The sequence below is a fragment of the Sphingomonas sp. HF-S4 genome (assembly GCF_032911445.1).
Lineage (GTDB): Bacteria > Pseudomonadota > Alphaproteobacteria > Sphingomonadales > Sphingomonadaceae > Sphingomonas > Sphingomonas agrestis.
In genome coordinates this window covers 799246-1718991 of record NZ_JAWJEJ010000001.1, presented here as the reverse complement: position 1 = coordinate 1718991, position 919746 = coordinate 799246, and the positions used below count along the sequence as shown (strand labels likewise).

General features: G+C 66.8%; 801 protein-coding genes, 11 tRNA genes and 1 pseudogene (1 of these 813 only partly in view). 418 read left to right on the top strand and 395 right to left on the bottom strand.

Annotated features, from left to right (window positions below):
* The first annotated feature begins 276 nt into the window (after positions 1-276).
* Both RZN05_RS07525 and RZN05_RS07520 read left to right on the top strand, forming a co-directional pair.
* The gene (locus tag RZN05_RS07525) at positions 277-1020 is read left to right on the top strand and encodes a hypothetical protein (RefSeq protein WP_317225995.1); all 744 of its coding nucleotides are present in this window, start codon (positions 277-279) and stop codon (positions 1018-1020) included.
* A 50-nt stretch (positions 1021-1070) separates the two neighbouring features.
* Positions 1071-2321, top strand: coding sequence for a radical SAM family protein (locus RZN05_RS07520; protein WP_317225994.1), 1251 nt, complete (start codon positions 1071-1073; stop codon positions 2319-2321).
* 1 nt (position 2322) lies between these two features.
* Here the strand turns inward: RZN05_RS07520 and RZN05_RS07515 are convergent, their stop codons facing one another.
* Positions 2323-2796 (bottom strand): nucleoside 2-deoxyribosyltransferase, encoded by a 474-nt coding sequence (locus RZN05_RS07515; RefSeq protein WP_317225993.1) that lies wholly within the window; start codon positions 2794-2796, stop codon positions 2323-2325.
* A gap of 205 nt (positions 2797-3001) precedes the next feature.
* Here RZN05_RS07515 and RZN05_RS07510 point away from each other — a divergent pair, with 205 nt between their 5' ends.
* Complete coding sequence (locus RZN05_RS07510) at positions 3002-3136, top strand: hypothetical protein (RefSeq protein WP_317225992.1); 135 nt, start codon at positions 3002-3004, stop codon at positions 3134-3136.
* Positions 3137-3182: 46 nt separating this feature from the next.
* On the opposite strand, the gene RZN05_RS07505 is transcribed toward RZN05_RS07510, so the two are convergent.
* From RZN05_RS07505 to RZN05_RS07480, 6 genes are all read right to left on the bottom strand, one after another.
* Positions 3183-3257, bottom strand: a tRNA-Glu gene (locus tag RZN05_RS07505).
* A gap of 133 nt (positions 3258-3390) precedes the next feature.
* Positions 3391-5364, bottom strand: coding sequence for a TonB-dependent receptor family protein (locus RZN05_RS07500; protein WP_317225991.1), 1974 nt, complete (start codon positions 5362-5364; stop codon positions 3391-3393).
* Between the two features lie 49 nt (positions 5365-5413).
* Positions 5414-5827, bottom strand: coding sequence for a hypothetical protein (locus tag RZN05_RS07495; protein WP_317225990.1), 414 nt, complete (start codon positions 5825-5827; stop codon positions 5414-5416).
* A gap of 55 nt (positions 5828-5882) precedes the next feature.
* Positions 5883-6230, bottom strand: a complete 348-nt coding sequence (locus RZN05_RS07490) for a DUF952 domain-containing protein (RefSeq protein ID WP_317225988.1) — start codon at positions 6228-6230, stop codon at positions 5883-5885.
* A gap of 85 nt (positions 6231-6315) precedes the next feature.
* On the bottom strand, positions 6316-9075 hold the full coding sequence (gyrA, locus tag RZN05_RS07485) for a DNA gyrase subunit A (protein WP_317225986.1): 2760 nt from the start codon (positions 9073-9075) through the stop codon (positions 6316-6318).
* A 108-nt stretch (positions 9076-9183) separates the two neighbouring features.
* Complete coding sequence (locus RZN05_RS07480) at positions 9184-9783, bottom strand: hypothetical protein (protein WP_317225985.1); 600 nt, start codon at positions 9781-9783, stop codon at positions 9184-9186.
* A gap of 202 nt (positions 9784-9985) precedes the next feature.
* Between RZN05_RS07480 and RZN05_RS07475 the strand changes: the two genes are divergently transcribed.
* Positions 9986-11242, top strand: a complete 1257-nt coding sequence (locus tag RZN05_RS07475) for a tetratricopeptide repeat protein (protein WP_317225983.1) — start codon at positions 9986-9988, stop codon at positions 11240-11242.
* A 53-nt stretch (positions 11243-11295) separates the two neighbouring features.
* On the opposite strand, the gene RZN05_RS07470 is transcribed toward RZN05_RS07475, so the two are convergent.
* Positions 11296-11763 carry an Lrp/AsnC family transcriptional regulator gene (locus RZN05_RS07470; RefSeq protein ID WP_317225982.1) on the bottom strand — a complete coding sequence of 156 codons (468 nt, stop codon included), beginning with the start codon at positions 11761-11763 and terminating at the stop codon, positions 11296-11298.
* 181 nt (positions 11764-11944) lie between these two features.
* Between RZN05_RS07470 and RZN05_RS07465 the strand changes: the two genes are divergently transcribed.
* From RZN05_RS07465 to RZN05_RS07455, 3 genes are all read left to right on the top strand, one after another.
* Positions 11945-13639: a sensor histidine kinase gene (locus RZN05_RS07465; protein WP_317225981.1), complete on the top strand. Its 1695-nt coding sequence runs from the start codon at positions 11945-11947 to the stop codon at positions 13637-13639.
* Positions 13640-13645: 6 nt separating this feature from the next.
* Positions 13646-14704 (top strand): polysaccharide deacetylase family protein, encoded by a 1059-nt coding sequence (locus tag RZN05_RS07460; protein WP_317225980.1) that lies wholly within the window; start codon positions 13646-13648, stop codon positions 14702-14704.
* Positions 14695-14770, top strand: a tRNA-Ile gene (locus RZN05_RS07455). Before RZN05_RS07460 ends, RZN05_RS07455 begins: the two co-directional genes overlap by 10 nt.
* Positions 14771-15205: 435 nt before the next feature.
* On the opposite strand, the gene RZN05_RS07450 is transcribed toward RZN05_RS07455, so the two are convergent.
* The gene (locus tag RZN05_RS07450; protein WP_317225979.1) at positions 15206-16636 is read right to left on the bottom strand and encodes a Gfo/Idh/MocA family oxidoreductase; all 1431 of its coding nucleotides are present in this window, start codon (positions 16634-16636) and stop codon (positions 15206-15208) included.
* 718 nt (positions 16637-17354) lie between these two features.
* On the opposite strand from RZN05_RS07450, the gene RZN05_RS07445 reads away from it, so the two are divergent.
* Entirely contained in the window at positions 17355-19199 is a 1845-nt protein-coding gene (locus RZN05_RS07445; RefSeq protein ID WP_317225978.1) for a DUF885 domain-containing protein, read from the top strand.
* Here RZN05_RS07445 and RZN05_RS07440 read toward each other — a convergent pair.
* Together RZN05_RS07440 and RZN05_RS07435 are read right to left on the bottom strand one after the other, a co-directional pair.
* On the bottom strand, positions 19142-19576 hold the full coding sequence (locus RZN05_RS07440; RefSeq protein ID WP_317225977.1) for a ribosomal maturation YjgA family protein: 435 nt from the start codon (positions 19574-19576) through the stop codon (positions 19142-19144). The genes RZN05_RS07445 and RZN05_RS07440 overlap by 58 nt on opposite strands.
* Positions 19515-20975 (bottom strand): glycerol kinase, encoded by a 1461-nt coding sequence (locus tag RZN05_RS07435; protein WP_317225976.1) that lies wholly within the window; start codon positions 20973-20975, stop codon positions 19515-19517. The genes RZN05_RS07440 and RZN05_RS07435 overlap by 62 nt, the downstream gene beginning before the upstream one ends.
* A gap of 68 nt (positions 20976-21043) precedes the next feature.
* Between RZN05_RS07435 and RZN05_RS07430 the strand changes: the two genes are divergently transcribed.
* The 3 genes from RZN05_RS07430 to RZN05_RS07420 all read left to right on the top strand — a co-directional run bounded on the left by RZN05_RS07430 (position 21044) and on the right by RZN05_RS07420 (position 22564).
* Positions 21044-22285 (top strand): AI-2E family transporter, encoded by a 1242-nt coding sequence (locus tag RZN05_RS07430; RefSeq protein WP_394804790.1) that lies wholly within the window; start codon positions 21044-21046, stop codon positions 22283-22285.
* Positions 22286-22329: 44 nt separating this feature from the next.
* Positions 22330-22406: transfer RNA gene (locus RZN05_RS07425), tRNA-Asp, on the top strand.
* A gap of 81 nt (positions 22407-22487) precedes the next feature.
* A tRNA-Asp gene (locus tag RZN05_RS07420) sits at positions 22488-22564 on the top strand.
* Between the two features lie 568 nt (positions 22565-23132).
* Here RZN05_RS07420 and RZN05_RS07415 read toward each other — a convergent pair.
* From RZN05_RS07415 to RZN05_RS07390, 6 genes are all read right to left on the bottom strand, one after another.
* Positions 23133-23264 carry a hypothetical protein gene (locus RZN05_RS07415; RefSeq protein WP_317225975.1) on the bottom strand — a complete coding sequence of 44 codons (132 nt, stop codon included), beginning with the start codon at positions 23262-23264 and terminating at the stop codon, positions 23133-23135.
* 32 nt (positions 23265-23296) lie between these two features.
* Complete coding sequence (locus tag RZN05_RS07410; RefSeq protein ID WP_317225974.1) at positions 23297-23560, bottom strand: DoxX family protein; 264 nt, start codon at positions 23558-23560, stop codon at positions 23297-23299.
* A gap of 57 nt (positions 23561-23617) precedes the next feature.
* The gene (locus RZN05_RS07405) at positions 23618-23848 is read right to left on the bottom strand and encodes a DUF2842 domain-containing protein (RefSeq protein WP_317225973.1); all 231 of its coding nucleotides are present in this window, start codon (positions 23846-23848) and stop codon (positions 23618-23620) included.
* Entirely contained in the window at positions 23830-24384 is a 555-nt protein-coding gene (locus RZN05_RS07400) for a 5-formyltetrahydrofolate cyclo-ligase (protein WP_317225972.1), read from the bottom strand. Before RZN05_RS07400 ends, RZN05_RS07405 begins: the two co-directional genes overlap by 19 nt.
* A gap of 260 nt (positions 24385-24644) precedes the next feature.
* Positions 24645-24947, bottom strand: coding sequence for a cell division protein ZapA (locus RZN05_RS07395; protein WP_317225971.1), 303 nt, complete (start codon positions 24945-24947; stop codon positions 24645-24647).
* A complete protein-coding gene (locus RZN05_RS07390) occupies positions 24947-25135 on the bottom strand; it encodes a hypothetical protein (RefSeq protein WP_317225970.1) in 189 nt (62 codons plus the stop codon). Before RZN05_RS07390 ends, RZN05_RS07395 begins: the two co-directional genes overlap by 1 nt.
* 213 nt (positions 25136-25348) lie before the next feature.
* On the opposite strand from RZN05_RS07390, the gene tkt reads away from it, so the two are divergent.
* From tkt to RZN05_RS07230, 32 genes are all read left to right on the top strand, one after another.
* Positions 25349-27268, top strand: a complete 1920-nt coding sequence (tkt, locus tag RZN05_RS07385) for a transketolase (protein WP_394804818.1) — start codon at positions 25349-25351, stop codon at positions 27266-27268.
* On the top strand, positions 27265-28272 hold the full coding sequence (gap, locus tag RZN05_RS07380; RefSeq protein WP_317225968.1) for a type I glyceraldehyde-3-phosphate dehydrogenase: 1008 nt from the start codon (positions 27265-27267) through the stop codon (positions 28270-28272). Before tkt ends, gap begins: the two co-directional genes overlap by 4 nt.
* A 165-nt stretch (positions 28273-28437) precedes the next feature.
* Positions 28438-29625 (top strand): phosphoglycerate kinase, encoded by a 1188-nt coding sequence (locus RZN05_RS07375; protein ID WP_317225967.1) that lies wholly within the window; start codon positions 28438-28440, stop codon positions 29623-29625.
* Between the two features lie 89 nt (positions 29626-29714).
* On the top strand, positions 29715-30614 hold the full coding sequence (locus RZN05_RS07370) for a fructose bisphosphate aldolase (protein ID WP_317225966.1): 900 nt from the start codon (positions 29715-29717) through the stop codon (positions 30612-30614).
* 1 nt (position 30615) lies between these two features.
* Positions 30616-31005 carry a putative quinol monooxygenase gene (locus RZN05_RS07365; protein ID WP_317225965.1) on the top strand — a complete coding sequence of 130 codons (390 nt, stop codon included), beginning with the start codon at positions 30616-30618 and terminating at the stop codon, positions 31003-31005.
* Positions 31005-31679, top strand: a complete 675-nt coding sequence (locus RZN05_RS07360; protein ID WP_317225964.1) for an O-methyltransferase — start codon at positions 31005-31007, stop codon at positions 31677-31679. The genes RZN05_RS07365 and RZN05_RS07360 overlap by 1 nt, the downstream gene beginning before the upstream one ends.
* A gap of 9 nt (positions 31680-31688) precedes the next feature.
* Entirely contained in the window at positions 31689-32378 is a 690-nt protein-coding gene (gene thiE / locus RZN05_RS07355; protein WP_317225963.1) for a thiamine phosphate synthase, read from the top strand.
* 56 nt (positions 32379-32434) lie between these two features.
* Positions 32435-33442: a L,D-transpeptidase family protein gene (locus RZN05_RS07350; protein ID WP_394804789.1), complete on the top strand. Its 1008-nt coding sequence runs from the start codon at positions 32435-32437 to the stop codon at positions 33440-33442.
* Positions 33443-33446: 4 nt separating this feature from the next.
* The gene (locus tag RZN05_RS07345) at positions 33447-34046 is read left to right on the top strand and encodes a M23 family metallopeptidase (protein WP_317225962.1); all 600 of its coding nucleotides are present in this window, start codon (positions 33447-33449) and stop codon (positions 34044-34046) included.
* A gap of 33 nt (positions 34047-34079) precedes the next feature.
* The gene (locus RZN05_RS07340) at positions 34080-34562 is read left to right on the top strand and encodes a GFA family protein (RefSeq protein WP_449619001.1); all 483 of its coding nucleotides are present in this window, start codon (positions 34080-34082) and stop codon (positions 34560-34562) included.
* Positions 34563-34616: 54 nt separating this feature from the next.
* Positions 34617-35180: an elongation factor P gene (efp, locus tag RZN05_RS07335; protein ID WP_317225960.1), complete on the top strand. Its 564-nt coding sequence runs from the start codon at positions 34617-34619 to the stop codon at positions 35178-35180.
* A gap of 134 nt (positions 35181-35314) precedes the next feature.
* Entirely contained in the window at positions 35315-36136 is an 822-nt protein-coding gene (locus RZN05_RS07330) for an inositol monophosphatase family protein (protein WP_317225959.1), read from the top strand.
* Between the two features lie 172 nt (positions 36137-36308).
* Entirely contained in the window at positions 36309-36683 is a 375-nt protein-coding gene (locus RZN05_RS07325) for an NADH-quinone oxidoreductase subunit A (protein ID WP_077508972.1), read from the top strand.
* On the top strand, positions 36674-37210 hold the full coding sequence (locus RZN05_RS07320) for a NuoB/complex I 20 kDa subunit family protein (protein WP_317225958.1): 537 nt from the start codon (positions 36674-36676) through the stop codon (positions 37208-37210). The genes RZN05_RS07325 and RZN05_RS07320 overlap by 10 nt, the downstream gene beginning before the upstream one ends.
* Entirely contained in the window at positions 37207-38121 is a 915-nt protein-coding gene (locus tag RZN05_RS07315) for an NADH-quinone oxidoreductase subunit C (RefSeq protein ID WP_394804788.1), read from the top strand. Before RZN05_RS07320 ends, RZN05_RS07315 begins: the two co-directional genes overlap by 4 nt.
* Positions 38121-39356, top strand: coding sequence for an NADH-quinone oxidoreductase subunit D (locus tag RZN05_RS07310; RefSeq protein ID WP_317225957.1), 1236 nt, complete (start codon positions 38121-38123; stop codon positions 39354-39356). Before RZN05_RS07315 ends, RZN05_RS07310 begins: the two co-directional genes overlap by 1 nt.
* A complete protein-coding gene (locus RZN05_RS07305; RefSeq protein ID WP_317225956.1) occupies positions 39353-39691 on the top strand; it encodes a nuclear transport factor 2 family protein in 339 nt (112 codons plus the stop codon). The genes RZN05_RS07310 and RZN05_RS07305 overlap by 4 nt, the downstream gene beginning before the upstream one ends.
* Positions 39691-40371, top strand: coding sequence for a complex I 24 kDa subunit family protein (locus RZN05_RS07300; RefSeq protein ID WP_317225955.1), 681 nt, complete (start codon positions 39691-39693; stop codon positions 40369-40371). The genes RZN05_RS07305 and RZN05_RS07300 overlap by 1 nt, the downstream gene beginning before the upstream one ends.
* Positions 40368-40541 (top strand): hypothetical protein, encoded by a 174-nt coding sequence (locus RZN05_RS07295; protein ID WP_317225954.1) that lies wholly within the window; start codon positions 40368-40370, stop codon positions 40539-40541. The genes RZN05_RS07300 and RZN05_RS07295 overlap by 4 nt, the downstream gene beginning before the upstream one ends.
* On the top strand, positions 40541-41845 hold the full coding sequence (gene nuoF / locus RZN05_RS07290) for an NADH-quinone oxidoreductase subunit NuoF (protein ID WP_317225953.1): 1305 nt from the start codon (positions 40541-40543) through the stop codon (positions 41843-41845). The genes RZN05_RS07295 and nuoF overlap by 1 nt, the downstream gene beginning before the upstream one ends.
* Positions 41845-43860 carry an NADH-quinone oxidoreductase subunit NuoG gene (nuoG, locus tag RZN05_RS07285; protein WP_317225952.1) on the top strand — a complete coding sequence of 672 codons (2016 nt, stop codon included), beginning with the start codon at positions 41845-41847 and terminating at the stop codon, positions 43858-43860. The genes nuoF and nuoG overlap by 1 nt, the downstream gene beginning before the upstream one ends.
* Complete coding sequence (gene nuoH / locus RZN05_RS07280; RefSeq protein WP_317225951.1) at positions 43857-44912, top strand: NADH-quinone oxidoreductase subunit NuoH; 1056 nt, start codon at positions 43857-43859, stop codon at positions 44910-44912. The genes nuoG and nuoH overlap by 4 nt, the downstream gene beginning before the upstream one ends.
* Positions 44909-45394, top strand: coding sequence for an NADH-quinone oxidoreductase subunit NuoI (gene nuoI / locus RZN05_RS07275; protein ID WP_077508981.1), 486 nt, complete (start codon positions 44909-44911; stop codon positions 45392-45394). The genes nuoH and nuoI overlap by 4 nt, the downstream gene beginning before the upstream one ends.
* 33 nt (positions 45395-45427) lie before the next feature.
* Positions 45428-46039 carry an NADH-quinone oxidoreductase subunit J gene (locus RZN05_RS07270; RefSeq protein ID WP_317225950.1) on the top strand — a complete coding sequence of 204 codons (612 nt, stop codon included), beginning with the start codon at positions 45428-45430 and terminating at the stop codon, positions 46037-46039.
* On the top strand, positions 46036-46341 hold the full coding sequence (gene nuoK, locus RZN05_RS07265; protein ID WP_077508983.1) for an NADH-quinone oxidoreductase subunit NuoK: 306 nt from the start codon (positions 46036-46038) through the stop codon (positions 46339-46341). Before RZN05_RS07270 ends, nuoK begins: the two co-directional genes overlap by 4 nt.
* The gene (gene nuoL / locus RZN05_RS07260; RefSeq protein ID WP_317225949.1) at positions 46341-48446 is read left to right on the top strand and encodes an NADH-quinone oxidoreductase subunit L; all 2106 of its coding nucleotides are present in this window, start codon (positions 46341-46343) and stop codon (positions 48444-48446) included. The genes nuoK and nuoL overlap by 1 nt, the downstream gene beginning before the upstream one ends.
* Complete coding sequence (locus RZN05_RS07255; RefSeq protein ID WP_317225948.1) at positions 48443-50020, top strand: NADH-quinone oxidoreductase subunit M; 1578 nt, start codon at positions 48443-48445, stop codon at positions 50018-50020. The genes nuoL and RZN05_RS07255 overlap by 4 nt, the downstream gene beginning before the upstream one ends.
* Positions 50020-51465 carry an NADH-quinone oxidoreductase subunit NuoN gene (nuoN, locus tag RZN05_RS07250; RefSeq protein ID WP_317225947.1) on the top strand — a complete coding sequence of 482 codons (1446 nt, stop codon included), beginning with the start codon at positions 50020-50022 and terminating at the stop codon, positions 51463-51465. Before RZN05_RS07255 ends, nuoN begins: the two co-directional genes overlap by 1 nt.
* Before the next feature lie 47 nt (positions 51466-51512).
* Positions 51513-52163 (top strand): biotin--[acetyl-CoA-carboxylase] ligase, encoded by a 651-nt coding sequence (locus RZN05_RS07245; protein WP_394804787.1) that lies wholly within the window; start codon positions 51513-51515, stop codon positions 52161-52163.
* A gap of 11 nt (positions 52164-52174) precedes the next feature.
* Positions 52175-52957 (top strand): type III pantothenate kinase, encoded by a 783-nt coding sequence (locus RZN05_RS07240; RefSeq protein ID WP_317225946.1) that lies wholly within the window; start codon positions 52175-52177, stop codon positions 52955-52957.
* Positions 52958-54592 (top strand): ribonuclease J, encoded by a 1635-nt coding sequence (locus tag RZN05_RS07235; RefSeq protein ID WP_317225945.1) that lies wholly within the window; start codon positions 52958-52960, stop codon positions 54590-54592.
* Positions 54593-54596: 4 nt separating this feature from the next.
* On the top strand, positions 54597-54860 hold the full coding sequence (locus tag RZN05_RS07230; protein WP_317225944.1) for a DUF1467 family protein: 264 nt from the start codon (positions 54597-54599) through the stop codon (positions 54858-54860).
* 265 nt (positions 54861-55125) lie between these two features.
* Here RZN05_RS07230 and RZN05_RS07225 read toward each other — a convergent pair whose 3' ends face one another.
* Positions 55126-57414: a coiled-coil domain-containing protein gene (locus tag RZN05_RS07225; RefSeq protein ID WP_317225943.1), complete on the bottom strand. Its 2289-nt coding sequence runs from the start codon at positions 57412-57414 to the stop codon at positions 55126-55128.
* Positions 57415-57493: 79 nt separating this feature from the next.
* Here RZN05_RS07225 and RZN05_RS07220 point away from each other — a divergent pair, with 79 nt between their 5' ends.
* On the top strand, positions 57494-57787 hold the full coding sequence (locus RZN05_RS07220; protein WP_317225942.1) for an Hpt domain-containing protein: 294 nt from the start codon (positions 57494-57496) through the stop codon (positions 57785-57787).
* A 71-nt stretch (positions 57788-57858) separates the two neighbouring features.
* Positions 57859-58761: a hypothetical protein gene (locus tag RZN05_RS07215; protein ID WP_317225941.1), complete on the top strand. Its 903-nt coding sequence runs from the start codon at positions 57859-57861 to the stop codon at positions 58759-58761.
* Here the strand turns inward: RZN05_RS07215 and RZN05_RS07210 are convergent.
* The 8 genes from RZN05_RS07210 to manD all read right to left on the bottom strand — a co-directional run bounded on the left by RZN05_RS07210 (position 58758) and on the right by manD (position 66054).
* Positions 58758-59936: a vWA domain-containing protein gene (locus tag RZN05_RS07210; protein ID WP_317225940.1), complete on the bottom strand. Its 1179-nt coding sequence runs from the start codon at positions 59934-59936 to the stop codon at positions 58758-58760. The genes RZN05_RS07215 and RZN05_RS07210 overlap by 4 nt on opposite strands.
* Before the next feature lie 9 nt (positions 59937-59945).
* Positions 59946-61340 (bottom strand): hypothetical protein, encoded by a 1395-nt coding sequence (locus RZN05_RS07205; protein ID WP_317225939.1) that lies wholly within the window; start codon positions 61338-61340, stop codon positions 59946-59948.
* Positions 61341-61377: 37 nt separating this feature from the next.
* On the bottom strand, positions 61378-61947 hold the full coding sequence (locus RZN05_RS07200) for a CHAP domain-containing protein (RefSeq protein WP_317225938.1): 570 nt from the start codon (positions 61945-61947) through the stop codon (positions 61378-61380).
* 62 nt (positions 61948-62009) lie between these two features.
* Entirely contained in the window at positions 62010-62669 is a 660-nt protein-coding gene (locus RZN05_RS07195; protein ID WP_317225937.1) for a hypothetical protein, read from the bottom strand.
* Entirely contained in the window at positions 62666-63091 is a 426-nt protein-coding gene (locus tag RZN05_RS07190) for a GFA family protein (RefSeq protein ID WP_317225936.1), read from the bottom strand. Before RZN05_RS07190 ends, RZN05_RS07195 begins: the two co-directional genes overlap by 4 nt.
* On the bottom strand, positions 63088-63933 hold the full coding sequence (locus tag RZN05_RS07185) for an AAA family ATPase (RefSeq protein ID WP_317225935.1): 846 nt from the start codon (positions 63931-63933) through the stop codon (positions 63088-63090). Before RZN05_RS07185 ends, RZN05_RS07190 begins: the two co-directional genes overlap by 4 nt.
* Before the next feature lie 77 nt (positions 63934-64010).
* Positions 64011-64670, bottom strand: a complete 660-nt coding sequence (locus RZN05_RS07180) for a DUF6975 family protein (RefSeq protein WP_317225934.1) — start codon at positions 64668-64670, stop codon at positions 64011-64013.
* Positions 64671-64842: 172 nt separating this feature from the next.
* Positions 64843-66054 (bottom strand): D-mannonate dehydratase ManD, encoded by a 1212-nt coding sequence (gene manD, locus RZN05_RS07175; protein WP_317225933.1) that lies wholly within the window; start codon positions 66052-66054, stop codon positions 64843-64845.
* Between the two features lie 87 nt (positions 66055-66141).
* Between manD and RZN05_RS07170 the strand changes: the two genes are divergently transcribed.
* Positions 66142-66912: a FadR/GntR family transcriptional regulator gene (locus RZN05_RS07170; protein ID WP_317225932.1), complete on the top strand. Its 771-nt coding sequence runs from the start codon at positions 66142-66144 to the stop codon at positions 66910-66912.
* 15 nt (positions 66913-66927) lie between these two features.
* On the opposite strand, the gene RZN05_RS07165 is transcribed toward RZN05_RS07170, so the two are convergent.
* Both RZN05_RS07165 and RZN05_RS07160 read right to left on the bottom strand, forming a co-directional pair.
* On the bottom strand, positions 66928-67329 hold the full coding sequence (locus RZN05_RS07165) for an endonuclease domain-containing protein (protein ID WP_317225931.1): 402 nt from the start codon (positions 67327-67329) through the stop codon (positions 66928-66930).
* Positions 67330-67445: 116 nt separating this feature from the next.
* Positions 67446-67535: transfer RNA gene (locus RZN05_RS07160), tRNA-Ser, on the bottom strand.
* Positions 67536-67660: 125 nt separating this feature from the next.
* Here RZN05_RS07160 and RZN05_RS07155 point away from each other — a divergent pair.
* The 8 genes from RZN05_RS07155 to RZN05_RS07120 all read left to right on the top strand — a co-directional run bounded on the left by RZN05_RS07155 (position 67661) and on the right by RZN05_RS07120 (position 76120).
* Positions 67661-68686 (top strand): lytic murein transglycosylase, encoded by a 1026-nt coding sequence (locus RZN05_RS07155; RefSeq protein WP_394804817.1) that lies wholly within the window; start codon positions 67661-67663, stop codon positions 68684-68686.
* Entirely contained in the window at positions 68670-69560 is an 891-nt protein-coding gene (locus RZN05_RS07150; protein WP_317225929.1) for an SPOR domain-containing protein, read from the top strand. Before RZN05_RS07155 ends, RZN05_RS07150 begins: the two co-directional genes overlap by 17 nt.
* Positions 69561-69582: 22 nt before the next feature.
* Positions 69583-70743, top strand: coding sequence for a D-alanyl-D-alanine carboxypeptidase family protein (locus tag RZN05_RS07145; RefSeq protein WP_317225928.1), 1161 nt, complete (start codon positions 69583-69585; stop codon positions 70741-70743).
* Between the two features lie 163 nt (positions 70744-70906).
* The gene (locus RZN05_RS07140) at positions 70907-71887 is read left to right on the top strand and encodes an AAA family ATPase (RefSeq protein ID WP_317225927.1); all 981 of its coding nucleotides are present in this window, start codon (positions 70907-70909) and stop codon (positions 71885-71887) included.
* A gap of 40 nt (positions 71888-71927) precedes the next feature.
* The gene (locus RZN05_RS07135; RefSeq protein WP_317225926.1) at positions 71928-72350 is read left to right on the top strand and encodes a MerR family transcriptional regulator; all 423 of its coding nucleotides are present in this window, start codon (positions 71928-71930) and stop codon (positions 72348-72350) included.
* A 10-nt stretch (positions 72351-72360) separates the two neighbouring features.
* The gene (locus RZN05_RS07130; RefSeq protein ID WP_317225925.1) at positions 72361-74163 is read left to right on the top strand and encodes an acyl-CoA dehydrogenase C-terminal domain-containing protein; all 1803 of its coding nucleotides are present in this window, start codon (positions 72361-72363) and stop codon (positions 74161-74163) included.
* Positions 74164-74204: 41 nt separating this feature from the next.
* Positions 74205-74678: a PH domain-containing protein gene (locus RZN05_RS07125; protein ID WP_317225924.1), complete on the top strand. Its 474-nt coding sequence runs from the start codon at positions 74205-74207 to the stop codon at positions 74676-74678.
* The gene (locus RZN05_RS07120) at positions 74675-76120 is read left to right on the top strand and encodes a PH domain-containing protein (protein ID WP_317225923.1); all 1446 of its coding nucleotides are present in this window, start codon (positions 74675-74677) and stop codon (positions 76118-76120) included. The genes RZN05_RS07125 and RZN05_RS07120 overlap by 4 nt, the downstream gene beginning before the upstream one ends.
* Here the strand turns inward: RZN05_RS07120 and RZN05_RS07115 are convergent.
* The 4 genes from RZN05_RS07115 to RZN05_RS07100 all read right to left on the bottom strand — a co-directional run bounded on the left by RZN05_RS07115 (position 76074) and on the right by RZN05_RS07100 (position 80740).
* Positions 76074-77450, bottom strand: a complete 1377-nt coding sequence (locus tag RZN05_RS07115; RefSeq protein WP_317225922.1) for a cell wall hydrolase — start codon at positions 77448-77450, stop codon at positions 76074-76076. The two genes, RZN05_RS07120 and RZN05_RS07115, sit on opposite strands and share 47 nt — an antisense overlap.
* Before the next feature lie 335 nt (positions 77451-77785).
* The gene (gene cysK / locus RZN05_RS07110) at positions 77786-78706 is read right to left on the bottom strand and encodes a cysteine synthase A (RefSeq protein WP_317225921.1); all 921 of its coding nucleotides are present in this window, start codon (positions 78704-78706) and stop codon (positions 77786-77788) included.
* Positions 78703-80025 carry an MFS transporter gene (locus RZN05_RS07105; RefSeq protein WP_317225920.1) on the bottom strand — a complete coding sequence of 441 codons (1323 nt, stop codon included), beginning with the start codon at positions 80023-80025 and terminating at the stop codon, positions 78703-78705. The genes cysK and RZN05_RS07105 overlap by 4 nt, the downstream gene beginning before the upstream one ends.
* A 211-nt stretch (positions 80026-80236) precedes the next feature.
* Positions 80237-80740 carry a hemerythrin domain-containing protein gene (locus RZN05_RS07100; protein WP_317225919.1) on the bottom strand — a complete coding sequence of 168 codons (504 nt, stop codon included), beginning with the start codon at positions 80738-80740 and terminating at the stop codon, positions 80237-80239.
* A 158-nt stretch (positions 80741-80898) separates the two neighbouring features.
* On the opposite strand from RZN05_RS07100, the gene RZN05_RS07095 reads away from it, so the two are divergent.
* Together RZN05_RS07095 and RZN05_RS07090 are read left to right on the top strand one after the other, a co-directional pair.
* Positions 80899-82026 carry a sensor histidine kinase gene (locus RZN05_RS07095; protein ID WP_317225918.1) on the top strand — a complete coding sequence of 376 codons (1128 nt, stop codon included), beginning with the start codon at positions 80899-80901 and terminating at the stop codon, positions 82024-82026.
* 58 nt (positions 82027-82084) lie between these two features.
* Positions 82085-82432 carry a hypothetical protein gene (locus RZN05_RS07090; protein ID WP_317225917.1) on the top strand — a complete coding sequence of 116 codons (348 nt, stop codon included), beginning with the start codon at positions 82085-82087 and terminating at the stop codon, positions 82430-82432.
* Between the two features lie 16 nt (positions 82433-82448).
* Here RZN05_RS07090 and RZN05_RS07085 read toward each other — a convergent pair whose 3' ends face one another.
* The 4 genes from RZN05_RS07085 to RZN05_RS07070 form a co-directional block, all read right to left on the bottom strand.
* Positions 82449-82970 (bottom strand): glycine zipper 2TM domain-containing protein, encoded by a 522-nt coding sequence (locus tag RZN05_RS07085; protein WP_317225916.1) that lies wholly within the window; start codon positions 82968-82970, stop codon positions 82449-82451.
* A gap of 116 nt (positions 82971-83086) precedes the next feature.
* Positions 83087-84865: a cation:proton antiporter domain-containing protein gene (locus RZN05_RS07080; RefSeq protein WP_317225915.1), complete on the bottom strand. Its 1779-nt coding sequence runs from the start codon at positions 84863-84865 to the stop codon at positions 83087-83089.
* A 140-nt stretch (positions 84866-85005) separates the two neighbouring features.
* Positions 85006-86226, bottom strand: a complete 1221-nt coding sequence (locus tag RZN05_RS07075; protein ID WP_317225914.1) for an NADP-dependent isocitrate dehydrogenase — start codon at positions 86224-86226, stop codon at positions 85006-85008.
* Between the two features lie 77 nt (positions 86227-86303).
* The gene (locus tag RZN05_RS07070; RefSeq protein ID WP_317225913.1) at positions 86304-86924 is read right to left on the bottom strand and encodes a class I SAM-dependent methyltransferase; all 621 of its coding nucleotides are present in this window, start codon (positions 86922-86924) and stop codon (positions 86304-86306) included.
* A 419-nt stretch (positions 86925-87343) separates the two neighbouring features.
* On the opposite strand from RZN05_RS07070, the gene RZN05_RS07065 reads away from it, so the two are divergent.
* Positions 87344-88072, top strand: coding sequence for a phosphatidylserine decarboxylase (locus RZN05_RS07065; RefSeq protein WP_317225912.1), 729 nt, complete (start codon positions 87344-87346; stop codon positions 88070-88072).
* Entirely contained in the window at positions 88069-88941 is an 873-nt protein-coding gene (locus RZN05_RS07060) for a CDP-alcohol phosphatidyltransferase family protein (RefSeq protein WP_317225911.1), read from the top strand. The genes RZN05_RS07065 and RZN05_RS07060 overlap by 4 nt, the downstream gene beginning before the upstream one ends.
* On the opposite strand, the gene RZN05_RS07055 is transcribed toward RZN05_RS07060, so the two are convergent.
* Positions 88880-89095, bottom strand: a complete 216-nt coding sequence (locus RZN05_RS07055) for a hypothetical protein (RefSeq protein WP_317225910.1) — start codon at positions 89093-89095, stop codon at positions 88880-88882. The two genes, RZN05_RS07060 and RZN05_RS07055, sit on opposite strands and share 62 nt — an antisense overlap.
* A gap of 272 nt (positions 89096-89367) precedes the next feature.
* Between RZN05_RS07055 and rpsB the strand changes: the two genes are divergently transcribed.
* From rpsB to RZN05_RS06985, 14 genes are all read left to right on the top strand, one after another.
* Positions 89368-90255, top strand: a complete 888-nt coding sequence (gene rpsB / locus RZN05_RS07050) for a 30S ribosomal protein S2 (protein WP_317225909.1) — start codon at positions 89368-89370, stop codon at positions 90253-90255.
* A gap of 221 nt (positions 90256-90476) precedes the next feature.
* On the top strand, positions 90477-91412 hold the full coding sequence (gene tsf / locus RZN05_RS07045) for a translation elongation factor Ts (protein ID WP_317225908.1): 936 nt from the start codon (positions 90477-90479) through the stop codon (positions 91410-91412).
* Between the two features lie 229 nt (positions 91413-91641).
* A complete protein-coding gene (gene pyrH / locus RZN05_RS07040; RefSeq protein WP_317225907.1) occupies positions 91642-92373 on the top strand; it encodes a UMP kinase in 732 nt (243 codons plus the stop codon).
* 14 nt (positions 92374-92387) lie between these two features.
* Complete coding sequence (frr, locus tag RZN05_RS07035; protein WP_317225906.1) at positions 92388-92945, top strand: ribosome recycling factor; 558 nt, start codon at positions 92388-92390, stop codon at positions 92943-92945.
* A 131-nt stretch (positions 92946-93076) separates the two neighbouring features.
* Positions 93077-93808 (top strand): isoprenyl transferase, encoded by a 732-nt coding sequence (locus RZN05_RS07030; protein WP_317225905.1) that lies wholly within the window; start codon positions 93077-93079, stop codon positions 93806-93808.
* Positions 93805-94581 (top strand): phosphatidate cytidylyltransferase, encoded by a 777-nt coding sequence (locus RZN05_RS07025; protein WP_317225904.1) that lies wholly within the window; start codon positions 93805-93807, stop codon positions 94579-94581. The genes RZN05_RS07030 and RZN05_RS07025 overlap by 4 nt, the downstream gene beginning before the upstream one ends.
* A complete protein-coding gene (locus RZN05_RS07020; protein WP_317225903.1) occupies positions 94581-95738 on the top strand; it encodes a 1-deoxy-D-xylulose-5-phosphate reductoisomerase in 1158 nt (385 codons plus the stop codon). The genes RZN05_RS07025 and RZN05_RS07020 overlap by 1 nt, the downstream gene beginning before the upstream one ends.
* Positions 95735-96868: a M50 family metallopeptidase gene (locus RZN05_RS07015; protein WP_317225902.1), complete on the top strand. Its 1134-nt coding sequence runs from the start codon at positions 95735-95737 to the stop codon at positions 96866-96868. The genes RZN05_RS07020 and RZN05_RS07015 overlap by 4 nt, the downstream gene beginning before the upstream one ends.
* A gap of 136 nt (positions 96869-97004) precedes the next feature.
* Positions 97005-99725, top strand: coding sequence for an outer membrane protein assembly factor BamA (gene bamA, locus RZN05_RS07010; protein ID WP_317227581.1), 2721 nt, complete (start codon positions 97005-97007; stop codon positions 99723-99725).
* A complete protein-coding gene (locus tag RZN05_RS07005) occupies positions 99725-100480 on the top strand; it encodes an OmpH family outer membrane protein (protein WP_317225901.1) in 756 nt (251 codons plus the stop codon). Before bamA ends, RZN05_RS07005 begins: the two co-directional genes overlap by 1 nt.
* Positions 100477-100956 (top strand): 3-hydroxyacyl-ACP dehydratase FabZ, encoded by a 480-nt coding sequence (gene fabZ / locus RZN05_RS07000; RefSeq protein ID WP_317225900.1) that lies wholly within the window; start codon positions 100477-100479, stop codon positions 100954-100956. Before RZN05_RS07005 ends, fabZ begins: the two co-directional genes overlap by 4 nt.
* A 97-nt stretch (positions 100957-101053) precedes the next feature.
* The gene (rpmE, locus tag RZN05_RS06995; RefSeq protein ID WP_315588266.1) at positions 101054-101284 is read left to right on the top strand and encodes a 50S ribosomal protein L31; all 231 of its coding nucleotides are present in this window, start codon (positions 101054-101056) and stop codon (positions 101282-101284) included.
* 134 nt (positions 101285-101418) lie between these two features.
* Entirely contained in the window at positions 101419-101754 is a 336-nt protein-coding gene (locus tag RZN05_RS06990; protein ID WP_317225898.1) for a PilZ domain-containing protein, read from the top strand.
* A 168-nt stretch (positions 101755-101922) separates the two neighbouring features.
* Positions 101923-102318, top strand: coding sequence for a hypothetical protein (locus RZN05_RS06985; protein ID WP_317225897.1), 396 nt, complete (start codon positions 101923-101925; stop codon positions 102316-102318).
* A 326-nt stretch (positions 102319-102644) separates the two neighbouring features.
* On the opposite strand, the gene rpoD is transcribed toward RZN05_RS06985, so the two are convergent.
* Genes rpoD through RZN05_RS06965 form a run of 4 tightly spaced genes read right to left on the bottom strand, consistent with a single transcriptional unit; the run spans position 102645 to position 107494 of the window.
* A complete protein-coding gene (gene rpoD, locus RZN05_RS06980; protein WP_317225896.1) occupies positions 102645-104684 on the bottom strand; it encodes an RNA polymerase sigma factor RpoD in 2040 nt (679 codons plus the stop codon).
* Positions 104685-104728: 44 nt separating this feature from the next.
* The gene (dnaG, locus tag RZN05_RS06975; protein ID WP_317225895.1) at positions 104729-106609 is read right to left on the bottom strand and encodes a DNA primase; all 1881 of its coding nucleotides are present in this window, start codon (positions 106607-106609) and stop codon (positions 104729-104731) included.
* On the bottom strand, positions 106606-106995 hold the full coding sequence (locus RZN05_RS06970) for an endonuclease domain-containing protein (RefSeq protein WP_317225894.1): 390 nt from the start codon (positions 106993-106995) through the stop codon (positions 106606-106608). The genes dnaG and RZN05_RS06970 overlap by 4 nt, the downstream gene beginning before the upstream one ends.
* 46 nt (positions 106996-107041) lie before the next feature.
* Complete coding sequence (locus tag RZN05_RS06965) at positions 107042-107494, bottom strand: GatB/YqeY domain-containing protein (RefSeq protein ID WP_317225893.1); 453 nt, start codon at positions 107492-107494, stop codon at positions 107042-107044.
* A gap of 140 nt (positions 107495-107634) precedes the next feature.
* Here RZN05_RS06965 and carA point away from each other — a divergent pair, with 140 nt between their 5' ends.
* The 5 genes from carA (at position 107635) to RZN05_RS06940 (ending at position 114033) form a co-directional block, all read left to right on the top strand.
* On the top strand, positions 107635-108816 hold the full coding sequence (gene carA, locus RZN05_RS06960) for a glutamine-hydrolyzing carbamoyl-phosphate synthase small subunit (protein WP_317225892.1): 1182 nt from the start codon (positions 107635-107637) through the stop codon (positions 108814-108816).
* A 26-nt stretch (positions 108817-108842) separates the two neighbouring features.
* Positions 108843-109271 (top strand): hypothetical protein, encoded by a 429-nt coding sequence (locus tag RZN05_RS06955; RefSeq protein WP_317225891.1) that lies wholly within the window; start codon positions 108843-108845, stop codon positions 109269-109271.
* Positions 109272-109288: 17 nt separating this feature from the next.
* A complete protein-coding gene (gene carB / locus RZN05_RS06950; protein WP_317225890.1) occupies positions 109289-112615 on the top strand; it encodes a carbamoyl-phosphate synthase large subunit in 3327 nt (1108 codons plus the stop codon).
* A gap of 306 nt (positions 112616-112921) precedes the next feature.
* Complete coding sequence (greA, locus tag RZN05_RS06945; protein ID WP_317225889.1) at positions 112922-113398, top strand: transcription elongation factor GreA; 477 nt, start codon at positions 112922-112924, stop codon at positions 113396-113398.
* An 8-nt stretch (positions 113399-113406) separates the two neighbouring features.
* Complete coding sequence (locus tag RZN05_RS06940) at positions 113407-114033, top strand: rhomboid family intramembrane serine protease (protein WP_317225888.1); 627 nt, start codon at positions 113407-113409, stop codon at positions 114031-114033.
* 109 nt (positions 114034-114142) lie between these two features.
* Here RZN05_RS06940 and RZN05_RS06935 read toward each other — a convergent pair whose 3' ends face one another.
* The 5 genes from RZN05_RS06935 to RZN05_RS06915 all read right to left on the bottom strand — a co-directional run bounded on the left by RZN05_RS06935 (position 114143) and on the right by RZN05_RS06915 (position 115981).
* The gene (locus tag RZN05_RS06935) at positions 114143-114367 is read right to left on the bottom strand and encodes a DUF4170 domain-containing protein (RefSeq protein ID WP_317225887.1); all 225 of its coding nucleotides are present in this window, start codon (positions 114365-114367) and stop codon (positions 114143-114145) included.
* A 75-nt stretch (positions 114368-114442) separates the two neighbouring features.
* Complete coding sequence (locus RZN05_RS06930) at positions 114443-114781, bottom strand: hypothetical protein (protein ID WP_317225886.1); 339 nt, start codon at positions 114779-114781, stop codon at positions 114443-114445.
* The gene (locus RZN05_RS06925) at positions 114778-115125 is read right to left on the bottom strand and encodes a hypothetical protein (RefSeq protein ID WP_317225885.1); all 348 of its coding nucleotides are present in this window, start codon (positions 115123-115125) and stop codon (positions 114778-114780) included. Before RZN05_RS06925 ends, RZN05_RS06930 begins: the two co-directional genes overlap by 4 nt.
* Positions 115122-115463, bottom strand: coding sequence for a phage holin family protein (locus tag RZN05_RS06920; protein WP_317225884.1), 342 nt, complete (start codon positions 115461-115463; stop codon positions 115122-115124). Before RZN05_RS06920 ends, RZN05_RS06925 begins: the two co-directional genes overlap by 4 nt.
* A gap of 14 nt (positions 115464-115477) precedes the next feature.
* Complete coding sequence (locus tag RZN05_RS06915; RefSeq protein WP_317225883.1) at positions 115478-115981, bottom strand: hypothetical protein; 504 nt, start codon at positions 115979-115981, stop codon at positions 115478-115480.
* 149 nt (positions 115982-116130) lie between these two features.
* Here RZN05_RS06915 and eno point away from each other — a divergent pair, with 149 nt between their 5' ends.
* From eno to RZN05_RS06895, 4 genes are all read left to right on the top strand, one after another.
* Positions 116131-117405, top strand: a complete 1275-nt coding sequence (gene eno, locus RZN05_RS06910; RefSeq protein WP_317225882.1) for a phosphopyruvate hydratase — start codon at positions 116131-116133, stop codon at positions 117403-117405.
* A 107-nt stretch (positions 117406-117512) separates the two neighbouring features.
* Entirely contained in the window at positions 117513-117830 is a 318-nt protein-coding gene (locus RZN05_RS06905; protein WP_317225881.1) for an FtsB family cell division protein, read from the top strand.
* Positions 117831-118036: 206 nt separating this feature from the next.
* Positions 118037-119086, top strand: a complete 1050-nt coding sequence (pdhA, locus tag RZN05_RS06900; protein WP_317225880.1) for a pyruvate dehydrogenase (acetyl-transferring) E1 component subunit alpha — start codon at positions 118037-118039, stop codon at positions 119084-119086.
* A gap of 1 nt (position 119087) precedes the next feature.
* Positions 119088-120494: a pyruvate dehydrogenase complex E1 component subunit beta gene (locus tag RZN05_RS06895; RefSeq protein WP_317225879.1), complete on the top strand. Its 1407-nt coding sequence runs from the start codon at positions 119088-119090 to the stop codon at positions 120492-120494.
* Positions 120495-120569: 75 nt separating this feature from the next.
* Here RZN05_RS06895 and RZN05_RS06890 read toward each other — a convergent pair whose 3' ends face one another.
* From RZN05_RS06890 to RZN05_RS06880, 3 genes are read right to left on the bottom strand one after another with little or no spacing between them, the layout of a single operon-like run.
* Positions 120570-121256 carry a TadE/TadG family type IV pilus assembly protein gene (locus tag RZN05_RS06890; protein ID WP_317225878.1) on the bottom strand — a complete coding sequence of 229 codons (687 nt, stop codon included), beginning with the start codon at positions 121254-121256 and terminating at the stop codon, positions 120570-120572.
* Positions 121253-121867, bottom strand: a complete 615-nt coding sequence (locus RZN05_RS06885; protein ID WP_317225877.1) for a TadE/TadG family type IV pilus assembly protein — start codon at positions 121865-121867, stop codon at positions 121253-121255. The genes RZN05_RS06890 and RZN05_RS06885 overlap by 4 nt, the downstream gene beginning before the upstream one ends.
* Positions 121867-123933 (bottom strand): TadE/TadG family type IV pilus assembly protein, encoded by a 2067-nt coding sequence (locus RZN05_RS06880; RefSeq protein ID WP_317225876.1) that lies wholly within the window; start codon positions 123931-123933, stop codon positions 121867-121869. The genes RZN05_RS06885 and RZN05_RS06880 overlap by 1 nt, the downstream gene beginning before the upstream one ends.
* A 114-nt stretch (positions 123934-124047) precedes the next feature.
* On the opposite strand from RZN05_RS06880, the gene RZN05_RS06875 reads away from it, so the two are divergent.
* Positions 124048-124707, top strand: a complete 660-nt coding sequence (locus RZN05_RS06875) for a squalene/phytoene synthase family protein (protein WP_317225875.1) — start codon at positions 124048-124050, stop codon at positions 124705-124707.
* 62 nt (positions 124708-124769) lie between these two features.
* Positions 124770-125246, top strand: a complete 477-nt coding sequence (locus RZN05_RS06870) for an EF-hand domain-containing protein (RefSeq protein ID WP_317225874.1) — start codon at positions 124770-124772, stop codon at positions 125244-125246.
* Here the strand turns inward: RZN05_RS06870 and trmFO are convergent.
* Positions 125243-126556 carry a methylenetetrahydrofolate--tRNA-(uracil(54)-C(5))-methyltransferase (FADH(2)-oxidizing) TrmFO gene (trmFO, locus tag RZN05_RS06865; RefSeq protein ID WP_317225873.1) on the bottom strand — a complete coding sequence of 438 codons (1314 nt, stop codon included), beginning with the start codon at positions 126554-126556 and terminating at the stop codon, positions 125243-125245. The two genes, RZN05_RS06870 and trmFO, sit on opposite strands and share 4 nt — an antisense overlap.
* Positions 126557-126621: 65 nt before the next feature.
* Between trmFO and RZN05_RS06860 the strand changes: the two genes are divergently transcribed.
* The 3 genes from RZN05_RS06860 to RZN05_RS06850 are packed head-to-tail and all read left to right on the top strand — an operon-like array spanning position 126622 to position 128075.
* A complete protein-coding gene (locus tag RZN05_RS06860) occupies positions 126622-127266 on the top strand; it encodes a lysoplasmalogenase family protein (RefSeq protein WP_317225872.1) in 645 nt (214 codons plus the stop codon).
* Entirely contained in the window at positions 127241-127672 is a 432-nt protein-coding gene (locus RZN05_RS06855; protein WP_317225871.1) for a DUF488 domain-containing protein, read from the top strand. The genes RZN05_RS06860 and RZN05_RS06855 overlap by 26 nt, the downstream gene beginning before the upstream one ends.
* Positions 127673-127688: 16 nt before the next feature.
* Complete coding sequence (locus RZN05_RS06850; protein WP_317225870.1) at positions 127689-128075, top strand: VOC family protein; 387 nt, start codon at positions 127689-127691, stop codon at positions 128073-128075.
* A gap of 224 nt (positions 128076-128299) precedes the next feature.
* Here the strand turns inward: RZN05_RS06850 and RZN05_RS06845 are convergent, their stop codons facing one another.
* Positions 128300-128902, bottom strand: coding sequence for a hypothetical protein (locus RZN05_RS06845; RefSeq protein ID WP_317225869.1), 603 nt, complete (start codon positions 128900-128902; stop codon positions 128300-128302).
* A gap of 388 nt (positions 128903-129290) precedes the next feature.
* On the opposite strand from RZN05_RS06845, the gene RZN05_RS06840 reads away from it, so the two are divergent.
* The 3 genes from RZN05_RS06840 (at position 129291) to RZN05_RS06830 (ending at position 131759) form a co-directional block, all read left to right on the top strand.
* Positions 129291-130250 carry a DUF6615 family protein gene (locus RZN05_RS06840; RefSeq protein WP_317225868.1) on the top strand — a complete coding sequence of 320 codons (960 nt, stop codon included), beginning with the start codon at positions 129291-129293 and terminating at the stop codon, positions 130248-130250.
* 296 nt (positions 130251-130546) lie between these two features.
* Positions 130547-131038, top strand: coding sequence for a hypothetical protein (locus tag RZN05_RS06835; RefSeq protein ID WP_317225867.1), 492 nt, complete (start codon positions 130547-130549; stop codon positions 131036-131038).
* Positions 131004-131759: a hypothetical protein gene (locus RZN05_RS06830; RefSeq protein WP_317225866.1), complete on the top strand. Its 756-nt coding sequence runs from the start codon at positions 131004-131006 to the stop codon at positions 131757-131759. Before RZN05_RS06835 ends, RZN05_RS06830 begins: the two co-directional genes overlap by 35 nt.
* Before the next feature lie 145 nt (positions 131760-131904).
* On the opposite strand, the gene RZN05_RS06825 is transcribed toward RZN05_RS06830, so the two are convergent.
* Complete coding sequence (locus tag RZN05_RS06825; RefSeq protein WP_317227580.1) at positions 131905-133269, bottom strand: class II 3-deoxy-7-phosphoheptulonate synthase; 1365 nt, start codon at positions 133267-133269, stop codon at positions 131905-131907.
* A gap of 346 nt (positions 133270-133615) precedes the next feature.
* On the opposite strand from RZN05_RS06825, the gene RZN05_RS06820 reads away from it, so the two are divergent.
* A complete protein-coding gene (locus RZN05_RS06820; RefSeq protein ID WP_317225865.1) occupies positions 133616-133936 on the top strand; it encodes a hypothetical protein in 321 nt (106 codons plus the stop codon).
* Here RZN05_RS06820 and RZN05_RS06815 read toward each other — a convergent pair.
* The 3 genes from RZN05_RS06815 to cysS all read right to left on the bottom strand — a co-directional run bounded on the left by RZN05_RS06815 (position 133930) and on the right by cysS (position 136808).
* A complete protein-coding gene (locus RZN05_RS06815) occupies positions 133930-134865 on the bottom strand; it encodes an NAD(P)-dependent oxidoreductase (RefSeq protein ID WP_317225864.1) in 936 nt (311 codons plus the stop codon). The genes RZN05_RS06820 and RZN05_RS06815 overlap by 7 nt on opposite strands.
* Positions 134862-135314: a TM2 domain-containing protein gene (locus RZN05_RS06810; protein ID WP_317225863.1), complete on the bottom strand. Its 453-nt coding sequence runs from the start codon at positions 135312-135314 to the stop codon at positions 134862-134864. Before RZN05_RS06810 ends, RZN05_RS06815 begins: the two co-directional genes overlap by 4 nt.
* A 66-nt stretch (positions 135315-135380) precedes the next feature.
* A complete protein-coding gene (gene cysS, locus RZN05_RS06805) occupies positions 135381-136808 on the bottom strand; it encodes a cysteine--tRNA ligase (protein WP_317225862.1) in 1428 nt (475 codons plus the stop codon).
* A gap of 227 nt (positions 136809-137035) precedes the next feature.
* Here cysS and RZN05_RS06800 point away from each other — a divergent pair, with 227 nt between their 5' ends.
* Positions 137036-137419 carry a glycine zipper 2TM domain-containing protein gene (locus RZN05_RS06800; RefSeq protein ID WP_317225861.1) on the top strand — a complete coding sequence of 128 codons (384 nt, stop codon included), beginning with the start codon at positions 137036-137038 and terminating at the stop codon, positions 137417-137419.
* Between the two features lie 163 nt (positions 137420-137582).
* Positions 137583-139514 carry a C1 family peptidase gene (locus RZN05_RS06795; RefSeq protein ID WP_317225860.1) on the top strand — a complete coding sequence of 644 codons (1932 nt, stop codon included), beginning with the start codon at positions 137583-137585 and terminating at the stop codon, positions 139512-139514.
* 9 nt (positions 139515-139523) lie between these two features.
* Here RZN05_RS06795 and RZN05_RS06790 read toward each other — a convergent pair.
* A tRNA-Cys gene (locus tag RZN05_RS06790) sits at positions 139524-139597 on the bottom strand.
* A 162-nt stretch (positions 139598-139759) separates the two neighbouring features.
* Between RZN05_RS06790 and RZN05_RS06785 the strand changes: the two genes are divergently transcribed.
* Genes RZN05_RS06785 through RZN05_RS06765 form a run of 5 tightly spaced genes read left to right on the top strand, consistent with a single transcriptional unit; the run spans position 139760 to position 147436 of the window.
* On the top strand, positions 139760-140443 hold the full coding sequence (locus tag RZN05_RS06785; RefSeq protein WP_317225859.1) for a protein-L-isoaspartate O-methyltransferase family protein: 684 nt from the start codon (positions 139760-139762) through the stop codon (positions 140441-140443).
* 16 nt (positions 140444-140459) lie between these two features.
* Positions 140460-142055: a TolC family outer membrane protein gene (locus RZN05_RS06780; RefSeq protein ID WP_317225858.1), complete on the top strand. Its 1596-nt coding sequence runs from the start codon at positions 140460-140462 to the stop codon at positions 142053-142055.
* Positions 142056-142090: 35 nt separating this feature from the next.
* Positions 142091-142558, top strand: a complete 468-nt coding sequence (locus tag RZN05_RS06775) for a DUF2497 domain-containing protein (protein WP_317225857.1) — start codon at positions 142091-142093, stop codon at positions 142556-142558.
* Positions 142559-142613: 55 nt separating this feature from the next.
* On the top strand, positions 142614-144698 hold the full coding sequence (locus tag RZN05_RS06770; RefSeq protein ID WP_317225856.1) for a S9 family peptidase: 2085 nt from the start codon (positions 142614-142616) through the stop codon (positions 144696-144698).
* Positions 144699-144745: 47 nt separating this feature from the next.
* Positions 144746-147436 carry a valine--tRNA ligase gene (locus RZN05_RS06765; protein WP_317225855.1) on the top strand — a complete coding sequence of 897 codons (2691 nt, stop codon included), beginning with the start codon at positions 144746-144748 and terminating at the stop codon, positions 147434-147436.
* Positions 147437-147624: 188 nt separating this feature from the next.
* Here RZN05_RS06765 and RZN05_RS06760 read toward each other — a convergent pair whose 3' ends face one another.
* A complete protein-coding gene (locus RZN05_RS06760) occupies positions 147625-148479 on the bottom strand; it encodes a diacylglycerol/lipid kinase family protein (protein WP_317227579.1) in 855 nt (284 codons plus the stop codon).
* 103 nt (positions 148480-148582) lie between these two features.
* On the opposite strand from RZN05_RS06760, the gene hemB reads away from it, so the two are divergent.
* The 6 genes from hemB to RZN05_RS06730 all read left to right on the top strand — a co-directional run bounded on the left by hemB (position 148583) and on the right by RZN05_RS06730 (position 155992).
* Positions 148583-149569, top strand: a complete 987-nt coding sequence (hemB, locus tag RZN05_RS06755; protein ID WP_317225854.1) for a porphobilinogen synthase — start codon at positions 148583-148585, stop codon at positions 149567-149569.
* Entirely contained in the window at positions 149566-150102 is a 537-nt protein-coding gene (locus RZN05_RS06750) for a GNAT family N-acetyltransferase (protein WP_317225853.1), read from the top strand. Before hemB ends, RZN05_RS06750 begins: the two co-directional genes overlap by 4 nt.
* Positions 150099-150638 carry a GNAT family N-acetyltransferase gene (locus RZN05_RS06745; protein WP_317225852.1) on the top strand — a complete coding sequence of 180 codons (540 nt, stop codon included), beginning with the start codon at positions 150099-150101 and terminating at the stop codon, positions 150636-150638. The genes RZN05_RS06750 and RZN05_RS06745 overlap by 4 nt, the downstream gene beginning before the upstream one ends.
* Before the next feature lie 38 nt (positions 150639-150676).
* On the top strand, positions 150677-152917 hold the full coding sequence (locus RZN05_RS06740; protein ID WP_317225851.1) for a fused MFS/spermidine synthase: 2241 nt from the start codon (positions 150677-150679) through the stop codon (positions 152915-152917).
* A 138-nt stretch (positions 152918-153055) separates the two neighbouring features.
* Entirely contained in the window at positions 153056-154213 is a 1158-nt protein-coding gene (locus RZN05_RS06735; protein ID WP_317225850.1) for an HNH endonuclease, read from the top strand.
* A 156-nt stretch (positions 154214-154369) separates the two neighbouring features.
* The gene (locus RZN05_RS06730; protein WP_317225849.1) at positions 154370-155992 is read left to right on the top strand and encodes a DNA methyltransferase; all 1623 of its coding nucleotides are present in this window, start codon (positions 154370-154372) and stop codon (positions 155990-155992) included.
* An 18-nt stretch (positions 155993-156010) separates the two neighbouring features.
* On the opposite strand, the gene RZN05_RS06725 is transcribed toward RZN05_RS06730, so the two are convergent.
* Both RZN05_RS06725 and RZN05_RS06720 read right to left on the bottom strand, forming a co-directional pair.
* The gene (locus RZN05_RS06725; protein WP_317225848.1) at positions 156011-156463 is read right to left on the bottom strand and encodes a hypothetical protein; all 453 of its coding nucleotides are present in this window, start codon (positions 156461-156463) and stop codon (positions 156011-156013) included.
* Positions 156460-157797, bottom strand: coding sequence for a dicarboxylate/amino acid:cation symporter (locus RZN05_RS06720; RefSeq protein ID WP_317225847.1), 1338 nt, complete (start codon positions 157795-157797; stop codon positions 156460-156462). Before RZN05_RS06720 ends, RZN05_RS06725 begins: the two co-directional genes overlap by 4 nt.
* Positions 157798-157900: 103 nt before the next feature.
* Between RZN05_RS06720 and RZN05_RS06715 the strand changes: the two genes are divergently transcribed.
* Complete coding sequence (locus tag RZN05_RS06715) at positions 157901-159163, top strand: M24 family metallopeptidase (protein ID WP_317225846.1); 1263 nt, start codon at positions 157901-157903, stop codon at positions 159161-159163.
* Here RZN05_RS06715 and RZN05_RS06710 read toward each other — a convergent pair.
* On the bottom strand, positions 159123-159755 hold the full coding sequence (locus RZN05_RS06710) for an antibiotic biosynthesis monooxygenase (RefSeq protein WP_317225845.1): 633 nt from the start codon (positions 159753-159755) through the stop codon (positions 159123-159125). The genes RZN05_RS06715 and RZN05_RS06710 overlap by 41 nt on opposite strands.
* A 147-nt stretch (positions 159756-159902) precedes the next feature.
* Between RZN05_RS06710 and alaS the strand changes: the two genes are divergently transcribed.
* The gene (gene alaS / locus RZN05_RS06705; protein WP_317225844.1) at positions 159903-162554 is read left to right on the top strand and encodes an alanine--tRNA ligase; all 2652 of its coding nucleotides are present in this window, start codon (positions 159903-159905) and stop codon (positions 162552-162554) included.
* Positions 162555-162625: 71 nt separating this feature from the next.
* Here alaS and RZN05_RS06700 read toward each other — a convergent pair whose 3' ends face one another.
* The 3 genes from RZN05_RS06700 to argJ form a co-directional block, all read right to left on the bottom strand.
* Positions 162626-163138 (bottom strand): hypothetical protein, encoded by a 513-nt coding sequence (locus RZN05_RS06700; RefSeq protein WP_317225843.1) that lies wholly within the window; start codon positions 163136-163138, stop codon positions 162626-162628.
* Positions 163139-163445: 307 nt separating this feature from the next.
* The gene (locus RZN05_RS06695) at positions 163446-163988 is read right to left on the bottom strand and encodes a hypothetical protein (RefSeq protein ID WP_317225842.1); all 543 of its coding nucleotides are present in this window, start codon (positions 163986-163988) and stop codon (positions 163446-163448) included.
* Between the two features lie 125 nt (positions 163989-164113).
* On the bottom strand, positions 164114-165340 hold the full coding sequence (gene argJ, locus RZN05_RS06690; protein ID WP_317225841.1) for a bifunctional glutamate N-acetyltransferase/amino-acid acetyltransferase ArgJ: 1227 nt from the start codon (positions 165338-165340) through the stop codon (positions 164114-164116).
* A gap of 69 nt (positions 165341-165409) precedes the next feature.
* Here argJ and RZN05_RS06685 point away from each other — a divergent pair, with 69 nt between their 5' ends.
* The 3 genes from RZN05_RS06685 to secA all read left to right on the top strand — a co-directional run bounded on the left by RZN05_RS06685 (position 165410) and on the right by secA (position 169279).
* Positions 165410-166060 (top strand): energy transducer TonB, encoded by a 651-nt coding sequence (locus tag RZN05_RS06685; protein ID WP_317225840.1) that lies wholly within the window; start codon positions 165410-165412, stop codon positions 166058-166060.
* Positions 166061-166162: 102 nt separating this feature from the next.
* The gene (locus RZN05_RS06680; RefSeq protein WP_317225839.1) at positions 166163-166423 is read left to right on the top strand and encodes a hypothetical protein; all 261 of its coding nucleotides are present in this window, start codon (positions 166163-166165) and stop codon (positions 166421-166423) included.
* A 114-nt stretch (positions 166424-166537) separates the two neighbouring features.
* Positions 166538-169279, top strand: coding sequence for a preprotein translocase subunit SecA (gene secA / locus RZN05_RS06675; protein WP_317225838.1), 2742 nt, complete (start codon positions 166538-166540; stop codon positions 169277-169279).
* 84 nt (positions 169280-169363) lie between these two features.
* On the opposite strand, the gene RZN05_RS06670 is transcribed toward secA, so the two are convergent.
* From RZN05_RS06670 to moaA, 8 genes are all read right to left on the bottom strand, one after another.
* The gene (locus RZN05_RS06670) at positions 169364-169966 is read right to left on the bottom strand and encodes a CC0125/CC1285 family lipoprotein (protein ID WP_317225837.1); all 603 of its coding nucleotides are present in this window, start codon (positions 169964-169966) and stop codon (positions 169364-169366) included.
* A gap of 132 nt (positions 169967-170098) precedes the next feature.
* Entirely contained in the window at positions 170099-170620 is a 522-nt protein-coding gene (locus RZN05_RS06665; RefSeq protein WP_317225836.1) for a phosphoribosyltransferase, read from the bottom strand.
* Positions 170617-171633 carry an adenosine deaminase gene (locus tag RZN05_RS06660; RefSeq protein WP_317225835.1) on the bottom strand — a complete coding sequence of 339 codons (1017 nt, stop codon included), beginning with the start codon at positions 171631-171633 and terminating at the stop codon, positions 170617-170619. Before RZN05_RS06660 ends, RZN05_RS06665 begins: the two co-directional genes overlap by 4 nt.
* A gap of 55 nt (positions 171634-171688) precedes the next feature.
* Positions 171689-172105 (bottom strand): secondary thiamine-phosphate synthase enzyme YjbQ, encoded by a 417-nt coding sequence (locus RZN05_RS06655; RefSeq protein ID WP_317225834.1) that lies wholly within the window; start codon positions 172103-172105, stop codon positions 171689-171691.
* Positions 172106-172112: 7 nt separating this feature from the next.
* Positions 172113-172187: transfer RNA gene (locus RZN05_RS06650), tRNA-Asn, on the bottom strand.
* A 51-nt stretch (positions 172188-172238) separates the two neighbouring features.
* Positions 172239-172313 (bottom strand) — tRNA-Asn (locus RZN05_RS06645).
* Between the two features lie 49 nt (positions 172314-172362).
* Entirely contained in the window at positions 172363-173130 is a 768-nt protein-coding gene (locus RZN05_RS06640; RefSeq protein ID WP_317225833.1) for an NAD kinase, read from the bottom strand.
* Positions 173127-174140, bottom strand: a complete 1014-nt coding sequence (gene moaA, locus RZN05_RS06635; protein WP_317225832.1) for a GTP 3',8-cyclase MoaA — start codon at positions 174138-174140, stop codon at positions 173127-173129. Before moaA ends, RZN05_RS06640 begins: the two co-directional genes overlap by 4 nt.
* Before the next feature lie 80 nt (positions 174141-174220).
* Between moaA and RZN05_RS06630 the strand changes: the two genes are divergently transcribed.
* Positions 174221-176203: a putative bifunctional diguanylate cyclase/phosphodiesterase gene (locus tag RZN05_RS06630; protein ID WP_317225831.1), complete on the top strand. Its 1983-nt coding sequence runs from the start codon at positions 174221-174223 to the stop codon at positions 176201-176203.
* Entirely contained in the window at positions 176200-176598 is a 399-nt protein-coding gene (locus tag RZN05_RS06625; protein ID WP_317225830.1) for a hypothetical protein, read from the top strand. Before RZN05_RS06630 ends, RZN05_RS06625 begins: the two co-directional genes overlap by 4 nt.
* A gap of 123 nt (positions 176599-176721) precedes the next feature.
* On the opposite strand, the gene tyrS is transcribed toward RZN05_RS06625, so the two are convergent.
* On the bottom strand, positions 176722-177948 hold the full coding sequence (tyrS, locus tag RZN05_RS06620) for a tyrosine--tRNA ligase (RefSeq protein WP_317225829.1): 1227 nt from the start codon (positions 177946-177948) through the stop codon (positions 176722-176724).
* 32 nt (positions 177949-177980) lie between these two features.
* Between tyrS and RZN05_RS06615 the strand changes: the two genes are divergently transcribed.
* Positions 177981-178520 (top strand): DOMON-like domain-containing protein, encoded by a 540-nt coding sequence (locus tag RZN05_RS06615; RefSeq protein WP_317225828.1) that lies wholly within the window; start codon positions 177981-177983, stop codon positions 178518-178520.
* A gap of 99 nt (positions 178521-178619) precedes the next feature.
* Here RZN05_RS06615 and RZN05_RS06610 read toward each other — a convergent pair whose 3' ends face one another.
* Complete coding sequence (locus RZN05_RS06610) at positions 178620-179075, bottom strand: DUF4126 family protein (RefSeq protein ID WP_317225827.1); 456 nt, start codon at positions 179073-179075, stop codon at positions 178620-178622.
* A gap of 96 nt (positions 179076-179171) precedes the next feature.
* On the opposite strand from RZN05_RS06610, the gene RZN05_RS06605 reads away from it, so the two are divergent.
* The 4 genes from RZN05_RS06605 (at position 179172) to RZN05_RS06590 (ending at position 184250) form a co-directional block, all read left to right on the top strand.
* The gene (locus RZN05_RS06605) at positions 179172-180368 is read left to right on the top strand and encodes an exo-beta-N-acetylmuramidase NamZ family protein (protein ID WP_317225826.1); all 1197 of its coding nucleotides are present in this window, start codon (positions 179172-179174) and stop codon (positions 180366-180368) included.
* Positions 180369-180529: 161 nt separating this feature from the next.
* On the top strand, positions 180530-181705 hold the full coding sequence (locus RZN05_RS06600; RefSeq protein ID WP_317225825.1) for a hypothetical protein: 1176 nt from the start codon (positions 180530-180532) through the stop codon (positions 181703-181705).
* A gap of 35 nt (positions 181706-181740) precedes the next feature.
* Entirely contained in the window at positions 181741-182859 is a 1119-nt protein-coding gene (locus RZN05_RS06595) for a DUF2336 domain-containing protein (RefSeq protein ID WP_317225824.1), read from the top strand.
* Entirely contained in the window at positions 182856-184250 is a 1395-nt protein-coding gene (locus tag RZN05_RS06590; protein WP_317225823.1) for a sensor histidine kinase, read from the top strand. Before RZN05_RS06595 ends, RZN05_RS06590 begins: the two co-directional genes overlap by 4 nt.
* A 35-nt stretch (positions 184251-184285) precedes the next feature.
* On the opposite strand, the gene RZN05_RS06585 is transcribed toward RZN05_RS06590, so the two are convergent.
* Positions 184286-184609, bottom strand: coding sequence for a hypothetical protein (locus RZN05_RS06585; protein WP_317225822.1), 324 nt, complete (start codon positions 184607-184609; stop codon positions 184286-184288).
* Between the two features lie 152 nt (positions 184610-184761).
* On the opposite strand from RZN05_RS06585, the gene RZN05_RS06580 reads away from it, so the two are divergent.
* Positions 184762-185643: a LysR family transcriptional regulator gene (locus RZN05_RS06580; protein WP_317225821.1), complete on the top strand. Its 882-nt coding sequence runs from the start codon at positions 184762-184764 to the stop codon at positions 185641-185643.
* 24 nt (positions 185644-185667) lie between these two features.
* Here the strand turns inward: RZN05_RS06580 and RZN05_RS06575 are convergent, their stop codons facing one another.
* Positions 185668-186951 (bottom strand): citrate synthase, encoded by a 1284-nt coding sequence (locus RZN05_RS06575; protein WP_317225820.1) that lies wholly within the window; start codon positions 186949-186951, stop codon positions 185668-185670.
* Positions 186952-186976: 25 nt separating this feature from the next.
* Positions 186977-188419 (bottom strand): glutamate--tRNA ligase, encoded by a 1443-nt coding sequence (gene gltX, locus RZN05_RS06570; RefSeq protein WP_317225819.1) that lies wholly within the window; start codon positions 188417-188419, stop codon positions 186977-186979.
* A gap of 172 nt (positions 188420-188591) precedes the next feature.
* On the opposite strand from gltX, the gene RZN05_RS06565 reads away from it, so the two are divergent.
* Complete coding sequence (locus RZN05_RS06565; RefSeq protein ID WP_317227578.1) at positions 188592-190619, top strand: ComEC/Rec2 family competence protein; 2028 nt, start codon at positions 188592-188594, stop codon at positions 190617-190619.
* Here RZN05_RS06565 and lexA read toward each other — a convergent pair.
* The 6 genes from lexA to trpD all read right to left on the bottom strand — a co-directional run bounded on the left by lexA (position 190613) and on the right by trpD (position 196048).
* Positions 190613-191311 (bottom strand): transcriptional repressor LexA, encoded by a 699-nt coding sequence (gene lexA / locus RZN05_RS06560; RefSeq protein WP_317225818.1) that lies wholly within the window; start codon positions 191309-191311, stop codon positions 190613-190615. The genes RZN05_RS06565 and lexA overlap by 7 nt on opposite strands.
* A 53-nt stretch (positions 191312-191364) precedes the next feature.
* Positions 191365-192549 carry a molybdopterin molybdotransferase MoeA gene (locus tag RZN05_RS06555; protein WP_317225817.1) on the bottom strand — a complete coding sequence of 395 codons (1185 nt, stop codon included), beginning with the start codon at positions 192547-192549 and terminating at the stop codon, positions 191365-191367.
* Between the two features lie 40 nt (positions 192550-192589).
* Positions 192590-193549, bottom strand: coding sequence for a PilZ domain-containing protein (locus tag RZN05_RS06550; RefSeq protein ID WP_317225816.1), 960 nt, complete (start codon positions 193547-193549; stop codon positions 192590-192592).
* A gap of 225 nt (positions 193550-193774) precedes the next feature.
* Positions 193775-194242, bottom strand: coding sequence for a cyclic pyranopterin monophosphate synthase MoaC (moaC, locus tag RZN05_RS06545; RefSeq protein WP_317225815.1), 468 nt, complete (start codon positions 194240-194242; stop codon positions 193775-193777).
* Between the two features lie 46 nt (positions 194243-194288).
* Positions 194289-195056: an indole-3-glycerol phosphate synthase TrpC gene (gene trpC / locus RZN05_RS06540; RefSeq protein ID WP_317225814.1), complete on the bottom strand. Its 768-nt coding sequence runs from the start codon at positions 195054-195056 to the stop codon at positions 194289-194291.
* Positions 195053-196048 carry an anthranilate phosphoribosyltransferase gene (gene trpD, locus RZN05_RS06535; RefSeq protein WP_317225813.1) on the bottom strand — a complete coding sequence of 332 codons (996 nt, stop codon included), beginning with the start codon at positions 196046-196048 and terminating at the stop codon, positions 195053-195055. Before trpD ends, trpC begins: the two co-directional genes overlap by 4 nt.
* Before the next feature lie 126 nt (positions 196049-196174).
* Between trpD and RZN05_RS06530 the strand changes: the two genes are divergently transcribed.
* Entirely contained in the window at positions 196175-196477 is a 303-nt protein-coding gene (locus RZN05_RS06530) for a hypothetical protein (protein ID WP_317225812.1), read from the top strand.
* Between the two features lie 6 nt (positions 196478-196483).
* Here the strand turns inward: RZN05_RS06530 and RZN05_RS06525 are convergent, their stop codons facing one another.
* The gene (locus RZN05_RS06525; RefSeq protein ID WP_317225811.1) at positions 196484-197068 is read right to left on the bottom strand and encodes an anthranilate synthase component II; all 585 of its coding nucleotides are present in this window, start codon (positions 197066-197068) and stop codon (positions 196484-196486) included.
* Between the two features lie 111 nt (positions 197069-197179).
* Between RZN05_RS06525 and RZN05_RS06520 the strand changes: the two genes are divergently transcribed.
* A complete protein-coding gene (locus tag RZN05_RS06520) occupies positions 197180-197593 on the top strand; it encodes a hypothetical protein (RefSeq protein WP_317225810.1) in 414 nt (137 codons plus the stop codon).
* A gap of 30 nt (positions 197594-197623) precedes the next feature.
* Here the strand turns inward: RZN05_RS06520 and trpE are convergent, their stop codons facing one another.
* Both trpE and RZN05_RS06510 read right to left on the bottom strand, forming a co-directional pair.
* Entirely contained in the window at positions 197624-199129 is a 1506-nt protein-coding gene (gene trpE / locus RZN05_RS06515) for an anthranilate synthase component I (protein WP_317225809.1), read from the bottom strand.
* Position 199130: 1 nt separating this feature from the next.
* A complete protein-coding gene (locus RZN05_RS06510; protein WP_317225808.1) occupies positions 199131-201077 on the bottom strand; it encodes a peptidylprolyl isomerase in 1947 nt (648 codons plus the stop codon).
* 113 nt (positions 201078-201190) lie between these two features.
* Here RZN05_RS06510 and tpiA point away from each other — a divergent pair, with 113 nt between their 5' ends.
* Positions 201191-201937: a triose-phosphate isomerase gene (gene tpiA / locus RZN05_RS06505; RefSeq protein WP_317225807.1), complete on the top strand. Its 747-nt coding sequence runs from the start codon at positions 201191-201193 to the stop codon at positions 201935-201937.
* On the opposite strand, the gene RZN05_RS06500 is transcribed toward tpiA, so the two are convergent.
* Complete coding sequence (locus tag RZN05_RS06500; RefSeq protein WP_317225806.1) at positions 201909-203282, bottom strand: MFS transporter; 1374 nt, start codon at positions 203280-203282, stop codon at positions 201909-201911. The two genes, tpiA and RZN05_RS06500, sit on opposite strands and share 29 nt — an antisense overlap.
* 412 nt (positions 203283-203694) lie before the next feature.
* On the opposite strand from RZN05_RS06500, the gene RZN05_RS06495 reads away from it, so the two are divergent.
* On the top strand, positions 203695-205623 hold the full coding sequence (locus RZN05_RS06495) for a putative bifunctional diguanylate cyclase/phosphodiesterase (protein ID WP_317225805.1): 1929 nt from the start codon (positions 203695-203697) through the stop codon (positions 205621-205623).
* Here RZN05_RS06495 and RZN05_RS06490 read toward each other — a convergent pair.
* Positions 205611-207005 carry a leucyl aminopeptidase family protein gene (locus RZN05_RS06490; protein WP_317225804.1) on the bottom strand — a complete coding sequence of 465 codons (1395 nt, stop codon included), beginning with the start codon at positions 207003-207005 and terminating at the stop codon, positions 205611-205613. The two genes, RZN05_RS06495 and RZN05_RS06490, sit on opposite strands and share 13 nt — an antisense overlap.
* Positions 207006-207230: 225 nt before the next feature.
* Between RZN05_RS06490 and RZN05_RS06485 the strand changes: the two genes are divergently transcribed.
* On the top strand, positions 207231-209582 hold the full coding sequence (locus RZN05_RS06485) for a membrane-bound PQQ-dependent dehydrogenase, glucose/quinate/shikimate family (protein WP_317227577.1): 2352 nt from the start codon (positions 207231-207233) through the stop codon (positions 209580-209582).
* Positions 209583-209612: 30 nt separating this feature from the next.
* On the opposite strand, the gene RZN05_RS06480 is transcribed toward RZN05_RS06485, so the two are convergent.
* The 4 genes from RZN05_RS06480 to RZN05_RS06465 all read right to left on the bottom strand — a co-directional run bounded on the left by RZN05_RS06480 (position 209613) and on the right by RZN05_RS06465 (position 213723).
* Complete coding sequence (locus RZN05_RS06480) at positions 209613-210518, bottom strand: hypothetical protein (protein ID WP_317225803.1); 906 nt, start codon at positions 210516-210518, stop codon at positions 209613-209615.
* Positions 210518-211909, bottom strand: coding sequence for a serine hydrolase domain-containing protein (locus RZN05_RS06475; protein ID WP_317225802.1), 1392 nt, complete (start codon positions 211907-211909; stop codon positions 210518-210520). Before RZN05_RS06475 ends, RZN05_RS06480 begins: the two co-directional genes overlap by 1 nt.
* Positions 211910-211999: 90 nt before the next feature.
* Positions 212000-213331: a 30S ribosomal protein S12 methylthiotransferase RimO gene (gene rimO, locus RZN05_RS06470; RefSeq protein WP_317225801.1), complete on the bottom strand. Its 1332-nt coding sequence runs from the start codon at positions 213329-213331 to the stop codon at positions 212000-212002.
* Between the two features lie 41 nt (positions 213332-213372).
* On the bottom strand, positions 213373-213723 hold the full coding sequence (locus RZN05_RS06465; protein WP_317225800.1) for a DMT family protein: 351 nt from the start codon (positions 213721-213723) through the stop codon (positions 213373-213375).
* 83 nt (positions 213724-213806) lie between these two features.
* On the opposite strand from RZN05_RS06465, the gene RZN05_RS06460 reads away from it, so the two are divergent.
* Positions 213807-214043 carry a hypothetical protein gene (locus RZN05_RS06460; protein WP_317225799.1) on the top strand — a complete coding sequence of 79 codons (237 nt, stop codon included), beginning with the start codon at positions 213807-213809 and terminating at the stop codon, positions 214041-214043.
* A gap of 23 nt (positions 214044-214066) precedes the next feature.
* Here the strand turns inward: RZN05_RS06460 and RZN05_RS06455 are convergent, their stop codons facing one another.
* The 4 genes from RZN05_RS06455 to serS all read right to left on the bottom strand — a co-directional run bounded on the left by RZN05_RS06455 (position 214067) and on the right by serS (position 218383).
* Positions 214067-215074, bottom strand: a complete 1008-nt coding sequence (locus RZN05_RS06455) for a potassium channel family protein (RefSeq protein WP_317225798.1) — start codon at positions 215072-215074, stop codon at positions 214067-214069.
* Positions 215075-215243: 169 nt separating this feature from the next.
* Positions 215244-216302 carry a M23 family metallopeptidase gene (locus RZN05_RS06450; protein ID WP_317225797.1) on the bottom strand — a complete coding sequence of 353 codons (1059 nt, stop codon included), beginning with the start codon at positions 216300-216302 and terminating at the stop codon, positions 215244-215246.
* Between the two features lie 45 nt (positions 216303-216347).
* Positions 216348-217112 (bottom strand): 5'/3'-nucleotidase SurE, encoded by a 765-nt coding sequence (gene surE, locus RZN05_RS06445; protein ID WP_317225796.1) that lies wholly within the window; start codon positions 217110-217112, stop codon positions 216348-216350.
* The gene (gene serS, locus RZN05_RS06440) at positions 217112-218383 is read right to left on the bottom strand and encodes a serine--tRNA ligase (RefSeq protein ID WP_317225795.1); all 1272 of its coding nucleotides are present in this window, start codon (positions 218381-218383) and stop codon (positions 217112-217114) included. The genes surE and serS overlap by 1 nt, the downstream gene beginning before the upstream one ends.
* 89 nt (positions 218384-218472) lie before the next feature.
* Here serS and RZN05_RS06435 point away from each other — a divergent pair, with 89 nt between their 5' ends.
* Positions 218473-218928 carry a host attachment family protein gene (locus tag RZN05_RS06435; RefSeq protein WP_317227576.1) on the top strand — a complete coding sequence of 152 codons (456 nt, stop codon included), beginning with the start codon at positions 218473-218475 and terminating at the stop codon, positions 218926-218928.
* An 84-nt stretch (positions 218929-219012) separates the two neighbouring features.
* On the opposite strand, the gene RZN05_RS06430 is transcribed toward RZN05_RS06435, so the two are convergent.
* Positions 219013-219882 carry a hypothetical protein gene (locus RZN05_RS06430; protein WP_317225794.1) on the bottom strand — a complete coding sequence of 290 codons (870 nt, stop codon included), beginning with the start codon at positions 219880-219882 and terminating at the stop codon, positions 219013-219015.
* Positions 219883-220231: 349 nt separating this feature from the next.
* On the opposite strand from RZN05_RS06430, the gene dksA reads away from it, so the two are divergent.
* Both dksA and RZN05_RS06420 read left to right on the top strand, forming a co-directional pair.
* On the top strand, positions 220232-220699 hold the full coding sequence (dksA, locus tag RZN05_RS06425; protein ID WP_317225793.1) for an RNA polymerase-binding protein DksA: 468 nt from the start codon (positions 220232-220234) through the stop codon (positions 220697-220699).
* A 106-nt stretch (positions 220700-220805) separates the two neighbouring features.
* Positions 220806-221186, top strand: coding sequence for a PilZ domain-containing protein (locus tag RZN05_RS06420; RefSeq protein ID WP_317225792.1), 381 nt, complete (start codon positions 220806-220808; stop codon positions 221184-221186).
* 99 nt (positions 221187-221285) lie between these two features.
* On the opposite strand, the gene RZN05_RS06415 is transcribed toward RZN05_RS06420, so the two are convergent.
* Positions 221286-221438 (bottom strand): YdcH family protein, encoded by a 153-nt coding sequence (locus tag RZN05_RS06415; RefSeq protein WP_317225790.1) that lies wholly within the window; start codon positions 221436-221438, stop codon positions 221286-221288.
* 149 nt (positions 221439-221587) lie between these two features.
* Here RZN05_RS06415 and RZN05_RS06410 point away from each other — a divergent pair, with 149 nt between their 5' ends.
* Both RZN05_RS06410 and RZN05_RS06405 read left to right on the top strand, forming a co-directional pair.
* Complete coding sequence (locus tag RZN05_RS06410) at positions 221588-221785, top strand: YdcH family protein (RefSeq protein WP_317225789.1); 198 nt, start codon at positions 221588-221590, stop codon at positions 221783-221785.
* A 59-nt stretch (positions 221786-221844) separates the two neighbouring features.
* Positions 221845-222321 (top strand): DUF1465 family protein, encoded by a 477-nt coding sequence (locus tag RZN05_RS06405; protein ID WP_317225788.1) that lies wholly within the window; start codon positions 221845-221847, stop codon positions 222319-222321.
* Positions 222322-222366: 45 nt separating this feature from the next.
* Here RZN05_RS06405 and RZN05_RS06400 read toward each other — a convergent pair whose 3' ends face one another.
* The 11 genes from RZN05_RS06400 to RZN05_RS06350 form a co-directional block, all read right to left on the bottom strand.
* Positions 222367-223146 carry a phosphoadenylyl-sulfate reductase gene (locus RZN05_RS06400; protein WP_317225787.1) on the bottom strand — a complete coding sequence of 260 codons (780 nt, stop codon included), beginning with the start codon at positions 223144-223146 and terminating at the stop codon, positions 222367-222369.
* Positions 223139-223564 carry a DUF934 domain-containing protein gene (locus tag RZN05_RS06395; RefSeq protein WP_317225786.1) on the bottom strand — a complete coding sequence of 142 codons (426 nt, stop codon included), beginning with the start codon at positions 223562-223564 and terminating at the stop codon, positions 223139-223141. Before RZN05_RS06395 ends, RZN05_RS06400 begins: the two co-directional genes overlap by 8 nt.
* A complete protein-coding gene (locus RZN05_RS06390; RefSeq protein ID WP_317225784.1) occupies positions 223561-223965 on the bottom strand; it encodes a RidA family protein in 405 nt (134 codons plus the stop codon). The genes RZN05_RS06395 and RZN05_RS06390 overlap by 4 nt, the downstream gene beginning before the upstream one ends.
* Positions 223958-225589, bottom strand: a complete 1632-nt coding sequence (locus RZN05_RS06385; protein WP_317225783.1) for a nitrite/sulfite reductase — start codon at positions 225587-225589, stop codon at positions 223958-223960. The genes RZN05_RS06390 and RZN05_RS06385 overlap by 8 nt, the downstream gene beginning before the upstream one ends.
* A gap of 121 nt (positions 225590-225710) precedes the next feature.
* Positions 225711-226007 carry a DUF2849 domain-containing protein gene (locus RZN05_RS06380; RefSeq protein ID WP_317225782.1) on the bottom strand — a complete coding sequence of 99 codons (297 nt, stop codon included), beginning with the start codon at positions 226005-226007 and terminating at the stop codon, positions 225711-225713.
* On the bottom strand, positions 226004-226789 hold the full coding sequence (gene cobA / locus RZN05_RS06375; protein ID WP_317225781.1) for a uroporphyrinogen-III C-methyltransferase: 786 nt from the start codon (positions 226787-226789) through the stop codon (positions 226004-226006). Before cobA ends, RZN05_RS06380 begins: the two co-directional genes overlap by 4 nt.
* 94 nt (positions 226790-226883) lie before the next feature.
* On the bottom strand, positions 226884-228221 hold the full coding sequence (locus RZN05_RS06370) for a glycoside hydrolase 5 family protein (RefSeq protein ID WP_317225780.1): 1338 nt from the start codon (positions 228219-228221) through the stop codon (positions 226884-226886).
* Positions 228222-228332: 111 nt separating this feature from the next.
* Positions 228333-228632, bottom strand: a complete 300-nt coding sequence (locus RZN05_RS06365; RefSeq protein WP_317225779.1) for a TFIIB-type zinc ribbon-containing protein — start codon at positions 228630-228632, stop codon at positions 228333-228335.
* A 4-nt stretch (positions 228633-228636) separates the two neighbouring features.
* Positions 228637-229272 (bottom strand): Bax inhibitor-1/YccA family protein, encoded by a 636-nt coding sequence (locus RZN05_RS06360; protein ID WP_317227575.1) that lies wholly within the window; start codon positions 229270-229272, stop codon positions 228637-228639.
* A gap of 91 nt (positions 229273-229363) precedes the next feature.
* Positions 229364-229579 carry a YdcH family protein gene (locus RZN05_RS06355; RefSeq protein WP_317225778.1) on the bottom strand — a complete coding sequence of 72 codons (216 nt, stop codon included), beginning with the start codon at positions 229577-229579 and terminating at the stop codon, positions 229364-229366.
* Positions 229580-229804: 225 nt separating this feature from the next.
* The gene (locus tag RZN05_RS06350; RefSeq protein WP_077508492.1) at positions 229805-230005 is read right to left on the bottom strand and encodes a hypothetical protein; all 201 of its coding nucleotides are present in this window, start codon (positions 230003-230005) and stop codon (positions 229805-229807) included.
* A 99-nt stretch (positions 230006-230104) separates the two neighbouring features.
* Here RZN05_RS06350 and RZN05_RS06345 point away from each other — a divergent pair, with 99 nt between their 5' ends.
* The 4 genes from RZN05_RS06345 to RZN05_RS06330 are packed head-to-tail and all read left to right on the top strand — an operon-like array spanning position 230105 to position 231910.
* Entirely contained in the window at positions 230105-230434 is a 330-nt protein-coding gene (locus RZN05_RS06345; RefSeq protein ID WP_317225777.1) for an ArsR/SmtB family transcription factor, read from the top strand.
* Positions 230431-230901 (top strand): SRPBCC family protein, encoded by a 471-nt coding sequence (locus tag RZN05_RS06340; protein ID WP_317225776.1) that lies wholly within the window; start codon positions 230431-230433, stop codon positions 230899-230901. The genes RZN05_RS06345 and RZN05_RS06340 overlap by 4 nt, the downstream gene beginning before the upstream one ends.
* The gene (locus tag RZN05_RS06335; RefSeq protein ID WP_317225775.1) at positions 230901-231653 is read left to right on the top strand and encodes a DUF899 domain-containing protein; all 753 of its coding nucleotides are present in this window, start codon (positions 230901-230903) and stop codon (positions 231651-231653) included. The genes RZN05_RS06340 and RZN05_RS06335 overlap by 1 nt, the downstream gene beginning before the upstream one ends.
* Positions 231650-231910, top strand: a complete 261-nt coding sequence (locus RZN05_RS06330; RefSeq protein WP_317225774.1) for a hypothetical protein — start codon at positions 231650-231652, stop codon at positions 231908-231910. Before RZN05_RS06335 ends, RZN05_RS06330 begins: the two co-directional genes overlap by 4 nt.
* Here RZN05_RS06330 and astD read toward each other — a convergent pair.
* Positions 231841-233256, bottom strand: coding sequence for a succinylglutamate-semialdehyde dehydrogenase (gene astD, locus RZN05_RS06325; protein WP_317225773.1), 1416 nt, complete (start codon positions 233254-233256; stop codon positions 231841-231843). The two genes, RZN05_RS06330 and astD, sit on opposite strands and share 70 nt — an antisense overlap.
* Positions 233257-233546: 290 nt before the next feature.
* Positions 233547-234899 (bottom strand): protein adenylyltransferase SelO family protein, encoded by a 1353-nt coding sequence (locus RZN05_RS06320; RefSeq protein WP_317225772.1) that lies wholly within the window; start codon positions 234897-234899, stop codon positions 233547-233549.
* A gap of 18 nt (positions 234900-234917) precedes the next feature.
* Here RZN05_RS06320 and RZN05_RS06315 point away from each other — a divergent pair, with 18 nt between their 5' ends.
* The 4 genes from RZN05_RS06315 (at position 234918) to RZN05_RS06300 (ending at position 239209) form a co-directional block, all read left to right on the top strand.
* On the top strand, positions 234918-235787 hold the full coding sequence (locus tag RZN05_RS06315; RefSeq protein WP_317225771.1) for an alpha/beta fold hydrolase: 870 nt from the start codon (positions 234918-234920) through the stop codon (positions 235785-235787).
* A gap of 58 nt (positions 235788-235845) precedes the next feature.
* Positions 235846-236979 carry a glycosyltransferase family 4 protein gene (locus RZN05_RS06310; RefSeq protein WP_317225770.1) on the top strand — a complete coding sequence of 378 codons (1134 nt, stop codon included), beginning with the start codon at positions 235846-235848 and terminating at the stop codon, positions 236977-236979.
* A 64-nt stretch (positions 236980-237043) separates the two neighbouring features.
* Entirely contained in the window at positions 237044-238447 is a 1404-nt protein-coding gene (locus RZN05_RS06305; protein ID WP_317225769.1) for an NAD(P)H-dependent flavin oxidoreductase, read from the top strand.
* 66 nt (positions 238448-238513) lie between these two features.
* Complete coding sequence (locus RZN05_RS06300; RefSeq protein WP_317225768.1) at positions 238514-239209, top strand: glutamine amidotransferase; 696 nt, start codon at positions 238514-238516, stop codon at positions 239207-239209.
* A gap of 184 nt (positions 239210-239393) precedes the next feature.
* Here RZN05_RS06300 and RZN05_RS06295 read toward each other — a convergent pair whose 3' ends face one another.
* Positions 239394-240392: a 2-hydroxyacid dehydrogenase gene (locus RZN05_RS06295; protein ID WP_317225767.1), complete on the bottom strand. Its 999-nt coding sequence runs from the start codon at positions 240390-240392 to the stop codon at positions 239394-239396.
* 77 nt (positions 240393-240469) lie between these two features.
* On the opposite strand from RZN05_RS06295, the gene RZN05_RS06290 reads away from it, so the two are divergent.
* Positions 240470-240961, top strand: coding sequence for an SH3 domain-containing protein (locus RZN05_RS06290; protein ID WP_317225766.1), 492 nt, complete (start codon positions 240470-240472; stop codon positions 240959-240961).
* A gap of 132 nt (positions 240962-241093) precedes the next feature.
* On the opposite strand, the gene RZN05_RS06285 is transcribed toward RZN05_RS06290, so the two are convergent.
* Positions 241094-242281, bottom strand: coding sequence for an acetyl-CoA C-acyltransferase (locus RZN05_RS06285; protein WP_317225765.1), 1188 nt, complete (start codon positions 242279-242281; stop codon positions 241094-241096).
* A 141-nt stretch (positions 242282-242422) separates the two neighbouring features.
* Here RZN05_RS06285 and RZN05_RS06280 point away from each other — a divergent pair, with 141 nt between their 5' ends.
* From RZN05_RS06280 to RZN05_RS06245, 8 genes are all read left to right on the top strand, one after another.
* Entirely contained in the window at positions 242423-243175 is a 753-nt protein-coding gene (locus RZN05_RS06280) for a prepilin peptidase (protein WP_317225764.1), read from the top strand.
* 49 nt (positions 243176-243224) lie between these two features.
* Positions 243225-244631: a coniferyl aldehyde dehydrogenase gene (locus tag RZN05_RS06275; protein ID WP_317225763.1), complete on the top strand. Its 1407-nt coding sequence runs from the start codon at positions 243225-243227 to the stop codon at positions 244629-244631.
* Positions 244632-244848: 217 nt separating this feature from the next.
* Positions 244849-245301 (top strand): MarR family winged helix-turn-helix transcriptional regulator, encoded by a 453-nt coding sequence (locus tag RZN05_RS06270; protein ID WP_317225762.1) that lies wholly within the window; start codon positions 244849-244851, stop codon positions 245299-245301.
* 70 nt (positions 245302-245371) lie between these two features.
* Positions 245372-247429: a malate synthase G gene (locus RZN05_RS06265; RefSeq protein WP_317225761.1), complete on the top strand. Its 2058-nt coding sequence runs from the start codon at positions 245372-245374 to the stop codon at positions 247427-247429.
* 53 nt (positions 247430-247482) lie between these two features.
* The gene (locus tag RZN05_RS06260) at positions 247483-247860 is read left to right on the top strand and encodes a Rap1a/Tai family immunity protein (protein ID WP_317225760.1); all 378 of its coding nucleotides are present in this window, start codon (positions 247483-247485) and stop codon (positions 247858-247860) included.
* Positions 247861-247984: 124 nt separating this feature from the next.
* Entirely contained in the window at positions 247985-250117 is a 2133-nt protein-coding gene (locus tag RZN05_RS06255) for a BamA/TamA family outer membrane protein (protein ID WP_317225759.1), read from the top strand.
* The gene (locus RZN05_RS06250; protein ID WP_317225758.1) at positions 250117-254361 is read left to right on the top strand and encodes a translocation/assembly module TamB domain-containing protein; all 4245 of its coding nucleotides are present in this window, start codon (positions 250117-250119) and stop codon (positions 254359-254361) included. The genes RZN05_RS06255 and RZN05_RS06250 overlap by 1 nt, the downstream gene beginning before the upstream one ends.
* Positions 254362-254434: 73 nt before the next feature.
* Positions 254435-255898, top strand: a complete 1464-nt coding sequence (locus RZN05_RS06245; protein ID WP_317225757.1) for a flavin-containing monooxygenase — start codon at positions 254435-254437, stop codon at positions 255896-255898.
* Here the strand turns inward: RZN05_RS06245 and RZN05_RS06240 are convergent.
* The 7 genes from RZN05_RS06240 to RZN05_RS06210 are packed head-to-tail and all read right to left on the bottom strand — an operon-like array spanning position 255895 to position 262385.
* Complete coding sequence (locus RZN05_RS06240) at positions 255895-257103, bottom strand: flavin monoamine oxidase family protein (RefSeq protein WP_317225756.1); 1209 nt, start codon at positions 257101-257103, stop codon at positions 255895-255897. The two genes, RZN05_RS06245 and RZN05_RS06240, sit on opposite strands and share 4 nt — an antisense overlap.
* Positions 257104-257119: 16 nt before the next feature.
* On the bottom strand, positions 257120-257572 hold the full coding sequence (locus tag RZN05_RS06235) for a MaoC family dehydratase (protein ID WP_317225755.1): 453 nt from the start codon (positions 257570-257572) through the stop codon (positions 257120-257122).
* Positions 257572-258036 carry a GNAT family N-acetyltransferase gene (locus RZN05_RS06230; protein WP_317225754.1) on the bottom strand — a complete coding sequence of 155 codons (465 nt, stop codon included), beginning with the start codon at positions 258034-258036 and terminating at the stop codon, positions 257572-257574. Before RZN05_RS06230 ends, RZN05_RS06235 begins: the two co-directional genes overlap by 1 nt.
* Positions 258033-259952 (bottom strand): acetyl/propionyl/methylcrotonyl-CoA carboxylase subunit alpha, encoded by a 1920-nt coding sequence (locus RZN05_RS06225; protein ID WP_317225753.1) that lies wholly within the window; start codon positions 259950-259952, stop codon positions 258033-258035. Before RZN05_RS06225 ends, RZN05_RS06230 begins: the two co-directional genes overlap by 4 nt.
* On the bottom strand, positions 259949-260254 hold the full coding sequence (locus RZN05_RS06220; RefSeq protein ID WP_317225752.1) for a DUF3088 family protein: 306 nt from the start codon (positions 260252-260254) through the stop codon (positions 259949-259951). Before RZN05_RS06220 ends, RZN05_RS06225 begins: the two co-directional genes overlap by 4 nt.
* Positions 260251-260730, bottom strand: coding sequence for a nuclear transport factor 2 family protein (locus RZN05_RS06215; RefSeq protein ID WP_317225751.1), 480 nt, complete (start codon positions 260728-260730; stop codon positions 260251-260253). Before RZN05_RS06215 ends, RZN05_RS06220 begins: the two co-directional genes overlap by 4 nt.
* A gap of 53 nt (positions 260731-260783) precedes the next feature.
* Positions 260784-262385: a carboxyl transferase domain-containing protein gene (locus RZN05_RS06210; RefSeq protein ID WP_317225750.1), complete on the bottom strand. Its 1602-nt coding sequence runs from the start codon at positions 262383-262385 to the stop codon at positions 260784-260786.
* 123 nt (positions 262386-262508) lie between these two features.
* Between RZN05_RS06210 and RZN05_RS06205 the strand changes: the two genes are divergently transcribed.
* Together RZN05_RS06205 and RZN05_RS06200 are read left to right on the top strand one after the other, a co-directional pair.
* Positions 262509-264581, top strand: coding sequence for a M13 family metallopeptidase (locus RZN05_RS06205; RefSeq protein WP_317225749.1), 2073 nt, complete (start codon positions 262509-262511; stop codon positions 264579-264581).
* 62 nt (positions 264582-264643) lie between these two features.
* The gene (locus tag RZN05_RS06200; protein ID WP_317225748.1) at positions 264644-265822 is read left to right on the top strand and encodes an SGNH/GDSL hydrolase family protein; all 1179 of its coding nucleotides are present in this window, start codon (positions 264644-264646) and stop codon (positions 265820-265822) included.
* 149 nt (positions 265823-265971) lie between these two features.
* On the opposite strand, the gene RZN05_RS06195 is transcribed toward RZN05_RS06200, so the two are convergent.
* The 3 genes from RZN05_RS06195 to hmgA form a co-directional block, all read right to left on the bottom strand.
* Positions 265972-267120: an isovaleryl-CoA dehydrogenase gene (locus RZN05_RS06195; RefSeq protein WP_317225747.1), complete on the bottom strand. Its 1149-nt coding sequence runs from the start codon at positions 267118-267120 to the stop codon at positions 265972-265974.
* An 81-nt stretch (positions 267121-267201) separates the two neighbouring features.
* Entirely contained in the window at positions 267202-267558 is a 357-nt protein-coding gene (locus RZN05_RS06190; protein ID WP_317225746.1) for a Rieske (2Fe-2S) protein, read from the bottom strand.
* Positions 267559-267688: 130 nt separating this feature from the next.
* A complete protein-coding gene (gene hmgA, locus RZN05_RS06185) occupies positions 267689-268966 on the bottom strand; it encodes a homogentisate 1,2-dioxygenase (RefSeq protein ID WP_317225745.1) in 1278 nt (425 codons plus the stop codon).
* A 155-nt stretch (positions 268967-269121) separates the two neighbouring features.
* On the opposite strand from hmgA, the gene RZN05_RS06180 reads away from it, so the two are divergent.
* Positions 269122-270462 (top strand): dicarboxylate/amino acid:cation symporter, encoded by a 1341-nt coding sequence (locus RZN05_RS06180; protein WP_317225744.1) that lies wholly within the window; start codon positions 269122-269124, stop codon positions 270460-270462.
* A 69-nt stretch (positions 270463-270531) separates the two neighbouring features.
* Here the strand turns inward: RZN05_RS06180 and hppD are convergent, their stop codons facing one another.
* The 3 genes from hppD to RZN05_RS06165 all read right to left on the bottom strand — a co-directional run bounded on the left by hppD (position 270532) and on the right by RZN05_RS06165 (position 273501).
* Positions 270532-271572 carry a 4-hydroxyphenylpyruvate dioxygenase gene (gene hppD, locus RZN05_RS06175; protein WP_317225743.1) on the bottom strand — a complete coding sequence of 347 codons (1041 nt, stop codon included), beginning with the start codon at positions 271570-271572 and terminating at the stop codon, positions 270532-270534.
* A gap of 311 nt (positions 271573-271883) precedes the next feature.
* On the bottom strand, positions 271884-273230 hold the full coding sequence (locus RZN05_RS06170; protein WP_317225742.1) for an FAD/NAD(P)-binding protein: 1347 nt from the start codon (positions 273228-273230) through the stop codon (positions 271884-271886).
* Positions 273231-273234: 4 nt separating this feature from the next.
* A complete protein-coding gene (locus tag RZN05_RS06165) occupies positions 273235-273501 on the bottom strand; it encodes a DUF6356 family protein (RefSeq protein ID WP_317225741.1) in 267 nt (88 codons plus the stop codon).
* A gap of 99 nt (positions 273502-273600) precedes the next feature.
* On the opposite strand from RZN05_RS06165, the gene RZN05_RS06160 reads away from it, so the two are divergent.
* Positions 273601-275274: an MFS transporter gene (locus RZN05_RS06160; protein WP_317225740.1), complete on the top strand. Its 1674-nt coding sequence runs from the start codon at positions 273601-273603 to the stop codon at positions 275272-275274.
* Positions 275275-275354: 80 nt separating this feature from the next.
* Positions 275355-276554 carry an alginate export family protein gene (locus RZN05_RS06155; RefSeq protein ID WP_317225739.1) on the top strand — a complete coding sequence of 400 codons (1200 nt, stop codon included), beginning with the start codon at positions 275355-275357 and terminating at the stop codon, positions 276552-276554.
* A gap of 115 nt (positions 276555-276669) precedes the next feature.
* Here RZN05_RS06155 and RZN05_RS06150 read toward each other — a convergent pair whose 3' ends face one another.
* Entirely contained in the window at positions 276670-278982 is a 2313-nt protein-coding gene (locus RZN05_RS06150; RefSeq protein ID WP_317225738.1) for an ATP-dependent helicase, read from the bottom strand.
* 154 nt (positions 278983-279136) lie between these two features.
* Here RZN05_RS06150 and RZN05_RS06145 point away from each other — a divergent pair, with 154 nt between their 5' ends.
* The 10 genes from RZN05_RS06145 (at position 279137) to RZN05_RS06100 (ending at position 293001) form a co-directional block, all read left to right on the top strand.
* A complete protein-coding gene (locus RZN05_RS06145; protein ID WP_317225737.1) occupies positions 279137-280651 on the top strand; it encodes a hypothetical protein in 1515 nt (504 codons plus the stop codon).
* A gap of 121 nt (positions 280652-280772) precedes the next feature.
* On the top strand, positions 280773-280925 hold the full coding sequence (locus tag RZN05_RS06140; protein WP_317225736.1) for a hypothetical protein: 153 nt from the start codon (positions 280773-280775) through the stop codon (positions 280923-280925).
* 60 nt (positions 280926-280985) lie between these two features.
* Positions 280986-282626 (top strand): inorganic phosphate transporter, encoded by a 1641-nt coding sequence (locus RZN05_RS06135; RefSeq protein ID WP_317225735.1) that lies wholly within the window; start codon positions 280986-280988, stop codon positions 282624-282626.
* An 82-nt stretch (positions 282627-282708) separates the two neighbouring features.
* Entirely contained in the window at positions 282709-283965 is a 1257-nt protein-coding gene (locus RZN05_RS06130; RefSeq protein WP_317225734.1) for a fibronectin type III domain-containing protein, read from the top strand.
* A 347-nt stretch (positions 283966-284312) separates the two neighbouring features.
* Positions 284313-285584 carry an MFS transporter gene (locus tag RZN05_RS06125; RefSeq protein WP_317225733.1) on the top strand — a complete coding sequence of 424 codons (1272 nt, stop codon included), beginning with the start codon at positions 284313-284315 and terminating at the stop codon, positions 285582-285584.
* Between the two features lie 254 nt (positions 285585-285838).
* Complete coding sequence (locus RZN05_RS06120; protein ID WP_317225732.1) at positions 285839-287062, top strand: acyl-CoA dehydrogenase family protein; 1224 nt, start codon at positions 285839-285841, stop codon at positions 287060-287062.
* A gap of 95 nt (positions 287063-287157) precedes the next feature.
* Positions 287158-288228, top strand: coding sequence for an acyl-CoA dehydrogenase family protein (locus RZN05_RS06115; protein ID WP_317225731.1), 1071 nt, complete (start codon positions 287158-287160; stop codon positions 288226-288228).
* Between the two features lie 236 nt (positions 288229-288464).
* A complete protein-coding gene (locus RZN05_RS06110) occupies positions 288465-291212 on the top strand; it encodes a TonB-dependent receptor (RefSeq protein ID WP_394804785.1) in 2748 nt (915 codons plus the stop codon).
* 53 nt (positions 291213-291265) lie between these two features.
* Positions 291266-292543: a spinster family MFS transporter gene (locus RZN05_RS06105; RefSeq protein WP_317227574.1), complete on the top strand. Its 1278-nt coding sequence runs from the start codon at positions 291266-291268 to the stop codon at positions 292541-292543.
* A gap of 113 nt (positions 292544-292656) precedes the next feature.
* Positions 292657-293001 carry a Dabb family protein gene (locus RZN05_RS06100; protein WP_317225729.1) on the top strand — a complete coding sequence of 115 codons (345 nt, stop codon included), beginning with the start codon at positions 292657-292659 and terminating at the stop codon, positions 292999-293001.
* A 10-nt stretch (positions 293002-293011) separates the two neighbouring features.
* Here RZN05_RS06100 and RZN05_RS06095 read toward each other — a convergent pair whose 3' ends face one another.
* The gene (locus RZN05_RS06095; RefSeq protein ID WP_317225728.1) at positions 293012-294244 is read right to left on the bottom strand and encodes a TetR/AcrR family transcriptional regulator; all 1233 of its coding nucleotides are present in this window, start codon (positions 294242-294244) and stop codon (positions 293012-293014) included.
* A 143-nt stretch (positions 294245-294387) separates the two neighbouring features.
* Between RZN05_RS06095 and RZN05_RS06090 the strand changes: the two genes are divergently transcribed.
* From RZN05_RS06090 to RZN05_RS06075, 4 genes are all read left to right on the top strand, one after another.
* Positions 294388-295671: an acyl-CoA dehydrogenase family protein gene (locus tag RZN05_RS06090; RefSeq protein WP_317225727.1), complete on the top strand. Its 1284-nt coding sequence runs from the start codon at positions 294388-294390 to the stop codon at positions 295669-295671.
* A 142-nt stretch (positions 295672-295813) separates the two neighbouring features.
* On the top strand, positions 295814-296899 hold the full coding sequence (locus RZN05_RS06085; RefSeq protein ID WP_317225726.1) for a Zn-dependent alcohol dehydrogenase: 1086 nt from the start codon (positions 295814-295816) through the stop codon (positions 296897-296899).
* Positions 296896-297912, top strand: coding sequence for a phosphotransferase family protein (locus RZN05_RS06080; protein WP_317225725.1), 1017 nt, complete (start codon positions 296896-296898; stop codon positions 297910-297912). The genes RZN05_RS06085 and RZN05_RS06080 overlap by 4 nt, the downstream gene beginning before the upstream one ends.
* A gap of 12 nt (positions 297913-297924) precedes the next feature.
* Entirely contained in the window at positions 297925-298710 is a 786-nt protein-coding gene (locus tag RZN05_RS06075) for an SDR family NAD(P)-dependent oxidoreductase (protein ID WP_317225724.1), read from the top strand.
* A gap of 76 nt (positions 298711-298786) precedes the next feature.
* Here RZN05_RS06075 and RZN05_RS06070 read toward each other — a convergent pair whose 3' ends face one another.
* A complete protein-coding gene (locus tag RZN05_RS06070; protein ID WP_317225723.1) occupies positions 298787-299536 on the bottom strand; it encodes a hypothetical protein in 750 nt (249 codons plus the stop codon).
* Between the two features lie 216 nt (positions 299537-299752).
* Here RZN05_RS06070 and RZN05_RS06065 point away from each other — a divergent pair, with 216 nt between their 5' ends.
* Positions 299753-301384, top strand: a complete 1632-nt coding sequence (locus RZN05_RS06065) for a Na+/H+ antiporter (protein ID WP_317225722.1) — start codon at positions 299753-299755, stop codon at positions 301382-301384.
* A 6-nt stretch (positions 301385-301390) separates the two neighbouring features.
* Here the strand turns inward: RZN05_RS06065 and RZN05_RS06060 are convergent, their stop codons facing one another.
* From RZN05_RS06060 to RZN05_RS06040, 5 genes are all read right to left on the bottom strand, one after another.
* Entirely contained in the window at positions 301391-302284 is an 894-nt protein-coding gene (locus RZN05_RS06060; protein WP_317225721.1) for an acyl-CoA thioesterase, read from the bottom strand.
* Positions 302285-302401: 117 nt separating this feature from the next.
* On the bottom strand, positions 302402-303505 hold the full coding sequence (locus tag RZN05_RS06055) for an acyl-CoA dehydrogenase family protein (RefSeq protein WP_317225720.1): 1104 nt from the start codon (positions 303503-303505) through the stop codon (positions 302402-302404).
* A gap of 9 nt (positions 303506-303514) precedes the next feature.
* Complete coding sequence (locus RZN05_RS06050; RefSeq protein ID WP_317225719.1) at positions 303515-304672, bottom strand: acyl-CoA dehydrogenase family protein; 1158 nt, start codon at positions 304670-304672, stop codon at positions 303515-303517.
* 159 nt (positions 304673-304831) lie between these two features.
* Positions 304832-306859 carry a 3-hydroxyacyl-CoA dehydrogenase NAD-binding domain-containing protein gene (locus tag RZN05_RS06045; protein WP_317225718.1) on the bottom strand — a complete coding sequence of 676 codons (2028 nt, stop codon included), beginning with the start codon at positions 306857-306859 and terminating at the stop codon, positions 304832-304834.
* A gap of 32 nt (positions 306860-306891) precedes the next feature.
* Positions 306892-308094, bottom strand: a complete 1203-nt coding sequence (locus tag RZN05_RS06040; protein ID WP_317225717.1) for a serine hydrolase domain-containing protein — start codon at positions 308092-308094, stop codon at positions 306892-306894.
* A 215-nt stretch (positions 308095-308309) separates the two neighbouring features.
* On the opposite strand from RZN05_RS06040, the gene RZN05_RS06035 reads away from it, so the two are divergent.
* A complete protein-coding gene (locus tag RZN05_RS06035) occupies positions 308310-310013 on the top strand; it encodes a class I adenylate-forming enzyme family protein (protein ID WP_317227572.1) in 1704 nt (567 codons plus the stop codon).
* Positions 310014-310034: 21 nt separating this feature from the next.
* Complete coding sequence (locus RZN05_RS06030; RefSeq protein ID WP_317225716.1) at positions 310035-310490, top strand: YkgJ family cysteine cluster protein; 456 nt, start codon at positions 310035-310037, stop codon at positions 310488-310490.
* A 246-nt stretch (positions 310491-310736) separates the two neighbouring features.
* Here the strand turns inward: RZN05_RS06030 and RZN05_RS06025 are convergent, their stop codons facing one another.
* The gene (locus tag RZN05_RS06025; protein WP_317225715.1) at positions 310737-313598 is read right to left on the bottom strand and encodes a TonB-dependent receptor plug domain-containing protein; all 2862 of its coding nucleotides are present in this window, start codon (positions 313596-313598) and stop codon (positions 310737-310739) included.
* Positions 313599-314079: 481 nt separating this feature from the next.
* Between RZN05_RS06025 and RZN05_RS06020 the strand changes: the two genes are divergently transcribed.
* On the top strand, positions 314080-316965 hold the full coding sequence (locus RZN05_RS06020) for a TonB-dependent receptor plug domain-containing protein (protein WP_317225714.1): 2886 nt from the start codon (positions 314080-314082) through the stop codon (positions 316963-316965).
* Positions 316966-317038: 73 nt separating this feature from the next.
* Here the strand turns inward: RZN05_RS06020 and RZN05_RS06015 are convergent, their stop codons facing one another.
* Genes RZN05_RS06015 through RZN05_RS06005 form a run of 3 tightly spaced genes read right to left on the bottom strand, consistent with a single transcriptional unit; the run spans position 317039 to position 319642 of the window.
* Positions 317039-317488, bottom strand: coding sequence for a hypothetical protein (locus tag RZN05_RS06015; RefSeq protein WP_317225713.1), 450 nt, complete (start codon positions 317486-317488; stop codon positions 317039-317041).
* Positions 317485-318294, bottom strand: coding sequence for an amidohydrolase family protein (locus tag RZN05_RS06010; RefSeq protein WP_317225712.1), 810 nt, complete (start codon positions 318292-318294; stop codon positions 317485-317487). Before RZN05_RS06010 ends, RZN05_RS06015 begins: the two co-directional genes overlap by 4 nt.
* Complete coding sequence (locus tag RZN05_RS06005) at positions 318287-319642, bottom strand: MFS transporter (protein WP_317225711.1); 1356 nt, start codon at positions 319640-319642, stop codon at positions 318287-318289. The genes RZN05_RS06010 and RZN05_RS06005 overlap by 8 nt, the downstream gene beginning before the upstream one ends.
* 158 nt (positions 319643-319800) lie before the next feature.
* Here RZN05_RS06005 and RZN05_RS06000 point away from each other — a divergent pair, with 158 nt between their 5' ends.
* Positions 319801-320319: a MarR family winged helix-turn-helix transcriptional regulator gene (locus RZN05_RS06000; RefSeq protein ID WP_317225710.1), complete on the top strand. Its 519-nt coding sequence runs from the start codon at positions 319801-319803 to the stop codon at positions 320317-320319.
* Between the two features lie 63 nt (positions 320320-320382).
* Positions 320383-320730, top strand: a complete 348-nt coding sequence (locus RZN05_RS05995) for a DUF3060 domain-containing protein (RefSeq protein WP_317225709.1) — start codon at positions 320383-320385, stop codon at positions 320728-320730.
* A 165-nt stretch (positions 320731-320895) separates the two neighbouring features.
* On the opposite strand, the gene RZN05_RS05990 is transcribed toward RZN05_RS05995, so the two are convergent.
* The 3 genes from RZN05_RS05990 to RZN05_RS05980 all read right to left on the bottom strand — a co-directional run bounded on the left by RZN05_RS05990 (position 320896) and on the right by RZN05_RS05980 (position 323269).
* Positions 320896-321699 carry an IclR family transcriptional regulator gene (locus tag RZN05_RS05990; RefSeq protein ID WP_317225708.1) on the bottom strand — a complete coding sequence of 268 codons (804 nt, stop codon included), beginning with the start codon at positions 321697-321699 and terminating at the stop codon, positions 320896-320898.
* 98 nt (positions 321700-321797) lie between these two features.
* Positions 321798-322304 carry a VOC family protein gene (locus RZN05_RS05985; protein WP_317225707.1) on the bottom strand — a complete coding sequence of 169 codons (507 nt, stop codon included), beginning with the start codon at positions 322302-322304 and terminating at the stop codon, positions 321798-321800.
* A 32-nt stretch (positions 322305-322336) separates the two neighbouring features.
* Positions 322337-323269: a LysR family transcriptional regulator gene (locus RZN05_RS05980; protein ID WP_317225706.1), complete on the bottom strand. Its 933-nt coding sequence runs from the start codon at positions 323267-323269 to the stop codon at positions 322337-322339.
* 102 nt (positions 323270-323371) lie between these two features.
* On the opposite strand from RZN05_RS05980, the gene RZN05_RS05975 reads away from it, so the two are divergent.
* The 8 genes from RZN05_RS05975 (at position 323372) to RZN05_RS05940 (ending at position 330458) form a co-directional block, all read left to right on the top strand.
* A complete protein-coding gene (locus RZN05_RS05975; RefSeq protein ID WP_317225705.1) occupies positions 323372-324175 on the top strand; it encodes an alpha/beta fold hydrolase in 804 nt (267 codons plus the stop codon).
* Positions 324176-324194: 19 nt separating this feature from the next.
* On the top strand, positions 324195-325385 hold the full coding sequence (locus tag RZN05_RS05970; protein ID WP_317225704.1) for an LLM class flavin-dependent oxidoreductase: 1191 nt from the start codon (positions 324195-324197) through the stop codon (positions 325383-325385).
* Positions 325382-326284, top strand: coding sequence for an alpha/beta hydrolase (locus RZN05_RS05965; protein WP_317225703.1), 903 nt, complete (start codon positions 325382-325384; stop codon positions 326282-326284). Before RZN05_RS05970 ends, RZN05_RS05965 begins: the two co-directional genes overlap by 4 nt.
* Positions 326281-326661 carry a carboxymuconolactone decarboxylase family protein gene (locus tag RZN05_RS05960; RefSeq protein WP_317225702.1) on the top strand — a complete coding sequence of 127 codons (381 nt, stop codon included), beginning with the start codon at positions 326281-326283 and terminating at the stop codon, positions 326659-326661. Before RZN05_RS05965 ends, RZN05_RS05960 begins: the two co-directional genes overlap by 4 nt.
* Positions 326651-327796 (top strand): 3,4-dihydroxy-2-butanone-4-phosphate synthase, encoded by a 1146-nt coding sequence (gene ribB, locus RZN05_RS05955; RefSeq protein WP_317225701.1) that lies wholly within the window; start codon positions 326651-326653, stop codon positions 327794-327796. Before RZN05_RS05960 ends, ribB begins: the two co-directional genes overlap by 11 nt.
* Positions 327789-328298 (top strand): flavin reductase family protein, encoded by a 510-nt coding sequence (locus tag RZN05_RS05950; protein ID WP_317225700.1) that lies wholly within the window; start codon positions 327789-327791, stop codon positions 328296-328298. Before ribB ends, RZN05_RS05950 begins: the two co-directional genes overlap by 8 nt.
* A 127-nt stretch (positions 328299-328425) precedes the next feature.
* On the top strand, positions 328426-329733 hold the full coding sequence (locus RZN05_RS05945) for an LLM class flavin-dependent oxidoreductase (RefSeq protein WP_317225699.1): 1308 nt from the start codon (positions 328426-328428) through the stop codon (positions 329731-329733).
* Positions 329730-330458 (top strand): SDR family oxidoreductase, encoded by a 729-nt coding sequence (locus RZN05_RS05940; protein WP_317225698.1) that lies wholly within the window; start codon positions 329730-329732, stop codon positions 330456-330458. The genes RZN05_RS05945 and RZN05_RS05940 overlap by 4 nt, the downstream gene beginning before the upstream one ends.
* Before the next feature lie 96 nt (positions 330459-330554).
* Here RZN05_RS05940 and RZN05_RS05935 read toward each other — a convergent pair whose 3' ends face one another.
* Both RZN05_RS05935 and RZN05_RS05930 read right to left on the bottom strand, forming a co-directional pair.
* Positions 330555-330896 (bottom strand): carboxymuconolactone decarboxylase family protein, encoded by a 342-nt coding sequence (locus RZN05_RS05935; RefSeq protein ID WP_317225697.1) that lies wholly within the window; start codon positions 330894-330896, stop codon positions 330555-330557.
* Complete coding sequence (locus RZN05_RS05930) at positions 330893-331666, bottom strand: HpcH/HpaI aldolase family protein (protein ID WP_317225696.1); 774 nt, start codon at positions 331664-331666, stop codon at positions 330893-330895. Before RZN05_RS05930 ends, RZN05_RS05935 begins: the two co-directional genes overlap by 4 nt.
* 108 nt (positions 331667-331774) lie before the next feature.
* Between RZN05_RS05930 and RZN05_RS05925 the strand changes: the two genes are divergently transcribed.
* Together RZN05_RS05925 and RZN05_RS05920 are read left to right on the top strand one after the other, a co-directional pair.
* Positions 331775-332671, top strand: a complete 897-nt coding sequence (locus RZN05_RS05925; protein ID WP_317225695.1) for an alpha/beta hydrolase — start codon at positions 331775-331777, stop codon at positions 332669-332671.
* The gene (locus tag RZN05_RS05920; RefSeq protein ID WP_317225694.1) at positions 332671-333060 is read left to right on the top strand and encodes a carboxymuconolactone decarboxylase family protein; all 390 of its coding nucleotides are present in this window, start codon (positions 332671-332673) and stop codon (positions 333058-333060) included. Before RZN05_RS05925 ends, RZN05_RS05920 begins: the two co-directional genes overlap by 1 nt.
* Here RZN05_RS05920 and RZN05_RS05915 read toward each other — a convergent pair.
* Positions 333054-333500 (bottom strand): GlcG/HbpS family heme-binding protein, encoded by a 447-nt coding sequence (locus RZN05_RS05915; RefSeq protein ID WP_317225693.1) that lies wholly within the window; start codon positions 333498-333500, stop codon positions 333054-333056. The genes RZN05_RS05920 and RZN05_RS05915 overlap by 7 nt on opposite strands.
* Complete coding sequence (locus RZN05_RS05910; protein WP_317225692.1) at positions 333497-333877, bottom strand: c-type cytochrome; 381 nt, start codon at positions 333875-333877, stop codon at positions 333497-333499. Before RZN05_RS05910 ends, RZN05_RS05915 begins: the two co-directional genes overlap by 4 nt.
* 205 nt (positions 333878-334082) lie before the next feature.
* Between RZN05_RS05910 and RZN05_RS05905 the strand changes: the two genes are divergently transcribed.
* The 4 genes from RZN05_RS05905 to RZN05_RS05890 all read left to right on the top strand — a co-directional run bounded on the left by RZN05_RS05905 (position 334083) and on the right by RZN05_RS05890 (position 337651).
* Positions 334083-335453, top strand: coding sequence for an MFS transporter (locus RZN05_RS05905; RefSeq protein WP_317225691.1), 1371 nt, complete (start codon positions 334083-334085; stop codon positions 335451-335453).
* Positions 335434-336330, top strand: coding sequence for an amidohydrolase family protein (locus tag RZN05_RS05900; RefSeq protein ID WP_317225690.1), 897 nt, complete (start codon positions 335434-335436; stop codon positions 336328-336330). The genes RZN05_RS05905 and RZN05_RS05900 overlap by 20 nt, the downstream gene beginning before the upstream one ends.
* Positions 336327-337121 (top strand): amidohydrolase family protein, encoded by a 795-nt coding sequence (locus RZN05_RS05895; RefSeq protein ID WP_317225689.1) that lies wholly within the window; start codon positions 336327-336329, stop codon positions 337119-337121. Before RZN05_RS05900 ends, RZN05_RS05895 begins: the two co-directional genes overlap by 4 nt.
* 218 nt (positions 337122-337339) lie before the next feature.
* Entirely contained in the window at positions 337340-337651 is a 312-nt protein-coding gene (locus RZN05_RS05890; protein ID WP_317227571.1) for an endonuclease domain-containing protein, read from the top strand.
* Positions 337652-337682: 31 nt separating this feature from the next.
* On the opposite strand, the gene RZN05_RS05885 is transcribed toward RZN05_RS05890, so the two are convergent.
* The 3 genes from RZN05_RS05885 to RZN05_RS05875 form a co-directional block, all read right to left on the bottom strand.
* Positions 337683-339092 carry an aldehyde dehydrogenase family protein gene (locus RZN05_RS05885; protein ID WP_317225688.1) on the bottom strand — a complete coding sequence of 470 codons (1410 nt, stop codon included), beginning with the start codon at positions 339090-339092 and terminating at the stop codon, positions 337683-337685.
* 91 nt (positions 339093-339183) lie between these two features.
* Positions 339184-340101: a DUF6282 family protein gene (locus RZN05_RS05880; protein WP_317225687.1), complete on the bottom strand. Its 918-nt coding sequence runs from the start codon at positions 340099-340101 to the stop codon at positions 339184-339186.
* Complete coding sequence (locus tag RZN05_RS05875; protein ID WP_317225686.1) at positions 340098-341015, bottom strand: cupin domain-containing protein; 918 nt, start codon at positions 341013-341015, stop codon at positions 340098-340100. The genes RZN05_RS05880 and RZN05_RS05875 overlap by 4 nt, the downstream gene beginning before the upstream one ends.
* Before the next feature lie 234 nt (positions 341016-341249).
* On the opposite strand from RZN05_RS05875, the gene RZN05_RS05870 reads away from it, so the two are divergent.
* From RZN05_RS05870 to RZN05_RS05860, 3 genes are read left to right on the top strand one after another with little or no spacing between them, the layout of a single operon-like run.
* The gene (locus tag RZN05_RS05870) at positions 341250-343388 is read left to right on the top strand and encodes an acetate--CoA ligase family protein (RefSeq protein WP_317225685.1); all 2139 of its coding nucleotides are present in this window, start codon (positions 341250-341252) and stop codon (positions 343386-343388) included.
* Positions 343389-343415: 27 nt separating this feature from the next.
* Complete coding sequence (locus tag RZN05_RS05865; RefSeq protein WP_317225684.1) at positions 343416-344264, top strand: p-hydroxycinnamoyl CoA hydratase/lyase; 849 nt, start codon at positions 343416-343418, stop codon at positions 344262-344264.
* Positions 344264-344590 (top strand): carboxymuconolactone decarboxylase family protein, encoded by a 327-nt coding sequence (locus RZN05_RS05860; RefSeq protein WP_317225683.1) that lies wholly within the window; start codon positions 344264-344266, stop codon positions 344588-344590. The genes RZN05_RS05865 and RZN05_RS05860 overlap by 1 nt, the downstream gene beginning before the upstream one ends.
* 59 nt (positions 344591-344649) lie before the next feature.
* Here the strand turns inward: RZN05_RS05860 and RZN05_RS05855 are convergent, their stop codons facing one another.
* Positions 344650-346275, bottom strand: coding sequence for a GMC family oxidoreductase (locus RZN05_RS05855; RefSeq protein WP_317225682.1), 1626 nt, complete (start codon positions 346273-346275; stop codon positions 344650-344652).
* Between the two features lie 139 nt (positions 346276-346414).
* Here RZN05_RS05855 and RZN05_RS05850 point away from each other — a divergent pair, with 139 nt between their 5' ends.
* From RZN05_RS05850 to RZN05_RS05830, 5 genes are all read left to right on the top strand, one after another.
* Positions 346415-347920 carry an aldehyde dehydrogenase family protein gene (locus tag RZN05_RS05850; protein WP_317225681.1) on the top strand — a complete coding sequence of 502 codons (1506 nt, stop codon included), beginning with the start codon at positions 346415-346417 and terminating at the stop codon, positions 347918-347920.
* A gap of 93 nt (positions 347921-348013) precedes the next feature.
* Positions 348014-349225 (top strand): FAD-dependent monooxygenase, encoded by a 1212-nt coding sequence (locus RZN05_RS05845; RefSeq protein WP_317225680.1) that lies wholly within the window; start codon positions 348014-348016, stop codon positions 349223-349225.
* Positions 349222-350397 (top strand): alpha/beta hydrolase, encoded by a 1176-nt coding sequence (locus RZN05_RS05840; RefSeq protein ID WP_317225679.1) that lies wholly within the window; start codon positions 349222-349224, stop codon positions 350395-350397. Before RZN05_RS05845 ends, RZN05_RS05840 begins: the two co-directional genes overlap by 4 nt.
* The gene (locus RZN05_RS05835) at positions 350394-351161 is read left to right on the top strand and encodes a helix-turn-helix transcriptional regulator (protein WP_317225678.1); all 768 of its coding nucleotides are present in this window, start codon (positions 350394-350396) and stop codon (positions 351159-351161) included. Before RZN05_RS05840 ends, RZN05_RS05835 begins: the two co-directional genes overlap by 4 nt.
* A gap of 14 nt (positions 351162-351175) precedes the next feature.
* Positions 351176-353272, top strand: coding sequence for a PQQ-dependent dehydrogenase, methanol/ethanol family (locus RZN05_RS05830; RefSeq protein WP_317225677.1), 2097 nt, complete (start codon positions 351176-351178; stop codon positions 353270-353272).
* Positions 353273-353444: 172 nt separating this feature from the next.
* On the opposite strand, the gene RZN05_RS05825 is transcribed toward RZN05_RS05830, so the two are convergent.
* Together RZN05_RS05825 and purF are read right to left on the bottom strand one after the other, a co-directional pair.
* Complete coding sequence (locus tag RZN05_RS05825; protein WP_317225676.1) at positions 353445-354155, bottom strand: SDR family NAD(P)-dependent oxidoreductase; 711 nt, start codon at positions 354153-354155, stop codon at positions 353445-353447.
* A 114-nt stretch (positions 354156-354269) separates the two neighbouring features.
* Positions 354270-355730: an amidophosphoribosyltransferase gene (gene purF, locus RZN05_RS05820; RefSeq protein ID WP_317225675.1), complete on the bottom strand. Its 1461-nt coding sequence runs from the start codon at positions 355728-355730 to the stop codon at positions 354270-354272.
* Between the two features lie 131 nt (positions 355731-355861).
* On the opposite strand from purF, the gene RZN05_RS05815 reads away from it, so the two are divergent.
* The 7 genes from RZN05_RS05815 to RZN05_RS05785 all read left to right on the top strand — a co-directional run bounded on the left by RZN05_RS05815 (position 355862) and on the right by RZN05_RS05785 (position 360917).
* Positions 355862-356110, top strand: a complete 249-nt coding sequence (locus tag RZN05_RS05815; RefSeq protein WP_317225674.1) for a DUF7218 family protein — start codon at positions 355862-355864, stop codon at positions 356108-356110.
* 163 nt (positions 356111-356273) lie between these two features.
* The gene (gene hisI, locus RZN05_RS05810; RefSeq protein ID WP_317225673.1) at positions 356274-356636 is read left to right on the top strand and encodes a phosphoribosyl-AMP cyclohydrolase; all 363 of its coding nucleotides are present in this window, start codon (positions 356274-356276) and stop codon (positions 356634-356636) included.
* Positions 356633-357124, top strand: coding sequence for a hypothetical protein (locus tag RZN05_RS05805; RefSeq protein WP_317225672.1), 492 nt, complete (start codon positions 356633-356635; stop codon positions 357122-357124). The genes hisI and RZN05_RS05805 overlap by 4 nt, the downstream gene beginning before the upstream one ends.
* 62 nt (positions 357125-357186) lie before the next feature.
* Complete coding sequence (gene metG, locus RZN05_RS05800) at positions 357187-358686, top strand: methionine--tRNA ligase (protein ID WP_317225671.1); 1500 nt, start codon at positions 357187-357189, stop codon at positions 358684-358686.
* Positions 358683-359462, top strand: a complete 780-nt coding sequence (locus RZN05_RS05795) for a TatD family hydrolase (RefSeq protein ID WP_317225670.1) — start codon at positions 358683-358685, stop codon at positions 359460-359462. The genes metG and RZN05_RS05795 overlap by 4 nt, the downstream gene beginning before the upstream one ends.
* A gap of 10 nt (positions 359463-359472) precedes the next feature.
* Positions 359473-360243: an MBL fold metallo-hydrolase gene (locus RZN05_RS05790; RefSeq protein WP_317225669.1), complete on the top strand. Its 771-nt coding sequence runs from the start codon at positions 359473-359475 to the stop codon at positions 360241-360243.
* Positions 360240-360917, top strand: coding sequence for a retropepsin-like aspartic protease family protein (locus RZN05_RS05785; protein ID WP_317225668.1), 678 nt, complete (start codon positions 360240-360242; stop codon positions 360915-360917). Before RZN05_RS05790 ends, RZN05_RS05785 begins: the two co-directional genes overlap by 4 nt.
* Before the next feature lie 2 nt (positions 360918-360919).
* On the opposite strand, the gene RZN05_RS05780 is transcribed toward RZN05_RS05785, so the two are convergent.
* Positions 360920-362320, bottom strand: a complete 1401-nt coding sequence (locus RZN05_RS05780; protein WP_317225667.1) for a hypothetical protein — start codon at positions 362318-362320, stop codon at positions 360920-360922.
* Positions 362321-362650: 330 nt separating this feature from the next.
* On the opposite strand from RZN05_RS05780, the gene RZN05_RS05775 reads away from it, so the two are divergent.
* From RZN05_RS05775 to RZN05_RS05765, 3 genes are all read left to right on the top strand, one after another.
* The gene (locus tag RZN05_RS05775; RefSeq protein ID WP_317225666.1) at positions 362651-363289 is read left to right on the top strand and encodes a WG repeat-containing protein; all 639 of its coding nucleotides are present in this window, start codon (positions 362651-362653) and stop codon (positions 363287-363289) included.
* Positions 363290-363327: 38 nt separating this feature from the next.
* Positions 363328-364077: a nucleoside triphosphate pyrophosphohydrolase gene (gene mazG, locus RZN05_RS05770; RefSeq protein WP_317225665.1), complete on the top strand. Its 750-nt coding sequence runs from the start codon at positions 363328-363330 to the stop codon at positions 364075-364077.
* Positions 364078-364206: 129 nt separating this feature from the next.
* Positions 364207-365211: a serine hydrolase domain-containing protein gene (locus RZN05_RS05765; RefSeq protein ID WP_317225664.1), complete on the top strand. Its 1005-nt coding sequence runs from the start codon at positions 364207-364209 to the stop codon at positions 365209-365211.
* Positions 365212-365217: 6 nt separating this feature from the next.
* On the opposite strand, the gene hflX is transcribed toward RZN05_RS05765, so the two are convergent.
* Together hflX and hfq are read right to left on the bottom strand one after the other, a co-directional pair.
* Positions 365218-366510: a GTPase HflX gene (hflX, locus tag RZN05_RS05760; protein WP_317225663.1), complete on the bottom strand. Its 1293-nt coding sequence runs from the start codon at positions 366508-366510 to the stop codon at positions 365218-365220.
* Positions 366511-366517: 7 nt separating this feature from the next.
* Positions 366518-367009 carry an RNA chaperone Hfq gene (hfq, locus tag RZN05_RS05755; protein ID WP_317225662.1) on the bottom strand — a complete coding sequence of 164 codons (492 nt, stop codon included), beginning with the start codon at positions 367007-367009 and terminating at the stop codon, positions 366518-366520.
* Between the two features lie 235 nt (positions 367010-367244).
* On the opposite strand from hfq, the gene RZN05_RS05750 reads away from it, so the two are divergent.
* Complete coding sequence (locus RZN05_RS05750; RefSeq protein WP_317225661.1) at positions 367245-367562, top strand: DMT family transporter; 318 nt, start codon at positions 367245-367247, stop codon at positions 367560-367562.
* 1 nt (position 367563) lies between these two features.
* On the opposite strand, the gene ntrX is transcribed toward RZN05_RS05750, so the two are convergent.
* Genes ntrX through dusB form a run of 5 tightly spaced genes read right to left on the bottom strand, consistent with a single transcriptional unit; the run spans position 367564 to position 374769 of the window.
* The gene (gene ntrX / locus RZN05_RS05745; RefSeq protein ID WP_317225660.1) at positions 367564-368943 is read right to left on the bottom strand and encodes a nitrogen assimilation response regulator NtrX; all 1380 of its coding nucleotides are present in this window, start codon (positions 368941-368943) and stop codon (positions 367564-367566) included.
* Positions 368940-371198, bottom strand: coding sequence for a sensor histidine kinase NtrY-like (locus tag RZN05_RS05740; protein WP_317225659.1), 2259 nt, complete (start codon positions 371196-371198; stop codon positions 368940-368942). The genes ntrX and RZN05_RS05740 overlap by 4 nt, the downstream gene beginning before the upstream one ends.
* 60 nt (positions 371199-371258) lie before the next feature.
* A complete protein-coding gene (ntrC, locus tag RZN05_RS05735) occupies positions 371259-372701 on the bottom strand; it encodes a nitrogen regulation protein NR(I) (protein ID WP_317225658.1) in 1443 nt (480 codons plus the stop codon).
* A complete protein-coding gene (locus RZN05_RS05730) occupies positions 372698-373795 on the bottom strand; it encodes a two-component system sensor histidine kinase NtrB (protein ID WP_317225657.1) in 1098 nt (365 codons plus the stop codon). The genes ntrC and RZN05_RS05730 overlap by 4 nt, the downstream gene beginning before the upstream one ends.
* Positions 373771-374769 carry a tRNA dihydrouridine synthase DusB gene (gene dusB / locus RZN05_RS05725; protein WP_317225656.1) on the bottom strand — a complete coding sequence of 333 codons (999 nt, stop codon included), beginning with the start codon at positions 374767-374769 and terminating at the stop codon, positions 373771-373773. Before dusB ends, RZN05_RS05730 begins: the two co-directional genes overlap by 25 nt.
* Positions 374770-374853: 84 nt before the next feature.
* Here dusB and RZN05_RS05720 point away from each other — a divergent pair, with 84 nt between their 5' ends.
* Both RZN05_RS05720 and RZN05_RS05715 read left to right on the top strand, forming a co-directional pair.
* Positions 374854-375993, top strand: a complete 1140-nt coding sequence (locus RZN05_RS05720; RefSeq protein ID WP_317225655.1) for a bifunctional 2-C-methyl-D-erythritol 4-phosphate cytidylyltransferase/2-C-methyl-D-erythritol 2,4-cyclodiphosphate synthase — start codon at positions 374854-374856, stop codon at positions 375991-375993.
* 39 nt (positions 375994-376032) lie between these two features.
* On the top strand, positions 376033-376566 hold the full coding sequence (locus RZN05_RS05715) for a CinA family protein (protein ID WP_317225654.1): 534 nt from the start codon (positions 376033-376035) through the stop codon (positions 376564-376566).
* 3 nt (positions 376567-376569) lie between these two features.
* On the opposite strand, the gene RZN05_RS05710 is transcribed toward RZN05_RS05715, so the two are convergent.
* The 3 genes from RZN05_RS05710 to lipA all read right to left on the bottom strand — a co-directional run bounded on the left by RZN05_RS05710 (position 376570) and on the right by lipA (position 378956).
* Positions 376570-377466 carry a hypothetical protein gene (locus RZN05_RS05710; protein ID WP_317225653.1) on the bottom strand — a complete coding sequence of 299 codons (897 nt, stop codon included), beginning with the start codon at positions 377464-377466 and terminating at the stop codon, positions 376570-376572.
* A gap of 102 nt (positions 377467-377568) precedes the next feature.
* Positions 377569-378024: a type II toxin-antitoxin system RatA family toxin gene (locus tag RZN05_RS05705; RefSeq protein WP_317225652.1), complete on the bottom strand. Its 456-nt coding sequence runs from the start codon at positions 378022-378024 to the stop codon at positions 377569-377571.
* On the bottom strand, positions 378024-378956 hold the full coding sequence (lipA, locus tag RZN05_RS05700) for a lipoyl synthase (protein WP_317225651.1): 933 nt from the start codon (positions 378954-378956) through the stop codon (positions 378024-378026). The genes RZN05_RS05705 and lipA overlap by 1 nt, the downstream gene beginning before the upstream one ends.
* 115 nt (positions 378957-379071) lie before the next feature.
* Between lipA and RZN05_RS05695 the strand changes: the two genes are divergently transcribed.
* A complete protein-coding gene (locus RZN05_RS05695; RefSeq protein ID WP_317225650.1) occupies positions 379072-379701 on the top strand; it encodes a carbonic anhydrase in 630 nt (209 codons plus the stop codon).
* On the top strand, positions 379698-380336 hold the full coding sequence (locus RZN05_RS05690; RefSeq protein WP_317225649.1) for a hypothetical protein: 639 nt from the start codon (positions 379698-379700) through the stop codon (positions 380334-380336). Before RZN05_RS05695 ends, RZN05_RS05690 begins: the two co-directional genes overlap by 4 nt.
* A 1-nt stretch (position 380337) precedes the next feature.
* Here RZN05_RS05690 and RZN05_RS05685 read toward each other — a convergent pair whose 3' ends face one another.
* Genes RZN05_RS05685 through aspS form a run of 4 tightly spaced genes read right to left on the bottom strand, consistent with a single transcriptional unit; the run spans position 380338 to position 385423 of the window.
* Entirely contained in the window at positions 380338-381111 is a 774-nt protein-coding gene (locus RZN05_RS05685) for a polyphosphate kinase 2 family protein (protein ID WP_317225648.1), read from the bottom strand.
* A 35-nt stretch (positions 381112-381146) separates the two neighbouring features.
* Entirely contained in the window at positions 381147-382163 is a 1017-nt protein-coding gene (locus tag RZN05_RS05680) for a 2-hydroxyacid dehydrogenase (RefSeq protein ID WP_317225647.1), read from the bottom strand.
* 24 nt (positions 382164-382187) lie between these two features.
* Positions 382188-383579, bottom strand: coding sequence for an L-serine ammonia-lyase (locus RZN05_RS05675; RefSeq protein ID WP_317225646.1), 1392 nt, complete (start codon positions 383577-383579; stop codon positions 382188-382190).
* Positions 383580-383608: 29 nt separating this feature from the next.
* Positions 383609-385423: an aspartate--tRNA ligase gene (aspS, locus tag RZN05_RS05670; protein WP_317227570.1), complete on the bottom strand. Its 1815-nt coding sequence runs from the start codon at positions 385421-385423 to the stop codon at positions 383609-383611.
* A 96-nt stretch (positions 385424-385519) separates the two neighbouring features.
* Between aspS and rnd the strand changes: the two genes are divergently transcribed.
* Both rnd and RZN05_RS05660 read left to right on the top strand, forming a co-directional pair.
* Positions 385520-386695: a ribonuclease D gene (rnd, locus tag RZN05_RS05665; RefSeq protein ID WP_317225645.1), complete on the top strand. Its 1176-nt coding sequence runs from the start codon at positions 385520-385522 to the stop codon at positions 386693-386695.
* The gene (locus tag RZN05_RS05660) at positions 386692-386979 is read left to right on the top strand and encodes an I78 family peptidase inhibitor (RefSeq protein WP_317225644.1); all 288 of its coding nucleotides are present in this window, start codon (positions 386692-386694) and stop codon (positions 386977-386979) included. The genes rnd and RZN05_RS05660 overlap by 4 nt, the downstream gene beginning before the upstream one ends.
* Here RZN05_RS05660 and RZN05_RS05655 read toward each other — a convergent pair.
* Genes RZN05_RS05655 through RZN05_RS05640 form a run of 4 tightly spaced genes read right to left on the bottom strand, consistent with a single transcriptional unit; the run spans position 386976 to position 392542 of the window.
* Positions 386976-388469 (bottom strand): Ppx/GppA family phosphatase, encoded by a 1494-nt coding sequence (locus tag RZN05_RS05655; protein ID WP_317225643.1) that lies wholly within the window; start codon positions 388467-388469, stop codon positions 386976-386978. The genes RZN05_RS05660 and RZN05_RS05655 overlap by 4 nt on opposite strands.
* Positions 388469-390652 (bottom strand): RNA degradosome polyphosphate kinase, encoded by a 2184-nt coding sequence (locus RZN05_RS05650; protein WP_394804784.1) that lies wholly within the window; start codon positions 390650-390652, stop codon positions 388469-388471. Before RZN05_RS05650 ends, RZN05_RS05655 begins: the two co-directional genes overlap by 1 nt.
* Positions 390653-390656: 4 nt before the next feature.
* Positions 390657-391262 (bottom strand): P-loop NTPase family protein, encoded by a 606-nt coding sequence (locus RZN05_RS05645; protein WP_317225641.1) that lies wholly within the window; start codon positions 391260-391262, stop codon positions 390657-390659.
* Positions 391259-392542, bottom strand: a complete 1284-nt coding sequence (locus RZN05_RS05640; RefSeq protein ID WP_317225640.1) for a heavy-metal-associated domain-containing protein — start codon at positions 392540-392542, stop codon at positions 391259-391261. Before RZN05_RS05640 ends, RZN05_RS05645 begins: the two co-directional genes overlap by 4 nt.
* Positions 392543-392763: 221 nt before the next feature.
* On the opposite strand from RZN05_RS05640, the gene purM reads away from it, so the two are divergent.
* The 10 genes from purM (at position 392764) to RZN05_RS05590 (ending at position 400486) form a co-directional block, all read left to right on the top strand.
* A complete protein-coding gene (purM, locus tag RZN05_RS05635; protein ID WP_317225639.1) occupies positions 392764-393858 on the top strand; it encodes a phosphoribosylformylglycinamidine cyclo-ligase in 1095 nt (364 codons plus the stop codon).
* 78 nt (positions 393859-393936) lie between these two features.
* Positions 393937-394473, top strand: coding sequence for a phosphoribosylglycinamide formyltransferase (gene purN, locus RZN05_RS05630; protein ID WP_317227569.1), 537 nt, complete (start codon positions 393937-393939; stop codon positions 394471-394473).
* Positions 394449-394841: an MmcQ/YjbR family DNA-binding protein gene (locus RZN05_RS05625; RefSeq protein WP_317225638.1), complete on the top strand. Its 393-nt coding sequence runs from the start codon at positions 394449-394451 to the stop codon at positions 394839-394841. The genes purN and RZN05_RS05625 overlap by 25 nt, the downstream gene beginning before the upstream one ends.
* Before the next feature lie 78 nt (positions 394842-394919).
* Positions 394920-395120: a hypothetical protein gene (locus tag RZN05_RS05620; protein WP_317225637.1), complete on the top strand. Its 201-nt coding sequence runs from the start codon at positions 394920-394922 to the stop codon at positions 395118-395120.
* A gap of 42 nt (positions 395121-395162) precedes the next feature.
* On the top strand, positions 395163-395858 hold the full coding sequence (locus RZN05_RS05615) for an endonuclease/exonuclease/phosphatase family protein (protein ID WP_317225636.1): 696 nt from the start codon (positions 395163-395165) through the stop codon (positions 395856-395858).
* On the top strand, positions 395858-398146 hold the full coding sequence (locus tag RZN05_RS05610; protein ID WP_317225635.1) for a patatin-like protein: 2289 nt from the start codon (positions 395858-395860) through the stop codon (positions 398144-398146). The genes RZN05_RS05615 and RZN05_RS05610 overlap by 1 nt, the downstream gene beginning before the upstream one ends.
* Positions 398147-398238: 92 nt before the next feature.
* Positions 398239-398562 carry a LapA family protein gene (locus RZN05_RS05605; protein ID WP_317225634.1) on the top strand — a complete coding sequence of 108 codons (324 nt, stop codon included), beginning with the start codon at positions 398239-398241 and terminating at the stop codon, positions 398560-398562.
* Positions 398559-399233: an orotidine-5'-phosphate decarboxylase gene (pyrF, locus tag RZN05_RS05600; RefSeq protein WP_317225633.1), complete on the top strand. Its 675-nt coding sequence runs from the start codon at positions 398559-398561 to the stop codon at positions 399231-399233. The genes RZN05_RS05605 and pyrF overlap by 4 nt, the downstream gene beginning before the upstream one ends.
* A gap of 9 nt (positions 399234-399242) precedes the next feature.
* Positions 399243-399935 (top strand): lysozyme inhibitor LprI family protein, encoded by a 693-nt coding sequence (locus tag RZN05_RS05595; RefSeq protein ID WP_317225632.1) that lies wholly within the window; start codon positions 399243-399245, stop codon positions 399933-399935.
* A 41-nt stretch (positions 399936-399976) separates the two neighbouring features.
* Positions 399977-400486, top strand: a complete 510-nt coding sequence (locus RZN05_RS05590) for a GNAT family N-acetyltransferase (protein ID WP_317225631.1) — start codon at positions 399977-399979, stop codon at positions 400484-400486.
* Here RZN05_RS05590 and RZN05_RS05585 read toward each other — a convergent pair.
* Positions 400451-400975, bottom strand: a complete 525-nt coding sequence (locus RZN05_RS05585; RefSeq protein WP_317225630.1) for an AAA family ATPase — start codon at positions 400973-400975, stop codon at positions 400451-400453. The genes RZN05_RS05590 and RZN05_RS05585 overlap by 36 nt on opposite strands.
* Before the next feature lie 59 nt (positions 400976-401034).
* Here RZN05_RS05585 and RZN05_RS05580 point away from each other — a divergent pair, with 59 nt between their 5' ends.
* The 6 genes from RZN05_RS05580 (at position 401035) to RZN05_RS05555 (ending at position 406626) form a co-directional block, all read left to right on the top strand.
* Positions 401035-401664: a phosphoribosylanthranilate isomerase gene (locus RZN05_RS05580; RefSeq protein ID WP_317225629.1), complete on the top strand. Its 630-nt coding sequence runs from the start codon at positions 401035-401037 to the stop codon at positions 401662-401664.
* Between the two features lie 86 nt (positions 401665-401750).
* Positions 401751-402992 (top strand): tryptophan synthase subunit beta, encoded by a 1242-nt coding sequence (trpB, locus tag RZN05_RS05575; protein ID WP_317225628.1) that lies wholly within the window; start codon positions 401751-401753, stop codon positions 402990-402992.
* Positions 402993-403808: a tryptophan synthase subunit alpha gene (trpA, locus tag RZN05_RS05570; RefSeq protein ID WP_317225627.1), complete on the top strand. Its 816-nt coding sequence runs from the start codon at positions 402993-402995 to the stop codon at positions 403806-403808.
* A complete protein-coding gene (gene accD / locus RZN05_RS05565; RefSeq protein ID WP_317225626.1) occupies positions 403805-404665 on the top strand; it encodes an acetyl-CoA carboxylase, carboxyltransferase subunit beta in 861 nt (286 codons plus the stop codon). The genes trpA and accD overlap by 4 nt, the downstream gene beginning before the upstream one ends.
* 118 nt (positions 404666-404783) lie before the next feature.
* Positions 404784-406112, top strand: a complete 1329-nt coding sequence (locus RZN05_RS05560) for a bifunctional folylpolyglutamate synthase/dihydrofolate synthase (RefSeq protein ID WP_317225625.1) — start codon at positions 404784-404786, stop codon at positions 406110-406112.
* Positions 406113-406185: 73 nt separating this feature from the next.
* Positions 406186-406626, top strand: a complete 441-nt coding sequence (locus tag RZN05_RS05555) for a DUF6628 family protein (protein ID WP_317225624.1) — start codon at positions 406186-406188, stop codon at positions 406624-406626.
* Positions 406627-406711: 85 nt separating this feature from the next.
* On the opposite strand, the gene RZN05_RS05550 is transcribed toward RZN05_RS05555, so the two are convergent.
* From RZN05_RS05550 to RZN05_RS05535, 4 genes are all read right to left on the bottom strand, one after another.
* Positions 406712-407107 carry a hypothetical protein gene (locus RZN05_RS05550; protein WP_317225623.1) on the bottom strand — a complete coding sequence of 132 codons (396 nt, stop codon included), beginning with the start codon at positions 407105-407107 and terminating at the stop codon, positions 406712-406714.
* Positions 407108-407194: 87 nt separating this feature from the next.
* Complete coding sequence (locus tag RZN05_RS05545; protein WP_317225622.1) at positions 407195-407698, bottom strand: DUF2939 domain-containing protein; 504 nt, start codon at positions 407696-407698, stop codon at positions 407195-407197.
* Positions 407695-408453, bottom strand: a complete 759-nt coding sequence (locus RZN05_RS05540) for a tetratricopeptide repeat protein (RefSeq protein WP_317225621.1) — start codon at positions 408451-408453, stop codon at positions 407695-407697. The genes RZN05_RS05545 and RZN05_RS05540 overlap by 4 nt, the downstream gene beginning before the upstream one ends.
* A complete protein-coding gene (locus tag RZN05_RS05535) occupies positions 408453-410093 on the bottom strand; it encodes an AmpG family muropeptide MFS transporter (RefSeq protein WP_317225620.1) in 1641 nt (546 codons plus the stop codon). The genes RZN05_RS05540 and RZN05_RS05535 overlap by 1 nt, the downstream gene beginning before the upstream one ends.
* A 171-nt stretch (positions 410094-410264) precedes the next feature.
* On the opposite strand from RZN05_RS05535, the gene RZN05_RS05530 reads away from it, so the two are divergent.
* Both RZN05_RS05530 and RZN05_RS05525 read left to right on the top strand, forming a co-directional pair.
* Complete coding sequence (locus RZN05_RS05530) at positions 410265-410396, top strand: hypothetical protein (protein ID WP_317225619.1); 132 nt, start codon at positions 410265-410267, stop codon at positions 410394-410396.
* Between the two features lie 8 nt (positions 410397-410404).
* Positions 410405-410548, top strand: a complete 144-nt coding sequence (locus RZN05_RS05525) for a hypothetical protein (protein ID WP_317225618.1) — start codon at positions 410405-410407, stop codon at positions 410546-410548.
* On the opposite strand, the gene RZN05_RS05520 is transcribed toward RZN05_RS05525, so the two are convergent.
* Complete coding sequence (locus RZN05_RS05520; RefSeq protein ID WP_317225617.1) at positions 410530-410982, bottom strand: response regulator; 453 nt, start codon at positions 410980-410982, stop codon at positions 410530-410532. The genes RZN05_RS05525 and RZN05_RS05520 overlap by 19 nt on opposite strands.
* On the opposite strand from RZN05_RS05520, the pseudogene RZN05_RS20710 reads away from it, so the two are divergent.
* The 10 genes and pseudogenes from RZN05_RS20710 to RZN05_RS05470 form a co-directional block, all read left to right on the top strand.
* Positions 410969-411832 (top strand): annotated as a pseudogene (locus RZN05_RS20710) (pseudouridine synthase); the annotation flags it as partial. The gene RZN05_RS05520 and the pseudogene RZN05_RS20710 overlap by 14 nt on opposite strands.
* Before the next feature lie 680 nt (positions 411833-412512).
* A complete protein-coding gene (gene rsmD / locus RZN05_RS05510; RefSeq protein WP_317225616.1) occupies positions 412513-413055 on the top strand; it encodes a 16S rRNA (guanine(966)-N(2))-methyltransferase RsmD in 543 nt (180 codons plus the stop codon).
* 63 nt (positions 413056-413118) lie between these two features.
* A complete protein-coding gene (locus RZN05_RS05505; protein WP_317225615.1) occupies positions 413119-414333 on the top strand; it encodes an MFS transporter in 1215 nt (404 codons plus the stop codon).
* Positions 414334-414377: 44 nt separating this feature from the next.
* Complete coding sequence (locus RZN05_RS05500) at positions 414378-415076, top strand: glutathione binding-like protein (protein WP_317225614.1); 699 nt, start codon at positions 414378-414380, stop codon at positions 415074-415076.
* A gap of 91 nt (positions 415077-415167) precedes the next feature.
* Positions 415168-416661, top strand: a complete 1494-nt coding sequence (locus RZN05_RS05495) for a class I adenylate-forming enzyme family protein (protein ID WP_317225613.1) — start codon at positions 415168-415170, stop codon at positions 416659-416661.
* Complete coding sequence (locus RZN05_RS05490; protein ID WP_317225612.1) at positions 416658-417431, top strand: thioesterase family protein; 774 nt, start codon at positions 416658-416660, stop codon at positions 417429-417431. Before RZN05_RS05495 ends, RZN05_RS05490 begins: the two co-directional genes overlap by 4 nt.
* A gap of 129 nt (positions 417432-417560) precedes the next feature.
* Positions 417561-417974 (top strand): EF-hand domain-containing protein, encoded by a 414-nt coding sequence (locus tag RZN05_RS05485; protein ID WP_317225611.1) that lies wholly within the window; start codon positions 417561-417563, stop codon positions 417972-417974.
* Positions 417975-418053: 79 nt separating this feature from the next.
* Positions 418054-418773: a response regulator gene (locus RZN05_RS05480; RefSeq protein ID WP_317225610.1), complete on the top strand. Its 720-nt coding sequence runs from the start codon at positions 418054-418056 to the stop codon at positions 418771-418773.
* Positions 418774-418805: 32 nt separating this feature from the next.
* Positions 418806-420083 carry a sensor histidine kinase gene (locus RZN05_RS05475; RefSeq protein ID WP_317225609.1) on the top strand — a complete coding sequence of 426 codons (1278 nt, stop codon included), beginning with the start codon at positions 418806-418808 and terminating at the stop codon, positions 420081-420083.
* Positions 420084-420121: 38 nt separating this feature from the next.
* Positions 420122-421633, top strand: coding sequence for a tryptophan halogenase family protein (locus RZN05_RS05470; protein WP_317225608.1), 1512 nt, complete (start codon positions 420122-420124; stop codon positions 421631-421633).
* Positions 421634-421759: 126 nt separating this feature from the next.
* On the opposite strand, the gene RZN05_RS05465 is transcribed toward RZN05_RS05470, so the two are convergent.
* Positions 421760-423124: a cation:proton antiporter gene (locus tag RZN05_RS05465; protein ID WP_317225607.1), complete on the bottom strand. Its 1365-nt coding sequence runs from the start codon at positions 423122-423124 to the stop codon at positions 421760-421762.
* A 206-nt stretch (positions 423125-423330) separates the two neighbouring features.
* Between RZN05_RS05465 and RZN05_RS05460 the strand changes: the two genes are divergently transcribed.
* Together RZN05_RS05460 and RZN05_RS05455 are read left to right on the top strand one after the other, a co-directional pair.
* A complete protein-coding gene (locus RZN05_RS05460; protein ID WP_317225606.1) occupies positions 423331-423561 on the top strand; it encodes a type II toxin-antitoxin system Phd/YefM family antitoxin in 231 nt (76 codons plus the stop codon).
* Positions 423561-424058: a type II toxin-antitoxin system VapC family toxin gene (locus tag RZN05_RS05455; protein ID WP_317225605.1), complete on the top strand. Its 498-nt coding sequence runs from the start codon at positions 423561-423563 to the stop codon at positions 424056-424058. The genes RZN05_RS05460 and RZN05_RS05455 overlap by 1 nt, the downstream gene beginning before the upstream one ends.
* A 138-nt stretch (positions 424059-424196) precedes the next feature.
* Here RZN05_RS05455 and ndk read toward each other — a convergent pair whose 3' ends face one another.
* Positions 424197-424619, bottom strand: coding sequence for a nucleoside-diphosphate kinase (ndk, locus tag RZN05_RS05450; RefSeq protein ID WP_066794654.1), 423 nt, complete (start codon positions 424617-424619; stop codon positions 424197-424199).
* 167 nt (positions 424620-424786) lie between these two features.
* On the bottom strand, positions 424787-425227 hold the full coding sequence (locus RZN05_RS05445) for a DNA polymerase III subunit chi (RefSeq protein ID WP_317225604.1): 441 nt from the start codon (positions 425225-425227) through the stop codon (positions 424787-424789).
* Positions 425228-425364: 137 nt separating this feature from the next.
* On the opposite strand from RZN05_RS05445, the gene RZN05_RS05440 reads away from it, so the two are divergent.
* The 4 genes from RZN05_RS05440 to rsmA are packed head-to-tail and all read left to right on the top strand — an operon-like array spanning position 425365 to position 430933.
* Positions 425365-427650, top strand: a complete 2286-nt coding sequence (locus RZN05_RS05440; RefSeq protein WP_317227568.1) for an LPS-assembly protein LptD — start codon at positions 425365-425367, stop codon at positions 427648-427650.
* 58 nt (positions 427651-427708) lie between these two features.
* Complete coding sequence (locus tag RZN05_RS05435; protein ID WP_317225603.1) at positions 427709-429103, top strand: peptidylprolyl isomerase; 1395 nt, start codon at positions 427709-427711, stop codon at positions 429101-429103.
* 16 nt (positions 429104-429119) lie between these two features.
* Positions 429120-430121, top strand: a complete 1002-nt coding sequence (pdxA, locus tag RZN05_RS05430; protein WP_317227567.1) for a 4-hydroxythreonine-4-phosphate dehydrogenase PdxA — start codon at positions 429120-429122, stop codon at positions 430119-430121.
* A complete protein-coding gene (gene rsmA, locus RZN05_RS05425; protein ID WP_317225602.1) occupies positions 430118-430933 on the top strand; it encodes a 16S rRNA (adenine(1518)-N(6)/adenine(1519)-N(6))-dimethyltransferase RsmA in 816 nt (271 codons plus the stop codon). The genes pdxA and rsmA overlap by 4 nt, the downstream gene beginning before the upstream one ends.
* On the opposite strand, the gene RZN05_RS05420 is transcribed toward rsmA, so the two are convergent.
* From RZN05_RS05420 to RZN05_RS05400, 5 genes are all read right to left on the bottom strand, one after another.
* A complete protein-coding gene (locus tag RZN05_RS05420; protein ID WP_317225601.1) occupies positions 430930-431439 on the bottom strand; it encodes a tetratricopeptide repeat protein in 510 nt (169 codons plus the stop codon). The two genes, rsmA and RZN05_RS05420, sit on opposite strands and share 4 nt — an antisense overlap.
* 29 nt (positions 431440-431468) lie before the next feature.
* The gene (locus RZN05_RS05415) at positions 431469-432653 is read right to left on the bottom strand and encodes an RsmB/NOP family class I SAM-dependent RNA methyltransferase (protein WP_317225600.1); all 1185 of its coding nucleotides are present in this window, start codon (positions 432651-432653) and stop codon (positions 431469-431471) included.
* A 3-nt stretch (positions 432654-432656) separates the two neighbouring features.
* A complete protein-coding gene (gene guaB, locus RZN05_RS05410; RefSeq protein ID WP_317225599.1) occupies positions 432657-434114 on the bottom strand; it encodes an IMP dehydrogenase in 1458 nt (485 codons plus the stop codon).
* A gap of 73 nt (positions 434115-434187) precedes the next feature.
* Positions 434188-434574: a hypothetical protein gene (locus tag RZN05_RS05405; protein WP_317225598.1), complete on the bottom strand. Its 387-nt coding sequence runs from the start codon at positions 434572-434574 to the stop codon at positions 434188-434190.
* A gap of 88 nt (positions 434575-434662) precedes the next feature.
* Positions 434663-435469, bottom strand: a complete 807-nt coding sequence (locus tag RZN05_RS05400) for an HpcH/HpaI aldolase/citrate lyase family protein (protein ID WP_317225597.1) — start codon at positions 435467-435469, stop codon at positions 434663-434665.
* Between the two features lie 51 nt (positions 435470-435520).
* Here RZN05_RS05400 and RZN05_RS05395 point away from each other — a divergent pair, with 51 nt between their 5' ends.
* Genes RZN05_RS05395 through RZN05_RS05380 form a run of 4 tightly spaced genes read left to right on the top strand, consistent with a single transcriptional unit; the run spans position 435521 to position 439118 of the window.
* Entirely contained in the window at positions 435521-436510 is a 990-nt protein-coding gene (locus RZN05_RS05395; RefSeq protein ID WP_317225596.1) for an SPFH domain-containing protein, read from the top strand.
* Positions 436511-436513: 3 nt separating this feature from the next.
* Positions 436514-436963: an NfeD family protein gene (locus RZN05_RS05390; protein ID WP_317225595.1), complete on the top strand. Its 450-nt coding sequence runs from the start codon at positions 436514-436516 to the stop codon at positions 436961-436963.
* Between the two features lie 20 nt (positions 436964-436983).
* A complete protein-coding gene (locus RZN05_RS05385) occupies positions 436984-438804 on the top strand; it encodes a DUF885 domain-containing protein (protein WP_317225594.1) in 1821 nt (606 codons plus the stop codon).
* Positions 438801-439118, top strand: a complete 318-nt coding sequence (locus tag RZN05_RS05380; protein WP_317225593.1) for an antibiotic biosynthesis monooxygenase family protein — start codon at positions 438801-438803, stop codon at positions 439116-439118. The genes RZN05_RS05385 and RZN05_RS05380 overlap by 4 nt, the downstream gene beginning before the upstream one ends.
* On the opposite strand, the gene RZN05_RS05375 is transcribed toward RZN05_RS05380, so the two are convergent.
* Positions 439119-439319: a hypothetical protein gene (locus tag RZN05_RS05375; protein ID WP_317225592.1), complete on the bottom strand. Its 201-nt coding sequence runs from the start codon at positions 439317-439319 to the stop codon at positions 439119-439121.
* A 127-nt stretch (positions 439320-439446) separates the two neighbouring features.
* Between RZN05_RS05375 and RZN05_RS05370 the strand changes: the two genes are divergently transcribed.
* Positions 439447-439596: a hypothetical protein gene (locus tag RZN05_RS05370; protein WP_317225591.1), complete on the top strand. Its 150-nt coding sequence runs from the start codon at positions 439447-439449 to the stop codon at positions 439594-439596.
* Between the two features lie 51 nt (positions 439597-439647).
* Here RZN05_RS05370 and RZN05_RS05365 read toward each other — a convergent pair whose 3' ends face one another.
* Positions 439648-441264 carry a phosphoenolpyruvate carboxykinase gene (locus RZN05_RS05365; RefSeq protein WP_317225590.1) on the bottom strand — a complete coding sequence of 539 codons (1617 nt, stop codon included), beginning with the start codon at positions 441262-441264 and terminating at the stop codon, positions 439648-439650.
* Between the two features lie 179 nt (positions 441265-441443).
* Between RZN05_RS05365 and RZN05_RS05360 the strand changes: the two genes are divergently transcribed.
* The 8 genes from RZN05_RS05360 to RZN05_RS05325 all read left to right on the top strand — a co-directional run bounded on the left by RZN05_RS05360 (position 441444) and on the right by RZN05_RS05325 (position 447500).
* Positions 441444-442151, top strand: a complete 708-nt coding sequence (locus RZN05_RS05360; RefSeq protein WP_317225589.1) for a response regulator transcription factor — start codon at positions 441444-441446, stop codon at positions 442149-442151.
* Complete coding sequence (locus RZN05_RS05355; RefSeq protein ID WP_317225588.1) at positions 442120-443694, top strand: sensor histidine kinase; 1575 nt, start codon at positions 442120-442122, stop codon at positions 443692-443694. Before RZN05_RS05360 ends, RZN05_RS05355 begins: the two co-directional genes overlap by 32 nt.
* A complete protein-coding gene (locus RZN05_RS05350; RefSeq protein ID WP_317225587.1) occupies positions 443694-444140 on the top strand; it encodes an HPr kinase/phosphorylase in 447 nt (148 codons plus the stop codon). Before RZN05_RS05355 ends, RZN05_RS05350 begins: the two co-directional genes overlap by 1 nt.
* Positions 444137-445075, top strand: a complete 939-nt coding sequence (rapZ, locus tag RZN05_RS05345; protein ID WP_317225586.1) for an RNase adapter RapZ — start codon at positions 444137-444139, stop codon at positions 445073-445075. Before RZN05_RS05350 ends, rapZ begins: the two co-directional genes overlap by 4 nt.
* A gap of 1 nt (position 445076) precedes the next feature.
* Entirely contained in the window at positions 445077-445484 is a 408-nt protein-coding gene (locus RZN05_RS05340; RefSeq protein ID WP_317225585.1) for a PTS sugar transporter subunit IIA, read from the top strand.
* On the top strand, positions 445481-445753 hold the full coding sequence (locus RZN05_RS05335) for an HPr family phosphocarrier protein (RefSeq protein WP_317225584.1): 273 nt from the start codon (positions 445481-445483) through the stop codon (positions 445751-445753). The genes RZN05_RS05340 and RZN05_RS05335 overlap by 4 nt, the downstream gene beginning before the upstream one ends.
* Positions 445754-445784: 31 nt before the next feature.
* Complete coding sequence (locus tag RZN05_RS05330; protein ID WP_317225583.1) at positions 445785-446588, top strand: TrmH family RNA methyltransferase; 804 nt, start codon at positions 445785-445787, stop codon at positions 446586-446588.
* Positions 446589-446810: 222 nt separating this feature from the next.
* Complete coding sequence (locus RZN05_RS05325) at positions 446811-447500, top strand: META domain-containing protein (protein WP_317225582.1); 690 nt, start codon at positions 446811-446813, stop codon at positions 447498-447500.
* A 5-nt stretch (positions 447501-447505) separates the two neighbouring features.
* Here RZN05_RS05325 and RZN05_RS05320 read toward each other — a convergent pair whose 3' ends face one another.
* The 4 genes from RZN05_RS05320 to recR all read right to left on the bottom strand — a co-directional run bounded on the left by RZN05_RS05320 (position 447506) and on the right by recR (position 451265).
* Complete coding sequence (locus RZN05_RS05320) at positions 447506-448390, bottom strand: hypothetical protein (RefSeq protein WP_317225581.1); 885 nt, start codon at positions 448388-448390, stop codon at positions 447506-447508.
* A gap of 171 nt (positions 448391-448561) precedes the next feature.
* Entirely contained in the window at positions 448562-449944 is a 1383-nt protein-coding gene (locus tag RZN05_RS05315) for a DNA recombination protein RmuC (RefSeq protein WP_317225580.1), read from the bottom strand.
* A 151-nt stretch (positions 449945-450095) separates the two neighbouring features.
* A complete protein-coding gene (gene def / locus RZN05_RS05310; protein WP_317225579.1) occupies positions 450096-450623 on the bottom strand; it encodes a peptide deformylase in 528 nt (175 codons plus the stop codon).
* A 45-nt stretch (positions 450624-450668) separates the two neighbouring features.
* Entirely contained in the window at positions 450669-451265 is a 597-nt protein-coding gene (recR, locus tag RZN05_RS05305) for a recombination mediator RecR (RefSeq protein WP_317225578.1), read from the bottom strand.
* Positions 451266-451318: 53 nt separating this feature from the next.
* Here recR and fmt point away from each other — a divergent pair, with 53 nt between their 5' ends.
* On the top strand, positions 451319-452221 hold the full coding sequence (gene fmt, locus RZN05_RS05300; protein ID WP_317225577.1) for a methionyl-tRNA formyltransferase: 903 nt from the start codon (positions 451319-451321) through the stop codon (positions 452219-452221).
* Positions 452218-452958, top strand: coding sequence for a tRNA pseudouridine(38-40) synthase TruA (truA, locus tag RZN05_RS05295; RefSeq protein ID WP_317225576.1), 741 nt, complete (start codon positions 452218-452220; stop codon positions 452956-452958). The genes fmt and truA overlap by 4 nt, the downstream gene beginning before the upstream one ends.
* Here the strand turns inward: truA and RZN05_RS05290 are convergent.
* The 6 genes from RZN05_RS05290 to RZN05_RS05265 all read right to left on the bottom strand — a co-directional run bounded on the left by RZN05_RS05290 (position 452949) and on the right by RZN05_RS05265 (position 459206).
* The gene (locus RZN05_RS05290) at positions 452949-454151 is read right to left on the bottom strand and encodes a class I SAM-dependent RNA methyltransferase (RefSeq protein ID WP_317225575.1); all 1203 of its coding nucleotides are present in this window, start codon (positions 454149-454151) and stop codon (positions 452949-452951) included. The genes truA and RZN05_RS05290 overlap by 10 nt on opposite strands.
* A complete protein-coding gene (locus RZN05_RS05285; RefSeq protein WP_317225574.1) occupies positions 454142-455545 on the bottom strand; it encodes an NAD(P)H-hydrate dehydratase in 1404 nt (467 codons plus the stop codon). Before RZN05_RS05285 ends, RZN05_RS05290 begins: the two co-directional genes overlap by 10 nt.
* Positions 455542-455826 carry a hypothetical protein gene (locus tag RZN05_RS05280; protein WP_317225573.1) on the bottom strand — a complete coding sequence of 95 codons (285 nt, stop codon included), beginning with the start codon at positions 455824-455826 and terminating at the stop codon, positions 455542-455544. The genes RZN05_RS05285 and RZN05_RS05280 overlap by 4 nt, the downstream gene beginning before the upstream one ends.
* Positions 455827-456013: 187 nt before the next feature.
* Positions 456014-457735 carry a dihydroxy-acid dehydratase gene (gene ilvD, locus RZN05_RS05275; RefSeq protein ID WP_317225572.1) on the bottom strand — a complete coding sequence of 574 codons (1722 nt, stop codon included), beginning with the start codon at positions 457733-457735 and terminating at the stop codon, positions 456014-456016.
* Positions 457736-457746: 11 nt separating this feature from the next.
* On the bottom strand, positions 457747-458481 hold the full coding sequence (locus RZN05_RS05270) for an N-formylglutamate amidohydrolase (protein ID WP_317225571.1): 735 nt from the start codon (positions 458479-458481) through the stop codon (positions 457747-457749).
* Complete coding sequence (locus RZN05_RS05265; protein WP_317225570.1) at positions 458478-459206, bottom strand: enoyl-CoA hydratase/isomerase family protein; 729 nt, start codon at positions 459204-459206, stop codon at positions 458478-458480. The genes RZN05_RS05270 and RZN05_RS05265 overlap by 4 nt, the downstream gene beginning before the upstream one ends.
* A 73-nt stretch (positions 459207-459279) precedes the next feature.
* Here RZN05_RS05265 and RZN05_RS05260 point away from each other — a divergent pair, with 73 nt between their 5' ends.
* On the top strand, positions 459280-459996 hold the full coding sequence (locus RZN05_RS05260) for an MOSC domain-containing protein (RefSeq protein ID WP_317225569.1): 717 nt from the start codon (positions 459280-459282) through the stop codon (positions 459994-459996).
* Positions 459997-460006: 10 nt separating this feature from the next.
* On the opposite strand, the gene RZN05_RS05255 is transcribed toward RZN05_RS05260, so the two are convergent.
* From RZN05_RS05255 to dapA, 8 genes are all read right to left on the bottom strand, one after another.
* Entirely contained in the window at positions 460007-460360 is a 354-nt protein-coding gene (locus RZN05_RS05255) for a response regulator (protein ID WP_317225568.1), read from the bottom strand.
* Between the two features lie 40 nt (positions 460361-460400).
* The gene (locus tag RZN05_RS05250) at positions 460401-462779 is read right to left on the bottom strand and encodes a response regulator (protein ID WP_317225567.1); all 2379 of its coding nucleotides are present in this window, start codon (positions 462777-462779) and stop codon (positions 460401-460403) included.
* Positions 462780-462864: 85 nt separating this feature from the next.
* The gene (locus tag RZN05_RS05245; protein WP_317225566.1) at positions 462865-464958 is read right to left on the bottom strand and encodes a M13 family metallopeptidase; all 2094 of its coding nucleotides are present in this window, start codon (positions 464956-464958) and stop codon (positions 462865-462867) included.
* Between the two features lie 46 nt (positions 464959-465004).
* Positions 465005-465577, bottom strand: coding sequence for a DUF2062 domain-containing protein (locus tag RZN05_RS05240; protein ID WP_317225565.1), 573 nt, complete (start codon positions 465575-465577; stop codon positions 465005-465007).
* The gene (smpB, locus tag RZN05_RS05235) at positions 465570-466052 is read right to left on the bottom strand and encodes an SsrA-binding protein SmpB (protein ID WP_317225564.1); all 483 of its coding nucleotides are present in this window, start codon (positions 466050-466052) and stop codon (positions 465570-465572) included. The genes RZN05_RS05240 and smpB overlap by 8 nt, the downstream gene beginning before the upstream one ends.
* An 83-nt stretch (positions 466053-466135) precedes the next feature.
* Positions 466136-467668: a hypothetical protein gene (locus RZN05_RS05230; RefSeq protein ID WP_317225563.1), complete on the bottom strand. Its 1533-nt coding sequence runs from the start codon at positions 467666-467668 to the stop codon at positions 466136-466138.
* Positions 467669-467790: 122 nt separating this feature from the next.
* Positions 467791-470097, bottom strand: coding sequence for a TonB-dependent receptor (locus RZN05_RS05225; protein WP_317225562.1), 2307 nt, complete (start codon positions 470095-470097; stop codon positions 467791-467793).
* A gap of 205 nt (positions 470098-470302) precedes the next feature.
* Positions 470303-471184, bottom strand: a complete 882-nt coding sequence (dapA, locus tag RZN05_RS05220; RefSeq protein WP_317225561.1) for a 4-hydroxy-tetrahydrodipicolinate synthase — start codon at positions 471182-471184, stop codon at positions 470303-470305.
* Between the two features lie 71 nt (positions 471185-471255).
* On the opposite strand from dapA, the gene RZN05_RS05215 reads away from it, so the two are divergent.
* The 6 genes from RZN05_RS05215 to RZN05_RS05190 all read left to right on the top strand — a co-directional run bounded on the left by RZN05_RS05215 (position 471256) and on the right by RZN05_RS05190 (position 475978).
* Entirely contained in the window at positions 471256-473262 is a 2007-nt protein-coding gene (locus RZN05_RS05215) for a lytic transglycosylase domain-containing protein (RefSeq protein ID WP_317225560.1), read from the top strand.
* Positions 473263-473274: 12 nt separating this feature from the next.
* Positions 473275-473751 carry a transcription elongation factor GreB gene (gene greB, locus RZN05_RS05210; RefSeq protein WP_317225559.1) on the top strand — a complete coding sequence of 159 codons (477 nt, stop codon included), beginning with the start codon at positions 473275-473277 and terminating at the stop codon, positions 473749-473751.
* A 109-nt stretch (positions 473752-473860) separates the two neighbouring features.
* Entirely contained in the window at positions 473861-474139 is a 279-nt protein-coding gene (locus RZN05_RS05205; protein WP_317225558.1) for an acylphosphatase, read from the top strand.
* Positions 474140-474225: 86 nt separating this feature from the next.
* Entirely contained in the window at positions 474226-474612 is a 387-nt protein-coding gene (locus tag RZN05_RS05200) for a DoxX family protein (protein ID WP_317225557.1), read from the top strand.
* Positions 474609-475337 (top strand): NYN domain-containing protein, encoded by a 729-nt coding sequence (locus RZN05_RS05195; RefSeq protein ID WP_317225556.1) that lies wholly within the window; start codon positions 474609-474611, stop codon positions 475335-475337. Before RZN05_RS05200 ends, RZN05_RS05195 begins: the two co-directional genes overlap by 4 nt.
* 65 nt (positions 475338-475402) lie before the next feature.
* Positions 475403-475978 carry a Uma2 family endonuclease gene (locus RZN05_RS05190; RefSeq protein ID WP_317225555.1) on the top strand — a complete coding sequence of 192 codons (576 nt, stop codon included), beginning with the start codon at positions 475403-475405 and terminating at the stop codon, positions 475976-475978.
* On the opposite strand, the gene RZN05_RS05185 is transcribed toward RZN05_RS05190, so the two are convergent.
* Both RZN05_RS05185 and ettA read right to left on the bottom strand, forming a co-directional pair.
* Complete coding sequence (locus RZN05_RS05185; RefSeq protein ID WP_317225554.1) at positions 475975-476415, bottom strand: ribose-phosphate pyrophosphokinase; 441 nt, start codon at positions 476413-476415, stop codon at positions 475975-475977. The genes RZN05_RS05190 and RZN05_RS05185 overlap by 4 nt on opposite strands.
* A 25-nt stretch (positions 476416-476440) precedes the next feature.
* A complete protein-coding gene (ettA, locus tag RZN05_RS05180) occupies positions 476441-478120 on the bottom strand; it encodes an energy-dependent translational throttle protein EttA (RefSeq protein WP_317225553.1) in 1680 nt (559 codons plus the stop codon).
* 130 nt (positions 478121-478250) lie between these two features.
* On the opposite strand from ettA, the gene RZN05_RS05175 reads away from it, so the two are divergent.
* From RZN05_RS05175 to RZN05_RS05155, 5 genes are all read left to right on the top strand, one after another.
* A complete protein-coding gene (locus RZN05_RS05175) occupies positions 478251-478472 on the top strand; it encodes an MbtH family protein (protein ID WP_317225552.1) in 222 nt (73 codons plus the stop codon).
* Positions 478473-478518: 46 nt separating this feature from the next.
* Positions 478519-479880, top strand: a complete 1362-nt coding sequence (locus RZN05_RS05170) for a M28 family peptidase (protein ID WP_317225551.1) — start codon at positions 478519-478521, stop codon at positions 479878-479880.
* A gap of 162 nt (positions 479881-480042) precedes the next feature.
* Positions 480043-480276, top strand: a complete 234-nt coding sequence (locus tag RZN05_RS05165) for a hypothetical protein (RefSeq protein ID WP_317225550.1) — start codon at positions 480043-480045, stop codon at positions 480274-480276.
* 128 nt (positions 480277-480404) lie between these two features.
* Entirely contained in the window at positions 480405-481730 is a 1326-nt protein-coding gene (gene dctA / locus RZN05_RS05160; RefSeq protein WP_317225549.1) for a C4-dicarboxylate transporter DctA, read from the top strand.
* 75 nt (positions 481731-481805) lie between these two features.
* Positions 481806-482933 (top strand): acyltransferase family protein, encoded by a 1128-nt coding sequence (locus tag RZN05_RS05155; RefSeq protein ID WP_317225548.1) that lies wholly within the window; start codon positions 481806-481808, stop codon positions 482931-482933.
* 323 nt (positions 482934-483256) lie between these two features.
* Here the strand turns inward: RZN05_RS05155 and RZN05_RS05150 are convergent, their stop codons facing one another.
* The 8 genes from RZN05_RS05150 to RZN05_RS05115 form a co-directional block, all read right to left on the bottom strand.
* Entirely contained in the window at positions 483257-484669 is a 1413-nt protein-coding gene (locus RZN05_RS05150; RefSeq protein WP_317225547.1) for an HlyD family type I secretion periplasmic adaptor subunit, read from the bottom strand.
* A complete protein-coding gene (locus tag RZN05_RS05145; RefSeq protein WP_317225546.1) occupies positions 484666-486810 on the bottom strand; it encodes a type I secretion system permease/ATPase in 2145 nt (714 codons plus the stop codon). The genes RZN05_RS05150 and RZN05_RS05145 overlap by 4 nt, the downstream gene beginning before the upstream one ends.
* 155 nt (positions 486811-486965) lie before the next feature.
* The gene (locus RZN05_RS05140; protein ID WP_317225545.1) at positions 486966-487472 is read right to left on the bottom strand and encodes a toxin-activating lysine-acyltransferase; all 507 of its coding nucleotides are present in this window, start codon (positions 487470-487472) and stop codon (positions 486966-486968) included.
* Between the two features lie 11 nt (positions 487473-487483).
* A complete protein-coding gene (locus tag RZN05_RS05135; RefSeq protein ID WP_317225544.1) occupies positions 487484-504331 on the bottom strand; it encodes a cadherin domain-containing protein in 16848 nt (5615 codons plus the stop codon).
* Position 504332: 1 nt separating this feature from the next.
* Positions 504333-505124, bottom strand: a complete 792-nt coding sequence (locus tag RZN05_RS05130) for a hypothetical protein (protein ID WP_317225543.1) — start codon at positions 505122-505124, stop codon at positions 504333-504335.
* A 532-nt stretch (positions 505125-505656) separates the two neighbouring features.
* Complete coding sequence (locus RZN05_RS05125; protein ID WP_317225542.1) at positions 505657-506046, bottom strand: DUF6118 family protein; 390 nt, start codon at positions 506044-506046, stop codon at positions 505657-505659.
* Positions 506001-506402: a hypothetical protein gene (locus RZN05_RS05120; protein WP_317225541.1), complete on the bottom strand. Its 402-nt coding sequence runs from the start codon at positions 506400-506402 to the stop codon at positions 506001-506003. Before RZN05_RS05120 ends, RZN05_RS05125 begins: the two co-directional genes overlap by 46 nt.
* The gene (locus RZN05_RS05115; protein ID WP_317225540.1) at positions 506399-507268 is read right to left on the bottom strand and encodes a hypothetical protein; all 870 of its coding nucleotides are present in this window, start codon (positions 507266-507268) and stop codon (positions 506399-506401) included. Before RZN05_RS05115 ends, RZN05_RS05120 begins: the two co-directional genes overlap by 4 nt.
* Before the next feature lie 147 nt (positions 507269-507415).
* Here RZN05_RS05115 and RZN05_RS05110 point away from each other — a divergent pair, with 147 nt between their 5' ends.
* The gene (locus RZN05_RS05110; protein ID WP_317225539.1) at positions 507416-507898 is read left to right on the top strand and encodes a hypothetical protein; all 483 of its coding nucleotides are present in this window, start codon (positions 507416-507418) and stop codon (positions 507896-507898) included.
* On the opposite strand, the gene RZN05_RS20650 is transcribed toward RZN05_RS05110, so the two are convergent.
* Positions 507844-508398, bottom strand: coding sequence for a DUF6680 family protein (locus RZN05_RS20650; protein WP_394804782.1), 555 nt, complete (start codon positions 508396-508398; stop codon positions 507844-507846). The two genes, RZN05_RS05110 and RZN05_RS20650, sit on opposite strands and share 55 nt — an antisense overlap.
* 8 nt (positions 508399-508406) lie before the next feature.
* Positions 508407-508766: a hypothetical protein gene (locus RZN05_RS05105; protein ID WP_317225538.1), complete on the bottom strand. Its 360-nt coding sequence runs from the start codon at positions 508764-508766 to the stop codon at positions 508407-508409.
* Positions 508767-509070: 304 nt separating this feature from the next.
* On the opposite strand from RZN05_RS05105, the gene RZN05_RS05100 reads away from it, so the two are divergent.
* Positions 509071-509694, top strand: a complete 624-nt coding sequence (locus RZN05_RS05100; protein WP_317225537.1) for a hypothetical protein — start codon at positions 509071-509073, stop codon at positions 509692-509694.
* A gap of 27 nt (positions 509695-509721) precedes the next feature.
* Here RZN05_RS05100 and RZN05_RS05095 read toward each other — a convergent pair.
* From RZN05_RS05095 to RZN05_RS05060, 8 genes are all read right to left on the bottom strand, one after another.
* Positions 509722-509798 (bottom strand) — tRNA-Pro (locus RZN05_RS05095).
* Positions 509799-509845: 47 nt separating this feature from the next.
* A complete protein-coding gene (locus tag RZN05_RS05090) occupies positions 509846-511081 on the bottom strand; it encodes a cyclopropane-fatty-acyl-phospholipid synthase family protein (RefSeq protein WP_317225536.1) in 1236 nt (411 codons plus the stop codon).
* Between the two features lie 39 nt (positions 511082-511120).
* Positions 511121-512095 carry a 2-oxoacid:ferredoxin oxidoreductase subunit beta gene (locus tag RZN05_RS05085; protein WP_317227566.1) on the bottom strand — a complete coding sequence of 325 codons (975 nt, stop codon included), beginning with the start codon at positions 512093-512095 and terminating at the stop codon, positions 511121-511123.
* Positions 512031-512699, bottom strand: a complete 669-nt coding sequence (locus RZN05_RS05080; protein WP_317225535.1) for a hypothetical protein — start codon at positions 512697-512699, stop codon at positions 512031-512033. The genes RZN05_RS05085 and RZN05_RS05080 overlap by 65 nt, the downstream gene beginning before the upstream one ends.
* On the bottom strand, positions 512696-514639 hold the full coding sequence (locus RZN05_RS05075) for a 2-oxoacid:acceptor oxidoreductase subunit alpha (protein WP_317225534.1): 1944 nt from the start codon (positions 514637-514639) through the stop codon (positions 512696-512698). The genes RZN05_RS05080 and RZN05_RS05075 overlap by 4 nt, the downstream gene beginning before the upstream one ends.
* A 76-nt stretch (positions 514640-514715) precedes the next feature.
* Positions 514716-515624: a histone deacetylase family protein gene (locus RZN05_RS05070; RefSeq protein ID WP_317225533.1), complete on the bottom strand. Its 909-nt coding sequence runs from the start codon at positions 515622-515624 to the stop codon at positions 514716-514718.
* 29 nt (positions 515625-515653) lie between these two features.
* Complete coding sequence (locus RZN05_RS05065) at positions 515654-516838, bottom strand: DUF1624 domain-containing protein (protein WP_317225532.1); 1185 nt, start codon at positions 516836-516838, stop codon at positions 515654-515656.
* Between the two features lie 95 nt (positions 516839-516933).
* Positions 516934-517140 carry a hypothetical protein gene (locus tag RZN05_RS05060; RefSeq protein ID WP_317225531.1) on the bottom strand — a complete coding sequence of 69 codons (207 nt, stop codon included), beginning with the start codon at positions 517138-517140 and terminating at the stop codon, positions 516934-516936.
* A 153-nt stretch (positions 517141-517293) separates the two neighbouring features.
* Between RZN05_RS05060 and RZN05_RS05055 the strand changes: the two genes are divergently transcribed.
* From RZN05_RS05055 to RZN05_RS05040, 4 genes are all read left to right on the top strand, one after another.
* On the top strand, positions 517294-518028 hold the full coding sequence (locus RZN05_RS05055; protein ID WP_317225530.1) for a response regulator transcription factor: 735 nt from the start codon (positions 517294-517296) through the stop codon (positions 518026-518028).
* Positions 518025-519341 (top strand): ATP-binding protein, encoded by a 1317-nt coding sequence (locus tag RZN05_RS05050; RefSeq protein ID WP_317225529.1) that lies wholly within the window; start codon positions 518025-518027, stop codon positions 519339-519341. The genes RZN05_RS05055 and RZN05_RS05050 overlap by 4 nt, the downstream gene beginning before the upstream one ends.
* Before the next feature lie 119 nt (positions 519342-519460).
* Positions 519461-520153 carry a carbonic anhydrase gene (locus RZN05_RS05045; protein ID WP_317225528.1) on the top strand — a complete coding sequence of 231 codons (693 nt, stop codon included), beginning with the start codon at positions 519461-519463 and terminating at the stop codon, positions 520151-520153.
* Positions 520150-521658: a SulP family inorganic anion transporter gene (locus tag RZN05_RS05040; RefSeq protein ID WP_317225527.1), complete on the top strand. Its 1509-nt coding sequence runs from the start codon at positions 520150-520152 to the stop codon at positions 521656-521658. Before RZN05_RS05045 ends, RZN05_RS05040 begins: the two co-directional genes overlap by 4 nt.
* A 57-nt stretch (positions 521659-521715) precedes the next feature.
* On the opposite strand, the gene RZN05_RS05035 is transcribed toward RZN05_RS05040, so the two are convergent.
* The 24 genes from RZN05_RS05035 to RZN05_RS04920 are packed head-to-tail and all read right to left on the bottom strand — an operon-like array spanning position 521716 to position 553198.
* Positions 521716-522321 carry a class I SAM-dependent methyltransferase gene (locus tag RZN05_RS05035; protein ID WP_317225526.1) on the bottom strand — a complete coding sequence of 202 codons (606 nt, stop codon included), beginning with the start codon at positions 522319-522321 and terminating at the stop codon, positions 521716-521718.
* Positions 522318-524477: a glycosyltransferase gene (locus tag RZN05_RS05030; protein WP_317225525.1), complete on the bottom strand. Its 2160-nt coding sequence runs from the start codon at positions 524475-524477 to the stop codon at positions 522318-522320. Before RZN05_RS05030 ends, RZN05_RS05035 begins: the two co-directional genes overlap by 4 nt.
* The gene (locus tag RZN05_RS05025) at positions 524474-525520 is read right to left on the bottom strand and encodes a hypothetical protein (protein ID WP_317225524.1); all 1047 of its coding nucleotides are present in this window, start codon (positions 525518-525520) and stop codon (positions 524474-524476) included. The genes RZN05_RS05030 and RZN05_RS05025 overlap by 4 nt, the downstream gene beginning before the upstream one ends.
* Positions 525521-525526: 6 nt before the next feature.
* On the bottom strand, positions 525527-528988 hold the full coding sequence (locus RZN05_RS05020) for a DUF4157 domain-containing protein (RefSeq protein WP_317225523.1): 3462 nt from the start codon (positions 528986-528988) through the stop codon (positions 525527-525529).
* Position 528989: 1 nt separating this feature from the next.
* Positions 528990-530963 (bottom strand): ATP-binding protein, encoded by a 1974-nt coding sequence (locus RZN05_RS05015; RefSeq protein ID WP_317225522.1) that lies wholly within the window; start codon positions 530961-530963, stop codon positions 528990-528992.
* Positions 530960-532648: a hypothetical protein gene (locus RZN05_RS05010; RefSeq protein ID WP_317225521.1), complete on the bottom strand. Its 1689-nt coding sequence runs from the start codon at positions 532646-532648 to the stop codon at positions 530960-530962. The genes RZN05_RS05015 and RZN05_RS05010 overlap by 4 nt, the downstream gene beginning before the upstream one ends.
* Positions 532645-533388, bottom strand: a complete 744-nt coding sequence (locus tag RZN05_RS05005; protein ID WP_317225520.1) for a hypothetical protein — start codon at positions 533386-533388, stop codon at positions 532645-532647. Before RZN05_RS05005 ends, RZN05_RS05010 begins: the two co-directional genes overlap by 4 nt.
* Positions 533389-533401: 13 nt before the next feature.
* Positions 533402-534631 carry a hypothetical protein gene (locus RZN05_RS05000; RefSeq protein ID WP_317225519.1) on the bottom strand — a complete coding sequence of 410 codons (1230 nt, stop codon included), beginning with the start codon at positions 534629-534631 and terminating at the stop codon, positions 533402-533404.
* A 3-nt stretch (positions 534632-534634) separates the two neighbouring features.
* Positions 534635-536227 carry a hypothetical protein gene (locus RZN05_RS04995; protein WP_317225518.1) on the bottom strand — a complete coding sequence of 531 codons (1593 nt, stop codon included), beginning with the start codon at positions 536225-536227 and terminating at the stop codon, positions 534635-534637.
* A gap of 33 nt (positions 536228-536260) precedes the next feature.
* Positions 536261-538876 (bottom strand): phage tail protein, encoded by a 2616-nt coding sequence (locus tag RZN05_RS04990; RefSeq protein WP_317225517.1) that lies wholly within the window; start codon positions 538874-538876, stop codon positions 536261-536263.
* The gene (locus RZN05_RS04985; RefSeq protein ID WP_317225516.1) at positions 538876-541164 is read right to left on the bottom strand and encodes a baseplate J/gp47 family protein; all 2289 of its coding nucleotides are present in this window, start codon (positions 541162-541164) and stop codon (positions 538876-538878) included. The genes RZN05_RS04990 and RZN05_RS04985 overlap by 1 nt, the downstream gene beginning before the upstream one ends.
* Entirely contained in the window at positions 541164-541553 is a 390-nt protein-coding gene (locus RZN05_RS04980; protein WP_317225515.1) for a GPW/gp25 family protein, read from the bottom strand. Before RZN05_RS04980 ends, RZN05_RS04985 begins: the two co-directional genes overlap by 1 nt.
* Positions 541550-543604 (bottom strand): hypothetical protein, encoded by a 2055-nt coding sequence (locus RZN05_RS04975; RefSeq protein ID WP_317225514.1) that lies wholly within the window; start codon positions 543602-543604, stop codon positions 541550-541552. Before RZN05_RS04975 ends, RZN05_RS04980 begins: the two co-directional genes overlap by 4 nt.
* Complete coding sequence (locus tag RZN05_RS04970) at positions 543601-544317, bottom strand: phage baseplate assembly protein V (RefSeq protein ID WP_317225513.1); 717 nt, start codon at positions 544315-544317, stop codon at positions 543601-543603. The genes RZN05_RS04975 and RZN05_RS04970 overlap by 4 nt, the downstream gene beginning before the upstream one ends.
* On the bottom strand, positions 544317-545390 hold the full coding sequence (locus RZN05_RS04965) for a phage late control D family protein (RefSeq protein ID WP_317225512.1): 1074 nt from the start codon (positions 545388-545390) through the stop codon (positions 544317-544319). The genes RZN05_RS04970 and RZN05_RS04965 overlap by 1 nt, the downstream gene beginning before the upstream one ends.
* Entirely contained in the window at positions 545390-545554 is a 165-nt protein-coding gene (locus RZN05_RS04960; RefSeq protein WP_317225511.1) for a hypothetical protein, read from the bottom strand. Before RZN05_RS04960 ends, RZN05_RS04965 begins: the two co-directional genes overlap by 1 nt.
* A 10-nt stretch (positions 545555-545564) precedes the next feature.
* Positions 545565-546386: a CIS tube protein gene (locus RZN05_RS04955; protein ID WP_317225510.1), complete on the bottom strand. Its 822-nt coding sequence runs from the start codon at positions 546384-546386 to the stop codon at positions 545565-545567.
* Positions 546383-546856 carry a phage tail protein gene (locus RZN05_RS04950; protein WP_317225509.1) on the bottom strand — a complete coding sequence of 158 codons (474 nt, stop codon included), beginning with the start codon at positions 546854-546856 and terminating at the stop codon, positions 546383-546385. The genes RZN05_RS04955 and RZN05_RS04950 overlap by 4 nt, the downstream gene beginning before the upstream one ends.
* 1 nt (position 546857) lies before the next feature.
* Positions 546858-549041, bottom strand: a complete 2184-nt coding sequence (locus RZN05_RS04945) for a phage tail sheath C-terminal domain-containing protein (protein ID WP_317225508.1) — start codon at positions 549039-549041, stop codon at positions 546858-546860.
* Positions 549042-549045: 4 nt separating this feature from the next.
* Complete coding sequence (locus RZN05_RS04940; protein WP_317225507.1) at positions 549046-549498, bottom strand: phage tail protein; 453 nt, start codon at positions 549496-549498, stop codon at positions 549046-549048.
* A gap of 11 nt (positions 549499-549509) precedes the next feature.
* Positions 549510-551420 carry a phage tail sheath family protein gene (locus tag RZN05_RS04935; protein ID WP_317225506.1) on the bottom strand — a complete coding sequence of 637 codons (1911 nt, stop codon included), beginning with the start codon at positions 551418-551420 and terminating at the stop codon, positions 549510-549512.
* Between the two features lie 19 nt (positions 551421-551439).
* Positions 551440-552318 carry a hypothetical protein gene (locus RZN05_RS04930; protein WP_317225505.1) on the bottom strand — a complete coding sequence of 293 codons (879 nt, stop codon included), beginning with the start codon at positions 552316-552318 and terminating at the stop codon, positions 551440-551442.
* Complete coding sequence (locus tag RZN05_RS04925) at positions 552315-552899, bottom strand: Pvc16 family protein (RefSeq protein ID WP_317225504.1); 585 nt, start codon at positions 552897-552899, stop codon at positions 552315-552317. Before RZN05_RS04925 ends, RZN05_RS04930 begins: the two co-directional genes overlap by 4 nt.
* A complete protein-coding gene (locus tag RZN05_RS04920; RefSeq protein ID WP_317225503.1) occupies positions 552899-553198 on the bottom strand; it encodes a hypothetical protein in 300 nt (99 codons plus the stop codon). The genes RZN05_RS04925 and RZN05_RS04920 overlap by 1 nt, the downstream gene beginning before the upstream one ends.
* 489 nt (positions 553199-553687) lie before the next feature.
* Here RZN05_RS04920 and RZN05_RS04915 point away from each other — a divergent pair, with 489 nt between their 5' ends.
* The 3 genes from RZN05_RS04915 (at position 553688) to RZN05_RS04905 (ending at position 556661) form a co-directional block, all read left to right on the top strand.
* Positions 553688-554428 carry a response regulator transcription factor gene (locus tag RZN05_RS04915; protein WP_317225502.1) on the top strand — a complete coding sequence of 247 codons (741 nt, stop codon included), beginning with the start codon at positions 553688-553690 and terminating at the stop codon, positions 554426-554428.
* 85 nt (positions 554429-554513) lie between these two features.
* Positions 554514-555638 (top strand): DUF47 family protein, encoded by a 1125-nt coding sequence (locus RZN05_RS04910; RefSeq protein WP_317227565.1) that lies wholly within the window; start codon positions 554514-554516, stop codon positions 555636-555638.
* A 9-nt stretch (positions 555639-555647) separates the two neighbouring features.
* The gene (locus tag RZN05_RS04905; RefSeq protein WP_317225501.1) at positions 555648-556661 is read left to right on the top strand and encodes an inorganic phosphate transporter; all 1014 of its coding nucleotides are present in this window, start codon (positions 555648-555650) and stop codon (positions 556659-556661) included.
* A gap of 54 nt (positions 556662-556715) precedes the next feature.
* On the opposite strand, the gene RZN05_RS04900 is transcribed toward RZN05_RS04905, so the two are convergent.
* A complete protein-coding gene (locus RZN05_RS04900; protein ID WP_317225500.1) occupies positions 556716-557666 on the bottom strand; it encodes an AraC family transcriptional regulator in 951 nt (316 codons plus the stop codon).
* A gap of 201 nt (positions 557667-557867) precedes the next feature.
* Between RZN05_RS04900 and RZN05_RS04895 the strand changes: the two genes are divergently transcribed.
* On the top strand, positions 557868-559484 hold the full coding sequence (locus tag RZN05_RS04895; RefSeq protein ID WP_317225499.1) for an alpha-L-fucosidase: 1617 nt from the start codon (positions 557868-557870) through the stop codon (positions 559482-559484).
* Positions 559485-559537: 53 nt separating this feature from the next.
* Here the strand turns inward: RZN05_RS04895 and RZN05_RS04890 are convergent, their stop codons facing one another.
* From RZN05_RS04890 to RZN05_RS04855, 8 genes are all read right to left on the bottom strand, one after another.
* Positions 559538-561544: an acetyl/propionyl/methylcrotonyl-CoA carboxylase subunit alpha gene (locus tag RZN05_RS04890; protein ID WP_317225498.1), complete on the bottom strand. Its 2007-nt coding sequence runs from the start codon at positions 561542-561544 to the stop codon at positions 559538-559540.
* Positions 561544-561918 carry a lysozyme inhibitor LprI family protein gene (locus RZN05_RS04885; protein WP_317225497.1) on the bottom strand — a complete coding sequence of 125 codons (375 nt, stop codon included), beginning with the start codon at positions 561916-561918 and terminating at the stop codon, positions 561544-561546. Before RZN05_RS04885 ends, RZN05_RS04890 begins: the two co-directional genes overlap by 1 nt.
* A complete protein-coding gene (bioB, locus tag RZN05_RS04880) occupies positions 561915-562946 on the bottom strand; it encodes a biotin synthase BioB (protein ID WP_317225496.1) in 1032 nt (343 codons plus the stop codon). The genes RZN05_RS04885 and bioB overlap by 4 nt, the downstream gene beginning before the upstream one ends.
* Complete coding sequence (scpA, locus tag RZN05_RS04875; RefSeq protein ID WP_317225495.1) at positions 562943-565066, bottom strand: methylmalonyl-CoA mutase; 2124 nt, start codon at positions 565064-565066, stop codon at positions 562943-562945. The genes bioB and scpA overlap by 4 nt, the downstream gene beginning before the upstream one ends.
* Positions 565067-565163: 97 nt before the next feature.
* On the bottom strand, positions 565164-565943 hold the full coding sequence (locus RZN05_RS04870; RefSeq protein WP_317225494.1) for an enoyl-CoA hydratase-related protein: 780 nt from the start codon (positions 565941-565943) through the stop codon (positions 565164-565166).
* The gene (gene mce / locus RZN05_RS04865; protein WP_317225493.1) at positions 565943-566362 is read right to left on the bottom strand and encodes a methylmalonyl-CoA epimerase; all 420 of its coding nucleotides are present in this window, start codon (positions 566360-566362) and stop codon (positions 565943-565945) included. Before mce ends, RZN05_RS04870 begins: the two co-directional genes overlap by 1 nt.
* Positions 566359-566790 carry a lysozyme inhibitor LprI family protein gene (locus RZN05_RS04860; RefSeq protein WP_317225492.1) on the bottom strand — a complete coding sequence of 144 codons (432 nt, stop codon included), beginning with the start codon at positions 566788-566790 and terminating at the stop codon, positions 566359-566361. Before RZN05_RS04860 ends, mce begins: the two co-directional genes overlap by 4 nt.
* Positions 566771-568297, bottom strand: coding sequence for an acyl-CoA carboxylase subunit beta (locus RZN05_RS04855; protein WP_317225491.1), 1527 nt, complete (start codon positions 568295-568297; stop codon positions 566771-566773). The genes RZN05_RS04860 and RZN05_RS04855 overlap by 20 nt, the downstream gene beginning before the upstream one ends.
* A 252-nt stretch (positions 568298-568549) precedes the next feature.
* On the opposite strand from RZN05_RS04855, the gene RZN05_RS04850 reads away from it, so the two are divergent.
* Positions 568550-569956, top strand: a complete 1407-nt coding sequence (locus RZN05_RS04850) for a helix-turn-helix domain-containing protein (protein ID WP_317225490.1) — start codon at positions 568550-568552, stop codon at positions 569954-569956.
* Between the two features lie 53 nt (positions 569957-570009).
* Positions 570010-570444, top strand: coding sequence for a DUF3291 domain-containing protein (locus RZN05_RS04845; protein WP_317225489.1), 435 nt, complete (start codon positions 570010-570012; stop codon positions 570442-570444).
* 30 nt (positions 570445-570474) lie between these two features.
* Here RZN05_RS04845 and RZN05_RS04840 read toward each other — a convergent pair whose 3' ends face one another.
* Complete coding sequence (locus RZN05_RS04840; RefSeq protein ID WP_317225488.1) at positions 570475-571401, bottom strand: DUF3829 domain-containing protein; 927 nt, start codon at positions 571399-571401, stop codon at positions 570475-570477.
* Positions 571402-571532: 131 nt separating this feature from the next.
* Here RZN05_RS04840 and RZN05_RS04835 point away from each other — a divergent pair, with 131 nt between their 5' ends.
* From RZN05_RS04835 to RZN05_RS04800, 8 genes are all read left to right on the top strand, one after another.
* Complete coding sequence (locus tag RZN05_RS04835; protein ID WP_317225487.1) at positions 571533-572291, top strand: class II aldolase/adducin family protein; 759 nt, start codon at positions 571533-571535, stop codon at positions 572289-572291.
* 31 nt (positions 572292-572322) lie between these two features.
* Positions 572323-572817: an RNA pyrophosphohydrolase gene (locus tag RZN05_RS04830; protein WP_317225486.1), complete on the top strand. Its 495-nt coding sequence runs from the start codon at positions 572323-572325 to the stop codon at positions 572815-572817.
* Between the two features lie 60 nt (positions 572818-572877).
* Positions 572878-573780 carry a DUF481 domain-containing protein gene (locus RZN05_RS04825; protein ID WP_317225485.1) on the top strand — a complete coding sequence of 301 codons (903 nt, stop codon included), beginning with the start codon at positions 572878-572880 and terminating at the stop codon, positions 573778-573780.
* An 81-nt stretch (positions 573781-573861) separates the two neighbouring features.
* Positions 573862-575070, top strand: a complete 1209-nt coding sequence (locus RZN05_RS04820; protein ID WP_317225484.1) for a hydrolase — start codon at positions 573862-573864, stop codon at positions 575068-575070.
* Positions 575067-576077 carry an arginine N-succinyltransferase gene (locus tag RZN05_RS04815; protein WP_317225483.1) on the top strand — a complete coding sequence of 337 codons (1011 nt, stop codon included), beginning with the start codon at positions 575067-575069 and terminating at the stop codon, positions 576075-576077. The genes RZN05_RS04820 and RZN05_RS04815 overlap by 4 nt, the downstream gene beginning before the upstream one ends.
* The gene (locus RZN05_RS04810) at positions 576064-577335 is read left to right on the top strand and encodes an N-succinylarginine dihydrolase (RefSeq protein ID WP_317225482.1); all 1272 of its coding nucleotides are present in this window, start codon (positions 576064-576066) and stop codon (positions 577333-577335) included. The genes RZN05_RS04815 and RZN05_RS04810 overlap by 14 nt, the downstream gene beginning before the upstream one ends.
* Positions 577336-577401: 66 nt before the next feature.
* Positions 577402-577614 carry a hypothetical protein gene (locus tag RZN05_RS04805; protein WP_317225481.1) on the top strand — a complete coding sequence of 71 codons (213 nt, stop codon included), beginning with the start codon at positions 577402-577404 and terminating at the stop codon, positions 577612-577614.
* Positions 577615-577679: 65 nt separating this feature from the next.
* On the top strand, positions 577680-579257 hold the full coding sequence (locus RZN05_RS04800; RefSeq protein WP_317225480.1) for a pectate lyase: 1578 nt from the start codon (positions 577680-577682) through the stop codon (positions 579255-579257).
* Positions 579258-579262: 5 nt separating this feature from the next.
* On the opposite strand, the gene RZN05_RS04795 is transcribed toward RZN05_RS04800, so the two are convergent.
* The gene (locus RZN05_RS04795) at positions 579263-579952 is read right to left on the bottom strand and encodes a hypothetical protein (protein ID WP_317227564.1); all 690 of its coding nucleotides are present in this window, start codon (positions 579950-579952) and stop codon (positions 579263-579265) included.
* A gap of 12 nt (positions 579953-579964) precedes the next feature.
* Entirely contained in the window at positions 579965-580468 is a 504-nt protein-coding gene (locus RZN05_RS04790; protein ID WP_317225479.1) for a hypothetical protein, read from the bottom strand.
* A gap of 84 nt (positions 580469-580552) precedes the next feature.
* On the opposite strand from RZN05_RS04790, the gene RZN05_RS04785 reads away from it, so the two are divergent.
* Positions 580553-580629 (top strand) — tRNA-Arg (locus RZN05_RS04785).
* Positions 580630-580745: 116 nt separating this feature from the next.
* Here the strand turns inward: RZN05_RS04785 and RZN05_RS04780 are convergent.
* Positions 580746-581369: a glutathione S-transferase family protein gene (locus RZN05_RS04780; RefSeq protein ID WP_317225478.1), complete on the bottom strand. Its 624-nt coding sequence runs from the start codon at positions 581367-581369 to the stop codon at positions 580746-580748.
* On the opposite strand from RZN05_RS04780, the gene RZN05_RS04775 reads away from it, so the two are divergent.
* Entirely contained in the window at positions 581362-581568 is a 207-nt protein-coding gene (locus tag RZN05_RS04775) for a hypothetical protein (RefSeq protein WP_317225477.1), read from the top strand. The genes RZN05_RS04780 and RZN05_RS04775 overlap by 8 nt on opposite strands.
* Here the strand turns inward: RZN05_RS04775 and recA are convergent, their stop codons facing one another.
* The 4 genes from recA to RZN05_RS04755 all read right to left on the bottom strand — a co-directional run bounded on the left by recA (position 581569) and on the right by RZN05_RS04755 (position 587495).
* The gene (gene recA, locus RZN05_RS04770; protein WP_317225476.1) at positions 581569-582639 is read right to left on the bottom strand and encodes a recombinase RecA; all 1071 of its coding nucleotides are present in this window, start codon (positions 582637-582639) and stop codon (positions 581569-581571) included.
* A 566-nt stretch (positions 582640-583205) separates the two neighbouring features.
* A complete protein-coding gene (locus tag RZN05_RS04765; RefSeq protein ID WP_317225475.1) occupies positions 583206-584012 on the bottom strand; it encodes a 4-(cytidine 5'-diphospho)-2-C-methyl-D-erythritol kinase in 807 nt (268 codons plus the stop codon).
* The gene (locus RZN05_RS04760) at positions 584012-585739 is read right to left on the bottom strand and encodes a tetratricopeptide repeat protein (RefSeq protein ID WP_317225474.1); all 1728 of its coding nucleotides are present in this window, start codon (positions 585737-585739) and stop codon (positions 584012-584014) included. The genes RZN05_RS04765 and RZN05_RS04760 overlap by 1 nt, the downstream gene beginning before the upstream one ends.
* 100 nt (positions 585740-585839) lie before the next feature.
* The gene (locus RZN05_RS04755; protein ID WP_317225473.1) at positions 585840-587495 is read right to left on the bottom strand and encodes an electron transfer flavoprotein-ubiquinone oxidoreductase; all 1656 of its coding nucleotides are present in this window, start codon (positions 587493-587495) and stop codon (positions 585840-585842) included.
* Between the two features lie 131 nt (positions 587496-587626).
* On the opposite strand from RZN05_RS04755, the gene RZN05_RS04750 reads away from it, so the two are divergent.
* The 3 genes from RZN05_RS04750 to moaB are packed head-to-tail and all read left to right on the top strand — an operon-like array spanning position 587627 to position 590665.
* Positions 587627-588352 (top strand): uracil-DNA glycosylase family protein, encoded by a 726-nt coding sequence (locus RZN05_RS04750; RefSeq protein ID WP_317225472.1) that lies wholly within the window; start codon positions 587627-587629, stop codon positions 588350-588352.
* Positions 588349-590148, top strand: coding sequence for a lytic transglycosylase domain-containing protein (locus RZN05_RS04745; protein WP_317225471.1), 1800 nt, complete (start codon positions 588349-588351; stop codon positions 590146-590148). The genes RZN05_RS04750 and RZN05_RS04745 overlap by 4 nt, the downstream gene beginning before the upstream one ends.
* Positions 590138-590665, top strand: a complete 528-nt coding sequence (gene moaB, locus RZN05_RS04740; RefSeq protein WP_317225470.1) for a molybdenum cofactor biosynthesis protein B — start codon at positions 590138-590140, stop codon at positions 590663-590665. The genes RZN05_RS04745 and moaB overlap by 11 nt, the downstream gene beginning before the upstream one ends.
* A gap of 196 nt (positions 590666-590861) precedes the next feature.
* Here moaB and RZN05_RS04735 read toward each other — a convergent pair whose 3' ends face one another.
* Together RZN05_RS04735 and RZN05_RS04730 are read right to left on the bottom strand one after the other, a co-directional pair.
* Positions 590862-591377 (bottom strand): YbjN domain-containing protein, encoded by a 516-nt coding sequence (locus RZN05_RS04735; protein ID WP_317225469.1) that lies wholly within the window; start codon positions 591375-591377, stop codon positions 590862-590864.
* A gap of 61 nt (positions 591378-591438) precedes the next feature.
* Positions 591439-591783, bottom strand: coding sequence for a VOC family protein (locus tag RZN05_RS04730; RefSeq protein WP_317225468.1), 345 nt, complete (start codon positions 591781-591783; stop codon positions 591439-591441).
* A 53-nt stretch (positions 591784-591836) separates the two neighbouring features.
* On the opposite strand from RZN05_RS04730, the gene RZN05_RS04725 reads away from it, so the two are divergent.
* Positions 591837-592907 carry a PA0069 family radical SAM protein gene (locus RZN05_RS04725; RefSeq protein WP_317225467.1) on the top strand — a complete coding sequence of 357 codons (1071 nt, stop codon included), beginning with the start codon at positions 591837-591839 and terminating at the stop codon, positions 592905-592907.
* A 309-nt stretch (positions 592908-593216) separates the two neighbouring features.
* Entirely contained in the window at positions 593217-595838 is a 2622-nt protein-coding gene (locus tag RZN05_RS04720) for a M1 family metallopeptidase (RefSeq protein WP_317225466.1), read from the top strand.
* Between the two features lie 102 nt (positions 595839-595940).
* Here RZN05_RS04720 and RZN05_RS04715 read toward each other — a convergent pair whose 3' ends face one another.
* Together RZN05_RS04715 and dnaE are read right to left on the bottom strand one after the other, a co-directional pair.
* Positions 595941-597524 (bottom strand): long-chain fatty acid--CoA ligase, encoded by a 1584-nt coding sequence (locus RZN05_RS04715; RefSeq protein ID WP_317225465.1) that lies wholly within the window; start codon positions 597522-597524, stop codon positions 595941-595943.
* A gap of 114 nt (positions 597525-597638) precedes the next feature.
* Positions 597639-601235 carry a DNA polymerase III subunit alpha gene (gene dnaE, locus RZN05_RS04710; RefSeq protein ID WP_317225464.1) on the bottom strand — a complete coding sequence of 1199 codons (3597 nt, stop codon included), beginning with the start codon at positions 601233-601235 and terminating at the stop codon, positions 597639-597641.
* Positions 601236-601479: 244 nt separating this feature from the next.
* Between dnaE and RZN05_RS04705 the strand changes: the two genes are divergently transcribed.
* Positions 601480-601902, top strand: coding sequence for a hypothetical protein (locus tag RZN05_RS04705; protein ID WP_317225463.1), 423 nt, complete (start codon positions 601480-601482; stop codon positions 601900-601902).
* A gap of 146 nt (positions 601903-602048) precedes the next feature.
* Here RZN05_RS04705 and RZN05_RS04700 read toward each other — a convergent pair whose 3' ends face one another.
* The 4 genes from RZN05_RS04700 to RZN05_RS04685 form a co-directional block, all read right to left on the bottom strand.
* Positions 602049-602528 carry a glutathione peroxidase gene (locus RZN05_RS04700; protein ID WP_317225462.1) on the bottom strand — a complete coding sequence of 160 codons (480 nt, stop codon included), beginning with the start codon at positions 602526-602528 and terminating at the stop codon, positions 602049-602051.
* A complete protein-coding gene (locus RZN05_RS04695; protein ID WP_317225461.1) occupies positions 602525-603253 on the bottom strand; it encodes an ABC transporter ATP-binding protein in 729 nt (242 codons plus the stop codon). Before RZN05_RS04695 ends, RZN05_RS04700 begins: the two co-directional genes overlap by 4 nt.
* Complete coding sequence (locus tag RZN05_RS04690; RefSeq protein ID WP_317225460.1) at positions 603246-604496, bottom strand: lipoprotein-releasing ABC transporter permease subunit; 1251 nt, start codon at positions 604494-604496, stop codon at positions 603246-603248. Before RZN05_RS04690 ends, RZN05_RS04695 begins: the two co-directional genes overlap by 8 nt.
* Before the next feature lie 452 nt (positions 604497-604948).
* Positions 604949-607450 carry a TonB-dependent receptor gene (locus tag RZN05_RS04685; protein ID WP_394804781.1) on the bottom strand — a complete coding sequence of 834 codons (2502 nt, stop codon included), beginning with the start codon at positions 607448-607450 and terminating at the stop codon, positions 604949-604951.
* 244 nt (positions 607451-607694) lie between these two features.
* Between RZN05_RS04685 and RZN05_RS04680 the strand changes: the two genes are divergently transcribed.
* A complete protein-coding gene (locus RZN05_RS04680; protein ID WP_317225458.1) occupies positions 607695-608159 on the top strand; it encodes an Hsp20 family protein in 465 nt (154 codons plus the stop codon).
* Between the two features lie 186 nt (positions 608160-608345).
* On the opposite strand, the gene RZN05_RS04675 is transcribed toward RZN05_RS04680, so the two are convergent.
* From RZN05_RS04675 to secG, 4 genes are all read right to left on the bottom strand, one after another.
* A complete protein-coding gene (locus tag RZN05_RS04675) occupies positions 608346-609008 on the bottom strand; it encodes a peptidylprolyl isomerase (RefSeq protein ID WP_317225457.1) in 663 nt (220 codons plus the stop codon).
* A 49-nt stretch (positions 609009-609057) separates the two neighbouring features.
* Positions 609058-609900, bottom strand: coding sequence for an alpha/beta hydrolase (locus RZN05_RS04670; RefSeq protein ID WP_317225456.1), 843 nt, complete (start codon positions 609898-609900; stop codon positions 609058-609060).
* Between the two features lie 127 nt (positions 609901-610027).
* Positions 610028-611659, bottom strand: a complete 1632-nt coding sequence (locus tag RZN05_RS04665; RefSeq protein WP_317225455.1) for a CTP synthase — start codon at positions 611657-611659, stop codon at positions 610028-610030.
* Positions 611660-611753: 94 nt separating this feature from the next.
* On the bottom strand, positions 611754-612143 hold the full coding sequence (gene secG / locus RZN05_RS04660; RefSeq protein ID WP_317225454.1) for a preprotein translocase subunit SecG: 390 nt from the start codon (positions 612141-612143) through the stop codon (positions 611754-611756).
* A 216-nt stretch (positions 612144-612359) separates the two neighbouring features.
* Here secG and RZN05_RS04655 point away from each other — a divergent pair, with 216 nt between their 5' ends.
* The 8 genes from RZN05_RS04655 to eda all read left to right on the top strand — a co-directional run bounded on the left by RZN05_RS04655 (position 612360) and on the right by eda (position 619786).
* The gene (locus RZN05_RS04655) at positions 612360-612713 is read left to right on the top strand and encodes a MarR family transcriptional regulator (protein ID WP_317227563.1); all 354 of its coding nucleotides are present in this window, start codon (positions 612360-612362) and stop codon (positions 612711-612713) included.
* Between the two features lie 52 nt (positions 612714-612765).
* Positions 612766-613023, top strand: coding sequence for an SH3 domain-containing protein (locus tag RZN05_RS04650; protein ID WP_317225453.1), 258 nt, complete (start codon positions 612766-612768; stop codon positions 613021-613023).
* Positions 613020-613961, top strand: coding sequence for an N-acetyl-gamma-glutamyl-phosphate reductase (argC, locus tag RZN05_RS04645; RefSeq protein ID WP_317225452.1), 942 nt, complete (start codon positions 613020-613022; stop codon positions 613959-613961). Before RZN05_RS04650 ends, argC begins: the two co-directional genes overlap by 4 nt.
* A 70-nt stretch (positions 613962-614031) precedes the next feature.
* Positions 614032-615489 carry a glucose-6-phosphate dehydrogenase gene (gene zwf, locus RZN05_RS04640; RefSeq protein WP_317225451.1) on the top strand — a complete coding sequence of 486 codons (1458 nt, stop codon included), beginning with the start codon at positions 614032-614034 and terminating at the stop codon, positions 615487-615489.
* Positions 615490-615538: 49 nt separating this feature from the next.
* Positions 615539-616246: a 6-phosphogluconolactonase gene (gene pgl / locus RZN05_RS04635; protein ID WP_317225450.1), complete on the top strand. Its 708-nt coding sequence runs from the start codon at positions 615539-615541 to the stop codon at positions 616244-616246.
* A 42-nt stretch (positions 616247-616288) separates the two neighbouring features.
* The gene (edd, locus tag RZN05_RS04630) at positions 616289-618115 is read left to right on the top strand and encodes a phosphogluconate dehydratase (RefSeq protein WP_317225449.1); all 1827 of its coding nucleotides are present in this window, start codon (positions 616289-616291) and stop codon (positions 618113-618115) included.
* Between the two features lie 91 nt (positions 618116-618206).
* On the top strand, positions 618207-619175 hold the full coding sequence (glk, locus tag RZN05_RS04625; protein WP_317225448.1) for a glucokinase: 969 nt from the start codon (positions 618207-618209) through the stop codon (positions 619173-619175).
* Positions 619176-619195: 20 nt separating this feature from the next.
* Positions 619196-619786 (top strand): bifunctional 4-hydroxy-2-oxoglutarate aldolase/2-dehydro-3-deoxy-phosphogluconate aldolase, encoded by a 591-nt coding sequence (eda, locus tag RZN05_RS04620; protein ID WP_317227562.1) that lies wholly within the window; start codon positions 619196-619198, stop codon positions 619784-619786.
* A 9-nt stretch (positions 619787-619795) separates the two neighbouring features.
* Here eda and RZN05_RS04615 read toward each other — a convergent pair whose 3' ends face one another.
* A complete protein-coding gene (locus RZN05_RS04615) occupies positions 619796-620155 on the bottom strand; it encodes a winged helix-turn-helix transcriptional regulator (protein WP_317225447.1) in 360 nt (119 codons plus the stop codon).
* Between the two features lie 103 nt (positions 620156-620258).
* On the opposite strand from RZN05_RS04615, the gene RZN05_RS04610 reads away from it, so the two are divergent.
* Positions 620259-620867 (top strand): NAD(P)-dependent oxidoreductase, encoded by a 609-nt coding sequence (locus RZN05_RS04610; protein WP_317225446.1) that lies wholly within the window; start codon positions 620259-620261, stop codon positions 620865-620867.
* 32 nt (positions 620868-620899) lie between these two features.
* Here RZN05_RS04610 and mltG read toward each other — a convergent pair whose 3' ends face one another.
* The 7 genes from mltG to fabD form a co-directional block, all read right to left on the bottom strand.
* Complete coding sequence (mltG, locus tag RZN05_RS04605) at positions 620900-621889, bottom strand: endolytic transglycosylase MltG (protein ID WP_317225445.1); 990 nt, start codon at positions 621887-621889, stop codon at positions 620900-620902.
* A gap of 4 nt (positions 621890-621893) precedes the next feature.
* Entirely contained in the window at positions 621894-623153 is a 1260-nt protein-coding gene (gene fabF, locus RZN05_RS04600) for a beta-ketoacyl-ACP synthase II (protein WP_317225444.1), read from the bottom strand.
* 140 nt (positions 623154-623293) lie between these two features.
* Positions 623294-623542 carry an acyl carrier protein gene (locus RZN05_RS04595; protein ID WP_056612581.1) on the bottom strand — a complete coding sequence of 83 codons (249 nt, stop codon included), beginning with the start codon at positions 623540-623542 and terminating at the stop codon, positions 623294-623296.
* A gap of 100 nt (positions 623543-623642) precedes the next feature.
* Positions 623643-624167, bottom strand: a complete 525-nt coding sequence (locus RZN05_RS04590) for a hypothetical protein (protein ID WP_317225443.1) — start codon at positions 624165-624167, stop codon at positions 623643-623645.
* A gap of 2 nt (positions 624168-624169) precedes the next feature.
* The gene (gene fabG, locus RZN05_RS04585; protein ID WP_317225442.1) at positions 624170-624907 is read right to left on the bottom strand and encodes a 3-oxoacyl-[acyl-carrier-protein] reductase; all 738 of its coding nucleotides are present in this window, start codon (positions 624905-624907) and stop codon (positions 624170-624172) included.
* A gap of 15 nt (positions 624908-624922) precedes the next feature.
* Positions 624923-625165 (bottom strand): GxxExxY protein, encoded by a 243-nt coding sequence (locus RZN05_RS04580; protein WP_317225441.1) that lies wholly within the window; start codon positions 625163-625165, stop codon positions 624923-624925.
* 43 nt (positions 625166-625208) lie between these two features.
* A complete protein-coding gene (gene fabD / locus RZN05_RS04575; RefSeq protein ID WP_317225440.1) occupies positions 625209-626144 on the bottom strand; it encodes an ACP S-malonyltransferase in 936 nt (311 codons plus the stop codon).
* Between the two features lie 244 nt (positions 626145-626388).
* Here fabD and RZN05_RS04570 point away from each other — a divergent pair, with 244 nt between their 5' ends.
* The 7 genes from RZN05_RS04570 to RZN05_RS04540 all read left to right on the top strand — a co-directional run bounded on the left by RZN05_RS04570 (position 626389) and on the right by RZN05_RS04540 (position 630602).
* On the top strand, positions 626389-626766 hold the full coding sequence (locus tag RZN05_RS04570; protein WP_317225439.1) for an RcnB family protein: 378 nt from the start codon (positions 626389-626391) through the stop codon (positions 626764-626766).
* Positions 626767-626880: 114 nt separating this feature from the next.
* Entirely contained in the window at positions 626881-627402 is a 522-nt protein-coding gene (locus tag RZN05_RS04565; protein ID WP_317225438.1) for an SPOR domain-containing protein, read from the top strand.
* A 198-nt stretch (positions 627403-627600) separates the two neighbouring features.
* Positions 627601-628002: a 30S ribosomal protein S6 gene (gene rpsF, locus RZN05_RS04560; protein ID WP_317225437.1), complete on the top strand. Its 402-nt coding sequence runs from the start codon at positions 627601-627603 to the stop codon at positions 628000-628002.
* A gap of 14 nt (positions 628003-628016) precedes the next feature.
* Entirely contained in the window at positions 628017-628241 is a 225-nt protein-coding gene (gene rpsR, locus RZN05_RS04555; RefSeq protein WP_010543816.1) for a 30S ribosomal protein S18, read from the top strand.
* Positions 628242-628252: 11 nt separating this feature from the next.
* Positions 628253-628855, top strand: coding sequence for a 50S ribosomal protein L9 (gene rplI, locus RZN05_RS04550; protein WP_317225436.1), 603 nt, complete (start codon positions 628253-628255; stop codon positions 628853-628855).
* Positions 628856-629194: 339 nt separating this feature from the next.
* Complete coding sequence (locus RZN05_RS04545) at positions 629195-629797, top strand: CAP domain-containing protein (RefSeq protein ID WP_317225435.1); 603 nt, start codon at positions 629195-629197, stop codon at positions 629795-629797.
* A gap of 106 nt (positions 629798-629903) precedes the next feature.
* A complete protein-coding gene (locus tag RZN05_RS04540) occupies positions 629904-630602 on the top strand; it encodes a CAP domain-containing protein (protein ID WP_317225434.1) in 699 nt (232 codons plus the stop codon).
* Positions 630603-630611: 9 nt separating this feature from the next.
* Here the strand turns inward: RZN05_RS04540 and RZN05_RS04535 are convergent, their stop codons facing one another.
* Positions 630612-630863 (bottom strand): hypothetical protein, encoded by a 252-nt coding sequence (locus RZN05_RS04535; protein WP_317225433.1) that lies wholly within the window; start codon positions 630861-630863, stop codon positions 630612-630614.
* A gap of 138 nt (positions 630864-631001) precedes the next feature.
* A complete protein-coding gene (gene mutL / locus RZN05_RS04530; RefSeq protein ID WP_317225432.1) occupies positions 631002-632837 on the bottom strand; it encodes a DNA mismatch repair endonuclease MutL in 1836 nt (611 codons plus the stop codon).
* A gap of 148 nt (positions 632838-632985) precedes the next feature.
* On the opposite strand from mutL, the gene RZN05_RS04525 reads away from it, so the two are divergent.
* The 6 genes from RZN05_RS04525 to RZN05_RS04500 all read left to right on the top strand — a co-directional run bounded on the left by RZN05_RS04525 (position 632986) and on the right by RZN05_RS04500 (position 638740).
* A complete protein-coding gene (locus RZN05_RS04525) occupies positions 632986-634026 on the top strand; it encodes a rod shape-determining protein (protein ID WP_135983360.1) in 1041 nt (346 codons plus the stop codon).
* A gap of 9 nt (positions 634027-634035) precedes the next feature.
* The gene (gene mreC / locus RZN05_RS04520; protein WP_317225431.1) at positions 634036-634938 is read left to right on the top strand and encodes a rod shape-determining protein MreC; all 903 of its coding nucleotides are present in this window, start codon (positions 634036-634038) and stop codon (positions 634936-634938) included.
* Positions 634935-635447, top strand: coding sequence for a rod shape-determining protein MreD (gene mreD, locus RZN05_RS04515; protein ID WP_317225430.1), 513 nt, complete (start codon positions 634935-634937; stop codon positions 635445-635447). Before mreC ends, mreD begins: the two co-directional genes overlap by 4 nt.
* A gap of 1 nt (position 635448) precedes the next feature.
* Positions 635449-637440: a penicillin-binding protein 2 gene (gene mrdA, locus RZN05_RS04510; RefSeq protein ID WP_317225429.1), complete on the top strand. Its 1992-nt coding sequence runs from the start codon at positions 635449-635451 to the stop codon at positions 637438-637440.
* A gap of 17 nt (positions 637441-637457) precedes the next feature.
* On the top strand, positions 637458-638555 hold the full coding sequence (gene rodA / locus RZN05_RS04505) for a rod shape-determining protein RodA (protein ID WP_394804780.1): 1098 nt from the start codon (positions 637458-637460) through the stop codon (positions 638553-638555).
* Between the two features lie 109 nt (positions 638556-638664).
* Positions 638665-638740, top strand: a tRNA-Lys gene (locus RZN05_RS04500).
* A gap of 435 nt (positions 638741-639175) precedes the next feature.
* On the opposite strand, the gene RZN05_RS04495 is transcribed toward RZN05_RS04500, so the two are convergent.
* Entirely contained in the window at positions 639176-640828 is a 1653-nt protein-coding gene (locus RZN05_RS04495; RefSeq protein WP_317225427.1) for a ShlB/FhaC/HecB family hemolysin secretion/activation protein, read from the bottom strand.
* A gap of 135 nt (positions 640829-640963) precedes the next feature.
* On the opposite strand from RZN05_RS04495, the gene RZN05_RS04490 reads away from it, so the two are divergent.
* The 3 genes from RZN05_RS04490 to RZN05_RS04480 all read left to right on the top strand — a co-directional run bounded on the left by RZN05_RS04490 (position 640964) and on the right by RZN05_RS04480 (position 646679).
* A complete protein-coding gene (locus RZN05_RS04490; RefSeq protein ID WP_317225426.1) occupies positions 640964-642937 on the top strand; it encodes a FecR family protein in 1974 nt (657 codons plus the stop codon).
* A 107-nt stretch (positions 642938-643044) separates the two neighbouring features.
* On the top strand, positions 643045-645315 hold the full coding sequence (locus RZN05_RS04485; RefSeq protein ID WP_317225425.1) for a putative bifunctional diguanylate cyclase/phosphodiesterase: 2271 nt from the start codon (positions 643045-643047) through the stop codon (positions 645313-645315).
* 95 nt (positions 645316-645410) lie between these two features.
* On the top strand, positions 645411-646679 hold the full coding sequence (locus tag RZN05_RS04480) for a F390 synthetase-related protein (RefSeq protein ID WP_317225424.1): 1269 nt from the start codon (positions 645411-645413) through the stop codon (positions 646677-646679).
* Here RZN05_RS04480 and RZN05_RS04475 read toward each other — a convergent pair.
* From RZN05_RS04475 to RZN05_RS04445, 7 genes are read right to left on the bottom strand one after another with little or no spacing between them, the layout of a single operon-like run.
* Positions 646670-647668 (bottom strand): aromatic ring-hydroxylating dioxygenase subunit alpha, encoded by a 999-nt coding sequence (locus RZN05_RS04475; protein WP_317225423.1) that lies wholly within the window; start codon positions 647666-647668, stop codon positions 646670-646672. The genes RZN05_RS04480 and RZN05_RS04475 overlap by 10 nt on opposite strands.
* Positions 647665-648792 carry a hypothetical protein gene (locus tag RZN05_RS04470; protein WP_317225422.1) on the bottom strand — a complete coding sequence of 376 codons (1128 nt, stop codon included), beginning with the start codon at positions 648790-648792 and terminating at the stop codon, positions 647665-647667. The genes RZN05_RS04475 and RZN05_RS04470 overlap by 4 nt, the downstream gene beginning before the upstream one ends.
* On the bottom strand, positions 648789-649922 hold the full coding sequence (locus tag RZN05_RS04465) for an ATP-grasp domain-containing protein (protein WP_317225421.1): 1134 nt from the start codon (positions 649920-649922) through the stop codon (positions 648789-648791). The genes RZN05_RS04470 and RZN05_RS04465 overlap by 4 nt, the downstream gene beginning before the upstream one ends.
* Positions 649919-650755 carry an MBL fold metallo-hydrolase gene (locus tag RZN05_RS04460; protein WP_317225420.1) on the bottom strand — a complete coding sequence of 279 codons (837 nt, stop codon included), beginning with the start codon at positions 650753-650755 and terminating at the stop codon, positions 649919-649921. The genes RZN05_RS04465 and RZN05_RS04460 overlap by 4 nt, the downstream gene beginning before the upstream one ends.
* The gene (locus RZN05_RS04455) at positions 650748-651728 is read right to left on the bottom strand and encodes an NAD-dependent epimerase/dehydratase family protein (RefSeq protein ID WP_317225419.1); all 981 of its coding nucleotides are present in this window, start codon (positions 651726-651728) and stop codon (positions 650748-650750) included. Before RZN05_RS04455 ends, RZN05_RS04460 begins: the two co-directional genes overlap by 8 nt.
* Positions 651725-652726, bottom strand: coding sequence for a 3-oxoacyl-[acyl-carrier-protein] synthase III C-terminal domain-containing protein (locus tag RZN05_RS04450; RefSeq protein ID WP_317225418.1), 1002 nt, complete (start codon positions 652724-652726; stop codon positions 651725-651727). The genes RZN05_RS04455 and RZN05_RS04450 overlap by 4 nt, the downstream gene beginning before the upstream one ends.
* 20 nt (positions 652727-652746) lie before the next feature.
* Positions 652747-653349 carry a TetR/AcrR family transcriptional regulator gene (locus RZN05_RS04445; RefSeq protein ID WP_317225417.1) on the bottom strand — a complete coding sequence of 201 codons (603 nt, stop codon included), beginning with the start codon at positions 653347-653349 and terminating at the stop codon, positions 652747-652749.
* A 391-nt stretch (positions 653350-653740) separates the two neighbouring features.
* Here RZN05_RS04445 and RZN05_RS04440 point away from each other — a divergent pair, with 391 nt between their 5' ends.
* From RZN05_RS04440 to RZN05_RS04425, 4 genes are all read left to right on the top strand, one after another.
* Complete coding sequence (locus tag RZN05_RS04440) at positions 653741-654712, top strand: AraC family transcriptional regulator (protein ID WP_317225416.1); 972 nt, start codon at positions 653741-653743, stop codon at positions 654710-654712.
* Between the two features lie 94 nt (positions 654713-654806).
* Positions 654807-655421 (top strand): (2Fe-2S)-binding protein, encoded by a 615-nt coding sequence (locus RZN05_RS04435; protein WP_394804779.1) that lies wholly within the window; start codon positions 654807-654809, stop codon positions 655419-655421.
* On the top strand, positions 655421-656413 hold the full coding sequence (locus RZN05_RS04430) for an FAD binding domain-containing protein (protein WP_317225415.1): 993 nt from the start codon (positions 655421-655423) through the stop codon (positions 656411-656413). Before RZN05_RS04435 ends, RZN05_RS04430 begins: the two co-directional genes overlap by 1 nt.
* The gene (locus RZN05_RS04425) at positions 656410-658611 is read left to right on the top strand and encodes a xanthine dehydrogenase family protein molybdopterin-binding subunit (protein ID WP_317225414.1); all 2202 of its coding nucleotides are present in this window, start codon (positions 656410-656412) and stop codon (positions 658609-658611) included. The genes RZN05_RS04430 and RZN05_RS04425 overlap by 4 nt, the downstream gene beginning before the upstream one ends.
* Before the next feature lie 44 nt (positions 658612-658655).
* Here RZN05_RS04425 and RZN05_RS04420 read toward each other — a convergent pair whose 3' ends face one another.
* On the bottom strand, positions 658656-659255 hold the full coding sequence (locus RZN05_RS04420) for a TetR/AcrR family transcriptional regulator (protein ID WP_317225413.1): 600 nt from the start codon (positions 659253-659255) through the stop codon (positions 658656-658658).
* 50 nt (positions 659256-659305) lie between these two features.
* Here RZN05_RS04420 and RZN05_RS04415 point away from each other — a divergent pair, with 50 nt between their 5' ends.
* The gene (locus RZN05_RS04415) at positions 659306-660148 is read left to right on the top strand and encodes an oxidoreductase (protein WP_317227560.1); all 843 of its coding nucleotides are present in this window, start codon (positions 659306-659308) and stop codon (positions 660146-660148) included.
* 48 nt (positions 660149-660196) lie between these two features.
* On the opposite strand, the gene RZN05_RS04410 is transcribed toward RZN05_RS04415, so the two are convergent.
* Together RZN05_RS04410 and RZN05_RS04405 are read right to left on the bottom strand one after the other, a co-directional pair.
* Positions 660197-660946, bottom strand: a complete 750-nt coding sequence (locus RZN05_RS04410) for a siderophore-interacting protein (RefSeq protein WP_317225412.1) — start codon at positions 660944-660946, stop codon at positions 660197-660199.
* Positions 660946-661641 (bottom strand): O-methyltransferase, encoded by a 696-nt coding sequence (locus RZN05_RS04405; RefSeq protein WP_317225411.1) that lies wholly within the window; start codon positions 661639-661641, stop codon positions 660946-660948. The genes RZN05_RS04410 and RZN05_RS04405 overlap by 1 nt, the downstream gene beginning before the upstream one ends.
* Positions 661642-661762: 121 nt before the next feature.
* On the opposite strand from RZN05_RS04405, the gene RZN05_RS04400 reads away from it, so the two are divergent.
* Positions 661763-662593 carry an AraC family transcriptional regulator gene (locus RZN05_RS04400; RefSeq protein ID WP_317225410.1) on the top strand — a complete coding sequence of 277 codons (831 nt, stop codon included), beginning with the start codon at positions 661763-661765 and terminating at the stop codon, positions 662591-662593.
* Between the two features lie 214 nt (positions 662594-662807).
* On the top strand, positions 662808-663950 hold the full coding sequence (locus RZN05_RS04395; protein WP_317225409.1) for a vWA domain-containing protein: 1143 nt from the start codon (positions 662808-662810) through the stop codon (positions 663948-663950).
* 53 nt (positions 663951-664003) lie between these two features.
* Here RZN05_RS04395 and RZN05_RS04390 read toward each other — a convergent pair whose 3' ends face one another.
* Positions 664004-665317 carry a Gfo/Idh/MocA family protein gene (locus RZN05_RS04390; protein ID WP_317225408.1) on the bottom strand — a complete coding sequence of 438 codons (1314 nt, stop codon included), beginning with the start codon at positions 665315-665317 and terminating at the stop codon, positions 664004-664006.
* A 12-nt stretch (positions 665318-665329) separates the two neighbouring features.
* The gene (locus RZN05_RS04385; protein WP_317225407.1) at positions 665330-666742 is read right to left on the bottom strand and encodes a 3-keto-disaccharide hydrolase; all 1413 of its coding nucleotides are present in this window, start codon (positions 666740-666742) and stop codon (positions 665330-665332) included.
* 258 nt (positions 666743-667000) lie between these two features.
* On the opposite strand from RZN05_RS04385, the gene RZN05_RS04380 reads away from it, so the two are divergent.
* Together RZN05_RS04380 and uxuA are read left to right on the top strand one after the other, a co-directional pair.
* Entirely contained in the window at positions 667001-670009 is a 3009-nt protein-coding gene (locus RZN05_RS04380; RefSeq protein ID WP_317225406.1) for a TonB-dependent receptor, read from the top strand.
* A gap of 130 nt (positions 670010-670139) precedes the next feature.
* A complete protein-coding gene (gene uxuA / locus RZN05_RS04375) occupies positions 670140-671324 on the top strand; it encodes a mannonate dehydratase (protein ID WP_317225405.1) in 1185 nt (394 codons plus the stop codon).
* A gap of 184 nt (positions 671325-671508) precedes the next feature.
* Here the strand turns inward: uxuA and RZN05_RS04370 are convergent, their stop codons facing one another.
* A complete protein-coding gene (locus RZN05_RS04370; protein WP_317225404.1) occupies positions 671509-672834 on the bottom strand; it encodes a Gfo/Idh/MocA family protein in 1326 nt (441 codons plus the stop codon).
* A 238-nt stretch (positions 672835-673072) separates the two neighbouring features.
* Positions 673073-674032: an NAD-dependent epimerase/dehydratase family protein gene (locus RZN05_RS04365; RefSeq protein WP_317225403.1), complete on the bottom strand. Its 960-nt coding sequence runs from the start codon at positions 674030-674032 to the stop codon at positions 673073-673075.
* 89 nt (positions 674033-674121) lie between these two features.
* Between RZN05_RS04365 and RZN05_RS04360 the strand changes: the two genes are divergently transcribed.
* Positions 674122-675021 carry a LysR family transcriptional regulator gene (locus RZN05_RS04360; RefSeq protein ID WP_317225402.1) on the top strand — a complete coding sequence of 300 codons (900 nt, stop codon included), beginning with the start codon at positions 674122-674124 and terminating at the stop codon, positions 675019-675021.
* 39 nt (positions 675022-675060) lie between these two features.
* On the opposite strand, the gene RZN05_RS04355 is transcribed toward RZN05_RS04360, so the two are convergent.
* On the bottom strand, positions 675061-675930 hold the full coding sequence (locus tag RZN05_RS04355; RefSeq protein ID WP_317225401.1) for a hypothetical protein: 870 nt from the start codon (positions 675928-675930) through the stop codon (positions 675061-675063).
* A 301-nt stretch (positions 675931-676231) separates the two neighbouring features.
* Between RZN05_RS04355 and RZN05_RS04350 the strand changes: the two genes are divergently transcribed.
* Complete coding sequence (locus RZN05_RS04350) at positions 676232-687748, top strand: autotransporter-associated beta strand repeat-containing protein (protein ID WP_317225400.1); 11517 nt, start codon at positions 676232-676234, stop codon at positions 687746-687748.
* Positions 687749-688076: 328 nt separating this feature from the next.
* The gene (locus RZN05_RS04345) at positions 688077-690434 is read left to right on the top strand and encodes a TonB-dependent receptor (protein ID WP_317225399.1); all 2358 of its coding nucleotides are present in this window, start codon (positions 688077-688079) and stop codon (positions 690432-690434) included.
* A gap of 220 nt (positions 690435-690654) precedes the next feature.
* Here the strand turns inward: RZN05_RS04345 and RZN05_RS04340 are convergent, their stop codons facing one another.
* From RZN05_RS04340 to RZN05_RS04310, 7 genes are read right to left on the bottom strand one after another with little or no spacing between them, the layout of a single operon-like run.
* Positions 690655-691812 carry an LLM class flavin-dependent oxidoreductase gene (locus tag RZN05_RS04340; RefSeq protein ID WP_317225398.1) on the bottom strand — a complete coding sequence of 386 codons (1158 nt, stop codon included), beginning with the start codon at positions 691810-691812 and terminating at the stop codon, positions 690655-690657.
* Positions 691813-691823: 11 nt separating this feature from the next.
* Positions 691824-692780 carry an LLM class flavin-dependent oxidoreductase gene (locus RZN05_RS04335; RefSeq protein ID WP_317225397.1) on the bottom strand — a complete coding sequence of 319 codons (957 nt, stop codon included), beginning with the start codon at positions 692778-692780 and terminating at the stop codon, positions 691824-691826.
* Entirely contained in the window at positions 692777-693385 is a 609-nt protein-coding gene (locus RZN05_RS04330) for a nitroreductase family protein (protein ID WP_317225396.1), read from the bottom strand. Before RZN05_RS04330 ends, RZN05_RS04335 begins: the two co-directional genes overlap by 4 nt.
* Positions 693385-694230, bottom strand: coding sequence for an ABC transporter ATP-binding protein (locus RZN05_RS04325; RefSeq protein ID WP_317225395.1), 846 nt, complete (start codon positions 694228-694230; stop codon positions 693385-693387). The genes RZN05_RS04330 and RZN05_RS04325 overlap by 1 nt, the downstream gene beginning before the upstream one ends.
* Positions 694231-694243: 13 nt before the next feature.
* Positions 694244-695023 carry an ABC transporter permease gene (locus RZN05_RS04320; RefSeq protein WP_317225394.1) on the bottom strand — a complete coding sequence of 260 codons (780 nt, stop codon included), beginning with the start codon at positions 695021-695023 and terminating at the stop codon, positions 694244-694246.
* Positions 695020-695811 (bottom strand): ABC transporter permease, encoded by a 792-nt coding sequence (locus RZN05_RS04315; RefSeq protein ID WP_317225393.1) that lies wholly within the window; start codon positions 695809-695811, stop codon positions 695020-695022. The genes RZN05_RS04320 and RZN05_RS04315 overlap by 4 nt, the downstream gene beginning before the upstream one ends.
* Entirely contained in the window at positions 695811-696938 is a 1128-nt protein-coding gene (locus RZN05_RS04310; RefSeq protein WP_317225392.1) for an ABC transporter substrate-binding protein, read from the bottom strand. The genes RZN05_RS04315 and RZN05_RS04310 overlap by 1 nt, the downstream gene beginning before the upstream one ends.
* A gap of 246 nt (positions 696939-697184) precedes the next feature.
* Between RZN05_RS04310 and RZN05_RS04305 the strand changes: the two genes are divergently transcribed.
* The 8 genes from RZN05_RS04305 to RZN05_RS04270 all read left to right on the top strand — a co-directional run bounded on the left by RZN05_RS04305 (position 697185) and on the right by RZN05_RS04270 (position 707442).
* On the top strand, positions 697185-698222 hold the full coding sequence (locus RZN05_RS04305) for an ABC transporter substrate-binding protein (protein ID WP_317225391.1): 1038 nt from the start codon (positions 697185-697187) through the stop codon (positions 698220-698222).
* Positions 698223-698309: 87 nt separating this feature from the next.
* Complete coding sequence (locus RZN05_RS04300; protein ID WP_317225390.1) at positions 698310-699434, top strand: sigma-54 interaction domain-containing protein; 1125 nt, start codon at positions 698310-698312, stop codon at positions 699432-699434.
* A gap of 146 nt (positions 699435-699580) precedes the next feature.
* Positions 699581-700648: an ABC transporter substrate-binding protein gene (locus RZN05_RS04295; RefSeq protein ID WP_317225389.1), complete on the top strand. Its 1068-nt coding sequence runs from the start codon at positions 699581-699583 to the stop codon at positions 700646-700648.
* Between the two features lie 14 nt (positions 700649-700662).
* Complete coding sequence (locus RZN05_RS04290; RefSeq protein WP_317225388.1) at positions 700663-701403, top strand: class II aldolase/adducin family protein; 741 nt, start codon at positions 700663-700665, stop codon at positions 701401-701403.
* Positions 701404-701408: 5 nt separating this feature from the next.
* Positions 701409-702755, top strand: a complete 1347-nt coding sequence (locus RZN05_RS04285) for an LLM class flavin-dependent oxidoreductase (protein ID WP_317225387.1) — start codon at positions 701409-701411, stop codon at positions 702753-702755.
* An 11-nt stretch (positions 702756-702766) separates the two neighbouring features.
* Entirely contained in the window at positions 702767-703810 is a 1044-nt protein-coding gene (locus tag RZN05_RS04280; protein ID WP_317225386.1) for an ABC transporter substrate-binding protein, read from the top strand.
* 27 nt (positions 703811-703837) lie between these two features.
* On the top strand, positions 703838-705631 hold the full coding sequence (locus RZN05_RS04275) for an ABC transporter ATP-binding protein (protein WP_317225385.1): 1794 nt from the start codon (positions 703838-703840) through the stop codon (positions 705629-705631).
* Complete coding sequence (locus tag RZN05_RS04270) at positions 705628-707442, top strand: ABC transporter ATP-binding protein (RefSeq protein ID WP_317225384.1); 1815 nt, start codon at positions 705628-705630, stop codon at positions 707440-707442. The genes RZN05_RS04275 and RZN05_RS04270 overlap by 4 nt, the downstream gene beginning before the upstream one ends.
* Positions 707443-707464: 22 nt before the next feature.
* Here the strand turns inward: RZN05_RS04270 and RZN05_RS04265 are convergent, their stop codons facing one another.
* Positions 707465-708430 (bottom strand): DUF4861 family protein, encoded by a 966-nt coding sequence (locus RZN05_RS04265; RefSeq protein WP_317225383.1) that lies wholly within the window; start codon positions 708428-708430, stop codon positions 707465-707467.
* Between the two features lie 158 nt (positions 708431-708588).
* Between RZN05_RS04265 and RZN05_RS04260 the strand changes: the two genes are divergently transcribed.
* The 5 genes from RZN05_RS04260 (at position 708589) to RZN05_RS04240 (ending at position 718292) form a co-directional block, all read left to right on the top strand.
* Complete coding sequence (locus RZN05_RS04260) at positions 708589-709362, top strand: FadR/GntR family transcriptional regulator (RefSeq protein ID WP_317225382.1); 774 nt, start codon at positions 708589-708591, stop codon at positions 709360-709362.
* A 105-nt stretch (positions 709363-709467) separates the two neighbouring features.
* Positions 709468-712242 carry a TonB-dependent receptor gene (locus tag RZN05_RS04255; protein WP_317225381.1) on the top strand — a complete coding sequence of 925 codons (2775 nt, stop codon included), beginning with the start codon at positions 709468-709470 and terminating at the stop codon, positions 712240-712242.
* A gap of 62 nt (positions 712243-712304) precedes the next feature.
* The gene (locus RZN05_RS04250) at positions 712305-714455 is read left to right on the top strand and encodes a CehA/McbA family metallohydrolase domain-containing protein (protein WP_317225380.1); all 2151 of its coding nucleotides are present in this window, start codon (positions 712305-712307) and stop codon (positions 714453-714455) included.
* 53 nt (positions 714456-714508) lie between these two features.
* On the top strand, positions 714509-715351 hold the full coding sequence (gene kduI, locus RZN05_RS04245) for a 5-dehydro-4-deoxy-D-glucuronate isomerase (protein ID WP_317225379.1): 843 nt from the start codon (positions 714509-714511) through the stop codon (positions 715349-715351).
* 628 nt (positions 715352-715979) lie between these two features.
* Entirely contained in the window at positions 715980-718292 is a 2313-nt protein-coding gene (locus RZN05_RS04240) for an eCIS core domain-containing protein (protein WP_317225378.1), read from the top strand.
* A 35-nt stretch (positions 718293-718327) separates the two neighbouring features.
* On the opposite strand, the gene RZN05_RS04235 is transcribed toward RZN05_RS04240, so the two are convergent.
* From RZN05_RS04235 to RZN05_RS04220, 4 genes are all read right to left on the bottom strand, one after another.
* Positions 718328-719749 (bottom strand): sulfatase family protein, encoded by a 1422-nt coding sequence (locus RZN05_RS04235; protein WP_317225377.1) that lies wholly within the window; start codon positions 719747-719749, stop codon positions 718328-718330.
* A 74-nt stretch (positions 719750-719823) separates the two neighbouring features.
* Positions 719824-722877: a TonB-dependent receptor gene (locus RZN05_RS04230; RefSeq protein ID WP_317225376.1), complete on the bottom strand. Its 3054-nt coding sequence runs from the start codon at positions 722875-722877 to the stop codon at positions 719824-719826.
* A gap of 97 nt (positions 722878-722974) precedes the next feature.
* Positions 722975-723910, bottom strand: a complete 936-nt coding sequence (locus tag RZN05_RS04225) for a FecR family protein (RefSeq protein WP_317225375.1) — start codon at positions 723908-723910, stop codon at positions 722975-722977.
* Positions 723894-724463, bottom strand: a complete 570-nt coding sequence (locus RZN05_RS04220; RefSeq protein WP_317225374.1) for an RNA polymerase sigma factor — start codon at positions 724461-724463, stop codon at positions 723894-723896. The genes RZN05_RS04225 and RZN05_RS04220 overlap by 17 nt, the downstream gene beginning before the upstream one ends.
* 210 nt (positions 724464-724673) lie before the next feature.
* Between RZN05_RS04220 and RZN05_RS04215 the strand changes: the two genes are divergently transcribed.
* On the top strand, positions 724674-725249 hold the full coding sequence (locus RZN05_RS04215) for an RNA polymerase sigma factor (RefSeq protein WP_317225373.1): 576 nt from the start codon (positions 724674-724676) through the stop codon (positions 725247-725249).
* Here RZN05_RS04215 and RZN05_RS04210 read toward each other — a convergent pair.
* A complete protein-coding gene (locus RZN05_RS04210; protein ID WP_317225372.1) occupies positions 725246-726817 on the bottom strand; it encodes an amidase in 1572 nt (523 codons plus the stop codon). The two genes, RZN05_RS04215 and RZN05_RS04210, sit on opposite strands and share 4 nt — an antisense overlap.
* A 251-nt stretch (positions 726818-727068) precedes the next feature.
* On the opposite strand from RZN05_RS04210, the gene RZN05_RS04205 reads away from it, so the two are divergent.
* Both RZN05_RS04205 and RZN05_RS04200 read left to right on the top strand, forming a co-directional pair.
* Positions 727069-729762: a TonB-dependent receptor domain-containing protein gene (locus RZN05_RS04205; protein WP_317225371.1), complete on the top strand. Its 2694-nt coding sequence runs from the start codon at positions 727069-727071 to the stop codon at positions 729760-729762.
* A gap of 77 nt (positions 729763-729839) precedes the next feature.
* A complete protein-coding gene (locus tag RZN05_RS04200; protein ID WP_317225370.1) occupies positions 729840-732992 on the top strand; it encodes an amidohydrolase family protein in 3153 nt (1050 codons plus the stop codon).
* Between the two features lie 6 nt (positions 732993-732998).
* Here RZN05_RS04200 and RZN05_RS04195 read toward each other — a convergent pair whose 3' ends face one another.
* Positions 732999-733625, bottom strand: a complete 627-nt coding sequence (locus RZN05_RS04195; RefSeq protein ID WP_317225369.1) for an FMN-binding negative transcriptional regulator — start codon at positions 733623-733625, stop codon at positions 732999-733001.
* 142 nt (positions 733626-733767) lie between these two features.
* Here RZN05_RS04195 and pdxR point away from each other — a divergent pair, with 142 nt between their 5' ends.
* On the top strand, positions 733768-735231 hold the full coding sequence (gene pdxR, locus RZN05_RS04190; RefSeq protein WP_317225368.1) for a MocR-like pyridoxine biosynthesis transcription factor PdxR: 1464 nt from the start codon (positions 733768-733770) through the stop codon (positions 735229-735231).
* 47 nt (positions 735232-735278) lie between these two features.
* Here pdxR and RZN05_RS04185 read toward each other — a convergent pair whose 3' ends face one another.
* From RZN05_RS04185 to RZN05_RS04160, 6 genes are all read right to left on the bottom strand, one after another.
* Positions 735279-736475 (bottom strand): MFS transporter, encoded by a 1197-nt coding sequence (locus RZN05_RS04185; protein WP_394804815.1) that lies wholly within the window; start codon positions 736473-736475, stop codon positions 735279-735281.
* 65 nt (positions 736476-736540) lie between these two features.
* Positions 736541-737950 (bottom strand): glycoside hydrolase family 30 protein, encoded by a 1410-nt coding sequence (locus tag RZN05_RS04180; RefSeq protein WP_317225367.1) that lies wholly within the window; start codon positions 737948-737950, stop codon positions 736541-736543.
* Positions 737951-737963: 13 nt separating this feature from the next.
* Positions 737964-739457 (bottom strand): tryptophan halogenase family protein, encoded by a 1494-nt coding sequence (locus tag RZN05_RS04175; protein WP_317225366.1) that lies wholly within the window; start codon positions 739455-739457, stop codon positions 737964-737966.
* Between the two features lie 85 nt (positions 739458-739542).
* Positions 739543-742404, bottom strand: coding sequence for a TonB-dependent receptor (locus tag RZN05_RS04170; protein ID WP_317225365.1), 2862 nt, complete (start codon positions 742402-742404; stop codon positions 739543-739545).
* A 141-nt stretch (positions 742405-742545) separates the two neighbouring features.
* Entirely contained in the window at positions 742546-743631 is a 1086-nt protein-coding gene (locus RZN05_RS04165; RefSeq protein WP_317225364.1) for a LacI family DNA-binding transcriptional regulator, read from the bottom strand.
* Between the two features lie 95 nt (positions 743632-743726).
* Positions 743727-744623 (bottom strand): AraC family transcriptional regulator, encoded by an 897-nt coding sequence (locus RZN05_RS04160; RefSeq protein WP_317225363.1) that lies wholly within the window; start codon positions 744621-744623, stop codon positions 743727-743729.
* 148 nt (positions 744624-744771) lie between these two features.
* On the opposite strand from RZN05_RS04160, the gene RZN05_RS04155 reads away from it, so the two are divergent.
* From RZN05_RS04155 to RZN05_RS04145, 3 genes are all read left to right on the top strand, one after another.
* Positions 744772-745497 carry an SDR family oxidoreductase gene (locus RZN05_RS04155; RefSeq protein WP_317225362.1) on the top strand — a complete coding sequence of 242 codons (726 nt, stop codon included), beginning with the start codon at positions 744772-744774 and terminating at the stop codon, positions 745495-745497.
* A gap of 208 nt (positions 745498-745705) precedes the next feature.
* Positions 745706-746302 (top strand): PilZ domain-containing protein, encoded by a 597-nt coding sequence (locus RZN05_RS04150; RefSeq protein ID WP_317225361.1) that lies wholly within the window; start codon positions 745706-745708, stop codon positions 746300-746302.
* Between the two features lie 9 nt (positions 746303-746311).
* Positions 746312-747025, top strand: a complete 714-nt coding sequence (locus tag RZN05_RS04145) for a response regulator transcription factor (RefSeq protein WP_317225360.1) — start codon at positions 746312-746314, stop codon at positions 747023-747025.
* Here RZN05_RS04145 and RZN05_RS04140 read toward each other — a convergent pair.
* The 5 genes from RZN05_RS04140 to RZN05_RS04120 all read right to left on the bottom strand — a co-directional run bounded on the left by RZN05_RS04140 (position 747020) and on the right by RZN05_RS04120 (position 752511).
* Positions 747020-747484, bottom strand: coding sequence for a Csu type fimbrial protein (locus tag RZN05_RS04140; RefSeq protein WP_317225359.1), 465 nt, complete (start codon positions 747482-747484; stop codon positions 747020-747022). The genes RZN05_RS04145 and RZN05_RS04140 overlap by 6 nt on opposite strands.
* Positions 747475-749736, bottom strand: coding sequence for a fimbria/pilus outer membrane usher protein (locus RZN05_RS04135; protein ID WP_317225358.1), 2262 nt, complete (start codon positions 749734-749736; stop codon positions 747475-747477). Before RZN05_RS04135 ends, RZN05_RS04140 begins: the two co-directional genes overlap by 10 nt.
* A 47-nt stretch (positions 749737-749783) precedes the next feature.
* Positions 749784-750473, bottom strand: coding sequence for a fimbrial biogenesis chaperone (locus RZN05_RS04130; protein ID WP_317225357.1), 690 nt, complete (start codon positions 750471-750473; stop codon positions 749784-749786).
* A gap of 47 nt (positions 750474-750520) precedes the next feature.
* Complete coding sequence (locus tag RZN05_RS04125) at positions 750521-751021, bottom strand: Csu type fimbrial protein (protein ID WP_317225356.1); 501 nt, start codon at positions 751019-751021, stop codon at positions 750521-750523.
* Between the two features lie 191 nt (positions 751022-751212).
* The gene (locus RZN05_RS04120) at positions 751213-752511 is read right to left on the bottom strand and encodes a serine hydrolase domain-containing protein (RefSeq protein ID WP_317225355.1); all 1299 of its coding nucleotides are present in this window, start codon (positions 752509-752511) and stop codon (positions 751213-751215) included.
* A 111-nt stretch (positions 752512-752622) separates the two neighbouring features.
* Between RZN05_RS04120 and RZN05_RS04115 the strand changes: the two genes are divergently transcribed.
* Entirely contained in the window at positions 752623-752760 is a 138-nt protein-coding gene (locus RZN05_RS04115; RefSeq protein WP_317225354.1) for a hypothetical protein, read from the top strand.
* A 74-nt stretch (positions 752761-752834) separates the two neighbouring features.
* On the opposite strand, the gene RZN05_RS04110 is transcribed toward RZN05_RS04115, so the two are convergent.
* From RZN05_RS04110 to RZN05_RS04100, 3 genes are all read right to left on the bottom strand, one after another.
* A complete protein-coding gene (locus RZN05_RS04110; protein WP_317225353.1) occupies positions 752835-759485 on the bottom strand; it encodes an autotransporter domain-containing protein in 6651 nt (2216 codons plus the stop codon).
* Between the two features lie 472 nt (positions 759486-759957).
* Positions 759958-761319: a glycoside hydrolase family 88/105 protein gene (locus tag RZN05_RS04105; protein WP_317225352.1), complete on the bottom strand. Its 1362-nt coding sequence runs from the start codon at positions 761317-761319 to the stop codon at positions 759958-759960.
* A gap of 105 nt (positions 761320-761424) precedes the next feature.
* Positions 761425-762615, bottom strand: coding sequence for a Gfo/Idh/MocA family protein (locus RZN05_RS04100; protein ID WP_317225351.1), 1191 nt, complete (start codon positions 762613-762615; stop codon positions 761425-761427).
* Positions 762616-762715: 100 nt separating this feature from the next.
* On the opposite strand from RZN05_RS04100, the gene RZN05_RS04095 reads away from it, so the two are divergent.
* Genes RZN05_RS04095 through RZN05_RS04055 form a run of 9 tightly spaced genes read left to right on the top strand, consistent with a single transcriptional unit; the run spans position 762716 to position 771632 of the window.
* Positions 762716-763108, top strand: coding sequence for a c-type cytochrome (locus RZN05_RS04095; RefSeq protein WP_394804814.1), 393 nt, complete (start codon positions 762716-762718; stop codon positions 763106-763108).
* 25 nt (positions 763109-763133) lie between these two features.
* Positions 763134-764177 carry a sugar phosphate isomerase/epimerase family protein gene (locus tag RZN05_RS04090; RefSeq protein WP_317225349.1) on the top strand — a complete coding sequence of 348 codons (1044 nt, stop codon included), beginning with the start codon at positions 763134-763136 and terminating at the stop codon, positions 764175-764177.
* Positions 764178-764216: 39 nt separating this feature from the next.
* The gene (locus RZN05_RS04085; RefSeq protein WP_317225348.1) at positions 764217-765521 is read left to right on the top strand and encodes an MFS transporter; all 1305 of its coding nucleotides are present in this window, start codon (positions 764217-764219) and stop codon (positions 765519-765521) included.
* On the top strand, positions 765518-766426 hold the full coding sequence (locus tag RZN05_RS04080; RefSeq protein WP_317225347.1) for a hydroxypyruvate isomerase family protein: 909 nt from the start codon (positions 765518-765520) through the stop codon (positions 766424-766426). Before RZN05_RS04085 ends, RZN05_RS04080 begins: the two co-directional genes overlap by 4 nt.
* 11 nt (positions 766427-766437) lie before the next feature.
* Complete coding sequence (locus tag RZN05_RS04075; protein WP_317225346.1) at positions 766438-767265, top strand: 3-keto-disaccharide hydrolase; 828 nt, start codon at positions 766438-766440, stop codon at positions 767263-767265.
* Positions 767262-767825 (top strand): gluconate 2-dehydrogenase subunit 3 family protein, encoded by a 564-nt coding sequence (locus RZN05_RS04070; protein ID WP_317225345.1) that lies wholly within the window; start codon positions 767262-767264, stop codon positions 767823-767825. Before RZN05_RS04075 ends, RZN05_RS04070 begins: the two co-directional genes overlap by 4 nt.
* Positions 767822-768661 carry a sugar phosphate isomerase/epimerase family protein gene (locus RZN05_RS04065; RefSeq protein ID WP_317225344.1) on the top strand — a complete coding sequence of 280 codons (840 nt, stop codon included), beginning with the start codon at positions 767822-767824 and terminating at the stop codon, positions 768659-768661. Before RZN05_RS04070 ends, RZN05_RS04065 begins: the two co-directional genes overlap by 4 nt.
* A 17-nt stretch (positions 768662-768678) precedes the next feature.
* Positions 768679-770355 (top strand): GMC family oxidoreductase, encoded by a 1677-nt coding sequence (locus RZN05_RS04060; protein WP_317225343.1) that lies wholly within the window; start codon positions 768679-768681, stop codon positions 770353-770355.
* A 20-nt stretch (positions 770356-770375) separates the two neighbouring features.
* Positions 770376-771632, top strand: a complete 1257-nt coding sequence (locus RZN05_RS04055) for an FG-GAP repeat domain-containing protein (RefSeq protein WP_317225342.1) — start codon at positions 770376-770378, stop codon at positions 771630-771632.
* Positions 771633-771743: 111 nt separating this feature from the next.
* On the opposite strand, the gene RZN05_RS04050 is transcribed toward RZN05_RS04055, so the two are convergent.
* On the bottom strand, positions 771744-773075 hold the full coding sequence (locus tag RZN05_RS04050) for an MFS transporter (RefSeq protein ID WP_317225341.1): 1332 nt from the start codon (positions 773073-773075) through the stop codon (positions 771744-771746).
* Between the two features lie 64 nt (positions 773076-773139).
* Positions 773140-774087 carry an ROK family protein gene (locus RZN05_RS04045; protein WP_317225340.1) on the bottom strand — a complete coding sequence of 316 codons (948 nt, stop codon included), beginning with the start codon at positions 774085-774087 and terminating at the stop codon, positions 773140-773142.
* Between the two features lie 122 nt (positions 774088-774209).
* Here RZN05_RS04045 and RZN05_RS04040 point away from each other — a divergent pair, with 122 nt between their 5' ends.
* Both RZN05_RS04040 and RZN05_RS04035 read left to right on the top strand, forming a co-directional pair.
* Positions 774210-775538, top strand: a complete 1329-nt coding sequence (locus tag RZN05_RS04040) for a sugar porter family MFS transporter (protein WP_317225339.1) — start codon at positions 774210-774212, stop codon at positions 775536-775538.
* 31 nt (positions 775539-775569) lie between these two features.
* Positions 775570-776754: an ROK family transcriptional regulator gene (locus RZN05_RS04035; protein ID WP_317225338.1), complete on the top strand. Its 1185-nt coding sequence runs from the start codon at positions 775570-775572 to the stop codon at positions 776752-776754.
* 86 nt (positions 776755-776840) lie between these two features.
* Here the strand turns inward: RZN05_RS04035 and RZN05_RS04030 are convergent, their stop codons facing one another.
* From RZN05_RS04030 to RZN05_RS04000, 7 genes are all read right to left on the bottom strand, one after another.
* Positions 776841-779159, bottom strand: coding sequence for a GH92 family glycosyl hydrolase (locus tag RZN05_RS04030; protein ID WP_317225337.1), 2319 nt, complete (start codon positions 779157-779159; stop codon positions 776841-776843).
* Between the two features lie 14 nt (positions 779160-779173).
* Entirely contained in the window at positions 779174-780598 is a 1425-nt protein-coding gene (locus RZN05_RS04025; RefSeq protein ID WP_317225336.1) for a glycoside hydrolase family 125 protein, read from the bottom strand.
* Complete coding sequence (locus RZN05_RS04020; RefSeq protein WP_394804778.1) at positions 780595-782943, bottom strand: GH92 family glycosyl hydrolase; 2349 nt, start codon at positions 782941-782943, stop codon at positions 780595-780597. The genes RZN05_RS04025 and RZN05_RS04020 overlap by 4 nt, the downstream gene beginning before the upstream one ends.
* A gap of 28 nt (positions 782944-782971) precedes the next feature.
* Positions 782972-784027 carry a glycoside hydrolase family 43 protein gene (locus tag RZN05_RS04015; protein ID WP_317225335.1) on the bottom strand — a complete coding sequence of 352 codons (1056 nt, stop codon included), beginning with the start codon at positions 784025-784027 and terminating at the stop codon, positions 782972-782974.
* Between the two features lie 132 nt (positions 784028-784159).
* Positions 784160-787189: a TonB-dependent receptor gene (locus tag RZN05_RS04010; RefSeq protein ID WP_317225334.1), complete on the bottom strand. Its 3030-nt coding sequence runs from the start codon at positions 787187-787189 to the stop codon at positions 784160-784162.
* A gap of 197 nt (positions 787190-787386) precedes the next feature.
* Entirely contained in the window at positions 787387-789351 is a 1965-nt protein-coding gene (locus tag RZN05_RS04005; protein WP_317225333.1) for a glycoside hydrolase family 2 protein, read from the bottom strand.
* An 11-nt stretch (positions 789352-789362) separates the two neighbouring features.
* Positions 789363-791723 carry a GH92 family glycosyl hydrolase gene (locus RZN05_RS04000; RefSeq protein WP_317225332.1) on the bottom strand — a complete coding sequence of 787 codons (2361 nt, stop codon included), beginning with the start codon at positions 791721-791723 and terminating at the stop codon, positions 789363-789365.
* A gap of 256 nt (positions 791724-791979) precedes the next feature.
* Between RZN05_RS04000 and RZN05_RS03995 the strand changes: the two genes are divergently transcribed.
* The 8 genes from RZN05_RS03995 (at position 791980) to RZN05_RS03960 (ending at position 805306) form a co-directional block, all read left to right on the top strand.
* Positions 791980-794322, top strand: a complete 2343-nt coding sequence (locus RZN05_RS03995; RefSeq protein ID WP_317225331.1) for a GH92 family glycosyl hydrolase — start codon at positions 791980-791982, stop codon at positions 794320-794322.
* A 329-nt stretch (positions 794323-794651) separates the two neighbouring features.
* On the top strand, positions 794652-795977 hold the full coding sequence (locus RZN05_RS03990) for a methyl-accepting chemotaxis protein (RefSeq protein ID WP_317225330.1): 1326 nt from the start codon (positions 794652-794654) through the stop codon (positions 795975-795977).
* A 5-nt stretch (positions 795978-795982) separates the two neighbouring features.
* Positions 795983-796957, top strand: a complete 975-nt coding sequence (locus RZN05_RS03985; RefSeq protein ID WP_317225329.1) for a hypothetical protein — start codon at positions 795983-795985, stop codon at positions 796955-796957.
* Positions 796958-796968: 11 nt separating this feature from the next.
* A complete protein-coding gene (locus RZN05_RS03980) occupies positions 796969-797424 on the top strand; it encodes a hypothetical protein (protein WP_317225328.1) in 456 nt (151 codons plus the stop codon).
* Between the two features lie 29 nt (positions 797425-797453).
* On the top strand, positions 797454-798554 hold the full coding sequence (locus RZN05_RS03975) for a hypothetical protein (RefSeq protein WP_317225327.1): 1101 nt from the start codon (positions 797454-797456) through the stop codon (positions 798552-798554).
* Between the two features lie 115 nt (positions 798555-798669).
* Positions 798670-803637: a hypothetical protein gene (locus tag RZN05_RS03970; protein WP_317225326.1), complete on the top strand. Its 4968-nt coding sequence runs from the start codon at positions 798670-798672 to the stop codon at positions 803635-803637.
* A gap of 240 nt (positions 803638-803877) precedes the next feature.
* Positions 803878-804231: a MarR family transcriptional regulator gene (locus tag RZN05_RS03965; RefSeq protein WP_317225325.1), complete on the top strand. Its 354-nt coding sequence runs from the start codon at positions 803878-803880 to the stop codon at positions 804229-804231.
* A gap of 43 nt (positions 804232-804274) precedes the next feature.
* On the top strand, positions 804275-805306 hold the full coding sequence (locus RZN05_RS03960) for a spore coat protein U domain-containing protein (RefSeq protein WP_317225324.1): 1032 nt from the start codon (positions 804275-804277) through the stop codon (positions 805304-805306).
* A gap of 39 nt (positions 805307-805345) precedes the next feature.
* Here the strand turns inward: RZN05_RS03960 and RZN05_RS03955 are convergent, their stop codons facing one another.
* A complete protein-coding gene (locus tag RZN05_RS03955) occupies positions 805346-806146 on the bottom strand; it encodes a DODA-type extradiol aromatic ring-opening family dioxygenase (RefSeq protein WP_317225323.1) in 801 nt (266 codons plus the stop codon).
* A gap of 164 nt (positions 806147-806310) precedes the next feature.
* Here RZN05_RS03955 and RZN05_RS03950 point away from each other — a divergent pair, with 164 nt between their 5' ends.
* The 4 genes from RZN05_RS03950 to recJ all read left to right on the top strand — a co-directional run bounded on the left by RZN05_RS03950 (position 806311) and on the right by recJ (position 810576).
* Positions 806311-806814, top strand: a complete 504-nt coding sequence (locus RZN05_RS03950; RefSeq protein ID WP_317225322.1) for a (2Fe-2S)-binding protein — start codon at positions 806311-806313, stop codon at positions 806812-806814.
* Positions 806815-806934: 120 nt separating this feature from the next.
* Positions 806935-807927 (top strand): RcnB family protein, encoded by a 993-nt coding sequence (locus RZN05_RS03945; protein ID WP_317225321.1) that lies wholly within the window; start codon positions 806935-806937, stop codon positions 807925-807927.
* A gap of 97 nt (positions 807928-808024) precedes the next feature.
* Positions 808025-808762: a 2OG-Fe(II) oxygenase gene (locus tag RZN05_RS03940; RefSeq protein WP_317225320.1), complete on the top strand. Its 738-nt coding sequence runs from the start codon at positions 808025-808027 to the stop codon at positions 808760-808762.
* 47 nt (positions 808763-808809) lie between these two features.
* Positions 808810-810576, top strand: a complete 1767-nt coding sequence (recJ, locus tag RZN05_RS03935; RefSeq protein ID WP_317225319.1) for a single-stranded-DNA-specific exonuclease RecJ — start codon at positions 808810-808812, stop codon at positions 810574-810576.
* On the opposite strand, the gene yghU is transcribed toward recJ, so the two are convergent.
* Positions 810573-811460, bottom strand: a complete 888-nt coding sequence (yghU, locus tag RZN05_RS03930; protein WP_317225318.1) for a glutathione-dependent disulfide-bond oxidoreductase — start codon at positions 811458-811460, stop codon at positions 810573-810575. The genes recJ and yghU overlap by 4 nt on opposite strands.
* Positions 811461-811632: 172 nt before the next feature.
* Between yghU and leuC the strand changes: the two genes are divergently transcribed.
* Together leuC and leuD (RZN05_RS03920) are read left to right on the top strand one after the other, a co-directional pair.
* Positions 811633-813072, top strand: a complete 1440-nt coding sequence (gene leuC / locus RZN05_RS03925) for a 3-isopropylmalate dehydratase large subunit (protein ID WP_317225317.1) — start codon at positions 811633-811635, stop codon at positions 813070-813072.
* 1 nt (position 813073) lies between these two features.
* A complete protein-coding gene (gene leuD / locus RZN05_RS03920; protein WP_317225316.1) occupies positions 813074-813655 on the top strand; it encodes a 3-isopropylmalate dehydratase small subunit in 582 nt (193 codons plus the stop codon).
* A gap of 185 nt (positions 813656-813840) precedes the next feature.
* Here the strand turns inward: leuD (RZN05_RS03920) and RZN05_RS03915 are convergent, their stop codons facing one another.
* The gene (locus RZN05_RS03915) at positions 813841-815304 is read right to left on the bottom strand and encodes an aldehyde dehydrogenase family protein (protein WP_317225315.1); all 1464 of its coding nucleotides are present in this window, start codon (positions 815302-815304) and stop codon (positions 813841-813843) included.
* Positions 815305-815462: 158 nt separating this feature from the next.
* Here RZN05_RS03915 and hisD point away from each other — a divergent pair, with 158 nt between their 5' ends.
* On the top strand, positions 815463-816785 hold the full coding sequence (gene hisD, locus RZN05_RS03910) for a histidinol dehydrogenase (protein WP_317225314.1): 1323 nt from the start codon (positions 815463-815465) through the stop codon (positions 816783-816785).
* On the top strand, positions 816782-817546 hold the full coding sequence (locus RZN05_RS03905; protein WP_317225313.1) for an SDR family NAD(P)-dependent oxidoreductase: 765 nt from the start codon (positions 816782-816784) through the stop codon (positions 817544-817546). Before hisD ends, RZN05_RS03905 begins: the two co-directional genes overlap by 4 nt.
* Before the next feature lie 38 nt (positions 817547-817584).
* Here the strand turns inward: RZN05_RS03905 and RZN05_RS03900 are convergent, their stop codons facing one another.
* From RZN05_RS03900 to RZN05_RS03890, 3 genes are read right to left on the bottom strand one after another with little or no spacing between them, the layout of a single operon-like run.
* On the bottom strand, positions 817585-818370 hold the full coding sequence (locus RZN05_RS03900) for an SDR family oxidoreductase (protein ID WP_317225312.1): 786 nt from the start codon (positions 818368-818370) through the stop codon (positions 817585-817587).
* A 7-nt stretch (positions 818371-818377) separates the two neighbouring features.
* Complete coding sequence (locus RZN05_RS03895) at positions 818378-819838, bottom strand: amidohydrolase family protein (RefSeq protein WP_317225311.1); 1461 nt, start codon at positions 819836-819838, stop codon at positions 818378-818380.
* Between the two features lies 1 nt (position 819839).
* Positions 819840-820304, bottom strand: a complete 465-nt coding sequence (locus RZN05_RS03890; protein WP_317225310.1) for a DUF4440 domain-containing protein — start codon at positions 820302-820304, stop codon at positions 819840-819842.
* A 155-nt stretch (positions 820305-820459) separates the two neighbouring features.
* Between RZN05_RS03890 and RZN05_RS03885 the strand changes: the two genes are divergently transcribed.
* Positions 820460-820747 carry a DUF1330 domain-containing protein gene (locus tag RZN05_RS03885; RefSeq protein ID WP_317225309.1) on the top strand — a complete coding sequence of 96 codons (288 nt, stop codon included), beginning with the start codon at positions 820460-820462 and terminating at the stop codon, positions 820745-820747.
* Between the two features lie 3 nt (positions 820748-820750).
* Here the strand turns inward: RZN05_RS03885 and RZN05_RS03880 are convergent, their stop codons facing one another.
* On the bottom strand, positions 820751-821890 hold the full coding sequence (locus RZN05_RS03880) for a class I SAM-dependent methyltransferase (protein ID WP_317225308.1): 1140 nt from the start codon (positions 821888-821890) through the stop codon (positions 820751-820753).
* 123 nt (positions 821891-822013) lie between these two features.
* On the opposite strand from RZN05_RS03880, the gene RZN05_RS03875 reads away from it, so the two are divergent.
* Positions 822014-822916 carry a LysR family transcriptional regulator gene (locus RZN05_RS03875; RefSeq protein ID WP_317225307.1) on the top strand — a complete coding sequence of 301 codons (903 nt, stop codon included), beginning with the start codon at positions 822014-822016 and terminating at the stop codon, positions 822914-822916.
* Here the strand turns inward: RZN05_RS03875 and RZN05_RS03870 are convergent, their stop codons facing one another.
* From RZN05_RS03870 to RZN05_RS03860, 3 genes are all read right to left on the bottom strand, one after another.
* Complete coding sequence (locus tag RZN05_RS03870; protein ID WP_317225306.1) at positions 822917-823990, bottom strand: class I SAM-dependent methyltransferase; 1074 nt, start codon at positions 823988-823990, stop codon at positions 822917-822919. It lies immediately after the preceding gene.
* Positions 823987-824301: a hypothetical protein gene (locus RZN05_RS03865; RefSeq protein WP_317225305.1), complete on the bottom strand. Its 315-nt coding sequence runs from the start codon at positions 824299-824301 to the stop codon at positions 823987-823989. Before RZN05_RS03865 ends, RZN05_RS03870 begins: the two co-directional genes overlap by 4 nt.
* Before the next feature lie 64 nt (positions 824302-824365).
* Positions 824366-826579, bottom strand: coding sequence for a TonB-dependent receptor (locus RZN05_RS03860; protein WP_317225304.1), 2214 nt, complete (start codon positions 826577-826579; stop codon positions 824366-824368).
* 246 nt (positions 826580-826825) lie between these two features.
* On the opposite strand from RZN05_RS03860, the gene RZN05_RS03855 reads away from it, so the two are divergent.
* Positions 826826-828043 carry an MFS transporter gene (locus RZN05_RS03855; protein ID WP_317225303.1) on the top strand — a complete coding sequence of 406 codons (1218 nt, stop codon included), beginning with the start codon at positions 826826-826828 and terminating at the stop codon, positions 828041-828043.
* Entirely contained in the window at positions 828036-828818 is a 783-nt protein-coding gene (locus tag RZN05_RS03850; protein ID WP_317225302.1) for a helix-turn-helix domain-containing protein, read from the top strand. The genes RZN05_RS03855 and RZN05_RS03850 overlap by 8 nt, the downstream gene beginning before the upstream one ends.
* 61 nt (positions 828819-828879) lie before the next feature.
* Here the strand turns inward: RZN05_RS03850 and RZN05_RS03845 are convergent, their stop codons facing one another.
* The 8 genes from RZN05_RS03845 to RZN05_RS03810 form a co-directional block, all read right to left on the bottom strand.
* Positions 828880-830256 carry an MFS transporter gene (locus RZN05_RS03845; RefSeq protein ID WP_317225301.1) on the bottom strand — a complete coding sequence of 459 codons (1377 nt, stop codon included), beginning with the start codon at positions 830254-830256 and terminating at the stop codon, positions 828880-828882.
* A 92-nt stretch (positions 830257-830348) separates the two neighbouring features.
* Positions 830349-831632: a lipase family protein gene (locus RZN05_RS03840; RefSeq protein ID WP_317225300.1), complete on the bottom strand. Its 1284-nt coding sequence runs from the start codon at positions 831630-831632 to the stop codon at positions 830349-830351.
* A 172-nt stretch (positions 831633-831804) separates the two neighbouring features.
* On the bottom strand, positions 831805-832917 hold the full coding sequence (locus RZN05_RS03835) for a class I SAM-dependent methyltransferase (RefSeq protein ID WP_317225299.1): 1113 nt from the start codon (positions 832915-832917) through the stop codon (positions 831805-831807).
* Complete coding sequence (locus tag RZN05_RS03830) at positions 832914-833222, bottom strand: hypothetical protein (RefSeq protein WP_317225298.1); 309 nt, start codon at positions 833220-833222, stop codon at positions 832914-832916. The genes RZN05_RS03835 and RZN05_RS03830 overlap by 4 nt, the downstream gene beginning before the upstream one ends.
* Positions 833219-834112, bottom strand: coding sequence for an alpha/beta fold hydrolase (locus RZN05_RS03825; RefSeq protein ID WP_317225297.1), 894 nt, complete (start codon positions 834110-834112; stop codon positions 833219-833221). The genes RZN05_RS03830 and RZN05_RS03825 overlap by 4 nt, the downstream gene beginning before the upstream one ends.
* Positions 834109-835095, bottom strand: a complete 987-nt coding sequence (locus tag RZN05_RS03820; protein ID WP_317225296.1) for a DUF3089 domain-containing protein — start codon at positions 835093-835095, stop codon at positions 834109-834111. The genes RZN05_RS03825 and RZN05_RS03820 overlap by 4 nt, the downstream gene beginning before the upstream one ends.
* The gene (locus RZN05_RS03815; protein WP_317225295.1) at positions 835092-836468 is read right to left on the bottom strand and encodes an MFS transporter; all 1377 of its coding nucleotides are present in this window, start codon (positions 836466-836468) and stop codon (positions 835092-835094) included. The genes RZN05_RS03820 and RZN05_RS03815 overlap by 4 nt, the downstream gene beginning before the upstream one ends.
* 25 nt (positions 836469-836493) lie before the next feature.
* Positions 836494-838731, bottom strand: coding sequence for a TonB-dependent receptor (locus RZN05_RS03810; RefSeq protein WP_317225294.1), 2238 nt, complete (start codon positions 838729-838731; stop codon positions 836494-836496).
* A gap of 203 nt (positions 838732-838934) precedes the next feature.
* Here RZN05_RS03810 and RZN05_RS03805 point away from each other — a divergent pair, with 203 nt between their 5' ends.
* Both RZN05_RS03805 and RZN05_RS03800 read left to right on the top strand, forming a co-directional pair.
* Positions 838935-839978, top strand: a complete 1044-nt coding sequence (locus tag RZN05_RS03805) for a class I SAM-dependent methyltransferase (RefSeq protein WP_317225293.1) — start codon at positions 838935-838937, stop codon at positions 839976-839978.
* Positions 839975-840241, top strand: a complete 267-nt coding sequence (locus tag RZN05_RS03800; protein ID WP_317225292.1) for a hypothetical protein — start codon at positions 839975-839977, stop codon at positions 840239-840241. Before RZN05_RS03805 ends, RZN05_RS03800 begins: the two co-directional genes overlap by 4 nt.
* Positions 840242-840257: 16 nt before the next feature.
* Here RZN05_RS03800 and RZN05_RS03795 read toward each other — a convergent pair whose 3' ends face one another.
* Positions 840258-841214: an alpha/beta hydrolase family protein gene (locus tag RZN05_RS03795; RefSeq protein ID WP_317225291.1), complete on the bottom strand. Its 957-nt coding sequence runs from the start codon at positions 841212-841214 to the stop codon at positions 840258-840260.
* A gap of 118 nt (positions 841215-841332) precedes the next feature.
* On the opposite strand from RZN05_RS03795, the gene RZN05_RS03790 reads away from it, so the two are divergent.
* The gene (locus RZN05_RS03790) at positions 841333-842136 is read left to right on the top strand and encodes a helix-turn-helix domain-containing protein (RefSeq protein ID WP_317225290.1); all 804 of its coding nucleotides are present in this window, start codon (positions 841333-841335) and stop codon (positions 842134-842136) included.
* A 42-nt stretch (positions 842137-842178) separates the two neighbouring features.
* Here the strand turns inward: RZN05_RS03790 and RZN05_RS03785 are convergent, their stop codons facing one another.
* Together RZN05_RS03785 and RZN05_RS03780 are read right to left on the bottom strand one after the other, a co-directional pair.
* The gene (locus tag RZN05_RS03785; protein ID WP_317225289.1) at positions 842179-843381 is read right to left on the bottom strand and encodes an FAD-dependent oxidoreductase; all 1203 of its coding nucleotides are present in this window, start codon (positions 843379-843381) and stop codon (positions 842179-842181) included.
* 57 nt (positions 843382-843438) lie between these two features.
* On the bottom strand, positions 843439-843726 hold the full coding sequence (locus tag RZN05_RS03780) for a DUF1330 domain-containing protein (protein WP_317225288.1): 288 nt from the start codon (positions 843724-843726) through the stop codon (positions 843439-843441).
* A 163-nt stretch (positions 843727-843889) separates the two neighbouring features.
* On the opposite strand from RZN05_RS03780, the gene RZN05_RS03775 reads away from it, so the two are divergent.
* Genes RZN05_RS03775 through RZN05_RS03760 form a run of 4 tightly spaced genes read left to right on the top strand, consistent with a single transcriptional unit; the run spans position 843890 to position 847042 of the window.
* On the top strand, positions 843890-844636 hold the full coding sequence (locus tag RZN05_RS03775; protein ID WP_317225287.1) for a maleate cis-trans isomerase family protein: 747 nt from the start codon (positions 843890-843892) through the stop codon (positions 844634-844636).
* Positions 844637-844651: 15 nt separating this feature from the next.
* The gene (locus RZN05_RS03770; RefSeq protein ID WP_317225286.1) at positions 844652-845566 is read left to right on the top strand and encodes a polysaccharide deacetylase family protein; all 915 of its coding nucleotides are present in this window, start codon (positions 844652-844654) and stop codon (positions 845564-845566) included.
* Complete coding sequence (locus tag RZN05_RS03765) at positions 845566-846426, top strand: isocitrate lyase/PEP mutase family protein (RefSeq protein WP_317225285.1); 861 nt, start codon at positions 845566-845568, stop codon at positions 846424-846426. The genes RZN05_RS03770 and RZN05_RS03765 overlap by 1 nt, the downstream gene beginning before the upstream one ends.
* Complete coding sequence (locus tag RZN05_RS03760) at positions 846419-847042, top strand: isochorismatase family protein (RefSeq protein ID WP_317225284.1); 624 nt, start codon at positions 846419-846421, stop codon at positions 847040-847042. Before RZN05_RS03765 ends, RZN05_RS03760 begins: the two co-directional genes overlap by 8 nt.
* Before the next feature lie 22 nt (positions 847043-847064).
* Here RZN05_RS03760 and RZN05_RS03755 read toward each other — a convergent pair whose 3' ends face one another.
* Genes RZN05_RS03755 through RZN05_RS03745 form a run of 3 tightly spaced genes read right to left on the bottom strand, consistent with a single transcriptional unit; the run spans position 847065 to position 850480 of the window.
* The gene (locus RZN05_RS03755) at positions 847065-848462 is read right to left on the bottom strand and encodes an FAD-dependent oxidoreductase (RefSeq protein WP_317225283.1); all 1398 of its coding nucleotides are present in this window, start codon (positions 848460-848462) and stop codon (positions 847065-847067) included.
* Complete coding sequence (gene leuD / locus RZN05_RS03750; protein ID WP_317225282.1) at positions 848459-849088, bottom strand: 3-isopropylmalate dehydratase small subunit; 630 nt, start codon at positions 849086-849088, stop codon at positions 848459-848461. The genes RZN05_RS03755 and leuD (RZN05_RS03750) overlap by 4 nt, the downstream gene beginning before the upstream one ends.
* Before the next feature lie 3 nt (positions 849089-849091).
* A complete protein-coding gene (locus tag RZN05_RS03745) occupies positions 849092-850480 on the bottom strand; it encodes a 3-isopropylmalate dehydratase large subunit (protein WP_317225281.1) in 1389 nt (462 codons plus the stop codon).
* Between the two features lie 110 nt (positions 850481-850590).
* On the opposite strand from RZN05_RS03745, the gene RZN05_RS03740 reads away from it, so the two are divergent.
* Positions 850591-851337 carry a GntR family transcriptional regulator gene (locus tag RZN05_RS03740; RefSeq protein WP_317225280.1) on the top strand — a complete coding sequence of 249 codons (747 nt, stop codon included), beginning with the start codon at positions 850591-850593 and terminating at the stop codon, positions 851335-851337.
* A gap of 178 nt (positions 851338-851515) precedes the next feature.
* On the opposite strand, the gene RZN05_RS03735 is transcribed toward RZN05_RS03740, so the two are convergent.
* Complete coding sequence (locus RZN05_RS03735; RefSeq protein ID WP_317225279.1) at positions 851516-852712, bottom strand: CaiB/BaiF CoA transferase family protein; 1197 nt, start codon at positions 852710-852712, stop codon at positions 851516-851518.
* A 65-nt stretch (positions 852713-852777) separates the two neighbouring features.
* Here RZN05_RS03735 and RZN05_RS03730 point away from each other — a divergent pair, with 65 nt between their 5' ends.
* The 5 genes from RZN05_RS03730 to RZN05_RS03710 are packed head-to-tail and all read left to right on the top strand — an operon-like array spanning position 852778 to position 857426.
* On the top strand, positions 852778-853758 hold the full coding sequence (locus tag RZN05_RS03730) for a hydroxymethylglutaryl-CoA lyase (protein WP_317225278.1): 981 nt from the start codon (positions 852778-852780) through the stop codon (positions 853756-853758).
* Complete coding sequence (locus tag RZN05_RS03725; protein ID WP_317225277.1) at positions 853755-854435, top strand: isochorismatase family protein; 681 nt, start codon at positions 853755-853757, stop codon at positions 854433-854435. Before RZN05_RS03730 ends, RZN05_RS03725 begins: the two co-directional genes overlap by 4 nt.
* Positions 854435-855328 (top strand): polysaccharide deacetylase family protein, encoded by an 894-nt coding sequence (locus tag RZN05_RS03720; RefSeq protein ID WP_317225276.1) that lies wholly within the window; start codon positions 854435-854437, stop codon positions 855326-855328. Before RZN05_RS03725 ends, RZN05_RS03720 begins: the two co-directional genes overlap by 1 nt.
* Positions 855325-856236 (top strand): polysaccharide deacetylase family protein, encoded by a 912-nt coding sequence (locus RZN05_RS03715; RefSeq protein ID WP_317225275.1) that lies wholly within the window; start codon positions 855325-855327, stop codon positions 856234-856236. Before RZN05_RS03720 ends, RZN05_RS03715 begins: the two co-directional genes overlap by 4 nt.
* Positions 856224-857426 carry an MFS transporter gene (locus tag RZN05_RS03710; RefSeq protein WP_317225274.1) on the top strand — a complete coding sequence of 401 codons (1203 nt, stop codon included), beginning with the start codon at positions 856224-856226 and terminating at the stop codon, positions 857424-857426. Before RZN05_RS03715 ends, RZN05_RS03710 begins: the two co-directional genes overlap by 13 nt.
* On the opposite strand, the gene RZN05_RS03705 is transcribed toward RZN05_RS03710, so the two are convergent.
* The 5 genes from RZN05_RS03705 to RZN05_RS03685 all read right to left on the bottom strand — a co-directional run bounded on the left by RZN05_RS03705 (position 857423) and on the right by RZN05_RS03685 (position 860506).
* Positions 857423-858067 carry a hypothetical protein gene (locus RZN05_RS03705; protein ID WP_317225273.1) on the bottom strand — a complete coding sequence of 215 codons (645 nt, stop codon included), beginning with the start codon at positions 858065-858067 and terminating at the stop codon, positions 857423-857425. The two genes, RZN05_RS03710 and RZN05_RS03705, sit on opposite strands and share 4 nt — an antisense overlap.
* Before the next feature lie 81 nt (positions 858068-858148).
* Entirely contained in the window at positions 858149-858454 is a 306-nt protein-coding gene (locus RZN05_RS03700) for a hypothetical protein (protein ID WP_317225272.1), read from the bottom strand.
* 126 nt (positions 858455-858580) lie between these two features.
* Positions 858581-859165, bottom strand: a complete 585-nt coding sequence (locus tag RZN05_RS03695) for a hypothetical protein (RefSeq protein WP_317225271.1) — start codon at positions 859163-859165, stop codon at positions 858581-858583.
* An 84-nt stretch (positions 859166-859249) separates the two neighbouring features.
* The gene (locus tag RZN05_RS03690) at positions 859250-859864 is read right to left on the bottom strand and encodes a TetR/AcrR family transcriptional regulator (RefSeq protein ID WP_394804777.1); all 615 of its coding nucleotides are present in this window, start codon (positions 859862-859864) and stop codon (positions 859250-859252) included.
* A 36-nt stretch (positions 859865-859900) separates the two neighbouring features.
* Positions 859901-860506 (bottom strand): TetR/AcrR family transcriptional regulator, encoded by a 606-nt coding sequence (locus tag RZN05_RS03685; protein ID WP_317225270.1) that lies wholly within the window; start codon positions 860504-860506, stop codon positions 859901-859903.
* Positions 860507-860613: 107 nt separating this feature from the next.
* Between RZN05_RS03685 and RZN05_RS03680 the strand changes: the two genes are divergently transcribed.
* Genes RZN05_RS03680 through RZN05_RS03670 form a run of 3 tightly spaced genes read left to right on the top strand, consistent with a single transcriptional unit; the run spans position 860614 to position 866416 of the window.
* Positions 860614-861804, top strand: coding sequence for an efflux RND transporter periplasmic adaptor subunit (locus tag RZN05_RS03680; protein WP_317225269.1), 1191 nt, complete (start codon positions 860614-860616; stop codon positions 861802-861804).
* A gap of 6 nt (positions 861805-861810) precedes the next feature.
* A complete protein-coding gene (locus RZN05_RS03675) occupies positions 861811-864960 on the top strand; it encodes an efflux RND transporter permease subunit (RefSeq protein ID WP_317225268.1) in 3150 nt (1049 codons plus the stop codon).
* A gap of 1 nt (position 864961) precedes the next feature.
* A complete protein-coding gene (locus RZN05_RS03670) occupies positions 864962-866416 on the top strand; it encodes an efflux transporter outer membrane subunit (protein WP_317225267.1) in 1455 nt (484 codons plus the stop codon).
* Between the two features lie 9 nt (positions 866417-866425).
* On the opposite strand, the gene RZN05_RS03665 is transcribed toward RZN05_RS03670, so the two are convergent.
* The 4 genes from RZN05_RS03665 to RZN05_RS03650 all read right to left on the bottom strand — a co-directional run bounded on the left by RZN05_RS03665 (position 866426) and on the right by RZN05_RS03650 (position 872304).
* The gene (locus tag RZN05_RS03665; RefSeq protein WP_317225266.1) at positions 866426-867418 is read right to left on the bottom strand and encodes a phospholipase C/P1 nuclease family protein; all 993 of its coding nucleotides are present in this window, start codon (positions 867416-867418) and stop codon (positions 866426-866428) included.
* A 58-nt stretch (positions 867419-867476) separates the two neighbouring features.
* The gene (locus RZN05_RS03660; RefSeq protein ID WP_317225265.1) at positions 867477-870710 is read right to left on the bottom strand and encodes a TonB-dependent receptor; all 3234 of its coding nucleotides are present in this window, start codon (positions 870708-870710) and stop codon (positions 867477-867479) included.
* 89 nt (positions 870711-870799) lie between these two features.
* On the bottom strand, positions 870800-871777 hold the full coding sequence (locus tag RZN05_RS03655) for a FecR family protein (RefSeq protein WP_317225264.1): 978 nt from the start codon (positions 871775-871777) through the stop codon (positions 870800-870802).
* On the bottom strand, positions 871774-872304 hold the full coding sequence (locus tag RZN05_RS03650) for an RNA polymerase sigma factor (RefSeq protein WP_317225263.1): 531 nt from the start codon (positions 872302-872304) through the stop codon (positions 871774-871776). Before RZN05_RS03650 ends, RZN05_RS03655 begins: the two co-directional genes overlap by 4 nt.
* A 189-nt stretch (positions 872305-872493) precedes the next feature.
* Between RZN05_RS03650 and RZN05_RS03645 the strand changes: the two genes are divergently transcribed.
* Both RZN05_RS03645 and RZN05_RS03640 read left to right on the top strand, forming a co-directional pair.
* A complete protein-coding gene (locus RZN05_RS03645) occupies positions 872494-874806 on the top strand; it encodes a TonB-dependent receptor (RefSeq protein WP_317225262.1) in 2313 nt (770 codons plus the stop codon).
* Between the two features lie 10 nt (positions 874807-874816).
* The gene (locus tag RZN05_RS03640) at positions 874817-876436 is read left to right on the top strand and encodes an alkaline phosphatase D family protein (RefSeq protein ID WP_317225261.1); all 1620 of its coding nucleotides are present in this window, start codon (positions 874817-874819) and stop codon (positions 876434-876436) included.
* Between the two features lie 175 nt (positions 876437-876611).
* Here RZN05_RS03640 and RZN05_RS03635 read toward each other — a convergent pair whose 3' ends face one another.
* A complete protein-coding gene (locus tag RZN05_RS03635; RefSeq protein WP_317225260.1) occupies positions 876612-879437 on the bottom strand; it encodes a TonB-dependent receptor domain-containing protein in 2826 nt (941 codons plus the stop codon).
* Between the two features lie 239 nt (positions 879438-879676).
* Between RZN05_RS03635 and RZN05_RS03630 the strand changes: the two genes are divergently transcribed.
* The 10 genes from RZN05_RS03630 to RZN05_RS03585 all read left to right on the top strand — a co-directional run bounded on the left by RZN05_RS03630 (position 879677) and on the right by RZN05_RS03585 (position 892390).
* On the top strand, positions 879677-880609 hold the full coding sequence (locus RZN05_RS03630) for an ABC transporter substrate-binding protein (RefSeq protein ID WP_317225259.1): 933 nt from the start codon (positions 879677-879679) through the stop codon (positions 880607-880609).
* A gap of 399 nt (positions 880610-881008) precedes the next feature.
* Positions 881009-881170 carry a hypothetical protein gene (locus tag RZN05_RS03625; RefSeq protein ID WP_317225258.1) on the top strand — a complete coding sequence of 54 codons (162 nt, stop codon included), beginning with the start codon at positions 881009-881011 and terminating at the stop codon, positions 881168-881170.
* Positions 881171-881302: 132 nt separating this feature from the next.
* Complete coding sequence (locus RZN05_RS03620) at positions 881303-883951, top strand: lantibiotic dehydratase (RefSeq protein WP_317225257.1); 2649 nt, start codon at positions 881303-881305, stop codon at positions 883949-883951.
* Positions 883944-885002, top strand: coding sequence for a hypothetical protein (locus RZN05_RS03615; protein ID WP_317225256.1), 1059 nt, complete (start codon positions 883944-883946; stop codon positions 885000-885002). The genes RZN05_RS03620 and RZN05_RS03615 overlap by 8 nt, the downstream gene beginning before the upstream one ends.
* On the top strand, positions 884999-886642 hold the full coding sequence (locus RZN05_RS03610; protein WP_317225255.1) for a hypothetical protein: 1644 nt from the start codon (positions 884999-885001) through the stop codon (positions 886640-886642). The genes RZN05_RS03615 and RZN05_RS03610 overlap by 4 nt, the downstream gene beginning before the upstream one ends.
* 92 nt (positions 886643-886734) lie before the next feature.
* Positions 886735-888501, top strand: a complete 1767-nt coding sequence (locus RZN05_RS03605; protein WP_317227556.1) for a TOMM precursor leader peptide-binding protein — start codon at positions 886735-886737, stop codon at positions 888499-888501.
* A gap of 23 nt (positions 888502-888524) precedes the next feature.
* Positions 888525-889763 (top strand): nitroreductase family protein, encoded by a 1239-nt coding sequence (locus tag RZN05_RS03600; RefSeq protein WP_317225254.1) that lies wholly within the window; start codon positions 888525-888527, stop codon positions 889761-889763.
* Entirely contained in the window at positions 889760-890587 is an 828-nt protein-coding gene (locus RZN05_RS03595) for a thiopeptide-type bacteriocin biosynthesis protein (protein WP_317225253.1), read from the top strand. Before RZN05_RS03600 ends, RZN05_RS03595 begins: the two co-directional genes overlap by 4 nt.
* A gap of 10 nt (positions 890588-890597) precedes the next feature.
* Complete coding sequence (locus RZN05_RS03590; RefSeq protein ID WP_317225252.1) at positions 890598-891596, top strand: ABC transporter ATP-binding protein; 999 nt, start codon at positions 890598-890600, stop codon at positions 891594-891596.
* A gap of 29 nt (positions 891597-891625) precedes the next feature.
* Complete coding sequence (locus RZN05_RS03585) at positions 891626-892390, top strand: ABC transporter permease (protein ID WP_317225251.1); 765 nt, start codon at positions 891626-891628, stop codon at positions 892388-892390.
* Here the strand turns inward: RZN05_RS03585 and RZN05_RS03580 are convergent.
* The 13 genes from RZN05_RS03580 to RZN05_RS03520 all read right to left on the bottom strand — a co-directional run bounded on the left by RZN05_RS03580 (position 892387) and on the right by RZN05_RS03520 (position 907095).
* Positions 892387-894573, bottom strand: coding sequence for a TonB-dependent receptor (locus RZN05_RS03580; protein WP_317225250.1), 2187 nt, complete (start codon positions 894571-894573; stop codon positions 892387-892389). The two genes, RZN05_RS03585 and RZN05_RS03580, sit on opposite strands and share 4 nt — an antisense overlap.
* A gap of 5 nt (positions 894574-894578) precedes the next feature.
* Complete coding sequence (locus RZN05_RS03575) at positions 894579-895340, bottom strand: hypothetical protein (RefSeq protein WP_317225249.1); 762 nt, start codon at positions 895338-895340, stop codon at positions 894579-894581.
* Positions 895341-895464: 124 nt separating this feature from the next.
* Entirely contained in the window at positions 895465-895887 is a 423-nt protein-coding gene (locus RZN05_RS03570) for a winged helix DNA-binding protein (protein ID WP_317225248.1), read from the bottom strand.
* Positions 895888-896143: 256 nt separating this feature from the next.
* Positions 896144-898120 carry a PAS domain-containing protein gene (locus tag RZN05_RS03565; RefSeq protein WP_317225247.1) on the bottom strand — a complete coding sequence of 659 codons (1977 nt, stop codon included), beginning with the start codon at positions 898118-898120 and terminating at the stop codon, positions 896144-896146.
* Positions 898113-898751 (bottom strand): chemotaxis protein CheX, encoded by a 639-nt coding sequence (locus RZN05_RS03560; RefSeq protein ID WP_317225246.1) that lies wholly within the window; start codon positions 898749-898751, stop codon positions 898113-898115. Before RZN05_RS03560 ends, RZN05_RS03565 begins: the two co-directional genes overlap by 8 nt.
* Positions 898748-899131, bottom strand: coding sequence for a response regulator transcription factor (locus RZN05_RS03555; protein ID WP_317225245.1), 384 nt, complete (start codon positions 899129-899131; stop codon positions 898748-898750). The genes RZN05_RS03560 and RZN05_RS03555 overlap by 4 nt, the downstream gene beginning before the upstream one ends.
* Before the next feature lie 60 nt (positions 899132-899191).
* Positions 899192-899425, bottom strand: a complete 234-nt coding sequence (locus RZN05_RS03550; RefSeq protein ID WP_317225244.1) for a hypothetical protein — start codon at positions 899423-899425, stop codon at positions 899192-899194.
* The gene (locus tag RZN05_RS03545) at positions 899422-901350 is read right to left on the bottom strand and encodes a chemotaxis protein CheA (protein WP_317225243.1); all 1929 of its coding nucleotides are present in this window, start codon (positions 901348-901350) and stop codon (positions 899422-899424) included. The genes RZN05_RS03550 and RZN05_RS03545 overlap by 4 nt, the downstream gene beginning before the upstream one ends.
* Complete coding sequence (locus RZN05_RS03540) at positions 901350-902144, bottom strand: CheR family methyltransferase (RefSeq protein ID WP_317225242.1); 795 nt, start codon at positions 902142-902144, stop codon at positions 901350-901352. The genes RZN05_RS03545 and RZN05_RS03540 overlap by 1 nt, the downstream gene beginning before the upstream one ends.
* Positions 902145-902200: 56 nt before the next feature.
* Positions 902201-903277, bottom strand: coding sequence for a chemotaxis-specific protein-glutamate methyltransferase CheB (cheB, locus tag RZN05_RS03535; RefSeq protein WP_317225241.1), 1077 nt, complete (start codon positions 903275-903277; stop codon positions 902201-902203).
* Positions 903274-904644 (bottom strand): chemotaxis protein CheW, encoded by a 1371-nt coding sequence (locus tag RZN05_RS03530; protein ID WP_317225240.1) that lies wholly within the window; start codon positions 904642-904644, stop codon positions 903274-903276. The genes cheB and RZN05_RS03530 overlap by 4 nt, the downstream gene beginning before the upstream one ends.
* A gap of 2 nt (positions 904645-904646) precedes the next feature.
* Complete coding sequence (locus tag RZN05_RS03525; RefSeq protein ID WP_317225239.1) at positions 904647-906563, bottom strand: methyl-accepting chemotaxis protein; 1917 nt, start codon at positions 906561-906563, stop codon at positions 904647-904649.
* Positions 906564-906633: 70 nt separating this feature from the next.
* On the bottom strand, positions 906634-907095 hold the full coding sequence (locus tag RZN05_RS03520) for an Lrp/AsnC family transcriptional regulator (protein WP_317227555.1): 462 nt from the start codon (positions 907093-907095) through the stop codon (positions 906634-906636).
* Positions 907096-907217: 122 nt separating this feature from the next.
* Here RZN05_RS03520 and RZN05_RS03515 point away from each other — a divergent pair, with 122 nt between their 5' ends.
* Positions 907218-908276: a Glu/Leu/Phe/Val family dehydrogenase gene (locus RZN05_RS03515; RefSeq protein WP_317225238.1), complete on the top strand. Its 1059-nt coding sequence runs from the start codon at positions 907218-907220 to the stop codon at positions 908274-908276.
* A gap of 8 nt (positions 908277-908284) precedes the next feature.
* Positions 908285-908539, top strand: coding sequence for a hypothetical protein (locus tag RZN05_RS03510; RefSeq protein ID WP_317225237.1), 255 nt, complete (start codon positions 908285-908287; stop codon positions 908537-908539).
* Positions 908540-908584: 45 nt separating this feature from the next.
* On the opposite strand, the gene RZN05_RS03505 is transcribed toward RZN05_RS03510, so the two are convergent.
* The 8 genes from RZN05_RS03505 to RZN05_RS03470 form a co-directional block, all read right to left on the bottom strand.
* Complete coding sequence (locus RZN05_RS03505; RefSeq protein ID WP_317225236.1) at positions 908585-908797, bottom strand: hypothetical protein; 213 nt, start codon at positions 908795-908797, stop codon at positions 908585-908587.
* Between the two features lie 117 nt (positions 908798-908914).
* Positions 908915-910444 (bottom strand): chemotaxis protein CheW, encoded by a 1530-nt coding sequence (locus RZN05_RS03500; protein ID WP_317225235.1) that lies wholly within the window; start codon positions 910442-910444, stop codon positions 908915-908917.
* Positions 910441-912903 carry a methyl-accepting chemotaxis protein gene (locus tag RZN05_RS03495; protein ID WP_317225234.1) on the bottom strand — a complete coding sequence of 821 codons (2463 nt, stop codon included), beginning with the start codon at positions 912901-912903 and terminating at the stop codon, positions 910441-910443. Before RZN05_RS03495 ends, RZN05_RS03500 begins: the two co-directional genes overlap by 4 nt.
* A 156-nt stretch (positions 912904-913059) precedes the next feature.
* The gene (gene paoC, locus RZN05_RS03490) at positions 913060-915255 is read right to left on the bottom strand and encodes an aldehyde oxidoreductase molybdenum-binding subunit PaoC (RefSeq protein ID WP_317225233.1); all 2196 of its coding nucleotides are present in this window, start codon (positions 915253-915255) and stop codon (positions 913060-913062) included.
* Between the two features lie 3 nt (positions 915256-915258).
* Positions 915259-916209, bottom strand: coding sequence for an FAD binding domain-containing protein (locus RZN05_RS03485; protein ID WP_317225232.1), 951 nt, complete (start codon positions 916207-916209; stop codon positions 915259-915261).
* Entirely contained in the window at positions 916206-916835 is a 630-nt protein-coding gene (gene paoA, locus RZN05_RS03480) for an aldehyde dehydrogenase iron-sulfur subunit PaoA (protein ID WP_317225231.1), read from the bottom strand. Before paoA ends, RZN05_RS03485 begins: the two co-directional genes overlap by 4 nt.
* Before the next feature lie 330 nt (positions 916836-917165).
* A complete protein-coding gene (locus RZN05_RS03475) occupies positions 917166-918977 on the bottom strand; it encodes a DUF885 domain-containing protein (RefSeq protein ID WP_317225230.1) in 1812 nt (603 codons plus the stop codon).
* Positions 918978-918994: 17 nt separating this feature from the next.
* Positions 918995-919746, bottom strand: the end of a protein-coding gene (locus tag RZN05_RS03470; RefSeq protein ID WP_317225229.1) for an amidohydrolase family protein. 2602 nt of this gene lie beyond the right edge of the window; only the last 752 of its 3354 coding nucleotides appear in the window; its start codon lies off the right edge, out of view — the gene reads right to left on this strand; its stop codon occupies positions 918995-918997.

Below are 919746 nucleotides of genomic sequence, written 5' to 3'. Positions count from 1 at the left end.
GGTAGCGCTCCCTCAGGCCGAACGGCGACAATTGGGGCGCGTTGCGGCCCATCAGGCCCCGTAGCGTCTAGTGTCGCCGGAAACCATAGCGACGGACGCAACAGCGCTGATCTTGTCCTTTGCGCGATTGTCCAGCAACTTGCTGACAGGTAAGCAGGATCAGGCACTCAAGGGGGAAGCGTGACACGGACGCCGGGAAGAACCCACTCGTTCTCGGTCGAGGGGGTCGCGAAGAGCTTCAGGTCCGACTGGCAGTTCTTGATTGGGGCGTCGCGCATGAGCAGCGCCCTCTCCTTGGCGACCCTGTTCTCCGTCATCGCCATCGTCACCAAGTTCGCCGACTTGGTGAACCTCGGCGTATATGCGCTCGGTTGCTTCATCGCCGCCGTCGTCTGCTACGCGGTGGCAATCGGCATCATAAAGTTTCGCGCCCCACCGATTCTCCAAGAGTATCCCGACTTCAAGTCCTACGACGATAAGAAGCACTCGCACCGCTGGGTGCTCTGGCAGTTCTACCATGCAATCCAATCGCTCGAGCACGTGTTCAAGCTGCTGGAGGAGACCGTCGCGAAGAAACTCAGCAAGGACGTCGCCGCCATGTCGCGGTCGAGGCTGCCGCTGACCGCTTCATTCAAAGGCAGTTACCTCGCCAAGAGGGTCGAGATCACGCAGCCCGACGGATCGACCCCGACCTACGACTTCTGCGTGCACGAGCCCGTCAACTTCGACCGCGACCTGATCATGGGCTTCACCGTGAAGTCGAGCGCGGACGGGATAGAGAGAAAATACGTGCTGCCAATCCGCGAGAGTGACGAGAAGCTCGACCTGAAAGTCAAGGAACTCTTCTGGATCGTCCTCACCGAGGCGGCGAAGGAGAACCCGGTGTCGCGCTGGATCGCATGGTCCTTGGTGAGGCTCGCCGGCGCCCTGCTAATCCTCGCCGTCGGGCTGGCGGTCGGCCATGTATTGCTGACTCCGAAACCGCAAACGCCTTCGCCCTGCTGCTTCCAGAATGTGTAGCAGGAGCGGGCGGACCAGGCGGACTGGCGCGAAAGAGGGATAGGCCGACGATGCCCACAGCGCAGGGAACCTACAAGCACGCACTCAGCGTAACGGGACAGATATTCTTCTGCGCCGCGCCCATCCGGCTGGACTCATACGATACCTGCCAGTTCGGCTGCACCTACTGCTTCTCGCGCGATCGCTCGCGGGCCTGGGCGTCGAAGGGCATCCATCAGGCCAACCCCAAGGCGCTGGGGCTGAGGCTCGAACGCGTGGCGCGCGGGGACGTGCGGTCCGCAGTCGATGAGTTCCTAGCCCGGCGAGTGCCCTTGCAGCTGGGAGGCCTGCAGGATCCGTTCACCCCGATGGAGGCGGAACTCGGCGTCACCCGCGAACTGCTCGGCGTCCTCCGAGACCACGGCTATCCGACGCTCATCAGCACGAAGGGATCGCTCCCCGTCAGCGAGCCCTACCTCTCTCTGCTGGAAGGCATGAACGTCGTGGTGCGCCTCTCGGCGGCCGGCATTCCGGAGCCGCTGCGCCGCGCCATCGAGCCCAAAACCGAAGGGTTCGCAGCGACAGAGCAGGCGCTTCTAGCGCTGAGCGCGCGCCGCATCGTCACAGGACTACGGATCCAGCCGATTTTCCCCGGCCACGAGGAGGAGGCCCTCGCGATGGCGGAGGCCGCTGCCAGAGCCGGGGCGCGACAGCTCTCGTTCGAGTACCTGAAAATACCGGGAGAATCGATGGATACCGAGATGGCCGCCGCCAGCAGGGCGCTGGGATACGACATCATCGGGCGGATGCGCGGGCTCGGTGTTGTCCGGTTGGGCCCCGACTGGTCGCTGTCAAGGGATGCGAAGCGTCCCTTCGTCCGGCGCGCAAGGCAGCTTTCCCATACCCTTGGCGTCAAGTTCGGCGCCGGCGACACGGAGTTCATCCCGTGGAGCGACGGCAACGGCTGCTGCGGCGCTTCCGAGCTTACCCTAGACGGGGCCAACCACTTCACGGGGAATTTCGTGGGCGCCATCCGGGCTTCCCTTGAGCGTACCGACAAGCGTGTGACCTTCGACATGCTGGAAGAGCTCTGGTCTCCGGCGCAATCGGTCGGCAACTACATGGACTGGCGCCGCCGAATCCCCGCCGACCAGCGCGAAGGCCGCACCGACTGGCTCGCGCTGATGAGCCGGCGGTGGAATGGTGGGAAGAGCCCTTACTCGCCTGCCTTCTTCGATGGAGTGCGGCCGACGGGCGAGATCGACGAGACCGGCTTCAAGATCTACGAGTCATCGGAACTCGCCCAAGAACTCGCCGCCTGAGCTAGCCGCGGCCGCCGACGCGTGCGTCGGTCCCTAGAATGTTCAGCGCCGCCTCACAGCCATCTTCGAGCGATGAAGTTACGACACTGGCGATCGCATTCAGCATCGCATGATCGTGGACGTTGCCCGATTGTTCACGGACGATCACGATCGGGATACGGAAGGCGTTTGCCCAGAAGAGTTCGCCAATCGAGCCGATCGACGCCCGGTCGCTACGCAGCAAGTTCGCCAGCACGACGTCGGACGACTGGATGATGTGCTTGTTGCGGTCGACGACCAGACGCCCGTGCATAAGTCGCGCGAGCGCGGCAGAAGGCGTCTCCGGCGCGTCGCTCGCGAGTTCTGCGTCGTATGGCGAAGATGCCGGATCGTAGACATCCACGCCGGCCGGGAGCATCGCCGCGGCCTGCACCCGCCAGTCCGTGATCTCCTCGCACGATGCGCCGGTGATCGGTCCAGACAGGTAGATCCTCATGTGTCCCCATACCATGTGGCAACCGCCACTCCAACGGTCAGATGGCTTTGCGCATTCAACAGCAGGTAACGCGCAAGGTCCCGATGCCCCGTCAACATTCTGCCTCTTCATTGTCCGGCCAATGTCACTCGATAGCGTACAGACGGCTCTCCACCGTTCGGGTCAGGCGACTCGACCTGAACGAATGTCTGCTTTTGGGATCGCCATGACCAGCGCCGAACAACGGCTATTGGGGCGCGAATCAGACATTGGCGACGCGCCAGCGCACCAACTGCTGTGCGGAACAATCCGAGAAAATCCGCCGATTTCCAGCTACGGTTTTGCAGTAAATCTGCAGTAAATTGCATGAACGTGCAGCTATCGGGCAACTAAGTGCCTGAAAACGCTGGTGACCCCTACGAGAATCGAACTCGTGTTTTCGCCGTGAGAGGGCGACGTCCTAACCGCTAGACGAAGGGGCCGTGCAGCGGAAGGCGCAATTAGGGGGCGCTTGGCGGATCGTCAAGCGCGTATCTGCGCAAACGTTGGCGAGCGCGCCATGGAAGGTCGAGATGGCAGCTCCGGGCATTTGCATGCCCGGGGGCCGCCGCCCCTTCAGAACGTCGCGCGGACCCCGCCGAAAATGCTCCGCCGCTCGACCGGATAGAAGATCGCGCTCGCCGGCGTGTGGGCGATCACCGCGGAGATATCGCCGATCGCCTTGCGTCCGCCCAGGTTGCGCGCATCGGCGAACAGCGTGAAGCGTTTGTCGATCTGGGCCTCTGCACGAACGCCGAACAGCACATAGCCGTCGGCGCGGAAGCGGTTGGCGTAGTCCGCCCAGGCGCCGCGCGGCATCCATTCGAGATTGGGCGCGACGTTGAGCGACGCGCCGCCCAACCGCAGTTCGGCACGATAGAGATGCTCGGGGACCACCGGCAGTCGATTGTCGCCGAACTGGATGTCGTCGTGGAAGCGGAAGTCGCTCCATAGATAGACCTGCCGCAGGCGGGCCCATCCCGCCAGGTCGAGGTCGAGCCCGGCTTCGATGCCCTGGTGCCGCGTCCGGCCGGCGTTGAAGGTCGCTGCGGGAATCGTCGGCGGTGCGAGATTGTACTGGAGAAGCTCGCCGTCGAGATCGGCGCGGTAGTAGCTGATGTCGAAGCGCACGGGCCCGATCGTGCCGCGCCCGCCGATCTCGGCAGTCCAGGCGCGCTGGGCGTCGAGCGGCACGAAGCTCGCCAGCTGCGCCAGCTCCGAATAGCCGGGAAGCTCGTGGCTGCGGCTGTAATTGACGTAGAGCTGGACGTTTGCGATCGGCTCGTAGAGCAGGCCGAGCTTGGGGGAGAGCTGGTCGAAGGTCGCGCGGCCCGCAGTCACGGCCGGAAAGATCTGGTCCTGCCGCCGCATCCCCGAGCTGTGGATCGCGCCGGCGATCAGGGTGAGGCCGGGCAGGGGACGCACCCGGCCTTCGGCATAGGCATCGATCGTGCGCGCCTGGAGCCGGGCGTCGAAGGTGCGTGCGCCGCGATTGCCGTTGACGTTGACGAAGCGCTTCGAGGCGACACTGCCGAAACGCGCGGTCACGCCGGCGGTGAATCCGAACGCTCCGAAATCCTGATCGAGCCGGGCATAGCTGCCCCAATCGGTCGAGTTCTGGTCCACCACCTGGAAGATCGGGTGATAGAGCTGCTTGGCGTTGAGGAATATGCCGACATCGAGCCCACCATTGCCCAGCGCGAAGCTGGTGCGGTTCTGCAGGCGCATCGAGTCGATGTCGCGTGCCTGGTCGCCGACGAAGTTGCCGGTCCAGGGTTGCGACAGCGCGGCGGCCTGCGTGAGTGCGCCGGGCAGCTCCTGGCGGATGTGCTGGGCGCTGGCGTAAAAGCGGGTCTCGATGTCGTCGCTCAGCCGCAATCCGACATTGCCGTTGACCCGCAGCGCCCTGCGGCGGGCATGGTCGCGGTCGCCGTCCGAGCTGTCGAACCCCACCCCGAGCCAGGCGTCCCCGCGCGCATCGGCATGGCCGACACTGGCGAGCGCGCGGATGGTGTCAAAGCTGCCGCCGTCGATGCGCAGCCGCGCGCCGCTGGCCGAGCGGCCGGTGGGCGTGACGCCGTTGATCGCGCCGCCCAGCGTGGAGGCACCGAAACGCAGCGCGTTGGCACTGCGGAACACTTCGAGGTGCTGGAGGAAAGCGGGATCGAGTTCTTGGAAGTCGCCATTGTCATCGGCGAGGTTGATCGGCACGCCGTCCTGGAGCAGCGTCAGCCCGCGCATGTGGAAGCCGCGGCTGATCCCCGATCCGCGGATCGACAGGCGCACCTCCTGCCCGAAGCGCGGCTGGGCATAGACGCCGGGCGAAAAGGCGAGCGCATCGCGCAGCGAGACGGCGAGCTTGCCCTGATATTCTTCGGCAGAGACGACATTGGCGCCGCCGGGAGTCTCGCCGACGCGCTGGATGGCCTCTTCGACCAGCCGCTCGGCAGTGACAATGATCTCGTCACGCGGGTCGGCGGCCTGGGCAAAGGCGGGAAGGGCGGCGAATAGCAGTGGCGCGCCGAACAGCGCGCGGACGGTCTTGGACATCAGGATTCCTCGGTAAGATGAGCAAATGGCGCGCGTTGCGCCGTCAGCGTCAGCCGAGGAGGGGAGGGCCGGTTGCGAGTGGGGGTGGGGCGGCGAGGCCGCGCCCGGGCGCGGGTTCGAGGCGGGCGTGGCGAACCGGCTCGGCAGCGGGGAGCGGGTGGGGCAGGGCGACCGGATCGGCAGGCGCGAGCGGCTGCGCGGCCATCGCGAAAGCGCAGGGCTGATCCTTTGTCTTGTCGTGCTTGGGCTGGCCTAGCGCGTCTGCGAGCAGCGCCTTGGCCTCGGCGAGCGCGCTGGGGCCGCTGAAACCGCTATCGGCGCACCAGGACAAGGTGACATGGCTGCCGGAAACCTGCGGCATCCAGCCAGCGGGGACCGCCACGCGCAGCAGCAGCGCGCAGCCAACGAACAGCAGCGCAAGGCGCTTCCAGCTAGTACGGTGAAAGGTGTCGCTGCGGGTCACGCGCTTGGCCTATGCCCAAGCGGGGTGCACGGGCAAGCGGACAATTTGTCCCGGCTCAGCCCGCCACCGGCAGGCGCAGGCTGCCATCGGGCTCGTAATGGACTTCGCTGTACGCGATCACGGCCCCGAGCGGCAGTGCGGCGTAGAGATGCGGAAAGATCTGACCGCCGCGCGACGGCTCCCATTTGACGCTTTCGTCGAGCGCATCGACATCGATTGCGGCGAGCCACAAGCCCTCCTGACCGGCGAAATGCCTTTCGAGCGTTTCCTGGAGCTGTGCGGCGGTGGAAAGGTGGATGTATCCGTCCTGCAGATCGACCGGCGCGCCGGCGAAGCTACGGTCGGTTTCGAGCGCCTTCATCTGCTCGGCGGTGAGAATTTTATAGGCAATGGGATCGGGCATAATGTCTCTCTCACCGAATGCTGAGGCGATTACCCGTCCCCCCCCCCCGACATCGTTCCCCGGCCTTGACCGGGGAACAGCATTATTACTGCCCGTCCTCGGGCCCGGCCGCGAGATCCTCGCTGGTCGTGCCGTCCGGGGTCGGGTCACCCGCAACCGCGCCGTCAGCCAAATTGACTTCGGCCTCGTCCTCGCTTTCCTCGATCCGTGCGGCCGAGACGACATGCTCGTCCTTTGCGACGCGGAAGAGGATCACGCCCTGGGTGTTGCGCCCGGTGACGCGCACCGAGCCCACCGTAGTGCGGATCAGCTTGGCCTGATCGGTGACCAGCATCAGCTGCTCGCCATTATGCGCCGGGAAGCTCGCCACCACGGGGCCGTTGCGGTCCGAGCTGACGATGTTGGTGATGCCCTGGCCGCCGCGATTGGTGCGCCGATATTCGTATGCCGAGGTGCGCTTGCCATAGCCGTTGGCGGTGACGGTTAGGATGAACTCCTCCGCCGCCTCGAACTCGGCCATGCGCTCGGGGGTGAGCGTGATTTCGCGATCGCCTTCCTTCCAGGGCGCGGCCTTGAGGTAATCCTCGCGCTCCTGCGGCGTCGCATCGAAGCCGCGCAGCACCGACAGCGAGATGACCTCGTCGCCCTCGGCCAGCCGCGCGCCGCGCACGCCGGTCGAATCGCGGCTCTGGAATTCGCGCACGTCGGTCGAAGCGAAGCGGATCGCCTTGCCCTGCTTGGTGGCGAGCAGCACGTCATTGTCCTCGGTGAGCAGCGACACGCCGATCAGGCGGTCCTCCGATCCTTCCTCGAACTTCATCGCAATTTTGCCGTTGGTGCGGATATTGGCGAACGCGTCCATCGAATTGCGGCGCACCGAACCCTTGGCGGTCGCGAACATGACGTGGAGCGAACCCCATTCATTTTCGTCCTCGGGCAGCGGCAGCACGGTCGAGATCGTCTCACCGGCGGCGAGCGGCAGCAGGTTGATCATCGGCCGCCCGCGCGTGGCCGGGCCGCCCTCGGGCAGGCGCCAGACCTTCATTCGATAGACCTTGCCATGCGTCGAGAAGAAAAGAACCGGCGTGTGCGTCGAGGTGACGAACAGATGGGTAACCGCGTCCTCGTCCTTGGTCGCCATGCCGGCGCGGCCCTTGCCGCCCTTGGCCTGGGCGCGGAAGGTATCGAGCGGGGTGCGCTTGATATAGCCTTCCATGGTCACGGTGACGACCATGTCCTCGCGCTCGATCAGGTCTTCGTCCTCGATCCCGTCGGCAGCGGCGGCGATCTCGGTGCGGCGTGGGGTCGCATAGGCGTCGCGGACTGCGGTCAGTTCCTCGACGATGACTTCGTAGAGCTTGGCGCGATTGCCGAGAATCTCCAGCAATTCGGCGATCGTCTCGGCTAGCTTGGCGAGTTCCTCGCCGATCTCGTCGCGGCCGAGCGCAGTGAGGCGGTGCAGGCGCAAATCGAGGATCGCGCGGACTTGGATGTCGGTCAGGCGATAGCTCTCGCCCGTGACTTCGGTGTCGATCGCCTCGACCAGGCGGATGTAGGGCGCGATCTCGGCGATCGGCCATTCGCGGGTGAGCAAGCGGTCGCGTGCAACGGCAGGGCTCGGCGACGAGCGGATGATCTTCACCACTTCGTCGAGATTGGTGACCGCGATCACCAGGCCCAGCAAGATGTGCGCGCGGTCGCGCGCCTTGGCCAGCTCGAACTTCGAGCGCCGGGTGATGACCTCCTCGCGGAACTTGACGAAGGCCTCGATGATGTCGCGCAGGTTGAGCAGTTCGGGGCGGCCGCCGCGGATCGCGAGCATGTTCGCCGGGAACGAGCCCTGCGCGGGCGTATTGCGCCAGACCTGGTTGAGTACGACTTCGGGAGTCGCGTCACGCTTGAGGTCGATGACGATGCGCACGCCTTCGCGGCTCGATTCGTCGCGGATGTCGCTGACGCCTTCGATCCGCTTTTCCTTGGCGGCCTCGGCGATCTTCTCGACCAGCGCGTTCTTGCCTTGCTGGTACGGAATCTCGGTGAGCACGATCGAACGGCGCTCGCCGCGCTGCTCAAACGTGTGGCGGCTGCGGACGATGATCGATCCGCGGCCGGTCTGGTAGGCGCTGCGACAGCCCGAGCGCCCGAGGATCACGGCGCCGGTCGGGAAGTCCGGCCCAGGCACGATCTCCATCAGCTCTTCGATGGTAACAGCTTCGCGCTTGCCGAGCATTCCGTCGATGTAAGCGAGGCAGGCGTTGATCACTTCGCCGAGATTATGCGGCGGGATGTTGGTCGCCATGCCGACCGCGATGCCGCCAGCGCCGTTGACGAGCAGGTTCGGGTAGCGCGCGGGCAGGACCGTCGGCTCGCTTTCCGAGCCGTCATAGTTATCCTGGAAGTCGACGGTGTCCTTGTCGATATCGTCGAGCAGTGCCGACGCGACCTTGGCGAGGCGCGCTTCGGTGTAGCGCATCGCCGCGGGCGGATCGGGATCCATCGAGCCGAAGTTGCCCTGGCCATCGATCAGCGGCACGCGCATCGCCCAATCCTGGGCCATGCGCGCCATCGCGTCGTAGATCGAGCTGTCGCCGTGCGGGTGGTACTTGCCCATCACGTCGCCGACGAGGCGCGCCGACTTGCGATAGGCGCGGCCGGCAACATAGCCGCCCTCCTGCGCGGCGTAGAGGATGCGGCGATGGACGGGCTTCAGACCGTCGCGAACGTCGGGCAGTGCGCGCGCCACGATCACGCTCATCGCGTAATCGAGGTACGAGGTCTTCATCTCGTCGACGATCGAGATCGGAGTAATGTCGGAAGGGTCGGCGAGGATGGTCTCGTCGGTCAAAGGATCACGCTTTCGGAGTTTGTTACGTTACGATGGCTCTAACGCCCCCGATACCACCTGCCAACCCCGCGCGCCCGCGCGTGTACGCGCGAGAGGCCTGGTTGGCCGTCAGCTCAGGCTGACCCCACAGGCTGCCGCCAGGGTCAGCGGATTACCGCTGGGCAGCGAGGCGAGCATCTCGTCTCCCAGCACCTTGATAAACGCATCGTCGCCACCGAGGCCGCGCCGCTTGAGCTCCTCGTCGGTCAGCTTGTCGAGCAGCGGCTTGAGCCCAGCCTGGATTTTGGTGAGGCCCCCGTCCGTGCCGCTCTTGGCGATTTCCTCCGCTGCGCCCTGCAGCACCGAAAGCATGCCGAAGCACAGCACGTTGCGGCGGAACGAGTCGCTCGGCAGCTTGGCAGGCGCGGTGCTGGCCGCGATCGGAAAGCGTGCCTGGCACGCCGGCGCCAGCGCTTTCGCCTGCTCGGGCGCCATCGCGGCGCCGCTGCTCGCGGATGCGGAGAGCTTGTTGAGTTGATCGAAGAAGCTGCCCTCCGGCTTGGCCTTGGCCGACTGCATCATCAGATGCGTGAATTGCGAGGTCAACTGCATCGGCGACTTGGTGCTCGCATGCGCGATGGTGAACGCTTGCGCGCAGGTCATCGCCGCCTTCGCGGTGTCGGCATCGAGCGTGGTCGTCTGCAGCATCAGCGCGAGCACGGTGAGCATCAATTTAATCTCCCCCGAGGATAGAATTCGAGCCTAGACGGTTTTGTGTGCGTGTCGCCAGTCACTGCGTGCGGAAAATACGTTCAATCGCCGTTCAGGGCGCACTTGCCATCGCGTCTTCGAACGCGTCCGCTTGAACGGCACGCGGCGGCCATTTAGAGGACCGCTAAATCGTCTGCCGTTCCCACGAGGAGAGTAGTTAATGACGTTCGTTTCGAAGCTCGCGCTGGCTGCCGCGCTGACGCTGGGTACCTCGGCGCTGGGCACCGCGCCGGCGTTCGCGCAGAAGAACAAGGAAGCCGCCGGCCCCGAGCTCAAGGTCAGCGATGAATTTCGCAAGCCCGCCGCGGCAGCGGACGTTGCGCTCAAGGCGAAGGATCTCGCCACCGCCGATGCGCAGATCACTGCAGCCGAAGGGCTCGCCAAGAACGACGACGAAAAGTTCTACTCGGCGCAGCTTCGCCTGCAGCTCGAACTCGAGCGCAAGAACGAGGCAGGCCAGATTAAGGCGCTCGGCGTTCTTGCCAGCAGCCCGAAGGTGCCTGCCGACCGTGCGAAGCTCTACGGCGCCCTTTACAACTATATGCTCGGCGATTCGCTGATCAAGCAGAAGAAGCCCGCCGAGGCGATCCCGGCGCTGCTCAAGGCACGTGAGCTCGGTTCGACCGAGGCTGACCTGCCAGTGTTGCTAGCCAACGCCTATTCCGCGACGGGCAAAGCCACGGAATCGATCGCCGAAGTAAACCGCGCGATCGAAGCCAGCAAGGCTGCCGGGCGCAAGCCGCCGGCCGATTGGTACAAATTTGCGATCCCGCGCGTGAATGCCACCGGCGATCGCGCGGCGATGGCCGACTGGCTCAAGCGCTACATCGCCGAGTATCCGACGGTGCAGAACTGGCGCTGGGCGATCCAGGTGTTCCGCCAGGGCAGCCCGGCGGCCGCCAAGAACGAGAAGATCAACCTCTATCGCCTGATGCGCGCCACCAATGCGCTGGCCGATCGCAGTGATTACAACGACTATGGCTTCGCCGCGCAGCAGGCCGGGCTCCCCTGGGAAGCCGTGTCGGTGATCGACGAGGGGCGCAAGTCGGGCAAGGTTCCGGCTAGCGATGCCGAGGTAAGCCGCACCTACACGGCGTCGCAAGCCGCGGTGAAGTCGGAGGGTTCGCTCGACGGGCTCGCCAAGCAGGCGGCGTCGGCGAAGGACGGAAACGCCGCGCGGCAGACCGCCGATGCATTCCTCGCCTCGGGCAATTATGCCCGCGCACTCGAGCTCTATGATCTGTCGCTCCAAAAGGGCGGCGTCGATGCCGGTGAGGTCAACCTCAACCGTGGCGTCGCGTTGCGCGCGCTCGGCCGCAAGGACGAGGCCCGCACCGCGTTTCAGGCGGTCACAGGCGCGAACGCCAATCTGGCGCTGCTCTGGCAGGCTTCGGTGGACTTCCCGCCGCTCGCCTGAGCCGCTCGCGAGACTTCGGGAAAAGGAGAGGGGCGGCACCGGGCCGCCCCTTTTCACATCCCGGGAACGGGAACCCCGGGCAGCGCCTTCGACGTGCGGATCGTCAGCGACGTCTTCACGTGCTCGACATTGGGCGCGGTGGTGAGCTTGGTGGTCAGGATCTGCTGGAAGCTCTGCAGGTCCGGCGCGACGATCTTGAGGATAAAGTCGATCTCGCCATTGAGCATGTGGCACTCGCGAACCTCGGCAATGTCCGCTACGAGCTGCTCAAAGGCGCGCAGGTCGCTTTCGGCCTGGCTCTTGAGGCTGACCATCGCGAACACGGTGAGGTTGTAGCCGAGCGCCGCGGGATCGAGCGCGGCGTGATAGCCGCTGATCGCACCCTGCTGCTCGAGTGCGCGGACGCGGCGCAGGCAGGGCGGTGCAGTGAGCCCGACGCGCTCGGCCAATTCGACATTGGTCATCCGGCCATTATCCTGGAGCAACCCCAGGATTCGCACGTCGATCTCGTCGAAGCGCATCGATTCGTCTCTTTCTGTATTGATTCGTTGCATGGCTGGGTTGCTAGACTATAAGATAATTACAAAGCAACGCAATTGTCCCACAATGCGACGTGCCGAAATGGCATGTTTCGAGCCCGCTCTTAAGACGTTAATAAATTATTGAAGACGCGCTTCCGCGTCGCGGGGAAATTTAAGGCGCGTGCGCTTCGACGATACTCTGGAGACGGTGCTCGCGGCCGATCTGAGCACTCCTTATGGGGTGCATTCGGCCTGGCGGCAACTCGTCGACCTGATCGGACGCCGTCGCGTGCCGCCCGCCACTCGCGCGATGGCAACGCTGCGCGCGATCCGCGTCGACGTGCCGCCGCCGATCCGAGCGGCCAGCGCCCGCGCGCTCGAATTCGCCAACCCGCCCGCGCCTTTGGTCCGGCTGTTCGCGCAGGACGATATCGGGATCGCAATCCCCGTGCTGCGCAGCGCGCGGATCTCCGCGACCGAGTGGATCCAGCTGCTTCCCGATCTCTCTCCCACGGCGCGCAGCGTGCTGCGCAATCGCCGCGATCTTGGCCCCGAAGTCGAGCGTGCGCTGGAGAGCTTCGGATCGATCGATCTGGTGCTTCCCGATGCGGCGACGGGCGCCGCACCGACAGAAGCTGTGGATAGATTGGCCGGACTGGTTGCGGAGGCAGCTCCGGATGCGCACAACCCGGATATGGACCAGAGCGACAGGATCGCGGCCTCGATGCCGTTGCAGCCGGTCGCGCCTGCGCCGGAGGGCGACGGGACGGGTCCGTTCGAGATCGCCGAGGTGGTCGCGCGGATCGATGCCTTCTGGCGCCATCGCGAGGAAAATGGTGCGGCCGCACCGCCTGCGCCGCGGCTGGTGCATGAATTCCGCTTCGAGACCGACGAGAAGGGTGTGATCCGCTGGGTCGACGGCGTCAGCCGCGCGGCGGTGATCGGACTGTCGCTAGACCTGTCGAACGCCAATGAGGGCTCGCAGGTCGACGGCGTCGCCGCGGGTGCCTTCCGCCGCCGCGCGGGCTTCTCGACCGCTCGGATGATGATCGAAGGCGGCTCGGACGCCGCGGGCGACTGGCTGATCTCGGCCGTCCCCGTGTTCGATCCCGCCAATGGCCGCTTCACGGGCTATCGCGGCACCGCGCGCCGCCCGCGTACGGACGAGCGTGCAGAACCGGCCCGCGTGCCAAGCGGATCGCCGGCCGAATCGCTGCGCCAGCTGGTGCATGAGCTGCGGACGCCGACCAATGCCATCGCGGGTTTCGCGGAGATGATCGAGACGCAGATGCTCGGGCCGGTATCGGACGTGTATCGCGAGCGCGCAGGCGTGATCCGTAGCGAGGCGCGTGAATTGCTCGGTGCGATCGACGATCTCGATCTCGCCGCGCGGATCGACAGCGCGGCGCTGGCGCTTTCGCCCGGGCGCGTGCAGCTTCGCCCGCTGCTTGCCACGATCACCGAGGATCTTGCGCCGCTGCTCGAGTTGCGCGGGTCGATGATCGCACTGCCCGCCGAGGACCAGGTCGTCACCGGGGACCGCCGCGCGGTAGAGCGGCTACTGGCGCGGCTGATGGCGACGCTGGCTTCCGCCAGCGGTCCGGGCGAACGGATCGGCGTGACCATCGCGCTGGAGAGCGACCAGCGCGTGGCGGTGTCGATCGATCGCCCCAAGGCACTGGCCGATTATCCCGGCGATTCGGTGCTCGGGATCGACGACGAGCGCGAGGATGCGACGCTGCTCGGCACCGGCTTCGCGTTGCGTCTTGCCCGCAATCTTGCTCGCGAGCTGGGCGGCGCACTGGTGATTGGGCCTGCGAGCTTGACTTTGCGGCTGCCGGCGGCGGTAAACAGCAGCGTGGGACAGGCGATCTAACTGACCGTGGGGGGACGGAAAACCGTCAGCGGCTATCGGCCGCCAGCCCCCGCGCCCGCGTCATTCGTCGATTGGCCGCAAGACTTCGGGACGCGCTTCACGGTCTTCGTCGATACCGAGGAGGAATTCGACTGGGGCGCGCCGCTACGCCGCGACGCGCGCGGCACCGGCCATATGGCGGCGATGCCCGCGGCGCACGCGCGCTTCGCCGATCACGGCGTACCGCTCCTTTGGCTGATCGACTATCCGATCGTGACGTGCCCGCGCTCTGTCTGGATCCTGGGCCAGCTGATCGGTGACGGGCGTTCGTCGATCGGCACCCAGCTGCATCCCTGGGTCAACCCGCCGCTCGATGAAGAAGTATGCGTCCGCAACAGTTTCACCGGTAATCTTCCGGCTGAATTGGAACTGCGCAAGCTCACCGTGCTTACCGACGCGATCGCCTCCGCTTTCGGCGCGCGCCCGATCGCCTATCGCGCCGGGCGTTACGGCGTCGGCCCGAATACGCTCGCAGCGCTCGTCGCGCTCGGCTATCGGATCGATACCTCGATGCGCTCGGCCTACGACTATTCGAGCGAGGATGGCCCTGACTTTTCCGCGATCCCCAACCATGCCTTCCGGACCGGGCCCGACCGCGCGATCGTCGAGCTTCCGCTGACCACCGTCTTCACCGGGCACCTGCGCAACGGCGGCGCGGCCTTGTATCGGCGGCTAGGCAAGCTGCCGCGCGGGCGCGGCGCGGCATCGCGGCTCAAGCTGCTCTCGCGCGTCGCGCTCACTCCGGAGGACATGCCGCTCGAGGAGGCGCTCGAAGCCGTGCGCGTCGCGGTGGGCGAGGGGGTGAAGTTGCTCAATTTCAGCTTCCATTCGCCTTCGATCGAGCCGGGTCATACGCCCTATGTCCGCGATGCCGCCGATCTCGCCGCCTTCTGGCGCTGGTGGGACGCGGTGTTCGCCGAATTGGCGCGGTTGGGCGTCGCACCCGCATCGCTCGGCGAGATCATCGACGCGGCTTGCGGCGCGGCCCCAACCTCCGCTAGTGCCACGGGCGCTGGGGGCCTGTAGCTCAATGGTTAGAGCTGGCCGCTCATAACGGCTAGGTTGCGGGTTCGAGTCCTGCCGGGCCCACCAGCGGTTCAAAAGGTGACGGTTTTGTGCCATTTTTACCTGGAAGTTAGACGAATTCGGGCTCTCCCGGTCGCCACTCCCCAAGGTGATCCTTCCACGTTAGACGTCCGAGATTGGGTGGAAAGCAGTCATGCCTCGCCGCCGGCTTAGTTTGGAACAGCGCACCGCTTGCCGACCCAGACTGACGCAAGCCAAATACAGAGCAGCAGAAGAGCGCTAGCTAGCTGCCATGTTCCCAGGGATACGATGGGTAGAACACATCAGGTTGTTTCCTCGGCCCGCTCGGATCAGCCGCGCCACCTCGATTGCGCAATCGCCGACAGGTTAGGGGGTGCCCGCACTCTCCAAAAAGCCCACAGGGTAGGGAAGCGCCGCATGAGGCCCGCGGAAAGGCGGCTGACGCTTTGACAGGAGCTCTTCCGAAAGCTGCGAAAGGCGTCAAGTTGGCGGTTGCTGCTCGAGCAGGCGGTCGAGCTCGATCGCAGCGGCGCTCGATCGCAACGTGATGAGTGAGTCACCCGGCTCGCCAAGCAGGACCTTTCTACCGATCTCGCGATACATCGCCCGATATGCCGAAAGCGGATTTACGCGGATTCTGCGGATTGTTCGCAGCTTGTCGACTGCAGTGTAGAGCGCGCTGTCGCTTACAATCGCGGTACGGCCTTCGACGCTGACTTCGACATGGTCGCGCACGCCGAAGGGGCTACCTCCGATCTCGCTAAGATGCAGCGACATCTCAGCCCCATTAGCGAGACGCAGCCAGCCGAGGCAGTTCTGCCCGACACCACGCACTGCAGTGTGCGCTACCACCGGCGAATAGTCGTTCAGCAGCATGAAATGGTCGATCCAATGACACCCATTAGAGATCATGCGGCTGCGCGAGTTCGGCCATGAATACCAATGATGGCGCGAGATTGGGATATCATAAGAGATGCAATTGTAGTGGACTGGCATACCCGGCTCAAGTTCGAGATCTGCACGGATCCAGGCGTTGTAAGCGACGTAGCGCCTATGGAAGCAGGCAAAGAAGCGGTTGGATGCACTCTCACTCACTAGCGCCTCGATCGAACTCAGCCCCTCCCGAGTGGTTGCGATGGGCTTCTCGACGGCGACAGCCCCCCCTCGCCGCATCGCCTCCACAGCGATGTCGCTGTGCGTGTGGTGGAATCCGGCGATTAGCCAAAGATCGTAGTGCTCGTCATCCCGCGGAAACGGTGCGGTGTCCCGCCGACGCACGGCGCGCGGCCATGACTCCAGCTGATCGGGGTCAATCTCGTGCACCGCCTCGATAGCGAAGGCCCGCGGCAGGTTAGGCACGATAATGTGCTTTGCATAATGTCCGAGCCCGAAAATTACGGCGGTCGACCGGCCACTTCGCCTTTTGCTGATGTCGATGGCCTGTTCTGCGATGTGAGCCAACGGCACCTGCGCCGCCTGCCCATCGTTCGTCGCGCGCAAACGCTTCGCCAATGCGCTGAGGTCGGAGCGGACACGGTCTTTATTGAATGCAGCACCGGAATAGTGCGACCACCCGGCCATCTCGGCCAGCGCCGCCGACGGCCTCGCACCTTCAGGCGATAGAAGCCCATCGATCCTCAGAGCAAGGTCAACGTCGATAACCGCGCGCGAGGCATCGGGATTGATGCTGGGCGCGTAGAAAAGTACGAAGTCGCCCACGCGGACCCCGCCTTCCATAGTATCAGGCACCTCGATCGCTAGGCCAACGCCAATAGCCGACACTTTTCGGTTCCGACGCGCCTCCGAAACGCGAGAGCGGACCTTGCGGACGACCTGAACCAGCCCGACGCGCTTCAGATAATTTAGAATAAGGCGAAAACTGCGTGGCGGCAGCACATATTGCTCGGTCATGTTCTGATCCGGAACAAGCCAAGAGATCTCGATTCGAACATCGCGCGCGGGCCGCCGATATTCATCCAACATTCTGGTCGATCGCTTCGACATCATTTTTCTTGACGCCCCCTGGCCTCCGCTCTCATTTTAGAGACGCCTCCTCCGCCGCGCGGCCACAGACACGTCTCGTTGAGAAGCACGTGAGGTATGATACCGCGCCACGCCCACCGGGCTACCCCCAGCACATCTCGCCGCGTCATGAATCGCCCGCTCCAGTCTGAACGTTCTCACCATTATCGAGCTTGTGCGAATGTCCGCTATTGGGACTATTCTGTTGAAAAACTCTTATGGGCCCGCTCGCTGGGTTGAACCGAGACACATTGCTGCACGATTCTGATGATTCGCACAGCAATCATGCTGGAACATACGATTTCGTGCACGGATTGCTGCTTTAGAGCGCTTTCGGACCCCATCCGTAGTTTTTCAACACAATAGGGGCGAAAGCTGCCGGAACGTTGCAACCACAGGGAAGAGTGAAGATCACCCGGAGAGGCTAGACAAATTTTATCGTCCAGCAGAGGCATTTCTCACGCTTTAGGTGCAGGTTAGACAAGCTAAGCCATTGTAGTGGCGTGGTTCATGGACTTCTGCCGGGCCCACCAGCTCTCTGATCGAAGGGCGGCATTGCGTAGCTCGGGGGAGCGCGCGACAAGCGCTGCATCGACAGGAGATTCCGATGCGCGCCGTTTACGCCTTGATGTTGTTGCCCGCCGCGCCGCTGCTGCAGGCGAACGCGCCGTTGCCGGTTCAGGCTGCTCCGGCGGAGACGCAGGATGCGGCGCTGATCGCGTTCCTCGACGCGGCTTATGATGCACAACTCGCGCTGAGCCCCGAGGCGCAGACCCAGCTGGGCTTCAAGACCAAGTACGACCGGCTCGACGACTATACCGATGCGACGCCCGTCCGGCGGCGCGACCTGGCCGAGCGCCAGCTCAAGGAGATGCGCGCGCGGTTCAAGCCTGCGCAGTTGGGCGCGAGCGCGCGAGTGAGCTATCGCCTGTTCGAATATGAGGCCGAGCGTGGTCGCAGTGCCTTCCGTTTCCGCAAGCTGCGCTTTCCGGTCTCCACCAATGGCAGCCCGGCAGGGGCGATCCCCGTGCTGCTGATCAACAACCACAAGATCGATACGCCCGAGGACGCCAGCGCCTATATTGCCCGGCTGCGCGACACCGAACGCGTGATGCGCGAGGTCGCGGCGCACATGCGGAGCCAGGCGGCGGCGGGCATCGTGCCCAACAAGGTCAATTTCGCACCCGCGCGTGCCGACGCCCGGAAAGTGATCACCGGCGCGCCATTCGATGGCGGGCCCGATTCGACGCTGATGGCCGATTTCCGCAAGAAGGTCGGTGCGCTGGAGGTGCCCGCGGCTGTGCGCGAGCAATTGCTGGCCGATGTGCGGGCGGCGCTGACCGGGCCCTTCCGCCGCGGCTATGACACGCTGCTCGCCGCGCTCGACGAGATCGAGCCCAAGTCCAAGGGCGATTTCGGCGCGTGGAGCCTGCCCGACGGCGCGGCCTATTATGCCGATCGGCTGAAGAGCTCGACCACGACCTCCCTCAGCGCCGACGAAATCCACACGCTGGGACTCAAGCAGGTCGCAGCGATCCGCGCGGAGATGGAGGCGATCAAGCGCGAGGTCGGCTTCGCCGGCACGCTGGAGCAGTTCTTCGATCACATCCGCACCGATCCGAAGTTCAAATATCCCAATACCGATGCCGGGCGTGAAGCCTATCTGAGCGACGCCCGTGCGGTGATCGCGTCGGTGATGGAGGTGGCGCCGCGCTATTTCCGTGTGCTGCCAAAGGCGCCGCTGGAAGTCCGGGCCGTGGAGAAGTGGCGCGAAGGCACCGCCTCGACCGCCTTCTACAACCGGCCTTCGGCCGACGGGACGCGGCCCGGCATCTATTACGTCAATCTGGTCGACATGAACCAGACGCAGAAGGTGCAGGTCGCTGGGATCGCCGCGCATGAAGGCGCGCCGGGGCATCATTTCCAGATCGCCCGCCAGCAGGAGCTCGCCGGGCTGCCCAAGTTCCGCAAGTTCGGCGGTTATGGCGCCTATACCGAGGGCTGGGGACTTTATTCGGAGCGGCTGGCCCAGGAGATGGGAGCGTACAAGGATCCCTATGCGCGGTTCGGGATGCTGTCGCTGCAGGTGTGGCGCGCGATCCGGCTGGTGCTCGATACGGGCATTCACGCCAAGCGCTGGGACCGGGCGCGGTCGATCGCCTATTTCCGCGCGAATAGCTCGGTTTCGGAGACCGACATCGCGCGCGAAGTCGATCGTTATTTCAATTGGCCGGGCCAGGCGACCAGCTACATGGTCGGCCAATTGCGGATAGCCGGGTTGCGCGAGAAGGCAGAGCGCGTGCTGGGCGCGCGGTTCGACATTCGCGACTTCCACGAGGCGGTGCTGGCACAGGGCGCGCTGCCGCTCGACGTGCTGGAAGAGGAAGTCGACCGCTACATTGCTGCGCGCCAACGCTCGGCTGCGACGACGAGCAGCGCACCCGCGGCATAGGCGGCCAGATCCTTCAGCTCGAAGCCATAGCCGAGCACGATGCGGGCGATCCTGTTGTGCTCCAGCCCGAGCATATCGAGCAGGCGAATGAGTTGCGCGAGCTCGATCGTGACGGCGATGGACAGGGCGATCGCCACTGCTCGCAGGACATCGATGCGAAAACCGGCGCGCAGGGTCGCATAGACGAGGATGACGGCGAGCGTGTCGCCGAGATAGGGACGGACGAAGCGATCGCGCACGAAGAGGGCGATCCCGACTTCGATTAGGAAGAGGGCTAGGGCGAGCAGCGCATAGCCGCGGTGAAGGCGCATATCCTCACCCGGCGACGTGTCGGACGGCTGCCTTCCAGCCTGAAAGTCGTTGCCGGCGCGCATCATCGTCGAGCTTGGGTTCGAATGTCGTTCCCTCGCTGCGCATGCTGGCGGCCTCCTCGAGCCCACTGAACAGCCCACAACCCACGCCCGCAAGCATCGCGGCACCGAGCGCAGTGGTCTCGGCGAAGGCGGGGCGGTCGACGGGGAGGGCGAGGATGTCGGCAAGGTCCTGCGCCATCCAGTCGTTGGCGACCATGCCGCCATCGACGCGCAGCCGTGCCCAATCGGCGCCGTCGGCGGCGAAGGCGGTCTTCAGGTCATGGCTCTGATACGCCATCGATTCAAGCGCAGCGCGGACGATGTGCGCGCGGGTGCTCGAGAAGCTGAGCCCGGACAGTGCCCCGCGCGCCTCGGGTTCCCACCAGGGTGCGCCGAGGCCGCTGAGCGCAGGGACGAGATAGACGCCGCCAGTGTCGGGCACCGATCGGGCTAGCGTCTCGGTCTCGGGGGCCGTCCCGATCAACCCGATCGAGTCGCGCAGCCACTGGACCAGGCTGCCGGCGACGAACACTGAGCCCTCGATTGCGTAGGTGCGCCGACCGTTCAATTGCCATAGCACCGTGGCAAGCAGCCGGTGCTTAGAGCTGGGCGGGGTGGTGCCGGCATTGGTAAGAATGAACGCGCCGGTGCCGAAGGTCGCCTTGGTCTCACCCTTGGTGAGGCACGCCTGGCCGATCGTCGCCGATTGCTGGTCGCCGGCGAGGCCGCAGATCGGGATCTCGCCGCCAAAGACCTTGGTGGTGCCCAAGCGCCCGGCGCAGTCGACGATCTCGGGCAGCGCGTCGCGCGGGGCGGAGAACATGTCGAGCAGCCCGTCGCTCCAGCCGCCGCTGCCCAAGCCCATCAGCAGGGTGCGCGAAGCGTTGGTGGCATCGGTGATGTGGAGGCCGCCGGTCAGTTTCCAGACCAGCCAGCTCTCGATCGTCCCGATCGCCAGCCTGTCGCCCGCCTGCTTGAGCTGCGGCCAGTTGGCCATCGCCCAGGCGATCTTGGTGCCCGAGAAATAGGGATCGAGCAGCAGCCCGGTGCGCGCCTGGACGCCGGGTTCCTCGCCGGCCTCGCGCCACGCACGGCACATCGCGGCGCTGCGCCGGTCCTGCCAGACGATCGCGGGGGCGAGGGGCTCGCCGGTGGTCTTGTCCCAGAAGACGATCGTCTCGCGCTGGTTGGTGATGCCGATCGCCGCGATCCGATCGGCGCCGCCGGCCCGCTCGATCGCCTGCTGGGCGCAGGCGAGGGTGCGCTCCCAGATCTCGGCGGCGTCATGCTCGACAAGCCCCGGTCCCGGATAATGCTGGGTGAGGTCGGCGGCATGGGTGGCGACGCATGCGCCGCCCGGCTCGAAGATCATTGCGCGCATGGAGGTGGTGCCCTCGTCGAGGACCAGCAGGAGTTCGCCCATGCCCCAGCCTAGCCCGGATTGCAGGCCGCGCAACCGCCCCCTAGTAGAGAGATGAAGGAGAGCTTCGGGTGGACGAGCAGCCGCGGGCATCAGGCGGGGGCAGCGAGAGCGACGGGGGGATTCCGCCGGGGGCGCCGCGCGAGCCGATCCTGTCGGCCGAGCCGCCGGAGACATTGGGCGACGGGCAGAAACGCGACCGGCTGATGGCGGCGCTGGCGCTGATGATCGGCGTCGGGCTGCTCTTCGCGATCCCCTTTGCCCTTCGTGAGGGTTCGCCGTTTTTCCTGCCGCTCACCGCCGCGTTGGTGATCGCGATTGCGATGGTGCCGATGCTCGAATGGCTCGAGCGGCACCGCGTGCCGGCGCCGTTGGCGGCGTTGATCTGCGTGCTGCTGTTCCTGATCGCAGCGAATATCGCGCTGGCGTCGATCGTCGTGCCGGCCTGGCAATGGATGCAGCGGCTTCCCGAGAGCATCCCGCAGATCCAGCACAATCTCGAGCCGCTGATCCAATTCTATTCCAACCTCGAGCGCTTCGTCGACAAGACGCTGACCAACTTCGCCTCGACCCCGGTCCGCCAGCCCGAGACGATCGCGGTGGCGCCGCCGCGTTCGCTGATCGACCTGTTCACCACCTCGGCGCCGTCGGCGCTGCTCGAAATGTTCTTCGCGATATTGGTGATCTATTTCTTCCTCTCGGGCTGGACCCGGCTGCGGCGCAACGCGATCACGCGGCGCGCGAGCTTCGGCGGCGCGATGGCGACCGCGCGGGTGATCCAGGACGTCGTCGACGATACGTCGGCCTATCTGGGCACGATCACGCTGATCAACGTGACGCTGGGACTGATCGTGGCGGGCGCGCTCTATGCGATCGGGATGCCGACGCCCTTGATGTGGGGCGGGCTCGTCGCGCTGCTCAACTATATCCCGTATATCGGGCCCGTGGTGGCGGCGCTGCTGCTCGCGGTGGGCGGGCTGATGAGCTTCGCCGACATCTGGTGGGCGCTGCTGCCGGCCGCGCTGATGATCGGCGCGCACCTGATCGAGGCCAATGTCGTGACCCCGCTGATCGTCGGGCATCGGCTGACGATCAGCCCGATCCTGATCCTGATCTCACTGAGCTTCTGGGGCTGGGTATGGGGCACGCCGGGGGCGCTGCTCGCGGTGCCGCTGCTGATCATCATCCAGACCGTGCTCAATGCCGCGGGCAAACCCGATATCGCGGGATTCCTGTTCGAGCACGGCACCTTGGTGGGCGATCCGGGCGACACCCGCACGCATCGGCGACAAAGTCGCGACCAATCCGGTTGACACCCCCGAACACCGGGGTTAGTGGCCGCCTCCTCGCTTCGAGAGCGGGTGTAGCTCAGTTGGTTAGAGCGCCGGCCTGTCACGCCGGAGGTCGCGGGTTCGAGCCCCGTCACTCGCGCCACGCGGGATCCCCCTGGGGCTCCCATGTGGTTCAATCGCAGCGGTTTCCAGATTGCGGCATGCGTCGCCTCGCTTGGATCAAGCGGGTGTAGCTCAGTTGGTTAGAGCGCCGGCCTGTCACGCCGGAGGTCGCGGGTTCGAGCCCCGTCACTCGCGCCATGCCCCCTCACCGCGAAAGCGTTTCTCCTCATCGCGGGCACTCGGTCTGCACGCGACCGTCCGTGGGCTACGGTAGTCCTACGGCATCGTTCCTAATCTTGCGGTGAGATGTCGCGGCGTACGGGAACCGATCGGCGGCGGGGTTTGCAGGTAGATGGCTTGCTTGCGGTCGCGCGTGCCAGGAGTTCGCATGACGGAGACCCACAGCAAGAGATCGAAGGCCAGGCATACCGACTGGCTCTTTCTCGCTTTCCATCCGCTTTACTGGCGAACCCGCACCCGGCGCCTGTTCCTAATGGCGTCGCCGGTGGCGATCCCGCTCTGGGCGTGTGGGGCCTGTGTGCTGTTGATCCACGCAGTGCTGCGCGAACCTGCCGCGATGCTGCTCAAATTGTGGAACGCCAAGCCTCGGCGGCGCTACAGCTATAGCGATTACGAATATTGCCGCTCGCGACGTGCCGCTGCCAAAGAGGTGGCACGGACGCCGCCGGTCCTCGAAGGTGCGCCGCCTCGCCTGCAGGTCGTGCCGCCCGCGGAGGATGCAACCATGCCGTTCCGATGGGGCGCCTCAACGCCTGAAGCCGCCGAGCATCGCGTCGATCGAATAACGGCCCGCGCCAAGCGTGGCGAACAGCAGCCCGAACAAGATCAGGCGGGTCGCCGGGAACGCGCCGCGAATGCCGAGTTTGGCATCGACCATAGCTACCGCCACCGCGAAGTTCACCGCGCAAACTACCCGGCCCAGCGGGTGAGAAAGCCGGCGACAAAGGCCACGCCGCAGGCGAATTGTGCCCAGACCGAAAGCGGGGCGAGCCATTTGGAATAGGGAAAGCCGTGGCCGGCGAGGAAGCGTGCGAATTCGGCCATGCGCGGGCTGTTCTGGATATTGTCCCAAACGCTCCAGACCAGGAAGGTGCCGATCACCAGTCGCGCCAGCAGCAGCGCGGCGTCCGAATAGCCTGCCAGACCCGATCCTCGACTGCGCCTGAAAGCCATTTTTCCTCCGTTCGTTACGGAGGTTAGGCTAGCGGGGTTTGGGGCGCTGGCGACCGCTCAGTTGGGCAGGCGCCACTGCCCGGTCTCCATCCAGCGCAGCAGCGGCTTCAAGGGCAGGATCCAGGCAATGCCGAGCACGACATAGACCAATGCCTGGACCAGGACCGGCAGCGTGCCGATCGGCCCGGAAAAGCTGGCGACGAGCACCACCCAGACGAGGATCAGCAGCAGGATCGCGAGCGCGCCGGCGGGCTTGCGCCAGCTCGCCTTCACGTCTCCGCGTGCCATAGCATGCCTTTCTCGGTGATGATCGCGTGCAACGGCACGTCCCAGATGTCGGCCGGGATCGCGGGGATTTCCTGCACCGACCAGGCGACGCCGACGCGCCACGCATCCTCGTAGCGGGCGAAGGCGCGGTCGTAATGGCCCGCACCCTGGCCGAGCCGGTTGAGCCGGCGATCGAAGCCGACGAGCGGCGTCAGGATCACGTCGGGCGCGACTTCTGGGCTCGCGGGATCGGGCTGGCGCAGGCTAAAAGGGCCTTCGACCAGCGGCTCGCCGAGCTGCCAGGCGAGGAAACGAATCGGCGCGGCGCGATCGACGACGAAGGGCAAGGCAAGCTTGCATCCGGCGGCGGCAGCCGCGGCCGCGAGCTGGGTCGGATCGGCTTCGCTGGCGACCGGGCAATAGGTGGCGATCGTCGTGCCGGCGCGGAGCCGTTCGACAAAAGCCTCGGGCGCGAGGATCGCGGACGAGGATTCCGCCGCGAAAAGATCGCGCGTGGCGCGCAGCTTCGCGCGGAGGGCGGGTTTGTCGAGGATCATGCGGGAAGAATGCGGTGGCGGGACCGCCATGGCCGTTTGCCAGAATATCCTCTGACGCTCGGTACGTCAGGTGGGAACCATGTGCGACAGACCTGGATCTGCACAGGGACAGCTCCCATGGATGATGAATAGCCTCAGGGATATGCAGAGGCTCGTACCGGGCAGTGCCCGCCGCTGACGCATGTAGGGTGGTGGAGGGCGGGACGCAACGGGTAGGTTCCAAATCCTCGCCCAGGCAGCTCGGGAAAGGATTTGTGACGTTACGCCTCCGCTGCATCCTCTTCGAGCGCGGCGGCAACTGCCTCGAGCCGGTCGGCAATACGATCGAGCAGCACGGGGGAGACGCCTGCGGGCGGATTGCGCTGCACTTCGTCGACCATGTCGGCGAGGATCAGCGAGAGATACACCAGCGTGCGCTCGGCATTGAGCCCACCCGAAGCGCGCTGCGCGGCGGGGGCGTGCTCCTGGAGGATCGATTCGAGGTGGCGCAGATGCGGCTCGTCCCCCTCGCGCGCGGCGACCGAATAGCTGCGGCCGGCGACGGTGATGTCGATCTCGGCCATCAGTCGGCCTCCACCGGCGCGCTTTCGCGCGCGATCAGCGCGTCGAGCGACGTCACCGCATCCTCAATGCGGGCACGCAGCTTGGCGTGGCGTGTGGCGAGGCGAGCGGAGGCATAAGCGCGCGCGGCGGCGGCGGTCTCGATCCTTGCGAGCGCCTGTTCGATACGATCTTCCGGGCTTACGGCCATATCCATCGATTAGGCACCATGCAGCGACGCGGCAAGAGTCGATGCGGTCAACCGCCCATCGAATTTCCGAGGCGGGCGAATGGCTTCGTCAAACCGGGGCGCCGATGCGGTTGACGCGCGGGCGCCTGCGTCCCAAAGGCGTCCGCGATCAGCAGGGGAGTCCACGTGTCCGCATCCTTCAGCGACTGCGCCAACGCCATCCGAGCGCTCTCGATGGACGCCGTGGAGGCCGCCAATTCGGGGCATCCCGGCATGCCGATGGGCATGGCCGATGTCGCCACCGTCCTGTTCCAGCGTTATGTGAAGTTCGATCCCGCCGATCCCAAATGGCCCGATCGCGACCGCTTCGTGCTCTCGGCCGGCCATGGATCGATGCTGATCTACTCGCTGCTCAATCTCACCGGCTATGCGCGACCGACGATGGAGGACATCCGCAATTTCCGCCAGATCGGCAGCCCGTGCGCGGGGCATCCTGAGAATTTCGAGCTCGCCGGTGTCGAGGCGACCACTGGCCCGCTCGGCCAGGGGCTGGCGATGGCGGTGGGCATGGCGATGGCCGAGCGCCATTTGAACGCCACCTTCGGTGACGATCTCGTCGACCACCGCACGTGGGTGATCGCCGGCGACGGCTGCCTGATGGAAGGCATCAACCACGAGGCGATCGGGCTTGCCGGGCACCTCAAGCTCGACCGGCTAATCGTGCTGTGGGACGACAACAAGATCACGATCGACGGTTCGGTGTCGCTCTCCTCCAGTGAGGACATTCCCGCACGCTACGCCGCGACCGGCTGGCACGTCGTCGAATGCGATGGGCATGACGAGTTCGACATCGTCTCGGCGATCGAGGAAGCGATTTCGGACGACCGCCCGTCGCTGATCCGCTGCCGCACCATCATCGGCAAGGGCGCGCCCAACAAGCAGGGCACTTCGAAGGTCCACGGCGCCGCGCTCGGCAAGGACGAAGTCGCCGCGGTGCGCGCGACGCTCGGCTGGAACCACGCGCCGTTTGAGATCCCCGCCGACATCCGCGAGGCCTGGCTCGCCGCCGGCACACGCGGCGCCAAGCCGCATGCCGAATGGCGCGACCGGCTGGCTGCCCATCCGGACCGGCTCGGCTGGGAGCGCCGTGGCGACGTGCCGCAGGAGTTGCTCAAGCCCTATATCGAGCAGTTGCTCGCCAACCCGCAGAAGGTCGCGACCCGGAAAGCGTCCGAAATGGCGCTAGAGGCGATCAACACGCTGCTGCCCGAGACGATCGGCGGCTCGGCGGACCTTACGGGATCGAACAACACGCTGACCAAGGGCCTCGTGGCGCTGACTGCGGGCAGCTATGCGGGCCGCTACGTCTATTACGGCATTCGCGAGTTCGGCATGGCCGCGGCGATGAACGGCATGGCGCTGCACGGCGGGGTGATCCCCTATGGCGGCACCTTCCTGGTCTTTTCCGATTATGCCCGTGGCGCGATCCGCCTCTCGGCGCTCCAGCGCGCACGCGTCGTCTATGTGATGACGCACGATTCGATCGGGCTCGGCGAAGACGGCCCGACGCACCAGCCGATCGAGCATCTGATGAGCCTGCGCCTCATCCCCAATCTCGACGTCTATCGCCCGTGCGACACGGTCGAGACCGCCGAGTGCTGGGAACTGGCACTGCAGAAGGAGGACGGTCCGGCGCTGCTCGCGCTCAGTCGCCAGAACCTGCCCCAGCTTCGCACCGAGGCAGCCGAGAACCGGTCCGCGCGTGGCGCCTATGCGCTGTTCGAGGCCGAGGCGCCGCGGAAAGTGGTGCTGATCGCCACCGGCTCCGAAGTCGAAATCGCGGTCGCCGTACGCGATGCGCTCGAGGCGCAGGGGATCGGCGCCGATGTCGTGTCGATGCCGTGCTTCGAGCGCTTCGAGGCGCAGGATGCGGCGTACAAGCGCGATATCCTGCCGCACGATGCGCTCAAGGTGTCGATCGAGGCGGGCGCGACCTTCGGCTGGGAGCGCTACACCGGAAACGATGGGTTGAACTTCGGTGTGGATGAATTCGGCGCCTCGGGCCCCTATCTGCGGCTGTACAAGCATTATGGTCTTTCCGCCGACGCGATCGTCGCGCGGGTCGTCGCTAAGTTGAACGGAGAACAGGCATGACGAAGGTTGCGATCAACGGTTTCGGACGTATCGGCCGGCTGGTGGCACGCGCGATCCTCGAGCGCCCCGACAGCGGGCTCGAGTTGGTCACGATCAACGACCTCGCCGACGCCAAGTCGAACGCCTGGCTGTTCTCGCGCGACAGCGTCCACGGCAAATATCCCGGCACCGTCACTGCCGAGGGCGATGACCTCGTCATCGACGGCAAGCGGATCAAGGTGACGAAGGAGAAGGATCCGGCGAACCTTCCGCACGCTGCCAACGGCGTCGAGCTGGTGCTGGAGTGCACCGGCTTCTTCACCAGCCGCGACGATGCGCAGAAGCATATCGATGCCGGCGCCAAGAAGGTGTTGATCTCGGCGCCGGGCAAGAATGTCGACCTGACCGTCGTGTTCGGCGTCAACCACGACAAGCTCGATGGCGGGCACACGATCGTCTCGAACGCATCGTGCACGACCAACTGCCTCGCGCCGGTGGCCAAGGTGCTCAACGACGCGATCGGCATCGAGCGCGGGCTGATGACCACGGTCCACGCCTATACCAACGACCAGAAGATCCTCGACCAGATCCATCCGGACCTGCGCCGCGCCCGCGCCGCGGCGATGAACATCATCCCGACCACCACCGGCGCCGCGCGCGCCGTTGCCGAAGTGCTGCCCGAGCTCAAGGGCAAGCTCGACGGCAGCGCCATTCGCGTGCCGGTCCCGGACGGGTCGCTGGTCGACCTGACCTTCACCCCGAGCCGCGACGTGACGCGCGACGAAGTCAACGCGGTGCTCAAGAAGGCGTCGGAAGAAGGCCCGCTCAAGGGCGTTCTCGTCTATTCGGACGAGCCTTTGGTCTCGATCGACATCGTCCACACGCCCGCCTCGTCGACCATCGACAGCCTCGAGACCGCAGTGATCGACGGCAAGCTGGTCCGCGTGGTCAGCTGGTACGATAATGAATGGGGCTTCTCGAACCGTATGGTCGACACGGCCTCGGCGATGGCGAAGCTGGGCTGAGCGGCGCGCGGCGGAGGGGGTTTTCCCTCCGCCGTCATGCTGAACTTGTTTCAGCATCCAAGCCTCTACGGGCCCTGTCGCCGGTGGAGAGTTGGACCCTGAAACAAGTTCAGGGTGACGAGAATGCAGGGGCGTGTGTCCCTTGGACGACGGATAGGGATCGATATGGCGCGCAACTTCAAGACGCTCGACGATATGGGCGATGTCACCGGCAAGCGGGTGCTGGTCCGCGAGGACCTCAACGTGCCGATGGCCGACGGTCAGGTCACCGACGACACGCGGCTGCGCGCCACGCTCCAGACGGTGACCGAGCTCGCCGATCGCGGGGCGATCGTGCTGGTCCTCGCGCATTTCGGTCGTCCCAAGACGCCGTCGCCCGAATTCTCGCTCGCGCAGATCGTCAAGCCGTACGAAGCGGTGCTGGGCCGTCCCGTCCGCTATGTCGACTGGGAAGGTGATGCTGCGAATGTCGCGACGCTGCAGCCGGGCGACATCGCGGTGCTCGAGAACACCCGCTTCTTCGGCGGCGAGGAAAAGAACGATCCCGCCACGGTCGAGCGCTTCGCCAAGCTCGGTGACCTGTACGTCAACGACGCCTTTTCCGCCGCGCACCGCGCGCACGCCTCCACTGAGGGGCTGGCGCACAAGCTGCCGGCGTTCGCCGGCCGCCAGATGGAAGCCGAACTCGACGCGCTCGACAAGGCGCTCGGCAGCCCGGAGCACCCGGTCGCGGCGGTAGTCGGCGGCGCGAAGGTCTCGAGCAAGCTCGACGTGCTTAAGCACCTCGTCGCCCAGGTCGATCATTTGATCATCGGCGGCGGCATGGCCAATACCTTCCTCGCGGCGCGGGGCGTAAACGTCGGCAAGTCGCTGTGCGAGCATGACCTGACCGGCACCGCCGAGGAGATTCTCGACGCGGCGGAGAAGGCGAACTGCACCGTCCATCTGCCGTACGACGTGGTGGTGGCGAAGGAATTCAAGGCCAATCCGGCGACGCGGACCGTAAACGTCCATGAAGTCGCCGAGGACGAGATGATCCTCGATGTCGGCCCCGCCGCGACCGAGGCGCTGGGCGACGTGCTCAAGAACTGCCGCACTTTGGTGTGGAACGGCCCGCTCGGCGCGTTCGAGACGCCGCCGTTCGACGCAGCGACGGTGGCGCTCGCCAAGACCGCGGCGGCGCTGACCAAGGAAGGCTCGCTGGTCTCGGTCGCCGGGGGCGGGGATACCGTCGCGGCGCTCAACCAAGCCGCCGTGGCGGACGACTTCAGCTTCGTCTCGACCGCGGGCGGCGCGTTTCTTGAGTGGATGGAAGGCAAGGAGCTGCCGGGCGTCGCCGCGCTGCAGCAATAGATCGCATCTTGGGCTCGTGCCAGCGCTGTCAGGGGTTCCCCGTGCCGTAGCCGCTCGATAGAGCCGGCTGAACCACAAAAGGGGGCACGATGAACACCGCCGACATGACCGCCAAGATCGCCCAAGGCAAAGGCTTCATTGCCGCGCTCGACCAGAGCGGGGGATCGACGCCCAAGGCGCTCAAGGGGTACGGCATCGCGGAAGATGCCTATTCGGGCGACGAGGCGATGTTCGGGCTGATCCACGCAATGCGCAGTCGCATCATCAGCGCACCGAGCTTCACGGGCGACAAGGTGATCGGCGCGATCCTGTTCGAGAAGACGATGGACGGCCAGGTTGGCGGTAAGCCGGCGCCGCAGGCGCTGATCGACAAGGGCATCGTACCCTTCCTCAAGATCGACAAGGGGCTCGAAGCCGAGGCCGATGGCGTCCAGCTGATGAAGCCGATGCCCGGGCTCGACGGGCTGCTGGCCCGCGCGCGCGGGCTCGGCGTGTTCGGCACCAAGGAGCGCTCGGTGGTCAACCTCGCCAACCGCGCGGGCATCGCCGCAGTGGTCGCGCAGCAGTTCGAGATCGGCCGCCAGGTGCTCGCTGCGGGGCTGATGCCGATCCTCGAGCCCGAGGTGAACATCAAGAGCGCCGAGCGCGCCGATGCCGACCGGATGCTGCTCGACGAATTGCGCAAGGCGCTCGACGCACTGCCTGGCGACGACAAGGTGATGCTCAAGCTCTCGATCCCGGCGACGCCTGGCCTGTTCGACCCGCTGGTCGATCACCCGCGCGTGCTGCGCGTCGTGGCGCTGTCGGGCGGCTATGCCCGCCCCGAGGCGTGCGCCGAGCTCGCCAAGAACCGGGGCATGATCGCGAGCTTCAGCCGCGCGTTGCTCGAGGACCTGCGCCACCAGATGAGCGACGCGGAGTTCGACGCGGCGCTCGGCGAGGCGATCGACGCGATCTACACGGCCTCCACCGAGAAGGTGGCGGCCTGACATGACGGCGCGCCGCCCGGTGCTCGCGGGGCTTGCTCTCGCGATGCTGGGCGGTCCCGCGCTTGCCGGAGGGTTTGCGATGGAAGACCAGGTGCCGTTCGGGATGATCGGCAAGATGAAGGCGCAGCCCGGCAAGCGCGCCGAGCTGATCGCGATCCTCGCCGCCGGCACCGGCACGATGCCGGGCTGCCGCGTCTATCTGATCGCCGAGGATGCCAAGGATACCGACGCGATCTGGATCACTGAGGTCTGGGATGATGCCGCGAGCCACAAGGCGTCGCTTGAGCTCCCAACGGTGCGCGAGGCGATCGCCAAGGGGCGGCCGCTGATCGCGGGTTTCGAGATCAGCGTCGAGACCAAGCCGGTCTCGAGCCACCTCCGGCACGGCTGATGGCGAGCGGCGAGGCAATCGACGTCTATATCGAGGCCAAGCTGCTCGGGCCCGATCCGGTGCTGGCAGCGGCATTGGCAGCCAACCAGGCGGCCGGGCTCCCGGCGATCGACGTCTCGCCGGCGCAGGGCAAGATGCTCAATCTCCTCGCGCGGATCGCGGGAGCAAAGCGGATCCTCGAGATCGGCACGCTCGGCGGCTATTCGACGATCTGGCTGGCACGCGCGCTGCCCGAAGGCGGCAGGCTGGTGACGCTCGAGCTTGACGCGCACTATGCCGAGGTCGCGCGCGCCAATCTCGCCGCGGCTGGGCTTGCCGATAGGGTCGACCCGCATGTCGGGCCGGCGGTCGATACGCTCGACGCACTGATCGCGGCGGGCGAGGCGCCATTCGACTTCGTGTTCGTCGATGCCGACAAGCCGAGCAACGTCGCCTATCTGAGCGCTGCGCTCAGACTGGCTCGCCCAGGCGCCACCCTGGTGTTCGACAATGTCGTGCGCGAGGGCGCGGTGACCGACGGGGCAAACCCCGATCCGCGGGTGCAAGGCACGCGCGCGCTGTTTGACGCGATCGCCGCCGAGCCGCGCGTCGACGCCACCGCGATCCAGACGGTGGGCGCCAAGGGATGGGACGGGTTCCTGCTCGCCATTGCGGGCGCCCCCGCCGCAGCCTAGAGGGCGCGGATGACCGACCATGATGACGACGGCCTGCCGCCGCTCGGCCCCGAATTCGCCGCCCAGTTCCAGCGCGACGAGCGGCGCCCGGCCTGCCAGCTCTATTTGATCTCGCCGCTCGACGTGACCGGCGGCTTCGCCGACCGGCTCGCGCGCGCGCTCGATGCCGGGCCGGTCGCGGCGTTCCAGTTCCGCGTCAAGGATGTCGACCAGCACGCCGCGGCGGCGCTGGCCGAGCCGCTCCAGCGTATCTGCAGCGACCGCGACGTGGCGTTCCTGGTCAATGACAGTATCAGCCTGGCCAAACGGCTCGGCGCCGATGGCGTGCATCTGGGGCAGGGCGACGGCGACCCGCGCGAGGCGCGATCGGTGCTCGGGCCCAATGCGCAGATCGGCGTGACCTGCCACGACAGCCGCCACCTCGCGATGGAAGCCGGCGAGGGCGGGGCCGACTATGTCGCCTTCGGCGCCTTCTACCCGACCACCACCAAGGAAGTGCGTCACCATCCCGATCCGGCGATCCTCAGCTGGTGGACGACGGTGTTCGAGATCCCCTGCGTCGCGATCGGCGGGATCACCCCGGCCAATGCACGGCCGCTGATCGAGGCCGGCGCCGATTTCCTCGCGGTCTCGGGCGCGGTGTGGGGCGGTGACGAAGCGGCGGCGATCAAGGCGTTCGGGGCTGTTCTCGCCAGCTAGGAAACAAGCACGCGCGCAATCGTTCTCCTGCCGACACGTTGGTCAGGAGTTTGTCTTTGCGTACTATTTTCTGTGCCGCCGCCGGGCTCGCGGCAATCGTGTTCACACCCGTTTTCGCCCAGAAACAGAATGCGCAAGCCAAGCCGCCGGTCGACTGGACGGTGATGCATGCGCAGGTGATCCTCGATTCGCTCGGCTTCTCGCCGGGGATCGTCGATGGACGCGAGGGGCAATCGTTGACCGCGGCGCTCAAGGGGTTCCAGTCCACCCGCGGGCTCAAGACGACGGGCACGCTCGACCGCGCGACCCTGAGCGCGCTCCACCCATATCGCGAGCGGCGGCCGGTGACGCGCGTGACGCTCGATCCCGCGATGCTCCAGGGACCGTTCTTCAATCCGCTGCCCAAGGATCCGCAGGACCAGGCCAAGTTGCCCGCGCTCGGCTATACCCGGCCGCTCGAGAAGCTCGCCGAGATGTTCCACACCACGCCCGAGGTGCTGGTCGAGCTCAACCCCGGCGGTGCGGCAATCGCCCCGGGCGCGACCTTCGTGTTTCCCAATGTCGTCGCGGGATCGCGCGAGTATCAGGGCGAGCTCAAGCCCGAATGGCGCCAGACGCTTACCGACCTCAATGTCGATGCGCGCCAGCCCGCGGGCGACCATCTCGTCGTCGACAAGTCCGAGAAGGTGCTGAAGGTGTTCGACGCCAACGACAAGTTGGTCGCGCAGTTCAGCGCGTCGATGGGCAGCCAGCACGATCCGCTGCCGATCGGCACGTGGAAAATCAACGTGATAGATACCAATCCCAAGTTCCATTATAACCCGGACCTGTTCTGGGATGCCAAGCGTGACGATGAGAAGGCGATGCTGCCGCCGGGACCGAACGGGCCCGTGGGCGTGGTATGGCTCGATCTCTCCAAGGAGCATTACGGCATTCACGGCACGCCCGAGCCGCAGAATATCGGCCGCTCGCAGAGCCACGGCTGCATCCGGCTGGCCAATTGGGACGCCGCGCGGCTGGCGCTGATGATCAAGCCCGGCGCCGAAGCGGTTTTCCAGGAGTAGGACGATGCGCAAGCGGCTGACCTGGGGGGTGGGGATAATACTGCTTCTGGGGTTGGCCGCCATGGCGTCGATGATCCGCATCGTGCCCGGAGACGCTCCGGCTGCGGCGCCCCCCGTCCAGGCGGCGCAGGCACCGCCCGCGACGCCGACGGGCGCGTGGAGCCATCCGCTGCTCACGGTGCCGGTGCAGGGCGTCGAGCGGTCGCAGATCGTCGATACTTGGGGCCAGTCGCGCGCCAACGGTGCCCGTACCCACGAGGCGACCGATATCCTCGCACCGGGCGGCACCCCGGTGATCGCCGCGGCGCCGGGCACCGTCGAGAAGCTGTTCTACAGCGAGGGCGGGGGCGGGATCACGCTGTACGTCCGCTCGCCGGACAAGCAGTGGAGCTATTATTATGCGCATCTCCAGCGTTATGCGCCCGGCATCGTCGAGGGCATGCAGGTCAGGGCCGGCGAGGTGCTCGGTTTCGTCGGCGACACCGGCAATTCGGGCGCGGGCAACTACCATTTGCACTTCGGTATGGCGCATATGGCCCCGGGGGAGCGCTGGTGGCAGGGGCAACCGGTCAATCCGTTTCCCCTGCTTGCCGGGCGGCGCTGATGTTCGTATTATGTTCCCGGAATAGGGGGCGGGATGATGCAGGGCGGCTGCAATTGCAGATATATACGGTTTCGGTTGACCTCGGCGCCGATCTTCGTCAACGGCTGTCACTGCCGCGTGTGCCAGCGCGAGACCGGATCGGCGTTCGCTATCAACGCGATGATCGAGGCCGATCGCATTGAAATGCTTACCGAAACAATGCCAGAGCGATATACCGTCCGGGCTGGCACCCAGCCGCCGACACGCGGCGCGCGCTGCCCGCGTTGCGCGGTGGCGCTATGGGGCACGCATCCCGATTTCGGCGAGGCGATCCTGTTCGTGCGCGGCGGGACGCTTGACGAGCGGGTGATTCCCGACGCGCATTTCTTCACGGTGACACGGCATCCGCTGGTCACGGTGCCAGACGACGTGCAGAGCTTTGCCGGGCTGCCCACGGCAGAGGACTGGCCGATCTGGAACGTGGAGGTTCAAGCCCGGATCGATGCGGCGATGGCGGCGCGCTTGCCGGAAGCGTGATGCGCCGCTAAAGGCCCGGCCTTCGCTCTTTCTCAGCTTACAGGTCTCGATCCCATGAAGATCAGCGGCGTGGACATCCGTCCCGGCAACATCATCGAATATGAAGGCGGCATCTGGCGCGCAGTAAAGATCCAGCACACCCAGCCCGGCAAGGGCGGCGCGTACATGCAGGTCGAGCTCAAGAACCTCCGCGACGGCCGCAAGAACAATGTTCGCTTCCGCTCGGCAGAGTCGGTCGAGCGCGTGCGGCTCGATACCAAGGACTTCCAGTTCCTGTTCGCCGAGGGCGACATCCTGACCTTCATGGACAAGGAAACCTACGACCAGACCACGCTGCCGCGCGACCTGCTCGGCGATGCCGCCGCCTTCCTGCAGGACGGCATGGACGTGGTGATGGAGCTGTATGACGAGGAGCCGATCAGCGTGCAGCTGCCCGATACGATCGAAGCGACGATCGTCGAGGCCGACGCGGTGGTGAAGGGCCAGACGGCGTCGTCGTCGTACAAGCCCGCGGTGCTCGATAATGGCGTGCGCATCATGGTCCCGCCGCACATTGCTTCGGGAACCCGGATCGTCGTCGACGTGTACGAGCAGACCTACGTCCGTCGCGCGGACTAACCTTCTTCGTTTCCCTTCCGCTTGCGGGAGGGGCTAGGGGAGGGCGTGAACGGAGCCTCACGCCTTCCGCCTCGATGAACTTGCAGGCCCTCCCCCGACCCCTCCCGCAAGCGGGAGGGGAGAAGAGAAGTACATTGGTTTCCCACTCCGGCATCATCACCGTCATCGAGCGCGCCGTCCGCAAGGCGGGGCCGCGGCTGCGGCGCGACTTCAACGAGGTCCAGCACCTCCAGGTGAGCCGCAAGGGGCCGGCCGACTTCGTATCGATCGCCGACCAGCGTTCCGAGGACACGCTGATCGAGGAACTCCAGAAGGCGCGGCCCGACTGGGGCTTCCTGGTCGAGGAGCGCGGCGAGATCGCCGGCAATCCGGACAAGCCGCGCTGGATCATCGATCCTCTCGACGGCACGAGCAATTTCCTTCACGGCATCCCGCATTTCTGCATCTCGATCGCCGTCGAGGATCCGCACGGCAGCCAGGGCAAGCCTGAGATCACCCACGGCTATATCTACCAGCCGATCACCGACGAGGGTTTCTGGGCCGAAAAGGGCCGGGGCGCCTGGCTTCAGGACCAGCGGTTGCGCGTCTCCGCGCGGCGGGATCTGTCGGACGCGCTGATCGCGACGGGCATCCCGTTCCTGGGGCATGGCGATTTCGTCGAATGGAGCCGGATCTTCGGCGCGGTGGCGCCTGAAGTGGCGGGAATTCGTCGGCTCGGCGCCGCGGCGCTCGACCTCGCCTGGGTCGCCGCGGGGCGGTTCGACGGCTATTGGGAGTCGAACCTCAAGCCGTGGGACGTCGCGGCGGGGATGCTGCTCGTCAAGGAGGCCGGCGGCTACGTCACCGACTTCCGCGGGCAGGATCTGCCGCGCGAGCGCAACCAGTTCCTCGCCGCGAACGACGTATTGCACAACAAGCTGCATAAGCTCGTCGCGAGTTCGCTCCGCAACAAGTAATCCGCGGTCGCAAGCGCTTGCCGGTGCCGGCCTTCGCCGGGTGGCGGCGCATGCCCGAAAGACAGCGTCGCTGCGATTTTATTGCGAGTGATTCTCAGGGGTTCCACCCCTTGCCGCACATGGCCCATCGGCCTAAAGCGCCCCCAAGTTTCCGCATCCGCGAGAAGGCACCTTGGTCGATCTAATTGAATATCTGCCGATCCTGCTGTTCCTCGGCGTGGCACTGGTGCTTTCGAGCGCCTTCGTGTTCCTGCCGATGCTGGTAGGCCGGCTCACCGGCACCCACCAGCCGACGCCGGAGAAGCTCACCGAATATGAATGCGGCTTCCCCGCGTTCGAGGATTCGCGCAGCCAGTTCGACGTGCGCTTCTACCTGGTGGCGATCCTGTTCATCATCTTCGATCTTGAGGCGGCGTTCCTGTTTCCCTGGGCGGTTTCGGTGTTCGATCTCGGCTGGACCGCCTGGATCTCGATGATGATCTTCATTGCCGAGCTTGCGCTCGGGCTTGTTTACGCGTGGAAGAAAGGTGCGTTGGAGTGGGAGTAGAGCTCAGCCCTCCGCCAGCAGGTACGCTGCCGAACGTCGCGTTCCTCGACGACATCAATGCCGAGGTCGGCGATAAGGGTTTCCTCGTCACCTCGACCGAGGAGCTGTTCCAGTGGGCGCGTACCGGCTCGCTGTGGTGGATGACCTTCGGGCTCGCCTGCTGCGCGGTCGAGATGATCCACGTCAACATGCCGCGCTACGACATGGAGCGCTTCGGTGCCGCGCCGCGCGCGTCTCCGCGCCAGTCGGACGTGATGATCGTCGCGGGCACCCTCTGCAACAAGATGGCCCCGGCGCTGCGTCGCGTGTACGATCAGATGTCCGAGCCGAAATATGTGATCTCGATGGGCTCGTGCGCCAATGGCGGCGGCTATTACCATTACAGCTACAGCGTCGTGCGCGGCTGCGATCGGATCGTGCCGGTGGACATCTACGTCCCCGGCTGCCCGCCGACCGCCGAGGCGCTGCTGTATGGCGTGATGCAGCTCCAGCGTAAGATCCGCCGGATCGGGACGATGGAACGGTGAGGGCGCCTGCACCCCGTACCATGCCCAATGACGGCGTGATCGATGCGGCCGCGGCCGTGCTCGGCGACATGCTCGTCGAGAGCAAGGATGCCGTGGGCGAGATCTCGCTGACCGTGGTGCGCTCGCGCCTGGTCGAGGCGATGCTTGCGCTCCGCGACACGCCGGGACTCGAATATCAGCAATTGAGCGAGATCGCCGGCGCCGATTATCCGGCGCGGCCCGAGCGCTTCGACGTGGTCTATCAGCTGCTGTCGTTCACCCAGAACCGCCGCATTCGCGTCCGCGTCACCACCGACGAGGAAAGGCCGGTCCCGAGCGTGACGGGCATCTGGCCGGTCGCCGGCTGGCTCGAGCGCGAAGTGTACGACATGTACGGCGTGCTGTTCGACGGGAATACGGACCTGCGCCGCATCCTTACGGACTATGGTTTCGTCGGGCATCCGCTCCGGAAAGACTTCCCGCAGACCGGCTATGTCGAGCTGCGCTATTCGGAAGAGGCCAAGCGTGTGGTGTACGAGCCGGTCAAGCTCGCGCAGGACTTCCGCAGCTTCGACTTCATGAGCCCTTGGGAAGGCGCGCAGTACGTGCTGCCGGGCGACGAGAAGGCGGCTGCGCCGCCACCGCCGCCTGCTCCGGCACCTGCGCCCGCTCCGGCGCCGGCGCCCGTAGCCGCGCAGCCCCAGGCAAAGGGTGCCCCCACGCCGCTGACCGCCGACGAAATCGTCAAGGCCGATGCGCCCGCGGCAAAGGCGACCAAGTCGCGCGTCGCGAAGCCCAAGACCACCGACGACACCAGCGAGAGCGGTGCCGGCAAGTCCGGTCCCGAGGCGGGCCCGGCGCCCGCCGATCCGGACGTCGTCAAGAAGCCGCGCAAGTCGCGCGCGAAGAAGTCGCCCGAGGGTGAAGCGTAATGGCTGAGTATCTGGACGAGATCGAAGGCCGCACCGATTCCGGCAAGCCGGAACTGGGCGATACCGAGATCGCCAACTATACGATCAACTTCGGCCCGCAGCACCCGGCTGCGCACGGTGTGTTGCGTCTGGTGACCGAGCTCGACGGCGAGATCATCGAGCGAATCGATCCGCATGTCGGCCTGCTCCATCGCGGCACCGAGAAGCTGATCGAGTACAAGACCTACACCCAGGCGCTGCCCTATTTCGATCGCTTCGATTACTGCTCGCCGCTGGGCATGGAGCATTCGTACGTGCTCGCGGTCGAGAAGCTGCTCGACCTCGAAGTCCCGCTGCGGGGCCAGTATCTCCGCGTGTTCTTCGCCGAGCTGACGCGCATCTGCAATCACATGCTCAACCTGGGCTCGCACGTCATGGACGTCGGCGCGATGACGCCGAACCTGTGGCTGTTCGAGATCCGCGAGGACTGCCTCAACTTCTTTGAGCGTGCCTCGGGTGCGCGGATGCACTCGAACTATTTCCGCGTCGGCGGCGTCCGCCAGGACGTGCCGCTCAAGCTGCTCACCGACATCGCCGACTGGCTCGATACGCGTCTACCGCGGCTGTTCGAGGACGCGATCAGCCTCGTCGCCGAGAACCGTATCTTCAAGCAGCGCAATGTCGACATCGCCACGGTGAGCCGCGAGGATGCGATCGCCTGGGGCTTCTCGGGCCCGATGATCCGCGCCGCGGGCATCCCCTGGGATATCCGGCGCCAACAGCCATACGATGTGTACGACCGCATGGAGTTCGACATCCCCGTCGGCACGCGCGGCGATTGCTATGACCGGTTCATGGTGCGCGTCGAAGAGGTCCGCCAGTCGGCGCGAATCATGAAGCAGTGCCTGAGCGAAATGCCCGAAGGACCGGTGCTGAGCCTCGACCGCAAGGTGGCGCCGCCGAGCCGCGGCGAAATGAAGCAGTCGATGGAAGCGCTGATCCATCACTTCAAGCTGTTCACCGAAGGCTATCACGTCCCCGCGGGCGAGGTTTATGTCGCGACCGAGAGCCCCAAGGGCGAGTTCGGCGTCTATCTGGTAAGCGACGGCACCAACAAGCCGTATCGCTGCAAGGTCCGCCCGACTGCGTTCAGTCACCTCCAGGCGATGGACTTCATGTCGAAGGGCCATATGCTCGCCGACATCACCGCGATCCTGGGTGCGATGGACATCGTGTTCGGGGAGTGCGATCGGTGAGCGAGGCTCGTATCGCCACCGCGCACGAGATGATCGCGCACTACAATGCGCAAGACGCCGACGCTTACGTCGCGCTGATGACCGATCGCGCATGCGAGGCGACCTATCGCGGCGCGGTGCTGCGGGAGGGGCGCGAGGGCGTGCGCTCGGGGCTCAAGGCGATGTTCGCCGAATATCCCGGCAATCGTGCGGAAATCCTCACCTCTTATGCGCTCGGCGATACGGTCGTCCTGCACGAGAAGGTCGCACGTTCCCCAGAGGCAGAGCCTTTCGAGGTGATGTCCATCTATTCGTTCTCCGACGACAGGGTCGATCGGGTGGAGTTCATTCGCTGATGGCTGACGCCCCACAACTTCCCGACGAGGCCGAGACCCGCGCGCGCTGGGGCGCGTTCGCTTGGGATCCCGAGAGTGCCGAGAAGGCCAAGGAAATCCTGGGCCGCTATCCCGCGGGCCGGCAGATGTCGTGCACGATCCCGTTCCTCGACCTCGCCCAGCGTCAGGTCGGCGCCGAGACCAACACCCAGGGCTGGCTGCCTGTGCCGGTGATCGAGTTCGTCGCGCGCGAGCTCGAGATGCCGTATATCCGCGTGTTCGAGGTCGCGACCTTCTACACGATGTTCAATCTCGTCCCCGTTGGCCGCTATCATGTGCAGGTCTGCGGCACCACGCCGTGCATGCTGCGCGGGTCGGACGACGTGATGGCGGCGTGCAAGTCGCGCGGCATGAAGAAGGGCCACACCACTGCGGACGGGCTGTTCACGCTCACCGAAGTCGAGTGCATGGGCAATTGCTCGTCGGCGCCGATGGTGCAGATCAACGACGACAATTACGAGGACCTGACCTTCGATCGGACGGTCGCCATCCTCGATGCGCTGGCAAAGGGCGAGAGTCCCAAGACCGGCACGCAGGAGCCCGGCCGCCACACGGTCGAGCCGCTCGGCGAGCCGACCAATTTGGCCGCGATGGTCACCGAAAATCACGATTACCGCCCGGAATGGGGTAGCGCGGCATGAGCGGCAGCAACAAGAACCTGATCTTCACGATCCTGGCGATCATCGGCGGCATCGTCGTGCTCGGCTGGCTGCTGCGCCTCACCTTCGCGCTGCTCGGCCCGCTGCTGCTGATCGGCGTCGCGGTGGTGCTCTACATGATGTTCGCGAAGAACAAGGGGGGGCGTCTCTGATGCTCGCCGACAAGGACCGGATCTTCACCAACCTCTACGGCTATCAGCCGTGGAACCTCGACGCGGCGATCAAGCGCGGCGCGTGGGACAACACCAAGGCGCTGCTCGAGCTCGGCCAGGACACCATTATCGACCGCATCAAGGCCTCGGGCCTGCGCGGGCGCGGCGGGGCGGGCTTCCCGACCGGCATGAAATGGTCGTTCATGCCCAAGAACCCGACGTCCGAGCGTCCGAGCTTCCTAGTGATCAACGCCGACGAGTCCGAGCCGGGCTCGTGCAAGGACCGCGAGATCATCCGCCACGATCCGCATCTGCTGATCGAAGGCGCGCTGGTCGCGGGCTTCGCGATGCGCGCGCGCGCGGCGTATATCTACATCCGCGGCGAATATATCCGCGAGGCCGAGACGCTGTTTGCGGCCGTCAAGGAGGCGTACAACGCCGGCCTGATCGGCAAGAACGCGTGCAAGTCGGGCTACGACTTCGACGTGTTCGTGCACCGTGGGGCAGGGGCTTACATCTGCGGCGAAGAGACCGCGATGATCGAGAGCCTGGAGGGCAAGAAGGGCCAGCCGCGGCTCAAGCCCCCGTTCCCGGCGGGCGCGGGGCTCTATGGCTGCCCGACCACGGTCAACAATGTCGAATCGATCGCCGTCGCGCCGACGATCCTGCGCCGCTCGCCCGAATGGTTCGCGAGCTTCGGCGCCGAGAACAACAAGGGCACCAAGCTCTTTCAGATCTCGGGCCATGTCGAGAAGCCGTGCGTGGTCGAGGAAGCGATGAGCATCCCGTTCCGCGAGCTGATCGAGAAGCATTGCGGCGGCATCCGCGGCGGCTGGGACAATCTGCTCGCGGTGATTCCTGGCGGTTCTTCGGTCCCGCTTGTCCCCGCGGCGCAGATCATGGACTGCGCGATGGACTTCGACGGGCTCAAGGCCGTCGGCTCGGGCCTCGGCACCGCGGCGGTGATCGTCATGGACAAGTCGACCGACATCGTCCGCGCGATTAGCCGGCTTTCGTACTTCTACAAGCATGAGAGCTGCGGCCAGTGCACCCCGTGCCGCGAAGGCACCGGCTGGATGTGGCGCGTGATGGAGCGGATGCGCACCGGCGACGCCGACATCAGCGAGATCGACACGCTGCATCAGGTCACCAAGCAGGTCGAAGGCCACACGATCTGCGCGCTCGGCGACGCCGCGGCGTGGCCGATCCAGGGCCTGATCAAGCATTTCCGCCCCGAAATGGAGCGGCGGATCAATGAACGCAACGGCACCGGCGCTCAGCCGATGCAAGAGGCTGCCGAATAATGCCAAAGGTCAAAGTAGACGGAATCGAAGTGGAGGTACCTGCGGGCGCCACCGTGCTCCAGGCCTGCGAGGCCGCGGGCAAGGAGATTCCGCGCTTCTGCTATCACGAGCGGCTGTCGATCGCCGGCAATTGCCGGATGTGCCTGGTCGAAGTGAAGCCCGGGCCGCCCAAGCCGCAGGCTTCGTGCGCGCTGCCCGCTGCCGACGGCCAGGAGATCCGCACCGACAGCCAGATGGTCAAGGCCGCGCGCGAAGGCGTGATGGAATTCCTGCTGATCAACCACCCGCTCGACTGCCCGATCTGCGATCAGGGCGGCGAATGCGACCTGCAGGATCAGTCGGTCGCCTATGGCAAGGGCCATAGCCGCTACACCGAGAACAAGCGGGCGGTGACCGAGAAGTATATGGGTCCGATCATCAAGACGATCATGACCCGCTGCATCCAGTGCACCCGCTGCGTGCGCTTCGGCGAGGAAGTCGCCGGAGTCGACGAGATCGGCGCGATCTATCGCGGCGAGAACATGCAGATCACGACCTATCTGGAAAAGGCGTTCAAGAGCGAGTTGTCGGGGAACACCGTCGATCTCTGCCCGGTGGGCGCGCTGACGCACAAGCCGGTGGCGTTCGAATATCGCCCCTGGGAATTGAAGCGGAACCTTTCGATCGACGTGATGGATGCCGTGGGCACCAACATTCGCCTCGACAGCCGCGGTCGCCAGGTGATGCGCGTGCTCCCGCGGATCAACGAGGACGTCAACGAGGAATGGGCGCACGACAAGTCGCGCTACCATGTCGACGGGCTCGTCCGCCGGCGGCTCGATCGTCCGTTCGTCCGCAAGCAGGGCAAGCTGGTCGAGGCGAGTTGGGACGAGGCGTTCGATGCGATCGCCGCAGTCAACGCGGGTTCGAGCGTCGCGGCGATCGCCGGCGACCTGCTCGACGCCGAGACGATGTACGCCGCCAAGGCGCTGCTCAAGGGCCTCGGCTCGGAGCTGATCGAGAGCCGCCAGACCGGGATGGACTATGACGTTTCGAGCCTCGGCGCGGTCGCGTTCAACCCGACGATCGCCGGCGTCGAGGATGCCGATGCGATCCTGCTGATCGGCAGCAACCTCCGCTGGGAAGCGCCGCTGATCAACACGCGCGTGCGCAAGGCGATCAAGAAGGGGGCGAAGGTCTTCGCGATCGGCCCCGAGACCGATCTCACCTACAAGCTCGAATGGCTGGGCAACGATCTGGCGCTGCTCGGTAAGCTGCCCGACCAGGTCGTGCAGGCGTTCGATGGCGCCAAGCAGCCGCTCGTCATCGTCGGCCCCGGTGCGCTGGGTGCGGGCTTCGGCGCGGCGCTCGCTTTGGTCGAGCCGATGAAGCTGATCCGTACGCTCGAGGACGGCAGTGCCTGGAACGGCTTCGGCGTGGTCCATATCGCCGCAGCCCGGATGGCGGCGCTGATGCTCGGCTTCGCGCAGAAGGGCGGCATCGCCGACGTCGTCGCGGCCAACCCCAAGCTCGCGTTGTTCCTTGGCGCCGACGAAGTCGACTTCGCCAAGTTCCAGGGCAGCTTCAAGGTGTTCATCGGCCATCACGGCGATCGCGGCGCGCACCATGCCGACGTGATCCTGCCGGGCGCGACCTATGCCGAGAAGCCGGGCACCTATGTGAACCTCGAAGGCCGCGTCCAGCGCGCCGACCGCGCGGTGTTCGCGCCGGGCGACGCGCGCGAGGACTGGTCAATCCTTCGCGCGCTCTCCGACAGGCTCGGCCGCACCTTGCCGTTCGACAGCTTCGACGAACTGCGCGCGGCGATGGCGGCGGACGTGCCCGTGCTGGCCGAGGAAGGCCTTGTGACCTTCGAATGGAAGGTGCCGAAGCTTTCCGCCGTCGCAAGCGGTCCGGTCAACTATCCGGTCGCCGACTTCTATCTGACCAACGCGATCTGCCGCGCATCGCCGACGATGCAGCGCTGTTCGGCCGAACTCGTCCACGGCAAGGAATTCGCGGAGGCCGCGGAATGACCGCCTTCTTCCAGAACACCATCGGCCTGCCGTTCGGCTGGGCGTGGTTCCTCGCGACGATCGTTGGTATCCTGGTGATCGCATTGCCGCTGATGCTGGCGGTGGCGATGATCATCTATGCCGATCGGAAGATCTGGGCGGCGATGGCGCTGCGCCGCGGCCCCAACGTCGTCGGCCCGTTCGGCCTGCTGCAGAGCTTCGCCGACGGTCTGAAGGTGTTCCTCCAGGAAACGATCATCCCGTCGAGCGCGAACAAGACGCTGTTCCTGATCGCGCCGATCATCACCTTCACGGTCGCGCTGATCGTCTGGGCGGTGGTGCCGTTCCAGGCCGGCGTGGTGCTCTCTAACATCAATGTCGGCCTGCTCTACGTGCTCGCAGCGTCCTCGCTCGGCGTGTACGGGATCATCCTGGCGGGCTGGTCTTCCAACTCGAAATACCCCTTTTACTCGGCGATCCGCGCCGCGGCGCAGATGGTGTCGTACGAAGTTTCGATCGGCTTCGTGCTGATCTCGATCGTCCTCTGGGCCGGCAGCTTCAACCTCGGCGTGATCGTCGATGAACAGCAGGGCCATGTCCTCGGCTTCCTCAACGGCTTCGGGTTCAACCCGCTGCTGTTCCCGATGGCGGTGGTGTTCTTCATTTCCTCGCTCGCCGAGACCCAGCGCGCGCCGTTCGACTTGACCGAGGCAGAGTCCGAGCTCGTCGCGGGCTATCAGACCGAATATTCGTCGATGAGCTTCGCGCTCTACTGGCTCGGGGAATACGCCAACGTCATCCTGATGTGCACGCTCAACGCCACGCTGTTCTGGGGCGGGTATCTGCCCCCGGTCGATTGGGCGCCGCTTTATGCCGTGCCGGGCATCCTCTGGCTGTTCGCCAAGATCCTGTTCTTCTTCTTCTGCTTCAGCTGGGTAAAGGCCACCGTCCCGCGCTACCGCTACGACCAGCTGATGCGGCTGGGCTGGAAGATTTTCCTGCCGCTGTCGCTGATCTTCGTTTTCCTTGTTTCCGGGTATCTCATGCTGACCCGGGTTGGAGTGCCCGCATGAGCGTTGCCCAGCTAATCCGTTCCTACACGCTGTGGGAGTTCATCAAGGCGCACTGGCTGACCTTGCGGTACTTCTTCAAGCCCAAGGCGACGATCAACTATCCGTATGAGAAGAACCCGATCTCGCCCCGCTTCCGCGGCGAGCATGCGCTGCGCCGCTATGCCAATGGCGAAGAGCGCTGCATCGCGTGCAAGCTGTGCGAGGCGGTGTGCCCGGCGCTGGCGATCACGATCGAGGCCGAACCGCGCGAGGACGGCAGCCGTCGCACCACGCGCTACGACATCGACATGACCAAGTGCATCTATTGCGGGCTGTGCCAGGAAGCGTGCCCGGTCGATGCGATCGTCGAGGGGCCGAACTTCGAATTCTCGACCGAGACGCGTGAAGAGCTGATCTACGACAAGAACAAGCTGCTCGCCAACGGCGACCGCTGGGAGCGCGCGATCGCCGCGAACCTTGCCGCCGATGCACCGTACCGTTAAGCGCACCGCAATCGACAGGGGCCGTCAGATTCCGTGATCCAGCTCATAGCCTTTTACCTGTTTGCCATCGTCGTCATCGCCTCCGGGGCGCTGACGATCCTGGCACGCAATCCGGTGCATTCGGTGCTCTGGCTCATCCTCGCCTTCTTCAACGCGGCGGGGCTGATGGTGCTCGTCGGTGCCGAGTTCATCGCGATGCTGCTCGTCATCGTCTATGTCGGCGCCGTCGCGGTGCTGTTCCTGTTCGTCGTGATGATGCTCAACATCGACTTCGCCGAGCTGCGTGCCGGGGTGATGCGCTATGCTGCGATCGGGCTGCTGCTCGCGCTGGCGCTGGTCGCCGAGATCATCGTCGCGATCGGCGCGTGGAGCGCGGGGGGGCTGCAGCTTGGTCGTCGCATCGCCCCGATCGACGCCGGCGTCCCCAATATCGAGGCGATTGGCCAGCTGCTCTACTCGCGCTACCTGTTCGTGTTCGAAGGCGCCGGCCTGGTGCTGCTCGTCGCGATGATCGGTGCGATCGTGCTGACATGGCGCCAGCGCAGCGACGTTCGCCCGCAGAACATCAGCCGTCAGATCAACCGCCGCTCGAAGGATGCGACGCGCAACATGAATCCACCGGTTGGGCAGGGGGTCGAGCTGTGATCGGCATCACCCATTACCTCGTCGTTTCCGCGATCCTGTTCACGCTTGGGGTGCTCGGCATCTTCATGAACCGGAAGAACCTGATCGTCATCCTGATGGCGATCGAGCTCATCCTGCTCGCGGTGAACCTTAATCTCGTGGCGTTCTCGGCGTTCCTCGGCGATCTCGTGGGCCAAGTGTTCGCGATGTTCGTGCTGACCGTCGCCGCCGGCGAGGCCGCGATCGGGCTCGCCATTCTCGTTATCTACTTCCGTAGCCGGGGCACCATCTCGGTCGACGACGTCAATCGGATGAAGGGCTGATGTCGCCGATTCTCCTCATCGTATTCCTGCCGCTCGCGGCGGCAGTGATCGCCGGCTTCGCGAACAAGTCGTTCGGAAGCACCCTCCCCAAGATCGTCACCACGGGGGCGCTGTTCGCCGCGTGCGCGCTGTCGTGGACGGTGTTCCTGCCGTACCTGCATGGTGCGGAGAAGACCGTTGTCCCGGTGCTCAACTGGATGACCTCGGGCGACCTGCAGATCGCATGGGCGCTGCGCGTCGACTCGCTGACCGCAGTGATGCTGGTGGTGATCACCAGCGTCTCGGCACTCGTCCACCTTTATAGCTGGGGCTATATGAGCGAGGAGCCGGACCAGCCGCGCTTCTTCGCGTACCTCTCGCTGTTCACCTTCGCGATGCTGATGCTCGTGACCGCCGACAACCTCGTCCAGATGTTCTTCGGCTGGGAAGGCGTGGGCCTCGCCTCGTACCTGCTGATCGGCTTCTGGTTCCGCAAGCCGAGCGCCAACGCCGCGGCGATCAAGGCGTTCGTCGTGAACCGTGTGGGTGACTTGGGCTTCATGCTCGGCATCTTCGGGACCTTCCTGGTGTTCGGCACCGTGCAGATCGACGCGATCCTCGCCGCCGCGCCCAACATGTCGGGCTCGACGATCGGGTTCCTCGGCGCGCGCTTCGACACGATGACCGTGCTCTGCCTGCTGCTGTTCGTCGGCGCGATGGGCAAGTCGGCGCAGCTCGGGCTCCACACCTGGTTGCCCGATGCGATGGAAGGCCCGACCCCGGTGTCGGCGCTGATCCACGCGGCGACGATGGTCACCGCGGGCGTGTTCATGGTCTGCCGCATGTCGCCGATGTTCGAGACGAGCCCGGTGGCGATGGGCGTGGTGACCTTTGTCGGCGCCGCGACCTGCCTGTTCGCCGCGACCGTCGGACTGGTGCAGACCGACATCAAGCGCGTGATCGCCTATTCGACCTGCTCGCAGCTCGGCTACATGTTCTTCGCCGCGGGCGTCGGCGCCTACGGCGCGGCGATGTTCCATTTGTTCACGCACGCCTTCTTCAAGGCGCTGCTGTTCCTGGGTGCCGGCTCGGTTATCCATGCGATGCACCACGAGCAGGACATGCGCTTCTATGGTGGGCTGCGTAAGCACATCCCGTTCACCTTCTGGACGATGATGTTCGGCACGCTGGCGATCACCGGCGTCGGGCTGCCGGCAGTGTTCGGCAACCATCTCGCGATCGGTTTCGCCGGCTTCCACTCGAAGGACGCGATCATCGAGGCGGCCTGGGCTGCCGGGGTGCCGAGCGCCTTCTGGGTTGGCGTGTTCGTCGCGTTGCTCACCAGCTTCTACAGCTGGCGCCTGGTGTTCCTGACCTTCTACGGCAAGCCGCGCTGGGCAGGCTCGGAGCATATCCAGCATGCGGCGCACGATGCGCACGGCCACGGCCACGATGCGCATGGCCATGACGCGCATCACGACGATGCGCCCTCGGCCGAAGATGCCGGGCACACGCCGGACGCACATCATGCCGCACACGACGATCACGCTGTCGAAGGCACGGCCGGCTATCATCCGCATGAGAGCCCCTGGGTGATGCTGATCCCGCTGACCTTGCTGTCGATCGGCGCGATCGTCGCGGGCTTCGTCTTCCACGGCTTCTTCATCGAGGCCGAAGAGGGCGCGCACTTCTGGAACGGCGCGATCGCGTTCGACACGCATCTGATGCACGCGATGCACGAGGTGCCGACCTGGGTGAAGCTCTCGGCGACCGCCGCGATGCTGCTCGGTCTTGGCGGTGCGTGGTTCACCTATATCCGCAAGCCCGGCTTCGCGGCTGCGGTGGCGGGCCACTTCCGGGTGGTCTACACCTTCCTGCTCAACAAATGGTACTTCGACGAGCTCTACAACTTCCTGTTCGTCCGCCCCGCATTCGCGATCGGCCGGCTGCTCTGGAAGGCGGGTGACGAAGGCACCATCGACCGCTTCGGCCCCAACGGCATCGCTCGTCTGGTCCAGCTCGGCTCGGCCGGCGCGGTCCGCCTGCAATCGGGATATCTCTACACCTATGCGTTCATCATGCTGATCGGCCTGACCGCGGCACTCACCTGGGTGATCGCAGGATGACCGGCTTCCCGATCCTCTCCATCATGCTGGCGATCCCCGCGGTCGCCGCCGTGGCCTGCCTGTTCGCGGGTGCGCAGGGCGCGCGCTGGATCGCGCTGGGGGCAACCCTGGTCGATTTTGTTCTGGGCATCTGGCTCTGGGCCAATTTCGACATGAGCGCTGGCGCCGCGCAGTGGCAATATGTCGAGCATGTCCGCCTGTTCGGCATCGGCGGGGTCGACTTCGCCTGGGCGCTCGGCATCGACGGCTTCGCGCTTCTGCTAATCATGCTCTCGGTCTTCCTCATGCCGATCTGCATCGGCGCGAGCTGGGTCGCGATCGAGAAGCGCGTACCGGAATATATGGCGGCGATGCTCGCCACGCTGATCCTGATGATCGGCACGTTCGCCGCGCAGGACCTGCTGCTCTTCTACGTCTTCTTCGAAGGCGGCCTGATCCCGATGTACCTGATCATCGGCATCTGGGGTGGCGCCAACCGCATCTACGCGTCCTACAAGTTCTTCCTCTACACGCTGTTCGGCTCGCTGCTGATGCTTGTGGCGATGATCGCGATGCTGCTCAACGCCGGCACGTCGTCGATCCCCGAGCTGATGGCGCACGACTTCCCGTCGCAGTGGCAGACCTGGCTGTGGCTGGCGTTCTTCGCGAGCTTCGCGGTCAAGATGCCGATGTGGCCGGTCCACACCTGGCTTCCCGATGCGCACGTGCAGGCGCCGACCGCAGGGTCGGTGATCCTGGCGGGCGTGCTGCTCAAGCTTGGCGGCTATGGCTTCCTGCGCTTCAGCCTGCCGATGTTCCCCGAGGCCTCGGCCCAGTTCATGAACCTGGTATTCGTGTTGTCGTGCGTCGCGGTGGTCTACACCTCGCTCGTCGCGCTGGTGCAGTCGGACATGAAGAAGCTGATCGCCTATTCGTCGGTTGCGCACATGGCGATCGTGACGATGGGGCTGTTCGCCTTCAACCAGCAGGGCATCGAAGGCGCGATGATGGTCATGCTCGGCCACGGCCTCGTCTCGGGCGCGCTGTTCCTGTGCGTCGGCGTCATCTACGATCGCCTGCATACCCGCGAGATCGATCGCTATGGGGGCCTCGCGATCAACATGCCGCGCTACGCTGCGCTGTTCATGCTGTTCACGATGGCCTCTGTCGGCCTGCCGGGCACGAGCAACTTCGTTGGCGAGTTCCTCGGCCTTGCCGGTATCTACCAGGTTTCGACCTGGACCGCGCTGATCGGCACCAGCGGCATCATCCTGGGCGCGGCGTACATGCTGTACCTTTATCGTCGCGTCGTGTTCGGCGACCTGACCAAGGACGATGTCCGCGCGATGCCCGACCTCAACGCGCGCGAGATCTGGCTGCTTGCCCCGATCGCCGCGGCGGTGCTGTGGATGGGCGTGTATCCCGAGAGCTTCCTCAAGCCGATGCGGCCCGATGTCGAGCGGCTGGTCGAGCGGATGAGCCGCGCGGCGCCTGCGGGTGACTCGCAGCCGACCCCCGGCAAGCCTGCGCCTGCTGCGGCGCATGGCGAGGAACATGCTGCCCCCGCCGCTGCTGCGCACGGGAGCGCCCACTGATGAGCTATTCGATGCAATTGATGATGGTCCTGCCCGAGCTGGTGCTCGCGGGGGGCGCGATCCTGCTGATGCTGGTCGCCGCATGGGGCGGCCAGGCCTCGACCAAGCTGGTGAGCTGGGCGGCGATCGCCGTACTGATCGGAGCCGGAGTCGCGCTGGCGGGCCCGGCTTCGGCCGGCGGCGATGCATTCGACGGTCTGTATCGTGCCGACGCGTTTGCGGCGTTCGCCAAGGCGCTGATCTTCGTCGCCGCCGCGGTCTCGATCTTGATCGCGCCGCGCTTCTTCGGCGGCACCTCGGGCGACGACCTACGTCCCGAATATCCGGTGCTGATCCTGCTCTCGACCTGCGGCATGGGGATGATGGTCTCCGCCGGCGACCTGATGAGCCTCTATGTCGGCCTCGAGCTGCAGAGCCTCGCGGCCTATGTCCTCGCCAGCTTCATGCGCCGCGACACGCGCTCGGCCGAAGCGGGCCTGAAGTATTTCGTCCTCGGCGCGCTGGCTTCTGGCATCCTGCTCTACGGCATCAGCCTGGTATATGGCTTCTCGGGCACGACGTTGTTCGATGGGATTGCCGACGCCTATGCACAGGGTCGCTCGACCGGGCTGCTGTTCGGCCTCGTGTTCGTCTTTGCCGGCCTCGCTTTCAAGATGAGCGCCGTGCCGTTCCATATGTGGACCCCGGACGTTTATGAAGGCGCGCCTACCCCGGTGACCGCCTTCTTCGCCTCGGCGCCCAAGGTCGCGGCGATCGCGCTTGCTACCCGCGTAGCGATCGAGGCGATGGGCCCGGCGATCTCCGACTGGCGCCAGATCGTGATCTTCGCGGCACTCGCCTCGATCATCTTCGGTGCGGTCGCGGCGATCGGCCAGACCAACATCAAGCGGCTGCTGGCATATTCGTCGATCAACAATGTCGGCTTCGCGCTGATCGGCCTCGCGGCCGGCGGCGAGGCGGGCGTGTCGAGCGTGCTCTATTACATGGCGATCTACGTCGTCATGACGCTCGGCTCGTTCCTGATCGTGCTCCAGATGCGCGGTCCCGATGGCCAGCCGATCGAGAGCATCGCCAGCCTGTCGGGCATGTCGCGCACCCGGCCGGGCTTGGCATTGGCCTTTGCGATCTTCATGTTCAGCCTGGCGGGCATCCCGCCGCTGCTCGGCTTCTTCGCCAAGCTGCAGGTGTTTGTCGCGGCGGTCGATGCGGGACTGTTCGTGTTCGCGGCGGTCGGTGCCGCGGCCTCGGCGATCGGCGCCTTCTATTACCTCAAGATCATCAAGACGATGTACTTCGACGAGCCGGCCGATGCGCTGGCGGGCAAGACCGATCCGGTCGAGGGTGCGTTGCTGGTGGTCTGCGCCGCGGTGATCTCGCCGCTTGGCTGGCCGCTGCTCGGCTATCTCGAGATCGCCACGGCATCGGCGGCAAAGGCGCTGTTCTGACGCCGACGATCCGGACCGTCGCGCAGACGGGGTCGACCAACGCCGACATGCTGGCGCTCGCGCGCAGCGGCACTGCCGAAGGGCTGTGGCTGCGCGCCGAGCGCCAGACCGGCGGCAAGGGACGGCAGGGCAGGGCCTGGGCCTCGCCCGAGGGCAATCTCTACATCTCCACGCTGGTGCGCGTGCGACCCGGTGAGCCTTCGCCGGCGACCCTCGCGCTGGTCGCTGCGGTGGCGCTCGACGATACCGCGCGTGTGTTCGGGCTCGAGCCGCTGCTCAAATGGCCCAATGACCTGCTGGTCGACGGCGCCAAGCTCTCCGGCATCCTGCTTGAGCGCGCCGACGACGCCGTGGTGATCGGCTTCGGCGTCAATCTGGCGCACCACCCCGACGATCTCGGCCGCGCTGCCACCAGCTTCGCGGCGCATGGCGCGGCACCCGATCCCAGCGTCTTCGCCGAGACACTGGCCGAGGCCTTCGCGCGCTGGCTGTCGCGCTGGCGCGATGGGATCGCCCCGGTGCGCGACCGTTGGCTGGCACGAGCGCATCCCAAGGGAACGGCGCTGACCGCGCGGCTTGCCGACGGTAGCGCCATCGACGGGCTGTTCGACGGCCTCGATCCGCAGGGGGCGCTCATCCTGCGCTTGGCCGATGGCTCGGCGCGTGTCATTCACGCCGGCGACGTGTTCCTGCTCTGAAGGGAAGCCAGATGCTGCTCGCCGTCGATGCCGGCAACACCAATGTCGTCTTTGCGCTGCTCGAGGGCGGCGAGATCAGGGCGCGCTGGCGGATCGCCACCGATCCGCGGCGGACGGCCGACGAATATGCGGTGTGGCTGAGCCAGCTGCTGAGCCTCGAAGGCTATGACCGCGCGGCAGTGACCGGGGTGATCGTCGGCACCGTGGTTCCGCGCGCGCTGCACAACCTCCAGGTGCTCAGCCAGAAATATTTCGGCACCGAGGCAGTTATCGCCGGGCAGGGGAGCGCCGAATGGGGTTTCCCGCTCGATGTCGAGGAACCCGGCAGCCTGGGCGCCGACCGCGCGCTCAACATGATCGCGGCGCATGCTCGGCACCAAGGCGACCTGATCGTCATCGATTTCGGCACCGCGACCACCTTCGAGCTGGTAGACTATAGCGGTGCCTACAAGGGCGGGATCATCGCGCCGGGAATCAACCTGTCGCTCGACGCGCTGTTCACCGCGGCCGCCAAGCTGCCCCGCATCGCGATCTCGGCGCCTGAGAGCACGACGGTGGTCGGGCGCAATACGGTCGACCAGATGCACATCGGCATCTATTGGGGATATATCGCGATGATCGAGGGTCTCGTTGCCCGGCTCAAGGCCGAGGTGGGGCGCCCCCTGAAGGTTATCGCCACCGGCGGACTGGCGGTGCTTTTCGAAAAGCATACATCGGTCTTCGACACGATCGAACCAGACCTGACCATCCAGGGTCTGGCCATGCTGTGGGAACGCAGCCAGCAAGGAAATTAAGTGACTCCAGGCAACGAACTCCTCTTCCTCGCGCTTGGCGGCTCGGGCGAGATCGGCATGAACGTCAATCTCTACGGCACCCAGGGCAAGTGGCTGATGGTCGATTGCGGCATCACCTTCGGCGACGCCAACTATCCCGGCATCGACGTGCTGCTGCCGGACCTGCAGTTCATCGAGGAGCAACTCGACAATTTGGTCGGCATCGTGCTGACTCACGGCCACGAAGATCATATCGGTGCGCTGCCCTATCTCGCCGCCGATCTGGGCGTGCCGCTCTACGCCAGCCCGTTCACCGCGGGGCTGATCTACGGCAAGCTCGAGGAAGAGGGCATCACCGACCAGGTCGAGCTCAACGTCATCAAGGAAGAGGGCTCGTTCAGCGTCGGGCCCTTCACGCTGACGATGAACCGGCTCGCCCATTCGATCCCCGAGGGCAATGCGATCCTGATCGAGACGCCGTATGGCAGCGTGTTCCACACTGGCGACTGGAAGCTCGACGAATCGCCCGCGTTGGGTGGCGCCTCGACCGCGGCGGAGCTGACGGCGATCGGCGACAAGGGCGTGCTGGCGCTCGTGTGCGATTCCACCAACGTGTTCAATCCCGAGCCCTCGGGCTCGGAGATCGACGTCCGGAAAGGCCTCGACGAAGTCGTGGCGGGCATCAAGGGTCGGGTGCTGGTCACCACCTTTGCGTCGAACGCGGCACGATTGCAGACGCTAGGCGAAGTTGCGCAGGATTGCGGGCGGAAGGTGTGCGTCGCGGGGCGCTCGCTCGATCGCATCCTAAAGGTTGCCCGGGCGACCGGCTATCTGCGCGAATTCCCGGAGACGATCGACTTCGACACCGCGATGACGCTGCCGCCCAGCGACGTGATGATCATCGCGACGGGCGGGCAGGGCGAGGCGCGCGCCGCGCTCAACCGCATCGCCGAGGATACCCATGCGCTGAAGCTGCATGCGGGGGATACCGTGATCTTCTCGTCGCGCCAGATCCCGGGCAACGAGATCGCGATCGGCAGGATCATGAACACGCTGGCGCACAAGGGCGTCGAGATCATTACCGACCGTCAGGCCTTCGTCCACGTCTCGGGGCATCCGGGGCGGCCCGAACTCGCCGAGATGTATCGCTGGATCCGCCCGCAAGTGCTCGTCCCCGTGCACGGCGAGCTTCGTCACCTTCACGAGCAGGCGCGCTTCGGCAAGGAGCAGGGGATCCCGACCACGGTCACGCAGACCAACGGCGAAATCTGGAAGCTCGCGCCGGGGAAGCCCAAGCAGGTCGGCAACGCGCCGGTGGGACGGCTCGTGCTCGATGGCGACGTGATCCTGCCGGCCGACGGCACGACGATCAACGAGCGGCGGCGGATCGCCCTTTACGGCCAGATCTCGGTCGCGGTGGCGATCCAGGGCGGGCGGCTCAAGGGTGCGCCGCAGATTCGGGTGCAGGGCGTTCCCGTCGAGGAGGATCGCGACGCATTCCTCGAGGAAGCCGCGCAGGCGGCGGCGGACGCGGTCAAGAAGGATGGCCGCGACATCGAGAAGCTGCGCGAGAGCGTCCGGCTGGCGGTTCGCCGCGCGGCGGTGCGCTTCACCGGCAAGAAGCCGGTGGTCGACGTGCTGATCGTGGAGCTCTGACGCCATGCGCTGGCAGTCGATGCTCGCGATCTACATATTGTTCTGGACGCTCGCGGTGTTCCTCGTCCTCCCCTTCGGGGTGCGCACCGCGCAGGAGGCGGGGGCCGAACTGGTCCCCGGCCAGGCGGAAAGCGCGCCCCACGGGTTCAGCGCGACGAAGATCCTGATACGCACGACGATAGTGGCGACCGTGCTTTTCGTCCTGTTCTACCTGAACTACGTCTATGGCTGGGTCACGCCGGAAATGCTCGACTGGACGGCGCGGTAGGATTCGCGGCGCTTAACTTCGCACTTTGCGCATTTTTTGTTTTCGAAAGTTGCGTGACGAAGCAAGGATGTGTCGTCGAGGGAGTCGCCTGGTTTTACCGTTTCAAAGAGCCAGCGCGAGGCTGGCACGGGAAATCCTACATTGGAAGAGTGTATGCGTAGGCTCTCCATCGTTCCTCTGCTTGTCGAAGCACCGGTCTTCTAACTCAAGGAAAACGGCGCTCGACAAGCTCAGAGCGAACGGGCGGAGGTTGCCTTCTGGCTGATCAGCGCAGCCGTTCGATCGCCTGGGCGAGGGCGACGTAGAGCTTGCCCATGTCCGACGAGAGCAACGTGACGCCCAGCGCCGAGCCGTCGCGGAGCGCGAGGATGTGGCGGAGCATCGCCTCGAAATCGTGGATGTAGCGGTTGACGTGTTCGCGGAACGCCTCGTCGGCGTCATAGAAGCGCGCGATCTCGCGCATGTCGCCATTGTCGAGCAGGCGGACCGCGCGGCGCGTGAACACGCCGCGATCCCCCTTGAGATACGCCGCCCAGGCGCTGTCGGTGACTTCGGCCGAGAAGGCCTTGGCAATGTCGATCGACGCCGAGTTGAGCGCTTCGATCAGCAAGGTGGTACGGCGCGCGAAATTGTCGGTATCGGCGCGCTCGCGATCGACGCGCTCCTCTTCGATCCGGGCTTCGAGCCGCGCTGTGGTGTCGGCGAGCGCGACCATCTGCTGGGTCAGCCGTTCGGACGCGCGGGTAGCGGCAGTGACTGCGGCCTCGGTGCTGTCGGCAAGCTCGACCATCTCGTGGCGGATCGTGGCATCGACCGCGCGCTTGAGCGCCGTGCCGCTGGCCTCTTCGAGCGCGGCGGCGGCGCCGGGGACGATCGTGGCGAGCGCTTCGCGGGCGTGGTTCGCGGCGGCGCTGGCGGTCTCGCGCACGCTGACCAGCGCGTCGACCAATTGCGGTGCGGCGGTCTCGGCGAAGCGGCGGGTGGTCTCGATCGTGTCGTCGACGATGTGACCAAGCGAGGCAGCCTGCTCGCTGCCCGCCGCGAGCGTGTCGAGCAGCGAGGCCTGGGTCTTGGCGAGCGTGTCGCGCTGCTTCGAGACGACATCGGCGATCGCCTCGATCGCGTCGTGGGTGCTTTCGGCGGCGGTGACCAAGGCGAGCAGCTCGGGCTTGGCGCCGGCGACGATCTTGCGGCTCGCGCCGATCCGCTCGTCGAGCCGGGCGAGCGCCTCGGGCAGGGTCTCGTCGATCTCGCGCGCCGAGGCGTCGAGCGCGGTGAGCAGGTCCTCGGAGGTGCCGATTGCCTTGCGTGCGAGCTGGTCGCCGGTGCGCAGTGCTTCGGACATCGCGTCCATCGAGCCGTGGAGCGCGCTGACCGAGGCGGCGAGCGACTGGGTGCGATCGGTGCCGGTGGCGTGGAGCACCTGGAATTCGCGGTCGAGCCGGTCGACGCCGGTGAAGAGCCCGGCGAACAGCGTGTCGCTGCGGCCCTGCTCCTCGGCGAGGCGCGCGCCGATGCGGCCGATCGCTTCCTCGATCACGGCCATGCGCTCGCCCAGCGCCTCGGCGCTGTCGCGGCCCGCACGGTCGAGCGCGGCCTGGTTGGCGCCGAGCATTGCGAGGATCGCCTCGCCCTGCGTGGCGATGCCTTTCCGCGCTTCGTCGACGGCGCCCGCGGCGCGATCGAGCACGGCATCGACTTCGACCGACATCTGCTCGGTGACCTGTTCGAGCCGATGGCTCGCGGTCTCGCTGGTGGCTTCCATCCGCGCGATGTGCGCGGCAAGGCGCTCGGCGGCGCCGCCGGCGAGCTGGTCGGCTTCGCGGCCGCGCTCGGCGAGCGCGGTGATCTGGGTGTCGAGCGACGCGGCGCGCTGGCTGGCGAGCAGCCCGGCGGCATCGATGCGGCCGGCGAGGCCCTGCATCTCGGCATCAGCCTTGGGCAGGGTGGTGAGGATGATCTCGAAACGCTTCTCGGCCTGATCCATCGCATCGCCGAAGGTGCGGATGCCGCCGTCCATCCGATTGGCCTGGCGCTCGACCATGCCGGCCGCGCCCTCGACGCGCTCGGCGGCGCGTTCGCCGAGGACGGTCATCGCATTGGTATGTTCGGCGAGCGCGGCGTGGTTCTCGGCGACCTTGGCCGAGATCGTGGCGAGGACGCGTTCGAGCGCGGCAGCCTCGGCGCGCATCGCGCGGGCAGTGGCGCCGAAGCGGCGCGCCTCGGCGCGGCTGGTGCGCAGCGCGAGCAGATAGAGGATGCCGACCAACGCGGGTGGCACGCAGAGTGCCGCGATCAGCTGGATCAGCGCGACGGGCTCAAGCCCGCGCTGGAAGGCGGGCCAGGCGAGCCACGCCATGCCGGCGAACCAAGCGGCCACGGCGACCCAGGCGAGCGTAGGCGCGATCCAGCCGAGACTGTGGCTTTCGTCTGTGTCCTCGTCGAGATCGAGCTCCTCCAGCGGGGCGGGAAGCGCCGAATTGTCGGAAAGGACGAACTCTTCGTTGCCGTTGGAAGGCTCGAAAGCGGCTTGTGCTGGTTTTCCCCCGTTCATGCCCGAACTGTACCATGTTTGGACAAAAGGCCAAACGCCCGAAACCATCGGTTAACCCCGTTCGGATAGCGTTCGGCGCATGGCGTATGATCCGGGTGCAATCGATGCGACGCTGGCGGCGGCGGTGGGTGACGAGCCCGCGCTGATCGCCGAGCTGCGCGAATCCTTTCTCGACAGCGTGAAGCGCGGCGTGGCGGCGATGAAATCGGCCGAGACTCCCGACGCCTGGGCGACCGCGGCGCTGCGGCTCAAGGGCCTCTCGGCGAGCTTCGGCGCGGTGCGGCTGATGGCGCTGGCGGGCGAAGCGGTGAGCGGCCCGGCGCATGACGGCGCGGTGCTGCGCCGGCTGCAGCGGGCGATCGACCGGCTCTGACACCATTTGGCTTTGCACGAAGCGCGAAGTGTGTTAGTTGTATCACTCACCTGATGCGGGGGAGTGTGGTGATGCGTAGCGGATGGTTCGGGCTGGCAGTGGCGGGATCGGTTTTCCTTGCCAGCGGTGGGGCCGCCCAGGAAACTCCCGGAGACGATATCACGGTGACCGGCCAGCGCGAAGTTCCTCGCGCTGAGGCCAGTCGCTTCGTCCGCGACGTGGCTACGACGGTGGATGGGCAGTTCGCGCGGTTTCATGAGCCGGTGTGCCCGATGGTCATCGGTATTCCCGAAAATTATGCCGAGGTGGTGACGGCACGCGTGCGCGCCGTTGCGCGCGACGCGGGCGTACCGCTGGGGGGTAGCAACTGCGCGCCCAATATCCTCGTCATCGTCGCGAACGACGCGGACCAACTGGTGAAATCGATGCGCAAGGATGCGCCCGGACTGTTTCGTGGATTGGAGCTGGACGATATTCGCAAGGCGATGCGCGAAGGCCCGGTGCATGTCTGGAGCACGGTGGAGACGCGCAACGAAGATCGCGTCGGCGCGAGCGCCAAGGGATCGGACGGAGGCACGCCCGGCGCGCCGGGCGGCCCGCCGACGGCAGGCGCGAGTTCGATGCTGGTCCGCAAGGCATCGATCCTCGAGCTTTCGACGATGCAGGCTGCCGTCCAGTCGGTGGTCGTCATCGACGACGATGCAGTGCTGGGCAAGACGCTGACCCAAGTGGCGGACTATGTGGCGATGCGCACGCTGGCTGGGGCGCGGCCGCCCAAGGTCGGGGCGAAGTCGGACACGATCCTGACGCTGTTCGAGCCGGGCGTAACCGCACCGCCGGGGCTCACGCTGATCGATGCCTCGTACCTCAAGGGCGTGTACGACACGCGGCCGCAGGGGAAAGGGGTGAGCCAGGCGAGCACGATCGCCCGGACGATTACCGAGGACTCGCGCGAACGATCGGGGATGCGCTAGCGTTTGCGGCTGAGCTCGCGCATCGCGTCGTCGAGGCCGGCCAGGGTGAGCGGGTACATGCGGTCGTGCATGAGTCCGCGGATGATCTGGACCGACTGGGTGTAGCCCCAATGCGCCTCGGGGAGGACGTTGAGCCAGACCGCGGCGGGATAGGTGTTGACCAGGCGCTGCATCCAGACTGCGCCGGCTTCCTCGTTGAAATGCTCGACCGAGCCGCCGGGGTGGCTTATCTCGTAGGCGCTCATCGAGGCGTCGCCGACCAGGATCAGCTTATAGTCGTGGCCGTATTTGTGCAGGATGTCCCACATCGGCGTGCGCTCGGTAAAGCGGCGGCGATTGTCCTTCCAGACGCCCTCGTACGGGCAATTGTGGAAATAGAAGAATTCGAGGTTCTTGAACTCCGAGGTCGCGGCCGAGAATAGCTCCTCGCAGAGCTTGACGAACGGGTCCATCGAGCCGCCCACGTCGAGGAAGAGCAGCAGCTTGACCGCGTTATGGCGTTCGGGACGCATGCGGACATCGAGCCAGCCCTGCTTGGCGGTGCCCTCGATCGTCGCGTCGATGTCGAGCTCGTCGGCGGCGCCTTCGCGGGCGAAGCGGCGCAGGCGGCGTAGCGCGACCTTGATGTTGCGGGTGCCGAGTTCCCGGGTGCTGTCGAGATTCTTGAATTCGCGCTGGTCCCAGACCTTGAGCGCGCGCTTGTGCTTGCTCTCCCCCCCGATGCGGACGCCTTCGGGGTTGTAGCCGCCATTGCCGAAGGGGGAGGTTCCGCCGGTGCCGATCCACTTGCTGCCGCCTTGGTGGCGGGCGTGCTGCTCCTCGAGCCGCTGCTTGAGCGTCTCCATGATCTCGTCCCACGAGCCGAGCGACTTGATCGCTTCCATCTCCTCGGGGGTGAGGAATTTCTCGGCGACGGCCTTGAGCCAGTCCTCGGGGATGTCGGCGGGGGCGACGCCATAGTTGGTGGCGATGCCGCGGAAGACCTTGGCAAAGACCTGGTCGAAGCGGTCGAGCAGGCCCTCATCCTTCACGAAGGTGGCGCGGGCGAGATAGTAGAAGGCTTCGGGCGTGTGGTCGATCACGTCGCGGTCGAGCGCTTCGAGGAGGATCAGATGCTCCTTGAGGCTGGCCTGGATGCCCGCGGCGCGCAGCTCGTCGAGGAAGTTGAAGAACATGGCGCCCTTCTAGGGCTGGCGCTCGTAGAGCGTCCAGTGGGTGCCCGACATGCCGCGCGCGCGGGTGCCGGCGATCGGGGCATAGCGCGCGCCGCAGAGCGCGATCGCGGCAGGCGGTTGCTCCCCGCGGAAGCGATCGGCGAAGAAGAAGCGCGCGGCACTGCAATCGGCGATCTGGACGGTCAGCGGATAGTGCGCCGAGGCGGCGGCGGCCTCGAGCGTGGCAATGCCGGTCTCGCGGTCGAGCAGCAGGCGGGCCCCCTGCGGCGCGCGCGCCTGCATCGCCCGGATCGCGGCACCGACATCGCCGCGGCGGTTGATCGCGAGATCCACGTCGCAGGCGAGGCTGGCGAGGGTGATCGCGGCGAGGGTGCAGCCGGCCAGGATGCGTTTCCAGCCGCCAGCGCGCAGGCCGAGCCAAAGCAGCTCGGCAAGCAGGACCAGCAGCGCGATGCCGACGAGGAGGTAATAGCGCGGGTGCGCGACATTGCCCGCCTGGAGCAGCGCCAGCGTCAGCGGAAAGGCTAGGATCGCGAGTCGGTGAAAGGCGATGCGCGACACGCCCGCCGAGGGGGCGAGGATGACGAGCGCGGGGACGAGGACGAACCACCAGATGCTGACCACCGGGAAGCCGAGCGTGTATTCGACCATCTCGGAGACGCCGTGGAGCAGCTCCATCGTGTCGTACGGATCGTAGCGGCCGAACTTGAAGCCGGTGCGCGCCTCTGCAGCGCCGAGGATGATCGCAACGACGAGGCCGAGCGCGATGCCCGAGGGCAGGAACAGCCTGAAGCTGGCGACGAAGGCGGGCTTGAACCCGTCGCGCTGCCATAGCGTGAAGAATACCCAGCCGGCGATCGCGCAGAAGGCGAAGAACATGGTGAGCTGGGCGAAGGCGCCGAGGAAGAAGCAGAGCGCAAGCGCGGTGGCGGGGCTGCGCTCGGCCCGACCGGCGAGCCAGCGGTCGACGAGCAGGATCGCGGCGAGCAGCGCCAGCGTCATCGGCGCATAGCCGCGGGCCTCGGACCCCAGGGTGACCAGCGCGGGGGAGACGGCGAAGAGGAGCGCGGTGACCAGCCCGAGCGCCAGGCTGCGGCGCCGGCCGATCGCAGCGGCAACGAGGATTGCGGTGGTGCCGGTGACGATCGAGAGCGCGCGGGCGAGCGGAGGCGGGGCGTCGAAGCCGACGAGCAGCAGCCAGAGCGAGTTCAGATGGTGGTTGTTGTCGTGGTTGATGTTGAGGAACACCGCCAGCGGCGTGCCGGCATCATGCGCCTGCTTGGCCGACCAGGCCTCGTCGAGCCAGAGCGCGCCCTGGGCGCCCGCGATGCGCAGCGCGAGGCCGAGCAGCACGAGCCAGCCGAGCAGCCACCAATATCGCCTCTCGGCCGTTCCCCCCTGCATGCGCGCAGTAATGCGTCAGCGCCTCAGGTCGCACAAGTCAGCGGGCATAGGCATCGATCAGCGAGCCGACATAATCGGGCTGGCGGCTGGTCAACTCGGCGGCGGGGCGAGCGGCGCGGACCGCCTTGCCCGCCGACGGATCGGGCGTGCCGTAGATGAAGCCATGCGCCGGGTAGATCGAGCTGCCGAGCCCATTGGTGTCGCGATACCAGACCTTGACCAGGCTCCAGTCGCCGCGCTCGGAAACGTCGAACAAGGTGACGTCCTGCTCGGCATGGCCGCGCTTGCCGTTCTGGCGCGACCAGTTGGCGTGGGTGATCATCAGCACGCGCTTGTCGACGATGCGGCTGACCACCGCGACATGGCCGAGCTGGAGCTTCGAACTCTTGGCGAAAGCGAGGACGGCGCCGACGCGCGGCTTCTGCCCGCGCTGGTAGCGGCCGTCGGCCTGGTCCCACCAGGTCCAGGCGTCGCCATAGATCTGGATGCCCGACGCCTGGCGGGCGAACGGGACGCACTGGCCGACATATTCGAGGAGCGATTGCGCCTGCGCGGGAACGGCCGCGCACGGCGCCGCAAGCAGGAGAGAGAACGCCAGGAAACGCATACACGGGTACCGATACAGATACCCCCCCAAGCGCCGCGTATCGGGAAACGGTTAAATTTGGGTTAACCCTGTTTTCCGTCGTTCAACTGTGCGGGATCGGTGACTGCGGTGCGCGCGCAGGCCAACCGCTCCTCGAGCAGGCCGAGATAGCGCTTGCCCCAAGCTTCGCGCCGGGCGGCGGTCAGTGCCTGGCCGAGCAGCGCGGCGTCCTCCTGCGGCGCGCCGAGATAGAGATAGGGCATCTCGTGCTGGCTATAGGCGACTCCGCGCAGCACCGCGCGGACGAAGACTTCGCTCACCACCGGGTTCGCCGGATCGAGCGCATGCGCGGCGCGATACTGGTCGAGCGGCGAGGGCGTACCGGGATCCACGGCGTTGCCGAACAGCCCGAGCAGCATCCGCGCCTCGGCATCGGCCGGCACCTGCGCCGCTTGCGCCGCGACGGCGGGCTCGAGCAGGTCGCGGACCAGCGGATCGGGCGTCAGCGGCGTATTGCGTTCGAAGTCGGCGGCCTCGGCCAGCCAGCGCGTGAAGGCGAAGCGATCGGCGAGCGGCCAGACTGCCGCTTCGGCGACGAAGCCGGTCAGCGCGGCGAGCGCCGCATCGCGAAGGCCCTGCGCGCGCAGCCCGCAATAGGTGCGATACCCGCCATGACGGGGATCGCCGTCCGCGGCGCCGCCGATCCGGGTCAGCAGTTCGAGGGTTTCGGGAAGCAGGTTCAATTGCGTTGCGGCGGGGGTGGCGGCTGGCGCGGGAAGCGTTCGAGCGCCGGATCGATCACCGCCCAGGGGGGAGCATCTTCGGTCCAGATCGTGACTTGCGGGGCAAGGTCGTTCGGCGCGTCGATAAAGCCCAGGCGGATCGTGCGGAACTGGGGGCGCGCCGAGGACTGGCCCATGACCTGGGTACCGCAGGTGCCGCAGAAGCTCTGGGTGAGCGTGTTGCCGCTCGCCGCGACATAAGACGTGGTAGCGAGGTCGCCCTGCAAGGCGATGGCATCGGTGGCGAACATCGCGTTCGTTGTCGGCGAGCCCGCGGCGATCTGCTGGCACTGACGGCACCAGCACTGCCGCACGGTTAGCGCCTCGCCGGCGATCGTCGCGGTGACCGCCCCGCAGGCGCAACGGCCGGTATAGCGGCTCATTTGCCCTGCCGCCGGCTCATGAATGCCAGCCGCTCGAACAGCATCACGTCCTGCTCGTTCTTGAGCAGCGCGCCGTGGAGCGGGGGAATCGCCTTGCTGCTGTCCTTCGACTGGAGCACCTCGAGCGGCATCTCCTCGTGGAGCAGCAGCTTGAGCCAGTCGAGCAACTCGGAGGTGCTCGGCTTCTTCTTGAGCCCGGGCACGTCGCGGATATCGTAGAAGATATCCATCGCCTTGCTCACCAGGATTTTCTGGATGCCGGGGAAATGGACGTCGACGATTCGCCCCATCGTCTCGCGATCGGGGAACTTGATATAGTGGAAGAAGCAGCGGCGCAGGAACGCGTCGGGAAGCTCCTTCTCGTTGTTCGAGGTGATGACGACGATCGGGCGCTCGGCCGCGCGGACGGTCTCCTTCGTCTCGTAGACATGGAATTCCATGCGATCGAGCTCCTGGAGCAAGTCGTTGGGGAATTCGATGTCGGCCTTGTCGATCTCGTCGATCAGGAGGACGGGAAGCTTGGGTGCGTTGAACGCCTCCCACAATTTGCCCTTGCGGATATAGTTGGCGATGTCGTGAACGCGTTCGTCGCCGAGCTGGCCGTCGCGCAGCCGGGCGACGGCGTCATATTCGTAGAGGCCCTGCTGTGCCCTGGTGGTCGACTTGACGTTCCACTCGATCAGCGGAGCGCTTACCGCCTTGGCGATCTCATAGGCGAGGACGGTCTTGCCGGTGCCGGGCTCGCCCTTGACGAGCAGCGGGCGGCGGAGCGTGACGGCCGCGTTGACGGCGACCTTGAGGTCCTCCGTCGCGACATAGCTTTGGGTGCCTTCGAAGCGCATATGAGCTTGGTAGAGGGTGCCGAGGGCGTGAGGCAAGCGCGTTCCCCTCCCGCTCGCGGAAGGGGAGAAGATCGGCCTCAGCCGCGGGCGCCGGCGCGGGCTTCGAGCAGGTCCCACAGGCCGCGATGCTGGGCGAAGACCTGTTGCGCGCCGAACAGCATTGCGCGTTCCATCGCGCTGGCGCGGGCGAGCGCATCGACGACGCTGACCGTCTCCTCGGCGAGCGGCAGGGTCGAGACTGGAACCTGGAGCCCGAGGCGGCCGGCGACGGCGTCGAGCACCGCGCGGATCGTCGCCCAATCGATCGCCAGCGCGAGTGCGGCGCCGGCGGCGCAACCCGCGCGGTCGGACTGGGCGAGCATGTCGAGGGCGTGGCGCTGCGCCTGCGCGGCGGCTTCCGATTCGGCATGGCCGGGCGTGCTCGGCAGCGGGCCGGCGGCGGCGACGATGCGGACGAGATAGGCGCGCTCGGTGGCGAAGGCGCTCGCCGCGGCTTCGAGCCAGTCGCGCTCGAGCGAGACTTTCGCGCTGCCGAGCGCGTGCTCGATTACGCCGGGATGGCGGCCGTGGAGGACGCAGATGAAGTGCGCGGCATCGGCGAGGTCGCGCAGCGGCTCCAGAGTCCCGGCGAGGCGCTTGAGGTAGGGATGATTCGCGCTGCCGTCGGACGCAACGAGCGAACCCATCGCGCCCCAGGTGCCGCCGAGCCGGGCGATCTGTGCAGTATCAAACGGCATATGCCCCCAAATCCCTGGAACGCCGGGTCGCGCCGACCCGGGCTTCTTGCAACCCAGGTATATACCGAAGCACGTAAAGACGTGGTTGACGGGAATTTAACCGTCCGGTGGGGGATTGTGGAAAGCTCGGCAATCCAATTTCCCCTCCCTGCAAAGGGGGGAGTAAATGGCGTTACCAGTTGAACATCGTCCCGTCCTCTAGGCGGTTCACCGGCAGATAGGCGCGCTTGTATTCGTACTTCGCGGCGAGCGCTTCGTCGATGTCGACGCCGAGGCCGGGCTTGTCGCCCGGGTGCATCAGGCCGCCCGCGATCGAATAGGCGTGCGGGAAGACGTCATCGGTCTCAGGCGTGTGGCGCATATATTCCTGGATGCCGAAATTGGGCACCGACAGGCCGAAATTGAGCGCCGCGGCCATGCTCACCGGCGACAGGTCGGTCGCGCCGTGGCAGCCGGTGCGGACCTGATGGAGGTCGGCGAGGGCGGCGATGCGGCGCAGATGGGTGATCCCTCCGGCATGGACGACGGTTGCGCGGATATAGTCGATCAGCTGCTCCTCGATGAGCTGCTTGGCATCCCACACCGAATTGAAGATCTCGCCGACCGCGAGCGGGGTGGTGGTGTGCTGGCGGATCAGGCGGAAGCCGGCCTGGTTCTCGGCGGGCGTCGCGTCCTCGAGCCAGAAGAGGCGATAGGGCTCGAGATCCTTGCCGAGCCGGCCGGCCTCGATCGGGGTGAGGCGGTGGTGGACATCGTGGAGCAGATGGACGTCCCAGCCGAGCGCGTCGCGCGCCTTGTCGAACAATTCGGGGACGTGGCGGAGATATTTGGAGGTCGACCAGACCGTCTCCTCGGGAAGCGAGCCCTTGGCCGGCTCGTAATAGAAGCGCTCGCCCGATACGCCATAGGTGGCGGCGAGGCCGGGGACGCCCGACTGGAGGCGGACCGCCTTGTAGCCCTGCTCGACATATTCGTGCGCGCGCTCGATCGTCTCGGCGATGTCCGACCCGTTGGCATGGCCATAGACCATGCAGCCCTCGCGGCTCGCCCCGCCGAGCAACTGGTACACCGGCAGCCCGGCGAGCTTGCCCTTGATGTCCCACAAGGCCATGTCGACCGCGGCTATCGCGGTCATCGTCACCGGGCCGCGGCGCCAGTACGCGCCCTTGTAGAGATACTGCCAGATGTCCTCGATCCGGTGCGCATCGCGGCCGATCAGGCAGGGGATGACATGGTCCTCGAGATAGCTCGCGACAGCCAGCTCGCGTCCGTTGAGCGTCGCGTCGCCGATGCCATAGACGCCCTCGTCGGTCTCGATCTTGAGCGTCACGAAGTTGCGGCCGGGGCAAGTGACGATTACGCGTGCGGAAGTGATGCGAGGCAAGGCAGGGTCTCTCGTTTAAATTGGTCAGGCCAATATTCGCTTGTGGTGCCAGCGCTGTCAACCTAGGGTGTAACACGTGAGGGCGCGATGAAGATTACCGGCAACAAGCTGTACCAGCGCGTCGCGGCGTCGATCACCGCGGCGATCGAGGAAGGGCGTTGGGCGACCGGCACGCGGCTCCCCGGCGAGCGCGACCTCGCCGAAGAATATGGCGTCAGCCGCCCGACGATCCGCGAAGCCATGATCGCGCTCGAGATGAAGGGCTGGATCGAGGCGCGGCACGGATCGGGGCTGTATGTCACGCCGCGCGACCACGGCACCGGCCAGCCCGAGGATTCGCTCAACTTCGACATCGGCGCGTTCGACCTGACCGAGGCGCGGATCCTGTTCGAGGGCGAGGCAGTGGCACTCGCCGCGGTGTCGATCACCGACGAGCAACTCGCCGAGCTCGACGGATTGCTCGCCGAGATGGCGGCGGACGATTCGAACGAACCCTCGGTGATGGACGCCGACCATCGCTTCCACCTCGCGATCGCCAATGCGACGGGCAATGCGGCGATCCGCAGCGTGATCGAGTATCTCTGGGAGCTCCGGACGCGCTCGCCGCTCGCCGCGAATATGTTCGCGCGGGCCAAGCGCGGGGGGATTACGCCAAGGGTGGAGGAGCACCGCCCGATCGTCGCAGCGCTGCGCGCGCGCGACCCGCACGCCGCGCGCAACGCGATGCGGCGGCACTTGCGCGGGGTGGTCGACGATTTGCTAGAGGCGACCGAGCTGGAAGTGATGGAGCGCGCGCGGAACGAGCTGGATGCGCGGCGGGATAAGGTGGCGAGAAGGTTGAAGATCGGGTCGGCCTAAGGAGCGCGGACTTCCTCATTCCTTCCCCGGAGGGGGAGGGGGACCGGCGAAGCCGGTGGAGGGGTATTCTCCGCGGGCGATGACGACGATGTGACGGACGACCGCTTCCAAGTCTGACAACACGGCTTGCGCAGGTATGCGCAAGACACGGACACCTCGTTTGTAAAGCCAGTCATCGCGCGTGGAATCTCGCTGCGGCTGGTCTCCACGCGCATGCACTTCACCATCGACCTCGACGGCAAGCTTGTACGCGGGACAGAAGAAATCGAGGACATATCTGCCTGCCGGATGCTGACGGGGAAAGCGCAGTCCCGCCGGACAGGTTCGAAGAGCCTGCCACAGAAGCACCTCGGGTAGGGTCATCCGCCGGCGCAACTGCCTGGCGAAGTCTTGTGCCTTCTTCGGGACGTGGAGCATGCGGAGACTACCCCTCCACCAGCCTGCGGCTGGTCCCCCTCCCCCTCCGGGGGAGGAATGAGGAGACCACCATCCGTGCGATTTGGCAACGGTCGCTTGCATAAAGCTTGCCTGTCTGGCGGAGAGGGTGGGATTCGAACCCACGGTGAGCTTGCACCCACGGCGGTTTTCAAGACCGCTGCCTTAAACCACTCGGCCACCTCTCCGCGCAGGCCCCCGCTATCGCGGTCCGCGACGGTTCGCCACAAAATCTTGCTCGGTTGCCCAATTCCGGGGGTTCATGCCCGCGCCCGGCTGTGGCACAAAACCCGGCATGTTGGCTTTGCGTGCGATGTTCGGGAAAGCGGCGGTCTTGGCCGCGGCGGTGGTGTTGGCGGGACCGGCGGCGCCGGCAGTCGCGCAGGACGAGGCTGGGTTCCAGGCCTATCTCCAGACGCTGGCGCGGCAGGCGCGCGCGCAGGGCGTGAGCCAGCGCACGATCGACCTCGTGATGCCGGGGCTCACCTATAATGCCCGCGTCGTCGAGCTCGACCGGCAGCAGCCCGAGACGCGGCCCAATGCGCCGATCTCCAATTTCGAGCCCTATCGGGTGAAGCACGTCGATGCGGCGCGGATCGGGCAGGGGCGTGCGGCGTATCAGCGCGTGCGCTCGCGGCTCGAGCGGATCGAGCGCGAGACCGGGGTGCCGGAATCGATCATGGTGGCGATCTGGGGGCACGAAACCGCGTACGGCAAGGTGATGGGCGGGTTCGACCTGCCGCGCGCGCTCGCCAGCCTGGCCTATGAGGGGCGGCGGCGCGATCTGTTCGCGGGCGAGTTCATCGCGACGCTCAAGATGGTCGATCGCGGGGTGCCGCGCTCGAAGCTGGTCGGGAGCTGGGCGGGCGCGTTCGGCGGGCCGCAATTCCTGCCGAGCGTGTATTTGCGCCTCGCGGTGGACGGCGACGGCGACGGGATGGCCGATATCTGGACGAGCGAGCCCGACACGCTCGCCTCGATCGCGAATTATTTCGTCAATGCCGGGTGGCGCAAGGGACAGCCCTGGGGCGTCGCGGTGCGCGTGCCGCCGGGGTTCAACCGCGCGGCCGTGGCGGGGCGGACCAATCCGCCGCGCTGCCCGCGGGTCCACGAGCGCCACAGCCGGTGGAAGAGCATCGCCGAATGGCGCGCGCTGGGGATCACCCCAACCGGGCGGGCGCTGCCGGCGGACACTGTTCAGGCGACGCTGCTCGAGCCCGACGGCCCGGGAAAGACCGCGTATCTGCTCACCGGCAATTATCGCGTGATCCTCGACTATAATTGCTCGAATTTTTACGCTTTGTCGGTAGGCCTGCTCGCCGATGAAGTCGAACGCTAGCGCCATCGCTGCCCTTCTTGCCCTCGCCGGTGCCGGCGCGACGCAGGCCCTTGCCAACCAGACCGCGCCGGGCGCGGGCTATCCGGTGCCCGGCGCCGCGCCGCCGCGTGGCCAGGCTGCGGCGCCGCGGATCGAGCCGGTAGCGGAGGCCGATCCCTTCGCGGGCGTCGAGGGGCCGCGCGGCTCGTCGCAGCGCGCGCCGGGCGAGCAGCGCTACGACGAAGTAGGCTATGCCGCGGTCGAGGATCCGAGCGAGGGCGTAACCGGGGTGCATGCGACGCTGCCGGTGGGGACGCTGGTCGAAGTGACCTCGCTCGATACCGGCCGGACGATCGTGGCGCTGGTCAATGCGACCGATCCCGGGGCCGCCAAGCCGATCACGCTTTCGGCAGGCGCCGCGCGCGAACTCGGCAAGGCGGGCAGCGAGCGGCTGGCGGTGCGTGTCCGGAAGGTGGCGGCGGCGCCGGGCGACCTGCTCGCGCTGCAATCGGGGCGTCCCGCGCCGGCGCGGCCGGATACGCCGCCGGTGCTGCTCAATGCGCTTCGCAAACATCTGGGTGCGGCACCAGTGGCCGCCGCGCCGGTGCCGGTGCGTCCGAATGCGACGCGTCGGGCCGTCGCGCGCCCTGCGCCGACGCCGCCGCGCGCGGCACGGCCGGCATCGGGTTCGGGCTTTTATGTCCAGGTCGCCGCACTTTCTAACGCCGCGAACGCGCAAGCGCTTGCGCGGAGGATGGGCGGGTCCGTAAAGCAGGGCGGCGGGCTCCACCGCGTGCAGCTCGGCCCCTTCGCGACGCGAGGACAGGCGGATGCTGCGCGGGCCGGGGCCGCACGCGCGGGTTATGGGGACGCGCGCGTGATCGCCGTCAACTGAGTAACCCGGGGACCCGGACGTCATGAAGAAGCTTATCGCCGCATCGATCCTGGCCCTAGCCGTCGCTTATCCGACCACCGCGCAGAACCCGCCTTTCGACACGCCTGCGCCGATTGCGTTCCTGGAGGACCTTTCCTCCGGCGCGGTGCTCTATGCCAAGGATGCCGATCGCCGCATCCCGCCGGCATCGATGGCCAAGATGATGACGGTCTATGTCGCGTTCGACCTGATCAAGAAGGGAGAGCTCAAGCTCACCGACACTGCCGAGGTGCGCCCCGAGACCTGGAAGAAGTGGCATTCGCAGGGCTCGACGATGTTCCTTGCGGTGGGCGAGACGCCCAAGGTCGAGGATCTGCTCAACGGCATCGTCACGCTTTCGGGCAACGACGCGTGCGTCGTGCTCGCCGAGAAGATCGCCGGCACCGAAGAGGCGTTCGTCAATCTGATGAACGTCCAGGCCAAGAAGCTGGGGCTGAGCAACAGCCAGTTCGGCACCTCGAACGGCTGGCCCGACGAAGGCCGCACCTTCGTGACGGCGCGTGACTTGGCGCATCTCGCCAAGGCGACGATCCAGGATCATCCGCAGCTCTACAAGCAATTCTACAGCCGCACGTCTTACACCTGGGGCAAGACCCTGGGCGCGGGTGCCGCGATCACCCAGGGCAATCGCGATCCGCTGCTCGGCCGCGTCGCGGGCGCCGACGGGCTCAAGACCGGGCATACCGAGGAAGCGGGATACGGCTTCACCGGATCGGCCGAGCAGAATGGCCGGCGGCTGGTGATGGTCGTCGCGGGGCTGACTTCGTACAATGGCCGCGCCGAGGAATCGGTGCGCTTCATGGAATGGGGCTTCCGCTCGTGGAAGCCGCTGCCGATCGCGTCGAAGGGCAAGAAGATCGGCGATATCGAGGTGCAGGGCGGTGGATCGAGCACCGTGGGCGTGGTTGCGCCGCGCGATCTCAACGCGACGGTGCCGGCGGGAACGTCGCCCAAGATGACCGGCAAGCTCGTCTATCTCGGCCCGGTGAAGGCGCCGATCAAGGCGGGGCAGCATGTCGCCGACCTGATCGTCGAGACGCCGGGTATGCCGACCCAGACGCTGCCGGTGGTGGCGGATGCCGACGTCGGCGAGGCGGGGTTCTTCCGCCGCGTGTGGCTGGGGCTGACGACGCTGTTCGGCTAATCTAAACCCCTCCCTGCTTGCAGGGCGGGGCAGGGGGTGGGTGCGTGGGTCTGCGCGCTCAAAAGCTCTCCCGCCAAGCATCCAAGCGCCGGCCGAGGCATCGAGCCTCGCCCGGCGCTGAACCCACCCCTTGCCCCTCCCTTTCAGGGAGGGGATAGAAGGTATGATGGCTCTGATCGGCAACCAACCAGCCCGCGATGCCCTCGCCGCTGCAATGGCCAGCGGCGTGCTGCACCATGCTTGGCTGATCGCCGGGCCCGAGGGGGTGGGGAAGGGGGCGTTCGCGCGTCAGGCGGCGGCACGGATGCTTGCCGAGGCGAGCGAGCCGCAGAAGCTTAGCCCGGGCTGGGACGTACCCGAGACCGCTCAGACCGCGCATCTGATCGCGGCGGGCGCGCATCCCGATTATCGCGAGCTGGTGCGGCTGCCCAAGGATGCCGCCAAGCCCGACGAAGCGCTGGCGCGGTCGATCACCATCGCGCAGGTGCGCAGCCTCCAGCCCTTGTTTGCGACCAAGCCATCGCTGAGCAGCCGCCGGGTGATCGTGATCGATTCGATCGACGATCTGGAGCGCGGCGGCGCCAATGCGCTGTTGAAGAATCTCGAGGAGCCGCCGGCGGGGACGATCTTCCTGCTGGTCAGCCACGCGCCGGGGCAGCTTCTGCCGACGATCCGTTCGCGCTGCCGGTTGCTGCGCTTCGATGCGCTGGCTTCCGACCAGGTCGCATCGATCCTGCGCGTCGAGCTCCCCGAGGCGAGCGCGAGCGAGATCGAAGCGCTGGTGCGCGCGGGCGAGGGTTCGCCAGGACGGGCACTGGGTTTTGCCGGACTGGACCTGGCGGCGCTCGAGGGCGACATGGCGGCATTGGCGGAGACCGGCGATCCGTCCAATGCCGTGCGTTCTCGGCTCGCCAAGCTGCTCGGGCCAAAGGCTGCGCAGCCGCGGTACGAAGCTTTCCTCCAGCGCTCGCCGAGCTTCATCGCCGAGCGCGCGCGGACGCGATCGGGCGAGGGGCTGCGCGTCGCGATCGACGCCTATGCCGAGGCGCGAGAGCTGGCCGGCGCGGCGACCGGACTGTCGCTCGATGCCGGCGCGACGGTATTCGAGATGTCGGGTTTGATCGCGAGACTGTCGCCACGGTGATTGGTTGACGTTCACGTAAAGGGAAGGTATAGAGCCAGGAATGCCTACTGCCTTTCCCGACGAGGCCCTGGCGCCTATCGAGCCGCGTCCTGAGAAGGACGCCTTCTCCATCTCAGACCTGTGCGCCGAATTCGCGGTCACCCCGCGCGCGCTGCGCTTCTACGAGGATGAAGGGCTGATCGCCCCCGAGCGACGCGGCACCCAGCGGATCTATTCGCACGCCGATCGCGCGCGGATCGCGTGGATCCTGCGGGGCAAGCGCGTCGGTTTCAGCCTGGCCGAGATCAAGGAGATGATCGATCTCTATGACGTCGGCGACGGCCGGCAGGTGCAGAAGCAGGTGACGCTAGAGCGTTGCCGCGACCGCATCGAGCTGCTCGAGAACCAGAAGCGCGACATCGACGCGCACATCATCGAGCTCCAGCAATTCATACAGCTGCTAGAAGGCAGCGACGCGCACTGAGGAACCTGACATGCCGCAATATACGCCCCCGGTGCGCGATACGCGCTTCATCCTCGATTCGGTGATCGGGCTCGATCGCTACGCCAATCTGCCCGGTTTCCAGAATGCGACGCCCGACGTGGTCGAGGCGGTGCTCGACCAGGGCGGCCAGTTCGTCGCCGATGTGCTGTTCCCGCTCAACCATTCGGGCGACCAGCAGGGGTGCACGCGCCATGACGACGGCAGCGTCACCACGCCCGACGGGTTCAAGGAAGCGTACAACGCCTTCGTTGAGAGCGGCTGGGGTACGCTGAGCGCGCCGGCCGAGTTTGGCGGGCAGGAGATGCCGCACGTCGTCTCGACGGCGTTCCAGGAGTTCATGATCTCGGCCAACATGGCGTTCGCGATGTATCCGGGGCTGACCCACGGCGCGATCGCGGCGCTCCTCGCCAAGGGCTCCGAGGAGCAGAAGGCCAAGTATGTCCCCAAGATGGTCTCGGGCGAATGGGGCGGCACGATGAACCTCACCGAGCCGCATTGCGGCACCGATCTGGGCCTCATTAAGACCAAGGCCGAGCCGCAGGCCGATGGCTCGTACAGCATCACCGGCACCAAGATCTTCATCTCGTCCGGCGAGCACGACCTGACGAGCAACATCATCCATCTGGTGCTGGCCAAGACGCCGGGGGCCCCCGAGAGCAGCAAGGGCATCTCGCTGTTCGTGGTGCCCAAGTTCTTCGTGGGTGACGACGGATCGCTCGGCGAGCGCAACGCGGTGTCGTGCGGCTCGATCGAGCACAAGATGGGCATCCACGCCAATTCGACGTGCGTGATGAACTATGACGGCGCGATCGGCTGGCTGGTCGGCGACGAGATGAAGGGTCTCGCGGCGATGTTCATCATGATGAACGCGGCGCGATTGGGCGTGGGGCTCCAGGGGCTGGCAGTCGGCGAGACGGCGTATCAGAACGCCGTCCAGTACGCGCACGACCGCCGCCAGGGCCGCGCGCTGACCGGGCCGGCCGAGCCGCAGGAAAAGGCCGACACGCTGTTCGTCCATCCTGACGTGCGCCGGATGCTGATGGAAGCAAAGGCGCAGACCGAGGGGCTGCGCGCGCTGTGCCTGTGGGGCGCGCTCCAGGTCGATCTCGAGCACGCCGCGCCGAGCGAGGAGGAGCGCCAGCTTGCATCCGACCTGATCGGCTTGCTCACCCCGGTGATCAAGGGCGTCGGCACCGATATCGGCTACAAGGTCGCGACCGACGCGCAGCAGGTCTATGGCGGGCATGGCTACATCGCCGAATGGGGCATGGAGCAATATGTTCGCGATGCGCGGATCTCGATGATCTACGAGGGCACCAACGGCGTCCAGGCGATGGATCTGGTCGGGCGGAAACTCGCGCAGAATGGCGGCCGTGCAGTGCAGGCTTTCTTCAGGCTAGTGGGCGAGGAAGTCGCCGCCGCCAAAAGTAACGAGGCGCTTAAGAGCTTTGCCGAGGGGCTGGAGAAGGCACTGGGGCATCTCCAGGGCGCGACGATGTGGCTCGCGGCAAACGGCTTCCAGAACCCCAACCATGTCGGCGCGGGGGCATACCCCTATATGCAGCTCACCGGGACGGTGGCACTGGGGCTGATGTGGCTGCGCATGGCCAAGGCGGCAAGCGAAGCGCTGGCGGTGGGCGGCGACAACGCTAGGTTCCTCGAAGCCAAGCTGGTCACCGCGCGCTTCTATGCCGAGCGCTTCCTGCCTGAAGCTGGCGGACTGCGCCGGAAGATCGAGGCGGGCAGCGACGCCGTGATGGCGCTCGATCCAGAGATGTTCCGCGCCGCCTGATCGGGCTTGAGCGCAGCGGGACGGCATAGCATGGTCGGGCGATGAGCCTGACCATCGCCCTTCAGAATATCGAGCGCGGCCAGCTGCGCGTGATGCATGTCCGCGGGGCGATTTCCGCGCTGGCCCTGATCGTTGCTGCGCTGATCGTCGAGATCGTGTTTGGCGACGCGTTGCCGGTGCGCGGCGTGCTGGGTGGGGTGGCGTTGCTGCTGGGGATCTGGCTCGCGGTGATCGCGCCGCCGCGGCGGTGGCGGCATTGGCGCTATGCGTTCACCGGGACCGAGCTGCATGTCGCGCATGGCTGGTGGACCCAGGTCCATACGATCGTACCAGTGCTGCGCGTCCAGCATATCGACGTGGCGCAGGGGCCGCTGGAGCGCAATTTCGGGGTGGCGCGGCTGGTGCTGCACACTGCCGGCTCGGACAATACGATCGTGACGCTGCCGGGAATCACGCGCGAGACGGCGGAAGAGATTCGCGACGCGATTCGCGCCCGGATCGGCAGCGCCGCGTGAGCGAGGAGGCGCCGCGCCGGGTGCATCCGGTGACCATGTTGATCGGCGCGCTCAAAACGGGGCCGTCCACGCTGCTGATGATCCCCGCGCTATATGCTGCCGGGACGAGGTTCGGGCTGCTGGTCAGCGCCGCGTTGATCTTGGCCGGGCTGGCTACGCTCGCGGCGATCGCCTGGCTGAACTGGTGGTTCGCGACCTATCGGCTGACTGACGATGCCTTTGTAATCGAAAGCGGCGTGCTCCACCGCAGCCGGCGAGAGATCCCGCTCGAGCGGGTGCAGGACGTTTCGTTCGAGCAGAAGCCGCTGGCGCGGCTGCTCGGGCTCGCGCTGGTCAAGATCGAGACCGGCGGCGGCGGCGAGGACGAGGCGGTGCTCGACAGCGTGACCCTAGCCGAGGCGCAGCGGCTGCGGCTGGCGCTGCGGCGATTGCCGGCGGCCGCCAGCGAGGATGAGGAACCCGCGGGGCGGACCGTGTTCGCGATGTCGCCGGGCCGGGTACTGCTCCAGGGGCTGTTCGGCTTCTCGCTGGTATGGATCGCGGGCATTTTCGCGGTGCTGCAGACAGTCGACCAGGCAATCGAGCTCGACTGGCGCGAATTGTTTGGCGCTGCGCGGAGCGAAGTCGCGAGCCACTTCACGATCGGTGCGGCACTGGCGGTGCTCGCGGCGGCGCTGGCGCTCGGGGTGGTCGCGGGCGTGGGGCGCACCTTCGTGCGGGACTATGGTTTCCGGCTCGACGAGCGCGGCGGGCGGTTCCGGCGCATTCGCGGGCTGCTGACGCGTAGCGAAGTGGTGATCGTCAAGGATCGCGTGCAACTCGCGCTGGTCCATCGCGCGCCGGTGCGCGGGCGGTTCGGCTGGCATAGCCTCGAGATGCAGACGCTCGGCGGCAGCGACGATGCCGGTGGCCGGCAAGCGATGGCGCCGTTCGCGCGCGCCGAGGAAGTGGCCCGGGTGGTCGATGCCGCGGGGTTGCCGCGCTTTGAGGCGGATGCGCTGACGTCGGTGTGGCGGGGGCATGTGCTGCGCTGTGCGCTGCGACACGGTGTGCCGGTGCTCGTCGTGTTCGCCGTCGCCGGGTTCTTCGTGCCGCTGCTGTGGCTCGGGCTTGCGCTGGCGCCGGTCCCGGCCGGTATCGCGTTGCTCCAGCGGCGCCATCATCGCTATGGGCTGCGCGCGACCAGCCTGCAGGTGACGCGCGGGGTGCTATCGCAGCGCGACTGGATCGTGCCCTATCCCGCGGTGCAGGTCGTCGCAGTACGGCGGAGCTGGCTCCAGCGACGGTTGGGGCTGGCGACGGTGCTGGTCGATACGGCGGGCGGGAGCGGCTGGGCAAGGCCCGACATCGCCGATGTCGCCGAACCAATCGCGTTCGAGGTTGCGCAGGCGCTCGCTATTTGCCCGGCGTCGGGGTCGGCGAGGGCGTCGGCAACGGCTTGACCGCCGGAAGCGTCAGGGTGACAGGGCGGACCGGCGCCGCGGTGTCGGTCTTGCGGCGCACGCCGGTGAGGACGGGCGCGCCGGCCTTGGCATCGGGCAGTGGCGACGCGAGCGGTGCCGGCGCTGCGGCGGCCGGCGGCTGGACGCGCATGCACTGGATCGGGCTGGGGCGCTTATACTGCTGGCAGTTCCACAGCGCCTTGGCATAGCCCTGGGCCTGATCGCGCAGATAGCTGAACGAGAGCGCTGCGGTCTGCGGGGGGGTGGCGGGGAGCTTGGCGGGCTTCTGCGCCGGATCGGTCCACGCCATGAACTTGCAGTAGAGCCGCTCGCCGCAGGTCTTGATCGCCAGCGCGGCGAAGGCGTCGGGGTTCATTTTCCGGTCGAGCACGACGAGGAAATGGTTGGCGTCGAGCCCGGTGCCGACCGGGTCGGGCACCGCCTTGTCGGGGATCGTCGCCGGATCGATCAGCGAGCCGTCGCCTTGAAGCGCGGTTTCGAGCGGGTTGGTCTTGTCGCCGACATGGACGGGCGAGAGGCGGGCCATCTGGGGCACGTTGGGCTCGACCCCGGCATAGCCGCGCGTGAAGGCGGGGGGCGTGCCCCACCAGCCGGTCCAGCGGAAGAACAAATGCGTGTCGACCGCGGTGATCTTCTCGAGGCTCGCGCTCCAATAGGGGACGACCCAATTGGTGTGGTAGTGCGTGGCGTGGCCGACCGGGCGATAGACGCTGCCGGTGAGCGCCAGTCGGGCGACGTCGCGCGCGCGCTGCCAGGCGGCGGCGCTCGGCGTGTAGCGGAGCATCGCGCCGTCGCAGGTGAAAGTGAACTGGCAGCCGGTGCTGCGCTCCGAGCCCTGGAACACCACGCCGCAGATCGTCTTGGGGAAGGCGGGGTGGCGCATCCGGTTGAGGATGACTTGATCGACTGCGCGCTGGCCCTTGGCATCGTCGCCCGCCTCGTAATAGCCGGCGGCGGCGAGGCAATCGATCGCGCGCGCCTGGCTGTCTGCGGCGCCCGAGAGGTTAAAGGCGCGGGCGGCGGGGTTAGGCAATGTTGAGAAGGGGATCGACGCGTTGATTTCGCGGGCGTCGTCGGGCGTCACGGCCTGGAGCTTGATCGGCTCGACCGGGGGGAGTTCCTGCTTGGGCACGACGCGCTTCGAGATCACCACCGGCGCGCGATTATGCACGACGACGCGGGGCGCGGTGGCGACCAGCAGCACGGGAATGGCGATCGCGGCGAGCGCGAACAGCGCGAGGAGAATCTTGAGCCACGGCGCCAAGGGGGCAGCCGGCACCGCTATCGGTGCATCGGGACGCATCAGCATGGCGTGAGGGTCCGTTCAGCCCAGCCGCGCGCGGCAGCGCGGGGAAATCGAGGAGGACGGACGTGCGGACAAAAGAGCTGCTCCAATCGCGGGGTCGCCGCCCATAACGCAGCAGGGGCCGATTTGGAACCATTGCGACGCCGAAACGCCGCTGGGAAGGGATGGTCGGGGCAAGTCCCCTCCCTGCTTGCAGGGAGGGGTAGGGGTGGTTTCAGCGTCGGGCAGGGCTCGACTCCCAGACCAGCGCTTCGGTGCTGGGCGACGAGTCTCTTGGGCGCGCAGACGCGCGCACCCACCCCCGACCCCTCCCTTTCAGGGAGGGGAGTTTTTTGCGATCAGCTCTCCGGCAGGAAGTCCGGGACGCTGAGATACCGCTCGCCGGTGTCGTAGTTGAAGCCCAGCACGCGAGCGTTGTCGGGCAAATCGGGCAGCTTCTGGAGGATCGCGGCGAGCGTGGCGCCCGACGAGATGCCGACGAGCAGGCCCTCTTCGCGTGCGGCGCGGCGCGCCATGTCCTTCGCGACGCCGGCATCGACCTTGATCACGCCGTCGATCGCGTCGGTGTGGAGGTTGCGCGGCACGAAGCCGGCGCCGATGCCCTGGATCGGGTGCGGGCCCGGGGTACCGCCCGAAATCACCGGCGAAAGCTCGGGCTCGACGGCATAGACCTTGAGGTTGGGCCAGCTCTTCTTGAGCGTCTCCGCGACGCCGGTGATGTGGCCGCCGGTGCCGACGCCGGTGATCACCACGTCGATCGGGCTATCCGCGAAATCGTTCAGGATTTCCTGGGAGGTGGTGCGAACATGGATGTCGATGTTCGCGGGGTTTTCGAACTGCTGCGGCATCCAGGCGCCTTCGGTCGATTCGACGATTTCCATCGCGCGCTCGATCGAGCCCTTCATTCCCTTCTCGCGCGGGGTAAGGTCGAAGCTCGCGCCATAGGCCAGCATCAGCCGGCGGCGCTCGAGGCTCATGCTCTCGGGCATCACCAGGATCAGCTTGTAGCCCTTGACCGCGGCGACCATCGCCAGGCCGACGCCGGTATTGCCGCTGGTCGGCTCGACGATCGTCCCGCCGGGCTTGAGATCACCCGAAGCCTCGGCCGCCTCGACCATCGCCAGCGCGATGCGGTCCTTGATCGAGCCGCCCGGGTTCGAGCGCTCGGACTTGATCCACACCTCAGTGCCCGGGAACAGTTTCTGCACGCGGATGTGCGGGGTGTTGCCGATCGTCTCGAGGATCGTGTTCGCCTTCATGTCGTCATCTCCTTGGGAGGCACTTCGAGATTGGCCGGAGGATCGAAGGTGCGAGCCCGCCTCAACTCGGGGAATAGCTTGGCCCATAGTAACGTGACAAGCACTGCTCCGATCCCGCCGCCGATCACCGCGGCGACCGGGCCGATCGCTGCGGCGAGGAAGCCGGACTCGGCTTCGCCTAGTTCGTTCGATCCCGAGATGAACAGGGTCGAGACCGCGCCGACGCGGCCGCGCATCTGATCGGGGGTGTAGAGCTGGATCAGCGACTGACGGACATAGACCGAGACCATGTCGGCGGCGCCGAGCACGAACAGGGCGACGAGCGAGAGCAGTACCGCGGGGGCGAAATCGCTGCCGATCGCGCCGGGACCGATCAGGCTGGTGAAGAAGGGAGCGGAGGCGCCGAACACGACCGTCGCCAGCCCGAACACCGCGACGGCGATCAGCATCTTCATGCCGACCTCGGTCTTGAGCGGGCGCCATGAGAAGAACAGCCCGACGAGCACTGCGCCGAGTGCGGGGGCGGCGCGGAGGTGGCCGAGGCCCTCCGAGCCGACCTGGAGGATATCGCGCGCATAGACCGGGAGCATCGCCGTCGCGCCGCCGAGCAGGACGGCGAACAGGTCGAGCGAGATCGCGCCGAGGACGAGGCGGTTGCGCCGGACATAGTGAAGCCCGTCGATCATTTGCGCCCAGGGGCTTCCCGTGAACTTGGTGCTGGTGCGTGGCACCGGCGAGATCAGCAGCAGCATGCAGAGCGCGAGGCCGAACAGTCCCGCGGCGGTGAAATAGGGCACCGAGGGGCCAGCCGCGTAGAGATAACCTCCCATTGCCGGGCCGATCACCGTGCCGATCTGCCAGGCGGTCGAACTCAACGCGATCGCGGTGGGCAGGCTTTCCTTGGGGACGAGGTTGGGCGCCAAGGCGCCGAGCGCCGGTCCGGCAAAGGCGCGCGCGACGCCGAGCAGCGCGGCGATGCCGAACAAGGCGGGCAGGGTGATCGTGTCGGTATAGGTGAGCGTGGCGAGGCTGAGCGCGCAGCCGACTTCGAGGCTGACGGCGCAGCGCGCGATCCAGCGCCGGTCGATGCGGTCGGCGAGCCAGCCGGCGAACAGCGACAAGCAGAGCAACGGCAGGAACTGCGCTACGCCGATCAGCCCGAGCTGGAATGCGGCTTCCTTGATCGTCATCGTCTCGCGGGCGATGTCATAGACCTGCCAGCCGATGACGATGACCATCGCCATCTGGGCAAGCGTCGCCGAGAAGCGCGCCACCCAATAGGCGCGGAAATTGGCGACTGCGAAGGGGTGGACGGTCATGCCAGGCTCTTGGCGCGTCGCGGGGCGCGCCGCAACGGCGAATCCGCCGCTGCTCGCGGGGCGGAACCCGCGCGGGCCATGAAGGTTCTTACGCCACCGTAATCAGCCGAACAGGAGATGGTCGATGGGCAAGGGCATATTGTTGTGGCTGCTGGGAATTCCGCTGCCGATCATCATCCTGCTGCTGCTGTTCTGGCGCTGAGGCACCCTCTCAGCGCGGAAGCTTGGTCCCCTTGAACAATACCCCGCGGATCTCCCAGGCCTCGGCGGCGTAGCTCTCGCGGGTGGGGCCGCCCCGGGTGCCGTCGGGCTGGACGGGGAGGAGTGGGACGATCTCGGCCGCTTCCTCGTCGATCCGCGCACGGATCCGCTGCATCAGCTGCGTTACCGCACGCCCATAGGTGTCCCACTGCGCCGCGGGATGCGCATCGGTCCAGCGGGCGACATGCTCGCGAAACTCGCGCATCAACGTCGCGGTCTCGACGCTCGCGCGTGCCGCGGCCCGCTGCGCATGGTCGCGGCGGTCGTTCATCATCGGACCATAAACGGTCGATTCCATCTTGGCGAAGTGGAGCAGCAGGTCACGCGTGAAGCACCACCGGCGATCGGCGAAATTGTCGTTCTGCGCAGGCGGGGGCCCCTCCGAGAAGCGCTCGACGGACTCCACGTTGGCAAGGATACGCATGTGTTGGGCAAGCAGACGGTCGACGGACATTCGGGGGGGTGTTCTCCTCGCTCCCCTCTGCCCCAGACGTAGCTGATCCGCGGTAAATCGGCGGCTCCGGTGAAGGCCGTAATGGTGTTGGTACGGAAGTTGGAGCAGCCGAAACCGCAGGGCTGATGCAGGTTAGTGTGGCGCGGCGCGCTTGCTATATGCAGGTGAATGCTAACGTCATTCTGTGGAACGATTTTTTCAAGAAGGGCCATGTCGGGGGAATGCAGGCGGGGGGTGCCGCTCTAGCGAGAATGGACGGCGGCGCGATGGGCATCGCGGTGCGCGAGTTCGCGTGGGAGAAGACGGCGCTCGGTCCCGCCGGGCAATGGCCGCCCGAGCTTCACTCCGCGGTGGCGCTGGTGATCGAATCGCGTTTCCCGATGGCACTGGTCTGGGGCCACGAACGGGTGACGATCCACAACGACTCCTTTCGCGCGATCCTCGGCGGCAAGCCCGCGGCGCTCGGCCGAGGGTTCGACACGGTCTGGGCGGAGGCGTGGGATGCGATCGGCCCGCTGGTCGGGCAGGCCTATGCGGGGATCCCGAGCTTCTTCGAGAACTTCCCGCTTGAGGTCGATCGCGGCAACGGGCCGGAGCGGGCATGGTTCACTTTCTGCTTCTCGCCGCTCAGGCGCGCCGACGGCACCATATGCGGGATGATCGACACGGTGATCGAAGTTACCGACGCGGTACGCGCACGCGAAGCGGCGGAAGTGATGCGCGACGAGCTGGCGCACCGGCTCAAGAACACGATGGCGATGGTCCAGTCGCTCGCCAGCCGGACGCTGCGCGGGGTTACCGAGAAGGACGCGGTGAAGGCATTCGAGAAGCGTGTCGTCGCGCTGGGGCATGCGCATGACGTGCTGGGCCGCGGCGGATGGCAGAGCGCCTCGCTGGCTGAGCTCGCCGACGGGCTGCTCGCAATGCATGGCGAGCGGTTTGACGTGAAGGGCCCCGAAGTCGCACTCGGGGCCTCGGCCAGCGTCCGGCTCGCGCTGGTGCTCCACGAATTGGCGACCAACGCCGCCAAATATGGCGCGCTCTCGGCCGAGGCGGGGCGCGTCGCGCTGCACTGGCGTGTCGAGCCCGGCGGGCGGGGCGACGAGCTGGTGGTGTGCTGGCGCGAATATGACGGGCCGGCAGTATCCGAGCCGGCGCACACCGGGTTCGGGACCCGGCTGATCGACATGGGGCTGATCGGCACCGGCAGCGTCGCGCGGCGCTATCCGGCGAGCGGAGTCGAAGTTGATCTGCGGGTGCCGGTCGCCGATCTGGCGGAGCGCTGACCCGCATCCGTATCTGCACACTCTTGCTGCACTGCGGCGGAAGGCGTATCCGGCCGCGATGTCCTCTAGCCCCAACGAAGCCCAGCCCGCTACGGCGGTCGCCCTGCCGATCCTGTTCGAAGCGATCGTCCACACCAAATGCGTCGAAGCGACGTACAATGGCGGGCATGTGCTGCTCGCGCCGCATGTCGCGTTCACCCGCCACGGCGAGGTCTATGTCGGCGCCACCACGATCGAGCGCGACGGCGTGCCGCCGCGCGAGGAGAAACTCGGGCTGTTCAAGCTCGTCGGGCTGGCCGGTTTCGCGCTGACCGACCGCACCTTCATCCCCAGCAGCGTGTTCGACCCCAAGGACGCACGCTTTGCGGCCGAGACCATGATCGCGGTGGAAACCCGCCAGGCCTGATCCCGGCCGCAGGGCCTTAGCGGCAGCGGACCTGCTGCTGGTTTCGCTCGACCGAGGATCCCAGTGCACCACCCGCGATCGCCCCGAGCAGGGTGCCCACGGTGCTCGAGCGGCGGCCCGCGATGACGTTGCCGAACAGCCCGCCTGCCGCCGCGCCGACGATCAGCCCGGTGGTGCCGTCGCTACGACGGCAATAATAGCGCCCGTCGTCGCCGCGATAGACGCGCTCGTCCTGGGTGAGCACACGCTCCTGGTAATTGCCCTGGCGATAATAGCGCGACGGCTCGTAATTCTCGTCGTCCTGATAGCCGCGGTCGTCATAGGCGGGGCGCGCGGAGGCGCGGTAGCGGCGATAGCGGTCGAGCGCGGCCTGGAATTGCTCATACTCATTGTCGAAGCGGCGCTGCGCGGCATCGAAGCGCGCATCCTCGTCCTGATACGAGCTGCTGCCGGCATAGCGCGTGCCGGTCTGCGCGGCGGCGGGGCTGGCGACGACGAGCGCCGCGGCGAGCGCCGCGAGGCCGGTGATGGTCTTCATGATGATTCTCCTCCTCATCCTGCCGTGCGATACGGCCGGCAACGCGGAAACGTTCCGGCAATGCGCGTGAAGCGCGGCTGAACGCGGTCAGGCAAGCCCGATGAACCGCTCGCGGGCTACGCCTGGCCGGGCACCTCGCTTTGCCTGATCCGCCGCAGCCGCGGCTCGCGATCGAGGTTCGACGCCGCCTTGATCGCCTTGCGCATCTCGTCGCGCTTCTCGTGGATCGATGCGATCACCGGCCCCACCGCGATGCCGATATCGACGAGCACCGCCTCGGAAAGCTGGAGCGAGCTTTCGAGCGTCTCGGGCACCGCATCGGTCGCGCCCGCCTTGTAGAGCTCGGCGGCGTGGTCGGCATCGCGCGCACGGGCGATGATCGGCAGATCGGGCACCCAGCCGCGGACGCGCTTGGTAAGGCGCACGGTCAGCACCGGATCGTCCATCGTCAGCACCAGCGCCTTGGCGTGGCCGAGCTTGAGCTGGTCGACCAGCTCCCCGCGGGTGACGTCGCCGAACAGCACGGGATGGCCGTCGCGCCGCGCCGCGGTGACGTTGTCGATGTCGGCATCGACGCCGAGATAGGGCAAATCATGCCGCCGCAGCATGTCGGCGACGGTACGCCCGACCCGGCCGAAGCCGATCACCACCGTCCCCGGCCCGGCCGCGTCGGTTATTGCGGGCGTGTCGTTCTTTTCCTGCCGCTCGATCTGGCGGGAGAAGAACTGGCCCGCCTTGGCGAGTAGCGGCGTCGCGGTCAGGCCGATCGCGGTCACGGTGGTCCAGAAGGTCGCGGTGCCCCCGGTGATCAACCCGGCGGCGCCCGCGACGCCCAGCACGATCAGCGTGGTCTCGGACGGGCTCGCCATCAGCACCCCGGTTTCGGTGGCGGTGCCGGTGCGCGCGCCCGAGAGCTTGAGCAGCCCGGTGGTCACTGCGACCTTGACTAGCATCACCATGACGGTCGCGCCGAGCAAGGGTGCCCAATGCGCGAGGACGAAGCCGAGATCGAGGCGCATGCCGACGGTGATCAGGAATACCCCGAGTGCAAGTCCCTTGAACGGCGCAGTGATCGACTCGACCTCGCCATGATATTCGGTCTCGGCGATCAGCAGCCCGGCGATCAGCGCGCCGACGATCGGCGACAGCCCCGCTGCGGTGGTGGCGAGGCTCGCGGCGATCACCACGAGCAGGCTGGCGGCGAGGAACAGTTCGGGGCTCTTGGTCCGCGCCGCCTGCGCGAACATCCGTGGCAGCAGCAGCCGCCCGGCGACGAACAGGATCGCGATCGTCATCACGCCCAGGCCCAGCGTGTTGAGCAGCACCCATCCGCCGTCGCTCGCCGCTGCGGGCGCCAGCGCGCCGAGCATGAAGATGATGGGCACCAGCGCCAGATCCTCGAACAGCAGCATCGCGAACGCCGCGCGTCCGACTGCGCTGGTCGTACCGGCGATCGGCACCACGAGCGCGGTCGAGGAGAGCGCCAGCGCCAGTCCGAGCCCGATTGCACCGCCGGTGCTCAGCCCGGTCAGATAGAGCGCGGCGGCCAGGATCAGCCCCGCGCCGAACAGTTCGGCGGCGCCGACCCCGAACACCAGCTTTCGCATTGCCCACAGCCTTCGGAACGAGAGCTCGAGCCCGATCGAGAACAGCAGCAGGATGATGCCGAACTCGGCGAACGGCTCGATCGAGTGGCTGTCCGAGATGGTGAGGTAATAGAGCCAGGGATACTGGCCGACGAGCGTGCCCAATCCCGCGGGGCCGACCAGCGCGCCGACCAGGATGAACCCGATCACCGGGCTGATCCGGAAGCGCGCGAAGGCGGGGATGACCAGCCCCGCTGCCCCCAATATCACCAACGTGTCGCTGAAGCCGGTATTGGTGAGATTTAGCATGCGCCCATTAAAGCGGCGCGCGCCGTACTTGTCAGCCCGTTGGGTGGGCCTGTGCGAAATTAAATAGGCCCGAAAGCAATTCGCCGCCCCTGCTCGGAAGCGGGGGCGGCGAACGGTCTAGTGAAAAGGACGGGTGGAGATCAGTTCCACTTGCCCATTTCGGTCTCGAGGTTGACGCGGATCGCTTCAAAGAACTGCTCGGTGGTCATCCAGGCCTGGTCCGGGCCGATCAGCAAGGCGAGATCCTTGGTCATCGCGCCGCCCTCGACCGTCTGGACGCAGACCTTCTCGAGCGTCTCGGCGAAGCGCACGACCTCGGGAGTCTCGTCGAACTTGCCGCGATACTTGAGGCCGCCGGTCCAGGCAAAGATCGACGCGATCGGGTTGGTCGAGGTCGCCTTGCCCTGCTGGTGCTGGCGATAGTGGCGAGTGACAGTGCCGTGCGCGGCCTCGGCCTCGATCGTCTTGCCGTCTGGCGACATCAGCACCGAGGTCATCAGGCCGAGCGAGCCGAAGCCCTGGGCGACCTGGTCCGACTGGACGTCGCCGTCATAGTTCTTGCAGGCCCAGACGAATTCGCCGTGCCACTTGAGCGCCGATGCGACCATGTCGTCGATCAGGCGGTGCTCGTAGACGATGCCAGCGTCCTTGAACTGCGCGGCGAACTCGGTTTCGAACACTTCCTGGAAGATGTCCTTGAAGCGCCCGTCATAGGCCTTGAGGATCGTGTTCTTGGTGCTGAGGTACACCGGCCAGCCGCGGCCCAGGCCGTAGTTCATCGACGAGCGCGCGAAGTCGCGGATCGAATCGTCGAGATTGTACATCGCCAGCGCGACGCCCGCGTCCTTGAACTTGTAGACTTCGCGGTCGATCGTCTCGCCATTGTCGCCTTCCCAGACGAGGCGGAGCTTGCCGGCGCTCGGCACCTTGAAGTCGGTCGCGCGATACTGGTCGCCGAACGCGTGGCGGCCGACGACGATCGGCTTGGTCCAGCCCGGGATCAGGCGGGGCACGTTCGAGATCACGATCGGCTCGCGGAAGATCGTCCCGCCCAGGATGTTGCGAATCGTGCCGTTGGGCGACTTCCACATTTCCTTGAGGCCGAATTCCTCGACCCGCGCCTCGTCAGGGGTGATCGTGGCGCACTTCACGCCGACGCCATACTGCTTGATCGCCTCGGCCGAATCGATCGTGATCTGGTCGTTGGTCTCGTCGCGCTTCTCGACGCCGAGATCATAATATTTGAGGTCGATGTCGAGATAGGGGAGGATCAGGCGCTCGCGGATCCATTCCCAGATGATCCGCGTCATTTCGTCGCCGTCGATCTCCACGACCGGCGTTGCAACCTTGATCTTCGCCATGTGCTCGCTTCCTTTTTGAAGGTTTGGGCGAGCGTCTAGGGATATGGGGGAGGGGGATCAAGCGCCGTCGGGCGCGCTCACTTCTTCCAGGCCCACCAGAGCTGCGCCGGGGGCAGGTTCCACAGTTCGACCTCGTGATCGATATGCTCCCAATAGGGGGTGAGGAAGTTCTTCACCTTGGGATTGTATTGATAGACGAGGAAGGCGCCGTCCTTGCGCAGCACGTCGTGCGTCGCGTGCGCGATCGCATCGCCCACGCCCGTCGGCAGCGTCGAGAAGGGCAGACCCGAGGCGATATAATCGGCATGGTCGAAGCCGTGATCGGCGATGATCCGCTTGATCTCAGAGGCCGATTCGTTGAGCGCGATGAAGCGCGGATCGTCGATCGTGTGCTTGAGATAGCGGATGAAGTCGGGATTGGTGTCGATCACGATCAGCTTGGCGTCGGGCGCCAGCCGCTTGAGGATCGGGCGGGTGAAGGTGCCGACGCCGGGACCGTATTCGACGAACAGCTTGCAATTGTCCCAGTCGACCTTGTCGAGCATCCGGTTGACCAGTTTCTGCGACGAGGACGCGATGGCGCCGACCATCACCGGATGCTTAAAGAACCCCTTGAGGAACATGACCCAGGGCGAGGACACTCCGGCGGCGCGCATGCTTTGACGGCGCTGCTTGGCGGAGACGGTCGATGCGGGCATTGGGATCCTTTGCAGGTTTCGTGGCAACCGGGGCGCACGCGCTTTGGCCAAAACGAACGAACATTCAAGCGCGGTAGTTGCATTAATCGGGGATAACCGTCCCCGCACTCGAACGGCTCGACGGGCAGATACACTAGCCTTGCGCCGCCGCAAAGCCGATCTGCGACAAGCGGTTTGCTGCCGTGCAAATGCGGCGGGGCCGCGGAAGGTTAGTAAAGGTTAGGCGAAAAGCATTTCACGCGACCAATGCCGGCGGCGTCCAGGAACCGGACAGGCACGCGATCGGCCACCAAAGGCAAGTAGAGCAAATCCTACATTGCAAGCAGGGAATTCGAGGCGCGCGAACCTCGCGCGAAGGATCACATGATTATCGCACCGGTGTCTAGGAAAGCGCGCACCTTGCCGCTACACCGCCCGGCATGGCATCGCTCGACAAGCCCCCCCTCGGTACTTCGACTGTAAAATGGCGGTTTCCCGACATCCATCCCGAGGGCCGTAAATATACCCTGATCGCCGCCGCCATCGCACTGCTCAGCCTGTTCGTGTGGGATTTCATCACCTGGCCCCTGGTGTTCCTGACGATTGGCGTCGCGGCGTTCTTCCGCGACCCGGTCCGCGTGACGCCGCAGGGCGAGGGGCTGATCGTCTCGCCCGCCGACGGGCTGATCACGATGGTCGAGCGCGTCGAGCTGCCGCCCGAACTCGCCGGCCCGCAGGCGCTGGGCGAGGGCAGCATGCTGCGCGTTTCGGTGTTCATGAGCGTGTTCGACGTGCACATCAATCGCACCCCGATCACGGGCACGATCCGCCACGTCATCTATATCGCCGGCAAGTTCATGAACGCCGATTTCGACAAGGCGAGCGAGGAAAACGAGCGTCAGCACATCATCGTCGAGGACAAGGACGGCCAGCGCATCGGCTTCACCCAGATCGCCGGCCTGGTCGCGCGCCGCATCGTCAGCTTCGTCAAGGCCGGCGACATGGTCGTCGGCGGGCAGCGTGTCGGGCTGATCCGGTTCGGCAGCCGTGTCGATGTCTTCATTCCCGAAGCCTATGGCGTCGAAGTCGCGCTCGGCCAGCGCGCGATCGCCGGCGAGACGATCCTGGCGCGCAAGGGAGCGCCGCGCGCAACCGGCATCGCGCAATGAGACCGCCGCGGGCGGGCCGTCGGATATCCCGATTTCCCCGCGAAGGCGGCATCCCGCTGCGCGCGGTGCTGCCCAATACGGTAACCGCGCTCGCGCTCTGCTCGGGATTGACGGCGATTCGCTTTGCGATCCTGGGCAATTGGGAAGTCGCGGTGCTGATGGTGCTTGCCGCCGCGGTGCTCGACGGGATCGACGGCAAGATCGCCCGGCTAGTCCGCGCCGAGAGCCGCTTCGGCGCCGAGCTCGACAGCCTGTCCGACGCGATCTCGTTCGGCGTCGCGCCGGCGCTGATCCTGTATCTCTGGTCGCTCAACAGCCTGGGGCGGTTCGGCTGGATGATCGCGCTGCTGCTCGCCCTGTTCTGCGCGCTGCGGCTGGCGCGATTCAACGCCAATATCGATCGCGAGCACCAGCCGCACAAATCGGCGGGTTTCCTCACCGGCGTGCCCGCGCCGGCAGGCGCGCTGCTGGCGATGGCGCCGCTCTATCTCTGGCTGTGGACGGGCGAGCTGCTCCGTCCACCGGTGCACGACCTGACGCCGGTCGCGCTCGTCGAAACCGCCTATCATTGGCTGCGCACGCCCGCAGTGATCGCACCGTGGACGGCGTTCATCGCCGTACTGATGATTTCGAGCATCGCCACCTATGCGCCGACGATCCGGCTCAAGGAGCGGCTGCGCTTCGAAGCGCTTGCGGTGCTGGTGGTGCTCGTCGCCGCCCTGGTATCGGCGCCGTGGCCGACGCTGGCACTGCTCGCGCTGGCCTATCTGGCGGCAATCCCGTTCAGCGTGCGCAGCTATCGTCGCATCAGGCAGCAGCGCGGAGCTGCTTCCGCGTCGGCAGCCGTGCTGGAACGGCGCGAACCGTAACCCGGCCGAACCGCGGCGGCAGCGCGGGCAGTTCGACGACCGAGCCGAACAGTTCGGTGAAACGATGGAGCTGCGGACGGATGCTGGCGTAGAGCGTCCAGGCGGCGGCCACGAAGGTAGCGCCGAACAGCATGGTGATCGCGAATCCAGTCATCGTTCAGCTCCTGTCCGCACGCGAACCGGCGGGAATTCAACAATTCCAACCACTTGGCGTAGCCGGGCGTTCCATGCCCCGCTTCTGAACCCCGTATGTTCCGTTAACGTTCCGTCGTCAATGGGGTGTTCCAAATTTGTTCTTCTTGCGTGTCCGATGCACTTCGGCTAAGCGCGCCGCCTCAACCCCGCATGGGAAGCATCATAAACCGGTGCCACGGCGACAGCCTGGTCACTCGCTTCCCAGAGGCTTAACCGGAAGGATATATCCCTATGGCGGCTCCTGTCGTCTCCATGCAGGCATTGCTCGAATCGGGCGCGCACTTCGGCCACCAGACTCACCGCTGGAACCCGAAGATGAAGCCCTACATTTTCGGCGATCGCAACGGCGTCCACATCATCGACCTCTCGCAGACCGTGCCGCTGTTCGCGCGCGCGCTCGAGTTCGTGTCGTCGACCGTCGCTTCGGGCGGCAAGGTCCTCTTCGTCGGCACCAAGCGCCAGGCGCAGGAGCCGATCGCGGAGGCAGCCCGCCGCGCGAACCAGCATTTCGTCAACCATCGCTGGCTGGGCGGCATGCTCACCAACTGGAAGACCATCAGCAACTCGATCAAGCGCCTCAAGACGCTCGAAGAGCAGCTGTCGGGCGACACGCATGGCCTGACCAAGAAGGAAGTGCTCCAGCTCACCCGCGAGAAGGACAAGCTCGAGCTCTCGCTCGGCGGCATCCGCGACATGGGCGGCGTTCCCGACATCATGTTCGTGATCGACGCGAACAAGGAGGAGCTGGCGATCAAGGAAGCCAACACGCTCGGCATCCCCGTCGTCGCGATCCTCGACTCGAACGTCAGCCCCGACGGCATCGCCTTCCCGGTTCCGGCAAACGACGACGCTTCGCGCGCGATCCGTCTCTATTGCGAAGCCGTGGCGATCGCCGCGACCCGCGGTGGACAGGAGCAGCAGCGCAACCAGGGCTTCGACTTCGGCGCCGCCGAGCAGCCCCCGGTCGAGGAGGCACTCGTTGCCCCGGCACCGGCACCGGCCGCTGAAGAGGCGCCTGCCGCCGACGCACCGGTCGTCACCGCCGAGGAGTTCGAGGCGCCCGCCGCCGCGACCACGCCGGAGCAGGCCGAAGAGGGCGAACGTCAGATCGACGCGTGAGTTGAAATCGATTGTCTCCGAACTGACATGGGGTGGCACTAGGCGCTCGGTCAGTTCGGAGCGTCGATCCCATCCCCGTTCGGGCTGAGCCTGTCGAAGCCCCGTACTTCTTCTCCCGTGCTGGGCCAAAGAAGAACGGCCCTTCGACAAGCTCAGGGCGAACGGGGATTTGATTATCTGGCCGGGATTGCGTCCTGGCCGCCAAGCTAGAGGAAAGAAACATGGCCGAGATCACTGCAGCAGCCGTGAAGGAGCTCCGCGAAAAGAGCGGCGCCGGCATGATGGATTGCAAGAAGGCGCTGGCCGAGACCAATGGCGACATGGAAGCTGCAGTCGATTGGCTGCGCACCAAGGGCCTTGCCGCCGCTGCCAAGAAGTCGAGCCGCACCGCCGCCGAGGGCCTGGTCGGCATCGCCGTCGCCGGCACCAAGGGCGTTGCGGTCGAAGTCAATTCGCAGACCGACTTCGTCGCCAAGAACGAGATCTTCCAGGGCTTCGTCCGTGACGTGACCGCGGTTGCGCTCGAGACCGGCGACGACATCGACGCGCTCAAGGCGGCCAAGCTGCCCCAGGGCGGCACTGTCGAGGAAGTGCTGACCAACAACATCTCGACGATCGGCGAGAACCAGGTCCTGCGTCGCGCCAAGAAGGTCGAAGTGACCAAGGGCGCAGTGATCCCCTACGTCCACAATGCAGCGGCGCCGGGCCTCGGCAAGATCGGCGTGCTCGTCGCGCTCGAATCGGATGCCGGCGTCGACGTGCTCGAGCCGCTCGGCAAGCAGATCGCGATGCACATTGCCGCCGCGTTCCCGCTGGCGCTGTCGGTCGAGGATCTCGATCCCGAGGTCGTCGAGCGCGAGGCTGCGATCCTGCGCGAGAAGAACGCCGACAAGATCGTCGGCAAGTCGGACGAGGTCGCGCAGAAGATCCTCAACGGGCCGGTCGAGAAGTTCAAGAAGGAGAACGCGCTGCTCACCCAGGCGTTCGTCATGGACGGCAAGACCCCGGTGCAGGACGTGATCGCCAAGGCCGGCAAGGATGCCGGCGCGACGATCACGCTCACCGACTATGTCCGCTTCCAGCTCGGCGAAGGCATCGAGAAGGAAGAGAGCGATTTCGCCGCCGAAGTGGCTGCCACCGCCGGTCTCACCAAGTAAGGTCTTCCCGGACCTGAATGGCGGGCGCTGTCACCCTTGGGTGGCGGCGCCCGTTTTGGTTTTCGGTTGCATCGGTTCGCATCGTGCTGGCCTGGCACGTAGCCGGGCTGATGGAGTTTTGCGTGGGATGAAGCGGCGCGTTCTGCACAGCTTCTTGGCTTGTCCGGTGATCGTGCCTCCTCTAGGGTCCGCGCCGCTTCCCGTATCCGCTGTTACCGACAAGGTTTTCATGACCGCTCCCCGCTTCAAACGTATTCTTCTCAAACTCTCGGGCGAGGTCCTGATGGGATCGGGCCAGTTCGGCATCGATCCGGCGACCTGCGACCGCGTGGCGGCCGAGGTGAAGGAGGCAGTCGAGACGGGCCTGGAAGTCTGCATGGTCGTCGGCGGAGGCAATATTTTCCGCGGGCTGGCGGGGGCGGCGCAGGGGTTCGACCGCGCCAGCGCCGACTATATGGGCATGCTCGCGACGGTGATGAACGCACTCGCGATGCAGAATGCGCTCGAGAAGGTCGGCGTGCAGACTCGCGTCCAGTCGGCGATTCCGATGGCGAGCGTCTGCGAACCCTATATCCGGCGCCGCGCCGAACGCCACATGGAGAAGGGGCGCGTGGTGATCTTCGCCGCCGGCACCGGCTTGCCGTTCTTCACCACCGACACCACCGCCGCGCTGCGCGCCGCCGAGATGGATTGCGACGCGCTGTTCAAGGGCACTTCGGTCGATGGCATCTACGACGCCGATCCCAAGAAGGTGCCGACGGCAACGCGCTATGATTCCCTGAGTTACGACCGCGTCCTTGCAGACAATCTGAAGGTGATGGACGCGTCCGCCGTGGCTTTGTGTCGCGACAACAACATCCCGATCGTGGTGTTCAACATCCGCGACGAAGGCAATCTCCTGGCCGTGCTGCGCGGCGAGGGCGCCTCGACGATCGTCCAGAACGAACCCGTTTCCGCATAAGAGGAGAGCCGTAAATGGCCGCTTACGACAAGGCAGATCTCGAGCGCCGCATGGCCGGCGCGGTCGAGGCGCTCAAGCACGACCTCCAGGGCCTGCGCACGGGCCGGGCATCGACCACGCTGCTCGATCCGGTGACCGTGGAGGTCTATGGCTCGCACATGCCGATCAACCAGCTCGCCAGCGTCTCGGCGCCCGAGCCGCGGATGCTCTCGGTCCAGGTGTGGGACAAGACCAATGTCGGCCCGGTCGACAAGGCGATCCGCTCGGCGGGGCTCGGGCTCAACCCGATCGTCGACGGCCAGACGTTGCGCCTGCCGATCCCCGACCTGACCGAGGAGCGCCGCAAGGAGCTCGCCAAGCTCGCCAACCAATATGCCGAGAAGGCGCGGATCGCGGCGCGCAACGTCCGCCGCGACGGCAATGACAGCCTCAAGACCGACGAGAAGAAGGGCGTGTTCGGAGAGGACGAGCGCAAGCGCCACGAGACCGAGGTCCAGAAGATCACCGACGCCACGATCGCCGACATCGATGCGGCGGCAGCGGCGAAGGAAAAGGAAATCCTGGGCAAGTGACGGGCTGCGCCTCTCCGATGCTCCGGCGCCCGTGCGCCCTGAGCCTGTCGAAGGGCGGTTCTTTCTTCGCCGGCCGGAGAGAAGAAATACGGTGCTTCGACAAGCGCAGCACGAACGGTCGGGGTTGATCGGTGGCGACTAGACCGGCCCCCGACCTGCCCAGCGGCACGCCGCCGCGCCATGTCGCCATCATCATGGACGGCAATGGGCGCTGGGCGAAGAAGCGCTTCCTCCCGCGCATCGCCGGGCACAAGCAGGGGGTCGAGGCCGTGCGCCGCGTCGCGCGCGCCGCGCGCACGCTCGGGGTCGAGGTGCTGACGCTCTATGCCTTCTCCTCGGAGAATTGGCGGCGACCCGAAGAAGAAGTCCGCGACCTGATGGGGCTGCTGCGCCATTTCCTGGCGAGCGAGCTCGACGAACTCGTCGAGGAAGGCGTGCGGCTGCGCGTGATCGGCGACTGGCGCGGGCTGTCGCCCGATCTGGTGAGCATGATCGATGCGGCGATCGCGCGTACCGCGAACAATCCGGGCCCGACCCTGGTCATTGCGCTCAATTATGGTGCGCAGGCCGAGATCTTGGGGGCGGCTCGCCGGCTCGCCGAGCAGGCGCGCGATGGCACGCTCGACCCCGCGACGATCGACGAGGCGCGCTTCGACGCCGAGCTCACTACCGCGGACTTGCCGCCGCTCGATCTGCTGATCCGCACCTCCGGCGAGCAGCGCCTGTCGAATTTCCTGCTCTGGCAGGCGGCCTATGCCGAATTGCTGTTCGTCGACACGCTGTGGCCCGATTTCGACGAGAAGGCGCTCGCCAGCGCGCTCGATCATTTCGGGCAGCGCCAGCGGCGCTTCGGGGGCCTGTGAGCAGCCGAAATTCCGATCTCGGCAAGCGGCTGATCGTCGCGATCGTGCTGATCGCGGTGACGTTCGCGGCTTTGTGGTTAGGCGGGTTCGTGTTCTGGATGCTCGTCGCGATCGGCGGGGTGCTGATGATGGGCGAATGGGCCGATCTTGCTGGCGCGAGCCCGCGGCAGAAGCGCCTCGTGCAATATGCGCTGACCGTGCCGCTGGCGATCATGGCGCCGGGGCTGGCCGCGGGGCCGGGCTTCCTGGCGCTGGGACTCGTCTTCGCCGCCGCCTTCTTCCTCGGCGCGGTGACGCGGAAGCCGCAGCTCGCCTTGGGCGCGCTCTATGTCGGGCTGCCGGTGCTCGGGTTGCTGGTGCTGCGCGCGCACGCGGTGCACGGTTTCCTATTCACCTTCTGGGCGATGGCCCTGGTCTGGGCGAGCGACACCGGCGCCTATTTCGCTGGGCGCGCGATCGGCGGGCCCAAGCTCGCGCCGGCGATCAGCCCCAACAAGACCTGGGCGGGGTTCTTCGGCGGACTGGTCGCGTCGGGCGTGTTCGCGGCGGTGCTGGTCGCGGGGTTTGGGCTGCCGTTCGTCCTGGCGTTGTGCACCCCGGTGCTCGCGGCGCTGTCGCAGATCGGCGACCTGTATGAGAGTCACCTCAAGCGCCGCGCGGGGGTGAAGGATTCGGGCAATCTGCTGCCCGGGCATGGCGGGGTGCTCGATCGGCTCGACGGGCTCGTCGCGGTAGCCCCGGTGGCGGCATTGCTGGTATTGGCGTTCGCCTAATGAAAAGCGTGACGATTCTCGGCGCCACCGGATCGGTGGGAAGCTCGACGCTCGACCTGATCGAGCGCTCGCCCGAGGCGTTCGAAGTGGTCGCGCTGACGGCGCATCGCGATGTCGCCAAGCTCGCCGCCGCGGCGATCCGGACGCGCGCCAAGCTCGCGGTGGTGGCGGACGAGACGTGCCTGGAGGCACTGCGTGCGGCGCTTGCCGGGAGCGGGGTCGAGGCGCGGGCAGGGGCCGGTGCGGTGTGCGAGGCGGCGCGGATGGGCGCCGACTGGACGATGGCGGCGATCGTCGGCACCGCCGGGCTCAAGCCGGTGATGGCGGCGCTCGAAGCTGGGGGGACGGTCGCGCTGGCCAACAAGGAGGCGCTGGTCTCGGCGGGCGACGTGATGACTGCGGCCGCGCGCAATCACGGCACGACGCTGCTGCCGGTCGATTCCGAGCACAATGCGGTGTTCCAGTGCCTCGACAGTACGGCGCCCGATCGCGTCAGCCGGATCATCCTGACCGCCAGCGGCGGGCCGTTCCGCGACTATAGCCATGACCAGATGGGTGCGATCACCCCGGCACAGGCGGTGGCGCACCCCAATTGGTCGATGGGCGCCAAGATCTCGGTCGATTCGGCCACGATGATGAACAAGGGCCTCGAGCTGATCGAGGCGTTCCACTTGTTCCCGTTGCGCGCCGACCAGTTCGACGTGGTGATCCACCGCCAGTCGGTGATCCATTCGATGGTCGAATATGTCGACGGATCGGTGCTCGCGCAGCTCGGCTCGCCCGACATGCGCATCCCGATCGCCTATGCGCTGGCCTGGCCCGATCGCATGGCGACGCCGTGCGAGCGGCTCGACCTAGTCAGGGTCGGCCGGCTCGACTTCGAAGCGCCGGTCGACTGGCGCTTCCCGGCGCTGGCACTGGCGCGCGATGCGCTGAGCGCGGGCGGTGCGCGCCCGGCGATCCTCAACGCGGCCAACGAAGTCGCGGTGGCGGCCTTCCTGGAGGGGCGCGTCGGATTTCTTGAAATTGCCGCAATCGTTGCCGATACGCTGGCGCGTTACGACCCCGCTGCCCCGGAGTCGCTGGATGCCGTGCTGGCGATCGACGCCGAAGCACGGGCCTATGCGGGCGAGCGTGTGAAGGACTGCGTTCTTTGATCCAATCTCCCGGCATCCTGATCTATCTCCTGGCGTTCCTCATCGTCCTAGGACCGCTCGTGTTCCTGCACGAACTGGGACACTATCTCGCCGGGCGCTGGTTCGGGGTGAAGGCTGAGGAGTTTTCGATCGGCTTCGGCCGAGAAGTTGTCGGATTCACCGACAAGCGCGGCACGCGGTGGAAATTTGGCTGGCTGCCGCTCGGTGGATATGTCCGTTTCGCCGGTGACATGAATCCGGCGAGCCAGCCCACGTCGGAGTGGCTGGCGTTGCCCGCGAAGGAACGCGCCCGAACGTTCCAGGCCAAGCCATTGTGGCAGCGTGCGATCATCGTCGCTGCCGGGCCGATTGCCAATTTTATCGTGGCCATCGTTATTCTCGGCGCTTTCGCCTTCGCTTACGGCCAGCGTATCACGCCGCCTGTGGTGGGTACGGTCGTGCCGGGCAGCGCGGCGGCGCAAGCTGGCCTTCAATCGGGCGATCGCATCCGGGAACTAGGCGAACGCACGATCGACGCGTTCGACGATATGGCCTTCTACACCGCGATCCGCGCTGGAGAGACGGTGACCGTCACCTATGAGCGGGGCGGTCGGACGCAGACCGTGCAGACCGTCATCGGTAGCGACTCGTTCAAGGACCGGTTTGGCAATGTGACGCAGCGCGGCATGCTGGGGATCGGGCCGGCCCAATCGAAGTTCGAGCCGGTTTCCCTTATCGAGGCGCCGGTCGTGGGAGTGGTGCGGACCTGGGGCCTGGTCGTCATGACTGCCGAGGGGCTGAAGCAGCTTATCCTCGGCCGCGTTCCGCTCTCGCAAATGGGCGGCCCCTTGCGTATCGCCAAAATGTCTGGCGAGAGCTTCTCGCTGGGGCCGGTTGAGCTGATCGGCTTCATCGCACTCATTTCGATTAATCTCGGATTCATCAACCTGTTGCCAGTTCCAGTGCTGGATGGCGGGCATCTTCTGTTCTACGCAGTCGAAGCCGTACGCCGCCGCCCGGTCGAGCCAAAGGTGATGGAATGGGCCTTCCGGGGTGGTCTGATCGCAATATTGGCGCTGATGCTGCTGGTGACGTTGAACGATCTGGGCGCATTCGGCGTGTGGAGAAATCTGGCCGGGTTGATCGGCTGATGCGGTTGAGGCAGGGCGGTTGTTCCGGCGTCGCGTGGGCAGCGGCAATTACTCGAAATCCGACTTGGGGTGGGATGTGACGATCAAGGTTTATCATTTCGGCGCACGCGCCACTGCGACGCTGCTCGCGGGCACCATGCTCTCGGGCCTCGCATCCGCGCAGACCGCGCCTGCCCGGAGGGTGATGCCCGTCCCGGCGCCCGCGCCCCAGGCCGCGGCACCTGTGGTTGTTGCACCCGTCCCGGTGCAGCAGGCGCGCACGATCCGCTCGCTCCGCGTCCAGGGTTCGCAGCGCCTCGAGCCCGAGACGGTGCTGTCCTACACCAGGCTGCGCGCCGGCGAGGCCTTCACCAACGAGACGATCGACCAGGCGATCAAGGATCTGCTCGCCTCCGAGCTGCTCGCCGATGTCGAGATCGACACGACGACCGACGACGTGGTGATCCGCATTCGCGAGAACCCGGTGATCAACCGCGTGATCTATGAGGGCAACAAGCGCCTCAAGAACGACAAGATCCAGAAGGAAGTGCGGCTGGCCCCACGCCAGATCTTTACTCGCACCGCGGTCCGCGCCGACGTGGCGCGGATCGTCGAACTCTATCGCCGCCAGGGCCGCTTCGCCGCGAACATCGAGCCGAAGATGGTCAGCCTGGACCAGAACCGCGTCGACGTGATCTTCGAGATCGACGAGGGTCCCAAATCCAAGGTCCGCCAGATCAACATCATCGGCAACGAGGTGTTCTCCGACGGCAAGCTGCGCGGCGAGATGGCGACCAAGACGTCGAGCCTGATGAACCTCCTGAGCTCGAACACGAGCTACGACCAGGATCGCCTGGCGTACGACCAGCAGAAGCTGCGCCAATTCTACCTGACCGAAGGCTATGCCGATTTCCGCGTGATCTCGGCAGTGGCCGAGCTGACGCCGGACAAGCGCGACTTCATCATCACCTATGTCGTCGAAGAAGGCCCGCGCTACAAGTTCGGCCCGGTCACGGTCGACAGCGCGATCCGCGATTTCGACGACAAGCGCCTCGCCACGGCGCTGGCGATCAAGGAAGGCCAGTTTTACAACGCCAAGGCGGTCGAGGACACGATCGAACAGCTGAGCGAGACGGCCGGCGCGTTCGGCTATGCCTTTGCCGACGTCCGTCCCGAATATCAGCGCGACCGCGAAGCGCTGACCATGTCGATAAACTTCCACATCGGCGAGTCGAACCGCACCTATGTCGAGCGGATCGAGATCACGGGCAACCGCCAGACCCAGGACAAGGTCATCCGCCGCGAGTTCCGTGTTGCCGAGGGCGACGCGTTCAACACCTTCCTGGTCAAGCGCTCGCAAGATCGCATCAATTCGCTCGGCTATTTCCAGGACAAGTTCGAGATCGAGCGCAAGGAAGGTTCGGCGCCCGACCGGATCGTGCTTGCTGCGAACGTGGAAGAGCGCCCGAATGGCGAACTGACGCTGTCGGCCGGCTTCTCGAGCCTCGAGCGTTTCATCGTCCAGGCGTCGATCCGCCAGCGCAACTTCCGCGGGATGGGCCAGACCGTGTCGGCGTCGGTCGATTATTCGAGCTATTCGAAGTCTGTGGAACTCGGCTTCACCGAGCCGTATCTGTTCGACACCAATATCGCGCTCGGCGGCACGCTTTTCCGCCAGGACTATAACGCGTTCAACTATATCGGCAGCGATCGCAGCACGACTTACAGCCAGGTCGCCACCGGCGGCCAGCTGGTGGCGGGCCTGCCGCTCACCGAATATTGGACGCTGTCCGCGCGCTATACGCTGCGCCAGGACAACGTGACGCTCGACCGGGGCAGCTTCTATTCGGACGTCGATGGCGACGGCGATCTCGAATGCGATCCGCTCAAGGCCGGCCGCTATTATTGCGAAGCCGTCGGGAACCGCATCACGTCGCTGGTCGGCCTGTCGCTTATCTACGACAGCCTCAACAGTCGCCTGCGCCCGACCCGCGGCCAGCGTCTCAGCGTCGGCGCCGACTTTGCCGGCCTGGGTGGCGAAGTACGCTATGCGCGCGCCCGCTTCGAAGGCGCCAAATATTGGAACGTCGGCAGCGGCTTCATCGCCTCGCTGACAGCCGAGGGCGGCTATATCCACAGCCTCGAAAAGCGCGCCGACGGCATCGAGCCCGTCCGCATCACCGATCGCTTCTATCTGGGCGAGCCGCAGTTCCGCGGCTTCGACATCCGCGGCGTCGGGCCGCGCGTGCAACGCATCGGCTATACCGGCACGGTGGCTGGCGGTAACCAGGCGCTCGTCACCGATCGCGACCAGATCATCGATGACGCGCTGGGCGGCAAGGCTTATTACCTGACCAAGGCCGAGCTCGAGATTCCGCTGGGTGCCGGCGCGCAGGAGCTCGGGCTACGGCCGTCGATCTTCGTGATGGCGGGTAGCCTGTTCGGTATCCGGCGGCCGGGCAAGACGATCGAGTTTGCCCAAGCGACTGACTCGGCAGGCAAGTTGCTATTCAATGCCGACGGCTCACCGTCGCTGCTCCCCAAGGACAATTTCCTCAAGGATGCCAACGGCAACCAGCTTTATCTCTATACCGATCCGTCGACGGGCGTTCAGAGTGCGACGCCTTGTACCGTCGGGTTCGGCACAGCGCTTACCAATTGCGTCGGCACTTCGATCAATCCGATCGCCAATGCCCAGACCGCGCCTTTCTTCGAGCGCTTCGTCGGCGATTCCGCCAAGCCGCGCATCTCGGTGGGCTTCGGCGTCAACTGGAATTCGCCGTTCGGACCGCTGCGCATCGACGTCGCCAAGGCGCTGGTTACGGTCGATGGCGACGACGACAAGCTTGTGACATTCAACGTAGGGACCCAGTTCTGATGATTACGAAGAAAGCACTCCTGGCCGCGACGCTCGTCGCTCCCGCGGCGCTCGTGTTCGCCACTCAGGCCAACGCGCAGGCTGCCGGCATCGCCTATGCGAACCCGACCAGCGTCGTCGCCAGCTCGAAGGCGTTTGCGGCTGCCAACCAGCAGATCTCGACGACCTACAAGGCGGCGTTCGATCAGATGCAGCAGCGCCGCGCCGCACTCGAGAACGAGCTCAAGCCGCTGATCGCGCAGCTCGATACCAACAAGGACGGCCGGGTCAGCGAAGAAGAAGGCAAGGCCGCGCAGACCGCCAAGAACCCGGCGGTCGAAAAAATCCGGACCGCCCAGACCAACGCGCAGAACGACATGGCGCGTCTGAGCAATCCCGCTGCGCGCGCCGAGCTCTTCGCGATCGAATCGGTGCTGCGGCAGTACGAGGCCGCCCAGCTTCGCGTCGTGAATGCGCGCAAGATCAGTGTCGTGCTGTCGCCGGAAGTGTTCATGTACGCGCCCGATTCGGCGAACATCAGCCAGGCGATCGTTGCCGAGATCGACAAGACGACGCCGACCGTGAGCATCCAGCCGCCGGCCGACTGGCAGCCTTCGCGCGAGACGCTGGCGATCCAGCAGCAGATTGCCCAGGCGGCGCAGCTTCAGGCCTATCAGCAGCAGGCCGCCGCGCAGCAGCGCCCGGCCGCAGGTGCTGCCCCGGCTCCGGCAGCCGGCACTGCGCCGCAGGCTGCGAAGCCGGCTGAGCCTCGGTGAGCGAGACCGACACCGGCAGCACTTCCATCGGCCCGCTGGATATCCAGCGGGTGATGGCGGCGCTGCCGCATCGCTACCCGATGCTGCTCGTCGATCGCGTCGAGGAACTGGTGCTCGACCAGCGCATCGTCGCGATCAAGGCAGTGTCGATGAACGAGGAGTTCTTCCAGGGGCATTTCCCCGGGCGTCCGATCATGCCCGGCGTGCTCCAGGTCGAAGCGCTGGCGCAGGCCGCCGGCGTGCTCGCGGTCGAGAGCCTCGGCCTCGCCGGCTCGGGCAAGCTGGTCTATTTCATGTCGATCGACGGCGTGAAGTTCCGCAAGCCGGTCGAGCCTGGCGTATTGCTCAAGCTCGAAGTCGAGTTCGTCCAGAAGCGCTCGCGCGTTTGCAAGTTCGCCGGCAAGGCGATGCTCGATGGCGAAATCGCCACCGAATGCGAGTTCACTGCGATGATCGCCGACCCGCCCAAGGCCTGACTGCGCGGGCAGGGCGGTTGCCATCGTGGCGCACCTCTGCTAACCGCGCGCGTCCGCTGCCGGTCGGAAACCGGCGGCTTTTCCAAGGAATTGATCCGTGAAGAACGACACGCATCCCGATTACCACATGATCAAGGTCCAGATGACCGACGGCACCGTGTTCGAGACTCGCTCGACCTGGGGCAAGGAAGGCGATCTGATGACGCTCGACATCGATCCGCTGGCGCACCCGGCCTGGACCGGCGGCCGCGGCCAGATGCTCGACCAGGGCGGCCAGGTCGCGCGCTTCAACAAGCGCTTCGGCGGTCTCTCACTCGGCAAGAAGTAAGCCGGGCCGCTGCGGCGGCTGTGGTTTCGCAAAATCCCGGCAGGGCCGGATCGCGCGGAAGCTCCGCTGCGGTTCGGCAGTGCCGGGATTTCGTCGTTAACGGGGCCTTAGCCAAGCCGGCGTAGCGTCGTGGCATGGCGACGCAGCTTCATCCCGCATCCTTCGCAGCAGAATTCGAGCCGGCGGAGAGCCTCGGCCGGCGCCGGGTGCCGCGCGCGCCGGTCTCACTCGATGCGCGGCTAGGGCGTGGCGGGCTCGACCGGACCTTGTGCCGCGTCACCGATCTCTCGATCCACGGCGCGCGGCTGCAGACCTATTCCGAGTTGCGTGCAGGGGCGATGCTCTGGCTGACCCTGCCCAAGGTCGGGCCGTGCGCGGCGCGCGTCGTCTGGGCGCATGATTTCGAGGCTGGGCTGGAGTTTCAGGCACCGCTCGCGCCCGAGGATTTCGATACGCTCGCGGCGCGCTGAGGGCGCGGCGCGGCGGAACGATCAAAAGGCGCGTTGCGTTACGAAGGCTTACGAGTCACTCTGCCTGAACTTCACTGGTTTGGGGAAACGGTGATGCTCAAGACGGTGCTTTGTTGTGCATGTGCCTGCGGATTGTCCTGCCCTGCCGTGGCGGGGGAGCGTTCCGGCGTGGCGGCCAGGCCGCTGATGGTTGCCGCCCTGATCAAGGATCCCGCGGCCCGCCCTCCCGCATCCGGCGGCGAGAGCGCGCTTCCCCAGCGCTTCATGCTTCCCGCCGGCAGTGCCCGGCTCGAACGCATGCCCGAGATCGGCCGCGCAGACGAATCGTCGGTTTCCGTGGAGACCCAGGTCCTGGACGCCGAGGCCGAGCCAGAAGTCACTGCGCGTGCCGGGGGACGCTATGCCGTCTACGATATCCTGCGCAATCAGCCGCGCCCGCGCTTTCGGGGCTCGCCGCTCAGCACCGCGCTGGTGCTCAAGCTCGACGGCAATGACGAGAGCCCCGCATTCAGCGTCGGCGGCGGCGGCGTCGCCGCGGTGATGTGGAAAGCCGTTCCCCGATAATCCCCATTGGGCGATTTCATCCCGGTTCCCGATAAATCTATCGCCTGACACCGGCGCGCAAGCGGGCGGGACGGGCGTTCAATGCGGATCGGCGGCGATAGGCTATCGGAGTCCCAGCACTCGCAGTTGCTGCTGATCGCCGGGGGGTGATCGAGCGCGACCAGAGATCGGTTTTCGATCCGGGGGGAGGAGCGTTCGCCAGGCCGCGAACACGGCCAGGAAGACGTTAGGACGGGCGCAGTCACAGCGGCGCCCGTTTCGAAAACCAGAACACCCCCGGAAGCGATTCCGGGGGTGTTCTTTTTGCCCTGGCTGTCGCCCCGACCTTACTGGTCGAGGAACGACCGCATTTTCCGCGAGCGGCTCGGATGCTTGAGCTTCCGCAGCGCCTTCGCCTCGATCTGGCGGATGCGCTCGCGGGTGACCGAGAACTGCTGGCCGACTTCCTCGAGCGTATGATCGGTGTTCATGCCGATGCCGAAGCGCATGCGCAGCACGCGCTCTTCGCGGGGCGTCAGGCTGGCGAGAACACGCGTAACCGTTTCCTTGAGGTTCGCCTGGATCGCGGCGTCGACCGGGATCACCGCGTTCTTGTCCTCGATGAAGTCGCCGAGATGCGAATCCTCCTCGTCGCCGATCGGCGTTTCGAGGCTGATCGGCTCCTTGGCGATCTTCATCACTTTCCGCACCTTCTCGAGCGGCATGCTCAAGCGCTCGGCCATTTCCTCGGGCGTGGGCTCGCGGCCCTGCTCGTGGAGGAACTGGCGGCTGGTGCGGACCAGCTTGTTGATCGTCTCGATCATATGGACCGGAATACGGATCGTGCGCGCCTGATCGGCGATCGAGCGGGTGATCGCCTGGCGGATCCACCAGGTCGCGTAGGTGCTGAACTTGTAGCCGCGGCGATATTCGAACTTATCGACCGCCTTCATCAGGCCGATATTGCCCTCCTGGATGAGATCCAGGAATTGCAGCCCGCGATTGGTATACTTCTTCGCGATCGAGATCACCAAGCGCAGGTTCGCCTCGACCATCTCCTTCTTGGCGATGCGCGCCTCGCGCTCGCCCTTCTGGACCATGTTGACGATGCGGCGGAACTCGGCGAGCGCCATGCCGGTCGCCTGGCTGATCTCGCTGATCTCGATGCGGATGCGATCGACAGCGGCCGCCTCGTTCTCGGCGAACGCCTTCCACTTCTTGTCGAGCTTCTCCACCGTGGCGATGAAGTTCTCGTCGAGCTCGTGGTTCACATAGCGATCGAGGAAGTCCTTCCGCGGCACCTTGTGGCGCTCGGCGAGGCGCAGCATCTGCCCGCCCAGCGCGGTCAGGCGCCGGTTGAAGCTGTAGAGCTGGTCGACAAGATACTCGATCTTGGCGTTGTGGAACTGGACGCTCTCGACTTCGGCGGTCAGCTCCTCGCGCAGCTTGTGATATTCGCGCTCCTTGGCCCCTGGCAGCTCGCCGCCTGCCGCCATCGCATCGAGCCGGGCCTGCTGGATCTTCGAGAACTTCTTGTACACCGACGTGATGTTGGCGAACTTCTCGAGCGCCTGCGGCTTGAGAGTCTCCTCCATCTGCGCGAGGCTGAGGGTGTTGTCCTCTTCCTCGTCGTCCGAGATCCGAGGGGCGCGACGCTCGGTCATCGAGTCCTCGTCCTCCTCCTCGGCGACTTCTTCGGGCTCTTCCTCTTCCTTGAAGCTGGCGCCCGCGGTCTTCTCGCTGATCTCGCCCGAATCGTCGTCCTCGGCGTTCTCGACCTGCTCGGCCGACGGGCCCTTGGAGAGCATCGCGTCGAGATCGAGGATCTCGCGCAGCTGCATCGTGCCTTCGTTGAGCGCGTTCGACCAGCCGATGATCGCGTTGAAGGTAATCGGCGACTCGCAGAGCCCCAGGATCATCGTGTCGCGGCCGGCCTCGATGCGCTTGGCGATCGCGATCTCGCCTTCGCGCGATAGGAGCTCCACGGCCCCCATCTCGCGGAGGTACATGCGGACGGGATCGTCGGTGCGATCGACCGTTTCCTTCTTCTTCGCGATCTCGAAGGCAGGCTCGTCGCCGCTGCCGTCTGACGACGCATCGACTTCGTCGGGCGTATCGTCCTCGGCTTCGGCGTCCTCGCCGCCTTCCTCGTTCTCGACGACGTTGATGCCCATGTCGTTGAGCGCGGACATGACGTCCTCGATCTGCTCCGAGGTCATCTGATCCTGGGGGAGCATCTCGTTGAGCTGGTCGACGGTGATGTAGCCGCGCTTCTTCGCACGGGCGACAAGCTTCTTGAGCGTGCCTTCGTTGAGATCGATCAGCGGAGCGTCGCCCACGTCGATCGTGGTGTCGTCGCCATTGCCGCCGCCATTAGCCTTCGCCATCAATAACCCTCGGAAATCCAGATGGCGGCTATTATACGCCGCCTCTAATCATCGAAATCTTCTTCGTCCGCAAGCATCAGATTCGCAAGGCGCGCCTGAAGCTCCTGACGCTTGCGCGAAAGGGCCACCTGGCGGGTGAACGCCTCTTCCGAACCGTCCCGAACCAGTGCCGCGGTCGCCTCGGCCAGCGCCGCGTCGACCGCGGGCTGTGCCACCATAACCGCGATCGCCTCGTTCAGGTCCTCGCGCGCCCTCGCTTCGTCCGCCTGATTGCGGGTGAAGGAGAAAGGCAGCGTGTCGGCTCTCAAGAGATCGCTCGCCACAGAATCAAATCCGGACCTCGCCAATATGGTGAGGACTTTGCCGCTATCAAGCTGCCGGTCCTCGAGCGCGACATCGATCACCGCCTCGAACAATTTGCCAAGCGCACCCGAGGCGCTGCGCAGGCTGCCGAGCACCTCCATGTGCCGCGCGATCTCGGCCGGGTGACGGATCAGCCCGGCGAGCACTGCCTTGGCCAGGATCGGATCGAGCCCGGCGGCATTCACCCCGCGCATCGTCGCGCCGGGCATCGCCTCGGGCGGCAGCCAATTGCCCCTTTTGTCGCGCTTGCCGCGGGCAGGGGCGGGGCCGCTGCGCTGGCTTCGCGCCTCGAACGCGCGCTGGCCGCGACCGAGATGCGTGTCGATCCGCTCGCGGAATTCGGCGATATATTCGTGCTTCACGTTCGGATCGGCGATGCCGCCTGCCAGCTCGGTGAGCCGGCGCTTGAGTCCGGCGCGCTGCTCGGGAGTGTCGAGCGGCTCGGCGGCGACTTCGCTCTCCCACAGCCGATCGACCAGCGGCTGCGGCGCCTTGAGCAGCGCCTCGAACGCGCCGGGCCCCTTGCTGCGGACCATGTCGTCGGGATCGAGCCCGTCGGGCAGCGTCACGAAGGCGAGGCTGCGGCCGGGCTGGAGCATCGGCAGCGCGCGGTGCGCGGCACGCAGTGCCGCCTTCTGCCCGGCCGAATCGCCGTCGAAGCAGAGCAGGGGCACGTCGGAAATGCGCCACAGCCGCTCGAGCTGGTGTTCGGTCAGCGCGGTGCCGAGCGGCGCCACCGCCTCGCCGAACCCGGTCTGGGCGAGCGCGATCACGTCCATATAGCCCTCGACCGCGATGATCCGGTTCGCCTTGCGCGCCGCCGCCTGGGCGCGATCTAGATTGTAGAGCGTGCGGCCCTTGTCGAAGAGCGGCGTCTCGGGCGAATTTAGGTATTTGGGCTCGCCATCGCCGATGATCCGCCCGCCGAACGCGATCGTCCGGCCGCGAACGTCGCGGATCGGGATCATCAGCCGGCCGCGGAAGCGGTCATAGGGCTCCTTCTCCTCGACCTGGATCAGCATGCCGGCCTCGACCAGCATCGCGTCGCCATAGCTCTTGAGCGCTTCCTTGAGCTTGCCGCGCGAATCGGGGGCGAATCCGAGCCCGAAACTCCGCGCGGTTTCCTCGGTCACCCCGCGGCGCTTGAGGACGTTGCGCGCCTCGGCGCCTTCGATCCCGTTCAGTTTCTCAACGAACCAGGTCGCAGCATCGGCCATCGCCTCGTGCAGCCCCTTGGCACGCTCGGCCTTTTCCGCCGATCGCCGGTCCTGCTCGGGCATTTCCATCCCCGCGGCCTGGGCAAGCTCCTTCACCGCATCGATGAAGGGCAGCCCACGCTGGTCGGTCATCCAGCGGATCGCGTCGCCATGCGCCGAGCAGCCGAAGCAGTGGTAAAAGCCCTTGTCGTCGTTGACGTAGAAGCTCGGCGTCTTTTCCTGGTGGAACGGGCAGCACGCGCGGAACTCGCGCCCGGCCTTCTGGAGCTTCACCGTCTTGGCGATGAGGCCCGAGAGGAGCGTGCGCGCGCGGAGCTCGTCGAGGAATTGGGGGGTGAGGCTCAAGAGTTCCCCTCCCGCTTGCGGGAGGGGTTAGGGGAGGGCCTGTCCCCAAGCACGCGCTCGATTTCGGCCACGACGCCGTCGATCCGTTCCATAACGTCGTTGTTCCAGAAACGGATCACTTGGAAGCCCTGAGATTGGAGATAGCATGACCGAGTCGCATCCCGGTCACTTTGCCAGTCGTGCTGGCCGCCATCTACTTCGATGACGAGCATCGCTGACCGCGATACGAAGTCGCAGATGTAGGGGCCTATCGGCACCTGGCGATTAAATCGAACGCCGAGCCGTTGGCGGGCGCTGAGACGCAGCCACAATGCACGCTCGGCATGGGTGGCATTATTGCGCAGATCGCGCGCTTGGGAAGTGGGGCGCTTATAGCCCTTGTCCAACAAGCCCTCCCCCGACCCCTCCCGCAAGCGGGAGGGGACTTTGCCATCAGCTCAACGCCGCCTTCACCGCCGCGCTCGCCTTGCTCATGTCCAGCGTCGTCGCATGCCGCGCCTTGAGCTCGGCCATCACGCGGCCCATGTCCTTCATGCCGGACGCGCCCAGCTCGGCCTTGATCGCCTCGATCGCCGCGGCGGTTTCGGCTTCGCTCATCTGCTGCGGCAGGAAGCGTTCGATCACCGCGACTTCGGCGGCTTCGGCATCGGCGAGCTCCTGGCGCCCGCCCTTGGTGTACATCTCGATCGATTCGCGGCGCTGCTTGACCATCTTCTGGAGCACTTCGACCACCAGCGCATCGTCGTCCTCGGGCGCCTTGCCGGTGCGCGCCTCGATGTCGCGATTCTTGATCGCGGCCTGGATCAGGCTGATGGCGCCGCGCGCTGCCTTGTCACCGGCCTTCATGGCGGCGATCTGCGCGGCCTTGATGTCGTCGCGAATCATGTCGTCTCTCGATAATCGGAAAGCGATCAGCCCTAGCCGACAACGGCGCATCCGTGAACCGGTTGACGGATGCCGGACAGGGGTCTAGCCGCCACCACTTAGCGACATCGCCGCAACTTCTAATGGAGCGCCACCCTTACATGGCCGAAGCCAAACCCATGTCTGTGCCCGCCGGAGCCACCGGTGTTTTGGTGCTCGCCTCCGGCGACGTCGTGTGGGGCAGGGGATTCGGCGCCGAAGGGCAGGCCGTCGGCGAAGTGTGCTTTCACACCGCGATGACGGGCTATCAGGAGATCATGACCGACCCGTCCTTTGCCGGGCAGATCATCAATTTCACCTTTCCGCACATCGGCAATGTCGGCGCCAACCCCGACGATGTCGAAGCGGACAGCCCGCACGCGCTGGGCATGATCGTCCGCGAGGACGTCACCGAGCCGAGCAATTTCCGCTCGACCGAGCATCTCGAAATGTGGATGAAGAAGCACGCCCGGATCGGCCTGTCGGGGATCGACACGCGCGCGCTGACCAAGCGCATCCGCGCCGGCGGGGCGCCCAACGGGGTGATCGCGCATTCGGCTGCGGGCGAATTCGACATTCCGCTGCTGCTCGAAATGGCGCGGGCGTGGCCGGGGCTGGAGGGGATGGACCTCGCCATTTCGGTGACCGCAGAGACTCATTTCGGGTGGGAAGGCGGCGCCTGGCAGCTGGGCGCCGGCTATTCAAAGGTAAGTAAAGGTGAGGCGAACGCGCCAAAACGCCCACACGTCGTTGCGATCGATTATGGCAGCAAGCACAATATCTTCCGGAACATTGTTAACGCTGGGGCTGAAGTAACCGTCCTGCCCGCGACGGCGACGTTCGAGCAGGCGATGTCGTTCGCGCCAGACGGCTTCTTCCTGTCGAACGGCCCGGGCGACCCCGCCGCGACCGCCGAATATGCCGCACCGGTGATCCGGCAGATGCTCGACAGCGGCAAGCCGGTGTTCGGCATCTGCCTGGGCCACCAGCTGATGGCGCTGGCGGTGGGCGCGCAGACCAGCAAGATGTTCCAGGGGCATCGCGGCGCCAACCACCCGGTCAAGCGGCTGAGCGACGGCGCGGTCGAGATCACCAGCATGAACCACGGCTTCGCGGTGCTGAGCGAGACGCTGCCGGCAAACGCGCGCGAGACGCATGTGTCGTTGTTCGACGGGTCGAACGCCGGCTTCGAGCTGACCGACCGGCCGGCATTCGCAGTGCAGTATCATCCCGAGGCCAGCCCGGGGCCGCAGGATAGCCTGTATCTGTTCGAGAAGTTCGTGGGGATGATGACGCGGGGCTGATGCGTTTGTCATTTGGGAGGTTTGCTGTGATCAAGTGCAATATTGGGTTGCTCAGCGCCACGATGGCTGCCGCGTTGTTTTCAACAACGGCCTACGCGACGGATATTCAGGTCAGCGTGAACGAAACCGGCTCTTCCTGCGTCACCAAATATCTCTTTATGGTCGAATTCGAACATGCGGAGAAGCCGGGCAGTCCGATGTATCGCATTGCGCGTGAAGCGGCCCGCTTTGCCAAGCCCAATGCGTTGCGACTGGATCCCAGCCGGGGTCTGGAAAGCATGATGATCGATCTGCGCGACGTCACCGACAAGCGCAAGTTTATGGCATATCTCAAAGCGATCCCCGAGGACCATTGGTCGGATTTCGATCTTTTCACGGCCGAGACTCTTCAGGCCGAATGGTTCGACGAGACCTATCCGGGGAACGTCGTCGAAATCTCCAAGATCCGTTGCTGAAAGCGATTCCGAACTAGATGCCCAAACGCACCGACATCTCCTCCATCCTCGTCATCGGCGCCGGTCCGATCGTCATCGGTCAGGCCTGCGAGTTCGACTATTCGGGCACGCAGGCGATCAAGGCGCTCAAGGAAGAGGGCTATCGTATCGTCCTGGTCAATTCGAACCCGGCGACGATCATGACCGATCCCGAGCTCGCCGACGCGACCTATGTCGAGCCGATCACCCCGGCGATCGTCGCCAAGATCATCGAGAAGGAGCGCCCCGATGCGGTGCTGCCGACGATGGGCGGGCAGACTGCGCTCAACACCGCGCTGGCACTCGCCAATGACGGCACGCTGGAGAAGTTCGGCTGCATCATGATCGGTGCGGATGCCGAGGCGATCGACAAGGCCGAGGACCGGCTGAAGTTCAAGGATGCGATGACCAAGATCGGGCTCGAAAGCGCCCGCTCGGCGATCGCGCATAGCGAGGCCGAGGCGCTGGCGGCGCTCGAGCATGTCGGGCTGCCGGCGATCATCCGCCCGAGCTTCACGATGGGCGGATCGGGCGGCGGCATCGCGTATAATCGCGAGGAATTCATCGCGATCGTGCGCAGCGGGCTCGACCTGTCGCCGACCACCGAAGTGCTGATCGAGGAATCGCTGCTCGGCTGGAAGGAATATGAGATGGAGGTGGTCCGCGACCGCGCGGACAACGCCATCATCATCTGCAGCATCGAGAATATCGACGCGATGGGCACGCATACCGGCGACTCGATCACCGTCGCCCCAGCGCTGACGCTGACCGACAAGGAATACCAGATCATGCGTAATGCATCGATCGCGGTGCTCCGGGAAATCGGCGTCGAAACCGGCGGTTCGAACGTGCAGTTCGCAGTCAATCCGAAGGACGGTCGCTTGATCGTCATCGAGATGAACCCGCGCGTATCGCGCTCGTCGGCGCTGGCTTCCAAGGCTACCGGCTTCCCGATCGCCAAGGTCGCGGCCAAGCTGGCGGTGGGCTACACGCTCGACGAGATCATGAACGACATCACCGGGGCGACCCCGGCGAGCTTCGAGCCGACGATCGATTACGTCGTTACCAAGATCCCGCGCTTCGCGTTCGAGAAGTTCAAGGGCGCCGAGGCGACGCTCGGCACGGCAATGAAGTCGGTGGGCGAGGTCATGGCGATCGGCCGCAACATCCACGAATCGATGCAGAAGGCGCTGCGGGGGCTGGAAACCGGGCTGAGCGGCTTCAACCAGGTCGACCGGCTGGCCGGCGCGCCGCGCGACGTGATCGAGGCGGCGCTGGCGGTGCGCTCGCCCGACCGGCTGCTGATCGCCGCGCAGGCGCTGCGCGAGGGCTTCACCGTCGCCGAGGTGCAGGCGCTGACGGCGTATGACCCGTGGTTCCTCGAGCGGATCGCGGAGATCGTCGCGGCGGAGGAGACGGTGTGCCGCGGCGGTCTGCCGCAGGACGCGGCGGGGATGCGCAAGCTCAAGTCGATGGGCTTCAGCGACAAGCGCCTTGCCTATCTCGCGCTCAAGTCCATGAACATGCGGGAGGGCACCGCCGCGATGGCACGCAGTTCGGGGCTGATCGGCGAAGTCGCGAAGATGATGACCGGCGGCGTGACCGAGGCCGACGTCCGCGCGCATCGGCAGAAACTGGGCGTGCGCCCGGTGTTCAAGCGGATCGACACCTGCGCGGCGGAGTTCGACGCCAAGACGCCGTACATGTACTCAACCTACGAGGCGCCGAGCTTCGGCGAGCCCGAGAACGAGTCCAATCCCACCGATCGCAAGAAGGTGGTGATCCTCGGCGGCGGGCCGAACCGGATCGGGCAGGGGATCGAGTTCGACTATTGCTGCTGCCATGCCTGCTTCGCGCTGGCGGATGCGGGCTATGAGACGATCATGGTCAACTGCAACCCCGAGACGGTGAGCACCGACTATGACACGTCGGACCGGCTCTATTTCGAGCCGCTCACGGCCGAGGACGTGCTCGAGATCCTAGAGGTCGAGAAGTCGAACGGCGAGCTGCTGGGCGTGATCGTCCAGTTCGGCGGGCAGACGCCGCTCAACCTCGCCAAGGCGCTCGAGGATGCAGGGATCCCGATTCTGGGCACCTCGCCCGACGCGATCGACCTCGCCGAGGACCGCGAGCGCTTCGCCGACCTGGTCGCGAAGCTGGAGCTCAAGCAGCCGGCCAACGGCCTCGCGCGCAGCCGCGACGAGGCGGTGGCGGCGGCCGAGCGGATCGGCTTCCCGGTGCTGATGCGGCCGAGCTACGTGCTCGGCGGGCGGGCGATGGAGATCGTCGATACGCTCCAGCAGCTCGACGATTATATCCAGACCGCAGTGCAGGTCTCCGGGGACTCGCCGGTGCTGATCGACCAGTATCTGCGCGATGCGATCGAGGTGGACGTGGATGCCATTGCCGATGGCGACGACGTCGTGGTCGCCGGCGTGCTCCAGCATATCGAGGAAGCCGGGGTCCATTCGGGCGACAGCGCCTGCTCGATCCCGCCCTATTCGCTGTCGGCGGAGATCGTCGCCGAGATCGAGAAGCAGACCGAGGCATTGGCGCGCGCGCTCAAGGTCAAGGGGCTGATGAACATCCAGTTCGCGGTCAAGGACGGCGAGGTCTACCTGATCGAAGTCAATCCGCGCGCCAGCCGCACGGTGCCGTTCGTCGCCAAGGCGATCGGGACGCCGATCGCCAAGATCGCCAGCCGGGTGATGGCCGGCGAGAAGCTCAAGGACCTGCCCAAGATCGATCGCGACATCGACTATATCGCAGTCAAGGAAGCGGTGTTCCCCTGGGCGCGCTTCCCCGGGGTCGATCCGGTGCTCTCACCCGAAATGAAGTCCACCGGGGAAGTGATGGGGATCGATAGCGATTTCGCCACTGCCTTTGCCAAGGCGCAGCTCGGGGCGGGGACGGTGCTGCCAGCGTCGGGCACGCTGTTCGTCAGCGTCAAGGACAGCGACAAGCCGGTGGTCCTGCCCGGCGTGAAGATCCTCGCCGGGCTCGGCTTCGGGATCGTCGCGACCGGCGGAACCGCCGACTATCTCGAGGCCGCGGGCATCGCGGTCGAGCGCGTCAACAAGGTGGCGCAGGGCCGGCCGCACATCGTCGACCGGATTGCGGACGGCGGCATCGCGCTGATCTTCAATACCACCGAAGGCTGGCAGTCGCTCAAGGACTCGTCGAGCATCCGCGCGACCGCGATGGGGCAGAAGATTCCGTATTACACCACCGCGCCGGCGAGCGTGGCGGCGGCGCGGGCGATCGAGGCGATGGGCGAACGCAGCCTCGACGTGAAGCCGCTACAGGCATTCTACGCCGGGCGATAGATACGCGACCTTCAAGTCCCCCTCCCGCTTGCGGGAGGGGTTAGGGAGGGGGCCATGGGGAGGATCTTTCCGACCCATTCACGTCAGGCCCTCCCCCCGACCCTTCCCGCAAGCGGGAGGGGAACGGCTGCGGCAGGCGTCACGCCCTGTAACGAATTGCGGCGGCAATCGGGCGGGCGCTTGATGTTTGGCCCTCGCAGTCTTATTATTCGCAATCGCACAATTGATCTCCCCCAACTGATGTTAATGTGCGGGCGTGCCCTTTGTGGGACGCTTGGGGACCGAGGCGTTTGAAGGACGAGTGGAATGGCTACGGTCGAAAAGATGCCGATGCTCCAGGAAGGGTATGAGAAGCTCAGCACCGAGCTGAAGCGCCTCAAGGCCGAGCGCCCGCTGATCGTCGATGCGATCGAGGAAGCGCGCGCGCACGGCGACCTCTCGGAAAACGCCGAATATCACGCCGCCAAGGAGCAGCAGGGCCAGAACGAGGCCACCATCTCGGATATCGAGGGCAAGCTGAGCCGCGCCCAGATCATCGACCCGAAGGACCTTTCGGGCGACAAGGTCGTGTTCGGCGCGACGGTGACGCTGCTCGACGAGGACGACAAGCCGATCCGCTATCAGATCGTCGGCGAGACTGAGGCGGATGCGAGCAAGGGCCGCATCTCGTACAATTCGCCGATCGGCCGCGCGCTGATCGGACGGAAGGTCGACGAGGAAGTCGAGGTCTCGGTGCCCGCGGGCGACCGTTACTATCTGGTCTCCAAAGTCGAATTCATCTGAGAGCCGCGATGCGCCGGAGCACGGCGACTGCAGCCCTGATCCTGCTGACGGTGGCAGTGAGCCTCGTCGTCACGCTGGGTGGCGGCGACGGCTATGCCGCGAGCATGCGTGCGGGGTTCATCCCGGCGCGGCTTAGCGGGATCGAGACCGACTATCTCGCCGTGCCGGCGCTGCTGACCCCGCTGAGCTGCACCTTGCTCCATGCCGGGCTGCTCCATCTGGCGATGAACATGCTGATGCTGGGTTTCACCGGGCGCGAGACCGAGCGCGCGGTGGGGCCGTGGGGCGTTTTGGTGCTGTACGTCGTCGGGGCCTATGCCGCGGCGTTCGCGCAATGGCTGCCCGATCCGCAATCGGTGACGCCGATGATCGGCGCGAGCGGCGCGGCGTCAGCGGTGGTCGGGGCCTATTCGCTGTTGTTCGGGCGTTCGCGCGCGCAGGCGATCGGGCCGATCCCGGCACAGGTGGTTCATGTCGCCTGGCTCGCGGTGGCGTGGACCGTGGTCAATCTGATGATCGCCTATGCGTTTCTCGGCGCCGGTGTCGCGGTGGCGGCGGCGGCGCATATCGGCGGGTTCTTCGCCGGGCTGGCGCTGGCGCGGCCGCTGCTGATGTGGCGCTGGCGGCGGGCTTAGAGCGCTACCGTTCGCCCTGAGCTTGTCGAAGGGCAGGTCCTTCTACGCCAAGAAAGAACAGGGCTTCGACAAGCTCAGCCCGGACGGGGGAGCCGTTCGGGATGGAGCCTCAAGCGGACTTTTCGAGATCGGGCTCGAGCAGGCGGTGGAGGTGGACGACGACATAGCGCATCTCGGCGTCGTCGACGGTGCGCTGCGCGGCAGCGCGCCAGGCCTTTTCGGCGGCGGCGTAATCGGGGAACACGCCGACGACGTCGAGCTTGGACGGATCGGCGAAATCGAGCGTCTGGGGGTCGGTCACGCGACCACCGAAGACGAGGTGCAGCTTGCTCATGGATACTCCTGGGGAGAGCGGTTCGGCGCTGCCCTTACCGGGCAAAGCCTTAACCGCTCAACCCCGAACTGATCCTTAGGCCTTTTGTCCCGCGCCCTTGGCCGCATCGAGGATGTTGCCGAACAGCGCGGTGACCTTCTCCTTGGTGGCGTCGCGGCCGGGGAGCAGCGAGTCGAACTCGGCCTTGCCGGCGTCCTTCACCGCCTGCGCGGTGGTGGTAACGCGGTCGGCGAGCTGGCGGCCGACCGGCGCGAGCAATTCGCGCTCCTTGGCGGCGCGGGGCAGCAGCACGCCGACCAGTGCGCCAAGGGCGACGCCGCCGACGAGCAGCGCGACCGGATTGTCGCCGATGCCTGCGCCGCTGGTTTCGCGCGTAGCTGTGCCGGACGGGGCGGTGCTGTTGGCGGTGGTCATTTGGAAGGTCCTTTCTTCGCGGGCTTCGCGGATGTCTTCTTGTTCAAACCATCGGCGGCGGGGGCGGTTTCATTGCGCCGGCGCAGCAGGTCGCCGATCCAGCCGCGCGCGAAGACGAGGCCGACGGTTCCGGCGATCGCCGCGGCAGCGACGGGACGCGAGCGAACCGCCTCGGCGCCCTTGCGCGCCGTCGAGGCGATGCCCTGCGCGGCAGTCTCGACGGCGTCCTGGGCGAGATTGGCGGGCTTGAGGCGCTGCTGGACTTCGCCGAGCGTGGCGAACAGTCGCGCGCGGGAAGCACGGACATGGGCTTCTGCGGCCACGAGTTGGGGATCGCTGCTCATGACTCGCCGCCGAACAGGCGCTGGATATGCCGATAGGCCAGCCAGCCCAGCAGGCCCGACAAGGCCAGCGCGCCGACGATCACGATCAACGTCGCCCAGCCGGGACCGACCAGCGGTGCGAGGCTGAGGATCAGCCCGACGAGCAGCGCAGTGACCGAGCAGAGCGCGATCACCAGCGCCGCAGCGCCGAGCACCAGCCCGGCCTTCGCCTCGCCAAGCTTGCTCGCCGCGAGCGTGCGGTAATAGCCGAGTTCGGCGCGGGCATAGGCCTTGCCGTCTTCGGCCAGCCGCCCGATCAGCGCGCCGATGCTCTCTTCCTGGACTTCCGGTTCGGCCACCCCCCGCTATCCCGTCAGGCGTCGCTGGTTTCGGAAGCTGCATCGACCCCCGACTTGATCAGCCGGGCGAGGACGAAGCCCACCGCGGCAGCGGCACCGACCGCGATCACCGGGCTCTTCTTCACCAGCTCGGTGGCGTCGGTGATCAGGTCGTCGACTTCCTTGCCGCGCAGCGAGTCAGCGAAGCTCGAGATGCCCTGCGCCGCGGAACGGGCATATTTGCCATATTCCTCGCCGAGCCGCGCATCGACGTCGAGCGCCGCGCCCTCGAACATCTTGGCGACCTCGTCGAGCGCGTTGGTCGCCTTTTCCTTGCCCTGGCCGGCATATTCGCGGGCGCGATCGGCTGCCTGGGTGCCGAGCTTGGACGCTTCGTCCTTGAGCTGCTGGGTCGCGCCGGGCTTGGCGCTGGCGCCTTCGTCGAAGCGGATCGCGGGATTGTCGCTGCCGGTCGTGCTCTCGATCGCGGGATCGGGGGTGGTGCCGCTCGGGGTGTTGGAATTCTTCGCGTCAGCCATGGCATGGGCCCTTTCTGTGTATCACCGCAGAGAACCAAGCCCGATTGCGCCGGTTCCATCCTCTGCGTTGCCCGGGGGCGTGCAAGCGGTTAGAGGCTCGCGCGCGCCTTCGGGCAATCCCGATCGTTCCTAAGTAGGGAGACCATTACGTGACCGCAATCATCGACATCCACGCCCGCCAGATCCTCGACAGCCGGGGCAATCCCACCGTGGAGGTCGATGTGCTGCTCGAAGACGGCAGCTTCGGCCGCGCCGCAGTGCCCTCGGGCGCTTCCACCGGCGCGCATGAGGCGGTCGAGAAGCGCGACGGCGACAAGTCGCGCTGGCTCGGCAAGGGCGTCGAAGCGGCAGTCCAGGCGGTCAATGGCGAGATCGCGGAGGAAGTGCTCGGGCTCGACGCCGAGGACCAGGCCGACCTCGACCGCGCGATGATCGAATTGGACGGCACCGAGAACAAGGGGCGGCTCGGCGCCAACGCGATCCTGGGCGTCAGCCTTGCCGCGGCCAAGGCGGCCGCCGATGCGCGCGGGCTGCCGCTCTATCGCTATGTCGGCGGCGTTAACGCGCACCTGCTGCCGGTGCCGATGATGAACATCATCAATGGCGGCGAGCATGCCGACAACCCGATCGACTTCCAGGAATTCATGATCGTGCCGGTCGGCGCGGAGAACATCGTCGAGGCGGTGCGCTGCGGCTCGGAGATCTTCCACACGCTCAAGAAGAAGCTGCACGAGAAGGGCCTGGCGACCGGCGTCGGCGACGAGGGCGGCTTCGCACCGAACATCGCCAGCACCACCGAGGCGCTCGACTTCATCATGAGCAGCATCGAGGCGGCGGGCTACAAGCCGGGCGACGACGTGATGCTCGCGCTGGATTGCGCCGCAACCGAATATTATCGTGACGGCGCGTACAAGATGGTGGGCGAGGGCAAGACCTTCAGCTCGGCCGAGAATGCCGGCTTTCTCGCCGATCTCGCCGCCAAATACCCGATCTTCTCGATCGAGGACGGCATGGCCGAGGACGACTGGGAGGGCTGGAAGGCACTCACCGACGCGATCGGCGACAAGGTCCAGCTGGTCGGCGACGATCTGTTCGTGACCAACCCCAAGCGGCTCCAGCGCGGCATCGACGGCGGCTATGCCAACTCGCTGCTGGTCAAGGTCAATCAGATCGGCACGCTGACCGAGACGCTCGAAGCGGTGAGCCTGGCGCAGCGCTCGCGCTACACCGCGGTGATGTCGCACCGCTCGGGCGAGACCGAGGACGCGACGATCGCCGACCTGGCGGTCGCGACCAATTGTGGGCAGATCAAGACCGGCTCGCTGGCGCGTTCGGACCGGCTCGCCAAGTACAACCAGCTGATCCGCATCGAGGAAGAACTCGGCGACGCCGCGCGCTATGCCGGCCGCTCGGTGCTGAAGTAAGCCGATTCCCCTCCCGCTCGCGGGAGGGGAGCAATCGCGGCGTGCTTCCCGCCTTACGTGAAAGTGCGACCTTGCCTAACGAACGTGGTTACGCGAGAATCAACACCATGGCGCGTACCTCTCCGATCCGTACCTTGCTTCGCCGCGCGGGCCTTCCCGCCGCGGTGCTGATCGCCATGGGCTTTTTCGGCTACAATGCCGTGCTCGGGCCCACCGGCGTCGTCGCGGCCAAGGAGTTCAAGGCCGAGGCGGCGGTGAAGGACAAGGAATATGCCGCGCTCGCCAAGAAGCGCGCCGAGCTCAAGAACCGCGTCGACCTGCTCGATCCCAAGCGCGGTGCCGATCCCGACATGGTCGACGAGCTGGTGCGCAAGCAGCTCAACGTCGCGCGCCCCGACGAAGTGATCGTCCCCCTCGACAAGTAAATGGATGGACAGGGCGGAGCCGCTCCGTGCGACCGGGGCGGTCGAGTCGTGCCTGGCGTTCTTGCAGGGGCGCGAGGCCGTTCGCTTTGTTACACTTCGTTGCCGCGCGGGGACCGGCACCCCCGCATTGCGCGTTGACGTTGCGTCCCGGCCATTAACGCGCTTATAGGCGCCCCATTCACCTCCCCCGGGCATGAGGATTTCCTGTGGCCAAAGCACCGGCACGAAAAGCGTCCACCGAACCTGCGGTACCGAACCGCGAACGACCGAACGAACCAGAGCGGTACAGCGCCTCCAAGGAGGAGCTGCTCGAATTCTACAAGCAGATGCTGCTGATCCGCCGCTTCGAGGAGAAGGCTGGGCAGCTTTACGGCCTCGGCTTCATCGGCGGCTTCTGCCACCTCTATATCGGCCAGGAGGCCGTTGCGGTCGGCCTGCAATCGGCGCTGGACGGGGACAAGGATTCGGTGATCACCGGGTATCGCGACCATGGCCACATGCTGGCCTATGGCATCGATCCCAAGGTGATCATGGCCGAGCTGACCGGGCGCGGCGCGGGCATCAGCCGCGGCAAGGGCGGCTCGATGCACATGTTCTCGACCGAGAAGAAGTTCTACGGCGGGCACGGCATAGTCGGCGCACAGGTCTCGCTCGGCACCGGCCTCGCCTTTGCGCACAAATATAACGAGGACGGCGGCGTCGCGATGGCCTATTTCGGCGATGGCGCGTCGAACCAGGGGCAGGTCTACGAATCGTTCAACATGGCCGAGCTCTGGAAGCTCCCGATCATCTATGTGATCGAGAACAACCAGTACGCCATGGGCACGAGCGTCAATCGCTCCTCGTCCGAGGACCAGCTCTACAAGCGCGGCGAAAGCTTCCGCATCCCGGGCATCCAGGTCGACGGCATGGACGTACTCGCCTGCCGTGGTGCGGCCGAAGAGGCGCTGGCCTGGGTCCGCGCGGGCAAGGGCCCGATCATCCTCGAGATGAAGACCTATCGCTATCGCGGCCACTCGATGTCCGACCCGGCCAAGTATCGCAGCCGCGAGGAAGTCCAGTCGGTTCGCGACAAGTCAGACCCGATCGAGGCGGTCAAGCGCGAGCTCGACACGCTCGGCGTCAAGGAAGACGAGCTCAAGGCGCTCGAGCAGGAAATCCGCAAGGTGGTGAACGAATCCGCCGATTTCGCCGAGCAGACCCCCGAACCCGACCCCGCGGAACTATACACCGACGTGCTGGTGGAGACCTATTGAGATGGCGATCGAACTCAAGATGCCGGCACTCTCGCCGACCATGGAAGAGGGCACGCTCGCCAAGTGGCTCGTCAAGGAAGGCGATGTCGTGAAGTCCGGCGACATCCTCGCCGAGATCGAGACCGACAAGGCGACGATGGAATTCGAAGCCGTCGACGAAGGCACGATCGCCTCGATCGTGATCGCCGAGGGCACCGACAACGTGAAGGTCGGCACCGTGATCGCGACGATCGCCGCCGAGGGCGAGGACGCGTCCTCGCCGGCGCCGGCGCCCAAGGCCGAGGCTCCCGCCGCCGAAAAGGCGCCCGAGCGCGAGCTCGGCAGCGAGGATGGCGGCCCCAAGAAGGCCGACAGCGGTACCAAGCAGCTCGCCAGCGACAAGGCGGCGACCGTCGCCGATCCCGCGATCCCCGCGGGCACCGAGATGGTCAAGACCACCGTCCGCGAAGCGCTGCGCGACGCGATGGCCGAGGAAATGCGCAAGGACGAGCGCGTCTTCGTGATCGGCGAGGAAGTCGCCGAATACCAGGGCGCGTACAAGGTCACCCAGGGCCTGCTCGAGGAGTTCGGCGCCAAGCGCGTCATCGACACGCCGATCACCGAATACGGCTTTGCCGGCGTCGGCACTGGCGCGGCGATGGGCGGCCTCAAGCCGATCGTCGAGTTCATGACGTTCAACTTCGCGATGCAGGCGATCGACCACATCATCAATTCGGCTGCGAAGACCAACTACATGTCCGGTGGCCAGATGCGGTGCCCGATCGTGTTCCGCGGTCCCAACGGCGCGGCGTCGCGCGTCGGTGCACAGCACTCGCAGAACTATGGCCCGTGGTACGCCTCGGTGCCGGGCCTGATCGTGATCGCGCCCTATGACGCGGCCGATGCCAAGGGGCTGCTCAAGGCGGCGATCCGCAGCGAGGATCCGGTCGTGTTCCTCGAGAACGAGCTGATGTACGGCCGCCACTTCGAAGTGCCCAAGCTCGACGATTACGTCCTGCCGATCGGCAAGGCGCGGATCGTCCGCGAGGGCAAGGACGTGACGATCGTGTCCTATTCGATCGGCGTCGGCGTCGCGCTCGAAGCCGCCGAGACGCTGGCGGGCGAGGGCGTGGAGGCGGAGGTCATCGACCTGCGCACGCTGCGCCCGCTCGACACCGCGACGGTGCTCGAGAGCCTCAAGAAGACCAATCGCATGGTCGTGGTCGAGGAAGGCTGGCCGGTCTGCTCGATCGCGTCGGAGATCATCGCGGTGGCGATGGAACAGGGCTTCGACGATCTCGACGCCCCGGTGCTGCGCGTCACCAATGAGGACGTGCCGCTGCCCTACGCCGCCAATCTCGAGAAGCTCGCGCTGGTCGATGCCGCGCGGGTGGTGACGGCGGTGAAGAAGGTCACCTACAAGGGGTGAGTCTCACCTCGAATTCGAATGCCAAAAGGCCGGGGGAAACCCCGGCCTTTTTCTTTCCGTTGCTGAGCGTGCCTGTCAGCAGGTGGACGCAGTGACGCCGGCGACCTTGTACACGCCGTTGGGATGCTGCGGCGTGGGATTGTTGTTCCCATTGGCCAGCTTGCTGTCGTCGCTCGTATCGCGCCGGTCGCGGACCATCATCGATGCGATCTCGTCCATCTCCGTCGAGGGCGATAGCGAGGTCTTCACCAACGGTTGATACTCGTAATAGACCTCGACGAACATCGTTACGCCATCTGCCGGGGCGGTGATCTGCGGGGCGGGGCCCATGCCCGTGAGATTGTCGGCGCCAGCTGCCCCATAGCGCGAGGCGTGGCCCGTCTTGGCTCCTCCGCAACGTTGCCAGCGGATACGATACTTGCCAGCATTGTTCGGATCTGGCTCGAGTGAGGAGATGATCACGCGTCCGCGCGTCATCAGGCCCAACTCGCCAGCCTGCATCCCGGAACCGATCAGCAGGTCGTTGATGTCGGCTTCAGAAATTTTCTTGGCTTCGAGCTGGCTTCCCGATCCGATCCGCGCCGCATTGTCCGCCACCTGGAGCGCAATCTGACTGACTCGCATGCGCGTAATGATATAGTTGGTCAATTCCGCGCCGGCGAGCGACATGGTCAGGAAGATCGGCAAGGAGAAGGCGAACTCGAGCAACGCCAGGCCGCGCTGATCGCCAGCCAGCCGATGCATCAAGGATCGGATGGTCATGTGCAGTTCCCCACCTTCGGCGTGCCATAGGTGCTTTGCTCCGCATATGGCTGGTTTCGCAGGACGGTCTCTGCACTCACCTTGGTCGTGTCCGATCCGCCGATTATCTTGTAGATCGGAAAGAAGCGCGGATAGCTCACGTTGACGGTGTAGACGGTCGAGTCACGCGCGCCGCCCTGTCCGCCATCGCCGCCATCGGCGTCCCATCTGTTATTGAGGTTGCGATCGACATAGGGTTCGCCCTCGTCGCACTTGCCGTTGCTGTTGCTGTCGGTCCAACCTTCCGCCAGTGCCGCGGAGGCATCGGTGAAAGTGCGATAGTAGCGGCGCTTGATCTCGATCGTCGCGTTGCTGGCGAGCGTCGCCACCCGTTCCTTGATCTTGTTGTCTATGATCAAGAGCTGGGCGGCGCTGCTCCCGGTTTCCAAAGCGGAGTCGCGCGCCGCTTTTTGCAGTTCCCCCTGGAGTACGGCGCGCATGTAGAGAGTGTGACCGACATCGAATGCGCCAAAAAGCAGCATGCCAACGACCGGCGCAATGATTGCGAATTCGACGATCGTCGAACCGTGCTCGTCTGCATGCAGCCGAGACAGGAATGATCGCCGCACCATCAGTTGGTCAGCCTGAGCGCGGAGATCTGATTGGCGATCGATCGGAATGCGGTCAGCAGGGTCGGCTTGTCGGGCGCATCAAAGAAGTAGGTTGTCGAGGTTGCGCAATTCTTCATGCGCGTCTTGGTCGCCTGATCGACGTCGGTGCCGAAAGAGATGACCCACAAGGTGACCGCCACCTTGTCATTCTGATCCCGCAGGTTCTTGATCGACGTGCAAAGCGCAGCGAAACGCATGTCTACCTGATCGTCGAGCTCGTCCTTTGAAGGGACATTGTTCGGGTCGGTCTGGCGGCGGTCGAACCAAGGGAGACCGTAAGCGGCGTAGTCGGTCGCGTTGGCATTGGTAGTGCCGTCGGTCATAAAGACGATGTGGCGTTCTATCTCGCCCCCTCCCGGAGTGAGTGCGTTTTCCGATGCGAACAAGCCGGTCGGCGAAATCAGCCGCGCACCCCAGAGCAGCCCGATATCGTGATAGGTCGCCCCCGATGCAGTAAGATCATCGACATAGTCTTCGAAATCCGGCGCGTTCCACACGTCGAGCTTATGTGCCGCGCTGGGGCACGAGGAGCTCACGTTGTTCTTGTAATTCGTGGAGGTGACGCTCTGGTTCGTTGACCAATCCGTCGTCGTCGTGCTGCCCGTAGTGGTGGCGTTTCGAAGCCAGACAAGGCCGGGCAGCGCAGGCCGCCAACGCTGCGCGTCGCTACTCGGCACCAAATTGATGTCGAGATCGAAAGCGCTATTGGGGATCGAGCTGAAGCTGGTCTGGCGGACCGTGTCCGCCTCTTCGATGCAGCCCGCCCAAGAGATCGTCTTCGGCTTGTATCCGTCAGCCAGGCGAAGCTGAAACGAATTGTTCCAGTTCGAGCCGTTTTTCAGACCTACTATGGACTGCGGAAACTGACCATATCGCCAGGTCGGCGTTGCGACGCCTGCATCGTTGCGCGTGTAATAGGTCGTCGTCGTTCCGGGCACGGTACGGGTATCGTAGCGACACTTGCCCGACGAAAAGCTGTCATACGAGTACTGGGTTTTGATGATCGGCTGATCCACCTTGTACGTCACGGTGCGTACGCCATCATTTTCGCTTACGCTTAGCTGTGTCGTGGTTGATGCGCCGTTGTTCGTAGGCGTCGAATCCGCCCGAGGATTGGCGCAGGCGCTCGCCTTGCTGGCCGATACCTCAAAGCCCTTGTCGGTCCACCCGCTCGCATTACCCCATTTCGTCTCAGTAGAGGTTGCCGAAGGGGTTCCATTCTTCGGATAATCCCAGCTCACCGATTCCAGCTTGCGGGTCTGATAGAGCGGATTGTCTTGAAAATATTCGGATGGAAGCAGCCGTCCGACATTCACGTTGGTGGAATAGGGCACGAAGCCAAAGCGGATCTGCGAAAGACTGCCGACGCCGCCGGACGGATCGTCGCCGCAATCCGCGGTGGTAGCGAGCCGCGAAACGATCTCGTAAAAGCACTTCACCGCATAGCGAAGGTTCTGCATCTTCGAATCGCCAGCTGCCAGACAGGTGGCGTCGCACGACTTGCCGTTCGCCTTAGATGCCATCGATCCGGTCGTATCCAATACGAACATCACATCGGTATTGGGCAATCGCATATCCGCCTGACACGAGACCGTGAGCGTCTCTGAGGTCCGGCCGAAGATCCTCATCAGCGTCATCGGTACGATGGCGCTCGCGGTGCCGGTGACCTTGCCGGCACTCTCGGTGAAGCTCCGAGTGGGGTTGGTCCCGCCATAGGCATTCTCGTCGAAGTTCGAGTCGAAGAATTGGTTGGCGGTAGTCCGAGGGTAGTTGGCGACGCCTTTGACCGTTTGAGTCCAGTTGCCACCGCCCATTGCCTTGCGGCCAGCCAGCGCGCCGGCGTCGCAACCGTGTTGCAGCCGCGTCTTGACGATGTACATGCGGCTGATGTCGATGCCGCCGCCTACCATGCCTGCCAGAGGAATAATCGCCATCGCCATGATGGCGAGCGTGTTGGCGCGGGTATCGCGGGCGAACCTCGCGAGGAATCCCTTTGCCAGCGCCAAATCCTGCCGATTGCCCACCATTTTCTTGATCCCGGTCCCCGATCAACGCGGCATCCTGCCGCACGCACAGCTAACGCCCTTTAAATCCCGCTGGTTAACGTTGCGCTTATGGATACGGAGATGACCGTAGCGGGCATGCCCGTAGCGAACCCCGAGCGTGCGCTGGCGCTGTCCTATGCGCCGATGGAGGCGCGCGGTGCGCTCGAGGCGCTGCTGGCGCTCGACGATGCGCTGGCGCTGCTGCTGCGCACGACGCGCGAGCCGGCGCTGGGTCAGTTGCGACTGGCGTGGTGGCGCGAGGCGCTGGCCAGGCTCGACCGCGAAGCTGCGCCGGCCGAGCCCGTGCTGACGGCGATTGCAGGCGAGGTGCTGACAAGGGGCGTGCGCGGCGAGGCGCTGGTGCCGATCGTGCATGGCTGGGAAGTGCTGATCGAGGAAGAGGTGCTAGACCGCGCGGCATTGCAGCGCTTCGGCGAGGGGCGCGGGCAATTATTCGTGGCCGCCGGGGCTGCCGTGGGCGCTTCTCCGGGGGATCCGCTGTTGGCGGCGGGGCAGGGCTGGGCGCTGGCCGATTTGTCGCGCAACCTGCGCGGGAGTGCGGAAGCCGAGTCGGCACAGGTGCTGGCGGTGCCATTGCTCGATGAAGCAGCCGCCGGACGCTGGAGCCGCAACGGCCGGGCGCTGGGTGCGCTGGTGCATCTGGCGCGGCTGGACCTGCGGGCGGAGGGGGAGCCGCCGGTTGGCGCGCCGCATCGCGTGGGGCGGCTGCTCTGGCACCGGTTGACCGGCCGCTAGGGGCTTGTCAGCCGCCGCAGGAAGCGTAGCCTGTGCGCTTCGACGATCGGGGGAGACCTTCGATGTGGCGCTATTTTGCAGGGGCGGGCGCGGCGTTGTTGCTGGCGTTCGCGGGAATGTTCCTGTTTCGCGGCTCGGCCGCGTCGGAGTCGATCCTCCCGACTGCGCCGGCAGCACGCGCGGCGGCGCTGGCGCCAGAGGAGGCGCTGCCCGCGGAAGCGCCTGCCGCGAGCGCCAAGACCCGCGAGCAGAAACGCTTCGATCGCTACGACAAGGACCGCAACGACGCGGTGACGCGTGACGAATATCTGCTGTCGCGCCGGAAAGCGTTTGCAAAGCTCGATATCAATCGCGACGGCAGGCTCGATTTCGAGGAATGGGCGCTGAAGACCACCACCAAGTTCGCCGGGGCCGACGCCGACCGGTCGGGCGCGCTTAGCCGCACCGAGTTCGCCAGCACCGCGCCCAAGCCGCGGGCGGGTGCCAAGCCCAAATGCGTGTGCCCTGCCGCTCCTGCGAAGGAAGAGGCCGAGGACTAGGCAGGCGCCCAGCCTCGAAACGCTTCGCGGGCGCGGCTCGTGTACATCAGCTTGCGGTCGGCCTTCTTGGTGCGGCCCTCGATCGGCGGGAACAGCCCGAAATTGACGTTCATCGGCTGGTAGGTCTCGACCTCGGCCTCGCCTGTGATGTGGGCGAGCAGCGCGCCGAGCGCGGTTTCGCGCGGCGGGGCGGGCAGCGTCGTGCCGGTCAATTCGGCGGCGGCGAAGCGCCCCGCGAGCAGCCCGATCGCGGCGCTCTCGATATAGCCTTCGCACCCGGTGATCTGGCCGGCGAAGCGGATGTTGGGACGTGCCTTCAATCGCAGGGTCGAGTCGAGCAGCTCGGGCGACTTGATGAAGGTGTTGCGGTGGAGACCGCCGAGCCGGGCGAACTCGGCGTTCTCGAGCCCGGGGATCGTGCGGAACAGCTCGACCTGGGCGGCATATTTGAGCTTGGTCTGGAAGCCGACCAGGTTCCACAGCGTGCCCGAGGCATTGTCCTGGCGGAGCTGGACCACGGCATAGGGCCAGCGCCCGGTGCGCGGATCGTCGAGCCCCACGCCCTTCATCGGGCCATAGCGCAGCGTGTCGACGCCGCGCTCGGCCATCACTTCGATGGGCATGCAGCCTTCGAAATAGGGGACGTCTTCCCACTCGCGAAACTCGGTCTTCTCGCCGGCGAGGAGCCCGGCGTGGAAGGCGAGATACTGCTCCTTCGACATCGGGCAGTTGATATAGTCCTTGCCCTCGCCCTTGTTCCACCGCGACTGATACCAGGCGGTTTCGAAGTCGATGCTCTCGAAATGGACGATCGGTGCGATGGCGTCGAAAAAGGCGAGCGCTTCTTTGCCGGTGGCGGTGCCGATGCGCTCGGCGAGGCCGGGGGCAGTGAGCGGGCCGGTGGCAACGATCGTCAGGCCCTCCGACGGCAGCTGGTCGACGCGCTCGCGGACGATGGTGATGTTGGGATGCGCTTCGAGCGCGGCGGTGACGCCGGCAGAGAAGCCGTCGCGATCGACCGCCAGCGCCGACCCGGCGGGGACTTTGTGGATGTCGCCCTGGCTGAGGATGAGCGAGCCGAGGTCGCGCATTTCCTGATGGAGCAGGCCGACGGCGTTGCGTTCGGCATCGTCGCTGCGGAAGCTGTTCGAGCAGACCAGCTCGGCGAGGTGATCGGTGTGGTGGGCGGGAGTCTTCTCGCCCGAGCCGCGCATTTCGGAGAGCTTGACCTTGTGGCCGGCCTGAGCAAGCTGCCAGGCGGCTTCGGAGCCGGCGAGGCCGCCGCCGATGATGTGGATGTCGTGAGTCATTGGCGGTGCCGATAGCGCCATGCGCGGCGCATGACAAAGGCGGCGACTGCGGTATGCTCGGCGGCATGCATGCCCGCACCGCCCGCCCGCTGCTCCTGCTCGCGCTGATCGCGGGGGCGAGCTTCACCGCCACGCACTGGATCGCCGTGCCGCTGGCCGCGAGTGCGGCGTGGAAGGGCGCCGGGGTCGGGCTGCTCGCGGCGTGGGCGGCGGCGCAGGCGCGGACCGCCGACGGGTGGCTGATCGCCGGGGCGCTGGGGCTGTACGCGCTGGGCGACGTGCTGCTCGAGACGCATGGGCTGACCACCGGGGCAGTCGCCTTCCTGGCCGGGCATCTCGTCGCCGCGGGCTTATACCTGCGCAACCGGAGCGGGCCGCTCTGGCAGGCGGGAGTGATCGCGCTCGCGGTGACCGCGATTTCCTGGGCATTGCCTGCGGACCGCGGCGCGGCGCCGGGAATCGCGCTGTACGCCGCCGGACTGGGGGCGATGTTCGGGACCGCCGCCGTCAGCCGGTTTCCGCTCGGCGTGGCGATGGGGGCGGCGTTGTTCGTCTTTTCGGACCTCCTCATCTTCGGGCAGCTTGGGCCATTGGCGACCTCGGCGCTGCCGGGGCTGTTGATCTGGCCGACCTATTTCGCCGGCCAGGCGTTGATCGCCTGGGGCGTGGTGCGGAGTGTGAGCCATGAAAATCTACACGATCGGCTATGAGGCGACGACGATGGCCGAGTTCGTCGCGGCGCTCCACAAGGCGGGAGTCGAGCGGGTGATCGACGTGCGCGCGCTGCCGCTCTCCCGGCGGCCGGGCTTCTCCAAGAACATCCTCGCCGCCAGCCTGCGCGACGAAGGCATCGACTATGTCCATTTGAAGAATCTCGGCACGCCCAAGCCGGGGCGCGACGCGGCCAAGAAGGGCGATGTCGCCACGCTGGAGGCCGTGTACGACGCGCAGCTCGGGCTGCCGGAGGCCCAGGCCGAGGCGGCGAAGATGCGCGCGCTCGCGGCGGAGAAGCCGAGCGCCTTGCTCTGCTACGAACGCAACCCGGAGCATTGCCACCGCACGCTGCTGCTCGACGCCGAGGGCGAAGGCGCGCACGTGATCGACCTCTATCCCTGACCAGGAAGGACGCAATATGATCGACCATGTCGGCTTCTCGATCTCCGACCTTGCCCGCGCCGAGGCCTTCTACGCCGCCGCGCTGGCGCCGCTCGGCATGGCCGAAGTGATGCGCGTCAGGCCCGAACAGGCCGGGAGCAGCGTCACCCGGATCGGCTATGGCAGCGACCACCCGTATTTCTGGATCGCCGACGACGCGCAGGTCTCGCACGGCACCCATGTCGCCTTCGGCGCCGCCGACCGCGCGCAGGTCGACGCGTTCCACCTGGCGGCGCTGGCGGCGGGCGGCACCGACAACGGCCCGCCGGGCATCCGCGCGCACTATCACTCCAATTACTATGCCGCGTTCGTCCGCGACCCCGACGGCAACAATATCGAAGCGGTGTGCCAGCGGCCCGAATGACGGGCAAAAAGGCGGGGCGGCCGGAGCCGCCCCGTAGTTCGGGGAGAGCCGGCGCGGCAGGAGGGGACCCTGCGCCGGCAGCGGCTGCGCTAGGGGCGCGGCGTTACAACCATGTGTCAGTTTGTTGCAGTGCGCCCGGTCGCGCGACCGGCTGTAGGAGATGCGCGGCGTAACTTCGCACTTTGCGCACTTTTTCATTCCGAAAGTTGCGCGCGCGCGCACGATTAGAGCAGCCTGATCCGCGGGCCGGTTGCGGTGTCGCGCGGCGGGCGGAGGGGGCTGGGACGCGGCGTCTCGGGCGGCGGAAGCGGCGGGCGTTGCGCCTGCGCCATCTCGCGGCGGACGCGCTCGTTGGCGCGCATCTCGGCCATGTCGCGCAGGCGCTTGCGCCCCCAGCGGCGCTCGGCATGCGATTCGGGCGGGCCGGTGAGCGTCGAGGAGACGCGCAGCACGGCGAGCGCGAGCCGCTCGTCGAACCAGGTGCGCGTGCCGATGATCCGGCCGCGGTGGATCACCGGCACCTGCTGGGGCTCGGTGAGGCTGCGCAGCGCATGACCGAGCGCAGCCTCGCGCGCGCGGTCCATCGCGGTGTCCCAGGCCTGGGCAAAGGGATGGTCGAAGGGAATCCGGCCCAGCAGGTGATAGGCCGAGCGCGGGCTCATCCCCACCGACGCCGCGGCGATGCGCACCACCCCGGTGCGCGCGAGGATGGCGATGAACGCGATCTGCCGCTCGGGCGACCACCCGTTCCGCCGCACCCGCGCGAGCGCGACGGGGGTGAAAAGGAGGAGGGGATCGGGGCCTTCCGGATCTTCGAGGTGTTCCATGCTGCTTGTCCTGTGCGCGAACAAATAGGGAACAATAGCATATAACAACGTTGTAGGAAATATCGGTTTGGCGCCCAATATCGGCCGTTGAGCTGATCCCATCGCTGGCTCCAAAGCCGCAATTCATTTGTCATGGTAGAGGGCCGAGACTCTTGGCGCTTTTCTGCACTTCTAGCTGACCAACATCCGCCGTTGCCCGACGCCTCGCTGGCATCCGCGCAGGCAGCGGGCACGGAGTGGTGGAGGCGCTTTGTCAAGACGCTGAACCTGCGAGTGAAATTCGGGCCGCCCCAAGAACGAGGTCTCCGAGTATGTCGAGCCGCCGGTTGCTCGTGGCGTAGGCTGATCCCGGCGCAATCAATGCCAGTTTGCATCCGGGCGGCAGATAGTGTCCGCTGCGCGAGCCGCCAGCGTCTGCGAAAAGGGGGATGGATTGCCGATCGCACCAGTCTTCACATCGCCGTGCGATCTAGCCTCGCGCCTGCCGGCGATGATCGCCGAGTTTCTCGATGTCGAGAAACATCTTAAGCGGCGCTTTCGCGAGGACAGTATCACCGACATCCTCATCGCCTCGCTGCTGTCGCTGCCCGGCAATGACGTCGTGGTGCAGACACCGTCCGAGGCGAAGACCGGCGGCGATTTCGACTTGGTCATAGTCGCCCCCGCGAGTGAGGACGCCGTCCAGTTCCGCGTTCAGGCAAAGCGGCTCACGCCTCATGCAAATGACTGGACGACCGGGTCCTATGTCGAACTCTCGCATCCGCATAACAGCGGGATCCAATCGCGACTGCTAGTGAGCGGTGTAGGCCGGGAGTCCCTTCCAACTATTCCCCTCTACGCCTTCTACAACCCGGCGCATGTCTGCGCTGCCTCGGGTGACACGGTAACAGGCATCGAGCTGGCGAGCGGCTGGGAAATCCGGGAGCGTGTCAAGGCAATGGTCAAGATCAAGCCCAAGCGCCTGCCCTACAAGCGGATAGGCTCGCTGCAGCCGCTCTTCTTTCCACTGTCGACGATCCTTTGTCCACCGCGACCGGTCGGCGCCCCGGCAATCCCGTTGCCGACCGAAGTCCGCAGCGCAGTCGAGGAGGCCATCGAGATGCGAAGCGCGCTGGCGGGCTTTGGCCAGACGCTGCGCATACTTGCGCCGCCCCAAGTTCAAAGTCTGGCGGGGCCGGATGGGGGCCGGCGCCGGCGGTCCGATGCGGTGCCGCGCGATCTGCGCGCGCGGCAGCTTCCGGCAATCATCCGGACCGCGATCGAGCGTCGCGACGAACGGATTGTGCCAGCGCGCGTCAAGCGCCCGCGAGTGATCCTCATCGCCGAAGACAATCCTTCCGAAACTTAGTTTCGCGACGCCAGACCAATCTTGGAACCGGGCCACTCCGCTGTGTAGGCTGCTCGCTTTGCATGATTGCGGGACGGCGCCGGGCCGCTTATCAAAGTTCAAGCGCTGGACGCCAAGCCGCTCGTTTGACAAGACCTAGCTAAGCACTTCCAAAAGCGTGCTTCATTTAGACGCGCGTGTCTCAATACGCCCAATGTGCGCGAAGAAGGAACATTTACGCCCCATTCTTGACTTTACAGCTTACGAACCCATCTTCCCTCCGACCGCTGGGGCAGCGGCATACAGGGGGATGCATCATGACAGCGAAGGTTCGTATTAAAGCTGGACCGGTCGAGTTTGAGTACGAGGGAGAGACTGAACTTGGTGTCTCCGACATCAAGGACCTGTTCACGCACATCGAAACGCTCTTCAAGGTGCCGATTCTTGCGGAGGTTCCGGAAAGTCATTCACCGGCGGTACCGCCTGCGTCCAATCCACCCGCTGGTGCTGTGCCGGCCCAGAAGCTGCACATTAATAGCATCGCAACCAAGCTGAAAGCCAAGACTGGTCCAGAGGTAGCTGAAGCTGCTGCCGCTGCGCTTCAGATTTACGAGAATAAGCATACGTTCAACCGAGCTGAATTGCTTGATATGATGAAGAAAGCCAACATGCACTTCAAGGATAGTATGACTGGGAACCTGAGCAAAATTTTGGCCGCACTGGTCGGTTCGAAGTTCAATCAGGTTAGCGACGGGGTGTATTCGTTGACTGCGGATGCATATCAGTCGTTGGAAGCGCAGCTTGCTTGAACCGTCCGGGCTGAAGGACTGGCTGCATCGCGATCTACCAGTTCGCGATAAGCTCCTGCTAATCTTGGCCACGTTCGATCAGCCAGTACAACTTGCGGATATGCGAACCCGGTCCGAAGAGGCAGGCTTTAAGATTCCAAAAAGGTGGAACATTTCCGATGTGCTGGGTCGTAGCGGCGGATTGGGCATCCGTGTTCCGTCAGGATGGGAGCTTACCGATACAGGCAAGAATCACCTCCGTAACCTGGGGGTCGATTCAGTTAGTCCAGCAGCGATGCAGGTTGCGGCAGACCTCCGCAAGCATTTGGACAACGTGCAGAATGTGACCACACGCGCGTTCGTCGAGGAGGCCATTAAGTGCCATGAGGCGAAGCTGTATCGGTCAGCCATCGTCATGTCTTGGGTTGCTGCGGTGGACGTGCTCTATCGTGAGGTGGTCGCCAATCACCTCGCCGCTTTCAATGCGGAGGCTCAAAAGACCAACGCTAAATGGAAGGCGGCAGTCAATGAGGACGGCCTCGCGAAGATGCAGGAGGCCGATTTTCTCGACCGTCTGGTGCCGATTGGCGTTGTCGGTAAGAACGTTAAGGAGGAACTGGCGAAGGCGTTGAAACTGCGGAACGGGTGTGGTCATCCCAACAGCCTCAAGATCGGACCCAATATGGTGGCGAGCCATATCGAAACGCTAATTCTGAACGTCTTCGAGCAGTTCCCAGCCTAATCGCTCCTGAAGGCGCAGAGTCGAAAATTCGCGCCATCGATAAAGCGGCTCGTTCACACCGCGCAGGTCGAGAGGCGACTGGCTGGTTCCTCAGGCGGGCATCCGTAACCGGCCAGTCAGCGAGCGGCCTAAATTCTGTCCCCACCTACGCCGCCTTCCGTCGCTCCGCCATCTCGTCATTCAACATCTCCGCCAGCAGAAACGCCAGCTCCAGCGACTGCCCCGCGTTCAGCCGCGGGTCGCAATGCGTGTGATACCGGTCGGCCAGCGCCTGCTCTGTCACGTCGATCGCGCCGCCGGTGCATTCGGTGACGTTTTGTCCCGTCATCTCGGCGTGGATGCCGCCGGCGAAGGTGCCCTCGGCGCGGTGGACGGCGAAGAAGCCGCGGACTTCGGCGAGGATGCGCTCGAAGGGGCGGGTCTTGTAGCCGTTGGCGGCCTTGACGACGTTGCCGTGCATCGGGTCGCAGCTCCACACCACCGGATGCCCCTCGCGCTTGACCGCGCGGACCAGGGCCGGGAGGCCCTTTTCGATCTTGTCGTGGCCATAGCGGGTGATCAGCGTCATGCGGCCCGGGACGCGGGCGGGGTTTAGCGTGTCGAGCAGGCGCAGCAGGGCGTCGGGCTCGAGGCTGGGGCCGCACTTCATCCCGATCGGATTGCCGATGCCGCGCAGGAACTCGACATGCGCGCTGCCCTCGAAGCGGGTGCGGTCGCCGATCCACAGGAAATGGGCCGAGGTGTCGTACCAGTCGCCGGTGAGGCTGTCCTGCCGGGTGAGCGCCTGCTCATAAGGGAGGAGCAGTGCCTCGTGGCTGGTGTAGAATTGGGTGCCCTTCAATTGGGGGACGGTGTCGGGGTTGATCCCGCACGCCTCCATGAAATCGAGCGACTCGCCGATGCGATCGGCGACGGCGGCGAACTTCTTCGACCACGGGCTGCGGCCCATGAAGTCGAGCGTCCATTTGTGGACCTGGTGGAGATTGGCATAGCCGCCGGTGGCGAAGGCGCGCAGCAGGTTGAGCGTCGCGGCGGACTGGCTGTAGCCCTGGACCATGCGCTGCGGGTCGGGGATGCGCGACGCCGCGGTGAAGGCGATGTCGTTGACGTTGTCGCCGCGGTAGCTGGGCAGCTCGACGCCGTCGATCGTCTCGGTATCGGCGCTGCGCGGCTTGGCGAACTGGCCGGCCATGCGGCCGAGCTTCACTGTCGGCAGCTTCGACGCGAAGGTGAGGACGACCGCCATCTGGAGGATGACGCGGAAGGTGTCGCGGATGTTGTTGGGGTGGAACTCGGCGAAGCTCTCGGCACAGTCGCCGCCCTGGAGGAGGAAGGCCTCGCCACGCGAGACCTTGGCGAGCTCGGTGGTGAGCTCGCGCGCCTCGCCGGCGAAGACGAGCGGGGGGAAGTTGGCGATCTGCGCAGTGGCGGCGTTGAGCGCGGCTTGATCGGGGTAAGTCGGGAGCTGGCGCGCTTCGGCCTGCGTCCAGCTGTCAGGGGTCCAGCCCATGGCTTGCTCCAGGTTGCGGACGGGCACGTACCAGTCCTGGTGATGGGCGATGCCGTTGGCGGCGATCTGGTTGAGAACGGCGGGGGAGGCGCGCTTGCCGTCTTCCTCCCAGCCCTGCACGGTCGAGCCGGGCGTGTCGAACCAGGCGCCGAAAGCGGCGCGGGAAAGGGCGCGTTCCTCGCGGAAGCGGCGGATCTTGGAACCTGCGAGCGTGGTCATGCCGGGCGCCTTACCCGCGGGGGGTAAATGTTGGCAAGGGTGAAAATTACCCTGGATGGGTAAGATCGCGTGCGGGTGGACCGAAGTGGCGGGTCTGGCGTTGATCCCGCTACGAGGAGATCGCCTGATGGACGCGGTGCATATCGACCTGGAAGCCGAGCTCGACAACGAGTTCGTCGCCGATGCGGAGACCGACGAGGTCGAGGATCACGACTATGTGCCCGATCCGCGATCGCTCTGGGGATCGGAAGCGGCGCGGGCGATGCTGGTGGTGCTCACCCGGCGGCTGGGGCCCGACTTCGCGCGCGAAGTGAGCGACGAGATGGCGGCGCGGACCTTCGCCTACCAGGCGGGGTGTCCGGACGACCGCAGCGACGGCAAGGCGATGGAAGCGCTGCTCAACGACGGCTTCTGGGACAAGCTGTTCGCGATTGAGAAGCCTCAATAGCCGGCGGTCAGGTCGACTTCATTCTCCAGCGGGCGACCTTCGAGGAAGGCGTGGAGGTTGCGGACGAACAATTCCGCCGCGCGGACGAACATGCGCGTCTGGCTGCGGCCCGACAAATGCATCGAATGGAGTATGTTGGGCGCGGTCCATAGCGGGTGCTCGGGCGGGAGCGGCTCGGGAGTGACGGTGTCGAGGAACGCGCCGGCGATGCGGCGCCTGGTGGTCGCCTCGATCAGCGCGTCCTGGTCGATCAGCTCGCCGCGGCCGACATTGATGATCCAGGCGGAGGGCTTCATCGCCCTGAGCTCTGCCTCGCCGATCATCGCACGGCTGGTGTCGGTGGCGGGGGCGGAGAGGAAGATCCAGTCGAATTCGGAGAGGCGGTCGCGCCAGGCGTCGGGACCGATCGTGCCGGGCGCGCCGGTGCGGGTCACGCCGGTGACGGCGACGCCGAAGCCGGCGAGGCGCTCGCCGATCAGCTTGCCGATCGTGCCGTAGCCGATGACCAATGCGCTGGTCTCGAACAGCTCGAGCTTGCCTGGTGCGTCATAGGGCCATTCGCGGGTGTCGGCGATGCGGACTACTTGGTCGTAGCGCTTGGCGGCGACGAGCGCGCCCATCACGGCATATTCGGCCACCGTGTGCGCGTTGACCCCGCTGCCGTTGGTGACGCGGGTGCCGCGCGCGGCGAGCTGGGCGGTGTCGAGCCGGTCGAGCCCGGCATAGATGGTCGACAGCCATTTGAGCCGAGTGCCGGCGGCGACCGCGCGGGCCCATTCGGGTGGGCGGTTGATGTCGACCCAGCCGATATCGGCGTCGGCGACCATCGCCTCGGCTTCCTCGGCGCTGGCGAACCAGTGGACGTCGAGCCCCGCGGGGAGGTGCGGCTCGACGAGCGGGCGGGCGAGCGCGGGGAGGACGGCCTTCATGCCGGATAGGTGCGGGCGTAGCGGTGCGCGAACTCGGCGTCGGACATCACGAGGTAGCGCACCGTGTCGATGAACGCCCAGAGACCGGTGAAGATGAGGCCGACGATGGTGATCGAGATGACGATCATCAGCACCCCGGTGCCGTTGCGGCCGAGATAGAAGCGGTGGATGCCGAGCGTGCCGAGGAAGAAGGCGAGCAAGGCGGCGACATATTTGTTGCGGTCGTTGGCGGGGGGCTGGCGGTAGGCGACCGGCGCGGTGTCCGATTCGGGCAGGCGGAAGATGCGCAGCGCGCGGTTCCCCTCGGTGGCGAAATCGATGCGCGCGCCGACCGCGGGGCCGCGCTCATCGCTCCAGTCACCGGGGCGAAAGCAGTAACGCTGGCCGTCCTCGCCCGAAATCTGGCCCTCGCCGCTGGTGCGATCGACGCCCAGTACCTGTCCGCGCATTCTTGCCCTCCCTGTTGCGCCGCGTTTTGCGGAAGCGGGGGGCGGGAGGCAAGGGGGCGTGTCGAATTAGAGCGCCGGCTTCCAGTCCCACCCCAGGGGGTCGCCGTCCATGACTTCGACGCCGGCGGCGGCGAGTTCGTCGCGGATCGTGTCGGAGCGCTGGAAGTCCTTCACGACGCGTGCCTGCTGGCGCTCGACGAGGCGGTCGCTGATTTGCTCGGGCGTGAGCGTGGCGCTTGCCGGGCGGACGCGAAGTTCCTCGCGGGTGAGGTTCAGGAGGTTCAGGCCGAGGACGGTGTCGAATTCGGCGAGCGCGGCGAGCCGGTCGGCGGGGGACACGCTCTTCTCGGCGAGCAGTTCGTCGAGGATCGGCAGCGCCTTGGGGGTGTTGAGGTCGTCGGAAACGGCTTCGTCGAGCCGCTTGAGCCAAGGCTGCGGGGCGGTGCCTTCGCCCTGCGTCTTTGCCTTGAGCGCCGTTATGGTCATCACCAGCCGTTTGAGCCGGGTCAGTGCGGCGGCGAGGTTCTCGGCGCTGAACTCCAGCTCGCTGCGATAATGCGCCTGGAGGCAGAGCAGGCGATAGGCGAGGGGGTGGACGCCCGCGTCGATCAGCGACTGGAGCGTGGTGAAGCCGCCCTTGGACTTGCTCATCTTTCCCTGACGATCGACCAGAAAGTTGTTGTGCATCCAGAAATGCGCGCCGCTATCCGAGCAGCCGCAATAGGCCTGGTTCTGGGCGATCTCGTTGGGGTGGTGGATCTCGCGATGATCGATTCCGCCGGTATGGATGTCGAACGGCGCGCCGAGATACTTCAGGCTCATCACGGAGCATTCGAGATGCCAGCCCGGCGCGCCCTTGCCCCAGGGGCTGTCCCATTCCATCTGGCGCTGCTCGCCGGGAGGCGACTTGCGCCAGATCGCGAAGTCCTGCGGGTGGCGCTTGCCTTCGACGGCTTCGATGCGGCCTTCGCGGGTATCGTCCTGCGAGCCGGCTAGGCGGCCATAGTCGGCGACGGTGCTGGTGTCGAAATAGAGCCCGGTGTCGAGCTCGTAGCAATGCGCGGGCGCGATCTTCTTCGCGAAGTCGAGCATCTCGTCGATATGGTCGGTGGCGACCGACCACCGGCTGGGCTCGCGGATATTGAGGTCGGCGATGTTCTGCTTGAACGCCGCGGTGTAATGCGCGGCGATATCCCAGATGCTCCTGGCCTGGGCCTTGGCGGCCGCTTCCATCTTGTCGTCGCCGGCATCGGCGTCGCTGGTCAGGTGGCCGACATCGGTGATGTTGATGACGTGGGTAAGGTCATGGCCCTTCCAGCGCAGCACGCGGCTCAGCGTGTCGGTGAAGACGTAGGCGCGCAGATTGCCGAGATGGGCGTAATTGTAGACCGTCGGCCCGCACGAATAGACGCGCACGCCCTTTTCGGGATCGAGCGGCGCGAACGGCTCGAGGCTGCGGGTGAGCGAATTGTAGAGCGTGAGCGGGGCGGACATGGCCGCGGCATAGCGGCTCGATTCGGGTTCGTCATGCCCCGCCGCGGTGCCGCGCGATTCGTTTTTTCCGGGCGCTCGGCGACGAAGCGTGGCTTTCCGCTGACCAGTTCCCCTCCAACCCCTTCGGATGAACGGTGGCTAACGGAGGCATTCAGGCTCGCACCATGTGCGGCGTGGCAGAAGAGTCGGCATGTGGAGGCAACCCTAGGCCCCCGAAGGAGGATGAAATGATCAAGTCGATGCTCACCGCCGCGCTTGCCGCTACCGTCACCATCGGCGGCATGGCAGCCACCCCCGCCGCCGCCCAGGATTACGGTCGTGGCTATTACGAGCGCGATTATCGCGACGGCTATCGTGACCGTGGCTATCGCGACGACCGCCGCGGGTATCGCCGCGATTATCGTGGCTATCGCAACCGCGACTATCGCCGCTGCTCGAGCGGCACCACCGGCACGATCCTCGGCGCAGTCGCCGGCGGCCTGCTGGGCGGCGAGATCGGCCGCGGCAGCTCGTATCGCGGCCGCAGCACGACCGGCACGATCATCGGTGCTGGTGCAGGCGCGCTGCTCGGCCGTGAAGTGGACGGCGGCAACTGCCGCGGTCGCCGCTAAAACAGTCTAATTTCAACACGAAGGGCGTCCGCTGCGAAGCGGGCGCCCTTTTCGCGCGGAATGCCACATTCCCGCCCGCCAGCTTGTGAGAGACATGCCTTTGCGGTGCGCCGCCAGTGACAGCGTTCGGTGACAAACTCTGACTGGCGATTGGAGACTCCGCATGCCGATCCTTTCCAAGCTCGACGCGCTTCCCGATACCGTGGACTTCCGCGACGCGATGTATCGGCCCTCGTTGATCCGCGTGCCCGAGGAAGCGAAGCTCGAAGCGTATCGGAAGCGCTCCGTCCCGATCCTCGACCAGGGCGGCGAAGGCGCGTGCACCGGCTTCGCGCTTGCCACGGTCGCCAACTACCTGCTGCGCGCGCGCGGCGAGAACCCCGATGCCGAGGAAGTCAGCGCGTACATGCTGTATGCGATGGCGCGCCGATACGATGAATGGCCCGGCGAGGCGTATGTGGGGTCGAGCGTGCGCGGCGCGGTCAAGGCATGGCACAAGCATGGCGTGTGCGCCAAGCGACTGTGGAAGGACATTACGGGGCAATGGCCGAGCGACGAGGCCGCGGCCGACGCCATAACCCGGCCGCTCGGCGCCTATTACCGCGTCAATCACCGCGATCTCGTGGCGATGCATGCGGCGATTTCCGAAGTCGGGGTGCTGCTCGCATCGGCGGACATCCATGCCGGCTGGGGGGAGGTGTCCCTGGGCGAGCCGCATATTCCGTTCGTCCCCGGCCGGGTCGGGGGGCACGCCTTCGCGATCGTCGGCTATGACCAGAAGGGCTTCTGGATCCAGAACAGCTGGGGCGAGGACTGGGGCGATGGCGGCTTTGCGCGGCTGGGCTATGACGACTGGCTGGCCAATGGCAGCGACATTTGGGTCGCCTCGCTCGGGGTGCCGGTACATCTCGGCCAGCCTTCGGCCTCGGCCGAACTGCGGACCTGGGCGCCGCAGAGTTTGCCGGCCTATGTGTATTCGGCGCTGCGCCCGCACATCGTCACCGCGCGCAATGACGGTGTGCTCGACGACAAGGGCGAATACGGCCTGACGCGCGAGGGATTGAACGACGTCATCACGCGGCAGATGCCCAAGTGCATGGAGACGTGGGCGCGCAAGCGGGTGATGCTCTATGCGCATGGCGGGCTGGTCAGGCAAAGTGATGCGATCCAGGTGGTGGCCGCCAACCGCCAGGCGGCGCTCGATGCCGAAGTCTATCCGCTCGCGTTCATCTGGCGCTCCGACGCCTTGTCGACGATCCGCAACATCCTTGCCGAGGCGCTGTCCAGCCGCCGCGACGAGAGTATGATCGGCGGGGTGTTCGATTTCCTGCTCGATCGGGTCGACGACATGCTCGAGCCGGTCGCGCGGCGGTTCGGCGGCAAGGCGATGTGGGACGAGATGAAGGAGAATGCGTTCGGCGCGACGCGAAAGGAGGCGGGCGCCGCGCGGCTGACGGCCGATCTCCTCATCGGCATGTATCAGAACAAGCAAATCGACGAGATCCACCTAGTCGGCCACAGCGCCGGATCGATCTTCCATGCCGAGCTGGCCCAATATTTCGCCGATGCCGGGGTTCCGATCGCCAGCGTCTCGCTGCTCGCCCCGGCCTGCACGATCGACCTGTTCGATCGCTGCTACCGGCCGCTGATTGAGGATGGCCGGATCGACCGGTTCGGGCTGTACACGATGGACGACGCCACCGAACGCGACGATCATTGCGCGCATATCTACAACAAGTCGCTGCTCTACCTGGTGAGCGCCGCGTTCGAGGAAACCATTCGCGCCAATGGTGGCGAGCCGCTGCTCGGCCTGGCGCGATTCGTTCGGGGCCGCCTGGACGATTTGTGGGATGGCCAGCGAATCGAATGGATCGTGGCACCGAGCAATCCGGCCTCCGCGGCGCGGAGCCATGGCGGATTCGACAACGACAAGGCGACGCTGCTTTCGACGCTGGCGCGCATCCGCGATGAGCGGGACCTGATGATAGCAGGACTCGCTAGCTTGCCCCAGATCGAGTCGATTCCCACCAGCACGCCCGCCAGTCGCGCTCGGATGCGGCGGCAACTGGAACGCGTGGCCGATCTGCGGCGATAGATTGGGAGCTGGAGGCCCGACCGGGAATCGAACCCGGGTGCAAGGATTTGCAGTCCTCTGCGTCACCACTCCGCCATCGGGCCTCGAAAGCGAGGCGGCGAAATGCGCGAGGGGTGGCGCTGTGTCAACATAGTTTCAAAATGCGCTTGGCCTCGCTTGGCGGCGACGCTGCGGCGCGATAGAAGCGCAACGAGTGCAACACGTGTATTGCGCAACTAATACGGTTGTGCCAGAAAGCCGGAGTTATGATGACCCTGACGGTCGATACTGCGCCCGTCGAAGCGAACCGCTTCGAGGCGATGCGCCACGCGATGGTGGCCAGCCAGCTGCGTACCAACGCGGTCAACGATGCTCGCGTGGTCGAGGCGATGGCCCGCACCCCGCGCGAAACCTATCTGCCCGCCGAGCAGCACGGCATCGCCTATCGCGACGGCCTGTTGCCGCTGGGCGGCGGGCGCCAGCACAATTCGCCGCTCGCCACCGGGCGGCTGCTGACCGAGGCGGAAATCCGCCCGGGCGACCATGTCCTGCTCGTGGGCGCGGCGGGCGGCTATGCCGCGGCGCTGATCGCGCAGATCGCCGGATCGGTGGTCGCGCTCGAGGAATCCGAATCGCTGGTCGGGATCGCGCGCGGCGCGCTTGCCGGCGAGTCGAAGGTCGAGGTCGTCCAGGGCCCGCTAAATGCCGGCTGGGTAGCGCGCGGCCCCTATGATCTGCTCATCGTCGACGGCGCAGTCGAAGAACTGCCCGCGGCACTGGTCGCACAAGTGAAGCCCGGTGGGCGCGTCGTCAGCGGCGTGGTCGACCGGGGCGTAACTCGGCTCGCCGCCGGCCGGCGGACCGAGGGAGGCTTCGGCCTCGTGGATTTCGCCGATATCGAATGCACCGAACTGCCTGGTTTCCGACGCCTACGGACCTTCACCTTCTGACCAGAAGAAGAGATTGATGCGACTGACCTCCCTGCTCCTGGGCGTGAGCCTGACGGCGCTCGCCGTGCCTGCATCCGCGCAGACCACGACGACGCGCACCGGCACCTCGACTCCGGTGACGGTGCAGACCGCGCCGCGGACGGCGACTCCCGCGCTCGCGCCGGCGCCGGGCGTGCGGCCCACCACGACGCTGCGCGACGCACTGGTCCAGACGTATAACAGCAATCCCGACCTTGCCGGCGAACGTGCCAATCAGCGCGCCAATGACGAGAATGTTCCGATCGCCCGCTCGCGCGGGCTGCCGGGCGCGAGCGCCACGGGCTCGGCAAACACGAGTATTTACGACAGCGACGCGAACCTGATCTCGGCGACGCGCCAGGCGCGGCTGGGCATCAACCTGTCGCAGCCGATCTACAGCGGCGGCGCGGTGCGCAATTCGGTGCGCGCGGCCGAGACGCGGGTCGAGGCGGGGCAGGCCAACCTCCGCGGCACCGAAGCGGACGTGTTCACCCAGGCGGTGACGGTCTATGTCGATGTACTGCGCGACGAGGCGATCGTTCGGCTCAACCAGCAGAATGTCCGCGTGCTGGGCGTCAACCTCCAGGCGACGCGCGACCGCTTCGAAGTGGGCGACCTGACGCGCACCGACGTCGCGCAGTCCGAGGCGCGGCTGGCGCTGGCCGAGGGGCAATTGCGCACTGCCGAGGCGCGGCTGATCGGCAGCCGCGAGTCCTATATCCGCATCGTCGGCTCACCGCCGGGGGTGCTCGATGCGCCGCCCGCGCTGCCCAATTTGCCTGATGACGTGATGACTGCCGAGCAGACTGCGCTTGCCAACAATCCGTTTCTCGAGGCCGCGCAACTGGGCCGCGACGCGACGCGCTATGACGTCAGCGTGGCGCGGGCGAGCCGATTGCCGACCCTGAGCGTTGGCGTAGGGGGCAATTATTACAATTATCTCGGCTCGATCCCGGCCGCCGCGGCGGCGCAGGGGGCGAGCGGGAGCGGCGAATCGGCGACGTTCGGCGCCGAGCTGACGCTGCCGCTGTTCCAGGGCGGACGCCCTGCGGCGCAGGTCCGCCAGGCGCAGGCGCGCCAGGCCGCGGCGATCGAGCAGGTGACGCTCACCGAGCGCGGGGTGATCGCGCAGGCGCGCTCGACCTATGCGAGCTATCAGGGTGCGCTGCGCGTGATCGAATCGTCGCGCAGCGCGGTGCAGGCCAACCAGCTCAGCCTCGAGGGCGTCCGCGCCGAGAACAGCGTCGGCACGCGCACGATCCTCGACATCCTCAACGCCGAGCAGGAACTGCTCAACAGCCAGGTCAATTACGTGACTGCCGAGCGCGACGCCTATGTCGCGGGGTTCAGCCTGCTGGCGTCGATGGGGCGCGCCGAGGCCAAGGATCTTGGGCTCGACGGCGGGCCGCTCTACGATCCTGCCGCCAATTATGAGCGCGTCCGCGGCCGCTGGAGCGACTGGAACGACGATCCCAAGCCGGTCGGCACGAGCACCTCGACCGCCGGCACCCCGGCGCAGGGCGCGATGGTGACCGCAGCCCCCGCGGATCCTTTGTTGCAGCGATCGGTTGACACCACGCCCCGAAATCCCTGATTTAACCATGACTGCCTGCAGGAGACGTGTCGGCGATGGGGGATATCAGTAGCGAGCCTTCGATGGAGGAGATCCTCTCCTCGATCAAACGCATCATCGCCGAGGAAGGCGATGCGGCGACGGCGTCGCGTACCCGCCGCGGCCGTGCCGGCACTGCCACGACCGCAGGGGCACGCGCGCCGCAGGTCGAGGCGGAGGACGAGGACGAGGTTCTCGAGCTGAGCGATCAGGTCGCGGCGCCCGAGCCTGCCGCCGCCGCGCCGGTGGCCGAGAAGCGCGTCGAGCCGATTCTGTCGGAACGCGCCGTCGAGGCGACCCGCGGGCCGCTCGAGGCGCTGTCGCGGATGGTGGTAAAGCCCGAGGTGGCGGGGTCGGACACGCTCGAGGGGCTGGTCCGCGAACTGCTCAAGCCGATGCTGCGCGACTGGCTCGACGCCAATTTGCCCAAGATCGTCGAAGAGATGGTCGCGCGCGAGATCACCCGGATCACCGGGCGGAACTGAGATTGGTGCCGCGCGGACGATTGTAACGTTCGCTACCATCTGCTTATCTCGGGGCATGAAGCACCTCCTGCTCGCGGGCGTCGCGCTCGCTTCCGCTGCCGCGCCGGCCCTGGCGCGCGATCTCACCATCCAGGATGTCGCGAGCCTCTCGCGCGTCGGTGCGCCGGTGGTGTCGCCCGACGGCAAATGGCTCGTCTGGCAGCAGCGCGAGACCGATCTCGCTGCCAATCGCGGGCGCTATGACCTGTGGCGGCTGGATTTGAGCAAGAAGGGCGCGACGCCCGAGAAGCTCGTCGCCGAGGCCGAGGTCAACGAAACCAGCCCGCAATTCTCGAAGGACGGGGCGACCGTCTGGTTCCAGTCGGACAAGGGTGGCGAGGACGCGGTGTGGAGTGTCGCGGTCACCGGCGGCACGGCGCGTAAATTGAGCGCGATCCCCGGCGGGTTCAGCGGGTTCAAGGTGGCGCCGACCGGCGACAAGGTCCTTGTCTGGGCCGACCGCAAGCCGGGTGCGCCGAGCCTCGAGCTGCCGCAGGTCAAGAAGGACCCCAATGCGGGGTCGGGCCGCACCTATGACCAGTTGTTCGTGCGCCATTGGGACACGTGGGCGAACGGCGATCGCTCGCAGCTGTTCGTGTTGCCGTTCGGTCTCGAGGGTGCGACCGGCAATGGCGTGGCGATCGGTGGCGAACTGATCGGAGATACGCCGTCCAAGCCATTCGGCGGCGGCGAGGAACTGGCGTGGAGCCCCGACGGCAAGACGGTCTATTTCGCGCTGCGCGAGGCGGGTCGGATCGAGGCGACCTCGACCAATCTCGATATCTTCGCGACGCCCGCCGACGGTTCGGCGCCGCCGACCAACCTGACCGCCGACAATGACGGGATGGACAACCTCCCGACCGTATCACCCGACGGCAAATGGCTGGCCTATTTCGCAATGGCCCGAGCGACCTATGAAGCCGACCGGCAGGTGCTGATGCTGCGCGATCTGGCGAGTGGGCAGGTGCGTGCGCTCACCGAGGCGTGGGATCGTTCGGTGTCCTCGATCGCCTGGGCACCTGACGGCAAGTCGCTCTACGTCACTGCGCAGGACACGCAGGAAGAACCGATCTTCCGAGTCGATGCGAAGAGCGGCAAAGTGATGCGGCTGACCCAGGCGGGCGTAGTCTCGGCGGTGCTGCCGACCAAGAGCGGCGTGGTGTTCGCGATGAACAGCCTGACCGCGCCGGACGATTTCTATCGGCTGGGCGGGAGCAAGGTCGAGCGGCTGACCTCGGTCAATGCGGCGAAGCTGGCGGGGATCGACTTGCCCAAGGTCGAGCGCTTCAGCTTCACCGGCGCGAACAACGATACGGTCTGGGGCTATGCCGTGCGCCCGGCCTCGCTCGCCGAGGGCGCGAAGGCGCCGATCGCGTTCGTGGTCCATGGCGGGCCGCAGGGATCGAGCAACAACAGCTGGTCGTATCGCTGGAACCCCGCGATATTCGCGGGCGCGGGCTATGCGGTGGTCTCGGTCGATTTCCACGGCTCGACCGGCTATGGCCAAGCCTTCACCGACGCGATCCGCAACAATTGGGGCGGCTGGCCGCTCGAGGACCTGCAAAAGGGGCTCAAGGCGGCCACGGACAAGTTCGCCTATCTCGACGGCGACAATGCCTGCGCGCTCGGCGCCTCCTATGGCGGCTACATGATGAACTGGATCGCGGGGCAGTGGCCCGACCGGTTCAAGTGCCTCGTCCAGCATGACGGCGTGTTCGACGCGCGCGCGATGGCCTATGAGACCGAAGAATTGTGGTTCGACGAGTGGGAACATGGCGGGAAAGCCTATTTCGAAGATCCGCAAGCGTTCGAGAAATGGAACCCGGTCCACCATGTCGACAAGTGGAAGACCCCGATGCTGGTGATCACCGGCGAGAAGGACTTCCGCATCCCCTATACCCAGGGGCTGGCGAGCTTCACTGCGCTCCAGCGGCGCGAGATCCCCTCGCGGCTGGTGGTGTTCCCTGACGAGAACCATTGGGTGCTCAAGCCCAAGAACAGCATGCAATGGTATGGCGAAGTGCTGGGGTGGCTGAACAATCATACCGGCGGGCGTGACGGTTTCGTTGCGAAGGGCTGTGACAAGCCAGTGTGCGACTGAACGGCGGGTTGTGGGGGAGGGCGGTTGCGCGCTAAGCGCCCTCCATCATGACCGAACTCCCCAAGACCTTCGACCCCGCCGAAATCGAATCCCGCTGGTATGGCCATTGGGAGACCAAGGGCCTGTTCGCGCCCGAGCGGCCGGGGGCCGATCCGTGGACTTTGGTCAATCCGCCGCCCAACGTCACCGGCAGCCTGCATATCGGGCATGCGCTCGACAACACGCTGCAGGATATTCTCGTCCGCCATGCCCGGCTGAAGGGCAAGGACGCGCGCTGGGTGGTCGGGACCGATCATGCGGGTATCGCGACGCAGATGGTGGTCGAGCGCCAGCTCAATGCCGCGGGAGCTAAGCGTACCGACTTCACCCGCGAGGAATTCGTCGCGAAAGTGTGGGAGTGGAAGGAAGAGAGCGGCGGGGAGATCACCCAGCAGCTTCGCCGGCTCGGCTGCTCGATGGACTGGGCGAACGAGCGCTTCACGATGGACGAGGGCTTTTCCAAGGCCGTCCTGAAAGTGTTCGTCGAGCTCCACAAGCAGGGGCTGATCTATCGCGACAAAAGGCTGGTGAACTGGGATCCGGGCCTGGGCACGGCGATCTCGGATCTCGAGGTCGAGACGCGCGAGATCAAGGGCAATTTCTGGCACTTGCGCTATCCGCTCGAGGATGGCAGCGGGTTCATCCAGGTCGCGACGACGCGGCCCGAGACGATGCTCGCCGACATGGCGGTGGCGGTGAACGCGTCGGACGAACGCTATGCGGCGCTGGTCGGCAAGAAGGTTCGGCTGCCGATCACTGGCCGCCTGATTCCGATCCTCACCGACGACCATGCCGACCCCGAATTGGGTTCGGGCGCAGTCAAGATCACGCCGGGGCATGACTTCAACGACTTCGAGGTCGGCCGTCGCGCCGGGATCGAAGCGCGCGACATGCTCAACATGCTCGACGCCAAGGCGCAGATCACCCAGACATCGGACGGGCTGATCCCGGCAGAACTGCTCGGACTCGACCGGTTCGAGGCGCGCAAGCTGGTGGTGCAGCGGCTCAAGGACGAGGGCTTCCTCGTACCCTGGACCGACAAGGACGGCGAGTCGCACGATTCCGAGCCGCGCACGATCCAGACGCCCTATGGCGACCGCTCGGGCGTGGTGATCGAGCCTTGGCTGACCGACCAATGGTATGTCGATGCGGCGACGCTCGCCAAGCCGGCGATCGAGGCGGTACACTCGGGTGCGACCAGGATCGTGCCGAAGAGCTGGGAGAAGACGTACTTCAACTGGATGGAGAACATCCAGCCGTGGTGCGTGAGCCGTCAGCTCTGGTGGGGGCACCGGATTCCGGCGTGGTTCGCCGACGACGGCAACATCCATGTCGCCGAGAGCGAGGCCGAAGCGCAGGCGCAGGCAGGAGAAGGCGTAGCGCTCATCCAGGACAGCGACGTGCTCGACACCTGGTTCTCCTCCGCCCTTTGGCCGTTCGCGACGATGGGCTGGCCCGACACCGACGTGAAGGCGCTTGGCCGCTATCCCAACGACGTGCTGATCTCGGGCTTCGACATCCTGTTTTTCTGGGATGCGCGGATGATGATGCAGGGCTTGCACTTCATGAAGGAAGTGCCGTTCAAGACCTTGTATCTCCACGGTTTGGTGCGCGCCGCGGACGGGCAGAAGATGTCCAAGTCCAAGGGCAATGTCGTCAATCCGCTCGGGTTGATCGAACAGTATGGCGCCGATGCGCTGCGCTTCTTCATGGCGGCGATGGAAAGCCAGGGCCGCGACATCAAGATGGATGAGCGCCGGATCGAGGGCTATCGCAACTTCGCGACCAAGCTGTGGAATGCCGCGCGCTTCTGCCAGTCGAACGGGATCGGCGCGAGCGCCACGCTCGAGCCGCCCGTGGCCGAGCTGGCGGTCAATCGCTGGATCATCGCCGAGACGGTGGCGACGGTGCAGGCGCTCGATCTTGCGTTGGCGGACCTGCGCTTCGACGAAGCCGCGAACACGATCTACCAGTTCACCTGGAGCCGCTTCTGCGACTGGTATCTCGAACTGATCAAGCCGGTGATCCAGGGCGAAGGCGGTGTGCCTGCTACCGGTGCCGGCGCCGACGAGACGCGTGCGGTGGCGGGCTGGGTGCTCGACCAGATCCTCGTCCTGCTCCACCCGTTCATGCCCTTCATCACCGAAGAGCTCTGGTCGAAGATGGGCACGCGCGACCACGAGATCATCGTCGCGCACTGGCCGATGGCCGACGCGCGGGCCCTCGATCCGGCGGCTGCACAGGAAATCGATTGGCTGATCCGGCTGGTGAGCGAGATTCGCGCGGCGCGGACCGAGCTCAACGTGCCGCCGGGCGCGCGCTTGCCGCTGCATGTTCGGGATGCTTCCGGCGAAACGGCGGCGCGGCTCGAACGCCAGTTTGCGGCGCTGGCGCGGCTCGCGCGGGTCGATCAGGCTGGCGGCGAGGCGCCTGCGGGCGGATCGTTGCAAATCGTCGTCGATGAGGCGACGTTCGTGGTGCCGATCGGCGGGGTGGTTGATCTCGAAGCGGAGCGCGCGCGCCTCACCAAGGCAATCGCGGCGGCGGAGAAGGAGCGCGACGGGCTTGCGGGCCGGCTGAACAATCCGAGCTTTGTCGAGCGGGCCAAGCCCGAGGCGGTGGAGAAAGCGCGGGCGGACCATGCCGAGAAGGCGGCCGAGGCCGAGCGGCTGAGTGCGGCGCTAACGCGGCTGGAGTGATAGTTACTGACTAAGGCTGGAACTACTTGAGAAGGAAACCGTGCTCCGGCGAAGGTCGAAGCAATGGGTTGCGCGCGTCTCGCTTGAGGCCAGCGCTCTGGCCTTCGCCGGAGCACGGAATTCTGATTGGCCCTCGTACCCGGCGTACGCGCCGGTTGCGCATGCTCCGGCACTCGCAAGAATAGCGGTTAGCGTGGCACCATGACGTCGATCACCGCCGCCGCAATCCGTGCGGTGACCGGGGTGCGCGCCAGAACCTCGCCGTCGATCGATACCGGCAGCGGCGGTTCGGTGGCGATGCGGAGTGACTTGCCCGAGAAGCTCACCGTGTCCTCATGCCGCGCCTCGCGGCGCAGGACGCTGTTGAACCAGTTGCGCAGCAGCCGGCGGCGGGCATGGCCGCGGACCGCCTGGACGACGATCTCGCCACTGTCGACGCTGGCTTCGTCGATTATCTCGGTGCCGCCGTGGAAGCGACCATTGGCGATGCGGACCTCGACGACGCGCAGCCGCTTGGCCTCGGCGCCTTCGCCCACGATCAGCGTGAACGGGTGGAAGCGCGAGAATTCGTACGCCGCCCAGGCAAGATAGCCGGCGCGGCCGAACCAGCGCTTGAGCCCCGAGGGCACGTTCTCGGCGATCTGCGGCGAGATGCCCATCGCAGCGCAATTGGCGAAATAATCGTCGTCGATCATGCCGAGATCTATACGCCGCAACTCGCCCGTGGCGATCACCTCGACGGCGCCGGGGATGTCGAGCGGGATGCCGAGCGAGCGCGCGAAGCTGTTGGCGGTGCCGAGCGGGAGGACCGCGAGCGCCGCGCCGGTGCCGGTGAGGAAATCGACCAGCCCGCTGATCGTCCCGTCGCCGCCGCCGAGGATAACGAGATCGGGCTTTGCCGCCAGTGCCTTCTTCAGAGTGGGTTCGAGCTGCTCCGGCTCCTCGACGGCGTGCGCGTCGACCGGGAAGGGGAGGCCCTTCATCAGGCTGCACGCCTGTTCGAACAGATCCTGGCCGCGCCGGGACTTGGCGTTGACGATCATCGCGGCGGAGCGAATTTGGGGCTTGGACAAGCGGGAGGCACTCCGGGACGTTTCAGCTGTGTAACGCTTGCGCGGCGTCACTCGATCCCCCAAACGGATCGGCATGAGTCAGTATCCTGCGCTTCGCCTTCGCCGCACCCGTGCCGCCGCGTGGAGCCGGCGGATGCATGCCGAGACCGTGCTCACCCCGGCCGACCTGATCTGGCCGCTGTTCGTCACCGAGGGCGACGCGGAGGAACCGATCACGTCGCTTCCGGGGGTGTCGCGCTGGTCCGTGGCGGGCGTGGCGGCGCGCGCCAAGGAGGCGGCTGCGCTGGGCATCCCCTGCGTGGCGCTGTTTCCCAACACGCCCGCAGGCCTGCGCAGCGACGACGGGCGCGAGGCGCTCAACCCGGACAATCTGATGTGCCGCGCGATCCGCGCGATCAAGGATGCGGTGCCCGATCTGGGGGTGCTCACCGATGTCGCGCTCGATCCCTATACGAGCCACGGCCATGACGGGATCGTCGACGATGCCGGCTATGTCCTCAACGACACGACCGCGGCGATGCTCACCGACCAGGCGCTGGTCCAGGCCGAGGCAGGGTCGGACATCGTCGCGCCTTCGGACATGATGGATGGGCGGGTCGGGCTGATCCGATCGGCGCTCGAGGCCAACGGGCACGTCAACGTCCAGATCATGGCCTATGCCGCCAAGTACGCCAGCGGCTTCTATGGGCCGTTCCGCGACGCGGTGGGATCGCGCGGGCTGCTCAAGGGCGACAAGAAGACCTATCAGATGGACCCGGCCAATGCCGAGGAAGCGCTGCGCGAAGTCGCGCTCGATGTGGCCGAGGGCGCCGACAGCGTGATGGTCAAGCCGGGCCTACCTTATCTCGATATCATAGTGCGTGTGAAGAACGCGTTCGAAGTACCTGTCTTCGCGTACCAGGTATCTGGCGAATATGCGATGATCGAGGCCGCCGCGGCATGCGGCGCAGGCGACCGCGAGGCGCTGGTGATGGAGACGCTGATGGCGTTCAAGCGCGCCGGCTGCTCGGGCGTGCTGACCTATCACGCGCCGCTCGCCGCGCGGCTGCTGGGCGCGTGATCGAGACAAAACGGCTGCTGCTGCGCCCGTGGCGCCAGGCAGACAAGCCGGGGTTCCACGCGCTGGTCAACACGCCGGCGATGATGGCGCATTTCGGCGGACCGGTGCCGCAGGCCAAGCACGACGCGATTCTCGACAAGCAGATGGAGCAGCAGGAACGCTTCGGCCATTGCATGTGGGCCGTCGAGCTACGTGCCACGGGCGAGCTTGCCGGTGTGTGTGGGCTGCGGATCGGCGGGCATCCGGGAACGCCGGTGCCCGAAGAGCTCGAGATCGGCTGGCGGATCGGCGAGAAGCATTGGGGGCAGGGCATCGCACGCGAGGCTGCCGAAGCAAGCCTGGCCTGGGGCTGGGCCCATACGGCGCGGCCCCGGATCGCCGCCTGGACCGTGATCGGCAACACGCGGTCGTGGGGGCTGATGGAGCGATTGGGCATGCGCCGCCGCGCCGATCTCGACTTCCATCATCCCGAATATCCGGTTGGAGACCCGTTCGGCGCGATGATCGTCCATGCGATCGACCGGCCGGCATGATCGAGACGCCACGCCTGATCCTGCGCGGCTGGCGCGACTCCGATCGCGAACCGTTTCATGCGATGAGCCAGGACGAGCGCGTGATGGCGACGCTCGGGCCGCTGCTGTGGCGCGACGAGAGCGATGCGCTGATCGATCGGGTGCAGCGCATTCTCGACGACATGGGCTACACCTTCTGGGCAGTCGAGCGGCGCAGCGACGGCGCGTTCCTGGGGTTTTGCGGGCTCAAGCCGGGTGCCGAGGAGACGCCGATCGAAGGCGAGATCGAGATCGGCTGGCGGCTCGCATACGACCATTGGGGGCGGGGCTATGCCCGCGAGGCGGCGCAGGCAAGCCTCGACTGGGGCTGGGCGAACCTCGACGTGCCGCGCATCGCCGCGATCACCAGCGTCGACAACGACCGCAGTTGGGGACTGATGGAGCGGCTGGGCATGGTCCGCGCGCCGCAGGACGATTTCGATCATCCCAAGGCGGTCGAACGGCTGCGTCGCCACGTCACCTATCGCATCGCGCGCGGCGCGGTTAAGCCCGTCTAAACCGTACGGGTATCAGGATCGTCGTGGAAGGAATTGGAATGAACGACGGTGTCGAACGCGCGAGCGTGGAGCGAACGCGGTTCCACTGGTTGTTCGTCGTCGCGATCCTCGGCGGATCGTTCCTGCTGTTCCTCGTCCAGCCGATGGTTGCGCGAATGGCGCTGCCCAAGCTCGGCGGCGCGCCGGCGGTGTGGAACAGCGCGATGCTGGTCTACCAGGCGCTGCTGCTCGGCGGCTATGCCTACGCGCATTGGCTCGGGCGGGTGCCGGTGCGGATGCAGGCGGGGATCCACCTCGCCGTGCTCGCGGTGGCGGCGTTGTGGCTGCCGATCGGACTGACCGCGATGAACCTGCCTGCCGATGCCGAGCCGGCTTTGTGGGTGCCGTGGCTGTTCGGCGCGTCGATCGGTCCGCTGTTCTTCGCGATCTCGGCGCAGGCACCGCTGCTCCAGCGCTGGTACAGCGTCGCGAGCGGCGGGCGCGATCCCTATGCGCTCTACGCGGCGTCGAACATCGGCAGTTTCGGTGGGCTGATCGCCTATCCGCTGCTCGTCGAGCCGGGCCTCGCGATCAAGGGGCAGAGCCTGTTGTGGAGCATCGGCTACGGCCTGGTGTTCGTGCTCGTCGCCGGCTGCGCGCTGCTGTTGCCGCGCAAGTCCGGCGCGGAGCCGCATGTCGCGCACCACAGCCCGCCGGCGGGCCGCTGGCGCGTGCTCCACTGGATCGCACTCGCCTTCGTCCCTTCGGGGTTGATGCTCGCGACCACCACCTTCCTCACCACCGACATCGTCGCGATGCCGATGCTGTGGGTGCTGCCGCTCGGGCTCTATCTGCTGAGCTTCTCGCTCGCCTTCCGCAAGGGCGATACGATCCCCGACCTGCTCGCCAAGTTCACTCCGGTGATCGTGCTGCTGTTCGGCGCGACGCTGATCGCGGGGCACCAGAAGCTTGCCTATCTCAACGCGCTGATCGGGCTGATCCTGCTGTTCGTCGTCGCGGTTTCGCTGCATTCGCGGATGTATCAGCTGCGCCCGGCGCCAGACCGACTGACCGGCTTCTATTTGGCGATGTCGGTCGGCGGCGCGTTGGGCGGGGTTTTCTCCGGGCTGGTCGCGCCGGTGCTGTTCGACTGGACCTATGAATATCCGCTGCTGATCCTCGCCGCGGGGGTGCTGATGCCCCAGGCGTTCCTGCTGCCCGCGCTGGCGAGGCTGTGGAGCGGCGAGGGGCAGATACTGCGGATCAAGGTGCTTGCCGCGGCGCTGCTGGTCGTGGTGTTCGTCTGGCTCGGTATTCTCAATCCGGGCGGCGTACTCGGTGAGATGCACGAGCAGTTCGCTTTCCTGGCAGTGGCGGTGGTGGGGCTGATCGCGACCGGGCGGCGCGCGGCGTATGTGATCGCGCTCGCGGGCGGGCTCTTCCTGTTCGGCGGCTATCGCGCGATCGAGACGTCGCTGAGCGGTGACCGTACCCGCAGCTATTTCGGGGTCTACACGGTGAGCGACCTGCCCGACGAAGTGCGGCTCGCGCACGGGACGACGCTCCACGGCATCCAGCTCAAGGCGCCCCGCGCGACAATGCCGACGACCTATTACGTCCCCGGATCGGGTGTCGGCCGCGCGATGCTCGCCGCGCCGGGGCTCTACGGGCCGGCGGCGCGGATCGGCGTGGTCGGGCTGGGGACGGGCACGCTCGGCTGCTATGCGGTGCCCGGCCAGCAATGGCGCTTCTACGAGATCGACCCTGAAGTCGTCACGATCGCGCGCGATTCGGGCAAATTCACCTTCATCCGCCAATGCGTGCCCCAAGCCGAGATCGCGCTGGGCGATGCCCGCATCCGGCTCGCCGAGGCGACGCCCGCGACGCTCGACCTGCTCGCGCTCGACGCCTTCTCGTCGGACGCGGTGCCGATGCATCTGATGACGAGCGAGGCGTTTGCCACCTATGGCCGCGTGCTTGCGCCCAATGGGTTGCTGCTTGTCCATATCTCGAACCGCTTCCTCGCGCTGGCGCCGGTCGTCGCGGGGGCGGCGGCGGAGGGCGGGTGGCACGCGGCGCGGATGGTCTACCAACCCTCGGCGCTCGAGCAACTCGACCAGGCGAGCACCTCGGACTGGATCGCGCTGTCGCGCGACCAGGCGACGCTGGACAGGCTGACCCGAGGCGATCCGCAATGGCGCCCGCTCGCGCCCAAGCCCGGCTTCCGCGCCTGGACTGACGATTACGCCTCGGTCCTGCCGGTGATGCGTGCGTTCCATCCGTCGTTGGCGGACGACTAGGCCCGCGAGACGGGCGGGCGGTATCTCAAATCCTGCCGCGCTACGGGAGCGTATCCGCCGCGATACGATCGGCAGATGGGGACGCTTTGAGCCGGCCGGGTCTCGCGGTATCAGTCCGGGGACGATGGGGAGTGAGGCATGCCTATATGGGCCAGCGCCGTAACGGCGGCGATCCGGCGCTACGTCGCCAGAACCGGTTCGCCTGAGTTCACGCGCAAGGCTTTCATCGCGGCGGAAATCGAGGCGATCGAAGCGGAAACGCGTACGTCGGGTCTTACTCCGACCCAAACCCTGGGGCGTGAGTTGCAGCAGCTTCGCGATGCAGGCCTGATCGAATTCGTGGTACGCGGCACCTATCGCTGGCTCGGCACCATGCCGGAGATGGAGCCGGTCGTTCCGACCAACGGGGTCTTCCAGCTCGTGCCGCATCCGGGCGACGACTTGTCGGAGTTCCGCTATCGTTTCGAGGGGCGGTGGTTGCCGAGCGTTACACGGATGATCGATCAGTGGGTCATCCACCAGCGCCCCGAAAGGCCGTATGGCGGCGACTATTACGCGGCCGCGCGGGTGGAGCGGATCGATCCCGAGCTGGGCAGCGACGGTATTTTCGTCGCGCAGATCGCGCGCGGCACGTTCCTGGAATTCGGGCGTGCGGTGCCGTTCGAACTTGATGGCACGATCATTGAGCGTGAATTGCTGAAGGCGGATGGCCGACTGGATGGCGATCGCGCCGCACAACTGGTTCGCGCGCTCTCGAGCGCCGACTTCAACCGGATCCTGGAGTTCGGGCTGGTGACCGAGGAAGATCTGTTGCCGCGAATCGACGCCTGCGAGGACATGCCGCCGGCGCACAAAGTGGCAGAGGAGACCGACCCCTGGAACGGGCCGATCGACCGCACGACGATGCTCGTCAATCGAAAGGTGCGTAACCGCCAGTTCCGCAAACGCGTGCTCGACGTCTATGGCGCACGCTGTGCGCTGACCGGAATGAAGCTTCTCAATGGGGGAGGGCGTGCGGAAACCGAGGCCGCGCACATCATGAGCGTGGATGCAGGCGGCCCGGATGCCATCGACAACGGCATTGCGCTGTCCGGCACGATCCACTGGATGTTCGATCGCGGGCTGATTTCGCTCAGCGATGCCGGCGATATCCTGTTGTCGCGAAAGATCAACGACCTGGAAAGCGTCGAGCGCCTAATCTTCCCGGATCGCAAGGCGCGGTTGCCCCAAGTGCCCGCGCACCGACCGCATCCGCGCTATTTGGACTGGCATAGGACGGCATGCTTTCGCGACTAGAGCACGCGCGACCCGGTGTTGGCCTAGCGTCGTCCCAATCGTAAATACTCCGTAACGGATCCGAAGAGCGGGTTTTGGTTCGAAGCGGACAAGTATAGATCTAGAACAGGATTGTCCTCCCTTTAGCGTTGTGTCCCTTGGCGACGGGGACGCCGGTTGGGCAACAGGCTATATTATGGAGACAATCTCGATGTTCTTCGCGAGCATGTGCGCGAAGAGAGCGTCGATCTCGTCTATCTGGACCCGCCGTTCAATTCCAATACCGGCTACAACCTCGTTTTCAAACCAGTGAACGGCCAGGGTGCGGATGCCAGCATCCAGGCCTTTGACGACACCTGGACATGGGGCGAGGCATCGAAGAGTGCCTTGCTGGACATCGCGTGCGGCACCAACCGCGCATTGCAGGGAATGATGCGCACGATGCACGACACGCTGGGTGACTCGCCGCTGATGGCGTACCTGGCGATGATGACGGTGCGGCTGGTCGAACTGCATCGGGTGCTCAAGCCGACCGGCTCGCTCTATCTCCACTGCGACTCGACCGCGAGCCACTCCCTCAAGCTGGTGCTGGATGCCGTGTTCGGCCCGGAAAATTACCGGAACGAGATTATCTGGAAGCGGACCTTCGCGCACGGCAACGTCTCGCGTGGCTATGGCGATGTCACGGACACGATCTTCTTCTATTCGAAGACCAGGGACTTCGTCTGGAACCAGCTCTACACGCGGATGCCGGCAGAGAAGGCCGACAAGGTCTATGCGCAATCGGATCCCGACGGACGGCGCTGGCAGTCCGTGACGCTGCGAAATCCGAGCGTCCGCCCCAATCTGCATTATCCTTACACCGCCGCGAACGGGATCACCTATCAGCCGCATCCCAACGGATGGTCGTGCAACATCGAGCGCATGACCCGATATGATCGGGAAAAACGATTGCACTATCCGACGAAGGAGAGCGGCTCTCTCCGCCTCAAAATGTACGAGGACGAAAGCCTGGGCGCGCGCCTGCAATCGCTGTGGACCGATATCCCTCCCTTATCGGCCAATGCCCAGGAGCGGTTGGGCTACCCCACCCAGAAGCCGCGCGCGCTGCTCGAGCGGATCGTTGCGGCTTCCTCCAATCCCGGCGCCGTGGTGCTCGACCCGTTCTGCGGGTGCGGCACGGCAGTGGATGCCGCCCAGAAGCTGGGGCGGACGTGGATAGGGATCGATGTCACGCACATCGCCATCGGGATGATAGAGAACCGTATGCGCGATGGGTATCCGGGAATCGCGTTCGAGACGATCGGGGTGCCCAAGGACCTGGCAAGTGCCGAGCGGCTGGCGGTGGAGGACCCGCACCAGTTCCAGCAATGGGTGTCGTGGCAAGTCGGCGGCTTCCCGCGCGAGAAGAAGGGCGGGGACAAGGGCGTCGATGGCTGGTTCAATTATCTCGCCGCGAAGGACCGGATCGAGACGGGGGTGATCAGCGTCAAGGCGGGAGACAATGTGACGCCCAACATGGTGCGCGATCTTGGCCGGGTAATGGAGCGCGACAAGCATCGCTTCGGTCTGTTCGTGATGAAAGGCCTGCCGACCAAGGGGATGCGCGACGAAGCGGCGTCGCAGCCGGTGATCGAGACCGAGTTCGGGCGCTTTCCGGCGCTGCAGTTCGTGACACTGGCAGAGCTGTTCATGGGGCGCAGACCAAAGCTTCCGCCGCTCATCAGTCCGGTGAAGAAGGCGGCGCGCGTGGAGATGCGCGAATCGCATCAGGCCAGCGCGCAGGGCAGCTTGTTGTAGGGAGCGCCCGGTCCGGCCTTAAGGGCCAGGTTTCGGACGAGAGGGCGGCGGCACGACGGTGATCGTCGGCCCCTTGAATGCGGGCAGCGGCGCGCCCCTGGGGCAGGCGACGCGGTAGATCGGCGCCATGTCCTCGCCGACGAACAGCGGCTGGCGCTCGATCTGCTCGGCGGGCACGGTCCGCGTGCGCACCGGCTCGGGCCCCGCGCCATATTGTGCCATCGACAGCATGCCCATCGTCTGCGCCTTGCAGTCGATCTCGGCGTGCATGATCGCCGACCAGGGCGTGTCGCTCTTGGCGACCACGCGCAGCTTGAGCCGCGTCCGCCCGCCAGTGCGGGTCACGCTAGCCGGACCGTAGAAGGTCTCGCCGTCGCGATCTGTGTAGAGGCTGACCCATTTGGCGTCCTGTGCCGCGACATGCGCTGCCGGCCAACACGCCAGCGCTGCGGCGATCACCGCGCGCCTCATGGCCGCGGCTTGCCCTCGCCATATTCCTCGAAGCTGTCGAGGTCGGGCGCGCCTGCTGCCGGCACCGGCTTGACCCCGGGCGCCGCGGCCTCGGGCGGATCGAGCTGGCCCTCCCACCGCGCCACCACCGTCGCCGCGACGGCGTTGCCGATCACGTTGGTCGCGGTCCGTCCCATGTCGAGGAAATGGTCGACCGCCAGGATCAGCAGGATTCCCGCCTCTGGGATGTTGAAGTGGCTGAGCGTGCCGGTGATCACCACCAGGCTCGCGCGCGGCACGCCGGCGATGCCCTTGCTGGTGATCATCAGCATCAGCAGCATCGTGATCATCGTCCCCCAGTCGAGCGGGATGCCATAGGCCTGGGCGATGAAGATCGACGCGAACGTCATGTACATCATCGAGCCGTCTAGGTTGAACGAGTATCCGAGCGGCAGCACGAAGCTCGCGATCCGCGGCGGCACCCCGAACCGGTCGAGCGCCTCGAGCGTGCGCGGATAGGCGGCCTCGGACGAGGCGGTCGAGAAACCGAGCAGGATCGGATCGCGCAGGTAGCGCAGCAGCGTGCCGGTGCGCGGCCCGACGAACACGAAGCACGCGCCGAGCAGCACCGCCCACAGCACGAACAGCCCGATATAGAAGGTGCCCATGAAGTAAGCGAGGTCGCCGACCACGCCGAGCCCGCGTGTCGCCAGCGTCCGCGCCACTGCGCAGAACACGGCCACCGGCGCGAACAGCATGACGTAGCCGGTGACGGTCAGCATTACCGACACCAGCGCCTCGAGCCCCTTGAGCAGCGGCGCGGCCTTCTCGCCCACCGCGGCCATCCCCACGCCGAAGAACAGCGAGAAGATCACGAGCTGGAGGATGTCGTTGGTCGCCATCGCGTCGATCGCCGAGGTCGGCACGATGTGGATGAAGAACTTGGCCGCATCGAACCCCGAGCGGTCGACGCCGCTCGATGCCGCCACGTCGGGCAGCGGCAGGTTGAGCCCGACGCCCGGCTGGAGCACATTGACCAGGATCAGCCCCAGCGTCAGCGATACCAGGCTGGCGGTGACGAACCACAGGAACGCCTTCAGCCCCACGCGCCCGATCGCGCCGGTGCCGCCCATATGCGCGATGCCGACGACCAGCGTCGAGACCACCAGCGGCGCGATGATCATCTTGATCAAATGCAGGAACATCTGGGTCGGGATGTCGAACCAGTAGCTGATGTCCTTCAGCTGCTGCGTGCCCGCCGCGGTGCCGTCGTCATAGGCGACATTGAGCCCCCAGCCGATCAGGCCGCCCAGCAGCAGCCCGGCCAGAATGAACCATGTCAGTCGCTTGCCCACAAACATCCCCTGGGAAAATTTCGCGGCAGGGAAGGGGATTGTCGTCGCCGGGTCAAGGACCGTATCGCGGCTGTCCACGCAATTCTTGCCCGGAGTCGCCCCGATGCCACGCCTTTCGCTGAGCCGCCGCGCGCTGATCGGCGCCGCCGGCACCGTCCCGTTGCTGGCGCTGCCGGGCCTGCTCCGCGCCGAGGAGATCGACGTTTCGGGGCTGGACGATATCACCAAGGGCGCCGTGCCGATCGGCCGCGACGAGCGCCTCGCGCGCATCGCCCGCGCCCAGGCGCTGATGAAGGCAGAAGGCATCGGCGCAGTGCTGATCGAGCCGGGCTCGTCGCTGATCTACTTCACCGGGGTGCGCTGGAGCCGCAGCGAGCGGTTGACCTGCGTGGTGATCCCGGTCGAAGGCGAGCCGTGCATCGTCACGCCGTTCTTCGAGGAACCGTCGGTGCGCGAGAGCCTCGGCATCCCGGCGCAGGTCCGCGTCTGGCAGGAGGACGAGGATCCGCTCAAGGTCGTCGCCGGCTTCCTCAAGGAGCGCAGGCTCGCCGCCAGGCCGGTCGGGATCGAGGAGACCAACCGCTATTTCATCGTCGACGGCCTGCGGAAGGCATTGCCGTCGGCGCGACTCGTCTCGGCCAACCCGGTCGTGCGCGGCTGCCGGATGATCAAGACCGCGCCCGAGATCGCGCTGATGCAGGCGGCCACCGACGTGACGATCGCGGCCTATCGCTGGACCTATCCCCGCATTCGCGAGGGCATGACCCCGCGCGACATCGCCGCGCTGATGAGCGCCGCCACGCGGAAGCTCGGCGGCGGCAACGAATGGAACCTCATCCTGCTCGGCGAGGCTGCCGCCTATCCGCACGGCAGCGGCAAGCCGCAGGCGGTCCGCGCCGGCGAGGTCGTGCTGATGGACTGCGGGTGCAGCGTCCAGGGCTATCAGTCGGACGTGTCGCGCAGCTTCGTCTTCGGCAAACCCAGTGCCGAGCAGCGTAAGGTGTGGGACCAGGTTGCCCGCGGTCAGCAGGTAGCATTCGAAGCCGCCAAGGTCGGCACGCCCGCAGGCGCCGTCGATGACGCGGTGCGCGGCTATTACACCTCGCTCGGCTACGGCCCCGACTACAAGCTTCCCGGCCTGTCGCATCGCACCGGCCACGGCATCGGCATGGACGGCCACGAGCCCGTCAACCTCGTTCGCGGCGAGAAAACGCGTCTGGCACCCGGCATGTGCTTCTCCAACGAGCCCGGTCTCTACCTTCCCGGCAGCTTCGGTATTCGGCTGGAGGACTGCTTCCACATGACCGCGGCCGGCCCCAAATGGTTCAGCGTGCCGCCGAGGTCGCTCGAAGCGCCGATGGGCTGAGCGCCGTCTCCAGTGAGCCGAGCTTGTAGGCGAGTATCTCCGCCTGCACCGGCGGGCTTGCCACCCGGCCCGATGCCGACAGGCGTTCCGACACGTCGGGCACCGACGCACCCTGGGCGGCGAAGTCGAGCAGGAGGAAGTCGTCATCGCGAAGGCGCAGCACATAGCGGGCGGTGCCCTCGCCAATCGTCGCGTGTTCCAGTTCCTCGACCAATGCCGCTTCCAGGTTCCGGCCCTGTCCGTCGCCTGCGATCCAGTGAGTCCGCACCGCGCCGGTGAGGCGTTGGTCGCCCGGCGATACGCGTGCCGCGACGACGTCGGTCATCGCGATGTCGGGCAGGCCGCTCAGCATCGTGAAGGTGCGCACCACCAGTCCGCGGCCCACCTTGCCCAGCAGATGCACCAGCCGCCCGCGATTGCCGTCGAACGTATCGAAGATCGCAAAGTTGTCCGGCCCAAAGCGCAGCGCGAACCAGTCGCGGGTCTCGGGCTCCTCGGCGATCGGGGTCAGCGCCTCGCGCAGCCATGTCGCGACTCTCTCTCCATTGCCGGAGCCGGCCTGCATCGCCACGAACGGCGCCTTCGACTGCATAAGCATTCCTTCCGAGCCGGAAACGCGGTGGCGAACCGAAGTGAACGTGTGCTGGGCCGGGCGAGTTCCATGAGGAAACGCCATATCCGTGCGTCCGGATGCCCGTTTCGCTTGAGTGCCGCGCTGCGCCCGCCTACATCCGCGCGCATGACGTCCACGAACGATATCCGCCGCAGCTTCCTCGACTATTTCGAGGGTCAGGGTCATGCCCGCGTGCCGAGCGCACCGCTCGTCCCGCACAACGATCCCACGCTGATGTTCGTCAACGCGGGCATGGTGCCGTTCAAGAACGTGTTCACCGGCCTAGAGACGCGGCCCTATTCGACTGCGACCAGCTCGCAGAAGTGCGTCCGCGCCGGCGGCAAGCACAACGATCTCGACAATGTCGGCTATACCGCGCGCCACCACACGTTCTTCGAGATGCTCGGCAACTTCTCGTTCGGCGACTATTTCAAGGAACAGGCGATCACGCATGCGTGGACGCTGCTGACCAAGACCTGGGGCATTCCCGCCGACAAGCTGACCGTCACCGTCTATCACACCGACGACCAGGCGTTCGACCTCTGGAAGAAGATCGCCGGGCTCCCCGAGAGCCGGATCATCCGCATCGCCACCAAGGACAATTTCTGGGCGATGGGCTCGGACGGCCCGTGCGGCCCGTGCTCGGAAATCTTCTACGATCACGGCGACCACATCTATGGCGGCCCTCCCGGCAGCCCCGAAGAGGATGGCGACCGCTTCGTCGAGATCTGGAACCTCGTCTTCATGCAGTATCTGCAGGAGGCCGACGAGATCGTCAGCGAGCTGCCCAAGCCGAGCATCGACACCGGCATGGGGCTCGAACGCGTCGCCGCGGTGCTCCAGGGCGTCCACGACAATTACGATACCGACACGTTCAAGGCGCTGATCGCCGAATCGGGCGCGCTCACCGGCGCCGCGACCACCGGTGAAAATCAGGCGAGCCACCGCGTGATCGCCGATCATTTGCGCTCATCGGGCTTCCTCATCGCCGACGGGGTGCTGCCCGCCGCCGAGGGCCGCGGCTATGTCCTGCGCCGCATCATGCGCCGCGCGATGCGCCATGCCCATCTGCTCGGTGCCAAGGATCCGCTGATGCACCGCATGGTGCCGTCGCTGGTCGCCGAGATGGGCGCTGCCTTCCCCGAGCTGGTCCGCGCCCAGCCGCTGATCGAGGCGACGTTGCTCCAGGAGGAAACGCGCTTCCGCCGGACGCTGGCCAACGGACTACGTTTGCTCGACGAGGCGACGACGGGGTTGGGCGAGGGCGATACGCTGCCCGGCGCCACCGCATTCAAGCTCTACGACACGTTCGGCTTCCCGTATGACCTGACCGAGGACGCGTTGCGTGCCGACGGCATCCAGGTCGACCGTGCCGGCTTCGACACCGCGATGGCCGAGCAAAAGCGCGCCGCGCGTGCCGCGTGGAAGGGCTCGGGCGACAAGGCGTCGGACGAGGTCTGGTACGACATCGCCGACGAGCTCGGAGGCACCGAATTCACCGGCTATGTCGGCACCGAAGGCGAGGGCCAGGTCGTCGCGCTGGTCAAGGACGGCAAGCGTGTCGAAACCGCCGTACAGGGCGACAGCGTCACCATCCTCACCAACCAGACGCCCTTTTATGGCGAATCGGGCGGCCAGATGGGCGACGCCGGCGTGATCGCCAATGATAAGATGACTGCCAGCGTCGAGGACACGTCGAAGCCGCTCGGGCGCCTCCACGCACACCATGCGAAGATCGAAAGCGGTGAACTCGCCGTCGGCGACACCGTCAAGCTCTCGGTCGATGCCGAGCGCCGCGATGCGATCCGCGCCAATCATAGCGCCACCCATCTGCTTCACGCCGCGCTCCGCCAGCGTCTCGGCGGGCACGTCACCCAGAAGGGGAGCCTCGTCGCCCCCGATCGCCTGCGCTTCGATTTCTCGCATCCCTCGGCGCTGTCGCCACAGGATATCGCCGACATCGAAGCCGATGTGAACGCGCAGATCCGCCATAACGAGAGCGTCGGCACCCGGCTGATGACGCCCGAGGATGCGATCGCCGCGGGTGCGATGGCGTTGTTCGGCGAGAAGTACGGTGACGAGGTCCGCGTGCTCTCGATGGGCCGCGGCGACGAACAGCATTATTCGGTCGAATTGTGCGGCGGCACCCATGTCAATGCCACCGGCGACATCGCGATCTTCAAGATCATATCCGAAAGCGCGGTCTCCTCGGGCATCCGCCGCATCGAGGCGCTGACCGGCGAAGGCGCGCGCCAGTGGCTCAACGCTCGCGACGATCGGCTCAAGGAAGCCGCCGCCGCGCTCAAGACCTCGCCCGACGACGTGCCGGCACGCGTCGCGGCGCTGGTCGAGGAGCGCCGCCGGCTCGAGCGCGAGCTTGCCGAGGCCAAGAAGGCACTCGCGCTCGGCGGCGGCGGTGCGGCGGCGCCAGCAGGCCCCGAGCAGGTGGGCGGCATCAACTTCGTCGGCCAGGTGCTCGAGGGACTCGATCCGAAGGCGCTGCGCGGCGCGGTCGATGAGGCCAAGGCCCGGATCGGCGGCGGCGTGGTCGCTTTGGTCGCAGTCAACGAAGGCCGCGCCTCGGTCGCGGTCGGGGTTAGCGACGGGCTCGGGCTGAGCGCGGTCGACCTGGTCAAGGCCGCGGTGGCGGTGCTCGGCGGGCAGGGCGGTGGCGGCCGTCCCGACATGGCCCAGGGCGGTGGTCCCGACGGCTCCAAGGGAGCGGAGGCGCTCGAGGCGGTCAAGGGCGCGATGGCGGGCGCGGACGCGGCGGTGTAAGGCCTATCGTCGCCCCGGCACCAGGCCGGGGTGACGGGAGAATGAGTGGCGGACGCAAATGTCGATCCGTCTTACATCCCGAGCTTGTAGCCGTCCGCGGGGCTGACCCAGAGCACCCGCTGGGCCATCTCCGGCCGGGCAACGCCATCGATCGACACTTCGGCCTTTGCAGTGGCGCCGTCCGGCGTCTCGCGCGTGCAGCCGGTCTTGCCGGCCATCGGTGCAATCGACGCCACCACCTGCGGGCGGATCGCGTCAGCCATTGCCGGATCGGCGGGTTTGCCGTCCATCGCAAAGGTTGCCGCCTGGAAATCTTCGCTGCGGATCAAGCCGCACGTCGCGCCGTCCTTCACCGTGCCTTTCGACTTCACTTGCATCGTGATCAGCGGCTGGGGCGAGACAACCATCGTGGTTGTTGATTCGAAGCTGCCATCGGTGTTGAGCGCGTAGCTGCTCATCGCCGCGCACGTCTTCTTCTCGATATTCGGATTGGCGCATTGCTGCTTGCCTGCCCGTGCCGGGGCGAGCGGGTCGGCGGCCTGCGGCGTCGTGCCGGCCAGTAGGAGAAGAAACGCTTCGATCATCGGCCGGACTCCATCAGGTACGACGACCATGCTGCGCGCGCCGACAATCCGCAAGCCGCTCGGGGAGCCAGCCTCATGCGAGTTGCAATGTAGGATTTCGTCTGGTTGCATGACGCGGTTGGTGCTGCCGGCCGCTCTTTGCCATCGTTCGAGTCTCCCGAAAGCTGCGCGGGCACGCGCGCTTTTACTGGTGCCGCGTCCAGCGTACCGATGCTGCGTATCTGGCGCCTCGTATTACCAACTCGCCGCTTCCAGCGAAAACGCCGTTTCGAGTCAATTTGGTCAACCGGCGCGGTTGCCGTTAGGGTCAGCGCCCTAGGGCATAGCCGTCGCTGGGCGACACCCAGGCGACGGTCTGGCCGAGCTCGGGGTGCGCCACGCCGTCGATCGTCACGACGGCGCGCGTGACGCCGGCCTCGGTGCGGTCGATATAGCACCGCTTCTTGCCCTGCATCGGCTGCACCGTGTCGAGCACCTGCAGCCGCAACGCGCGCTCGTCATTGGGCGACAGTTTCTTGCCGCTGCGCAGCAGCATCCCGTTCTGGAAATCGCCGATGCGCATCGTCACGCAGACGCCGCCCTGCTCGATATCGCCGAACGTATCGTAGCGCAGCAGCAATGTCGGATCGCCGCCGACCAGCCCGCTCACCTTTGCATCGAAGCTCTTCGCGCCGCTCAGCTTGTAGCGGATGATCGTCTGGCAGGTGAGCCGTGCCGGGTTGGGCGAGATGCAGCGCAGCTTGCCGGCGCGTGCGGGCGCCAGCGGATCGGCAGAGAGCGCAGGCGCATCGGGAACCACGGGCGCGCTCTGTCCGGGCAGCAAGCTGGTAAGCAACAAGGCAACGATCATCGGACAAGTCTCCAAGACTGGTGACGCCGGGATGCGCCGACGCGCCAAATCCCGCAACCGCAATCAGCGCGGGAACGAGACGGTTGCCGGTGAAAGGGTACTCGCACCGCCGGCGAGCAACGACCTCAGCTCCGATAATCGGCGTTGATCGAGATATAGCCGTGGGTGAGATCGCAGGTCCACACGGTGGCGCGGCCTTCGCCCAGGCCGAGATCGACGCCGATCTCGATCTCGCGGCCCACGAGGTGCTTGGCGACCGGGGCTTCGTCATAGCCTTCGACTGCAAGCCCGCCACTGGCAACCTGGGTGGCGCCGAAGCGGATCGCGAGCTTGTCGCGCTCGGCGGGCTCGCCGGCCTTGCCGACTGCCATGACGACACGGCCCCAATTGGCGTCCTCGCCCGCGATCGCGGTCTTCACCAAGGGCGAATTGGCGATCGACATCGCAATGCGGTGTGCGCTGCGGTCGGACTCGGCGCCCTCGACCGTGATCTCGATCAGCTTCTGCGCGCCTTCGCCGTCGCGGACGACCAGCAAGGCGAGCTGGTGGCAGAGATCGGCGAGCGCCGCGCGGAAGGCGTCGGCGCCATCGCTGTCCTCGTCGGAGAGGAGCGTGTTGCCTGCCTGGCCGGTGGCGAAGGCGAGGATCGTGTCGCTGGTCGAGGTGTCGCCATCGACGGTGATGCACGAGAAGGTCGCGGTGTTCGCCTGACTCAATGCAGCTTGCAGGAATTCGGGGGCAACCGCGGCGTCGGTGAAGACGAAGCCGAGCATCGTCGCCATGTCCGGCGCGATCATCCCCGACCCCTTGATGATGCCGATCAGGTTGACCGTGCGGCCGTCGACCAGCGCAGTCGTCACCGCGGCCTTGGCGAAGGTGTCGGTGGTCATGATCGTTTCCGCCGCGGCTTCCCAGCATGCGGGTTCGGCGGCGAAGGCGGCGTCGAGGCCAGCCTCGGCCTTGTCGATCGGCAGCGGTACGCCGATCACCCCGGTCGAGGCGACGAAGACATCCGATGGCGCGCAGCCGAGATGGCCGGCGGTGCGCGCGGCGATCGCCTCGACCGCGGCGCGGCCACGATTGCCGGTGAAGGCGTTCGAATTGCCGGCGTTGACGACGAGCGCGCGCGCCTGGCCGAGGACCAGCGCCTTGCGGCACCATTCCACCTCCGGCGACGGGCATTTGCTGTTGGTCAGCACGCCGGCGACCGACGTGCCGGGATCGAGCGTGACGAAGGTCAGGTCGCAGCGATCCCATGTCTTGTAGTGCGCGCGGGCGACGCGCGGCGTGACGCCGGCGATTGCGGGCAGAGCGGGGAAGGGGAGAGCTAGCGGGGAGCGTTCGATGGACATGCGACAACCTGATGAGAGGGTGGGGCTGCTTCGGGCAAAGGGGGGCAAAGATCAATGATCTTGGGGGCAATGCTGCCGCTGCTGCTGCTGGCTGTGCAAGATGCGGCGGCGGGCGATGGCGGCGAGACGGTTCCGGTACAACCGCAAACCTCTCCGCGTGACTGGGTGTCGGTCAGCGACTATCCAACCGCGGCGCTCAACAAGCGCGGGTTCGGCGTCGTCCATTTTCGATTGACCATAGATGCAGCGGGCAAGGTTTCCGCATGCAACATTCTCAACACATCCGGTTTCTGGATGCTGGATCAACACACCTGCAAGCTGTTGACCGCACGCGCCCGGTTCGTTCCAGCGCGCAAGGATGGCGTAGCGGTTGAAAGCTGGTTCATAAGCAACTTCTTCTGGGCACATGGCGACTTCGACAAGAAGGATTGGAATGTGTTGGTCAAGGAAGTGACCGAACCGATCTCCAGCCGTGTCACAGTCAAAAAGCTGCCTACGAACTACAAGCAGGCACCGCTGACGCGGGTGCGTTTCGACGCCCGGGGCGCAGCCGATTGGTGCAACGTCGAACAGGGAAGCGGAAACCCCGCTATCGATACCGTGGCATGCGAGCAGGCGCTTGCTCAAGCAGAGCGTCCGGAGATGCAGGGCAATCTGCCACGGAAGCCGGATACGCGGATGTTCCTAGTCGAGTTTGTCGATGATTCATCCGGTAGATAGCGATAGCGACCTGGCGGCAGGTCGGCGCACCAGTCCCTGTGGCTGGTTTTGCCTGCTTTTGATTAGACGAACGCCGACGGGCGCACTACATCAGCCCGCGCAATGAACCTGCTGCTTCTCCTCACTGCGCTGTTTGCGAGCCTGACCGGTGCCGGTTCGGGCGAGCGCGTGCTGCGCCAGGTGCAGGGCGTGGCGGTGGTGCAGGCGGCGCAGGTGGCGCAGGCGGCGGTGCACCCGTCGCAGCGGGCGATCCCGGCCGTACCGGCGCCTCGCCTCGCCGAAGCCCGGCGGACGACCTGGCCGCGCGGCGAAAGCATCGCGATTGTCGCAACCTATCTGCCCTTCGAGCGTCGGCTCGAGTGAGGTTTCGCGCGGCACGCTGAGGCGGGCTGCGCTTTTCGCATTTTCGCCCTCTGCGGGGGCCCGTTAGCCGGGCCGTGCCCGCCCGACCAACATCAGATCACGACAGGAATTCCCATGCTCGGCGGCATTGCCAAGACCCTTTTCGGCTCCTCGAACGAACGCTACGTCAAGTCGCTCGGTAGCATCGTCCAGAAGATCAACGCGTTCGAGCCGGCGATCTCGTCGATGAGCGACGAGGAACTCGCGACCCAGACGATCCTGTTCCGCGACCGGCTCTCGCGCGGCGAGAAGATCGATTCGATCCTGCCCGAGGCATTCGCGACGGTGCGCGAGGCGGCCAAGCGCACGCTCGGCCAGCGCCATTACGACGTCCAGATGATCGGCGGCATCGTCCTCCACCGCGGCGAGATCGCCGAGATGCGCACCGGCGAGGGCAAGACGCTGGTCGCGACGCTTGCGACCTATCTCAACGCGCTGCCGGGCGAGGGCGTCCACGTCATCACCGTCAACGATTACCTCGCCAAGCGCGACGCCGAATGGATGGCGCAGGTCTATGGCTTCCTGGGCCTCACCACCGGGGTGATCGTCCCGAACCTCACCGACCAGCAGCGCCGCGACGCCTATGCCGCGGACATCACCTATGGGACGAACAACGAGTTCGGTTTCGACTATCTGCGCGACAACATGAAGTATGATCGCGCGTCGATGGTCCAGCGGCCGTTCGCGATGGCGATCGTCGACGAGGTCGATTCGGTGCTGATCGACGAGGCGCGCACCCCGCTGATCATTTCGGGCCCGACCGACGATCGCAGTGAGCTGTATATGAGCGTCGACGCGATCGTGAAGCAACTCGTGCCGGTCGATTACGAGAAGGACGAGAAGCAGCGCACGATCGTGCTGACCGAGGACGGCACCGAGAAGGTCGAGCGGATGCTCGAAAATGCCGGGCTGCTCCAGGGCGCCAATCTCTACGATTTCGAGAACACCCAGGTGGTCCACCACCTCAACCAGGCGCTGCGCGCGAACGTGATGTTCAAGCGTGACATCGATTACATCGTCAAGGACGACAAGGTCGTCATCATCGACGAGTTCACCGGCCGCATGATGGACGGGCGCCGCTGGTCCGAGGGGCTTCACCAGGCGGTCGAAGCCAAGGAAGGGGTGAACATCGAGCCCGAGAACCAGACGCTCGCCTCGATCACCTTCCAGAACTATTTCCGCATGTACCCCAAGCTGGCGGGCATGACCGGCACCGCCGCGACCGAGGCGCCCGAATTCTTCGACATCTACAAGATGAACGTCGTCACCATCCCGACCAATTTGCCGGTGGCGCGCGTCGACGAGGAAGACGAGTTCTACAAGACCACCGAGGAAAAGTTCGGGGCGATCGCCAAGAAGATCCGCGAGCATGCTTCGAAGGGCCAGCCGGTTCTGGTCGGCACCGTCTCGATCGAGAAGTCCGAGCTGCTCTCCGAGTTCCTCAAGAAGGAAGGCGTCGAGCATTCGGTGCTCAATGCGCGCCACCACGAGCTCGAGGCCGGGATCGTCGCGCAGGCGGGGCGGATCGGGGCTGTGACGATCGCCACCAACATGGCGGGCCGCGGCACCGACATCCAGTTGGGCGGCAACCTCGAATTCCGCGTCCATGACGAGCTGGAAGGCATGGAGGAAGGCCCGGCGCGCGAGGCGGCGATCGAGCAGATCAAGGCCGAGATCCAGGCCGAGAAGCAGCGCGTGCGCGAGGCGGGCGGGCTGTTTGTGCTCGGCACCGAGCGCCACGAGAGCCGCCGCATCGACAACCAGCTGCGCGGCCGCTCGGGCCGCCAGGGCGATCCGGGCCTCAGCCGCTTCTACCTGAGCCTCGACGACGATCTGCTGCGCATCTTCGGATCGAACACATTGTTCGCCAAGATGATGCGCAACAATATCGAGGATGGCGAGGCGATCGGCTCGAAGTGGTTGACCAAGGCGATCGAGACCGCACAGAAGAAGGTCGAGGCGCGCAACTACGACATCCGCAAGCAGGTCGTCGAATATGATGACGTGATGAACGACCAGCGCAAGGTCATCTATGAGCAGCGAGCCGACATCATGGACGCTGCAACCGTCGGCGAAGTCGTCGAGGACATGCGGCACGAGACGGTCAACGCGATCGTCGGTGATGCCTGCCCGGTCGGCAGCTATCCCGAGCAGTGGGATGTGGCGGGCCTGAAGGAGAAGGTCTCTGCGACGCTCGGCGTCGAGGCACCGGTCGACGAGTGGATCGTTGCCGAGGAGGCGATCGAGCCCGAGATCGTCGAGGAGCGCATCCGCGAGATGGCCGATGCGGTGGTCAACACCAAGGCGGCCGAGCTCGAGACCGAGACCTGGACGCAGATCGAGAAGTCGATCCTGCTGCAGAATCTCGACCATCACTGGAAGGAGCATCTCGCACTGCTCGACGCGCTGCGCCAGGTCGTCCATCTGCGTGCCTATGCGCAGAAGACGCCGATCAACGAATACAAGCACGAGGCGTTTTCGATGTTCGAGCGCATGCTCTCGAGCATCCGCGAGGACGTGACGCGGACGCTGGCCTTCGCGCAGTTCCGCATGGCGCCGCCCGAACTGCCGGAGCTGCCCGACTTCCTGACCACGCACATCGATCCGCTGACCGGGCTCGACAATACCAACGATTATGACGGCGGCGCGGTAGGCACGGTGTTCAACCAGCTGCCCCCGATGCAGATCCCCCAGCCGTCGGGCGAGGATCTCGGCACCGATCCGTCGCAATGGGAAGGGCTGGTCAGCCGCAACGCGCCGTGCCCGTGCGGATCGGGGCGGAAGTACAAGCACTGCCACGGCGCTCTGACGGCCTAGGACATAAAAAATCCTCCCTCGCGAAGCGGGGGAGGACCTCACTTTAGAAACGCCCCTCCCTGCAAGCAGGGAGGGGAACAGTGTTTACCGCGTTTCGGGCATCTTGATCGACGGCCCCAGCCGGTCGAGCACTTCGCGGGCATCGAACGCGCGGAGATTGTCGCGCGGCTTGGGGCCGCGGCCGGTGACGATCTCGGCCATCGCCTCGTACTGGCGGACGGTGCGGTAATCCCAGTCGCGCCCGCGCCAGAATGGATCGTCGAAGAACGGGTCGTAGCTGCGCCAGCCCCAGCGTGGGCCGCGATAGAAGCGCCACGACGGGCTCCAATAGCCCCAGGGACCGCCGCCATAGAAACCGCCACCGAACGCACCCGGCGTGCGATAGGTCTCGGTCTTGGTCTCGGTGTCGCGAGTGACGAGGATGAAGTGATCGTCGCCGCGCTGTACGGTTAGCTCGGCGGCACGATACAGCAGATAGCGCTCGACGGTCTCGCGCGCGGTCAGGCTGTTGCCCGAGAAACTGACGCGGAAACGGTTGCTCTCGATCTGCTCGTCCATATAACCGGCGCGCGACGACGTCGCAGGCTGGTAGGGCGTCGCGGTCATGCAGCCGCCAAGCGCCGCGCTGCCCATCAGGGCTGCGGCCAGCGCCAGGATGCGCGGACGTCGGGTTATGCGATTAAGCACTGGTTCCTCCGATAGTTACGGCGAGGGGCGGGGATGCCGATCGCAATTCGAACGCGCACGAGTGGCGAAAGGCTCCCGAGCGGACAAGCGATGAATCGTGCACCCCGGACGATTGACGGAGGCTGAACGGGCTCAGGCGATCCGCTCCGGAACTTCCATCGCCTCGGCGGCAAGCTTTTCGCGCGGCGCCATCGCTTCCCAGGGGAAGACGAACCAGTCCTTGGTGACGCTTCGGTCGATCGCGCGGTAGCGATAGTCGACGCGCTGGGCCGACAGGCTGTTGTCGAGCAGCACGGCGAAGCGGATGTTCGCGTCGACCGCGCTTTCGGCGGCGAGCGCGGCGCGGATCTCGCCGATCGTCTTGCCGCTATCGTTGATGTCCTCGATGAACAGCAAATGCGCACCGGCGCGGGTGCGCGCGGCGAGCACCGCGACCAATTCGGTGCCGAACGGCGCGATCCGCGCCGAATGGTCGACCGAAACGAGTTGCAGGTCCATCCGGTGCGACAAATACACGCTAGGTGCCAGGCCGCCCCGGCCCACCCCGACGAGCAGCGAGGGACGCCAGCCCTCGGCCTCGATCGCCGCGGCGATGGCGTGGACGCCCGCGACCATCTCCTCGTGGGTGAAGGGCGTGAAGACGATCTCGTTCACGCCTGCGCCTCGACATAGGCATCGAGCCGGGCGAGGTGCACGGCGACTTCGTCGTCGGGCAGGAACGAGCCGAGGAAGCTGTTGCGCGCCAGCGCGACGAGATCGTCGCGGTCGAGCTGGCGTCCCTTGGCAATTGCGCGATAGTTATCCGCGACATAGCCGCCGAAATAGGCCGGGTCGTCCGAATTGACCGTGGCACGAAGCCCAAGCCGAAGCATCCGGTCGATCGGGTGGACGTCCACCGAGGCGACATTGCACAGCTTGACGTTGGAGAGCGGGCATACGGTCAATGTCATTCCCGAGCGGGCGAGGCGCGTCACCAAGGCGGGGTCCTCGAGGCTGCGGTTGCCGTGATCGAGCCGATCGACCCGGAGCAGGTCGAGCGCTTCGTGAACATATTCGGGCGGGCCTTCCTCGCCGGCATGCGCGACGCGCTTGAGGCCCATCGCGGCAGCGGCTTCGAAGACGCGCGCGAACTTGGCAGGGGGGTGGTCGAGCTCGGACGAATCGAGCCCGACGCCGGCGATCTGGTCGATCCAGGGCTGGGCCTGTTCGAGCGTCTTGAACGCGTCGGCCTCGTCGAGATGGCGGAGGAAGCAGAGGATCAGCTTGGAAGTGAGGCCGTGGCGCTTTTCGGCCTCGGCCATGCCGGCGAGCAGGCCGTTGGCGACGACCCCGAACGGGATGCCGCGCGCGGTATGCGTCTGCGGATCGAAGAATATTTCGGCATGGACGACGCCGTCCGCCGCTGCGCGATCGAAATAGGCGAGCGCGAGGTCGCGGAAATCCTCCTCGGTGCGCAGCACGTCTGCGCCGGCATAATAGATGTCCAGGAAGTCTTGGAGGTTGGAGAAGTCGTAGGCGGCGCGAACCTCCTCGACCGAGGCGAAGGGAATCGTGACATCGTTGCGCCGGGCGAATTCGAACATCTGCTCGGGCTCCAGGCTGCCTTCGATATGCAGATGCAGCTCGGCCTTGGGCAGGCCGGTGATGAAGGCGTCGAGATCGTTCATCGCGCCAGCATCGCAGGGGCGGGGGAGAGTCGCAAGCGGCGCGGGCGGGCCGGCGTCATTCGCCGATCAGGTGCAGCGCGAGCTGTCGCCGGTGCGGCCGTCGGCGATGTTCGAACAGATAGATGCCCTGCCAAGTGCCGAGCGCGAGGCTGCCGCCGATCATCGGGACGGACAACTGGATGCCGGTGAGCGTGGCGCGGAGATGCGCGGGCATGTCGTCCGGGCCTTCGTCGTCATGGGCGTATTCGTCGCTCTCGGGAGCGAGGCGAGCGATCCACGCCTGGAGGTCGGTGCGGACCTCGTGCGCGGCATTTTCCTGTATCAGCAGCGAAGCGGAGGTATGTCGGCAGAAGAGAGTGAGCAGGCCCTGGTGTATCGCCTGAGCCTTGATCCAAGCGGTGACGTCGCGGGTGATCTCGATCAGCCCCTGGCCAGGCGTATCGAAGGAGAGGATGGCTGTGGTCTGGCGCATCGGGCGCTGGCTCCCTGAGTAGGATTCGAACCTACGGCCGCTCGATTAACAGTCGAGAGCTCTACCGCTGAGCTATCAGGGAATAGCGACTTCCCGGCTGCAATGCCTCGCCGCCGGCACCTAGTCCGGCGGCTGGCTCCCTGAGTAGGATTCGAACCTACGGCCGCTCGATTAACAGTCGAGAGCTCTACCGCTGAGCTATCAGGGAACAAGCCGAGGGCGCGTCTATAGCTCGTGAAATCTGCAATGCAAGCGGGTCAGGCGATGAATTGTTCCATCGTTATCCGATCGTCGAGCGCGTGCTCGGGATCGAACAGGAGGGTTAGGTCGCGCAGATGGTCGATCGCGACGTCGACGCGGGCGACTTCACGGATTTCGCGCTGGTCGGCGACCGCGCTGACCGGACGCTTGTCGGCTTCGAGGACGCGAATGCCGATGCGGGTCTTCTCCGGCAGGATCGCCCCGCGCCAGCGCCGCGGACGGAACGGACTGATCGGCGTCACCGCGAGCAGCGCCGAGCCGAGCGGCAGGATCGGGCCGTTGGCGGAGAGGTTGTACGCGGTCGAGCCCGCGGGCGTCGCGACGAGCATGCCGTCGGCGACCAACTCCTCAAGGACGACGCGATCGTTGACGGTCACTTCGAGCTTGGCGGTCTGGCGCGTCTCGCGGAGCAGCGAGACTTCGTTGATCGCGGGAAGCACGCATTGCTCGCCGTCGATCGTGGTGGCGGTCATGCTGAGCGGGGAGACGCGGAACGGCTTGGCGCGGGTGAGGCGATCCTCGAGCTGCTCGAGCCGCCAGTCGTTCATCAGGAAGCCGATCGTGCCAAGGTTCATCCCGAACACGGGGAGGATGCGGCGGCGCTCAAGCATCGCGTGGAGCGTCTGGAGCATGAAGCCGTCGCCGCCGAGCGCCACGACCTGCTCGGCCTGGTCGAGCGACACCCAGTCATAGGCGCGGCGCAACTCCGCCTCGGCGGCCAAAGCGGGGGGAGTCGGCGAGGCGACGAGCGCGCGTGCGGTCATCCGCCGGTGACGCTCATGTGGCGCGTGACTGCCGGCGCTGCGCCGGGGGCGATGCGGAAATCGTGCGCTTCGGGCTTCCGGGCGAGTGCTTCGTCGATCCGGGCATCGACTTGCGGGAGCCCGCCGCTGCGAATCGCCGCGCGCAGATCGACCGAATCCTCATGGCCGAGGCACATGTGAAGCTTGCCGTCGGTCGACAGGCGGACGCGGTTGCATGTCGCGCAGAAATTGCCCGTCAGCGGCGAGATCAGCCCCAGCCGCGTGCCGGTCCCCGCGACTCGCCAATAGCGCGCGGGGCCGCCGCTGGCGTGATCGTCGGGCGCCAGATCGAATCGGTCGCGCAGGTCGGCGAGCACCCGGGGCAGCGGCAGGAAGCGATCGGTGCGATCCTCGTCGATCGCGCCGAGCGGCATCGTCTCGATCAAGGTGAGGTCATGGCCCTGTTCGGCCGCCCAGGCGAGCATCGGCGCGATCTCTGCTTCGTTTAGGCCTTTCAAGGCGACCATGTTGATCTTGATGCGCAGCCCTGCGGCCTTGGCGGCGGCGATGCCGTCGAGCACCTGCGTGACATCGCCATGCCGCGTAATGTGGCGGAAGGTGTCGGGATCGCGACTGTCGAGGCTGACGTTGATCCGGCGCATTCCCGCATCGAACAGGTCCCCGGCATGTGCGGCGAGGCGCGTCGCATTGGTGGTGAGGGTAAGCTCGTCGAGCCCGGTGCCGATCTGGCGGCCGAGGCGGCGGGCGAGATCGATCATGTCGCGGCGGACCAGCGGCTCGCCGCCGGTAAGCCGGATTTTCCGGACCCCGCGCGCGACGAAGCGCTCGGCGATCAGCGCGATCTCCTCGAGGCTGAGCAGTTCCGCGCGGGGGAGGAACGTCATCTTCTCCGCCATGCAATAGCGGCAGCGCAGGTCGCAGCGATCGGTGACCGATATCCGCAGATAGCGGATCGCGCGACCGTGGCGGTCCACCAGTTTCTCGGCATTCGGGGCGAGGACGCTGGCCATGACGCCGAGGTACGGCTTCGCGCGCGGGCAAACAACCCTTGCGATGGCGGTGGGCGCCGCTTCTCGCTATCGAGGGCGCAATGGATGAAAATTTCGCAGTCGTCGACGCCGCTTCCGCCGCCGAGACCCCGGTATTCGTGCTCTCCTTCCGCCAGCGCGACGAAGTGGCGGCCGCCGCCGCCGGCGGCGGCTGGCGCGTCGTCGCGGCGCGGCGCTCGGAGGGGCTCGAGCAGCGCTTCCTCGCGAGCGGCGCCAGCGTCGCGGTGATCGACGCGCGCGGCGCGCTGACCGAGGGACTCGACGCCACCAAGGCGCTGGGCCGGGTGATCGAGGCGCATGGCGGGGCAATGCTGATCCTCGTGGCGCAGAGCGACACCGTCCACATGCGCCATTTCTACGATGCTGGCGCGACGCACTTCCTGGGCAGCCCGATGTCGTCAACGGCGATGGCGCATGCGATCCGCTTCGCACACCGCCATGTCGACCGGCTTGCGCGCTCGCAGGGGCAGGGCGGCGGCGCGGCCGAGCCGCTCGGCTGGCGCTTCGATCCCGAGATGCGTTCGCTCCAGCTTACCCCCGGGCTCGCCAACCTGCTCGGGCTGAGCGAGGCGCCAGGGCTCCTCTCGGTGATGCGCCGGCTCGATCCCGCCGACCGCAGCTTGGTCAAGACCGCGCTGCGCCGGCTGGGCAACGAACATGGCTCGACAGCCTTCGCGCACGATCTCGCCGGGATCGGCCGCGTAGTCCAGCATCTCCAGTTCGACCCCAAGGCCAAGTCGCTCCACGCGCTGGTGGAGGCGCTGGGCATCGCGCCCGACGCGAGCGTCGCAGTGCGCGATGCGCTGACCGGCGCGCGCGACGCCAACAGCGCGCGGCGCTGGATCGACCGGGCGCTGGCCGAGGGGCAGGGCGTGGGCGCGATCCTGATCGGGCTCAGCCGCTTCGAGACGGTCAATACCGCTTATGGTCGCGAAGCGGGGGACACGCTGCTGCGCGGCGTCTCGCGGCGCGTTGCCGATGTCGCGCGCGACGCGCTGGGCCGCGAGGCGATCGTCGCGCGAATCGGCGGTTCGGAGTTCCTCGTCGCCAGCGTCGGGGTGGGCGATGCGCAGCTCGCTGGTGCGGAGGCGCGGCTGGAAGAAGCGCTCAGCCGGCCGTTCGTCGCGGCGGGCGAGCTGGCGCATCTCGGCGCGCGGATGACGCGTGCCACCAGCATCGACGGCGATTCGGCGGCAAGCCTGTTGCGGAGGACCAGCGAGGCACTGCTCGGCGATGCCGTCCCCGCCGCGCCCGATGCGCCGCCGATCGAGAAGCTCGCCAACGACTTGCACCGCGCGCTCGAACGCCACGAAATCGGGGTGCGTTTTCAGCCGCAGGTGGCGATCGCATCGGGCCAGATCGTCGGCGTCGAGGCGTTGGCGCGCTGGCAGCATCCGCAACTGGGCGAGATCGGTGCGGAGACGCTCTTCCTCGCGGCGCAGCGCGCGGGGCTCGAGACCCAGCTCAGTGACCATGTCCAGCGCCGTGCGCTCACGGGCGCGGCGCAATGGCCGTCCAAGCTCGGCAAGCTGCGGCTGTCTATCAACGTCACCGCTGCCGATGTCGCACGGGCGAGCTTCGCCGACAGCCTGCTCGGTCGAGTCGACGTCAGCGGTTTCCCGCGTGCGCGGCTGACCGTGGAGGTCACCGAAAGCGGGATCATGGCCGACCTGACCGAGGCGGCGCGATTGCTCTCGCAGTTGCGCACCGCGGGCTGCCGCGTGGCGATCGACGATTTCGGCACGGGGTATTCGAGCCTGGCCTATCTAAAGGCGCTGCCCCTCGATTATCTCAAGATCGACAAGCGGCTGAGCCAGGACATCACCGGCGCGCATCGTGACCGCGTGGTAGTCCGCGGCGTGATCGACATGGCGCGCTCGCTGGGGCTGGCGGTGGTCGCCGAGGGAGTCGAGACCGATGCGCAGCTCGACCTGCTCGCCAAGGAGGGGTGCCAGTATTTCCAGGGGTATCTGTGCGCCGAGCCGCTCGACGTGCCTGCGCTCGCCAATCTGGTGCAGGGATGAGCGATCCGCAGGATGTGAGCGGGGTCTGGTACGGCCGTTATGCCGCCGATCACGGCTATGAGGACAACAGGTTCATCGCGCTGCTGGAGGAGCTTCACGGTAGCGTGACTGGATCGATCAGCGAGCCCGATGAGGGTGGCGGCATCCGCCGCGCCAACGTGACCGGCCGCCGCAACGGCGCAAGCCTCGATTTCACCAAGCACTATGACGGGAGCGGGGGCTGGACCCACAGCGTCGCCTATAGCGGGCATGTCGATCCCGCGGGGACGCTGGTGATGGGCAGCTGGATCGTCGAGGGGCTCACCGGCGCGTTCGACATGACCCGCGAGAAGTTCGATGCGGAGGCGCTGGAAGACGCGGACGAAATGGGAATTGTGCTCGATCAGCGAATCTAGGCACCCATCAGCACCGGTTGCCCTGAGCTTGACGAAGGGCTGTCTTTCTCTCTAACGAGGAAGAGCGGTGCGTCGACAAGCTCAGCACCCGGGCGGTGGATGACGACCAAATCCTGCTGGCGCTCAGGCCGGCACAAGCAGGCCGTGCTTCTTCTTGCCGAAGCTCAGCTTGACCTGGCCGGTGACCGCCACGCTGGCCGCGGGATCGCTCACCGGCTGGTCGTCGACCTTGATCGCGCCTTCGCCGATCTTCCGCCGCGCCTCGCCCTTCGACGCACACAGGCCGAGGGCCACGAGGGCATCGACGATGTTGATGCTTCCCCCGGACACGGCATGGCTGGGGAGCGAAGCGCCCGCGGTGCCCTCCTCGAACGTGCGGCGGGCGGTCTCGCCAGCCTCGGTGGCAGCGGCCTCGCCGCGGCACATCGCCGTCGCCGCGTTGGCGAGCACCTTCTTGGCTTCGTTGATCTCGGCGCCTTGGAGCGCTTCGAGCTGCGCAATCTCGTCGAGCGGCAGATCGGTAAACAAGCGGAGGAAGCGGCCGACGTCGCGATCGTCGGTGTTCCGCCAGAACTGCCAGTAATCATAGTGCGAGAGCTGGTCGGGGTTTAGCCACACCGCGCCCGACATCGTCTTGCCCATCTTGCCGCCATCGGCGGTGGTGATCAGCGGCGTGGTGACGCCATAGACTTCGGCGCCATCGACGCGACGCGACAGTTCGATGCCGTTGACGATATTCCCCCACTGGTCCGATCCGCCCATCTGGAGGCGGACGCCGGCGCGGCGATTGAGCTCCAGGAAATCGTAGGCCTGAAGAATCATGTAGTTGAATTCGAGGAACGACAACGACTGCTCGCGATCGAGCCGCAGCTTGACCGAATCGAAGCTCAGCATCCGGTTGACCGAGAAATGCTGGCCGTAATCACGCAGGAACGGGAGATATTCGAGCGCGTCGAGCCAATCGGCATTGTCGACCATCACCGCGTCGGTGGGGCCATCGCCAAAGGTCAGGAAGTTCTCGAACACCGTCTTGATCGAGGCTATGTTGCTCGCGATCGTATCGACCGTCATCAGCTTCCGCGCCTCGTCCTTGAAGCTGGGGTCGCCGACCTTGCCGGTGCCGCCGCCCATCAGCACGATGGGCTTGTGGCCCGCCTGCTGGAGCCGGCGGAGCAGCATGATCTGGACGAGGCTGCCGACGTGGAGCGACGGCGCGGTGGGATCGAAGCCGATATAGCCGGGAACGACCTGGCGCGCGGCAAGGGCATCCAATCCCTCGGGATCGGTTACCTGATGGATATAGCCGCGCGAAGAGAGCAGGCGGAGCAGATCGGACTGGTATTCGGTCATAGTGCCGCGCCGCGTAGCATGGAGGAAGCGAATTGGGGAGAGGATTGGGCAATGGGACGCTGGTGCCGCATCCCGATTTCGAACCCGTGGCGGTGCGCGGTATCGAAGCTGCGCTGGCGTGCGGCGGCGACGGGCGGTGGACGATCGACTATCGCGTCGAGGGCGTCGAGGCGCTGGTGACGCCCGAGGCCGCGCCGCCCCGGCGCACCGACGAGCTTTGGAAGCGCACCTGCTTCGAACTGTTCGTCAAGCCCGACGAGGGCGAAGACTATTATGAGTTCAACTTCGCGCCTTCGGGCGAATGGGCTGCGTATCGCTTCACTGGCTATCGCGCAGCGATGGCGGAGTTGCCGCTCGCTCCACCGGCGATCGAATGGTGGGGCGGCGAGATGCGTGTGACGATCGACTTGTCGGGGCTGCCCGATGGCGACTGGTGCGTCGGCCTCACCGCAGTGATCGAGGAGGCGGATGGCAAGCGCTCGTTCTGGGCGTTGGCGCATCCGCCGGGCAAGCCCGACTTCCACCACGAGGCAGGCTTCGCCTTCGAGGCGCCCGCCGCGGCGCGAGGCTAATCTCCCCGTTCGTGCTGAGCTTGTCGAAGCGCCGTACGTCTTCGCGGCTTATGCCAGAAGAGACGAACCACCCTTCGACAAGCTCAGGGCGAACGGAGGTCAGGTGGACAGCGGCGCACGGATCGCAGCGGTCGCCGCTGACAGGACGATCGCGTCCTCGACGAACCCGGTCGAGGTCTGGCCGTGTTCGTCCATCGCATGCATCCGCAGCGCGAAGGTGGCGTAGGAGGCGATCACTGCGGTCGCGCCGGTCAACGCGGCGGCGGCGAAGCGCTGGTGGCGTGGGGCGAGCGCCGCACCGGCGAAGGCTGCGTTGAGGCTGCGGATCACTATGGCGGGCCAGATGATCCGATCGGGCGCGGTCTTTTGCTTGTCGCCTACCAGCTCGTAGACTGCGAGTGCGGTGGTCCCGAGCGAGACCAGGGGGTGCGAGAGGAAGCGGGGGGCGCCATTGTCCGCGGGAAGCTCGCCTTTGCGCGCGGCGTTGGCGACCATCGCGAGCGGGGTCATCGAGCGTGCCCCGGCGACTATTCCGATGAGGATCGAGCGGATCATGGGTGGTCCTTCTGCCTGCGTATCGCGGGTTTAACCGATGAGCGGGCGCGATGATCCGGCTTGCGTCGAACGTCGAGTCCCGGCACCTCGCTGCTCATGAACTTCGGTATCGATCGGCTGCTAGCCGACCCTGAACTGCGCCGGCCCCTTGAGGGCAAGCGCGTCGCGCTGCTCGCGCATCCGGCCTCGGTGACTGCGGACCTCACCCATTCGCTCGATGCGCTGGTGGCGAGCGGGCTTAACGTCTCGGCGGTGTTCGGGCCGCAGCACGGCGTGCGCGGCGACCTCCAGGACAATATGATGGAGTCACCTGACTTCACCGATCCGACCTACGGCATGCCGGTGTTCAGCTTGTATGGCGAAGTGCGGCGGCCGACCGGGCAATCGATGGGCACGTTCGACGTGATGCTCGTGGATTTGCAGGACGTTGGCTGCCGTATCTACACCTTCGTGACAACCTTGCTCTACGTGCTCGAGGCCGCGGCCGAGCACGGCAAGTCAGTATGGGTGCTCGATCGGCCCAATCCGGCGGGACGGCCGGTCGAAGGGCTTACGCTGCTGCCGGGCTGGGAGAGCTTCGTGGGCGCGGGGCCGATGCCCATGCGCCACGGGATGACACTAGGCGAGATGGGCGCGTGGTTCATCGATCACTTCAAGCTCGACGTCGATTATCGCGTGATTACGATGGAGGGCTGGGCACCTGAGGACGCGCCGGGTTTCGGCTGGCCGCCGGAGCGGCCGTGGATCAACCCGAGCCCCAATGCTGCCAACGTCAACATGGCGCGCGCCTATGCCGGGACGGTGATGCTCGAGGGCACGAACTTGTCCGAGGGGCGGGGGACGACGCGACCTTTGGAGCTGTTCGGCGCGCCCGATATCGATGCGCGCGCGATCATCGCCGAAATGCGCCGCTTCGCGCCGGACTGGCTCGAAGGGGTCGCCCTGCGCGACATCTGGTTCCAGCCGACCTTCCACAAGCATGTAGGGCAGCTCTGCTCGGGCGTGTTCATCCATGCGGAGGGGCAGGGCTATTATCATGCCGCGTTCCAGCCCTGGCGGCTTCAGGCGCTGGGGTTCAAGGCGATCCGAACGCTGTATCCGGGATATGAGCTGTGGCGTGACTTCCCGTACGAATATGTCTTCGACAAGCTGGCGATCGACGTGATCAATGGCGGGCCGGGGCTGCGCGAATGGGTTGACGACGCCGGAGCAGTGGCGGGGGATCTCGATGCGACCACGCTGCCGGACGAAGCGGCATGGATCGAGGCGCGGCAGGGGTTTCTGCTTTACTGATCCTCCCCGGAATGGGGAGACCAGTCGCAGGCTGGTGGAGGGGAGGCGCCACAGGCGGCAACCGTCGTGGAGAGCCCCCTCCGTCATGCTTCGCATGCCACCTCCCCCGTACCGGGGAGGATCGGATTGCGCAGGACAGTTCGAGGGCTTAACGACGCACCATGCTGGCGGGGCTGATTTTTGCAATCGAGGAAGCGAACGATCGTCCGGGGACGCTCGTCGCGACGCTGCCGTTCGGTGGCATGACCTTGCTCGAATACCAGATACGGTTGCTTGTCGGCGCGGGGGCCGAGCAGGTGCTGGTCGCGGTCGGCAAGATGACGCCTGCGCTGCTCGCCGCGGTCAATCGCGCCGGGCGGCGCGAAGTCAACGTCGAGATCGTGCGGTCGGCCGAGGAAGCCGCCGAGAAGATTGCCGACGATTCGCGCGTGCTGGTGATGGCCGATGGGCTGGTCACCACCGATCCGGTGGTGGACCGGATGGGGCATGAAGGCCCCGAGGCGCTGCTCGTCACCGACGATGCCGGGTCGCCCGCGGCGATCGAGCGGCTCGACATGCGCGACAGCTGGGCGGGGGTTGCGCGGATCTCGGTCGCGCAGTTGCGCCAGATCGCGCAGATGCCCGAGGATTACGACTTCCAGTCGGCGCTGCTCCGCGTCGCCGCGCAATCGGGCGCCGCGCATGTACCGCTCACCGCGAGCTGGCTGCGCGGCGGGCATGCCGTCGAGCATAGTGCCTCGGGGCTCGCCGCGCGCAATACCGGCGTGCTTGCCGCGCTGACCGAGCGGCGAGTCGACTGGGCCGACCGCTGGGTTTTCACCCGGATCGCGCGGAAGGCGCTGCCCGAACTGGTATCCCGCAACGTTCCCGCTTGGGGACTGATTGGCGGCGGCGGGCTGCTCGGGCTGCTCTCGCTGAGCGCGATCGGATTCGGCTGGGAAGGCAGCGGGCTGGTGCTGTCGCTGCTCGCAGCGGCGGTGCTCGCGACCAGCGGCGCAATGGCGGCGCTGCGCGGCGAGGAGCGGCGCGCGCAGGGAATCGAATGGGCGCTGCTCGCGCTTTTCGGCGGAGTCGCGCTCGGCTGTGGCTGGATCGAACGCGTGCGGCTCGACACTACGACGCCGCTGGTGCTCGCGATCGTGGCGCTCGCTGCGCAGTTCCTAGTCGAGCGCGCGCCCTCGCGCCATCGCCGCTGGTGGGCGAGCCCCTCGGCACACCTGCTGTTGCTTACCCCCTTCGCCTTTACCGGTTTCGTCCAGTTCGGGCTGCGCGCGGTGGCAATCTATGCATTCGTCACGCTCGCCGCGGCGATTGAGGGTACCCGCGAAAAAGCTTAGCTTCGCTTTAATCACATTCTGCGTATCAGGGGGCGATGTCGGATAACCCTGTCGACACAAACCCCGGCGCCGCCCATGGCGCCACCCGGCTGCTCGCGCGTGCGGCGGCTGCGGAGTCGCGCGCCCAAAGCGGGCTCAGCGTGGCGATCGACGATTTCTTCCTGAGCGACGCCGCGCGACTCGACGAACGGACCCGCGTGTCGCTCGCCCTGCTGTTGCGCGCGCTGATCGAGGCCGTGGAGGCAGAGATTCGCGAGCATGGCTCGCGGCTGCTGAGCGGGCGCGGCGAGGCGCGGCTCGCCGCGTCGATTCTCCGTACTGAGGCTTCGGTTTTCGAGCGGCTGTTCGATTCGGGGCTGCTGCGCGACGCCGCGCTGATGGCCGAGTTGATCGCGCGGGTGCGCCAGGACGCGATCGGCGCGGCGTTGCCGATGCACGCGCCCGACGATCCCGAACGGCCAAGCCTGATCAACCGATTCGTCCAGCATCCCGATCGCGGGCTCTCTGCCGGCGCGATGGCGGTGCTCGTCGCCGAAAGCCGGCGGCGCGGCGGTCCCGATGTGGGACAATTGACGCATACCGATCTGCCCGCTGAGCTGCATCACCGGCTCGTCTGGTGGGTTGCGGCGGCGCTGCGCGAGCGGGTGGGCGAGGCGGCCGACGGATCGCTGCCCGTCCTCGACCGCGCGCTTTCCGACGCGGCGCAACGCAGCCTCGCCGCCTATGACGAGGGCGAGCGGCTGGAGGCGGCAGCACTTCGCTTCGCAGCCTCGATCGACGCGCAGCCCGACGCGCTTCCGCAATTGCTGGTGGAGGCGCTGGACGACCGGCGCATCGTGCTGTTCATCGCGCTGCTCAGCCATGCGCTGGGGGTCCGCTACGAGATCGGGCGCGAGATCGTGCTCGATTCGGCCGCGGACCGGCTGTGGCTGGCGCTGCGCGCGCTCGAGCTGGGCCGCGATCGTATCGCGCAGATCGGCTTCGCGCTGTGTGAGGCGGATCCGCGCCGCGATGTCGAGCATTTCGCCGACATGCTCGATGCGATCGCGGCTATTCCCGGCGAGGCCGCGCGTGAAATCATCGCGCCGCTGCGGCTCGATCCCGATTACCGCGCCTCGGTGCTGGCGCTCGAACATGCGGGGCGCGCGGCATGAACGCGATCGACCGTTCGATCCCCGTCGCGTGCGGGCGGCTCGACCGCGAATGCCGGCTGGTCGATGCCGAGCCGCGGCTCGCCGAGCTCAACCAGCGCGCCGGCGGGGCGATCGGCGCGCCGCTGGCGATCCCGCAAATCACCACGCTGGCACGGCTCGCGCACCGGCTGGGCGTGGCGATCTCGCGCAACGTCGTCGCAGCGGATGGCGAGGACGATCTCGATTTGTGGGTGCGCGCCGATCCCGAAGAGGGCGGCGTGCGGCTCGAAGTCAGCGGCTGGCGGCAGCGCCCGGCGTGGCGCGCGACTGCGACCGAGCTCGAGCGCGACGGCGATTTCTTCCGCTCGGCTGCAGACTGGCTTTGGGAGACCGATGCGTCGCTGCGCATTACCTTCCTGTCGATCGAGGCGGGCGCGCGCTACGGCTTCGATTCGGCGGCGATGCTCGGCCAACCGCTGACCCGGTTGTTTCGCCTGGCGCAGGACGAGAGCGGCAATTTGCCGATCCTCGACGCGGTTGCGGCGCAGGTGCAGTTCGATGGGCAGAAGGCCGAGCTTCGCGACACCGGGCGGATGGTGCGGATCGCCGCGACGCCGCGGAGCGACCCGGGCGGGCGCTTTGCCGGCTTTGTCGGCGCCGCGCACATGCTCGACGAGCCGCAGCCCTCCGAGCCTGGGCCGGATGCGCCCTTGCCGGCGCCGGCCGCCTCGTTCGGCGGCTTCCCCGATTCGTTCAGCCAGCGGCTGGATCGCGCACTGCGCGGGCCGCTCGGCAAGATCATCGCCAATGCCGACAGCATCAGCGCGCAACTGGATGGTCCGCTCAAGCCCGATTACGCCGAATATGCCAGCGACATCGCCAATGCCGGGCGGCACCTGCTCGGGCTGGTCGAGGACCTGGTCGACTTGCAGGCGATCGAGCGCGAGGATTTTGCGGTCGAGATCGAGCCGATCGACCTCGCCGATGTTGCACGGCGAGCCTCCGGGCTGCTTGCCGTGCGCGCGGCGCAATCGGACGTGCGGATCGACAAGCCGGCGGTGGACGAGAAGCTTCCGGTGACCGGCGAGTTCCGACGTGCGCTGCAGGTGCTGGTCAATCTGATCGGCAACGCCGTGCGCTATTCGCCGCCGGGCGCGATGGTGTGGATCCGGCTTGAGCATATCGACGACAAGGCCTGCGTGATCGTCGCCGACCAGGGCAAGGGCATCGCGGTCGAGGACCAGGTCAAGATTTTCGAGAAGTTCGGGCGGGTGGACGACAGCGAGCCGGGCGGCAGCGGGCTTGGCCTCTATATCGCGCGGCGGCTGGCGCGGGCGATGGGTGGCGACCTGACGGTCGACAGCGCGCCGGGCATGGGCGCGCGCTTCATTTTCTCGCTGCCCAGCCAATAGGGCGCCCGCCGGGTTCGGCGGACGCCCTGTTTGACTTAGCGGCGGCGGCAGACGGTCACGCGACCCTGATGGCGGCGGTGCTCGGTCCAGCAGCGGCGGCGATCCCCGCGGTAGTAGCGCCCGCGATTGTAGTGGCGCCCGCGATCCCAACCGCGACCACGATCCCAGCCACGGCCGCGATCCCAGCGGTTGCGGTCGCCGCGCCAGCGGCGGTCGTCGCGATAGCCGTATCCGTAATCCTGGACCGCGGCGGCGGCGGCCACGGCAGTGACCGGCGCGGCGCTGGCGGTGGTGGTGGTGGCCCCGGCGATCCCGGTAAAGGCGAGCGCGGCGGCGGCGATGATCTTGGCGATTTTCATCCTCTGTCCTCTCTCTTTCAGTCCCGCAATGAGAGAAAACTAGGCGTGCCCGGCCTTCGCGAAGCTGAATCGGATTGTAGTCTCCCGTACAGATTCGGGGGTTTTCCGCGGGAAAGCTGGCTTGCGGCATTAGCGGAGCTTATGGCTTTGCGATGGTCCGACCGCATTTGCCGCTCAATGCCCTGCGCGCGTTCGAGGCGTCGGCGCGACATCTTTCCTTCACCCGTGCGGCGATCGAGCTGTGCGTGACCCAGGCAGCGGTGAGCCACCAGGTCAAGGCGCTCGAGACGCGGCTGGGGGTGCAGCTGTTCCGCCGGTTGCCGCGTGGGCTGGCGCTGACCGACGAGGGGCACGCCCTCCAGCCCGCACTCGCCGAGAGTTTCGACCGGATGGCCGAGCTGGTCGAGGGGATTGCGGGCGGGGAGGCGACGCAATTGCTTTCTGTCGCTGCGGTGGGGACGTTCGCAACGGGGTGGCTGCTGCCGCGACTGCCGGCGTTCCGCGCGGCGCATCCGCGAGTCGACCTTCGCCTGTTCACCAACAACAATCGCGTCGACCTGGCGGGGGAAGGCCTGGATTACGCGATCCGCTTCGGCGATGGCGCGTGGCACGCGACCGAGGCGATGCCGCTGATGGAGGCGCCGCTGACGCCGCTGTGCTCGCCCGCGATGGCGCGCGGGCTGGCCGAGCCGCGCGACCTGCTCGGGCTGCCGCTGCTGCGATCATACCGTGCCGACGAATGGGGGCGCTGGTTCGGCGCGGCTGGCGTGGCTGCGCCGGCGCTCAAGGGACCGGTGTTCGATTCGTCGCTGGTGATGGCCGAGGCAGCGCTGCAAGGGGCGGGGGTGGCGCTGGCGCCGGCATCGATGCTCGGGCGGGCGATCGACGACGGGGCGCTCGTGCGGCCCTTCGGGGTCGAGGTCGCGACGGGGCGTTACTGGCTGACCTGGCTCAAGTCGCGCGCGCCGAGCCCGGCGATGGTCGGGTTCCGGGAGTGGATTGCCGAGGAGATTTCAGCCGTCATCCCGGCGTAAGCCGGGATGACGATTACCTCTCGATCAGCGCTGACCGACGGGGACGTAGTCGCGCTGGGTCGGGCCGGTGTAGAGCTGGCGCGGGCGGCCGATCTTCTGCTCGGGATCCGAGATCATCTCGTTCCACTGCGCGACCCAGCCGACGGTGCGGGCGAGCGCGAACAGCGCAGTGAACATCGTCGTCGGGAAGCCGATCGCCGAGAGGATCACACCCGAATAGAAATCGACGTTCGGGAACAGCTTCTTCTCGACGAAGTACGGATCCTTGAGCGCCATTTCCTCGAGCTGGAGCGCGACTTCGAACACCGGGTCGTTGACCTTGAGCGCCTCGAACACTTCGCGCACGGTCTTCTGCATCACGGTCGCGCGCGGATCGTAGTTCTTGTAGACGCGGTGGCCGAAGCCCATCAGGCGGAACGGATCGTTCTTGTCCTTGGCACGCGCGATGAATTCCGGGATGCGCTCGGGGCGACCGATCTCGTGGAGCATGTTGAGCGCCGCCTCGTTGGCGCCGCCATGCGCGGGGCCCCACAGGCAGGCGATGCCGGCGGCGATACAGGCGAACGGATTGGCGCCCGACGAACCGGCGAGCCGCACGGTCGAGGTCGAGGCGTTCTGCTCGTGATCGGCGTGGAGGATGAAGATGCGATCGAGCGCCTTCTCGACCACCGGGTTCACCTCATATTCCTCGGCCGGGACGCCGAAGGTCATCCGCAGGAAGTTGCCGGTGTAGCTGAGCTTGTTGTCCGGATAGAGGAACGGCTGGCCAACGCTGTACTTGTACGCCATCGCCGCGATCGTCGGCATCTTGGCGATCAGCCGGTGCGACGCGATCATGCGCTGCTTGGGATCGGTAATGTCGGTCGAATCGTGGTAGAAGGCCGAGAGCGCGCCGGCGACGCCGCACATCACCGCCATCGGGTGCGCATCGCGGCGGAAGCCGCGATAGAAGGTCGCCAGCTGCTCGTGCAGCATCGTGTGGCGCGTGATCGTGTTCTCGAACTTGGCGAGTTCGTCGCTGCTCGGAAGCTCGTGGTTGAGCAGGAGGTAGGCGACTTCCATGAAGCTCGACTGCTCGGCGAGCTGGCCGATCGGGTAGCCGCGGTGGAGCAGCACGCCCTCGTCGCCGTCGATATAGGTCAGCCCCGATTCGCACGATGCGGTCGAGGTGAAGCCGGGATCGTAGGTGAACTTGCCGGTCTGGGCGTAGAGCTTGCGGATATCGACGACGTCCGGGCCGACGCTGCCCGTGAGGATCGGGTATTCGACTTCCTTACCCGGAACCTGAAGCTTCGCGGTATCGCTCATATTCGTCGTCCTTACTCTGGCCCGGTCAGGCGGGCTTGGTCATTTGATCGGCGATGCGGCCCAGGCTCTCTTCGCGTCCCAGCAGCGCCAGGACGTCGAAGATACCCGGAGAAGTCTTCCGCCCGACCAGTGCCGCGCGCAAAGGCTGCGCAACGGCGCCGAGCTTGACCCCAGCATCGTCGGCGACGGTGCGTACCGCCGCTTCGAGCGCCTCCGTATCCCAGCTTCCGGCCGCGTCAAGCGCGGTATGTACCCGGAGCAGGAGCGAAGGCGCGTCTCCCTCCAGCAAAGTCCTGGCCCCCTCGTCGAGTTCCAGCGGCCTTGTCCGGAAGAGGAACATGGCACCATCGGCGATCTCGTTGAGATTCGCCGCGCGCGGCTTGAGCGCTGGCATCGCGGCAGTCAACAGTGTTGACTGAGATTCGCTAGTTTCAAACGGCAACCGCTTGGCGACCAGATCGGCGAGGTGCGAATCCTCGGCGGCGCGAATATAATGGCCGTTGAGGTTCTCGAGCTTCTTGATGTCGAATCGCGACGGGCTTTTGCCGACCCCGGCGAGATCGAACCATTCGACCGCTTGGTCGCGGCTGATGATCTCGTCGTCGCCATGGCCCCAGCCGAGACGGAGGAGATAGTTCGACACCGCTTCGGGCAGCAGGCCGAGCTGATCGCGGTACTCGTCGACCGCCACTGCGTTCTTGCGCTTCGACATCTTGGTGCCGTCGGCGTTGAAGATCAGCGGGATGTGCGCGTAGATCGGATCGTCCCAGCCGCCCTCGATCGCATCCATTGCGCGATAGATCGGGAGCTGGCGGAAGGCGTTGTTGAGATGGTCGTCGCCGCGGATCACATGGGTGACGCCCATGTCGTGATCGTCGACCACCACGGCGAGCATATAGGTCGGCGTGCCGTCCGAGCGGAGCAGGACCATGTCGTCGAGCTCGCTGTTGTTGACGGTGACCGACCCCTGGACCTTGTCTTCGATCGTGACGCTGCCTTCGCGCGGCGCCTTGAGGCGGATGACGAAGGGTGCGCCCTCCGGGGCTTCGCTTGCGTCGCGATCGCGCCAGCGGCCGTCATAGCGCAGCGGCTGCTTGTTGGCGCGCTGCTCGGCGCGCATCGCCTCGAGCTCTTCGGCGGTGGCGAAGCATTTGTACGCGTGCCCGGCAGCGAGCATCGCTTGGGCGACTTCGGCATGGCGGCCGGCGCGCGAGAATTGATGGACCGCCTCGCCGTCCCAATCGAGCTCGAGCCAGCGCATCCCATCGAGTATCGCGGCGATCGCCGGCTCGGTCGAGCGTGCGCGATCGGTATCCTCGATGCGCAGCAGGAACTTGCCGCCGTGGTGCCGGGCGAACAACAAATTGAACAGCGCCGTGCGGGCGCCGCCGATATGGAGGAACCCGGTGGGCGACGGCGCGAAACGGGTGACGACAGGCTTGCTGCCGGTATCAGATGTTGCGCTCAACCGCGCCTGCTCCCAGAATTGAAAATCGATGGCCAGTCCAGCCGCCGAGGCCCCTAGCACGGGGTTGCCCGCCCTTCAAATCGGGGCGGTGGGCTCTGTTCGCCAGTTGGCCAATCGGATCGAGCGCTGGCTCGAGGCCGAACGCGAGCAATTGGTGCTGTGGCTGCCGGTGATGCTGGGGGCGGGGATCACTGCCTGGTTCGTGCTGCCCGATGCGGCGCGCTGGATCGCTTTCGTGTTGGGCAGCACGGCGCTGGGACTCGGCGCTTTTGCCTTCGGCGGGGGCGGGCGTGCGCCGCGGGTGCTTGCAGTCGCCGGGCTGACGCTGGCGGCGGGATGCACGCTGATCTGGTGGCGCGCCGAGCGCGTTGCGGCACCGGTGCTGGCACGGCCGGCGGTCGTGCTGATGACCGGGCAGGTCGAGCGCGTCGAGCAATTGCCGGCGCGCGACATGGTGCGGGTAACGCTGGCGCCGCTGGGTCATGCCGATCTGCCGCCGCGGCTGCGGATCAACCTAGCTATCGGCGATGCGCCGAAGGATCTCGCACGCGGCACCGTGATCCGGCTGCGCGCACGGCTGATGCCGCCGCCGTCCGCGGCGGTGCCGGGGGCGTATGACTTTGCGCGCGTGGCGTGGTTCGCCGGGCTGGGCGCGACCGGCAAGGGATTCTCGCCGGTCGAGATCGTGCGCCCGGCGGCGACTCCCGGCGCGGACCTGCGCACGCGGCTGTCGGGGCATATCCAGTCGCGCATTGCCGGGAGCGCCGGCGGCATCGCCAGCGCGCTCGCCACCGGCGACCAGGGCGCGATCGCCGAGGTGGATTCGGAGGCGATGCGGCGATCGGGGCTCGCGCATCTGCTCTCGGTGAGCGGGCTACACGTCACGGCGGTAACCGCTGCGGCGATGCTGCTGGTGCTCAAGCTGCTCGCGCTGAGCCCGACTTTGGCGCTGCGCTGGCGGCTGCCCTTGGTCGCGGCGGGGGCGGGCGCGCTCGCGGCGATCGGCTATACGCTGCTGACCGGCGCCGAGGTGCCGACGATCCGATCGTGCGCGGCGGCGTTGCTGGTGCTGCTCGCGCTCAGCCTGAGGCGCGAGGCGATCACGCTGCGGCTGGTGGCGGCAGGGGCGTTCGTCGTGTTGCTGCTCTGGCCAGAGGCGCTGGCCGGGCCGAGCTTCCAGTTGAGCTTCGCCGCGGTGACGGCGATCGTGGCGCTGCACGAGGGCCCGCGGGTGCGCGGCTGGTTTCGGCGGCGCGAGGAGGGGCAGGGGCGGCGCCTGCTGCGCGGGCTGGCGTCGCTACTGCTCACCGGCATCGCGGTCGAGCTGGTGCTGATGCCGATCGGACTATTTCATTTCCACAAGGCCGGCATCTACGGCGCGCTGGCCAATATCGTCGCGATCCCGCTGACCACCTTCGTCATAATGCCGCTCGAGGCACTGGCACTGGCGCTCGACCTCGCCGGGCTCGGCGCGCCGGCCTGGTGGCTGACGGCGCGGGCGCTCGACCTGCTGCTGTGGCTGGCGCATGCCACGGCCTCGGCGCCGGGTGCCGTTGCAGCGTTGCCGGCGATGCCCGGCGGGGCGTATGCGCTGATCGTCGTCGGCGGGCTATGGGTGGCGCTGTGGCGGACGCCGGTGCGCTGGATCGGCGCGGCGCCGTTCGCGGCGGGGCTCGCCTGGGCGCTGGCGACGCCGGCGCCCGACCTGCTGGTGACGGGCGACGGGCGGCACCTGGCGATCCGGATGTCGAACGGCGAGATGGCGCTGCTGCGCGACAGGGCAGGGGACTATACCCGCTCGATGCTCGGCGAGAATAGCGGCGCGGAGGAGGATCTTGCGCTGCTCTCCGAGGCGCCGGACGCGCGGTGCAGCCCTGATCTGTGCCTGATCGACGTGCGATCGGGTGTCCGGCGCTGGCGCGTGCTGGCGACGCGGAGCGGGTACCTGGTGCCGTGGCGGGAGATGATCGACCTGTGCGGCAAGACCGATATCGTGGTCAGCGAGCGACGACTGCCGCCGGGCTGCACGCCGCGCTGGCTCAAGCTGGACCGCGAAATGCTGGCCAGAACGGGTGGTGTAGCGATCAGCTTCGCCGATGCGCGGGTTCGCACCGTGCGGCGCGGCACGGCGCATCCCTGGCTAAACCCGTTGACGGTGCAGCCGCCATATGCCGCGCCGTCCCCGCAGCCTGCTCAGTAGCGGCGCAGCAACCCGGCGAGCTTGCCCTGCACCCGGACCTGATCGGGCCGGTAGCGCTGGGCGCTATAGTCCCGGTTCGCGGGGTCGAGCCGGACCATCGCGCCTTCCTTGCGGAAATATTTCAGCGTCGCCTCGGCATCGTCGATCAGCGCGACGATGATCTCGCCGTCGCGCGCGGTCTCGGTGCGGCGGATCAGCGCATAATCGCCGTCGAGAATGCCCGCCTCGACCATCGAATCACCCGCGACTTCGAGCGCGTAATGCTCGCCCGATCCGAGCAGCGCGGCGGGGACGGGGAGCATCGACGCGCCTTCGAGCGCCTCGATCGGCGTACCCGCGGCGATGCGGCCGTGGAGCGGGATCTCGACGACGTCGTTGGCCGGCGACGGCGGCGTTGAGCCGGACGAAATTGACCGCGAAGTTGACGAAGTTGACTGCTCCATCGCGCGCGTCTTGCCCGCCGGCTTGGCGTCGCCGCGCTCGGGCACGCGCAGCACTTCGAGCGCGCGGGCACGATTGGGCAGGCGGCGGATGAACTCGCGTTCCTCGAGCGCGCTGATCAGCCGGTGCACGCCCGACTTCGACTTGAGATCGAGCGCCTCCTTCATTTCCTCGAACGAGGGCGAAACGCCGGTCTCGGCCAGGCGATCGGCAATGAAGCAGATTAGCTCGTGCTGCTTGCGCGTGAGCATCCAGGTCCTCCTAGAACAGATTGGGAACGTTTATGCAATGTTCCCGGCGCTTGTCAAGCGACGTCGAGGATTTCCACCGAGTCGCCGATTTGAGCCGGCGGCGCGCCCCGCGCGCGGACGATCAGGCAGGTCGCGCGGGCGAGCGTACGCAGCATCGAGCTGTCCTGGATCGTGGTGGCGAAGACGCGCCCGTCGCGCTGCTCGGCGCGGAGATAATCGCTGCGATCGCCACTGGCGGGCAGGGGTTCGCCCAGGACCGCCGGGCGGGTGCGCGGCATTGGATCGCCCGCGCCTGAAAGCGCCGCGACCACGGGCCGCACGAAGAGCAAGGTGGTGACGAAGGCCGATACCGGATTGCCGGGAAGCCCGAGCACCAGCGTCTCGCCGAGCCGGCCGGCCATCATCGGCTTGCCCGGACGTAGCGCGACCCGCCAGAAGTCGATCGTCGCGCCGACTGCCTTGAGCGCAGGCTGGACGAGATCGTGGTCGCCGACCGAGGCGCCGCCGCTGGTGACGAGCAGATCGGCGTCGACCGCGCGGAACGCGGCCTCGAGTGCGTCCTGGCGGTCAGGGAGGATGCCTAGGTCGATCAACTCGACGGGCAGCCCGGCGAGTTGCGCGGCGAGCATCAGCCGATTGGTCTCGGGAAGCTGGGCCTCGCCGATCGGCGCGCCGGGCGGGACGAGTTCGTCGCCGGTCGCGGCGAGCGCGACACGGACCTTCCGGGAGACGGCGACCGTCCCGTGGCCCGCGGTGCCGAGCAGCGCCAGCGCGGCCGGGGTGAGGCGATCGCCGGCGCGGACCAGCGGATCGCCTTCCGAGAAGTCGAGGCCGCGGCGGCGGACGTTGCGGCCGAGATGCGCGGGGCCTTCGCCGTCGAGCGATACGCGATCGCCCTCACGGCGCGCTTCCTCCTGGACGAGGACGGTGTCGGTGCCGGTGGGCAGGGGCGCGCCGGTGAAGATCCGCACCGCATCGCCCGGCCCTGCCTCGCCGGCAAAGGCGCGACCGGCAGCGCTCTCGCCGATCACGCGCCAAGGGCCGGGCAGGTCGCCGAAGCGTATCGCGTAGCCGTCCATCGCCGAGAGGTCGGCATAAGGCTGGGTGCGTAGCGCGGTGATGTCGGTAGCGGCCCAGCGACCGGCCGCCTCGGCCAGCGCGACCCGCTCGACCGGCAAGGGCCGAGCGAGCGCCAGCAGGCGGGACTGGGCTTCGGCGACGGGGAGCAGTTTGGGCATTACCCGGCTTTGGGCCGGGAAGCGCCCGCGACGCAAGCGCTCAGCCTTCCCGCGGCGCCCTTCCGCCTGAGACCATGCTGAGGTCGCGCGGGCGCAGCGGCAGGCGGAACTCGCAGAGGATGCGATTATGCGCGGCCTCGATCACGTTCGCCGGGCCGCCGCCGATCTCAGGGAGCGACACCCAGAGCTGGGCGCCCGGGGCGAGCGCGGCGCGGGTCTCGAGTTCGACGAGGTGCGCAGTGATCCCGCGGACGCGCGCATTCCACCAGCGCACACCCTCGCGCACGCTGGCCGGCGCATCGAGCCGGATCGCGTGCTTGTCGGGAATCATGCCTTCGCTCTCGATGTTCTGTGGAGTCGGCGTGGTGCGCGCCTGGGCGCGCTGGGCGTGGCGGAACCACGGCATGAGCGTCTGCCAGCCGAGTTCCTCGTGGAAGGCAATGCCGGCCTGGCCGTCGCGGATCCAGCGGACGATGCCGTCGAGCGGGCGCAGCGCATCGAAGGTGAGGTGAACCGCATCGCCGACCGCGAGCTCGAGCCGCGTGTCGATGCCGACGCCGCCCTGCGAGATGTTGCGCGTGCGGGCATGCTCGACCTTGCCGCCACTGCGGATCGACACGAGCTGGTTGATCTCGACGCGCGGCATCGCCCGGCGCTCGGCGGGGAGATTGGCGAGCGTGCGCGCGAGCGTGCTGATGATGTCGATCGGCTCGTCGAACACAAAACCGCACTCGCCGTCGGCGCACCAGTCGATCCGGCCGGCGACATGCTGGCCGCTCGCCATTTCGAGGTGCATCGACTCCGCTTCCGCGAGCCTGGCGCCGATCTGGAGCGTCGCGCCGGCCGAACTGAGACGCTGGAGCGAGCAGGCAAAGCGTTCGGTGTCGCTGGCGAGCCAGGCGGCGTCGAATGCGGCCTGGGTGTCGGGCTGCTGGCGCACCGCGCGCGGCGGATCGGCCGAGAGCGAGAAGATGGTTGCGGACCTGAGCGCCTGATTCATGTACTCTACTTTCCACTCAGCCCGTGGCGCGGACCTTGCTCGTGCCGCCTCAAAGGCGGGTTAATTTTGACGGTTGTAGAATCCCTAACGCTGGGGCGGCCGGGTTCGTTCGAAGCGGCACAACGAGGGCGGGGCAGAGGTGTTCCCGTGGGATCGGGCCATGCGGTCAGGGCCGCAGACACACTGCGCCCCTCCCGGCCGTTTCCCCTGGAGGGGAGCGGGAAGTTAGGCGGCCCAGTCGCCCGATTTGCCGCCGGTCTTGGTGAGCAGGCGGATATCGCCGATGACCATCGCCTTATCGAGCGCCTTGGCCATGTCGTAGAGGGTGAGCAGCGCGACGCTGGCAGCGGTGAGCGCCTCCATCTCGACGCCGGTCTTGCCTTCGGTAGCGGCAGTGGCGGTGACGGTGACGCCGCTCGCGTCGGGGGCGAGGTCGATCGCCACGCGCGTGAGGGGAAGGGGGTGGCAGAGCGGGATCAGCTCGGCGGTCTTCTTGGCGGCCATGATCCCGGCGATGCGCGAGGTGGCGAGGACGTCGCCCTTCTGGACGCTGCCTTCGCGAATCGCGGCGGCGGCTTGCGCCGACATGGTGATGCGGCCGGTGGCGACGGCTTCGCGCGCAGTGACGGGTTTTCCGGCGATGTCCACCATGTGGGCGGCGCCGGTGGAGTCGAGATGGGTGAGGTTGGTCATAGGATCCCTCTCCTCACCGGGGAGAAGGAGATTGGCATCGCCTTGCTCATCCCACCATCGCCCTTGTCGCGGCCTCGATATCGTCCTGGCGCATCAGCGATTCGCCGATCAGGAAGCAGCGAATGTCGTGTTCGGCCATCGCGTCCAAATCGGCACGGGTGGTGAGGCCGCTCTCGGCAACGAAGGTGCAATTCCTGGGCGCATGGCGGACGAGTTCGTAGGTTTTCTGAAGGTCGACTTCGAAGGTCTTGAGGTTGCGATTGTTGACCCCGATCAGCCGCGACTTGAGCCTGAGCGCGCGTTCGAGCTCGTCGGCATCGTGGACTTCGACCAGCACGTCCATGCCGTGTTCGAAGGCCGCGGCCTCGATCTCGGCCATCGCGCCGTCGTCGAGCGCGGCGACGATGATCAGGATTGCGTCGGCGCCGATGCTCCGCGACTCCGCGACCTGCCAGGGATCGACCATGAAGTCCTTCCGCAGCACGGGGAGGTCGCAGGCGGCGCGTGCGGCGATCAGATAGTCTTCATGCCCCTGGAAATATTCGTAATCGGTGAGCACCGACAGGCACGCCGCGCCGCCGGCTGCATAGGCGCGGGCATGCGCGGGGGGATCGAAATCGGCACGGATCAGCCCCTTGGACGGGCTCGCCTTCTTGATCTCGGCGATCAGGCCATAGCCGCCTGCCGCCACCTTGGCGTCGAGCGCCGCCTTGAACCCGCGCGGCGCGCTGGGCGTCGGGCGCTCGGTGGGCGCGGCGCGGCGCGCGGCGACTTCGCTGCGCTTGGTGGCGAGGATCTTGTCGAGGATGGTCATGCGAAGGCGATCCAGCAGTCGAGCAGCGCGTTGGCAAGCCCGGCGTCGATCGCCTCGGCAGCCTCCTCGACGCCATCGACGAGCGTGTCGGCGCGGCCGGCGACCATCAGCGCGGCGGCGGCGTTGAGCAGGACCGCATCACGGTAAGGCCCGGTCTCGCCCTGGAGCAGGCGGCGCAGTGCAAGCGCGTTATATTCGGGGTCGCCGCCGCGGATCGCGCTGAGCGGGTGGCGCGGCAGGCCGGCGTCCTCGGGCGTGATCCGCGTGGGCAGCCGGGCGCTGCCGACATTGACGATGACGCTGCTCGCTTCGGTCGAAAGCTCGTCCAATCCTTCTTCGCCCGAGACGATCGCCGCGGCCTCGGCGCCGAGCTGGACCAGCGCCTCGGCATAGATCGGGGCGTAATCGGGGCGGGCGATGCCGATCAGCTGGCGCGTGACATGCGCGGGATTGGCGAGCGGGCCCATCAGGTTGAAGATCGTCCGCCGGGCGATGCGGCGGCGCAGCGGGCCGAGCCGCGCCAGGGCAGGGTGGTGGTGCTGGGCGAACAGGAAGGCGATGCCGATCTCGTCCAGGCTCTCCTGCGCGCGCGCGCCGGCGCGATCGAGGTTGAGGCCGAGTGCCTCCAGCGTGTCGGCGGCCCCCGCCTTGGACGAGGCGGCGCGGTTGCCGTGCTTGGCGACCGGCACGCCGCACGCCGCGACGACGAGGCTGACCGCGGTCGAGACATTGAGCGTGTGGTGGCCGTCGCCGCCGGTGCCGCAGACGTCGATCGCGCCGGCGGGGGCGGTGATCGGGATCAGCCGCGAGCGCATCGCCCGTGCGGCCTCGGCGATCTCGATGCTGGTCTCGCCGCGGGTGCTAAGCGCGATCAGGAAGGCCTCGATCGCGGGCTCCGGGACGGTGCCGTCCAGGATGTCGGTAAAGGCCTGCGCGGCGCTTTCGCGGGCAAGCGGCGAGGAAGGATCGGGCAGGAGCGTCGAGACAGTCACCGCGCCTCTATTCCGGGGGCGGCGGCGCGAGTCGAGCAAATCCTGTTGGGGGGCGGCCAAGCCGGGCTGTGGTGTGCGCTGGCGAGACGCGGTAGAGGCGTCGTCACGGACAAGTGGAGAAGTGGCATGCGTATCCTGTTGGCGATCGTCGCGCTCGGGTTGCTGGCGGGCTGCAAGCACCGGCCGCCGGCGATGACCGACATGCGCGTGACCTATGCCTGCGACCGCGCGCCGGGGATGATCGTCGAATATTCGGGTGAGACCGCGCGGATCGTCTCGCCGGGCAGCAACGAGGAGATCGTGCTGCAGCGCAAGCCGGTGAGGTCGGGTTTCTGGTACGAAAATCCGCGGTATAGCATCCGCGGCAAGGGCAAGCGGGTCACGTATGCAGTGGGGCGGATGGTGCCGATGGTTTGCACTGCATCGTAACGGGGCTCAGGCGAGCGCTTTCGCTTCGATCCCGGCCATCTTGAGGAAGTTCGCCAGCATCGCATGGCCGTGCTCGGTGGCGATGCTCTCGGGGTGGAACTGGACGCCGTGGATCGGCAGCTCGGCGTGGCGGAAGCCCATTACCGAGGCGTCGTCGGCGGTGGCGTTAACCAGCAGCGTGTCGGGAATGTCGGTAACGATCAGCGAGTGATAGCGCGTCGCGGTGAAAGGCGAGGGGAGCCCTTCGAACAGCCCGGTGCCGTCATGTGCGACCGGGCAGGTCTTGCCGTGCATCAGTCCGCCGCGCACGACCTTGCCGCCGAAATGCTGGCCGATCGCCTGGTGGCCCAGGCAAACGCCGAGCAGCGGCTTCTTGAGGTGGGCGCAGGCGGCGACCAGGTCGAGGCTGATCCCCGCCTCGTTGGGGGTGCACGGGCCGGGCGAGATCAAAAAGGCCTGGGCGTTGCTCGCCACCGCGTCGCGCGCGGTGAGCGCGTCGTTGCGCACCACCTGCACCTCGGCGCCCAACTCCATCAGGTAATGGACGAGGTTCCAGGTGAAGCTGTCGTAATTGTCGATGACCAGGATCATGCAGGCCCGGTTAAGGCGTTTGGGGCGAACGCACAATTGCCTTGGCGCGGCCATAGTGCCGCGGCAACGCGGGCGATGCAGAGGCGTCATCGATCGTCTTAAGGAGTTTCCATGCTTTCATTCCTCTTCGCCGCATTGATCGCCGGTCCCGCGCTGCCGCAGGACAGCGCCCAGGGCGACGGACCGCCGCAGCGGGTGCGCTCGATCCTGCTCTATGGCGACGAGCAATGCCCCAAGGCGCAGAGCGAGGACGAGATCGTCGTCTGCGCCAATGCCGGCGAATCGCCCTATCGCATCCCCAAGCGCTTCCGCGAGCAGCCCAAGGAGGGTCCGGCATCGAACGCCTGGACCAATCGCGTCGAAAGCGTCGAGCAGTTCAACCGCGCCGGGCTGCCCAACAGCTGCTCGCCGGTGGGCTCGGGCGGCCAGACCGGCTGCACGCGCGCGGCGATCCGGCAATGGTATCAGGAGCGAGTCGACCAGAAGGCTAAGGCCGCGCGGGTGCAGGGACCGGCGGAGGATTGATCGTTCCCCTCTCCCCTTGTGGGAGAGGGATTACTGGCCGAATCCCGCCTCGCTGGCCCGGGCAACCGCTTCGCGGGCGGCCGCGAACAGCGCACCGGCCTTGGCCTCGCATTCGCGCTGCTCATAGGCCGGATCGCTGTCCGCGACGATGCCGGCGCCGGCCTGGACGTGCATCATGCCGTCCTTGACCAAAGCGGTGCGCAGCACGATGCACGAATCCATCGATCCGTCGGGCGAGAAATAGCCGACGCCGCCGGCATAGGGCCCGCGCGTCTCCTGCTCGAGCTCGGCGATGATCTGGCAGGCGCGGACCTTGGGCGCGCCGCTGACCGTGCCCGCCGGAAACCCCGCGAACAGCGCGTCGAGCGCGTCGGCGCCGGGCTTGAGGCTGCCGACGACGTTCGAGACGATGTGCATGACGTGACTGTAGAATTCGACGGTGTAGCTGTCGGTCACCCGCACGCTGCCCGCCTCGGCGGCGCGGCCAACATCGTTGCGGCCGAGATCGAGCAGCATCAGGTGCTCGGCGCGCTCCTTGGGATCGGCGAGCAGCGACGCGCGGTTGGCCTCGTCCTCAGCGGCAGTCTTGCCGCGGGGGCGGGTGCCGGCGATCGGGCGGATGGTGATCTCGCCATCGCGCGCGCGGACGAGGATCTCGGGGCTCGATCCGGTCAGCGCGAAGCCGGGCAGGTCGAGATGGTAGAGGAAGGGCGAGGGGTTCACTCGGCGCAGCGCGCGATACAGCTCGAACGGCGGCAGCGCGAACGGCGTGGTGAAGCGCTGGGCGAGCACGACCTGGAAGATGTCGCCAGCGGCGATATAGTCCTTGGCGCGCGCCACCATCTCACCATAGCGGCCGGGCGCCAGCACCGGGGTCAGTGCGATCTCGCCCGGTTCGGCGCGGACCGGCGCGGGGAGCGGCGCGGTTGCGAGCCGCGCTGCCGTCGCATCGATGCGCTCGGCCGCCGCCTCGATCAGCGCGTCGGCCGCCTTGTCGGCATCGGGCCAGACCGGCGCGACGAGGAACAGCGTGTCGGCCAGCCGATCGAAGATCAGGATCACCGTCGGTCGCACGAACATCATATCGGGCAGGCCGACCGGGTTCTCGGGCGGGCGCGGCAGCGTCTCGACCAGCCCGACCGTCTCGTAGCTGAAATAGCCGACGAGGCAGGCGAGCGCGCGGGGCAGCTCGGCAGGCGCGTCCATCCGGCAGCGTTGGACGAGGCTGCGCAGCGCCTCGAGCGCGGGCTCGGCGCAGGGAGCGAACGCTTCGCGATCACTGAGCCAATGCGGATTGATCGCGGCGTCCGCGCCGGTGGCGCGGAACACCAAATCGGGGGCGAGCCCGATCATGCTGTGCCGCCCGCGCACCGATCCGCCCTCGACCGATTCGAGCAGGAAGTCGCCGCGGCCCGGCTCGATCAGCTTGAGCGCAGCGGCAACCGGGGTCTCGGTATCGGCGACTTCGCGCCGCCACAGCAGCGCAGGCCGGCCGGCGGCGAGCGCCGCCCGCGCGCCTTCGACGCCCTCGATCACCTCAGCGTGCCGATCCGGTGCGGCTCAGCTCGGCCTTGAGCGCTGCAATCGCCTTTTCGTTGCGCGTGACCTTCAAGTGGTTGCGCATCGACGCGATGAACTGGCGCGCATATTCCGGCCCGACCTGCGGCGCGATGTCGCCGCGCACGCGCTGGAGCGCCGCCGGATCGTTCGCGGCGCTGTGCTCCTCGACCTTGTCGAGATAGACCACGTAATAGCCCTCGCGGTTCGATCCCTCGACCAGCTTCGCCTTTTTCGGCGCCATCTGGAACGCCATCTGGAGATAGGGCGCCATGTTGGGGCCGAGGATCTCGGAGCGCTTGAAATCGAACGGCTTTGGCGGCGGACCCTTGGTGACGCCGGCCTCGGCCAGCGCCTGCTGCATCGGCACGCCCTTTTCGAGCTTGGCGATCATACCCGTGGCGACGGCGCGCGCCTTGGTCAGCGCCTGCTCGACCAGATAGTCCTTCACCACGCGATCGCGGATCTGCGCGAGCGGGCGCGGGGCGGCGGGGACGACCCGCTCGAGCCCGACCAGCGCGAAGGTGCCGTCGGCGCCGAGCGCGACGACCTGCGGCTCGTCGCCGGCCTGCTCGAAGGTGAAGCCGGCGCGCATCACCGGGGCGATCGTCGCATCGGGCTTGTAGTTGGGATCGTCGGGGTTGGTGCCCGCAGCGGTGAGCGCGGGCGAGCGCGTTGCGGTCAGCTTGGCGTCGGCGACCGCCTCGTCGAAGGTCTTGCCGTCGCCGACGCCGTCCTCGAGCGACTGGCGCAGCGCGGCGAGCGCCTCGGCGAGCTTGCGTGCGCCGATCTCGCCGGCGAGTTCGGTGCGCGCCTGGTCGAGCGTTTTGGCGGCGACCGCCTCGACCTTCTCTACCTGGAGGATGTGCCAGCCGAGCTGCGAGCGGATCGGGCCGGCGACCGCGCCCTGCGCCGCGGCGAAGGCTGCATCGGCGACCGCGGGGGCGGTCTGCTTGGCGAGCGCGGCCTTCTCGACGCCCTCGAAGCTGGTCGGCTCCAGCCCGGCGGCGGATGCGGCGGCGGCGAGCGTCTTGCCGCCCTTCACTTCGTTCGCGATGCGATTCGCCGTCGCCTGGTCGAGCGTGACGAGTTGGCGGACGCTGCGCTTCTCGGTAGCGGCGAAGCGGTTGCCGGCCTTTTTATAGGCGTCGGCGATCTCGGCCTCGGTGGCGGCGGTGCGGTCCTTGAGCGAGTCCGGGTTGACCACGGCATAGCGCAGAATCCGGCGCTCGGGCACGGTGTAGCGCGCGCGCTTGCCGTTGTACCAGGCGGTCAGCGTCTTGTCGTCGGGGTCGGCGCCGGGGTCCATCGCGATCGTCGAGACCAGCCCGACCACGCCGGCACGGCGCTCGAGCAGCAGCGAGGCATAGGGGAGGACGACGCCCTCGGGAATCTGGTTGCCGATCGTGGCGCGGTTGACGAACCAGCTACGATAGCGGTCGTCGGTCATCTGGTTGCGGAAGGTGACCGGCGAGATGCGGTTCTGGCCGAGCAGTTCCTCGAACTGCTTCTGGCTGAACTTGCCGTCGAGGCCGAAGAACGCCGGGTTGCTGGCGATCTCGCCGTCGACCAGCTTCTTGCTCACCTGCATGCCCGATTGCTTGCCGAACTCGACCATCGACGCGCCGTTGATCATCTCGTCGAGCGCCAGTTCGAGCCCGCCTTGCGCCAGGAACTGCGCCATCGTCACATTCTGGCCGCCGCGCTGGAGATTGCGCAGGAAGATGTCGATCCGCTCACGCAGCTCGGCGTCGGTGATCTTGCGGTCGCCGACCTTGGCCACAACGTTGCCGCCACCGGTGCCGCCATTCGAGCGCACGCCGGTGATGTCGCCCGCGGCGAAGGCGAGCGCGATCACCGCGAGGAACACGAACACCGCGATCAGGCCGAAGCGCGACTTGGTGAAGCGGCGGAAGGAATTGAGCATGAAGGGCCGTTCGAAAGAGGAATTTGAGGTGCTTTAGGGCGCTCTGGGGCGGCCTTCAAGCTTGTGCGGCGCGCATGGCTTGGTATCGGCCATGCAACGAAGAGGAGTAAGACATGCGCCGCAAGCTGGTCGCCGGAAACTGGAAGATGCACGGGCTCAAGGCGCAGCTCGGCGAAGTGGAGGCGATCGCAGCCGAGGCGGCGGCGAATCCCGGTGTCGATGTGGCGCTGTGCGTGCCCTTTACACTGATCGCGCCCGCCGTGGCGGTGGCGGGTGGACTGCCGATCGGCGCGCAGGATCTGCACGAGGCCGACAAGGGCGCCCATACCGGCTGCATCTCGGGCGCGATGCTGCGCGAATGCGGCGCGACGCTGACGATCGTCGGCCACTCCGAGCGCCGTGCGGACCAGCACGAGACCAGCCACGATGCCTGGGCCAAGGCGGCGGCGGCACGGCGCCACGGGCTGCAGGTGATCCTGTGCTGCGGCGAGACCGATGCCGAGCGCGACGCCGGGAGGGCGGAGCGGATTGTCCAGTCGCAGATCGAGAAGTCGTTGCCCGAGGGCGCGCATGGCGACTGGCTGACGCTGGCCTATGAGCCGCGATGGGCGATCGGCACCGGCAAGACCCCGACGCTCGACGAGATCGGATCGATCCACGCGATCGCGCGCGCCAAGCTGCGGACGATGGTCGGCGATGCGGCGGCGGGCATTCGCATCCTCTATGGCGGATCGGTGACCGGCGCGAATGCGGCCGACATCCTTGCGGTCGACAATGTCGATGGCGCGCTGGTCGGCGGGGCGAGCCTGACCGCCGAGAAGTTCGTGCCGATCATTCGGGGCGCGGCGTCGCTTTCCTGATTTCTCCGAGCGTCAGCAGTGCAGTGAGGCTGGAGGCGGCGGCGAGGGTTGCGCCGACCACCACGCCACCGTGGAAGGCGGTGATGAGTTCGCGGCCGGCGCTGGCGATCACTGCGCCAGCGATCGCAGTGGCGATCAGCCCGCCGGTGCGCGCGATCGCGCTGTTGAAGCCAGAGGCGGTGCCGCTATGCGTGTCGTCGACCGAGGCAAGCACCGCGGTGGTCAGCGGTGCGGCGACGCTCGACATCCCGATCGCGATGACCAGGCAGCCGGGAAACACCGAGCTCCAATAGGGCGCGCCATCATCGACCAGCACGAGCAGCCCGAAGCCAATCGCGACGATCGCCGCGCCGATGGTCAGCGGCCAGCGCGGGCCGACCCGCGCAGTCAGCCGCCCCATCACGCGCGAGGCCAGCCCCATGCCTAGCGGCATCGGCAGCAGCGCGAGCCCGGCCTGGAGCGCGGTATAGCCCGCCGCCTCGATCAGCACGAAGGGGAGGAGGAGGAGCACCCCGCCGAGCGCGCCGTAGAGCAGGAAGGTGAGCAGCGTCAGCCCGGCAAAGGCGCGCGAACCGAACATCGCGAACGGCATCATGGCGCGAGCGCCGCGGTGATGCTCGATCCACAGGAACGCCGCAGTGGCGAGGATGCCGGCGGCGAGCCCGATCGCGACGCTGGCGTCGAAGGCGCGGTGGCTCGACCAGAGCGTGAGCCCCCAGGTGATCGCGCCGAGCGCCACCGTGGCGGCGAAGGCACCGGGCAGGTCGAGCGGCAATTCGCCCTCGGCGCTTTCCTCGACATAGTGCAGCGCGATGAGGATCGCCGCGGCGGCGACGGGCACGTTGACGTAGAAGATCGCGCGCCAGCCGATCGCGTCGACCAGCCAGCCGCCGAGCGGCGGTCCGACCGCGCCGGCGATCGCGCCGACGCCCGCCCAGGTGCCGATCGCCTTGCCCCGCGCCTCGCCGGTAAAGGCGTGGCTCAAGGTCGCGAGGCTGTTGGGGAGCAGGATCGCCGCGCCGATTCCCTGTGCGGCGCGTGCGGCCAGCAGTAAAGTCAGGTCCGCGGCGACTGCGCATGCGACCGAGGCGAGCGCGAAGATCGCGATGCCGAGCACGAGCAGCTTGCGTCGCCCGAAATGGTCCCCCGCCGCGCCGCCGATCAGCAGCAGCGCCGAGAGCGGCAGCAGATAGGCATTGATCGTCCATTGCAGCTCGGCCGGGCTCGCGCCGAGATCGGCACCGATCGCGGGCAGCGCGACGTTGGTCACCGACCCATCGATAAAGGCGAGGCTCGACGCGAGGATGCAGGCGACGAGAGTGAGCCTGGGATGCGGAGGCTGCATAGCAGGGGCGTAGCAGAGCTGAACGCTGGCGAGGAGAGGCTTGGTTCGATGTGCCTTCCCAGTCGTCACCCGGCCGGTGCCGCACTCGAGGCGCTGGAGGCGCTATGGGCTCGCCCAGCCACGTGGGGGACGCCGGCACAAGGCCGGGTAACGGGGGCGGCTTGCAACGGGGGTCGCGGGCGATCGGATGGGCGGGCACGGCGCGATCCGCTTTGGGATACGGCACCCGGACGTGTTCGGCGTGCTCCATGAGACAGAGGAATATCGCGGCGGCTGGGGCGACCGGCAGTGGGGCGCCGATAGGCGTATATATACCAAGAATTTGCCCGTTTTCGCGCGCAAGCTGCTGTTCGAACAGGGTTAACGTCGCGCCAGCCGTGCCGGGGCCGGGTGGGGCCCGCTATAAGAGACTATGCTGCGGTTATCGTTCCCTGCCGAACCGATCGACAGCGACCAGGAACGCGCGATCCTGGTCGAGCAATTTCGCGCGCTGCGCAAGCAGGTGCCGCTGATGTACGTGATGATGTTCGTCGATGCGGCATTTCTGAGCTTCGCGGCCCACGGAACGGTCAGTCCGTATTGGAGTCTCGGCATGCCGGCGGCGCTGGCGTTGTTCTCGGGGATCCGCGCGCTCTTCTGGCTCCAGCGGCGTAGCTTCACGCCCGCGCCCGAGGCAATTCCCCGCTATCTGACCGGGACGATCATCGTCGCGGCGATACTGAGTTTCGGCTTCGGCAGCTGGGGGCTGGTGCTCTATGCGGAGGGCGATCTGGTGCGCCGGGCGTGCATCGCGCTCTACATCTTCATCGGCGCGATCAGTTGCTGCTACTGCCTCCATCCGCTCCCGAGGGCGGGGCAGGCAGTGCTGCTTTTCGGGGCGTTGCCGGCAACGCTGTGCCTCATTTTTTCGGGCGACTGGTTCCTGTGCGGGCTCGGCGTCAACATCCTTCTGGTGGCGACGGTGATCCTGCGGATCCTGCGCACCAGCCATGCCGGCTTCATCGAAGTGCTGGCATCGCGCACGGACATGGCGGCCGAGAAGCGCCGCGCGCAGGGCGCCGAGCAACGCGCGCACCAGCTCGCCTATCACGATCCGCTGACCGGGCTGCCCAATCGCCGCGCGCTCGCCGAGGCGCTGGAGAACCGCACCGCCGACGGCGATCCGCTGGGGCTGCTCGTCATCGACCTCGACCATTTCAAGTCGGTCAACGACGTTCACGGCCATCCGGTGGGGGACCAGCTGTTGCGCGACGTGGCGGCGCGGCTGAGCGCGGTCGTCGCCGAACAGGGGACAAGCTACCGGCTGGGCGGCGACGAGTTCGCAGTGATCGTCGAGGCGGGGGCCGAGGGCGCGCGGCGCACCGCCAATGCGATCGTCCATGCGATGCGCAAGCCGTTCGGCAGCTTCGATCTCGTCCACCATATCGGCGCCAGCGTCGGTATCTCGCTCTATCCCGACGACGCGCTCGACCGCGAGACGCTGATGCGCCGCGCCGACATCGCGCTGTACGCCGCCAAGCAATCCGGCCGCAGCCAGCATTGCGCGTTCGAGCCGATGCTCGACGCCGAGATCCGCCGCCGCGCCGCGATCGAAAGCGAGATGCGCGAGGCGATGGCGGCCGACGCATTCGTGCCCTATTACCAGCCGATCGTCGACCTGCGCAGCGGCACCACCTTCGGCTACGAGCTGCTCGCGCGCTGGCGGCGCGCAGATGGCGAGGAGATCGGGCCCGACCAGTTCATCCCGATCGCCGAGGAATGCGGCCTGATCAACGAGCTGATGCTCCGCCTGCTGCGCCGCGCCTGTGCCGAGACGCGGCACTGGAACACGATCATCGCGATCAACGTATCTCCCACCCAGCTGCGCGATCCCTGGTTCAGCCAAAAGGTGCTGGCGGTGCTCAAGCAGGAGCAATTCCCGCCGCCGCGGCTCTCGATCGAGATCACCGAGAACGCGCTGATCGCCGATGCCGAGAGCGCCAAGCAGACCGTCGAATCGCTCAAGAACCAGGGGATCCGCCTGGCGCTCGACGATTTCGGTACGGGCTATTCGTCGCTCCAGCACCTCCAGATGCTGCCGTTCGACAAGATCAAGATCGACCGGACCTATATCCGCGCGATCGAGCGGGATCCGGCGGCGCTGCGGATGGTGCGCGCGATGATCGCGATGGCCCAGACGCTGGGCCTGCCCGTAGTGGCCGAGGGGATCGAGACCGCGGCGACTGCGCGCATCGTCCGCGAGCTGGGCTGCAGGCTCGGCCAGGGCTTCCTGTTCGGCCATGCGATGGCGTGCGCCGATGTCGAGGCGCACGGCATCGAGGGCTGGATTCAGCTCGCGTAGCGGTCCTTGAGCACCTTCCAGGTGGCGCGCAGGCTGACCGCCTCGGCGCCCTTGGGGCGGCCCGGCTTGGACGCGCTGTTCCAGCAGAAGATGTCGAAATGCGCCCATTGCGCCTTGGCCGGCGCAAATTCCTTGAGGAACAGCGCCGCGGTGATCGCGCCGCCGAACGGGCCCTCGGCCGCATTGACCAGATCGGCGACGTCGGACTTCAGGGCTTCCTTGTACGGATCGTAAAGCGGCATCCGCCACATCGGATCGGCTTCGGTCTCTGCGGCGGCGAGCAGTTCGGAGGCGAGCGTGTCGTCGTTGGCGAAGAGCGCCTGGAGATCGGCGCCGAGCGCGACACGGGCGGCGCCGGTCAGCGTCGCGAAGTCGAACACGAGCTCGGGATTGGCTTCCTCGGCCTTGGTCAGCGCGTCGCCCAGGATCAGCCGGCCCTCGGCATCGGTGTTGCTGTTCTCGACCGACAGTCCCTTGCGCGAGATCATCACGTCGCCGGGGCGCGTAGCCTCGCCGTTGATCGAATTCTCGACCGCGGGGACGAGCATGTGGAGGCGGACGGGCAAGCGATGCTGCATCACCAGCTCGGCGAGTGCGAGCGCGTGCGCAGCGCCGCCCATGTCCTTCTTCATCAGCCGCATGCCGGCGGCGGGCTTGATGTCGAGCCCGCCGGTATCGAAGCACACGCCCTTGCCGATGATGGCGATGCGCGGATGCTCGGGATTGCCCCATTCGAGTTCGATCAGCCGCGGCTCGCGGCCTTCGCCGGCCGCCTTGCCGACCGCCCAGAGCATCCCATAGCCCTTCTCGACGTCCTTGCCCTTGGCGACGCTGAGTGTGGCGCCATAGTCCTTGGCCAGACCGGCGGCGGCGGCTTCGAGGTCGGCGGGGCCCATGTCGTTGGCGCCGGTGTTGATCCGGTCGCGCAGCTTGAAGGTGACGTTCGCCAGCCGCAGCGCCTCCTCCATCTTGGCGGGGTCGCCGGTGAGCAGGACGCGCGGACCCTGCACCTTGTCGTCCTTCTTTTTGTAGCGGTCGAACTTGTACTGCGCGGTCAGCCAGCCATGGAGCGCCTTGCCGGGCTCGCGGCCCTCGACGCGATAGGTACCCTCGGGCAGCGTTTCGGCAAGCTTGGCGAGGCACCAGGGGGTCAGCCGCTCAACATTGGCAACGACGCTGACCACCGACCAGTCTTCGGGCCCGTCGCCCGGCAGGATTGCGCTCGAATAGCCGGTCGGCGCCAGCTTCTGCGCCTGCGCGGCGGTGCGGTGGCGCGGCGGCTGCGCGGATAGCCAGGCATCGAAGCCCTTGGCATCGACCAGGTGGATGGTGCGCGCGGGCTGGCCGCGATCGGGCTGGATGAGCGTGGAGAGATCAGGCATGGCCACGATCTAGGGTCGCGAGGCCGCTGCGCCTAGCCCCAGTCCCAAGATGAAATTTTGTTCATTTCGGAACCGGCCCTTCTGCCGGCTGGTTGCCATTGGATCCTGCGCGCCTGCAACGACGCGTCGGCGTGGAGACCGACCGTGACCGACACTCGAAGCTATTCGGACAATGGACCCGTGGTGACGGAAACCCGGTCGCGACGCTGGGGCAGCTGGGTGTCGATGCTCGTCGGGGGACTCCTCGCACTGATCGGATTGGTCCTGGCGATCGGCGGCGCGTGGCTCGCACTGCTCGGCGGCTCGCTTTACTATCTGCTCACCGGCGTGGCGATGATCGCGGCGGGCGTGCTGCTGATCCGCGGGCGGATGACCGGCGGGTGGTTGTATCTCGCGATCGTCGTGCTCAGCGCGATCTGGGCGTGGTGGGAAGTGGGCGCCAACGCCTGGGCGCAAGTGCCGCGCGTGATCGCGCCGGTGGTGCTGCTGCTCGCGGTCATCGCGGCGATGGCGAGCATGAGCCTGCGGCGCGAGCGGTGGCGCTTCGCCTTGGCCGGCGGCGCGCTTGCGCTGGTGCTCACCACGATCGACTTCTGGGCCGCCGCTGCCGGAGCCCCTGATCCGGTGCTGCGCGGGCTTCCCGCTGCGTCGACGCAGGGGATGGGCGACCCTTCGGGCCAGCAGGTCGGCGCCGACTGGCCGGCTTATGGCGGCACGACCAGCGCGCGGCGCTATTCGCCGCTGACCCAGATCAATGCCGAGAATGTCGGCAAGCTCAGGCGCGCCTGGGAAATTCATACCGGCGACCTCCCGTCCTCGCCGCAGATCCGCAACACCTATGGCGCCGAGAATACCCCGCTCAAGGTGGGCGACAGCCTGTATCTGTGCACGCCCAAGAACATCATGATCGCGCTCGATCCGGCGACGGGCAAGCAGCGCTGGCGCTACGATCCCAAGGTGCCCGACACTGCGATCCCCTACACCGCGGCCTGCCGCGGCGTGGTTTATTACGCCGTTCCGGGAATGGCGGCGGACCAGCCCTGCGCAACCCGGATCATCGAAGGGACGCTGGACGCGCGGCTGATCGCCGTCGATGCGCGCTCGGGACAGCTATGCGCCGATTTCGGCAGCAACGGCCAGGTCGACGCCAAGATCGGCATGGGCAAGGTTCCCGACGGGTTCGTCTCGATCAATTCGCCGCCGACGCTGGTGCGCGGCGTGCTCGTCACTGGGCACCAGGTGCTCGACGGACAGGATCGCTGGGCGCCCTCGGGCGTGATCCAGGGCTTCGACGCGCGCACCGGTCAGCTGCGCTGGGCCTGGGACATGATGCACCCCGAATGGAACGGCGCGCCGCCTGCCGGGCAGGAATGGGCCCGGGGCACCCCGAACATGTGGACGATCGCCTCGGGCGACGAGCAGCTCGGCCTCGTCTATCTCCCGATGGGCAATGCCGCGGCGGATTATTATTCGTCGCTGCGCCGGCCCGAGGAGAATCAATTCGCGACGTCGCTGGTCGCGCTCGACGTCACCAGCGGCAAGCCGCGCTGGCGCTTCCAGGCGGTGCGCAAGGACGTGTGGGACTATGATTTCGGCGCGCAGGCGACCCTGGTGGACTATAAGGGTGCGCCGGCGCTGGTGCTGCCCTCCAAACAGGGCGACATCTATGTGCTCGATCGCCGCACCGGCCAGCCGCTGACCCCCATCGGCGAGATCAAGGCGCCCGGCGGCGGGGTCGAACCGCAACAGCGCGCGGTGACCCAGCCGGTGTCGCTGTGGCACACGTTGCGCAAGCCCGACCTGACCGAGCACGACATGTGGGGGATGTCGCCGATCGACCAGATGATCTGCAGGATCCAATTCCGCCGCGCGAGCTACAAGGGCTTCTTCACCCCGCCCGAGAGCGATCGTCGCTCGATCGAATATCCGGGCTATAACGGCGGAACCGATTGGGGCGGGATCGCGGTCGACCCGGCGCGCGGGGTGATCGTCGCCAATTACAACGACATGCCCAATTACGTCCGGCTGGTGCCGCGCGCCGAGGCCGACAAGAAGGGCTGGGCGCCGCGCGAACAGGCTCGCGGCAAGATCGGCGGCGCCGAGGGTGCGGGCGATCCTCAAGCCAACACGCCGTATGCGATCGACGTCAATGCCGGCTGGCGGCTGCCCTTCACTGGCATGCTGTGCAAGCAGCCGCCTTATGGCGGTATCCGCGCAATCGACATGGCGACGGGCAAGACGATCTGGGACCGCGCGTTCGGCGAGGCGCGGACCAACGGGCCCTTCGGCATTCCGTCGATGTTGCCGATCACGATCGGCACGCCCAATAATGGCGGCGCGGTGGTAACGGCGAGCGGGCTGGTGTTCGTTGCCGCGGCGACCGACAACCTGATCCGCGCGATCGACCTGCGCACCGGTAAGACGGTGTGGAAGGACGTGCTGCCCGGCGGCGGGCAGGCGACCCCGATGGTCTATGAGATGAACGGCAAGCAGTATCTCGTGATCTATGCCGGCGGGCACCATTTCATGCAGACGCCGGTGAGCGACGAGGTGGTGGCCTACGCTTTGCCTTCGTGATTGGTGCTCCTGCGTTCACAGAAGCACAGACTACCTGACGTTGGGCGCGCACATCGAGAGTGCGCGGTCGATGATATGGAGCAGGCGCTTCCGCCCTTCCGCGAGCCCTGCGGCGCCATCGCCGCGGTCGAGGGTCTCGAAGTTGAGATAGTCTAGGCCGTGGAGCACTGCGTAGTTCGACAGCGAGCCATCGCTGGCGACGACGCGCTCCTGGACGACGTTGAAGTCCGCGCCGACCATCGCATCGCGGCAGAAGGCGGTGCTAGGGCTGGCTCCGGTACGATAGGTGGCGAAGGCGACGGTGTCGTCGTCGTCCCACGGCCACGCGCGGCGCTGCGAGGGGCTGGGGATCAGCGTGTCGTCGCAATAGCGGATCGAAATCACCCCGCTGCCTTGCGGATCGGACTGGTTGCAGCGCGACTCTGCGGTGTCGAAGCCCGGCGCATTGGTGTGGAGCGCGATGATCGGCATGCCCGGCCGAAGGTCGGCAAGGATGCGGCGGGCATAGCCCGGAAGCGCGGTATCGAAATTGCGGTTAGGGTCGACGGGGCGCCCATAGTCCACCGCGTTGTTCATCCGCGCGCCATCCTCCGCAATGCCGGCATCGACGGCGATCAGCGTGCCGCCCCATCGGCGCACCGCTTCCAGCCCCGCTTCGAACCCGGCATTCTCGTTGTCGTGGGGCACGAACCACAAGGGCCCCTTGGGATGCCGAACATTGGCGATGCGCCACAGCCGCCACGCCGCGCGCTCCTCGCGAAACTCGATTCGGCTGACCTTTAGCCCCCTCCAATCGGCGGGGTCGCGATGGCGGGCGAAGTCGTCGTCCTGGACGGTCAGCGGATCGACGGGCGTCACCCGCGTCGTCGGATCGGCCGGGCTGGCGCTCGACAGCCCGAGCCAGGCGAGGCTGGCGAGGAGAGGCAGGCGCAACATCAGCTTGCGGGCGTGACCATGAATTCCTCGATCTTCCCGTCGCGGCCCGGATCGGCATAGGTGATGAGCGTCAGCGTCCGCGTGGGATAGACGATCCGGTAGTTGCGGTTGACGAAGCCGCCGCGCAGCCGCGGGGCGCCGAGCGGCTCGATGCTGGTCGGGGCGCCGAGTGGGCCGAGGCTGTCGCGATAGTCGCGAACGGTCTCGGCGTTGAAATAATAGGCCGCGTTTTCGGTGAGCAGGCTGCGGTCGGGCTCGCCTTTCTGGAGCGCGGCGTAGAAGTCGCGGGCGAGCTTGGTGCGCCAGGCTTCGTCGTCATTGGCCTTGGCGGCGGGGAGGAGCAGGCTGACGATGCCGTTGGCGATCGTCGACTGGGCGTTGCCGAAATCGCCGTTGACCAGAGCGACCACCGAGAGGCGCGCGTCGGGGATCACGATGCTCTGGCTGAGGAAGCCGACCGCGGCGCCGCCGTGGCTGACCTGCTTGTAGTCGCCGCGCTGGCTGAGCGACACGCCGAGCCCGTAATTGGCCGGGCTGCCGTCGGTCAGGCGGATCATCCGCTCCTGCTCGATCCAGTCCTCGGCGGGGAGGAGCTTCCGCTCGATGCGGGCGATGTTCCACTTGGCGAGTTCGGGGGCCGACATCGCGAGCTCGCCGGTGGCGAACATCCAGTCGGCGCCGGGCACGATCACCGGGCGGATCGGGCCGAGCGCGTTGCGGCGGTAGCCGGTGGGATAGCCTTTGCCGACCGCAAGATCCTGATCGACCGGGCGGATGCCGAGCGGCTTGAACAGGCGGCGTTCGAGGAACGCCAGGATCGGCTCGCCGGCGACCTTCTCCAGGATCATCCCCGCGGCGACATATCCGGTGTTCGAATATTGCCACTGGCTGCCGGGCGCGAAATCGAGCGGCTTCTTGGCCCAGCGATCGAGTATCGCCTGCGGCGTCGCGCGGCTCTCCATCGCGGCGAAGCTATAGTCCTGCGGCCAATAATCCTGCAGCCCCGAGGTATGGCTGAGCAGCTGGCGGATGGTGATCGTTGCGCCGCCCGAGATGCCGGGAAGGTATTTGCCGATCGTGTCGTCGAGGCTCAATTTGCCATCGTCCTCGAGCAGCAACAGCCCCGCGGCAGTGAACTGCTTGGAGATCGAGGCGATCTGATATTTGGTGTCGGGCGTGGCGGCCGGGACGTTGGGCCCCTGATTGCCCCATGCCTTGGTGAAGACGATCTTGCCGTCGCGCACGATCGCCACCGACGCCGAAGGGACCTGGGTCGAGGCCAGCGCATCGGCGACGATCCGGTCTACCTGCGCCGATTGCTCGGGCGTGAGCTCTTGCGCCGCTGCCGGCGTAGCCAGAAGAAGCAGTGCGGCGAATGCGGTACGGATCATGGGGCCTCCGGGTTCGGCGCCGAGCATAGATGCTGCTGCGCGCCTGTCACCGCGACCTTGGCCGCAGGTTATACCCTGCGCAAGAGACGCTCAGCGCGCGAGCGGGACACCGTAGAGGTCATGCTCGTCGGCGTCCTCGATCTCGACCTGGACGATATCGCCCTGCGTGAGGTGGCCGGCGTCGCGCAGGAAGACCTCTCCGTCGATCTCGGGCGCGTCGGCCTGGCTGCGGCCGGTGGCGCCGTCCTCGCCGACTTCGTCGATGATGACCTCGAGCGTGCGGCCGACTTTGGCCTGGAGCTTCGCGGCGGAAATCGCCGCGGTCTTCTCCATCACCCGGGCGTAGCGCTCTTCCTTGACTTCTTCGGGCACCGGATCGGGGAGGAGGTTGGCCGTGGCGCCTTCGACCGGTTCGAAGCGGAACGCGCCGACGCGATCGAGCTGGGCCTCGTCGAGCCAGTCGAGCAGGTACTGGAAGTCCGCCTCGGTCTCGCCGGGGAAGCCGACCACGAAGGTCGAGCGGATCGTGATGTCTGGGGCGATCGCACGCCAGCCACGCAGCCGCTCGAGCACCTTGGCCTCGTTGGCGGGGCGGCGCATGCGGCGGAGCACGTTGGGCGCGGCGTGCTGGAACGGGATGTCGAGATAGGGGAGGATCAGCCCCTCGGCCATCAGCGGGATGACCTGGTCGACATGGGGGTAGGGGTAGACATAGTGCAGCCGCACCCAGGGCGCGATCTTGCCGAGCTCGCGGGCGAGGTCGGTCATGTGGGGGACGATTTGCTCGCCCTTCCACATCCGCGGCTCCTTGCGGATATCGACGCCATAGGCCGAGGTGTCCTGGCTGATCACCAGCAGTTCCTTGGTGCCCGCCTCGACGAGCTTCTCGGCCTCACGGAGGATCGCGTCGGGGCGGCGGCTGACGAGGTCGCCGCGCAGGCTCGGGATGATGCAGAAGGCGCAGCGATGGTTGCAGCCCTCGGAAATCTTGAGATAGCTGTAGTGGCGCGGCGTCAGCTTGAGCCCGGCATCGGGGACGAGGTTGACGAAGGGCGAGGGCGGCATCGGTGCCGCCTCGTGGACCGCGCCCACGACTTCCTCATATTGGTGCGCGCCGGTGACCGCGAGCACATTGGGGAAGCGCGCGCGGATGACTTCGGCTTCCTTGCCCATGCAGCCGGTGACGATGACGCGGCCGTTCTCGGCGATCGCCTCGCCGATCGCCTCGAGCGATTCTTCCTTGGCGGAATCTAGGAATCCGCAGGTGTTGACCAGCACGATGTCGGCGCCCTGATAATCGGGGGACATCGCATAGCCGTCGCTGCGCAGCTTGGTGAGGATGCGTTCGCTGTCGACGAGGTTCTTCGGACAGCCGAGCGACACCATCCCGATACGAGGGGACTCAGGGAGTTTGGTTGCCATGATTGCGGGGCGACATAGGCTTTTTGGCGGAAAAAGCTAGCTCAGGCCGAAACCGGAGCCTTGAACAGGAAGAAGGCGCCCGCCGCGATCAACGCGAAGCCGATCAGGTGGTTCACCGTGATCTTCTGGCCGAGATACAGAACCGAGAAGGCGGCGAAAACGCTCAGGGTGATGACTTCCTGCATGCCTTTCAATTGCGCGGCCGAATAGACGCCGCTGCCCCAGCGGTTGGCGGGGACGGCGAGGAGATATTCGGGAAGCGCGATCAGCCAGCTCACCAGGATCACCAGGAGCAGCGGCGCGGCCTTGAACTTGAGATGGCCATACCAAGCGAAGGTCATGAAGACGTTCGAGACGACGAGCATAAGGATGGGGAGCAGGCGTTCGGTCATGTCGGGGTTTTGGCGGCTGGAAGTTGCTTTCGCAACGGAGCGCGCCTTCGAACGTTCGGAGGCGCAGGCAATGGAGACCATCGATGGGCTTCTTTACGCTGATCGGCTGGATCCTCGCCGAACTGGTAGGGGGAATAGGCGCGGGCTGGGTAGCAGGCGAGATCGCGAACCGAGTGTTGCCGCCCAGCACCAGCGGATTGCCGCCTGCGGCAATCATCGCCCTGGTCATCGGGGGACTCGTGATATTCCTGCTGGAGCGGCGCTGCCGCCGCAAATATGGCGAGGGGCCGCTCGATCTGTTGCAGTTTCCCCATTATTGAATGGCGCCTCTAAGCGGCAATGATCAGCCCGTGACGATCTCCAGGATCGTGTCTCCGGCGAGCAGTGCCTGGGTCTGGGGTTCGGCGAAGCTGTAGGGCTGGCCATCGCGGTAGATGCGGACGCCGAGGCCGGTGGCGAGCGCCGAGAGCGGCTTGCCGATTTCGTCGGTTCGCGCCTGCCGTTCCTTGAGCTGGACGCGGCCGTGGATCGAGGCGAGGTCCATTAGATAGTCGGACAGGTGCTCGCCCTGGCACGATCCGGCGAGGAGGAGGCCCGCGAAGCTCACCGGATTTACCACGGTGGTGGCGCCGGCGGCGCGGGCGGGGAGTTCGTTGTCCTCGTTGCGGACGATCACGCTGATCGGGAGCGCGGGCGCCAAATGGCGCGCGGTGAGGGTGATGAGGATCGATGTGTCGTCGCGCCCGGCACAGACGATCATCGACTCCGCCTGGCCGATGCGTACGTCGGTGAGCACTTGGTCACGCGTGGCATCGGCCTGGAGGACCGTGCAGCCGCACGCCTTGGCGCGCTCGATATGCTCGGCATTGGTGTCGACCACGACGATGCTGCCGCGATCGCGGCCGCGCGCGATCAGTTCGTCGACGGTCTCCGCGCCGGTGGTGCCATAGCCCGCGACGATGATGTGGCCTGAAAGGGTCTTCTGGATCACTGCCATTCGCCATTTGTCCCAAGTGCGCTTGAGCACGAAATTATAGGCGGTGCCGAGGAAGAGCAGCACCACGAACACACGGATCGGCGTGACGACGAACGCGTCGAACATCCGCGCCGAATTACTGACCGGCACGATGTCGCCATAGCCCGTCGTCGTGACCGAGATCGATGTGAAATACAGGATGTCGAGGAAGGAGACGTGGCCGTCTGCAGTATCCTTGAGCCCGTTGCGCTCGATCCAGTGGACGCCGACCGCGAGCGCGAGCAGCGCCAGCACCGCAAACACGCGCCAGCCGATCGATACCCAGACGGGCAGGCTCGACTTGCGCTTGAGCGTGGCGGGAGGACGGGCGGGCATTGTTCCTCTTCTATCCCCTCCCTGAAAGGGAGGGGCAAGGGGTGGGTTTAGCGTCGGGCAGGGCTCGATGCCCTGACTGAGGCTTTGATGCTGGGCGATGAGTCTTTTTTGGCGCGCAGACGCGCGCACCCACCCCAAACCCTCCCTTTCAGGGAGGGGGGCATGGAGCCTAACGCGCTGCGAGCCTCGTCAGCGGATCGACCGGGGTGCGGCCCTGGCGGATTTCGAAGTGCAGCTCGGGCCGGTCGGCGAACCCCGAGTTGCCGGAGAGCGCGATCATCTGGCCTTTCTTGACCGACTGGCCGCGCTGGACGAGCAATTGTCCGGCATGGCCATAGACCGTGGTGGTGCTGCTGCCGTGCTTGACGATGACGAGGCCGCCCAGCGCCGGCACGTCGCTGCCGACATAGGCGACAACGCCGTCGGCGGCGGCGAGGACGGGTGTGTCGAGCGGGACGGCGATCTTGATGCCGTCGTTCCGCTCGCCGCTCTTGCCCGGGCCGAAGCGCTTGACCACCGATCCCTTGACCGGCCAGGCGAACTGGCCCGCGGTGCGCACCGCCGGTGCCGCGACCGGCGTGGTGGCGGGAAGCACGCGCTTGGCAGTGGCCACCGGCTTGGCCGGTTGGGCATTGGCCGCGAGCGCGGGCTCGCCGCCGGTGAGGATGTCGTCGATGTCGATATGGAAGCGCGCGGCGCGCTCCTCGATCGTCTCGGGGCGGCTGCTCGGCACCAGCAGCCGCTGGCCGGTGCGCAGGATATAGGGCTCCGCGAGCGCGTTCGCGGCGATGATGCGCGACCAGTCGACGCTATAGGCACGCGCGATGGCGATGCCGGTCTCGCCGGCGCGGACGAGGTGATAGCGGCCGCCGGGGATGCTCAGGCGCTGACCCGGCTGGATAACATAGGGGGGCAGCAGGTTGTTGGCGCGGGCGATCGCCTCCGAGCCTGCGCTGGTCTTGACGGCGATCGAGCGCAGCGAATCCCCCGGCTGTACGACATAGGTGCTGCTTGCGACCTGCCTGGCATCGGCAGTGACGCGGCGCGCTTCCCAGGCGGGCGGCGGCGCGGGCAGCGCGCGGACGTCCTGATCGATCGAGCGGCGCTCGAACTGGTCCGGCTGCTGCTGGGGATAGTCGGGGGCCTGATACCGGCCGGGACCGGCCTCGGCCGGAATGCAGCCCGAAAGCGCCCACGCGCCAAAAAACAACACCCCAACCCGGCTCATCAACACGCCCCCATGCTTAAATTTTAATAAAACAAACCGGGGTGGTCAGCAATAGAGCGCCTTGAGGCCTTCCAGCGAGTCGTGGTGGGTAAGATCGAGGTGGAGCGGGGTGAGGGTGATCCAGCCCTGCTCGATCGCCTCGAGATCGGTGTCGGGGCCAGCGACGTTGGGCAGGCGGCTCATCGCCAGCCAGTAATAGGGGAAACCGCGCGGATCGACGCGCTTGTCGAGCCCGACCCGGCCATAATCGCGCAGGCCCTGCGACACGGGCTTGATGCCCTTGACGGCGTCGGCGGCGATCGGCGGGAAGTTGATATTGACCAGGGTGCGCGGCGCCCAGGGGGCATCAAGCAGGGGTCGGAGCGCGCGCTCGCCCCAGGCCTCGGCGGTATCGAACGGGACGGCGTCGCCCATGCCGGTGCGCTCGTAGCGCTGGCTGAGCGCGACCGAGCGGATGCCGGCGAGCGCGCCTTCCATCGCGGCGGAGACGGTGCCCGAATAGCTGACGTCCTCGGCGAGGTTGCCGCCGCGGTTGACCCCCGAGAGGATCAGGTCGGGCGGCGAATCCTTCATCGCCTCGGCAAGGGCGAACATCACGCAATCGGTGGGCGTGCCGCGAACGGCGTAGCGATCGTCGCCCATGCGGCGGACGCGGAACGGCTCGGTAAGGGTGAGCGAGCGGCTCTTGCCCGATTGCTCCTCGGCGGGGGCGACGACGGTGATGTCGTCGGAAATCGTCCGCGCGATGCGTTCGAGCACGGCGAGGCCGCGGGCGTGGTAGCCGTCGTCGTTGGTGAGGAGGATGCGCATCAGCGCGGTTCGAGCCGGTTGAGGCCGCCGAGATAGGGCTGCAGCGCCTCGGGAACCGCGACCGAGCCGTCTTCCTGCTGATAGTTCTCGACCACCGCGACCAGCGTGCGGCCGACGGCAAGGCCCGAGCCGTTAAGGGTATGGACGAAGCGAGTCGCCTTTTCGCCCTCGGGACGGTAGCGCGCGTTCATGCGGCGGGCCTGGAAATCGGTGCAGGTCGAGACGCTCGAGATCTCGCGGTAGCGCGCCTGGCCTGGGAGCCAGACTTCGAGATCGTAGGTGCGCGCGGCGCTGAAACCCATGTCGCCGCTGCACAGCTTCATCCGGCGGAAGGCGAGGCCTAGCTTGTCGAGGATGTCCTCGGCGCAAGACGTCATCCGCTCGTGCTCGGCCTCGGACGTATCGGGCGTCGTGATCGAGACCATCTCGACCTTCTCGAACTGGTGCTGGCGGATATAGCCGCGGGTGTCGCGGCCCGCCGAGCCCGCTTCGGAGCGGAAGCAGGGCGAGAGCGCCGTGAATCGCAGCGGAAGTTCCTCTTCGCTGAGGATCCGCTCGCGGACGCTGTTGGTAAGGCTGACTTCGGAGGTGGGGATCAGCCAACGGCCGTCGGTGGTCTCGAAGCTGTCCTCGGCGAATTTGGGGAGCTGGCCGGTGCCGAACATGCTCTCGCTGCGCACGAGCAGCGGAACCACCGCTTCCTCGAAGCCGTGGTCTCGGGTGAGCGTGTCGAGCATGAACTGGCCGAGCGCGCGGTGGAGGCGGGCTGCAGAGCCGCGCAGGAAGGTGAAGCGCGAGCCCGAGAGCAATGCACCGGTTTCGAAATCGAGCCCAAGCGCGGGGCCGATCGCGTCATGCTCCTTCGCCTCGAACGCGAAGACCGGGGGCGTGCCACGCTCGTGGATGAGCTGATTGTCTTCCTCGTCGGCGCCCTCTGGCACGTCGGCGAGGGGGAGGTTGGGGATCGCGGCGAGCGCGGTGGTCAGTTCGGCACCGACGGCTTTTTCCTCGGCGTCGATCGCCGGCATCCGCTCCTTCAGTGCGGCGACTTCGGCCATCAGGTCAGTGGGATCGTCGCGCCGCGCCTTGGCGGCGCCGATCGCCTTGCTTGCCTCGTTGCGGCGCGCCTGCGTGGTCTGAGCCTCGGTGATCAGCGCGCGGCGACGCTCGTCGAGAGCGAGCAGTTCGGCCGATCGGGGTTCGAGCCCGCGCTTCGCCAGTCCGGCGTCGAAGGCCTCGGGGGTTTCGCGGATGAACCGTATATCGTGCATGGCCGGGCTATGGCTGCGCGCGATTGCCTGCGCAACCCTGGGGCGTGAGGGCGCGTTGGAGGATCAGCAGCAAAACAAGGAGAAGAATGATGCAGGTTCCGCACGATACAGTCGTGGTGGTGGCGGACGGCCGCAAGATGCTGTTCCTCAGGAACGAAGGCGATGCCGTGCATCCCAACCTGCAAGTCGAGAAGAAGGTGGTCGACAAGCACAATCCCGCGCACAGCGAGCAGGCGACCGACCTGGCCGGCGGCGCGTCGAGCACGCGCGGCGGCGGGCAATGGGGCGGTGGCAACATGGCCGAAGTCGATTTCCACCAGCAGGAGGAAGACCGCTTCGCCGCGGACACCGCCGAATTGCTCAAGAAGCGCGCGTTGGCCAACGATTTCGAGTCGCTGATCATCATTGCCCCGCCCAAGACCCTGGGCGAGCTGCGAAAGCACTATCACAAGGAAGTCAGCGACCGGCTGAAGGCCGAGATCGCCAAGGATCTGACCGACCACACCGTGCCGCAGATCGAGGAAGCGCTGGCGCGGGCGGAATAGAAGCGCCGGCACCCCGGCGAAAGCCGGAGTCTCGGGCCGCATGCCCGGTTGCATGCTATCCCGGCTTTCGCCGGGACGACGGATTCAGGCGGCCGCTTCGGCCGCCTTTTTCTTGGACCAGCGTTTCCGGACCACCAGCGCCGCCGCGGCGCCGCCGAACAGCAGGATCATCGGCGGTGCGGGCACCGGCTCGGGGCCGCCGGGGGGCGAAGGCGGAGGATTATGGCCGCCGCCGCAATGCTTGCCCCATTTGCAACCCCAGCTGCTCGACGTGCTCCAATTGCCCGACGTGCTCCAGTTTCCGCTCGACGAAGTCGAAGTGGAGGAAGACGTCGAAGAAGAAGTCGAGGACGACGTCGAAGAAGATGTTGACGACGAAGTCGAGGATCCACCGGTCGAAGTGCTGGTCGAGGAGCCACCAGTAGACGTGCTGGTCGACGAGCCCCCGCTTGAAATCTCGATATTGATGCCGCTGCTGCCCGAGCTGCTTCCGGAGCTGCCGAAGAAGCCGCCGGCGAAGAACCCGCCGCCAAAGCCCCCGCCATAGCCGCCCCCGCCGCCGACCACGCCGGCCGCCGCGCTGCTCGCCGCGGCCACTACCGGCATTTCGCGCGGCATCGGGATCGGCGCGCCCTGAGTGGTCACGACGACGACTTCGGGCTTGGTCGTGGTAGTCGTCGTGGTGACGACGCGGCGCACGAGCTTCTTGCGCGGCGCTGCGCCCTCCGCGGCCGCCTTGCGCACGACGCGCTTCTTGGCGACCGTGTACTGCTTCACTACGCTGGGCTGCGTCACGCGCTCCACGGCATACACGCCGCTGCCACCGATGACTGCGCCGCCACAGGCACATGCGCAGAGTTTCGCCAAGGCCATGCGAACCGACATGATGTCCCACTCTTCCCTGTTGCTGGCGCTCGCTCCCCACGGGACCGTCAGCAGCTTCTGCGCCGTCAATGTCCGACAAACGCAAAACAAACTATTAAGCGCAAGCGCCGCCAGGGGCATTTACCTTGTTCTTGGACTGTTTTTTGCGAGTCCCGCGCATAGCTTATGGTTAATGTGCGGTTTCGGAACGGTTCCGCGGGGCGCTGGAACGTTACTTGTTAACAATGATGGTTAACGCGGACCCCGGTTCGACTCGCGTTCAGCCCCGGCTAATTTCCCCCGCGTTACGGGAGATTAGTCAGTTCACCTGTCATAATAGCGCGCTTGTCTATGTGGTCGCGCGCAAGTATAGGGCGGGCGGGCAAAAGTCAGTCGTCCAGCGGCCTGGCCATTTGGGCGACCGGTGTGGAGAGTGGGGATGGCTACTGTTTTGGAACGGGCCGACGAACACGGGAAACAACTCCCGGCCGCGGCCAATGACGGCGACGACGGCTACCGGCCGCATAACGACGAACCTTTCATGAACCCTCGGCAGCAGGAATATTTCCGCGAGAAGCTGCTGGCCTGGAAGGACGCGATCTTCCGCGAGGCGGCGGGGACGCTCAACCAGCTCCAGACCGACTCGCTGCGCGAGGCCGATCTCACCGACCGCGCGTCGAGCGAGACCGACTGGTCGATCGAGCTGCGCACCCGTGATCGCCAGCGTAAGCTGATCGCCAAGATCGATGCGGCAATGCGCCGCATCGACGAAGGCGAATACGGGTATTGCGAAGTGACCGGCGAGCCGATCAGCCTGGGCCGGCTCGAGGCGCGGCCGATCGCGACGATGACCGTCGAGGCACAGGAGCGTCACGAGCGCAACGAGAAGGTCTCGCGCGAAGAATAGGGTATTCCGGGCCGCGATTTTTCGGTCGCGGCCCGGCCAAATTTACGCTTTCGTCAGGGATTCAGCTTAACACGACGCATATCAATTTTGCGTTCGGGCGACCCTGATGGACGACCAGTTTTCTACCGATTCCATGACCGCGCTGTCGGCCGATGACTTCACCGGCCAGCGTACCGGCTCGCGCGACAGCTTGCTGCTCACCGCGCAGTTCCGCGTCTCCGGCGACGACAAGGTCGCGCAGGTGCGCGTGCGCAATCTCTCCTCGGGCGGTCTGATGGCCGAATATGTCGGGCCGGTGCAGAGCGGCACCCCGGTGGAGATCGAAGTGCGCGGCGTGGGCTGGGTCAAGGGCCGCATCGCCTGGGCGACCGATGGCCGGGTCGGCGTGGCGTTCGATATCGAGATCGATCCGATGCTGGCGCGCAAGCCGGTCGGGAAGGGCGCGCAGAGCACGTCCTATACCAAGCCCAGCCTCACGCGGCGCTGAGCCGCCGTTCCGGCATCGCTGTTCAAATCGGTACGAGTAGTTTCGGAGAAGGTGCGGCATACACCGCACCTTTCCGACAAAAGCTGTGGATAGCCGCGGCTAGCGGCTTAGCTCCTCCTTGACGCGCAGCTTCTGCTTCTTCAATTGCGCTAGCAGTATCTGATCGGGAAGCGGCCGTTGGGATTCGGCTGCGATCCGCTGGTCCAGAGTAGAGTGCTTGGCGTTGAGTGCCGCGAAATGCGCGTTCTGCATGGAAGCATTCCTCCTTCGATAAGCGCCGGGGGAAAGCCAATAAATCACCTTTCGAGACGCTTGTCGCCCCCCGTATTTGCCGAATCGACAGGGTGCGGAAAACGCGCGATGGGCCGACTTCAGCTTTGTGCAGGCGTAAGGGGGCGGGAATGGAAGAGAGCGAGATCCAGCGGCAACTCGAGATGCTGCGGACCGAGCATCGCGATCTAGACACGGCGATCGACGCGCTGAGCCGCACGGGGGCGGCCGACCAGCTCCAGCTCGCCCGGCTCAAGCGACGCAAGCTGCGGCTGCGCGACGAGATCAGCCAGCTCGAAGATGCGCTCGTCCCCGACATCATCGCCTGAGCGCTCCCGCCGCGGGACGGCGACGCCGCAAGATTAAGCATTCAACTGGCGTGTCCGATATGGCACTTCTTTCGGGGATGACGGAGCAGATGCCCTCGGCGATCCATCGCAGACTGGTCGACTCGCTCTATGTCGAAGCGATGCTGCTGGCAGACGAGGCGCGCGGCTATTTCGACGTGGTCGGCCGTGCCGAGCGCGACTCGCTCGAGGCGCTGAGCCGAGTGACCTTCTCGTGCGAGTCGCTCAAGGTGACGACGCGGCTGATGCACATCATCGCCTGGCTGCTGACGCAGCGCGCGGTCGAGGCCGGCGAGCTTACTCCCGGCGATGCGCTATCTCCCGCGCGGCGGCTGGGCGAGGCGCCCGAGACCGAGCCGGCGACGCTCGACGCGATGCCTTCGCATGCGCGGACGATCATCGCGACAAGCATCGAGCTCCATCGCCGAGTCGCGCGACTCGATGCCTCGCTCGATGAGCCGGTGGCAGACGAAAGTCCGGCGCGGCGAATGCTGAATCGGCTCGCGGCTTCGTTCTGAGGGCCGACGAGCGTTTCCCTACAATTTGACGTCTAGGGGAAACGCCTAGAACACCGGCAAATCCGGGTCGCCGTCGTTTACTGGCGTGTGGATCCCGCACTCGGTCTTGTCCCAGCCGCGCCAGCGGCCGGCGCGCGGGTCCTCGCCTGGTTTGACCTTGCTGGTGCACGGCGCGCAGCCGATCGAGGGATAGCCCTGCGCGACCAGCGGATGGACGGGCAAATCGTGCGCGACGAAATAGGCGTCGAGATCGGCGCGGGTCCAGTCGGCGAGCGGATTGACCTTGAGCCGGCCCGATACGTCCGAGGTGTCGAGCTCGAAGCGGGGCAGGGCGTTGCGCGTCTTCGCCTGGAACGCTTTCCGCCCGGTGATCGTCGCGTCGAACCTGGCCAGCCCCTTGGCGAGCGGCACGACTTTCCGGATCTCGCAGCAGCCATCGGGGTCGAACGACCAGCGCAACTCGTTGGCGTCGCGCGCGGCGAGCACCTCCGGATCGGGCTGGAGGTTGCGGAAATCGGTGAGCCCAAGCCGCGCGACCAGCGCATCGCGATAGGCGAGCGTCTCGGGGAAATGCCGGCCGGTATCGAGGAACAGCACCGGCACCGACCGATCGACCGACGCGACCAGATGCAGCAGCGCCGCGGACTCGGCGCCGAACGACGACACGACAGCAAGATCGCCGACCATCTGCTCGCCGATTACGGTGCGCAGCATCTCGTCGGTCGAGCTGCCGCGGAACATATTGTTGAGGCGGATCGCGTCCTGCTCGGTGAAGCGTGGGGCGATATCCAGCCGGTCGATCTTCCGAACCGCCGCTTCAGCCATGACGCAGCTTCCACACCGGCACGGGGGCGTCGGCGGCCGCCTGATAGACATGGTCGTAGCGCGCGAGGCTCGCTTCGAGCACCGCAGTGTCGACCGGCGCCTCGGGCGCGAAACTGTCGAAGCCGCAGCGGCGCATCAGCGGGATCTGGTCGACCAGCACGTCGCCTTGCGCGCGCAGCTCGCCGGTATAGCCGGCCTCGCGCAGGATGCGGCCCGAGGAATAGCCTCGGCCGTCGCGGAATTTGGGGAAGCTGACTTCGACGAGCGCGAGACGATCGAGATAGGGGAGGAGGACGCGCGCATCCTCGCCGCTTTCGATGCGGACGGCAGTGGCGTTGGACTGGCCGAGGAAGCTGTCGAGTGTGACCGCCGGTTCCTCATGGGCCTCGTCGTCGCGGTAGCGGAGCAGTTCGGTCATGCGTCTGCGCCTCCCGGCAGTTTGGCGATCACCTTGATCTCGAAGGTGAAGCCTGCGAGCCAGGTGACACCCACCGCGGTGATGTTGGGAAAGGGCTTCTCGCCCCAATTGTGCTGAAGCACCGGCCACACCGTCTCGAAGATCGCGTCGGGATCGATCATGAAGAGGGTGACGTCGACGACGTCCGCGAAGCTGGCGCCGGCGGCCGCAAGGACGGCGTTCAGATTGTCGAAGGCGAGCTGGACCTGCGCGCCGAGATCGGGCTCGGGTGAGCCGTCCTCGCGCGCGCCGACCTGACCGGAGACGAACAGGAAGCCGTTGGACCGGATCGCGGGCGAATAGCGGTGGTGCTCGTAGAGCGCATGTGGCTTTGCCGGGAAGACGGCGTCACGCTTAGCCATAGATCGCCTCCTTGAATGGCTCCATGCCGATGCGGCGATAGGTGTCGAGGAAACGCTCGCCTTGTTCGCGGTTGGCGACATAGACGTCGGTGGCCTTTTCGATCGCATCGACGATGCCGTCCTCGGAGAAGCCGGGGCCGGTGATCTTGGCGAGGCTTACGTCCTCCGCCCCCGATCCGCCGAGCAGCAGCTGATAGTTCTCGGTGCCCTTACGGTCGACGCCGAGGATGCCGATATGCCCGGCATGGTGGTGGCCGCAGGCGTTGATGCAGCCGCTGATCTTGAGCTTCAATTCGCCCAGGTCGCGCTGGCGAATGGGATCGGCGAAGCGCGTCGCGATCTTCTGCGCGAGCGGGATCGAGCGGGCGTTGGCGAGGCTGCAGTAATCGAGCCCGGGGCAGGCGATGATGTCGCTGATCAGGTCGAGATTGGCCTCGGCCAGCCCGGCATCGCGGAGCTGCTGCCATATCACGTGCAAGTCGGCCTTGCGGACATGCGGCAGGACGATGTTCTGCGCGTGGGTGACGCGCAACTCGTCGAAGCTGTACGCCTTGGCGATATCGGCCATCAGGTCGATCTGGTCAGCGCTGGCGTCGCCGGGAATGCCGCCGATCGGCTTGAGGCTGATCGTGACGATCGCATGGCCGGGCGCCTTGTGCGCCGAGACGTTCTGGTCGAGCCAGACCGCGAAATCGGGGTCTGAGCGGTCGAGTTCGTCGCTCAGCCCGGTCTCGAACGGCGGCGGCGCGAAATGCGCGGCGATGCGGTCGAATTCGGCCTGCGGCGGATCGATGCCGAGCGCCTTGACCGCGGCGAATTCCTCCTCGACCTCGGCGGCATATTTCTCGGCGCCGAGTTCGTGGATCAGGATCTTGATCCGCGCCTTGTACATGTTGTCGCGCCGGCCGTAGCGATTGTAGACGCGCAGGCACGCTTCCATGTAGCTGACGAAGTCGGCGAAGGGCACGAAGTCCTTGATCAGCGGGGCGACCATCGGCGTGCGGCCCATCCCCCCGCCGACATAAACCGCGACGCCGAGCGCGCCGTCGCGCTCGACGATCTGCAGCCCGATATCGTGGAGGCGCATTGCGGCGCGGTCCTCGTCGGCAGCGATCACCGCGATCTTGAATTTCCGGGGCAGGTAACTGAATTCGGGGTGGAAGGTGCTCCATTGGCGGAGCAGTTCGGCCCAGGGGCGCGGATCGGTCAGCTCGTCGGCGGCGGCGCCGGCGAACTGGTCAGACGAGATGTTGCGGATGCAGTTCCCGCTGGTCTGGATCGCGTGCATCTCGACCGTGGCGAGTTCCGCCAGGATGTCTGGCGCATCGGCGAGCTTGATCCAATTGTATTGGAGGTTCTGCCGCGTGGTGAAATGGCCGTAGCCGCGATCGTACTTGCGGGCGATGTGCGCCAGCATATGCATCTGGCGGCTGTCGAGCGTGCCATAGGGCACCGCGACCCGCAGCATGTAGGCGTGGAGCTGCAGGTAAAGCCCGTTCATCAGTCGCAGCGGCTTGAACTGGTCCTCGGTCATCTGCCCGGCGAGCCGGCGGTTCACCTGGTCGCGGAACTCCTCGACGCGGCTGGCGACGATCGAGTGGTCATATTCGTCGTATTTGTACATCAGCGGAAATCCACAACCATTCGCCCTGAGCTTGTCGAAGGGCTGCTCTTCTGTTCTTTCTTGGACCCGCAAACAGGACGGCGCTTCGACAAGCTCAGCGCGAACTGGGAGAGGGGGGTATTCATATCACCCAGCTCCCCGCCTCGGGGTCGGCCGGCTTGAGCGTGAGATCCGGCCGCACCGTGGGGCCGAGCGCGCGGATGCGGTCCTTGATGTGCGCGGGGCGGGGGCCTTCGGGAGTGGCGGTGGCGTCGATCACGTAGGGGCCGTTGACGCGGCGCGCGCCTTCCTCGGCGTGGGCGATCGCCTCGCCCTGCTCGCCGACATCCTCGGCCTCCTCGACGTGGCGCGACCAGCCGGTGCCGGTCCACCAGGTGACGTCGCCGGTGGCGAGGTCGTTTCCGGTGAGCAGCTTCATGCCAGCGACTCCGCTGCCTTCGCCCAGGCGACAAGCTTGTCCTCGGCGTCCGAGAGGCGGACGACTTCGCCGACGACGATGATCGCGGGGCTCTTGACCTGTTCGCGCTCGACCAGGTCGCCCAGGTCGGCGAGCAAAGTGCGGATCGCGCGATGGCCCTCGAGCGTGGCGCGTTCGAGCACCGCGACGGGCATGTCCGGTGCGACCCCGTCGGCCATCAATTTGTCGGCGATCGCCGGGCAATTGGCGACGCCCATGTAGATCACCAGCGTGCGGCCCTTGCCGGCGAGGCCCGACCAGTCCTGGTCGCTGAGGCCCTTGCACTGTCCGGCGACGAAGCTGACCGCGCTCGACCAGTCGCGATGGGTGAGCGGCAGCATTGCCTCGGCGGCGGCGCCCAAGGCGGCCGAAACACCGGGAATGACTTCGACACGCAGGCCGGCGGCGCGAACCGCTTCGACTTCCTCGCCGCCGCGGCCGAAGATGAAAGGATCGCCGCCCTTCAATCGCACGACGATCGCGCCGGTCTTCACATGCGCGACGATCAGCGCGTTGATCGCGTCCTGCGGCAGCGTGTGGCGATTGCGCTGCTTCGCGACCGAGATGCGGTGCGCCTGGGGCGCGAGATCGAGCACGCGCGAGTCGACGAGGCCGTCATGGACGAGGACGTCGGCCTCGCGCAGCGCCTCGACGGCACGTACGGTGAGCAGGCCGGGGTCGCCGGGGCCGGCGCCGACGAGAATTACGCGGCCACGCGCGGAGGGGTCGAGCAGGGATGCCATGCTGCGGGAGATGGGCCTGCGCGGCGCGCGGGGCAATCGAAGGATGCTTGGGGTGGGCGTAGCGGAGCTTTTCTCCTCCCCGTGCCCGGGGGGATTATGCGATCGGCTCGCCCACGCTCGCCAGCGCCTGGGCGTGCGCCGCGATCACCTCGCTTGTGCTCGTATCGCTGTCGAACACGCCGTACCAGCCTTGCGGCTCGTGCGGCGGGTCGCCCAGCCACGCGGTGTCGCCCGACTGGAAACGATAGTCGCCATGCACGGCACGGCCGGCGCCGTTCCAGGCCCAGAAGTTCGAACCGACGATCGGCCCGCCAGTGCGCGCGCTGGTCAGTACCGCGTCGTAGATCTGCTGGTAATAGAGATCCTTAAAACGCGTGCTGGCCTTGGGATCGTAGCTGCCCCCGTCGCGCGGATAGCCGAATTCCTCGATCGCCAGCGGCTTGCCGAGGTCGCGGGCGAGCGTAGTGTGCTCGCGCAGATAGTCGGCGACCTTGGCCTTCGCGACGTCGTGCGTGCCGGGGATGTCCTTGGCATCCACCCAGCTCCAGTTGAGCGGCCAGATATGCGCTGTGAGGTAATCGATCTCGGGGACGTCGTGCGCCGCGCGGTAGATCTCGGCGCTGCCGACGCTGCCCATCGTGCCTTCGCTGCCGGTCGAGACTAGGTGGTTCGAGTCGAGCGACTTGACCAGCCGCGCGCTGTCCCGGATCCATTTGTTGTAGGCGCCGAGCAGCGGCGCGGCGGTCTCGGGCGCCCCGCCTGGGCGCGGCTCGTTGGCGAGCTGCCAGGCCATGATCGTCGGATCGTCGCGATAGGCGGTGCGCGTGATCGCGTTGGTCCGCCCGACGATTTTCCGGACCCAGGCGTGGTTGAGCGCGACTGCCCGGGCATTGGCGTAAAATTGCGCGGTGGCGTTGGGGAAAGCGGGCCAGGGGTGCGCCGGATCGCCGACGTCGATGAAGCTGCCGGTGACGTAATAGAGATACGTCATCATTCCCCCCGACCATTCCCAGAAATTGGTGAGGTAGAGCACAGCCTTCATGTTGCGCTTCGCCATCTCGGCGAGGGTGAAGTCGAGCCCGCCGAGCAGCGCAGGATCGGCCGATAGCGGGTTGGCGCCGTGGAAGGCGGGACTGACGGCGTTCCTGAGCGGCGATTCCTCGGCCGAGGCGGCGATCCGGAGGTTGGTGACCCCCATCGCGGCGAGCGTGTCGAGCTCGCGCCGCAAGCGGTCGCGATTGCCATAGGGCGCATCGGCGCCGAGCCAGGCGGCATACCAGAGGTTGGCGCCGGAGAAGCGATAGGGCCGGTCGCCGAGCATCAGCCGCGTGCCCTCGCGCCGGACGAAGGGGCTGGGGGCGGCTTTGGCGGGCAGCGCCAGCGTCGCCGCAAGCGCGGCCGAGCCGCCGATGAGCGTCCTGCGCGTGACCATGTCCTGCCCTCCCTTCGGGGCGCAAGGATAACGCCGGACGCCCGACAAAGAAAAGCCCGCCGCCGAGCGATCGGCGACGGGCAGGTTCGAACTGTTCGGGGGAAGGGGGACTTAATCGAACAGTTCTTCGAGGAAGGACTTCTTACGCTTGTGGCCGTACTGGCCCTTGTGCCCGCCCTGATAGTGCTGGCGGTCGTCATAGCGCGGGCGCTGGTCGGGCCAAGGTGCCGCCGGCTGCTGAGGCGGCGGTGCGGGCGCGGCCTGGACCGCACTGCGCTCGATGATTTTGTCGAGCTCGCCGCGATCGAGCCACACCCCGCGGCAGCTCGGGCAATGGTCGATCTCGATCCCCGATCGCTCCATCGGCACCAGCTTGGTGCCGTCGACGGGGCAAGTGAAGGTGCCGGTCATAGGATTACTCCCGTTCGCCCATCAGCCCCAGCAGCAGCTGGAACATGTTGATGAGGTTCAGATACAGCGACAGCGCGCCCATGATCGCGAGCTTCTCGACTGCCTGGCTGTTGGCGTAGGTGATGTACTCGCTCTTGAGCCGCTGCGTGTCCCAGGCGGTGAGGCCCGCGAACACGATCACGCCGATCACCGAAACCACCATCTGCAACAGGCTCGAGCCGAGCAGCAGATTGACCAGGCTCGCGCCGATGACGGCGATCAGGCCGATCATCAGGAAGCTGCCCATGCCGGTCAGGTCGCGATTGGTGGTGTAGCCCCACAGGCTCAGGCCCGCGAACATCGCCGACGCGGTGAAGAACGCCATCGCGATGCTGGTGCCGGTGAACACCAGGAAGATGCTCGCCATCGAAACGCCCATGATCGCGGCGAACGCGAAGAACGCGGTGCGGGCGCCGGCAACGGTCATGCGCTCGATGCGGAAGGTGAAGAAGAACACGAACGCCAGCGGCGCCAGCATCGCCACCCATTTGAGCGGGGTGCCGAAGATCAAGGCGACGAGCGCGGGGGTATTCGCCACCGCGAGCGCGACCAGGCCGGTAAGCGCCAGGCCGATGCCCATGTTGCGGTAGATGCCGAGCATGTGCCGGCGAAGGCCCTCGTCATAGCGGACCTGCGCGGCGGCGGCGGCGCTGCGATTGAAGGCGGAAAGATTGTCCACGTACGTGGTCTCCTTAGGCGTGACGTGCCCGGGCGATCGCGCCGCGGGCGATACGGCGCATCTCGGCCGCGTCGGGGAGGTGGCGGAACAGCCGGTCCTTGATCGCGAGCCGTTCCTTCTTGAGCTGGCTCAAGCGGAAGCGATCCGGCACGCGGCGCGAAAGCTCGCTGCGAATCTCGCGGTTAAGGGTGCGGTGCGCGGCGATCAGCCGCTCGATTACATTGTTCACATGCCACTCCATCGACAGTTTCTATCGATCGAGCCGTTTCGGTGAGGGGAGGTGGCGGACAGCCGCCAAACCTGCACCGAGCTAGCTCGATGCGGTCCGACATCACGGGGCTTCAGGTGATGAAGCCGCCGCCAGAGGGGCCCGGTCCCGCAGAGATGAATCTAGGGCGAGGCCGGTCACGATTCAATGCCCGGGGAGGGTTAAGGCTGTAAGGAAGTGTTGCCGCTATTTCTTGGGCGTCACCCACACCGACACCGGCACCACGACCTTGCCGGGCGCGGGCTTGCCGACATCGACGCGATCGGCGGTGACGAGCTCGCCGCTCTCCAGCGTGAACGAGGCCCAGGGCTTGGGCATGCGACCGAAGGTCAGCTTCTGGATCGGCTGACCGGTGGTGGAATTCATGATCGTGGCGACAACAGGCATGCCGCGCCGATAGCGAGCCGCGGGAGGTGCTGTCCAGCCAAACAGGCGTGAATTCACATTAGCATTGACTAATGCATTAGCAATTGCTAATTGATTCGCATGCTCCAGACCCAGCCCATCGACACCGTGATGCGCGCGCTTGCCGACCCCACGCGACGCGCGGTGTTCGATCGGATCGCCCGCACGCGCGAGATCAACGTTGCCGATCTGACCCGCGCCAGCGGGGTTACCCAGGGCGCGGTTTCGCAGCACCTCAAGTCGCTCAAGCAGGCCGGGCTGGTCGCCGAGCGGCCCGAGGGGCGGAAGGTCTATTATCGTGCCCGGCCCGAGGGACTGGCGCCGCTGTTCGACTGGCTCGGCCATTACGAGACTTTCTGGCGCGATCGGCTCGACGCGCTGCGAACGCTTCTGGAGGAGATCGATTCGTGAACGACACCCTGTTGCAGGCTCGCGCCGGCGAGATCGTGCTCGACCAGGTTTTCCCGCACGCGCCTGACAAGGTGTGGCGGACGATCACCTCGGGCGCGCTGATCGGGCGCTGGCTGGGAATGACGCCGAGCGATTTCTCGCCCGTACCCGGCAGCTGCTTCACCTACCAGACCTCGTCGGCGGGCGAATGGGACGGATCGATCGAGTGCGAGGTGCTAGAGGCCGAGCCCAACCGGCGCTTCGCCTATTCGTGGAAGGGCGGGCACGAGGGCAATGCGGGTTATGGCTCGCCGCTCGACACGGTCGTCACCTTCACGCTTGAACCGGTCGAGGGCGGAACCCGGCTCACCCTGGTCCATTCGGGCTTCCACCTGCCGCGCAACGAGACCGCCTATCGCAACATGCAGGGCGGCTGGACCAAGATCCTGCCGCGCATCGGCGATGTCACCGGTGAGGAGGCACGCTGATGCCCGAGCTGCCTGAAAGCCACCCGTCGATCGTGTCGCCCGAGGCGTGGGAGGCGGCCCGCACCGCGCTGCTGGTCAAGGAGAAGGCGCATACACGCGCGCGCGACGCGCTGGCCGCCGAGCGGCGGCGGATGCCGTGGATGGCGGTCGACAAGGACTATCACTTCGAGGGGCCGAACGGACCGCTGCGCCTGATCGACCTCTTCGCCGGCCGCCGCCAGTTGATCGTCTATCGCGCCTTCTTCGAGCCCGGCGTCCACGGTTGGCCCGAACATGGCTGCCGCGGCTGCTCGCTCGGCGCCGACCAGGTCTCGCACCTCGCGCACCTCCACGCGCGCGACACCAGCCTAGTCTACGCCTCGCGCGCGCCGCAGCCCGATATCGCGCGGCTTAAGGCGCGGATGGGCTGGGACATGCCCTGGATTACGATCACCGACGATTTCGACAAGGATTTCGGGGTCGACGAGTGGCACGGGCACAACGTCTTCCTCCGTGACGGCGACCGCATCTACCGCACCTATTTCATCAATAATCGCGGCGACGAGGCGATGGGGACGGTGTGGAGCTATCTCGACCTGACTGCGCTCGGCCGGCAGGAGCTGTGGGAGGACTCGCCCGAAGGCTATCCGCAGACGCCGACCTACAAATGGTGGAACTGGCACGACAATTACGACGCCGAGCCGACTCCCGATCCCAAATGGGTCGAGGTGTCGGATGCCGGCGAGGCGGCGTTCCGCAACGCCGAGAAATGACGCTTGCGCACCGCGTCGCCGACGGGCTGGCGCTCGCGGCGACGCCGGGATTCGCGGTGATGGCGCTGCTCGGCACGCAGGGCGGCACGGTCGAGCGGCTGTGCGGCGGTTCGCCGTGGAGCGGGATGGTGCCGATGTACCTGCTAATGAGCCTGGCCCATGCCGGTCCGTGGCTGCGGCGCTGGCCTCAGGCGTCGCGCAGCCCCAGCCCGATCGAGGCGCGCGCCTGCTCGGATTCCGACGAAACCACCGGATAGGCGCAGTAATCCGCGGCGTAATAAGCGCTCGGGCGGTGGTTGCCGGACCAGCCGACCCCGCCAAAGGGAGCCGCGGACGACGCGCCGTTGGTCGGGCGGTTCCAGTTGACGATGCCGGCGCGGATGTTCGCCCAGAACTGGTCGTAAAGCCGCGGGTTCTGGCTGACCAGCGACGCCGACAGTCCGTAGCGCGTGTCGTTGGCCTCGGCGATCGCTTCCTCGAAGGTCGCTTTCCGATAGACCTGGAGCACCGGCCCGAACAGTTCGACATCGGGCTTGTCGTTGGCCTGGGTCATGTCGATCATGCCCGGGGTGATGAACGGGCGACCCTCGATCGGGCGCTCCATGTGCCGCAGCGGGCGGCCGCCCATCGTCGAGAGCGCGAGGAAGCTCTCGGTCAGCATGTCGGCGGTGTCGTTGTCGATCACCGGGCCCATGAATGGCGCGGGATCGTCGTGCGGTTCGCCGATGATCAGCCGGCCGATCAGCTTGTTCACTTCCTCCATCAGCGGATCGAAGAGGTTCTGGTCGACGATCAGCCGGCGCGCGGCGGTGCAGCGCTGGCCCGCGGTGGTGAAGGCCGACTGGATGACGAGGACGGCGGCCGAATAGAGATCGGGGGTGTCCCAGACGACGATCGGGTTGTTGCCGCCCATTTCGAGTGCGAGGATCTTTTCGGGCCGGGTGGCGAACTGGCGGTTGAGCGCGATGCCGGTGTTGGCCGATCCGGTGAACAGCAGGCCATCGATGTCCGGATGGCCGGCGAGCGCCTTGCCCTCGTCCGGGCCACCGACCAGCAGGCGGATACAGCCTTCGGGGATGCCCGCGGCGTGGAAGCAGTCGACGAGGAACGCGCCGCTCGCAGGGGTCTTCTCCGAGGGCTTGAACACTACGGCGTTGCCCGCGAGCAGCGCGGGAACGATATGGCCGTTGGGCAGATGCGCGGGGAAATTATACGGCCCGAGCACCGCGAGCACGCCGTGCGGCTTGTGGCGCAGCGCGAGCCGCGTGTTCATCGGCGCTTCGATCCGGCGCTGGCCGGTGCGCTCCGAATAGGCGGTGACCGAGATGTCGACCTTGCCGATCACGGTCTCGACTTCGGTGCGCGCTTCCCAGAGCGGCTTGCCGGTCTCGCGGGCGAGCAGGTCGGTGAAGGCATCGGCCTTTTGCCGCACGACATTGGCGAAGCGGCGCAGCGCCTCGATTCTGTAGGCCAGCGGACGCGCGGCCCATTCGGCCCAGCTGCGGCGTGCGTGCGCGACTTCGACGTCGGCATCGCCGATCTTCTGACGCCAGAGCACGGCGCCCGTCGCCGGCTCGGTCGAGATGATTTCCGTTCCCGGCATTGGGTGTGTTTGAATCCCCGGAAGAATGTGGTCGCTCTTGCCCGAAATGGGGAAGGCTTGCCAACCCCCACGCCGAATCGACGTGCAGCCAAACAACTCCCCTCCCTGCTTGCAGGGAGGGGTTGGGGGTGGGTGCGCGCGTCTGCGCGCCCAAAAAGAATCTCCGCCGTTTCGGCAAAACAGCCTCGGTTTCGGCAAAACAGCCTCGGCCGAGGCATCGAGCCTCGCCCGAGGTTACACCCGCACCTAACCCCTCCCTGAAAGGGAGGGGAAGCTGAATGGAACGCGGCTTAGGCCAGCGCCTCGCCCATCCGGCGGATCGCGGCGACTTTAGCCTCCAGATGGGTCCAGACATCGGCATGGGCGATCGCTGCCCAGATCGCCTCTACTTCGTCGATCAGCATCGAGCACGGTGCGGCATCCGACCAATAGGGATGGTCGCGGGCCTTGCGCGGGGTATAGCCGGCGAGGCGCGCGCGCAGATCGGCGAACGGTTCGCCATAGCTGGCCGGCAGCTTTCCACCGAAAGCATCGAAGAAGAAGCGGTCGATCGGCGCCCCGGTCTCGACCAACACGCGCTCGATCGCGCCGACCAGCCCGCGGTCGTGCTCAGGCCCGAGCGGCACGACGCCCAGCCGCCACAGCATCGCGCTTGCGACTTCCTGCTGGAAGGTCTCGGGGAAGCCCTTCATCGCCTCGATCAGCGGGTCCTCCTCGGCGATCAGGCGGAGCGAGCTGGCGAGCTGCATCACATCCCAATAGATCGCCTCGGGCTGGCGGCCGAAGGCATAGAGGCCCTGCTGGTCGAAATAGGCGGCGGTGAAGCCGGGATCCCAGCTCGGGGCGAAGCGCCACGGTCCGTAATCGAAGCTCTCGCCGGTGACGTTGATATTGTCGCTGTTGAGCACGCCGTGGACGAAGCCCGCCGCCATGAACCGCGCCGCCATCCGCGCCGTCCGTGACGCGACATGGCCGAGCAGCCGCTGGGGCGCGTCGTCGCCGGCCTCCTCGCCATAATAGTGACGCAGGACATAGCCGGTGAGCTTCCGGAGATTGTCGAGATCCTGCGCATAAGCGAGCCGCTGGAAGGTGCCGATGCGGATATGGCCGTGGCTCAGCCGGACGAGCACCGCCGAGCGGGTGGGGGAGGGCTCGTCGCCGCGATGAAGCTCCTCGCCGGTCTCGATCAGCGAGAAGGTCCGCGATGTCTCGACCCCCAGCGCTTCGAGCATCTCGGTGGCGAGGATCTCGCGGACGCCGCCCTTCAAGGTGAGCCGGCCGTCGCCGAAGCGGCTCCAGGGGGTCTGGCCCGATCCCTTGGTGCCGAGGTCCATCAGCCGCCCCCGGTCGTCGGTCATCTGCGCGAACAGGAAGCCGCGGCCGTCGCCGATCTCGGGATTGTACACGCGGAACTGGTGGCCGTGATAGCGCAGCGCCAGCGGCTGCTGGAGACCGCCAGGCAGCGGCTTGAACCGGCCGAAATGCGCGATCCACTGATCGTCGCTCAGCCCCGCCAACCCGACCTCCGCCGCGGCGCGATCGTTGCGGAAGCGCAGCCGGGTCTCGGGGAATCCGGCCGCGTGGACCGGATCGTAGAAGGCGTCGCCCAGTTCGAGGATCGCCTGTTGCGGAGTTAGGGCCATGCGGCGATATGGGGAGCAATGGGCGAGCGGCGCAACTACAGCGATGGCTATTGGTGGTCGAAAGACGGCCTGCGCCTGCATTATCGTGAGTATCCCGGCGCCGACGACGTCCCGCCGGTGCTGTGCTTTCCTGGCCTAACTCGCAATGCGCGCGACTATGAAAGCCTGGCGACGCGGCTGTCGGGGGAACGGCGCGTCGTGCTGGTCGAGTTCCGCGGGCGCGGCGAGAGTGCTTTTGCCAAGGATCCGATGTCCTATGTCCCGCTGACCTATCTGCAGGATATCGAGGCGCTGCTGGACGAGCTTGCGATCAAGCGCTTCGTTGCGGTGGGGACGTCGCTCGGCGGGATCGTGACGATGCTGCTCGCCGCGACCGACGGCGCCAAGCTGGCGGGCGCGGTGCTGAACGATGTCGGCCCCCAGCTCGAAGCCGCCGGGCTGGCGCGGATCCGCACCTATGTCGGCAAGGCCGTCTGGCACCCGACCTGGATGCACGCCGCCCGCGCCGTCGCCGAAGGTAACGCCGATGTTTACCCCGACTACACCATCGAAGACTGGCTGCGCATGGCCAAGCGGCTGTACCGGGTGAACAGCTCGGGGCGGATCGTACTCGATTACGACATGAAGATCGCCGAGCCCTTCCGCGTGCCGGGCAACGAGGCCGGGCCGGACATGTGGCCGACGATCGATGCGCTCAAGGCCAAGCCGGTGCTGGTGGTGCGCGGCGAGCGATCGGACATATTGAGTGCCGTCACGGCGGAGAAGATGCTGGCGCGGCTGCCGCAGGGCGAGCTGGTAACGGTCAAGGACGTGGGGCACGCGCCGACGCTCGACGAGCCCGAGGTGGTTGCGGCGATCGAGCGGCTGTTGGCGAAGGCAGCGACTTAGCCGTCACGTTAGGCCGGGGTGACGGCATGGGTTTGGAGCGCTAAGCACCCCTCCCAGCATGTCCGTCCATATCCTCCACCTCCACTCGACCTTCAACTATGGCGGCAAGGAAGCGCGTGCCGTCCGGTTGATGAATGCGTTCGGCGACCGCGCGCGGCACACGATCGTCTCGGCGATGCCCGACCAGCTCGGCGCGCGCGACGCGATCGCCAAGGGGATCAAGGTCGAGATCGCGCAGAACCCGCCGCCGCTCGTCGGCCGGCCGTCGGTCAAGCGCTACGAGGAGATCGCGCGGTTCATGCGGCGCTTTGACCTCGTCCTCACCTATAATTGGGGCGCGATCGACGGGGTGATGGCGGCGCGGGTGTTCGGCAAGGGACTGCCGCCGATCGTCCATCACGAGGACGGGTTCAACCAGGACGAGGCCCAGCGGCTGAGCCCGGTGCGCAACATGTATCGCCGGATCGCGCTGCCCGCCGCCAATGCGCTGGTCGTGCCGAGCCAGGTGCTCGAGCGCATCGCGCTGAAACATTGGCGCCAGCCGGCCGAGCGCATCCATCGCATCGCCAATGGCGTGCCGACCGCGCGCTTTGCCCAGAAGCCCGATGCCTCGGTGATCCCCGGGCTCCAGAACAAGCGCGAGGGCGAGGTGTTCATCGGCTGCGTCGCGGGGCTGCGGCCGGTCAAGGATCTGCCGCTGCTGATCCGCGCCTGCGCCGGGGTCAATGCGCGCTTCAAGCTGGTGATCGTCGGCGAGGGCCCCGAGCGGCAAAACATCCTCGACGCCGCGGAGGCGATGGCGATCGAGGACCAGCTGATCCTACCCGGATTCCTGCCCGATCCGCACCGCTATATGGGGCTGTTCGACATCTATGCGATGTCGTCGAAGAGCGAGCAGGCGCCGATTTCGGTGCTAGAGGCGATGGCGGCGGGGCTGCCGGTGGTCTCGACCCGGGTCGGCGACGTGCCGACGATGGTATCGAGCGAGAACGCGCAGTTCATCGCCCCGCGGCACCATGAGGTCGACCTGCGCGACCGGATCGACACGCTGGCGCGCAACCCCGATTCGATGCGCTATATTGGCGAACAGAACCGTATCCGCGCCCGTGCGTTGTTCGACGAGGCAGAGATGATTGCGTCGTATGCCCGCCTCTATGGCGCCGCGATGGGACGGCCGGGTGTGTTAGGGTAACAATTGCCGCTCGCGTCGCGCGCCGGTTCCGTCTAGCGTCCCGCAAATTTTTCCGGAGGTAGTTTTGTTCAAGGGTCTGACCCCCATCAATTATAACGGCCGCGAAGTCTGGCCGCTGGTGGAGGGTGGCAAGGGCGTCGCCGCGACCAACCATGCGAGCGCGGGCGCCTGGGCGGCGGCCGGGGGCATCGGCACGGTCAGCGCGGTCAACGCCGACAGCTACGATGCCGAGGGCAAGATCATCCCGCAAATCTATCGCGCGCTGACGCGGCGCGAGCGCCATGAGGAGCTGGTCGAATACGCGATCGAAGGCGCGGTGACCCAGGTCAAGAAGGCGTTCGAGATCGCCGGCGGCAAGGGCGCGGTCAATATCAACGTGCTGTGGGAAATGGGCGGCGCCCAGCGTATCCTGCACGGCGTGCTTGAACGGACTCGCGGGATGGTCGCGGGCGTAACCTGCGGCGCGGGGATGCCCTATAAGCTCAGCGAGATCACCGCCTCCTACGGCGTGAGCTATCTGCCGATCGTCAGCTCGGGCCGCGCCTTCCGCGCGCTGTGGAAGCGTGCCTATTCGAAGGCGAGCGAGTGGCTCGCGGCGGTGGTCTACGAGGATCCCTGGCTCGCCGGCGGGCATAACGGCCTGTCCAACGCCGAGGACCCGCTGATCCCGCAGGATCCGTACCCCCGCGTTCGCGACCTGCGCGCGACGATGCGCGAGGGTGGCATCTCGGACGATGTCCCGATCGTGATGGCCGGTGGCGTCTGGTATCTGCGCGACTGGAACGACTGGATCGACAATCCCGAGCTCGGCAAGATCGCCTTCCAGTTCGGCACGCGCCCCCTGCTCACCCAGGAGAGCCCGATCCCCGAGGAGTGGAAGAACGAGTTGATGAAGCTGGAGGAGGGCGACATCCTGCTCCACCGCTTCTCGCCGACCGGCTTCTACTCCTCGGCAGTGCGCAATCCGTTCCTGCGCAGCCTCGAGGCGCGCAGCGAGCGCCAGATCCCCTATTCGACCGAGGAAGCGGGCGACCACACCTTCCAGCTCGACGTCGGCGTGAAGGGCAAGAATTTCTGGGTGACGCGCAACGATCTGCTGCGCGCGCGCGAATGGTTCGGGCTCGGCTTCACTTCGGCGCTCAAGACCCCCGACAATACGCTCGTCTTCGTCGGCGAGGAGGAAAAGGGCATCATCCGCAAGGATCAGGCCGATTGCATGGGGTGCCTGAGCCAGTGCCAGTTCTCGTCCTGGGCGGATACCGAGACCAACTCGACCGGCCGGCTCGCCGACCCGCGCAGCTTCTGCATCCAGAAGACGCTGCAGGACATTGCGCATGGCGGCCCGGTGCACGAGAACCTGATGTTCGCCGGGCACGGCGCCTACCAGTTCAAGCGCGATCCCTTCTATTCGAATGGCTTCGTGCCAACGGTGAAGCAGCTGGTCGATCGTATCCTCACCGGGGATTGATCGGCTTGCGCGTGGTCAAGAAAGTCTGGCCTCGCGCGCGGCGAGGGCGCGGCTAAGGGGGCAGGCATGAAGACCGGCCTCATCATTCGCCACACCCCCTATGAGGGGCTTGCCGCCTTTCGCGAGCCGATCGAGGGCGCGGGCTATTTGCTCGATCGCGTCGATGTCACCGATCCGGGGTTTGGCAGCCTCGATTTCAACGCGCCCGATCTGCTGCTGATGATGGGCGGCCCGATGGGAGTCTACGAGCGCGAGGCGCACCCGTGGATCGCGCACGAGCTCGATCGGCTCGCCGAGCGGATCGACCGCGGGCTGCCGACTTTGGGCGTGTGCCTCGGCGCGCAGATGATCGCCGCAGCGATGGGGGCGGAGGTGCGGCCCGGGCCGGTCAAGGAGATCGGCTTCTCGCCGGTGGCGCTCAACGCGATCGGCGCGGACTCGCCGCTGCGCCACGTCGCCGAGGTGCCGGTGCTGCACTGGCACGGCGACACGTTCGACCTGCCCGAGGGCGTCGAGCTGCTCGCCTCGACCGGCGCCTATCCGCACCAGGCGTTTCGCCGCGGCCCCGAGCTGCTCGCGCTGCAATTCCACGCCGAGATGGGCGAGGATCCGCGCTTCGAGGAATGGGTGGCGAACGGCTCCGACTTCATCGCCGCGGCGGGCAGCTCGCCCGAGCGGCTGCGCGACGAGCATGGCCTGCATGGTCCGGGCGCAGTGACTGCAGGGCAGGCGATGATCACCGAGTGGCTGCGCGGCCTCTGAATGAGGGCGTATCGCGCGTCAGATTCCCCTCCCTGCAAGGAGGGGTTAGGGGTGGGTTAGAAAAGGTCGGGCTCGATGCCCGGCCTTTTCTTTGTACCGATGACGTCGCTGGGCTCGCTACGCTCGCCACCCACCCCCAGCCCCTCCCTTGCAGGGAGGGGGATCAGGGGCGAATTGATACGGCCTAGAGCCACCCCTCCAGCACCTGGTCGGGCGGGCGGTGGCCGTCGACCCAGGAGCGGATGTTGGTGATGACCTTCTGCCCCATCGCCTCGCGCCCCTCGAAGGTGGCCGAGCCGAGATGCGGGAGCAGCACGACGTTATCCAGCGCCACCAGCCGCGGATCGACCGCGGGCTCGTCCACATAGACGTCGAGCCCCGCGCCGGCGATTCGCCCCTCGGTCAGCGCGTGCACCAGCGCCTCGGGATCGACGATCTCGCCCCGCGCAGTGTTGATCAGCCAGCCCTCGGCGCCGAGCAGGTCGAGCCGCCGCGCGTCGATCAGCCCGCCGGTGCTGGCGCTGTGCGGGGTGTGAATCGTCAGGATATCCACCGCCGCGAGCATCGTATCGAGATCGGCATGGAAGGTGGCGCCCAACTGTGCTTCGGCGACTTCGGGGATGCGGTGGCGGTTGTGATAGTGGATCTGCAGCCCGAAGGCGCGTGCGCGCTGCGCCACCGCCTGTCCGATCCGCCCCATGCCGAGGATGCCGAGCTTCCTGCCGCCGATCCGGTGGCCGCGCATGCCCGTGGGGCACCAGCCGCTCCAAGCGCCCGAACGCACCAGCTTGTCGCCTTCGATCAGCCGGCGCGGCGCGGCGAGGATCAGTGCCATCGCCATGTCGGCGGTGTCTTCCGTCAGCACGCCCGGCGTGTTGGTGACGGTGATCCCGCGCGCCCGCGCCGCCTTGAGGTCGATATGGCCATGGCCGGCGCCGTAATTGGCGATCAGCCTGAGCCGCTCGGGCGCCGCCTCGATCAGCGCGGCGTCGATCCGGTCGGTGACCGTGGGCACCAGCACGTCGGCATCGGCCATCGCCGCGACGAGCGCGTCGCGGCCCATCGGCGCATCGTCGGGATTGAGCACGGCATCGAACAATTCGGCCATCCGCGCCTCGATCGCCTGGGGCAGCGTCCGCGTGACGGTCACGCGGGGGCGGGAAGGGCGCGCGGTGTGTGCCATTCAGGGCGGCTTGGCGCTCCCGGCGGCTACAGTCAACGGGTTGAAGCGCAGCACCTGCCCGCAGTATTACCCGAAGCATGACAGGGGAAAAAACGCGGCTCGGCGGATGGGCCTTGCTGGGGATCGCGGCGCTGGCGCTCGCCATGCCTGCGCTCGCGCAGCGCAAGCCGCCTTATTGGGTGTCGATCGATGTCGACAAGGCGCGGATGCGCACCGGTCCGGGGCGCAACTATCCGGCGAGCTGGCTCTACCAGCGCCGCCACCTGCCGCTCAAGGTGCTCGACGTCTATGGCGAGTGGCGCAAGGTCGAGGATCCGAGCGGAACCCAGGGCTGGCTGCTGCGCAACCTGCTGGACGAGCGGCGCACGGCGATCATCGTCGGCGGCATCGCCGAGCTGCGCTCCGCCCCCGAGCCCGACGCGCACCTCAACTGGCGCGCCGAGCCCGGCGTGGTCGGCGTAATCAGCAAATGCGCCAGCGGCTGGTGCCGCTTCGACGTGAACGGCCGCAGCGGCTATGTCGAGCAGTCGCGGATCTGGGGCGTCGAACCGGGTGAAGTGGTGAACTAAAACTCCCGCTCCCCTTGGGAGCGAGAAGGGGCCCGCGAGCGAAGCGAGTGGGAAGAGTGAGGGCAGGCTCATCTACCTGCCCGCAACCTTCCGCGCCCTGGCGCTCCCTCCCTCTCCCATAGGGAGAGGTTTTTACTCCAGCAGTTCCACCGCCATCGCGGTCGCTTCGCCGCCGCCGATGCACAGCGAGGCGAGCCCGCGCTTCTGGCCGTGCGTCTCCAGCGCCGAGAGCAAGGTCGCGATCACCCGCGCACCGCTCGCGCCGATCGGGTGGCCGAGCGCGCAGGCGCCGCCATGGACGTTGAGCACGTCGTGCGAAATGCTCAGGTCGTGCATCGCGATCATCGCGACGCAGGCGAACGCCTCGTTGACTTCGAACAGGTCGACATCGCCGATCTGCCAGCCGGCCTTTTCCAGCGCGCGGCGCATCGCATAGACCGGCGCGGTGGTGAAGCGCGAAGGGACGTGCGCGTGCGCGGCATGCGACACCACGCGTGCCCGCGGCGTCAGCCCCAGCCGCTCGGCGACGCTGGCGCGGGTCATCACCAGCGCCGCCGCGCCGTCCGAGATCGACGAGGCATTGGCCGCGGTGATCGTGCCGTCCTTGGAGAAAGCGGGCTTGAGCGTCGGGATCTTGGCGATGTCGCCCCGCGCGGGCTGCTCGTCGAGGGTGACGGTGGTCGCGCCCTTGCGGCCCTTGACCTCGACGGGGACGATCTCGCGGTCGAACGCGCCCGATTGCTGCGCCTTCTGCGCGCGCTGGAGCGAGGCAATCGCGAAATCGTCCTGGGCTTCGCGGGTGAACTGATATTCCTGCGCCGTCTCCTCGGCGAAGCTGCCCATCAGCCGGCCGGGCTCATAGGCATCCTCGAGCCCGTCGAGATACATATGGTCCTTGAGCACGTCGTGCCCGATCCGTGCGCCGGCGCGGTGACGCAGCGAGAGATAGGGCGAATTGGTCATGCTCTCCATGCCGCCCGCAACGATCAGGTCGGCCGATCCCGCGGCGAGCGCGTCGGCGGCCATGATCGCCGCCTGCATCCCGCTGCCGCACATCTTGTTGATCGTCGTCGCCTCGATATGATGCGGCAGCCCGGCGTTGAGCGCCGCCTGGCGCGCCGGCGCCTGGCCGAGCCCGGCGGGGAGCACGCACCCCATATAGATCCGCTCGACCGCGTCGCCCTTCAATCCGGCGCGCTCGACCGCGGCGCCGACCGCGGTGGCGCCCAGATCGGTGGCGCTGGCGCCGGCCAGGCACCCCTGGAAGCTGCCCATCGGGGTGCGGGCATAGGATGCGATGACGATCTCGTCGGCGGACATTTGGCTTCCTCTCATTTGTTGGGCGCGATCTAATCCTCCGCGCGCCGGTTTGCAAAAGCCGGGGACGCCCCCCAGAAAGGCCCGGCATGACGCTGGTCGACACCCTCAATCGCTATCTGATCCGCACGCGGCCGCCGCACGATGGCGATTGACTCCTGGCTATGGCCGGTGCTGCTTGGGGTGCTCGGCCTCGTCTTCGGCAGCTTCATCGCGACGGTGGCGCTGCGCTGGCCCGCCGGGCGCTCGGCGCTGCAGGGACGCTCGAACTGCGACAGCTGCAGGAAGGATCTCGGCGCCGGCGAGCTGATACCGGTGCTCAGCTTCGTGCTCCAGCGCGGCCGCTGCCGGGGCTGCGGCGCGCCGATCCATCCCGGCCATGTCGCGACGGAGCTTGCCGGAATGGCGATCGGGGTGACCGCTGGCCTCGCGGCGCCCGGTGTCGCCGCGGTGGCGGGCGCGGTGTTCGGCTGGCTGCTGCTGACCCTCGCCGCGCTCGACCTCGCCGCATATTGGCTGCCCAACCTGCTCACCGGCGCGCTGGCGGCGGCAGGGCTGGCGGCAGGACTGGCCGGATTGCCCCCGGCCATCGACGCGCGGCTGATCGGCGGGATCGGCGGCTATGCCGCGCTGGCGGCCGTCGCGGCGGGCTATCGCGTGGTGCGCGGACGCCAGGGGCTGGGCGGGGGGGATCCCAAGCTGTTCGGTGCGATCGGCTGCTGGCTCGGCTGGCAGGCGCTGCCGATGGTGCTGCTCGCCGCCGCGCTGATCGGGCTGGCGGCGGTGCTGGGATTCATTAGCGCCGGGCGCAAGGTGTCGGGCACCGATCGACTGCCGTTCGGGGTGATGCTCGCGACGGCGGCGTGGGCGGTGTGGCTGGGCCACGCGTTGGCGTGATGCGTGCCGCTGCTTGCGCCGGAGCGTGGTTTGGCCGCACACATCCGCGATGAAAAACATTCTCGGGCTTCAGCGCGCCACGTTCATGGCCGAATTGCCGGTATCGCTCGCCGCGCGCCGGAACCGGCTTGACCGCGCGATCGCGATGGTCGCCGACAATGCCGCGCGCTTTTGCGACGCGCTGAGCGAGGATTTCGGCCATCGCAGCCGCGAGCAGTCGATGATCGCCGACATCGCCGCTTCGGTCGGTCCGCTCAGGCACGCGCGGAAGCATGTCGCGCGATGGATGCGGTCGGAGCGCAAGGCGACGATGTTCCCGCTCGGCCTGCTCGGCGCACGCGCCTGGGTCGAGTATCAGCCCAAGGGCGTGGTCGGGATCATCGCGCCGTGGAACTTCCCGGTGAATCTGGTGATGAGCCCGCTTGCCGGGGTCCTCGCCGCGGGCAACCGCGCGATGGTCAAGACCAGCGAGTTCACGCCGGTGGTCGCCGCGTTGTTCGAGGAACTGGCCGCGCGCTATTTCGCGCCCGAGGAGGTCGCCTTCGTCGGCGGCGGGCCGGAGATCGGCAAGGCGTTCGCCGAGCTTCCCTTCGATCACCTGCTGTTCACGGGCGCGACGGGGATCGCCAGGCACATCCTCCACGCCGCGGCGGACAACCTCGTGCCGGTGACGCTCGAGCTCGGCGGCAAGTCGCCGGTGGTCCTCGGCCGCTCGGCCAATATCGCCCAGGCGACCGAACGGGTGGTGATGGGCAAGATGCTCAACGCCGGGCAGATTTGCCTCGCCCCCGATTACATGCTGGTGCCCGAGGAGAAGGAGGCGGAGGTCGTCGAGGGCCTCACCCGCGCCGCCGCGGCGATGTACCCGCGCCTGCTCGACAATCCCGATTACACGGCGATCATCAACGATCGCCATCATGCCCGGCTGACCGAGTGGATCGACGACGCCCGCGCCAAGGGCGCCGAGGTGATCGCGGTCAATCCGGCAGGCGAGGATTTCGCTGCGTCGAACGCGCGGAAACTCCCGCTCCACATCATCCGCGGCGCCACCGACGACATGACGGTGATGCAGGAGGAGATCTTCGGCCCCGTCCTCCCAGTGCGCAGCTACCAGCATATCGACGACGCCATCGCCGAAGTGAACCGCCGCGACCGCCCGCTGGCGCTCTATTATTTCGGCAGCGATGGCAACGAGCGGCGCCGCGTGCTCGACCGTACAATCTCGGGCGGAGTGACGCTCGACGACGTGATCTTCCACGTCAGCCAGGAGGAACTGCCGTTCGGCGGGATCGGCCCGTCGGGCACCGGCGCCTATCACGGCGAGGCGGGCTTCCGCACCTTCAGCCACGCGCGCAGCATCTACAAGCAGCCGCGGATCGACGTGGCCAAGTTAGCGGGGATGAAACCGCCTTACGGCAAGGCGACCTGGGCCACAATCAAGCGGCAGATGAAGTGACTTTAGCCCAGCCCGTAAAGGAGGCTTTTCCAAAAAAAAGGCCGCCCCGAAGGACGGCCGTTTGAAAGTTTTAGGAGAGGATGCCTGAAAGGCCCGATCTTTCTGCGCCGCAGCGGCATATGTTGCAAGTGCGAAGAGATGCGGGTTGGGTTGCACAAAATGCAAGCGTACAACGTTGTCACTTGCAGCGGACGTACGATGGCAGCACGGTGAGGTCATGCCCGGATCGCTCAAGCTCGACCAATTCCTGCCCTATCGGCTCTCGATCGCGTCCAACACCGTGTCGGACGCGATCGCCTCTGCCTATCGCACGCTGTTCGGACTGCGCATTCCCGAATGGCGGCTGGTCGCCGTCCTCGCCGAGGGCGGGGCGATGAGCCAGCAGGCGTTGTGCGGCCGCACGCGGATGGACAAGGTCACCGTCAGCCGCGCCGCGATCGCGCTGGCCGAACGCGGGCTGATCCAGCGTGGTGCCAATCCCGACGACCAGCGCTCGCACCTGCTCAGCCTCTCGGAGCAGGGCTGGGCGCTCTACGAGCAGGTCGCCCCAAAAGCGCTCGAATTCGAACGCCGCATCTTCGCTACTTTGAGCGAATCCGAACGCGAACAATTGGGCGCGATGCTCGAACGGATTGAGGCGGCGGCGGTCGCGCTCGATCGCGGGGGTTGATCCGCGGCGCCGCGCCGGTTACGCCGTCCACGCCCTCCCCAGGCATTATCGTGATGCAGGAGGAATCCCCATGACCGCAACGATCGATCGCGCCGGGCTGAAGGTCGACGAAGCGCTCTCGCGCTTCGTCGAGACGCGCGTGCTGCCGGGGCTGGCGATCGAGCCGGAAACGTTCTGGGCGGGGACGGCCGACATCTTCGCGCGCTTCGCGCCGGAGAATCGCGCGCTGCTGGCGAAGCGCGACGACCTCCAGGCTGAGATCGATCGCTGGTCGGCAGAGGATCCGGAACGTGCCGCGGACTCCGCCGCGCAGGAGCGGTTCCTGCGTGAGATCGGCTATCTCGTCCCCGAGCCCGCGCCCTTCACGATCGGCACGGCGAACGTCGATGCCGAGATCGCGACGATGGCCGGGCCACAACTGGTCGTCCCTGCGCTCAACGCCCGCTTCGTGCTCAACGCCGCCAATGCGCGCTGGGGCAGCCTGTACGATGCGCTTTATGGCACCGATGCGCTGCCGGGCACGGCCAGGGCAGGGGGCTATGATTCCGAGCGCGGCGCGCAAGTGATCGGTTTCGCCAAGACGTTCCTCGACGAATCCGTGCCGCTCGCTGCGGGAAGCTGGATCGACCTTGCTGGCGAACCGGTGCTGCGCGATCCGGGTCAGCAGGTCGGTCCGTGGCTGTTCCGCCATAACGGCCTCCACATCGAAGTCGTGATCGATCGCGACCACCCGATCGGCCGCGAGGATCCGGCGGGGATCGCCGACGTGCTGCTCGAAGCCGCGCTGACCACGATCGTCGATCTCGAGGATTCGATCGCCGCGATCGATGCCGAGGACAAGGTCGCCGCCTATGCCAATTGGCTGGGCCTCATGCAGGGCGATCTCGAAGAGCGGTTCGACAAAAGCGGGACGACCATCACCCGACGCCTCAACGCCGATCGCGGTGAGCTGCCGGGGCGCTCGCTGCTGTTCGTGCGCAACGTCGGCCACTTGATGACCACCCCGGCCGTGCTGCTCGGGGACGGGCAGGAGGCGCCCGAGGGCGTGCTCGACGCGATCGTCACCAGCCTGATCGCGCTGTACGACCTGCGTGGCCTGGGCAGGCACCGCAACAGCCGCGCTGGATCGATCTATATCGTCAAGCCCAAGATGCACGGCCCGGAGGAGTGCGGCTTCACCAACCGGCTGTTCGACGCAGTCGAGGACCTGCTGGGGCTCGCGCGCCACACGATCAAGGTCGGCGTGATGGACGAGGAGCGCCGCACCTCGGCCAATCTCGCCGCGTGCATCCATGCAGTGAAGGACCGCATCGCCTTCATCAACACCGGCTTTCTCGATCGCACCGGCGACGAGATCCACACCAGCATGCGCGCCGGGCCAATGCTCCCCAAAAGCGAGATCAAGCATAGCGCCTGGATCAAGGCGTATGAGGACCGCAATGTCCGCATCGGCCTCGCCTGCGGGCTGTCGGGCAAGGCGCAGATCGGCAAGGGCATGTGGGCCGCGCCCGATCGGATGGCCGACATGCTCGCCCAGAAGGGCGCGCACCCGCAAGCCGGCGCCAACACCGCCTGGGTACCGTCGCCCACCGCCGCGACACTCCACGCATTGCACTATCACCGCACCGACGTCTTCGCCTGCCAGCGCACCATTGCCGCCGAGCCGATCCCCGGCCTCGCGCCGCTGCTGACCATCCCGGTCGCTAAGGGCTGCAACTGGTCACCCGAGGAGGTCGCGCGCGAGCTCGACAACAATGCTCAGGGCATCCTCGGCTATGTCGTGCGTTGGATCGATCAGGGGGTGGGGTGCTCGAAGGTCCCCGACATCGACGATATCGGGCTGATGGAGGACCGCGCGACGCTGCGCATCTCCTCGCAGCATATCGCCAACTGGCTGCTCCACGGCGTCGCGCGCCAGGCCGATGTCGAGGCGGCGCTGCGGCGGATGGCGGCTAAGGTCGATGCGCAGAATGCCGGCGATCCGCTGTATCGGCCGATGGCCGGGCGCGAGGCCGACAGTCTCGCCTTCCAGGCGGCGCACGCGCTGATTTTCGAAGGCGGGATCCAGCCCAATGGCTATACCGAGCCGCTGCTCCACCGATTCCGGGCACGTGCGAAGGCGGCGTGATTGCAATCGAGCGCCCCGAGGCTAGGGTCGCGGCGTACTTTCAAAGGGTCGTCATGGATTCGAAGCTTCTCACGGGCCTCGCGCTCGCCGCCCTCACAGTGCCGTTCGCCGCGGTGGCGCAGGATGCGATCCCCGCCCGCGGCGTGTTCAAGAGCGGCGAGCAGATCTATGTCGATTGCATCGCCACCGACGCCGCAGCGGTCGCGCGATGCGACTGGTTCCTGATGGGCGCACACGACATGGCAACCTATTATCAGGACACCGACCAGATCGAGGCGGCGTTCTGCGTCCCCCAGCATGTCGATATCGACACGCTACGCAAGGTGGCGGTCGACCGCTGGCGCGCCCAGCCCGAGTCGCGCAAATATTCGGCGGTGAGCAGCCTGCTCAACGCGCTCAGCGAAAAATATCCCGGCCCGTGTACCAAGTGAATCGCGCGCTAACCACTGTATTCCCTGCGAAATCGTGCATCTACGGACCCAAAGCGGAGGTCGGTCGTTACGCTTGCGAGTGGGCCGGGGTTGCGGGCTCCGAAGGAGGCGCGTGGGTACAGGGGTGAAAGCGGTATGGATTGCCGCACTGGCCGGGAGTGCGTTCCTGCCGGGCGTCGCATGCGCGCAGGTTTCCGACCCCAAGCCGGGGCAGGGCGCACCGTCGTCGCTGCCCAATCCCGAGCCGGTGCAGACCGCCCCGCAAGTCGAGACCATCGTCCCAGATGCCGAGTTCGAGGCGGCGCTGCCCAAATTGAGCGACGACATCAACGCGCCGCTCGAGCCGGTGCAAGACTTCAACAAGCCCCCCGTCCAGCCCGCGACGCCGAACGCCGTAACCGAGCAGATCGAAAGTTTCCCGCCCCCGGCGGCCGAGGCGCCCGAATTCGCCCAGCCGCTGACCCCGCTTGCCGAATTCAAGGTCACCCCGGTCAAGATCGAGGGCACCGAGGACGAGAAGGTCACCACGATCCGCTATTCCATTGTGGTCGAGGGGCTCGACGCGGTCGGGCTCAAGGACCGTTTCAACGATCTCTCAGCGCTCGAGGAAGGCGACGGCAAGGCCGCCAACGCGACGATGGTCGCGGCGCGGGCGCGCGAGGACGAGAAGCTCGCGGTGCGGCTGATGCACTCGCTCGGCTATTATGACGGCACCGCGATCTCGACGATCGACCAGAACCCCAGGAATTCGGGCAACCTGCGCGCGACGATCACCGCGACGCCAGGCAAGCTCTATCGGCTGGGCGAGGTCAAGGTCGCTGCGGGGCCGACCGTCCCCGCCGGGCTAGCCGATCGCGAACTCAACCTCAATCCCGGCGATCCCATCCAGGCCGAGCGCATTCAGGGCGCCGAGGCCAATGTCAGCCTGCGCCTGCCGCAACAAGGCTATCCCTTCGTCAAGGTCGGCGAGCGCGACATCCTGCTCGACGAGACCACCCAGCTCGGCGACTATACGCTGCCAGTCGATCTCGGCCCGCGCGCAGTCTTCGGCGAGATCGTCACCGAAGGGCGTCGCCCGGTATTCGAAACCGATCACCTCAACATCCTGCGCCGCTACAGGCCCGGCCAACTCTATGACAGCCGTGCCGTCGACGATCTGCGCGAGGCGCTCATCGCGACCAGCCTGTTCTCCACCGTCGGCGTCGAGCCGGTGCGCACCGGCAAGCCAGGCCCCGACGGCACCGAGGTGGTCGACCTGCGCGTCACCCAGAATGCCGGCCGTCCGCGCACGCTCGCTGGTGAAGTCGGCTACAGCACCGGCCAGGGCATCCGCGCCGAGGGCAGTTGGACGCACCGGAATTTCTTCCCGCCTGAAGGCGCGCTGATCGGCAGCGCCGTGCTCGGCACGCAGGAACAGGGCCTGTCGGGAACCTTCCGCCGATCGAACGCGGGGCAACGCGATCGCACCTTCCAGATCCAGGCATCGGTCAACCATTCCGATTACGACGCGTACGAATCCTATACCGGCACGCTCGGCGTGCGCTGGTCGCGCGATTCGACCCCCATCTGGCAGAAGCGCTGGACCTATTTCTACGGCGCCGAGATCGTCGGATCGAACGAGGACCAGTATAACTTCAACAAGGGCGCGCGCGACCGCGGCACGTGGCTGATCGCGGCGCTGCCGACGTTCCTTGGGTTCGACACGTCGGACAATCTGCTCAACCCCACCCGCGGTTTCCGGATCAAGGCCAATGTCAGCCCCGAAGCCTCGGTGCGCGGCGCGGCGCGGCCCTATGCGCGGCTGATGCTCGAAGGCACCTATTACCAGCCGGTGTCGTCGAGCATCGTCATCGCCGGGCGCGCGCGCGTCGGCTCGATCCCCGGCATCGCCCGCAACGACCTGCCGCCCTCGCGGCGCTATTATGCCGGCGGCGGCGGATCGGTGCGCGGCTTCGGCTATCAGGAGCTTGGGCCCCGCTCGCCCGACGGGCGGCCGGTCGGCGGGCGCAGCCTCAACGAATTCGCACTCGAGGCACGCTACCGGTTCGGCAATTACGGCATCGTGCCGTTCATCGATGCCGGCCAGGTCTATGAGGGCCTCTATCCCACCGGCAAGAACATGCGCTTCGGCGCGGGCATCGGCGGGCGGCTCTACACCAATTTCGGCCCGCTGCGCATCGACGTGGCGACGCCGATCGCTCGCAAACCGGGTGAATCGAAGATCGCGCTCTACATCTCGATCGGCCAGGCCTTCTGATGGCCGAGGATACGCCCCAGGCCACTGCGCCGATCGAGCCCGAGACCAAAACCGAGGTTATCCACGTCGTCGAGAAGCCGCCGCTCTGGCAGCGCATCGTCAAATGGAGCGCGATCGGACTCGGCGCGGTGGCGCTGCTGCTCGGCGCGCTGGTGGTGGGGATCAACACCCAGCCGGGCCGCAACTTCGTCGCGCACCAACTCAGCAAGTTCACCCTCGCCTCGGGGCTCAATTTCCGCGTCGGCCGGATCGACGGCTCGCTCTACGGCGCGCTGGTGCTCCGCGACGTCGAGGTGCGTGACACCCAGGGCGTGTTCGCGACATCGAAGGAAATCGCGCTCGACTGGCGGCCCTTCGCCTATGTGCGCAACCATGTCGATATTCGCAGCCTGACCAGTCCGGAAGTGCGGGTGCTGCGGCTTCCCGCGCTCAAGCCGTCGACCGAGCCGAGCGGCCCGCTTTTGCCCGATCTCGATATCGACATCGCTCGGCTGGACGTCGCGCGGATCGACCTGGCGCCGGCCGTCGCAGGCCAGCGCCACATCGGCCGATTGAAGGGCAACGCCCATATCGCCGGCGGCCGCGCGCAGCTCAACCTCGACGGCGGCACCGTCGCCGCGCCCGGCGTCTCCGGCGGCGATGCGCTGCTGGTCAAGCTCGATGCCGTCCCCGAGCAGAACAAGCTCGATATCGACATGCGCCTGAACGGGCCGGTCGGCGGCTTCGTCACCGGGCTCGTCGGGCTCGACCGCCCCGTGGCGGTTTCCGTCAACGGCCGCGGCAACTGGCAGAACTGGCAGGGCAAGGCAGCCGGCACGCTCGGCGGCCGCCCGCTCGCCGACCTCAATTTGGTCGCGCAGAACGGCCGCTTCCAGCTGCGCGGCCCCACCTGGCCCGGCGTCTATATGGAGGGCCCGGTCGAACGGCTCGCCTCGCCGCAGCTCGATGTCGACGCCGACATGGTGTGGAAGGACCGCACCGCCGGCGGCGTGGTCAAGCTGCACTCGAATGCGCTGTCGGTCGAGGCCAAGGGATTGGTCGATCTCGGCCGCAACCGCTTCGGCAACCTCAACATCGACGCGATCCTGCTTACCCCCGGCGCGATCGCCCCCAACCTTCGCGGCCGCGAAGTGCGCGCCGCGCTGGCGCTCGACGGGCCGTTCGCCACGCCGGTGGTCGACTATAAGATCCGCGCCGCGATGCTCGGCTTCGGCGAGATGGCCGTCGAGAAGCTCCAGGCGGAGGGCCGCGCGCGCGTCGACTCCGGCCGCATCCTCGTGCCGGTTCGCGCCCGCGCCGCCCGCGTCACCGGGCTCAACGCCGCGGCGGGTGGCCTCGTCACCAACCTATCGGTCGCCGGCGACCTGGCCATTTCGGGCGACCAGATCCTCTCGGACAATCTTCGCCTGCGCTCCGACAAGGTCGATGCCACCGCGATCATCGCCGCCGACATGAGCGCCGGGCGCTACACCGGCGCGATCAAGGGCAAGATCAACGATTACGCCGTCAACGGCGTCGGCGTGGTCAACCTCAAGACCGATGCCGAACTCTATGCCGCCCCCGGCGGCGGCTGGGGCATTCGCGGCCAGGTCGCTGCCGAGACCAAGCGGCTGACCAACGAGAGCGTGCGCGACTTCCTCGGCGGCAACGCCACGGCTTCGGCACGGCTCAACCTCGATCCCAAGGGGATCATCGCCGTCAGCGACATCCGCATGCGTGCGCCGCAGTTCCGCATTCTCCGAGGCTCGGGCCGGTACGATCCGGCCGGGCCGATCCTGGTCAACGCCGATGCGGTGTCTACGGTCTATGGCCCGCTCAGCGCGCGCGTCTCTGGTACGCTTACTGCGCCGCAGGTGCTGCTCCGCGCCGAGCGGCCGGGGCTCGGCATCGGGCTGGTCAACCTCGAGGCGCGCGTCCGCGGGCGCGGCAACGCCTATGCGATCGTCGCCAGCGGTGGCACCGATTACGGCCCGTTCAATGCCAATGTCCTCGTCCGCAATGGCCGCACGCTCGGCGTCGATATCGAGAGCGCGCGCTTCGCGGGCATGGATATCGCCGGCAGCCTCCAGCAGACCGCCGCCGGTCCGTTCGCTGGCCGTCTCACCTTCGCAGGCTCGGGCGTCAACGGCAGCGCCGAACTCGCGGCGCAGGGCAAGTATCAGCGCGCCGACGTGCAGGCGACGGCGCTCAACGCCGTCATCCCCGGCCAGGCCGGGCTGACCATCGGCCGCGCGCTGGTCTCGGCCAATATCGTTCTCGCCGAAACGCCCCAGATCGTCGCCGACGCGCAGATCGCCAATTTCCGCAACGGCCAGTTGGTCCTCAAGACCGCACGCGCCAAGGTCGATTACCAGGGTGGCAACGGCACGGCGCAGCTCTTCGCGACCGGATCGACAGGCGTGCCCTTTCAGATCGCCGCCAATGCCCGGATGACTCCGCAGCAATGGCTGGTCGCGCTGCAGGGGCAGGGGAGCAACATCAAATTCCGCAGCGTCAATCCCGCGCGGATCGACATTGCCGGCGGCAAGTATCGCCTGCAGCCCACCCAGATCGATTTCGACCAGGGCAGCATGCGGATCGCCGGCAGCTATGGCGACGGCATCGCGCTCCAGGCGCGGCTCGACAAGCTCGACCTCGCCGTCGCCAACGGCTTCATGCCCGGGATCGGCGTGGGCGGCACCGCGACCGGCAGCATCGATTATGCCCAGCCGACCGGCAGCGCCTTCCCGAGCGCCGACGTTCGCCTCAACATCGACGATTTCACGCGCTCGAGCCTCGCTACGGTGTCGGCGCCGGTCGATGTGACATTCGTCGGCAAGCTCCTCCCCGATGGCGGCGACGCACGCGCGATCATCAAGCGCGGCACCACCACGATCGGCCGCGTCGTCGCGACGATGCGCCCGCTGGGACCCGGCGCCGGAAGCTGGACCACGCGGCTGATGGGCGCGCCGCTCAGCGGCGGCATCCGCTATAACGGTCCGGCTGCGGTGCCCTTCTCGCTGGCGGGGCTCGCCGACCAGCACCTTACCGGGCCGATCGGCATCGCAGCCGATTTCTCGGGCACGGTCGACGAGCCACAGCTCACCGGCGTCGTCCGCGGCGAAAACCTGTCTTATGGCAACGAGACCTACGGCACCCAGATCACCAACCTGAAGATCGACGGCCGCTTCTCCGACGACGAGTTCATCCTCGATTCGGCGAGCGGACGGGCAGGGGACGGCACCGTCGCCGCGCAGGGTCGGATCGGCTTCTCGGCCGCCAATGGCTATCCGATGAGCCTGACCGCCGATTTCAACAACGCCCGCCTCGCGCGTAGCGACGCGCTCGGCGCCACTGCCACCGGCAAGATAACGATCACCAAGAACCCGCAGGTCTCGAAGATTGAGGGGAGGCTGACGATCCCCGAGGCGCGCTACGAGATAATCCGCCAGGGCGCGGCCGAGATCCCCGAGCTCACCGGCATCCGCCGCAAGAGCCAGCTGATCGACAATCAGGGCATGCCCAAGCCGGCACCTGCACGCGCGGCCGGACTGTTCGACCTCGATCTGCGGATCAGCGCCGACAACCGCATCTTCGTCTCGGGCATGGGGCTCGAATCCGAATGGAGCGCGCGAATCCGCGTAGGCGGCACCACCGCGGCGCCGCAGGTCAGCGGCACGATGGAGATCGAGCGCGGCACCTACAGCTTCGCCAGCCGCCGCTTCGACATCAGCCGTGGCACGGTCCGCTTCCAGGGCAGCGAACTGTTCAACCCGACGATCGACATCGCCGCGACGACCACGGCCGAGGGCGTGACCGCGATCCTCACCGTCTCGGGCACCGCGCAGCGCCCACAGATCGCCTTCACCTCGAACCCGAATCTCCCGCAGGAGGAAGTGCTGTCGCGGCTGTTCTTCGGGACGAACGTGACCAACCTGTCCGCCACCGAGGCGATCCAGCTCGCCGCGGCGGTCAATTCGCTCAGCGGTTCGGGCGGCGGGCTCAATCCGCTCGGCAAGCTCAAGTCGGCGACCGGGATCGACCGCCTGCGCATCCTGGGCGCCGATGACGCGAGCGGTCGCGGCACCTCGCTGGCGGCAGGCAAGTATCTCACCAACGACATCTACGTGGAGATCATCACCGACGCGCGCGGATACACCGCCACGCAGCTCGAGATTGCGCTGACCCGCGCACTCAGCCTGCTCTCGCAGACCGGCTCGTTCGGCGGATCGAGCGTAAGCCTGCGCTATTCGCGCGATTATTGAGGGTAAACGATGACGGATGGGGGCTTGGCCCGGCTACTTACAGTATTGTAAGCAGCCTCCTGGGGAGAGCCGGATGAGCGAGCATTTCGACGTCGTGGTGGTGGGAGCCGGGATCTCCGGCATCAGCGCAGCCTGGCATCTCCAGGCCAACAGTCCCGAGCGCAGCTACGTCATCCTCGAAGGCCGCAATCGGCTCGGCGGCACCTGGGATCTGTTCCGCTATCCCGGCATTCGCTCGGATTCGGACATGTACACGCTCGGCTTCGCGTTCAAGCCGTGGACCGACGCCAAGGCGATCGCCGACGGCCCGTCGATCCTCGCCTATCTCGACGAGACCGTGCGGGAGCACGGCATCGATCGCCACATCCGCACCAGCCACCGCGTCGTTCGCGCCGACTGGTCGAGCGACGACGCGCGCTGGCGCGTGGTCGTGGAGCGCGGTGGTGAGGAGGTCCTCTTCACCTGCAGCTTCCTGTTCCTGTGCAGCGGCTATTACAATTATGCGCAGGGCTACACCCCCGACTTTCCCGGCGCAGGGGACTTCAACGGCCGTATCGTCCACCCGCAATTCTGGACCGACGACGTGGAGTATGCCGGCAAGAACGTCGTCGTAATCGGCAGCGGCGCGACCGCGGTTACGCTGGTGCCGGAGCTCGCCAATCGGGCCGCGTCGGTAACGATGCTCCAGCGCTCGCCGACCTACATCGTCGCGCGGCCGTCGCAGGACGTGGTCGCCAACTGGCTGCGGCGCCGGCTGCCCGCCAAGGCCGCCTACGGCCTCACGCGTTGGAAGAACGTGCTGCTCCAGCAATATTTCTTCCGCGCGATGCGCAAGCATCCCGACAAGGCCAAGAGGACGCTGGTCGACATGGTGCGACAGGAACTGCCCGGGCACGATGTCGATACCCACTTCACCCCGCGCTACAATCCCTGGGATCAGCGGCTCTGCCTGATCCCCGACGCCGACCTGTTCGCATCGATCCGCGAGGGCAAGGCTAAGGTGGTCACCGACACGATCGAGCGCTTTACCGAAACCGGAATCCGCCTCGTCTCGGGCAGGGATCTGCCCGCCGACCTGATCGTCACTGCGACGGGGCTCGAGATCCAGCTGATGGGCGGCGTGCCGATTACGATCGACGGCAAGCCTTTCGTCCCCGCCGAGCACATGACCTACAAGGGCATGATGTTCTCCGACGTGCCCAATTTCGCGATCGCGTTCGGCTATACCAATGCGAGTTGGACGCTGAAGGCCGACCTCACCGCCAACTATGTCACCCGCCTGCTCAATGCGATGAAGAAGCGCGGCATGCGTCAGGTCACGCCGCGGCTCGAGGCGCCGGTGGAGGAGGCCCCGTTTCTCGACTTCACCTCGGGCTACGTCCAGCGCGCCGCCGCGCAGCTCCCGCGCCAGGGCAGCCGGAAACCGTGGAAGCTCCACCAAAACTACACGCTCGACGTGATGGCGCTCAAGTTCGGCGGGATCGACCAGGAGATGGAGTTCTCCAACCCCGCGCCGGCCAACGCCGCCGCGGCCTAGAACAGCGCCTTCGCCGCGGCCACACCGGTGTTGTACGCGCCGTGCGCCGTCGAGAATTCACCCTCCGAACACGCCTCCCCCGCGAAACGGATGCGCGGATCCACCGGCGTCGCCAGCACTCTGCGAGCAGCGTGTTTGCCGGGCCGTGCGTGGCTGTACCCGCCCAGCACATAGGTCTCGCGGCTCCAGGCGGATCCCGCGACGAAGCGAAGCTTCTGGCGCCAGTCGCTGCCGAGCAGGCTGCAGAGCTCGCCGATCGCAAAATCGGCAGCGCCGTTCAGCCCTTCCTTCTCCATCGCGCGCGCGCCTTCGCCGCCGAGCATGCACTCGACCAGCGGCCGGCCGAACGGGCGCAGCGTATAGGTGCCGGTGATGCTTTCGCGCGGCTTGCCGAGCAGGTGCGCGTTGGCGTCGATCTCCTCGCCGCCCTCCAGCGTGAAGAACAGCTTGTCGGCCAGCCCGAGCGGCAGCTCGGCGGCGGCGTGGAGGATCGCGTCGTGCCCGGGCAGCCGCAGCGCGCCGCTGGCGAGCACGTCGGTCGATACGGTGACGATCGCGGCGTCCGCGACGATGGCCCCGCGCGGAGTCCCGATCCGCAGCCGCGTCCCCGAAGGATCGATCGCAGTCACTGGCGTCGCCAGCGCCACGCTCAGTCCCGCCGCGTGCGATGCGACGAGCGTGCCGTAACCCTCGGCTACGCGCCAATCCACATCGAGCGCGGCCTCGTCATAGGCGTGCCAGTCGGTGACCGACATCTCCCGCATCGGCGCGCCGTTGATATAGCCCGAGAGCGCATCGAGGCTCGCATTCCATTCGCCGTCGGGGGGCAGCAGGTCCGACGCGCGGTCGCTTGGCGGCGGAGTTCGCATCGCCTCGGTGAACGCCGCGAACGATTCCCACAGCCCTTGCTGCTCGGCCGCGGGGAAGCCCAGGCCGCGCCACTGCTCGCCCCAGCGCGGGCGTGAACGATATACCGAAAAGCCCCGCGCCTCGGCGATTCCGACCCAGGGGTTCTTCGGCGCCGAATGCAGCCAGCCCGCGCCCAGGTCGATCGGCAGTCCGGCGATCTGGACGGTGTGGGCGCGCCCGCCGAGCCGGTCGCCGGCCTCGACGATCAGCACGTCGCGTCCTGCGTCTGCCAGGGTGCGCGCCGCGGCAATGCCTGCCGCGCCGCCGCCGATCACTGCTATTTGGGTGTCATGCATCGCCGCACAACGTGCTTCAGGCGGCGCGGCTCCGCAACAGCGCCGAGCGGAGGCATTCGCACACCAATTCGCCGCGCTGGTTGTGCATCTGGTGCCGCCAGGTGACGATCCCCTGGCCGGGGCGCGACTTGCTCGGCCGCAGCTCGGTGACTTCGGACGAGGCGCGCAGCGTGTCGCCCAGGAAGACGGGCTTGGGCATGACGAGCTTGTCATAGCCCAGATTGGCGACGAGCGTTCCCGCCGTCGTGTCGCCCACGGTGATCCCGACCATCAGGCTGAAGGTGAAGGTGCCGTTGACGAGGATCTGCCCGAACTCGCTCGCGCGCGCCGCCTCGGCGTCGATGTGTAGCGGCTGGGTGTTGTGGGTCAGCGTGGAGAAGAGGAGGTTGTCGGTCTCGGTCACCGTGCGGCGCAGTTCGTGCTCGATACGGTCGCCGACCTGCCATTCGTCGTAGAATCGGCCCGCCATCAATTCGGCTCCCTGAGCTTGAGCTTGAACCCGACATGGCTCTTCGACCAGCCGAGCCGTTGATAAAAACGATGCGCATCGGCGCGCTGGCTCGACGAGATTAGCTGGACGAGGAAGCAGTCGCGTTCGCGGCAGTGTTCGACGGCCCAGTCGATCAGCCGTTCGCCATAGCCGCGCCCGCGCAGGTCGGCGGCGATGCGCACGGCCTCGATCTGTCCGCGCCACGCGCCGCGGAACGACAGGCCGGGGAGGAAGCTCAACTGCAACGTGCCGACCACACGACCGTTGAGCGCTGCGGCGACCAGGATCTGGTTCGGGTCGGCCACGATCGTGTCGAAAGCGGCGCGATAGCGCGGGTCGGCAGGATCGGTCTCGCGATCGGCAGGAAGGGTATCCTGGGCGAGCATCGCCAGGATCGCAGGCAGGTCGTCCAGCACGGCCTCGCGGATCGCGAGCCCGGTCATTCGGACTTCTCGATACGGACAAGCAGCGTGCCTTCGCTCACCTGCGCGCCTGCCACGGCGTTAAGTTCGGCCACCACGCCGTCGAACGGAGCGACGAGGCCGTGTTCCATCTTCATCGCCTCGAGCGTGACGAGGCGCTGGCCCTTGGCCACGGAATCGCCGGTCGCAACCTCGACCGCCGTAATGCGTCCCGGCATCGGCGCCAACATGGCGCCATCGCCTGCGGTGCTCGCCTGCGAGACATCGGCAAATCGAGTGAAGGCAAAGGCGGCACCACCCTCGAAATACGTGGCCTCGCGCGAATCGTAATACGTACCACTGCTGACTTCATAGACCGCTGCGCTGTCGTAAAGCGCGAGATCGTACGCGAAGGTGGGCAGGGGGTTGCCATCGAGATAGAGCGATACGCGCGTCTCCGGCGGGCGGTTGAGGCGAAAGCCGGTGAGGCCGCGCTTGAGATCCAGTGTGCGATTCTTCCAACCGGAGGGTTCGTCCCAATTGTCGAAGATCAATCGCTCGGCTGCTTCTTGCAACAATAGCGGGCTAGGCTCCGGCGGGGCAGTCAGTTCGTCGGAGAACGCGCCGATGAAGCCGGTCGAAATCTGGCCCGAGGCGAATACCGGATGCTCGACGAGCCGCTTCAGGAACCACGCATTGGTGCGGACTGGTGCACAGCACGTTCCATCGCATCCTTCCGCCAAAGCCTTTCGGGCACCGTCGCGGTCGGCGCGGTGCACGACGATTTTCGCGATCATCGGATCGTAGAACGGGGAAATGGTGTCGCCTTCCTGGACGCCGGTCTCGATTCGCGCTTCTTGCGGCAGATAGAGATAGTCGAGCTTGCCAGTGCTGGGCAGGAACCCCTTGGCGGGATCCTCGGCATACAGCCGTGCCTCCATCGCCCAGCCGTCGATCTTCAATTCGCCCTGCGCTTTGGGCAGCTTTTCACCGCTTGCCACGCGCAACTGCCACTCGACCAAGTCGACTCCCGTGATTTCCTCGGTCACCGGATGCTCGACCTGGAGCCGGGTGTTCATTTCCATGAACCAGATGCGGTCGGCGCGCAGGCCTTCGCTGGCGTCGGCGATGAACTCGATCGTCCCCGCGCCGACATAGTCGACCGCCTTGGCCGCGCGCACCGCTGCCGTGCAGATCGCATGGCGCGTCGGCCAGTCCATACCGGGGGCAGGGGCCTCCTCGATCACCTTCTGGTGACGGCGCTGGAGCGAGCAGTCGCGCTCGAACAGGTGGACGACGTTGCCGTGGCTGTCGCCGAACACCTGAACTTCGATATGCCGCGGCGAGAGGATGTACTTCTCGATCAGCACGCGATCGTCGCCGAACGACGAGGCCGCCTCGCGCTGGCACGAGGCGAGCGCGTCCTGGAAATCGGTCGCGGCGTCGACGCGGCGCATGCCCTTGCCGCCGCCGCCCGCCACTGCCTTGATCAGCACCGGATAGCCGATCGCATCGGACTCGGCCTGGAGCCGCTCGGGGCTCTGGTCCTCGCCGAGATAGCCAGGGGTCACCGGAACCCCCGCCGCGATCATCCGCGCCTTGGCGGCGTCCTTGAGGCCCATCGCGCGGATGCTGTCGGGCTTGGGGCCGACCCAGACCAGCCCGGCATCGATCACCGCCTGCGCGAAGTCGGCATTTTCGGAGAGGAAGCCGTAGCCCGGGTGGATCGCCGCGGCGCCGGTTTGCTTGGCCGCAGCGATGATCTTCTCGCCGACCAGATAGCTTTCGCGCGCCGGCGAGGGGCCGATATGCACCGCTTCGTCGGCCTGACGGACGTGAAGCGCCTGCGCGTCGGCGTCCGAATAGACCGCGACGGTGCGGATGCCCATCGCCCGCGCGGTGCGGATGATGCGGCAGGCGATCTCGCCGCGATTGGCGATGAGCAGCGATTGAATCATGGGTGGCGTTCCGGAAAGCCGTGGCGGGTATGCAGCGCGCCGAGCAGCGCCTCGATCTCGTTGGCGAAGCCACCGTCCCAGACGAGCGCGGGCAGGTTCTGGTTGGCCTCGCCGATCGCTTCGATCACCGCCGCGCGCGGGCGGGGATAGGCAACATGCACCACCTCCAGGTTGGCGGCGCGATCGGGGAAGGCGGCGAGCAGGCCCTCGATCGTGATGCAGTCCTTGCAATAGAAAGCGCGGCCGGGAAGCGCCGGATCGTCGAACTCGGACGCGAGCAGGAACAGCGTGTCGCGGCTCATTGCCCCGTGCACCCCATGGTGCGGCGCGACCAAGTCACGTTGAGCACCTTCCATGCGCCGGCTTCGCGGACCAGGTCGAAATGATTCACCCCGCAATGCGCGACCTTGCCGTCGATCAGGAAGACATAGTCGCCCCAGGCCATCGCGATATCGCCATCGATCTCGATCGCCGGCGCGGGCATCCGCTCCTCATAGCGTTCGGGGCCGGGGGTGAGCCCCGCGGCAAATTCGGCCCAGCTCCGGCCGTTGATCACCGGGGTGCCGTCGGGCTTGGTGCCCGTCGCAGTAGCGCGCCCCTCGGCACGGACATGCGGCAGCGCCGCCTGCCCGTTGCGCGCGGCGATCGCGGCGAAAACGCCGTCGATCGGGGCGAGGACGGCGGCTTCCTCGCTGGCGGGCGGGGGCAAAGCGGTACCCTTGACGATGGGCGCGACGGGGGTGGTCTGCAGCGCTAGGAGGAGGGGGAGGAGGATCATCTGGACTCCTTAATCCTCCCCGGAACGGGGAGGAATTGACGTACTGCCTTTCATCACATCCGGAACACGCCGAACGCCGGCCGCTCCGGGATCGGCGCATTCAGCGTTGCCGCGAATGCCAACCCCAGCACGTCGCGGGTCTGCGCCGGGTCGATGATCCCGTCGTCCCAAAGACGCGCGGTCGCGTGCCAGGGATTGCCTTCGTCTTCATACTTTGCCCGGATCGGCGCCTTGAAAGCCTCGGCCTCTTCCGGCGTCCACTTGTCGGCATCTCGATGCACGGTGGCGAGCACCGACGCCGCCTGCTCGCCGCCCATCACCGAAATCCGGCTATTGGGCCAGCTGAACAGGAACCGCGGCGAATAGGCGCGCCCGCACATCCCGTAATTGCCCGCGCCGAAGCTGCCGCCGATCAGCACGGTGATCTTAGGGACCGTCGCGGTAGCGACCGCTGTCACCAGCTTGGCGCCATGCTTGGCGATCCCCTCCGCCTCGTACTTTCCGCCGACCATGAACCCCGAAATGTTTTGGAGGAAAAGCAGCGGAATGCGGCGCTGGCAGGCGAGCTCGATGAAATGCGCACCCTTCTGCGCGCTCTCCGAGAACAGGATGCCATTATTGGCGATAATCCCGACGGGCATCCCCCAGATATGCGCGAAGCCGCACACCAGCGAGCTGCCGTACAACGCCTTGAACTCGTGGAATTCGCTGCCGTCGACGATCCGCGCGATGATCTCGTGGACGTCATACGGCGCGCGGACATCCTCGGGGACTATGCCGTAGAGATCTTCCGGTGCATGCTTGGGCGGTCGCGGGTCGAACAGCGTCACGGCCGGGCTAGAGTCGGCGGGCAGATGGCTGACGATGTCCCGCACGATCATCAGCGCATGCTCGTCATTCTCGGCAAGGTGATCGACCACGCCCGACTTGCGCGCATGCAGGTCGCCGCCGCCCAGATCCTCGGCACTGATCTCCTCGCCGGTTGCCGCCTTCACCAGCGGCGGGCCGGCGAGGAAGATCGTGCCCTGTTCGCGCACGATCACGCTCTCGTCGCTCATCGCCGGAACATACGCCCCACCCGCCGTGCAGCTTCCCATCACACAGGCGATCTGCGGGATGCCCTGCGCGGACATGTTGGCCTGGTTGAAGAAGATCCGCCCGAAATGATCGCGGTCGGGGAAGACCTCGGCCTGGTGCGGCAGGTTGGCGCCGCCCGAATCGACCAAATAGATGCACGGCAGCCGGTTTGCCTGCGCGATCTCCTGCGCGCGGAGATGCTTCTTGACCGTCATCGGATAATAGGTGCCGCCCTTCACGGTGGCGTCGTTGCACACGATCATCACTTGGCGGCCCGAGACGCGGCCAATCCCGGCGATCATCCCCGCGCCGGGAACTTCGCCGTCGTATAGGTCGCATGCGGCGAGCTGGCCGATCTCGAGAAAGGGCGAGCCCGGATCGAGCAGCCGCTCGACTCGCTCGCGGGGGAGGAGTTTGCCGCGGGCGACGTGCCGCGCGCGCGACGCCTCCGATCCGCCGAGCGCCGCCTTCGCGACATCGTCGCGCAGCCGCTCCGCCAACGCGCGATTATGCGCGGCGCGGGCGCGGAAATCCTCTCCGTCGGGCGATACCTTGGTATCGAGCACCGGGGCGCTCATTAGGGCATCCTTCCTGTCCTAGTTTTTCCCTGCCTACACCGACGCCCCGCGCTTGGAAAGACTGGTACGCGCGCGCCAGCGGGAGTAGCACCGCCACCGTTCGTATCGTTGGAGAGCCTGAACGTGACGACTCGCGCGGCCTTGTTTGCCTTGCTCCTCGCTACCGCTGCCTGCACGCCGGGAGGGGGCGCTCCGGGCAACACGACTGCCGAAGCGGGCGCCGGGATCGGAGTCGATGTCGCCGGGCTCAACAAGGCGGTGAAGCCGGGCGACGATTTCGACGAATATGCCAATGGCGGTTGGCGCGCCCGCACCGAGATCCCGGCCGACCGATCGAACACCGGCGTGTTCCTCGAAGTGTTCAACAAGGCCGAGGCGAACAACCTCGCGATCGTCCAGGCCGCGCTCAAGGCCAATGCCGCCGACGGCAGCGACCAGCGCCGCGTCGCCGACTGGTACAATGCCTATACCGACACTGCCGCAATCGAGGCGCGCGGGCTCGCACCGCTGGGCGCGGAGATGGACGACATCGCCGGCCTGCCCGACAAGAAGGCGCTGTCGGCGATGCTCGGGGCAAACCTGCGCGCCGATGTCGATCCGCTCAACGCCACCGATTTCGAGACCGGGAACCTGTTCGGTCTCTTCGTCGCGCAGGCGCTCGACCGCCCCGACGCGACCGTGCCGTACCTGCTCCAGGGCGGGCTCGGCCTGCCCGAGCGCGATTACTATCTTTCGGACAAGCCCGAGATGGCGACGATCCGCAGCCAGTATCGCGCCTATGTCGGCAAGCTGCTCAGCCTCGCCAACATCACCGAGCCCGACGCGCGGGCGCAGCGCGTGTTCGAGCTCGAAACCAAGATCGCCCGCGCGCATGCCGACATCGCCGCCAGCCAGGACATCCACAAGGCGGACAATCCCTGGAAGAAGGCCGATTTCGCGAAGAAGGCGCCGGGGATCGACTGGGACGGCTTCTGGAAGGCCGCGGGGCTGGGCACGCAGCAGGACTTCATCGTCTGGCATCCCGCGACGGTCACCGCGGTTGCCAAGCTGGTTGAAAGCGAGCCGCTCCAGGCCTGGCAGGACTGGCTGACCTTCCACCGCATCAACGAAGTCACCGACGTGCTGCCCGCGCGGTTCGACCAGGCGCATTTCGACTTCTTCAACCACACGCTGAACGGCCAGCCCAAGCCCCGCCCGCGCGACAAGCGTGCGATCGCCAGCGTCAATGAGTGGCTCGGCGATGCGGTCGGCCAGCTCTATGTGAAGGACTATTTCCCCGCGTCGTCCAAGGCCGACATCCAGGCGATGGTAAAGGGCATCCTCGGCGCGTTCGACAAGCGCGTCGCGGCGCTGCCCTGGATGGCCGACGCGACCAAGGCCGAGGCGCGGCGCAAGATCGCCGGGATGCAGGTCGGCATCGGCTATCCCGAGACGTGGCGCAATTATGCCAAGCTCGAGATCAAGGCCGATGATCCGGTCGGCAATCTGCGCCGCGCCGAGCTGGCCGAATATCGCCACCAGCTCGCCAAGCTCGGCAAGCCGGTGAACCGCGGCGAATGGTGGATGACGCCGCAGACGGTCAACGCCGTCAATTTGCCGCTGCAGAACGCGCTCAACTTCCCCGCTGCGATCCTGCAAGCCCCGTTCTACGATCCGGCCGCCGATCCGGCCGCCAATTACGGCGCGATCGGTGCGGTGATCGGCCACGAGATCAGCCACAGCTTCGACGATCTCGGCGCCAATTTCGACGCCTCGGGCCGGCTGCGCAACTGGTGGACCCCCCAGGATCTCGCGCGCTTCAAGGCGAGCGGCAAGGCGCTCGCGGCGCAGTACGACGCCTATGAGGCGCTGCCCGGGCTCCACCTCAAGGGCCAGCAGACCTTGAGCGAGAACATCGCCGATGTCGCCGGCCTCGCCGCCGCCTATGACGCATACCGCGCCTCGCTGAACGGCAAGGAGGCTCCGGTGATCGGCGGCCTCAGCGGCGACCAGCGCTTCTTCCTCGCCTATGCCCAGGCGTGGCGCGACAAGTCGCGCGAGCAGCAACTGCGCAGCCGCATCGCCACCGATGGCCACGCCCCCGCGCGCTGGCGCGCCCAGACGGTGCGCAACCTCGATGCCTGGTATCCGGCGTTCGAGGTCAAGGCCGGGGAGAAGTTGTTCCTGACCCCCGAGCAGCGGGTCAAGGTCTGGTAAAAACTGGTCTGGCCAATTCCGGGCCTCGCTCCTAGGTTCGTGCAGGAAGAGGGAGACACGGGATGCGCTGGATTCGGGGTGTAGCGATTGTTGCGGGCGCTGTGGCGCTGGCCGGGGCCGCGCCGGCGCCCGAGCAATGGACCCCCGCCTGGACCGCGAGCATGTGGCAGGGCGTCGGCGACAAGCAGCAGGTCGCGGTCGACAATGCGACGATCAGCTTCGCGGTCCGCGTCGGCGCCGAGGGCGGCAAGCTGCGGCTGCGGCTTTCGAACGAATATGGCCCGGCGCTGCGCATCGGCGCGGCGAGCGTGCGCGTCGCGGGCGGGCCGAGCGTCAAGGTCATGTTCGACGGGCAGGCGACGACGATCCTGCCCGCCAACGCGCCGCTGCTCAGCGACGCCGTGCCGCTCGCGGTCAAGCAGTTCGATGTGGTCGAGGTCTCGCTCTATTTGCCCGAGAAGGTCTCGCTGGCGACGATCCATGGCGCGTCGGGCGCCAAGACGTCGATTTCCGCCACTGGCGACAACACCGCCGCGCCGTTCACCGCCGCCGCCAAGGCCGATATGCGGCCGCTGCTCGCCGGGATCGACGTGCTCGGCGCCAAGCCGCGCCCGGTGATCGTCGCCTATGGCGATTCGATCACCGACAATACCGGCTGCGCGCTCGATGCCGTGCCCGTCTGCCGCTGGAGCGACGTGCTCGGCCGCCGGCTCGCCAAGGCGGGCAAGCCGCATGTCGTGGTCACCCAGGCGATCTCGGGCAATCGCGTGCTCAGCATGGGCACCGGCCCCAGCGCGCTCAGCCGCTTCGACCGCGACGTGCTATCGCTGCGCGGGGTGACGCACCTCGTGCTGCTCGAGGGGATCAACGATATCGGCAGCCTGGGCCCGCCGCTGCCCGACGGCGCTCCGGCGCTCACCGCCGAGCAGCTGATCCAGGGCTATCGTCAGCTGATCGCGCGCGCGCACGACCACGGGATCAAGGTGATCGCGATGACCGTGCTGCCCTATGAAGGCGCCGGCTATTACAGCCCCGAGGGCGAGGCGATCCGCGTGCGCGTCAACGACTGGATCCGCACCTCGCGCGCCTTCGACGGCGTGATCGACATGGAGAAGGTCGTCGCCGATCCCGCCAATCCCAAGAAGCTAAACCCGGCGCTCCAGCGCGGCGACAATCTCCACCCGCACGGCGAGGGCGAAGCCAAGATGGGCGAGGCGATCGACCTAGGGTTGTTCAAGTAACGAAATTCCCTCTCCCCTTGTGGGAGAGGGAGGGAGCCGATGAAATCGGCGGAAGGGTGAGGGGGAGTGTGTCTTGATCAACGTCCCCCTCATCCTTCCCACTGCTTCGCAGAGGGCCCCTTCCTTCTCCCACAAGGGGAGAAGGAGTTTCAGCCCCCCACCAATTCGCGCCCAATCAGCATCCGCCGGATCTCGTTGGTCCCCGCCCCGATATCGAGCAGCTTGGCGTCGCGCGCGAAGCGCTCGACCGGCCAGTCCTTGGTATAGCCCGCGCCGCCCAGCGCCTGGATCGCCTCGAGCGACACCCGCACCGCATTCTCCGACGCGAGCAGGATCGCCCCCGCCGCATCGAACCGCGTCGTCCGCCCCGCATCGCAATTCTTGGCGACGGTATAGACGTACGCGCGGGCGCTGTTCAGCGCGACGTACATGTCCGCCACCTTGGCCTGCATCAGCTGGAAATGCCCGATCGGCTGGCCGAACTGCTTCCGCTCGCGCAGGTACGGCAGCACCACGTCGAGGCACGCCTGCATGATCCCGAGTTGGATCCCCGCGAGCACGGTGCGCTCGTAGTCGAGCCCCGACATCAGCACCCCGACGCCGCCGTTGAGCGGCCCCATCACCTGCTCCTCGCCGACGAAGCAATCGTCGAATACGAGCTCGGCGGTCGGCGAGCCGCGCATCCCCATCTTGTCGATCTTCTGCCCGATCGAGAAGCCGGGCATGTCCTTCTCGATCAGGAAGGTGGTGATACCGCGCGATCCTTCCCCGGTCTTGGCATAGACGACAAGCGTGTCGGCATAGGCCGCATTGGTGATCCAGAACTTGGTGCCGTTGAGCTTGTATCCGCCCGGAACCGCCTCGGCGCGCAGCTTCATGCCGACCACGTCCGAGCCCGCCCCCGCCTCGGACATTGCCAGAGACCCGACATGCTCGCCCGAGATCAGCTTGGGCAGATATTTGGCCTTCTGCTCGGGGCTTGCCCAGCGGCTGATCTGGTTGACGCACAGGTTCGAATGCGCGCCATAGCTGAGCCCGATCGAGGCCGAGGCGCGGCTGACTTCCTCGCAGGCGATGACGTGCTCGAGATAGCCGAGGCCCAGCCCGCCAAATTCCTCATCGACCGTGATGCCGTGCAGCCCCAGCTCGCCCATCGCCGGCCACAGCTCGCGCGGGAACCAGTCCTCGGCGTCGATCTTCGCTGCGAGCGGCTCGATCCGCTCCCTGGCGAAGCGTTGGGTGGTGTCGCGGATCATGTCGGCGGTGTCGCCGAGACCGAAATCGAGCGTCGAGTCCATCTTGCCTCTCCTTGAGGACGTGTCAGCAATGCTGTCCTATTTGCCCCGCTTTTCGCCGATTCCGCCGCGGACCGCAAGCGCTCAGGCCGTCACGATCATCCCGTCGCTGATGGTCACCGGCCACGCCCGGAGCCGCGCTCCGACGCAGGGTCCCCCGACGCAGATGCCGTCGTCGATCCGGTAGAGTGCGCCATGCCAGCTGCACTGGATCAGGCCGGCATCGGGGGTAAGATAGGCGTCGAGTTCCTGCGCCAGCGGCAGCGCCATGTGCGCGCAGAGATCGACATAGCCGTGCACTGCATCGCCCTTGCGCACCACGAACCCGTGGAAGCGCCCCGCGCGCAATTCGAGGACGAAGTTGCGCGAGGTGTCCTCGGGGATGAGGGCGAGCGGCCCAAGCGTGACGCCCGCCGGAGTAGCGGTGAGGCGCTCGCTCAAAAGTTCCTCCCCGAAACGAGGAGGGGAACCATGCGAAGCATGGTGGAGGGGGCGGGCCGCAAAGGATGGACTGCGCGGAGAATCCCCTCCGTCAGCGCTGCGCGCCGCCACCTCCCCGTGCCGGGGAGGATCAAGGGAGCTTCGCCTTCGGAAACCCCTTCCAAGCCGCATCATAATCCGGTTGCGCCCGCTCCAGCGCATAGGCGGTCGGTCGATACGGCCAGCACGTCTCAACCATGAACGCCATCGTTCCCGCGATTTTGTGGGGCTTCAATTCGACGTTGCTCGCCGCCTCCCAGCTCGCCAGGTCGGGCCCGTGCCCGGCCATCAGATTGTGCAGAGAGAGCCCCCCCGGCGCGAACCCCTCCGCCTTGGCGTCGTACGCGCCGTGGATCAGCCCCATCGCCTCGCTCATCACGTTGCGGTGGAACCAGGGCGGGCGGAACGTGTCTTCCGCCACCATCCAGCGCGGCGGGAAGATCACGAAATCGGCGTTCGCCCGCCCCGGCACGTCGCTGGGCGAGGTCAGCACGGTGAAGATCGACGGATCGGGATGGTCGAAGCTCACGCTGTTGATCGTGTTGAACCGGGCGAGGTCATAGCGCCACGGCGCCAGGTTGCCGTGCCACGCTACCACGTCGAGCGGCGAATGGTCGAGCGTGGTTGTCCACAGGCTTCCCAACGACTTTTGCACAATCTCGGTCGCGTCGTCTCGGTCCTCGAACCAGGCGGCTGGCGTCTCGAAGTCGCGCGGATTGGCAAGCCCGTTTGCGCCGATCGGCCCCAGATCAGGCAGCCGGAACAGCGCGCCGTGATTCTCCGCAACATAGCCGGTCGCGCTGCCATCGGGGAGCAAGGCCCGGAACTTTACCCCGCGCGGCACCAGCGCGATCTGACCCGGCGCGATGTCGATCCGTCCCAGCTCGGTGAGCAGCGCCAGCCGCCCAGCCTGGGGGATGAACAGCAACTCGCCATCGGCATCGACGAACACGCGGTCGGTCATGTCCTTGTTCGCCGCATAGACATGCACCGCCACGCCCTCGAGATCGGCGGGATCGCGATTGGCGAGCATTGTCGTCATGCCGTCGATCAGGTCGGTCGGCGCGGTCGGGGCGGGCAGGGGATCCCAACGCAGCCGATTGGGTGCCAGCGGTTCGCGCACCGTCCCGGGTGCGAAGTTCTTCGCGCCTTGATACCGCACGAACGGCGGATGCTCGGCAGTCGGCCGCAGCCGATACAGCCACGATCGCTTGTTCTCGTGCCGCGGCGCGGTGAACGCACTTCCCGAAAGCTGTTCTGCATAAAGCCCATAAGCGGGCCGCTGCGGGCTGTTCCGCCCGACGGGCAGCGCGCCGGGCACCGCCTCGGTCGAGACATGATTGCCGAAGCCGGGAAAATAATCGGTCATCGCGTCCTCTCTATGCCCGTCTCTGTGTCGCTCCGCGCAGAAAGTGTCAAATGTTACTATCTGCTGCTGCTTTCAGGCCGCGAACCTAAAGTTTGTTTCGCGCCGTCCCGGCAATTCCTACGTTTCCAGTAGGTTTAATTCCGGAGTCGTAATCAATGCCCGTATCCCTAGCCGAACCACGGCGCCTTGCGCTGCCCGGTTTCGGCGTGCAGGTCGCGATCGGCATGGCCGCCGGGCTCGCGCTCGGGCTCGCGGCGCGCGCGATCGGCGGCGATGGCGAGACCGCGAACGGCCTCGCCCAGGCGCTGCAGACGGTCGGCCAGATCTTCGTCCAGTTGCTCAAGCTGCTGGTGCCGCCCCTGGTGTTCACCGCGATCGTTGCGTCGATCGCGGCGCTGCGCGACTTGAACAACGCCGCGCGGCTGGTGGTGCGTACCCTGCTCTGGTTCGCGATCACTGCCGGGATCGCCGTGGCGATCGGCATCACGCTGGGGCTCGTTCTCCAGCCCGGCCACCACAGCGCCGTCGCCGCCAGCGCCGCGGCCGCGCCGTCGAGCACCGGCAGCTGGCTCGATTTCCTCAAGGGGCTGGTCCCCGCCAACTTCCTCGGCATCGCCGCTTCGACCAAGCTGGCCGAGGGCGGCGCCACCACCGGGCTGTCGTTCAACATCCTCCAGATCATCGTGCTCGCCGTGGCGATCGGCGCCGCGGCGGTGCGGGCAGGGGAGGCGGGGCATCGCTTCCTCGATTTCAACGCCTCGGCGCTCGCGGTCTTCCGGCTGCTGCTGCGCTGGGTGATCCGCCTCACCCCGATCGGCACCGCCGCGCTGATCGGCGACGCCGTGGTCCGCTATGGCTGGGAGTCGCTCGCCGCGCTAGGCACCTATGCCGGGGCGGTCTATCTCGGCCTCGCGCTGGTGCTGCTGCTGGTCTATCCGGCGCTGCTCGCCGCGCACGGCCTCAGCCCCCTGCGCTTCTTCGCGTCGGCCTGGCCGGCGATCCAACTCGGCTTCGTGTCGCGCTCGTCGGTCGGCACCTTGCCGGTCACCGAGGATCTGACCGAGCGTGCGCTCGGCGTGCCGCGCGCCTACGCCGCCTTCGCGGTGCCGCTGGGGGCGACGACCAAGATGGATGGCTGCGCGGCGATCTATCCGGCGATCTCGGCGATCTTCGTCGCGCAATTCTACGGCATCCCGCTCGGACTGCAGCATTATGCGCTGATCGCCTTCGTCTCGGTGCTCGGCTCGGCGGCGACCGCCGGGCTGACCGGCGCCACGGTGATGCTCACGCTCACCTTGTCGACGCTGGGCCTGCCGCTCGACGGCGTCGGGCTACTGCTCGCGATCGATCCGATCCTCGACATGGGCCGCACCGCGACCAACGTCGCGGGCCAGATGCTGGTCCCGGTGCTCGTTGCCAAGCGCGAAGGCATCCTCGACGAAGCTCGCTTCCGCGAAGGCGCGGCCGAGCCCCAGGGGGCGCTAGCGATCGCCTAAGGTTGTCGGGGTGAGCGCCGCGCAACGCGCGCCGCTCCCCCGATCTTCCTCTCCAAACTAATCCGATAGTTACGCGTCGACCTTGATCACCCCGCGGCGGATCTGGTCGAGCTCGATGCTTTCGAACAGCGCCTGGAAATTGCCGTTGCCGAAGCCCTCATTGCCCTTGCGCTGGATGATCTCGAAGAAGATCGGCCCGAACATGTTCTCGGTGAAGATCTGCAGCAGCAGACCCTCGCCATTCTCGACGCTGCCGTCGATCAAGATGCGGTTCTTTCGCAGCCGCTCAAGGTCCTCGCCATGCCCGGGGACGCGCTTGTCGACCAGCTCGAAATAAGTCTCGATCGTATCCTGCAGCTTCACCCCGCGGGCACGCAGGCGCTCGACGGTGTCGTAGATGTCGTCGGTAGTCAGCGCGAGGTGCTGGATGCCCTCGCCCTGATATTCGCGGATGAATTCCTCGATCTGGCTGGCGTCGTCCTGGCTCTCGTTGAGCGGGATGCGGATCGCCTTGTCGGGGGCGATCATCGCCTGGCTGAACAGCCCGGTGGCCTGGCCCTTGATGTCGAAATACTTCTGCTCCTCGAAGCCGAACAGCGTCTTGTAGAATTCGCTCCACACCCGCATCTGGCCGCGGCGGACATTGTGGGTGAGGTGGTCGAGCAGGTCGAGCCCGACATTGTTCTCGGCCTCGGCCGCCTGCCAGCCGGGGACTTCGTCCCAATCGGCGTAGAGGTTGGTGCCGTCCTGGATGAAATAGAGATACGATCCGCCGATGCCCTCGATGACGGTGTCGTCCTCGGCAGTGCGCTTGGCGCCGTGCTCGAGCGCCCAGGCCATCGCGGCTTCGGGATCGGCAACGCGGAACGCCATCGCGCTGGCCGAGGGACCGTGCGCGGCGCGGAACTCGGCGACTCGGCCAGTCTCGTCACGGTTGAGCATCAGGTTGATGCGGCCCTGCTTGTAGCGCGTGATGTTCTTGCGCGGGTGCCGGTGGCTGGCGACGAAGCCCATCTGCTCGAACTGCCGCGCCATCGCCTCGGGGTCGGGCGACGTGAACTCGACGAACTCGAAGCCGTTGAGGCCGAGCGGATTGGCTGAATCGGTCATGGCGCGGGAAATACCTTCCCGGCCAGATAGTGTCAATTGATACTAATAAGGGTTTTCAGCGGTCGGATGATCGCTGGAAATGTAGGATTTCTTCTGCTTACGTTTCTCCTGTGGGCGAGTCTGCGGCACATCACATTCGGATCGAATGGTTGACTCGCAAATGCGCGAACGAGTCAACCGCGTGGCGCTTGACTCGACCCGTCAAACGGCAAGAACCACGTAAATCCGGGCTTTTTCCAGCCAACCAAATGGTTGGCCGTCTTGACCTTGCCAACCTTATGGTTGGGAACCCGTCTTGCCCGCTCCGATCGTCAAAGCCCCTCGCCACCCACCCAATGGGCGTTGGAGAGGCGGCGGGCGACGTTCCAGGTCTGCGTCCGGATGTCGGGGACGGCGACGATCTCCCAGAACGCGCCGCGGGTCATCGGGCCGAGCGCGTAGAGCTTGGCATTGGGTTGCCCGTCGGCGGCAATCGTCTGGCCCTGATTGTCGACGTCGATCCCGAGATGCGCGGCGTCGGGGCGGATCAGCCCGCGCGCGGCGAGCTTCTGGAGCAGCGGCTCCTGGGTGCGGGCCAGGTCGCCCAGCGGGCCCGTGCAGTTGACGATGCGCTGGGCGCGCAGCGTCTCGGCCCTGTCGCTGCCGCGGCGGCGGAAGCCGACCTCGATACCCTCGGGCCGCTCCTCGAACCCCAGCGTCTTGCCGGCGATCACCTCGAGCTGGCCGCGATCGATCACTGCCATCAGCCGGGCGTAGACCTCGGGCGCCAGCCGGTGGCGATGGACGTCCCACCACGGCCGCAGGTGCCGCAGGAAGCGCCCGCGCTCGGCCTCGCTGGCATTGCCCCACATCGCCTGGGTGAACGGACGCAGCTCGTCGACGGCGTTGCGCCAGCCCACCGCCTCGCCGCGGTCGCGCACGCCGCGGAGCAGGTGGGAGGCCGTGGTGGCGGGCCGCTCGCCGATCTTCTGCCAGTCGCTGCCGGGCGCATGCGAACGGGGCAGCAAGCCGCGCCGCGACAGCGCGACGATGCGCCCCTTGAACCCCCGGGCGTCGAGCAGCAGCACGACGTCGATCATGGTGAGCCCGGTGCCGATGATCAGCACCGTGTCGGTGCTCGACAGGTTCTCGGGCACGCCCGCATCCCACGGGTCGCCCTTGTAGCGCTCGGCCGAGAGGCGCTCGGGATCGAGTCCAGGCGGATCGTGCGGCGGCAGATTTCCGACCGCAAGCACCGCGGCATCGGCGTCGAGCGTGCGGTTGCGCAGCGCGACCTTCACGCCGCCGTCCAGCGTGATATCCTGAACTTCGTCGCGGAGCAGCGTCAGCCGTCCACTCGGATCCCTCAACGCCGCTTCGAGCAGTTCGCGCAGATACTCGCCGTAGGTGACGCGCGGGATGAACGCCGCTGGCGCGTCCGGCACCCCGAGGGCTTCGAGCCAGCGAACGAAGTGCGAAGGGTCGTCCGGAAAGGCGCTCATGTTGCTGGCGCGTACGTTGAGCAGATGGCTCGGATGCGCGGCGCCATAGGCCAGGCCGGTGCCGGCGACCGGCGCGCGCTCGATCAGCGTGGCGCGGGGCCCTTCGTGGCGGAGCAGGTTGATCGCCTGCAGCGTCCCCGAAAACCCCGCGCCGATGATGGCGACATGCTCGATCACCGGGCTAGATTTCGTATTCGATCTGCCATTCGGGCTGCTGGAACGCGGGGCGCTCTTGCGAGAAGGCAGGCTGGCGCGCCTTCATCTGGCCGTAGAGCTTCTTGACCGTGTCGCTCGCGGTGCGCGCGAACAGATTGGGCAGCACGGCGTGGACCAGGCAGGCGGCACCGCCCAGGATCATCGAGATGCCGAAGCGCGACGCGGTGGCGGCATGCTCGCCATAGCTCTCGCCGACGCTGCGCGGATGAGAGAGGAAGAGACGGTCGATCATGTCTCCGTTTACCCCGATGCGCCGCCGCTGTGAAGCGCGAGGGGTTTGCAGCCACGTCCGCATGTGGTTTTGGTAGCACCATAAGAGGGGGAGCGATTCATGGCCGAGACTGCGGGGATACCCGAGCACCACCAGGCGACGCAGAACGAGAAGCTGGTGATCGCTGCCTCGTCGCTCGGCACCGTGTTCGAATGGTATGATTTCTACCTTTACGGCCTCCTCGCAACGATCATCTCCGCCAAGTTCTTCTCAGGCGTCAACGAAACCACCGCATTCATCTTCGCGCTCGCCGCCTTCGCCGCGGGCTTCGCGGTCCGTCCGTTCGGCGCGCTCTTCTTCGGGCGGATCGGCGATCTCGTCGGTCGGAAGAACACCTTCCTCGTCACCATGGCGATCATGGGCCTGTCGACCTTTACCGTCGGCCTGCTGCCCAGCTATGCTAGCATCGGCGTCGCCGCGCCGGTGATCCTGGTCGCGCTGCGGTTGGCGCAGGGCTTGGCGCTTGGCGGTGAATATGGCGGCGCCGCGACCTATGTCGCCGAGCACGCCCCCAACAACAAGCGCGGGCTCTACACCAGCTGGATCCAGACCACGGCCACCTTGGGTCTGTTCGCGGCGCTGCTGGTCGTGATCGGCACGCGCTGGATCATCGGCGAGGCGGCGTTCGCCGACTGGGGCTGGCGCGTGCCCTTTCTGATCTCGATCGTGCTGCTCGGCGTGTCGATGTGGATCCGGCTCCAGCTCAACGAGAGCCCGGTGTTCAAGAAGATGAAGGAGGAGGGCACGACCTCCAAGGCGCCGCTGACCGAAGCGTTCGGCCGCTGGCCTAACCTCCGCCTCGTGCTGATCGCGCTGTTCGGCGCGGTCGTCGGCCAGGCGGTGGTCTGGTACACTGGGCAATTCTACGCGCTGTTCTTCCTCGAGAAGACGCTCAAGGTCGATGGCTGGACGACCAACATCCTGATCGCGATCGCGCTGGCGATCGGCACGCCGTTCTTCGTGTTCTTCGGCTGGCTGTCGGACAAGATCGGGCGCAAGCCGATCATCCTCACCGGCTGCGCGATCGCCGCCGCCAGCTATTTCCCGCTGTTCGGCCTGCTAACCGAAGCGGCGAACCCGGCGCTGGCGCACGCCCAGCGCACTGCGCCTGTAAGCGTCACCGCCGATCCGGCCGAATGCTCGTTCCAGTTCGATCCGATCGGGGGCAACAAGTTCGACCGTTCGAGCTGCGACATCGCCAAGGCGTTCCTCGCCAAGCAGGGCGTCGCCTATCGCAATATCGAGGCGCCGGCAGGGACCAGCGCGGTGGTGCAGGTCGGCGCGCGGCAAGTCCCCGCTTATGATCCTCGCAAAGACCCGCTCAAGGAGAGCGCGGTGCTGGCGGTGGGCATCGCCGACTTCCAGGACAGCGCCAAGGCGGCGCTGGCGGAGGCGGGCTATCCCGCCAAGGCAGATCCGGCCCGGATCAACCAGCCGCTGGTCGTCGCGGTGCTCACCGCGCTCGTCCTGCTGGTGACGATGGTGTACGGCCCGATCGCCGCGATGCTGGTCGAGCTGTTCCCCAGCCGCATCCGCTACACCTCGATGTCGCTGCCGTATCATATCGGCAACGGCTGGTTCGGCGGTTTCCTGCCGGCGACGGCGTTCGCGATGGTCGCGGCGACGGGGGATATCTATTACGGCCTTTGGTATCCGGTGGTCGCCGCGCTGGTGACGCTGGTGCTCGGCCTGTTCCTGCTGCCCGAGACCTACAAGCGGTCGATCGACGATTGACCTGCGGCACCCCGCAATTTCGGTGGAGTCGAGCCCGGCCTGGCCGGCTTGCGTAACCGAAGCTTCTGGAAGGAGTCCCCATGAGAATCGCAATCGCCACCGTGGCGGCGCTCGCCGCGGCAGGCCCGGCCTGCGCACAGGACGTCAAGGCGCTGGCCGAGGCGCGGCTGCGCTACGAGCATGTCGAGCAGGACGGCCTGCCACGCGACGCTGATGCCGTGACCGCGCGCGTCCGCGCCGGGGTGCAGGTCTCCGAGAGTGGCTGGAGCGCACTGGTCGAGGCACAGGGCAATGTCGCGCTCGACGATCGCTATTATGATGGGCTCCATGGTGCAGCGACTCGGCCCCAGGTCGGAGATCCCGAGAATGTCGCACTCTACCGCGCCCAGCTTCAATATCGCTCGGCGCCGCTGACCGTCACCGCCGGGCGCCAGCGCATCGCGCTCGACGACGAGCGCTTCGTCGGCAATGCCGCGATCCGCCAGAATGCGCAGACCTTCGACGCGGTGCGCGCCGAAGTGGTGCCGGCGAAGGGGCTCAAGCTGGATCTCAGCTATGTCTGGGACGTGCGCACGATCTGGGGCGTCGAGGGTAATGGCGCGCGCCAGCCGGGCGTCGGCGGCGACAATGTCTTCGCCAATCTCAGCTATGCCACCCCGGTCGGCACGCTCACCGGCTTCGCCTATCTGGTGGATCAGGACGAGGCGGCGGTGCAGGGCTTTCGGCTTTCGAGCCAGAGCTATGGCGTCCGCCTAGCCGGAGCGCAGTCGTTCGGCGGCGGCGTGAAGCTCGCATACCAGCTCAGCCATGCTCGGCAGTCCGACTATCACCGCAACCCGAACGACTATTCTGCAAGCTATTGGCTCGCCGACGCGGCGTTGGAGCTGCGTGGATGGAAGCTGGGGGGAGGTTATGAGGTGCTCGGCGCAGATCGAGGTGCCGCGCTGACCAGCTTCCAGACGCCGCTGGGCGCGGTGTTCAAGTTCCAGGGCTGGGCAGACAAGTTCACCACCACGCCGCCCGACGGCATCCGCGACCTGTATGCCAGTCTCGGCTATGGCTGGAAGGCGATCGGCCCGCTCAAGAGCGTGAGCCTGCAGGCTGCATATCACCGCTATGAGAGCGACCGACTTGTACGCCACTATGGCAACGAGATCGACCTGCTCGCCACCGGCAAGCTCGGCAAAACGGCGGTTTCGGTGCGCTATGCCGACTACCGCGCGGACCTGTTGCTGACCGACACGCGGAAATTGTGGTTGCAGCTTGATTGGGCGCTCTGACGTCTGAGCGCAGAAGCCGACGCGTGTGCGTATCCACTTCATCGAAGCGCATGGCTCGGCCCGGAATTATGACGGGAGAGTTTTTGGGGAGCACATTGGGATCACGAGAGCCGATCTATCCTTCCGCGGTCACAAAACTATCCATGACCCGCTTCCTGCCTGCCTGCTCGAAATCGATCTCAAGCTTGTTGCCCTCGATCTCGGCGATCAGCCCGTAGCCGAACTTCTGGTGGAACACGCGCTGCCCGACCGACAGATCCGCGCGCGGCTTGGCACCGAAGCTCACGGCACTCGCATGGCTTTCCAGCACCCGCGCGGGCTCGCGCGAGAAGGTGCGCGGGGTGAAGCTGCCACCTGGATTCTTGGCGTCGACGCCCGCGGCGCGCTGCCAGCCGGGGCCTCGCCCCGTGCCGCGGCCGACATCGGCGAAAGGATCAGCCCGCTCGGACCAGTTGGCGCGCCATAGCGATTCGCCGCCGGTCATGCTGGTCTCGCTCTCCACATGCTCGCCTGGCAGTTCGGCGACGAAGCGGCTGGGGAGCGACGAGGTCCATTGTCCGTAGATGCGACGATTGGCGGCGTGGAGGATGGTGGCCTTTCGCCGGGCGCGGGTGATCGCGACATAAGCGAGGCGGCGTTCCTCCTCGAGGCTGGCGAGGCCGCCTTCGTCGAGCGCGCGCTGTGAGGGGAAGATGCCTTCCTCCCAGCCGACCAGGAACACCGTGTCGTATTCGAGGCCCTTTGCGGCGTGGATCGTCATGATCGTCACCTTGGCCTCGTCGGCCTGCGCCTCGTTGTCCATCACCAGGCTGACATGCTCGAGGAACGCGGTGAGCGACTCGTATTCCTCCATCGCGCGGACGAGTTCGTTCAAATTCTCAAGGCGGCCGGCGGCTTCGGCGGTGCGATCAGCCTGCCACATCGCGGTGTAGCCGCTCTCGTCGAGGATGATCCGCGCGAGCTCGGGATGGGGGAGGGTGTCGCCCATGCTCCGCCAGCGAGCGATGTCGCCGATCAGGTTGCCAAGGCTGCGGCGCGCCTGGGGCGTGAGCTCGTCGGTGTCGAGGATGCGCGCGCCCGCGGTGGTGAGTGGCAGGCCTTCGGCGCGGGCAAACTGGTGGACCTTTGCCAAGGCCTTGTCGCCGAGGCCGCGCTTGGGGACGTTGACGATACGCTCGAACGCCAAGTCGTCCGACGGCTGGGCGACGACGCGGAGGTAGGCGAGCGCGTCGCGGATTTCCTGGCGCTCGTAGAAGCGGAAGCCGCCAATGATGCGATAGGGCAGCCCGATGCTGATGAATCGATCTTCGAACTCGCGCGTCTGGTGCTGCGCGCGGACGAGGATCGCGACGTCGTCGAGGCTGGTGCCGCCGCGCTGGAGGCCCTCGATCTCCTCGCCGACGCGGCGGGCCTCCTCGGGGCCGTCCCAGATGCCGAGCACCTTGACCTTCTCGCCCACGTCCTTCTCGGTCCACAGCGTCTTGCCGAGGCGGCCGCCATTATTGGCGATTACGCCACTGGCGGCGGCGAGGATGTGTGGCGTGCTGCGGTAGTTCTGCTCGAGCCGGATCACCTTGGCGCCGGGGAAGTCCTTCTCGAACTTGAGGATGTTCTCGACCTGTGCGCCGCGCCACGAATATATCGACTGGTCGTCGTCGCCGACGCAGCAGATGTTCTTCCGATCCTGCGCGAGCAGGCGGAGCCAGAGATACTGGACGCTGTTGGTATCCTGATACTCGTCCACCATGATGTAGCGGAAGCGGTTCTGATACAGCAATAAAACCTCGCGATCGGTCTTGAGAATCACGAGCATGTGGAGGAGCAGGTCGCCGAAGTCGCAGGCGTTGAGCGTACGCAGGCGGTCCTGGTACGCGGCGTACATCGCCTGGCCTTTGCCATTGGCATAGGCCTCGGATTCGCCGGCGTCGATTTCCTTCGGAGTAAGCCCCTTGTTCTTCCAGCTGTCGATCAGCCCGGCGAGTTGGCGCGCGGGCCAGCGCTTCTCGTCGAGATCGGCGGCGGCGATGAGCTGCTTCAGCAGTCGGAGCTGATCGTCGGTGTCGAGGATGGTGAAGTTGGACTGGAGCCCGACCAGCTCGGCATGGCGGCGGAGCATCTTGGCGCCGATCGCGTGAAAGGTGCCAAGCCAGGGCATCCCCTCGACCGCGTCGCCGACCAGCCGGCCGACCCGCTCGCGCATCTCGCGCGCGGCCTTGTTGGTGAAGGTGACCGAAAGGATCTCGCTGGGATAGGCCTTCCGCGTGAACAGCAGGTGGGCGAGGCGGGCGGTGAGCGCCGCGGTCTTGCCCGTGCCGGCGCCTGCGAGGACGAGGACGGGACCTTCTGTGGTGAGCACGGCATCGCGCTGGGGGGCGTTGAGGCCCCGCAGATAAGGTGCGTCGTCGGGGGAGGGCGCGGGAAGAGTCATCGGCGAACAAGTAGGGAACGCGCGCGGCGGGGGCAAGTTGCCTCGTGCCCGCAGGTTGCGCGGTGGCAGGCGGAGCGAACTTGCGCTAGCCTTTGCAGACATAAGGGCGCGACTCGCAAGAAGCGGGGCAGTATCGGCAAATATCGGGGGCGATATGGCGCAAGACGTGGCCGACGAGGGCGGCGATATTCAGGACTTCATCCTCGCGCGCGAGCTGGCCGAGGTCTATCTGCTGCTCGATCACATATCGTCGACCCAGGCCAAGAGCGTGCCGATGATCCTCGACGACGATCCGGTGTTCGGAACGTCCGAGGCACAGATGCAGCGGGGCTGGATCGAGCAGATCTGCGAGATCGCCTGGCCGCCGCGACCCGAGGATCGACCGAGCGCGCGCGAGGAGGCGCGCAACGCCGCCAAGCTGATCCGGGCCAAGGATCTGCTCAACAATCGCGCCTTCCCGGCGACTGGGGCGACGATCGCGTTCACCGTAATGATGGCCGGCGAGGCGGGCAACGCGATACGGCTGCCCTGGTGGCGGCGGATCCTGGTGCGGCTCGCGGGGTACGATCCCGAGGCGCGGCGGCGGCGCGAGGCGGGTGAGGACGAGACCGGTATCGGCTGGGCCAGCCAGCGCGCGCCGTCGCGCGGCGGGCTGGCGGCGCGGGCCTATCCCGCGCTGGCGGCGAGCGCGCTCTTCTATCGTGCGCTGATGTACGCGCTGCTGCTCGGAATGGTCGGCTGGCTGACCGCGACGTGCTTCCTGTCATGGGACGTGGCGACGGGGAGCGCACTGCTCAACCGCTATAACAGCCTCGAGGCGCGGATCGTCGACCTGCGGAAGGCGGCGGTGCCGGGCGATCCGGCGTCGCCGGTGCCGATAGTCGGCGAGACGTCACCGCTCAGCGCCCCCACGGACGAGCGGCCTGCGCCGGCGCCTGCGCAGGCAGGAGGCGCGCAGACGGAAGGCGCAGAGGCTGGCGACCCACCCGAAACGGCGCCTGCCGCGGCGCCCGATACGGCTACCACGCGCGACAATGCCAATCGCAGCGATATCGAGCGTGCGATCGCCCAGCAGGCCGCTGCGGCGCGCAACCTGCGGAAATGGCTTGATGCGGGCGGGCCGCTCCGGCGGTTTTTGATCGCGCTGATGGGCGGCGAGAATTGGGATAAGCCGGCCGAGGCCAACAGCATACCGCTCGACCGCGCCGAACTGCTCGACGTCCATGTCGAATGGGCGGCGGTGGCGCTCGGCATCCTTGCCAATTCGGTGCTGCCGATCTTCTACGGGCTGCTCGGCGCGGGCGCGGCGGTGGTACGCAGCGTATCGGCGCGGATGCGCGAGAGCCTGCTCTCGCCACGCGACATCGTGCTGGCTTATGTCCGACTGGCGCTCGGCGCGGTGATCGGCGCCTGCATCGGGCTGTTCGTCACGCCCGACGGGACGCAGCAGGGACAGCAGGGGCTGCTGGGACCGATCCACATGTCGGCATCGGCCTTGTGCTTCGTCGCGGGGTTCGGCGTGGAGGGCGTGTTCCAGGCGATGGAATCGCTGGTCCAGCGGCTGTTCAACCTCGACCCCGCCAGGACTCCGACCCCTGGCACCCCCGCGGCAGATGCGACCAAGCTGGTGATGGTGTCGCCGTCGGTGGAGAGGCCGCCGGCGGGCTAGGAGCTATCTTGTCGGCGCGGGCGAACCTCAGGCAACCGCTTGGCGTGCGCCCTGCGGTCGCGCTATGGCGCCGCCGTGGGAGACAGGCATGTGGCGTAACCGGAAACTGAGGCTAGGGATCGTGCTCGCGATCGCAGTGATCGCGACCTATGTCGCGTGGCGGACGAGCCAGCCCGAGGCGCAGCGGCCGCCGTGCGAGCCGGGGCGGCAGGAGCAGAAGGACGCCGGCGGGAAGGTGGTCAAGGTCACGCGGACGACCTGTTTCGAGAAGTGATCCACAGCTTCGAGACGCGGCTGTCATCACTTTGTCACGAAGCCGGGTCAGGGGCGCGATATGGCGACGCTCGCACTGGACCAGGCACCCACGGCCGAGACGCCGCGGGCCTCGCGATTCGACTATAAGCCCCATCCGCTCGCCAAGCTGCTGTTCGCGGCGCTGCTGGTCGGCGGGATGGCCTATGCCGGGTGGAGCGTGCTCGCCGATACCCGCGGGGTGGGCGAGGAACTGGCGCTCGGGGTGTTCGCCTTCCTGGCGCTGGCGCTGCTGATCGCCTTGGGGTTCGAGTTCGTCAACGGCTTCCACGACACCGCCAACGCCGTCGCCACGGTGATTTACACCAATTCGATGCCCGCGCACTTCGCGGTGGTGTGGTCCGGCTTCTTCAACTTCCTGGGCGTGATGTTCTCGAGTGGGGCGGTGGCCTATTCGATCATCACGCTGCTGCCCGTCGATCTGATCCTCAACGTGGGCTCGGCCGCGGGCTTCGCGATGATCTTCGCGTTGCTGCTTGCCGCCGTCCTGTGGAACCTGGCCACCTGGTATGTCGGGCTGCCCAATAGCTCGTCGCATACGCTGATTGGATCGGTGCTAGGCGTCGGCTTTGCCAACCAGCTGCTCCAGGCCGGGTCGCGTGGCGGCACGGCCGGGGTCGACTGGAGCCAGGCGCAGAAGGTACTCACCGGTCTGTGGATGGCGCCGCTGATCGGCTTCGGCGCGGCGATGCTGCTGCTGTGCGTGATGCGGATGCTCGTCCGCCGGCCCGAGCTCTACAAGGCGCCCGAGGGTGACAAGGCGCCGCCCACCGGCGTGCGCGCACTGCTGATCTTCACGTGCACCGCGGTCTCTTTCAGCCACGGATCGAACGATGGCCAGAAGGGCATGGGGCTGATCATGCTGATCCTGATCGGATGCGCGCCCACCGCCTATGCGCTGAACCGCACGCTGCCGACCAGCGCGACTCCGGCGTTCGTTCAGACCGCCAACACCGCGACCGCGGCTTTCGACGCGCGCAGTGGCGGGATCGAGATGGCGCCCGACCAGGCCCGCGCGATGCTGACCAGCGCGCTCCAGCAGCGCAAGGTCGAAGGTGCGCCGGTCTATGCCGCGCTCGACAGCCTTTCGATGGACCTGACCCAGCGCGTTGCCAGCTATGGCTCGCTTAGCCAGGTGCCCGCCGAAGCGACCCCAAATGTACGCAACGACATGTATCTGGTGCTCGATACCACCAAGCTTGCGCTGAAGAAGCCCGAGGGCTTCCAGCCGGCCGAGTTGAGCGCGATCAAGGATTATCAGAAGAGCCTGGAGGCCGGCACGCGCTTCATTCCGCTGTGGGTGAAGGTGGTCGTCGCGATCGCGCTGGGGCTCGGCACGATGATCGGCTGGAAGCGGATCGTGGTCACCGTTGGCGAGCGGATCGGCAAGCAGCACATGACCTATGGCATGGGCGCGACCGCCGAGTTGGTCGCCGCGGCGACGATTCTGAGCGCTGACCGCTTCGGGCTGCCGGTCTCGACCACACATATCCTGTCATCGGGCGTGGCGGGTGCCGCGGTGGCGAACGGGCAAGGGCTGCAAAGGCGCACGATCCTGCAGCTTGCCGCGGCGTGGCTGCTGACCTTGCCCGCGGCGATGGCGCTGTCAGGCGGGCTCTACTGGCTGATGCTGGGCGCCGTTAAGGCATGGGGGCAGGGCTGATCGAGCCGATAAGATATTATTTTGTATTTCGGCGAAGTCCCGGATGATACTTCCGATTATTAAACGGTCGGGGGGTTCGGTGTTGCGCAAGGCGATTTTGTTTAGGGCGGTGGGGATGATAGCCGCTATCAGTGCTTTGCCTGGTTGCGACTCGGGTGGATCGACACCGGCGCCTACGCCCACCCCGTCACCATCGGCCACCTCAACGCCAACCCCGATAAACACCAATCCGCCGACTGCGCCTGGTAAAGTCACCGTAGATTCCTACACGCACAACCGGGTTACGCTGTCTTGGACTGCGGGTACCGACGACGTGGGTCCGGTCCGATATGCGATAATTCGCAGTGACAAACCCCAAGATCTCGCGATCGTTTCGGACCTGACTTACACCGACACCACCGCGCAGCCGATCAATTTCTATACTTACAATATCTTATCGGTCGATTCATCTAACAACCGATCTGCCGGAGATCTCAGTAGCGCCGAAGTTACAACCTTGCCGACTCCGACGCCGACTTGTCCAGAGACGACTGTTGGCTATCCCGGTCCGGGAGGAACGGGACAGACAGTTGGCTTCCAGGGAAGTGAATCGGCGCTCAAGCCGGTCGGGCCTGACAATCTTCCGGCGGGTACAAGTTGGGAGGCGTCGTCGGGTATCCTCACGGTCAAACAACCCAACGTACACCTCACCGACGTGATCGTGCGCGGCGGCATCAAGGTGGTCGCCAAGGGGGTGTTTACGTTGACCAATTCGGTGATGGAGTTCCAGAAGAACGGCCAGGGTTTCGAGTGCTCAGGCGACAACGTCTCCAGCATTTCCGAATGCAGACTCACCGGAAATACCTTCCGCAGGGCATCGGACTCGCTCACCGGCAACCGCGTTGCCGCGGGCGATACCAGCATCATGACGGTGCGGTGCAACTATCTATCGGGTACTTCGCTGAGCTTCTCCGAATCGGGCAGCCGCATTCCTGTTAACTATAACTGGATCGACGGAAGCTTCGGGATATACAATACCACCTTAACGATTACGCACAATCGCGGTCAAATCTATAGCATGGAGAGCAAATATGGCGCCTCCTTTGCGAAGATGGATGGCAACTATTTTGGCGGAAGAGACGGTGTGCTTCGGACGCTTTGGTTTAATGGCGTACTGGAGATATTCCGCAATAACGTAATTGCGCGGCCCAATGCGGCCGTTGATTATTGTGCGATCAACTATGCGCTGAAGAACAGGATAACCGACGCCACGAACAACTTTGTCGGCGACGCCTTGGGCAACGCAACCAGTACGCCGCTGGCCGTCCCCGCAGCCTGCCGCGAATTCGAAGTGATGTGAGGCCATTGCCCGGGATCGTCAGACCCGGGCAATAGCCTTTTCGATCGCGCGCGCCGCGATTTCCTGGTTGAACTTCACGCCCCTGCCATTGGCATGCAGATCGGCTCGGAAGTGCTGCGCGGGTTGTAGAAACATACGAGCACGCCCGGGGCAAGCGGCGATAGCAGCCTGCGTCGTGCCGACGTTTCACGCACGGTCACTCCCTCTTCGCCATCGTGGTGATGCAATCGATACAGAGTCGAAACTGTCTAGGATTTAAATCGGGGACACGACGATGACGGCTCCACGGCATTCAATTTGCGGGCATGGCGGGTTTGGGACTAGGTGAGCCGATTGGGGAGAGGGACATGACCGCCGCACCGATCGCTTCGCACCGCCGCATCCTATTCGCGAGCCTGGTCGGTACCTCGGTCGAGTTCTACGATTTCTATATCTACGCGACGGCGGCGGCCTTAGTGTTCCCCGCGCTGTTCTTCCCGACCACCGATCCGGGGATTGCGCAGCTTGCCTCCTATGCCAGCTTCAGCGTTGCGTTCTTCGCCCGGCCGCTCGGCGGGCTGGTGTTCGGGCATTTCGGCGACCGCATGGGGCGGAAGTCGACCCTAGTCGCGTCGCTGATGCTGATGGGCATTTCGACCGTGCTGATCGCGTTCCTGCCGACCTACGCGATGATCGGGTGGGTGGCGCCGGCGTTGCTCTGCCTGCTGCGCTTCGGCCAAGGGCTGGGGCTGGGCGGCGAATGGGGCGGGGCGAGCCTGCTTGCGGTGGAGAATGCGCCGCCCGGCTGGGCCAATCGCTATGGCAGCTTCCCGCCGATGGGCGCGCCGGTGGGGTTCATCTTCGCAAACGGGTTCTTCCTGATCCTCGGCGCGCTCCTCACCGACGAGCAGTTCCGCGAATGGGGCTGGCGGCTGCCCTTCCTCGCCAGCGCGGGATTGGTGAGCCTGGGGCTGTGGGTGCGCGTCAAGCTGACCGAGACCCCGGCGTTCGTCGCCGCGCAAGAGGCCGCGCCGCCGTCCAAGATCCCGGTGGGCGAGCTGTTCCGCGACCATTGGCTGCCGACGCTGGCGGGGACGGTCGGCACCGTCGCGTGCTTCGCGCTGTTCTATATCTCGACGGTGTTCATCATCGGCTATGCCACCAAGGGTCTGGGCTATGGCCGCGAGACCTTCCTGGGCGTCGAGCTGGTGGCGATCCTGTTCATGGCGGCGGGGATCTGGGTTGCGTCGAGCCTGGCGGACCGGCACGGCGCGACGCGCATTTTGGCGATCGGCTGCGTCGCGACGGTGGGCGCGGGGCTGACGATCGGGTGGTTCGTCATTGCTGGCGCGCTGGGCAGCGTGTTCCTCTGGCTGGCGGGCGGGCTCTTCGTGATGGGGTTCGTGTACGGGCCGCTCGGCGGGTGGCTACCGAGTCTGTTCCCCGCGCGGGTGCGCTATACCGGCGTGTCGGTGACGTTCAACCTGGGCGGGATCATCGGGGGAGGGCTGACGCCGCTGATCGCCGCGGCGCTGGTCGAGCGCGGCGGGCTGGGGCTGGTGGGCTATTATCTTGCCGGGGCTGCGATGCTAAGTTTGGTGGGGCTGGCGCTGGTGGGGCGGCGTGCGCACCAAGCTTAGCGTCTGCCGACGGAAGCTGCGATATCCGTCCGAGGACCATGCGCTTGCCGTCGTCCGCAGATCGGGATTGGTGCTCAGGCCATATCGGTGCGATCGGTGCGGGTCGTTCCATTTGACCAGCCGGACCCGGGGGAAGCGTGTAGTCTAGACCACCCTGTATTCCGGCCCGCAACGGGGAGGACGTCGGGATGACTTGACGCTGTCGTTGCCATACCGCATTTTCGAATCGAGCCGATGCGGCCGAGGAGAGGATGATGGCGACGGCACCCGAGATCGATGCGCCGGCGGACCCGCTGGGCGCCTTCCGCAGCGAAGTCCGCGACTGGCTGGCAGCGCATTTCCCGCCTTCGCTCAAGGGCAAGGACAATGCGATGTCGGCGGTCGAGGGGCCGCACGAGAATTCGCCCGAGGAGGACGCTTGGCAGGCGGCGATGGGCGAGAAGGGGTGGGGCGTGCCGACCTGGCCAAGCGACTATGGCGGCGGCGGGCTGAGCCGGGCCGAGGCGCGCGTGCTGCAGGAGGAAATGGCGCGGATCGGCGCGTGGAACCCGATCGGCGGGATGGGCGTGATGATGTTTGGGCCTACGTTGCTCGAATATGGCAGCGAGGAACAGAAAAGCGAGCATATCCCAGCGATCGCCAAGGGCACGGTCCGCTGGTGCCAGGGCTATTCGGAGCCGGGCGCGGGTTCGGATCTCGCCTCGCTACAGTGCTTCGCCGAAGACAAGGGCGATCATTACCTCGTCAATGGGCAGAAGACATGGACCAGCGGTGGGCAATGGGCGGACAAATGCTTCATGCTCGTGCGTACCGACCGGACGAAGAAGCATGAGGGGATCACCTTCCTGCTCTGCGACATGGATACGCCGGGAGTCGAGGTAAAGCCGATCCGGCTGATCTCGGGATCGTCGCCCTTTTGCGAGACCTTCTTCACCAATGTGCAGGTGCCCAAGGCCAATCGCGTTGGCGCGGAGGGGCAGGGCTGGACGATCGGCAAGCGGCTGCTCCAGCACGAACGGTCGAGCCTGTCGGGCGGCGGATCGGCGGCGGGTCGATTGTTCGCGCAGGGCACGCCGCTGGCGCCGCTAGCCAAGACGTTCGTCGGCGAGGACGAACAGGGACGGATCGCCGATCCCGAGCTGCGCGGGCGGATTGCGCGGCACGAGATGGATCTCCGGGCGTTCCTCGCGACGCTACGACGGGCGTCGCAGGAGGTTGCGTCGAACCAGGGTCCTTCGGCGACCACGTCGATCATGAAGAATGTCGGCGCGCGGCTGATCCAAGAGCGCTCCGAATTGCTGATCGAGATCCGTGGGCTCGCCGGGTTGGGCTGGGAAGGCGAGGGGTTCGAGGCAGATGCGCTCAAGGATGCGCGGGCCTGGCTCTTCGGCAAGGCGGTGTCGATCTATGGCGGATCGAGCGAGATCCAGAACAATGTGATCGCTAAGCGCATCCTGGGGATGCTGGACCATCAATAGCGCCGTCACCCCAGCGAAAACTGGGGTCGGTCTCCACCCGACATGCGCTTGCGGCGCGAGATTCCAGCTTCCGCTGGGCTGACGAGGACCAAAACATGGCAGTCCTTACTGAAGAACAGACGATGCTGCGCGACATGGCGCGCGAATGGGCAGACAATGAGGCGCCCGTCGGGGCGTTCCGGAAGATGCGCGATGCGGCGCCTGCTGCATTCTACGACGCCGATGCCTGGCGCGCGCAGGCCGAGATGGGCTGGGCGGGGATATTGGTGCCCGAGGCGCAGGGTGGCGCGGGGATGGGCTATCTGTCGCTAGGGCTCGTGCTCGAGCAGCTCGGGCGCAACCTTGTCGCGACGCCGCTTGCCGCCACCGCTGCGGCGACGAGCGCGCTGATCCTAGGCGGTTCGGAGGCGCAGCGGGCCGAATGGCTGCCGCGGATCGCCGCGGGTGACGTGGTCGCGGCACTTGCCGTGGACGAGGGGCCGCGCTTCGCGCCCGAGCGGATCGAGACGCGCGTCGAGGACGGCAGGCTCAGCGGCACCAAGTATTTCGTTGCCGAGGGGGATAGCGCACGGCTGTTCGTCGTGGCGGCCGCCGACGGGCTGTACCTCGTGTCGGGCGACGAGGGCGTGACGCGCAGTGCGCGGAAGCTGGTCGACGCGCGCAGCCATGCCGAGGTCCGCTTCGAGGGCGCGCGGGCGGAGAAGCTGGAGGGTGGCCGGGATCTCGTCACCCAGGTGACCGATCGTGCGGCCGCCGCTTTGTCGGCCGAGATGCTCGGTATGGCCGAGGCGGCGTTCGCGCAGACCAACGACTATCTCAAGACGCGCGTCCAGTTCGGGCAGGTACTCAGCAGCTTCCAGGCGCTCCAGCATCGCATGGCGAAGATGCTCACCGAATTGGAGCTGACGCGATCGGTGGTCGAGGGTGCGCTGGAGGCGATCGATTCTGGGCGTGCGAACGTCAGCCAGGAGGTCAGCCTCGCTAAGGCGACCGCGAACGAGACGCTCCATCTGGTCAGCCGCGAGATGGTCCAGCTCCATGGCGGGATCGGGATGACCGACGAGCATGATGCCGGCTTCTATTTGAAGCGCGCTCGGGTGCTCGAGGCGATGTGGGGCAATGCCGCATGGCACCGCGACCGCTTCGCGCGGCTGAACGGCTACTGATCCTGGATTGCTCCCGCTCGTTCGAGCGAAGTGATGTAGCCTAGGCCATGCCCGATTTCCAAAACTCGGTTTGCTGCGGCGCACCCCGCGTTCGCACTGGTGCAATCGGGCAACACCTCTCATCCAGTCCCGCTTTGCAACGTTTGTTACGCTTGACGCCGTCTCGCTAAACAGGTGTTATTCGAGACTAGGGTATGGAACCGCCAAGCGTTCCGGCCCGTGGTGGAGAGGAGAGGATGATGCGGTTACGCCTTCTATCGGCCTGCGCGGCTCCGGCTATGGTCATGGCGCTCGCGGCGCCCGCCTGGGCGCAGGATACGCAGGGAAGCACCACCGCCGAACCCGCCGACCAGGCGGACGATAGCGGCTACGACTCGAACGTGATCGTCGTGACGGCCCAGGGCCGCGCGCAGGTGCTCGCCGACGTGCCGCTCGCGGTCTCGGCGATCAGTGCCGAGACGCTCCAGCAATCGGGCGCGACCGACATCCGCGCGCTCAACCAGGTCGCGCCGTCGCTGCTCGTCTCCTCGACCGGCAGCGAGGCCAACGGCTCGGCGCGTATCCGCGGCATCGGCACGGTCGGCGACAATCCCGGCCTCGAAAGCTCGGTCGCGGTGTTCATCGACGGCGTCTATCGCTCGCGTTCGGGCATCGGCCTCAACGAACTGGGCGAGATCGACCGGATCGAAGTGCTGCGCGGGCCGCAGGGCACGCTGGGCGGACGCAATGCTTCGGCGGGCCTGATCAGCATCACCAGCAAAGCGCCCTCGCCGACCTTCGGGGCGGGCGCAGAGGTCACTTATGGCAATTACGATCACCTGCGCCTCTCGGGCTATCTCAACGCGCCGCTGGGCGATACGCTCGCAGCGCGGGTGGATGGCGTCTATGTCAAGCGCGACGGCTTCTACCAAGATCTGACCAACGATCGCGACATCAACAACCGCAACCGCTATTTCGTCCGCGGCCAGCTGATGTTCGAGCCGTCGAGCGACCTGACGATCCGGCTGATCGGCGACTATACCCACCGCGACGAGGAATGCTGCGCCGCAACGTACGTCAACAAGCAGATGAACGAGTATATCGGCGGGCTCAACGATCCGGCGCAGAACAACATCGTTCGCGTGCTACAAGGGCTGGGCCAGCCGGCCGCGGCGTTCACCGAAGGCTATAGCCGCGACATCTATGTCAGCCCTGGCCGGAGCTATGCCGGCATCACCAAGGATTGGGGCGGATCGCTGCAGATCGACCTTAATTTGGGCGGGGCCAAGCTGACCTCGATCACTGCGTATCGCGACTATCGGAGCGACCAGGGATCGGATACCGACTACAGCTTTGTCGATCTCCTCTATCGCGCCGCGGACGGCAATTCGGCACGGCATTTCAAGACGTTCAGCCAGGAGCTGCGGCTTCAGGGCACCGCGTTCAACGAGAGCCTCGACTGGCTGATCGGTGGCTATTTCGCCAACGAGGACCTCGAGGTCACCGACAATCTCCGCTTCGGCAACCAATATGGCAGGTTCGCGACCTGCCGTATCGTCAGCGGCAGCGCACTTGCGGCTCTGTACTCGCCTACCTCCGCGGGGTGTCTGGCGGCACGCCCGGCCGCGTTTGGCGCAGCTTCCCCGGTGATCTATGCCGGGTTCGACCGGCTCGACGGGATCAACAATCGCGGATCGACGCTCGACATCTACGACCAGAACAGTCGCAACTGGGCGCTGTTCACGCATAACATCGTCCATGTAGCCAAGGGCTTGGATTTCACCTTCGGCCTTCGCTACACCAACGAGCGCAAGCGGTTCGACGCTAGGTTCGGCAACGATAACGTTGCCTGCACCCAGAACCAGGCGGCCTTACTGCCGCTACGGCCCAATGCCGCGCTGACCGCAGTGATCGACGGTATCCTCGGGCTGTCGTGCCAGGGCAATTCGACTGCCGAGCTCAACGGCGTGTCGATCAACGACGAGCGCAAGGAAGACGAGTTCACCGGCACCGCGGTGGTCTCGTACAAGCCGACCGACGACCTGATGGTCTACGGCTCCTACTCGCGCGGTTACAAGGCTGGCGGTTTCAATCTCGACCGCTCGGCACTCAAGGTGCCGATCCTGCCGTTCGGCGGGCAGGCGGGGACGCAGGCGCTGGTTCGCAACCTCCAGTTCGACCCCGAGACGGTCAATGCCTTTGAAATCGGCCTCAAATATTCGACCGGGCCGTTCAGCCTAAACATCGCGGCCTATCGGCAGGAGTTTAAGAACTTCCAGCTCAACACGTTCAACGGCACGGTCTTCCTGGTCCAGAACATCAATGGTTGCAGCAGCAATCTGAACGGCGGCGACCGCGACCAGAACAAGTTCCCGGGCACCGCCAACTACAACGCCGGCGCCGCGACGACGGGTTCGTGCGGGGCCGATGACGTCACGTACGGGGTACGTTCGCAGGGCGTCGAACTCGAAGCATCGCTGGTGCCGCATCGCGATATCCGAGTGGGGCTGGGCCTGACCTATTCGGACACCAAATATCGCGAGCAGTTGGTCGGCAACGCGGCGGGCGCACCGCTCGACCAGGCGCTGCGCAAGCTGCCGGGTGACAATCTGTCGAACGCGCCCGAGATCGTCGCGACGGCATCGTTTGCCTGGACCCCCGACATCGGCGGTTCGGGGTTGAGCGGACTGTTCTATATCGACAGCCGTCTCACGGACGACTTTAATACGGGGTCCGACTTGTTCCCGCAAAAGGAGCAGGACAGCTTCGCGCTCTTCAACGCGCGCATCGGCGTCCGTGGGCCCGACCAGCGCTGGGCGCTGGAATTCTGGGGCCAGAACATCTTCAACGAGAACTACACCCAGGTGGCGTTCAACTCGCCCTTCCAAGAAGGCGCGGCGAGCGCGCCCTTCACCGATCCGCAATATCCGGGCGGTCGGCAGATCTTCTCGGCCTATCTTGCCGAGCCGCGGACCTATGGCGTGACGCTGCGGTCACGTTTCTGATCCTCGAAGGGGAGCGGGCGATCCGCTCCCCTTTTTCTTGAAGGGATGCCCCTCTGACAGTCGATCCTGCCGCGGGCGATGCGCATGCGATCCGGCGGCGGTCGCTGACGCTGGCGCTGCTGACGCTGACCTATTTCTTCAGCTATATGGACCGGCAGATCCTCGCGATCCTGCAGGAACTGATCAAGGCGGACCTGAAGCTCAGCGATACCCAGCTCGGGCTTCTTTCGGGGCTGGCCTTCGCGATCTTCTATGCGACGCTGGGCATTCCGGTCGCACGGCTCGCCGACCGCGCCAACCGCAAGAACATCGTCGCAGTCAGCCTGGCGATCTGGAGCGCGATGACCGCGGCGGGCGGGCTGGCGCACAATTTCACGCAATTGCTGGTCGCGCGGATCGGCGTGGGGATCGGCGAGGCAGGATCGTCGCCGCCCAGCCATTCGATCATAGCGGACCTCTATCCGCCCGAAAAACGCGCGGGGGCAATGGGGATCTACTCGCTCGGCGTCGTGCTCGGGGCGGCGCTGGGCACCTTTATCGGTGGACTGGTGGCGAGCGCCTATGGCTGGCGGATCGCGATGTTCGTGATTGGGCTGCCGGGGATCGTGCTGGCGGTAGTGGTCTGGCTGTTTGTCGTGGAACCGCGGCGCGGGCTGGCCGACGCCAAGACGCACACCGCGCACGATGCGATGCCGTCGCTGTGGAACGGTTTCGCATCGATCCTGTCGAACGGGCCGGCGCTGCACCTGGTGATGGCGGTGACCCTCACTTCGATGATCGGCTACGGGCTGACAGCCTGGGGGCCGAGTTTCATGGTGCGCTCGCTGGGGTTCAGCGTGCGCGAGATATCGCTCTACGTCGCGCTGCCGGCAGGGCTGGCGGGGGCGGCGTCGGCGGTGTTCGGCGGCAGGCTCGCAGACAGACTGGCGCGGACTCATGGGCTGCATGCGCAGGCAACGATGGTCGCGGTGCTCAAGGCGCTGGCGCTACCGTTCACGCTCGGCTTCTTCCTGCTCGGCAGCCCGGTCGCGGCGGTGCTGAGCTATCTGGCCTATGTGCTGCTCGCCAACAGCTATCTCGGGCCGACCTTCGCGCTGATCCAAGGGCTCGCACCAGTGCGGCTGCGCGCCCTGTGGGCGGCGATAACCCTGCTGGTGATCAATTTGATCGGGCTGGGGCTGGGGCCGACCCTGGTGGGGGTGATCAGCGATCTGCTCAAGCCCTCGCTGGGGTCGGAATCGCTGCGCTGGTCGATGCTGGTGTTCGCCGCAGCGACGCCCTGGGCGATCTTCCATTATTGGCGCGCCGGGGCGCTGCTCCGGCGCGGATAGGCCGGTTGTCAGGCGCAACGCGAGACGTCATGCTGGGGAAAATCACTGAGGGATTCTGCATGCCAGTCAATCGTAGAGACGCCATGACGGCGGTGGCGCTGGGGGGAGCGGCGATGGTTTCGAATACGGCATCGGCGGCGCCCGCTGCGGGCAAGATCGTCCATCATGTGTTCTTCTGGCTCAAGAATCCGGAATCGGTCGCCGATCGAGACGCCTTGATCGCCGGGCTGCGCGAACTCGCCAAGATCGACGTGATCCGCGACCTACAAATCGGCGTACCCGCATCGACCGAGCAGCGCGACGTGGTCGATTCTAGCTTCCAGGTCTCCGAGCTGATGGTGTTCGACACCGTCGTCGACCAGAAGACCTATCAGGATCATCCGCTGCACAAGGCGTTCGTCGCCAAGTGCGAGCATCTGTGGCGCAAGGTGATCGTCTACGACATGCGTACGGTCTGAGCCGGCGCGGTCAGCCGTCCAGTACGCGATCGTCGAACAGACCGTAAGCGAGGGTCGAGGCGTAGAACGCCACGGCCTTTTCGCGCGGCATCGTGCTTGCCCATTTGCGCATGTCGAAGGCGGCGTTCTGGAGCGCCATCAGCGCCTGCGATGCCACCAGCGGATCGATCGCGCGGATCGAGCCTTCGGCGATACCGTCCGAAAGCATGCCGGCGAAGCGGCGGGCGATGCGGTTCGAGCGGTCGATCATCGTCGAGCGGACATGCGGCGGCAGGCCTGACAGCGCCGTAGTGCGCAGTAGCGGCCCGCGCTCGGAGAATTGATAGTCGAGCAGCGTGGCGACGGTGGTTTCGAGCCGGTCCCACTGGCTGCCCTGGTGGCTCTCGGCGAGGCGCTGGGCGTCGGCGATGATGTCGAAGCTGCGCTTGTAGCAGGCGATTACCAGATCGTCCTTGGCATCGAGATGGTGGTAGAAACTGCCCTTGGTGACGTTGAGCTCGGACGCGATGCGCTGGACCGAGGCGCCGCGATAGCCGAGCTCGTTGATCAGCCGGGTGGCGGCGAGCAGGAAGGCCTCGCGGCCGGGCTCGGGTTCGTCATGCTCCAGGTCGAGCAGCTCGGGACGCCAGGCTTGGTCGGGCGCGGCGATGCCGGCACGGAACACTTCCATCAGCCGTGCCTCGACACGGGGATATTCGTCGACTTCGTAGCGCGGCAGCCAGGCAGTGAGCCAGAAGGTGTTCTCGAGCAAAACATGTGCGCGGGCGCCGTGGAGATCGGTCTCAGCGCGCGTGCGCCCGATGCCCCACAGGCTGCGGGTTTTGCGGAAGATGTTGCGCCAGCCCGCCATGAGCTGGCCCTTCATCGGGTCTTCCATCGCGCGCAGGTCCGAGAGGATCGCGAAATCGCGTTCCTCGCCGCGGCGGATGCGCGCGAGCCGCTCCATGTTGATATTGAGGTAGCGCGCTACGCGGGCCTCGGGCGTCGGTTCTTCCAGCGCGGCGTCGAGCATCGCGTCGAGCCGCTCGAGCGTCTGCTCGAACGCTGCGGCGGCGAGGTCTTCCTTGCGCTTGAAATAATAGGTGACCGACGTGGTGTTGAGCCCGACGCGGCGCGCGACGTCGGCGAAGGTCATTCCCTTCGCACTCTGTTCGTTGATCGCGTCGGCGGCCGCGGCGAGGATCGCATCGCGCTTGGCCTGGAAGCGCTTGGTGCCGCTTTCGAGAGTTCCGGGTGCATTCATTGCATTCGAGCTTAGCGGATTCGCCGCGCAGCCAAAGCGTTTTTTGAAGGTTCGTGTCTCGATTTTTCTCTACGTCACTCCCCTTTACCGAATATGCGGTACGGTCTAGGCAGGTCCGCACAACCGTGTTGGAGAGTGCTGCCATGGACTTCACGCTGACCGAGCGCGAAACCTATTTCCGCGACCTCGTGAAGGCGTTCATCGACAGCGAGATCCGGCCCCGCGACGGCGACTATCACGCCCAGCAGCGGGAGGGCGATCGCTGGAAGGTGATCCCGGTGATCGAGGAAGTGAAGGCCAAGGCGAAGGCGGCGGGGCTGTGGAATTTCTTCATGCCACCCAATTCGGGCCAAGCCCATGTCGACGACAGCTTCGCATTCGAAGGCACCCAGTTGAGCAATCTCGAATATGCGCTCTGCGCGGAGGAGATGGGGCGGCTCGGCTGGGCGTCCGAGTGCTTCAATTGCTCGGCGCCCGATACCGGCAATATGGAAGTGCTCCACCGCTATGGGACACGGGAACAGAAGGATGCGTGGCTGGCGCCGCTGATGGCGGGTGAGATCCGCTCGGCATTCCTGATGACCGAGCCCGCGGTGGCGTCATCCGACGCGACCAACATCCAGACGCGGATGGAGCGCGACGGCGATCACTACGTAATTAATGGGCGCAAATGGTGGTCGTCGGGCGTTGGCGATCCGCGCTGTAGAATCGCGATCGTGATGGGCAAGACCGATATCGGAGCCGCCAAACATGCCCAGCAGAGCATGATCCTCGTGCCGCTCGACGCGCCCGGCGTGACGATCGAGCGCATGCTTTCGGTTTTCGGGTATGATCACGCGCCGCATGGGCACGGCGAGGTGATGCTGGAGAATGTCCGCGTGCCGGCCGAGAACGTCCTGCTCGGCGAGGGGCGGGGTTTCGAGATCGCACAGGGGCGGCTCGGACCAGGGCGCATCCATCATTGCATGCGCACGATCGGGGTCGCCGAGGAGGCGATCACGGCGATGGCCAAGCGGCTGGTGAGCCGGGTGGCGTTCGGCAAACGGCTTTCGGACCATAGCGTCTGGGAGCAGCGCATCGCGCGCGCCCGGATCGATATCGAGATGACGCGGCTGCTCTGCCTCAAGGCGGCAGACATGATGGACAAGGCGGGCAACAAGGCGGCCCAGCTCGAGATCGCAATGATCAAGGTCCAGGCGCCGACGATGGCGCTGCAGATCATCGACGACGCGATCCAGGCGTATGGCGGCGCGGGCGTCTCGGGCGATTTCGGACTGGCGCATGATTGGGCGGCGATCCGGACCCTGCGGCTCGCCGACGGGCCCGACGAGGTACACAACCGGGCGATCGCGCGGGCGGAATTCGGGAAGTGGGGGGAAGTCAAGGCGGATCGGGTTTCGTCGGGTGAGATTGGGGTGAGCCGGTGAGCGCCGCCAAGCTCCTCCCCGGAACGGGGAAGGGGACCAGCCGCAGGCTGGTGGAGGGGGCTCTCCCCATAAAGCCACCCTCGCGGATAGCCCCCTCCGTCAGCGCTGCGCGCTGCCACCTCCCCGTGCCGGGGAGGATCAAGTGAAGGCAGCCGTATTATTCGAGGCGGGCAAGCCGCTGGAGATCGCCGAAGTACGGGTGGACAAGCCTGGGCCTCGCGAAGTGCTGATCCGCACCGTGGCGTGCGGCGTGTGCCGATCGGACCTGCACTTCGTCGACGGCGCCTTCCCGCATCCCGTCCCGACGGTGCCTGGGCACGAGGCCGCGGGGATCATCGAGGCCGTGGGTAGCGACGTCGCACACCTCAAGCCTGGCGATCATGTCATTACCTTCTTCACGGTGTTCTGCGGATCGTGCGAGATGTGCGTGACCGGGCGGCCATCGCTGTGCATCGATCCCTCGACGCGGCGCCCCGCCGATGCCGAGCCGCGGTTACGCCTCGCCGATGGCACGCCGCTGGCGCCGTTCCTCAATCTCTCGGCCTTTGCCGAGATGATGCTGGTCCACGAGAATGCCTGCGTGGCGATCAGCAAGGAGATGCCGCTCGACCGCGCGGCGCTGCTCGGCTGTGCGGTAATCACCGGGGCGGGGGCGGTGTTCAACGACAGCCGCGTGCGGCCCGGCGAGAGCGTCGCGGTGATCGGCGCGGGCGGGATCGGGCTCGCCGCGATCAATGCCGCCAGGATCGCCGGCGCGGGGCAGATCCTCGCGATCGATCCGATGCCCGAGAAGCGCGAACTGGCGATGAAGCTAGGCGCGACAGGGACGCTCGATCCGAATTCTGAGGCGATCGTCAAGGACGTGCTCAAGCGCACGGGTGGCGGCGTGCATTATGCGATCGAAGCGGTGGGGCGGCCGAATACCGCCGAGCTGGCGTGGAACATTCTCCGCCGCGGCGGCACCGCGACGATCCTCGGGATGATCGCGCCGGGGGGCAATGTCAGCCTGCCGGGGCCGACATTCCTGACGGGCAAGAAGATCCAGGGTTCGCTGCTGGGGTCGACGCGTTTCCCGATCGACATGCCGCGGCTGGTCCAGATGTATCTCGACGGACTGCTCGATCTCGACACGATGGTCGCCGAACGGATCAGGCTGCGCGACGTCAACGATGCGCTGGAGAAGCTGCGCGGCGGGCACAGCGTGCGCTCGGTAATCGAATTCGCATGAGCGACATGGACGACGCGCGGCTTGGCCAATGGCTTCTGGGCAACGTCGCGGGCTTCGTGGGGCCGTTCAATGTCGAGAAGTTCGCAGGCGGACAGAGTAATCCGACTTATCGCATTGATGCAGAAAGCGGATCGTACGTGCTGCGGCGCAAGCCGTTCGGGCCGATCTTGCCCTCGGCGCATGCCGTCGAGCGCGAGCACCGGCTGATAGCCGCCCTGCATCCGACCGGTTTCCCGGTCGCGCAGCCTTATGGGCTTTGCGAGAATCCGGAAGTGATCGGCGCGCCCTTCTACATCATGGAGATGGTCGAGGGACGGACCTTCTGGGACGGCGCGCTGCCCGACATGGCGCCGGCCCAGCGCACCGCGGTGTACGAGGCGATCGTCGATACGCTCGCGGCGCTGCATTCGGTGGACTATGAAGCGGCTGGGCTCGGCGATTACGGCAAGCCGGGCAATTATTTCGAGCGGCAGGTGGCGCGCTGGTCGAAGCAGTATCGCGCCAGCCAGACCGATGATCTTCCCGAGATCGAGCGGCTGATCGAATGGCTGCCGCGCACTGTCCCCGCACAGACGCGGACGGCGATCGTCCATGGCGATTTCCGCATCGACAACATGATCTTCGACGCCGCGCAGCCCAGGGTGCTGGCAGTGCTCGACTGGGAACTGTCGACGCTCGGCGATCCACTTGCCGACTTCTCCTATTTCCTGATGAGTTGGGTGACGGCACCCGAGGGCAGGTCGGGCGTGCAGGGGCTGACCGGGCCGGCGACGGGCATCCCGACGATCGAGGCGGTAGTCGAGCGCTACTGCGCGGCGACGGGCCGCGAGGGCGTGCCCGACCTCAACTGGTATTTCGCGTACAATCTGTTCCGCCTTGCCGGGATCGTGCAGGGCATCAACAAGCGGGTCCTCGACGGCAATGCCTCGAGCGCGCAGGCGGCCAAGACGGTCGAGCGGCTGCCGGGACTGGTGGCAGCCGCCTGGGGGTTTGCGGAGAAGGCCGGGGCTTGAGTGGGGGATAGCATGCGCTTCAAGGACAAGACCGTCATCATCACCGGCGCGGGATCGGGGATCGGGCGGGCCGCCGCGCGATTGTTCGCGGAGGAAGGCGCGCAGGTCGTCGCCTCCGATCTGAGCGAGAGCGTGCACGAGACCGTCGCCGGGCTCGGCGGTGCGGTGGCGTTGCAGATGGACGCTGGCGACGAAGCCGATGTCGAACGTCTCGTGGCCACGGCATGCGAGCGCTTCGGCGGGCTGGATGTGTTCTTTGCCAATGCCGGCATCTCCGGCGGTGCCTCGGGCATCTTCGATTCAAGCGTCGATCTCTGGGCCGAAGTGCTGCGGGTGAACCTGATTGGCCCGGCGCTGGCGATCAAGCATGCCGGGCCCAGGATCGTCGAGCGCGGCGGCGGCACGATTCTCTGCACAGCGAGCGTCGCGGGACTGCGTTCGGGCGCGGGTGGACCGGCCTATTCGGCGTCGAAGGCGGGAGTGATCAACCTCGTCCAGACCGCCGCGCAGCAGCTTTCCACCTCCAACGTGCGAGTCAACGCTATCTGCCCCGGGCTGATCGAGACCGGGATGACCCAGCGCGCGTTCGACTATGCCCGCGAGATGGGGAAGGAAGACAAGCTCGGCAGGCTGAACCCGCTGCGCCGCGCCGGCGCGCCCGAGGAGATCGCGCGGGTCGCACTGTTCCTGGCCTCGGACGAGGCGAGTTATGTCAACGGCCAGGCCTGGGTGGTCGATGGCGGGCTCTCGTCGAGCCATCCGGTGACGCGGCAGGAATTCGGTAAGCCGGCGTTTTGAAAGCGGGATTCGCTGGACTTGAGAAGTTAATTGTCAGGCGGATGTCGGGCGCTGGAAATCTCGCCGAGCCAACGGCTTAATCAGCCCGCTCTATGCGAACCGAGCCAGCGCCGTCGGCATTCTTCGCCACGCTCTTTGCCCTCCATAGATTGCTACGCTTGCTCTTTCCTTCGTCGCGCTTGCCCTGCTTTGCAGCGTCGATAGCCTCGCTCAATGCTGACTTATATGCCTTCACCAGTAGAGAGCTGACGCCGAGCTCCTCCACCGTCAAGCCACTATGAAATTTGGTCGCACTACGTGCATTGGCATTGAGTATCATGGATTCGAGCGTACCCATCGTATCGTGATAGCGGACTGTTAACAGATCTGATACAGCATGCCATCGTTCGCGCACTTCATCACCTTCGAAGTACGCGCCTAACCTCACCTCCAAAGTGTCTGCGCTGGCTCGGAAATTTCCGTAATTTCCAGCAAGCTCGACCATGTTCGGCTGCGGAAGAAAGTTACTGTCGCTTCGCAATAGGCGCTTGAACCAGGGTCTCATTGCTTGCGCTCGTGCATCTCTTGCCAGAGATGTCCGGGCGCGGCGGAACTGCAGCATCTGGAAGTAGAAAGTCGCCGCTATGCGGGCCATGTCTTGGACAATTTGCTCCCGCATGTCCCGATCCGCATCTTTACGCCTTTTGCGATCAAGCAAGCGAGAAACGGCTAGCGCTGCAAGTAGCGATCCCACTATCGCGGTAGTTGCGGGACCGATCACGGCCAGCAGTAATTTCTGCCAGAGCGGCTCGCCGGCAATGTGGCCGATCTGAATGCTTATTAGCATGCCCTGCCTCCTCGCTATGACATTACTATCTGAGCTACAAGGTGACACACCAGCAGCGAAAGACGAATGTCTGCTTTCGGGGCGAGCGACCGCAAAGTGGGGGCGCATAGCCGTCAATATGAGACCCTGCCTGAGCAGCCACATGTCTCACAGCAAACCCTTGCCCCGGCTAGGCCCCGACCGTTAGGAGCCTCATACACCTACAGGGAGCAAATTTTGGATACAGTCACGATCGTCCTGGTCTTGCTGCTGGCGGTGGTGGTCAGCGGTGCGGTGTCGCGGATGCTGCCCATTTCGCTGCCGACGCCATTGGTGCAGATCGCATTGGGCGCGGTGATTGGGCTTTCGGTCAATTATCGCGTTACCCTCGATCCCCAGCTCTTCCTGCTGCTGTTCCTGCCGCCTTTGCTCTTCCTCGATGGTTGGCGCATCCCCAAGGACGAGCTGCTCAAGGATGTGTCAACCGTGGTCGAGCTCGCGCTCGGGCTAGTGTTGCTCACCGTGGTCGGCATGGGGCTGTTCATCCACTGGATGATCCCGGCGATGCCGCTTGCGGTCGCCTTCGCGCTGGCGGCGGTCGTTTCGCCGACCGATCCGATCGCGGTGTCGGCGATTGCCGCGCGCGTGCCGATCCCCAAGCGGATGATGCACATCCTCGAGGGGGAATCGCTGCTCAACGATGCCTCGGGCCTCGTCTGCCTGCGCTTTGCCGTCGCGGCGGCGCTGACCGGCACCTTCTCGGCCAGCGGCGCGGCACTCAACTTCCTGTGGGTCGCGGGAATGGGCCTGGCGATCGGCGTGATCGTGACGTTGGCGGCAACGCGCGCCAAGGCCTGGGTGACCAAGCGCTGGGGCGAGGATACCGGGTCGCAGATCCTGGTCAGCCTGCTGATCCCGTTCGGATCGTATCTGCTCGCCGAGCATATCCATGCCTCGGGCATCCTCGCCGCGGTGAGCGCCGGCGTGACGATGACCTTTGCCGAGATCTCCCGTCAGGCGATGGCGGTAACCCGCATGCGTCGCAATTCGGTGTGGGACACGATCCAGTTCTCGCTCAACGGCATCATCTTCGTGCTGCTCGGCGAGCAGTTGCCCGGGATCCTGGGCGGTGCGCGCGAGACGGTGGCGCTGAGCGGGCATGCCGAGCCGTGGTGGCTGGCGGTTTATGTCATCGCGATCGTCGCGGGGCTGGCGGCGCTCCGCTTCGTCTGGGTGTGGGCTTCGCTCAAGTTGACCATCTTGCGCAAGCGCAGCGATGCGATAGCGATCCAGAGCCCGGACTGGCGGCTGATCGCGGCGATGTCGCTCGCGGGCGTGCGAGGCGCGATCACACTGGCAGGTGTGCTGACGCTGCCGCTCGCGCTCGACGACGGGACGCCGTTTCCGGCGCGCGACCTCGCGATCTTCCTGGCGACCGGCGTGATCATCGTCTCGCTGGTGATCGCCAGTGTCGGGCTGCCGATGCTGCTAAAGGGACTGGCGATGCCGCCCGAGCCTTCGAAGCAGGCGGAAGAGGCTGCCGCGCGCGTCGCCACTGCCGAGGCGGCGATCCGCGCGATCGAAGCGTGCCAGCACGCACTGGCCGAGACGCATGGCGAGGCCGACCGGTATGCGGCGGCGGGCGGACGCGTGATGGACCTGTATCGCGAGCGGATCGAGGGCCTCGCTCAGGGGCCTTCCGATGCAATGCGCGCCGAGGAGCGGCTGGTGCGCGAGTTCCGGCTGGTCGGGGTGAAGGCCGAGCGGGCAGCCTTGGTCGAACTGGCCCGGGCGCGGCAATTGGGTAGCGAAGTCGCACGGAAACTCACCCGTGAGCTCGATCTGTCCGAGGCGCGCCACCGAGGCTGAGGCGCGTCAGTCCCTGTCGCGCTTGAGCCGTATCAGCCCTTCTTGCGCGACGCTGGCCACGAGGCGGCCATCTCTCGCGAAGATCTTGCCGCGATTGAACCCGCGCGAATGGCCGGCCCAGGGACTGTCGGTGGTGTAGAGCAGCCAGTCGTCTAAGCGGAACGGCTCGTGCAGCCAGATCGCGTGATCGAGGCTGGCGGTCTGGACGTCGCCGGTCATCCAGCTCACCCCGTGCGGAAGCAGGCAGGTGCCGAGCAGGGTCATGTCGCTGGCATAGGCCAGCATCGCGCGGTGGAGCGCGAGGTCGTCGGGCAACGGCGCAACGACGCGGAACCAGCTATGCTGGTGCGGCGCGATCTTCTCGGGCGCGAACCAGTTGCGCGGATTGACCGGGCGGATTTCGATCGGCCGGGCACGCAGGAAGAAACGCCGGAATTTCTCGGGCACTTGATCGCGTATCTGCTCGCGCAGCTCGTGTTCGGAACGCAAATCGTCCGGGTCGGGTACGTCGGGCATTGCGTCCTGATGCGCCAGACCCTCCGCGGGCGCCTGAAAGCTTGCTGTCATGTTGAGGATAGGCTGGCCTTTCTGCATCGCGATGATGCGGCGATTGGCGAAGCTGCGCCCCTCGAAATCGCGGACGACGCGAAAAATGATCGGGTGGTTCTCGTCGCCCGGGCGCATGAAATAGGCGTGAAGCGAGTGCGCAACCTTGTCGCCATCGACCGAGCGCTGCGCGGCCTGGAGCGCCTGCGCGATGACTTGCCCGCCGAACACGCGGCCGACGCCGCCGGGCAGGCGGGGGCCGCGATAGAGGTCGGTGTCGATCTCCTCGACGTCGAGCAGCGTGGTGAGCTGGGTTACGAGCTCGGTGGGGGTATGTTCGGGCGTGTCCGTCATCGATCTATTCCGTCATCCCGGCGGAAGCAGGGTTCTCCTGCGACTTATATCCCGCGCCCTTGTTTAAGATCCCGGCTTTCGCCGGGATGACGGTGAGACGGAGCGGACGCGTAGTCATCAATATCCCGCCGCCTGCGCCAGCGCATCGGCGTGGAAATTGGCGTCGCCGAACAGCTCGGCGAGGACGCGGGCGCGCTTCATGTAAAAGCCGATGTCGTATTCGTCGGTCATGCCGATGCCGCCGTGCATCTGGATGCCTTCCTGCACCGACAACGTGGCGGCGAGACTGGTCATCGCCTTGGCGACCGAGACGGCGTCGGCGGCGCGCTCGTCGCCGGCATCGAGTAGTTGCTGCGCCTTGAGCACCGCGGCGCGCGCGACTTCCATCTCGCTGTAGAGATGCGCGGCGCGGTGTTGGAGCGCCTGGAAGCTGCCGATCACCTGGCCGAATTGCTTGCGCTCCTTAAGGTACGACACCGTCATGTCCATCGCGCCGCCGCCGACGCCGAGCAATTCGGCAGAGGCGCCGGTGCGTCCCGCGGCGAGCAGGCGGGCCAGGGGGGCATGGTCGACTTCGCCCACGACCGCATCGGCATCGACTTCGACGCCGTCGAAAGTCAGGCGTGCAGCGAGGCTCGCGTCGGCGAGTCGCTGGGGATCGGCGGTGAAACCCTTGGCGTCGGTGGGTACGGCGAACAAGGTCGTGCCGTGCTCGGTCGCGGCGGCGACGAGCAGCAGGTCGGCGACATGGCCATGCGCGACGAACTGCTTGGTGCCGGTGAGGCGGAAGCCGTTGCCCACGCGCTCGGCCTTCATTTCGATGCGGCCATCATGCTTGGCGCGCTCGTCAACTGCCAGCGCGGCGACGGTCTCGCCGGCGAGGATGCTGGGGAACCAGCGTGCGGCGTGCGGGGTGCCGTTGAGAGCCTCGACTGCGGCGACGGCGGTGGTCAAGAAGGGGGAGGGCGAGAGGTTGCGACCAATCTCCTCGAGAACGACGCCCGCCTCGGCATGGCCTAAGCCCAGGCCATTGTCTGCCTCGGGGATCAGGATGCCGATGAGGCCCAGCTCGGCGAACTGCTTCCAGAGGTCGCGGCTGAAGCCGGTAGCGTCGTTTGCATCGCGCAGCGCACGCATGTGGCTGACGGGGGCATGCTCGGCAACGAAATCGCGCGCGGTGTCGCGGAGCATCGCCTGTTCGTCGGTGAGATAGAGGGACATGTCGGTTCCTCAGGAAGGAAGGTCGAGGATGCGCTTGGCGATGATGTTGAGCTGGATCTCGCTCGTCCCGCCTTCAATCGAATTGGCCTTGGTGCGCAGCCAGGCGCGGGGCGCTGCGCCGTGGCTGCCGGCCTCGCTTTCCCATTCGAGCGCGTCGCTGCCGCCTGCCGCCATCTGCAGCTCATGTCGCGCCTTGTTGAGCTCGGTGCCGTAATATTTCATCATCGAGGGCTGGGCAGGATGCGCCTTGCCCGCCTTGAGCTCGTCGATGAAGCGCTCGGACATCGCCTTGAATGCCTGCGAGCGGACCTGGAACAGCGCGATCTGGCCCCGCAGGATCGGATCTACGCCGGTGCGCGCCGCTTCGACCAGAGGATCGCTGGCGGCGCCTCCCAGCCCCATGCCGGAGATCATCTCGCGCTCATGGCCGAGCAGGTATTTGGCGACATCCCAGCCCTTGTTCTCGTCATAAACGCGATTGACCTTGGGCACCTTCACATTGTCGAAAAAGGTCTCGCAGAAGGGCGAATAGCCGCTGATCAGCAGGATCGGCTTGGTCGACACGCCTTCGCTGGCCATGTCGAACAGCACGAAGCTGATCCCGCCCTGTTTGCTGGTCTTGTCGGTGCGGACGAGACAGAAGATCCAGTCGGCCTGATCGGCGTAGGACGTCCACACCTTCTGGCCATTGACGATATAGTGGTCACCACCATCCTCAGCGCTGGTCTGCAGCCCGGCAAGGTCGGAGCCGGCATTGGGCTCGCTATAGCCCTGGCACCAGCGGATCTCGCCGCGGGCGATCTTGGGCAGGTGCTCCAGCTTCTGTTCCTCGGTACCGTATTTGAGCAGCGCCGGGCCAAGCATCGAGATGCCGAAGCTGCTGAGCGGGTTGCGGCATTTGAGCCGTGCCATTTCCTCGCGGAGGATCTTGGTCTCGGCTGGGCTAAGACCGCCGCCGCCATATTCGCTGGGCCAGTCCGGGACGGTCCAGCCGCGCGCACCCATCCGGTCCATCCACAGCTTCTGGTCGGGATGCGCATAGACCGGGTTGCGGCCGCCCCAGGTGGCATCCTTTTCGCCGCGCATGGGGCTGCGCATGGTCTCCGGGCAATTGGCTTCGAGCCAGGCGCGGGTTTCGGCGCGGAAGGTTTCCAGATCCTCTGCCATTTATCCTCTTCCTAAACCTCCCTCCCATCGGGAGAGGTAGGGGCCCGCCGCCGTCAGGCGGTGGAAGGATGAAGGTGACGTGCCGCTGTTCCGGTCGTCCTCAGCCTTCCGCCGCCCTAGGCGGCTCCCTCCCTCTCCCAAGGGAGAGGGAGAGTGGTCCTACTTGTTGAACTTCTCGCCATTCTCCGCCTTCTCGCGGAGGAGGGGAGCAACCTCGAAGCCGTACTTCTCTAGGCCGGCGACGATCTTCGCGAGCCCCTCGCTATCCGCCCAGAGCATCGGTCCGCCGCGGTACGGCGGCCAGCCATAGCCGTACACCCACACAACATCGATGTCAGACGCGCGCTGCGCCATGCCTTCCGCCAAGATCAGCGCGCCTTCGTTGACCATCGTGTAGAGCGTGCGGACGACGATCTCCTCCTCGGTGATCTCGTGGCTCGGCACCTTCAGCTTCTCGCGCCATTCCTCGATCAGTTCGGCGACGCGCGGGCTGTTCGAGGGGGTGCGCTTCTCGTCATAGTCGTAGAAGCCGGCGCTCTTCTTCTGGCCCCAGCGGCCCTCCGCGGCGAGGGCGTCGCGGATGTTCTCGATGCGGTTCGGGTCGCGGTGCCAGCCGATATCGACGCCGGCGAGATCGGCCATCTGGAACGGCCCCATCGGCATGCCGAACGCGACATGGACCTTGTCGATCTGCTCGGGCGTGGCGCCCTCGAGCAGCATCTTGTTCGCCTCGACCTGGCGCGGCATCAGCATGCGGTTGCCGATGAAGCCGTAGCAAACCCCTGCGATTACAGCGACTTTCTTGATCTTCTTGCTGAGCGCCATCGCCGTGGCGAGGACGTCGTCGGCGGTCTTGGCGCCGCGGACGATCTCGAGCAACTTCATGATGTTGGCGGGCGAGAAGAAGTGGAGGCCGAGAACGTCCTGCGGGCGGCTGGTGGCGGCGGCGATCTCGTCCACGTTGAGGTACGAGGTGTTCGAGGCGAGGATCGCGCCGGGCTTGGCGATTGTGTCCAGCCGGCCGAACACCTCCTTCTTGACGTCCATGCTCTCATAGACCGCTTCGATGATCAGGTCGCACTCGGCGAGATCGTCGAAGTTCAAGGTCGGCTTGAGCAATCCCATCGCGCCTTCGACTTGCTCGGCGGTCATCCGGCCCTTGGCGGCGGTTGCCTCGTAATTTTTCCGCATCGTGCCGGTGCCGCGGTCGAGCGCGTCCTGCGACATCTCGACGATCGTCACCGGGATGCCCGCCGAGAGGAAGTTCATGCTGATCCCGCCGCCCATCGTGCCGGCGCCGATCACGCCGACGCGCTTGATGTCGCGGAGCTGGATGTCTTCGGCGATGCCGTCGATCTTGGCGGCCTTGCGCTCGGCGAAGAAGATGTGGCGCAGCGCCGCAGACTGGCTGCCCATGATCAGCTTCATGAACCCCATCCGCTCGGCCTGGACGCCCTCGGCATAGGGCTTGCCCGCGGTTTGCTCGATCAGGTCAACGATCACGTTGGGGGCGTCGAGCCCGCGGAAGCGCTTTGCGTTGGTCTCGCGGAACTTGGCGAACACCGCGGGATCGACGTCGACCGGACGCCCGGACGAACGCGATACCGGCTTGCCGATGACTTCGCTCGCAAAGGCAACGGCGTCGGCGAGAAGGTTGCCCTCGGCGGCGAGGCGATCGACCAGACCGATTTCCTTGGCGCGATCGGCGGAGATCGGATCGCCCTTGGTGGCGAGCTCGAGCGCGGCCTCCACTCCGGCAACGCGCGGCATACGCTGGGTGCCGCCGGCGCCGGGAAGGATGCCGAGCTTGACTTCGGGCAGCCCGAACTTCGCGCTGGGCACCGCGATGCGATAGTGCGAGGCGAGCGCGACTTCGCAGCCGCCGCCGAGCGCCGTGCCGTGGACCGCGGCGATCACCGGCTTGTCGAGCGCCTCGATCTGGTCGACCAGCACCGGGAGCGAGGGCTCCTGCATGTTCTTGCCGAACTCGGTGATGTCGGCGCCGGCGAAGAAGGTTTTCCCCGCGCAGGTGATGATCACTGCCTTGATGCTGTCGTCGCTCTTCGCTTCCTCGATCCCGGCTGCCAGGCCCTGGCGCACGGCGTTGCTCAGCGCGTTCACCGGCGGGCTGTCCGAGGTGAGGATCAGGATGTCGCCCTGGCGGCTGGTGGTGATCGGGGAAGTCATGTCGTTCTCCATTGGATTCGGGGTGGCGCGGCTCAGGCCAGCGCCGAATAGATCAGGGTCTTGAGTTCGCGGCGGATCGGGTAGCGCATCGAGGGGGTGAACTGAGTCATGAACACCAAGTGGATGCGTTCGACCGGATCTATGAAGAACGCGGTCGAAAACATTCCGCCCCAATAATATTCTCCCGCCGAGCCGGGAATCAGCGTCTTGGCGACATCGGTGGTGATCGCAAAGCCCAGCCCGAAGCCGGTGCCGGCGTTGGTGGTCTCGCTGAACAGCGATTGCGACATCGTCGCGAGGTCCGAACCGCCGGGGAGGTGGTTCATCGTCATCAGCTCGATCGTCTTGGGGCTGACCAAGCCGGTGCCACCGTTCAGGCACATCGAGCAGAAGCGGTGATAGTCGAGCGCGGTCGAGACGAGACCGCCGCCGCCGGATACGAGCTTGGGGAAGCGCGCCCATGCCGAGGCGTCGCCGCGATCGTAGAGGACGCGGTTACCGGCATCGTCGAGCGCCCAGCAATCGGCGAGGCGGTGGATCTTGTCCGCGGGTACCTGGAAGAAGGTGTCGTGCATGCCGAGCGGCGCGAAGATGCGTGTCGCGAAGAAGCGGTCGAGCGGCATGCCCGAGACGCGCTCGACCACGGCGCCGAGCACGTCGGTGGATACCGAATAGTTCCATTCATCGCCGGGCGAGAATTCGAGCGGCAGATTGCCGAGCGCGGCGACGAATTCGTCGAGAGACAGATTGCCGTGCCAGTTCTCCATCTTCGACTGGCGATAGGCGGCGTCGACGGGCGTGCGCTCCTGGAAGCCGTAGGTCAGCCCCGACGTGTGGCGCAGCAGGTCGATCATCCGCATCGGTTGACCGGTGGGGCGCGTCTCGAACGGAGCGCCGTTACCCCCGCCGGTATAGACACCGACACCTTTCAATTCGGGAAGGACGTGATGGACGGGGGTGTCGAGCGCGACCCTGGCTTCCTCGACCAGCATCATGAAGGCAAGGCTGGTGATCGGCTTGGTCATCGAGGCGATGCGAAACAGCGTGGTCTCGTCGACCGGAGGGCCGCCTTCGCGTGCCGCGCCCTGATGCGAGAAATGCGCGATCTCGCCGTCGCGCGCGATCAGCAGCTGGGCATGGGGCAGCTTGCCCGAGTCGAGGTAGCGCTCCTTCACGAACGCGTCGATCCGCGCCAGCCGCGAGGCGTCGAATCCGTAGCGTCCGGAGCGGGTCATGTGCATCGCAGGCGGCATACCTCTCGTTCGAATTCATTCGGCTGCGGCATAACCGCGGCGCGCTTCCCCTATTGCCTTGAGCGCGACACGAATCAACACTAACGTTGTTTCCGGTTCGCGCAGCGATGCCCAAACCCAATGTTCAGAAAATCACACTGGAGAGAAGTCGCTTGGCTACCGATCCGATCGTTCCGCTCGACCCAGCCTGGCCCAAGATGTCGCTGGAGCAGACCAAAGAGCTGCTCACGGCGCCCGGCGCCAAGTTCGAGATGGAGACCGTCGATATCGGCGGCGTGCCCACCCGGGTGTGGAAACAGGCGCCGCCGTCGCTGCGGGTGCTGGCGCAGATGGTACGGGCCTATGGCGCGCGCGAATTCACGATCTACCAGGACGAGCGCGTCTCCTTCGAGGCAAATTATCGCGCAACGTCGCACCTTGCGCACAAGCTGGCCGGGATGGGCGTGAAGAAAGGCGACCGGGTCGGGCTTGCGATGCGCAACCTGCCCGAGTGGCCGGCGATCTTCTTCGCTGGGATGGCGATCGGTGCGATCATCGTGCCGCTCAATGCGTGGTGGACGGGCAACGAGCTTGAATATGCCCTAAAGGACTCTGGCACGAAGGTGCTGTTCGTCGACGGCGAGCGACACGAGCGGCTCAAGCAATGCTACCAAGCCTTGCCCGACCTCGAGCATGTCGTGGTCAGCCGGGCCAAGGGCGATGTCGAACCGCCGGCGCTCGCGCTGGAGTCGCTGATCGGGGGAGCAAACGACTGGGCGGCGCTCGACGATGTCGGCTTTCCCGACGCGGAGATCGCGCCCGACGACGATGCGACGATCTTCTATACCAGCGGCACCACGGGCAGCCCAAAGGGCGCGCTGGGCACGCACCGCAATCTGATCACGAACATCCTGTCGAGCGCCTATGTCGCGGCGCGGACGATGGTGCGCCGGGGCGAGACGCCGCCGCCGATGCCCGAGCCCAAGGTGATGCTGCTCGTGATCCCGCTGTTCCACGTCACGGCCTGTTCCGCCGCGTTGATGGGCGCGGTCGCTTCGGGCTCCACACTGGTATTCATGCGAAAGTGGGAGCCCGAGCTGGCGATGGAGATCATCCAGCGCGAGCGCGTCCATGCAACCGGCGGCGTGCCGACGATCGCGTGGCAGCTGCTCGAGCATCCGGCGCGGGCCAACTACGACCTCTCCAGCCTCGAGACGATCGCCTATGGCGGCGCGCCCTCGGCGCCCGAGCTGGTCCGTCGCATCCACCAGGAGTTCGGCGCGCTGCCCGGCAACGGCTGGGGAATGACCGAGACGATGGCGACGGTGACCAACCACTCCGGCGAGGAATATCTCGCGCGGCCGACCAGCGCCGGGCCGCCTGTCGCCGCCGCCGATCTCAAGATCCTGTCGATCGAAGGCGACCGCGAGCTGGAAACGGGCGAGGTCGGCGAGCTTTGGGCGCGGGGGCCAATGATCGTGAAGGGCTATTGGAACAAGCCCGAGGCAACTGCCGAGACTTTTGTCGATGGCTGGGTGCGTACCGGCGATCTGGCGCGGCTCGACGAGGACGGGTTCCTCTACGTCGTCGACCGCGCCAAGGACATCATCATTCGCGGCGGCGAGAACATTTATTCGAGCGAAGTCGAGGACGTGCTCTACGCGCATCCGGCGGTGACCGACTGCGCGCTGGTCGGCGTGCCGCACAAGACGCTGGGCGAGGAGCCCGCGGCAGTGGTCCACCTTGCACCGGGCAAGTCGGCGACCGAGGCCGAATTGCAGCAATGGGTGCGCGAGCGGCTTGCAGGGTTCAAGGTGCCTGTCCGCGTGCGCTTCGTGCAGGACGTGCTGCCGCGCAATGCCCAGGGCAAGATCCTCAAGACCGAGCTGCGCGGGCTGTTCGCGGGCGAAGCCGCGGCCTAGCCGGAGGGCCGAGGGCGGCGCATGGATCAGAACGCCATTCCGTGCGATGGCTGCACCGAATGCTGCAAGACCGACCAGGTGATCCTGCGCCCGGAGGCGGGTGACGACGTCGCCAGCTATGACGTGGAATATATCGCCAGCGCGCTCTATCCCGGCCGGCGCGTCCCCGCGCTGAAGCGCGATCCGCGGACCGGGTTTTGCGTGTATCTTGTCGAGGATGGCTGCGCGATTCACGGGCGCGCGCCGTGGACGTGCCGGCGCTTTCACTGCGCGCGGATGTTCAAGGCGCTGGGACGATTGCCGCGGGCCAAGCGCGACGCGCTGTGGGCGCGGGGCGACGTGCTGGAGGAGGCAATCGTCGAGCGCGGTCGCGACAGATTGAAGCTGGCCGAGACGATGGGGCTCGACCATCTGCTCGATACCGACATGCAGGTCGCGGCGTTCGAGAAGATCGTCGCGGCAACTCCGCGACGGTGATGGATGGAAGCGGCATTCGCTTCAAACTATCCTCCCTTGCTAGGGGAGAGGATAGCGAAGGTCGGCAGCTTGCTGCCTAGCGTAGCTTGGAAAGGGGTAGAGCGAGGCGAAGCCTCGCGCGGCTGCTGCGCAGCCGCACCCCCTCACCCAGCTCCGACTAGGGCCCGCTGAAGAAGCGGACCCAAGTCTACGCAACCCTCTCCCCCTTGGAGGGGGCGAGGAAGATAAGCTGATACAGCCGCCCCGTCAGAGCCGCAGGCGGCCGCCGACTACGAAGAAGGTGCCGCGCCGATCGAAGAACGTCCCGTTCGCTACTGTCGGCTGGGTGATGCCGTTCGGCGTGATAGGCGGGTAGACGTTGAACAGGTTCTCGACGCGGCCGTAGAGCTCGAACTGCTTCGACAGGCGATAGGCGGCCGAGAGATCGACATAGGAGCGACCGGCGACACTGTTGTCGGCGAGGTCGAGCGTGGTGGTGTTGAAGCGCGTGTCGAACTTGCCGCCGTCGATGTAGCGATAGCCCACGCCGAACTTGAAATCGCCGATCGCATAGTCGGCGTCGAGATTGACGCGCCATTCGGGCACGCCCGCCGGCGGCGGCGAGATGCCGGCCAGGCCGACATAGTCGTTGGTGACGCCGTTCGACGTGGTCGACAGCTCAGAGACGTAATTCGCCAGCCCGCGCAGCTTGACGCTGCCGCCGAGCATTTCGAACCGGTATTGCAGCTCGACATCGACGCCGCTGGTCTTGAGCGAGTCCGCGTTGAACGGGATGACGTTCACTTGCGTGAGGATCTGCGTCACCGGATCGCGGATGACGCCTGCGCAGAATTCGGTGCGGCCGGCGTTGCAGAAATCGACGATGCCCTGTGGCGCGATCGTCGAGATCGCCTGGTTGATCTTGATCGAATAGTAATCGACCGAGGCGCGGAAGCCCTGCAGCCAGGACGGCTGGTAGATCACGCCCGCGGTGAGCGTATCGGCCTTTTCGGGCTGGAGATCGGGATTGCCGCTGGTGATCTGGACGGTCTGGCGCGAGACGTTGGTGCGCGGGTCGATAATTGCGTTGATCACCTGGTTGCCGCGCGAGAACAGCTCGTAATTGTTCGGCGCGCGGATGTCGCGCGACAGGGTGCCGCGGAAGCGCAGATCAGCGAAGGGCGAATAGTTGACGCCGACCTTCCAGGTCACGACCCCGCCGCTGGTCGAGTAATCGGTGTAGCGTAGCGCGCCGTTGAGATCGAGATTCTCGGCAAAGGCGCTGCCCTGGGCCAGCGGGATGACGACCTCGGCAAACGCCTCCTTGACGTTGTATTCGCCGGTAAAGGGCTGGGCGTTGACCGAGCGCCAGCGCCGCAGCGCCGAGTTCGGATCGGAGGTCTGCACCGTCTGCTCGCGGCGATATTCGGCGCCGACCGCCACCTTGACGTCGCCCGCCCAGGTGGCGAACGGGCTGCCCGACAGATTGGCGGCGAACACGTCCTGCTCCTGATGCGAGCGCAGATAGGAGGAGCCGGCATAATAGTCGACTGCGCGCTCGCTGATCGCCCCCGCGCCGAACGGATTGATAGGCTGGCAATCGCGGATGTCGCGATAGGGATCCTGCGCGGCCGTGGGGTTGGGATTGTTGAGCAGCGCGCGGCAGATCGGCTGGCCGGTCGCCGGGTTGATTACGCTGTCGAGCCCCAGCGTCCAGCGATTGTTGATCCGGTTGTTGTCGCTGCGCTGGAAATAGCTGTTGCGGCCGATCTGGCCCGAGATATCCCACGACCAACCGCCGAACCGGCCCTCGACCCCGAACGTCACGCGGCGCGACTTGGTCGAACTGTCGAAGATCGAATAGCCGTCCTCGTAGTTCATCCGGCCGATCGCGATGCTGGTGAGCCCGGCGCCGGCCATCGCGGCACGCAGCGAATTCGCGAGGAAGGCATTGTCGTTGCGGATGGTGATGCCGCCATTGTCGGGGTTCGGCGTCAGGTCCGAGAGCGTGTCGACCTGCGAATATAGCGCGTCGACGAACAAGGTGACGTTCGGCGTCACGTCGAAGCGGACGCTGCCGTACCCGGTATAGCGCTCGATCTCGGGCATGATGTTGCCGTCGTCCTCGACACTCGCGCCGTCGCCGCCGGTCATGAAGGTGCCGCCGATATTGGTGCCATAGGCGAAGGGCACCGGATTGCCGCGCGCGTCGAATTGCACGCCGCTGCCGGCGGCGAAGCCGAGGCGCTGTGCCAGCGCGAACGCCGTTGCGCGCTGCGCCGCGGTGCCGCCGACCAGCACGCCGCCCGCGGTCATCTGGGTGAAGCGCGAATTGTCGACGATCAGCAGGCGCGGCTGGCCGTTGGTGGGAGTGTAGGCGGGGTTGGTCAGCAGCGCGGTCTGGTCGTTGCCCCAGGGGCGGCTGGCCTGCGAGGTCTGGCCGTCATTGTGCAGATAGTCGCCCGCGACGGTGACGTGCAGCCGGTCCTCGAACAGGCTGGTGCCCCAGGCGGCGCTGACCGACGGGCGGTGGTGGTCGTCGTACCTGGTCTGGCCGTAGGACGCGTCGAGCTTGAACCCGGTGAACTTCTTGTCGAGCGTGAAATTGACCACGCCGGCGACGGCGTCCGAGCCATAGGCGGCCGAGGCGCCGCCGGTGACGATCTCGATGTTGCTGATCAGCGCGGTGGGAACGATGTTGGTGTCGATCGTGCCGGCGGGGTCGGTCGGGGCAACGCGGCGGCCGTCGAGCAGAACGAGCGTGCGCTGGGTGCCGAGGCCGCGCAGATCCGCGTTCGAGCCGCCGACGGGCTCGCTCGACTTGCCGATATTCTGGTTGATGCGGAGCTGGGGGACGTCGTCGAGCAGTTCGGAGACGGTGCTGACGGCCTTGGCCTCGAGTTCCTCGGTGCCGAGCGTGGTGACCGGGGTGGGTGCGGTGAAGCCGCTGATCCGAGTGCCGGTGACGACGATCGCGGGCTCGGACGCAGCGTCGTCGGTGGCGATGTCTTCCTGCGGCGTCTCAGCGGCAACGGGGGCTTCCTGGGCGAAGGCGTGTCCCGGGATCAGCAGCATCGGCGCGCCGGCGAGCAGCGCGAACAGCGTCGTCGCGTGGAATGGCTTGACCACGATGCGGGTTCGGAGCGAGAGTGCCGCCTGCGCGGGCCGCAATTTTCGCAGGGCGGAATCCGCCCCCAGAGTGTCGCTCGACATAACTCCCCTCCGACATTCTTATCATTTTGTGGTGGACAGACTGTGTTCGTCAATGACGAACCGTCCAATTCTTTATCCGGTGGCGTCCGATAACCGGATGGCATTGGATGCGCGGGTGTAACCACGAAATCGCAGGCGCAAATAGGCTCCCCTCCCTTGCGAGGAGGAAATCGAGGCGCAAAATGCCCGATGCAGCTTACTCGTCATCGACGAACGATATCCGTAATGGTGTGATTTTCAGGTTGTAAGCCTGGCTTATCTGCCATAAGCAATCGACGTTCGTTAATCCGGAACGAGATTCGTTGTATCGGAATGCCGATACGTGGCTCGGATGCGGGGACTACCGTGGGAGAGCCGCGCCAAAGCGGCCCCCATGTCCTTTTGAGGGGAGGTCGAAATGGCATTTCTGGACAATCGTCGATCCGCGACATGGCTGCGTCGCATGCTGGTCACCACGGCGCTGACCGGCGTCCTTGCCGGCGGGCAGGCGCTCGCCCAGGCCGTCGAGCCCGAGGAAGCTGCGCCCGCCGAAACGCCGATGACGACCGGCGACGAGATCGTCGTCACCGCCTCGCGCACCGCGACCAACGGTCTCCAGGCGCCGACTCCGACCCAGGTGATCGGCGCGGAGACGATCGAGAAGCAGGGCGTCACCACCGTGATGGAGGTGCTCAACCAGAACCCCGCGTTCAAGGCGACGCGCTCGCCGGGCGCCAATGCCACCAACACCTCGAGCCCTGCCCAGGCCACCGCCGACCTGCGCGCGCTCGGCGGGCAGCGCACTTTGGTGCTGGTCAACCAGTCGCGCGTCGTTCCTTTCGCGCCGGCGAGCAATCTCGGCGTGCCCACCACCACCGATCTCAACCTGTTTCCGACGCTGATGATCGAGCGGGTCGACGTGGTGACCGGCGGCGCTTCGGCGCTCTACGGCTCGGACGCCGTCTCGGGCGTGGTCAATCTGATCATGAAGAAGCGCTACGAGGGCGTCGAGATCACCGGGCAGGCGGGCATTTCGCAGCGCGCCGACTACGCCACGCACCGGCTGGGTTTCATCGCCGGCACCGGCTTCAACGACGATCGCGGCCATGTCGTGCTCAGCGCCGACTATTCGAACAATGACGGGATGGACGACATCTACACGCGCGACTGGGGCCGCGAGGAGTGGATGATCGTCAGCAACTCGCAGCGCACTGTCGCGGGCACACCCGGGTTCGGCCAGCCGGCTTTCATCCTCTCGCCCAACGTGCATAACAGCCTGGGCGCGGGCGGGGTGATCACCAGCAACATCGCCGGCCTTGCCAACATGACCTTCAACCCCGACGGAACGATCCGCCCGTTCCAGCGCGGCAGCATCTTCGGCGGGCAGGTGATGATCGGTGGCGAGGGGGAGTCGATCATCAAGGGCGTCGCGCAGGTGCCCGACGTCCAGCGGCTGACCTTCTATGGCAGCGTCTATTACGACTTCTCGGAGTCGCTCACGGGCTATGTCGAGGGCGGCTTCTCGCGGTCGCGCGGCTTCCTCGACGGGATCGCGATCCGCCTCGCCAGCCAGGCGATCGCGCGCGACAATGCGTTCATCCCGACGCAGGTGCGCGCGCTGCTGCCCACGGCGACCGCGTCGTTCAACATCAGCCGCATCGCCTATGACATGGGCAAGAACTACTATGACATCGTCAACGAGACGCCGCACGGCACGGTGGGCCTTGAGGGCAAGCTCGGCGGTTCGTGGAAATGGGACGCGCACGTCTCGTACGGCGTGAACAATTATTCGGCGATCACCCATGACAATCCGATCAGCGCGAACCTGGCCTTCGCGATCGATGCGGTGCGCGATCCGGTGAGCGGCAACGTGGTTTGCCGCGCGGCACTGGCCGGCAATCCGGCGGCGGCGGGATGCCAGCCGCTCAACCTGTTCGGCGCGGGCAACTTCACTGCAGCAGCGCGCGATTATGTGCTTGGCGAGGGCAGCTCGAAGGTGAAATACGACCAGCTCACCGCCGCGGCGAACTTGGTCGGCGAGCCTTTCTCGACCTGGGCCGGTCCCGTGTCGGTCGCGATCGGCGGCGAGTACCGCCGCGAGACCGAGAAATTGACCGCCGACGCGATCGGATCGGCCAACGGCTTCCTCACCGCGGGCAACGCCGTGCCCTATGGCGGCGACTTCAACGTCAAGGAGGGCTATGTCGAAGTTACCGTGCCGCTGGCCAGGGACGTGCCGGCGCTGCACAGCCTCAGCCTCAACGGCGCGTACCGCTATGCCGATTACAGCACCGTCGGCGCGCAGAGCGCGTGGAAGGTCGGCGGCACTTGGGAGCCGATCGAGGGGCTCAACATCCGCGTCGCTCGCTCGCGCGATATCCGCGCACCCGCGATCAACGAACTCTACAGCCCCGGCAGCAACGTCCGCAATGCGGTGACGCTGGTGGTGGATGGGGTGAACAAGACGGCGAACATTCCGCAGAATACCAGCAAGGGGAGCCTCGACGTGGGCCCCGAATATGCCAACACGCTGACCGCGGGGCTGGCCTATCGCGGCACCGGCGGGCTGCGGGGGCTCGGCTTCTCGATCGACTATTACAAGATCAAGATCGAGGACGCGATCACCAACCTGTCGACCGCGAACATCGCCAGCCTGTGCAGCTCGGGCGACAGCTATTTCTGCGGATTGTTCAGCTACGGCCCCGACGCCTCGACCGCCGATCCGAACGACCGCATCCATACCGGGCTGACCGCGGGGTCGCTCAACGTCGGTGCGTTCGAGCAGGAGGGCGTCGACATGACGCTGAGCTACGCCACCTCGGCGGGGTTCCTGGGCGAGGGCGGACGGTACAGCATCGCAGCGAGCGGAACGTACATCCTCCACGCCTTCGTCGACTCGGGCACCGGCGCGGCGCCGGTCGATCGTGCCGGCGAGAATGGCTGGACCAATCTCGGATCGATCCCGACCTTCCGCGGCAACCTCTCGCAGACGATCGGCACCAGCGGCTGGGAGCTGAGCCTGCAGACGATCTTCATCAGCAAGGGCGTGCAGGACGTCACCTACAACACGCTGCCGACAAACACGATCAACGACAATCGCGTGCCGACAGTGGCCTATTTCAACCTGTTCGGGAAGATCTTCGCGGGGGGCGACCGCAAGTTCGAGCTGTTCTGGGCGATCAACAACCTGCTCGACAAGGATCCGCCGCCGACGCCGTACACGATCCTCAATTTCCCGACCAACGGGCAATATTACGACAAAGTCGGGCGGAACTTCACGATCGGCGCACGCGCACGGTTCTGAGCCTTGGGGAAGGCGAAAGGGGAAGGGGCGTCCGGCAACGGGCGCCCCTTTTCATATGCGAGTAGAGGAGAGCTTACCCGCTAAAATTGAGCTGAGCGCCGCCCTTGAACAAATTGACCAGCTCGCGCCGCGTGCACAGCCAGCGCTGCTCGCCCTCGTCCCAGCGGAAGGTTTCGGTGGCGCGGCTGATCCGCGTGGGCGGTTCGCTGGCGTGCGGGACGGGGCCGTCGGCACCCCAGAGGAGCATGTACCAATGCGCGGTGGCGCCACCCGCGCCGTCGAACTCGGCGCGGAAGTTGCTGAAGGCGTGGACCGCGACGCGCTCGCCGCGATCTTCGCGCCAGCTATAGAAGCCCTGGATCGCCTCGCGGCCCTGGAGATTGAGCCTGCCCGAGACATAGACGCCCTCGGGCGCGTAATAGCTGCCCGCGTTGCGGCCCCAATTGGTGTCGACGTCGTGCCAGAAATCGGCGAGGCCCATTTCGAGCTCGGCGGTGGCGAGGGCGCGTTCCCGGCGATTCATGGCATACCTTCCGAGTTGAAGTAGAGCGCGAGCGCGGTGCGATCGATTGCCGCACGGGTGGCGGGATCGGGCACGAGGCGATGGTAGAGGTCGAGCGTGTCGGCGTAGGTAACGCCGGCCTCGTGGTTCACGAACGGCGCGTCGCTGCCCCAGAGCAACCGCTCCGGCCCGGCCTGGGTGAGCAGGCGGCCGGCGACTTCGGCTGCGGTCGCATGGTCGATGCGGAAGCCCGCGGAGATTTTCACCCAGACGCGGCCCGTATCGACGGCGCGGAGCAGCGCGCCGGTGCCTGCCGAGCGCTCGAAGGGATCACGCGACGGGACACCGAAATGGTCGACGACGACGCGCACATCGGCGTCGGCCAAACGCGGCAGCAGGATCGGCAATTGCGCGCTGCCGGCGAGCAGCTCGACATGCAGCCCGGTATCGGCGAGGCGGCGAAGCATGCCGCGCCAAGGCTCGGCGTCGAGAGCGGGCAGCGCCGCGCGCCGCCGCCAGATGAGGCGGACGCCGACCACGCCGAGATTGGCCATGTCGCGCAGTGTCGCGCTATCGGTCTCAGGCGGCACGAGCACCGTGGCGCGCAGCCGCGGATGCCGGGCGAGCGTCGCCAGCGTATAGGCATTGCCGTCGTCGAACAGGCTCGCCGCGGCGATCACGCCATACGCGATGCCGTGACGGTCGAGATCGGCGAGCCACGCTTCGGCCGGATAGTCATAGTCCGGCCGCGCATGCGCATCGGCCGCGAAGGGCATCGACCGGGTGAAGACATGCGCATGGGCGTCAACCGCCGGCGCCTCAGCCATGGCCGGCGCGCACCGGCTGCGGCGCGCCCTTGAGGCTCATCAGCCAGAAGGTGAGGATCCCCGCCGAAGCGAGCGGGACGCCGAGCATCGCGAAGATGCCGACCGGCCCGAACCCGCCCTTGAGCACGAAATCGCCGAAGAACGGCGCCCCGACCGAAGCGACGCGCGCGGCGGCATAGGTCCAGCCGATGCCGGTGGCGCGGCTGCGCGGCGGATAGAGCGCGGCGGCGAGCGCCGGGATGCTCGCCTGCCCGCCATGCTGGCACATCGCCATTGCGATCACCGCGACGTACATCGCGGCGCTGGGCGCGGTGAGGCCGATCATCAGCGATCCCAGCGCGGCGAGCAGGAAGGTGCCGCTCATCACCCGCTTGAAGCCGAAGCGATCGATGAAGAAGCCGATGCTGAGCATGCCGATGAAGCCGGCGACGGTGTTGGTGCCGTTGATCAGCGCGACCTGCTTCCACGGTAGCCCGACGACGTCCTTGAAAATCGTCGTCTTCCACACGCCCGCGGTGATGAAGATGAAGCTCGAGATCGCGATGCCCCACATCAGGAAGGTCTTGAGCCGCTGGCCCGGGCCGAAGATGTCGGCGAGCAACGTCGCGGTCGCGGTGGTGCTGCGCTCGGGCGCGGGCGGCGCCGACAGCGTCACCGAGGAGGCGCCTCGCGGCTGCATCCGCTTCACCAGGGCCGGGATCGCCGGATCCTGCGAATTGCGCGCAACCATCGAACGCAGCGATTCGGGGAGAAATAGGAAGATCACCGGCAGCATCAGCGCGGGCATCGCCACGGCGATCCAGAAGGCGCCGCGCCAGCCGAACGGCTCGAGGATGAACCCCTGCATCAGCGCGCCGAGCAGCGCGCCGATCATCGTGCCGCTGACCGTTATGGTGCTCATCGTCGAGCGTAGCCGACGGGGTGCGGTCTCCGACGTCAGCGTGACGAGGATCGGGATCATCGCGGTGCCGAAGAAGCCGGCGAAGAAGCGGCAGACGGTGAAGGGGACCAGCGCGTCGGTGAGGATGATCGCGAGCGCGCTCAGCATCATGCCGGTGTAGCAGAACAGCAGCAGCCGCGGCCGGCCGAGCCGATCGGCGAGCGGCGGGATGACGAACCCGCCGAGCAGCATGCCGACCTGTTGCGCGACCATCGCCGCGGTGATCGCGGTGCGCGGCACGCCGAAGTCCTTGGCGAGCTCGGGCAGCACCCAGCCGACGACATAGAGCTCGTAGCCGTCGATCGCGGTCAGCGCAGTGCACAGCAGGAGGATGCCGAGATGGAAGCGGCTGAACTTCAGCCCGTCCAGGAAGCTGTCGACATCGGTCGTATCGGATGCGGTGGCCATAGCCCTCTCCCCTGGCTTCCCGCTCGCGCGGAATCGCTCGTTCTTGACGGACATCGTTCGCTATAAGCAAACGAATGGCAAGCGGAATATGTCAGTATGGCTGAGAATGTGGCGGGCGGTGGCTGGACACGTCGGGGCGAAAGCGACATCAAGCGGGCATGGAGCAAGCCGCAGAGCCGACGTCAGACCGCACGACGCAATCGATCCTGCATCTGGTCAAGCAGGTGCAGTACAAGGCCTATGTGCGGCTGGAAGCGGTATTAGGCCCGCTCGGTGTCACCGCGGTGCAGTTCCGCATCCTGACGACGCTGTCGACCCGGCCCGACCTGTCCTCGGCCGAGCTGGCGCGGCTCTACGACGTCAAGCCGCAGACGATGATCAAGCAGATCGCGTTGCTCGAAACCAAGGGGCTGATCGGCCGCCGAGTGAGCGATGCCAACAAACGGTTGCTCGAGCTGCGCCTGACTCCGGCGGGCGAACGCACGCTGGCGCAATTGCAGAAGGACACGCGGACGCTGGAGGCGGAGCTGCTCGCGCCGCTCGACGGGGAGGAGCAGGCGCAGCTGCGTGGGCTGCTGTTCCGGCTGCTCGACTCGCTGAGCGTGGTGCCGGCCGGCGATGGCGATGCCGAGGAGTTCACCGACGAATATCGGCGCGCGGGGGTGCAGCGGCCTTAGGAGCGGAACCGGAAGCCGGGTCGCGCGTATCCTTGCGACTGCGTAACGAGTGAGAGGGTGTCGATGCGGTATCGCAATATGGTGTTTCTTGGTCTGGCGCCGGCGGCGTTGCTGGGGGCGATGCCTGCCCAGGCGCAGGCCGACTTCACGGGGGCGGGCGAGGAGTCCGAGCTGGACTGCAACGGCGGCGCTGCCTCGATCGAGGGCGCCAGCAACGTCATGACCATCACCGGGGCGTGCACCAGCCTGACGATCACCGGCGCGGGCAATCGCGTCACCATCGATCTCGCCAAGGTTTCGCGGATCCGGGTGGTCGGTGCCAGCAACGAGATTTACTGGCGCGCGCCGGGCACCGCCAAGCCGCGGCTCAGCGTTCAGGGCGCCGGCAACCGGATTTCACGCGCGCGGTGAGAGGCCCCCCTCCCTGAAAGGGAGGGGCGGGGGGTGGGTGCGCGCGTCTGCGCGCTCAACAACTCGCCCAACATCTCGGCAAAACAGAAAAGGTCGCGGCATCGAGCCCCGACCTTTTCTAAACCCACCCCTAGCCCCTCCCTTTCAGGGAGGGGGATCCAAGGGTCAGTCTGCTTCGCCCGCCATCCCGGGTGCAGCGCCCATGCGCTGCGACACCGTCCCTGCGGCATCGAGCAGCAGCTTGACGAATTCCTTGTGCCGCGCCTTGCCGAGGAATTCGCTATGGCCGAGCAGCGTCAGCGTCGCCGCGATCTTGCCGCTGTAATCCAGGATCGGTGCGGCGATGCCCGCGAAATTGCGGTTGAGCATCCCGACGGTCGAGGCATAGCCCTGGCCGCGCACCGTATCGAGGCTGGCGGCCAGATCCTCGGGCGAGGGCGCGCGCGCGTTCTCGCCGTCATAGGCGCGCTGGGCCTCTAGCGCGCGCTCGGTATCGTAGGGCGGCAGGTTGGCAAGGAAGACCAGGCCCGTCGCCGTGGTGGTGAGCGGCAGGATATAGCCGAGCCGCACCGAGAACGAGCCCTGCATCCGCCCATCGGCCTTGGCGACGATGCATGGGCCGCGATCGCCCCAGAGCGAGAGGTAGATCGCGCAGTCGGTCTTGTCGCGCAGCTCAGTCAGGGCGTCGGCGGCGAGGGTGACGACGTCGAGTTGTCGAATTGCGGCGAGGCCGAGCTGGATCGCGAACGAACCGAGCCCGTAATGGCCGTTCTGCGGATCCTGGTACGCCATGTTCTCGCGCACGAAGCTGACGAGGTAGAGATGGACCTTGCTCGGCGGCATGCTCGCGCGCGCGGCGATCTCGCGCAGCGGCAGCGCGCCCTCGGCCATGCGCAGCACGCGCAGCACGCGGAAGCCGACTTCGATCGACTGCACGCGCCGGCGCGATTGTTCCTTGTCCGTCGTCATTTGGCTCCCCTCGCCATGCTTGACCTGCCTACCTGCCAAGCACGAGGCGCGCTGTCCATGCAGCAATTCGTCCATGACGAACGGGAAATGACAAGGGTTCAGCCGTGCTTGCGCTTGGTCCAGGTGGCGAGGGTGGCGTGCGCCTCGTTCGCTGCGGTCTCAAGGAAGCCGGGGGCTTCGGTGCGTGCGGCGATCTCGAGGCGCAGTCCGTTGGGATCGAAGAAATAGATCGAGCGGACGAACTCGTGGTCGACCAACGGCGTTGTCTTGACGCCATGCTCGGCCAGGCGCTGGCGCATCGCGTCGACGCTTTCCACCGAATCGGTCTCGATCGCAAAATGCTGGACCCAGTCGGGCGTGTTGGGAGAAGGGGCGGGCGTCTCGGTGCCGCCCAGGTCGAAGAAGGCGATGTACGATCCGTCGCCCAGTTCGAAGAAGAAATGGACGTACGGGGTCTCCTCGCCGGTGCTCGGCACCCGCTCCGAGAGCATGCAATTAACCAGCGGAAGGCCGAGAATGTCCTCGTAGAAATGCCGGGTCTCCTCGGCATCGCGGCAGGGATAGGCGAAGTGGTAGAGGCCTTTGAGCGGCCGCGCATCGGTCATGGCGGAATTCCTTTCGGCCGCCAGGCTAGCAGCTATGCGGCGGCGGCTTGTCCTCCCGGCGGGAGGACGCCGGCGGCGTGCTGGACCATCATGTCGACGAAGCGACGCAGCGCCGCCGAGCGGTCGAGCGCGCGCCACACCAGCAGCACTTCGAAGCGTAGGCCAAGGTCGGCGATCGGAACCAGCCGGACGTTCGGCACCGGCGCGCGCGATCCCGCGGTGGTGACCAAGCCGACGCCCATCCCCACCGAGACGAGGCTGAACAGGATCGAATTGGTCGTGCATTGCTGGACGAAATCGGGCGCGCTGCCGCTCTCGACGCACGCCGCCATCAGCCGATCGTAATAGCCGCGCGCGGTGGCGCGGGCGGGGCCGAGCACGGGCTGCTCGGCGATCTCGGCCATTGTGACCGACTCGCGCGCCGCGAGGGGATGGTTCTCATGGACCGCGAGCATCGTCTCGCCGACGCCTAGCTTGGCGCGCTCAAGCCCCTCGGCGTCGCGCTCTTCGATATGCGCGTCGTAGACGATGCCCACGTCGAGCGCGCCGTCCTTGAGCGCGGCGATCTGCAGCACCGATCCCATCGAGCGCAGATCGAGCGCGACACCGGGCTCGTTCTCGCGGAAATGGAGCAGTCCGCGCGAGATCGATTCGTACGCGGCGATGATCTCGCTCATGCCCACGCGGAGCGTGCCGAGATGGCCGCTGCCCATGCGCCGCGCGCGATCGACCGCGCGATCGACCTGCGACAGGATTTCCTCGACCTCGTGCAGAAAGGCGCGGCCGGCGCTCGACAGCCGCACGCCGCGCGGCAGCCGCTCGAACAATTCGACGCCGAGTTCGGCCTCGAGGTCGCGAATTTGGCGGGTCAGCGCGGGCTGGGCGACGCGCAGCGCAATCGCCGCACGGCCGAAATGCTCCTCGCGGCCGATCGCTCGGAAATAGCGGAGATGGCGCAGTTCCATCCCCAATCGATACTTGGCTGGTATCGATTGCTCAAGAACAAAGAATTGGACCTATCAGTCCATGCGAAACACTGTTTGGCAAGAACAAGCGAGTGGAGAGCGATGGACAGCGACGGCCTTGAGGAATTGCGCTTCGGCACGCTGTCCACGCTCGACGTGCTGGGGACGCAGATCGAGCTGTTCACTGCGGGGAGCGGGGCGCCGCTATTGTTCCTCCATGGGCTGGACGGCGTGGAGGGGGCGGCGGCGCTGCTCGCGCTGCTGGCGAAGGACTTCACCGTATATGCGCCGACGCACCCCGGCTTCGGCAATTCGGCGCGGCCGACGCGGCTCAACCGCGCCGACGATCTCGGCTATTTCACCCTCGACGTGATGGACGCGCTGGGGCTCGCCGATCCGGTCGTGGTCGGCGTGTCGTTCGGCGCCTGGGTGGCGGCGGAAACCTTTACCAAGGAACCCGCGCGGGCATCGCGGCTCGTGCTGGCATCGCCGTTGGGGCTCCCGACCGCGAACCGGCGCGCGCAGCATGTCGCCGACATCTTCATGCTCTCGCGCCAGGAACTGGGGCGCCGCATGCAGGTCGGCGCGCCGGGGCCGGGGAGCGACATGGGGGTGCTCACCAGGCTGCCCGAGGCGCAGATCCGCCGACTGATGCGCAATGACGAGGCGGCGAGCCTCTATGGCTGGACGCCGTACATGTCGAACCCCAAGCTGGCCGACCGGCTCCACCGGATCGCCGCGCCGACTCTGGTCGCGTGGGGGGCGGAAGATGCGCTGATCGCCGCGCCGTACCGCGAAGCGTGGCGCACGGCACTGCCCCAGGCCGAAGTTGAGACCTTCGCCGCGGCCGGGCACCGCATCCATGCCGACCAGCCCGCCGCGCTCGCCGCGCGCATCGCCAGCTGACGCATTCCGGAGAATTTCGATGAAGATCTGGCAGTTCAGCGAGCAGGCCTATCACCCCGCCTTTCAGGTGCCGGGATCGATGCGCGTCACCTTGCCGCAGCATCATTGCGATCCGCACGAAGCGGGGACGCTGCTCAACCGCTATCTCGACGAATATCTGCTCGCCGACGAGCTGGGGCTCAACATCATGGTCAACGAGCATCATGCCGCGGCGACGTGCATGTCGACCTCGTGCATGACCACGCTCGCGATCCTCGCGCGGCAGACCCGCAAGGCGCGGCTGCTCGCGCTCGGTATTCCGCTCGCCAACCGCTCGAACCCGCTGCGCGTGGCCGAGGAGATCGCGATGGTCGACTGCCTGTCGGGCGGGCGGCTCGAGGTCGGGCTGGTCAAGGGTGCGGCGTACGAGCTGTTCATGTCGAACCGCCAGCCGACGGGATTCATGGAGCGGTTCTGGGAAGGCCACGACCTGATCGTCGAGGCGCTGGGCAACCAGGGCGACAATTTCGCCTGGGAAGGCGAACACTTCCACTATCGCACCGCGAGCCTGTGGCCGCGCCCGATCCAGCAGCCGGGACCGCCGATGTGGGGCACGGCGTCGAGCCCGTCGAGCGCGCGCGAATATGGCCGGCGCGGCTATACCTGCGCGACCTTCCTGTCGGGCGCGGTCGCGCGATCGGTGTTCGCCGGGTATCGCGAAGCCTATGCCGAGGCGCACGGCCGAGCGGCGGGGCAGGACAAGCTCGCTTACCTGGCGCTGGTCGCCTGTGCCGACGACACTGCCACCGCCTTCCGCCGCGCCGAGGCGATGAAGAGCTATTTCACCACCGCCGCGCGGCTCGATCCGCAGTTCCGCAATCCCTGGGGGTTCAACCCGGTCGAGGCCAATGTGCGGATGCTCCAAGCCGGGCCGGCGGCAATGCGACCGCGGATGCGCAACGGCGCGCCGCTGCCGGTCGACGGGTCGATCGAGGAATATATGGACGCCGGACTGTTCTTCGTCGGGACACCCGACGAGGTCCATGCCCAGCTCGTCCGTTTCCACGCCGAGACCGGCGGGTTCGGCAATCTGCTGATGATGGGACAGGCGGGCGAGCTCGACCACAAGGATACCGTGGACAACCTCACGCTGGTCGCGCGCGAAGTTGCGCCGCGGCTCGCCGAGCTGGCGGAGATTCCCCTTGAGGTTCGGTACGAGGCGGTGGGATGAACGCCCCCGCGCTGGCCGACGGGATCGCGCGCTATGTCGAGCTGTTCCGCGCGCAGCCGCCGGCGAGCGACCTGGAAACGATGCGGCTGCAGGGCGACCTGACCGCGGCGCGCTTCGCGGTGGATTTTGCGACCGAGATCGATCGGTTCGACACCTATATCGGTGCGCCGGGGCGCGAAATCGCAGTGCGGGTGTACGATCCCGGCGGCGACCGGCTGCGGCCTGGCATCTGCTATTTCCACGGTGGCGGCTTCTCGATGGGGAGCGTCGAGAGCTTCGATATCGTCGGCGCGGCGCTGGCCGAGGCGACCGGGGCGGTGGTGGCTAGCGTCCACTATCGCCGGCTGCCCGAGGTCGATTATCCGGCCGCGCAGGACGATTGCGACCACGCCTTTGCCTGGATGCAGCGGCAGGCCGAGGCGCTGGGCGTCGATCCCAAGCGGATCGCCGTAGCGGGCGACAGCGCAGGGGCATTGCTCGCGCTCGCCACCGCCGCGCAGGCACATCCCGTCTGCCAGTTGCTGTTCTACGGCACCTTCGCGATGGACCCGGCGCGGCCGGACTATGCCGCCAGCCGCGATCCGCTGCTCAGCGGCGAGCGCGTGCGTGCCTATATCGACCTTTTCACGCGCTGCGGCGGACATTCGGCACCGATCGAGCGCGACGACCTCGCCGGTCTGCCGCCTACGCATATCGTCGCCGCCGAATTCGATCCGCTGTGCGGCGAGGCCGTCGAGTTCGCCGATCGGCTGCGCGCGGCGGGGGTGCCGGTGTCGCTCCAGCGCGCGCCCGGCATGATCCACGGTTTCCTGCGTGCGGTCGGTGTCTCGGCGCCGGCCCGCGCCGAGCTTGCGCACGCGGCCGAGGTGGTGCGCCCATTTCTGGAAGGAACGAGATGAACAAGGACGACAGTTACGAACGCGGCCGCGCGATGCGGTTCGACATGTTCGGCGAGCCAGGGGTGCGCAGCCTCGACAACACCGACGATTTCAACGAGCCGCTCCAGGACCTGGTGACGCGGCTGTGCTTCGGCGACGTGTGGAGCCGGCCGGGGCTCGACCGCAAGACGCGCTCGATGCTGACGATCGCGATCCTGGTCGGCCAGTCGCGGCCCGACCAGCTGCGCAACCATATCAACGGCGCGCTCGCCAATGGCGTCACCAAGGACGAGATCCGCGAGATCCTGCTCCACGCGACGATCTATGTCGGCCTGCCGGCGGGGTCGGACGGCTGGCGCCATGCCCGCGAAGCGCTGCAGGACGCCGATGCATACTGACGTGGACCTCGCTGGCGGCACGGACGACAGCCTCCACAACGCGATCTCGTCGATCGAGGAGATCATCGAGGAGGCGCGCAACGGCCGCCCCTATATCCTGGTCGATGCCGAGGCGCGCGAGAACGAAGGCGACATCATCATCCCCGCGCAGTTCGCGACGCCGGCGCAGATAAACTTCATGGCGCGCCACGCGCGCGGGCTGATCTGCCTGTCGATGACCGAGGAGCGCGCCCGCGCGCTGCGGCTGCCGCCGATGGTCCACGAGAACAACAGCGGCCACGGCACCGCCTTCACCGTCTCGATCGAGGCGCGCGAGGGGGTGACAACGGGCATTTCGGCCTATGACCGCGCGCATACCGTCGCGGTGGCGATCGATCCGTCCAAGGACTGCGACGACGTCGTCTCGCCGGGCCATGTCTTCCCACTGATCGCACGCGACGGCGGCGTGCTGGTCCGCGCAGGGCATACCGAGGCGGCGGTCGATGTCTCGCGGCTCGCCGGGCTGATCCCGGCAGGGGTCATCTGCGAAGTGATGAACGACGACGGGACGATGGCGCGGCTGCCCGATCTGATCGCCTTCGCGCAGCTCCACGGCCTCAAGATCGGCACGATCGCCGACCTGATCGCCTATCGCCGGCGCACCGAGCGATCGGTGACCCGCGTCCATGAGGAAGCGTTCGACACGGTCTATGGCGAGGGTTTCCGCCTCTCCGTGTTCCGCAGCACGATCGACCATGTCGAACACGTCGCGCTCGTGCGCGGACGGATCGAGCCGCACGTGCCCACGCTCGTCCGGATGCACCGGCTCGATTTCGTCTCGGACATGCTCGGGCCGCCGACCGGACGGCGCGAATATGTTCAGCGCGCGCTCGCGCGGATCGGCGGGCATGACGGGGCGGGGGTGGTGGTGTTCATTCGCGACCCTTCCGCCAGCGCGATTTCCGAGCGGCGCGCGAGCGGCGCGGTGCCGACGCGCGACCAGCGGATCCGCGACTATGGCGTCGGCGCGCAGATCCTGCTCGATCTGGGCGTGCAGGATCTCGTGCTGTTGACCGACAGCGAGGCACGCCTATCCGGCATCGAAGGCTATGGTTTGCGGATCGTCGGACGGGAAGGGCTTGGCGGAGATGAATGAAGTCACCAGCGCGCCGCTGACAATCGCCGAGCAGCTCCGCGCCGGGCTGCGCCGGTTGGGCAAGGCCGTGGTGGTCATCACCTGCTGGCACGAGGGCCGGCGCTGGGCGATGACCGCGACGGCGGTCAGCGAGCTGAGCATGGACCCGCCTTCGCTGCTCGTCTGTGTCAACAAGAGCGCCAGCCTGCACGGGCCGCTGACCGGCAAGGCGAATTTCTGCGTCAACATCCTCCACGCGGATCACGCCCATGTCTCGCAGGCGTGCAGCGGCAAGGTGAAGGGCGAGGAACGGTTCAGCCAAGGCGCGTGGGAAGCCGCGCCCGACGGCACGCCCTACCTCCGCGACGCGCAGGCGAGCTTCTTCTGCACGCATGAGACGCATGTCGAATATGGCACGCACGCCGTGGTGATCGGCGCGGTCACCGGGGTTTCGTGGTCAGGCGACGTCGATCCGCTGATCTATCTCGATGGGGGCTATGCTCGGGCGGCACGGCTCGGATGACCACATTTCCGTCACGCTGGGCTTGTGCCGGGTGACGAAGGAAGGAAACCGGCTTTTCCTATATAAGCTATGCTGCTATAAGCCTGCCTGTCATTAAGCGCGGCCAACGCGCTAGGGAGAGGAAGCCATGCAGTTCGGCCTGTTCTACGAGCACCAGTCGCCCGCACCCTTCGACGCCGAGAAGGATCGGGTGATCTTCCACAATGCGCTCGACGAGCTCGAGCTCGCCGACAAGCTGGGCTATGACTATGCCTGGCTGGTCGAGCACCATTTCCTGGAGGAATATTCGCACAGCTCGGCGCCCGACGTATTCCTCGGCGCGCTCAGCCAGCGGACCAAGCGGATGCGGCTCGGGCACGGCATCTGCGTGATGCCGCCCAAGATCAACCATCCCGCGCGCGTCGCCGAGCGGATCGCGACGCTCGACCTGCTCTCCAACGGCCGCGTCGAATGGGGCACCGGCGAGAGCGGCACCGCGGTCGAGCTCGAGGGTTTCGGCGTCGATCCCGATCTCAAGAAGGGCATGTGGCGCGAGGCGACCGAGCAATGCGCGAACATGCTCACCATGACGCCCTATCCCGGCTTCGACGGCGAACATTTTGCGATGCCGACGCGCAATATCGTGCCCAAGCCGATCCAGGCGCCACATCCGCCGCTCTGGGTGGCGTGTTCACGGCGCGACACGATTCTCCACGCCGCGCGCAACGGGATGGGGGCGCTGGTGTTCGGCTTCGCCGCGCCCGAGCAGGCGGGCAAGTGGGTGCAGGAATATTACGACATCATCCGCTCGGAAGAATGCGTGCCGATCGGCCATGCGGTGAACGCCAATTTCGCGATCGTCACCGCGCTTTCGGTCAACGAGGACGAGCAGGAAGCGATCGCGCGCGGGACCGAGGGGTTCAAGTATTTCGGCTATTCGCTGGGCTTCTATGCTTCGTTCGGCAAGCACGTCCCCGGCCACTCGACCGTCTGGGAAGGCTTCAAGGCCGCCGAGGCGGGGATCGAGGACAATCACGGCAACGGCGGGATCGGCACGCCCGAGCAGGTCTATGAGCACTGCAAGGCGTATGCGGATGTGGGAGTCGACCAGATCATCTTCGTCCAGCAGACCGGGCCCGCGAACCACGACCATATCTGTCAGTCGCTCGAGCTGTTCGCGACTACCGCGATGCCGCGGCTCAAGGTCGGGGAGGACGAAAGGCTGGCGAAGAAACGGGCCGAGCTTGCGCCCTATATCGAAGCCGCCTTGGCACGGAAGCCGAAGATGGCGGAGATCGCCAGGGAGGAGATCGAGCCGGTGCGCTCCTATGGGCTGCGCAAGAAGGAGGCGGGGACGTTCGAGAACACCCGGTCCGATCGCGGCGGCGGGCTCGCGGTGGTGGCGGACGATCCGCTGGCGCTCGTCTCCAACCAGGCCGAGAAGGCGACGCGATGAGCATACTCGCCGGCCGCGTGGTGGTGATCACCGGCGCGAGTTCGGGCATCGGCGAGGCGTGCGCATGGGGCTTTGCCGACAAAGGCGCGAGGGTGGTGCTCGCTGCGCGACGCGCCGAGCGGCTCGATGCGCTGGTGCGCAAGGTCGAAGCGGCGGGTGGCGAGGCGCTGGCGGTGGCCACGGACGTCACCGACGAGGACGCGGTCGACGCGCTGTTCGACCGGACGATCGAGCGCTTCGGGCAGGTCGATGTGCTGGTCAACAATGCCGGCATCGCCGACAGCACGCCCGCCGACCAGACCGAGCTCGCTTTGTGGATGCGGGTGATCGACACCAACCTGACCTCGGCCTTTCTCTGCTCGCGCGCCGCGATCCGGCTGATGAAACCGCAAGGGCATGGCCGGATCATCAATGTCGGCTCGATCTCGGCGCGGGTGCCGCGGGCCAACAGCCCGGCCTATACCGCGAGCAAATGGGGCCTGGACGGGCTGACGCGGGCGCTGGCGATCGATTGCCGCGCGCACAATATCGCGGTGTCGGTCTTCCACCCCGGCATCGTCGCGACCGAGCTGGGCGGCGGGATCAGCAGCCTGCCCGACGATCTGGTCGCGACGCCCGAGGATGCCGCCGACGTGGTGGTCCACATGGCGAACCTGCCCGACCATCTGAACTTCTACGAAGCGCTGCTGGTGCAGAACAAGATCCCGTTCCTGGGGCGGGGGTGACTAAAGCCCCTCCCCTTCAGGGGAAGGGTTGGGGGTGGGGCCTGTCCGCGGGCGTAGGGCTCGGTGAGACTTACACGCCCCACCCCAACCCCTCCCCTAAAGGGGAGGGGCTTTTGCCTGATCCTGCGCATCGACTAGCGTCTTGAGCTTCCGAGCCGCGCTGACCGCCACCGGCCACCCCGCATAGAAGGCGATATGCGCGATCGCTTCGCCGAGTTCCTCCACGCTCAGCCCGTTCTCGAGGCCGAGCTCCATATGCCCCTGCGCCTGGTCGCGGCCGAGCGCGACGAGGCAGGTGACGGTGATCAGGCTGCGGTCGCGCGCGCTGAGCTGGGGGCGTTCCCAGACGCGGTCGTAGAGGACCTCCTGGGTAAGCTCGTCGAGCAGGGGCGCGACGCTGGCGAGCTCGCGGCCCCGGCCGCCGGCGGGGCGCTTCACTTGGCACCATCGCGATAGGGGGCGAAGTTCGCCGCCGCCGCGTTGAGTGCGCTGCGCATCAATCCCAGGTCGTTGAGCCAGGCGAAGTAACGCACGCCTCGCGCGGCATAGGCTTCGAGCTGAGCGGCGTTGGCGACCACGGTGCCGAGATGTTTCCGCCCCCGCGCCACTTCGATCACGCGGTCGATCGCGGCGGTGACGTCGGGATGGCTGGCATTGCCGGGATGGCCGTACGAAGCGCTGAGGTCGCCAGGGCCGATGAACAGGACGTCGAGCGCTTCGATGGCGCACAGCGCTTCGATGTCCTCGACCATCTCGCGGTTCTCGACATGCACCGCGACGAGTGTCTCGGCATTCGCGCGGGCTTCATAGTCGGGCATCGTGCCATAGCCGCCGGCGCGGCAGCCGCGGGCCGAACCGCGGCTGCCGATCGGCCAGTATTTGGCGCGATGGATGACCTCCTCGACTTCCGCCGCGCTGCGCAGCGACGGCACCTGGATCCCGCTCGCGCCGCTGTCGAGGACGTGGAGGATGTTGGCTTCGGCAGCGTCCGGGGTGCGGATTACCGTGCTCATGCCGACGCGTTCGCAGGTGCGGATCAGGTTTTCGATCTGGCCGTGCGTGAAGCAGCCGTGCTCGGCGTCGACGATCAGGAAGTCGAACCCGGCGAGCCCGTACAGCTCGGCGATCTGGGGCGAATCGACCTTGAAGAAGCTGCCGAACACGGTCTCCCCCGCCTCCAGCTTGCGCTTCACCTCCGCATTGAACACGGCATCGCTCCCTTTGATTGTTATTTACAAACGCCATTCAACATGGCACCGCATCGACTATAAGCCAAGCGTTGATAGCAGGCGCGGGCACAGGTCAGGAGAGGGCGCGTGCAGGGGCCGGAGCTTGCCGAGGGGCTGGACGCCTATCTCGCCGCGGTGCGCCGGCCGGGGCCGCTGCCGCTTGAGACCGCGCGGCTGCTCGCCGATCGCGACGCGCACCGTATCGCGCTTGCGCAGCCCAAGGGCATGACGGTCGCCGACAGCCATGCCGTGGGGCAGGGCCGCGAGACCCCGCTACGGATCTACCGCCCGGCGGGCGAGGGCGCGCAGCCGGCTATCGTCTATTTCCATGGCGGCGGGTTCACCACCGGTAGCATCGCGAGCTACGACAGCCTCGCCACCGCGCTGGCCGAGGCGACCGGCGCGACGGTGGTCAGCGTCCATTATGCCCGGCTACCCGAGGCGACGCCGCGTGCGATGCTGGCCGAGTGCGCCTCGGTGCTCGGCTGGGTGGCGCGGATGGCCGAGGTGTTGCGGATCGACCCTGGCCGGCTGACGGTGGCGGGGGATAGCGCCGGCGCCTTCCTGGCGACGAATCTCGCGGCGCAGTCGACCGGGCCGACGCTGGTGTGCCAGTTGCTCTGCTACGGCGCCTATGCGCTCGACGCGAACCTCGCCGCCGACGATCCGGGGCTGCCGCGGCCGGTGATCGAGGCGATGGTCGATACCTGGCGCGCATGCAGCGCGCGCGATGCCGAGCCGCTTGCGCTCGACCTTTCTGGAATGCCGCCCGCGATCCTGCTCACCGGCGAGCACGACGCCTTCCGGACCGAGGGCCAGGCCTATGCCGCCCGCCTCCGCGCCGCCGGTGTGCACGTCACCGAGCGCATCGCGCCGGGGATGTGCCACGGCTTCCTCCGCGCGCTCGCCTTTTCCGAACCCGCCCGCGCCGCGATGGCGTGGCTGGGCGAATCCTATCGCGAACAACTGGCAAGGACCCACTGATGGCGCTCAAGACCGACGATCCCGCTTTCCAGGCCGGCCGCGAGATGCGGAAAGCCCTGTTCGGGCCGGCGAGCATCGAGCGGCTCGACGCGGCGGACGATTTCCACGAGCCGCTGGAGAATTACGTCACGTCGGCGTGCTTCGGCGAGACCTGGACGCGGCCGGGGCTGACGCTGCGCGAACGCAGCCTGATCACGATGGCGATTTGCGCCGCGCTCAACCGCCACGTCCCGCTCAAGCGGCTGGTCAAATGCGCGGTCGCCAATGGCGCGACCAAGGAGGATATCCGCGAGACCTTGCTCCAGACGACGCTCTATATCGGCGTCGCGGGCGGGGTGGAGAGCTGGGGGCTTGCGGCCGAGGCGCTCAAGGAGATCGACGCCTATTGAGGCGGCTTGGCGGCCTTCAACCCGGCCGCCTCGATGCCGGCGACGGCGCAGGCGGCGTCGTCCGCCGGCTTGCCGCCCGACACGCCGACGCCGCCGAGCAGCACGCCGTCGGCGGTGTAGACGGGCACGCCGCCTTGCAATGTCGCGACATTGGGCATGTTCGTCGGCGGATTGAGCGCGGCCATGTCGGCCGTGGCGCGGCCGAACTTGGCGGCAGAGACCGCCTTCCACTGCGCGATCTCGCCGCCCGCGACCGAAACGCCGTCCATATGCGCGAGCGTCACCGGCGTGCCGTGCGGCTCGAGCACGACGATCGCGACGCGCAGCTGCTTCGATTTCGCCCATTGTACGCAGGTGTCGCGGATCGTCGCGGCGCTGGCATAATCGAGTGCGGGGCGAGCGGTCTGCGCGCCAGCGAGCAGGGCGAGAGCGAGGATCATTTCAGCGCCGCCAGGTACTCGATCACTGCCTTGCGCTGGGCGGGATCCTTGAGCCCGGCAAACACCATCTTGGTGCCCGGCACCACGGCCCGGGGATTGGCGAGATAGGTGTCGAGCCTGGCGCGATCCCAGCGGATCTTCGAGGTCTTCATCGCGGGGGAATAGGCGTAGCCGGGCCGGGTCGCCGCGGCCGCGCCGACCACGCCGAACAAGTTGGGACCAAGGCCTGCGGGCCCCCCTTTGGTGACGCTGTGACACACCCGGCACTGCGCGAATGCCGCGGGTTGCGCCGGTGCCGCGGCGGGCTTCGCCGCCTGCGCAACGAAAGGGGCGGACAGCAGTGCCGAAATGCCGATCGTGAGGGTTCGCAAACGCATGTCTCTCTCCTGCCTGAGGCCGAACGCGCTTGGGCATAGCGACTGAGGTTCGCGGTTTCCTTGACTCAGATCACGGCTAGGCGGCAAGTAAAAAATCGGATATTGCTGAATGCAATTAGATATAAGCGCATTGCGTTGACGGCGTGGGGGCGGCACATTCGCGCCGACAAGACGCACAGAAAATACGGTCGTAGGAGAGCGGGCAGTGGCGGTTGTGAGTCAGGAAAGGGCGATCGATCCGCCCGCGACGATGAGCGTCTACCAATATCTGGTGGTGGGGCTGTGCTGCCTGATCAACATCGCCGACGGGTTCGACGTGGTGTCGCTCGCGGTGGCGGCGCCGGTGCTCACCAAGCAATGGCAGGTCGATCCGGCGATCCTAGGCACGATGTTCAGCGCCGCCGCGGTCGGGCTGGTGATCGGCGCGTTCGTCATCGGGCCGATGGCCGACAAGGTCGGGCGCCGCCCGATCATGCTCGGCGCGCTCGGCACGCTCGCCGCGATGCTGCTGCTGAGCGGGATCGCCACCGATATCTGGCAGCTGTTCGTGCTGCGGACGGTCACCGGGATCGGGCTGGGCACCTTGGTCGTCTGTCTCAACACCACCGTCGCCGACAATTCCAGCGTCAAGGCGCGCAACATGTCGCTCGCGGTGCTGCACATCGGCTTCACTTTCGGGATGATGCTGGGCAGCGGCATCGCCGCCTATGCGCTACAGACCGGCGGCTGGCGGTTCATCTTCCTCGCCGCGGGGTCGCTCAACGTCGTGACTTTCCTGTGCGCATTGTTCCTGCTGGGGGAATCGCGCGACTTCCTGCTGCGCCGCCAGGCGCCGGGCGACCTGGCGCGGCTCAATCGCATCCATCGCCGGATGGGGATCGCCGAGCTCGCCGAGATGCCGCCCAAGCCCGCCGCCGCGGCCGATCGCGGCGCGGCGTTGCGCGCGATGCTCGCGCCCGAACTGCGCAGTTGGACGATTCTGGTATGGGTCGCGTCGGCCACCTACGCGATCGTCGGCTATTTCCTGCTCAACTGGAAGCCGACCATCCTCGCCAATGCCGGCCTCTCGCCCGCGCTCGCCGCAGCGAGCGGGATCATCACCGGCGCGTGCGGGACGGTCGGGCACCTGACGATGGGGATGCTCGGGCGGAAGATCGGCGAGGGCAAGCTGACTGCGATCTACTTCGCCTGCGCCGCCGTAACGCTGGTGATCTTCGGGGCGATGCCACCCGCGCCGATCCCGCTGCTGGCCGTCGCCGGCATCACCACCTTCTTCGTGGTCGGCGCCTATACCGGGCTCTTCCTCGTATCGGTAACGATGTACCCGCCCGCGATCCAGAATGCCGGGGTCGGCTATGTCGTCGGCTTCGGGCGGATCGGTGCGATCATCGGGCCGTCGATCGGCGGCTGGCTGCTCAGCATCGGGCTGAGCCGCATGGACACCTATTTCGTCTTCTCGGCGATCGCGGTGATCCCCGTCGTCACCATGATCCTCGCCAATCGCGTCGCCGCCCGCGGCACGCGCCATCGCGACACTACCGGCTCAGGAGCCTTCGATGCCGAACCCGCCGTTTAAGCTGTTCGATACCCACGCGCATTTCTTCACCAGCGACCTCGTCCGCTATCCCGCCGATCCGACCAACGCGCGCGAGGGACGCGACGCGATGCTGGCGCGGCTCAAGAGCGACCCGGCGACCGCCGAGCGCGTGCTGGCGCTGTGGGACGATTGCGGCGTCGCGGGCGGCGCGGCGGTGCAATACAACACGGTCTACAAGACCGACAATCGCTACACGATCGACGTGGCCGATGCGCACAAGGATCGTGTGTCGGCGGTGCTGATCCTTGACGCGGCGGCGCTCGACACGCCCGGGCAGCTCCACGCGCTCGCCGGGCCGCACAATGTCAGCGGGCTGCGACTGTTCGGCTATCCGGACGATGCGGGCGAGTATCCGTGGCTCGATTCCCCCGCGGCACTCAAGACCTGGGACGTCGCGGCGGCGCTGGGACTGCACATGGTGTTGATGTATGCGCCCGGGAAACCGTCGTCGGCGGCGCTCGGGCGGATCGTCGCGCTGGCGAAGCGCTATCCCAAGACGGTGATCGCGCTCGATCATTGCGGCTGGCCGGGCGTCGAGGGCGGCGTAGCGGGGACGATCGGCCCCGAGCATCTCGCGCTGGTCGAAATGCCCAATATCCACTTCAAGTTCACCCAGATCAACCTCAACCGCTTTGCCGAGACCGGGATCGATCCTGCCGCTTTCGTCAAGAAGATGGCGGACACCTACGGCGCCAGCCGGCTGATGTGGGGATCGGACTTCGGCAACACCAAGACGAGCTATGCCGAGATGGCCGAGCAGGCGATCGCGGCGACGCGGCTGCTACCTGACGCCGATCGCCGCGCGGTGATGCACGACAATGGCGCGAAGCTGTTTGGCGATCGCCGCAAGCCGTGATCGAGCCGCCGGTCATCGACGCGCACGCGCATATCTTCACGCGCGTGATGCCGTTCACCGACACGGCGTGGACGCGGCCGGACTATGACTATCCGGACGAGGCGTATCTCGCCGATCTCGATGCGCACGGCATCGCGTTCGGGGTGGTCACCGCGGCGAGCCTGTTCGGCGAATACAACGACTATACGCTCGCGGCATTGGCGCAGCACAAACGGCTGCGTGCGACGGTGATGCTGGATCCCGACACGTCGCCGGCGGAGTTGGCGTCGCTCAAGGCGCAGGGGGTTTGCGGGGTACGCTTCCAGATCCCGCTCAAGGCGGACCTGCCGGACCTGACCGGCTATCGCTTCCGACGCTTCGCGACACGGCTGGCGGATGCGGGGATGCATCTCGAGCTCAATCTGGGCGGCGAGCAATTGGCGGCGATGCTGCCGGCGCTGGCGGACCTGCCGCTGCCGATCGCAGTCGACCATTTCGGATTGCTGCGCAGCGAGGGCGAGATGGAGGGGCCGGGGTTCCTCGCGCTGCTGCGCGCGGTGCAGGTTGGGCGGACCTGGGTGAAGATCTCCGCCGGGTTCCGGCTGCCCGAGGCGCGGCTGGAGGCCTATGCGGCGCGGCTGCTGACGGAGGCGGGGCCGGGGCGGCTGTTCTGGGGAAGCGATGCGCCGTTCGTAGGGGCGGAGGAGCGCGTTACGTATATGCAGACGCTGGAGACGCTGGTCCGCATCGTGCCGGATGCGAGGGATCGGCGGGCGATGTCCGACGCGGCGCTGCGCTTCTATTTCTTCTAGGCTGCGGCTCGTCGGCGCTTAGGCTGAATGGCCACGATTGGGCAATGAGCCGTTGCCAAGCCGCACGGATGATGATCTCTTCATTCCTCCCCCGGAGGGGGAGGGGGACCAGCCGCAGGCTGGTGGAGGGGTAGTCGCCGCATGCTCCACGGCCCGAAGAAGACGCAAAGCTTCGCCAGGCAACTGCGCCGGCGGATGACGCTGCCTGAAGTTCTCCTCTGGCAAGCCCTTCGAACCTGCGCTTTCGCCGCCAACATCCGGCAGGCACCTATGTCCTCGATTTCTACTGTCCAGCATTCAAGCTTGCCGTCGAGGTCGATGGTGAGGTGCATGCGCGTGGCGACCAGCCGCAGCGAGATGCCGCGCGCGATGACTGGCTTTACAAGCGAGGCGTCCGGGTACTGCGCATACCTGCGCAAGCCGTATTGTCAGACTTGGAAGTGGTAGTCCGTCACATCATGGTCACCGCCCGCGGAGAATACCCCTCCACCGGCTTCGCCGGTCCCCCTCCCCCTCCGGGGGAAGAATGAGAAAATCCGGTATCGCGGCTCCGCCCTCTAGCTACGCTTCCAACGGCACGGCGTGGATCACGCTGGCCTGGGTATATTCCTCCAGGCCTTCCTGGCCCATCTCGGTGCCCATGCCCGATTGGCGCAGCCCGCGGAACGGGATGCGCGGGTCGATCGTCATCAGCTGGTTGACCCAGACCGTGCCCGAGGCGACGCGGCTGGCGACGGCGGTGGCGCGATCGAGGTCGCGGCCCCAGACGGTGCCGCCCAGGCCGTAATCGGTGCCGTTCACGCGTGTGATCAAATCGTCGATGTCGTCGTATCTGAGCACCGGCAGCACCGGGCCGAACTGTTCCTCGCGGACCAGCGGCGCGTCGTCGGCGATGTCGCGGACGATCGTCGGGGCGATGAAATAGCCGGGGCGGTCGAGCGGCTCGCCGCCGGCGACGACCGTGCCTTCGCTTTCCGCGATGAGCGCCGAGACCTTATCGTACTGCGGGCGGTTCTGGACGGGCCCGATCTGCGCGCCCTGGTTGGCGCCGTCGTCGATCACCATCGCGCGGGCGAGGCGGGCGAGTTCGTCGCAGAACGCGTCGTACATCGGCGCGGGGACATAAGCGCGCTTGATCGCGACGCAGATCTGCCCGGCGTTGCGCATCGCGCCCTCGAACACCTTACCCGCAATCGCTACGGGATCGACATCGTCGAGGACAATCGCGGCGTCGTTGCCGCCGAGTTCGAGCGTGACGCGCTTGAGGGTGTCGGCGGTCGCTGCGAGCACCTTCTTGCCGGTGCCGGTCGATCCGGTGAAGGCGATCTTGGCGATGCCGGGATGGCGGGTGATCGCCGGGCCGAGTTCGTTCTCGTCGCACACGACATTGACTACGCCGGCGGGGAGGAGGTCGCGGCAGAGTTCGCCGAACAGGCAGGTGGTGAGCGGCGTGGTCGGCGCCGGCTTGCAGATCAGCGTGTTGCCGGTGACCAGCGCGGGCCCGACCTTGTTGACCAGCAGCATCAGCGGGAAGTTCCACGGGGTGATCGCGGCGACGACGCCGAGCGGGGCGCGATGCTCGGTGATTCGCGTCACGCCCTCTTCGCGCAGCACCCGCGGCTCGAGCCGCATCGCGGCGAAGGCGCGCAGCACGAACGCGCTGCCGCGGACTTCCTTGAGTGCCTGGTCGAGTGGCTTGCCCTGCTCGGCAGTGAGCAAGGCGGCGAATTCGTCGGCGCGAGATTCCAGCGCGGCGGCGAGCGCTTCAACCTTGGCGGCGCGTTGCTCGATCGGAGTGGCAGCCCAGGCAGGGAAGGCGCGCTGCGCGGCGTCGACTGCCGCATCGAGCAGCACGTCGTCGGCCTTGGGGCAGTGCGCGAAGGGGCGTTCGGTCGCCGGGTTGATCACGTCGAAGGTCGCGGCGCCCGGATGCAACGCGCCATTGATCAACAAGTGAAATTGGCGGTTCATGTCTCTGTCTCGACCCTTTTGACGGCGCCCAAATGGCGGGTGCGGTCCGGCTTGGCGGTTTCTCGACTTCGCTCGAAACGAACGGGATGATTCAGGCCTGCAAAAGCTCGGCGGCGGGCTCGGCGGCGACTTCGTCCAGCCCCACCAGCTTGGCCGCATTGCCGCCGATCATCGCGCGGATCTCGGCGTCGTCATAACCGATGTCGATCAGCATTTGGATGACGTAGCGCAGACCCTCGACCGGGGTAGGGTTGCCGACTTGTCCCAGGTCCGATCCGATGATCGTGTTGGGCACGCCGCCGGAATCGATGCACAGTTTGAGGCTGTCATGGCTGTAGTTCTTGCCCTGGACGCCCGCCCACATGCAGCAGCTATGCTCGAGATAGGCGCCCATCTTCGCCAGTTCGGCCATGTCAGGCGGGGTGCAGCCGATCAGGAAGGTCGGGTGGTTCACCAGCAGCCGGGTGATCCCACGCGCCTTGGCCTCAGTGAACAGCGGCCAGATCTCGCTGATGTGGAGATGGCCGGCCGAAAGCACTGCGTCATACTCGGCGATCAGGTCGAGCACGGGCAACACTTCGTCCTTAAGGCGGCCACGGTCGTCGATCACGCTGAGCATGATCGGATCGAGCATCTTCTCCTTGGTGGGGAGGAACTGCTTGCGGTGCGAGTGGCGGATATGGTTTGCGGCCGAGAAGGTGGGCATCCACACCAGCCGCGCGCCGAGCTTGAAGCCATGCTCGACCGCGTGCGGATTGATGCCCCCGGTCGTATTGTTGCACGGCACGCCGGTGAGCAGCTTGACTGTGCCGGGCATGATCTCGTCGAGCAGCGCCGCGACTGGAGTGACCGAGTAATAGTGATCCTTGAACAGGATCGCGCGCAGCCCGGCGGCTTCGCCTTCCTTGATCGCTTCGACATGGTTGAGCCGGCGCGGCATCACCGAGGGGCCGCTATGGCAATGCAGGTCGATCGCGCCCTTCAACAGGTCGGTGATTCGGTCGCTCATTGGGCATCGTCCTTGGGGTCGGGCATAGGATAGTCGGCGGCGTTGAGCACCCAGCCGGGCTTGGCCGAGAAATCGCGCCGCGGCGGGCAGAAGGCGTCGAGCAGGCGGTTGAGGCCGGGGCCGATTCCTTGCGAGGTGTGCGTCGCTGGGGGCGGGATCACGGCGACCGAGGGCGCGGCGCAGCGCGCGTGATCGTCCTCGATCCACTGGGTGGAATCGCTGATCCACGGCCAGCGGAGGTGATGGATATAGTCGCCGTCGAGCGCGATCGAATATTGCTCGAAATCGTCATGGTGGTGCGGCGAGAGATTGTCCGCGGCGCGCGGGCCGACGCGGCCGTCGCCGAAATTGACCATGATCGTCTGCCCGCGATAGATCCGCCCGAAGCGGCCCTGCTCCGGCGCGACATTGCCCGAATAGACGCGTACCTTCCGCCCGCCGACCGGCGCAGGCCACTCGGCGAGCGGGGGGACGTTGGGATCGGGTTCGGCATAGTCCTGCGCGTTCGAGCACAAGGCGACGAGATCGTCGGCGCGGGTGCTGAACAGGCGAAGGATGCGGCCGCCCTTGCGGACGGTGACCTTGCTGGCGCCGGCGGGGACAAAGGCGACGCTGCGCCCGCTGGCGATCTGGGTGCCCTCGGCGATCTCGATCGCGATCTCGGCATCGTCGTCGGGCAGCACGATGGCATATTCGTCGGGCTGGTCGGTGCGCAAGAACGTCGCGCCCTCTTTGACCTCGCTATAGGCGACGATCATCGTCTGGCCGCGCGCATACCAGCTATCGGCCTGCACATCGCTTTCCTGCTGCGCCTGCTCGTAGAAGCGCGCGTAACTCGCATGCTTGAAGCCGGTCGGGGCGGGCGCCTTCGACACGGGGGCGAGGGTGGTCCGCAGATCGTCACGCCCGTACATCGGCTCTCCTCAACTTCGCCGGTATGCCGGCCGTATTCCGACACTCTAGCGGTCGCGGCGCGGGCGTCTAATTCCGATTGGGGAAGCGCCCAATGCCGCGAAAGTATCGGATCGCAGCCAGGCTGACTCATATCCTGATCCTATCGTACGCCGCAGCAATCGGCATTGGACCCCGGCGCACACCCGACGTCAAACAGGCCGCAGAGCCGAAAGCGGCCAATTGGGGAGGTGCGATTGCCGGGAATCGATGAAGCCGATGTCGCGATCCTGCGCGATGCGTCGGGCATTTCGGAGGGGCTGGCGCGGCTGCTCCAGCCGCGGTCGATCGCGATCGCCGGAGCCTCGCCCGATCCGGCGACGATGGGCGGGGTAATCCTCGCCAATATCGAGCGCTTCGGCTTTGCCGGTGACATCCACTTGATCAGCCCGACGCGAGACGCAATCGCCGGGCGCCCCTGCATCCGCTCGGTCGACGATTTGCCCGAGGGCGTCGACGCGCTGGTGCTCAACGTGCCACGTGCGGCAATCCTGCCCGCGGTCGAGGCAGCGGCGCGGCGCGGGGTGGGCGGGGTGATCGTCTTCGCCTCGGGCTTCGCCGAAGCTGGCGAGGAAGGTGCACGAGAACAAGACGCTATCGCCGCGATCTGCCGGGATGCAGGCATGGCGCTGCTCGGGCCCAATTGCATGGGCTATGTCAATTATGCCGGCAAAGTCGCGCTGACCTTCGAGCCGGTTGAGCCGCAGCCGATCGGCGCACGGCGCAGCGTCGCGGTGATCGCGCATAGCGGCGCGGCGGCCTCGGGTATCCGCAGCGGGATGCAGGGCAGGGGCATCGCGGTCGCGCTCCAGGCGGCAATCGGCAACGAGGCAGTGGTCCGTGCGAGCGACCTGATCGACCGCATCGTCAGCGAGGGTCATGCCGATGCGATCGCGCTCTATGTCGAGCAGATCCGCGATCCGGCCGCTTTCCTCGCCGCGGTCCGCCGCGCGCGCAAGGCGGGCGTGCCGGTGATCATGATGCATCCCGGGCGCAGCAAGCGCGGCCAGGAAGCGGCGCAATCGCACACGGGATCGATGGTCGGCGATTATGCCCTGATGCGGACCTCGGTCGAGAACGAAGCGGTGGTCGCGGTGAACACGATGGACGAGCTGTTCGACGCGCTTGCCATCCTCCATCGCTACCCTGCGGTATCGCATGGCGAGATCGGCATCGTCACCAATTCCGGCGCGATCCGCGGCATGGCGTTCGACTTCGCCGAGGATATCGGGCTGCCGATCGCCGAAGTCTCCGGGCTGACGCTCGAACGGCTCGGCGCGCTCCTCCCCGCGGGGATGGAGATCGACAATCCGCTCGACGTGGGCACCACCGGTTTCGCCAAGGGCGACATCTTCGGGCTGTCGACCGCGGCGATGCTCGCCGATCCGTCGGTGAGCGGCGTGCTGCTGCCGATGGCCGGGGGCGGCCCCTCGCAGCAGCGCGCCAAGGCCGAGGCGATCATCCCGGAGGCGCTGGCATCGACCAAGCCGGTGGTGGTTGCGATCACCGGCGACGAGTCGGTGCTCGATCCCGAGTTCGTCGCGGCAATGCGCGCGAGCGAGACGCCCTTGTTCCGCTCACCCGAGCGCGCGATGCGCGCCTTCGCCGCGGTGCGCCGCTATGCCGCCGCGCTCCACGCGATCCCCGATCGCACCCCGCCCGCCACCGGGCTCGCGCGCTGGGCACAGCCGGGGGTGAAGCCCGAATATCAGGGCAAGGATTTCCTGCGTAGCATCGGCGTGCCGGTGCCCGAAGGCGCGCTGGCCCGGACCGTGGAGGAGGCGCTCGTTATCGCCGCGCGGATCGGTTTCCCGGTGGTGCTCAAGGCACAGGCCGCGATACTCAGCCACAAGAGCGATGTCGGCGGCGTGGCGCTCAACCTGCGCGACGAGACGCACCTGCGCGAGGCGTGGACACGAATGACCGCCGCGCTGCGCGACACCGGACTCGACGGCATATTGGTCGAGCAGATGTCGGCACCCGGGCTGGAGCTGATCGTCGGCGCGCGCAACCATCCCGAATGGGGGCCTTCGGTGATGGTCGGGCTCGGCGGGGTGCTGATCGAGGCGCTCGACGCTGCCGAGCTGCTGCCCGCCGACATCTCGCTTGCCCGCGCGGTCGAGCGCATCCGCGGGCTACGCGGCGCCAAGCTGCTCGGCGAATTCCGCGGCCGCCCGGCGCGCGACGTCAACGCCGTCGCCGATGTGGTGGTCAAGGTCGGCGCGGCGATGCGCGCGGGGATCGGGATCGAGGAAATCGACATCAATCCGCTCATGGTGCTCGCGGAGGGCGAGGGCGCTGTCGCGCTCGACGCACTGATCGTCACCGGAGCCTGAACTTAGGGAAGCGAAATGGAAACGACGATGACGGACGACACCAAGCCGATCCCCGGCGGCACCAACGTGCTGGTCGAATTCGAGGACGGCATCGCCTGGGTGCACCTCAACCGGCCCGAGAAGCGCAATGCGATGAGCATCGAACTCGCCCGCGAGATGAACCAGGTGCTCGACGCGCTCGAGCTCGACGATCGCTGCGGCGTGATCGTGCTCACCGGCAAGGGCGAGGCGTTCTCGGCCGGCATGGACCTGCAGGGCTTTTTCCGCGCCTCCGACGCCGTGAGCGACGTCGAGCGGCACCGCGCCTATCGCGAGACGCGCGCCTGGCAGTGGCGCACGCTGATGTTCTACGCCAAGCCGACGATCGCGATGGTCAATGGCTGGTGCTTCGGCGGCGCGTTCACCCCGCTGATCTGCTGCGACCTCGCGATCACCGATCAGGACGCGGTGTTCGGGCTTTCCGAGATCAATTGGGGGATCATCCCCGGCGGCGTCGTCTCCAAGGCGATCTCGACGCTGATGGGCGACCGCGAGGCGCTCTATTACGTTATGACCGGCGAGAAGTTCGACGGCCGCCGCGCCAAGGAGCTCGGGCTGGTCAACGACGCGGTGCCCGCCGCCGAGCTCAAGGACAGGACGCGCGCGCTGGCGCAGAATTTGCTCGGCAAGAACCCGACGACGCTGCGCCAGGCGCGCATGGCATATAAATATGCGCGCGAGATGGATTGGGAGCTGGCCGCCGAGTATCTCACTGCCAAGGGCGACCAGACCACGTTCGTCGATCGGGAAAAGGGCCGCGAGAAGGGCCTGACCCAATTCCTCGACGAAAAGACCTTCAAGCCCGGACACGGCAACTACAAGCGCGAGGCGGAATAATGGAGCGACCCAGCGGGGCCAAGGGCAGCGAACTCTCCGAGGTGGCGCCGGCGTTCGTCGAGATGACCGACCGGGTGCTGTACGGCGAGGTCTGGGAGCGCGAAGGCTTGTCCAAGCGCGACCGCTCGTTGCTCACCGTCGCGTCGCTGATGACCGCGAACCGGCACCAGCAGCTCGAGGCGCATCTGGGGTTGGCGCTCGACAACGGCGTGACCCAGGAGGAACTGGGCGAGGTGCTGTTGCATTTGGCCTTCTATGCCTCCTGGCCCGCGGCGGTCACGGCGTCGCGAATGCTGGTCGACGTGGTGAAGAAGCGGGAGGGGTAACCGATATTAAATTCCCCTCCCTGCTTGCAGGGAGGGGAATCCACGCGCACTGATCTCTGTCAGTCCTCCGCCGCCAACGGCGCGATCCCCCGGATCAAGTCCGACGCCCGTTCCGCCACCATGATCACCGCAGCGTTGATGTTCGCCCCGGGCACGCTGGGCATCACCGACGCGTCGACCACCCGCAGCCCGGCGACGCCGCGCACCCGCAATTCGCTGTCCACCACGGCCCCAGGATCCTCGCCCATCCGGCACGTCCCCGTCGGATGCTGGGTGATCTTGAGATTGTGCCGGATGAAGTCGTCGAGATCGGCGTCCGACCCCGGCGCGATCTCGCCCTCGACCATCTCGCTGAGCGGCGGCTGCGCGAAGATACGGCGCACCGCGGCGATCCCGCCGCGAATGTCGGCGAAGTCGCCCGGCGTCGACAGCAGGCTCAAGTCGATCCGCGGCTTGGCGAACGGATCGGCCGAGCGCAGCGTCACGCTGCCGCGGCTCTCGGGATGGAGCTGCATCACCATCACCGACAATACGTCCTTCTGCCGCTTGCCGAACGGGTGCCAGAGCTTGGCGTCGAGCCGGACGGGCAGGAAGACGAGCTGGATGTCGGGGCGCTCGAGCTCGGGGCGGGTGCGCAGCATCAGCACGCCGCTGGTGATCTGACTGGCGAAGGGCCCCTTGCCGGCAAGCGCCCAGCGCAGCACCGAGCGCGCGGCACGGTCCGAGCGCAGCGCGCTGAGGAAGCTGCTGCGCGCTGCGAAGGTCATGTAGACGAGCGGATGCTCGGAAAGATCGCGGCCGACGCCGGGCGAGTCCGCGACCACCGGGATGCCATGCGCCGCGAGATCTTCGGCAGGGCCGATCCCCGACAGCATCAGCAGTTGCGGCGAATTATACGCTCCGCCGCTGAGAATCACTTCCTTGCCCGCGCGAACCTCGGCGCGCTGCCCGTCGCGCAGATACTCGACGCCGACCGCGCGGCCATCCTCGATCAGCACGCGGGTAACCTGCGCATGGGACAGCACCGTCAGATTTGGCCGCTTGAGGGCAGGGCGCAGATAGGCGGCGGCGGTGCTCGCGCGACGGCCACGCGCGTCCACGGTGACTTCGCAGCGCGCGAAGCCCTCTTCCTGCGCGCCGCTGAGGTCGTCGCTCTCCGCAAAGCCGGCCGCGACCACCGACTGCCGGATAGGCTCGGTGAGCAGGTGATCGCCCCGCACCGGCGTCACCGCCAGCGGCCCCTCGGCGCCGTGATAGCGACCGGCACCGCGCCAGCTCGTCTCCATCCGCTGGAAATAGGGAAGGACCTCGGCATAGCCCCATCCGCTGGCCCCCATCTGGCGCCAGCCGTCATAGTCGCGCGAATGCCCGCGCATGTAGATCATGCCGTTGACCGACGAGCAGCCGCCCTGCACCCGCCCGCGCGGCACCGGCAGCGAACGGCCGCCTAGCTTTGCGTCGGGCTCGCTGGCATAGCCCCAGTCATAGGTGGGGTTCGCCGCAGTCATCATGAAGCCCAGCGGCATTCGGAACAGCCAGCTGGCATCAGGCCCGCCCGCCTCGATCAGTAGCACCGAATCCGCGCCCTCGCTCAGCCGGTTGGCCAGCACACAGCCTGCCGATCCGGCGCCGACGACGATGTAATCGAACCTGCGCTGTGTCCCAGCCGCGGCGCTTTCCGGCATTTCCGCTCCCGACCCTTTTGTCGATTTGCGTTGTGACATGGCAAATAGCATTCGACAAGATATAATGCCGTTGGTTATGATGCATGTCAGCAAGGCTGATCGCGGGTGCAACCGGCGACCGGAAATGAAGGGGTAGAGGATGACCGCGGCACTATCGGATCGACCGCAGGCGACCGGGCTCGACAAGGCGCGCGCCTTCGCCGCGAGCCGGCACCAGTTGTTCATCGGCGGACGCTGGGTCGACTCGCAGGAAGGCGCGCGGTTCGCCACGCACGATCCGGCCACCGGCGCCGAACTCGGCCAGGTCGCCGAGGCGCGGGCGGGCGATGCCGATTCCGCGGTAGCGGCGGCGCGGGCGGCGATGGACAATCCCGAATGGACCGAGATGAAGCCGGCGGCGCGCGCGGGGTTGCTGCTGCGCCTTGCCGACGCCCTCGAGGCCAATGCCGACGAATTCGCCGCGCTCGAGACGCTCGACAACGGCATGCCGCTGCGCGACGCGCGCTTCTTCCATCTGGCGCATGCGATCGAAGTGCTGCGCTACAATGCCGGCTGGGCGACCAAGCTCAACGGCGAGACGATCGCGCTTTCGGGACCCGGCACCTGGCACGCCTTCACCCTGCGCGAGCCGGTCGGCGTCGTCGCGCAGATCGTGCCGTGGAACGCGCCGATGGCGATGGCGGTGGCCAAGATCGCGCCAGCGCTCGCCGCGGGCTGCGCGGTAATCCTCAAGCCCGCCGAGGAGACTCCGCTGACCGCCCTACGCCTTGCGCATCTGGTCGCCGAGATAGGCTTCCCCGACGGCGCGTTCAACTTGCTCACCGGGTTCGGCGAGACCGTGGGCGCGGCACTGACCGCGCATTCGGGAGTCGACAAGGTCACCTTCACCGGATCGACCGAAGTCGGCCGGCTGATCCTTCGCGCCGCTTCGGGCAATTTCAAGCGGGTGACACTCGAGCTCGGCGGCAAGACCCCGGTAATCGTGCTGCCCGACGCCGATCCGGCCAAGGCGATCGAAGGCGCGGCGCGGGCGATCTTCACCAATGCCGGGCAGGTGTGCAACGCCGGCTCGCGGCTGTTCGTCCATCAGCGCCATTTCGACCAAGTGATCGAAGGCGTCGCCAGGATCGCCGAGGGGATCAAGCTCGGCTCGGGGCTAGAGGCCGACACCCAGATGGGGCCGGTGATCTCGCAGGCACAGCGCGACCGAGTCCGGGGCTATGTCCGCCAGGGCACCGAGGCCGGGGCGACGCTCCGGGCCGGCGGCCGCACGATCGATGGCGACGGCTATTTCGTCGCGCCGGCGATCCTCACTGGCACCGACGCCGAAATGTCGGTGCGGCGCGAAGAGATTTTCGGACCGGTGCTGTGCGCGATGTCGTTCGACGACACGGATCTCGACCGCATCGCCGCCGAAGCGAACGCTACCGAATACGGGCTGGGCGCGGTGGTCTGGACCAACGACCTCTCCACTGCGCACCGGCTCGCGCGGAAGCTCAAGGCAGGGACGGTACGCGTCAATGGCGGCGGGCTCGATCCGGCGCTGCCGTTCGGCGGGTTCAAGCAATCGGGCTGGGGCCGCGAGAACGGCCGCGAGGGCATCGAAGCGTACACTGAGACCAAGGCCGTGGCGATCGCGATCTAGCGTCAACGGCAGCACGGACAAGAGACAAGACGCGCGACCACCTGATTCATGACAAACGTCATTCGTCAGGGTTGAGCGCAGGCAAGGGGCAGTATGAAAGACAATCCCAGGATCGGAATCGTCGGTGGCGGCATCGGCGGCCTGACCACCGCGCTCGCGCTGCTGCGCAAGGGCTTCCACGTCACCGTGTTCGAGCAGGCGAGCCAGCTCCAGGAAGTCGGGGCTGGGCTCCAACTCAGCCCCAACGGCATCCGCGTGCTGTTCGGTCTGGGGCTCGAAGCCGAGATCCGCGCCGCCTGTTTCGAACCCGAGGGCAAGGAAATCCGGCTGTGGAACACGGGGGATAGCTGGAAGCTGTTCGACCTGGGGATCGGCGCGCAGCAGCGATACGGCTTCCCCTATTTCACGTTTCACCGCAACGACCTGCACCAGATCCTGGTCAAGGCGGTCGAGGCGGCGGCGCCGGGATCGGTGCGGCTCGATCATCGCTTTGTCGGAGTCGAACAGCGTGGGGCATCGGTCACGCTCGCCTTCGAGGGCCAGCCGCCGGCAACCTTCGACACGGTGATCGGTGCGGACGGCGTCCATTCGAAAATGCGCGAGCTGCTGTTCGGGGCGGGCCCGGCCACGTTCACCGGCATCGTCGCGTGGCGCGGCGTCATCCCCGCCGAGCGCCTTCCCGAGCGGCTGCGGCGTCCGATCGGCGTCAACTGGATCGGGCCGGGCGGGCACGTGATCCACTATCCGATCCGCCGCGGCGAGTTGATCAACTTCACCAGCGTGGTCGAGCGGCACGACTGGCAGATCGAATCCTGGTCGAGCGCGGGGACCAATCAGGAATATCACGACGATTATCCCGGCTGGCACGAGGACGTGCACACCTATATCGAAGCGATCCCGCAGCCGTTCAAATGGGCGCTGATTTCGCGCCCGCCGATGCCCGAATGGGTGCAGGGAAGGATCGCGTTGCTCGGCGATGCGTGTCACTCGACTTTGCCGTTCCTCGCCCAGGGTGCGGTGATGGCGATCGAGGATGCGTGCATCCTCGCGCGTGCCTTCGAGGAATTCGACAGCGTCGAGGAGGCGCTCGACCGCTACCAGCAGGCCCGCATTCCGCGCACTACCCGCGCCGTCGAAGGTGCGGCCGCCAATGCCGAGCGCTTCCACAACCCGACGCTCGCCGATCCCGCCAATGCCCAGGCCTATGTCGACGCGCAATGGGCGCCGGACCAGGTCGTGGATCGCTACGAATGGCTGTTCCGCTACGACGCCACGCGCGTGCCGCTCGACGGAGGCAGGGCATGACCGCAGGCTGGACGCGCACTCCGCTGATCCTCTCCTTTCCGGACAATCCCAAGTTCACCGAGACCTATGGCTTTGCCGGGAACTCGGGGCATGTGAACCTCGAAGGGCAATTGATGCGACGCCCGGATTCGACGTCGCGCACGGTCTATGTCTTCATGCACCCCACCTCGGTGCTGCACCTGCTGCCGATGCCGGTCGCGCTCGCCGATGCCGGGCTCGACGTGCTGTGCGCCGCGAGCCGCTATCCGCGCAACGATGCCGCGCTGATCCAGGAAAAGGTCGCGATCGACCTCGGCAAGTGGATCGCGCACGCCCGCACCGAGCTCGGCTACGAGAAAGTGGTGTTGCTCGGCTGGTCGGGCGGCGGATCGCTGTCGCTATTCTACCAGGCGCAGGCCGAGACCCCGAGCATCACGCATACCCCCGCGGGCGATCCCGCCAACCTGATAGAGGCGGATCTTCAGCCCGCGGATGGCGTGATCTTCATCGCCGCGCATCTGTCGCGCGCCGAGACGCTGACCGAATGGCTCGATCCCTCGGTCACCGACGAGCTCGATCCCGACAATCGCGATCCCGAGCTCGACATCTACTCGCCCGATTGCCCCAACCAGCCGCCCTACAGCGCCGAATTCGTCGCGCGCTTCCGCGCCGCGCAGGTCGCGCGCAACCGCAGAATCACGGCCTGGGCCGAAGGCCAGTTGGCGCGGCTCAAGGCGGCAGGCGGCGTCGAGCAGGAGCGCGCCTTCGTCGTCCACCGCACGATGTGCGACGTGCGCTGGTTCGATCCCACGGTCGATCGCTCGGACCGCCGCGTCGGCTGGAGCTATATGGGCGATCCCCGCGCCGTGAATGTCGGCCCCGTCGGGCTGGCGCGCTACACGACGCTGCGCTCGTGGCTCAGCCAGTGGAGCTACGACAAGTCCAACGCCAAGGGCCCGCTCAACGCCGCCAAGATCCACGGGACACCGGTCCTGCTGATCGAGAACACCGCCGACGAAGCGGTGCCCTCGACCCACAACCCGGCGATCTTCGAAGCACTGGCGACCCCCGACAAGGAATATGTCCGCCTCGAAGGCGCGACACATTATTATCTCGGCCAGCCCGAGCTGCTTGCGGCTTGCATCGACGCAGTGACCGGGTGGAGCCGCCGCAAGGGCCTGCTCGCGCCATGAGCGAGCGCACCACCGCCGATGCGCTCGCCGAGCTGGTCGCGGCGATCGGCAGCGCCGCCTTCCCGGTGCGCTTCCTCGATGCGCTGCGCGTGCTCGGCGCGGTCGAGCTCTGCTCGGTGTTCCGACGTACCCGGCGCGGGGTGGAACTCCTGTTCGCCGAGGGCAGCACGCCCGCGCAGCCCGATTTCCCGCTCGCGGCCTCGCGCGACTATGCTCGCGCGCATTGGCGCTCGGACGCGCAAATGCTGCGCGCGCGCGGCACCAATCCGCTGATTGTACGCCGCAGTGCCTCGGACATCGCCGACCCCGCCTATCGCGCTGCCTGCTACGAGCGCGCCGGGGTGATCGAGCGGCTGTCTATCCTCTGGCCCGATCTGATCGCCAGCGGCTATCGCACCGTCGCCGTCGGCGCCTTCGCAGCGCACGATGTCTCGCGGATCGAGACGCATGCTGCGCTGCTCTACGCAGCATTGGCGCAGCATCTCCGCGCCAACGCCGCCACCGGTTTCCTGTTCGACGAAGACGCGCTGGTCGAGAAGCTGCTCGGGCTCGAATGCCGGTTGAGCGCGCGCGAGGCCGAAGTCGCCGCCGGGCTCATGCTCGGCGAAACGCAGGAGGGCATCGCGCAGGCGCGGCTGCTCTCGCCGACCACGATCGTCACCTATCGCCGCCGCGCCTACGGCAAGCTCGGCGTCGCCAATCGCCGCGATCTGGTCGCGCTGCACCGCCGGCTGATCGCCGCGCCGAATCTGGCCCAGCATTGAGACGGGGGAAGATCATGCGACCGACTTTCTGGCGGGCCGCGCTCGCTTTGGGCTGCGCCAGCATCGCGGCGCAGGGCGTCGCGCAGACGCGGAAGCCCGCCGATGTCGATCACGCCCGCCTGCTTGCAGCGGACAAGTCCCCCGGCGAATGGATGGCGCCGGGCCGCACCTATGACGAGCAGCGCTTCAGCCCGCTCGACGCGATCAACGCCGGCAACGTCGCGAGCCTGGGCCTCGCCTGGTACGCCGACCTGCCGGTCGATCGCGGGGTCGAGGCGTCGCCGCTGATGATCGGCGGCGTCCTCTACAATATCGAGCCGTGGAACGTGACGGTCGCCTATAACGCGCGCACCGGCCGCGAGCTGTGGCGCTTCGATCCCAAGGTCGATCGCGAAAAGGGCAAGATCGCCTGCTGCGACATCGTCACCCGTGGGCTGGCGGCGTGGAAGGGCAACATCCTCCTCGCCACGCTCGACGGCCGACTGATCGCGGTCAATGCAAAGTCGGGAAAGCCGGTGTGGAGCGTCAATACGCTCGAGCCGGTCTGGCCCTACACCATCACCGGTGCGCCGCGCGTGTTCGACGGCAAGGTGCTGATCGGCAATGCCGGCGCCGAAGGCGCGGCGCGAGGCTATGTCACGGCCTATGATGCCGCGACCGGCAAGCAGCTCTGGCGCTTCTACACCGTCCCCGGCGATCCCGCGAAGCCGCAAGCCAATCCGATCCTGGAGATGGCCGCTAAGACCTGGAACGGGCAATGGTGGAAGGTCGGCGGCGGCGGCACCGTATGGGATTCGATCGTCTACGATCCCGATCTCGACTTGGTCTATATCGGCACCGGCAATGGGGGGCCGTGGGCCCAGCGCTATCGCAGCCCGGGCGGCGGCGACAACCTGTTCCTCTCCTCGATCGTCGCGCTCAATGCCAAGACCGGCGCCTATGTCTGGCACTACCAGACCACCCCCGGCGATGAATGGGACTATACCGCCACCCAGTCGATGATCCTCGCCGACCTGGTGATCGAGGGCAAGCCGCGGAAGGTGCTGATGCAGGCGCCCAAGAACGGCTTCTTCTACGTCCTCGATCGTGCCACCGGAAAGCTGATCTCGGCCAAGCCCTTCGTGCCGATGAACTGGGCCAGCGGCATCGACATGGCCACCGGCCGCCCGAACGTGAACCCGGAGACGCGCTATGGCGAGACCCCGGTATTGCTCACCCCGGGTCCCGGCGGGGGGCACAATTGGAACCCGATGGCGTACAGCCCCAGGACAGGGCTCGCTTATTTCCCGGTGACCGAGATGTACATGGCGTTCTCGGTCAACCCCGGCTTCAAGCAGACGCCGGGCAACATGAGCCAGCTCGGCATCTCGACCACCGGCTATGAGCTTACCCGCAAGGCCGCGGCCGCTTATGCCGCGGCGAACAACAAGGCTTGGCTGACCGCCTGGGATCCGGTCAAGCAGAGGGAGCGCTGGCGCGTGCCATACCCTGCACGCGGCAGCGGCGGCATCCTCGCCACTGCGGGCAACCTCGTCTTCCAGGGCACGATCGCCGGCACCTTCGCGGCCTATCGCGCCGATACCGGCGACAAGCTCTGGGAGATGCCCGTCCAGCAACTCCCGATCGCCGCGCCGATCGCCTACAGCATCGGCGGCGAGCAATATGTCGCGGTCAATGCCGGCTGGGGCGGGGGGCTCGCGCATTCGAGCACCGCCAAGGCACTCGGCTTCCCGATTTCCTCACCGCGGCTGCTCGTGTTCAAGCTCGGCGGCAAGGCGCAATTGCCTGCATTGGCCGAGGTGGAGCCGGCGCTCGAACGCCCCGCCGACACCGTGGCAGCGCCGGAGATCGTCGCCCATGGCGAGGAGCTCTACGCCCAGCATTGCGCCACCTGCCACGGCGAGGCCGCGCGCGGCGGGATCAAGGATCTGCGCCGGATGACCCCGGCGACGCACCAGCAATTCCTCGACATCGTCCTGCGTGGAGCCCGCCTCGAAAAGGGCATGGCGAGCTTCGCCGACGTGCTGGGAGAGGACGATGCCAAAGCGGTCCACGCGTATCTCAAGCGCCGTGCGAACGAGGATTGGGCGGAAATCCTCAAGGGCAATTGAGCGTCGGGCCCCGACTACTCCCCTCGCTGAAAGGGAGGGGTAGGGGTGGGTGCGCGCGTCTGCTCAAAGAGCTCTTAAGCCCAGCATCGAAGCGCTGGTCGAGGCATCGAGCCTCGTCCGTCGCTGAACCCACCCCCCGGCCCCTCCCCGCAAGCAGGGAGGGGCGAACAGGTTATTCCACCCGCTCGAAATGCCCGGTCTCGAACCCGTCGATCGCCAGCGCCAATATCCGCTCGGCCACCACTTCGGGCGCCTTCACCGTCTCGGCATTCTCGCCCGGGAAGGCGCGCGCACGCATCTTGGTCCGGGTCGCGCCGGGATCAACGATCACCACGCGCACGCCGCTGACATGGCGCACTTCCTCGCCATAGCTCAGCAGCAGATTCTCGAACGCCGCCTTGGAGGCGCCATAGCTCCCCCAATAGGCCCGCGGCGTCCGCCCGACGCTCGAGGTCAGCCCGATCACCCGCGCCTGGCTTCCCGCACGCAGCAGCGGGTCGAACGAGGCGAGCATCGCCGCCTGCGCGGTGACGTTGAGCGTCAGCACCTTGGCGAATTCCTTGAAGTCGATCGCGCCGACCGCGGTCAGGCTGCCCAGCGACGCCGCATTGAGCACGAGCAGGTCGAGCGCGTTCCAACGCTCCGACACCGCAGCCGCCAGCCGCGCGATGCTCTCATTCTCGGTCAGGTCCATCGGCGCGATCGTCGCGCTGCCTCCGGACGCGTAGATCGCCTCCTCGACTTCCTCGAGCCCGCCCGCGGTACGCGCGGTCAGCACGACATGCGCGCCGGCAGCGCCGAGCGCCCGAGCCGTAGCGGCACCAATGCCGCGGCTGGCGCCCGTGACGAGGGCGATCTTATCTTGAAGAGGACGTTCGGACATTACCATTCCCGTTCGCGCTGAGCTTGTCGAAGCGCCGTACTGCGCTTGCCCCGCCCTCTAGGAAGAAGGACGGCGCTTCGACAAGCGCAACGCGAACGGAATATGTGGATGCCCTCAGCCCACACGCTCTTCGAGCAGCGCGAACTGGTCCGGCGGCGGCGCCAACTCGTCCTGGTCGGTGAGCGTGGTTGGATAGTCGCCGGTGAAGCAGGCATCGCAATATTTGGGGTGGATGTCGGCGCGGTGCGCTTCGCCCAGCGCCTTGTAGAGCCCGTCGATGCTGATGAATGCCAGACTGTCGGCATGGATGAACCCGGTCATCCCCTCGACGTCGAGCTTGGCGGCGAGCAGCTTGGCGCGTTCGGGCGTATCGACGCCGTAGAAGCACGAATGCCGCGTCGGCGGGCTGGCGATGCGCATATGCACTTCGGCGGCGCCCGCCTCGTGCATCATCTGGACGATCTTGAGGCTGGTGGTGCCGCGCACGATCGAATCGTCGATCAGGACGATGCGCTTGCCCTTGATCAGGTCCTTGTTGGCGTTGTGCTTGAGCTTTACGCCGAGGTGGCGGACCTTGTCGCCCGGCTGGATGAAGGTGCGGCCGACATAGTGCGAGCGGATGATCCCCAGCTCGAACGGGATGCCGCTCTGCTGCGCATAGCCGATCGCCGCCGGCACACCCGAATCGGGGACGGGGACGACCAGATCGGCCTCGACCGGCGATTCGATCGCCAGCTGCGCGCCGATCGCCTTCCGGACCGAATAGACCGAGCGATTGTCGCTGATCGAATCGGGACGTGAGAAATAGACGTACTCGAAGATGCAGGGCCGCGCGGCTTGCGGTGCGAAGGGCTTGTGCGAGCTGATCTCGCTGCCCTTCACGATAACCAGTTCGCCCGGTTCGACGTCGCGGACGTACTCGGCACCGACCACGTCGAGCGCCACCGTCTCGGAGGCGAAGATGATCGCATCGTCGAGCTTGCCCATCACCAGCGGGCGGATACCGAGGGGGTCGCGGCAGGCGATCATGCCTTCCGGGGTCATGCAGATCAGCGAATAGGCGCCCTCGACCTGCTTCAACGCGTCAATGAAGCGATCCATCAGCGTGCGGTAATGCGATGTCGCGACGAGGTGGATGATCACTTCGGTGTCGCTGGTCGACTGGAAGATCGAGCCGCGGCGGACCAGATCGCGCCGCAGTCGCATCGCGTTCGAGATGTTGCCGTTATGCGCCACCGCGAAGCCGCCGGTGGCCAGCTCGGCATAGAGCGGCTGGACATTGCGGATCGCAGTGTCGCCGGTGGTCGCATAGCGGACATGCCCCGCGGCGGTGCCGCCCGAAAGGCTGCGAATCACGTCGTCGCGGTCGAAATTGCCCGCGACATGCCCCATCGCGCGATGCGAGTGGAACTGGTGGCCATCGAAACTCGTGATGCCCGCTGCCTCCTGGCCGCGGTGTTGGAGCGCATGGAGTCCCAGCGCCACGAGCGCCGCAGCGCCTTCGACGTTGGAAACACCGAAAATGCCGCACTCTTCGCGCAGCTTGTCATCGTCGAACGGGTGTGTGGTAAGCATCAGCCCTCAAGGGGGTTGGGAACGCGTTGCCGGCCATATAGGCGCTTCGCCCGCGTTTGTCGCCGGTTTGTCACGGTTAATTGAACTTGGTCCCGGTTTCGTTGGTTTTTCAAGGCGAAAGGAGCCCCGGCATGGCCAAGGACCACGGACCCCAGATCAAGAACGACAAGCTTTACGAGGATCTTCGCAAAGACGGTGCCTCGAAGGAAAAGGCCGCGCGCATCGCCAATGCCAAGGCGGCGGGCACGCTGGACCACAAGGGCACGCACCTCGAGGATCGCTCGAAGGACGAACTCTATGACGAAGCCAAGGAGATCGGCATCGAAGGCGGCTCGAAGATGGACAAGGACGAACTCGCCGACGCGATTCGCGAGCATTGAGGCCCAAGGGCAGGTCCTCCTCCGCTCCCCACCCGCAAGCGGAAGGGGAGCGAAAGAATCCAGAGCGTGCCGCCTGTGCTTCCCTCCCGCGGAGCGGGAGGGGGCGGGGGAGGGACTATACTGCGCCCTTCCGTGACCTCCACGACTTGGTTAGAGCGAACGCGTGACCGACGACCGCGACACCAGCCTCGCCCTGAACCCCAAATACGACGCCGCCGGGCTGATCACCGCCGTCGCGACCGACGTGGCGACCGGCCAGCTGCTGATGCTCGCGCATATGAACGCCGACGCGCTCGAAGCCACGCTCGCCACCGGCGAGGCGCATTTCTGGTCGCGCAGCCGCAACCGGCTCTGGAAGAAGGGCGAGACTTCGGGGCACGTCCTCAAGGTAGTCGAGGCGCGGATCGACTGCGATCAGGACGCGCTCTGGCTCAAGGTCGAGCCTCAGGGGCCAGCCTGCCACACCGGCGAGCGGAGCTGCTTCTTCCGCCGCATCGAGGACGGACGCCTGGTCCGCGACGCATGAGGGCCGCGCTGGCGCTGGTCCTGCTGCTGGCGGCCTGTTCGGGCGGGGAGGGCGGCGGCAACGTCCAGGCCCCGCAGGATCTCGAAAGCGCGGCAATCGAGCGCGGGCTGGTCCGCGACCCCGACGACAGCGACCTGACCGGGCTCTACGCCCGCGATACCGACCGGATCTGCGTCGTCCGCACCGGCTCGGCCTATCGCATCGGCGCCTATGTCGATTATGGCGACCGCATCACCTGCAGCGGCGCCGGCACCGTCGAGCGCAGCGGCAGCACGCTCAAGGTCACGCTGGGCGGGGAAGGGTGCACTTTCGACGCGAGCTATGACGGCGACCGGATCAAGTTCCCGGGCGTGTTGCCAGACGCGTGCAAGAAGCTCTGCGCTCGCCGCGCCGCCTTCACTGGCCTCGAAGCCACCCGCCTCAGCGAATCCACCGCCGAAGCCGCCGCGATGCGCGACGCGGGTGGAAGAAGGTTGTGCGGCGACTAGCCCTGCAGTGGAGCGCGTTAGGGAAGGTTGCCCAGGATGCGCGCCGCTCCTAAAGCCGCGGCATGGCCGATCCCTTCTACATCTCCACCGCAATCCATTACCCCAATGGCCGTCCGCATATCGGCCATGCCTATGAGATGATCGCCGCCGACGCGATCGCGCGCTACCAGCGCCAGCACGGCCGCGACGTGTTCTTCCAGACCGGCACCGACGAGCACGGCCTCAAGATGGTCAAGACCGCGCGCGACCGCGGCATCGAAGCCCGCGAGCTCGCCGACGAAATGTCGAGCTACTTCCGTGAGATGGCAGAGAAACTCGACATCTCGTGCGATCGCTTCATCCGTACTTCAGAGCCCGAACATTATGCCGCGAGCCAGGCGATCTGGCAGGCGATGGCAGATGCCGGCGACCTCTATCTAGATCGCTATGAAGGCTGGTATTCGGTTCGCGACGAGGCATTCTACGAAGAGAAGGAACTGACCGACGGGGAAGGGGGGAAACTCTCACCTCAGGGCACCCCCGTGGAATGGACGGCCGAGGAGACCTGGTTCTTCAAGCTTTCGAAGTACCAGCAGCCTTTGCTCGATTTCTACGCCGCCAATCCCGATTTCATCCGCCCCGAATCTCGCCGCAACGAGATCCTGCGCTTTGTCGAGGGCGGGCTGGTCGACCTCTCGGTCAGCCGCACCAGCTTCGACTGGGGCGTGCCGGTGCCCGGATCGCCCGATCACGTCATGTACGTCTGGGTCGATGCGTTGACCAACTACATCACCGGAGCGGGCTATCCCGACGATAGGGAACGCTTCGCCAAATACTGGCCGGCGGACATCCATCTGATCGGCAAGGACATCGTCCGCTTCCACGCAGTCTATTGGCCCGCCTTCCTGATGTCGGCCAACCTGCCGCTGCCCAAGCAGGTCTTCGGCCACGGCTTCCTGCTCAACCGCGGTGAGAAGATGTCCAAGTCGGTCGGCAACGTCGTGGATCCGATGCAGCTCGCCGAGCTCTACGGCGTCGATGCGTTGCGCTATTTCCTACTGCGCGACGTCAGCTTCGGCAATGACGGCACGTTCAGCGACGAAGCGATCGTCACCCGCGCCAACGCCGATCTGTCGAACAGCTTCGGCAACCTCGCCCAGCGCGTGCTCGCCTTCATCGCCAAGAATTGCGAGGGCCATGTCCCCGGGGGCAGGGCAGAGGAGGCCGACGCGGCGTTGCTCGCCGAGGTGGACGTCGCCTGCGCCGCCTTCCGCACCGCGTTTGACGATCTCGCGCTCAGCCAAGGCGTCGAGGCGTGGATGACCGGCGTGTTCGCCTGCAACCAATATATCGACGCCGCGGCCCCCTGGGCGCTGCGGAAGACCGACCCCGAGCGGATGAACGCCGTCCTGCGCACCCTGCTCCGCGCGATCCGCCGCCTCGCCACGACGATCCTGCCGGTGATCCCGACGTCGGCAGGCAAATTGCTGGCCCAGCTTCCCTCCGAGGACGACGAGGACTTCCGCATCGCCGCGCCGAGCCCCATCTTCCCGCGACTGGAATTGCAGGCGAGCGACGCGTGAGACTGGCCGACAGCCACTGCCACCTGATCTACAAGGGCCTGGGCGAGCAGCAGCCCGAGGTGCTTGCACGCGCCCGCGCCGCCGGCGTGGTGGCGATGCTCAACATCTCGACCCGCGAGAACGAATGGGATGACGTCATCCATGTCGCCGAGCGCGAGGCGGACGTCTGGGCCAGCGTCGGCATCCACCCGCACGAGGCCGACCAGCATCCCGATGTCGACACGACCAAGCTCGTCGAGCGCGCCCGGCACCCCCGCGTCGTCGGCATCGGCGAGAGCGGGCTCGATTATTATTACGACCATTCGGACCGCGACCGCCAGCGCGCCAGCTTCCGCGCGCACCTCGCCGCGTCGCGCGAGACCCAGCTCCCGATCATCGTCCACACCCGCGACGCCGAGGACGACACTGCCGAGATCCTTCGCGACGAAATGGGGAAGGGGGCGTTCCCCGGCGTGATCCACTGCTTCACGGCGAGCGGCGCCTTTGCCGATATCGCCCTGGAACTCGGGCTCTACGTGTCGATTTCCGGTATCGTGACCTTCAAGAATGCCAAGGACCTCCAGGAAACCGCCGCGCGCCTGCCGCTCGACCGCCTCCTGATCGAGACCGACGCGCCGTTCCTCGCCCCCGTGCCCCATCGCGGCAAGACCGGCGAACCCGCCTTCGTGGCGGACACGTGCCGCTTCCTCGCCCAGCTCCGCGGCGAAGACCCCGAGGCGCTGGCCGAGGCCACCCGCGCGAACTTCCACACGCTCTTCGCCAAGACGCTGGCGTGAGCGGAGGCGGATGCTGAAGATCCGCATCCTCGGCTCGGGCACCTCCTCGGGCGTGCCGCGGATCGGCAACGACTGGGGCGCCTGCGATCCGAACGAGCCGCGCAACCGCCGCACCCGCGCCTCGGTTCTCGTCTCCACGGACACCACCACGATCCTGGTCGATACCAGCCCCGACATGCGCGAGCAGCTGCTCGCCGCGGGCGTCTCGAATGTCGACGCGGTGATCTGGACCCACGACCATGCCGACCATACCCACGGCGTGGACGACCTCCGCCAGCTCATGCACATCCGCAACGGAGAGCCCGTGCGTGGCTATGCGCGGCCGTTCACCCGCGAGCAGCTCGAGGCCAAGTTCCACTACGCCTTCTTCGGTCGCGCCGGCTATCGCCCGACCGTGGCGCTGGAGACGCTCTCCGACAGCCTCGTCATCGGCGACATACGCATCACCGTCGCCGACCAGCCGCACGGCGGCATCGTCTCGGCCGGCCTTCGATTCGATAGTGAATATAAATCAATAGGATATGCCACAGACTTCCATGAGATGACGAACGAAATGCGGGTGCTCTATTCCGGGCTCGACATCTGGGTGGTCGATGCCCTGCGCCGCGCGCCGCACCCCACGCATCCCAACCTTCAGCAGGTGCTGGGCTGGGTAGGGGCGTTGCACCCTCGTCGCGCCGCGCTGGTTCATATGGACCAATCGATGGACTATATGCGCTTGACTGCCGAGCTGCCTCCAGGGGTCGAGCCCGGCTTTGACGGCCTGGAGATGCGCGCGTGAGCGAATGGGACAGCATGGACCTGATCTATCTGGTGGGCGTGCTCGTGCTCGTCCTCAGCGCGCTCTCGGTCCGGAAACTGTCGATCGGCTTCGTGCTGCGCTCGCTGGTCACCTGGGCGCTGATCATCGTGCTGACTGTCCTCGCGGTCGCGCACCGGCACGAGATCGGCGCGGTCTTCGCCGCCGCCACGGCAAAGCTCGGCATCGACGACCAGCAGGTCGATGGCGAGACCGTGCGCATTCGCATGGCGCCCGACGGCCATTTCTGGGCGCGGGTGAAGTTGAACGGCGTCGAGAAGCGCATGCTGATCGATAGTGGCGCGACGATCACGGCGATCTCGGCACGCACCGCCGCCGCGGCGGGTATCGGCGAGAGCCGCGGCATGCCGGTGATGATCGAGACCGCCAACGGCACGGTCACTGCCCGGCGCGGCCGCATCGAGCAGCTCGCGATCGGCCCGCTCGAAACCCAGGACCTTGGCGTCGTGGTCTCGGACAATTTCGGCAATCTCGACGTGCTCGGCATGAACTTCCTGTCCAAGTTGCATAGCTGGCGCGTCGAGAACCAGACGCTGATCCTGGTGCCCAAGGCGGGCGCCAGCGAAACCGGCACCGACGCCAGCGTCGCGCCCGAGCCCCAACCCAAACGCCGCCTCCGCCGCGACGATATCTGACGTCAGTCGCGGGCGTGGACGATCGCCCAGCGGTCGGCATAGACGCGGTGCCATCCGGGCGTACGGTCGAGCAGGGCGACCAGCGGGTTCTCGGGCTCGAGGATCGTCCAGCGGATCCCCCAGCGCCGCACTGCGCGTGTCAGCGCCTGCGCGTCGCCCTGGATGATGCGCTGATGCTCGAACAGGAAGGCATCGCCATACATGTCGCCACGCCCGTCGATGAACGGCCGGATACCGGCAAGGATCAGCGGCCCGCCAAAGCCATAGGCGTTGAGCACCGGGCGTCCGCGTAGCTCAGACGGAATGTGAGCGATCGCGGTAATGGGGTTGGAGGCGCTGTCCTGGCGCGGAATCGCCAGCGGCAGCCGCACCGCCGCGATCAGCGCCAGTCCCAGCGCGAACATCGCCACGGCCAGCCGCGCACTGCGCACCGGCTGCGGCGATGCACCCGAGAGCGGCCCGGCGAGCAGCAGCACGCCAAGGATCGCCACCAGCGGCTGATGACGGACATGTGCGATCGCCAGGTACAGGATCGCCGCGAGCAGCACGATCCGCACCACCGACAATCGCGGTCGGCGGACCAGCGCCAGCAGCCCGGTCCCAGCGACGATCGCCAGGAACAGCCAGTCCTGGCCCGGCTCGGTCCGCCGCCATTCCATGATCAGCGGCAGCGCCTTCATCCCGCTCACCTGGAGCGGGTAGAGCAGGCCATGCACCCCGTGCGGCGTCAGCAGCGACAGCGCCAGCGACGCCAGCCCGAAACCCGCCCAGCCGAAAAAGGCCCCGCGCCGGTCCGCCGCCTGCACCAGCGCCTCGAGCGCGAACACGCCGACCAGCACCAGCCCGACGATGAAGCTGGCATGGAGGTTCGCCCACACGATCATCAGCGGCGCGGCGAGCAGCGGCGGCGCGCGCCCGGCCTCGCGCGCGCGCAGCAGCACGATCGTCCAGCCGGCGAGCAGCGGCCAGGCGAAGATGTGGGGCCGGGCGAGGGTGAAGGGGGCCAGCATCGCCGCGACCAAGGTCAGCGCGACGATCACCCGCGGCACCGCGAGCCAGCGGCGCAGCTCGAGCCCGAGCAGCACGAGCAGCCCGCCGACCGCGCCCGCGGTCAGCACCGCCAGCCCGCCCCACGAAGCCGCCGTGAACGCCGCCGCCATCATCACTTCCGCCAGCCATTCGTGCGCGATCCATGGCCGCCCGGCAAAGGTGAACGAAAAGGGATCGCCCTCGGGCACCGATCCGGTCGCGAGGATCAGCCGCCCGGCGCCCAGGTGCCAGCTCGTATCGCCATCGTTGAACAGCGCGGGCGCAAAGGCGAGAAACGCCGCGACCGCCAGCGCAAAGCCGACCAGCGCCAGCGCGCCGCGGTCGATCGGGGTGCGCAAGGCACGAAGTGGCATGTATCGTCTCTCCGGGGCGCGCAATCGGGTTGCGCCGTCCTGTAATGTCACGCGCAATTTGTCATGGGAGATTTGCAGGTTCGCTAACGCGAGGTTTGAGCGCCTACGAACGCGGCGAGCCCAGAGCGGGCCGATCGACACGCGCGATCGGAATCCGCGTGTTCGGCAAATACTCCGTCACCCCGGCCTTGTGCCGGCGTCCACCGGGCGGCAAGCTTCGGCGATGGTCGGCTTGTCCAGCCGGCGCGGCGGGGGTGGATCCCGGCATAAGGCCGGGGTGACGGTGGCCTTGGACGACGACCCAGTAAAAACTTATCTGGATTTTACATAATGTATATTATCGTTCTAGCCGATGCGGCGTTCCGGACGCTAATCCGAGCCATTCCCCTCGCGATCCTCGCCTTATGCTCGGCATCTCCCGCCACCGCGCAAAGCGTCGAACCGGCCTATACCGAAGCCTGCTTCTATTCCGACCAAACCGGCAGCTTCGAAATGGCCAAGGACTGCGCCACCACCGACATCGAGCATCCCCAAATCGCCCCACACATCGTCGAGAGCCTCCATTACGACCAGGGCCTCGCGCAGGTCTCGATCTCCCGGTCCGGCATCTATTATCGCCACCGCGACGGCCGCATGGCCCAGATGTTCGTGTTCGACAATGGTCCCGATCCGTTCTCGCAGGGCCGCGCCCGCGCGCGGATCGACGGCCGCCTGGCCTATGTCGACCGGCGCCTGCGCGTTCGCATCCGCACCGGCTATGATTGGGGCGAACCCTTCGAGAATGGCCGCGCCGCGGTGTGCATCGGCTGCGCGATCACGCCGGTCGACGCCGGCGAGCATCACGTCGTCACCGGCGGCCGCTGGGGCGTGATCGACTGTCACGGCCGCGAGCTGGTGCCGTTGCGCTACACCACCGCCGAACTCGCCGCGCGGCGCCCCGCCAAATCGGCGCGCGGCTGCCCGCGCTGAGGCTTTGCCGATCGCCACGCATCGCCTATCGCTCGGCGATGACCGAACCGACCATCGCCCGTCTCGCCGCGATCATGACCCGCCTGCGCGATCCCAAGACCGGCTGCGAATGGGATACCGTCCAGACCTTCGAGACGATCGCACCCTATACGATCGAGGAAGCCTATGAGGTCGCCGACGCGATCGCCCAGGGCGACATGGCCGATCTCAAGGACGAATTGGGCGACCTGCTCCTTCAGGTCGTGTTCCACAGCCGCATCGCCGAGGAAGCCGGGCATTTCGCGCTCCAGGACGTGATCGATACGATCAGCGACAAGATGGAGCGCCGCCACCCGCATATCTTCCTCGGGGCAACCGAGGGCGGTCATCATTTGTGGGAACAAATCAAGGCCGCCGAGCGGGGCGCCAAGGGCCATGAAAGTGCGCTCGACGGCGTCGCGCTCGGCCTCCCCGCCCTCCTCCGCGCCGAAAAGCTCCAGAAGCGCGCCGCGCGCACCGGCTTCGACTGGCCCGACGCCAGCGGCGCCCGCGCCAAGATCGACGAGGAACTCGCCGAGGTCGAGGCCGCGCAGACGCCGGATGAGACCGAGGAAGAGATCGGCGACCTGCTCTTCGCAATGGTCAATTGGGCGCGGAAACAGGGTGTCGATCCCGAAGCCGCGCTGCGCGGCGCAAACGCTAAGTTCGAAAAGCGTTTCAAGGCGATGGAAGCCGAAGCTGGGGATTCGTTCGAAGGCCTCGACCTCGACGGCAAGGAAGCGCTCTGGCAGAGGGTCAAGGCGCGCTAATGTCGTAACTCGTACTTTCCGTCATCCCGGCGAAAGCCGGGATCTCAGGCCGCAGGGATCTTTCGCATGAGATCCCGGCTTTCGCCGGGATGACGGTTTGCCTCAGCCAATCGAAAAGGGGGAAGCCACATGAAGTTCTTATGGATGACTTCGTTGTTGATCGCTGCCCCCGCCGCAGCACGAACCGATAAGCAACTCGAAGCCGTGCTCGCCCGCTGGGACCGCGACGAGCATCCCGACCTCAAGGCAGTCGTGGTGCTGCGCGACGGCAAACGCATCGCCGAGCGCTATTACAACGGTGAGACGCCCGACACGCTCCATGACATCCGCTCGGCAGGCAAGAGCGTCACCAGCCTGCTGGTCGGCATCGCCCTCGACCGCGGCGGCATTCGAAGCCTCCGCGACCCCGTCTCGGCCTATTGGTCCGAGGCCAAGGACAGCGCGATCGGCAGCGTTACGCTGGCCGATGTGCTGACGATGCGATCGGGGCTCGCGGCGTTCGACGAGGATCCCAAGTCTCCGGGCAACGAGGATCTGCTCGACGAAGCGAGCGACCCACTTGCCTTTACTCTGGGCGTTCCCCGCGCCGACCCGCCGGGCACGGTCTATCGCTACAATTCGCTCACCGCCTATCTCGCCGGCATCGTCGTCGCTCGGGCGTCGGGGCGCTCGATGGTCGATTTTGCCGACGATCATCTGTTCCGCCCGCTCGGAATCACGCAACGGCGCTGGGCGAGCGATGTCGCGGGCTACACCAAGGGCCAGGGAAATCTGTGGCTGACGGCACGCGGGTTCGCTGCGATCGGCGAGATGGTCCGTGGTGAGGGCGTGTATCGGGGCCGCCGGATCGTCAGCGCCACCTGGCTGCGCGAGGCGCTCGCGCCGCGCGTGCCGATCGCCGACAGCGATCCCTATGCCGATGCCTATGGCTATTTCTGGTACGCCAAGACCCATCAGATCGGCGGGCAGGATGTGCGCGTGTCGTTCGCCTCGGGCAATGGCGGCAACAAGATCTATGTCGTCCCGTCGCGCCGCATGGTGGTGGCGATCACGTCGAGCGCCTATGGCCGCGGCTATGGCCAGCGCCGGTCCGAAACGATCCTCAAGGCGCTGCTCGATCCCGATCGACGCTAAACGGGCTTAACCCTGCCGTGTCAAAAACCGCTCATAGTCGCCCGGCGCCATTCGCACTTCGTACACCGCCTGCTCGTCCTCGATTCGCTGCTCGACGACCTCGCCATGCTGGTGGAGCCACGCCGCGCCCGCCCCGTCGCTGGTGGGTAGCGTGACCGTGTAGCGGCGATGCCCCGCGGTCAGTCGCGCGGCGACGGTCTGGATCAGCGTATCGACGCCCTCCCCCGTCCAGGCCGAGATCGGCATCACGTCCTCGCGCCGGCCCGCGTCCTCAAGCGCCTGTGCGCGGCGCTCGTCGTCGAGCAGGTCTAGCTTGTTCCATGCCTCAAAGCGCGGCGTAGCTTCGGCCACCCCGATCTCGCTGAGCACCTTTTCGACATCGGCGCGCTGCGCCTCGCTGTCGGGGTGCGCGATGTCACGGACATGGATGAGCAAGTCGGCCGAAACCACCTCCTCCAGCGTCGCCTTGAACGCGGCGACGAGCTGGGTCGGCAGTTCGGAAACGAACCCCACCGTATCCGACAGGATCGCCTTGTCGATCCCGGGCAATGCGATCTGCCGCAGCGTCGGATCGAGCGTAGCGAACAGCAAATTCTCCGCCATGACGTCAGCACCGGTCAACCTATTGAAAAGTGTCGATTTTCCCGCATTGGTATAGCCAACGAGCGCAATTATGGGCCAGGGTGCGCGCTGGCGCCGGTCGCGGTGAAGCGTGCGAGTGCGGCTGACCTGGTCGAGTTCCTTCTTGAGCCGCGCCATCCGGTCACGGATCAGCCGGCGGTCGGCCTCGATCTGGGTCTCGCCCGGGCCGCCGAGAAAGCCGAAGCCGCCGCGCTGGCGCTCCAAGTGCGTCCAGCTACGCACCAGCCGGCCCGCCTGGTAGTCGAGATGCGCAAGCTCGACCTGGAGCCGGCCCTCGGCCGTGCGCGCGCGCTCCCCGAAAATCTCGAGGATCAGGCCGGTGCGGTCGATTACCTTGCAACCGAGCGCGGTCTCGAGGTTGCGTTGCTGGACGGGCGTCAGGGCTGCGTCAAAGACGGCGAGCTGAAGCTCGGAATCGCGAACGCTTTCCGCGATCGCCTCGACCTGGCCCGAGCCGATCAGCGTCCCCGGCTTGGGTTGCCGGAGCTTCACCGCGAGCTTCTCGCGCACCTCGACCCCGATCGCCGCGGCGAGCCCGGCAGTCTCCTCCAGCCGAGCCTCCGCGTCGCGCGAGCTGCCGCCCATGTCGGGATAGACGACAACCGCACGCGCGCCGCGGGTGAACTCGTCGGCGTCGCGATCGAAACCAGTACTCATGCGGCCATCAATCGCCGTCGGTGCCGTTCGTTTCCTCGGCGAGGTTGAGCGGATGCGCCGGCTGGATCGTCGAGACGGCGTGCTTGTAGACCAGCTGCGCCATGCCCTCGCGCTGGAGCAGCATGCAGAACAGGTCGAACGCAGCGATCTGGCCCTGGAGCATCACGCCGTTGACCAGGAACATCGTGACGTTTTCCTGCTGCTTGCGGACCGCGTTGAGGAAAATTTCCTGCAAGACCGGGTTCTTGTGCTGGAACTCTCCAGCGGATTCGAGGAGCGCGGCAAGGTCGATCTGGCCCGCCGGCATGATCGTCGAGATGGCGTGCTTGTAGATGAGCTGCGACTGGCCGTCGCGGCGCAGCAGCACGGAGAAATTGTCGAACCAGGTGACGATGCCCTGGAGCTTGACGCCTTTCACCAGGAACATGGTGACCGGCACCTTCGAGCGCCGGAGCGAGTTGAGGAAAAGATCCTGAAGCGAGGTCTGCTTCTCGGCCATGTTGATTTCCTTCTATTCTTGGCGGGCTCATGTCCCGCGTCGCGCCGGTTCCCGGCGTCGGAATGTCGCGCCACCTCGGCGCTTGGGTCAGTCTAGGCGCTGCGCCCCGCCGCGTCCATATGCCCGCTTGAAGCCGCGATGCGATTTCCCTAGATCGGCGGCGCGAGGCCACGCCCTCCCCTGCATCTTCGCAGGCCAATGCCCGGGACGGCCCGGCCTTCCAAAGGAGGGCCCGATGGCCTGGATCGCATTGTTCTTCGCCGGCCTGCTCGAAGTCGTCTGGGCCTATTTCATGAAGCTGTCGGACGGCTTCACGCGGCCCGGTCCGGCGATCGCCACCTTCGTCTTCATGTTCCTGAGCTTCGGCCTGCTCGCCTGGGCGATGCGCCAGCTTCCGCTCGGCACCAGCTATATGATATGGACCGGGATCGGCGCGGTCGGGGCCTTCATCGTCGGCGTAGTGCTGCTCGGCGAAAGCGCCAGCCCGATGCGGCTCGCCGCGGCCGCGCTGATCGTCGCCGGGATCAGCCTGATGAAGCTTGCTACGCCCTAGGCTACTCGTCGCGCGTCTCGGTGATCCCGAGCAGCTTCAATTTGCGATGCAGCGCCGAGCGCTCCATCCCGATGAAGCTCGCGGTGCGCGAGATGTTGCCCGAGAAGCGGCGGATCTGGACGCGCAGATACTCGCGCTCGAAGCTCTCGCGCGCTTCCTTGAGCGGCGCGCCCATGATCGCGGTGGCGCCGCCGCCGGGCCCCGCCTCCCCCTGTCGCCCCAGCACCTCGGGAGGCAGCAGGTCTAGGTCGATCCGCCCGATCCGATCCCCCGGCGCGAGGATCACCGTGCGCTCGACGACATTGCGCAGCTGGCGAACATTGCCCGGCCATTCATAGCTTTGCAGCGCGACGATCGCATCGGGTGCGATCTCGGGCGTCGGCACGCGGCGCTCGCTGGCATAATGCGCGACGAAATGCTCGACGAGCACCGGGATGTCCTCCCGCCGCTCGGTCAAAGGGGGAATCGCAACCGGAACTACGTTGAGCCGGTAATAGAGATCCTCGCGGAAGCGCCCCGCGGCAATCTCGGCCATCAAGTCGCGCGCAGTCGCCGAGACGACACGGACATCGACCTTGACGACCCGCGTGCCGCCGACGCGGCTGAAGCTCTGATCGGTGAGCACGCGCAAAATCCGCGCCTGCGTCGCCACCGGCATATCGGCGATCTCGTCGAGGAACAGCGTGCCACCATGGGCTTGTTCGAGAAGCCCGGGGCGGACCAGGTCGCCACCCTCCTCCACTCCGAACAATTCCTCCTCGACTCGCTCGGGCGTCATCCGCGCCGCGCTGACGATCACGAACGGCGCAGCAGTGCGCTGGCTCCAGCCATGGAGCAGCCGTGCCGCGACTTCCTTGCCCACCCCCGGCCCGCCGGTGATCAGCACCCGGCTGCCGGTCGACGCGACGCGCTTCAAGGTAGCGCGCACGGTGTTGATCGCCGCCGAATTGCCGGTGAGGTCCGTCTCCCGGCCAACCGAGGCGCGCAGCGACACGACTTCGCGGCGCAGCCGTTCGGTCTCGGTCGCGCGCTCGACGAGCAGCAGCAGCCGCTCGGCCTCGAACGGCTTCTCGATGAAGTCGGAGGCGCCGCGGCGGATCGCGGCGACCGCGGTGTCGATATTGCCGTGCCCCGAGATCACCAGCACGGGGATCGAGGGATCGCGCCGCTTCATCTCGTCGAGCAGTTCGAGCCCGTCGAGCCGAGAGCCTTGGAGCCACACGTCGAGCAGCACCAAGCTCGGCCGGCGCTCGGCAATCGCTTCGAGCGCGGCATCGCTGTCGGCGGCACCGCGGGTGGCGTAGCCTTCGTCCTCGAGCACGCCGGCGACCAGTTCGCGGATGTCACGTTCGTCGTCGACGACGAGGATATCGAGGCTCATGAAGATTTTCCGGTTCTGGTAAGGGCAGGCGCGCGCGGTTCGGCGGCCTCGCCGTCGGAGTTCTGTTGCGCGAGTTTATCAAGCGCGTCGGTGTCGAAGCCGATCGAGACGACCGTCCCGCCGCCCGCACGGTCACTGAAGCCGATCGTGCCGCAATGCTCCTCGACGATCTTCTTGACGATCGCGAGGCCGAGGCCGGTGCCGCGGCTGCGGGTGGTCATATAGGGCTCGACGATGCGGTCTCGCTCGACGGGCAGGCCGATGCCGTTGTCGGCGATGGTGAGCAGGATGTGCTGCGGGTTCTGCTGGCGGATCGTCAGCACGACTTCGCCCTGCGGCAGCGCCTCGCCTTCGCCCCGCGCCTCGATCGCCTCGACGGCGTTCTTGATGACGTTGGTCAGCGCCTGCCCCATCTGGCGGCGATCCGAGACGAGGCTCGGCGGCTCGTCGGGCACGTCTAGCTCGAAGCGGATCGTCGGATGCGCGACTTCGTGGAGGAACATCGCCTGGCGCGCCATGTCGAGCAGCGATTCGCGGCGGAACAGCGGCTTCGGCATCCGCGCGAAGGAGGAGAATTCATCGACCATCCGGCGCAGGTCGCCGACCTGGCGCACGATCGTCCCGGTCAGCTGGCTGAAAACGCCCTCCCCGCCCTCGATCTGCTTGCCGTAGCGGCGCTGGAGCCGCTCGGCGGCGAGCTGGATCGGCGTAAGCGGGTTCTTGATCTCGTGCGCGATCCGCCGCGCCACGTCGGACCAGGCCGCGCGGCGCTGGTCGAGCAGTTGCTGGGTGATGTCGTCGAAGGTAAGCACCTGCCCGGCCTCGTCCGACGTTATCTTGACCGCGAGCGTCCGCGCCTCGCCGCCGACGGTGACCTGGACCACCGCCTCGCGCTCGGGTGCGTCGAGCAGCGCTTCGAGCTCGGGCGCGATCACGCCGAGCGGCTTGCCTACCGAGTCCACCTCGTCGCAACGCAGCAGCGCCAGCGCCGAGGCGTTCATCAGCCGCACCGTGCGGTCCGAGCCGATCGAGACCACGCCCGCCGACACGCCGGACATCACTGCCTCGATCAGCGCGCGCCGGCTCTCGAGCTGGGCATTGGCGGTGACCAGCGCGTTGGTCTGTGCCTGCAACTGGCTGGTCATCTGGTTGAACGCCCCGGCAAGCACGCCGATCTCGTCGCGCGTCTTGCGCTCGGGCACCCGTGCCTTGAGATCACCGGCCGCAACCTTACGCGCCGCGCCGACGAGTTCGTTGACCGGGCGGACCAGCCGGTCCGCAACCGCAAGGGCGATGAAGACTACCACACCGATGACGAACAGCGAGATAACCAGCAACGCGATATTAAACTGAACCTGGAAGGCGCGCGTACGGCTCAGCAGCGTCTGATAATCGGTGAGGACGGTGCGAACCCGCTCGACACGGTCGGCCATTTCCTTCGCACCGACTTCGCGCGTCGCATACAGGTAAAGCTCGGTCCCCTCGACACGGGCGAGCGAATAGGTCCGCTGAGCGTTGGTACCCACTACGCTTGGTGCGCCAGCCTGCATCTTCTTGATATCGTTGAACTCGATGTCCTGCATCGGGTTGCGATCGGAATTTTTGACGATCGCAAGTGTCTGGATTTGCCCCTTGGCATCGACGGAGAAAAGCACCGCATTCGACAGGCTGCGTTGATACACACCCTGGGCGAGTGTGCCGTAGAATTCCTTGCTGTCCGGCTCCCAGCGATATTCGAACAGCATGCGCCGCACGTCGTTCGCCATCGCGACATTCTCATTGTCGACATAGCTCAACAGTTGGGCATAGGATTCTTGCGCCAGCCGTTGCGAATTTTCGAGTATCCCGCGGTTGCGATCGGAGAACCAGAATTCGGCCGCATACTGAAAGAGCAGCGATGCGATCACCGCAAGCAGCACGGTAGGCACCGAGGCGAGCACCGAGAAAATTGCAACGAGCCGTACGTGGAGTCGTCCGTCCCCGCCTGAAGCCGATCGCGACGCATGCCGTTTCGCCACGCGCCTGCCCAACAGCACGATCAGCGAACCGCAAGAGATGAGGTTGGCGACGAGAAGGAGTGCGATCGTCGGCGGCGCCAATAGCTGCTCGGAAGAGTCGCGACCGATCGCCATCGCATAGGTTAGACCGGCGATCGCAACTGCGACTACCAGAACCCCGACCTCGACCGCGGGCGTGACACCGAAGCGCCGCTTGCGCGGTGCTGCTTCGGTGATCGGCTCGGTCACGGCATCCATCGTTGCCGGGATACAACGAGATTGTGGCAAAAAGAACACATAATTTTTGGTTACTCGTCGCTAATCGGAGCCGACTGGTCGATCACCGCCCATATCGATCCCCAACGTATCGAGCCTTTTCCGCAGCGTGTTACGATTGATCCCTAAGGCTCGCGCCGCGCGAAGCTGGTTGTTCTGGTGACGGGCAAGCATCGCCTCGATCAACGGACGTTCGACTTCGCCGATGATCCGTTCGTAGAGCGTGCCGTCGTCGAGCGTGCGCGGCTCTTCGATCGCCATCCGCTCGAGCCGGGCGCGTACCGCCGCGTCGATCCCGGGATCGCGAGTCGCCGGCTGGAAGCTGCTCGCCTCGCCGATCGCGCCGCGGATGCCCTCGGCATCGATCCATTCGTCGCGGCTGAGCGCAGCGATGCGGCGCATGAGGTTTTCCAGCTCGCGGACATTGCCGGGCCAGTCATAGCCTTCGAGCACCGCGACCGCGTCCTTGGCGAGCTGCTTTCGCGGTAGCCCAGCCTCGGCCGCTCGATCGAGGAAATGGCGCGCGAGCAGCGGCACGTCCTGGCGGCGCTCGCGTAGCGAAGGCAGGCTCACCGGCACGACGTTGAGCCGGTAGAACAGGTCTTCGCGGAACTGCCCGGTCTGTATCAGCACGCCCAGATCCTTGTTTGTCGCGGCGACGATGCGGACATCGGCGCGGATCGTCCGCGCACCGCCGACGGTGGTGAACTCGCCCGACTGGAGCACGCGCAGCAGCCTCGTCTGCGCGTCCATCGGCATGTCGCCGATCTCGTCGAGGAACAGCGTGCCCCCCGCCGCCTGCTCGAACTTGCCCGCCACCCGCGTCGCCGCGCCGGTGAAGGCGCCGCGCTCGTGCCCGAACAGTTCGGCCTCGATCAGCTCGCGCGGGATCGCCGCCATGTTGAGCGCCACGAACGGCGCGCGGCGACGCGGACCGAGATCGTGGACCGCCTTGGCGACGAGCTCCTTGCCGGTGCCGGACTCGCCCGAGATCAGCACGGTCAGGTCGTTGGCGACCACTCGAGCGATCACGCGATAGACTTCCTGCATCGCCGGCGAGCGCCCGATCAGCGTCGATCCTCCGGCGATCTCGGCCTCGGGCAGTTCGGCCGGCTCGCGTTGCCGCCGCGCCATCGCGCCGCGTACCGCCTGGGCGAGCACGTCCAAGTCGAACGGCTTGGGCAGATAGTCGAACGCGCCGACTTCGGTGGCGCGCACCGCGGTCGCCAGCGTATTCTGCGCCGAGAAGACGATGATCGGCAGCTCGGGATATTCGCTGGCCAGCCCCGCGGCGACGTCGAGCCCGTTGCCGTCGGGCAGCACCACGTCGGTTACCAGTACGTCGGGCACGCCGGCGGCCAGCGCGCGGCGCAGCTCGGCGATGCTTGCAGCGGTGGTCACCTGATGCCCCTCGCGCTTGAGCGCGGCGGCGACGACGGTGCGGATCGCCGCGTCGTCGTCGACGATCAGGACCGATCCGTTCACGCCGCCCTCGGCAGCAGGATGCGGAATACGGTCACTTCGGGCTCGCGCTCTCGGGCATATTGGATGATGCCGCCTTGATCGCGAACCAGCTTCTCGACGAGCGGCAACCCCAATCCCTTCCCCTCCGGCTTTCCCGACACGAACGGTTCGAACAGATGTTCGGCGATGTCCGCCGGCGCACCCGGACCATTATCGACCACGAGAATCTCGATCGGCAGCTTCTGCCGCGGGCGCCCCTGTCCCGTGCTCACCGACATACCGTGGCGATAGGCGGTCGACAGCATGATCCGCGGATCGGCCACTGCACCTCCCAGCGCTTCGGCCGCGTTCTTGAGCAGGTTGAGCAGCACCTGGAGGAATGCGTCGGGATCGATCAGCACCGGCGGCAGCGAGGGATCGAAATGCTCCTCGATCACCATGTCGCGCGCGAACCCCGCCAGCGCCACGCGCCGGGCGTGATCGAGCAAAGGATAGATGTTGGTCGGCGCCAGCTTGAGCGGGCGCGTATCGGTGAAGTCCTGCATCCGGTCGATCAGCGCGACGATGCGGTCGACTTCGGTGGTGATGAGCTGGGTGAGCTCGGCATCCTCGCCGGCATTCTGGAGGAGCTGCGCCGCGCCGCGGATCCCGGAAAGCGGGTTCTTGATCTCGTGCGCGAGCATCGCCGCCGCGCCGACTGCCGCGCGCGCACCCGCCGTGCGGTCGGCACCCTGCGCGACTCGGCGCGACTGCGGCGCGTGGTGGAGCGTGACGATGCGCCAGCCGGGCTTGTCGGCGATCGGGCTTTCGACGAAATCGACGCGCATCTTGGGGCCTCGAACCGCCTCGATCTCGGTGTCGAAGGCGGCGAAGCCATGGCCGTCGCGGCGATCGGCATAATCCTCGGGCGGCAGCAGCACCGCGTCATACGGCTGCCCGACCATCGTCGTCTCGCTATGGTTGAGCAGCAGCTCGCAGGCCGAATTGGCATGGGCGATGCGGCCGTCGGGGTCGATCACCAGCACGGCGACGGGCAACGCCGCGAACAGCTCGCCAAAGCCGGGTCCCGTCGGTTCCGGCTTGGCGCGCCTCAGGCTGCCGCGCGCGAAGACCATGGCGCATAGAATTCCGCGAGCATCTCGAGCACGACCTTGGGATCGGCCTGCTTGTTCACATTGTTCCTGAACTCAGCCGAGCCATGGATACCCTTGGTATACCAGCCGATATGCTTGCGCATCATGTTGACGCCGACTTCGTTGCCATAATGGCTGAGCGTATCGACATAATGCTCGACGATCACGCGATATTGCTCGTCGAGCGAGGGCTCAGGAAGCTCGGGCTTGCCGGTCAGCGCGTCCATCACCTGGCGCAGGATCCACGGTCGGCCATAGGCGCCACGGCCGATCATCACGCCGTCGGCGCCGGACTGCTCGAGCGCAGCGCGCGCGTCCTCGATTGTGCAGATGTCGCCATTCGCGATCACCGGAATCGACACGGCGTCCTTCACTTGGCGGATGAAGGCCCAGTCGGCGCTGCCCTTGTACATCTGGTTGCGCGTACGGCCGTGGACCGTGATCATCTTTGCGCCCAGATCCTCGGCGATATGCGCGAGTTCGGGGGCGTTGAGGCTGTCATGGCACCAGCCCATCCGCATCTTGACCGTGACCGGCACGCTAACCGCCTGGACGCACGCCTCGATCAGCGATGCGGCGAGCTTCAAGTCGCGCATCAGCGCCGAGCCTGCATCGCCGCTGGTCACCTTCCTGACCGGACACCCCATATTGATGTCGACGATCGCCGCGCCGCGCTCTTCGCTGAGCTTGGCGGCCTCGGCCATCTCATGCGGCGTACAGCCGACGAGCTGCATCGACACCGGGTTCTCGATCGGGTCCCAGGCGAATTTCTGGAGCGACTGACGGGTCTCGCGGATTGCCGCCTGGCTGGCGACCATTTCGGTGACGTTGAGCCCCGAGCCATAGCGCCGCACGACGCGGCGAAACGGCAGGTCGGTCACGCCGGTCATCGGCGCAAGCAGCACCGGGGCTTCGACCCGGACGAGGCCGATCTGGATAGGAGCGAGTTCGCGCATGATCTGCCTGAAAAATAGGCAGCGATGCCTAGCTGCACAACCCCGGATTGGCAAGCCGGGGCTTCCACGCTACGCCCCGCCGCGATGAAGATCGCAGCGCTAATCGTCGCCGCCGGGCAAGGGACGCGCATCGGCGGGACCGTGCCCAAGCAATTTGCGACCGTAGCCGGCAGGCCGATGCTGGCGCACAGCTATACCGCGCTGTCGTCACATCCTGCAATCGACGACGTCGTGGTGGTGATCGGCGAAGGGCAGGAACCAGCCCTTACCGCCGCTATTGGCACGGCCCGCCACGTTCTCGGCGGCGCCACCCGCCGCGAGTCGGTGGCCAATGGCCTCGCCGCGATCGACGCCGAACGCGTGCTGATCCACGACGCCGCCCGCCCCTTTCTCTCGCATGCCGTGATCGACGCGCTGCTTGCCGCGCTGGAAACCCACGAAGGCGCCCTCCCCGCTCTCCCCGTCGCAGATACACTCGCGCGCGGGGGCGAGGTGCTCGGCGAGACCGTGCCGCGCGACGGCGTCGTCCGCGTCCAGACCCCGCAGGCCTTCCGCACCGCCACGGTCCGCGCAGCGCACGCCGCGTGGCCCGCCGATCGCGAAGCTACCGACGACGCGCAGATGGTCCGCGCGCTCGGCCGTCAAGTCGCGCTCGTCCCCGGAGACATCGCCCTGGAAAAGATCACCCATCCCGCCGACTTCGCCGCCGCCGAGGCGCGCCACGCGGCGACGCTGCGGGTCCGCACCGCGCAGGGCTTCGACGTTCATCGTTTCGCCACGGGCAAGGAGCTTTGGCTCGGCGGCATCCGTATCCCCCATGACAAGGGCCTCTCGGGCCATAGCGACGCCGATGTCGCGCTCCACGCGATCACCGACGCGCTGCTCGGCACGATCGGCGCGGGCGATATCGGCATGCATTTCCCCCCAAGCGACCCGCAATGGCGCGGCGCCGCTTCGGCGCGCTTCCTCGAACACGCTGCCACGCTACTTGCCACAGAGGGCGGGATCATCGACTTCATCGACGTGACGATTCTCTGCGAAGCCCCCAAGATCGGTCCGCATCGGGACAGCATCCGCGGCAGCATCGCCGCTATACTCGGTCTCGCAGTCGGCCAGGTCAGCGTGAAAGCCACCACGACAGAGCGGCTTGGCTTTACAGGACGGGGCGAAGGCATGGCCGCGCAGGCGATCGCCACCGTCCGCCTGCCCGCGGCGACGGCATGACTCGCCACGGAAACATCCCAGTGGCAGAGGCCTGAGCCTATGGACACGATTCTCCCGCCCCAACTCGTCGACTCGGCCCGCAAGGTGCTTGAGGCCAATCGTGCCGCGGGGCGGAAGATCGCCGTGGCCGAAAGCTGCACCGGCGGGCTGGTCAGCGCCGCGCTCACCGAGATTCCCGGCTCGTCCGATGTGTTTGAGGCCGGCTTCGTCACTTATTCGAACGAAGCCAAGATGGAGGTGCTCAAGGTCAGCAGCGACGTGCTCGAGACTTTCGGCTCGGTGTCGATCGCGGTTGCCTGGAGCATGGCGCAGGGCGCGCTGAGACGCAGCAACGCCGATGTGGCGGTGGCGATCACCGGCATCGCCGGCCCCGACGGCGGCAGCGAGAAGAAGCCGGTCGGCACCGTAGTGTTCGCCCAGGCCGAGCGCGGCGCCGATCCGCAGCACATCGTCGCCGATGCGCGACATTTCGAGGATACCGGCCGCGCCGGGGTGCGGCTCCAGGCGGCGCTGTGCGCGCTCGAACTGCTGATGCCGGGCGAGCCCGCCGAAGCGTCTGGCGCCGACGCCTGAGCGTCAGCCGCAGGCCCAGTCAAACTCCAGCTCGCGGATGTCGAGCTGCGCATTGCCGCCGCCGAAATTATACCCGCCAAGCGCCTCCTCGAACTCGATATAATAGGGACTGAACTCGGGTACGCCCTGAATCGGGCGCATCGTCCCGCCGAGATGGTTGGGCGCATGGTCCTTGAGCCAGGGCTGTTCACGCCATTCGCCGTCCGGCGCAGTGTAATAAGGCGAGCGATAGCCGTTCGCGGCATCCTCGTTACCCCACGTCTCCTGCGGGGCCAGCCCGGCATTGGGGTCGTCCGCGCGCGCGATCAGCCGCAGCGGGCAATGGATCGACCAGGGCTCGGCGGGGTCGCGGAACGGAGTCCGCCCGCTGAACCTCTCGAAGGCCGGTGCCGCGCCCTCTGACAACCATGCCGGGGCCGCCGCATCGTGCGACGGATCGGCGATCGGCGCAGGCGGCGCACAGGGCGGTCCTTCATATTCCGCCCGCGTCAGCAGCACGGCGGCATAGGCGTAATCGAGGATGTCCCGCATTCGATGCAGCCGGGGATGCGCCTGGCGTGCGCGCTGCCACCATGCCGACAGCACGGGATCGTCGGGCGCCGTATCGCCCGGTGCATCGATCAGCGCGGCGACGGCATCGTTCCACACCGAGGCACCCCCGTCATTGCCATCCACCGGCGTCGCGAAGAACGAGAGCGCGACGATCTCCGGCCCATGCACGCGATAGTCTTCGGGAAGCAACAGCGTGAAGCCATGCACCAGTGGATGGCCCGTCACGGGATCGAGTGGCCATTGCTCGGGCGCTATCCCCGGCGGCAGCCCATAGCACCATCCATCCTCGCCGCGGTCCGGATTGCCGGTGCGCCACGGCCCGACATCGATATCATAGGCGTGCATCATGATCTCCCTCGTGAGCGTAGAAGTAGAGGGACTTTGTGCAGTGCGTCATCCCGGAGACAGTGCTCGCGGGACGATCGGAGGCTGGACAGCGTCAGGGCGGTCTCAGGCAGCGCTATGGGTGCCCGCATCGCCATAGAGTCGCGCGGCGCGCTCCTCGAAGGCGTTGATCATCTTCCGGAGCGCGCGATCGAACACTTGCCCCGCGAGCATCTCGAAAACGCGGTTCTTGAACGCGAAGTCGACGCAGAAATCGACTAGGCAGCCGCCCTGCCCGTCGCTGCGGAACGTCCAGTCGTTGTTGAGGTGCTTGAGCGGCCCTTCGAGATAGTCGACGCGAATATGCCCCGGGCGCTGCTTTTCGACGCGCGAGGTGAAGCTCTCGCGTAATCCCTTGAACCCGACGATCAGATCCGCAACCATCTGCGTATCGCTGTTCGCGCGCACCCGCACCGCGCTGACCCAGGGGAGGAACTCGCCGTAACGCTCGACATCGGCGACGAGGTCGAACATCTGCTCCGGCGTATAAGGCAGCGCGCGCGTCTCGCTATGCTTGGGCATCAGACGGCTGCGGCAGCCTTCGCCAGCTTGGCCGCTCGCGCATCGCGCATCTTCGCGAAATCGTCACCGGCGTGATAGCTCGACCGGGTCAGCGGCGACGAGGCAACCAGCAGGAAGCCCTTGGCGCGCGCAATCGCCCCATAGGAACCAAACGCCTGCGGCGTGACGAAATCGATCACCTTGGCGTGCTTCGGGGTCGGCTGGAGATACTGGCCCATCGTCAGGAAATCGATGTCGGCGCTGCGCATGTCGTCCATTACCTGATGGACCTCGAGCCTCTCCTCGCCGAGCCCGAGCATGATCCCAGACTTGGTGAAGATCGACGGATCGAGCCGCTTGACCGTCTCGAGCAGCCGCAGCGAGGCGTAATAGCGCGCGCCCGGGCGGATCGTCGGATACAGCCGCGGCACGGTCTCCAGATTGTGGTTGTAGACATCGGGCCGCGCCGCGACGATCATCTCGACCGCCGCTTCGTGCTTGTTGCGGAAATCGGGCGTGAGGATCTCGATCGTCGTCGTCGGGTTCGACTTGCGGATCGCCTCGATCACCTTGACGAACTGCTTCGCGCCACCGTCGGGAAGATCATCGCGATCGACCGAAGTAATGACGATATGCTCGAGCCCCATCTGCGCCGCGGCATCGGCGACGTTCTGCGGCTCCATCGGGTCGACGGCACGCGGCATACCCGTCTTGACGTTGCAGAAGGCGCAGGCGCGCGTGCACGTGTCGCCCAGGATCATCACCGTCGCGTGCTTCTTCGACCAGCACTCGCCGATGTTCGGGCAGGCGGCTTCCTCGCACACCGTGGTGAGGCTCTTCGATCGCATCAGCGCGCGCGTCGCGGCGAAGCCCTCCGAAGTCGGCGCCTTGACGCGGATCCAGTCGGGTTTGCGTACGCGCTCGGGGCGGGGCAGCGGCGACATCTCGTTCATGAGGGCCAGATAGCGATCCGCGCTTGCACACACAACAACTGCGCTTGCATGCCGGGTTGCAGTTTTCGATTGCACGCCGGCTTCGCAACCGCGCGCATTGGGCTAAAGAGACGCGATGACCGACTATAACGCCCTGCTCACCGGCTATCAGCGCTTCCGCCAGAATGGCTACAGCGAACAACGCGAACGCTGGGACGAGCTCTCCGAGGGCCAGAGCCCGAAGGTGATGGTGATCGCGTGTTCGGACAGCCGAGTCGATCCCGCGCAGGTGTTCGACACTTCGCCAGGCGAAATCTTCGTTGTCCGCAACATCGCCAACCTTGTCCCGCCGTTCGAGCTCGGCGGCGGCCGGCACGGCGTTTCGGCGGCGCTCGAATTCGCCGTGACGCAGCTCGAAGTCCCCGAGATCGTCGTACTTGGCCACGGCGCCTGCGGCGGCGTCCATGCGGCGCTGACTCAGCGCTTCAAGGGCGCGCCCGCGGGGCGCGGCGGCTTTATCGCGCATTGGGTCGATATGCTCGACGAGGCACGCGAGCGGATCATCGCCGAGCATGGCGACGGCCCCGAGGCGATCCACGCGCTCGAACTCGAGACGGTGCGCGTATCGATCGCCAATCTGCGCACCTTCCCGTGCATCCCCGAGCGCGAGGCTGAGGGCACGCTCAAGATCCACGGCGCCTACTTCGCGATCCGCGACGGCGTGCTTCACGTTATGGACGAGGACGGAGCATTCGCTCCGGCATGAAGCTTCGCACGCCCCTGCTTGCCCTCGCCGCTATCGGGGCGACGCCTGCATATGCCTGCTCCGTGGTGCCGGGCTACCGCGTCCCGAGCAATTACGAACTAGTCGATAAGGCTGATCTGGTCGTGCTGGCCCGCGTCGCGTCGGGGCCGGCGTCCGAGGCGCTCAAGGACGGCAATTGGGGCAAGCCGCAGGTGCGGCTGGAGCCGATCCGCGCGATCAAGGGCGTGCTCCCCGCCGAGCCGCTCGCCGTTTCCGGCTATGTCTCGATCGACGACCGGCCGACGCCGCGTTTCCCGACCCCGCTCCATATCGTGCACCCGAGCGCATTGATGGGCGCCTGCATCCGCCAGCAATATGCGGTCGGTGCATTGGTCGTCGCGGTCTTCAAGCGCGACGGCAAGCAATTCCACCAGGAGGGTTCGCCCTTCGCCCGCTCGGTCGAGGATGTCGAAGGCGTCAACGGCACCTGGGTCCGCGCCGCGGACAGCTATGCCCGGATCGTCGCGCTGCCGGCGAAAGAGCGGCCCGCGGCGCTCGAAGCCGAAGCCAGGCGACTGCTGGACTCAAGCGACGACACCGCCGCCCCGGCGATCGCCGCGGACATGTTCGCCGCGCTCGAGCAACTGCCGGACTGAGTTAGCGCCCGAGCGCTTTCCTCGCGATCTTCTCGACTTCGGGGTCGAGTTCGGGCGGCTCCATCGGCACTCGCTTCTCCAGCGCATCGGCGATCGCGGTCAGCGCGGCAATGCGCGCCGCCTTCTTGTCATTGCCGTCCACCACGATCCAGCGGGCAAGCTTGGTGTCGGTGCGCTCGAACATCTCGGCCATCGCCTCGAGATAATCCGCCCGCTTCGCCCGGTTGCGATAATCGTCGAGGCCGGTCTTCCAGCGTTTCCAGGGATGGTCGAGCCGCGCGCGTAGCCGCTCGTCCTGCGTTGTCTGGGTGACGTGAACGAACACCTTGACCAGTGTCGCGCCGGTCTCGACCTGTTGGGCCTCGAAATCATTGATTTCGTCATAGCCGCGCCGCCACTCCGCCTCCTTGGCGAAGCCCTCGACCCGCTCGACCAGCAACCGGCCATACCAACTGCGGTCGAAGATCGCGATATTGTGCTGTGCGGGCAGCCGCCGCCAGAAGCGCCAGAGGAAATGGTGCGCCAGTTCCTCGGGAGTCGGCGCCGAGATCGGCCAGACCTCGTAATAGCGCGGATCCCATTCCGCGGTAAGCCGCTGGATGATCCCGCCCTTGCCCGCAGCATCCCAGCCCTCGAAAACGACGATCGCGCGCCGTTTGTGCACGATGTGCGCATAGTGGATGCGGCTGAGCCGCTTCTGGAGCTTTTTGAGCGCCTTTTTATAGTGCCCGTCAAAGGCGTCGCCCGCCTCGTAGTCGCTGAGATCGATCGCCATCCCGCCTCCTTGTCTGCGAAGCAACGTATGGGCAGTCAGCGCGATCCCGCAACCAGCCGGGTATCGACGCGATTGGCGAGCGCACGGCCCGCCTCGGCATCGCTAATGCTCGACAGCGTGGTGCGCGCGATGGCCTCCAGGGCTTCCTCGGTGAGGAAGGCCTGATGCCCGGTCACCAGCACATTCGGAAAGGTGAGCAGCCGCTGGAACAGATCGTCCGAGACGATCTCATCGGAGAGGTCTTCGAAGAACAGGTCGGCCTCCTGCTCATAGACGTCGAGTGCCACCGCGCTGACCTTCCGGGCCTTGAGCCCGCCGATCAGTGCGGCAGTGTCGATCAGCGCGCCTCTGCTAGTATTCACGATGACCAGGCCATCGCGAGCGCGCGCGATTACATCGGCGTCGATCAGGTGGCGCGTCTCAGGAGTCAGTGGGCAGTGCAGCGTGACGATCTCCGCCTCTGCCAGCAGCGTGGCGCAATCGACATAGCGCACGCCGATCGCGGCGAGTTCGGGATCCTCGACGACGTCGCTTGCCAATACCTCGCAATCGAAGCCGAGCCGCAGCGTCCGCGCTACCAGCGCGCCGATCTTGCCGGTGCCGATCACGCCGGCGGTGCGGCCGTGAAGGTTGCGCCCGATCAGCCCGTCGAGCGCGAAATTATTCTCGCGCACGCGCGCCCAAGCCCTTGGCACCTTGCGATCGACCGCGAGCAGCAGCGCGATGGTGAATTCGGCCACGGCATGCGGCGAATAGGCGGGCACGCGCACCACCGTGATCCCGAGCCGCTCGGCCGCGGCAATATCAACATTGTTGAACCCGGCGCAGCGCAGCGCGACCAGCTTCGTGCCGCCCTCAGCGAGCTTTCCGAGCACCCCCGCGTCGAGCACGTCGTTGACGAACACGCATACCGCCTGGTGCCCCGCCGCGAGCGGCGCAGTCGCCAGGTCGAGCCGGGGCTCGAGGAAATGGAGGTCGTGCCCGAACCCGGCATTAGCCTGCGTCAGGAAGCGCCGATCATAGGCCTTGGTGTTGAAAATCGCGACACGCATCGCCTTCTCCCTCGCGGGAAGCGACTAGCAGGCGACGACGTTAACCGCGAGGCCGCCCTGGGCAGTTTCCTTGTACTTCGAGCGCATGTCCTCGCCAGTCTGGCGCATCGTCTCGATCACCGCGTCGAGGCTGACGATGTGGCTGCCGTCGCCGTGCATCGCGAGATAAGCGGCGTTGATCGCCTTGATCGCGCCCATTGTGTTGCGCTCGATGCACGGGATCTGGACGAGCCCGCCGATCGGATCGCAAGTCAGGCCAAGATTATGCTCCATGCCGATCTCGGCGGCATTCTCGATCTGGGCGTTGGTCGCGCCGAGCGCGGCGGCTAGGCCCGCGGCGGCCATCGAGCAGGCGACGCCGACTTCGCCCTGGCACCCCATCTCGGCGGCGGAGATCGAGGCCCGCTTCTTGTAGAGAAACCCGATCGCCGCCGCGGTGAGCAGGAACACGCGGGCGCCTGCCGGCGTGGGGCTCGCGCAGAAGGTCTCGTAGTAGCGCAGCACCGCCGGGATCACCCCAGCGGCGCCATTGGTCGGCGATGTGACGACGCGGCCACCGGCGGCGTTCTCCTCGTTGACCGCGAGCGCCCAAAGGCTGACCCAGTCGAACACGAGGGAAGGATCGCTGCGCGGTCCCCGCGCGATCAGGCGCTGGTGGAGGTCGCGCGCGCGGCGCTTGACCTTGAGCCCGCCGGGCAACTCCCCTTCTCCGCGGCAGCCGCGGTCGATGCACGCCGACATCGCCGCGCGCAGGCTGTCGAGGAACGCGTCTGTCTCGGCATCATCGCGCCACGCCGCTTCGTTGGCGCGGACGATATCGGCGATGCTCACGCCCTGCGCTTCGCCCACGGCGAGCAACTCGGCGCCCGAGCTGAACGCGAACGGGAGCGCGACATTGGCCTGGGGTGGCTCGCACCCGCCCTCGACGATCGCGCCGCCGCCGATCGAATAGACGAAGCTCTCATAGGGCTCGCCCTCGGCATAATGCGCGACGAAACGCATGCCGTTGGGGTGTGCGGAGAGGAAGCGATCCTCGCGGAACACGAGATGATGCCCGTCGACGAACGGGACGGATACATGGCCGCCGAGCACCAGCGTCGCCTCGGCACGGATCGTGTCTACGATCGTAGCAACCGCGTCGGGGTCAACGGTCTCTGGGCGGTAGCCGGCAAGGCCGAGCATCACCGCGGTGTCGGTGGCATGGCCGCGGCCGGTGAGCGCGAGCGAGCCGAACAACTCGCAAGAGACAGCAGTCGGCGTACCGCGATCGAGCGCGGTCTCGGCAAAAGCCGCGGCGGCGCGCATCGGTCCCACGGTGTGCGAGCTCGACGGGCCGATGCCGATCGTGAACAGGTCGGCGATACCGATGGTAGCTTCCGCCCGAGCGCGGGCCCGAGCGTTAGCCTCGTCCGACATAGTCTCTCCTGCCCGGCGCTTGCCGCCGGTTAGTCGTTCGCCTGCTTGGCAAGATCCGCCGCCACCTGCGGCGCGAGGCGGATGTTGAGTTCCTTGAGCTGCTTCTCGCTGACGAAGCTCGGCGCCTGCATCATCAGGTCCTCGGCCTTCTGGGTCATCGGGAAGACGATCACCTCGCGGATGTTGGGCTCATCGGCCAGCAGCATGACGATGCGGTCGACGCCCGGCGCCGATCCCCCGTGCGGCGGGGCGCCGAACTTGAACGCATTGATCATGCCCGCGAAGTTGGTGTCGACATCGGTCTGGCTGTACCCGGCAATCTCGAACGCCTTGTACATGATCTCGGGCTTGTGGTTCCGGATCGCGCCCGAGCTCAGCTCGACGCCGTTGCAGACGATGTCGTACTGATAGGCGAGGATATCGAGCGGGTCCTTGCCCTCCAGCGCCGCGAGCTCGCCCTGCGGCATGCTGAACGGGTTGTGGCTGAAGTCGATCTTGCCGGTGTCTTCGTCGGCCTCGAACATCGGGAAATCGACGATCCAGCAGAATTCGAAGCGCGACGCGTCGATCAGTTCGAGCTGCTCGGCCGCGCGGGTACGAGCGAGGCCGGCAAGCTTGGCGGCCTGCGCTTCCTTGCCGGCGGCGAAGAAGATGCCGTCGTTGGGGCCGAGGCCCATCGCCTCGGCGATCGCCTTCATACCGTCCTGGCCGTGGTTGTTGGCGATCGGGCCGCCGAACACGCCGTCCTTCTGGGTGGCGTAGCCGAGACCCGGGAAGCCTTCCGACTGCGCCCAGCTGTTCATGTCGTCGAAGAACTTCCGGCTCTTCTCATGCGTGCCCGGCGCCGGAATCGCGCGGACGATATCGCCGCCCTCGACGATCGACGCGAAACGCCCGAAGCCCGAACCTTTGAAGAAGTCCGAGACGTCGGTGATCAGCAGCGGGTTGCGCAGATCGGGCTTGTCGTTGCCGTACTTGAGCATCGACTCGCGGTACGGGATGCGCTGGAACGGCAGCGGCGAGACGCTGCGGCCCTTGCCCTCCCAGTCTGCAAACTCTTCAAACACGCCGTGCAGCACGGGCTCGATTGCCGCAAAAACATCGTCTTGCGTGACATAGCTCATCTCGAAATCGAGCTGGTAAAATTCACCCGGCGAACGGTCGGCGCGCGCATCCTCGTCGCGGAAGCACGGCGCGATCTGGAAATAGCGATCGAAGCCGGCGACCATCAGCAGCTGCTTGAACATTTGCGGCGCCTGGGGGAGCGCGTAGAACTTGCCCGGGTGGACCCGCGACGGGACCAGATAATCGCGCGCGCCCTCGGGGGAAGAGGCCGTTAGGATCGGCGTCTGGAACTCGGTGAAGCCTTGGTCGATCATCCGACGGCGCAGCGAGGCGATGACGTTCGAGCGCAGCAGGATGTTCTTGTGCAGCCGCTCACGGCGCAGATCGAGGAAGCGATAACGCAGGCGAATATCCTCGGGATATTCCTGGTCGCCGAACACCGGCAGCGGCAATTCCTGCGCGGCGCCCTGCACGGTGACTTCGGCGGCACGGAGCTCGACCTCGCCGGTGGGCAGGTTGGGGTTCACCGCAGCGGCGTCGCGCGCGACCACGGTGCCGGTGACCGTGATCACCGACTCGCTGCGCAACGACTCGATCGCGGCAAAGGCTGGGCCGCTGACGTCGGTGACGATCTGGGTGATGCCATAATGGTCGCGCAGATCGATGAAAACCAGGTCGCCATGATCGCGCTTGCGGTGCACCCAGCCAGAGACGCGGACGGTCTGGCCGACATCGGCGGCGCGGAGCTGGGCGCAGGTGTGCGTGCGATAGGCGTGCATGTCGGGCATCAACTTTTACGTGAGTGAAACGGGATCGGCTGCGCTTTCCCCTCCCACCCTCTTTTGTCAACCCGAAGTCCGGTCTATGGGCGCTCGATGCATATTCATGGTCTGATCGAAGACAGCGCCGCCCTCGCCAATCTCTGCGCCCGCTTTGCCAACAAGCCGTACATCTGCGTGGACACCGAGTTCATGCGGGAAAACAGCTACTGGCCCGAGCTCTGCCTCATCCAGATCGCCGACGACGAGGAAGCCGCGGCGATCGATCCGATGGGCAGTATCGACATGCAGCCGCTGCTCGATCTGCTGGTCAACAACGAAGACGTCCTGAAGGTCTTCCATGCCGGCGGTCAGGATATCGAGATCGTCTACAACCTCACCGGCAAGACCCCGCACCCACTGTTCGACACCCAGGTCGCGGCGATGGCGCTCGGGCAGGGCGAGCAGATCGGCTATTCGAACCTCGTCGATACCTATCTCGGCATCACCGTCGACAAGGGCGCCCGCTTCACCGACTGGAGCCGCCGCCCGCTCGACAAGCGCCAGATCGATTATGCCATCTGCGACGTCACCTACCTCTCCGAGATCTTCCCGCGGATGCTCGAGAAGCTCAAAAAGACCGGCCGCGGCGCCTGGCTGGACCAGGAAATGGAGCGGCTCGCCGATCCCGAGAATTATCACAACGACCCCGATCTCTCGTGGCAGCGCGTCCGCATCTCGAGCCGGAAGCCCGAGGTGCTCGGCCGCCTCAAGGCGCTCGCCCGCTGGCGCGAGATCGAGGCGCAGGGCAAGGACCTGCCGCGCGGCCGCATCATAAAGGATGAGACCCTCGCCGATCTCGCTGGCAATCCCCCGCGGAAACAAGGCGATCTCGCCAAGGTCCGCGGGCTCTCGCCGGCCTGGGGCGGCAACGATATCGGCGGGCGGTTGATGGCAGCGCTCGAAGGCGCCAAGCCGATGTCGGGCGACGAACTCCCCGCGCGCGACGACCGCAAGCCTGCGCTCGGCAAGGACGGCGCGCTTGTCGCCGATCTGCTCAAGCTGCTGCTCAAGATCCGCGCCAAGGAAATCAACGTCGCCGCCCGCCTGCTCGCCCGCTCGGACGATCTCGAATCGCTCGCCGCAGGCGTGCGAGAGGGGCTCCCGATCCTTGAAGGCTGGCGCTTCGAGCAGTTCGGCCGCGATGCGCTCCAGCTCGTCGAGGGTCAGCTTGGGTTCACCGTGCGCAACGGAAAGCTCAAGATGACACGAACCGAGGAACCTTCCGAATGATCCGCTTCGCCCTCCCCGCCCTCGCGCTTGCGACGATCGGCTGCACCCAGACTCCGCCGCCCGGAGCCGAAGTGCCGGGCGTCGAGTGCAATGCCGCCAAGCTGGGCACGCTGGTCGGAAAGACGCGCAGTGCCGCAGTGGAGGCAGAGGCGCTCAAGCTGTCGGGTGCCAAAACGGTGCGCTGGCTTGCCCCCGACTCGGCGGCGACGATGGATTTCCGCGTCGACCGGCTAAACCTCTACACCGATGCCAGCGGCAAGATCACGCGTAGCGGTTGCGGTTAAACTTCCAATACCGGCTCCTTGCCGAACGCCGCGGCCAGTGCCTTGTGGCGTTTCTCGACCGCCTCGCCATACAGGGCTTCGTCCTCGGGTTCGAGCGCCAACGCAAGCGTTCCATCCTCGAGCGCGACGTGCGAGCGCCTGAGCGGCGCGGCGACTCCGCCGCTCAGCCGCTGGCCCAGCCGGATCGCAAGCCCCCAGAGCCGCGCCCGCGCCAGTGATGCTTCGTCGGCGAGTTGTTCGAGCTGCGTCGGGGTGCCGAGACCGCCGCCCAGCGCAGTGTAGAGCGCCTGTGCGAGCACCGCGCGGCCGATCGCGTCGATCGCCACCCAATTGCCGTGCAGCGCGATCTCCATGCCCCGTTCGGCGCGGAATTCGGGGTTGGCGCGCCAGCCGACATCGGCGAGCAGGCACGCCGCGTGGCGCAGCCGGGCCAGTTCGGGCGCGTCGTCGAACAACGGCGCGATCCAGGCGTCGATGACGTCGCCATGCTCGGGAAAGCGTCCCGAGCGCTCGCCCTCGTCGCGTGCGGCGGCGATCAGCGGGTCTTCGCGGCGCTGCTCGGGGCTGAGCCGCTGGTAGAGCAGCCCCTCGCGCAGCCCATAGGCGGAGACGAGGCTGCCGCTGCTGCCGAGATGCTTGAGCACGCTGGCCAGCAGCGCGGTCGCATCGCCAAGCGTCGGAATGCGCGCACCCGAAATGTCCGGGATTGCCTTGAGTTCGGCCCGCGGAATCTCGGCGAGCACCTGCTGCAGCGCCCCGACACGATCAAGAGCGATCGGATATTGGTGGACTACCGGCAGCGGATAGCCGGTCCGATGCATGTCGAGCCGCGCCAGCGCACGCCACGATCCGCCGACCAGATAGAAGGGCAAGTCCTTGCCACGCCCTGCCCAGCCCGACTCGGCGATCAGCTTGGCCACCCGCCGGTCGAGCGCACCTTTGCCCTCTGCGCGGATCGCCCCGAGCCGCAGCACGCCAAGCGGAAACGACACCCGGTCGGTCACCGTGCCCGCGACCACGCGCACAAGCTCGAGGCTGCCGCCGCCGAGATCGCCGACCACGCCATCGGCCTCGGGTATCCCCGACAGCACCCCCAGGCCCGAGGCCGTCGCTTCCTCGACTCCCGAGAGCAGCTCGACGGTCAGGCCCAGCTTCTCGGCCGCCGCGATCAATTCGCCGCCATTGGAGGCGTCGCGCACCGCCGCGGTCGCCACCGTGCGCAATTCGCTTACCTGCATTTCACGCGCCAGGGACGCAAAACGCGAGAGCGCGCCGCGCGCGCGCTTGAGCCCGCTCTTGTCGATCGCCCCGGTTTCGCTCAGCGACCGGCCGAGCCCGGCCATCACCTTTTCGTTGAACAGCACGGCCGGCAGCCGCGCTGCGCCTTCATAGACGACGAGGCGCACCGAGTTCGAACCGATGTCGATGATCGCCTGACGTGCCTTGGCGGGCGCAACCTGTTGCTCCGCTTTGCGGAGGAGTGTTGCCATCAACTTTCCTTTTTCGGGGCTCGCCGCCGCTTGAGCGACAGCTTGGGAACCGGCTTGCGCTTTTCGAGCGCCGCGCCGCGCCCGGAGAGCGAGGGGTTCGTCATGAAATAGCGATGCAGGTTGAACGGCGTCTCGCCCGGCTCGGCGCGGACATAACGGCCGTCGGGCTGGAGCTGCCAGCTCTGCTCGTCGTCGAGCAGATTGGCGACCATCACCTGGTCGAGCACCTGATCGTGCACGGTCTTGTTGAGGACCGGCAGCATGAATTCGACGCGGCGATCGAAATTGCGCGGCATCCAGTCGGCCGAGGAGATGAACAGTTTGGCGCCGTCGCTCGGCAGCCCCTTGCCGCTGCCGAACGCCCAGATGCGACTATGCTCGAGGAAGCGCCCGACGATCGACTTGACCCGGATATTCTCCGACAGCCCCGGCACGCCCGGCCGCAGGCAGCATATGCCGCGGATCACGAGGTCGATCTCCACCCCGGCGCCGCTTGCCTCGTAGAGCTTCTCGATCACCGTGGGATCGACCACCGAGTTCATCTTGGCCCAGATAGCCCCAGGCCTTCCAGCGCGGGCATGCGCGATCTCGGCGTCGATCAGCGTGATGAGCTGGTTGCGCAGGTCGCGCGGGCTGATGTTGAGCAGGTTGAGCGACTCGGGCTCGACATAGCCGGTGACATAGTTGAACAATTGCGCCGCATCGCGCCCTAGCCGCGGATCGGCCGTGAAGAAGCTCAGGTCGGTGTAGATGCGCGCGGTGATCGGGTGGTAATTTCCCGTCCCGAAATGGCAATAGGTGCGGAAGCCATTGCCCTCGCGCCGCACCACCATCGAGATCTTGGCGTGGGTCTTCCAGTCGATGAAGCCATAGACGACCTGGACGCCTGCGCGCTCGAGCGCGGTCGCCCAATAGAGGTTTTGCTCCTCGTCGAACCGGGCCTTGAGCTCGACCACCGCGGTGACCGACTTGCCCGCTTCCGCAGCAGCAATGAGGGCATTGATCACCGCCGGCTGCTTGCCGGCGCGATAGAGCGTCTGCTTGATCGCCACCACGTCGGGATCGCTCGCCGCCTGCCCGAGGAACGAGAGCACCACGTCGAAGCTCTCATAGGGGTGGTGGACGATGATGTCCTTGGCGCGGATCGCCGCGAAGCAATCGCCGCCATATTCGCGGATCCGCTCGGGAAAGCGCGCGACGAACGGCGTGAACTTGAGGTCGGGACGGTCCTCGTCGACCAGCGCCGAGAGGTCGCCGATGCCCAGGAACCCGCCGGTCTCGGTCAGCAGCGCTTCGCTGCCGCCCAGTTCCTCCTTGAGCACCGCCTCCAGCTCGGGGGCGATACCGTCCTCCATTTCGAGGCGGATCACGCGTCCCCGCCGCCGGCGCTTGATCGCCGAGCGAAAGGTCATGACGAGGTCTTCGGCTTCTTCCTCGATTTCGAGGTCGCTGTCGCGCAGCACGCGGAACGCCGCTGATCCCAGCACGTCGTAGCCTGGGAACAGCAAATGCGAGAAGCGCTTGAGCAGGGTCTCGACCGCAACATAGCGCGCCGGCTCGCCAGGCAGGCGGACGAAGCGCGGCATCGTCGTCGGCAGCAGTACGAGCTCGCGGATCGGCTCGCGGTCCGATCGCCGGACTAGGTCGAAGATAACGCTCGACCCCTGGTTGGGGATGAACGGAAACGGATGCGCTGGATCGAGCGCCTGCGGAGTCAGGATCGGGAAGATCTGGTCGCGGAAATGCTTCTCCAGCCACGCTTCGGTCTCGCCCTCGATCTCGTCGGATTCGAGAACGTGGATGCCGACCTCGACGAGCTGGACGCGAATGTCGTGCCACACGCTCTGCTGGCTGTCGGCGAGGATCTCGGCCTCTTCGGAGATCGCCGCGAGCTGCTGCCCGGGTGTCCGCCCGTCGGCCGAGCGCGCCTCGACCTGCTGGAGCTGCTGCCCCATCAGCCCGGCGACTCGGACCATGAAGAACTCATCGAAATTCGATCCCGAGATCGACAGGAAGCGCAGCCGTTCGAGCAGCGGATGCGCGCGGTTGCACGCCTCCTCCATCACCCGGCGATTGAAGGCGAGCCAGCTCAACTCGCGATTGAAATAGCGCTTCACCGGTTCGCTCGGCGTATCCGTCATTCTAGGTCCCTCTTCGGCCCGCTTGCGTGCTGGCTTGGTCATGGCCCTAGGGTTCGTCCGTTGCGGTTATGAGACCGTTCGCCGCCAGCGCCTCGCGCACCGCCGGGATCGAGAGGCGATTGTCGGTTTCCGACTCCAGTGCATCGGCAACGCGCAGTATCGCAACATGGCTGCGTTCGATGCGCTTGGCGAGCCAGGCAACAACATCGGGCTTGGCATGGAGCAGGTGCCGTTCAAAGGCACGCTCGATCAACTGAGGCACGAGCGCGTCGTCCGGTGGTCCAAGCTCAAGCAAGGGTGAAGCGGCAAGCCGCGAGCGCAAGTCGGGCAGCTTGACGTCCCAGATCGGCGGTGGCGTTTCGGCCACGATCAGCAGCGGCCGCCGCTCCTGCTGCGCCTGGTTCCAGGCGTGGAAGACGTCCGTCTCCCTGGCACGATCGGCATCGTCGAAGATCCGCCCGCCGCTCTTCGACGCGAAGATCCGCGCGAGCAGGCTGCGCCCCGATTTGCGCGGGCCGACGAGCAGCGCACTCATCACCGGCCAGGTCGCCCAATGTTCGAGTTGATGGACGGCACGCGCGTTCGATTCGCCGACCAGGAATTCCGTCTCGCCTGCTTCGGGCAGTCCGAGCGGAAGGCGCAACTGGCTCATTTGGCCGCCGGGGTCGCCGTATTCTGCGGGCTGGGCGACGCCGCAGGCGCGCTCCCGCCACCACGACGGATGCGCAGCACGCCGGCGCCTTCCTGCACCTGCCAGCCGCGCGCCTCGAGCGCCGAGCGCAGGCTCGCCTGCGGCCCGTCGAACGCGACGCGCATCACCGAGATCCCGCCCAGCGCCAGACTGGTCGTCGCAGCCGAGCGAATACCGGGCACACCGCGAATCGCCGATTCGGAGGCATTGAGCGCGGCGACGTTGGGCGTCTCGACCTGCACCGTATACGTGGCACTCGCCGTGCCGCTTGCACTCGCCTCCGGCGTGACCGCGGCGGCAGCTGCTGCGGCTGCGGCAGCTTCGGCCTCGGCAGCGAGCTGTTCGGCAGTCTTGGCCACCGGCGGCCGCACCGCGAGCAGTGGATCGGGTCGCAGGGTCCCCGACGCCAGCGCCTTCTGATAGGCCTGGTCGAGCCGCTGGATGCCCGCATCGAGCAGTGCATCGAGCGATTCGCCATTGTCGACCCGCAGCGCGAAGCTGGTGATCGGGCGCTTGTCGGGGCCGTGATTGGCGGCGAAGATGCCGATGATCGGCCCGCCGGGATATTCGCGGCGAAGCTGCACCTCGGCGACGAGCACGTCGGACGCACCATATTGGTCGAGCACCGTGCGCCACCAGTTGCGCCCGCGGCGCAGCGTCTGCCCGGCATTGACCAGCATCGCGTCGGAGCCCGTCGGGCGCAGCCGGACATAGTCGATCGTGCTGCCACCGCTGCGGAAGCGGTTCCACGCGCGCGACCAGGCGGTCTCGCGCTCGAACACGCGGCCGACTCCGCCCGAAAACTCCAGCGGGACCAACAGCATCGGCGCAGAGCGGCTCACTGCAGTCGAGACGCCGAGGATCGCTCCCGCCCTGCCGCGATCGAACAGCACGCCGAGCTTGGCGACATAGCGATTGGGGCCGATCTGCTCGCGCTCGACGACGATCCCGGTGACCAGCGCGTCGAGCGCCGAATCGCCGAGGCTCGACTTCTTGCCGGTCAGCCGCTGTGACAGCATTTCCCAGCCCTTGCGCTGCGCGATCCGCCACCCGCCCTGGCGCGCGATCTCCGCGGTCTTGCCGCTGACATCGACCTGGACGCCCGAAACCTCGAAGCTCCCCGATGCGTCGATCGGCACCGCGCTGGCGCCGCCCGGCCCCTGCGCGACGACCACGCTGGCGCCCGCAAGTGCGAGCGCGCCGGCCAATCCGATGGTGAGCGAAATCCGGGACAACTGCATGCGGCCGCCCTTTTGGCGAAGCGGGCGCGGGAAGCCAAGCAGCGATTGCGCCGTTCGCCTCGGAGCCGGGAGAAGAACGGCCATTCAACAAGCTCAGAGCGAACGAGCAAGGTGTTTTACCATCCTCATTCGGACAGAGCTTGTCGATGCTTCGCCCTTCTTCTGCCCGACAGCACGAACGGGTGTTCCGATTCCCGCAACTCCCCGCTAAGCGGCTCCGCATGAGCGAAGACAAAGGGTATACCTACGCCCAGGCGGGCGTCTCGATCGCGGCCGGCAACGCGTTGGTGCGCGCCATCGGCCCGCTGGCCAAATCCACCCGCCGCCCCGGCGCCGACGCCGCCTTGGGCGGGTTCGGCGGGGTGTTCGACCCCAAGGCGGCGGGGTTCAAGGACCCCCTGCTGGTCGCGGCGAACGATGGCGTCGGCACCAAATTGAAGCTCGCGATCGAGCACGACGCGCATGACGGCGTCGGCATCGACCTCGTCGCGATGTGCGCGAACGACCTCGTCGTCCAGGGCGCCGAGCCATTGTTCTTCCTCGACTATTACGCCAGCGGCAAGCTGGTCCCCGAGACCGCCGAGCGCGTCATCGCCTCGATCGCCGACGGATGCCGCCAGGCCGGCTGCGCGCTGATCGGCGGCGAGACCGCTGAGATGCCGGGCATGTATGCCGAGAACGACTACGACCTTGCTGGCTTCTGCGTCGGCGCGGTCGAGCGCGACCAATTGCTCGACGGCAGCGCGATCCGCCCCGGCGACGTGCTGCTAGGCCTCGGCTCGACCGGCATCCACTCGAACGGCTTCTCGCTCGTCCGCCGCCTCGCCGCGGACAAGGGCTGGAAGCTCGATCGCCCCGCGGTGTTCGACCAGGACGTGATCCTGCTCGACGCGCTGATGGCACCGACGCGCATCTATGTCGCGAGCCTGCTGCCCCAGCTCCGGAAAGGCACGATCCACGGCCTCGCCCACATCACCGGCGGTGGGCTGCTCGAAAATGTCCCGCGCGTGCTGCCCGAGAATTGCCATGCCCGCATCGACGCGAGCGCCTGGCCGCTGCCGCGGCTAATGGCGTTTCTCCAGGCACAGGGCAATATCGAGCCCGAGGAGATGGCGCGGACCTTCAATTGCGGGATCGGCATGGTCGCGGCAGTGGACCCCGAGCATGCCGAAGTAGTTGCTGCCGAGCTTACCGAAGCCGGCGAGACGGTATTCCGCATCGGCGCGGTCGAGGAAGGCCCGCGCGGCTGCACCGTCTCCGGGCCCGCCGAGACCTGGAGCGCGCGCAGCGACTGGAGCGCGACGCATGCCGGCTAGGCTCCCCTCCCGCAAGCGGGAGGGGGCAGCGTGACTCGCAAGAAGCTCGGCATCCTGATCTCCGGCCGCGGCTCGAACATGGCCTCGCTGGTCGAGGCGTCGCGCGCACCCGACTGTCCCTACGAAGTCGCGCTCGTCGCCAGCGACAAGCCCGAAGCTGCCGGCCTCGCCTGGGCGCAGGACAACGGCATCGCCACCTTCGCCCAATCCCCCAAGGGCATGGTGAAGCCCGACTATGAGGCGAAAATCGACGCAGCCCTGCGCCAGGCTGGGGTCGAGGCGATCGCCCTCGCCGGCTATATGCGCCTTCTCTCCGACGACTTCGTCGCTCGCTGGCGCGGCCGGATCGTCAACATTCACCCCTCGCTGCTTCCCAAGTACAAGGGCCTAGATACCCACGCGCGTGCCATCGAAGCCGGGGACGGCCATGCCGGCGCTTCGGTCCATATCGTTACCGAGGAACTCGACGCCGGCGAGGTGCTCGGCCAGGCCGAAGTCGCTATCCTGCCCGACGACACCCCCGAAAGCCTTGCCGAACGCGTGCTGAAGGAGGAACATCGGCTCTACCCAAGGGTAGTTGCCGAGTTCCTATGTCCCAAGAATCCGCCAAGCTGAGCCAAGATCCAGATTCCGCCCTCGAGCAAGTCCGCGCGCTCGCGCTCGGCCTTCCCGAAGTCGAGGAGCGCCCCAGTCACGGCCAGCCGACCTTCTTCGTCGGGGGCAAGCAGTTCGCGCAGTTCCGCCACGATCATCACGGCGATGGCAGCACGATCGTCGCGGTGAAATGCGCCGATGACGAGGAGGGCCCGAACCTGATCGCGCTCGCGCCGGACAGCTATTCGCGCGTCGCTTATCTCGGCGCGGGCTGGATCGGCCTCGCGGTCGGCCATGACGACACCGATTGGGCGCATGTCGGCGATCGCATCGCGCGCAGTTGGGAGCTTGCCGCCCCGCGCCGCCTGCTCGAAGCCGGTGGCCGCTGACGGAACGGGCGCCGCGCTGCATAGTTCTCTCCCGAACGGTCGCATCGCGCACAACGGCGCGCACGGGAGAGTGCATCGATGAGCGAAAAAATCGCCCCGCAGGGACCCGAAAGCGAACCGGGCGTCGCGACGGCAGAACAAGGGCTGGTGCTGCTCGACGGCCCCGACGGCGTCGCCATTTCCATGACCCCCGAAGCTGCGGAGGGCACCGGCCGCAGCCTGATCGCCGCCGCCGCGGAGGCCGCGGTCCAGCGCGCCGAAGGGGCGCATTCGCGCTAGCCCCTTGCCCAGCCCCCATCGGCCCCGCGATAAGGGGCACACATGATCAGGATCGCCAGCTACAATATGCGCAAGTCGATCGGAACCGATCGTCGGCGCCGTCCGGAGCGGACGCTCCAGGTGCTGTGCGAGGTCAACGCCGACGTCATCGCGCTGCAGGAGGCAGATCGCCGCTTCGGCACGCGCGAGGCGGTGCTGACCGGCCACCTGCTCGCCGAGCATGGCGACTGGAAGCCGATCCCGTTCGGGATGCGTGCGCGCTCGATGGGCTGGCACGGCAACGCGCTGCTCGTCCGGAAGGACGCCCAGATTCTCGATTGCGAGGCGATCCACTTGCCCGCGCTCGAGCCGCGCGGCGCAGTGATGGCCGATGTCCGCGTCCGCGGCCAGGTGCTCCGGGTCGTCGGCATGCATCTCGACCTTTCGGGGCTGTGGCGCCGCCGCCAGGCGCATGCGATCATCGCGCACCTTAACGCTAGCGCCCAACAATACCCGACGGTGCTGATGGGCGACCTCAACGAATGGAGCGCGCACAGCGGCTGCCTGCGCGACTTTGCCCAGCATTTCCATTTCGCCGATACCGGCAAGAGCTTCCACGCCCGCCGCCCGATGGCGCGGCTCGATCGAATCATGGCCAGCCGCGACCTGGCGATCGGCGCAGCGGGGGTGCATGAGAGCCTCAACGCGCGAACCGCTTCGGACCATCTGCCCGTCTGGGCCGAAGTCAGCCCCGCCTGATGTCCGAGATCCGCGACAAGGAGCTGCGGCTCGCGCTCGTCTGCTATGGCGGGATCAGCCTCGCCGTCTACATGCACGGCATCACCAAGGAGATCTGGCGGCTCGCCAGCGCGAGTTGTGCCGCGCGTGAAGGCGAGGACGGCAATGGCGTCTATCGACAGCTGCTCGACGAGATCCGCGAGACTTCGGGAATCAATCTGCGCGTGCTGGTCGACATCCTCTCGGGGGCGAGCGCCGGCGGGATCAACGCGATCTTCCTGGCCCAGGCGATCACCACCGGTCAGTCGCTGGATCCGCTCACCGATCTGTGGATGAAGCACGCCGATGTCGAAGCGCTCATCGAGCCGCGCCAGGCCCCCGCACACCGCTTCGCCAAGATCTGGGCGACGCCGATCGCGTGGATCGTCGCCAATCGCAGCAAGACGATCGACGAGACCGTCGAGGCGCACGCGCGCGACGAGGTCCGGCTCAAGCTCGAGCATTTCGTCCGCTCGCGCTGGTTCGAGCCCCCGTTCGGCGGCAAGCGGCTGCTCAACACGCTGCTCGACGCCTTCGCGGCGATGGCGCAGCGGCCCAGCTACCGGCGCCTGCTTCCCCCCGGCCAGCCGCTCGACCTGTTCGTCACCGTCACCGATTTTCGCGGCCACGCCGAGGAATTGCGGCTCAATTCACCGCCCAAGGTCACCGAGACCGAACATCGCCTCGTCTTCTCGTTCAGCGACCATGGCGACGAGCAGGCGCCCCTCGCCGATGCGGCGGAGCTCGCTTTCGCCGCCCGTGCGACCTCAAGCTTCCCCGGCGCCTTCCCGCCCGCGACGATCGGCGAGATGGATGCGCTGCTCGCCGAGCGCGAGGCCGAATGGCCGGGGCGCGACGCCTTTCTCGAACGTGCCTTGCCGCATCAATGGACCGACAATCGCGCCGAGAATGCCGTGCTGATCGACGGGTCGGTGCTCGCCAACGCCCCGTTCCGCCCGGCTATCGAGGCATTGCGCGAGCGCCCCGCGCGCCGCCAGGTCGATCGCCGCTTCGTGTTCATCGATCCCTTTCCGGACTTCCGCTTCGATTTCTACGGCTCGCCCCAGGGCCAGCCGGGGTTCTTCGAGACGATCATCGGCTCGCTTTCCGAACTGCCGCGCGAGCAGCCGATCCGCGACAATCTGGAGGCTATCTCGGCACGATCGGACCGGATCGAGCGGATGCTCGGAATTCTCACCGAGATCCGCTCCGAAGTGGAGATCCAGGTCGAGGCGCTATTCGGCTACACCCTGTGGCTCGATTATCCCACGCCCAAGCGCCTCGCGAGCTGGCGCCGCCGCGCGCAGGTCGCCGCCGCGGCCAAGGCGGGCTACGGCCATACCGCTTATGGCCTGCTCAAGGTCGACGGGACGATCGATCGTATCGGTCGCCTGCTCTACACGATCGGCGACAGCCATTCGCCCGAGAGGCTGCGCGAAATCCGCGAAGCCGTAGCGCATGCGGTCCAGGCCCGCGGCGGCGATCGCTTCGGCGCAACGCTCTCAAACGGCGCCAGCCCGCAGACGCTCGAATTCCTCCGCGCGCACGACCTTGGCTTCCGCATCCGCCGCCTGCGGCTGCTCGCGCGTCGGCTGAGCGAGATAGACTTGCCCAGCTCGCACGCCGAGCTGCTGCCGATGCGCGAGGCGATTTACGAATCGCTTGCCGCCTATCTCGAGCTCAAGCGCTCGGACAATTTCGCCGATCTGCGTGGCGCGGTGCGTGACATGACCGACGATGCCGGGCCGATCCTCGACCTGCTCGCCGACCGGATGCAATTGAAGGCGCTCGACCACGCCACCGACGCGCGCCTATCCGACGGGTTCAGCGCACTATCGAAGGATCTCCGCCGCCCGATGCTGCTCGCGCATCTCGGCTTCCCCTTTTTCGACATCGCCACTCTTCCGTTGCTTCAGGGCGAGGGCATGGACGAGTTCGATCCGATCCGCGTCGATCGCATCTCCCCCGACGATGCCACCGCAATCCGCACCGGCGGCGCCGCGGCGACGCTCAAGGGGATCCAGTTCAACAGCTTCGGTGCGTTCTTCAGCCGCGCCTATCGCGAGAACGACTATCTCTGGGGCCGTCTCCACGGCGCCGACCGGCTGATCGACATCGTCCTCTCGGCACTGCCGTTAGACGATCGCCTTCCCGAGCAACGCGTCATCGCAATCAAGCGCCACGCCTTCCACGCGATCCTCGACGAGGAAGAGCAAAGGCTGACCGCCATTCCCGGCCTCTTTGCCGAGCTGCGAAACGAGATCGGCTGAAGAATCTCCCGCTCCTCTTGAGAGCGGGAGAGTTGGCAACATCGCCCGCCCGGCCTAGAGTTGCTCCCGGTCGCCACAAGGAAAGGAATGGCATGCGGTTTCTGAAGGTGCTGTTCTGGCTGTTGCTGGGCGGCCTCGTCGCAGCCTTCGTGATCTACAATGGCGACGAGCGCGTCGGCATTCGCCTGTGGGGCGGGCTCATCGCCGATTTCAGCCTGCCGCTGCTGCTCGTCATCGTCTTCCTGCTCGGGCTGCTCCCTGCCCTCGTCGCATACCAGACCCTGCGATGGCGTTCGCGCCAGCGGCTTGCCGGGCTCGAACGCGCGCTCGCCGACCTGCGCGCCGTCGCCCCCACCGAACCTGCGGGCGGCTCTTCCGAACCCGGCCTTCCCCTGCTGGCGGAGCGCCAGCCATGAGCGCGCCGATCTACGTCGCGCTCGACACGCCTGACATCGAACGCGCCAAGGCGATCGCCCAGCGCGTCCGCAACCATGTCGGCGGGATCAAGCTCGGGCTCGAATTCTTCATGGCCAATGGCCGCCACGGCGTCCGCGAGATGGCAGAGATCGGGCTACCGATCTTCCTCGACTTGAAGTTCCACGACATCCCCAACACCGTCGCCAAGGCGATCCAGTCGCTGCGTCCGCTTGAGCCGGCGATCCTCACCGTTCACGCCGCCGGCGGCCGCGCGATGCTCGAGGACGCCAAGGCTGCGGCCCCTCTCGGCACCAAGGTCGTCGCCGTGACGATGCTCACCAGCCTCGATGCCAGCGACCTGCGCTCGATCGGGCTCAGCCCCGATCCGCACGAGCAGGTCGTCCGTCTCGCAGAGCTGGCGCAGTCTGCCGGGGTCGATGGCATCGTCTGCTCGGGCGAGGAAGTCGCCGCGGCGAAGAAGGCCTGGCAGGACGGTTTCTTCGTCGTCCCCGGCGTCCGCCCCGCCAACGGCAGCATCGGCGACCAGAAGCGCGTTGTCACCCCGCGCGCTGCGCTCGATTCTGGTGCATCGATCCTGGTGGTCGGCCGCCCGATCACCCAGGCCGAAGATCCCGACCAGGCGGCACGTGAGATAGAGGCAACCCTATAGGAGGCAGCGATGGTGCGGATTGCGGGTTTCGGACTGTTCGCGTTCCTCCTCGCCTTGTTCGGCCTCCACGCCGCGGCGCCGCTGCAATCCGCCAGCTTCGACTGCACCAAAGCGAGCCACCCGCTCGAAAAGACGATCTGCGCCAGCCCGAAACTCGCAAAGCTCGATGGTGAGGTTGCCGCGCTGTACCGCACCCACCTCGCCCAACTGTTCGACAGGGCGAGCTTCCGCAACCAGCAGCGCGACTGGCAGCAGATCCTCCGCACGCGCTGCGCGATGACCTGCGATCCCGCCACCGTCGAGGCCGACTATACCCGGCAGCGCGACACGTTGCGCGCCTTCACCGAAGAGACCTGGGAAGCGAGCTACAAGACTGCCGATGTCGCCACGCTGACGATCACGCATATCGACGCCAGCCAGTTCGACTTCGCGCTGGCGCGCGACCGCGAAGGCGAGCAACTGTGCAAGTTCCCGGCGAACGACGGCGAAGCCGGCGCCGTCGCGACGCTTGTTTCTCCCGCCAAGGCGAGCTGGAGCGCGGGGGCATGCTGGATCGACTTCGTCCTCGCTCGCGACCGCACCGGGCATGTCACTCGTATCGACGCCAGCGCCTCGCCCGGCTGCAAGCGCCATTGCAAGGGCAAGTACGCGCTGGGCGACGCCTTCCTGCCCGCGAACAACTGGGTCGCTGGCAACCAATAGTCCCCCTTGCCAACGCGCCGCCGCCGCCCGACACGCACATAATGGCCGAGGTCACGATCCGTATCGCTACACGCGACGACCTGCCCGCGCTCCATCCGGTGATCGAGCGCGCCTATCGCGGCGAGACCGCGCGCGGCGGTTGGACCCACGAAGCAGATCTGATCGATGGCGCGCGCACCGACATCCCGACACTCACTGCAATCGTCGACGATCCCACGCAGTGCCTGCTCGTCGCGCTCCGCGACGGCACGACGATCGGGTGCGTGCAGGTGAGCGACAGAGGACAGGGCCTGGCGTATCTGGGCCTGCTCTGCATCGATCCAACGCTCCAGGCGGGCGGCTATGGCAAGCTGCTCGTCACTGCCGCCGAGCAACTCGCGCGCGACACGTTTGGCGCGGCCGCGATGGAAATGACCGTCATCGACGTCCGGCGGAAGCTGATCGAATTCTACGAGCGCCGGGGGTATCGTGTCTCGGGCGAGAAGCGCGACTTCCCGATCGCGCTCGATCCGCCGTTATTCATGGACGTCCTCGTAAAGCAGCTCGCCTGACAGGAAACCCCGCACTTCGGCCGGCGTGCCGAGCCAGACCAGCTCGCCCCCGAACCCCGCCAGCCTGGCCTCGACTCGCGGCAGCCCGCGCAAACGGAAGCTCAGCACATACCAGAGGAAGGCCAGGTCGAGCCGCTCGGGGCATCCGGGCGCCATATCGACGCGAACCCTTCCGCGCGTCGCGAGCCAGCGCCGCACGATCCGCCAGGTGCACCGAAACGGCGAGAGATCGAGCAGCACCACTTTGTCCGCCCGCGCCAGTCGCGTCGCGAGCGTGCCCGAATAATTGCCCTCGATGATCCAGCGCGGCGTCGCCGTGATGGCCGCTACGCGCGCCTCGAATTCGGGCCGCTGCGTCTCCACCCAGCCCGGCTGCCAATAGAGTTGGTCAAGAGGATAGAGCGGCAGGCCGGTCTGTTCGGCCAGCACACGCGCCAGCGTCGATTTGCCGCTGCCCGGCGATCCGATGACGAGAATGCGTTCGGCCATAGATTTTCTTAGCCTCCCGGGCGGGTGACGTCGCGCGCGATTGCACCTAAGGGCGTGCCATGCGCGTCCAGGCAAAAATCTGTGGCCTAACCACATTCGAAACCCTCGATACCGCCGTTCGCCACGGCGCCAGCCATGTCGGCTTCGTGTTCTTCCCGCCGAGCCCGCGCAATCTCGGCTTTGACCAGGCGCGCGCGCTCGCCACGCGGGCACCTGCGCATGTCCAGAAGATCGGCGTGTTCGTCGATCCCGACGATGCCATGCTCGACGCGGCGCTCGCCGCCGGGCTGGACGCGGTCCAGCTCCATAAGGTCACTCCCGATCGCGCCGCCGCGATCCGCCGCCGCGTGCCGGTCTGGGTCGCGTTAGCGGTCAAGACCGCCGCCGATCTCCGCGCCGCCGCCGGTTTCCAGGCCGCCGCCGATCGCATCCTCTATGACGCCAAGACGCCGGAAGGCGCCGCCCTGCCCGGCGGCATGGGGCTGCGCTTCGACTGGACCTTGCTTCAGGGCCACCGTCCTCCTTTGCCCTGGGCGCTCTCGGGGGGCCTCGATCCCGACAATGTCGCCGAGGCGATCCGCGTCACCGGCGCCCCGCAGGTCGACGTCTCCTCGGGCGTCGAGAGTGCCCCTGGCGTCAAGGATGTTGCCAAGATCGCCGCGTTCCTCCAAGCGGTGGCGCGATGTTGAGGTTGTCCGCCCCCCGTGTCGCGTTTCGATGGCGCTGATCGCTCGCCCCTTAGCCAGCGACTGCCCTCCGAACCTGTGAGACCGACATGACCGACACCGCCACCCTGCCCAATTCCTTGCGCAACCTCCCCGACGAGCGCGGCCATTTCGGCCAGTTCGGCGGCCGCTTCGTCGCCGAGACGCTGATGCCGCTGATCCTCGACCTCGAGGCGCACTATCGCGCCGCCAAGGCCGACCCTGCCTTCCAGGCAGAGTTCGACGATCTGCTTGAGCATTATGTCGGTCGCCCAAGTCCGCTTTACTATGCCGAGCGGCTGACCGACGCCTTACGCGCGAGCGCGCCCGAGGGAATGGGCGCGCAGGTTTGGTTCAAACGCGACGAGCTCAACCACACCGGCGCGCATAAGATCAACAATTGCATTGGCCAGATCCTGCTCGCGATCCGGATGGGCAAGACGCGGATCATCGCCGAGACAGGCGCCGGCCAGCACGGCGTCGCCACCGCCACGGTGTGCGCGCGGTTCGGGCTCCCCTGCGTGATCTACATGGGCGCGACCGACGTCGTCCGGCAGCAACCCAATGTCTTCCGGATGAAGCTGCTCGGCGCGGAAGTCCGCCCGGTGACTGCCGGTGCCGCGACGCTCAAGGACGCAATGAACGAGGGCCTGCGCGACTGGGTCGCCAACGTTCATGACACCTTTTACATCATCGGCACCGCCGCCGGCCCGCACCCCTATCCCGAGCTCGTCCGCGACTTTCAGAGCGTGATCGGCCGGGAAGCGCGCGAGCAGATGCTCGCGCGCACCGGTCGCCTGCCCGACCTGCTGGTCGCGGCGATCGGCGGAGGTTCGAATGCGATCGGCCTGTTCCACCCCTTCCTCGACGATTCCGACGTGCGCATGCTCGGCGTCGAGGCGGCGGGTCATGGCCTCGACAAGGAACACGCCGCGAGCCTTGCCGGCGGGGCGCCCGGCATTCTCCACGGCAACAAGACCTATTTGCTTCAGGACGAGGACGGCCAGATCACCGAGGGCCACTCGATATCGGCCGGGCTCGATTATCCCGGCATTGGCCCCGAGCACGCCTGGCTGCGCGACATCGGCCGGGTCGATTATGACAGCGCGACCGATCAGGAAGCGCTCGATGCGTTCCAGCTGCTGTGCCGCACGGAGGGTATTATCCCCGCGCTCGAGCCTTCGCATGCAATTGCGGCCGTAGCTCGCAAGGCACGGGAAATGCGGCAGGATCAGATCATTCTCGCTAATCTTTGCGGCCGTGGCGACAAGGACATTTTCACTGTCGCCGAAGCGCTCGGCGTGGAGATTTAAGTGTCTGCCCGTCTCACTTCTGCGTTTACCCGCGCTTCCGATCGCGGCCGCGCTGCGCTGGTGACCTTCGTCACGGCCGGTGACCCCTCCCCCGCCGCGACTGGCCCGATCCTCGACGCGCTGGTCGAGGGCGGTGCCGACGTGATCGAGCTTGGCATGCCGTTCACCGATCCGATGGCGGACGGCCCGGCAATCCAGGCCGCGAACATCCGCAGCCTCGCCGCCGGCACGCGTACCGCCGACGTGCTCGCCATCGCGCGCGCCTTTCGCGATCGCCACCCGCAGGTGCCGCTGGTGCTGATGGGATATGCCAACCCGATGGTCCGCAGAGGTGCCCTGTGGTTCGCGCAGGCCGCACAGGCAGCCGGCGTCGATGGGGTGATCTGCGTCGATATTCCACCCGAGGAAGACGACGCACTCGGGCCGGAGCTGCGCGATCACGGTATCGCCCCGATCCGCCTCGCCACACCCACCACCGACGCCGCGCGCCTCCCCGCCGTGCTCGAAGGCGCGTCGGGCTTCGTCTATTACGTCTCGGTCGCCGGAATCACGGGGCTCCAGCAAGCCGCGCAGGCGTCGATCGAGGAGGCCGTGGGCAAGCTCAAGGCTGCAACCAGCGTTCCCGTCGCGGTCGGCTTCGGCGTCCGCACCCCTGAGCAGGCGGCGGCGATCGGCCGCGTCGCCGATGGCGTCGTCGTCGGCTCGGGGATCGTCGATCTGGTCGGCAAGCACGGCACGCAAGCGCCCGCGGCCGTCCGCGCCTATATCCAATCCCTATCCGCGGCGCTGGAAGCCGCCCGCAAGGAAGTCGCATGAGCTGGATCAGCCGCGTCCGCAACGCCCTCGCCTATGTCACCACCAAGGCGACCGACACCCCCGACAATCTCTGGCACAAGTGCAAGGGCTGCGGGACGATGGTATTCACCAAGGAGCTGGAGGACAATCTCTACGTCTGCCCGACCTGCGACCATCATGAGCGCATCGGCCCGGCGCGGCGCTTCGAGTATCTGTTCGACAAGAACAGCTATACCGTGATCGCCAGCCCCAAGGTCGCCGAGGATCCCTTGAAGTTCCGCGACCAGAAGCCCTATCCCGCCCGCCTGAAGGCCGCGCGCGCCGCAACCGGCGAGCCCGACGCGTTCCTCAACGCTTCGGGCACGATCCACGGCCAGAAGGCTGTGATCGGCGTCCAGGACTTCGCCTTCATGGGCGGATCGATGGGTCAGGCGGTCGGCGAGGCGTTCATCGCCGGGGTCGAGGCCGCGATCGGCGCGCGCGCGCCGTACATCGTGTTCACCGCCTCGGGCGGCGCGCGCATGCAGGAAGGTATCCTCAGCCTGATGCAGATGCCGCGCACCACCGTCGCGATCGAGATGCTCCACGACGCCGGCCTGCCCTATATCGTCGTGCTTACCGATCCCACCTCGGGCGGGGTGATGGCCGCTTATGCGATGCTCGGCGACGTCCAGATCGCCGAGCCGCGCGCCACGCTGGCCTTCACCGGTCGCCGCGTGATCGAGAACACGATCCGCGAGAAGCTGCCCGACGATTTCCAGACCTCGGAATATTATCGCGACCACGGCCTGGTCGACATGGTCGAGCATCGCAAGGACCTGCGCGACGTGCTCGGCCGCCTGATCGGCCTGCTCTGCAACGCGAAAGAGGCGGCGTGACTCTTCTCAAGCCCCTTCCCTTCAGGGGAGGGGTTGGGAGTGGGGCCTGTCCGTCTCACCAAGACTTGAGCCTGAGGCACTGCCTTACTCCGACCTCTCCGTTAATGGGGAGGGGCTAGTGGACTTCGCCACCTCCGCCGACCCCGCCGTCCAGCGCCAGCTCGACCGTCTCGGCGCGCTCTCCCCCGGGGCCGACATCCTCGGCCTCGAACGCATCACCCGGCTGCTGGCGCGCCTCGGCGATCCCCACCTCCGCCTGCCCCCGGTGCTCCACGTCGCCGGCACCAACGGCAAGGGCTCGACCTGCGCCTTCCTCCGCGCCGCGATCGAGGCTGCGGGCCTCACCACCCACGTCTATTCGAGCCCGCACCTCGTGCGCTTCAACGAGCGCATCCGCCTCGCCGGCACGCTGATCGCCGACGACCAGCTTGCCCAGTTGCTCGGCGAAGTCCTGGATGTCGGTGGCGATATCGGCGCGAGCTTCTTCGAAATTACTACCGCCGCCGCGTTTCTCGCCTTCGCCCGCGTGCCTGCCGACGCCTGCATCATCGAAGTCGGGCTCGGCGGCCGGCTCGACGCGACCAACGTCCTGCCCGATCCCATCGCCACGGCAATCGCCCAGCTCGGCATCGACCACCAGAGCTTCCTCGGCGACACCCTCCCGCAGATCGCCGCGGAAAAGGCCGGGATCGCCAAGCCCGGCGTGCCGCTGGTGACGATGGCCTATCCGCCCGAGATCGCCGATGTCGTCGGCCGCTTCGTCCAGACCGTCGCTGCGCCGGTATTCGCGCAAGGGTCGGCCTGGGACTATGCCGTGGCCGAGGGCGAACTCCACTACCGCGACGGCGCGGGCGAGGTCGCAACACCCCTACCCGCGCTCGCCGGCCCGCATCAGCCCGGCAACCTTGCGCTGGCGATCGCGATGCTCCGCCGCCAGCACGTCCTGGCCATTCCCGACGAAGCGCTCGCCACGGCGGCGCGCACCGCCCATTGGCCCGCGCGGATGCAGCACTTGTCGGCCGGCCCGCTGCTCGGCCTGCTTCCCCAAGGCGCCGACCTCTGGCTCGACGGTGGCCACAACGCCAACGCCGCCGAAGCAGTAAGCGCTGCAACCGCGACGATCGCCGCGAACCGCCCGCTCCACCTCGTCCTCGGAATGCTCGAGAACAAGGACGCCGAGACGATGATCGCCCGCTTTGCGCCGCTCGCCACGTCGCTGACGGCGGTGCCCATCCCCGGCCATCCGCACCACGCCCCCGTCGCCCTCACGCGACTTGCCGCCGCGCGCGGCATCGCCACCGTCGGTGCCGCGTCGGACACGCGCACCGCGCTGGGCATGATCGCCGGCCGATCCGATCCGCGCGGTGCCCCGCCGGTCGTTCTTATCCTCGGCTCGCTTTATCTGGCCGGCATGGTGTTGCTGGCGAACGACGAACTGCCCGACTGATGCGCCTTATTGCGATTGACTATCAATAGCGGACTAGCGACACTGGCTGCCTGACATTCAGCGGGAGTCGTCCATGACCGCCACCAAGACCCTGACCGCCACGCTTCCGGTGTTCCAGCCCGAGGATGCCGGCGCGCGCCTGCTCCTCTTCGGCATCCGCCAGATGGGCGCGCATGGGCTGCATGACGCGTGTACGGCGCACGCCTTCGTCACGGCGTTCGGCCGGGGGTTCCAGCGCCCGCTGGTGCTGCTGCGCGCGCTGATGGCCGAGATGTCGACCGCCTCCGCGGGCCCAATCCAGATCGCCCCCTGGTGCTGCGCGCGGATGACCGGACCCGAGGCGATGCTTCTCCAGGTGATCGCCCAGGTCCGCACCCATCCCGAACGCGCCAACATGCTCCTCGCCGACCTGCTCGGCATCCGCGACGCCACCAGCATCGGCTTCACCGCCCACGCGCTGGCGAACGCCTTTGCCGATCTCGCGCTGCCGCTGGACGAGGGAGCAATCGTTTAATGCATTGCGTGGTTTCTTCGCCATGCGTGAACGGTCGAGATTGGTAGGGGGGCGACATTCGCGAGCCACAATGCTCGCTTAATACTCATTCGACCGGTCGCGCGGGATGATCAAATGTCCAGACACGGAAGGCCAGGAAGCCCATCGTGATGATCCAGCCGGTTAAGACGCAATATACCAAGACTGCAGGCACTGGCGCCCTGACGTTCAAAACCCAGAGAAATGCAATCATTCCCGCCATCACCAGAAGACTGGGTAAGGTCATCCCCGTAAACCATGTTACCTTACCAAGTCGCTCCGTCATGTACAGGAGCGCTACTGGAACGAGCGCGACCGCCAACGTCGGACTCGCAAGATCGTCAACTCCTGCTACGGCCAAAACATAAAAAGCCGCCGTGAATATAAGGAAGAGCACCGCTACCTTCTGACTGTCTGAAGATTCCCGAGCTAACATTTTTTGCATCGACGCGAAAACAGTCATAGCTCAGATATGCCTCAAAAGCCTGCCAGCTATAAGGTTAAGCGCGCTTCTTGAATGATCGCAAGTTGGCAATTCCTGTCATGACGGCTATCGCAGCAACGGCCCCTCAGGCAACCTAACCGCAGTTACCCGCCAGCTTAGACCCTGCAGCTCGAACACCATCTCCGGCCCCACCCCGCGCGTCGGCGCGAGCGTGAAGCGGCGCAGCGACACGCGGCGGACCGCCAAGTCGCCGGATTGTCCGCCGGCGATCCCTGGCCGCGCCGCCTGCGCCACCGCCGCGCTGGCAAACAGCGCACGCATCCCCTCGGGCGTCACCGCCGCGTCGACCACCGGATCGGCGAGCCGCTCGACCAGTTTTGCCCCCAGCCGATCGAGCGCAGAGCCCTGCCGGTCATCGCTGCGGTCGCGAAGCTGCGTCTTGAGGTCGGCGCGCACCGCCGGATAATCGATCCGCGCGGAGATCGCAGTCAGGTCGCGCGCATCGGCCGCTTTCTTGAGTTCCATCAGCGTCAGATAGGGCGAACCCCACAACCAGCCGCCCACCGCCGCGACCAGCAGCACGACGAGCCCGAGAATCCAGCGCCTCATTGAATCCCCTTCTCACGCAGCCCGGCGAGCGCTTCGCCCGCCCAGCGGTACATGCCGGCATCGGCGGCGCGCTGGTGCCGGCTCAGCCGCTTCATCCGTCCCTCGACTTCCTCAAGCACGCCGAGTGCCTTGCGCTCCCAACCCTGCTCGATCAGCAACGCGGCATAGCGGCAGCGCGCTTCCTCGCCGGGCATGCGCGTGACGATATCCGCGTAGAGGTCGAGCGCCTCCGCTTTCCGACCGACATGATCTAGCGCCCGCGCGCGCAGCAGCGCCTGGCGGTCGCGCTCGCTCTGCCCCATCGGCGCCGGAATCGCGTCGAGCAGGGTCAGCGTCTCGGCGGCGTGCCCCGTCTCAAACAGCGACAGCGCGAGCTTGCCTTGCGTACGCACATCGGGCTCGCCCGGCGTCATCGCGATGCTCTCGCGATAGAGCGGCACCGCCTCGCCGTGCCGCCCCAGCGCCGCCAGCGCATCGGCGACGCGCAGCCGGTTGGCGGCGGTATCGGCGAGCTCCAGCGCGTCAAGCGCCGCGCGCAGCTCGCGTTCGGGATCGATCGCGTCGATCGCCTTGGCGCGTGCGGTGCGGACATGCCGGTTGCTGCCCATCCCCGGCAGCACCTCGACGACCAGATAAGCGAGCGCGCTCACCACCGGCAGGAAGATCAGCGCGGTCAGCCACAGCGGATTGCGCCCGGTACGCATCAGATGGACGATGCACAGCACCTGCAGCCCGATAACGGCGATGTACGGCATCAGGCAGTCATTTCTTCCGAGGCAGCGGCAGACGTGCGGGGTGCCCCGCGCCACCATTCGGCGAGCACCAGCACCACTGCCACGCCGCCAAGCCCCGCGGTTAGGAAGAAGATGTTCGCATAGCCGTATATCTCGATCGCCTCTCCCGTTGCAGCGCGGCCCAACGCGCCGACGAGGAAGGTCATCGACGAGAGCAGCGCATATTGCACCGCGCTATACTCGCGCGAAGTAATCGACGAGATGTACGCCACGAACGCGGTGCCCGCGAGGCCGCCGGCGATGTTCTCACCAGAGATCGCGATCATCAGCCGCAGCATCCGCGGCTCGATTCCGCTATGGTCGAGAAAGAGCAGTTGCGCGAAGCCGTCGATCCCCGCCCCGCCAAGCGCGAGATCGGCGTAGAGCAGGTTCGAAGCCGCCGCGACGATCCCCCCCGCGAGCAGGGTCGGCATCCGCCCCCATGCCGCGAGCATCACGCCACCCAGAGCGACACCGATGATCGTCATCACCACGCCGAACAGCTTGGATGCGAACGCGACCTCGTCGTTAGTGTACTGCAATTCGCTGAGATAGAAGGGGAAGGCGAAGGGCGCCCAGATCGAGTCGGCGATCCGGTAGAGCAGGATCAGCGCTAGCACGAGGAACGCGCCCCAGCGCAGCCGCCCAACGATCTCGGCGAGCGGCAGAATCAGCGCGCGATAGCAGTGATTGGCGAACCCGCCGGACCTGGACTCGGATTCGCCGTCGAGCTTTGGCAGCCGGTTGGTCCATCCCGCGATCAGCGCGGGCAGGATGACAGTGGCAACGATAATCCACGGCCCCCAGTTCTGGGTAAACGTTCCGGCCGAGGGCGCGATCGAGCCGGGAGCGGGCGGAGTCAGCGCCGCTACCATGAAACTGCCGAGCATGAAGATCGCCCAGCCCCAGCAGACCGCCACGATCGTCAGCACTATTGCACGCTGGCGCCTTTCGGGGACGCTGTGTCCCGCAAGCGGCGAGGACTCGTCCGCCGGATCGCGCCGCTCCTCTGGCGTGAACAGAGTCATCACCAGCGCCGCGAGCATCACGAAGCCGAACCCGACATAGACCGTTGGCCAGCTCAGCCGCGCCGCGAGCACCAGCGCCAGCGCGCCGCCTGTCAACGCCGCGAACCGGTTCCCGAGCTGGTAGATCGCCGACAGCAGGTCGACTGTGGCGGTCTCGTCGGCGACTTCAATGCGCCACGCGTCGATCACCACGTCCTGCGTCGCCGAGAGGAACGCCGCGATCACGGCGAGCACAGCGAAGCTGCCGATCGCCGTGACCGGATCGGTCGCCGCGAGCATCCATAGCAGCACTGCCAGCGCGCCTTGACACAGCACCAGCCAAGACCGCCGCCGGCCGAGCCGCGAGAGCAGCGGCAGCTGCGCCCGATCCACCACCGGCGACCAGAGGAACTTAAAGGCATAGGCCAGGCCGATCCACGAGAGCACGCCGATCGTCGCGAGGCTCACCTTGAGCTCGCCCAGCCAGGCATTGAGCGTGCCGATCAGCAGCACGAACGGGATTCCCGACGCGAATCCCAACACCAGCATCGCTGCCGTCTTGCGGTTGCGCGCCGCCGCGCGCGCCAATGCCCAGCCTTTCAATTTCTCACTCACCGTCCACCCTCGCTTGGTCGGCAGGAACCTAGCGAAAACCCGGGAGAAGGATAGCCTCGAACGCGAAGAGCGGCGACAGCCCGCCGCTGAAGCTACGCAAGACCCCGGAGCCGTACCTCGAGCCGGCCGGCCCGCCTATAATACGGTTAACCCTTGTCAGGATCTGCCAACATGCCCGCCATTGCCGCCAGCCGCGCCCTTGCGCCGCAGACCAGCGCTTCCACCGATTCCGCCGCGCGCGTCGCGGTATCGCTGTCGATACTGTCGTGGCTCACCGTCGTCATCGCGCTGTTCTGGCGCTGAGGCCCGCCATGCTCCACACCCCGATCCCGCACCAACTCGCCCTCCGCGAAGACGAGAAGCGTCTTCCGCCCGCCGCCGGCGTGCTGATCGCCGCGGGCACGTCGCTAGTGCTGTGGGGCGCGATCTATCTGGGCTACGTCCTCGCCTTTTGATCCGGCCCGGGCGCCGCGAACAGGCTGAAGCTCCCCGGCAGCTTGCGCGGCTTCCTTCCCGCCATCACCGCTTCGATCGCCTGGATCGCGGCGAGCAGGTCGCGCTGCGGATAGGGTTTTGCGAGACATCCCGCCGCGAGCCTACGCGCCTCCCCTGGACAATTGCCGGTGACGAACAGCACTTGCACGCCGCGGGCATGCGCCGCGCCCGCCACTTCGACTCCGCTGCCATCGGAGAGCCCGACATCGACGAGCACCAGGTCGATCGCCGCATCGGCTTGAATCGCCGACAACGCATCGGCAACCGAATCGACCGTCGCGACGATCTCATACCCCTCGCTGCCCAGGAAATGCTCGGTGTCGAACGCGACCAGCGGCTCGTCCTCGACCAGCAGCACCCGCTCGATTAGCCGCTTCTTCTTGACGAACAACATCGCACCGCTTTCATCCGCGGCGTGGCCCCGTGCCCCGCAAACCGCTCCCAACGCACCAAAAGCCCTTCCGGACCGCAATAATTTTTGCCGCGCCGAGCAATATCGCTATATCGCCGCGGTGTCCCCATCCAAGCCCCCCGAAACCCAGCGCATCGCGAAGTTGCTCGCCCGTGCCGGAATTGCGTCGCGCCGTGAGATCGAGCGGATGATCGCCGAAGGGCGCATCGCGCTCGACGGCAAGGTCCTCGATACTCCTGCCACCCTGCTCACCTCGCTCGACGGCGTCACCGTCGACGGCAATCCGGTCGCCGCGGCCGAGCCCGCCCGGCTGTTCCGCTACCACAAGCCCGCCGGGCTGCTCACCGCAGAGCGCGACTTCACCGGCCGCCCGACGATCTACGATCGCCTGCCCGAGGGTCTGCCCCGTGTCATGCCCGTCGGCCGGCTCGATTTGAACACCGAGGGCCTGCTGCTCCTCACCACCGACGGCGGGCTCAAGCGCGAGCTCGAGCTGCCCTCCACCGGGGTCGAACGCAGCTATCGTGCCCGCGCCTATGGCCAGGTCAGCCAGCCCGAGCTCGAGGCGTTGATGCTTGGGGTAGAGATCGAAGGCGTTCGCTACGGCCCGATCAACGCCAATATCGAGCGCCGCACCGGTGCGAACGTGTGGATCGAATTGACCCTCACCGAAGGCAAGAACCGCGAAGTCCGTCGCGTGCTCGAATATCTCGGGCTCGAAGTGAACCGGCTGATCCGCACGCGCTACGGCCCGTTCTACCTGGGCGACCTGCCCGCAGGCGATGTCGACGAGATCCGCCCGAGCGACCTCGCCACCTTCCGTACCGTGCTGTCCAAGCCCGGCGGGGGCAAAGCGGCGTCGAACCTGCAATTCTCGATCCGCGCCCGCGTCGAGGCACCCGCGCCCAAGCCCCAGCCGGTGGTCGAGCCCGACCGCCGCATGCGCCGCGCTCCGGTCAAGCCCGCACCCGTCGCCCCGCAAGGCCCGCGCTTCACGCCGCGTGCTACGCCACCGGCCCGCACTGACCGCCCGGCTTTTGGCGAAGATCGCGCGCCACGGGGCGAGCTGCGCGGCGCTCCCGGCGCCCGGGCGCCCGCCCGCGCCGAGCGGCCCCGCGGCGAAGGCCGTCCTACCACCGACAAGCCGTTCGCTCGCGCGGAGCGGCCCGCGCGCGCCGAGGGTCGCCCCGCCGCGAGTGAATCGCGGTTCAAGCCCGGCGCCAAGCCGCGCGCGATAGGCGAGCGTCCCGCACGCGACGACGCCCGCCCACCGGCACGCGAAGCCCGCTTCTCCCCCCGGGGCACGCCGCCGGCACGCCCCGACCTGCCGGCGCGCGAGGATAGCGTCGCCAAGCCCGCCCGTGCCGCGCGCGCCAAAGCGCATCGCGACCAGCAGGAGCCGCGCACTGGCGACATCGTCGATCGGCCGCGCGGCCAGCGTCCGACGAAGGGCCCGGCTGGTGGCCGGGGCAAGCCCGCCAAGCCGGGCCGTCCGCCGAGGTCTCGGAAGTAGTGCGCATCATCGCCGGAGAATGGCGCGGCCGTCCGCTCGTCGCCCCCAAGGGCGACACCACCCGCCCCACCGCCGATCGTACCCGCGAGGCGTTGTTCTCGATGCTCGCTAGCCGCATCGGCAGCTTCGAAGAGCTCGCAGTCGCCGACCTCTTCGCGGGATCGGGCGCGCTCGGACTCGAGGCGCTGTCGCGCGGTGCGGCCTCGTGTCTGTTCGTTGAGCACGACAAAGCCGCGCTCGATGCACTCAAGGCCAATATCGCCAAACTGGGCGCCAAGGGTGCCGAAGTTCGCGTCACGTCGGCACTCGCGCTCGGCCCCGCAGTCAAGCCGCTCGACCTGATCGTGATGGACCCGCCCTACGGCACCGGCGCCGGCGTCGTCGCGCTCGACAAGCTTGGCCGCCTCGGCTGGGTCGGCCCCGCGACCTGGATCAGCATCGAGACCGCCAAACCCGAGGAGATCGTGCTCGCCGGCTACGAGGTCGACACCAGCCGCGTCCACGGCAAGGCCAGGCTCACGCTGCTACGCAAAGCCGGGTAACGCCAGAACCGGCCTTTGACGTACCCCTATTGTTCCTCCACAAGGGGGCAAAGGGGGCTGGCCATGCAATTCCACCATCGGGCGGTGCCGATCGTGCTGTCCGCGATCCTGATCGACTCGATCGGCTTCGGGATCGTCATGCCCGTCCTCCCCCGCCTGATCGTCGAACTTGCCTGGGTCTCGCTCGAGGACGCCGCCCGCATCGGCGGCTATATGCTCGCCGCCTATGCCGTCACCCAGTTCTTTGCAGGCCCCATCCTCGGCACGCTGGGCGATAGCTTCGGCCGCCGCCCGGTCCTGCTCTTCTCGATGCTCGCCTTCGCCGCCGATTACGCGCTGATGGCTGCTGCCCCCAGCATCGCCTGGCTGTTCGTCGGCCGGATGGTCGCGGGGATCGCCGGCGCCTCCTACGGCCCCGCCAATGCCGTCCTCGCAGACGTCACGCCGCCCGACAAGCGTGGCGCGACCTTCGGGCTGATGGGGGCGGCGTTCGGTATCGGCTTCATTCTCGGCCCGGCGATGGGCGGACTGCTCGCCGGGCTCGGCACCCGCGCGCCATTCATCGCCGCAGCGGTGCTCGCCGGGCTCAACGCACTCTGGATCCTGATCGCGCTACCCGAGACGATGCTGCCCGAGCAGCGCCGCGCCTTCCGCTGGGGCAATGCGCATGTCTTCGCCGCATTCAGGCCGCTGCTGCATGCGGGCAATGCCCGCTGGCTGCTGCTCGCCGCGTTCCTGTGGCAATTCGCGCACATGGTCTATCCATCGACCTGGGCATTCTGGTCCGAGATCGCGCTAGGCTGGGACGAGCAGGCGATCGGCTGGTCGCTCGCCGCCTCGGGCGTGGCGATGGCCTTGGTCCAGACGCTGGTCACCGGCCGCGCGATCCAGCGCTGGGGCGAGGAACGCACCGTCGTGCTCGGCATCCTCGCCGGCGGCCTCGTTTTCTTCGGCTACATCTTCGCGCGCCAGGGCTGGATGGTCTATGCCCTCATCCCGATCAGCGCGTTCCAGGCGCTGGCATACCCCTCGATCAACGCGCTGCTTTCGCGGATGACCGACGCGCAGCATCAGGGCGCGCTCCAGGGCGGGATGGCCAGCCTCAACAGCGTCGCGCTGATCCTAGCCCCGCTCACGCTCAGCCAGGCACTGGCCTTCAGCGCCGAGCGCGGCTTTCCTTCCGGCAACTTCATCCTCGCCGCCGGCCTCGCGCTCGCCGCGCTGCTGATCGTGATCTTCCGCGTCGTGCCGAAAGTGCGCCCCGCGCCGGTTGCGTAACGAACCGCGATGCCCATCTCCCGGGCACAGCCACGGAGATTCACATGATCGAGCTCTATTACTGGCCCACCCCCAACGGCCACAAGATCACGCTCTTCCTTGAGGAAGCGGGGCTCGACTATGCGATCCACCCGGTCGATATCGGCAAGGGGCAGCAATTCGACCCCGAATTCCTCAAGTTCAGCCCGAACAACCGCATGCCGGCGATCATCGATCGCGCCCCGGCCGATGGCGGCGAGCCGATCAGCGTGTTCGAGAGCGGCGCGATTCTGCTCTATCTCGCCAACAAGACGGGTCGGTTCTTCGGCCCGGACCAGCGCACCAAGATCGAGCAGTCGCAATGGCTGATGTGGCAGATGGGCGGCCTCGGCCCGATGGCCGGGCAGAACGGCCATTTCAACGTGTATGCCCCCGAGAAGATCGATTACGCCATCAATCGCTATGTCAACGAAACCAATCGCTTGTATGGCGTGCTCAACAAGCGATTCGAGGGTCGCGACTATATCGCAGGCGACTATTCGATCGCCGATATGGCGTGCTACCCCTGGATCGTCCCGCACGAGGCGCACAAGCAGGATCTGCACGACTTCCCCGCACTGAAAGCCTGGTTCGAACGCATCGCCGCCCGCCCGGCAACGATCCGTGCCTATGATAAGGGCGGCGAAGTCCGCTCTTACAGCGCTCTGATGACGGAGGAGGAGCGGAAGATCCTGTTCGGGCAGAGGGCGGATTCGAAGGCATGACCCAGACAAACCCCATTCCCTGAAGGGGCTAAGCGACTTTCGAAACTTGCGTATGGCGTTCGTCCCGAGGCTCGGTTAGCGTCGCGGACATATGGGGGACACAGACACGACCGCCGCGGCCCTGCTCGCTGGCGACTTCGCCACGCTACCCGATCTGATCCGCGCCCATGCCCGCGAACGCGGCGCCAAGCCCGCGATCCACTTCGGCGAGCAAAGCATCACCTATGCCGAGCTCGACCGCACCATGAACCGCATCGCCTTCGCGCTCCAGCGCGACGGCGTCCAGCCCGGCGCAGCGGTTGCGATCCTCGGCCCCTCCTCGCTCGACTACGCCCTGGTCTTTCTCGGCGCACTGCGGGCCGGCTGCGTCGCCGCCCCACTCGCGCCCTCGGCCACCCCCGACCAGCTCGCCGCGATGGTCGCTGACTGCGCCGCGCCGATCCTGTTCCACGACGCGGCGCACGACATCGCCGTGCCGGTGCGGAAAGTCGCGCTTGATGCGCTGGACGACTGGCTCGGCGACGGCACTCCCGTCCCTGCCCCGGTCGGACCCCAGGACCCGTTCAACATCATCTATTCCTCCGGCACCACCGGCACGCCCAAGGGCATCGTCCAGCCCCATGCGATGCGCTGGGTCCATATCGCCCGCGCCCCCGCCGGGTTTGGCGAGGCAGTGACGATGGTCGCCACGCCGCTCTATTCGAACACCACCCTGGTCAGCTTCCTGCCGACGCTCGGCTGGGGCGGCACGGTGGTGCTGCTCGCCAGGTTCGAAGCACGCGACTATCTCGTTCAGGCCGAGAAGCATCGCGGCAGCATCACGATGCTGGTGCCCGTCCAGTATCAGCGGATCATGGCCGATCCCGAGTTCGACCGGTTCGACCTCTCCAGCTTCACGCTCAAGACGTGCACAAGCGCGCCCTTCTCGGCCGCACTCAAGGCCGATGTCCTCGCGCGCTGGCCCGGGCTGCTCGTCGAATATTACGGGATGACCGAAGGCGGCGGTACCACGATCCTCGTCTGCAACGCCCATCCCGACAAGCTCCACACCGTCGGCAAGCCGCTCGAAGGTCAGGATATCCGCCTGATCGACGACGAAGGCCACGAAGTCCCTCAGGGCGAAGTCGGCGAGGTGGTCGGCCGCTCGGCGGCGATGATGACGGGCTATCACGGCCGCGCGGAGGCGACCGATGCCGCGACCTGGTACGACCCAGCAGGCAATCGCTTCATCCGCCACGGCGACATCGGCCGCTTCGACGATGAAGGCTTCCTCACGCTGCTCGACCGCAAGAAGGACCTGATCATCTCGGGCGGGTTCAACGTCTACCCCTCCGACCTCGAGGCCGTACTCGCCGGGCACCCCGATGTGGCAGATTGCAGCGTCGTCGGCGTGCCCTCGGAGCAATGGGGCGAGACTCCGGTCGGCTTCTATGTCGGCAGCGGCCAACCCGCCGAGATCCTGGACTGGTGCAACGCCAAGCTCGGCAAGACCCAGCGCCTCGCCGACCTTCACCGCCTCGAGGAACTGCCCCGCAACGCGATCGGCAAGGTGCTCAAGCGCGCGCTGCGCGACCGCTACGCATGACACCGATCGCCGACATCCTCGCCGCCGCCGAGCCCAGCGACACCGGCTTCCGCGCCGCGATCCCGGCCGACTGGATGCAGGGCCGCACCGCCTATGGCGGGCTTTCCGCCGCGCTCGCGCTCCAGGCTGCGCTGGACTGCGAGCCCGATCTGCCGCCGCTCCGCTCGGCGCAGGTCGCGTTCATCGGCCCGCTCGCCGGCGAAGTGACCGTCACCGCGACCAAGCTACGCCGCGGCCGCAACGCCGCCTTCCTCCAGTCCGACGTGACCTCGGAGGCCGGCCTCGGCCTGCGCGCCACCTTCGTGTTCATGGCCGAACTCCCCTCGGTCATCGTCCATGACGAGGCCCGGCGCGGTCCCATCGCTCCGCCCGCGCCCAATGCCGAACTGTATACCGGCCCCGAGGGCTTCTTCACCGGCAACTTCAACTTCTGGGATTCGAAGGCCGATCTCGGCCCCGCCGAATGGCTGCGCTGGGCCCGCCTGCGCGGCCGCGAGGGGCTCCACCCGATGGTCGAACTGATGGCGATCGGCGATGGCCTGCCCCCCGGCGCGTTCAAGCTCGCCGCGCAGCGCCAGACCCCGCTAAGCTCGCTCAACTGGCAGATCAATTTCCTCACCCCCGAGCCTGCGACCCAGGACGGCTGGTGGCTCCTCCACGCCCGCGCCGACACCGCACACCACGGATACAGCAGCCAGCGGATGTCGATCTGGAACGCGGCCGGCGAACCCGTCGCCGAAGCGATGCAGGGCGTGGCGATCTTCGGCTGAACCCGAAGACGGAACTGTCGGGACGCGACAATTTGCGACACTTTGCCCCCGCGCTGACAAACCCCTGCGACAGCTCTCCGCCAGAACATCCATCAGTCGCGGATGTCCCGCGCCCCGGAGGTTCGCACCATGAAGAAAACGCTCGCCGCGCTGCTCGGCGCTTCGCTCCTCGCCACCCCCGTCCTCGCCGCCCCCCAGGCCGGCGACATGTTCGCCAAGGCGGATGCCAATGGCGACGGCGCCGTCACCCAGGCCGAGTTCCTCGCCGATGTCGACGCACGCTTTGCCGGGCTCGACGCCAACAAGGATGGCAAGATCTCCAAGGACGAGCGTCCCGGAAACGGCGAGCGCGGCGGCCGCATGCTCAACCGCCTGGACACCGACGGCGACGGTGCGATCTCGCTCGCCGAGCAGCGCGCCCAGGCGACCAAGCGCTTCGCCCGCCTCGATACCAACGGCGACGGCAAGCTCGATCAGGCCGAGCGTGCAGCCGCGCGCGAGCGCATGCGCGGCATGATGGAGCGTCGCAGCGGCGGCGAGTAGTTCCCCCCTGTGCCGGGCGGCCACCCTCCTCTCGCTGCCCGGCACTTCTTTTACCCGTTGGAGTTGTTACGGTCGCATCATGTCCGATCTGCCCCATATCCTCCTCGTCGATGACGAACGCTCGATCCGCGAGCCGCTCGCGCAATACCTGACCAAGCAGGGGTTCCGCGTGACCCAGGCCGGCGACGCCGAGGGCGCACGCGCGCGCATGGCCGCCTATGCGATCGACCTCGTCATCCTCGACATCATGATGCCCGGCGAAGACGGCCTGTCGCTATGCCGTCACATCCGCGAGACCAGCGAGACCCCGGTGATCCTGCTCACCGCGCGCAGCGAGGAGACTGACCGCATCGTCGGGCTCGAAATGGGGGCCGACGACTATGTCGTGAAGCCGTTTTCCCCCCGCGAGCTCGCCGCCCGCATCAAGGTCGTCCTGCGCCGCATGGCCGCCGGCGGCGCCAAGCAGCACGCGCCCGAGACCGGCAGCTTCGCCTTTGCCGGCTGGGTGCTCAAGACCGGCGAGCGCGCGCTCGTCGATCGCGAAGGCGTCTCGGTCCCGCTCTCGACCGGGGAATACAACCTCCTCCACGCGCTCGTCACGCGCCCCCGCCAGGTGCTCACCCGCGACCAGCTGCTTGATCTGACCCAGGGCCGCGAGGCCGCCGCGTTCGACCGTGCGATCGACAACCAGGTCAGCCGGCTGCGCAAGAAGATCGAGCCCGACGCCAAGAATCCCGCGCTGATCAAGACCGTCTGGGGTGGCGGCTACACGCTCGCCGCCGAAGTCACTCGGCTTTGAGGCGCTTCCTCCCCCGCTCGCTCGCCGGCCAGATGGCGCTGCTCATCGCCGTCGCGCTGTTCGCCGCGCAGGCGCTCAACTTTGCGATCGCGGTGCGCGACCGTACCCAGTTCCGCCTTGCCCAAGCTGCCGGCCAGTCGGTCACCCGCATAACCGACGCGCTCGAGCGCGAGCGGACCAGCGGCCGCCCGCTATCCCCCGATCGCGGCCGCGTCCGCCGCGTCGCCGCCAACCCGATCCCACCCGGGCTCGAGCGCCGCGACGAAGTCGCCGCCGAGCTTCGCGCCCAGCTCGGCGAGCTCGGCATCGCCGCCGGCCGGATCGATACCGGCATCCGCCAGATGGCCCCCGACGAGGGCCGCGACCGCCGCCGCTCCGGCGTCGCGCTGGTCGTCGCGATCGAGCAGCCCGGCAAGGGCTGGCTCACCACCAACGCGCCCTGGTATCGCGCCGATCGTCGGCTGATGGCCGCTTTGGTCTTCCAGACGCTGATCCTCTACGTCATCATCCTGCTGCCGGTGATGTGGATCGTCCGCCGCATTTCGAAGCCGCTGCGCTCGCTCGCCGGCGCCGCGCGCGATTTCCGCCCCGGCGACGGCGCCAACCCCTTGGAGGAGCGCGGCCCCAGCGACGTCCGCGCGGTGATCGCTGCGTACAATGCCCTCAGCTTGCGGGTGAACGCGATGCTCGACGAGAAGGACCGCATGCTCGGCGCGATCGGTCACGATCTGCGCACGCCCCTGGCGGCGCTCCGCGTCCGCATCGAATCGGTCGAGGACGACGACGACCGCACCCGCATGGCCGACACGATCGACGAGATGAACCGCACGCTCGACGACATCCTCAGCCTCGCCCGATTGGGCCGCCCGAGCGAGCCGCCCACCGATGTCGACCTGTCGGCGCTGATCGACGCCGTCGTCGACGATTTCCGCGAGCTCGACCATGACGTCGCGTTCGAGGAGGCGCCGCGGCTCAAGATGCACCTGCGCCCGTCGCTCATGCGCCGCGCGGTGCGGAATCTGATCGAGAACGCAGTCAAATATGGCGGCGGCGCCGAAGTCCGCCTGCTGCCTAGCGAACGCCATGTCGCGATCGAAGTCGCCGATCGCGGCCCGGGCATCCCGCCGGACAAGCTTTCCGCGGTGTTCGCGCCGTTCACTCGGCTCGAGACCTCGCGCAACCGCGACACCGGCGGGATCGGTCTCGGCCTCGCGCTCGCCCGTGCGATCGTCCAGGATGCCGGCGGCGACATCACCCTCGCCAACCGCGACGGCGGCGGCCTCACCGCAACGATCGCCCTGCCGCGTTGACGGTTCCCGTCGCCCGCGCGCTGCGCTAGCAAGGCGGCATGGGGGAGAAGCGCACAATCCTGGTCGTCGGCGGCGGCACCGCGGGGTGGCTCACCGCCGCCTATCTTGCGCGCTTCTTCGAGGGGCGGATCGCGGTCACGTTGCTCGAATCGCCCGATATCGGCATCATCGGCGTCGGCGAAGGCGCCTTTCCGACGATCCGCTCGACGCTCCGCTTCCTCGGCATCGACGAGACACGCTTCATCCGCCAGGCCTCGGCGACGTTCAAGCAGGGCATCCGCTTCGACGACTGGCTCCACGCCCCTGCGGACGGCGCCCGCCACCGCTATCTCCACCCCTTCGAAGCGCCTTTCTACACCGAGGGCGCCAGCCTGGTTCCCTATTGGCTGCTCCAGGACGCTGCCACCCGCCCGCCCTTCGCCGAGGCAGTGACGATCCAGAACCGCGTCGCCGAGGCCCGCCGCGCCCCCAAGCGCCCCGGCGAAGGCGAGTATGCCGGCCCGCTCAACTACGCCTATCATTTCGATGCCACCCGGCTCGCCCAGGTGCTCGAGGCACGCGCCGTCGAACTTGGCGTCCGCCACCTCGAAGGCCGCCTCACCGGCGTCGATCTCGCCCAGGACGGCTGCATCGCCGGCATCCGCACCGATGCGCACGGCGCGTTCGCCGCCGATCTCTATATCGATTGCTCGGGTTTCCGCGCCGAACTGATCGGCAAGGCGCTCGGTGCGCCGCTCACCTCGGTCCGGCATCAATTGTTCACCGATCGCGCGCTCGCCTGCAAGATCCCCTATGATCGCCCCGACGCGCCGCTCGAGAGCTTCACGATCGCTACCGCACACGAAGCCGGCTGGACCTGGGACATCGGCCTCGAAGCGGCACGCGGCATCGGCTGCGTCTACTCCTCCGCGCACCTGTCCGACGATCGGGCAGCCGAGGTGCTGCGCGCCTATATCGGCCATGATGCCTACACCGCGCGGATCATCCCGTTCGAACCGGGCTATCGCGAGACGCAATGGGTCAAGAACTGCGTCGCGGTCGGCCTGTCGGGCGGCTTCCTCGAGCCGCTGGAGTCGACCGGCGTGGTGCTGATCGAGGCCGCGGTCGGCATGATCGCCGAGCTCTTTCCGCACAACGGCCCCGCCGACGCCCCGGCGGCGCGCTTCAACGCGCTGATGGCGGCGCGCTACGCCAACATCATCAACTTCCTCAAGCTCCATTACTGCCTGAGCCGCCGCACCGAACCCTTCTGGCGCGACAATGCCGATCCCGCCTCGATCCCCGAGCCGCTCCAGGAACTGCTCGATCAGTGGCGCTGGCGCCCGCCGAGCCGCTTCGATTTCCTGCTCGACCTCGAAAGCTTCGCTTTCTTCAACTACCAGTACATCCTCTACGGGATGGAATTCGCCACCGACTTGTCGGCAAGCCGCGGCGACTTTCCCGATGTCGCGGGCGCGGAGAAGCTGTTCGCCAGGATCCGCACTTTCGGCGCGCAGGCGACCGAGGATCTGCCGTCACACCGGGCGCTGATCAGAGAGATAAACGCCTAAACCGCTCTCCCTTTGCGGGAGAAGGAAGGGGCCCGCTGCGAAGCAGCGGGAAGAATGAGGGGCCTGTCTCAAGACACACCCCCCTCACCCTTCCCACTCGCTCCCAAGGGGAGCGGCAAATACATCTCAAGCCGCCGCCATCCGGCTGTCGATCTGGTCCAGCTCGCCGGTCTCGCGTGCTTTCCTGCCATAGACGGCCTCGAAAACCGGGGTCGCCATCACCGTGGTGACGATCGCCATCAGCACCAGCATCGAGAACAGGGTCGGCCCGATAATGCCCTTTTGCAGCCCGATATTGATGATGATCAGCTCCATCAGCCCGCGCGAGTTCATCAGCGCGCCGATGCCCAGCGCCGTCCGGTTGTCTTCGCCCGAAAGCCGCGCCGCAGCGTAACACGCGCCGAACTTGGCGACCACCGACACTGCCAGGATCCCAAGCGCGATCAGCAGCAGCGACACCGAATTGACCATGTCCATCCGGGTATTGAGCCCCGAATAGGTGAAGAACATCGGCAGCAGCAGCACCACCGCCAGCGGCTCGACCTTGCGCTTCAACTCCTCGACGAACAGCCCCCGCGGCATGCACGCCCCCATCAGGAAGCCGCCGAAGATCGCATGGATGCCCACTGCGTCCATCAGGAACGCCGACAGGCAGAACAGCAGCATCGTGATCGCGAGCACCTGCGTGCTCATCTCGCCGCGCTTCTCGACCGCGCGGCCCAGCGGCGCAAGCAGCTTCCGCCCGAACAGGATCATGAACGCTACGTAGAGCACCGCCCCGCCGATCGCGATCACTGCCACGCCGGGCCCTGCTCCGAAGGTCGCGAGCACGATCGCCAGGACGCACCACGATGCGGCATCGTCGAAGGCGCCGGCAGTCAGCGAAAGCGTGCCGAGCGACGAATTGGCCAGCCCGCGCTCGTTGATGATCCGCGCGAGCATCGGAAACGCCGTCAGCGCGATGCACGCGCCCATGAACAGCGTCGCGTTGCTCTGGCTAATCCCCGGCGCGAATAGCCCCGGCACGGTCAGCAGGAACGGTGTGATCAGCACCGCGAGCAGGAACGGCGCAGCGATCCCCGCCGCCGACACCGCCGCGGCGCTCTTCGCCTTGGACTGGAAGTGATCGAGCCGCAGCGTCAGCCCAACCATGAACATGTAGAGCCCCACACCCAGCTGCGCGCCGACATAGAGGACGTTGCGCGTCTCCTTCGGGAAGATCGCGAGCTGGAGGTCGGGCAGGAACAGCCCGAACAGCGACGGGCCGAGCACCACGCCCGCAATCATCTCGCCGACGACCTGGGGCTGGTGGAGGAATTTCTGGCCCAGCCAGCCAACCACGCGGCAGGCGAGGATGATCACCGCGAGCTGGAGGAAGAAATGCACGCTGAAATCAGCGGGTGTGTAAGTTTGGGCGGCATTCACCGCGGGCCCGTGCGGACTGAGCACATCGGTCAGCGCGAACCAGGCATTCTCCAGCAAATCCAGCATGCAACCTCCCCCGATCATCTCCACCGCGCGGTCTCTTCGAACCTTCGCGAGCCCCAACGGAGCCCGGCAAGCCCCCGGCACGCAATCCCATTTTCGCTAGGCACATGCGCTTTTCCGGCCTCGGCGGGCTTTTTGTTGCACAGGGCACACGCTATAGGTACGTACCTACATGACAACGTAGACAATTGGCGCATCGGGGGCACGCCATGAAGGTCGTCGGAAGCCGCGAGTTCAACCAGGATGTCAGCGCCGCCAAGCGACTCGCGCGGCTCGAACCGGTGTTCGTCACCGATCGCGGCCGCCCTACCCATGTGCTGATGAGCATCCAGGCCTTCCGCCAGCTGAGCGGCCAGCGCGAGAGCATCGTCGACTTGCTCGCCTTGCCCGTCGCCGCCGAAGTCGAACTCGCCCCGCCCGAGCGCTGGGACGACCGCTGATGTACCTGCTCGACACCCCGATCGTGTTCGCGCTGCGAAAGGCGCGGGCGGGCGGCACCGATTCCGGTTTCGCCGCCTGGGCCGGCGAAGTCCCGCGCGAGCGCCTGTTCCTGTTCGCGCTCAGCCTGGTCGAGCTCGAAGCGACGGTCGTCCGAACGGCCCGGCGCGACAAGCCCGCGGGCACTGCGCTAAGGGCGTGGCTCGACGATCAGGTCGTCCCGGCCTTCGACGGTCATATCCTCCCGCTCGACGCCGCGGTCGCGCGCCGCCGCGGCCAGCTCGGCCTCGCCGAGACCCGCGACGCGCTCTTCGCCGCCACGGCGCTCGAACACGGCCTGACCCTGGTCACGCGCAATCTCGCCGCCTTCAAGGGAACGCGAGTCAGGCTGTTCGATCCCTGGGGCTACCAGCCCAGCGCCCCCGACGAAGACAGCGACTGGCGCACCGCCGGCCGCAGCGGCCCGCTCTGGCTCCGCAATCTGTTCGTGCGGGGGTAGCGCGAGGATAGCGCCGCCCCACCATCGACGTCGTCTCGGCGAGAGCGGGGACGACGACGCAAAGAAAAAGCGCCGGCAGGGCCCAGCCCCACCGGCGCTCGATCTCTTACCACCCCCCTGTCGGGGCGGTCCGGCAAATCAGCCGACGATTTCTTCGGGCTTGAAGAAGTACGCGATCTCGATTGCCGCATTCTCATCCGAGTCCGAACCGTGGACCGAGTTCGCCTCGATCGACTCGGCCAGCTCCTTGCGGATCGTGCCGGGCTCGGCGTTCGCCGGGTTGGTGGCGCCCATGATGTCGCGGTTTCGCTGCATCGCGTTCTCGCCTTCGAGCACCTGCACGACGACCGGGCCCGAGATCATGAACTCGACGAGCTCGCCGAAGAACGGGCGCTCCTTGTGGACCGCGTAGAAGCCCTCGGCCTGCTCGCGGGTCATCTGGATGCGCTTCGAGGCAACGACGCGCAGGCCGCCGTCCTCGAGCATCTTGGTGACCGCACCGGTCAGGTTGCGGCGGGTGGCATCGGGCTTGATGATCGAAAAGGTCCGGGTCGCGGCCATGGCCGTGCGGCTCCTGCTATTGGTGTTGTGGAAAGTCGCGGCTCCCTAGTCCCGGCGCGTCTCGGATGCAAGCGGGGGTGCCGTTCGGATTGTACGCGCGCCTTTCCTTATACGGTGCTCCGGCGAAGGCCGGAGCGTCGGAGAGGGGACCAGGCATTACTCAGCACTCAGGCCGCCTTCTCCCAGCGCCCGTTGTCGTTCTGCTTCCAATAGTTCCGGGTCACCCCCTCGCGTTCGGCCAGCCCCTTCCACGCCGCCCGTGCCTCGCCGATCCGCTCCTCGTCAAAGAAGTGAAACGCCCGGTCGAACCCTAGGGCTTCTTCGCGCCACACGCCGTCGACCAGCGCGATGTTGCGCGCGCCGTTCGCCGCCTCGGGGGTGCCCGCAATCAACACCGGCTGGCGCGCATCGTCGAGCCCGCCCGCCTCGCCATGCGGCAGGAAGCTCTCGGCAGACCAGGTCCATAGCAGCTGGTCGAGCTTCGAGCGCTGTCCGGCTTCCGCGGCGACGATCAGCAGCCGCCCGCCGCTGGCGAGCACCTTGTCGGCGATCTGGGGCAGCGCGCGTTCCAGTGGTAATTGGGTAAGATGATAGAAATCGACCTGCATGGCTCCTGTTAGCGGTTCCGTGCGTTCGGGCAAACGCACGTGACGTTGCGATGCCGCAACCGCTGGGATAGGGCGGAGGCCGCCGCGTGCCGGGAGTGAAGTCAAAGGTGGGAATCGTCGTTACGCGCAAGCTGCTCATGCTGTCGGCCGCGCTGGGTCTGTGCCTTGCCGCCCAGGCGCGCGCGCAGCAGACCGTCGAGCCGAGGGAGGCGCCGGCCAGCCAGCCCGATCTCTCGCAGTCGGTGCCGAGCCCCGAGCTGCAGGACCGCCCCGTCGCGCCCCCGCCCCCCTCGACCGAATCGACCTCGGCCAACCCCGACGAGGTCCAGTTCACCGCGAACGAACTCGAATACGATTATGAGAAGGATATCGTCACAGCCGCCGGCGATGTCCGCCTCAATCGCCGCAGCGACCGGCTGCGCGCCGATCGCGTCGTCTGGAACCGCACCACCGGCCAGGTCGTCGCCGAGGGTAATATCGTCATCGTCAATCCCGAGGGCGACGCCGCTTATGGCGACCGCATCGAGCTGACCGACACCTTGAAGGACGGCGCCGTCGAGAACATGCTCGTGGTGCTCGAAGCCGGCGGCCGGATCGCCGCGCTGCGCGGCAATCGCACCAACGGCGTCATCACCGTCGAGAACGCTGCCTACACCCCCTGCGCAGTGGTCGATTCGGAAGGCTGTCCGAAGGAACCGTCGTGGAAGATCACCGCGCGCCGCGTGGTCTATGATCCCACCAAGAAGCGCATCCGCTATACCGGTGCGCGCATCTCGGTGTTCGGCTTCGCGACGATCCCGCTCCCCGCCTTCTCGCACCCCGTCGGCGGCACCAGCGACGACGGTTTCCTGACTCCCGACGTGCGGCTGGACCGCACCAACGGCTTCCAGGTCGCCTTGCCCTATTATTTCAGCTTCGCGCCCAATCGCGACCTGACGATCACCCCGCGCGTGTTCACCGATGCGCTGCCGATGCTCCAGGGCGAGTATCGTGCGCTCGAAAGCTTCGGCGCCTATCGCGTAACGGCCTATGGCACGTACAGCCGCCGCGCCGATGACCTGACGGTGCCGGTCACTCCCGAGACCTCGAGCAACAATTTCCGCGGCTATATCGACGCGGTCGGCCGCTTCCAGCTCTCGCCCGAATGGAGCGCAAACGCCTCGTTCCGCGTCGCCAGCGACCGCACCTTCCTGCGCCGCTACGACATCTCGCGCGACGACCGGCTGCGCAACAATGTCCGCGTCGAACGGATCGATCCCGACAGCTATTTTTCGATCAATGCCTGGGCAGTGCAGACGCTGAGGGTCGGGGAGCGCCAGGGCCTCCAGCCGATCGTACTCCCCGAGCTCGATTATCGCCGGCGAATGGATGACGGGCTGCTCGGCGGTCGCTTCGAGTTCCAGCTCAACACGCTCGGCATCGCACGCACCGACGGGCAGGATTCGCAGCGTGCATTCGCCAGCGCCCGCTGGGACCTGCGCAGGCTCACCGCCTGGGGCCAGGAAGTGACCTTCACCGCCTATGGCCGCGCCGACGCCTATAACACCCATGACACGCTCACCACGTCGATCCCAAGCTATCGCGGCGACGAGGGCTTCCAGTTCCGTGGGGTCGCCGCTGCGGCGGTCGACGTCAAATGGCCGCTGATCGGCGCGATGTTCGGCGGCACCCAGCGCATCACGCCGCGCTTCCAGGTCGTCGCCGCGCCTAGGCTGGAGAACCTCGCCGTCCCCAACGAGGATGCGCGCGCGGTGGATCTCGAGGATTCTAACCTGTTCGCGCTCAATCGCTTCCCGGGATACGACCGGTTCGAGGATTCGACGCGCTTCACCTGGGGCGTCGACTATTCGCTGTATTTGCCGGGGTTCAGCGTGGACGCCAATGTCGGGCAGAGCTACCGCCTGGACTCGCGGCCGACGATCTTCCCCGACGGCACCGGGCTCACCGATCGTGTCTCCGACATCGTCGGCCGCACAGTGGTGCGCTTCCGCGACTTCCTTGCCTTCACCCACCGCTACCGGCTCGACAAGGATAACCTCGCGATCCGTCGCAACGAGATCGACGCAACGGTCGGCTCGCGCAGCACCTATGTGCAGCTCGGCTATCTTCGGCTCGACCGCAACATCGGCGGGACGCTCGAAGATCTGCAGGACCGCGAGGAGGCGCGCGTCGCTGGCCGCGTGCAGATCGCGCGCTTCTGGTCGGTCTCGGGCGCGGCGTTGATCGACCTGACCAATGCGGAGGAGGATCCGCTGTCGCAGGCCGACGGATTCGAGCCGCTGCGCCACCGGCTCGGAATCACCTATGAGGATGACTGCCTCCGCCTGGGCGTGACCTGGAAGCGCTATTATTCGACCACCGGCGACGCGCAACGCGGCAACGCCTATCTTTTGTCGCTGGCGTTCAAGAATCTGGGGCGCTAGCGTGGCGCGCGGCGGGGCGTAGCTTCCGTCAGCCTTGGTTCAGGCACAATTGGCGAGTATGCGCCACGATCTCCCGGGATGGATGAGGGTACGGCTCCACGTGAACATCGGTGTTGCAACGGCGGCGCGCTTCGGCCGCAAGACTATTCTGGCGCTCGGCTTGGCGGGAGTCGCGTCGATCGCGATCGCGCAGACCGTGCCCGATCAGCAGGTTCCGCAGACCGGCCTGGATATCCCCAAGAACTTCCAGCTCTTCGGCAAGTCCGATCCGAACATTCGTAAGCCGACCGCGATCGTCAACAGCGCGGTGATCACCGGCACCGATGTCGATCAGCGCGTCGCGATGGTGATCGCGATCAGCAAGCTCAACTTGAAGCCTGAGGAGAAGGACCAGCTCAAGGTCCAGATGCTCCGCCAGCTGATCGACGAGTCGCTCCAGATCCAGGAAGCCAAGGCCAACGAGATCACCGTCGATGCCAAGGAGATCGAAACGAGCTTCGCGCGCGTTTCCAAGAACTTCCAGCGCACGCCCGAGCAGATGCGCACCTGGCTCAAGGAAGTCGGCGCCTCCGAGCGCACGATCCGCCGCCAGATCGAGGCCGACATCGCCTGGAGCCGCCTGCTGCGCCGCCGCGTCAACATCAACGTGGGCGAAGCCGAAGTGAAGGCGATGATTGATCGCATGAAGGCCGCCAAGGGCAGCGACGAGTTCCACGTCTACGAAATCTACATGAACGCGACTCCCGATCGCGCGCAGGAAGTGCATGGCAACATGCAGAAGATGATCCAGCAGATGCGCGAGGGGGCGCCGTTCGACTACCTCGCGCGGACCTATTCGGAAGCATCGACCAAGTCGGTGGGCGGCGATCTCGGCTGGGTGCGCCCGGCGATGCTGCCCGACGATCTCGCAAAGGCGGCGCAGGAGATGCAGCCCGGCCAGGTTGCCGGCCCGATCCAGCTGCCCACCGGCTTCTCGATCCTCTACCTCGCCGAGAAGCGCAAGGTGCTCACCGCCGATCCGCGCGACGCCAAGCTGAGCCTGCGCCAGGTCGCGATCAACTTCCCCAAGGGTACCAGCGAAGCCCAGGCTTCGGCCCGCGCCGGCGAGTTCGCCACCGCGACTCAATCGATCAAGGGTTGCGGCGACGTCGCCAATATCGCCAAGGCGCAGAATGCCGAAGTCGTCGATCGCGACGGCATCCAGATCAAGGAACTGCCGCCCGCGCTGCAGAACATGATCATGCCGCTTCAGGTCGGCCAGGTCACCCAGCCGTTCGGCTCGGTAGAGGACGGCGTGCGCGTGCTCGTGCTGTGCGGCCGCGACGATCCCAAGGAGGCCTATGAGCCTTCGGTCGAGCAGGTCCAGGAGAAGCTCGAGGAAGATCGGACCAACCTACGCGCCCAGCGCATGATGCGCGACCTGCGCCGCGACGCGCTGGTCGAATATCGCTGAGGTGACCGCCGAGCGGATGCTCCCGCCGCTCGCCATCGCTCTGGGTGACTCCGCCGGAATCGGGCCGGAAATCACCGCCAAGGCATGGAGCGCACGAATACTGCATTCGCTCCCGCCGTTCTTCGCGGTTGGCGATCCCCGCGCGGTCGAGAAAGTATGGGACGGCCCGATCGCGCGGATCAGCGATCCGGCCCAGGCGGTCGCCGCCTTTACCGAGGCGCTGCCGATCCTGACGGTCGGCGATGTCGGCGATGTCGTGCCAGGCTTCCCCGATGTGGAAAGCGCGCGCTGTGCGCTCCAGTCGCTCGAAGTCGCTTCCGGGCTGACGCGCTCGGGCGCGGCGAGCGGGCTGGTGACCGGGCCGGTCTCCAAGGCGCAGCTCTACCGGATCGGTGTCACCCATCCTGGCCAGACCGAGTTCGTCGCCGAGCGCTGCGGCGTCTCGGGCGACAACGCCGTGATGATGCTCGCCGGGCCGACGCTCCGGGTGGTGCCGATCACCGTCCATGTCGCGCTCGCCGACGTGCCGCATTTGATCTCGTCCGAGCTGATCGTCGCCAAGGCTCGCGTCACCGCGCGCGGACTCCACCGCAATTTCGGCATCGAGCGCCCGCGCCTCGCCTTTGCCGGGCTCAACCCCCATGCCGGCGAGGGCGGCGCGATCGGCCGCGAGGAGATAGACATATTGATGCCGGCGATCGAGCAGCTCCGCGCCGAGGGCATCGACGCCGTCGGTCCCTTCGCCGCCGATACGATGTTCCACGCCCGCGCCCGCGCCGGCTATGACGCCGCGCTCTGCCTCTATCACGACCAGGCACTGATCCCGATCAAGACCCTACATTTCGACGACGGGGTGAACACCACGCTCGGCCTCCCTATCGTCCGTACCTCGCCCGATCACGGCACAGCGTTCGGCATTGCCGGGCGCGACGAGGCCAATCCCGGCGCGATGATCGCGGCGATCCGCATGGCCGCAGCCCAGGCCGAGCGCCGCGCAGAAGCCGCCGCGAACCCGTGACTGAACTGCCGCCGCTCCGCGAAGTCATCAAGAAGCACGGTCTCAGCGCGAGCAAGGCGCTGGGGCAGAACTTCCTGTTCGACCACCAGTTGCTCGCGCGCATCGCCAAGGTGCCGGGAGACCTGGCCGGTGCCGAAGTCTTCGAAGTCGGCCCAGGTCCCGGTGGCCTCACGCGTGCGCTGCTGGAAGGCGGCGCCTCGGTCACCGCTGTCGAGCGCGACCGCCGCTGCATCCCCGCGCTGGCGGAGCTCGGCGAGTTCTTCCCCGGCAAGCTCGAGGTGATCGAAGGCGACGCGCTCGAAGTCGATGCCCCGGCGCTGTTCGCGGGCAAGCCGCATGTCGTCGCCAACCTGCCCTACAATGTCGGCACTGCGCTGCTCATCGGCTGGCTCTCCGCCGAATGGAAGCCGTGGTGGGCCAGCCTAACGCTGATGTTCCAGAAGGAAGTCGCCGAGCGCATCGTCGCTCAGGCGGGGTCGGAGGCCTATGGCCGGCTTGCTGTGCTTGCGCAGTGGCGCTCGACCCCGCGCATCGCGATGACCGTTCATCGCTCGGCCTTCACCCCGCCGCCCAAGGTGATGTCGGCGGTAGTCCATATCGTGCCTACGGAAGCACCAGAGGGCGTGAAGCTCAAGACCTTGGAAGCGCTCACCGCCGCCGCGTTCGGCCAGCGGCGGAAGATGCTGCGCCAGAGCCTCAGGGGCGTTCCCGGCGCGCTCGCCGCGATGGAGCAGCTCGGGATCGAGTCGAGTCGTCGCGCCGAGACGGTGTCAGTCGCCGAGTTCGTGTCGCTTGCGCGAGTGCTCGGTTAGGGCTTCGCCGTCTCGGGCTTGGTTGGCTCGGCCTGCGCGGTCGTCGTCGGCGGCGGCCCCTTGTCGATCGATGCGGCCAGCACCGTGGCGTCGTTGCACGCCCCCGCCCCGCAGATCGTCCTGATCTTGGCGAGGTTATCCTTCGCCTTGGTGGTCGCGCCCTTGGCGACCAGCGCCTCGCCCTGCCCGCGCAGCGCCGCCAGGTCGTTGGGCTCGAGCGCCAGCGCCTCGCTGTAGAAGCGAATCGCCTTGCCCGGCAGGCCACGGCCGCGGGCGATCTCGGCGAGGACCACATAGGCCTCGCGGTTGCGCGGATCGACGGCGAGTGCGCTCTCCAGCGCATCCTGCGCACCTTCGAGGTTGCCTGCGGCGCGCGCAAGGCGCCCTTCCTGCAGCAAGGCAAGCGATTTGGGATCGATCTGGGCGTCGGGGCGCTGCGCCATCAGCGAGGTCGAGACCGAAAGCACCATCAGCGCGGCAGCAGCCGAAATCGCGGTAACTCGCATGGAAATCTCCGAAAACCGTGTCGGCGCTATCATGGCCGGATCATCTTCGCGACAAAAAAGCCGTCGGTCGAGTCCCCCAGCGGCGTGAGCCGCACCCCGGCGCCGCGCGGCCTGCCCGCCCCCAGCGCCAGCGTCTCAACGGTCCAGCCGGAATAGGCGTTCAGGAAGGCCTGAACCTGGCTGGCGCCCTCGTCGTCGAGCACCGAGCAGACGATATAGACCAGCGCCCCGCCCGGCCGCACCAGTTCGGCGGCAAGCCCCATTATATGGCGCTGGGTCGCGACCAGCTTGTCGAGCCGCTCGTGCGTCAGCCGCCAGCGCGCCTCCGGATTGCGCCGCCAGGTGCCCGTGCCCGAGCAGGGCGCGTCGACCAGCACGATATCGCTGCCGACGACCTGGTCGCCGAGCTGCTCGGCCTCGCGATTTGGATTGAGCAGCCGCGTCTCGGCCATCGTCACACCCGCCCGCACCGCACGTTCGGGCAAGCGCTGCAGCCGCCCGCGATCCACGTCGCAGGCGAGGATGCTGCCCCGGTTGGCCATCAGCGCCGCCAGCGCCAGCGTCTTGCCGCCACCCCCTGCGCACAGATCGACCACCCGCTGCCCGGGCTCGGCGCCGGCCGCCAGCGTCACGACCTGGCTGCCGGCGTCCTGCACCTCGAACCTGCCCTCGGCATAGGCCGACAATTGATCGACCCGCGTGTCAGCCGGCAAGCGCAGGCCATCGGGCGCGAAGCCCAGCGGCTCGGCGCCCGGCAATGCGGCCGCGATCTCCTCGCGCGTCGCCTTGAGGCGATTGACGCGGATGTCGAGCGGGGCGCGGTCTAGCAACGCCGCCTGTTCCTCGATTCCGATATCCGATGCGCGCAGCTTCTTGATCAGCCAGCCCGGCGCATGACCGGCCGTGGCGACGGGTTCGCCCGCCTCGATCGTCGCAGGACCATAAGGCGAGCCGTCGAACGTCGCCGCCAGTTCGGGCCGCTCGGCGACCAGCGCCAGCATCGCCGCGCGCCCGCTCTCTGGCCGCTCGCCACAGCGCCGGATCGCGTCGTAGATCAGCTCGCGCACCGCGCGGCGGTCCTTGGACCCAGCAAAACGCCGCTCGGCGAACCAGCGCGCGATCAGCGTGTCGGCGGCCGCGCCCTGATCGCGGGCCGCAGCGATGATCCGGTCGAGCAGGTCGATCGCCGCCTGGGTGCGGGCAGCGGGCGTCATGGTTCAGCGCGTCGGATAATTGGGTGCCTCTCGGGTGATCGTCACGTCGTGGACGTGGCTCTCCTTAAGCCCCGCGCCGGTGATCCGCACGAACTTCGCCTTCTTCTGGAATTCGGCGATTGTCGGCGCACCGACATAGCCCATCGCCGCCTTCACGCCGCCGACCAGCTGGTGGACGACGTCCTTCGCGCTGCCCTTATAGGGCACCTGGCCCTCGATCCCCTCGGGCACCAGCTTCAACTGGTCCTTGATGTCCTGCTGGAAATAGCGATCGGCCGAGCCGCGGGCCATCGCGCCGACCGAGCCCATGCCGCGATACGACTTGTAGGCGCGGCCCTGGTACAGGAAGGTCTCGCCCGGCGCTTCCTCGGTGCCCGCCAGCAGCGATCCGACCATGCAGGTCGAGGCACCCGCCGCGAGCGCCTTGGCGAGGTCGCCCGACGTGCGCAGCCCGCCATCGGCGATCACCGGCACGCCCGACTTCGCCGCCTCGCCCGCCGCGTCCATCACTGCGGTGAGCTGGGGCACGCCGACGCCCGCGACCACGCGGGTGGTGCAGATCGAGCCCGGCCCGATACCGACCTTGAGCCCGTCCGCACCGGCATCGATCAGCGCCTTGGCGGCCTCGGCCGTGGCGATGTTACCCGCGACGACCTGGACGCGGTTGGAGAGCTTCTTCACGCGCTCGACCGCGCGGCCGACATCCTTGTTGTGGCCATGTGCGGTGTCGATGACGATCAGATCGACTTCGGCATCGACCAGTGCCTCCGTCCGCGCGAAACCCTTGTCGCCCACCGTCGTCGCCGCGGCGACGCACAGCCGGCCCGCATCGTCCTTGGTGGCATTCGGGAAATTGACTGCCTTCTCGATATCCTTGACGGTGATCAGCCCGACGCAGCGATAGTCGGCATCGACCACCAGCAGCTTCTCTATCCGCCTGGAATGGAGCAGCCGACGCGCCTCTTCTTTGCCGACGCCCGCGGCGACGGTCGCGAGATTCTCGCGCGTCATCAGCTCGGAGACCGGCTGGTTGGGGTTCTCGGCGAAGCGGACGTCGCGGTTGGTGACGATACCGGCGAGCTTGCCGCTCGCCTCGACCACCGGGATGCCACTGATCTTGTGCCGCTCCATCAGCGCCCGCGCCTCGCCCAGCGTGCCGTTCGGCGCCATCGTGATCGGATTGACCACCATCCCGCTCTCATACCGCTTGACCGCGCGCACCGCCTCGACCTGCTCCTCCACGTCGAGGTTGCGGTGGAGCACGCCGATCCCGCCCAATTGCGCCATCACGATCGCCATGTCGGCTTCGGTGACGGTATCCATCGCCGAAGAGAGGATCGGGATGTTGAGCGCGAGCCCCTTGGTCACGAAGGTGCGGGTGTCCGCCATGCTCGGCAGGACTTCCGACTCGCCCGGATAGAGAAGGACGTCGTCGAAGGTGAGGCCGAGGGGTATATCCATGGGGTGCGCCAAAGTCCTGAGTCGGGAGTTGGCGGCCCATGTAACCGCGGTCAGCGCAATGCGCTAGTGCAGGTCACAGATAGGGGTAGAGCGCACCCTTCTCGGCTTCAATCTGCGCGCGCATTCCCTTCCGCATCGCCTGCGACGCCTGGCAATAGCCCGACCAGTTCTTGACGATCTCACGCAGGCTCCAGGTGCCGATATGCTCCGACGATGCCGTCATGGCGGCAGTGTTCGCCTGGTGGAGCGCGTCCAGCGGCGGGGTCTCATCCGTCGGCAACCCCATCCGAAGCTCGAGGCACAGCGCATCGACCAGCTTGCGCCGCGCGCCGCTGGTGCGCGTGAGCTGGTAGCGCAACCCGGCAAGCGCGGCCTCGTCGGGTACCGGCTGCGCGGTCAACCGTTCGAGCGCGTCCAGCATACCTAGGAGTCGGTCGTGCAGATCGTGAAGTTCGGACAAGTAGCCCCCTGGCTGCGCCGCAGTTCCCAGCCCCCATAGCGGCTACACAAACCGGACACATTGCAGGGGAATCCCGGAGCTTAGGGCATTACAGCCCTTGCCGTTCGATCAGCGCCCGGGCCTGGGCGACATGCATCGCCTCGATCATCCGGCCTTCGAAGCGCTCGGCGCCTCCGGTTGCCGCCGCGACCAGTGCGTGCGCGTCGGCCAGCTCGGCCTCGCTGGGGCCGAACGCCTGCGTGGCGACTTGGATCTGGTTGGGGTGGATCAGCGACTTGCCGTCGAAGCCGAGCGCACGGCCATGACGGCATTCGGCAGCGAGCCCCTCCGCATCGTCGAGGGCGTTGAACACCCCGTCGAGTGCCCAGATGTCGTGCGCACGCGCCGCGAGCACGATCGCTTGGAGCGATAGCGTCAGCCCTTCGCGCCCCGTAGGAATGCCGAGCGCGGCACGAAGATCGTTGGCCCCGGCGAGCAATCCGCCGACCCCTGGCACCGCGGCGATCCTTACCGCTTCGAGCACTCCGCGGGGCGTTTCGATCATCGCAAGCAACGGCTTGCCAATCGCCTCGGCGATCGCGGCGGCATTGCCAGCGTCTTCCACCTTGGGGACGACGATGAAATCGCATTTGGCAACCGCCGCCGCGGCAAGATCGGCCGCGTGCTCGCGCGACTCCACGCCGTTTATCCGGATCGCCGTCAGCCGCTCGCCGAACCCCTCAGCCATTGCCGCCACCGCCGCCGCCCGTGCCTCGGCCTTAGCATCGTCGCGCACGGCATCCTCGAGGTCGAGAATGATCATGTCGGTATCCAACCCGCGCGCTTTGGCGACTGCGCGCGGGTTCGAGGCGGGCAGAAACAGCGCGGTGCGCGGCGCGAGGCGGGCTGTGGTCATGCCCCGAGTCTATGCTAGCAAGGCGGAGGAAATGCGAGAGGAGTCGGGGGAATGGATGTGCTGAACGTATTTCTGGTCGTGATGGTAGCCGTAGTGCTGCTCTACCTCTTCTCCAGCGTGAAGATCGTCACGCAAGGCTATCAATATACGATAGAATATTTCGGCCGATTCACTGCGGTCGCCGCGCCCGGTCTCAATTTCTATCCCGCCTTCTTCTACCGCGTCGGGCGGAAGGTGAATATGATGGAGCAGGTGATCGACATTCCGGGGCAGGAGATCATCACCAAGGACAATGCGATGATCTCGACCGACGGCGTCGTGTTCTTCCAGGTCCTCGACGCCGCCAAGGCCGCCTATGAAGTCTCCGACCTCTATGTCGCCCTGCTCCAGCTCACCACCACCAATCTGCGCACCGTGATGGGATCGATGGACTTGGACGAGACGCTGTCGAAGCGCGACGAGATCAACGCGCGACTGCTCTCGGTTGTGGATCACGCCACCACCCCCTGGGGCGTCAAGATCACTCGCGTCGAGATCAAGGACATCCGCCCGCCCGCCGACATCGTCAACGCGATGGGCCGCCAGATGAAGGCCGAGCGCGAGAAGCGCGCCAACATCCTCGAGGCCGAGGGCGCCCGCGCCTCCGAGATCCTCCGCGCCGAGGGCGAGAAGCAGTCGCAGATCCTTGAGGCCGAGGGCCGCCGCGAAGCCGCATTCCGCGACGCTGAGGCGCGCGAGCGCGCCGCCGAGGCCGAGGCCAACGCTACCCGCGCGGTTTCCGACGCGATCGAAAGCGGCAGCACCCAGGCGATCAACTATTTCATCGCGCAGAAATATGTCGAGGCGATCGGCAAGTTCGCCACCTCGCCCAACGCCAAGACGATCCTGTTCCCGGTCGAAGCCACCCAGCTGATGGGTACGCTCGGCGGGATCGGCGAGCTGGCGCGCGAAGCGATCGGCGGCGGGCCCACGCCGCCTGCGCCGCCGGCGCCCCCTACCCCGCGCCCGCGGCCCAATCCCTTCGGCACGCAGGAAGGCTGAGCGATGGACCAGCTGCTCGCGACGCCGGGTCTCGCCTGGCTGATCCTTGCCGCGGTGCTGGCGATCACCGAGCTGCTGGTTCCCGGCATCTTCCTCGTCTTCGTCGCGGCGGGCGCGGCAGTGACCGGCGTCGTGACGCTGATCATGCCCGAATTTGCGCTGCTGTTCCAAGTCGCGGTGTTCATCGTCGCAACGTCGGCGGCGGTCGGGATCGGGCGGCGCTGGTATGTCGACAATCCGGTGCCGAGCGCCGATCCGCTGCTCAACGACCGCGTCGCGCGGCTGATCGGCGAAGTGGTGACCGTGGTCGAGCCGATCGAGGCCGGCAAGGGCAAGGTCCGCGTCGGCGATGGCGAATGGCTCGCCTGCGGCCCCGATGCCCCCGCCGGCGCACGCGTGCGGATTACTGGTGCGGTCGGCACGTCGCTCAACGTCGAACCTGTGATCGCCTGAGTTCTTGTAAGGGAATACCGATGCTTACCACCCGCCGCCAGCTGATGCTCGGCACCGCCGGCACGCTCGCCGCCGCCACGCTCCCGCGACAGGTCGACGCCTTCTTCGCCGACGGCGACGCCCAGGCCGACGCGCTGCTCACCCGCACCGCCGAGGCGTTTCTCAAGCTCTATCCCGAGAACGCCACGTCGCTCGGAATCGACAAGGACGCGCGCGCGCCGCTCAAGCACCAGCTCACCGATCGTTCCCCTCAGGGCCAGGGCAGGATCGTCGCGCACCTCCGCCAGACGCTCGCCGAGCTGGGCAAGCTCGACGTCAAGGCGCTAAGCCCGGTGATGCGCACCAATGTCGAGGTCGTCCAGGCCTCGTACGGCAACGGGCTCGACGGGTTCAAGTTCGGCTATGGCGACGTCGCGGTGGGAAGCTGGCGCAACACCCCCTATGTCGTCGCGCAGAATGTCGGCGCCTATCTCGACGTGCCGCGGATGCTCGACACCGACCACCAGGTGAAGACGCGCGAGGATGCCGAGGCCTATCTCGACCGGCTCGAATCCTATGCCGAGCAGCTCGACGGCGAAACCGAACGGCTCAAGGTAGCCGCGGGCAAGGGCGTGATCGCCCCCGACTTTCTGCTCGACAAGAACCTCAAGCAGATTCGGTTGGCACGCAGCGGCAATACGGCTGGCTGGGGGCTGGTTACGTCGCTCGCCAACCGCACCGCCGGCATGGAAGGCGATTTCGGCAACGCCGCCTGGATGCTAGCAAACGACAAAGTCGTCCCCGCGCTCGACCGCCAGATCGCCGAGATCGAACGCCACCGCAAGCGTGCCACCTCCGACGCCGGCGTCTGGAAGTTCAAGGACGGCGACGCCTATTATGCCTGGGCGTTGCGAGCGAGCACCACCACGACGATGCGCCCCGACGAGGTCCATGCCATGGGCCTCGACCAGCTGCGGCAAATCCAGGCCGAGATGGACACGATCCTCAAGGGTCTCGGCTACACCCAGGGCAGCGTCGGCGCGCGGATGACTGCGCTCGGCAAGGATCCGCGTTTCCTGTTCCCCGACGACGATACCGGCCGCGCGCAGATCATGAAGCTGCTCAACGATCGCGTCGCCGATATCCGCACCCGCATGCCCCGCGCCTTCGACACGCTGGTACAAGGTAATGTCGAAGTGAAGCGGCTGCCGCCCGAGGAAGAGCCCGGCGCACCTGGCGCCTATGGCGGCGCGGGATCGATCGACGGCACGGTGCCCGGCAAGTTCTGGATCAATCTCCGGACCACCGGGCTGCACACGAAGTACAGCCTGCCTACCCTCACCTATCACGAATCGATCCCCGGCCATGTCTGGCAGGGCGAATATGCGTTCAAGCTGCCGCTGATCCGAACGCTCCTGTCGTTCAACGCCTATTCGGAGGGCTGGGCGCTCTATGCCGAACAGCTTGCCGGCGAGCTCGGCGTGTACGACGAAGATCCCGTCGGCCGCCTCGGCTATCTCCAGTCGATCGGCTTCCGTGCCTGCCGCCTCGTCGTCGACTCAGGCCTGCACGCCAAGCGCTGGACGCGACGCCAAGCGATCGACTGGTTCGTCGAGACGAACGGCTCGCCCGAGGAAGAGGTCGCCGGCGAAGTCGATCGCTATTGCTCGTGGCCGGGCCAGGCGTGCGGATACAAGGTCGGCCACAGCGAGATCAACCGCCTGCGCGACCGCGTCAAGACGGCGCTCGGCCCGCGCTACGACTTCAAGGCGTTCAACGACGCGGTGGTGCTGGGCGGCAACGTGCCGATGACCGTGCTGGGCCATGTCGTCGACCGCCACATCGCGGCGCGCAAGGCATGATCCTCCGGCGATGGCGAGGGGTGATCCGCACCGCCGAACGCGACGCCTATCGCGACTATATCGCCGCGACCGGCGGCACCGACTATGCGTCGACGCCCGGCAATCTCGGCTTCCAGATGCTGTTCCGCGACCTGGATGACGAAACGACCGAAGTCACGACGCTGAGCTGGTGGGGCAGCCTGGACGATATCCGCGGGTTCGCGGGCGACGATATCCGTATCGCCCGCTACTATCCGGAGGACGACCGCTATTTGCTCGATCGGCCCGAGCGGGTCGAGCATCACGAAGTCGTCGCGAGCGTCGTGCCGTCGTGATCAGCCGATCGCTTCGCCGAGCGCTTCGATCGCCGCAGTGACTTCGGCAACGGTCGAGCTGACCACGACTTCGTGTGCCTTGTCGAAGCCGATCACGCCCATCTCGACGCCGGCGAGGTCGATCGAGGATACCGTGCGGACGGCGGTTACGTTGACGAGGATCGGCTCGCCGTTGATAGCCTTCAAGGAAATGAACTTCACCTGGTGATCCCTACGCAGTTACTCCCTTCTTATAGCAACGACGGCAGCAAACAGGGTTCGCGAACATGGTTGACGCCAAGTAAAAATGCAGGAACGCTGCGATCCTCATCGATGTAGGGGATCGATCATGAAGACTATCAGCCTGGCCTTTGCGCTTGCCGCCGCGCTGGCACCCACCCTTTCCTTCGTCTTCCCCAAGCAGCAGGTGCGGCCATGCTCGGTCGCCGAGTGGATCTGGGATACGCTCGTCCAAGATATCGGCTGCACGCTTCCCTGATCGCGCGACGCGGGCTCGCCCAGCCAGCGAACCCGCGCCGTTCCTCCAGCGTCAGACCGCCAGCGGCACGCGCGGCGCCGATTGCCGCACGCCTTCATCGACATGCTCGGCGAACTGCGCGAAATTTGCGTTGAACAGGTCGACCAGCCGCGCCGCGGTGGCATCGTACGCAGCCTTGTCGGCCCAGCTCGCGCGCGGATCGAGCACCGAAGGATCGACTCCGGCGACGCGCACCGGCACCTTGAACCCGAAATTCGGATCGACCCGGAACTCGGCGTCGTCGAGGCTGCCGTCGAGCGCCGCATTCAGTAGCGCGCGCGTAAGCTTGATTGGCATGCGGCTGATCCCCGGGTCGGTCGCCTTGCCCCCTGCCCAGCCGGTATTGACCAGCCAGCACGCGACGCCTCCTTCGGCGATCCGCGCCTTGAGCAGATTGCCGTAGACCGAAGGGTGCCGCGGCATGAAGGGCGCGCCGAAGCAGGTCGAGAAGGTCGCCTCGGGCTCGGTCACCCCGATCTCGGTGCCCGCGACGCGCGCGGTGTAGCCCGAGAGGAAATGGTACATCGCCTGCTCGGGCGTCAGCCGCGCGATCGGCGGCATGACGCCAAAGGCATCGGCGGTGAGGAAGAGGATGTTCCTGGGCACCGGCCCGAGATTGTGCGCGGAGGTGTTCGGGATGAAATCGATCGGATAGGCGCCGCGACTGTTCTCGGCGAGGCTGTTGTCGTCGAGATCGAGCTCGCGGCTCTGAGCGTCCATCACCACATTCTCGAGCACCGTGCCGAAACGCCGCGTCGTCGCGAAGATCTCGGGCTCGGCCTCGGCCGACAGCCGGATCATCTTGGCATAGCACCCGCCCTCGAAATTGAACACGGCGGTGTCGGACCAGCCATGCTCGTCGTCGCCGATCAGCGTGCGGCTGGCGTCGGCCGACAGCGTCGTCTTCCCCGTGCCCGACAGGCCGAAGAACACCGCGGTGTCGCCATTCGGCCCGATATTGGCCGAGCAGTGCATCGGCATCACGCCCTTCTGCGGCAGCAGATAGTTGAGCAGCCCGAACACGCTCTTCTTCATTTCGCCGGCATAAGCGGTGCCGCCGATGAGGATCAGCTTGTCAGTGAGGTTGACCGCGATCACCGTCTCGCTGCGCGTCCCGTGACGCTCGGGATCGGCGCGGAAGCTCGGCAAGTCGATGATCGTGTATTCGGGCGCGAACCAGTCGAGCGCCTCGGGCTCGGGCCGCACCAGCATCGTCCGGATGAACAGACTGTGCCAGGCGAACTCGTTGATCACGCGAACGTTGACGCGATGCTCGGGCTGCGACCCGCCATAGAGATCCTGGACGAACAGCGTGTCGCGCTCCGCCAGTTCGACAAGAAAATCGGCCTTGAGCGCGGCGAAATGCGCCGGACTCATCGGCTTGTTGGACTTGCCCCACCACACGCTGTTTTCGGTTTCGGCGTCGCGGACGGTGAACTTGTCGCTTGCCGATGGCCCGGTATGCCTGCCGGTGGCGACCACTAGCGGACCCTGCTTGGCGAGCTTGCCCTCGCCGCGGCGTATGGCATGCTCCACCAGCGGAGCGGTCTCGAGATTCCAGAACAATTGCGCGCCCGTCGCGATGCCCTGTGCATCGAGACTGGCGCGCGGAGTGCGCGTGATCGACATCCAAACCTCCAAGGTCGCGAACCCCTTCCCGGAGGCGGGGCCGCGTTATCAATGACATGGGGCTTAGGCAGCGCGCGCCGAGGGCGTCAATCCGGGTAAGCGTTGTCAACCGATTGAGCCGGACGCCACTTTGCTTTACCCCGTGCAGTGATGCTTCAAAGCCACGTACGCTTGCCCGGATGACCGCGACGATCGCGTTGGTCGATGACGACCGCAACATCCTGACCTCGGTCTCGATCGCGCTCCAGACCGAAGGGTTCCTGACGCGCGTCTATTCGGACGGCGAAAGCGCGCTCAAGGCGCTGATCGAGAACCCGCCCGATCTGGCGGTGCTCGACATCAAGATGCCCAAGATGGACGGGCTCGAGCTGCTCCGCCGGCTGCGCGAGAAAAGCGCGATCCCCGTCATCTTCCTGACCAGCAAGGACGACGAGCTCGACGAGGCGCTTGGCCTCGCGATGGGCGCCGACGACTATATCGCCAAGCCGTTCAGCCAGCGGCTGCTGATCGCACGCATCCGGGCGATCCTGCGCCGCACCGAACCGGCCCAGCCGAATGCCGAGGGCGGTCCTCAGGAGCCGGCGGAGAGCCTTGAGCGCGGCCGGCTGGTGATGGATCCGGCGCGCCACCGAGTGACCTGGGGCGGCACCAACGTGACGCTGACCGTCACCGAATTCCTGATCCTCGAGACGCTCGCGCAGCGGCCGGGCATCGTCAAGACGCGCAACCAGCTGATGGACGCCGCCTATCAGGACGACATCTATGTCGACGACCGGACCATAGACAGCCATATCAAGCGCGTGCGGCGCAAATTCCGGCAGGTCGATCCCGAGTTCGATGCTATCGAGACGCTCTATGGCGCCGGTTATCGCTTCTCGGACGAGTAACGAGCGCGATCTTGCGCTCAAATGGTCGAGCCGCGTCAGCCTCACCCCGAGGATCCTGGCGGTCAACATCTTTGCGCTCGCGCTGCTCGGCAGCGGGTTCTTCTACCTCGACTCCTATCGCAGCCGGATCGTCGACAGCCGCGTGGCCCAGGCGCGCGGCGAGGTCCGGCTGATCGCGCAGGCGGTCGCCTCGGCGACGCCCGAGCGCCGCGACCTGCTCGTGCTCAGCCTCGCGCGCGACACCGGCACGCGAATCCGGCTGTTCGACGAGGACGGCGTGCTCATCACCGACAGCCACGATCTGGGCCTGCGCAACCTCGTGCTGCGCGATCCCGACAAGGATCCGCCCAACCAGACCACCGCGCGCTTCCTCGACGCCGTGATCGACACGGTGGCCGGCGCCGACCGCGCACCCTTGTACCGCGAGCGCCGGCGCGACCGCGGGCTCGACTGGCCCGACGTCCGCACCGCGCGCGAGACGCTGGGCACGCCGGCCACCGTCTGGCGCGCGCCCGATCGAACGCCGATCATTACCGCCGCGGCGCCGATCACCCAGCTCGGCGTGGTGATGACGACGGTCAATGCGCGCGACATTACCCAGACGGTGCGGCTCGAGCGCTTCCGGTTGAGCGTCGTGCTGGCGATCGTGGCGATGGTCTCGATCCTGCTCTCGCTGTTCCTTGCGCGTACGATCGTGCGGCCACTGCGCCGGCTCGCTCGCGCCGCCGTGCGCGTCCGCCTGGGGCGCGCGCGCGAAGTCGTGGTACCGCGGTTGCCCGAACGTAGCGACGAGATCGGCATGCTCGCGCGCGCCATCTCGGACATGAGCCAGGCGCTGCGCGCGCGGATCGACGCGACCGAGAGCTTCGCCGCGGACGTGACGCACGAGCTCAAGAACCCCCTCGCCTCGCTGCGCTCCGCAGTGGAGGGGCTGACCAAGGTCAAGGATCCCGCGCTCCAGGCGCAGCTGCTTGAGATCGTCCGCGACGACGTCCACCGGCTCGATCGGCTGATTACCGACATCTCGGACGCCTCGCGGCTCGATGCGCAGCTCAGTCGCGCCACCTTCGAGCGTGTCGATGTGGGCGCAATGCTCGAGGGACTGCTCGACCAGCGCGAGACGCGTGGACTGCCCGACGGCATCCGCATCGTGTTCGATCGCCGCCCCGGCATCGCGCTCTCGGTACTTGGCGAAGGCGCCCGGCTCGAACGCGTGTTCGAGAATTTGATCGACAACGCCGTGTCCTTCTCGCCCAGGAACGGCCTGATCACGATCTCGGCGATCAACGAGGGTGAGATGCTGGTCGTGCGCGTCGCCGACGAAGGCCCGGGCGTGCCCGAGGAAGCGCGCGAGGCGATTTTCCGGCGCTTCCATTCGGTACGTCCCGAAAGTGAAGCCTTTGGTCAGCATTCGGGGCTAGGGCTTGCCATCGCGAGGACCATTGTCGAGGGCCATCAGGGGAGCATTTCGGTGGAAACACGAGAAGATCGAGTGAGCGGCGCCCGCTTCGTGGTGCGATTGCCGCTGGTGGAGCGCGACTGATGCCGCCCGAGATCCGGCTTCCCGAAGTCTCTTCGGAGACGGTGCACGGCGCCTGCGTCGCGATCGGCGGGCGCGCGGTGCTGATCGAGGGGCGATCGGGCGAGGGCAAGTCCGATCTCGCGCTGCGGCTGATCGATCGCGGCGCGGCGCTCGTCTCCGACGGCCAGGTGATCTGCCAGCGCAGCAGCGGCGAATTGCTCGCCTGCGCGCCGCCGCACCTCGCCGGACGGATCGAAGTGCGCGGGCTGGGCATTGTCGAGATGCCGAGTGAGGAGCGCGTTCCCGTGAACCTGCTGATCGTCATTCTCGATGCCCCACCACCCTTTCCCGAGGATTCGCGCACGCGGCGCATCGCCGGGATCGACGTGCCCGTGCTCGCGCTCGCCGCGCTCGAGCCTTCGGCGCCGATCAAGGTCGAACTCGCGCTCAAACAGTCCACCAAGTGAACCGGCGGCGACCCAAGCAGATCCTGCTGGTTACCGGCATGTCGGGGGCCGGCAAGTCGACCGTGCTCCGGACGCTCGAGGATCTGGGCTGGGAAACCGCCGACAACCTCCCCCTCCTCCTCCTCCACCGCCTGCTCGACACGCCGCAGGGCGAGGGTGCCGATGGCGACGACGATCGCCCGCTCGCGCTCGGCATCGGCAGCCAGACCCGTGGCTTCGATGCCGAGAGCGTCGTCCAGCGCGTCAAGAAGTTGAGCGCGCAGGAAGGCTATCAGCTCGGCACGCTGTTCCTCGAATGCGACGGCGCCGAGCTCGAGCGCCGCTATTCTGAGACCCGCCGTCGCCACCCGCTCGCGCAGGATCGCCCGGCGCGCGACGGCATCGCCCGGGAGCGCGAGCTGCTGATGCCGCTGCGCCGCTGGTCGAACCGGTTGATCGACACCACCACGCTCTCCACCAACGAGCTCCAGCAGCAGATCCGGCACACCTTCGCGGGGGACGGGCTGGGCAAGACCGTGCTGACCATCGCCTCGTTCGGTTTCGCCCGTGGCCTGCCGCGCGATGCCGACCTGGTTTTCGACATGCGCTTCCTGCGCAATCCGCATTGGGTCCAGGGGCTGCGCCCTGGGACCGGCCAGGACGCCGATGTCTCGGCCTATATCGCCGACGATCCTGCCTATGCCCAGGCGATGGCCCAGATCGAAGCGCTGCTGCTGCTGCTGCTGCCGCGCTATCAGGCCGAAGGAAAGGCATATGTTACCGCCGCATTCGGGTGTACGGGGGGCCGCCACCGCTCGGTTCACGTCGCCGAGCGGATGGCGCGGCGGTTGCGCGAGGAAGGATTTTCGCCCACGGTGACCCACCGCGATTTGCAGACCGCGCCGCAGGACTCGCTGGAAGGGGCCCCGGTGACCATTTCAGGGGGCGGAGTTTGAGATGATTGGTTTGGTGCTCGTGACGCACGGACGACTCGCCGAGGAGTTCGTGGTCGCGATGGAACATGTAGTCGGCAAGCAGGAACGGATCGAACCGATCTCGATCGGCCCCGAAGACGATATGGAAGCCCGCCGCGCCGACATCGCCGCGGCGATCGGGCGAGTCGACGAGGGCCGCGGAGTGATCGTGCTCAGCGACCTGTTCGGCGGCACGCCCTCGAACCTCGCCATCTCGCTGATGGAAGCCGGCCGGATCGAAGTGATCGCCGGCATCAACCTGCCGATGCTGATCCGGCTGGGCAGCGCGCGCAAGACGATGAAGGTCACCGAAGCCGTCGCCGCTGCGCGCGACGCGGGGCGGAAATACATTACCGTCGCATCCGAGGTGCTGGGGGAAGCCGCCGCGTGAGCCGGTCGATTCGCACCGTGATGATCGAGAACCGCCGCGGCCTGCACGCCCGTGCCAGCATGGCGTTCGTGACATTGGCGACCAACCAGCCCGTCGAGCTCACCGTCGAGAAGGACGGCGCCAGCGCTTCGGGCACCTCGATCCTCGACCTGATGATGCTCGGCGCCGCCAAGGGCGACACGATCACGATCAGCGCCGAGGGCGAAGGCGCCGACGCCGCCGTGCAGGCGCTGGTCGAGCTGGTCGAGGCGCGCTTCGGCGAGGAATAGCCCTCCTGCCCGCTACTCGCTAAGGGGTGCCATGCCTCGCGAGATAACCGCCTTTTCCAATCCGCTCATCAAGCGTGTCCGCAACCTGCGCGACAAGCGGCACCGGCGCGAGGAAGGGCTGTTCCTTGCCGAGGGGCTGCGCATCCTTACCGAGGCGAGCGAGGCCGGTCGGATCCCGGACTATCTGTTCTTCGCGCGCGACATGGCGAACCACCCACTGGTCCGCGCGCTGGTCGAGGCGACCGAGGCCGCCGGCGGCGAGGCGATCGAGACCAATGCCGACATCCTCTCCAAGCTATCGGGCAAGGACAATCCCGGCGCGGTGGTCGGCGTCTATCCCGAATTCGCGCTGGGGCTCGCCGATCTCGATCCCGGCACTGCGCCGATCTGGCTGGTCGCCGAGCGGCTGCGCGATCCGGGCAATCTCGGCACGATCCTGCGCACCGGCGACGCAGTCGGCGCGGGCGGACTGATCCTGCTCGACGAGTGCGTGGACCCGTTCTCGGTCGAGGCGGTCCGCGCGAGCATGGGGGCGCTGTTCACCGTGCCGGTCGCCAAAGCGAGCTGGGCGGAGTTCGTGCCCTGGCTGCGGAACGGCCCCGGACAACTCGTGGGGCTCAGCCTCGATACCGAATACGACTATAAGGCTGGGGAGTATCAGGCCCCCACCTTCCTGCTGACCGGCAACGAAGCGCAGGGCATGCCCGACTTCATGGCGCAGGAATGCGACCTGCTGGTCAAGATCCCGATGCTCGGCAAAGCCGACAGCCTCAACGCCGCGGTCGCCACCGCAGTGATGGCCTATGAGGTGCTCAGTAGGATTCGCGACGCTTAACTTCGCACTTTGCGCATTTAACGTTTTCGTTTGTTGCGAGGGTTTGCAATATTGTTTCGCGGACGGTGTTTTACTTCCGATCATGTCAAAGAGCGCAAGCGAAGGCTTGCACACAAAATCCTATATTGCCAGCGCGACCCAAGAACCTGAACGCCAGCCGATCGTTACGGCCATGCGCGGTTCAGCCGTGCGACCGCAAATCTCGCGGAAAGGAGTTACCCCATGCGCCTGATCCTTGCCGCCGGCCTGATCGCCGCCACTGCCCTGCCAGCCGCCGCCCAGCCGCGGACCAATTATCGCGCGAGCGGCACCGAGCCGTTCTGGAGCCTGACGATCGACGCGCGGACGATGCGCTTCGAGGCGCCGGGCCGGCCAACCGTTTCGGTCGCGGCGCCGCGGGTGATCCACGGCTTTGCCGGCGAGATGTGGCAGACCCGGCGAATCAACGTCAACACGGTGCACAAGAGCTGCAGCGACGGGATGAGCGACCGCGTCTATGGCGACACGGTGACGGTGCGGGTCGACGGACGGACCTATCAGGGCTGCGGCGGCGACCTCGCCGCGCCGGCCCATAGCGACCTGATCGGTGGCGCCTGGCGTATCGAGGCGCTGTCGGGCCGCCCGGTGGCACGCGGCACCGCGCCGAGCGTGACGTTCCGCGACGGGCGCGTATCGGGCAATGCGAGTTGCAACCGCTTCAACGGGAGCTATCGCTTCGAACGCGGCCGGCTGACCACCGGGCCGCTGGCGAGCACCAAGATGGCGTGCGCCGACCGCGCGAGGAACGTCCAGGAGACGACAATCCTCCGACTGCTCGGCGAGCGGGTGACGGTGAGCCGCAACCGTGGGGGCAAGCTGGTGCTGAGCGGCGCCGGCGGCCGGACGATGACACTGGTGGCCGAGCGGCGCTGAGCGGCCTATTGCTTGATGTCGCGGACCTTCTTCCAGGTTATCGCCGAGATCTGCTTGCCGTCGTCGATGACGTACCAGTCGACCATAGCGTTGGTGTGCTCGACGCGGAACACGCGATAGCTGCCGTCCATGCGCAGGAAATCGGCTTTCTGCACATAGCCATAGTCATCGACGATCTTGCTCTCGGCGGCGCGCTTGGGGTCGGCGATCTTCCGAAGCGCCGGGCTCATATGGACGGTCTGCGGGTAGTCCTTGCGCAGCCAGTAGAGCAGGATGGTCTCTTCTAGCATCGCGCGCGAGCGGGCGTTGGGATCGGCGACCGGCGCCGTGAAGCGGATCGAATTGAATATCCGGCCCGAGTCGGCGGGCACGGCACCTGCATCGCCCCACACCCAACCGAAGGCGTAGAGCCGGTTGTCGCGCGCCACCAGCAGGTAGCGATGCGACGCGGGCGAACCGTAATAGTCGGTCGTGAACGAGAATATCACTTCGTGCGCGGGCGAGCCCTGGAAGGTCAGTGCACGGTTGCGAACGAGCTTGAAGTCATTGAGCCCGCCGCGCGCGATATCGTCGGCGCGTGCCTTGAGCAGGCCCTTTGCGTCGCTGATCGAATCCGGAGCGAAGTTGGTGACATTATAGTTGAAGCTGCTGCAGCGCCCGTCGATCTTCGCACCGGCGCGGCCCCGTTCGCGTACATCGACGTTGACGTAGCCCTGATCCAATCCATAGCTGATATGCGTATCGGTCGTGACATCGACCGAGACGCCGAGCGAGGGCACGATCAAGGTCTGCCATTGCGGCGCATAGCAATTCATGTCGGCCGCAGCGGGCGTAGCTGCCAATGTCGCTGCTGCAAGCGCGCCGAGGCGCCAAAAATATTTCCCCGCCATTGATCCCCCCTCGCTGAAAGCCGGCAGCGCGAGAAATCTCGCAACACTCCGGCGAAGTCAAACGCCTGATGCGAATACGTAAGTAAGGACAAGGGCTTGACGTCGATCGTTCGCGCCGTAACGTAATGAAATTCCTTCGCTTCCAGGGGGCAAGCGAGGTCCGGCCTGATCCTACTCGGCCGCTTTCAATTCCGCTTCTGGCTCGCCAGCGTGGCTGGCCAGGAGCTCGACCGGCGGAATAGCCTCGATCTCCCGCGCGCCAGTCTCGATGTTGAGCTCCTTGAGCTTGCGGGCGCTGACCAGCGCGCGGGTCTCAAGACTGTTGGCGAAGGTATTGAAATTCTTGACCGCGGTGTTGAGGCCGCTGCCGACGACGCGCAGATCGCCCAGCGCCTTGGCGAGCCGATCGTAGAGCTCCTTGCCGAGTTCGCCGATCTGCCGGGCTTCCTTGGCGAGCTTTTCCTGGCGCCATACCGCTGCGACGGTGCGGGCGATCGCGATGAGGTTGGTCGGGGTGGCGAGCAGCACGCGCTTCTCGAAGGCGAAGTCCCACAGGGTATGGTCGTGCTCGAGCGCCGCCGACAGGAAATGCTCGCCGGGCACGAACATGATCACATAATCGGGCGCGTCCTCGAACTGGCTCCAATAGGCCTTGTTGCCGAGCGCGTTGATATGCGCCTTCATCGAAGCGGCGTGCGCAGCGAGGCCGACATGGCGCTCGCCCTCGTCGACCGCGCCGAACGCATCCTGATAGGCATTGAGCGACACCTTGGCGTCGATCACCAGCGCCCGCCCGCCGGGGACGCGGACGATCGCGTCGGGCCGCAGGCGGCCGCCATCCTCGCTCGCCGTGTTCACTTCGGTCTGGAAGTCGGTGTGCTCGGCCAAGCCGCAGGTTTCGAGCACGTTCTTGAGCTGCTGCTCGCCCCAGCGCCCGCGCGACTTGGGGGCGTTGCGCAGCGAATTGACCAGCTTGGCGGCTTCGCTGCTGACCTTCTCCTGACCGATCCGCATCTGCTCGATCTGGCCCTTGAGCTCGCCGAACGCATCGCGGCGCTCGGCCTCGACCTTGGCGACGCCCTCCTCATAGCGCTGGAGGCGATCGCTGACCGGCTGGAGCATCGACTTTAGGTTCTGGCCGGCGACTTCCTCGGATTGCCGGAAGCGGGCCTCGGCGCGTTCGAGAAAGGCCTTCTGGGTCTCGCCGAGCATCGTGGTGGCGAGTTCGCGGAACTGGCCCGCCATCGCCTCGCGCGCGCCCTTGAACTCCTCCAGCCGCTCTTCGAAGGCCTCCGCCCGGGTGCGGAGTTCGGTGAGCTGGAGCCGGGCTTCGTCGCGCTCGTCGCGGAGGAGCGTGTTTTCGTCGCGCAGCGCGGGGAGCTGGCTGGCGCGCTCCTCGGCGATGACGAGGTCGGAGATTGCCGCCTTGAAGTCAGCTTCGCGCTTGTCGCGGTCGGCGCGCGCCTGGGCGACGCCACGGTTGCCGACGAACCAGCCAAGGGCCAGGCCCGCGAGCAGCGCGGCGATGACGACGATGAGTGCGAGCGAGTCCAAATACGCCTCCCGGAACAGAAAGCGAACCTAGCGGGCAGATGGCTGTGAGGCAATACGCGCTGCACCTACTCCGGCGCAGGCCGGAGCATTGGCAATTTACGGGTTCACCTTGCCCAGCGCTCCGGCCTTCGCCGGAGCACCATAAGGTGGCTTACGCAGCGGCCTTGCGCGCCTTGGAGAGCTTCTTGAGGATCATGTCGCGCTTGAGGCGCGAGAGATAGTCGATGAACACGATGCCTTCGAGATGGTCCATCTCGTGCTGGATGCAGGTGGCGAGCAGGCCCTCGAAGACCTCGTCATGGCTCTCCCCCTTCTCGTCGAGCCACTTGACCCGGCAGCGCGCGGGGCGTTCGACGTCGGCGAATTGCTCGGGGATCGAGAGACAGCCTTCGGTATAGACCGACTGCTCCTCGGCGGGATCGAGGATCTCGGGATTGATGAATACGCGCGGGGCGCGGATCGGCTTGCCCTCCTCGTCCTCTTCCTCCTGCAGGTCCATCACCACGACGCGCTTGGGCACGCCGACCTGGATCGCGGCGAGGCCGATGCCGGGGGCGTCGTACATCGTATCGAACATGTCGGCGATCAGGTCGCGCAGTTCGTCGTTCACCTCCACCACGGGCTGGGAGATGAGGCGCAGGCGCGGATCCGGGACTTCGACGATGGGTAGAATGGCCATCGCGACGATTTAATTCGCCCCGGGCTTCGCCGCAAGTGTCGGAAACTACGCGACCGGGCGGCGCGCGCGGAGCGCCTGGGCGAGCGTGCCCTCGTCGAGATAGTCGAGCTCGCCGCCCACCGGCAGGCCGTGGGCGAGCTGGGTGATGCGGATCGGATAGGTTTCGAGCCGCTCGGCGAGGTAGTGCGCGGTGGTCTGACCGTCGAGCGTGGCGTTCATCGCGAGGACGACCTCATCGATCCCGCCGGCAGCGACGCGGCGGACCAGGCTGTCGATCCGGAGATCCTCGGGCCGGACGCCTTCGAGCGCGGAGAGCCGGCCGCCCAGGACATGGAATTTCCCCGGAAACAGCCGCGACCGATCGAGCGCCCAGAGGTCGGCGACTTCCTCGACCACGCAGAGCGACCGCGCGTCGCGGCGCGGATCGGCGCAGATCGCGCACGGGTCGCTGGTGTCGACATTGCCGCAGATCCCGCAGGTGCTGAGGCGCCGGCTGACCGCAGTGAGCGCCGAGAGCAACGGATCGAGCGCGGTCTCGCGCTTCTTGAGCAGATGGAGCACCGCGCGCCGCGCCGAGCGCGGGCCGAGCCCGGGAAGGCGCGAGAGCGCCTGGGTCAGTGCCTCGATTTCGGGGGATGCCATGTGCCCAGACATAGGGGCTTGCGCACCGCCCTGCCAAGCGGCGAGAGGGGCATATGCGGATCATCTTCATGGGCACGCCCGAATTCGCCGTCCCGACGCTCGACGCGCTGGTCGCGGCGGGGCACGAAATCGTGGCGGCATACAGCCAGCCGCCGCGGCGCGGGAATCGGGGCAAGACCGCCCCCTCCCCCGTGCATGCCCGCGCCGAGGCGCTGGGGATCGCGGTGCGCACGCCCTTGTCGTTCCGCAGGGAGCCCGGGGCGATCGAGGCGTTCGCGGCACTGGAGGCGGACGTGGCGGTGGTCGCCGCCTATGGCCTGATCCTGCCTCAGGCGGTGCTCGACGCGCCGCGGCTCGGCTGTCTCAATGTCCACGGCTCGCTGCTGCCGCGCTGGCGCGGGGCGGCGCCGATCCAGCGCGCTATCCTGGCGGGGGATGCCGAGACGGGCGTGGGGATCATGCAGATGGAGGCCGGGCTCGACACCGGGCCGGTGCGGCTCGAGGGACGCACCCCGGTTGGCGGCAAGACTGCGGGCGAACTGACAGCGGAATTGAGCGCGATGGGCGCGGGGCTGATGGCGAAGGTGCTCGGCGATTTCGATCGCTATCCGGCGGTGGCGCAGCCCGAGGATGGCGTCACCTATGCCGCCAAGATCGACAAGGCAGAAGCGCGGCTCGACTTTGCGCGGCCGGCGGTGGAGGTCGAGCGGCAGGTGCGCGCGTACAATCCCGCGCCGGGGGCGTTCTTCGAAGTGGGCGGCGAGCGTATCCGGGTGCATGCCGCCGAGATGGTCGCCGGCAGCGGTGGCATCGGCTCGGTGCTCGACGAACGGCTGACGATCGGCTGTAGCGAAGGCGCGATCCGGCCGATCCTGGTGCAGCGCGCGGGACGTGGCGTCATGACGTCAGCCGAGCTGCTGCGGGGGTTCGCGATCCCGGAGGGCACGCGGCTTTGACGCGGTTTGCACTCACGGTGGAGTTCGACGGCCGCCCGTTCATGGGCTGGCAGCGGCAGGATCACGGCCCCAGCGTCCAGCAGGCGATCGAGGAAGCGGCGTTCGCGGTTACCGGCGAGCGCGTGGCGGTGCATGCCGCGGGCCGGACCGATGCAGGCGTGCATGGGCTGGGCATGCGCGCGCATCTCGACATTGCCAAGCCGATCGCGGCGTTCCGGCTGATGGAGGCACTCAACGCGCAGGTGCGGCCCAATCCGGTGGCGATCCTCGAATGCGTCGAAATGCCCGAGGACTGGCATGCGCGCTTCTCGTGCCTGGCGCGGCATTACGAATATCGCATCGTCAACCGGCGTGCGCCGCTCACCTGGGAAAAGGGGCTGGCCTGGCGGATCGCCGCCGACCTCGATGCCGAGGCGATGCACGACGCGGCGCAGCTGCTGGTGGGACGGCATGACTTCACCACGTTCCGCTCGGTGCATTGCCAGTCGGAGAGCCCGCTCAAGTCGCTCGACCGGCTCGACGTGGTGCGCGCGGGCGACCGGATCGCGGTGTATGCCTCGGCGCGGTCGTTCCTGCATCACCAGGTGCGCTCGATGGTCGGGTGCCTGGGGCTGGTCGGCCAGGGCAAATGGACTGCCGGCGATCTGCGCGATGCGCTGGAGGCGCGCGATCGATCGCGGCTCGGGCTCAACGCGCCGCCGGACGGGCTGTTCTTCGTCCGGGCCGACTATCCCTGACGGCTGAACTTCGCCGCCAGCTCGACATGGGTCGACCAGCGGAACTGCCCTACCGGCTGGACCCAGTCGAGGGCGTAGCCAGCCTTGCCCAAAATCTCAGCATCGCGTGCGAAGCTGCTGGGATTACATGATACATAGGCGATTAATGGTGCCGTGCAAGTCGCGATCTGGGCGACCTGCTCGCGGGCGCCCGCGCGTGGCGGATCGAGCACGACGACCTCGAAGCGCGACAAGTCGCCCGCGGTCACCGGCCGGCGGAACAGGTCGCGATGGTCGGCGAAGACCGGGCGCCCCGCGGCTCCGGCGGCCGCCTTGAGCGCCAGGATCGGATCGCGCGCCGCTTCGGCGGCATAGACCTTTGCCTGGGGGAAGGCGAAGGTGAAGGTGCCGAGCCCGGCGAACAGATCGGCGACGGTCCGCGCATCGCCGGCGATCTCCCGCACCGCCGCGACCAGCGCATCCTCGCCCTCGGGCGTTGCCTGGAGAAAATTGCCCGGCGGGAACGGCACGGGCACGCCGCCAAGCGTCACCGTGACGGGCTCGGGCTCGTAGCGCGCGCCGGGTCCGAAGCCCTCATCGATCGAGAGGCGGGCGAGATGGTGGCGGTGCGAGAAGGCGCTGAGCGCCTCGGCCGCGGCGAGCCCTTCGGCGTCGAGCCCGTCGATCAACACATCGGGGCCTTGGTCGGTCCGGGCCAAATGGACGTTGATCCGGCGGTTGCCCGGGATCAAGGCGGCGAGCACCCCGCGCAGGGGGCTGACCAGCGCGAACAGCTCGGGGGCGAGGACGTGGCATTCCTCGATATCGATCAGCTCGTGGCTGCCCTGCCGCGTGAAGCCGAGCCGGACCTGGCGGCCGCGGCGCTCGGCATGGAGCGTGGCGCGGCGGCGCGTGCGTGGCGGCGAGAGCAAGGGCGCGCGGACATGGGTCTCCAGCCCCTGCGCGGCCAGCGCCCCCACCACGCGATCGACGATGAACTGCGACCAGCTCGCGTCGTCGAGATGCTGGAGCTGGCAGCCGCCGCATTCGGGGAAGTGCCTGCACGGCGGTACCTGGTGGTGCTGGCCGGGAATGACGCTGCCGTCCTGCGCCAGCCGGTCGCCCGGCGCAGCGAAGGCGACATGACGCCCATCACCGGTAACGCCATCGCCGCGCGCCGCGACGCGGAGGACGAGATCGTCGTTCACAGACATTCGGAGACCGCCTGGGGGATGTGCATCAGCAGCGCATCGGCGATCAGCGCCGGTCCTGCAAGCTGCGCCGCGCGCGCATGGAGCCAGACGGCGGCCTCGGCAGGGGCGACGCCCTTGCCTTCCTGGACGACCTGCGCGGCGAGCAGCCCGGCGAGCACGTCGCCGGTGCCAGCGGTCGATAGCCACGGCGACGCGCCCGCGAGCACGCGCACCGCGCCTTTGGGCGAGGCAATCACCGTATCGGCGCCCTTGTGGACGATCGTCGCCCGCGTCGCCGCGGCGGCGGCGAGGGTTGTCTCGATCTTGCTGCCCTGCCCTGCGAACATCCGGTCGAACTCGCCCGAATGCGGCGTGAGCCAGGTCGGCGCGGCACGCGTCTCGAGCCAGGCCGCCGCATCGCCGCCGAGCAAGGTCAGCGCGTCGCCATCGAGCACCAGCGGCTTGGGCACGGCGAAGGCCGCACGCAGATAGGCCTCGGCGCGGCGATCACGTCCGAGCCCAGGGCCGAGCACCACGGCGTCGATCCGGTCCCAGCCGAGGAATTCGGTCAGATCCTCGGCGCTGCGCACCTCGCGGCGGACGAGCGCGTCGGGGCCGCCGCTCCACGGCCTGTCACCGGCGAGCACGACATAGCCCGCCCCGCCCGCCATCGCTGCCTGCGCGGCGAGGCGCGCGGCGCCGGGCATTGCGCCCTCGATCACCGCGACGAGCCCGCGGCTGTATTTGTGGCTGTGCACCCCAGGCGTCTCGATCTGCGGCCGCGCGACGCTGCGCCGGCCGGTCTCGACCGGAATGCCGATATCGGCGAGCAGCACCCTGCCGCAGCGCTCCAGTCCGCAATCGAGCAGGTGTCCGGGCTTGAGCGCGCCGAGCGCCAAGGTGACGTCGATCCCGCGCGGTGCACCGAGATCGGCGCCGCTGTCGGTGTCGATCCCCGAGGGCAGGTCGATCGACAGCACGAACTCGGCCTGCTTGACCAGATCGGCGAACACCGCGGCAAGCCCACGATCGAGCGGACGCGTCATGCCGGTGCCGAACAGCCCATCGACCAGCACCGGGCGCGGGCGCGCGGCATATAGCGAACTGGTCGGCCCCTGCCACAGCGCCTGCATCCGCTCGGCGGCGCCGGGTGCAGGCGCGCCGGTGGCGACGAGGATGACGTCATGGCCCTCGGCATGGAGGAGCCGCGCGGCGACATAGGCGTCGCCGCCATTGTTGCCGGGTCCTGCGAGGATCAGGATCGGACGCCCCACAGCGAAGCGCGCGACTTCGCGGGCGACGGCGGCCCCGGCGCGTTCCATCAGTTCGTCCTGCGAGACGCCGCTGGCGAACACGGCCTCCTCGGCCGCGCGCATCTGTGCGGCGGTGGCGATCGGTGCGCCCGACGGGATCATTGCCGCACGGTCGCGGGAAGCCGGTAGCGCGCGCCGCCCAGCGCCACCTCGATGCTGTCGGGGCCGATCGGGGTGACCTTGGCAGGCTCGGCACCGTCGGCGGCGATCACGCCGCGGCCGTCCTGGGTGACCTGGAGGCGGTGGAAGGCGCCGTCGGGGTGGCGGAGCGTCAGGATGACGCCATTAGGGGTCTCCTCGCGGTCGAGGGTGCAGAGCGGGGCGAGATCGACCGTGCCTGGGGCGGCGCAGGGGATTTTGGGAACTTCCGGGGTTGCCGCCACGACTTCATTCGATGGCTCGAAGGCATTGGGAACAACGTCCTCCGTCGACTGCCCCCCGCACCCTGCGAGAAGCAATGACAGCAACAACCACCGTTCGCCCTGAGCTTGTCGAAGGGCCGTTCTTCTTGGCTTCGAGAAAGGACGGGGCTTCGACAAGCTCAGCCCGAACGGATTTTTGGAACCCGCCTCAAATATCCGCGTAGACATGGCGTTCGGCGCTGGCTCCCGGGTGCGTAACCGCACCCTTATAAGCAGGGCCGACATTCTGGGAATAGCGCCAGAGCGCGCCGGACTGGTAATCGTTGACCCGTGGCTGCCACTTGGCACGACGCTCGGCGAGCACCTCCTCGGGAACGTCGAGGTCGATCGTCCCGGCTTCGGCATTGATGCGAATGACGTCACCATCCTCGACCAGCGCAATCGGGCCACCATCGGCCGCTTCGGGGCCGACATGGCCGATGCAGAAGCCGCGCGTGCCACCCGAGAAGCGTCCGTCGGTGATCAGCGCGACCTTCTCGCCCAGCCCCTGGCCATAGAGCGCCGCGGTGGTCGAGAGCATCTCGCGCATCCCAGGGCCGCCCTTGGGGCCCTCGTAGCGGATGACGACGACGGTGCCTTCCTGGATCGCATTGGCCTCGACCGCGGCGAAGGCGTCCTCCTCGCGCTCGAACACCTGCGCAGTGCCGGTGAACTGGAGGCGGTGCATGCCTGCGACCTTGACGATCGCCCCCTCGGGCGCGAGCGAGCCGCGCAGACCAACCACGCCGCCGGTGGGCGTGATCGGCGTCTTGGCGTCATAGATTACCTTCTGGTCGGGGTTCCACGTCACCTGGTCGATATTCTCGCCCAGCGTCTTGCCGGTGACGGTCATGCAATCGAGGTGGAGCAGGCCTTCGGTCGCAAGCGTCTTCATCAGCATGTAGATGCCGCCGGCGTCGTGCATGTCGCGCGCGACATAGCGCCCGCCGGGTTTCAGGTCGGCGATATAGGGCGTGGTCTTGAAGATCTCAGCGACGTCGAACAGGTCGAAATCGATCCCGCACTCGTTGGCCATTGCCGGCAGATGGAGCGCGCCGTTGGTCGAGCCGCCGGTCGCGGCGACGATCCGCGCGGCGTTCACGAACGCCTCGCGCGTGCAGATGTCGCGGGGACGAAGGTTGCGCGCGACCAGCTCCATCACCTGACGGCCGGCAGCCACCGCAATCTCTTCACGCGATTTGTAAGGTGCTGGAGCCATGTTGCTATTAGGCAACGACAAACCGATCGCCTCGCCAACACAGGCCATCGTGTTCGCCGTATATTGCCCGCCGCACGCGCCATGGCCCGGGCACGCCGCCTTCTCGATCTCGGTCACCTCGGAAAGCGGGCATTTGCCGGCGGAGAAACGACCGACCGCCTCGAACACGTCGATCACGGTGAGGTCGCGGTCATGCCAGCGGCCAGGGAGGATCGAACCGCCATAGACGAAGATCGACGGCACGTTGAGGCGCAGCATCGCCATCATCATGCCCGGCAACGACTTGTCGCAGCCCGCGAAGGTGACCAGGGCGTCGTAGCAATGACCACGGACGCTGAGCTCGACCGAATCAGCGATGACTTCGCGGCTGGCGAGCGAGGACTTCATCCCCTGGTGGCCCATGGCGATGCCATCAGTGACGGTGATCGTGTTGAAGCGCCGCGGCAGTCCGCCCGCCTCGTGCACGCCGGCGCGACACCAGTCGGCCTGCTGGTCGAGCGTGGTGTTGCACGGCGCGCTATCGTTGCCCGCGGAGACGACGCCGACGAACGGCCGGGCGATCTCCTCCTCGGTGAGGCCCATGGCATAATAATAGCTGCGGTGCGGCGCGCTCTCCACGCCGACCGAGACGTGACGGCTGGGGAGCTTGGACTTGTCGAATCGTTGGGTCATGATGCGCAAGCCTATGTCGCGGACGACCCATTTGACGCAAGACTATTGCGCAAAGAATTTGCCAGTTCCGCCAGGGCCGTGCTCCATCGCGCGACGCCGGCGGGATGGCCGATCAGATCGTTGCGGATCTCCAGCGCCACCGAAGGGATGCCATTGCCCTCGGCATGGCGGTTGAGCGTCGCGTTGAGGAGCCGGCCCGAATAGGGCTCGTTGTCGCCGGTGAGGAAGCCCTGGGCGCGCAGGAAGTCGATCGCAGCGTGCGCGGCGCGGGTGTCGCGGTTATACAGTACGCCGACCTCCCAGAGGCGCGGCGTGCCGCCATGTTCGAGGCACGGCGTGAAGCTGTGGACCGAGAGGATCAGCCGCGGCCGCTGCGCACGGATACGGCGCGCGAGCAGGCGATGATAGGGCGCGTGGAAGCGGGCGATGCGCGCGGCGCGGTCGACCGTGTCGTTGCCGAGGATCGCATGGCCGTCGCTCCGATGCGGGATCAGCCCGACATGGTCGGGCTCGCGGTGGAGATCGATGACCAGCCGCGACACGGTGGCGAGGATCGCCGGCGCGTCGAGCGCTGCGGCGAGGCTGCGGGTCAGCGGCCCGGCGCCGATGTCGACCGCGATGTGCAAGTCGAGCAGTTCGGGCGCGATGCCGAGGTCGATATCGGGTGGCACCGCATTTGAGGCATGATCGCAAATCAGCAGAATATCCTGCTGTTTTCCTTCGAGTAGTTCGGCAACCTCGCTCATCGATAGGCCGGCTTGCGGCGCGCGCGGAACGCGGCGAGCCCCTCGGCGAATTCGGCGCCGCCGAACGCGTCTTCGAACGCCTGGCCGAGCCCCTCGCCGCCTGCGAGCGTCTGCTTGAGCAGGCGAACGGCCTGCGGAGCATTTTCAGCAATCGCAGCGGCGAGTGCGGCAGCCGTCTCCCCCGCCTTCTTCGCGCGCAGCTCGACCAGGCCGATGCGCTTGGCCTCGTCGGGGACGATGCGGTCGCCGGTGAATAGCAGGAGAGAGGCCATCCCCTTCCCTACCTGAGCCCTGAGCCGCGCGACATCCTGCTGCGGATAGCCGAGGCCGAGCCGCGCGGGCGTCGTCGCGAACTCGGCGCGGTCGCCGGCGATGCGGATGTCGGCGGCGAGGACCAGCGCAACCGCGGCCCCGAAGCAGCCGCCGTCGATCGCGGCGATCACCGGCATCGGCAGCGCGGCGAGCGCCTCGATCGCCGCGCGCATCGCGATGCGGAAAGCCGTGCGCAGCGCCGGATCGGCCTGGAGCGCCTCGAACTCGCGGACGTCTGCGCCAGCCGAGAAGATGCCCGGCACGTCGGACCTGAGGATCACGGCGCGGGCATCGCCGACCTCGCCCAGCGCGGCGGCAAGCGCGTTCCAGGCGGCGATCGGCAGCGCGTTCTTCGCCTCCGGGCGGGCCAGGGATAGCGTGGCGACCGGGCCGTCGCGCGTGAGGTGAATCATGCGACTGCTCTGCCCGATCGTGCCGCCGCTGTCACGACTTGCGGCAGCCGCCGAGGCCCGATAGCGCGCGGCGATGACTCGCATCGTCGGCCATGTCGCGGCGCTCCACCGCTATCCCGTCAAGTCGATGGCGGGCGAGCGGCTGCCGGTCGCCGAGATCGACTGGCAGGGAATCGAGGGCGATCGGCAATATGCGTTCGTGCGGAAAGCCAACGGCACGCGCTTTCCGTGGCTGACCGGCCGCGAAGTGCCCGCGATGCTGCTCCACCGCGCGACCTTCGCCGATCCGGCCCACCCTAGAACCTCGGCGGTGCTGGTCGAGACGCCCGACGGCACGGTGGTGCCGCTCCACGATCCGCTGCTCCATGGGCATCTCGAGACCGCGGCGGGCGAGGCGGTCGGACTGCTCCAGATCGCGCGCGGCATCTATGATGCGATGCCGATCTCGATCGTCACCACCGCGAGCCATGCCAGCGTCGAAGCGGCGCATGGCGATACGCTCGATCCGCGGCGCTTCCGGATCAACCTCAGGATCGAGAGCGACCTGCCGGTGAGCGACTGGCAGGGGCTGCGCCTCGCCTTCGGCACCGGCGAGGATGCCGCGGTGGTTCAGATGGCCGCCCCGATCCCGCGCTGTGTGCTGGTGACGATAGATCCCGACACCGGCGCCAAGGAGCCGCGGGTACTGCGCACGATCGCCCGGGAATTCGGGAACACCTATGGGGTCTATGCCAGCCCGTCCCGGCCCGGACTGATCCGCGAAGGCGATCCCGTGCGAGTGGTGGACTAGGTCCGGTGGCTCAGCCCAGCCCGTCGAGCGCCTTTTCGACGCCGTCCATCGTGAAGGGCTTGGAGAGGATCGGGCGGTCACGGAACGGCTCCGCGATACTGTCCCCGGCCCCGCCGGTAGCGAGGATGAACGGGATGCCGAGTTCGGCCAGCTTCGCGGCGATCGGCCAGCTCTGCTCGCCGCCGCGCAGGTTGACGTCTAGGATCGCGGCGTCGATTCCGCCCGCCTCGATCAGCGCCAACGCGCCCGCGACATCGTCGGCCGTCCCGGCTACCTCCCGGTCGAGCACGTCGAGAAAATCCTCGAGCATCATAGCGATCAAGGGTTCGTCCTCGACGATGAGGACACGGCGCAGTGTCGGCATAGTTGGGCATCTCGCAGGAAATGCCGGCTAGGCCAAGAGGTTATTTCGTAGCTAGAACGTCGCGGGCAGCCTCGGCAAGCTGCTGTACCGAAAAGGGTTTGGGCAGGAAGGCGACATTGTCGATATCGATCGATTTGCGCAGCTGCTCCTCGGCATAGCCCGACATGAACAGGATCGGCAGGTCGGGATAGCGCGCGCGGATCTGCCGCGCCATCGTCGGACCGTCCATTGAGGGCATCACCACGTCGCTGATCAGCAAATCGGGCTTGTCGATCTCGGCGATCTTCTCGAGCGCGACCTCGCCGTTCTCGGCAGTGACGACGGTATAGCCCTGGCGGGTGAGCGCCCGCTCGGCGACGGCGCGGACCATGTCCTCGTCCTCGACCAGCAGGATCGTCCCCGATCCCCAGAGATCGATCTGCTTGGGCTTGACCGGCGCCTTGGCAACCACCGCCTCGGGTGCGCTGTGGACGGGCAGATAGATGGTAAACTCGGCCCCGCCGCCGGGGATGTTGTCGGCGAAGATGAACCCGCCCGACTGCTTGATGATGCCGTAGACGGTCGAAAGGCCGAGGCCCGTCCCCTTCCCCACTTCCTTGGTGGTGAAGAACGGCTCCCAGATCTTGCCGAGGATGTCGGGCGGGATGCCGGTGCCCGTGTCGATGATGCGCAGCGCGGTATAGTCGCCGACGGGCAGGACGTCGTCGTCCATCTGGCGGACTTCGGCAGCCGCGACGCAGGACGTCGCAATGGTCAGCGTGCCGCCGCCATTGGGGTTGGCGGTGAGCATCGAATCGCGCGCGTTGACCGCGAGGTTGACCACAACCTGCTCGAGCTGGCCGGGATCGGCGCGCACGGGGCCGAGGTTGCGGCCGTGCTTGACTTCGAGGCGCACCGTCTCGCCGAGCAGGCGCTTGAGCAGGTTCGAAACCTCGGAGATGACGTCGGGGAGCTGGAGCACTTGCGGGCGGAGGGTCTGCTGGCGCGAGAAGGCGAGCAATTGGCGGGTCAGGCTGGCGGCGCGGTTCGAATTGGCGCGGATCTGCTGGATGTCGTCATAGTCGCTATCGCCGGGCGAGTGGCGCATCAGCATCAGGTCGCAATGGCCGATGATCGCAGTGAGGATGTTGTTGAAGTCGTGCGCGACGCCGCCGGCAAGCTGGCCGACCGCCTGCATCTTGGTCGCCTGGGCAATCTGGCGCTTGAGCTTGCCCTCCTCGCCCGAATCCCTGAGGCTGATCAGCACCGCGGCGTCGCCGAGCCCGCGCGCGCCGGCGATGGTGAGCGCGACCGGCTCCTCGGGCACGTCGTTGAAGCGGACCGTCATCTCGGCCGATTGCGCGGCGCCCCCGGCGAACCGGCGGACCGCGTCGGCGAGCGCGGCCTTGTCCTCGCGCACGACGAGGTCGATCGGATAGAGCGGCGGCGCGGCGGCGTTGATCCGCGCGGCGCGAACGAACGCATCGTTCATGCTGACGAACCGCCCGTCGCGATCGACCAGCGCGAGCCCCGAGGGCAGCATTGCGATCAGCGAGCGGACATGCGCCGAGGCGCTCGCCCCGATCGCCGGCGAGGGCAGGTTAAGATTCTCCTCGTCGAGCAGCGCGACGAGCATCGGCGTGTCGTCGCCGTCGAGGAAGGGAATCTGGAGGACGCGCAGCGGCGTGCCCTCGAGCCCCTCGCGCTCGAAGCGGACAAGGCCTGCCGAATCGGTGATCAGGAAGCGCGCGAAGTCGCGGCCCTCGGCAGGCGAGTCGGGGGATCCCATCGCGCGCGCCTTGAACACGCGGTTGGCCGAGCGGACGCGCCCTTCGGGCGTGACCATCACCGCCATGATGCCGGCGGCGGCGAGACGGTCTCCGGTATGGCCGTGGATCAGTGCCTCGACCTGTGCGGCGAGATCGAGCGCCTGGACGCCGACGAAGCGCCAGACCAGCGAATCCTCGCCCACCCGCGCGACATGCAACGAGACCGGGGCGCCATAGACCTGGATATTATCGACATGCGCCTCGCCCTCGCGCCACGCGTTGCGCGCGGCCGCGCCGAGATCGGCGACCGCGACGTCGCTGACCGGCAGGCTGGGCGGAGTCGGCCAGCCCGCAAACAGCATTTCGTAGCGCGGATTGGCGGTGACCAGCCGACCCGCGCGATCGGTAACCGCGAGCGCGTCCTCCGAAGTGGCGGCGAGCGCGTGCGCGACGGTCCAGTCGGTGCTGGACTCGACGGCTTGCTCTGCGTGCAGCAGCCGGCGTGCCGCGAGCAGCACCCCGCCGGCCAGAATGCCCGCCGCGGCAAAGCCGAGCGCGACGAGACGATCGTCGAGCGTGAACAGGATCAGCGCCGCCGCGGCGAGACCGGCAGCGCTCGCCGCGAACAGCGGCATCAGGCGCGTGAGGGCGGGAGTCGGCAGGGTCGCCATATGGCTAGCGATGTTCGGTACGAAGGCCGGGGTCAAGCGCTAGCGGAAATTCCTCCCCGAGCTTGTCTCGGGGAGGAATTCAGGGTCACCAGATCCGGACGCGACGTTCCGGGGTCAGATACAGCTTGTTGCCCGGTGCCGGCGCAAAGGCCGCGTACCAGGGGTCGAGGTTGCGCACGACCCAGGCGCGCTGTTCGGAGGGAGAGTGCGGATCGGTGAGCAGCCGCTGGCGCAGGTTCGCCTCGCGATAGTTGCGGCGCCAGACCTGCGCCCAGCCGAGATAGAAGCGCTGGTCGCCCGACGTGCCGTCGAGCACCGGTGCCGGCTCGCCGTTCAGCGAATATTTGTAGGCGTCATAGGCAACGGTGAGGCCCGCGAGATCGGCGACATTCTCGCCGAGCGTCAGCGCGCCCTTCACCTTTAGGCCAGGCAACGGCTCGTACTGGTCGTATTGCGCGACCAGCGCGTCGGTGCCCTTCTTGAACGCCGCGACGTCGGCAGGCGTCCACCAGTCGGTCAGGCGCCCCTCGGCGTTGTACTTGGCGCCCTGGTCGTCGAAATGGTGGCTGAGTTCGTGGCCGATCACTGCGCCGATGCCGCCATAGTTGACCGCCGGATCGGCATTGGGATCGAAGAAGGGCGGCTGTAGGATCGCGGCGGGGAAGACGATCTCGACCATGCCGAAATTGGCATAGGCGTTCACTTCCATCGGGGTCATCCCCCATTCCCAGCGGCGGATCGGGCTGCCGAGCTTCGAAATCCCGTCGTCATGCGCCCAATGATTGGCGCGGACATTGTTACCATAGGCGTCGCCTGCGGTGATCTGCAGGTTCGAATAATCGTGCCACTGGTCGGGATAGCCGATCTTGGGGGTGAAGGCGGCGAGCTTGGCATGCGCCTTGACCTTGGTCTCGGGCGCCATCCAGTCGAGCTTGTCGATCCGGCGGCCCATCGCGGCGATGACGTTCTTCACCAGCGCGTCGGCCGCGGCCTTGGTCGCCGGCGGGAAATATTTGGCGACATAGGCCTTGCTGACTTCGTCCGAGACCGCCCCGGTGGTGAACTCGACAGCGCGCTTCCAGCGGGCCTGCTGCTCGGGCGTGCCCGAGAGCGTGGTGCCGTAGAAAGCGAACTGCTCCTTGTCGAACGACGAGGGCAGCACGTCGGCGAAATTGTCGAGGCTGCGGACGAGCAGCTGGTCCTTGAGCACGCCGAGCGGCGTCGCCTGGACCTGCTTGGCGATCCCGGTCAGCGCGCTCGGCTGGGCGACGATCACGCTGTCGACATTGGCGCCGATGCCGGTGAAGAAACCCTTGAAGTCGAAGCCCGGCGCACGGCGGGTAAGCTGGGCGACGGTCATCTTGTTATAGGTCTTGTTGGCGTCGCGGCTGTCGACGCGGGTCCAGTGGACCTGGGCAATGCGCGTCTCGAACGCGACGATCGCCTTGGCGCGCGCGGCGGCATTGGACTCGCCGGCGAGCGTCAGGACGTTGGCGAGATGCTTCTCATACGCCGCCTTGGTCTCGGCGAGCTTGGCATCCTTCGAGAGGTAATAGTCGCGGTCGGGCATGCCGAGGCCGCCCTGGCCGAGGCTGAGCGCATAGATTTCGGGGTTCTTGTCGTCCTGGCCGACATAGCTGCCGAACAGATGACCGATGCCGTTGCGATCGGCCTGGGCATAGAGCGCGGCGAGACCCGACTTCGCCTTCAGGCCCTTGATCTGATCGAGCCAGGGCTGGATCGGCGCGAGGCCCTTGGCCTCGATCGCAGCGGTGTCGAGATACGTGGCATAGGCCGTGCCGATCTTCGAATTGGGATCGGCCTTGGCGGCTTCGAGGATCTCTTGGGTGCGCTGCTTCGACAGGTCGTCGATGACATTGAACGCGCCGAAGTTGGACTTGTCGGCCGGGATCGGCGTGCTCTTCGCCCAGGTGCCGTTGGCATAGCCGTAGAAATCGTCGCCGGCGGCGATCGACTTGTCCATGCCGGCCTCGTCGAAGCCGTACGTGCCGAGCTGCGGGCGGGGCGCATCGGCTGGGGCGACGGGGCCGACCGCGGCCTGCGACACGGTCGCGGTCTGGGCCGCGGCGGCTTCGGGCGGGGGAGTCTCGCCGCAGGTGCAGCCGGCGAGCAGCGCGGGGGCTGCGAGGAAGGTGGTAGCGAGGAGCGGAAGACGCATGGAAAGCGGCCCTTCGAATTTGGAAAGGCGCTGTAGTACTAGGCTGTTACGCCGCGTCAATCTGCCGTTCTGCGCGCTCGACCTGCCGCTTGCGCCATTTCCGCGTGATCCACAGCCGCCAGCCGAGCGCGGCGACGACATAGCCGAGAATCCCCCCGATAACTGAGCAGAGGAACATGCCGACCGCGGTGGGCAGCCCGACATCGGCCGCCAGCCAGTGCAGCCAGCCGCTGTCGGCGACCGCGGTGGTCGCCTCCGCCGGCGAAGTGCCGGTCAGGTGCAGCACCCACCCCCCGACCTTGTAGTAGAGGATGAACAGGAACGGGGTGGTGAAGGGATTGGTGAAGAACGTGGTCAGCGCCGCGGCGGGGACGTTGGCGCGCAGCGGCAGCGCGAGCACTGCCGAAGCCGGGATCTGGCCCATCGGGATCAGGATGCCGGTGAACATGCCGAGCGCGACGCCCCGTGGGATCGAGCGCCGCGTCATCCGCCACAACGACGAATGGAGGATGCGGTGCGCAACCGGCTTCAGCCACTTGTTTGACTCGAAGCTCTCGCGGGTCGGCAAATTGCGATCGACCCAGGCGCGGAAGCGCGGGCCCAGGCCTCGCTCAGCCACGATCGCGGAGGAGACGGCCTTGCTCGCGCTTCCAGTCCCGTTCCTTGATCGTCTCACGCTTGTCATGCGTCTTCTTGCCCTTCGCGAGCGCCAGCTCGACCTTTGCGCGCCCTCTTCCATTAAAATAGATGGAAAGCGGGACGAGCGTCATGCCTTCGCGCGCGACGGCACCGTGAAGCTTGTTTATTTCACGCTCATGAAGGAGCAATTTACGCGGCCGCTTCGGCTCGTGATTGTAGCGGTTGCCGTGGCTGAATTCGGGGATGTTGGCATTGACCAGCCACACCCCGTTCTCCTTCACCTCCGCATAGGCCTCGGCGATCGAGCCTTCGCCGAAGCGCAGCGACTTCACCTCGGTACCGGTCAGCGCCAGCCCGGCCTCGTAGACCGTATCGATGAAATATTCGAACCGCGCGCGCCGGTTCTCGGCGACGGTCTTTACTTTCTCGAAGGTAGCGGGACGCGGACGGGCCATGGGAAGTGGGCATGTAGGCGGCAGGCGCGCCGAAGGGAAGCCGTCGAGCGAGCCGCCGCGAGATAAAGGTCCGGCACACCCGCTCAGTTGTCGTAATAGAGCTCGACGCGCAGGTCGAAGGCGTTGAGCAGGCTCGCCTCGCCGCTCGCCATCGTCGTGCGGATCGCCTGGGCGAGATCGAGCAACCCGCCGGTGGTCTCATCGACCTCGCCCGTCGCGGCCTGGGTCTCATGATCGACGAGCTTCTGCCAAAGCTGGTCGACGAAATTGCCGCCCGCCGTGGTCGCGCCGCTCTTCACTTCGCCCTCGGGAATCTTGTCCGCGAGCTTGCCGATCAGCTTGTCGGTAACGATGTCGGTGAACTGGCGGACGAACGCCACCTTGGCCTCGGCGTCGCCCTTGGCGTTGGCGATGTAATCGGCGCCGGCCTGCTGCACCGAACCCATCACCGCGCCGAGCGTGCTGGCCGCATTTTCACGCACTTCGGGGGAAGCACCGGTGTCCCCGACCTGCACGGCGAGGCGCGTCATCTCGTTGGTCAGCGCTTCCTGCGACTGTTCGAGCCGGCCATAATCCTTGTCGAGCATCACCTGCCGGGTGAAGTCCTGGACGAGCCCGTGGTGGAAGTCGCCTGTATTGTCCATCCGCCAGTCGGTCTCGGAAAGCCGGGCGACATTGCGATCGAAATAGGTGCCGAGCTGGTCGAGCGCGGGGCCGCGATCGCCGCCCTCGTCGATCCCGCCGACATAGCCCTCGCCGCCCGAGCGCACGAGCCCGGCGAAGAGCTTGTCCTGCGCCGGCTGGTTGGCCGCGTTCTGCGTCGAGGAATTGAGCAGCCCGGAAAGCGCATGGAAGCCGTCGCGCTGGTACAGGTTGTTCCACTGCCCGCCGCCGACCGTGGTGGCCATCATCGCCTCGGTCAGCGTCATGTCGTCGCCCGCGACGGCGCCCTTTGCCTCGACGAGGGTGATCTCGGCGAGCACGGCATTGGCGGCCGAGTGGTTGCCCCCGGCGGCGGCCATGTTGGCGATGTCCGCGGCGGCGGTCAGCGTCTGCGGGCCGGTCTGATAGTCGTTGATGTCATAGCCCTGCGCACGCGCATCGGCGACGAGGCGGTGGCTTACCGATGCCAGCGCGGTCCCGTCGCGCACGTCGGCCAGCAACTGGCGCGCGCCGTGGCTGCCGGGCTCGGAGACCAGGCCGTAGAGATCGTTGGCATCGAGCCGGCCATCGGCAACGCCGCGGGCAATCCCGGCGGTCACTTCGGCGCGAAGCTCGGGAGTCGCCGGGCCGGACCAGGCAGTGCCGATGTCGTTGAGGCCGTGGAGCAGCTTGTCGGCCGTGCGCTCGTCGACCGAGCCGCAGAAAGTCGATTGACCGCCGGCCATCTGGACCACCGCGGCGAGATATTCGTCCTTCTGGTCTTGGGTGAGGTCGGTCCGCGCGAGCGTCTGCTCGATCTGGTAGGCGGCCTGTGCGCCGTCGGTCGGCTGGCCGAATTCGGTGGCGGCGACGGTCTGTTCGACCGCTTCCTTGACCTTGGGATCGCCGGCGATGCACGCCGGCGGCGCCGAATTGCTGATCGAACTGCCGCCCCCGGCGTCTGAAACTAGCATGGCCGCACTCCTTGTCTGGTGCGGCCAAATTAGGCGCGTGACATCGGCGCGCCATACTCGATGCGACTAGCCAAGCGACGAACGCCCCCTCCCCGCGAGCAGGAAGGGGGCATCCGGCCGGATCAGCGCATGCGGGTGCTGAACGAGACGCCGATGATGCGGGGGTCGTTATAGACCGCGGCCATATAGTTCTCGATCACGCCCTTGAGGTTCTTCTCGTTGGTGATGTTGCGGGCGAACGCGGCGATTTCCCAATCGCCGTTCGCACCTTCGAACCCGATCTTCAGACCGCCTTCGAAGTTGCCGTTCGCCGTGAACTCCTTGGTGTCGTAGAGTACGAAGCTCGTATAGCCCTGGAGGTTCCAGTCGGTGGAGACGAAGAACTTGCCGCCGCCATCGAGCGGGATGTCATAGCGCGCCGCAGCGTTGAGGTTGTACTCGGGCGCGTTGGGCAGGCGATTGCCGTCAATCCGGGCGAACGTGCCGCGGCCGGGGATGACCACCGTCGGATCCTTGACGGTGCAGACCACCGTGCCCCCAAGCACGCAGACCTGCGCGAGCGCCGCCGAATCCTGAATCTCGGTGTGGAGCCAGCTGCCGCCGAGCGAGAGCGCGAAATTCTCGACCGGGTGGAGATCGAGTTCGGCCTCGACGCCATATGCCTTGGCCTTGTCGGCATTGAGCAGCACGCCGTTGCCGTTCACGTCATTGGCGTTCAGCTGGATGTCGTCGACCGTGTAGTAGAAGCCGCTCAGGTTGAACCGCACGCGGTTGTCGAGCAGCGCACCCTTCACGCCGGCTTCCCACGACAGGATCGTCTCCGAATCCGCGGTGGTGAAGTCCGAGTTGAACACCGCCGAGCGGCCCTGGATCGTCGGGCCACGGAAGCCGCTGGCGACGCGGGCGTAGACGCTCACATCGTCGCTGAGCTTGTAGAGCGCGTTGACGTCCCAGCTCTCGCGGGTGTCGTCGAGCTCGACGTCGCGGCGGCCGGTATAGGTCACTGCCCCCGTGCCGGTGTCGGCGGTCTTGAGCAGGCGGGTACGCTTGGTGTCGTTGGTGACGCGTGCGCCGGCCGACAGGGTGAAGCGATCGGTCAGGTCATAGCTCACCTGGCCGAAACCGGCCCACGAGGTATTCGTGTTGCGCAGGCGCACCCAGTTGTTGGGGTTGCGGCTATTCGGGTTGGCGGGATCGAACGGCGCGGTGAGGAACACGCGGCGCTGGTAGAAATCGGTGATGTCGCGCGAGTCGAAATAATAGCCGCCGAACTGCCAGTTGAACCGGCCCGTGCCAGGGCTGGCGAGGCGCAGCTCCTGGCTGAACTGGTCGAGATCCTGGATGTTGCCCTGCGACTGGCCGTAGAAGGGCGTGCCCGCGAACAGCGAGGCGGCGCCGCCATCGGTGTCGCCACGGCTATAGCCCTTGGTGGTTTCCCAAGCCGAGATCGAGGTGAGCACCGCGCCACCGAAATCGTAGCTGATCCGGCCCGACGCGCCGTAGGTGTCATAGGCCTGCGGGTTGTTCATCGCCTCGTCGAGCGCGACCTGGCTGCGCGAAGCATTCTCGACGCTGTTCGAGCCCTTGATGAGCGCGCCGCGGTGGAAGATCGTCGAAGTGCCCTCATACCAGCGGCCATGGCCCGACAGGTCGACCGTCAGGCGGTCGCTGGGGGTGAAGCGAAGCTGGAGGCGCAGATTGCGGTCGTCGAAGCCGCCCATGACGTTGTAGCCGCCCTTGGTGCCGTCGAAGCTCGGGCCGGTATAGGTGTTGTCGACCCAGCCGTCGCGGTGCTGGTAGAGCCCCGAGACGCGGAACGAGAGCAGGTCGTCGACGATCGGGCCGCCGAAGCCGGCGTCGATGTTCGAGCTGCCATATTGGCCGACCGACAGCGCGGCGCGGCCCTGGAAGGTGTCGCTCGGGCGGATCGTGTCGAACTTGACGATGCCGGCGGTGGTGTTGCGGCCGAACAGCGAGCCCTGCGGGCCGCGCAGCACTTCGACGCGATCGAGGTCATAGACCGGGTTCGACTTGAGCACGACATGCTCGAGCACGACGTCATCCTGGATGATCGACACCGGCTGCGAGGCGCCGAGGTAGAAGTCGATATTGCCAAGGCCGCGGATGTAATAGCGCGGGAAGATGCGGCCGGTGGTCGTCTCGGCATAGAGGCCGGGGACGCGGCCGGCGAGCGCCAGCGTGTCGTCGCCGGCGGCCTGGAAGTCGCGGAGCGAATCGCCCTGGATCACGGCGACCGAGAGCGGCACGTCGACCAGGCGCTCTTCGCGACGCTGCGCGGTGACGACGATGTCGCCGTCAGCCTGCGCCTCGGCGACGGCGTCTTCCTGCGCGAAGGCGGTGCCGGCATAGAGCAGAGCGGCAATCGCCGCGCTCGAACGGAGGGCGCGGCGGGTAAATGCGGATTTCATCGGTTCCCCAATCTTGTTTTCTTGGTTCGCGGACGCACAACCCGGTCGCCCCGCAAGTGGTGTGCGGTACGACTGGCGCTCACGAACAGGGCGTCTTCCCTGAGCGGGCGGCTAGGCCCGGATTATGATCGGATTGTGACGAAGTATTGCCATTCGCCGCAGTGCAAGATGCACTGTTTGCAACCGCGATTGCGTGAGCGTCACGTCAGATCAGGCCGGCATGCTCCAGCGCGGCATCGACTGCGGCGCGACTGGCGTCGGAGGCCTCGGTCATCGGCAGACGCAACTCGCCGGGGAATCCGGGGCGGACCTTGCCGAGCGCGTACTTCACCGGGCCCGGCGAGGCGTCGGTGAACATCGCCAGGTGGAGCGGATAGAGCCGGTCGTGGAGTTCGAGCGCCTTGGCAGTGTCGCCCGCCGCCCAGGCCGCCTGGAATTCGGCGCAGAGACGCGGCGCGACATTGGCGCTGACCGAGATGCAGCCGGTGCCCCCCATCGCATTGAAGGCGAGCGCGGTCTCGTCATTGCCCGAGAGCTGGATGAAGTTGGCGCCGCAGCCGGCGCGCTGCTCGGAGACGCGGCCGAGCTGGCCGGTGGCGTCCTTGACGCCGAGGAAGCGGCTGCCGAACGCCGCGACGATCCGCGCCATCGTCGCAGGCTGGATGTCGGTCACGGTGCGGCCGGGTACGTTGTAGAGGACGATCGGCAAGTCGGTCGCCTCTGCCACCGCCTCGAAATGGCGGAAGATGCCTTCCTGGCTCGGGCGATTGTAATAAGGCGGCACCATCAGCACGGCGTCGGCGCCCGATTCCCTGGCGGCATGGACGTTGGCGATCGCCACTCGCGTGTCGTTCGATCCGGCGCCGGCGAGCACGGGCACCCTGCCCTTCGCCTGGTCGGCGCAGATCCGGACGACTTCGAAATGCTCGTCCTTGGTGAGCGTCGCCGCCTCGCCAGTGGTGCCGCACGGGACCAAGGCCGCCGATCCTTCGGCAATCTGCCATTCAACTAGGTCGCGGTAATCCTGCTCCGCTAAAATGCCATTACGGAATGGCGTGACGAGCGCAGGAATAGAGCCGGAGAACATGGCGTGAAAATCTTCCTCAAATCCCGCAATCGGGACTGGCAGATAGTCGGCGAGTCCGTATGATGTCCAGCATGCTCGGGTCGGTTATCAAGAGCGCTGTATTGCTCGCTGGGGTTTCGGGAGTCGCGGCGTCGTCGCAACTCACGCAGGATCAAATCCGGTCGATGGCGGGGTCGCTGCAAAGCACCTTCTCGCCCGTCCAGCCGGCCTATGCGCAGAGCGATCCGCTCGGCACGGCGCTGGTCGAGTGGAAGCGGCTGCAACAGTCCGACAACTGGCCCTTCTCCGATTATGCCAATTTCATGCTCGCGCATCCCGGCTGGCCGGGCGAGACGAGCCGGCGCGCCGCAGCGGAGACCTCGCTCGCCAGCGGCGCGATGATGCCCGACCTGACCGTGCGCTTCTTCCAGAAGTTCGCGCCGATCACGCCTGCGGGCAATCTCCGCTATGCCGAGGCGCTGGTGGCCATGGGCCGGCGCGGCGAGGCCGACGAGCAGGCGCGGAAAGCCTGGCGCGCGGGGACGTTGCGCGCCGCGGACGAGAGCAAGCTGATGGCGTCGTTCCTGTCGGCGCTGTCGCCCGCCGATCACGATGCGCGTATCGACATGCTGCTGTGGAAGAACTCGACGAGCGTCGCCCAGCGGCTGCTGGGGTTCGCCTCGCCGAGCCAGCGCGCGATCTTCGAGGCGCGGATCGCATTCCGCACCAAGGCGGCCGATGCCGCGCTCAAGGGCTCGAACGCAATGGACGCCGGTCGCAGCGATCCGGGCTATATCGCCGATCGCGCGCGCTGGCTGCGCGATACCGGACAGAGCCCGGCGATGCGCTCATACCTCGCGCAGCGGCCGCGGCTGACCGCGTATCCGGGCGATGGCGAGGCGTGGTATGAAGTGCTGCTGATGGCGGCACGCGGCGCCTCGAACGACGGCCAGCACGCCCTCGCCTATCAGATCGCCAGCCAGGTCGACGACGCCTTCCCGCCGAGCACGGTGATCGCCGAGCTGCCGCTGGGCGAGCGCGACGATTATACCAGCCTGACTTGGCTGGCGGGCACTACGGCCTATTACAACCTCGCCCGCCCGCGCGACGCGGCGGGGATGTTCGAGCGCTATTCGAAGGGCTCGAAGACGCCGACGACTCAGTCGAAGGGGCTGTATTGGGCCGGCCGCGCCGCCGAGGCAGCGGGCGACCATGCCGCGGCGCAGGGCTTCCTGGCGCGGGCCGCCGGATTCTCGGACCTCTATTACGGCCAGCTCGCCGCCGAGCGGATTCGCCTCGCGCTCAAGGCGCCGCCGCCGCTCGACACCAGGAAGGCCGATCCGGGCGCGCGCGACGCCTTCTATCGGCGCGAGACCGTCCGCGCCGTGCAGTTGCTCGGCAATATGGGTGACCGAGTGTCGCAGGGCATGTTCATCCGTCAGATCGCGCGCGACGCGACCACCGACAACGACCATGTCCTCGCCGCCGAGCTCAGCCGGACGATCGGGCGCCCCGATCTGGGCGTGATGGTCGGGCGCAGCGCGCTCGAGAACGGGCTGTCGGACTATACCGCGGCGGGCTTCCCGTCGGTGAAGGTGCCCGAGGGGCAGCGCGATTACTGGACGATGATCCATGCGATCGCACGCCAGGAGAGCCAGTTCGATCGCGCCGCGGTGAGCCATGCCGGCGCACGCGGGCTGATGCAGCTGATGCCGGGGACCGCCGCAGAGACCGCCGGCAAACTGGGGCTGAGCTACAACCGGGAGTCGCTGACCACCGACACCGATTACAACATCCAGCTGGGATCGAGCTATTTCCAGCGGGTGTACCGGATCTATAACAGCTATCCGCTCGCCGTGGCGGCCTACAATGCCGGGCCCGGCAATGTGAACAAGTGGATCCGCGCCAATGGCGATCCGCGGATGCCGGGCGGCGACATGCTCAAATGGATCGAGCAGATCCCGATCTTCGAGACCAAGAACTATGTCCAGCGCGTGCTCGAGAACGCCGTGGTCTACGACCTGCTCAACCCCGAATTCGCCCGCTCGCGCGGGCCGGCGAACATGAGCTGGTATCTGGGCAAGAACACGCCCGGCTGATTAAAGGGCCCAATGGACCGCCCCAATTACATCACCCCCGCCGGCTATTCGGCGCTCAAGGCCGAATATGACGCGCTGTTCGCCGGCGAGCGACCCAGGCTGGTCGAGACGATCGCCTGGGCGGCGGGCAATGGCGACCGCTCGGAAAACGGGGATTACATCTACGGCCGCAAGCGGCTCCGCGAGATCGATCGTCGGCTCGGCTGGCTGTCGAAGCGGATGAAGGCGGCCAAGGTCGTCGATCCTTCGAAGCAGGAGGAGCGCGGCAAGGTCTTCTTCGGCGCGACGGTGACGATCGCCGACGAGGACGACGCGCACCGTACGCTGACCCTGGTGGGCGACGACGAGGCCGATGCCGGCAAGGGCCTGATCGGCTGGAACGCCCCGCTCGCCCGCGCGCTGCGTGGCGCCGGCATCGGCGACCTGCGTCGGGTCATCCTGCCCGGTGGCGAGCGGGAATATGAAGTTATCGCGGTAACTTACCCTTGAGGCGTGCCTGGCATGCGGCGAACCGAATCGCCGGCTGGCTCCCCTTTCGACGCACCGTGCTAGACTGGCGGCAGGGGCCCTGAACGGGTTCGGGTGAGTATTGGGGTTTATGGGTACACAGCGCATCATGGTTTCCGGCCGCGTCCAGGGCGTCGGCTATCGCGACTGGGTGGTTCGCACCGCGCAACGCACCGGGCTGACCGGCTGGGTGCGCAACGTGAAGGACGGGCGGGTGGAGATCCTGGCCTCGGGCGACGACGAGACCGTGGCCAAGCTGGTCGAGGGCTGTCACCAGGGATCGCCGCTCGCGCGGGTCGAGCATGTCGAGGCCTGGGCGGCCGACGACGAGAAGCAGGCCAAGGGCTTCACCAAGCGCTTCACTGCCTGAAGCGGCGGTTGATTCCGCGGCGCGGGCATGAAAGGTTCCGCCGGTGAAACGGCGCGCAGGAACGCGCCGTGGACGAGGAGGAACGCATGCCCATTCCTGCAAGCTGGTCCGGCCCGCTGCTGAGCATCCTGCGCATCGCCGCCGGGCTCGGCTTCCTGCACCACGGCACGTCGAAATTCTTCAACCTGCCGCCCTTCCCGATGCCGCTCAATCCGCTGCTCCAGGCCGCTGGCGCGATCGAGCTGGTCGGCGGCGCGCTGCTGGTCATCGGGCTGTTCACCCGACCGGTGGCATTCATCGCCGCGGGGATGAGCGCAGTGGGCTATTTCCTCGTCCATGCCGGCAAAGGCTTCTACCCCTCGGTCAATGGCGGCGAGGCGATCATGCTGTACTGCTTCATCTTCCTGTATCTCGCCGCGGCGGGCGCAGGGCCGTGGAGCGTGGATGCGGCACGTACGCGCAAAGCACTTTGAACGGCGATCTCCCTACCGGAAACGTAGCGCTGCTGATCGATGCGGACAACGCATCGGCCAGCGCTATCGACCCGGTGCTCACCGCGCTGGCCGATCTAGGCACAGTCAACATCCGCCGCGTCTACGGCAATTGGAGCAAGCCCGCGCTCAAGGGCTGGAGCGAAGCGGCGTTGCGCTATGCGCTCGAGCCTCAGCAGCAGTTCGACCTTACCAAGGGCAAGAACGCTACCGACATGAAGATGACCATCGATGCGATGGACCTGCTGGCAAGCAAGCGCGTCACGGGCTTCGGAATCATGTCATCGGACAGCGATTTCATGCCCTTGGTCACGCGGATCCGGCAGGATGGCCTGACGGTGTACGGCTTCGGCCGTGCGACCACGCCTGAGGGCTTTCGCGCCGCGTGCAACCGCTTCATCGACATCGATACGTTGGTCCGTGGCGCCGAGGCACCTCCCCCGCCGGTCGCGGCGCCCGCGCCGGCTACCGCTTCGGGCAAGGTCGATGCCGAGGTCGTACGCATCCTGATCGACGCCTACGAAGCGTCGCGTCGCGATCCCGGCGGGTATGCCAGTCTCGGCGAGGTCGGCCAGCGCGCCGCCAATCGATCGAGCTTCGACGTCCGCAGCTACGGCTTCGCGCGGCTGTCGGACCTGTTCGAGGCGGTGCCGGGGTTCGAAGTCGATCGGCGGGACGGGGGCGCATTCGTGCGGCGAAGACGGTAGCGCCACGCCTGTCGCCGAAACGTGGGCGCCTTGGACGGCGCACGCTCTCGTGATACGCTCGCGGCATGACGGAGTTGCTGCCTCTCAACAACAGCCACCTGCCGGTCAAATTGCGGCTGGAAGACTATCTGCGGCTCGATGATGCGGGCGCGTTCGAGGAGTATCGGAAGACCGAGCTGATCGACGGGGAGATATTCTTCGTGAACGCGCAGCATCGGCCGCACGCGGTGATCAAGTCCCGCCTGCACGTTGCGCTTGCTGCCGCAATGGATGTGCATGGCCAGGGCTGGGAAGCGATCGTCGAAGGATCGATCGCCATCCCGCCGCACAATTCGCCCGAGCCGGACATCGCCGTGACGAGCGAACCCGAGGGCAAGGGCCTGATGCCGCTCGATAGCATCAAGCTTATCATCGAAGTGTCCGATGCGACGCTGGCGTTCGACACAAAACGCAAGTTGGCGATGTATGCGCGCAACGGCGTGCCCGAATATTGGGTAGTCGATGTCAACGCGCGCGTGATCCACCAGATGTGGGCGCCCGAGGGAGAGACCTATCGCGAGCACCGCGAACTGGCTTTCGGACAGGCCGTCAGCGCGGCGACCATTATTAGCCTGACGATCGACACCGCGGCCATTGGCTAGCCGCGCGGGCGCGTCCGCCAATAATCAAACGCCTGAGCCTGCAATCGGGATACCAGCGCGGCTGCCTTCGGCCCGGTCCATTCGCCCGCATAGCCATAGGCCTCGCGCACTCCGACCCACCAGCCCTGCCCCGGCAGCCGGTCGGTTTCGCGAACCACCAGCACCGCGAGGTTGGGCTCGCCGGCAGCGGCGCCGGCGGCATCGATCGCGTCGAGCGTCTTGCAAACCGCGCGCATCTTCGGCCGCGTGAAGCGGTGGCCGAGCCCGGCCAGCAATTCGGAATAGCTGACCGCGCGCCGCTCGCGGGCGGCCGCGATCAGCAGCGCGCGCACCTTCGCCACATCGGCGAGCGATCCGGCGCCCTCCGCAGGCAACAGACCTTCATCGACCAGCCAGCGGCCGAGCGTATCGCCGAGGCCGGGCGCCTTGCAAGCCATCAGCAAGCAGGCGCCCGGAACACCATCAGCGCGTCAGCTTCTTGTACGACAGCGCAGTCGGACGGTCGGCGGCATCACCCAGGCGACGGCGCTTGTCTTCCTCATAGGCTTCGAAATTACCCTCGAACCATTCGACATGGCTGTTGCCTTCGAAGGCGAGGATGTGGGTGGCGAGGCGATCGAGGAAGAAGCGATCGTGGCTGATCACCACCGCGCAGCCGGCGAAATTCTCGATGGCTTCTTCCAATGCACCCAGCGTCTCCACGTCGAGATCGTTGGTCGGCTCGTCGAGCAGCAGCACGTTGCCGCCGCGCTTGAGCATCTTGGCGATGTTCACCCGGTTGCGCTCGCCGCCCGAGAGCTTGCCGACATTCTTCTGCTGGTCGGCGCCCTTGAAGTTGAACGCGCCGACATAGGCGCGGGTCGAGGCATCGTGGCCGTTGACCTTCATGTAATCGAGTCCGTCGGAGATTTCCTCCCAGACGTTCTTGCTCGGATCCAAGTGATCGCGGCTCTGGTCGACATAGCCGAGGCGGACGGTCGAACCCATCTCGATCGTGCCGGTATCGGGGGTCTCCTGGCCGGTGATCATCTTGAACAGCGTCGACTTGCCGGCGCCGTTGGGGCCGATCACCCCGACGATGCCGCCCGCGGGGAGCGTGAACGACAGATTCTCGAACAGCAGCTTGTCGCCATAGGCCTTGGAGATGTTCTCGACCTCGATCACCTTGCCGCCCAGGCGCTCGGGTACCTGGATGACGATCTGGGCGCCGGTCGGGCGGCGGTCCTTCTGCGTCTCGACCAGCTGCTCGAACTTGGCGATGCGCGCCTTGGACTTGGTCTGGCGCGCCTTGGCGCCCTGGCGGATCCATTCCAGCTCGTTCTTGATCGCGGTCTGGCGGCTCGATTCCTCGCGCTCCTCCTGCTCGAGGCGCTTGGACTTCTTCTCGAGATAGGTCGAGTAATTGCCCTCGTACGGGAAATACTTGCCGCGATCGATCTCGAGGATCCAGCCGACGACATTGTCGAGGAAATAGCGATCGTGGGTGATCATCAGCACCGCGCCGGCATATTCCTTGAGGTGGTTCTCGAGCCACTGGACGCTTTCGGCGTCGAGGTGGTTGGTCGGTTCGTCGAGCAGCAGGATCGACGGCTTCTGGATCAGCAGCCGGGTAAGTGCGACGCGACGCCGCTCACCGCCCGAGAGGTTCTCGACCGGCCAGTCCGAGGGCGGGCAGCGCAGCGCTTCCATCGCGACTTCGAGCTGGTTGTCGAGCGTCCAGCCATCGACTGCGTCGATCTTGGCCTGGAGATCACCCATCTCCTCCATCAGCGCGTCGAAATCGGTGTCGTCCTTGGGATCGCCCATCTCCGCGGAGATGGCGTTGAAGCGATCGACGAGGTCCGCGGTCTCGCGCGCGCCTTCCTTGACGTTCTCGAGCACGGTCTTGGTCGGATCGAGCTGGGGCTCCTGCTCGAGATAGCCGACGGTGATGTTCTCGCCGGGCCAGGCCTCGCCGGTGAAATCCTTGTCGACGCCCGCCATAATCTTCATCAGCGTCGACTTGCCGGCGCCGTTGGGGCCGACGATGCCGATCTTGGCGCCCTGATAGAACTGGATGTTGATGTTGCTCAGCACCGGCTTGGGGGCGCCGGGGAAGGTCTTGGTCATGTCCTTCATGACGAAGGCGTATTGGGCGGCCACGATAGGGTCTCCGGGGTCTGGGATTCAGGGCAAGGGAAGTTGGTGGCGCATGTAGCGGCGGGCATGCCGATTGGCAACGTGACCCGCGCGCGCCGCGATGATAGCGTGCCCCTCTGGGGAGGAGCACGCCATGCCGACCGACGAGACCGAGGACGCCACCATCTACCTCGCAGTGGTGAACGCCGAGGAGCAATATTCGATCTGGCCGAAGGATCGCCCGCTGCCCGCCGGCTGGAACGAGACCGGCGCCTCGGGCACCAGAGTCGAGATGCTTGCCTGGATCCGGGAGACGTGGACCGACATGCGCCCGCTGAGCCTGCGCAAGAAGATGCAGGAATCCGGCGCAGAATAAGCGTCCGCGCATTGGCAAACGTTACGGGGGTGGCTAGCACCTGCCCATGACCAAGCGCATCCTGCTTGCGGCCGTGGCCGCTCTCGCCCTTCCCTGCTCCGCGCTCGCCCAGACGCACGATGTCGCGGCGCTACGCGATGCGGCGCTCCAGGACGATCTCGCCTGGGAAATCACCGAGGGGCTGACCACTGAGATCGGGGCCCGGCTGGCTGCGACCGAGGACGAGGCACGCGCGCGCAAATGGGCGATCGCCAAGCTTACCGCGCTCGGCTTCCAGAACGTTCGCAGCGAGCCGTTCAGGATGCCGGTCTGGGTACGCGGCGAGGAAAAGGCCGAAGTCTTGGGGCAGCACGCGCAGAAGCTCAGCCTCGCCGCGCTTGGCAATTCGGGCTCGACGGGGGCCAAGGGCATCGAAGCGGAGGTTGTCTATTTCGCCAGCTTCGCCGATCTTCAGGCGGCGCCGGCGGGCACCCTCAAGGGTAAGATCGCGTTCATCGACCACCGGATGACCGTGACACAGGACGGTTCCAGCTACGGCGTGTTCGGCGCCGCGCGGCGCACCGGACCTAGCATCGCGGCGAGCAAGGGCGCGGTCGCCACGCTGATCCGCTCGATCGGCACCGATTATCATCGCAACCCGCACACCGGCGGCACCAATTGGGCGCAGGGTGTGAAGCCGATTCCCGCCGCGGCGCTAGCGCTGCCCGATGCCGAGCAGCTCGAGCGGCTGCTGAAGCGCGGGCCGGTGCGACTCAAGCTCGACATCACTCCGCAGTTCAAGGGCCAAGGCGAGTCGGGCAACGTGATCGCCGAAGTGCCAGGCAGCGACCCTGCTGCCGGGATCGTACTCGTCGCCTGCCACCTCGATAGCTGGGATCTCGCCACCGGCGCGATCGATGACGCATCGGGGTGCGGCATCGTTGCCGCCGCCGCCAAGCGGATCATGGACGCAGGCCAGCCGCGCCGTACCATTCGCGTGCTCTGGGCCGGCGCCGAGGAGCCGGGCGTATGGGGCGGGAAAGCCTATTTCGAGGCGCACAAGAACGAGCGTCATGTCCTTGCCTCCGAATCCGATTTCGGCGCCGATCGCATCTGGAAGTTCGACGCCACGCTGCCGGAAAGCGGCAAGCCGGTGGTCGACCGCCTCGCCGCCGCGCTCGCCCCGCTCGGCGTCGGCCGCGGCCGCGATCCCGCCACCGGCGGTGCCGACGTCGCCGCGGTGATAAGCGCGGGCGCATCCGGAATTGACCTTGCGCAATCCGGGCTGCGCTATTTCGACTATCACCACACCCCGGACGATACGCTCGACAAGGTCGATCCGGCGCAGCTTCGCCAGAACGTCGCGGTGTGGACGACGATGCTCGCAATTACGGCCAACGCGCCCGAGCAAATCGGGCCGGCACGCTGATCCCAGGCGCTCGCATGTCCGAATTCGGGCAAAAAAATGGCAGAAATTTTGCGGTTTGTCGCATTTGTGATTGACGCAAGCGCAACGACCGCTATTTCAGCGGTTCGCGTCGGGCATTCGGGCCGGGTGCGAAACGTTTAATGTTCCATGGGAGCAACCCACATGAAGAAGATCCTCATCGTTGCTGCGACCGCCGGCCTGATGTCGCTCGCGGCTTGCGGCGGCGGCACCACCAACACCACTGCGGAGAACGTTGCCGAGAGCCACGAGGCGAACGCAGCGATCTACGAAGAAGCCGCTGACAACACCAGCAACGCAGTCGTCGAGAACGTCCTCGAGAACGCAGCTGCTGTCGAAGAGAACAAGGCCGACGCCGCCGAGGCGAACGCGCATTGATCTCTTTTCCGGTCCGCTGAGGATCGGAGCTGACGGTTAGAAGGGCGCTCCCGCAAGGGGGCGCCCTTTTCCGTTTGGGGCGAACCCGCAATCGGCGTAGAAACGGCGCGATTACAAAGGGGAAGAGGATGGCGCCGAACCTGGGCAGCGACGGGCACAAGCCGCCTTTCTGGCGGCTGCTCTATTTCTGGGTGCTGATCGGCATCGTCGCTGGGATCGCGGTCGGCGCGGCCTTTCCGGCCTTCGGCACAGGACTCCAGCCGCTCGGCGATGGCTTCATTGCGCTGGTCAAGATGATCATCCCGCCGGTGATCTTCCTCACCGTGGTGACCGGGATCGCCGGATCGCATCAGCTTGCCGCGCTGGGCCGCGTGGTGGTCAAGGCGTTCGCCTATTTCCTGTTCTTCTCGACGCTGGCGCTGGTCGTGGGGCTCGTCGTGGCGAATGTCGTCCAGCCTGGTGCGGGCATGCATGTCGACCCCACCACGCTCAATGCCGCCGCGGTGCACGGCTATGAGGAGAAGGCGCACGAGACGACGCTCACCGGCTTCCTGCTCTCGATCATCCCGACGACCTTGGTCTCGGCGTTCACCAGTGGTTCGATCCTCCAGGTCCTGTTCGTGGCGGTGCTGTTCGGCGTGTCGCTGACGTTGGTCGGCGCCCCTGCCCGCCCGGTGACCGACATGCTCGAGCGAATCGCGCTGGTGGTGTTCCGGCTGGTGACGATCGTGATGTGGGCGGCGCCGGTCGGCGCGTTCGGCGCGATGGCGTTCACGATCGGCAAATATGGCCTCGGCAGCCTGCTAAGCCTCGGTGCCCTTGTCGGCACCTTCTATCTTACCTCGCTGATCTTCGTGCTGGTGATCCTGGGCAGCGTCGCGGCGCTCAACGGCTTCTCGATCCTCAAGCTGCTGCGGTATCTCAAGGCCGAGCTGCTGCTGGTGCTCGGCACCTCCTCGTCGGAAGCCGCCCTGCCCGCGCTGATCCAGAAGATGCAGCGCGCCGGCTGCGACAAGGAAGTCGTCGGCGTAGTGGTGCCGACCGGCTATTCGTTCAATCTCGACGGCACCAACATCTACATGACGTTGGCGGCGTTGTTCATCGCCCAGGCAACCGGCGTCGAACTCACGCTCGGCGAGGAACTCGCGCTGCTCGGGGTGGCGATGTTGAGCTCGAAGGGCGCGGCGGGCGTCACCGGATCGGGCTTTATCACGCTGGCGGCGACGCTGGCGATCGTGCCGAAGGTGCCGATCGCGGGGATGGCACTGATTCTGGGCGTCGATCGCTTCATGAGCGAATGCCGCAGCCTCACCAATTTCATCGGCAACGCCGTCGCGACGATCGTGGTGGCGCGCTGGGAAGGCGCGCTCGACCGCGATCAGCTTGTGCGGGCGCTCGACGGGGTGCCGGACGAGGTTCCTGCCGCCCCGCCAGTAGAAACCGATCCGGATTGAGCATCCTCAAGCACCTGCACCTGACATCTACGGCTTACGCAATTCGTTAAACACTTCTGCGCAACCTGGGCGGCGATGGCCGATCGGGGATCTCGCAACCTCCTTGCCCTGGACCTGCTGCGCTTCGCCTGCGCCGTGATGGTCGTCGCGTTCCATTGGGGTAGCGGATTCGTCCACGGGCCGCCGCCGGGCGGGCGGGCGCTGCTCGAAGGCATGCCGATCGACGGGCGACTGTCGCCGTTCCTCAATTCGGGCTGGATCGGCGTCGAATTGTTCTTCGTGGTGTCCGGCTTCGTCATCGCCTGGTCCGCCGAAGGATCGAGCCCTTCCGCCTTCGCCGGCCGCCGCTTCCTGCGCCTGCTGCCAGCCGCCTGGCTTTGCGCGTCGCTGACCACCCTCGCCATGCTGATAGCCGGCAGCATGACGCCCGGGACGGTTGTCGGGCTATGGCTGGGTTCCGTCCTGTTCTGGCCGATGTTCGGCATCGATCCGAGCTATTGGACGCTCGCGATCGAAGTGAACTTCTATCTGCTGATCGCGCTGTCCCTGCTAGGCGGCGCGACGCTGGGCACGATCGAGCGGATCGGCGCGCTGCTCGGTCTCGCCAGCGCCGCCTATTGGATCGCGTCATGCTTCGTGCCGGTCCCGCCCGCCGGCGACCGGATCGTCCAGCTCACCCTGCTGCCGCATGGCTGCTTCTTCGCGCTCGGAATGCTGATCCGCGCGCGGCAAAGGCTGGGGTGGCGGGCTCTGCGCCTTGTCTATCTGATACCCGCCGGTATCGCGGCGGTGATTGAGATCGATGCCCACCGGATCATCATGCACGGCGACAACCCCGCTTATGTCCCGCCGCTGCTGCTGTTCGGCCTGTGCCTTCTGCCGATCCTGTTCGCCGAACGACTCCAGCCGCGGCTCACCCGCGCGGTCCGAGCGCCCATGGTGACAACGCTGGGGCTGATGACCTACCCGCTCTATCTCCTGCACCAGGAACTCGGCGCGATCCTGATCGGCGGATTGCTCCGTCTCGGCGTGCCGTTCTGGCCGGCCTGCGCCCTTATGTTCGTAACGATGCTGGCGCTATCTTGGGCAGTCGTCCGCTTCGGCGAGCCGCCGCTCCGCGCGCTGCTCAAGAGGCTCGGTCGGGCGAGGGCGACGAGAGATGGTCGGGGAGACAGGCTTACGGCACGCGCGCCATGGCATTGACGTTGCTAGATATTTCCCAAAATATAATGCTCAAATACCACGCGAGCTGTCCCGTTCGACATGGGCTGCAGTGGCATTTCGCGGGACGTTTCGTCAAATTCGACAGACTGCTCTTCGCGAGCGGCAAATTGATGACGCGTCCTTCCAGTTGAGTTCGTCTGCCCAAGTATTGAAACGGAATCGAATAAGCTTGGCTTACACTTAGGCGGTCACGCCAGTGCGAAGGGACGCGCTACTGACCGGTTGGCGATTGATAAAGGAGCCCGGGTAGTCATTTCGCTGCGACTACCAGAGGTGATCCACGACACTCACGCCATGACCGATTAGCGCTCCCTCCCGGCCTCATCGATCGTCTGCGCGATCGGGGACAGGAGATATTGGATGATGCGGCGTTCGCCAGTGCGGATCTCGGCCTGCACCGCCAGACCCGGGCCGATCGGCATGTCCCGTCCCGCGATTGCGATCGTGCGCCGCTTGAGGCGGATGCGGACTGCATAGATCAGCCCGCGCTTCTCGTCCTCGATCGCGTCGCGGCTGATTGACGCGACTTCGCCCTGGATGAGGCCGTAATCGGTGAACGGAAAGGCTTCTAGCTTGACCCGGACCGGCTGCCCTTCACGGATGAAGCCGATGTCGCGGTTGAGGATCTGCGCCTCGACCTCGACTTCGTCGGCGGAGGGTACGACCACCATCAGCGGCTGTGCAGGCTGGACTACCCCGCCCACAGTGTTGACCGCAAGCTGCTGGACTACGCCGTCGACCGGCGAGCGCAGTTCCTGATATTGCCGCCGCCGCGCGGTCTTGCGGATCTCCTCGCCGGCGACCGCGCCCTTATCCTCCGCCTCCGAAAGCTCGGCGAAGGCGCTCTTGCCGAACTTCTCGCGAAGGCCGGCAATCTGCGCATCGATATTGGCGATGGCCGCACGCGCCTTGGCCGCCGCACTCCGCTGCACGGCGATGTTCTGGACGTGCTCGACGCGTAATTGCTCATATTCGAGGAGCTTGAGCTTAGAGAAATAGCCCCTGTCGGTCAGCGTCCGACGGCCCTCCAATTGCTGATCAATCAACGGCAGCGTCTTATTGAGCTTGGCGATCTCCGCGTCAGCGCCTGCCAGTTCGGCGACGCTCTGGGCCCGGCTCTGCTGCAGGCTCGCGCGTTCGGCCTCATATTCCGCGACGGCGGTCTGCACGAAGCGCGCTTGCGTCTCCGCCACCGCCGAGGGCATGCCCGGCGGCGGCGTATAGGCGACACGGCCTGTGGTCAGATAGCGCAGAAGGGCATCGTTGCGCGCCTGTGTCGTCCGCGCGGAAAGCAGCCCCTGCGTCGCTTGGGCATCGTCGGCGCCGGCAAGTGTCGGATCGAGCTCGATGAGCAACTGTCCGCGCCGCACACGCTGGCCGTTGCGGACATGGATCGCGCGCACCGCGCCGATCTCGATCGGCTGGATGATCTTGACGTTAGCCGAGGGCACGACCTTACCGGTTGCCACTGCGACGGTGTCGACCTTTCCGATACAGGCCCAGAGCAAGGCCACGCCGAACAGCGTGGACAGGATCAGCATTAGCCAGCGCAGCCCCGGGCTGGGTGGCTTCTCGATGATCTCGAGCGCCGCGGGTAGGAATTCGTGGTCCAGCCTTTCGCGCCGCGCGGGCTTGGCCGCGCTCTCGATCCGCCAGGCAGCCCGCAACACCCGCCAGTGATGCGCGAGATTGGACATTGTGCCGGCGACGCTCATGCCTCGACTCCCATCTGCTTGGCGTAGAGCTGGGCATAGCGGCCGCCCCGGCGCAGCATCGCCTCGTGATTGCCTTCCTCGGTGATCGCCCCTGCTTCGACGGTGACGATTCGGTCGCATTGGCGCACCGCGGACAGCCGATGCGCGATGATGATCACCGTGCGTCCCCTGGCCATCACGCCGAGATTGCGCTGGATGATCTCTTCGCTCTCGGCGTCGAGCGCGCTCGTCGCTTCGTCGAGGATCAGGATGCGGGGATCGGTCATCAGCGCGCGGGCAATGGCGAGCCGCTGGCGCTGGCCGCCCGAGAGATTGGCGCCGCGCTCATCAATGATCGTGTCGTAGCCGTGCGGGAGCTCGAGGACGAACTCATGCGCGCCGGCCATCTGCGCGGCGGCGATCACCTGCTCCATCGGGCGGGTGGGATCGGTCAGCGCGATATTGTCGCGGACGGAGCGATTGAACAGGATATTCTCCTGCAGGACGACGCCGATCTGGCGGCGCAGCCAGGCTGGATCGACAAGCGCGAGATCGACGCCGTCGACCAGCACGCGCCCCTGCTCCGGAACGTAGAGCCGCTGGACGAGCTTAGTAAGCGTCGACTTGCCCGAGCCCGAGGGGCCGACAATACCGAGCATCTCGCCGGCCGCGATCGTGAGCTCGACGCCGCGCAGCGCCTCGGGCGCGTCGGGGCGGTAGCGGAAGCGGACATTGTCGAACCGCACGTCCCCCTGGATCGCGGGAAGGCTGGCGCGGTTGGGGTTGTGCTCGAGCTCGGCGGGCGCATTGAGCACGTCGCCCAGGCGATCGACCGATATGCGGACCTGCTGGAAATCCTGCCATAATTGCGACAGACGCAGGATCGGCGCGGCGACCCTGCCCGAGAGCATGTTGAAGGCGACCAGCGCGCCGACCGTCAGTTCGCCGGCGATCACCTGCTTCGCGCCGAAATAGAGGATTGCGACGGTGGTGAGCTTCGAGACCAATTGGATCGCGTGGCTACCGGTGTTGGCGAGCGTCATCACCGAGAAGCCGGTTTGGGTGTAGCCGGCGAATTGTCGTTCCCATCGCGCGCGCATCTGCGGCTCGACCGCCATCGCCTTCAAGGTGCCGATACCGGTTACGCTTTCGACCAGGAAGGCCTGGTTCTCCGCCCCGCGGCGAAACTTCTCGTCGAGCCGCGCGCGAAGCACCGGCGTGACGAGGATCGAGATCGCGGCGTAAAACGGTATCGACAGTACCACGATCAGCGTCAGGATCGGGCTGTAGAGATACATCACCGCGAAGAACACGATCGTGAAGAGGAGGTCGATCACCACCGTGACCGCGTTGGAGGTGAGGAATTCGCGGATCCGCTCGAGCTCGCGCACTCGCGCCACGCTGTCGCCGACGCGGCGCGCCTCGAAATAAGAGAGCGGCAGGTTGAGCAGATGCCGGAACAGCCGCGACGAGAGCTCCGCATCGACGCGGTTGGTCGAATGCGCGAACAGCCAGTTGCGGAGCCCCGATAGCGCCGTCTCCCAGGTGAGCACCACCGCGAGTCCGATCGCCAGCACGTCTAGCGTCGACAGCGACTGATGCACCAGCACCTTGTCGATGACGAGCTGGAAGAACAAGGGAGACACCAGCCCCATCAGCTGCAGGAAGAAGGACGCGATCAGCACGTCGCGCAACGGTTTGCGATATTTGACCAGAGCGGGAATGAACCAGCTGATGTCGAACGGCCGGCTGTTCCCGGCGATCGCCTCGCGCGTGGTCATCAGCAATAGCCGGCCGCTGAACTGATTGGCGAACTGCTCTTCAGACCAGATTTCGGGGCGCTCGGCATCGCCGCGCTGGACAAGGAAACGCGGCGCCGTCTCGCTCTCGTCGATCTTGAGCAGAATCAGCGCGTCGCCGGTTTCGGTTTCCGCCAGCGCCGGAAGCGGGCGCTTGCCCAGCTCGCCGATCCGCGTCTGGCGGATCCTCGCGACGATGCCGATGCGCTTGGCGGCGCGGGCCAGATCCTCGAGGCGGAAACGACCGGTGCCGCCATGTTCGTGCACGATCTGCGCGAGGTCGGCAGGCACGCCGAGGAACTGTGCCACGAGTACAAACGCGTGCAATGCGCCCGAAGACGCGCCCTCACCTTCCTCGATCACGCAAATCCCCCCGCCCGCAGCCCCGAACTGCGCGATACTCCAAGCTTTTCAATTGCCTGATCTACATCTCTTAAAGTCTGTCAGGCTTTTCGCCAAGAATTTCGTGCGATCGGCCGCAGATTCTGCGACCAACCCACTTGCGGGAACCTTTGGCGTCAGTTGGGGGATGCCCCGACCTGCGCCGCGATCGCCTCAGCCAACTTGTCGCCGGCATCGGCCTCGACGCGCTGGGCAACCCGCGCGCCGGTCATCGGATCGGTGCGATGGAAGCGGAAGCTGCGACCGTGCAGCGGCTTTGAGATGAGGTCCGCCATCATGACCTCGATATGCTTGTTGGTCGCATTCGCGAAGGGCGCGATCAGGTCGACCAGCCAAAGCCGGTCCCCACCGCTCCATTCCTCGAGCGTCAGCCGGTTCTCCGGCTCGATCATCCCGCGTTCGAGCTTGGCCTCGCCTTCGGGGTTGGTCTGCGCCCATAATGCCAGCCCGACCGGGCGATCGCCATCGCGGAAGATGTAGAATTGCTCGGTGAGCAAGGCCGGCATCACCAGCCATTCGAGATCGCCGATCGCGAGGGCCCGATGCAACGGTGACTGGGTGAGCAGCCAGGTCATCTCGCCGAGAAGATGGCTTACGGTGGGTGGCGCGTTCGTCTCGTTCATCGTGTTCCCGGTCATGCTGCGGTTGCGGCGTAGAAGTCGTAACCGCCGTTCGTATCGCGCTTTTCGAGCCGTGTCTCGGCGGCCGACTCGATCCCGAACCCGCTCATCGCCTGCCGCATCAGCGCCAGCCGCGCGTCGAGCGGGCCTGCATGGAGCCGGCTATCGGCATTGATCGGCGCGAGATTGCGCAGATCGTCGAGCGACGCGAGCGCAGCGGCCGCCGGCGCCTTGGCAGGCGAAAAGGCGAAGGCGACGTCGGCGATCGTCTTGGTCTTGCCGCCCTGGGTGAACACCGCCGTCGACAGCATCAGGTTCGATCCGACCTTCTGGTTCGAGACCTGCGTCGCGCTGTTGCGCAGGCCGATCTCGGTGATGTCGAACGCCGCGAGGGATTGGAGCTCGCCCTCTTCCGTGCTGCCGTTGCGATTGGCGTCGCGCCAGACCTTCAATTCGCCGAAGCGCGTATCCGCGGCAGTGATCTTGCCGTCCTTGTTGCTGTCGAGCGTGGCCAAGCCCTCGAAGCTGGTGCCTGCCCCGGCCTTCTCGCCGAGGAAGGAGAGTTCGGCGCCGGTGGTGATCCGCCCGTCGTCGTTGCGATCGATGACGAGGAAGCCGTCGCCCTTGCCGAGCCAGCCGGTATTGTCGCGCCCGCCATTGCCGTCCATGTCGAACTGGGCGTCGGATTTGCGCTGGTGCTCGATTTCGATCCCGTCGCCGTCCAAGTCGAGCACGAAGGCGCCGAGCATGCCGACGGTCTTGTCGCGGAACTTGAGGATCGTTGCCGCAGCCATCGCTCCCGCCAAAGGATCGAACAGCGAGTCCGTGCCACGCTGGCGCGCTACGAATCGGCCGCCCGCCGCACTGAGCCGCGACTTGCCCGCCTTGAGATCGAAGCGGTCCTCGTCGAGCATCGGCTTGGTCGTCCAAGCGCCGACCGCGCCCTGCCCGGCCGTGTCGAAGGCAAGCCCGACGTCGCTGAGGCTGCCGATCGTGCCGTCCGACAGCGTGAACCCCGCGGTGTTGAAGATTACGCTCTGCCCGCCGGTACGCTGCGCCATCGTCTGGCCGGTGGCGACGCCGGTCAGGCTGATCGCGCCGATCTCCGCCTGGGCGAGGCTTTGAAGCTCGCCGGCATCGGTGCGACCATTGGCGTTGGCGTCGATCCACACGCTGAACCCGACAAAGCTGGCATCGTTGGTGTCGAGCACCTTGTCCCCATTGTCGTCGAACGCCGCGAGCCCCTCGAGATCGGTCTTGGCGCCGGCCTTGTCGGCGACGAAGGAGATCTCGCCGATCCCGTCGACCACGCCATTGCCATTGCGATCGCGGACGAGGAAACCGTCCCCGGCATCGGCCCAGGCGGTCTTGTGGAGCTGGCCGTCGCCGACCATGTCGAACAACGTCTTGCTTTCCGCCAGCGGGACGATCGTCTTCCCGTCCCCGTCGAGGTCGAAGATGATCGGCGCGGCGAGGCCGTCTTTCTCTTCCGGAACCGCCCGCAACGCCGCAGCGGTTTCCTCTTCGTCCGCAGACGGTCCCCCATTGGCGTGGAGATAGCCGAGCACGAGATCGTGGAGCGTGCCGCGGCTGCCGTCGGCGCGCAGGAAATCCGCCGTGGCGAGCGTGGTGCCGTTGCCGCCCGTGAAGCTGTCGCCGGTGGCCGTGCCGCGCAGCGACAGCGAGGTGATACCCGCCTCGGCGAGCGAGCGCATCTCCTCGGCCTGGCTGATACCGTCTTGGTTAGCGTCCTGCCAGATCCGGAACGCACCGTAGCGCGCATCCTGTGCGTCGAGCACGCCGTCGCCATTGTCGTCGAACCCGGCAAGGCCTTCTAGATCGGTCGTGGCGCCGGCCTTGTCGCCGACGAAGCTGATCTCGTCGCTGGTCGAGATCAGCCCGTCGCCGTCGCGGTCGAGCGCGAGAAAGGCGTCGTCGGCACCGATCCAGCTCGTCCGGTCGCGCCAACCATCACCGTCGCGATCGAAGAAGACGTTGGTCTTCAGCATGTCGGTCAGCGTCAGGCCATCGCCATTGAGATCGAGGCCGATCGGGAAACCGCCGCCGAACAGCGTGTTGGTGTTGTTCTCGTCCTCCGAATAGACCGACCAGAGCGACGAATTGCCGATCTTGACGTAGCCCGCGGCGTAGCGGCCGGTGCTTTCGGGCCGATTGCGGAACTGGTTCTGATACTGGTTGTACTCGGAATAATAGCCTACGAGCCCTTCGGGGCCGTACAAGAACCACTCGTTGAACCAGCTGTTGCGGTTGATCGGCAACGCCTGCGGTGTCGCTTCCGCACCCCCAAGGCGCTGAGCCGACGCCTGCGCCGACAACGGACCATCGCTCTGGGTCGATTGCCAATCAGGCTGATAGCCGGCGAGGAGTCTGTTGTTGTCCCAAAGATATTTGCGCTTGTTCTCGATTTCGATCCGGACGTTAACACCGGTGCTCATCATGCCGTCGCTGGCATAGACGAGGAGGTCGGCATATTTGCCCGTCGAGCCGCCCGCCGTCCAATAGCTCGCCTCGTAATCGATCGTGGCGTGCAGCAGCTGGATCTGTCCGGTCTGGGGATTGATGCCAAAGATGCCGCCCGGGTTTGAGCCTTCCCACATCGAATAGGTGATCGTGTTGTTGCCGTCGCCGTCGGTCGCGACGACGCCGCCGACGATCTCGCCCATCTGATTGGCGTTCTCGACGAGATGGATGCCCGGATAGCTGACCCAGGTCGGCGCATTGTCGTTGACGTTGCGCACGCCGATATCGACCCGTGCGAAGGACTGCGTGTAGCCGCCATTGCCGCCATTGTCGCGCGCCGTGACCGTGTAGGCGAACGCGTTCGCGGACTCATAATCCAGCCCGGCATTGGTGCGCACGACGCCGCTCACCGCATCGATCGTGAAGCGGCCGTCATAGGAGGTGTTGCTGATATTGGCACCGTCCCAGAAATAGTAGCGCTGGTCGCGATAAGGCGCCCACAGGTCCGGATCGCTCGCGGTCACCGTGCCGACGACGGTGCCCAGGCCGACATCCTCGTCGACGCCGAGCACGGTGTTGCCGAGCGAATTCTGCTCGTTCCGCTCCTCGATATAGACATTGTAGGCGAAGGTGTCCGAGACGCCGCCGCGATCGTCATTGGCGCGCAACTGCAGCGTCGCGATGCGGATCTCGGGAATGCCGTTGCCATTGGTGTCGTAATAGAAACCGGCGTCCTGGCCGTAGCCGCCCAAGGTCGAGCGCAGCCAGTCCGCGGTCCAATTGGCGCCGGTGACCTGGATGTGCTGGCCGTTGACCTGGAACCAGCCATAGTCGTTGCCGCCGACGATCTCGAGCCGCGGGGTGGTGCCGTCGGGATCGGACAGGGTGAAGCGCCCCTGGAGCGCCCCGGCATGGCTGTTGCCATCGCCAGTCTCCTTGAAGACGTTGGTCGCCTCGAGAACGAGGTTGTTAGGGCGATCGTTGCTGTCGCTGATGAAGACCTGGGTCAGCGCGTCGGGCGAATTCAGGCCGCCGTCCGTCGCGCGGACATACACGTCGGCGATATGGGCATCGAGTCTGCCGTCGGCGTTCCAGTCGTTGATGCCATAGCCCTGCGCGCGCAGGCTCTCGAAGTCAAAGTTGAAGCCGGGGCGCACCCTGAGCGTGTTGCCCGAGATGTAGAACCAGTCGCCTGGATTGTTGGCTAGCACGAGGCTCGGCGTCGTGCCGTCACCGTCGCTCATTGCGAAGGTCGCGACGATCTGGTCGGCATTGGCGGCGCGCGCCCCGCCGAGCCCGGTCTCGTCGAGGAATTGCCAGCCGCCGCTGCTGGCGATCACCGGCGCCTCGGCGACATCGCTGATGAAGACCTGGGTGAGCTTGTCGACATAGGCGCTGCCGTCGGTCGCGCGGACCCAGACATCGGCGATATAGGCTTCGAGCCGGCCGTCGCCGTTCCAGTCATAGATGCTATACTGGCCGGAATCGCGGAACGCCTCGTAGCTGAGGTTGGCGCCGGTGAAGCGTAGCGTCGAGCCGTCGAGCGCGAACCAGCCGCCGGGATTGTTGAGCAACTGGAAGGTCGGGCTGGTTCCGTCGGGATCGGCCGCGGTGAAGGTGGTGACCGCGACGTTCCCGTTCGCCGGATTGCCGCCCAGCCCGGTCTCGTCGAAGAAGCGCCAATCGCCGCCGCCAGTGAAATAGGGCGTCTCGTTGACGTTCTGGACGTAGACCTTGACCGTCTTGGTCGCCGAGGGGAGCGCGCCGTCGGTCGCGCGGACGACCACGTCGCCGACAAAGGCTTCGGTGCGGCCGTCGCCGTTGAAATCGCCGACGGCATAGCCTGCATTTTTGAGTGTCTCGTAGTCGAGCGCCGAGGCGAAGCGGATGCCATTGCCCGAGATCGCGAAGAACCCGCCGGGATTGGCCATGAATTCCATAGACGGCGTCTGGCCGACATCCGGATCGGCGAGGGTGAAGCTGGCAAAGGTCGTGCCGACGGTGGCCGGGTTCGCGCCCAAGCCGGTCTCGTCATAATAGACCGATGCGGGCCCGCCCGAAATCGTCGGCGCCTCGTTGACGTTGGTGACCGCGATCGTCTTGGTCTGGCTGAGCTGGCCGCCCTGCCCGTCGTTGACGGTGACGGTGACGTTATAGCTCGAGCCCGTTTCGTAGTCGAACGCCGTGCCGACTGCAGTTATCAGCCCGGTGACCGCATTGATCGCGAAGCGCCCGCCGGCATTGTTGGTCAGCGTGTAGGTGAAGTCCTGCTGCTCGACCACCGGTTGGTACCATTGGCCGCTATAGCCCGAGGTGCCCTCGCCATAATAGCTGAAGGAGCGCGCGCCGGTGTCGGTCGCGCCGGGCGCGAAGCGGAAGGTGTTGGTGTTGCCCACCTTCACGCCGGTGACGGTGTCGTAGACCCCGCCGAAGAGCCCCTGCGGCACCAGAGCCGATCCCGTCGGAAGCACATAGCCTTCCACGCGGTACCAACGGTCCTGCACCAGCGTGCCGGCCTGCTGATACCAGAAATAGGGATTGGTGTCGGCCGCTCCGGTAGTGGCGTTCTCGACATTGCCGCGGGTGCCGAAATACAGCGTGTGCGGCGAGTTGTTCTCGGCCTTCACATAGATGGTGTATTTGTAGACCTTGCTCGCGTTGACCGCGCCTGCGCCCATGTCGAAGACACCACCGCCGGCCGGATCGCTGGTGCCGCTGAACTGGCCGGTCTCGAGCACGTTGACGGTGGTGCCGCCCGGCCCGGTTGCGCTGACGATACGCTCCTCACCGGTGCCCCGCAGGGACATGGCGGCGAAGTTGGTGGTCACACGATTGCGGTCGAGCGAGTCCGGGTCAACCGGCGCGACCACGCCGACATAGGCGCCCGAGGGATTGGTGCTCGGCGTGTATTCGACCACCGAGGGAGCCGCGAGGCCGTTGCCCCCGAGCCGCATATCCGTAGGCGGTGCGTTGATCACCATCGTGGTGGTCGCCGTCGAGGTGGCGGTCTGGCCGTTCTCGGTGGCGCGCGCAGTGAGCGTCAGGTTGAGGTCCTTGCTCCACCCCGCGGGGAAGATGATCGCGACCTCGTCGATCTGTCCTTCGCTCAGCTTCCAGGTCGCGGTCGCGCTGTCATAGGTGCCCTGGGTCAGCGTGAGGCCCGCGGGCACGCCAGTGATCCAGATTTCGTGGACCTCGGAGCCGTCCCGATCGGGGAAGCTCAGATTGATGTTGAGCGGCAGGGCCTGACCCGACATCCCGGACAGTCCAGAGAAGGAGGAGATGATCGGCTTGTCCGGCGTCCCGGTGACGGTGACGTTGAAGTCTCGCACATCGCTGACGACGCCGCCAGCATCGGTGGCGGTCAGGCGGATCGTCGCCGCGCCGGCGATGTTCGCCGCCGGAGTGATCGTCAGCGTGCGGCGGCCTTGCAAATCGGGCAGGCCCCAGACGAGGTTGCTCGCCGGGATCACCGTGCCGCCGGACAGGATCTGCGCCGTGGTGGTGATCCCCGCCGCGGGCGTGATGTCGTCCGTCGCGGTGATCGTCAGCACCAGCGGAGTGTCTTCGGCGGTCGTCTGATTGCCGACCGCGGCAATCACGGGCTTGTCGTTGGTGCCCCAATAGGTCGCCCATTTCGCCTTGTAGGTGGCGTCCGCCATCAGCGTGTCCCGCTGCGCGACCGTGGTGGGCTTGGTCTTGGTCGCCATCAGCTGCACGAGTGCCTCGACGTTGATCGTCTTGCTCTGCGCGACACCGGCGATGATAAAGTCGATCTTGAAATTGGCGCCGTCGACGCCGGGCATCGTGTACCAGCCGACGATCCGGCTGCTCGACGTTGTGCCGATCACCGACACAATCATGTCGTTGCCGCTACGCTCGAACCACAGGTCCTTGGATTCGATCGGCGTGGCGTCCTGCAGGCCGATCACGTCGATATCGGCGCCCGACGGATCGTAATTGTTGATCGTGTCCGCACCCGAGCTGCGCGTCATGATATAAGTGTCGTTGTCGAGGCCGCCGTTGAGGATATCGTCGCCGGCGCCGCCATCCAGCATGTCGTCGCCGCTTTCGGCGAACAGCTGATCGTTGCCTAGACCGCCGCGCAACGTGTCGTTGCCGTTGCCGCCATAGAGGATGTCGTTGCCGTCGCCGCCATCGAGCAAATCATTGCCGTCGCCGCCCGAGAGGCTGTCAGCCCCCGCGCCACCTTCCAGCGTGTCGTCGCCGGCATTGCCGACGAGCGTGTCGTTGCCCGTGCCGCCGCGCAACGTATTGGCGTTGGCGTCGCCGCGCAGGGTATCGTCGAAACCGGTGCCAATCAGGTTCTCGATCGAGACAAAGGTGTCGCCCGCCGCGAGGCCGGTATTGTTGGCCGATGTCGTGAGGTCGGCGACCAGGCCTGCCGCCGCCGCGACGCCTTCGCTCTGCCAGCTATAATCGGCCCAGTCATTGCCCGTGCCGCCGTTGAGCACGTCCGCGCCGGCGCCGCCGGTTAGCAGATCATCGCCGTCCTCGCCGTAGAGCGCGTCGTTGCCCGCATCGCCGAACAATTGGTCGTTCGTGCCGACATTGTTGGCGCCACCGTATAGCGTGTCGTTGCCGTCGCCGCCGATCAACGTATCGGCATCCTCGCGGCCGTAAAGCGTGTCCACGCCCAGGCCGCCGATCAGCCGGTCGTCGCCGGTGCCGCCGTCGAGCATATCGTCGCCCGCCCCGCCATTGAGGACGTCGGCGCCGGCGTTGCCGTAGATCAGGTCGCGATTCTGCTGTCCGGTGAGGACGTCGCCCGCGGCGCCGCCTTCGAGCACGTCGTCGCGATTGATGACGGTGATGGTGACCGGCCTCGCGATCGATTGCGGGGTGGTCGACGTGTCGGTCGCAGTCACAGTGAGTGCGATCGCCGCCGCCGCCTCGTAGTCGAGCGACACGCCCGCCTTGAGCCGCAGGCTGTTGCCGATAAACTCAAAGCGGCTGTCATTGACCGCGTAGGTGAAGGTCGCGAAGGGCGATCCGGCGGTATCGGGATCGGTGACGCCGAAAGCCGCCAGCACCACCGCGGGGCGCGCCGCGTCGGGGGCGGTCGCCGCGATACGGTCGCGCTCCTGGACGCTGATCGCGCTCGGGCTCCAGGTCATGTCGGTCGGCGCCTCGTTGACGTCGGTCACCGCGATCGTAAAGCTGGTCTGCGCCTGGAAGTAGCCCGCGCCGCCGGCATTATCGCGCGCGATCACCGTGTAGGCGACGCTGGGCGCTCCCGCCTCGAAGTTGAGCGCCGCGGCGGTCTTGATCGTGCCGGTGAGCGCGTCGATCGTATAGCGGCCGTCGGCCGACGTGGCGCTGGCGGTGGTGCCGTTGAGGAAATAATAGCGCTGCTGGGCGAACACCGTCCCCGCCGCGTCGGGATCGGTCGCCGCGATGATCGTCCCGACGGTGGTGCCGATCGCGACATTCTCGGCCACGAGCATGTTGGGTGTCGTCGGCAGGCTGTTCGCCTCGTTGACGTCGTTGACGGTAATCGTGACGTCGGTCGCCGCCTGATTGTAGGGGGTCGCGCCGGCATTATCGCGGGCGATCACCTTGTAGGTGCCCGACGCGCCGGCCTCGTAGCTGATGCCCACTGCGGTCTTGATCGCACCGGTGACGGCATCGACCGTGTAGCGGCCGTCGGCCGAGGTCGCGCTGGCGGTCGTGCCGTTCAGGAAGAAATAGCGCTGCTGGCCGAAGATGTGCGCGCCGTCGGGATCGGTCGCGCTTACGGTGCCGACCGCGGCGCCGATCGCGACATTCTCCGTGACACTCATCGCCAGCGTCGCCGGCAGGCTGTTGGCTTCGTTGACGTTGGTGATGCCGATCGTGACGGCCGAGACGGCCTGATTGTACGGCGCGCCGCCGGCATTGTCGCGCGCGATCACCTGGTAGGTCCCGCTCGGATTGGCCGCCTCGAAGTTGAGCGCGGCGGCAGTCTTGACCACGCCGGTGACCGCGTCGATCGTGTAGCGTCCGTCGGCCGAGGTCGCGCTTGCCGTGCTGCCGTTGAGGAAATAATAACGCTGTTGGCCGAAGACGTGCGTCCCGTCGGGATCGGTCGCGGCGATCGTGCCGACGGTGGTCCCGATCGCGATGTTCTCGGCAATGCTAAGGCTCGCGCTGGCGGGAAGGACATTCTTCTCATTGACGTTGTTGACGGCGACGGTGAAGCCCGCCTGGCGCGTCCCGCCGTGACCGTCGGAGACCTGAACGGTGATCGCGTGGCTCTGCGCCGTCTCGAAATCGACCAATCCGGGAGTTTTGACGCTGACCTGACCATTCGAACTGATCTGGTAGCGGCCGCCCGCATCGTCGAGCAGGCTGAAGGTCAACGTGTCACCGTCGACATCGCTTGACACGAGCTGGCCAACGACGGTGCCCGCGACAGTGGCGCTGCCGGTGCCGGCCTCGGCGACGGCGAGCGCCGGACCGGACACGGTGATCGCGCCCGGCGCGTCGTTCACCGCAGTGACGGTGACGCCGACCTGGACCTCCACCTTCTGGCCGTCGGCATCGGTGACGACGATCGAGAAGGCGTCGGCGCCGGCATAATCGGCACCAGGCGTGTAGACGAACTGGCCCGAGGCCGCGTTGAGCGCGACGCTGCCATGGCCGGCGGCGGTGCCGATAGCATAGCCGGTGATGTTGTCGTCATCATCGATCGCGTTGACCGACAGCGTCGCGGACGGCCTGTCCTCGCTGGTGGTGAGCGAAATCGCACTCGCGATCGGGGCGGCCTTGTCGCCCGCATGCCAGTAGGTCGCGAGCAGGCTGGCGACTGCGCTCGGCATCGCCGTCGGCGCAGCGACCTGAAGCGCCGTCATCGCGTCGATGAGTGGCGCGGCATGGCCGAGAAAGAGCGTGTGCGTCGTCGTCGACACCGACGACATCAAGCCCTTGGCAACGGTAGAGTAAAAATTGATTAGGCGCACCCGGCTGGTGCTGCCAATGATGCCGATGACGAGACTGTCGTTCGACCGTGCAAACCACAATTGGTCGAAGCGCACCGAATCGTCGAAGACGATGCGGTTCTTGCCCGCCAGGTCGATCAGCGCGTCATCGCCGGATCGCGAACTGAACAGATAGACGTCGTCTCCCCCACCATCTGACAAAGTGTCGTCGCCCGCGCCGCCGTTGACGGTGTCGTTACCCAGGCCACTATCGATATTGTCATTTCCGTCGCCGCCGTCGAGCGTATCGTCGTCGTCGCCGCCGTACAGATAGTCGCGGCCCGCTCCGCCGGTGAGCGAGTCCTTGCCGGCATCGCCCCATAGGGTGTCATTGCCCTCGCCGCCGTCGAGCCGGTCGTCGCCTGCGCCGCCCCACATCTGGTCGGCCCCGTCGCCGCCCGAGATCGCGTCTACCCCGTCCTCGCCGTACAACAAGTCGTCGCCGCCGTCGCCGAGTAGCACGTCATCGCCCCCACCGCCGCGCAGCGTGTCGTTGCCGTCGAGTCCCGCAAGGCGATTGCCGCCCGCGTCGCCGGTGATCGTGTCTGCGAGTTGCGAGCCCACGACATTCTCGATTCCGATCAGCACGTCGCCCGCTGCGTCGCCGCCGGTCTGCGCGCCGGTGACGGTGAGATTGACGGTGACGCCGGCCGTCGAACTGACATAGCGCACCGTGTCGCCCGCGGTCCCGGTCGTGCCGATCGCCGTGTTGGCGCCGCCGTCGAGCGTATCGGCACCCATGCCGCCCTCGAGCACGTCGTCGCCGTCGCCGCCGAACAGCAGGTCGTCGCCGGCATAGCCGACCAAGGCATCATTGCCCGCGCCGCCGGCGAGGTTGTCGGCGAGCGCGCCGACGCGGCCGGCAAGCAGGTCGTCGCCGGCGGTGCCGACGAGTTGCGCCGAGCCGGTTGCGACGAGTACGCTGGTCAGCGATATCCCTAAGCCATCGGCAAGTTGGAGCGTCTCGATGCGGGTATTGGCGTTGGCTTGGCCCTGCAGCTTGACCTGCTGCGCGGCATTGTTGTCCTTACGCAGATAGAGGTCGCTCGCCGACCAGACGAACTGCATGTCGATGAGACTGAGCCCCGCACCGAGCTCGAGCACGTCGACGCCGGCATCGACGGTGGTGTCGAACGTCCAGGTCCCGCCAGTGACGGTGAACGCCGCGTCGTAGACGGTGTCCGAGCCGTAATTGAGGTTCCACACGTAGGTGTCGTCGCCGGCGCCGCCGCCGAGCATGTCAGTACCCGCGCCGCCCTCGAGTTCGTTCTGCCCCGCATCGCCGCCGAGCGTATCGTTGCCCGAACCGCCCAGCACGCCTTCGATGCCGTAATATTCGTCGCCGAGCGCATCCCCGAGATTCCCGCTGGGCAGCGACAGATAAACCCGCACAGCGGCGGTGGCGGACTTGTATGAGGCAATGTCGAAGCCTGCGCCGCCGATCAATATGTCCTTGCCCGCGCCACCATCGAGCATGTCGTTGCCGGTGCCGCCGTAGAGTATGTCGTCGCCGCCCTCGCCGCGCAGCGTGTCCGATCCCGAATTGCCGGCGATGATGTCGTTGCCCAGCCCGCCCGCGACGACGTCGTCGCCCGCGCCCGCGGTCATCCAGTCGTCGATTGCGCTGCCGCCCATCGGCGCGGCGTCGGTGCCGTCTGCCGCATCGGTGCCGGCGAAGAGGTTGCGCTTGATCGTCGGCGTGCCGCCCACCACCGTCTCGATGTCGAGAACGCCGGTCTGGTAGAAAGCGAACTTCTCGATCTGGCCGCCGCCGCCGACGACATACCAATCCTTGATCGTGACGCTGTCTGCCAGTGCGAGCGCGTCGCTGCTCTCGGCGTCGTCGTCGCCGATCGCCATGACCAGGTCATTGCCGACGCGACGCAGCACGACGTCCTGAATGTCGATTCCAGGCGCGAATTCCAGCGTGTCGACGCCCGCATCCTGCACCAGCGAACCGCTCGCCGGGCCGACGAAGCGGCGCAGCGTGCCGGTGTCGGCGTCCCAGTTGAACTTGCCGCGCCATTGCAGGTCGAGCACGTGCGGATTGCCGGTCTTGTTGAACGCGACCGTCTCGACGGTGCCGTCACCCCAGGTGTAGAGGACGCTGCCCTGCGCATCGATGCTGTAACCGGCCTGGTAGACGCCGCTGGCGAACACCGTGGTCCAGCCCGCGTCGTTATAATCGTCGAAGATCAGGTCACGACCGTCGCCGCGAGTGAACTTGAACCGATCATCGCCCTTTCCGCCGACCACGACGTCGCCGTCACCGACCCCGCCCGAGACGATGTCGTTGCCGTCGCCGCCATAGATTTCGTCGGCGCCCTCGTCGCCGGTCAGCGAATCGTTGCCGAGCCCGCCGAGCACCTGGTCGTTGCCGAGTCCGCCGACTACGATGTCGTTATCGGCGTCGCCCGAGACGAGGTCGTCGCCCGAGCCGCCGAGCGCTATGTCGTTGCCGGCGAGCCCGCGGATCGAATCATTGCCTGCGCCGCCCCAGATGAAATCGTTGCCCTGCGTGCCGATCAGCAGGTCGTTGCCCGCGCCGCCGATGACGAAGCTGGTGATGTCGCTGAGCTTGATCGCGTTGCCGTCGGCGAAGCGCAGCCACTCGATGCGCTTGAACGCGTCGGTGAACCACTCCTTGAGCGTCAGCCGCGCACTCTCGGTCTGGACGCCATTCACCGTCTCGAACACGGTGACGAGCAGGTCGGCGCCGGGCGCCGCCTTGGTGCCCGAGCGTTCGAGGCGGATGTCGCCGAGGCCGATCCCGGGCGCGAACACCACCGAATCCTCGCCGCCGTCGATCCGGCCCTGGCTCACGCCGATCGCGCCGCCCACCCAGTCGGGCCGCAGCGCGCCGGCTTGCGCGGCGTTGACCTTCCACTTCTCGATCGCGGCCATGCGCGACGCGATATAGTCGACCGTCGTGCCGGTGCTCGCGGCCGAGCCGGTCTCGATCGCGTCGTCGCGGCCGTCGCCACGGCGAACCAGATACTGGTCGGAGCCGAGCCCGCCCTCGAGCCGGTCCCCCTCGCCGGCGCCGCCCGCGAGAATGTCGTCGCCGGCACCGCCATAAAGCTGGTCGACGCCGTCGCCACCCTCGAGCCAGTCGGACCCTTCGCGGCCGCGCAGGATGTCGTTGCCAGCGCCGCCATCGAGATAGTTTCCGTCGCCGCCGAGCGTGCCCACCACAGCCGAGCCTGCGTCGAGCGTGTCGTTGCCCTCGCCGCCGAGCAACCAGTCGTCGAGCCGGCCGCCGTAGAGCGTGTCGTTGCCTGCGCCACCGAATAGATTGTCGCCCTTGTCCGAGGCATGGATCACGTCGTCGCCGCCGCCGCCATCGACCGTCGCCGCGATGTCGATCGACAAGCTTTTCCGATCGGCCGTGGCGTAGGTGAAGTCCGATGTTGTCCCGGCCCGGCTTCGTGCCATGCTGAGCGCTGCGGTCCCGGCATTTTCGTGCACGATCAGGTCATCGACCCAAACCAGCGGCGTCCCGCCGGCGCCGTCGACGATCGTCCCGATGCCGAGCACCGGCGCCGCACCATTGGCCAACGCAGCGGCCCCGGAAGTGACGATCGCGCCCAGCGTGAACTGCTCGTCGCCTTCCACATTGGTCGGCTTGCCGGCGCCGTCGATCCCATTGTCGGCGATCACCGCGACACGCACGAAATAAGCGGTGGCGCCAGCAGCGAGCGTCAACGTGCTCGCCGCGGTCCACCCGCTCACGCCATCAGCGGAAATTTCCAGCGCATTGGCATAGTCACTGCCGGCGAGAGCCCGCGCTTCCGACAAGGTCAGCGACAGCGAAATCGCGCTGGTCGCCGCCTTGGAAAGGCCGATCCGGAACACCGCATAGCCGTCTCCCTCGGCGGCATAGCTGCGCCCGACGGACAGATAGGCAAGGTCGCTCGCCGCGACGATCGTCACCTTCGCCGCGGGGCCGACCAGCTTGCCACCAGTCGCCGCCGAGAGCGCAACCTCGAAGCTTTCCTGTTGCTCGGTCGCGGCATCGTTGGTGATCGCTACCGTTGCCGTGCCGCGCAACGCGGTACCCGCGATCGACGCTGTGGCGGTCTTTGCCGTAAAGTCCTCGCCCGCCACCGCGATGTCATCGTTGAGATGCCCGTTGACGGTCAGCCCTACTTGGTTGGCGAGCATGCCCGAGCGCAAGTCGATAACGTCATTGCCGCCGCCCGCCTCGATCGTCGTCTGGGACGCGATATCGATCGTGTCGGTGACCACGCGATCGCCCAACTTGAACAGCCGGAAGACCTGATCACTCGCCGAGTCGACCGAAAGTCCCAACTCGATATTGGCGACGCCGCCCGCCACTTGACTCGCGAAATAAGTGAAGCCGCCGAACCAGTCGCTGCGCGCCCGCCGGTCGAGTCCGAGCTCGGAGGCCCGCGCGAGCGTCACCAGCGTCTCCGCAGCGAACACGCTGTCGGGTTCGGCCGCTATGATCGACGCGACGACCCCACCATTGGCAAGCAGATTCTTGTAGGCCTGCGCCGAGGCGATGTTGCCGAGCAGGACGCTGGTGTCGAAATTGCGCGGATCTATTCCGGCCGCCGACAACGTCGCGTAGATCGCGCGTTTGACGAATACGTCGCCGCCGACCAGCTGGAAGTCGGAGTCGGAGAGACCCTGATAGGCGCCGTAACCGATCAACCGCTGCGCAGCGTCCTTGCCTGAAAAGGTCTGCGTGATCGCGTTGGTGTCCTGAGTCGAATTCGGCCGATATACGAAGTCCGACTTGCGCATGCCGTAATTGCCGACCTGCACCGCCCGCGGATCGAGCAGCGTGCTGCCGGAGGCGCTGAGCACCATGTTGAACACGTTGGCCACGGCCGACGCCACGTTGCGCGCCGCGTCCTTCGATCCGCCCTTCTTCGAATAGACATTGGCCACGTCGAATGCGCCGGTAACGGCGTTCCAACTGACATCGGCGCCCGATCGGGGCGTCCCACCGAAGAGCGACCCGATAAGCCCGCCGACGAGAAAGCCCAGAAAGGCGCCGACAAATGCGCCCACCGGCCCAGCGAAGATTCCCAGCTGCCCGCCCAAGGTCGCAAGGCTGCCACCCGGCGCGAGCATCGACGCCGCCGCAGCGACGCCGATCGACGATCCGATTGCCGATCCGATCTGCCCCCCGATCGTGTCGAAATGGAAGACTTCCTTGGCAAGCTTCGCGCCCAGGAAACCGCCCACGGCGGATCCGACCAGCGAGAAATTGACTCCGTTGAAAAGCCCGGCATTGTTAGCAATGTTGGTGATGATCTGATTGATCACCGCGCCGGACGCGGAGTTGAGCACTTCGCCGGCGACGCCGTCCACGCCGACGGCCTGCATCAGCTGCGCCGTGAGGTAAGACGAGACCGCGCCGATGCCCGCCGATTTGAGGTTCTTGAGGAATTCGGGGCCGAAGGTCTTGAAGGCGTCCTGCACCGAACCATTGGCCGAGATGCCGCCGATCACCCCGTCGAGCGCATCGCCCAGATTGTTGCCGATCGTCTTGAACAGCGCCGAGCTCATTACGCCGACGAGCTTGTTGTCTCCGGCCAGGCGGTAGCCAAGCGTCGATCCCAGCGCGCCGGCGATGTCGGAGAAGTCGAAAGGCAGCGGGTTGCCGACGATGCGGATCTCGGTCGCGATCGCCTGACGCTGCGCGTTGAGCGTCGTGATCACCTTGGCGTTCGCCTCGGTCACCGAATAGCCGACCAGCACCCCGTTCTTGTAGATATAGCTGGCCTCGCGGCCCTTATAGTCGACCGGGATGATCCGGTTGCCGTCGGCGACGAGCGAGATCCCCGACGGAAGGTACCGATTGCGATCCACCAGCGTTATCGCCGTCTCTCCCGTAGCCGTGTTACGGCTCAAGATGAAGGGACGCAGCGCCGTCTGCGCCTGCGAGCCCGATGCGAGCAGCGCGCGCGGATTCACGCCGAACTGCCGCTGGAAATCGGCCTCGCTGACCGCGAGGCTGTTGCCCTCCTCGTCGGAAAGCATGATCCGCAACTGGCCGTTGGTGAGCAGCGCCACATCGACGAAGGAGCGCTCGAACGTCGCGCCGCTGCCGTCCTGCATACCCAGGCTGATGGAGATGCTCTGACGCACGTCGGGGACCGCCGGATCGGGTGGCGAGATAACTACGCTCTGATAGCCGGCGCTGTTCGCGGTAGTGGTGACGGTGTGCGAGATCGGCGGCGTCTTCGAGACGTCTATCACGACTGCGGTACCGATCGCCGACGGCCGGACCCAATGCTGCAGCAGCGTTTGGAACGGCACCGCGGTAGGCGGACCGCCAGGCGTGGCCGAAGGAATATTCTCGAAAAATCCGAGCGCGCGGGTATCGATTTCGAGCGGAGCGGTGCTGCCGTGCGCGATAAAGGCGGCGAGCGTGCTGCCGACATAAATCGCCTGGTGCGAGGCGGCGACCCCCTCCTGCTCCTTCATGTTGCGATCGCCGAGGATCTGAAGATTCCCGGGCGTATCGGCAAGCTTGCCGGTGGTCGCATCAGGCACGAGTCCGGTCGGAAACTTGCCGTCGCCGCCGAATACGTAGATATAATAGCTCTCGCTCTGGTACAGCGCGATGCGGTCCGCGTCGGTCGGCAGCGAGCCGCCATGGGTCGCGCGAAACTGATCGACCCAGATGTTGTACGCGATCAGATTGCCGTGGCCCTCCTCGCGCGCAGCCGTTTCCATGACGGTCTTGATGTAAGATGTCACATTGATGTGCTGGGCCGCCTGATCCGCCGCGGGGAGCGCATTGATCGCGGCCTGGCGTTGCGTGAGGTACGTGAAACCGGCGTTGATCGCACCGGCCATCGCGGTATCGAAGGTATACGCGTTCAGGGCGTGTCCCAGCTCGTGCGCCACGACGTATAACGCGCCCTCGGGCCCGACATAGCTGCTCGTCCCCGGCCACAATGCCGTGCCCATATAGATCTTGCCGACCGGCACGCTTGGGTTCGCGCCGCTGGTGAAGATGGCATGGACCTGGCGCAGCTCGACGTTGACGCCATGGAGCGTCACGAAGTCGCTCGATCCCGCTTGCGTACGCTCGCCGCTGTCATAGGCGGAGCGGCCACCGCCCGGGGCATCGCCATAGGCGATCGTTTTGAGCGCCCCGCTCACTTGCGTCTGGTTGAACAACTGCACCAAGGTCGGGCGCGCGAACAGGTTGACGAAGAATTGATCGACCCCGGTTTGGGCGACGCTAGCTGCAAGGGCGTCTGTACGGGTGTGCCACAGCATCTCCGCCACCGCCGCATTCGCGCCCGCGGTGGTCGCCTGCGCGATGAATATGGCGTGCGGATCGGGAGCGGGCGTCGGTGTGGGCGTCGGAGTTGGGGAGGGCGCTGGAGCCGGCGTGGGCGTCGGGTTCGGCACGTCAGTTCTCCCGATTCGCGGAGTAATAGAGCTGCAGCTGGAAAATTGCCGGAGTCAGGTCGGCAGGGCGGCCCGCCAGATCGGTGGGCGGACGATGGCTTACCGCGATCAGCGGCGCTTCGTCGCGTGAGAAGCCGCTGTGTACCAAGGGCGAGCGGAACTCGCCCGCCATCCGCTGGCCTTCTATGACGCCGAGCCCGTCGTACCCGGCCGCACGAAGGCTTGCGGCGAAACTATCTATGGTGAACGCATTGAGCCGCTGCATGTATCGCGTCACGCAATCGGAGCACGGCACCTCGGTCATCGTCCGCCAGCGCACGAAGGTCTCGATACGAAGCTCGTCATAGCGCGTTGCGACGCCTCTACAGAACCGCGTTTCCGCCCATTGGCGCAGTGGACCGTCGGCGCGGCCACAGGCGCGGGTAGATATCACGACCTGGCTAGGAAAAGACGGGTTCGACGCCGCGGGCGGGACTTTGGAGGTCTCGATCAATGCGGCGAGCGCGCTCGCATTGCCCGAGCCGGCGCGATCCCCCAAATGCGCGATGACGATCGCGGCGATCTGCGATAAATCGAGATTGGTCTCGAATCGACGCTCAGCGAGCACTTGATGCTTCGACATACGCTGTCCGCCTGACTGTGAAGAAGCTGCGCCCGTGGGCAGGGGATCGGGTACGTCTATCGCCATCGGATTAGGCTGGCTGCCTGGTGCGTTAGGCGAATAGGACCAAGTCCGCTCGAGCGGCACTGCGGGCTCGACCGACATACAGCTGCTCGCCGCGACGCCGCTCAAAAAGCAGCACAGCGGACCCAGCGCGCGTGTCCGAAATGGTTTCGGCACCGCTTGCCCGTTCGAACGGCGCGCACGGCCCAAAACATGTCGCGGAAATCCGGCGTGCTGTCGACGCATGGCCCCCCTGCGGCAAACGCCATTCGAGCGTTCCACCGTTCAAAAACAAGCATGTGCGACACCGCGGCTATGGTTCTGTAATCACTTACCGCTTCCCGAGATTGGACATGGCAGCCCTCGCCAGTCAAGCGCTAAAGAATGCCGGCTCCGAAAAGTCGTCGTCTCCCGATCATAGAAATCGTCTATGATCACCTGTCCACATGCCATGGAGGTGAAAAGACGTCCGATCACAGCCCCCTCTCGCAGGCGATTGGGGAGCTAAACGATCGCAGTTACCCCTCAAATCCTTTGATAAATGAGATTTTCACGTTCCATAAAAATACGAATGAACAAGACGCCCGGGCGGAACCTCGGCTGCATTGGTTTCTGTAGGCGTGACGCGGCGTAGAGGCCCGCGTTCGCGCCTTTGATTCGGTTATTGCCGCGGAACAGATTCCCGATTGGCGGGTCTATCAGTGCTTGGGATGCCTACGGCAATCTTGCATTGTACCCTACGCTGCAATTCCTCGGCACGGTTATGACAATCCGCCAGAGCCGAGGCATTGTCCTTCACGATCAACGCCGCCTTCTCCATTGCGCGCAGACGTGCCGGATCAGCCACCTGCAACAACCGCATCCCGGCATCCCATTCGCCGCGCTGTAGCACGTCCGCCGCCCTCTGCTCCGGCCGATGCCAGCTCTCGGGCACCGACTGCGCGATCCGCGTCGGAACGACCGTGCCGAACGCAAATCTCACCACCAAGGCGGCAGTCGCCGTCCCTATGATCCAAAGCTTCTGCGTACTGGCGTTGATCGCGGAAGCCACCACACCGTTGAGCGACTGGATCGCAGCACCAAGCTCCGATTAGCATTGCCCCAGGCCTGATGATCGGCGGCGCGCACGCGCGCGCCAGCTTCAGCGATTTGCGGTGCAAGTGTTTCGGGCGTCAGCGCCACGCCCGGCCTCGCGGCGAGCTTGTTGATCGCGTCGACCATCTTGCCCGAGAGGCCATGGATCTTGGCTGGGTCTGGCCCATAGTCGCGCGCATGCAGCTCCTGCTGGCGCGCCGCGAACCCCTCCACCGCCGCCGTCAGCCCGGCCAGCTTTCGGGTCATCGCCTCGAACGCCACTTCCGGATCGTCGATGTCGCCGGCTGGCTGGACGGTACTTTCAGCCTTCATAATCCGATTCCAAGATTGCGCCCCCGCTCGATCGAGAACGTCAGTTGCTGGATGACCGATCGCGTGCGCGCCTGATCGCCGATCGCGGCGCCGATGCCGCCGTCGCGACTGCCCGGCGACCATTCGGGGGACCATTGGCGGCCAAGCAACTCGCTGCCGCGCCGGCTGAGGGCAGCGCCGAGCGCCGGGTCCTTTTCGAGGCCCTTCGCCAGGGCGCGCATGCGGTTCTCGACCGCGCCGCGCGCATCTTCGTTCTGCCAGCCGCTGAGCTTGTCGCGCTGCGCGCGGAGCTGCTGCCAGGCTCGGACGAACCGGTCGGCACGAAGATCGGGGTTGGCGCGCAGCTCGCTTTCCAACTGCATCTGGCGAATGGCATTGGCAGTGCGCCCGTTGGCGGCCTCGCCCACCATGCCGGGCTCTCGCACGAACACGGCATCGAGATCGTGCGCGCCATGCCGGTGCATCGCATCGAGCGCCTGCGCGGCCTGCACCCTTGCTGCCTTCTGATATTCCAGCGCGGGCAGGCCTTGTTCGGTCATGCGCCGGATGTCCTGCACGGTGCGCGCATAGCGCTGGACAGTGCCGCCCAGCGCGGATTGTCGTTCGACCGGCGCTCGCTCTCTCGGGGTCGATAGTTTGAGGCCATCGAACCGGCTGGCCGCGTGTCCCGGAGCGCTGCCCCCACGGTTAAGCTCTGCTACATTGCCATTGAGGAGATGGCCAAGAACAACGAGCCCATTGAGATGGAGAGTATGACACTCTATCATCTCGACCTTGATACGGTGAAAGATCAGGCTCGATTCTTCAATGAAGTCATGCAGAACATGACCTATTTGAATATGGAGATCCAATACGCTCTCGGCCATTCGACCATGACCGGCTTCCACTACGTACCCAACATTCTCAGGCCAAAAGGGGCCGTAAAGCTCGACGGTCTGGCCTAGGCAACCTAGTCCGGCGGCAGACCGCCGGCCTCAGAAGGCATCTCATCGGAGGACACTATGGACCCACGAGTGCAGGAGCTCGGCGACGAACTGGGGAATGCGACTTCCATAAGCCCGGTAGAAATCCGAGATAGGATTTTGGACCTATTTGGGCAGGTTCGACAGGAAAGCGACCGCGTTACGCTCTTGCAGATGTTCAACGCAACGATGGGCGTCGCGGTTCGTCACTTAGAAGCTAAGGGCGAAGACACGAACGGTCTGCTGAGCGCCATCACCGCCGACAAGCGCCTACTTGCCATTCAAGAATCGCAGATCGACGGCGAGAATGTCGATCCGGCCACGCTGCACTATGTGGTCGAGCGCGAGATCGCAGCGGGCCGCATGGAGCCGGACAGCTTTCAATCGCGCTGGCCGGGGCTCAGGTGCTTGGTGGAAACACCGGCGAGGTTGCGTCGAAGGAGGGCTTTTGGCGCCGCGTTTGGGGTGGCTGAAACTACCTATTCTGGTTTCGGTGGAAAGAGGGCGGCCGTGGGATCAGCCACGTTCGATTGAGGCGATGTTTGGGTGCTTAGCCGAGCGAGCGCAGCCCCTCGCTCAAGATCGCGGACTTTCCGCTCTTCGGCCATCACGTTAGGGAAATAGACGCGGCCCAAATCATCGAGCCGCAGTTTGTCGGCGATACCAAGGTCCGCAGCCATTTCCTTGAGGAGCTTTCGAAGCCGCTCGTCAATGACGTGGGAAGGCCCGCTGGGCTGAGAAGTAAGCGATTGATATAGTTCGGACCACGCCTCACGAACGGCGATTGAGTCACTGAATGCAACATCGATCGAGTTCAAGGCGCGTACCGCGTCGGGAGAATATATCTCCGCTCGCTCCTGCATTAACGACGCGAAAACGTTCAGTCTGAAACGTCGACTGTCCGCAGCCGCCTCGGAACCACGACGTAGGCTTTCGGCCATTCGGGCCGCACTAAGCGGCCCCCTCCACGTTGCTATCGCCGCCGCGATTGCTGCGACGGCACTCAACGTAGCGGCGAGCACCGGCGGGTCCATCCACCCGCTCACTCATTATCTCCCAACGTCCGAACTTTTTTGAGCTTGAGATTCACCGCACCCAAGGGCGTCTCGACGCGGATGAACTCTTGGCACGCGAAGTCCGCCGGCAGTGTCATGGACACCGGATAGGTCAGGCCGGAAGGTCCAGCGGATGCACCCTGAATAACAGTCTCGCCACCGGGACCGGTGACCTTGACGGTTGCGGCAACCGTCCCATCCGCGTTCGGAGTGTATTCGCCGTCAAACAAAACGCCGAGGGGATCAGCCCCCGATATGATGCCGTCCTTAAAGACGAACATCAAAACGCCGTTGCCCTCCGACCCGCTCATGTAGCCAGCATAAATGCCATCAATAGCTGTTGCCATTCTGCACCCCCTGCGACAGGAATATCCCATTCACGCCGGTGCTACTACAGGCGATCAGTCCCAGATTAAGCCGCCCATCGGTGACCCTCCGGCATTATGTCCTGGACCATAGGCAGTTCGATCGAGGCCGGCGAGCAGCAAGGTGTTGGCGATGCCTTCAAGCACCAGAGCGTCGGTGTGGCTGATCTCAGCACACTACGAATGTTAATCTTCCCCCGCCGGTGATTCGTGCGGGGGGATGCGCTATAAGCGTAAGGCCGGGGCGCATGGCAAACGACACAATGCAGGCTCATGGGGGGATGGTATGGGAAGGGTAGGATACGATCCGTTCGAAGGGCTTTACAGGCTGCTTGGTGCCGTAGACGGTATCGACCCGCGGGCTGCGACGATCCTAGCGTGCCACCTGGCGCTCGAACGCGAAGTCGTGATCGTCTTGAACAAGCTACTTCCATATCCTGATCGGCTTCGGAACCTTGGGTTCGTCCAGAAGGTGCAGGTGCTAAATGCGGCATGGCAAGGCGATGAAGAGGCCGGCGATCGAATCTGTGCTGCGCTGAACCGCTTCAATGACCTTCGGAATGCCGTCGGGCACGGCAATGACGATCGGGTCGATGGATGCCTTCAATCTCTGCGAACAGCGTACAAAGAGATTTACCCCGAGAGCAGCGGCGCCATCTCCATCGAAGACATCGCCGGTGGGATCGTTGCGTATTTTGGCGACGGGCCGACGCCCGAGGAAATCCGCACAGTGGTGACCGGGATGGCAGAGGTGATGAAGGGCGTTAGCGGAACCTTAGCCAACCTGAGTGCAGCGCTGAACAATCCGCCGGACGTTATCTCACGCCGTGCGGCCGAGAAGCTTCAGGCGCGATCCGCGGCACCTGCTACATTGCTTGCTACAGCAGATGCTACATCGCTCCGAGAATAATCCAGCAAAATCAAGCACTTAGAGGAATGGTCGGGGAGACAGGATTCGAACCTGCGACATCCTGCTCCCAAAGCAGGCGCGCTACCGGACTGCGCCACTCCCCGACGCCGATGCCGCCTAGGCCTTTGCGCCGCGATGCACAAGCGTGGCGTTACGCCTTTACCAGCGTAACCTGGACGACGTCGATCCCGCCACCGCGGAAGCCGCCCTCGCAATACATCAGGTAATAGCACCACAGCGCGACGAAACGCGCGTCGAACTGCTCGGGGAGCAGCCCCGCGGTCGCGGCGGCATCGAAATTTGCGCGCCAGCGCCTGAGCGTCTCGGCATAATCGGGCCCGAACCGCACCTCGTCGCGCCATTGCATGCCGTTGGCGGTGGCTAGGTGACGGAATTCGGTCTCGCGAATGAGCATGCCGCCAGGGAATACATAGCGCTGGATGAAGTCGACATTGTTCGCATAGCCGTCGAATAAGAGGTCGTCGAAGCAGATCACTTGTAGCGCAGCATGCCCGCCGGGCCTGAGCGCGCGAGCGATCGCCGAGACATAGGCGGGCCAATATTCGCGCCCAACCGCCTCGGCCATTTCGATGCTCACCACCGCATCGTACACGCCGGCAAGGTCGCGATAATCGGTGAGCGCGAAACGGGCGCCGTCGAGCCCCGCGGTGCGCGCCTCGGCCCAGGCCTTTTGCTCGGTCGAGAGCGTGACCCCATCGACGCGCCGCCCCGCCCGCACCGCCAGCTCGGCGAACGAGCCCCAGCCGCAGCCGATCTCGAGGATGCTGTCGCCAGGCGCCGTGCCGGTGCGATCGAGCATCGCCTGGAGCTTGGCGGCCTGCGCTGCCTCAAGCGACTGGCCCGGTTCGGCGAACAGCGCGCTCGAATAGGTCATGCCCGCGTCGAGCCATGGGCGATAGAAGGCATTCCCCAGGTCGTAATGATATTGGATGTTGCGCCGCGAGCCGCCGCGATGGTTGCGCCGCGCCCAATGCCATAGCCGCTTGGCCAGCCGCCAAGGCCCGGTCGCGCGCGCGGGCCGGGCGAGGTCCGCCCGGTTGCGGCTGAACAGCGCGAAGAGCTGGACGGGGTCCGGGCTCGCCCACTCCCCCGCCGCCCAAGCCTCGTACCAGCCGCTCGACCCTTCGAGGCCGAGCCGTACCAAAGCGCGCCAGCTGCGCAGGTCGACCACCGCTATCGGCCCCTCCCCGCGCCCGCCGAGCAGTCGCGCGCGACCATCGGGCAGCACCAGCTCAAGGCTACCCTCGGCGATGCCGCGGTCGAGCCGGTCGATCTGGCGATGGAATAGGGGCGCAAGCAGGCCGAGCATCCCGGCGCTGCGCCTTCGCTCTTCCAAGCGACCCTGTTCCCGCGTCGGCGCGTTCATCCTGCCCTACATGCACGCCGCGCGCGCATCGGCAAGCCTTCAGATCGCGTGCGGCGCCTTGTCGACCATCCAGGTCTGGCCCTTGGCGACGAGTTTCTGGAGATCGGGCTTCTTGCCCTCGGCGGCCGCCTTGTTCTGGGCGACGACCGCACTCTCGAACGTTGGCGCGGGATCGTCGTAGAGCACGCCGAGCGCCATCGGGAACGGGCCGAACGGCATCTCGACCAGCATGTGCGCCACCGCGCGGTTGACGATATTGTGGACGATCACGCCGGCGGCTTCCCAATCGCCTTCGGCCACGTCGACGACCTTGAGCGTCAATGCCTCGCGGTCGAGCGTGATGCCCTTGGCACCGCCCGCGAAAAGCATCGGCTTGCCGTGTTCGACCCAGAGCTGGTTGGCGGCGGCATTGGGCTTGGCGGTGAAGGATTCGAAGACGTCGTCATTGTAGACGATGCAATTCTGGAAGATCTCGACGAACGCCGCGCCCTGATGCGCGTGCGCCGCCTTGAGAACCGATGGCAGGTTCTTGCTCACATCGATCCCGCGGGCGACGAAGCGGGCGCCGCTGCCGAGCGCGAAGGCGCAGGGCTTGGCGGGGTGATCGACCGAGCCGAACGGGGTGGACGGCGAGCGTGTCCCCTCCCGGCTGGTCGGAGAGTATTGGCCCTTGGTGAGGCCGTAGATCTCGTTGTTGAACAGCAGCACCTGACAGTTCAGATTCCGTCTCAGCAGATGCATCGTGTGGTTGCCGCCGATGGACAGCGCGTCGCCGTCGCCGGTGATGATCCATATGTCGAGATCGGGATTGGCGAGCTTGATCCCCGTCGCCACCGCCGGTGCGCGGCCGTGGATCGTGTGGAAGCCATAGGTCTCCATGTAATAGGGAAAGCGCGACGAGCAGCCGATCCCGCTGACGAACACGGTGTTCTCGGGGCTGCCGCCGATCTCAGGCATCGTCCGCTGGACCGCCTTGAGGATGGCATAGTCGCCGCAGCCCGGGCACCAGCGAATCTCCTGGTCGGTCTCCCAGTCCTTGGGCGTGCTGGGCTTGATCGAGGTGACTTCGTTCATCCGATTTCCCTAAGTTCGCGTCGGCCGCAGCGACCCTCTGCATTTCGATCCCACCAAGCAGATCCCTGCGAATGGCATCGAAAATCCTGCGGCGGTCCTCGGTACGGTACAGCGTGACCAGAACCGTCGTGCGGACCCCATCATGCTCGACAATCCAGCTCTGCTTCACGCCTTGCTTCGTGAGGTAGTCGCCGAAATAGCTCGTCGCGCCCGACTGGTCGGTCAGGCTGTAACGGCCCTCGAACAGTGTATCGATCAGTTCGGCCTGGGCTGCACTCGCACGCCCTATCGCGGCCATTTCGCGCCAGGTTGCAGGTCTGGCGATGTCGGCAAAGACGACTGCGATCACCGGATCGAGATTGGACGGTCCGCGATATGCTGCCATCGGCTTGTCATAGCCACCATCGAAGCGCGGTAGACCTGCGAGCCGATCGGGCAGCGTGGCGAACCGCGTCTCGATCGCGGGCGACATCTTCGCGCTACGCGCCTGAACCCAGGGCGCCAGCAGTAGCGGCAAAGCCAATATCGCGAAGCGGCGCTTCATGGATTGACAGCCTCCGGACTCGGAAGTTGGGTATCATCCGGGCCCAGTTCCTCAGGGCGATCGCTGTCCAAATGCCGCCCGATCGCCGCTTCGATCTCGCCGATTGTGAAGGGTTGGCCCGACACCTTGTTGAGCGGGACGGCGTTGAGCAAATACTGGTCGCGGAGCACGGTCTTGAGCTGCCCCGTGTTCATTTCCGGTACGAGGATGTGTTCGTAACTTGCTAGCAAATGACCCAAATTATTCGGCATCGGCCAAATATGGCGGATATGGACATGCGCGACGTCCTGCCCCCTCGCCCGCGCGCGACGGACGGCGCTGGCGATCGGGCCGTAGGTCGAGCCCCAGCCAACGACGACGAGCCTGCCGCCTTCCCTGCCCTGCTCGACCGCCTGGTCGGGCACGTCCACGCCGAGGATCTTGTCACGGCGGATGTCGGTCATCGCCTGGTGGTTGCCCGGCGAATAATCGAGGTTGCCGGTGCCGAGCGCCTTCTCGATCCCGCCGATGCGGTGGAGCAGCCCCGGCGTGCCCGGCTTGACCCAGGGGCGCTTGAGTCTGGCGTCACGCGCATAGGGCAGGAATTTCTCGCCCTCGGCGGGCGCCTCAGTGTGGAAGGCCACCGGGAAGGCTTCGTACGCCGACATGTCGGGCACCTTCCAGGGCTCGGCGGCATTCTGGAGATACCCGTCGGTAAGCAGCATCACCGGGGTCATGTATTGCGTGGCGATCCGCACCGCCTCGATCGCGCAGTCGAAGCAATCGGCGGCGGAGCGGGTGGCGATCACCGGCAGCGGCGCATCGCCGTTGCGGCCATAGACGGCCTGATACAGGTCCGACTGCTCGGTCTTGGTAGGCAGGCCCGTTGAAGGACCGCCGCGCTGGGCATTGACGATGACCAGCGGCAGCTCGGTCATGATCGCGAGGCCGATCGCCTCGGTCTTGAGCGCGATGCCGGGGCCCGACGAGCAGGTGACGCCAAGACTGCCGGCATAGGCCGCGCCGAGCGCCGAGGAGACCGCGGCGATCTCGTCCTCGGCCTGGAAGGTAATGACGTCATATTCCTTCAGCCGGGCGAGCGCGTGGAGGATCGCCGAGGCCGGGGTGATCGGATAGCCGCCATAGAACATCTTCAGCCCGGCAAGCTGCGCCCCCGCGACCAGCCCGAGCGCGATGGAGTCCGCGCCGGTGACGGTACGGTACAGGCCCGGCTCGGAAGGCGCCGCGGCAACCTGGCGCTGCGAAATGCCCATCGCGCCGAGTTCGGCGGTCTCGCCATAGGCGTGCCCGGCGTTGAGCGCGGCGATATTGGCCTCTGCAAGGTTGGGCGCCTTGGCAAACTTGGTGCGCAGCCATTCGGTCAGCGGCGCGCGGTCGCGATCGAACATCCACAGCGCCAGCCCGAGCGTCCACATGTTCTTGCAGCGCAGCGCCTCCTTGTTGCCGAGGCCGTAGGGCTTCACCGCCTCGACCGTCAGTGCCGAGATGTCGAGCGGCAGGAGCTGCCACTTGCCCAGCGATCCGTCCTCGAGCGGGTTGGCGACGTATTTCGCCTTGTCGAGGTTGCGCTGGCCGAACTCGCCGGTGTCGGCGATGATGAGGCCGCCGGGCTTCAGCGCCTCGACATTGGTCTTGAGCGCCGCGGGGTTCATCGCGACGAGGACGTCGGGCTGGTCCCCTGCGGTATCGATCCGGGCCGAGCCGAAATTGATCTGGAAGGCCGAGACGCCGAACAGGGTCCCCTGCGGCGCGCGGATCTCGGCAGGAAAATCGGGAAAAGTGGCAAGATCGTTGCCGGCCAGCGCAGTCGAGAGCGTGAATTGCCCCCCGGTCAACTGCATGCCGTCGCCGCTATCGCCAGCAAAACGGACGACGATAGCCTCGGGCGGCGGGTCCGCCGAAGCTTCGTCGGGCGTCAACTGGTGCGCGGCAGTTGCCATGACCTCGTCCTGCACTTTGTCTATCGTTGCGCGTACCCTACGCCTCCCTTGCGATACGCCAAGGGAGAAAATGGCGTCATGCCGGTGTCGGCTGTTCGGCTGCGGCCGATCCCAGCGCGCGGATCGAGGCGACATGGCGGCGCGAGACTTCGAGTGCGTCCTCGCCATAGCCGCCGCCCAGCGCGCTGGCGAAGGGCACGCGGCGTCCTGCGAAGGTCTGCGCGATCCAGCGGTCGCGCGCGACCAGGCCCTCGCGGCTGAGCGCGAGGCGGCCGAGCCGGTCGTCGACGAAGGGGTCGACGCCGGCCTGGTAGAGGACCAGATCGGGGGCGAAATCGTCGAGCAGCGGCGTCAGCGTCGCGGCGAGCGTGGCGAGATACACCGCGTCGCCGGTGCCGTCGGGCAGCGGCACGTCGAGCGTCGAGCGGGCTTTCCGGGCCGGGAAGTTCTTCTCGGCATGGATCGAATAGGTGGCGATGTCCGGGCGGCCGGCGGTGAGCGCGGCGGTGCCGTCGCCTTGGTGGACGTCGCAATCGACGACCAGCACGCGATACCCTTCCTCAGCCAGCCGCACCGCGGCGATCGCCAGGTCGTTGAACACGCAGAAGCCGGCTCCGGTATCGGCAAGCGCGTGGTGGCTGCCCCCGGCGGTGTTGGCGGCATAGCCGTGGACGAGTGCAAGCTGCGCGGCGAGATAGGTGCCGCCGGGGACGCATTGCACCCGCAGCGCCACTTGCGGCGTCACCGGGAAGCCGATGCGCCGCTCCTTGTGATGCGGCACGCGCGCTTCGAGCACTTCGGCGACATAGTCGGGGTCGTGCACCGCTTCGAGCCAGGCGCGCGGCATCGGCTCGGGTTCATGCCAGGCGAAGTCCGTCCCCTCGGCGTGCAGCAGGTCGCGGACCAGCCCGTTCTTGTTCCACTGATACTGGCTGCGCGCGGGCGCCGGTGCCACGTAGGCGGGATGGTGGACGAGGTGAATCACTCCCTCAACCTAGGCAGCCCTGCCCGCCGCTACAAATAGCGCATCCACCACGCGCCGCTCGCCCGCTTGCGCTCGCCGAACCAGCGGCACGCGAACCAGCATGGCACCGCGACCGCTGCCGCCACCAGCCACAGCGACGCGACATCGGGCAGGCTGACCAGCCCCTCGGCATCGATCGACCAGCCGGCCAGCCGGTTGAGCCCGTGGAGCAGATACAGATGGAGGATGTAGAAGAACAACGGCACCGAGCCGAACACGGCGAGCATCGCGACGGGGCGCGCCGGCAGCTTCTCCAGCGCGGCGAGCAGCCACGCGCCGAGGCCCAGGGTCACCAGCAGGAAGTCCGCCGACGGCGGATATTTGGTGAGATTGAGGAAGCTCATCAGCGTGTGGAGGCTGGTATCGCCCGGCTGCCACGGCATCGGCTCGCCATAGCCGTTGGCGAGACGCAGCGCGACGAAGGCTGCAAGCGCGAGCGCCCCGGTCGCCCACAGGGCCCGCTGACGCCATGCCGGCAGGACGTCGCGCGTGAACCACGGGCCGATCGCATAGCCGATCGCGATCACGCCGATCCACGGCAGCACCGGATAGGAGGTCCGCACCTGCCCGCCCCAGGGCAGATCGATCAGACTGCGATCGTGGAGTACCGCCCATACGATATGCCCCGGCGAACCGGGTGCGACGTGAATCGGATCGAGCAGATTGTGCCCAAGCACGAGGGCGGCTCCGATCGCGAGGATCGCCATGCGCGGCAAGTGCACCAACGCGGCGAGCGCCAGCATCGAAAGCCCGATCGCCCAGATCACCTGGAGGTAGAGGATCCGCGGCGTTAAATCGAAGCCCCAGGCGAAGCTCACCACCGTGACTTCGAGCACGATCAGGAACAGTCCGCGCTTCGCAAGGAAAGACGAAGCGGCGCCCGCCCCGCCGCGCGGCGCCGCGTAGAGCCACGCGGCGAGCCCGGTCAGCACGACGAAGACCGGCGCGCAGAGATGCGCCGTCAGGCGCGTCCAGAACAGGGCAGGCTCGGTCGTCGCCAGATTCATCGGATCGACGACCTGAGCGTGGTAATAGAAGAGCTCGCGCGTGTGATCGACGAGCATCAGCAGGATCACCAGCCCGCGCAGCGCGTCGATCGAGAGAATGCGCGCGGCGCGCGGCGCGCCTGCGGGGATCGTGGGTTCAACGGCGGCTAAAGCGGAAGAAGACAGCATCGAAGTCCTTTCGATGCCGCGGATGTTACATCATCACATGGAATGCAACCCCGTGCGATCGCGTATCGCGTACCGCTTCGGGCCCGACCGCGCGGTTAGCGCGGCGCGGAGACGCTCGCCAGCAGCTGATCGACACGGCAGCGGATGATCGGCGCATGTTCGGTGCGGCCGCCGCCGACACTCACGCGCTGGACCTTGCAGCCCTGCTTCAGCGCGGTGGCAACATCGTACGAGCGATACTGGACTTCGGCGGCCGGGGGCGACTGGGTCGCCGCGGCAAGAGCGATCAGGGTCGTGATCATGGCAAATCCTTTCGGTATTGCGCCCCTCGCTACCCTCGCCCTTTTGCTGGAACCTGCCGCGCGCGTAAGGAAATGTTGCCCCGCGGTAATTCGTGCGCTGCAGGAAAAACCCTACGTTGACCCTTGCGCAGGAGGTTCCTACGTCCTCTGTCGATGTTGCAGACCCAGATGACGACGACCACCGCCCCCACCATCGTCCTTGTCGAAGACGACCCCGCGCTGCGCACCCTCACGTCGCGCGCGCTCCAGGAGAACGGTTTCGCCGTGCGCCCCGCCGCGACCGGCGCCGAGATGTGGCTCGCGCTCGACAACGGCCCCGCCGAGCTGATCATCCTCGATATCATGCTGCCGGGCACTAGCGGCATCGACCTGTGCCGGATGATCCGTGAGAAGAGCCAGGTCCCGATCATCTTCATTTCCGCGCGCGGCAGCGAGACCGACCGCGTCGTCGGGCTCGAGCTCGGCGCCGACGATTATCTCACCAAGCCGTTCGGCACGCGCGAGCTGATCGCGCGGATTCGTGCGGTGCTTCGCCGCGAAGGCGGCAAGCAGGAGAGCGCGCAGCGCAGCCTGGGGCTGATCCGTTTCGACGGCTGGACGCTCAATCTGCCGCGCCGCGAACTGCTCTCGCCGAGCGGCGCGGTGGTCGACCTGACCGGCGCCGAGTTCGATTTGCTCGTGAGTCTCTGCGACCATAGCGGCCGCGTGATCGCGCGCGAGCGGCTGATCGAATTGTCGCGCACGCGGCTCGGCGACAGTTCGGACCGCAGCGTCGACGTGTTGGTCAGCCGGCTGCGGCGCAAGCTCTCCTCCACCGGCAGCGCGGCGCCGATCGTGACCGTGCGCGGCATCGGCTATATGTTCAACGCGCCCGTCACGCGCGAATGATGCGCCGGATCAGGGCGCCGCTGGGCCTGATCGGCCAGATCTTCGCGATCCTGCTGCTGGCGATCCTGATCGAATTCGGCGCGAGCACCTTCTTCTACGAGCGCGCGAGCCAATTCTCGGTGCAGGACGACGAGGCCCGCCGCCTCGCCGAGCACATCGTCATCGCGCGGAAGCTGCTGTCCGAGCAGCCGCCCGCGCAGCGCCCCGCGCTCGCCGATGACCTGACCACCTCGCGCTATCGCATCGCGTGGAGCCGCGACCTGCCGGTCGCGCTCAAGGTCACCCCGACGCTCGACCGCGTCCACCACCAGGTGCTCGAATGGGAGCCCAGCCTTAAGGCGGCGGGGCTGCGGCTCCGGCTGGTCGGCGCCGCGCGGGACGCAGTGATCGTCGGCGGCACCACGCTGCCGGACGGCAGCTGGATGCAGTTCGCCACGCGCGAGCCCGTCCACGACATGGGCTTCTCGATCGAACGGATATTGCTCGCGCTGGCCCCCGCGGTCGCGATCATCCTGATCGGCGGTGTATTGGTGCGCCAGACCCTGCTGCCGCTCCGCCGGCTCGCGCACGCCACCGAACGCGTCGGCGGCGGCGACGTGCAGGAGGCCGTCGCCGAGGGCGGCCCCGGCGAGGTCCGCCGCGTGATCCATGCGTTCAACCGCATGCAGGACCGCATCCACCGGCTGTTGACCGATCGGACGCAGGCGCTTGCCGCGGTGGGGCACGACCTGCGCACCCCGCTGGCCCGGCTGCGACTGCGCGCCGACGCGATCCGTGATGGTGAAGTGCGCGAGGAGATCGAGACCGACATCGTCGAGATGCAGGCGATGATCGATTCGCTGCTCGCCTATCTCGCCGGCGAATCGAACGGGGAGAAGCGCCAGGCGGTCGATCTCGCCGTGATGTGCAACACCATCGTCGACGACCTGCACGACCAGGGCCATGCCGTCGCCTATATCGGGCCGGACCATCTTGAACGCGTACTTTTCCCGATCGGGATGAAGCGCGCGGTGACCAACCTCGTCGAGAACGGCCTCCATTACGGCAACAGCGTCACGGTCACGCTGCGCGAGCAGGACGGCGGCGCCGTGATCTGCATCGAGGACGATGGGCCCGGCATTCCGGACGAGGCGATCGAGCGCGCGCTCCAGCCCTTCGTGCGCCTCGATGCCGCGCGCGCCCGCGACACCGTCGGGTTCGGGCTCGGGCTGTCGATCGTCAGCCGCGCGGTCGAGGCCGAGGGCGGCAGGTTCGCCTTGTCCAATCGCCCCGAAGGCGGATTGCGCGCCGAAATTCAACTCCCCGCTGCCTGAACACGCTGCACCGCAGCAGCAATCATTTCTTACAGATGCGCTGCTCTGCAGCAAAGCCAGCGTCGTACTTCAATGTACCCGCTCGCGTACTTCGCGGGCCAGTGATTGGAGCAAGCACTGTGAATGAACTCATCGGACGGGTCTACGGGTTCTCGAAGCAAGTGTTTCAGAACCAGAGCGAACTCTATTCGACGCTCGCGACGCACGGCCAGAGCCCCAAGGCGCTGATGATCTCGTGCGCGGATTCGCGCGTCGTCCCCGAACATATCATGCAGGCCGCCCCCGGTGACCTGTTCGTCTGCCGCAACGCCGGCAACATCGTGCCGCCCTATGCGATGCAGAATGGTGGCGTGACCTCCACGGTCGAATATGCGGTGATGGTACTCGGCATCCGGGACATCATCATCTGCGGGCATTCGGATTGCGGCGCGATGAAAGCGGTGTCCAACCCGGCGGGCCTCGACAAGATGCCCAACGTCGCGGCCTGGCTCAAGCATAGCTGCGCCGCCGAGCAGGTGGTGAACGAAGGCTATCCCGAGATGGGGAGCGCCGAGCGCGTCCGCGCGATCAGCCTCGAGAACGTCGTCGCGCAGCTCAACCACCTGCGCACGCACCCCTCGGTCGCGGCCGGCATCGCCCGCGGCGAGATCGCGCTGCACGGCTGGTTCTTCGACATCGGCGCCGGCCAGGTGCTCGCGCTCGACGGCAAAACCGGGCGTTTCCGCCCGCTGCACGAGGGCGAGGAACTGCCGGTTGCACAGCCGGCAACGCAGCGTCTCGCCAGCGACGCCCTGCTGGAGGCAGCTGAATGAGTACTACCGAAACGCGCGCGACCGGCTGGGTCGCGCGCGACCTGACCGCTTCGGTCGTCGTCTTCCTCGTCGCGATGCCCCTCTGCATGGGCATCGCGATCGCTTCGGGCGTGCCGCCCGAAAAGGGCCTGATCACCGGCATCATCGGCGGCATCGTCGTCGGTGCGCTGGCGGGCTCGCCGCTCCAGGTCAGCGGCCCCGCCGCCGGCCTGGCGGTCATCGTGTTCGAACTGGTCCGTGACCAGGGCCTGTCCGCACTCGGCCCGATCCTGATCCTTGCCGGCGCGATCCAGGTGGCCGCCGGCATCTTCCGCCTCGGCGGCTGGTTCCGCGCGATCTCGCCCGCAGTGGTGCACGGCATGCTCGCCGGCATCGGCGTGCTGATCGTCATCGGCCAGTATCACGTGCTGTTCGACGCCAAGCCGCTGTCGAGCGGGATCGACAATCTGCTGGCGATGCCCGGCCGCCTGCTCGGGCTCTCGGCCGATCTGCGCGCCGCCGAACTGGCGCTGATGCTCGGTCTCACCACGATCGCCGCGATGATCGGCTGGGAGAAGTTTCGCCCCGCCACGCTCAAGCTCGTTCCCGGCGCGCTGATCGGCGTTGTCGCGGCGACGCTCATCGCTTTTTCGCTGGGCCTCGACGTGACCCGCGTGACCGTTCCCGAGAACATCGTCGCCGCGGTATCGTTGCCGCAGAACGGCTTCCTCAGCCAGTTCCTCAACCCCGCGATCCTGACGGCCGCCGTGGCGATCGCCTTCATCGCCAGCGCCGAGACGCTGCTTTCGGCCGCCGCGGTCGATCGCATGCACGACGGCGTGCGCACCGACTACAACAAGGAACTGCGCGCGCAGGGCGTGGGCAACCTGCTGTGCGGCGCGGCCGGTGCGTTGCCGATGACCGGCGTCATCGTGCGCAGCTCGGCCAACGTTCAGGCGGGTGCCACCACGCGTTTGTCGACGATCATGCACGGCGTGTGGATCCTCGGGTTCGTCGCCTTGCTGCCCTGGCTGCTGCGCGAGATCCCGATGGCGGCGCTTGGTGCGGTGCTCGTCGTGACCGGCGCGCGTCTCGTCAACTTCAGCCATGCCAAGCACCTGTTCAAGGACTATGGCCTGCTGCCGGTGGCGATCTGGGCAGTAACGCTCATCCTGGTCGTTGCCCAGGATCTGCTGACCGGCGTTCTGGTGGGTATCGCGCTCTCGATGCTCGAACTGCTCCCGCATGTCCGCCGCCTCCGCCTCAAGGTCGACGCGCATGATCACGACCAGGGTCGCACGATCACGCTCGATGGCGCGGCGACCTTCGTGGCGCTGCCCAAGCTGTCCGAGCGGCTCGAATCGACGCCGGCGGGTTCGCCTGTCCGTCTCGACCTGACGCGCTGCTCGGCGGTGGACCACACCGTTGCGGAACTGCTGCGCGACTGGTCGTCGCGGCGACGCGCACGCGGCGACGAAGTCGCGATCGACGGCGCAAGCGGTCGGTTCGCCAAGCTCGCGGCCTGAGCCCACCCTCAGGCCTGCGAAGGGGTGCCCGCGGGACGGCGGGCACCCCGTTTGCGTTCAGGCGCCCGGCCGTTCGAGCAGGACCATCGAGCTCGCCCGCTCGACGATCCGCCACCCCTCGCCCGCCACCAGCGCATCGACGAAGGCGACCACGCCGGGATAATAGCCGGCATAATCGTGGAACAGCACGAGCGCGCCGGGGGTGAGATACGGCTCGAAATGCCGGAAATCGCGCTCGACATTCTCGCGATCGTGCAGCCCGTCGACAAACAGCAGGTCGATCGGCTGGTCCCATACCGTCTCGTAGGACAGGCTGCGCATCGGCTGTACCACCTCCGCCACGCCCGCCCCGGTGATGTTGGCCATGAACGCATCGAAGGTGGGGACGCCCGTGCTGAGCTTCCGGTCCGCCGCGCCGACCGTGCCTTCGTGCGGATCGATCGCATAGAGCCGCGACTCCGGCGACAGCGCCTTGAGCACCCCGCCGAGCACCACCGTAGAGCGCCCCTGGTAGCTGCCGATCTCGACCAGCGTGCACAGCCGATCGCCGCGGGCGACCTGCACCGCCGCGGCGAGCAGCAGTTCGGCCTCGTCGTCCTCGAGCCAGCCGGCCACGCCGCGCATTCCGGCGAGGATCGTCAGCGGCTTGAACAGCGCGGTCATGCCGAAACCTCCAGCAAATGCGATGCGACCTGCTCGACTGGCGCGCTGCGCCGCAGGATGCGCAGCGTCTCGACCGCCGTCTCGATCTCCCACCCGCCGGTCGCGACGAGCTCGTCGACGAACGCCGCGACCCCGGGGAAATAGTCGGCATAGTCATGGAAAGCGACGCGCGCGCCCGGAGTCAGCGCCGCCTCGAACGCCGCGAAATCGGTGGCGACCGCGGGATAGTCGTGCAGCCCGTCGATCAGCAGCAGGTCGACCGGGTCGCCGCTGGAAAATTCGCACGCCTCGCCGGTGCGCGCCGAGATCCAGGGGCCGAGCCCCGAGCCCGCGAGCATCTGATCGAAGCGCCCGCGGGTGACACCGTCGCGCACCAACCTGTCCTCGCGGCTGCCGGTAACGCCATCGAACCGGTCGATCGCGGTCACCCGCGCGGGGATCAGCGCGGCCTCGGCGGCGCGGCCGAGCAGCAGTGTGGCCTTGCCGCAATGGCTGCCGATCTCGACGAGATGTCCTGCCGTATCGTCGCGGGCCAGCGCGGCGCGTGCCGCCGAGAGGACAGCATTCGCCTCGGCATCGCTCAGCCAGCCCGGCAGCGCGCGCATCTCGGCGAGGATCGCGGCATCGGCCGAGACCGGCCCTGTCACCGGCGCAGGCGGGGCACGACGATACTGGCTTGCACTGGCACGCAGATGCCGCCGCAGCGGATCGTCGAGCGCACGCGGCACCGGATGCATCCAGAAGGTCCGGGCATCGCCGCGCGCGGCATCCAGATCGCGAAGGCTCCAGCGCCGGCGATATTGCGTCCAGTCGCCGCGGCACGGATTCTGCTGGACGGGGAAGCCGAGCAGCCGGGCGAGCGTGGGGAACAGGATCTCCTCGGTCGCCCACAGCTTGGAGGCGCCCAATATCCCCTGAAGCTGGGCATCCTCGAAAAGGGCGGCGATTGCACGGCCGCAATCGGCACCGATCACCGTGCCCGGCCAGAAGCTCCAATGGACGAACGCCGCGTCGCCGTCCTCGAACCGGTCGAGCAAGGGTTGCCACAGCGCGCGCTCGCCCTGCGCCGTCCTGGCGGGCGGGATGCGCGTGGCGCGACCCTGGGGGCGCGGATCGCTCGAGAGAATACCGGGAATGCCGCCCTGCCCCGCCAGGAACTCCGGATAACCGCTGCGGAGCTGCATCTGGTCCGAATCGACGATGGTCAGCGCGTCGTAATCGCGCATGCCGAGATGGCGGATGCAGTCGAGCGCGAAGTCGTGGAGCTTGCCCCATTTCATCGGCCGCGGCGCGGGCACGATCTCGACGCCCCAGCGCGCCCAGGGAAGCTTCGGATCGATCAGCGTGCCGCCCGCGCTCCCGTCATAGACCAGGATCGGCGAGACGGGGTCGTGCCAGCGCAGGTTGCGGACCAGATCGACCACGCATTCAGGGCGCTCGTGCGCGAGCAGCGCATAGACATTGGCGATCGGCGCGACCGCCTCGGGCGGCGATCTCCCCGACCAGCAGGCGATGCGTTCGCGCAACGGGGCGGGCGTCCGCTCGGTCCAATAGCCGCCGCGGGTCCGCTTCGGGCTCGTATTGCCGCCATGCACCCGCGCGACCAGCCAGTCGGTATCCGCCATCGCGACGATCTGCGCATCGCGCGCGTCGAGGACGAAGCGCGTGTCCTCGCCGGTGCGGATCGCCGGAAAGCGCCGCCGCTTCCAGTACGATCGGCGATAGGCCATGCTCGCGCCATAGATCCAGCGTTGGCGCCCGCCCCAGCGATAGTCCCACGCTTGCGCACCATCGTCGGCGAGGAAGGCGATTTGATCGAGCCCGACGATGTCCGCCCCGCTGGCATCGAGCGCTGCGAGCTGCCGGGCCAACCGGTCGGGCGCGTGCCAGTCGTCGTCGTCCCAATGCACGATCACCTCGCCGCGCGCGAGCGAACACAGCCGGTTGCGCTTGTCGCCCAGGATACGCGGTGCTTCCTCGCGGAAATAGCGGACCCGTCGGTCGCCGGGGATCAGATCGGCAACGCTGTCCGCCCCGTCGTCGAGGATGACGAGCTCGGCATCGGCACGTTCCTGCGCCAGGAACTGCGCGATCGCCGCGGGCACGAAGCGCCGCCGGTCGGCGGTCGGCATGATCGCGGAGATGCGGGGGATCATGCTTCGCGCTCCGGCGCCTCGACCCAGCTTCCTTCAGGAAACGGATCGAGCATATGCTCGTCGCTTGCATAGACGACCCGATTCAGCCCGGAAGCCGCCGCTTCGCTGCGCAGGGCGACGGCTGCTTCGCGCGTATCGGCGACGAGCACCAGCTCGCCGAGTTGGGCGCCGGTCGCGGTCTTGCCCTGTTCGCGCAACTTGGCGGCCGCCGCCAACGCCTGCTTACGCTCATCAGCGGACGCAGCCGAATGGATCGCGACATAGCCGACGCCCATTGACGGACTATACAGCGTCAACCCGTCCTCCGGGCGGGCATCGACCGGATCGACAATCGCGTCGCCACTGTCGTGCCAACCCTCGGCAGCGCGACCGACTGCGTGCTCGACCAGCCAACGATCGCGCAATGCCAGTCGTTCGGCGAGCTTTTCGGCATCGTCCAGCGCAGCGTCCGCCGACCAGTCGACCACGGCGATGTCTTCGGCAACGGTCCGCTCGACACCCGGCGGCAGATCGACCGTTCCGAACACCTGCGCCGCGGCATCGTCCGCACCGCCTGCCTTCAGGTTCACCACATCGATGAGCCCCGTCTGCCCGGCGACGAGATAGTCCCGCGGCGGCCGCGCACGTGCGAAATCCAGGTTGCGGATGCTCAGTCCGGAATAGGCGCCGACCCCGACCGTGCCGGACCGCGCCGTATCGGCCAGCGCCGCGGCGATCCCGCTTACCGTTCCGTCCCGCGGCAAGGGCGATTCGCCTGCGAAGCCAAGGTTGAGCGACGCCCGTGCCGCACCCGCGACACCGTCGAAAAATGCGTTCGGATCGCTCTCGAACGCGATCGAGAAATCGCTATCGGGCAGCGCCGTGATCGCGGCGGCAAGCTCTTCGGCGTCCGTGACCGTACTCCGCTTGCGGCCGGCCTTGACCGTGGCGGGAGACAATCGCAGCGACTTGGCGTCTAGTCCGGCGACGAGGGAGGAAAGCGCCTCGGTCGCGCTGCTGTCGCCGGCGCTTTCGAGCGTGACCGAAAGAACGATATCGACCATTATACGCTACATCCTGATGACTGCGCCGCCCAGGTAGAAGACCGTCTTCGACCGGAGCGGCTCGGGCATACGCGCGTTGAACAGCGTCGCCACGCCGCGGAAGTTGAAGTAATAGCGTGCACCGCTGAACGCCGTGGGGACGGTGAACTTTCCCGACGATTTGGTAATCATCTCGACACCGCCGCCGAGAATCTCGTTGTAGCGGGTGAACTGCTCGCTGTCCTTGGCCGCAACGGTGAACTTGGTTTGCGGAATAAGATCGTCGGCTGTCGCGGGATCGACCCCCGGAGGCCGCACACGGCTCTTGATCTCGACGATCTTGTCGCCCGCCGAGCGATCCATCAGCCCAACTCCCGACGCGGTCTTGTATTTGATCTTGCTGTCGGAGATGCCTTGGCTGCTGCCGAAATGCCGGACCACCCAGGCCTCGAACAGCTCGCCCTGCATGCCCGGCCCGGTCAGGCTGTCGCTACTGATCATCTGGTTGAACGCGCTCAGCGTCTGCCATTTCGGGGAATCGAGGATCGCGTTCCGCATCGCATTGCGAACGTCGCTGTTGAGCGCCGCGTTGACGTTCGCGTCGGTAACGTGCGGCAGCAGATTGCCCAGCCCCAGCTTGGTCATGACGTCGCGGTACATCTTGAGCTTCTCGGCTTCGCTGCTCCGCTTCTGATGAACCTTGGCTCCCAGCGTGAGCACCCCGGTGTCGCCGATATGCACCGCAGGCAACTCAGGCAGGCCCTTCTTGCGATTGGCGCGGCGGATGCTCGGGCCTTCGGTATCGCTGCCGGCATCGAGGATATAGCCATCGATCGACTTGGTGTAGACGAGCGTCGCCTTGGCCTTGGGTACGATCGTGAAGATCTTGGTGTTGGCGGCGACCAGCGCGAGGACGGCCTTGGCAGCGGGGTCCTCCGCGGCATCGCCCGCAGTCTCGAGCGGGGTCTCCGTCTTGGGGTTGATGACGATCCGCGCGAACCACTGGCCGCCACGCTGGAATGCGTCGATCGAGGTCAGAGCGTAGCGCGTCTGGATCACCACGAAGGCGGCGTTGAGCAACGGTGCGGTGACCTTTCCGGACAACCGTTTCGCTGCCGCCACCGCCGCCGTCGAGGCGAGCTTGAGGCGGGCATTCGGATCCTGCGGCACGCCCGCCTGCGCGACGAACTTGCCGAGCTTCCGCGCCCCCTCGACGATCCACGTCACCACCTTGTCCATCGCCTTGTTGACCGGCGCCTGGATCTTCTTGATGAGCTGCATCACCTTCTTGGGGATGTTCCCCAGCCCCGCGAAGTTGGCGAGGAAGCTGATCGCCAGCGACAGCCCCTGCGCGAGCACGCTCTCGACCTTGTTGGCCGCGGCACCGACGATACCATTGGCCAGCGCGGCGATGCCGTCGATGAACGCCGCGACCAGCCGGCCGATCTGGGCGAGCTTGTCCACGATGAAGGTGATCGTGCGGTAGATCGAGATGATCGCCTGGATGAACGCGCCGGCGGGCGTGAGCATCGACACGAGCTTCTCGATCGCGATCTTGACGACTTCGCCCTTCACGAAGTCGATCGCGGCGTCGACCACCATGTTCTTCAGGTTGCTGAGCGACTTGAGCAGTTCCTGCCAAGCCGCCGCCGGCCCCTCGTTGACAAGCGTCTTGACGATCTGGAACCCTTCTTCGAGCGCCTTGACGACCGTCTCGTTGGTCGCGTTGACCAGCTTGGCGCGCAAATTGGCCCAGGTGAGCCCCAGCACCGACAGCCCCAGCTTGAGCAGTTCAAGCGGCGCGAAGCTCTTGGGGAAATAGATGCCCGCGCCCTCGGCCGAGCCGAGCAGCCACTTGAACAGCGCATCGCGCAGATAAGTGACGAACTTCGCCTTGAACTGGTTGAAGCCCTGCTTGCCGGCCTTGACCAGCGTCGAGATGAACGTCCCCGGCGCCTTGATGATCTTCGAGAAGGCCCCGCCGGCCTTTTTGAGATAGGGCACCACTTGCGGCGCCACGACCGAGAAGATGATCTCGAGCAGCGACAGCACCGTGCCGCCCGCCCAGCCGATGAAATCGCCGACGAAGCTCGAGAAGGCGCCGACGATCTTCTGGAACGCACCGACCAACGTGACGATGTCGAAAATCGTCAGCGAGCGGATCGTGCTCATCACCCGGCCGGGGATCGACGTGACCAGCGACAGCGCGCCCTTCATCGCCTTCTGGAACCATTCCCAGGCCTTTGCGACGGCATTGCCCTGCTTGATGTTCTGCCAGATCTCCTGCTGGCCGATCAGCTCCATGAACGCGCCGATGAGCTGCGACGCCGGGCTCTCGCCCTCGTCGGAAATCGGGTTCTTGCCGAACACGCCGACGAGCAGGTTCCACTTTGGGATGTTCGCCGCCGCCCATCGGCCGAGCGGCTTGACGATCGCGTCCTTGACGAGCTCGGCGATCCCGGTGACCAGCCCCTTGCCGAAGGCGATCGCCTTGTCGATCGGCGTGGTGAAGATGCGCTTGGCGCGGTCCCACAGGCTACCCAGCCGGAAGATGTCGCGCCAGCCGAGCGAGTCGATGAACTCCATCAGCGCGTCGCGCACCGCGCCGCCCAGGTCGCGCAGCGCGGCGAACTGGTCCTCGATGAACTTGCCGCCCTTCTCGAAGATGCCGTGGTTCTCGAGCGCCTGGACGATCAGCCCGCCGCCGGGGATGAACTCGATCAGCGCGCGCAGGATATTGGCGCCGCTGCGATCGACGCTCGACATGTTGACCGGGTTGCGCCCGATGATGATCGTGAACAGCCGGAAGCCGGGGATGACGTTGGCCTTGTCGGCGATCCAGTCGAGCGCCTCGCTCACGATGCCGCGCTGGACCTCCGGCCCGGTGCGCTGCTGGACGGTCACTGCCTCTTCGCGCTGGATCACGTCGCGCTGGACGACTTCGCGCTGCTGGATCGTGTGCGTCAGCTCGTGCGCGATCAGCTCCATGCCCTCGGGGCTGTCGGGCTTGTACGCGCCGGCGTTGAAGAAGATGTCCTTGCCGAAGGTGAAGGCGCGCGCGCCGAGGCGCGTCGCAAGGTTCTCGGCCTTGCCGCCGGTATGGACCCGCACCCCGGCGAAATTGGCCTTGAAGCGCGGCTCGAGGAAGCTGCGCGTATCAGGGGAGAGCGGCCTGCCGCTGCCGGCCAGCGACTTGATCTCGGCGGTGAGCTCGGGCGAGACCTCGTCCTTCGGGGCCTTGGAGGGAGCAGGCGCGGCGGAGGGCGCGCGCGCCGCGAGCATCGGCACGCGCGCGCGCGGGCTCACCACCGGCTCGGGCATCCGCATCACCGTGCGCGCGGTCGCCACTGCCTCGCGCTCGGCGGCATCGCCCGGATCGGAGAGCTTGAGCGACGTCTGGACGCGTCGATGGCCGTTCGACTTGCCCGGCTCGGCCGCACGCGGTGCGGGCGTCGCCTCCGCGCTCTTCCGGGCCGCGGTGCCGCGCATCTCAGCCCACCGCCGAAAGCAACGGCTTGAGCGGGCAATGCGAGTCGAGCTTCCGGTATTCGCGGAACACCGCCCGGCGCAGCATCTCGTCGCTTATCGGCGCGTCCGCGTCGAGCGCCAGCAGCCGCGCATGGAGCGCGACGTTGCGCAACTGCCCACCCGAGAGCACGCAGCGCACCGCTATCTCCTGCACCAGATCGTCGTCGGCGCGGTGGTCGCCGAGATGATGCTCGAGGATCTCGTAGCGTCGCAGCTCGTCGGGCGCGCGGAACGGCACCACCACGTCCATCCGCCGCTGGAACGCCTTGTCGATGCGGTCCGGGGCGTTGGTGGTGACGATCAGGATGCCCGAGAAGCTCTCGATCCTCTGGAGCAGGAAGTTGGTCTCGAGATTGGCGTAGCGGTCGTTCGCGTTGCCGACATCGGTGCGCCGCGCCATCAGCGCATCGCCTTCGTCGAGCAGCAGGATCGTGTCGAGATCCTCGGCGGCGGCAAAGGCGCGGTCGAGCGCCTTCTCGGTCTCGCCGATATATTTGCTAACCGTCGCAGCGAGGTCGATGCGCCAGATGTCGCGGGCAAGGTCGTGCGCCAGCCGCCGCGCGGCGAGTGTCTTGCCCGCGCCCGACGGCCCGGCGAACAGCGCGCGGACTCCCATCGCTCCCGCTCCGTGCCCGGCATGCGCGCCCAGTGCCTCGCGATTGCGCGCGCGCGTCGCGAGCGCGTCGAGCTCGTCCTGCGCCTGGGGTTCTAGCGCTAGGAATTCGGGGCGATCCCCAGCATCGATCCGCGCCGCGACGGTTTCGAGCCGGCTGTCCTGCAAGTCGCGCAGCGCCAGCCGCACGTCGCCGCGGGTTATCGTGCTGCGTCCCGCCTGGCGCGCAGTCAGCGCCGCCCCCGCCGCGGCACGCCGGATCGTGCCCCCGGTCAGCCGGAAGGCCGACGCCAGCCGTGCGACATCGCTCGCCGCCGGCTCGGGAAGCACTGCGCGCCAGTGCGCGCCACGTTCGGCGACATCCGGCGCCGGAATCGCAAGCGTCACCTGCGGACGATCGGCAAGGCGCACGCCGCCGCTCGGTCCCGTGATCACGATCAGCCGAACCGGATCGAGCGGGAAACCCGCCACGTCACGGACCTCGCCCACTCCGACCGGCAGCGACAGCGCGACGACGGCATTCGTGAGGAACGCGAACAGCCCGATCTGCGCCCAGGCGTCGGGACGCGCTGCGGCCTCCGCCGGCGCCAGCAGCAAGGGTTGCCCGAGCCCGCGCGCGAGCGCGCCGGCCAGCGTGGTCCTGCCGTTGCGCTCGGGGCCGCGGAGCAGTGGCACCAGCAGCGCATCCTCGGCCATCGCGCCGGCCAGAAGCTGCGCATGCCGCTTCACCTCAGCACTGGCGATGAAGCCTTCGAGTACGGGCAACTGCGCCGGCGGCATCAGCCGGCATCCGGGCGGCGCGACACTGTCGCCGCTCAGCGCGTCCCATGCCGTCGCCGAGACCGCGACGCGCCAGTCGAAGCGCGGCGCCTCGGGATTTTCCACCAGGACGAGGCCGATCTGGACCAGCCGATTGACCGCGCGCCGCACCGCGACCGGATCGTCTTGACCAGCATGGGATCGCCACAGCGCGGTGAGCGTCGCCAGCGTCAGCCGATCGTCCTCGGCGAGCAGCCCGGCGACCCGCGCATCCTCCCCAGCCAGCCCGATCGCGAGCAGCAGGTCGATCGCCAGCGGATCGCCCAGCGCCGCAGCCAGCCGTTCCAGCGGGAGCCCCGGCGTCGCTCCCGCCCATTCGGCGATGCGCATGCGCCATTGCGCCGCCGAGAACGACTGGCCCGCCAGCGCCGTGATCTCGGTCGCATAGTCGGCGAGCCAGCCGGGCGCAGCCTCGCCGATCTGCTCGGCGAGCGTCGCGCCCGCGCCGAGCAGCGCCAGCCGCAGATGGACGGCCGGCTCGCGGGCGAGGCGCGCGAGGCTCATGCGAAGCGAAACCCGATGCTGCGCCCCGCCGCGGGGATCCAGCCCGGATCGCGATCGAGGCCGGCAAGGCGAAGTCCGAGCGGGTGGGTGTCGAGCAGGAAGCCGATCTCGATCCGCTCGGAGTCGATGCGGATGGTGCCGGGCCGATCGGCGAGTATTGCCACCGCCGCCCGGTAGTCTTCCTCCCCCAGCGCCCGTGCGATCCGCGCCTCGAGATAGCGACCGAGGCACGCGACCCAGCGTCGGCGCATCCAGGATTCGGGGCGCGGCGCATGCCAGACATCGGCGATCGGGAAGCCCGCCATATGCCAGCGGCTCGTGCCGTGGGGGCCCCGGATCGCACGCTGAGGCGCCACCGGCCAGGGCGCCAACCATTCGGGCTGCACGCGCCACGCCGGCGCCTCGAAGTTGCTGCCGACCCGTTCGCGCGGCCCCAGCCCCGCCAACTCGCGCAACAGCGGCGCGAGGGGATCGCCGGCAAGGCCGGGGCCAAGCCATTGTCGCCCGAGCAGCAACAGCAGCTCGAACGGCGAAAGCCCGCGCAGCCCGTGACCCGGTCGCGTGAAATCGCCGTACAGGCCGAGCGCGAGAAAGATGTTGAGCAGGAAGAACAGCCCGGCATGCTCACTCGCGACGATGCGCGGCGGCGCCTCGACCGGAACGGCGATCGCCTCCAAGGGCGCCTCCTGCCGAGGCGTGGCGGGTGTCGTCGCGCATGCCGGCTCGCTCCCGGTCAGGTCATCCCGCCGATCGGCGATGGCGCGCATCGATCCTCCAGGGCGCGGCCCTTCGACGGGCGCGATCGCTCCGCCGCGGCTTTCCTGCGGGGAACCGGTGCGCGATGAAGGTTTCAGGACGGCCGCCCCCGCCATTTCCGCGCCAAGCGCCTCGATGACATCGCGTGCCGGCGGTTGCGCAGTCGCCGCCTCGATCCAGTCGGCATGCGCCTCGACGAAGGCGCGGGTCGCGAGCAGTTCGGGCCGGCGCACCGCTAGCAGCGACACCGCGATCAGCATTTGCGCGATGGGTTCGCCCGTCTCGGCACGAGCCGCCGCGATCGCCTCGACCAGCGCCGGTATCCGAGCCCTCGCCTGCCGCGGTGGCTCGGATACCGGCACATCCGGCGTCGCTTCCGCGCGCTCGACCGGCGCGATGCCCCCGCCATAAACGCGCACCAGGAGGTCGGCGGTCGCCTGCAACTCCCCCCGCTCGAAATGCGCGAGCCACCGCCCTGCCAGCCGCGTGTCCGCCAGCGCCGCGATCACGCGCGGCAGTCGCACCGGGTCGGCGAGCAGCCGCTGCCGCCAGCGCAGCCGCGGCGTCGTGCTCGCGGGCACGGCGCGGCGCACCAGTTCGGGCAGCGCCTCGCCCCCCAGCCATGCCGCGACCACCGCGCATTCGAGCGCGACCTCGTCCGCGAAATACACGCTTTCCACCGCCCCGCGCCCGGATGCGGTGCGCGCGGCGCGGATTCGCTCGATCAGCTCGCCGGCAAAGCCTTCGAGCCCTTCGGCAAGCGGCCGCCGCATCCGCACCCGCCGGATCAGCAGCAACGCGCGGGCATCCACGCCTGTTGACGCGTGCGTCACCAGCTCGAGCGCATTGGCCAGCCGCGCGCGGTCGCCAGGCCGGGGGTTGGCCAGCCGGGCCCGATCGATGCGCAGCGCCGGCCGCGCCTTGATCACAGCACCGGCGCTTTCTTGCCGCTGGCGATCGCGGCGCTATCCTCGCCGCCGCTGGTCACCACGGTGATGCGGTTCCTGGCGTTCTTCACGATCGCCGCGGTGGTGGTGAAGGTGAAGCCGGTCCGCGTGAACTTGATCAGCCTCGGCGCGATCGTGGTCGTCCCGAGCAGCACGCGTTCGAGCACGCCCTCGCCTAGATTGTCGCCGGTCACCGCGATGTCCACGCCCTTGCCGCGCACCGTTTCGCCGGTGACCGACTCGATCGTCGGCGCGGCACGGCCGATCTCGGATCTGCCCCCCCCGCTCAGCGATGTCTCGGGACCCGAGGGCGTCGGCGTGGGCTGTGTCGGCGTGGGTGTCGGCGTCGTCCCGCTGCCGCCTTCGAGCGCCTTGACCCGCGCCTCGAGCGCCATGATCGCCTCGATCAGATTGTTGGCGAACCCGGCGGTGATCAGGTCGCCGGGCTTCACTTCGCTCAGCGCGAGCCGCACGAAGGTGTTGACCGTGGTGCCCGCCTGACTTGGCGAGGGTGTCGGTGCGGGAGCGGGCGAAGGCGTCGGGCTCGGCGCGGGGGCGGTCGGCGGCGTGGGAGTCGGCGTCGGTGCCGCCACCGCCCCGTAATAGATGCCGCTATCGGCAAGCAGCGTCTCGATCAGGAAGCGATTGCGGTCGCTCAGCTTTTCCTGGCTGTACCCGGAATATTGGACATTCTCGGCCGGATTGAAGTTGCTTATCGCCATGATCGTCGCTCCCTCACGGAATCAGCGGATAGTTCGCGAAATTCCAGTGGCTTAGGTTGAACCTTGCATCCGCGCGATACGGCAGGTGGCCGTTCGCGAAGATCAGCAAATCGGGCTTGTTCGCGATTTCGCTCTGCGCGACGCGATAGAGCCAGATCGCGTGCGCGCTGTCGGTATCGATCGCCGGCGCGGAGAGGCTCTCGCGCAGCAGCGGCTCGACTGCGCTGGCGTCGATATGCGTCGGCCCCCGCACGGTCATGCCTTCGAAGAAGAAGTCGATGCGATTGTCGCCTAGCGCGGGGATCAGCCCGACCGGCGGCAGATAGCGGAAGCGGTCGCGCGCGCGAATGAGCCCGATCGCCGGGATCGTCGCGACTTCGTCCTGGAACTGGCGGAACATCGCCCGCCCCACCGCCAGCCGCCGCGGCTCGGAGATCGCGCCGACCACCCCGTCCGGATCGCGCAGCGCTATCGGCCGGCGGACGCTCCAATTGTCGGTGAATGTGTGGCCTGCGCTGGTGAAGGCAATCAGCGCGAGCGGGACTTCGCCCAGGCTCAGTCCGTGGCCGGCCATGACTTCGATCAGGTCGTCGGCGCGCGCCGTGCCGCCGAGCAGATTGGCGGGCCAGCCGGGCAGCACGCCCACGCCGAACGCCTCATAGGCGATGCGATTGCGGAAATCGCCCTGGCCCGGATCGGCATCGAACAGTTCGTCGCGGATCTCGAGCAGGCGGAATTGCACCGCTTCGACCGTGGCGTCGAGCGCGCAGCGCGGGCTGGTATCGCCCATCCCGCTCACCGCCGCGCGCCCCTCGCTGGTGAAGGCCGGCGCGATCGTGAGCACGTAGAGCCCCGCCCCCGCGACATAATCCCCGTCGGCGAGCGGCGCGCAGTCGCCGAACAGGCACGCGACATTGTCGGTCCCCGGTTGCGCGGCGCGATCAAGCGCCAGCGACACCTTGTGCTTGAGGCACAGCACACTGCCCGCCCGATTGACCGCGACGCCCGGCTGGACCTCGACCGCGGGGCGTCCGCCGGGCGCGATATTGCCCTTGAACGCGACCTGGAGCCCGTTCGCGATCCCGTCGCCCAGCGCAAGGCCGATCCGCGCGTCGGCCTCGCGCCGCGCCGCCTGCTCGCGGCTCATGTCGTTGCCGGTCAGCAGCCGACCGTTGAAGAAGTTGACCGTCCGGATCGCATCCTCTCCGAACGGCTCCTGGAGCGCGACGAAATCGCCTGGCATGGCTCAGCGCCCCTTTACCGAATTGAAGTCGGCGATCTGGAACCAGCGGCTTTCGCCGTCCGAGATGATCGTCCGCGCCTCGCCGTACGGGATGGTCAGCGAGGTATCCCAATCGATCCGATCGTTGGCGCTGAGCTTGAAGTCGATCTCGCCGCTCATCGACCGGAAGAAGAAGGTCCGGCCCTGCCCTGCCTCCTTCGCCTGGGGCAGGGTCACATGGGTGGGCGTGAAGGTGATGAAGACGTCGTAGCGCTCGTGATCCTTGGTCAGGTCGAGCGTGGCGTCGGGCGAGCCCTGGATGATACGCGGCCGCAAGGTGAACGGACCACCGCCCGAGCCGGGATCGCCCTTGTCGCCTTTCTCGCCCTTGTCGCCCTTGAGACCCTGGGCGCCCGGCGTGCCGGGATCGCCCTTGTCGCCCTTGCCGCCGGGCGCTCCAGGTGCGCCGGTGTCACCCTTGTCTCCCTTGCTGCCTGGCGCCCCGGGGTCGCCCTTGTCGCCTTTATCGCCCTTGTCGCCCTTGTCGCCTTTATCTCCTTTGTCTCCCTCCTCCCCCTGCGGGCCGGGATCGCCCTGCGGCCCGGGAGGTCCCGGCTTCTGGTCCTCGTCGGTCAGGATGCCGAGCGCGGTCTGGACGAGGTGGAGCGGCGCGATGAGCGGCCGGCGGCCTTGCTCGACGATCACGTCCTCGGCATCGCCATCGACTTGCCACCCGCCGCCTTCCCCGGTCAGCGGCACGGTGATCGCGGCGAGCAGCACGCAATCCTGCGCGGTCCCCGCCGGGTCGCCGCAGCGGCGCGCCATCACGCGCGGGCGATATTCGGTGATCCACAGCCGATAGGCGAGCTTGAGGAAGCTGTCATAGTCGTCGATCGACACTCCGATCGGCAGCGGCGGAATCGCCGGCACCGTTGCGTCCTCGACGCCCTCGGTGATCGCGTCGAGCGCCTCGCGGATCGCATCCGCCCAGTCCTCGGGATCGAGCGGCGGCGATCCGGGGCCCTCGTCGACGATGTCGTCGAGCCACGCCGAGAATATCGCAATCGCGTCCGCTTCCCATTGCTCGGGCGGATCAAGGCGGAATTCGAGGCAGTAGTCGTCGGCGATCCGCGAGGGCTGCATCAGCGCCGCCTCGGAGCGGCACGGTTCGCCGGGCACCGGCACCGGCGCGATCGCGCAGTCGCGATAGCAGAGCGTCAGGTACAGGGTCAGCGAATCCGCCGACTCCGAATCCGCAACCTGCGCCGAAACGGCCTCGGCATTGTCGGGATCGGACAGCCAGCCATTGATCGACCCGCACTGGTCGCGCCCGACGCAGATCAGCCGCCCCGAAGGCGCGGCTGCCGAACCCGCGGTGATGTGGACGCGCGGGCCGTTGACCGCGCCGTCATCCTCCACGCGCACGGCAAGCCCGCTTGCAGTGCCATAGCCGATCAGGTCGCGGACCATCCATTCGCTGCGCCCGACCAGATAGGCGTGTTCCTGGACATAGTCGGCAACGCCGAGGACCATGCCCTTGACGAAGTTGACGTGCTGGCCCGGATCGGGCGTGCCGATCGCGGGCACGGTGGCGGTGGTGGCGTTACAGCAGCCCATGAGGTGCCTCCGGCAAGGTTAGGGGGGCGCGGCTCAGCATGCGAGCCGCGCGCGGTCAGGAGTGAGGGGAAGCCCGTCGGGGCCGATGAAGCTCTCGCCGATATAGGCCTTGCCCAGGATCGCGCCGGGCAGCAGCTCGGGCGCGCGGCTGCCCGCGCCGATCGCGGTGTCGTAGCCCAGCCGCGCCTCGCCGATGCGGTTCATCGCGAAGTAGAAGCGGATATCGAAGATCGTGTGCGCGGGCTTTTCGAGCGCGATGATCCGCCGCGCCAGCGCCTCGCGCCGTGCAAGCGTCTCTGCATCGGTGGCGTCGGTCGCGCTCACCGGCAGCAGCACCGAGAAGCGGTGTGCGGTCCGGTCGATCGGCAGCAGCTCCTTCTCGAATTCCTGCCAGTCCGCCCGCGCCTGGAGCGTCGCCAGGCTGGTATCGGCGAGCGAGACTTCGCCGAAGCGCTTCCACGCGCTGCCATGCGCCTGGTTGAGCAGCGCCAGCCGGCGATAGCGCCCGGCGAGGAAACGCTGCCACAGCGTGCGGTTGTGCGACTGGAGCTTGAGGAAGGCGGCCCAATTGGCGGCATGCGCGGGCGGCACCGAAAGCCGCGGCAGCGTCGCCATCAGGCCCGTCACTGCCCGCGCCTGCTGGAACGCTTTCCAGTTCTCGCGCTCGGTCAGCCCGGCATCGTGCGTCGGCGGATCGACCACGCTGCTCGTATCGCCCGCGCCGATCCGCCCCAGCGTGCGCGTCCGATAGCTTTCGACGATGCGGATCGCGCCCTCGCAGCGGCAATCCTCATCGCTGAACAAGGTGCCCTCAAGCGGCTGGACAAACGCGAGCGCCAGCGCGCTCTCCAGCCCGCGCATCGTCCCGCGCCAGCCGAAGAAGCGGATCGCATGCGCGATGAACAGCCGCCGCCGCTGCTCGCCCCATGACGGATCGAGCGCGACGTCGAACCATTCGGCCAGCCAGCCCAGCGCCTCGACCGGCGCAGTGCGCGTATCGAACAAGGCTTGGGCGGAAATCATCCGCGCCTCGATTACGCTGGTCGTCCCCTGCATGTTGGCGAGGAAGCGTTCGAGGAAATCGGCGGGCTCGGGATCCTCGCGATAGAGCGCGGGCAGATAGCGCTCGGCCCAGGAGACGCGCGGCCACGACGCTCGTAGAGCGCGCAGCCTCGGGCTCGAATCGCCATCGCTAGTCAGGCTCAGCCGCACTTCGAGGAAGCGCCCCTCGATGCGCTGGAACAGCAGCTCGAACGTGCCGTGCTGGGCGAGCGGATCGGTCGCGACCAGCGCATTGGCCGAATGCGCGGCGAGTTCGCTGCCCGATCGCGACAGGATCGGCGAAGGCTGCGGCACCCACGCGCCGAGTCCGTCGGCCTCGTCGCTCGCGCGCGCCTCGACCAGAATGCGCGTCCCGGGCGGTACGCAGCCATCGAGCCGCAGCCGGTCCCACACCGCGCTTGGCATCCCGCTGTCGAACACCGGACTGCGGAAGTCGGCACGCACGCGGAATTGCTGGCGCGGCTTCTCGACCACCTGCGGCCAATTGGGGATGTCGCCGCTGTCGTAGCTGGCATTGCCCTCGATCGAGACGAGCGCGCGGCCACCGTGGCGGCGCAGCGGGAAGCTCTCGCTGGTCTCGCGCAGTTTCGGGCCGTCCTCCGTCTCGAAGCGGAAGGCGCGGAGCTGGTTGCCCGTCGCGTCGGAGACGAGCACGCGCAGCACGCTCTCGCTGCCGCGCAGCAGCACATTGCCCGCGACCATGTCGTGCGGCACGAAGTCGAGTGGCAGTCCGGCCTGCGGGGCCGCCTCGCCGGTCCACAGATACAGCGCCGATGGCGTGCGCGAGAGGATCGCGACCGCGCCACTCGGTAGCGCGGCGATCGCGATCGGATCGATCGCGGGATCGAGCGCGGTCAGGTCATGGCCCTCGGCAGCCACCGCGGGTGCCCGTGCCCGCGCCTCGCCGCTCACTGGCTGGAACAGCTCGGGGACTTCCTCGCCCAGCCCGGCACCGACCAGGGAAGCACGCGCGTCGAGTTCGAACAGCCGCCGGGCGGGGCCGTCGAGCAGCCACAATCCGCTTTCGCAGCGCGGCTCGAGATCGGTGACGCTCGGCGCATCCTCGGCGGGCCAGTCGAAATGCAGCGGCGGACCGCCCGCGACCAGATCGAAACTGTCGAGCCCGATATCGCTCGCCGCGATCAGCCAGCCGTCGCCGGTCGCTGCCAGGGCGCGATAGGGCACCGCCACGGGTACGCGATCGTCGTGCGGCACGAACAGCCGCGGCGCGGGCCGTTGCGCGCGCGTGTCGGGCCAGAAGCGCGTCGTCGATCCGTCGCCGCGCGAGCGGACGAACAGCTGGGTCGCGTCGTCGCCGATCCAATAGACGTTGCCGAAGCGATCGGCTGCCGCGGCGCGGCGGACCTCGGGCGAGAGCGGCACTTCGCCCGGCGTGAACGCCAGCGGGTCGCGCAGGGGTGCCAGCGTCAGCTCGACGCGCTCCTCGTCCCAGCCGGGCGCGGTTGCCGGCTGATCGCCGACGGGCATCTCCCACACTTCCGCCAGCGTCGTCGTATCATCAACACGCCCGCGCGCCCAATCGGCCTCGCCGAGGAGCAGGTGGAAGCGCTGGCCGTCGGCGTTCATCAGCACGTCTCCGCCACGACGGGAACGGGTAGCAGCGCCGAGCCGTCGCCCGTGCCACTGCCGGTGCCGCCCGAACCCAGATCGCCGCGCAGCAGGCTGATGTCGATCGGATCGCCGCCGACCACCGAGATGCCGGCCAGCTCGGGAAGCTCGATCCCGGTGATGGGCACCGCGTCCATCTTGCCGCCGGTGTCGAGCGCGAGCTGGATGTCGGCGACTTCGACCACGCCGGGCACGCGCGCCGCCTCGGCCATCAGTGCGCGGGCATGGACCGGGCGACCGAGCGGCCAGCCGCGCAGCGCCGGATCGGTCGCGGGGCCGTAGAGCGGGCCCTCGGTGGTCGAGAAGTCGCTGTCCTCGGGAGGCAGCGGGCTCAGATAGGCGCGCAGCCGCGCCTTAACGGCGTCGGCCACCTCGGCGATCGTATAGCCGCCGCCGACTTCGATCCCCACCGACACCCAGATCCTTTTGTACGCCGGCCCGCGCAGCACCAACTCGGTGGTCACCAGCCGGCGCGGATCGAGATAGGCGCACAGCGCGTCGAGAAACGGTGCGTCGGGGCGCGGCGCGGCGGGGTGCTCGGGATCGTTGCGCGGGGCGACGAGCAGCGTCACCACGCCGGGCACGGTGCCGATCGCGCCAGGGGCGAGGTCGGGATGCCAGGCCGGGAGCACGTCGATCCGTCCGATCGACACGCCCGGCGTGCGCCAGGCGATGCTGCGGAAATCGGCCTCGGTGACCAGCCGGTCGCGGTGCTGGAGCATCCGCTGCACCTGCTTCTCGCCCGATCGCACGCTCTCGGCGTCGGTGCCGCCCCAGGTCGCGATCGGATTGGTCGCGGTGAAGCCGCCGGGTGCCAGCGGACCGGCCTTGAGCGCATGGGGGCCGACATTGCCTTCCTGCCCCTCGCTATACTCGTATCGCGCATAGAGCCGCTCGTCGGCGCCGGGCCGCCGCCCCGCCAGCCCGTCGCCGAAGCTGACCACCCCGGCCTCGGCATCGACGCGGAACGACGTCGCCGGGCCGAGCTGCTGGCTCGCGCCCGGTATGGGCACCTCGGGCGCGGCGGCGAGCAGATCGTCGATCGCGCTCCATTCGGTCTCGGTCCCTTCGGGCGACACGCTGACGATCGCGACGCTGTTCTCGAGCACCGGCGCCTTGGCGAGCTGGCGGACCTGGTCGGGGCTGCCGTCGCCGTCGGCTAGGCGCTCGGCGCGGATCGTCTCGAACTGGCGCACGCCGACCGCATTGATCCCCGCCCAGCGCAGCCGCACCTCCGCCGCCGACGAGGCGCGCACGCGGATCCAGGTGACCAGCGTCTCGGCGATCGCGCTGTCGTCGATCGCCGGGGGCAATTCGCCCACCCCCGCCTCGAACGGATCGAGGTTGTTCCACAACCGGAGCGCATCGGCCTCGGGCAGCCCGATCTCGACCACCCCCACCTCGCGCGACGGATCGAAGTCCGCCCGCGCATCGAGCGCCCGCCAGTCGGGCGCCGGCCGCCCATTGACGAACAGCAGCTCGCCGTTCGCCGCCGGCCGGGCGATGTCGTAGCGCAGCAGGTCCGCCGGCGCCGTCGTCGCCCCGCCCACGGGGATAGCCAGCTGCTCGACATCCTCGGCCGGCGCCAGCCCGAGCGAAAGGTTCCGCCCCGCAATCGCCTCGCGCACCAGCTTGGTCGGGTCGTCGGTCGCGGCAAGGTCGTCCTTCCGCGCGACCAGCGCGATCCACAGCGTCCGATCGATCGTCTCGGCCAAGTCGAGCGGCCCCTGCGCCGGATCGAACGGCGCGCTCTGGTAGAGCGTGAGCTGCGCCGGCAGCGTCGCGCCGTACGAGGCGTAGAGCAGCTCGTAATATTTCCGTAGCTCGGGCGCCGGGTTCGCCACCGGCCGCTTGACGAACAGCTTGGCCTCGACCGGCAGCACGTCGAGCCCGGTCACCGTGCGGAACGGCATTGCGCCTGCGAGCAGCTCGAAGTCGCGCTGGATCGTCTGGGTCGCGAGCGCACCCTTCTCGTTCGCGAACGCCACCAGCCCGCGCGCCTCGCTCGCAGTACGCAGCGGGATGCCGAGCAATTGCAGGAACTTCGCCCGGTTGCGCTCGGGGATCAGGTTCGCGCGATAGATCAGATTCTCGGTCAGGAACGCGAACAGCTGGACGATCGTCACCCCCGGATCGGACGGATTGAAATTGGTCCATTCGGGCGTGTGGACGGGAACGCGGGCGAGCGTCTCCTCGACCAGCGCGCGATAGTCGCGATCGTCGATGCGGGGGGCAGGCAGCGGCATCAGCTTCTCCCCAGCGGGATCGAGACGCTCGTCCGCTCGGCCGCGCCGGTCGCGACGAGGCGATAGGCGATGGTGGCGAGCGCGGCGGTGGCGTCGGTGGGATCGGGCGCCACGTCCACCCCGTCGAGCGATATGCGCGGCTCCCAGGCCTTGAGCGCATCCTCGATCGAGGCGGCGATGCGGACATGCGTCGCGGGATTGTTGGGCTCGAACAGATAGCGCCCCAGCCCCGCCCCGAAACCGGGCAGCTGGATCCGCTCGCCCGCCTCGGTCTTGAGGATGATCGCGATCGATTCGCGCACGTTCGCCTCCCCCTGCGACCAGCGCATCCGCCCGTCGGCGCCGACGCGCGGGGGAAAGCCGAGGCTCTTGCCGAACGGGCTCATCATGCCTTCCCCTTGAACCGCGGCAGCGGGAAGCACGCGATGAACCACGGCACCCAGCGGAAGATGAAGTCGAGCAGCAGCACGATGCAGATCAGCAGGATCAGCGCGCAGATCGTGATGATCGGGATCGACAGCGAGCAGATCATGCCGATGTCGACATTGCTGCCGCCCTTGCAGCCGCCCCCCTCGGCGCCCTTCTTCATCTTGATGCTCTTGTGGAACGGCCAGGGCAGCACCTGGAGCACCAGGTCGATGAAGCCGAACCCCTTGGCGCGCTGTACCTGCCCGCAGAGCAGGTCGGACATCACGAACGCCGTCCCGCGCCCGTGCTTGCGCAGGCCAGCCGGGCTGGTGTCGGTCGGCAGGGTGATCGTGATCGGCCGCACCGGCGCATCGGGATCGAAGAAGCTGGCGAGCCTGAACTGCTCGCTGCCCTTCGAGAGCGTCGGCGGATGCAGCGGTCCGCAATCCGCGTTCATATGGACCATCCGCGCGACGAACAGCCCCTGGTCGCCCGCGGTCTTGATCATCACGTCGCGCAGCTTCATCGCGTGCGGGATCGGCTGGACCGTCGCCTCGTCGCTGTCGGGCAGCGCGCGCGCCAGCAGCGCGAGGAAGCGGTCGAGCTTCTCGACATCGACGTTAACGTCCGGGCTGTCCACCGGATCGAGGATCACCGTCTCGTCATTGGCGGGCGGATCGAGCGTCGTGCTGAACGGATCGCCCCCGGCGAGCACGGTCTTGTAGGGCCCGTCCAGCGTCGCGGCCGCCTGCTTGTTCGGCGGGGCGACCATCCCGACCAGCTGGAAGTGAAAGTCGGGCCAGTCGGCATTGGCCTTGGTGCCGTCGGCATAATGCGTGGTGACCGCATCGAGCTTGGGCTCCCAGGCGAGGATACGGCGCACCGCGTCGCGCATCGACGGCGCCTTGGTCTTGCCCGCCGGCGGGATCGGCCCGCCCGAGACGAGGTTGTGCATCGCCCGCCATGCCGCCTGCTCGGAGATGTTGAGCACGCTGTCGGGCGGCTGAGTGGTGTCGCTCAGCCGCGCCGCCACGCGCGGCAGATGCAGGTCGAGCCATTTGCGCAGGTCGAGCAGCAACAGCCACGACTGGTGCTGGTATTGATAATTATAGTCGCGCACCCGCTCGGCGCGCTCGGCATTGCTTTCCTGCGAATCCGGCGTGTTGGTTCGGAACTCGTCCGCCGCCTTGATCGCCGCGCGGACCAGCGCCTTCCACGGCTCGATCACTTCGATGCGCAGTTGCGCGGTGCGCGCCACCTTGGTCACCGGCCGCGCCGCCGGCGCGCCGGGCTTGAGCGCTGCCATCTGCCCCGCGGCGAGCGACACCGGCGTGGTGACCACCGACTTGCCGAGATACTCCTCGCGCCGCGCGACCGGGATCATCCCCGCCCAGATCGTCCGCCGCGCGCCTTCCTCGTCGCGGTGCTGGAGCGGAAACAGCGGAAGCTGCTCCTCGCCCGGCGCGAGCCCCGCATCGGCCTCGACGCGCTGCCACTCCGGGCCATCGCTGCCCATCACATAAGCGTATTCGACCAGCGGCAGCGTCCCGTCGGCGCGCCCGCTCGCCGGCAGCAGCCGCCGCATCACGAACCCCACGGTCTCGTGCCCGCCCTCGACGGCGCGCTCGGGCAATCCGGGGATCTGACAGGCGAGCGTCCCCGCGACGAGATAGTAACGCTGGTGCGCCGGCTGGTAGAGCTTGAGCTGCTTGTTCGCCGGCGGTGCGGGCGGCGGTGCCGAGGGCGCGGCGCGCCAGAAGCGCCTGCGCTTGGCTTCCTGCATCGGCGCCGGGATCGGCACGCGGACTACGGCGTCGAGCAGGTCGGCCGGCATCGGCGGATCGCGCCACGTCTCGGGCCGCGCGATCCGGTCGGAAATCCGCGCCGGCTCCTCGGCCAGGGTCGCGAGCAACTGCTCCATGAAGTCGTCGCTGGCGAAGCGCAGCAATTGCGGACGCGCCTGGAACGGCGTCGTTCCCCGCCACAGCGGCCGCGGCGCCTGCCACGTGACCTTGTGTGCCAGCGCGGTCACCAGATGTTCCCCGCGCCCGGCGTGTAGGTCGTCGAGATCACTGTGTTCGAGATCAGCGTGTCGCACTTCACGATGCCCGAAAAGGTCGACATCCCGGCATCGACCTTGACCATCCCGGCGGAGACCGCGACCTGGCTGGCATTGACCGTCACCTTGGCCGCCGCGGTGATCGTGATCCCCGACGTCTCGAGCTTGACCGAATTGCCGTTCGAATCCTCGATCGTCACCGCGCCGGGGCCGTCCTTCATCGTCAATTTCTGCCCGCCGGGGGTCTCGAGCTTGAGCGTCTCCTTGCCGCTCGAATCGTCGAGCGTGACCTTCACCCCGTTGCGGCTGCGGATAACCTTGAGGTTGTTGCCGCTCGCCATCGATTGCGGCGGCTTGTCCTTGCCGTTCCACAGCCCGCCGAGCACATAGGGCCGCCGCGGATCGCCGTGCTCGAACGCGACGAGCACTTCGTCGCCGACATCGGGGATGAACCAGCTGCCGCGATTGTTGCCCGCGAACAAGGTCGCCATCCGCGCCCAGGCCGCATAGCCCTGCCCGCCCCCGGCATCGGGCGACCAGTCGAGCTTGATCTTCACGCGCCCTTGCCCGTCGGGATCCTGGATATCGGTGACGGTGGCCGGGACGACGCCATACCAGCGCCCGCCCCAGCCCTCGCTCCCGCGCTCGTGGAACTGCGCTTCGCCGCGATCGAGATCGAGCAGCATCACGCTTTCCCCAGCCCGGCGCGCTCGCAGCGGAATTCGCTGCGCATGCCCATCGCCTGATCGAAGCGGTGGGTGACCGCAGTGGCGCGGTAGTCGCCGTCGAACAGCTTGCCGAGCCCGGTTAGCGCCAGCGTCGCCCCCACCTTGATCGCCGCCTTGCTCTCGGCGACGCCTTCGCCGGTGACGAAGCGCCGCGCCATGTGGCGGAAGCTCGCCTCGGCGATCGCGCGCGCCTCGGCATCGTCGCGCGGCAGCGCATGTGCGATCGTGTCGACACGCTCGCCGAACGCGGACTTGAGGATCTTGGCGCCGCTGTCGGTCGAACCCGTCTCCCCCGAGATCGCGGCATCGGTAGCCTTGTTGGTAGCGACCTTCTTGTCGGCGACGTTCCACCCGCTCGCGACCATCGCAGTGCGCTGGCTGGCGAGATCGGCCTCGACATGGAATTCGCGCAGCGATCCCGCCCAGCGCAGCGCAACCTTCTCGGCCGGGCGCAGCTTGGCGACATGCAGTTCCTTGTCCTGCACCCAGACCAGCGCATCCTCGCGCCGCGCGAGATCATGGAGCAGCGCCAGATCGCTCTGGTTGACCTGCGCGATGCAGAGCTGGCTCGCGCCCTGCACGTCGACCTTGGGGGTGAGGCCATGCTCGGACGCGATCTTCTTCGCGACATCGGCGATCGTCGCCCGCTCGAAGGTCCGCGAGCGCCGGGTCATCCGCAGGTCCTGCAACCGGTCCTCGACCAGCACCCCGATCGTCGGCGGCGCGCCATCGGCGAAATCGGCAGTGATCGCGCTGATCCTGCCTTCGAACAGCAAATCGTCGCCCAGCTTGACCTTCACCGGCTTGCCGAACTCGATGGTCTTGCGGTCAAAATGCTGGAAGCCCGGGGTGTCGCCGCCGCCCCAATTGCCGAACACCAATTCGGCGCGGGCCATGCCCTCGACGCTGTCGGCAAGCTCCATCGTGATCAGCGCGGACTCGAGCTTGTCGGCCCGCGTCCCGCCGATCTCGATCGTCGGGCGCGCCGGCCGCATCGGCAGCGGCGTCACGTTGGAAGCAGCGGCGGGCATCAGTGCGCCCTCAGCCGTGCATGCCGCTGCGCGATGCGGCGCAGCGGCGGCCGGAGCTGCGCGGGCTCGATCCTCTGCGGCGCGCCGTCGCCCCCCTTCTTCTCTTCCGGCTTCTCCTGGCCGGGCGCGGAGATCGCTTCGAATTCGTTGATGACGACTGCCACGCGCCCCTCCTCAATTGATCCGCACCGACGCGCTCGCCGAGAATTTCGGCGGCGTGATCGATGGCGGCTGGATGTTGGCGCCCGCCGAGAAGCCGATCCCGCCGCTGATGCCCGCTCCACCAGCGATGCCCACGCCCGCGCTGCCGCCCAGGCTCACGCCGGCATTGACGTCGATCAGCTGGCCCGGCGACAGGCGCAGCGGGTCCTCGATCCCGTTGGCGGCGGCCATGCCCTTCCAGTCGGACTTGCCGTTCTTCGCCGCCACGCTCTGCGCGGTGTCGCCTTCCTTGGCCTGCGACATCGGCTTTTGCCCCGGCGACGACGGCACCTTGCCGTCGCCCTTGAACTCGGAGGTAAGGATCTTCTGCTGGCCGATCGTCAGGCTGATCTGCGCGCGCAGCGGCTTGCCGTCGGGGCCGAAGAATTCCAGGCTCTCCTCGAGCCCCTCGACGATCCCGTCGAACAGGAACGATCCCCAGACGAAGCGCGTCGCCGGCGGCACCATCTTCTTGGCATCGGCCTTGTCGGGGGTCGGCGTCATGAAGAAGATCACTTTCTGGGTGAGCCGGCGTACGTCGTCGACCGGATCCTCGGTCATCGCAGTGACGTCGAACCACAAAGTGAGCGCGAGCTTGGTCGTCCCCGCGCCGACGAACTGCCGCCCGGTATTCCCCGCCGCCTGGTCGCCGCCCTGCGGCTGGACGAGCTGGTTGGCGAAGGTCACCTTCAGGCTCTCGGGATTGAACTGGACCTTGACGCTCTGCCCGCCCGGCTTCTCCTTCTTGAAGTCGTCGTCGAGCTGGATCAGCTGGGCCTTGGCGAGTTCGGTCATGCCGCGGCCTTTCCGGGCACGAACTTTAGCGTCTCGTACGCGATCTGGAGTTCCTCGATCGCCACCGCCGCGCCGGTCGAGCTCAGCGTCGGCGCCTTCATCTTGATCGGCACGCAGCGCGAAAGCTGGAATCGCGCACGCTCGCTGCCGTCCGGTCCGAGGATCACCACTTCGGCATCGGCGCGCAGCCGCGGATCGGCGACCGAATCCTCGAACCATTGCCACAGCTCGAAATTGTCGGTCATCCCGCGCTTGAGCGAGAGATTGGCATAGGCCACCGTACCGTTGACGCGGATCGAGCGATCGTTGGCGCCGCCTTCCTTGATGGTCTTGACGTCCATCGTCATCTCGAGCCCGTCGCAGTCCGAAAAGGCAGCCTCGACCAGCGGTTTGCCCTCGCCTGCGCGCATGATCTCCACCGCGAAGTTGAACGCCATGAACGGATAGGGGCGCGGCGGTTCGTCGGCCATGTCAGCGCTCCTCGGCGATGGTGAAGCGCTCGCCGGCCTGCGCCAGCACCAGCGTCAGGAAGCGCAGCGGCTGCGCGGGGGCGACGCCGATCTCGATCACCAGCCGGCCGTTCATCCGGTCGCTCTCGCTCGCGTCGACGCTCAGCCGGTAGCTGTCCTCCTTGCCTTTCCCGGCAAAGGCGCCGCGACGGACCATGTCGTCGAGCATATGGCCGAAGCTGCGCTCGATCGCGCGGCGCGTGGTGTCGCCATTGGGCTCGAACACGAAGGGGGCGCCGCGGCGGACGCATACGCGGCGGAGCAGGCTCATTAGCCGGCGGACGTTGACTTCGCCCCAGTCATACTCGCCGGACAGGGTCATCGCGTCGGTCGCGACGAACCCGATCGGCAGGCGGCGCACCAGATTGACGCGCGCCCGGGCAAAGTCCTCGCGGTCGCGGTCCCCGACTGTCGGCGACAGCGCGACCAGGTCCTCCATCGGCATGTTGGCCGGGGCGAGCCACGCCCCGCGCTGCCGCGCCCGCCGTGCGAAGGTGCCGGCGACTGCGCCTTCGGGCGGGACGACGAGCCAGTCGGGGTCGGTCGCGCTGCCGATCGGCGAGGCGATCCAGGGATGATAGAGCGCCGCATAGCTCAGCGCGCGAAGCTCGTTGTCGGGCAGCCGCTCGGCGAGCGTCGCGACATGCTCGGCGGCGTCGCGGGCGCGGTAATGGCGTGGCAGCGAGAGCAAGGCGAACTGGTCGCCGATCGCCGCGCAGGTGCGCAGCAGCGCGGTCCGCACCCTGAGCAGCGGCTCGGGATCGTATTTCGCATCGGGCACCGCTTCCCAGGCGCTGTCCTGGACGAGGAAGCCGATGACCGAGGCCTTGCTGACATTGCCGTCGAGCTCGGCGCGGACGCGGTAGTAATAGGAGCCCTCGCGCGAAACCTGGACCTCGTATTCCAGCGCCTCGCCGCGCCAGATCTCCTCGGCGCCGGCAAAGTCGGCGCGGCCCGATTCCTCGAGCACATAGGTCGCGCCCGGCTCGGACGCCGACCATTCGAGGTGCACGAGCCCCGCGGCCTGCGGGCTGTCCACCGCGACGAACACCGGCATCGCGAGCAACCGCGTGTCGCAGTCGAGGAAGCGCGTCGGATCGGGGCGACCGGTGCCCGGCACGGGCTCGGGCACCGCGCACGACCCCAGATGATCGCGCCACCGCGCCGGGATCTCGCCCTGCACATGGACCGGCGTCACCAGCTTTTCGGGCACCCGCGGCGCCCAGCCCGGCTGGACCGCATCGGGCACCGCGATCATGCTGGGCTCGGCGAAGTCGCCGCCTCCCGGCACCGCGAACGCGCCGTGGATGCCCAGCAGCGACACCCCGTCGATATCGCGCATCCGCGCCGCATCGTCGCCCAGCGCCGCGATCGTCGAGGTGGCCAGCGCCGGATCGAGGAACAGCTCCGCATCGAACCGCGACAGCCCGTCACGCTCCAGGGGAGTGCGCATTTCGGGGTCAGGACCGACCGATTCCGACCAGAAGTCGCCCAAATTGGACAGATTCCAGTCCGCAGGCGTGCCCATCGGCGCCAGCCACCCCCGCGGCCCCGCCACCGCCCTGGGATCGGCATAGAACCCATCGTCATCGGGCTCTTTCCACCAGCTATCGGGATCGTCGGGCGAGACCCCGAAGGGCCCGCTCACCACCCCCATTTCGCCCTTCTCACCCCGAATCAGAACCCGAACACGCCCGCCGCTCCGCTCCACTCTCGCGGAAACCCGGACATCGTCCGCCCAGCTCCCCACGCTGCTCGCCCGCACCTTGACGCCCGGCGCAAACGGCAAGGTAAAGGTACGCGCCACCGCCACATCGGCAGTGGCCTCCTTGCCGCGCCACCGCCGCTCGAGCGCGGCGGTCCGCGCCACCCGGATCACCCAGGCGCGCGTCCCCCCGTTCGAGAAGAAGCTGCGCACCGACGGCGCCAGCGCCGCGGTCACCGGTTTCTCGCCATGCGCCAGCACGACGTCGCCGCCGAACACCGCCGCATAGGCCGCGACGCTCTCGACCGCGACGGGCCGGTGCGTCGGGCCGCGCTCGGCGAAGCCGACGAACAGCGCCACGTCCATCCGCGGCAGCGCGTCGGGAAACGCGGGCGGCGGAACGGCTATGGCGATGCCGGGAAGGAGGCGATGCGGGTACACGGCGTCACTCCATCTCAAGCCGTTCGTAGGCGAGGACCATCTCCTCCATCGCCACGTCGGTGCCCTTGGCGTTGAAGGGCCCCATCGTCGACTTGATGATCCGCGCGCGGAGCAGCTTCCACGTCACCACCGCGGCGCTGTGGTCCTCGTTCTGCAGCGTGACCTTGACCGTGCGGAAGGCGTTCTGGTTGCCGTTCCGGATATCGTCGAGCCACTGGTAGAGATTGAGCGACCCGATCACGCCGCGCTTCATCGTGACGTCGGTCGACTTGTTCATCCCGGTGATCTTCATCACCGAATTCTCGCGGGAGTTCCCGGTCCGGTACTCCGAGACGGTCACTTCCATGCCGATGCCCGACAACTCCTGGAAGCCGGCGGCCGGCCCCTCGGTGTTGCCGTCGCCGATATCGACGAGGAAGTTGAACTGGACGTACGGACGATCGCGAAAGACGGCCATGCTGGCTCTCCTCAGATCTTGCGGTCGGCCGTCCACTGGCCGATGCGGAAGATGACGAATTCGGCGGGACGCAGCGGCGCGACTCCGACCAGGCAGACCAGCCGGCCGTTATCGAGATCGTTCTGCGACATGGTCGAGCGGTCGCACTTCACGAAGAAGGCCTTGTCGGGCTTGTCGCCCAGCAGCGCGCCGTTCTGCCACTCGTTGAGCAGGAAATCCTGGATCGTCGAGCGGACGTTCGCCCAGAGCCGCTCGCCATTGGGCTCGAACACCGCCCATTGGGTGCCCTTGTCGATCGAGCGTTCGAGATAGGCGAAATAGCGCCGCAGATTGACGTATTTCCACTCGGGATCGCTCGACATCGTCCGCGCGCCCCAGAGCCGCATGCCGCGGCCCTCGAAGAAGCGGAAGCAGTTGATCCCTTCCGGGTTCAGCACCTCCTGATGCGCCTTGTTGAGCAGGGTCTCGAAGCCGATCGCGAGGGTCACGACTTCGTTGGCCGGCGCCTTGTAGACTGCGCGATTGGTGTCGTTGCGGGCATAGATGCCGGCGACGAAGCCGCAGGGCGGGTAATGGTTCTCCTGCCCCGTCAGCGGATCGAGGATCCGCACCCAGGGATAATAGAATGCCGCGTGGCTGCTGTCGTAGAGCGCCCGCAGCGCGCGCACCTCGGAGATCGTCTGGCCCTTGGCGCTGTCGATCACCGCGATCCGGTATTTCATCCGCTCGGCATGCCCGATCAAATTGGCGATGATCGCCCGCGAGCGCGGCGTCTCGGTCACCATCCCGCCCGGCGCGGCGACGATCGAGATGTCCTCCAGCGCCTCGAACGCGACGAGCCCGCTGGAGCGATTGGTCGTCGCATTGGTCTCGCCGGCATAGGCGATGGGGAGCGGCGTCGCGCCGTCATGGCCGCCGGTGAGCCGCACGACGACGCTGCGCGCGGCGTTGCTGCTTTCGGGATCGCGCAGCAGCGTGTCGAGCTGCTCGGGCGGCGAGGTCAGCACGTTTAGATCGTGCAGGTCGCGCAGATCGTCGAGCACATCGAGACCGTTATTGGCATAGGCGCCGATCACGATCGGGATCGTCCGCGCCCGCGACAGGCTCGCCGGGGTTTCGGCGAAATAGGCGAACAGCGAATCCGGCGCGCCGCCCCGCTCGTGGAGCGGATCGAGCGGCAGCTCGGTGGCGACGAAGGTCGGCAGGTCGTTGGTCAGCGGCTCGACCGTGACCGTGACGGTGACCACGCGGATATCGAGATCGTCGTCGTCGGGATCCGCCGGCGCCGGGAACAGCGGTCCGACCTCGTCGGCGCTGTCGAGCGTGTCGTCGGCCTCGCCGAGCTTCCAGACGCGGTTGAGCTGGTCCCACAGCAGCAGGCGGAAGCCGTTGACCGGCGCGCCGACCCAGACCACGTCGCGGTCGGCAGTGCCCTTCAGCGATACGGTGTCGTCGGGATTGCGCGCGAGCCGGTTCTGCCCGAGCGCGAGGGTGAAGGTGACGCGGCCATTGCCGGCCTGGCCGGGGAAGCGCGCACGCACCGCGAAGTCGAGCTGGTCGGGGGGCGAGCCGTCCTCGATCGTGGCGGTGTCGGCGATGGCATAGCCATCCCACGGCGTGTCTGCCGAGGGGGTGTAGGCGCGGGCGACATAGCAGCGCTTGCCGCCCTCTTCGAAGAACGCGCGGACGGCGTTCCAGGTGTAGTTGTCGGTCTCGCCGCCGTCGGAGAAGGTGAGCTTGGACTTGCCGCCATAGGCGCGTTCGAACTCGACCAGGCTGGTGACGATCTCGGGCTCGATGTCGATCGGGCCATAGCGCGTCGCGCCGACGAAGCCGGTGGTGGTGGTGGAAACGCCTTCGATCGATTTCGCGCGGAAGGAGACTTCCTCCACGAACACGCCAGGCGCGAGATATTCGGGCATCAGTTTTCTCCTTGGTGTTTCATGACGCCGCCATGAGGAGAGAGGAGGACGGGCCATCGGGAGTGGATTCGGTGCGCAGCACGAGGCCGCGCCCGAAGCTGAGCAGTTGCGAGGGCAGCGGCTCGGGCGGCGAAGCGGTGGATGCGAACAGCGTGCGCGGATGATCGAGCTGCGCCATCAGCGCGGCGAATTCGGGCGGCTCGGCGGGATCGAGACCGTCCCAATAAGCGGCGAGCTCGATCGACCAGCGGAAGTCGGTAATCGCCGGCGGCGAGGTGGCGAGCGAGGGTCGCGGACGCTCGGGATAGGCGAAGAAAAGGACTGCCCTGCCCTGCGCATCGGCCTGGCCGATCGCGCGGACGGTGCCGCCATGCGACGCGGTGAGCAGCGCCCAGGCTGCGGGACCGCCATCGTCGCGCTCGAGCTGGCAGCGTATCTCGGCGAGCGGCGCGGGCAGGCTTCGCCCGGGCGCCGAGAAGAGCGGCAGCGTCTCGGGCGAGATCGCCGGCGGGCTGTCGTCATTGGCGAGCGGCAATAGCGGATCAGGCGGCAGATCGCCCCAGCCCGGCCAGTCGACCAGCCCGCGCTGGGGCAAATCGAGCACGATGCGCAGCGGCAGGAAGCGGCCATACGCGTCGTCGACTTCGACCAGGCAGGGCTGCTGGAGTGCTTCCCAATCGGGGCCGCCCAACGCTGCGTCCGAGAATCCGGGGAAGCGGTTCGCGTACCACACCGCCTTGGCATTGGCCTCGAGCAGCGCGCGGCGCGCGGGATTGCGCACCGAGGTGACCGTCACGCGCAGCCCGTCGCCGACGAACCCGCCGGTCGCGACATCGCGGAAGCGGATGCCGATCGGCGCGGGCCGCGAGATCCGGTCGAGGACGCGCACCGCGATCATGCGAGCACGCCCAGGTCGATCGCGCGCTCGGTGACGATGGGATATTCGTCGAGCGTCTCGTCGCTGTCGAGCAGCAGCATCCGCATCGCATAGGTCGCTGCGGGGGGCATGTGCTTGATCCGGTCCCACAGCGTCAGCTGGTCGGCGATCGCCAGCGGATCGTTGACCATGTCGAGCGTCTCGGCCTCCGCGAAGATGTCGCTCTCGGCGAGGAAATGGTTGAGCTCGCTGGCGACCAGCGGGCCCAGCTCGTGCATCGCGCGCAGCATCCAGCCGAGCAGCCGCTGCTGGCGCTCGGCATCGTCGGCATAGGGCACGAGCAGGTAGAAGAGGTCGATCGGCAGCGAAGGCTTGAAGCGCCGGCCGTGGATGTCGGTACGCGGGCCGAGCGCCCGGCGCGAGATGTTGGGGGCGACGCGCCACAGGCAGATCGCGATCCCCTCCTTCATCGGCGTGGCGAAGTCCTTGGCCTGGTACAGCTCGATCGTCAGCGGCCCGCCGAAATCGCCATTGGGGAAGCGATCGCGCAGCAGCCCCAGGATGGTGGTGCTGGCGGCGGCGATGGCGCGATAGTTCGCCATCAGGCGTGTCCCGCGCTGGGCGCGACCAGCACCGCCATCGACGCGCGATCGAGCGACACCGGTTGCTGGGCGAAGCTGACGATCCGGCCCTGGCGCCCGTCGCTCGAGATCATCAGGATGGTCAGCTCGGGGAGCGCGAAGATCTGCTCGATCGTCCGATCGTCCGCCTCGGACTGGACGACGAGCAGCTGCGCACCCAGCGCGCGTGCGGCGGCGAGCGCATCGGTGCCCGGCGCGCTGGGGCCGGCGATCACGATGTCGCGACCGTCTAGCATCTGCCCCACGATCTCGCTGAGCATCGTGGGCATCGGGCCGAGCTGAATGCGAGTCGCAATCTTCCCCTCCTCCGAAGCGAACGGCTGCAGCTTAGAGCGCGAGGGATTCGGGCCAATCGACCGGACGGACGGCAAACGGCCCATGCAGCGGGCCGGACCATTTGCGGAAACATACGAGGCGTAGAAATGCGGACCGCCAAAGGAACAGTCCTGCGATTTCAATGCGGATAGACCAGAAGGTCTAGATCCTTCGGTACGGCAAACTCCCCGCCGAGTGGGCAGGATCAGGCCAGCTCCCCGGAAATCGGTCGTTACGCCCTTTACGCAAAACCCGGAGCCGTGATAGGTTCCCTGCACCGCCGCGCCCTGCACTGGATGCAATTCGCGACAAGGCGGACCTCGGGCCAGACAATTTGACGTTTACCAGTTCGTTATTTGCGGGCGGGGAGACTGGAGATTCTTGTTTCCCGACAGCCTGCAACTGGCGTTCTCACGCGTTCGGAGTTGTGAACGATGATGACGAGTCAGGCCCGGGCCGCGAATGGCCGCCGCACGATCCGCGTTCTCGTGGTCAGCGACGTGCTGCTGTATCGCGAGGGCGTCGCGCGCGGTCTCGCGCAATCGGAACGGATGACGATCGCCGCTGCGCTGAGCGGGATCGAGGCCGTGGCGCAGCTGCCGACGCTCGGCGTCGATGCGGTGCTGCTCGACGCGTCGGCGCCTGAATCGCTGGTGGTCGCACGGCGGCTCCACGCGATCCGCCCACCGCTGCCGATCGTCGGTTTCGGGATCGGCAGCGCGCAGACAAGCGTCGCCTGCGCAGAGGCGGGGCTCATCGGCTTTGTCGGGCGCGACGGCACGCTCGCCGAGCTCGAACGGGCGATCGAGCAGGCGATCGCCGGCGAGGTCGGCTGCCCGCCTCAGCTGGTCGCGATGCTCTGCCGCCGCGTCGCCGCCCTCTCGGGCACCGTTGCCACCCCCCCGCCCGTGGCCGCGCTCACCCGGCGCGAGCGCGAGATCGCCGCGCTCGCCTCCGAGGGTCTGTCCAACAAAGAGATCGCGATCGAGCTGCGGATTGGCCCGGCGACGGTCAAGAACCACATCCACAATATCCTGGAGAAGCTCCAGATCCGCCGCCGGGGCGCGATCGGTACCCATTTCCGCATGCGCTCGGCTACGGCAATGCCGACGATCGACGACGACCTTCCCGCTGCCCGTCGCGCGGCGGCGGACCGTGCTTTCGCCGCCTGCTGAATCCCCATCCGGCTTGAAATGCGCTGCATTTGGAGCCATTGCGGCGCGCCCGGCGATCCACGCCGGTGCGCGCCGGACACTCGCCATTCGCCAGATCGCCGCCCTTCCCTATCGCACCGATGATTCCGCGGCCGATACCTCGGTCCGCATCCTGCTGGTCACGTCGCGCGGCACCGGCCGTTGGGTGATCCCGAAGGGCAATGCGATGTCGGGCGTCGCGCCGCACCTCGCCGCGTCGCAGGAGGCCGAGGAGGAAGCCGGCGTCCAGGGTCCGGTATGCCCCACCCCGCTCGGCTCGTATCGCTACCGCAAGCGGCGCGGCAGCGGCGCGTCGCTGATGATGGACGTCGACGTCTTCCCGCTGGCGGTGACGCGCGAGCTCGACAGTTGGAAGGAGCAGTCGCAGCGCGAGCGCCGCTGGTTCACGTTGGCGGAGGCGGCGGACGCCGTGGAAGAGCCGGACCTGCGCGACCTCATCCGCTCGTTCGGCGCATCGGAATTCAAGGCCGCAACCCAGCGGACGGGCATGTTCGGCGCCGTCGCGGAAAAATCGAGGTTAGGACCCATGTTTGCCTGGTTTCAGCGGCTGCTGCCGCGCACCGGAAATTTCTTCGAGCTGTTCGAGGCGCATTCGACGACGGTGATGGCGGGCGCCGACGCGCTCGCCCGCGTGCTCGAAGGTGGCCCGGCGCGCGAAGAGCATATCCGCGAAGTGATCGAGCGCGAGCATGATGCCGACAACATCATCCGCGAAGTGCTCCAGACCGTGCGGAAGACCTTCCTGACCCCGTTCGACCGCGGCGCGATCACCAGCCTGATCGGCGCGCTCGACGATTCGATCGACGAGATGCAGGCAACCGTGAACGCAATCTCGCTATACGAAGTCGAGAGCTTCGCTCCCGAGATGAAGGACATGGCGGGGATCGTCGTCGACGCCGCGCGGCTTACTGCCGAAGCGATGCCGCTGCTGCGCAACGTCGCGCAGAACAGCGCGCGCCTCCACGAACTGACCGAGCGCCTGGTCCGCATGGAAGGGCATGCCGACGAGATCCATGCCGCAGGCCTCAAGCGCATCTTCAAGGAATATGGCGACGGCGACACGCTGCGCTTCGTCGTCGAGCGCGAGATCTTCAAGCATCTCGAGCGGATCGTCGACTCGTTCGAGGATGTCGCGAACGAGATCGACGGCATCGTCATCGACCACGCCTGATCGCGCGACATGCACGAACTTGCCCTTCCGCTGCTCATCGGCCTGATCGCCGTCGCGCTGGCGTTCGACTTCCTGAACGGGCTGCATGATGCGGCCAATTCGATCGCGACGGTGGTGGCGACGCGGCTGCTATCGCCAGTGCAGGCAGTACTCTTCGCCGCGGTGTTCAACTTCGCAGCCTATTTCCTGACGATCGCGATCCCTTCGCTCCATGCCGTCGCCGAGACGATCGGCAAGGGGCTGGTCGACAAGGACGTCGTCACCCCCGCGGTGATTTTCGGCGCGCTCGGCGGGGCAATGTTCTGGAACGTGCTGACCTGGATGAAGGGCATTCCTTCGTCGAGCAGCCATGCGCTGGTCGGCGGGCTGATCGGCGCGGGCGTGGCGCATGCCGGGCTGACCGGCATCCATTGGGGTGGGCTCAACAAGACCCTGTTCGCGATCGTGCTGTCGCCGACGCTCGGCATGTTCCTCGCGATGCTGGTGATGCTGGTCAGCTCGTGGCTGCTACGCCGTGCCACTGCGCGGACCGCCGAGCGCAGCTTTCGCGGACTGCACCTCGTTTCTTCCGCCGCCTATTCGCTGAGCCACGGGCTCAACGACGCGCAGAAGACGATGGGGATCATCACCGTGCTGCTCTATTCGACCGGGCGGCTGAGCGGCGATTTCGAAGTGCCGCACTGGGTGGCGATCAGTTGCTATGTCGCGATCGCGCTGGGCACGATGACCGGCGGCTGGAAGATCATCGAAACGATGGGCTCGCGGATTACCAAGCTGTCGCAGCACCAGGGGTTCAGCGCTTCGTTCGCGGGATCGATCGTCCTGTTCACGGCCTCGGCGCTCGGCATACCGGTGTCCACCACGCACACGATCACCGGCTCGATCATCGGCGCGGGCACCGCGCGCCGCGCCTCGGCGGTGCGCTGGGGCGTCGCACAGAGCGTGGTGATGGCGTGGATCATCACCATTCCGGCCTCGGCGCTGGTCGGCGCGGCCTTTTACGCAGTGACCTTGCTGTTCTAGCCGCCACTCCCCTCCCTTTCAGGGAGGGGAGCCTATCATCGATACGACCTCAGCCTACTTGCGTCCCGCGCGGCATTGGCTCGGCGTCTCGCCGAAGCGCGCGCGGAACAGGCGGCTGAAATGCGCGGCATCGCTGAAGCCCAGCCGCTCGGCGATCGCGCCGATCCGCTCCTGGTTCTCGGGATCGAGCAGCGCGATCCGTGCCGCGGCGAGGCGGCTGGCGCGGATATAGGTCTGCACCCCGCCTTCCTTCTCGAACAGCCGGTGAAGCGTGCTGCGCGAGATCTGGAGCCGCCGACACAGGCTGGTGACCGAGAGCGAGGGCGATTCGAGATTTGCACGGATCTCCGCGCGCGCACGCGCCGCCATGCCGGGCACCGGCCCAGGCGCCTGCCGCTCGACGCCCTCGGAGGTCTGCACCGCCACCGCCAGCAGATCGAGCAGCGTCCGCGCCAGCCGCGGCGCGGTGTCCGCCGGGATCCGCAGCATCGTCTCGCTGAGCTTGACCAGATGCGCGTGAAACAGCGCCGCTTCGTCGCGGCGGATCACGCGCCCGTGCAGCTCGGCGACAGGCCCCAGCTCTGCCTCGGCCATCGCGCGCGGGATGCCGAGCTGGATCGATCGCGTGATCGACATCGTCATCGTGATCGGCTGGGCGATGTCGAACAGCAGCATCTCGCCGGTCCGCGCCTCGAACTCGCGCGACCGCGCCAGCCCGTGCATCTCGCCTTCCAGCAGCACGCCGACGCCGAGGATGTCGATCCGGTCGGCCGCAATCCGCTCCGGCGTGCGCTCGAGCAGCCGCGCGGTGCCGGTCGAATAGGAGACCGCGATACCGTCGAGCAGGATATTCTCGGCCGAGGTCGAGAACGGACCGATCGGAGTGGACTCGAACAACGCGGCGATGCTCGGCCAGCCGCGGTCCGACCAGATCTGATGGCGCTCTGCCGGCGCGATTTCCGCGGTAGAGTAGCGGACGGGCTCGATGCCTCGCCGTTCCCCCATAGAGATGCTCCGAATCTTACACGAATGCCGCAGGACGCAAGCAATTCCGGTTAGTTAACAAGCTTTTTATATAAATAAATGATTCAGAGAAGGGCGCGCCCGGCTTGCGGTCGATTATGTCGGTGGTGTGTCCGGCTTGCCACCTGGCCGCGAGCGCAGTAGCATTCGTGAAAATAATATTTACTTATAAAAGGCACGAGGATGGGAGTTACGCGCAGACAGGCGCTTGGGGGGCTTGCAGGCTCGGCAGCTACCGCCAGTCTGGCCGGCCGGGCGCAGGGCGAGGTCGCGCCGAACTGGTCGAGCCTCGTCGCCGCCTTCCGCGTGCCCGACTGGTTCCGCGATGCCAAGTTCGGGATCTGGGCGCATTGGAGCGCACAATGCGTCCCCGAATTCGGCGACTGGTACGGGCGGAAGATGTACGTCCAGGGCGACCCGTTCTACGATCACCATCTCAGCACCTATGGCCATCCGGCCGACCGCGGCTTCCTCGAGATCGAGAACCAGTGGAAGGCCGAGCGATGGGACCCCGAGCATCTCGTCGCGCTCTACAAGGCCGCGGGCGCGCGCTACTTCATGGCGCTTGCCAACCACCACGACAATCTCGATGCGTACGACAGCACGTACCACGCCTGGAACACGCTGCGCGTGGGGCCGAAGCGCGACATCGTCGGCATCTGGGAGAAGATCGCGCGCAGGCACGGGCTGCGCTTCGCGGTCAGCAATCATAGCTCGCATGCCTGGCATTGGTGGCAGACCGCCTATGGCTATGACGCCGAGGGGCCGCGCGCCGGCGAGCGCTACGATGCCTTCAGGCTGACCAAGGCCGACGGCGCGGGCAAATGGTGGGACGGGCTCGACCCGCAGGAACTCTATACCGGCCCCTCGATGGTCCCGCCCGACGGGATCGAGACCGCGCAGGCGATGCGCGACTGGCACGAGGTGCACAGCCGCCGCTGGATGGAATTCGCCCCGCCAGAGAATCCCCATCACGTCGCCAAATGGCTGCTCCGCCAGCAGGACCTGGTCGAGAAATACCGGCCCGACATGGTCTATTTCGACAATTATGCCCTGCCCTTCGGCACGGTAGGCCTCGAAGCGCTGGCGCATTACTATCGGCAGAGCATCGCGCGCGACGGAAAGGTCGAGGTCGTCGCCACCGCCAAGCAGCTTACACCCTATCAACGCACCGCTCTGGTCGACGATGTCGAGCGCGGTTTCGCCGACGGGCTGCGCGCCGAGCCTTGGCAGACATGCACGTGCATCGGCGACTGGCACTACAACCGCGCCCGCTACGAGCAGAAATCCTATGTGCCCGCCGCCAAGGTGATCCAGCGACTGTGCGACGTTGTCTCCAAGAACGGCAACCTGCTGCTCTCGATCCCGATGCGCGGCGACGGCAGCATCGACAGCGAAGAGGAGAAGATCCTCGCCGGAATCACACGCTGGATGCGGCGCAACGGCGACGCGGCGATCTTCGGCTCGCGGCCGTGGCGGATCTATGGCGAGGGCCCGACCAAGGTCGGCGGCGGCATGTTCGGCGAAGGCAAGGTGACGTTCACTGCCGAGGACGTGCGCTTCACTACGCGCAAAGGAACGCTCTACGCCGCGCTGCTCGAATGGCCCGACAAACCGGTGACGATCGTCGCGCTCGGCAAGGCGGCGCTTCCGCAGGCGGCGATCGAGCGGGTATCGCTGGTCGGCGGCGGGCGAGTGACATTCGAGCGCGGCGAGGCGGGGCTGACGGTGGCGCTGCCGCGCGGCGGGTCGGAGGATTTCGTGCCCGTCCTGCGGATCGAGGGACGAGGGTTGGTGTGACTCAAAGCCCTCTCTCCTCCGGGGAGAGGGAAGGAGGTTGCCGCTACTCGCGCCTACTCGAACTCGAGGATCGCCGCGTCCACCGCCAGCGCATCTCCCGGCGCGAAGTTTGCGGCCTTGACCACCCCCGCCCGCTCGGCGCGGAGGATATTCTCCATCTTCATCGCCTCGACCACCGCGAGCGCCTGCCCCGCCTCGACCTTGTCGCCCGGCGATACATGGAGCTGGCTGAGCAGTCCCGGCATCGGCGCGAGCAGGAAGCGGCTCATGTCGGGCGGCACCTTCTCGATCATGTGGTGGCGATACTGCGCGACATGCGGCGGGAGCACCTCGACGCGATGCGACGCGCCGTGCGCCGTCAGCCGCCAGGCCGATCCCTTGCGCTCGACGCCCAGAGTGAGCGCTTCCTCGTCGATCCGCACGGCGAACAGCGGCTCGCCGAGCCGCCAGTGCCCGACGACTTCCATCGGCTCGCCCGCCCCACGCACCAGCTCGATGCCACCCAGGCTCTCGACGGTCAGCTCGAACCGCTCGCCATCGATGGTGACTACGCGCTCGCCTGCCGCCTCGGTGCTGCCGTTGAGCTGGCCGCTGATCTGTGCGGCGCGCACCGCCCGCGTCCGGTCGATCACCGCCGCCGCCGCCGCGAGCTTGCGCTTGAGCGCCGCCGACGCCGGCGCGCCTTCAAAGCCCTCGGGATATTCCTCGGCGATGAACCCGGTGGTGAGTTCGCCCGAACGAAAGCGCGGGTGCTGCATGATCGCCGATAGGAAATCGATGTTGTGCCCAATCCCCTCGATCCGGAAGCGATCGAGCGCCGCGACCTGGCGATCGGCCGCCTCCTCGCGCGTCGGCGCCCAGGTCACCAGCTTGGCGATCATCGGATCGTAGAACATCGAGATCTCGCTGCCCTCGGTCACGCCGTCGTCGACCCGGGTCACCCCCGCCTCGTCGCGCGCCTCGACAGGCGGGCGATAGCGCACCAGCCGTCCGGTCGATGGCAGGAAACCGCGATAGGGGTCCTCGGCATACACCCGGTTCTCGATCGACCAGCCATGAATCTTCACCTCGTCCTGGGTGAAGGCCAGCGCCTCACCCGCCGCGACGCGGATCATCTGCTCGACCAGGTCTATGCCCGTGATCTCCTCGGTCACCGGGTGCTCGACCTGGAGCCGGGTATTCATCTCGAGGAAGTAGAAGCCGGTGCCGCTGGTATCGGCGCCCGAGACGATCAGCTCGACCGTACCCGCCGAATAATAGCCTACCGCCCGCGCCAGCGCGACCGCCTGCTCGCCCATGGCCTTGCGCATTTCGGGCGTGACGAAGGGCGACGGCGCCTCCTCGACCACCTTCTGGTGCCGCCGCTGGATCGAGCATTCGCGTTCGTTAAGATAGACGATGTTGCCGTGCTGGTCGCCGAGCACCTGGATCTCGATGTGGCGCGGGCTCTCGATGAACTTCTCGATGAACACGCGATCGTCGCCGAAGCTTGCCAGCCCTTCGCGCTTGGTCGCCTCGAATCCTTCGCGGACATCGGCCTCGCTATAGGCCAGCCGCATCCCCTTGCCACCGCCGCCGGCCGAGGCCTTCATCATCACCGGATAGCCGATCTCGGTGGCGATCCGCACCGCATGCTCGGTATCGTCGATCTCGCCGACAAAGCCGGGGACGACGTTCACCCCCGCTTCCTTGGCGAGCTTCTTCGACTCGATCTTGTCGCCCATCGCCGCGATGGCATTGGGCGGCGGCCCGACGAACGCGATTCCCGCCTCGGCGCAGGCCCGCGCGAAGCTCTCGCGCTCCGACAGGAAGCCATAGCCCGGATGGATGCAGTCCGCCCCGGTTTCCTTGGCGGCGAGCAGGATCAGTTCGGGCTTGAGGTAGCTCTCCGCCGCGGGCGCCGGCCCGAGCCGCACCGCCTCGTCCGCCATCAGCACGTGCGGCGCGCGCGCATCGGCGTCCGAATAGACCGCAACGGTGGCCAAGCCCATCTTCTTGGCGGTGCGCATCACGCGGCACGCGATCTCGCCGCGATTGGCGACCAGGATTTTCTTGAACATCAATGGTCCTCGACAAGGGCGGCAAGCTGCTTGGTGCGCTGCTCGGTAAGTTCGGCGCGGCAGCCCGCGATCAGCATCGGTTCGGCGCTGCCGCCGCGCATGCGATAGCCGTCGCTGCGGCAATGCTCGTCGCGATAGGCGAGCCACGCCCGCTGCGCCTTGAGCAGCTGGTCGGCATAGCCGGGGCGGCCGTCGCCCGAAGGCGATCGATCGGCAGTGCGCTCCGCCGCCAGCGTGAGCTTCCACTGCCCGTTCATCGCGCGATCCGCCGCTTCGAAACGCAGTGTCTCACAGCGGTTCATGTCCGACTGCGTGACCGGATCGGTGCAGTTCGGCGCATGAGCGCTGACGAACAATAGGGCGAGGAACATCATTCGGCTGCCTCCAGTTCGGCCTTGACCTGCGCGGGCATCGCCACAAGCCCCAGCCGCTCGAACAGCGCCGCGTCCTTGTCGTCGCCGGCATTGCCGGTGGTGAGCAATTTGTCGCCGGTGAAGATCGAGTTGGCGCCGGCCAGGAAGCACAAGGCCTGAGTGGCATCGCTCATGCTCTCGCGCCCGGCCGAGAGCCGGACCATGCTCTCGGGCATGGTGATCCGCGCCACCGCAACGGTGCGCACGAACTCGATATCGTCGATCTTGGCGAGCGGCGTATCGGCAAGCATGTCGCCGAGCACGGTGCCCTTGACCGGCACCAGCGCATTGACCGGCACGCTCTCGGGATGCCGCGGCAGCGTCGCCAGCTCATGGATAAAGCCGACGCGATCCTCGCGCGTCTCGCCCATCCCGACGATACCACCGCAGCACACGTTGATCCCCGCCTGACGGACATGCTCGAGCGTGTCGAGCCGCTCCTCGAAGCTGCGCGTGGTGATGACCTCGCCATAGCGCTCGGGCGAGGTATCGATATTGTGGTTGTAGTAATCGAGCCCGGCATCGCCGAGCATCGCCGCCTGGGCCGGCGTCAGCATGCCCAGCGTCATGCACGTCTCCATCCCCATCTGGCGGACGCCCTGCACCATCTCGACGATCGCGGGCATGTCGCGATCCTTGGGGTTGCGCCACGCCGCGCCCATGCAGAAGCGGCTCGAGCCATTGTCCTTGGCCTGCGCCGCCGCCTGGAGCACCGCGCGGACGTCCATCAGCTTGGTCGCCTTGAGCCCGGTCTCGGCGTGCACCGACTGGTTGCAATAGCCGCAATCCTCCGGACAGCCGCCCGTCTTGATCGACAACAGGGTCGAGAGCTGGACCTGGTCGGGCGCGTGGTGCGCGCGATGCTTCTCGGCCGCGCGGAACAGCAACTCGGTGAAGGGCAAGTCGAACAGCTCGGCGATCTCGTCGCGGGTCCAGTCGTTCCTGAGCCCCTCCCCTTCAGGGGAGGGGCTAAGAAGTATCTCGTTCATTCGGCAGCCTCGTCGATCGGCGGCAGATTATGCCCCAGCAGCTTGAGCACTTCGGCCGCCGCGTTGACCAGATTGGTCCCCGGTCCGAAGATCGCCTGCACGCCGTGCGCGCGCAGGAACTCATAGTCCTGCGGGGGGATCACCCCGCCCGCGACGACCTTGATGTCCGCCCGTCCGGCCTCCTTGAGGGCCGTCACCAGTTCGGGAATCAGCGTCTTGTGCCCGGCGGCGAGGCTCGACGCGCCGACGACGTCGACGTCCTTGTCGATCGCCAGCGCGCAGGTTTCCGCCGGCGTCTGGAACAACGGCCCCGAGACGACGTCGAAGCCGAGATCGGCAAAGGCGCTGGCGACGACATTGGCGCCGCGATCATGCCCGTCCTGCCCCATCTTGGCGACGAGCACGCGCGGCTTGCGCCCGGCGCGGCGCTCGAACGCGGCGACGCCTTCCTCGGCGCGCAGCCAGCCCTTGTCCTCGGCATGCGCGGGGCCATAGACTCCCTTGATCGGCGTCACTCCCACCGCGTGGCGCCCAAACGCGACTTCCATCGCCGCCGACATCTCGCCGAGCGTGCAGCGGGCGCGGGCCGCCTCGACACACAAAGCGAGCAGGTTCTCGTTGCCCTGCGCGCCGCGGCGGAGGTTGCCCAGCGCCGCCTCGGCTGCGTCGGCATCGCGTTCCGCGCGGGTCTGGGCGATACGCTTGATCTGGTCGGCGCGGACCCGGGTGTTGTCGATCTCGAGGATGTCGATCGGCGTCTCTTCGGCGAGGCGATACTTGTTGACCCCGACGATCACGTCCTCGCCGCGATCGACGCGCGCCTGGCGGGCGGCGGCGGCGCGCTCGATATGCTCCTTGGGCATCCCGCTCTCGACGGCATGGGTCATGCCCCCCAGCGCCTCGACCTGCTCAATCAGCGCCCAGGCCTTGGCGGCGAGCTCGTTGGTCAGCGCCTCGACATAGAAGCTCCCGCCCAGCGGATCGACGACATGCGTCATCCCGGTCTCTTCCTGGAGGATAAGCTGGGTGTTGCGCGCGATCCGGGCGGAGAAGTCGGTCGGCAGCGCCACTGCCTCGTCGAGGCTGTTGGTGTGGAGCGACTGGGTACCGCCGAAGGTCGCGGCCATCGCCTCGATCGTGGTGCGGATGACGTTGTTGTACGGATCCTGTTCGGTGAGCGACACGCCCGAGGTCTGGCAATGGGTACGCAGTGTCTGCGAGCGCGCGCTGCCGCCGAACCCGGCAATGATCCGGCTCCACAGCATCCGCGCGGCGCGCAGCTTGGCGACTTCCATGAAGAAGTTCATGCCGATGCCGAAGAAGAACGACAGCCGCCCCGCGAACGCGTCGATATCGAGCCCGCGCGCCTGCGCCGCGCGGACATAGGCCATGCCGTCGGCGAGCGTGAAGGCGAGTTCCTGCACCGCGGTCGCCCCCGCCTCGTGCATGTGATAGCCCGAGATCGAGATCGAGTTGAACCGCGGCATGTGCTGCGCGGTATAGGCGATGATGTCCGCGATGATCCGCATCGAGGGTTCGGGCGGATAGATGTAGGTGTTGCGGACCATGAACTCCTTGAGGATGTCGTTCTGGATGGTCCCGGTGAGCTGGTCCTGGCGGACGCCCTGCTCTTCCGCAGCGACGATGTAGAAGGCCAGACACGGCAGCACCGCGCCGTTCATCGTCATGCTTACCGACATCTCGTCGAGCGGGATGCCGTCGAACAGGATCTGCATGTCGGCGAGCGTATCGATCGCCACTCCGGCCTTGCCGACATCGCCGGTGACGCGCGGATGGTCGCTGTCATAGCCCCGGTGCGTGGCGAGATCGAACGCGATGCTCAGCCCCTTCTGCCCGGCGGCGAGGTTGCGGCGATAGAAGGCGTTCGATTCCTCGGCGGTCGAGAAGCCGGCATATTGGCGGATCGTCCAGGGCCGCCCGGCATACATCGTCGCCTTCACGCCCCTCGTAAACGGCGCGAAGCCGGGGAGGCCCGGATCGGGTGCATCGGCGGCGGTGTAGAGCGGCTTGACCGCGATCCCCTCGGGCGTGTGCCAGGTGAGATCGGCGTCCTTGACTTCCTTCGCAGCAAGCTTCGCCCAGGCGTCGAGATCGCTCACTTTGGTGCTCCTGCGAAAGCAGGAGCCGAGGGCCGCGAGTGATGCCCATTGTTACCCTGGGTTCCTGCTTTCGCAGGAGCACGACGAACGCACATACTCACCGTCCCTTGAACTCCGGCTTGCGCTTCTGGAGGAACGCCATCCCGCCCTCGATCGAATCCGCCGTCCCGCGCGCGGTGCGCTGGTTGTCGGCCTCGCGCGCCATCGCCTCGGCATAGCCTCCGTCGAGCGCCGCGTGGAGCTGGCGCCGGATCAGCCCGAGCGCCACCGTCGGCCCCGCCGCGAGCCGCTCGGCGAGCCGCCATGCCTCGCTGTCGACTACGTCTTCGTGGACGACTTCGTACACCATGCCCCAGTCGCGCGCCTTCTCGGCGTGGACCTTTTCGCCGAGCAGCATCATCTCGAGCGCACGCGCCCGCCCGACGATCCGCGGCAGCATCCAGCTCGCCCCGCCATCGGGCACGAGCCCGATATTGACGAACGCCTGGAGGAAATAGGCATTGCTCGCCGCGATGCAGAAATCGGCGGCGAGTGCCAGGCTGCACCCGATCCCCGCCGCAGGCCCGCGCACCCCGCTCACCACCGGCACGTCAAGCTCGGCGATCGCAAGTAGCGCCGGATTGTAATGCTCGGTCAGCGCCGCATGGCTCGTCTCGCCGGGATCGCCTGCCGACAGGCCACCCGCGACATCGGCCCCCGAGCAGAATGCGCGGCCGGCGCCGAGCAGCAGCACCGCGCGCGCGCCATCGAGGTCGCCGATCGCCGCCTTGATCTCGTCGAACATCGCAGTCGGCGCGGCATTGAGCCGCTCGGGCCGGTTGAGCGTGATCGCCAGCACGTCGCCGCGCCGCTCGGTGAGGATGTGTTCGTAGGCCATCAATGCTCGCCCTTCGGCGTCTCCATGATCTCGGTGAGAACGCCCCCCATGTCGCGCGGATGCACGAAGAAGATCATCGTCCCGTGCGCCCCGATCCGCGGTTCGCCGAGCACCCGCGCGCCCTTGGCCTCGAACCACGCCTTGGCTTCGTCGATATCGGGCACCTCGTAGCAGAGATGATGCTGCCCCCCCGCCGGGTTCTTGGCGAGAAAGCCGTGGATCGGCGAGCCTTCGCCCAGCGGCTCGATCAGCTCGATCTGGGTATTGGGCGTATCGACGAAGCACACCTTCACCCCCTGTGCGGGCAGATCGAAGGGCGCGCGGATCACTTCCGCCCCCATCGTGTCGCGATAGAAGGCGATGGCGTTCGCGATCGAAGGCGTCGCGACGCCGACATGATTGAGACGGCCGAGTTTCATCCGGTTCCGAAGCTCCCGTCAGCAAGCTGCTCGAGAAACTCGATCCGACGGTCGAGGGCATCCTCGTAGCAGCCTGTCTCGCGCTCGCTGATCGACGAATTGGAGCCGCCACCGAACGCTGCCTGCACCTTGCAATCATTGTCCACGAACTGCGTCCACGACATCTGAGACCGCATGAGGTAGTCGGGATTGCTCCGATTGTCCTGACTGCCATAGCGAGCGAAGTTGCCGCGAACCGCAGTCAACGCCTCAGTATAGAGCGAAGCGAGCCGCCGCTTCTTCGCTTCTATACGCCTGTCGACACATTCGCGCTCCACGAACGGATCGACATTGTCGCACGACGCACCAATCGATTGTCGCGCCGCGGCTCCCGAAGACGGGATTGCAGCAAGGACGAGTAACGCCAGCTCAAAGCGGAATATTGTCATGCTTCTTCCACGGGTTCTCGAGCTGCTTGCCCCGCAGCTTCCGTAGCCCCAGCGCCACCCGACGCCGCGTGGAATGCGGCAGGATTACTTCGTCGATGAACCCCTTGCTCGCCGCCACGAACGGATTGGCGAAGCGCGCCTCGTACTCGGCGGTGCGCTCGGCGATCTCCTCGGAGGTCTTGCCGCGGAAGATGATCTCCACCGCGCCCTTCGCCCCCATCACCGCGATCTCCGCGGTGGGCCAGGCGTAGTTCAAGTCGCCGCGGAGGTGCTTCGAGGCCATCACGTCGTACGCGCCGCCATAGGCTTTCCGAGTGATCACGGTGATCTTAGGGACGGTCGCCTCGGCATAAGCGAACAGCAGTTTGGCGCCATGCTTGATGATCCCCGAATGCTCCTGCCCGACGCCCGGCAGGAAGCCGGGAACGTCGACGAAGGTCACGATCGGGATGTCGAACGCATCGCAGAAGCGCACGAACCGCGCCGCCTTCTTGCTCGAATTGATGTCGAGCACCCCGGCGAGCACCATCGGCTGGTTGGCGACCACACCCACCGTGCGCCCCTCGATCCGGCCGAAGCCGATCAGGATATTGCCCGCATGCGTCGGCTGCAGTTCGAAGAACTCGCCTTCGTCGAGCACCTTCCGCACGCACTCGTGCATGTCATAGGGCTGGTTGGCGCTGGGTGGGATCAGCGTGTCGAGGCTGTCCTCGATGCGATCCCAGGGATCGTCGCACGGCCGCTCGGGCACGGCCTCGCGGTTCGACCCCGGCAAGAAGTCCACGAAGTCGCGGGCCGCGAGCAGCGCCTCGATATCGTTATCGAAGGCCACGTCTGCGACCCCCGACTTCGTGGTATGCGTCACCGCACCACCCAGTTCCTCCTGCGTGACGATCTCGTTGGTAACGGTCTTCACTACATCTGGGCCGGTGACGAACATATACGATGAATCCTTCACCATGAAGATGAAGTCGGTCATCGCGGGAGAATAGACGGCCCCGCCTGCGCAGGGCCCCATGATCAGGCTGAGCTGCGGCACGACGCCGCTCGCAAGCACGTTGCGCTGGAACACCTCGGCATAGCCGCCGAGCGACGCGACGCCCTCCTGGATGCGCGCGCCGCCGCTGTCGTTGAGGCCGATGACGGGCGCGCCGACCTTCATCGCCATGTCCATCACCTTGCAGATCTTCTGCGCGTGGCGCTCGCTGAGCGAGCCGCCGAACACCGTGAAATCCTGGCTGAACACGAAGACGAGCCGGCCATTGATCGTGCCGCTGCCGGTGACGACGCCGTCGCCGGGAATGATCTGCTCGGCCATGCCGAAATCGACGCAGTTATGCTCGACATACATATCGAGCTCCTCGAACGATCCCTGGTCGAGCAGCACTTCCACGCGTTCGCGCGCCGTGAGCTTGCCCTTGGCGTGCTGCGCGTCGATGCGCTTCTGCCCGCCGCCCAGCCGGGCCGCGGCGCGGCGGCGCTCCAGTTCCTCGATCGTCGACGACATGCAGGTCTCCAGCAGGTGGCGCCTTCTGCACAGGGGACGCACGGCCGCGCAAATGCAATGTTGTAAAGTTGCGGCGGAGAGGTTTGCAGAATATGATCCAACTATGAGAAGCGCGTGCCGCCTGCCCAACAACACGCCCCTCCCTGAAAGGGAGGGGATGGGGGTGGGTGCGAGCGAAGCGAGCCCTCGTGAGGAGCGCGACCCTGCAGGCCGTGCACCCACCCCCCACCCCTACCTTGCAGGGAGGGGAGTTTGAGATCCCCCCGCCGCCGGCTGTTCGAAGGCTTCCGCCTGCGTGAGCTGCGCCGCCGCCTCGGCCTCAGCCAGGCGGCGATGGCGACGCAACTCGGCATTTCGGTCCCCTATCTCTCGCAGATCGAGAATAACGGCCGCCCGATAACCGACGTCGTCCTGCTCGCGCTCGCTCGCGAGTTCCCGATGGAGGCGGCCGACATCGGCACCGAGGCCGAGACCTCCGCGCTGCTTCGCACGATCGACGCCGCGACCGACACCAGCATCCCCGCGCACGCGCTGAGCGAGCCCGATGTCCGCCGCGGGCTCGAGCAGCAGCCCCTCCTCGCCCGCCGCCTCGTCGCGGTCCACGAGGCATGGCGCCGCAGCCAGGAGCAGCTCCGCGTCCTCGACGACCGCTTCGATACGGGATCGAGCGACGCAGCCCCCCTCCCCTGGGAGGAAGTGCGCGACTGGTTCCAGGCCGAGGGCAATTACATCGACGTGATCGACCGCTCGGCCGAAGCGCTCGCCGACGCGCTCGACGAGGGTCCGGTCACCCAGGCGCTCGAAGACCGGCTGCGCCGCTGGCACGGGGTCCGCGTGACCGGCGAGGATTCCGACGGCAGCCAGCTCAGCCGCTTCGACGAAGCGACACGCACGCTCGCGCTCAACGCCGGGCTCCCGCTCGAAAGCCGCGCGTTCCTGCTCGCGCATCGGCTGGTGCGCTACGAGTTCGCCAACGAGATGCATCATGTCGTCGCCGAGGCCGGGCTCGCCGGCCAGGCGTCGCGCGAACTGCTCAGCGTCGGCCTCGCCAATTACGCCGCCGGCGCGCTGCTGATGCCGTACAACGCCTTCCGCACCCGCGCTCGCGAGGTCCGCCACGACATCGATCGGCTGCGGCAGCGCTTCGGGGTGAGCTTCGAACAGGCGTGCCACCGCCTCTCGACGCTCCAGCGCCCCGGCGCGGCCGGCCTGCCCTTCTTCTTCTGTCGCGTCGATATGGCGGGCAACATCACCAAGCGCCACTCGGCCACCCGGCTCCAGTTTGCGGCATTGGGAGGCGCCTGCCCGCTGTGGATCGTCCACGAGGCCGTGGCGATCCCCGACCGCATCCTGGTCCAATTGGCCGAGATGCCCGACGGCACGCGCTACGTCTCGATGGCCAAGGGACTGGTCAAGCCGTCGGGCAGCTATGCCCGCCCGCCGCGGCGCTACGCGGTCGCCTTGGGCTGCGAGGAGGCCCATGCCGCCGACTTCGTCTATGCCGACGACCTCCGCCCCGGCGGCGCGGCCACGCCGATCGGTGCCAGCTGCCGTATCTGCCCGCGCACCGATTGCGACCAGCGCGCCTTCCCGCCCGCGGGATCCGTCATCGAGATCGACGCCGACCGCCGTAGCGTGGTGCCCTACGCGTTTCGCTAGGGCTTCGGTTGCATCCGGCCTACAGGCCACGGCCACGCTACCGGGAGAAATCGATGCCCTTCGTCAGTGTCACTCGCCTGCGCGTCCGGTCGTGGCGCTTTCTGCCTGCCTTCTTCCTCCATGCCTATCGAACCAGCCGCCAGGCCTCGGCCGCGTCGGGGTTCCGTGCCGGAGCGCTGCTGCCCGATCGCCGCTGGACCTTCTGGACGCTGACCATCTGGGACCAAGCCGCCGACATGCGCGCCTATATCAAGGCAGGCTCGCACAAGAAGGCGATGCCAAAGCTGATCCACTGGTGCGACGAGGCGAGCATCGTCCATTGGGAGCAGCCCGACCTGACGATGCCAAGCTGGCCCGAGGCCGATGCACGCATGCGGCGTGAAGGCCGGCCCTCAAAGGTCCGCAACCCAACGCCCGCGCATCTGGCGATGGACTTCGCCCCTCCCCGCCCGGGCGCCGGCGCGCCCATCACGCCGCGCCAGCGCTGACCCGAGACTCGGCGAAGAGGAGGTGCACCATCAGATGTTGCGGTTCGCCGAACCCACCGCACGGTTGTAGGAATCGACCATCGATTGCGCGTCGCTCGCCGAATGCGACTGCTTGAGCTGACGATAATGGCCGATCATCGAGCCGAGCATGTCGGCGACGATCTCCGAAACGCCGAGCCGACTCTTCTCGAGGGGCTCGGTCGCCTTGGCCTTGCCTTCGGTCACGGCCTTTTTCTGCTCGGCGAGCGACTTCTCGAGCGAGGCCAGGATCGTGTCGCCCTTGGCGAATACCGCGGGATCCTTGAGGTCCTCGGGCTTTCCGAACAGCTGGACCAGATCCTCGGCCTGCACCAGCATCGCCTTGTTGTAATAGTCGACCATGTTCCCGTCGGCCTTGAGCTTGGCCAGCTCGGCCTCTGCTCCGGCGCGGCGCTGCTGGACCAGCGTGGCGTCGAAATCCTCCATCGCCTTCAGGGCCGCATCGAACTCGGCGGTCATCTGCGCATCCTCGGCCTTGCCGCGCTTGAGTGCGTCCTCGCGATACGCCTTGGTGTTGTAGTAATCGTGCAGCGGCCCGAGCCGCGCCATCAGCTTGGTCAGCGCAGTGTCGAGCGCCTCCGCCTTCGTGTCGAGCACTCCCACCGAGCCCGGAAGCGCCCGCGCTGCCTTGAGCTTGCCCTGCGCGGTATCGATCCAGCCCTTGCTGATCGAGATATTGTCCGATGGCGAGCGCGTGGCGATCCGCTCCTCCTTATATTCGTCGGCGGTCCGCGGCAGACCGAACGTGTCGATCAGCGCGTTGTACGCCTCGGTATAGGCGCTGACCTTGGCGGCCGCATCGGGCGACGCCGCGACTGCGACCGCGTCGTTGCCGCCGCCTCCGGCACCCCCGCCGCACGCCGTCAGCAGGACCAACCCCGCCAGGGCGACACCCTGACCCAAACTGAGCACGCGCATATCGGACTTCCCCTCGATCGTTGCGACAGCGCAACGCATCTTCGCGGATTTCGATCCCTGCACGACCCCGCAGTTGCCGCTCCCCTCCCGGGCATGGCATAGTGGCCGAAAATCGCCTTGGGAGAGGTACAATGGCCACCGCTTTGCGCGCGTCGCAGATGACCGAAGCCGAATGGGAAGCACGTCAGCAGCTTGCCGCCTGCTATCGCGTGTTCGATCATCTCGGCTGGTCGGAGATGATCTACAACCATATCACGCTCAAGGTGCCGGACGAGGAAGGCGCGTTCCTGATAAATCCGTTCGGGCTGCATTTCAGCGAAGTGAAGGCATCGAACCTCGTCAAGATCGACATCGACGGCAACAAGCTCGACGACTCGCCCTATCCGGTCAACCGCGCCGGCTTCGTCCAGCATGCGCTGTTCCACCGCCACCTGCCCGACGCGCATTGCATCGCGCATACCCACACCACCGCGGGCATGGCAGTGAGCAGCGTCGAGGGCGGGCTGCAGCCGGTCAATTTCTATGCCTGCAACTTCGCCGGCCAGATCGCCTATCACGACTTCGAGGGCGTCACCGTCCGCGACGAGGAAGGCGAGCGCCTCCTCGCAAACCTCGGCGAAAAGCGCGTGATGCTGCTGCGCAACCACGGCATATTGGTGATGGGCCGCACCGTGCCGGAAGCGTTCATCATGCACTGGGCGCTCCAGCGCGCCTGCGAGATCCAGGTCGCCACTGCAAGCATGGGCACGCCCCTGGTGGTTTCCGACGAGGTCGTCGCGGTCCACCAGCGCGACCTCCACATGGCGCAGGTGCCCGGCGGCCCCGGCGCCGCCGACTTCGCCGCGATGGTCCGGCTGGTCGATCGCACCGACAAGAGCTGGCGCGACTAGCGAATCTGCCGCGATGTGATAGGCGCCCCGCATGACCGATATCCAGTCGCTTCCCTATCGTCCCTGCGCGGGCGTCATGCTGGTCAATCGCGATGGCTTGGTGTTCGTCGGTCAGCGGCTCGATTCGGTGCTCGAGGCCTGGCAGATGCCGCAGGGCGGGATCGATCCGGGCGAGGATCCGCTCGATGCCGCCTGGCGCGAACTGTGGGAAGAGACCGGCGTCGCGCGCGAGCATGCCGAGCTGGTCGCCACCGCGCCCGACGAGCTGACCTATGACCTGCCCGATGACCTGATCGGCAAGGTTTGGAAGGGCAAGTGGCGCGGCCAGCGGCAACGCTGGTTCCTGTTCCGGTTCAGCGGCGAAGACGCGGATGTGAACATCGCCACTGCCGAGCCCGAGTTCCGCGCATGGCGATGGGCGGCGCCCGCCGACCTTCCCGACATTATCGTCCCGTTCAAGCGCCACCTCTACCGCCAACTCCTGGAAATATTCGCCGAAGAACTCGAAACGCTTCGTCGGGCGTAACGATCGGTCCGTCGCGCACTGCCCTTTTAGCGCCCTATTAATATGACTAGGGCGTTGGGCATGCGCGCCCTGCTCTTCGCCCTGCCGCTGCTGTTGGCCAATACCGCGGCTTTCGCGGCCGAAGACCCGGTGATCCCGCCGACGATCAAGTCGATGCTCGATTCGGCAATGGCGGCGGGCAGCGAGGGCGATGTCTCGGTGATCGTCAAATACGCTAGGACCGCCGACCCCGCGAGCGCCGACCTGGTCGTCAAGATAGCCAGCGACTGGCGCAACGATCGCGTCGCGAAGGCCAATCGCCGCATCCGCGAGGCCGACTTCTTCGATCTGGTGAAGGGCCGTGCCGAGCTGGGCGGCTATGTGCAGACCGGCAACAGCGAGAATATCGGGCTCACTGCCGTGGTCGAGGTCAAGCGCGAGGCGCTCGAATGGCGCCACAAGCTGCGCCTGCAGGCGGATTACCAGGAGAGCCTCGGCATCGTCACGCGCGAGCGCTATCTCGCCGCCTATGAGCCGAACTGGAAGTTCGACGATCGCGCCTACATGTATGGCGCCGCGCAATATGAAAGCGATCGCTTCTCGGGCTTTTACGACCGCGTCTCGCTGTCTAGCGGCGCGGGCTACAGCGCGGTCAAGTCGCCCAAGGTCAAGCTCGATCTCGAACTCGGGCCGGCATATCGCCTCACACGCTTCATCGACGACAAGACCGAGAGCAACATCGCCGCGCGCGGCAGCCTGGATTTCGGCTGGAAGCTCTCGCCCAAGATCTCGCTGACGCAAAATGCGTCGGCCTATCTGCAGGACGCCAACAGCACGGTGTCGAGCCGCTCGGCGCTGCTCGCCAAGCTGTTCGGCCCGCTTTCGGCGCAATTCTCGTACACGCTCCAGTACGAAAGCATGCCGCCGATCGGCCGCGAGACCAAGGACACCACCAGCCGGGCCGCGCTCGTCGTCGATTTCTGACGCAGGGCCAGAGCCGCAAGCTATGGCCCGCTTCGTCGACAAGGTGTTCACCCTGGACGCCTGACGCGCTACCACCCCCGGATGAACGGGCTTTGCAGCATCGAACAGGCGGCGATCGAGCATGTCGCGGGCGCGCCGATGCTCGCGCGGACGCAGGCCTGGGTGGCGATCAACAGCGGCACGCGCAACCTGACCGGGCTGGCGCAGGTCGCGCAGGAACTGGCGAACGCCTTCTCCGTCCTGCCCGGACATCTCGCGCTGGTCGATCCGGCGCCCGCCGAGAGCGTCACGCCCGATGGCCGCGTCGAGAGCATCGCGCATGGCCGCCACCTCCATCTCGCGGTGCGCCCCGAGGCGCCGATCCAGATGCTGCTCACCGGGCACATGGACACGGTGTACGGCGCCGATCATCCCTTCCAGACGGGCCGATGGCTCGACGACGGCCGGTTCAACGCCCCCGGCGCCGCCGACATGAAGGGGGGCCTCGCGCTGATGCTCGCCGCGCTCGAAGCGCTCGAGGCCAGCCCGCTCGCATCGCAGCTCGGCTATGAAGTGCTGATCAATTCGGACGAGGAGACCGGCTCCTTCTCGTCGCGCGCGCTGATCGAGGGCGCCGCACGCGGCAAGGTCGCGGCACTCACCTACGAGCCCGCGCTCCCCGACGGCACGCTCGCCGGCGCGCGCGGCGGGACCGGCAATTTCTCGCTGGTCGTCCGCGGCCGCAGCGCGCATGCCGGGCGCAATCCCGAGGAGGGCCGCAACGCGCTCGTCGCCGCCGCCGCGCTCGCGGTGCGCCTCGCCGATGCCAAGGCCCCCGGGCTCGCGGTCAATCCCGCGCGGATCGACGGCGGCGGGCCCAACAACGTCGTCCCCGATCTCGCCATCCTGCGCGTCAACTTCCGTCCGCGCGACGAATGGAGCATCGCCATCGCCAAGGCCGCGATCGAGCGCGCCGCAAGCGACGTCATGGCCTCGCACGAAGTTCACATCGATGTTCACGGCAGCTTCAATCGCCCCCCCAAGCCGCTCGATCCGGGCGCCGAGAAGCTGTTCGGGCTCGTCCAGAGCGTCGGCACCGATCTCGGCATTCCCGTCGCGTGGAAGGCCACCGGCGGGGTCTGCGACGGCAACAACATCGCCGCGTGCGGCGTTCCCGTCGTTGACACGATGGGCGCGCGCGGCGGCGCAATCCACTCCACGGAGGAATTCCTGATCCCCGAAAGCCTGCCCGAACGCGCCGCTTTGTCGGCCGTGACCATCCTCCGCATCGCCAATGGGGACTTCGCATGACCTTCCGCATCCGCGCCGCGCGCGACGAGGATCTCCAGCCGCTCTACGAAATGGCCAAGCTGACTGGCGGCGGCTTCACCAACCTCCCTCCAGAAAAGGACGCGCTGCGCGCCAAGCTGGTCCGCAGCCATGCCGCCTTCGCGCGCGACGAGGACGGGCTGTTCGACGACCTGTTCGTGCTGGTGCTCGAGAACAGCGAGACCGGCGAGGTCCGCGGCACGTGCCAGATCTTCACCCATGTCGGCCAGCACTGGCCTTTCTACAGCTATCGCATGGGCACGGTGACCAAGCACAGCCAGGAGCTCAACCGCACCTTCCGCGCCGAGATCCTTAGCCTGGTCAACGACCTCGAAGGCTCCAGCGAAGTCGGCGGGCTTTTTCTCCACCCCGGCGAGCGCGCCGGCGGGCTGGGTATGCTGCTCGCCCGTAGCCGGTACCTGTTCATAGCCCGCCACCGCGCGCGCTTCGCCGAGCGTGTCCTCGCCGAGCTGCGCGGGGTGATCGACGAGGCCGGGGGCTCGCCCTTCTGGGATGGCGTCGCCGGACGCTTCTTCGGGATGAACTTCCAGCAGGCCGACGAATTCAACGCCACCCATGGCAACCAGTTTATCGCCGATTTGATGCCCAAGCACCCGATCTACACCGCGATGCTCCAGGAGAGCGCGCGCTCGGTGATCGGCCTGCCCCACCCCTCGGGCCGCGCCGCGATGCGGATGCTCGAGAATGAGGGCTTCGCATTCGAGAATTACATCGACATCTTCGACGGCGGCCCGACGATGACCGCGCGCACCGACTTGGTCCGCACCGTGCGCGAGGCCAAGTCGGCGACGGTCACCGCGATCGACGGCGGCGGCGAGCCGGCGATGCTGGCCAGCGGGCGGCTGGCGGACTTCCAGGTGTGTTTCGGGAAGATCACCGCGTCCGATGCCGGCGTGGCGATCGATCCAGCCGCGGCGAAGATCCTCGGCGTGTCGGCCGGCGACGAGGTTCTGCATGTCGGGCGGTGACACGCGGTTCGTGGAAATCAACTTCGACGGCATCATCGGCCCCAGCCACAACTATGCCGGCCTGAGCCCGGGCAACCTCGCCGCGACCCGCAATCGCGGGCTGACCGCATACCCGCGCGCCGCCGCGCTGCAGGGCATCGCCAAGATGCGGGCCAACCTGCGCCTCGGGCTGACCCAGGGCATCCTACTCCCCCACGCCCGTCCCGACCACGCCTGGCTCGCCAGCCTCGCCACGGAGTACGCCGACGCCGCCCCGCACCTCCAGGCCCAGGCGATGTCCGCCTCGGCGATGTGGGCCGCCAACGCCGCCACGGTGTCGCCCGCGCTCGACACTGGCGACGGTCGCTGCCACCTGACCGTCGCCAACCTGGCGACGATGCCGCATCGCAGCCACGAATGGCCCGAGACGTTGGCCCAACTCCGAATCGCCTTCGCCCACCCCGGCTTCGCGGTCCACGCCCCCGTCCCCGCCCCGTTCGGCGACGAGGGCGCGGCCAACCATATGCGGCTCGCCGCCGCGCACGACGCGCCCGGCGTCGAGGTCTTCGTCTACGGGATCAGCGGCGGCCCCTTCCCCGCGCGCCAGCATCCTGACGCCAGCTATGCCGTCGCCCGTCGCCACGGGCTCAATCCGGCGCGCACCTTGTTCGTCCAGCAGTCCGAAGAGGCGATCGCCGCCGGCGCGTTCCACAACGATGTCGTCGCGGTCGCCAATGGCCGCGTGCTGTTCGCGCACGAGCACGCCTTTGCCGACAAGGCGCGCTTTTATGCCGATCTCCGCGCTGCGCTGCCCGAAGTCGAGATCGTCGAAGTCCCCGCTGCGCAGGTCAGCCTTGCCGACGCGATCGCGTCCTATCTGTTCAACGCCCAACTGGTGACGCTGCCCTCGGGCGAGACCGCGCTGATCATCCCCGAGGAAGCCCGTGAGACGCCGAGCGTCTGGGCGTGGCTCCAGGACCATCTCGCCGGCAATGGCCCGATCCGCCGCGTCGAAGTGGTCGATGTCCGCCAATCGATGGCCAATGGCGGCGGCCCCGCCTGCCTGCGGCTGCGCGTCGTCGCCGATCCCGCCACGATCGACCCGCGCTTCCTTGTCGACGAAGCCCGGCTCGATCTGATCGCTGCCGTGATCGAGGCGCACTGGCCCGAGGCGATCGAGGCCCACACGATCGGCGATGCCGCCCTGGTCGCGCGAGTCGAGGCCGCGCGCCGCGCGCTGTTCGAGACGCTCGGCACTGTCGAATTAATTGACAGGTAACCATAGTCGCTCAACTGTAAACGGCGGATTTCTGCGCTTGGCCCGGCGCTTGCTTACATTGGGCCCATGTTCGCCCGCTTCCGCCGTCTGTTCACGATCAAGACCAAGTTCGAAGCCTATCTGGTCATCTATGGCCTGGGCACCGGCGCGGTGGAGCGCGGCCTCCACTATCTCGATCGCTTCCCGGGGTACGGCGGCAAGGCGCTGTTCCTGCTCTGCCCGATCGCAGTGTTCATGGCCGGCGCCAAGATCCTCGACACGTTCGACGTCCCGGAATGACTCATTGCCACCGGTGTCATTATCGCTAAACTCTCCCAATAAGAATGGAATCGGGAGCGGATGGGATGCGGCGATTGCTGGTGAAGGCACTCGGACTGATGCTTGCGGCGAGCCTCGCGCTCCCTGCCGCAGCCGCGCCGGACAAGCGCCAGATCGCCGACACCATGAAGCGCGCCACCCGCTTCATGGTCGAGAAGGTCGCCGTCAACGGCGGCTATGTCTGGTCCTACCTTCCCGACATGTCACGCCGCTGGGGGGAGATGGAGGCCTTCCCGACGATGATCTGGGTCCAGCCGCCCGGCACCGCGACGATGGGGCATCTCTATCTCGACGCGTACCACGCCACCGGCGACCCCTATTATTACGAAGCGGCCGAGAAGGCCGCAAACGCGCTGATCGCGATCCAGCACCCCAGCGGCGGCTGGCATTATTTCGGCGATTTCGGCGGCGCGGCCTCGCGGAAGCGCTGGTACGATACGATTGGCCGCAACGCCTGGCGGCTCGAGGAATTCCAGCACGATTGGGGCAACGCCACCTTCGACGATGCCGGCACCTCGGAATCGATGCAGTTCCTGCTGCGCCTCTATGTCGAGAAGCACGATCCGAAATACCGCCCCGCACTCGACAAGGCGCTGAACTTCGTCCTCGACAGCCAGTACCCGATCGGCGGCTGGCCGCAGCGCTACCCGCTCAAGAGCGACTTCAGCCATCACGGCAAGCCCGACTATACCGGCTTCATCACCTTCAACGACGATGTCGCGGGTGAGAACATCCAGTTCCTGCTCTATGCCTATCAGGCGCTGGGCAGCGATCCGCGCATCCACGACGCACTGATCCGCGCGATGAACGTCTTCCTGGTGACGCAGCAGGCCGCACCCCAGGCCGGCTGGGGACTGCAATACACGCTCGACCTCAAGCCCGTAGGCGCGCGCACCTACGAGCCCGACGCGCTGGTCACCCACACCACCGCGTCGAACATCAAGCAGTTGCTGCGCTTCTATCAGCTGACCGGCGACCGGAAGTTCCTCGCGCGCGTGCCAGAGGCGCTCGCCTGGCTCGACTCGGTCCGGCTGCCGGCGGACCAGGTGAAGAACGGCCGCGCCTATCCCAGCTTCATCGAGATCGGCACCAATCGCCCGCTCTATGTCCACCGCCGCGGATCGAACGTGGTCAACGGCGAATATTATGCCGATTACGACCCGGCCAATACGATCACCCATTACAGCTCGTTCCGTGCAATCGACGTGCCAGCGCTGCGGCGCGCTTATGACAAGCTGGCCGCCGCGGACCCCGCGGAGGTCGTCAAGGGCTCGCCGCTGCGCACCTCGCAGCCGCTGCCGCGCTATTTCCTGGTGGAGGAAGTCGAGACCTCCGATCTCAACACGGCCGGCGGCAAGCGCGCGCCCGAGGCGCTGGTCAAGTCGCTCAACCCCGCGGGCTGGTGGCCGACCGAGCTCAAGGCGACGAGCAATCCCTATGCCGGCGATGGCGCCCGCACGCCGGCACCGGGCGACTTCAGCCGTACCAAGGTCGGCGACAAGACCGACACCTCGCCCTTCGAGACCGACAACCCGGTGATCGGCATCTCGACCGGCACCTATATCGAGAACATGAAGGTGCTGATCGCCGCGCTACGCCAATAGCACGGCTAGTCTGCCCCGGGCTTGGTCCGCTTGAACGCCATCACGCCTTCCGCGCGATGCAGCGTCAGCGTGTCGCCGTCGATCTCGGCGTGGGCATCGCTCAGGTCGACGACGCCGAAATCATTCGGGGTCAGGGTGAAGAGGGCTACGGTCCCTGGGCGCGCGTCGAGCGGGAGCCGCGCCGAGTGCAGCCGGTATGACGGCATGCGGAAGGTTACGAAGCGCGGCACGCGGCGCTCCTCCTCGGGCAGCGACCACGGCCCTCCGGGCAGATAGGATTCGAGCGGCTCGCCGCTGTCGAACTCGAGCAGGAAATCCACCCCCGGCACGTCGCGCCCGTTGGGCGCCACCACGCGGATCGCGAAGGGCTTGCCCGGCGCCGCCTCAAGCCGCCCCGGGGTGATCGTCGGGGCGACGGGACGCGGCAGGCTGGTCAGCGTGATGCGCTTGCCGTTCGCCTCCCACTTGCCCTGCCCGCGCTCGTCGAGCGAGCCGACGGTCAGACCATAGAGGAAGCTCCCATCGGCATTGAGGCGGATCCCCGCGACCAGCTCCATCTGCGAATGGACATAGTCGCCCGCCAAGGATGCACCGGCGGGATCGGCCGGACCAGCCTCCTGCGCATATCCCGGTTGGGAGAGCAACATTGCGGCGCCCGCCAGCGCTGATCCGAAGCCGAGATGCCGCATGGCCATTCCGATCACCAATTAAGCGCCGGCGAGCGCGGCTTCGAGTGCGCCGATGCGATCCCCTTGCGCGGTGGCCATGGCATCGGCGGCGGCGACAGCCGAATCGAGTGCGGGATAGGAGCCCTTGCCCGATTGGCCGCGCTCGATCGCCATACCTTCGAGCTCGGCGAGCGTCGCCAGCGTCGGCGCGCGCAGCGATTCGAGCGTGCTGAGCGCGGTCTGGGCGTCGAGCCATGCCTCCGAACCCTCGGCGACGCCCCGTGCCACCGCGACCTTGGCCTCGGCTTGCTGCGCGGCAGTGGCGAAGCGCTGGTTGCTCGCGTGGAGCGTCGAAGTGACCCGGGCAATGCGCGCGTCGAGTGCCGGGTCCGCCGGTATCGGCACCGCAGGGCGCTCGGGTTCGGCGAGACTCTGCGTCTCGATCGGCCGCGGCAGTAGCGACGGATAGGAGTCATGGCCTTGGGTGCAGCCGCCCAGGGCCAGGACACAGGCGGTAAGGGCGGCGAAATGGGGGCTGCGCATGGCCTGTTGCTTAAGCTTGTGGAAAACCTCGCGCAACGGGGTTGCGTTCTCCAAAACTCGCCTCTATCAGCGCCACTCCAATGCGCGCCCGTAGCTCAGCTGGATAGAGCATCAGACTACGAATCTGAGGGTCGGACGTTCGAATCGTTCCGGGCGCGCCAACATCCCCCGCCAAAGTCAATGACTTGGCGGGGGTTTGTGTTTCTGGGCCGGGAGCCCTGCGACCCACTTCAGCGCCGATCCTTCTGCCGGCCGAGCGCGTCGCGGCCTGCCGGCCTCAAGCATAGGCATAGGGGCCGCCGGCCTTGAGCGCGGCCTGGTAGGCCGGGCGGGCGTGGACCTTCTGGAGCCAGGCGGCGAGATGGGGGCGTCCCTCAGTGGCGTTGGCGCGGGACACCGCGGCTTCGAGCGGAAAGCTCATCATCACGTCGGCAGCGGTCATGTCCTTGCCGGCGAACCACGGGCGCGCGGCGAGCTCGGACTCGACATAGTCGAGATGGACGTCGACCATCGGCTGGAACTTCTTCTGCGCGACCTTGCCGAGCAACGGCACGCGGCTGAGCACCAGCTTGGTGAACAAGGGCGGCATCAGCGAGCCCTCGGCATAATGGAGGAAGTGGCGATAGCGCAGCGCATCCTCGCGGTGCGCCGGGGCGCCGAGCCGGCCATCGGCCTTCTCGACCAGATATTCGACGATCGCCCCGGTCTCGGCCACCACGACGCCGTCATCCTCGATCACCGGCGACTTGCCGAGCGGGTGGATGGCGCGCAGCTCGGGCGGGGCGAGCATGGTCGCCTTGTTCCGCTCATAGCGCTTGACCGCGTACGGCAGGCCGAGCTCCTCGAGCAGCCAGAGGACGCGCTGCGAGCGCGAATTTTCGAGGTGATGGACGATGATCATGTTGGACTTCCCCGGCTTAACTTCGCACTTTGCGCATTTATTCATTCCCAAAATTGCGCGACCGCGCAACAAACCGAAAGACCCGGCGCAGGGCAATGCGCCGGGTCTTCCGATGGGAGAGGCTCCCGTGACCGCATCGGCACCAGATCATGCCGGCGCGGCCGAAAGGTTAGAAAAGGTTAGGCAAACGCGCATTTGATCAGAGATCGTCCTCGGGCTCGGGGCCGGCCATCAGCCCCTCGGCAACCTGATCGGTGCGCGCGCGGATCGCGGTTTCGAGCCGCGTGCAGAGCTCGGGATTTTCCTTGAGGAAGGTCTTCGAATTTTCGCGGCCCTGGCCGATGCGGATGCTGTCATAGCTGAACCACGCGCCCGACTTTTCGACGATCCCCGCCTTGACCCCTAGATCGAGGATCTCGCCGATCTTGGAGATGCCCTGGCCGTACATGATGTCGAATTCGACCTGCTTGAACGGCGGCGCGACCTTGTTCTTGACCACCTTGACGCGGGTGGCGTTGCCGATGATCTCGTCGCGGTCCTTGATCTGGCCGGTGCGACGGATGTCGAGACGGACAGAAGCATAGAATTTCAAGGCGTTACCGCCCGTCGTTGTCTCGGGGTTGCCGTACATCACGCCAATCTTCATGCGCAGCTGGTTGATGAAGATCACCATGCAGCGCGAGCGGCTGATCGAACCGGTTAGCTTCCGCAGCGACTGCGACATCAGTCGCGCCTGGAGGCCGACATGGCTGTCGCCCATCTCGCCTTCGATTTCGGCACGCGGCACCAGCGCGGCGACCGAATCGACCACGAGCACGTCGATCGCATTCGAGCGGACGAGCGTATCGACGATCTCGAGCGCCTGTTCGCCGGTATCGGGCTGAGAGACAATCAGCTCGTCGATATTGACCCCGAGCTTCTTGGCATAGACCGGGTCGAGCGCGTGCTCGGCATCGACGAACGCGGCAGTGCCCCCGTTCTTCTGTGCCTCGGCGATGACGTGGAGCGCGAGCGTGGTCTTGCCCGAGCTTTCGGGCCCATAGACTTCGATGACGCGGCCGCGCGGCAGCCCGCCGACGCCCAGTGCGATATCGAGCCCGAGCGAGCCGGTCGAGATCGCCTCGACCTGCATCGTCTCCTTCGAGCCCAGGCGCATCGCGCTGCCCTTGCCGAAGGCGCGATCGATCTGCGCCAATGCGGCGTCGAGCGCCTTCTGCTTGTCCGTGGATACTGCCATGTTGCCGTCGATCACCTTGAGGGTAGCTGCCATTTCGTATCCCCGTCGCTAAAGGGTTTGCCGCGTGCGTTCAACTTGTGTGTGGCAGGGTGTATCGGATTTGTTCCCGTGGAACAAGAGGGGAACTTCTACATATTTTTCGGCCCCTGAGGGCTGCGATATGATTGACGCCATGCCCCAACCCATTGGGTCCCGGGACTAGAAGAACAGCGATGCGATGCTCCGCTTACGAGTTACTATCTGACGAAGCGGCGCAGGCCGAAGCCGCGTCCGCAAACGAGGAAGAAGTGATCTGCGATAGCCTGCGCCACAGCCGCACCGCCGAAGGCTGGCTCCGCAATGACGCTTTGGCGGCCTATGATGCCTATCTGCAGGATCCGCAGTGCGGGTTATCGCTCGACGCAGTTCGAGCTAGGCTTGCGGACAGAGCGGCGCGAAGCGCCGCGCGGGCCCCCCCCCCCCCCGCGGCCACTGCGTGGCCGCACCCCCTCACCCAGCTCCGACTAAGGCTCTGCGAGCCTAAGTCTACGCGAGCCTAAGTCTACGCGAGCCTAAGTCTGCGCAACCCTCTCTCCCTGCGGGGGCGAGGGAAGAAATGGTCAGGTCAGCCGGGTCTGTACGCACCACCAAACCGACCGTACGATGGCGGCAGCAGCATTGCCACGAGCCGCCTCACTCTCGAACAGCGCGAAGCAGGTGGCGCCCGAGCCGGACATGCGGGTGAGGGTGACGCCGGGCTGGGCGGCGAGCGTCTCCAGCACGTCGCCGATCACCGGAGCAATCGCGCGGGCGGGGGATTCGAGGTCGTTGCGGCCCGCCAGCGGATCGGATCCCAGCGGGCCGCGGTCCTGGCCGTCCCAGCGGGCGAAGACCTGCGCCGTCGAGACCGCGACGCCGGGATTTACCAGCAACACCGGGGTGCCGGGCATGCCGGGGACGGTTTCGAGCTGCTCGCCCCTGCCCTTGCCGATCGCGGTCCTGCCGAGCAGGCAGGCGGGGACATCCGAGCCGAGGGCGTCGGCGATCTCGAACAGCTTCGGGTCGTCGAGCGCGACATGGTGAAGCCTGGCGAGCGCGCGGAGCGTCGCGGCGGCATCGGCCGAGCCGCCGCCGATGCCCGAGGCGACGGGCAGATGCTTCTCCAGTTCGATCGAGTGGGCGCCCCCGCCGAAAATCGCGGCGAAGCGCGCGGCGGCGCGGGTGACGAGGTTGTCGCCCTCCCCGGCCAGCGCACCGGAGAAGGGGCCGGTGATGCGGAAGCTGGGGGCGTCGGCCGGGACGATGCGCAGCACGTCGCCATGCTCGACGAACGCGAACAGGGTTTCGAGCTCGTGATAGCCATCGGGGCGGCGGGCGCGGACGTGGAGCGCCAGGTTGAGCTTGGCGCGGGCGATTTCGGTGATCATCAATTGGGCTGCGGCTTCAATCCGTTGGCGAGCTTGGCTTCGAGCCGTGCGGGGGCGTCGTTCTCGGCAGTGAGCGCGGCGGCGCGCCACGCATAGCGCGCCTCATAGTGGCGGCCGAGCCGCCAATAGGCGTCGCCGAGATGCTCGTTGGCGCGCGCGGCGGCGGGATCGTCGCGCACCGCGCGCTCGAGCATGGGCAGCGCGCGGGCGACGTCGCCGCGCTGGTAATAGGCCCAGGCGAGCGAATCGGCGATCTCGGCATCGTCGGGGGCGAGCGATCGCGCCCGTTCGAGCAGCGTCTGGGCCGCGGTGAGATTCTCGCCGCGGGCGATCCAGGCGGTGCCGAGATATTTGAGCGCGGGCGCCTGTTCGGGGCCGAGCGTCACTGCGCGCTGGAGCGCGGGCAAGGCTTCGTCCCAGCGGCCGGCGCGATCGAGCGCGCGGCCGTGGAGATAGTGGAGCCGCCAGTCGGTCGCGCCTTCGTCCTTGAGTCCGGCGGCATAGGCCGCGGCGGCGAGATCGTCGCGCCCCTGGTCGGCAAGCAGGTCGCCGAGCGTCTCGGCATCGGCGCGGGTGGCCTCGCTCCCCTGCGCCATCGTCTGGGCGAGTTGCAGCGCCTCGGGCAGGCGATCGGCGCGGCGCAGCACCGCGATCCGTCCTGAGGCGGCACCGCGGACGAAGGGGCTATGCCTGCCGACCTCGGCGAGGATCGAGAGGGCGAGATCGTGCGATCCACCCTGCGACAGCGCCTCGGCAAGGAAAAGGCGCGCGCGGTCGTCGCGCGGATCGAGCAGCAGCGCGGCGCGCGTGAGCAGGATCGAGAGCTGCGCCATCTCTTCGTCGGCGACTTCGACCGCGAGTTCGAGGAACATGCGCGAGGCGCCGAATGCGGCGTCGGGCCGGGTGCGCTTGGGGAGCTTTTTCCGAAGGCGTTCGAAATCGGGGCGGTCGGCGGCGAGCAGTCGCCGGGCGGGCTCGCGCTTGTCGACGCGGGCGAGCAGCAGCGCCGCATCGATGCGCGTGTCGTCGCGATCGGCGGTGGCGAGGTCGGCGGCAAGCGCGGCCATCGCCTCGTCGGTGCGCTTCGCGGCGATCAGCAGCAGCGCGCGATGGCGGCGGGTGTAGCGGCGTGCAAGCGCGTCGCCGGGGGCGGCATCGAGCAGCGCGACGCCGTCCTCGCCGCGATCGAAGGCGAGCCAGGCGCGCAGCGAGGGGGCGAGGAAATCGAAGGGCCCCCGGGCGATCGCCTCGACCGCGCGGCCCGCGCCCGCCGCGTCGCCGCTGCGCAGCGCGACTGCTAGCGCGAGCAAGGCAGTGTCGGGCGGCGCCCCGCCGGCCCGGACCAGCACCGCGCCGGCGCGGCTGGCGAGCGTGTAGTCGCCCGCGGCGAGCGCCTGGCGATAGGCGCGCAGCGCGACGGTGGCGTCGTCGGGCGCGGCGGCGAGCGCCTCGGCATAGCCCGCCGCGGCGACGTGCGCGGCACCCGCGTCATCGGCGGCGCGGGCACGGACATAGCCGCTCGGATCGAAGGCCGTCTGGGCAGTTGCCGGGGCTGCCGCGAACAGCAGCGCGAGGCCTAGGGCGTATCGAAATTTAGTCCAAACCTTCCTCTCCCCTTGATAGGGGAGAGGATAGCGAAGCTTGGCAGCTTTCTGCCTAGCGGAGCTTGGAGAGGGGTAGAGCGGCGCGACGCGCCGCGCGGCTTCTTCGAAGCCGCCCCCCCTCACCCAGCTCCGACTAAGCCTTCGCTGCGCAAAGACTAAGTCTGCGCAACCCTCTCCCCCTTGCAGGGGGCGAGGGAAATAAAGCTGAATATCGATATCCAAGCTACATGTTCGGATAATTGGGACCGCCGCCGCCTTCGGGGACCACCCAGTTGATGTTCTGGGTGGGGTCCTTGATGTCGCAGGTCTTGCAGTGGACGCAATTCTGCGCGTTGATCTGGAAGCGCAGGCCATCGCCTTCTCCAACGACCTCGTACACACCCGCGGGACAGTAACGCTGGGCCGGCTCGGCGTATACGGGCAGATTGTAGCCGATCGGGATATCGGGATCCTTGAGCGTCAGATGGACCGGCTGGTCCTCCTCGTGATTGGTGTTCGACAGGAACACCGAGGACAAGCGATCGAAGGTCAGCACGCCGTCGGGCTTGGGGTATTCGATCGGTTTGGCGTGGCTGGCGTGCCACAGGCTCTCGTGATCGGGCTTGTGCTTCATCGTGAAGGGCCAGCGCAACCCGGCCAGTTCCATCCACATCGCCGCGCCGGCGAACAAGGTGCCCCAGGTATCGCCGAACTTCTTGACCAGCGGCGCGACGTTGCGGACACCGCGCAGTTCCTTCTCGACCCAGCTGGTCTCGTACGCCTCTGGATAGGCGTCGAGCACGTCGCTGGTGCGGCCGGCCTGAACCGCGGCGAAGGCGGCTTCGGCGGCCATCATGCCCGACTTCATCGAGGTGTGCGTGCCCTTGATCCGGGGCACGTTGAGGAAGCCGGCGCTGTCGCCGATGATCGCCGCGCCGGGCATCACCAGCTTCGGGACCGCCTGCCAGCCGCCGTCGCTGATCGCGCGAGCGCCGTAGGAGACGCGCTTGGCGCCTTTCAGGATCTTCGCGATCTCGGGATGGGTCTTCCAGCGCTGCATCTCGTGGAAGGGCGAGAGATAGGGGTTCTTGTAGTTGAGCCAGACGACGAAGCCCAATGCGACCTGGCCATCGGCCTGGTGATAGAGGAAGCCGCCGCCGTTGGACTCGCCTTCCTTGAGCGGCCAGCCCTGGGTGTGGATGACCTTGCCGGGCTTGTGCTGCGAAGGATCGACGTCCCACAGCTCCTTGATGCCGATGCCGTAGATCTGCGGCTGGGCGTCGGCGCACAGACCGAACTGGCGCTGGAGCTGCTTGGTCAAGTGGCCGCGAACGCCTTCGCCGAAGAAGGTGTATTTGGCGTGGAGCTCGAGCCCGGGCTGGTAATCGGGCTTGTGGGTGCCGTCACGGGCGACGCCCATGTCGCCGGTGGCGACGCCCTTCACGCTGCCATCTTCGTTGTAGAGGATCTCGGCAGCGGCGAAGCCGGGGAAGATCTCGACGCCCAATTCCTCGGCCCTGGCGGCGAGCCAGCGGCAGAGGTTGCCGAGCGAGCCGGTATAGGTGCCCTTGTTGTGGAGAAAGGGCGGCGTGAGGAATTCGGGGAAGCTCGACTTGCCCTTTTCGCTGAGGATCCAGTGGTGGTTTTCGGTCACCGGAGTGCGCGCGAGCGGGCAATCCTGGTCGCGCCAATCGGGGAGGAGTTCGTCGAGCGCGCGCGGATCGACCACCGCGCCCGACAGGATGTGCGCGCCGACCTCGGAGCCCTTTTCGAGGATGCACACCGACAGCTCGCTCCCGGCCTCCGCCGCCAGCTGCTTGAGCCGGATCGCCGCAGCGAGCCCCGATGGGCCCGCGCCGACGATCACGACGTCATACGGCATCGACTCTCGTTCGCTCATCCTCGTAATCCCTTGCGATCTTCTCTAGGGGACGAAGCGCAGCGCCTGTCGTCGCGGTTCCGCAACGTCCCGTCTGCTTGCCGATTGGCGGCAGATTGACCGCGGCGTCAACAAGGATTCAAAGACCAGATATGGGAGGGGAACCGGTTCAGGACTGGCAGAAGCTGGCAGCGAGCGCACTCGAATGGTGGCGTGACGCCGGGGTCGACATGCTCGTCGAGGACGAGGTGCGCGACTGGCTGGCGCGGACGCCGCCGCCCGCCCCGGCCGCCCTCGCCGCCGATGCCGTAGCGGAACCGGTCGTCGAAACGCTCCCCGAAACAATTGACGCTTTCCTCGCCTGGCGGTCAGGCGATTCCGCCCCCGAGGCAGGATGGCATACGCGATTCTTCGCCCCGACCGGGCCGGTCGACGCCGAATGGGTGGTGGTGACCGACGTTCCCGAGGCCGATGATTCGGACGTTCTGCTCTCCGGACCAGCCGGGCGGCTGCTCGACAAGATGCTCGCCGCGGTGGGCCGGAGCCGCGAATCGGTGCATGTCGTGCCGATCGCATTCGCGCGGCCGCTGACCGGGCGGATCGCGCCCGAAGACGAACCGCGGCTGATCGAGCTGGCGCGGCACCATCTTGGCCTGCTCCAGCCCAAGGCGTTGTTTTTGCTGGGGCAATCGGCGAGCCGTGTGCTGGACACGACGGACGGATGGCCGCCGAGCGATAGTTTACGCGACATTAACCAGTTTGGTGCGATGACGCGGGCGGCCGTGAGCTATCACCCGCGCTGGCTCCTCGAGCGGCCGGCAGTGAAGCGCGAAGCCTGGAAGCACCTACTGCTGTTGAGCCGGGGAACGACCGAGTGATCAAGCGTACCATCCTTGCCGCGGCGCTGCTCGCGCTCCCCGTCGCGGCCCATGCCGACGACGACGTTGCCGACAGTAACCGTGGCGCCTCCGCGGCGGCCGAGCGCGGCGCGGGCATTCCCGACCAGCTCGATTCCGAGCAGCGCGCCGGATACCGGAAGGTGTTCGCGGCGATCCGCAGCCAGCAATGGGCCGACGCGCAGCTCCAGCTCGATTCGATGAAGCCGGGGCCGCTCCACGCGATCGCCAAGGCCCAGCTCTACACCGCCGCCAAGAGCCCGAAGGTCGATCTGGCGCCGATCCTTGCGCTGCTCAGCGAGGCGCCCGATCTGCCCCAGGCCGAGCAGCTCGTCCGCATGGCCAAGGCGCGCGGCGCGATGAACACGCCCTCGCTCCCCGCCGCCCAGCGGCTGATCTGGTTCGATGCCGCGCCGGTCCGCCAGCGCGCACGATCGATCAAGAGCGACAATGCCGCGATCTCGGTCGCGATCGAGATCCAGCCCTTCGTCAAGGCCGATGACGGCGTCTCGGCCGAAGCGGTGGTCGGCAAGTTCGCCGCCGACCTTACCCCCGACGCGCTGACCGAATGGCAGCAGAAGGTCGCGTGGATTTATTATGTGGCCGGCGACGACGCCAATGCGCGGCGCATGGCCGAGAAGGCGCAGCTGGGCACCGGCAGCTGGGTAGGCCAGGCCGACTGGGTCGCCGGGCTCGCGACCTGGCGGCAGGGCGACTGCCACGCATCGGCGGATTCGTTCGAGCGCGTCGCTACCCGCGCCACCGATACCGAGCTGCGCTCGGCGGGCTTCTATTGGGCATCGCGCGCCGACATGGCGTGCGGCCGGCCCGAAAAGGTCAGCACCCGGCTGAAGGCCGCGGCGCAATATGGCGAGACCTATTACGGGCTGCTCGCCAAGGCGCAGCTCGGCATCCAGGAAAAGCCGGGCAAGAGCGACCGCTTCGTCGCCGAGGACTGGCGCGCGCTTGAACGCCGGCCGAACGTCCGCGTCGCCGCGGCGCTGACCGAGATCGGCGAGGACAGCCTCGCCAACGACGTGCTGCGCCACCAGGCCCGGTTCTGCACCCCCGGTGACCATGCCGCGCTCAGCCGCCTCGCCGGCCGGCTCAATCTTGCCGCGACCCAGCTCTGGCTGTCGCACAACGGCCCGGCCGGCGCCAAGCCGCTGATCCAGGCGCGCTATCCCTCGCCCAATTGGACGCCCGCGGGTGGCTGGCGCGTCGACAAGGCGCTGGTGTTCGCACATACGCTGCAGGAGTCGCGGTTCAATGCCGAAGTCCGCAGCGCCGCGGGCGCGATGGGGCTGATGCAGGTCAAGACCGGCGCGGCGATCGATGTCGGCCGCCGCCAGGGCGTGACCTATGCCGCGAGCGACCTGACCAAGCCGTCGGTCAACATGGAGATCGGCCAGTCCTATCTCGAGCAGCTGCGCGACCAGCCCTTTACCGGCGGGCTGCTGCCCAAGGTGATCGCCGCGTACAATGCCGGGCCGACTCCGGTGACGGCGTGGAACAGCATGTCGAAGGACAATGGCGACCCGCTGCTCTATATCGAGAGCATCCCCTATTGGGAGACGCGCGGCTATGTGATGACCGTGCTGCGCAACTACTGGATGTACGAGAATCAGGAAGGCCGCGCCTCGGCGAGCCGTTCGGCGCTGACCCAGGGGCTGTGGCCGCGCTTCCCCGGGCTGCCGGGCGCCAAGGCGGTCAAGATGACCGCGTCGATCGCACCGCGCCACCTGCCCGCCACGACGCAGGTTGCGGGTGGCAATTGACGAGACCATCGCGTTCCGGCCGGTCCGGATCGCGGTGCTCACGGTTTCCGACACGCGGACCCTGGCCGACGACCGTTCGGGCGACCGGCTGGTCGAGCGGCTGACGAGCGCGGGGCACGCGCTTGCCGAGCGCGGGATCGTCCGCGACGATGTCGAGGTGATCGTCAGCCGGCTGCATGCCTGGATCGACGATCCGGAGGTCGATGTGATCCTTACCACCGGCGGCACCGGCGTGACCGGGCGCGACATCACCCCCGAGGCGCTGGCGCGGGTGTGGGACAAGGAAATCCCCGGCTTCGGCGAGCTGTTCCGCTGGCTGAGCTATCAGACGATCGGCACCTCGACGATCCAGTCGCGCGCGACCGCGGGGGTGGCGCGGGGCACCTATATCTTCGCGCTGCCGGGCTCGACCGGCGCGGTCACCGATGCCTGGGACGGGATCCTCGCGAGCCAGCTCGATATCCGGCACAAGCCGTGCAACTTCGTCGAGCTGATGCCGCGGTTGATGGAGCGGTAGAGCCTCTGGCAATTCCCCTCCCTGCAAAGTAGGGAGGGGCCGGGGGTGGGCGCGCGCGTCTGCGCGCCATCAAGACTCTTTCGCCCAGCATCCAAGCGCTGGCCAGGGCATCGAGCCCTGCCCGCCGCTAAACCCACCCCTAACCCCTCCCTTTCAGGGAAGGGAATATTTTGACGGCCAATGCTTCCTTTGCCGCTTACTTCGCCTTCATGCTCGGAATTTCCTCCTGGAAGAACGTCCCCAGCTCGTCGAGCTGCGAGTTCCACCAGTCGAGTATGTCGGCGAAGTTAGCCGGGGTGAGCCCGCCGATCGTTGCGACGTCATAAGCGACGCCGAATTCGCCATTGTCGCGGACAAAGGCCTGGAGAAAACGTTTCTTCTTGTTCCACTTGTTGGCAAACTCCGCCGTGTTCTCCGGCGCCTTCTCGAAATCCGACTGCAAGCGAAGCGAATCGCAGTTCTTGTGCTCCTTGCAGCCATAAAAGAAGACGTCGAAATTGTAGGTCGATTCCTCGCTCGAGATCATCGGATCGCCATCGGTGTCCTTGTCGAGCTTGGGCGCGAGCTTGGCCTTCTCCATCGCGGCCATCACGGTCTGCGGGTTGCTCGCGCAGACCAGCCCCGCGCCGCACGGGGTCTTGTCCTCAGCCGCAGCTGGCGCGGCGAGACAGAACGCGGAAAGCGCCGCGGCGGCGAGAAGGTACGAACGCATTGGTTTGATTCCCCCGAGTTGCGCGGCGAACTTACCAGCCCGCCGCGCCGCCGCAATCGGGCTATTGGGGTTCGTTGACGAAGGCGCCGAGCACGTTGCCGCCCGGATCGCGGAAGTGGAAGCGCCGGCCGCCGGGGAAGGCGAAGATCGGGACGGTGATTTCGCCGCCCGCCGCGGTGACGCCGGCGAGCGTAGCTTCGAGGTCGTCGACTTCGAACAGCGGCAGGATCGCGGGGATCGCATCGCCGCCCTCATTGCCGTTGAGACCCAGCGCCACGTCGCCGCCTTCGTTCGCAGCATAAGACGGACCATAATCGGTGAACGACAAGCCGAATGCCTGGGCATAGAAATCGCGCACCGGCGCCACGGCGCCTACGGGCAGTTCGACATAGTTGAGCTTGGCCATCAAATCCTCCGGTTGTTCTTGATATGTTCTAGCGCTGCGCCTAGCATCGCGCAATGGCAAAGACTCGAGCCATTCGCGGCGCGACGCTCAACCGGGAAAGCGCGCGCTTCAACCTGCCCGAACGCGAGGCCGATGGCGACTGGCTCGACGATCGCAACACGGTCGACGGCGAATTGCCGCCGCTGCGCACGACGGTGACGATCGAAAAGCCCAGGACGATCCTGACGCGCAACCATTCGCCCGACATCGCCTTCGATCGATCGGTGAACCCCTATCGCGGGTGCGAGCATGGCTGCATCTATTGCTTCGCGCGGCCGAGCCACGCCTATCACGACCTGTCGCCGGGGCTCGATTTCGAAACGCGGCTGTTCGCCAAGCCCGATGCGCCGGCGCTGCTGCGTGCCGAACTGGGCAAGCGCGGCTATGTCTGCAAGCCCATCGCATTCGGGACCAACACCGATCCCTATCAGCCGATCGAACGCGAGTGGCGGATCACGCGGGGGTGCATCGAAGTGCTCGCCGAGTGCAATCACCCGATCACCATCACCACCAAGTCCGACCGGGTGACGCGCGATCTCGACCTGCTCGCGCCGATGGCGACGAAGGGGCTGGCGGCGGTGATGCTGTCGATCACCTCGCTCGAGCCGCGCGTGGCCATGACGGTCGAGCCGCGTGCCCCCTCCCCGGCCAAGCGGCTCGCGGCGGTGCGCAGGCTGGCCGATGCGGGGGTGCCCGTGTTCGTTTCGATGGCACCGGTGATCCCGGCGGTGACCGACCACGAGATCGAACATATTCTGGAGGCAGCGGCGGAAGCCGGCGCGCGCGGGGCGTTTTTCCTGCCGGTGCGGCTGCCGCACGAAGTGGCACCGCTGTTCCGCGCCTGGCTGGAAACGCATTTCCCCGATCGCGCGGGCAAGGTGATGGCAGTGATCCAGTCGATCCGCGGCGGGCGTGACAACGATCCCAATTTCCATACGCGGATGAAGGGGCAAGGGCCGTGGGCGGAGCTGCTGCGGACGCGGTTTCATATCGCGGCGAAGCGCTTCGGACTGGATGGCGAACGGATGCGGCTGCGGACCGACCTGTTCCGGCCGCCGGCTGGGCCGCAGGGGGAGTTGTTCTAGGCTCTGTGAAAAGTGAAATTGTTCACGCAAAGGCGCGAAGACGCTAAGAAATGTGCGCGCAGAGGCGAAGAGGACGCAGAGGGCGCGGACCCCGAATGCCGCGGAGCGGCTCTCATGCGGCTAGATCGAGATATGGCGTCTCGCTGGCGCGAGACGGGGCGGCCCAGGCAATCTCTGCGTCCTCTGCGCCTCTGCGCGCAAAAACCTTCTTCGCGTCTTCGCACCTTTGCGTGATCCTCTTAGCCAGGTGTACCATTGCCCTGAAGCACCGCCATGCTTAAGCACCCGCATCGCTTCCAAGGATTTTCGATGCGCGTCTTCCTGCTTGCGCTCTGCGCCTTCGTTCTGCCCGCTTCCGCCCTTGCCCAGTCCGCTCCGCCGCTGCCCACCGGGAAGCTGCCCGATACAGTGAAACCCATTGCCTATCGGCTCGATATGACGATCGTGCCCGAGCAGGCGCGTTTCTCGGGCCATGCCGAGATCGATGTCGAATTGAAGCAGGCGGCAGCCTCGATCTTCATGCACGGGCGCGACCTCAAGGTCAGCAAGGCAGTGGTGAAGATCGGCAAGCGCGAGACGCCGGTGACCTTTACCCAGAAGACCCCGCTGGGGCTGGCGCAGCTCGATTTCGGGCGGACGCTGCAGCCGGGCAAGCTGACGCTCAAGTTCGAGTACGACGCCGCGTTCGGCGACGGGCCTTCGGGGCTGTACCGGATTAAGGTGGGCGACGACTGGTATAGCTGGAGCCAGTTCCAGTCGATCGATGCGCGCGCCGCCTTCCCGTCGTTCGACGAACCGGGATACAAGACGCCGTTCACGGTGAGCGTAACGACCAAGCCGGGGTTCGTCGCGGTGAGCAACGCGGCCGAGCAGGGTGTGCCGCTGACTGCGGGCAAGCTGGTCAAGCACCGCTTCGCCGCGACCGAGCCGCTACCGACCTATCTCGTCGCCTTCGTCACCGGGCCGTTCGTGACGCTCGAAGGCAGCGTGCCGGCGACCGCGCAGCGCAACAAGCCGCTGCCGCTGCGCATCGTCGGAACCAAGCCGTACGAAGGCCAGATGGCCTTTGCGCTCGAGGGTTCGAAGAAGATCGTCGCGCTGCTCGAGAGCTATTTCAACCAGCCCTTCCCGTACCCCAAGCTCGACCAGATCGGCTCGCCGGTGATGCCCGGCGCGATGGAGAATGCCGGGGCGGACATTTACGGCGATAGCATTCTTTTCGTCGACGAGGCCTCGCCGACCGAGGACAAGCAGACCTTCGGCATGGTCGTCGCGCACGAACTGTCGCACCAATGGTTCGGCGACGTCGTCACCCCGGCCTGGTGGGACGATATCTGGCTCAACGAGAGCTTCGCCAACTGGATGGGCTATCGCATCGGCAACGAATGGCGGCCCGACCTCAATATCGGCGTGTCGGCGATCGACGAGGCGTTCGACGCGATGCAGCTCGATGCACTGACTCCCGGCCGGCCGATCCACGAGACAATCACCAACGACGCCAATATCGACGCGGCGTTCGACCAGATCACCTATGGCAAGGGCGGCCAGGTGGTGGCGATGATCGCCGCCTATCTGGGCGAGGAGAAGTTCCGCGGCGGGGTGCGGCTGCACATGCAGCGCTACCATCACGGCAACGCGACCACGGATCAGTTCTTCGATTCGCTCGCCAGCGCGGCGCACGATCCGCGGGTGCTGGCATCGCTGCGCAGCTTCGTCGACCAGCAGGGCGTGCCGGTGGTCACTTTGTCGCGAAATGCCAGCGGGCTGACCGCAAGCCAGTCGCGCTACGCCTATTTCGGCGCGAACCTGCCCGCGACACAGTGGACCCTTCCAGTGTGCGTGCGGCGCGCTGCGGTGAAGAGCTGCACCTTGCTCGACAAACCCAGCGCGCCGATTGAGGCCAAGGGCGACGGCGTCGTCGTCCCCAATGCCGGCGGCTGGGGCTATTACCGCTTCGACATGGATCCGGCCGACTGGCAGGCGCTGATCGCGGCGGCGCCGGGCCTGCCCGAGAGCGAGGCGCTGGCAGTGACCGACAGCCTGTGGGCATCGTTCTATGCGGGCAAGGCGAAGTTCGCGCAGCTCGCCGCGCTGGCACGCTCGATGGCGGGGCATCCGGCGTCGAACGCGGCGCTCGACAATGGCGAGCGGCTTCGGAAGCTGTCACGCTCGGGGATCTTGAGCGAGGCGGCGCTGCCGGGCTACCGGAAGCTGATTGCCGAGCTCTATGGGCCCAAGCTTGCGGCGCTCGGCTTCGATCCGGCGGTGGGTGCGCATGCCGCTGACGACCCCGACAAGCAGAAGCTGCGCGGGGACATGGTCGAGCTGGTGGCGGGCGCGGGCGATCCGGCGCTCCGCGGCAAGCTGGTTGCGGCGGCCGAGGCTTATCTGGCGGGCAATGCCAAGGCGCTCGACCCGCAATTCGCCCAGCTCGCGCTGTCGCTGGCGATCGACGACAAGGGCGTGGCGCTGGCCAAGGCAGTCGCCGAGAAGAGCATGAGCGGGCAGGATCCGCTGCTCCATCAGGCCGGCTTCGCGGCGATCGGTGGATCGGGCAATCCGGAGGTGGCACGCTGGTTCCTGAACGAATTCACCGACTCGCGGCTGCCCCCCATCGGACGGATGAATACCGTGCTCGGCTTCCTCAGCTCGCCGCGCACCCGCGATATCGCCTCGGACTATGTGCTCGCCAATTTCGACCGCTTCTCCAAGGCGAGCGGCGGCGGCGGAATCTTCTCGGCGCGCGCGGCGCAGCGCTTCAACACGCTGTGCACCAACGCGGCTGCGGATACGGTCGACGCCAAGCTGCGCCCGCAGCTGGTCAACGACAGCACGCTGTCGCTCGACCGCGCAGTGGACGCGATCCGCAATTGCGCGCGGTTCAAGGATGCCAAGGGGGCCGAGGTGAGCGCGGCGGTGATGGGGCGGTAAATTCCCTCTCCCTTTGGAAGAGAGGGAGGGAGCCGCGAAGCGGCGGAAGGGTGAGGATCGAACCCTCCCCTCACCCTTCCCGCTCCCAGCGGAGCGGGAGTTTTACGCCGCCGCCAGCTTGAAGTCCTTGTATTGCGCGCGTATCGCGGTCTTGAGCAGCTTGCCCGTCGCGGTGTGCGGCAGGCTTTCGACGAAGTGGATCTCGTCGGGGAGCCACCATTTGGCGACGTGGCGCTCCAGATGCGCCGCGATCTCCTCGGGCGTTACGCCACTGTCGGGTTTCCGGACCACCAGCAGGATCGGGCGCTCGTCCCATTTGGGGTGGAACACCCCGATCGCCGCGGCCTCGGCGACGCCGGCGCAGCCGACCGCGGCATTCTCCAGCTCGACCGAGCTGATCCATTCGCCGCCCGACTTGATCACGTCCTTGGCGCGATCGGTGATTTGCATCGTGCCGTCCGGATGGAGGACCGCGACATCGCCGGTGTCGAACCAATTGTCGGGATCGACCGCGAGCTGCTCCTCGCCATAATATTGCTTGATCACCCAGGGGCCACGAACCTGGAGCCGGCCCGAGCTCGCGCTGTCGCGGGGTAGGACGGCGCCGTCGTCGTCGACGGTGCGCAGTTCGACGCCGAACGGGACCTTCCCCTGCTTCGAGACCTGATCGACCTGCGCCTCGAAGCTGAGGTCATCCCAATCGGGGGATGGCGCGCCCATCGTGCCGATCGGGGAGGTCTCGGTCATCCCCCAGGCATGGTTGACCCGGACGCCCATCTTCATGAGGCGCTCGATCATCGCGCGGGGTGCCGCCGAGCCCCCGATCGTGACGATCTTGAGATGCTCGGGCGCGGCGCCGGTCGCGTCCATGTGCTGGAACATTGCGAACCATACGGTGGGGACGCCGGCGCTGTGAGTGACCTTTTCGCGGTTCATCAGCTCGCACAGCACCGCAGGATCGTTGATCGCGGAAAACACGAATTTAAGCCCCACCGCCGCCGCGGCATAGGGCAGCCCCCAGCCCACCGCGTGGAACATCGGCACGATCGGCATTGCCACCGATTGGGTCGACAAGTCGAACTCGGCGGGCTGGAGCTCGGTGATCGCGTGGATCACGGTCGAGCGATGGGTGTAGAGAACGCCCTTGGGATTGCCGGTGGTGCCGCTGGTGTAGCAAAGCATGCACGGCTCGCGCTCGTCGCCCTCGACCCAGGTGTAGTCGCCGGTCTCGGCGCCGATCAGGTCCTCGAAGGCGCCGTCATCGAAGCAGATGTAATGGCGGATCGTGGTCCAGTGCGGCTTCATCTTCTCGACCACGGGCGCGAAGGCGCGGTCGTAAAGCAGCACCTGGTCCTCGGCATGGTTGGCGATGAAGGCTAGCTGGTCCTCGAACAGCCGCGGGTTGATCGTGTGGATCACCCCGCCCATCCCGATCGCGCCATACCAGGCGACGAGGTGGCGGCTGTGGTTCATCGCCAGCGTCGCTACGCGGTCGCCGGGTTTGAGGCCGAGCCGTTCGAGCGCCTGGGCGAGTTTTCGCGCATCACGGGCGATCCCGGCCCAGTCGGTGCGTGTCTCCGAGCCGTCGGCCCAGCGCGTGACGATCTCGCGAGGGCCGTGCTCGCGCGCGGCGTGATCGAGCAGGCGCATCACGCGCAGCTCGAAATCCTGCATTCCACCCAGCATCGCTCTCTCCAGGCCTTATTTTTTGAGGAGAGGGTATGCCCGGGGGGTGGAGGTGTCGAGGGGGCGGCAATGATTCGTAATGCTTAGCCCCTTCCCTTCGGGGGCTTTTGAAGGTCAGGCCGCCGCGGCGAGCATCGCCGAGGTGCTGGCGAATTCCGCGGAGCGCATGCCTGGCAGGACAGCGATCTTTGCTAGCATCTCTTCGTCGATGCGGAAGTTTCGGCCGAGCACGACTTCGGCCTGGCCCTCGCGGCCGAGCGGTGCCCAGAGGCGGACGATGCAGCGGCCGCCGCGCGCCTCGCCGATCATTTCCGAAAGCCGCGGCAGGGTCGCGGGGTCATCGACGACCAGATCGACCAGCAGGCGGGCGACATTGGCGATGCTCTCGAACGGCTGGACGCGCTTGATCGAGACGCGCGGGGTGTCCTCGCCGGGGCGCTTGTCGAGCTCGACGGTGAGCAGCGCGCAGCCGCCTTCGCGCGCGGCGTCTTCCATGTCCTTGGCGGCGAACTCGTCGAAGCAGCTCGCGAGCACCTGGCCGCTAGTATCCGAGATCGTCGCCATCATGTAGCGATTGCCGCGCGCCGAAGTGCGCCAGCGCGCGTCCTCGATCAACGCGGCGATCGTGGCGCCGACGCGGGCGCCTTCGGGGATCTGGATGTCGCCGAGCGTGGCGATGTCGCGTGCGCCCTGGCTGCGGACGAGATGCGCGTAGCGATCGAGCGGATGCGCCGAGAAATAATAGCCGAACGCGTCCTTCTCGGCCGTGATCTTGTCGGCGAGCGTCCACGCCGCGCTGCGCGGCAGATTGATCGCACCGCCGCTCGGCTCGGATTCGCCGAACAACCCGCCCTGCCCGCTCGTCCGGCTCTCATGCGTGCGCTGGGCGACCGCGAGGATCGTCTCGGCGGCGGCATGGACCCCGGCGCGGTTCGGCTCGATCGCGTCGAACGCGCCCGCCGCGGCGAGCGTCTCGAGCTGGCGCTTGTTGAGCAGCCGCGGATCGACGCGCTTCGCGAAATCGTCGAGCGACTGGAAGCGGCCCTTGGAATCGCGCTCCTCGACGAGCAGCTCCATCGCGCGCTCGCCCACCCCCTTGAGCGCGCCGAGCGCGTAACGCACCGCGAGGCCGTCGCCATGCTTCTCGACATGGAAATCGGCGAGGCTCACGTTGATCTCGGGCGGCAGGCACGCAATGTCGAGCCGGCGCATGTCGTCGGCGAAGATCGCCAGCTTGTCGGTCTGGTGGATGTCGTAGGCCATCGACGCGGCGAAGAATTCGTGCGGATGGTGCGTCTTGAGCCAAGCGGTCTGATAGGCGAGCAGCGCATAGGCCGCGGCATGCGACTTGTTGAAGCCGTAGCCGGCGAACTTGTCGATCAAGTCGAACAGCTCGTTGGCCTTGGCCGCCTTGATCCCGTGGACCTTGGCGCAGCCCTCGACGAAGATCGCGCGCTGCTGGTCCATCTCGGCCTTGATCTTCTTGCCCATCGCGCGGCGGAGCATGTCGGCGCCGCCCAGGCTGTAGCCCGCGAGGATCTGCGCGGCCTGCATCACCTGCTCCTGGTAGACGAAGATCCCGTAGGTCTCCTTCAGGATCGGTTTGAGCGTCTCGTGCGGGTAGATGATCTCTTCGGTGCCCTGCTTGCGGCGGCCGAAGCTCGGGATATTGTCCATCGGGCCCGGGCGGTAGAGCGAGACGAGCGCGATGATGTCGCCGAAATTGGTCGGGCGCACCGCGGTCAGCGTGCGCCGCATGCCTTCGGATTCGAGCTGGAACACGCCGACGGTGTCGCCGCGCTGGAGCAGGTCGTAGACTTCGGGATCGTCCCAGCCGAGCGCATCGAGATCGATTTCGAGGCCGCGATCGGCGAGCAGCTCGACCGCTTTCTTGAGCACCGACAGCGTCTTGAGGCCGAGAAAGTCGAACTTCACCAGACCCGCGCCCTCGACATATTTCATGTCGAACTGGGTGACGGGCATGTCGGAGCGCGGATCGCGATAGAGCGGAACGAGTTGCGCCAGCGGGCGATCGCCGATCACCACGCCCGCGGCATGAGTCGAGCTGTGCCGCGGCAGGCCCTCTAGCTGCATCGACAAGTCGATCAGGTAGCGGACCTCGCTATGGTTCTTGTACTCGCTGTGGAACTCGCTGACCCCGTCGAGCGTGCGCTTCAAGGTCCAGGGATCGGTGGGCAGGTTGGGCACCTGCTTGGCGAGGCGATCGACCTGGCCGTAGCTCATCTGGAGCACGCGGCCGACGTCCTTCAAGACCGCGCGCGCCTTCATCGTCCCGAAGGTGATAATCTGCGCGACGGTGTCGCGGCCGTATTTCTCCTGGACGTAGCGGATCACTTCGCCGCGGCGGGTTTCGCAGAAGTCGATGTCGAAGTCGGGCATCGACACGCGCTCGGGATTGAGGAAGCGTTCGAACAGCAGGCCGAGCTTGAGCGGATCGAGATCCGTAATCGTCAGCACCCAGGCGACCACCGAGCCCGCGCCCGAGCCGCGGCCCGGGCCGACGGGGATGTCGTGCGCCTTGGCCCATTGGATGAAGTCCGCGACGATCAGGAAGTAGCCCGGAAACCCCATCTGGATGATGACGTCGAGCTCGAAATCGAGGCGATCGTAATAGGGCTTGGTCCAGTCGGCTTCTTCAAGCCCCTCCCCTTCAGGGGAGGGGCTGGGGGTGGGGCCTGTCCCCGAGCCGTCTGCTTGCGGCACTGCCCCACCCCAACCCCTCCCCTGAAGGGGAGGGCCTTTCTTACCCTCCAGCTGCGCGATCTTGACCAGCCGGGCATGCAGCCCCTCGTACGAAAGCTCGCGCAGCATCCTGGCCTCGCCCTCGCGGTCGCCGGCGAGGCTGGGGAGGATCGGCTTGCGCTTGGGAGCGGCATAGGCGCAGCGCTGCGCCACCACCATCGTGTTGGCGATCGCCTCGGGCAGGTCGGCGAATAGCGACTTCATCTCGGTCGCGGGCTTCATCCACGCATCGGGCGACGAGCGCGGGCGATCGTCGCTGGCGATGTACGAGGAATTGGCGATGCACAGCATCGCGTCATGCGCCTGGTGGAAGGTTTCTTCGGCGAAGCAGCACGGGTTGGTCCCGACGATCGGCAGGTCGCGGGCATAGGCATAGTCGAGCAGCTTGGGCTCGGCGCGGCCTTCGACTTCGTTCAGCCGGCGGACGATCTCGACATAGAGCCGGTCGGGGAACAGCGCCTCGATCCGCCGGGCATAGGCTTCGGCGGCGCTGTCCTGTCCCTCGGCATAAAGCCGGGCGAGCGCGCCCTCGGCGCCCGCGGTGAGGCAGATCAGCCCGTCGGTATGGCCTTCAAGAGCATCGAGTGTGACGTGCGCGTCCTCTTCGATAGGGCGGTCGAGATGCGCGGCGGAGACGAGGTGGCAGAGGTTGAGATAGCCGGTTTCGTCCTGCGCGTAGAGCGCCAGCCAGTCGATCGCGGGCGGCGCGCCCTCGGCGAGCTCGGGGCGCTTGACCGCGAGCAGCGTGCCCACGACCGGCTGGACGCCCGATTTCTTGCACGCGTCCGAGAAGGACATCGCGGCGTAGAGGCCGTTGCGGTCGCTGACCGCCACGGCGGGGAAGCCGAGTTCGCGCGCGCGCTTGGCAATTAGCTTGGGCTCGATCGCGCCTTCGAGCATCGTGTAGGACGAGAAAACCCGAAGCGGTACGAATCCCGAATGCGCCATCGGATTATCCTAGGGATGCGGGCGTCGCTTTGCCACTCCGCGGGCGCGGCTTTCCACAGGTTTCCAAAAAGTAACTTCGCGCTTCCGTAGCAGCCCTTTTGTGGGAGTCGCTTATGGGAACCGACCTGAATGGCGACTCACCGGCCGTTGCGACAAAACACGGTTAACAGCGATCAACCTTCCCGATCGCGGCGCACCCGTCCTGGAGTTCGTGCCGCCTTCGCGTAATCGGAGTGCCCTAGCGATGACCATCCTCTGCTCGGTGATGAACCATGTGCCCGCGGCCAAGCGTTACCACAACCAGGGCCTGGAATTCAGCATGTGCCACCGCTGCGGCTGCGACATGATCCGCAGCGAGGAAGGCGAATGGGCGCAGGTGCCACAGGGCTTCAAAGTGGTGTGGCGCGAGTTCGGCCGCCCCGGCGATGCCTCGGACGTCGCGCAGCGGATGCACCGCCTGGCCCCGCCGCCGCGCCGCCGCGATCCGCGGAACGCCCGCCCTGCCCCGCGCCGCGACCCGCGCGGCCGCCCCCTCACCGGCGCGATCTCGATGGCGGCGATGCTCACCAAGCTCGGCAAGCTGGTGGCCGGCGACGAGGGCGAAAAGGCGATGATCGACAAGAACGGCCAGTATGTGATCTGCCTGCCCGGGCCGCGGATGCATTGATCTTTTCCCCTCCCTGAAAGGGAGGGGTTAGGGGTGGGTTAGAAAAGGTCGGGCTCGATGCCCGGCCTTTTCTTTTATTCGATGCAGCTCGTTGGGCTCGCTTCGCTCGCACCCACCCCCAGCCCCTCCCTTGCAGGGAGGGGAGTTTAGAGCAACTTTTCGATATCGCCGGCGATGTCCCTGGGCGACGTGGTCGGCGCGTAGCGGTCGACCACCTTGCCGGCGCGATCGACGAGGAACTTGGTAAAGTTCCACTTGATCGCCTTCAGGCCGAGCAGCCCCGGCGCCTGCTTCTTGAGATGCTCGAACAAAGGCGCGGCATCGGCGCCGTTGACGTCGACCTTGGCGTAGAGCGGGAAGGTCACGTCATAGGTGAGCGAGCAGAAGCTCGCGATCTCCGCGGCGTCGCCCGGCTCCTGCCCGCCGAACTGGTTGCACGGGAACCCCAGCACCGAGAAGCCGCGGTCCTTATAGTCGCGCTGGAGCTTCTCGAGCTCGGCATATTGCGGAGTGAAGCCGCATTGGGACGCGGTGTTGACGATCAGCAGCACTTCGCCGGCGTGATCGGCGAGCGTCGTCTCCTCGCCGCCGGGTTTGCGGACCGGGATTTCGGTGATCGCGCTCATTCCAGCTTCCCTTCGTGCAGCCGCACCACGCGGTCCATCCGCTCGGCGAGGCGCTCATTGTGCGTCGCCACCAGGGCGGCCGAGCCTTCGCCGCGGACGAGGTTGAGGAATTCGGCGAAGACGCGGTCGGCGGTCGCCTCGTCGAGGTTGCCGGTGGGCTCGTCTGCGAGCACCAACGCGGGGCGGTTGGCGAGCGCACGGGCGACCGCGACGCGCTGCTGCTCGCCGCCCGAGAGCTGGTTGGGGCGGTGCGTCAGCCGCTGGGCGAGGCCGAGCGCAGTGAGCAGCTCGGCGGCGCGGGCATCGGCGTCGGCGCGGGTAGCGCCGTGGATCATCTGCGGCAGCACGACATTCTCGATCGCGCTGAAATCGGGCAGCAAATGGTGGAACTGGTAGACGAAGCCCAGGCTGTCCCGGCGGACCTCGGTGCGGCCGCCCACGGGAAGCTTGGCGGCTTCCTTGCCGGCGATGCGGATCGAGCCTTCGAACCCGCCCTCGAGCAGCCCGAATGCCTGGAGCAAGGTCGACTTGCCCGACCCCGAGGGACCGAGCAGCGCGACGATCTCGCCGGGCTGGATGTCGAGATCGACGCCGCGCAGGACTTCGATGACGGCCTCGCCCTGCTTGAAGCTGCGCTTGAGGCCGCGTGTCTGGAGGATAGGGCTGCCGTCGGACGTGGCAAAGCCGCGCCGGCCGTTCTCGGCTTCGCCTGCGATTTCACTCATAACGCAATACCTGTACCGGATCGGTGCTCGCGGCCTTCCATGCGGGATAGAGCGTCGCGAGGAAGGTGAAGACCATCGCCATCACACAGATGCCGATCGTCTCGAACGGATCGGTCTTGGCGGGAAGTTCGGTCAGGAAGCGCATCGAGGGGTCCCAGACCTGCTGGCCCGTCACCAGCCCGATTCCCTGGACGACCTGCGCGCGGAAGGTGATGAACAGGAAGCCGAGCAGTCCGCCCGCGGCGACGCCGAGCACGCCGATCGTGGTGCCGACGGTGACGAAGATGCGCATCAGCCCGCCGCGCGTCGCGCCCATCGTCCGCAGCACCGCGATGTCGCGGGTCTTGGAGCGGACCAACATGATCAGCGACGAGACGATGTTGAACGATGCGACGACGAGGATGATGGACAGCACGGTGAACGACACTACGCGATCGACCTGCAGCGCCTCGAACAGCTCGCGGTTCATCTGGCGCCAGTCGACGATCTGGCCACTCTTGCCGACCTTGTCGACGAGCGGGCTGACGATCGCCTGGACATTGTCGGGATCGTTGGTGTCCATCTCGACCATGCTCACCGCATCGCCGAGCAGCAGGAGCGTCTGCGCATCCTCGATCGGCATGACGACGAAGATCTTGTCGAAATCATAGACGCCGACTTCGAAGATCGCCTCGACGGTGTAGCTCACCGAGCGGTACATCGTGCCCATCGGGGTCGCGGCACCAGCGGGATTGATGATCGTGATCTTGCTGCCGACGGTGGCGCCGAGCGATTCGGCGAGGCGCGAGCCGATCGCGACCTGCTCGCCGCCGGGCTTGAGCCGATTGAGCGAACCGATGACTTCCTTGCCCTTGAGCGCGGGGTTGGCGCGGATATCCTCGACGCGCATGCCCCGGACCTGGGCGAATTCGACCCGGCCGTTGAAGCTGGCGAACAGAGGCTGCTCGATCAGCGGCGTCGCATCGGTGATGCCGGGGGTCTTCCTCGCCTCGTCGACGATCCGGCGCCAGTCGCGGAGCTGGCCATTATAACCCTGGACCACGGCATGGCCGTTGAGCCCGGTGATCTTGCCGAACAGTTCGGCGCGGAAGCCGTTCATCACGCTCATCACGACGATCAGCGCGGCGACGCCGAGCATCACGGCGACAAGGCTGAACCCGGCGACGACGGCGATGAACGCCTCGCTCCGTCCGGGCAGGAGGTAGCGGCGGGCAATCATCCGCTCGTATCGAGAAAGTAGCATGCGGTCGAATGGGCCTGACAGGAGTGCGCATCGCCGCTCTAGGCCATGCGGGCGCCGGCTGGCAATGCACGCGCCTGTCGTCATAGCTATGTCCGCTATGTTGCCGATTCAACACAGGGTGCGGCCAATCGGCGGCTGACCTTTGTTAAGCCGGTGACAAACGCGGTTCCCCGAACTAGCAAACCCGTGTCGAAACGCAGGCAGCAAATGGCCGTGGTTCGGGGAGGGCTCCGCCCCGCTCGTAGGCAAGTACGGGCGCGTGGGCAGAGCCTGACAAAGGGGGCTGACGAGCATTCGTCACGCAGGCGGCCGGGCTGGAAACAGTCCGGCCGTTTCGCATTCCAGGTCCCTTTCCCCGAATTGCTCCGCGTTTTGAAAGAGGGAGGCGGTGCGGGCGCCGCCTCCCTCCCCTAACCTCCCCCGGCCATGGCGAGAGGCTAGAACGGGGACGCTCAGAACGACTTGCTGAGCGTCAGACCATAGGTCCGCGGATCGCCCGGCTGGCCGGCGATCAGGCCGGTATTGCCGGGCGTCGTCGCGAGGACGTCATAATATTCGGCGTCGAAGGCGTTACGGACCCAGCCAAAGATGTTGAAATCGTCGGTGCGGAAGCCGAGGCGGAAGTTCGCCAGCGTGTACCCGTCGATATCGGTGTATATCGAGCGCGAGGCGTTCGAGGAGAATTTGCTCCGCGAATTGGCATCGGCGGCGAAGTAGATCTGGCCATCGAGCCCGAACAGCCCGAGCGGCTGATTGAGCTCGCCACCATAGGAGAATGCCCATTTCGAGATGCCGGGAAGCCACTGGCCCGAAATGTCGCACACCACCGGGCTGAGCTGGCCGGGCACGCCGGGCGTGCCACCCGCGCTGCCAACCGGCGCTGCGGTGCCGCCCGATCGCTCGGGCGGGCATGGTGCGTTGGTGAATTCGACATATTCGTGGTCGGTGAACGCGCCGTTGGTGTAGAGCTTGAAACGCTCGCTCGGACGGATCGAGAAGTCGGCTTCGACCCCGCGGACGCGCACCTTGCCGGCATTGGCGAGATAGCCGCGCAGCGTCGAATTCTGGCCGTCATTGACCAATGCCTGATAGTCGCGGATCGACGTCCAGAAGCCGGTGACGTTGAGCGTCGCCTTGCGGTCCCAGAATTGCGACTTCACGCCCAGTTCGAAATGATCGACCTTTTCCGGATCGACCTGAGCGAATTGCGTCTGCGCGACTCCCGCCACCACCGGCACGCCGTTGAGGTTGAGTCCGCCCGATTTGAAGGTGTGGGCATAGGTCGCGTAGAGCAGCACGTCCTGCGCCGGCTTGTACGACGCCGTGAAATCGTACGAGACGTTCCAGGCGCGGTACGCCTCGTCGCGGAACGCCTGCGGGGTGACCGCGGTGCGCTGCTCGACCTGGCGCGGGGTGCCGCCGGTCGCGGGCACTAGCCGCCCCTGGCCATCGGTGACGATGCTGACATAGCTGCCGACCTTGTCGTCATAATTGACGCGGATACCCGGAGAGAGCGTGATCTGGTCGGTCACGTCCCAATTGGCCTTGGCGAACAGCGCACCGCTGAAATTCTTGAGGCGGATGTCGTTCGCGGCGGTCAGGCCGTCGAGCACCGTGGGGTCTAGATAGAGGAAAGGCGATCCCGGCGCGGTGGCGTCGCGCGCGCTGGGGCTGATCAGCCAGCGGCTGGCTGCGGGGCCCTGCCGCTGCGTGCCGGTAGTATGGATGTCCTGATAGAAACCGAACAGGCCGACGACATAGTCGAAGCCGTCGCCTTTGCCGGCGTAGCGCAGTTCCTGGGTGTATTGAGTCTGCTTGGTGGGGTTCTGCGACAGCGTGGTCACCGGCAGGCCGGTAAAGTCGCGATCGTTGGCGGGACCCCAGTTCCAGAAGCGCCAGGCGCTGACCGACGTCAATGTGCCCGATCCGATCTCATATTCGCCGCGCAGCGATACGCCGCCAAGCTCGTTGAGCGCGTTGAGCTCCGAATCCAGATCGGTCAGGCGGTCGAAGGCGTTGGTGCTGGGCGGCGCATAATTGAGCGCCGCGGTAAGCGCGGGATATTGGCGGTTGGCGGCGCGCTGGGTCGGCCCGTATTTAGCATAGATCTGCGCGCAGCACTCGGGATTCTGCCGGTTCCAGTCACCGGAGAGCGTAATCGATGCAGTGTCGCTCGCGTTCCACAACAGCGCGCCCCGCAGGCCGACATTGTCCTGTGCGTTGACCCAATTGTCGCTGGCGACATTGTAGATCGTCCCGCGCCGCGTGGTGGTCGAGAGGCCGAGGCGAACCGCGACCGTGTCCGCCAGCGGGCCGGAGATCGACGCCTTGGCCTGCTTGAACTCGAGGTTGCCCACGGTCAGCTCGGCGCGACCCTCGAAATCGAAGCTCGGCGCCTTGCTGGTGATGCTGATCGCGCCGGCGACGGTGTTCTTGCCGTACAGCGTGCCCTGCGGGCCACGCAGCGTCTCGACCTGTTGGACGTCGAGGAAGTCGAGCGTGGCGACCGCGACGCGACTGAAATAGACCTGGTCGATATAGACGCCGACACCCTGATCAATGCCGTCATTGGTGAGGCCGAGCGGCGCGCCGAGCCCGCGAATATTGACCGACGAATTACGCGGGTTGGTCGAATAGAATTGCAGCGTCGGTTGGAGCTGCTGGAGCCGCTGGACATTGAAGCTGCCGGTGCTGTCGAGCTCCTTGACCCCGACCACCGAGATCGGGATCGGCACGTCCTGGACCTGCTCGGCGCGGCGGCGCGCGGTGACGACGATGTCCGACGAGACCGAGCTGCGCTGGACGTCGTCGGGCGTGCGATCCTCGTCCCCCGGTACGGGCGCCGGGGCAGCCGGCTCGGGCGGCGCAGTCACGGTCGGCACTTCCTGGCCGACGGCAAGCGGCGAAGCACCCGCGAGCAGCAGCAGCGATAACGAAGAAAGGCTCATCAACATCCCCCTGGTCTCTGTCGCTGCCAATCTCCATCATATCAGTAGACATTAGCCAGCAAGCGAATCTTTGGAAAGCCGAAGCTGGGTTTCTCCGTCGCACGCAGCGCCCGGCCCGGCGCATCTTGAAACCGCGCATTTCAAAACCACATTCGCCTCAACCCGATGCCCGATGGGTCGGGGAAAGCAGCGCCGCGGTTGCCCGGGCGCTGATCAAGAGACGTTCAACTTGCTCAACAGAGGTTTTGAAATGCGTCAGTTCGACTTTACTCCGTTCCGCCGCTCCACCGTCGGCTTCGATCGCCTGTTCGACTTGCTCGAAACCAATGCGCGTCAGCAGACCAGCGAGAACTACCCGCCGTTTAACTTGGAGCGCCTGTCCGAGGACCGCTATCGCATCACCCTCGCCGTCGCCGGGTTCAAGGCCGACGAGATCGACGTGACCGCGCAGCAGAACCTGCTCCAGGTACAGGGCAAGAAGGCGAGCGAGAACGAGAACAATCAGGGAGCTTTCCTGCACCTTGGCATCGCCAACCGCAGCTTCGAGCGCCGCTTCGAGCTCGCCGATTTCGTGCGGGTGGAGAGCGCAGATCTGGCCGACGGCCTGCTGGTGATCGAGCTGGTCCGAGAAGTGCCTGAGGCGATGAAGCCCAAGAAGATCGCGGTCAACGCCGGTAGCCAGCCGACGCCGATCGAGCATCGCGACGCGGCGTAACCGCCACCACGGCTAGCGGCGCTTTCCTCCCTTTGGGCGCCGCAGCAGGGGCGCTCGGGCATTGCCCGGGCGCCTTTTGTTTTGGTCTATCAACCCATTCCGTTCGCCCTGAGCTTGTCGGAGGGCTGTTCTTCTCGTGCCGAAAGAAGGACGGTGCTTCGACAAGCTCAGCACGAACGGGGCGGATCAGTTCGGCTTGATCCACGGCGTCGGGCTGATCTGCCACGGCTTGACGTTCCCGGTGGGCTTCGCCGCGCCATCGAGCCGCACCGCGCGGACGATCCGGACGGGCTCGGGTTGGATCATCTGGCCGCGCATCGGCCCCCTGCCCCCGCCGGTCGGGCTGGCGAGGATCTTCCGCACCACGTCCATCCCCGCGACGACCCGGCCGAACGCGGCATAGCCGTTGCGCGTCGTACCGCGCGCGTCGAGCGAGGGATTGTCGCCCACCATGATCGAGAAATTGCCCGTCGCCCCATCGATATTGGCGCCATGCGCCATCGAGACGGTGCCGTCGGTGTGGCGAATGCCGGTCTGGTTGGTCGGCTCGAGCGGTGGCGAGGGCAGCACGCGCCGCGCATCGCTGGCGATCCCGCCCTGTACGAAGCCGAATTTCGGGTTCCCGGTGCGTTTCGACGCGCGGTAGAAGCCGGTGCCGTCAAGCCGCCCGTCATCGACATACGCCAGGAAATTGGCGGTGGTCTTCGGCGCGCGCTTCGCGTCGAGCGCGAGGACGATGTTGCCCGCACTGGTCTCGATGCGGACGCGGACCATGCCGGGGGTCGGCTTGTCCTGCGCGGCACTGACGGAGGGAAGGAGAAACGCGAGCAACGCGACGAGGATACGCATGACGCGCGTCGCTAATCGAAGCGCGCGCGCGGGTGAAGGCCTTTCGGCTTCAGAGAAAGCCCGTCTGCCGCAGCCACGCCTCGCAGAGCCGCGGCCAGAGCGACACCGGCAGGTCCGGCGTGTCCAGCGCGAAGCCGTGCGGCGCATCGGCGAAGACGTGGAGTTCGGCGCTGGCGCCCGCGGCTTCGAACGCCGCGTGGAGCCGTCGTGCGTTCTCGACGGGAACGACCGCGTCGTTGCCGGCATAGACGATGAAGGCGGGCGGCGGCGCGGCCATAAGCTGGGCGTCGGGCTGGAGGCGATCGTACATCGCCTGCTTCTCGACCGGCGGCAGCGGCGGCTTGTCCGCGACGATCGTCCGGCCCTTGGCGTTGGTCGAGATCGGGGCATAGCCGACCACCAGCACGTCCGGCCGCGTCGCCTGATCGGAGTGCCGAGACGCAGGTGGAGCCCATTCCGCCGGATAGTCGGCGGCCAGGCAAGCAGCGAGGTGCCCGCCCGAGGATAGACCAACCACGCCGAGCCCGCTCTCCGCACGCCCGCTGGCCCGGATCGCTCGCATCGCCTCCATCGCGTCGTCGAGCGGCGCGGCGACGCCGTGCTCGCCATTGGGGAAGCGGTGGATCAGAACGAAGGCATGGTAGCCGAGGCTGGTGAGCCAGCGCGCCACCTGGATACCCTCGCGGCCGGCCATCAGCTGGGTGTAGCCACCACCGCCCAGGATGAGCATCGCGCGGGCATTGGGCTTCGCGGGCGCGTAGCCGAGCAGGATGGGACGGGCGACCGAGGTGACGACGGCACCTTCTGGTGCAGCGTCTGGATCGGCGAGGGTGAAGGCACCGTCGGTCGGCGCGTCATCCCAAAGCGGCCCGGCGGTGTCGGCGTTGAGCATCCCGCTTTTCCTTTCGTCACCCCGCCCTTGGCCGGGGTCCACCAGGCAGCTGGCGGAATGACTTGAACCTCTTGCTGCTGATGGTGGCGCAGTGGACCCCGGCACAAGTCCGGGGTGACGATGGGGACTAGACGAGGCGCGACTGCTTCACCGCCGCCTCAATGAAGCTGGCGAACAGCGGGTGCGGATCGAAGGGCTTGGACTTCAATTCCGGATGGAACTGCACGCCGACGAACCAGGGATGATCGGGCCGCTCGACGATCTCGGGCAGCGAGCCGTCGGGCGACATGCCCGAGAAGACCAACCCGTTCTGCTCGAGCAGCGGCTTGTAGTGCGTGTTCACCTCATAACGGTGGCGATGGCGCTCGCTGATCTCGTCCGCGCCGTAGATCGAGGCGACCACCGAATTGCCGCCGAGCTTTGCCTGATACGCCCCAAGCCGCATCGTGCCCCCGAGATCGCCGCCTTCCTCGCGCTTCTGAAGGCCTTCGGCGGTCATCCATTCGGTGATCATGCCGACCACGGGCTCCTCTGTCGGGCCGAATTCGGTGGTCGAGGCAGTGGCGAGCCCCTGGTCGCGCGCCGCGTCGACGCATGCCATCTGCATGCCGAGGCAGATGCCGAAGAACGGCACGCCGCGCTCGCGCGCGAAGCGGACGCCGGCGATCTTACCCTCGCTGCCGCGCTCGCCAAACCCGCCGGGAACGAGGATGCCATCCATCGGCTCGAGCTTGGCGGCGACTTCCTCGTCGTCGCGCTCGAACAGTTCGGCGTCGATCCAGCGGATGTGGACCTTGACCTGGTTGGCGATGCCGCCGTGGACCAGCGCCTCGTGGAGTGACTTATAGGCGTCGGGCACGCCCATATATTTGCCGACCACGCCGATCGTGACTTCGCCCTCGGGATTGTCGAGGCGGCGCATGATGTTTTCCCACCGATCGAGCGGTGGCGGCGCCCCGGGATCGAGGCCGAATGCCCTGAGCACTTCGACGTCTAGGCCCTCGCGGTGATACTGCATCGGCACGGCGTAGATGCTCTTGGCGTCGAGCGCTGGGATGACCGCGCTCGTCGGCACGTTGCAGAACTGCGCGATCTTGGCGCGCTCGCCCGCGGGCAGGTCGCGCTCCGAGCGGCAGACCAGCACGTCGGGCTGGACGCCGAGCGCGGCGAGTTCGCGCACGCTGTGCTGGGTCGGCTTGGTCTTCAGCTCGCCGGCCGCCGAAATATAGGGTACAAGGGTGACGTGGATGCTCACGGTCTGGCCGCGGCCAAGATCGTTGCGGAGCTGGCGAATCGCCTCAATGAACGGCAGCGATTCGATATCGCCGACGGTGCCGCCGATCTCGCAGAGCACGAAATCCAAGTCGTCGGTCTGGTCCTGCGCGAACGCCTTGATCGCGTCGGTGACGTGCGGGATCACCTGGACGGTGGCGCCGAGATAGTCGCCGCGGCGCTCGCGCTCGATGATCGTCTTGTAGATCCGGCCCGAAGTGATGTTGTCGCTCTGGCGCGAGGCGACGCCGGTGAAGCGCTCGTAATGGCCAAGGTCGAGATCGGTCTCCGCGCCGTCGTCGGTGACATATACCTCACCATGCTGGTGCGGCGACATCGTGCCGGGATCGACGTTCAGATACGGATCGAACTTACGGATGCGAACCCGGTAGCCGCGCGCCTGGAGCAAGGCAGCGAGGCTCGCCGCCATGAGACCCTTGCCAAGCGAGGAGACCACGCCGCCGGTGATGAAGATATACCGCGCCATGGGAGAAAACGCCTAACGTCATTGGCCGCGCGCCGACAAGCGCGCGACTCACTTATTTTTTTATGTCTGCTCCCCGTTCAGGAGAGCGGCGGGGTTATTGCGCGAACGGAACCGCGCCGTTGGCCGGCGCCGCGCTGTTCGCGGGCTCACCCACGGCCGCCGGCGCGGTCGCATTGCCGATCGCGAAGGGCGGTGCCGCGGTAGGCGACGTGATCGGCGCGGCCGGTGCGCGCTGGAGCGACGTGTCGATCGTCGTCGAGTGGCGAGTCGCCGCAACGAAGGCGAGCACGATGCTCATCAGGATGAACAGCGTCGCGAGGATCGCCGTTGCACGAGTCAGGAAGTCCGCCGCGCCGCGCGCCGACATCAGCCCCGAGGGGCTGCCGCCCGTGGTCAGCCCGCCGCCCTCGGACTTCTGCATGAGAATCACGGTCACGAGCAGTGCCGCGATGATGGCGTGGACGACGAGCAGAAAGGTGAACATTGAGACCCGGCCTGTTGCGAAAGCGGCGACATAGGGGAGCCGGTGCCGGGGATCAACCTGCGTGTGCCCCGGACCGGCGCAGCGGGCTTCCGCGATTGTTGAATAAAGAAGTAACATTTCGCCAACGCACTGAAACCACTGCGCGCAAGCTGCGTTTGACTGAATGCTCCCGGAGAGGACCGGGATCGTAACGGATGAGAAGAAGCCGTGAACGCCATGCCGGACCAGTCCCTATCGTCCTGGAAGGACACGCTGATCGATTACGTGCGATCGGGTGAACCCGATCTCACTAATCGGCAGATGGCGCTCCTGATGCTTGTGTATCTCGATCCGGGGCCGCATACGGTCCGCGGACTCGCGCGGGCACTCAATGTCTCGAAGCCGGTAGTCACGCGCGCCTTGAATCGCCTGGGGACGCTCGGCTATCTGCGCCGCCAACGCGACGATACCGACAAACGCAACATCTTCGTTGCGCGTACCGCTGAAGGGGCTGATTTTCTTGCAGAGTTCGGGCATTTCCTCGCTGGCGACAACCTCAGCCAGCCAGTCGCCCGCAGGGCCAACGCGTAAGCGCTTCGCGCTAAGGGGGCGTTCGGCGACGATCGATTCGCGCGTCGACGCCGTGCGCCGCGATCTTGCCGACGTCCGCCTCGCCGACCGGGTATTCGCCCCGCATTACGCCGCACCGATGCCGCGCGCCGTTGCCGCGCCGGCCGACCTGCGCAGCGGCAGCGCCGCCGATACCGAGATCCTTGGTGCGCTTGCCGCGGGCGACATCTTCGAAGTGCTCGAGTTCGCCGGCGACCATGCCTGGGGAGTCGCCCCCGGCCTGGGTCTGGTCGGCTATCTTCCCGCAGCGGCGCTGGCCGACGCGCAATGACCATCCGCGTCTTCATCGACGGTGCCGTGGGCACCACCGGGCTCGAGATTCGCGAGCGGCTCGAAGGGCGTGACGGCATCGAGCAGCTGATTCTCGCCGATGCCGACCGCAAGGACGCGAAGAAGCGCGAGGACGCACTCAATTCGGCGGACTTCGTCATCCTCTGCCTCCCCGACGATGCCGCGCGCGAGGCGATCTCGATGATCCGAGCCGACAAGGTCCGCGTGATCGACGCTTCGACCGCGCACCGCGTCGCGCCCGACTGGGTCTACGGCTTTGCCGAGCTCGAGCCGAGCCAGACCGCGACGATCGCCGACGCACGCTGGGTGAGCAACCCCGGTTGCTATCCCACCGGCTTCCTCGCGCTGATCCGTCCGCTGGTGCGGGCGGGCCTGGTGCCGCTCGACCATGTCTTCTCGGTCAACGCCGTCTCGGGCTATTCGGGCGGCGGCAAGTCGATGATCGCCGAGTTCGAGGACCAGAATTCGGAAACGTTCACCGCGACCGCCTTCCGCGCTTATGGTCTCGGCCTCGAGCACAAGCATGTGCCCGAGATGCAGAAGCATGCGCGGATCGAGCATCCGCCGATCTTCCAGCCCGCGGTGGTGCGCACCTATCGCGGCATGGTGGTGGAGGTGCCCCTGCCCCTCCACACCTTCACGCGGCGGCCCTCGCTCGAGGCAATCGAGAATGCGCTGCGCGACGCGTACAAGGACAGCCCGCTGATCCGCGTGCTGCCGGGCAATGTCCCGACGGTGTCGATCGAGGAGGATGCGGGGACCGACCGGCTGAGCGTCCGCGTGTTCGGCAATGCCGAGCGCGGCCAGGCGCGGCTCGTCGCGACGCTCGACAATCTCGGCAAGGGCGCCGCGGGCGCCGCAGTGCAGAACCTCAACATCATGGCCGGGCTCGATCCGGTCGCGGGGCTGGTTCTCTAAACAATCCGCGGCTTGATCTTTGGCGCCCGTTGGTGTCTCGCGGACAAAACACGTCGACGAGAGGCAAGACATGCACCAACCCGTGGGGAAATTGCTGCTGTTCGGAGCGACCGGCGACCTAGCGCAGCGCATGCTGCTGCCGTCGCTCTATGCGCTCCATGCCGACGGACTGCTGCCGGCGGGCCTGACGATCACCGGCACCGCGCGCTCCGACAAGGACGACGAATCGTACCGCGACTTCGCCCGCCACGCACTCGACGAATTCCTGCCCGCCGACCGCAAGGATGACAGCGCTGTCGGGAGCTTTCTCGAACGGTTGTACTATCAGTCGCTCGATGCGTCGCAGATCGACGGGTTCGCGACGCTAAAGGACAAATTGGGCGACATTTCCGGCGGGTTGGCGATCTTCCTCTCGACCGCGCCCTGGCTGTTCGGCCCGACGATCGAAGGATTGAAGAGCGCCGGGCTGGCCGGGGACAATGTCCGGATCAGCCTGGAAAAGCCGCTCGGCAAGGATCTCGCCTCCAGCCGGGAAATCAACGATCTCGTCGCGGGCGCCTTCCCCGAGGAGCGGACCTTCCGGATCGATCACTATCTCGGCAAGGAGACGGTGCAGAACATCCTGGCGCTGCGTTTCGGCAATTCGCTGTTCGAGCCGGTATGGAATGCGCAGGGTATCGAGAGCGTCCAGATCACTGTCTCCGAGACAGTGGGCCTCGAGGGCCGCGCGGGCTTCTACGACGAGACCGGCGCGCTGCGCGACATGGTGCAGAACCACATGCTCCAGCTCGTCGCGCTGATCGCGATGGAGCCCCCTGCCCGTTTCGACGGCACCGCGATCCGCGACGAGAAGGTCAAGGTGTTCCGCTCGCTTCGGAAGATCACCCCGCAGGAGACGCCACACCTTACCGTCACCGGCCAATATGGCGGCGGCGCGGTGAAGGGCGAAATCGTCCGCGACTATGCCAGTGACCTCGAAAAGCCGTCGAACACCGAGACCTTCGTCGCGATCAAGGCACATGTCGATAATTGGCGCTGGCACGGCGTTCCGTTCTATCTGCGCACGGGTAAGCGGCTGGCGGAGCGGCGCAGCGAGATCGTCATCCGGTTCAAGCCGGTGCCGCATTCGATATTCGCCGATCGCGGCGGCGCGCTCCAGCCCAACACGCTGGTGATCCGGCTCCAGCCCGAGGAATATGTCCGCTTGCTGGTGATGGCCAAGCAGCCCGGGCTCGACCGCGAAGGCGTGCGGCTGCGCGAAGTGCCGCTCAACCTCAGCCTCGAGAACGAATTCGCCGGCACGCGCCGCCGCATCGCCTATGAACGGCTGCTGCTCGATTTGATTGAAGGCGACCCGACGCTGTTCGTCCGCCGCGACGAAGTCGAAGCGCAATGGGAATGGATCGACGCGATCCGCGCCGGCTGGCAGGCCAATGATATCAAACCAAAACCCTATGCGTCAGGCAGCTGGGGCCCATCCGCCGCGATCGCGCTGACCGAGCGCGACGGCGTGACATGGAACGAGTGACCCCCCGAACCCATATCCGAACAAACCCACCGAACACGCAGGAGCTTACATGACGACCGAAATCGAATGGTGGGACTATGAAGACGCCGACGAGATGGCCGCGGCCGTCGCCGGCGACGTCCAGTTCATCATCGAGAGCGCGATCGACGCGCGTGGTGCGGCAGTGGTGGCGCTTGCCGGGGGCAAGACCCCGCTGCCGATCTACGAGAAGCTGGCCCAGGCCAAGCTCGACTGGAAGCGCGTGACGATCGTCCCGGGCGACGACCGGCTGGTGCCGCTGGGCGATCCGCTGTCGAACGTCACAGCAATCGGCAAGATCTTCATCCCGAAGGGCGCGCGGGTGATCCCGCTGATCAGCGCCACCGTCGCCGACTACAAGGCTGCCGGCCGCGCCGCCGATGCGATCCTTCAGGACCTGCACTGGCCGCTCGACCTGTGCCTGCTCGGCGTCGGTGGTGACGGACATGCCGCGTCGATCTTCCCCGGCCCCGATTTCGATGAGGCCTTGAACGGCCCCAACGAGCGCCGCGCGCTGGGCGTGATGCCCGATCCGCTGCCGCCCGAGGCCCCGGTTGCGCGAGTCTCGCTGAGCCGCGCCGCGATCGTCTCGGCACGCGCGCTGATGATCGCTGTCACCGGCGACGCCAAGAAGCAGGTGATCGAGGACGCGATCAAGCAGGGGCCGTCGTCGAACTATCCGATCGGCCGCATCCTGGCCGATGTCGAGTTGCCAGTGGACATCCACTGGGCGGCCTAAGTGTTTCCGGTTCGCCTTAGCGCGAACGGGTAAGGGTGAGATATGGTTGAGATTCATTCTGAAGTCGCCGCGGTTACCGATCGCGTGATCGAGCGCTCGAAAGAGCGGCGCATTGCCTATCTCGACCTTATCAGCCGCGAGCGCGAGAGCGGCGCGGATCGGCCCAAGCTCGGCTGCGCCAATCTCGCGCACGCCTATGCGGGGACCGACGAGCAGCGCGACCTGATGACGCCGGCGAACAGGATGAACATCGGCATCGTCACCTCGTACAACGACATGCTTTCGGCACACGCGGTCTATTATCGATACCCCGAGCAGATGAAAGTATGGGCGCTCGAAGCCGGCGCCACTGCGCAGGTCGCGGGCGGCGTTCCAGCAATGTGCGATGGGGTGACCCAGGGCTATCAGGGGATGGAACTCTCCCTGTTCAGCCGCGACACGATTGCGCTCTCCACCGGCATCGCCCTCTCCCATCGCGTGTTCGAAGGCGCGGCGCTGCTCGGCATCTGCGACAAGATCGTGCCGGGGCTGCTGATCGGTGCGCTGCGCTTCGGCCATCTGCCGATGGTCATGATCCCCGGCGGCCCGATGCGCTCGGGGCTCGCCAACAAGGCCAAGGCGGCGGTGCGAGAAGCCTATGCCGAGGGCAAGGTCGGCCGCGAGGAACTTCTCGAGGCGGAGATCGCTGCCTATCATTCGAAGGGCACGTGCACCTTCTATGGCACCGCCAATTCGAACCAGATGATGATGGAGGCGATGGGGCTCCATATCCCCGGCGCCGCGTTCGCCAATCCCGGCACCAAGCTGCGTCAGGAGCTGACGCGTGCGGCGGTGCATCGCCTCGCCGAGATCGGCTGGGCCGGCGACGACTATCGACCGATCGGCCATGTCGTCGACGAGAAGGCACTGGTCAACGCCGCCATCGTGCTGCTCGCCACCGGCGGATCGACCAACCATCTGATCCACTTGCCCGCCTTTGCGCGCGCGGCCGGCGTGCTGATCGACTGGGACGATTTCGACCGGCTCTCGCGCGTCGTGCCACTGCTGACGCGCGTTTATCCCAACGGATCGGCCGATGTGAACGGCTTCGAAGATGCCGGCGGGCCCAGCTTCGTGATTCGCGAGTTGCTGCGCGGTGGGCTGATGCACGGCGACACGCTCACCGTGGCAAAGGGCGGCATGGCGGAATATGGCCGCAAGCCCGATATCGAGGGCGAGGACCAGCTCGTCTGGCACGACCATCCCGCGCAGAGCGGCGACGAGACCATCGTCCGCACGATCGACGCGCCCTTCTCCGACGAAGGCGGTTTCCGCATCCTCGCAGGCAATCTCGGCCGCGCCTGCATCAAGGTCAGCGCAGTCGAGCGCGACCGCTGGACGATCGAGGCGCCGTGCCGGGTATTTTCTACCCAGCAGGAAGTACAGGATGCGTTCAAGGCGGGCGAGCTCGATCGCGACGTGGTCGTGGTGGTGCGCTTCCAGGGACCGCGCGCCAACGGCATGCCCGAGCTGCACAAGCTCACCCCGCCGCTCGGCGTGCTTCAGAACAAGGGCTTCCGGGTTGCGCTGGTGACCGACGGGCGCATGTCGGGCGCTTCGGGCAAGGTGCCCGCGGCGATCCACCTCAGTCCCGAGGCACTGGGCGGTGGGCCGATCGGCAAGCTGCGCGACGGTGATGTGGTACGCGTGTGCGCCGAACAGGGCGTGCTCGAGGCGCTGGTCGATCCAGTGGCGTGGGCAGCGCGCGAGCAGTGCGTGGCTCCGCCGCCCGCCGAAGGCACCGGACGCGAGCTGTTCGCGATGATGCGGCACTATGCCAGCGAGGCCGAAATGGGCGGATCGGCGATGCTGGCGGAAGCCGGACTCTAGCACCGGCTTTACATCCGCGCGCCCAGCGCAGAGAAGGGCCGCGCACCGTCTGCCAACGTTGACAGGCGGACGGGCAGGCTTGGGAGAAGGCATGGAAGTCGTCGCGGTCGATATCGGGGGCACCCATGCCCGCTTTGCCATCGCAGAGGTCGCCGAAGGCCGCGTCGTATCGATGGCCGAGCCGGTGACGCAGAAGGTCGCCGAGCATCCGAGCCTACAGCTCGCCTGGCAGGCGTTCGGCGAGACGCTGGGGCGCGAACTGCCCAAGGCCGCGGCGATCGCCGTCGCCTCGCCGGTCGGCGGCGAAGTGATCAAGCTCACCAACAATCCGTGGATCATCCGCCCCGCGCTGATCCCGGAGCGGCTCGGCGCCGATACCTGGACGATGGTCAACGACTTCGCCGCGATCGGTCATGCCGTCGCGCAGCTCGGCGACCAGGACTTCACTCATTTGTGCGGCCCCGACATTTCGCTGCCCCAGCGCGGATCGATCACCGTTTGCGGCCCGGGCACCGGGCTCGGCGTCGCGCAGGTGTTCCGTCGCAAGGGCGGGTACGACATCATCGCCACCGAAGGCGGGCATGTCGACTTCGCGCCGCTCGATCCGATCGAGGACGCCTTCGTCAAGCGGCTGCGCAAGGAATATAACCGCGTCTCGACCGAGCGGATCGTCGCCGGGCCGGCGATCGTCGCGATCTACGAGACACTGGCCGAGCTTGAGCGGCGACCGGTGTCGCGGCTCGACGACAAGAAAATCTGGACGCTTGCGTTCGAGGGCAAGGACAGCCTTGCAGTGGCCGCGCTCGACCGCTTCTGCCTCAGCTTGGGCGCCGTCGCGGGCGACCTTGCGCTGACCCATGGCCCGACCGGGGTGGTGATCGCGGGCGGTCTGGGGTTGCGTCTCAAGGACCATTTGCTGCAATCGGGCTTCGGCGAGCGCTTCGTTGCCAAGGGCCGGTTCCGGAACCTGATGGCGTCGATCCCCGTCAAGCTGATCACGCATCCGCAGCCGGGCCTGTATGGCGCCGCCGCGGCCTTTGCCCAGGAGCACGCCTTGTGACGAGTACGATTGCCGACATCATGCGCACGGCCCCGGTGATCCCGGTGCTGGTGATCGAGGACGCGGCGCACGCCCGTCCGCTCGCCGAGGCGCTGGTCAAGGGCGGGCTGCGCGTGCTCGAAGTGACGCTGCGCACCGGCGCGGCGATCGAGGCAATCGCCGAAATGAAGAAGGTCGAGGGCGCGATCGTCGGCGCCGGCACCGTCGTCAACACCGACCAATTCAAGCAGGTGATGGACGCGGACGTCGAGTTCATCGTCTCGCCTGGGCTGACCGAGCGGCTGGCCCAGCCGATCATCAACAGCGGCGTGCCGTTCCTGCCTGGCGTTGCCAATGCCGGCGACATCATGCGCGGGCTCGATCTGGGGCTGACGCACTTCAAGTTTTTCCCCGCCGAGACTTCGGGCGGGTTGAAGGCATTGAAGGCGCTCGCCGCCCCCTTCTATCAAGCGAAGTTCTGCCCGACCGGTGGGGTGTCGCTTGTCACCGCGCCGGATTGGCTAGCCTTCGATCCCGTGCTTTGCGTCGGCGGCAGCTGGGTCACGCCCAAGGGCGCTGGCAATGCGGAGGTCGAGCAACTCGCCCGTGAGGCGGCCAGCCTCGCGCACTGACCCATCGCTTCAGTTCAGCGCATCGTCGTAGGTGCGTTGGGCTGCAGTTACCTCGCCCATATGGGTTTCGGCCCAATCGATCATCGACCGCAGGGATCCGATCAGGCCGCTGCCCAGCGGCGTGATCGCATAGGTAACGGTTACGGGCACCGTCGCGATCACGCTTCGGGTGACGAGTCCGTCGCGTTCGAGCGAACGTAGTGTCTGGCTCAGCATCTTTTGCGACACGCCCTCGACGCGCCGCTTGAGGGCGTTGAAACGCATGGCTTCGCCGCTCAGCAGAAGCAGGATCAGCACGCTCCATTTGTCCGCGATCCGATCGAGCAATTTACGGGTCGGGCAATTCGCGGCGTAGACGTCGCCGCGCATGCAGGTTTCCTCCGGGGAACCATCTATCATCAAGGTGCCTTCTTGCATGATCGATATCTATAGTCGACTTGGTATCCATTGGAAACCATTAAGGACAATCGACATGAAAGTAGCGGTTCTAGGGGCGAGCGGGCGCGCGGGATCGGAGATCGTCAAGGAACTCGCCGGACGCGGGCACGAAGTGATCGCGATCGCCCGCAAGCCTGAGGCGATCCCGCAACGACCTAACGTCACGGCACAGGCGGGGGATGCCTCAGACCCGTCCGCGCTGATCGAATTGATCCGCGGCGTCGATGCTGTGGTCAGCGCACTGCATTTCGATATCCCTGCTGCCACGCTGCTCACGGCGCTACGCGAGGCGGAAGTGCCGCGGCTGCTGGTCACCGGCGGCGCGGCCAGCCTCGAGGTCGCACCTGGCAAGCGCGTGATCGACGATCCCGCGTTTCCGGAAGAGTGGAAGGGCATGGCCCTGGGCGGAATCGCATTTCTCGACGCCCTGCGCGCCGAGAAAGCGATCGACTGGACCTTCTTCTCGCCCGCCGCGCTGCTCTTCGAAGGGCCGCGCCTTGGCAACTATCGCCTCGGCACGGACCAGCTCGTCACCGATGCGAACGGCGACAGCAAGATCAGCTTCGCCGACTATGCCGTTGCGATGGTCGATGAATTGGAACGGCACCAGCACAGCCGCGCGCGCTTCACCGCCGCATATTGAATGCATCGGGCGCGTCGCGAAGGCGGCGCGCCTTACATCTCCCCGCGCGCGCGCCTTAGGGCATACCATTTCTGGACGTTCGCATTGTGCTGCTCGAGGGTGTCCGCGAACACATGGCCGCCCGTGCCGTCGGCGACGAAATAGAGCGCGCTCGACTGGGCCGGATCGAGCACCGCGTCGATCGATTCCTTGCCCGGATTGGCGATCGGCCCAGCCGGCAGGCCGGTCATCGCATAGGTATTGTAGGCGTTCTTCGCGCGCAACTCGGACTGGAGGATGCGCCGGCCGAGCGGCTTGCCCTTGGTGATCGGATAAATGATCGTCGGATCGGCCTGGAGCATCATGCCGGTGCGCAGCCGGTTCGAATAGACCGCAGCCACCGTCCGGCGCTCCTCGGGCTTGCTCGTTTCCTTCTCGACGATCGCGGCGAGCGTCAGCGCCTCTTGCGGCGTCTGCACCGCAATGCCGGGCTTGCGACGCTCCCACGCCTTGGCGAGATACGCGTCCATCGCCTTCTGCATGCGATCCAGCACCGCTTGCCGCGTGTCGCCGCGATTATAGGCATAGCTGTCGGGCAGCACCGAGCCTTCGGCGGGCACGCTCACCGGGCCGTCGAGCTGAGGCGCCTTCATCAGCGTTTCGTAGACGACGATCGACGGCGTCCCCTCGGGCACGCGGACGAAGCGCTGGAGCGTCTGGCCGCCCTGGAGCATCTTGAGCAGGTCGGACTGGCTAAGCCCGGCAGGCACGCGATATTCGCCCGCCTTGATCGACTTGCCGCCGCCGAGCAGGCGCGAGAGCAGCACGAACTGCCCAGCCGAGCGGATCGCGCCGGCCTTTTCGAGCTCGGCGGCCGCCTGGCTGAGGCTAGCGCCCTGCGGGACCAGCACGGTCATGTTGGCGCGCGAAGGCCCGCTGCCGGCCCAAAGCTGGAGCACGCCGAACCCCGCCGCCACTACCAGCAGCAGGACGACGAGGATCGCGCAGCCGCCTGCCCGCCTCCGCGGACGACGCGGAGGCACGGGATCAGACAGCCTTCATCACCAGGCTGGCATTGGTGCCGCCAAAGCCGAAGCTGTTGTTGAGCACGGCCTTGACCTTGCGCTCCTTGGCCTTGAACGGGACGAGATCGACGCCCGCGCAGTTCTCGCTCGGATTATCGAGGTTGAGCGTTGGCGGGACGATCTGGTCGCGCAGCGCGAGGATGCAGAAGATGCTCTCCACTGCGCCGGCACCGCCGAGGAGGTGGCCGATCGCCGACTTGGTCGAGCTCATCGACAGCGTGTCGATCGCGCTGCCGAACAGCCGGCGGACCCCGCCCAATTCGAGCTCGTCGCCCAGCGGCGTCGAGGTGCCGTGGGCGTTGATGTAATCGATGTCGCCGAAGTCGAGGCCGGACTTCTTCATCGCCATCTGCATCGAGCGGAACGCGCCGGAGCCTTCGGGATGCGGCGCGGTGACGTGATAGGCATCGCCCGACAGGCCGTAGCCGATCACCTCGGCATAGATCTTGGCGCCGCGCTTCTTGGCGTGCTCATATTCCTCGAGCACGACCACGCCGGCGCCTTCACCCATCACGAAGCCGTCGCGGTCCTGGTCCCAGGGGCGGCTGGCCTTGGTAGGATCGTCGCGGAAGCCGGTCGACAGTGCGCGCGCCTGGCCGAAGCCGGCGATGCCGATCGGGCAGATCGCGCCCTCGGCGCCGCCCGCGAGCATGATGTCGGCGTCGTCCATCGCGATCATCCGCGCGGCGTCCCCGATCGAATGCGCGCCGGTCGAGCAGGCGGTCACGACTGCGTGGTTGGGGCCCATCAGCCCGTACTTGATGCTGACCTGGCCGGAGATCAGGTTGATCAGGCGGCCGTGGACGAAGTGCGGCGAGACGCGCTTGGGTCCCTTTTCGGCGAGCACCAGCGATTCGCTCTCGATGCCCGGAAGGCCGCCGATCCCGGCGCCGATCGAGCAGCCGGCGCGGAAGCGGGTCGCCTCGTCCATGTCGAGCAGCCCGGCGTCCTCGATCGCCTGTCCGGCGGCGTCGATGCCGTAGACGATGAAGGGGTCTACTTGGCGCTGGATCTTGTGGTCGACGCGCTTGCTCGGATCGAAGCCATATTCATGGTCCGGCGCCTTCACCTCACACGCATAATTGGTGTGAAAGTCGGTGGCGTCGAAACGCGTGATCGTCGCGGCGCCAGACTTGGCGGCGATGATGTTCTTCCAGGCCGTCTCGACATCGGCACCCAGCGGGGTGACGAGCCCAAGGCCGGTTACGACTACGCGGCGCATGGCGTTCTCTCCGTCAACTTCTCTCGGCGGGATAGAAATCCCTCAAAACGAAACGGCTCCCCGCCCCTCTCTCGCGAGCCCGGACGGGAAGCCGCTGAATGGCAATGCCGGCCCCATCAGGGCAGGACGCCGGAGGGCGATCAGCCTTCCTGATGCTCGCTGATGTACGAGACCGCGTCGCCGACCGTGGTGATCTTCTCGGCTGCATCGTCGGGGATCTCGACGCCGAACTCTTCTTCGAAAGCCATGACCAGCTCGACGATGTCGAGGCTGTCCGCACCCAGATCGTCGATGAAGCTCGCTTCGGGCTTCACTTCGCCGGCATCAACGCCGAGATGGTCGACGACGAGCGCGGCAACGCGCTGGGTGATCTCTTCCTGGTTGGCCATAGTCCCTGTTTTCCTTTGTCTGGGGCTCTGAATTTCTTGTGAACGCACCTAGAATGCCGGGGATGCCGTTGCAAGGGGGCACGCCGCAGTGCCGAAATGTTCAGGCCTGCGAAAAATCGAAGCTCGCATATTGGATCGTGCTGAGGAAGGCGAAATATTCCGCCAGCAGCTCGGCATTCTCGCGCGTCTGCTTTTCTTCCTCGGTCACCGATTCCCGCACGAGCGCCTGGGTCTCCGCCGGGGCGAGCGCGCGGTTGCGGGTTTCCTCGGGCAGCGCGAGGAAGCGCTCCTCGAGGCTCGCCGCCTCGAAGCCGCGTTCGCCGATCACCCGCTCGGCGACGGAGAGGCCGAGCTTGGCGAGCGTATAAACCCGCGCCGCCTTTACCGCCGCTTCGGACCAGTCATGCTCGAGTCCGCACGCCGCGGCGGCGCTGGCGATGCTGCCGCCGACCGCGGGATCGTAGCTCGGCCGCTTGCCGCTCTCGGCCATGTTGCGCGAGACATCGGCATGAAGCTTGGCGGTAGCCGCCGGGCTGAGCTTGCCCGCGACGCAGTCGATCGTCGCGAGGTCCGCGGCATGAGCGGGTGCCGCGAGCAGGCACAGACCGAGAGCGAGGATGCGCATGCTCAGAGCATCGCCATTCCGCCGTTGACGTGCAAGGTCTGCCCGGTGACGTATCCGGCCTCCTTGCTGGCGAGATAGACCACCGCCGCGCCGATATCCTCGCCGGCACCGAGGTCGCCCGCGGGGATGCGGGTGAGCAATGCGGTCTTCTGCGCTTCGGGCAGGACATCGGTCATCGCGCTGCGGATGAAGCCCGGGGCGACGCAATTGACCGTGATGTTGCGGCTGGCGAGTTCCTGGCCGAGCGCCTTGGACATGCCGACCAGCCCGGCCTTGGACGCAGCGTAGTTCGCCTGGCCGGGATTGCCGGTGGCACCGACGACGGAGGTGATCGAGATCATCCGGCCGAATCGCGCCTTCATCATCGGCTTTGCCGCGGCGCGCATCAAGCGGAACGCAGCTTCCAGGTTGACGCGGATTACCGTGTCCCACTCCTCGTCCTTCATCCGCATCGCGAGATTGTCGCGGGTGACGCCGGCATTGTTGACGAGGATGTCGAGCTTGCCGAGCGCTTCGACTGCCTGGGGGACGAGCGCATCGACTTCGGCGGCGTCGGATAGGTTGGCGGGAAGCGCGACATGGTCGCCGCCCAGTTCGGCGCGGAACGCCTCGAGCTTCTCGGCATTCGAACCCGATACCGCAAGCCGTGCGCCCTGCGCGGCCAGCGCCTTGGCGATCGCCGAACCGATCCCGCCCGAAGCACCGGTAACGAGGGCGGTCATGCCTGTGAGGTCGAACATGCTTTGATCCTTATTTTATTCGCGCAGAGGCGCAGAGGACGCAGAGGACGCAGAGGGGTTGTGATTATTGACGAGCCGCCGGATGCCCTCAAACTCGATATCGATCGCGCGCTGCGTGGCTACCGCATATCCCATTGCGCGAAGGCGCGCCGCGAGCACAGCCTCATAAACGCTTTCAAACAATCCAGGGCCAAGCTCGCGATGCAAGCGTATCGCCACATCGACAACATCGCCACTGACCCGATCGATATCCTTCAACCGATCGTCCTCTGCGCCTCTGCGCGAACCTCTTATCTTCTACTCAAAGCGTCTTAGCCAGCGCTTCGATGTCGTCCATCGTGACGAGGCTGGTGGTAAGGGCGTCGGGGGCGATGCGCTTGACCATGCCGGCGAGGACCTTGCCGCCGAATTCGACGAACTCGGTGACGCCCGCTTCCTGCATCGCCAGCACCGACTCGCGCCAGCGGACCATGCCGGTAACCTGCTCGACCAGCAGCGTGCGGATCGTCGCGGGATCGGCGACCGGCGACGCAGTGACATTGGCATAGACCGGCACCAGCGGCGACTGAACCGCCACCGCGGCAAGCGCCGCCTCCATCGCGTCGGCGGCGGGCTGCATCAGCGGGCAGTGGAACGGCGCCGAGACCGGGAGCAGCAACGCACGCTTGGCGCCCATTTCCTTGGCGAGCGGCAAGGCGCGCTCGATCGCAGCGAGATGGCCGGAGATCACCACCTGCGAAGGGTCGTTGTCGTTGGCGACCGCACAAACCTCACCCTGTGCCGCGGCATCGGCGATCGACTGCGCCTTGTCGAGATCGGCACCGAGCAAGGCCGCCATCGCGCCTACGCCGACCGGCACCGCCGCCTGCATCGCATCGCCGCGCGTGCGCAGCAGCCGCGCGGTGGTGGCGAGGTCGAACGCCCCCGCGGCACACAACGCGGTATATTCGCCAAGGCTGTGGCCGGCGACGAAATCGGCCTTGTCGGCAAGGCGAATGCCGCCGTCCTTCTCGAGCACGCGCAGCACCGCAATGGCATTGGCCATGATCGCCGGCTGGGCGTTGGCGGTAAGGGTGAGTTCGTCCTCGGGGCCCTCGGCCATGATCTGCGAGAGCTTCTGGCCGAGCGCGTCGTCGACTTCCTGGAAGACTTCGCGCGCATGCGGGCTGGCCGCGGCGAGCGCGACGCCCATGCCGACCGCCTGGCTGCCCTGGCCGGGAAAGATGAATGCGCGCATATGGCTCTCCGTTGAATTCAGGCGGCGCGGACTAGAACCGTTGCCGCGCGCTCGCAAGCCTGGTTCGCGGGCCACTTCCTCTCAGCGCTCTCCGCGCCTCCGCGCGAAGAAAGCTGAACGAACCCGACCCGACTGCGACAATTGGAGACCATTTTGCCGCTTGGCCGGGACAGGGCTGCGACAACCGACTCCTACATAGGTCTCAACGCCGCACAACGGCGCGAACCTGAATGGAGTAGCAGTCATGAAGAAGTTCATTCTCGGTCTGGTCGCCGCTTCGATCGCCGCCACCCCGGCGATGGCCGCCGCAGCCCCGCAGCGCGGCTACAGTGCCGAGCGCACCGTCGTCCGCGAACGCCCCAACGGCAATGTCGTCGTCCGGCACACCGAGCAGCGTGACTATGGCTACAACAACCGCGGCTATCAGAACCGCAACTGGCAGCGCGGCCAGCGCTTCGACAGCCGCTATGCGCGGAACTATCGCCAGATCGACTATCGCCAGTATCGCGGGCTACGCGCCCCGCCGCGCGGCTACCACTATGTCCAGTCGGGCAACGACGCGGTGCTGGTCGCGATCACCAGCGGCATTATCGGCGCCGTATTCGCCAACATGATCCGCTGAACCACAAAGACGGCGGGGCCTCCGGGCTCCGCCGTTTTTGCGTCCCTTTTCGAGACCGGAGTGGAAATTTCCAGGGCTCGTGCGTTGATGGTCGTTAACCGTAACGAGCCGCGCGTGAACGACACCGATTCCCTCTTTCCGATTGCCCTGATCCAGCGCCCGCGCCGGCGCACCTGGCTGTTTGCGACGCTGGCGAGCCTGCCGCTGCTGGCGCTCGTGCCCGTGCTCGGCATGGCCAAAGCGTCGCGCCAGGCCCCCTCGCCCGCCGTGGCAGCCACCAGAACCCGAGCGGCCGAGCATCAGATCGATCGTCCCGCGACCATCACGCTCGGCGCGATGATCGAAGTACAGCGCCGAGAGCGCGAGGCGCGCCGTGCACTTGCCGAGGTCCAGCAGTCGGGTGCCGCGCTCCCACCGGGCGAGGCCTGGCAGGCGCAGCTCGGTGCGTTCGGTTCTGCGGAGGCCGCGGAGCGACAGCGCGCGCGACTGGTCGAGGCGGGTGTGATCGTGGTGGTACGGCAGGAGGGTGCCTTGCATCGGCTGCACAGCGTGCCGGCGCTTCGGGCCGAGATCGAGGGATTGTGCGCCCGGGCGATGGCGAATGGCGTGGATTGCTTCTTGCGCCGGGCAATCTGACCGAATTTGTGCGTTCCGGCCTTCGCCGGCGCGCGCAAATGCCCCGCGCTTATCCCTTGCATTTGCGCCGCGTTGCCCGCATAGGCGGTGCCAGCCGGGGTGGAGACGCGTTCTCCGCCCCCGCTTGTTTTTGAGACGACAGCCGGAGGGGCGCCGCACGGGGCGGCGTCAGCGATCGGCCAACATGGAAGAGAATACATGGCTCTATACGAGCACGTGTTCCTTGCGCGCCAGGATCTGGCGCAGGCGCAAGTGGACGCCCTGGCGGAAGCCGCCACCAAGATCATCGAGGACAACAAGGGCAAGGTCGTCAAGACCGAGACCTGGGGCCTCCGCAGCCTCGCCTATCGCATCGCGAAGAACCGCAAGGCGCATTACGTGATGCTCGAGATCGACGCGCCGGCAGGCGTTGTCGCCGAGCTGGAGCGCCAGACGCAGATCAACGAAGACGTCATCCGCTACATGACCGTCAAGGTCGATGGGCTGGAAGAAGGTCCGAGCGTGATGATGCGCAAGGGTCAGGACCGCGAGCGCGGCCGTGGCCGTCGCGATCGCGACGATGCCGGTGGCAACACCGGTTTCGGCGGCGGCAGCGAATAAGGAGCATATAGACCATGGCACGCCCGTTTTTCCGCCGCCGCAAGAGCTGCCCCTTCTCCGCGAAGGACGCTCCCCGGATCGATTACAAGGACGTTCGTCTGCTCCAGGGCTTCGTGTCCGAGCGCGGCAAGATCGTCCCGTCGCGCATCACTTCGGTGAGCGCGAAGAAGCAGCGCGAGCTGGCCCAGGCCATCAAGCGCGCCCGTCACCTGGGCCTGCTGCCCTACATCGTTAAGTAAGGAGCGCCAGAATGGACGTCATTCTGCTGGAACGCGTCGAGAAGCTCGGCGCCATCGGCGACGTGGTGAAGGTCAAGGACGGCTTCGCCCGTAACTACCTGCTCCCGAACAAGAAGGCGCTGCGCGCCAACGAAGCCAATCGCAAGGTCTTCGAAGCCAACCGTGCCCGCATCGAGTCCGAGAACGCGGCGCGCCGCGGCGAGGCCGAGAAGGAAGCCGGCAACTTCAACGATGTGTCGGTCACGCTGATCCGCCAGGCTTCGAACACCGGACAGCTCTACGGTTCGGTCGCAGTGCGCGATCTCGTCGAGGCGATCACGGCCGATGGCCACAAGGTCACCAAGGCACAGGTCGTGCTCGACAAGCCGATCAAGTCGATCGGCGTGTACGAGGTCAAGGTTGCGCTGCACCCCGAGGTGTCGGTGACCGTCAAGGTCAACGTCGCCCGCTCGCCCGAAGAGGCTGAGATGCAGGCACAGGGCGTCGACGTCATGGCGTCGATGTTCGAAAAGGACGAGGCGGGCTTCGTCGAGGATTACGATCCCAACGCCGAGCCGGGCGCGACCGCCGAAGTGCGCGAAGAGTCGACCGAAGGCGAGAACGCCGAGGGCTGAGCCTTCGCCGATCCAAAGAAAAGGCCGTCCCGGAGCTTTCCGGGGCGGCCTTTTCTTTGTGTGCCCGAAACGGCAAAGAAAAGGGCCCGCGGCAGCGGCGCTGCGGGCCCAGTTTCTTTCGTGGAGAAGGGTTGCAGGCGCCGTTACGGGCACGAAACGCAGGCGCCGATCACTGCGGCGAGCGGGATCAGGGCGAGAAATACGGGCAGAAACTTGGCCATCGGACAACCTTTGTTCGACAATTCGTGGGTTCAACGAGCCGTGGCTAACAAGGTTGCAGCCGGCTGACTACGCGGTTCGGCTTGCGTTCAGGCAGGGGCCGCACCTAGTGCGATCCGAATGCTGGTCGCTCTCCTCCCCCTCGCCGCGGCAATTACCGCGCCTGCCGACCGGCTCGAACGCGAGATCGTCACCGAACTCAATTTCGTCCGCGCAAATCCAAAGGCTTATGCCAAGCGACTGCGCGCCTATCGCCGCCAGTTCCGTGGCAAGATCGTCTACTATCCCGCCAAGCCCGAGGGGCTGCGCACGCGCGAGGGGGTCGTCGCCGTCGACGAGGCGATCGCGTTTCTCGAGCGCCAGCCGCCGCTGCCGGCGCTCTCCCCTGCCCGCCTGCTCGCCGAGACCGCAGGGCTGCACGTCGCCGAACAGGGACCGCGTGGCGCGACCGGCCATTTCTCCGAGAACGGCGACGATCCGCGTGATCGTGCACGCCGTGCGGGCGGCGGCGATTACGTCGCCGAGACGATCACCTATGGCCCACCCTCGGCAGTCGAAGTCGTACGGCAGTTGATCGTCGACGACGACGTGCCGGGGCGCGGGCATCGCCGCACCGTATTCGCCGCCGAGATGCGCCATGTCGGCGTGCGTTGCGGACCGCATAAAGTCTATCGCACGATGTGCGTCGCCGAATTCGCGCGGCACCCGGACGGGCGGCGCTAGGGTTAACTCCGGAATATCCGCGCGGCTTGCCAACGCGTTAGGGCATTTCCCGTCATCATCGGCATTCGGCGCGCGGTGGGCGCGACGGAGGTTCGGGGGGAACGCCATGCATATCGTGCATCTCGCCATCGTCGGGCTTGCGGCCTGCGTCGCCCTGCCGGCCGCGGCCAATGACGGCACGCCACGCCGCCGGCCGCTCGAAGCGCAGGTGCTCGAACGGATCAATCACGCCCGCCAGAACCCGCGCGCCTATGCCGAGGAATTGCGCGACTATCGCCGCTATTTCGATGGCGACATCCTTTATCTCCCCGGGGACTTCAACGGCATCTACACACGCGAGGGAATCGCTGCGGTCGACGAGGCGATCGACTTCCTCGAACGCCAGGCGCCGCTGCCCGCGCTCGATCATGGCGACCTGCTCGCGCTCGCTGCGCGTGATCATGCCGAAGACCAGGGCGCGCTGGGCGCGACCGGGCATGTCTCGCGCGATGGCGCCGGCCCGAGCGAGCGCGTCCGTCGGCGCGGCGGCAACGTCTTCGTCGGCGAGAGCATCTCCTACGGCATGGCCGATGCCGACGCCGTGGTCCGCCAGATGGTCGTCGATGACGGCGTGCCGGGGCGCGGCCACCGCACGCTGCTGTTCCAGAACAACTTCCGTTTCGCCGGGGTCGGCTGCGGCGGACACCGCCGCTACGGCCATATGTGCGTGGTCGACCTGGCCGGCACGATCGACGGCGCGCCCGACCTGTCGCGCTCGGCAAGCGCGGCGACGCGCGCGGTGCCGGGCCAGGCCCGCGCGCGCTAAGCAGACTGATTAATCGCCAGGCGCCGCCAGCATGCCGCCGCGGCTGCTGCGATCGCGGAAGCCATCGGTATGCTGCTCATTGGCACCATTGATCCGGGCCCATTCCGCCTTGGTATGGCAGACGCGCTTGGTCATGAAGCTGCCGGTCGCAACCTGGGAGCGGCAAATCATCTTTTCCTTGGCCGGCTTCGGCTCGGCCGGTGACGGCGCAGCGTCTTGCGCGATCGACACGCTCGAAAACAGGCAGATCGCGGCGACCATTGCCGACGTGCGGACCAACATCTCGTACTTCCCTATTGTGAAGAGTCGCGCATATCATGCTCAACTCTCCACGTATAGCGGGCGGTGGCTGCGCACTCTTACATAAGATATGCCGTAGTGTTATGCGCCGCTGCGCTGTCACTTTCGCCCGAACAGCTTCTCGATATCACCGTGCGCGAGCTTCACCCAAGTCGGGCGGCCGTGGTTACACTGGCCCGAATGGGGGGTGACTTCCATCTCGCGGAGCAGTGCGTTCATCTCAGGGACCGAGAGGATGCGCCCTGCGCGGACCGAGCCGTGGCACGCCATCGTCGCGGCAACATGGTCGATCCTCTCCTTGAGGCTCAGCGCCTCGTCGAAGCTGGCAAGCTCGTCGGCAAGATCGGTGACGAGGCCGATCACGTCCTTGGTCCCGAGCATCGCGGGGGTGGCGCGCACCAGCATCGCGCGCGGGCCGAAGCGTTCGAGCTCGAGCCCGAACTCGGCCAGCTCGGCGATCCGTGCCTCCAGCCGGTCGCAGGCGGGCTCGTCGAGCTCGATCACTTCGGGGAGGAGCAGCGCCTGGCTCGCGACGCCGCCCCCCTGCATCGCGCGGCGCATGCGTTCGAGGACGAGCCGCTCGTGCGCGGCGTGCTGGTCGACCAGCACGAGGCCATCCTCGGCCTCGGCGACGATATAGGTCTTGGCGACCTGCCCACGCGCGACGCCGAGCGGGTGGTCGATCGTCTCGGGCACGGGCTGGGTGGCGGGCTCGGCGCGTGCCTGGGGCGGCGGGGTAAAGAAGGTGGGGCGGTGTTCGCGAACACCAGCGCCGGAATAATATGCCAGCCCCTCTCCTTCAGGGGAGGGGTAAGGGGTGTGGGAGGTCTCACCCAGACCGGCGCCTGCGGACAGGCCCCACCCCAATCCCTCCCCTGAAGAGGAGGGGCTTGCGAAAGTTCCCGGTTGCCACATCCCGAGCGCGGCCTCGCTCGGGCGCTGGGCACTGCGGTGACCGGCCTCGTCGAGCGCCCTGCGCAACCCGCTGACGATCATCCCGCGCACCAGCGCCGGATCGCGGAAGCGAACCTCAGTCTTGGCCGGATGGACGTTTACGTCGACCTGATCGTGCGGAATTTCGAGGAACAGCGCGGCTACCGGATGCCGGTCGCGGGCGAGCATCTCGGCATAGGCGCCGCGAACCGCGCCGACGAGGAGGCGATCCTTCACCGGGCGGCCGTTGACGAAGAGATATTGGTGGTCGGCCACGCCGCGGTTGAAGGTCGGAAGCCCGGCGACCCCGCCGAGAACGAGATCCTCGCGGTGGAAATCGATCGCGACGCTGTTGTCGGCGAGGTCGCGATCGGTGAGCCCGGCGACGCGCTCGGGCCTGGTCTCGCCAGGCTGGACGGACAGTGCACGGCGCCCGTCATGCTCGACCGAGAAGCCGATATCGGGCCGCGCCATCGCCAGGCGCTTCACCACGTCCATGCTGGCGCCATATTCGGCACGCGCCGAGCGCAGGAACTTCCGCCGCGCCGGCACGCGCGCAAACAACTGCTCGACGCGAACGCGCGTCCCCGGCGGCAGCGCGGCGGGCCCCTCAGCGACGACTTCGCCATTGTCGACGGTGCGCGACCAGCCATCGGCGCCGCGGACCCGGCTCTCGATCGTCAGCTGCGCGACGCTGGCGATCGACGGCAACGCCTCGCCGCGAAAACCGAGCGTCTCGACTGCCTCGATCGCATCGTCGGGGAGCTTCGAGGTCGCGTGGCGCTCCAGTGCGAGCGCCATATCGGCGGGCGCCATGCCGCAGCCATCGTCGATGACCTCGATCAATTCGGTGCCCCCGGCAGCGAGACGCACCGCGATCCGCGACGCGCCGGCGTCGATGGCGTTTTCGACCAGTTCCTTCAGCGCGCTGGCAGGGCGTTCGACCACTTCGCCGGCTGCAATTCGGTTGACAAGATGCTCGGGGAGACGGCGTATTGACATGGCAGTCTGTCTAGCCCAACGGGCGGCATCCCGCGACCCGCAAGCGCATGCACCGAGATGGATTTTTGTCCGTTCCGGAAGGGTACGGGCTAAAATCTGGTGCGTAACAGCCGGCGGCGGGCGCCCGATCGGCAGGACGGAACAACGAATGGCTTTTTCCCGCTTTTTCAAATTCATGTCGCACGACATGGCAATCGATCTCGGCACTGCGAATACCGTCGTCTATCTGCGCGGCCGCGGCGTCGTGCTCAATGAGCCGTCGGTAGTGGCGGTCGAGACGCTCAACGGCGTCAAGCGGGTCAAGGCCGTTGGCGACGACGCCAAGCTGATGATGGGCAAGACCCCCGGCTCGATCGAGGCGATTCGCCCGCTTCGCGACGGCGTGATCGCCGACATCGATGTCGCCGAGCAGATGATCAAGCACTTCATCCAGAAGGTGCACGGGCAGCGCCGCTTCATGCGCTGGCCGCAGATCGTGATCTGCGTGCCCTCGGGCTCGACCTCGGTCGAGCGCCGCGCGATCCGTGATGCCGCGTCGAACGCCGGCGCCTCGCAGGTCTGGCTGATCGAGGAGCCGATGGCCGCGGCGATCGGCGCCGACATGCCGGTGACCGAGCCGATCGGCTCGATGGTCGTCGATATCGGCGGCGGCACTACTGAGGTCGCGGTGCTCTCGCTGCGCGGCCTCGCTTACTCCACGTCGGTCCGCGTCGGCGGCGACAAGATGGACGAGGCGATCGTCTCGTACGTCCGCCGCAATCATAACCTGCTGATCGGCGAAGCCACCGCCGAGCGGATCAAGCAGGAAGTCGGGGTCGCCAAGCCCCCGGTCGATGGCATCGGCACCACGATCCACATCAAGGGCCGCGATCTCGTCAACGGCGTGCCCAAGGAAATCCAGATCAATCAGGGCCAGATCGCCGAGGCTTTGAGCGAACCGGTCGGCACGATCGTCGAGGGCGTCCGCATCGCGCTCGAGAACACCGCGCCCGAGCTTGCCGCCGACATCGTCGACCAGGGCATCGTGCTCACCGGCGGCGGCGCGCTGCTCCAGGGGCTCGACGAAGTGCTTCGCGACGAGACCGGCCTGCCGGTCACCGTGGCCGAGGATCCGCTGACCTGCGTCGCACTCGGCACCGGACGCGCGCTCGAGGATCCCGTGTTCCGTGGCGTGCTGATCCAGGTCTAAGGGCTAGGGATGGCGCCGCCACGCAACCGGCGCCCCGGGTTTTCGCGACGGGCGCAATACGGGCTCTTCATCGGCTATGTGGGGCTGATCGGCGGCGGGCTGATCGGCGCGGTGCTGCTGTTGCTCTCGACCTTTAATCCGCCCGCCTTCGCGGCGGTGCGCGGCGTGTTCGCCGAAGTGACGACGCCGATCGCATCTGGGTTGCACTGGATGCGCCGCGGGCTTTGGGGGATCCCCGAAGGTATCGGGAGCTATTTCGCCGTGCATGGCGAGAATGCCGCGCTCAAGGATCGGATTGCAAAGGATGCGCCCGCCCTGGCGCGCGCGCAGACCCTGGAACGCGAAAACCGCCGCCTGCGCGACCTGGTCAAGCTGCGTGACGTCGCCACCGACGCCGTCGTCGCGGCGCGGCTGGTTGCGAGTTCGTCGTCGAGCACGCGGCGCTTCGCCACGCTGAATGCCGGATCGTGGCAGGGCGTGAAGCGGGGCCAGCCGGTGCGCGATCCGGGCGGGCTGATCGGACAGGTGCTGGAGACCAGCCCGAATACCGCACGCGTGCTGCTGCTCACCGATCCCGAGAGCATCGTGCCGGTTCGTCGCGTCCGCGACGGACTGCCGGCGATCGCGTCGGGCCGCGGCGACGGGCTGATCGACATCCGCTCGGCGAGCATGGCGGCGATGGGGTTCCAGCCGGGCGACGCGTTCGTCACTTCGGGCACCGGTGGCATCTTCCCACCCGACGTTCCGGTGGCGCAGGTCGTCCGCAGCCAGGGCGATGTCGCGATCGCCAAGCCCTCCGCCGATCCCGACGCGCTCGACTTCGCGCTGGTCCAGGCGGCATTCCTTCCCGAGCCGGCGCCCTCCCCCACCCCGTCCGCGTCGCCGACGGCGCAGCCCAAGGCTGCGCAGTGAACCCGGTCGAGTTCCTCCCGATGGGGCATTCGGAAAAGCCCCCCCGCGCGGTGTGGCTCGCGCCGCTTTCGGTGGTGCTCGGTTCGCTGATGACGCTGCTACCCGTAGTCGCAGTGGTGCCGTTCCTGCCGCCGTTCGGGCTGATGGTGTTGCTCGGCTGGCGAATGGTGCGCGGCGATTCGATGCGCGTCTGGGTGCCGGTACTGCTCGGGTTCTTCGACGATATGGTCAGCGGCCAGCCGCTCGGCTCGGCGATGCTGCTATGGACCTTGTGCGTGCTGGTGATCGACGTGCTCGACACGCGGCTGGTATGGCGCGATTTCTGGCAGGACTGGCTGGTAGCCTCGGGCGCGATCGGCTTCTGCCTGATCGCCGGGCGGCTGGTCGCGTCGCCCTTCGGCGCGCATGTCGACACGGCACTGCTGTTCCAGTTCGTCGCTTCGGCCGCCCTCTTTCCGCTGATCTACCGGCTCTGCGCCTGGCTCGACAGCGACGTCAGGAAGCGCTGAGGTGGCACGGGTCAACGAAGCCGCACAGACCTACAGCTTCTCGCGCCGCGCGTTGCTGATGGGCGGACTGCAAGGCAGCGTCGCGCTGGTGCTCGCCGGGCGGATGACCTGGCTCTCGGTGTTCGAGAACGAGCGCTACAAACTGCTTGCCGAGAGCAACCGCGTCAACCTGACGCTCAGCCCGCCGCGCCGCGGCTGGATCGTCGATCGCAACGGCCAGCCGATCGCGAACAACCGCACCGATTTCCGCGTCGACCTGATCCCGGATCGGCTCGAGAAGCGTGCAGAGACGCTCGCGACGCTGCAGCAGATCCTGGCGCTGACTCCCGAGGACATGGCCCGGATCGATACCGATATCGAGCGCGCCGCCGGTTTCCAGCCGGTCCAGGTCAAGGAGAACCTCAACTGGGAGCAGTACGCCGCGATCAGCGTGCGCACCCCCGAGATGCCCGGCGTGGCGCCGACCCGCGGCTTCGCGCGCAACTATCCGCTGGGTGCCGGGGTCGCGCACCTCGTGGGCTATGTCGGCGCCGCCTCGGCCGAGCAGTTCAAGGCGACCAAGGACCCGCTGATGGTCACGCCCGGCTTCAAGCTGGGCAAGGACGGGCTGGAGAAGACGCTGGAGGATCGGCTGCGCGGCAAGCCCGGGGCCAAGCGCGTCGAAGTGACTGCGCGCGGCAAGCTGGTCCGCGAGCTCGCCACCCGCGAAGACGTGCCGGGTGAGACGATCAAGCTGACGATCGACGCCGGCCTCCAGGACTATGCCGCACGGCGCCTGGGCGAGGAATCGGGCTCGGTCACGGTGTTCGACTGCCTGACCGGCCATATCCTCGCGATCGTGTCGATGCCGGCCTATGATCCCAATTCCTTCTCGGACGGGATCAGCAACAGCGAATGGAAGATGCTGTCGGAGGACGACCATCTCCCGCTGATGAACAAGACGCTGCAGGGCCTTTACCCGCCCGGATCGACCTTCAAGCCGGCGACCGCGCTCGCGGCGTTGACCGCCGGGATCGATCCCACGCGCACCGTCTATTGCAATGGTGGTTATACGCTGGGCAATCGCCGCTTCGGCTGCCTCGGCCGCCACGGCCCGATGACGATGCACACGGCGATCGCGCGGAGCTGCAACACCTATTTCTATACGGTCGGCCGTGAGATCGGCATCGATCGCATCGCCGCAGCAGCTCGCGCGCTCGGCTTCGGCGCCGAGTTCGAGCTTCCCGTGCCGTCGCAGCGCTACGGCACCATTCCAGACGAGGCCTGGAAGCAGCGCAAGTACAAGCAGACCTGGACTCAGTCCGACACGCTGAACGCCGCGATCGGCCAGGGATATGTGCTGGTCAGCCCGTTCCAGCTTGCGCTGTCTGCTGCGCGCATCGCGTCGGGCAGGCTGGTCGAGCCTTCGCTTCTTCACGCGGCGGCGCGCAACTATCCGCCGCTGCCCTTCCCGCCCGAGCATCTCGCGATCGTGCGCGGGGGAATGGACGAAGTGGTCAACGGCCACGGCACCGCGGGCGCGTCGAAGCTCCCCTTCCCCAACATCCGCATGGGCGGCAAGACCGGCACCGCGCAGGTCCGCCGCATCATGGATGCGAATCGCGGCCAGGGCGGCGCCTGGAAGTATCGCGATCACGGCCTGTTCGTCTGCTTCGCGCCGGTCGACAACCCGCGCTACGCCGCCTCGGTGGTGATCGAGCATGGCATGGGCGGTGCCCGCGCCGCAGCGCCGGTTGCCAAGGACGTGCTCACCTGGCTGTTCGATCGCGAGAAGGCGATGACGCGCCTCACCGAGCTCGAGGCCGGCTGGGGCGGCGACATCGCGACACGGATGGCGAAGAAGGCCGCGGCGTATAACGCTGCGCGCGCCGCTCCACCGCCGCCAGTCCCCGAGGATCCGGCCGCGGCAGCCAGCAACGTCGTCTCCGAAGCCGCCAACGCGACCGTGCCGCTCGGCGACGTCGCCACGCGCAACCAGACAGGCATCGAATGAGCACCCTCGGCCCAGGCATGGTCCCTGCCCCCCTCGCCCAGCTTCCCTGGAAGGTGCTGCTGCTTGTCCTGGGGATCGGCTGTTTCGGTCTGGTGGTGCTCTATTCGGCGGCGGGCGGAAAGCTCCAGCCCTGGGCCTATTCGCAGGGTATCCGCTTCTTCGTGTTCTTCGGCATGGCGATCGCGCTGTCGCGCGTGCCCGAGCGCTGGTGGGCGATCGGGACGTTCCCGGCCTATGCGGTGATCCTGCTGATGCTGATCGGGGTCGAGGCGCTCGGCGCGGTCGCCGGGGGTAGTCAGCGCTGGCTCGACCTCGGCTTCATCCGATTGCAGCCCTCCGAGCTGATGAAACCGTTCATCGTGCTGACGATGGCGCGATTCTACGAGATCCTGCCGGCGAGCGAGATCCGTAAGTTCGGCGCGATCTGGCCGGGCGCGGTGCTGATCGGGCTTCCGGCGGCGCTGGTGATGCTCCAGCCCGATCTCGGCACGGCGCTGATGATCACCGGAGGGGGCGTCGCAGTGATGTTCCTCGCCGGCATCCCGCTGCGGCTGTTCATCGGCGGCGGGCTGGCGCTGGGGGCGGCGATCCCGGTGATCGTCAACTTCGTGCTCCACGACTACCAGCGCAACCGCGTGCTCACCTTCATGAGCCCCGAGAGCGACCCGCTAGGCACCGGCTATCACATCAGTCAGTCGAAGATCGCGATCGGATCCGGCGGCATCTTCGGCAAGGGATTCCTCAACGGCACCCAGAGCCATCTCGATTATCTCCCGGAGGGGCATACCGATTTCGCGCTGGCGACGATGATGGAGGAATGGGGGCTGATGGGTGGATTCTTCGTCATCCTCGCCTTCGCCTTCCTGATCGGCTGGGGGATCAGCGTAAGCATGCGCGCCAAGACCCGATTCGGCCGGCTGACCGCCGCGGGGCTTTCGGCGACGATCTTCTTCTATTCGTCGATCAACATGCTGATGGTGATGGGGCTGGCGCCGGTGGTGGGTATTCCGCTGCCGCTGATCAGCTTTGGCGGCACCGCGCAGATGACCTTCATGATCTGCTTCGGCATCCTGATGTCGATCGATCGCGAGAGCCGACGCAAGCAGCGTTGGTAGAATTTCGGCGGGAACGCATTTTAGGGTTTGCAATGCCCGAAACCTTTGCTAACCGCGCCCCTCCAAACGCGGCGGCGCACTCACCAAGGGCGCCGACAAGCACCGGAATGGACGCATAGCTCAGTTGGTAGAGCAGCTGACTCTTAATCAGCGGGTCCTTGGTTCGAGCCCAAGTGCGTCCACCATTTTCCTGTTATATATCAAGGCATTGGCTCGACAGCCAACGCCCGTCCCGATGGTGACCGACCCTAGGCTCGCCTCGTTCTGCGCGCGTGCGCATTCAGCACGTCATCCCGCCGGTCGATCGAAATGCGGACCTGCTGGAAATCCTGCAACAGCTGCGACAGCCGGTGGGATCGAACCGGGAATCAGCGTCGCCTCGCTGGCAACGCGGAAATCGATGATACTAGGCGAAGTGGGAATGCCAATCAGGCGCACCACTTTGTCGGGAGCGATATGGTTCAACGATGGCATGCAGCGTCCCTCGGTATATGCAGGACGCGATTCTTCGGCTGACGCCTCGTGGGGAGACCGCCGTCCCCATGCCGCCAGCAAGCATCGAGCAAGACCCGCTGTAAACAGCGGAGCAAACCGAAACGCCGGAAACTTCCATCAGCCGGCTAAAACGATTTCACCAACCTGAAGTTGATCTTCGGCGTCTCGTCAATGGTGTCATAGCGTGCTCCGGTGAGCGGCATCGCCACTTCCAGGTTGGCGCCGAAGCTGCGGGTCACGTCTGTACGAATGCCGCCACCCGCCGACGCCAGCGAGCCACTCCCGAACCCGGCCGCGTGGTTGGTGACCTTGCCGCCATCGGCAAAGGCGTAGAGCTGCGCACGACGCACTAGGCCCAGCGGTCGCTCAAGGCCATAGCGCAGCTCAACGAGGCCGGCGACGCCTTCATCGCCGCTGCGCTCGGACCAGTCGTAGCCCCGCAGGAAGCCGCTTCCGCCAAGGCCAATCTCCTCGCTTATCAGCAGCGGATCCGACGAAAGCTGGCTGATCATCGAGAGCCGCAGGCTGAAGGCATCGCCGAGGTCGCGGGTCCAGTCGGCCCAGCCACTCAATGTCGTGAAGGTGCCGTCCGCGTCCCAGCGCGAGGCAAGCGGGTCGCCAGCCAGAGTCGAACCGAAGACACCCAAACCCTGCGAAACGATGGTGCTGGCGCGGAGCTTCCCCCCCGCCACGTCGGCGTAGCCGTACAGTGTCGTGCGGGCGGCAACGACGCGATCGTCGCGGACCTGCGTTCCCTTACGCTGCTGCGACAGGTTGCGCACGCCCAGTTCGCCTTCGAACCACAAGCTCGCAGCGCGCCGCCGCAAGAGCGGCTGAAGCGCCGTCGCTCCGACATACCAGCTCCGGCTACGGATGCCGTAGGGCTTCAGATACGCGCCAGGTCGTGCGACCGAACCGCTGGCGCTCAGCGCGAGCTCGGTCCCGCTGCGGCTAATCCGCTTCTCATAGCGCACGCGGCCGAAATGCAGCTCACCGAATTCGGCCGGCGTTTCGGACCAGGTAAGCGAAATCGAATCGTTATGGGCAAATACCCCGGCGATGTCGGCCTGCAATGTCAGCTGCTCGGGTCCGACCGGTCTGGTGCCTTCATTCGCCAGGGTCATGCGCACTGCGATACGATCGACCGTCGCCTTGACCAGGAGCACGCCTTTGCCCCCTTCGCGCAAGAATCGGGTGCCGCTGATGCGAACTCCATCGATGTCCCCCGCGATCAACAATCGCCGTTCGAGCGCATCGATGTGGACCGGCAGGCCGTTAGTCAGTGCGGTCAGCGCGGCGCGCACCGCGGCCTGCTCGGGACCGTCGAAACGAATCTCATCGATCCGGCCCTCTTCCACTTCAACGGTCAGCACACCGTTTCGCAGCTGCTGCGCGCCGATCCAGGCAGAGGCGAACACGAAGCCGCGATCACGTGCACGCGCGGCGATCGCGCTCGCCAGCTCGGAAAGCGCGTCCGGCGATAGCGTCTGCGCTACGCGCGTCGCGAGAATATCAGCGAAGTCTCCCGGTTCCAGTGCGCGCAGCCCGTGCAGAACGATCGCACCGGCGCGCACCGAACGGGTTGGTTTTGCAGCAGACGGAGGGGCGTCGACTTCGATACGCGCCGGCTTCGATGGTGCGGCAGCGTCGGGCGCGCGCTCCTCTCTGACAACCGGCGGCTGTACGCGATCGAGCGCCGTCTGGGCGTGCGCCGAAGCGCCGAACAGACACGCCAGTAGCGCGGCAAATGAGAGGAGAGACAGACGGGAAACTTGCATGGTGGAAGGAGCCTTTGGAAGCCCCCTACCCCGCCAGCCGTTACGATTTCCTCAAAGATCAATGCGTTAACCACATGCCGAAACGGCCCCTCAATGAGTCCGGAATAGCTGCAATCGTCCAGACAAAGGGCTTTAATGATGATCCGTTTCGCCAAGCATCTCGCGTGCGCGATGCTCCTATCGTGCAGTCACGCGGCGCTCGCGCAAAGCGGGCCTTGGACGGTGAGCGAGGCGGCGGGAACGGTCATGGTTCGCGATGCCGGCGGCAGCCGCCCCGTTCGTCGCGGCAGCGTCGTCGCCGAAGGCGCGACGCTTACGACCGCTGCCGGATCGCGCGCGGTGGTGGTGCGCGGTAAGGACTTCATGACGGTCAACGCCGGCAGCCGCGTCCGCATCCCCGCAGCGGCCGAGAAGCGCGGCATGTTCGACATCGTGCTCGAATGGGGCAACTCGCTCTTCCAGATCGAGAAAAAGCCCAACCCGCATTTCGGCGTGCAAACTCCGTATCTCGCGGCTGTGGTCAAGGGCACCACTTTTTCGATCACCGTGAGCGATCAAGGCTCGTCCCTTCAGGTCGTCGAGGGAGCGGTCGAGACTTCGACCAGCGACGGCGGCGCGCGCGACCTCATACGTCCGGGTGTGGTCGCGATCGTTTCTTCCACCGATCGGTATCGCCTAACCGTTCAGGGCAAGGATACACGCACGATCGATTCGCCGCAGCGCGCCGCCCCGACCGAAGCTGAACCGGCAACACTCTCTGCCCCTGCGCAAGCACCAAGTGACGCTGCAGCGCCCGGTGCTGCCGCATCGACAAGCGAAGCCAGTCCCAGCCTCGCGCTCGATGGTACGAACCTCGGCGGGGGCGAGTCTTCGATAATCGAAATGATCGACAGTCCCGTCGTCGCGGCGTCACAGGATCTTGGTCGTGTCACCAACGGGCTGGTGTTGGGATCTAGCAGCGTACAGGTTGCTAGCGTGAACGTCGCAGCGGTCCGCGTCGCCGCCGACGAAGTTCGAAGCGGTGCAGGCGCTGAGGGCCGGACGATGCCCACGGCCGGCAGTGATGCGGGTAAAAATTACGCAACTGCGGTCACCGGCCCGAGCATCGGGAACGGCAATTCGGCGCCCGGCAACGCTAACAGCCTTAGCAATGCCGGTGGTCCTGGCAATGCAAGCGGCCCGGGCAATCCGAATGGTCCTGGCATCGGGAACGGCCCTGGCAACGGGAACGGCAACGCGACTCCCGGTAACGGAAATGGCCCTGGCAACGGGAACGGCACCCCGGGTCCCGGTAACGGGAACGGCCCTGGCAACGGAAATGGCAACCCGAGCCCCGGCAACGGGAACGGCCCCGGCGACGGAAATGGCAATCCCAGCCCCGGCAATGGGAACGGCCCCGGAAACGGAAATGGCAATCCGAGCCCCGGCAATGGGAACGGTCCCGGCGACGGAAATGGCAATCCCAGCCCCGGCAATGGGAACAGCCCCGGCGACGGAAATGGCACCCCGGGTCCCGGCAATGGGAACGGCCCCGGAAACGGAAATGGCAACCCGAGCCCCGGCAACGGGAACGGCCCCGGCGACGGAAATGGCACCCCGGGTCCCGGCAATGGGAACGGCCCCGGAAACGGAAATGGCAACCCGAGCCCCGGCAACGGGAACGGCCCCGGCGACGGAAATGGCAATCCCAGCCCCGGCAATGCGAACGGCCCCGGAAACGGAAATGGCAACCCGAGCCCCGGCAATGGGAACGGACCCGGCAACGGAAATGGCAATCCGAGCCCCGGCGATGGAAATGGCCCCGGAAACGGAAACGGCAATCCGAGCCCCGGCGATGGGAACAGCCCCGGCAACGGAAATGGCAGCCCAGGATCCGGTAACGGGAACGCCCCTGGCAACGGGAACAGCAACCCTGGTCCCGGTAACGGGAATGGCTCCGGCAACGGAAATGGCAGCCCAGGCCCCGGTAACGGGAACGACCCTGGCAACGGGAACAGCAACCCTGGTCCCGGTAACGGGAATGGCTCCGGCAACGGAAATGGAAATGGAAATTCTGGCCCGGGCAACGGGAACGGCAACCCAGGCAACGACAAGGGTAACGATCGCTAGTCGAACGCCGACCATCGTTGACAGGCCGTTAGCATCCGACCGGTAAGCCTCGTCTCCTCTAAGGGATGAGCCTTGCAGTGCTGAATCGACTTCATACACGCTGGCGCATGATCGCTCTGGTGCTAAGCGGCGCGCTTGGCATCGCAACTGGCGCTAGCGGCTATGGCATCGGGCTGGATCACGTTCTTCGGCAAGTCGGCTGGAGCGCTCGCCAGCATGAGGCCTCAGGCAATTTGCACATCGTTGAGATAGACGCGCGCAGCATCAGGGACATCGATCACTGGCCTTGGCCGCGCCAGCACTACGCGCTGCTGGTCGATCGGCTACGCGCTGCTGGTGCAGCCAGCATCACATTCGACGTGGACTTCTCCTCTCCGTCGTCTCCGATGCAGGACGCCGCCTTTGCTGCGGCACTTGCCCGCGCCGGAGACCAGGTCGTGCTGCCTACCTTCAGCCAGCGGATTGACGCGGGTGCGAAAGGCCGGACCGACTCGCTCCCTATAGCCGCACTGCGCGCGCATGCAGCGCTCGCAGCGGTCACCGTCCTGCCCGATCGTGACGGCTTCGTCCGGCGGATGCCTGTGGGTACCATCACGGCGGGCGAACCCCGCCCTTCGCTGTCAGCGATAGCGGCAGGCATCGCGGGCTCGGCCGATACCGATTTCCCGATCGATTTCGCGATCGATCCCGCTTCGATCCCGCGACACAGCTTCGTCGATATACGCGACGGTCGCTTCGATCCCGCCGCGCTTCGCGGCAAGGCGGTCGTTATCGGCGCCACGGCAGTCGAATTGGGGGATCGCTATGCGGTGCCTAATTATGGCGTCATACCCGGCGTCGTTATCCAGGCGCTGGCTGCCGAAACGCTTCGCGCGGGTATCCCGCGCGAGAGCGGATGGCCCCTGCCGCTGCTGCTGGCACTTGGTCTGAGCCTATTGATCCTGCGTGCCACATCACGTCGTGCGCTCGCTGGGTCGCTGGTGGCCGCGCCCCTCGCCTTGATCGGTACCGGACTGGCGTTTGAGCCGCTGCTGCACTGGATTTTTCCGCTGGCGCCAGCGGTGGTGGTGATCACCGTGTCGGGATCGGTCGCGCTGCTGATGCGCATGCTTGCCGCGGCTCGGCGACGTCGTCTCCACGATGCCGAGACCGGACTGCCGAACCGGCACGCCTTGGTCCAGGCGATGCAGAGCCGTCCGGGCGCGGGCGTGCTGTCCGCGCACATCGCCGACTTCGAAAAGCTCGCAGCTGGCCTTGGTTCGCTTGCAGCGGCCGATCTGGTGAAGCGTGTCCGCGACCGCATTGCGCTCATCTCGGAGGGTGTTACGGTCTATCGGGTGGAGGATCGGGTTCTGGCTTGGCGTTGCTACGACAAGGCCGATCTGGATCAGCGGGTCGCCACGCTGCGCACGGTAATGCTCAATCCCATCGATGTGGCCGGGCGCCGCGTCGATGTCAGCCTTGCGATTGGCTTCGCTGAGGACGCCGGTGTCGAACGGGTGGACCGGGTGATCGCCCATGCCGCACTGGCCGCTTCACGGGCGCTTGGGGCTGGCACAGCATGGCTCGCGCATGACGCCGGAGATGACGAGGCCATCGACCGTGACCTCTCGCTTCTTGGTGAGTTGGACGCGGCGATCCCGCGCGGCGAGATCCACGTCGTCTATCAGCCGAAGCTGGATCTCACCAAAGGACGCATCACCAGCGTAGAAGCTCTGGTGCGCTGGCAGCACCCAACACGCGGCTTCCTGCGACCCGACCTGTTTATCCCGCTGGCGGAGCGCAACGATCGCATTTCCGCCCTAACGCTCCACGTGCTCGGGCAGACCATCGCCGATCTACTCGGCTGGCATGCCCGCGGGCACTTGATAACCGGTGCAGTGAACATCTCCGCCAAACTGCTTAACTCCCCCGATTTCATAGTTGCGCTGCGGACGTTGGTCGAAGCCAGCCAGATCGATCCGGCATGGCTTACCTTCGAGGTCACGGAGTCAGCCGCAATGGATGATCCACAAGGGGCCGCAGAGGCGCTTCGATCCTTCCGAGCGATGGGTATCGCAATTTCCATGGACGATTACGGGACCGGCCAATCAACGCTGAGCTACCTGAAGGAGCTGCCCCTCAACGAACTCAAGATCGATCGCAGCTTCGTCCAGTTCGCACACCAAAACCGCGGCGATGGCGTGCTGGTCCGGTCGACCGTAAACCTGGCGCACGAACTTGGCCTGAAGGTCGTGGCGGAAGGGGTCGAGGATGCCGCCTGCCTGACGTTCCTCAAGTCGATCGACTGCGACATGGTGCAGGGCTATTTCGTGAGCCGGCCTGTCCCTGCCGACGCACTCGAGGTTCTGCTTTCCGAGTACTCAATCGCCGCGTGAGCGACTCTTGAGATACAGCCGAAAGCGCACGTTCGTTCTTCCAATTGAATTTCATCGTCGTGGACGTGACCGCGGCAGTGGCTACAGTGTCTCACATGCCCGCTATATTGTACGCTGCCTCGGCTTTCCTGCGGACACGCTGGCTGGCAGCGCGGTTGAAGACCCCCAACGATGTTCGCAGGTGGCAGGCGAAGAGGCTCGCTTCTTGGCTCAAGACCACGGTGCCAAGCGTCGGAGCGTTCGCCGGGACAAGGGTTGCGCGTCTCGAGGAGTTGCCCCCAATAGACAAAGCGAAGCTTATCGCCGCCTTTGCCGACTATAACCGTCCCGCTATTTCCGCTGCCGAAGTACGCGCTGCGATCGATGCCGGCGAAGATCGGGTGCGCGGCTATCCGATCGGGCAGAGCACCGGGACCAGTGGCAATCGCGGATATTTCGTGATCAGCGATGCTGAGCGGTTCGTGTGGCTGGGGACGATCCTCGCCAAGACGCTGCCCGACGTCCTGTGGCGGCGGCACCGGGTTGCGCTGGCACTGCCAGGCTTCTCGACGCTGTATCGCTCGGCCGAGCATGGGCGGCGAATCGCATTGCGCTTCTTCGATCTCGGGCGCGGCGTCGACGCCTGGGCCGACGACCTCGTTGCCTTCGCACCCGACACGATCGTGGCCCCGCCCAAGGTGCTGCGCGCGCTTGCCGAAACCGGCCGGCTGACTGCGTCGCATATCTTCAGCGGTGCCGAAGTGCTCGATCCACTCGATCGCGCGGTGATCGAGGCGGCGACGGGCGCTACGGTGCGTGAAATCTATATGGCGACCGAAGGGCTGTTTGGGGTTTCGTGCCCGCTGGGGACGCTGCACCTCGCCGAGGATGCGGTGATGTTCGAATGGGAGCCGTCGGGCGATAGCGGGCTGGTGACGCCGCTGATCACGGATTTTACGCGGCGGACGCAGATCATGGCGCGCTATTGCATGAACGACCTGCTCGCCCTGTCTGATGCGCGCTGCCCATGCGGCTCGCCGCTACAGGCAGTGGCGCGGATCGAGGGGCGGCAGGACGATGCGTTCGAACTGCTCGGCGGAGACGGCGCGTGGCGGATGATCACGCCCGACGTACTACGCAACGCCGTTGTCGATGCCGACCGCGCCATCACCGATTTCCGCATCGTCCAGGCCGCAGCCGATGCGGTTCGCGTCGAGCTCGACGCAGCGCTCTCACGCGACATCGACGCGCGCGTGATCGCGTCGCTCGGCGCAGTGTTCGATCGCGTCGGGGTCGCCGTGCCGGCCATCAGCGTAACTCGCGGACTGACGCTCGATTTCGACCGCAAGCTGCGCCGGGTGCGCCGCGAATGGCGTTACAAATAGAGCGTAGTCGTGCGTTGCTCGGGCGGCTGCGGCCTGCCGTTGGCCAGCCGCCAGATCGTTGGGCCGAGCAGATCGGCAGGACCGATAGCGAAATCGACTGCGCCCCAATCCTTGAGCGCCTCGACCTGGCCGGCCAGCACGCGCTGGTCCTGGCGCAGCAGCGGCAGGTTGAACGCCTTGAGCACCCAGCGCTTGAGCCAGGCCGGCGCCAGCCCCTTACGGGTCGCGAACAGCGCATAAGGACGGACCAGATCCTCGTCCTCGGGAACGAAAATCGCGGTCAGGGATACGCTTAGGCCGCGCTCGGTGCGAAATTCGAGCTGGCCGATCGTCGGCGGGAAATAGCGCCCGATCGATACCAACCTTTTGCCTTCGAACAGCCGCGGCACGATCCCAGTGGCGCGGGCATGTTCGTGATAGATCGCTTCGCCGCCGTCGGGGCCGAGCGATACTTCCACGCGCATCGCCCGCCGCGCCGGGCCGCGCAGGAACCAGGGATGAACGTAATGCGGGTGAACGGGGTCGAGCATGTTCTCGATCCCGTCGAGCAAGCGCATCCGGGTCGGCGCCACCAGCCAGCGGAAGTGATCGAGCCCGGGATCGTCGAGCAGAGCGGGCAGGCGCGGGAAAAGCGGGGGTTTCTCGGCAAGGCAGGTCCAGACCAGCCCGGCGCGGACTTCGACGGGTAACACCCGCGCCGCAACGTCGGGCACCTCGTCCGATCCCGGCACTTCGACGCAGCGGCCGTCGGCACCGAAACGCCAGCCATGATAGGGGCAGGCGATCGTCCCGCCGCGCACGCAGCCGTCCGAAAGCTTGAGCGCGCGATGCGGACAGCGGTCGAGCATCGCCACTGGCTTCCCACTGCTCAGGAACAGTACGATCGGGGTGCCCATCAGCCGCCGCGCCAGCGGCTTGCTGCCCACCGCCGCGAGCGCCGCCAGCGGATGCCAGCCCTGCGCGATCGCCACCGGCCATGCCTCGCTCATAGTTTTCGCCTTCGCATCATCGGTACCGCCAGCCGGTCGAGCACGAACGCCATGCAAGCCAGAACCGCGCGCCGGCGCCACGGCAGGTGCCCGGCGGCAATCGCCGTATATTCGATCACTCCGGTCGCGCCGCGGTTGCGCTTGAACTGCGCCGCCCCGGCCGAGCCGTTGAGCCGGACACCCTGCTCGGCGGCCGTCGTCGTGAACAGCAAGGTGGCGATGCGGTACAGGCCTTCACGCTGCGGCCGGGCGGTGTCGTAGCCGACCACCGGGGGCGTGAGCACGTCGCCGCGGACCAGCGATCCCGCTACCGCCAGTAACACCCCATCGGCGTCGCGCGCGCCGCGATAGCGCAGGGTGCCCGTGCGCCAGGTCATACGCACATAACTGGGCGAGAAGACCGGGTTGAGCGGCGAATATTTGCCGACATAAAGTAAGTGATAGAGCTCGGCGATCCGTGCGGCATCGGCCTCTTCCATCGTCGCGAAATCGTCGATGGACAGGCCGCTGTCGGCGAGCAGCTTGCCATCCTGGCGCGTGCACCGTCTCGGCCGCCAGTCCTGCCTGAGATCGCCGGTTACCCAGATCTGCCGGCTTGCCAGCAAGCGCCAGCCGTCCCTGCGCGCCGCGTCGAGAAGGGCCGGCGAGGCCCAGCCATCGACCGAGCGGATCGCGACGGCGTGATCGGGAAAGTGCTGCGCCAGTAACGCGCGGATTGCCGGCAAATCGTCACCCGACCAATCGCCATGCAGATTGGTCGATAGCAGCCAATTGTCGACATGGACGATGCGGTTGACCCGACCCCAGCGCAGCACCCGATCGGCGGCGGCGATCAGCAACCGCAGCAGTGGCCGCAGCCTGCCGGTGTCGACGAGGTCGAGCTCGGCGCGCGCATAGAGGATATAGGCGCTGTGCGGCAGGCAGACATAGCTTCCTCCCCGCTCGCCATCGTTGACTGTCACTGGATAGACACGTTCGCCCGAGCGCAGCGCCAGCCAGCGGGTCGTGACGTTGGGGACCATCGCGGTAGCCCCGGACTTGGCGATGCCTTCGATATAAGCGCGCGCATCGCAGGCCGCAGGCCAGGCACCAGGTGGCGGGTCGCGCGGATCGAACAGCATCATGCGATCGGCTCGCCATTCCATTCGATGTCGTCGGTGGTCGCCCCGGCCGGGCTGCGCCGCGTAGCCAGGGCACGCACTCCGAAGCGCCCCGCGTCAATCAATGCGCCGATCGCAGGCCGGCGATCGCCGATGCGCCCAACCGCATCGCGCCCGCGCCGGACATCGCCGGCAAATGCGCGCACCCGCCCGCTGGCGATCGCCGCCGGCACTCCCAGCAACGCCATTGCCGGCCCCAGATAGCGTACGCCCCCGACTGCGTGCGCCCCACCCTCGCCGAGCATCGCGCGGGCGAGTTCGGGCCGGGCGTCGAAGAGATGCAGCCCGCTGACTGCGCGCGGGTTGCATTCGATCGGCACCACCGTGCCATCGGGGGTTACGATCACGTCGAACGACAAATGCCCGGTCAGGCTGTTCGCCTCGGCAATCGTGCGGGCTATGGCAAGCCCGCCCGGGCACTCGACCGCTTCGAAGGCATAGGCCGCGGCCCTGCCGTGGCGCCATAGCGGGCGATATACCACCGACGCCACCAGCCGCCCTTGCCTCGCGAACGACCACAGGCACAGTTCCTCGCCGGCAACGAAGCGCTGCGCCGCCCAGGGCATGGCTGGGGTCGGGTCGATTGCGTCAAGCTGCGTGCGCGTCGGACGGATCAGCGTGTGCGTCGCGAAGCGCGAGAAGTCGGGCTTGAACACCAGCGCTTCCGGCGCGACTGGCAACGCACCGAGATCGGCGCGGGATTCGACCCGCCACGTCTCGGGCGCGGCAAGTCCCAGCCCGCGCGCGTGGCAGGCGAAGCCGATCTTAGAATGCAGCGTGCGCAGCACGGCGGACGGCGGCGCCAGCACCCGCTCGCCCAGGCCGGCCGCCGCGACGTAGAAGACTTCCTCGCAGGTGGGCAAGATCGCGACTGGATCGAGCCGGGCAACGAGATCGCGCAAGCCGGCGGCGAACCGAGGAAAATCGGTGCGCGGCGGCGCCAGCAGGTGCGTCGCGGTTACGCTGCGCGACAGCCGTGCCGCCCAGCCCGTCACCGAATCGGCGAGATGGACCCAGTGCCCTGCCGCCGCGAACGAGCGTGCCAGATCGACCGCCACCGGCGCGCGGGCACCGGTAACGAGGATAGTGCTCACGCCTCGGCTTCGGCGGCGCGTTCGGGGCAATGCGCAGGCGTCAGGCGGATCGCCGGGTTGCGCCGCCACAGCGCGTTGAGCCTGGCCAGCGTGTCCTCGACGCGCCCGGCATGGCCGAGCAGATTGCTGGTCAGCCGCGGTGGCGGCATATTGCGGCGGATCGCATCGCTCGACCAAGCGGCGTCAGCGACCATGAAATGCTCGCCATGCGCAGCATCGGCGACGACCATTCCCCAGTGCCCGGGGCAATGGCCGGGCAGCTCTACGGCGAGCAGGCTGCCGTCGCCGAGGATGTCGGCCCCGGTGTCGAACGGCTGGAGTGCGTCGGGCAGCGCGAGACGCGGCGCGTCCTCGAAGAAGCGCGCGCGCTGGGCGATGTCGACGGGGAGCAGTGCTGGCAGGATTCCCGCGCGCAGGCCCGCAATGCGCCCGCTCGAGCAAGCCGCGTCGAGCCCGGCGCGCGCGCAATGGATCGCCGCCTTGGGAAAGGCATGCGCGCCGGCGATATGGTCGGCATGGAAATGCGACAGAATAAGGTGGCGCACATCGGCCGGAGCAAAGCCGAAACGCGCAAGCTGGCTGGCGACATCCGCGCCCGGCTCGAGCGTGGCCGGGGTCAGCCAGCGATAGAAGCGCTCGGGGAAAGGTTGGGTCGCGGCGAAGAAGGCCGGGTCGTAGCCGGTATCGAACACGATTGGTCCTTCGACTGGGTGAATGACGAGCACCGATAAGGCCGGAAACACCGCCGGCCGCCAGCTGCCGTCGCGGATCGTTGCGCGCAGCGGATGGACGCAATGCCCGGCGCGGATCAGGTGTACGGCGACTTCACGCATCGATTTGCTCCGGCAGGGCATAGGCAATCATGTCTTCGACGCGATAGTGCGGCACCCACCCCAGCAGATCGCGGGCACGATCGAGCACCATCGTCTGCGAATAGCCGAAGGTCATCACGCTATAGCGGGTCACCGGCGGTTCGGGCCGGCTGGGAAGCCATGCGGCGACGCGCTCGCCCCCCCCGGCGAGCGTCATCGCCAGCCCGGTCGGCACCGCCACGAACCGCGGCGTCCGCCCGATCCGGGCAAACAATTGCTCCAGCAGCGCGCGCACCGGGCGCGGATCGCCGCCCGATACGTTGAACGTGCGGCCCCCCGCGGTGGCGCGATGCCGGTCGGCGGCGAGGAAGGCAGCGGCGGCGTCGCGCACGTCGATCGGCTCGATCAATCCGCTGCCCCCCCCCGGCAACGGAAACCGCCCGCGACGTGCCGCGCGCAAGATGCGGGGCAGCAACACGGTGTCGTGCGGCCCGACGATCCCCCGCGGGCGAATTGCGACCGTGCGAAAGTCAGGCGCATCGGCGGCAAGAACCAGCAATTCGCCGGCATATTTGGTCGCGGCATAATCGTTGGCGAAGCGCGCCGCGATCGGGCTGTCTTCGGTCAGCCCGATACGATCGCGCGCCTCGGTATAGATTGACGGCGTCGAGGCGTAGATAAAGCCGTCGCAGCGCGCCGCCCGCGCCGCCGCCAGCAATCGCTGGGTCGCGGTCACGTTGATCGCCTGATAGCTGGCCCGCGTCCCCCAAGGTGACGACAAAGCCGCAAGATGGAACACCACATCCACCCCCAACACCAACGGCGCGAGCGGATCGATCGTCAGATCGGCAGCGACGAACTCGGCGCCCAGCAGCGCGCCGATCGTCCGGTCGCGCCCTGTCGCGCGCACGCGATACCCGGCGGCGCCCAACTGGGCGACCAGTTCACGTCCCAGCCCGCCGGTCGCGCCGGTAACCAAGGCGACGCGTTTCACCACCGGATCACCGCGCCGCCCAGCGACACCCCGGCCGAGGAGCCGATCAACAAGCTGTGACTATCCGGCGCGGTCAGGCCGCGTTCGCGCGCGACGTGGAGCGCATGCGGCATGCTCGCTGCGATCTGATTGCCATGCTCACGAAAGATATCGAGCGTCTTGGCGTGGCCGCCCAGTACTGAGCGCTTGAGATGTTCGAGCGCGGCGGCGCTGGCCTGGTGCGGTATAATGGTGTCGATCGTGTCGAGCGGCACGCCGCTGTCTGAAAGCAGGTCGCGCAAGAAGCGCGGGAAGCGCTTGGCGGTCGCTGCGAATAGCGCCGGTCCGTCCATCCGGAATTTGGCCGCAGCGAGAAAGGCGTCGAGATCGTCGTCGGGACGCATCCGCGTGCCGCCCGATTCGAGACGGCACAATGTGGAATGATCGCCGTAGGTTGCCAGGCGGCACGCCAACATGTGGCTCGGCCCGCCCGCTTCGATCGCCACAGCCGCAGCGCCGTCGCCGAAGATCGCCGATGCCTCGGGCGCGGCAAAGTCGAGCGCTGCCGAGGCGAGATCGACCGACACAATAAGCCCGCGACGCCATTTGCCCACCGCCATGCCCATCAGCAACGCATCGAGCGCGACCAGGAATGACAAGCAGGTGGCATTGACGTCGAACGCAGCGATCCCGCTGGCACCGATGCCGAGCCGGCGCTGGAGCAGCGCGGCGTTGCCGGGGATGGGCTGCTCCATCACCCCGCATGCGGAGATGAGCACATCGATGTCGGCGGCGTTCCAATGCGCAGCGTCGAGCGCGGCCAATCCCGCCGCGGCACCGAGCGACGAACTGGTTTCGTCCTCGCGCGCCCAATAGCGGTTCGCAATTTGGAAATTCGCTTCGGTCCAGCCGGCGTCGCGGCCGATCCGCGCGTCGATCTCGGTTGATGCAATGGCCGTCCGCGGCAGGGCAATACCGCTGCCTGCAAATCGAAATCCAAGGCCGCGAATCGCGTTCATAGCAAGATATTGAACAGTGTTTATTTGATTGTAAAGTGCCGGGTCCCGATCGCTTCGCGGACGCGCGCGTAAACCGTTTCGAGCGGCGTGGTTTCGCCGAGTAGTGCGAAGGTGCCGTTGAGCGTAAAGAAGCAATGGCCGTGGACCGTCGCGAGCAGCGAGCGAGCTAAAGCATCGGCCTGGTCGCGGTGCTCGGACGGCAGCGCCGCGGCAATCTCGCCCTGCACGATCCCGGTGAGCGCGCGGATCTGGTCGAGGTAGTAATCAGGCGCGGCAACATCGTCGGGTAGACGGTGGTCGTAGAGCGCTGTCCAGGCGTGGCGATGCAGCAGGGCGAATTCGAAATAGGCCTCGACCAGTACACGCAGCCGATCGTGCGCGACGCCGGCCAGCCGTGCCTCGACATGCGCCTGCCACAACGCCAGCGTCCGAGCGTTGATCGCGATGATCAGCATGTCGTGGCTGCCGAACACATTGTAAATCGTGCCGATCGAATAGCCGATGCGTTTCGCCACTTCGCGCGCGGAGAAGCGCGCAAAGCCGACTTCGGATATCTGGCGATGCCCCTCATGGACGATCATCGTCCGGAGTTCTTCGCGTGTGTGATCGGACCGGCGCGCCACCTATCCGGTCTGCCATTCGATTTAACGGTGTTCAATAGATGTATGCCCGGTCGAACTTCGAACTGCTCGCGCGCGCCTCGTTCCTACGGCGCGAATGAAGGCGCCGACGACCGGATTAGCGCGAGCCGCTCTGTTAGCCGCCCATCAACTAGCGGCCCAAAGCCGCCGGACCACCTTCATGTATGCTGGGCCCTGGACCGCGGTTATACGATTCCATCGCAGAAATGGACAGCAACACCTCTTGGTTCATCACTCAATCCCGCAAAAATTCTCGATATTCCAGTCGATGCTCTAATTCAGTGACATTCACTGCCATTTCACCACCGATCTTCGGATCCTTCCGGGATGAGTAATATGAGGGGCCACTCGACCGAAACCCTCAGTTGCTCCAGTGACCGATACCGCGCTTGCGAACCGTACAGAGCCCTGGCTAAGCTTGCATATCCCGAGGGACAACTCCGCGCGACAGGGAGAATCAGAGATAGCTATCCTTGCTTCCACACTGGCCGCGCATCAGCGGCTCAAAGGTCGAATGACCTTATGCAGTTGGGATGCCGGTTGGCGGTCCGCGCTACTGCGCGCCTATGACGAGCCGATCGAAGTCGAGGATCTGACGACTGCGCCGACGGCGGACCAACTAGTTGTGCTCGTCACGCGCGGCTCGTGCAACATCGAGGGCCATTATGGGGGCAAATGGCACGGTGCGCGCTACCGCGTCGGTGATATCGGAATGACCGCTCCGGGCGAGGAGGCACGGCTGCGCTGGCGTGGCGAAGAAGCACATAGCACGCTCCAGCTTCACTTGCCCGCTGACATGATCGCTGCGGTTGCTGCCGAGTTCGTGGGCGGCACAAAGCGAGGCTTCCAACTCCCTAACGCGCTGCGCCGTGAGGATCCGGTAGTACGGAATGTAATTCAGGCGATGGGGCATGCGGCTCGGGCGAATTTCCCCGACCTGTATGCCGATACCGCAGCGCACTTTCTCGCGGCTCATATCCTGCTCCACCACGCCGCACTCCCGCACGTCCATCCGGCGGGGAATGAAGACAGCCGGTTAGCGGCAGTCGATGCCTATCTGCATGAAAACCTAAGCTCTCAGATCTCGCTCGATGCATTGGCCGCGGTCGCCGGACTCAGCAAGTTTCACTTGCTCCGGATGTTCAAGCGCAAGTTTGGCGAACCACCGCTTCGGCATCTCACGCGCCTGCGCGTCGAGGCGGCGAAACGGCGGCTCACCCTCAGCTCCGCTTCGATAACCGAAATTTCCTTTGCTTGCGGATATGACAATCCGTCGCATTTTGCCGCCGCTTTCCGGCGTCTTACCGGTGTGTCTCCCGCGCAATATCGTCGACAGGCTCGCTGAACGTAGCAATTTCGCGTTGGAATTGAGCAATGCCGCGAGCGACGCGGCGCAGCATGTCGGCCACACTAGGCCCTGCTAACGCAGGGAGACTATCATGGCTCGCGTGGATGAGGACGAGCGCTCCGCCGGGCTGGAGCTTGCCCGCCGCGAGGTGATGGCAGCTGGTCTTGCAGGGTCGCTGCTTATGGGCACGCCGGCGACCGCGTCGGCTCGGTCGGAAGGCAGCCTGAACTCGGCGTTGCTGTCTTTCCGGCCAAATGGCGTCGAACAGGCGCTCGAGATAGACACCAGGAGTTCGCTGCTCGACGTGTTGCGCGAGGGACTCGGTTTGGTCGGCGCCAAGAAGGGTTGCGATCATGGTCAGTGCGGCGCCTGCACGGTGCACGTCGGTGGCCGTCGGGTGCTTTCCTGCCTGACACTGGCCGTACAAGTCGAAGGCTGCGACGTCACGACGATCGAAGGCTTGTCGCGTGCGGACGGTGCATTGCACCCGATGCAGCAGGCGTTCATCGACCATGACGCGCTGCAGTGCGGCTACTGCACCCCTGGCCAAATAATGTCGGCGGTCGCGTGCGTACGGGAAGGAAACGCTACATCGCCTGACAACATCCGCGAATATATGAGCGGGAACCTGTGCCGCTGTGGCGCCTATGTCGGGATCGTCGCGGCAATCGAGGCGGCGGCATCCAAGTTGCAGGGACCTGCGTGATGCGGCCGTTCCGTTACACCAAGGCAAGATCACTGGCCGAAGCCGTTCAGGCGGTTGCGGCCGGCGGCCCGGATACGCGCTACTTGGCGGGAGGTACTACGCTCTACGACATGATGAAGCTGGGTATCGAAAAGCCCACCGCGTTGGTCGACATCACTGGCATTGGCGAACTCGAAGGGATTGCCGTCTCTCGCGCCGAAATTTTGCTGGGCGCACTTGCCCGGATGAGCGACGTAGCCGCGCACCGCACTATCATGCGCGATTATCCTATGTTGTCGGAATCGCTGGGGAAGGCAGCATCACAGCAACTGCGCAATATGGCGACGATCGGCGGCAATCTGCTCCAGCGGACACGCTGCGCCTATTTCCGCTTCGGCGAGCCCTTTGCCTGCAACAAGCGAGCGCCGGGTAGCGGGTGTTCGGCGATCGACGGGATCGATCGGCCACTCGCGCTGCTGGGCACGAGCGGCGCCTGCATTGCGAACTACCCCGGAGATTTCGCGGTCGCGCTAGTGGCACTCGACGCCCAAGTCGATGTCCTCGGCCCGGCGGGCACGCGCTCGATATCGATCGAGAGATTTTTCCGGGAGCCCGGCGATACGCCGCATATCGAGACTGCGTTGGCGGCGGGGGAATTGATCACACGCGTCCGAATTCCCGCCACTCGGCTTGGCCGGGCATCAACCTTTCACAAGATTCGTGACCGCGAATCCTATGCCTTCGCGCTCACCTCCGCGGCGGTTGCTCTGGAGTTGGACGGCGACACCGTACGAGAAGCGCGCATTGCAGTCGGCGGCGTCGCTTCGCGCCCCTGGCGCATGCGTGAGGCCGAGCGCGCGTTGATCGGCAGCAAGCTGACTCCAGAAACAGGACATGCGGCGGGCGAACTGGCAATGCGCAGCGCCAAGGCCGGCCGGCACAACGGCTTTCGCAAGGAGCTGGCCGCGCGGACAATCGCCGACGCGCTAATGATCGCGAAGGAGCGCGCATGATGGCCGATCGCAGCTACTCCGACACGCAACGCCTCGATGCTCGCGACAAAGTACGCGGCGTTGCATTGTTCGCGGCGGACGATGTGCGACCGGGCATGCTCCACGGGATTTTTGCTGTCGCGCGGATCGGCAAGGGCAGGCTCAAGTCGCTCGACACGCGCGAGGCGCAAGGTGTTCCCGGAGTCCGACTAGTACTGACGCACACCGACATGGCAGGGATCGTCCCTGCTGGCTTCCTGATGGGGGGCGGATTTGCGTTTCAAAGCTTCCAGCCGATGCTCAGCGATGCGATCGCCTATCGGGGGCAACCGATCGCCCTGGTGATCGCCGACACGCTGGAGATCGCACGCGATGCGGCGGACAGGATCGCCGCAACATATGCGGCTGAACCGTTTCAGGTGGAACTTGATTCGCCCGCGCAGGATATCGTCAGCCAGGCTGCGTCGCCCCTTCCCAAACCGATGTTTGCCGATCGCGTCGCAGGCGACGCCGATGCGGCCTATGCGGCCGCGCCGATCAAGGTGGACATGCATTGTGCCAGCCCGCCGCAGCACCAGAATCCGATCGAGCTGATCGCTACCGTCGCCGAATGGCGTGACGGGACGCTGATCGTCCACGAGGGCACCCAAAATGCCGGGGCTCTCCGCGCCGGGCTCGCCAAGCAACTCGGCATCGCGCCTGACAAGGTACAGGTGATCTCCCCATATTGCGGCGGCGGGTTCGGCCAGAAGAACTCTCTGCAGATGCACACCGTGATCGCCGCGGTCGCCGCAAGGCGCCTCGAACGACCGGTGAAGATCGTACTACCGCGTGCACAAATCTATCACGACACCAGTTTTCGCCCAGCGAGCAGGCACCGCTTACGCCTGGGCGCGCAGCCGGACGGCAAGATCGTGGCGGCTATCCACGAGATCGATTCCCAAACCTCGCGTCACGATCTCTTCCCTGCACAATATGCAGATCTCTCGGCACGGCTCCACGGGATCGCCAACTTCCGCGGGCATGAGAGGCTGGTTCGCACCGATGTCCAGACGCCCGGTTATATGCGTGCACCCTATGAGCATATGGCCGCATTCGCGATGGAAACCGCAGTCGACGAACTCGCATACAGGGTCGACATGGATCCCGTCGCATTGCGCCTAGCCAACGACACGCAGATCGACCCGATCAGCAAGCTGCCCTTGTCTTCACGCAACTTGGCGGAATGCCTGAACCGGGGCGCCGAGATGTTCGGCTGGGCCAAACGCCCCATGGCAGCCCGATCGCTGCGGGAGACGGACGGCACCATGGTCGGCTGGGGGGTCGCGGCCGGCGCCTACAAGGCTGCTACCGCGCCTGCCATCGCCCGGATCACGGCGACGGACACCGGCCGGATCATGGTGGCAGTCGCCGGCCATGAAATGGGCCAAGGCATTCGAACGGCCATAGCCATCACCGTGGCGGGCAAGCTGGGCGTGCAGGCCGACTCCATCGACGTGGACGTGGGCGACACGCGTGGCACGCCGCAGCATCTGACCGCCGGATCATGGGGCACGGCGACGGCCGTACCCGCTGCCGACGAGGCTGCGGACGCACTCCTGGCGTCGCTTCGCGTGCTCGGCGGTGCTGGCACCCCAGCCGAAATATTGAAGCGTGCGGGCCGCCCTACGCTTTCCGCGGAAATTCGCCGGAAAGCGCCCGGCCAGCCCGATGCCGTCTTCGAGCGGCTCGCTGGCGGCATGCCTGCAGCGCAGGGCCCCACCTACCCCGACTTTGCCGCGTTCAGCTATGTCGCGCATTTCGTAGAGGTGCGGATCGAGCCGGGTACGCGTCGGATCCGTGTGCCGCGTGTCGTGAGCGTCGCCGATTGCGGTCGAGTGATCAGTCCGCGCACTGCGCAAAGTCAGATGCTGGGCGCAGTCGTCTGGGGCATCGGAGCGGCGCTGCGCGAGGAAAGCGAGGTCGACCCGCGCTTCGGCGGCTTTCTCAACGCCGATCTCGCCGAATACGCCATTCCCGTGAACGCAGATATCGGCTCCATTCAAGTCGCATTCGTCGACAAGCCCGATCCGAGGATCAACAGTCTCGGCGTGAAGGGTTTGGGAGAAGTCGCGATGGTGGGAGTCGCGCCCGCCATTGCCAACGCGATACATCACGCCACGGGCAGACGATTAAATCGACTCCCATTTCGCGTTGAACACGTTCTGCAGGGAATATGAAGGCAGTGCGGGGCGCTACACCGAAGGGTGCAATGCCGCATCGCCTAACCGACGAAGCCGAGCAGCAGGGTGTTCGCAACCTTGCGGGCAGCGGGCGTCAAAGCATCATCGGGCAGTTCGCCTGCGGTCCAGAAGGACAGCACGCCCCGAAAGGCGAACGCAAGCTGCTCCGGCAGCATACAGAGCGCCACTTCGCGCCTGTTCGCGGCGAGTCCCTTTCCATCGCCCAGCGCGCGTGCCCACAATGTCGTCGAGTGCGCCAGCACCGTTCCGGGGGACGGCGTCGCCGTGCCGAGCCACCCCATCACGGCCCGATTCACCGCTGACTCCTCCAGCATCACCGCCGCTGCCAAATCGACAGCCAGCATCACGCGATCGACGGCATGCTCACGTAGCGGCGCTTCCTCGAAGCGCTCGATCATGGCAGCGATCCGCCGCTCTGATAGCGCATGCATGATCGCGCTCTTGTTGCCGAACTGGTTGAATGGCGTCGCAAAGCTGACGCCTCCTTCGGCCGCCAGATCCCGCATCGAGAACTCAGCCTTACCTTCGCGAAGCAGACGCTCGGCTGCATCGATCACGCGCTCACGCAGTGGCTCGCCTCTTTTGCCGGGTGTAAAAGGTGAAGTCTTGCTCATGGCCATGCAGTATCTATATCATGATATAATTTAGCCAGAAGCGGAGTTAACCAGTGATTGTCTCCAATCCCAAGACTTTCCTGATCACCGGCGTCAGTTCTGGCCTCGGCCGCGCTTTCGCCGCCGCGGCGCTCGAGGCCGGACACCGAGTCATCGGCACCGTTCGCCGCGACGAAGACGCCAGGCAATTCGCCGCGCTCTCACCCGGCCGCGCGCATCCGCTGCGCCTGGAAATCACCGACTATGACGCCATTCCGGCGGCGGTCATCGAGGCCGAGCGCGAGGCCGGTCCCATAGACGTGCTGGTAAACAACGCCGGCTATGGCCACGAAGGCGTGCTAGAGGAGTCGTCTGTCGAGGATCTACAGCGCCAATTTGCTGTCAACGTGTTCGGGCCGGTAGCGATGATCAAGGCAGTGCTGCCCGGGATGCGGAGCCGCCGAGCCGGTCACATCATCAATGTGACTTCGATGGGCGGCTTCATCACCATGCCCGGCATCAGTTTCTATTGCGGAAGCAAGTTCGCGCTCGAAGGTATCTCGGAGGCACTCGGCAAGGAAGTGGCGCGCTTCGGGGTAAAGGTGACGACGCTGGCTCCAGGCCAGTTCCGCACCGACTGGGCGGGACGATCGATGGACCGCACACCGCGCAGCATCGCCGACTATGATGCAGTGATGGATCCGATCCGCAGTGCTCGGCAGGCCAAGAGCGGAAATCAGCCGGGCAACCCCGCCGAGGCTGCCCGGGCACTGCTCACGATTGTTGAGAGCCCCAACCCACCGGCGCGGCTGTTCTTGGGCGAGGACGCGCTGACACTGGTGGAGCAGAAGTTGGATGCGATGCGCGCGGAGCTCAACAAGTGGGATGCGCTTTCCCGCTTGACCGGATTTTCTGCCTGACCGCTCGGCGCAGGGCGCTCAAGGCCACGGGTCACCCCTTCGAGAGCCTTAATCGAGGCCGGTCTTGCCCGGAGTCCAATGGGCTTTGGTTCGAATTCTCTTCGACGGCACCAGGAGTGTCTTCAGGGTTCTGCGTGCCCGCTGAATGCTTCCGGCCCTCCCCGTCAATATAAACGTCGCACCTGTGTCCGCGAGTGCGGGCAATTTCGACTCGAACTCGGACAGATGCACACCTTCCGGCTGGCGGCTAATCAGCGTGCAGCCCTGAAGTTGAAGTTGCGCTGCGACCGATCGGCTGGTCTCGATATCTCCGACTTCGAGAACCGCGGTTACCGCCTCTGCTGGTTCGTCACGCTGCCCAAGTGCATAGGCGAGCCCGAACGATGTTTCGTCTCCGAAGATCGCGAGTGGCCCGCCGGGCCGCGCCATGTTGAGCGATGCGCGAGGACCGAAGATATCGCAACTCGATCCTGGCACCGCAGCGCGCAGCCAATCGCTCCCCGGCCCCACGCCATGCGCATAGCCAAGGATGCAGGTGCGCCCTTCTACTGCATTCCACGTCAGGGGAGTATAGGTGCGCGCTGCGAACGCCGATCCCATCGCGATCTGAATCTTCTGCCCCGGCGTCCACGCCATATCTCGGAGGCCCGGCCCCTCAAGGGTTACAAGCCGGAAACGGTCGCCCAAGGCTTCGTTGGCGGTCACCGTCGCGCGCTTCATGAGCAATCGGATCAAGAAGCGACTGAGGCTGCCGGAAGCTCCCGCCTCTTGCGCCACCGCTTTATCCACGGTTGCCATCAGCCGATCCGCACGGTGAAGTCGTTGCCGCGCCCGGCATCGATCGCGAGCGTCTGAGAGAGATAGCCGCTGCCTGGATCGCGGACATAGGCCCTATATTCCGGATCGAACGCATTCTCTCCCAGCACGATCGCGCCCGGTCGAAGATGCGGCTCGACGAGCTTCAGCACCGGCAGGTAGAGCGAGAATGCGCCGTCGAGCAGGAGCAGGTCAACCTCGCCCTGAATATCGGCGAGGGTCTCGCGCGCATCGCCTTCCCGGATATCGACCAGGTCCGCCAGCCCGGCAGCCTCGAGATGTTCGCGCGCTCGGGCGACCTTGCCTGGCTCGAATTCGCTGCCGATCAGCGTACCGCCCCCATTGTCGCGCAGCGCCGCGGCCAGGTAGATCGTCGAGATCCCCATCGACGTGCCGAATTCGATTATCCGGGTAGCCTTGCCTGCGCGCGCCATTGCGTAGAGGAACCGCCCATAATCCGGGGATACCGACAGAAAGTGCTCCGCATAGCCCTGATAGACCGGGCGGAGGCCTGACTTCTCGTCCTCTAGAAGTCTTGCCGCCCACCGCTCAGCACCCTCCCCAGACGCCTCGATCTCCGCCATCACCTGTTCAAAATGCGCATGATCGGCGTCGTATGCCGCCTGGCGCAAATTGCCGAGCAGGTTCGCGACGATAACCGTATCCAACGTGTTCACTGGGTCTGCCCTTTCGGCTCCGACGGGTCTGTTCCGGACCAATAGGGGCGAGAGCCAGTGGCGTCATTGCGAAGCTGGGACATGTTGTTATTCATTCCTGCCAGCGACGCATAGGCGGGACATGCCGATCCTCACCGAACTCAGCAACGAAGCGGATTGGGTCGAGCCCGACGACGTGCCTCGGGCAGTGGTCACCTATGGCTTTATCGCGAAGGATTTCGGCGGGCTCGAGCTCGATCTGCATCGTCATCGCAAGGGTCGAGTCGTGCTCGTCCAGAACGGCTCGCTGAGCTGTGAGGTCGAAGGTGGCCTGTGGATCGTCCCTCCCCGCAGCGCCGTATGGATCCCGGGCGACGCGCTGCAATCCATCAAGGTGAGCGGCACGTTGGAAGGCTATGGCGCGTTCGTCGATCCGGAATTCAGCACCGGCCTGCCGATACGCTGCTGCGCCGTATCGGTGACGCCGCTGCTGCGCGAGCTTCTCACCCGCGCCGCGCATCTGCCGATCCTCTATGAGGAAAGCGGGGTGAATGCGCGGCTCATCGCCGTGCTGCTCGACGAGCTAGCCGCGGCCGAGATCGAGCACTTGCACCTGCCGATGCCCCGTGACACCCGGCTTCGGCGGATCGTCGAAGACATGATCGCCGCGCCCGCGAATCGCGGAACGATCGATCTCTGGGCAAAGCGCCGGGGACTCAGCGAGCGGACCTTGGCGCGTGTCGTCCGTCGCGAGACGGGGATGAGCTTCGGCCGCTGGCGACAGCAACTCAGCATCATGCTCGCGGTCAAATGGCTCGCCGGCGGCGCCTCGATCCAGCAGGTCGCGGGCGACCTCGGATATGAAAGCGTACCGAGCTTCGTGACGATGTTCCGCAAGGCTCTGGGAACGTCACCCGGACGGTACATGGCCGAACGCCACGCTGGCGCAAATCCGCGGCGACTTGATGACTAATCGCTGGTGGCTGCTCCATGGCGACCGCTTTGGGAATACTTGATACGCAGTAGGCTCGAAAGCGGTCTGGGAAGCTAAGGTGTCGCAGTCGATAGTCTGATCCAAGATGCCTATCGGCCAGGCGTGAATGCTAACGTGGGCCCCTATCCGGCTTGATCCTGCAGTCCCGTCGCGGCATTCTGCGGTTCCGCGGTCATGATGCTAGGCTCTCCTTATGGATATCGCTCGACGCTGCGTTTCCGGTTTCCTGGCATTGGCACTTTGCGGGTGCGGCGGCTCCAGAGATGGAACGCGTGACAATGCGTCGGCGACGCTGGACGACGCGAGCGCGGGTGAAGTCGGCGAGGCGCGCGCCTATGTCGCTCAGTTCACCACCGAGGATCCGGATCGCTGCTTCGCCGAGGTCGGGCTGGATCGGCCGAAGCTGGAAGCGCGGACGGACGATGGCCTCGGGCCGCGCGTTCCATCGGTCCGCGTCGTCGTTGCGATCGACGGCTCCGGCTCGATGGCGGGCCGGATCGGCGGGCAGACCAAACTCGATCTCGCCCGCGACGCCGCCACGCGCTTCCTTGACGGGCTGCCGTCGTCCGTAGAGGCCTCGCTGCTTGTCTTTGGGCAACAGGGCGACAACAGCGAGGCGGGCAAAGCCCGGTCTTGCGCCGGCGTCGACCTGCTGGCCCCGATGTCAAACGATCGCGCGCGGCTCGGTGCCGCCGTCTCCCGGGTTCGGGCGGTCGGCTGGACACCACTTGCCGCCGGCCTCGCACGGGCCGAGGCGCTACTCGCCCGCTCGTCCACCAAGGGAGAGCAGGTCATTTATGTCGTTTCCGATGGTCAGGAGACCTGCGGCGGCGATCCGGTGGCGACCGCGGGGCGGATCAACGGCGGCACGACCCGTGCGATCGTCAACATCATCGGCTTCGGCCTGCCGTCCAGCGAAGCAGCCGCGCTGAAGGCCGTCTCGGATGCGGGCGGCGGCAATTTCGTCAACGTCAACAGCCGCGCCGATTATGACCAGACCCTCGGGCGGGTGCGCGAATCCAATCGCCGAGCCTCGAACGCCATACGCGAGAGCAACGCCATCGCGAGCAACTCCGTGCAAACGTCAAACGCGCTCAGCAGCGCTGCGGTCTGCGTCAGCAACATCGCCAGCGCCGAAAACGTTCGTATGAGCAACGACCTTTCCGCCCGGGCAGTTCGGGGCGAGGCGCTGCCGTTTGGTCGCACGGCCCAGGCGCTGCTAAGAGAGCGACACGATGGAATGGAGCTCCGGCTGAAGCGCTATCGGGCACGCCTACAGGAGGGCGAATCCCAGGCGCGTGACACGATCAACGCGGCCGCCGATGCAGCCCGTTAGGTAGATTGACCGCCCCGGATAGACTGGCGGCCGCGCCATGGTTGCCCACCCAGTCAGGCCTTCACCTCCCAGCCAGGCTGATACGCCACCGACCATAGCTTCATCGCCTCCGATGCCTTCGGCCTCCCGGACGCGACGTCGAGCGTAAGCTCCGAGCCGGTCCGGTAAGCGATGTTGCCGAGGTGGCAAAGCGCGGTGCTGATATGTCCCTCGCGGATCGGCGAGGCGAGGGCGGGTGCGCGGCCCCGGATCACGTCGACCAGGTTGCCGGCATGGTAGACGTCCAGCGCCCCTTCGCCCACCGCGCCCGTGGTTTCCGAAGTCGCCGCTGCCTTGACCTCGCGCACCATTTTGCCGGCGAGATCGAACAGTTCATAGCCGTTGCGATCGACGACCGCCGATCCCTTCGTGCCGAGCAGCAGCACGCCGCGGCCGCGGCCGTAGCGCAGCATGCCGTTGCAGCTGTTGCCATCCCAGCGGATCGTGCGCCCATCGGGATAAGCGAGGTCGAGCGCCAGCGTGTCGTACATCTCCCAGTCGTCGCCACGGAAGAACTGTCGCGATCCGCGCGCGGTGACCTTTTCGGGGAATTCCAGGCCCATCGCCCAGCGTGCCACGTCGAGTTCGTGCATCGCATTGTTGCACGTCTCGCCGGTGCCGTATTTCCAGAACCAGTGCCAATTGTAGGGAACGAGATTCGAGCGATAGGGGCCGCGCGGTCGGGGCCCTTGCCACAGATCCCAATTGAGGTGCGCCGGCGGCGCGACTTCGCGTCCGCGCCCGATCGATACGCGATTGTTCGCGTACCAGGTCTGCGCCTCGTATACGGTTCCCAGTTCGCCGGCCTTGACCAGGGCGACGAGCTGCTGCGTTTCCGCACTCGAGCGCTGCTGGTTGCCGACCTGGAGCTTGCGTCCGGTGCGTCGCTGGACCGCGATCAGCGCCTCGCCCTCCGCAGGCGCCATGCCGATCGGCTTTTCGAGATAGACGTGGTGTCCCGAATCCATCGCGTCGACACCCAGCTTGGCATGCCAATGGTCAGGGGTTGCGACTGTAACGATGTCGACTGCCTTGCGCTCGAAAAGCCGGCGATAGTCACCCTCGGTCTGCGGTGCTGCGTGCCCCTTTGCGGCGAACTCGGCCGCGCGCTTCGCCAGCACCTGTGAATCGACATCGACCAGATGGCTGATCTCGACATTGGGCAGCTTGGAGAAGGCGCTCATGTGCGCCTGCCCGCGGCCGTTAACGCCCACCACGGCGACGCGTAGCCGATCGTTCGCGCCCCTGATCCGCGCGTAGCTCTTCGCGCTCATCGCGACTCCCAGCGTTGCGCCCGCGCCTTTGATCATCGTCCTGCGATTCAGCATCGGCTTTCCTTCTTAGAATTCACGGAGCTTGATGGAGCGGAAGTCGACGCGGTTACCGTGATCCTGCAACAGGATCGGCCCGGCATCACGCTCACCGAAATTCGGCCATTTCGCGTATTTGCTCTGCGCGACGAGCGCACGATATGCGGGCGATCCGCGCTCATATTCGACCACCTTGAACCCGTTGAGCCAATGCTCGACATGGCGGCCCCGGCTGACCACCACCGCGCGGTTCCACTCGCCGGGCGGATTGAACCGCTTGTTCGCACTATCAGGGTCCGAAAGGTTGCGCGCGGTGATCAGGTCGTAGAGCGATCCGAGCGTGCGATTGCCGTCGCGGCCCATCTTGGCGTCGGGATGCCGCGCGTCGTCGAGCAGCTGGAACTCGAGACCGATCGCCGAGCCTTCGCCCTTGAGCAGATCGGGATCGACGAAATATTTGATCCCGCTATTCGCGCCCGGAGTCAGCCGGAAATCCACCGAAAGCTCGAAATCGCGATAGTCGCGTGTGGTGACGATGTCGCCGCCATTGGTGGACTCCGCGCCATCGGCCCCGTCGACCGAAAGCACGCCGTCGCGGATCGACCAGCCCTTCTTGGGGAAATCCGCGGCCTTCGCGCTGCGCCATCCATTGGTCGTCTTGCCGTCCCAGAGCAGCTTCCACCCCGCGCGTCGCTCGGCCTCGGTCAGTTGATTGGCCAGCCATCCCTGCTGTTCGAGCGGCGTCGCCTTGGTGGCGAACCGCGCAGGCGCGTCGGTGATGATCCGTACATTGCGGAAGCGTACCTGCGGCCCCCGGCTCGCCTCTGCATCGGAAATTGCGTGCACCTGGAAAGCGATGAAGCCGCGTGCGTCCATATTGTCGGCGATGTCGGCGGCGGGCACCCCGTTCACCCAGGTGCGCAGACGATTGCCGATCGCCTCGACCCGATACCGGTTCCAGTCGCCCGGCCGGAAGGCCTTGCGGGCGGCATCGTTGCGACCGAGCGTATAGAGCCATTGCCTGCGCTGCTCGTCATAGATGCCGCCGCTCCAGCCCCGCGCCGACGGATCGATCTCAGCCTGGTAGCCATGCACTACTCCATCGCGATAATCGGGCCGGCTCTGCCCCCGGATCATCACCCCGGAATTGAGCTTCGGATCGGTCTTGGCGTCGAACTCCAGGATGAAGTCGCCATAGTTAGCATCCGAAACCAGCCAGCTGTTCGTCGACCCTGGAGCGGCGCGACCGACGAGTTCGCCGGCCTCGACCTCGAACTTCGCATTGCCCCCGGTGACGTGCCATCCTTTCAAATCCGGCGCGGGAGTCAGTGCGTGCCAGGGTGCGGCTTGCTGCGCCAGGGCGGCGGGAGTTGCCAGACCGGCAGCAACCAACCCGGTTGCCGCCCAACCCAGAATCGCGAGCCGCATCATTCCTACCGCCATTTCATATCCTCGCCTTGTTGCCGCACGTTCGTATCGCGCCGGTTACGCCTTTGGTCAGGCCACTCATGCCTAATCTGCAATACGCTAGGAGCTCTTTCTAACCGCTGCCAGACCACATTGTAATATACATTCGACCAAAATTTGCCAATGTGGTCTGACCATGCTAGCAATCCCACCATAGGCAAAAACAAAATCGAATTGCTGACGTTACCTCCGGGATCTCGGAAACGCCGAGGCCCGGGTTGAGGGGAGAGGGGAATGACTCGCGATCGTTTCTGCCGGGCGGGACTGTTGGTCTCGGCCAGCCTGACAGGCCTACTGACTGCCACCTCGGCACAAGCCCAATCGGCTGCACCGGTGCCAGATGTCCGACAGGAGTCCGCCCCGCCCGCAGCCGAGGCGCAAACGCAGGAGCAGGAGATTGTCGTCCAGGGCTTCCGCGCGTCCCTCGACAACGCGCTCAACCTCAAGCGTGAGGAAACCGCCGCCGTTGATTCGATCGTCTCGGAAGACATCGGCAAGTTTCCCGACAGCAATCTTGCCGAATCGATGCAGCGCGTCCCGGGCGTCGCGCTGTCGCGCGGCGACGGCGGCGAGGGCCGCAACATCTCGGTTCGCGGCCTCGGCGCGCAGTTCACGCGCGTGCGGATCAACGGCATGGAAGGCGTGTCGCAGGTCAGCGGCAGCGACATCCGCGGCGGTGTCGCGACCGGGCGCTCGTTCGACTTCGTGACCTTCCCTACCGAAATCTTCTCGTCGCTGTCCGTCCGCAAGACGCTGTCCGCCGATGTCGAGGAGGGGTCGCTTGGCGCGACGGTCGATCTGCGCGCGCCCAAGCCGTTCGACCAGCGCCAGGACTTTGTCTTCTCGGGCACCGCCCGCGGCATCTACAACGACATCAGCAAGAAAGCCGATCCCCGGCTCTCCGCGCTGATATCGAAGAAGTTCGGCGATACGTTCGGCGTTCTCGGCAGCATCGCTTATTCGAAGCGGCATATCGAGGAATACGCCTATTCGGCGGTCGATGTCGTGCCGACCACGGTTTATGGGCTGGCGCAGCCCGCGGGCACTGCCAATGCCGGCGTGATCTTCCCGTTCTGCACGCCCATCGGTTACGTTTACAAAGGGGCGCCGGTGTCGAGCCCGGTCCCCGGCTATACGCAGCCGAACGGCACGCCGATCGGCTCTGACGCCAACAATTGCAGCACCGGCAACCCGCGCACCGGCACGCAGGCGGCGTATGACTATATCATGAGCCGCACCGGGGTGAACGGACGTCCAGGCGGTGGCGTATATCTGCCGCGTCTGCCGCGGCCGGTGAAGAGCACCCAGGACCAGGAGCGTCTCGCCGGCACGCTAACTCTGCAATGGAAGCCCAGCGACGATACCGATATCTCGATCGACGGCCTCTATTCGCGCTTCAAGGTCAACCGGCTGGACCAGATGTTCGACGGGCGCTCGTTCGGCCGTGCGATTTCGAACAACGGGCAGCCGTTGACGTCGGTTCGCGACATCGAAGTCGACGACAACGGATCACTGATCCATGGCCTGTTCGACGGCGTAGATCTGCGATCGGAGATGCAGGACGAAAGGTTCACCTCAACCTACCGCCAGGTGAACCTCAACCTGGATCACCGCTTTTCCGACAGCTTCCGAGTGTTCGGCTTGGCCGGCATCAACGAATCGAAACTCGACGTGAATCGCCTGCAGGTGGCGATCGATTCGAACGACAGCCGCAACTTCTCGATCGATTTCCGCGACAACCCCGATATCCCGAAGATCGGCTACGGGATCGACACGACCAATCCCGCGCTGTTCCAATACGGCCCGCCGCTCGCGAACGGCGACCAGCGCGGCCAGCTGTCGAATTTCATCCGCAGCAATACGATCACCAGCAAGACGTTCGAACTGAATACCGAGTGGAGGGCGGCGCCCGGCTTCACCATCCAGGCCGGCGGCCAGTACCGCACGAACAAATATACCGCGCGCGAACGGCAGCTCGCCACCGGAACGCCGCTTGCACTACCCGCCGGCGTCGCCCTGTCGAGTTTCACCACGGTGACTAGCGGCGTGGGCGAGAATCTCGATGGGCAGCTGCAGGATTTCGTCTCGGTCGATCCCGACAAGTTCCGCACCGCCGTCGGTCTCGACAGCTATGTTTATTGCAGCGTCGAATGCGCCAAGGGCACCTATGGCGGCGTCCAGGAGAAATACGGCTCTGGCTATCTGATGGTCAAGTTCAACACGGCCGAGACGTTGCCTTTCGCCCTGCGCGGCGATGCGGGCGTGCGCTACATTCATACTAGGCTCGACACCTACGGTCCGATCACCACCGCCGCACCGGCAGGATCGACCTATCCGTCGCGCTTCGTCATTTCGGAAGTGGGACGCAGCTACGAAGACTGGCTGCCGTCGGTCAACCTCGCGCTCGACATCACGCCCAACCTGATCGCGCGCGCGTCCGCCGCGCGGGTGATGTCGCGCCCGTCCTACGGGCAACTTATACCGGCAGGGTCTGCCAACCTCGTGATCCAGACCGCATCGTTCAGCAATCCGTTTCTCGAGCCGATCCGCGCCAACACCTTCGACGCGGCGCTCGAATGGTATTTCTCGCCCGGCTCGCTGATCTCGGTCGCCTATTTCTACAAGAACATCGAGACCTATATCCAGACGACGAGCCAGCAGGTGGCGTTCCAGGACATCGGCCTGCCCCTTACCTTGCTCGACGGCACCCAGTTGCGGCCGACCGACCAATTCACCGTCCAGCGCAGCAACAACACGCCGGGCGGGCCGCTGCGCGGGTTCGAACTCAACGTGCAGCTGCCGTTCCGCTTCCTGCCCGGAGCGCTGAGCAATTTCGGCGCGCTCGGCAATTTCACGCGGGTTCGCTCGAACATCAATTACGTCATTTCGCCGACGCTCTCCCGCACGGCACCGCTGGTCGGCCTGTCGCCGGAGACGGCGAGCGGAACGCTCTATTACGAAGACAGCAAGTTCAGCATCCGTTCGACGGTCAACTATCGGGCGGCGTTCCTAACCGCCGTGCCGAGCGGCTCGGTCGACGCCGACTCGACTTCGAACGCAAGCTCGGTCTTCATCGATGCTTCCGCTTCGTACAATCTCAGCGACAACATCAAGCTGATCGCCGAGGTGAGCAATATCACCAACGAGACCAATCGTCTGACGGTCGATACGGTGCGAAAGGACCCCCTCTACACGGCCTATTTCGGGCGCACCTTCGCGCTGGCGGTAAACTTCCAGTTCTGACGGTCGGTCGTGCGCGCGCCCCTGGCCGGGACGCGCGCACGGTCCGGATCAGTCGATCGCCACGGGTTACGGGCCTTGTGGCGACCACGCGTGCAGACGTTCCCATGTGGCTTTCAGGCGGAGCGCGACGATGTTGATGATTCACACGATGCGCTGGTTCGGCCCGTCGGATCCGGTCTCATTGCGCGACATTCGACAGGCCGGCGCCTCTGAAGTGGTCACCGCGCTGCACGAGATCGCCAATGGCGCGGTCTGGCCATGTGAGACGATCCGCGCCCGCAAAGCGATGATCGAGGCTGCCGGCCTGGGCTGGACGGTGGTCGAGAGCCTGCCTGTTCCCGATGCGATCAAGACGCGCGGTGCGGGCTGGGAGGAAATGATCGATCACTATCGCGCCAGCCTCGCCAACCTGGCCGCCTGCGGCATTCGGACGGTTACCTATAATTTCATGCCGGTGCTCGATTGGACCCGCACCGATCTGGCGTGGGCGATGCCCGATGGTGCGCTGGCGCTGCGTTTCGAGCTCGAGGCGGCGGCGGTCTTCGACATGCACGTGCTGCGCCGTCCCGGTGCCGAGCGCGACTATCCGCCCGATCTGCTCACGAGTGCCGAGCGGCGCTTTCATGCCATGGACGCGATCGAGCGCGATCGATTGCAACGGACCGTCATCGCCGGCCTGCCCGGAAGCGAGGAGACCTTCACGCTCGACCAGTTCCGCGCCGCGCTTGCGCAATATGAGGGGATCGATGCCGAGGCGCTGCGTGCGAACCACATCGCTTTTCTCGAAGCGGTATGTCCGATGGCCGATGAATTGGGAATCCGCCTCGTGGTCCATCCGGACGACCCGCCCTTCGCGCTGTTCGGGCTTCCACGGGTGGTGAGCACCGAGGATGATGTCGCCGCGCTCTTCGATCGCGTGCCCAATCCTTCGAACGGCTTGTGCTTCTGCGCGGGATCGTTCGGCGCACGAGCGGACAACGACTTGCCCGGGATGATCCAGCGTCTTGGAAGCCGGATCGGCTTCCTCCACCTCCGCTCGGTCCAGCGGGAGGGCGACGGGGTGTTCCACGAAGCGGCGCATCTCGAGGGTGACGCCGAAATGGTGGAGCTTGTTTCCCGGATCCATGCGCTGCAACGCCGAGAGGGGCGATCGATCCCGATGCGGCCGGATCACGGACACCAGATGCTAGACGACCTCGCGAAGACTACGCTGCCGGGTTATTCGCTGCTCGGCCGCATGCGAGGCCTTGCCGAGCTGCGCGGCGTCGAGCGGGGAATCGCGCACAGGGCCGCCCCCGAACACAGTCCGGGGTAGCCGCCCGGCGTCGGCCGGTCGCCGATAGATCCATGTCCGCCTTGCCGGATCGCCGTGGAGGCGCGCGAAGGGATGGCGCAGCGTGTCCATCCATACGATTCGCATTGTCATCCCTACGGCAGGCGCCGTGATCGCCACCCTGGCGCCAGCGGGCTTTCGGCAGCGAGCAGCCGTCGGCCGCCGTTTATGCAGGCAGGCGATACGGTGCGCGGTAGCGCGGCGTGATCAGGGCGTTGGCTTCGGTATCGTCCTTGAAATTACCCGCTTTTGCGTCCCAGTGGACCTCGCGGCCAGTGCGCCACGCTATATTGCCCATCTGGCAGACGATCGCCGTGTTCGCCGCTGACTCGATGGGGCAAGCGGGCGTGCGCGCGCGATCCTTCACGCATGCGATGAAGTCCGCCGTGTGCCGATCGAGCCCCTTGTCGGAGGCCAACGTCGCCGGAATTTGCGCGGTCATCGCCTTGCCATCGCTCGTCTCGGGCGTGACCCACCATTTGTCGCGATCCACCACCAGCGTGCCGGTCTCGCCTACGAAAGCCACGCCGTGCCCACCGCCGCCATAGGGGCCTTGACCGATGCCTATGGCGTGTTCCCATTCCACCGCATAGTCGCCGAAGTCGTAGAGCGCGGTCTGGGTGTCGGGGGTCTCCATGGCGGTGACGGGATACCCATAGGCGCCGCCCAGCGAACTGACCGAGCGTGGCACCTGGGCCTTCATGCCGAGCAGCGCGATGTCGATCAGATGCACCCCCCAGTCGGTCATCAGCCCGCCTGCGTAATCCCAATACCAGCGCCAGGTGAAGTGGAAGCGATTGGGGTTGAACGGTCGCTGCGGCGCCGGTCCCAGCCAGCGATCGTAATTGACGCCCGCGGGCACCGCCTGGTCCGGCTGCGGGGGGAGATTCTTCTTCCACCCGATATAGGCCCAGGCCTTGACCTTGCGTACCCGGCCGATGCCCCCGGAATGGACATGAGCGATGGCGTCTGCCCAATGCTGGTTGCTGCGCTGCCACTGGCCGACCTGGACGACGCGGTTGTGGCGCTGCTTCGCGGCGACCATGGCGCGGCATTCGGCAATCGAGTTGCCGAGCGGCTTTTCGCAATAGGCGTCCTTGCCCGCCGACATGGCGTCGGTGAGTTGCAGCGCGTGCCAATGATCCGGCGTGGCGACGATCACCGCGTCGATCGACTTGTCGTCCAGCATACGGCGGTATTCCCCGTACAGCTTCGGTGCGCGGCCAGAGGCCTTCTGCAGTTCGGTGCCGCGGGCGGTCAGGACGTTGAGGTCTACGTCGCACAGGGCGACCGCCTCGACATCGCTCCCCTTCAACATCGCGGTGAGGTTCGACCAGCCCATGCCTTTGCAGCCTATCAGGCCGACCTGAACCTTGTCGTTGGCGGACACGCGCCGGCGCTGGGCGAAGGCCTCGTCGAGCGGCATCAGCGTGGTGGCCGAAGCGGCGAGGCCGCCAGCAAGGAGGCTGCGGCGATCGAAGCTGGCGGTCATCTTGGTTCCCCTCGATTATCGTTTTGAGATTGGTAGCGCGAAACCGCGCTGTCGCAAGGGCGCAGCGTGCATTCCGCCGGATGCCAGGTACGTTTTCCCGCAGCCGGTGCATCAAGGGGGCATGATGGGTTTGGCGAATGGCAGCTATTGGGCGCGTTCACGACCGGCCGCCTTTTGGCCGTGAGCCGACTGGCAGGTAACGGGGGCGCTCATGCGCGAAGCGGACACTGCCAAGGTTTCACGAGCGCCCGAGTCCGCGGAGCGTCGTACGCAGTGCCTCTTCGAGTGGGGTGGCCGGCACCTCCCCGAGAAACCCGCGCAGTTTGCCATCCATCAACCGCAGCGGCCGGCGCCAGAGATAGATCATCTCACGCATCTCACGCGCAGTCTCGTTGAATGGCGCCACGGCGTGAACGATTGCCCATGGGAACGCGTGAATGGGCGCCTTGGGTCGCCCCGCTGCTAGGCGAACCGCCTCCGCAAAGGCCCGGTTGTCGTCCACCCACGTCCCGCCGAAGTGGAAGGTGTCGAAGGCAGCCAGCGCATCGTGCCTCTCGAGCAGGCGCACCATCGTCTCGGCGAGATCGGGCAGATACGCCCAAGCGTGGCCGACGCCGGAGCGGGCAGGGTTTAAAACTCGCTTGAGGGGACCAGGTGTCGGCACCATCCCCTGCGCCAGCCAGCTATTGCCGCTGCGGGGGCCATAGAAGTCGCCGGCGCGCACCACGAGCGCTTTCGCCCCTCGCTGCGCCGCTCTTTGCAAACGGCGCTCCATCTCGGCCCTGATCTGCCCCTTTCGCGTGAGCGGATTTTGCGGCGCCTGCTCATCCACCGCGTCGCCTGCATCCGGGCCATAATTGTAGACCGTGCCCGGCAACAGCATGCGAGCGCCGTGTGTAGCTGCGGCGGCGATGCTACTGTCCAGCATCGGCAGCACCAGCCCTGCCCAGTTGCGGTAGCCAGGCGGGTTAACGGCGTGGACGATGACTGACGCGCCTTCGGCCGCCCGCGCCACCGAGGCGGTGTCCATCGCGTCTCCCTGAATCCAGTGCAGGCCTGGGTTGCTGGACCGAGCACCGGATGGCTCCCGATGAAGCGCCCGCACTTTCCACCCGCGATCCAGCAGAACGCGCGCGACCTCACCGCCGATACCGCCGGTCGCGCCGATCACCAGAGCCTCGTTCGCAACGTCCGTCATTTCTCATCTCCTTGCCGGTGGGCAGAAAATGAGCCGAGCGAAGCTAATCGAAAATTGCTGAAAGCTGCAGGACTGCTATGCACGAATGCATGGACAAGAATAGTCCCGGATGGGAGCTCTGGCGAACCTTCGACGCGGTGATGCGCGAGGGCAGCCTTTCAGCGGCAGCACGGGCGCTTGGCCTTACCCAGCCGACAGCCGGTCGGCACATTGCCGAGCTTGAAGCGGCGCTGAGCGCCGGTGCGCTGTTCACCCGGTCCGCGCGAGGGCTTCGGCCGACCGATGTGGCGCGGGCGCTCGCACCGCATGCAAAGGCGATGGCCGCCAGTGCTGCGGCGTTGGTTCGCGCCGCATCCGCCCCGACGGACGCGGCCGCGGGAGTCGTACGCATCAGTGCGAGCGAGGTGATCGGGGCGGAGGTATTGCCCGCTATCCTTGCCACGCTGAACGCGGCCTATCCCGACCTGACCGTGGAGTTGCTTCTTACCAACCGCTCTTCAGACCTGTTGCGGCGCGATGCCGATCTCGCGATCCGCATGACGCAACCGAAACAACAGGCGCTGCTTGCCAAATCGATCGGGCATATTCGCCTCGGTTTCTACGCGCACCTCGATTATCTCGCGCGATCTGCGCCGATCGCAGGCGCGGCTGATCTTGCCAACCACGCCCTGATCGGATTCGACCGAGATACGGCATCCCTGCGGGCGATCAACGCCGTTTGGCCCGACCTACCGAGCTTTAGCCTTCGCACGGACAATCAACTCGCCCAAATTGCGGCAGTGCGCGCAGGTTTCGGCATCGGGGTTGTGCAAGATCCCATCGCGAGGCGTGATCCGGCGCTCCGACCGGTACTGCGCGACACGTTCATCGCGCACTTGCCTGTTTGGATCGTCATGCACGAAGACCTCAGATCGACCCATCGGATGAGGATCGTGTTCGATGCCTTGATTGAAGGACTGAAGGCGCATGTGGTGGCAGGCGCTGAGTAAGGCGCCGCTCAGTTCTCCACCCAATGTTCGCCATTCCGGTCAGAATGTGCCGAGCAGCGAGACGAGGTCGGTGGTGGCGAGCGAATCCGCCGACCAATTGCTGAAATCGTCGATCAGCAGCGCAGTCGCGCGGACGCGCGCGCCGCGGCTTTCGGCGATCTCCACATAGCCCGCCGCAGCGGCGTTGCGCAGCATGCTGCGCACGTGGACCCGGGTGGTGGCGCTGCGCTCGGCCGCGAGCGAGTAGAAGCCCGGCTCGGTCCAGCCCCCGAACTGATCGCGTGCCGACTGCAGCAGTGTCGCAAGGATGCGGGCGCCGCCTGCCTGGTGGAGGAAGGAATCGACCGGCGGATGCTCCACCATGGTCTCGCGCGCAAGGGCGAGCGTCATCAGCGATCGCGCCCGGTAATATTGGTGGAAGTCCGGATCCTGCGCGACCGCCGCCTGATAGCGCGGTTCGTCGGGCATCATCAGCGCAAGCGGCGCGTGGAACACCGCCACCCATTCGCGGTCGATCGCCAGCATCGCCTCGCTGGGGCGCAAGCGGTGGCGGCGGCGATCCTCGGCCATCGGCGTCTCGATCAGATACCCGTCCGCGCGCATTTCCTCGACATAGCGGCGCACACGACGGGCCGGGCCGATCGCCATGATCTCCGCCAGCTGAACCAGTCTGGCGACCGTCAGCCACGTCTCGGGCTCCGCCTCCCGCTCCCCCGCCGCGATGCAGATCGCGAGCATGAAGGTCACCGCACGCTTATACTCGGAAAGCTCGCGGATGCGCCACCGGTCCTCGCCGTACAGCGTCGCGAGACCATCGATCAGGTTGGACACTGCAGCTTCGAACCGGGGGTGCCGCTTCAGCGTTTCGGCAGTGGCATAGGGCGGCAGCGGCGGGTGTTCCGAGGGCATGGGTTTTGAGGGTGTCCGTCATCGCAGGAAAGAGCGCGCCTGTGTGTATGGCAAAAATTCTTCGGCGATAGCGAAATAGTACCAGTTTGTTCCGTTGAGCCCTTTTGGTGCCCACCCTAAGAACGGCCCCGCATATCAGCGCAATGGGGGGCTCCAATGCGAAAGACATTCGTGTCCGTCTGACATCGTCGGCGGCCAGCCGGCGAACACCCCAGTAAAAATCCATTCTGCCGCGTGTCGGGCCGTCCCGCGCGTCCGGCATCGTACCTGCGCGCGTACGCGCCGAGCCGAGGAAATGAAGATGACCGCCCTGCCCCCGCGCACCGCGCGCCGTGCCCGCAACGTCCTGCTTGGCTCCACTGCCCTGGTCGCCGCTGCCGCTGCGATGCCGGCCCATGCCCAGATGCAGATCGCGGCCCCGCGGGATGGAGGCGCGATCACCGGCGCCGGTACCGAGTCGGTCGAGAACAACACGCCTGCGGGCGGCGGCATCTACCTGCAGACCGTGGCGGCCCCGATCACCTTCACCGGCGTCACGATCGCGAACACCACGGGTGCGGGACCCACGGCGGGTCAGGCAGCGAACGCCCTTGGTCTGGTCAGCGCCTCCCCCTCACCTCAGGCAATCGTCCTGAACGGATCCAACAGCTTCTCGACGACCCGGCCGGGCGGAACGGCCTTCCGGGCGCAGAGCCTGAACTCCGACATCAGCGTGACGATGAACGGCGGGTCGCAGAGCTTCTCCGGCACCGACGGCCTGCATCTGCGCGCGCTCGACGCGGTGAGCGTGGTCAACACCGGCGGACCGCTGGGTATTACGGTGACTGGACAATATGGTGTGTACAACCGTGCCAACAATCTGGGTTCGACCCTCAACCTGGGCACGGCGAACATCACCGCGACGGCGGGTACCGGCGTCTACGCCTATGGCTATACCGGTGCGAACGTGATGACCGGCGGCGGCATCATCGCGGCGGAAGCCGGCATCGCCGCCTATTCCGAGGGCCTGGTGACGATCGTCTCGGGCAGCACCATCACCGGCAACGGGAACTCGAATGCCACCAGCATCGGCCTCGGCGGCTATGGCCAGAGTGCCAACGCGCGCGTCGAGATCACGTCCAATGCCGCGATCAGCGCCGTCTACAAGGGCATCTATCTCGAGAACCAGGCCGGTCTCGCCGGCAACGTCATCCGCGCCAATGCCGACATCACCGCGATTTCGGCGGGCATCGACACCGGCAGTTCCACCGGGACCGACATCCATGTCGGCGCCGGCGCCACTATCCAGGGCGGGACGAACGGTATCGCGCGGAGCAGCGCGGGAACTACCTATAACAGCGGCACGATCCTTGGCGGCGTGGGCATCACCAGCACCGTGGCGTCCACGATCGAGAATTCGGGCCTGATCCAAGGCACCTCCACTGCCGTCAACTTCCTCGCCGGCGGCAGCCTGACCAACCATGTCGGCGCCAGCATCACCAGCGGCGGCGCTGGCATCAACGTCGCCGGCCTGCCCGGCACGGTCGAGAATCGCGGCACGATCTCTGCGGGGAACGCCGCGGCCATCATGCTCAGCGCAAGTGGCACCGCGACCAACTATGGGACGATCAATGCGAGCGGCAGCAACAGCACCGGCCTGCGCAGCACCGGTGCGGCGACGACGCTCGACAATCGGGGCGCGATCACCGCGAACATCGGCATCCGCACCGACGCCTCGGGATCGACGCTGAACAATTCGGGCACGATCAACGCGACCAGCTTCGCGATCTACGTGCCTTCCGGCAGCGCGACCCTGACCAATTCGGGAACCGTAAACGGCTCGATCGGCGCGACGCTGAACGGCGGGGGCAGCGTCACCAACACCGGCACGATGATCGGCGTATCCTACGGCATCACTTCGGCCGGCGCTGCGACCACCGTCGTCAACAGCGGCACGATCTCGGGCGGCTCGGGTGCGATGTCGCTGTCCTCCTTCGATGACACGGTTACGCTCAATTCCGGCTCGACCACGACCGGCTCGATCAGCCTGGGCAACGGCAACGACACCCTCAATATCATGACCGGAGCAACCTTCGGGACGCTGGGCGGCGGCAACGGATCCGACACGCTGGCACTCGGCGGCACGACCACGGGCACGCTCAACCTGGCAACCACCTCGGCCTTCGAGATCCTCAAGAAGACCGGCACCGGCACCTGGACGCTGAACGGCGCGTCCGCGAGCCCGGGGATGACCATCACTGCCGGCAACGGCACGCCGAGCGGGACGCTGGTCTTCAACGGCTCCGGACTCACCGGGGCAATCGTCGTCAATGGCGCGATCATCCGCGCGACGAGCGCCGGCGGCTTCGGCACCGGCACGATCACCACGCTCGACCCGACCATCCAGTATGGCGCGACCGGCACCTATTCGAATGCGATCGTCCTTGCTTCCACCGACCCGCTCAACGATCCGACGCGGCTGGAGGCCGATGCCGGGATCATCGCGACCCTGACCGGCAACATCACCCAGCAGACCGGCCCGGGCCAGTCGCTGGTGATCGGCGGTCTCGGCACGATCGCGCTCACCGGCACGGGCAGTTGGACCAACGGTACGACGATCGAAGCCGGCGCGACGCTGGTCACCCGTGCCTCCAGCGTATCTGCCGGCGCGATCACCAACAACGGCACGCTGGTGTTCGACAACAGCGGCAATGGCGCGTTCAATCTCACGATCAGCGGCACCGGCGACCTGACGAAGCGCGGCAGCGATTCGATCACGATCGCGGGAAACAACACCTATACCGGCACGACGACGATCGAAGCGGGCACCCTCACGATCGGTTCGCTCAACACGATCGCCACCAGCTCCGCCGTCGCGCTGACCGGCAACACCGCCGTGCTCAACCTGGGTTCCAACGTTGGAGGTGCGGCGATCAACAACCTGTCGGGCGTCACCGGCAGCAGCGTGATGCTCGCGGGCGCGTCGTACACGCTGGCCAACGGCACCAACACCGTGTTCGCCGGCACCATCTCCTCGGCCTCTCCGTTCGACGCCGCCCGGCGGATCACCAAGACCGGCACCGGCACCCTCACCCTGTCCGGCGACACGTCCGGCCTGCAGGTCGGCGTCGCGATCAACCAGGGTGCGATCGTGCTCACCGATACTGCAACGCTTTCCCACGCCGCCATCGTTAGCGTGGCGAGCAGCGCCAGCTTCGACATTTCGGGCATCACCGGCGCGACCAGCAGCGTGCGCGACCTGATTGGCAATGGTACGATCCTGCTTGGCGACAAAACACTGGTGGTCATCGCCGGCGGCACCGCCAGCAGCCCCCTGCCCAGCGTGTTCAGCGGCACGATGACCGGCACCGGCGGCTTTCAGCTCGCCGGCGGATCGCTCACCCTGGCCGCCACAATGGGCTATAGCGGCGCGACCCGCATCGACACCGGCGCGACGCTGACCCTGGCGAACGGCGCGTCGCTGCTCAACTCCGATCTTGCCATCGCCGGCACGCTTGCGGTGAGCGGCACGGGCAGCGCGCTGCACTCGATCTCCGGCACGGGCGCGGTGACGCTGGGCGGCAACACGCTCCAGATCGCCGATGGTGGCACGTTCGGCGGCGTGATGAGCAACGGTGCGTTGCGCCTGACGGGCGGCGAGCTGGTCCTGACCGGCGACAACCTGCTCACCGCCGTAACGCTGGACGGCGGCGATCTCACGATCGGGAATGGCGACCCGACGCCGGCAACCACCGGCACCTGGAACATCGTGCTCACCAACGGCACGCTGACGGCAAACCGCGGGGTGGACGGTTCCACCCTGAACCTGAGCGGCCTTTCCGGGGCCGGCAATTTCGTCCAGGCGGGCCTGGGCACCACGCGGATGGAGGAAGCCACCTACACCGGCACCACCACCGTCGAAGCCGGTACACTGCAGCTCGACGGCAGCAACGCGCTGGCGGATTTCGGCAGGATGATCGTCAACGCTGGCGGTACGCTGCGGCTGAACACCAGCGGCATCAGCGAAGTGATCGGCAGCATCGAGGGCGACGGCACCATCGATCTGGACACGCACGAGCTGCTGCTGACCCGCGGCGGCGATTTCTCCGGCACGATCACCGATGCGGCACAGGCCGGCGCACCCGGCACCCTGATCATCGGTTCGGATGCGAGCCTGCTGTTCACCGGCACCGCCACCTATGGCGGCGACACCGTGGTGTTCGGCGATCTCGCCATCGGCGACGGCGGCACCCACGGCACGGTAGCGGGACGGATCCAGCTCGTTTCCGGCACGCTGACCACGAACCGTTCGGACGCGCTGACAATCAACGGTCTGGCGGGCATCGGCGACTTCACCCAGGCGGGCGCGGGCGTCACCAGCCTGACCGGCGCGCATGGATATTCGGGCAGCGTGACCATCGCCGACGGCACGCTCGCGCTGCTCGACGGCAACGCGCTTGCGAGCAGCCGCTCGGTCGCGCTCACCACCATCGGTGCAACGCTCGACGCCACGGGCGCGACCGGCGGCGCGATCATCGGCAAGCTCTCCGGCGTTGCCGGCAGCGTCGTGCGCTATGGCGATGCAGGCATGGAGGTTCGTCTCCAGACGCCGGGCAACAGCATTTTCGCCGGCGGCTTCGACGACGCTTCGTCGGCGCCGATCGCTCCGACGATGCAATTGACCGGCTTTTCGACCGGCACGCTCACGCTCACCGGCCAAAGCAACATGCGCGCGGTAGGCGTCGAGGGCACCACACTCGCCCTGAGCGGCACCGGCTCGCTCGGCACCGGAACCGGCGTGAAGATCGGCAATGGCGGCAGGCTCGACCTGTCGGGGCTGGCAGACCCCAACTATTCGATCGGCGATCTGACCGGCAATGGCGGCACGATCCTGCTCGGCGGCACCACGCTGGAGATCACCGACGGCACGTCCGGCAGCTTCGCGGGCAACGTCCAGGGCAGCGGCGGGATGCATCTGAGCGGCGGCGCGATCACCCTGAGTGGCCTCAACGAACTCACCGGCGACACGGTGATCGACAGCGGCACCTCGCTCACGCTCGCAGGCGGCGGATCGCTGAGTTCTTCCAAGGTCGTGGTGGACGGTACCCTAGCCGTCGCCAATGCCGCGACCGTTTCCGAACTCGCTGGCGGCGGCACAGTCATGCTGACCAGCGGCACGCTCTACATCAACGGCAATGGTGGCGAAAGCGGCTTCACCGGCATCGTCGCCGAGCTGGACGGCGCCAACCCGCGCGACCTCGTCATCAATTCGGGCCACCAGACCGTCTCGCAGGACTGGACCTATACCGGCCGCACCGTCCTGGCCGGCAACGCTGCGATGACCATCGGCGATGGCAGCACCAACGGCTCGCTGGCCAGCGCGATCCTGATGAGCGGCGGTACGCTCACCGCCGACCGCTCGGACACGATGACGATCCACGGGCTGTTCGGCTCGGGCACCCTCCTCCAGGCCGGTTCGGGCGAAACCATCCTTGGTTCCAGCAGCCAGGTTGGACCGACCTTCCAGGGCGACGCGATCGTCGCCAACGGCACGCTGACGCTGACCAACCCGGACCGCCTGCTCTTCACGTCGATCGCGCTCACCGGCGCCAACGCCGTGCTCAACACCGGCAACGACCTGCAATTGGTGATGACCGACCGCCTTTCGGGCGTGGCCGGCAGCACGATCAATATCGCCGGCAACGGGCTCATGGTGACCAACACCGTGGCGACGACGTTCGACGGCGTGCTGAACAGCGTTCCGAATGCCGATCTCTTCTACGTCAACGGCCTCAGCAAATCCGGTACGGGCGCGCTCACGCTCACCGGCCGGAGCACGCTCAGCGATCTGGTCCTCCAGCAGGGCGTGGTTGCACTCACCGGCACCGCCGCGCTGGGCGATTCGGCCCGGGTTCGCATGGACGGCGGCACGTTCGACTTGTCGGGCCTCACCACCGGCGCGCTGGCGATCGGCGCGCTCAAGGACGGCAATAGCGATTCCTTGGTCAACCTCGGCGGCACCATGCTGACGATCAACGGGAATGACGGCGAGTTCTACGGCATTATCCAGGGCAGCGGCGGGCTGGTCGTCACCAATTGGCAGCGGCTGGAAGGCGTCAACACCTATAGCGGCGACACAGTGATCGACGCAGGTGCCACATTGACGCTGGGTGGCATGGGCTCGATCGCCCATTCGGCGGTGGTCGCCAACGGCGTGTTCGACCTCCGCGACGTATATGACGGGGACAACGACATCGTCCCCGACGTCACCATCGCCAATCTCTCGGGCGCCGGCACGGTGCTGCTGAGCGACAGCACGCTCATCCTCGGCGGCAACGACCTGGCCGGCACGTTCTCCGGCACCTTCTCAGGCGGCGCGGGGCTGGTGCAGAAGGACGGCACCGGCACCTGGACGCTTTCCGGCGCCAACACGCTCACGGTGCTGACCGTCAACCAGGGCACGGTGGCGCTGGCCGGCAACGGCAGCCTGGGCGACGATGCCGTGATCGACCTGAGCAGCAGCCTCGACATCTCGGGCATCACGGCGGCCGAGACCCGCATCGCCGATCTGCGCGGCCAGGGTGCGGTCGATCTGGGCGCGAAGACGCTCGTCCTCACCAACGGCGCGCAAGGGTATGACGGCGTGATGACCGGCACCGGCGGCGTCCGCATCGCCGGCGGCTTCGGCACGTTCAGCCAGACCCAGCTCTATACGGGCACCACTACGGTCGACGCCGGCAGCAGGCTGTATCTGGTCGGCATCGACGGCGGGCTCTCCGGCGCGGCGCAGGTCGACGGCACGCTCGACCTCTCGCTCCACGCAGGCGCGCCCGTCATCGGCGGTCTTTCGGGCACCGGCACGGTACTCCTACGCCCGGATCGGGATCTCACGCTCAATGGCGGCGGCAGCTTCTCCGGGTCGATCCACGGCGGCGCTGGAATGGTCTTCGCCGCCGGCACCAGCACACTGCGCGGCGCCAACGACTATGCCGGAACCACTACGATCGACGCCGCCGCAACGCTGGTGCTTGCCGGCACCGGCACGGTCGGCACCGGCGCAGTGATCGCCAATGGCGAGCTCGACCTCTCGGGCGCCGCCGCGGGCGTGCGCATCGCCAATCTCTCGGGCACCGGCACCGTCGCGCTCGGCACCAACACGCTGACGCTCGGCTGGAACGACCAGGACAGCCTCTTCGGCGGTGTCGCCTCCGGCACCGGCGGCATCATCAAGATCGGCACCGGCACGCTGACGCTTTCGGGCACGAACAGCTATTCAGGTCTCACCCAAGTCGCGGAGGGCACGCTGCGCCTGGGCGCCGCGGGGGTGCTCGCCGACGATTCGACGCTGGAGGTGCTGAACGGCGCGACGCTCGACATGAACGGCTTCGACGAGACCGTCGCCGCCTTCACCATCCAGGGCAACCTCACCGGCGCCGGCACGCTGACCGCCGCGCGGTACAACTTCCTCGGCGGCACGATCGATCACGATCTCGGCGGCGGCGCGATCTACCAATCGAGCGGCACGACATTGCTCAATGGACAATCGGCTGGCTCGGCGGTGCACGTCGATGGCGGCACGCTGGTGCTCGGCGCGGATGACCGGCTTGCCGATACGGCGACCGTGACGGTGCTGGCGGGCGCGACGCTCGACCTGCAGGGATATGACGACACCGTCGGCAGCCTGGCGGTGGCCGGCACGCTGAACGGCACCGGTACGCTGACCGCGTCGACCTACACGCTCGATGGCGCGCTGGTACGCGGCAACCTCGGCACCGGCACGCTGACCCAGCGCTCGGGCATTTCGGAGCTCGACGGCGCCGCGGCCGCCGGGACGGTCAACGTCATTGGCGGCACGCTCCAGCTCGGCGCGTCGGATCGCCTTGCCGATACGGCGGCGGTCGGCGTCGCGGCCGGCACGACGCTCGACCTGCGCGGCTTCGACGACACCGTCGGCACGCTGGCGCTGGCCGGCGCGCTTTCGGGCACGGGGACGCTGACTGCCGCAACCTATACGCTCGACAGCGCGACGGTGGACGCCAATCTCGGCACCGGCACGCTGACCCAGCGCTCGGGCACTTCGCGCCTCAACGGCACGGCGGCGGCCGGTATGGTCAACCTCACCGGCGGCACGCTGCGCCTCGGCGCCGCCGACCGCCTCGCCGATGCGGCGGCCGCGACCGTCGCGAGCGGCACCGTGCTGGACCTGCAGGGCTTCGACGAAACGGTCGGCAGTCTTGTGCTGGCCGGCGCGCTGTCTGGCACCGGCACGCTGACTGCCGCGACCTATACGCTCGACAATGCGGCCGTGAACGCAAATCTGGGCTCCGGCACGCTGGACCAGCGCTTGGGCATTTCGCTTCTCAACGGCGCGGCGGCGGCCGGGACGGTCAACCTCACCGGCGGCACGCTGCGCCTCGGCGCCGCGGATCGCCTCGCCGATGCGGCGGCGGTCAGCGTCGCGGCCCATGCCACGCTCGACCTCCAGGGCTATGGCGACCGCGTGGAGAGCCTCGCGCTGGCCGGCACACTCGCAGGCACCGGGACGCTCGGCGCGAACACCTACCGCCTCGACGGCGCAGCGGTGAACGCCAACCTCGGCACGGGCACGTTGACGCAGCATTCGGGCATCTCGACCCTCAACGGCACCGCCGCAGCGGCCGCCGTGAACCTGGATGCCGGCACGCTCCGCCTCGGCGGAGCCAACCGCCTTGCCGATGCCGCAGCGGTGCGCGTGGCGAACGGCACGACGCTGGATCTCCAGGGTTTCAGCGACACGATCGGCACCCTTGCCCTTGCCGGCACGCTTGCGGGCACCGGCACGCTGACCGCTGCGCGCTACACGCTGAACGGCGCGACGGTCGAGGCCAATCTCGGTACCGGCACGTTGACGCAGAATAGCGGCACCTCGGTGCTGCGCGGCAGCTTCGCGGGCAGCGCGGCGCAGATCGACGGCGGCACCCTCGCCTTCGAGCGCGCCACCGCCGCCACCTATGCCGGGACCGTGTCGGGGACCGGCACCCTTGCCCAGACGGGCAGCGGCACGCTGACGTTCAGCGGGAACAGCGCGGGCTTCGCCGGGACGACCGATGTCTCGGCGGGCGGCCTTACGGTGACCGGCCAGCTGGGCGGCAGCGTCACTGTCTCCGCCGGCACGCTTGCGGGCGCCGGCAGCATCGGTGGCACCGTCAGCATCGCCGATGGCGCGCATCTGGCGGGCGCCTATGGCAGCACGCTCTCGATGGGCGCGCTGGAATTGTCCTCGGGTTCGATCCTCGACGTTTCGCTGTCGCAGGCGTCGGACGCGGCGCTGTTCGACGTGAACGGCAACCTGACCCTCGACGGCACGCTCAACGTGACTGCGCTCGCCGGCTTCGGCAGCGGCATCTATCGGCTCTTCTCGTACGGCGGCACGCTGGCCGACAACGGGCTCGCGCTCGGCACCGTCAACGGCGCGGCCTCGGACGGGCTCACGGTGCAGACCGGCTCGGCCGGTCAGGTCAACCTCGTCAGCAGCGCCGGCGTGGCGCTTGCCTTCTGGGACGGCGGCGCGGCAGCCAATCCCTTCAACGGCCGCGTCGAAGGCGGCGCGGGCACCTGGAGCGCCGCTGCCCCGAACTGGACCGACGCCAATGGCGCGATCAACGGCGCGATGCAGCCGGTGCCGAGCTTCGCGATATTCCAGGGCACCGGCGGCGCGGTGACGATCGACAATGGCGCGGGCCAGGTCTCGGCGAGCGCCATGCAGTTCGCCGCGAACGGCTATACGCTTTCCGGCGGCCCGCTGGCGCTGTCGGGCAGCCAGGCGATCGTCCGGGTAGGCGACGGCACTGCGGCGGGCGCGGGCCTCACCGCCACCATCGCCTCGGCACTCACCGGCAGCGCGGCGCTGGTCAAGACCGACCTCGGCACGCTCGTGCTGACCGGTGCCAACAATTATACCGGCGGAACGATCGTCCAGGCCGGCACGCTGATCGGCAATGCCACCTCGATTCAGGGCAGCATCCAGAATGCCGGCACCGTGGTGTTCGACCAGGCGAGCAACGCTTCGTTCGGCGGAACGATCAGCGGCGTGGGCAGCAACGTGAAGTCGGGCACCGGCGCGCTCACCCTCACCGGTGCGAGCAGCGGCAACTGGCAGGTCACCGCCGGCAGCCTGGTCTCCACCTCGGCGCTGTTCACCGGCAATGCCGATCTCGGCGCAGGCACTCGCCTGGTCTTCGAGCAGACCGCGAACGGCAGTTATGCCGGCACGCTGACCGGCACCGGCAGCGTGCTGTTCCGCGGCGGCGGTACGGTGCTGCTCACCGGCAACTCCTCGGGCTTCGCAGGCACGACCAGCGTCGGCGCGGGCAGCATGTTCTCGGTCAACGGCACGCTGGGCGGCACGATCGACGTCGCGGCGGGCGGACGCCTGCAGGGCAGCGGCACCGCCGGCTCGGCGAACGTCGCCGGCACGATCGCACCGGGCAACTCGATCGGCACGCTCAGCTTCACCGGCAATCTCGCCTTCACCTCAGGCGGCATTTTCGAGGTCGAGGCCAATGCCGCCGGGCAGAGCGACAAGATCGTCGTGAACGGCACCGCCTCGATCGCCAGCGGCACCACGGTGAGCGTGCTGGCGGCGAACGGCAATTATGCCGCCAACACCAGCTACACGATCCTCACCGCGGCGGGTGGCCTGTCGGGCACCTTCACCAACGTGACCTCGAACCTGGCATTCCTGACGCCGACGCTGGCCTATGGCGCCAATGCAGTGACGCTGAACCTCAAACGCAACACGGTCGATTTCATCACCGTGGCGCAGACCGGCAACCAGAGCGCGGTCGCACCAGCGGTGCAGGCGCTGGGTGAGAGCAACGACGTGTACGAGGCCGTCGCCGGGCTCACTGCGCCGGAAGCGCGTGCGGCGTTCGACCAGCTTGCCGGCTCGGACCATGCGAGCATGCGCGCATCGCTGGTCGAGGACAGCCGCTTCCTGCGGGACGCGATGCTGTCGCGCGGCGAAATGGCGGGCACCGAAGGGCTGGCGGTCTGGGGGCGCGTCATCGGCGCATGGCGCGATGTCGACGGCAGCGCCGAGGCACAAGGCTATACGCGCTCGACCCAGGGCTTCACGACCGGATTCGACGGTTCGTTCGACGGCCATTGGCGGATGGGCGTGGCGCTGAGCTACGGCACCAGCGAGTTCCGGACCGGCAACGCGACGCACAAGGCAGAGAGTTATCAGGCCGGCACCAGCCTACTCGGCTCCTATGGCCCGGTCTCGATCCAGCTCGGCACCGCTTATGGCTGGAACGCCGTCACTTCGCAGCGCCATGTCGCCTTCGGCAACGTGACCCAGCTGCTCGGCGACGAGTATGACGCTCGTACCCTTCAGACCTTCGGTCAGCTCGCGGTGAAGGGCACTATCGGCGGCGTCGACCTCCAGCCCTTCGTCGGCCTGGCACATGTCGCGCTGTTCGACGCCGGCGTGAACGAGCATGGCGGCAGCGCCGCACTGCATGGGGGCGGCGCGGATGGGTTCAACGCCACCTATGGCAGCCTGGGCCTCAAGGGGCGGATCGGCTGGGATCTGGGCGGCACCAGACTGAGCATCGACGGTTCGGCTGCGGCGCGCCGGGTGTTCGGGGATCGCGTGCCGACGATCGACCTCGCCTTTGCCGGCGGCAAAGCCTTCCGCGCGAGCGGCATCCCGCTCGACCGGACCAGCGCCGCGGTCGATCTCGGCCTCGAGCTCGACCTGGGCGAGCATATCCGGCTTGGCGTGTCCTACACCGGCGCCCATGCCGACCGTTCGGCCGACCATGGCGCCCGTGCCCAGCTCGGCTGGCGCTTCTGATCTCCCCGGCATGATGCTGGCCGCCCTGCGCCCCTATGGCGGCTGGATCGGGCGAACGACGCATCGACGACGCACATCGGATACGACGATCTACCGCAGAAGTCCGCCGAGCCGGGGGTGACCGCTCCCCTCCCGCAAGCGGCAAGTCTGCTGCAGAAGCAGCAGCCCGTGGCGGCGTTTGCTGCGGCAGCACCAGCGTGCGCGCCTGTGGCGATGGGCCCGAACAGGTCAAAGTAGCTGTATTCAACAACTTACAACCGGTGGCACGTCCTTTGCTGAGCTCCCTTCGATCACGGCGTCCCCACGCCGATCCATCGGAGGATTCATCTTGCCTAACCTGCCCCGTCGCACAGCCCTGCGCTTCCTCTCGCGGTCGAGTATTCTTGCAGTTTCCCTCCTCAACGGAGCACAGGCCCTTGCCCATCCGCGGGAGGAAGAGGTTGCGAGGACTGCGGAAGTCGCGGCCCCTGAGGATGGCGACGATCCCGCACGCGCCGGAACCAACGATATCGTCGTCACCGCCCAGCGCCGCGAGCAGCGCCTCCAGGAGGTGCCGACCGCAGTGACGGCGCTCAGTTCCCAGCTGTTCAGCGAGGGCGGCATCGGCCGTTCGGCGAACGAATTGCTCAACCTCGTGCCCAATGCCTCGGCGGGCACCCAGCAGCACGGCCGCCCGCGCTGGTGGATCCGCGGCGTCGGCGCCGGGCAGCAGCAGCTCGACCTCGCCAACCCGGTCGGCTTCTATCTCGACGACGTCTATATCAGCAACGCCAGCGCCACCGGCCTGCCGCTGTTCGACATCGAGCGCGTCGAAGTGCTCCGGGGGCCGCAGGGCACGCTCTGGGGCAAGAACACCACCGGTGGCGCGATCAACGTGATCTCGAAGCGCCCGTCGCTCACCGACGGCACCGACCAGAATTACGTGAAGCTCGAATATGGCAGCTTCGACAACAAGATCGCCGAGGCCGGCCTGGGTGCCGCGATCGTGCCGGGGGTGCTGGCGACGCGGATCTCGGCGCGCATCGACGACCGCGAGGGTCGCTTCACCAACCTCTTCACCGGCGAGTCATCGAACGCTGTCCGCGACAATGTCGTCCGCGGGCAGTTGCTGCTCGCCCCCTCGCCAGGGTTCGAGGCGCTCCTCAGCCTTCACTATCGCGACTATCAGACCGACGGCACCTATTGGACGACCGCGAGCTACGCGCCGAGCGGCGTTTTCCGCAACGGCTATGTACCCTCGACCGACAAGGACGAGATCAACACCAATGCCGGCGAATTCAGCCGCACGTCGCAGTTCGGTGGCTCGCTCCACCTCGACTGGGATCTCGGCGCGCTCTCGCTGACGTCGATCACCGGCTATGAGCGCTTCAAGACGCGGGGGGCCGGCGATACCGATTATACGCCGCTCGAGATCGCGCGCAGCTATACCCGGGCGCGCAGCCAGCAATGGACGCAGGAACTCCGCCTCGCCTCGCCCCAGGCCGACCGGCTCAACTGGATCCTCGGCCTCTATTATTTCAACGAGAAGATCGTCTCGAACGCCTGGTCGGCGACGCTGCCCGCCGGAACGGTCCCGGCCCAGCCGGGCAGCACCGCCCCTGCAGCATACAGCCTCACGCGCTACGACCATCGCGCCGAGAGCGGCGCGGCGTTCGGCAGCGCGACCTTCGACTTCAGCGACGCCGCCAAGCTGACGGTGGGCGCGCGCTGGACCCGCGAGACCAAGACGCTCGACTTCGATCGCAGCGCCTCGGCAAGCGCCGCGGCGACGGCGTGGAGCAATTATGCGCGCTGGTGGGACAGCTATACCGGCAGCTTCGGCGGCGCGGGCACCTTCTCCGGCGATCTGCGGCGAACCTGGGATGCCTTTACCTATGACGTTACGCCGTCCTGGACGGTAGCGCCCGACAACCTCCTCTATTTCAAATATTCGCACGGGGTGAAATCGGGCGGGTTCAACACCGCCGCGACGCTGCCGGTCGCGCTGGCGACGGTCGAGCCCGAGAAGCTCGACGCCTTCGAGCTGGGCTACAAGTCGCAATGGTTCGATCGACGGCTGACCTTCAACGCCACGCTGTTTCACTATGACTATCGCGACGTGCAGATCAACGTGGTCGGGCCCAATCCGGGCGCGGTAGGCGGCGCGACGGTCTCGTATTTGCAAAACGCCGCCAAGGCGCACACCAACGGCGCCGAGATCGAGCTCGAGGCGACGCCGATCGACGGGCTGCGGCTGACCGGCGCGGTGGGCATCCTCGACACCAAATATGACGAGTTGCAAGTGGTGAACGGCGGCGCCGACCTGTCGGGCGCCCGCTTCGTGCGCGCGCCCAAGCTGACGCTCAACGGCAGCGCGACCTATACCATCCCGCTTGCCAGCAGCGGCAGCGTGGATCTGACCGCCGACGCGCGCTACACTTCGCGGCAGTTCTACTACATCACGCCGCAGGATGTGGTGAACCGATCGCTGCTGACCCAAAAGGGCTATACCATTGCCAACGCGCGGATCAGCTACACCGCGCCGGGCGACCGCTTCACGCTCTCGGCGTTCGTCAACAACCTGCTAGACACCGACTATCTCAACCATTCGCTTCCGGCCGCCAACCCTGCGCAGGGGATCACCGGCGATACCGTCGCCTGGGCCGATCCGCGGACTTATGGGGTGTCGTTCATCACACGCTTCTGAGCCGGGAGCGTTCCCCTCCCCGCAAGGGAGGGGCCCGGCGTGGGTTAAGCTTGGGCGAAGCTAGATGCCGCGACCTATACGCTCGACAGCGCGACGCACATGAGTCTTCTGGCGCGCGCAGACGCGCGCACCCACCCCCTACCCCTCCCTGCAGGCAGGGAGGGGAGCACATGCGAAAAGGGCGCCGGTGGAGCCTCACCGGCGCCCTTATTGCTTTTCTTCACTCGGCGGCTTGGAGCAGCGCCCCCGCGTTGCGGCCGAGCAGCGGCAGAACCTCCTCCCCCACCCGATACGCCTCTTCGAGATGCGGGGTGCCCGCGAGGATGAAGGCGTCGGTGCCGCGCGCAATCAGTTCGTCGAGCCGGGCCGCGCATTGCGCATAGCTGCCGACGATGCCGAGCGCCGGCCCGCCGCGCAGCAGGCTGAATCCGCCCCACAGGTTCGACGCGACGATCAGCTGGTCGTAGCGCGTCGCCTCGCTCGGCTTGAGCGCCTGCTGGCGCGCGGCGCCGACCGAGTCGGTCGGGCCGCCCCGCGCCTGTTGCCGCCGCTCGGGACTGAGGCTCTCGAAGCCGGCGCGGACCTCGGCCCAGGCTTCCTCTTCGGTCGGGCGTGCGACGAGATCGACGCGCACTGCGCATTTCTGTTCGCCGCCCAGCGCCGCGGTACGTTCCTTGACCCGTGCGAACTTTTCGGTGAGCTGGTCGAACGGCTCGAGCCAGGAGAGATAGTAATCGGCGTGCTTCGCTGCGGATTGCAGCGCGGCGTCGGACGAGCCCGAGAACCAGATTTCCGGGATTTCCTCGCGTGCGAGCAGCGGAGACAGCCCGCCGTCGCGCACCTGGTAGAAGCGGCCGTCATAGGAGAAGCCCTCGCCGCCCCACACGCCCTTGAAGACGTCGAGGAACTCGGTGGTGCGGCCGTAGCGGTCGTCATGGCTGAAACCGTCGCCCCACCAGAGCTGCGACGGACCGCCACCGCCGGTGATGATGTTGAACACCGTGCGGCCGCCGGTGGCACGTTGAAGGCTCGCCGACATCCGCGCGGCGTGGACGGGATTGAGGAACCCGGGCTGGAACGCGATCATGAAGCGGAACGCCTTGGTCTCGCGCGCAAGCAGCGGCGAGATCACCCAGGGATCGTCGGTGTTAGGAAAGGACGGGATCAGCCCGCCGATAAAACCAACGCTCTCCGCCGCCCTGGCGATCGCGCCGAGATGGTCGATATAGCGAAAGCCGTCATCCTCGCCGTGGCGATCGAGCCCGGGGGCGACGTTCCGATCGCTGACCGGCGACCAGTCGCCGCGATCATAGGCAGTGTCGCGCAGGCTGCCGTGACAGCCATGGCTGGGCAGGCGCCAGTAGAAATCGATACTCATGCAGACCCTCTTTACGCAGCCGCCGCCACGCGCCCGGTGAGCGCGCGGAAGCGGGGAAGCACGTGCTGGCCGATGCGATACGCCTCTTCGAGCGAGGACGGTGCGGCCAGGACGAAATGGCGGAATCCCGCGCGGGCGAGATCGCCCAGTTGCTCGGCGACCTCGGCATGGCTGCCGACGATCGCGGTGTCGGAGAGCCCGGCGCGTTCGGCGTCGCGCCGTGCGTCCGCCGGATCATCGCGCGCAAGCACCGGCTGGATCAGGCCGAACTCGACCGTCCTGCCTTCACGCAGCGCAAGCGCATCGAGCGCCTCGACGCGCGCGCGCAGCTTCGCCAGGGGCGCGGCAGCGAACAGATGTATGTCGGCCGCGCGCGCCGACAGCGCCAGTGCCTCCTCGCTCTCGCCCTGCAGGAACACCTTCGGAAATGCGACGCGGTTGAGCGGATCGAGGAAGCCGCCGCCCTGGACTTGGAAATGCGCGCCGGCGAAGTCGAACGGACGCTCGGCATGGACGCCGCGCGCGACGGTGAGGAACTCCTCGACCCGCGCGGGCAACTGTTCCTCCGGGACGTGATCGCCGTCGCGGGCGCGCGCTTCGCCGTCGGCGGCGGCGGCGATCGCCCAGCCTAGCCGCTCGTGCGTCTGGCGCTGGAAGCTCACTGCCTGCTTGGCGGCATAGACCGCCGAGCCGACCGATGCCGGGAATTCCGGGATCAGCGCGAGCCGCGGCACCGCACGCGCGATAGCCGCGGCGACGATAGCGCTGTCGTCGGATTGCGGGCGATGCGGCACGAACAGCCCGTCGAACGCGGTCTGCGCCGCAGCCTGCGCGACCTGCGCGTAATAGTCGTAGCGGTTGAGCGCGGGGGTGCGGACATCGCGGAACAGCCCCGATTGCCGGGCACTCGTTTCGGACCGCGCCGCATCCTCTGCGACGTCGAGCTGCCAATAGGTCCGGATCGTCATGCCGCGTCCCTTTCGCCGGCAAAGGCAGGCGCACCGAGCCGCCCAGCGAACACGCTTTCGGCGATCGGCCGGCGCGCGCTGGGGCTCTCGCCCGAATGAAAATCGGCATGCAGCGTGTCGAGCGCGCCCTGGCGGCCCAGCGCGACGATCGTCTCGATCGCGAAGTCCTCGGGCACCGCGAGCAGCGCGCGCGCCGCGTCGCGGTCGAACCCGCCGATGCCGTGGGTATGCCAGCCGAGCAGCAGCGCCTGGTGCGCGAAGTTGGTCCAGGCCGCGCCGGCGTCGAAGCTGTGCGAGACATTGTCGACCAGCGCGCCGCGGCGCTCGACCTTGCGCTCGGACAGCACGACGATCAGCGCCGACGCCTGCGATGCCCACAGCGCGTTGCGCGGCGCGAGCAGCGACACGAAACCCTGCCAATGGGCGTCGCCATGCCGCGCGACCAGGAAGCGCCAGGGCTGCGCGTTCGATGCCGAGGGCGCCCAGCGCGCCGCCTCGAACGCGCTCGCCAGCACCGCATCGGGCACGGGCTCGCCGGTGAAGCTGCGCGGCGACCAGCGATCGACGAACAGGGGCTCGACGGGATGATCGGGCGTGCGGGCCATCAGCGCGGCTCCCTTCCAGGCAGGCGGACGAGGTTCGACGGTTCGCCGGGTGCCGCGGTGAGCTCGGCGAGGATCTCGTCCTTGAGCCGGTGGAGCAACGGCGCGGCGCGGTCGCGCGGGTGCGGCAGGTCGACTTCGACGATGCGGCGGATGCGCCCCGGATCGGGCGCCATCACCACGACACGGTCGCCAAGATACAGCGCTTCCTCGACATCATGCGTGACCATCAGCATCGTCGAGCGCTGCGCCATCCAGATGCGCTGGAGCTCGTTTTGCACCCGCACGCGGGTGAGCGCATCGAGCGCGCCGAGCGGCTCGTCGAGCAGCAACAGCTTGGGCTCGGTGACCAGCGCGCGCGCGATCGCCGCGCGCTGCGCCATCCCGCCCGAGAGCTGATGCGGATAGGCGGTCTCGAACCCGGTCAGGTTCACCAGCGCGATATGCTCGGCGACGATCTGCGCGCGTCGCGCCTTGGGCACGTCGGTGTTGAGCAAGGCGAGCTCGATATTCTGCTCGAGCGTCATCCACGGGAACAGCCGGTGATCCTGGAAGACGATACCGCGATCGAGGCTGGTGGTCGAAACGCGTTCGCCATCGAGCCGGATCTCGCCACGATACTCGTCGTCGAGCCCAACGATCAGCCGAAGCAAGGTCGACTTGCCACAGCCCGAGGCGCCGACAATGCTGACAAACTCGCCGGGGCGAATGTCGATGTTGATGCCTTCGAGCACGGTGCGCGGCGCGTCGGCGATCGTGAAGCTCTTGTGCAGGTCGCGGATCGCCAGCGCCCCGCTGGCGGCCGGGCCGCTATCGGGCGCGGGTCTCGCGAGCACTTCGTGGATCATGTGATACTCCTTCTCAGCGCATGGGCGCCTGCCAGCGCAGCAGATGCTGGCGGAGACGCAGGAACAGGCGGTTGATCGTGAAACCGAGCGCGGCGGTGACGAGGATCGTGACGAGGATGACGTCGAGCCGCTGCTGCATCTGGGCGAGCTGCATCGTCACGCCGAGCCCGCCGCCGACGCCGAGCAGGATCTCGCTGGCGATCGACGCGATCCAGGCAAAGGCGAGGCCCTGGGTCAGCCCGGTCAGGATCAGCGGCATCGCCGCGGGCAGCAGGATCAGCCGGAAGCGCTGCCACGGCGTGAAGCCATAGATCGCCCCCACTTCGATGAAGCGCCGCTCGACTCCGGCGACGCCTTCGAAGCTGTTTAGCAGGGTCGGAAAGAAGGCCGAGAGGCTGACCACGATCAGCTCGGTCCCCTGCCCCGTGCCCACCCACAGCCCGAGCAGTGGCAGCCAACCCATCAGCGGCACCTGGCGGATTGCCTGGAGCAGCGGATTGAGCAGGCGATCGAGCGGGCACCAGATCGCCATTGCCACGCCGAGCGCGATCCCCAAGGTGCCGCCGATCGCGAGCCCCGACAGACTGCGCGACAGCGTCGACGCCATGTCGGACACCAGGCTGCCCAGCAGCGCGAGCTCGACGAACGCCGCGCCGACCGATTCGATCGGCGCGAAGGCGAGCGCGTGCGCGCCGCCCGCATGGGCCTGGACCTGCCACCAGAGCAGGAACAGCCCCGGCGCGATCAGCCCGACGGCGATGCGGATCCAGCCGCGTGCGAGCAGCGCCTTCATGCGACCCTCCAGCGCGACGCGCGCCGCTCGATCGCCTTGGCGCCGCGATCGAGCAGGAAGCCGATCACGCCGCTGACCACCACGCCGGCGAGCACCACGTCGATCCGGAACATCTGGCGGCCCATCTCCATCATCTGGCCGATGCCGCTGTCCGCCGCGAGCAGCTCGGCAGCGATCAGCACCACCCAGGCGCGGGTGAGAGCCACGCGAAGGCCGGTGACCACCGCCGGCAGGGTGGCAGGAACGAGGATGCGCCAGATAAGATCGGGGAGCCGAGTGCGATAGACGCGCGCGACTTCGAACCACGCCTTGGGCACGCCGCGGATGCCATCGAACGCGGCGAGCGCGACCGGGAAGAAGGCGGCGAGGATGACAATCGCGACCTTGAACTGCTCGTCGATGCCAAGGAACACCACCAGCATCGGGATGAACGCGATCACCGGCACCTGCCACACCGCGAAGAAGAAGGGCGCGAACGCCGCTTCGGCGAGCCGCGACAGCGCGAGCGCCGCCCCGAAGGCTAGCCCCGCCAGCGCGCCGATCGCGAAACCGAGCGCCAGCCGGGTCATGCTTTCGCCGACATGGCGCTGGAGCTCGCCGCTCTCGCCGAGCTGCCAGAGCGTGCGCCCGACTTCGCTCGGCGGGACCAGCACCTGCGGCGGGAAGACCCCGCTCAGGCAGAGCAGCTGCCATAAGGCGAGCACCAGAACCGGCGCGAGCAGCGACGCCAGCGGCGACTGCCGGCGGTGCGGCGGTGCGGCGAATCCAGGAAGCGCGGCGCTGGCCATCAGGACGCCTTGGGCGCGGCAGCCTGCGCCTGGGCCGGCGCGGGCGCCGTCGGGCTCCAGAAGCCCTCGAGCTTGGCGTCGCGCAGTGCCGGGGCGACGAAGCGCCGATCGATCAGCTTGTCGACATCGACCTTGTTGCGCACCAGCCCGCGCTCGAAGGCATAGTCGGCGACCGAGCGGTAATGCGCGACCAGCTCGGCAGTGAAGGTCGGCGAGAAGCGCTCGCGCCACGGGATGCCGTCATCGGCATAGTCGCGCGCGATGATCTCGACCGGCATCGATCCGCGTGCCGAATCGTGGATCACGCGCTCGCGGTTGGCCTCCTGCGCCGACCAGGCGGCGGCGCGGACATAGGCGTTGACCACCAGCTGCGTCAGCTCGGGATTGTCGTCGACGAAATCACCGCGGCCGAACAGTTCGGCGCGCATCCGCCAGTCGGCCGGCGCCTGCTTGGTCGACCAGATCACGCGGCCCGCGCCCTTCTGCTCGAGCAGCAGCCCGTCGGACAGCAGGAAGGCCGCGTCGATATTGCCCGAGGCAAGCGCGGCGGGGGTCGCGGCGGGGTTGATGTTGACGATCTTGAAGTCGCTCTGCTTGAACCCGCTGGCGTCGAGCAGTTTCGAGAAGGGCAGCTCCCACGGCCGCCCGCGGTGGAGCGCGATGCGCTTGCCCTTGAGATCGGCGATGCTCTTCGCCGCCAGGCCGTTGCGCACCACCAGATAGCTGTGCAGCCCCTGCCCCATCGGCGCGACCAGTCGAAGCGGCACCCCGCCGGAGACCGCGATGATCGCAGGAAAATCGCCATAAGCGGCGAAGTCGATCCGCTTGCCAGAGAAGCCTTCGTTGATCAGCGGGCCGCCCACGGCAGTCGGCACCGGAGTCAGCGCCAGCGCGACGCCGCGCTTGGCAAGCTCGGCCTTGAGCCAGCCGTCGCGGACGACCACGCCGGTGAGACCATTATAGACCTGCCTCCCCTCGAACGGATAAGCGATCCCGGCGATCGTGACGGTCTTCGACTGCGCGCCGCCATTGCCGCGGAACTGGAAGACGGCCAGCGCCACGACGGCGATCAGCACCACCGCACCGATTGCCCATGCCTTGATCGATTTGGGTTTCCGGGTCGCCACGCTTCGCTTCTCCTTTTGCCGGAGAACGATGCACTTCACGTGCCAATCGGCGCCCGCGAGCGACGCGCACGCCACCGGCCGATTTCAGCGCCCGAAGCTGCGCAATTCGGCGCAGTTCGCGCCGTCCAGCTGCGCGAAATGCAGCGATTTGGGCAGCGCGGTGCCGCGCATGACTTGCTGCGCGGATTGGCATGCGGTTTGCTGAGCCCGATTGCGACAATCGCCGGTGATGGGAGACGGATGAAAATGGCAGCCAGCGCCGCCCCGAAGCCGGAATGTATCTGGATCACGCGTTGCCCGGTCCCAGCGGCATCGGGCGTCGCGTGGTCGCTCGGCTGGATGACCGAGGCGTTTGGCCGCGACGGCATCGGCGTCAAGCGCGTGCTCGAGACCGGCCTCAATCTGGTATCGCCCGATCCCGAGCGACAGGCGCGTGCGCTGTTTCGCGAGGGCGGCAACATCCAGGCGCTCGCCGCGCGCGCCGATGGCGCCCCTACCCGCGTGATCGGCCTCACCTGGATCGACGAGCGGCAAGCGATCATGGTCCGCCCCGACACCCGGATCATGGGGCCCGCCGACCTGAAGGGACTGCGCTTCGCCCTGCCCGGCTTCGCGCGCACGCGCGGCGAGAGCATCGCGCGCGGCATGGCGCTACACGGGATCAAGGGTGCACTCACGCTCGGCGGGCTCGACCTCGACGACGTGACGCTCGTCGATCTCCCCGCGCCGCCAGTCGAGCAGCCCACCGAGGCGGGCATGCGCCGGCTGTGGCTCGGACTCGAATGGCTTGCCGATAGGCGTGTCGATGCCGTCTATGTAAAAGGCGCTGCCGCTGCCGAGACCGCCGCGCGGCTGGGCCTTACGGTCGGCGTCGATCTCGACGCCTATCCCAGCCGCCTCGCGCGCGTGAACAACGGCACGCCGCGGCCGATCACCGTCCACGAGCACATGATCGAGCAGCATTTCGACCTGGTCGTGCGCTTCCTCGAACAGACGCTGCGCGCCGCCGACTGGGCATCGACCAACCTGCCGCAACTGCGGCACATTTTAGCGCGAGAGACGCTGGCGGGGATCGCCGCAGTGGATGCCGCGTATCGCAACGACTTCCACCGTTCGCTGCATCCCGATCTTTCCCCGGACCGCGTCGAGATGCTGCGTAACCAGGCCAACTTCCTCTGGCATCACGGTTTTCTCGAGGAGGCCGTCGATGTGGAGCGGTGGATCGACCCGCGTCCGCTCGACGCCGCACTGCTCCGGCGAGCCGCCGCGCTGGAGGCCGTGTAAAGCTCAGCTAGGGCACGCCGGTTATTTCCTACTTAATCAGTGGGAGTTTTGCTGTTACCCTGCGCGGCAACGGATCTGGAGGGATCTATGGTCGCAGTCCCGCACGAGCACATGATCGAAACCGCCGAGATCGGCCTGTCGTCACGCCAGCAGCCGGGCGGCCGCCCGCTGCTGGCATTCGATTCGGAGAAGCATCATTCGGTGGGGCCGCGCGCCCGCGCCTTCATCTTCTCCGATCCGCAGTCGCGCGCGCTGATCCCGCTGATCGAGCGCACCGCGCCGAGCGAAGCCAATATCCTCGTCATCGGCGAGACCGGCACGGGCAAGGAGCTGGTCGCACGCTACGTCCATTCGCTCAGCGACCGCGCCAACGGGCCGTTCATCGCCGTCAATTGCGGCGCGTTCTCGGAGTCGCTGATCGAAGGCGAGCTCTTCGGCTATGAGAAAGGCGCCTATACCGGCGCGCATCTCGCCCGCCCCGGCTGGTTCGAAGCGGCCAATGGCGGCACCTTGTTCCTCGACGAGATCGGCGAGATGCCGCTGTCGCTCCAGGTCAAATTGCTGCGCGTGCTGCAGGAGCGCGAAGTCGTCCGCCTGGGCTCGCGGACGCCTATCCCGCTCGACGTCCGCGTCGTCGCCGCGACCAATGTCGATCTGCACAAATCGGTGGCGAACGGCAGCTTCCGTCCCGATCTCTATTACCGCCTCCAGGTGGTCACGCTGCCGCTGCTGCCGTTGCGTGAGCGCCGCGCCGACATCCTGCCGCTCGCGCGCCACTTCCTCCAGACCTATGGCGACAAGATCCAGCCACGCCGGCTTGATCTCGGCCCCGCTGCCGAGGAAGCGCTCTACCGCCACGATTGGCCGGGCAATATCCGCGAGCTGGAGAATGCAATCTACCGCGCCACGCTCGTCTGCCAGGACGGGGTGATCCAGGTCGCCGACCTGGGCCTGTCCGGGTTCGTTTATGCCGATCCGGTAGCGTCCCTTTCGCCAGTCGATCCCGATCTGGCGGATCTCGAAGACCTCGTCCGTCCGCTGGTCGACACGCTGCTCAAGGGCGAGCACGATGCGCTGCTCGACCGGCTGGTCAGCACCGTCGTCACCGAGACCTTCGAGCGCTGCGCGTCGAACCAGATCAAGACCGCCGCCGCGCTCGGCGTCACGCGCAATGTGGTGCGCACGCACCTCAAGAATTTCGGGCTGATCTGACGCCGGCGGTGAAAACGCAGCACGCGGCCTGATCAATATCACGCACATTATCGCCGCATCGGGCGGCGAAGGCTCAGATCCCTCTCCAGAGCCGCTCTGGCACGCTCTTTGCTCCTTGTTTCGGTACCCCAATCCGGAGCAAGCCAATGGCGACACCGACCCCGCTCGAACTCTGGTTCACCCGCTGCCCGGTGCCCACCGCGACCGGCATCGCCTACAAGCTCGGCTGGCTGGCCGACGAATTCGCTGCCGACGGCATCGCGCTGCGTACCCTGCAGGAATCGGGCTCAGAGCTGGGGCGGCACCATTACGACCACCGTCTGCTCACGCTGATACGCGAGGGCGGCAACATGCTCTCGATCGCCGCGCACGCGCAGGGCGAACCGACCAGGCTGGTCGGGCTTACCTGGATCGAAGAGAGCCAGCTCATCCTCACCCGCCCTGACACCGGCATCGCTGGCGCCGCCGACCTCAAGGGCCGCCGCCTTGCGCTCCCTGGCTGGACGCACAACGACATCCCCAGCCATGTTCGCGGCACCAGCATCGCGCGCGGCATGTCGCTCGCCGGTTACAAGGGGGCGCTCGCCTCGGGGGGCCTGACGCTCGACGATGTCGAATTGGTCGAGGTGCCCGATCGGCTGCGCAACATCGGTGGCAGCGGGCGCGATGTTGCCCCGCGCCGCTCCGGGCTCGGCCGGCTATGGCTGATCGATGCGCTCGTCTCGGGCCAGGTCGATGCGATCTACGTCAAGGGCGCCGCCGCGCTCGACGACGCACGCGCAGCCGGGCTGAGCGTCGCGCTCGATATCGATGCGCTCCACGACCGCCGCTTCCGCGTGAACAACGGCACCCCGCGGCCGATCACGGTCCACCAGCATTTGCTAGACGAGCATTTCGACGTGCTGGTCCGCTTCCTCGCGGTGACGCTGCGCGCCGCCGATTGGGTCAAAGCCGAGCCCGACAGGCTGCGCGGTATCCTGGAGTTCGAGACCGAGGGCAGCCCGCAGGCGGTCGATCAGGCCTATCGCCAGCTGCACGAAGGGCTGCACCCGACGCTCGATGCCGAACGGCTCGCGCTGTTCGACCAGCAGAAGAAGTTCCTGTTCACCCACGGCTTCCTCGACGCCGATTTTGCGCTTGCCGACTGGATCGACCCGCGCCCGCTCGAAGCCGCCCGCGCGCTCGCCGCCCAACCCCTTACCGAAGCTGCCTGAGAGGAGACGCTGTCATGTCCGAACAATCCGGTCTTTCACCCGCAACCATCGCCTTCATCGCCGAGCAGGAACAGGACGCGCGCCTTGCCTTCCGCCTGCTGCGCGAAACGCGCACCATCTCGGCGAGCGGCACGCTGTTCATCGCCGTGCGCATCCCCGGCGAAGACAAGATCATCACCTTCAACTACCAGGGGCTGTGGGCAGACGACCCCGACGCGCCGCAGACCGCGGTGATCGATTTCGACGGCAACAGCTATTGGCACAACAAGCCCGGCGGCGCCGCGCGCTACGCCAAGCTGTTCCGCACGCACGAGGGCGTCCAGGCGGTCAGCCACGTCCACACCCCGCATCTCGGCGCCTATTCGCAGGCCCACGCCAAGCTGCCGCTGCTCTACGTTCCCAACCGCCGCTTCCGCTTCACCAGCGAGCTGCCGGTCTACATCAATCGCCGCCAGCCCGAGGTCGATTTCATCCTCGATTCGATCGAGGCCGACCGCGAAGTGCCCGGCATCGTCGAGGCCAATGGCGGCGCGACGGTGTGGAGCTGGAAGGGCCTGCGCGACCTGGTCAACACCATCGTCCTGCTCGAGGAAGGCGCGCAGTTCCAGATCCTCGGCCAGGCGCTTGGCGGCTCGCAGCCCTTCGGCCCTGGCGTGCTCGAACAGCAATGGAAGATGGGCAAGCTCGTGCCCCCCGATGCCAGCGTCTCGGACGACGGCACCATCCACTACGCCAACGCCGTCGCGGCCGAGTGAACGCGATGACCAGCACCAAGCGCCAGCTCGCCCTAGGGGTCTTCCTCACCCGCCACGGCCACCATCCCGGCGCGTGGCGCCAGCCCGGCGCGGCCAATAGCGGAAGGCCCGATTTCCGCTATTGGGCCGAACTTGCCAAGACCGCCGAGCGCGGCAAGTTCGACGTCGCCTTCTTCGCCGATTTCGTCGGCCAGGCGGGCGACAGCACCAAGGGGATCGAGCGGCGTCACGCGTTCCTCGACTTCGAGCCGCTGACGCTCGCCTCGGCGCTCGCCGCGGTCACCGACAGGATCGGGCTGGTCGCTACGGTCAACACCAATTTCGATCATCCCTATTCGCTCGCGCGCCGCTTCGCCTCGATCGACCATATCAGCGGCGGGCGGATCGGCTGGAACATCGTCTCCTCGCTCGCCGACGGCGCAGCGAGCAGCTTCGGGATCGACCAGCCGCCGAGCCATGCCGAGCGCTACCAGCGCGCCGCCGAGTTCGTCGATGTCGCGCGTGCGCTATGGGACAGCTGGGAAGACGATGCGTTCGACCACGCCGATCGCGAGACCGGACTCTATCTCGATCCGAACGACGTCCATCCGGTCAAGCATGACGGCCGCTACTTCCACCTGAGCAGCGTCCTTGATGTCGCCCGCCCGATCCAGGGGCATCCGGTGTTCGCGCAGGCGGGCAATTCGGAAGTCGGCCGCGAGTTCGCCGCCAAATATGCCGAAATGATCTACGCCGCCGCGCAGTTCATCGAGGATGCGCAGGGCTTCTACGCCGATGTGAAGCGCCGGATGGCACGCTACGGCCGCGATCCCGCCACGCTCAGGGTGATGCCCGGCCTGTCCTTCGCCATCGGCACCAGCAAGCAGGAGGCGCAGGACAAGTTCGCCGCGCTCGAGGCCGCGGTCGATTTCTCGGGCGAGCTCAACCTGATGGGGCAGGACGTCAGCGGCTCTCCGCTCGACGGCCCGCTACCCGACCTGCCCGAGCCCGAGAACGGCAAGGGCCGCTGGCGCCAGCTCACCGCGCTCGCCCGCCGCGAGAATCTCAGCATCCGCCAGCTCTTCCTGCGCTTCAACGCCGTGCGCGGGCACCGGGTGGTGATCGGCACGCCGATCGATATCGCCGACCAGATCCAGGACTGGTTCGAGCGCGACGCCGCCGACGGGTTCAACCTGATCCCGCCGCTGCTGCCGAGTTCGCTCGACGAGTTCGTCGACCTGGTGGTGCCCGAACTCCAGCGCCGCGGGCTGTTTCGCACCGAATACACCGGCATCACGCTGCGCGACCACCTGTCGCTGCCGCGCCCCGCGATCGCCGCCGTCCCGACCACCGGCCTCCTCTCCGCCGCCTGAAAGGAATTCCTATGGCCAATTCGCTCGACACGCTCTGGTACACGCGCTGCCCCGTCCCCACCGGGCTCGGCATCGCCATCCAGCAGGGCTGGCTGGAAGACGCATTCAAGGTGCAGGGCACCAGGGTCGACTCGATCCTCGAATCGAACGACTTCGCGACACGCGAATCGCACTTCAGCCACAAGGTGCGTAATTCGGTGCGCCATGGCGGCAACATTCCCGCGATCAGCGCGCGTGCGCTCGGCCGCGACACGCGGCTGCTCGGCCTGTCCTGGGCCGACGAGACCCAGTTGATCCTCGCCAGCCCGGAGTCGGGGATCGAGAGCGTCCGTGACCTCAAGGGCCGCCGTTTTGGCCTGCCCAATTGGAAGCATGTCGAGATCGACTTCACCCGCGCCCAGGCGCTGCGCGGGCTCGAAAATGCGCTTAGCCTAGAAGGGCTCAACGTTGGCGATGTCGAGCTGGTCGATCAGGATATCGAGAGCCATTACAGCGATGAGCCCGCTTCGAGGGTCGCGGGTACGCTCGCCGGGCGGCGCGGGCGCAACAACAACCAGGAAGTCGTCGCTTTGCTTCGCGGCGAAGTCGACGCGATCTTCCTGAAGGGCGCCCACGGCGCACAGGTCGCAAACCAGTTCGGCCTCACCACGGTGATCGACACCGGCGCGCATCCCGAGCCGCTGATCCGCGCCAATAACGGCACCCCGCGCACGCTCGCGGTCGACGGCCACCTCCTCGACAACCATTTCGACGCGGCGGTGACGATCGTCGAGCAGGTGCTGCGCGCCGAGGCCTGGGCGCAGGACCACCCCGACGAGGTGCGCCGCTATCTCGCACGCGAGACCAATGCGAGCGAATATTGGGTGTCGGTCGCCTATGGCAGCGATGCGCAGACCCGGCTGCGCACCGACCTCGCCGAGCAATCGCTCAACGCGCTGCAGGACTTCGCCGACTTCCTCCATCGCTGGAAGTTCATTCCGATCAGGTTCGACGTGCGGCAATGGGCCGATGCCCGCCCGCTCGAAGCCGCGCAGAACGCCCGCATCGCGGTCTGATCCCCAAGGCAGCGCAACCCGATGCTGATGACCACCAGTGCGCCGGAGACGGTTGGCTCCGGCACGCCCCTGCTGCGCTGCCTGGCGATCTATCGGCGCATGCCGATCCGCTTCGCGCTGACCGCGGCGATGCTGTTCGCGGTCAACCTCGCGCTGATCGCGCAGCAGGGGTTGATCGGGCGCGTGGTGCACGAAGCTGGGCTCGGCACGCTGGTCGTCGCCGGGCCCGGGGGGCTCGATTACAGCCGGGCGTGGTTCTGGGTCGCAGTGCTACTCGGCCTCTCGGCGGCGCGCGCGGTCGTCCAATATGGCGCCGGGCTGCTGTCGCTGGCGATCGGGCAGGAATTGCTCACCCATCTGCGCGAGAGGATCCTGATCCAGGTCCAGCGGCTCGACCTCACCTATCACTGGCGCCACGGCGTCGGTGAGATGGTGACGCGGATGACCCGCGATGCCGACAAGGTTCGCGACGCGCTGATCAACTTCTGGCGGCAGATGTTCGAAACCGGCGTGGTGGTGCTGATCTCGGTTGCGTTGCTCGCCTGGTATGCGCCGCTGCTCGGTATCGTCCCGCTCGCGCTGATGCTCGCCGGGATCGCGATGCTCGCGGCAAAGGCCGACGCGCTGGTGCTGCTCGATCGCCGGATCGGCGCCGCCTATGACGCCGTGACCCAGGATCTGTCCGAAGGCGTCCACGGCGTCCGGGTGATCAAGGCGTTCGGGCTGCAATCCGCGCGGATCGCCCGCTTCGACGCGCATATCGCTACCTTCCGCCGCGAGACCCGCAAGGCGATCGCGCATGCGGCGCGCAGCGTGCCGCTGCCACAAGCCGTCATCGCGCTCGGCCACGCCTGGGTGCTCGGCTATGGCGCCTGGCTGGTCGGGCATGGCCGGCTCGATCTCGGCGCGCTGGTCGCCGCGCTGCTCGTCGTCAATACTCTGGTGCTGAGGATCGAGGGGATCGCCGCGCTGCTCCAGATCGTCGCCGACGCCCGCGCCTCGGCGGCACGAATCTGGGAAGTGCTCGACGCCGAGCCCGAGATCGTCTCGGGCTCCAGGCGCCTTCCCGCCGGCCCGCTCGGCTGCCGCCTCGACAGCGTGTCGGTCGCGCCGCTCGGCGACGGCGCCGCGGTGCTCCACGACCTGTCGCTGCGCATCGAACCCGGCGAGATCGTCGCGCTGGTCGGCGCCACGGGCTCTGGCAAGAGCATCCTCACCGCGCTGTTCCCCCGCCTGATCGAGTCCGCTTCTGGCGTGGTGCAGGTCGGCTCCGACCAGGCCGGCTGGCACGACGTCCGCGGCCTCGACCTCACCGAACTGCGTCGCCGCGTCCACGTCCTGCCCCAGGAGTGCTTCCTGTTCTCGGACAGCCTCGCCGCCAATCTCCGCGTCACCGCACCGAACGCCAGCGACGCCGAACTCGAAGCCGCGCTCGAACAGGCGGCGGCGGGCGAGCTGCTCGATCGGCTTCCGGATGGCCTCCAGACCAAAGTCGGCGACCGTGGCGTCACGCTATCGGGCGGCCAGCGCCAGCGCCTGTGCCTCGCCCGTGCGCTGCTCGCCGACGCGGACCTGCTGATCCTCGACGACGCGACCAGCGCGCTCGACGCCGCGACCGAGCGCCGCGCGATCGACAGTATCCGCGGCCGCCGCGCCAGCGCCGCGCGCCCGGTGACGATGCTGATCGTGTCGAGTCGCCTGCCGACGATCCTCGCCGCCGACCGCGTCGTGATGCTCGCCGAGGGCGGAATTGCCGCGCAGGGCACGCACGCCCAACTGATCGCCGCCAGCCCCGCCTACCGCGCGCTGATGGGGCTATGAACGTTCTCGCGGGAGATCGCCCGCTTTCCGATCTCGAGCTCGAGGAGAAGCTCGCCGACAAGGCGCTCGACCGCGGCATGGTCCGCCGCCTGTTGCCGTTGCTCCACCCGGTCCGCCGTCTCGTCGCCGCGGTGATCGCGATCGAGCTGGTGCAGGTCTTCGCGATCTTCGCCCGCCCCTTGCTGATTGGGCTGGTGATCGATCAGGCGCTCCAGCCGTTCGACGCCGGCCTCGTAGCGCTTGCCTGTGCGGGGCTCGCTGGGACCTGGGCGCTGCGCTTCGCGCTCGGCGGCCTCTCGCAATATTTCGCCGGCAGTGCAGCGACCGAACTGCTCAACACGATCCGCAGCCGCGTCTTCGCGCATGTCCAGTCGCTCAGCGTCGGCTATTTCGACCGCACCAAGGCCGGCCGGATCATCTCACGCGCCGATCGCGACGTCGACACGCTCGAACCGATGCTGATCCAATGCCCGCCGCAATTCCTCTCGGCGGTGCTGCGGCTGGTGCTGGCGGCGCTGCTGCTCTGGGCGATCGCGCCGATGCTGCTGCTCGGGCTCGTCATGGTCGTGCCGATCCTCCTGCTCGCCACGGTCGCATTCAAACGGCTGGCACAACGCAGCTGGGGGCGCGTCGCCGAGAACCGTAGCCGCTTTACCGCGCACCTTGTCGAGACCGTCGCCGGGGTGCGGCTGATCAAGCAGGTCGGCCGCGAAGCGGAGAACCTAGCTCGCTATCGCGGGCTGCTGCGCGATTTCAACACCGCCTTGGTCGCCGGCAGTGCGCGCTCGGGCTGGTTCGCGCCGTTTACCGGGCTGCTCACTACTGCGGGCCTTGCGCTGACCCTGGTGATCGGCGGCCGCGGCATCGCGCTCGGCACGCTCACGCTCGGCGAACTCACCCAGAGCCTGTTCTACGTTTTCCTGTTTCTCGCCCCGCTCCAGGAATTCAGCGACCTGTTCGAGCGCTTTGCCAACGGCTCGGCCTGCGCGCAGCGCATCTTCCTGCTGCTCGACACGGAGCCCGAGATCCGCGACACGCCCGGCGCCGTCGATCTCCCACGCCTCAACGGCGAAATCCACTTCCGCAACATCGGCTTCGGCTATCATCCCACGCGCCCGGTGCTGCGCGACTTCGACCTCCGCATCGCGCCCGGTGAAGTGCTCGCGATCGCCGGCCCCACGGGCCATGGCAAGAGCACGCTCGTCCAGTTGCTGACGCGCTTCTACGACGTCGATACGGGCGCTGTGCTGCTCGATGGCCACGACATCCGCACCGTTTCCGAAGCCAGCCTGCGCCGCCAGGTCGGCGTGGTGCTTCAGGACAACGTCCTGTTCGGCGGCACCGTGCTCGACAATCTCCGCTTGGCCAAGCCCGAAGCCAGCGACACCGCCCTCATCGAAGCCGCCAGCGAACTCGGCGCCGACGACGTGCTGCGCGCCTTGCCCCATGGCTATCACACCGCGGTCGGCCCGCTCGGCGCCAATCTCAGCCAGGGCCAGCGCCAGCTCGTCTGCCTCGTCCGCGCCTATCTCGCCGATCCCGTCGTCCTCGTCCTCGACGAGGCCACCTCGGCAATCGATGTCAGTACCGAGCGCCGAATCCAGGCCGCGCTGCGCCGCCTCTGCCAGGGCCGCACCGCGCTGATCATCGCCCACCGCCTCGCCACGATCCGCGACGCCGATCGCATCGCCGTCATCCGTGAAGGCAGGATTGTCGAACTCGGAAGCCACGACCGGCTGATCGGCCTGAGGGGCGCATACGCCGATCTCTACCAAGCATATAGTAGTTCTCGCAGCGCAAGGCCATTCTGACGGCTCCTGGAAGCACGGCGACTCAATGGCGTGCGTCTCGCGCGGGCGGATCCGCCGGCACCCTGAAATCCAGCGTCTCGCCCGCGGCATAGGCGTCCCAGGCCTGGCGCGTCCGGAAGCTGCCCTGCCCCTTGTCCCAGGCCGAACCCGAATAATAGACGAACGGCGTGCCCGGGATGACACGTAGCAGCACGAGCTGGTTGTCCGCATCGGCCCGGACCTCGGCAATCGCAGCAGGATCTACGCGGATCGCGATCGCCATGCGGCCATGGTCGCCGTCAGCGGGACCCCACCAGGAGAGCAGGCCCTTCTCCCGGTCGACCGTCAGCTCGCCCGCACCCTGGCCGGTGGTGCGCTTGCCGATCCCGATCCCGACGAGCAGCGGCGCGGGGCCGTCCGATTCGATCGTCGAGACCATGCGCGTGAAATGGGTGCCGAGCGGCAGGGTGAAGCGCCGCGTCTCCCAGACCTTCCGCCCGATATCGACCGGCCAGGGTGCGTAGTCGACGCTGAAGTCGGCCGCCTTGCCGCCCGCCGAATGGATCCGGTGACGGACATAGTTGCGCGAGGTCCACAGCTTGTTGTCGTGCCAGATGCCGAGCCCGCCGGCGCCGCGGCCCGCGCCGACATTGTAGAAATCCATGCCCTCGCCGCGATAGCTATGTTGGTCGCCGCTGCGCAGCTGCCGGTCGGCGAACGGCCAGGCGACATTCTTGCCCCAGGAATCGATGCCCGATCCCGAAGGCGGCTCGGCCGCCTCCAGCGCATGCCCATAGATGCGATGCGCGATGCGGTCGTTCTCCCAGAGCAGATCGTCGTAGCGATAGTCCGCCAGCACCACGGCGGCGGCGGGCGCGCGGCTCGGCGGGGGCGGCAGCGTGCCTGCTGAAGCGGGCATCTCCGGCGCCTGCTGCGCCATGGCCGGCAATGCCGCGGTCAGGGCTGCAAGCAGGGCCAGCCGACAGCCCGTGACGATCCGTTCGCGCATCACGCTCTCCTCTTCATCGGCCTGTCGCCGATCCAGGCGCCGGGCCAACCGGCCAGCGCCTTATTACAAACCGAATTTATTTAAGTTGTCATATGACTGATAATCGCTACGATGAAAAGGCATGGTGCAGAATCGCATCGGCGTGGAGGAGGAATGCAGTGGGGCAGACCGGCAGCAGCGCCGTACCCGACGATCGGCTATCGAGCCGCAAGCGGCGGCCCTCGCTGGTCGAGGCGGCGTGCGAGCATATACGCACCAGCATCCTCTCGGGCGAGCGCTGGCCCGGATCGCAGCTCGCTACCGAAGCCGAATTTGTCGAGGTCCTCGGAGTCAGTCGTACCGTGATCCGCGAGGCCGTCGCCAGGCTCGCAGCCGAAGGGCTGGTCGAGGCACGGCAGGGCAAGGGCATTTTCGTCAGCGATACCGCGCGATACCAGGCGTTCCAGATCACCCGCGATGAAGTCGAGAACCTCAGCGACGTCATCCAGCTGCTCGAACTTCGCTTGTGCGTCGAAACCGAAATGGCCGCCCTTGCCGCCGAGCGGCGCAGCGAAGTCGATGTGATGAACATGCGGCAACAGCTCAAGATCCTTGCCGAAGCCGCTGTAGGGCTTGAGGATTCGGTCAAGGCCGACGTCGAGTTCCACAGCGTCATCGCCCGTGCGAGCAAGAACAATTACTATGCCAAGCTGATCGATTTCCTCGGCGTGCGGCTGGTCCCGCCGCGCTCGCTCTATCTGCGCCAGGGCCAGCCCTATGTCGGCGACAGCTACAAAGCGGTGATCAGCGCCGAGCATGAGGCGATCCTCGACGCGATCATTGGGCGCGATCCCGACCGTGCCCGGGCTGCGGCGCGCGCGCACATGAGCGGCAGCCTCAAGCGCCACCGCGAGCTCCACGACTTCATGTCGGCAAACAGCCCCAAGGGCTGAGACCGGTCCAACTTCACATCAAGGCATCGAACACCGGATAGCGGTCGGCGGAATAACAAAATCAAGCCGCCGCAACTTGTATGACATCTTATAGGGAGAGGGTCGATGAAGCAGTATTTATACGCCTCCGTGGCGTCGATCGCGCTTGTCAGCAGCGCTTCGGCAATCGCGCAGACCGCGCCCGCCGCCGATCCGGCTGTCGGGCAGGATCCGAGCGCCGCGGCCGATGAAGGTGCCGAGGACATCGTCGTCACCGGCATCCGCCAGAGCCTGGCGCGCGCTGCCGAGATCAAGCGCGAATCCCCCGCAGTCGTCGACTCGATCGTTGCCGAGGATATCGGCAAGCTTCCCGATCTCACCACGGCCTCGGCGCTGCAACGCGTTCCCGGCGTCCAGGTCGTTGTCGGCGGCAACAACGAGATCGTCGGCGCGCGCATCCGCGGGCTCGACGATATCATCACCACGCTCAACGGCCGCGAGATTTTCACCGGGGTCGGCCGCGGCTTCTCGTTCCAGGACCTGCCGGCCGAAGCGCTTGCGGGAGTCGACGTCTACAAGTCCAGCTCGGCCGAGCGGATCGAAGGCGGCGTCGCCGGCGGGGTCGACATGCGGCTGCGCCGCGCGCTCGACTTCAAGGAACTGACGATCGCCGGCAGCGCCCGCGCGACCTATCTCAAGGAAGCCGGCTCGGACGATACGCTCAACCCGGCCGTGAGCCTGCTCGTCGCCAATCGCTGGTCGACGGGCGCGGGCGACATCGCCGCGATGCTCGGCATCTCCTATCAGCGCAACAAATATGCCCGCCCGATCGCGTGGAACGACTGGACGCGCGCGACCAGCGCCGCGCCGGCCGGATCTCCCCAGAACCTCCACGCCCCTACCGGCTTCGCCGCGGGCGTAGAGTTCGGCCATTACGAGCGTCCCCAGGCCAATTTCTCGCTCGAATGGGCACCCGACCCGACCAGCAAGATCTACGTCGAGGGCCTGTTCGCCGGCTATCGCGGCAATGTGTTCCAGGCCCGCCCGACCTTCCGCGCCTATACCGGCTCGTCCTTCACGGCGACCGCAGGTGATACGTGCGAGGATTTCGCGGTGGGCCCCGACGGCTATTATTCGGGCAACGTCCGCAGCCCGTCCAATCCGACCGGCACCGGCACGATCCGGCAGTTGTGCAACGCCACCGGCTACACCGCACGCAACCTCGAATATTACACCGCGACCGTCGCCAATCGGGCACGGACCGACATCTATGTGCTCGCCACCGGCTTCAACAAGGAGTTCGGCGCGCTCACCTGGAACACCGACATTTCCTATGAATCGTCGACCAACCGCAACAACAGCTTCCGCGTCGACATCGGCAAGCGGATCGCCGAACTGACTCAGATCCGCGACGTCAATCACGAGGTCCAGGCGACGACCCCGGGCAATCCGATGAACGATCCCGCCGGGCTCGCCTTCGCCAACGGCATGACCGAGGACATCAACCGCAGTCGCGGCACGCTGTGGGCGGTGATGAGCGACATGAAGTACGACTTCGGCGGCGGCTTCCTGGACCACCTCCAGGCGGGCGTGCGCATCGCGCGGCGCAAGGCGGACTTCGAGCAGTATCTCGGCGGCCCGCCTGCCCCCGGCGGCTCGTTCGTCACCCCGCTCAGCGCGGCCGGCCTCCCCTCGGACATTCTGGTGCAGGCGCCCGGCGTGCCGCAGATGAACGAAGGCGCGTCCTTCCTCCAGATCGACCCGAATTACCTGCTGCAGGAAGACATCAAGCGGCAGCTGCGCACCCTCTATCGCATCTCGCCGAACACCCCCGCGTTCGATCCCACGCGCGACTACGACGCGCAGGAGAAAAGCTATGCCGGCTTCATCCAGGCCGGATACAATATCGCGCTGGGCGACACGATTGCGATCGACGGCATGGTCGGCCTGCGCGTCACCCGCACCGATCGCGACATCGCCGGTTCGGGCCGGGTGACCGATCCGGCAACGAGCACGTCGAGCGTCGTGCTGGTCCAGCGCTCGACCAGCGATACCGACCTGCTTCCCAATGCCAGCGCGCGCATCAAGTTCGGCGGCGGGCTCCAGTCACGCTTCAACTATTCGAAGACGCTGTCGCGCCCGAGCTTCGGCCAGCTCAATCCCGGCCTCAGCTATGTCGTCTCCTATGTGAACACGATCCAGAATTCGGGCTCGGGCGGCAACCCCGACCTCAAGCCGCAAAAGGCCGACAGCTTCGACGCGTCGCTCGAATATTATTTCGGCAGCTCCAACTACGTTTCCGTGGTCGCCTTCTATCGCGACATCAAAGACCGGATCATCTCGGGCACCGAGGCCCGCACGATCGACGGGCTGCAATATGTCATCTCGACGCCGCGCAACCTCGGCGCCGCCAAGATCAAGGGCCTCGAAGTCGGCGGCCAGCTGTTCCTCGATTTCCTTCCCGAGGGTCTCGATGGCCTGGGCGTGATCGGCAACTTCACGATCATCGACAGCGAAGTGACCACGCCGGGCGACCGGCTGGAGGGGCTGCCGCTGCTCGGTGTCTCGAAGTACAATTACAACGCCGGGCTGATCTTCGAGAAATACGGCATCTCGGCGCGCGCGATCTACACCTATCGCTCGCAATATTTCGACGGCGACATCACTAACGGCCTGTCGCTGCGGCCGGTATCGATCCCGGTGGGGCTCAACGGCATCCGCGCCGCCGGCCGCCTCGATTTCGGGCTGAACTATGATCTGACGCCCGACATCACGATCAGCCTCGCCGGTACCAACGTCACCGGCCAGCGCACGCGAAACTTCGAATCGCGCGAGGATTTCGTCCGCGAAGTCCGCAACGACGATACGACCTACTCGCTGGGCGTGCGCTTCAACTTCTGAGGCACACGACGCATGCTCGACCAAGACAAGCCGATCGGGATCGGCGGACACAGGAGGACGGTTTGAACAGGAAACGGATGCTCGCGGGGCTCAGGCTGGCAACGACGCTTACGGCTTGCAGCGTCGTCGCGATTGGCTCGGCGCATGCCCAGGCGCCCGCGGCGACCTTCACCCAGTCCGATCGCACGCTGCCGGGCGACGTGCGCGTCACCCGCGCGCAGGATGCCGTGACGATCGACTGGCCTTCGGGCCAGGGCGAACGCGCGCAACTCGTGCTGTCGCTCGATACCGCCGCCCCGCTGATCCGGGCCATCGCGATTGCGGGCAAGACCGTGCTCGGCGGAGTCGACCCCGCCGGCGTGGTGACGGTCGGCACGCGCGATCTCAAGCAGGGCTGGACCGTCTTCTTCGACAATCCGCGCACTCGCCCGTTCCAGAGCTACCCGCTTACCCTAGCACGCAACGATATCAGCGTCCGCGCCGAGGGCGGCTATACCAAGGTGATCGTCGGCGGTGCCGCCGCCGGTCCGTTCTCCGGGACCTACCAGTTCACCATCTATCCCGGCTCGCGGCTGGTCCGCGCGGCGATGGTGATGTCCACGCAGCGCGGCGCGACTGCCTATACCTTCGACGCCGGGCTCACCACGGCGGCTACGGCGACGCTGCCGTGGCGCGCGATCGCCTATACCGACATGACCGACAAGATCGTCCGGCGCGAGGCCGGCGCGCGCAGCGCCCCGGCGATCTCGCCCAAGGTGCGCGCGCGTATGATCGTCGCGGAAGGCCCGGATGGCGGAGCGCTCGGCATCGTGCCGCCGCCGCACCAATTCTATTACCCGCTCGATTACGCCAACAACGACAATTCGGCGTGGTTCGGCAGCGACTATCGCGACCTCAAGGGCCGCACCGGCTTCGGGCTGCGCCAGACGCTCGAAGGCGACCGCCGTTACGTGCCCTGGGTCAATGCCCCGCCAGGGACGATGCAGGACATGGGCGTGTTCTATCTGCCCGACAGCGGCGACGCCGCGAGCACCACCCAGGCGGCGTTGACCTATACCCGCGGCGACCGCTTCAAGGCACTCGACGGCCACCGCACCTTCACCAGCCATTATCACGTCGAGCACACCGAGGAATTCCTCAACCGACAGCGCTTCCAGCAATCTACCGGTGTGCCCGACGGGCTCGAGTCCCCCGCATTCGTCAAGCGCTTCAAGGACATGAACGTCGAGATCGTCCATCTCGCCGAGTTGCATTTGGGCAAGGAGGCGCTCGATCGCGCCGGCGACCGCCTGACGCTGCTCGATACGATGCACAAGGAAACCGCGCGGCTCTCCGATGACAAGCTGCTGCTGCTGCCGGGCGAGGAACCCAACGTCCACCTGGGCGGGCACTGGATCAGCTTCTTTCCCAAGCCGGTCACCTGGACGCTCGACCGCAAGGACGGGCAGCCCTTCGTCGAGAACGATCCCGTCCGCGGCAAGGTCTATCATGTCGGTTCGGAGGACGATGTCCTCAAGCTGATGGAAGCCGAGCAGGGGCTGATGTGGACCGCGCATCCGCGGATCAAGAGCTCGTTCGGCTTCCCCGACGCGCACCGTCATACCAATTTCTTCAAGAGCGACCGCTTCCTCGGCGGCGCGTGGAAGGCGATGCCCGCGGACTATGCCCAGCCGCGTCTCGGGTCGCGCGTGCTCGACACGCTCGACGACATGAACAATTGGGCCGCCAAGCCTTCGGAGCGCAAATATGCGCCAGGCGAAGTCGACGTGTTCCAGCTCTCCGACGAGAGCGAGCTCTACGCGCATATGAACGTCAACTATCTCCGGCTCGACGGGCCGCTGCCGCGCTATGCCGATGGTTGGTCGTCGGTGCTCGGCGCGCTGCGCGGGGGGAAGTTCTTCACCACGACCGGCGAAGTGCTCATCCCCGAATTCACGGTCAATGGCGCGAAGAGCGGCGAAGAGACCACGTTCGGTTCGGCCACGACGATGCGCGCGAAGATTGAATGGACTTTCCCACTCGCCTTTGCCGAAGTGGTCAGCGGCGACGGCAAGAAGATCTATCGCGACCGCATCGACCTGACCGGCAGCGCGCCGTTCGGCAGCCGCACGATCGAGAAGAAGGTCGATCTGCGCGGCCGCAAATGGGCGCGGATCGAAGTGTGGGATGTCGCGGCCAACGGCGCCTACACCCCGCCGGTCTTCCTGAAGTGACCTAATCCTCGCTGGGGGCGGCGCATGCCGTCCCCGGCTGTTCGGGAGCCGCGATGTTCGATCGAACCTATTACGCCACCCATCCGGACATGATGGCCTGCGCATCCAACCAGGAATTGCGCGACCGCTATCTGATCGGGAGCCTGTTCCGTCCCAACCAGTGCGTACTCAACTATACCCATGCCGATCGCCTGGTGATCGGCGGGGTGCTGGTCGAAAGCGGCAGCGTACGGCTTCCCGACCAGGCCGAACCCGCCTCGGCGACAGGACACCCCTTCCTCGAACGCCGCGAGTTGGGCATCGTCAACGTCGGCCGCGTGGACAGCGTGGTGACGGTGGATGGCAAGGCCTTCACACTCGGTCCCAAGGATAGCCTCTACGTCACAATGGGCGCGCGCGACGTGCGCTTCTCGGGCGATGGCGCCCGCTTCTATCTCGCCTCGTCGCCTGCGCACCGCGCCTTCGAGACCCGGAAGCTGTCACTCGCCGGCGCCAGGATGCTCGAACGCGGCAGTCGCGACGAGGCCAACGACCGGCGGATCCACCAGCTCGTCATCCCGGGGATATGCGACAGCGCCCAGTTGGCGATGGGGCTCACCATCCTCCAGCCGGGCAGCGTGTGGAACACGATGCCGCCGCACGTCCACGAGCGCCGCAGCGAAATCTATTTCTATTTCGACCTCGACGATCCCGCCAACGGCCGGGTGATGCACTTCATGGGCCAAGGCGACGCGACACGGCACCTCGTCATGGCCGAGGGCGAAGCCGTGATCTCGCCGCCCTGGTCGATCCATATGGGCGTCGGCACGAGCGCCTACGCGTTTATCTGGATCATGGCCGGCGAGAACCAGGATTATGACGACATGATCGTATTGGATATCTGCCAGTTGGCTTGAAGCACGCCGCCTATGCGCGATCAGTGGGCAAAAGATGTCAATCCGGTCCAACCTGGATTAGGATAGTATTCCGATTCGCGGGACGGAGTTTCCGAAGGCCGGAAACGTGAATCGGCTGTTATGCTTCGCCAGTGACCATTGTTTCGCGTCAATTCGGGTGAGATCAACCGATGCGATCGAGCGTTTGCCTTGCCAGCGCTTCCCGGCTGGGGAATTCGCGGAAGCCCCGGAGCGTCCTCTGATGGGTGCCGCCGCCGCCCCATCCAGCGCAGCGCCTGCGGAGCGATCGCCCTCGACCCCCGACGCCCGCGGCGTATCTCCCCCGAGCCGGTACAGCTTGCCCGGAACACGGCAATGGCTTGCGTTTCTCAGCGCTCAGGGCGTCCGGCCCTCCCTTATGGTCGGTCATGCCGATTCTCCGGAGGAACAGGCCGCCGATCGTCTGGCGGATGCGGCGCTCAAGCCGCGTGGATCGGCAGGCGTCGGGAGTATTCCGGCGCGCGGCGCCTGTACGGCTTGCGGCGCCGGACCGGCTTCCGGCCGGCTGGAAGAACATCCCTGCCCCGCCTGCGCCGCGCGCAGGAAACCCATGGTTCGTCGCGCACCGCTTGCGCTGCCCGGAAGGACGATGCGCGCCGGTTCTGCGGCGCCTGCGGGCGTACACCGCGCGCTGTCGCGTCAGGGTGCCCCGCTGTCGCTTTCGACGAGAACCCATTTCGAGTCGCGTTTCGGTGTCGCGCTGGATCATGTCCGTATCCATACCGATGAAGCCGCTGCGCAGTCGGCTGCGCAGATCGGCGCGCACGCCTATGCCGTGGGAAGCGACGTGGTATTCGGCCAGGGCCGCTTCGCGCCGGGAACGTCCGCCGGCGACCGGTTGCTCGCGCACGAACTCGCGCACGTCGTTCTCGAGGGAAATGCGGATATCGTCCGGCGGAATCTCGACGACGCGGCACCGCCGACGCGGGCGCAGGAGATCGCCTTGTCACGGACCAGTCCGGGCATGATATCCGGACATGCGCGGCCGATGACGCTCAGCCTGTGGAATTTCGGCATCGATGCCGCGACGCTCAAGCCCGAGCATCGTGCCGTGCTGCAGGAGCTCGGCCACCTCGTCCAGACCCGCGGAAGCCGGACGCTGACGCTGCGCGCGGTCGGCTTCGCCGACGAGACCGGGCCCGAGGCGCATAATCTCGACCTCTCGCGCCGCCGGGCGCAGGCAGTCGCCACGCTGCTGGCACCGTTTGCGGGACGCGTGCGGGTGACGGCGGTGGGCGAGGCTCATCCCGCCGCAGACAATGCGAGCATCGAAGGGCGTTCGCAAAACCGCCGGGTCGATTTGCTGATGGCGCTGCCCCCGCCGCCGATCCCCGGGCCCACGCCGACTCCCGGACCGGGACCGGACCCGGATCCCGCTCCCCCCGGGCGGGATCCGGATCCCGATCCGCCACCTCGCCCGCCACCGTCGGGGCCCGAGCGGCCCCCATCCGACGATCGCACCTTCTGCGAGGAGCATCCGATCCTCTGCAGCCTGCCGATCCTGCCGGGGCTGCCGTTCCTGTCGCCGCTGATCTGCCTCGTCGCGCCCGAGCTGTGCGTCGGGGCGGTGTGCGTCGCGCTGCCCGAGCTCTGCGCGATCCCGATCGTTCCCGGGCCGCCCGGCCCGCCCGAGCCGCCCGATCGTCCCGAGCGCCCGCGCCAAGAGGACGAGGGCGGCCCGCGCGTTCTCTTCATTCCCGATGTCGCCGCCGGCAACTCGCCAGCCGGAATGCCGGACCGGATCGGACTGCGCGATCCAGTGCTGGTGACCGCGGTGGTCCAGAACCCGCCGCCGATCACGCAGCCGATCACGATCTCGCTCAGCGCGCCCCACAACGCTGCGGGCGATGCCAGCATCAACGGCGCCGCGACCGTGGATATCACCGGCACCACCGTCCTTTCGATCCTAGGCACCCGAATGACCGAGGCCCCGGTCGGAGCCCATCTCCAACTCGGCGCCGCGTGGCAATCGAGCCTGGTCGGCTGGAGCAACAGCTTCGCGGTATCTTCGATCGCGCAGGACTGGACCGTCGCACTCGAACTGGCCCGGCCCGCCCGACACGGGTACGAATTCTCCGCTAGGATGGGTTGGGATTCCGACAGCGGCCGCCACGATCCTGACCTCGTCGAATGCTATTACGTCGAGGCGGTCGTAGTGGATGTCGAACGCGGCGGACTGCGAGGCTTCGGCATCGGCCGTGTCAACGACCCGGCCAATCCCGAGCGCAACGCATACGTTCCCACCTTCGACGAACACGGGACGCCCTATCCTTGGCTATCGCGCCCGGGTTATTCGCGGGTCAGGCAGCTGTTCCGCATGTATGACGCGCGCGCCGCATCAGGGTGGGTCGCCTCGCGGGGATCGGGCTTCCTGATCGAGCGCATCGTCGAACGCGACACGCGTAATCCCGCCTGCATGCAGCTCACGGTGCGGAAAACCGGCGCCCCGGTGAGCGTCTATGGCCTGTCGTCAAGCGCCGGGGGCGGGCTGATCGAGCATACCTTCCACAGCGTCCACTGCCCGCCCCCGCCGCGGCGCGATCCGCCGCCGGGGCCCGAGCCAGTTCCGGTGCCCGAACCCGATCCCGTACCGACGCCGAGGGTCAGGCCACAAGCCGAGCCCGAATGCGACCGCGCCGAGCTGTCGCGACGCGTCGATGCCTGCATCGAAGAGGCCCGGCAGGGAGCCATCGACTGCACGCTCGACCTGGTGACGTCGCCATTGACCGGGTGGGGCGGCGTCGGCACCGGTGCCGGCTATTATCAGTGCCTCGACGATATGCGCGCGCGGCTGCTCGAGTGCGACCGCGAGGCTAAGCGCGCCACCCATTGTCCCGACACGCCCCCGCCTCCTGCACCCGCGGACGAGGAGAGAGAAAGCGAGAGACCCAGGCTGGCATGATAGGGAGCCGCTGCGCCGAACCCGCCTCCTCCCCCCTATTTGGACGGCAGGTTTGGATCGGGTTCCCCGTAAAGCGGTCCTTCCTCGAAATGTGGCGTGCCCTCGACCGGGCGGTTGTCGCCCTGGCTTGTGCGCCAGGCGGCCAGCTTCGCGCGCAGCGACTTGAGCACCCCGGCTTGCCTGGGATCGGCGGCGAGGTTACGCTTCTCTTCGGGATCGTTGGAGAGGTCGTACAACTCTTCCTTGGGTCGATGATAATAGGCATCGACGATCGCCTTGGCCGCCGGGTCGCCCTTCGCGGCCTCGCGCCACGACGGGAAGTACTTCCCCGAATCCACGCGCTTTACCCATCGATCGATATGCGTGGTGTAGGTGTATTCGGGGTGGAGGTTGGCGATGTACTTCCAGCGGTCGGTGCGGACGCTGCGCATCGGATAGACGTTGATGCTGCCGTCATTGTTGTGCGTGGTGTAGATTTCCGCGCGCGCCTTGGCAGCGCCGCGCAGCACGGGCGCGAAGGACTTGCCGTCGATCCCCGCCGGCGCCTTGCCGCCCGCCACATCGACCAGGGTGGGCAGGATATCGACCCAGCTCACCATCGCCTTGGTCCGCGTGCCGGGCTTCACATGGCCGCCCCAGCGCACGATCGTCGGCACGCGCGTGCCGGTATCGTAGAGGTTCCACTTGCCGAACGGCCATTGCGCGCCGTGATCGGACGAGAACAGCACGAAGGTATCCTTGCCGAGCACTTGGTCGACCGCATCGAGCGTGTCCCCGACCTCCTTGTCGAGCTTGGAGACCGCGGCGTAGTAGCGCGCACGCGCATCGCGGGTGACAGGCGTGTCGACGGTCTTGGGCGGCAGCGTGATCGCGGCAGGATCATAGCCCTCGGTGGTCTCAGGCCAGGGCACGTGCGGCCAGTTGCTGCCGACGAAGATCACCAGCGGCTTGGTACTCTTGCGCGCCTTCAGCCACGCGATCGCCGACGCGACGCCATCAGGATCGTGAAAGGTATCGTGCTCGAAATGGTCGAACCCGTACATGCCGGTCTGCTTGTAGTGCGAGACCTTGCCGAACGCGACGACCTCATAGCCGAGCGCCTGAAGGTAGGAGGGCAGCTTCCGGACGTCCTCGCGCGGCGCCTTTTGGTTAGCCTCGGCGCCGTTGCGCGCGGGCATCAGGCCGGTGAGCAACGCCGCGCGGCTCGGCGCGCAGGCGGGCGAGGCGACGAAAGCGCGGTCGAGCACCATGCCGTCCTGCGCCAGCTTGGCGAGGTTGGGCGCGCGGACATTGGGATCGCCCCACGGCGTCAGGTCATTCCCGAGATCGTCGGCAAGGAACACCACGAGGTTGGGCCGTGCCTGGCCTCCCGCATGCTGCGCGATCGCGCCGGCCTGCGCTATCGTCACCAGCGAGGTGGTGGCGATCACCGACCGCAGGACAGTACCGAACTTCATCCCATTCTCCTCACGCACTACAGAGCGGACCGCCGCGACGCCGCGGGGAGGCGCGCGGCGCGGCGGTCCTACGATCAGAAGCGCACGCGCGCCCCGAGCGTATAGGTGGTCTCGTCGCCATAGACCTTGCTGTTGAGCCACGACGCGCCGCGATACTGCTTGGTCTCGTTGCGCAGCACGTTGGTCCCGCCAATGTCGAAGCGCAGCGCATCGGTCACGTCGAGCCCGACGCTGAAGTCGAGCCGCCCCGCCGGGCGGATCCAGCTCAGCAGCGTCGGCAGATATGGATCGGCCAGCGGGCGATCGGGATCGTACGGGCGCAGCTGGACGCCGCCGCTATTGTCCTCGTTCCAATATTTGGAGCGATAGGTGTAGACGACGCGCGCGCTCAGCTTGCCGCGATCGTAGAGCCCGCCGATCGTGAAGTTGTATTTCGAGACGCCCTGGAGCGCATTGCCGGCAAGCAGATCGTTGCCGCCGATCTTCGAGTCCGCAATCGTGAACGCGCCTAGAATGCCCAGCCCGGCGAGGTCGCCCGGCAGGAAATCGAAGAAATATTGCGCGCTGGTCTCGATGCCCTTCAATTCGGCCTCGCCGACGTTGCGCGGGCGCGAGATCAGGAAGTTGATCCCGTCTATCGTCTCCTGGTTCGACGCGGTGACGACGCGGTCCTTGATCCGACGGTAATAGCCGGTCACCGCGACAAAGCCGCTCTTGAAATAATATTCGAGCGTGCCGTCGATGCTGTCCGAACGCTGCGGGCGCAGCGTGGCATTGCCTGCCGATCCGGTGCTGAGCTGGAACGGATTGACCGTGATCGCCAGCGACTGGGTGGGGTTGAGGTCGCCGAAATCGGGGCGGCGGATGCTGCGCGAATAGGCCAGGCGCGCCTGAAATCCGCCCGGGAATTTGAGCCGCGCCGTCGCGGTCGGCAGCACGTCGGTATCCGAGGTGCTGACGTCGACCGGCACCAGCGCGCCCGACACGTTTCGGAAGGTGCTGATGTCGCGATCGGTCTTGATCACGCGCACGCCGACCACGCCGTCGAGCGTCAGGGTGCCAAGCGGCACTTCGTAATTGCCCTGGACGTACGAGGCGAGCGTCGTTTCCTTGGCATCGAACTGGCGCGTCGGGTTCCAGTCGGGCCGCCGCAACGGCAGGCCGAGCAGGCGGCGCAGCTCGTTGCGGCCGAATTCGGAGCGGAGGTACGACGGCGCGATCCCGACAAAGCTGGTGCCGCCATTTACTCGCGGCAGCTCGCCGATGATGCCGATGATGCTCGGCGACAGCGGCAGCGACGAGATCAGTCGCGCGTTCGCCTCGGTACCAGTGCCGATATTGCCGTACGGGATCGGCGTGGTCGACTGGACGTCGCGCTGGACGGCCTCGCGGCGGGCGAAGCGGATGCCGACCTCGACTTTCCTGAGCAGCCCGTCGAGCTCGTAATCGCCATCGGCGCGCGCCTGGAGCAGCGAGCCGTCGGCCTGGGTGAAATTCTGATTGAAGGCGTTGCGCAGCGACAAGTTGGCGCTGCTCATCGGCGCGCCCGCCGGAACGGTGACCCGCGGCCCGCCATCGACGTCGGTCTCGAGCAGCATCGTCGCGACGCGCTGCCCAGCCTCGAGGTTCACATTCTCGCGGAAGCTGTTCGAGGTCTGGTAGCCGAAATCGAGCACCGCCTTGGCGCGGTCCTGCTCCCAGCGCAGCCCGCCGGCAACCTGCTTGGCCTCCTGGGTGAAGCGTAGCGACGACGAGTTCTGGTTGATGACGATGTTGTTGAACTGGACGCTCTTGACGTCGCACATCCGCTGGACGGTGAACGCCTGGAGCGTCGCCCGGCCCTGCGCATCGACGCTGATCGTCGGGTTGGTGCCGTTGGCGTTGACCCGCGCATCGAAGCAGTTGTCACTCGCAACGACGTTGGTCATCGACGTGCCGTTGGTGAAGGGCTGCGGGTTGAACCCGGTGAAGCCGGCCGTCGTCTGGAAATAGGTGTAGAAGCCGTCGACATAGGCCTGGACCGACGGGCTGAGCTGCCACTGGATCGCGCCATTGACCTGCTTCCGCGTCACTTCGCCGACATCGGGCATGTTCTGGATGACCTGCGGGATCAGGTATCCCGGCGTGTTGAGCGGCGCGACGCCCGAGCTGCGGCGCATGTCCATGAACGCGGTGGTGCGCATCGAATCGGCGTGCGACCAGGTGCCGTTCACCAGCACGCCGATCTCACCGATGCCGGTGTCGAACCGGTCAGTGGCGAGCAGGCTGAGCGAGGGGTTGGCCTTGCCGACGCGCGTCGCATAGGTCTGGCGCGCGGTGCCGACTAGGGCGGGCTCCTTGAAGTTGAACGGTTTGTTGAGCTTAAGGTCGATGCCACCGGCGACGCCGCCTTCGATCTGGTCGGCGGTCTGCGACTTGAACACTTCTACCCGCGCCAGCGCCTCGGCGGGCATGTCGACCAGGCTGAACCCGCGCCCGGTCGTGGTGAAGACTTCGCGCCCGTCGACCGTGGTCTGGATATCGGCAAGGCCGCGGATGCGGACGCCCGAGAGCTCGTTGTTGCTGTCGTTCTGGACCTGGATGCCCGGCACGCGCTGGAGTGCTGCGGCAGTGGTCGGATCGGGGAACTTGCCGATGTCCTGCGCGACGATCGCGTCGACGACCTGGACAGCGTCTTCCTTGATCCTGGCGGCGCGCTCGAGCGACTGGCGGATGCCGGTGACGACGATCTCCTGCTCGGGCTCGGCGGTTTCCTCGACCTGCACGTCCGCCGGCTCGACCGCTGGCGTCGCGTCCTGCACCGGCCGCGGGCGACGGGTCACCGAAGCGACGACGCGCTTGGGCGCCTCGGCGCGCTTGAGAACGATCCGGGAGCCGTTGACGATCGGCACCAGGTCGGTGCCGGCGAGCAGCAGCTGCAGCGCCCGCGAGACGTCCATGTTGCCGCGGACTCGATTGACGAGCACACCGTCGACCACCGGCCCCGAAACGAGGATCTCGACGCCGGCCTGGCGCGCGAACATCGGGATGCCCGAGGCGGCGGGCTGCTGCGCGACATCGAACTGGCGTACCTGCGCCGTCGCGAACGATGCCGTCACCGAGCAGCAGATGACGGCTGCCGTGGCCATAAGATAGTGGTGTGTGCGCAAGTTCGACCCTCCCCCAAGAAACGATGACGCCTTGTCGGCGCTCTCGTTTTCACGAGCGAGCGCCCAAGGCTTTCCGTCACCGCCCCGCCGATTTTTTTCGTGCGAGCCGGATTTCCTCGGGCGTCACCACGACGTCGAGGTCGAGCGACTGGCCGAGCATCGCCGCGAAATTCTCCGGCTTGTCGAGCCTGAACAGCCCGACGAGCTTCTCCTGCGCCAGGCTCGGGTCCGCCAGCACGAGCTGGCGCTGGTTGTAGCGGTTGAACGACGCGACCGCCTCGGCAAGGCTGTCATTCTCCAGCGCGACCTCGCCGTTGCGCCACGCCAGCGCACGCTCGATCGCGCCGGGCGCCGATCCGATCGTAGGCGCGCCGCCCGCGGTCTTGAAGTTGGCGAACTGCCCAGCCTCGAGGATCGTCATCAGCCCCGAGGATTCGGACGGCCAGACCGCCACGGTTCCTTCGGTAACCGCGACCTGCACGCCATCCTTCCCGCGTACCACCGAGAACGCCGTGCCAACCGCGCGCACCTGGGCGATGCCGGCATCGACGATGAAAGGCCGGGTGCGATCCTTGGCGACCTGGAACCAGGCCTGGCCGCGCGTGAGATCGATGGTGCGGCGATCTTCGGCCAGCATTATCCGCAAGTCGCTGTCCGAGTTGATCGTCGCCACCGATCCGTCGGCGAGCGGCAGCCGGCGGATTTCGCCGCGCCCGGTGGTGACGTGCTGGGCGGTCAGCCGTGGCCATGCCAGCACCACGCTCGCCGCGGCCGCCGCGAGCCCGATACCGCCGCCGAGCAGCCAGCGCCGCGTCGGGGTGCGCACCGGCTCGTACGCAGTCGGAGCGACAAGCGCATCCTCGATCGCGCTCAGTCCCGCCATGGCGCGTAGCAGTGCTCCGTCGTGGCGCGCATCCTGCGCGAGCCAGTCGTCGAGCTGCGCCTGCTCCACGCGGCCGAGCGGATGCCGCAGCGCCCATTCGGCGGCCTGCTGCTCAATGCGATCGTGCATGCGCGCCTCCCGCCTGGCTGGGCGCAGCTTCGGGTTCCGCTTCGGTCATGAGCCGCAGCACGGTGCGCAGGCTGCGGCTGGCATCGTTCTCGACCACCGTTTCGGTCACCCCGAGTGCCTCGGCGATCGCCTTCTGGCTGAGCCCCTCGACCTTGCGCATCAGGAAGATCCGGCGCGCGCGCTCGGAAAGCGTCGCCAGCGCGGACTGGAGGCGGCCGACATCCTGCCGCGCCGCAAGGATGCGCTCGGGCGAGAGAAGGTCGATTCCGGCCTGCCCATCGCCCATCTCGGACAGGCTTTCGAAACGCACGACCGACGCGCGCCGGCGATGCTCCAACGCGATGTTGCGGGCGATGGTGAAGAGATACGCGCGGGGCTCGGCGATACGCGCGACATCGGTCATCCGTGCCAGCCTGCAATAGCATTCCTGCACGATATCCTCCACTTCGGTCGCAGCCACGAAGCGGCGTTGCAGCCACAGCCGCAGGTCGCGTTCGTGCGGAAGGATCTCGCTTCCCACCCACTTCGCCAGGTCTTCGCGTGCCTTGGTCATCGCTCTCCCTGCCAGCTACGAGTGTGGCGTGCCGACTTTCCGTCACCCGACAGCGGGTCCGCGTAGCGGTTGCAATAGGGAAATTCGCGCGTCAGCTATCTGAGTAGCGCGAAGCGACGACAAGTCGCGAAGCCAAATGGGAGAGGCACGACGAAGAAGGGTCCCAATTTCGAGCGCCGCCGCCTCAGGGCAGCCTGGGTGGCGGAGGCGGTGATCCCGTACGAAGGTACGATACGGGCCTGGCTCGCGCGCGCCCGCGTATCGGAGGAGGACGTCGATGATATCGTTCAGGAAGGCTGTTGCCGTCTCGCCGCGCTCGACAACGTCGATCACATCGCACGCCCAGGCGCCTATTTCTTCTCGATCTTCCGCAACCTGCTGCTCCAGCGGATCAAGCGCTGCCGGATCGTCTCGATCGACATGATCGCCGAGATCGAAACCTTTGCGATCGACGACCGTCCGTCTCCCGAGCGCGAGGCGGCGGGCCGGCTCGACTATGCGCGGCTGCGCACGATCATGGCGGGGCTTCCCGACCGCTGCCGCCGCATCGTCGAGATGCTGCCCGCGGAAGCGGACGAGGATACGCCCGCCGCGCCGCACACACGGCGGCGTTTCCTGATCGGCGGCAGCGCGGCGAACCTGAAATTGTCGCTCGACCTGCGCAATCTGTTCGACAGCTATCGCCGCGTGGCGTTGCGCGACGGCAGCGTCCCTCTCGGCTATCGCCGCGACGAAATCGATCCGCTGGGGCGCACATTGCGGTTGACCGTGCGGAAGCGGTTCTAGCGCGAATTCGCCCGCAATGCCGTCGGCACCGCCTTGTGGATCCAGGGCGAGGCCTGCTCATAGGCATGCCCGACCTGGAGCACGGCGAGATCGGCATGGTTCGGGCCAATCAGCTGGAGGCCGATCGGCAGCTTGCGCGCGCCGCCGAACCCGGCGGGCACGGCAAGCGTCGGCAGCCCCGCCATCGTCGCGGGCAGCGTCACTTCCATCCAGCGGTGATAACTGTCCATCGCGCGCCCGGCGACTTGCTTGGGCCAGAGCGTTTCCACGTCGAACGGGAAGACCTGCGCGGTCGGAAGCACCAGGAAATCATAGGTCTCGAAAAGCGTGCGGAACGCCTGGTAGATGCGCGCGCGCCCTTCGGAGGCCTCGGCGACCTGCCGGGCGCTGAGCGCCAGATAGCCTTCGACTTCCCAGATCGCCTCGGGCTTCATCCGCTCGCGCTTGGCGGGATCCTTGTAGAACCCCATCAGGTCGGCACCGACGGACCAGTGGCGCAGCGTGACCGCGATGCGCCACATCTCCTCGGCGGTGAGCGACAGCTTTGCCGCCTCCACCGTCATGCCGATCGCGCGAAACGCCGATAGCGCTTTGACGCACGTCTCAAGCACGCCCGGCTCCATCGCCAGCCCGCCCTGCAAGTCGCCCAGCCAGCCGATGCGGCCGCCTTTCCATTCTCGGTCGAGCGATCCAGCAAAGCGCGCGGGATCGTCGGGCAACGAGAAAGGCGAACGGGCATCCTGTCCCGCCTGCACCGAGAGCAATAGCGCAAGGTCGCTGACGCTGCGCGCCATCGGGCCCGAGGTCGCGAAGGTTTGGCCGAACACGTCGCTCGACGGCACCGACGGCACGCGTCCGAACGACGGGCGGAAGCCGAACACGTTGTTCCACCCCGCCGGATTGCGCAGCGACCCGCCGAAGTCACTGCCGTCGGCGAGCGGGACCATGCGCAGCGCCAGCGCCACGGCGCCGCCGCCGGTGCTGCCGCCCGCGGACACTTCGGGGTTCCAGGCGTTGCGGGTGACGCCGAACAACGGGTTGTAGCTATGCGAGCCCAGCGCGAATTCGGGCACGTTGCTCTTGCCGATGAAGATCGCGCCCGCGTCGCGCATCCGCGATACGACCAGCGAATCGGCGGCCGGAATATTGTCGCGCAGCAGCGGCGAACCCTGGGTCGAGCGGATGCCGCGCGTCGGCGCGGTATCCTTCACGGCGTGCGGGAAGCCGTGGAGCGGTCCGCGGAAGCGGCCCTTCGCGGCATCCTCGTCACTTGCGGCGGCCGCCTCAAGGAGTTGGTCCGCCGGGACGCGCGAGACGATCGCATTGAAGCGCGGATTAAGTCGGTCGATCTGGGCGAGGTGCGCCGTCATCACTTCGCGCGACGACAGATCGCGCCGGCGGATCGCAGCGGCCAGATCGGTGGCGCCGAGCGCCGTGATCTCCGAGGCCGGCGGAAGCGGCAGCGACGGCGCGGCCGGGGCCGGCGATGCGATCAGATGGGTGGCCGCCGCGGCGGCGGGCACGCCGAGAAGCGTGCGCCTGGTGAAGGTCGGAGACTCGCTCTGCATGCCCTTGTGTACGAGCGTCGCCGCCGCCTCGACAGTTCCAAGTCCATGCTTGCCGACGGGACCAACCGGCGACTGTGTCCCTGATATCACAGTGGCGCGGCCGATCGCATGGACCCGTCCGATGGCGCGGAATTGGATGTTTGCCCCGGCGCCTTGGACCCAAAGATTGCGGTTCAATGACATCGAAAGAGCGCCAGCCCGCACAGACGGCGAAGCGCCGCTCCAGGGTCCATCGCGTAAAGGGAATCAGCATGGCACGTTCCGTCACCGTCAAATCCGGCCGCTCCATTTGGCTCGCCGGCTGCGCGCTCGTCGTTGCGGGCGCCGCGCCCGCCTGGGCCCAGGAGACCGCGCCGCAAGAGGCACCGGCCGAGGAGGAGATCGTCGTCTCGGGATCGCGCATCGACCGCCCCGGCTTCGAATCGCCTAGTCCCCTCACCCGCCTCAGCAGCGAGGAACTGAGCGTCGCCAGCCGCGCCAATATCGGCGCCGCGCTTGCCGATCTGCCGCAGTTCAAGGCGGGCCAATCGCCGCAGACTTCGGGCACCAACGCCCAGGCGGGCCGCTTCCCGGTCGACCTGCGTGGCCTCGGCGCGACGCGCACACTGGTGCTGCTCGACGGCCGCCGCTTCTCGAGCGACAACGACCTCAGCACCATTCCCTCGGTGCTGGTCAAGAATATCGACATCGTCACCGGCGGCGCCTCGGCGGCTTGGGGCTCGGGCGCGGTCGCGGGCGTGGTCAACATCCAGCTCGACGACAACCTCACCGGCGTTCGGCTTGGTGCCGAGGGCGGCATCTCGACCTATGGCGACGCCGCGCAATATCGCTTCGAAGGCGCCGCCGGGTTCAAGTTCGCCGGCGGGCGCGGCCACTTCATGATCGGCGGCGAATATCTGCAGAATGACGGGCTGATGCAGAAGACCGCACGCGAGAACACCGGCCGCTGGGTGACGCTGTCCAACCCCGATGGCACGCAGACGCTGACCCCCTATGTCGGCCTCGCCAATGCATTCGTCGGTGGCATCATCACCTCGGGCGTGCTGCGCAACCAGGGCTTCAACCCCGACGGCACGCTGCGCACGCTCAATCTCGGTACGGTGAACGGCGCCAACATGATCGGCGGCGAGTCCCCCTCCGACGATGACCGCAGCCCGCTGATCACGCCGCAGAAGCGCGTCGCCGGCATGGCGCGCGCCTCGTACGAAGTGTTCGACGACGTCAAGCTCGTCGCCGAGCTGCGCTACTCGCGCTACTGGGGCGACTACACCTGGTTCGGCGACCATAATCGCGGCAACATCACGATCCGCAACGACAACGCCTTCCTGCGCCAGGAGATCAAGGATCGCCTCGCCGCCGCCAACCAGACCAGCTTCACCATGGGCCGCTACAATTCGGACCTGTCCTACTCGAGCATCGATCTCGAGCGGGAGGCGATCCAGGGCACCGTCGCGCTCGAAGGCCGCAGCGGCGACGGCAAGTGGCGCTACGGCGCCTATTACAGCCACGGCCAGTCGACCAACAACATCGACACTCCTGGCTTCCGCCTGACCGCAAACTTCGCCAACGCCGTCGATTCGGTGATCAGCCCGACCACCGGCCAGCCGATCTGCCGCGTCACGCTGACCAATCCGAACAGCGGCTGCGTGCCGCTCAACCTGTTCGGCAACGGCGCGCCCTCGGCTGCCGCGATCGACTATGTGACCGGCACGCCGACGTCGCGCGCCACCACCAAGCTCGACACGGTCGGCGCCAGCATCCGCGGCGAGCCGTTGGACCTCTGGGCAGGACCGATCTCGATCGCGCTCGGCGTCGAGGGCCGCTGGGAAAGCGTCGACTCGCGCGCAGGCGATCTCGATCGCGCCGGCGCCTTCACCACCTTCTCGTTCGGCGGGCTCTCGGGCCGGGACTCGGTCAAGGAAGCGTTCGGCGAGATCCTGATCCCGCTGGTCCGCGACATTCCGGTGCTGCGCAAGCTCGAGATCAATGGCGCCGCGCGCTATTCGGACTATCGCAACAGCGGCGGCATCTGGTCGTGGAAGCTCGGTGCCACCAACGAGTTCCTGCCCGGCGTGATCGGCCGCGTCACCCGCTCGCGCGACATCCGCGCACCTAGCCTGAGCGAGCTCTACTCGACCCAGACGATCAGCTACGTCAACGTCTCCGATCCGGTGAAGAACGTCAGCGGCCAGACGCTGGTCAATGGCGGCGGCAATCCGAATCTGCTCCCCGAACTTGCCGACACCTGGACCGCCGGCGTTACTGCTTCGCCGATGCGCGGGCTCACTGCCTCGCTCGACTATTTCGACATCACCATCAACAAGGTGATCGCGTCGATCGGCGCGCAGGACCTCGTCACGCGCTGCTTCAACGGCAACGCAGAGCTGTGCGCACGCGTGTTCCGCGACAGCGCCGGCAACCTGATCCGGGTCCAGTCCAACTCGGTCAATCTGACGCAGTACAAGACCAACGGCGTGGACGGCGAAATCGCCTATACGCTGCCGCTCAACGATGTCGGCAGCCAGCGGATGAACTTCCGTGTGATCGGCACCTGGGTGAACAGCCTGACCACCTATGACGGCATCACTCGCGTCGAATATGTCGACAACACCAGCTACGCCTTCGTCAACGGCATGCCGTCGTGGCGGGTCAACGGCAGCGTCGGCTATGCGGACAGCAACCTCAGCGGCTTGATCCGCGCGCGCTACATCTCGCCGGGCTATTACAACCGCAATTTGCGCATCACAAACAACCGCGTTTCGGCCTACACCTACATCGATCTCCAGCTGAACGCGAAGATCCCGACGAGCGGGGGTCCCCAGATGGAAATCTACGCCAACGTCTCGAACCTGTTCGACAAGGATCCGCCGATCGCGTCGGCCTTCTCGCCCTTCTACGACACGGTGGGCCGGTTCATGACCATCGGCACCCGCATCAAGTTCTGAGAAAGACCATTTTCATGACCCGTGCCGCGCGCTGCTCCCTGTTCGCACTTGCGTTTTCCCTGGGGAGCGGCCCGGCATTGGCCCAGACAGCAGCGCCTCCACCGGCCCTGCCGCTCCAGCCACAGGAGCGGCTCAAGTTCGATACCTCCGAAGTCACCTGGATGGCGCTCGACGTCTCGCCGGACGGCAGGACGATGCTGTTCGACCTGCTCGGCGACATCTACGCGCTCGATATCGCCGGCGGCCAGGCCCGCCCGGTGCTGACCGGCCAGGCGTTCGAAACCCAGCCGGTCTTCTCGCCCGACGGCAAGCGCATCGCCTTCCTCTCGGATCGCTCGGGCGCGACCAATCTCTGGGTCGCCAACCCCGATGGCAGCAATGCCCGGAAACTCTCGGCCGATACCGATCCGGCGCTGTACACCTCGCCGGCCTGGTCGCCCGACGGGCGCTTCGTCTATGTCTCGCGGACGATCCACTCGATTCTAGCCTTCGAGCTCTATGCGTATGACATGCGCGGCGGCACCGGGATCAAGGTGACCCAGGCGCGGCCCACCGGCACCGAGCGCGGCGACGATCGCGTCAACGTGATCGGCCCGGCCGCCTCGCCCGACGGCAAGTATCTCTATTATTCGCGGAAGACCGGTTCGCTCTGGTCGGACAAGCCGCTGCCGCATTGGGAGATCGTCCGGCGCGACCTAGCCACCGGCGCCGAGGACAAGATCATCTCGGCCAATCCCGGAGCGGCGATGCGCCCCGCTTTGTCGCATGACGGACGGCTTATGGTCTATGCCAACCGCAAGGGCACCGAGACCGGACTGCGCCTCCGCGACCTCGCCAGCGGCGAGGATCGCTGGCTCGCCTTCCCGGTCGATCGCGATGCCCAGATGGGCGGCTATTACAACGACCTGATCCCACGCGTGGCGTTCCTGCCCGGCGACAAGGCCGTGCTCACCGCGATCGGTGGCAAGATCACCCGCATCGACATCGCGAGCGGCAAGCGCAGCGAGGTGCCGTTCACGGCTGCCGTGGACCTGCCGATCGGACGCAACACCCGCGTCGAAGTCCCCGACGAGACCGGCCCGGTGCGCGTCCGCGTCATCCAGGCGCCACGGCTTTCGCCCGACGGGAGGCGCACCGCCTTCGCCGCGCTAGGCAAGCTATACGTCCAGGGGCTTGCGCCCGGCAGCACCCCCATCGCAGTCACCGGGGTCGAGGGCATGGCGTTCCAGCCGAGTTGGACTCCCGACGGCCGCAGCCTCGTCTATGTCACCTGGACCGCGATCGAGGGCGGCCAACTCTGGTCGATCCCCGCCGCGGGCGGCAAGCCGCGCCAGCTGACCAGCGAGCCAGGCTTCTACACCGAGCCGGTGGTCTCGCTCGACGGCAAGAGCGTCGCCGTGCTGCGGGGCGTCCAGTCCGAGCGGCTCAACGTCCAGAGCGAAGTCGGCGCGAGCCTGCCGACCGACATCGTCGTGCTGCCGATCGCCGGAGGCGCGGCGCGCGTGGTGGCACGGCCACAGGGTGCACGCGCGCTCGGCTTCGACGCGACCGGCACACGGCTGCGCTACATGGCGGGCAGCGATATCCATTCGGTGGGTGTCGCGGCCGGGGATACCCGGAAAGAAGTCTCGCTGACCGTCCCCAACGGCAACCGCTATTTCGCCACCATGCCGATCCCCCCGGAGGACGCACGACTGAGCCCCGACGGCAGCCAGTTGCTCGTCAAGGCCGCGTCGCAGCTCTATCTGCTTGACGTGCCGCCCCTGCTCGGCGGCGATCCACAGAAGATCGAACTGGCACGCACGATCACCGCGTCGAGCAAGATCACCGCGGTCGGCGCCGACTATGCCGATTGGGGCCGCGACGGCGGCACGATCCTCTGGTCGGTCGGATCGACGCTGCGGACGCTGCCCACCAAAGTCGCCGCCGACTCCAAGGCGGGATCGGCCGAGGCCCTGGCGACCAGCGTCGAGGCGCGGGTCGAATTGCCGCGCGATGTGCCGCAGGGGAGCGTCGTGCTGCGCGGCGCCACCGCGGTCACGATGCGCGGCGACGAAGTGATCGCCAACGCCGATGTCGTCGTCACCGGCGGACGCATCGCCGCGGTGGGTCCTACCGGCAGCGTGGCAATTCCAGCCGGCGCGGCGATCCGCGACGTATCCGGCTCGTATCTCGTCCCCGGCTTCGTCGACACCCACGCGCATTGGTTCGAGACCCGCCGCCAGCTCCTCGACGTCAACCACTGGGATTTCCTCGCCAATTTGGCGTACGGCGTGACCAGCGGGATCGACGTCCAGCCCTTCACGATCGACGTGTTCGGCTATCAGGACATGATCGATGCCGGGCTGATGCTCGGCCCGCGCGCCTTCTCGACTGGGCCCGGCATCTTCTCGAACGTCGAGATCAACTCGCTCGCCGACGCGCGCGCCGTGCTGACTCGCTATCGCGAGCATTACCGCACGCGCAACATCAAGGCGTACATGGTCGGCAACCGCACCCAGCGGCAGCAGATCGTGATGGCCTCCGCCGAACTCGGCATGATGCCGACGACCGAGGGCGCGAGCGACTTCAACCTCAACCTGACGCATGCCCTCGACGGCTTTGCCGGCAACGAGCACAATCTGCCGATCACGCCGCTTCGGAAAGACGTGCTCGAACTCTATTCGAGGACCCGGATCGGCTACACGCCGACGCTGACCATCCTCTATGGCGGCGCGCCGCCGCTGCATAATTTCGTGATCGAAGGCAATCTGCTCTCCGATCCCAAGCTGCGCAATTTCGTGCCGCGCGGCATCCTCGAGACGCGGCTGCGCAATCGCACCTGGGTGCCCGAGATCGACCGGACCTGGGCACTGTTCGGCGCCGACGCGCTCGCGATCCGGCGCGGGGGCGGGCTGGTCGGCATCGGCAGCCACGGCACGGTCCAGGGCGTCGGCTATCATTTCGAGCTCGAAGCCTATGCCGCCAGCGGCGCCACGCCGCACGAAATCCTCCGCGCGGCGACGATCGAGAGCGCGGAGGATATCGGCCGGCGTGGGCAGATCGGCAGCCTCGAGCCCGGCAAATATGCCGACCTGCTCATTCTGTCGAAGGATCCGCTAACCGATATCCGCAACGCCCGCGCGATCACGCAGGTGATGAAGAACGGCCGGATCTACGACGCCGCAACGCTGGGCGAAGTCTATCCCCGCCAGCGTCCGCTGCCGCGGCAATGGTTCCAAGGGGAGTGAGGGCGCTCAGCGCCCTTCGTTGAACCGCCGCATCCAGCGCACCAGCTCGGCATTGCCCTGGCTGGCCAGAACGGCGTGAAGCGTATCGGGGCGCTCGTCCTGCCCCAGCTTGAACCGGCCCTCGATCGCGGTCACCGTCGCGCGGAAGCCGATGATCGCCTGCAGCATGCCCTGGTACCGGTGGGAAATCTCGCCGCTGTGCCAGGGATCGGCCCGGTCGCGCTCCATCGCATCGGTCAGCACGTCGAGCGACATCTCGGTGAGCGCGGGGTCGATCTCGACTTCGGCGGCGATCTTCACATGGGCGTGGTTCCAGGTCGGCGCCCAGTCGCGGCGCCCAGCATGCTCGGGCGAGACATAGCCGTTCGGGCCGTCGAACAGGATCGTCGCGCGGCCGCTCGCGGCGAGCTGCCCGGCAAGCGGATTGGCGCGCCCCAAATGCCCGATCAGCGCGACCAGCCGGCCTTCATCATCATACTCGCCGATCAGCGGAAGCTGGCTCGCGGCCATGCCATCGCTGCCGGGCACCAGCACCCAGGCGAGCGGATAGGCCTCGATCAACGCACGGATGTCGGCTGCGTCGAATTTCGAGAACGGACCTGTCCTGTACTTGCTGTGATCGGAAGCGTTCATGCCAACATCTTGAGACACGAGAGGCCATAATCAAACCACCAATATCGGAAGCGTGGCGGGTCCAACCAGGGTTTGCCCGCAGCGCGCGGCGGGGCTAGGACTGGCCCCTCACCGATCGACATTCCAACCGATATCAGGACCAATGCTGCGTCGCCTTCCCCTCACGCTCGGCCAAGCGATCGATACCGACAGCGACACGCCGGCCTATATGCAGATCATCGCCGCGATCATCAGCGACATTGAAAGCGGCCGGCTGGCACCGGGCACATACTTGCCGAGCAGTCGCGAACTGGCGGCCAATATCGGGGTGAACCGCAAGACCGTGGTGCTCGCCTATGACGAGCTGATCGCGCAAGGCTGGCTCAGCTCGGCGGGAACGCGCGGCACCCTGGTCTCGCCGGTTTATCCCGATCCGGTGCACAAGCCTGCGCCGCCGCCCGCACGCCCGGCAGCGATCGGACGGACCTATTATCGCGTGTTGCCGCCACCCGAACGCCCGCTGGCACTGGCCGCGGGAAGCGGCCTCAAGCTCGACGAAGGCGCCCCGGACGGGCGGCTGTTTCCCACCAAGGTACTGGCCAATGCCTATCGCGATGCGGTGAGCGCACGGACGGGTTCCGACACCTTCGCCTATCGCGATCCGCTGGGGCTGCCCGCATTGCGCGAATGCGTGGCCGAAATGCTGCGCAGCCAGCGCGCGTTGAACGTCTCGGCCGAAAATGTCTGCATCACGAGAGGAAGCCAAAACGGTATCTTCCTCACCGCCCAAGCCCTGCTCCGCCCCGGCGACCATGTCATGGTCGAGGCGCTCACCTATGAGCCCGCGGTCGCGGCATTCACGATGCTCGGCGCGCGCGTGCATGCAGTGCCGCTCGACGAAGAAGGAATCGATATTGCCGCGGTCGAAGCGATGTGCCGCAAGCATCGCATCCGCGCACTATTCCTCACTCCTCACCACCAGTTCCCGACCACGGTCACGCTCCGCCCGACGCGCCGGCTGCGCCTCCTCGCCCTCGCGCGCCAGTTCGGCTTCGCGATCATCGAGGACGATTACGACCACGAATTCCATTTCTCGTCGCAGCCGCTGCTGCCGATGGCCGCCTATGCGCCCGAGCACGTCATCTATATCGGGTCGCTCTCCAAGCTGCTGCTGCCGGCATTGCGCGTCGGCTATGTCGTCGGCTCCCCGCTGCTGCTGCGCAGCCTCGCGCATGGCATCTCGCTCACCGACGGCATGGGCAATGTCGTGACCGAACGCGCCACGGCTGAGCTGATATCGAGCGGCGAACTGCGCAGGCACGCCCGGAAGGTCCGCCAGATCTATGCCGAGCGCCGGCTGCGTTTCGCCCAGCGCCTTCACGAGGCGTTCGGCGACAAGGTGCAGTTCGACCTTCCCAATGGCGGGCTCGCTTTCTGGCTGCGCTTCCCCGGCAGGAGCATGGACGAGATCGAAGCACGCGCGCAGGCGCTCGACCTGCGCTTCGCGGCATCACGCTCGTTCATGGCCAGCCCCGACGCCGATCGCGGGCTGCGCATCGGCTTCGCCAGCCTTAACGACGAAGAGGCGGATGCTGCGGTAACAGCGCTCGCCTCTGCGGTGGGCTGAGCGCTACGGATGAAAGCTTCGGCCCGGCCATATCCCTCACAGGTCGATCATGGCGACATCTGGCGCAGGAGCTTCGAGGGCGTGCGAGTTCGCCCAGGCCGGGGCGCTGCCACCGCGAAGGCGAGGATACCGGCGTAGGCGACGAGCGGGATTGCAAAGACCCAGCCGAGTCCGGCGCGATCGGCGACCTGGCCGACGAGCAACGGCACCACCGCGCCGCCGGCGATCGCAACGCACAACAGGCCCGATGTCGCCGCCGGCGAAGCGGTCGACCGCTCGAGGGTCAGCGAGAAGATCGTCGGGAACATGATCGCGTTGCACAGCCCGATCGCCAGCGCGCAACGCGCGGCGACCGGACCCGGCAGGATCAAAGTCGCGGCGCAGAGCAGCATCGCCATCCCCGCCGCCGCGCCAAGCATCCGCGGCGCGGCGATGCGGGTAAGCAGCCAGCTGCCAACGAAACGCCCGACCAGCGCCCCGCCCCAATAGAAGGTCGCCAGCCAGGTTCCCGCCTCTGCCAGCGACAGGCCGAGCGTGGCGCGATCGGACAGGAAACCGATCATCACGCTGCCGATCGCGACTTCGGCACCGACATAGAGCGCGATGGCGCCGGCGCCGAGCAACGCCCAGCGCGAGCGGAAGGCGTCGGCGATGCGCGGCGCGCCTTCGGGCGGCGGCGCGGTGGCCGCGATCGTGCGTCGGAAAAGCCAGAGCGCGAGCATCAGCGCCGCCACCAACGCGGCGATGGTCAGGAAGGCGCGCTGGACCGCGGCGAGCCCGCGCGCGGCATCCGATGCCAGCAGCGTGGCATCCTCGAACGCCGGATCGGCGAGGATAAGCCGCGCGCCGAACTGGACTCCGGCGACAACGCCGAGCGCATTGAACGATTGCGCCAGCGTGAGGCGGAAGTGGCTGCGCTCGGGTGGCCCCAGCGCCGCGGCGAGCGGATTGGCGACGACCTGGAGCGTGACGATCCCCGCGGCCAGGACGAACAGCCCGCCAAGGAGCAGCGGGAACCAGGGCAACCAGACGGTCGCCTGCACGACCAGGCACCCGGCGATCATCGCTGTAAGCGCCCCCGTCATCGTGGGGATCGGGCCCCATCGCGCGAACAGCGCGGCCGCGGGCAGCGACATGGTCCCGAACGCGGCGAAGAACACGATCTGGACGAGCAGCGCCTCGGTATAGGACAGCCGGAAGATCCGCAGCAGCGCGGCGATCAGCGGATCGTTGTTCGCGCAGATGAACCCCCAGGCGAAGAACAGCGCCGTGACCGCAGCAAAGGCCGCACCGCGAGGCAGCGCGCGGCTCAGCGTCGGTCTCTCCAGCGGAAGGTCGCCGCCGCGCCAGGCGGGAGGGCATAGGCGAAATGGCGCCCCTCGCTGGCGACGGTGAATACCGTCGCCTTGCCCGCGTTGAAGGCGAGCAGCACGCGCGAACCGTCCGGGTTGGCGAAGGCGACGGTCTCTATGCCGTCCTTGCGGCTGTCCGAAGCGATCCGCCGCGCGCCGACCGCAACGAAGCGGCTGGCATGGCCGAACGCATAATATTCGGGATTGCGGGTGACCGCCCCGGTCCTGCTGTCGATCGTCACCACCCCGCGGCAATTGCCGCAGCCGCCGAGATGCGGCCCGGACTTCTCGTCTAGCGCGAGGTTCCACATCAGCACGCCGCGCGCCCAGTTGCGCGTGCTGCCGATCACGAGGTTGCGCATCGTCCACGCCCAGCTGTCGGGCCAGGGCTTCGACCAATCGCCGCCCGAGCATTCGGTGAAGAACACGTCCTTGCCGGGATGCTGGTCGCGTACCTGGCTCTGCGCACCGACATCGCCGCCATAGCAATGCCAGGCGACGCCCGCGACGTGGCGCGGGGCCCTGGGATCGGCAAGCACGGCGAGCGGCTGGGCGGGCTGGTCCCAATTATGGTCCCAGTCGAGGATGCGGGTGCCGAGCCTGGCGCGGGTGAGTTCGGGGCCGAGATGGTCGCCGATGATCCGCGCGCGCTGCGCCGGGCTGAGCCGCATGCCGGGATAGTCGTCGGGCTCGAAATCGGGCTCGTTCTGGATGCTGAGATAGTCGATCGGGCCGATCTGCGCGGCAAAGTCCTGGATCGTACGGCGCAGATAGGTGGCGAAGGGGGCGTAGGCGTCTTCGCGCAGGCTGCCTTTGATCAGCGAGTCGCTGGTCTTCATCCAGCCCGGCGCGCTCCACGGCGAGACCATTACCGCGAGCCGCGGGTTGATCGCACGGGCCGCCTTGGCAGTGGGCAGCACGTCCACGCGCGCGGGCGCGATCGAGAAATGCGCCAGCGACGGATCGCGCTCCCCCCGGGGACGATCGTCATAGCTGTAATGGCTGCGCGAGAAGTCCGAGGCCCCGACCGTCAGCCGCATGAACGAGAAGTTGAGCCCCGGCGCCGGTTCGAACAGCTCATGGAGCAAGGCATCGCGCTGGGCAGGATCCATCCGCTGGATCAGCCAGGCCGAGGCGTCGGTGATCGAGGCGCCGAAGCCGACCATCGCCTGATAGCGCTGCGCCGGATCGACGGTAATGACGTCCCCCGCCCCCGCCCCGGTGCGCAGCGGCAGCGACGGCTGCGGGGCGAGCAGCGCGGACTTGTCGGGCGTGGTCAGCCAGACCTCCACCGCATCCACGCGCGGCCGATCGACCGGCGCGCATGCCGCAAGGCCCAGCACCAACAGCAGCCATAGCCCCTTCATGGCATTTCTCTCCTCAGGCCGCGCATGTCTTGGCAACATAGTCGGCATGGCTCGGCATCAGGTCGACGCACTTGGCGATCACCCCGCGGATATTGCCGAGATACTGCTCGACCTGCGCCTCGCTCTTGATATCGACCAGCGGGTCATAGCCGCGCGGGATCACGCCCTGGCCGAGGAACACCTGGATCCAGCTCTCCTCGGAGAACAGCTCCTCGTCCTCACGGAAGATGCGGCCATTGGCGGCGAACAGCTCGATCTTCCGCCGCAGCGTGTCGGGCACGTCCATGTCGCGGCAATGGCGCCAGAACGGCGTGTCGTCGCGTGTCGTCGCTTTGTAGTGGAGGATCAGGAAGTCGCGGACGCGCGCATACTCGAAGTCGGTCTGGCGATTGAACTCGGCGATCGTCGCGGGATCGAAGCGCGCATCGGGGAGCAGCCGCACCATCCGGATGATCGACGACTGGATCAGGTGCAGGCTGGTCGATTCGAGCGGCTCGAGGAACCCCGCCGCCAACCCGATCGCGACGCAGTTGCGGTTCCAGATCTGCCGGCGCTTGCCAGTGACGAAGCGGATGCGGTTGGGCTCGGCGAGCTGTTCGCCGTCGAGATTGGCGAGGAGCATCGCCTCGGCCTCGGCATCGTCGATATGTGCGCTCGAATAGACATGGCCGTTGCCGGTGCGGTGCTGGAGCGGGATGCGCCATTGCCAGCCCGCGGTGCGCGCGGTGGCGCGGGTATAGGGGGTGAACGCATCGCTGCGGGCGCACGGCACCGCGATGGCGCGGTCGCAGGGCAGCCAGTGCGTCCAGTCCTCATAGCCGGTCGCCATCGCCTGCTCGATGATCAGCCCACGGAAGCCCGAGCAGTCGACGAACAGGTCGGCTTCGATCACCGCACCGTCGGCCATCGTCACCGACTCGACGAAACCATCGGGCCGCAGGGTGACGTCGGCCACTTTGCCCTCGCGTCGGATCACGCCCCGTTGCTCGGCATCGCCGCGCAGGAACTTGGCATAGAGGCTGGCATCGAAATGGAAGGCGTTGGCGATGTGGCCGATCGGCGATTCCGCCATCTTGGGATCGGCGCGGCGGAACTTGTCCTTCAGCGCTGCGGCGGTGTTGATCGAATAGTCGGCGAAGTCCCCGGCGCGACCGAGGGCGTGCATCTTGAGCCAATATTGGTGGCAGCGCAGCCAGCCGAGATCCCGGCCGATCACCCCGAAGCCGTGGATGTAGCTCGAACCCCGCCGCAGCCAGTCGACGAACTGGATACCGAGCTTGAAGGTACCGAAAGTGTCGCGGAGGAAGGCGTTCTCGTCGAGGCCAAGCAGCTCGTTGTATTTCTTGATCGCGGGGATGGTCGCCTCGCCAACGCCGATCGTGCCGATTTCTTCGGACTCGATCAAAGTGATCTCGTACAAGCCACGGAAAAGCTTTGACAATAAGGCGGCGGACATCCAGCCCGCCGAGCCGCCGCCGACGATCAGGATACGCCTGAGCTGCTGCATCGCGGTTCCTCTCCCTTGCGCGAAGTCTGACACGTTCCGCGAAAAACGGGGAGGCGCAACTTTCGTCGCGCCTCCCCAGGAGGGATCAGAAGCGGTAGTTCAGTCCCAGTAGGAACTGACGGCCGTATTTCTCATAGGTCTCGGGCAACGGCGTCCCGTCGCTGGTCTGGGTGCCGCCATTGTCGAGACCGAGCCGCGTGCGATAGGGCGAATCGGTGACGTTGCTGACCTGGAGCAGGATGCCGAGCCCCGACAGCGCAGACCCTTCGGGGAAGGTGTAGCCGATCTGGGTATCGAGCTGCTTGTCGGCGAGGATCTCGGTGTAGCCGCGATTGGTGAAGAGCTGCACCGTCTCGCCCTTGAACGCCGAGCGGAAGCGATAGCTCGCGCGGGCCTGGAACCCCCATTTTTCGAAGTAACCGGTGACGTTGTACACCGTTCCTGACAGGCCGGGGATGCGCACCACATCGTTGTTGTCGGTCGGGTTTAGGTTCGATTCCGTGTACGAGTAGCTGCCGGTGAACCCGAAACCATCGAGCGCGGGGACCAACCGGCCGATCTCGAACGCGCCGCTGACCTCGATGCCCTTCAAATTGCCGCCGGGACCGTTGGCGGGCATCGTCACCTGGCCGAGCGGGCTGATCACGATGCCCGGCGGGATCTGGTTGGTCGGGATCGGCAGGCCCGAAAAGTCGATCGCGAAGTTGCGGTTGTAGATGTAGTTGTCGAGCCACTTATAGAAGCCCGCGACGCTGATATAGGTCGCCTTGCCGATATACCATTCGTACGCGACATCGAGCGCCTTGGCGCGCCACGGCTGTAGGTCGGGGTTGCCCCCGGTCGCCGACCAGGGATTGACCGTGCTCCCCGGTGCGCAGGGCGGGCTGCCGCCGCACGGATTGGTATTGAACCCCGGCGTGAAATTGGCACGCATGTCGTCCATCCGCGGACGCGCGAGCACCTTGGCCGCCGCCAAGCGGAAACGATGCCCGCCGCCCAGATCGTAGATCAGGTTCGCGCTGGGCAGCACGTCGGTATAGTAGGCGGTCTCGTAGACCTGGGACAGCGCGATCGGCGTCAGCGTCTGGTTGATCCGCAGCCCCGACGAGGCCTGGAACTGGCTGACCACCTGCACGCCGACATTGCCGCGCAGCCGGCCCCAGTCGATATTCGCCTTGGCCTTCCAGGTGACGATATCCTCGTTGATCTTCCACGTCTTGTCGAAATGGTTGGCGTCTTCGAGTGGGGTCTGGTCGTAATAATTGTCGAGCGCAGCGGCGAGGTCCCAGGCGATGACGTTGCCGAAGCCGGCGAAATCGAGCGAGGTCGGATCGAGCAGATATTGCGATCCGATCAGAACCTGCTGGCGGCTGTTCTTGAGATTGAGATCGAACTCGTCCACGGTCTTGCTCTTGACCCGCCGGGTATAGTTGACGCCGATCTCGATGCCGCTGAAGAACCCGTCGAGCTCACGGCTCAGCTGGAGGTCGATCGCGGCGAGATCCTCCTTGACGTGCGGCGACTTGAGCAGGCCGTCATGCCCCCAGCCGCCCCAGGGGGCGCGGTCGCCGAGCGAGATCTGCGCGGCATCGGCATAATCGAGCCCGAAATCATAGGTGGGATACGACCCGTCGACCGGGAAGGAGAAGTCGTAGGCATCGAGCGTGCGGGTCTGGAACGGCCCCGCGCCATAGCCGGCATAGGTCTCGATATAGGTCTCGTCGCGCTTGTTGCGCGAATAGCTGAGGTCGGCGACGAAGCGCGTGCGGTCGTCGAGCTGGAATTCGTTGTTGAGCCCGGCGGCGAACAGCTCGTCCTCGCGCGTGTTCAGGTCGTTGCGCAGGATCGGCACGGCATTGGTGACGCGCCCCGAAGTGCCGACCTGCGACCCGCCGATTTCGGTGAGGCCGACATTGGTGAAGGTCGCATTGTCGGCCCAGCCGTTCGAGAACCATTGCGCGCCGCGGACGACTTCCTTCTGCTTGAAGCGCGAATAATAGAGATCGAGGACGCTGTGCACGCCATCGCTCGGCTGCCATTCGAGCGCACCCATCACGCCGTCGCGTTGATTGCGCCGGCTGGTCTGCCAGATCTCCTGCCCGTTGAGCTGAAGCGCCGCATCGGCTGAATCGGGCTGGACGGTATCGGGGCTGCACGAGGGCGGCTGCGAGGTGCCCGGCTCGCAGACGCCGCCGAATGATTCATAGCCGAACGCCTTGTAATGCTGGACGTGGCTCGGCGAATCGAGATGGGCATATCCGATCGACCAGCCGAGCGTGCCGCTGGCGTTCTGATCGATATAGCTCACCGTGCCGCGCCAGCCGCGCCGCGAGATGTCGGCGTTCTTGCCGCCATCGGCATCGAGCTCGCCGCGCAGGTTGAGCGCGATCACGCGCTTGCCGAAGGCTAGCGGACGCACCGTGCGCAGGTCGGCGCTGCCCGACAGCCCCATGCCGGCGATGCTGGCATCGGGGGTCTTGTAGACCACGACGCTCGACAGCAATTCGGAAGGATATTGGTCGAACTCGACCGCACGATTGTCGCCCGAACTCGCCTGCTGGCGGCCGTTGAGCAAGGTGGTGGTGAAGTCGGGCGCGAGGCCGCGGATCGAGATCACCTGGGCGCGGCCGTTGACCCGCTGGGCGGCGAGGCCCGGCAGGCGCGCGATCGATTCGGCGATCGACACGTCGGGGAGCTTGCCGATGTCCTCGGCCGAGACCGCCTCGACGATCGACGCATTGTCGCGCTTGGTGTTGATCGAGCTTTCGAGGCTGGCACGCAGCCCGGTGACGACGATCTCCTCCTCGGGCGCGGGCTGCTCGTCCTGCGCTGCCTCCTGCGCGAACGCCGCCCCGGGAAGCCCTGCCGCGAGCGCAAGCGACGACGCAGTGAGGCCGAATTTCCACGATGTCGATGTGTTGCGACGCGCGCCGGCCGTCCGCCCCATGCCATACTCCCCTAAGCGTGCGGGCGGTAATCCGCCTCGCCTCTCTTCGTGCTTCCTAGTGACAGCGTTCCACCATTGAAAGCGCTTCCAATCTTGTACGTGCACTATCGCACCTGCGTCAATGGCATGTCGACCGGACGGTCAGTCGCGCGGTTCGGCGGCGGATTCGCGCAGGACGAGGCGGTGCTCGACTGACTCGAACACAGCCTTGGCCGGCATGCCGTGGCGAAGCATCTCGACGAGCAGATCGACCGCGCGCGCCGCGATCCGGCGGACCGGCTGGTGGACCGTGGTCAACGGCGGCCAGGTGTGCGCCGAGATCGGGGCGTCGTCGAAGCCGACGATCGACAGCTCGGCCGGCACTGCGAGGTTCATGCGGTGCGCCGCGAACAGCGCGCCCACCGCCATATCGTCGTTGGCGCAGATGATCGCGCTCGGCCGCACCGCGGTGTCGAGCAATTGCTGGGTGCAGAGGACTCCGGCGCGGAAGGTGAAGTCGCCGCGCGACGAAGTCACCGCGCTCTCGGGCAATCCGGCGTCGTGGACCGCGCGCAGGAAGCCGGCATAGCGCAGCTCGGCCGAGCGATGCCCCTCGATCCCCAGCACATAGCCGAGCCGGCGATGACCGAGCGCGACGACATGCGCGCCCATCTCGTGCCCCGCCGCTTCCTCGTCGAGCCCGACCCCCGCGAGCAGCCCGCGCACCTCGTCGCCCGGCGCGACGCAGACCGCGGGATAGCCCAGCCCGACCAGCCGCCGCGCCAGCGCGACATCGTCCGACATCGGCGGGGTCAGGATCGCGCCGGCGCAGCGGCCCGAGGCGAGCAGCTCGATCAATTTGTCCGAGCGGCGCGGATCGTCGGTGAACAGGCTGAGCGTCGACAGCTCGAACCCGCCGGCCGCCGCGGCGCGCAGCGCCCCTAGCTCTAGGGCCGAATCATAATAGGAATTGGGCTCGGCATCGGGAGTGGTGCAGTGGACGAGCACCAAAGTCTTGCTGATCTTGCTGGCGAGGCCGCGCGCCTGCGGATTGACGCGATAGTCGAGCGCGGCGACGACATGCATCACCCGCTCGCGCACTTCGGCGCGGACATTGGCGTGGTTGCTGAGCACGCGCGAAACCGTGGCCCGCGCGACGCCGGCAAGCGCGGCGACATCGTCCATCGTGGGCTGGACGATGCCGGGCGGATCGGCACGTTTGGTCGCGTTGCTGTGTCCGGCTCCCATCGGCGAGGATTGGCGGGAGTGGTGATGGGCTGTCAAGCGAAGCGGGGCTGTTCGTTTCGGACGTCGAGATTCTTCTCCCTGAAAGGGAGGGGAGTTCATAGTGCCACGTTGTACGCTTCCCGATGCTGGATCCGCTCGATGTCCTGCCGCGGCGGCGCGCCGAACAGGCGGCGATATTCGCGGCTGAACTGCGAAGGGCTTTCATAGCCCACCGCGAAGCCCGCCGAGCCCGCGCTCGCGCCCCCCGCCAGCATCAGCCGCCGCGCCTCTTGGAGCCGCAGCCGCTTCTGATATTCGAGCGGGGTCATCCGCGTGACCGCCTTGAAATGGGCGTGCAGCGACGAGGCGCTCATGCCCGCCGCCGCCGCTATGTCATCGACGCGGAGCTGCGCGTGATAACCGCTGCGGATCGCGGCGATCGCGCGGCTGATCTGGTTGAGGCGGCTGTCGGCGGAGGCGATGTGGTGCAGCATCGCGCCATGCGGCCCGGTCAGAAGGCGATAGAGGATCTCGCGCTCGATCAGCGGCGCCAGCGCGGCGATGCTCTCGGGACGGTCGAGCAACCGCACCAGCCGGCACGCGGCGTCGATCAGGTCGGGGTCGCTCGGATAGATCGCCAGCGGCGGCAGGTTGCTCCTCGGCGCGCCGCGTTCGTCGGCCGCGACCATGTCCGCAAGCGCGGCAGTATCTAGATCGATCTTGCAGCACAGATAGGGGGCGCCGGCGCTGGCCTCGAGCACATGGCCCGTCAGCGGCAGATCGACCGAGACGATCAAATAGCGCGACGCGTCGTAGACCATGCTGTCCTCGCCCAGCGAGACCCGCTTCGATCCCTGGGCGATCAGGCAAAGCGAGGCCTCGTATACTGCCGGCACCGGCTCGCTCGGCTGGTTCGCGCGGATCAGCGACAGCCGCCCGATAGCGGTGCCGAACATGCCGGGTTCGGGCGTGTGCTGCTGAAGCAGCTCGGCAAGCTGGGCAATATTTTCCATGCCACCTCGATCGACGATGCCGCGCGCTAGCGCAAGCGCGCAACAACGGATTTGGAGGATCGTGCAAAGTCTTCGGGTGATCGCGCTACCGCCTGGGCCCTCTCCTGCCCCATCTCCACTGCGTCACTCCAGACAAAAGGAAATCATCATGACGGGTATCAGCGAAAAGGTCGTTCTGGTCACCGGCGCCTCGAGCGGGATCGGCGAAGCCACGGTCCGCGAGCTGGCCGCGGCGGGCGCGCAATTGTTTATCGGCGCACGCCGCGGCGAGCGGCTGGAAGCGCTCGCGGCCGAGCTTGGCGACGCTGCCGCCTGGCGCGCTCTGGACGTGACCGACCCTGAAGATTTCGACGCCTTTGCCAATGCGGCGGAGGCGCGGTTCGGCCGGATCGACGTGCTGGTCAACAATGCCGGGGTGATGCCGCTCTCGCCGCTCGCCGCCCTCAAGCGCGACGAGTGGAAGCGGATGATCGACGTCAACATTCACGGCGTGCTCAACGGCATCGCCGCGGTGCTGCCGCGCTTCGTCGCGCAGAAGCAGGGGCACGTCGTCAACGTCGCTTCGATCGGCGCGCACCTCGTCCTGCCGACCGCCGCGGTCTATTGCGGCACAAAATATGCGGTGTGGGCGATCACCGAAGGGCTGCGGCAGGAGCATGACGAGATCCGCTCTACGGTCATCTCGCCCGGCGTCACCGCGACCGAGCTGGGCGACGACATTACCGACCCGCAGGTTGCCGCCGCGCTCAAGGACTGGCGGAAGAAGTCGCTAACCCCGGATGCCATCGCGCGCGCGATCCGCTTCGCGCTCGAACAGCCCGAGGGCGTCGACATCAACGAAGTGATCGTTCGGCCAACCGCAGCGAACATGTAGCGCTCGCGACAGGCGCATCGGCTTTCGGGGGATCGGGTTCCGATTTCCCGAAAGCTTGCATTCGAGACGTATGCGAAACGTTTCTAGGCATACGGTATAACTACCGTCCCTTCGTTAACAGCAGATTGCATTTGCAGGGGTCAAAGAGCGCGGAAGTTCGTTGGTCGGGGGACTTGCGTTGCGTAAAAGTCAGAACCTATCCGTTGTGGTGCCGGTCGAGGATGCGACCGATGGGGGGATAGTCGAGCGGCGGCGGGATCCGCGCATCCCGCAGCGACACCGCACAATCCAATTCTCGATGCGCGACGAGACGGTGGACTTCAGCCTGCAGGCGCTGTCGCTCCGTGGCGCTTCGGGAAGCACACCGCAGCCGCTTCGTACGGGGCTTGCCGGCGCGGTGTTATTCGAGGGCGGCCACAGCGTTCCGGCGACGGTGCGCTGGACGCGGGACCGGGTCTCCGGCCTCTCCTTCGCCACGCCGCTGCCGCTCGATTTGCTGCACGCAGCGCCGCGGAAACGGCAAAGGGCCCCGGCCCCGCGCGCGCCGCGCTACTCGGTCTCACGCCCTGCGACGCTCATTTGCGCCGGCGATCGGCGTTTTGCAGTGCAAATCTGCAATATTTCGCAGGGAGGCATGTTGATCTTTGGGCGCCCGGTCTTACTGCCCGGCCACGTCGTCGAGATCGTCTGTGGCGCGGCACCGCTGCTGCGATGCCAGGTGCGATGGGTGCGGAACGGATTTGCGGGCCTGCAGTTCGCAGAACCGATCTCGCTCGAAGACTTCGACGAGCGCAGCCGCGCGTAACGGGATCGCATGCAACAATATAACGCACTCTTCTCGCCCAATGCGCCGCAGGCGACCGGCGCGCGAACCCATCCGAAACGGCTACCCGACGGCTCGTCCCATGCACTGCGAAAGGTGTATATCGTCGACGACGAGCGTGCGTCGCGGCAGTCGCTCCATTTGCTGGTCACCGCGCTCGGCTATCGCGCCCGGCCGTTCCTGAGCGGAATCGACTTTCTCGAGGAAATCGACTCGCTGCGCCCCGGATGCGTGCTGCTCGATCTGTGGATGCCGGGGCTCGACGGGATCGAGGTGTTGCGGCGGATGGGCGGGCGGTTCGATGTCCTCCCCGTCGTGATGCTGACCGCACACGCCGAGGTCGCGACGGCGGTGAGCGCGCTCAAGCTCGGCGCCAGCGACTTCCTCGAAAAGCCGCCCAACCAGCGGCTGCTACAGGAGGCGATCGCGCGCGCATTCGAGACGATCGACCGCGAGCAGGCCGCGAACCAGGCGTTCACCCACAATGCGCGGCTGATCTCCTCGCTCTCGACGCGCGAGCGCGAAGTGCTCCAGGGGCTGGGCGCGGGGATGTCGAACAAGGTGATCGCCGCTGAGCTCGGGCTCAGTGTCCGCACGATCGAGATGCACCGCGCGCGGATGATGGACCGGCTGGGCGTCAAGACCGTCGCCGACGTCGTCGCACTGGCGATCGGCATGGGGATCGCAGGCAAGCCGCGATCATAGCAGCCGCAGCGCGATCATCGGCGCCTGGAAATAGGCGCCAGCGCGCGCGCGCTGGCCGCCCGGCAGCCGTCCATAGACGGTGTGCGAGATGCTCCGCCGCTCGCCCGGCGACAGCGACATGCTTCCCGCCAGCGTCGCGGTGCCGCCCAGCCCGTCGCCCCAGCGCCGTAGCCGCGGGGAGTCGACGAAGATGCCGTAGCGCAGCGGCGGCCCGCCCTCGGGCGTCTCGAGCAAGTCATTCTCCGCCCCGGTCAGCTCGATCTCATAGGCCACGTCCTCGGCCTCGACCGCGGTGCAGGTGACCGTGATCGTCGCGGTGACGTCGGTCGGCCCGCGCACGGTCGGGCGATAGCTGCCGAACACCAGCGGGGTCGCGCGGACCTCGCAGTCGGCAGCATGCGCCGTGCCGGCACTTCCCAGCAGCGCCGCCGCGGCAGGCAGGAGTAGCTTCACACGCATGGCTGCGCTCCGAGATGCGGCATCGCGCCGGCCTGGTCGGGATAGGCAAGCGTCGTGCGGCAGGTGATGCCGCCGGGCATCGTCGTCGTTACGGTCGCCTGTGCGCCGGGCATCTCGAGATAGAGCTCGCCGTCATAGCCGATCGGGGTCGCCTCGCCCCCTTGCGTCTGCGCGAGGCTGCCGACCGGCAGGGGCGCGCCCGCCGCATCGACCAGGCGAACGCGCACCGATCGCGCGCGCTCGATGGGGAAGCGCACGACGGTCCCCGCGCCGCGATAGGGCGTGACGATGCGGCTGGAATCGGTGACGGTCGCTTCGATCGGCAGACCATCGATGTCGATGCTGATACGGTTGACTTCGAACGCGCGCAGGTCGGGCGCGAGCAGCATCCCGGCGCGGTTGGTGCGCCCGATCCGCCGGTTCTCGACGAAGACGTCGACGCCCTGCTGGCCATCGGTGTCGATCACGGCATAGCTGTCGTCGACGCGGTTGGCGAGGAACATGCCCCCATGGGCGACGACGAGCGCCCCCTCGGCCGTGGCGCGCGCGACGGTGCGATTGCGGCCGCGATCGACTCCGATCCCGAACTCGCCATGCGCGGAGCGGTAGCGCAGCTCGCCGAATCCACCGAGCGCGTCCTGGTCGGCCGACAGCGCCGCGCGCCAGCCCCAGTCGCCGACCCCGGTCACCGGATCGCTCGCCTGGAACGTGGCGCTGCGGCGGCCGCTGGCGGCGCTGGCAGTGGCATTTGCAGTGGCGCCGCCGCCCAAGGCGAGCGAGAGCGACAGCATCGCGCCGGTCCCCCCGGTGCCGGCGAGGTCGCGATAGCCGGTCGCGAACAGGCGGAAGCGATCGGCGAGCGAGCGCTGCCAGCTCAGCGTGACGAGCCGCGTATCGGCGCGGTTCGCCCAGTCGATCGCGGCATAGCCCGCGCCGAACGATCCCCATCCGCCGGTGCGGACGCCGAGCCGCGCGCGCGCCACGGTGCGCGGCTGCTGGTCGCCGTTGATCGCGGCGATGTCGCGATAGCCGCTGTCGGCATGCTGGATCGAGGCGCTGAAGGAGAGGTCGCGCGAGGTGCGGTCGAGCGCGACCGAATAGAGCCCGCCGATCTCGCCTTGCCCCCCGCTCGCCCTGCCCGCGAGCGAAACCGTGCCGAGCGTGCCGACGCGGAAGGTGGCGCCCAGCCCCAGGTTGGCGAGCCCGTCCGCGGCCTCGCCATGCGCCTCGCCGGTAAGCCAGTCGTTGAGCCCGCGGCGGAGCGTCGCGGAGGCGGCGATACCGGCATAATGGTCGCTCGGCTGGCCGAAATCGCGGCGCACCGCGCCGAGCTCCGCGCTGTAGGATTGCAGCCCCGGCGCGAGCATCGTCGGGCTGGCATAAAAAGGGAGTTGCTGGACGACCTGCCGCCCGAGCGCGTCCTGGGTGACGATCGACACCAGATTGGCGCCACTCATCACCGGCAGCCGTGGAATCTCGAACGGGCCCTGGCCGACATTCTGCGAGAGCCTCTGGACGCCGTCGACAAGCACGCTCACCGTGCTCGGCACCGCCGCGGTTCCCGCCGTGCGGGGCACCGGGAAGGTCACCAGATCGGGCCGCATCGAGAAGTCCGAAGCGATCTGCACCCCGCCCATCCGCACCGGACGGCTCCAGTCGGGCCCACCCGAGACCAAGTCGCCGAAGCGATAGACGCGCATCCCGTCGGGGTTCGAATAGGTGACCACCGTATCCAGCCGGCGCACCCGCGCGTCGCTCCGGCCGCCCGCCGCGACGGTCGCCGTCGTGCTTGCGGTGAGCGGGCCATGCGACACGCCCGCCTGGAGCCCGCCGGCGAAGACCGTGCCGTACCGGTCGTCCTGCTCGAACTGGAGGTCGTAGTTGAGCGCGACACCGACGCCCGAAACCGGCGAGAGCGAGGGCGCAACGCCAGCGTCCCTGCCGACGCGCGTCGAGGGCACCGCCCCCTGCCCTGCGTCGAGAATCAGCACCGCCTTGGCGACGTCGTACCGCGCGGCCACCCCCGGCAGCACGTCGATCCGCACCAGCGTGCGCTCTTTGCCGGAGGGCAGGATCAGCCCGATCGCGCGCAGGTCGGAACGGCGCGCGTACAGCGCGTCCCCGCGCTGCGCGAGCTCGATCACCTGGCCGGTGTCGCGCCCGTTGAGAACCACTGCGACCACGGCGCGCTCGTGCGGATCGATGTCACCGGCCGACAGCTCCGCCGACGCGCCGGAACGGTCTTCGGGCATCCCCGCGGACAAGAGGGCCAATGCAACTGCCATGAGCGACACCTCGGCTACTCCGACGGGTGGGACACCGTGGTCTCGACCGTCCGCCCCTGCGTCTTGACCCGGACCTGGACGGCTTGCCCCGGCGCCGTCGCGATCGCGGCCGGCACCGGCCAGCGCCGCTCGCCATCGGCCAATACATAACGGCTGCCATTGCTTGGGATCTCGACATAGCCGCCGCCACCGGTGCGCACCGCGAGCGAATCGATCCGCAAATGCGAGCCGCCACGATTGCGCAGCGTCAGGAAGCGGGTGCCGTTGTCGGCCTGGATCCGCCACTCAGGCGCCGGCCCCTTCCGGCGCTGCACGCCCGCGAACAGCGGCAGCGACAGCGTGAGATGCACCTGCACCTCCCCGCCGCGCGGCGCCTGGGGAAGCCGATCGGCAACGATCCGATAGGCCCGCTCCGTCGCCGCCGGCGCACGCAGCAGCACGCGGACGACCTGTTCCTTGCCCGCCCCCAGCCGTACCAGCGGCGGACCGATCACGACATCCTCGGTCGGCGCGAGCTGGTCGCGCCCGTCGACGCCCTGCTGCCAAATAAAGGCGCGCAGCTGGACGACCTGTTCCTTGTCACCGCCGTTGCGCAACCGCAGCGTGCCGGCCTGCTTGCCCGGGGGAAGCGCGATCACCACCGGATCGACCGACAGCCCCTGGGCCGCAGCCCGGTGCGGCAATGCCGCGCCGAGGGCGAGCACGACGGCAAGGCCCGCTGCGAAAGGGACAGACCTTGCCGTCGCCATGCTCAGTACTCGACCGTGACTTGCACCGTATCCGAATAGGTGTCCGCCTTGGCCGCGGCGAGCGAGGCCGACGGGATCTGCAGATATACGGTGTGTGTCTCCGAATCGCCCGTGCCGGTATAGGCGGCGGTGCCGCCCGCGACGGTCGGCCAGGGGGTCGCATAGTCGTTGGCGGTGAACAGGCCATATGGCAGCGCTTCGGCGGTGTCGGCGCCGAGCAGGTTGCGGCTGCCGGTCGCGAAATTATCGCCATTGTCGATCAGCACGTCATAGCCGGTGCCGTTGGTGCAGGTGACGTCGATGTCGGACGAGCTGGTGCCCGCCGAGGCGCCGGTGAGGCCGGTCAGCGAGATCGCACCGACCTGGTCGATCGTGCAGCTCGCGACGACTTCCGCCGAAATGGTGAGCGCGGCCGGGCCGGCGGTCTGCGCCAGTGCCGGCGTGGCGATGCAGCCAGCGGCCACCAGCCCGACAGGCAGCAGCAACTTACGAGTCGAACGCATTGAAATTCTCCGATTTTCCCTGACAACGCCCGAGTTCGGACGCCCCGCGTTTTTAAGCTTGCGGATTTTCGAAGGCGTATCGGTGCCTGCCGTAGTCTTGCGGTACGGAGGCGTTACAAATTTCGCTGCGGTTTCGGCCAACCGCCCCGCAACCGGGACGGACGCTGGTTAACCAGGCGGCAGGATCAGGATCAGTTCAGCGCCTGGTAGATCAGCGCCCTGAGCTTGCCGTGATCGTCGATATCGCCGGCCGGAAGAAGCTGCGCCATATAGACGACGGTAAGCCGCTCCGCGGGATCTACCCAATATTGGCTGTGATAGGCCCCGCCCCAGCCGAACTCGCCCTCGGAGCCCGGCTCACCCGCCTTGCCCAGGTCCAAGCGGACGCTGAAGCCCAGCCCAAACCCCATGCCGGGATTGTAGGCGATATCGACCAGGTGGTTGCTGACCATCAGCTCGACCGACTTGCGGCCAAGATAGCGCCGGCCGTCGAGCGTGCCGCCGCGGCGAAGCATCTCGAGGAACCGGCTATAGTCCGATGCGGTCGAGAGCAGCCCCGCGCCGCCCGAGAATGCGATGCGCGGCCCTTCGACATAATGCCCGTGCCCGACATACGCGCCGTCACGCCATTCGCCCGGATCGGCCGCGCGCCGGATGCCGCCGGCTTCGGCCGAATAGACGGTCGCGATCCGCCCTGCCTTCTCGCGCGGCGCATAGAAGGACGTGTCCTTCATCCCCAGCGGCCGGATCAGCCGCTCGTCGAGGAACGCCGCCAGCGTCTTGCCGCTGATCTTCTCGACGACCACGCCGAGAATATCGGTGTTGTAGCCATAGACGAACTTCTCCCCCGGCTGCGCCGCCATCGGCAGCGCGGCCATGCGGGCGACAACCGCCGACACCGGCTCCTCGCGGCCGGCGAAATACCAGCCCGAGATGCCCGCATCCTTCCACGCCTTCTCCGCCGGGCCATAGCCGTAGGAGACGCCGGCGGTGTGCGTGAGCAGGTCGCGGATCGTGATTGCCCGTTTGGCCGGGACGATATCATAGCCGCCCTCCGGCTTGGCGACGGCGACGTTGGTCTTGCTCCATTCGGGGAGATACTTGCCGACGGGATCGTTCAGCAGCAGCTTGCCCTCTTCGAGCAGCATCATCACCGCGACACTGGTCAGCGCCTTGGTCTGCGAGGCGATGCGGAAGATCGTATCCTGGCGCATCGGCGCCCGGGCCTCCTTGTCGCGCCACCCCAACGCCCGCGAATAGACGTCGCGGCCATCGTGCCGGATCTGCACCACCGCACCGGCGATCCGGCCGCGATCGACATAGTCCTGCAGCAGCGCGCTGACCCGCTCAAGCCGCTCGGCGGAAATCCCGCCGGCGCTCGCCGGACGCGGCGCCGCGGCGGGCGCCTGCGCGTGCGCGACGCCGGCCATGCCTCCAAGCGCTGACGCGGCCAACAGGCCCGATACGACTAGACGGACCATCGACTTCATTCGCTCTCCCCTCCGGTACAAGCCGGGCACCATGCTTGCCGTGTTCGCGGGAGGTCAAGGGGAACCGCGCTGCTCGCATGCGATCCCAGGCGGCGCTCGATCAACGCTTGTTTGCGCTGGATCAAGCGCCTCGACCGGTCCCGGGCCAACCGCCACGCGATCGCGCTCGAATGCGAGATGCGGTTCGAGGCGCTGCCGATCCCCGGCGAAGCTACGCTGGTTTGCGTGCGCAGGACGCTGGGAACGTAAACCCCCCGGGCGGCGTGTGCCGCCCGGGGGGCCGGGCCAGGTTCAGGAACGGACCCGCCCGCCGGTGCCAGCCGTCAAAAGACGATCTTGAGGCCTCCGGTTATCGCGTGATCGTCGTCGCGCGCGCCCAGCACGCCATCATAGCCGAGGCTGAGGGTGACGTTCGACGACAGCCGCATCTGCGCGTCGAAGCGGGCGAGTGCCGAATCGCGCGATCCCCCGGCGCCGAGCACGGTAAATGGCGCGCCGCCGCCGAATGCGTGCAGGCCTACCGGATCGAGATCGCCCCAGGCACGGTTCCAACCGATCGAGCCGCGGACCGAGATTGCGCCCGCCTGCGCCGTCTCGAGCCGCAGGCCGACCGTCGAGCCGGTACGGTTCTCGCGGATCGCCTGGCCGTTGAGCGCGGCAAGCCCGCCCTTTTCGGTGAACGCATCGGTGCACGCGCGGACGGTGGTCAGGTTAACGAACGGCTCGACATAGCCGCCCGACAGCGGCAGTCGATAGCCCGCCTCGCCATACGCCTGGAGCACCGAGCCCTTGTAGCGCGCGCTGGTCTGGTCCGCGAAGCCCTGGAAGGCGATGCTGCGGCGGGTCTCGGTGGTGGTCCAGCCATAGCCCAGCCCGCCGCGGAGCTGGACAGGTCCCAGGCTCGCGCCGGCATAGGCCAGGGCATGCGCGGTCCTGACCGAGCCGTTGCTGGCGCGCCGATCGACCTGGAGGTCGGTGTCGGTCCAGCCGCCGGCGATGCCGATCGTCGCCGGCCCGAAGGCGCGATCGACGCCGATCACACCGCCGCGCGTATCGCGGTTCATCTGCGCGGCGTTGAAGTCGCCATCATTCTGGCCACTGGCGCCGAAGCCGCGCGCCCAGGCGGTCCACCCTGGCACCCCGCCGGCGAGACGATCGAGCACCGCATTGCGGACGAGCCGGCTGTCGTCGAACATCGCGCTGCGCGCCGAAGGGTGGATTTCCCCCGACAACTGATCAAACGCTTCCTGCGCCGCGGCATCGTTGGGGAGCAGGAGCAGCGCGTCCTTGAGCGCGTTGCCGTCGGGCAGCGCGTCGGCGGCGGCGCCGGTCTCCTTCTGGTTCGGGGTGAGCCCCGCCGCCTCGAACGCCTTCAGCTGCGCGAACTCGATGAACGCGGTGGTGGCGGTATAGCCGTCGCGGACCCCGGCAAAGGCGGTCAGCATCTGGTCCTCGAACGCGAACTGGCCGGTGAGCCCGCCATCGGCCTGGACCACGACATGCTTGCCGTGGAGCACCAGCGGCTGGGCGGCGACGACATTCAAACGGCTGCCCGCCTTGATCGTGACGGTGCCGCTGGTGCGGTACAGGTCCGCACCGGTGGTGCCGGCCACGTCCACCGCGAGCAGTGAGCCACTGGTGAAGGTCGTCGCGGCCGAGGTCTGGACGAGGTCGCCGATGCCACCGTCCTGAAGGCGGAGCGCACCTTCGTTGCGGAAGCGCTCGAGCCCCTGCCAGATCGTGGTCTCCACGGTCCCCGCCAGCGTGCCGCCGACCAGCGTGCCGGTGGCACTGTTGAGCAGCGTATCGTTGACGGTGGCGAAGTTGCTCGTCCCGCCGATGCTCCGCCAGCTGCCCGAATTGACCAGCAGGCTCTGGTCGCCGGCGATCTCGACCGTGCCGATCAGCGTGCCGGCATTGCCGATACCGACTCCGCCGCCGTTCGCGCCGATCGCCCGCGCCGACGCCAGCCCGGAGGTGTTGCGGACGGTGCCGTTGTTGACGATGATCACACTCTGGTTGCCGTCGGCAAAGGCCTCGATGCCGCGAGTGGCGCCGTGCACGGTGCCGCTGACGGTGATGCTCGTATCGCCCAGGCCGAGATTGACTGCGGAAACGCCGCTGATCCCGCCCGAGGCATTGGCCGTCTCGATGACGATGTCGCCCGCCCCGGCGCCCGCAGACCCGCGTATCCCGAACTGGCCTTGTGCGACGACATTGCCGGTCGTGATCACCCGCGTCTCGCCGGTGCCGAGGTTTTCGGTGGTGACCGCGTTGATGCCACCCTGGGCATCCGTGGCGCGGATCGTCAGGTCGGTCGCGCTGGCGCTGTTACGGCCGGTGATCCCGAAATCGGTCCCCGAGACCGCTCCGCTGGCAGTGATGCTGGTGCTGCCGATCCCCTCATTCTCGACCCAGATGCCGGCGAGTCCGCCCGACACGGTGCCGGCCAGGACGGCGACGTCGTCCGCAGTGGCGCCCGTAGTGACGCCGATCCCCGCCTCGCCCTGCGCGTTCACCGCACCATCGGCGCGCACGACGGTGCGGCCGGTGCCGAGATTCTCGGCGATGATGCCGCTTCCGGCGGACTGGACTTGGGCAGAGCGGATACCGAGCCCCTCGGCGCCGGCGCCGTTGTGCGCACGGATTCCGACTTCGCCGGCGGTGACGAGCCCGCTGGCGAGGATCAGCGTGTCGCCGCTTCCCTGATTTTCGGTATCCACGCCGAACGTCCCGCCGACCACGCGGACCGACGCCACGCTGAGATCGATAGATCCGGTGCCGCCGACCATCGCGATGCCGGTGCCCGTCGCGTCCAGTGCAGTCACCGTGCCGGTCGCGGAGATGCCCGCCGAGCCCTGTCCGAAATTCTGGACGGTGATCCCGGAAGCACCGGTGACATCGACGGCGCTCACCGTCAGCCCCTGCGCCGTGACACCCGCGCGCGCGTCGATCCCGGCGACATTGGTACCGGTGACGAGCCCGCTGGCGCTGATGCTGGTGGTGCCGGTGCCCTGGTTGACGACCAGCATCCCCGTCTCGGCGCCCTGCACCCTCGCCGCCTCGAGGCGGATATTCGCGGCGGTGGCGTCGTTGAACACGAACATCCCCATCCCAGCGCTTGCGATGACGGGCCCGGTTGCGACGACCGAGGTGTTTCCGGCTCCCAGATTTTCCATCTGGATGCCGTAGTTTTCGCCTGCCACCTGCGCGGCGCGGAGATCGATACCAGTAGCGCCGGCACCATTCTCGATTGCGATGCCCGCGTCGGCGGCACCCGCTACCGCGCCGGTCGTCTCGACCTCGGTGGTGCCCGTCCCGTAATTATAGGCGAGAATGCCATAGGTCGCGCCGGTTGCGTCGCCAAGCGTGAGGTCGACAGCGCCCGCCGTCCCCTCCGCCTGGACGAATACGCCTGCGCCGTTCGTTCCGGTAGCCGATGCGGCGGCAATGCGCGTGACGCCGGTGCCGACATGCTCGGTAGCGATGCCGTCCTCGGCGCCCACGACCGTGTTGGCCGCAATCGTCAGGTCGGTCGAACCGGCGTCGTTGCGTGCGAAGATGCCGGAGGCGAATCCACCGGTGACCGTTCCGGAGCTGGTGATGGCCGTTTCACCGGAGCCGAGATTTTCGGTGTAGATGCCGCCCGCATTGCCCAGCACGTCGGCCGCGGCGATGCGGATGTCGGTGGAGCCCGTGCCGGTTTCGACGACGATGCCGTAGCCATCGGCCGCGAGCGCGCTGACCGTGCCGCTCGCGGTGATGCTCGCCGATCCGGTGCCGTAATTGGTGACGTTCACGCCCCCGATGTTACCAATGACATCCGCCACATCGATCTCGATGTCATCGGCTTGCGTGAAGGCGAATGCGTTGATTCCGTTCCCCGAGATGCCGGTAACAGTGCCAGTGGCAGCGACGCGGGTCGTACCAAGACCCTGATTGTCAATGACGATACCCGAGGTCCCGGTGACATCGACGACATCGACGGTTAGGCCAAGCGCGGTGGCGCTGATCGCGGCTTCGATACCGTTCCCCGTGGCGCCCGTAACACTGCCAAGCGCACGAAGGCGGGTCGAACCGGTCCCTTCGTTGCGGAGCCGCACACCGCGATCGTCGCCATTGACGACGTTGACCTCGACCCTCAGGTCGGTCCCAGCCCCAATGTTCCCGGCGGTCACGCCATCGAACGAATAGCCGGTGACCGTACCGGTCGAGACGACGTCGGTGCTGCCGGTGCCGAAATTGCTGGCGGCGATGCCAAAGCCGCCGATGACATCGACCGCGGAGACCGAGAGGTTGCGCGCTGTCTCTCGGTTCACTGCGCCAATGCCATCAACGCCGATATTCGCGACCAAACCGGTCGTTTCGACCAGGGTGTCGCCCGTGCCGTCGTTGAACGCCAAAATTCCGGCAAACCCGTTGCCGTTTACGTTATACGCGTGAATCTCGATGTCGGTGGCGCTGAAATCGTTAAGGACATTGATGCCGATGTTATTGGCCCCGGTTACGGTTCCGGTCGCGGTCAACCGCGCAGCGCCAATGCCCGAATTCGCGATGACGGCACCAGCATCGTCGCCGGTCACATCCCCCACGGTGAGATCGACCGAGCCTGCAAAATCTTCCGCACTGATACGGACACCCACACCGCCCAGCCCCGTCACATTGTCAGCAACGACATTGGTCGTGCCTGACCCGGCATTCACCACTTCCATGCCAATACCGTTGGCGATGACATCGGCGACACGGATATTCATGTCGGTCGCGCCGCTGGCATTCTCCGCGACGACCCCATAGTCGGTGCCGTCGACGAGGCCCGTTGCGGTGATCGAGGTTGCGCCGGTGCCTTCGTTGAAGCTGCGAATGCCATAGAAGCCGGAAACGTCGGTCGCCGTGATCGAGATGTCGCGCGCGGATGCGGCGTTGAAGGCAGAGATGCCGTTACCGCCGCCGACGACCGCCCCGGTCGCAACGATCGCGGTGTCGCCACTGCCCTGGTTGTCGGTCTGGATGCCGCTGATGTTGCCGTTGACCTGATTGGCGCGGATATCGATCCCGGTGCTGTTGACGCCGTTTTCGACGTAGATACCGTATTCGCTCAGTCCGGTGACGGTTCCGCTCGCGTCGATGCTGGCCGAGCCGCTTGCCAGGTTGACGACTTCGATGCCGGTGGTGCCGCCGGTCGCCTCGCCAATCGCGACGTTGACCGCGCTGACGGCCCCCTCGGCTAAGACCCGCACGGCAGCCTCGTCCTGGCTGGTCACCTTGTCAGCCAGGACCGTCATCGTCCCCAGCCCGTCACTCTCGGCGAGGATGCCTTGGAGGGTCGCCTGAACCTCGGCTGCGCGCACGATCAGATCGGTGGTCTGACCGTCGCGGTTCTGCGCCAGGATACCATAGCCATAGGGGTCGGAACCGCCGCCCTTTACCAGCCCGGTAACGGCGATGAAGGTCTCCCCGGTGCCTTCGTTGAGCGTGCGGATGCCGAAATTGCCGCCGGTGACATTGACCGCGTCGACGCGGATATCGGTCGAGCCCGCGAAGACATCGACTGCGATGCCGCTGCCCAGCGTACCCACCACATTGCCCGTAGCGTTGACGCGCGCCACGCCGCTGCCCGAATGGATCAGGTTAACGGCGGTGGTGTCGCTAATCACGTCGGCGACATCGATCAGCGCCGTCGTGGTCGCATTCCCGGTCTCGACGAAGACGCCGCTGGACACCGAGTGGATCGCCCCGTTCGAGCGCACCACCGTGCTGCCGCTTCCCAGATTCTGGGCGCGGATGCCGCGCTGCGCGCCGGTCACGTTGTGGACGTCGATCAGGATATCGGTGGCATTGACGTCGTTGTCGACGCTGATCCCGTCGGTACCGAAGCCGAGGATGTCGCCCGTCGTCACCAATGTGGTGGCGCCGGTGCCGCCGTTGATCGCGCGGATGCCGGTATCGCCGATCACATCGCTGGCAGTGATCGAGAGGTTGCCGGCGGCCGCCTGGTTGCTCGCGAGGATGCCGTACTGGCTCGCACCGGTCACCTGTCCGGTAGCGACGATCGACAGGTCGCCGCTGCCCTGGTGATCGGCCATGATCCCGTTGTCGGCGCCGTTCACCGCCACCGCGCGAATGTCGATCCCGAGCGTGTTCGCACCACTCGAGACGCGGATTCCGGCCTGGTCGAGCCCGGTCACCGTGCCGGTCGCGTCGACCTTGCTGATACCACCCCCCTCATTGTCGAGGAAGATGCCGAAGGTGCCACCGGTCACGTCGGAGACGGTCAGGTCGACGCCGCCCGCGCCGGCAAGGGTGCTGATCCGCACGCCTGCGGCGGTGTCGCCCACCACCGCGCCGGTCGCGGTGATGGTAGCAGTCTCGCTCCCGCCATGCTCCACCCGGATGCCGTCGTCGCGGCCATTCACCCGGCCGACGAGCAGGAAAAGCTCGCCAGAGCCGGCGAAGTTGCGGGCGAACACGCCGTTGCCGCCACTATTGGTGATCGCGCCGCCCCAAAGTGCGGCCGTACTGCCGCCGCCATTGTTGTCGAGCCGCAGTCCGTTGCTGCCATTGGCGATGATGCGCCCGCTTGACACTATCAGGAGCTCGCCCGCCGAGGAGCCGCTGGCCCCGGTGGTCGAAAAGCGCGCGCCGGCGCCGGTCAGGATCGGACCACCCGTGAAGCTGATGGCTCCGGCACCGGTGACTTGCAGCGCCACACCGTTGCCGTTGCCGCTGGTATCCACCTCGAAATTCGGATCGGCGGTGACGGTCGCATCATCGCTGACGATGACCTGCGAGACATTGGTCGTCCCCGAACAGGTGAAATTACTCGGCGGACCTTCGACGCATTGCGCATAAGCGGGCGACGCGATGGCCGCGAAGCTGACCGAGGCGGCGAGCGTGGCGAGTTTTGCCGTCTTGCGACGGCGCATGGAGGTCAGCGCCGCTCCGGGGGGAGCGACGTACGCGCTATATCCAGTCATGATCGGTGTTCCTGTTCCTGATTGCGGCCCACGCCGCGGCACCGCCTCAGAAGAAGGGGCGGATCGCGGTTCGAGCCGCCGATTCGATTAGGCCGCGGGAGGCCGCGCAAGCAGGTGCACCGACCGTCGCCGAACGGTGCATCGGAATGCAACGGGTTGCATTCGCGCGGGGCAGCCGCCCCGCAGGAGGTCAACTCGATGGTGCACCGCTTTGGCGAACGCCTTACCCCGGCGTTGTAGGCGGCCTCGATCAGCCGTGGCCGGCTCGCGTCCAAACTCGGCGTGGACAAGTCGCTGGTCGGGCGCGGTCTGGCTGTCGGCGCACGATCACCAGCGGCTGAGGCACCTGTTGACGCGGCTGCCCCGAACGCACGCTGCTGGATTGACCAAAGTGGTGTTCCTTGACGGGTTGCTGCTCGCGACCGGCAACGCCGTGACTGTCACAGATCGTCGATACGGCCGCGCGGAACCGCTAGCGGAACAACAGGTTCTCGCGCGGCCCCGCCGCGTCCTTGCGCAGCAGCGCGATGATCTCGGCGCCGGCGAGCAGCACCGGGCCATAGCCATGCGCCGCGCGGACGTGGCGCGGGCGGAAGTAATAGAAGGCCGGATCGAACCCCATGCCGGTGCCGACGCAGACGTCCTCGACTTCGCCCGCCGCATTGACCTTGGTCGCCACGGCGTTCCAGGCGAGCACCGCCACCGGCGCATAGGCGCGGCGATCGATCCAGCCGCGGTTGATCGCGCGGGCGAGCGCATAGGCGTACATCGTCGAGGCCGAGGTCTCGAGATACGAATCCGGCCGGTCGAGCAACTGGTGCCACAGCCCGGTGCCCGATTGGAGCCGCGCCAGTCCCGCGGCGTGTGCGCGCAACTGATCGAGCACGGCGGCGCGGCCGGGATGGTCCTCGGGCAACACCTCGAGCAGTTCGATCGTCGCGACGATCGCCCAGCCATTGGCGCGTCCCCAGAAGAAAGCGGGGTGCGGGTCCATGCCCTCGACCCAGCCGTGCCGGTATAGCCCCTTCTCGCCGACGAACATGCGCTTCGAGAATTGCAGGATCTGCCGGACGGCGTCGTCGAAATAGCGGCGCTCGCCGGTGAGCGCGCCCATCTGCGCGAGTGCGGGGACGCTCATGTATAGATCGTCGAGCCACAGGCTGCCCGGCATCGGCACCTGGCGGGCGAGCGTGCCGTCGAACAGGCGGAACTGGCGGTTGAAGATCCAGTCGAGATAGATGTCGATCTGGCTGCGCCCCTGCGTCACCACGCCCGCGCGATGCGCCTTAATCAGCGCCGCCGCCATCGCGCCGGTATCGTCGAGCCGATCGGGCGCGAGCATCTGGCGGACGGGAGTCTGCTGGGCGTCGGTTTTCTGCCGGCGATACCGCGTGGCGAGATCGACGACGGTCCCCAGCCGATCGGCGACATAGCGCGTGTAGCGCGCATCGCCGGTCACCTCCGCGGCGAGCAGCGCGCCCGAATAGGTCACGCCCCATTCGTAGCTGGTCAGGCGATAGGCCGATCGGAGCCGCGTGCCCGCGGGCAGTTCGCCGCCTACGCGCACCTCCTTATCGGCGGCATCGACCAGCACCGGCGAGGTCTCGCGTTCGATATAATCGAACGTGCGGTCCATTACTGCCTTGACCGCAGCTTCGGAGGGTCGGCCATACGGCACCGGATAGCCGGGCTTGAGCCGGGTCGGCGCGTCGGCGACGTCGGTCACCGGATCGCGATGCATGCCGCCGGCGGGGCCCGCCAGTTGCGCTTGCGCGGCGGGAGCCACCGCCAGCAACGCCGGCAAACACGCAATCCGGATCGCGCTTCGCGACATCGTCCCCTCCATTTGCTGCCGTGCACAGTTCAATCTGTGGCACGTTATGCCACATGATGGCACCACGATCCGCAGCCGAACGCAAGCGGCAAATGGTTGGGCGCGTTAGCCCCGGCCCGCAGCGAGCACGTCGGCGAGCGAGGTCCATTTGGCGTCGCCGGCGCTGTTGGCGATCATCGCCTCGATGAAGGTCATCGTGCGCAGGCCGTCGGCGATGCCGGGAAACCAGTCGGCCTCGCCACGCTGCGGCGGGGTGGTCGCGCCGCCCTGGAGCGCGCGGCCGAAGCTGCGGTAGAGGTTGGCGAACGCCTCGATATAGCCTTCGGGGTGGCCGGCAGGGGTGCGCAGCCGCGCGGTCGTAAGCGAATCGAGCCCTGGGCCGCCGGCACGGACAATCTCGGCAGGGCGATCGAGCCACCGCAAGGTGAGCGTGTTGGGCTCCATCTGCGACCAGTCGAGCCCGCCCTTCTCGCCGTGGACGCGGATTCGCAGCCCGTTTTCGTCGCCTGCCGCGACCTGGCTCGCCTTGAGCACGCCGCGCGCGCCGCCTTCGAGCCGGAGCAGCGCCGCGACGTCGTCGTCGAGGCGGCGGCCGGGGACGAAGATGCTGAGATCCGCGCTGACCGCCTCCACTGCGAGTCCCGAGACGTGCTCGGCGAGCTGGAAGGCATGCGTGCCGATATCGCCCAGGCACCCGCCGAGCCCGGCGCGCGCGGGATCGGTGCGCCATTCGGCCTGCTTCTGGCCGTCACGGTCGATCGCCTGGCTGAGCCACCCTTGCGAATATTCGACCTGGACCAGCCGGATCTTGCCGAGATCGCCGCGCGCGACGCGCGCCCGCGCCTCCTCGACAAGCGGATAGCCGCTATAGGTGAAGGTCAGGCCATAGAGCCTGCTGCTGCGCGCCACCGCCGCCTCGATCGCCAATGCTTCCTCGAGGTTCAGCGCCATCGGCTTTTCGGACATGACGTGGAAGCCGGCGTCGAGCGCGGCGATCGCCGCAGGGGCGTGGAGATGGTTGGGCGTGACGATCGCCAGTGCCTGCATCCGCTCGCTCTCGGGCAGCGCCGCCTCGCCCGCCAGCATCGCTTCGAGATCGGGGTACGCGCGGGTGGACGGGAGCCCAAGCCCTGCAGCGCTACGCTGGTTGCGCGCGGCATCGCTGCTGAACGCACCGCAGACCAGCTCGAATTCGCCGTCGAGCGCGGCCGCCATGCGGTGCACCGCACCGATGAATGCGCCCTCGCCGCCGCCGACCATTCCGTAGCGTAATCTCGGCTGGGTATTCGTATGCATTGGCGCTCCTCATGTCGATTTTATCTGGTAAATGGTTGCGCGTCGCATCGGCAACCGCTTACATGGCGTCGTACCGATCGTTGCCAGACCGGAGAGGATAATGAAATCTCTGTTCGTGATGCTGCCAGTTGCAGCAACACTTTGCGTAGTTGGATTGACAACGTTGCCGCTCCGCGCAGCCGAGCCGCCGCAGAATGCGGGCGCGCAAGCGTTCGCCGCATGCCGGGCCTGCCATACGCTACCGGCAGGTGCGCGTAGCGGGTTGGGTCCCAATCTCAACGGATTGTTCGGCCGCAAGGCGGGTTCGGTCGCGGGGTTCAACTACAGCCCGGCGCTCAAAAAATCGAACATCACCTGGAACGCGCAGACGCTGGACAAATATCTTGCCGCGCCGAGCCAGATGGTGCCCGGCACGCGGATGGTGATCAAGGTCACCGATCCCGCCAAGCGCGCCGCGCTGATCGCCTATCTCAAGGCCGAAACCTCGAAGTGAGCGTGGATCGCAAGGGAGCGGTGGCATGAAGGGTCCGGCGGTTTTCCTCGCGCAATTCATGAGTGACGCCGCGCCATTCGACACGCTGCCCTCGGCGGCGCGCTGGATGGCCGATGCGGGCTATGTCGGGGTTCAGATTCCGACCTGGGACAGCCGCTGCATCGACCTGAAACAGGCGGCCGAGAGCCAGGATTATTGCGACGAGCTTGCCGGCACCTGCCGCGAGGCTGGCGTCGAGATCACCGAGCTCTCGACACATCTTCAGGGTCAACTCGTCGCGGTACACCCAGCATATGATGTCGCGTTCGACGCGTTCGCGCCGGATGCAGTCAAGGGCAAGCCCGACGAGCGCCAGAAATGGGCAGTCGAGCAGCTGCATCTCGCCGCCAAGGCGAGCCGGCGGCTGGGGCTCAAGGCGCATGCCACCTTCTCGGGCGCGCTCGCCTGGCCCTATCTCTACCCTTGGCCGCAGCGCCCCGCGGGGCTTGTCGAGGAAGCGTTCGGCGAGCTGGCGAAGCGCTGGCGGCCGATCCTCGATGCGTTCGAGGAGCAGGGCGTCGATTTGGCCTATGAAATCCATCCCGGCGAGGATCTGCACGACGGAGTGACCTTCGAGCGGTTCCTCGCGGGCGTAGACAATCATCCGCGCGCGAACATCCTCTACGATCCGAGCCACTATGTGCTGCAGGCGCTCGACTATCTGTCGTTCATCGACATCTATCACGAGCGGATTCGGATGTTCCACGTCAAGGACGCCGAGCTCAACCCGACCGGGCGCTCAGGCGTCTATGGCGGATTCCAGGACTGGGTTGACCGTCCCGGCCGCTTCCGGTCTCTCGGCGACGGCCAGGTCGATTTCGGCGGAATCTTCTCCAAGCTGACGCAGTACGGCTACGAAGGCTGGGCAGTGCTCGAATGGGAATGCTGCCTCAAGCATCCCGAAGATGGTGCGCGCGAAGGCGCCCCGTTCATCGAAGCGCACATGATCCGCAAGGCCGACAAGGCATTCGACGATTTCGCCGGCGGCAGCGATCCGGGGCTCAACCGCAAGCTGCTCGGGCTGACCTGACGGTCGAAGCCTGCAAGAAAGAATATGGGGAGGGAAGCGATGGCCGAGAGAACGATAAACCGGTCGCGATTGTTCTGGTTGGGCGTGCTCGCGCTGTTCACTGCGGCGTCGAGCCTGGCGATCCGCGGCGCGATCGCCTCCGGGCTCAAGAGCGAATGGATCGATCCGATCAACTCGCTCCAGGCCGGCGAACTGCTGGCTGCCGCGCTCGGCGCAGCGTTTCTCAGCTTTTCGATCACCGTGTTCGTCGCCAGTGCGTTTCTCGACCAGATCGGGATGAAGCGCTGCTTGCTCGGCGCCGGCTTCTGCTTCATTTTCGGCCCTCTACTGATCGTCTTCGCCGGCCACCTCGCTACCGGGATGACCATCTATACCCTGGTGTGGCTCGGCATGCTGCTCAGCGGCATCGGCTGGGGGCTGACCGAGGCGACGATCAATCCGCTGACCGCGCAACTCTATCCCGAAGACACGACGCACCGGCTCAACGTGCTCCACGCCTGGTTCCCCGGCGGGATCATCGTCGGCGGTCTGATCGGCTTCTTCTTCTCGGCGACCTTGCCCTGGCAGGGCATCATGGCGCTGGTGCTGGTGCCGGCAATCGCGACCGTAGTGCTCGCCGCCACAACCACCTTCCCGCCCGCATTGCGCGCCGAGAGCGGCGTCAGCTTCGGCGAGATGGTGAGCGAAGTGTTCCGCCGGCCGAGCTTCTTCATCTGGTTCGGCGCGATGTTCCTGACCGCCGCGTCGGAGCTCGCGCCTGGCCAATGGATCGACGTTGCCCTGACCAACCGCGTCGGCATGCGCGGCATCCTGCTGCTGGTGTACGTCAACGCGCTGATGTTCGTGTTCCGCCATTTCGCGGGCCGACTGGCCAACAAGATCTCCAATCCGGGGCTGCTCTGGGTCTCGAGCCTGCTCGCCGGGATCGGGCTGTTCATGCTCGCACAGGCGCAGACGCCGGTAACTGCGGTACTGGCTGCTACCATATGGGGCCTCGGTGTCTGCGTTATGTGGCCGACGATGCTCGCCTCGGTTGCCGAGCGGTATCCGCGCGGCGGGTCGTGGGCGCTCGGGCTGGTTGGATCGGCGGGGGCGCTCGCCAGCTTCTTTGTGCTGCCGCTGCTGGGCGGGATGTTCGACCAGGCAAAGATCGAGTTCGCCGGCGGCCCCGAGGCCTTCGCGGCGCTGACCGGTGCCGCCAAGCTGGCAGTCGAGGACGCCGCGGCGTCGGTGTCGTTCCAGAGGCTCGCGATCCTGCCGGTGGTGCTGCTGGTGGTGTTCGGGTTCATCTGGCTGCGCGAGCGCGGAAAGTCGCGCGCGCAACTGGCAGGCGAAGCGGCGTGAAATTCACGCGGCGATCCGCATTGGCTGCCGGCTTTGCCACCGCCGGTGCGGCGACGACGGGGCGGGCTGCGCCGGTGCAGAACGCCGCGCGGTTCTCATTGGGATTCGCCCCCCACGAAGGGAGTTTCAAGAGCCGCGGCAACCGGATCGAGCAGATCGCCTATGCCGCCGACCAGGGCTTCACTGCCTGGGAAGACAATGAGGCGGCAGGTCGCAGCATTGCCGAGCAGACCGCAATGGCGAAGGCGCTGCAGCAGCGCGGCATGAAAATGGGCGTTTTCGTCGCAAGTATGCCCAAATGGGTCGATTTCCGTCCGGTACTGGGCGGAAACGACGATGGCGATCGCCAGGCGTTCCTGGCCGACATCCGCGCCTCGATCGACGTCGCCAAGCGGCTCGACGCCAAGTGGATGACGGTGGTCACCGGCTTTCTCGACCGCAAGCTGCCGGTCGAGATCCAGACCGGGCGGATCATCGACACGATGCGTCGCGCCGCCGATATCGTCCAGCCGCATGGGCTGGTGATGGTGATGGAGCCGCTCAATACGCTGGTGAACCATCCCGGCGTGTTCATGCAGACGATCCCGCAAGGCTTTGCGGTTGCCAAGGGCGCGAACAGCCCGGCGGTGAAGGTGCTCGCCGACCTGTATCACGAGCAGATCCAGGCGGGGAACCTTATCAACACGCTGCAAAGCTGCTGGGACGAGATCGGCTATATCCAGTTCGGCGACAATCCCGGCCGCAAGGAACCGGGGACCGGCGAGATCAACTATCGCAACGTGGTCCGCTGGCTGCGCGCGAAGAAGTTTGCTGGCGTCATCGGCATGGAACATGGCAATTCGATCGACGGACGTGCGGGCGAGGAACGGCTGATCGCCGCCTATCGCGAAATCGACGCGGCATGAGGGAGGAAGCAGTGAAGCGCATCGCATGGGCTGCCGCGGCTGCGGTAGCGGTAACAGCGGGGAGCCCTGCCGCCGCGCAGGACAAGCCCGGCTTCAAGGACACGCCCACCTTGCCGGGTGGCAAATGGCTGGTCCACGACGCCGACCGCCCCTACCCCAGCGTCGTGACTCCCGCATCGGTGCCGGGCGGCGCACCTTCGGATGCGGTCGTGTTATTCGACGGCAAATCGCTCGACAAATGGCAGGCGCAGACGACGCCGTGGACGATCAAAGACGGTGCCGCCACATCGGTGCCGCGCGCGGGCGGCGGCAGCGAGAACGCGCTGGTGAGCAAGCAAAGCTTCGGCAACGTCCAGCTCCACCTCGAATTCCGCTCGCCCAATCCGCCGACCAAGACCTCGCAGGATCGCGGCAACAGCGGCATCTGGTTCATGCAGCGCTACGAGATCCAGATCCTCGACGGCTATCAGAACCCGACCTATGCCGACGGCACGGTTGGCGCGATCTACGCCTGGAAGCCGCCGCTGGTGAACGCGTCACGCAAGCCGGGCGAATGGCAGAGCTACGACGTGGTGTTCGAGCGCCCGCATTTCGGCCCAGACGGCAAGCTGCTGCGCCCTGCCTACGTCACTGCCTTCCTCAACGGCGTGCTGGTGCAAAATCGCCAGCCCTGGCTGGGCACGACGATCTGGCGGAAGGTTGCCAAATACGAGGCGCATGCGGATGCAGCGCCGATCCAGCTCCAGGACCATAATTCGCCGGTCTCTTTCCGCAACATCTGGGTACGCCCGCTGTCGGAAGCGGCAGCGAGCTACGACTTCGAAGGTGACGTGAAATGATTACAATCGATCGCAGAGACGCCCTTGCCGGCATCGTCACGATGTTCGGCGCCAGCCTGTTCGCCCCGATCGCCCGCGCGGCCGGGCAGCAGGTCGTACCGATCAGCGACGGTCCGCCCAGCGCGCCGGTGTTCAACGCCGAGCAGCGTGCGCTGATGACTGCGCTGAGCGAGCGCGTGATGCCGACCACCGACACGCCCGGCGCGATCACCGCAGGCGTCCCCGGCTTCATCGAAAAGCTGCTCGCCGACTGGGCCAGCCCGAACGATCGCAAGCCGATCCTCGCCGGGCTCGACACGATCGGCGCGCGGGCGCAGGCCGACTACAAGGTCGTCGGCTCCAAGGCGACGCCGGCGCAGCACGACGCACTGCTCACGCTGGCGATGGAAGACAAGCTGCCCGGCGGCGCGGACTTCTTCGAGAAATTCCGCCAGCTCGTCGTCACCGGCTATTTCACTTCCGAAGTCGGCATCACCCAGGAGCGCGAATATCTTCCCGTTCCAGGTCGCTACGACGGCGCCTTCCCCTTCTCCCAGGTCAACAAGGTCTATTCGTCATGATGATCAACCGACGGCAATGGATGGCGGGCGGCGCCGCGCTCGCAACGACGCTCGCCGCCGGCCCTGCGCTGGCGGGCGCGAAGGGGCGGAAGCCGATAGGCATACAGCTCTACACGGTGCGCGAGCTGTTCTCGAAGGATCCGGCGGGCACGCTCGCGAAGATCGCCGGCATCGGCTATCGCGAAGTCGAGTTCGGTGGCGGCGGCTATGACAAGCTCGACCATGTCGAGCTGCGCAAGACGATGGACAAGCTGGGGCTCAAATCGCCGTCGCTGCACATCGGCTATGACGCGCTCGCCGGCGATTTCGACGGCCAGGTCAAGATGGCCAAGACGCTGGGCGCCGACACGGTGATCCTTCCCTGGATGGGAGAGGCGCAGCGCACCGCCGAGGGCTGGAAGACGGCGGTCGCCAATTTCAGCCGCTGGGCCGAACGGCTCAAGGCGTTGGGCCTCGGCTTCGCCTATCACAACCATGATTTCGAGTTCACGGTGAAGCCCGAGGGCCGCAGCCTGTTCGACCGGCTGGTGGCGGACACCGATCCCGCGCTGGTCAAGCTCGAGCTCGACCTGTTCTGGGCAGTCGCCGCGGGCGAAGACGTCAAGGCGATCATCCGGCGCAACGCGGGCCGCATCTATGCCTATCACGTCAAGGATCGCACCGCCGACGGCAAGATGACCAGCGTCGGCAAGGGGACGATCGACTTCGCGGACATCTTCACGCTCAATCGCACTGCGGGCGTCAAGCATTTCTATGTCGAGAACGACCAGTCCCCCGCCCCCTATCTCCCCGACATCCAGACCAGCTTCACCACGCTGCGTCGGCTCGTCGCCTAACTCGAGGAACCAGGCAAATGGCCGAAAAATTCGATGCGATCGTCATCGGCTCCGGAGTGAGCGGCGGATGGGCGGCAAAGGAACTCACCGAAAAGGGCCTCAAGGTCCTGATGCTAGACCGTGGCGTGATGGTCGAGCATGGCGAGGATTACGATTATGACGGCAAGCCGGCATATGAGATCCCCGCGCGCGACATGATGCCCAAGGCACTGGTCGAAAGCGATTATTTCATCGCCAAGCACGGCTACGTCTCACCAGCCAACCAGAAATACTATAATAACGACCGGTTGAATCCCTATGCCTATGACGAGGGCGACAAGTTCTACTGGATCCGCCCTGCGGCGGTTGGCGGCAAGTCGCTGATCTGGGGACGGTGGAGCTTCCGCTGGGGCGAAGACGATTTCGCGGCCAACAAGCGCGAGAATATCGCGATCGACTGGCCGATCCGCTACGACGACATTGCGCCGTGGTACGACTATGTCGAGAAGTATATCGGCGTCTCGGGCTCGCGCGAGAACCTGCCCCATTTGCCCGACAGCCAGTTCCAGCCGCCGATGCAGATGAACATTGCCGAGAAGTGGGTGAAAGAGCGGCTCGAATCGTCCATGCCCGGACGCAAGCTGATCAACACCCGCCTCTCGAACATGACCGAGGACAAGGAGGCCCAGGGCCGCAGCAAGTGCCAGTTCCGCAACCAATGCGGGCGCGGCTGCTCGTTCGGCGCCTATTTCTCGACCCAGGCGGTCACCCTGCCCGCGGCGCGCGCCACCGGCCGGCTGACGCTGCGTCCGGACTCGGTGGTCTCGAACCTCGAATATGATCCCAAGACCAAGAAGGTCACCGGCGTTCGCGTGGTCAATACCAAGACCAGGCAGGCCGAAGTGATCCCGGCGCGGATGGTGTTCCTCTGCGCCTCGGCGATGGCATCGACCCAGATCCTGATGAATTCGCGGATCCCGGGCAGTGGCAAGAGCCATTTCGATACCAGCGGCACGCTGGGCAAATATGTGATGGATCACATCTTCCGCGTCGGTATCTCGGGCGACATTCCCGGCATGACCGACTTCATCGAATATGGCCGCCGCCCCGGCGGGGTCTACATCCCGCGCTTCCGCAATATCGGCGGCGAAGAGGGTGTCGGCTTCAAGCGCGGCTATGGCTATCAGGGCGGCGCGCGGCGCGATCCGCTGCCGCCGAAGGGCTTCGGCGCATCGATGAAGCAAGGCATGCGCGGCTATGGCGGGTGGAAGTTCGGCATGGGCGCATTCGGCGAGTGCCTGCCCTATGAGGACAATCATGTCAGCCTCCACCCCGACAAGGTGGACCGCTTCGGCATCCCGCTGATGCGCTTCGACGTCACCTTCCGCGACAACGAGCTCAAGATGATGAGCGACGCGCGGACCGAGGGCGAGAAGATGCTGCGGGCGGCGGGGCTCACCAACGTCACCAGCGAGCGGCGCGAGCACGTCCCCGGCGACGCGATCCATGAGATGGGCGGCGCGCGCATGGGCGCCGATCCGCGCCAGTCGGTGCTCAACAAGTGGAGCCAGGCGCACGACGCAGCGAACCTGTTCGTCACCGATGGTGCGCAGATGGCGTCGGTCTCGTGCGTCAATCCGTCGCTGACCTTCATGGCGCTCACTGCGCGCGCGACCGACTATGCGGTCAAGCAGATGAAGGCAGGGGCGATCTAAGCCACAAGGGAGCGGCGGGAATGGGTTCACGTACAAATGACCCCAGGCACCGCCGCCCGCTGGCATGGGCGCTCGCGCTGCTGAGTGCGAGCGCCTGCCACGCGCAGACGCCGGAAGCCCCGGCGACGCAGACCCGGTTCCTCGACGTCACCGCCACGCATGTCCCGCAGGCGCCCGAACTCCATGCGCTCGATATCGCGCTGGTCGACGTAGACGGCGACGGCGATCTCGATGCGGCGCTGGCCGTCGAAGGTGCGCCCAACCGGCTGTATATCAACGACGGAAAGGGGCGCTTCACTTGGCGCGAGGGCGCGCTAGGCACGCGCGCGCACGATGCCGAGCATGTCCGCGCTGCCGATTTCAACCGCGACGGCCATATCGATCTGGTGTTCGTCGCCGAGGACGATCGCACGCACCAGCTGTTTCTCGGCCGCGGCGACGGCAGCTTCATCGACGCGAGCGACCGGCTGCCGAAAATGAGCGTCGGTAACGGACTCGCGGTGGGCGATGTCAACGGCGACGGGCTGCCCGACATCGTCGTCGGCAATTCGGGGATCAGCGGCGTCAAGGACGAGGACGGCGGGCGCAACTTCCTGTGGCTGAACGATCCCAAGCGCCCCGGCTGGTTCGTTGATGCTTCCAACAGTCACCTGCCCGAGATCGCCAACAAGGCGCAGGGCGTCGCGCTTGCCGATCTCGACGGCGATGGCGATCTCGACATGGTCGTCGCGACTGAGGCGCCCCCTACCCGCCTCTTCCTCAACGATGGCAAGGGCCGTTTCACCGACGCCTCGGACCGCCTCGACCAGCTCACGCCGCTCGAGACACGCGAAGTCCATATCTTCGACGCCAATGGCGACAAGCGGCTCGATATCCTGCTGCTCAACCTGACGAGCAATGCCGGCAAATGGGAGAAGGATCCGCAGGCGCGGCTGCTGATGCAGGACGCCAAGGGCCGCTTCGTCGACGAGACTGCGGCACGGCTGCCCGCCAACCGCTTCTCGAGCTGGGGCGGCGCGGTGGTCGACTTCAACCGCGACGGGCACCCCGACATCATCGCCGGCGCGATCGACGTGCCCGGGTTCAAGCCGATGCAGGTCCGCGCCTATGCCAATGACGGCAAGGGGAGGTTCCGCGACCTCACCGCGGCGACGATCCCGACCGTCACCCAGGGCCGGAGCTGGAGCATGGCGGTCGGCGACGTCGACGGCGACGGGATCGCCGACCTGTTCATCGGCGGCTGGGGCACCCAGGCGCGGTTGCTGCTGGGCAGCTAACCGCTGCTTCACCATCCCACCGTTCGTTTCGAGCGTAGTCGAGAAACGGATCTGGGTACTGGTGGCCGTTTCTCGACTTCGCTCGAAACGAACGGATGGGGGTGGCGTACCTCAGTGTAGCGATACGCCCTGCGCCTCACGGCGGAGGATCGGTGCGCGGCCTGCGAGGAAAGCGAACACGCACAGCGCCGCATAGCACGCCGCCGGCACGATCAGCGCAAAGGCATAGCCATTGGCGTCGGACAATGCGCCGACTAGGAGGGGCAGCAGTGCGCCGCCAACGATCGCCGTGCAGAGCAGTCCTGAGGTAGATTCGACCGTGCCGGTGGAGCGTTCGAGCGTGAGGGTGAAGATCACCGGGAACATAATCGAGTTGAACAGGCCGATCGACAGTGCGACGAAGCCTGCGGTCACCCCACCGACGGCGAAGACATAGAGGCACATCGCCGAGGCGATCGCCGTGAATAGCGCGAGCAGCAGATGCGCGCGGACGCGGACGAGCAGCGCCGAGCCGATCGCGCGGCCGACCATCGCGCCAAGCCAGTAGAGCGCGACGGCCTTGCCGGCTTCCTGGAGCGACACGCCGGGGACACCGTCGCTGCCCATCAGATAGCCGAGCACCGGCACGCCGAACGCCGCGTCCGAGCGGCCCCACACGCTATTGTCGTTGAGCAGCAGCGCCATCTGGGTTCCGATCGCGACTTCGGCGCCGACATAAAGGAAGATCGCCAGCCCGCCGAACAGCGCCCAGCGCGAGTTGAGCGCCGAGAACAGCCCCGCGGTCGAGGCGACCGGCGGCGCGGCCGAAGTGACGATCCGGCGGCTGAGCCAGAAGAACAGCGCGAGCGCGGCGATCAGCCCGCAGATCCACAGATAGGCCGAGTCAATCCCGGCAAGCGCCTGCGCGCGCACCGCATCGGTGATCACTTCGCCTTTCTTCACTTCGACGCCCTTGAGGAACAGGTGGGCACCGAGCAACGGGCCGAGGAAGGTGCCGAACGAATTGAAGGTCTGGCTGAGCGTCAGCCGGAGGTGGCTGTAGCGCGGATCGCCGAGCGCTGCGGCGAGCGGGTTGGCAGCAACCTGCAGGATGGTGATCCCACTGGCGAGGATGAACAAGCCGAGCAGCACCAGGGTGAACACCGCGAGATTGGCCGCAGCGAGCATCACCAGGCAGCCGGCGATCATCAGCCCCAACGCAATCAGGATCGTCGGGATCGACTTGGCACGCGAGAGCAGTGCCGCGGCCGGGAACGAGACCAGGCCATAGGCCGCGAAGAAGGCCGAGGCGGCGGCCTGCGCCTGAAAATTGGTCAGCGTGAAGATGCCCTTCACCGATGCGACCAGCGGATCGATCAGCGAAGTGATGAACCCCCAGGCGAAGAACAAGGTGGTGACGGCGGCGAATGCCAGCGTGGTGCTCGTCGAGCTCGAACGCGCCAAGGGCTTATCCTTCCTGGTCTCGCGGGCTGTTGCCGCCCGCATTTGTTGTGCTTGGTTGCACGGCTCAGCCGGCTTTGCCAGCCGCGATGGCCAACGCGATCGAGCCGAGCGGCCCCGCCATGCCGTCTAGCGCCGGCCGGCAGACATACTGCTCGCCCTCGGGGAGTTGCATATAGCCGTTGAGACTCTTTGCGAGCGCGTCTTCGATCCGCGCGAGCAGATGCGGCTGGGCCGTGAGCACGCCGCCGCCGATCGCGATTCGGCGCGGCGCGGCGCCGCACACCAGAGCGTGCGCCATCGCCGCGATATATTTGACGATCGGCTCCCACACCGGATCGTTCTCGGCAAGCTCGCTCACCCCGCGCCCGGCAAGCCGGGACACCAGCGCCGAGCCCGAAGCGAGTCCCTCGACGCAATCGTCGTGGAAGTTGCAGACGCTGGGATGATCGTCGGAGGCGAGCCGGGGCACGCGCATATGGCCCCATTCGCTGTGCGCGAAGCCACGGGTCGGCTGGCCGTGGACGATGAGGCCGACGCCGATGCCGGTGCCGATCGTCACATAGGCGAAGTCTTCCATCCCCTGCCCGCTGCCCCAGGCGATCTCGGCCAGTGCCGCGCCGTTGACGTCGGTATCGAGCCCCACCGGCACGCTGAACGGCGCCGATAGCGTTCCGAGCACGTCGGTGCCCGGCCAGCGCGGCTTGTTGGTCGCGAGAATCTGGCCATAATCGGTCGACCGCGGATCGAGATCGATCGGCCCGAACGAGGCGATGCCGAGTGCCGCAAAACCGCCCTTCGCATCCCAATCGTGCAGGATCGCAAGCAAAGCGGGCAATGTCTCGTCCGGGCTGGTGGTCGGCACGGTGCGCTGGTCCAACACCCGATCGGGTCCGAACGCCAGCGTGCAGACGCATTTGGTGCCACCCAGTTCGACCCCCGCATAGGGCAATGCGCCGGCCGCAGCGCCGTCCGATACGTCCACTGCCTCGGACGACGACGATGCGTTCGACATACCCCTCCCTTTCGCGGCTATTGTCCGCCTGTGAATCCCTGGGCTTGCGCAGCCCTGTCACCGCATTAATAATCCAAATTTCATAATTCAATGGCCGAACAACGGTCGGGGAGAGGAAAGCGATGAGTGCAGCAGGCAACAAGCTGAACCCCTCGGCGATTATCGCCGCCAGCCTGGCTGGGCTGCTGTTCGGATTCGATACCGCGGTGATCGCCGGGGTGACCGACGCATTGCGCGGGACGTTCGAACTTTCGCCGGCGCAACTGGGCGCCGCAGTCTCCGCGGCTCTGGTCGGAACGCTTGTCGGCGCGCTCGGCGCGGGCGGGCCCGGCGACCGGCATGGCAGCCGGACCGTGCTGGTCTGGATCGCGATCGCCTATATCGTCTCGGCCGTGGGATCGGCGTTCAGCGGCGGGCTGGCGATGCTCGTCGCGTTCCGCTTCCTAGGCGGGCTCGCGATCGGCGGTTCTTCAGTGCTCGCGCCGGTCTATATCACCGAAGTGAGCCCGCCCGCGCGGCGCGGCATGCTCGTCGGCTTCTTCCAGCTTAGCATCGTGATCGGCATCCTCGCCGCCTACGTCAGCAATTTCCGGATCGCGCAGGCGATCGAGGGCGACCTGGCATGGCGGATCAAGCTCGGCGTCGCGGCGGTGCCCGCGCTGATCTTCCTCGCGCTGCTGCTGCGCATTCCGCACAGCCCGCGCTGGCTTGCGCATCGTGGCCGCACCGACGAGGCACGGCAGGCGATCGGCACGCTCTCGATGGGAGATCCCGATGTGCTGCTCCCGCAATTCGCCCGGGGCGCGACGGCGCCGGGCGACGATCGGCTCAGCTGGCGACTCCACCGCAAGCCGATCCTGCTCGCGATCGCGCTGGCGATGTTCAACCAGCTCTCAGGGATCAATGCGATCCTCTATTATCTCGGCGACATCTTCGCCGCGGCGGGGTTCGACAGCGTCTCGGCCGATCTCCAGGCCGTGGCGATCGGCGTGGCGAACCTGTTCGCGACGATCCTGGGTATGGCGGTGATCGACCGGGTCGGACGCAAGCCGCTGCTGCTGGTCGGTGCGCTCGGCACCGCGGTGGCGCTCGCCGCGGTGGCGCTGATCTACTCGACCGGTCAGGGCCAGACGCTGCTGCTGCCCGCGCTGATCGGGTTCATCCTGTTCTTCGCGATCTCGCAGGGCGCGGTGATCTGGGTGTATCTCTCCGAGATCTTCCCCACCGCGGTGCGCGCGCGGGGCCAGTCGCTGGGCAGCGCGACGCATTGGGGCGTGAATGCGCTGATCGCATTCGGCTTTCCTGTGGTGGCACAATATACCCAGGCATTGCCATTCTGGCTATTCGCGGGCGCGATGCTGGTGCAGGCTGGTGTGATCTGGCGCTATTTCCCCGAAACGCGCGGGGTGGCGCTGGAGACGATGGAACGGACAGTCGAGGGTCAAGGATGACAGGCTTGCACAAGATGGATAGCGCCGACGCATGACGGCCACCACCCGCACGCGCCCGCGGCTATCGGGCACCAACCTTGAGCGCGCTGCCGATCACAACCAGCGCGTGACGCTCCACGCGATCCGCGTGCTCGGCCCGCTCACCCGCGTCGAGCTCGCCGGAATCACCGGGCTGACCGGCCCGGCGATCGCCAACATCACCAAGCGGCTGTTCCAGGACGGCCTGATCGACGAGGCCGGGCAGCGCCGCGGGGGGCGCGGCCAGCCGCCGACCAAGCTCGTCGTCCGCCCCGACGCGTGCTATTCGATCGGCGTCAATATCGACCGCGATCATATCACGTTGGTGCTGGTCGATTTCTCGGGCGAAACGCTTACCCGCGTCTCCGAGGAAGTCGATTTCGCGCTGCCCGACCAGGTTCGCGCGCTCTACCGGAAATCGATCAAGAACATGCTCCGGAAAGCGGGAGTCGATGTCGCCAAGGTGGTAGGGATCGGCGTCGCGGTGCCCGACGATCTCGGGCGCGTCGAGTTGCCCGGCCGCCCCGCCGACTATGCAGCGTGGGACAAGACCAACATGGCCGCGCTGTTCCGCGAACCGCTCGACCTGCCGGTGTTCGTCGAGAACGACGCCGCCGCCGCGGCGATGGGCGAGATGCAGCTCGGGCTCGGCCATACCAACAACAGCTTCTTCTATGTACTGATCTCGTCGGGGCTCGGCGGCGGGCTGGTGGTCGACGGCTCGTATCTGCGCGGCGCCGACGGGCGCAGCGGCGAGCTCGGCTTCATGCGCGCGGCATCGGGCGAAGAGGTCCAGCGGATGGTCTCGCTGTCGGGGCTGGCGCGCCATCTCGAGAGCAACGGATGCAAGCTCGCCGACGTGATGGGCGCCGCCGACGCAAACGACGCGACCAACGCCTGCGTCGCCGCATGGATCGAGGATGCGGCACGCCAGCTTACCGTCCCGCTCGACGCGATCAACTGCCTGATCAACCCGGCGGCGGTGCTCATCGGTGGCCGGCTGCCGACTGCATTGCTCGAGCGGCTGGCCGAACGCGCCAACGAGCTGATGCAGGAGCGCGCCGGGGTGTTGCCGACGGTCGCGCCGGTCATCCGTGCCGCGCTGTCCGAGGATGCGCCCGCCGTGGGCGCAGCGATCCTGCCGTTCAGCCACTTCCTGCTGCCCAAACAGGCGGCTCTGTGGAAGGCTTCGGCCTGACCGATGTGCTCCGGCGAAGGCCGGAGCGTTGGGAGGCGCCGACCTTAGCTACCCAGCGCTCCAGCCTTCGCCGGAGGACGCTGGTTCTAAGCGGCCCCGCGCCCGAACGACGGCGGCCGGTCCGCCTTGGCGGTGCCGAAACGCGAAGGCGTGTTGCCCATCACGAACTCCAGCTCGCCGCCCTTCACCAGATCGGCATGGTCGATCCAGTTCTTCGTCCAGGGCTTGCCGTTCCAGCGCACCGACTGGACATAGGGCGCGTCGGCGGCATTGCCGCGGGCGATCACGCGAAGCGTCCGCCCCTGCCCCAGCCGCACCTCGGCCTTGTCGAACAGCGGCGATCCCAGCACGTACACCGCGCTCACCGGATCGACCGGATAGAAACCGAGCGCGCTCAGCACGAACCACGCACTCATCTGGCCGCAATCGTCGTTGCCGATCTCGCCGTCGGGATCGGCCTTGTACATTTCGGTGCACAGCCGGCGGATCATCGCCTGGGTCTTGGCGGGCGCGCCGGCATAAGCGTAGAGATAGGCCACGTGGTGGTTGGGCTCGTTGCCGTGCGCGTACTGGCCGACGAGCCCTGAAATGTCAGGCGGCGCGTTCTCGGGCAGCGTCGAGGGCGCGTTGAACAGCGCGTCGAGTTGCTTCTCGAACGCCGCGTCGCCGCCGAAATGCTCGATCAGGCCATAGACGTCGTGCTGGTTGAGGAAGGTCGCCTGCCAGCCATTCGCCTCGGTATAATCGCGGTGCTTCTTGACGTCATGGCCGATCTGGATTGGGTCGTAGTTCGCCCACCAGCTGCCGTCCGAGAATTTGGGCTTGGCGAAGCGCGTCTTGGGATCGAGGACGTTGCGATAATTGCGGCTACGTTCACGCAGCTTCGCGGCGTCATCCTTCGCCCCGGCAGCATCGGCGAGCACCGCCATCGCCCAATCGTCATAGGCATATTCCTGGGTACGGCTGACCGATTCCCAGATCTTGTCGGCAGGGATGTAGTTCAGGTCGTAATAATATCCGCGGCCTAGCGAGCCGTCGCTGTCCTTGAAGGTGCGATCGAAGGCACGGCGGCGGATATTGGGCCAGGCCGCGGCATAATCCGCCTGTATGCCCTTGGCCTTCGCCTCGGCGAGCACCGAGACCGAATGCCAGCCGATCATGCAGCCGGTCTCGATCCCCTGGAGCTGCCAGACCGGCGGGCCACAGGGGCTCTGCTGGGTTTGGCGGATCAGGTCGCGGGTGAACATCGCCGCGCGCTCGGGCTGGACCAGCGTCAGCAGCGGGTGCAGCGCGCGATAAGTGTCCCATAGCGAATAGGTGCTGAACGCCGGCGTGTCGGCGGGCGCCTGATGGACCTTGGCGTCCATGCCGACATAGCGGCCGTCGCGATCGGTGAAGAGCGTCGGCGCGAGGAAGCAGTGATAGAGCGCGCTCGCCATGATCGTGCGCTGGTCGGCGCTGCCGCCCTCGACGCGGACGCAATCGAGCTCCTTCGCCCATGCGCGGCGCGCGGCGGTGGCGGCGCGATCGAAATCCCAGCCGGGTGCCTCGGCAGCGAGCGCGGTCTTGGCGCCCGCGACGTCGATCGCCGAAACGCCGGTCTTGACCAGGATCGGCGCGCCACCGGCCTCGTCGAAGAACAGGGCAAGCTTTAGCTTGTTGCCGGTGACGCCCTTGGCGCCGGCAGGCTTGTTGCCGTCGCCGAAGAATTCGACACGGCTCGGGCGGCGCGAGAGCTGGAGCGCGAAGTGGATGTGGCGCCCCTTGGCCCAGCGATGCACGCGCCGGCTGCCGGTGATCACGCCACTCGCGTCGATCGACAGCGAGGCCTGGTCGACGATCGTGCCCTTGTCCCACACGTCGAGGATCATGTGGGCGAAGTCGATCAGGATGTGCCCAGGCCCTGCCGGGAAATGATAGCGGTGGAGCCCCGTCCGCTCGGTGACGGTCAGCTCGGCCAGGACGCCGGACTCGAGCTTGACGCGGTAATAGCCGGGCTCGGCATGTTCCTCGGAGAAGCGCTGGCGATAGCCCGTGTCGGGATCGTCGAGCTTCCCGGGATCGAGCTCGAGCTTGCCGCGCGTCGGCACCACCAGCACGTCGAGCATGTCGCCGATCCCGGTGCCGGAGAGGTGCGTGTGCGAGAAGCCCATGATCGAGGTGTCGGTGCGGTGATAGCCCGAGCACGCGTCCCAGCGCGCATTGTCGGTATCGGGGCTCAGCTGGACCATCCCGAAAGGCAGCGACGCCCCCGGAAAGGTATGGCCGTGCCCGCCGGTGCCGATGAAGAGGTCGGGCTTGGTGGCAGCCGGAGCCCGCTGCCCGCGGGCCAGGCCGGGCGTCGACGAGACGAGCGCTGCCAGCCCCGCCCCTGCGAGCAGCTCGCGACGATTTGCGGCGATCATCGGTCTTGCTCCGGTCAGAGGCGCTGGCCGAGCAGCGCCGGCGCGCGCTTCTCGATGTCGAGGATCAGGTCGCCGAACAGCCCGTTGGCCCAGGCGAACCAGCTGCGGGTGAATTTGGTCGGATCGTCCTTGTGGAAGCTCTCGTGCATGAAGCCGGTGCCCCCATGCGTCGCCTTGAGCGTCGCAAGGCACTTGCCGACCACTGCGACGTCGTCGTTCATGAGGGCCCGCGTAATGAGCGACATCGGCCAGATCATGTCCATCCCGATATGCGGCCCGCCGATCCCCTCGGCGATCTTGCCCTTGAAGAAATACGGGTTGCGCGGGCTCCACGCGAGCGCGGCAGTGCGGCGATACAGCGGATCGTTACGCTCGGCCGAGCCGAGCAGCGGCAGCGCCGACAGGCTGGGCACATTGGCGTCGTCCATGAAAATCGCATTGCCATAGCCGTCGACTTCGAACGCCCAGACCTCGCCGCCCTGGCCATCGGGCATCTTGCCGTGCGCGTCGAGCGCCTGGCGCACCTCGGCGGACAGCGCCTCTGCATCGGCCGCCGCAGTGGTGTCGCCGCGCGCCTCGCGCAGCACCGTGGCGAGCATCTTGAGCGCCGAGACTGCGAACAGGTTCGACGGGATCAGGAACGGGAAGACGCAGGCATCGTCCGAGGGGCGGAAGCCCGAATGGATCAACCCGACCTTCTTGGTCGGCGCGCCGAAGCCTGCGAACATCAGCGTCTCGGTCGGCGAGGGATCGACACGCTGGAAGTGATAGCCGCCGGGGCCGTCCTTGCGCTGCTGGTCGCGCAGCGTCGCCACCGCGAGCGCCATCGCCTGCCCCCACAGCGCATCGAACGGGGCCTTGTCCCGCGTCGCGGTCCAGTACGCATGCGCCAGCCGCATTGTGTAGCAGAGCGAATCGATTTCCCATTTCCGCTCGGCGACGCCCGGCTTCATGTCGGTCTTGTCGTTGATCGCCGGCAGGTTCGACTTCGCGGTCGGATCGCGGGTGTAGGCGTTGGCGAATGGATCGAGCAGGATGCACCGCGCCTGGCGCTGCATCGCGCCGTGGAACAGCCGGCGGAGATCGGCGTCCCTAGGAGTCAGGTGGACATAGGTCTGGAGCTGCGCGGAGCTGTCGCGCAGCCACATCGCGTCGATGTCGCCGGTGATGACGAAGGTGTCGGGCTTGCCGTCGACTTCGCCGAGCGTGACCGTGGTGTCGAGCGTGTTCGGGTAGCAATTCTCGAACAGCCAGGCGAGTTCGGGATCGACGATCTTCTTCTTTACCCGCGCGATCTCGGCCTCGACCGCCTTGCTGGTGAAGCGGCGCTCCGCCACCGGCGGGCGCTTGCTCACCAGTCCCTGCGCGAACGCCATGCGGGGGAGCCCGGCAGCCAGCGCGACACCGCCCGCGCCGGCGATGATTTCACGACGGTTCATTTGGCCGCTCCCGGTGCGCTCATCGAGAAGGGCGCCGCCGACTTGCTCGCCCCCCATGCCTTGTTCGGCGTCGGCCCCATCACGAAGCGCAGCGTGCCGCCGCCTTGGAGCGCCTCGCGGGTGAGCCAGGTCTTATCGTGCTTCTTGCCGTTGAAGGTGACCGACTGGATGTAGACATTCTGCGCGCTGTTGTTGGCCGCCTGGATCGTCAACTTCTTGCCGCCCGGCATGGTCAGCTCGACATTCTGGAACAGCGGGCTGCCGATCGCATATTCGCCGACCGCCGGGGTGACCGGATAGAAGCCCAGCGCGGAGAACACGTACCAGGCCGAAGTCTGGCCATTATCCTCGTCGCCCGGATAGCCATCGGGCGCAGAGGAGTAGAGCTTCTTCATCACGTTGCGGGCGTGGAACTGCGTCTTCCACGGCGCGCCGGCCCAGTCGTAGAGATAGATCATGTGCTGGATCGGCTGGTTGCCGTGCGCGTAATTGCCCATGTTGACGATCTGCATCTCGCGGATCTCGTGGATCGTCTGGCCATAATAGCTGTCGTCGAACAAAGGCGGGGTCGAGAAGATCGAGTCCAGCCGATCGACGAACGCCTTGTCGCCGCCCATCAGGTCGGCGAGCCCCTGGACGTCCTGCATCACCGACCAGCTGTAATGCAGCGAATTGCCCTCGGTGAAGGCATCGCCCCACTTCAGCGGGTTGAATGGCGTCGACCAGCTGCCGTCCTGGTTGCGCCCGCGCATCCAGCCCGACTGCTTGTCGAACAGCTTCCGGTAATTCTGCGCCTGTGCCGCGTATTTCTGCGCGTCCTCGGTCTTGCCGAGCGCTGCGGCGAGCTTCGAGATCGCGAAATCGGCGGTGGCATATTCGAGCGTGCGCGCCGCGCTCTCGTTGATGCCGACGTCATACGGAACGTAGCCGAGCTTGTTGTAGAGCTCGACGCCTTCGCGGCCGACCGCAGTGAGCACCCTGCCCCGATTGTCGCGCGGGCGCCCTTCGGACGTCGTCGCGTTCTTGACCATCGCCTCGTACAGCGTCTCGACATCGAAGCCACGCACGCCGTTCAGATAGGCGTCGGCGATGAGGATCGCCGAGTTCGATCCGATCATCACGTTGCGGTGCCCCGGGCTCGCCCATTCGGGGAGCCAGCCCGATTCCTTGTAGGTGTTGACCAGCCCCTGCATGATCTGGCTGTCGACCTCGGGATACATCAGCGCGAAGAAGGGGAAGACCGCGCGCCACGTGTCCCAGAAGCCGTTGTCGGTGAACAGCGGCCCCGGATGCACCTTGCCGTCATAGGGGCTGTAGTGAACCGTCTGCCCCTGCGCATCGACCTCATGGAAGGCGCGCGGGAATTGCAGCATGCGGTACAGCGCCGAATAGAAGGTGCGGCGATTGTCGATATCGGGATCGCTCACCTTGATCCGCGAGAATTCCTTCTCCCAGATCGCCTTGGCCTTGGCCTCGGTCTGGTCGAAGCTGTCGCGGCCCACTTCCTGCGCGAGGTTGCGCTCGGCCTGCTCGAGGCTGATGAACGACGAGGCGACCTTGACGCCGACCTGCTCGCCCTTCCTGGTCTTGAAGCTCACTACCGCGCCGACATGCGCGCCTTCGCTCTTGGCATTGTCGCGAAGCTGCCAGTTCTCGTCCCAGGTGCGGCTGACGGTGAAGTCGCGGTCGAACTCGAGCACGAAGTAGTTGTGGAAATTGGCCGGCACGCCTCCGCTATTGTTGCGGACGTAGCCGGTAATCCGCCGCCGCGCCTTGTCGACGGTGACCATCGAGCCCTTGTTGTACGCGTCGAGCAGGATGTGCGCATCGTCGCTTTCGGGGAAGGTGAAGCGGAACTGCGAGGCGCGGCTGGTCGGCGCGACTTCGGCAGTCACGTCGTAATCGGCGAGATAGACCTTGTACTTGTACGCCCGGCTCTCCTCGGCCTTGTGGCTGTACCACGAGGCGCGGTCCTTCTGCTTGAGCTTGACCGGGCCAGTCATCGCCATCAGCTCGAACGCGGCATAGTCGTTCATCCACGGGCTGGGCTGGTGGGTCTGCTTGATCCCGCTGATCTTGTTGGCGTCATAGGTATAGCCCCAGCCATTGCCCATCTCGCCGGTGACCGGGGTCCAGAAGTTCATCCCCCACGGCACCGCGACCGCGGGATATGTGTTGCCATAGGACAGTTCGTAGCTCGAATCGGTGCCCATCAGCGGATTGGCGAGATCGACCAGCCATTCCTTCTGCGCCGACTGGGCGTGCGCGGCGATGCCGGGCAAGTACAGCCCGGTGGTCGCGAGAAGGGCGACGCCGATACGCAGCGATCGAGCAAAGGTCTTCAAAATACGTCTCCCCCAGAATTGCAGTTGGTCATCGTGCGCGCCGGATCGGCCGCGGCGCGACGCCATCGTTGGTCATCACCACCGGCTTGATCGTCCCGTCGGCGTTGAATTCCATGCGGTCGAGCGCGAGTTGGCGGCGCTCGCCGCTGGTTTCGCTGAGCGGACGGCGATGATAGGCGATCACCCATTCGTCGGTGCCCGGCACGTTGACCACAGAATGGTGCCCAGCGCCGCGCGCGATCTTGAAATCCTGCTGGAGGATCTTGCCCATCGGCTTGAACGGCCCGAGCGGCCCCGGCCCCATCGCATACGCGACGCTGTAATCCGGGCCGGTCCAGCCGCCCTCGGACCACATCAGGTAATAGACGCTCTTGCGCTCGATCATGAACGAGCCCTCGACATAGCCGGGGTGTGTGATCTCCTTGAAGGTCGAGCCGTCCGCGTGCGGCACGATCGACTTCAAGTCCTTGCTCAGCTTGACGACGTTGCAGTGCTGCCAGCCGCCATAATAAAGATAGACCTGCCCGTCCTTGTCGCGGAAGGCAAAGGGATCGATTGGCTGCGCGCCGTTGTGGAACTTGTCGATCAGCGGCTTGCCGAGCGCGTCCCTGAACGGCCCGCCCGGCTTGTCCGACACCGCTAGGCCGATCCCGCCGGTCTCGGCATCGCTCTGGATGTCGTTCGCACTGAAGAACATGTAATATTTGCCGTTCGCCTCGATCACCGAGGGCGCCCAGATCGCGAAGGCGGCCCAGGCGGCGTCCTTGACGTCGAAGACATGGCCATGCTTGGTCCAATGGACCAGATCGGGTGAGGAAAAGGCGTTGAAGAAGGTCTGAATGCCGTAAGAGGGGCGGACCATCTTCTGCTTGCGCAATTCGGCCTGCGCCGTGGTGAAGCCCGGTGACGTGTCCGGCACTGCGCCGTGATCCGAATAGGTCGGGTAGATCCAGTAGCGCCCGCCGAAGACGTGGATCTCGGGATCGGCATACCAGCCCGGCACGATCGGGTTCGGCGCGGGTGCCGACCCCGCAACGAGCAGCGCGGCGGCCGCTGCCAGCCCTGTCCGGATCATCGTCTTCATCGCCCCACTCTCCTGCCCCCAATCTGCCCTGACCGATGCCCGCAACCAACCATAAAGGTGGAGGTGGCCCGGGGGGATCGGGCCACCTCCTAGTTGCCTTGGGGGCATCAGGTGCGCGTCAAACGTGACGCGTCAGAAGTTGAACGACAGGCCGACATATGCCCGCCTGCCGAAATAGTTGATGTTGGTGAAACGCGCCTTGGTGTCGTTGCCGAGATACTGGCTCTCTTCCGACTTGGTCAGGTTGATGATCGACGCGCTGAGCAGGAGACCCTTGCGGATCTCGTACGAGGCGTTGAGATCCACCTGCTCATAGGGCGCGGTGTAGACGTTGAGCCCCGAGGACAGCCCACCGACTACTTCGCCGCGGCGGTTGTACGAAGCGCGCAGCAGGATCGGCCCACGCTCGTAGAAGATCGAGCCGTTGATCTGTGTCTTAGAGCTGCCGACCAGCGGCGAACTGCCCACCGACTCTCCGTCTAGCGAAACGTCCGCCACCGAAGTGTCGTTATAGGTGAAGTTGACCTGCGCACCCAGCCCGAAGGGCAGCGTGTGCTGGGCATAGACCTCCACACCCTGCGAACGCGCGTTCGACCCGTTGGCGACGGTCGAGAAGGGCTGTATCAGCACTTGCTGGCCCGCGACTTCACGCGTGACGTCGAGCACCAGCGGCACCACGAAGTCCGACACGTCCTTGCGGAACAGCGTCGCGCCGATCACCGAGCCACGCTGGAAATACCATTCCAGGCCGAGGTCATACTGCCAGGCCGAGAACGGATTGAGCTGCGAATTGCCGCCGCTGCCCGACCAGCCTTCGAACTCGCCGAACTGGTTGCGATCGAACGCATAGGCGGCCGAGCGATAGGTCAGCGATCGCGCACCCCCCAGGTCCGAGAGCGCGGGACGCGAAACCACCTTGGCGGCTGCGGCGCGGACGATCAGGTTCGGCGTGAGCTCATACGATGCGTTGAAGCTCGGCAGCCAGTCGGTATAGTCGCGGGCCTCGTTGACGCGGACGTTGATAATCCGTTCGCGCTGGCTGAGCGGCAGCACCGTGCAGTTGCCGTCGGCGCCGACCGGCCGATTGGGGTCGAACGAGCCACCCGGACCATTGACGCAATAGTCGTCGAGATATTGCAGGCGATCCGACGTGTTGCCCGACTGGTCGGTCTTCGCGACGCGCAGGCCGATATTGCCGCGGAAGCCACCGCTGCCGAAGTTGATCTGGGCATAGCCTGCCCAGACCTTCTCGTTGATGCGATAGAGGTTGTTGGGCTCGGGAACGCGGACCGCGTCGCCATAAGTCTCGTTGAGATAGGCGTAGTAGCGCTCGAAGTTGATCCCCGGCATGATGTTCGTCGTGAACCCGCCGATCAGATTGTCCATCGGCTGGTCGTAGAAGAACTCGGGCCGCGCGACCGATCCCTGCGGCGTATCCTGATAGCGCTGCAGCGTCGCTGCATTGGCATACCATTCGTTGCGCCCGGTCTCGCGCTCGATCTGCAGGTTGCGGAACTTGCCGCCGAGCTGGATCGAGTTGAGGAAGCTATTGTCGAAGCTGCGGGTCATGTCGAACTGGACGTAGCGCTGCGAAATCTCGCTGTTGTCGAAGCCCGAACCGGTCGACCCGATATCGACGCCGGCAATGCCCTTTTTGAGATTGTCGAGCACGTCGGGCGAGAACTCGAAATTCACCCGCCCGCTGCTGATGTCCCAGGCACTCAGCGCGCTGCCGTTGACATCGGCGCCGCTCTGGGTGGTCAGACGCGGCTTGATCGCGACCGAGAAGCGCGTCGAGGGGCCGCCCTCGGCGCGCGTCTCGCCGATCTTGAGCGTCGCGGCAAAGTGGCCGCTCTCGAATTTGCCTTCGGCCTCATAGGTGTTCGAGACCTGCTTCTCGCGGCTGTAGGTGCCGGTCAGCCACGGTGTTTCCATCGTGCAGACGCGCGGGTTGGTCGGCGTCTGGACCAGACATCCGGTGCCTGCGGCCGGCAGGGCGAAGCTGGCCGACTGGAAGATCGTGTTGCTCTTGTCGAACGTCACGCCGTTCCAGAACTGGCCATAGCCCCATTCGGGGATCGAGACGCGGTTCGCGACGAAATCACTGCTGTACTGGAAGCGGAAATAATTGGCGGTGATCGTCAGTTCGTCGAACGGCTTGACCTGTGCGGTCGCCTGGATGCCCAAACGCTCGCGATCCTGGTCGAACACCTCCGCCGAGACGTTCTGCGGCGCCCAGTACCCCGAATAATGCATGCCGTTCTGCATCGTCTGGCCCTGACCGGGCCAATAGGAGATCGCGTCGTTATTCTCATAGGGATTGCCGTTGACGTCCACGGCAGGCGTGATCACCTGGCCCTGCGCGTTGCGATCGCTCCACCAGCGCCACGGCCCGGCATTGCTGCGCAGTTCGCGGTTCGAGCGCTTCTGCCAGACGCCGCCGACCAGCAGGCCGAGCGTCTCGTCCTGGTTCTTCCACGAATACTGCGCGCCGATCTGCGGTTCGAACTTCTTGGTGGTGTCGGCATAGACGCCTTCGACCGAGATGAAGCCGCTATTGGCCTCGACGTCGAGCGGGCGCCGCGTGTTCAGGATGATGGTGCCGCCGACGCCACCTTCCTCGAGCCGCGCTTCGGACGACTTGTAGACTTCGGTGCTGGCGATGAAGTTCGCCGGCAACATGACATAATTGAACGAGCGCTGTGGCTGGCCGCTGTCCGCGCCGGCGAGGAAGTTGCCGTTGAGCAGCGTCTGGGTAAGGCCGGACTGTAGGCCGCGGATGCTGACGCGCGAGCCTTCGCCGCCATCGCGGGTGATGACCACGCCCGGCACGCGCTGAAGCGCGTCGGCGACGTTCTTGTCGGGGAACTTGCCGATATCCTCCGCGGTGATCACGTCGATAAAGGCGTTGGCCTCGCGCTTCTGCTGGACGCTCTTCTCGATCGACCCGCGATAGCCGGTGACGACGATATCCTGCGCCTCGACCTGCACATTCTCGAAATTGCCGTCTGCGGTGCTCGGCGCTGCCGGCGCGCTCTGCGGCTCAGCATCCTGCGCGTGCGCCACGCCACTCAGCGCGACGAACACGCTTGCCGACAGCATCAGATCTCGTGCGATCCGCTGGCGAGCCCCACCCCAGGCTCCGAACTGCTGGAACTTCATGTTCTCTCTCCTCCCATTGCCGTGGCGTCCTCGCCTCCGGCTGTTGTCGATGCCGCGAGCCCCTTGCAGCGCGTGCACCTGTCCCGATCATCCTCTGAATACTAAAATCAATTTGTCAATTAGATCGGGTCAGTTTGTTTCCGCCGTTCGACGACCCGTTAACCTTGGTCGCCGAACGGCGGGTTTTTATCGTTGGATCAGGGTGCCTTGGCCGGCGGTACCGCCGGCGCCGACTCTTCCCAGAGCGGCTTGGCCATCGCGGCGAACGCCTCGGCCGGGGCCTTGGCGACGGCGCGATCATAGGTCAGCAGCCCGTTGATCTCGCCCTCGACATCGGTGGTCTGGGTGTAGACCGCGGCGCTGAGGCCATAGACCCTGGCCTGGCGGACGATCTCGTCGAACTTGCGCTTGTAGCGCGCGAGATAGTCGTCGGCGTCCTTGGCGACCTGATAGCTCCAGTTGCGCTTGCCCGCGCGCCACAGATGATTGTCGATCGGGCGCCCCACCCCGCCATATTCGCCGATCACGATCGCGCGCTCGGCTTGGCGTGTCGGCACCTTGGGCACATCCTCATAGGTGTGGATGTCGAACACGTCGGAATCGCGTCCGGCAACGTCCAGCCAGCCGCTGTCCGAATTGACCAGCCGGCTCGGGTCCATGCCGCGCACCAGCTTGGTCAGCGTGGCGGAATCATACTGGCCCCAGCCCTCGTTGTTGACCACCCACATCACGATCGAGGGGAAGGCACGCAGTTCGCCGATCATCTGGGTGAGCTCGGCCTGCTGGTCGCTGATCATGTCCGACGAGAAAATCGCCTGGCTCTGGCTTGTGCCGGCGAGGAACTGGTCCTCGCCGCCGCCCGAGGGCATGTCCTGCCACACCAAGATGCCCATGCGATCGGTGTCGTAATAATAGCGCGCCGGCTCGACCTTGATATGTTTCCGGACCATGTTGAACCCGGCCTTCTTCAGGAACTCGAGGTCGTAGCGCATCGCCTCTTCCGACGGCGGGGTCAGTAGTCCGTCGGGCCACCAGCCCTGGTCGAGCGTGCCATTGTGGAAATAGGGCTTGTTGTTGAGCAGCAGCATCGGCTGGCCGGTCACCGTGCCGGGGCCGACCGAGATCTTGCGCATCGCGAAATAGGCCTTGACCGTGTCGCGCGGCGCGCCGGTCACCTGCGCGCCGGCATAGGCTTCGCTCTCGCCGGTGGTGAAGCGCGAGTCATAGGCGACGCGGTTGCGCTCGGGCTTGCCGGCATAGGGGTCCTTGATCGTCACCAACTCGGCATCGAGATCGTAGAGGAACGGGTCCTCGGGCGACCAGAGATGCGCGTTGGGGATCGCGATGCTGGCATGGCGATTGGCGCGGACGATCGTCGAGGCGATCGGCTGGCCGCCCGAGCGGACGGTGAGACGTACGGCGTCGGTATCGTTCGCCCAGGCGCTCAGCGCGACATCGACTTCGATCCTGCCGGTATCGATGTTGGGCGTCGCGCGGACGTCGGCGATGTGAAGCTTGGAGACCGGCTCGATCCACACGGTCTGCCAGATCCCGCTTGACGCAGTGTACCAGATGCCTTCGGGCTCGAGGATCTGCTTGCCGCGCGGCTGGCTGCCCGCGCTGGTCGGATCGGCGACCTGGACGACGACTTCGTTGCTGCCGGGCTTGAGCGCCGCAGTGATGTCGAAACCGAATGCGTCGGAGCCCCCCTTGTGCGCACCGACCGGAGAACCGTTGACCCAGACCACCGCCTCGTAGTCGACCGCGCCGAAGTTGAGCCGAACGTTCTGTCCCGCCCAGTCGGCCGGCACGGTGAAGGTGCGGCGATACCAGATTCGATCGTCGGGCGTGACTTTCCGCGCGACGCCCGAGAGGCGCGATTCGACGGCGAAGGGCACCAGGATCTTGCCGTCCATCTTGGTGGGCTGGGGCGTCCCCGCCCTGGTAATCGCATAGTCCCACAGGCCGTTGAGATTCTGCCACTTGTCGCGCTGAAGCTGCGGGCGCGGATAGCTGCGCCAGGCATTTTCGGGGGTCACCGCCTTGCCCCAGCGCGTGGCGATCGCGCCGGTATAGACCTTGTCGCCCTTCGGCGCTTCCTGCGCCAGTACCGCGCTGGCCGGAAGAAAGGCCAGCATCGAGGCTAGGATCATCGTGCGCATGAATATCCTCTTTAGTGTCGCGTCATCGAAGGCGGCGCATCGCCGGGAGCGCCGCCCCAATTGCTCGGCTTCGGCCCCATCGTCAGCACCAGCTTGGCGCCGTTCGCGATATCGGCATGGCGGAACCACGGCTTGGTCCAGGCACGGCCATTGAGCGTCGCCGACTGGATGTAGAGGTTCTTCGCCGAATTGTTCCTGGCGGTGATTTCCAGCGTCTTGTTGTTACCCATCTGGAGCACCGAGCGATCGAAAAGCGGGCTTGCGATGATATATTCGTCGCTCGACGGATCGACCGGATAGAAGCCCAGTGCGGCCATCGCGTACCAGGACGAGGTGGCACCCTGGTCGTCCATTCCCGAATAGCCATAGCCGCTGGCATCGCTGCCATAGAGATCGTCGAGAACGCGACGGCTGAGTTCCTGCGTCTTCCACGGCTGGCCGCTCCACGCATACAGGAACGGCGCCTGCTGGTCGGGCTGGTTGCCGTGGACGTACTGGCCGATCATCCCCGTGCAATCGCGGCAGATGCCGGTCGGATTGTACGGTTTGGTAAAAAATTCGTCCAACTTAGCATTGAATGCGGTTCGACCGCCGAGCGCATCGATCAGCCCCTGGACGTCGTGCGGCACCAGCCACAGCGTCGACCAGCCCGATGCCTCCTTCATCATGAAGTTGTAATAGGGTTCGGCCGGATCGAACGGGCTGATCCACTTGCCGTCGGCGGTGCGGCCCCGGACGAAGCCGATCGAGCGATCGAACACGTTGCGCCAATTGCCCGCGCGCTTGCGGAACAACTGCGCGTCGGCGCGCTTGCCGAGCCGCTCGGCCATCTCGGCCATCGCATGATCGTCCCAGGCATATTCCATCGTCTTGGCGACGCCGGCCTTGCCGCCGGCATAAGGCGGGCTGGGATTGCCCTTGGGGATCTCGTCCGAGATCCAGCCCTGCTTGTCATATTCGGCAAGGAAGTCGCGCGGCCCCTTGGGATCGGTCGCGTTTTTCCGGAGAAACGCATAGGCCGCTTCATAGTCGAACGCGATGCCGCGCCGCATCGCGCCGAGATAGAGGAACACGGCATTGTCGGCATGGAACGACGTGTTCATGAACCCCCGTTCGCGTGCCATGTCGAGCTCGGACTGCATGATGTCGCGCACCACCTCGGGCTCCATCAACTCGAGCAGCACGATCTGGTTGCGGCCGGTATCCCAGAACGGCACCGGGCCGTAGCGGTCGTAGCCCGCGGTCTGGGTCTTGCCGTTACCGTCGGTGAAGGCCTCGCCTTTCCGCGCGACCAGCCGCGGGCTGGCGAAGGACTGGAACAGCGTCGAATAGAACAGCATGCGCTGCTTGGGTGTCCCACCGCTGACCTGGACACGATCGAGCAGCTTCGCCCATTCGGCACGCGCCTTGCCCCGGATGCCGTCGAAGTCCCAGCCCGGGCTCTCGGCGCGCAGCCGCGCCTCGGCACCTTCGTAGCTCGCGCCATGCGCGATCTTGACCAGCACCGCCTCGCCCGCCTTGGTGGTGAAGTCGAGATAGGAGCCGGCAAACCCGCCCTCGATGCTGCGCGTGTCGGGCTGGACGTCCTTGTCGCCGATGCCATAGCCGCGATTGGTGCCGGGCGATTTGCGGAAGGTGCCGAAGCGCTTGAACGGCTTGGAGAATTCGGCGACGAAATAGCGGCCGTCGCGCGTGTCCTTGTCGCCTCGCCCGGTGATCACGCCGCGCACAGTGCGATCGCCGACGATCTCCACGCTGCCGCCGCGACCCTGCAGATTGAGGATCACATGCGCGCGCTCGGTCGCCGGGAAGGTGAAGCGCATCAGCGACGTCGCCTGCGTTGCGGTCAGTTCGACCTTGGTCTTGAAGGTATCGAGGAACACCGAATAATAGCCCGGCGACGCCGTCTCGCGCGCCTTGTCGTAATAGGCTTCGGTATAGACCGGCGGCACCGTCCAGTCGCCGACGATCGGCATCAGCGTCGGCGTCGCGCGCGCGCCATAGGTCGGCCCGCCGCCGCCGGTGAAGCCGATCATCGTCGGGTTGGTATAGTAATAGGGGGTAGCGACGCCCCAGGGATAGCTCAGCTCGACATTCGAATTGATCGGCGCGGCCTCGACGGCGCTGTGCGGCAGCCGCGCGCCGGGCGAAGTCAGCCCCGAATAGAGCGGCTCGCCCGCGGGCGGCGCGTTGCCGATCAGCTCGGGGCGATCCAGCGGCGCAGTGCCGACCAGCGGATTGGCGAGGTCGACCGGCTGCGTCGAGCGGGTGCGATCCTGTGCGGAGACCGGCGCGCCTAGCAGCGCCGCCGCAGTCGTCAGCAGCGCCAGCCGCCGTACCATATTCGAAGCGAATTGCGACCGAACCGTCATATCCTCTCCCTGCCCTGTGAGGGGAGTTCGGCCTCCCCTTCGAATCGTCTTGGACGCGCTTTCACCCGTCCGTTCGCGACCTTGGACGCGAGAGATCATTTAAATAAATCATTTTGTCAATTGAAAGCCGCAGGGCCTTGAGGCAGTTTCCCGCACAAGGACCGGACGCGAGATCACAAGGCGATTTTGCCTGTCCGGCGAGCGTGCTAGCGCTCGTTCCAGCGACAAGCGCGACAGCGCCGAGGAGGGAAATGCCATGCGTATCACCAGCAAGATCAGCATCGCCGCGCTGGCATTCGGCCTCGCTACTGCCGCTCCCGCGCAGGACTCTCCCGCCCCCGCGCCCGGCGGCATCGCCGATGTCGATCCCTTCATCGGCACCGGCGGCGAAGGCCACACGTTTCCGGGCGCCGTCGCACCGTTCGGCATGGTCCAGTTGAGCCCCGACACCGACACCACCTGCGTGATCCGCGAATGCTATCCGCACGCCGCGGGCTATCGCTACGAGGATCCGACGATCCAGGGCTTCTCACACACCCATTTCTCCGGCGCGGGCCATTCGGATCTCGGCGATTTCCTCGTCATGCCGACGAGCGGCGACACGGTCGCGCTCGAGCCCGGCGATGCCAAGACGCCCGGCTCGGGCTACCGCTCGCGCTTCTCGCACGCCGAAGAGACCGCCACGCCGGGCTATTACGCCGTCACCCTTTCCGACGCGAAGGTCCGCGCCGAGATGACTGCGGGCACCCGTATCGGCATCCACCGCTACACCTTCCAGCCCGGCGCCGCCGCGCACCTCGTGCTCGATCTGCGCTCGTCGCTGTACAATTATCCGGGCAAGATCCTGTGGTCGTCGCTGCGCCTCCACCCCGACGGCACGATCACCGGCACGCGCGAGACCCGCGGCTGGTCGGCGGGCCGGAAACTCCATTTCGCGATGCGCTTCTCCGCGCCGCTGACCAGCCATGCCTTCCTCAACAAGGAGGAAAAGGTCGAGTATAGGGGCTTCCAGGCGCCGGGCCGCGGCTCGAACGCCCTCTCCCAGCTATCGGGCCGCGCGCTGGTCGCGCAACTCGACTTCGGCAAGCTCGATCGCCCGCTCGAAGTGAAGGTCGCGCTATCGATGGTCGACGAGGCCGGCGCGCTCGCCAACCTCGCTGCCGAGCCGGGCGATTTCGACGCGGTCCGCCAAGGCACTGCCGCGGCATGGCAGCGCGAACTCGGCGCGCTTGAGATCGACGCCCCCGCGCCAATGCGGAAGATGCTCTACACCGCGTTCTACCACACGCTGATCGCCCCTTCGATCGCGGGCGATGCCGATGGGCGCTATCGCGGCCCCGACGACCAGGTCCACCAGGCGAAGGACTTCACCTTCCGCTCGACCTTCTCGCTCTGGGATACCTTCCGCGCCGAGCATCCGCTGCTCACCCTCGTCCAGCCCGACAAGGTCAACAGCGACATCGTCAACTCGCTCCTCGCCAGCCAGGCGGCGAGCCCGCACGGCATCCTGCCGGTCTGGCAGTTCCACGGCCGCGAGACCTGGACAATGATCGGCTATCACGCCGTCCCGGTGATCGCCGACGCCTATCTCAAGGGCGTGCGCGGCTTCGACGCGAACGACGCGCTCGACGCGATGGTCAAAAGCGCGAGCTACGCCCCGTATGGCGGGCTGGACGACTATATGCAGCACGGTTACGTCGCGATCGACCGCGAGCCCGAGGCCGCGTCGAAGACCGTCGAATATGCCTATGACGACTGGACGATTGCGCGGATGGCGCGCGCAATGGGCAAGACCGACGTGGCCGCGACCTTCGACAAGCGCGCCGCCAATTGGCGCAATACGTTCGACAAGGGCACCGGCTTCGTTCGCGCCCGCAAATCAGACGGCGCGTTCCGCACGCCCTTCGATCCCACTGCGATCAACTATGGTTCGGACTATACCGAGGGCAATGCCTGGCAATATAGCTGGTTCGTGCCGCACGACCAGGCGGGGCTGTTCGCGCTGATGGGCGGCGACAAGGCGGTCGTATCGAAGCTCGACAAGATGTTCGATTTCGACAATTCGAAGCTCGACTATAGTCATGCCGAAGATATTGCCGGGCTGATCGGCCAGTATATACACGGCAACGAGCCCAGCCACCACGTCGCCTATCTCTACAACTATGCCGGCGCGCCGTGGCGCACGCAGGAGCGGCTCAAGCAGATCCTCGACAGCCAGTACAAGCCCAGCCCCGACGGGCTTTCGGGCAATGACGATCTCGGTCAGATGTCGGCCTGGCTGCTCTTCTCGGCGATCGGCTTCTATCCGGTGGCGCCGGGCAGCCTCGAATATGTCATCGGGCGCCCCTTCACCAATCGCACCACGCTCAACCTGCCGAACGGCAAGCGCTTCGCCGTGGTTGCCGACGGGCTCGACGACGCGCACCCCTATATCGGCGCAGTCACCCTCAACGGTCGCGCGCTGGATCGCTCGTATCTCCGCCACGACGAGATCGTCGCCGGCGGCGAGCTGCGCTTTCGGATGCAGGCGAAGCCCAATCGCAGCTGGGCAACAGGCAAGGCTGCCCGCCCCTTCTCCACCGCGACGGCGCACAACTAGGGTTAACCGCCGCACCCCGCGCGGAGGAACCCACTTTTCGTTTACGTCAACGTCAATTGTGCACCTGCGAAGAGAAGTCGAATAGTAATTCATGTGTCTGGAATATTTCAGATCAAGATTAGTTGGCACGCCTGCGTAATTCCCCGTCCGTCGATAGCTGTTTCCCCTCGCAACTTGGATCAATAGCTCTCAAAACGGATGTAATTGCCCCGACCGATCCAAATAGTCGCTGACTCAACCCTCTATAAACCAAGCTGATCTCCTACGCCGTCCGAGAACCGGATCGTTACGGGGGTAATCCTAGTGGTTTCTACTGAGGAGTTCAGGCCGTGAATTGGTTTACAGCGCATGCTCCGATCCGGCTCAAGCTGCTGATCGCTTTCGGTGCAATGGTCGCGCTGGTCGCCGTCCAGCCGCTTGCTTCGCTGATCGCGGGCCCGTCTTCGGTGTTCGTCGTCGGTCTTGGCGCGACGGCAGTCGCCGCAGTGCTCGGGTTCGTCTTCCGCAACGCGATCGCGACGCCCTACGTCACCACCGTGCTGCGCATGGAAGCGCTCGCGAAGGGCGACCTAGCCAGTACGATCCAGTTCACCGACTATCGCGACTGCGTCGGCCGGATGACCAAGGCGATGTTCGCCTTCCGTGACTCGGCCCAGGCGCAGATCGCGCTCAATGCCGAGGCCGAGAAGCACGCATGCCTGGTGCGCGGCATGACCAGCAACTTCAAGCGCCTCGCCGATGGCGACCTCACTGCCGATATCGTCGAGGACTATCCCGCCGAATACGCGCCGCTCAAGGCCGCGTTCAACGAAGCGCTGAACGGCCTGCGCGCGCTGATCGGCTCGGTCACGCAGAGCGCCGAGACGATCCGCGCGGGATCGAGCGAGATCGCCGGCGCGTCGGAATCGCTCGCGCGCCGCACCGAAGCGAACGCCGCCAGTCTCGAAGAGACCTCGGCCGCGATCGCCCAGATCGACGGCCGCCTCAAGTCCAACGCCGCCGCCGCCAAGCGCACCGTCGAGCGTGCCGATGGCGCGATCTCCACCGTCGGCAGCGGCCGTTCGGTGACCGGCGAGGCCGTGCAGGCGATGAGCCGCGTCTCGGAGAGCGCCAAGGGCATCGACGACGTGATCGAGGGCCTCGACAAGATCGCTTTCCAGACCCGCGTGCTGGCAATGAACGCCGCAGTCGAAGCCGGCCGTGCCGGTGAGGCGGGCCGTGGCTTCGCGGTCGTCGCAGATCTCGTCTCGGCGCTCGCGATGCGCGCCGAGGAGGAAGCCAAGCGCGCGCGCGAACAGCTCACCGTCACCCAGAGCGAAGTGCTGACTGCCGTCGAGATGGTCCAGCGTGTCGATGGCGCGCTCGCCGCGATCTCGGGCGATGTCGACGAAGTCCATGCGCTGCTCAGCGAGATGGCGTCCGACAACCAGGCCCAGGCTCAGGCGATCTCGCAGATCACCGGTTCCGTTGGCACGATGGACACCGCGACCCAGCAGAACGCTGCGATGGTCGAGGAAACCTCGGCGGCTGCGCGCAACCTCGATGTCGAGGTCAACATGCTCGCCGACCAGGCGGCGCGGTTCCGCACCGGCGCCGGCGACATGCCGACGCGTGCCGCCGCGCGCCCCGCCCGCCCCGCGCTGTCGCTCCACTGAGTCCGATGAACCGCCGCCCGCCTCTCTCGCAGCCTGCCCCGGCAGCACGGCATCGTCGCCGCGCGCTGGGTGCAGGCGCGGCGTGCGCGCTCCTCGCGAGCGCCACCCCGGTGCTCGCCCAGCGCGCGGGCAGCGAGATCCGCAACATCGCCACTGCCGAGCTGGAGATCGAGGGCACGCCCACGCGCATCGCCTCGAACGCCGCGACGCTGCGCGTGGCCGAAGTGCTCGACATCCGCCTCGCCGCGACCGGCAACGGCACCGCGATCGACGGCGCAGGCAGCGCCGTGCCGTTCACCCTGGTCAATGCCGGCAACGGCAGCGAGCGCTTCGTCCTCGCGGGCACGCTCGAGGCGACCGGCGGCAGCATCCGCGGCTTCGCGATCGACGCCAACGGCAACGGTGTGTTCGACGCCGGTGAGACGCTACTCGACGGCACCACGCCGGCCCTTGCCCCCGGCCAGTCGCTGGCGCTGCTCGCCGTGCTCGATCCGGGCATGCTCGGCGCCGGCGCGGCGATCAACCTGTTCGCCCGCGCGCTCACCGGCTCGGGCGATCCCGGCACGCGCTATCCCGGCCGCGGCGACCTGGGCGTCGACGCGATCGTCGGCAACACCACTGCCGAATCGAATCTGCGCATCTCGCTCGTCCCCGGCTCGGCGCCCGGCGCCAGCCTGGAAAAGAGCCAGTCGGTGCTCGCCCCCGACGGCAGCACGATGCTCGTGCGCGGCACCTTCATTACCTACACGCTCGTCGCCCGTTTCGACGGCAGCGGCACTGCGCGCCAGATCCAGGTCGCCGATCCGATCCCCTCGGGCACCCGCTACATCCCCGGCAGCCTGACCCTCGACGATGCCGTGCTCAGCGACGCCGCCGACGGTGATGCCGGCACCTTCGACGGCAGCAGCATCGCCGTCGCGCTGGGTGACGTCGCGCGCGCCGCCACCCGCACCATCCGCTTCAAAGTCCGAATCCAGTGAGGAGTATGCCTGTGTCGATTACCCTGTCGCTTGTACTCGCCGCCGCCGCCCCGGCAGCGCCGTCGCCGATCGAGATCACCTCGAGCGTGCTCGCCGAGAAGAAGGCTTCGGCCGCCGATGGTACCACGCGGGTCGAGCTCGTCGCCCCCAAGCGCGTCACCCCAGGTGACCGCGTCGTCTACCGCATCGACTATCGCAACAACGGCAAGCAGGCCGCGAGCGGATTGGTGATCGCCAACCCCGTTCCCGCCGCGATGCAATATTCAGGTCCCGCCGATGGATCGCCCGCGCCCGAGCTTTCGGTCGATGGCCAGACCTTCGGCCCCCTCTCCGCGCTCAAGGTTCGCAACGGTGCCTCGCTCCGCCCGGCCGTTGCTTCCGATGTGCGCGTAGTCCGCTGGCGTCTCGCCCAGCCCCTCGCCGCCGGTGCCAAGGGCCAAGTGTCCTTCCGCGCCACTCTCAAGTGATCCTCACTGCCCAAGAAAGTTAGTTCGTCATGTACAGAAAGAAGTTGCATCATGCGCTGCTCGGCAGCGCCGCGATCGCCGTCGGCGTGACCGGCGCGAGCGCCGCGCAGGCCCAGCAGACCCCTGCTGGCACCAGCGTCAACAACCAGGCCACCGTTACCTATGAAGTCGGCGGCAATCCGGCCTCGGTGTCATCGAACGTCGCCACCTTCGTGGTCGATAAGAAGGTTAATCTGACCGTCGCCGAAGTCGGCGGCGCGCCCACCCAGACCTCGCTCGGCGCGGTCGATCAGGTGACCACCTTTACCGTCACCAACCTCACCAACTCGGTGCAGGACTTCCGGCTCGAGGCCGACCAGCAGCTGGTTTCGATCCCGCTGCTCGGCGTCGACAATTTCAACATGAACAACCTGCGTGCCTTCGTCGACAGCAACGGCAACGGCACCTATGACGCGGGCGTCGATGTCGCGACCTATATCGACGAGCTCGCGCCGGACGCGACCGTCACCGTGTTCATCGTCGGCAACACGCCCAACACGCCGGGTGCCGACACCGCGATCGTCTCGCTCAACGCAGTCGTCGCCGCCGGCGGCAGCGGCGGCGCGCTGGGTGCCGACCTCGTCGCCAGCTCGACGCTGGTCGCCGACTCGCCGACCACGGTCGAAACCGTCTTCGCCGACGATACCGGCCTGCTCGATGCGCTCCGCAACGGCCAGCAGCGCGCGTTCGACGCCTACAAGATCTCCACCGCGGTGGTGACGATGCTCAAGAGCGCGACCGTGATCAGCGATCCGGTCAACCTGTTGGTGAATCCGCATCCGATTCCGGGCGCCGTGGTCGAATATTGCATGAAGGTGAGCAACGCCGGCCCCGGCACCGCGGCGAACCTGACGCTCAGCGACTCGATCCCCGCGAACAGCACGTTCGTCCCGGGCTCGATCTCGGTCGGCACGTCGGGCATCCTCGGTGCCTGCATCCTGGTCGGCACGTCGGAAGACGACAACAACACCGGCGCCGACGAGACCGACCTGTATGGCGGTTCGTTCGACGGCACCACCGTGCGCGCCACGCTGCCAACCGTGGCGTCGTCGACGTCCATGTCCGTCGCGTTCCGCGTGACCGTCAACTAACCGAACCGTCTCGCTTTCGAGACTGTCTCAACCGGCGCGCGGGAAACCCCCGCGCGCCGGAACGGGAACCTGCATGCTGCGAAATCCTGCCCCTTTGCGCGCCTTTGGCCGCGCCATGGCACTCGCCATCGCCACGCTGTCGATCCCGACGGCGGGGGCGCAGACGATTCGCAACACTGCGACCATGTCTTTCCAGAGCGCCGCGGGCGCGCAGACGATCGCGTCCAACACGGTGACGCTCGATCGCGCGAAACGCCCTACGCAGATGCGCTTCCACGAAATTCCCAAGGGCTACGACTTTGTCGGCCTTGATTGCCAGACCCAGCCCAACCTCCAATTCACCCCGAGTCGGGTCTCGCCCTCGCAGCTTGCTGCAGCGCCGCCGCTCGCCACGATCGAGCGCGGCCAGGCGCTCATCGTCGAGCTCGACGCACAGGCCGAGAACCATGATCCCAATGTGCGGGACGTCGCGTGGATCGACGTGTCGGCGGGCGAACTGTCGGTCAAGCTGCCGCTGACCGAGACCTCCGAGAACACCGGCGTGTTCGCCGGGGGCATCTCCGCGTCGGGCACGCATCCCGAATTCGCCCCCTGCGACCTCGCCAAGCGCGCGTCGGGCGACAAGATCCGCGTGTCGTTCACGGGCAGCGAGGACAGCTTCGAATCCTTCGCCGACGTCCTCGTCGATCCCGAAGGCTATGTCTTCGATTCGCTCACCGGCAAGCCGGTCGACGGCGCCACCGTCACGCTGATCGACGACGCCACCGGCCTGCCCGCGGCGATGGTCTATGGCGATGACGGGATCAGCGCCTATCCCAACACCGTCGTCACCGGCACCAGCGCGACCGATGCCAGCGGCCAGGTCTATCCCTTCTCGCCCGGCAATTTCCGCTTCCCGCTCGCGCCCAAGGGCAAGTACCGCCTCAAGGTGACCCCGCCCGCGGGCTATAGCGCGCCCTCGATGGTCGCGCAGGACGTCGTCTCGAAATTCACCGGCCCGCCGGGTGCGTACCGCATCAGCGACGCCTCCTATGGCGGCGTGTTCGAGCTCGCCGACCCCGAGCCCGTCCATATCGACATCCCGATCGATCCCGAAAAGTCGCGCACTCTGATTCTGCGCCAGTTCACGCTCGAAAAGACCGCCTCGGTGCGCGAAGCTTCGCCCGGCGAGTTCGTCCAGTATCGCCTGGAAGCCCGCTATTTCGGACTCGACCCGATGGTCAGCGAGATCGTCGTCGACGATATGCTTCCCTCGGGGCTGCGCTATCGTGCCGGCACCACCCGCGGCGCGCCCGAGCCGACCGTCTCGGCCGACGGCCGCAAGCTCTCCTTCCGCCTGCCGCGCATGATGGGCGAGAGCAGCAGCGCAATCAGCTACGTCCTCTCGGTCGTCCCGGGCGCGAAGCAGGGCGAGGCAGTCAACCGCGCGATCGCCTGGACCGCCGCCGGCCGCACCGCCGAGGCGAGCGCCTCGGTGCGTATCCGCCCGCTTCTGATGACCGATGCAATGACCCTCACCGGCCGCATCACCGAAGGCGGCTGCGGCGACCCCTTGCGCAACCGCAAGGGCGTCGGCGGCATCCGCGTCGTGCTCGAGGACGGCAGCTTCACCGTCACCGACGCCAGCGGCTTCTACCATTTCGAGGGCGTCCGCCCGGGCACGCACGTCGTCCAGCTCGACACCGCCAGCATCCCGGCGACCCACGCCCCCGCGACCTGCGACCGCGACACGCGCAGCGCCGGCAGTGACATCTCGCGCTTCGTCGAGGGCCAGGGCGGCAGCCTCCAGCGCGCCGACTTCCAGCTCGTCCTCACCGGCAAGGCGGCCGTCGCCGACACTACGCTGCCCGTGGTAGCCACCGACGACGCCCTCGCCGCGGGCAACCGCCCCGACTGGCTCGAAAATGCCGCCCCGGGCACCGCCGACTGGCTGTTCCCCGAGATGGACCACAATCCGCGCTCGCCCGCGCTGCGCGTCGTCATTCGCCACCAGCCCGGCCAGCGCATCGCGCTTTCGGTGAACGGCAAGCAGGTCGACGCGCTCAGCTTCGACGGCACCGATGCCGACACGGCACGCGGCATCGCGATCTCGCGCTGGACCGGCTTGCCCCTCGCCGAGCGTGACAACAAGCTCGAGGCACGCGTCCTCGACAAGGACGGCAACCTCGTCACCACGCTCACCCGCACCGTCCATTACGCGAACGTGCCGCTGCGCGCCGAGCTGGTCGCCGCCAAGTCGCGCCTGGTCGCCGACGGCCTCACCAAGCCGCTGGTCGCGATCCGCGTCATCGATCGCGACGGCCGTCCGGTCCGCGCCGGCACCATCGTCCCCTTCCGCGTCGATCAGCCCTATGGCGCGGCGCTGGAGAACGAGGCGCAGCAGGGCCGCCAGCTCGCCGGCCTGGACCGTACCGAGGCGACCGCGCGCGTCATCGGCGACGAGGGCCTCGCCTTCGTCGCGCTCCAGCCGACCACCCAGGCCGGCAGCGCCCACATCACGATCAAGCTCGCCGATCAGGGCCTTGTCCAGACCAGCGAGATCAAGGCCTTCCTCGCCGCCCCGGCGCGCGACTGGATGGTCGTCGGCTTCGCCCGCGGCACCGCCGGGTTCGACATGCTTCGCTCGAAGAGCAAGTCCCTGCCCCACGGCGACCGCAACAGCATCACCACCGACGGCCAGGTCGCGCTCTATGCCAAGGGCCGGATCAAGGGCTCGTGGCTGCTCACGCTCGCATACGACAGCGACCGCGCCTATGATCCCGATCGCGGCCTGCTCGGCACGATCGATCCGAACCGCTATTACACCGTCTACGGCGATGCCAGCCAGCAGGCCTATGACGCGCCGACCCGCGGCAACCTTTATCTCCGCATCGAGCGCAAGGCGTTCTACGCCCTGTTCGGCGATTTCGAGACCGGCTTCGTCGACACCCGCCTGACCCGCTACAGCCGCACGCTGAACGGCGTGAAGGCCGAGGCTGCGGGCGACACGGTGACCTTCAGCGCCTTCGCCGCACGCGACGAGGACCGGTATGGCCGTGACGAGATCCAGGGCAACGGCCTGTCGGGCCCCTATCGCCTCTCGGCGCGCGACATCGTGCCGAACAGCGACAAGATCAGCCTCGAAACCCGCGACCGCCTCCGCTCGGACCGCATTCTCGACAGCAAGCTGCTGACTCGACACATCGACTACGACGTGGATGCGATCGCCGGCACGCTGCGCTTCCGCGAGCCGATCCTCAGCCGCGATGCCGATCTCAACCCGGTCTACATCGTCGCCGATTACGAGACGTATGGCCGCGGCCGCAAGCTCGCCGCCGGCGGCCGCGGCGCGGTCAAGCTCGCCAAGGGCAAGGTCGAGCTGGGCGCCAGCGTCCTCCACGACGAGGCCCAGTCGAATGCCACGGTCGCTGGGATCGATCTGCGCGCCAAGCCGATCGAAGGCGTCGAAGTCCGCGCCGAAGTCGCCACCGGCGGCCGCGACGGCCTGCGCTCGGCCCAGGCGATCAATGCCGAAGTCGAGCATCATGGCGGCGGCGTCGACGTCCTCGCCTATCTGCGCCGTCAGGACGTCGGCTTCGGCGTCGGCCAGCAGAATGGCGGCGAGGCAGGCACCAGCAAGGCGGGCGCCGATGCGCGCCTCCAGCTGGGCGGCGGCCTGTCGGCCACGATCACCGGCTGGCGCCAGGAAGACCTGACCAGCGACGCCAGCCGCACCGCCGGCGAAGCCCGTCTGGAGTATCGCAAGTCTTCCAGCCTGATCTTCGCCGGCGCGCAGTTCGCCGCCGATCGCACCCTCGACGGCGAAAGCCGCAACTCGACGCTGCTCACGCTGGGCGGCACCCAGTCGCTGCTCAACAACAAGCTCGAGCTCACCGGCCAGGCGCAGATGGCGATCGGCGGCGCCGACGACAGCACCGATTTCCCGGCGCGCCAGCAGATCAGCGCGAGCTGGCGCGTGCGCAACGGCGTCCGCCTGATCGCCGGCTACGAGATCGCCAAGGGCGACGACTATCTCGCGCACAATGCCCGGCTCGGCTTCGAAGTCGCCCCCTGGAGCGGCGCGCGGCTGATGTCGGCGATCAACCAGCAGGCGACGGACCTGGCCGATCGCGAGAATGGCCGCCGCACCTTCGCGCAATACGGCCTGAGCCAGTCGCTGCCGCTGAGCAAGCACTGGACCGTCGACGCGACGATCGACGCCAGCCGCACGATCTCGGGCGAAGTGCCGGAAACCAGCCTGTCGCGCCCGGTGATCGGCAATTCGATCCTCGGCCAGAACGTTCGCGAAGGCGATTTCATCGCGGTCACCGCGGGCGCCAATTATCGCAGCGAGCTGTGGTCGTGGAACGGCCGCGCCGAATATCGCACCTCGGAGGAATCGCGCCGTATCGGCGTCACCAGCAACCTGCTGCGCACGCTCGGCGAGGGCAAGACGCTGGCCTCGTCGCTCCGCGCCTATCGCACCACCGACAGCAACGGCCGCTCGGTCACCTCGGCCACGGGCGACCTCGCGCTGGCGCTGCGCCCGGCGGACAGCCCCTGGTCGCTGCTCGAGCGCTTCACCCTGCGCCACGAAAAGGCCGATCAGGGCGTGACCGAGAACAATGTCCTCAACGTCCCCACGTTCGTCCAGGGCGGCCTCGCCACCTTCCGCGCGGTCAACAGCCTCGCGATCGGCTACCGCTCGGGTGCCGAGGGTGCGTCGCATGGGTTCGAGGCAAGTGTATATTATGGCGCCAAATATGTCCGCGGCCGCTATGCCGACGAGAAGCTCGACGGCTTCATCGACGTGATCGGCGCCGAGATCCGCAAGGACATCCGCCGCAACCTCGACATCGGCGTCCAGGGCAGCGTCCAGCACAGCTGGACCGAGGGCAGCGCCGCTTTCTCGGTCGGGCCGAGCGTCGGCGTCTCGCCGGGCAAGGGCATGTGGTTCAGCGCCGGCTACAATATTGCCGGCTATCGCGACCGCGACTTCGAAGACGAGCGGTACACGCGCCAGGGACCGTATGTGACGTTGCGCGCCAAGTTCGACCAGTCGCTCGTCCGCACGGCCCGCGAACTTATCGGAGGACGGAAATAATGCTCCGAATTTTCCCGATTTCGATCAAGAAGACCGGGGTGACTGGTTTAATTACCTACTTGCGATCCTTCCCTAATGCTTCAATAATTCATTTCGCTCGCGGCGGGCTGGCCCCAGTCGTCGCGACTGAATTGTTTCGCACGAGGAACGATCGTGTCCGGTACGGATGGAAAGAAGCAGCTCTCAGGCGATTCTCGACCCCAGAGCGTGGCGCAAATCCCGACCAGCATCGAGGAACTGATGAGCGCTCGCGCGTCGCCCGATCATCGCGCGAGCGTCGAGAGCATCATCCGCGTCCGCGAGGCACGCAGCAAGTTCATGCCCGAGAACTGGTTCTCGGATCCGGCATGGGACATCTTGCTGCGACTCTACCACGCCTATCTCGACGGGCTCGAACGGACGGTCGGCGATCTGGGGAGCTTTGCGAGCACCTCGCCGGCGACCACCAATCGCTGGCTCGACGTGCTCGCGTCGCGCGGCTGGATCCATCGCCGGCGCGACGAGCGCGACCAGCGTCGCGTGTTCATCTCGCTGTCGGAAACCGGCGCCGAGCAGATGCACGAATGTTTCGAGCAGATGCGCAAGAACTGCTGACTTTCCCCGGCCGGGTATCGCGGCCGCTTGCGGAGCTTTGCCTGTGATCGCCCTTCTTCGCCGCGCCGCGATGGCGTCGCTCGTGCTCGTCCTGTGGGCCGCGCCTGCGAATGCGTGCACCGTCTCGTCACCCGCCACGGCCAGCCTCGGCAGCCACTCGCCCAATGCGATTCGGGCCGCGGCGATCCCGGTCATCGAGCGCTTCGGCGGGATCAACTGTTCGAACAGCACGATCACGCTGCTCGGCGGCAACGTCCTCACCGCGACGATCAGCAACGCCAACAGCTTCAAGCTGACCTCGTCGGGCCAGCCCGACGGCGCGTTCCAGGTCTTTCCCAGCGCCACCAGCAGTACGGCGATGGCATCGGGCGTCGCGGTCAACTTCCTCAATCCCGCAGTGGTCGACATTCTCGGCCTGCTCGGCGGCAGCCCGAGCAACATCCCGCTCTTCATCAAGCTGTCGAGCGCGACCCTGCTGACGCCCGGCACCTATAACGGCGCGTTTCGTGTCACCTGGGCGTGGAAATTCTGCTCGGGCGTATGGGTGGGCAGCACCTGCACCCTCGGCACGCTCGACCAGGGCGGCGGCGCCTCCGACATCGCCTTCACGGTCACCGTCGCGCCCAAGCCGGTGACCGTGACGACGAGCGCGCTCACCACCTGGGATCCGATCTCCGGCACGAGCTTCCCCAAGGCGATCATCGGCGCCAAGAAGCGCGTAACCGTCATCGTCGCCAACCCCGACATCGTCGCCACCGATCTCAATTCGGTCCGCGTCGAGCTGCCCACCCAGGCGGGCACCGCGATCGCGCTCGAAGGCGATGGCGCGAGCGCAGGCGCGCCGATCAAGTTCACCGACGGCACGCCGAGCTCGACGCTGGCATTCAGCTACACCAATGCCGGGGACGGCGCCGACGATGTCGATTTCTATTCCGACGGCACCGGCTGGGCCTATGTCCCCACCCCCGGCGACAGCGTATCGCAGCGGCTGGTCAAGAAGGTGCGGCTGAAGCCGCGCGGCAAGCTCGCGGCAGGCTCGTCCTTCACCGTGACGCTGCCGTATCTGGTGTATTAGGCACTAATTCCCCCCGAGCTTTGCTCGGGAGGAATGATCTCACCCAAACTGGAATCCGCTGACCGCCCAGCCCATCACATGGTCGCGATAGTCGCACACCGCCGGCCCCGCGCCGCCGGCACCGAGCGCGACCATCAGCGGCAGCAGATGTTCTTCGCGCGGATGCGCGAACTGCGCGTGCGGCAGGCTGTCCCACGACGTGACGCGCTCAGCACGCCGCACCGGATCGGGATCGGTCACGGCATCGACCAGCGCGGCATCCCATGCGTCGGCCACCGGGGTCACCTGCGGCCCGCGCGCGCGAAGATTGTGGAAGCTCATGCCAGAGCCGATAATCAGCACGCCTTCGTCGCGCAGCGGCGCCAGCGCCGTGCCGATCGCGATATGCGCCGCCGGATCGAGATCCTTGCGCAGCGACAACTGGACCAGCGGAATATCCGCATCGGGCACTGCGACCATCATTGGAATGAACACGCCATGGTCCCAGCCGCGCTCGCGTTCGACACCGACCGGGAATCCCGCCTGCTCCAGCAATTCCTGGGCCCGCGCCGCCACGTCCGGCGCGCCGGGCGCGTCCCAGCGCAGCTTGTACGTGTGCTCGGGAAAGCCATGATAGTCGAACAGCAGCGGCTGGCCGTTCCCGGCATGGACGGTGACCTGATCCTCCTCCCAATGCCCCGACACGAGCAGGATCGCCTTCGGCCGCTCGGGCAACCCGCCAATCAGTCCGGCGAGATAGGCCTGCATCTTCCGCCACATCGGATCGGCCGGCCCGCCCTCCGGGTCCATGAAGAAGCACGGCCCGCCGCCATGCGGGATGAAGAGCGCTGGAAGTGTCATGCCACAGATGTCGGCCTCACCCGCAGCCTGTACAATGCCGGTTACGGAAACGCGCCGTTTCCCTGCGCTCCCCTTCCGCTTGCGGGAGGGGTCGGGGGAGGGCATGGTTGAAACATGGCGTACAGCCCCTCCCCTGCCCCCTCCCGCAAGCGGAAGGGGAATACGTGACTCGCTTCACCGTCAACAACCAGCCGGTCGAGTACAAGATGGACCCGCGCACCCCGCTGCTCTGGGCGCTGCGCGATGCCTCGAACCTCACCGGCACCAAATATGGCTGCGGGACCGGCGATTGCGGCGCGTGCGCAGTGGATGTCGATGGCGGGCTGCGGCTCGCCTGCCAGGAGACGATCGGCGCGCTCGAGGGCACCTTCGTCACCACGATCGAGGGGCTTTCGAAGAATCGCAGCCATCCCGTCCAGCAGGCGCTGCTGGCCACCAACATCGTCCAGTGCGGCTATTGTATCCCCGGCATCGTCATGGCGGCGTCGGTGTTGCTGCGCACCAACCGCAACCCCAGCGAAGAGGATATCAAGGGTGCGATCCCCAATATCTGCCGTTGCGGCATCTATCCGCGGCTGATCGTCGCGATCACCGACGCGGCGCGGTCTGCACGCGGCGAGGCGCCACTGCCCGAAGAGCCCCAGCCGGAGACCCCGGCGCCCGAATGACCTTTCCCAATTCTTTCAGTCACCTTTCGCCGCAATTCAGCAACCGCTCATCCGGCGAGCCCTATTCCTCCTCCCAGAATGAAGCCCGGCCTCACGCCGGTCTCGACGGAGACAGTTGAGATGAAGAAGACCTTGCTCGCGGCGATCATCGCCGCAACGGCTCTGGTCCCGCCGGCAGCACTCGCGCAGGAGCGCGGCCGCTGGGGCGGCGGCGGGCGCGCCGAGCGTTCGTCGGACGGCGGCCAGTCGCAGGCCCGACCGAGCCGTGGCGGGGGCGAATGGCGCCAGCAGCAGCAGTCGGCGCCCCAGGCACAGCCGCAGCGCCAGTGGAACGGCGGCGGCGAGCGCCAGCGCGGCGGCTGGAACCGTCCGCAGGCGCCCCAGGCCACACCGCAGCCCGCGCCCCAGGCCCAGGAGCAGCGCTGGAATGGCAGTCGCGGCGACCGCAATCAGTGGAATGGCGGCCAACGCGGCGAGTGGAACGGCAATCGCGGGGATCGCAGCCAGTGGAACGGCGGCAATCGCGGTGCCGACGCAGCGCTTCCCGCGCTCGACCAGCGTCGCCAGCAGCAGGTCCGCGATGCCACGCGCGGCCGCTGGAACGATGGTGATCGCGGCCGAGTAGACCGTGATCGCAACTGGAACGGCGATCGCAACCGCGGCCAGTACGACCGCGGCGACCGCAACTGGAACGGCGACCGCAACCGCGGCCAGTATGATCGCGGCAACCGCAACTGGAACGACAACCGCAATTGGAGCAACGACCGCAACCGCGGCTGGGGCAATGACGGCAATCGCGGACGCTGGAACAACAATTGGCGCAACGACCGCCGCTACGACTGGCGCGGTTACCGCACCAGCAACCGCAGCCTCTATCGCCTGCCGCGCTACTACGCGCCCAGCGGCTGGGGCTATGGCTATCGGCGGTTCGGCATCGGCTTCACGCTGAACTCGATCCTCTATTCGCAGAACTACTGGATCAACGACCCGTTCTACTATCGCCTGCCTGAAGTCGACGGCCCGTATCGCTGGGTGCGCTATTATAACGATGCGCTGCTCGTCGATATCTACAGCGGCGAAGTGGTCGACACGATCTACGACATCTTCTGGTAAGGAAGCCCGCAGCCTTGCCAGGGATCCTGGGGCCCGGTGGCAACGCCGGGCCCCTTGCCGCTTGCAAATCCTGCCGCGCCGCGCGATTTCGCAAAGCGTGAAGAACGGCAAGAGCAATGACGGCAGGGTCTCGGGCGGCCCCTCCCCCAACCGCGCGAAGATCGGCCGCGACGTCTCGACGCGGCTCGAGGCCAATCCGGCGGTCCGCCGCGCCAAGGTCGAGGCGGCGCAGATGTACACCGTCCCCGGCTTCCTAAGCGACGCCGAGTGCGACGCGCTGGTCGCACTGATCGATTCGAACTCACGCCCCTCTACCCTGCTCGCCGCAAGCGAGGATCCCGAATATCGCACCAGCCACAGCTCGGACCTCTATCGCTGGTCCGACGAGATCCTCGCGATCGACCAGCGCATTGCCGCGCTGCTCGGCATCCCCGAGGAGAATGCCGAGACGCTCCAGGGCCAGCGCTACGCGGTCAACCAGCAGTTCCGCGCGCATTGCGACTATTTCCACGAGTCGAGCGCCTACTGGCCCAAGATGAAGGAGACCGGCGGCCAGCGCACCTGGACCGCGATGGCCTATCTGAACGATGTGCCCGAAGGCGGCGCAACCTGGTTCCCGCGCGCCGGCATCCGCTTCAAGCCCAAGCGCGGCATGCTCGTCGTCTGGAACAACATGTGCCCCGACGGCACCCCCAATTACGATACGCTCCACGAGGGCATGCGCGTGCTCGACGGCACCAAGTACATCGTCACCAAGTGGTTCCGCGAAGGCGCCTGGATCAAGGATCATATCCAGACCTACATCGCCGGCGGGATCGAGAACGCGGCAAGCTGACCGCCGCATCGCTCGACAAGCGGCCGCCCGACCGCCACAACGCCGGAATGTCCCCGGTTCTCAATATCCATCGGTCGATCCTCGGCCAGCCCTGGCGTTGGCGCGGGCTGGCGGCCGATGCCCGCGATCCCAATTTCGCGCCCGACGACCTCGTCACCCAGCTGCTGCTCACCCGCGGCTGCCCGCGCGAGGACATCGACGACCACCGCGCGCCGAGCATCCGCGCGTTCATGCCCGACCCTTCGATCTTCCGCGACATGGACAAGGCCTCCGAACGCCTCGCCGACGCCGTCGAGAAGCGCCAGCAAGTCGCGATCTTCGGCGACTATGACGTCGACGGCGCCACCTCTGCCGCGCTGCTGATCCTTCTGCTCCGCGACCTGGGGCTCGAGGCGCGCCCGTACATTCCCGACCGGCTGATGGAGGGCTACGGCCCCTCGGGCGAGGCGCTGGTCCGCCTCCACCACGAGGGCGCGGACCTGATCGTCACCGTCGATTGCGGCGCGCAGGCGTTCGAGGCGCTTCAAATGGCCAAGGACGCCGGTGCCGAAGTCATCGTCTGCGACCATCATAAGTGCGCCGCCGAGCTGCCGGTCGCCCACGCGGTGATCAACCCCAACCGGCTCGACGAAGGCGAGGGCGCCGCACACGGCCATCTCGCCGCGGTCGGCGTCGCCTTCCTGCTCGGCGCCGCGCTGATCCGCACGCTGCGCGCCCGCGGCTTCTTCCAGGGCCGCGCCGAGCCGCGCCTGCTCGACCTGCTCGATCTCGTCGCGCTCGGCACCGTCGCCGACGTCGCATCCTTGAAGGGTCTCAATCGCGCCTTCGTCGCGCAGGGGCTCAAGGTGATGGCGCAGCGTCGCAACATTGGCATGAACGCGCTGATCGAGGCCTCGCGACTCACCCGCGCGCCGAGTTGCACCGATCTCGGCTTCGCGCTCGGCCCGCGGATCAATGCCGGCGGCCGCGTCGGACGCTCCGATCTCGGCGTCCGCCTGCTCACCACGCGCGATCCCGATGAAGCGCGGACCATCGCCGAAGAGCTCAACCTGCTCAACGAAGAGCGCCGCGCGATCGAATCCGAAGTCCAGTTCGCCGCCGAGCAGCTCGGCATGCTGCAGGCCAATCGCAGGGTTGTCATCGTCTCCGGCCGCGGCTGGCATGCCGGGGTGATCGGTATCGTCGCGGGCCGGCTCAAGGAGAAGCTCGGCCGCCCGGTGATCGTCATCGCGCTCGACGAGAACGGTATCGGCAAGGGCTCCGGTCGCTCGATCCCGGGCGTCGACCTCGGCGCCGCGGTGCTCAGCGCCAAGGATTCAGGGCTGCTCCACGCCGGCGGCGGCCACGCCATGGCGTGCGGGGTGACGATCGCCGAGGACCAGCTCGAAGCGTTCGCCGACTATCTCGAGGAGCGCCTCGCCGAGCGCGTCACCGTGGCGATGGGCGAGCGCGCGCTGCTGCTCGACGCCGTACTCGCCCCCGGCGGCGTCAATCCCGCGCTGGTGACCGCGATGGATGCCGGCGGTCCCTATGGCATGGGCTGGCCCGCGCCGCGCGTCGTCGCAGGCCCGCTCAGCGTGCTCAAGGCCGATGTCGTCGGCTCGGGGGGGCATGTCCGGCTGATCGTCGCGGGTGAGGACGGCCGCAGCCTCAAGGCCGTCGCCTTCCGCCACGCCGAGACCGAACTGGGCGCCGCGCTCCTTTCCGCCCCCCGCCACCGCAAGCTCTGGCTCGCCGGCCGCGCGAGGATCGACGACTGGGGGTCGCGCCCCGCCGCCGAGCTGCACGTCGAGGACGCTGCCTGGGCCGACTAGCCCGGATCCTGCTCGCTGCCGACCCGATCGAAATCGCCGGCATCGTGACGCTCGCGCAGGAAGCGGCCATCGGGGGCCGAGTTGCGGTTGACGATGCGCCCGCGCTGCACCGCCTCGCGCCCGCAGACCAGCTTCGCCCAGCGCGCGACATGGACGTATTCGCCGACGCCCAGGAATTCCTGCGCATTGTAGGCGCTGTCCATCAGCCCGCCATACCAGGGCCAGACCGCCATGTCGGCGATCGTATAGTCCACGCCGACCAGATATTCGCTCTCCGCCAGATGCGTGTCGAGCACATGGAGCTGGCGCTTGGTCTCCATCGCATAGCGATCGATCGCATATTCGATCTTGAACGGCGCATAGGCATAGAAATGCCCGAACCCGCCGCCGACGAACGGCGCCGAGCCCATCTGCCACATCAGCCAGTTCATCGTGCTGGCGCGCGCGCTATGCTCGGTCGGCAGGAACGCCCCGAACTTCTCGGCAAGGTAGAACAGGATCGAGCCGCTCTCGAACAGCCGGGTGACCGGATCGGTCGAGTGATCCGCGAGCGCCGGGATCTTCGAATTGGGATTGAGCGCGACGAATCCGCTGCCGAACTGGTCGCCCTTGCCGATATCGATCAGCCACGCGTCATATTCAGCGCCCGCATGCCCCGCCGCGAGCAGTTCCTCGAGCAGGATCGTGACCTTCTGGCCGTTGGGCGTCCCGAGCGAATAGAGCTGGAGGGGGTGCCTGCCCACCGGCAGCGGCTTTTCGTGCGTCGCGCCCGAGACCGGGCGGTTGACGCTGGCGAACTGGCCACCATTCGCCTTGTCCCAGGTCCACACCCGCGGCGGGACATAGCCCTGGGGCTGGTTGTTCGCGTTCGGATCGTCTGCCATCTTCGCCTCGCTCGCCATTCGTGTCGCTATTTATCGCGGCGCTCCCCGCCCCGCGAACCAGTTTCGCTACGCGGCAGGAAGGAAGAAGTGCACACCCCCAGAATAACCGCACAGCGAGCGGCGACGAGGCCCGGCGCTCCGCCCTCGCCCGGATGCGCTAGGCGATGCTGTCATGCGCACGCATCCGCGAACCTTGTACGAGAAGATCTGGGACGCGCATGTCGTCGATCGCCGCGACGACGGAACCTGCCTGCTCTATATCGACCGCCATCTGGTCCACGAAGTCAGCAGCCCGCAGGCGTTCGACGGGCTGCGTGCCGCGGGCCGTCGCGTCCGCCGCCCCGACCTGACGCTGGCGGTTCCCGACCACAACCTCCCGACGACCCCGCGCCGCCGCGCCGACGGATCGCGCATCCCGGCGACCGATCCCGACAGCGCGATCCAGCTCGCCGCGCTCGAGCGAAACGCCGCCGAATTCGGCATTCCCTATATCGACGATGCCTCCGCGCGGCAGGGCATCGTCCATGTCGTCGGCCCCGAACTCGGCTTCACCCTGCCCGGCACCACGCTGGCCTGCGGCGACAGCCACACCACCGCGCACGGCGCGCTCGGCGCGCTGGCGATCGGCATCGGCACCAGCGAAGTCGAGCATGTGCTGGCAACCCAGACGCTGCTGCTCAAGCCTTCGCGCACGATGGAGATCCGGCTCGAAGGCGCCCCCGGCATCGGCGTCTGCGCCAAGGACATCGCCCTCCACCTGATCGGCCGCATCGGCATCGCCGGCGCCACCGGCCATGTCATCGAATATACCGGCAGCACGATCCGCGCGATGTCGATCGAGGCGCGGCTGACCATCGCCAACATGTCGATCGAGGCCGGTGCCCGCGCCGGGCTGATCGCGCCCGACGCCAGCACCTTCGCCTATCTCCAGGGCCGCCCGATGGCACCGAAGGGCACCGACTGGGACGCCGCAGTCGCGCGCTGGCGGGCGCTGACCAGCGATCCCGACGCGCGCTACGACCGCAGCATCACGGTCGACGTCGCCCAGGTCCCGCCTAGCGTCACCTGGGGCACCAGCCCGCAGGACGTCGTCCCCGTCACCGGCGGCGTCCCCGATCCGGCCGCGTTCGAAGACCCGGCGCGCCGCGCGCTCGCCGAGCAGGCGCTCGCTTATATGGGCCTCGAACCCGGCACGCCGATCGCGGACATCGCCATCGACCACATCTTCATCGGCAGCTGCACCAACGGCCGGATCGAGGATCTCCGCGCCGCGGCGGAGGTCCTGCGCGGCCGCCGCATCGCCGCGGGCATCCGCCGCGCGATGGCCGTCCCCGGATCGGGCCAGGTCAAGCGCCAGGCCGAGGCCGAGGGGCTCGACCGCATCTTCCGCGACGCCGGGTTCGAATGGCGCGAGCCGGGCTGCTCGATGTGCGTGGGGTTGAACGAGGATCGCGTGCCCCCCGGCGGGCGCTGCGCCTCGACCTCAAACCGCAACTTCCCCGGCCGTCAGGGGCCGGGATCGCGCACCCACCTGCTCTCCCCCGCAATGGCGGCCGCGGCGGCAGTGACCGGCCACCTCACCGATGTTCGCGAACTGACTGGGAACGCCTGAGATGGAACCGCTCCGCACGGTAGCCGGGCGTGCCTATCCCCTCGGTCGGCCGGACGTCGATACCGACACGATACTCCCCGCCGCCTATCTCAAGACGATCACCCGCACTGGTCTCGCGCGCGGCGCGTTCGAGGCGCTGCGCCGCACGCCCGGCAACGTCTTCGATGACCCCGCCTTTGCCGGCGCGCCGATCCTGATCGCCGGGGCGAATTTCGGCTGCGGGTCGAGCCGCGAGCACGCCGCCTGGGCGCTGCTCGATTTGGGCATCCGCGCGGTGATCGCGCCGAGCTTCGCCGACCTGTTCGCCAGCAACGCCTTCAAGAACGGCATCGTCACCGTCGAGCTGTCGCAGCCCTCGGTCGACCGGCTGACCGCGGTGGCGCGCGGCGGCACGCTGCGGGTCGATCTGGAAACCATGACGGTTACCAGCTCCACCAGCGACGCCTTCGCCTTCACGATGGACCCATTCCGCCGCGAATCGCTGCTCCTCGGCCGCGACGAGATCGCGCTCACGCTCGGCAGCGAGGCCGCGATTGCACGGCACGAAGCGAGTGGAGTCGTCGAGCCGATCGTAGCGCTTTAGGACGTATTGCTCCCCTCCCTGCTTGCAGGGAGGGGCTGGGGGTGGGTGCGCGCGTCTGCGCGCTCAAAAAGACTCATCAACCAGCTCGGCAAAACAGCCTCGGTCGAGGCATCGAGCCTCGACCAAGGCTAAACCCACCCCCTGCCCCTCCCTGCAAGCAGGGAGGGGAGAATTATCGATCCGCCCTACAGCTTCGCGTTGATCAGCATCGCCTGGCTGTGCTCGGCGACGCCGTATTCGGCATAGTCCATCCCGATCCCCGATTGCCGCGCGAAGGGCATCGGCAGCGCCGCGGTGAACGCGCCGTGCTGGTTGACCCAGCCCGTGCCCGCGTCGATCCGCTCGACCAACGCGATGCCGCGGTCCACGTCCCGCGTCCACACCGAAGCGCCCAGCCCATAATCGCCGCGATTGGCAAGCTCGAGCACCGCCTCTTCGTCGGAGAACGGCAGGATCGGCAGCACCGGCCCGAACTGTTCCTGGTCGATCAGATCGACGCCGTGGCCGATCCCCGCGACCAACGTCGGCGGAATGAACAGTCCTGCCGCTTCGTGCCGCACCCCGCCGGTCAGCACCTGCGCGCCATGCGCTACCGCGTCGTCGTACAGCGCCCAGACGCGATCGAACTGCGGACGGTTCTGCACCGGCGTCATCGTGCTCGCCGGATCGAAGCACGATCCCGGCACTGCACCCTGCGCACGCTGCACGATAGCCGCAGCCACTGCGTCATAGATGCTCTCATGCACGTACAGCCGCTTGATCGCCGCGCAGAACTGCCCGGCATTTTCCAGCGAGATGCGATAGACCGTGTCCGCCAGTGTCTCGACATCGGCATCGGCGAGCACGATCGCCGGATCGTTGCCCCCCAGTTCGAGCGTAAGGCGTTTCAAGGTCGGCGCCGCGGCGGCAGCGATGCGCTTGCCGGTGGCAGTCGATCCGGTGAACGAGACCTTGGCGACGTCGGGATGGACGGTCATCGCCGCGCCGACCCCGGCATCGCCGGTAATCACGTTGAACACGCCGGCGGGAAATACCCCGCGCCCGATCATGCCCATGTACAGCGCCGACAGCGGCGTGAACGGCGACGGGCGCAGCACCAGCGTATCGCCCGCCAGCAGCGCATTGGCGATCTTGGCGACCGCAAGGATAACCGGCCCGTTCCACGGCGCGATCGCCGCTGCGACGCCCAGCGGACGCCGCCGCAGCCGCACCCGCGCGCCCGGCCGCTCGATCCGCACATCGGGGAGCACCTGCGCGGCGATGGTGCGGACATAGTCCACCGCAAACGCCACTTCGCCCCAGGCGCGGCGCAACGGCCGACCGGATTCCGCCGCGACGATCAGCGCCAGCGTGTCCAGATGCTCGAACAACGTGTCGGCGAAGCGTTCGAGCATCACCCGGCGGGCGTCCCAGCTGGTAGCCGCCCAACCGGGAAACGCCGCGCGCGCGGCGGCGACTGCGTCGTCGACATGGCCGGTATCGGCATCGGGATAGTCGGCGATCTCGGCGGCATTGCCCGCATGGATCACGCTGCCGCGCTGCCGCGCCGGCGCGTCGCGCCCGGCGATGGTCATCTGGAGCGCCAGCCCCTCGATCCAGCGCGGCATGTCCGCCGGAACCCGCGCGTAGAGATACTCGCCGTTGGTCATGCCCCGTCCTTCCACAGCCCTGATCTAGACTAGCCGCTCGCGCGCCCGGCGCGCCGCTCCGCCTGCCGTTTATCCGCTACGCGGTCATCATGGCGCCCGAGCCTCGAATAGCCCCGCCGATCCCGCCACCCCGAAGCGACAGGCGAGAGGAGCAGGTGATGGCGGAATGGCTCAAGCGCGGGCTGGATACGGACGCGAAGGCGCAGGCCGACCGCAAGGTGCGCGACCTGGTCGAGGCGACGCTGGCGGATATCGAGACACGCGGCGACGCGGCGGTACGCGAGCTCTCGGTCCGCTTCGACGGCTGGGATCGCGAAAGCTATCTGCTCACCGATCGCGAAAAGCAGGACTGTCTCGACCAGCTCTCCGGTCACGATCTCAAGGACATCGAATTCGCCCAGGCGCAGGTTCGCAACTTTGCGCAGATCCAGCGCGAGTCGATGCGCGACGTCGAGGTCGAGACGCTGCCCGGCGTCGTGCTGGGCCATAGGAACATCCCGGTCAATGCCGCGGGCTGCTATGTCCCCGGCGGCAAGTATCCGCTGCTCGCCTCGGCGCATATGTCGGTAATCACTGCCAAGGTGGCGGGCGTGCCGCGCGTCGTCACCTGCGCGCCGCCCTTCCAGGGCCGACCCGCCCCGGCGATCGTCGCGGCGCAGGTGCTTGCCGGCGCCGACGAGATCTACGCGCTCGGCGGCATCCAGGCGATCGGCGCGATGGCGATCGGCACCGCGAGCATCGCGCCGGTCGACATGCTCGTCGGACCCGGCAACGCCTTTGTCGCCGAGGCCAAGCGGCAATTGTTCGGCCGCGTCGGCATCGACCTGTTCGCCGGGCCTACCGAGACGCTGGTGATCGCCGACGACAGCGTCGATGGCGAGCTCTGTGCCACCGACCTGCTCGGCCAGGCCGAGCACGGGCCCGACAGCCCGGCGATCCTGCTCACGACCTCGCGCGCGCTCGCCGAGGATACGATGCGCGAAGTCGAGCGGTTGCTCACGATCCTACCGACCGCCGACTATGCGCGGAAGGCGTGGGAGACCTATGGCGAAGTGATCGTTGCCGAGAGCGATGAGGAAATGGTGCGCATCGCCGACGGCCTCGCCTCGGAGCACGTCCAGGTGATGACGCGCGACCCGGATTACTTCCTCGCGAACATGACCAATTACGGCGCGCTGTTCCTTGGCGCGCGGACCAACGTCTCCTATGGCGACAAGGTGATCGGGACCAACCACACGCTGCCGACGCGGAAGGCGGCGCGCTATACAGGCGGGCTGTGGGTGGGCAAGTTCCTCAAGACCTGTACCTATCAGCGCATCCTTACCGACGAGGCTTCGGCGATGATCGGCGAATATTGCTCGCGGCTGTGCGCGCTCGAAGGCTTTGCCGGGCATGGCGAGCAGGCCAATATCCGCGTGCGCCGCTATGGCGGGCGCAACATCCCCTATGCCGGCCGCGCAGAGCCGGTCGAGCCGGCATGACGCTGCCGCGGACGCCGAGCTTCCGGCTGGACGAACGCCGCGCGGTAGTCACCGGCGCCGGGCGGGGAATCGGGCTTGGCGCCGCCGCGGCACTTGCCGCCGCGGGCGCCGCGGTAACCCTGGTCGCCCGCAGCGGTGGCGAGATCGAGGACGCGGCGGCGGCAATCCGGGCGGACGGCGGCGATGCGGTCGCGGAGACGCTCGATGTTTCGCGGATCGGCGATGTCGCCGCCTTCTTCGCCGATCGCCCGGCGTTTGATATCCTGGTCAACAATGCCGGGACCAACCGTCCGATGCCGATGACCCAGGTGTCGGAAGCCGATTACGACGCGGTGCTCGACCTCAATGTAAAGAGCGCCTTCTTCACCGCCCAGGCGGCGGCGAAGCGGATGATCGAAGACGGCTTGGCGGGCTCGCTGATCCATATGGGATCGCAGATGGGGCATGTCGGCGGGCCCAACCGCTCGCTCTATTGCGCCTCGAAATGGGCGCTGGAGGGGATGAGCAAGAGCTTCGCGCTCGATCTCGCGTCGCACGGCATCCGCTCGAACACGATCGCGCCGACCTTCATCGAGACGCCGCTGACGCGCCCCTATTTCGAGGACGCGACATTCCGGGACAGCGTCCTCGCCAAGATCAAGCTCGGCCGCATCGGCCAGGTCAAGGACCTGATGGGCGCGGTAGTCTTCCTCGCCTCGGACGCCTCGGCGCTGATGACGGGGACGAGCATGGTGATCGACGGGGGCTGGACGGCAGATTGAGTCCCTTCATTCTCCTCCCTGAAAGGGAGGGGAGTTCGCTACCGATACCGCGCCAGCACGTCCCGGCCGGGCTCGTCGCGCTGGCGCGCCGCGATCTTCTCGGGCGTGAGCCAGGAAAACACCGCGCCGTGCTCGTCATTGGCCTCGAAGATATCCGCCGCCCAGGCGGCAACGGTCTCGACATGGTCGCCGATCACGTTGACCCAGGCCTCGCGCGCGTCGCGCTCGGGTCCGGCCGGCATCCGGGCATGCTCGCGCAGGAAGCCCTGGCTCATTACCAGCCCTGGACTGATCGCGCCGAGCAGCACCGGCCCGCCGCGCGTCTCCTCGGCAAGCGACTGGGTGAGGAACTGCACCGCGCGCTTGGTGGTGGCATAGCCGATCATGTGCGGCACCGGCTGGCCGTCCGATCCGGCCCCGAACACATTGTAGATCGCCCCCCTGCCCTGCGCGCGCATGCCGGTCAGCGCCACCTGGCAGCCCTGCATCGTGCCGAGCACATTGATCTCGAGCATCTGGCGGAAGTCGGCCGCGGGCAGTTCGGCAAGCTCGGCCCCGGTCAGCGCCAGCCCGGCATTGTTGACCCAGAGGTCGACCGATCCGAACGTCGCCGCCGCGCCGTCGAACAGCGCCTGCACCTGCCCGGCATCGCGCACGTCGCAGGCAAACCCCGCCGCGCCGCCGCCAATCTCCGCTGCGGCGGCACGCGCCTCGTCGCCGCTGGGCGAGGCGATCGCCACGCGCCAGCCGCGCCCCGCCAGCGCCTCGGCGAGCCCGCGCCCGATCCCCTTGGTGCTTCCGGTCACCACTGCATGCTTCGTCATGGACACCTCAGAGATATTGCCAGCCACGGAAACTGCTGCCGGCCACGCGCGGCGGCAAGGCGCTTTCGAGCCCCGCCTCGGCGATGATCTCGGCCATCACCCGCCGCGCATCTTCGCGCACTTTTTGCTCGTCCAGCGTCACGGAACGGCCTTTTTCGAGCAATTTCCGTCCCCCCACGAACACCGTATCGACATTGACGCTGCTCCCCGCCCAGACCAGCGCGCCGATCGCCCGCCGCCCCAGCCCGGTCGGCTGGGTGGTCGCGTGATCGAGGTCGACGATCACGCAGTCCGCTGCCTTGCCGACCTCGATCGTGCCGGTCCGGTCCTCCATGAACAGGGTTCGCGCGCCACCCAGCGTCGCCATCTCGATCATCGTCTCCGCCGTGGCCCACAGCGCCTGCTCGGGCGGATCGCGTTCCCTCTTAACTGCCAGATTCTGCGCGAGAATCGCCTGGCGCATCACTTCGAACGGGCTCTGGCAGTCGCTGACCAGCGGCGCATCGGTGCCGATCGCGGGCAGAATCCCATGCCGAACAAAATCGTGAATCCGCAGCCCCGTCCCGTCGAAGAAACGCAGCATCGGCACCAGCGCCACCCGCGCGTCATGCTCGGCGAGCAGGCCGTACTCGTGCGGCAGCACCGACACCGCCTTGCCCGCATAGATCGGCCGGTCGAGCAGCCCGAAGCGTTGATAGTATTCGACCTGCCCGCCCTCGAACCCCCGCGCCCGCAACGCCGCGCCGCGGCTGTTGTCGGTCATATCGACATCGACCCGCATGCCGATCGCATCCGCCCCGTCGACGATGCGGCGCATGTCCTCCGGGTCGTTCAGGAACTGGAAGTTGAGGACCCCCGCAGCAATCTCGATCCGATCGGAGGCGAAGCGCGCGCGCAGCCGCTCGGCTTCGACGAGTCCTGCCTCGGCGGTCTCGCGCCCGGCTTCGGGAATGCGATCGGCATTGACGATGCAGCGGCACAGGAACCCACGCATCCCGGAGTCGGCGACTGCCTGCCAGCTGCCCTGCGCCGAATCCTTCCGGATATTGGTGAAATGCTCGTCGTGCGTCGCGGTATAGCCCGACTTGAGCAGATCCAGCAGGTGCAGCCGAGTGAGGATATAGCTGCGCTCCTCGTCCATCCGCGCAGTGAAGGCGTGGAGCTGGCGCAGCAAGGCGACGACCGCCGCCGGGATGTCGAGCACCGGCCAGCGATCGTCATTGTAGCCGCGGAAGGCGACCTGGACGAGGTGGTTGTGCGCGTTGGCGATGCCGGGAAGCAGAATCCGTCCCCGCGCATCGATCGTCTCGCGCCCCGCAAAGCCGCACTCAGCCATCGGGCCGACACCAGCGATCAATCCGCCGTCGAACGCGACGAAGCCGTTCGTGAACACCCTTCGCCCGGCATCGACCGTGACGACCGTGGCGTTGCGGATCAGCGTATCGACAGTGCGGGGTGCGGCGTCCATGTCAGCGCTCGGGCGTTGCCCGAGCCATGCCGCCGAACACCTTCCACGTCCCCCCCTCGCGCACCCAGGTGTGGGTGACTTCGAAGCGGTCGTCGGCGGGGGTGCCGTCGGAACGGCGGGTGCGGTGGGTGTCGTAGTAGATGACCGCGGTGGTGCCGTTCAGCGCAAAGCCGGTGAGATGCATCGCCAGCAGCTCCTGATTCTTGCCCTTCAATTCCTGCCCGGTTTTGTTGAGCCCCGAATTCCCCTCGGGCGTCGCGCGCAGCGGCGGCCAGGCGAGATAATCGGTCGCGGTGTTGGCGAGATAGACGGTGATATCGCCTTTGCCCCGCGCGGCGTAGATCGCCTGCTCCTTGGCCCAGATCTCGGCTTGCGCCTGTTCCTTGGTCTGCGGCGCCTCCTGTGCGGCGGCAGCCACGGGCAATGCCGCGGCCAAGGTAACCAGCAGCGCGATACGGATCGTCATGGTCGGGTCTCCTCAGATGTTCGAGCATAGGCAGCCCCGGCGGCGCGGCGCCGCAATTGCCACGCGCTATCTACCTGGCGAACAAAGCGTCGATCGGCGGTTCCGGGCGCAGGCGCCGGGGCACATCCCCTCGCCGCCTCAACACGGAGCACATGATGCATCAGGCCTTCATCCTCACCACCGTGACCGTGCGCGACGCGACAGCGTTCGCCGCCTATCGGACGGCGATCGCGGGATTGAACGAGCGTATCGGCGGGGAAATGCTGGTCCGCGGCAGCGCGATCGAGACACTGGAGGGCGCGCCCGGCGAGCCCGAGCATGTCGTAGCGATCGGCTTTCCCAGCGCCGAGGCGGCGCGCGCCTATATCGCCTCGCACGAATATCAGGCCGCGCGGCCGCTGCGCGAGGCGGCGGGCAGCTTCCGCATTCGGCTGATCGCCTGAAGTCTATTGCACCGTCTCGGGCTTCCGGGCGCGAGTGATCCACGGATAGCCGTCCGGGCCGATGGCATAGGCCTCGACCTGGGTGAAGCCGGCACCCGCCAGTTCCACGCCCCAATCGGCGAGGCACGAGGCGCTGAAGAACGGCTCCTCGCGGTGATCGGTATCCCAGTCGAGCACAACCGCGTGGAAGATGTCGACCGCGCGGAACGGCGGGGGATCGCTCAGCACGATATCGCCGCCGGGCTTGAGGATGCGGAACATCTCGCGGAACAGCGCTGCGTTCTCCTTGGGCGGAAGCTCGTGATGCAGCGCATAGGTGACGACGGCATCGACGCTTGCATCGGGCTCACCGGTGGCGGTGGCATCGCATTGCTTGAGATCGACCTGGATGCCCTGCCGCTCGGCGAGAAGATGGCCATTGCGCAGCAGCAGCGGCGACAGATCGCACCCAGCCAGTTCCGCCTCGGGGTGCACCGCGGCGATGGCGCGGAAGGTGGAGACCCCTCCGCAACCCGGCTCGTAGATCCGCTCGTAGCGCTCGCGTGGCAATTGGCGGACCGCATCGATCCGCTGGCGGGTGATGTCGGTGCCGGGCCCGACCGCGGCATAGCCGCCGTGGCGGAACACGTGCGGGCCCACCGCGAAGGCGAAGAGCGGGCCGTAGAGGTCGTAGCCGTCCCAGCCGCCGGGCTCGAGATGCCACTCGGTCCTGGCATGATAAGCGGGCGGATCGATCGTGGGATCGAGCTGGAGCCTCCCCCGCCCCGTGCCGCCGGGCACCAGGAACGCCTCGAACTGCGAACGACGCTCCTCGATCGCGGGGATGCCGCGGTTGAAATTCTCCTCGGCGACATAGCGCTGGAAGAAGCGCTCCAGGCGAAACACCGGGTCCGCATAGGCGACCGCCTTGGCACGCTTGACCCGATCGGCCACCGAATGGCGATCGCTCGCGCCATCGACATGCTCCTCGTGTAGCGCCGCGCCCGCCTCGGCCCCTTCGAAGTTCGCCCGGGCGGTGCTGCGCAACCGGGTCGAGGCGAATTTCTGGATCGAGCCCAGCATCTGCATCCCGGCTCTTCCGTTCTGCGAGAGCCCGAATGCCGGTTGCGCGCCTTGCGGCGTAGCGCTGGTGAAAAAGGTCATGTGCGTCCCTTTCTTACGATTCGATGACGCGAGGCTAAGATATGCCTCCATGACATTTCAAACTCGATATAGTCTGGTTTCCATGACTATAACTCATTACTTAAATGCAAAGAGAGTCGGCCGATGGAAATGCAGCATCTCCACCATTTCATCGTCACCGCGCAGCTCGGCAGCGTCGGCAAGGCGGCGGACGAGCTGAACCTCACCCAATCGGGGGTCAGCCGCAGCATTCGCACGCTCGAGGACCTGCTCGGCCTGCCGCTGTTCAAGCGCGAGGCGCGCGGCGTGTCCCTCACCGAATTCGGCCGGCAACTGCTGCCGCGCGCGCAGAGTATCTGGAACGCGCGTGCGAGGACGCTCAACGAGATGCTGGCGTACAAGGCGATGAAGAGCGGGCATGCCGAGATCGGGCTGCACAACGTCTTCGCCTATACTGTCGCCCAAGACGTACTCGGCCGGTTCAGCGCGGAGAATCGCGATGTCGACATCACCGTCGTCACGCGCTCCGATCCCGAGCTCAGCCGGCGGCTGGTGAAGGAGGAGCTGGATTTCGCCTTCTCGCTGTTCGTCCCGGGCTTCCGCGACCCGCGGCTGATCTATGAGAGCCTGTTCGTGATGCCCTGCGGCACCTATGCCGGGGTCAACCACCCGCTGGCGGGAGGCAGCAAGCTGAGTGTCGAGCAACTCGCCGATTGCGACTGGGCGCTTGCCGGAAGCACCTCGTTGCGCACGACCTTCTCGGCCTTCTTCACCGATCGCGGGGTGATGCCGCCGGGGCGGCTGGTGCAGAGCAGCTCGATCGCACTGCTCGCGCAATTGCTCGGCACCAACGCGTTCCTGACGATCCTGCCCGATCCGGTGGCGCAGTCGCCGTTGCTTGTCGATCGGCTGGTCCGCATCGACACGGTCGAGAGCCCCGCGAGCGAGCCCGAGGGCGGGCTGATCTATCGCCCCGACCTGATCCGCACGCCCGCTGTCGCGGCGCTGATGGATCGCTTCCGGGAGCTAGCCGCAACGATCGGCTAGTCAGGCCGGCTTAATGGCGCGAGTTACCCATGGATAGCTGTCGGGGCCGAGCGGATAGGCCTGGACGTGGACGAACCCGATCCGCGCCATCTCGGCGCCCCAATCGGAGGCGCCGGCTTCGGAGAAGAAGGGCTCCTCGCGATGGACCGTGTCCCAGTCGAGCAGCACTGCGTGGAACGGATCGATCGCGCGGAACGGCGGTGGATCGGAGAGGACGATGTCGCCGCCAGGCTTGAGGATGCGGAACATCTCGGCGAGCAGCGCGACGTTGGCGGCGTGCGGCAATTCGTGATGCAGCGCGAAGGTCACGACGGCGTCGAAGCTCTCGGATTCCTCGCCCGTGGAAGTCGCGGCATCGCGCTGGCGCAGCGTCGCGGGAATGCCGAGCGCGTCGGTCAGCCGGCGGGCAGCGCGCAGTTGTTCGAGCGATAGGTCGGATGCGACCAGTTCGGCATCGGGAAAGCTCTTGTGCAGCGCTGCCAGCGTGGCGCCGTTGCCGCAGCCGGGTTCGTAGATTCGTCGATAGTCGCGGCGGGGAAGCTCGGCGATCACATCGAGCCGCTGCTGGCCGATATTGCTGCCGACCGGCGCGGCGGCGAACCCGCCGAGCTTGAAGATCGGGCGGATGACATGCGCGCCGTGCGGACCGTAGAGGTCGTAGCCGTCCCAGCCGCCGGGGCGCAGATGCCAGTCATGGCCATAATAATCGGGCATGACGAGCGCCGGATCGGTCTCGATCCCAGCGTCGGCATCGGCATCTGAAGGCACGGGGAAGCGATCCCGCACGCGCTCGACTGCGGGGATGCCGAACTCGTAGATCGACAGCGCGACATAGGCCTGGACGAAGCGCTCGATTCGATAGAGCGGCTGCCCTTCGGCGGCATCGCGTGCCTGCCCTACCCATTGCATGATGCTGGTGCGGTCCGGCGCGGGGGGGCCGCCTTTCAGCGCGTCGGCAGCGGGGTCGGCGTAGAATGCTTCTCTAGCCGCGCGGCGGACTTGCCCCGAAGCGAATTTCTGCATCGCGCCGAGCATGTCGACGCCCGCGCGGCCATGCTGGCCGATCGCGCTCATGCCTGCTCCCCGGACTTCGGTCGCGACAGGCCCGCGCGTTCGAGGATCTGGTCGACGCTGCGCTCGCGGGCAGCGAGCGGCGCGCCGATCACGTTGCCCGCCATCCGGTCGCGGATCGTCTCGAGTTCGGCATCGAATTCGGGGGTAGGAATATAGTCATCGACGGCACGCGGCGCGACTACGCCCTGCTCCTCCAGCAGCCGCTCGAGCACCGCCACCCGATCGCGGGTGATCCACAATTCGGTGAGCAGCGCGGTGACCATGCGCCCGAGATCATCGATATTGTCGGGGCCGAGATACGTGTTGGACATGATGTTCCTTCTGGATTCTTGTTTTCGTTAGTGGCTCAGATCACGATATCCCGGCCCCGCTCGCTCAAAAGCGATACGACCCAGTCAGGCCCCAGGTACGCCGCTCGCCGGGATAGACTCGGGTATAGGTGATGCCCGAGAGCGGCGAGCCGTCGGCCACCGATCCTACCACCGTGGCGCGGGCGTTGTATTTGTAATCGAACAGGTTCTTGACCCAGAGCGAGATATCGACGCCCGCGGCCGGCTCGATGCCGATACGGGCATTGGCGAGCTCGATATCGCCCTGGCGCTGGAAGTTCAGCGAGTCGCTGAACTTGCTTGCCTGATAGCTGTAGTCGCCGCGGATATAGGCATTCACGCCTGGCACGATGTCGCGCGCGGTATATCCCGCGTTGATCGCGAACTGGAAATCGGTGGTGCGCGAAAGCTGGTTGCCGCCGACCGCGTACGAACATCCACGAACCGCGATCTGGCTGCCGGTGATGTCGCCGCACGGCGCCGCGACCTCGCCGTCGAGGACGTCGTCCTTGTAGGTGGGACGCAGCTTGGTGCCAGAAACGCGCAGGAACAGATCGGGCGTGAAGTTATAGGTCGCGTCGAGCTCGACGCCGACCGAGCGGGCGCCGCCATTGTTCTGCACCACGTTCAGTGTCGAGCTGGGGATCTGCACCTGCGCCTGCAGGTCGTTCCAGTCGATGTAGAACGCCGCGCCGTTGAGCTGCAGCCCGCGCACCGGATTGGTCTTCATGCCGAGCTCGTAGGTCCAGTTGGTCTCGGCTTCGTAGATGAACTGCGGCAGCCCGAACGCGTTCGAATTGAACCCGCCGGTCTTGTAGCCGCGCGCGGCCGAGGCATAGACCAGCGCACCGTCGAGCTGGTAGTTGAGCGTCAGCCGCGGGGTGAGGAACTTGTAGTCGTTCGATCCACGCGCCGCCGCCGCGGTGCCGCGGCCCGAGAAATCCTGCTTCTCGTCATTATAGCGCAGCTCGAGTTGGGCGTTGAACGCGTCGCTGAACTTGAACGCCGCCGACCCGTAGATCGCCCAGCCCTTGGTATCGAGGATGCCGCCGCGCTGCGAGAAAGCGACGGGGGTCGAATTGGGCTGGCCGACCGGCTGGCCGGAAAGCTCGAGGATGTCGGACACGTTCGAATCGAAGAAATAGGCGCCGATCGTCCATTGCAGCGGGCCGCTGCCGGTCGAATCGAGCCGGATGTCGACTGCGGTTTCCTTCGAGGCGTCGCCGACCGAATTGGTGAATTGCTGGCGCGAGCGCGTGCCTGCGGGCGTGTTGATTGCGGTCGGATCCGCCGTGGTGTCGATCAGCGACGAGAAGCCGGCCTTGGTGTGGCTGACCAGCGCTGTGAGCGCGGCACCGCCGAAATCATAGGTCGCCGTGCCGTAGAACAGGTCGCTGTCGCCGCGCAGGCCATAGCCGATATTGGTATCCATGTTGACGCTGGTGAACTTGGGCAGCTCACCGCACAGCAGCGTGTTGTAGGTCACCCCGGAGCGTACGACCTGCGATCCGCAATTATTGGCGATCGAGGGCATGCCGACCAGCGGCCCCTGGTCGTTCTCCTGATCGGTGTGCGAGGCGAACAGCTTGATCGACAGCTCTGGCGTCGGCTGGAACAGCACGGTCCCGCCAAAGGTGTAGCGGTGGTCGTAGCCGCCGATATTCTCGCCGTCGCGTTCGTTGAGGATCGTGCCGTCGAACTTGGCGTAGCCGCCGAACAGCCGCACCGCGAGCATGTCCTGGACGAGCGGCACGTTGAGGCTGGCGGATATCTTCCGACGGCCATAATCGCCGATCTCGCCGATGAAGGTGCCGCCGAACTCCTTGGTGCTCGGCGCGCGCGTGACATAGTTGATCGCGCCCGCGAAGGTGTTGCGGCCATAAAGCGCGCTCTGCGGGCCCTTCACCACTTCGATCCGGGCGATGTCCATCAGCCCGAACTCGAGGCCGGAGCGATTGTTGAGATACACGCCGTCGACGAATACGCCGACATTGCCCTGTGCACCGACCTGATCGACCTGCGCGACGCCGCGGATCACCGGCGCCTGGAACGCGCCGTTCGAATCCTGGAAGGCAAGACCGGGCGTCTGCGTCGCCAGATCGGCAAGGCTGCTCGTGCCGGTGCGCTGCAACTGCTCCTCGGACAGCGCCGTGATGGTCAGCGGCACCTCTTGCAGGCTTTCTTCGCGGCGGCGCGCCGTCACGACGATGTCGCCATAGGAATCACTGGCCTCGGCTTCGGCGTCGGCAGACTGGGCCATCGCTGCCGCGGGAATCCCGGCGGTAGCGATCGCGAGGCAGGAGATGGACGCGCGTAACAGAGTGTGGATCTGGGTCATGCTGGCTCCCTTTGAGTTCGGTGTTCCTCGCCGATTATTTTCTTTGAACGGGGCCAGCCTCCACTGGCGGCGGAACGAATTGAACGGCGCCGGCGCCGCCTATCCACCAGGCGGAGAGATCGAGCTTGGCGCTGGTGCGGCGTGCCGGCCCGACCTTAGGAATCGGGCATGGACCACGCCGCCGAGCCCGTTGCGCAGCCTGCCGCCCCACCCTCCAGTGGGCTCGGCGCGCGGATCGGCATGCTGGCGGTGGCAGGCGGGTTCGTCGCCGCCAACGGCCATTTCAGCCAGCCGCTGCTGCCGGCGATGGCGCACGATTTCGGAGTGCCCGCGGCGGCGATGGGCGTGCTTCCCGCGGTCACCCAATTGGGGCTCGCGGTTGGGCTGCTGACCGTCCTGCCGCTGTACGACCTGTTCGAGCGACGGCGGACGATCGTCGCGACGCTGGTCCTGCTCGCCATTGCCGCAGCGGTGCAATCGACCTCGCATTCGCTAGCAGCGCTTTGGGGCACGGCGTTCCTGGTCGGACTTGGCTGCTGCGCGGCGCAACTGATGACGCCCTATGCGGCCCTGCTCGCGCCCAAGGGGCGTGAGGGACAGGCATCGTCGCTGGTGCTTTCGGGGGTGCTGACCGGGGTGCTGCTGTCGCGCGTGGTCGCCGGGCTGGTCGAGCAGACGATCGGCTGGCGCTATCTCTATGCGGGGTCGTCGCTGTGCATCCTGCTGATCGCGATCGTCCTCGCCAAGACCGGCACGCCGAGCATGCCGGCGCAGCGCACGGGATATCGCAGCCTGATGCGATCAATGGGCGCGCTGATCGGCGCGATGCCGCGGCTGCGCCGCCATGCGCTCAACGGCGCGCTGACGATGGGCGCGCTGATGGCGTTCTGGGCGACCTATGCCGGACATCTGCTGGCGCAGTTCCAGATGAACCCGCTCCAGACCGGCCTGATCGGGCTGGTCGGCGTCGCAGGCGCGGCCGGAGCCTCGGTGGCGGGCGGGTGGGTCGACAAGGGCAGGTATCGCCACGCGCAGCTCATCGCGGCGCTGCTGATGCTCGCGGGCTATGCGCTGCTCTGGCAATCGCATGCCAGCATCGCGCTGTTCTGCGCCGGGGTGCTGCTGATCGACCTGGGCGGCGGCCTCAGCCATGCCGGCAACCAGAGCTCGGCCTTCGCGCTCGATCCGGCCGCGCGCGGGCGGATCAACAGCGTGTACATGGTCAGCTATTTCCTGGGCGGTGCGGTCAGCGTGTCGATCAGCACCCTGCTGTTTGCGACCGCCGGCTGGTCAGCGGTGTGCGGCTATGCCGCAGTGCTGGCGCTGCTGTTGCTGGGGATGGAGCTGGTCCGCCCGGTTGCAACCCTGCCTCGCACCGATGGATAGGGGCGTGCCGATCCGCTCGCTCAGCCGCGGGATCGCGGTGCTCAAGGCGATCAACCGCATGGGCGCGATGTCGCTGATGGAGATCTGCGAATATTGCGCAATGCCCTATGCTACCACCTCGCGGATCGTGCAGACGTTGGTCGCCGAGGGACTGATCGCGCGCGAGCCGGGGCGGAAGCAGTATCGGGCGACCGGGCTGGTCCGCGCGCTGGCGCAGGGCTTCGAGGGATCGGGCCGGCTGGCCACGGCGGCGCGGCCGCATATCCTGGAGCTCACCCGCCGGATCGGCTGGCCGGTCTCGGTGACGGTGCGGATCGGGCCAAACATGGTGGTCGAGGATTCGAGTCATCACCACACGACGATGACCTTTTCCAGCCCCGATCCGGGCTATAGCCTGCCCGTGCTGGAATGCGCGGCCGGCCTCGCCTATCTGAGCAGCCTCGCCGAGCCAAAGTTCCGCGACATCGTCGCCGGGCTGCGCGCGATGGAATTGCCCGACGCCAAATATGCGCTCGACCTGCTGGTGGAGGGCGATCTGCGCGCGCAGATCCGCGCGCACGGCTTCGCGACGCGGGCTAACGTGCCCTATACCCGCCATCCCGGAAAGACCTCGGGGATCGCGATGCCGGTGTTCGATCGTGGCGAAGCGACCGGCGCGATGACGGTGATCTACTTCGCCAGCGCGATGCGCACTGCCGAGGCCGCCAACCGGCTGGTCCCCGAGATGCGCGCCACCGTCGCCGCGATCGAGGCGAGCCTGGCGGCGCTGGATTAGATTGCGTCGAAAATGCAGCGGTAGACTCCCCTCCCTGAAAGGGAGGGGATTTTTCAGGGATTCAGGCCTCCTCGCCGCGCAGCTTTTCTTCGCTCAGGTCGTAATACCACAAAGCGACGCAGCTCAGCGCGAGCAGGATCATCGGCGCGAACGAGGCGAGGAAGTAGATCGCATTGACCGCGGACTGCGGCTGGGTGACCCCCGCCGCGCCGGTTGCGCGGACATAGCCGGAGGCGCCGAGCAGGATGCCGGTAAGCGCCGCGCCGACCGCGAAGGCGAGCTTCTCGACGATCGTGTACACCGCCGACAGCACCCCCTCTCGGCGAAGCCCGGTGCGGCGATAGTCCCACTCCATCGTATCGGGGAGCAGCGACTGGCCGAACAGCAGAACGGCGCCCGCCGTGGCACCCAGGCCGATCGCGCGGAGAAAGGTGAGATAGACCGGCTCGCCGCTCACGACGAAATACCAGCTTAGGTACATCAGCGCGTAGAGCGCAGTGGAGATCAGATAGATCTTGCGCTTGCCCATCGTGCGGCCGAACCGCATCCACACCTGCTGCGACAGCATCATCGAGACGTAGAAGACGAGGAAATACAGCCCGAGCATCGTGTCGCTGAACCCGAGCACCTGCTTGAACAGGAACGGCGTCGCCGCCTGAGTGACCGCCAGCGCGGTCAATTGCAGCATCTTGATCACCAGCAGCAGCATGAAGGGCGTGTTCCCCGCGAGCTGGCGGATTTTCTCGACGATGCCGAGGCGGACATGCTCGCTGCCGTAGTGGAACGGCGCGTCGCGGGTCGCGCGGAAGCAATAGACCGTGCCGACGATGGCGAGCGTCGCGACGAACAGCGACATCATCGTGTGCCCCGATTGCCCGCCGCCGCCGCGCGCGATGAGCAGCGGCCCGACAAAGGTCGCGACCAAGCTCGCCGCACCCACGGCATAGACGCGGAACGAGATGAGCCTCGAGCGCTCGTGATAGTCGGTCGTCATCTCGGCGGGCATTGCCATGTACGGCACGCTGAACACCGCATAGGCCGTCGAATAGAAGAGCAAAGCGATCCCGACATAGATGACCGCCGCGGTGCCATCGAACCCGCCGGGCACGTTGAACAGCAGCAGTGCGGCGATCGCGAGCATCACCCCGCCCGCGAGCACGAACGGGCGGCGGCGGCCGTGCTTCGATCGAGTCCGATCGCTGGCGCTGCCGACGATCGGGTCGATCACGGCATCGTACAGCTTCGATCCCGCCACCAGCGTCCCCGCCAGCGCCGCGCCGATCCCGACATGGTCGACGAGATAGCGCAGCAGCAGCACGTTGACCGAGTTGAACAGCGCCGCGACCGCGAGCGTGCCCATCCCCCAGCCGATACAGGCCTTGAGCGACAGCGGCTTGGCGCCGCCTTGTCCGGTCTCGCTTGCCGCTATCGTCGCCATCGTTACCGTCCCCAAAAGCAAAGCCGCATTGTTTTCGCATTCGGCCGCAGGCACCAAGCGGTTCGCGTGGTTTATCCGCCCAGCGGATAGCGTCAGCCGCGTCCGGGCCAGGCGAGCCCGCCGCAATTGCCCGGCAGCGCGCGCGCCGCCATCGCTGCGGCGGCGAAGGCGAGGATGTCCGCCTGGGCCTGCGGCACCACCGTGGCGTGCGTGGCCTCGTCGTAGAAGCGCACGGTCATGCGCGAACCCTCGACGCAGGCGGCGCGCGCGACGTTGAACGAGAGTTCGGGCGCCGTCGCGCTATCGTGGCGGCCGATGCCGAGGAAGACCGGCACGGCGAAGCGCGGCGTGGGATAGCGACGCCAGCGCGAGAGTGTCTCCTCGATCGCCGACACGTCCTGCTTGAGCAGCGCGCTCGGATGCGGACGTTCGGCGAAGACGGGCGCCACCTTGTCCGAGCTGCAGCCGCGGTCGAAATCGTTGAGGATTGCGCGGGTGCGCGGCGTCACCCAGTCATCGAGGGTGAAGCCGGGGACGGCGGCGGCATAGGTGGGGAAATATTTGAGGGTGACGACATACCAGCTGTCGAAGCGCGTCATGTCGAGCCGGCGGACCGGATCGCGGCGGGTTCCGGGGTCGATCGGCGCGGCGCGCGAGATTGCGCTGGCGCGGCCGGTATCGAGCGGTGCGAAGCCGCCCTCGGCGGGGAGCCCGGTTACGGCCACCCCGCGCAGGTCGAGTTCGGGTGCGTAGCCTCGCTGGAGAAGGCCAGCACCGAATGCGGCGTGGGCACCCTGCGAATGCCCGACGATGATCACACGACGCGAAAACCCGAACATCCGCCGCGCGGCCCGTACCGAATCGAGCACGCCGCGCGCGGCCGATCCCAGCATCATATAGGGATGCACGCCGGGCGTCCCCAGGCCCTCATAATCGGTGGCGGCGACGGCAAAGCCCGCGGCGAGCCAGGCGTTCAGCATTTGCTTGTCCTGGTCGCGATAGCCGGTCCAGGACGGCGCGCAGACATCGGCGGTGCCGGTGGTACCGTGCGCCCAGGCCACGACCGGCCAGCCGCCGCGGGGCGCCTTCCCCTTGGGAAGCAGCACGATCCCGGAGACGGCGACCGCACGTTCGCCGCCGAAGTCGGTGGTCGAGGCGTAGAGGATCCGCTCGCCACGTGCCGCGCCCTCGGGCAGCATCGCATCGGGCAAAGCCTCGCGCCGCAAGACCCGACCCGCGGCGGGGACCGGCCGCGACCATGCGTAGAACCGAGAGACGCCGCCGTCGCCTGCCTGCGCTTGCGCGACGGACGGCTGCACGAGCAGCGCCATCGCGATCGTCGCGGCGATACGCCGCTGTTCCGAGGTCCGCCTCATGGCAAGGACTGTGCCACGACCGCCGGTGCCGTGCTGCGCGGGACCGCGCGTCTGTCCGCAGCGCGGTCAAACCTCGAACGCGGCTTGCCGATGCGTTTCGACGCCCCCTCGGCTATGCGATGCTCCAGGCGATCCCGGAAACCGTGGCGAGGATCGTCGACGGCTTTCTCGATTAGCGCACCGCCGACATCACCGCCCAGGTGTTGAACACGCCGTGCGACGTGTCCGAGAAGCCGGCATTGCCGGGCACGGCCTTGTCGGTGGCCGCCTGGTAGCCGACCGCGACGTCGCGGAACCCCGCCGCGGCAAGCATCGTCGCGTAATCGGCGCTGATCGCGGCCTTCCAATTGGGCTCGTTGTTATAGACCGCCTCGATCTCGCCGCGGACGCGGCCCCACAGGTCCATCGTCTGGTAGCGCTGGGGGACTTCGAGATGGAGCACCACCCCGCCCGGCCGCAGTAGCCGGTGGCATTCGGCGAGCATGTCACCGATCGTGCCGGGGCGAAGCTCGTGGATCAGCACGCTCGAGAAGACCAGATCGAACGATTCATCTTCGAACGGCGCATCCACGGCGTCGCCGAGCTGGAAATGCACCGCGGCGCCGAGATGGGCTGCGCGCGCATGGGCGTAGCGCAATTGCGACGCGCCGACATCGATGGCGTCGACCCGCGCATCGGGAAAGTAGCCGGCGATCGGCACCACACTCGAGCCGATGCCGCAGCCGAGCTCCAGAATGCGCTCGGGCGCGAAATCGGGGAAGCGGTGGAGCAGATGCGACGCCGCGGTGTGGCCGCGGCGATCGTTGAGGAAGCCGCCGTTGCGGCCGAGCATATAGACTGCACCGCCGCGATCCATCAGCGCGCCCTGGGCGACGCCGCCGTCATCGCCCTGATAGCCACCGGGCATCAGGTGAACATCGCTTTGCGCGAGATGCCGGGGTGTCGCGAAATCCTCGGCAATCGTGACCGAACCGAGATCCGGCGCGGCCGCGGCGCGCGCGGCGAGCGTTTCGGACTGGCGCGCCACCGAGGCGCCGACCACGTCCCACATCAGTTCCTGCGCGCTGCGCCGCAGCCCAGCCCAGGTGCGGAAGCTTTCGAGTTCGTGGAGGCGGTCGAAGGTCTCTTCGACGCGAGCATTGTGCCGCTCGCCGGGATCGAGGACCTCGGCCGCCCGGCGCTGAAGCGCCTCGACTTCGCCGGACAGGAAGCCCTTCAGGTCGCGGACGAAGAGCTGCTCGGCCATCTCGTCGTGATTGGCCTCGGCAAGCATCGCATGGCTCATGCCTGATCTCCCTGTATCGCCTGCGCCGTCCGCGCCGCGGCGTCGCGGACCGGGCGGAAGATGCGCGCAACGAGCGTTTTGCGTATGGTGTCACGCGCCTGCGCGGCATCGGCGCTCGGCTGATAGGTGTCGACCTCGTCGGGGCCGAACAGCCCTGCCGCCTGGGCCAGTCGCTCGACCGTATCGAGCCGCTCGCGAGTCACCGCGAGTTGCGCGGCGAGCGCGGTGACCATCCCGAGCAACTGATCCTCGGTATCGGTCTGCGCCTTGATGGCGTGGCGCGGCTCGGAATGGGATCGAGTCATGGCTTGTCCTTCAGGAAGGCGAGCATCGCGGCTGCGGTCTCGGCGGGCTTTTCCTGGTGGACGAACGATCCCGCGCCCGGCACCTGGACGATCGTCGCGCTCGGCAAGGCTTTGCGGCCGACCTCGACATATTTGGTGTAATAGCCGCGATCGGCATAGAGCAGCAGCGTCGGCGCCTGGACCTTCGCCAAGAGTGCGCGCGTATCGGTGAGCGCGACGCCGCGTTCCGAGGGGCGCACCCAGCGATCGGCCTTGGCGCGGCTGGCATTCTGTTCGTCCTCGATCCTAGGATCGACGGTGCCGAAGCGCGCGACCTGCGCCATCGTGCGCGGCTTGGGACGCCAATCGCTGGTCCACACCTCCGGATCGCGGGCCTGCTCAACCTTGTCGAGCTCGGCGCGGGTCTGGCCCTCGAACAGGCTAACCGAGGCGAGGACAAGCCTGGAGATGCGCTCGGGATAGCGCGCCGCCATCGTCACGCCGACCACCCCGCCCAGCGAATTGCCGGCGACGGTGAAGCGGTCGATGCCCAGCTCGGACAGCGCCGCGAGCAGGATGGCCGCGGTTTCCGCGACGGTCTGGACGTGGGGCGGCTTGCCATAGGTCGAGTCCCCATGGCCGGGCAGGTCCATCGCAATGATGCGATGCTGCTTGGCGAGCAGCGGCGCGGCGGCGCGCCAATCGGCCATCCAACCGCCGACCTTGTGCAGCAGCACCACCGGTTCCCCGGTCGAGGGCCCGAGCGTGGCATAGGCGATGCGCCCGCCCGCGCGCTCGATAAAGCCTCCGCCAGTCCAGGGGCCCCCGGGCGCAGCGCGCGCGATCGCCGGTGCCGATGCCAGTGCAGCGCTTCCCGCGACGAAAGCCCGTCGCCCGATCATCCAACTCATCGCTTCTTCCCTCGCCATGCCGCGATCCGCGAAGCGGCATCGGCGCGCAGATCGCCCCAGAAAAAGGCGATGTCGTTCATGTGCAGATTGCCGCCCGGCAACCGCTCGACCGGCACCCCCGGCTTGGAGGTGACACGCAGAACGTTGCCGTCGCACGTTGCCGCCAACGCCCCACGGCGCAGCGGCGGCAGCGGCCCGGCGACGGCGGGACCGGGCAGCATGCCCTGCCCGGTCCCGAAATCGGCGGCAGGCTTGCGCGCATCGAAGGTGAGCGGGTTGGTGCAGAGCAGCGCCCTGCCCTCCTGCGCACCGGCATAGCCAGCGGTCGATCGCGCGACATAGGCGCTGGTGTCGGCATCGGGATCGAAACTGTTCCAGCTCGCGATGCAGCCGGTCTGGCCCGGCCGATCGCAGGCCGGGAGCGGCAGCGATCCGCGCGGGATGCCGATGCCGGGCAGATAGGCGACCACCATTCGGTACGCGAGCGGCGTGCCGGCGATCGCCTCGCGGATCAGGCGCAGCCCGTGCAACGCGCCCTGGCTGTGTCCGGCGATGATGAACGGGCGCCCCTTATTGTCGTGCGCCAGATATTCTCGGAAGGCGCGAAGCACGTCGGCGTAGGCCAGCGCATATGCCTTGGCGCCGTTGCCCGCCTGTTCGAGGAATGCGCGCGACGAAGCCTGGCGATAGCGCGGCGAGAACAGCCGGCAGCAATCGGCAAAGGCGCTGATCTGGCGCTGGCCGACGCTGACATCGGTCCAGACGTTGGTCGCCGTGTCGGCGAGATCCTGGTTCCACTGTTTCGAGCGGAAGGTCGTCGGCTGGATGTAGAAGATGTCGACGGGCTGGGCGCCGTCGCCGCGCACCGCCCAGCTTTCGGGGCGGGCGTAGTCGGGCGCGGGCGGCGGGACGCTGCTGGCGAAATCCTGCGCCTGCGCCGCCGGAGCGGCTAGTAAGGCGAGGCTTAGCAGCGTGGCGATCACCGGCCCACCGCTTCGACTTTGGCGCGATCGAGCGAATAGAAGCACATGATGACGAAGCTCGCCGCGAGCAGCAGCGCCGGGATCACCGCGTTGCCGGCGTAGAGCGCGGTCACCGCGCTGTCGGACTGCTCGACCAGCTTCCCCTTGGTGGTCGCGGCGTACCCCGCATAGCTGAGATACACGCCCATCACCGCCGCGCCGATCGCGAAGCCGGCCTTTTCGATGATCGCGTAGATGCTCGAATAGATGCCGTCACGACGCGTGTTGTTGAGGGTGAAGTCGTGCTCCATCACGTCGGGCAGCATCGCCAGGCTCATCAGGATCATGCCGCCTGCGCCGACGCCCTGGAGCACGCCGCGGACGATCAGTCCGGCTTCTGTGATCGAGGAGTCCGCCGCCAGCCAGCTCAGCATCGTCAGCCCGTAGAGCGCGATCGCCGCGAGATAGCACTTGCGCTTACCGTAGCGCCGCCCGGCCGCGAGCCAGAGCGGCATGCACAGCCCCATTGCCAGGTTCTGCGCCACCGAGAGCTGAATTTGGCCCTCATAGCCGATCTTGAGCACGTTGAGCTTGAACAGCAGCCCGGTCGAGATGTTGCAGGCGAGCGAGATGTACTGAAGCGTCTTGGCTGCGACGAGCAGCATCGCCGGCTTGTTGCGCCAGATCTGCTGCGCGCTCTCGACGATGCCGTGGCGCTCGGGCGGACGCTGGCCGGGATCGTCGGCGACCCCGGCGGTGCCGACATAGGCGGCAAGCTGCGCGAACAGGATCGCCAGCGCGAGCACCCCGCCCATGATCCGATAGCCCTCGGCACCGCCATCGCCGAGCCTGACCAGCGCCGCCGCGCCGGCAAGCGCGACCATCTGCCCGACCGCGCCGAAAAAGGTGCGGAAGCTCATCAGCTTGGTGCGGCCGTCATAGCTGCGCGCGATATCGGGCGCGATCGCGATATAGGGGACGGTGAACAGCGAATAGCCGGTCGAATAGAGCATCAGGATAGCGGCGATGCCGATCACCAGCCACGGCCCGTTGGTCACCGGCGGGCTGAACAGCAGGAAGAAGCTGACCGCCGAAATCCCGGCGCCGACAAGCATGTAGCGCCGCCGCCGCTTCATTCGCGCCGCGACACGATCGATCCGGTCGCCGACGACGAGATCGACGACGATGTCGTAGAGCTTGGAGAAGGTGAGCAGCAGCCCGGCGAGCGCTGGTGTCTGGCCGAGCACCGTGCTCATCAGCGCGGGGAAATAGGTGGTGACGGTGTTGAGCAGGATGGAGACGGCGATCGTCCCCATCCCATAGGTCGTGCACAGCCGCCACGAGAGTTCCTCGCGACTCGGCGAGGCTGGCATTTCCGCCGCAATTGCAGTCATGCCCTGGCCTCGCTTTTGGAGTGCATCAGAATTTGGCTTCCGCGGTCAGGCCGAAGATCCGGCCGTTGCCGACGAAGCCGGTGGTGAAGGTCGTGCTCGGCACGAATTCCGGCTCGGTGATCGAGCTGACAATATACTGCTTGTTGAACAGGTTCTTGACGAACAGCGACAGCTCGTACTTGCCGATCGACCAGCCGATGCGGCTGTTCACCAGCACCTGCTCGTCGGTATATTGCAGCGCGATCGCCGAGGCCGACTGCTCCGAGCGGTACGACACGTCGCCGCGGATGTAGAGTTCCGAATTCCGCAGCGGGATCGTCCAGGTCGCCGCGCCGACATATTGGTTCTGCGAGGTGCGCGGGATCTGGAAGCCGCCAATGTCGATCCCGGTGCCGACCTGGGTGAGCCCGCACGCCGCCGCGGTCGGGCATTGCCGCGACGAGCTGTAATCGATCGTGCCGTCGTTCCACTTCGGATCGGTGTAGCTGTACGACACCATCAGGTCGAGGTTGCGCGTGGGGCGCAGGCCGAACGAGACGTCGAAGCCCTTGACGCTCGCCGAGCCGATATTGGTGACCGGGTTGGTCTGCCCGGCGATCGCCGAGGGGACCGAGAGCTGGAGGTCGGTCCAGTCGATGTAATAGGCGCTTGCGTTGATCGTCACGCGGCCGTTCAGGAACTGGTTCTTGCTGCCGATCTCGAACGTCGTGTTCTTCTCGGGGCCGAATGCCTGCTCGCTGACAACCGCGGTGTTGTTGAACCCCCCCGACTTGGTGCCGCTTGCGACCACCGCGTAGAGCGACTTGTTCTCGGCGAAGCGCCAGTTCCCGGTGACGCGATAGGTGCCGTAGGAGAAGTCGGCGGCCGGGCGGAGCACCGCGCCGGTCAGGTTGTTGGTGAGGACCGAGTTCTTGTCTTCCCAGGTCCAGCGCCCTTGTGCCTCGATATCGAGCGACGGGGTGATCTTGATCGTCCCGAGCGCGAAGGCCGACTTCATCGTCGTGTTCTCGACGTTGAGGTTGTTGAGGCTCTTGGCGGTCTGCGCGGTGCCCAGGCCGACGATCGTCCGTTGGGTCGCCTCGCGGTCGTAATAATAGCCGCCGACCGCCCAGTCGAAGAACGAGTTGCCGTAGGATTCGAGGCGTAGCTCCTGGCTCCATTCCTTCACTGGACCAACGAACGGCTGGGTGAAGCGCCGCGACGCGGTGGGCACGGTGCCGCCCAGCGTGTTGAGCTGCTGGTCCTGCAGCGCGACGGCGTCGTACTTGCCGTACGAACCGGTGTAGCGCAGCGCGACGGGGCCGAAATCATATGCGAGGCGGCCAATCGCGATGTCGCTGCTACGCTGCGAATAGGAAGCCGGATCGACATTGACCTGATCGGGCGCCTCGAGGATGCCGCACTTGTAGCGCCGGTTGCTGCCGCCGCGGTTCGGCGTGGTGACCGTGGTGCCGCCGCAATTGTTGGTGAAGATGTAATTGGCGCCGCCGTCGAGTTCGTCCTCGTAATGGTAATAGAAGAGCGAGGCCGAGAACGCCGTGCCCGGCGTCCATTCGAGCATGCCCGAGGCCGACCATTTCTTGTCCCAGCCGCCGAGATTCTCGCCGTTCAGGTTATCCACCGTGCCGCCGAAGTGCGAGTAGGAGCCGACCACCTGCGCGCGCAGCGTCGAGGTGAGCGGGATCGAGACGCGTCCGGCGATCTCGTAGAGGTCGTCGGTGCCGACGCTGGCGCGGACCTGGCCGCTGAACGTCTCGGTCGGGCGCGCGAGCACATAGTTGATCGCGCCGGCAAAGGCATTGTTGCCGTAGAGCGCGCTCTGCGGGCCCTTGATCACTTCGGTGCGCGACAGGTTGAACAGGTCGATGTCGAGGTTCGACTTGGCAGAGAGATAGACGCCGTCGAGGAACACGCCGACATTGTTGTCAAAGGTGGTGGTGGTGACGTTGGTCACGCCGCGCAGCGTCGGTGCGCCGAGGCCGCCGGCATTGCCCGAGTTGAAGCTGAGGCCGGGGGTGAGCCGGGCGATGTCGCTGAGGTCGGTGGCGCTAGCGCGCTGGAGCGATTCTTGGGTGACCGCGACGACCGAGGCCGGGATCGACTGGAGCGTCTCCTCGCGGCGGCGCGCGGTGACGACGATCTCGCCGCTGCCTTCGGCAAGGCTTTGATCCTCGACAATTGCAGAGTCGGCGTCCTGTGCGAAGGCGGGCTGCGACAGAATCGCGGACAACAGGAAGGTGCTGCTCAGAAAGACCGACTTCATGACCGGATGTCCCTATCTTCTTATTGGTCCAGGCGCCCGCGCCTGATCGCCCCCTGTGGCGAATGACTTGAAGCTGTCATGACATTCGGCCAGCCAAAACGACGACACCGGTATTTGATCGCACTGCGATCATTCGGCGCCGAATGTGGTGGCGCGGCCCCGATGGCGGTACAGGATTGGCGCCTCACAGGAGTCGGCAATCTATGCAATTCGATCTTGCGCAACGCGGGCGCGCCCTGATGGATTTCGAAGTCAGCACGCGTCAGGCGGCGGGGCGGCTGCACCAGCGCACCGAGGCCGAGCTGGCGGCAATCGGCATCACCGCCGAGACGCTTCCCGACGACATGGACGCTCGCCACCGGCTGATCGACGAGAAGCTGGAGGCGTCGCCGGTGTACCAGGCGCGCGCGCTGCTCGGCGAATGGTGCGCCAAGCAGCATGGCCGCGCGGCCGAGCAGGCGTTCGAGCAGATCGCCGACGAGGTCGTTCCCGAGCTCGAACGGTTGCGCGAAGGCCCGACCACGCTCGAACGGCATGATTTCGACGCGCCGCGCTACTGGTCCGAAATCTGGTTCCACCGCACGCGGGGCGGATGGGACGCCAGCCCCTATAACGGTTTCGTGCACGGCGAACTGGTGCACAAGAAATATGTCTCGAAAGTGTTCCCCGGCGACATCTACGGCAATCGCCGGATCATCCTGCGCGAGCTGCCGCGCGACGATTATCGCGAGATTCTCGAGATCGGCACTTCTTCGGGCCACCACAGCGTAGCGATCTCCGAAGTGTTCCCCGGTGCGAAGCTGACCGGAGTCGATCCGTCGCTGCGCATGCTCGAACAGGCCCAGCGCGTCGCCAACGAGCGCGGACTGGCCTGGGAACTGCACCACGGCATGGGCGAGGACATGCCGATGTTCGAGGACGGGCGCTTCGACCTGGTCACCGCCTATGCCATCCACCACGAGATGCCGCCAAAGGCAATTGCAGCGATCTTCGCCGAGGCGTTCCGCGTGCTCCGCCCCGGCGGCGACATGGTGATGGCCGACGTCACGCGCACTTCGGAGCTTAACAGGATGGCGGCATGGCGGATGGACTGGACCGCAAAATGGGGCGGCGAGCCGTTCTGGCGCGCCACCGCCGCGCTCGATATGGAGCCGCTGGCGCGCGCGGCCGGTTTCATCGACGTGCGCGGCTATCACCCCCAGCCCGGCCGCGACCCCTATGTAATCTATGGCAGGAAGCCCGCATGAGCATCGGTTCGGACCACACCCCTCCCCGCCGCATCCTGCCCGAGGGCCGGATAGACGATCTGGGCGAGGCGATCCTGGCGCTCACCCGCGAAATCTGGGTGCTGACCGACCGCCAGGCGGTGCTCGAGGCAGTGCTGACCGAGCAGGGCGTCGATGTTAGCGCAGTAGAGCGCTACCAGCCCGACGAGGCGATGACCGCGGCTCTGGCGGCGAAGCGGCAGCAATTGCTCGACAATGTCCTCGTCGCACTCAAGGCGGCGTGAGGCGCCCAGGACTGGCTCATCTGCACTCGGTGTCGGCGCGCAGGCGCGGCCATTCGCCGGCCGCGCCGGTCCTGCGGTCGAGCGCCGCATCGAGGAACGCGATGGTGGCGCCGATCACCCGCGCCTGGCGCTCGGGCGTGGCGTCGCCCGCGGGCGGCCGCAACGGCCCATCGATCCCGCCGAGATAATGCCCCACTCCTGCCAGCCGCATCAGGCAATGGGCCCCCGCCCTCGGCCCGAGCCGATAGGGGTCGGCATGCCATTCGGGCCCCTGGTCGGTCAGCGGGGTACGGTCTTCCATGCCGATGACGGTCAACACCGGGCCGCGCATCGTCGTCCAATCGAGCTTGAGATAGGGCGCGCGCTTCTTCCATTCGGCGGTGAGGCCCGCGTCGTGGCCGGGCGGCGCGAGCAGTACGGCGGCGCGGATTCCGGGGATTGCGTAGGTCTTGCGCGTATCACTTCCGGGCTCGGCGATCGTCGCGCCCATCGCCAGCGCCGCGGTCTGCCCACCGAACGAATGGCCCACCACCGCGATGCGTTTGGCGTCGATGCGTCCGCGCAACGCGGGCACGAGCGAGGGGATCGCCGCAGGATGATCGGCAAGCCAACGAATCTGCTCGACGCGCGTCCGCCAGACATCATCGGGCTGCGGCGTTGCCGGGGCGAACCCGTCAACCGAGGCGTCGCCGTGATCAGGCTGAACCACGACATAGCCATCGCGAACGAGCGCGGTCACCAAAGGCTGATAATCGCCGCGCGACAGCCGATTGCCGTGCGACAGGATCAGCAACGGCAGCGCACGCCCGGCCGCGGGATAGCTCACCCGCACCGTCATGCCCCGGGCGCTGCCGTCGTGCAGCACCACCGGATCGACCGCGATCGTCTGCGGGAGGGCGTCGCCGCGTGCGGCGGCCGAAGAGCAGGCGAGCGCGAGCGACATCACGCCTGCCGAAATCACCCGTTTCGCCATCGCCTCGCCCTCACCCAGATATCCTCTTGTCACGATAGGTTGCCCAATGATGCCATCAATCCCTAGGTTGCCGGTGACCGACAGGCGAGGAAGCGGGAGTCGGGCCGGAAGGACGGACGTGAAGGAAAACGAGCGCGGTATCCCGATCCGATCGATCAGCCGGGCGATCGCAGTACTCCAGGCGATCAACCGCGGCGGATCGCTGACGATGATGGAGATCGCCCAGGCTTCGGCGGTGCCCTACCCCACCGCATGCCGCATCGTGCAGACCCTGCTCCACGAAGGGCTGATCGAGCGCGAGACGACGCGCAAGCGCTACCAGCCGACTGCGCTGGTCCAGACGCTCGCGCACGGCTTCCAGGGACATGGCGCGCTCGTCCAGGCAACGCACCCGCATATCTCGGCGCTGACCCGGCAGATCGGCTGGCCGATATCGCTGACCACGCATGTCGGCAGCGCGATGGTGCTGCGCGATTCGACGCACGCTCAGACCTCGCTGACCTTCAACGCTTACTTCCCCGGCTACGCGATGCCCATCCTCGGCTGTGCGGCGGGGCTGGTCTATCTGGCGCATGCCGAGGCCGAGGAGCGCGACGGCGTGCTCGACGGCCTCACCTATCTCGCCGACGACGACACCAAATACATGCTCCAGATGGTCCGCGAAGGCGGGCTGCTCGATACGGTCCGCACCGCCGGCTATGCCGCGCGCGGGTTCAATCGCTACACCCAGAACCCGGGAAAGACCTCGTCGATCGCAGTCCCCCTGTTCGAGCATGGCCGGATCGCCGGGGCGCTGACCGTGGCGTTCTTCGCCTCGGCAATCGAAGTCAACGCGGCGATCCGCCAGTTCGCGCCGGGGCTCCAGGCATGTGCCGAAGCGATCACGCGGGATCTGGAAGGCGTGCCCGTGGCGGCTGAATAGCTTTCTACCATCATCCCGGGGCTTCGCCGAGATGACGGCTCCTTACGCGATCTTGGCCTCGTCCTCGAGACTGGTGATCATCGCCTGGCGCAGCAGATAGGCGCGACGTATCTCGGCGTCGGCGATCAGCGCCTCGAGCTTCTGCTCCTGCACGGTCTTCTCGCCGACGCTGCTCGATTCGAGCAGTTCCTTGTTGCTGATCGTCTGTGCCTGGACGAACGACGTGGTGATCGCGCGGCGCTGGCGCTCGTAGCGGTCGAGCAGCGGATCGGCGGACGCGTTTTCAAGAAGGATCTCGAATAGCTTGCCCGTCAGGTTCCACGCGTCATGGATCCCCGAATTCATGCCGAACCCGCCCAGCGGATTGTTGAGATGCGCGGAGTCGCCCGCGAGCAGCACCCGCCCCTTGCGGAAGTTGCGCGCGACGCGCTGGTGCACGCGATAGAGCGTGCGGTGATAGGTCTCGATATCCACGTCCTCGCCGAGCAGCCCGGCGAACACGCGGTTCTTCTTCGCGTCGGCGAGCAGGGTCGCATCGTCCTCGGCGTCGGCGGCGGGGACCAGGATGCGCCACAGCTCGGGCACCTTAAGCAACACGCACCATTCCTCGGCATCGGCGACGTAATTGACCAACGCCAACCCGGGGATGCGGTCCTCGATCGGATAGGCAGTCGAGAGCGTCAGGAAGCGCTCGGGATAGGTGAAGCCGTCGAACTCGATCTCGAGCCATTTCCGCACGGTCGAATTGGCGCCATCGGCAGCGATCACGTAATCGGCGCGGAAGCGCTCGATCGCCATCGGGCTCTCGGCGCTCACCGACACGCCGGTAGCGTCCTGCTCGATCCCGATCACGCGGCGCTGGAAGCGGACCTCGGCATGTGGGTGCCCCGCCAGCCGTTCGGTCAGCATCCGCGCGAGCTTGTACTGCTCGCACTGCAATCGGTACGGATGCGGCGTCGCGTCGGCGATCTCGCCCAAGTCGAGCTCGATCCGGTTGCCGGTGCGACGGTTGCGATACTGATAGACCGGCGCCTTTAGCCCGATCGCCTCGAGCTCGGCAAGCACACCCAGATCAGCCATCATTCCCAGCGTCGGCGCATGGAAGGTCGAGGCGCGCATGTCTTCGGGACAGCCCGCATTGGCTTCGAGCAGCACCACGTCGATCCCGGCCTGCGCCAGGCGATACGCCGCCACCGCACCCACCGGGCCGGCACCCACTACAAGAACGCGCGTTCTGACGGTCATAAGTCTTTCTTCGAATTGGATTGGGAGATCGCGAGCGGCCCCAGCGGGCCGATGCGGTCATTCGATCAGCAGCCGCATCTCGACGTCGGCTGCGCCTTCGCGGTGCACGCTGGCGGCGCAATATTGTTCGGAGGCGATATAGGCGCGGGCGTCGTCGGCGCTCTCGTAGCGCGTGACCACCACGCGCTCGCCGACCGGCGAGCCGCCTTCGAGCACCTCGGCGACCGGTCCCTTTACCACCGCCACGCCGCCGAACTGCTCGCTCAGCCCGGATATGCCCTTGGCATAGGCGGCGAAGCGCTCCGGATCGGAAATGCGTACGGTCGCAACGATATAGGCTGCCATCTTCTTTCCCCGTCTGTTGCAGCCTGCTTGCCACCGCCGGCCCGCCGCCGCCCCCGCCGCTTCACGAAATAACCGACAGGCGATTACGCCGCCCCGCAGCCTTTGCGCGCGCGCCCGCCGCGCCGCAGGTTCGCCATCATCGACAAATGGCAAGGGACAGGTGATGACCGATTCTCTGGGATGGCGGTGCAAGTTCGCAGTGGTTGCGCCGTCCACCAACACCAGCGTCCAGCCCGAATATGACGACATGCGCCCGCGCGGCGTGACCAATCATTTTTCCCGGATCGCGATCCCCGACACCAAGGTGACCGACACCGACAGCTTCATGGAGATGCTGCAGAACATCCGCGACGCGACCTTCGACGCGACCGATGTCGCGATGTCGATGTCGCCCGATTGCGTGATCATGGGGATGTCGGCCGAGACCTTCTGGGATGGCGCCGAGGGCGCCGACCGGCTGCACAAGCGCATGGTCGAGCGCACCGGCGGCGTGCCGGTGATCATGGGCTCGACCGCGGTCGATGCCGCGATCCAGGCCTATGGCGGGATCAAGAAGCTCGGCATCATCACCCCCTATATGCCGGTGGGCGACGACAATGTGCGCCGCTTCTTCACGGACCAGGGCTATGAGGTAGTCCATCTCGTGGGGCTGCAATCGCCCTCGCCGATGCTGATCGCGCATGAGACCCCGCAGCGGTTGAAGCAGGCGGCGATCGAGGTATCCGAGGGCGTCGATGCGATCATCCAGTGCGGCACCAACCTCGCCTTCGCGGCGGTCGCTGCAATGGCCGAATTCTGGCTGGAGAAGCCGGTGATCGCGATCAACACCGCAACCTACTGGCATGCATTGCGCACGATGGGCATCAAGGACCAGATCGACGGCTTAGGCGCGCTACTGCGCGACCATTGAGAAGGATTACCCGACGTGGAGTATGATTACGTCCCCCTGCCCAAACGCCAGCCGCTGACGTGGCCGGGCGGCGCGCGCGTCGCGCTGATCCTGACGTTCAATCTCGAGACCTGGGATCTGACCAAGGACACCGACAAGCCCTATTATGCCGGCGGCCCGGCGATCCTGCCCGACATCCTGCCCGGCCATACCCCCGACTTCCCCAATTATACCTGGCGCGAGTACGGCCAGCGCGTCGGGCTGTGGCGGATGATCGACCTGTTCGACGAGCTCGGCGTGCCGGCATCGTGCACCACCAACGCGGTGACCTTCGAGCGCCGCAAGGAAATGACCGATGCGGTGCTCGAGCGCGGCTGGGAACTGATGGCGCACAATTGGGAGCAGGGCGAACTGCTCAGCAACTTCGCCAACGATCCCGCCAAGGAGCGCGAGATCGTGCTGCGGACGCTCGACCAGTTCGAGAAGTTCACCGGCCGCAAGTCGAAGGGCTGGCTGTCCTCGTCGCTACGCGGGACGTTGCAGACCGCCGACATCCTCGCCGAGCAGGGGTGCACTTTCTACTGCGACATCATGAACGACGATCAGCCCTATCTGCTGCGCACGCCGCACGGGCCGATCGTATCGACGCCCTACTCGAACGAGATCAACGACTTCACCTTCATCACGCGGAAGAACTTCACCACCGATCAGTTCGCCCAGGCGCTGATCGAGGAGCTCGACGTGTTGTACGAGGAAGGCGCGACCAGCGGGCGGATCATGAATGTCGGCCTCCACCCGCACGTCTCGGGCCGCGCGCACCGAATCCGCGCGCTGCGCGAGTTCATCACGCACGCCAAGAGCCTGCCCGGCGTGTGGTGGGCGACGCGCGAGGAGATCGCCGACTGGTATCTCGCCAACCACGAGAGCCATATCCCGGGCCAGCTCGGCTGATGCTGACGCGGCTGCTCGCGCCGGCGCCGGATGGCCGGCGACCGCGCGTGCAGCTTCCCGGCTGCTGGGACGCACTGACCGCGCTGCTGATCGAACGCGCGGGCTTCCCCGCCGCGTTCCTCAGCGGCGGGGCGCTGGCGATGGGGCGGTTCGGACGTCCGGACATCGGGCTCGTCACTGCCACCGAGCTGGTCGACGCCACCGCGCAGATCGCCGACCGAATCGGCATCCCGCTGGTCATCGACGGCGATACCGGCTTCGGCAACACGCTGACCTTGCAGCGGTTGATCCGCCAGCTCGAACGCGCCGGCGCGGCCGCGGTGCAGATCGAGGACCAGAGCTTCCCCAAGCGCTGCGGGCATATGGCGGGCAAGCAGGTCGTGCCGCTGCGCGAGGCGGTGGGGCGCATCTGCGCCGCGGTCGACGCACGCGAGCGGCTCCAGATCGTCGCGCGCACCGACGCGCTGGCGATCGAGGGTGTCGAAGCGGCGGTCGAGCGCGCCGAAGCCTATCTCGAAGCCGGTGCCGACCTGATCTTCATCGAGGGGCCGCGCACGATGGACGAGGCGCAGGCGATCGCCGATCGCTTCGCCACGCGCGTGCCGCTGGTGCATAACCTGGTCGAAGGCGGCGTCACCCCTTCCACCGAGGGCAACGCGTTCTTCGACATGGGATATGCCGTCATGCTCCACCCGTTGCTGCTGATGCACGCGCTGGTGGGCGCCGCGCCGCGGATGCTCGACGTGCTGCGCGAGACCGGATCGACCGACGCACTGCGCGGCGAGATCGCCGACCTCGGCCAGATGAACCACCTCACCGGCGCGCAGGCGCTGCTGGAGCAAGCCGACCATTATGCCTGAACTCGATACCGATTATGCCGCCGCCGGCTTCAACGGCGCGCTGCCCTTCGGCAAGTCGCCCGCGTTGATCATCATCGATGTGGTGATGGCGTATATCGATCCCGCCTCGCCGCTCTATCTCGGCCCGGTCAACGCGCTGCCCGAGCTTCATCGGCTGCGCGCTGCCGCAAAGGCGGCCGGGGTGCCCGTGCTATTCACCAACATCGCCTACGCGCCCGGGGGGCTGGAGGGCGGGATGTTCTACCGGAAGGTGCCCGCGCTCAAGGCGTTTCACGCCGGCTCGCCGCTCGGCGCGTTCCCGCTCGAGCTTCAGCCCGAGGAGGGCGACCATGTCGTCTCCAAATTCTACCCCTCGGCGTTTTTTGGTACTGCGCTGGCGCCGATGCTCCACGCGATGGGCGTCGATACCGTGCTGCTCACTGGCTATTCGACCTCGGGCTGCGTCCGCGCCAGCGCGCTCGATGCGCTGTGCCACGGCTTCGCGCCTTATGTGATCAGCGACGCATGTGCTGACCGCGACACGCGCCCGCACGAGGGCAATCTGTTCGACATGCAGGCCAAGATGGCCGAAGTGATCGATACCGATCGGGCGATCCAATTGCTGGGCGGAGTATAAGTGCCCGCACAGGTGGGTGTGATCAGTCCCGCGATACCCTAGCCGCCCCCTGCCCCGCCAACCGCCCAAGCGTCGTCGCGGTCAGCAAGCCGTTGCCCGCCATATACCCCTCGGCGCCGTCGCCCGAGACGCCGCGCGCCGCGCCGCCGCCGGCGAACAGGTTAGGCATCGGCGTGCCGTCCTCGCGCAGCACCCGCGCCTCGGCGTCGATGCGCAGCCCGCCCTGGGTATGGAACAGCGCGCCTGTCACCCGCGCGGCAAAGTACGGCGCAGCCAGCGGCGGATGCGCGGTGAAGTCGCGGCCGAACGGATCGCCCGCCGCGCCGGCGGCGTAGCCCGCCACCTCGGCGAGCGTCTTCGCCAGCACCTCCAACGGAAGCCGCGTCCGCTCGGCCAGTTCCTCCACATCCTTGGCCTCGACGATCGCCCCGGCGGACAGCGCGTCCTGATAGTCGGCAAAGGCCAGCATCATCTCGTGCCGCTGCTTGTCGAAGATCGACCAGGCGACCTGCCCGGGCTGCGCGTTGACCTTGGCAGCCTGCTCCGAATAGCCGAGTGCCTCGTTCGAAAAGCGCACGCCCTCGCTATTGGCCTGGAACCCGCCGGTCATAATCAGCGGCCACAGGATCGGTATGCCGTGCCCTGCTGCGAGCCCGCCATGCCCCTGATAGGCGGACATGTCGGCGAGCCCAGCCCCCATCGCCTCGCCCCAGCGCACCGCGTCGCCACGATTGCCCGGATGCCCGTGATAGGTCGCCCCCGCCATTTCGGGGATCAGCCGCGCGACCATTTCGGCCGCGCCGCCGAATCCCGAACAGGCGAGCACCAGCGCCGCGCAACCGATATCGTCGGCGCTGCCATCGGGGCGCCGCAGCCGCACCCCGCGCACCGCGCCGTCGCCATCGACGAACAATTGCTCTGCGGTTGCCTCGGTGACGATCGGTATACCCGCCGCGTTCGCCGCGCTTTCGAGCGCCGCCATCAGTTCCTCGCCGCTGCGCTTGGGCGTGCCGTACATCCGCAGCACGCTGTGGCCCGGATAGAGGAACCCGTCGATCAGCTGGAGCGGCACACCGTGAACATCGCGCATCCATGCGATCGTCTTCGCCGACTCACGCGCAATCGCCAGCGCCATGTCACCGTCGGTGCGCCCCTTGGTCTTGGCGAGAATGTCGGCGGCAAAGCGCTCGGGGCTGTCGTCGATTCCCGCCGCGGCCTGTTCCGGCGTTCCCGCGGCGGGGATAAGCCCGGTCGACATTGCGGTCGATCCGAGCAGCGCCTTGTCGCGCTCGACCACGATCACCGAGGCACCCGCATCCGCCGCCGCCAGCGCCGCGCACAGCCCGGTGCCGCCGCCGCCAATCACCAGCACGTCGACCGCGAACTCGAACGCGTCCGGAGCAGGAAGAATGTCGGTCATGCGCGGGGCTCCAGATAGATCCAGGGTCGTTCGGCGCGATCGGCTTCGCGCCAGGCGGCGATGCGGTCGCGATGCTGCAAAGTGAGGTCGATCGCGTCCCAGCCGTTGCGCAGCATCGCCCGGCTGTCTTCCTCAAGCGCGAAGCCGAAGCTGCCCGCGCCCGACGACGCAGTCATCGCGTCAAGATCTACGGTCACCTGTTGCCCCAGCGGATCGGCCCGCGCCGCCTCCCCCAGCAGGCGCACCGAGTCGGCCTCGAGCTGCACCGGCACCACGCCGTTGCGGATGCAATTGCCGCGGAAGATCGGATTGAACGACGGCGCGATCACCGCGCGAAAGCCATATTCGTGCAGCGCCCACACCGCATGCTCGCGGCTCGACCCGCAGCCGACATTGACGCCCGCGATCAGCACGCGCGCGCGATCGAACGGGGGCTGATTCATCAGGAAGTCTGGCGCGGGCTCGCGGTTCCCCACCGCGGTATAGCGCCACCCCGCGAACAGACCGTCGGCGAGCCCGGTCTTGCCGACGCTCTTCATCTCGCGCGAGGGAATGATGATATCGGTGTCGATATTGTCGAACAGCAAGGGCAGCGCGACGGCGGTGACGCGGGAAAATGCTTCCATGGATCAGGCCTCGCGCGGATCGACGATGCGCCCGGCGATCGCCGAGGCGGCAACCAGTTCGGGCGAGGCGATATGCGTACGGGTCTCGGGGCCCTGCCGGCTTTCGAAATTGCGGTTGGTGGTCGAGACCACGCGCTCGCGCAGCCCGAAGCTCTCGCCGCCGGCGAAGAAGCACATCGAGCAGCCCGGCTCGCGCCATTCGAACCCCGCCGCGATCAGCGTGTCGGCGATGCCCTCGGCCTCCGCAGCGCGCTTGACCGCCCCCGACCCCGGCACGCAGATCGCACGGATGCCCTCCGCCACCCTGCGTCCCTGCACCACCGCGGCGGCGCGGCGCAGGTCCGACAAGCGGCTGTTGGTGCATGATCCGATGAATGCAGCGTCGATCCGTAGCCCGGCCAGCGCCTCGCCTGCCTCCAGCCCCATATAGGCGAGTGCGCGCCGGTGATTGGCTTCGGTCTCTGCTTCGCCCCGCGGCACGGTCCCGGTCACCGGGATCGATTGTTGCGGGCTGGTGCCCCAGCTGATCATAGGTGCGACCTCGTCCGCGTCGATCGCGATGTCGCGATCGAACGCCGCGTCCCTGTCGCTGGCGAGCGTGCGCCACGCAGCCACCGCTTGGTCCCACTGCGCACCCGTCGGCGCCAGAGGCGTGCCTTCCAGCGCGGAAATGCTCACGTCGTCCGGCGCGATGATCGCGCAAAAGGCCGACATCTCGGTGGCCATATTGCACAGCGTCTGGCGCTGCTCGATGTCGAGCGCGGCAACGCCGTCGCCGGCGAACTCGACCGCGTGGCCCTGCGCGCCCGCCGAGCCGACCTGCGCGATGATGTGCAACGCAAGGTCCTTGGCGCCCACAGCCGCCGCCAGCCGGCCGCGCACGGTGATGCGCATCGTCCTGGGTTTTCGGACCCGAAGCGTTCCCGTCGCCAGCGCATGCTCGGCCTCACTCGATCCGATCCCCCAGGCGAGCGCACCGAACGCGCCCTGCGTGCCGGTATGGCTGTCGGGGCAGACCAGGGTAACGCCAGGCAGCACGATCCCCTGCTCGGGCGAGATGACGTGGCAGATGCCCTGGCGTGGATCGTCCAGGTCGAACAGCCCGATACCCGCCGCATGCGCCGCCGCGCGCGTGCCGGTGATGAACGCCATGCCTGTCGGCATCTTCGTCGCATCGCTGCGCCCGGGGAGCGTATCGACGATATGGTCCATGACCGCAAAGGCCTGGCCAGGTGCCAGCACCGTCCGCCCCGACTTGGAGAGGCTATCCAGCGCCACACCGCCGGTGCGCTCGTGGAGCATCACGCGATCTATCGCGATCAGCGCGACGCCGTCACCAAGATCGGCGATGCGATGCTGCCGCCATAGCTTCTCGAACAGGGTCGCGGGCATTCTCATTTGTCCTATTTATGGATCAAATACGGTTTCTCGTGCTATCGGGTCAACAACGGGGCCGAAAAAACTCGCAGGCCGGATAGTGTCGCGATAGCCAAGGGGGACCGATGATCGACCGCGATGACGCCACCCCGCTGTACCACCAGCTATTCCTCCAGCTTCGCGACGAGATCGTCCGCGGCCGGCGCGGGCATGGCGAATCGATCCCCACCGAGATCGAGCTGGCGGCGCGCCACGGCGTATCGCGGGTCACCGCACGGCGCGCGCTCGAGGAGTTGTCGCGCGGCGGGCTGGTCGAGCGCCGCCGCCGCACCGGCACGCGAGTCACTTTCCGCCTGCCGACGCAGCCGCTCGAAGCCAATGTCCATCGCGCGGTGGAATCGCTCAAGGCGTTCGGGCGCACCACCTCGGTGCGTGTCATCGACGTCAGCGAGGCCCCCGCAACCAGCGACGTCGCCACCGCGCTCGAAATTCCGGAAGGCACCAGCGTCGTCCACGCCCAGCGGCTGCGCTCGCTCGACGGCCAGCCGCTCGGGCTGGTCAGCAGCTGGATGGCAGCGGATGTGGCGGCGCATGTGCCGCTGTCCGGGCTCGCGACCACGCCGATCCTCGCGCTGCTCGAAGAGGCCGGGCTGAGCATCGGCTCGGCGCGCCAGACGATCGGCGCCGAGCTGGCCGATACCGCGCTCGCCGAATTGCTCGCGATCCCAGCACGCTCGCCCTTGCTGACGATCGAGCGCGTCGTCCGCGGCGACGATCGCCCGATCCTGTTCACCCGTGCCCGCTACCGCGCCGATCGCTACCGGATCACGCTCGATCTCGGCGGCGCGGGCGAGCCGCTGCTCACGGATTGATTGCTCCCCTTCCTGCCAAGGGAGGGGCCGGGGGTGGGTGCGCGCGTCTGCGTGCCCAAAAGACTCTGTCGCCAAGCATCGAAGCGCCGTCGAGGCATCGAGCCTCGCCGCCGCTAAACCCAGCCCTAACGCCCTCCCTATCAAGGAGGGGAAAGTACGTGTCAGTCTAGCCTAGGCTTCAGCCCAGCGCCCCCGCCTCGCGCAGCCGCGCGATCTCTTCAGCCGCGTAGCCGATCTCGGCCAGCACCTCCGCGCCGTGGACGCCCGCAGCAGGCACATCGTGCCGCACCCCCGAGCGCGCGCCGTCGATCTCCAGCGGCAGCCCGGGCAGCCGCGTCGCGCTACCATCGGCAAGCGTAATCGGGACCAGCCCACCGCCTTGGTTGAGATGCGGATCGTCGAACAGATCCCCCGGCTTGGCGATCGGCGCAAACGGAAGCCCCGCGCGTTCGAGCTTCGCGACCAGCTCCGTGCGTGGCGACGCCGCGAATACCGCGCGCACCACCGGCAAGATGCGGTCGCGTGCCAGTACCCGCGCGTTGTTGCGCGCCAGCTCGGGGTCCACGCCGATCTCGCCCAGCTCGAACAGCGAACAGAAGGTCACCCATTGGCTGTCGGTCACCACGCCGACGAAGAGCTGCTCGTCGGCATTGGCGGTCTCGAACACGTCGTAGATCGCCCAGGCGGAGACGCGCACCGGCATCGGTGCGGTAGGTACGCCGGTGACCGCCTGCTGCGCCATATGCTGGCCGACGAGAAACGCCGTGGTCTCGAACAGCGAGCATTTGACTGCCCCGCCTCGCCCGGTGCGATGCCGCCGCTCTAGCGCCGCCAGCACCGCGATCGCTCCGAACATCCCCCCGGTGATGTCGACCACCGAACTGCCCGCGCGCAGCGGCCGTCCCGGCGGCCCGGTCATGTACGCTAGCCCGCCCATCATCTGGGTGACTTCGTCAAGCGCGGTGCGATGGCCATAGGGCCCGGCGAGGAATCCCTTGGCCGAGCAATAGATGAGGCCGGGATTGCTTTGCTCGAAACTCTCCGCCCCAAGCCCCATCCGCTCGAGCGCGCCGGGGCGGAAATTCTCGATCACCACATCGGCGCCGTCGATCAGCCGCCGCGCTGCGAGCACCCCGTCGGCACTCTTGAGGTCGAGGCAGATGCTGCGCTTGTTGCGGTTGAACATCGGGAAATAGCCCGCGCCCGAGCCGAGCAGAGTACGGGTATGGTCGCCGCCGATCGGCTCGACCTTGATCACGTCGGCGCCGAGATCGGCGAGCACCACCCCTGCGGTGGGGCCCATCACCATGTGGGTGAATTCAATCACGCGAATGCCGGCCAGCGGCAGTTCGGTCTCGGGCAACAATGCAGACATCGGAACCACCTCGACAGCAGGGATCAATTGACCTACTTCTAATACAAATACCGTGTGAGGTGGCAATGGCCGATCCGAGTTTTCCCGATCTGACGTCCCCGATCGACATATTGGTCAGCGAAGTCGGGCCGCGCGACGGGCTGCAGAACGTCAAGGCAGTGATGCCGATCGAGGCCCGGAAGGCGTGGATCAGCGCCGAGGCCGCTGCGGGGGTGCGCGAGATCGAAGTCGGCAGCTTCGTGCCCGCCAAGCTGCTGCCCCAGCTCGAAGGCACCGCCGAAGTCGTCGCGCATGCGCGGACCATCCCAGGGCTCACCGTCGCAGTACTCGTCCCCAACGCTCGCGGCGCGCGCGATGCGATCGCCGCGGGCGCCCAGAAGATCACCCTTCCCCTCTCGGTCTCCGAGACGCACAGCCTCCGCAACCTGCGCCGCACCCACGAGCAGGTGATCGCGGAAGCCGCCGAGATCGCCGCCGCAATCGCCGCGCTGCCCGCAGGCGAGCGCCCGCATTTCGAAGGCAGCCTGTCGACCGCGTTCGGCTGCACGCTCGAAGGCGCGATCCCCGACGCGCAGATCCTCCGCCTGGCGGAGGCGCTGATGGCTGCGGGCTGCGACGAAGTCGGGCTTGCAGACACCAGCGGCTATGCCGATCCGGTGTCGGTCCGGCGGCTGATCGGATTGCTGCGCGGCGCCGTCGGCGAGGCCGCGGTGCAGGGTATTCACTTGCACAACACCCGCGGGCTCGGGCTTGCCAACGTCCTCGCCGCGCTCGATGCCGGGCTTACCACGGTCGATTCGTCGCTCGGCGGGCTGGGCGGTTGCCCGTTCGCGCCCGGCGCAAGCGGCAATATCGTCACCGAGGACCTGGTGTTCATGCTCGAGGCGATGGGACTTCGCACCGGGATCGACATCGGGCGTCTATCCGCAGTGCGGTCAATCCTTGCGCAGCATTTGCCCGGCGAACCGCTTTACGGCTTCCTTCCCGATGCCGGCGTCCCGCTTGGATTCCAGCCGGCCGGCGCGCGCAAAACGGAGGCAGCATGACGATCCTCGGCACCCGAATGATCCGCGAGGACAAGACCGCGCGGCAATTGTTCGAGGAAGTCCTCGCCAGCCCCGCCAGGAAGAAGTTCGGCTTCGGCGAGAAGCTGGCAATCGTGAACGTCGACTTCCAGCAGGCCTATACCTCGATCGACAAGTTCAAGACCGCGTATGAGACCGATCCGCGCCAGATCGAGCACGTCAACACGATCTCGCGCCTCGCCCGCGCCCGCCACATGCCGGTGATCTGGTCACGCGTTGCCTACAAGAACGATGCCGGCGACGCGGGCGTCTGGGGGACGCGCACCGACACGCCCGACAGCCTGCAGAACATCCGCTACGAAAGCGAGCGCCACGCCTTCGATCCGCGCTGCGAGATCGAGCCCGACGACCTGCAATACACCAAGCGGATGCCCTCGGCGTTCTTCGAGACCCCGCTCAATTCGTATTTGCGCTGGCACAAGGTCGATACAGTGGTGGTCACCGGCGGCAGCACCTCGGGCTGCGTCCGCGCGACGGCAGTCGATGCGCTCTCTTATGGCTTCCGCACAATCGTCCCGATCGAGACCTGTGCAGACAAGCATGAGAGCTATCATTTCGCCAACCTGACCGACCTGCTGATCAAATACGCCGATGTCGAGCCGGTCCAGGCGGTGATCGACTGGCTGGAGGCGCGATAATGCGCGAGGGCGAGGCGGATCCCGGGCTCTACGACTTCCTGCCCTATCGGGGCCGGCCGAAGATCGAATGGCCCGACGGCAAGACCGTCGCCGTCTGGGTGGCGCCCAACCTCGAATATTACGAACTCGATCCGCCCGCCAATCCGATGCGGAAAAGCTGGGCGAAGCCGCACCCCGACGTGGTCGGCTACAGCCACCGCGACCACGCCAATCGTGTCGGCCATTGGCGGATGGCCGAGGCGATGACCCGGCACGGCTTCCCCGGATCGGTCAGCCTCTCGGTCGCCTTGTGCGACCATATCCCGGAGGTGGTCGAGGATGCGCGGCAACGCGGCTGGGAATTCTTCAGCCATGGCATCTACAACACGCGCTACAGCTATGGGATGGACGAGGCGCAGGAGCGCGCGATCATCGAGGACAGCATCGCCACCGTCCAGCGCGCCACCGGCCAGCGCATCCGCGGCTGGCTCGCCCCCGCGCTGACCCACACGCCGCGCACGCTCGACCTGCTCGCCGAATATGGCTTCGACTATACCTGCGACCTCTATCACGACGACCAGCCGACGCAGGTTAACGTCGCCGGTGGTTCGCTCACCGCGATCCCCTACAGCCTCGAGGTCAACGACCATTACGGCTTCTTCGTCTATAATATGAGCCCGCGCGAATACGCCGACACGCTGATCCGCCAGTATGAGCGGCTCGCGGCAGAAGGCGCGCAGTCGGGTACGGTGATGTGCATCCCGCTCCATTCCTACCTGATCGGCCAGCCGCATCGCATCGGCCCGTTCGAGGAAGTGCTGCGCCACATCGTCGCCGATGGCCGCGCCTGGATCGCCCGCGCCGGCGAGATTGTCGACGCCTATCGCGCGCAAGTGCCGGGAGCCGCCGCATGAGCGTCGATCCCAGCTACACCGAGTATCCGCTGCGTCGCCGCGGGATGGACCACGATCTGTACGACTGGTCCAACATGTTCGATCGCCCGCCCGCGCCCTGGACCGGCGTGGCGATTTGGCCGGTGATCAGCCTCGAATGGTTCCCGATCCTGCCCTCCGACGCGCCGTTCCGCGCGCCGGGGCACATGCAGACCGCCTATCCCGACTTCCGCCACTATACCGCGCGCGAATATGGCACGCGCGTCGGCTTCTATCGCCTGCTCGACGCCTTCGAGAAGGTCGGCGCGCGAGTGACGATCGCATGCAACGGCGCGATCGCCGAACGCTATCCCGAACTGATCGCCGATATCGTCCGCGGCGGGCACGAGATCGTCGCGCACTCGACCGACATGAACGGCACGATCGCGAGCACCTTGCCCGAAGCCGATGAGCGCGCACTGATCCATGCCTCGATCGAGGCGATCAAGCACGCCACCGGCAAGCGCCCGCGGGGCTGGCTGTCGATCGCACGCTCGCAGAGCTTCGCGACGCCAAGACTGCTCGCCGAAGCAGGGCTGGCCTATATGTGCGACTGGAGCCATGACGAGTTGCCCGTCGGGTTCCGCACCGAGGCAGGCCAGATCGTAAACCTGCCGCTCAACCACGAGCTTTCCGACCGCCAGATCCTGACCGTGCAGCAGCAATCGGTCGACAGCTATGCCGAGCAGATGCAGGATGCCTATCGCTGGCTCTCGGGCGAGGCACAGAACTATGGCGGCCGGATGCTGCCGCTGCACCTGACGCCCTACATCATGGGCCTGCCCTATCGCATCGATGCGTTCGAGCGGCTGTTGGCCTGGTTCAAGGACCAGCCCGACCATTGGTTCGCCACCGGCAGCGATCTCGTCGACGCGGCATGTCAGTCCTGATTTCGGGGGCAGCACGGCGCGAATTCGCCAAGGGCTGGCCCGCAACACTTGCCGCGGCGCTGGCGATCAGCGTCGGGATGATGGGGATCGGCTTCTATTCGCTCGGGCTGTTCGTGAAGCCGCTCCAGGACGAGTTCGGCTGGAGCCGCGCGGCGGTTTCCGGCGCCGCGACCTTCCAGCAATTCGGCATCTTCGCCTCGGCGCCGCTGGTCGGGCTGCTCGCCGACCGGATCGGGGTGCGCAGCATCGCCATCGCCAGCTACGTCGCCACGCCGCTCGCGCTGGTCGCCCTATCGCAGGCGGGGCCGTCGATCCCGGGCTGGTATGCGCTATGGTTCCTCGTCTCGGTCGCCGGATGCGGCACCACTCCGGCGGTGTGGGCGCGCGTCGTCACCACGCGGTTCGACAGCGCGCGCGGGCTCGCGCTCGGGGTGATGCTGCTCGGCACCGGCACCGCCGCGATCCTTGCCCCCGCGCTGCTCGGCCCGGTATTTGTCACCTATGGCTGGCGGACCGCCGTGTTCGTCATCGCTGCGGTGACCGCGCTGGTCGGGCTGCCGGTGAGCTTGCTGATGCCGCGCGACCGCCCCGCGCGGGTCGTGGGCGCGGCACCGGCGCGGCGCCGCTTCGAGGCCAATCGCCAGACGATCATCCTCCAGGTCGTCGCGATCCTGCTCGGCGCGATCGTCGCGGGGCTGATCATCCACCTTGTCCCCTTGCTCGTCGATCGCGGCATGCCGCTGGCCACCGCCGCGCAGGCTGCCGCGGTGATCGGCATCGCCGTGCTCTTCGCCCGTGTCGTGGTCGGCTATCTGTTCGACCGGTGCCACGCGCCGTACGTCGCCGGGCTGTTCCTGCTCTCGCCGGTGGTCAGCGCGCTGCTATTGTGGCTCGACGGACCGGTGGTCCCGGCCGCGCTGCTGCTTGGTCTCGCCGCGGGCGCCGAAGTCGATATGCTCGCTTATTTCACCAGCCGCTACGCCCGTATCGAGAATTACGGCGCAACCTATGGCGTGACGCTGGGGCTGTTTTGCCTTGGGGCAGGCTGCGGACCGATGCTGTTCGGCTGGTCGGTCGACCACAGCGGAAGCTACGACGCCGCGCTGATCGCCTCGGCCATGCTGCTGCTCGCGGTGGTGACGCTGATCGTGACCCTCGGCCCCTATCGGACCGAAACCAGTCCCGGCTAGCTCGGACTTGCGCCGGTGAGAGCGTGGACACGAAGCCGCGGGAAAACCTCCTCGATCGGCTTGGTGTCGGGCAGGATATACACATACCCACCCTTCTTCTGGAACAGCGGCCGCACGGTCTTGGTATAGAGCGCCACGGGCACGTTGATACACCCGAAGGTAATGCGGTTGTCGTCCGGAGTGGCCGAGAGCATCCGCTGGCGACGGCGCTCCTTGGCGCTGGCATCCTTGGGGATCGGATGGATCGCCACCGAGGTGGCGTAATCGACCCACAGCACTTTCTGCTTGCCTGCGGCCAGCCCGTACTTTGCCAGGAAGCGCCCGGCCGGCGTGGTCTTCTCGGCCGGACCGATCTCTGCGAGCTTCTTGCTGCCGACGCCTGGGCTCGCCTCGTCCCCCGGCGCGATTCCGATCAGCACCGGCGCCTCGCCGAGCGGCTTGCCTTTCCGGTCGAACAGGAACAGCGCGGCGTTGGCCTTGTCGATGATGATATAGGGCAAAGCGCGATTGTCGCCCGAGGCGGCGATCCAGTCCGCCACCTGCCGGGTCGCGGCCGAGGCCTCAGGCTTGGGCTGCGCTGCGGCATGTCCCGCCATCGAAACGGCGACGAGCCCGGCGAGCGCGGGAAGCAGGTTGGTCATCGGTTCACGCGCTCGACAGGCTATGGTGCCCGCGCGTCGACGCGGGCACCTGGGGAATCAGCAATATGGGGAAGCGCAGCCTCAGTGGCGCGGGCGCTTGCCACGCTGCTCGGCCGCCTGGAGCCGCTGCTCGACGCCGTCGACGCGGCCGTTGATCTGGTCGAGCCGCTGGCCGTTCTGCTGCGCCTGGCCGGATGCGGCCTGTGCCTCGGCGAGCGCCGACTTGGCGGTGTTGTCGGTCTCCTGCAGCCGCGTTTCGAGCGCATCGACGCGCTGGCTCACGGGCGCGATCTGCTCGCGCACATAGGATTTGGACGCACAACCTCCCAGGCCGACGGCGCCGACCAGGATTACAACGGGGATAAGCTTACTCGGGATACGCGACATGGTGTTGCCTTCATTAATTAACCAAGCGCAACAACCCAAGCTCAGCCTTGAGGTTCCAACAATCCGGATTGTGTCCGGCTGTGCTTCTTCTCCGGCGAGTGGATGGCTAAAGACCCAGAAAGCCTCTTAGTCTCTGGATTTGCGCCTGGATTCGGGGGCGAAGGGATCCTTGGGAATCCGGTCGGAACGTCGCATTTCGGGCGCGGCGCTACCGACCACGCCGACGCAATTCTTAAGCTCGGCCACGGCCGCACCGCTTCCCGCAAGACCCAATTGCTCGACCGGCACGTCGCCGCGATAAATATGGATCGCCTTCGACGCGGCGAAATGGGCGGGAAACTTGGCGTCGAAGCTGGTGACGAACCCCTTTTTCCCATCCGATGCCATCCCGACGACCGCGTGGTCGGCATAGCCGCCCGAGGAGAGCTTGAAGGTCAGCTTCCACCGCTCCTTCGGCTTGATCGACCAATTGGCGTTGAGCAGCGTGAGATGGTTGCTGCCGTCGCGGTCGAGCCCGAGCAGCAACGTAGTCCCGCCGGCACCAGCATAGGTCCGGGTCAGGAAGCAGCCTTCGCCATCCCGACTCGCCGCCACCGTCCAGCCGCCGACCTCTCGCGCAGAATAGCCCTGGGCAGACGCAGGCACGGCCGCGCACAGGGCGGCGAGAAGCCCGCACGAAAGCAACGTCGGCACTTGGGCTAGTTCACGCATGGCGCATCCAATTCCTTCCCCGCCGCCGATATCCGATCGCGGCGCAATTGGCCACGAACGCAAGGCGACGCAGGATGCTCCCGTTTACGCCTTCGGCCACAGCGCAAGGCTGCTGGTCACCAGCGAGCCCAATTCCTCGGTTGGGGCGCCATTGCCCGATTGCAGCGCCATGCCCTGCAATATCGCCATCAGATAGGTCGTGATCGCGGCCGGCTCGACCTGCTCGGGAAGGTCGCCTTCCTCCCGCGCGCGCTCGAAACGCGCAATCAACGCCGCCTTGATCGCAAGGGTGCGCGCCAATATGTCCGCGCGGATCGGCTCGGCCTCGTCGCCGCACGCGACCGAGTTGATGACGCCCATGCACCCCTTGGGATCGCGCTCGTCGGCCAGCCTGTCGAGCATCCCGTGGAGCAGGTCTTCCGCGACTTCGCGCGCAGTGGGCGCCTCGATCGCACGATCAATGAAGGCCAGTTTCTCGCGCGCATAGCGATCGAGCGCTTTCTTGAAGAGCGCCTCCTTGTTGCCGAACGCCGAATAGAGGCTCGGTCGCGAGACGCCGGTGGCGTCGGTCAGGTCTGTGAGCGTCGTGCCTTCATAGCCCTTGGTCCAGAACACCCGCATCGCCGCGTCGAGCGCGCGTTCCACGTCGAACTCGCGGGGGCGGCCCATTCGGGCGGGACAAAGGGCGATCTTCTTCACGATATTTCTCTGGTCAGGGGTGAACCTTTGCGCGCGTCACGCCGAAAGCGCCTCGATGCGCTGGTCGACGATTGCCGAAACATAGCCGAACAGCGGATCGACCTTGAGGTTCGGATCGAAGGTGCGGCGCATCATGATGCCGAGCCCGAGTGCGAGGATGAAATCCACCAGTGCCTCGCGCTCGCCGCCAACCTCGCTCTCTGGTGCGATCGCAGCCAGCGCGGCGGCGAGGCTGTCGCGGACGCGCAGATCGACCGTGCGGTTCAACTCGGCGATCCGGATGCTGCGGCCCGATTCGGCAACGATCTCGCTCATCAGCCGGCATTGCTCGACGGGCTCGTCGCTGCGCAGGAAGCGATCGAGCCAGTCGCGGACCGCAGGTATGTCCCCGACCTTCACGGCGGCGGCGAGCACCTCTTCCTCCAGCCAGTCGGCGACGTCGCGCTCGCAGATCGAGGCGATGATCTCCTCCTTGCTCGCGAAATCGCGGTAGATCTGGCCCATCTTGATGCCCGACGCGGCTGAGATCTGCGCCATGCCGGTCTGATGAAAACCGTGGGTGATGAACAGCGCACGAGCCACTTCGAGCAGGTGCTCGCGGCGCATTTCCGCGCGGCTCGGCAGCAGCTGCTGGTCATCCATTATTAACGTTCCTTTGCGGTTGCCAAGTCCGATCGCGAAGCATATAGGCCCGCCCTCCATATGTGTGTGAATGCTCACTCACAGTCAATATACCCCTGGTGAAGTGCATGAAAAAACTGACGTCGGCGCTTGGCGCGGCCCTGATTCTCTCCGGCTGCGGCGGTGGCGGGGACGCCCAGCAACAGGCTGCGGCCGCCGCCGCGGCGGCAGGCCCGGCGACGGTGCGCTACGTCACGATCCGCGAGGAGCCGGTGGCGCTGAGCACTGAGTTGCCCGGGCGGACCAGCGCCTATGAAACCTCGGACGTGCGTCCCCAGGTCAACGGCATCATCCAGGCACGGCTGTTCGAGGAAGGCGACATGGTGCGGAAAGGCCAGCCGCTCTACCGGATCGACCCCGCGCCCTATCAGGCGCAGGTCGCCAGCGCCCGCGCGGCGCTGGCCCGCGCGCGCGCCGCGATCGGCTCGACCGGCTCGCTCGCCCGGCGCTATGACGAGCTGGCGCGGATCAACGCGATCTCGCGCCAGGATGCCGAGAACGCCACTGCCGGCGCGCAGCAGGCCCGCGCCGACGTCGCCGCGCAGGAAGCCGCGCTCCGCGCCGCGCAGATCGACCTCGATCGCACCACGATCCGCGCGCCGATCTCGGGCCGGATCGGCCGATCGACCTTCACCACCGGCGCCCTTGTCTCGGCCTCGCAGGCCGATCCGCTGACCACGATCCAGCGGCTCGATCCGATCTATGTCGACATCCAGCAGTCGAGCGCCGAAGTGCTCAACCTGCGCCAGCAGATGATGCAGGGCGAAGTCACCCGCGCCGGCGGCGCCGCACGCGTGCGACTGAAGCTCGAGAACGGATCGACCTATGGCCAAGAGGGCACGCTCAAGTTCACCGACGTGACCGTCGATCCCGCGACGGGCAGCCAGGTGATCCGCGCGGTCTTCGCCAATCCCAACGGCCTGCTCCTCCCCGGCATGTTCGCGCGCGCGGAGATGAGCGAGGGCACCCAGGCACGCGGGATGCTGGTGCCGCAGCGCGCGGTGTCGCGCAACGAGAAGGGCGAGGCAGTCGCGATGGTGATCGGCGCCGACGGCAAGCTCCAGCCGCGCGTGATCGCCGCGCCGCGGACGATCGGCACCAACTGGCTGGTCACCACCGGGCTCAAGCCGGGCGACAAGGTCGTCGTCGAAGGCGCGCAGAACCTCCAGCCGGGCACGCCGGTGAAGGGCGAGCCGTACCAGGCCGACAAGCCGGCAGCGCCTGCCCAGCAGCCCGCAGCGGCACAGAAGGCGCAGTAACCCGTCATGGCACGCTATTTCATCGATCGGCCCATCTTCGCATGGGTCATCGCGATCATCCTGATGCTCGCGGGCCTGCTCGCGATCCGCAGCCTGCCGATCGCGCAGTTCCCCGAAATCGCGCCGCCCACCGTGACGGTGAGCGCCAATTATCCCGGCGCCGATGCCGAAACGCTCGAGCGCACGACGACGCAGATCATCGAGCAGCAGCTCAAGGGCATCGACAATCTGCGCTATTTCTCGTCCTCGTCCTCGTCGGCGGGCACGGTAGGTATCACGCTCACGTTCGAGCAGGGCACCGATCCGGACATCGCCCAGGTCCAGGTGCAGAACAAGCTGGCGGCGGCGACCTCGCTGCTGCCGCAGGAAGTCCAGCGCCAGGGCGTCCAGGTCGCCAAGTCGGCGGCAAGCTTCCTGGTGATCGTCGGCCTCTATTCCGAGGACGGCTCGCACTCGAATGTCGATCTTTCCGACATGGTCGTGTCGCGGCTCCAGGACCCGGTCAGCCGCGTCAACGGCGTCGGCGAGCTGATGGTGTTCGGCGGGCAATATGCGATGCGCATCTGGCTCGATCCGATCAAGCTGCAGAATTACGGGCTCGCCATTTCCGACGTGACGGCGGCGGTCCAGGCCCAGAACGCGCAGGTTTCGGCGGGCCAGATCGGCGCGCTGCCGGCCTCCAAGGAGCAGGAGCTCAACGCCACCGTCTCCGTCCAGTCGCGGCTGCAGACGCCCGAGCAGTTCGGCAACATCCGCCTGAAGACCGCCGCCAGCGGCGCGATCGTGCGGCTGCGCGATGTCGCGCGCCTCGAACTGGGCGCAGAGACCTATGGCTTCGACGTCAAGTATAACGGCAAGCCTGCCTCGGGCTTCGGCGTGCGCCTTGCCGCAGGGCAGAATGCGCTCGACACCGTCGACGCGGTCAAGGCGCGGGTGAGCGAGATCGCCAAGACGCTGCCCGCCGACGTCAAGGTAATTTACCCCTATGATTCGACGCCGTTCGTCCGCCTGTCGGTCGAGCAGGTGATCCACACGCTGATCGAGGCGGTGGTGCTCGTCTTCCTCGTCATGTTCCTGTTCCTGCAGAACTGGCGCGCGACGTTGATCCCGACGATCGCGGTTCCGGTCGTATTGCTCGGCACCTTCGCGGTGATGGCGGTCGCGGGCTATTCGATCAACACGCTGACCCTGTTCGGCATGGTGCTGGCGATCGGCCTGCTCGTCGATGACGCGATCGTCGTGGTCGAGAATGTCGAACGCCTGATCCAGACCGAGGGGCTGAGCCCCAAAGAAGCGGCGCGCAAATCGATGGACGAGATCAGCGGCGCGCTGATCGGCATCGGGCTGGTGCTCTCGGCGGTGTTCCTGCCGATGGCGTTCTTCGGCGGATCGACCGGCGTGATCTATCGCCAGTTCTCGATCACGATCGTCTCGGCGATGGTGCTATCGGTGCTGGTCGCGCTGATCCTGACGCCCGCGCTGTGCGCGACGATCCTCAAGCCGCACGATCCCACCAAGCATGAAGGCAACGGCCCGCTCGCGCGCTTCTTCCGTTGGTTCAACGACAAGTTCGATCGCGGCACCGACAAGTATCAGCACGGCGTCCAGCGCGTCTCGCGCAGCTGGAAGCGCTCGGCCCTGGTCTATCTGCTGATCGTCGCGGTGATGGCGATCGCGTTCGTCCGGCTCCCCGCGGGCTTCCTGCCCGACGAGGACCAGGGCACGGTGATCGCGCTGACCCAGGGGCCGGCGGGTGCAGCATTGCCCCGCACCGAAAAGGCGCTGGCAGTGGTTCGCGACCACTTCCTCGAGACCGAGAAGGACAGCGTTGCCGGGGTGTTCACGATCAGTGGCTTCTCGTTCGCGGGCCAGGGCCAGAATGCCGGCCTCGCCTTCGTCCAGTTGAAGCCGTGGGCCGACCGTTCGGGCGCCGAGCACAAGGCGCAGGCGATCGCCGCGCGCGCGATGGGGCCGTTCTCGCAATACAAGGATGCGATGATCTTTGCGCTGGTGCCCCCGGCGGTGCAGGAACTCGGCAACGCCACCGGCTTCGATTTGTGGCTGGTCGACAGCGCCAATGCCGGGCCGGAGAAGCTGCTCCAGACGCGCAACATGATGCTGGGCGCAGCGATGCAGGAGAAGCGCGTCGCGCAGGTGCGACCGCTGAGCCTGGAGGACGCGCCGCAGCTCAAGATCGATATCGACCAGGACAAGGCCGCGGCATTGGGTCTCGACATCGCGACGATCAACAATGCGATCTCGAGCGCCTGGGGCAGCGCGTACGTCAACGACTTCATCGATCGCGGCCGCGTCAAGCGCGTCTATCTCCAGGCCGACGAGGGCTATCGCAGCTCGCCCGACGACCTCGCCAACTTCTATGTCCGCGGCGCCAATGGTGCGATGGCGCCGTTCTCGGCCTTCTCGACGATCAGCTGGGTCAAGGCGCCGGTGCAGCTGACGCGCTATAACGGCCAGTCGGCGATGCAGCTCCAGGGCGCGCCTGCGCCGGGCGTGAGCACCGGCGACGCGATGGCGGCGATGGCCGAGATCCACGCCAAGCTGCCGCCGGGGACCTCGCTGGAATGGACCGGACTGTCCTATGAGGAGCGGCTGTCGGGGGGCCAGGCGCCTTCGCTCTACGCATTGTCGCTGCTGATCGTATTCCTCTGCCTTGCCGCGCTCTATGAGAGCTGGTCGGTGCCGATCGCGGTGCTGCTGGTGGTGCCGCTGGGCGTACTCGGCGCGCTGCTCGCCGCGCGGTTTACCGGGCTCAACAACGACATCTATCTGCAGGTGGGCCTGATCACCACGATCGGCGTCTCGGCCAAGAACGCGATCCTGATCGTCGAGTTCGCCGAGGAGCGCGTGCGCGAGGGCATGCATGCCTTCGACGCGGCGGTGGAGGCGGCCAAGCTCCGGCTCCGACCGATCCTGATGACCTCGCTCGCCTTCATCTTCGGCGTGATGCCGCTGGCGATCTCCACCGGTGCGGGTGCCGGCGGCCAGAACGCGATCGGCCGCGCCGTGGTCGGGGGCATGTTCTCCGCGACCGTCCTCGCGATCTTCTTCGTGCCGATGTTCTTCGTCGTCGTCAGCCGCCTGTTCGGCCACGGCCAGACCGCGCGCGACGATGCCCATTCTCCCCAGGAATCCTGATATGACTAAGCCGCTTCTCGTGCTCCTGGCGAGCGCGACGATCCTCTCCGGGTGCAATCTGGCGCCCGACCATGTTCGCCCCGAAGGCGCCGTACCCGCAGCGCTTCCGCAGGGCGGGATCTATCCGAGCGCCGCGACCGACGCGCCCGATGTCAGCGCGATCGGCTGGCGCGACTTCTTCCTCGACGCCCGGCTGCGCCAGGTGATCGAGACGGGACTCGCCAACAATCGCGACCTGCGCATCGCCGCGGGCAACGTGCTCCAGGCGCGCGCGCAATTGCGCACTCAGCGCTCGGATCTCTTCCCGAGCGTTACGGCGAACGGCTCCGCGACCTATACCAACAACATGGCCGGCGCTGCCGGCGGTGCCGGAGCCGTGCCCGGTGCCGGTGCGGGAGGCACTTCGAGCGATCTCGACATCTACCAGCTCAATGCCGGCTTCTCGAACTACGAACTCGACCTGTTCGGGCGCATCCGCAACCTCAGCCGCGCCGCGCAGGAGCAGGTCTTCGCCAGCGAGGAGGCCCAGCGCTCGGCCCGGATCAGCCTGATCGCCGAGATCGCCACTGCCTGGCTGACGATGGCGTCGGACCAGGAACAACTCCGCCTCTCGCGCGAGACCTTGAAAGCATTCGAGCAGACGCTCACCCTCACCCGCGAGCAATTCCGCGTCGGCGTCGGCTCCGAACTCGAAGTGCGCCAGGCCGAGACGAATTACCAGGGCGCGCGCAACGACATCGCCGCGCTCGAGACCCAGGTCGCGCGCGACCAGAATGCGCTCAACCTGCTCGCCGGGACCACCGTGCCAGCCGGGCAGCTCCCGACCAGCCTCGGCACCGATCCGGTAACGCTCGACGCGCTGCCGGCCAATCTCTCGTCCGAAGTGCTGCTGCGCCGCCCCGACGTGCTGCGCGCCGAGCATCTGCTGATCGCCGAGAGCGCCAATATCGGCGCCGCCCGCGCCGCCTTCTTCCCCAGCATCTCGCTGACCGGGCTGCTCGGCACGTTCAGCCTGGGGCTGTCGAACCTGTTCGGCAGCGGCAGCTACACCTACACCGCCTCGCCCGCTGTCTCGCTGCCGATCTTCGACGGCGGCCGCCGCTCGGGCAATCTGGCCTATGCCAAGGCGTCGCAGCAGGTCGCCGTCGCCACGTACGAGAAAGCGGTTCAAACCGCATTCCGCGAAGTCGCCGACGCGCTCGCCCAGCGCGGCCGGATCGGCGAGCAGGTCAGCGCCCAGTCGGCGCGGTCCGAGGCGGCGCAGGTCGCGGCGCGGCTGTCCGACGCCCGCTTCCGCGCGGGCGTGGATTCGTTCCTGACCACGCTAGACGCCCAGCGCGCCGCCTATGCCGCGCAGCAGCAGCTCGTGGGCATCCGTCTCACCCGAGCCAGCAACCTGATCGAACTCTACCGCACGCTCGGCGGCGGGCTGAACGAGACGAGCCCGACGCCCTAGCCGGCCCCGTCAGGGCGCCGGCGCAGACCCCGTCTCGGGGTCGTAGCGCGGGTGGGCCGGGCTCTGCGGGGCGACGGGGTCGCCTGCGCCCGGCCTGGCGCTCTCCTTCCAGGCGCGCGTGAGCAGGTCGCGCAGCATCGCGGCACCGGCAGCGGCGCGGCTGTACACGAAATCGCGCCCCTCGCGGCTGGCGGAGTCGGCAAAGACGCCGCGCTTCTCGAGCGCGAAGATCGTCTCGACCTCGCGGTTGCTGTCGCTCAGGAATTGCAGCACCGCGCCGAACAGGTCGCCCTGCTGGTGCTGCGGCGCGCCGATCCGGCCGAGAAAGTCGGTCGGCTGGAGGTTGATCGCATCGGCATAGCCGATCTCGAACTGGCCGTGGATCGCGCCGCTGGTTGCATACCCGTTGGGATTGAGGCCGACCCAGCCCTCGCAATGCACGCTGGCATGGTGTGGATTGGCACCATCGGCGATATAGTGCGACATCCACGCGACGTAGAAGGCGATCGTCTGCTCGATATTGGTGGTTGGCTCGCCCCGCGACTGTTTCGAGCGCAGGCTGCGCATCCCTGCGACGATCCGGCCATAGCCCTCCATCACCGCATAGGGCATCGTGCCCGTCCAGCGGACATTGAGCCGCTCGGCGGCCTTGGCATCGGTCCTCGCGACGCGCAGATGCTCGCGATACAGCGCCAGCACGAAGGCGTAGCGCGAGCGCGGCGGCATCGGCCCCAGAAAGCCGAGCCGCTCGACGAACCAGGTGTGGTTGGGATCCTCGTCGATCTTGGAGAAGGGCTCACCCAAACCGCGCCAGGTATCGGGGGCGCCGGCCTCCTCGGCGATGAACTCGGCGTAATTCTGAAGGAACACCGGCCCGTCCGCCGGGAGGGCGGCGAGCGCCGCCTGATCGATCACGGCATGGCCGCGCCCGCCCCAGGCATAAGCGGAGGTGGGCGCCAGGGCGGCCGCCAGCGACAGGCCGAGCAAGGCGAATTTACGCATCGAGGCGCTCCGTAAAGAGTCCGGCCGGCAAGCGCGCGCGCTGCCGGCCGGGTGGGGGTCAGAAATTATAGGAAACGCCGACATAGGCGCGGCGGCCGGTATAGCTGCCGTAGGAGAAGCGATCTTTGGTGTCGTTGCCGACGTGCCGGCGCTCCTCGGACTTGGTGAGGTTGATCACCGAGGCGGTGAGCATCAGCCCCTCCTTCAGCTCGTACGAGGCGTTGAGGTCAATCTGGCTATAGGGCCGGGTATAGACGTTCATCCCCGATTCCAGACCACCGACCATCTCGCCGCGCCGATTGTACGATGCGCGCAGCAGCATGCGGTCGTTCTCGTAGAAGAGCGAGGCGTTGACCTGGGTCTTGGCGCTGCCGACCAGCGCCGACGTGCCGACCTTCTGCCCATCAAGCGTGATCGTCGCGGTCGACGTGTCGTTATAGGTGAAGTTCACCTGCGCGCCGAGACCGAAGGGCAGCGTATGCTGGGCATAGAGCTCGACACCCTGCGATCGCGCGTCCGAACCGTTTGCCACCGTCGAATAGGGCTGGATCAACACCGTCTCGCCGGCCACGACGCGGTTCACGTCGAGGATCAGCGGCACGATGAAGTCCGACACGTCCTTGCGGAACAGCGTCGCGCCGATCACCGATCCGCGCTGGATATACCATTCTAGGCCGACATCGTACTGCCACGCCGAGAACGGATTGAGCTGGCTGTTGCCGCCGCTGCCCGACCAGCCTTCGAACTCGCCGAACTGGTCGCGATCGAAGGCGTACGCCGCCGAACGATAGGTCAGCGAGCGCGCGCCGCCCAGATCGGCGATCGACGGCCGCGCCATCACCTTCGCCACCGCGCCGCGCACCAGCAGGTTGGGCGTGAGCTCGTACGACGCGTTCAGGCTAGGCAGCCAGTTGGTATAGTTCTTCGGTTCGTTGATCCGGACGTTGACGATCGTCTCGCGCTCGCTGAGCGGGCGGATCTGGCAATTGCCGTCGGGGCCAAGCGGTCGGTTGGGATCGAGCGGTCCGCCTGGGCCGTCGACGCAATAGTCGTTGAGATATTGCAGCCGGTCCGACGTCACGCCCGACTGTCTGGTGTTGACGAGGCGCAGCCCGAGATTGCCGCGAAACGCGCCGCTCTCGAAGTTGAGCTGGGCGTAGCCCGCCACCACGCGCTCGGTGATGTCGTAGACATTGTTCGGCTCGGGAACGCGCACCGAGGGGCCGTAGGTGCTCTCGATATAATCGAGATAGCGCTCGAAATCGATGCCGGGGAACAGGTTGGCGTCGAACCCGCCGGTGATGTTGTGCATCGGTTGGTCGTAGAAGAATTCGGGTCGCGCGACGGCGCCGGCCGGCGTGTCCTGATAGCGGCGCTTGATCGCGGCATCGGCATACCATTCGTTGCGGCCGGTCTCGCGATGGACGTTGAGTTCGCGCCACTTGCCGCCGAACTGGACCGACTTGAGGAAGCTGCCGTCGAAGTCCCGCTTCAGGTCGAGCTGGGCGTAGCGCTGGCCGATCTCGCTGTTGATGAAGCTCGAATTGGTGCCGCCGACGTCGATCTGGGCGATGCCATTCTTGATATTGTCCTGCAGCTCGGGCGAGAATTCGACGCGCAGCCCGTCGCCGGTGAAGTCCCATTCGCTCAGGAAATTGCCGTTGCGCTCCTGGCCGGTGACGGTCAGGCGCGGCTTGGCGGCAACGTTGAACCGCATCGACGGGCCGCCGACGGCTTTGGTCTTGCCGATCTTGAGCACTGCCTCGAACCGGCCCTGCGCATAGCGCGCCTCGGTCTCGAAGGTGGTGGAACGCTGCTTCTCGCGGCTGTACTGGCCGGTGATCCGCGGCGTCTCCATCGTGCAGGGCGGAGTCAGCGCCAGGCAGCCGGTACCGGCCGTCGGCACGGTGAAGGTCGCCGAGCGCATCACCGTGCCGCTCTCGTCGAAGATCGCGTCGCTGAAGAACTTGCCATAACCCCATTCGGGGATGGTCAGCTGGTTGTGGATGAAGTCGCTGCGATATTCGAAGCGGAAGAAATTGGCCGTGACGGTCAAATTGTCGAACGGCCGCATCTGCGCAGTCGCCTGGATGCCGTAGCGCTGGCGCTCCTGGTCGAAGATCTCGGCACGCACCGATTGCGGCGCCCAATAGCCCGAATAATGAGTGCCATCGAGCGTGCTCTGCCCGCCCCCGGTCCAATAGGACACCGCCGCATCGTTGGCATACGTATTGCCGTTGACGTCGGTCGCGCGAGTGACGACCTGGCCCGCGGCATTGCGGTCACTCCACCAACGCCAGGTGCCCGCGGTCGAGCGCATCTCGCGGTTGGTCCGCTTCTGGTAGACCCCGCCCACGAGGAAGCCGAGCGTCTCGTCGGCGTTCTTCCACGAATATTGCGCGCCGAACTGGGGCTCGGCCTTCTCGGTGGTGTCCGAATAGGTCGCCTCGGCCGAGATGAAGCCCGATCCCGACTGCACGTCGAACGGCCGGCGAGTGTTGAGGATGATCGTGCCGCCGACGCCGCCTTCCTCGTGCCGCGCCTCAGACGACTTGTATACCTCGGTGCTGGCGATGAAGTTCGCGGGCAGCATCACATAGTTGAACGAGCGCTGGGGATCGCCGCTGTCGGCGCCGGCGAGGAAATTGCCGTTGAGCAGCGTCTGGGTGAGCCCGGGCTGGAGGCCGCGGATGCTGACGCGCGAGCCTTCGCCGCCGTCGCGCGTGATGATCACCCCGGGCACGCGCTGGAGCGCGTCGGCGACGTTCTTGTCGGGGAACTTGCCGATATCCTCGGCCGTGATCACGTCGACGAACGCATTCGCCTCGCGCTTCTGCGCGACGCTCTCCTCGATCGAGCGGCGATAGCCGCTGACGACAATCTCGGGCTCGGTGACTTCGGGCTCTTCCTGCGGCGCCGGTGCGGGCGCAGCAGCCACAGTCCGAGTAGCAACCGGCCGCAGCGTCGCCGCGGCAGGACGCACCACCACGGTCGAACCCATGATGCGCGCGCTGACTCCGGCGCCGCGCACCAGCGCGCTCAGCGCCTGGGCCGGCGTCAGTTGCCCGCTCACCCCCGGGCTGCGCTGGCCGCGCAGCGCCTCGGGCGAGGCGGAGAGCTGCAAGCCCGTGGTGCGCGAGAATTCGGCAAGCGCGCCGGCGAGGTCCTGCGCACGCACCGCGAAGCGATACGAATTCTGCGCGGCGCTCGCGGGTGCGGCGGCGGCGATCGCCGGCGCGACGGCAAGCGTAATCGCCAGCGCCGACGCGCAGCCCATCAGTCGATTGTACATGGAAACAGTCCCCCGTTCGAAAATCGAAATCGGACGGAAGACGGGGCAGCGGCGCTGAACCCGACAAAAGATTTTTGTTACTTTTCAACTCACTGATTGTTACTTTTATGTTTCATTCGCGCAGCCTCGCCGAGTACATACCCCTGCCCCTCTTCGCGCCAGCGCAGGTCGTGCGTCGCGGCGAGCGCATCGAGCACCATCTGCGTCTCCGATATCCGGAACCGGCCGCTGACCGGAATGTCGCCGATCCGCGGGTCTGCCAGCTTCACCGGCTTGGCCGAGAAGCGGCTGAGCTGCGCGACGAGCAGCCGCATCGGCATGCCCTCGGTCTCGTACCAGCCCTCGAGCCAGTCTGGCCCGTCGCCGCGCGGCCCGGCGAGCTGCTTGCCGGTCTCGCCAGTGACGCGGATCGCCGTGCCTGCACGTGCGCGCCAGGCCGCCTCGCCGCTCTCGATCCCGACCAGCCCGCGATAGACCCGAACGCTTACTACATCCGGCGCCTCGCGATCGACCTCGAAGGCCGTGCCGAGCACGTCGATGCTGGTCCTGCCGCTGGTGATCGCGAAGCGACGGAACCGTTCGTGCGCGACATCGAAGAACGCCTGGCCTTGCGCAAGCGTCGCGCGCCGCGACCAGGGCGCCATCCGCACGTCGAGCCGGCTGCCGCCGCTCAGCACGATCCGCGTCCCGTCGGCCAGCGCGATCCGCTTCGCCGGACCGGGCGCGACGCTGAAGCTCTGCGTGGTGATCGATTGCAGCGCGAGCAGCCCGGCGATGACCAAGCAGGCAAAAGCCCCGGCGACCGGCAGGGCCAGCGGCCGCGTCAGCCAGCCGAGCAGCGTCCGCAACAGATCGGGCCGCGGGCGCTGCCACGCGGCGCGGCCCAGCGCCTGAACGAAGGCCTCGGACTCCCACAGCGTCTGCATGCGTCCGAAGCGCTCGGCATGATCGGGGTCGGCCGCGATCCACGCGTCGAACGACCGCGCGACATCGGGCGCGGGCGTCGGCACGCTCATGCGCTCGACCCATTGCGCCGCCTCGCGGTCCCCATCCTTGGCGATGCTCACTCTCCCAGCGACTCCGGCGCGAGCCCCGCCTTATCGAAGGCGGTCTTCAAATCGACCAGCCCGCGCGTAATGTGCTTCTCCACGGCCTTGGGGGTCAATTCCAGTTCCTCGGCGATCACCGCGCAGCTCTGGCGGCGCAGGCGGCGGCGCAGGATAACTTCGCGGCGCAGCGGCGGCATGCGCTGCAAGGTCCGGCTGAGGATCGCGACTGCGTGTCGAGAATCGACGACGCGATCGAGCGATGGCGCAGTGCATTCGAAACGCTCGTCGACTTCGCCCGAGGCGCGCGCCTCGCGGCGATGGATGTCGATCACCAGATTGTCGGCGATACGGAATCCGAGCGCGAACAGACTGCCGACCGTGTCCTGCTCCTGCAGCGCGATCAGCCGCGCGAGCGTTTCCTGCGCAACATCCTCGGCAAGGTCCAGCCGGCCGGTGCGGCCGCGAATATAGCGCACCAGCGCAGAGCGCACCGCCGTCCAATCGTGATCCTGCCCGGACGGCGATGCGCGGCGAGTCAACAACACGACCGGCATTCCTGAAGTAGCGAACTGGCGCGGCGCCTAACCGGCCTCGATGACGGTTTGACGACGGCTTTCCTGTCGACGCTGCACTGCAACAATGTCGCAACCAAAAAAATCACAACCGTAACAAACTTGCCGCGTGCGCTTCACATCCCGTGTCCAGCAGCCCCGTCACCAACTCGGGGAACAAACATGAAAAATCGTATCGCGTTCGCGGCGCTGCTCGCCACCACTGCCTTCATCGCCACGCCGGCCCTCGCCCAGAGCGCCGTCGAGGACAATGCCACCCCGCGCGACGAGAACGACATCGTCGTTACCGCGCAGAAGATCGAGCAACGCGCGGTCGATGTGCCGATCACCATCTCGGCGCTGACCGGCGAGCGGATGGCAGAGATCGGCGTGAGCGACCTCGACGAGCTGTCGAACTACATCCCCGGGCTCAACATCCAGGAGCAGAGCGCCAACAATCCCGGCATCGTGATCCGCGGCATCACGTCGGACTCCGGGTCCGCCCAGCAGGGCCCGCGCGTCACTCTTTATTATAACGGCGTCGACATCTCGCGCTCGCGCGGCTCGTACCAGGCGGTCTACGATCTCGAGCGCGTCGAAGTGATCAAGGGCCCGCAGGCTACCCTTTTCGGCACGGCTTCCGCAGTCGGCGCGATCAGCATGACCTCGGCCCGTCCACGCGAAGGCTATTCGGGCGAATTGACCGGCGGCTACGGCAATTACAACACCACCCTGCTCTCGGGCTATGTCAACGCCGGCACGGACGTGCTCGCCGGCCGCCTTGCCTTCGAATGGAAGACCCGCGACGGCTATGTCGAGAATTTGTCGCGCAACCAGCGCAAGGATCTCTACGCGCAAGACCAGCTCGGCATCCGCGCCTCGGTGCGCTACGCACCGATCGACGCGCTCACCGTAGATCTGATCGGCACCTATGACCGCCAGCGCAACGGCGGCACGCCGTTCATCTCGCGCGCGCTGCCGACCCAGGCAGGTCCGGGCAATCCGTTCGGCAAGGCCAATCTCGGCGGCTCGCCTGTCTCGCAGGCAGCGCTCGGCGAGGACCAGCTCGGGCTCTACCGCGACGTCTATGACATCAACCTGACCGCAGCTTGGGAATTCGCGCCGAACTTCACCTTCACGACGGTCAACGGCTATCGCAATTTCGATAGCCTGGAGATCTTCGACGCCGACGGCTCGGCCGCTTGGTATCTCGAATTCGGCGAATATTCGAAGGGCTGGCAGGCGAGCCACGAGGGCCGCTTCGCCTATGCCAGCGATACGCTGCGCGCATCGGCGGGCTGGAACTTCTTCGTCGAGGACAATTTCCAGAACGTGCCCTTCTCGTCCGAGGAAGGCACGTTTCTCCAGTGCGCGGCGCGCGCGATCCCGGGCCTGCCCTGCATCGATGCCAGCGGCGTCGTGCGCGCGGCACAGGCTACGTCGATCCTCACCGGCGGGCGCGCGACTGCGATCCCCTACACCTCGGAATTCGAGAATCAGGGGCGCAACGCCAGCTATTCGGTATTCGCGGACGCGACCTGGATCCCAACCCCTGCGCTCGAGCTGACCGCGGGCGTCCGCTTCCTGCTCGAGGACCGCAAGTCGGGTTATTTCGCCCGCGTGCCGCGCCCGGTGCTCAATCCCACTGCGACGTCGCTGATCTCGGGCCAGATCGATACCGGTGGTCAGACCTTCACTGCCAAGGATCATTTCTCGGCAGTGCTGCCGCGCTTCAACATCCTCTATCGCCTCAGCGACGATGTGAACGTATTCGCCACGGTGTCGAAGGGCCGCCGCTCGCCGGTCGTCCAGCTCAACGCGCGATTGGCCAATGGCGCCCCCGCCGCCAACCTCCAGCTCGTGCCCGAGGAAGTGGTGTGGAACTACGAAGCCGGCCTGAAGGCCAGCCTGGGCCCGATATCGGGTTCGCTCGGCGTCTATTACCAGAAATATGACGGCTTCCAGGTGAGCGTGGTCCAGCCCAACGGCACCTCGCTGACGCAGAGCGCCGGCGCCGCGAGCAATCTTGGCGTCGAGGCTGAAGTCGCTATCCGCCCGACCAAATGGCTCAATGTCTTCGGCAACGTCGGCTATATCGACGGCGGCATAGACGAGAATAACAGCTTCGCGCCGGCCTTCTCGGGTGCGCGCTTCCGCCTCCAGCCCGAATGGCAGGCGGCGGCGGGCTTCACGATCAGCGCACCGCTGCGCGGCGGTACGCGCCTGTTCGCCACGCCGAGCGTCACGCATCGCAGCCGCATCTTCTTCGAAGTGCCCAACAACATCGCGATCTCGCAGGGGCCGGTGACCTTGGTCAACGCGCGCGCCGGCGTGAGCTTTATGGAAGAGAAGTTCGAGATCGCGGCCTATGTCCGCAATGCCACCAACGAGCGCTATCTGCTCGACGCGGGCAACACCGGCGGCGGCTTCGGCATCCCGACGTTCATCCCGGCCGAACCGCGCTTCTACGGCGCGCAGTTCACCATGCGCTTCTGAGGGACCGGAAATGACTCTCAATCGACGCAGCGCGCTCGCGCTGATCGGCGGCAGCGCGGCACTCGGGGTTCCGGGTGCCGCGCAGGCTGCGGCCACGGGCAGCTTCGCACATGGGGTCGCCAGCGGCGACCCCGCAAAGGACGGCGCGGTGCTCTGGACCCGCATCACTACCGAGGGTGGCGACGTGCCGGTTACCTGGCACGTCGCGGAGTCGCAGGACGGCAAGCCGCTCGCCAGCGGCAAGGCCACCGCCCGCGCCGCCGCCGACCACACCGTCAAGGTCGAGGTCACTCGGCTCAAGCCCGGCCGCGACTATTGGTACTGGTTCGCGCTCGGCGACCAGCGCTCGCCCGTCGGCCGCTTCCGCACCTTGCCGGTCGGCGCGGTCGACCAGCTCGTCCTCGCGGTCGCCTCGTGCCAGCTCTATCCGGGCGGGCTGTTCAATGCCTATGCCGACATGGCGGCGCTGCCCCGGCTCGACGCGGTGCTCCACCTCGGCGATTACATCTACGAATATGGCGCGGACGAATATGGCGCCGATATCGGCCGCAAGCTGGGACGCCTGCCCGATCCGCCGCACGAGATCGTCAAGCTCGACGATTATCGCCGTCGCCACGCCCAGGTGAAGGCCGATCCCGACATGCAGGCGGCGCACGCCCGCGCGGCGTTCCTCTGCGTGTGGGACGATCACGAAGTCGCCAATGACGGCTGGATCGGCGGCGCCGAAAACCACGACCCCGCCAAGGAAGGCGACTGGAAGGCCCGCAAGGCCGCAGCGATGCAGGCCTATTTCGAATGGATGCCGATCCGCGATCCCAAGCCGGGCAAGCCCTGGGAAGCGATCAATCGCAGCTTCGAATTCGGCAATCTCGCGACGCTGGCGATGGTCGAGACGCGGCTGCTCGCGCGCTCGCAGCAGGCCGAAGTCAAGGGCGGCACGCCGGGCCCGGCCGAATATCAGGCTGTGATGGCCGAACGCGCGCGTCCTGAGCGCGAACTGCTCGGCGCCGAGCAGCAGCGCTGGCTCGAGAACGTCCTCGCGTCCTCGGTTCGCGCCGACAAGCCGTGGCAGTTGCTCGGCAACCAGGTGGTGATGGCGCGCGTCGCCGGTCCGGACCTGAGCGGTTTCGCCGCGCGGATCGCCCAATTGCCCGAAGGCTATCGCGGGCGACTGCAGGCGGCGGATGCCGGCTACAAGGCCGGCCTGCCGTTCAACTTCGACGCATGGGACGGCTATCCCCCGGCGCGCGAGCGGCTCTACGCCGCCTTCAAGCGCGCCGGCGCGAAGCCGATCGTGCTCGCGGGCGACAGCCATGCCGCCTGGGCGAACGACCTGTACGACGATGCCGGCACGCTGGTGGCGTCGGAGTTCGGCGCTACCGCGATCACCAGCCCGTCCTACGGCTCGCTGCTCCCGGGCCTGGGCACGGCCCTCGCCGAAGCGAACCGGGAGGTCGCCTACTGCGACCAGGACAGCAAGGGCTATACGCTGCTGACGCTGACCCCCACCGCAGCAACCGCGGAGTTCGTCACGGTCTCGACCATCCTCAAGAAGCCGTTCATCCGCTCGGTGGCCGCGACCTACCGCGCCGCCCCGGCCGGAAAGCGCACGCCGCTAGAACGCGTCTAGGTGATGCAGAATACTCCCCTCCCTGCTTGCAGGGAGGGGCTGGGGGTGGGTGCGCGCGTCTGCGCGCTCAAAAGACTCAATCCGCATCTCGCCAAAAACAGAAACGGCCGGGGCATCGAGCCCCGACCGCTTCTAAACCACCCCTCCCTTGCAGGGAGGGGGACTTGGGCACTCCCTAAAACCGGAACCGCGCGCCAATCGCATAGGTCCGCCCGATACGATCGTAGAATACCGATGACGCATAGCTCGGCGCGGTCACGGCGTTCGGGGTCAGCGGCGGCGCGGCGTTGAACACATTGTCGACCGTACCATAGAGTTCGATCGCCTTGGTCAGCTTCACCCTGGCGTTGAGATCGACATACGTCCGCGAAGGCACGTCATTGTCGGCGATATCGACGCCCTCAACATAGGTCACGTTGAGCTTGCCGCCATCGACGTAGCGGACCAGCGCCCCAAGCGAGAAGCCGTCCTGCGCATAGTCCGCCGACAGCGATCCGCGCCATTTGGGGATCCCGCCTGCCGGCCCCAGCGTACCGGTGCTGCCCACCGTCCCGGCGAAATCGGTGGTGACGCCATTGCTGGTGATCGTGAGTTCGCTCACATGGGTGGCGAGCCCGCGCAGCGACATCCTGCCACCGCCGAGCGCGAAGCCATAGGCGGCTTCGATGTCGAACCCCTTCGCCGTGGATTGCGCGGCGTTGATCAGCGTCGCCTCGACGCGCGTGATGACGTTGCCGTCGAAGGTGACCGCACGGCACAAATCGGTCTGCTGCAGGCGAAGACACCCGTCGACGATCTGCTGGCCGGTCAGCGACGCGATCGCATCCTCGATCTTGAACGAGAAATAGTCGAACGACAGTCGGAAGCCCGGTATGCCGCCCGGCTGGAACACCACCCCGCCGGTAAAGGCGCGGCTCTGCTCGGGCCGCAGCCCGGGATTGCCGCCCGTGAGCTGCAAGGTCGAGAGCGCGACATTGGTCACCGGATTGGTGATCGTGTTGATGAACTGGTTCTGGCCCGAGAACAGCTCGTTGATATTGGCGGCGCGGATGTCGCGCGACAGCGTCGCGCGCAGCCGGATCGCATCGATCGGCTGATAGTTGGCGCCGAGCTTCCACGTCTTGACCGTGCCGCTGGTCGAATAGTCGGTGATCCGCCCCGCCAAATTGACGTCGAGCGACTGGCCGAATCCGGAATCGCGCATCAGCGGCACGACCAGCTCGGCATAGGCCTCCTTGACGTTCAGGTCGCCGGCAAACGCCTGTGGATTGACCGTCTTCCACGCCGAGCGCTTCGAGCGTTCGTCGTTGGTGGCCACAACCTTCTCGCGGCGATATTCGGCGCCGACCGCGATCGAGACGTCGCCGGCCCAAGTCGCGAAGGGCGAGCCCTCCACATTGGCGGCATAGACATCCTGTTCCTGGTGGGAGTCCAGCACCGCGGTGCCGCCGATATAGTCGAGCGCGGCCTGCGAGACCGATCCCGCGCCGAACAGGTTGATCGGCACGCAGCTTCGGATGTCGCCATAGGGATCCTGCGCCGCGCTGGGGTTGGGATTGTTCCGCAGCGCACGGCAGATCGGCTGGCCCGTCGCCGGATTGATCACCGAATCGACACCCAGGTTGAAGCGGTTGTTGTCGCGGTTGTTGCCGTCCTCGCGATAATAGCGGACGCGGCTGAACTGCGCCGAGACGTCCCAGCGCCAGCCACCGCCGATCGTGCCCTTCGCGCCCAGGCCATAGCGCTGGACGGTATTGTCCACGGTGTTGAAGAATGCCCCCTCCTCCGCGCCGACCCGGCCGATGCGGAAGCTGGTCTGCGCGTTCGCGGTCAGGATGTCGCGGATCTGCGTCGGCAGAAACGCATTGTCGCGCTGGATCACGATCGTGCCGTTGTCGGTCGCAGTCGTGCCGTCGGAATAGATGTCGGCGCGCGAATAGAGCGCATCGGCATAGAAGCTGAGCGTATCGCTCGCATCATAAGTGAGCCGCGCGAACCCGGTGGCACGCTCGATGACGGGGGAGATGTTCGAAGTCGCCGACAGGGTCGCTCCGTCGCCGCCCGACATGAAGGTGCCGCCGACATAGCTGCCGCGGGCAAAGGGCAGCACGGTGCCGCCCGGTCCGAATTGCAGGTTGCGCAGCGGCGCGATGCTGTTCGACGCGGTTACCCCGCCCAGGGTCATCTGCGAGAAGCGCGCATCGGGTGCGATGACCAGCCGCGTCTGCCCCGCCGTGCCCGGATAGCCGGGGTTGGTCAGCGTGGCGTAGTTGCCCCGCGCCCAGGGTCGCGAGGCCTGGGAAAGCTCGCCCGAATCCCGGAAATAGTCGCCCGCGGCGACGAGATGGAACCCGCCGAACGCCTTGCCGAACGCGAGCGACGCCGCGGGCTTGTAGTGGTCGCCATAGGTCGACTGGCTATATTGCGCCGATCCCTTCACCCCCTCGAAGCGGTCGTCGAGGAAGACGTTGATCACCCCCGATACCGCGTCCGAGCCATAGGCCGCCGAGGCGCCACCGGTGACGATCTCGAGCCGCTTGATCAACGCGGCGGGGATGACGTTCGCGTCGATCCCGCCCGTCGGGTCGGTCGCCGGGAAGCGGCGCCCGTCGAGGAGGACCAGCGTACGGTTGGGGCCGAGACCGCGCAGGTCGAAATTGCTCGCGCCGATCGGCTGGCTCGATTGGCCCGTATTCTGCGCGGGCTTGAGCGCGGGCGTGTCGAACATGATGTCGGAAAGGTTGCGGACGGCCCGGCTCTCGAGCTCCTCCTGGCCGATCGCGGTGACCGGCGTCGGCGCCGTGAAGCCGCTGACTCGCGTGCCGGTGACGAGGATCTCGGGCTCACTCGCCGGCGCCTCGGCCTCCTCGAGGACCGGAGCCGGTTCCTCGCTTTGCGCCGATGCGGCACTGGCCATCGTCAACGCGACCAGCACCGCGGCTGCGCGCAGTCCAGGACGCGCATGGCGGATACGAATTTTCCGATCGTACGAAGTACGCATTGCGACCCTCCCCTCCAAGCTGCCGGCCTCTCGAAGGGCGTGGCTAGAGCGTGACAATCGCACGACGGGGCAAGGGCGCGTCCAATCGTTTATCGCAGCCGAAACGATACCCGACCGGCATTATACCGGATGCAATTATACATATACAAATAACAGGAAAGGAGGGATAGCCTATGCCGCGAATCCGAAGCGCCCTGTCCGCGCTGGCAGCCACCTTGTTGCTATCGTGCGCACCGAAGATGGCTGCTCCCGCACGCGCGCCCGCGGTGCCGCTCAAGATCGTCGGCCGTCCCGACGTGATGGAAGTCGGTCCGGTGCTGTATGCGGTGCGCCAGGCCGGACCGGCGGTGGCGACCTACGCCAGCGGCAGCGTCGACAATCTGTTCAAGGCGGAGGGCGAGGCACCCGCCGGCGGCTTCGATCACGCGCCGGGCCGCGCCGACCTCGCCGCCCAGGCCGAGACGCAGGCGCTGCGCGCGTCGCTCGCCAATCCGGACCTGCGGATCATCCTGACGATCACCGAGGGGCTCTATCGGATCGTCGCCCGCCGCTCGGCAGGCATCGCGCGGATCGAGGATCTTCGTGGCAAGCGCATCGCCGTGTTCGAACGCACCTCCGCCGCCTATTTCGCCGATCGGATGCTGGCCAAGGCAGGCATCGCTACTGGCGAGGTCGTGCTGGTGCCGATGCGTCCGCGCGAGATGGCGCCGGCGCTGACCGCACACAAGATCGATGCGATCGCGATGTGGGAACCCGAGAGCGAACGCGCGCTGGTCGCACTGGGCGATGACGCGGTCACCTTCTCCGACCCCGAATCGTATCGGGAACTCTACAATCTGAACACGACTGCGCAGGCCCTCGCCGATCCCACACGCCGCGCCCAGATCGTCGCCTTCGTCCGCCGCCTGATCGCCGCCTCGCGCACCGCCACGCACGAACCCGCCAAGATCTGGCCACTGCTCTCCACGACGAGCGGCTATCCGGTCGCGCTGATCGGCGCCTCCTGGCACCACCACCGTTTCCCCGCCGCCCTGCCAGACGACATGCTGGACGTGCTGGTCGAAGAAGAGAAATGGCTGGCGGCGCAGGCAGGCCGAGCAGCCCGGTCGCGCGCGAAGCTCGCGCCGCTGATCGATCGCTCGGTGCTGGAGGAAGCGTTGCGCGGCAGATAGCCTGCGTCTTTGCTTCCACGGCGCGAAGCGTGTGAAGCGTAACGCGATGGGCACCCGGCAGCGGTGAATCAGGTCGAGCGGTTCGGCGACGCACCAGCTTTAGGTTGGCAGGTGATTCCTCGACGGCGTACCGACGCGCGATGGACCGCAGCGAAGCGGTCACCTGGCCTTCACGACTGGTCGCGATCTGATCGCGACAGCCAAACCGCCCGAAGTCGATTCCAAGAATTCGAATGCGGTTCATTTTGACAATAGAGACTCGCGGTTTTCCGACCATTTTGATTTTCCCAGTAAATACCAGGGAATACAAAGCATCCATGCGGCGTTGACTGTAGATGCCGCAAGAATAGCCTCCCGATGTCTGACGCAATTTGCGCAGGCATAGCAGTGGAGAAGATCATGGATACGACCACCGAGTTCGACCTCGACGATCTCGACCTCGACGCCATCGAAGTCGTTGCCACCAGCGGCTATATGGCGATCCCGGAGACGGGTGCATCGTGCTGCCACAATGGCTCGTCCTGCAGCGGCTCGACCCAGACGGAAATCACTCCGGGCTGATCGTTCCCGAATCATGGCGACGCGTCGGATCACCGCATGAGGTGTAGGCCTCGTGTCGCGTCCGGCGCGTTGTTGCCACTGCAATCGCTTCAGTTCGCCGAGGGGGAACAGGTGGACGATCCATCCTGCGTTATGGCGGGGACGCAACCGATCCAGGCGCCCGCCATCGACATCGAACCGGCCGAGCACGCGCGCGGCGATTTCGACGCGCGCGTGCGGTGGCATCCCCATTTCGTCCTTCGCATCGGCGGCGAGCCCGTCGCCGCAGCGCGTGCGCTGCGCTCGGGTCTGACGGCCGCCGCGCACGATCGGCTGGGCCAGGCGCGCGCGCAGGCCCGCAAGGACGCCGCAGCCGCCTGCGCGCTGATCGAAGCAGCCGTCGCGCAGACCGACGAGCGAACGCGGATCCGGAACCTCCTCCAGCTAAAGCGCGACCTCTTCAACCTTCGCCTGCCGCAGCCGTCGCTACTCACCTCGCTGGGCCCATATATCGACGAAATCACGCGCGGCCCCATCGAGGCGGTCACGGAGCTCGCGGCGTTGGAAGATGCCCGCACATGCGCCTATCAAGGCGATCTCGACGTCGAGGCAGCGGTGCTCCGCGGGGCCGCCGTGCTGCCCAATCTACGCGCGGCGCTGCGGGCGAGCAGCCCGCCGCTCGACCAGGCCATCCGCAAGCTCGAAGCCGGCGAAACGCCCCGCCGCAAGGATATGGCGAACCTCTATCTGGGCCTATCCAGCTTCCTTACCCGTGCGACGCTCAAGACCAGCCCCAAATCATCGCTGACTTTAGTGGCGCTCGGCACCTGGGACCAGCAAGGCGGTGCCGACACGCTTGCCCTGGCGCTGAACGATATCGCCGTGCGCCGTGATGTTCGCCTGCGCGAAAGCGTGATCGAGCGCGCGTTGCGCCCGCTGCTCGCAAGCGCCTCGCGGCTGGCGTCCCACACGATCGTTACCGCTAACCCGACCATCCTGATCGTGGGCGAACTGGCCGAGTGGCAGCGCATCGCCTGGTCCGAGACGCCCGAGTCCGAGACCTTCGGAATCGCTGCGACCACCAACCGCGTCCGGCTCGCGCCCGGCTTGCTCGGCATCGTTCGAGACCTCGCTTCGGCACCCATGCCGCGGACGCTCGTCGACTATGCGGGCCATCTGCGCACTCATTTTGATATAGGCGAGGCCGAACGGATCGATGCGCTGATCGAGCGGCTAGTGTCACTCGACCTGCTCGTCCTGCGCAATGAAAATCCGCAGCAGGGCGAGATACTCGACCGCGCCCGATCGGTCGCAGCATCCCTCCGCCGCCCGCTTGCCGACGAGATCGCGAAAAGGCTGGACGAGCTTGCCGCCGCTCGGCCGGCGATGGTCGAACCCGTACTGGACGAGCTGCTGTCGGAGGCTGGCGCCTCTGTACGCGCCGCGCAGATGCGCCCGATCCTTCACGAAGATTGTGTCATCGAATCCCCTGCGATCCGGCTCCATCGCAACGCGGTCGGCGACCTCCGGACAGACCTGGCCGATCTGCTGATGCTACTCCCGCTGCTCCGCGGCTATAGCTGGGCAAGCGCCTGGGTGACCCGTCACTTCGTGGCGCAGTTCGGCACGGGCGGACAATGCCGCGACCCCATTGCATTCCTTACGGCCACTGCCGAACTGATGGCCGCACCTAGCGAAGATCCTTCGGCAGCGCCGCCTTGGCACTCGGACACCGTGCCCGACGATCCCGACGCGCTGGCACTCGACACGGTCTCGTCCGACTTCGCCGATGCGCTGCGCGATCGCAACGCCGGCACCGAGGATTGGACGATCCCGGGACACCTCGTCCGCCGCTTCTTCGAGCGTATTCCCGCAAGCTATCGGCGGCGGGCACGGTCGCACTGCATCAACGGCCAGTTCCTCATGCAGGCCGGCGCCCGGCACTTCCTGGTCAACGCCGTCTATCCCGGCAATGCCCGCATGACCTCGCGCTTCCTCGATCACGGCGACGCGGTGTCGGCATATCTCGACGACCTGGCACCTGGACGCACCATCGCAATCCCCGGCGTGTTCGGCTTCAACGCCAATCGCCATCCCCGATTATGCGATTCCGAAATCTCGATCCCGCTCTACCCCGCCGACTTCGCCGGCACCGATCACGTTCCGGTCCACGCCTGCCGCCTGCGCCACGATCCTCGGCGTAACCAACTCGTGCTCGAAGGCCCGGCCGGCGAACGCCTAAACCCCTATTATTTCGGCATCCTCAATTCCTGGGCGCTGCCGCCGGTGCACCGGCTGCTTGACTGGACCAACGGCGCCACCGACCTGCCCTTCTCGATCGGGAGCGGCGTTTTTGCGCGCGAGCGCGGCCCGGCAAGGCAGCAGATCCAGACCCGACCACGACTGCGCCTGGGCAAGCTGGTGCTGGCGCGGCGCACGCACCGGATCGCGATCGAGGCGCTGCCCGATCCGACGATGTCCGACTTGGCCTTTTACGTCGCACTGCGCGACACGTGGCGCACGCACGACCTGCCCCCGAAGGCGTTCTTCCATGCGTCGAACACCCAGTCCTCCCGCCCGGACGGCGATCCTCGCCCCGTCAAGGCACGCAAGCCGATGTATCTGGACATCGACAGCGTATGGCTGGTCAAGGCATTCCAGCGTGCGCTCCGCAACATGCGCGGACACGTCAGCATCACCGAAGTGCTGCCCGAGCCGGGAGACACGCCGGTCTCGATCAGCGGCGAGCCCCATACGGCGGAGATCACGATCGAGCTCGGCGTGAGGGAAGCCGATGTTTGAGCGCGCGATCCGCACCGCCTGGTTCGAGCCCGACGCTTCGCCGCTCGTTGCGGCGGCGTGCCCGATCCTGCTCGACGTGCGAAGCGCTATGGGAACCCGCGGCTTTCTTCGCATCCACTGGGCGCGCGGACCGCATCTCGACTGCGTGATCGAGGAGGATGCTGCCGATCTGCGCGACGCCGTGCATGCGCTCGCAGCCTGGGTCGAGCGGCATCCTTCGACCACGCCGCTGCCTTCCGACTTCGCCGAACGATCGCAGCGGATGGCCGATGCCGAGCAATGGTCCGGCCCGCTGGAGCCGCTACTCGACAACAATTCGGTCGCACTGATCGCCAACGAGCGCGCCACCTTGTGGGGGTCGGAACCCCTCTGGCAGGCCGCCGCCGGGTTCCATTGCGAAATCCTGCCCGATATCGCGGCACTCGTCGCGGTGAAGCAGCGCGCGCGCGGCACGTTCCTGATTGCGGTGGCACGCCGCCTCGCCGCGATCGGCAGCATCGCCGAGAGCTGCGAATATGCCTTTTGGCCGACTTCCTTCTCCGCGCACGCGCGCCTGTTCCTCACCGCGCACCCGACGATGCGCCCAAGTTTCGAGGAGGCCTGGAACCGGCTGCGGGCACCGGCTGTCCGCGCGATCGGCGAAATCGTCTCGGGAGACGCCCCCGATCTGGCCGGCTGGCTCGGCGCCGCGGCGAGCCTCGACGCATGGCTGAAGGTGCTCCAGGCCCAGCCGGGAGCGCCCATCGCGCCGATCGAAGTCAACAATCCGCTCCATATTCAGGACACGCTCGGCTCCGCGGCGCAAGTGTCGCAGCACCTGCATGCGATGTTCGACACCGAACGGCTGGCGGCCGTCTTTGCCTCGCCGCTGCACCACCGGTTCCGGATCGTCGTCAACGTCGCCTATGAAGCCTTGGCATGCGCGACGATCACCCCGGTCGAACGCGCGCTTGCCTGCTATCTGCTGTCGCGCGCCGTAGTGGAGGATTTCCCCGCTGTAGCCGCGCAGGCCACCGAACGCGTCCGGGTGCTCGCCGGAGCGCCGATATGATCGAAGGCCACCTGTTCCCGCGCGTACGCGCCGGCGTCCATGTCGATGCGGTGCCGCCGTGCCGCGTGATGCTCGGGGACACCGACCTGCGATTCAAGGGTGTTCCCGACGCACTGGTCCGCAACATCATCGCGCGCTTCGACGGCCGCCTGTCGCTCGACGAACTGCGCGCCGATTATGGCCGCGCCGCACCTGTAGTGGCGCTTATCGCGACCGAGATGCGAAAGCGCCGGATGCTGCTCCTCGCCGAGGCGAGCCGCGACACGTGGGAAACGGCGTCCGAACTAATCGCTACCCCGAGCCGCGCCTACATCGAGGACCGCGCTGCCGATCCCGCGACCGCGGCGGCGCGCTGGCGCAGCGATCCGATCCTCGTCAGCGGACAGGGCCCCAGCTTCGTGATGGCAGTGTCGGCGCTGGCCGATGCAGGGGCCGGCGAACTGATGATCGGCGCGAACGATGCCGACGAGCGTGCCGAGATCGAACATCTGCTGGCAGGAACGCATTGCCGCCACCGCTTCGTTGATGCCGCCAAGAGGTCCGCTGCTACACTACACGTCCGCGTTATCGACGGCGACGTGTACGAGGACGCGGTCGCGCGCGACGCTGGGGGACCGCGGATCCTGGCGGGCATCGTACGGGGTGCCGGTGTGGTCGCGCGCGCCAGGGCGGGCGAGGTGCCGGTCCGGCCGCTGCTTCCCGTCGGGTCGGCGGAGGCAGTGAGCGGCTATGCGCGGACCGTTATCGGCAATCTGGCGGCCTTCCAGGCGCTCGACGCAATCATCGCTGGCGAAGTGCCGCTGGCCGGCGTCATGGTCGTTCGTGCCGATGGCGGGCTCTATGCCGCCGATCCCGGCCCCGGTGCCGCACCTTCGCTCGACGATCGGATCCGCTCGCCGTTCCAGTCCGAACGCGAACAATGGGTGGCAATCGCGCGGCCGTTCCTCGCCGCCCCTGCCCCGCTCCTCGGATGGGCGGACGAGGCGGCCCTGCCGTCCTTCCCGATCGCGCATCGCGGGCTTCGCATCCTGCCGGAAGGCGCCCTGGTCACGGCATGGGCGGCCTCGCCGAGCGAAGTCACCACGCGAGCGATCCGCGCCGCGCTGGAAGCGCTGGCCGACCGGCTGACCGGTTCGGCGGGGCATGCCGCCGGGCGCTCGCAGGAGGAATGGGCGGAGCGCGCTTATATCGCCTGGGCCGAGCGGCAGGCTCCGGTGGCGGCCGATCCTCCCGCGTCCCGGCGGCTACGCTACGACGATGACGATGACATCGCGTTCCGTACGCTGGTCCGCCTCACCAGCCTGTACCTGGGGGAGCAGCCGGCGATCGCAATCGGCATCGACCCGGGCTCGGGACTGCCCCGCGCGGATGTAGCCGCGGGCGGTTTCCGGCGGTTCGCGCTCGGCCGCAGCGCACTGCACGCCGCTATCGAAGCGCTGGGCCGGATCCTCAGCGCGCTCCAGCTGGACCAGCCGTCGACCCTGCCTGCATCGTCCAGCCTGGCGATCCTTCCCTGCGATCTCGACCTTCGCCAGGAGGTAGCGCTCCGTCCCGAGCAGTGCGGCCTCGTCCCGGAAATGCTCGACGAGCTGGGTGGGCTACCAGTCGACGGCTTCGTCCTCGGCAGGTTCGTCGCGTGACGAGACCGCGCCCCCGTTTCGCCGGCCCGGCGACTCCGTTTGCCACCGCGCTTCGGGGCGCACTCGACCGGCAGCCCGTCCTCCCGTCCGACATGCTGATCGCAACGTTTCCGTTTCACGAGGCGGAGACGGCGCTCCACCACGAAGCCGCCGCGCATGCCGATGGCCGCACGGTCTGCCACCTCGGCTATGACCGGACGCGCGTGGTGATCGGCCCGATCGTCGCTCCGGGAGGTGCGCCGTGCCTGCGATGCGCGCGGCTTTGGGCGCCCGTGCTCGGTCTGGACGAGAGAGACCCGCAAGCAGCGCCGCCGATGGCTGCCGCCCTGATCGCGGCGTTGCTCGCCCGCTTCGCCGAAACCGAACGCCCGGATCCGCAGCCGTGGCGCCGCATGCTGTGGTTCGACCTAGAAACCTTGCTTCCCGCCGAGCATCGGCTGATGCCACATCCCGACTGCCCGCGCTGCGCGGCCGTCCCGCCCCCGTCCACCCTTGGCCTGCGCGAGGACGCGCCGGCGTCCGCCGAAAGCTGGCGTGAGCGCGACAAGCCCAGCCTCGCCGCGCTGACCGAGCGGCTGGCCGACCCACGCTTCGGGCTGGTGCGGCATTTCGAGCGCGAGACCGAGGCGAAGGCGCATTCGATGACCTTCGCCGCCTTTGCCGGCCGCAACGACCCACGGCAACTGGAGATCGGCGTCGGTCGCACCGGCTGCCAGGCCGACGACCGCGCCGTCGCGATGCTGGAGGCACTCGAGCGTTTCTCAGGCTTCCGGCCGCGTGGCGCCACTCCGAAGATCACTGCACGCTTCGCCGACCTCGCCGAGCATGCAGTCGACCCGCGTCACTTCATCCTGCCCAAGGCCTCGCAGCAGCAAGAACCCGGCTATCGGCTCGAACCATTCGATCCGGATCGGAAGTATAAATGGATCAAAGCCTTCTCGCTTCGCCGCGGCGCAGAGATATATTTGCCGTTGCAGCTCGCTTACTACGACCTTCCACAGAATAGCGCCGACAGGGAGCCTCTATTTGTCTCCGAAACCTCCAACGGATGCGCGCTTGGCGCAAGCTTCGAAGAGGCGGCACTTTTCGGCTTGTTCGAGGTGATCGAGCGAGATGCCTATTTCTCCACTTGGTACGGACGCGTGGTGCCACTGCCGATATCACTCGACGAACGGGACGACCTGTACGCTCGAGGCATGGTCGCCCGTATCGAGGAAGCGGGGTTCGAGGTGTCGATCCTCGATATCGGCGTCGGGTTGCCGCTACCCGCGATCGCAGTGCTCGCGATCGACTCGCGTCCCGAGGCGCCCGTCGCCAGCATCGTCTCGACGGGCGCGCATCCGAACGCCGTGCAGGCGCTCCGCGGCGCGCTGGTGGAAGTCTGCACGCGCCTCCAGCACCGCGCACCCGGCGAGATCGCGGCCCTGCGCGCCCAGGGTGCGGCGATGCTGGCCGATTCCTCGCGGGTTCGAAGCATGGACGACCATGCGACGCTCTACAGCCATCCCGACAGCCTCGCGCGCCTGCAATTCCTGCGGGGCGGTAAAGACGGCCGTTCGCTCCGCGAGACCTCCGCCGCTTCCGTCCTGCACGGGACGGCGAACCTGACGCGCAGGCTCCGCGCGCTTTCGGAAGCGGTGCTGGGGGTGGCGGAGGATGTGCTGCTCGTGGACATGTCGAATTCGCTGACGGCGTCGGTCGGGCTGCGCTGCGTCAAGGTGCTGGCGCCGGGACTGCTGCCGGTGACCTTTGGGCATCAATATCGCCGCATCGACCGGGCGCGGCTCGCCAGGATCGATCCGGCGCTGCGCCGCGACACCCAGGGACATGCCCCGTGGCTACCGCACAACTTCCAGTAACCGAGCCCGGACATCGCGATCCGATGCGCGACCATCTGCTGGGCACGACCCACCGGAAGGACGCGCTGCGCGGCGAGCTCTGGGATCGGCTGCGCGGCCAGCTCTACGCACGCCCCGCCGAGACGTCCCCGGCGCCGCGGCCAGCATTCCGCACCGTCGCTACGGCCGGGCCCGACCTCGAAGCCACGCCGTCCCTCTCGTCGCTGCTGCGCCACGCGCTCGGCATCCTGCGCTGGGAGCCGCTCAACCCCAATGCCGAGCATCGCGCGCACGCCTCGCCAGGAAGCCGGTTCACCGTCGATGCGATGCTGTCGGTGCGCGGCGCGGGAGAGACCGTCACCTATCGCTACATGCCGCGCGACCACGCGCTGGTGCGGGTCCTCGACCGCCAGCGACCGGTATCCGAAGGCAGCGTCGCGATCACGCTCTCGTGCGACTTGGCGCGTTGCGCCACGCCCTATGGCGAGCTGGCTTATTGCCTCGGCGTGCTCGAGCTCGGCTCGGTCCTTGCCCAGCTCGCACTGGTAGCCGGCAGTTTGGGCTTGCCGCTCGATCGAGTCATCCTCGACGGCGAAGGCCCACGCGTGACTGCAATGCTCGGCGCGCCCGAGATCGCCATTTGGCTGCGCGACGCCGCGGACCACCCGCGCACTGTTTTGACACAGGACTATCCCCCCCTCGCGCTCGGCGAGATGCCCCTGCTCGCCGCAACCCTGCGAACGCATTTCCCTGCGATGACGGTCGAGCATCTGACGGCGTGCTGGCCCGCCAATGCGCCCTGCACGCTGTTCGACGCCACGCGGCGCCGCTCCTCCGGCCTTCGCCTCGATGGCGGCGCGTCCGCAACGCCCGACAGCACCCGGCTCGCCCGATGGCGCGACCTTGCCACGGCAACGGTCGAATCGTTCGCCGGACTGGAGCGCCATAGCGTGTGCGTCGACATCCTGATGCCGCCGGATGCGCAGGCGCGCGCCTGGGGATATGCCGCACCGCCCGGCGCAGCGGTTGTCACGCTGAGCGCAGACCTTGACCACTATCTGCGCAGGTTCGGCGACGGCGCGGTCTTCCACATGCATCTTGCCGTCGGGATCGCGAGCCAGGCGATCGCGTTGGCGAGCGCGGCGATGGGGTTCGCCTGCCGCCCGATGCGCTCGTTCGATCATGCCGCGGCCGACGCGATGCTGCCGATCGAGCATTGGTCGGTATTGCAGCTCGTCGTCTGGCAGGACGCGGCAGTCAATCCGGGCTTTGCCACCGCATGACCGCGGTGCTGAGCCCCATACAGACGATCTGGTCGGCCGATCATGTTTTCATATCGCCGGGGGCGATGAGCGATGCCTTCCTGGTCGACGTCGCCGCACCTTTCCTCAAGCAGCTCGACGGCGCCGGCGACTGGTTCTTCATCCGCTATGGAGAGGGCGGACCGCATCTGCGCATCCGCGTGCGCGTCGAGCATGAGGACGTCGCCGCGCGGATACATCGCCGCTGGTGCGAGGCCGCCCCGGCCTATGTCGATTCGGGCGACGTTATGGGAGGCGTCCGCCGCATCGCCTACCAACCCGAGATCGCGCGGTACGGCGGTCCGCAGGCAATGCCGCTCAGCGAGAGGGCATTCTGCCGATCGACCGCGCTGTCGCTCGGGATCATCGCGGCCACCTCGGGAGATATGGAGCGGCGAATCGGCCAGGCGATCGGGATCATGATCGCGTCGCTGCGCAGCCTGACCGACGATCAGGCTGAGATCGGCCGCATCCTGCGCGATCATGCCGCGGGCTGGGAGCGATGGTTCGCCGCGGTCGGCTGGCCGGTCACCGACGAAGCAGCACCGGTAGCATTGCGCGATCCCGCGACGGTCGAAGCCGCGCTGCACGGCCCCGCCGGCCCGCCACGCAGCTATGGCGCAGCGTGGCAGGCCTGCCTCGCCGCGCTACTCGACGCGCTGCAACCGCCAGCGCCAGGCGTGGCCGGGCCGGAGGATATCGTCCGCTCGCACCTTCACATGTTCTGCAACCGATTGGGCGTGTCCCCGGCCACCGAATATCACTTGGCCCGGGCAGTCGGCGGCTTCATCCAGCAACGACGATAAGGGGAACCCCATGCGACACTTCGCCGCCACCGCCATCGCTCACGAAACGCTCGGCCCGATCGTCGCGGTTAGCAATGTCACCAAGCACTACGGCCAGCGCGTCGCGCTCGACGGCATCAGCTTCCGCGTCGATCGCGGCGAGATGGTCGGGATATTGGGACCCAACGGCGCGGGCAAATCGACTCTGCTGCGCCTGCTGCTGCGCCTTAGCACCCCGACCAGTGGCGAGATCGAAGTCGCCGGGCATGGCCGCCACGCGCGCACCGCCGACGTCGCACGCTCGACCGGCTATGTCGCGCAGGACAGCATGTTCGACTATCGCGCCACGCCGCGCAGCGAACTCACCTTCCAGGGCCGCCTGTTCGGCCTGCCGAAGAAGCAGGCGCAGCTGCGCGCCGAGGAACTCCTCGCCAATGTCGGCCTCGACGCCACCGGCGACGTCCGGATCGTCACGCTCTCGGGAGGCAACCGCCGCCGGCTCGACATGGCGATGGCGCAGCTCCATTCGCCCGAACTCATCATCCTCGACGAGCCGACCCAGGGCCTCGACGTCGAGAGCCGAGCGCAGATGTGGGATACGCTCGAGCATCTCGGCGCGAGCGGCGTCACCATCCTGTTCTCGACGCACGACATGGCCGAGGCGGAGAAGCACGCCCGGCGATTGCTGATCGTCAAGAACGGCAAGATCCTGGCCGACGACACCACCGCGGCGATCTGCGCCGCGCACCGATCCGACATGCTGATCCTGACGATCGAGGACACCGCCACACCCGGCCTCATCGAAACGGCGCGGCGCTTCTCGACGGACGAACCGTGGATTGCCGAGCGCCACTTGTTCGTGCCGATGGCAAATGCCCAGAAGGATGGATTGCTGGTCGCGGAGTCGCTGCGCGCCGCAGGGGCCTCGATCGTCGAGTTCGAGATCAAGCGGCAATCGCTCGAGGCCGCCTATCTCGCGATCGCCAAGACGCGGTTCGACAAGCCGCAGCCCCGCCCGCGCGGTCGCTGATCCCCCTCCCTGCCTTCCAGGAGACGATGATGCAGTCCGCAGCCCTGATCACCGGTCGAGCGCTCAAATTCTCGATCCAGTCACCCTTCTACCTGATCTTCTCGCTGGCCCAGCCGCTGATCTGGCTGCTGCTGTTCGGCAGCCTGTTCGCGCCGGCGATGGCGAGCCTCTCCGGCGAGCAGGGCACCGGCTATATCGCCTATATCGCGCCGGGGATCGCAGTGATGTCCGCCGCGATGGGCGCCAGCTTCGCAGGCATTCAGGTCCTGTCCGATCTCCAGCGCGGGGCGATGAACCGATTGTTCTTCTCCCCTGCCTCGGACATCGCGATCGTGTGCGCGCCGCTGCTGCACGCGGGCATCGTTTCGGGCGTGCAGGCGGCGGTGCTCATCACGGTCGGGCTCGTCGCCGGCGGCACGGGGGTATCGCTGCCTGCCATCGCCGCGACGACGGTGATCGGCTTTCTGCTCGGCGTCGGCTTTTCCGGGCTGTCGGTGGCGGTCGCGCTGCATTTCCGCCAGATCCAGGCGATCATCGGGACGATGAACTTCCTTACCTTGCCGCTGACCTTCCTGTCGAGCGTGCTGATTTCGCACGCGACGATGCCCGGCTGGATGGCGATCGTCGCCTATGCCAATCCTATCGACTGGGGCGCCTCGCTCGCCCGCTTCGCCAATGGCAGTCCGCTCTCCGAACTGGCGCTGGCCCGCAACAGCGTGTTCCTGTTCCTGTTCGCGCTCGCGGCCTGCGCGCTCAGCGTGTTCACGCTGCGCCGCTATCGCCAATCCTTCTAGAAATTGAGCGAGAGGCCGAAAGTGACGACGCGTCCGGCAAAGCGCCGGTAGCGGGTGGAGCCATCCGCGGTGAGGATCTGCGAGGCGGCGTTGCGGCGGTCGAGCAGGTCGCTCACCGACACGAAGCCCAGCGGGCGCAGGTTGCGAGACAGCGCGATCGGCCGGGCGGCGCTCGCATCGAGGCTGAAATAGCGCGGCAGCCGCGCCGCATTCACCGGGTCGACCAGCGGTACCGCCTCGCCGTCGGGCCCAGTCTCGATCGATCGCACGCGCGTGAACGGTGCGTGGTCGCGCGCGGTGGCGGCAAGGTTCAGTCCCCAGACGCCCGCCTGGTAGCGCGCCGAAGCGCGGGCGATATAGCCGAAATCGTTGCTCCCGGTGACGCGCTCCCCTGCCAGGTGCAGCCGCTGGTGCACCCGCGCGAACGACAGCTTGGTCTCCAGCCGGTCGATCGGAGAGGCGTTGGCATAGGCCTCGACTCCGGTGGTCACGGTGCGCCTGCCGATGCCGGTCAGGCTGTCCCCGAAGACATAGAACCGCCCCTCGCGCAGCGCCGAGCGGGTGGCGTCGCTCGTCTCGTCGCTATGATAGGCCGACAGCCCCAGGCGCAGCCGCGGGACGGTGAAGCTGTAATTCGCCTCGGCCTGCCGGCTGACCGACCGCGCGAGCCCGCCGAAATAGGCGAATTGCGGCATCTCTACGCCGGCATAGTGCCCCAGCGACACGATCAGCTTGTGTCGGCGATCGGCACTCGACACCGTCCCGCTTGCCTGGAGCGCGTACCCGCCGCCAAGACTGCTCGACAGGATGTGTCGCCCGCCGAGGCTGACCAAGGCCGCCGGGCCCAGCCGATAGGAGGCGAAGGCGTAACCGGACACGTCGCCATTGCGGTTGCGCGAACGCGGCGGAGCATTGTCCGCGATCGGGATGCGCGAGCCGGCGACGGCCTGCGCGCTCGCCTGGTGGACGTGATCGCGGTCGATGCCGGCGCGCACGGTCAGTTTGCCGTCGAGCGCGTCGGCGGCAAGATCGAGCGAAGTGAAGAAATAGCGATTGCTGCTCACCGACGACCAGCCGGCAAAGGCCTGCCGCGTCCGCGTCCAGGTGTACGCGGCGTTGAGCGTCAGCGCGGCGGGTCCTACGCCTGCGGCATAGGAGGCGAGCAGGCGAAGGCGACGCGCGGCCTGGACGAATGCCTCGGTCGAGCTCAGCACGGTGTCGGGATAGCGCCCCTCTTCGCTCTCCGCCTGGGCGAAGACGCTGAGCGCGGAGGACGGGCCCACCGTCGCCCGGCCAACCAGCGCGGCGCTGCGCAGATGCAACCGCGAGACGAGGTCGGAAAGGCTGGGATTGACCGAAAGCTGCGGCTCGAAATCGGAATAGAGCCCGGACAGCGTGGCGAACGAGCCACCGTCCGGCGAGACGAAGCTGTTGGTCAGCCCGATCGCTGCGCTGTTGACCGACAGATTGCCGCCGGCGCTCGCCGCGCTGGGCGGTAGCGCCCGCAGCGCACCGCCGGTCGAGCCGGCCAGATAGGCGGGCGGATTGCCGGGATAGACCTCTACATCCTTAGTGTTGGCGAGGTTGAAGATCGAACCGCCCTGCGTCGTGCTGTCCAGGCTGCCGCCGCGCACGAACTCGAACACCGGGATGTCGCCAAGGTAGAGCCGGCTGATCGACGCGCGCGTCGCGCGCAGGTTGAGCGTCGCGTTGGGCGCCGCATTGGTGCTCGACGGCAAGTCGTTGGCGGCGAGCACCGGATCGGCATTGGCGCGAGCATCGGTCACGATGTCGAGCAGCGAAAGCATGTGCGGGCTGAACGGCCGCGACACGCGGCGCGCGATCACGACGATGCTGCCCTCTTCGCGCACAGGCTCGAGGCGAACCACCTGGTCGCGCGGGCTAGCGGGGTCGATGCGGACGCTCGCATCGCGATAGCCGATCGCCGAGATGCGCGCATTCACCGTCCCCCAACGCTCGATCAGCGCCTGGTCGATCGAGGCGCGGCCGTCACCGTCCGAAAGGAGCGCGATCGGCGCTTCACCGGGGACAGGCGCGACGAGAAGTATCTCGGCAGCGTCGATCGGCAGGTCGTCCGCGCCGGTCACGCGCAGCACCATGCCCTGCTGCGCCGACGCGATGCTCGGGCAGGAGAGCGCGCAGAGCAGGACCGCTGCGCGCATCGGCGCTATTTCGCCATCGCCCGCAGCGGCGCACTTTCGGGATATTCGGCAAGCGATCGCGAGAGCAGCGTCGCGGCCTCGCTTTCGCGGTCGCCCGCACGCAGCACCCGAACGAGGAGCGCAGCGCAATCGTCGCGCCCCCAGCTCGGCCGCAGCGCGCGCGGCGGCTCGGGCGGCTGGTCGAGCGCAGTGCGCAGGAATTTCTCCGCCGCCCTGCTGCCGCCATATTCCTTGGGCGTGGTATAGTCCGCAAGCGCGCGGGCGTAGAGCACCCGGATATTCGCCGGGCCAGCCTCGATTGCGCGCTCGAGCGCGTCGCGCGCCTGCCCGATCGCCTCGCCCATTTGCTCGGGACTCGCGGCGACGATCCGCGACCCGGCGACGAGGCTGAGCAGCGCATGACTCTCGGCGTCGGGCGAGGGGATTCCTGCCAGCCGGTCATACGCTTCGCGCAGTACCGCAGCGGCCTCGGCCTTGTGCCCCGCGCGCAGCAGCGCATTGGCGTGCAGATACTCGGCATAAGCCAGCCAATAGGGGAGGTAATAAGCGCGCTGCCCGGTCCGGGCCGGCGCGGCGGCCCGCAGGTCGGCGGCGATTGCGGCCAGCGCCGCCGGGTCGCCGCTGGTGACGCTGGCGAGCCGCGCCTGCTGGATGCGCTTCTGGATGTCGGTCAGGTCCGCCGCGGGGGCCGCCTGTGCCTGCGATGCCCCTACCTGGCTGGCGACTGCGGCCCAGGACCCCGATGCGAATAGTATAATTCCAATCATCGCTGCGTTAGATGCGAGGCGATTCACGATTTTTTCTTGGTATTTAATATCGAGCATCTCGAACAGTTCCCGAATCATCTCGTAACTCTATGAATAAAAGCATCGCTATCTTTACATCGCACCACTAATGCCGATCGTCCTTCGCCTCAAAAGCTCCACGAGTAGGTGCTGCGGCAGCGCGCCCGTCCAGGCCTTCGAGCAGCCGGATCATCGTGCGCTGGGTATCCTCAGAGAGGCTGAGATAGGTTCGCCGCCGGTTACCCGGATCAGAGGTGCGCTCGACGATCCCCCTAGTGGTCAGCATCTTGAGCCGGCGCAGCGCCGTCGCGGTGGGCACCGCCGCGGCGGCGCATACGCTGGTGACGGTGACTCGCTTGCCCTCGAGTTGCGCGACCATCAGGTCGAGCATCATGTCCCAGGCCGGATCGGCGAACAGGTCGTCGCCGAAATAGCGTTCTCGCAGGCGACGCAGGCGGATGATCTGGCGAACGCGCGTGGCGGGCGGAACCGGGGCAAGCCTGCGAGGAATTGCCGCGGTCACCGGCATCCCGCATCGCCGGTAGGTCCGTTGTTCTCTTCGCACGCCATGCCGGGCACCCGCTCCCCCTTTCGGCAGCGCAGGCAGACAGCACGACCGCACCTTCACAGCGGGCAATTCGGATCATGCTATGGCCGGAACGCTGAACAACACACGGGAAGCTGGGCGAGGATCATCCGGCGCCTACCGTATGACAACGGCAACTCGCCCCGAAATGGCGGCTTCAGCGTCGAACTTGGATCAAGCCGGACCGGTCCCAGGCGGGTCAGGCCCGGCCGAGCGTCTCGCGCACCCGTTCGGCGAGCGCGGCGAAGGTGAACGGCTTCGAGATCAGGTCGACGCCGGCTTCGAGCCGGTCGTCGCGCATGATCGCGTCGCGCGTATAGCCCGAGGCGAACAGCACCTTGAGCTGCGGGTGCATCGCGCGGGCACGCTCGGCAAGTTCGTCGCCGGACATCTGCGGCATCACCACATCAGTCAGCAGCAGGTCGATCGAGAAGTCCTCGCGCTCGAGCAGGCGGATCGCCGACACGCCATCATGCGCCTCGACCACGCGGTATCCCAGCTCGCGGAGGATGCCGACTGTATAGGCGCGAACCTCGTCGTCGTCCTCGACGACCAATACGGTTTCGGAACCGCCACTGGCCTCAGCGGGGGTATTCTCCCCTTCCAAGAAAGCCCCGGCATCCTCGGACTTGCGACCGAGCAGCAGCCGTACCGTAGTCCCCTCGCCTTCCGTGGACTCGATCTCGATATGCCCGCCCGATTGCTTGGCGAAGCCATAGACCATCGACAGTCCGAGCCCGGTCCCCTTGCCGACTTCCTTGGTGGTGAAGAACGGATCGAACACCTTGGCCACGGTATCGGAAGACATGCCGATGCCACAGTCGGCGACCGAGATCGCAACATAGGAACCCGGCTGGACGCCATCGGCGGTCGCGGCGGCGCCCAGTTCGACGTTGCGTGCACTGATCGTCAGCGAACCGCCGTCGGGCATGGCATCGCGCGCGTTGACCGCAAGGTTGAGGATCGCGTTCTCGAGCTGGTGCGGGTCCGCCTCGACCGGCCAGAGATGGGGATCGGTGACGATCTGGATCGCGATCGATTCGGAAATCGACCGTGTCAGCAGGTCGGACATCCCCGCGAGCAGCCGCGCCACGTCGATCGTCTTGGGGGCGAGCGGCTGGCGTCGCGAAAAGGCGAGCAGCCGCTGAGTCAGCGAGGCAGCTCGCTCCGCACCCTTTAGCGCGCTCTCGAGCGCGCGCCGGGCGCGCGGATCGGTGCCGGTGTCGAAGCGCCGCAACACGGTATCGATATTGCCGATGATGATCGTCAGCAGATTGTTGAAGTCGTGCGCAATGCCGCCGGTAAGCTGGCCCACCGCTTCCATCTTCTGTGCCTGGCGCAGCGCTTCCTCGGCTTCGCGGCGCTCGGCGACTTCCTGCTCGACACGGGTCTCGAGCGTGTCGTTCCACTCGCGTAGCCGGGCTTCCTGCTCCTTGGAAGCCGTGACGTCATAAACCACGCCGACAAGCCGATAGCCGACGCCTTCGCGGACGATCTCGCCGCGCCGGGCAATCCACCGCGTGCTGCCATCGTCGCTGCGCCGGATGCGGAATTCGCCGTCGAGCGTCTCGGGTATGTTGCCATGGCCGGGTTGCGGGATCAGCTGCGGCCCATCGAACTGGACGACGTTGTTGATCGTCCGCACCGGCAACACCGAAGCCGGATGCAGCCCGAGCAGCGCGCAGAATTCAGGCGAGACCGTCGCGGTGGCGAAGCCGTCGGCATATTCGAACGTGCCGATCCCGCCCGCCGACTGGGCGATGCGCAGCCGCTCCTCGGTACGCTTGCGCTCGGTGACCTCGACCAGCAATCCGGTGAAGCGCACCGGCACGTCCTCGGCGTCCAGATGGCTTTGCCCGCGACCATGCATCCACAGCATCGCCCCGTCGGGGCCCAGGACACGGAATTCCTTCGAGAATATCTCGGCGCCGGCGAGCATCCCGGCAACCGCGATACGGATCCGCGGGCGATCCTCGGGATGGATCGCCTTGAAGAACAGATCGGTGCGGATGCCGGCGTGCGCGGCGTCTGGATCGAGCCCGTAGAGCTCGGCAAAGCGCGCGTCGACGTACAGCCGGTCCGCGGCGATGTCCCAGTCCCAGGTGCCGCTGGTCCCAGCCGCCGCGAGGTTTGCACGCATGCCCGCACCCTCGTCGCTGATGCTGGATTCAGCCATCGGTCCCGACGACGCGAGCGATGAACTCGTCGAGCAACTCCTTGAGCACCTCGAGCGAGGGGATGTCCATGATCATCGCGATATAGCCGCGAATGTCGCGATTGCGGACGGCGAAGTCGATATAGAGGAAGAGGACGAGCCCGTCGGCAGCGCTCGCGTCATCGATCTCGAACAAGGTTGCGCCATTGCCGCGCAGCACCTCGGGAATCGTCATGGTCAGCGATCGCTTGAGCATGTTGGCCATCGTCGCGAGGCACGAATTGAGGATGACGTTACCGGTCTCGGTCAACGCCTCTTGCTCCATATCGACGACTTCCTGGGCGTTGAGCGCATCGCCGGTCACCGCGCGGACCAGCTCGAGACTGTTGCTCTCCGGGAAGATCAGCAGCGCTCGCCCCGAGAACGGCCCGGCAAAGTCCTGGCGCACCGCCACCAACTCGGCGACTTCGCGCTCGCTGATCAGCCGGGCAGCGCGGCGCTGGCTGACCACATCGATCGCCGGGACCGACAAGGTCACCTGGTCGCCGATCATTTTCCGAAGGTTCGACGCAGCGCGGCTGACGCCGATATTGACGATCTCGGTCAGCGCATCGCGTTCGAGCTCGGCGAGCGCCACGCTCTCGGGGATCATGCTCCGGCCGATCGCAGCCGCAGCGCCGCGCCCGAGAGGAACCCTTCGAGGCTGTCGGCGGTGACCGGCTTGGCGACGAACGCCGCGCCGATCTCGCGGGCGCGGGCGACGATCTCGTCCTGGATATTGGCAGTGATGATGGCGAGTGGCATTTCAGGTCGGAGAGCGCGCAGCTCGGCGGCGAGTTCCAGCCCGTCCTTCTCGGTCATGTTGAAATCGATCAGCGCGACGTCGACCTCGCGCGCGCCGACCACCTCGAGCGCCTCGGCAGCGCTGCCCGCCTCGACCTTCTGCCATTCGGGCTGGAGCTCGGCGAGCGCCTTGCCCGCGACGATCCGTGCCAGCTTGCTGTCGTCGACGATCAGGACGGTAACGGGCATTCGGATCTCCAGGGCACTGCGCGGGCCGTACTGTCGGCATAGCGCCCAGGTACAGCAATGTCATTGCAGTAGGTTAACGAAATATCGTGCGAGAAATGCATTGGTGGGACTGCCCTGAACAGTCGGACGCACTGCGAGCAGGACCTGCGCGACCGCTAGATGCATCCGCTGCACCTCGGCGAGATCGACGATCCGCGCCGCGCTCTCCTGCAACGCCACGAGCAGCGCCTCGGCATCTTCCGCCTGGCAGCGTCCCACAAGGAGAATTACCTCGCCTTCGACCCGGACGCTCATGCCGCAAGCGCCGGAAGATCGAGAACGAGCAGCACACCGCCGTCGCCGAGCAGCGCCGATCCGGTGACACCCGGGACGCTGGAAAGGATGCCACCCGGCGGGCGCACCAGCGCGTCGATCCGCTCGGCGAACCCGTCGACCTTGAGCGCGACACGCTCGCCCGCGGCGCGCGTGACAAGCAGCTTGGCGGTGGCCGAGGGGGTATCGGAACCTCCGAGCAGCGCAGCGAGACTCAGCACCGGCACGGTGTGCCCGCGCAGCACACAGGCAGCGCCGGATCCCACCGGCATCAGCGCGGCGGCATCGACACGAAATGTCTCGACGATCTGGTCGAGCGCGACGCCGTAGCGGTCGCCTCCCGCCTCGACGACGAGCAGCCGGGTGGTGAGGGCATTGGCGGGCAGGCGCAACGCGAAGCGGGTGCCCCTGCCCGGCTCGCCGGCGAGATCGATCGTACCGCGCAGCCGCTCCACCGCGGCCTGGACCGCATCCATGCCGACGCCGCGACCCGAGACTGCAGTGACCTCAGGCGCGGTCGAGAAACCCGGCGCGAAGATCAGCCGCAGCGCCGCTGGGTCGGAGAGCTTGGCAGCCGCCTCCTCGCCGATCACGCCACGCGACACGGCAGCGGTGCGGATCCGTGCGGGATCGATCCCGGCGCCGTCGTCGTCGAGGGTGATGCGGATCGCGTCGCCCTCGCGGGCCACCGCCAACGTGACCCGCCCCTCGACAGGCTTGCCCGCCGCCGCCCGCGCGTCCGGGGTCTCGATGCCGTGGTCGATCGCGTTGCGGATAAGGTGCAGCAGCGGCTCGAACAGCCCGTCGGCGATCTGCTTATCGACTTCCAGACCCTCGCTCGAGATGATGAAGTCGACTTGCTTGCCGAGCGCCGCTGCGATCTCGCGCGCGACGCGCGGCAGGCGGCGCAAGGTCGGGGCGAGCGGCACCAACCGTACCGCGCTGACACTCCGGTGCAACTCGCCCGCCACGCGCTCGATATCGGCCTGCACCGTGCGGATGCCGGCGGCGAGCGTACGATCGATGGCCTCGGCGCGCTCGGCCAGGGCGGCGAAGCCGTTGACCGCGACGACGAGTTCGCCGAGCCCGTCGGCCAGCGCATCGACGCGCGCGGCATCGACCCGCAGCATCGCATTGGTGCGTCCTGCGGCTTCAGCAGGCGCGGTATCGGCAGTGGCGGGGTCGATGCGATGCAGCGCTATCCGATCGGGAACCATCCGGAACGCTGCGCGCATCGCGTCGATCGGCGCCGCACTCAGCCCTTCGAGGACCGACACGCACGCAAAGGGCTCGATCGCTTCGAGCGACGGCCATGCTCCCTCCGCAGGCAGGATAGCGAGCGTCAGCAGCTCTGGCACCTCCGCCGCGATCGCCAGCGGATCCTCGCCACGGAAGAAACAGGCGGGATCGGGGGCATAGCGAAACGCGGTCAGCGGCCGATCAGCGGCTTCGATCGCCTGCCATTCGCGCTCCGCAAGCGGACCGAGCCAATCGGGTGGCGCAGTATCCGTCTCCGCAGCATCCGGCGCCGCTGCGGTGCCTGGCAGCCGGGCGAGCGCCTTTGCGGCAATCTGCTCGGCATCGGCCCCAATCGCGCCGCGCTCGATCTCGTCGATCCAGCGATCGACGGCATCGAGGCACGCGACCAGACCGGCTACCGCGCCGGCATCGAGCGCCCCCTTCCCCTTGCGCGCGCGTTCGAGCGCATCCTCGGCTGCGTGGAGCACGCGCTCGGCCGGTCCCATCGGAAAGATGCACACCGAGCCCTTGAGCGTGTGGATCGCCCGGAACGCACTGTCGATCGTCCCGGCGTCACCGGGATCGCGCGCGAGCACGTCGAAGTCGGACGCCGCCTGTGCGACGAGATCGCGCCCTTCGATCAGGAATTGCTCGAGCAGCTCGTCCATCACGGCTTACGATAGACGATTGCGTCTTCAAGGCGAGCCATGACGAACCGGTCGCTGATCCGCGTCATCGATTCGCTATGGCCGAGGCAAAGATAGCCGCCGGGCGCCAGGCTCTCGAACAGGTTTTCCGCAGCCTTGGCGCGCGAGGCTTCGTCGAAATAGATGAGCAGGTTCCTACATAGGATCACGTCGAACGTGCCGAGCGGCGCCAGCGTCGCACGATCGACGATGTTGGCCGGCGCGAAGCGCACCGATTCGCGCAAATCGTCGATGATTTTCCGCCGATGTCCGCGTTCGGGCTCGAAATAGCTCTCGATCACCTTGGGCGGCAGCTTGGCCAGCGCGCGTGCGGCGTAACCCCCGGCGCGGGCCTGGTCGAGCACATGGGTGTCGAGGTCCGACCCGACGATCTCGATATTGTATGCGTCGACCAGCGGCCAGTTCTCCAGCAGCCAGATCGCGATCGAATAGGCTTCCTCGCCGGTCGAGCACGGCATCGACCAGATCCGCACGAGGTCGCCCGGGCGGCGCGTGCGGACCAGCTCGGGCAATATTTCGCGGCTCAGCGCGGCGAGCTGGTGGTCCTCGCGGTAGAAATAGGTCTCGTTGATGGTGAAGGCATTGATCAGTGCCTCGCGCTCGGCAGGGTCCGAGGCGGCGCGCGCGAAATAGCTGCGCGCATCGGCGATCCCCGTCTTCGTCATCCGCGCCCCGACCCGGCGCTCGATATAATAAAGCTTGTTCGCGCCGAAGATCATCCCGCTCCAGCGATAGAGCAGTTCGGTGACCCGCATGATCTCATCCTGCGAGAGCGTGGGTGGTGCATTTTCGGGTGGAGGGCCGGCGTCGCTCACCGCGCGAACAATGTCGTCAACTCGCCGGCAATCCGGTCGAGCGGCACAACGAATGACGCGCCGTCTGCACCGACCAGCGCGCCGGGCATGCCCCATACCACCGCGGTATCCGCCGCTTCGGCGATGGTGACGCCGCCGCGCGCCTTCAGTTCGGTCATCGCGCGGGCGCCATCGGTGCCCATCCCGGTCATCAGCACCCCAATCAAGTTGGAAGGATCGAGCTGTGTCATCGCGCTCTCAACGACCCGATCGACGCTGGGGTGCCAAAACAGCGCGGGATCGCTCGGCGCGGCGATCGCCGTCAGCGCGCCCGCGCGCCGCGTGACGAGAATATCGGCGTCGCCGCGTGCAATGTAGATATTGCCGGCGAGCAGCGGCGCCGAGCGGACGACCTCGCTGACCGGGAGCGCGCAGAGCCGATCGAGCCGTCGCGCGAGCGGGCCGGTGAAGCTCGCCGGCATGTGCTGCGCGACGAGGATCGGCCAGGGGAAATCGGAGGGAAGCCGGCCGAGCAAGGCATCGAGCGCCGCCGGCCCGCCGGTCGAGCAGCCGACCAGGACAAGGCCCTCGGCGGGCAGGCCGGCGCGGCGCGGGCTAGAGGCAAGTGGCGTGGGTGCCGGTGTTGGGGTGGGCGTGCCCAGAGCGCGAACTCGCTCGCGGAGCCGGGTCGCGCGCGAAATGCGGGCGCCCGCCGCGGCGCGCACCTTGGCGACGAGTTCGGGGACGACCGCATCGATCTCGAGCGAGACCGCACCGCGCGGCTTGGCGATGAAATCGACTGCGCCCAGCGCCATCGCCTCGAGCGTCTCGTCGGCGCCCTCGGCAGTGAGCGACGAGACCATCACCACCGGGCAGGGTCGGATCAGCATGATCTGGTCGAGGCAGGCCAGCCCGTCCATGCCGGGCATATGGATGTCGAGCGTCACCACGTCGGGCGCGAAATCGGTCAGCCGCGCCAATGCTTCAGCACCGGAGCGCGCCACCTCCACCTCGAAATCGCCGGCGGCGGTGAAGATATCGGTGAGCAGCCGCCGCATCAGCGGCGAATCGTCGACGACCATCAGCTTTGTCACGGTGTCGACACGGCGCCTTTCGCTGATATGCCGCGCAGCAGGTCCTGCTCGGCGCGGTCGAGGAGTTCGCGCGGGGAAACGATCAGCACGATCCGCTGTTCCTCGGGGAGGTTGACGATCCGATCGAACACGCGCGTCTCGGCATTGCCCAGATCGGGTGCCGGACGCAGTGCGTCGGCTTCGACGCGAAGAACGTCGGACACCGCATCGACGACGAAGCCGGCACTGAGGTCGCCGATGCGCACGACTACCACGCGGCGCTTGCGGCCCGCCGCTGCCTCGGCCCCGAAGCGACGCGCCTGGTCGATCACCGGGATCACCTGGCCGCGCAGGTTCATCACGCCCTGGACGAAGGCCGGCGCCCTGGGCAGCCGGGTGAGCTTGGCGGGCAGCATCGCCACTTCCTCGACCGCACCGATCGGCAGGCCGAATTCGTCGTCGCCGACGCGGAACAGCAGAAACTGCTCGTGTGGCTGCGTTTCGCGTACGGTCTCGTCCATGTCGTGCCGCTCTGCCCCCTGGAACAAGCGCGCGGTGATGTCGTCGCGCAGCAATTGATCGGCTGCGAGCACCGAGACGAGCCGGTTGCCGCCATCGAGCCGGCAGATCGCCTGGATCCGCGCCTCGGCCCCGCCGCGCGCGAGTACTTGCGGCACCGGATCGATATCGTCCTCGGCGACGCGCAGTATCGAGCGCATCGCATCGACGACCAGACCGACGCGGTGCACGCCGATCCGCACTACGAGCACCCGCCCCTTGCCGTCGGTGCCCGGCAGCGCGAGCAGGGTGCGAAGCGACAGGATCGGGAGCAAGGCGCCGTCCAGCGTGGTGCTGCCGACCACGGCGGGATCGGCGAGCGGCATCCGGGTGATGTGTTCGGGCAGGGAGAGGACATGCTCGACTATGGCGATGGGAACGGCGAATTCCTGGTCGCCGATCGCGAAGACCAGCAATGGCAGGGTTTCGGCGGTGAGTTCGGGTTGCAGTTCCCCCTCGGACATGCCCGAGCCGACCGAATGGCGGACCCCGGTAGCGGGGATAGAATTTGATATTAACTCCGCAATATCAATGGCTTGTAAATCACTCGCGTCGAGCTGGGTGGAGACCTGGTCGACCGCCAGGCCGATCGGTTCGCCCTGATCGACGATGACGACGCGGCGCTCGCCTCCCGAAGGACGCTCGACCAACGTGGCGAGCGAAAGGACGGGGACCACGGCCCCGCGGATATTGGCAAGCCCCATCAGCGCGGGGGGCGCATGGGGCACGCGGGCGAGGCGTGGCATCCGCGCGACTTCACGAACGATTCCAGAGGGCAAGCCGAAGCTCTTGTCACCGACTTCGAGTGCCAGCAACCGGTCGCCCGCCACGCTCAGCCTTCCCGCGCGGCGAGCACGGTGGCGATCGACGCGATCTCCTCGATCGCCGCGGCGAGCGCCTCGGCTCCCTGGGCCTGCTGCCGCGCGGCCGCCCCCGCCTCGCGCACCGCATCGACCGCGATCTCGGCCGCCTCGGCGATCTGGTCGGTGCCGCCGCGGACCTCGCGGACCGAGCGGAGAATGTCCTCGGCACCCGCCAGGATCGCCGTATTGGCCGATTGCGCGGCCACAAGATCCTCTCCAACGGCCGAAAAACGGTCCAACATGGCGCGGTTTCGGCCGATTTCGGCCTCTGCCGCGCCCGAAACCTGCTCAAGATCGCGCCGAACCAGCGCAACCTGGTCCTGAATCCGGCGAACCACGTCGCGCGCATGATCGGTGCCGAGCGCCGCGTCGCGCGAAAGCTTGCGGATGTCGCCCGCGACGGTCGCGAAGCCGCGCCCCGCCTCGCCCGCGCGCGTCGCCTCGACCGATCCGCTGACCGCGAGCATCTTGGTCTGCACCGAGACGAGCGCGAGATTGTCGGTGATCTTCTCGATCCGCCGCCCGGTCTCGCTCAATGTCGTGAGCAGCCCGATCACTGCGCGGACCTCGTCCAGCGACGACTCCACGCCGCTCGCCAGCCGCTCGACCGCACTGCGCCCCTCGTCGACGCTCGCCACGATCGCGCCGATCCGCTCGGCGGCGGCGGCGGCGCGCACCTGCGACACTTCGGCCGACTTCTCGATCTGGCTCATCGCCGCATTGGCCTGCTGCGTCGCCGCGCCCTGGAGCTGGGCACCGCGGGCGATCTGCTCGAGCGCGACCTGGATCTGGCTCGACGACCCCGACATCTCCTGCACCGTCGCGGACAATTGCTCGGCCGCGGCGGCGACCTGCTCGACCGCGACCTGATCGGTTTGATCGTCGACCAGCGCCTGGACCATCGCGCCCAGCGCCTCGGCGGTCTGCTGGCTCTCCTCGAGCGAGGCGCTCTGCTGCTCGATCGCCTGCTGCGCCTCGGCGGCGGCGGCAGACTGTTCCTCCGCGGCTGCGGCAACCTGCTCGGCGCCCTTCTCGGCTTCGCGCGCGGCGATCTCGGCTTCGTTCGACGCCTGGACGATCGCCTGCGCGCCCTGGCCGAGCGCGACCAGTTCCCCGCGCGCCGCCTTGAGACTCACCACCACGTCGCGGCCCAGCCCGGCCTCGCGCGTCGCCAGTTCGGAGGCGGCACGGACGCGCTCGGCGATCGTCTTGACCTCCGCGGAAACGCGCTCGGCGAGCTGCTGGATGTCGCTCGCGCTCGCTTCGGAGCTTTCCGCCAGCGCGCGGACCTCGTCGGCGACCACGGCGAAGCCGGTCCCGGCATCGCCCGCGCGCGCCGCCTCGATCGTCGCGTTGAGCGCGAGCAGGCTGGTCTGGTCGGAGACGTCGGCGACGCCCTGGCCGATCTCTCCGATCCCGCTCGCCACCGCCTCGAGCGAATTCATCACCTCTGCGGTCGCGAGCTGCCGCTGCGCGTTGAGATCGATCGCCGCGACCGAAACCTCGATCTGGATGCCGATCTCGGAAAAAGCGTCCTGGGCGGCGCCGGCCTGGCGAAGCGCCGCTTCGGCGCCTTCGCGCGCATCGCGGAAATTGACGGTGAGCGCGCCGATCAGGCCCAGCGATTCCTGCGAAGCGCCCGCAGCTTCCTCGGCGCTGCTCGAAATGCTGTCGACCGCGCGCTGCAATTCGCCGGCCGCCGCCGCCGCTTCGCCGATACCGCTGGCCAGCTCCTGGGTCGCCTGGTCCATCCGCTCGAGCGCGTTCGCCGGACGCCTGGCCTTGCGCGGCGCGGCGGCGCGGACGCTCGGCGGCGCTTCGGGTGGCTCGCTCGACGCTGCGGGTTTCGCTCGCGAACCGAGCGTCGACTTCTTCACAAGCGCCATGCGGGAGGGGTCTCGAATTGGTTGTGGAGCCGATACGTTAGGCCAAGCGCCCGCCCGAGACCAGCGGCGTCTAGAGCGGCAGCTCGAGCGTCGACTTGATCTCGGAGAGCGCTACCGTCGAAGTGATCTCCTGGATTCCGGGCAACTTGCTCAGCTTGTCGAAGAAGAATTTCTCATAGGCTTCGATGTCGGGGGCGACGATGCGCAGCATGAAGTCGGTCTGGCCCATCAAAACATAGGCATCGAGCACCTCGGGGAAGCCGCGGATCGCCGCGCTGAACTCGTCGAGGTTCGAGCGGCCATGCGCGTTGAGCCGCACCTGCGCGAAGATATGCGCATTGAGCCCGACTTTCCGGCGATCGATCACCGCCACCCGGCCCCGGATCACGCCCTCGCGCTCGAGCCGGTCGACGCGGCGCCAGCAGGGCGAGGCCGAGAGGCCGACCTTGGCAGCGAGTTCGGCAGTTGTCTGGCTCGCATCGCGCTGGAGCTCGCGGAGGATTCGTTTTTCGAAGGGGTCTAAATCGGTCATGTTGACCCGCATATCGCGATATCCGGGATAGATCATCCAATAATCTGCGCCAGTCATACGAAACGAGGTCAGTTTGTCCCCGTTCGATCGGCGATACAGTCGCGTCCAGTAAGGAGTCCGACGTGGCATTCGAGATAGACCGACAGCTCTCGCCCGAGAGCGTGCATGTGTTCCGCGACGAAGCGAGCGGACTCGACGCGGTGATCGCGCTGCATTCGACTGCACTCGGCCCCGCCGCGGGCGGATGCCGGCTATGGCAGTATGCAAGCGGCGAGGATGCCGCTGCCGATGCCTGCCGGCTGGCCGAGGGAATGAGCTACAAGAACGCGCTGGCCGGGCTGCCGCTCGGCGGCGGCAAGGCAGTGCTGCGGCGCCCCGAAGGCACCTACGACCGCCGGAAGCTGTTCGCCGCGTTCGGACAGGCGGTGCGCGAACTGGGCGGGCGCTACGTCACCGCCGAGGATGTCGGGACGAGCGTGGCCGATATGGAGACGGTGCGCGACGAGACGCGGCACGTCGCCGGGCTGCCGGCCAGGGGCGCGGCGCCGGGCGGCGATCCGTCGCCCTGGACGGCGCGTGGCGTCTTCCTGGCGATGCAGGCCGCGGCGGCGCGACGGCTCGACCGCGGGCTCGGCGAATGCACCGTCGCGATCCAGGGCGTCGGCCATGTCGGGTCCGCGCTGGCGGGGATGCTCCACGCGGCGGGGGCGAAGCTGATCGTCGCCGATATGGATGCAGCAGCCGTCGCGCGCGTCTCCGTGGCGACCGGCGCGCAGACTGCGAGCCTGAGCGGCATCCTGACCGCGAATGCGGATATCTTCGCGCCCTGCGCGCTGGGCGGCGTGCTCAACCATGCCAGCATCGCCCGCCTTTCGGCGAAAGTCGTGTGCGGCGCGGCGAACAACCAGCTCGCCGAGCCCGAGGACGGTACGCGGCTCGCCGATCGCGGCGTGCTCTATGCCCCCGATTACGTCGTCAACGCCGGCGGGATCATCAACGTCGCCGCCGAGTATCTGGGCTGGTCGCAGGCGGAGGCGGCAGCGCGGGTCGAGGCGACGCCGGCGCGGCTGCTGGCGGTGCTCGACCAGGCACGCGCGCGCGGTGTCGCGAGCAATGTTGCCGCCGACCAGCTGGCGCGCGCGGCGATCGCCGCGGGCGGCATGGCGCGGCGCGCGGCCTGAGGTTCGGGATGCGGACGCGGTTTCGGATCGTCGGGGCGGAATCAGGCGAACTGCTGCTGCGGGTGGTGAACCTGTTCGTGCAGCAGGGGCTGACGGTGGAGACACTGTCGGCAGTGGCGGCGGATGGCGGATACAACGTCGAAGTCGAGGTGCTGGACGGGTCGCCGGCGCGGGTCGAGCTGGTGACCGAGAAGCTGCGGGCTTTGGTGCTGGTGCGGGCGGTAGAGGCGGTGGCGGATTTGCCTGAGCGAGTGGCGGCTTGAGTAACGGAACCAGAAATCGAACGGCCGATTTTGGGTGGAGAGCCGTCACTCGGCGCGGCGGACACCGGGTATAAAGCGCACGAACATGATCACTCCGACTATTGCCCAGATTGCGGAAAATTGCTTTCCATGGCCTCCGAGTAGCCGCCACTCGAAGTAGTTGTTGGCGAACGCTGCCAGCAGTATCGCCACATACACCCCAACGAAAATTCGCTGGAGCGTAGTGGGCGGTGCGTCGTTCCATTCGTAGCTGCTCATCTCCACTCTATGGCCGTCGCTCTGAATGTCCGCAATTGGGGCGTTTCCGGACAGTCCATTTGTGGATCGAATCCCTTCCTAAACCCCTCCCTTTCAGGGAGGGGAATGAGAAAGCCGTTATGCCAGCCGCACCGCCTCTTCGGCCAAGTCGCAGAGCGTAACCGCTTCCGATCGGTCGCCGAGCTTCGCGTCGATGAAGAAGCTCGCGGCGTCGTCGCCGTTCATGCCCGGGCGGCGATGCACCGCCGAGCGCGACAGGGTCTCTAGCTTGTCGACGACGAGGCCGTTGAAGCCGCCGTCCTTCTCGACCACCAGCACCACCGCGTCGGGACGATCCCCCCCCATGCCGTTCCCGGCAAGGTCGAGCAGCGGCAGCGGTGCGCCGTTGTAGCTGGCGATGCCCTGCAGCCCCGAGCCTTCACGGTTGAGCCCGGTGCGGGCCTCGGGGAACGGGATGATCTGCTTGACCGAGGCGAGCGCGGCGGCGCGGCGGCGGTCGCCGGCGACGAAGACGAGATAGGGCTGGCGATCCTCGGCCGTGGCAGGCCCGGCAACCGCCCCGCGCGCGGGCGCGGCGGCTTCGCGGCTGAGCGCGCCGATCATGCGCAGCGGATCGCTGTTGGTCAGCGCGTCGCCGTCGAGCAGCAGGTTCTGCCGGCCCTCATGATCGACGATCGCGCCGCGGAACAACGTGAGTTGCTCGGCGAGCGCCTGGGGCAGCGGGCGGATCGAGCGCTCGGTGATCGGCAAGATGCGCTGCACCCGATCGATCTTGAGCCCGAGCAGCCGCTTGGCGTCGAGGCGAAGGATGATCACCGCACCGCCGGGAAGGTCCGAGGCGCGGCCCGACAGGCCGAACAGCGCGAGATCGTCGACCACCGGCACTTCCTGGCCGAGATATTCGACGACACTCACCCATTTGCTCGACGGCGCCGGGCTGGGGCGCAGCAGCGCGTTGGGGACAGTGGCGACCACCAACGCTGCATCGAGCGCGATATTGGCGCCGGCGACGGTGACCAGCACTACCGCGCTGCGACCGCCGGCGCCCGCGGCCTCGGGCGCGGCGCGCTGCTCGGCGGCATGCGGCACGCCGGGGAGCGCGAGCACCGCGGCGGGATCGATCAGCCCGACCAGCGCGTCGCCGTGCGGGAACGTGCTCGACACGATGCGGTGGTCGCCGGCCGTGTTGACTGCGAAGGGCTGAATCGACTCGCGCGCGATCCGGGCGAGCCCCGACACCGAATCCATGACGATGCCGATCAGCGCCTGGGCGTGGCGCAGGATCAGCACGACCCCGCCCCCGCCTTCGCGCGCGCCGAAGCCGAGCTGGCCGGCGATGTCGAGCACCGGGATCACCCGGCCACGGATCACGATCGATCCGGGCGAGATGTCGGCGCCCGAGAAGCTGGGTTGCAGCTTTGCCGGGAGCGGCACGACTTCGCGGACGCTCTCGGCCGGGACCGCAAGCTCGCGGCCGCACAGCTGGACCAGCCCGACATCGATCTGGCCGGGCTCGGCCTCGACCAGGCTGGCCTGGGCATCGTCGATCGGCGTGGCGTCATCGTCCGTGACGAGCGCGCGCAAGGCCTCGACGGCGCCGGGCGGCGGGAGCGCAGCCGCCGCGCCGAGCACGGCGAGCGCGTTCATCCGTGTGCCTGGGTCGAAGAGGCGAGCTCGCCGATCATGTCGACGACCTTCAAGGTGACTTCTTCCTGGCTGTCGGCCGAGTTGGCGATCTGGCTGATCGAGCGCGCCGTTTTCTCGACGCTCTGGACGATGCCTTCGAAGGCATTGCGCGCGCTCTGCGAACGCTCGGTGCCATGCGCGACGCGCTCGCTCGATTCCTCGATCAGGCGCGAGATCTCGGTCGCCGCCTCTGCACTGCGCTCGGCGAGCTTCCGGACTTCCTCGGCGACGACCGAGAAGCCGACGCCGTGCTCGCCGGCACGCGCCGCCTCGATCGCGGCGTTGAACGCGAGCAGATTGGTCTGGCTGGCGAGCTCGCCAATCACGCCGACGATCTTGGCGATCTGGCTCGACGACTTGCTGATCAGCTCGATCGATTCAATCGCGTTGTTGATCGCGGCGCTGCCCTGGGTGGCGGCGCTCTCGGTCTCGCCGGCCAGCACCGTCGCGCCCTGCGCGCCTTCGGAGATGCTGGTGATCGACTTGGTCAGCCGCGCGACCATGCCCTGCATTTCCTGGCTCTTGGTGGCGATCTTAGTCTCGAGCTCGACCTGGGCCGAGATGTCGTAGGCGTGCTTGATGACGCGGACCGGCTTGCCCGACAGATCGTAGACCGGGCTGTAGCTCGCCTGGATATGGACGTCGCGGCCGTACTTGCCGAGGCGGTGGAAGCGGCCGGTATGCGTCTCGCCGCTGTTCAGGCGACGCCAGAAATCGCCATATTCCTTCGACTTGAGATACTCCGGCATGCAGAACATGCTGTGGTGCTGGCCGACGATCTCGCGCAGCGAATAGCCCATCACCGCGAGGAAATTGCCGTTGGCGGTGAGCACGTTGCCGTCGAGGTCGAACTCGATCGTCGCCTGGCTGCGCTCGATCGCGTCGAGGCGGTTCTCGACTTCGATCGAGCGGAGCTTGTCCTCGGTGACGTCCATCGCATAGGTGACGAGCTTGTAGGGCTTGCCGCAGGTATCGAAGATCGGGTTGACCGTCGCGCGGATCCAGACCTCGCGCCCGCCCTTGGCGATGCGCTTGAACTCGCCCGACAGGAACTCGCCGTGCGAGACGCCCTCGGCGCGCTGGCGATAATCCTCGCTCGCCGCGACTTCGGGCTCGAGCAGCATGCGCTGGTCCTTGCCGCGCAGTTCCTCGATCGAATAGCCGACCATCTTGAGGAAATTCTCGTTGGCGTAGAGCACGGTGCCATCGAGCGTGGTCTCGAGCACGCATTCGGCGCGGCTGATCGCATCGACCTTGCCCTGGAACTCGAGCGCCTTGAGCTTGGTGTCGGTCATGTCGGTGGAATATTCGACGACCTTCCACGGCTTGCCGTCAAGATCGAGGATCGGATTGAAGCTCGAGAATACCCAGATCTCGCGGCCGTCCTTGGTGACGCGGCGGAAATCGGCGGCCTCGGGCTCGCCGCGGCCCATCTTGTACCAGAACTGGCGATAATCCTGGTGGATGTGACAGCCCGGATGGGTGGTTTCCTCGTGGTGGAGCCCTTCGAGCTCTTCGCGGCGATAGCCGAAAATGCCGCAGAACATCTCGTTGGCGGCGAGCAGCTTGCCCGACAGATCGTATTCGGCGACGCCATGCTGGCGGCCGACGGCTTCCACCTTGCCCTCGGCCTCGGCCGCGGCGAGGCGCTGGGCCGTGACGTCCATCGCGTATTTCACGATCTTCACCGGGCGGCCGCGCAAGTCGAGGATCGGGTTGTAGGTCGCCTGGATCCAGATCTCCTTGCCGCCCTTGGCGAGCCGCTTGAACGCGCCCGAATGATATTCGCCGCGAGCGAGCTTCTCCCAGAACTGGGCATATTCGGCCGAGCGCGCCTGCTCGGCGGTGCAGAACATGCGGTGGTGCTGACCCTCGATTTCGCCCAGCTTGTAGCCGGTGACCTTGAGGAAGTTCTCGTTGGCGGTGAGCACGTTGCCGCCGAGATCGAACTCGATCACGGCCTGGGCACGGCTGATCGCCGAGAGCAGGCCCTCGTGCAGGATGCTTTCCTGCTTGGTGTCGGTGACGTCCATCGCGATCTTGATGATGCGCACGACGGTGTCGTCTTCGAGCACCGGATAATATTTGGCGCGGATCCACACTTCGCGGCCGCCCTTGGCGACGCGCTTGAACTCGCCGTCCTTGGCAGTGCCGCTGCGCAGGCCGAGCCAGAACAGCTCATAGTCCGAGCTGCCGGCGAACGCGGTGTCGCAGAACAGGCTGTGATGCTGGCCGATCACTTCCTCGGGCGCATAGCCCATGAAGCTCAGGAACAGATCGTTGGCGCGCAGCACGGTGCCGTCGGGCGAGAATTCGATCACCGCCTGCGATTGATCGAGCATCATGCCCAGTTGTCGAAGCATCGCCTCGGGCGACTGGGCGGTGGGCTTGTCGACTGCCTTGTGCGCGTTTGCGGTCATCGGTTGCCTTGATCCTGTGAGCGCGGTCAGGATCGGCGCCTCGAACGATTTCGAGTAATCGCAAGTATCCGGACCGGCCCACATATTATAGGCGACCAAAAGACCCGGCCTCGTCCCTAGGTAAAGCTACGGATATCCCGCGATTAACCAGACGGGTCAGACGAGTGCAGGCAGCCGATCGAGGAACTTGTCGAGCGTGACCGGATAGTCGCGCACGCGCACGCCGGTGGCGTTGTATACCGCGTTGGCAACCGCCGCGCCGACGCCGCAGATGCCAAGCTCGCCCACACCCTTGGCCTTCATCGGCGAGGACATCGGATCGGTCTCGTCGAGGAAGATGACTTCCTGATGCGGAATGTCGGCATGGACCGGAACTTCGTAGCCAGCGAGGTCGTGATTGACGAAGAAGCCGAAGCGCTTGTCGATCGCCAGCTCTTCCATCAGCGCCGCGCCCGCGCCCATCGTCATCGCGCCAATCACCTGGCTGCGCGCCGACTTGGGGTTGAGGATGCGCCCCGCGGCGCACACCGCGAGCATCCGGCGGATGCGGATCTCCCCGGTCCAGGCATCGACCGCGGCTTCGACGAAGTGGCCGGCGAAGGTGGATTGCTGATATTTCTTGTCGAGGTCGCCATATTCCATGATGTCTTCGGCGACGATCTCGCCGCCGGAAGCGGCTTGGGCGAGCGGCGCGCTGCGGTTACCGGAGCGAACCTTTCCGTCGGCGAATGCAGAATCGGCAGAATTGAAGCCGAGTTTCGCGGCGACTGCCTCGCGCAGCTTGACGCACGCGGCATAGACGCCGGCGGTGGCGCTGTTGGCGCCCCATTGCCCACCCGAGCCGGCGGAGACGGGGAAGCTCGAATCGCCGAGCTTCACATCGACGCGATCGAGCGGAAGCCCCATCATCTCGGCGGCGGTTTGCGCGACGATCGTGTAGGTGCCGGTGCCGATATCGGTCATGTCGGTCTCGACCACGACGCGACCGTTCGGCGTCAGCCGGACGCGTGCCGCCGACTTCATCACCAGATTGTTGCGAAACCCGGCGGCGACGCCCATCCCGACAAGCCAGCGGCCGTCACGTATCGAGCCAGGCTTGGCATTGCGTTTCTGCCAGCCGAAGCGATCGGCACCCATGCGCAGGCATTCGATCAGCTGGCGTTGCGAGAAGGGCCGCTCGGGCTTTTCCGGATCGACCTGGGTATCGTTTGCAATGCGGAACGCGATCGGATCCATGCCGAGCTTCTCGGCGATCTCGTCGATCGCGATCTCAAGCGCCATCAGGCCCGGTGCCTCGCCCGGCGCGCGCATCGCATTGCCTTCGGGCAAGTCGAGCACCGCGAGCCGCAACCCGGTCATCCGATTGGCGCCGGCATAGAGCAGCCGCGTCTGCTGCGTCGCGGTCTCGGGGCCGCCGCCCGGCAAGTCGCCCGACCAGCTCTCATGCCCGATCGCCGTGATCTTGCCGTCCTGCGTCGTGCTGATGCGGATGCGCTGGATCGTCGCCGGGCGGTGCGTGGTGTTGTTGAACATCAGCGGCCGTTGCAGCGCCACCTTGACCGGGCGCTTGGCCGCGCGTGCGCCCAGCGCGGCGAGGATCGCATCGGCGCGGACGAACAGCTTCCCGCCGAACCCGCCGCCGATATAGGGCGAGATCAGGCGGACCTTTTCCTTGGGAATGCCGAGCGTCTTGGCGACATCGCCCTTGCTCCACGCGATCATCTGGTTCGAGGTCCACAGCGTCAGGCTGTCACCCTCCCAGGCGGCGATCGATGCGTGCGGCTCCATCATCGCATGGGCATGATCGGGCGTGGTGTAGGTCGCGTCGAGCTGGACCGGGGCGGCAGCGAAAGCGCCGGCAAAGTCGCCGACCTTGACGTCGGGCTGGCCCTTGGGCGGCTCGGCACCGTCCCTGGCCGCGGCGAGATCGAACTTGCCCTTCGCCCGGGTGTAGTCGACCCGCACCAGCGCCGCCGCCGCGCGTGCCTGCTCGAAGCTCTCGGCGACGACCAGCGCAACGGCCTGGTGATAATGCTCGATCTCGGGGCCGCCGAGCAGCCTGGCGGTGTTGTTGCTGCCCAGGCCGAGCTTGCCGGCATTGTCGGCCGTGACGATCGCGATCACCCCCGGCGCGGCCTTGGCATCGGTCAAGTCGATCGAAGCGATCCGTCCCTTTGCGATCGCCGCGCCGACGACATGACCATAAGCCGGATTGGCAACGACGTCGTGGCGCTCATACGCGTAGGGCGCGCGGCCGGTGGTCTTGAGCGGACCGTCGATCCGATCGGTGGATTTGCCGACCAGCTTGAGCTGGTCGATCGGATTGGTGCCTGCGGGCGTATCGAACTTCATGGCTCAGCCCTTCGCCTGCGCCAGCACCGCGCCGAGCGTGCGCTCGACCAGCGTCAGCTTGAAAGCATTGTCGTGCGTGGTCTTGGCGCCCGCCAGCAGCGCCGCGGAAACCGCCTTGGCGCCGCGCTTCATTTCGGTCTCGGCAGCCTCGACCCGCCAGGGCTTGTGCGCGATACCGCCGACCGCGACGCGCCCGCTGCCGTCGCGCTGGACGATCGCGCCGACCGAGATCAGCGCGAAGGCGTACGACGCGCGGTCACGGACCTTTTGATAGATGTGGATGCCGCCGACCGGCTTGGGCAGGCTTACCGCGGTGATGAATTCGCCGGGTTCGAGCACGGTCTCGATATGCGGCGTATCGCCGGGCAATCTGTGGAAGTCGGCGATCGGGATCGCGCGGGTCGCGCCATCGGGCTTGACCGTTTCGACGCGCGCGTCGAGCGCGCGCATCGCCACGGCCATGTCGCTGGGGTGCGTCGCGATGCAGGCATCGCTCACGCCCACCACGCCCAATTGCCGGCTATACCCGCCGATCGCCGCGCAGCCGGTGCCGGGCTTGCGCTTGTTGCACGGCTGGTCGGTGTCGTAGAAATAGGGGCAGCGGGTCCGCTGGAGCAGGTTGCCCGCGGTCGTCGCCTTGTTGCGCAACTGGCCCGAGGCGCCGGCGAGCAGCGCGCGGCTGAGCAGTGCATAGTCTTTCCGCACGCGCTTGTCGGCGGCGAGATCGGTGTTGCGGACCAGCGCACCGATGCGGAGGCCGCCCTCCGATGTCTTCTCGATCGTGTCGAGCCCAACGCCGTTGACGTCGACCAAGTGCGTCGGCGCTTCGATCTGGAGCTTCATCAGGTCGAGCAGGTTGGTCCCGCCCGCGATGAACTTGGCGCCCTGGACGCGGGTAGCGGCAGCTGCGGCCTCGGCGGGCGTGGTCACGCGCTCATAGGTGAAGGGTTTCATGCGCGTTTCCCCGCAACTTCGGTGATCGCATCGACGATGTTCGAATAGGCCCCGCAGCGGCAGATGTTGCCGCTCATCCGCTCGCGCAGTTCAGCCCCCGTCACGCGGGGCTTGGCGTTGAGGTCGGCGCTGACATGGCTGGGGATGCCGGCCTTGATCTCGTCGAGCACCGCCACCGCCGAGCACACCTGCCCCGGCGTGCAATAGCCGCATTGATAGCCGTCATGGACGACGAATGCCTTCTGCATCGGGTGCATCTTCTCGGGGGTGCCAAGGCCCTCGATCGTGGTGATCTTGTCGCCTTCGTGCATCACCGCGAGGCTGAGGCACGAATTGATCCGACGCCCGTCGACGATCACCGTGCATGCGCCGCACTGGCCGTGATCGCAGCCCTTCTTGGTGCCGGTGAGATGGAGATGCTCGCGCAGCGCGTCGAGCAGGGTCGTGCGGGTATCGACCTCCAGCTCGCGCCTCGCACCGTTGACCGTCATCGCGACTTTCATGGCAGTGGGGTTCGCCTCCGGCAAAGGGGTTTGCGCGCGCACGGGCGGAACCGCCGCGATCGCGATCGAGCTGCCCCCGCCCACCAGCACGCCGCGTCGCGTAACGCCATTGTCTTCGCTCATCTCGTCCTCCCGTCCTGCCGGTCAACGTGCAGCGCGGCCCGCCGGTTCAATACCCCGGCAGAATTAGGCAGCCGTGGCGCGAGCATATCGCGGAACACACGCCCGCTCCATCGCTTTGACGGGCACCCAGGGCGTATCGACATTCAAGCCTTGAAGTTGATCGAGCATTCAAATCCTCCCCCGGGAGGGGGAGGTGGCAGCCGTAGGCTGACGTAGGGGTAGTCTCCACGGGCGATGTCGCTTGTGGAGACTACCCCTCCACCGCTTCGCGGTCCCCCTCCCCCTCCGGGGGGATCTGCCGTCGTAGTACTTGCTGAATGGCGATACGCCCTATGCGGTCCGCGCGTCGACCACGCGCTCGAGCACGGTCAGCGGCATCGCGCCATCGAGCAACACGTCATGGAAAGCGCGCGGATCGAAGGCCGCGCCCTGCCTGGCCTTCACCTGATCGCGCAGCCGCACCCACATCGTATGCCCGATCTTGTAGCTGCACGCCTGGCCCGGCCAGACGGTGTAGCGGTCGATCTCGTTCTGGCTGCGGCCGCGCGCGATGCCGGTGGTGGCGATGAAGTAATCGGTCGCCTTCTCGCGCGACCAGCGCTTGTGGTGCAGCCCCGAGTCAACCACCAGCCGCGTCGCACGGAACAACAGCGACTGGAGATAGCCAACCTGGCCGAGCGGATCGCCGTCGAACATCCCCATCTCTTCGGCCAATTGCTCCGAATAGAGCGCCCAGCCCTCGGTATAGGCGTTGAAGTCGGCGCGGCGGCGGATCAGCGGGATGTTCGGCGATTCGAGCGCGAGCGTGACCTGGAGGTGGTGCCCGGGGACCGCCTCGTGGTGGGTCAGCGTCGCGAGGCCGAACTTGGGTCGATCGAAGGTGTCGCGCAAATTGATGAAGTAGATCGCCGGCCGCGAGCCATCGAGCGAGGCGTTCTGGTAGTAGCCGCCCGGCGAGCCGGCCTGGATCGACTCGGGCACGCGGCGGACCTCGACCGGCGCCTTGGGCAGCGATCGGAACTGCTCGCCGAGGCGCTTCTGCATTGCGACGACCTGCGCTCGCAGCGCTTCGAGCAGCGCTTCGCGGCCGGGATCGGCGTTGGGGAAGAGCTGGTCCGGGCGCTTGTTGAGCGCGACCAACCGCTCACCGACGCTCCCCTGCGCCATGCCCTGCGCCTTGAGGATCGTGTCGATCCGCGCGCCGATCTCGGCGACCTGGTCGAGCCCGAGCTGGTGGATCTCGGCGCCCGTCAGGCTGGTGGTGGTCGCGGCCTGCGCAGCCGCGCTGTAATAAGCGTCGCCATCGGGCAGGCGCCATACGCCGGCGTCGTGCGTCGCATTGGCGCGCAGCCCGGTGACGAGCGCGCGCTGGCGGTCGATCGCGGGGAAAATGCGCTCGGCGACGATGCACTCGGCCTTGGCGACTCGGTCGGCGGGCAGCCTGGCGGCGGCGAGCTTGGCCTTGAGCGCGTCGACCATCACCGTCTCGCCGGCCGGCTGGTCGCGCATCGCGGCGATCTGCTTGAGCGTGGTATCGAGGATATAGTCGGGGGCGAACACGCCGCGCGCCGCATCGGCGCGCTGGCGGGTGGTGTCGTTGTCGATCGCCTTCGGAAACGCTTCGAGCCGCGCCAGATAGGCGTCGGCATCGGCGGCGTTTTCGACGCGATGCTGCGAATCGAGAAAGTCCGGTATGTCGCGATAGGCGCCGCCCAGCTGGCTCAGCACATAGGGCGAGAAACCATCGCTGTTGGTACCATATCGAAAGCGCGCTGCTGCGGCGATATTGCGTTCGAGCTGGTAGGCGACGACTTCCTGGTCGAGCTTCGCCGCGGGCGACAGCCCGGCGGGGGCAATCGCGCGCAGCTCGGCAAGCTCGCGCTTCGATCGCGCGGTCGCCCTGGCGAAACCCGCCGCCGAATTGTCGCTGAGCTTCGCCCGCAGCCCCGCCCGCCCGCCGGTGTCGAGCCCGAGCTGCGTAGCCGCCTCCGGAGAGTCGGCCAGCCGATCGTAGAAGAAGCGGTCGAGCAGCGCCGAAAGCTTCTTGTCGGCCACGGCCTGGCTGCGCGGCGCCGCGGCGGCGGGCCATGCAGCGGCAAGCGACGCCGCGCTGGCTCCGGCGAGGAATTGACGACGGTCCATCTTGTGCTCCTCCGGCCTCAACGGCCTGCGGTTTCCCACCAATACGCGCCCCGCTTGGCATCGCCCGTCGCAACTTCGTCGAGCGTCGCCGCGTCATAGAGCCGGCCGCCGAGCATCACGCGCGACACCTTGTCGCTGTTGCGGATATCGGCCGTCGGATCGGCGTCGAGCACCACCAGATCGGCGAGCTTGCCCGGTTCGAGCGAGCCGATGTCGCGCGCCATGCCGAGCGACTGGGCCGAGGCGATCGTGCCCGCCCGGAGCGCCTCCACCGGCGTCATCCCGCCGCGGACAAACGACCATAGCTCCCAATGCGCGCCGATGCCGGCCTGCTGGCCGTGTGCGCCGATCGAGACGAGCACGCCGCGCTTGGCGAGCTTGTTGGCCTCGCGGGCATTGTCGTCGTCGACGAAATTGTCCTCGGGCGCCTTGATGCGGCGGGCATTGTCGGCGAGCAACGTCGCGGGCGGGGTATACGCGCGCAGCAGCGGATGCGCGTAGACGTCGGTCGCCTGGCGCCAATAGGGATCGCCGGCGAGGCCGCCATAGGTCACCACCAGCGTCGGCGTGTAGTTGGTCCTGGTCGCCGAGAAGAACTGGAGCACGTCGTCGTAGAAGGTCTCGAGCGGGACGTTGTGCTCGAGCGTCGAATTGCCGTCGGCGACGATCGTCATGTCCATCCCGAACAGCGATCCGCCCTCGGCGACGACCTGCATGTTCTCGCGCCGGGCTGCCTCGACCACCTGCTGGCGCTGTTCGCGGCGCGGCT

What these genes read in the sequence shown, in the direction of transcription:
- RZN05_RS06350 (WP_077508492.1), bottom strand. Translation starts at nt 230,005, where the DNA reads ATGCCTGTTGTCGCCACGATCATGAATTCCACCACCGGTCAGCCGATC.
- RZN05_RS03670 (WP_317225267.1), top strand. Translation starts at nt 864,962, where the DNA reads ATGACTAAGCCGCTTCTCGTGCTCCTGGCGAGCGCGACGATCCTCTCC.
- hmgA (WP_317225745.1), bottom strand. Translation starts at nt 268,966, where the DNA reads ATGACCGATTATTTTCCCGGCTTCGGCAATCATGTCTCGACCGAGGCG.
- RZN05_RS04610 (WP_317225446.1), top strand. Translation starts at nt 620,259, where the DNA reads ATGAAAGTAGCGGTTCTAGGGGCGAGCGGGCGCGCGGGATCGGAGATC.
- trpB (WP_317225628.1), top strand. Translation starts at nt 401,751, where the DNA reads ATGACCGACACCGCCACCCTGCCCAATTCCTTGCGCAACCTCCCCGAC.
- RZN05_RS06135 (WP_317225735.1), top strand. Translation starts at nt 280,986, where the DNA reads ATGGCGACGCTCGCACTGGACCAGGCACCCACGGCCGAGACGCCGCGG.
- RZN05_RS04275 (WP_317225385.1), top strand. Translation starts at nt 703,838, where the DNA reads ATGACCACCAGTGCGCCGGAGACGGTTGGCTCCGGCACGCCCCTGCTG.
- RZN05_RS05520 (WP_317225617.1), bottom strand. Translation starts at nt 410,982, where the DNA reads ATGTTGTTCGTCAAGAAGAAGCGGCTAATCGAGCGGGTGCTGCTGGTC.
- RZN05_RS05035 (WP_317225526.1), bottom strand. Translation starts at nt 522,321, where the DNA reads ATGACCGCGCTGTTCAAGCCGCTGACGATCCTCGCCGGAATGCGCGGC.
- fabF (WP_317225444.1), bottom strand. Translation starts at nt 623,153, where the DNA reads ATGCGCCGCGTAGTCGTAACCGGCCTTGGGCTCGTCACCCCGCTGGGT.
- RZN05_RS04690 (WP_317225460.1), bottom strand. Translation starts at nt 604,496, where the DNA reads ATGCTACTTTCTCGATACGAGCGGATGATTGCCCGCCGCTACCTCCTG.
- RZN05_RS03525 (WP_317225239.1), bottom strand. Translation starts at nt 906,563, where the DNA reads ATGGCGCTTGTGAAGAAGTCGACGCTCGGTTCGCGAGCGAAACCCGCA.
- RZN05_RS07470 (WP_317225982.1), bottom strand. Translation starts at nt 11,763, where the DNA reads ATGCGCTTCGACGAGATCGACGTGCGAATCCTGGGGTTGCTCCAGGAT.
- RZN05_RS05685 (WP_317225648.1), bottom strand. Translation starts at nt 381,111, where the DNA reads ATGGCGATCGATCTCAGCGACTACGAGGCGGGCGACGCCTTTGACGGG.
- RZN05_RS06815 (WP_317225864.1), bottom strand. Translation starts at nt 134,865, where the DNA reads ATGAAGGCCGTCCTCCCCGCGCTCGCCCGCCCGCTCGTCGAGCCGCAC.
- RZN05_RS06160 (WP_317225740.1), top strand. Translation starts at nt 273,601, where the DNA reads ATGGCCGAGACTGCGGGGATACCCGAGCACCACCAGGCGACGCAGAAC.
- RZN05_RS06060 (WP_317225721.1), bottom strand. Translation starts at nt 302,284, where the DNA reads ATGACGGACACGCCCGAACATACCCCCACCGAGCTCGTAACCCAGCTC.
- RZN05_RS04810 (WP_317225482.1), top strand. Translation starts at nt 576,064, where the DNA reads ATGTCGGGCGGTGACACGCGGTTCGTGGAAATCAACTTCGACGGCATC.
- RZN05_RS05225 (WP_317225562.1), bottom strand. Translation starts at nt 470,097, where the DNA reads ATGAAATCCGCATTTACCCGCCGCGCCCTCCGTTCGAGCGCGGCGATT.
- tkt (WP_394804818.1), top strand. Translation starts at nt 25,349, where the DNA reads ATGGACGCCGTGGAGGCCGCCAATTCGGGGCATCCCGGCATGCCGATG.
- RZN05_RS05190 (WP_317225555.1), top strand. Translation starts at nt 475,403, where the DNA reads ATGACGGAGTTGCTGCCTCTCAACAACAGCCACCTGCCGGTCAAATTG.
- RZN05_RS05675 (WP_317225646.1), bottom strand. Translation starts at nt 383,579, where the DNA reads ATGTCGGACGAGGCTAACGCTCGGGCCCGCGCTCGGGCGGAAGCTACC.
- RZN05_RS04360 (WP_317225402.1), top strand. Translation starts at nt 674,122, where the DNA reads ATGGACAAGAATAGTCCCGGATGGGAGCTCTGGCGAACCTTCGACGCG.
- RZN05_RS05185 (WP_317225554.1), bottom strand. Translation starts at nt 476,415, where the DNA reads ATGGCTTGCAAGGCGCCCGGCCTCGGCGATACGCTCGGCCGCTGGCTG.
- RZN05_RS07170 (WP_317225932.1), top strand. Translation starts at nt 66,142, where the DNA reads ATGAAGATTACCGGCAACAAGCTGTACCAGCGCGTCGCGGCGTCGATC.
- zwf (WP_317225451.1), top strand. Translation starts at nt 614,032, where the DNA reads ATGCACCAACCCGTGGGGAAATTGCTGCTGTTCGGAGCGACCGGCGAC.
- RZN05_RS07080 (WP_317225915.1), bottom strand. Translation starts at nt 84,865, where the DNA reads ATGCTAAATCTCACCAATACCGGCTTCAGCGACACGTTGGTGATATTG.
- RZN05_RS03590 (WP_317225252.1), top strand. Translation starts at nt 890,598, where the DNA reads ATGCGACACTTCGCCGCCACCGCCATCGCTCACGAAACGCTCGGCCCG.
- RZN05_RS05595 (WP_317225632.1), top strand. Translation starts at nt 399,243, where the DNA reads ATGGTGCGGATTGCGGGTTTCGGACTGTTCGCGTTCCTCCTCGCCTTG.
- RZN05_RS04920 (WP_317225503.1), bottom strand. Translation starts at nt 553,198, where the DNA reads ATGCTCAGCGAGATCGTGGGGCAGATGCTAGACGGTCGCGACATCGTG.
- hemB (WP_317225854.1), top strand. Translation starts at nt 148,583, where the DNA reads ATGAGTCAGTATCCTGCGCTTCGCCTTCGCCGCACCCGTGCCGCCGCG.
- frr (WP_317225906.1), top strand. Translation starts at nt 92,388, where the DNA reads ATGGCCGCTTACGACAAGGCAGATCTCGAGCGCCGCATGGCCGGCGCG.
- RZN05_RS04340 (WP_317225398.1), bottom strand. Translation starts at nt 691,812, where the DNA reads ATGAGTATCGATTTCTACTGGCGCCTGCCCAGCCATGGCTGTCACGGC.
- RZN05_RS05590 (WP_317225631.1), top strand. Translation starts at nt 399,977, where the DNA reads ATGGCCGAGGTCACGATCCGTATCGCTACACGCGACGACCTGCCCGCG.
- RZN05_RS04225 (WP_317225375.1), bottom strand. Translation starts at nt 723,910, where the DNA reads ATGCACGATCGCATTGAGCAGCAGGCCGCCGAATGGGCGCTGCGGCAT.
- RZN05_RS03965 (WP_317225325.1), top strand. Translation starts at nt 803,878, where the DNA reads ATGAGCGCTCGCGCGTCGCCCGATCATCGCGCGAGCGTCGAGAGCATC.
- RZN05_RS07370 (WP_317225966.1), top strand. Translation starts at nt 29,715, where the DNA reads ATGAACACCGCCGACATGACCGCCAAGATCGCCCAAGGCAAAGGCTTC.
- RZN05_RS07125 (WP_317225924.1), top strand. Translation starts at nt 74,205, where the DNA reads ATGAGCCTGACCATCGCCCTTCAGAATATCGAGCGCGGCCAGCTGCGC.
- RZN05_RS06180 (WP_317225744.1), top strand. Translation starts at nt 269,122, where the DNA reads ATGCCCGTATCCCTAGCCGAACCACGGCGCCTTGCGCTGCCCGGTTTC.
- RZN05_RS20650 (WP_394804782.1), bottom strand. Translation starts at nt 508,398, where the DNA reads ATGGACCCGCCGGTGCTCGCCGCTACGTTGAGTGCCGTCGCAGCAATC.
- RZN05_RS03630 (WP_317225259.1), top strand. Translation starts at nt 879,677, where the DNA reads ATGGCTGCTCCCGCACGCGCGCCCGCGGTGCCGCTCAAGATCGTCGGC.
- RZN05_RS05415 (WP_317225600.1), bottom strand. Translation starts at nt 432,653, where the DNA reads ATGACGCCCGCTGCCCGCACCCAGGCGGCGATCGACCTGCTCGACCGG.
- RZN05_RS04545 (WP_317225435.1), top strand. Translation starts at nt 629,195, where the DNA reads ATGCTGGTCGCTCTCCTCCCCCTCGCCGCGGCAATTACCGCGCCTGCC.
- RZN05_RS03795 (WP_317225291.1), bottom strand. Translation starts at nt 841,214, where the DNA reads ATGGCGAAACGGGTGATTTCGGCAGGCGTGATGTCGCTCGCGCTCGCC.
- pyrF (WP_317225633.1), top strand. Translation starts at nt 398,559, where the DNA reads ATGAGCGCGCCGATCTACGTCGCGCTCGACACGCCTGACATCGAACGC.
- kduI (WP_317225379.1), top strand. Translation starts at nt 714,509, where the DNA reads ATGTTCGATCGAACCTATTACGCCACCCATCCGGACATGATGGCCTGC.
- RZN05_RS04905 (WP_317225501.1), top strand. Translation starts at nt 555,648, where the DNA reads ATGCACGAACTTGCCCTTCCGCTGCTCATCGGCCTGATCGCCGTCGCG.
- RZN05_RS03760 (WP_317225284.1), top strand. Translation starts at nt 846,419, where the DNA reads ATGCCTGAACTCGATACCGATTATGCCGCCGCCGGCTTCAACGGCGCG.
- RZN05_RS05455 (WP_317225605.1), top strand. Translation starts at nt 423,561, where the DNA reads ATGTACCTGCTCGACACCCCGATCGTGTTCGCGCTGCGAAAGGCGCGG.
- RZN05_RS05980 (WP_317225706.1), bottom strand. Translation starts at nt 323,269, where the DNA reads ATGGAACTGCGCCATCTCCGCTATTTCCGAGCGATCGGCCGCGAGGAG.
- RZN05_RS05615 (WP_317225636.1), top strand. Translation starts at nt 395,163, where the DNA reads ATGATCAGGATCGCCAGCTACAATATGCGCAAGTCGATCGGAACCGAT.
- fabD (WP_317225440.1), bottom strand. Translation starts at nt 626,144, where the DNA reads ATGCGCGCATTCATCTTTCCCGGCCAGGGCAGCCAGGCGGTCGGCATG.
- RZN05_RS05055 (WP_317225530.1), top strand. Translation starts at nt 517,294, where the DNA reads ATGTTGCAGACCCAGATGACGACGACCACCGCCCCCACCATCGTCCTT.
- RZN05_RS06195 (WP_317225747.1), bottom strand. Translation starts at nt 267,120, where the DNA reads ATGGACTCGACGCTCGATTTCGGTCTCGGCGACACCGCCGACATGATC.
- RZN05_RS03520 (WP_317227555.1), bottom strand. Translation starts at nt 907,095, where the DNA reads ATGACCGATTTAGACCCCTTCGAAAAACGAATCCTCCGCGAGCTCCAG.
- RZN05_RS04730 (WP_317225468.1), bottom strand. Translation starts at nt 591,783, where the DNA reads ATGGCCAAGCTCAACTATGTCGAACTGCCCGTAGGCGCCGTGGCGCCG.
- RZN05_RS06455 (WP_317225798.1), bottom strand. Translation starts at nt 215,074, where the DNA reads ATGCCCGCCCGTCCTCCCGCCACGCTCAAGCGCAAGTCGAGCCTGCCC.
- RZN05_RS04570 (WP_317225439.1), top strand. Translation starts at nt 626,389, where the DNA reads ATGAAGAAGTTCATTCTCGGTCTGGTCGCCGCTTCGATCGCCGCCACC.
- RZN05_RS06825 (WP_317227580.1), bottom strand. Translation starts at nt 133,269, where the DNA reads ATGGGCTGGACCCCTGACAGCTGGACGCAGGCCGAAGCGCGCCAGCTC.
- RZN05_RS07510 (WP_317225992.1), top strand. Translation starts at nt 3,002, where the DNA reads ATGACCAGCGCCGAACAACGGCTATTGGGGCGCGAATCAGACATTGGC.
- nuoG (WP_317225952.1), top strand. Translation starts at nt 41,845, where the DNA reads ATGCCAAAGGTCAAAGTAGACGGAATCGAAGTGGAGGTACCTGCGGGC.
- RZN05_RS06210 (WP_317225750.1), bottom strand. Translation starts at nt 262,385, where the DNA reads ATGAGCGCCCCGGTGCTCGATACCAAGGTATCGCCCGACGGAGAGGAT.
- RZN05_RS04370 (WP_317225404.1), bottom strand. Translation starts at nt 672,834, where the DNA reads ATGACCGCCAGCTTCGATCGCCGCAGCCTCCTTGCTGGCGGCCTCGCC.
- RZN05_RS04210 (WP_317225372.1), bottom strand. Translation starts at nt 726,817, where the DNA reads ATGCAGAGCGAGTCTCCGACCTTCACCAGGCGCACGCTTCTCGGCGTG.
- RZN05_RS05445 (WP_317225604.1), bottom strand. Translation starts at nt 425,227, where the DNA reads ATGCAGGTCGATTTCTATCATCTTACCCAATTACCACTGGAACGCGCG.
- RZN05_RS07150 (WP_317225929.1), top strand. Translation starts at nt 68,670, where the DNA reads ATGAAGTCGAACGCTAGCGCCATCGCTGCCCTTCTTGCCCTCGCCGGT.
- RZN05_RS04970 (WP_317225513.1), bottom strand. Translation starts at nt 544,317, where the DNA reads ATGCTGCTCGATCTCGATCGCGGCGAAGCGCAGTTCCACGAGCGCGGG.
- RZN05_RS06420 (WP_317225792.1), top strand. Translation starts at nt 220,806, where the DNA reads ATGGACGACCAGTTTTCTACCGATTCCATGACCGCGCTGTCGGCCGAT.
- RZN05_RS06895 (WP_317225879.1), top strand. Translation starts at nt 119,088, where the DNA reads ATGGCGATCGAACTCAAGATGCCGGCACTCTCGCCGACCATGGAAGAG.
- RZN05_RS06035 (WP_317227572.1), top strand. Translation starts at nt 308,310, where the DNA reads ATGTCGCTGGAGCAGACCAAAGAGCTGCTCACGGCGCCCGGCGCCAAG.
- RZN05_RS06935 (WP_317225887.1), bottom strand. Translation starts at nt 114,367, where the DNA reads ATGAGCAAGCTGCACCTCGTCTTCGGTGGTCGCGTGACCGACCCCCAG.
- RZN05_RS03620 (WP_317225257.1), top strand. Translation starts at nt 881,303, where the DNA reads ATGGCGGGGACGCAACCGATCCAGGCGCCCGCCATCGACATCGAACCG.
- RZN05_RS05660 (WP_317225644.1), top strand. Translation starts at nt 386,692, where the DNA reads ATGATCCGCTTCGCCCTCCCCGCCCTCGCGCTTGCGACGATCGGCTGC.
- RZN05_RS05175 (WP_317225552.1), top strand. Translation starts at nt 478,251, where the DNA reads ATGCCGACCGACGAGACCGAGGACGCCACCATCTACCTCGCAGTGGTG.
- RZN05_RS07415 (WP_317225975.1), bottom strand. Translation starts at nt 23,264, where the DNA reads ATGGTCGATGCCAAACTCGGCATTCGCGGCGCGTTCCCGGCGACCCGC.
- RZN05_RS05150 (WP_317225547.1), bottom strand. Translation starts at nt 484,669, where the DNA reads ATGAGCGTCGCCGGCACAATGTCCAATCTCGCGCATCACTGGCGGGTG.
- RZN05_RS07200 (WP_317225938.1), bottom strand. Translation starts at nt 61,947, where the DNA reads ATGCGTTTCCTGGCGTTCTCTCTCCTGCTTGCGGCGCCGTGCGCGGCC.
- RZN05_RS07100 (WP_317225919.1), bottom strand. Translation starts at nt 80,740, where the DNA reads ATGTCCGTCGACCGTCTGCTTGCCCAACACATGCGTATCCTTGCCAAC.
- RZN05_RS05840 (WP_317225679.1), top strand. Translation starts at nt 349,222, where the DNA reads ATGACCGCAGGCTGGACGCGCACTCCGCTGATCCTCTCCTTTCCGGAC.
- RZN05_RS05970 (WP_317225704.1), top strand. Translation starts at nt 324,195, where the DNA reads ATGAAGATCTGGCAGTTCAGCGAGCAGGCCTATCACCCCGCCTTTCAG.
- RZN05_RS03915 (WP_317225315.1), bottom strand. Translation starts at nt 815,304, where the DNA reads ATGACCAACGGCGAGTATCTCTACGCGCGGGTTCCGGCGGACATGCCG.
- RZN05_RS04955 (WP_317225510.1), bottom strand. Translation starts at nt 546,386, where the DNA reads ATGACCGAACTCGCCAAGGCCCAGCTGATCCAGCTCGACGACGACTTC.
- RZN05_RS05580 (WP_317225629.1), top strand. Translation starts at nt 401,035, where the DNA reads ATGCGCGTCCAGGCAAAAATCTGTGGCCTAACCACATTCGAAACCCTC.
- RZN05_RS04090 (WP_317225349.1), top strand. Translation starts at nt 763,134, where the DNA reads ATGAAGGGTCCGGCGGTTTTCCTCGCGCAATTCATGAGTGACGCCGCG.
- pyrH (WP_317225907.1), top strand. Translation starts at nt 91,642, where the DNA reads ATGACCGCTCCCCGCTTCAAACGTATTCTTCTCAAACTCTCGGGCGAG.
- RZN05_RS04855 (WP_317225491.1), bottom strand. Translation starts at nt 568,297, where the DNA reads ATGTCGTCGACGATCGAGGAACTGGAGCGCCGCCGCGCCGCGGCCCGG.
- RZN05_RS06460 (WP_317225799.1), top strand. Translation starts at nt 213,807, where the DNA reads ATGGGCTTCTTTACGCTGATCGGCTGGATCCTCGCCGAACTGGTAGGG.
- RZN05_RS03680 (WP_317225269.1), top strand. Translation starts at nt 860,614, where the DNA reads ATGAAAAAACTGACGTCGGCGCTTGGCGCGGCCCTGATTCTCTCCGGC.
- RZN05_RS06155 (WP_317225739.1), top strand. Translation starts at nt 275,355, where the DNA reads ATGAGAATCGCAATCGCCACCGTGGCGGCGCTCGCCGCGGCAGGCCCG.
- dusB (WP_317225656.1), bottom strand. Translation starts at nt 374,769, where the DNA reads ATGCGCGAACTCGCTCCTATCCAGATCGGCCTCGTCCGGGTCGAAGCC.
- RZN05_RS04820 (WP_317225484.1), top strand. Translation starts at nt 573,862, where the DNA reads ATGAACGGGCTTTGCAGCATCGAACAGGCGGCGATCGAGCATGTCGCG.
- cysK (WP_317225921.1), bottom strand. Translation starts at nt 78,706, where the DNA reads ATGAAGGCGAACACGATCCTCGAGACGATCGGCAACACCCCGCACATC.
- RZN05_RS03540 (WP_317225242.1), bottom strand. Translation starts at nt 902,144, where the DNA reads ATGCGGGTCACCGAACTGCTCTATCGCTGGAGCGGGATGATCTTCGGC.
- RZN05_RS05435 (WP_317225603.1), top strand. Translation starts at nt 427,709, where the DNA reads ATGCGCCACGATCTCCCGGGATGGATGAGGGTACGGCTCCACGTGAAC.
- RZN05_RS06710 (WP_317225845.1), bottom strand. Translation starts at nt 159,755, where the DNA reads ATGCAGTCGAAGGCGCCGTTCGTGGCGATGCAGGCCGGCTCCGGCAAT.
- RZN05_RS05985 (WP_317225707.1), bottom strand. Translation starts at nt 322,304, where the DNA reads ATGACCGATGCGCGGCCGCTCAAAGGCCTCTACCACTTCGCCTATCCC.
- RZN05_RS04410 (WP_317225412.1), bottom strand. Translation starts at nt 660,946, where the DNA reads ATGGCAACCGTGGATAAAGCGGTGGCGCAAGAGGCGGGAGCTTCCGGC.
- RZN05_RS03580 (WP_317225250.1), bottom strand. Translation starts at nt 894,573, where the DNA reads ATGCGCGCAGCGGTCCTGCTCTGCGCGCTCTCCTGCCCGAGCATCGCG.
- RZN05_RS04105 (WP_317225352.1), bottom strand. Translation starts at nt 761,319, where the DNA reads ATGTCGCGAAGCGCGATCCGGATTGCGTGTTTGCCGGCGTTGCTGGCG.
- serS (WP_317225795.1), bottom strand. Translation starts at nt 218,383, where the DNA reads ATGCACGATATACGGTTCATCCGCGAAACCCCCGAGGCCTTCGACGCC.
- RZN05_RS05490 (WP_317225612.1), top strand. Translation starts at nt 416,658, where the DNA reads ATGACACCGATCGCCGACATCCTCGCCGCCGCCGAGCCCAGCGACACC.
- RZN05_RS04060 (WP_317225343.1), top strand. Translation starts at nt 768,679, where the DNA reads ATGGCCGAAAAATTCGATGCGATCGTCATCGGCTCCGGAGTGAGCGGC.
- RZN05_RS07165 (WP_317225931.1), bottom strand. Translation starts at nt 67,329, where the DNA reads ATGCTCCACGTCCCGAAGAAGGCACAAGACTTCGCCAGGCAGTTGCGC.
- RZN05_RS05090 (WP_317225536.1), bottom strand. Translation starts at nt 511,081, where the DNA reads ATGAACGCGCCGACGCGGGAACAGGGTCGCTTGGAAGAGCGAAGGCGC.
- mutL (WP_317225432.1), bottom strand. Translation starts at nt 632,837, where the DNA reads ATGTCAATACGCCGTCTCCCCGAGCATCTTGTCAACCGAATTGCAGCC.
- RZN05_RS05250 (WP_317225567.1), bottom strand. Translation starts at nt 462,779, where the DNA reads ATGGCGACCCTGCCGACTCCCGCCCTCACGCGCCTGATGCCGCTGTTC.
- purM (WP_317225639.1), top strand. Translation starts at nt 392,764, where the DNA reads ATGAGCGAAGACAAAGGGTATACCTACGCCCAGGCGGGCGTCTCGATC.
- RZN05_RS03885 (WP_317225309.1), top strand. Translation starts at nt 820,460, where the DNA reads ATGCATCAGGCCTTCATCCTCACCACCGTGACCGTGCGCGACGCGACA.
- def (WP_317225579.1), bottom strand. Translation starts at nt 450,623, where the DNA reads ATGGCCATTCTACCCATCGTCGAAGTCCCGGATCCGCGCCTGCGCCTC.
- RZN05_RS06310 (WP_317225770.1), top strand. Translation starts at nt 235,846, where the DNA reads ATGTCCGTCCATATCCTCCACCTCCACTCGACCTTCAACTATGGCGGC.
- RZN05_RS06410 (WP_317225789.1), top strand. Translation starts at nt 221,588, where the DNA reads ATGGAAGAGAGCGAGATCCAGCGGCAACTCGAGATGCTGCGGACCGAG.
- RZN05_RS05395 (WP_317225596.1), top strand. Translation starts at nt 435,521, where the DNA reads ATGGATGTGCTGAACGTATTTCTGGTCGTGATGGTAGCCGTAGTGCTG.
- RZN05_RS07020 (WP_317225903.1), top strand. Translation starts at nt 94,581, where the DNA reads ATGAAAAGCGTGACGATTCTCGGCGCCACCGGATCGGTGGGAAGCTCG.
- pdxR (WP_317225368.1), top strand. Translation starts at nt 733,768, where the DNA reads ATGCTGCGTCGCCTTCCCCTCACGCTCGGCCAAGCGATCGATACCGAC.
- RZN05_RS04525 (WP_135983360.1), top strand. Translation starts at nt 632,986, where the DNA reads ATGGCTTTTTCCCGCTTTTTCAAATTCATGTCGCACGACATGGCAATC.
- RZN05_RS05885 (WP_317225688.1), bottom strand. Translation starts at nt 339,092, where the DNA reads ATGAACCGCCAATTTCACTTGTTGATCAATGGCGCGTTGCATCCGGGC.
- pdxA (WP_317227567.1), top strand. Translation starts at nt 429,120, where the DNA reads ATGCTCCCGCCGCTCGCCATCGCTCTGGGTGACTCCGCCGGAATCGGG.
- RZN05_RS04240 (WP_317225378.1), top strand. Translation starts at nt 715,980, where the DNA reads ATGCGCGCCGGTTCTGCGGCGCCTGCGGGCGTACACCGCGCGCTGTCG.
- RZN05_RS04235 (WP_317225377.1), bottom strand. Translation starts at nt 719,749, where the DNA reads ATGAAGTTCGGTACTGTCCTGCGGTCGGTGATCGCCACCACCTCGCTG.
- RZN05_RS04780 (WP_317225478.1), bottom strand. Translation starts at nt 581,369, where the DNA reads ATGATCATCGTCCATCACCTCGAAAATTCGCGCTCGCAGCGCGTCCTC.
- lipA (WP_317225651.1), bottom strand. Translation starts at nt 378,956, where the DNA reads ATGAACGAGATGTCGCCGCTGCCCCGCCCCGAGCGCGTACGCAAACCC.
- RZN05_RS06880 (WP_317225876.1), bottom strand. Translation starts at nt 123,933, where the DNA reads ATGGTGGGCAATCGGCAGGATTTGGCGCTGGCAAAGGGATTCCTCGCG.
- RZN05_RS06330 (WP_317225774.1), top strand. Translation starts at nt 231,650, where the DNA reads ATGACGCTTGCGCACCGCGTCGCCGACGGGCTGGCGCTCGCGGCGACG.
- RZN05_RS05260 (WP_317225569.1), top strand. Translation starts at nt 459,280, where the DNA reads ATGACTCGCATCGTCGGCCATGTCGCGGCGCTCCACCGCTATCCCGTC.
- efp (WP_317225960.1), top strand. Translation starts at nt 34,617, where the DNA reads ATGAAGATCAGCGGCGTGGACATCCGTCCCGGCAACATCATCGAATAT.
- RZN05_RS05200 (WP_317225557.1), top strand. Translation starts at nt 474,226, where the DNA reads ATGCCCATTCCTGCAAGCTGGTCCGGCCCGCTGCTGAGCATCCTGCGC.
- RZN05_RS06385 (WP_317225783.1), bottom strand. Translation starts at nt 225,589, where the DNA reads ATGTACAAATACGACGAATATGACCACTCGATCGTCGCCAGCCGCGTC.
- RZN05_RS06230 (WP_317225754.1), bottom strand. Translation starts at nt 258,036, where the DNA reads ATGACCGGGCTCGCGATCCGCGAGGCCGTGCTGGACGACCTGCCTGCG.
- RZN05_RS06600 (WP_317225825.1), top strand. Translation starts at nt 180,530, where the DNA reads ATGCTGGCGGGGCTGATTTTTGCAATCGAGGAAGCGAACGATCGTCCG.
- RZN05_RS07310 (WP_317225957.1), top strand. Translation starts at nt 38,121, where the DNA reads ATGGCTGAGTATCTGGACGAGATCGAAGGCCGCACCGATTCCGGCAAG.
- RZN05_RS05545 (WP_317225622.1), bottom strand. Translation starts at nt 407,698, where the DNA reads ATGAGGCGCTGGATTCTCGGGCTCGTCGTGCTGCTGGTCGCGGCGGTG.
- RZN05_RS03830 (WP_317225298.1), bottom strand. Translation starts at nt 833,222, where the DNA reads ATGACTCGATCCCATTCCGAGCCGCGCCACGCCATCAAGGCGCAGACC.
- RZN05_RS04425 (WP_317225414.1), top strand. Translation starts at nt 656,410, where the DNA reads ATGATGGCCGATCGCAGCTACTCCGACACGCAACGCCTCGATGCTCGC.
- RZN05_RS05585 (WP_317225630.1), bottom strand. Translation starts at nt 400,975, where the DNA reads ATGGCCGAACGCATTCTCGTCATCGGATCGCCGGGCAGCGGCAAATCG.
- RZN05_RS06315 (WP_317225771.1), top strand. Translation starts at nt 234,918, where the DNA reads ATGGGCGAGCGGCGCAACTACAGCGATGGCTATTGGTGGTCGAAAGAC.
- RZN05_RS03945 (WP_317225321.1), top strand. Translation starts at nt 806,935, where the DNA reads ATGAAGAAGACCTTGCTCGCGGCGATCATCGCCGCAACGGCTCTGGTC.
- rpsB (WP_317225909.1), top strand. Translation starts at nt 89,368, where the DNA reads ATGGCGGCTCCTGTCGTCTCCATGCAGGCATTGCTCGAATCGGGCGCG.
- RZN05_RS05330 (WP_317225583.1), top strand. Translation starts at nt 445,785, where the DNA reads ATGCCTCGCGAGATAACCGCCTTTTCCAATCCGCTCATCAAGCGTGTC.
- argJ (WP_317225841.1), bottom strand. Translation starts at nt 165,340, where the DNA reads ATGTCCATCGAACGCTCCCCGCTAGCTCTCCCCTTCCCCGCTCTGCCC.
- RZN05_RS03985 (WP_317225329.1), top strand. Translation starts at nt 795,983, where the DNA reads ATGAACCGCCGCCCGCCTCTCTCGCAGCCTGCCCCGGCAGCACGGCAT.
- RZN05_RS04295 (WP_317225389.1), top strand. Translation starts at nt 699,581, where the DNA reads ATGGCGACACCGACCCCGCTCGAACTCTGGTTCACCCGCTGCCCGGTG.
- dksA (WP_317225793.1), top strand. Translation starts at nt 220,232, where the DNA reads ATGGCTACTGTTTTGGAACGGGCCGACGAACACGGGAAACAACTCCCG.
- RZN05_RS03815 (WP_317225295.1), bottom strand. Translation starts at nt 836,468, where the DNA reads ATGACTGCAATTGCGGCGGAAATGCCAGCCTCGCCGAGTCGCGAGGAA.
- RZN05_RS04000 (WP_317225332.1), bottom strand. Translation starts at nt 791,723, where the DNA reads ATGACGGTTCGGTCGCAATTCGCTTCGAATATGGTACGGCGGCTGGCG.
- RZN05_RS05625 (WP_317225638.1), top strand. Translation starts at nt 394,449, where the DNA reads ATGTCCCAAGAATCCGCCAAGCTGAGCCAAGATCCAGATTCCGCCCTC.
- RZN05_RS05530 (WP_317225619.1), top strand. Translation starts at nt 410,265, where the DNA reads ATGCCCGCCATTGCCGCCAGCCGCGCCCTTGCGCCGCAGACCAGCGCT.
- RZN05_RS04475 (WP_317225423.1), bottom strand. Translation starts at nt 647,668, where the DNA reads ATGAGCGAGGCATGGCCGGTGGCGATCGCGCAGGGCTGGCATCCGCTG.
- RZN05_RS06870 (WP_317225874.1), top strand. Translation starts at nt 124,770, where the DNA reads ATGTGGCGCTATTTTGCAGGGGCGGGCGCGGCGTTGTTGCTGGCGTTC.
- RZN05_RS03810 (WP_317225294.1), bottom strand. Translation starts at nt 838,731, where the DNA reads ATGAAGTCGGTCTTTCTGAGCAGCACCTTCCTGTTGTCCGCGATTCTG.
- RZN05_RS03735 (WP_317225279.1), bottom strand. Translation starts at nt 852,712, where the DNA reads ATGTCTGCATTGTTGCCCGAGACCGAACTGCCGCTGGCCGGCATTCGC.
- RZN05_RS03840 (WP_317225300.1), bottom strand. Translation starts at nt 831,632, where the DNA reads ATGAGGCGGACCTCGGAACAGCGGCGTATCGCCGCGACGATCGCGATG.
- RZN05_RS04265 (WP_317225383.1), bottom strand. Translation starts at nt 708,430, where the DNA reads ATGCGCGAACGGATCGTCACGGGCTGTCGGCTGGCCCTGCTTGCAGCC.
- RZN05_RS05485 (WP_317225611.1), top strand. Translation starts at nt 417,561, where the DNA reads ATGAAGAAAACGCTCGCCGCGCTGCTCGGCGCTTCGCTCCTCGCCACC.
- RZN05_RS06695 (WP_317225842.1), bottom strand. Translation starts at nt 163,988, where the DNA reads ATGATCGTTGCCTTGTTGCTTACCAGCTTGCTGCCCGGACAGAGCGCG.
- RZN05_RS06125 (WP_317225733.1), top strand. Translation starts at nt 284,313, where the DNA reads ATGACCGCCGCACCGATCGCTTCGCACCGCCGCATCCTATTCGCGAGC.
- RZN05_RS03675 (WP_317225268.1), top strand. Translation starts at nt 861,811, where the DNA reads ATGGCACGCTATTTCATCGATCGGCCCATCTTCGCATGGGTCATCGCG.
- RZN05_RS03880 (WP_317225308.1), bottom strand. Translation starts at nt 821,890, where the DNA reads ATGACCTTTTTCACCAGCGCTACGCCGCAAGGCGCGCAACCGGCATTC.
- RZN05_RS06630 (WP_317225831.1), top strand. Translation starts at nt 174,221, where the DNA reads ATGGATGAAAATTTCGCAGTCGTCGACGCCGCTTCCGCCGCCGAGACC.
- RZN05_RS04165 (WP_317225364.1), bottom strand. Translation starts at nt 743,631, where the DNA reads ATGGGAGCCGGACACAGCAACGCGACCAAACGTGCCGATCCGCCCGGC.
- RZN05_RS07145 (WP_317225928.1), top strand. Translation starts at nt 69,583, where the DNA reads ATGAAGAAGCTTATCGCCGCATCGATCCTGGCCCTAGCCGTCGCTTAT.
- RZN05_RS04045 (WP_317225340.1), bottom strand. Translation starts at nt 774,087, where the DNA reads ATGTCGAACGCATCGTCGTCGTCCGAGGCAGTGGACGTATCGGACGGC.
- thiE (WP_317225963.1), top strand. Translation starts at nt 31,689, where the DNA reads ATGACCGACCATGATGACGACGGCCTGCCGCCGCTCGGCCCCGAATTC.
- RZN05_RS06610 (WP_317225827.1), bottom strand. Translation starts at nt 179,075, where the DNA reads ATGATCCGCTCGATCCTCATCGGAATAGTCGCCGGGGCACGCTCGATG.
- RZN05_RS07405 (WP_317225973.1), bottom strand. Translation starts at nt 23,848, where the DNA reads ATGGCACGCGGAGACGTGAAGGCGAGCTGGCGCAAGCCCGCCGGCGCG.
- RZN05_RS04140 (WP_317225359.1), bottom strand. Translation starts at nt 747,484, where the DNA reads ATGCGTGTGAAGCTACTCCTGCCTGCCGCGGCGGCGCTGCTGGGAAGT.
- RZN05_RS07525 (WP_317225995.1), top strand. Translation starts at nt 277, where the DNA reads ATGAGCAGCGCCCTCTCCTTGGCGACCCTGTTCTCCGTCATCGCCATC.
- RZN05_RS04285 (WP_317225387.1), top strand. Translation starts at nt 701,409, where the DNA reads ATGACCAGCACCAAGCGCCAGCTCGCCCTAGGGGTCTTCCTCACCCGC.
- leuD (WP_317225282.1), bottom strand. Translation starts at nt 849,088, where the DNA reads ATGGAAGCATTTTCCCGCGTCACCGCCGTCGCGCTGCCCTTGCTGTTC.
- RZN05_RS06465 (WP_317225800.1), bottom strand. Translation starts at nt 213,723, where the DNA reads ATGACCGAACGCCTGCTCCCCATCCTTATGCTCGTCGTCTCGAACGTC.
- RZN05_RS05550 (WP_317225623.1), bottom strand. Translation starts at nt 407,107, where the DNA reads ATGACTGTTTTCGCGTCGATGCAAAAAATGTTAGCTCGGGAATCTTCA.
- RZN05_RS06270 (WP_317225762.1), top strand. Translation starts at nt 244,849, where the DNA reads ATGCCCGGATCGCTCAAGCTCGACCAATTCCTGCCCTATCGGCTCTCG.
- RZN05_RS05815 (WP_317225674.1), top strand. Translation starts at nt 355,862, where the DNA reads ATGGCCAAGGACCACGGACCCCAGATCAAGAACGACAAGCTTTACGAG.
- RZN05_RS04925 (WP_317225504.1), bottom strand. Translation starts at nt 552,899, where the DNA reads ATGGCGAACTATCGCGCCATCGCCGCCGCCAGCACCACCATCCTGGGG.
- surE (WP_317225796.1), bottom strand. Translation starts at nt 217,112, where the DNA reads ATGCGCATCCTCCTCACCAACGACGACGGCTACCACGCCCGCGGCCTC.
- RZN05_RS05860 (WP_317225683.1), top strand. Translation starts at nt 344,264, where the DNA reads ATGGAGCGACCCAGCGGGGCCAAGGGCAGCGAACTCTCCGAGGTGGCG.
- RZN05_RS06475 (WP_317225802.1), bottom strand. Translation starts at nt 211,909, where the DNA reads ATGATCCGTACCGCATTCGCCGCACTGCTTCTTCTGGCTACGCCGGCA.
- RZN05_RS05505 (WP_317225615.1), top strand. Translation starts at nt 413,119, where the DNA reads ATGCAATTCCACCATCGGGCGGTGCCGATCGTGCTGTCCGCGATCCTG.
- RZN05_RS06565 (WP_317227578.1), top strand. Translation starts at nt 188,592, where the DNA reads ATGCTGGGGGCGGGGATCACTGCCTGGTTCGTGCTGCCCGATGCGGCG.
- RZN05_RS06915 (WP_317225883.1), bottom strand. Translation starts at nt 115,981, where the DNA reads ATGGCTGACGCGAAGAATTCCAACACCCCGAGCGGCACCACCCCCGAT.
- RZN05_RS05750 (WP_317225661.1), top strand. Translation starts at nt 367,245, where the DNA reads ATGGCCTGGATCGCATTGTTCTTCGCCGGCCTGCTCGAAGTCGTCTGG.
- RZN05_RS06240 (WP_317225756.1), bottom strand. Translation starts at nt 257,103, where the DNA reads ATGCATGACACCCAAATAGCAGTGATCGGCGGCGGCGCGGCAGGCATT.
- RZN05_RS07090 (WP_317225917.1), top strand. Translation starts at nt 82,085, where the DNA reads ATGTCCTCTAGCCCCAACGAAGCCCAGCCCGCTACGGCGGTCGCCCTG.
- RZN05_RS06020 (WP_317225714.1), top strand. Translation starts at nt 314,080, where the DNA reads ATGGCATTTCTGGACAATCGTCGATCCGCGACATGGCTGCGTCGCATG.
- RZN05_RS05715 (WP_317225654.1), top strand. Translation starts at nt 376,033, where the DNA reads ATGGACACGATTCTCCCGCCCCAACTCGTCGACTCGGCCCGCAAGGTG.
- RZN05_RS04615 (WP_317225447.1), bottom strand. Translation starts at nt 620,155, where the DNA reads ATGCGCGGCGACGTCTACGCCGCGAATTGCCCGACCCGTAAATTGCTC.
- RZN05_RS06275 (WP_317225763.1), top strand. Translation starts at nt 243,225, where the DNA reads ATGAAAAACATTCTCGGGCTTCAGCGCGCCACGTTCATGGCCGAATTG.
- RZN05_RS04895 (WP_317225499.1), top strand. Translation starts at nt 557,868, where the DNA reads ATGGGAGTTACGCGCAGACAGGCGCTTGGGGGGCTTGCAGGCTCGGCA.
- RZN05_RS06725 (WP_317225848.1), bottom strand. Translation starts at nt 156,463, where the DNA reads ATGAGGCGCGCGGTGATCGCCGCAGCGCTGGCGTGTTGGCCGGCAGCG.
- RZN05_RS04885 (WP_317225497.1), bottom strand. Translation starts at nt 561,918, where the DNA reads ATGATGTTCCTCGCCCTATTGTTCGTCAGCGCTCATGCGCCGAACTGC.
- greB (WP_317225559.1), top strand. Translation starts at nt 473,275, where the DNA reads ATGGACCGCCCCAATTACATCACCCCCGCCGGCTATTCGGCGCTCAAG.
- RZN05_RS03475 (WP_317225230.1), bottom strand. Translation starts at nt 918,977, where the DNA reads ATGGACCGTCGTCAATTCCTCGCCGGAGCCAGCGCGGCGTCGCTTGCC.
- RZN05_RS03555 (WP_317225245.1), bottom strand. Translation starts at nt 899,131, where the DNA reads ATGCCCGTTACCGTCCTGATCGTCGACGACAGCAAGCTGGCACGGATC.
- RZN05_RS03890 (WP_317225310.1), bottom strand. Translation starts at nt 820,304, where the DNA reads ATGACGATCCGTATCGCGCTGCTGGTTACCTTGGCCGCGGCATTGCCC.
- RZN05_RS04720 (WP_317225466.1), top strand. Translation starts at nt 593,217, where the DNA reads ATGCGCGTCTTCCTGCTTGCGCTCTGCGCCTTCGTTCTGCCCGCTTCC.
- RZN05_RS04300 (WP_317225390.1), top strand. Translation starts at nt 698,310, where the DNA reads ATGGTCGCAGTCCCGCACGAGCACATGATCGAAACCGCCGAGATCGGC.
- RZN05_RS04795 (WP_317227564.1), bottom strand. Translation starts at nt 579,952, where the DNA reads ATGGCCATGCGGCATCTCGGCTTCGGATCAGCGCTGGCGGGCGCCGCA.
- RZN05_RS03575 (WP_317225249.1), bottom strand. Translation starts at nt 895,340, where the DNA reads ATGATTGGAATTATACTATTCGCATCGGGGTCCTGGGCCGCAGTCGCC.
- RZN05_RS06800 (WP_317225861.1), top strand. Translation starts at nt 137,036, where the DNA reads ATGATCAAGTCGATGCTCACCGCCGCGCTTGCCGCTACCGTCACCATC.
- RZN05_RS04595 (WP_056612581.1), bottom strand. Translation starts at nt 623,542, where the DNA reads ATGGCCAACCAGGAAGAGATCACCCAGCGCGTTGCCGCGCTCGTCGTC.
- RZN05_RS05040 (WP_317225527.1), top strand. Translation starts at nt 520,150, where the DNA reads ATGAGTACTACCGAAACGCGCGCGACCGGCTGGGTCGCGCGCGACCTG.
- RZN05_RS04725 (WP_317225467.1), top strand. Translation starts at nt 591,837, where the DNA reads ATGGCAAAGACTCGAGCCATTCGCGGCGCGACGCTCAACCGGGAAAGC.
- RZN05_RS04120 (WP_317225355.1), bottom strand. Translation starts at nt 752,511, where the DNA reads ATGAAGTCGATGGTCCGTCTAGTCGTATCGGGCCTGTTGGCCGCGTCA.
- RZN05_RS06965 (WP_317225893.1), bottom strand. Translation starts at nt 107,494, where the DNA reads ATGATTCGCGACGACATCAAGGCCGCGCAGATCGCCGCCATGAAGGCC.
- RZN05_RS05900 (WP_317225690.1), top strand. Translation starts at nt 335,434, where the DNA reads ATGCCGAACCCGCCGTTTAAGCTGTTCGATACCCACGCGCATTTCTTC.
- RZN05_RS05380 (WP_317225593.1), top strand. Translation starts at nt 438,801, where the DNA reads ATGATCCTCCGGCGATGGCGAGGGGTGATCCGCACCGCCGAACGCGAC.
- RZN05_RS06595 (WP_317225824.1), top strand. Translation starts at nt 181,741, where the DNA reads ATGTCGGATAACCCTGTCGACACAAACCCCGGCGCCGCCCATGGCGCC.
- RZN05_RS07435 (WP_317225976.1), bottom strand. Translation starts at nt 20,975, where the DNA reads ATGGGCGAACTCCTGCTGGTCCTCGACGAGGGCACCACCTCCATGCGC.
- RZN05_RS03855 (WP_317225303.1), top strand. Translation starts at nt 826,826, where the DNA reads ATGGACCACGCCGCCGAGCCCGTTGCGCAGCCTGCCGCCCCACCCTCC.
- RZN05_RS07210 (WP_317225940.1), bottom strand. Translation starts at nt 59,936, where the DNA reads ATGTTCTTCAACTTCCTCGACGAGCTGCGCGCCGCGGGCATCCAGGCC.
- RZN05_RS03740 (WP_317225280.1), top strand. Translation starts at nt 850,591, where the DNA reads ATGATCGACCGCGATGACGCCACCCCGCTGTACCACCAGCTATTCCTC.
- RZN05_RS06405 (WP_317225788.1), top strand. Translation starts at nt 221,845, where the DNA reads ATGGCACTTCTTTCGGGGATGACGGAGCAGATGCCCTCGGCGATCCAT.
- RZN05_RS04765 (WP_317225475.1), bottom strand. Translation starts at nt 584,012, where the DNA reads ATGATCACCGAAATCGCCCGCGCCAAGCTCAACCTGGCGCTCCACGTC.
- RZN05_RS04540 (WP_317225434.1), top strand. Translation starts at nt 629,904, where the DNA reads ATGCATATCGTGCATCTCGCCATCGTCGGGCTTGCGGCCTGCGTCGCC.
- tsf (WP_317225908.1), top strand. Translation starts at nt 90,477, where the DNA reads ATGGCCGAGATCACTGCAGCAGCCGTGAAGGAGCTCCGCGAAAAGAGC.
- RZN05_RS03745 (WP_317225281.1), bottom strand. Translation starts at nt 850,480, where the DNA reads ATGCCCGCGACCCTGTTCGAGAAGCTATGGCGGCAGCATCGCATCGCC.
- RZN05_RS06415 (WP_317225790.1), bottom strand. Translation starts at nt 221,438, where the DNA reads ATGCAGAACGCGCATTTCGCGGCACTCAACGCCAAGCACTCTACTCTG.
- nuoL (WP_317225949.1), top strand. Translation starts at nt 46,341, where the DNA reads ATGTCGCCGATTCTCCTCATCGTATTCCTGCCGCTCGCGGCGGCAGTG.
- RZN05_RS03875 (WP_317225307.1), top strand. Translation starts at nt 822,014, where the DNA reads ATGGAAATGCAGCATCTCCACCATTTCATCGTCACCGCGCAGCTCGGC.
- RZN05_RS06655 (WP_317225834.1), bottom strand. Translation starts at nt 172,105, where the DNA reads ATGCGCCAGACCACAGCCATCCTCTCCTTCGATACGCCTGGCCAGGGG.
- RZN05_RS04160 (WP_317225363.1), bottom strand. Translation starts at nt 744,623, where the DNA reads ATGGAAAATATTGCCCAGCTTGCCGAGCTGCTTCAGCAGCACACGCCC.
- nuoH (WP_317225951.1), top strand. Translation starts at nt 43,857, where the DNA reads ATGACCGCCTTCTTCCAGAACACCATCGGCCTGCCGTTCGGCTGGGCG.
- RZN05_RS05710 (WP_317225653.1), bottom strand. Translation starts at nt 377,466, where the DNA reads ATGATGCACGCCTATGATATCGATGTCGGGCCGTGGCGCACCGGCAAT.
- RZN05_RS03500 (WP_317225235.1), bottom strand. Translation starts at nt 910,444, where the DNA reads ATGAACGCGCTCGCCGTGCTCGGCGCGGCGGCTGCGCTCCCGCCGCCC.
- RZN05_RS04175 (WP_317225366.1), bottom strand. Translation starts at nt 739,457, where the DNA reads ATGCAGCAGCTCAGGCGTATCCTGATCGTCGGCGGCGGCTCGGCGGGC.
- RZN05_RS05525 (WP_317225618.1), top strand. Translation starts at nt 410,405, where the DNA reads ATGCTCCACACCCCGATCCCGCACCAACTCGCCCTCCGCGAAGACGAG.
- nuoI (WP_077508981.1), top strand. Translation starts at nt 44,909, where the DNA reads ATGAGCGTTGCCCAGCTAATCCGTTCCTACACGCTGTGGGAGTTCATC.
- RZN05_RS07515 (WP_317225993.1), bottom strand. Translation starts at nt 2,796, where the DNA reads ATGAGGATCTACCTGTCTGGACCGATCACCGGCGCATCGTGCGAGGAG.
- RZN05_RS07225 (WP_317225943.1), bottom strand. Translation starts at nt 57,414, where the DNA reads ATGAACGGGGGAAAACCAGCACAAGCCGCTTTCGAGCCTTCCAACGGC.
- RZN05_RS06590 (WP_317225823.1), top strand. Translation starts at nt 182,856, where the DNA reads ATGAACGCGATCGACCGTTCGATCCCCGTCGCGTGCGGGCGGCTCGAC.
- RZN05_RS05705 (WP_317225652.1), bottom strand. Translation starts at nt 378,024, where the DNA reads ATGCCCAAGCATAGCGAGACGCGCGCGCTGCCTTATACGCCGGAGCAG.
- RZN05_RS04355 (WP_317225401.1), bottom strand. Translation starts at nt 675,930, where the DNA reads ATGCCCTCGGAACACCCGCCGCTGCCGCCCTATGCCACTGCCGAAACG.
- RZN05_RS04025 (WP_317225336.1), bottom strand. Translation starts at nt 780,598, where the DNA reads ATGAACCGTCGTGAAATCATCGCCGGCGCGGGCGGTGTCGCGCTGGCT.
- RZN05_RS05325 (WP_317225582.1), top strand. Translation starts at nt 446,811, where the DNA reads ATGCGCCTGATCCTTGCCGCCGGCCTGATCGCCGCCACTGCCCTGCCA.
- RZN05_RS04680 (WP_317225458.1), top strand. Translation starts at nt 607,695, where the DNA reads ATGCGTCAGTTCGACTTTACTCCGTTCCGCCGCTCCACCGTCGGCTTC.
- RZN05_RS04655 (WP_317227563.1), top strand. Translation starts at nt 612,360, where the DNA reads ATGCCGGACCAGTCCCTATCGTCCTGGAAGGACACGCTGATCGATTAC.
- RZN05_RS06735 (WP_317225850.1), top strand. Translation starts at nt 153,056, where the DNA reads ATGCCTATATGGGCCAGCGCCGTAACGGCGGCGATCCGGCGCTACGTC.
- RZN05_RS03560 (WP_317225246.1), bottom strand. Translation starts at nt 898,751, where the DNA reads ATGATCCCCGAGAGCGTGGCGCTCGCCGAGCTCGAACGCGATGCGCTG.
- RZN05_RS05165 (WP_317225550.1), top strand. Translation starts at nt 480,043, where the DNA reads ATGAAGAAGATCCTCATCGTTGCTGCGACCGCCGGCCTGATGTCGCTC.
- secA (WP_317225838.1), top strand. Translation starts at nt 166,538, where the DNA reads ATGCTCGGCGGCATTGCCAAGACCCTTTTCGGCTCCTCGAACGAACGC.
- RZN05_RS04100 (WP_317225351.1), bottom strand. Translation starts at nt 762,615, where the DNA reads ATGCATACGAATACCCAGCCGAGATTACGCTACGGAATGGTCGGCGGC.
- RZN05_RS04195 (WP_317225369.1), bottom strand. Translation starts at nt 733,625, where the DNA reads ATGAACGCTTCCGATCACAGCAAGTACAGGACAGGTCCGTTCTCGAAA.
- RZN05_RS03825 (WP_317225297.1), bottom strand. Translation starts at nt 834,112, where the DNA reads ATGAGTTGGATGATCGGGCGACGGGCTTTCGTCGCGGGAAGCGCTGCA.
- RZN05_RS03570 (WP_317225248.1), bottom strand. Translation starts at nt 895,887, where the DNA reads ATGCCGGTGACCGCGGCAATTCCTCGCAGGCTTGCCCCGGTTCCGCCC.
- RZN05_RS07490 (WP_317225988.1), bottom strand. Translation starts at nt 6,230, where the DNA reads ATGCCCGATCCCATTGCCTATAAAATTCTCACCGCCGAGCAGATGAAG.
- RZN05_RS05030 (WP_317225525.1), bottom strand. Translation starts at nt 524,477, where the DNA reads ATGATCCCCCGCATCTCCGCGATCATGCCGACCGCCGACCGGCGGCGC.
- RZN05_RS04870 (WP_317225494.1), bottom strand. Translation starts at nt 565,943, where the DNA reads ATGGCCTACGAACACATCCTCACCGAGCGGCGCGGCGACGTGCTGGCG.
- RZN05_RS05940 (WP_317225698.1), top strand. Translation starts at nt 329,730, where the DNA reads ATGAGCATACTCGCCGGCCGCGTGGTGGTGATCACCGGCGCGAGTTCG.
- RZN05_RS04085 (WP_317225348.1), top strand. Translation starts at nt 764,217, where the DNA reads ATGGCCGAGAGAACGATAAACCGGTCGCGATTGTTCTGGTTGGGCGTG.
- RZN05_RS05170 (WP_317225551.1), top strand. Translation starts at nt 478,519, where the DNA reads ATGACCAAGCGCATCCTGCTTGCGGCCGTGGCCGCTCTCGCCCTTCCC.
- cobA (WP_317225781.1), bottom strand. Translation starts at nt 226,789, where the DNA reads ATGGCATCCCTGCTCGACCCCTCCGCGCGTGGCCGCGTAATTCTCGTC.
- RZN05_RS03995 (WP_317225331.1), top strand. Translation starts at nt 791,980, where the DNA reads ATGCGTATCACCAGCAAGATCAGCATCGCCGCGCTGGCATTCGGCCTC.
- RZN05_RS03565 (WP_317225247.1), bottom strand. Translation starts at nt 898,120, where the DNA reads ATGGCTGAATCCAGCATCAGCGACGAGGGTGCGGGCATGCGTGCAAAC.
- RZN05_RS06215 (WP_317225751.1), bottom strand. Translation starts at nt 260,730, where the DNA reads ATGATCCTCCTCCCCCTCCTCCTAGCGCTGCAGACCACCCCCGTCGCG.
- RZN05_RS05680 (WP_317225647.1), bottom strand. Translation starts at nt 382,163, where the DNA reads ATGCGTGTCGCGATTTTCAACACCAAGGCCTATGATCGGCGCTTCCTG.
- rimO (WP_317225801.1), bottom strand. Translation starts at nt 213,331, where the DNA reads ATGGCAACCAAACTCCCTGAGTCCCCTCGTATCGGGATGGTGTCGCTC.
- RZN05_RS07070 (WP_317225913.1), bottom strand. Translation starts at nt 86,924, where the DNA reads ATGCCCGCATCGACCGTCTCCGCCAAGCAGCGCCGTCAAAGCATGCGC.
- RZN05_RS04035 (WP_317225338.1), top strand. Translation starts at nt 775,570, where the DNA reads ATGACGGCCACCACCCGCACGCGCCCGCGGCTATCGGGCACCAACCTT.
- RZN05_RS03860 (WP_317225304.1), bottom strand. Translation starts at nt 826,579, where the DNA reads ATGGCCCAGTCTGCCGACGCCGAAGCCGAGGCCAGTGATTCCTATGGC.
- RZN05_RS03635 (WP_317225260.1), bottom strand. Translation starts at nt 879,437, where the DNA reads ATGCGTACTTCGTACGATCGGAAAATTCGTATCCGCCATGCGCGTCCT.
- RZN05_RS04460 (WP_317225420.1), bottom strand. Translation starts at nt 650,755, where the DNA reads ATGCGTGAAGTCGCCGTACACCTGATCCGCGCCGGGCATTGCGTCCAT.
- RZN05_RS04420 (WP_317225413.1), bottom strand. Translation starts at nt 659,255, where the DNA reads ATGGCCATGAGCAAGACTTCACCTTTTACACCCGGCAAAAGAGGCGAG.
- rpsF (WP_317225437.1), top strand. Translation starts at nt 627,601, where the DNA reads ATGGCTCTATACGAGCACGTGTTCCTTGCGCGCCAGGATCTGGCGCAG.
- RZN05_RS05720 (WP_317225655.1), top strand. Translation starts at nt 374,854, where the DNA reads ATGAAGATCGCAGCGCTAATCGTCGCCGCCGGGCAAGGGACGCGCATC.
- RZN05_RS05540 (WP_317225621.1), bottom strand. Translation starts at nt 408,453, where the DNA reads ATGCCGTACATCGCCGTTATCGGGCTGCAGGTGCTGTGCATCGTCCAT.
- RZN05_RS03845 (WP_317225301.1), bottom strand. Translation starts at nt 830,256, where the DNA reads ATGGCGACGATAGCGGCAAGCGAGACCGGACAAGGCGGCGCCAAGCCG.
- dnaE (WP_317225464.1), bottom strand. Translation starts at nt 601,235, where the DNA reads ATGGCGCATTCGGGATTCGTACCGCTTCGGGTTTTCTCGTCCTACACG.
- RZN05_RS04890 (WP_317225498.1), bottom strand. Translation starts at nt 561,544, where the DNA reads ATGTTCAAGAAAATCCTGGTCGCCAATCGCGGCGAGATCGCGTGCCGC.
- RZN05_RS04590 (WP_317225443.1), bottom strand. Translation starts at nt 624,167, where the DNA reads ATGCGCATCCTCGCTCTCGGTCTGTGCCTGCTCGCGGCACCCGCTCAT.
- RZN05_RS04860 (WP_317225492.1), bottom strand. Translation starts at nt 566,790, where the DNA reads ATGACAATATTCCGCTTTGAGCTGGCGTTACTCGTCCTTGCTGCAATC.
- RZN05_RS05440 (WP_317227568.1), top strand. Translation starts at nt 425,365, where the DNA reads ATGCTGTCGGCCGCGCTGGGTCTGTGCCTTGCCGCCCAGGCGCGCGCG.
- bamA (WP_317227581.1), top strand. Translation starts at nt 97,005, where the DNA reads ATGCTCTCGGGCCTCGCATCCGCGCAGACCGCGCCTGCCCGGAGGGTG.
- recJ (WP_317225319.1), top strand. Translation starts at nt 808,810, where the DNA reads ATGTCCCCGGTTCTCAATATCCATCGGTCGATCCTCGGCCAGCCCTGG.
- RZN05_RS03780 (WP_317225288.1), bottom strand. Translation starts at nt 843,726, where the DNA reads ATGGCAGCCTATATCGTTGCGACCGTACGCATTTCCGATCCGGAGCGC.
- hisD (WP_317225314.1), top strand. Translation starts at nt 815,463, where the DNA reads ATGGCGGAATGGCTCAAGCGCGGGCTGGATACGGACGCGAAGGCGCAG.
- RZN05_RS06530 (WP_317225812.1), top strand. Translation starts at nt 196,175, where the DNA reads ATGCGTATCCTGTTGGCGATCGTCGCGCTCGGGTTGCTGGCGGGCTGC.
- RZN05_RS05475 (WP_317225609.1), top strand. Translation starts at nt 418,806, where the DNA reads ATGGCGCTGCTCATCGCCGTCGCGCTGTTCGCCGCGCAGGCGCTCAAC.
- RZN05_RS07440 (WP_317225977.1), bottom strand. Translation starts at nt 19,576, where the DNA reads ATGATGCGCGCCGGCAACGACTTTCAGGCTGGAAGGCAGCCGTCCGAC.
- RZN05_RS07300 (WP_317225955.1), top strand. Translation starts at nt 39,691, where the DNA reads ATGGCTGACGCCCCACAACTTCCCGACGAGGCCGAGACCCGCGCGCGC.
- RZN05_RS03755 (WP_317225283.1), bottom strand. Translation starts at nt 848,462, where the DNA reads ATGACCGACATTCTTCCTGCTCCGGACGCGTTCGAGTTCGCGGTCGAC.
- RZN05_RS06165 (WP_317225741.1), bottom strand. Translation starts at nt 273,501, where the DNA reads ATGATCGACCGTCTCTTCCTCTCTCATCCGCGCAGCGTCGGCGAGAGC.
- RZN05_RS07445 (WP_317225978.1), top strand. Translation starts at nt 17,355, where the DNA reads ATGCGCGCCGTTTACGCCTTGATGTTGTTGCCCGCCGCGCCGCTGCTG.
- RZN05_RS06075 (WP_317225724.1), top strand. Translation starts at nt 297,925, where the DNA reads ATGCGCTTCAAGGACAAGACCGTCATCATCACCGGCGCGGGATCGGGG.
- RZN05_RS06845 (WP_317225869.1), bottom strand. Translation starts at nt 128,902, where the DNA reads ATGGAACACCTCGAAGATCCGGAAGGCCCCGATCCCCTCCTCCTTTTC.
- RZN05_RS04435 (WP_394804779.1), top strand. Translation starts at nt 654,807, where the DNA reads ATGGCTCGCGTGGATGAGGACGAGCGCTCCGCCGGGCTGGAGCTTGCC.
- RZN05_RS06700 (WP_317225843.1), bottom strand. Translation starts at nt 163,138, where the DNA reads ATGATCGAAGCGTTTCTTCTCCTACTGGCCGGCACGACGCCGCAGGCC.
- RZN05_RS05500 (WP_317225614.1), top strand. Translation starts at nt 414,378, where the DNA reads ATGATCGAGCTCTATTACTGGCCCACCCCCAACGGCCACAAGATCACG.
- RZN05_RS07220 (WP_317225942.1), top strand. Translation starts at nt 57,494, where the DNA reads ATGGCGTATGATCCGGGTGCAATCGATGCGACGCTGGCGGCGGCGGTG.
- trmFO (WP_317225873.1), bottom strand. Translation starts at nt 126,556, where the DNA reads ATGACTCACGACATCCACATCATCGGCGGCGGCCTCGCCGGCTCCGAA.
- ilvD (WP_317225572.1), bottom strand. Translation starts at nt 457,735, where the DNA reads ATGACCCAACGATTCGACAAGTCCAAGCTCCCCAGCCGTCACGTCTCG.
- RZN05_RS03545 (WP_317225243.1), bottom strand. Translation starts at nt 901,350, where the DNA reads ATGGACGAGCTGCTCGAGCAATTCCTGATCGAAGGGCGCGATCTCGTC.
- hflX (WP_317225663.1), bottom strand. Translation starts at nt 366,510, where the DNA reads ATGAGTACTGGTTTCGATCGCGACGCCGACGAGTTCACCCGCGGCGCG.
- RZN05_RS06555 (WP_317225817.1), bottom strand. Translation starts at nt 192,549, where the DNA reads ATGCCCAAACTGCTCCCCGTCGCCGAAGCCCAGTCCCGCCTGCTGGCG.
- RZN05_RS06045 (WP_317225718.1), bottom strand. Translation starts at nt 306,859, where the DNA reads ATGACTTCCCCGATCACCACCAGCCGCCAGGGCGACATCCTGATCCTC.
- RZN05_RS06260 (WP_317225760.1), top strand. Translation starts at nt 247,483, where the DNA reads ATGGATTCGAAGCTTCTCACGGGCCTCGCGCTCGCCGCCCTCACAGTG.
- RZN05_RS06390 (WP_317225784.1), bottom strand. Translation starts at nt 223,965, where the DNA reads ATGGCTAAGCGTGACGCCGTCTTCCCGGCAAAGCCACATGCGCTCTAC.
- RZN05_RS04325 (WP_317225395.1), bottom strand. Translation starts at nt 694,230, where the DNA reads ATGATCCACGAAGTGCTCGCGAGACCCGCGCCCGATAGCGGCCCGGCC.
- RZN05_RS06320 (WP_317225772.1), bottom strand. Translation starts at nt 234,899, where the DNA reads ATGGCCCTAACTCCGCAACAGGCGATCCTCGAACTGGGCGACGCCTTC.
- RZN05_RS04695 (WP_317225461.1), bottom strand. Translation starts at nt 603,253, where the DNA reads ATGAGTGAAATCGCAGGCGAAGCCGAGAACGGCCGGCGCGGCTTTGCC.
- RZN05_RS04705 (WP_317225463.1), top strand. Translation starts at nt 601,480, where the DNA reads ATGACCATCCTCTGCTCGGTGATGAACCATGTGCCCGCGGCCAAGCGT.
- RZN05_RS04830 (WP_317225486.1), top strand. Translation starts at nt 572,323, where the DNA reads ATGACCGATATCCAGTCGCTTCCCTATCGTCCCTGCGCGGGCGTCATG.
- RZN05_RS03615 (WP_317225256.1), top strand. Translation starts at nt 883,944, where the DNA reads ATGTTTGAGCGCGCGATCCGCACCGCCTGGTTCGAGCCCGACGCTTCG.
- RZN05_RS03505 (WP_317225236.1), bottom strand. Translation starts at nt 908,797, where the DNA reads ATGAGCAGCTACGAATGGAACGACGCACCGCCCACTACGCTCCAGCGA.
- RZN05_RS07400 (WP_317225972.1), bottom strand. Translation starts at nt 24,384, where the DNA reads ATGATCCTCGACAAACCCGCCCTCCGCGCGAAGCTGCGCGCCACGCGC.
- rpoD (WP_317225896.1), bottom strand. Translation starts at nt 104,684, where the DNA reads ATGGCGAAGGCTAATGGCGGCGGCAATGGCGACGACACCACGATCGAC.
- RZN05_RS07205 (WP_317225939.1), bottom strand. Translation starts at nt 61,340, where the DNA reads ATGCAGGGGGGAACGGCCGAGAGGCGATATTGGTGGCTGCTCGGCTGG.
- rnd (WP_317225645.1), top strand. Translation starts at nt 385,520, where the DNA reads ATGCATATTCATGGTCTGATCGAAGACAGCGCCGCCCTCGCCAATCTC.
- RZN05_RS07230 (WP_317225944.1), top strand. Translation starts at nt 54,597, where the DNA reads ATGCGCTGGCAGTCGATGCTCGCGATCTACATATTGTTCTGGACGCTC.
- RZN05_RS04495 (WP_317225427.1), bottom strand. Translation starts at nt 640,828, where the DNA reads ATGCAAGTTTCCCGTCTGTCTCTCCTCTCATTTGCCGCGCTACTGGCG.
- RZN05_RS05790 (WP_317225669.1), top strand. Translation starts at nt 359,473, where the DNA reads ATGCTGAAGATCCGCATCCTCGGCTCGGGCACCTCCTCGGGCGTGCCG.
- RZN05_RS06265 (WP_317225761.1), top strand. Translation starts at nt 245,372, where the DNA reads ATGACCGCAACGATCGATCGCGCCGGGCTGAAGGTCGACGAAGCGCTC.
- RZN05_RS05360 (WP_317225589.1), top strand. Translation starts at nt 441,444, where the DNA reads ATGACCGCGACGATCGCGTTGGTCGATGACGACCGCAACATCCTGACC.
- RZN05_RS04985 (WP_317225516.1), bottom strand. Translation starts at nt 541,164, where the DNA reads ATGCCGCTGCCTGCCCCCCGCATCGACGATCGCGACTATCGCGCGCTG.
- RZN05_RS03610 (WP_317225255.1), top strand. Translation starts at nt 884,999, where the DNA reads ATGATCGAAGGCCACCTGTTCCCGCGCGTACGCGCCGGCGTCCATGTC.
- RZN05_RS06015 (WP_317225713.1), bottom strand. Translation starts at nt 317,488, where the DNA reads ATGAATCGCCGGGAACGCGCCCTCGCCACCGCCGAGCTCGAAATGGGC.
- glk (WP_317225448.1), top strand. Translation starts at nt 618,207, where the DNA reads ATGGAAGTCGTCGCGGTCGATATCGGGGGCACCCATGCCCGCTTTGCC.
- RZN05_RS06835 (WP_317225867.1), top strand. Translation starts at nt 130,547, where the DNA reads ATGACAGCGAAGGTTCGTATTAAAGCTGGACCGGTCGAGTTTGAGTAC.
- trpC (WP_317225814.1), bottom strand. Translation starts at nt 195,056, where the DNA reads ATGACCATCCTCGACAAGATCCTCGCCACCAAGCGCAGCGAAGTCGCC.
- uxuA (WP_317225405.1), top strand. Translation starts at nt 670,140, where the DNA reads ATGTTGATGATTCACACGATGCGCTGGTTCGGCCCGTCGGATCCGGTC.
- RZN05_RS04805 (WP_317225481.1), top strand. Translation starts at nt 577,402, where the DNA reads ATGTTCGCCCGCTTCCGCCGTCTGTTCACGATCAAGACCAAGTTCGAA.
- RZN05_RS05740 (WP_317225659.1), bottom strand. Translation starts at nt 371,198, where the DNA reads ATGGATGCCGTGACCGAGCCGATCACCGAAGCAGCACCGCGCAAGCGG.
- RZN05_RS05825 (WP_317225676.1), bottom strand. Translation starts at nt 354,155, where the DNA reads ATGTCCGAACGTCCTCTTCAAGATAAGATCGCCCTCGTCACGGGCGCC.
- RZN05_RS06715 (WP_317225846.1), top strand. Translation starts at nt 157,901, where the DNA reads ATGCCACGCCTTTCGCTGAGCCGCCGCGCGCTGATCGGCGCCGCCGGC.
- RZN05_RS05990 (WP_317225708.1), bottom strand. Translation starts at nt 321,699, where the DNA reads ATGACGACGGACAAGGAACAATCGCGCCGGCGCGTGCAGTCGATCGAA.
- nuoN (WP_317225947.1), top strand. Translation starts at nt 50,020, where the DNA reads ATGAGCTATTCGATGCAATTGATGATGGTCCTGCCCGAGCTGGTGCTC.
- RZN05_RS07005 (WP_317225901.1), top strand. Translation starts at nt 99,725, where the DNA reads ATGATTACGAAGAAAGCACTCCTGGCCGCGACGCTCGTCGCTCCCGCG.
- recR (WP_317225578.1), bottom strand. Translation starts at nt 451,265, where the DNA reads ATGGCATCCCCCGAAATCGAGGCACTGACCCAGGCGCTCTCGCGCCTT.
- RZN05_RS04825 (WP_317225485.1), top strand. Translation starts at nt 572,878, where the DNA reads ATGCGCGCCCTGCTCTTCGCCCTGCCGCTGCTGTTGGCCAATACCGCG.
- RZN05_RS07085 (WP_317225916.1), bottom strand. Translation starts at nt 82,970, where the DNA reads ATGAAGACCATCACCGGCCTCGCGGCGCTCGCCGCGGCGCTCGTCGTC.
- RZN05_RS03685 (WP_317225270.1), bottom strand. Translation starts at nt 860,506, where the DNA reads ATGGATGACCAGCAGCTGCTGCCGAGCCGCGCGGAAATGCGCCGCGAG.
- RZN05_RS05215 (WP_317225560.1), top strand. Translation starts at nt 471,256, where the DNA reads ATGCTCGGGTCGGTTATCAAGAGCGCTGTATTGCTCGCTGGGGTTTCG.
- RZN05_RS04145 (WP_317225360.1), top strand. Translation starts at nt 746,312, where the DNA reads ATGCAACAATATAACGCACTCTTCTCGCCCAATGCGCCGCAGGCGACC.
- RZN05_RS05780 (WP_317225667.1), bottom strand. Translation starts at nt 362,320, where the DNA reads ATGCCACTTCGTGCCTTGCGCACCCCGATCGACCGCGGCGCGCTGGCG.
- RZN05_RS05775 (WP_317225666.1), top strand. Translation starts at nt 362,651, where the DNA reads ATGTATATTATCGTTCTAGCCGATGCGGCGTTCCGGACGCTAATCCGA.
- RZN05_RS05270 (WP_317225571.1), bottom strand. Translation starts at nt 458,481, where the DNA reads ATGAGCGAGGTTGCCGAACTACTCGAAGGAAAACAGCAGGATATTCTG.
- bioB (WP_317225496.1), bottom strand. Translation starts at nt 562,946, where the DNA reads ATGAACGAGATACTTCTTAGCCCCTCCCCTGAAGGGGAGGGGCTCAGG.
- RZN05_RS05255 (WP_317225568.1), bottom strand. Translation starts at nt 460,360, where the DNA reads ATGCCGACACTGCGCCGTGTCCTCATCGTCGAGGACGAACCCTTGATC.
- RZN05_RS05075 (WP_317225534.1), bottom strand. Translation starts at nt 514,639, where the DNA reads ATGGCAACTGCCGCGCACCAGTTGACGCCCGACGAAGCTTCGGCGGAC.
- smpB (WP_317225564.1), bottom strand. Translation starts at nt 466,052, where the DNA reads ATGGCCCGTCCGCGTCCCGCTACCTTCGAGAAAGTAAAGACCGTCGCC.
- RZN05_RS06855 (WP_317225871.1), top strand. Translation starts at nt 127,241, where the DNA reads ATGAAAATCTACACGATCGGCTATGAGGCGACGACGATGGCCGAGTTC.
- RZN05_RS06745 (WP_317225852.1), top strand. Translation starts at nt 150,099, where the DNA reads ATGATCGAGACGCCACGCCTGATCCTGCGCGGCTGGCGCGACTCCGAT.
- RZN05_RS05460 (WP_317225606.1), top strand. Translation starts at nt 423,331, where the DNA reads ATGAAGGTCGTCGGAAGCCGCGAGTTCAACCAGGATGTCAGCGCCGCC.
- RZN05_RS04180 (WP_317225367.1), bottom strand. Translation starts at nt 737,950, where the DNA reads ATGAAGGGGCTATGGCTGCTGTTGGTGCTGGGCCTTGCGGCATGCGCG.
- RZN05_RS06775 (WP_317225857.1), top strand. Translation starts at nt 142,091, where the DNA reads ATGGGGGATATCAGTAGCGAGCCTTCGATGGAGGAGATCCTCTCCTCG.
- carB (WP_317225890.1), top strand. Translation starts at nt 109,289, where the DNA reads ATGCCCAAACGCACCGACATCTCCTCCATCCTCGTCATCGGCGCCGGT.
- aspS (WP_317227570.1), bottom strand. Translation starts at nt 385,423, where the DNA reads ATGCACGCCTATCGCACGCACACCTGCGCCCAGCTCCGCGCCGCCGAT.
- RZN05_RS03585 (WP_317225251.1), top strand. Translation starts at nt 891,626, where the DNA reads ATGCAGTCCGCAGCCCTGATCACCGGTCGAGCGCTCAAATTCTCGATC.
- gap (WP_317225968.1), top strand. Translation starts at nt 27,265, where the DNA reads ATGACGAAGGTTGCGATCAACGGTTTCGGACGTATCGGCCGGCTGGTG.
- RZN05_RS03865 (WP_317225305.1), bottom strand. Translation starts at nt 824,301, where the DNA reads ATGTCCAACACGTATCTCGGCCCCGACAATATCGATGATCTCGGGCGC.
- RZN05_RS05835 (WP_317225678.1), top strand. Translation starts at nt 350,394, where the DNA reads ATGAGCGAGCGCACCACCGCCGATGCGCTCGCCGAGCTGGTCGCGGCG.
- hppD (WP_317225743.1), bottom strand. Translation starts at nt 271,572, where the DNA reads ATGACCGATTCAGCCAATCCGCTCGGCCTCAACGGCTTCGAGTTCGTC.
- cysS (WP_317225862.1), bottom strand. Translation starts at nt 136,808, where the DNA reads ATGTCCGCCCCGCTCACGCTCTACAATTCGCTCACCCGCAGCCTCGAG.
- RZN05_RS06550 (WP_317225816.1), bottom strand. Translation starts at nt 193,549, where the DNA reads ATGAATCAGGCGCTCAGGTCCGCAACCATCTTCTCGCTCTCGGCCGAT.
- RZN05_RS06500 (WP_317225806.1), bottom strand. Translation starts at nt 203,282, where the DNA reads ATGCAGCCTCCGCATCCCAGGCTCACTCTCGTCGCCTGCATCCTCGCG.
- hfq (WP_317225662.1), bottom strand. Translation starts at nt 367,009, where the DNA reads ATGGCCGAGAAGCAGACCTCGCTTCAGGATCTTTTCCTCAACTCGCTC.
- RZN05_RS07360 (WP_317225964.1), top strand. Translation starts at nt 31,005, where the DNA reads ATGGCGAGCGGCGAGGCAATCGACGTCTATATCGAGGCCAAGCTGCTC.
- RZN05_RS07375 (WP_317225967.1), top strand. Translation starts at nt 28,438, where the DNA reads ATGGCGCGCAACTTCAAGACGCTCGACGATATGGGCGATGTCACCGGC.
- RZN05_RS04790 (WP_317225479.1), bottom strand. Translation starts at nt 580,468, where the DNA reads ATGCGCAGCCCCCATTTCGCCGCCCTTACCGCCTGTGTCCTGGCCCTG.
- RZN05_RS06905 (WP_317225881.1), top strand. Translation starts at nt 117,513, where the DNA reads ATGGCGCGTACCTCTCCGATCCGTACCTTGCTTCGCCGCGCGGGCCTT.
- RZN05_RS07340 (WP_449619001.1), top strand. Translation starts at nt 34,080, where the DNA reads ATGATGCAGGGCGGCTGCAATTGCAGATATATACGGTTTCGGTTGACC.
- RZN05_RS06810 (WP_317225863.1), bottom strand. Translation starts at nt 135,314, where the DNA reads ATGCGCGGACAGGTACTGGGCGTCGATCGCACCAGCGGCGAGGGCCAG.
- RZN05_RS03900 (WP_317225312.1), bottom strand. Translation starts at nt 818,370, where the DNA reads ATGACGAAGCATGCAGTGGTGACCGGAAGCACCAAGGGGATCGGGCGC.
- RZN05_RS06400 (WP_317225787.1), bottom strand. Translation starts at nt 223,146, where the DNA reads ATGGCTGAAGCGGCGGTTCGGAAGATCGACCGGCTGGATATCGCCCCA.
- RZN05_RS03695 (WP_317225271.1), bottom strand. Translation starts at nt 859,165, where the DNA reads ATGCGTGAACTAGCCCAAGTGCCGACGTTGCTTTCGTGCGGGCTTCTC.
- RZN05_RS04125 (WP_317225356.1), bottom strand. Translation starts at nt 751,021, where the DNA reads ATGCGTTCGACTCGTAAGTTGCTGCTGCCTGTCGGGCTGGTGGCCGCT.
- RZN05_RS06250 (WP_317225758.1), top strand. Translation starts at nt 250,117, where the DNA reads ATGGCCGAGGATACGCCCCAGGCCACTGCGCCGATCGAGCCCGAGACC.
- RZN05_RS06605 (WP_317225826.1), top strand. Translation starts at nt 179,172, where the DNA reads ATGAACTTCGGTATCGATCGGCTGCTAGCCGACCCTGAACTGCGCCGG.
- RZN05_RS05470 (WP_317225608.1), top strand. Translation starts at nt 420,122, where the DNA reads ATGGGGGAGAAGCGCACAATCCTGGTCGTCGGCGGCGGCACCGCGGGG.
- RZN05_RS05065 (WP_317225532.1), bottom strand. Translation starts at nt 516,838, where the DNA reads ATGCTGTCTTCTTCCGCTTTAGCCGCCGTTGAACCCACGATCCCCGCA.
- RZN05_RS06295 (WP_317225767.1), bottom strand. Translation starts at nt 240,392, where the DNA reads ATGGCACACACCGCGCGCCCTTCCCGCCCCCGCGTGACCGTCACGCGG.
- fabG (WP_317225442.1), bottom strand. Translation starts at nt 624,907, where the DNA reads ATGTTCGACCTCACAGGCATGACCGCCCTCGTTACCGGTGCTTCGGGC.
- RZN05_RS05495 (WP_317225613.1), top strand. Translation starts at nt 415,168, where the DNA reads ATGGGGGACACAGACACGACCGCCGCGGCCCTGCTCGCTGGCGACTTC.
- RZN05_RS05105 (WP_317225538.1), bottom strand. Translation starts at nt 508,766, where the DNA reads ATGGCAACAGCTATTGATGGCATTTATGCTGGCTACATGAGCGGGTCG.
- RZN05_RS07215 (WP_317225941.1), top strand. Translation starts at nt 57,859, where the DNA reads ATGCGTAGCGGATGGTTCGGGCTGGCAGTGGCGGGATCGGTTTTCCTT.
- RZN05_RS03605 (WP_317227556.1), top strand. Translation starts at nt 886,735, where the DNA reads ATGCTGATCGCAACGTTTCCGTTTCACGAGGCGGAGACGGCGCTCCAC.
- RZN05_RS03835 (WP_317225299.1), bottom strand. Translation starts at nt 832,917, where the DNA reads ATGAGCCATGCGATGCTTGCCGAGGCCAATCACGACGAGATGGCCGAG.
- RZN05_RS05060 (WP_317225531.1), bottom strand. Translation starts at nt 517,140, where the DNA reads ATGATCACGACCCTGATCGCTCTTGCCGCGGCGACCCAGTCGCCCCCG.
- RZN05_RS04900 (WP_317225500.1), bottom strand. Translation starts at nt 557,666, where the DNA reads ATGGGGGAACGGCGAGGCATCGAGCCCGTCCGCTACTCTACCGCGGAA.
- RZN05_RS05765 (WP_317225664.1), top strand. Translation starts at nt 364,207, where the DNA reads ATGAAGTTCTTATGGATGACTTCGTTGTTGATCGCTGCCCCCGCCGCA.
- RZN05_RS07365 (WP_317225965.1), top strand. Translation starts at nt 30,616, where the DNA reads ATGACGGCGCGCCGCCCGGTGCTCGCGGGGCTTGCTCTCGCGATGCTG.
- RZN05_RS05655 (WP_317225643.1), bottom strand. Translation starts at nt 388,469, where the DNA reads ATGGCAACACTCCTCCGCAAAGCGGAGCAACAGGTTGCGCCCGCCAAG.
- RZN05_RS03970 (WP_317225326.1), top strand. Translation starts at nt 798,670, where the DNA reads ATGGCACTCGCCATCGCCACGCTGTCGATCCCGACGGCGGGGGCGCAG.
- RZN05_RS06370 (WP_317225780.1), bottom strand. Translation starts at nt 228,221, where the DNA reads ATGGTCACGCGCAGGACGCTCATCGGCGGCTCGGCCGCGCTTGCGGCG.
- mreC (WP_317225431.1), top strand. Translation starts at nt 634,036, where the DNA reads ATGGCGCCGCCACGCAACCGGCGCCCCGGGTTTTCGCGACGGGCGCAA.
- RZN05_RS05115 (WP_317225540.1), bottom strand. Translation starts at nt 507,268, where the DNA reads ATGGCCGAGAGCGTATTGGATCTCCATATTCAAATAGGTCATGTTCTG.
- eda (WP_317227562.1), top strand. Translation starts at nt 619,196, where the DNA reads ATGCGCACGGCCCCGGTGATCCCGGTGCTGGTGATCGAGGACGCGGCG.
- RZN05_RS04965 (WP_317225512.1), bottom strand. Translation starts at nt 545,390, where the DNA reads ATGCCCGCCGCTGCTTCCAACGTGACGCCGCTGCCGATGCGGCCGGCG.
- RZN05_RS05365 (WP_317225590.1), bottom strand. Translation starts at nt 441,264, where the DNA reads ATGTCGATCACGCGCACTCCGCGCGCCAGTCTCGATGCACAGGGCATC.
- RZN05_RS07475 (WP_317225983.1), top strand. Translation starts at nt 9,986, where the DNA reads ATGACGTTCGTTTCGAAGCTCGCGCTGGCTGCCGCGCTGACGCTGGGT.
- yghU (WP_317225318.1), bottom strand. Translation starts at nt 811,460, where the DNA reads ATGGCAGACGATCCGAACGCGAACAACCAGCCCCAGGGCTATGTCCCG.
- RZN05_RS06830 (WP_317225866.1), top strand. Translation starts at nt 131,004, where the DNA reads ATGCATATCAGTCGTTGGAAGCGCAGCTTGCTTGAACCGTCCGGGCTG.
- RZN05_RS04950 (WP_317225509.1), bottom strand. Translation starts at nt 546,856, where the DNA reads ATGGCCGACGAACCGCCGCGCCCCTATCCGTTCATGGCGTTCAACTTC.
- RZN05_RS06145 (WP_317225737.1), top strand. Translation starts at nt 279,137, where the DNA reads ATGGCGCAAGACGTGGCCGACGAGGGCGGCGATATTCAGGACTTCATC.
- RZN05_RS07240 (WP_317225946.1), top strand. Translation starts at nt 52,175, where the DNA reads ATGCTGCTCGCCGTCGATGCCGGCAACACCAATGTCGTCTTTGCGCTG.
- RZN05_RS06685 (WP_317225840.1), top strand. Translation starts at nt 165,410, where the DNA reads ATGCTGCCGCTGCTGCTGCTGGCTGTGCAAGATGCGGCGGCGGGCGAT.
- RZN05_RS06925 (WP_317225885.1), bottom strand. Translation starts at nt 115,125, where the DNA reads ATGAGCAGCGATCCCCAACTCGTGGCCGCAGAAGCCCATGTCCGTGCT.
- RZN05_RS06580 (WP_317225821.1), top strand. Translation starts at nt 184,762, where the DNA reads ATGGTCCGACCGCATTTGCCGCTCAATGCCCTGCGCGCGTTCGAGGCG.
- RZN05_RS03800 (WP_317225292.1), top strand. Translation starts at nt 839,975, where the DNA reads ATGAGCATCGGTTCGGACCACACCCCTCCCCGCCGCATCCTGCCCGAG.
- RZN05_RS06680 (WP_317225839.1), top strand. Translation starts at nt 166,163, where the DNA reads ATGAACCTGCTGCTTCTCCTCACTGCGCTGTTTGCGAGCCTGACCGGT.
- RZN05_RS04775 (WP_317225477.1), top strand. Translation starts at nt 581,362, where the DNA reads ATGATCATGTTGGACTTCCCCGGCTTAACTTCGCACTTTGCGCATTTA.
- rodA (WP_394804780.1), top strand. Translation starts at nt 637,458, where the DNA reads ATGGTCCCTGCCCCCCTCGCCCAGCTTCCCTGGAAGGTGCTGCTGCTT.
- RZN05_RS04815 (WP_317225483.1), top strand. Translation starts at nt 575,067, where the DNA reads ATGACCTTCCGCATCCGCGCCGCGCGCGACGAGGATCTCCAGCCGCTC.
- RZN05_RS06290 (WP_317225766.1), top strand. Translation starts at nt 240,470, where the DNA reads ATGACAGGGGAAAAAACGCGGCTCGGCGGATGGGCCTTGCTGGGGATC.
- RZN05_RS07450 (WP_317225979.1), bottom strand. Translation starts at nt 16,636, where the DNA reads ATGACCGAGCAATATGTGCTGCCGCCACGCAGTTTTCGCCTTATTCTA.
- RZN05_RS04305 (WP_317225391.1), top strand. Translation starts at nt 697,185, where the DNA reads ATGGCAGCCAGCGCCGCCCCGAAGCCGGAATGTATCTGGATCACGCGT.
- RZN05_RS06055 (WP_317225720.1), bottom strand. Translation starts at nt 303,505, where the DNA reads ATGTCCCTCTATCTCACCGACGAACAGGCGATGCTCCGCGACACCGCG.
- RZN05_RS06365 (WP_317225779.1), bottom strand. Translation starts at nt 228,632, where the DNA reads ATGACCGGCACCTTCACTTGCCCCGTCGACGGCACCAAGCTGGTGCCG.
- RZN05_RS04350 (WP_317225400.1), top strand. Translation starts at nt 676,232, where the DNA reads ATGACCGCCCTGCCCCCGCGCACCGCGCGCCGTGCCCGCAACGTCCTG.
- RZN05_RS06780 (WP_317225858.1), top strand. Translation starts at nt 140,460, where the DNA reads ATGCGACTGACCTCCCTGCTCCTGGGCGTGAGCCTGACGGCGCTCGCC.
- RZN05_RS06380 (WP_317225782.1), bottom strand. Translation starts at nt 226,007, where the DNA reads ATGAAGCTGCTCACCGGAAACGACCTCGCCACCGGCGACGTCACCTGG.
- moaC (WP_317225815.1), bottom strand. Translation starts at nt 194,242, where the DNA reads ATGACCAACCTCACCCATCTCGACTCCACCGGCGCCGCCCACATGGTG.
- RZN05_RS05355 (WP_317225588.1), top strand. Translation starts at nt 442,120, where the DNA reads ATGGCGCCGGTTATCGCTTCTCGGACGAGTAACGAGCGCGATCTTGCG.
- paoA (WP_317225231.1), bottom strand. Translation starts at nt 916,835, where the DNA reads ATGAGCGAAGACAATGGCGTTACGCGACGCGGCGTGCTGGTGGGCGGG.
- RZN05_RS04220 (WP_317225374.1), bottom strand. Translation starts at nt 724,463, where the DNA reads ATGACCAAGGCACGCGAAGACCTGGCGAAGTGGGTGGGAAGCGAGATC.
- RZN05_RS07075 (WP_317225914.1), bottom strand. Translation starts at nt 86,226, where the DNA reads ATGGCGAAGATCAAGGTTGCAACGCCGGTCGTGGAGATCGACGGCGAC.
- RZN05_RS06080 (WP_317225725.1), top strand. Translation starts at nt 296,896, where the DNA reads ATGAGCGACATGGACGACGCGCGGCTTGGCCAATGGCTTCTGGGCAAC.
- RZN05_RS06050 (WP_317225719.1), bottom strand. Translation starts at nt 304,672, where the DNA reads ATGGCAGAGGATCTGGAAACCTTCCGCGCCGAAACCCGCGCCTGGCTC.
- RZN05_RS03485 (WP_317225232.1), bottom strand. Translation starts at nt 916,209, where the DNA reads ATGAAACCCTTCACCTATGAGCGCGTGACCACGCCCGCCGAGGCCGCA.
- RZN05_RS07115 (WP_317225922.1), bottom strand. Translation starts at nt 77,450, where the DNA reads ATGCTGATGCGTCCCGATGCACCGATAGCGGTGCCGGCTGCCCCCTTG.
- RZN05_RS04135 (WP_317225358.1), bottom strand. Translation starts at nt 749,736, where the DNA reads ATGCCCGAAGACCGTTCCGGCGCGTCGGCGGAGCTGTCGGCCGGTGAC.
- RZN05_RS06300 (WP_317225768.1), top strand. Translation starts at nt 238,514, where the DNA reads ATGAAGACCGGCCTCATCATTCGCCACACCCCCTATGAGGGGCTTGCC.
- RZN05_RS03665 (WP_317225266.1), bottom strand. Translation starts at nt 867,418, where the DNA reads ATGCGTAAATTCGCCTTGCTCGGCCTGTCGCTGGCGGCCGCCCTGGCG.
- RZN05_RS06760 (WP_317227579.1), bottom strand. Translation starts at nt 148,479, where the DNA reads ATGATCGTCAACGCCAAGTCCCGGCGCGGCCAGGATCTGTTCGAACAG.
- RZN05_RS05025 (WP_317225524.1), bottom strand. Translation starts at nt 525,520, where the DNA reads ATGGTCGATATCGTTCTTTCGGTCACGCTCGAAAGCGCCGGCGACAGC.
- RZN05_RS06000 (WP_317225710.1), top strand. Translation starts at nt 319,801, where the DNA reads ATGGAGCAAGCCGCAGAGCCGACGTCAGACCGCACGACGCAATCGATC.
- RZN05_RS05880 (WP_317225687.1), bottom strand. Translation starts at nt 340,101, where the DNA reads ATGAGCGACCGAATCACCGACCTGTTGAAGGGCGCGATCGACCTGCAT.
- RZN05_RS07480 (WP_317225985.1), bottom strand. Translation starts at nt 9,783, where the DNA reads ATGCTCACCGTGCTCGCGCTGATGCTGCAGACGACCACGCTCGATGCC.
- RZN05_RS06200 (WP_317225748.1), top strand. Translation starts at nt 264,644, where the DNA reads ATGCGCTGGATTCGGGGTGTAGCGATTGTTGCGGGCGCTGTGGCGCTG.
- RZN05_RS05830 (WP_317225677.1), top strand. Translation starts at nt 351,176, where the DNA reads ATGCGACCGACTTTCTGGCGGGCCGCGCTCGCTTTGGGCTGCGCCAGC.
- RZN05_RS06095 (WP_317225728.1), bottom strand. Translation starts at nt 294,244, where the DNA reads ATGAATGCACCCGGAACTCTCGAAAGCGGCACCAAGCGCTTCCAGGCC.
- RZN05_RS07245 (WP_394804787.1), top strand. Translation starts at nt 51,513, where the DNA reads ATGCTGGCGCTCGCGCGCAGCGGCACTGCCGAAGGGCTGTGGCTGCGC.
- RZN05_RS05605 (WP_317225634.1), top strand. Translation starts at nt 398,239, where the DNA reads ATGCGGTTTCTGAAGGTGCTGTTCTGGCTGTTGCTGGGCGGCCTCGTC.
- RZN05_RS03850 (WP_317225302.1), top strand. Translation starts at nt 828,036, where the DNA reads ATGGATAGGGGCGTGCCGATCCGCTCGCTCAGCCGCGGGATCGCGGTG.
- RZN05_RS05730 (WP_317225657.1), bottom strand. Translation starts at nt 373,795, where the DNA reads ATGGTCTTCGCGCGCGGCAGCCTGAGGCGCGCCAAGCCGGAACCGACG.
- RZN05_RS05480 (WP_317225610.1), top strand. Translation starts at nt 418,054, where the DNA reads ATGTCCGATCTGCCCCATATCCTCCTCGTCGATGACGAACGCTCGATC.
- RZN05_RS06285 (WP_317225765.1), bottom strand. Translation starts at nt 242,281, where the DNA reads ATGTCCGCCGACGAGATCGTCATCGCATCCTATGCCCGCACCCCGATG.
- RZN05_RS03645 (WP_317225262.1), top strand. Translation starts at nt 872,494, where the DNA reads ATGAAAAATCGTATCGCGTTCGCGGCGCTGCTCGCCACCACTGCCTTC.
- pgl (WP_317225450.1), top strand. Translation starts at nt 615,539, where the DNA reads ATGACGACCGAAATCGAATGGTGGGACTATGAAGACGCCGACGAGATG.
- RZN05_RS06360 (WP_317227575.1), bottom strand. Translation starts at nt 229,272, where the DNA reads ATGCTCGGCATCTACCGCAACATGGGCATCGGCCTGGCGCTTACCGGC.
- RZN05_RS05465 (WP_317225607.1), bottom strand. Translation starts at nt 423,124, where the DNA reads ATGCTGGATTTGCTGGAGAATGCCTGGTTCGCGCTGACCGATGTGCTC.
- leuC (WP_317225317.1), top strand. Translation starts at nt 811,633, where the DNA reads ATGCGCACGCATCCGCGAACCTTGTACGAGAAGATCTGGGACGCGCAT.
- RZN05_RS07180 (WP_317225934.1), bottom strand. Translation starts at nt 64,670, where the DNA reads ATGCCGTTTGATACTGCACAGATCGCCCGGCTCGGCGGCACCTGGGGC.
- RZN05_RS05140 (WP_317225545.1), bottom strand. Translation starts at nt 487,472, where the DNA reads ATGAACGAGACGAACGCGCCACCCACCGTAAGCCATCTTCTCGGCGAG.
- RZN05_RS04480 (WP_317225424.1), top strand. Translation starts at nt 645,411, where the DNA reads ATGCCCGCTATATTGTACGCTGCCTCGGCTTTCCTGCGGACACGCTGG.
- RZN05_RS03625 (WP_317225258.1), top strand. Translation starts at nt 881,009, where the DNA reads ATGGATACGACCACCGAGTTCGACCTCGACGATCTCGACCTCGACGCC.
- RZN05_RS05265 (WP_317225570.1), bottom strand. Translation starts at nt 459,206, where the DNA reads ATGATTCACCTCACGCGCGACGGCCCGGTCGCCACGCTATCCCTGGCC.
- RZN05_RS07105 (WP_317225920.1), bottom strand. Translation starts at nt 80,025, where the DNA reads ATGACCGTCCACCCCTTCGCAGTCGCCAATTTCCGCGCCTATTGGGTG.
- RZN05_RS03785 (WP_317225289.1), bottom strand. Translation starts at nt 843,381, where the DNA reads ATGACCGTCAGAACGCGCGTTCTTGTAGTGGGTGCCGGCCCGGTGGGT.
- RZN05_RS04005 (WP_317225333.1), bottom strand. Translation starts at nt 789,351, where the DNA reads ATGCGCACGATGATCCTAGCCTCGATGCTGGCCTTTCTTCCGGCCAGC.
- RZN05_RS06930 (WP_317225886.1), bottom strand. Translation starts at nt 114,781, where the DNA reads ATGACCACCGCCAACAGCACCGCCCCGTCCGGCACAGCTACGCGCGAA.
- RZN05_RS05645 (WP_317225641.1), bottom strand. Translation starts at nt 391,262, where the DNA reads ATGAGCCAGTTGCGCCTTCCGCTCGGACTGCCCGAAGCAGGCGAGACG.
- RZN05_RS04685 (WP_394804781.1), bottom strand. Translation starts at nt 607,450, where the DNA reads ATGTTGATGAGCCTTTCTTCGTTATCGCTGCTGCTGCTCGCGGGTGCT.
- RZN05_RS04170 (WP_317225365.1), bottom strand. Translation starts at nt 742,404, where the DNA reads ATGGGGCGGACGGCCGGCGCGCGTCGCAACACATCGACATCGTGGAAA.
- RZN05_RS05080 (WP_317225535.1), bottom strand. Translation starts at nt 512,699, where the DNA reads ATGAAGCGCCGCTTCGCGATATTGGCTTTGCCGCTACTGCTGGCGCCC.
- RZN05_RS04840 (WP_317225488.1), bottom strand. Translation starts at nt 571,401, where the DNA reads ATGCGCGTGCTCAGTTTGGGTCAGGGTGTCGCCCTGGCGGGGTTGGTC.
- RZN05_RS03495 (WP_317225234.1), bottom strand. Translation starts at nt 912,903, where the DNA reads ATGACCGCAAACGCGCACAAGGCAGTCGACAAGCCCACCGCCCAGTCG.
- RZN05_RS03715 (WP_317225275.1), top strand. Translation starts at nt 855,325, where the DNA reads ATGAGCGTCGATCCCAGCTACACCGAGTATCCGCTGCGTCGCCGCGGG.
- RZN05_RS03905 (WP_317225313.1), top strand. Translation starts at nt 816,782, where the DNA reads ATGACGCTGCCGCGGACGCCGAGCTTCCGGCTGGACGAACGCCGCGCG.
- RZN05_RS04490 (WP_317225426.1), top strand. Translation starts at nt 640,964, where the DNA reads ATGATGATCCGTTTCGCCAAGCATCTCGCGTGCGCGATGCTCCTATCG.
- RZN05_RS03510 (WP_317225237.1), top strand. Translation starts at nt 908,285, where the DNA reads ATGCGGACGCGGTTTCGGATCGTCGGGGCGGAATCAGGCGAACTGCTG.
- RZN05_RS05920 (WP_317225694.1), top strand. Translation starts at nt 332,671, where the DNA reads ATGGCGCTCAAGACCGACGATCCCGCTTTCCAGGCCGGCCGCGAGATG.
- RZN05_RS05855 (WP_317225682.1), bottom strand. Translation starts at nt 346,275, where the DNA reads ATGCCGGAAAGCGCCGCGGCTGGGACACAGCGCAGGTTCGATTACATC.
- RZN05_RS07055 (WP_317225910.1), bottom strand. Translation starts at nt 89,095, where the DNA reads ATGACTGGATTCGCGATCACCATGCTGTTCGGCGCTACCTTCGTGGCC.
- mazG (WP_317225665.1), top strand. Translation starts at nt 363,328, where the DNA reads ATGACCGAACCGACCATCGCCCGTCTCGCCGCGATCATGACCCGCCTG.
- RZN05_RS05005 (WP_317225520.1), bottom strand. Translation starts at nt 533,388, where the DNA reads ATGGCGATAAGCAACTTCAATCCGGCCGAGAATGTCCAATATTCCGGG.
- RZN05_RS04800 (WP_317225480.1), top strand. Translation starts at nt 577,680, where the DNA reads ATGCGGCGATTGCTGGTGAAGGCACTCGGACTGATGCTTGCGGCGAGC.
- nuoF (WP_317225953.1), top strand. Translation starts at nt 40,541, where the DNA reads ATGCTCGCCGACAAGGACCGGATCTTCACCAACCTCTACGGCTATCAG.
- RZN05_RS07065 (WP_317225912.1), top strand. Translation starts at nt 87,344, where the DNA reads ATGGCATCGCTCGACAAGCCCCCCCTCGGTACTTCGACTGTAAAATGG.
- RZN05_RS06660 (WP_317225835.1), bottom strand. Translation starts at nt 171,633, where the DNA reads ATGAACGATCTCGACGCCTTCATCACCGGCCTGCCCAAGGCCGAGCTG.
- RZN05_RS03725 (WP_317225277.1), top strand. Translation starts at nt 853,755, where the DNA reads ATGACGATCCTCGGCACCCGAATGATCCGCGAGGACAAGACCGCGCGG.
- RZN05_RS05875 (WP_317225686.1), bottom strand. Translation starts at nt 341,015, where the DNA reads ATGTACGGGCGTGACGATCTGCGGACCACCCTCGCCCCCGTGTCGAAG.
- RZN05_RS04320 (WP_317225394.1), bottom strand. Translation starts at nt 695,023, where the DNA reads ATGAAGGCGCTGCTCGCACGCGGCTGGATCCGCATCGCCGTCGGGCTG.
- RZN05_RS04395 (WP_317225409.1), top strand. Translation starts at nt 662,808, where the DNA reads ATGGATATCGCTCGACGCTGCGTTTCCGGTTTCCTGGCATTGGCACTT.
- RZN05_RS05100 (WP_317225537.1), top strand. Translation starts at nt 509,071, where the DNA reads ATGGGAAGGGTAGGATACGATCCGTTCGAAGGGCTTTACAGGCTGCTT.
- RZN05_RS05690 (WP_317225649.1), top strand. Translation starts at nt 379,698, where the DNA reads ATGAAGCTTCGCACGCCCCTGCTTGCCCTCGCCGCTATCGGGGCGACG.
- RZN05_RS03640 (WP_317225261.1), top strand. Translation starts at nt 874,817, where the DNA reads ATGACTCTCAATCGACGCAGCGCGCTCGCGCTGATCGGCGGCAGCGCG.
- RZN05_RS05950 (WP_317225700.1), top strand. Translation starts at nt 327,789, where the DNA reads ATGAATGAAGTCACCAGCGCGCCGCTGACAATCGCCGAGCAGCTCCGC.
- RZN05_RS04430 (WP_317225415.1), top strand. Translation starts at nt 655,421, where the DNA reads ATGCGGCCGTTCCGTTACACCAAGGCAAGATCACTGGCCGAAGCCGTT.
- RZN05_RS06435 (WP_317227576.1), top strand. Translation starts at nt 218,473, where the DNA reads ATGCAGGTTCCGCACGATACAGTCGTGGTGGTGGCGGACGGCCGCAAG.
- RZN05_RS04845 (WP_317225489.1), top strand. Translation starts at nt 570,010, where the DNA reads ATGCCCTTCGTCAGTGTCACTCGCCTGCGCGTCCGGTCGTGGCGCTTT.
- moaA (WP_317225832.1), bottom strand. Translation starts at nt 174,140, where the DNA reads ATGGCCAGCGTCCTCGCCCCGAATGCCGAGAAACTGGTGGACCGCCAC.
- RZN05_RS06795 (WP_317225860.1), top strand. Translation starts at nt 137,583, where the DNA reads ATGCCGATCCTTTCCAAGCTCGACGCGCTTCCCGATACCGTGGACTTC.
- RZN05_RS04335 (WP_317225397.1), bottom strand. Translation starts at nt 692,780, where the DNA reads ATGACGATCCGGACCTATTGGCAGCTCGACGTCGCAGAGGATGCGGCG.
- RZN05_RS04365 (WP_317225403.1), bottom strand. Translation starts at nt 674,032, where the DNA reads ATGACGGACGTTGCGAACGAGGCTCTGGTGATCGGCGCGACCGGCGGT.
- RZN05_RS03595 (WP_317225253.1), top strand. Translation starts at nt 889,760, where the DNA reads ATGACCGCGGTGCTGAGCCCCATACAGACGATCTGGTCGGCCGATCAT.
- greA (WP_317225889.1), top strand. Translation starts at nt 112,922, where the DNA reads ATGGCTACGGTCGAAAAGATGCCGATGCTCCAGGAAGGGTATGAGAAG.
- paoC (WP_317225233.1), bottom strand. Translation starts at nt 915,255, where the DNA reads ATGAAGTTCGATACGCCCGCAGGCACCAATCCGATCGACCAGCTCAAG.
- rpsR (WP_010543816.1), top strand. Translation starts at nt 628,017, where the DNA reads ATGGCACGCCCGTTTTTCCGCCGCCGCAAGAGCTGCCCCTTCTCCGCG.
- RZN05_RS05975 (WP_317225705.1), top strand. Translation starts at nt 323,372, where the DNA reads ATGGACAGCGACGGCCTTGAGGAATTGCGCTTCGGCACGCTGTCCACG.
- RZN05_RS03955 (WP_317225323.1), bottom strand. Translation starts at nt 806,146, where the DNA reads ATGACACTTCCAGCGCTCTTCATCCCGCATGGCGGCGGGCCGTGCTTC.
- RZN05_RS06640 (WP_317225833.1), bottom strand. Translation starts at nt 173,130, where the DNA reads ATGACCGCACGCGCGCTCGTCGCCTCGCCGACTCCCCCCGCTTTGGCC.
- RZN05_RS03660 (WP_317225265.1), bottom strand. Translation starts at nt 870,710, where the DNA reads ATGTACAATCGACTGATGGGCTGCGCGTCGGCGCTGGCGATTACGCTT.
- RZN05_RS05350 (WP_317225587.1), top strand. Translation starts at nt 443,694, where the DNA reads ATGCCGCCCGAGATCCGGCTTCCCGAAGTCTCTTCGGAGACGGTGCAC.
- argC (WP_317225452.1), top strand. Translation starts at nt 613,020, where the DNA reads ATGACCATCCGCGTCTTCATCGACGGTGCCGTGGGCACCACCGGGCTC.
- RZN05_RS05650 (WP_394804784.1), bottom strand. Translation starts at nt 390,652, where the DNA reads ATGACCAAGCCAGCACGCAAGCGGGCCGAAGAGGGACCTAGAATGACG.
- RZN05_RS06040 (WP_317225717.1), bottom strand. Translation starts at nt 308,094, where the DNA reads ATGACCCGCTCCGGACGCTACGGATTCGACGCCTCGCGGCTGGCGCGG.
- RZN05_RS05120 (WP_317225541.1), bottom strand. Translation starts at nt 506,402, where the DNA reads ATGAAGGCTGAAAGTACCGTCCAGCCAGCCGGCGACATCGACGATCCG.
- RZN05_RS05845 (WP_317225680.1), top strand. Translation starts at nt 348,014, where the DNA reads ATGAAAGACAATCCCAGGATCGGAATCGTCGGTGGCGGCATCGGCGGC.
- ribB (WP_317225701.1), top strand. Translation starts at nt 326,651, where the DNA reads ATGCATACTGACGTGGACCTCGCTGGCGGCACGGACGACAGCCTCCAC.
- RZN05_RS04665 (WP_317225455.1), bottom strand. Translation starts at nt 611,659, where the DNA reads ATGGCGCGGTATATCTTCATCACCGGCGGCGTGGTCTCCTCGCTTGGC.
- RZN05_RS05695 (WP_317225650.1), top strand. Translation starts at nt 379,072, where the DNA reads ATGACCGACTATAACGCCCTGCTCACCGGCTATCAGCGCTTCCGCCAG.
- purF (WP_317225675.1), bottom strand. Translation starts at nt 355,730, where the DNA reads ATGCTTACCACACACCCGTTCGACGATGACAAGCTGCGCGAAGAGTGC.
- RZN05_RS05385 (WP_317225594.1), top strand. Translation starts at nt 436,984, where the DNA reads ATGCTTACCACCCGCCGCCAGCTGATGCTCGGCACCGCCGGCACGCTC.
- RZN05_RS06150 (WP_317225738.1), bottom strand. Translation starts at nt 278,982, where the DNA reads ATGACTCTTCCCGCGCCCTCCCCCGACGACGCACCTTATCTGCGGGGC.
- RZN05_RS03775 (WP_317225287.1), top strand. Translation starts at nt 843,890, where the DNA reads ATGACCGATTCTCTGGGATGGCGGTGCAAGTTCGCAGTGGTTGCGCCG.
- dctA (WP_317225549.1), top strand. Translation starts at nt 480,405, where the DNA reads ATGGCGCCGAACCTGGGCAGCGACGGGCACAAGCCGCCTTTCTGGCGG.
- RZN05_RS05340 (WP_317225585.1), top strand. Translation starts at nt 445,077, where the DNA reads ATGATTGGTTTGGTGCTCGTGACGCACGGACGACTCGCCGAGGAGTTC.
- RZN05_RS06280 (WP_317225764.1), top strand. Translation starts at nt 242,423, where the DNA reads ATGGCGATTGACTCCTGGCTATGGCCGGTGCTGCTTGGGGTGCTCGGC.
- RZN05_RS05155 (WP_317225548.1), top strand. Translation starts at nt 481,806, where the DNA reads ATGGCCGATCGGGGATCTCGCAACCTCCTTGCCCTGGACCTGCTGCGC.
- RZN05_RS05245 (WP_317225566.1), bottom strand. Translation starts at nt 464,958, where the DNA reads ATGCGTCTTCCGCTCCTCGCTACCACCTTCCTCGCAGCCCCCGCGCTG.
- RZN05_RS06495 (WP_317225805.1), top strand. Translation starts at nt 203,695, where the DNA reads ATGCTGCGGTTATCGTTCCCTGCCGAACCGATCGACAGCGACCAGGAA.
- RZN05_RS06990 (WP_317225898.1), top strand. Translation starts at nt 101,419, where the DNA reads ATGGCGACGCAGCTTCATCCCGCATCCTTCGCAGCAGAATTCGAGCCG.
- RZN05_RS06875 (WP_317225875.1), top strand. Translation starts at nt 124,048, where the DNA reads ATGCCCGTAGCGAACCCCGAGCGTGCGCTGGCGCTGTCCTATGCGCCG.
- RZN05_RS05050 (WP_317225529.1), top strand. Translation starts at nt 518,025, where the DNA reads ATGATGCGCCGGATCAGGGCGCCGCTGGGCCTGATCGGCCAGATCTTC.
- RZN05_RS06625 (WP_317225830.1), top strand. Translation starts at nt 176,200, where the DNA reads ATGAGCGATCCGCAGGATGTGAGCGGGGTCTGGTACGGCCGTTATGCC.
- RZN05_RS04040 (WP_317225339.1), top strand. Translation starts at nt 774,210, where the DNA reads ATGAGTGCAGCAGGCAACAAGCTGAACCCCTCGGCGATTATCGCCGCC.
- RZN05_RS05020 (WP_317225523.1), bottom strand. Translation starts at nt 528,988, where the DNA reads ATGCGCGGCACCGCGGCCCGGAAGAGCGCGGAGGCGACGCCCGCACCG.
- metG (WP_317225671.1), top strand. Translation starts at nt 357,187, where the DNA reads ATGGCCGATCCCTTCTACATCTCCACCGCAATCCATTACCCCAATGGC.
- RZN05_RS07130 (WP_317225925.1), top strand. Translation starts at nt 72,361, where the DNA reads ATGCCGCAATATACGCCCCCGGTGCGCGATACGCGCTTCATCCTCGAT.
- RZN05_RS04230 (WP_317225376.1), bottom strand. Translation starts at nt 722,877, where the DNA reads ATGGCCACGGCAGCCGTCATCTGCTGCTCGGTGACGGCATCGTTCGCG.
- RZN05_RS03895 (WP_317225311.1), bottom strand. Translation starts at nt 819,838, where the DNA reads ATGGACGCCGCACCCCGCACTGTCGATACGCTGATCCGCAACGCCACG.
- mce (WP_317225493.1), bottom strand. Translation starts at nt 566,362, where the DNA reads ATGAAACTCGGCCGTCTCAATCATGTCGGCGTCGCGACGCCTTCGATC.
- RZN05_RS07255 (WP_317225948.1), top strand. Translation starts at nt 48,443, where the DNA reads ATGACCGGCTTCCCGATCCTCTCCATCATGCTGGCGATCCCCGCGGTC.
- RZN05_RS05205 (WP_317225558.1), top strand. Translation starts at nt 473,861, where the DNA reads ATGGGTACACAGCGCATCATGGTTTCCGGCCGCGTCCAGGGCGTCGGC.
- RZN05_RS04935 (WP_317225506.1), bottom strand. Translation starts at nt 551,420, where the DNA reads ATGCCCGAATATCTCGCGCCTGGCGTGTTCGTGGAGGAAGTCTCCTTC.
- ndk (WP_066794654.1), bottom strand. Translation starts at nt 424,619, where the DNA reads ATGGCCGCGACCCGGACCTTTTCGATCATCAAGCCCGATGCCACCCGC.
- RZN05_RS04010 (WP_317225334.1), bottom strand. Translation starts at nt 787,189, where the DNA reads ATGAAGTTCCAGCAGTTCGGAGCCTGGGGTGGGGCTCGCCAGCGGATC.
- edd (WP_317225449.1), top strand. Translation starts at nt 616,289, where the DNA reads ATGGTTGAGATTCATTCTGAAGTCGCCGCGGTTACCGATCGCGTGATC.
- RZN05_RS03700 (WP_317225272.1), bottom strand. Translation starts at nt 858,454, where the DNA reads ATGTCGCGTATCCCGAGTAAGCTTATCCCCGTTGTAATCCTGGTCGGC.
- RZN05_RS04670 (WP_317225456.1), bottom strand. Translation starts at nt 609,900, where the DNA reads ATGCTCAACGCCGACACCGCCGGGCCGCTTTGGGATGACGCGCCGACC.
- RZN05_RS05640 (WP_317225640.1), bottom strand. Translation starts at nt 392,542, where the DNA reads ATGCAGTTGTCCCGGATTTCGCTCACCATCGGATTGGCCGGCGCGCTC.
- RZN05_RS04400 (WP_317225410.1), top strand. Translation starts at nt 661,763, where the DNA reads ATGCCGATCCTCACCGAACTCAGCAACGAAGCGGATTGGGTCGAGCCC.
- RZN05_RS06450 (WP_317225797.1), bottom strand. Translation starts at nt 216,302, where the DNA reads ATGAGCCGGGTTGGGGTGTTGTTTTTTGGCGCGTGGGCGCTTTCGGGC.
- RZN05_RS04015 (WP_317225335.1), bottom strand. Translation starts at nt 784,027, where the DNA reads ATGAAGACGATGATCCGGACAGGGCTGGCAGCGGCCGCCGCGCTGCTC.
- RZN05_RS07185 (WP_317225935.1), bottom strand. Translation starts at nt 63,933, where the DNA reads ATGCGCTTCGAAGGCACCCAAAGCTATGTCGCGACGGAGGACCTCAAG.
- RZN05_RS05610 (WP_317225635.1), top strand. Translation starts at nt 395,858, where the DNA reads ATGTCCGAGATCCGCGACAAGGAGCTGCGGCTCGCGCTCGTCTGCTAT.
- RZN05_RS03870 (WP_317225306.1), bottom strand. Translation starts at nt 823,990, where the DNA reads ATGAGCGCGATCGGCCAGCATGGCCGCGCGGGCGTCGACATGCTCGGC.
- RZN05_RS06395 (WP_317225786.1), bottom strand. Translation starts at nt 223,564, where the DNA reads ATGACCGAACTGCTCCGCTACCGCGACGACGAGGCCCATGAGGAACCG.
- RZN05_RS07135 (WP_317225926.1), top strand. Translation starts at nt 71,928, where the DNA reads ATGCCTACTGCCTTTCCCGACGAGGCCCTGGCGCCTATCGAGCCGCGT.
- RZN05_RS04155 (WP_317225362.1), top strand. Translation starts at nt 744,772, where the DNA reads ATGACGGGTATCAGCGAAAAGGTCGTTCTGGTCACCGGCGCCTCGAGC.
- RZN05_RS04255 (WP_317225381.1), top strand. Translation starts at nt 709,468, where the DNA reads ATGAAGCAGTATTTATACGCCTCCGTGGCGTCGATCGCGCTTGTCAGC.
- RZN05_RS05400 (WP_317225597.1), bottom strand. Translation starts at nt 435,469, where the DNA reads ATGACCACAGCCCGCCTCGCGCCGCGCACCGCGCTGTTTCTGCCCGCC.
- dapA (WP_317225561.1), bottom strand. Translation starts at nt 471,184, where the DNA reads ATGTTCTCCGGCTCTATTCCTGCGCTCGTCACGCCATTCCGTAATGGC.
- RZN05_RS04380 (WP_317225406.1), top strand. Translation starts at nt 667,001, where the DNA reads ATGACTCGCGATCGTTTCTGCCGGGCGGGACTGTTGGTCTCGGCCAGC.
- RZN05_RS04940 (WP_317225507.1), bottom strand. Translation starts at nt 549,498, where the DNA reads ATGGCCGTCTTTCGCGATCGTCCGTACGTCCAGTTCAACTTCCTCGTC.
- RZN05_RS05015 (WP_317225522.1), bottom strand. Translation starts at nt 530,963, where the DNA reads ATGAGCCTCGCGCGCCTCGCCCGCGAGCCGGCCGTCCATCTGCGGCTG.
- RZN05_RS07345 (WP_317225962.1), top strand. Translation starts at nt 33,447, where the DNA reads ATGCGCAAGCGGCTGACCTGGGGGGTGGGGATAATACTGCTTCTGGGG.
- RZN05_RS04450 (WP_317225418.1), bottom strand. Translation starts at nt 652,726, where the DNA reads ATGAACGCGATTCGCGGCCTTGGATTTCGATTTGCAGGCAGCGGTATT.
- RZN05_RS05945 (WP_317225699.1), top strand. Translation starts at nt 328,426, where the DNA reads ATGCAGTTCGGCCTGTTCTACGAGCACCAGTCGCCCGCACCCTTCGAC.
- RZN05_RS07155 (WP_394804817.1), top strand. Translation starts at nt 67,661, where the DNA reads ATGTTCGGGAAAGCGGCGGTCTTGGCCGCGGCGGTGGTGTTGGCGGGA.
- RZN05_RS06585 (WP_317225822.1), bottom strand. Translation starts at nt 184,609, where the DNA reads ATGAAAATCGCCAAGATCATCGCCGCCGCCGCGCTCGCCTTTACCGGG.
- RZN05_RS06245 (WP_317225757.1), top strand. Translation starts at nt 254,435, where the DNA reads ATGAGCGAGCATTTCGACGTCGTGGTGGTGGGAGCCGGGATCTCCGGC.
- RZN05_RS04110 (WP_317225353.1), bottom strand. Translation starts at nt 759,485, where the DNA reads ATGACTGGATATAGCGCGTACGTCGCTCCCCCCGGAGCGGCGCTGACC.
- RZN05_RS06785 (WP_317225859.1), top strand. Translation starts at nt 139,760, where the DNA reads ATGATGACCCTGACGGTCGATACTGCGCCCGTCGAAGCGAACCGCTTC.
- RZN05_RS06005 (WP_317225711.1), bottom strand. Translation starts at nt 319,642, where the DNA reads ATGGCCACCGCATCCGATACGACCGATGTCGACAGCTTCCTGGACGGG.
- RZN05_RS06890 (WP_317225878.1), bottom strand. Translation starts at nt 121,256, where the DNA reads ATGACCATCCGATCCTTGATGCATCGGCTGGCTGGCGATCAGCGCGGC.
- RZN05_RS07295 (WP_317225954.1), top strand. Translation starts at nt 40,368, where the DNA reads ATGAGCGGCAGCAACAAGAACCTGATCTTCACGATCCTGGCGATCATC.
- leuD (WP_317225316.1), top strand. Translation starts at nt 813,074, where the DNA reads ATGGAACCGCTCCGCACGGTAGCCGGGCGTGCCTATCCCCTCGGTCGG.
- RZN05_RS06885 (WP_317225877.1), bottom strand. Translation starts at nt 121,867, where the DNA reads ATGGTGCGGCGATCATTCCTGTCTCGGCTGCATGCAGACGAGCACGGT.
- RZN05_RS05555 (WP_317225624.1), top strand. Translation starts at nt 406,186, where the DNA reads ATGACCGCCACCAAGACCCTGACCGCCACGCTTCCGGTGTTCCAGCCC.
- RZN05_RS03705 (WP_317225273.1), bottom strand. Translation starts at nt 858,067, where the DNA reads ATGACCAACCTGCTTCCCGCGCTCGCCGGGCTCGTCGCCGTTTCGATG.
- RZN05_RS03710 (WP_317225274.1), top strand. Translation starts at nt 856,224, where the DNA reads ATGTCAGTCCTGATTTCGGGGGCAGCACGGCGCGAATTCGCCAAGGGC.
- tpiA (WP_317225807.1), top strand. Translation starts at nt 201,191, where the DNA reads ATGCGCCGCAAGCTGGTCGCCGGAAACTGGAAGATGCACGGGCTCAAG.
- RZN05_RS04330 (WP_317225396.1), bottom strand. Translation starts at nt 693,385, where the DNA reads ATGGCCCGCACGCCCGATCATCCCGTCGAGCCCCTGTTCGTCGATCGC.
- RZN05_RS05420 (WP_317225601.1), bottom strand. Translation starts at nt 431,439, where the DNA reads ATGCGAGTTACCGCGATTTCGGCTGCTGCCGCGCTGATGGTGCTTTCG.
- RZN05_RS07140 (WP_317225927.1), top strand. Translation starts at nt 70,907, where the DNA reads ATGATGGCTCTGATCGGCAACCAACCAGCCCGCGATGCCCTCGCCGCT.
- RZN05_RS04535 (WP_317225433.1), bottom strand. Translation starts at nt 630,863, where the DNA reads ATGGTCGCCGCGATCTGCCTGTTTTCGAGCGTGTCGATCGCGCAAGAC.
- RZN05_RS06100 (WP_317225729.1), top strand. Translation starts at nt 292,657, where the DNA reads ATGGTTTCGAATACGGCATCGGCGGCGCCCGCTGCGGGCAAGATCGTC.
- RZN05_RS06220 (WP_317225752.1), bottom strand. Translation starts at nt 260,254, where the DNA reads ATGAGCCGCGACACGCTGTTCCTGCTCGCGTCCGAGTTCGACGATCCG.
- RZN05_RS05370 (WP_317225591.1), top strand. Translation starts at nt 439,447, where the DNA reads ATGAAGACTATCAGCCTGGCCTTTGCGCTTGCCGCCGCGCTGGCACCC.
- RZN05_RS03600 (WP_317225254.1), top strand. Translation starts at nt 888,525, where the DNA reads ATGCGCGACCATCTGCTGGGCACGACCCACCGGAAGGACGCGCTGCGC.
- RZN05_RS04280 (WP_317225386.1), top strand. Translation starts at nt 702,767, where the DNA reads ATGGCCAATTCGCTCGACACGCTCTGGTACACGCGCTGCCCCGTCCCC.
- RZN05_RS06225 (WP_317225753.1), bottom strand. Translation starts at nt 259,952, where the DNA reads ATGATTCAATCGCTGCTCATCGCCAATCGCGGCGAGATCGCCTGCCGC.
- RZN05_RS07500 (WP_317225991.1), bottom strand. Translation starts at nt 5,364, where the DNA reads ATGTCCAAGACCGTCCGCGCGCTGTTCGGCGCGCCACTGCTATTCGCC.
- RZN05_RS06510 (WP_317225808.1), bottom strand. Translation starts at nt 201,077, where the DNA reads ATGCTCAATTCCTTCCGCCGCTTCACCAAGTCGCGCTTCGGCCTGATC.
- RZN05_RS05230 (WP_317225563.1), bottom strand. Translation starts at nt 467,668, where the DNA reads ATGCTAGTTTCAGACGCCGGGGGCGGCAGTTCGATCAGCAATTCGGCG.
- RZN05_RS04990 (WP_317225517.1), bottom strand. Translation starts at nt 538,876, where the DNA reads ATGAACGCCGACGGCCAGCGCTTCCACCTGCTCCTCGGCGAGGCCGAT.
- RZN05_RS04470 (WP_317225422.1), bottom strand. Translation starts at nt 648,792, where the DNA reads ATGATGCTGTTCGATCCGCGCGACCCGCCACCTGGTGCCTGGCCTGCG.
- RZN05_RS04065 (WP_317225344.1), top strand. Translation starts at nt 767,822, where the DNA reads ATGATGATCAACCGACGGCAATGGATGGCGGGCGGCGCCGCGCTCGCA.
- RZN05_RS07395 (WP_317225971.1), bottom strand. Translation starts at nt 24,947, where the DNA reads ATGGCCGAGATCGACATCACCGTCGCCGGCCGCAGCTATTCGGTCGCC.
- RZN05_RS06490 (WP_317225804.1), bottom strand. Translation starts at nt 207,005, where the DNA reads ATGCCTGATCTCTCCACGCTCATCCAGCCCGATCGCGGCCAGCCCGCG.
- RZN05_RS05965 (WP_317225703.1), top strand. Translation starts at nt 325,382, where the DNA reads ATGAACGCCCCCGCGCTGGCCGACGGGATCGCGCGCTATGTCGAGCTG.
- ntrX (WP_317225660.1), bottom strand. Translation starts at nt 368,943, where the DNA reads ATGAGCCTCGATATCCTCGTCGTCGACGACGAACGTGACATCCGCGAA.
- accD (WP_317225626.1), top strand. Translation starts at nt 403,805, where the DNA reads ATGAGCTGGATCAGCCGCGTCCGCAACGCCCTCGCCTATGTCACCACC.
- RZN05_RS05850 (WP_317225681.1), top strand. Translation starts at nt 346,415, where the DNA reads ATGACCGCGGCACTATCGGATCGACCGCAGGCGACCGGGCTCGACAAG.
- RZN05_RS06940 (WP_317225888.1), top strand. Translation starts at nt 113,407, where the DNA reads ATGCGCCGGAGCACGGCGACTGCAGCCCTGATCCTGCTGACGGTGGCA.
- RZN05_RS03765 (WP_317225285.1), top strand. Translation starts at nt 845,566, where the DNA reads ATGCTGACGCGGCTGCTCGCGCCGGCGCCGGATGGCCGGCGACCGCGC.
- RZN05_RS05910 (WP_317225692.1), bottom strand. Translation starts at nt 333,877, where the DNA reads ATGCGTTTGCGAACCCTCACGATCGGCATTTCGGCACTGCTGTCCGCC.
- RZN05_RS05390 (WP_317225595.1), top strand. Translation starts at nt 436,514, where the DNA reads ATGGACCAGCTGCTCGCGACGCCGGGTCTCGCCTGGCTGATCCTTGCC.
- RZN05_RS03550 (WP_317225244.1), bottom strand. Translation starts at nt 899,425, where the DNA reads ATGAGCGTCCGGGTCGAAGGCGAGGTAATTCTCCTTGTGGGACGCTGC.
- RZN05_RS06850 (WP_317225870.1), top strand. Translation starts at nt 127,689, where the DNA reads ATGATCGACCATGTCGGCTTCTCGATCTCCGACCTTGCCCGCGCCGAG.
- RZN05_RS07410 (WP_317225974.1), bottom strand. Translation starts at nt 23,560, where the DNA reads ATGGCTTTCAGGCGCAGTCGAGGATCGGGTCTGGCAGGCTATTCGGAC.
- RZN05_RS04270 (WP_317225384.1), top strand. Translation starts at nt 705,628, where the DNA reads ATGAACGTTCTCGCGGGAGATCGCCCGCTTTCCGATCTCGAGCTCGAG.
- RZN05_RS04390 (WP_317225408.1), bottom strand. Translation starts at nt 665,317, where the DNA reads ATGCTGAATCGCAGGACGATGATCAAAGGCGCGGGCGCAACGCTGGGA.
- RZN05_RS03730 (WP_317225278.1), top strand. Translation starts at nt 852,778, where the DNA reads ATGGCCGATCCGAGTTTTCCCGATCTGACGTCCCCGATCGACATATTG.
- astD (WP_317225773.1), bottom strand. Translation starts at nt 233,256, where the DNA reads ATGCCGGGAACGGAAATCATCTCGACCGAGCCGGCGACGGGCGCCGTG.
- RZN05_RS06070 (WP_317225723.1), bottom strand. Translation starts at nt 299,536, where the DNA reads ATGCTAATAAGCATTCAGATCGGCCACATTGCCGGCGAGCCGCTCTGG.
- RZN05_RS04980 (WP_317225515.1), bottom strand. Translation starts at nt 541,553, where the DNA reads ATGATGAGCCCGTTCGGCAAGAGCCTCGGCTTTCCCCCGCGCGTCGGC.
- RZN05_RS05865 (WP_317225684.1), top strand. Translation starts at nt 343,416, where the DNA reads ATGACGGACGACACCAAGCCGATCCCCGGCGGCACCAACGTGCTGGTC.
- RZN05_RS06480 (WP_317225803.1), bottom strand. Translation starts at nt 210,518, where the DNA reads ATGTTGCGCCTGCCTCTCCTCGCCAGCCTCGCCTGGCTCGGGCTGTCG.
- RZN05_RS06110 (WP_394804785.1), top strand. Translation starts at nt 288,465, where the DNA reads ATGATGCGGTTACGCCTTCTATCGGCCTGCGCGGCTCCGGCTATGGTC.
- RZN05_RS04930 (WP_317225505.1), bottom strand. Translation starts at nt 552,318, where the DNA reads ATGATCGCGGTGCGCGTCCTCGACCGGATCTCGCGGCCCGCGCCGATC.
- RZN05_RS06740 (WP_317225851.1), top strand. Translation starts at nt 150,677, where the DNA reads ATGAACGACGGTGTCGAACGCGCGAGCGTGGAGCGAACGCGGTTCCAC.
- RZN05_RS06345 (WP_317225777.1), top strand. Translation starts at nt 230,105, where the DNA reads ATGCTCCAGACCCAGCCCATCGACACCGTGATGCGCGCGCTTGCCGAC.
- RZN05_RS04205 (WP_317225371.1), top strand. Translation starts at nt 727,069, where the DNA reads ATGGCACGTTCCGTCACCGTCAAATCCGGCCGCTCCATTTGGCTCGCC.
- RZN05_RS06010 (WP_317225712.1), bottom strand. Translation starts at nt 318,294, where the DNA reads ATGGCTGAGGCGCCGGCGGTTGACGCCCATGCGCATGTCTTCACCCGG.
- RZN05_RS06525 (WP_317225811.1), bottom strand. Translation starts at nt 197,068, where the DNA reads ATGATCCTGGTCATCGACAATTACGACAGCTTCACCTGGAACCTCGTC.
- RZN05_RS06770 (WP_317225856.1), top strand. Translation starts at nt 142,614, where the DNA reads ATGAAGCACCTCCTGCTCGCGGGCGTCGCGCTCGCTTCCGCTGCCGCG.
- rplI (WP_317225436.1), top strand. Translation starts at nt 628,253, where the DNA reads ATGGACGTCATTCTGCTGGAACGCGTCGAGAAGCTCGGCGCCATCGGC.
- RZN05_RS04485 (WP_317225425.1), top strand. Translation starts at nt 643,045, where the DNA reads ATGATCGCTCTGGTGCTAAGCGGCGCGCTTGGCATCGCAACTGGCGCT.
- RZN05_RS04675 (WP_317225457.1), bottom strand. Translation starts at nt 609,008, where the DNA reads ATGCGTATCCTCGTCGCGTTGCTCGCGTTTCTCCTTCCCTCCGTCAGT.
- guaB (WP_317225599.1), bottom strand. Translation starts at nt 434,114, where the DNA reads ATGGATATACCCCTCGGCCTCACCTTCGACGACGTCCTTCTCTATCCG.
- RZN05_RS04755 (WP_317225473.1), bottom strand. Translation starts at nt 587,495, where the DNA reads ATGAGCGAACGAGAGTCGATGCCGTATGACGTCGTGATCGTCGGCGCG.
- RZN05_RS04995 (WP_317225518.1), bottom strand. Translation starts at nt 536,227, where the DNA reads ATGGGCTGCTGTAACGCCACCACCGCCACCGTGCCCGCGATCGGCACG.
- RZN05_RS04315 (WP_317225393.1), bottom strand. Translation starts at nt 695,811, where the DNA reads ATGGCCAGCGCCGCGCTTCCTGGATTCGCCGCACCGCCGCACCGCCGG.
- RZN05_RS06120 (WP_317225732.1), top strand. Translation starts at nt 285,839, where the DNA reads ATGGCGACGGCACCCGAGATCGATGCGCCGGCGGACCCGCTGGGCGCC.
- RZN05_RS06765 (WP_317225855.1), top strand. Translation starts at nt 144,746, where the DNA reads ATGACCGAACTCCCCAAGACCTTCGACCCCGCCGAAATCGAATCCCGC.
- RZN05_RS06860 (WP_317225872.1), top strand. Translation starts at nt 126,622, where the DNA reads ATGCATGCCCGCACCGCCCGCCCGCTGCTCCTGCTCGCGCTGATCGCG.
- RZN05_RS04055 (WP_317225342.1), top strand. Translation starts at nt 770,376, where the DNA reads ATGGGTTCACGTACAAATGACCCCAGGCACCGCCGCCCGCTGGCATGG.
- RZN05_RS04290 (WP_317225388.1), top strand. Translation starts at nt 700,663, where the DNA reads ATGTCCGAACAATCCGGTCTTTCACCCGCAACCATCGCCTTCATCGCC.
- RZN05_RS04700 (WP_317225462.1), bottom strand. Translation starts at nt 602,528, where the DNA reads ATGAGCGCGATCACCGAAATCCCGGTCCGCAAACCCGGCGGCGAGGAG.
- RZN05_RS03975 (WP_317225327.1), top strand. Translation starts at nt 797,454, where the DNA reads ATGTACAGAAAGAAGTTGCATCATGCGCTGCTCGGCAGCGCCGCGATC.
- RZN05_RS07060 (WP_317225911.1), top strand. Translation starts at nt 88,069, where the DNA reads ATGAGACCGCCGCGGGCGGGCCGTCGGATATCCCGATTTCCCCGCGAA.
- RZN05_RS06520 (WP_317225810.1), top strand. Translation starts at nt 197,180, where the DNA reads ATGCTTTCATTCCTCTTCGCCGCATTGATCGCCGGTCCCGCGCTGCCG.
- RZN05_RS04070 (WP_317225345.1), top strand. Translation starts at nt 767,262, where the DNA reads ATGATTACAATCGATCGCAGAGACGCCCTTGCCGGCATCGTCACGATG.
- RZN05_RS06030 (WP_317225716.1), top strand. Translation starts at nt 310,035, where the DNA reads ATGGATCAGAACGCCATTCCGTGCGATGGCTGCACCGAATGCTGCAAG.
- RZN05_RS06090 (WP_317225727.1), top strand. Translation starts at nt 294,388, where the DNA reads ATGGACTTCACGCTGACCGAGCGCGAAACCTATTTCCGCGACCTCGTG.
- lexA (WP_317225818.1), bottom strand. Translation starts at nt 191,311, where the DNA reads ATGCTCACGCGCAAGCAGCACGAGCTAATCTGCTTCATTGCCGATCGC.
- RZN05_RS04715 (WP_317225465.1), bottom strand. Translation starts at nt 597,524, where the DNA reads ATGCTGGGTGGAATGCAGGATTTCGAGCTGCGCGTGATGCGCCTGCTC.
- RZN05_RS04835 (WP_317225487.1), top strand. Translation starts at nt 571,533, where the DNA reads ATGGCCACCGCTTTGCGCGCGTCGCAGATGACCGAAGCCGAATGGGAA.
- RZN05_RS05620 (WP_317225637.1), top strand. Translation starts at nt 394,920, where the DNA reads ATGAGCGAAAAAATCGCCCCGCAGGGACCCGAAAGCGAACCGGGCGTC.
- RZN05_RS05805 (WP_317225672.1), top strand. Translation starts at nt 356,633, where the DNA reads ATGAGGGCCGCGCTGGCGCTGGTCCTGCTGCTGGCGGCCTGTTCGGGC.
- RZN05_RS05915 (WP_317225693.1), bottom strand. Translation starts at nt 333,500, where the DNA reads ATGATCCTCGCTCTCGCCCTGCTCGCTGGCGCGCAGACCGCTCGCCCC.
- RZN05_RS06115 (WP_317225731.1), top strand. Translation starts at nt 287,158, where the DNA reads ATGGCAGTCCTTACTGAAGAACAGACGATGCTGCGCGACATGGCGCGC.
- RZN05_RS04385 (WP_317225407.1), bottom strand. Translation starts at nt 666,742, where the DNA reads ATGGCGGTAGGAATGATGCGGCTCGCGATTCTGGGTTGGGCGGCAACC.
- RZN05_RS03805 (WP_317225293.1), top strand. Translation starts at nt 838,935, where the DNA reads ATGCAATTCGATCTTGCGCAACGCGGGCGCGCCCTGATGGATTTCGAA.
- RZN05_RS04095 (WP_394804814.1), top strand. Translation starts at nt 762,716, where the DNA reads ATGAAATCTCTGTTCGTGATGCTGCCAGTTGCAGCAACACTTTGCGTA.
- RZN05_RS04750 (WP_317225472.1), top strand. Translation starts at nt 587,627, where the DNA reads ATGGGAGGGGAACCGGTTCAGGACTGGCAGAAGCTGGCAGCGAGCGCA.
- RZN05_RS07095 (WP_317225918.1), top strand. Translation starts at nt 80,899, where the DNA reads ATGCAGGTGAATGCTAACGTCATTCTGTGGAACGATTTTTTCAAGAAG.
- RZN05_RS05995 (WP_317225709.1), top strand. Translation starts at nt 320,383, where the DNA reads ATGCGGTATCGCAATATGGTGTTTCTTGGTCTGGCGCCGGCGGCGTTG.
- RZN05_RS06575 (WP_317225820.1), bottom strand. Translation starts at nt 186,951, where the DNA reads ATGAGCGATACCGCGAAGCTTCAGGTTCCGGGTAAGGAAGTCGAATAC.
- RZN05_RS06235 (WP_317225755.1), bottom strand. Translation starts at nt 257,572, where the DNA reads ATGGCGGGCCGATTCTACGACGAATGGCAGGTCGGCGACCGTATCGAG.
- RZN05_RS07520 (WP_317225994.1), top strand. Translation starts at nt 1,071, where the DNA reads ATGCCCACAGCGCAGGGAACCTACAAGCACGCACTCAGCGTAACGGGA.
- RZN05_RS04915 (WP_317225502.1), top strand. Translation starts at nt 553,688, where the DNA reads ATGATGACGAGTCAGGCCCGGGCCGCGAATGGCCGCCGCACGATCCGC.
- carA (WP_317225892.1), top strand. Translation starts at nt 107,635, where the DNA reads ATGGCCGAAGCCAAACCCATGTCTGTGCCCGCCGGAGCCACCGGTGTT.
- RZN05_RS05290 (WP_317225575.1), bottom strand. Translation starts at nt 454,151, where the DNA reads ATGTCTGTGAACGACGATCTCGTCCTCCGCGTCGCGGCGCGCGGCGAT.
- RZN05_RS06820 (WP_317225865.1), top strand. Translation starts at nt 133,616, where the DNA reads ATGGACGCGGTGCATATCGACCTGGAAGCCGAGCTCGACAACGAGTTC.
- recA (WP_317225476.1), bottom strand. Translation starts at nt 582,639, where the DNA reads ATGGCAGCTACCCTCAAGGTGATCGACGGCAACATGGCAGTATCCACG.
- purN (WP_317227569.1), top strand. Translation starts at nt 393,937, where the DNA reads ATGGCCTCGCTGGTCGAGGCGTCGCGCGCACCCGACTGTCCCTACGAA.
- RZN05_RS06335 (WP_317225775.1), top strand. Translation starts at nt 230,901, where the DNA reads ATGCCCGAGCTGCCTGAAAGCCACCCGTCGATCGTGTCGCCCGAGGCG.
- tyrS (WP_317225829.1), bottom strand. Translation starts at nt 177,948, where the DNA reads ATGACCGAATACCAGTCCGATCTGCTCCGCCTGCTCTCTTCGCGCGGC.
- RZN05_RS05960 (WP_317225702.1), top strand. Translation starts at nt 326,281, where the DNA reads ATGAACAAGGACGACAGTTACGAACGCGGCCGCGCGATGCGGTTCGAC.
- RZN05_RS05285 (WP_317225574.1), bottom strand. Translation starts at nt 455,545, where the DNA reads ATGATCCCGTCGGGCGCACCGATCGCCACCGCCGCACAGATGCGCGCG.
- RZN05_RS04735 (WP_317225469.1), bottom strand. Translation starts at nt 591,377, where the DNA reads ATGCGTTCGTACCTTCTCGCCGCCGCGGCGCTTTCCGCGTTCTGTCTC.
- secG (WP_317225454.1), bottom strand. Translation starts at nt 612,143, where the DNA reads ATGTTCACCTTTCTGCTCGTCGTCCACGCCATCATCGCGGCACTGCTC.
- RZN05_RS06485 (WP_317227577.1), top strand. Translation starts at nt 207,231, where the DNA reads ATGCTCGTCGGGGGACTCCTCGCACTGATCGGATTGGTCCTGGCGATC.
- alaS (WP_317225844.1), top strand. Translation starts at nt 159,903, where the DNA reads ATGACGTCCACGAACGATATCCGCCGCAGCTTCCTCGACTATTTCGAG.
- RZN05_RS05000 (WP_317225519.1), bottom strand. Translation starts at nt 534,631, where the DNA reads ATGCCAGGCGATTTCGTCGCGCTCCAGGAGCCGTTCGGAGAGGATGCG.
- RZN05_RS04030 (WP_317225337.1), bottom strand. Translation starts at nt 779,159, where the DNA reads ATGATCGCCGCAAATCGTCGCGAGCTGCTCGCAGGGGCGGGGCTGGCA.
- RZN05_RS07390 (WP_317225970.1), bottom strand. Translation starts at nt 25,135, where the DNA reads ATGGCCGTAAGCCCGGAAGATCGTATCGAACAGGCGCTCGCAAGGATC.
- RZN05_RS05320 (WP_317225581.1), bottom strand. Translation starts at nt 448,390, where the DNA reads ATGGCGGGGAAATATTTTTGGCGCCTCGGCGCGCTTGCAGCAGCGACA.
- fmt (WP_317225577.1), top strand. Translation starts at nt 451,319, where the DNA reads ATGCGGATCATCTTCATGGGCACGCCCGAATTCGCCGTCCCGACGCTC.
- RZN05_RS03720 (WP_317225276.1), top strand. Translation starts at nt 854,435, where the DNA reads ATGCGCGAGGGCGAGGCGGATCCCGGGCTCTACGACTTCCTGCCCTAT.
- RZN05_RS07190 (WP_317225936.1), bottom strand. Translation starts at nt 63,091, where the DNA reads ATGAGCCGCTATACCGGCCGTTGCGCCTGCGGGGCGGTCACCGCGACG.